Raw genomic sequence first — 907,490 nt, forward strand, 5'->3', positions numbered from 1 at the left:
ACCAGGTTGAGGTCATGGGTGATCAGCATCACCGCCATGCCGAACTCGGCCTGCAGGTCGCGCAGCAGGTCCATGATCTGGGCGCGGATGGTCACGTCCAGCGCCGTGGTCGGCTCGTCGGCCAGCAGCAGCTTGGGGCGACAGGCCAGCGCCATGGCGATCATGGCGCGCTGGCGCTGGCCGCCCGAGAGCTGGTGCGGAAAGCTGTCGAAGCGGTGCGCGGCGTCGCTGATGCCGGTGCGCTCCAGCAGCGCGATGGCGCGCTCGCGCGCGGCGCGGCGGTCCAGGCCCTCGTGCAGCGCCAGAGTCTCGACGATCTGGTTGCCGATGGTGTACAGCGGGTTGAGCGCCGTCATCGGCTCCTGGAAGATCATCGCGATCTCGGCGCCGCGGATGCCGCGCATCTCGCGGTCCGACACCGCCAGCAGGTCCTTGCCCTCGAAGCGGATGGCGCCGTCGTAGTAGGCGTCCTCCACCAGCCGCAGCATCGCCAGCGCGGTCACGGTCTTGCCCGAGCCCGACTCGCCCACCAGCGCGTAGCGCTCGCCCGCGCGCAGGTCGAAGCTGACTTCGCGCACGGCACGGGTGGCGTGCTCGCCGTGGCCGAAGGTGACAGAAAGCTTGTCGACGCACATCAGCGTGGAACCGGGTGCCGGCGCCGCGGCCGGCGCCACGGCCGGCTGGATCACGGGAGACACCGCGGTCATGGCGTGGCCTCCGGTGCTGCCCCGGTTGGCGCGCCGGCCGGGATCTTGGGTTCGACCCGGCCGCGCAGCGCCGCCAGGCCCAGGCGGGTATCGAAGGCATCGCGCAGCGCGTCGCCCATGAAGGTCAGCAGCAGCAGCGTGACCACCAGCACCGCGAAGGTCGACAGCGAAATCCACCACGCATCCAGGTTGGCCTTGCCCTGCGCCAGCAGTTCGCCCAGGCTGGGCGTGGTGGGCGGCACGCCCATGCCGAGGAAATCCAGGCTGGTCAGCGCCAGGATGGCGGCGCTCATGCGGAACGGCAGGAAGGTGATCACCGGGGTCAGGCTGTTGGGCAGGATATGGCGCCACATGATCTGCACATTGGACAGGCCCAGCGCGCGCGCCGCCTTGACGTAGTCGAGCGAGCGGTTGCGGTAGAACTCGGCGCGCACGTAGTCGGACAGGCCCATCCAGCCGAACAGCGACAGCAGGATGATCAGCAGCGCCAGGCTGGGCTCGAAGATCGAGGCAAAGATGATCAGCAGATACAGCTCCGGCATCGAGCTCCAGATCTCGATGGCACGCTGCGAGAACAGGTCGAAGCGCCCGCCGAAAAAGCCCATCAGCGCCCCGGTCAGCGTGCCCACCAGCACCCCGATCACGGTCAGCGCCATGCCGAACAGCACCGACACGCGGAAGCCGTACAGCAGCCGGGCCAGGATGTCGCGGCCGCGGTCGTCGGTACCCAGCCAGTTCTCTGCCGACGGCGGCGCCGGGTTGGGCTCCTTGGCAAAGTAGTTGAGCGAGTCGTACGAATAATGATTCAGCGGGAACACCGCGAAGTTGCCGTTGGTGGTGATGCGGTCGCGGATATACGGATCGAGGTAGTCCGCGGGCGTGGCGAAATCGCCGTCGAAGGTGGTTTCCGGGTAGACCTTGACGATGGGGAAATACCACTCGCCCTTGTAGTGCACCACCAGCGGCCGGTTGCTGGACAGCAGCTCGGCGCCCAGGCTCAGCACGAAGATGACCACGAAGATCACCAGGCTCCAGTAGCCGCGCCTGTTGCGGCGAAAGCGCTGCCAGGCGCGCTGGCGCGGCGAGGGCGAATGCGGCAGCCCGTTGGGGGCCGCGTGCGTGAACAGTTTCATCGGTGCAAGCCCTCGAAATGGATGCGCGGGTCCACCAGCACGTAGCAGACATCGGAGATCAGGCGCGTGACCAGCCCGATCAGCGTGAACAGGTAGAGCGTGCCCAGCACCACCGGATAGTCGCGCCGCAGCACCGCCTCATAGGACAGCAAGCCCAGCCCGTCCAGCGAGAACAGCGTTTCGATCAGCAGCGAGCCGGTGAAGAAGGCACCGATGAACGCGGCCGGGAAACCCGTCACCAGCGGGATCAGCGCGTTGCGGAACACATGCTTCCACAGCACGCGGCGCTCGCCCAGGCCCTTGGCGCGTGCGGTCAGCACGTATTGCTTGCGGATTTCCTCGAGGAAGGCATTTTTGGTCAGCATGGTGACCACCGCGAAGCTGCCCACCACCGATGCCGTGATCGGCAGCACCAGGTGCCACAGGTAGTCCATCACCTTGCCCATCAGCGAGAGCTGCTCCCAGTTGTCGGAGGTCAGACCGCGCAGCGGGAACCACTGCACGAAGGTGCCGCCGCCGAACAGCACCAGCAACAGCACGCCCAGCACGAAGCCGGGGATGGCATAACCCACCAGCACGATGATGCTGGTCACGACGTCAAAGCGGCTGCCCGCGCGGATGGCCTTGGAGATGCCCAGCGGCACCGATATCAGGTAGGTCAGGAAGAAGGTCCACAAACCCAGGCTGACCGACACCGGCAGCTTGGACTTGACCAGCTCCCACACGCTGCGGTGCTGGAAATAGCTCTGGCCCAGGTCGAACCGGGCAAAGCGCTTGAGCATCAGGAAGTAGCGCTCCAGCGGCGGCTTGTCGAAGCCGTATAGGGCCTGGATCTCCTTGATCTTCTCGGGGTCGACGCCGCGGCGCCCGCGGTATTCGGCACCGCCGCCGCTGGCTTCGCCGGCGCCGCCCCGCCCTTTCAGTTCCATCATCATCTGTTCGACCGGGCCGCCCGGCACGAACTGGATCACCACGAAGGTCAGCGTGATGACCCCGATCAGCGTCGGGATCATCAGCAGAATGCGCTTGAGCAGGTAGGCAAGCATCAGCCGGTCCTCATCCTTGTCTTGGTCGCGGCGGGGCGCGTCAGCGCGCCTGCGCCTGCAGGTCCGTGCGCCACCAGTGGCTCAGGATCCAGCCTTCGGCCGTGTAGTAATACGGAAGGCGCTCCGGGTAGGCCAGCGTCTTGCGGTATGACACCCGGTGCGATGCGCTGTACCAGTTCGGCACGATGTAGTAGCCATGCATCAGCACCCGGTCCAGCGCCCGCCCGGCGGTGACCAGCTCCTGCCGGGTATGGGAGTGCAGCACGTTGTCCACCAGCTTGTCGACCACGGGCGACTTCAGCCCGAACAGGTTGTCCGAGCCCGGCGTGCCGGCCGCCTCGCTGGAGAAGCGGTCGCGCAGTTCGTTGCCGGGGCTTTGCGAGTCCGGGAAGCGGATCGACACCATGTCGAAGTCAAAATCCTCCAGCCGCTTCTGGTACAAGGCAAAGTCCGTGGTGCGCTGGTTCACCTGGATGCCGAGCTTCTCCAGGTTGCGCACATAGGTGGTGATGACGCGGCTCATGGCGCCGCCATCGTCAAGGAACTCGAACACCAGCGTCTCGCCCTTGGCGTTGCGCAGTGCGCCATCCGTATAGGTCCAGCCGGCCTGGGCCAGCAGGCGTCGTGCCTCGCGCAGGTTGTCGCGCAGCGAACGCGGCGCCGCGGTGCTGGGCTGGACCACGTCCGGGCCGAACACCTCTGGCGGCAATTCCGCGCGCAGCGGCTCAAGCAGCGCCATCTCGCCCGGGCCGGGGCGGCCGTCGAAGGTGGCGCTGGCGGCCAGTTCGCTGTTGGAAAACCAGCTGTCCAGCCGCTTGTAGGCGCCGTAGAACAACTGCCGGTTCAGCCATTCGAAGTCGAGCGCAAGGATCAGGGCCTGGCGCACGCGCACGTCCTGGAACACCGGCTTGCGCATATTCATCACGAAGCCCTGCATGCCGGCACCGTTGCGGTGCGGGAACTCGGTCTTCAGCAGCTCGCCGTTGCGAAAACGGGTGCCCTGGTAGCTCTTGGCCCAGTTCTTGGCCTTGTATTCGACGATGGCGTCGAACTCCCCTGCCTTGAAGGCCTCGAGCTTGGCGGTCTCGTCCTTGTATAGGCGGTAGGCCACGCGCGCGAAATTGAAGGTGCCGCGGCGCACCGCGAGATCCTTGCCCCAGTACTTCGGGTCGCGCTGGAAGATGATGCCGCGGCCGGCGTCATAGCGCTCGATCAGGTAGGGGCCGCTGGTGACCGGCGGCTCGAAGGTCAGCTTCTCGAACGGGACCTTGGCCGTCCATTTCTTCGAGAACACCGGCAGCGAGCCGACGATCAGCGGCAGTTCGCGGTTGCGCTGCTTGAATTCGAAACGCACCGTGCGCTCGCCGGCGACGATCACCGCCTTCACATCGGTACACATGCTGCGGTAGCCCGGGCTCGAGGCCTTGCTCATCAGCATGTCATAAGAATATTTGACATCCGACGCCAGCACCGGGTCGCCATTGGTGAAGCGCGCCTGTGGCCGGATGGTGAACGTGACCGACAATTCGTCCGGCGCTACCGTGATGTCCTCGGCGAGCAAGCCATAGGCGCTGGCGCTCTCGTCGGCGCTGCTGATCAGCAGCGACTCGAACATCAGCGCGTTCAGGCCGGGCGCTGACGTGCCCTTCAGCGTGAACGGATTGAACTTGTCGAAACTGGTGCGCCGGTCGGGATTGGCGAGTGTCAGCGTGCCGCCGGCGGGTGCATCGGGGTTGGCATAGTCGAATTGCCGGAAATCCGCCTGGTACTTCAGGTCCCCGTGCAGCGCGAAGCCATGCGCCGCCAGCGCCGGACTGGATAAGAGAGAGACCCCCGTCGCCAGCGCCATCGCCAGCCCGCTTGCGACCCAACCGCGCAGTACCGCATCCCGCCGGAAGCACTGCCATGCCGCCTGAAGCGGCCAACGTGCTTGAATAGGCATCCCGTTGGATTCCTCCACTATGACCTGTGGGGGCCCGGCATTCTGCGGCCGGGCCAAGTATGAGACAATTTTACATGCGTCGGGGGTGGCGCCAGCCATCCGGACATTCCCTCTGCGCGGCGCAATAAAAACGGCCGCAGGACAGCAAAGGCACGCGCACGGCCGCACGGCGGACGCACGAAGCGTGCCTGATACACCACCTTGGAGAATTTATGGGATTTCTGGCAGGTAAGCGGATCCTGATCACCGGCTTGCTCTCTAACCGGTCGATCGCCTATGGCATCGCATCGGCGTGCAAACGCGAAGGTGCCGAACTGGCCTTCACCTATGTCGGCGAACGGTTCAAGGACCGGATCAGCGACTTTGCCAAGGAATTCGGCACTGACCTGGTATTCGAGTGCGACGTCGGCAGCGACGAGCAGATCGCCGCGACCTTCGCCGCGCTGGGCCAGCGCTGGGAGAAGTTCGACGGGCTGGTGCACTCGATCGGCTTCGCGCCGCGCGACGCCATCGCCGGTGATTTCCTGGAAGGCCTGTCGCGCGAAGGTTTCCGCATCGCCCACGACATTTCCGCATACAGCTTCCCGGCGCTGGCCAAGGCCGCGCTGCCGCTGCTGTCGGACAAGGCCTCGTTGCTGACGCTGACCTACCTGGGTGCCGAGCGCGTGGTCCCCAACTACAACACCATGGGCCTGGCCAAGGCCTCGCTGGAAGCCAGCGTGCGCTACCTGGCCTCGTCGGTCGGCCCGCGCGGCATCCGCGCCAACGGCATCTCCGCCGGCCCGATCAAGACCCTGGCCGCCTCGGGCATCAAGGGCTTCGGCAAGCTGCTCGGCCACTTCGAAGACGTCGCGCCGCTGCGCCGCAACGTCACCATCGAAGAAGTCGGCAACGTGGCCGCCTTCCTGCTGTCCGACCTGGCCAGTGGCGTGACCGGTGAGATCACCTATGTCGACGGCGGCTTCAACGTGGTCGGCGCAAGCGTCGCGGACGCAGAGTAAGCCAGTCCCGCCAGCGGGGATGAAAAAGGGGTGCCCGATGAGGCACCCCTTTTTTGTTCCTTGCGGACCTGTGCGCGGACCAGGTCCGCCTGCATCACGCCTGCGCCGCGGCGGGCGCGCCCTGCCGGCCCATGCTCAGCATCGACCACGCATAGACCACCAGGCCGCCCAGCGCCAGCAGCAGGCCCACCCAGCCGGTGGACTCCCAGCCGTAGCCGGCGGCGATGGTCACCCCGCCCAGCCACGCACCGAGCGCGTTGGCCATGTTGAAGGCCGAGTGGTTGAGGGCCGCGGCCAGCGTCTGCGCGTCGCCGGCGACATCCATCAGCCGGATCTGCAAGGCGGGGCCCAGCGCCACCGTGGTGCCCACCAGCAGCACATTGATGGCCCCCAGCCAGGGATGCGACGCGGTAAAGGTGAAGGCGCCCAGCACCAGCGCCGCCCACACCAGCACGCCGCCGATGGTCGGCATCAAGGCCTTGTCGGCCAGCTTCGCGCCGGCAAGGTTGCCCGCCACCGTGCCGATGCCGAACAGGGCCAGCACCACCGGGATACCCGCCGCCGGCATATGCGCCAGCTCCAGCATGGTCGGCTTGATATAGCTGAACACCGAGAACATGCCGCCAAAGCCGATCGCGCCGATGCCCAGTGTCAGCCACACCTGCTTGTGCTTGAGTGCCGACAGCTCGCGCAGCGGGCTGGCACGCCGGTCGGCCGGCACGAACGGCACCCAGCGCCATACCAGCAGCGCCGTCAGCGCGCCGAGGGCACCGACGATCAGGAAGGCCGAGCGCCAGCCCAGCCAGGTGCCGACCGTGGCCGCGATCGGCACACCTACCAGCGTGGCAATGGTCAGGCCCAGCATCACAAGCCCCACCGCCTGTGCGCGCCGCTCGCGCGGGACCAGGCTGGCGGCCACCAGCGCCGCCACGCCGAAGTAGGTGCCATGCGGAAAGCCCGTGAGCAGGCGCGCCACCATCATCGACAGATAGGAAGGTGCCAGCGCGCTGGCAATATTCCCGGCGGCAAACACCGCCATCAGCGCGATCAGCAGGTTGCGCCGCGGCCAGCGCGCGCCCAGCACCGCCAGCAGCGGCGCGCCGATGACCACGCCCAGCGCATAGGCGCTGATCAGGTGGCCGGCTTGCGGGATGGAAATGGCGAGGTCGCTGGCGGCATCGGGCAGCAAACCCATAATGACGAACTCGCCGGTGCCGATGCCGAAGCTGCCGACGCCAAGCGCCAGCAGCGGCAGGCGGCCGGATGAATGGTGATCGCGGGAAGAAAAGGAAGTATCTGCGCCGCGGACGGGATCCGCGGCGGAATGTGCATGTGGGGCGGCCATGTACAGGATTGCAGGATGTTCAACAAAATGCCGCCCGCTGACGGGTGAGGTCAGTGCCCTCGCCTCTGATCGATCCAGCGTGCTCCTGTGCGGCGCGCAGGCTGTATTGTGCGGCAAAACCGCAAATCTTGCCCGCACCGGCCTGACTGGCCGGCGTTGCGTTGGCTTACCTGGTCACGTGGACCAGCCGGTGCCACCAGTACCGAAGCGAATGCTTCGCGATGCCGAACACCGGCTTGTGGTGGATGCCCACCCGGATGATGTAGCCGTAGACCCCGACCAACACGGCCAGGAACACAAGGGACCAGATGATCCCTGTGCTGTCAGTCTCAGTCATTTCTTCTTCTTGGCGACCTCATCGTGTCCGCGAAACTGGACCGTGCTGAAGGGTGAGGCCGGCACCGATGGCTTCTTCGGTTGCTTGGGTTTCTTGGCTTCGCGGCTGCTGCGTAGTTGACTCTTGGCCATGATGGGCTCCTGAATGGCTTGCCTGGAGATAATGGCAACCCCAGCATACGCGCTAAATCGCCGGCAAAAGAAATATCTTTCGCCAAGAACGCGGGTCATGCGCTGCAGCAGCCAGCGCAGACAGATGCCCGGCTGACGGGAAACGGGTGCATACTAGGGCTGGCAGCACCGGCTGGCGCCAGCAAGCCCAACATGCACGGCGTACCGTGACCGGACAGGAGTTTGCAATGGCACTGAACTTTCCCAATCCCAGCCGCAGCTACGATGCGGCGCGGCACTGCGTTTGTTTCTGGGGCTATGACAACGCGCGCGAAGTGGCATTCCAGGTCACTGACGACATTCTTCTGCGCCTGAGCCACCAGGGTACCGCGGAAGAATCCGCCCTTCTCGCCACCTTCGACCATCATCGGGACCAGATCCTCCAATTGGCCAGGGACCTGTACAACCCCGGGGAACGTACCACCTACACGATTTCCTGACTGGAAAACGCAGCGCGGCGATGGGGCCAGGCCTGTGCCTGCCTCCCCGCCGCGCTACGTTGTCCTGCCCGCTATGCTTGCGCCAGATCAGTTCAACCCGCCCGGATTCTGGGCCGTGTTGTGTTGCTTCGTCTTGGCCGCCCAGAACGCGCCAATCTGCCTCTCGGTTACCTCGCCCTTCTTCTTGGCGTCGATCTGGTCAAACTGTTTGTACACCTCCGGCATACCCGCCTGCGCCTCCTCACGGGTCAGCTTGCCATCGTGATTGGCGTCCGCAGCCTTGAACTTCTCCGAGAACTTCACCTTGGCTTCCTTGGCATTCATCGGCGGCTGCTGTTGCTGCGCACCAATGGTTCCGGAGGCGAGGCAAGCCGCCAGCGCCAGGCTGGCAATCGAAAGCTGTCGCGCAATCATCTGAGTCTCCCTGGATAGTTGGATGGCGAGTGCAGCCAGCCTGATGGTCGTCCGCAACGGGCCAGTTTTCGCAGAGGTCGGGATACAGCGATTGCCCGAACCCCGCCCGAGATCATCGTCGGCTTTCAGGGATTAGGGAATTCAGAAATTTCAGCATCCGATATTAAAACCCTCCCAGGAATGTGACGTGTGCCGCGGCGCGACATCTCCCGTGGCCGAGCTGATGCCTACAACACCTCCACTCCTATGGCCCTTCGTCCTGCCGCAGCCCGGCAAGGTTGTGCTTGATCACGTCCAGCACCGCCGCGGTCATCACCGAAGTGGAGACGCCGAACATCAGGATGCCGTTGGCCGCCTCGAGCGGCCCCAGCAGGCGCCGGGGTTCGGACATGACGATATCTCCATAGCCCAGGGTGGCGAAATTCACGCCAGAGTGATACAGCGCGGTGGCGTAATCGTTGAACTCGCCCAGCAGCATGAACAGGACTGCCCAGATTGCCATCTGCACGAAATTGCCGAGCAACGTCAGCATCATCACGACCGACAACAATAGGATCTCCTGCCACAGCGATTCTCGGGCTTGCCGCGCATGCCTGAAGCGCACGTAGTAGCGCAGGCAGATAGCGACGAAGACCGCCTGCAGCAGCAGGCAGAGCAGCATCACGGGAAGGCCGATCAGCAGGTTGCTCAGCACGACCGGCCTCTTTAGCGGGCGTGCCGTCGTGCGCTGCGCGGCTGGTCGAGCAACTCGATCATCAGCCAGGCATACAGCGTGACGCCGATAAACAGGCCCATGCGCACGGCGAAGGCGGTATAGACATCCTTCCCGGCCGCGCTGTCCTGCACCGACTGGCCCAGCAGGATGATCAGCGTCACGAGAGTGTTCACCCAGAAGCTTGGCGGGTACCGCGACGGGCTGAGACCATACAGCTTGCGCGTCACCAGCAGGCCGAACAGCAGCATCCACAGGAAGTACATCCACAAATGCACGAACAGGCTGAGCGCGCACCAGAACAGGATGGCCAGCACGCCGCCGAACAAGGTCGAGCCAAGCAGTTCGCGCCCGGCGCCGCGTGCCGTGGTGGTGCAGCTTTGCCGGCCAAGGGTGACCGCTTTCATGATGATCGGGATGTACGCGGCCGGGTCGTTCAGCGCCAGCAGGAAGGCCGGCATCACCACCAGCGCAGCGCGCAGCGCAATCCAGGCGGCCTGGTCATCCGGAAGGGCCTTGGCCGCGGGCGGCGCCTGCGCGCCGGCCGGTTCGGGAAACAGCCAGTGGCCAAGTGCCAGCACCACGACCGCGACGAGCAGTCCCTTGACCAGGGCACCGATGACCGTGACCGCCAGACCGAAATCGAAGGTGCCCGCCGCCGAGATCATGGTCAGGCCAATCACCAGGAAGGTCGAGACCAGGTTGTTGCCGCCGCGCAGTCCGTAGCGAAACGCGAGGAACAGGCACAGGCCGATCATCAGCACGCCGCTGACCGGGTAGTAGCGCAGCAAGGGGATCAGCAGCAGGCCGGTGCCAGTAGTCAGCATCACGACCAGCACCAGGCCCAGCCCGGCCTTGGCTGACATCGGCTGGTTGACGCTGGCCAGCAGGAACACGCCGAGCACCGGCGCGAGCATGGGGACCGGCAGGCCCAGGCCGAAGCTGGCCGCCAGGCACAGCGCGGTGCCGCACGCCACGCGCAGCGAACGCTGGGCGCGTGGATCGCGCGCGGGCAACGGCAGCGCCGGGCGGTCAGTAGACATAGGAAAGCCAGCTCATCAGGTACAGGAATACGCGGCCGAGCGGATTGAGCGGGTTGCCCTGGGTGGGAAACGCCATGACCTCGGCCTGCCCGCCCACGCGAATACCGCGCATCGAGGCGAGTTCGCCATGGGCAAGCTCGACCACCACCGGGAAGCGTTGCGCCGGACGCAGCCAGTCCCGGCTGTTCTGCACCGTCGGCAAGCTGCCCGGCGGCGTGCTCGGGCCGACGTTGACGCCATAGCCGACACTGCGCACACGACCTTCGAAGATCCTGCCCGGCAGCGCATCCAGCACGATGGCAACCGGCGTGCCGGGCTCGACACGGCCCAGGTTGTTCTCGGTCATCTCCGCGCTGATCCACAGATCGTGGATCGCGATCAGCGTCATGACCGGGTTGCCGGCCGCGGCAAACTGGCCGGCATCGGTGCGCAGGTCGGTGACCAGCCCGGCGGCGCGCGCCCGCACCTGCGTATTGGCAAGATCCAGTGCGGCCTTTTCCAGGGCCGTGGCGGCGCTGCGCAGCTTGGCGTTCTCTTCCTCGCTGCCCCCCTGCTGTTCGCGCGCACGCTGGACCTCGGCCTTGGCGGCGGCGACCTGGCTGACAGCCTGCTCGAGGCTGGCCCGCGCCACCTCCAGACGGCGCAGGGAAATGGTGCCGGGGTCATCGCTGTACAGGCGCTCCAGGCGGCTGCTGTCCTGGCGCGCCTTGAGTTCGTTGGCGCGTGCTGCGCGCAGCGATGCCTGCGCCGATTCGATGCCCGCGGTGCTGGCGCCGATCTGCCGGCGTGTCGACTCCAGATCGGCGCGGGCGCGGTCCACGGCGATCTTGTAGTGCTGGGGATCCACCTCGAACAGGACAGTGCCTGCCGCAACGTCCTGGTTGTTGCGCACATGCACCTTGGTCACGCGCCCGGACACTTCCGCCGCGACCGGCACCACGAAGGCCTGTACCCGCGCCTGTTGCGTGTACGGGGTCAGGCGGTCGGCCAGCAGGTACCAGACCAGGCTGATGACGATCAGCAGGATCACCCAGCGCACGCCCTTCCTTGCCGGGTCGGCGGCGGGCGGCGGTGCACCGGGCGCTGGGGCTGCGGGGGGTTGCGGGGCGTCGCTCATCGGCTCTCGTTCAGGGAGATCTACCTCTGCTTCACAGGGAGGCTGGCACCGGCGGACGGTGGGCCTGGCTCATCCAGCAGCGTCCCCCAGTCGGTGCGTTGCTGCATCTGCTGACGGGTGGCCGGATCCACCAGTGGCTGCTCGCTGTGCCAGCCGCCGCCAAGCGCCTTGTACAAGGCGATCAGGTTGCTGACGGCATTGCTGCGGTTGACCAGGTAGGTGTCCTGCTGGGTGGCCAGCGCACGCTGGGAATCCAGTACGCGCTGGAAGTCCGAGTAGCCTTCGCGGTAGAGCGCGTTGGCCAGCGTCAGCGAACGCCTGGCGGCCAGCGCGGTGTCGCGCAGGATCTGCTCGCGTTCCAGCGCCTTGATCAGCGCACTGGCGGCATCGTCGGCCTCGCGCGCGGCCTGCCGCACGGCATCCTGGTAGGCGACGATCAGCTGCTGCAGGCGGGCGTCCTGCACGCGCACGGTGTTCTTGATGCGGCCGTAGTCGAACACGTTCCAGCGCAGGCTGGGGCCGCCGATCAGGGCCAGGCTGTTGGGCGTGCCGGCCAGCGTGCTGGCGGACCAGACAATGCTGCCCAGCAGCGTCAGCGACGGATAGAGATCGGCTTCGGCCACGCCGATCAGCGCCGATTGCGCGGCAATCTGCAGCTCGGCGGCGCGGATATCCGGACGGCGCAACAGCAGGCTGGCGGGCACGTCCTGCAGTACCGCGCGATCGATCAGTGGAATCACCCCTTCCTTGCCTGCCAGCTCCGGCAGTTCCGGCAACGGGCCCGGCGGGCGGCCTATCAGCACCGCCAGGGCATTGCGGGTGCGCATGATCTGGCTTTCAAATTCAGGGATGCTGCTCAGGGTGCCCAGGTACTGCGTCTTCGCTTGCTGCAGGTCGAGCTCGTCGGTCTCGCCGCTCTTGAACAGCCGCTCGGTGATTTCAAGGCTGCGCTTTTGCAGCGCCGCGTTTTCGCGGGCGATGCGCAGCCGTGCCTCGGCCGTGCGCAGCGCAAAGTAGGTGTCAGCCACCTGGGCACGCAGCAGCACCAGCACATCGTCGCGGTTGGCGCGGGCGGCAAAATAGGCTGCATCGGCGGATTCGATGGCGCGGCTGAAGCGGCCCCAGAAATCAAGTTCCCAGCCGATGTCGAAGCCCGCGCTGTATTGCCAGAAGCGGCTATTCTGCGGGTTGAGGCCTCCGGCCTGCCGGCGATCCGTGTACAGGGCATCGGCACTGGCCTGCTGCAGTTGCGGGAATCGCCCGCTCTGGGCAATGCCCAGTTGGGCCCGCGCTTCCATCACGCGCAGGCCGGCAATCCGCAGGCTGGCATTGTGCGCGTCGGCTTCGGCGATCAGGCGTTCGAGGGTCGGGTCGGCAAAGACCTGCCACCACTCGCGGATGTCGGGCTGGGCCCGCTGCCCGGTCGCCTGCTCAAGCGCCGGGCTGTGCCACTGCTGCATCCAGGGTTCATGCTGCGGCTGGAAATCCGGCCCCAGGCGCGCGCAGCCGCCAAGGCAGCAGGCGCCGGCCAGCAATGCGCGCAACGGAGGATTCCAGCGCGACATGGGCGGCCCGGACCACTTCAGGTCTGTTGCTGGTTGCCGGGATCCGCGTGCGGCGGCGGGTCTTCCACCCATTGCCAGAACAGCTGATACCCGACCGCGAGCACCACCGGGCCGATGAACAGGCCGATCACGCCGCCGGTCACCATGCCGCCCAGGGCACCGATCAGCACCACCGGCATCGGCACATCGACGCCACGCCCGAGCAGCAGTGGCTTGAGCACGTTGTCGGCCAGTCCCGCCACGAAGACATAGATGGCGAAGACAATAGTGGCAACGCTGGCACCTTCCGTGGCAAAGACATAGATGATCACTGGCACGGTGATCAGCGTGGCCGGCAACTGCGCGATGCCCAGCAGCAGCACGGCCATGGCCAGCACGCCCGCGGCAGGAACCCCCTTGATCACAAAGCCTATGCCGATCAGCAGCATCTGGATGAAGGCGATGCCGACCACCCCCTGCGCCACCGCGCGGATGGTCGCCGTGCATAGCGTGGCGATGCGCGGGCCCCGCTCCGGGCCGAAAATGCGCGAGGCAATCTGCACGGCGCTACGGTTGCCGGCCTCGCCGTAGGCCATGAAGATGCCCCCGATAATCAGCGCGAAGACGAAGATCAGCAGCCCCTTGCCGATGCCGGCGGCTGCGGCCAGCACGGCCAGGCTGATTTCCTTGATCTGAGGCGCCAGCGTCTGCACCAAGCTGGCCAGGTCCGAGGCGGCATACAGCCAGAGGTCATACAGGCGCTGGCCAACCAGCGGCCAGCTGGCGACCGACTCATGCGGTGGCGGAATATGAATGCCTTCGCTCTTGACGATGGCGATCGCATTCTCCATCGAATCGACCATGGCGGCACCCAGCAGGTAGGCTGGCAGCGCAATGATGGCGATGGCGGCCAGCACGATCAGCGTGGCGGCGCGGCCGTCCTTGTTGCCCAGCCTGCGCCTGAGCCTGACCTGCAGCGGGTAGATGGTCACCGCCAGGATCACGGACCAGACAATGAGATCGAGGAAGGGGCGGAATATCTGGAAGCAGAAGATTGCCAGCACCGCGATCAGCCCGGCGCGGATCAGCACATCAAGTAGTCCGCGGGACAGCGCTCTCTCTGAAGTGGGCGTGGGCAACATCGCTGGTCTCCCTGCAGATCACCGCAAAAGTACCGGATCGGCAACCTCATCGCCGCGCATTCGCCAAGCCAGGTTACGTACCGATCTCTTGGACAGGTGAAATCCAGTCTAGACGAGTGACGGGGCCGGGACAACCTCAAAACGTACGCCTATCGCTACATTGGCCGTCTAGTATTGGGGGAGTTGCAGGGCGCCGCCCCCCGGTCTGGTTCGTCCTGCATTCGCCGCGGAGGACCTATGGCCAGATTGCCGACCTCAGCCTTGGCCGTCATTTCGATGCTGCTGCTTGCCGCCTGCGCCTCCCGGCCAGTCAATCCGCCGATCGCGCACGCGGACCAGAGTACCGGCTATCGATTCTTCACGCGGCCCCAGTATTCGGCGGACAACGAGAACCTGGTCATCCTTGCCTTCTCAGGGGGCGGTACGCGCGCGGCAGCGTTCTCGTATGGCGTGCTTGAGTTCCTGCGCAATACCGAAGTCGTCGGACCCAAGGGCAACCGGTCACGCCTGCTCGACCATGTCAGCGTCATCACCGGCGTGTCAGGTGGCAGCTTCACTGCCCTCGCCTACGGCCTGTATGGCGACAAACTGTTTGATCTCTACGAACAGAGCTTCCTCAAACGCGACGTGCAGGGCGAGATCACGTTCCGGACGCTGAATCCGGCGTATTGGCCGTCGTTGTGGTCGAGCGGATGGGGCCGCTCTGAACTGGCCGCCGACCTGTATGACGAAATCCTTTTCCATGGGGCAACCTTTGGCGACCTCCATCGGGGCAAGGGTCCGTTCATCATTGCCTCGGCCACGGACATCTCGACGGGCGCACGCCTGCCATTCACGCAGACCACCTTCGACGTACTCTGCTCCGACCTCAATGCGCTGCGCCTGTCCCGTGCCGCCGCGGCATCGTCGGCGGTTCCTGTGGTCCTGACGCCCATCACGCTCAACAACTACGGGGGCAATTGCGGCTATGTGCCTCCCGACTGGATCAAGCCATTTATCGATGCCAGCGACCCACCCCGGCCGGCCGCTCGCGCAACCCGGCACCTGAAGGAAGAAGCGGAATACGGGGACAGCGTCAACCGGCCCTATATCCATGTCGTGGACGGCGGCGTCTCCGACAACCTGGGCATGCGCAGCGTGCTGGACTCCCTGGAGGTCCTGGAGTCCCTGCACCTGAACGGCCAGCCCTCACCCCTGGACCATACCCGCAGGATCGTTGTCTTTGTCGTCAATTCGCTGTCCACGCCCCGGACGACATGGGACAAGTCAGAGTCTGCGCCGGGCACGCTGGAGATTCTGGTGAAAGCCACCGGCGTGCCAATCGACCACTATTCCTATGAGGCGACCGAACTGTTGAAGGACAATCAGGCCCGGTGGCAAGCCATGCGCCGGCTGCGGGAGTCGCGCGCCTTTGCCACGAACAAGGATGTCGCCGTCACTGCGGCGTTGCGCACGCCGGACGCGACCATCTATGCCATCGATGTGTCGTTTGCCCGACTGACGGACAAGGCGGAACTGGATTACCTGAATGAGCTGGCGACGTCGTTCTCGCTGCCGGCCGAAGCCGTCGACCGCCTGCGCGCCGCCGCGGGAAAGATCATCCTGGAGTCGCCCGATTTCCAGCACTTGCTGAAAGACGTCGGTGCCAGGATCGTGACAGGCCAGGTGCCCGGGAATCGCCCGGCGGGGACGAGTCAGTAACCTGGTTCGATGGGATGGCCCCTGGGGGCTGGCGCGTCCTAGAGGACTCGAACCTCTGACCGCTCGCTTAGAAGGCGAGTGCTCTATCCAACTGAGCTAAGGACGCGAAGGCGTGCATTCTACCGCAGCACCGCTGCGCAGTGACAAGCGGCGCAGGTCAGGATGCGGCGCGCGGCTGTGCGCGCGTGATGTAGTGGCCATCGACAGCGCCGCCATCGGTGCCCGCCTCGCTGCCGGCCGGATGCAGGGACACGCAGTTGCGCCCTTTCAGCTTGGCGTCGTATAGAGCACGGTCGGCGCGGCGCATCAGCGCATCGGCGCCTTCGCCCGGCTGCCGCGCCGCCAGGCCGATGCTGACGGTATAGGCAATCGGGTCGGGCTCGGACGGGCATGGCGTGGCGCGCACCGCCGTGGCCAGCCGCAGGCAGGCAAGCCGGCCCTGCTCCAGCGCCGTATCCGGCATCAGGATGGCAAATTCCTCGCCGCCCAGGCGCCCCGCCACATCGAACTGGCCGAAACTCTTGCGCAGCAGTCCGGCGAAATGCCGCAGCACGCTGTCGCCCGCCAGGTGGCCGTAGACATCGTTGATCGCCTTGAAGTGATCGAGGTCGACAAAGGCCACCGTCAGGGGCTTGCGCTGCCGTTCGGCGCGCAGGCAGGCTGCCTCCAGCTCCTCCCAGAACGCGCCGCGCAGCAGCACATCGGTCAGGTCGTCATGGCGCGCGCGCCGCTCCAGCATGCGGCGCAGCCGGTTGTGCGCCATCAGCGCAAAACTGACCGACACGCCCACCAGTGCAAAGACGTTGAGCATGGCGAGCTCGCCGTCCCACGGCATCGGCCGCGGCCAGGCGCCGCCCTGCATGACTGCCGCCAGCGGCAGCGCCACGGTCCATGCGTTGATGGCTGCCGCGGCGATGACGATCAATACCAGCGACAACGCCGCCAGCCGGCCGGTGCCGCGCGTGGCCGGCACCGACGGCATGGCGCTGCGGGCCAGGTCCAGCAGCAGTGCGATATGGCACATCGTCAGCAGCGGTGCCATCTCCGGCACCAGCACCGGCACGGCAAGATACTGCGGCGCCAGGTCGTGCCAGGCCACCGCCGCTGCGGCCGCCAGGTTCAGCGCCAGCAACGGCACGGCGCGGCCGGGCCGGGCCGCGAAGTGCCGCGCGCCCACGACCATGACCGAGAGCGCCGCCAACAGCGCCAGGTCGCTCGATTCCAGCACCAGCCAAAGCGGGCGCAGTTCCTGCACCGCCGCCAGGGCCGCGGCCATTGCCGCCAGCACACTCCCCAGCGCCCACGACGTCAGGCCGCTGCGATCCATGCCCGCCGAGCGGCGCAACACCACGCAAACCACAGCCATCTGCAGGGCAAACAACCCTGCGATGAGCACAACTATGTGCGACTGAAACATCTTCATTCCCGTCCAAGGCGACCAGCGGTGCACCGCATGGCGCCGCTGTTACCTGCTCTTTACCGGCCCTGTGTCGGACCGTTGTTATCAATGCCGCATACCCGGTTTCAGGACGCCTGGCGCCGCCAGCCGGCAGACGCAAACAGGCCGAGGCGCCCGCCGCGGGCGGGAGCGCCGTTCTTGTTGTGGTGATCAGGTCAGTCCGGAAGGAAATAGGCAAACCGGGCGTTCCCAAAAGCACGCCGGTCGGACTGGTGCGGTTTGCGGATTATCCCAGCGCGCAAACCCAAGTCAAGCCAAAGCGCCCCCGCCAGAAGGGGGAGCAGGCCGGCAAGGTTGAGTGCGCCAGAGCGGGCATCATCACATTAGATTGACCGCAAGCCCAGAGCCCAGCTACAATCGCGGGCTTCGGAGCGTAGCGCAGCCTGGTAGCGCATCTGATTTGGGATCAGAGGGTCGTAGGTTCGAATCCTATCGCTCCGACCAGAAATATGTAATGGAATCAGCGGCTTGGGCGGCAACGTCTAAGCCGCTTTTTTCATTCCCTAACGGCTTTCCTAATTAATTCCTGGCCGCTCCCTAATATCCAGTGGTCGGCGTGCCCTATACAGCACTGATTTAACGCACAGTGGTTCGGGCCCATGCCGCCCCTTCGGCAGAGCAACTCTGACCGATTGCATCCACACTCGCTCGCCCCTCCCAAATTCATGTCCCGGGCATCCGTTCCAAGGGTGTCGATACCTGGCGCATACGGCACCATGGCCATAACAACGCCTGCCAGAGGCTATGAGGCGCGTCGCCTGAACCGAGCCCCACATCAACGAACTCGTCGCGCCCAGGCCGGCGTAGCGTGCCGAAGAGGATGTCCCAGAGGGGGAAGAGATTGGAGAAATTCTTATTGCGGTCACGCTCGTGCCGAGAGTGGTGCAGGCGATGATATTGCGGATGCTGGATTAGCAAAGCGAACCTGGGTGAATAGCGCAGATTCATGTGTGCGGCATGGTTATTGATGAGAAAGATGATCGCAGCAGCCGCCCCTACGCTCGGCGGGACCTTAAAGAGAACACCGACAAGCGGAAACAGGCAAGCCGCCCTGAGCAGCGGCTCGACCCAAAAATGACGGTACGTCAGCGTTACGTCGAAATGCTCGGCGCTGTGGTGCAGCTCATGCATCTTCCATAACACCGGGAACGTATGCTGGGCCCGGTGGATGAGGTACTCCAGCAGATCGGTCGTCAACAGGACCGCGAGCAACGCTAAGCACCACCCTGCGATACTGTCCTCAAAGGAGATCCAACCCGCGCCCAGCGTGCGAGTCAGCGTCAGCGGGACTTCCAGCAGCAGCGGCTGCAGTGCGGAATTCAGGACCAGCATCACGATCCCATAGCGAACGTTGAACCAGGCAGGCCCGGACGCTCGCGGCCTGGCGGGCGTCACACGCCTTTCCAGCGAGACCATGATCAGCAGCGTCACGCACATCGGAGCCACGCTTAACAGGGCGCGGATTGAGATGTCTTCGAGGAAGCGCACGAGTTCCGCGCTCATATCCCCCCTCCACTATTTATTTCTGCAAGCGTAATTCTCCGACCCACGAAGCCATATCAGGCAGAGGTATGTTTCGGACGTGAACGGTCGCCTCGGCCGTGTTGCGGTCGCACGCCAAATACTTGGCAATTCACTATTGATTTTGCTGCTTTAGTGCTGGATTAAAGTCCAGTGCGCCATGCGGCGCCGGGCGCCCATACAAAAGCCCCTCCCAGCGCTGCCGGCCTGGCAAGATCTGTTCTCACCACCGCAGCAAGTCCGGCCAGATCAGCGCGCCCGCGAACAGCATCAGCATCACCGCGACAATGACCAGCCCCCGGCTTGGGCCCGCATGGCCGGTCTCAACCTTTGGCATCCATGACTGGCCTGCGCCGGCCGGGACCGCAGGTGACGGCGGCGGCACGGGTGGCGCAGGCATGCTGATCGCAACACGCGGCACGAAGTCGGCCTCGGCCAGCAGGAAGCCCATGGGCGTGGCCTGGCCGGCAGCACCCATGTGCTGGAACAGCAGCTTGGACAGCGCCAGACAATCATCCAGCGCAACCTGTGGGCGGGGCCGAAATATGTGCAGGTGCGCGCACAGTGTATCAAGCTTGTGGTTGGGGGCGTGGAAGTACTGGGCCCAGCGAACCTGGCGCACCGAGCAGCGCCAGCGCTTGTGCTGGATGTCGGGAAGCACTTTTCCCAGCATCCGCGCGTTGAATTCGGCGCCGTGGGCGACCAGCACATCCGCGTCGTCAATGATGGCGCGGATGGTATCGACGTCAAAGCGCCGCCCGCGCAGCATCTCGGCGGTCAATCCGTGCGTGCCGGTGGCAGCTTCGCTGATCGGCACGGTGGGCTCCTGCGAGCCGTAATAGTCAGTGATCTCCCGCAATAGCGTGCCAGCCCGCGGCGCCACTTCGACAAGCAGCAGGCCGATGCTGACGGGCTCGTCCGCTGGCGTGAGCCCAGTGGTTTCGGTACTGACGATTGCGACCCGCATGGGCTCGGTACTCCGGTGTAGCCGTCCGCAGGCATGGTTGGCGGCGGCCGCTCTGATCGTTTGCCTCTAGGTTAGTGCGAGCGCGTTAGACGTCATATCAACCAGATGGGCTAACCGAAAGCGCCAGCCGGGAGGATGCCGGCTGCTACCACCCCTCCCTCATCTCCACCTCCTGGTTCAGGCAGGCTGCTGCTCCGTCTCGCCACGCCGTCGCTCGAGATTGCAATAGACGTCGGCCGCCACCAACCCGAAGAGCGCATGGGCGAACAGGCTTTCCCAGCCGCGGGCCTCGTCGAACCAGTTGAAGTAGGCGCCCAGCAGATAGAAATTGACCAGGTAGACCACCACGCCAAACACGATCCCGACCACCGAGGCCAACCACAGGCTGGAATCGAAACGGAATGACGACAGGATTATTGCCAGCACCGCCGCCAGGATGATCGACAGCGCGAAGTGCACCGTCCCCGCCGAAAGCACGACGGTCCAGTTGAAGGCATCAGCAGACAGCGCTTCACGCCCGAGGATGATTGCCGCGACCATCTTCACGGTGCCCCAGGCGCCCTGGTACAGCAGGAAGCGCGCCGTCAGCAGCTCCAGCACCATGTAGACCGCGCCGGCAATCAGCCCCGCCACCACGGCTGCCCGCCAGTCCGGCCGGCAGCGAACGTAGCGGTGCGATTCCAGATGGAGTTCCATGGCAGTCTCCTTGCGAGATCCGGCCCGGCAAGGCCGTACGAGTTAGTTCTAGCTCATATGGGGCAAATACCAAGCCGGCCAGACCACATTAAGATACCTCTACGGCACATCTATTGCCGACCTGCCCGGCGCGGTGCAACCGCCGTGGCCGGCCGTCCGGCGCAACGTGCTGGCCATGCTGCAACTGCGTACGTGATACAATGTCAAAGTAGCCCCCGGGGTGTCCGTGCATCCCTGTAACCGGGCGTTCTCACCAGCGCGCTCTCGCGAGCGAACAGCAGCCGCCGGCGCGGGCCTTCCGCGACGACACCAAACTGGCGAACCACCGGGTACAACCTGCCCGCCTGCTCCGCAAAGCACACGGCCTCCCCGGCCGTCAGCGGCCAGGCTCGCCCAAGCCATCCGCGCCCATTGGGCGATACCGCTGACAGGACCGAGCATCAGGCGCCGCGCGCCGCAGTCCGCGTGAGCTTGCCCCGAACAACCCAAGGCGCACTTCGCCACAATCGGCGCAATGTGCCGCGGTTCCGCGCCGTGACGGGCGAACCGAACAGGATTTTTGAAATCGCAACCATGCAGCCTTCACGGGCTGTCGGAAAGGAAGACAGATTGGCTAAGGAAGAACTCATTGAATTTGGCGGCGTGGTGTCGGAAGCCCTGCCTGACAACCGCTATCGTGTCACGCTGGAAAACGGCGTCGAAATCTGGGCATACGCTTCGGGCAAGATGCAGAAGCACCGCATCCGCATCCTGGCCGGCGACCGTGTCACCCTGGAAATGTCGCCCTATGACCTGACCAAGGGACGCATCAACTTCCGCCACAAGTCCTGAGTTTCTGCGCGGCCCCGGCGATACCGCATGCGCGGCTGTCGCCCGCGCCGCGGCCGTTGTGCGCCGACGCGCTGTCACGCCGCTGACACCGCGCCCGGACACACTTGCGGGCTGCCCGACAGGCAGCCCGCTTCCGTTTACGCGCTGCGTGCAGCCTGGCCTGCGCCACCGGCGCGGGCCCGCTGGCGCTTGCGCCGCTCGGGCCGCTTCACCATACTCGAAGCACGCTCATTGCCCCGCCCGACATGAACCTGATCCTGTGGCGCCACGCCGAAGCCGAAGACCTCCCCGACGCGCTCAGCCTGAGCCGCCATGCCGACCTGCAGCGCCCGCTCACACGCCGCGGCCGCAAGCAGGCGGAGGTATCCGCCAAATGGCTGCGCGCGCATCTGCCGGCCGACACCCGCGTGCTGTGCAGCCCCGCGCTGCGCACCCGTGAAACGGCGGCCGCGCTGACTGCCAAGGCGGAGATCATTGATGCCCTTGCGCCCGGCGCCGACGTCAGCGCGGTGCTTGCCGCGGTCGAGTGGCCGGAACGCCCCGAGCATGTGGTGGTGGTCGGGCACCAGCCCTGGATTGGCCGCGTCGCCAGCCTGCTGCTGGCCGGCTCGGAAATGAACTGGAGCGTGCGCAAGAGCGGCATCTGGTGGCTGACCGGCCGCACCCGCGAAAGCGAGGCGCAGACCGTGCTGCGCGCCGTCATCAACCCCGAATTCCTCTGAGCCTTGCCTTCCGGCATGCCTGGTACCGCCTGACGGCACCTGACCCATCCTGTCCCGTCAAAATCAGAAATGGCTGATGGCGGGCGGAATCTCCCGTTACCAGAGTGGCCTTGGCGCCTCTTCCGGTGCCGAAAGCAGGTGTCACGGAGATTCCCCATGAATGGGCCGGCCAATCGTCATATTGCTGGCGAGGAACGCAACTCACACCCCTGACCCGTCGCCCGAAACTGCCCAACCGTCCGCCCTGGCAGGAGACGTCACGGAACGGTCATCCCCGGGTCACGGCACTGTCACCCGCCCTCACTACATTGCATCGCAACAGTTTCGTCACCAAAAGGACATACTGATGCGAGATCTGCCGACGCCCACCCAGCCGCTTTTTGACTCTCTGCCCAATGGCCTTGGTAGCCAGACGGCGCGGAGCCGTCTTCATCGCCAATCAGATACACCGGCACATGAATCGCCTGTTCTCAGCGTGGCGTGGGCGCGCCACCAGGACGAAGTAGTCGAAGCCCAGCGCCTGCGCTACAAGGTCTTTGCCGAGGAAATGGGCGCGCGCCTGACGTCTTCCGTGCCGGAGTTGGACATCGACATGTTCGATGCCTACTGCGACCACCTGATCGTGCGCGACATGGCCACGCTGCGCGTGGTGGGCACCTACCGCGTGCTGCCGCCGCACCAGGCCAAGCGCCTGGGCTGCCTGTACGCGGAATCGGAATTCGACCTGGTGCGCCTGGCCCACCTGCGCCCCAAGATGCTGGAACTGGGCCGCTCCTGCGTGCACCGCGACTACCGTTCGGGCAGCGTCATCATGGCGCTGTGGGGCGGCCTGGGCGAGTACCTGCAGCGCTGGGGCATCGAATCGATGCTGGGCTGCGCCAGCGTGCCGATGAACGACGGCGGCCACTACGCGGCCAGCCTCCACCGGCTGTTCAGCGAACGCTCGCTGGCACCGATCGAATACCATGCCTTCCCGCGCGTGCCGCTGCCGGTCGAGGACCTGAACCAGCAGCTGGACGTCGAGCCGCCCGCGCTGATCAAGGGCTACTTGCGCCTGGGCGCAAAGATCTGCGGCCAGCCGGCCTGGGATCCGGACTTCAACGTGGCGGACTTCCTGACGCTGCTGCGCGTGAACGACATGAACCCGCGCTACGCCCGCCACTTCCTCGGCCTGAACAACGCCGCCTGAGCGGCGCCTGGCCCTGTCAGCGGCCGCCGCCCCTGGCGGCCGCCCTCCGCGCTGCGCTCAGTCGTAGATGACCTTGTAGCGCTTGCCGGTCCGTTGCCATTCGTCAGCCTCCTGCGCGAGGCTGTATTCGATCAGCGGATTGGCCTCGATCCAAGCCTGCGGCAGGCGCACGGTGAAGCCTTCGTCCAGCGCTTCGGCCAGCTGGCTCACACGGATATCGGGCAAGGCCACGTCCGAGCGGCGCCGGCACAGCACAAAGGCCAGGCGCAGGCTGAACAGCATGCGCCAGTCGACGAACCTGCCGCTGCCCGACAGCTTGCCGAGCTTGCCGGCATGGCCCAGCAACAGCGTCGCCAGCCGCGCCTGGTCGGTCTTGGAAAAGCCCGGCATGTCGGCATGAGTGGCGATATAGGCCGAATGCTTGTGGTAGCCGCTGTGCGAGATCGTCATGCCGATCTCATGCAGGCTGGCGGCCCAGCCCAGCAGCGCCAGGTTGTCCTCGCGCCGTTCGTTGGCTGGCTCCGGGAACTGTGACAACAGCGTCTGCGCGGCGCGGCGCACGCGGCTGGACTGGGCCCGGTCTACGCCGTAGCGGCGCATGAACTGGTCCACCGTGACGGTGCGCATGTCCTCATGGTGGCTGCGTCCGAGCAGGTCGTACAGCACGCCCAGCCGCAGCGCGCCGTCGGTGACATCCATGCGCTCGATATCGAGTTCGGCAAACACGCCCAGCATGATCGACAAGCCGCCCGGCAGCACCGGGATGCGGTCCGCCTTGAGGCCGGTCAGCTTGACGCGGTTGGTATTCTCGGCCTTGATCAGCGCGCGCTTGAGGCGCTCCAGCCCCTCGCGCGTGATACCGTGCTCGGCGGTGCTGTCGTTCATGCCATTGAGTTCGATCAGCTCGGCCAGCGCGCGCGCCGTGCCCGACGAGCCGACCGCCTGCTCCCAGCCCGCGGCGCGGTACTGGCGTACCAGCACCTGGATCTCGCGGCGCGCGGCCAGCTCGGCCTGCTTCATCGCATATTCATCGACGTTGCCGCTGGGGAAGAACTGGCGGCTGTGCGATACGCAGCCGATATACAGGCTCTCCATCAGCTTGGACTGGTAGCCGTTGCCGATGATGAACTCGGTCGAGCCGCCGCCGATATCGACCACCAGGCGGTTGCCCTGGCAGGCCGGAGCGTCGTGCGAGGCCCCGAGGTAGATCAGCCGCGCCTCTTCGCGCCCGGCGATCACTTCGATCGGGAAGCCCAGCGCGCTTTCAGCCTCGATCAGGAACTCGGACGCGTTCTTGGCCACGCGCAGCGTATTGGTGGCGACGGCGCGCACCTGGTTGGGCGCGAACTCGCGCAGCCGGTCGCCGAAGCGCCGCAGCGCATCGATGCCGCGGCGCCGCGCGGGCTGGTCCAGGTATTTGTCGGGCGTCAGGCCGGCGGCCAGGCGGACCGGCTCGCGCAGCGCGTCGACCTGGAAGATCTGGCTGGCCGGGCCATTGGCGGTGGGGGTTTCGTCCACCCGCCCGATCATCAGGCGGAAGCTGTTCGAACCCATGTCGACGGCAGCCAGCAGGCGTGGGGTGTTGTTCATCGTGTGCTAGGAGGGCTGGTTCGCGTTGGCGTTGCGTGGCGCGGCAGGTGCACTCTGGTGCCTTGGCCTGCCGGCGTTCGCGCCCGGGAAAAATATGTCCTGGTCATGTCTGCATCATGACAAAATCAAACTGTCATAAAAGTGACACGTTTTTATGAAAAAGTCGCCACATTACCAAAAGAAGGTCATGCTCATGTCGACGACTCCGTCCAGTACGCTGCTCAACCGCGAACTGGGCATCCTGGAATTCAATGCCCGCGTGCTGGCACAGGCGGCGGACCCGAAAGTCCCGCTGCTGGAGCGGCTGAAATTCATCTGCATCGTGTCCAGCAACCTGGACGAGTTCTTTGAAATCCGCATGGCGGGCCTGAAGGAACAGCTGCGCGACAACGCTTCGGGCCTGACGCCGGACGGCCTGTCATTCCAGCAGACCTACCAGCTTGTCACCGAGCGCACGCAACGGCTTGTGGCTTCGCAGTATGACATGCTGCAGAACACCATTTTTCCACTACTTGAAAAAGAGGGGGTCTTTTTCCACCTGACCACCACCTGGACCGACGCCCAGCGCGAATGGGCGCGCGAGTTCTTCCAGCGCGAACTGGGGCCGGTGCTGACCCCGATTGCGCTGGATCCCGCCCATCCCTTTCCCCGCGTGCTCAACAAGAGCCTGAACTTCGTGGTGGAATTGTCCGGCAAGGACGCGTTCGGCCGCGACGCCGACCTGGCCATCGTGCAGGCGCCGCGCGCGCTGCCGCGCGTGGTGAAGATGCCGGAGAAGCTGTCGGGCTACCCGTACGGCTTCGTGATGCTGTCATCCTTCATGCAGGGCTTCGTGCATGAGTTGTTCCCGGCCATTGCCGTGCACGGTTGCTACCAGTTCCGCGTCACGCGCAACTCCGACCTGTTCGTCTCGGAAGACGAGATCACCGACCTGCGCGAGGCGCTGCAGGGCGAACTGCCCACGCGCCATTTCGGCGACACGGTGCGCCTGGAAGTCTCTTCGGACACGCCGGCACCGCTGGCGCGCCGGCTGCTGCTGGAATCGGGCCTCGCCGAGCAGGACCTGTACCGCGTTTCCGGCCCGGTGAACCTGGTGCGGCTGATGCAGATCCCCGACATGGTGGACCGGCCCGCGCTGAAGTTTGCGCCGTATGTGCCCGCCCCGGTCAAGGCCTTCTCCGCCGGCACGTCGATGTTCGACGTGATGCGACAGCAGGACGTGCTGCTGCACCACCCGTACGAGAGCTTCAGTTCTGTGCTCGACCTGCTGCAGCTGGCAGCGGCCGACCCCAACGTGGTCGCGATCAAGCAGACGGTCTATCGCACCGGCAATGAGTCGCTGGTCATGGAAGCGCTGATGACCGCCGCGCGCAACGGCAAGGAAGTCACGGTGGTGGTGGAGCTGCTGGCACGCTTTGACGAGGAGACCAACATCAACTGGGCCGAGCGCCTGGAATCCGCGGGCGCACACGTGATCTACGGCGTGGTCGGCCACAAGTGCCACGCCAAGATGCTGCTGATCGTTCGGCGCGAGCCCACCGGCCCCAAGGTCAAGCAGGTCAAGCTGCGGCGCTACGCCCACCTCGGCACCGGCAACTACCATCCGCGCACCGCCCGCCTCTACACCGACTTCGGCCTGCTGACGGCCAACGAGGAGATCTGCGAAGACGTGCACCACGTGTTCCAGCTGCTGACCGGCACCGCCGGCACCATCCGGCTGAACCACCTGTGGCAGTCGCCCTTCACCATGCAGAGCAACCTGGTCGACCATATCCGCGCCGAAGCCCGCAACGCGCGCGCCGGCAAGCCCGCGCGCATCATCGCCAAGATGAACGCGCTGCTGGAGCCGTCGATCATCGACGAGCTGTACAAGGCCTCGCGCGCGGGAGTGAGGATCGACCTGATCGTGCGCGGCGTGTGCGCGCTGATGCCGGGCGTGCCGGGCATGTCCGAGAACATCTCGGTGCGCTCGATCATCGGCCGCTTCCTGGAACACCACCGGGTCTACTATTTCCACGCCGGCGGCGAAGAGGTGCTGTACCTGTCCAGCGCCGACTGGATGGACCGCAACCTGTTCCGCCGCGTCGAAGTTGCCTTCCCGGTGCTGGACAAGGCGCTGAAGGCGCGCGTCATCAAGGAAAGCCTGCAGGTACACCTGCGCGACAACGCCTCGGCATGGATCATGCAGCCGGACGGCAACTATGCGCGCACGCAGACGCGCTCGAAGCGTCCGCATGTGAGCCAGAACGATATGCTGGTGATGTTCGGCGGCACACCCTGAGCGGGCTCTATGCTTCCCTGAGGCATGGCATGCAAAACCCCGCCGCGGCGGGGTTTTCCTTTACGGGTCAGGCGGCGCGGCGCGAGGTGTCCGGCGACTGCGGCGGCGCGGTCGGGCCGGTGCCTGGCGTTGGCATGTCCGCACCCTCCCCAGCCGAACGCAGGCTGCGCTCAAGCGGAAAGATCACGCGGAACACGCTGCCCCGGCCCTCCTCGCTGGTCACGCGCAAGTCCGCATGGTGGCGTGACAGCACGTGCTTGACGATGGCCAGCCCCAGCCCGGTGCCGCCGGTGTCGCGCGAGCGGCTGCGGTCCACGCGGTAGAAGCGCTCGGTCAGCCGGGGAATATGCTCGGGCGCAATGCCCAGGCCGGTATCGGCCACGGAGAACACGGCATGGCCCTCTTCCCAGGCCAGGCGCATGGTGATACGCCCGCCATCCGGCGTGTAGCGCACCGCGTTCGACACCAGGTTGCCCAGCGCCGAGAGCAGTTCGGTTTCCGCGCCGCGCACCCCCACGGTCGGGTCGATATCGGCCGAGACCTGGTGCCGTCCCTGCGAGAGCGCCTCGGCGTCGTGGCTCAGGTGCGCCACCATGGCACGGATCGGCACGATGTCATTGCCGGGCGGCTGCGCATCGCTTTCCAGCTTGGCCAGCGCCAGCAGGTCTTCGACGATGCTCTGCATGCGCACCGACTGCGCCAGCATCATGTCGATGTAGCGGCGCCGGTCGTCCTCCGACACCGGCAGGTCACGCACGGTCTCCAGGAAGCCGGTCAGCACCGTCAGCGGCGTCTTCAGTTCGTGCGACACGTTGGCAACGAAGTCGCGCCGCATCGCCTCGGTGTTTTCGAGCTTGGTGATGTCCTGGGTGATCACCAGCTTGCGGTTGTCGCCATAGGGCAGGATCTGCACCGCGATCACGCTGTGCTTGTGTTCGCCCATGTCGCGCATCACCAGCGGATCGTCGAAACGCTGCCGGGTCAGGTAGTGGACGAACTCGGGGCGGCGGATCAGGTGGGTGATGCGCTGGCGCACGTCGCGCCGCGCGTTCAGGCCGAAATGCTGCTCTGCCACGTCGTTGCACCACTCGATCTGGTCGGCGTCGTCCAGCATCAGCACTCCGTTGGGCGAAGCCTGGATGGCCTGGATAAAGCGCGTGTGCTGCTGCTCGACCTGCAGCACCTGGGTGCGCCAGCGCTTGACGAGCCGGTGCAGCCGGTAATACACCTCGCCCCAAAGCCCGAGTGCACTGGGGATCTCGCCGTAGACCGGCGCATCGAGCACCTTCCACAGGCGGTTGATCTGGTACAGGTAGTAGAACAGCAGCCCGAGCAGCGATACGCACGCCAGCGCCAGCGCCGGCACCGGGCCCACGGCCAGGTAGACACCGGCGGACAGCACCAGCAGGCTGATCAGGATGGCCACGGAACGGGCCCAGATGACATTCATGCGCAGGCTTCAGGCTCGCAGCCATGGAAGGCTGCAGGGTTGCGACGGAGTGTGCCACGAATTCGCCGCGCCCTGCCAGCAGCGTGGGCCATCCTGGCCGGACGGTACGTCAGCCGCCCGGCCATGCCCGGCGCGTCAGGCGCCGGGCGTGCGCGCCAGGCGGTAGCCACTGCCGCGCACGGTTTCGATCATATTGCTGTAGCCGCCGGGGGTGAGCGCGGCGCGCAGGCGCTTGATATGGACATCGACGGTGCGCTCCTCGACAAAGACATGGTCGCCCCAGACCTGGTCGAGCAGTTGCGAGCGGCTGTGCACGCGCTCCGGATGTGTCATCAGGAAGTGCAGCAGGCGGAACTCGGTCGGACCCAGGTCCAGCTTGATCGCGCCGCTGTCGTCCTGGCCGGTGACGCGGTGCGTGGCCGGGTCCAGGCGCAGGCCGTTGATGGCCACCACGTCGTCGGTCAGCTGCGGTGCGCGGCGGCGCAGCACGGCCTTGATCCGCGCCAGCAGTTCCTTGGGCGAGAACGGCTTGGTGACGTAGTCGTCGGCGCCGGCCTCAAGCCCCATCACCTTGTCCTGCTCATCGCCGCGGGCAGTCAGCATGATGATGGGGATCTGGCGGGTGCGGTCGTTGGCCCGCAACTCCTTGGCGAAGTTCGCGCCCGACTTGCCCGGGAGCATCCAGTCGAGCAGCACCAGGTCGGGCAGCACATCGCTCATCAGCGACAGCGCCTGCTCGGCGTTGTAGGCCCGGATCGGATAGTGCCCCGCGTGCTGCAGGTTTACCGCGATCAGTTCGGCGATCGCCGGTTCGTCTTCGACAACGAGAATACTGCTTGGCATGTGTATTGTTCTCCGTGGGCGGCTGAGTTCAGCTCAGCGCTTCGCGCTCCATGTCCTCGCGCGAGACATGGCGGACGTCCGTCCCCTTGACAATGTAAATGATAAATTCCGCGATGTTCTTGGCGTGATCGCCAATGCGCTCCACCGCCTTGGCGATAAACAGGAAATCCAGCGCGACCGAGATCGTACGCGGGTCTTCCATCATGTACGTGATCAGCTTGCGCACGAAGCCGCGGAATTCCTCGTCGATGGCCTTGTCGTCCTTGACGATGCGCGCCGCCGCCACGGTGTCCAGGCGCGCAAAGGCGTCCAGCGCCTGGCGCAGCAGCGAAATCGCCATCTCGCCCGAGAGCTTGACCTCGGCGTAGTTGATGCTGTGCGCCGACGCGTCTTCCATGATGTGCTTGGTACGCTTGGCGATCTTCTCGGCTTCGTCGCCGGCGCGCTCCAGGTTGGTGATGGTCTTGGAGATGGCCATCACCAGGCGCAGGTCGCGCGCGGTCGGCTGGCGCCTGGCGATGATGTTGCCGCAGTCGGCATCGATCTCGACTTCCAGCGCGTTGAGCTGGATCTCCCGGGCGATGACCTGGTCCGCGGTCTCGCCGTCGAAGTCGGTCAGCGCGCGCATGGCGAGTTCGATCTGCGACTCGACCAGGCCGCCCATCTGCAGCAGCTTGGTGTTGATCGCGTTGAGGTCAGCGTCGAACTGGGTCGACAGGTGCTTGTCTGGCATGGGATTCTCCTGGCCGCTTATGGATATGCTACGCCCTGCGGTGACGATCAGCCGAACCGGCCGGTAATGTAGTCTTCCGTTTCCTTGCGGTGCGGCTTGATGAAGATCTTCTCGGTCTCGCCGAACTCGATCAGCTCGCCCAGGTACATGTAGGCGGTGTAGTCGGAGCAGCGCGCCGCCTGCTGCATGTTATGGGTGACGATCACGACCGTGTACTCGTCCTTCAGTTCCGCGATCAGCTCTTCGATGCGGCCAGTGGAGATCGGGTCCAGCGCCGAGCACGGCTCGTCCAGCAGCAGCACTTCGGGGCGGATGGCAATGCCGCGCGCGATGCACAGGCGCTGCTGCTGGCCGCCGGACAGGCCGTAGCCCGACTGGTGCAGCTTGTCCTTGGCTTCGTTCCACAGCGCCGCCTTGGTCAGCGCCCATTCCACGCGGTCGTCCATCTCCGAGCGCGACAGCTTCTCGAACAGGCGCACGCCGAAGGCGATGTTGTCGTAGATCGACATCGGGAACGGCGTCGGCTTCTGGAACACCATGCCGACCTTGGCGCGCAGCAGCGCGATGTCCTGGCGGGCGGTCAGCAGGTTTTCGCCGTCCATGTTGATCTCACCCTCGGCGCGCTGTTCGGGGTACAGCGCATACATCTTGTTGAAGGTGCGCAGCAGCGTCGACTTGCCGCAGCCCGATGGCCCGATGAAGGCCGTGACCTTGCGGTCCGGGATCGACATGTTGATGTCTTTCAGCGCATGGAACTGGCTGTAGTAGAAGTTCAGGTTGCGCACGTCGATCTTGGCGCGTACCGAATCGGGAATGTCGATGACGGTGGAGGTCATTGCGTTTCTCGCTTGCAGTCTTTGGGGCGGGACGGATTACCGGCCGCGCCGCTTATTTCTTGAACAGGATGCGCGCCAGGATATTCAATGCCAGCACGCCGAGCGTAATCAGGAACACACCCGCCCAGGCCAGCTGCTGCCATTCGGTGAACGGACTCATGGCAAAGCGGAAGATCGTCACCGGCAGGTTGGCCATCGGCTTGTTCAGGTCGCTGGTCCAGAACTGGTTGGACAGCGCGGTGAACAGCAGCGGCGCGGTCTCGCCGGCGATACGCGCGACGGCCAGCAACACCCCGGTCACAATCCCGGCGTAGGATGACTTCACGGTGATCGACAGCACCATCTTCCACTTGGGCGTGCCGAGTGCGAAGGCAGCCTCGCGCAGCGCGTTGGGCACCAGGTTCAGCATGTTCTCGGTGGTGCGCACCACGATCGGCACCTGCAGCAGCGCCAGCGCACAGATCCCGGCCCAGCCCGAGAAGTGGCCCATGCGGGTCACCACCAGCGCGTAGACAAAGAGGCCGATCACGATCGACGGCGCCGACAGCAGGATGTCGTTGATAAAGCGGATAAGGCTGGCCAGCGGCGAGCTCTTGCCGTACTCGGCCAGGTAGATGCCGGCCAGGATGCCCAGCGGCGTACCGAACAGCGTGGCCATGCCGACCATCACGAAGCTGCCGAAGATGGCGTTGGCCAGGCCGCCGCCGGCTGTATTGGGCGCTGGCGTCATCTGCGTGAACAGGTCCAGCGACAGGCCGCCCACGCCCAGCGTGACGGTGGTCCACAGGATCCACGCCAGCCAGAACAGGCCGAAGCCCATCGCCGCCAGCGAGGCGGTCAGTGCGTACAGGTTGGTGCGGCGGCGGCGCGCCTGCAGCCGGGTGCGGATGGCATCCGCGTCGGGGCGGACCGCCGGGATCGATACGGTAGACACGGCTTGACTCACGCTCATTTGGTTCCCTCATTCTTTGCCAGTCGCAGCAGCAGCAGCTTGGACAGCGCCAGCACCACGAAGGTAATGAAGAACAGGATGAGGCCCAGTTCCATCAGCGCGGCGGTGTGCAGGCCGGCGCCGGCTTCGGCGAACTCGTTGGCCAATGCCGAGGTGATGCTGTTGCCCGGCGAGAACAGCGAGGCGCTGTCCAGCAGGTTGGTATTGCCGATCACGAAGGTGACGGCCATGGTCTCGCCCAGTGCACGGCCCAGGCCCAGCATCACGCCGCCGATGACGCCGGCGCGGGTGTAGGGCAGCACCACGTTCCACATCACCTCCCAGGTGGTGCAGCCCACGCCGTAGGCGGATTCCTTGAGCAGTACCGGGGTGACTTCAAACACGTCGCGCATCACCGAGGCGATGTACGGGATGATCATGATCGCCAGAATCACGCCCGCACACAGCAGGCCGATGCCCAGCGGCGCTCCCTGGAACAGCTTGCCGACCACCGGCAGCTGGCCGACCGTGGCGGCCAGGGGCTTCTGGAAATACTCGCCGAAGATCGGTGCGAACACGAGCAGGCCCCACATGCCGTAGACGATCGACGGCACTGCGGCGAGCAGTTCGATGGCGGTGCCCAGCGGGCGGCGCAGCCAGGCGGGCGACAGTTCGGTCAGGAACAGCGCGATGCCGAAGCTGACCGGCACCGCGATGATCAGCGCGATCAGCGAGGTCACGATGGTGCCGTAGATGGGCACCAGCGCACCATAGACATCGGCGGGAGGATCCCACTCCGCGGTCCACAGGAAGCGCGCGCCGAAAGTCTGGATCGACGGCCAGGCGCTGATCGCGAGCGAGACGATGATGCCGCCCAGCAGCAGCAGCGTCACGATCGCGGCGCCTCGCGTCAGGCCGCCGAACAGGATGTCGCCCATGCGGCTCGGGGGCTGGACGTTGCGGATCTCGGAGGGGGTAGTCGCCATGTCGGGAATTCAGGGTGGATCGCCGCTCCCGCCTGGGCGGGAGCCCGGTGTCCGGGCCAGTTGCGGGCAGCCCGGCCACCGGCCCCGCACTCACGCGGGGCCAGCGATGCCGTCAGGATCAGTACAGCGCCTTGCCCGAGGCGTCCTTGACGCTGGTCTTCCAGGTCGAACGGATCTGGTTCACAACGTTTTCCGGCAGCGGCACGTAGTCGAGGTCGGCAGCCATGTTGGCGCCGCTCTTGTAGGCCCAGTCGAAGAACTTCAGCACTTCGGCGCCCTGCGCGGCCTTTTCCTGGTTCTTGTGGACCAGGATGAAGGTGGCGCCGGCGATCGGCCAGGCTTCCTTGCCCGACTGGTTGGTCAGGATCTGGTAGTAGCTCTTGCTCCAGTCCGCACCGGCGGCGGCGGCCTTGAAGGCGTCGTCACCCGGCTTGACCACGGCACCCGACGCGTTCTTCATGTTCAGGTGGGTCATCTTGTTCTGCTTGGCGTAGGCGTACTCGACATAGCCGATCGCGCCATTCAGGCGCTGCACGAAGGCGGCCACGCCCTCGTTGCCCTTGCCGCCGGTGCCGCCGCCCGGCCAGTTGACCGTGGTGCCTTCGCCCACCGCGCTCTTCCATTCCGGGCTGACCTTGGACAGGTAGTTGGTGAAGATGAAGGTCGTGCCCGAACCGTCGGCGCGGCGCACCGGCAGGATGTCCTGGCTCGGCAGCTTGGCTTGCGGGTTCAGCGCCTTGATCGCGGGGTCATCCCACTTCTTGATCTTGCCCAGGTAGATATTGGCCAGCACTTCGCCCGTGATGGTCAGTTCGCCCGGCTTCACGCCCTGCAGGTTGATCACCGGCACCACGCCGCCGATCACGGTCGGGAACTGGACCAGGCCCTGCTTGTTCAGGTCCTCGTCCTTCAGCGGCGCGTCCGAGGCACCGAAATCGACCGTCTTGGCCCCGATCTGCTTGATCCCGCCCGACGAGCCGATGGATTGATAGTTGACCTTGTTACCCGTTGCTTTTTGGTATGCGTCGGCCCACTTGGAATACACGGGCGCCGGGAAAGAAGCGCCTGCACCGGTAATTTCCGCCGCGAACGCAGTACCCGCCACCACCATCGAAACGATGCCTGCCACGGCAGTCTTGACCAGCTTCATATGTCCTCCAGAGAACATTGGTTGGGAATGACAAATTTTTGACAAGACGAACTCTATGCTCCCTGTATGACAATTCCGTGACATCTTCAAATCTTCTTGGAACCGGCCTCCAGCAAGGGATCGCCGCTGCCATCCGGCTGTCATGCCGGCCCAATATTACGGCGGTTAATTGCGATATCTGGCAAAAAAACGCCGGGACTAGCCCGGCGTTCCTGGTCAAGGTGCGGCGTATCAGGCGCCCAAGGCATCCGCCAGCCGCCTGGCCGCGCGCTCGGCCATTTCGGCCTGCTCGGCCTCGACCATCACGCGCACCACCGGTTCGGTGCCGGAGGCACGGATCAGCACCCGGCCGCGTCCTTCCAGCTCAGGCTCGACCGCCGCGCGCGCGGCCTGTAGGCCGGCATGCGACTGCCAGTCGAAGCCCTTCTGCACGCGCACATTGATCAGCGTCTGCGGGAACAGCCGTACGCCCTCCAGCAACTGCGCCAGGGTCTTGCCGCTGCGGCGCAGCGCGGCCAGCACCTGCAGCGCCGACACGATGCCGTCGCCGGTGCTGTGGCGGTCCAGGCACAACAGGTGGCCGGAACCCTCGCCGCCCAGCGTCCAGCTGCGCTTGTTTAACTCTTCGAGCACATAGCGGTCGCCCACCTTGGCGCGCACGAATTCCACGCCCTGGCGCTTGAGCGCCAGCTCGACCGCCATATTGGTCATCAGCGTGCCCACGGCACCGGGCACCGCCTGGCCGGCGGCCTGGCGGTCGCGCACGATCAGATACAGTAGTTCGTCGCCGTTGTAGAGACGGCCGTCGGCATCCACCACCTGCAAGCGGTCGGCGTCGCCGTCAAAGGCCAGGCCCAGGTCGGCGCCATGGGCCTTGACAGCCTCAATCAGCTTGCCCGGCGCGGTGGCGCCGTAGCCGTCGTTGATATTGCGGCCGTCCGGCTGGTTGCCGATCGAAATCACGTCGGCGCCCAGTTCATGGAACACGTGCGGCGCGATGTGGTAGGCCGCGCCATGGGCGCAGTCGACCACCAGCTTCAGGCCGTACAGGTCCTGCTCGTGCGGGAAGGTGCTCTTGCAGAACTCGATATAGCGCCCGGGGGCATCGTTGATGCGGCGCGCGCGGCCCAGGTCATCGGATGGCGCGCACACCATCGGCTCTTCGATGGCAGCCTCGATCTCCGCCTCGACCTCGTCGGGCAACTTGTCGCCGTCGGCCGAAAAGAACTTGATGCCGTTGTCGTAATAGGGATTGTGGCTGGCCGAGATCACCACGCCGGCGGACAGCCGCAGCGCCCGCGTCAGGTAGGCGATGCCCGGCGTCGGCAGCGGGCCGGTCAGCAGCACGTGCACGCCAGCCGAGGTAAAGCCGGCCTCCAGCGCCGCTTCCAGCATATAGCCGGAAATGCGCGTGTCCTTGCCGATCAGCACGGTCGGCTTGCCTTGCCCGGTCTTGGCGCCGTGGGCCAGCACCTTGCCGGCAGCATGGCCCAGCCGCATCACGAAGTCCGGCGTGATCGGCGCCTCGCCGACCCTGCCCCGCACGCCATCTGTCCCGAAATACTTGCGTGTCATTCGCTGATTCCCTTTCTGTACTCTGATCGTTGTTCTGTCCGCAGTGGCCGCGGCCGGTTCAGGCCGCGCCAACGGACTCGTTGCGCACCGCCCACCAGGTCTTCACGGCATCCACCGTCTGCTCCACATCATGCACGCGCACGATAAATGCTCCGCGCTCCAGCGCACACACCGCGGCGGCAATGCTGGCCGCAACACGCTGCTGCGGCGGCCGGCCACCGAGGACGGCGCCCAGCGTGGACTTGCGCGAAATGCCCGCCAGCACCGGCAGGCCCTCCAGCGCCAGCCGCGGCAATTGGCCGAGCAGGCGCAGATTATGATCGGGTGTCTTTCCGAAGCCAAACCCCGGATCGAGGGATATGCGCGCGTCGTCGATGCCGGCAGCGCGCAGCACGGCAATGCGCTCGGCAAGGAACCCGGCCACCTCGGCGACCACGTCGTCGTAGTGCGGGTCTTCCTGCATGGTCTGCGGATCGCGCTGCATATGCATCACGCACAGGCCCGCCTGCCCCGCCGCCACGGCCTCGACCGCGCCCGGCATGCGGAAACCCCAGATATCGTTGATGAGATCGGCTCCGGCCGCAAGTGCGGCGCGCATGACCTCGGGCTTGTAGGTATCGATCGACAGCGGCTTGCCGCAGTTGCGCAGCGCTTCCACCACGGGGATCACGCGTGCCAGTTCGTCCTCAAGCGGCAGCGCGGCCGAGCCCGGGCGGCTCGACTCGCCACCGATATCGATGATGTCCACCCCCTCCTGGATCATCTGCTCCGCGTGGCGCAGCGCCGCATCGCGGCTGGCGTGCTGGCCGCCGTCGGAGAACGAATCTGGCGTGACATTGAGAATGCCCATGACCAGCGGGCGCTGGTCCAACGCATAGCGGAAACGTCCGCACTGGAAGTACCGGGTCTGAGGAGTCTGCTGCAAGGTCGGAATACTTGAGGAAAGTCTGTGCGCGAACCCGTCGCGCAAAAGGAAAAGCCGGTGCACCAGGCACCGGCTTCGGATACAGCCACTACACAGCCACCACCACTACGTCGTCAGCCAGACGAAGTCGCGGGATCAGGCCGTGGCAGGCGCGTTGGTCGGCGCCACCGGCGAGCCGCCCGAAGGCGTGCTGCCGCCACCATTCTGGCCCGACGCACTGCGCGGCGGACGCGGCGGCTTGCCGGCCATGATGTCATTGACCTGGTCGGCATCGATGGTTTCCCACTCCATCAGCGCGTTGGTCATGGCTTCGACCTTGTCGCGGTTCTCTTCGAGCAGGCGCTTGGCCAGCGCGTATTGCTCGTCGATGATGCGGCGGATCTCGGCGTCGACCTTCTGCTGCGTGGCTTCCGACACGGTCTTGGACGACAGCTTGCCGAACATGCCATCCTGCTCGGTATCCACGTAGACCATGGCGCCGAGCGAATCGCTCATGCCGAAGCGGGTCACCATGTCGCGGGCGATCTTGGTGGCGCGCTCGAAGTCGTTGGACGCACCGGTGCTCATGGCGTTGAGGAAGACCTCTTCCGCCGCACGGCCGCCGAAGAGGATAGCAACCTCTTCCAGCATGCTGTCCTTGTACTTCGAATACTTGTCATGCTCCGGCAGCTGCCAGGTCACGCCCAGCGCCCAGCCACGCGGCATGATCGTGACCTTGTGCACCGGGTCGGCCTTGGGCAGCAGCTTGGCCACCACCGCATGGCCCGACTCGTGGTAAGCCGTGGCACGGCGCTCTTCCTCGCGCATGACCGTCGACTTGCGCTCCGGACCCATGTAGATCTTGTCCTTGGCGTCCTCGAAGTCCTGCATGTCGACCACGCGCTTGCTGCGGCGGGCGGCAAACAGCGCGGCCTCGTTGACCAGGTTGGCCAGGTCGGCGCCCGAGAAGCCCGGGGTACCACGCGCGATCACCGAGGCGTCGACGTCGTTGCCGATCGGCACCTTGCGCATATGGACCTTCAGGATCTGCTCGCGGCCGCGGATGTCCGGCAGGCCCACATAGACCTGGCGGTCGAAACGGCCCGGACGCAGCAGCGCCTTGTCCAGCACGTCGGCACGGTTGGTCGCGGCGATCACGATCACGCCCGAGTTGGCCTCGAAGCCATCCATCTCGACCAGCATCTGGTTCAGGGTCTGCTCGCGCTCGTCGTTGCCGCCGCCCATGCCGGCGCCACGATGGCGGCCGACCGCGTCGATTTCATCGATGAACACGATGCAGGGGGCCTGCTTCTTGGCGTTCTCGAACATGTCGCGCACACGGGCCGCGCCCACGCCGACGAACATTTCAACGAAGTCGGAACCCGAGATGCTGAAGAACGGCACCTTGGCCTCGCCGGCGATGGCACGTGCCAGCAGCGTCTTGCCGGTACCCGGAGGGCCAACCAGCAGCACGCCGCGCGGGATGCGCCCGCCCAGCTTCTGGAACTTTTGCGGGTCCTTCAGGAAGTCGACCAGTTCGACCACTTCTTCCTTTGACTCATCGCAGCCGGCCACGTCCTGGAACGTGACGGCGTTCTGGTTTTCATCGATCAGGCGCGCACGCGACTTGCCGAATGAGAAAGCGCCGCCTTTGCCGCCACCCTGCATCTGACGCATCATGTAGAACCAGAACACGATGATCAGCAGGGTCGGCCCGAGGTAATACAGGGCCTGGACCAGCACGTTGGGTTCGTCGTCCGCCTTGCCGGTCACCTGGACGCCGTACTTCATCAGGTCGCCGACCATCCAGATGTTGCCCGGCGAGATGATGGTGTACTTGGCGCCCTCCTTAGGCGAGACCACCAGGTTGCGGCCCTGCACGTCGACACGCGACACCTTGCCGTTCTTGGCGTCATCCATGAACTGCGAATAGGTGACGCTGTCCTGCGCACGGGGCTTGTCGAACTGCTTGAAGACGGTAAACAGCACCAGCGCGATCACTAGCCAGATTGCCGCCTTTTGAAACAGGTTGTTATTCAAGGCCGAACTCCTTTGCAATTGCCTTGCCAACGGATAGCTGCATTGTAATGCAGCGCCCGCCCTCGGGGGGAAACAGAGAAACTATGATGCCGATAGCACCGGGTGGGGCACTTTCCACGCTTCTTTTTTCGCCCTGGCTTGTATCGAGACCGGTCAATCCACTGCCTTGAGGTAGCGCCCAAGGATAAAGGTTTCGGAAGACTTGTCGCGAGACGCCTTGGGCTTGCGTTTCGCAACCACTTTGAAATGCCGCTTGAACTTCTCCACGATCTGGCTGTAGCCGCTCCCGTGGAAGCACTTTACCAGCAATGCCCCCTCCGGCTTAAGGTGGGCCTGCGCAAATTCCAGCGCCAGGTCGCACAGGTACTCGATCCGTGCTGCATCAGCGAAGGCTACACCGGACAAATTGGGGGCCATGTCGGACAAAACAAGGTCAATCTTGTTACCGCCGGAGGCGTCCAGCACCACGCTTTCCAGTTCGCGGAAGACCGATTCCTCGCGGAAGTCACCCTGGATGAAAGTGACGTCGGCGACAGGTTCCATCGGCAGCAGGTCGATCGCGACCACGGCGCCATCGATCCTGCCGTCCTTGGCCCTGGGCGAGTCCGCCAGCTTGTTGCGGGCGTACTGGCTCCAGCTGCCGGGCGCCGCGCCCAGGTCGACGATCACCTGTCCCGGGCGGATCAGCTTGTCCTGCTCGTCGATCTCCTTGAGCTTGTAGGCCGCGCGGGCGCGATAGCCCTCGCGCTGCGCCATTTTCACGTACGGATCGTTGATGTGGTCGTGCAGCCACGAATGATTGAACTTGTTTTTTGCCATGCCAGTTACCAGCCTGTTCCCTGCCCCCGCCCGCCGGTCAATGCCATCCGCGAAGGTTTTCCTACTGTTTTGATGATTTTGCTGCCCGACAGTGCCGGATTGACGGATAATACGCGCCAATCCGCATCCCGACCGCCAGCTCGCCTTATCAGCGGCCGGCTTGCCGCCCCCCGGGGCGGCCGTCGGCAGCCTGTCCTTGCCCGACCCGCCGTGTCACGACCGGCGCGGGCTGCAGCGCCCGATTTCCAGCGCCCAGCGCTCTATCACTATTTCAAGCGCCTAATAATCAGCGCCAACCTATGCCCGCTCTACAACTAGTCCCTGCCCAGCGCTCTGACCTGCGCTCCCGTGCCCATGCCCTGAACCCGGTCGTGATGGTCGGCGCCGAAGGCCTGACCCGTGCCGTACTGGCCGAGATCGACCGCAGCCTGGCCGCCCACGACCTGATCAAGATCCGCGTGTTCGGCGACGATCGCGATGCGCGCATCGCCATCTACGAGGAAATCTGCGACCAGCTCAGCGCCGTGCCGATCCAGCATATCGGCAAGCTGCTGGTGGTCTGGCGTCCGGGCGAAGCGCGCCTGAAGGAAAACCAGGCCGAAGACCTGGGCCGCCACACCCCCGCCCGCCGTGGTGGTGCGGCCCCGCGCACGGTGACGGTCAAGAAGCCCAGCGCTGCGCCGAACCGCCGTCCGACCCGCAAGGAAGTCACGGTGCTTGGCAACGAGCGCGTCACCGCCGGCGGCAATGTGAAGCGTTCGCGCGCACGCCCGACCAGCCAGAAGAAGAAGGCGCTGGGCTAAACACTGCCAGCTGAAGCATGACGGGGTCGCCGCCAGGCGCCCCCGATGCCGGCACGCCACGCCTGTGGCCGTGCCGGCGGCCGGTCTCACTCCCCGGCCGAACGCGGCGCCGAAGCGCGCCACACCAGCACCAGCGCCAGCAGGCTTTGCAGCAGGTAGAAGGCGCTCGACACGCCGTGCAGCATGCCGAACTGCGCCTTGTAAGGCGATTCCGAAACGCCGACACCCAGCGCCAGCGCCTTTTCCTTCAGGCCGGCCATGAACGGCTGGGTGCCGAAGTAGCCCGCCAGCACGCAGCACAGCATGCCCAGCACCAGCCAGCGCAGGCCGCGATAGCGGTGGGCGCCGCGCCGGATCATCACGTTGCACAGCACCAGCTGCAACACACCGATGGTGACCCCGACGATGGCTTCAGTATGGAACAGGTGCCCGGCGATCATGCCCGCCGTCTCGCGGCTGGGCAGCACCGAAAACAGCGTCGGCGCCACCATGTAGCCGACGGTCCAGAGGCTGCCCGCCCACACCACCGTCAGCAGCAGGAATATGCGGTGCGGCAGCGGCGGCAGATTGTTATAGGAATTGGAGAACACGTGCCGGTCTTTCCGGGGGCCGGGCCAGGTGCAAGCCTGCCGGCCGGGCCGGCGTCAGATATAGCGTACGGTAATGACTTCGTACTCGCGCTCGCCGCCAGGGGCCAGCACGGTTGCGACGTCGCCTTCGAACTTGCCGATCAGCGCACGCGCGATGGGCGAGCTGACCGAGATCTTGCCGACGTCAATGTCGGCCTCGTCATCGCCCACGATCTGGTAGCTGACGGGACTGCCGGACTCCAGGTCCTCCAGGTCAACGGTCGCGCCAAAGACGATGCGGCCGTCGGTGTCCAGCTGGGTCGGGTCGATGACCTGCGCGGCCGACAGCTTGGCCTCCACTTCCAGGATGCGGCCTTCGATAAAGGCCTGCTTCTCCTTGGCGGCGTCGTATTCGGCGTTTTCAGACAGGTCGCCCTGTGCGCGGGCTTCCGAGATTGCATTGATCACCGCCGGACGCTCGACAGCCTTCAGGCGCTGCAGTTCCTCCTTCAGGAGCTCTGCGCCACGCTTGGTAATCGGAATGGTGCTCATGTCTTCGTTCAACAAAAAAATGAGCCGCAGCGGAGCTGGAGCCATCCCTGGCCAATGCTGCCAGGGCACTTCCGCTCAACCGCGGCTTTCAGACAGGACCGAATGCGGGCACGCCGCATCGATCGACGAATTTGACGTAGTTTAGGCCAGGAAGCCCGCCGGCAGCAACTCCGGCGGGCTTCCTGGCCTTGACCGGGCGCAATGCGCCCGGCCAGTGGCGATGTGCCGCTTGCCTTACGTACGGGGCTTCAGGCCAGCGAGGCGTGCAGGCTCTGCAGGTCGTAGACCTCCAGGCTCTGCATGTGCTTCAGGCCCTCCACCGCGGCGCGGGCGCCGGCGATGGTGGTGTAGTAAGGAATGCGGTGGGCCAGCGCCGAGGTACGGATCGAGCGCGAATCGGCAATCGCGGTGCGGGTCTCGTCCACGGTGGTGAACACCAGCGCCAGTTCGCCGTTCTTGATCATGTCCACGATATGCGGACGGCCGTCCTTGACCTTGTTGACCGTCTTGACCGGGATACCGGCGGCCTCGATGGCCGACGCGGTGCCGCGGGTGGCGACGATCGGGTAGCCCATGTCGTGCAGCATGCGGGCCACGCCGACTGCGCGCGGCTTGTCGCTGTCCTTCACGGTGATCAGCACGGTGCCCTTCTCCGGCAGGCGCGAACCCGCGGCCAGCTGGCTCTTGAACAGCGCCTCGCCGAAGGCCTTGCCCACGCCCATCACTTCGCCGGTCGAACGCATTTCAGGTCCGAGGACCGGATCGACGCCCGGGAACTTGTTGAACGGGAACACCGCTTCCTTGACGCTGTAGTACGGCGGGATGACTTCCTCGCCGATGCCCTGCTCGTCCAGCGACTGGCCGGCCATGCAGCGCGCGGCGATCTTGGCCAGCTGCAAGCCGGTGGCCTTGGATACGTACGGCACGGTACGCGAGGCGCGCGGGTTCACTTCCAGCACGTAGACGGTATCGACGCCGTCGTTCTGCTGGATCGCGAACTGCACGTTCATCAGGCCGACCACGTTCAGGGCGCGGGCCATGGCGGCGGTCTGGCGCTTCAGTTCGGCCACGGTCTCGGCCGACAGCGAGTACGGCGGCAGCGAGCAGGCGGAGTCGCCCGAGTGCACGCCAGCCTGCTCGATGTGCTCCATCACGCCGCCGATGAAGACGCGCTTGCCGTCGGAGATCGCATCGACGTCGCACTCGATGGCGTCGTTCAGGAAGCGGTCCAGCAGCACCGGGGAATCGTTCGAGACCTTGACGGCCTCGCGCATGTAGCGCTCGAGGTCGCGCGGCTCATGCACGATTTCCATGGCGCGGCCGCCCAGCACGTACGACGGGCGCACCACCAGCGGGTAGCCGATCTCTTCGGCCAGGCGCAGCGCTTCGTCCTCGGCACGCGCGGTGCGGTTGGGCGGCTGGCGCAGGCCCAGCTCCTGCAGCAGCTTCTGGAAGCGCTCGCGGTCTTCGGCCGCGTCGATCATGTCGGGGCTGGTGCCGATGATGGGCACGCCGTTGGCTTCCAGGTCCAACGCCAGCTTCAACGGGGTCTGGCCGCCGTACTGCACGATCACGCCGACGGGCTTTTCCTTGTCGACGATTTCCAGCACGTCTTCCAGCGTCAGCGGCTCGAAGTACAGGCGGTCCGAGGTGTCATAGTCGGTCGACACGGTTTCCGGGTTGCAGTTGACCATGATGGTCTCGTACCCGTCTTCGCGCAGCGCCAGAGCGGCGTGCACGCAGCAGTAGTCGAACTCGATGCCCTGGCCGATCCGGTTTGGGCCGCCGCCCAGCACCATGATCTTCTTCTTGTCGGTCGGCTGCGCTTCGCACTCGCCATGCTCGGCCTCGTAGGTCGAGTACATGTAGGCGGTGTTGGTGGCGAACTCGGCCGCGCAGGTGTCCACGCGCTTGTAGACCGGGCGCACGTTCTGGGCGATGCGCGCCTCGCGCACGGCCTTGGCATCGGTCTTCAGCAGCTTGGCCAGGCGGCGATCGGAGAAGCCCTTCTGCTTCAGGAAGCGCAGCTCGGCGGTCGACAGGCTGTCCAGCGTGCGCGCCTTGACCAGGCCTTCGGTCTTGATGATGTCTTCGATCTGGGCCAGGAACCAGGGGTCGATGTCGGTCTCGGCATAGACCTCTTCCAGCGACATGCCCAGGCGGAACGCGTCGCCCACGTACCAGATGCGGTCGGGGCCGGCTTCGCCGATTTCCTCGACAACCTCATCACGGTCCGACGACTTTTCATCCAGGCCGTCCACGCCCACTTCCAGGCCGCGCAGTGCCTTCTGGAACGATTCCTGGAAGGTGCGGCCCATGGCCATCACCTCACCCACCGACTTCATCTGAGTGGTCAGGTGGCTGTCAGCCTGCGGGAATTTCTCAAACGCGAAGCGCGGCACCTTGGTGACCACGTAGTCGATCGACGGCTCGAACGAAGCCGGGGTCGCGCCGCCGGTGATCTCGTTCTTCAGCTCGTCCAGCGTGTAGCCCACGGCCAGCTTGGCCGCGACCTTGGCGATCGGGAAGCCGGTGGCCTTGGACGCCAGCGCCGACGAACGCGACACGCGCGGGTTCATCTCGATGACGATCATGCGACCGTCCTTCGGGTTGATCGAGAACTGCACGTTGGAACCGCCGGTGTCGACGCCGATTTCGCGCAGCACGGCCAGCGACGCGTTGCGCAGGATCTGGTATTCCTTGTCGGTCAGGGTCTGGGCCGGGGCCACGGTGATCGAGTCGCCGGTGTGGATGCCCATCGGGTCCAGGTTCTCGATCGAGCAGATGATGATGCAGTTGTCCTTCTTGTCGCGGACCACTTCCATCTCATACTCTTTCCAGCCCAGCAGCGACTCTTCGATCAGCAGCTCGCGCGTCGGCGACAGATCCAAGCCGCGCTTGCAGATCTCTTCGAACTCTTCGCGGTTGTAGGCAATGCCGCCGCCGCTGCCGCCCAGCGTGAACGACGGGCGGATCACGATCGGGTAGCCGCCGCTGCCGGTTTCCTGGGCAATGCGCGACTGCACGGCCATGGCTTCGTCCATCGAGTGGGCGATGCCCGACTTGGCCGAACCCAGACCGATCTTGGTCATGGCGTCCTTGAACTTCTGGCGGTCCTCGGCCTTGTCGATGGCTTCCGGCGAAGCGCCGATCAGTTCGACCTTGTACTTCTCCAGCACGCCGTGGCGATACAGGTCCAGCGCGCAGTTCAGCGCGGTCTGGCCGCCCATGGTCGGCAGGATCGCGTCCGGGCGCTCCTTCTCGATGATGCGCTCGACCACTTCCCAGGTGATCGGCTCGATGTAGGTCACATCGGCCGTGTTGGGATCGGTCATGATGGTCGCCGGGTTCGAATTGACCAGGATGACCTTGAAGCCTTCCTCGCGCAGCGCCTTGCAGGCCTGGGCGCCGGAGTAGTCGAACTCGCACGCCTGGCCGATGATGATGGGGCCCGCGCCGATGATCAGGATGCTCTTGATGTCTGTGCGTTTTGGCATTGCACGCTCTCTTTGTTGGCCGGCCCGCTTGCATGCGGGCCGCGCCGGTAATCAGGGAATCCGTCCGGATTCGAAAAGGTCAGCTTGTCCGCCGCCGCGCCTAGTTCATGGTGGCCGTCGCCAGCTTGGCGCCGAAACCGATGAACATCGCCCCCACCCCGCTCGACATGCCGGCCGACAGGCGCCGGCGGCGCCGGAATGCGTCGGCCAGCTTCGCGCCCACGAAGATGATCGTGGTCAGGTAGGCGAAGCTGCAGATCTGGCAGACCAGCCCCAGCACGCCGAACGACAGCACCGGGTAAGCGAAAGCCGGATCGACGAACTGGATGAAGAACGAGATGAAGAACAGGATCGCCTTCGGGTTCAGCAGGCTGATCAGGAGCGCCTTGCGGAACGGATCGGACTGGTCGGCCGTGCCCGCCGGCACGGTCGCGGCCGCGGCCGCATCGCCGCGCGCGGCCCAGTTGCGCACCGCGCCGCGCAGCATGTTGAAGCCGATCCACGCCAGGTAGGCCGCGCCGATGTACTTCACCACGTAGAACAACGCCGGGCTGGCCTTGAGCAGCGAGGCCACGCCCGCTGCCGACAGCACCATCAGCACGAAGTCACCCAGGAACACCCCGCATGCGCCCTTGTAGCCGGCACGCACGCCGCGCTGCGCCGCCACCGACAGCACATACATCGAGTTCGGCCCGGGCAGCAGCACGATAAAAATCGTGCCCAGCACATAGGTCCAGAAATCGGTGATGCCGAAGGCGGTATGTATGAAGGCGTTCATGGGATGTCCCTGAGGTCTGCGCTGTTCTTCTTGCCCGCTTACTTGCGCGCGTCCGTCATCAGCTTGATGAAGCGGTCGAACAGGTAAGCCACGTCGTTCGGGCCGGGCGAGGCTTCCGGGTGACCCTGGAAGCAGAAGGCCGGCTTGTCGGTCAGCGTGAAACCCTGCAGCGAACCGTCGAACAGCGACTTGTGCGTCACGCGCACGTTCGACGGCAGCGTGTCCGCGTCCACCGCGAAACCGTGGTTCTGCGACGTGATCACCACGCGGCCGTCGTCCAGGTCCTTGACCGGGTGGTTGGCGCCATGGTGGCCGAACTTCATCTTCAGGGTCTTGGCGCCGACCGCCAGGGCCATGATCTGGTGGCCCAGGCAGATGCCGAAGGTCGGGATGCCGCGCTCGATGAACTCGCGCGTGGCGGCGATGGCGTAGTCGCACGGCTCGGGGTCGCCGGGGCCGTTGGACAGGAACACGCCGTCCGGATTCAGCGCCAGCGCGTCGGCGGCACTCGCCTGCGCGGGCAGCACCGTCACCTTGCAGCCGCGCTCGGCCAGCATGCGCAGGATGTTGTACTTGACGCCGTAGTCATAGGCGACCACGTGGAACTGCGGCTTGTCCTGCTTGCCGTAGCCTTCGCCCAGCTTCCACTCGGTCTGGGTCCACTCGTACGGCTCCTTGACCGAAACCACCTTGGCCAGGTCCATGCCGGCCAGGCCGGGGAACGAGCGGGCCAGGTCGATGGCCTTCTGGACATTGTCTTCGCCGGCCAGGATGCAGCCGTTCTGGGCACCCTTTTCGCGCAGGATACGCGTCAGCTTGCGCGTATCGATGCCGGCGATGGCCACCACCTTTTCCTGCTTCAGGTAGTGGGCAAGGGTGTGCTCCTTGCGGAAGTTCGAGGCCAGGATCGGCAGATCCTTGATGATCAGGCCGGCGGCATGGACTTTCGTGGCTTCGACATCCTCAGGATTGACCCCGTAGTTACCGATATGCGGATACGTCAGCGTGACGATCTGCCGCGAGTAACTCGGGTCGGTGAGGATTTCCTGGTAACCGGTGATGGCGGTGTTGAACACCACTTCACCGATGGTATGGCCGGAAGCGCCAATGGAATAGCCACGAAAGACCGTGCCGTCTGCTAGCGCGAGAATGGCGGACGGAAAAGACGGTAACACGGGTAGGCTCCTGCTGGACTCACCCCGTGACCGACCAATCGACGCCTCGTGCCTCCCAGGCTGGATCCGTGACGGCGGCAGCGGCATTGCGCCGATGCGGTCGGATCCGGTCGCGACCTGCTTCTTGCGTCACATTGAATGCGGACAGCAAAGGCGGCGCGGATGGGGGCGGCGGAAGGTGGAAAGCGGTAGGCGCTAGGGTGAAGGGTTCTGAAAGCGAAACTTTCGAATTATATCCCGCGCCACCCATTTTCTCAAGTTTTCAAGGACTTGCACGCGGCAGCGGGCGGCGCCACCACGCCACCACGCCGCCGGCCGCCGTCCCGGCCTGTGCCTGCTACGTTACGCCTGCGGCGGCACGACCGCCGTGACCTCGATTTCCACCTTGGCGCGCGGCTCCACCAGGTCCGCGACCTCGACCGCCGTCATCGCCGGGAAGTGGCGGCCGATGATGGCCCGGTAGTGCTGGCCGATCGCCCCGTAGGCGCCGACATATTCCGCCTTGTCCTTCACATACCAGGTCATGCGCACGATATGCTCGGGCAGCGCGTCGCCGGCCGCCAGCACGGCAACCACGTTGCGCAGCGCCTGCGCCACCTGCAGGCCGAAGTCGTCGGTCTCGAATTCACATTTGCCGGTCCAGCCGATCTGGCCGCTGACAAAGAGGAGGCGGCTGCCGACCTGCATTTCGGTCATGGTGCCGTTGGCGTAGCCACGCGGGGGCGCCCAGTCGGGCGGCTGCAGGATGTTCATGATGCGTTTTCCTGTTGATATCTGTATGAGTGGATGGAATTCCGGGATTCAAGCCGTCGCGACCAGGTAGGACGACATGGCCTCGCGCACGGCATCGGGCAACGGCTGCGGAGCAATCGAGCCGGTATCGACGCAGACCAGCCGCTGCGTCACTTCCATGCGGGTATCGTCATGCGGGCCGGCGAAGCGGATCGCGAGGGTAAAGCTGGACTGACCCAGCTTCAGCACGCGCAGCTCCCGTGTCAGCACCTCGCCCAGCCGGCTCGGCGCCAGGAAGCGGCACTCCAGCTCGGCGGTCGGCACGCCCGCGTGGCCCTCGCCATGCATGGCATCGAAGGGCCAGCCCAACGCCTCGCTAAACCAGTCTTCGATCAGATCGTTGAGCATCTCGAAATAGCGCGGGTAGAACACGATGCCCGCGGCGTCGCAGTGCTTGAAGCGCACCAGGACGGTGCTGCGGAACACGGGGCTCATGGCTTCCCCGCCTGGTTAGTGCCGCCATTGCCACCGCCATTGCCCTGCTCCGCCATCTGCCGCAGCCGGAAGCGCTGCAGCTTGCCGGTCTCGGTGCGCGGCAGCGCCGGCACGAACACAATGCGGCGCGGATACTTGTAGGGTGCGATCTGGCGCTTCACGTAGTCCTGCAGCGCGGTGCGGGTAGCGTCGTCCGCCGCCACGCCCTCGCGCAGCACCACATAGGCCATCACCACCTGGCCGCGCCCGTCGTCGGGCGCACCGACCACACCGCATTCGGCCACTGCCTCGTGCTGCATGAGTGCGCTTTCCACCTCCGGCCCGGCGATGTTGTAGCCGGCCGAGATGATCATGTCGTCCGAACGCGCCTGGTAGAAGTAGTAGCCGTCCTCGTCGACGAAGAAGGTATCGCCCGGCAGGTTCCAGCCCGCCTTCACATAGTTGGACTGGCGCGGATCGTCCAGGTAGCGGCAGCCGGTCGGCCCCTGCACCGCCAGCTTGCCGACCTGTCCCGGCGGCAGGGGCTGCATGTTCTCGTCGACGATCTGCGCGACATAGCCCGGCACCACCCGCCCGATCGCGCCCGGCCTGACCTCGGCGCCGGCGCTGGAGATAAAGATATGCATCATCTCCGTGCCGCCGATGCCGTCGGTCATCTCGATGCCGGTGGCCGCCTTCCAGCTCTGGCGCGTGGCGTCCGGCAGGGCTTCGCCGGCCGACACGCTCTTCTTCAGGCTGGACAGGTCATAGCGCGGCGCCAGCGTTGCCATCTGCCGGTAGAAGGTGGGCGCGGTAAAGACGATGGTGGCGCGGAAATCCTGGATCAACCCGAGCAGCGTCTCTGGCGTCAGCTTCTCGGCCAGCACGGCGCTGGCGCCGATGCGCAGCGGGAAACACAGCATGCCGCCCAGCCCGAAGGTGAACGCGATCGGCGGCGTGCCGCAGAACACGTCGTCGGGCTGCGGGCACAGCACGTGGCGCGGGAACAGGTCGCACATGGCCAGCACGTCGCGATGGAAGTGCATGGTGCCCTTGGGCTGGCCGGTGGTGCCGCTGGTAAAGGCGATCAGGCAGACATCGTCGCTGGCGGTGTCGCAGGCCGCGAAGGCATCCGGCTTGCCCGCCAGCGCCGCCTCCAGCGAACCCTCGCCTTCACCGTTGAAGTACAGCGTGCGCGCCAGGCTCGGGCAGTGGAATTCGCCGCCCTCCTGCTGGTTGGCTTCGAGCTCCTCGCGCAGCCGCGCATCGCACAGCGCGGCGCCGACCTGGGCCTTGTCGATGATCTGCTTCAGCTCCTTGGCGCGCAGCAGCGGCATGGTCGGCACCGCGACCAGGCCAGCCTTGAGCGTGGCCAGCCAGCTGGCGGCCATCATCAGGTTGTTGGGTCCGCGCAGCAGCACGCGGCTGCCGGGCACCAGTTGCATGTCCTCGACCAGCACATGGGCGATGCGGTTCACCAGCGCCGCCAGCTGCGCATACGTGACCGTCTCTATCTGTCCGTCGCGGCGATGGCGGATGGCGATGCGCTCGCCGCGGCCTTCGCGCACGTGGCGGTCTAGCAGCTCCACCGCGGCATTCATCCGCTCCGGGTAGTCGGTATCGGCATTGAAGCGGAACACCGGCCACATTTCGGGCGGCGGCAGGCGGTCGCGCGCGAAGGTATCGAGGTGGGCTGTGGTCGCCATGGCTTGTCTCCTGTCTGCTCTGTATCGGTACGGCAGTTCGTGGGTAGCTCGCGGGCGCGTCAGGCTTTGCGCCCGGCCAGCGTCTCGCGTGCAATGATCAGCTTCTGCACTTCGGTGGCGCCTTCATAGATACGCAGCGAGCGGATCTCGCGGTACAGGCTTTCCACCCGCGTGCCGACCTTGACGCCCAGGCCGCCGAACATCTGCACCGCACGGTCGATCACCTGCTGCGCGTTCTCGGTCGCCACCATCTTGGCCATGGCCGCCTCGCGCGTGGTGCGCTGGCCCTTGACATCGCGCAGCCAGGCCGCGCGGTAGGTCAGCAGCGCCGCGGCATCGATCGCGGTGGCCATGTCGCCGATGGCGGCCTGGGTCAGCTGCAGGTCGGCCAGCACGCCGCCGAACATCGGACGCGCGCAGGCGCGCGCCAGTGCATCGTCCAGCGCGGCGCGGCCAAAGCCCAGCGCCGCCGCCGCAACCGAGGCACGGAAGATGTCGAGCGTCATCATCGCCACCTTGAAGCCCTGCCCCGCTTCGCCCAGCCGGTTGCCCACGGGCACGCGGCAGTTGTCGAAACGCAGCGTGGCGAGCGGGTGCGGCGCCATCACGTCGATGCGCTCGGCGATGGTCAGGCCTGGCGTATCCGCATCCACCACGAAGGCGGAGATGCCGCGCGCGCCCGGCGCCTCGCCGGTGCGCACGAACACGCAGTAGAAGTCGGCAATGCCGCCGTTGGAAATCCAGGTCTTGGCGCCGTCGATCACATAGTGGCTGCCGTCGTCCGACAGCCGTGCGCTGCACTGCATGGCGGCCACATCGGAACCGGCCTCCGGCTCGGACAGTGCAAACGCGGCAATCGCCTCGCCGCGGGCCACGCGCGGCAGGTAATGCGCGCGCAGCGCAGCGCTGCCGGCCAGCGAGATCGCGCCCGAGCCCAGCCCCTGCATGGCAAAGGCAAAATCGGCCAGGCCGTCATGGCGCGCCAGGGTTTCGCGCAGCAGGCACAGCGAGCGTGAATCCAGCGCCGGCAGCGCGCCGCCGTGCGCGGCCGGCACGCAATAGCGCAGCCAGCCGGCCTCGCCCAGCTGGCGCACCAGCGCGCGGCAGGCGGCGTCGGTATCGCTGTGGTCGACATGGAGGTGTTGCGCGCACCAGGCGTCCAGTTCGCGCTCCAGTGTGCGGTGCGCGTCGTCGAACAGCGGCAGGTCGAGATAGGTCTTGTCGGACATGGCGCTTCAGTCCCCTTCGAACACCGGCTTGGTCTTGGCGACGAAGGCCTCGTAGGCGCGGCGGAAGTCGCGCGTCTGCATGCAGATGGCCTGGGCTTCGGCCTCGGCCTCGATGGCCTCGTCGAGCCCCATGTTCCATTCCTGGTGCAGCAGCTTCTTGGTCACGCCGTGGGCAAAGGTCGGGCCAGCGGCCAGTTGCGCGGCCAGCGCATGGGCCTGGGCCAGCACCGCTTCGGACGGATGCAGCGCATTGAAGAAGCCCCACTGCAGGCCCTCTTCCGCGCTCATCGAGCGGCCGGTGTAGAGCAGTTCGCTGGCACGCCCCTGCCCGATCACGCGCGGCAGCAGCGTGCACGCGCCCATGTCGGCGCCGGCCAGGCCGACGCGCGTGAACAGGAACGCGGTCTTGGCCTGCGCCGTGCCCAGGCGCATGTCGGAAGCCAGCGCCATCATCGCGCCGGCGCCGGCGCAGATGCCGTCGACCGCGCTGACTACCGGCTGCGGGCAGGCGCGCATGGCCTTGACCAGGTCGCCGGTCATGCGCGTGAAGTCGAGCAGCTCAGGCATGGTCATGCGCGTGAGAGGCCCGATGATCTCGTGCACGTCGCCGCCCGAGCAGTAGTTGCCGCCGGCGCCCGTCACCACCACCGCCTTGATGTCGCTGGCATAGCACAGGCCGCGGAACAGGTCGCGCAGCTCGGCATAGGAATCGAAAGTCAGCGGGTTCTTGCGCTCCGGCCGGTTCAGCGTCACGGTGCCGACCTTGCCGTCGCCGGACACCGACCACAGGAAGTGCTTCGGCTGGTAGCCGGCAAAGCTGCGCTTGTGGTGGCGCATGTCGAGTGCGATCTCTGTCATGGGTTTCTCTCGTTGTCTGTTGCAGTCGGTGAGGTTCAGCCCGCCATCACTTCGCCGCCGGCGACGGGGATCGCCTGGCCGGTGATCGCGGCCGCGGATGGCTGGCACAGCCAGGCCACCGCGTCGGCCACTTCCTCGGGCTGCACCAGCCGCCGTTGCGGATTGCGTGCGGCCAGCTCGGCGCGCGCCTGTTCCTCGGTACGGCCGGTCTTGCCGACGATATTGGCCACCGCGTCGCGCACGATGTCGGTTTCGGTATAGCCCGGGCAGACCGCATTGACGGTCACGCCCTTGGCCGCGGTTTCCAGCGCCAGCGCGCGCGTCAGGCCGATCACCCCATGCTTGGCCGCGCAATAGGCGCTGACATAGCCGTAGCCGATCAGGCCGGCCGTGCTCGCCACATTGACGATGCGGCCCCAGCCCGCATCGAGCATCGCCGGCAGCGCCGCCTGCGTGCACAGGAAGGTGCCGGTCAGGTTCACATCCAGCATGCGCTGCCACAGCCCGGCATCGGTCTTCAGGAACGGTGCGCTGTGCGCCTGGCCGGCATTGTTGACCAGCATCGACACCGGGCCGGCCTGCTCGGCGGCGGCGGCAAAGGCGCGCGCCACGCTGCCGGCATCGGCGATATCGGCCGTGACAAGGGAGACCACGGCGCCTGCGGGAGCAAGCTTACGCAGCGCTTGCACGGTCGCCTGCAACGCGCCGGCATCGCGGCCCAGCAGCGTCACGCTGGCGCCGTCGGCCAGCAGCCGGCGCGCGATGGCCGCGCCGATGCCGCGCCCGCCGCCGGTGACCAGTGCGTGGCGCCCTGACAGTGAACCCGTGCTGCGCGTCATCCCTGCTTCTCCTGCGCCGCGGCGCGTTCCAGGTTGGTTTCCAGTTGCCGCTTGCCGGCCTGGTACTGCTTGGGCCAGGCGATATCGCGATAGCCGATGCGCGCCGCTTCCTGCAGCGTCCAGGCCGGGTTGGCCAGGTGCGGCCGCGCGATCGCGCACAGGTCGGCACGGCCCGCGGCGATGATCGAGTCGACGTGGTCGGCCTCGAAGATCGCGCCCACGGCAATGGTGGCGATGCCGGCCTCGTTGCGGATGCGGTCGGCAAACGGGGTCTGGTACATGCGGCCGTAGACCGGCGCCTGGTCCGGGCTGACCTGGCCCGACGAGCAGTCGATCATGTCGGCGCCGGCGGCCTTGAAGGCGCGTGCGATCTCGATCGCGTCGTCGGGGGTGATGCCGCCTTCGACCCAGTCGTGCGCCGAGATGCGCACCGACATCGGCTTGTGTTCCGGCCACACCGCACGCACCGCGGCAAACACCTCGAGCGGGTAGCGCAGCCGCGCGGCCAGCGAACCGCCGTATTCATCTTCCCGCGTATTGGTCAGCGGCGAGATAAAGCTCGACAGCAGGTAGCCGTGCGCGCAGTGCAGCTCCAGCCAGTCGAAGCCGGCCTCGGCGGCGCGGCGCGCGCTGGCGACGAAGTCATCGCGCACACGCTCCATGTCTGCGCGCGTCATCTCGCGCGGGGTCTGCGACTCGCCCGGCAGGTAAGGCAGCGGCGAGGCCGAGATCACCGGCCAGTTGCCTTCCGGCAGCGGATGGTCCATTGCCTCCCAGCCGAGCTGCGTCGAGCCCTTGCGGCCCGAGTGGCCGATCTGCATGGCGATGCGGGCATCGCTGTTAGCATGCACGAAGTCGACGATGCGGCGCCAGGCGTCGCGCTGTGCGTCGTTCCACAAACCCGGGCATCCCGGCGTGATGCGCGCATCGGGCGACACGCAGGTCATCTCCGCCACCACCATGCCGGCGCCGCCCAGCGCGCGCGAACCCAGGTGGACCAGGTGGAAGTCGCCGGGCACGCCGTCGGTGCACGAATACATCGCCATCGGCGACACCACCACGCGGTTCTTCAGCGTGACGCCGCGCATGCGGAACGGCGTGAACATCGGCGGCAGCGGCAGGTGCTCGCGCAGTTGCAGGCTCTCCGGTTGCACGCCGGCCTGCCGCGCCAGCCAGTGCTCGAACTGCGCCACGTAGTCCGCATCGCGCACGCGCAGGTTCTCATGCGAGATGCGCTGCGAGCGCGTCAGCAGGGAATAGGCGAACTGCTCCGGCGGCAGGCTGCCCGCGTAGCGCTCGACGTTCTCGAACCATTCGGTCGAGTTGCGCGCCGCGTTCTGGATCTTCAGCACTTCCACGCCGCGCGTGGCTTCGTAGCGCGACAGTGCATCGGGCAGGCCGTCATGACCCCTGCCACGGATCTCTTCGGCGAGGTCAATGGCATCTTCCAACGCCAGCTTGGTGCCCGAACCGATCGAGAAATGCGCGGTGTGCGCGGCATCGCCCATCAGCACCACCGGCACGCGGCGGCCGTCGGGCAAGGTGTTCCAATGCACCCATTGGCGGCAGATCACGCGGGGGAAGCGGATCCAGATCGCCGAGCCGCGCAGGTGCGCCGCATTGGTGATCAGCTTGTTGCCGTCGAGGTAGCGCGCGAACAGGCGCTCGCAGTAGGCCACGCCCTCTTCCTGGCTCATCTGCTCGATGCCCGCCGCACGCCAGACTGACTCCGGGGCCTCGACAATAAAGGTCGAGGTGGTGTCGTCAAAGCGGTAGGCGTGCGCCTGGAACCAGCCGTGCTCGGTCTTCTCGAAGGCAAAGGTGAAGGCGTCGAACAGCTTGTGCGTGCCCATCCAGACAAAGCGGCACTGGCGCGTGTCGATGTCAGGCTGGAACGTGTCGGCGTAGCGGGTGCGGATGCGGCTGTTCAGGCCGTCCGAGGCGATCACCAGGTCGGCCTGGTATTGCATCGCCAGCGCCTGGTCGTCGGACACGTCGGTCTCGAACACCAGCTTCACGCCCAGCGCCTCGCAGCGCGCCTGCAGGATATTGAGCAGGCGCTTGCGGCCGATGCCGATAAAGCCATGGCCGCCGGAGCGGATGGTGCGCCCGCCGATATGGATGTCGATATCGTCCCAGTGATTGAAGGCCGCGTTGATCTCGGCGGCGCTGACCGGGTCGGCTTCCTTCAGGTTGTCCATGGTGGCGTCAGAGAACACCACGCCCCAGCCGAAGGTGTCGTAGGGCCGGTTGCGCTCGACCACGATGACCTCGTTGGCCGGATCCTGCAGCTTCATCAGCAGGCCGAAGTACAGGCCCGCCGGGCCACCACCAATACAAAGCACTCGCATCTGTCGCCTCCTGCCGGCTGCGCCGGGCACCTTTGCCAGGATCACACCGCCATCTAGATGATGTCTAAATATTTTATGCTTCAAATATTAGACTGCATCACGGCCGATGGCAAGGGTGGGATGCGGAGTGCCCCGCAAGGCACCCACAGCGCCACGCCCTCAACCCGCCGTCTAGCCTTTCAGCGCTGCCTGCAACTGTTCCAGCGCACCCGGGTCCTCGATCGTGGTCAGGTCGCCCGGGTCGCGCCCTTCGGCCACTGCCTGCATGGCGCGCCGCAGCAACTTGCCGGAGCGGGTCTTGGGCAGCGCATTGACAAAGAATACGCGCGCCGGCCGCGCCACGGCACCCAGTTGCTGCTCCACCGTCTTCATCAACTCGCCTTCCAATGCCAGCCGCGCTTCGGCCGTGGCCGTGCGCGCCGGATCGCGGGCGATGCAGAATGCCATCGCCACCTGCCCCTTGAGCGCGTCCTGCACGCCCACCACCGCCACCTCGGCCACGGCGGAGTTGGACGACAGGCTTTCCTCGATCTCGCGGGTGCCCAGCCGGTGGCCGGCCACGTTGATCACGTCATCGGTGCGGCCCAGGATAAAGACGTAGCCGTCGGCGTCGCGCACGCCCCAGTCGAAGGTGGAATAGCACAGCCGGTTCGGCACCGCCTGCCAGTAAGTGCGCACGAAGCGGTCGTCATCGCCCCACACGGTGCTCATGCATCCGGGCGGCAACGGGCCATCGATGGCGACCACACCCTTCTGGTTAGGCGGGCATTCCGCGCCGGTGTTCTCGTCGACGATTTTCAGGTCATAGCCATAGGCCGGCACGCCGGGCGAGCCCAGCTTAGGCGGCAGCGCCTCGATGCCGCGCTGGATCGCGAGGATCGGCCAGCCGGATTCGGTCTGCCAGTAGTTGTCGACCACCGGCTTGCCCAGGCCGTCCTGGATCCAGCGCGCGGTGGGCTCGTCCAGCGGCTCGCCGGCCAGGAACAGCAGGCGCAGGCTGGACAGGTCGTAGCGGGTCAGCCAGGCCGGGTCCTGCTTCTTCAGCACGCGGATCGCGGTCGGCGCGCTGAACATCAGGTTGACCTTGTATTGCTCCACCAGCCGCCACAGGATGCCGCCGTCCGGGCGGATCGGCGTGCCTTCATACATCAGCGTGGCCATGCCGGCCAACAGCGGGCCATAGACGATATAGCTGTGCCCCACCACCCAGCCGATGTCCGATGCGGTGAACATGGTGTCGCCGGGCTTGCCGCAGAAGATGTACTCCATCGACGTGGCCAGCGCCACCGCGTAGCCGCCGGTATCGCGCTGCACGCCCTTGGGCTTGCCAGTGGTGCCGGAGGTGTAGAGCACGTACGACGGCTCGCTCGATTCCAGCCACACGCACGGCACCTGCACGCCGGCCACGCGCTCGCGCCAGGCGGCATAGTCCTCGTCGCGGCCCTCGGTACGGGGCATTTGCGCCAGTTGCCGGTCCACCAGCAGCACCTTCCCGGGCTGGTGCGACGAGAGTCGGATGGCCTCGTCCAGCAGCGGCTTGTAGGGCACCACCTTGCCGGCGCGCGAGCCGGCGTCGGCGCTGACCACCACGCGCGGCCGGGCATCCTCGATGCGCGCGGCCAGGCTGACCGAGGCAAAGCCGCCGAACACCACCGAATGGATCGCGCCGATGCGCGCGCACGCCAGCATGGCAAAGGCGGCTTCCGGGATCATCGGCATGTAGATCAGCACGCGGTCGCCCTTCTGCACGCCCAGGCCCTGCAGGGTCGCAGCCATGCGGCTGACCTCGTCGTGCAGCTCGGCGTAGGTATAGGTGCGGGCCTGGTCGGTCTCGGTCGAGACCCAGTGCAGCGCCGGCTGGCTGGCGCGGGCCGCCAGGTGGCGGTCGACCGCGTTGTGGCACAGGTTGGTGCGCCCGCCGACGAACCAGCGCGTAAAGGGCGCGCGGCTGTTGTCGAGCACCTGGACGAACGGGGTTTCCCAGTCGATGCGCGCCGCCTGTTCAGCCCAGAACCCCTCGGGGTCGGCCAGCGAACGGGCATGCACGGCATGGCTTGCCGTCATGTCTGTCTCCTCCGCGTCTGCGGTCATTGTGATGATGACCGTAGTTTGCCACCGGCGCGGGTGCGCGTGGACACAGATTCGGAGAGGGGTGGGCGCCGGGGCCTGGCACATGAAAAAAAAGGGGCGTGCCGACGGCATCGCCCCTTCTTGCGCCGTGCGCCGGACCAGCCGGCGCCCGCATTTGTCAGCGAGCCTTGGCCCCCTTGGTGCCGGCCTTGGCCGACGCCTTGACGGTCGGCCCCGGCTTGGACTCGCGCGCCGCGCGCGCCGGCGCCGCCTTGGCTGCCGTGTGCCGCGACGAGGCCTCGACGGTGATGCGCTTGCGCGGCTCCGCCTTGCCCTTGGCCGAGGTCCGCACGATGCCGCCCTTGCTGCTTCGCTCGGCGCGCTCGGAATGCTCCGCGCGCTCGGCACGGTCAGCCTGTTCGGCCCGCGCCGCCCGCACCGCGCCGGCGCCGCGCACCGGCACCATCAGCACCAGGCTCTGCCCGGCGACCAGCTTGGTGCCGGAGAGCTTGTTCCACGACTGCACCTGTCCCGCCGAGACGCCATAGCGCCGCGCCACCGAGGCCACGGTGTCCCGCCGGCTGGCACGCACCACCACGCGGCGCGCATCCGGCAAATCAGGCTCCATCGCCAGCATGGCGCTGTCGGCCAGGGTCGCGCTGATATCCTGGTCGTGGCGGCCCGAGCGCGGAATCATCACGGTCGAGCCTGCCTTCAGGCGCATGCCCTTCGGGATGCTGTTGATCTCGCGCAGCGTATCGGCGTCGACATTCAGCCGTGCCGCCAGCGCTTCGATGCGCTCGCGGCTGTCCACCGTCACCGCCGACCAGCTCGACAACCCGCCGCGGTAGGTGTTCAGGTTGTACTGGAAGCGCTCGGCGTTATCGAACGGCAGCAGGATCTGCGGGTTGGACGCGCCCAGGATCACCGGCCGATTGAACGACGGGTTGAGCGCCTTGAACTCCTCCACCGACATGTCCGCCAGCTTTGCCGCCAGGTTCACGTCAATATCGCGCGAGGTGGTCACCGTGACAAAGTACGGATGGTCCGGGATCTCGGGCAGCTTGACGTTATACGCGGCCGGGTTGGCGATGATGTTCTTGACCGCCTGCAGCTTCGGCACGTAGTAGCGCGTCTCATTCGGCATGGGCAGGCTGGCGTAGTCGGTCGGCAGCCCGCGCGCCTGGTTGCGCGCAATCGCGCGCGACACCGCGCCCTCGCCCCAGTTGTACGCCGCCAGCGCCAGGTGCCAGTCGCCGAACATGTCATAAAGCCGCGCCAGGTAGTCCAGCGCGGCATCAGTCGAGGCCAGCACGTCACGGCGCTCGTCGCGGAACATGTTCTGCTTCAGGTTGTACGACCTGCCGGTGCTCGGGATGAACTGCCACATGCCCGCTGCCTTGGCAGTGGACTGGGCCTGCGGATTGAACGCGCTCTCGACGAACGGCAGCAGCGCCAGCTCGGTCGGCATCTTGCGCCGTTCCAGCTCTTCTACGATGTGGTACAGGTAGCGGCTTGAGCGCCCGACCATCCGCTCCATGTATTCCGGCCGCTGCGCATACCACTGGGTGCGGTCATCGACCAGCGTACCCTCCAGGTCCTGCATGGCAAAGCCGCGCCGGATGCGGTCCCAGATGTCGTTGGACGGGCCGCGCAGCCAGTCCAGGCCACCTTGGTCGACATTGATCGTGGAAGCGGAAGAAAGCGCCGATTTGTCGCTGAGCGAATTGAGCGGGTCCTGGCGCTTGGCGGTCTGGGCGGTCGCGGCGCCATAGGCGCCATCAGGCGGCGTGGGGGTGCTGGCGCACGCTGCAAGCAGCGCGGCGCACGCGACCACCGCCAGTAATCGACCAATTTTCATTAAGTTCTCGAATCGCGACGCCAAAAGGATGCGTGATGCTAAAAAAAACCGCGTATCGCGTCAATCAGATTTTCCATATAGCCAATCTCCGACGGGCAGCCGGAAAGCCTTGCGGCGCAAGGCCCGGCAGGCCGGGCAGCGCTCAGCGGAAATTGTCCTTCCAGCCGCGCAGCGCACCGAACGCCTGCGCATCGCCCGTGGCGGCCCCGCCCTGCGCCGCCACTGCCGCCCGTACCGCCGGCTCGCGCGAGCGCAGGAAGGGATTGACCTCGCGCTCATGGGCGATGGTGGTCGGCAGCGTCGGCCGGTCCGCCGCGCGCAGCGCGTCAACCCGCTGCTCCCACGCCGCCAGCGCGGCATTGGCCGGCTCCACCGCCCGCGCAAAGCGCACATTGCTGCGCGTATATTCGTGCGCGCAATAGACGCGGGTATCACCCGGCAGCGCCGCCAGCTTGTCGAGCGAGTCCAGCATCTGCGCCGGCGTGCCTTCGAACAGACGCCCGCAGCCACTGGCGAACAGGGTATCGCCGCAGAAGACCGCCGGGCCGGCTTCGCCCAGGTCACCCACATAGGCGATATGGCCGGCGGTGTGCCCGGGCACGTCCAGCACGCGCAGCGTCAGCGCCGGCGTCTGCAGCGTCACGACATCGCCTTCGCGCAGAGCCTGGGTGCGCCCGCCGATGCGTTCGCCAGCCGGCCCCAGCACCGGCATCGGCGCGCCCGACGGCGTGCGCGGGTGCGCCGCCAGCAGCTCGGCCACCCCGCCCTGGTGATCGCCGTGGTGATGGGTGATTACAATAGCGCCCAGAGCCAGACCGTTTCGCGCCAGGAAGCGCTCCACCGGCGCGGCCTCGCCGGGATCGACCACGGCGGCGTGACGCCCGTCGTGGATGGCCCAGATATAGTTATCCTGGAACGCCGGGATCGGCTCAACCTTCAACATGCGCATGCTCCTATGTCCAATCGTCCCAATCATTCGATTGTAAGCTGGGAAGACTGGCTGGCCTCGCCGCCCGGTGAGTACATGCTGCGCTGGGAGGCGCAGCAGTACGACCGGACCGTGACCGACATCTTCGGCTACCACGCGGTTCAGATGGGCCTGCCCTATATTGACACCCTGCGCGAGAACCGGATGCCGTTCTCGGCGCTGGCGCTGGACCCTTCCAGCGGACCGCACGGGCCGCGTGCCGCACATCCCGACGCGCGCCAGCTGCTGTGCCGCTTCGACGAGCTGCCGTTCGACACCCAGAGCATCGACCTGGTCACCCTGCCCCACATCCTGGAATTCGCCGAAGACCCGCACGAAGTGCTGCGCGAGGTCTCGCGGGTGCTGATGCCCGAGGGGCGCGTGGTGGTCACCTGCTTCAACCCGATGAGCCTGTGGGGCGCGCGCCAGGGCATGAACCGGCTCGGCGCCACGCCCTTCCTGCCGACGGACGCGCAGCAGATCGGCTTTGTGCGCATCAAGGACTGGCTCAAGCTGCTCGGCTTCGATATCATCCGCGGCCGCTTTGGCTGCTACTGCCCGCCCTACCGCACCGACCGCTGGCTGCAGCGCGCCGCCTTCATGGAAAAGGCCGGCGACCGCTGGTGGCCGATCTTCGGCGCGGTCTATATGATCTCGGCGATCAAGCGCGTGCGCAATATCCGCCTGGTCGGCCCGGCCTGGAAGAGCAAGCCGGCACTGGCCCCGGTGTCATCGCCCGTGGCCACACCCACCGGCACGCACGGCAAGACCCCCGGCAAAGAGCGCTGACGCGGTCTAGCGCCCTTCTCCTGCCCCCTTCAATGCGCCACCCGCCCGGCGGGTGGCCACCATGGAATCACATGCAAGAAGTCACGATCTACTCCGACGGCGCCTGCAAGGGCAATCCCGGCCGCGGCGGCTGGGGCGCGGTGCTCATCGCCGGCACCAGCGAGAAAGAACTGTTCGGCGGCGAGCCCAACACCACCAACAACCGCATGGAAATGACCGCCGTGATCGAAGCGCTGCGCGCGCTCAAGCGGCCCTGCGTCGTGCGTGTCTATACCGACTCGCAGTATGTCCAGAAGGGCATCAGCGAATGGCTGCCCGGCTGGAAGGCCCGCGGCTGGAAGACCGCCGACAAGAAGCCGGTCAAGAACGCCGACCTGTGGCAGGAGCTGGACACCCTGGCGCAGCCGCACCAGATCTCCTGGCACTGGGTGCGCGGCCACAACGGCCACCCCGGCAACGAACGTGCCGACGCGCTGGCCAACCGCGGCGTCGAATCGATCGGCCGCTGATCCCTTTCGCTAACAAGAAACCGCGGAGCGCCCGCGCCGCTCCGCTAGAATGCCCGCCATGCGACAAATCGTTCTCGACACCGAAACCACCGGCCTGAGTGCCGCCACCGGCGACCGCCTGATCGAAATCGGCTGCGTCGAGCTGATGAACCGCCGCCTGACGGGGCGCCACCTGCACTTCTACGTCAACCCGGAACGCGATATCGACGAGGGCGCGATCGCCGTGCACGGCATCACGGTCGAGTTCCTGGCCGACAAGCCCCGCTTTGCAGAAGTCGTCAACGACATCCGCGAGTTCGTCCAGGATGCCGAGCTGATCATCCACAACGCGCCGTTCGACCTGGGTTTCCTCGACATGGAATTCCAGCTGCTGGGCCTGCCGCCGTTCCGCCAGCATGCCGGCAATGTGATCGATACCCTGCGCGAAGCCCGCCAGATGTTCCCCGGCAAGCGCAACTCGCTCGACGCCCTGTGCGACCGCCTGGGCATCAGCAACGCCCACCGCACGCTGCACGGCGCCCTGCTGGATGCCGAGCTGCTGGCCGAGGTCTACCTGGCCATGACGCGCGGCCAGGATTCGCTGGTGATCGACATGCACGACAGCACGGCGGGCGCAGGCGGCGCCATCGCCAGCGCCGACCTGTCGCGCCTGGCCCTGCCGGTGCTGCGCGCCACCGATGAAGAACAACAGGCCCACCTCGCCCTGCTCAAGGGGTTGGACAAGGCCAGCGGCGGCAAGACTGTGTGGCAGGAGGCCCCGGCGGAAGCACCCGGAAGCCTGGCTGCCTGACAAAAAAGTTCAAAAAGGGCTTTACAAGATACAGAGACCTCTGCATAATCTCATTTCTCTGCTGCACGACGGCAACGACGACGCAGACAGGGGTGGTTAGCTCAGCGGTAGAGCACTGCCTTCACACGGCAGGGGTCACAGGTTCAATCCCTGTACCACCCACCAGACAAATGGCGAGCAACTGCCTAAGTTGCCAGGAAACCCAGACAGCGCAAGCTCTCTGGGTTTTTTGTTGTCCGGCGTTTGCCCAGGTTTTCTACCCTCCCCGGAAAACCGTGGTTCACGACGCCAATCAAGGCAGGCTGGCCTGGCATATTTGCGCCTGGCGCGCATACTTGTCCACAGAACGACAGGCCTGGCAGGCACAGTCGCCCTCGCCCCCACCGGGCCATCCCTATCGCCCATCCGATCATCGACGCAGCTTTCGGGAGTCCGCCATGCCCGATTCACCCAGGACGACGATCCATGCCGGCGCGACCGTGCCACCGGAGGATGCGCAGACACGGGAGCCGGTGCTGGACGTGGTCGACCGCGTCTCCGAGATGTGCTTCGGCCTGTTCATGGCGCTCACTTTTGTCGGCGCGGTGTCGAGCGGCACGGGCGGCCCGGATGCCAGCCGCACCATGATGCATGCCGCGCTGGGCTGCAACCTGGCCTGGGGCATGGTGGACGCGGTCATGTTCCTGATCCGTACGCTGGCAAGCCGCGGCCAGCGGATCTCCCTGGCGCTTGCCGTCAGGAATGCTAGCGACCGGGCCACTGCGATCGGCCTGATTCGCGATGCGCTGCCTCGCGCAACGAAGTCGCTGGTCACCGACAAGGAACTGGAAGCCATGCGGGCACGGCTTGCCGCCGCCCCGGCGCTGCCGCCCCGCCCCCGCCTGAACATGGCCGACCTGCTGGGTGCCGTGCGCATCTTCTTTATCGTTGTGCTGACCACGTTTCCGGTCGCACTGCCGTTCGTACTGCTGGACAACGTCAGACTGGCGCTGCTGATCTCGCGCGGGCTAACCCTGGCCATGCTGTTCGTCGCCGGGTGGGCGCTGGGCCACTATGCCGGCTTTGGCGGCTGGGTCACTGGCGCAGCCATGACGGCGCTGGGCGTCGTCATGACCATCGCCATCATCGCGCTGGGCGGCTGAGATGCGAGGCGCGATCCTGCTGCTTGCCACCGCCCTTGGCGCGGGCGCGGTACAGGCACAGGAGCCGCCCCAGCCCGCGCCGGATGCCGCCGGGCAGGCGGCCGGCTCACCCTGGACCTTCTCGGCAACAGGCTACTGGAACATGCCGCGCCAGAGCGGCGACTACCTCTCCGGCATCTTCATCGCGGAAAGGAAGCAGCTTCACCTCGAGGCAAGAAGCAACTACGAGGCAGTCCATTCGCAGTCAGCCTTCATCGGCTGGACCTTCTCGGGCGGCGAAACCATCCAGTTCAAGGCGACACCCATCGTTGGCTTCGTGGGGGGCTCCACCCACGGCCTGATCGGCGGGATCGAGGCCAGCGTGGCAGTGAGCAAGTTCGACTACTACATCGAAGCCGAATACCTGGACGCGCGCGGCGAGGAACCGGGCTATCTCTACGCCTGGAGTGAACTTGGCTTCCGCCCGGTCGAATGGCTGAGGCTGGGCCTGGTCGCGCAACGCACCCGGATCTACGGGAGAGACCGCGAACTCCAGCGAGGCGGCTTTTTCCAGGTCACGGTGCGCAGGTTCACGGCGGGCTTCTACTGGTTCAACCCGGGCTCGACGGACCAGGTCGCGATCCTTTCGCTGGGCGTGAGCTTCTAGGCCACAGCCACGTCGCGACGCAACCTTTCCGTTGCCAGCGACAAGGCTTATCTCATTTCCGGCCACTCACCTGCCGGCTACCTTGACTGCTCCGACCTGCACCGGAGCACGCCTTGCCATCCGCCTGCCTCCCCACCGCGACCGAAACAGAACCCGCCCTGCCCTGGACCGGCCGCAACCCGGTCAGTGCCGGCTGGTTCGAGATGCGCCCGGCGCGCGTGCCGCGCGATGCGCGGCCGGTCTATGACGAAGACCTGGATTGCATCATCGGCTACCACCGCAGCTTTGCCTCGGTGGCGTCCACCTATGACCTGGCGGGCGCGGTCGTGGCGCTCGATGCATGCGTGGGTGCAGATGGCGCGGGGCGCGCACCGCTGCTGGTTGCCGGCACGCTGTGGCAGCCGCGTGTGCGCGGCATGACGCGCAGCGGCGCCGAGGGCGAAGGACTGGCAGCGCCCGCGACAACGCTGGCGCGGCTGCGCGGGCGCTTCATCGCACTGGCCCGGCAGCCGCTGCACTTCACGCTGGCCGCGCTGGCGGACACGAGCCGCGGTTCGTGCCGCTGCATATCCTGCGGCTGGCGATGCGCTGCGGCTCGCTGCGGCAGCGGACACGGCACGCTTTGTCGCGCCGATCACCCGGCGGGGCGTGCGGACCGCGCTGGAATTGACGCCGCGGCGACCATACCGTGCTGCGCGTGCGCACCTGGCCCATCGCTGCTTAGCCGTGCCAGGCCCCTGCGTCTGCAACGACCGTGGCAAAGCGGTCATTCAACGCGGCCAGCGTGCTGCGGTGAAGATCGGCCGCAGGTACCGCGGGGCCGCCGAGCGGGTCAGGCAGGTCGCGCGTGGCGCAGGCAGCGGCCACCACGGTGCTGCGATAACCGTGGTCGAGCGCCGAGCGCACCGTGGCGCTGACACACATATGCGTCTGGAAGCCGGCCACGATCAGCTCCTTGCGGCCGAGCCTGGCTAGCTCGTCGGCCAGGGTGGTGTCGGCGAAGCTGTTGGGCAAGCCCTTGGTGACGGTAATCTCACCGGCCTGCGGCCCCACCCCTTCGATGAAGGCGGCATACGGCCCGGTCGGATCGAACGCCTTGCTGCCCGGCCGCCCGTGATGCGCGACATGGATCACCGGCGTGCCGTGGCTGCGCGCCAGCGCCAGCAACTGCGCGCAGGCAGCCACGGCCGCGGGCATGCCGACCAGCGGCAGGCGGCCGTCGACGTATTCGCGTTGATGGTCGATCAGGATCAGGACGGCGGCATCCCAGGCGGAAGGGGTGCGGCTGGCGCCGGCCAGGTCAAGCAGCGTAGTCGGTGTAGTCATTGGCGTTTTGGGCTGGAAGGAATCAGGAACCGCGAGACGGGCCTGCCACATCGCGGGCCATCCCGCATGCTAATGCCAAGCCGGAATCCGTGCATGAGTGCGCGTGGCGATCTCGCCACCGGCCACGCCCTTCCCTGTAGCGCGGCAGGCACGTTACGCGTACAGCCGGGCACGCGGTTGCAAACAGTTGCGAATTTCATCTTGACATCTGCTAATCTTGATTTCACGTCCCGGACAGGAATCTCGGGTCGGCAACACGATGCGGCCGGGACGGGAATACGGGTCAGTGCGCACAAGAAATAAGTCAATCATGCAGCACTCTTTGAAGTACCGGATGGCGTTCGCCACGGCGGGTGTGGTGACGCTGATCATCGTGCTGCGCGCGCTCTACGCGCAGTACTACGCCTACGACGGCCTGAAGACCCTGCAGCAGACGCAGCAGGACACGCTGGTCAAGATGGTGGCCGAGCAACTCGATGAAAAACTGCAGGGCCGGGCCGCCGTCCTGCGGCGCGTGGCGCGCCAGCTCTCCCCCATGCTTTCGGCAAAGCCGGCCGAGCTGCGCCGGGCCGTGGAAGGCCTGGTGGAAATGCCCGAGGCCTTCAACGCCGTCTTCCTGGCCGCGCCCGACGGGCACCTGGTGTTCAGCACCGCCGTGCCGGATGGCGTGCGCCTGCGCGTGGACGATCGCGATTACTTCCGCGATATCCAGCAGGGCCAGGCGTTCGCGGTGTCGGACCTGATCCAGGGCAAGCAGACCAATGCCCCCGGCGTGGTGCTGGCAGTGCCGCTGCACGGGCCGGGTGGCGAGTTGCGCGGCGTGCTTGGGGGCGTCCTGAACCTCGCGGACAGCAACTTCCTGCGCGAGCTTGCGCACAGCCGCGTGGGCACCACCGGCAGCTTCTGCCTGGTTTCCGCCGGCACCAATCCCCGCTATGCAATGCATCCGGACGTTGCCCGCGTGCTGAGCCCCGCACGCGCGCTCGGCGAAGCCTGCGGCGCCGACCACGCCCCCGCCTTCCTGGAAATCCTGACGCCGACGCAGCCGATCGTGGCGCGCTACCTGCTGGCATCCAACGGCTGGGAGGTGGTGGCGGTCCTGCCGGCAGCCGAAGCCTACGCGCCGCTGGTCGCGGTGCGCCAACGGACCCTGGTCATCGGCGCCATCACCATGCTGCTTGCCGCCGCGATGATGTGGCTGGTCATGCGCCGGCTGCTTGAACCGCTGCAGCGGCTGCACCGCGCCGTGCGCCAGATCGGCACCAACCCGGCAGCGGTGGCGGACCTGCCCGCCGGCCGTGCCGACGAGATCGGCGAACTGGCCGTGACCTTCGCCGAGGTGGTGGCGCAGTTGTCGGAGCGCGAAGCCGCGCTGAAAGCGGCCAAGGACCGCGCCGCCGAAAGCGAGAAGCGCATCGAGGCGATCGCCAATCATGTGCCGGACTTTGTCTCGTTCATCGACATGCAGCAGCGCTATGTCTTCGTCAACCAGGCCTATGCGCAGCGGTATGGCGTGCCGGCGCAGCAGATCGTGGGGCTGTCGCTGCGCGAACTGTGGGGCACCCAGGAATACCTGGCCTGCCAGCCGTACCTGGAACAAGCCCGGGCCGGGCAGTCAGTTACCTTTACGCGGGAAAGCGCCGACGGCACCGAATGCATGGAGATCACCTACCAGCCGGCCTGGAACGATGCCCAGGACACCGTCATTGGCCTGCACATGTTCGGGCGCAACGTCACCCATGAGCGCGAAAAACTGCGCAGCCTGGAAGCGCAGACCATCTCCGACTACCTCACCGGCCTGCTCAACCGCAAGGGTTTCGACCGGCGCCTGGCCGAATGCATGGCCCGCGCCAGCGCCGACGGGCGCTCGCTGGCGCTGCTGCTGGTGGACCTGGACGACTTCAAGGGCGTCAACGACAGTTTTGGCCATCCGGTGGGCGACAAGTTGCTGGTCGCCTTTGCGCAGCGGCTGCGCGCCTGCGTGCGCAAGGGCGACGCGGTCGCGCGCATCGGCGGCGATGAGTTTGCTGTGATCCTGGACGGCGTTGCCGACCGCCAGGCCATGGCGTCCATCGCCAACACCGTCGTGCAGGACGCGCGCTTGCCCTTCGTGATCGACGGTCACACGCTGGCGGCCTCGGCCAGCGTCGGCTCGGCCATCCATGACGCGCGCCACACCATGACCGCGAGCGAGTTGTTCATGCACGCCGACATGGCGCTGTACGAGGCCAAGCGGCATGGCAAGGCGCGTTATGCGGTGCAGGCGGCGGCAGAGGCCCAATCGGAAACATCGGACTTGACCACGTAAGGCATTCAACCGTCGCCGGCAGCATCAACGCTTCGGCGCCTCAGCGCACCTTCCCCTCCTTCCACGCCTGCAGCAGCTTGTCGTAAGGAATGGTCTCGCCCTTCGGCTTTTCGTCGGCCAGCTTCTTCCACGGCGCATGGTCGTTCGACAGCCACTTGCCCGGATCTCCCTTCGGGTTGAGCTTGGGCGCGCAGTTGCTCATGCCCGCGCGTTGCAGCCGCGCCATGACCTGGTCCATCTCTTCGGCCAGCGTGTCCATGGCGGCTTGCGGCGTCTTCTCGCCGGTCACCGCGGTGGCCACGTTCTTCCACCACAGCTGGGCCAGCTTCGGATAGTCGGGCACGTTGGTGCCGGTCGGCGTCCAGGCCACGCGCGCGGGGCTGCGGTAGAACTCGACCAGCCCACCGTACTTGGCCGCGTTCTTGGTCAGGTAGTCGTGGTGGATGTCGCTGTCGCGGATAAAGGTCAGCCCGGTCAGCGACTTCTTCAGCGAGACCGTCTTGGACGTGACGAACTGCGCGTACAACCAGGCGGCCGCCAGCTTGTTGGGGTCGGTGTTCTTGAAGAAGGTCCACGAGCCCACGTCCTGGTAGCCGTTCTGCATGCCCTGCTTCCAGTACGGGCCGTACGGCGACGGCGCCATGCGCCACTTGGGCGAGCCGTCGGCGTTGACCACCGGCAGCCCCTTCTTAGTCATGTCCGCGGTGAAAGCGGTGTACCAGAAGATCTGCTGCGCCACCTGGCCTTGCGCGGGGACCGGGCCGGCCTCGGAGAAGGTCATGCCCATCGCCTGCGGCGGCGCGTACTTCTTCATCCAGTCGATGTACTTGGTCAGCGCATAGACCGCCGCCGGGCTGTTGGTGGCACCGCCGCGCGACACCGAGGCGCCGACCGGCGTGCACTTGTCCTCGGCGACGCGGATGCCCCACTCGTCCACCGGCATGCCGTTGGGCAGGCCCTTGTCGGCGGTGCCGGCCATCGACAGCCAGGCGTCGGTGAAGCGCCAGCCCAGCGACGGGTCCTTCTTGCCGTAGTCCATGTGCCCATAGACCTTCTTGCCGTCGAGCTCCTTCACGTCGTTGGTGAAGAAGTTGGCGATGTCCTCATAGGCCGACCAGTTGGTCGGCACGCCCAGGTCATAGCCGTACTTGGCCTTGAACTTGTCCTGCAGGTCCTTGCGCGCAAACCAGTCGGCGCGGAACCAGTACAGGTTGGCAAACTGCTGGTCGGGCAGCTGGTACAGCTTGCCGTCCGGCGCGGTGGTGAACTTGGTGCCGATAAAGTCCTTCACGTCCAGGCCGGGGTTGGTCCATTCCTTGCCGGCGCCGTTCATGTAGTCGGTCAGCGGCAGGATCGAGCCGTAGCGGTAATGCGTGCCGATCAGGTCCGAGTCAGAGATCCAGCCATCGTAGATCGACTTGCCGGACTGCATCGAGGTCTGCAGCTTCTCGACCACGTCGCCTTCCTGGATTAGGTCGTGCTTGACCTTGATGCCGGTGATCTCCTCGAACGCCTTAGCCAGCGTCTTGGATTCGTACTCGTGCGTGGTGATGGTTTCAGACACGACGCTGATCTGCGTGACACCCTTGGCCCTGAGCTTGGCGGCGGCATCGATGAACCACTTCATTTCGGCCTGCTGCTTGTCCTTGGCCAGCGACGAGGGCTGGAACTCATTGTCGATCCACTTCTTCGCTTCCGCCTCGCCTGCCCAGGTGGACCCGCAAGCCAGCGCAGCCGCGCAGGCAAGGGCTGACATCCCCAACTTCACGTGCACTTTCATTGGTGTCTCCTCAAGAATTCCCCTCCCCGGCTATGGTCCTGGTGGCGGCCCCGGGGCAGGGATAAGCCGCAAACCCTCCATCCAACCGTGATGCCTCCGATCCCCGGCTAGCCCTTGCGCATGATCAGCGCCAGCACCAGCATCGATACACCGAAGCTGATCCAGACCGACGGCTCTTCGGACAGCGACAGCCACGCGGTGACCTTCTCGCCCAGTCCTACCCACGCCAGGTTGACCCAGGCGGCGCACATCAGCCCGATAAACAGCCGGTCGCCACGCGTGGTCGCGATCCGCAGGAAGCCCTTGCGCAGCACCGAAGGCGCGCGTATTTCCCAGATAGTCATGCTGATCAGCATGACCACGATGCAGCCGAAGAACACCGCTACCGGCGTCGTCCAGACCATCCAGCTCAGCATTGCGCCGTCTCCTTGTGTTGTGATCAGGGTTGCGCCGTGCGCTTACACGCGGCCCATCGCGAAGCCCTTCGCGATGTAGTGCCGCACGAACCAGATCACGATGCCGCCGGGCACGATGGTCAGCACGCCGGCCGCGGCCAGCACGCCCCAGTCCATGCCCGATGCCGACACCGTGCGCGTCATGGTGGCGACGATGGGCTTGGCGTTGACCGAGGTCAGCGTGCGCGCCAGCAGCAGCTCCACCCAGCTGAACATGAAGCAGAAGAACGCCGCCACGCCCACGCCGGCCTTGATCAGCGGCAGGAAGATGGTCAGGAAGAAGCGCGGGAACGAGTAGCCATCGACATACGCGGTCTCGTCGATCTCGCGCGGCACGCCCGACATGAAGCCTTCCAGGATCCACACCGCCAGCGGCACGTTGAAGACCAGATGCGCCAGCGCCACGCCAAGGTGGGTATCCATCAGCCCGATGGTGCTGTAGAGCTGGAAGAACGGCAGCAGGAACACCGCGGGCGGTGTCATGCGGTTGGTCAGCAGCCAGAAGAACACATGCTTGTCGCCGATGAACTGGTAGCGCGAAAAGGCATAGGCCGCCGGCAGCGCCACGCTGATCGAGATCACCGTGTTCATCGCCACGTAGATCATCGAGTTGACGTAGCCCGAATACCACGACGGGTCGGTGAAGATGGTCTTGTAATGCTGCAGCGTGAATTCCGCGGGCCACAGCGACAGCGTGGAGACGATCTCCTCGTTGGTCTTGAACGACATGTTCACCATCCAGTAGATCGGCACGATGGCAAACAGCAGGTAGACCAGCAGGAAGCCCGCGCGCCACCAGGTGGCGCGGTTGGCGGGGGTGCGCAATTCAGCCATGGGGCATGTCCTCGCTGCCGGCGGTGCCCGCGCGCTGCATCCAGTTATAGAGGATGAAGCACATGAGCAGGATGATCAGGAAATAGACGATGGAAAACGCCGCCGCCGGGCCCAGGTCGAACTGGCCCACGGCCTTCTGCGTCAGGTACTGCGACAGGAAGGTGGTGGCATTGCCCGGGCCGCCGCCGGTCAGCACGAAGGGCTCGGTATAGATCATGAAGCTGTCCATGAAGCGCAGCAGCACCGCGATCATCAGCACGCCTCGCAGCTTGGGCAGTTGGATATAGCGGAACACCGCCAGGCGCGAGGCGCCGTCGATCTGCGCGGCCTGGTAGTAGGCGTCGGGAATGGCGCGCAGGCCGGCGTAGCAGAGCAGCGCCACCAGCGGCGTCCAGTGCCAGACGTCCATCACCAGCACCGTGACCCAGGCATCGAAGGCGCTGCCGGTGTAGTTGTAGTCGAAGCCCATCGCCGCCAGCGCGGCTCCCAGCAGGCCGATATCGGTGCGCCCGAAGATCTGCCAGATGGTGCCGACCACGTTCCACGGGATCAGCAGCGACAACGCGATGATCACCAGCACCGCCGATGCCTTCCAGCCCCTGGCCGGCATCGACAAAGCCAGCAGGATGCCCAGCGGGATCTCCACCAGCAGCACCGCCAGCGAGAAACCGAGCTGGCGCAGCAGCGCGTCGTGCAGCTCGCCGTCGCGCAGCACAGTGCGGAACCACTCAGTGCCGACAAACACGCGCCGCTCGGGCGAGATGATGTCCTGCACCGAGTAGTTGACGATGGTCATCAGCGGCAGGATGGCGGAGAACGCCACGCACGCCACCACCGGCAACACCAGCAGCCAGGCCTTCTGGTTGACGGGCTTCATTGGACCAGTTCCTCGTTGACGTAGTAGCAGGTATGGCGGTTGAACACCGACAGCCAGGCGGTGTCGCCCGGGCGCAGATCGGCTGCCTCGATACCCAGCCGCGCGCGCAGCGTGCCGGCCAGTGCGCCCGCCTCCTGCACGCCGCCAGTCAGAAGCCAGTAAGTGCCGATATCCTGCGCGCGCTCGACCCGCACCGGCACCGCCTGCGCGTCGCTCTCCGGCGCCAGGCGCAGATACTCGGGCCGCACGCCGATGCGGAAGCTGCCGGCCTCGCGCAACGCCGCTTCGACTGACGGCGACAACCCCGGCATGTAGCGGCGCCCGGCCAGCTCGACCGCGCCGTCGCGCCACTGCCCGGTCAGGAAATTCATGCCCGGCGAGCCGATGAAATGCCCGACGAAGGTATGCGCGGGCCGCTCGAACAGCGCATCGGCCGGCCCCACCTGCACCGCCTTGCCGCGCGACATCACCACCACCTGGTCGGCAAAGGTCAGCGCCTCGGTCTGGTCGTGCGTCACGTAGATCAGTGTCAGGCGGAACTCGTGATGGATTTCCTTGAGCTTGCGCCGCAGCTGCCATTTGAGCTGCGGGTCGATCACCGTCAGCGGCTCGTCGAAGAGAATGGCCGACACGTCCTGGCGCACCAGCCCGCGCCCCAGCGAGATCTTCTGCTTGGCGTCCGCGGCCAGGCCGCTGGCGCGGCGATCGAGCGTGGCCGACAGGTCCAGCATCTCGGCCACGCGCCCCACCCGCTCGCGCACCTGGGCTTCCGGCACGCCGCGGTTGCGCAGCGGGAAGGCCAGGTTCTCGCCGACGGTCATGGTGTCGTAGATCACCGGGAACTGGAACACCTGGGCGATATTGCGCGCCTGCGGCGTGGCAGCGGTCACGTCGCGGCCGTCGAAGGCGATGGTGCCTTGCGAGGGCCGCAGCAGCCCGGAAATGCAGTTCAGCAGCGTGGTCTTGCCGCAGCCGGACGGGCCCAGCAGCGCATAGGCGCCGCCGTCTTCGAACGTGAATTGCAGCGGCAGCAGCGCGTAGTCCTCGTCGGTACGCGGATTCGGCACATAGGAGTGCGCCAGGTCCAAGTCGATGCGCGCCATCTCAGCCCCCTGCCCCGGCAGCCGCGGCCGCGCCGCCGGGCACGTCCGCGGCCAGCCCGCCCGGCCGGCGCGGCGCGTGGATGCGGCGCCCGTCGGCGTCGAACAGGTAGATCTGCTCGGGCAGCAGATGGAGCGACAGCGGCTCGCCCAGCGCCAGGTCGAGCACGCCGGCGAACTGCGCCACCAGGTTGCCCACCGGGGTATCGGCGTGGACAAAGGTGTCCGAGCCTGACAACTCGGCCAGCGCCACGCGCCCGGGCACCGCCACCGCACCCGGCTCACCGGCCAGGCGCAATGCCGACGCGCGCACCCCCACCGTGACCGGGCCGTCGTGCCCGCCCGCGCCGGGCACCGGCACGGAGATATCGCCGGCCAGCGTGAGCCAGCCGCCCTGCAGCCTGCCCTCGACCAGGTTCATCGGCGGATCGTTGAACGCACGCGCCACGCGCAGCGAATCGGGATAGTGGAAGACCTGGGGTGTCGGGCCGTACTGCAGCAGTTCGCCGGCGTCCAGCACCGCGGTATGCCCGCCCAGCAGCAGCGCTTCGCCGGGCTCTGTGGTGGCATAGATCACGGTGGCGTCGCCATGCGCGAACAGCTGCGCCAGTTCCTCGCGCAGTTCTTCGCGCAGCTTGTAGTCAAGGTTGACCAGCGGCTCGTCCAGCAGCATCAGCGGCGCCTCCTTGGCCAGCGCGCGCGCCAGTGCCACGCGCTGCTGCTGCCCGCCGGAGAGCTCGGACGGATAGCGGTCCAGCAGGTGGTCGATATGCAGCCGCCCGGCCAACTCGCGCACGCGCGCGGCAATCTCTGCGGCCGGCGCCTTGCGCCGCAGTCGCAGCGGCGAGGCGATGTTGTCGAACACCTTGAGCGACGGGTAGTTGATGAACTGCTGGTAGACCATCGATACATTGCGCTCGCGCACCGGCATGCCGGTCACGTCGTGGCCGTCGACCAGCACGCGGCCGGCGCTGGGCCGGTCCAGCCCGGCCATCACCCGCATCAGCGACGTCTTGCCCGCTTGCGTGGCGCCCAGCAGGATGGTCACCGCGCCCGGAACCGGCACGAGTGTCATCGGATAGAGATACGCCTGCGAACCTGCCTGCTGTGCGACGCCTTCCAAACGTAGCTGCATCCGGTCTCCATGTTCGATATGCTTCCCGCATCACAGCTTTGGCGCGATGCAGGCGCACAAGTCTTGGCTTTGCGTTCGTTTTAGCAACAAAACGAACGTAAAACAATAGTGCACTGCATCATTTGTTTTCGTTTCTGTTTGAACTAGAATCCCGGCATGACCCTGAATCCCCGCCAGACGGCCCTGCTCGAAGAAGTCCGCACCCAGGGCTTTGCCTCCATCGACGAACTTGCGCGCAAGTTCGGCGTCACGCTCCAGACGGTACGCCGCGACGTCAACCTGCTGGCCGAGAACGGCATGCTGGCGCGCTTCCATGGCGGGGTGCGGGTGGAGGGCTCCACCACCGAGAACATCGCCTACCGGCAGCGGCAGGTGCTCAATGCCGAGGGCAAGGCGCGCATCGCGCGCGCGGTGGCCGCCGTGGTGCCCGAGGGCTGCTCGCTGATCCTGAACATCGGCACCACGGTGGAAGAGATAGCGCGCGAGTTGATGCACCACCGCGGGCTGCGCGTGATCACCAACAACCTGAACGTGGCCAATATCCTTGCCGACAACCCCGATTGCGAGGTCATCGTCGCCGGCGGCGTGCTGCGCTCACGCGACCGCGGCATCGTGGGCGAGGCCACGGTGGAGTTCATCCGCCAGTTCAAGGTCGATATCGGGCTGATCGGCATCTCGGGCATCGAGACCGACGGCACACTGCGCGACTACGACTTCCGCGAGGTCAAGGTGGCGCGGACCATCATCGAACATTCACGCGAGGTGTGGCTGGCAGCGGACGCCAGCAAGTTCAACCGCCAGGCGATGGTGGAACTGGCGCACGTGTCGCAGGTCGACCGGCTCTTTACCGATGAGCCGCTGGCAGCGCCGTTCGACCAGATCGTTGCCGACAGTGGGGTGAAGTGTGTGGTGGCGGAGCGGGACTGACCCGCTGGCCCGGCATCCCCGCGCCGGCGGGGATGCGGCCGCCGTGAAGCGGCAGGATTCCCGCGGGCGCGGGAACCGGGGGACGGCGAGCTTACTTGAACACCACGGTCTTGTGGCCGTTCAGCAGGATACGGTGTTCGGCATGCCACTTGACCGCGCGCGCCAGTGCCACGCATTCCACGTCGCGGCCGACGGCGGTCAATTGCTCCGGGTCCATGCTGTGGTCCACGCGCTCGATCTCCTGCTCGATGATCGGGCCTTCGTCCAGGGCGGCGGTGACGTAGTGCGCGGTCGCCCCGATCAGCTTCACGCCGCGCTCATGCGCCTGGTAGTACGGCTTGGCGCCCTTGAAGCTGGGCAGGAACGAGTGGTGGATATTGATCGCGCGGCCGGCCAGCTTGCGGCACAGGTCGTCGGACAGCACCTGCATGTAGCGCGCCAGCACCACCAGGTCGATCTTCTGCTCCTGCACCACGTCGAAGACGCGCGCTTCCTGCGCGGCCTTCTGCTCGGCCGAGGCGTTCATCAGCGGCAAGTGGAAGAACGGCACGTCGTAAGACGCCGCCAGCTGGTAGAAGTCGCGGTGGTTCGAGACGATGGCCGCGATCTCGACCGGCAAGCCGCCCACCTTGGCGCGGAACAGCAGGTCATTCAGGCAGTGGCCGATCTTGGACACCATGATCATCACGCGCGGCTTGACGGCGGCGTCGTTCAGTTCCCACTGCATGCCGAACTGGTCGCCCACCGGCGCGAACGCGGCCTTCAGCGTGTCCAGGTCCGGGCCGCCGGCGGCCGGCGTGAAATGCACGCGCATGAAGAAGCGGCCGGTGTACTCGTCACCGTACTGGTCGGAATCGACGATATTGCAGCCGTGCTGGAACAGCAGGCCCGAGACGGCATGGACGATGCCCGGCTGGTCGGGGCACGAGAGGGTCAGGATGAATCCGGTGTTGCTCATGGTGTGTTGTTCTGTCGGAATGGCGCGGCGCAAGGCCGGGAAAATCAGGTCAGCGAGGTCGGCAAGACCGGCACAGGCGGAACCCGCGGCGACGGCTCAGGCGCGCTGGTCAGGACCGAGCCAGCCGCGCCGCCCAAGGGCATCCAGCGTCACCAGTGTCGCATCGACCGTCATGGCGCCGGCCGACATGATAGCAAGCAATGCGACCACATCGACGCACCGGTGCTCGCTGACCTCGCCATCCTGGTTGCGCGGCGTGAAGCCGGGCGGCAGCAGCAGGTCGTAGACGCAGACCTGCTCCCACTGTACGCCTTCGGGCAGGTCGCGCAGCACCTCGATCACGCCGTGGGCCTGCGCGCCCTGCGCCAGCGCGGGCGGGATGCCGGATTCTTCCTCGCATTCGCGCACCAGCGTCGCCAGCGGATCGCTGCCGTGCGGCATGCCGCCGGCAACCAGGTTGTCCCACATGCCGGGGTCGACCGACTTGGCCGGGCTGCGCCGCGAGATCCACAGCGCGGGACCGCCATCCACATCGCCATCGACAATACCGTTCATGTGCGAGGCAAAGGTCAGCAGCCCGAGAAAGCGCGCCGCCGCGCGTTCCACCACGCCGAGTGCGGGCGCGTCCAGCGCGGGCGTGACCGCGAACAGTTCATCGCGCCAGCCGCGCACGTGGCCGGCATCGGCCAGCTGGCGGGCCAGCGCCTGCAGCGCGGCGCTGCGCGCGTCAAAGTCATTGCGCCCGGGCAGCAGTTCAACCGCCGTGGTGCCATCGGCCAGGCGCTCGTCCGGGCCGAGGATGGCGCCCATGCCACGCAGGATTGCCGCATGGGCGCGCGGCAGCCAGCCAACCTGCTGGCCGGCCACCATCAGGCGCAGCTTGGCGGCGGCATCGAAGCCGCTGCGCGCCGCCAGCGAGGCGGCAATCTGCGCGGCGAGGTTGCCCGCGGGGTCCGCGGGCGGCAACGAAGACGTTTCAGCCATCAGGAATCCATGCGCCGGCCGGGCCGGCGCGCTTTGTCATTGTCAGGATTGAACGCATGAACCAGCCAGCCGCGCAGGCCCAGCGCCCTGCATCGTCCCAGCTTCCCACCGAGCCGCAATATGTGCTGGCGCTCGACCAGGGCACCAGCAGCTCGCGGGCCATCCTGTTCGACCATGCCGGCAATGTGGTGCGACTCGCGCAGCGCGAGTTCCGCCAATATTACCCACATCCCGGCCATGTCGAGCACGACCCTTACGAGATCTGGCAATCGCAGCTGGCGGTGGCGCACGCGGTGCTGGCCGATGCCGGCATCTCTGCCTCGCAGGTGCGCGCCATCGGCATCACCAACCAGCGCGAGACCACTGTGCTGTGGGACCGCAAGACCGGCGAGCCGGTCGGGCGCGCGCTGGTCTGGCAGGACCGCCGCACCGCGCCCATGTGCGAGGCACTGCAGGCCGCCGGCCACGGCGAACTGTTCCTCGACAAGACCTGCCTGATCATCGATGCCTACTTCTCCGGCACCAAGCTGCGCTGGATGCTCGACAACATCGAAGGCGCGCGCGAACGCGCCCAGCGCGGCGAACTGGCCTTCGGCACCGTCGACAGCTGGCTGATCTGGCAGCTGACCGACGGCGCGCGCCATGTCACTGATGTGTCAAATGCCTCGCGCACGATGCTGTTCAATATCCACAGCTTCGAGTGGGACGACGCGCTGCTGGCGCTGCTCGACATCCCGCACGCGCTGCTGCCCGAGGTGGTGGCGTCCAGCGGCGAGGTGGCGCGCACCTCGGCGCGGCTCTTCGGCATGCAGATCCCCATTGCCGGCATCGCCGGCGACCAGCAGGCCGCCACCTTCGGCCAGGCCTGCCTGTCGCCGGGCATGGCCAAGAACACCTACGGCACCGGCTGCTTCCTGCTGATGAATACCGGCTCGCAGCCGGTCACGTCGCACAACCGGCTGCTGACCACGATCGGCTGGCAGATCCGCGGCCAGACGCAATATTGCCTGGAAGGCGGCGTGTTCATGGGCGGCGCCACCATCCAGTGGCTGCGCGACGGCCTGAAGATCATCAACAGCGCGCCCGAGGTCGAGCCGCTCGCGCGCCAGTGCGACGACACCGGCGGCGTGGTGCTGGTGCCCGCCTTTGCCGGCCTGGGCGCGCCGCACTGGGACCCCTTTGCACGCGGCACGCTGGTCGGCATGACGCGCGGCACGGGCCGGCCGCAGATCGCGCGCGCCGCGCTGGAATCGATCGCGCTGCAGAGCGTCGATGTGCTGGAAGCCATGCAGAAGGACGCCGGCATCTCGCTGGCCGAGCTGCGCGTGGACGGCGGCGCCTCGCGCAGCGACCTGCTGATGCAGATGCAGGCCGACCTGCTCGGCACCCCCGTGGTCCGCCCGCGCGTGACCGAAACCACCGCGCTGGGCGCCGCCTACCTGGCGGGCCTGGCCACCGGCTACTGGAGCGATCCGGCAGAGATCGCGCAGCAATGGCAGGTGGAGCGGCGCTTTGAGCCGAACCTGTCGGCTGACGCGCGCGGCCACCGGCTGGCGCGCTGGCATCGCGCCGTCGATCGCGCGCGCGACTGGGCGCGCGAGGACCAAGCCAACGGCAGCCACGCCTGAGCGCCGGCCCACCCCGAACATACTCCCCAAAAAATGCGTCATGCAGAGAGTCTCCACCCCGATCCAGCCCCCCGACCGCGCCGCCCTGCTCGCCACCCTGGAGCGCGAGCCGCGCTGGGATGTGATCGTCATCGGCGGCGGCGCCACCGGCCTGGGCACCGCAGTCGATGCCGCCTCGCGCGGCTACCGCACGCTGCTGGTCGAAGCCGCGGATTTTGCCAAGGGCACCTCCAGCAAGGCCACCAAGCTGGTCCATGGCGGCGTGCGCTACCTGGCCCAGGGCAATATCAGCCTAGTGCGCGAGGCCCTGCACGAGCGTGGCCTGCTGGCGCGCAACGCGCCGCACCTGGTGTGGCCGCTGGGCTTCGTGGTGCCGGCCTACCAGCTGTTCGACCAGCCCTTCTACGGCATCGGCCTCAAGGTCTACGACATGCTGGCCGGCGACCTCAACCTGGCCGGCAGCCGCTGGCTGAATCACCGCGAGGTGCTGGCTGCGGCGCCCAACCTGGCCGAGCACGTCGGCGGGCGTCCGCTGCGCGGCGGCAACCTGTATTTCGACGGCCAGTTCGACGATGCGCGGCTGGCGGTGGCGCTGATGCGTACCCTGTTCGACGTGGGCGGCACCGCGGTCAACTACATGCGCGTGACCGGGCTGAGCCAGCAAGGCGGCGTGATCAGCGGCGTGACCGTGCAGGATGCGCTGGGCGATGCCACCTTCCACCTGCGCGCCGACTGCGTGATCAACGCCACCGGCGTGTGGGTCGATGCGATCCGGCAAATGGAGGACGGCCACGCGCGCGCCATGGTCGCGCCCAGCCAGGGCGTGCACCTGACGCTGCCGCGCAGCTTCCTGCCGGGCGAGCGCGCCATCCTGATCCCCAAGACCGACGACGGCCGGGTGCTGTTCGTGGTGCCATGGAACGGCCACACCATTGTCGGCACCACCGACACGCCGCGCCGCGACCTGCCGCTGGAGCCCGACGCCGGAGCCGACGACGTCGATTTCATCCTGGAAACCGCGTCGCGCTACCTTGCCAGGGACCCGACCCGTGCCGACGTCACCAGCGTCTGGGCCGGCCTGCGGCCGCTGGTGCGGGCCACCGGCGAGGCCTCGACCGCGTCGCTGTCGCGCGAGCATACGATCCTGGTTTCCAAGGCCGGGCTGATCACCGTCACCGGCGGCAAGTGGACCACTTACCGCAAGATGGCCGAAGACGTGATCGAGACCGCGATCCAGCGCCAGATGGTGCGCGCGGCCCCGTGCGTGACCGCCGAGCTGCCCCTGCACGGCGCGGCGGGGCTGCCGGCCGGGCTGCCGCCGCCGGATTCAGGCTCGCCGGACCGCTACTACGGCAATGAGCTGGACCTGCTGCGCGCGCTGCCCGGATATGACCGGATGCTGGCACCGGCGTCGGGCCTGACCGAGGCGCACGTGCGCTTTGCGGCCCGGCACGAACTGGCGCGCCGGGTCGAGGACGTGTTGGCCCGCCGCAACCGCGCGCTGTTCCTGGACGCGCGCGCCGCCGTGGATGCCGCGCCGGCCGTGGCCGCGATCCTGGCCGAGGAACTCGGCGAGAGCGAGGCTTGGCAGGCGCGCGAAATCGAGAGCTTCCGCACGCTCGCCGCCGGCTACATGCTCGGCTGACCCGGACGCCGGCGCAACCGCCGCCGGCGCCGTCCATCTCAACTGGCTGACACACCACCTATTGACCAAGGCAAACCCATGACCACTCGCCCGATCCTGTCCTGCGCCCGCGCCGTGGCCCTGCTCGCAACCGTCGGCGCCTGCGCCGCGGCGCACGCCGCCCGCGCGCCCGGCATCGAGGGCGTGCGCTTCCCGGACGTGCGCACCGTGCGCTACCAGTGCGACGGCGGCAAGACGCTTTCCGTGCGCTATTTCAACAGCCCGGACAACCAGGCGGCGGTGTTCCGCATCGAAGGCAAGCCGGTGCTGGCGGTCAGCACCGTGTCGGCCTCCGGCGCGCGTTATGTCGGCGGCCGCTACGAATGGTGGACCAAGGGCGAGGAAGGCACGCTGCGCGACCTGATGCAGGCCGAAAACGCCGCGCCAGCGCTGGCCAACTGCCACGCAAAGCCCTAAGCGCCACGTCACCGTTTGAGGTGGCGGCGTTCCGGGCGATAATGCGGGGATTGAATCAGGGAGAACACCATGGACGAGATTGAAGATCTGTCCGATCTGCCGATGCCCCGCTTTATCTGGGGCTTCGCTGTTATCGCAGGCAAAGGCGGCGAGGTCATGCACGACGAGTTCGAGTATCTGACCCACACCCGCAGCCCGCGCTTCACCTGCCGCGTAGTCGAGCTAGAAGACATGCCGGCGGAAAGCGAGGAAGACGCCATCGATGGCCGCATCGTCCATGATGACGATCCGAGCCGGATGTTCTATATCACCGATGCCGGCATGGCGCTGGTCAATTTCCAGCTGTTCGACAAGATGCCGGACAAGCAGAAATTCAAGCGCATCTGCGACGAAGCCATCGCCAACTGGATGCTGCGCCGCGAATTCCTTGACGAAGAAGAAGAGGACTGACCCGCTCGTGACCTGATGGGGTCAGACAGGTGGCCGCGGGCGCGGCCACCATGTTTCAGCTCTCGGCCTGCTCCGGCGGCAACGCGCCCGCCAGCAGTTCATTGAGCAGCCCGGTCATGCCACCGGGGTGATCCACGGCAAGCGCCTGCAGGCGCTTGACCAGCGTGCCGTCCAGCTTGCACGCAAAGGGCACCAGACCTTGCTCCTGGTCCAGCCGGCGCTGTTCGCGCCGGTCCGGGCGCGCAGCGCCGCCGGGAATACCCCGCCCCGCCGTAGCCTGCTTCAGGCTGTTGGCGATCTTCAGGCCCTTGTTTTTTTCCAGGTCCGTTTTCTTCACGGCATTATCCGAAAGTCTGTAGAGGCCGGTATTGTACGCACCCGCGGCACCCACCGGCCGCAAGGCGACCGGCGCCGCTATTCGTTGCCGACTTCGATCAGTTCGGCGGCCACCCGCTGGATTTCCGCATAGACCGGAATGGCCTCCATCGGCCCGGTGCAGCCCACGGCCGTGGCCTGGCTGGCATCGGCGCCAGGCGGCAGGAACACAAAGGCCATGCCGGGCTGCCAGCCGGGATGCTTGCGCAGGCTGTCATTGAGGATGTCGAGATACTGCGCGCGCGTGAAAACGTGCTTTGCCATTGCTACCTCCGGTATCCGCTGCCGATGCGCCGCGCGGGCGCGGTTGTCATGGCGGCGATCGTAGCATGGCAAGGCCGCCCGGCGTCACCGTGCGGCGCCGGGCGGCTGGCGCATCAGCACTCGCCCTTCTTGGCGTGGCCGGGCGGGCAGTGATAGCCCTTGTCCTTGTGGCCCTTGTCCTTGTACCCGCCCTGGTCCCAGCGCCCCGGCACCAGCACCCAGCCGTCGCGCGACTGGATCCAGCGCGGCGACTCATAGATATAGCCGGGGCGTTCACGTTCCCAGCGCCCCTTCTTCCAGGCGTGCTTGTGGTAGTGGTCATCCCAGTCCCAGTAGCCCGGCACCCAGACATAGCCTGAGCGCGGCGTGGGCACGACCTCGTAGATCGGGGCCGGCGGTGGTACGCCGATGGCAACGTTGACCGACACCTGGGCCATCGACCCCGCACTGAACGTCAGGCCGGAACCCAGCAGGGCCGCCAGCAGGAGGGCCCTGGCCGGCCGGAGCGCGCGATGTGTCATGGGAGTCCTTTCTAGTGGAGGAACATGCCCACAGTCTAGCGCGCACCGATCCCGGCGCATTGTAAGAAACGGTATCCGTTGATCACAAAGATGCCGGCGCGCAACACTGGCCCCAGCCTAGTGGTCTTCGGCCATCGCCTTGAGCTGGGCCTCGCCCGCTACCCGCGCGGCATCCGAGGTGGTGAAGGTGTCGTCCGAGACGATGGCGCGCCGGATCTGCTGCGCGCCGAAGTCCACCAGCGCGATGACCCACACATAGCGCCCCGCCTGGGGCGCCGTTTGCACAAAGGCCTTCAGGTTGTTCCGCGATTCACTTGCCATGATCCATCTCCTGGTGAGACGTGCCGCAGCACAGGTGTCTGGGGAACTCTAGCACATGGCTGGCCCGCTCACCGGGCTGCGGCCTCCGTGGCGAAGTCACGCAATTCGCGCGCCCGCGCGGCCGTCATCCGGGCCATGCAGGTCGCCCCGGCCACGCGCGCGGCGGTGCCGCCGGCCGGATTGGCCATATAGGCGCAATTGGCCTGGCGGAACTCCAGCCAGACACGCTGCGCCACCCGCAACTGGCCGGTGCGCGGCGCTTCCAGCCGCCGCAGCAAGGCTTGATAGGCGCTGTTCAGCGCCACGTCCTGGACCCGTGTTTCGGCCGCGGCGCACCCGAGCATGTCGGCAGTCGACATGGCCTTGGCCATGCAGCGTTCATATTCAGCGCTCAGGCCATTGCTTTGCTCAGCGCGGGCCGGTGCGCCCGCCACGGCAAGACCAAGGACGGCAAGACATGCGATGACGCGCATAACGGCTCTCCCTTTGCCTGGTGGTGACGCGACGATGCTGGGCCATGCCGGGGCATCGGGCCGCTCAGGCCAGCCAGCGCCCCAGCGTGGCCACGGCGATATTGACCAGCCCGAGCACCAGGTTGGTCCCGACCGCCTGCCGGATGCGGTTCAGCGCGGCACCGGCGGCCGGCCAGTCCTGGGCCTCCACGGCCCGGCCCAGCACGCGATACGGCCCAAACCACACGTAGCAGAAAATCACCGTCATGACGAGGCCGATGCCCATCATCAGGTGCCAGTTGCGTGGGGAAGCGGACATGCCCACTGCGGCCATCATCGCCGCGCCGCTCAGCAGGATCGCGATCACCGCCGCCCACACCCACGGGAAGAAGCGGGCAAACACGCCGCGCCAGAGCCGCAGCCGCGGCGGCGGCTCCAGCACGGTGCCGGCCACGGGCCGCAGGCACAGGTAGGCAAAGAACATGCCGCCCACCCAGACGGCAACGCCGGCAACGTGCAGGAAGCGGAAAAGCGGGTCGGAAATCATGGCGGCAAGCGGCGGCGAGGCGCGCGTTGGGGACGATGGCCCCATTCTAAGTGTTGTGTCCGCCACGGCGAAGCGCTGCGCGCGTTCCAGCCTGACTTCAGGAAAACAACGAAAAACCGTTAAACATTCCGTATCACGCCGCGTCGCAAACTGGCCCCACGGAATCATGCCCGCACAAGCGCGTTCCGGGGCCGAGCCCACCCGCGGCTAACGCTTGACCGCCCGGAACCGGCCCCCGGACAATAACCGCGGCTGCGGCCAGCCCGCCACCCACACCGGCCGTACCGAACCTCCTGCCCCAGACCATGGCTCCTGCCCCAGCCAGCGCCCTTCCCGGTGCCGATTCCGCCCGACGTCCCCCGCTGCTGCGCCGCGCCCTGCCGGCCCTGCTCGCCGTGACGCTGGCGGTGCTGCCAGCCATGCTGCCGCCGGCGGTGACGGCGCAGCCCGCGCCGCAGCGCACCGACCTGGTCGCGCGCGTGGTCTTCAGCCTGCTGGGGTATGCACGCTGGCCGGTCGAGCGCGACCCCGTGCGACTGTGCGTGGACAGCACCAGCCACTATTCCGCACGGCTGATGGAAGGCGGCACGCTCGCCAACGGCCGGTCGGTGCGCACGCGCCAGGTCGACGTGCTGGCCGACATGCTGCATCCGGCCTGCGATGCCCTCTACGTCGGCGCCATGAACGAAGCCCGCCGCAAGCGCCTGTCGGGCGAACTGACCGGCCGCCCGGTACTGGTGATCGCCGAAGAAGACTTCGAGTGCGAGGTCGGCAGCATGTTCTGCCTGAACATCCGCGACCAGCAGGTCTCGTTCCGCGTCAACCTTGACACGCTCGCGCGCAGCGGCGTGCATGTGCACCCCGGCGTGCTGCAGCTGGGCCGCCGCAAGGGAGCGCCGTCATGAGCGCGCACCAGCCGGCGCGCGGCAACGGCGCCCGCCCCACCCTCTACAGCGTGCTGCGCCGGATCCACCTGGGCGTGGCGCTGATCGCGGTATTCACTGCCGGGGTCTCGCTGACCGCCCTTGGCCTGACCGCACTGCGCGTCTATGCCGAACACAACGTGCGGCTGGTGGCCCGCTCGATCGCCTACACGCTGGAAGCGCCGGTCGTATTCCGCGACCAGGCGGCCACCGGCGAGACACTGGCGGCCATCGCCGCGTCCGAGGACATCGCGCGCGCCACCGTCTACGACCACGACAACCACGTGCTGGCCGAATGGCAGCGCCCCGGCCAGGCGCCACTGACCGGCTTGCGCCACGTGCTGAGCGAGTGGCTGAGCATGGGCGTCGTGGAACAACCGATCCTGCACCAGACGCAACCGGTCGGCATGCTGCGCGTCAGTGGCAACGCCCGCAACCTGCTGCATTTCCTGCTGCAGGGCGCGCTCGGCCTGCTTGGCTGCCTGCTGCTGACCGCCGTCGGCGCCCACTACCTGGCCAGCCGGCTGCTGGTGCAGATCGTCGAGCCGCTGCGCAACCTGATGCGCGTGGCGCACGCGGTGCGCTCCAAGCGCGATTTCGCGCAGCGCACGCCGCCAGCCAGCATCGCGGAACTCAATGCCCTCAGCGAGGACTTCAACGGCCTGCTGGACGAACTGCAGACCTGGCAGAACCAGATGCAGCACGAGAACCGCTCGCTCGCCCACCGCGCCAACCACGATGCGCTGACCGGCCTGCTCAACCGCGCCGCCTTCGTCGAAGCGCTGGAGCACGCCGTGCGCCATGCCGCGGCCAACGACGAGTACGCGGCCGTGCTGTACCTGGACAGTGACGATTTCAAGAACATCAACGACCGCCACGGCCATGCTGCCGGCGACGCCGTGCTGGTGGCCGTGGCCCAGCGCATCCGCACCAGCCTGCGCGCCAGCGACACCGTGGCGCGCATCGGCGGCGACGAATTCGCCGTGCTGGCCGCAGCGCTGCGCGCGCCGCGCGACGCCATCCATATCGCCGAGCATATCCTGCAGGCGATGTCCGCCCCGATCGACCTGCCCGACGGCAGCACGGTGCAGGCGTCGCTCAGCATCGGCCTGGCCGTTTTCCCTGTCCACGCACAAGGCAGCCAGGCGCTGCTGCACGCGGCCGACGCCGCCATGTACGGCGCCAAGCGGCGCTCCGGCGGCACCTGGCAAAGCGCCGAGCCGCGCCTGGACGTCACGCAGTGAGAACCCCCATGCCCGAACGCCCGACCCTGCCCTGCTGGAAGTCCCTGTGGAAACTCTGGGTCGCCGCCATCGTGCTGACGGGGCTGTCGCTGGCCGGCTGCCAGACCGCGCCGCCAGCCACCGGGTTGTCTCCGGCCCAGGTCGCGGTGCTGAAGCAGGAAGGTTTCGCGCTGACCGATGAAGGCTGGGAACTCGGCCTGTCAGACAAGCTGCTGTTCGGATTCAATGAGGACCTGATCGACGCTGAGCGCGCCGCCAATGTGCAGCGCCTCGGGCGGGCGCTGAAGGGCGCGGGCATCGAGCGCCTGCGCGTGGATGGCCACACCGACGAAGCGGGCTCGGCCGAATACAACCAGTCGCTGTCAGTGCGGCGCGCCGAAGCCGTGGCAAGGCTGCTGGCGGGCGCCGGCTTTGCGCCGGAAAGCATCGAAGTTCGCGGACGCGGCAAGAGCCGCCCGGTGGCCGACAACCGCACCGCCGCCGGACGCGCCGAAAACCGGCGCGTCGCCATCGTCGTATCGGTCGACTAGGACGGCGGCCGGCGCTTCAGTCCCCGAACGGATTGGGCGCGCGGTTCTCCGGCGCTTCGCTCAGGTCGAACTCGTCGCGAACCTTGTCGACCACCGCGCGGATGCTGGCCTCGTAGCCGGACGCATTGCCGAAGCCCGTCATATTCCAGTTGCGCCCGCGGGCATCGCGCGCGTGCGGCACAGGCGCCGGCACCCGGACCTTGGCGCCGTCCTCGCCGATTTCATAGATTTGCTGGATGCGCCGGCTAACCTCGTCCTGCAGGGCACGCCGGCCACGCTCACGCTTGGCCATGGCTGACTCCTCGATGATTCCCGAGGCATCCTAGCACGCACGCAAATCCGCTCAAAGCGCAGCCTTGGCAGCCTGGTACGCAGCGTAAAGCCGGGCAAAGACCGGCCCTGGCACGCCCTTGCCAATGGCGCGGCCATCGATGGTCACCACCGGCAGCAGCTCCTTGCTGGCCGACGACAGCAGCACCTCATCGGCGGCGAACACCTCTTCCCTCGCGATGCGGCGCGCCTCCAGCGCAATCCCCATCGCGGCACAGACCTCTTCCATGAACCCGTAGCGGATGCCTTCCAGGATCAGGTTGTCCTTGGGCGACGCCATCACGCGGCCTTCGCGCACCACCCACACATTGGACGCCGACGCCTCGGTCAGCCAGCCATCCCGGAACTGGATCGCCTCGATCACGCCGTGCTCCACCGCATGCTGCGCCGCCAGCACGTTGCCCAGCAGCGACGTCGACTTGATCTGGCAGTTCAGCCAGCGCCGGTCCTCCATCGTCACGCACGCCACGCCCTGCTCAAGCATCTGCGCCGACGGCAACGCCATCGGGTTGGTCATGATCAGCACCGTCGGCACGACCTCCTTCGGAAACGCATGCGTGCGCCTGGCGACGCCGCGCGACACCTGGATGTAGACCAGCTGGTCCGACAGGCCGTTGGCCTGGACCACCTCTCCGACCAGCTTCAGCCACTGCCCGGCGCTGTACGGATCGGGAATCCCGATGCCCTCCAGGCTGCGGTGCAGGCGGGCCAGATGCTGGTCCCCGCGGAATGGCTTGCCGTTGTAGTAAGGGATGACTTCGTAGATGCCATCGCCAAAGATGAAGCCGCGGTCGAGGACGGGGATGCGGGCTTCGGAGAGGGGGATCAGGGTGCCGTTGAGGTGGACGATGGGGTCGGACATGGGGGCAAGTGCCAGAGATCGAAAGAGATGCCTGATTCTTTCACGAGCAGGCAGGCAGGTTCATGCAATTTGCGCATGAGGTTGGCTACCCATGCCATGTCGGCGCCGGCGCGCAGGCTCAGGCTGGCGGCAGCGCTTTCGACAACAGCACAGTCGTAAAGCCGCTGTCCCAGCTCTCGTCAGGATAGAAATCGATCTCGGCATAACCATGGCGCCGGTAGAACGCGCGGCTTTGCACGTTGAACGTGTCCGTCTCCAGCCTCGCCTCGCGATGCCCGGCGCGGGCAATCTCGCCTTCGGCGTGGGCCAGCAACGCCCCGCCCAGCCCCATGCGTTGCCATGTCCGCCCGACATGTAGGGCCCAGATAAAGTTGTTTTCCCAGTCCACCATGGCCGCGGGCACGCCATCCACGCAGGCTACGCGGAATGCCTGCAGGCGCGCTTCGACGTAGCTTCGGGTCTTGCCTTGCCGTTCAAAGGCGGCTGCCGCAGCGGCTGTCAGTTGCGGCTTCCAGGTGCCGAGGTAGGTGTCGGTCAGGATGTCTTCCACCGCTTGCGCGTCTGCGGGCAAGACGGGGCGGATTTCGAGTTGGAAGGTGAGTTTGGTCATGGCCGAGAGGATACCGGGCACCGGATACATGGCGGAAGCCCTCTCACGGACACAGAACTTTGGCGGACAGAACAACTGGATCGGCACGCCCAGCCAATCCGGCGCGCCGGGATGGAAGCCATGCCTTCGTGGCGGTGACGGGCATGGCCATGTCGCCCTGCGGCAACACCTCTATTTAGAGGGATGCGCGATACAAGGTCCTATACGACCATCCTCACGGGCGATCCCGCGACTCGCCCACTACTACTTCAGCCCTCGCCTACCCTGGCCGAGGGCTTTTCTTTGAGCTCGTCAGGCATTACGAAGCCACCGGAGACTGGAAACAAAAAAGCCGCCCAGACGGGCGGCTTCGCTTTGCACAGTGTTCTGGCGGAGAGAGGGGCCGCCATCCTTCAGTCCAACACATTCCAGTGTCTTCCAAAAATTGTCCAATAATTCAATAGGTTGTGCCAACCTTCTATCCAATTTAATCTAGCACCTTCCAACCCCTTCCAGCATCCGCTGATGGGCTGAATGATGGGCTAGAAATCGATGCTGACCGACAAACAAGCAAGGGCACTCAAGCCGGACGATAAGCCGGTCTTCGACGGGAAAATAACTGGACTGCTGTTGACGCCGACAAAGTCCGGCTGCAAATGGACACTGCGCTTCACCAGTCCGCTGACCGGGAAGCGGCGCGACGCCGGCCTTGGTACGTATCCTGAGACGTCGATTGCCGAAGCCCGCGAAAAAGCGCTCGCCATGCGCAAACTCATCGACAATGGTGAGGACCCCATTGACCAGCGCAACCGGGAGCGCGAAGCGGCCGCCGTCGCCGCAGCTGCCCTTACGTTCGAGAAAGCTGCACGACAGGTCCACGAAGAACTCAAACCGGGCTGGAAGAACGAGAAGCATGCCGCACAGTGGATCAGCACGCTTGAGACTTATGTATTTCCCAAACTCGGGAACCGCAAACTCGACGCGATCAGTCCTGGAGATTGCGCGGACGTGCTCCGCCCGATCTGGCTGACGAAGGCCGAAACAGCCAGCCGCACTCGACAAAGAATGCATGCGGTCATGCAATGGGCATGGGCGCACGGTCACATCTCAGCGAACCCGGTCAGCGTCATCGATCACATCCTTCCCAAGCAATCCGCCAAGCCCGAGCACCAGCCCGCCATGCCCTGGCGGCAAATTCCGAAATTCGTCACCGCGCATCTGGCCGAACATGAGCCGGGTGACAGTACACGCGCCGCTTTGCTATTCCTGATTCTGACCGCGACACGCAGCGGCGAGGTGCGCGGCGCGACTTGGGATGAACTTGACCTTCACGCAGGCGTCTGGAACATCCCCGCTGCCCGCATGAAGGCCAAAGAGCCGCATCGGGTTCCGCTGTCGGAGAAGGCACTGACACTTGTTAAGACGCTGAAGCAGAGCCAATTGCACGACACCCTGGTCTTTCCGTCGCCACGAGAGAAAATGCTGAGCGACATGACGCTTACCGCCCTGCTTCGCCGCATCAAGGCAGAGAGTGACACGCCCGACCGCTTCGCGACGGCTCACGGCTTCCGCTCAAGCTTCCGAGACTGGGCGAGCGAGAACGGATATGCGCGCGACCTGGCCGAACGCGCGCTCGCCCATACCGTAGCAAACAAGGTGGAGGCGGCCTACCATCGCACAGACTTACTTGAGCAACGGCGTCCAATGATGGAGAAATGGGCGGAGCATGTCCTGACTCAGAAAAAAAAGCCAATGCCTATGCGGACCCGGCCTCGCCACCTGACCATACAACCCTAGCAATGGACCAAGTAGAAATGCAGTCCTAGGGTCACTTGGCATTACTCAGCCCAATTGCCCTATGTAGGTCGGCGCATTGGCTCGCGGACTCGCAATGGCGAGCATAAAGCACGCCTCGAGAAGGTGCGCCCCCGCTTGCACCCAACAAATTTGTTGGGTAGAATTCGGGAATGCCTTCGAATGCCCTTATCACCAACGACCGCAACGCACGCGAGGTTTCAGGCCTTATCGATGAAATTTTGCACGCGACTTCCTCCGCGCAAACGCTCGCGGCAGTCGTCGACGGCCTATCACCTGACGTGGTCGATAGCATCCGCCGGGCACTAATTACTGAACGCCAAGAGCTTTCCGGTATGTTGTCGGCGTACCAGGAAGCAAAACGAGGCAACCTCGAGCCTCTTAAGCAACGCGCAAGCGGTGACCTCGGCGACATGCTAATCGTCGCACGCATCGCGAAAGGCTGGTCCCAAAAAGAACTCGCCAGGCAGATTGGCCTGAGAGAACAGGCAGTTCAGCGCTATGAGGCTGAACGCTACCGCTCAATCAGCCTTGCAGGCTTTATTAGGGTGGCCAAAGCGCTCGGCCTCACGATTGCGGCGGATGTTCTGTCGCCAGCCGACGCCCCTTGGTTGTCTCTCCCCTCGCTAGACGTTTCGGCTGCCGAGGCCCAGAAGGTCCTCAAGCATGCTCGGGAAAACGGCTGGCTCGAAGACGGCGGCACCGATGAAAGCGCGTTGAGCCAACTCAAGCGGTACATCTCCGAACACGTCGGCACGCACGGCAAGCCATCGTTGTTCCGAACTGGCTTGACAGTCGAAAACTACGCTGATGACTGGTCATTGCTGTGCTGGAAAGCACAGGTTACACGCCAAGCCAAGTCCCTAATAGACGCACACAAGATCAAATACCGCCCCTTGGACGTTTCATGGCTGAAGGAATTGCCCAAACTCAGCACGCAAGCCGACGGACCGCTTCGTGCGAAGGAGTTGCTCCTCCATCACGGCATTGTTCTGCTTGCCGAACGCAACGTACCGGGGATGAAGGTCGATGGCGCGGCGTTCCTTGTCGAAGATATCCCGGTAATCGGGCTAACGCTTCGCAGGGATGCACTGGACAACTTCTGGTTCACCTTGCTGCACGAGGTTGCGCACGTAGTGCTTCACTACCGAACGGGCTTGGCCGCCGGCTTCTTTGACGACATCGAAACAAGGGATATCGATGCCATGGAAGCGGAAGCCGACCGTTTTGCCGGAAGCCTCCTCATCCCTCAAGACATTTGGCTGCGCTCGCCCGCTCGGATCGCGAAAGCAGCCGATACAATTGAACGATTCGCAAAACAACTAGGCATTTCCCCCGCAGTCGTTTTTGGCCGCATCAGGATGGAGCGGCAAAACTACGCGATTTTTTCGGACAAGATTGGCCTGGGTCAGGTTCGCAAGCAGTTTTTCCAACAGTAGTCGGAGGTTCTGAATGCAAGAAGTCTCGAAGATTTTGTACTGCCCGGCCCTGCGCCTGAAGTCTGGAGAACTGGCAGGTGTGAAGGAGCTTGACGATGCCGTGGCGCGTTATGTGCTTCCCCGCTTCGTCGTACCCCCTCTGTCCGATCGCGACGACGAAAAACAGTACGAACTCTTCGATTCTGACTACAGCGTTCCCGATGTCGGCGGCATGCTGAGCCGTCACTGGGTACGCCGCCCGGCATTCATTGACATTTCGTATTTGATCAAGGAGTGCGGCGCCGCGAAAAGCTCTGCGTGGTTGCCGCCAATTTTCGCTCGAGCAGCGTCGCTTAGTGTCCGGGCCATTCCCCTTATCCGCCTCAGCGACCTCGACCCACATCTCATCGAAGCCTTTAAGAAGGCCCTGCCGTCTGCAGAAAAACTGAAGCTGGGCATTAGCGTACTCTCTGGCGACCTGGTTGATCCGCAGTTTGCGGACAAGGTTCATGCCCTTCTGAAGGACCTCTCCTTGGAGTTCGGCGATTGCGCGGTGATCGCCGACTTCACGGACGCTGATTTCTCTGAAGTCGAACTCGTCAGCCCGATTATCACGTTTGCCATGGAGGCTTTACAGGATCTAGGCGCCTGGCAATTGATCATCTTCCAAGGTACGTATTACCCCGAGAAGAACCCCGCCGTCGCCGGACAGACAGTCACCTGGCCGCGCAACGAATGGCACGCCTGGCATGGCGCCGTGAAATTCGATGCCGCCACGGCAGAGTATCTGATCTTCGGAGATTTTGCCGCTGACTCCGCAAAGATGAATTTTGCGAAAGGCCGTGCAGCCCCGATTCGCCACTATCGCTATACAACGCCGAGTGACTGGCTCATCGTCCGCGGCGCAGATGGCGGCACTGCCGAAACGATTATGACCGATGTCTGCACCCGGATTGCTAATAGCGGCCTATTCGCCGGCGCCACTTTTTCGCGGGCGGACAAGTACATCCGTGACACCGCTTCTGGCCAACCCAATCCTGGTAATCCCACAACTTGGCGTCAGGTGAACACCACGCACCACATCACGCGCGTGGTGGTAGACGTCGCCAAGGTTAGGGGCATCACCATCGCGCCTCTGCCGTCTACCCCCGTCTGGTACCAGAACGCCTTGTTTGGCTGACGGCGCTGGTAAGGAGATTCCTGGCGATTCTGCGATTCCCACTCTGGCGAGCAATAGCAGCGGGATCGCGCTGCCGCACGGCTCCACGGGATGAGATGCGCCGTTTCCCGGCGAAAATCGGCTATGGTCTTGAAGTCCGGCGCCAGACGGCCCGTGAAGATGGTAACGGCTCGGACGGCCGACACGGTCGGTCATTGGAATACGGCATGCAGGCTAATCGAGCGAGGGCACGGCGCTCTGGAGACCGTCAAAAGGTCAGTGAACGCCCTGCTCTCAAATCCCTTCAACGTCTATACCGTGTTCAGCCAACCAAGCCTTGCGTTGTGCAAAATCAGGCATGGCGCGCTCGACGCGAAGCCAGAACGCTGGGGTGTGGTGACGTTCGTGCAAGTGAGCGATCTCATGCACCACAATGTATTCAGCAATGCGCGGTGGCAACAAGATCGACTTCCAGTGAAAATACAACCAATCACCTTTACCGCAGGAACCCCAGCGGTACCCCAAGTCCTGGACTTTGATGCCAGCCGACTGGACTTCCATCCGAGACTGATATTCGTCGACTCGGCCCGCTAGCCAGGTCGTCGCGCGCTCGCTGTACCAGCGAATGAAATGTTCCCGTGCGCGTGGCAGCGCATCACGGCACAAAGCGAAGCGTCCGTTGAGAAGCTTCAACGGCACATCCTGTTCTTCCATCAGCTTCAACCGGTAGCTGCGCCCAAGATACAAGAAGCCCTCACCACCCACAAATTCCTTGCGTGGTACGGGACGTTGCAGCCGGTCCTTGTATGCCAGCTTGGTGTAGATCCAGAAACGTTTCTCGACGACGAATTCACGCAGTTGTGCCTCGTCCACATCCGGTGGCGCGCACAGCACTAATTCTCCAGTGCGTTCCACAGTGATTTGCATCGTCTTGCGTCGCGCGCTGCGCCGCACCGTGAATTGCAGATCATCGACAGTAAGACCACGGCCCGGCTCCAAGGCCGAGGTGTCAGTCCGCAAATCGATCGGTGTCACCAGCACCGGCATCGCCTCAGACCTGCACTAGCTTGTCGTGGTTGGCGCGGGCCTGTTCCATCAACCGGTCAGCCAGCACCCCAGCCTTGTCCGCATCCACAAGCCTCGGTCGCAGGCGCATCAGGTGATCGAACAACTGTCCATTTAGCTCGTCCTGCGCCGAGCGCTTGTGTGGACTCCAAATGTTCCGGTTGTTCTGCAGTTCCTGCATCAGTAGGTCCAACAACTCCACGGTCACATCCTTCAGTCGCAGCAGTTCAACATCCGTCGGCGTAGCGCCGGCACAGACCACATCCAGCAATGTCCTGAGAAACGGTGCGCAATGCTCGGGCAGGTCGCTAGGCGCATCAGCAGTAGCAGCCTTGCCCGTGCGCAGATCGTCGATGATCTTTTGCAATTGCACAATGACTTCGTTCCATTGCTGGTCAAGCGTTTTGAGAATGTCGTTGAGCCGCTCCGAGAGCTTGCGGAAGAGTACCGGGTCTTCATCAACGTGTTTGCGAATATGCGAACGAATCGCATGTTCCATCTCTGAGGCTTTGGCGCGGTCATTGGCCTCGCGTGACAGATGCCTGTCAAACTCGGCATCGGTTAGCTGAATCGGCGGGATCTTGGGATCGATACCCAACGAAATCACGTGGTCGTCGATTAGTCTGCGAACCTTAGCGCCAACGTCCCTACCCAGTGCCGGCGTGTCCCTGTAGCGGTTGCGGGCCCGGGCGTAAATGTAAGCAAGCCGCTTCGCGTCTCCGGAATATGGAAGACCTTCGGGACGCGGTAGCACCGTGTCCAATGACCCTAGGAAGGCCTTGAGCTTGACCGCAAACTCCGCGCGCAATTTTTCGTTGCCCAGCGCGTTGATGCAGGCTTCTGAGTCATCCAGCGACTCCACGCCCTGCTTCCGGAATAGATCGATCAGACGCAGATGCCGGTCGCGTAGCACCGGCACCTCGTCCCTCAGGCTAGCGAGTGCGCCTTCGACATCCTCGTCAGCATAGGCAGCAAGGGCTTCCTTCAAGTGCTGCGCCACGCCGTAGTAGTCCACTACGATGCCACAGCGCTTGCCGAAACCGGTGCGATTGACGCGGGCAATGGCCTGCAAGAGTTCCGCTTCTCGGATTGGCCGGTCCAGGTACATCACGCCCTCGATGGGTGCGTCGAAGCCAGTCAGCAACATCGACTTCACCACCAGGAAGGCAAGTGGGTCGGTTTTCTCTGCCTTGGTGTGAAGCAGGGGTTGTTTGAAGCGCTTGATCAATTGCGCCTGCGCTGCACCGTCGGTCCACGGTTTCCAGGCCGGGTCATCATTGTTGCCGCCCGAGATGATCGGGGCGAACTCGAGCCGAGACAACGATACGCGGTAGCGCCATGCCTGGACCACGGCTCGCATCTTAGGCGGGCGCTGGCACAAATCCTCGTCATCTAGCGCCTTGTCTTCCAACGAAAGAGCCTCAGCTTCCGCGAGCAGCTCGTCGCGAGCCTTTCTGAGTGCGTCGAAATAGCGAATCGCCGCCAGCCGGCTGTAGGCCACTACCTGGGCCTTGTAGCCATTGGGCAGGATGTTGGTGACGTAGTGTCGGATAATGTCGCGCGCCTTGTCGGCAATGAGCGCCGGGGCTTCGAAAATATGCCCTTTGGTCGCGTACTTCTGCTTGATCGCCTCGAGCTCTTCCGCCGTGTGCTGGCGAAACAGATCCTCGAACAGCTCATCGAGGCTTGCGCCGTCCTTGATCGCACCGTTGGCGGTCCGCCCCTCATACAGCACGGGCACCGTGGCGCCGTCGGCCACCGCCTCCTTGATCGTGTATCGGTCAATGAACTCGCCGAAGATCTCGTGGGTGCGCTTCTTCTCGCCCATGACGATCGGGGTTCCAGTGAAGCCGATCCGCGCGCAATTTGGCAGTCCCGCCAGCAGGCTCGCGTGGAGATCGCCGGCCTGGGTGCGGTGCGCCTCATCAACTAGCACAAGGATGGCCTCGTCCTCGTTTAGGACCTCGAAATTCGCTCCCGACTTGTAGACGGGCTTCAGCTCCTCCACCTTAGACAAATCGTCCGCAGACTCGCGCGAATCGCCCTGCAATTCGCCATTTCGGTACTTCTGGATGGTGGCGAAAACGAGCGCTGGACCACGGCGCCGGGCGAGTGCCTTCACCCCATCTGTGCTTTCTGCCACCTCAACTGTTTCGCCGGTCAGCGTGGCGGTGACGGACAGCTGGCTTTGAAGATCCTTGCGGTCGGTGACGACGATAATCTTGAAGCGGCGCAGATCTCGATCGGCGCGCATCTTGCGCACCAGGAACACCATGGTGAGTGATTTTCCCGAGCCCTGCGTATGCCAGATGATGCCTCCACGCTGATCGTGATCGCCGTGCTGCAACCGGGTCGGGCCGTTCTTGAGCCGCGCGAGCGCGCGGTTCACGGCGCGGTACTGTTGGTAACGGCAGACCGTCTTGATTGTCTGCCCGCCGGCCTGCATGAACAGCGTGAAGTTCTTTACCACATCAAGCAGATGGGCAGGGGTGAGTAAGCCCGCAATTAGGCGTTCTTGCTCGGAAAGCATGTGCTTTCCGAGCGCCCGTGCGGTATCAATTTCACTGCCTGAACCGTCCGGGCCAATCACAGTCTTCCACTGCACGTAATGCTCGAAGGCGGCGCCCACGCAGCCGAACCGGGCTTCATCGAAACAGGTTGCGATCAAGAGCTGGTTGGTTGCGAACAACGCCTCATTGCCCTCGCTGTCATCGACCTCGAAGGCGACCTTGCGCTGATTGCTGTAGCGGCGCAATTGATCGATCGCCTCGGTCAGCGGCTCGGCTATAGATGGGCTCTTGCATTCCACAACCACCAGAGGCAGGCCGTTCACCAGCAACACAAGGTCTGGCACGATGAAGGCCTTGGCCGAGCTGAAGCCAGGCGGGCAATCCACCCGGTATTGGTTGACCACCGTGAAGCGGTTATTGGCAGGTACGTCCCAATCTATAAAACGGATTGTCTGTCCGCGCCCGCCGTCCCAGCCGGGCAAGCCCTCGACGGTGATGCCCTTGATCATGAGCTCGGCGAGCTTCTCATTGACCTCCATCAGCTTGTGCACACCGGGCCGGGTAACTGCGGCCACCGCTTCGGACAGTCGCCCGTCGTCCAGCCAGGGTCCACTATCAGGCCCAGGGTTCAGCACCCGCAGCCGCTCGCGCAGCACGCCGTCCTGGATGACATCGGAAAAGCTTGATCGGCCCGTGGCGCCCGGATCGTCAAGGCTGCCTTCGACATGCGTCCAGCCCTGTGCGACGAGCTGGGCGACGAAAGGCTTTTCGACGTCCTCCAGTTCCCAGCCCATCAGGCAACCTCTTCCGTCTCGTGCTGCACTTGTTGTGTCTTTAGCAAGGGCGTGACGCGGACACGGCCAGTGAGGAGGTCGTCCATCAGGCCGGACTTACTCGCTATTAGCTTCTCCCTTTCAAGCATCTCACGCCGGATACGGCTTTCGAGACTTGAAACTCGGTCAGCAATGAGTTGTTGTTCCTCCAAGGGCGGCAGCGGAATCTCAAATTCCTTAACTTCTGCAACATTGAGATGTGGGTTAGTGGTACCCGAAGTCAAAGTCGCGATCCTGTCCTTCACTGCCCCGGAATAAATCTGCGCAAGAAGGAACTCAGCAATCAATCTTCCCTGCTTAGGGCGAAGCAGCATTACACGCTGGCCGAGACAAATCCTCATCCCGTTGGGGATAACGAATGCCTCGCCGACGGGGGCTTCACGCGTGAAAATCACGTCTCCTGGCGCAGGCTCAAGCCGGAGTATGCGCTCGCAATACTCACGTTCTGAGACTCTGGAAGCTGACGCTTCCAGAAATGTGCCGTCCTTTATGTGCATCGTGCGAGCAACCAACACTCCATCATCCCGAAAATCCGGTGTCGAGTGAGGGCAATCCACAATGGCGCAACACACACCACTAATGCGCTCGACGCTCCACCCCTTTGGAATCCAGCCCAGCGCCGACTCCTTGTAGTGATGGGGCGCTTCGGCTTGCGGTGGGCGCAGTTCGCCGTTGGTGTCAATGCCTCGCGTCAGCAGATCGTAGAGCAGACCCTGCTTGACCGCCTTGAGCTTCGCGATGATCGCCTCCGTTTCATGGATAGCGGTATCGAGAGTATCGAGGATTTCGGCAATAAGTCGCTTTTCGGCTGGGGCCGGCATCGGCACCTCAATAGACCCGAACTCCGAGCCGGAGATTTCGAGGAAGGTCGTGCCGGAAGCGCGTCGCACTAGTTCCGGTAGCACTTTCTCGAAGAGATGAAAGTAGAAATCCGAATCAGCTGGCTGTTGGAAGACGATGGACTTGAAGCCCTGGTTGGTCGCCATTGGCACGGTATTGATGACCCGTGCGCCAAGCGTGGCGCGAGTCGTCACCATCAGCGCCCCAGTTGGCAGCAGGTTGGCTCCGCTGCTTGCTAGCCCTGTGGAGCTGATGTGCTCGTTGGTGTCGTGAAGGTACTTGGTTGCGTTCCCGCTCACCTCTCCCGGAGTCACCCACGGTATGGTTCCACGCCAGAACGATGGAACATTGCGGGAGGGTGTTCCGCCACCTACGACCGTACCGAGCTGCCGAATTTCTTTGCGTTCCCAACCCAATGGCAGGTGCTGAAGGAAACGTTCGTACACGTGCAACGACTGCATCGTAGTCTGATCAGACATACTTAAGTTCCTTCAGAAATCCCTCCAACGCCTTCGCTGCCGCGTTGCGGTTTTCTTCGATTTCATTAAGCGTCACGCGGTACTTGTTCCACCAGTTCTCAAAGGCGGCAACGATCTGCTTGCGGTGCGCCACGATATAGCGCTCAATAATCGCTTGCATGTCGTTGTGCAGGATGGTCAGCAGCAGCGAGGCAGCGGCCTCCGGTGTGAGACCGTCAACTGCAGCGTCGAGATGGATGGTGAAGCTTTCCATCTTTGCCTTGAGATGCTTCTTCACCACCGCCAGCTCCTTCTTCCACGCCTTGAGCTGGGCCTCGTCCACGGCGTTTTCCTCGTCCACCTCATCGACAGCATTCACCGACGCTCCGTCGCCCTCCTCGTCATCGGCGCCTTTGGGGCTGGCCGCTTTGATCTGAGCGTCAAGTTCCACCCTCTTCGCCTCCAACTCAGTGATGGCACCGACGAAGTCACCCATCAGAAACTTGACCAGCTTGTGCTCCAGCGGACTTTCCTTGGTCGCCTTGTCCTCCAGCGCGGTAATGATGCTGGTCCGCCAGGCGTCCGCCACGCCCTTGGCATCACGCGCCATCAGCGTCAGGAAGTCGTACTTGGTGTGGTACCAGAAGCCAGCGATGATGCCGCGCACCTGAAATGGATCGAGCAAGCCAATCGCCTCCAGCGTCTCGCTGAAGCTCGCAAGCAGATCGCTGCGCAGGGCCACAAGGCTGGCTGGGTTCTCTATCTGACCCGCTAGCGCGGTAATGCGCGCGCTATGGGATTGCCACCATTGTTCGAACGCATTGCGTATTGCAGCCTCTTTCGCCTTAAGACCGGCATTGCCCGCAATGGCCGGCTGGATATCCTGCTGGCGGGTCAAGGCGGGACTGAAGTGATAGTAACGGTCATCATGCTCGACGAGCAGGTCCATCGGGTCCAGGCCTTGCGCCTCGAAAAGCCTCGCCATGCTTTGCGCATGCACCTCGGACTTGGGCACGCCGCCGACCAAGTGGGCACGCACGTCATGCGGCTCGGGATGCGGCGCATTGTCGGCATAACGGCGGATGTTGAGGTTATAGTCGTTGGCACGCAGTGTCGCGATGTCCACGATAGCTGAAAATCCGGGCACAGCCTTGAATTCATCGAAGGTGGTGACGATCTTCTCGATGTGCTCGGGCAGCAGATAGTTTTGCGCCCGGCCCTCGAAGAACTCACGATCGGCGTTGATGAACAACACTTTTCCCTGCCTCTCAGCCGGCTTTCCACTGATGCGCTGGGCGCCATTCTGATCGCGTTGGCGCAACACCAGGATACAGGCAGGGATACCAGTGCCATAGAACAGGTTCGGGGCAACGCCGATCACCGCCTCGACAAGATCCTCTTCGAGGATACGGGCGCGGATGGTCCTTTCTTCCCCTCCCCGGAATAGCACACCATGCGGCATAACGGTCGCGACTACGCCGCCGTCGCGAGTCACGGCGAGCATGTGCTGCAAGAACATGAGATCCGCCTTCTTGGCGCCTAGAGGAACCTGCCCGTATTTGAACCGATCAGGGAATTTCGGCGCCCACGCTGGCGTACCGTCCGGATTCTTCTCGGTATTTCCCCAAGGCAGCGAAAAAGGGGGGTTAGTGATTACACGGTCGAAGTGCATCAACTCCCCGCCTTCAACGTGTTGCGGCTCAGCCAGCGTGTCGTCGTTACGGAGGTCTGCGGTGCTGATGCCGTGCAGCAGCATATTCATCTTGGCGATAGACCATACCGTACCGTTGAACTCCTGCCCGAACAGGTTGGCCTTACGCCCATCCTCTCCATGCTCGTCGATGTATTCCTTGGCGGCAATCAGCATGCCAGCTGAACCGCAGCATGGATCGAAGATGTCGTGCTTTAGCTCCGGCTTGACGAGCCGGACCATCATCCGCACAACCGAACGGGGTGTGTAGAACTCACCGCCTTTCTTGCCGGCAGAATCGGCGAATTCGCCGATCAGGTATTCGTACGCCGCACCGAGCAAATCGGGAAACTCAAAGTCCTCATTGCGCAGCCGAAGCTTGCCGAAGTGCGTAATAAGCTGCCTCAGCTTGATATCGGGGATCTTGCTCTGGCCTACCTTGCGGGTGAAGTCGATGTGCTCCAGCACCTCGTACAGACTAGTATTTGCCGTCTCTATGCCGGTCAGCGCCTTATTCAGATAGTCGCCGACATTCTGGTGCGCATCGTTCAACAGGTAATCGTAGCGCGACTGGGGCGGGACCCAGAAGGAGTCCTCCTTGATGTACCAACGAGAGAGTTCGGCAGACTGGCGAGCCTCTACCTGGCTTTTGCCGGCCTCCATTTCGAGACGGATGACTTCCTCCCGGCGCTGGTCGAACACATCAGAACAGCGCTTGAGGAACAACATCCCAAAAATGTATTCCTTGAACTCGGAGGCATCCATCTTGCCGCGCAGGATGTCGGCGGCTTTGAACAGGTGACGTTCCAGTTGTGGCAGCGTCAAAGGCATATGTGAATTCCTAAATTTATGCTTGTTCGTCTGCCCAGAGTGACGTCGGGCAGGCGGTGTTTTGTCCGAGGTTCGTGTGCCCTTGCTGATCGATGCGAAGTGGCGAGTTCGCCACTGAATCGGGATTCCGCCAGTCATTTTACTTTGTGTGGCGGGGATATTTCAGCCTCCTGCACCGCCATCGACACCCAGCACAGCCGCATGAGCGCACGCCTTCCTTGTCGTTCTGCGTCTTCGGAAGACTTGCCGCTCTCCCGCGACAGGGATTCAGAAAGTTTCAATCACATATAACCCACCTGAGCGCGGCCCGTTACCGCCGCCGCTCATCAAGATCCGGTCCCGTCCCGGCCGCCTCAGCTTGGCCAAATCCGTGCCCATCCCGCTTCAGGCGCCACGCCGGGCATCACGTTGGGCCGCCCGGATCGCCCCCCGAAACTTTCTCTCGCCCCTTCGCAGGAGGCTCATGGACACCCCTACCGACCTTGTTAAAAGCATCAGCATCGAGAACCTCGCCAATCAACGCCTATCCGTTGTCGAGCGCGTCCGCGCCTCACTTGACCTGCTGGCGGAAGCCGAACGGATCGCCCGCCTTGCCCACCTGGGCTTTCCGAGGCTCGTGATCGACAACAGCCATTCGCGGCGCGGCACGCCGGTTGTGACCGGCGAGTATGCCAACCGCGCCGACGCGGAGCAGGCGATCCTGCGAACGATCGACACGCAGGGCTGGCAGTACCTGCTGGCCGAATCGGGCCTGCGCACTTTCATGGACGCTCGCGCCCGCGAGCAGTGGAATCGGCAGATTGCAGAGGGCGATGTGCCCGAGCTGACCGCCGCCAACATCGAAGCCACGTTCAGCCAGCTCTATCGGGCGAGCGGCGAGATGTTCGAGCGCGGCGTGATAGCGTGTTTTCAACGACTATCGTGGGATTACAAGACCAACCAGCCGTTCCGGTTCGGCAAGCGCCTTATTGTCACCTACCTGTTCAGTCACGGCTCGCCCAACCATCGCATCACCGACGAGCTGGACGATCTGCTGCGCGTCATGCGCGTACTGGACGGTCAGCCCGAGGCAGATCACCGACACGGTGCCTATCACCTCATCACCGAGGCATGGCGTGCCCGCCTCACCGAAGCGCAAAACGACTACCTGCACGTGCGCTGGTTCCGCAACGGCAATGGGCACCTGACCTTCAAACGGCTGGATCTGGTAGACGAGATGAACCAGATCCTCGCCATGCACTACCCGAACGCGCTCGCTTCTGAAGCGCGTTAGCACCCCAGTTGTTCTCCGACGCATTCCGCGTCCCCAGTCTTCCCCTTGTCGTTCCCCAGCACCGCATCCGGCTCGATCGGAGGGCGGCACTCAACCATTCAATTTTGCAAGGAAGACATTCCAGATGACATCCTCTATCTGCCCCCAATGCGGCTCCACCCGCATCGAAGCCCGCGAGCTTGGCAAGAAGGCGGGCAGCGCCATCGGCGCAGTCGCAGGCGCCGCCAGCGGTGCCGCAGCCATCCTGTCCGGCGCGGAAGCCGGCGCAACCGTAGGCGCACTGGCCGGCCCAGCTGGCGCGTTGCTTGGCGGCTTGGCCGGCGCGCTGATGGGCGGCCTTTTCGGCGGTGCGGCCGGTTGTGCAGCGGGCTCGGCCGTAGGCGAAGCGCTTGACGAGAGCATCCTCGGCAACCGCCAGTGCCTCGATTGCCATTACACCTTTACCGCCCCTGCTCCGGCCCAGTAACCCGAGGCGCTGTGGTTCGCCATGTTGGCAACCCACGCCGTTCTCCCCCTGTCTCGCAGTTTCCCTGTTACCCAATTCCCATCGATCTTGCCCGGCATTGTCCGGGCGTTATGCCCTTGTTTCGGGCAGAAAGGATTCACCATGCATCTCGTCCAATCAATGGCTTATGTCAACGCCACCCCTTGGCACGGACTGGGCAACCAGCTCGCCCCCCATCAACCCCTCGAAATCTGGGCCGAACGCGCCGGCATGAACTGGCGTATTGAAGAGTCCGAAGTCCGCTTTGTGTCTGGCAACGCTGGCCTGGGGGCCATCCACGCCTTCCCTGAACAGAAGGTGCTGTACCGCTCGGACACCAAGACACCGTTGTCGGTCGTCTCGTCGCGCTATCAGGTTGTGCAGCCCGCAGAGATCTTGGAGTTTTACCGCGATCTGACCGAGGTCGGTGGCTACGAACTGGAGACTGCGGGTGTACTCAAGGAAGGCCGCAAGCTCTGGGCGCTCGCGAGGACCGGCCAGAGCGCCACGCTCAAGGGCCGCGACAAGGTGAACGGCTACCTGCTCCTCGCCACCGCCTGCGATGGGACGCTCGCCACTACCGCGCAGTTCACGTCGGTGCGGGTGGTCTGCAACAACACGCTATCCATTGCGCTAGGCGACAGTGCGGGCGCGGTCAAGGTGCCGCACCGCAGCCAGTTCGATGCTCAGGCGGTGAAGCGCCAGCTCGGCATTGCCATCTCGTCGTGGGACGGATTCATGGCCCGCATGAAGGCGCTCGCCGAATACCGGGTCAAGGACGACGCCGCCGAAGCATTCTTCCAGCGCGTGCTGACCTATCCCACGGGAAATGTCACGGATCGGCCCACTGCTACCCTCAACGACAGCGCCATTAAGACCGTGCAACAACTCTATACCGGACGCGGCAAAGGCGCGTTGCTGGCCTCGGCGGACGGGACAGCCTGGGGCCTCGTCAACAGCATCACCGAGTTCGTCGATCACCACCGCCGGGCACGCAGCGATGACCACCGTCGCGACGCGGCCTGGTTTGGTGCAGGCGCATCGCTCAAGCAGAAGGCGTGGGACGAGGCGATGAAGCTCGTCGCATGATCGTTCTGCCGCTTCTACGTCATAGCCGCCCGGCCGGGATATCCCGCCGGGCGTTTTCTATTCAGGAGGTAGGTATGTCTCAGACGCTAACGACCGAGCGCATCCGGAATCGTCCGGCGCTGCGCCTCGTGGACACCAAGGGATTGAGCCGTAACGACTGGCTGGCCGTGCGCAAGACCGGCATCGGCGGCTCAGATGCCGCCGCAGCAGTTGGTCTCAACCCTTATCAGAGCCAATTGGAACTATGGCTGGAGAAGACTGGGCGTGACGCCGGCCTGGTCAAGCCCGACCCCATGGACACCACAGAGCCCGTCTATTGGGGCACGCTGCTGGAGCCCATCGTGGCAGCGGCGTACACACAGCAGACCGGGCGCCGGGTGCGCAAGGTTAACGCCGTGCTGCGCCATCCCACGGTGCCTTTCATGCTCGCCAATCTGGACCGGGAGGTCATCGCGGAACCGGATGTGCAGATCCTCGAATGCAAGACGGCGGGCGAGTTCGGGGCACGTCTGTGGCGCGACGGCGTGCCGGAGTATGTGCAATTGCAGGTACAGCACCAGTTGGCGGTCACTGGCAAACAGGCGGCCGACGTCGCTGTGCTGCTGTGCGGCCACCAACTGGCCGTGCATCGAATTTCACGGGACGAGGCATTGATCGGCCAGTTGATCATGCTGGAAGCCAAATTCTGGACCTATGTCACTACCGACACGCCCCCGCCAGCGGACGGCTCGGAATCGGCCGACGCTGCGCTGCGCTGTCTGTATCCCCAGGACAGCGGCCAGACCGTGGATTTCATTCAAGACCGGCAATTGAGCGCCACCTTCGCAGACCTGGTAGCGGTGCGAGCCGATATCGCCATGCGCGAACAGCAGGAGGCTCGCCTCAAGCAGACGATCCAGCAGGCGATGGGAGAAGCTTCCCGAGCGCTCTTCGAGACAGGGGAAGTCACCTTCAAACGTAGCAAGGACGGTTCGGGCATCGACTTGAAGCGGTTGCTGGCCGACCACCCGGAACTTCAGGCGCCATACGCCACCACCAAGCCCGGCTCGCGCCGATTTCTGATTCACGCACAAGAGGACAACCCATGATCAAAGGATTCGCCATCACACCGCCCGTCATCGGGCGCATCTCCATCGGCCGTGTGGTCGAGAAGAACGGCAAGCGTCTACCGGAGAAAGACGATCAGTTCACGCTAACCACCCAGGTGCAGAGCCGTGACGGTTGGATGCTACACCCGCTCAACGAATCGCTGCGCAAGGCGACGTCCGGCAAACTGCGCACGATCCCGATACGCCTGCTCTTTAATGATCCAAACCTGAATCTGCGCGCTGAATATTGCCTGTTCGACCGGGAAACCGGGCGACCCGCCTGCGTCGGAAACGGGGAGCAGTGCCGGCGCATTGAACGGGATGGCATCGTCAGTCTGCCCTGCCCGTCGCCTGACGGCTGCCAATTCGGCGGCCACGGCGGCTGCAAGCCGTATGGGCGGCTGAACGTGATCATCGGCGACGAGGACGAGATGGGCTCGTTCATCTTTCGCACCACGTCCTACAATTCCATTCGGACGCTCGCGGCAAGGCTGCACTACTTCAGTGCCGTGTCGGGCAACCTGCTGGCTTGCCTGCCGCTGGAACTGAAGCTGCGCGGCAAGTCCACCACGCAGAGCTACAGGTCGGCCATCTATTACGTCGACCTTGGGGTCCGGTCGGGCAGTACGCTGGAGGAGACGCTGACACAGGCGCGGGAGCTGGACGCCCGACGCAAAGCAGCCGGGTTCGACCAGGTGGCCTTGGACGCGGCGGCCCGCCTTGGCTTTGCGAACGGGGCCTTCGAGGATAGCCCGGAAGAGGCAACGGCAGTCGCGGAGGAGTTCTATCCCGAAGCATCATGCCGCGGTCCGGAGCCAGGCGACTCCGGGCAATCCGAAGCAGCCGGTCCGCCCACGCTGCGCCACAAGCTTGAGCGCAAGGCGGCGCTGCTGGGCGGGGCGGCTGCATGAACCGGCCGTCTCACTGGGTGCTACTGCTCGCAGTGGGCACGACGGTCACCGCGATCTGCCTTTCTGCCCTGGCCGGCTGGCAGCGTGGGGGCGCGCTTTCGGAGCGGCTTGTGTGGATGACGATCGGCATTGTGCTGGTCGTCAGCACACACCTGCTGCCTTCGTTGGTTCGGGATTCGCCGCCTCTCATGCGCGCGGTAGCCGCCGTGCTGTGGGTCACATGCCTGACGGCAGCTTGTTACGGCCATGCGACGTTCTTCCTTCTAGCCCAGCGGCATGCGGGGGAGATACGGGCCGCGGCCGTGGCACCGGGTGCGGCTCCAGTTCCGGCCGGCCGCAGTCTGACAGTCGTCATGACCGACCGGGCGAGCGTCACACGGCAGCTTGCGCTCGCGACCTCCCTGCGTTGTGCGCGCGACTGTGCGGGACTGGAGGCCCGTCGTGCGACGCTCGCCGCCAGACTCGAAGCGCTGAATGCTGAAGCCGACGAGGTCAGGCGTCGGCAAGCTGCGGACGACCGAGCAACTGCCCTGCGTGACGCCCTGACGACCGATCCTGTCACGGCGCGACTGACCGCGTTTTTCGGCACGACTGCCACGCGCATCGATCTGCTGTCCAGCCTGGCATTCGCGGCAATACTGGAAGGAGTGGCCTGCCTACTGTGGACAGTCGCGCTGCTGCCGCGTCCGCCGACTCATCGCCGGGCATCCGTCGCGCCGAGTCACACGCCGACGCCGGTGAGTCACGCGGTCGTCACCGATAGTCACAGTCCAGCAAGCCAGCCAGGCTCACCGTTACCCGGCGTGGAGTCATCCGATGCCGACGTGACGCGGCTCGTGCAGGACGTCGCGGCCGGTCGCGTGCGCCCGACCGTGGCCGACATCCGCCGCCACCTCGGCTGCTCTCAGGCACGAGCCACGGCGCTGCGCCGCCAACTCGCTGCAGTCAGCCTGGCGGCATAAACCGGGCATCCCGCCCGGCTGCCTCTCATTTCTTTCCCATTTGACATGCCCGCATTCGGTCTCTCCGAAGGCCTTCGCTCGTCCCTTAACCTGGAGAACATCATGACGAATTCCCATGTGCCCCCGCCGACCGTGCCGCGCCTGCCGCTCGGCCGTCTGCTGGCAACACCCGGTGCAGTCGACGCCTTACTGGCTACGGAAGTGTCGATCTACCTGCTGTTGAACCGGCACGCCCGCGGCGCCTGGGGCGACGTGTCCGCTGAGAATCGCCTGCAAAACAGCCTGGCGGTCCTTGCCCATCATCGCGTGCTTTCCTGTTACCTGCTGCCCAACGGGCAAAAGGTCTGGATCATTACCGAGTGGGACCGCTCGGCAACCACTGTGCTACTGCCGGACGAATACTGATGGACGTGCTGATCCAGAAACTGCATCCGGGCTTGCGCCTGGGCCAGCAGCTTGCCTTGGCGGATTCCGGCGCACCACTTTTCAGCCGACAAGGAGACTGGGCTGGCGGCAGCACGTTGCATTGCACTGCCATGGCACTCGCGCTGCTGGGCAAGCTATCCAATCCGGTCCAAGTCTGGCGGCATGCAGACGGTCCCGAGGCCACGTTCTGGGATCGCGCCTGGCCCCAATACCTGCATGGTCAGACGCTGTCCGAGTTGGCGAGCTTCATCTGGGAGTTGAATATCGGCGTGCGTCCGGTCACGGCCGAGGGAAGACCGGCGGCGGTGTTGTGCTTCTGTGCACGGGAACTGGCGAGGGGCTGGCCGGTAGTCGTCGGCTGGCGCAGCCAGCATCCGCAACCGGCGCACGCCGCGCTGGCGGTCGGGGTCGAGGGGCGACGGCGCGCTCAAGGCTTCTCGCCCCATGCCCTTGTTGCTGCTTGACCCGGCCGAGGCGGAACCAGGGCTTGCCGCCTCCAATGCACGTCTGGAGTTCGCCAAGCCGGGCAGTCGGCCGGCCTATGTCACCGCTGGTGGAAGGTGCCCTATCGCGATCGAGGGCGCCATCTCGATCCGGCGGTCGGGCGGGGCGACGTAGCTACCGCAGCCGGCTGCGCTTGATCTCGGGGGGTGTCGCGGTATTTGCCCTGCGCTCGCCGCTTGGCGCACGCGGGATCTGCGTCATTGGCGCGAACAGTTCCGCCAGGCTGATCCCGATCGCATGGCAAATGTCTGCCAATGTCTCTACGGACGGGTTGGCCACGCCGCGCTCGATGGCTGAGATGTAGGTGCGGTCGACCTGCGCCTCGAAAGCCAACGTTTCCTGCGACTTGTCGGCGGCATGCCGGCACTGCTTGATGCGTTTGCCCAACGCCACCGAAATCGGGGCCGGACGGACAGAGGAGGAGTCGGAGCGATTGACAGTCATGGCGTGCAGGATGCCCACCTGAAGACTGATTCACGACGCTGTAAATACGTCACTTCACGATGTGTTTACTCTACAATCCGCCGCTAACATGCCGATATGCCCCATTGGGGAAATTTTCTTTTGCCCTTTTTTGTAGAGTAGACACAACAAAATCCAAGGAGGGCGCGCCGCAAACAACAAGGTTATACAACCCACAATTCGCCGCGGGCGAAGACAGGAACATCACACATATGCCCAAATCTCTGAAAGTGAAAATCCAAGGCGACCGGCGTCTTAGCGCAACGGGCCTCTTGACGGCGGCTGCCATGAGCGCGTCACTGTTGTCCGCCTGTGGCGGGGGCGGTAGTGACTCGGCTACCAATCCGAGCACACCTGCCGGCCCGACGCAGCCCACTCCGAACCTGACTGGCAAAGCCATCGACGGCTATCTAGTTGGCGCTAAGGTCTGTCTTGATGTCGACGCCAGCGGAAGCTGCGACGCGGGCGAGCCGAGCACCACCACGGACGAGAGCGGCGGCTTCGGCCTGGTGGCAGATGCTGCTGCAATCGGTAAGACGTTGTTGGTTGTGGTCGACACGAATACGAAAGACAAATCCCGCCCCGGTTTTAGCTTCCCGGCTGGATTCGTTCTGTCCACGGTGGTCGATGGCATGACCGGCCAGCACGTGACCCCGATTACCACCATGGTGCAAGCCCAGGTGCAGAGCGGTAAGAGCCAGGCCGCGGCCGAGCAGGCGGTGGCGTCGCTGCTGGGCGGCAAGGTCAACCTTAAGGACGACTATATTGCGAATGGCGACAGCAACACCAGCGCATTCGCGGCCCAAGTCGTGGATAAGGTGGTGGAATTCGCAAAGGCCGACCGTGGCGACACCGACACGGTGCGGGCGGTGATGAATGCCATCGTGACCAAGGGTGGTGTGACTCCCGTCACGCAGGCTGATGTCGACGCAGCGCGCGCCAAGCCAGTCTATACCGCCGACGTCGATGCCCAGGCGCTGTTGGCCGAACCGCTGTACACGTACGCCGGCACTCTCGGGGACTTTACTAGCACGCCGCCCAAGCCTGTGCTCGTCCGGCAGGCCTGGACCCGTAACGGCCAAGGGCTGCAGGCGAGCATGGAGGAACTCAGTCTGCAAGCGTCAGGCTGGATCCCCTCGCCAACCGGCGCCAGAGCGCTGGGCGGGATTTACGGTGCCTACGCCCTCAAAGCCGATGGCAATTGGTCGGCATTCATCCCGGCAGCAGTGCTGGACGGCGCCTACAACGTGCTGGCGACCCAAGGCAACGTCATCACCGGTACGGATGCCAATACCGGGATTGGTACTAGGCTGGAGTTCCGCCGCGCGGTGCTAGACAGCAAGGCGTTCGTCAATGTCATGCCTCCATCCACCTCTGGCGACATGCTTGCCGCAATGACCGGTGGATTTGGTGGTAGCACCACGGGTTATGCCGTGATCCGCTCCGAAGACAGGGACATGGTGACGATACCGGCTTCGAGCCAATGTGGCAGCCCCAATCCGATGGTCGAAGACGGCGTGCAGCAATGCCCGCTACTGGGCACGCCGACCAACCAGTACACGTCGGTGCTTGACGTACTGACCGCGCCACCGGTGCCGTTTTTGCTACCGGGGCTCGGTTACCTGCGCTTCGGGCCGAACGGTCAACTGGTCGTGTATGACGGTCGTGACGCCAGCAAGACCCTGCTCGACAGCAACAAGGTCAGCTGGTCACTGTACGCGCGCAATCAGAACGTCATGGTCCTCAACGTCAAGTACGGAGACATCGCTGCGTACGCAGACTCGGCGTCGTACGGGATGCCGGGGATGCTGGACGCTCGGTACGACAGAGATCAGAGCTATCGCGACGTGCTGCAGTTGGGGGCGAAGTTCGTGATCGCCCTTCACAACGGCCATCTGCGCTACGGCCTTCTGGTCCCAGCCGGCGTCGAGACGTCGACGGCGCTGCTCAAGCAGCCCGCTTTCGACCAACTCATTGAAGTCGTCAAGCAGGCGCTGGCGACCACCTGGTAAACGTCCCGGCCGGTTCCACCCGGTAACCGGCGTGGCCTACGCCATGCCAGGTGCAAGTGTGTTTCGCGGCAGAAGCGAGGCCGGCATTCCAAATTGGGATGCCGGCTTTTTCATATCGGTGGGTGCGCGGGCGCTCCCCTACGCACCCAATTTCGTCCACGTTCAACCTTTCCATTTTCTACATCATGAAACTTCATCACTGTCTAACAATTCTGGCTGTCGCACCGGTGCTGCTCGTATCGGCCTGTGGCAAGAACGGGATCCTGGACTCTCGCAATGCGACGATCGCCAACGGTAAGGTCTATGCGGGCAATGCGAACGAGCCGTTCTCCGGAGGCCTGACAAACGTCCCGGCCAGAGTCCTGCTGACAGCGCAATCGGGTTTCCAGCTGGCAAGCAAGCTTGCCGGCATTGCTCTTTCCGACGCCATTTCCGCGGACGACGGCAATGCACGGTCAGTGCTTCGCGAATCAGGCGCCGCGGCACTGCTAGCTGGAGCGTTATGCAACGCGCAAATTCGGGACGGCCTGCCTGACGGCAAAGCCGTTTGCAAGGAGCCTCAATCCGAAATCGTTCGAATCGAAATGTCGTTCAAACATGGCGCACTGGACGACTCATTGCACCTCTATGGTGGGAAGAGCAACAACGGTCTGCTCATGGAGGTGACCTTCCGAAAAGGGCAGCCAGACGGTAGCCAGCAGGTCTATAGCTGGATCAACCACAAGCGCATTCACACCTTTCCCTGGGACGACGGCGTCCCCTCCGGCACCGAAGAAGGGTTCGACGCGAATACCGGTGCGCTCGTCAAGCGCGCAACGTTCGTGGACGGCAAGTACGAAGGTGAAGTCCTCCACTACGCACCCGATGGCAAGCAGGTCACGATCAAGGCGACCTACGCACAAGGCAAGCTCAACGGGCCATACAAGGAATGGGACGCAAACGGTGCACTAACGGCCGATAAGACTTACGCCAACGGCATTGAAGTCGGCACTGATGGATCGAGCTTCGGTGCGTGCGTGAACGAATGGGACGACGCCTATCGGACGGTGCCAGGACACAGCGCCTTTCCGCCGGAGGAATTGCACCAGCAGTGGGAAGCATCATGCCGTGCAGGTAAGCACCCCGTCTGAGTACAGATCGCCCAAGCGGGAAGGCAGCGTGCGCCTGCATATTCGCGGCCATACTAGGGCGCTACGCGGCCCGACTGAAACCTGTAAGTGCTTGTCAGCAGGACAAACATTTGCGGTAAAGACATCCATCCTGCTCCGCGTCGCCAGGTTCCCATGCCCTTTACCCCGCTTTTGGCGGGGTAAAGGGCAAGATTACGGCCCATTCTTTTTTGGATTTTTTTGCCGTTCTACCGAATGGACTGAGGTTCCCCCAACGGACCCACCCCGGACAGCCAGCCGCTAAGGTCAGTGTCCGGAATCGGAATTCAAGCGGACAAGCCAAAGCTCGGTGTCGCTAGTTACCGCCGATGCTAATCGTCAGTGGACAGCGACGCTCCTTTGAGGGTGGCGCGGTTCGCCCGAGAAATGAAGCGGTCAGTTTCCCCCGTCTTGCCCCAGCTCTACCCTCCGAAAAAGGCCTCTCAAGAGTAGCGTGACAGCCTCGTCAACATGAACTGTTCTAGCGAGAATTGCGTTCTCTTCAGTTGTAAGGCCATTCTGAAGTCTCTCCGGGCCAAAGGCGGCAAACCTGGCGCGCTCCGCCCATTGAAATGGGGACTGTTGTCGAGGTGCTACTAGGCCAAGATCTTCCGCGATGTCGCGAGCACAGCCTCCGAAGCCCCCTAGTATGAAAAGGGGCTTGCCAGCCTCCAAGCTGCAAAGTGCCTCCTCACCAATGCCAGGCATTCGCCCTTTGAACCCGTCAACGCGGCCACCCAACACAATTCGCGCGTTACTGACATCTGTCATCTTGCGGCGCATAGCACTTAACCCGGTGGACCATTCGTCCTCAGTAGCCGCATGAACAGGTGCCGCCTCACGCGTCGCCAACGCAATCTCGTTACCTTGTACGTCCAAGCAATGAAATTCTGCCAAGCCAGCGAGATTGCTGGCCCGCTCTTGTATCGCTTCGGCCGGCATGCTGCAGTGTACCGGCCACGACAAGTAATTCACTACACCAGCACGATGGTCACCTATGTCGGCATCCCGACGATGGCGAGCAACCAACTCGAGGAGCAATTCCGTGAAGCCCTGATCCCTCAAATCTCCGCCATAGGCAAGGCGCGCGCCCATTGCCAGTAGATGGCGTGCTACTTCTGCCATTGCGTCGCGCAAGTGCTCCTCGGCGAGGCCCAATACCGGCATATCAGCGCTCTCCGAAATAGAGATCGCAACCGTCATTTGGCTCAGAGGCTCCTGATAGCTCATTCCAACACTCCAGACTGGGCCGTCCATTCGGTCATGGTCCGCAGGCGGATTCCCGGTGCGATAGTCTCGAAGAGTCGCTGTTCCTCGGATCCTAACGGCGGGTCGGGATAGACTAACGTCGTGTTTTCGCTCCTATGTTCCCCAAGCACGGCCAAGGAAATTAGCTCCGGCGGTCTCGGGAGGAATACCGCGTTCTCTGTAAGGCAGTCGGACACCACTTTGACTTTGCAGCGCCAGAGAAAATCCTTCAACACTTCGTCCAGTAAACGTGCGATCACTTGATCGACGCGATCAACCTTCGCTGGATCCATCCGAACCACAGGAACGTTGCCCAGATATGGAAAGCCACGCTCGTCAGTATCTGAAATACAGTTGGCAACCACCAGCGGCACACTCCACCGCTTAGCTTCAATAATTTCGCGGCGGCACCATTCACGCGACGAGAAGCTGTCGGTATATATGGCCACGACTGCGCTAACCCGCACTTGGCTCAATATGACTCTGTCGAAGGGAATGCCAGGGGGGATGTCTTTGACATCAAAGAAGGATGCAAGCCCGCCACCATCAACTAGCTTTTGACGTACGAGTTGTGCGATCCGCTCACCGTCATTGTCGCGCTTCGAATGGCTGAGGAAGATCTGTACCTTCCTCAGGTACTTTTCCAAGGCCCCCTCATTCTCATCTGGTCGGCGTAGCTGTTCGAGATATGATCTCAGCATCCGGCAGAATTGATAGGTCAAATCTGATGTCAGGCGATGCAAGCGCTGCTCTGCATCAAGCCCCCCCCATTTATCCCAACGCACCGCCTGCTCCATGACACCAGTACGAACGAGCGCACCGTCAATGGCAACCGGGAATATGCGGGCTCTCAGCCCCGCCGTCTCGGTTCGGACAGCCAAGTCCTTTACCCATCCCAGATAAGCAGCATCCGCTGCAAGATGCTCATCAAACAGCACAATGATTGCAGCAGTCTCTCCCTCGTCAAGGTCGATCGCCATGGGTGCTGACGTTGAAGGATCAGGCGCACTTCGATACAGAACACTTAGCCCAGTACCACCCGCTACATTCTCGTAAAGCTGCCGGCGGTAGTGGTCATAGAGCCGCTTAGCTATTGCCGTACCCTCTTCAAAGGCGGGATGCCAAGCAACATAGACGACCAGGAACGGGCGAGTGGAAATGGGCACTTGTGGATCCTTAACCGCTATGAGGTCTTCGGTCAACTAGAAAGCTAAACCGAAAACAGGCTAGCTTGTCTCTCTGCGGTATCGCCGCATTCGTAGGCGATACCATACGCTTCGGCAATACCGCGACGAAAATCAACAACACCGCCGTAGCTGGGATGCCGGACAACTTTCACTTCTACACCGAACTGGCTCGCGTAGTGGGCCGCATCCTGCCCGATCGATATAATCTGTTTCACACCAAGCCAGGTGAATAAGGATGCGTTCAGCTCATCCACGACCCTGAGTTCACGTGCCGTGAACCGTCGGTTTGTCATTGGGCTCGCAGCCTCATGGGGATGAAATGGAAAGACGTTCCACAGCAACGGAGGCCTAGGCACCTTGCGTATAGCGGCCCAAATCTCCGCTGCAGTCCGCTCAGCCACCGCTGTACCGCGCGTTGCCCGGGATAGGTCGGCGCCGGGGAACAACTCTTGCAGTTCGCCGAGATGATATTCATCAGTCAACGCGAGGCCGGTGCGCCTCCCGCCTCGATAGCCGAGATCTCGGCCCATCCAAACGGTATCGACACCGAGGACGAAGGCAGCATCAAGGTAGGTCCGCAGGTTCTTGCGGCGCGTAGACGCTCCATCATGTCGATCATGAATTGGGCACGTATCCGAGTACGGGTTGAAGACGTTCTCAAGCGAGATTCTTGCTAGGTCTCTCACAAATGAGTTCGGAGTCATATTGGGCTTCTTGAGGGGGCTCGAATGATAACGTGTGATCATCCATATTCACAATCACAGTGCCACCGCGGTGTTCTTCCTTCCGCATTTCGCGGAAGACACGAAAGCCATCTAGTATCGCACGCTCCCACTGCCACAATGGGCAGGCGTCAACCTCATATCCACTCACCATGCTCTGGACCTGTTTGAGCAGCCCATAGTCGAGCTTGCCAGCAGGCACGTCTTCGTAGAAGTCTCGTTTCTTCGCGTGATTAAAGATCCATGTCGCGATGCCTTCCTCGATGATCATCGCCCTAGCACCGTCTTCGTTCTCATCGACGGGCTGATCGGACTTTCGCTTATGCTTCAGCAGAGCCCTGATGACTGGAGACCAGCCCAGATGTGCAGCGTAAGCGAGGTGGAAGACGTCATGAAAGCGGTAGTCATCCGGTTCATTGCTGTTGTCCGTTAGACGGTCTCCGATGTATACGCCTCGAAGCCGCTGAACGACATAAGTGCCCCGTGCGGTAGCCCGTTCGACAAATTCCATCGGAAGTCGCCTGGGCAAGCGCTCATGTTCCGGATATTTGCTGTCGAACAGCGGCACATACTTAGGCTCGTTACCGGGCCACCGACCGTAAACCTTTACCAGATTGTCCCTGGCAACATCTTCAAGCTTCAGCATGAAGGACGCACAGGACAACGCGAGCATCGCCAGTAGTTGCCCCAACGAATCGGTCACCGTCGACTGCTCAAGGACAAGCTGACGGCCGCCATGACTGACCATTTCACCCGCCATCCGAGCTAGATCCCCAAGGAGTTCCCTGCGACGCGCCCCCAGATCAGTGCCATATGACGCGATAAGACCATCAATTTGCCTGAAGTTGGAGATTCCCTGCCGATCGCGAGGATCATCAGCAAAGTACTTGCATACACATCCCAGGCAACACCGGCCAACGGATACAGGGTCAACTTTTTTCGCAGTCGCAAGGGCAAACAGATACCACAGGGCATCTCCTATCTCCTCCCCCGCCACCTCAGTCTCAGACTCCCGCAGTTGGTCGCGGCTTACCTTCTTGACTGCCGCAAGAAGCCCGCCAACTTCGCCAAAGAAGCCAAATGCAAGCTTCGTCTCTCCGTCTTGGACTTCCGCGAAGCGATCTGTCTGATTAGCTTTTTCTGCATACTCAGCCAGGGTTAGCGGAGGTTTCTGAACGTATGCGTTGGCCATGGGAGATATCCATTTGACGCCGGCATCTTAGTTGACTGGTCTTGCCCAGGTCGACTGGGGTTTTTGCCACTTAGCCGGTGCAGCGAGAAAGCCTTGTTCGCCAAGCGATTCAAACCAAGCAACAAACGCCTGAACGAACTCGTCGGGGAATTTGGTCTTGTAGCCGCGATTCAGACGGATCGTATGACCATCGAAATCTAAAAAACGATCCGGTATTGGAAGTGCCTTATTTCCCCAATAGGCAAAACGTCGACCAACTAGGACACCAAGTGACTTGGTATCGTTGGCGATGTTTCTGGGATTGGCGCCATTGTTCAGGCTATGATGAGAATCGACTTGCAGCCAAGCCCCTCTCGCGTCTCGTCGATAAATGTTGTCGCCGAACAGCTGCTTTACGCTACCAAACCTCGATGGCTTCTTACTCTGAAACCGTGGGTCTTCCCAATATGCGTCGTAGGTTAGCACTTCATCTACTCGCATGACATAGGTAAGACTTGGAACGCGGGAATCCGCCACGGAAGCGATACCGGCTACCCAGTCACCGACCATGGCCCGCTGGCGGATTTCAGGCTTGCAGGTTGCCAGCGTACATACTCCACCAAATGGGTTAGGTGCAAATCCAAAATCACGCGCAACAACATACGAGAAGAGGCGCACGATGCAACCTTCAGCAGGAGTAGCGTGGAAGCGGTCGGGCCTGCTGCGGCTCGCAATCTGGTGTCTCGCGATTGTTTATCTTGCCCTCGATCGCGTCTTTGACTCGCTCCCCCTGCCAGCCCACGATAGCATCTGCATAGCGGTCGAGTGCCTCGGGTACATCGCACTGGGCTTCACCGTGATCCCATACTCCGACAATTCTCTTGTCCATACGCTGGGCGCATTCAATTTCCCACGTCACCCAGTCGCTATCCTTCGTCTCAGGGGAAATGAGTACAACAAAGACCGATGCCCACTCAATCCTAGGGGCGAGGATGCTTGACTTGATGTAGTCGGGATTTGATGCCCCGTTCGGCTTGTCGCTGTTGATTGAGCCGTCGCGCACCTCCATACCTGCTCGTCCCAACAGGTCCTTCAGCGGTCCAAGCCTATGATCGTCCTCATGTACGTGGCTAATGAAAACATGCTTACGACCTTCCGCCATGCTTCCCCCGGAAAAGGTAATCTGGTGGCGAAAAGTGTAACACGTTGTTTCGGAAAGTTAGGTGCGCCTGCGCCACACTTCGACAGGCCGGTTGACAAAATGGCAACGCATTGGACCCCATGAACACTCGTCGCGACTCAACGTCATTCCCGTTGCTCGTTGAATCGCCCGCGCCCAGAGCGGTCGGTTCATTCTGCTCAGCGCTTGAAGGCCCGCCTTATAGCCCAGATCGGCTGCTGGGAAGCAGGGCCTGCCTGATTGTTGGAAGAGGACCCGCAAATGGCAGTGGTAGTTGTAGCCGAGGCGTCAGCAACATGCCTGGGATCGTGGTGTCGGGCGCCTGGTCATTCCGATGCAGGCCTAAGCATGAGCGCCCGGACCGGCCACCTCGAATCATGCCGCTATTTCCAGCGTCGCCGCGATACCAAGCCTTCCTGCCCCACAAAAGCATCGGAGAAAGCGCCATCTCCCGAATGACTGCGCGGCGCGGCAGTGTCGGGCAACACCGCGTTTTCCACGTTCGCCGATGGACCGGGCTTACCGCCCCCGGAAGCCCTCGAGCCGTTCGCTGACCGCCGTTTTCTGACTCGTGTCAATGCCGAATCGAAGCTGTCCGGCGTGAAACGCCAGCCTGCCTCCACCAGAACATCTCGCACCTGCGAGCGATCGTACCCACGCGCAAGTAGGGCTTCCACTTCGTCGGTAACGGCCGCCAGCCGCGCCGTCATGGACTTCTGACTGCAATCGAGCGCCCGCCCTCGCAAACGTTGAATCAGTTCGCCGTCCGAGGCCGAAGCGGCCGAGTGCCCCATATCCGCAGGTCCCTTGCTTGCGCGATCCATCCGATCTGCACTCCCCTTGCCTAGTAAGAGCACACATTATGCACGGGAAGTGCACGGACAATGCACGCAAAGCACACGGGCCATGCACGCCCCCACAGCGACTTACTCGGTGCGCGACGTACTAGCGCCCACCCCGGTCTGATCGAACGACTCAGCATCGAACGAATCCGCCAGCGCGCTACCTGCGGGATCACCATCGAGCTTCGGCTTCACGGTACGTGGACGGCCCGCCTTTTTCTTTTCCTTGACCCGACTCGTGCCGAACGCGTGGCTGTCGCCGTACTTGATCTTCAGGAACTGATCTGCCTTGGTCATGTAGCGGATGTTGGCGCGCAGTGCCTCGCGCTTCTCGTCCTCGTCCCAGTTGATCGCACCCGTACCCACGCCGTGACCGTACTTCTGATGGAAGACCTTGTTGGCGTTGCTGTTCCAGTACTGGCCCTTGCCGCCCGTCAGCTTCACCCAGTACTCGCCGATCTGCTTGGCGATGTACACGTCGCGGCACGAATCTGCTGCGTTATAGAAAATCAGGAGGTGCAGGTGTAGGCCGGACTCATCCCCCTCTTCGAGCTTCCAGATATAGTCATCGATGCCGCGCAGCAGTTTGTTGCTGTCGCGGTTGTTGAAGAACTTCTTGCGATACGCCTGGATCTCCTCGAAGGTGATGTCCAGTCGGTAGTCACTCTGAAAGCCGAAGTGCAGCATCAACACGAGCGTGCGTGACTTGTTCGCGAACACTTGTTGCTCGATCGCTAGACCCGTTGCCTCGTTACGCTCTGCATTGCGCACGCGCGAACGCAGGCGCTCGTCAAACGCCAACGAAGCAACGATATCGCTGACGTGGTTGCGCACGTCGTTGAAGATCTCCGCGTGCGTCTTGCGCATGTCAGGATCGATCGTGTTGGGCTTACGGAACTGGAATTCCAGTGGCAGACCCACTGCCTCAATTGCCTCGATAACCGCCTGCACATGGGGGCTGTAAACAAAACGCCACGACCGAACGCAATGCCTCAAAAAGGCGCTGAGGGCGTCGAAGTACCCACGGGCCTCCGTCCTTGCCGTAGGCGCAACGATCTTGCCACGCTCCCCTGCCTGGATCTCGAATCCCACGCTGTGCTTGTCGAGCTCGATATCGCGCGCCATGCCCTCCATGGCTACAAGGCGACGCCTGTTAGCCCCGAATCCCCCGCGCACCTCGGGTGCATCCTCGCAGCCGTCGAACAAGGCTGTGTTCCGCGCCAAATCCGAGTACTCGTAGCATTTGTTGTAGTTGTCGTTTTCAGATGACATCATTGTTCACCTATCTATGTCGCTGAGCAGCTCAGCGCATCACAAGCACCGCTCACGCATCGGCTGCCCATCGCCTGTCTTTATCACTTTACGGCCCCATACACTTCCCATGCAGGAGCATAAATCGTTAATGACCAGTCAATGTGCTTAATGCGCTTGCATGCATTATCAGCAGCACTGCTAGCCATTGTGTCGCTGTTACTACCATCACTAGCATTACATAGGTTCCATAAATCTTGCCCTCCCAATTTAAACCATTCACACGAACTCTATAATTAAAACCACTTTGCTAACCAGCGAAATTCTCCTTCCTTGGGATATACCAATTTATGCCCGAATCAGGCGGTTGAAACATCCCCTGCCGATGGCAGGAACATCCTGAGCCGGTCAGCATCCGATAAGAGGCCCGGTCACCCCGCTACGGGTGGGAACGGAAGCGCCTATGGTCGCAAGTTGTGGGGTTTTGGACGTAAGTTGTATGTGCGGGTCGCAGTTTGTATCGAACTCCCCTGATCAAGTCATCACTTCGGGCTGCGTTGAGCACGGCTCACGCCGGCTCGGCACACTGAAAGGCTTCCGCGGCTCCTTTTATGTCAATCGATTGTTCCGTTGTCTGATCGCGCTTATCGAACTGCCACCGTATAATGCACCGCGGCGGCGGATCGATGAGCCCCTGTGCCGCGAACAAGGCAACGCACCATGAGTGATTCGTCACGACAACATCGCAGCACAGATTCCCAAAATCTAGCTGCTTGGTATAAGCAGCTACAAACACCTCACATTACCGATCGTAGTTACACTTCCCGCCGGATTGAGCCAGACCTCGGCATAATCTCGCGAATCCGGCCGCGCATTTACCGCTGATCACCCTCTAATGGCCAGGATCGATCAGATCGAGATGACGCGCAGCGGCGCTCGTATGAGCATCGAACTTGCACGCTAATTGCGGGAAAGAGCGCGGTCAATTACGAAAGAAATTGGAAAACCAAAGGACGTCTTCCATTTCCGTCCGAGCCGATCCAAGTGTGTCCAATCAAATTTTTTTTGGTTGCGAAAATACAACACAGCCAACACAATAGCGGCATTGCGCAATCCGATCGAAGCCGTAATGTGCTAGCCGGTCTATCGCTACTACTGGAGTGTTTGGTCACAGATCGACGACGTGGTCGGCCCGGCTTTTGCAGTGAGTTCCGTCGAGGCCCGCGCCAAAGGGAGGCAAATGACCGGCGCTTACACCGACGGAGCGCCACGGCTCGCTCAAATCTCGCCACAAACGACGGATATAAAGCGGTTGCGGTCGGTGATGGCGCACCCTCAACTCACCACGGTCTCAACCACTTTATTCGAAGGCCAGTGATGGCGGTCGGTGTGCTACGCTTTGGCCCCTCGATTCGGCGCACAACGCTGCAGTCCCGCTCGGGCCACGGCGAGGCAGCACTCATGACACTGTCACCAGGAAGATTGCATGCACATTGAACGTGTTGTGCTGGAGAATTTTCGCTGCTTCGGTCCTCAGCGGACCCAGGTTGTCCTTGATACCGGTCTCGTCGCATTTGTTGGGGACAACGGCACTGGCAAGACGGCGCTAATGCAGGCATTGCAGCGCATGTTCGGCGTGACGGCAGAGCAACGGCGCCTGCGCAAGCAAGACTTCCATGTCCCCTGCGACGAGGCCGACCGGCCGGCAGCCCGCACTCTGGTGATTGAGGCCATCGTTGCGTTTCCCGAGCTTGATGCCGACGATGACAACCCTGCTGTGCCGGCGTTCTTCAAGAACATGGCAGCCGAGGAAAACGGTAACCTTAAGGTCCGCCTGAGGCTGCAGGCGACGTGGTCAGACGATGGCACTCTCGACGGCGCGATCGAAGAGTCCTACTGCGCAGTCCAGACCTTTGGCGCTTTCGAGGAGAGCGACCTGCAGCAGCTGCGCGGGCTCGACCGCTCCCGCATCCAGCTCATCTACATCCCGGCGACGAGGGACGGTGCATCGCAGGTCACAGCGTTTGTCCGCGGCCGGCTCTGGCGGGCGATCAACTGGTCCCAGGCGGTCAAGGATTCGCTGACTGGCGCGGGCGATGAAGTCAATCAGGCGTTCTCCGCTGAAGCGGCCGTGTCTAGCATCAGCACCGCGGTGACCCAACGCTGGCAGCAGCTTCATTCGGCTGGCACCGATGCAACGCCGATCTTCCGGCCGGTCGACACCCGCTGGCAGGAGTTCATTCGCCGCGTCGAGGTCGTGTTCCATCCCACCGAGGACGGGCATGACCGGGCGCTCGAAGACCTCAGCGACGGACAGCGGTCGCTGTTCCACATGGCCATGGCCGCCGCGACATTGGACATCGAGGCTCGGCTCGCAGGCGACGACGCGCCGGAGGGCTTCACCGAGGCTGGCGTCCCGCTGCCGGCGCTGACCATCGTGGCGCTGGAGGAGCCTGAGAACAACTTGGCTCCGTTCTACCTATCCCGCATCATCAAGCAGGTGCAGGAAATCGCAGCTGGCAGCAATGCCCAGGCCATCGTCTCAAGCCACTCCCCCAGCATCCTCGCTCGGGTCAATCCCTCGGATGTGCGGCACTTCCGCCTAAACCTGCACAACCGTTGCTCGGAGGTGCGGCAGATCAGCCTGCCGGCTGGCGATGAAGACGCGTCGAAGTTCATCCGGGAGGCTGTGTGGGCCTATCCGGAGCTGTACTTTGCGCGCTACGTGATCCTCTGCGAAGGCGCCACGGAGGAAGTTGTGCTACCTCTGCTGGCCAAGGCCATGGACTTTCCCATCGATCGGTCATTCGTCGCGGTCGTGCCGCTGGGCGGTCGCCACGTCAACCACCTGTGGCGGCTGCTAACCGATCTCCAGGTGCCGTATGCCACCCTGCTAGACCTCGACTGGGGACGCAGCGGCGGCGGCTATGGTCGGATCAAGACGATGTGCGAACAGCTGCTAAGCATCGGTTACACGCCCCAGGAAGTCTTCGGGGACATTCTGCGGCCGGGCGGCCCAGAACAGAACCTTGCCGAGATCGCGGCGTCAAATCAAGCGGACATCGCTGGCCTACGCCGGTGGGCAACATGGCTGGAGAGGTTCCGCGTCTATTTCTCCGACCCGCTCGACCTGGACTTCACCATGCTGACCGCCTATCCAGCGGCCTATCGGGTACTTGACGCGGGGATGCGAGGCCCAGCCGGCAGAGGCGATCCGCGAGAAGCCGTGCTTGGCGATGACGGTGCTCCGGCCTTCTACGACGCCACAGCGGATGATGCGCTACGTTGGTATCGATATCTCTTCCTAGGACGCGGCAAGCCCAGCACGCACGTCAGGGTTTTGAGCCGCCTCACGCAGATGGACCTGGCGGCCACGATGCCCCCGCCCCTGCAGCGCATACTAGCAAACGTCCGGGACGTCCTTGAGCGGGCGGCCCAATGACCTGGCGGCCCGTAACGCCCGAGGCGTGGCGTCCTCGCGGCATTCCGAACCTCGAGCCCAACGCTTGGACGGCCCTGCGCCGGGCAGAGTCAACCTCGGTGGTCGCCGGCCCTGGCGCAGGCAAATCCGAATTTCTGGCGCAGCGCGCGGCCTACCTGCTGGAGACGGGGTTGTGCAAAGCGCCGCAGCAGATCCTCGCGATCTCCTTCAAGACGGACGCCGCGGCAAACCTTGCAGCGCGCGTGCGCAAGCGCTGCCCGCCCGAACTGGCCGACCGGTTTGTCTCGCTCACATTCGACGCGTTCACCAAGAGCCTGGTCGACCGCTTTCATTCGGCCATCCCTCCACATTGGCGTCCCACTCGGCCCTACGACATCGGCTTTCCGACTCGGCGTATGGTGGAGGAAGAGTTGAACCGCATCCGTCGCATAGCGCAGCCGGCCTGGCAGGCCAGGGTCGCGGCGTTTTCTCCGGCCACCTTCGAAGCGCAGGACATCGGAAGCCGTCGTCTCGAGGCGGATGCTCACCAGCAGTTCACGACGGCGGAAGAGTTCGCCATCTATCACTGGCTGCACCAGCAGCTGTTCGGCACCGAAGTATCCAAGTTGACGTTCGTCACGTTGAATCGCTTGGCCGAGCTGATTGTGCGTGCGAACTCCCGGATCGCTCGCGCGCTGCGCATGACCTATCCCTACGTGTTCGTGGACGAGTTTCAGGACACTTCTTTCGCTCAATACGACTTCCTGCTCTCCACGTTTGGCCAGCGAGGGACTGTCCTCACCGCGGTGGGCGACCACAAGCAGCGCATCATGGGCTGGGCCGGCGCGCGTCAGGACACCTTCGAGCGGTTCGAGGCCGACTTCGGAGCACAGCGGGTGAATTTGCTCTTCAACTTCAGGTCATCGCCGGAGCTGGTGCGCGTTCAGCACTTTGTCGCGCAGGCGCTGGACCCGCGATCGCCACAGATCCAGTCTCAAGCAACAAGCCAACTGGACAGGGATGTCGTGCAGGTGTGGAAGTCCAGTTCCACGGCTGCCGAAAGACAGCGCCTCGCACAGTGGATTGTGGCAGACATGGCCGCGCGCCAGAAGCAGCCCCGCGACTACGTGCTCCTCGTGCGTCAACGTCCTGACCAGTTCGAGCAGGAACTTCAGCCGACGTTCGTGGCAGCTGGACTCAGCATTCGCAACGAGAATCGGACCATTGGCCGGACCAATGTTCAGGACTTGATGGTTGACGAGGCGGCTTCCGTAGCTCTGGCTGCGTTGCGACTAGCGACCGGGCAGCGCAGCGCTGGGGCCTGGTCGGTGCTCTCCCGCGCCGTCTATGCGATTCGAGGGGCAAACGAGGACGACGAACTCCTGCGGGATCGAGCCGATCGCGACATCCAGAACTTCCTCGGCATGCTCGAGCAGGACATCCGCGGCCAAGCTCCCTCAACTGAGTTGGCGATGGAAATCACGCAGCGGATCTTCGGATTTCTGGATGTGGTTGCGATCAAGGGCGCCTTTGCGGCATACATGCGCAACGACTTGCTCGAAATCATGATCGAGGGCTTCTCGCTGCACCTACAGCAGGCGGCCGCGGCGACAACCAACTGGCCGGACTGCATCGACCGGTACGTCGGCACGTTTGACATCCCTTTGATGACGGTGCACAAGAGCAAAGGGCTGGAGTATGACACCGTCTTCTTCGTCGGCCTCGACGATCAATCATGGTGGAGTCACACGCCTCGCAACCCCGAGGGCATCGCAACGTTCTTCGTGGCCTTGTCGCGCGCCAAGCAACGCGCAATCTTCCTATTCTGTGAACACCGCGGCGCCCGTGAGCGCGTCTCTGAGTTGTACGAAATGTTGACCGACGCCGGCGTAGAGGAAGTCGATGTCAACTGAGCAGTAGGACCGCCTGCCAGCGCTTGGCTGGCTTTCCGGTTCAGCGGCAGGGCATTGAATTGCAAATGCGGATGTCAGTTAGGCTGGTTCCAGCGATGCAGCGGATATGCGCCGCCCAGAACGTCGCCCGCCTGATCCCGGCATGATCCGCCCCTCATTGACGGACCGCCAGTGCATCCGCTAGAGGGCACGCGTAGTACACCTGGCGTACTACGCATGCCGCAACCCTCACACACGGCCTATAGAAGCTTGCGCCAGAACCCAAGCCTTGACCGCGTCCTCATCCCAACCAACTGCGCCGCCGTTCGCTCCAAGCGGGAAGGAGCGGGGGAAGGTCGGATCGTACTGTGCGGAGCGCAGGTCCATACGGTTGTAGATTGAGCTACGCCCAAGGCCAGTCAGCTCCATGACACGACGCAACCGTGCGACCTTGCCTATCGATTGGCGCTCAACAGCACGAGGAACTCCTGTCGTATGGTCTGCACCACCGGCGCTTTCCGGCCTAGGCTCTTGGCGGGGCCGCCCGCTTGCCGTGGTGCCGGTGGGCATCCCCACAATCTTCGGCATCGCATGGAAGGGCTCTGTTATCCCCCGAGTTTGCTCCGCCCGCGGCATAGGAGCCGAGGCACCTTCGTGCCCCGGCACAGCCCGTCGCTGTATATGCCACGTATCCGATTGCGCATCGTTGCCATCGTGCGCGAGGCCACACCGTTCCAGGTACGCGATCGCCTGAGCGCGCGGAATATAGCCGCCCATGGTAAGTACGGAAACTGGGACATGTCGGCTGTCAACGGCGACCATCCTCCCACCAGCAAATTCGTCCCGTAGTGCCCTCCGGTGACGCGCCAGCACCATCGCTTGCTTGGCCTTACGCCGCTCCATGTCCACCGCCGTCAGCAGAACCGGCTCCCATGCCGGCCGCTTCTCCAGACGACGATACGCGTCCAGAAACTCCCCAGACTCATCGTCCGACATTGGATAGCGCAGAGGAGGCAACTGCGGAAGTAGCCCCACAAGCCAGCGCCGCTCGCTGTCGGTCAAGGCAAACGGTAACCAAATTTCTTCGACTTCTGATTGCCAAGGGTCTAGCCAGACGGTCGAGACACCAGCTGCGTCAGTACCCTGAGCCTGGTTTAACTGGTCGATCGCACGTCCCGCCTCGTCAGTCGGCGCCACATATCGCGATTTGGTCCCACGCCGATCCTCCTGAGATTGAGGCGCGACAAAGCCGTGCTTTGCTCTCGTCCCGACCACACAGTCGATCCCCTCAATTGGTCTCTCGTCGGCCGGGCAAATAGCCCGGGCTATCGCCTGACAAAAGTCCGAATATTCGATCAAGGGATCGGATGGCAGCTCGACGCGGACTCGCACATGTTCCTCTTGGTACTGGTAGTCAATGCCCGAGAGTATACGAGCGAAGGGATTGCATAGTTACACATCAGAACTGCAGCAGGCCGTGTTGGCGAAGGGCTTGACGACGCCCCTCATCCCCGATGCCGTCCAAGTACACTCAGCACTACCCTGCGCTTAACGATGGGCCAAGTGATGGGCTGAAAAACAAAAAGCCCTGTAAGTCATTGAACTTACAGGGCTTTTGTGTTCATTCTGGCGGAGAGAGGGGGATTCGAACCCCCGATAGGCTATTAACCTATACACGCTTTCCAGGCGTGCGACTTAAACCACTCATCCATCTCTCCGGGAAGTCCGAGATTATAGCAGAGTTGCCCGGCGAATCCAGTGCTTCGTCGCCGTATCTCGCCTTACTTGACAACCCCATCCGCCCTATCCCTTGCGCAGGTAGCTCACCAGCCGGTCGATCACCGGCGCATTGCGTGGCGTTAGCAGGCTGACGATGATGGCCACGGCGAAGCCGGCCGGCACGCCGAAGGCGCCGGAGGCGATCGGGTCGACGCCGAACCAGCGGTTGCCGAAGATGCCGGTCATGCGGGTGAAGAACGGGTAGTTGACGATGATGTAGTAGACCGCCATGCCCAGCCCGGCGGCCATGCCGGCGACGGCGCCGGCGGCGGTGGTGCGGCGCCAGAAGATGCCGAGGACCAGTACCGGGAAGAAACTGGAGGCAGCCAGCGAGAACGCGGCGCCGACCAGGAACAGGATATTGCCCGGGCGCAGCGATGTGACATAAGAGGCAAAAAGCGCCACGCCCAGCAACACGATCTTGGCGGTGGTGACGCGGCGCTGGTGGCTCGCCTGGCGGTCGACCATGTGATAGAAGACGTCGTGCGAGAGCGCATTGGCGATGGTCAGCAGCAGGCCGTCGGCAGTGGACAGCGCCGCGGCCAGGGCGCCGGCGGCGATCAGGCCGGAGATCACGTATGGCAGGCCGGCGATTTCCGGGGCGGCCAGCACGATCATGTCGGGCTGGAGCAGGATCTCGGCCCATTGCACGATGCCGTCGCCGTTGACATCGCGGATGCCGAACACTGGTGGATCGACCTTGCGCCATTGCACCACCCACTGCGGCAATTCGGCGTAGGAGGTGCCCACCAGGTGCTGGAAGAACTCGTATTTCACCAGCGCAGCCAGCGTGGGCGCGGACACGTACAGCAAGGCGATGAAGAACACGGCCCAGGCCACGGAGTTGCGCGTTTCCTTGACCGACGGCGTGGTGTAGAGCCGCGTCAGGATGTGCGGCAGGCTGGCGGTGCCGACCATCAGGCAGAACACCAGCAAGACAAAATTCAGCCGCTTGGTCTTGCGTTCCTGCTCCGATGCCGCGGGATAGGGCTCGGTCGATGACAGCGAATGGCGGCTGCGGGCCAGTGCGTCGGCCCGCTGCTGGTTCCATTGTTGCTGTGCCGCAGCGGGGTCGCGCGGGAATTCCAGCCGTTCGCGCTCCAGCGACTTGATCTCGCGCAGCGGGGCATTGCGCGTGCGCAGGTCCTGCAGGCGCGCGTCGAGCGCGTCGCGCTCCTGGGCAAAGGAATCGGGCAGTCGGGCGATGCGCTCCTGCAGCAGGATGGCCTGCTGCCGGTAGTACTCGCGCACGGCCTGCTCGGCCGGCTCGCGCTCCAGCTGCTGCTCGCGCGCGTCGAGTTGCGACAGCAGCGTGCCGTAGCTGAGCTGCGGCAGCGCTTCGTGGTGATGCTTCCAGGCGATCATCGATACCGTGACCAGGAAGGCCACGATCATCATGATGTACTGCGCCACCTGCGTCCATGTGACCGCGCGCATGCCGCCAAGGAACGAGCACACCAGGATGCCGGCCAGCCCGAAGAAGATGCCGACGGCAAACTCCACGCCGATAAAGCGGGTCACCACCAGCCCCACGCCCTGGATCTGCGCCACCAGGTAGACGAAGGAGCAGAGCGAAGCCGCCAGCACCGCGATCGCGCGCACTGGCAGGTTGCCGCCCGGCTTGCCGTTGCCGTAGCGCGCTGCGAGGAAATCCGGAATGGTGTAGCCGCCGTACTTGCGCAGGTACGGCGCCAGCAGGAAGGCCACCAGGCAGTAGCCGCCGGTCCAGCCCATCACATAGGCCAGCCCTTCGTAGCCCGAGGCAAACAGGATGCCGGCCAGGCCGATGAAGGACGCCGCGCTCATCCAGTCGGCGGCAATCGCCATGCCGTTGAACAGCGCCGGCACGCGCCGCGAGGCTACGTAATACTCGTTCAGGTCAGAGGTGCGGCAGATCAGCCCGATGCAGGCATAGATCGCGATGGTGATGAAGAGGAAGACGTAGCCGAGCCACAGCGCATCGGCATTGGAGCGTTCCAGCAGCCCCATCATGCCGACGAAGCCGAACAACCCCAGCGTGAACAGGCCGTAGTACAGCAGCAACCGTCGGCGAAAGCGCGACTGGGCTTCAGGCATAGGGGACGGTCCGTGGTCGGTGGGGGGCTATCGTAACAAACCCGCCGGCGCGGGAACGCGGCGGCGGGTTCAAGGGCTCGATCGGGCCGAAGCTAGACGATCACTGCGCCTGCTTGAGCTGCTCCAGGATGGCCGGATTCTCCAGCGTCGAGGTGTCCTGCGTGATCTCCTCTCCCTTGGCCAGCGACCGCAGCAGGCGCCGCATGATCTTGCCCGAGCGCGTCTTGGGCAGGTTGTCGCCGAAGCGGATGTCCTTGGGCTTGGCGATCGGACCGATCTCCTTGCCGACCCAGTTGCGCAGCTCGGTGGCGATCTTGACGGCCTCTTCGCCAGTCGGACGCGAACGCTTGAGCACGACGAAGGCGCAGATGGCCTCGCCGGTCATGTCGTCGGGGCGGCCCACCACGGCCGCTTCGGCCACCAGCGGGTTGGACACCAGTGCCGACTCGATCTCCATCGTGCCCATGCGGTGGCCCGACACGTTCAGCACGTCGTCGATGCGGCCCATGATGGTGAAGTAGCCGGTGTCCTTGTCGCGGATCGAGCCATCGCCGGCCAGGTAGAGCTTGCCGCCGAGCTCTTCGGGGAAGTAGCTCTTCCTGAAGCGCTCCGGATCGCCCCAGATGGTGCGGATCATGGCCGGCCACGGGCGCTTGACCACCAGGATGCCGCCGTTGCCGTTGGGCACGTCATGGCCGGTCTCGTCGACGATGGCGGCCATGATGCCCGGCAGCGGCAGCGTGCACGAGCCCGGCACTAGCGGCGTCGCGCCCGGCAGCGGCGTGATCATGTGGCCGCCGGTCTCGGTCTGCCAGAAGGTGTCGACGATCGGGCAGCGCTCGTTGCCGATGTTCTTGTAGTACCACATCCACGCTTCCGGATTGATCGGCTCGCCCACGGTGCCCAGCAGGCGCAGGCTGGACAGGTCATATTGCTTCGGGTGGATCTTGTCGTCGGCCTCGGCGGCCTTGATCAGCGAGCGGATCGCGGTGGGCGCGGTGTAGAAGATGCTGACCTTGTGGCGCGCGATCATGTCCCAGAAGCGGCCGGCGTTCGGGTAGGTCGGCACGCCCTCGAACACCACCTGGGTGGCGCCGGCGGCGAGCGGGCCGTAGGCGATATAGGTGTGGCCGGTGACCCAGCCGATGTCGGCGGTACACCAGAACAGGTCGTCGGGCTTGATGTCGAAGCTCCACTTCATCGTCATCAGCGCCCACAGCAGGTAACCGCCGGTGCTGTGCTGCACGCCCTTGGGCTTGCCGGTGGAGCCGGACGTGTAGAGCACGAACAGCGGGTGTTCAGCGCTGACCGGCTCGGCCTCGCAGGTATCCGGCTGGCCGGCGCTGACGTCTTCCATCCAGCGGTCGCGGCCTTCGGTCCAGGCAACCTTGCCGCCGGTGCGGCGGTAGACGATCACGTTCCTGACGGCCTCGCAGCCGCCCAGCGCCAGCGCATCGTCGGCAATCGCCTTCAGCGGCAGGGCCTTGCCGCCGCGCATCTGCTCGTCGGCGGTAATCAGCGCCACCGCGCCCACGTCCACCAGCCGCTCCTGCAGCGACTTGGCCGAGAAGCCGCCGAACACGACCGAGTGCGTGGCGCCCAGGCGCGCGCAGGCCTGCATCGCGACCACGCCTTCGACCGACATCGGCATGTAGATCACCACGCGGTCGCCCTTCTTGATGCCGAGCGCCTTCAGGCCGTTGGCAAAGCGGCACACCTTGCCGTGCAGCTCGCGGTAGGTGACGCGGGTCACGGTGCCGTCGTCGGCCTCGAACACGATCGCGACCTTGTCCGCATTGCCGTTCTGCAGGTTGCGGTCCAGGCAGTTGTAAGAGGCGTTGAGCTCGCCGTCTTCGAACCACTTGTAGAACGGTGCGTTGCTTTCGTCCAGCACCTTGGTGAAGGGCTTGTTCCAGTGCAGCAACTCGCGCGCATGGCGCGCCCAGAAGCCTTCATAGTCGCGCTCGGCTTCGTCGCACAGGGCGCGGTAGGCCTCCATGCTGGGGATCGCGGCCTGGCTGGCGAAGCCTTCAGGCGGGTTGAACACGCGATGCTCTTGCATCACCGATTCGATGGCGGACATAGGCTTGTCTCCTGATTTTGGAATGGCTTTGGCTGCCAAGTTACGCCCGACGGCTTACTTAAACCTGACGGTGGGCCCAGGGGTGTGCCTGCAACTTGTTGCAATGCAGCGGGAAAAGTCCCCGCACGCGTTGCGAAAGTGCAGCCTTCTCCATTAGGCTAGCACAGCTATAATGCCGCGAGTTCCATACCTGAATGCGGCGCTTACCCTTGCCGCTCCCGCCGGCTCAGCATCTGCCGCGCCAAAGCGCCGCGGCGCCCTGCCGGACGACCAAGGCCGTACCCGTGCCCGCCAATCCTTCAGCATTCTCCCCGGTCTACGCCCTCTTCCTGATCGCCTCGATGGCGCTGGTCGGCAGCAATGTCGGACTCGGCAAATCGATCATCGCGCATGTGCCGGTGCTGCTGTTCGCGCTGCTGCGCTTTATCATCGCCATCGTCTGCCTGGCGCCGTGGTACCGGCCCGCGCGCATGCGCCTGGTCTCGCGCAGGGAATGGCTGAACCTGTTCCTGCAGGCGTTCTTCGGCACCTTCCTGTTTACGCTGCTAATGCTCAATGGCGTGCGGCTGACCAGCGCCATGGCTGCCGGCGTGATCACCAGCACCATTCCCGCCACGGTGGCGATCCTGTCGTGGCTGCTGCTGCGCGAGCGGCTGTCGCGGCGCACGGTGGCGTCGGTGCTGCTGGCGATGACCGGCATCGCGGTGCTGAACATCGCCCGGGGCGATGCGCACGGTGCCGGCAGCGGCAGCCAGGCATGGCTGGGCAACCTGATGATCCTGGGCGCGATCGAGATCTGCGCCTACACGCACCTGATCGGCGGGCTGCTGATGCTGCCGCTGGGGCTGGTCCCGCTGCTGAGCTTCGATGCCGCCACGGTGCCGGCGCAGACCTGGCTGATGCTGCTGTGGTATGCGCTCTCAGCCAGCGTGTTCTCGTTCTGGCTGTGGATGAAGGGCATCCGCCATGTGCCGGCGCAGCTGGCGGGGGTGTTCACCTCGGTGCTGCCGGTGGCGGCTGCCACCTACGGCATCGTCTTCCTGGGCGAGCAGCCGGGCTGGCCCCATGGGGTGGCGCTGGCGTGCGTGCTGGCCGGGATCGTGCTGGCCAGCTGGCCGGGGCGGATCGCGCGCGGCGCGTGGCGCGGCAAGGCGGCCGGCGCCGATCCTGGCGCCGCGGGTTGAGCCACGCCGGCGACGAACGGTAACGGTATTCGGCTACGGTCGGTAACGCCGCCCAGTCATCGGCGCTTGGTACAATCCACGCCGATTTTCAACTCGCCGACACCGCCCGCCAATGGCCTCCAATCCCATCACCGCCAAGCCGCAGACCCTGCGGCCGATCCCGAGCATCATCTTCGCGTCGCGCTGGCTGCAGTTGCCGCTTTACCTGGGCCTGATCGTTGCCCAGGGCGTCTATGTCTACCACTTCCTGGTTGAAGTCTGGCACCTGCTGGCGCATGTGACCGAGTTCGACGAGAGCAAGATCATGCTGGTGGTGCTGGGCCTGATCGACGTGGTGATGATTTCCAACCTGCTGATCATGGTGATCGTGGGCGGCTATGAGACCTTCGTCTCGCGGCTGGGCATCGACAACCACCCGGACGAGCCGGAATGGCTGGACCACGTCAACGCCGGCGTGCTCAAGGTCAAGCTGTCGATGGCGCTGATCGGGATTTCGTCGATCCACCTGCTCAAGACCTTCATCGATGCCGAGCAGCGCACGACGCATACCATCATGTGGCAGGTGGCCATCCATATTGCCTTCCTGCTGTCGGCGGTCGCCATGGCCTGGGTGGATCGGATGGTGACACATCCGGTCGGCGCACATGATAAGCATTAATCACATTAACGCGCCATCGGACACCTAGTCCCAGCCAGACCGCGGCCATGTGCCGCGGTTTTTGCTTTTGGGCCCGCCCCCACGCAACTAGCGGCGCTTGCCGCACATTATCGGCTGTGGACGGATGTATGCAGCCGGGCAGACCGCCGCGGCTCAGTGTATGATTTGCGGCTGTGTTTCACCGCTGCCCACCCCCACAAAATGACTGTCATCAAGCAAGAAGACCTCATCCAGAGCGTCGCCGACTCCCTGCAGTACATCAGCTACTACCACCCGATGGACTACATCACCAGCCTGGGCCGCGCCTATGAGCTGGAGCAGAGCCCGGCGGCCAAGGACGCGATCGCGCAGATCCTGACCAACAGCCGCATGTGCGCCGAGGGCAAGCGCCCGATCTGCCAGGACACCGGCATCGTCACGATCTTCGTCAAGGTGGGGATGGACGTGCGCTGGGACGGCGCCACCATGGGCCTGACCGACATGATCAACGAGGGTGTGCGCCGCGGCTACACGCACCCCGACAACGTGCTGCGCGCGTCGATCGTCAGCCCGCCCGAAGGCGGCCGCAAGAACACCAAGGACAACACCCCGGCGGTGATCCACTACGAAGTGGTGCCGGGCAACACCGTCGACATCCAGGTCGCGGCCAAGGGCGGCGGCTCGGAGAACAAGTCCAAGTTCGTGATGCTGAACCCGTCGGACTCGATCGTCGACTGGGTGCTGAAGACCGTGCCGACCATGGGCGCCGGCTGGTGCCCGCCGGGCATGCTGGGCATCGGCATCGGCGGCACCGCCGAGAAGGCCATGGTGATGGCCAAGGAATCGCTGATGGAGTCCATCGACATCCAGGACATCATCGCCCGCGGCCCGAAGGACTGGGTCGAGGAACTGCGCGTCGAGCTGTACGAGAAGGTCAACGCGCTCGGCATCGGCGCGCAGGGCCTGGGCGGCCTGGCCACCGTGCTGGACGTCAAGATCATGGCCTGCCCGACGCACGCCGCGTCCAAACCGGTCGCGATGATCCCCAACTGCGCCGCCACCCGCCACGTGCACTTCACGCTGGACGGCAGCGGCCCGGCCAAGCTGGAAGCGCCTGACCTGTCGCAATGGCCGAAGGTCGAGTGGGCACCGAACACCGAGACCTCCAAGCGCGTCGACCTGAACACGCTGACGCCGGAAGAAGTCGCCTCGTGGAAGCCGGGCCAGACCCTGCTGCTCAACGGCAAGATGCTGACCGGCCGCGACGCCGCGCACAAGCGCATCGCCGACATGCTGGCCAAGGGCGAGAAGCTGCCGGTGGACTTCAAGAACCGCGTGATCTACTACGTCGGCCCGGTCGATCCGGTGCGCGACGAGGCCGTTGGCCCGGCCGGCCCCACCACCGCCACGCGCATGGACAAGTTCACCGAGATGATGCTGGCCGAAACCGGCCTGATCTCGATGATCGGCAAGGCCGAGCGCGGCCCGGTGGCGATCGAGGCCATCAAGAAGCACAAGTCGGCCTACCTGATGGCCGTGGGCGGCGCCGCCTACCTGGTGGCCAAGGCGATCAAGGAGGCCAAGGTGGTCGGCTTCGAAGACCTCGGCATGGAAGCGATCTACGAGTTCGACGTCAAGGACATGCCGGTGACGGTTGCGGTGGACAGCGAAGGCACCTCGGTGCACAAGACTGGCCCGGCCGAATGGCAAGCCAAGATCGGCAAGATCCCGGTCGCTGCGCTGTAAGCAAGGCAACGCGGTAGAATCTGCCGTCGCGCTCGAAGAAAGCCGGGTTCCGACCCGGCTTTTTTCTGCCCAATTTTCTGTTGCCCTCCCCTCCCGTGAACCCCGCACCCATCGGCGTCTTCGATTCCGGCCTCGGCGGCCTGTCCGTGCTGCGCGAGATCCGCGCGCTGCTGCCCCATGAATCGCTGCTGTACCTGGCGGATTCAAAATACGCGCCCTATGGCGAGAAGCCCGAGGCCTTTGTCGAGGCGCGCACGCTGCAGGCCTGCGAATGGCTGCTCGGCCAGGGTTGCAAGGCGCTGGTGATCGCCTGCAATACCGCCACCATGCATGCGGTGCAGGCGCTGCGCGAGCGGCTGACGGTGCCGATCATCGGCGTCGAGCCGGGCCTGAAGCCCGCCGCCGCGGCCAGCCGCAGCAAGGTCGTAGGCGTGCTGGCCACCGCCAATACGCTCAAGAGCGCCAAGTTCGCACGGCTGCTGGCATCGCTGGAAGGCGAAAGCCACTTCCTGTGCGAGGCGGGCCTGGGACTGGTGTCGCTGATCGAGCAAGGCGAGACCGACGGCCCGGCCGTGCGCCAGCGCCTGGACGCCTACCTGACGCCCATGCTGGAGGCCGGCGCCGACACGCTGGTGCTGGGCTGCACCCACTACCCTTTTCTCTCCCGCACGATCCGGGCGATGGTTGGCGACCAGCTGGCACTGGTCGACACCGGCAGCGCCATTGCGCGCCAGCTGGCGCGCAAGCTGGCCGAACACAAGCTCGCCGCCGCGCCAGATGGCACCCCTCACGACCGCTTTGCCTCCACCAAGGACGCCGCGCACCTGCGTGCGATGGCAGCCACGCTGCTGCAGGTGGAAGCGGATGCGGAAACGGTGGTGATCGAGCCGGCGCCGGCGCTCTGACCGGCGCCCTTAGAACCCATTTCATAATGAAGAAGGGGCGCATGCGTCCCCTTCTTCATTATGAAATGGGTTCTTACTGCAGGAAGCCCAGTGGCCGGTGCTCCCGCACCTCGGGCTTGATCGCGTGTTCCTGGCGCAGCTGTGCCAGGAACTCATCCGGCGTCAGCGCCTCGCCCAACAGCACGCACTGGCGCTTGACCGTGGCGAAGTCGCCCGGCGTCAGGCAATCCATCATATCCAGCTCACGGCGCATGCTGTCGGTCAGGCCGGCGGCGTCGCCGTCAAGCGCCTCGTCGACAAACATCGCCACGCGCTGCGCGGGCTTGAGGGCCAGGAAGCGGATCTTGAACGAGAAGCGGCGCAGCGCGGCCTCGTCGATGCGATCGAACAGGTTGGTGGTGCAGATAAAGATGCCGTTGAAGCGCTCCATGCCCTGCAGCATCTCGTTGACCTCGGAGATCTCATAGTTGCGCACCGCCTGCTGGCGGCTCTGCATGAAGCTGTCGGCCTCGTCCAGCAGCAGCACCGCCCCATCCTCTTCGGCGCGCGCAAACATGGCGGCGATCTGCTGCTCGGTCTCGCCCACATATTTGCTCATCAGGTCGGAGGCGCGGCGGATCATCAGCGGCAGGTCCAGCTCGGCCGCGATATGCTCGGCCAGCGCGGTCTTGCCGGTGCCGGGCGGGCCGTAGAAGCACAGCGTGCCGCGCTGGCGCACGCGCAGCGCGTCGACGATCTTGACCACCTCGTAGCGGGTTTCCAGGTGCAGGTTTTCCAGCCGGTAGTGCGTGACCACCGGCCGCGCCTCGGCCTCGGGGCGCAGCCCCATGGCGCGGTCGGCGTGTTCCAGCTGGCGCAGGATCAGCGCTTCCACCGGCTCTTCCACGTCGGGCCGCGCCAGCTCGACGAAGCGCGCGGCCGACTGCACCTGTGCCGGCGTCAGCGTCTTGCGCCCGGCCAGCCCGGTGATAAAGGCGTCGCTGACATCCAGCCCGCCCAGGTGCTTGCGGATGATGTTCTCGCGCACCAGTGGCGGCGGAATCTTCAACTCCAGGTGGAACTGGAAGCGGCGCAGGTAAGCGGGGTCGATCTGGCGGATCGAATTGGAGATCCAGATCACCGGCACCGGGTTCTGCTCGAGCGTCTGGTTGACCCAGGCCTTGCCGTTCACCGAGGCGCGCGTGTCTTCCTGGCCGAACAGGCTCATCAGCTCGCGCGCGCTGCCGGGGAAGACGTCTTCCACCTCATCGAACAGCAGCGCGGTATGGGCACGCCCGCGCAGGAAGGCCTGCGACACCTGCAGCGAGCGGTAGCGGTCCTTGCCCGACAGGCTGTTGCCGTCGCGGTCCAGGCAATCGACTTCGTACAGCTCGCAGCCCGCCTCGCGCGCGAGCAGCCGCGCAAACTCAGTCTTGCCGGTACCGGGCGGGCCATAGATCAGCACGTTGACGCCGCTGGCGTGCTGGCGCGTGGCATTGCTCAGCAGCGCGCACAGGTAGCGCGCGTCGGTCTCGACATGGGGATAGTCGGCAGTGGTCAGCGTGGGCGGCGCGGCCGGGCGGGTGAAGACCGCCATCATCTCGGCCTCATTGGCGTAATTGCCCAGCAGCACGTGCAGCAGCCGATCGGACAGCCGCATCAGGTCGCCCAGGTCGGTCACGCTGTTTTCCGGCAGCGGCTGCTCGATCAGGTTCAGCGTCTCCAGCCGCGAGCCGGGCCGCAGCGAGGCGGCCACGTCGGCCGCGCCGGCGCCGGTCAGCCCGGCCAGGATCTGGAACGCTTCCTGGCTGTGCGCCACCTTGCAGTCGACCATCACCGCGCGCAGGTCGCGCTTGTACTTGGCCAGCGCCGCGTACAGCAGCAGCTTGCGCTCGTGCTCGGGCAGGTCCAGCACACGGCTGAGCATGTCGATATTGCGCACCAGCAGCACGCGCTCGCCTTCCAGCCGCTGGGCGATGGCCGCGGCCGACGCGTCGAACACGGCGAACATGTCCTTGGCGTGGTGCTTGACGTACTCGTCCAGGTAATAGAACAGCGCGCTTTCATCGAACGCACTGTTCCACTGGCCGTGGCGGTCCAGGAATTCCTCAGGGGTCAGGCGGGCGGTGCCCTTCCAGGCGGGCATGTCGGCGCAGCGCGCGGCCAGGAAGCGCTGCACGCGCAGCACCACGCCGTACGGCCAAACCATCTCCTGCGCGCTGACGGTCAGGACATCGTTGATATTGCTGCGCAGGTTGAAGCGCGGGCCCAGTGCGCAGACCACGCGCAGGGCAAACTGGGCGCACATCCAGTCCAATGCTGAGCTGGACGATGTGCCAGGCATGGAGCGCAGAATCGTCGATCGGTCATCTTCAGCAAAACGTGTGAAGTCCATGGACGGGTCCCCGAGCGCGCTGTGCGCGATGGCGGGGCCGCGACCGGCGCACCGCCACGTCTGCAGTTTCTTCCTATGCTAGCGCGCTTTGGTGCCAACCGCGCATCCCCGTGCGCAACGGGCGCCGGCGATTGTGGCCTGGGGCACCGAAGCGCAGCCAAGTGCCAGAGCGCGCCAGCGCGCGTGCACCACTGCATCACCTCCCGAAATGCTGCCTGGACTTGCCGGTATAACGTGCCGGGGCAGAAAATTCCAGTTGCGACGCACAAATCACAACAAATAAGAATCATTATCGTTTATACTGGCCAGCTGACACGCTGCCCCAGAGTGGCGCTCCCACGGCAACCCAGTTGAAGGAGCGTTTATCATGGAATTGCTGCTTAGCCTGCTGGTCGGTTGCGGCATCTCGCTAATCCTGTTTTATCGCAAGTGACGGCGCACAGCGCCGCTGCGGTGCCACCGCTGGCAGACTTTTGTTGTTGACACATGTTCGACCAACGCTTCCTCAAGATTACGCTCGCCGTACTGCTGTTCCACGTCGGCCTGCTCTACCTGATCCAAAGCGGCCTGGGCCGCAAGCTGACCGAGGCGGTGATCTCGCCGGAAATCGTCGCGCGCATCATCCCGCTGGAGCCTCCCAAGCAGGAAGCCCCGCCGGAGCCGCCCAAACCCAAGCCCAAGCAGGAAACCCCGCCCAAACAGGTGAGGGTGACCACGCCCAAGCCCACCCCGCCGCAGCCCAAGCCAACCCCGCAGCCGGTAGCCAGCCTGCCGCCGACGCCGAACGCGCCCGAGGCCCCGCCCGCGCCGCCGGCACCCCCAGCACCGGCCGCTGAGCCCGCCCCGGCACCGGTATCCGCCGCGCCGCGCGCAGTCGGCATCGGCGAAATCCAGTGCACGCCGCCGCAACCGAAGTATCCTTCCCAGTCACGCCGCATGGGCGAGACCGGCAAGGCCGTGGTGCGCCTGACCACCGACGAAAGCGGCAAGGTCGTGAAGACTTCCGTCGTATCCTCGAGCGGTTCGTCGCGCCTGGACCAGGCCGCCGTGGAAGCCGTGCAGTCCATGCGCTGCAAGCCTTACCTGGACAACGGCCGCGCCGTCGCCGTCACGGCCCAGCAGCCGATCGGCTTCGAACTGAACTGACCGCCCCAGATTTCCGATCTCTGATCTGACTTAAACCAAGCGAACTCACCAGGAACCAACACATGCAGGACCTCGGACTCTCCCACCTCTGGACGCAAGGCGACTTCGTCATGCGTGCGACCGCGATCATTCTGCTGATCATGTCGCTCGCCTCATGGATCGTGATCCTTACCAAGGCGTGGGATCTGGTGCGCCTGAAGAAGATGGCGCACGGCGCGGAAAAGCGCTTCTGGCACTCGGACGATTTCGACCACGCGCTCGAAACCCTGGGCGCCAGCGATGCCAACCCGTTCCGCACGCTGGCCATCGCCGGCAAGGAAGCCGCCCAGCACCATCGCGCCAGCCAGCCGCAGCTGCACGACGTGATGGACATCTCCGACTGGCTGACCCGTTCGCTCAAGAGCTCCATCGATGATTCGGTGGCGCACATGCAGTCGGGTCTGGCAGTGCTGGCCTCGGTGGGCTCGACCGCACCGTTCGTCGGCCTGTTCGGCACCGTGTGGGGCATCTACCACGCGCTGATCGGCATCGGCGCCTCGGGCGTGCCGACCATCGACAAGGTTGCCGGCCCCGTGGGCGAGGCGCTGATCATGACCGCCTTTGGCCTGGCCGTGGCGATTCCCGCCGTGCTGGGCTATAACGCCCTTACCCGCGGCAACAAGTCGGTGATCTCGAAGCTCAACCGCTTTGCCCACGACCTGCACGCCTACTTCGTCACCGGCGCGCGCGTGCGCCCCACCGGCGCCCGCACCGAAGACGGCACCGTGCGCCTGGCCGCGGCACAGCGCTAAACCGCTAGCAAGGAAGTCATCATGGCATTCGGTACTCTCGACAGCGACGACGACGAGGTGATGAGCGAGATCAACATGACGCCACTGGTCGACGTCATGCTGGTGCTGCTGATTATCTTCATCATCACCATCCCCGTGATCAACCACGCGGTGAAGATCGACCTGCCGCGCGCCACCAACACCCCGAACGACCCGAAGCCGCAGAGCATCAACGTCTCGATCGACGCCAGTGGCAAGGTCTTCTGGAACCAGGTGGAAGTGGACCAGGCCACGCTGGAAAGCAATATCGCGCTGGCCGCGCAGCAGCAGCCGCAGCCTGAGCTGCACCTGCGCGCGGACCGCGAGGTGCGCTACGAGCGCGTGGCCGAGGTCATGGCCGCCGCGCAGCACGGCGGCCTGGGCAAGATCGGCTTTATCACCGAACCCAAGCAGTAGGCGGGCGCCACCAGGCGCTCCGGAACGGCAAAGGGCACCTCAGGGTGCCCTTTGCCGTTGATGCCGCCGATTCGTGCGACCAGCCTGCGCTGCGTCGTCGCCGCGGCCCCTTCCCCGCCGCTCATGGTCGTTCCGCGAATCTTAGTCGGAAGCTATTGTAATGATAACGATTCTTATTTAATATCTTTCCATCGACTGCGCCATGACCGGCGCGCCCTTTTTGCAGAACGGAGCCAGAAGATGAGCACACTTTCCCTGCCGCTGTCGCAACCGCGTGAAGTCACCCGCCGCCGGCTGTCGCTGCGCCGCGTCGAGGTCGCCGCGCAACCGCGCCGCGAGGCCAGCGCGAAGGCAGCACCGTCGACCATCGCATCCGTGAAGTCCGCGGTAGCGGCCCTGCCCGCCCGGCTGGAGGCACTGGTGCGCGACAGCCTGTCGCCGGCACCTGCCGGCGAGCCGGTGGCCCTGGACGCCATCATGCACGGCGCCAGCACCCTGCCGATCCTGCACAACGGCGAGGTCTACACGCTGCGCGTCACGCGCTACGGCAAGCTGATCCTGACGAAATGACGCGGCCCTGGGGCGCGATACCGCAAGGTTGAAGCCAGAGGGAAGCGATCGAGACCCGCGTTGGGCGCGGGTGCCACGTACGTGGCAGTAAAAACTCTTGTGGGGACCACCTCGGAACGAGGTGTTGGGGCAGTAGCCAGGTACTGGTGTCGCGGGCGGGATTCAGACCCCACGCCGGACCGACCGTACCCAGCCATGCCCTCTTTTATGCCGCCCCGCAGGCCATGCCTGCGGGGCATTTTCATGTGCCGGCACAGTGGCCGGCGCAAGGGCTTTACAGGCCCAGTGCAGCGATGCCGGCACGCGCGATCTGCGCGTCTTCGGTCGACTTCACGCCCGACACGCCCACGGCACCGACCACCTGATCGTTGCAGACGATGGGCACGCCGCCCTCCAGCATGCCTTGCAGCACCGGCGCCGTCATGAACGAGTAGCGGCCGTTGTTGATCATGTCTTCGTAGACCTTCGACTCACGACGGCCCAGCGACGAGGTACGGGCCTTCTCGCCGGCAATGTAGGCCGAGATCGGAGCGGCACCATCCAGGCGCTGCATCGCCAGCATATGGCCGCCATCGTCCACCACGACGATCGACACGGCCCATTGATGATTCTTCGCCTCGGTTTCCGCTGCGGCCATGATCTTCTTCACGTCGTCTGCCGTCAGAACCGTCTTTTGCTGCATGCCACTCTCCTGGTCATTCATTTGGTTGAGGCCGAAGTATAGCGCCGCGCCCCGGCCATCGTCATGACAGGCGCCCCGTTGCGGTGCGCCGGGGCACGGGCAAAAACAAGAATGGCCCGCGTTCAGCGGGCCATTCATCATGCACGGACAATAGCGATTCAGGCGCCGTCTGTGAACGGATCCGGCTTGCCCATGCGTGCGCCGTCGGTAAACGGATCGGGCTTGCCGATGCGCGCGCCATCGGTGAACGGATCGGGCTTGCCGAGGCGGGCACCGTCGGTGAACGGATCCACCTTGCCCATCTTGGCACCATCGGTGTATGGGTCCGTCTTGCCGACCCTGGAGCCGTCCAGGTATGGATCGACCTTGCCGACGGAGGCAAATGCGGAGGTGGAAAGCGCGCCCAGCGCGGCCAGCGCTGCGACGGCAGCAACGGCTTGTGTGATCTTCATGGATATTCCCCTTGCTATTCTTTGGTTGGCGGAGGCACCGTGCAGCACTTTGGGGCGCCGTCATCACGATGTCACGATAACAGTTTAGGGGGAAACCCTTACATCGATAGAGGCGATGCTTTGAGCAGTCTGTTCAAATAATTTGACTACTCTGAGCAAGGGGGCGAATTTCCGGGAACTGGCTCCAGCGCCTCATGTCGCAGTGCGGCAGGAAAAAGGAAGGGGCCCCCGGAGGGCCCCTTCTCTTTCAAAAAGCTTGCGTAGATCGAACGACGATCAGTCGTCGCGCCAACGGCCGTGACCATGACCATGGCCACGATAGTATCCCGGCGGGCCATAGTAGCCGCGGTGGCCGCCGTAATAACGCGGCGGGCCGTAGTAGCCAGGACCGTAGTAGACCGGACGCGGGCGTACCACCACCGGGGGCGGGCCGTAGTAGACCGGCGCAGGCGCCACCACGACAGGCGGCGGTGCATAGTAAGCCGGGGCCGGCGGATAGTAGGCCGGCGCGCCAACCACCACGCCCGGCACCCCAATTGCCACGCCGACGCTCACATGGGCCATTGCTGCCCCGGACGCAAGCCCGGCTGCGACACCGAATGCTGCGAGCCACCAACGTTTCATATCCGCCTCTCAAAGTGAGATTTCTCTTACTCCGTATTGTAGGGCTTCGGAATTTTCCAGGTGCAACGGCGAGGTCGACATTGTTACCAGCCGTAACAGTGGCGTCACATTTTTCGCGCTTGCATCCGGGATGCGGAGCCACCACAATACCGGGCTTGCCGTGCGGCCGTGGAGAAATTGGTAGACTCAGCAGACTTAAAATCTGCCGCCTTTCCAGGCTTACGGGTTCGAGTCCCGTCGGCCGCACCAGGGCGTACAGCCGCCCACCCCTTCGGCTCCCGGCCCCAAACAAAAAAGGGGGCCATCGCCCCCTCTTCTGATGCCTTCAGGTCCGCGCGCGCGTCAGGACATCGCGTAGCACATCAGCGCACCCACTCCCATCAGGAACACGAACAGCACACCGGCCAGCGCCAGCGGCTTGCGTCCGGCGCGCACCAGGTCGCCGATGCGGGTGTGCAGGCCGATCGCCAGCATCGCGCAGGCCAGCAGCCAGTTGTCCAGCGCGATCAGCGGCGCCTTCCAGGCGGTGGGCACGGTGCCGGCCGAGTTGACCGCCATCACTGCGACAAACCCCACCGCGAACCACGGCACCGACTTCAGGATGCCACGCAGGCGGCTGCCGCCGGCAGTGCCTTGCTCCGCTTGCGCACCGCCCTGCGGCCACAGCGCCATCACCAGCAGCAGCGGACCCAACGCCAGCACGCGCACCATCTTGGCCACCACGGCAGCGTCGGCGGTCGGCTCGCTGATCATCTTGCCGGCGGCGATCACCTGGGCCACCTCGTGCAGCGTCGCGCCGGTGAAAATACCGAACATGCGCTCGCTGACGGCCCAGTGCCAGTGGCCGGTCGCCAGTTCGTACAGATAGGGATAAAGCAGCATGCCGACGGTGCCGAACAGCACCACCGTCGCCACCGCCACGGCGGTCTGCTTGTCGTCGGTGCGCACCACCGACGATACGGCGATGGCCGCGGCGGCACCGCAGATGGCGCTGCCGGAGCTGACCAGGATCGCTTCGCGGCGGCTCAGGCCGAAGAACCTCGTACCCACCCAGGTGCCGAACAGTAGCGTGGCCACCAGCATGGTCAGCGGCACCACGATGCCCGGCAGGCCGAGCGCGACGATCGAGGCAAAGGTCAGGCGCAGTCCGTACAGCGCCACACCCAGGCGCAGCAGGTAGTGGCGTGCGACCTGCATTCCGGGCGCCAGCGGTGCCAGCCAGTGGCGCGGCAGCGTATTGGCCGCAACCATGCCGGCACACATGGCCAGCGTCAGCGCGCTGAGACCATAGCGCGCCACGGCCGGATGCTCGGCCAGCGCAATCGCCAGCCAGGCAATGCCGCCCAGCGGGACCAGCGTCAGCAGGCGCTGCGACCACGGCGGCGGCAAGGCCGGCGCGGCGGCCGGGGTGGTGCGGGGGGCGGAGACGGAGGACATGGCAGGCTCGGGTCGTGTTCTTTAGTGACTCAAGCGTACTGGCGCCCAGCTAACCCGTAAAACGGGTAATATCGTTATGTGTTATTGATTATATCGATATGAACCACCGCCCCGACCCCCGGCCTGAACACCGCCCCCTGCGCCTGACGCTGCGCCAGCTGTCCGTCTTCGTCGCCGTGGCCCAGCATGGCAGCACCATGGCGGCGGCGCAGGCACTTGCGATGTCGCAGTCGGCTGTCAGCGCCTCGCTGGCCGAGCTGGAGCGCGCGCTCGACAGCCCGCTGTTTGACCGCGTGGCCCGCCGGCTCAGCATCAACGAGACCGGCCGCCAGTTTTTCCCGCGCGCGCTGTCGCTGCTGGACCAGGCCCAGGAATTGGAGCGCTTTGCCACCCAGACCGGCGTGCAGTTGCGCATCGCGGCCAGCAATACCATTGGCAGCTACATCCTGCCGCCGCTGCTGGCGGGCTTTCGCCATTCGCGCAGCGGACCGTGCACGCTGGATCTGCGCATCGGCAATACCCGCGAAGTGCTGCAATCGTTGCTGCAGTTCGACGCCGATATCGGCCTGGTCGAAGGCGCCAGCCATGAGCGCGACCTGCGCAGCGTGCGCTGGTGCGATGACGAGATGGTGGTGGTGGTCGGCCCCTCGCATCCGCTTGCGGCCGTGCCGCATGACCTGGTGGCGCTGCGCGATGCCGAGTGGATCGTACGCGAGCCCGGCTCGGGCACGCGCGAGGTCATCGAGGAACGGCTGATGCCGCTGCTGGGCGAACTGCGCTTCGCGCTGGAACTGGGCAACGCCGAAGCCATCAAGCGCGCCGTGATGAGCGGCTTCGGCGTCAGCTGCCTGTCGCTGCATGTGGTGCGCGATGAGCTGGAACGCGGCACGCTGGTGGCGATCCGCGATGGCCTGCCACGCATCGTGCGGCCGCTGCAGCTGGTGGTGCACCAGGACAAGTTCCCGACCCAGGGGCTGCTGGCCTTTACCGAATACCTGCGCACCATGGCGCCGAGGATCGGCGGCTGAGCCGCACCCGGGCTCCGGTCAGGCCGGCTGCGGATCCGCGCTGCGATTGCGCCGCGCCGTGTACAGGTCGAGCAGGTGGAACAGCACCGGATTGAGCATGATCGACAGCAGCGCCCCGGCCAGGATCAGCGCCTGGCCGCGCTCGGGCAGGATCTTCAGGTAGACGCCGAGGCTGGCGAGAATGAACGAGAACTCGCCGATCTGCGCCAGGCTCACGGCAATGGTCATGCCGGTCTGCCCGGAATGCCCGAAGGCACGCACGATGGCCAGCGCCGCCAGCGACTTGCCCACCACGATGATAAACACCGTCGCCAGCACGCCCCACGGGTCGTTGACCAGCACCATCGGGTCGAACAGCATGCCCACGGATACGAAGAAAAGCACGGCGAAGGCATCGCGCAGCGGCAGCGACTCTTCGGCCGCACGATGGCTGAACTCGGACTCCGCCAGCACCATGCCGGCAAAGAACGCGCCCAGCGCGAACGAGACGCCAAAGAGCGCATAGGCGCCGTAGGCCACGCCCAGCGCCGTCGCCAGCACGCCCAGGCGGAACATCTCGCGGTTGCCGGTCCAGACGATGCGCTCCAGCATCCACGGGATAAAGCGCCGGCCGATCACCAGCATCACCGCGACGAAGGCAGCCACCTTGCCCAGCGTCGCGAAGATCGCGAACACCACCTCGCCGGTAGCAGGCGCGGCCTCGCCCGATGTTTCGCCGGCCCCCGCCAGCAGACCTGCCATGGCCGGCAGCAGCACCAGGGCCAGCACCATCGCCAGGTCTTCCACGATCAGCCAGCCGACCGCGATGCGGCCCTGCGGCGACTCCACCAGGTCGCGCTCCTGCAGGGCCTTGAGCAGCACCACGGTGCTGGCCACCGACAGCGCCAGCCCGTACACCAGCCCCTGCCCCCAAGACCAGCCGAAGCCCCAGGCCACCAGCATGCCCATCAGCGTGGCGATGCCAATCTGCACCACCGCCCCCGGAATGGCGATGCGCTTGACCGCCATCAGGTCCTTGATCGAAAAGTGCAGTCCCACGCCGAACATCAGCAGGATCACGCCAAGCTCGGCCAACTCCGGCGCCAGGGCCTGGTCGGCGGTATAGCCGGGCGTATGCGGTCCGACCACGATGCCCGCGCACAGGTAGCCGATCAGCGGCGGCAGGCGCAGCCGGCTGGCGATGGCGCCAAGGATAAAGGCCAGGACGATACCGCCGACGATGGTACTGATAAGCGGGGTGGCGTGATGCATGCGTGCGGGATTCCTCGTGTCAGGGGCTGAACGGCTAACCCGCTCCCTGCCCTGGCAACCGCGACAGCGCATCCGGCGCGCACCAGCGGTCAGCGCGGGAAAGTCGCCGCAACAATCGGCAGCAGCATCGGAACGGGGAAGAACGGGAAGTGCCGCAGCGGCCCCGGACACGCCAGCGGCGCGTCACGGATCGGGGATGGCGATTGACATGCGGCCCCGCTATCCATCACGCGGAGCCCCCCGAAAAGCGTACGACAGGAGTAATGTAACATGCCCGCCACGTGCCCGAGGCGCGGAGATGGCGGACGATCCGGTGCCTGCTTGCCTGAACGCGAGGTGAGAACTGGCCCGGAAAACAAAAACGGCGCCGCGAGGCGCCGTTCTGCATGCAACTGGAGGCGGAGGTCGGAATCGAACCGGCGTACACGGCTTTGCAGGCCGCTGCATAACCACTCTGCCACCCCGCCAGGTGACGTGCTGCTGGATTGTATCCGCATTCAGCCGATGCTGCCGGAGCCCAGCTTCCGGCAATGTCTTGCGGCGATTCAACCCAAACAAAAAGGGAAGCGGTGCTTCCCTTTGGGGATTGGAGCGGGAGACGAGTCTCGAACTCGCGACCTCAACCTTGGCAAGGTTGCGCTCTACCAACTGAGCTACTCCCGCATACAACTTTTTACTGCCAGCCCCGCATCGTGCGAGGCACGCTGCCGGACCTTCTTTAACCTGGAGCGGGAGACGAGTCTCGAACTCGCGACCTCAACCTTGGCAAGGTTGCGCTCTACCAACTGAGCTACTCCCGCAGGGGCACTACCAAAATCCAACTAAGGTGTTTTATGCTGCAACACGCTGTTATCTCACAACATCTTGCGTTAAACCAACCCTATCTCGCTGCTTTCGTTTGCGTCGTCAGCAACGAGAATGAGATTATGCAAAGAACTGCTCTCGTCGTCAACACCTTTTCAAAAATTCTTTTCACTTTTGCGCGCCGGCGCGCGCCACCATCCCGCTGCGCTCGCGGATCTGCGGCCAGGCAAGCTTCATGTAATAGAACATCGACCACAGCGTCAGCACTGCCGCCACGTAGATCATCCACGTGCCGAGCAGGTGAGCATCGAAGCCGAGCAGGCGGTCGCTGTACAGCAGCAGCGGGATCGCCACCATCTGCACCGTGGTCTTGAGCTTGCCGAGGAAGTTCACCGCGACGCTCTTGGAAGCGCCGATCTGCGCCATCCATTCACGCAGCGCCGAAATGGTGATCTCGCGCCCGATGATCACCAGCGCGATCAGGTCCGTGACCCGGCCCAGCGCCAGCAGCGAAAGCAGCGCCGCCGTCACCATCAGCTTGTCGGCGACCGGGTCCAGGAAGGCGCCGAACGACGAGGTCTGGTTCCAGCGCCGCGCAAGGAACCCGTCCAGCCAGTCCGTGACCGCGGCAATGATGAAAAACGACGCCGCCGTCAGGTTCTTGGCATGCATCGGCAGCCACGCGTCGGGCAGGTAGAACACGCCTACCACCAGTGGAATCATGGCGACACGAAGCCAGGTCAGCAGGATCGGGAAATTGAAGGGCATGGAACTCGGGCGGCGGGGGACGGTAACCAATCTTGCGATTGTCGCCGATTTCCGGACCAATCGACCATCATTGGCCAATTTCCCACCCCGCACCGCCCCGCGGCCCCGCGCGCTCAGTGCAACTGCCGGTAGATCTCTTCGGCCAGGCCGCGTGAAATGCCCTCGACGCTGGCCAGCTCATCGATGCTGGCGGCCATCACGCCGCGCAGCCCGCCAAAGCGGGTCAGCAGCTTCTGGCGCCGGCGCGCGCCGATGCCCTCGATCTCTTCCAGGCGCGAGGTGGTGCGCGTCTTGGCGCGGCGCGCGCGCATGCCGGTGATGGCAAAGCGGTGCGCCTCGTCGCGGATCTGCGCCACCAGCATCAGCGCGGCGCTGCCCTGCCCCAGCTCCAGCGAGGGACGGCCATCGGCGAACACCAGCGTCTCCAGGCCGACCTTGCGGCCCTCGCCCTTGGCCACGCCGACCAGCAGCCCGATATCCAGCCCAAGCTCTTCGAACACCTGCCGCGCCACCTCGACCTGGCCCTTGCCGCCGTCGATCAGCACGATCTGCGGCACCTGCGCCGCGGCTTCGCTGCCGGCCTCCATGCCGCCGTCTTCCTGGATCTGCTCGACCAGCTTCTGGTAGCGCCGCGTCAGCACCTGGCGCATGGCCGCGTAGTCATCGCCCGGGATGATGTCCTGAATGTTGTAGCGGCGGTATTCGCTGTTCTGCATGTCGTGGTGGTGGTACACCACGCACGACGCCTGGGTGGCCTCGCCGGCGGTATGGCTGATGTCGAAGCACTCCGCGCGCAGCAGCGCCAGGTCTTCCAGATCCAGCCCGATGGTTTCGGCCAGCGCGCGCGTGCGCGCCTCCTGGCTGCCCTGCTCGGCCAGCCGGCGCGACAGCGCCAGCGCCGCGCCCTGCTGCGCCATCTCCAGCCAGACCTTGCGCTGGCCCTGCGGCTGGCGCACCAGCGTGACCTTGCGCCCGGCGTGCAGCGTCAGCGCCTCGAGCACCGTGGCATCGTCCGGCGCATGGCTGACGACGATGATGGGCGGCGCCGGCTGCTCCAGGTAGTGCTGCACCATGAAGGCCGACAGCACCCGCGTGGCGATGCGGTCGACGGTCAGCGGCAGCGCGGCTGCGGCGCTGTCCGCCCCATCCTCGCGCTCCTCGGCGCGTTCATCGGCATCCTCGACGATCATCGCCGCTTCGTCGGCATGGGCCGGGAAGTAGGCCTTGTCGCCCAGATGGCGGCTGCCGCGCACCATGGCCAGGTTGACGCAGGCACGCCCGCCCTCCACCGCCACGGCCAGCACGTCGATATCGCGCGCCTGCCCGCCCACTTCTTCCACCGCCTGGCGCTTGAGCACGGTCGACAGCGCCGCGATCTGGTCGCGCACGGCCGCGGCCTGCTCGAATTCCAGCCGCTCGGCGTGCTGTTCCATCTTGCCCTGCAGGCCCTCCAGCACCTCGGTCTGGCGGCCTTGCAGGAAGCGCGCCGCGTTGGCGACGTCGCGCGCATAGTCTTCTTCGCTGATGGCGTTGACGCACGGCCCGGTGCAGCGGTGGATCTGGTGCAGCAGGCACGGCCGCGTGCGGTTGTTGAAGACGGTGTCCTCGCAGGTGCGCAACTGGAACACCTTCTGCAGGATCTGCATGCTCTCGCGCACCGCATAGGCGCTCGGGAACGGCCCGAAGTACTGGTGCTTGCGGTCGGTGGCGCCGCGGTAGTACGCCATGCGTGGGAAGCGGTGCCCGGTCAGCTTCAGGAACGGGTACGACTTGTCGTCGCGGAACAGGATGTTGTAGCGCGGCGCCAGCGCCTTGATCAGGTTGTTCTCGAGCAGCAGCGCCTCGGCCTCGGTGCGCACCACCGTGGTATCGATGCGGGCAATGCGCGCCACCATCATCGCAATGCGCGGCGACAACTGGGTCTTGTTGAAATAGCTCGATACCCGCTTCTTCAGGTCGCGCGCCTTGCCCACGTACAGAACATTGCCGGCAGCATCGAAATAGCGGTACACGCCCGGCAGGCCGGGCAGGCGGGAAATGACCGGGCGCGGATCGAACGGCTCCGGCGGCGCTTCAACAGACGCCTCGGCAGTCACCTCGGCTGGCTGGGCGGCCGGCGTTTCGGGCGGCATTTCGGCCGGAACTTCGTCGGCGGGTTTCGGGGAATCGGGTTGCTGGTCGGACATTGGGGACGGTGACCGCTACACGGCCTGCGCGCATCAAAACGGCATGGCCTCTAAAATCGCAAGTTTAGAGCAATTCAGCGCGCGCCCCGCCCGCGCGCCCCTCACCTGTCATGCCTATCCGCTCCTGGGACATCTTCTGCACCGTAATCGACAACTTCGGCGACATCGGCGTCTGCTGGCGGCTGGCCCGCCAGCTGGCGCAGGAGCATGGGCACGCGGTGCGGCTGTGGGTCGATGACCTGGCCAGCTTCGCGCGGCTGGCGCCGGAACTCGATACCGGCGCCACCGTGCAGCGCCTGGCGGGCGTGGAGATTCGTCCGTGGCGGCCGGGTGGCGATAGCGACGTGGATGACACCGCCGGGGTCGAGCCACACGATGCCGTCATCGAAGCCTTCGCCTGCGATGTGCCGCAAGCCTTCCTGGCCCGCATGGCCGCGCGTGACCCCAAACCCGCCTGGATCAACCTGGAATACCTGAGCGCCGAGCCGTGGGTACGGGAGCACCATGCGATGCCCTCGCCCCATCCGCGGCTGCCGCTGGTGAAGCATTTCTTCTTCCCCGGCTTCGAGCCGGGCACCGGCGGCCTGCTGCGGGAATCGATGCTGGGCGCGCAGCGCGCAGCCTTCCTCAGCGGCACGGCCGCCCAGGCGGCCTTGTGGCACCGGCTGAGCGTGACACCCCGGCCCGATGCGCTGCGCGTGAGCCTGTTTGCCTACCGCAACCCGGCCCTGCCCGTGCTGCTGGAGCAATGGCGCGATGCCGCCGAGGCGGTCCATTGCCTCGTGCCCGCAGGCCTGGCCGCGGACCAGGTCGCCGAATGGCTGGGCACCCCGCTGCGGATTGGCGATCCGGTGCAACGCGGCAGCCTGTGCGTGCAGCTGATCCCTTTCGTACGCCAGGAGCACTTTGACGAACTGCTGTGGGCCTGCGACCTGAACTTCGTGCGCGGCGAGGATTCCTTCGTGCGCGCGCAGTGGGCGACACAGCCGCTGGTGTGGCATATCTACCCGCAGGACGATGCCGCGCACCGGACGAAGCTCGATGCCTGGCTCGACCTGTTTCGCCAGAGCGGCGTGGCGCCGGAAGCGGCCAGCGCGCTGACGGAGTTCTGGCACGCCTGGAACGGTTTTGGCGTTCCCCTCGACTGGCCGCGCCTGCGTGCGCACCTGCCGGCACTTGCTGCAATCGCACCGCGCTGGGAGCGGCGCATGCAGCATCCCGGCGATCTTGCCGCCAACCTGGTGGCCTTTTGCGAAAATCAGGTAAAATGATCGGTTGATTCAAATGGCGACCGGGCCGGAGAACCAGGGCCTTTCCCAGGCGTCAGACTGACACTGGGCGAAGACCTGAATGCAAGCTGAGCACGGGGTCGCGAGCGCGTGAACGCCTCTCGTTGGGGCTCACAGGCTCACCGCAGGTGATGCCGGCAGCGCGCCTTCGCCATTCCAAATTCCTACTTTCTATTTCAGGAAAACAGTTCAGATGAAAATCGCACAGGAACTCCGCGTCGGTAACGTGTTCATGATCGGCGGCGATCCGATGGTCGTGCAGAAGGCCGAATACAACAAGTCGGGCCGCAACGCCGCTGTGGTCAAGATGAAGTACAAGAACCTGCTGACGGACGCACCGGGCGAGTCGGTGTTCAAGGCCGACGACAAGTTCGAAGTCGTGGTGCTCGAGCGCCGCGAATGCACCTACTCGTACTTCGCTGACCCGATGTACGTGTTCATGGACGCCGACTACAACCAGTACGAAGTCGAGAAGGACAGCATGGGCGACTCGCTGAACTACCTCGAAGACGGCATGAATGTTGAAGTGGTGTTCTACAACGACAAGGCCATCTCGGTTGAAATGCCGACCACGCTGGTCCGCGAAATCGTCTACACCGAGCCGGCCGTCAAGGGCGACACCTCGTCGGGCAAGGTGCTCAAGGGCGCCAAGATCAACACCGGCTTCGAGCTGCAAGTGCCGCTGTTCTGCAACATCGGCGACAAGATCGAAATCGACACCCGCACCGGCGAATACCGTAGCCGCGCCAACTAAGGCGCTCGCTTCGCCCCGCTTCAGCGCGGGGCCGGTCAACAAAAATGGCAGCCTCGGCTGCCATTTTTGTTTCTGCACGCAGCCCCGTTCAGGCGATCAGGTCGTGCTCTTTCAGCGTGCGCAGCGCGGCGCGGTACTCGCCTTCCTGGTGCAGCTTGTTCCAGTCCAGTGGCTTCCTGCGCGCGAACAGCTTGCGGATGCGGCGCTGCGAGGTCTTGTCGATGCCCACGTCCAGCTCGCTAAGCAACTGGTCGGCGCGCTCCGGATGGTTGCAGATCAGCACCATGTCGCAGCCCGCGGTCAGCGCGGCGCGCGCGGCCTCGGTGACATTGCCGGCGACGCTGGCGCCTTCCATGCTGAGGTCGTCGCTGAAGATCACGCCCTCGAAGCCCAGCTGGGCGCGCAGCACATCCTGCAGCCAGTAGCGCGAGAAGCCGGCCGGGTTCGGGTCGACCTTGGGGTAGATCACGTGCGCGGGCATCACCGAAGACAGCGACAGGCCCAGCCATTCATACGGGCGCGCATCCTGCTCCAGGATCTCGTCCAGCGAGCGCTCGTCGACCGGGATCGCCACGTGCGAATCGGCCTCGACATAGCCGTGGCCGGGGAAGTGCTTGCCGCAGTTGCTCATGCCGGCCAGCAGCAGGCCGTGGTTCAGGTGGCCGGCCAGCATCGACACCACGCGCGGATCGGCGTGGAAGGCGCGGTCGCCGATCACGGCGCTGCGGCCGTAGTCCAGGTCCAGCACCGGGGTGAAGCTCAGGTCGATGTCACAGGCGCGCAGCTCGGCGGCCAGCACGTAGCCGCAGGCCACGGCGGCCTTGGTCGCGGCCAGCACGTCGCGCTCCCACAGCCCGCCCAGGCGGTGCATCGCCGGCAGGTGGGTGAAGCCGTCGGTCTTGCAGCGCTGCACGCGCCCGCCTTCATGGTCGATGCAGATCAGCACGTCGTCGCGCACTGCTCGGATCGCGCGCGTCAGCGCCAGCAGTTGCGCGCGCGACTCGAAATTGCGCGCGAACAGGATCACGCCGCCGGTCAGCGGATGCGCGATGCGGCGCGCATCCTCCGCGTCGAGCTGCTTGCCGACGACGTCGAGGACCACCGGGCCCGGCCGCTTGCCGGAGTTCTTCTTGGACATGGAAGTTGTTGGATTCACAAGGCTGTAGGTTAGGAAGCCGCCCCGCCCGCACGCTCGGCAATGGCGAAGGCGACGGCAAAGTCGTGCTCGTCACTGACACTGACCCGCACGGTGAGCCCGCGTTCCGCCAGCCATGCGGCCAGCTCGCCATGGCACACCGCCGTGGGCTCGCCGGACGGCAGGTTCATCAGCTCCATCGCGCGCCACGTCATCGGCCAGCGCATGCCCAGGCCGATGGCCTTGGAGAACGCCTCCTTGGCAGCGAAGCGCGTGGACAGGAAAGCCAGCCCGCGCTTTTCGGAACGCGCCTTGCGGGCGTGGTACTTGGCCAGCTCATCGGGGCCCAGCACCTTCTCCGCGAAACGGCCGTTGGTGCGTTCCATCACGCCCTGCACGCGGGCGATCTGGATGATGTCGGTGCCGACGCCGTAGATCACGCCGGGGCGCCCGCGGCAGGGTAGCGCGTGCCCAGGCGCGCGGCGACCATGATGGCCTTCATCTCGCGCACCGCGTTCTCCCAGCCCGCGAACACCGCATGCGCCACGATCGCGTGGCCGATGTTCAGTTCCTTGATGCCGGGCAGCGCGGCAATCGGCTGCACATTGGTGTAGTGCAGGCCATGGCCGGCGTTGACCACCAGGCCGTGCTTCTGGCCGGCATCGACGCCATCGGCGATGCGGCGGAACTCGAGCGCCTGCTCATCGGGCGTATGCGCATCGGCATAGCGGCCGGTATGCAGCTCGATCACCGGCGCGCCGCACGCGGCCGCGGCGGCGATCTGGTCGGCATCGGCATCGATGAACAGCGACACGCGGATGCCGGCGCCGGCCAGCTGCGCGCACGCCGCCTTGACCTGCTCGAAACGCCCGGCCACATCCAGCCCGCCCTCGGTGGTCACTTCCTCGCGGCGCTCCGGCACCAGGCACACGTCCTGCGGACGGATTTCACAGGCGATGTCGAGCATCTCCTGCGTGATCGCGCATTCCAGGTTCATGCGCGTGGCCAGTTGCGGGCGCAGCGCGCGCACGTCGGCATCGCGGATATGGCGGCGGTCTTCGCGCAGGTGCAGCGTGATCAGGTCGGCGCCGGCCTGTTCCGCCAGCAGCGCGGCGCGGATGGGATCGGGGTACACGGTGCCGCGCGCGTTGCGCAGCGTGGCGACGTGGTCAATATTGACGCCAAGGTCGATGACGCCCGGATTTGCGTGGAAGATCATGCGAGCAGGTGCAGGAGTAAGTCGGAGGGTTCTTGAGTCGGTCAGAGATACTGCAGGTCGATCAGTATCTGGCGCGTCTTCAGTGGCGCGCCTTGCAGATAATAATGCAGCAGGAACCGCATCAGCGCGCGGCTTTGCGCGGCGGTCTGCGCGCGGCTGTAATCGTCCTGCGCCATGTCCAGCAGCGTCTGGCCAGTGACCACCGGCCACGACGACGGGTCGCTCGGCTGCGCGCGGCGCACGCCGCGCTCTGGCTGGTAGACATAGTCCAGGCCTGGCTGGACCCGCTCGCCGGTGCTCAGGCACTGGTCGAAGGCCACCGCGAAGCCGGTTTCCTGCAGCAGCACGCGTTCAAAGCTGCGCAGCACCAGCCCGGCTTGCTCGCCGTGCGCCAGCCGCGTCAGCGTCGTCAGGTAGTGGCGGAACAAGGCCGGATGCGCGTCCTCGCGCGGGCAGAAGCGCATCAGCAGCTCGTTCAGGTAGAACGCCGACAGCAGCGCGTCGCCGTCCAGCGGCGGCATGCCGCCGACCCACTCGGCCTTGGTCAGGGTCTTGACCTCGCCGCGGCCGCTCCATGACACCGAGACCGGGTGGAAATGCTGCAGCACCGCGCGTAGCGCGGAGTGCGGGCGCTTTGCGCCCTTGGCCACCATCGAGATGCGGCCGTAGTCGCGCGTGAACAGGTCCAGGATCAGGCTGGTCTCGCGATACGGCCAGGCGTGCAGCACAAAGCCGGGCTGCTCGGCCACGCGCGACTCGGGCCGCGCCGGCACGATGCGCATGGCGCGGTCCATCATCGCGCGCGCGGCCGCGTCGGCCATGCCCGGCAGCGCCTTGCTGTCGAGCAGTTCGGCGGCCTCGTCGACCACGGGGTCGGCGCGGCGGGACCGTGGCGCCGGCGCCGGCGCGCGCGCGATGTCAGCCGTCTTGCTCACTGGTCGCTCGCCGTTATGCTCACTCGTAGCCGTACGCGCGCAGCCCAGCTTCGTTGTCGGCCCAGCCGCTCTTCACCTTGATCCACATTTCCAGGTAGACCTTGCCGTCGAACAGCTTTTCCATGTCCAGGCGCGCCTCGGTGGAGATCTGCTTGAGCTTGGCGCCCTTGTTGCCGATGATCATGGCCTTGTGCGCGTCGCGCTCGACCAGGATGGTGGCAAAGACGCGGCGCAGGCGGCCCTCGGTCTCGAACTTGTCGATGATCACCGTGCTGGTGTACGGCAGCTCGTCGCCGGTCCAGCGGAACACCTTCTCGCGGATGATCTCCGAGGCCAGGAAGCGCTCGCTGCGGTCCGTCATGGCGTCGGCGTCATACATCGGCTCGCCTTCCGGCAGGTAGGGCCGGATGATCGCGAACAGGCGCGCGATATGGTCGTGGGTCTTGGCCGTCATCGGCACCACTTCGCGGAACGGGAACTGCTGCCCCATCTTTTCCAGGAAGGGCATCATCACTTCCGAGCGGTTCTCGCCGTTGACGCGGTCCAGCTTGTTGGCGATCAGCAGCACCGGCGTGCTCTTCGGCAACAGCGACAGCACCTTTTCGTCGTCGGCGCCGTAGTAGCCGGCCTCGACCACGAACAGGACCAGGTCCACCGACGACAGCGTGGACGTAACCGCGCGGTTCAGCGAACGGTTCAGCGCGCTGGCGTGGCGGGTCTGGAAGCCCGGCGTGTCGACGAACACATACTGCGCGTCATCCGTGGTCTGGATGCCGACGATGCGGTGCCGCGTGGTCTGCGCCTTGCGCGAGGTGATGCTGATCTTCTGGCCGACCAGCGCGTTCATCAGCGTGGACTTGCCCACGTTGGGGCGGCCGACGATGGCCACGGTGCCGCAGCGGAACGCCGCGGCCGGGGTATCCGCCGCGTCTTGCTGCGGATGGGTAGATTCGGTCATTCCTTCAACCTGAGAGACAGCTGTGGGTCTTGCGGCACGGGTTGCTTGCGGGTCTTGCCGGTGCGCTCGGCGCGGCTGCGCTTGAGCAACTGCGGCACCAGCTTCTGGACTTCGTCCAGCGCCAGCTTGGCGGCGGCCTGCTCGGCGGCGCGCCGCGAGGCGCCGGTGCCGAACACCCGGACTTCCAGTTTAGGCACCGTGCACTCGACTTCAAACTGCTGGCTGTGCGCGGCCCCGTGTGTGGCGATTACGTTATATTGCGGCAGGGCGATCTTATGGCCCTGCAGGTATTCCTGCAGCAGGGTCTTGGCGTCCTTGCCGAGCGTGCGCGGATCGACCTGCTCCAGGATCGGGATATAGAGCTTGCGGATCAGCGCCCGGGCGGCATCGAAGCCGGCGTCCAGGAACACCGCGCCGACGATGGCTTCCAGCGCATCGGCCAGGATCGACGGGCGGCGAAAGCCCCCGCTCTTGAGTTCGCCCTCGCCCAGGCGCAGGGTATCGGACAACTGCAGCATCTGGGCGATCTCGTACAGCGCCTGCTGCTTGACCAGGTTGGCCCGCACGCGCGACAGGTCACCCTCGTCGAGCTTGCCGAACATGCCATAGAGCATGTCCGCCACGGCGCAGTTGAGCACCGAATCGCCCAGGAATTCAAGGCGTTCGTTGTGCTGGGCGCTGTGGCTGCGGTGCGTCAGCGCCTGTTGCAGCAATTCGGGCTTGCTGAATCGGTAGCCGAGTCGTTGCTGCAAGGCGTCAAGGTTCATATCAGTGCTGCGTTCCTGAATAGGTAATCAGTAGGCTCAGGGGTCCATAGACGGGCACCTCGGTCCGGTACGAGAAATCGACCGACTGGATGGTGCCGTTCTCGTCTTCCCGGATCAGGAGGTCCTCGGCCTTGACTGCGGTAATCCGGTCGATGACTGCCTGTTTCTCAAAAAAATCGACCACTTCGCGCTTGTTGGTGGCGCGCTGCTTGGCATAGCTGGCCGCGCGCTTGACCGAAAAATACTCCACCAGACTCGGGATCGCGCGCAGGGCCGGCAAGGCCACCCCGATCACGAACACCACGATCACCAGCAGCGTCCAGACGGAAAACCCGCCCATGCCTGCCCGGCGTCGTACCGGATTCCTGCCCCCCACCTTCCCAAATTGACCCATGATGCGCTTGTCCTCGTTTTGCGTTGAGTGTTCTTGCGCCGCGGGGATTCTTATTTGAACGTTCCCACGCGTCCGAAATTGCCCAGGTTCATCCAGATCACAAAGGCCTTGCCGACGATATTCTCGTCCGGCACGAACCCCCAGTAACGGGAATCCAGGCTGTTGTCCCGGTTGTCACCCATGACGAAATAGTGACCCGCAGGTACCTTGCAGGTCACGCCCTGCTGATTGTAAGTGCAGTTTTCCCGGTACGGGAAATCCGGGTCCGCCCCCGCGATAAACGACGGGCGGTCGGCGTCGTTCAGGATGCCATGATCGACGCTGCCTGGCAGCTTTTCGCGGAAATGCTTGGAATACGCCAGGCGCTCCTCGTCCAGGAAATCCGGCAGCGCAGTGTACTCGGCCGGCTTGCCGTTGATGGTCAGGCGCTTGTTGGCATACTGCACCACGTCGCCCGGCACGCCGATCACGCGCTTGATGTAGTCGAGCGACGGGTCCTTCGGGTAGCGGAACACCATCACGTCGCCGCGCTGCGGCTCGCCCATGTCCACGACCTTCTTGTTCACCACCGGCAGGCGGATGCCGTACTCGTACTTGTTGACCAGGATGAAGTCGCCGATCAGCAGCGTCGGGATCATCGAGCCGGACGGGATCTTGAACGGCTCGACCACGAACGAGCGCAGCACGAACACCGCCAGGATCACCGGGAAGAAACTGGCCGAATACTCCAGCCACCACGGCTGGCGCAGCTTTTCCTCGGCCAGGCGCTTGCGCGTGGCGTCAGCTTCCGCCGCGCCGAAGCGGCCCTGCAGGTCGGCCTGGCGCGAATCGAACTCGGCCAGCGCCAGCCGCGCCGAAGAGCGGCGCTGCCGCTCGAACACGAGCTTGTCCGCAACCCACGCGACGCCCGTAATCACCACCAGCACAAAAAGGATCAGTGCAAAATTCATGACGGCTTCTGGTTTTTTGAAATCCTGGTACAGCCTGTTCTTTCACCACGGCGGCAAGCCGCCGCGCGTGGCACTGCCCTGCTCGCTGCGCCTTCTTACTTGTCGTCCACCTGCAGGATGGCCAGGAAAGCCTCCTGCGGGATCTCGACCGTACCGACCTGCTTCATCCGCTTCTTGCCGGCCTTCTGCTTTTCCAGCAGCTTCTTCTTGCGCGTGATGTCCCCGCCGTAGCACTTGGCCAGCACGTTCTTGCGCAGCGCCTTGACGTTTTCGCGCGCAATGATATTCGCGCCGATGGCGGCCTGAATCGCCACGTCGTACATCTGGCGCGGAATGATCTCGCGCATCTTGGCCGCGACCTCGCGGCCACGGTATTGCGAGTTCGAACGGTGCACGATCACCGACAGCGCATCGACCTTGTCGCTGTTGATCAGGATGTCGACCTTGACGACGTCCGACGGGCGATATTCCTTGAACTCGTAATCCATCGACGCATAGCCGCGCGACACCGACTTCAGGCGATCGAAGAAGTCCATCACGATTTCCGCCATCGGGATCTCGTAGGTCAGCTGCACCTGCTTGCCGTGGTAGCTCATGTTGATTTGCGAACCGCGCTTCTGCGTGCACAGCGTAATCACCGAGCCGACATATTCCTGCGGCATATACAGATTGACGGTGACGATCGGCTCCAGGATCGCCTCGATCTTGCTCGGGTCCGGCATCTTCGCCGGATTTTCCACGGTGATCACGGTGCCGTCGCGCATCTCGACCTGGTACACCACCGTCGGCGCGGTGGTGATCAGGTCCATGTCGAACTCACGCTCCAGGCGCTCCTGCACGATCTCCATGTGCAGCAGGCCGAGGAAGCCGCAGCGGAAGCCGAAGCCCAGCGCCTGCGACACTTCCGGCTCGAACATCAGCGAGGCATCGTTGAGCCGCAGCTTTTCCAGCGACTCGCGCAGCGCCTCGTACTGGTTGGCCTCGACCGGGTACAGGCCGGCGAACACCTGCGGCTTGACTTCCTTGAATCCCGGCAGCGGCGCCTCGGCCTTGCGCTGCATGGTGGTGATGGTGTCGCCCACCTTGGCCGCCTTCAGCTCCTTGATGCCGGCGATGACGAAGCCGACCTCGCCCGCCGTCAGCGCATCGCGGGGGATCGACTTCGGCGTAAACACGCCCACCTGTTCGACCAGGTGCTGTGAGCCGTTGGCCATCAGCAGTACCTTGTCTTTGGGACGCAGGGTGCCGTTGACCACGCGCACCAGCATCACCACGCCAACGTAGTTGTCGAACCACGAGTCGATGATCAGCGCCTGCAGCGGCGCGTCGGCGTCGCCCTTGGGCGGCGGCACCTTGGCGATCAGCGCCTCGATCACGTCCTGCACGCCCTGCCCGGTCTTGGCCGAGCACGGCGTGGCGTCCTGCGCATCGATGCCGATCACGTCCTCGATCTCCTGGATCGCGTTATCGGGATCGGCCTGCGGCAGGTCGATCTTGTTGAGCACCGGCACCACTTCCACGCCCAGCTCGATTGCGGTGTAGCAGTTGGCCACGGTCTGCGCCTCAACGCCCTGCGAGGCGTCGACCACCAGCAGCGCGCCTTCGCAGGCGGACAGCGAGCGGCTCACTTCATAACTGAAGTCGACGTGTCCCGGGGTGTCGATCAGGTTCAGGTTGTAGACCTGGCCGTCGCGCGCCTTGTAGCTGAGCGCAGCGGTCTGCGCCTTGATGGTGATGCCGCGCTCCTTTTCGATATCCATCGAATCGAGGACCTGCGCTTCCATCTCCCGATCCGACAGCCCTCCACAAAGCTGAATGATCCGGTCGGCCAGGGTGGACTTCCCATGGTCGATATGGGCAATGATCGAGAAATTACGGATATGGTCCATCTAGTGTTCAGGGGGCGCCGGCGTGAGAGCCCGCGCGGCAACAAGCGGTTGAGCGGCCCGGCGCCGCGCGCCGCAAGGCGTGCGCGGGCGTACCGCAGGTTCGGGGGGTGCAATTTTTGCGCCAATCTGCAATTTTACCGGATTTTCAATGACTTCCGGGTCGTCAAATGGCGGCGTGGCGCGGCGGGCGGCGGTTACCGGCGGGGATCAGCAGGTGGTGTGCGCGCCACCATGTGCGGCAAGCCACACCCTTACGGCCGCTTCGTCGAGGAAATAGTGGCAAAGCGCCACGGCGCTGCCTTGCAAGTCTGCCGGCGTGCCTGGCATCAGTACCGGCACCAGCTCGCCAAAGCGGTCTTCCAGCCCCGCATCGGCATCGACATCCACCTCATGCAGGGTGAAAGAAAAATCGCGCCGGAGCGGCTCCAGCGCGACCTTCATGTCTTCGCAAAGGTGGCAGTATGCCCGGCCGTACAGCGTCAGCGCGGGCATACCGGCCATGGCGGATCAGCGGCTGGACGTGGCGCCAGGACGCAGCGTCAGCACCTGGGTGGCGTCGCCGCGCCGCACGAACACCGCGGCAATCCGGTTCTTGTCCAGGCTACGCACCAGCTCGTTGAACTGGCGGGCGTTGGTCACGTCCGTATCGCCCAGGCGCAGGATGACGTCGCCCGGACGGATGCCGGCACGCAGCGCCGGGCCGTCGGCCACTTCCACCTCGACACCCGACTTGAGCTTGAGCTCCTTCAGGCGCGCCTCGGGCAGGTCATTGACCACCAGGCCCAGCGCGTTGGGCTTGCCGGCCTGCGCCGCGCTGTCGTCCTTGGGCGTTGCGCCGCTGCGGGCCTTGGCCTTGCCGTCCGGCTCCAGCTCGGTGACGGTGATCGTGACGTCGCGGGTCGCGCCCTTGCGCCACAGCTGCAGCGGCACGCGCGTGCCCGGCTTGGTCTCGCCCACCATGCGCGGCAGGTCCGAGGCCCGCTCGATATCGCGGCCGTTGAACTTGAGGATGATGTCGCCGGCCTCGATGCCCGCCTTCTCGGCAGGACCACCCGGCTCGACGCTGCCGACCAGCGCGCCGCGCGCACGGCCCAGGCCCAGCGAATCGGCCACCTCCTTGGTGACGTCGCCGATGGCCACGGCGATGCGCCCGCGCGTCACGCGCCCGGAGGCCTTGAGCTGCTCGGACACGCGCATCGCCTCGTCGATCGGGATCGCGAACGAGATGCCCATGTAGCCGCCGCTGCGGCTGTATATCTGCGAGTTGATGCCGATCACCTCGCCGCGCAGGTTGATCAGCGGGCCGCCGGAATTGCCGGGGTTGACCGCCACGTCGGTCTGGATGAACGGCAGGTAGTCGCCCGTGTCGCGGCCCTTGGCCGAGACGATGCCGGCGGTCACGCTGTTGTCCAGTCCGAACGGCGAGCCGATAGCCAGCACCCATTCGCCGGCGCGAACCTTGTTGGAATCGCCCAGCGGCAGGCGCGGCAGCCCGCTGGCCTCGACCTTGAGTAGCGCCACGTCGGTGCGCTTGTCCGAGCCGATCAGCTTGGCCTTGAATTCGCGCTTGTCGGGCAGCGTCACATAGATGGTTTCGGCATCGGCGACCACGTGCGCGTTGGTCATCACGTAGCCGTCCTGGCTGATGATGAAGCCCGAACCCACGCCGCGGCTCTGCTCTTCCTGCTGCGGCGGCTGGCCGCGGCGGGGGGCGCCGGGCGCCGGGGCACCGGGCATCGGCACGCCGAAGAAGCGCCGAAAGAATTCCGCCATCTCGTCATCGCCGCCGGGCGCACCGCGCTGGCGCACGAGTTCCGTAGTGCGGATATTGACCACGGCCGGGCTCGCCTTTTCCACCAGGTCGGTGAAATCGGGCAGGTTGTAGTTGGAGGCGGCAGCCTGGGCATGGCTGACTTCGGCAACAGTCGGGCCGAGCAGCATCATGGCAGCCATGACCACGGCCCGCGCCAGGGCTGGAGATCTGAACATCATCGACAACTCCCGGGATTCAGCAAATAGAAGAAAAACCGTCTGGATGTGATCCCGTGGCGGGGACCCCTGCGCAAGTTTCATGGAGCCGGCGCCGGGACAGAGTCCGGCGGCGTCGGCTGCACCTGCGTCAAGCTCAGTGTACCGCCTTGGGCGGGCGGTATTCCACGGCGGTCGCAAACTGCCGGACGGTGCTCGCCGGCACCTCGCCCACCACGGTAATCCAGAAATCGGCAATCCGGCGCACCACGACCTGGGTCGCGCCGAGCGCGGCCACGCCCTCGCGGCGCACGCGTTGCTCGGAAACCGGTTCAATGAAGACCGACAGGCCGGTCAGCCCATCGCTGTAGACGACCTGCAGCACTTCGAAGACCTGGCCGTGCGCGTTGCCCGGCGCGGGCGCGCGCAGTTCGCCGAGCGGACGGCGGACTTCACGGATCTTCTGGAAGCCCTTGAGCGGCACCGCAATCGACCAGCCCTCGTCGGCGATATTGGTCGGCTGGTAGGTCACCTCATAGCGATTCCAGCTGCTGGAATTCTTGATCGCCCCGAGGATACGCTGCTTTTCGGACGGCACCCCGATCTGCACCTGCGAGAACGCGACCTGCTCCAGCACCTTGCCGCCGTCGCCAATGGTCTGCGCGCGCATCAGCAGGCCGGAGTTTTTCTCCGCCCACAGGTGCACCGCATAGCGTGCGGCATCGTGCGGCTCCAGCGCAAAGACCTCGCACTCCATGCCTGCCACCCGCTCGGCGGGCATCTTGCGCATGTCGTACAGGTCCAGCACGTCGTTCTTGTTGGTGGCGAGCAGCGCCGGGAAGCGGTCCTTGGCTTCCTGCTTCTCCACCACCACCAGCTTGGCTTCGGGGATCAGGCTGTGCACCACGTCATTCTGCCGCAGCACCTCGCGCGGCTTGCCATCGAGCGTTTCCAGGCGTTCGTACTCGTTGTGGACGAGATCGCTGTAATGCTGGATACGCGAGGCGTGCATGACGCTGCCGCGCTGGTAGATCAGCGTGCCGACATAGTTTTCGCGCTGTGCGGCTTTGTGGATCTTGTTGAGCCAGGCGGTGGCGTCGCGTCGGTTCAGCGTACTGTCTGAAGGCTGTGCGGTGGCCGCGGCAGCGCTCAGACACAAGGCCAGAAAAAAGGACCTACGCAGGGCCCTGATTTTCTGCGCGCCCGCTACATAGGCGGGCGACCCTCCTTTAAGCATGTCCGGCATTATTCCTGCGTATTTTCCTGAGTAAAGTTTGCACCGTTGGCAACCGTGCGCATGGTGGGCACGAACGCATCCGTTGCCACCGACGTGCGATGGGCACGCAGGTATTCGTCCAGGCGCGGGTCACGGATCATCTGGGGACTTTCCGCCGCCACGGTGACGATACCAGAGGCCGGGCTGGCTGCGGGCTGGTCGGCGCGCGCCACCACGGCATCGGGGGTGGCCAGCGTGGCGGGGCCGCGCATCTGCGGCACGACCACCCAGCTGACCGCTGCCACGGCGGCGGCGATCGCGGTGCCCGGCATCACGCGGCGCACCCACGACGGCCTGACCAGCAGGCGGTGGCGGGCGCTGGCCTGCGCCACTGCCGGCACCAGTACGTGCGGCTCGGCTTCCAGGCGCGCGGAGAAACGAGAGAGGAAAGCAGTGGTGGAACCCGCGTGCGTCAGGTCTTCCGAACGCAGCGTGTCGCCGATCAACTGGTAAGTGGCCCAGTCGGACATGCCGGCATCGCTTTTCGCGAGACCCAGCACGGCATCGACTTCGTGCAGCGCCAGTTCGCCATCCATCAGTACGGAGATCTGCTCCGCTGCTTCCACTACATGAACCGACTGCTTATGAGCCTGACCCATTTCCCACCCCAAGACATTCCATTGAACACCGATAATCCCGTCACTTCTGTCGCTTATCGATGCAGGAATACGCTGCAACGCTGGCCGCACGACATTCTTCTCGACTACCCGACTACTACCACCGCTTGCCCTCTGCCGTTCCCAGCAGCGGACGCAATTTCTCGGCAATCGCCTCGCGCGCCCGGAAGATCCGCGAACGCACCGTCCCGATCGGACATCCCATCGCTTCGGCGATCTCCTCATAGCTGAGGCCCTCGATCTCGCGCAGCGTGATGGCGGTTCGCAATTCCTCCGGAAGGGCCTCCATGGCGCGGTTCACCGTCTCGGCGACCTGGCGCGTGTGAAGCATCGATTCCGGCGTATTGATATCCCTTAGTTGCTCACCGTCCGCAAAAGTTTCAGCCTCTTCTGCATCGATATCGCTGGACGCTTCCGGGCGGCGGCCCTGGGTGGCCAGGTAGTTCTTGGCCGTGTTGACGGCGATCCGGTACAGCCACGTATAGAAGGCCGACTCCCCGCGGAACTGGGGCAAGGCGCGGTATGCCTTGATAAAGGCATCCTGCGCCACATCCTCAACCTCAGCGGGGTCCCTGACCAGGCGCGAAATCAGGCGAATGATCTTCCGATGGTATTTGGTCACCAGAAGTTCAAAGGCCCGCTTGTCGCCCTGCTGGACGCGTTCAACTAGGAGCTGATCGGCTTCGCGTTCGCTCACGTATGGCTCACCTGCAGTGTATCTCTTGGTTTGGTCGTCACGACAAACGTTGTATTTTACCTACGATTCTAAGCCCGCCCGGTGAAGCAACGCGCATCCTGTGACCGTAAGCTAACAAAATCGTTCCCCTGCCGGCATATCAGGTTGCACCCGCAGTGCAACTCTGGCGGCGCGTTGCAACCGCCGCACCAACTCGGGCGAACCCGCCTGCCAGGGAAGAAATATGGCGCCCGGCATCCCGGGCGCTCCGGGGACCAGGCGCACGACAACGGCGCCCCCGGCCTGCCAGCATTGCCTGACCACAGCCTCGTGCCGGGCACCGCCCGGCCCTTGCAGGCGGATCCGCAATGGCTCCTTGCCGTCGGGGGCGTGCAGCACCGCGGTGCAGTGCCAGCGCAGGCCGCGCCACCACGCCAGCCAGGCACGCACCGTCGCCGTGGCGGCAAGCGTGAGTCCCAGCGCCATGGCGGCATGCCCCCAATGGAAACCAGACTGACTGCCGGCCACCACATCGGCCAGCGTCCGCGCCAGCAGCGCGAGCGCCAGCGTTTCGCCGGCACAAAACATGAACAGGGCCCACAACGGGTGGACCCTGCCCTGGCGCAGCCCGCGAAGGGCCCGCCTCAACCACGGATCAGGCGCGGCGGAAAACAAGCGTGCCGTTGGTGCCACCGAAACCGAAGTTGTTCTTCACCGCGACGTCGATCTTCATCTCGCGCGCCGTGTTGGCCACGTAGTCCAGGTCGCACTCGGGATCCTGGTTGTCGAGGTTGATCGTCGGCGGCGACACCTGGTTGTGCAGCGCCAGCACGGTGAAGACCGATTCCAGGCCGCCGGCACCGCCCAGCAGATGGCCGGTCATCGACTTGGTCGAGTTCACCACCATCTTGTAGGCCTGCTCGCCGAATGCGGCCTTGATCGCATCGGATTCGTTCTTGTCGCCCAGCGGCGTGGACGTGCCGTGGGCGTTCAGGTAGTGCACCTGGTCGGTATTGATGCCGGCGTCCTTGAGCGCATTGACCATGCAACGGCGCGGGCCGTCCATGTTCGGCGCGGTCATGTGATAGGCGTCGCCGCTCATGCCAAAGCCGATCAGCTCGGCATAGATGCGCGCGCCGCGCGCCTTGGCCGACTCGTACTCCTCCAGCATCATCACCCCCGCGCCTTCGCCCAGCACGAAGCCGTCGCGGTCCTTGTCCCACGGACGCGAAGCGGCCGCCGGATCGTCATTGCGCGTCGACAGCGCACGCGCAGCGGCGAAACCGCCGATGCCCAGCGGCGACACGGTCGACTCGGCACCGCCCGCCAGCATGGCGTCGGCATCGCCGGCCTGGATCAGGCGGGCGGCCAGGCCAATGCTGTGCAGGCCGGTCGTGCAAGCGGTCACGGCAGCCAGGTTCGGGCCCTTGATGCCGTGGATGATCGACAGGTGGCCCGCGATCATGTTGATGATCGATCCCGGCACGAAGAACGGCGAAATCCGGCGCGGACCACGCTCGGTCAGCACGGCGTGGGTTTCTTCGATCAACGGCAGCCCGCCGATGCCCGAACCGACCAGCACGCCGATGCGCTCGGCATTGGCGTCGGTCACTTCCAGGCCGCTGTCCTTCAGCGCCTGCGTGCCGGCTGCAATGCCGAAATGGATAAAGGTATCCATCGCGCGGGCTTCCTTGGCGGGGATGTAGTCCTCGGCATTGAAACCCTTCACTTCACCGGCAAAGTGCACGGAAAGCGCGGAGTGATCGAATTTGGTGATGGTGGCGATGCCGGACTTGCCGGCAACCAGGTTGGCCCAGCCTTCGGCAACCGTGTTTCCGACCGGAGACACAAGGCCAAGCCCAGTGACGACGACGCGACGACGGCTCACTATGTTTTCCTACGGGTGCGTGAAACGGGAACGGAACGGAGATCAACCCGCCGCCGGCCTTGCGGGCCGCACGGCGAAGCACATTCCATTCTGCTTCTTCAAACAGACGAAAGCCACAGAAAACAGCAAGGCGCGGCCGCAACGGCCCGCCCACCTGCCTTCTGTGGCTCGGAATGCAGAGACGACGGGCTTAGGCCTTGACGTGCGCGGTGGCGTAGTCGATAGCCTGTTGCACGGTCGTGATCTTTTCGGCTTCCTCATCAGGAATTTCCATGCCGAATTCATCTTCCAACGCCATCACGAGTTCAACCGTGTCCAGCGAGTCCGCACCGAGATCGTTCACGAACGACGATTCGTTCTTGATGTCTGCCTCGGCCACGCCAAGCTGTTCTGCCACGATTTTCTTGACGCGTTGTTCGATATTGTCCATGTAACCCTCCAGGGAAGTTCGACAAAAAGTGGGCGCATTTTAGCAGGTTTGAGGCGACAGAAATGCCGCCTGCCAAGCTTTGCAAGAATCGCGCCCGTTTGGTTCGGAAAACTACTACTTCAGGCGGCTTCTTCGGGCTTCTTCCCCGAAACCAGCCAACCAAAAACCCATTAGTTCATGTACATCCCGCCGTTCACATGCAGCGTAGTGCCGGTAATGTAAGCGGCTTGCGGACCAGCCAGGAAGGCCACCGCGTTGGCGATATCCTCCGGCTGGCCAAGGCGACCCAGCGGGATCTGTGTCTTGAGAGAAGCATGCTGCTCTTCGGACAGCGCCTTGGTCATGTCGGTGTCGATAAAGCCCGGCGCGACACAGTTCACGGTCACGTTGCGGCTGCCGATTTCCGCGGCCAGCGAGCGGGTCATGCCCGCCACGCCCGCCTTGGCAGCAGAGTAGTTCATCTGGCCGGGGTTGCCGACCGAGCCCACCACCGAAGTGATATTGATGATGCGGCCCTGGCGGGCCTTCATCATCGGGCGCAGCACCGCGCGCGACAGGCGGAACACCGAGGTCAGGTTGGTCTGAATCACGGCCAGCCAGTCCTCGTCCTTCATGCGCATCGCCAGCTGGTCCTGCGTGATGCCGGCATTGTTGACCAGCACGCCGATGCCGCCGTGGGTCTTGACGATCTCGTCGATGAGCGCGTCGCAAGCGGCCGCGTCATTGACGTTGAGCACGGCGCCCTTGCCCTTCAGGCCATCGACGCCGAGGTAATCGGTGATGCCGGCCGCGCCGGCTTCGCTGGTGGCGGTGCCGATCACGGTGGCGCCCTGGCGGGCCAGTTCCAGCGCGATGGCGCGGCCGATGCCGCGCGAGGCGCCAGTGACCAGCGCAACCTGGTTGTCGAGAAGTTTGGTCATGCGGATGTCCTCTTGCTTACTTCAGCAGCGCCAGCGTGTCTTGCAGCGAGGCCGGATCGAAGATCGCGCCGCCGGTCAGGTTGCCGTCGATGCGCTTGGTCATGCCGGCCAGCACCTTGCCGGGGCCGCATTCGATCACGTGCGTGATGCCTTCGGCGGCCATCTTCTGCACGCACTCGACCCAGCGCACCGGCGCTGCGGCCTGGCGCACCAGGGCGTCCTTGATCGCGTCCGGATCATTGACGATGGCGACGTCGACGTTGTTCACCAGCGGGATCGACGGCGCCGAGAAAGCCAGGCCGGCCATGCGCTCGCGCAGGCGGTCAGAAGCGGGCTTGAGCAGCGACGAGTGGAACGGCGCCGACACCGGCAGCGGCAGCGCGCGCTTGGCGCCCTTGCCCTTGGCGATTTCGCAGGCCTTCTCGACCGCGGCCTTGTGGCCGGCGATCACCACCTGCGACGGCGCGTTGAAGTTCACGGCCTCGACCACGCCCGCGGCCGATGCCTCGGCGCAAGCGGCGCGCACGTCGTCATCGGACAGGCCCAGGATCGCGGCCATGGCGCCCTCGCCCACCGGCACGGCTTCCTGCATGGCTTGCGCGCGGAAGCGCACCAGCGGCACCGCATCGGCAAACGGGATCACGCCCGCAGCCACCAGCGCCGAGTACTCGCCCAGGCTGTGGCCGGCAACCAGCGCCGGCGCCGGGCCACCGGCGTCCAGCCAGGCACGGTAGACCGCCACGGCGGCGGTCAGCATCACCGGCTGCGTGTTGGTGGTCAGGTTCAGCTCTTCGGCGGGGCCTTCGGCGATCAGGCGACCGAGGTCCTGGCCGAGCGCGGCCGAGGCTTCTTCCACGGTAGCGCGCACCACGGCGTTATCGGCGAAGGCATTGAGCATGCCGACCGACTGCGAACCCTGGCCGGGAAATACGAAAGCGAATTTCATCGGAATGGAACCCTAACAAGAAACGGGTGGCCGGCGCCGCGGCATGTCCTGCATGCGCGGCATGCCATGGCACCGGCCGCGAATCACATGCGCAGCAGCACCGCGCCCCAGGTGAAGCCGCCGCCCACGCCTTCCATCAGCACGGTCTGGCCCGGGCGGATGCGGCCGTCGCGCACCGCGACGTCCAGCGCCAGCGGGATCGACGCGGCCGAGGTGTTGCCGTGCTCATGCACGGTGGCGACCATGCGCTCCGCCGGCAGGCCCAGCTTCTTCGCCGTGCCCTGCATGATGCGGATATTGGCCTGGTGCGGAATCAGCCAGTCAACCTGGTCCGGCGTCAGGCTGGCAGCCTCCATGGCTTCGCGCGCGACCTTGTCCAGCACATTCACAGCCAGCTTGAACACAGCCTGGCCGTCCATGTGCAGGAACGGGTTGCCGGTGATGTTGCCGCCGGCGACGTTGCCCGGCACGCACAGGATATCGACATGCCTGCCGTCCGAGTGCATCGCGGTGGACAGGATCCCCGGCTCCTCGGAGGCCGACAGCAGCACGGCGCCGGCACCGTCGCCGAACAGCACGCAGGTGGTGCGGTCGTTGAAGTCCAGGATGCGCGAGAACACCTCGGTGCCGATCACCAGCACGTTGCGGTGCGAGCCGCTGCGGATGAACTTGTCGGCCGTGGCCAGCGCGTACACGAAGCCCGAGCACACCGCCTGCAGGTCGAAGGCCGGGCAGTGGTTGGTGATACCCAGCTTTTCCTGCACGATGCAGGCCGTGCTGGGGAACACAAAGTCCGGCGTCGAGGTGGCGACGATGATCAGGTCGATGCTCTGGCGGTCGATGCCGGCAGCCTCGATGGCCTGCTCGGCAGCCTTGACCGCGAGATCGCTGCTGGTCACATCCGGCTCGGCCCAGTGGCGTGCCGAAATGCCGCTGCGCGAGACGATCCAGTCGTCGCTGGTCTCGATGCCCTTTTCGGCAAGCTGCGCGGCCAGGTCATGGTTGGTCACGCGCCGCGGAGGCAGGTAGCTCCCGGTACCGATGATTTTTGCGTACTTGGTCATGTTTTGTCGGATCGTATGGCCCGCAGGCACCCTCGACCGGCGCGCGTGGCGCTCAGGCGACGTGGGGGCTGGGATGCGCGCCAGGCACCTCTGTCTCCGGGGCGGGCTGTGCAGCGCCTGCGGCGCTGGATTTATCGGCAAAAGCCCGGGTAATGCGGGCGATCACGCCATTCTTGGCGGCATCATACCCGCGTTTGATGGCCCACTCAAAAGAATGGGCATCGGCCGAGCCGTGGCTCTTGATCACCAGCCCGCGCAGCCCAAGCAGCGAGGCGCCGTTGTAGCGCGCCGGGTCAAGCCGCCTGGCCAGGCGCGACAGCACCGGCATGGCGACTGCGGCCAGCAGCTTGGTGAACCACGAGCGGGTGAATTCTTCCTTGATCATACTGCCGATCATCTTGGCCAGGCCCTCGGTGCTCTTGAGTGCCACGTTGCCGACAAAGCCGTCGCAGACCACGATGTCGGTAGTGCCCTTGAAGATGTCGTTGCCTTCCACGTTGCCGTAGAAGTTCAGCTCCGAGGCGCGCAGCAGTTCACCCGCACGCTTGACCACCTCATTGCCCTTGATGACTTCCTCGCCGATGTTCAGCAGGCCCACCGTGGGGTGGTCCTTGTGGTCGACCACGGCCACCATGGCTTCGGCCATGCGCGCGAACTGCAGCAGGTGCTCGGGCTCGCAGTCGGCATTGGCGCCCAGGTCCAGCACAGTGGTGCCCCAGCCTTGCTCGTTCGGGATGGTGGTGGCGATGGCCGGCCGCTCGATGCCTTCGAGCGTCTTAAGCACATAGCGCGACACCGCCATCAGCGCGCCGGTATTGCCGGCGGAAATGCAGGCACCGGCCAGGCCTTCCTTGACCTGCGTGACGGCGACGCGCATCGAGGAATCCCTCTTCTTGCGCAGCGCCACCTCGACCGGGTCATCCATGGTGATGACCTCGGTGGCCTCGACGATAGTCACGCGCGGATGGTCCAGCGCGTGAAGCTTCTTCAGCTGCGTCCGGATGGGGTCGGGCAAGCCGACCAGCACCATCTCGGCGTCGTCGTGGCGGGATAGAAAACTGATCGCCGCAGGCACCGTCACGGAGACTCCGTGATCGCCGCCCATGCAGTCGATAGCGATTTTGATCGTCATTGTTCCTGGTACGGATAGCGCGGCGGCGCACGCCACGCCCGGCGGGAAATCCGAGCGCCCAACAAAAAAGCGGCAACGATCTTGCCGCTTTTTTGTCTCTGACCTTTTAGTGTCCGACCTACAGGCATGCGCGAGCGAGACGCAACGTCACGCCGAACGAAGCTATCAGTCGTTCTTGGTCTTGATGACCTTGCGGCCACGGTAGTAGCCGTTCGGGCTGACGTGGTGACGCAGGTGGGTTTCGCCGGTGGTCGGCTCAACTGCCAGCGGCGCGGCCGACAGGTGATCGTGCGAACGGTGCATGCCGCGCTTGGACGGCGACTTCTTGTTCTGTTGAACAGCCATGATGACTCCTTCGAGAATTTTTCAATATTAACACACGCATCCCGCCCAAGGCGTAGCCGGGGCCCGGCCGGATGCTTCAGATTCACCTGCAAGACCTTGCGCACCGCCTGTCGGCGGCATCAATGCTTGGTCTTCAGGCCGGCCAGCGCCGCAAAGGGCGAAGGTCGCTTTTCTTCCTCAGGCTCAGCCTCTGGCTGCGCCTCGCCGTCCGAACCGGTCACGAGGCTTTCGTGCACCGTCGGGCAGACGTCATGCTTGGGGGCCACCGGCAACGCCAGCAGCACTTCATCTTCAATCAGGTCCAGCAGCGAGAAATGCTTCGAGCCGGCGATCACGTCGACTTCGTCGTCGTCCATCGGCGCGGCGTCGGCCGCTTCCTCGCTCTCCACCACCTCGAAACGCGTTGCCGTATCGATCGGCTCGGCATAGGGGGCCAGGCAGCGCTGGCAATCCAGCCATATCCGGCCCTGCACGGTCACGTCGAGAAACAGCCGCCGCGCCACCGGGGCGCCCGGCTCGGCCGCCTCTTCACGCATGAAGCCAGTGGCCGTATAGGCAAACGTCTCATCGGGTGCCGAGGCTGGCGCTTGCGCGGCGGTCTCGGCTAAGATGCGCGGCAAATCCCGCACCGCCACGTCGCCGGCCAGGCTTTCACCCTTCCGGCACAAGGCGAAGAGATCAAGCGCGCGCAGGTCAATCGGCTGGGTCATGTGCGTGGCTCCGGTCGCTATACAATGACTGGTTCACCACATTCCACGCCTGTCGGACTACGGGCCGCGCACATTGGCGGCACTGCGCCCGGGTGCGGATGCGGCTAAACGCGCGATTGTACGACGTAAACCGTGCCGAGGTCAAAGGTCTTGCAACGCGGGCCGCACCTTTTACTGTTTCGCTTCCTGCTCCGATTCCATTACTTATGTCCCCAGACCCCCGCCCAAGCCTGATCCTTGGCTCCGGCTCGCCCTACCGCCGCGAATTGCTGGCGCGCCTGCGCATTCCGTTCGAGGTGGCCGTGCCCGACATCGACGAAACACCGCTTGCCGGCGAAGCGCCCGAAGCCACCGCGCTGCGCCTGTCACAGCGCAAGGCCGAAGCCATTGCCGCACGCCATCCGGGCGTGCTGGTGATCGGCTCGGACCAGGTGCTGACCCTGGACGGCGAACAGATGGGCAAGCCCGGCACGCACGAGAAAGCCGTGGCGCAACTGCGCCGCATGCGCGGGCGCACCGCCACCTTCCACTCGGCTCTGTGCCTGCTGGACGCACGCACCGGCACCGTGCAGTTGGCCGACGTGCAGACCCGCGTGACCATGCGCGACCTGACCGACGCTGAAATCGAAACCTACCTGCAGCTGGAGCGCCCCTACGACGTGGCCGGCAGCGCCAAGTCCGAAGGCCTGGGCATCACGCTGCTGGAACGCGTCGAGTCGGACGACCCGACCGCACTGGTCGGCCTGCCGCTGATCGCGCTGACCGGCATGCTGCGCCAGGCCGGCTACCCTCTTCTTTCCGCATGACCCGCACGAGCCCACGATGAGCGGCACTCTTTACCTGATCCCCAATACCCTCGGCAAGCGCGACGAAGCCGACCCACTGGCCGACGTGATCCCAGCCGGCGTGCAGCAGGTCGCGGCCAACCTCGATTACCTCGTCGCCGAGAACGCCAAGACCGCGCGCGCCTTCCTGAAGAAGCTGGGCGAGACCACGCCGCTGGCGCGCCCGATCCAGCAGATCGAGATCCGCGAGCTGAACGTCAACACGCGCGCCGACGCCCTGGCCGCGCTACTTGTCCCGCTCGAAGCCGGCCGAGACGGCGGCCTACTGTCCGAGGCCGGCGTGCCGGCGGTGGCCGACCCCGGCGCCGACCTGGTACGGCTGGCCCATGCGCGCCGCATCCGCGTGCGGCCGCTGGTCGGGCCCAGCTCGATCCTGCTGGCGGTGATGGGCTCGGGCCTGAACGGCCAGAGCTTTGCCTTCAACGGCTACCTGCCGGTCGATGCCGGCGAGCGCGCGCAGCGCCTGCGTGAGCTGGAGCAGCGCTCGCGCAAGTCCAGCCAGACCCAGGTGTTCATCGAAACGCCCTACCGCAATGCGGCGCTGCTGGAAGCCATGCGCCAGCACTGCGCCGGCACCACGCTGCTGTCCGTGGCCGTGGACCTGACCCTGCCGGGCGAGACCATCGTCACGCTGCCGCTGTCAGACTGGCGTCCCGAGCGGATCGACCTGCACAAGCGCCCGGCGATCTTCTCGCTACTGGCCATGTAAGCAATGACAAAGGGGGCGCGAACGCCCCCTTTGTCATTGCCGCAGCACCATCCAGGCTCAGTGCATGCCCTGCATGCGGTTGCTCCACAGCATGGTCTTCATCGCCGCTGAGCCCACTGCCGCGCCAAAGCGCTTGGCCACGCGCTCGGCGATGTTTTCCTTGACGGTGTAGTCGACGATGTCCGCGGCCTTGAGCACATCGCGCGCGACATAGTCGGCACTACCCAGCCCGTCGGCCAGGCCCAGCTCTATGGCGCGCTCACCCGACCAGAACAGGCCGGAGAACAGCTCCGGATCATCCTTGAGCCGGTCGCCGCGCCCTTCCTTGACCACGTCGATGAACTGCTGGTGGATCTGCTTGAGCATGGCTTCAGCAAAGGCCTTCTGCTTGGGCACCTGCGGCGAGAACGGGTCCAGCATGCCCTTGTTGGCGCCCGAGGTGTACAGCCGGCGCTCCACGCCCAGCTTGTCCATCAGCCCGGTAAAGCCAAAACCATCCATCAGGACGCCGATCGAGCCCACGATGCTGGCCTTGTCGACATAGATCTTGTCGGCCGCCGCGGCCACGTAATAGCCGCCCGAGGCGCAGATCTCTTCCACCACCACATAGAACGGCTTGGACGGATGAAGCTTGCGCAGCCGCTGGATCTCATCGTTGATGATGCCCGCCTGCACCGGCGATCCGCCCGGCGAGTTGATCTTCAGGATCACGCCGGCGGCATTGCTGTCAGCAAACGCCGCCTGCAGCGAGGCATTGATCGACTCCGCGCTGGCCGGGGTGCCCGCGGCGATCTCGCCCTCCAGCGTGACCATGGCCGTATGGCGGCCCCCGGTGCCGATGGTGCCATCGCCCTTGAAGTCGAACACCGCGACCAGGAGCAGCCCCAGCAACGCCAGCCCGACAAATCGGAAGAAGATGCGCCAGCGCCGTGCCGCGCGCTGCTCGCGCAGCGATGCGGTCAGCACTTTTTCCAGCAGATCGCGCTCCCAGCCGGTGCCGCTGCCAACCGGGGGCCCCGCGGTGGCACCGGCCATGCGCGCCTCGCGCTCGCGCGCTTCACGCCTTGCCGCGTCGTCGCCGGCGCGCAATTCGTCTTCCAGTGGGTAGTCGGCGCGCGGTGCGGTGACCAGGCGCTCGGACTCCGCCTGGGGCGCCCCTTCGCGCGGCTCACCCTCGCCGGCTGGCTTGTGCTCGTCCGGCTGACCCGATTCACCCGATGGCGGCTTCTGTTGTTCTGTCATGCAAATCGCTCGTGGAAACGCCTGGCAACCCAGGCCTGGAAATACAACGGCCGGCCCGACCGCCGGCCCTACCCGTCATTCAGGCACCGTCCATGCGCGCAGCGATCCGGTATGGCGCTTCCGGCAACCAGTAGACGTGGCCGTCGCGCTCCTCGATGCGCAGCTTGGCCAGCGATGCACCGCGGCAGGGACCGCCGACGCACTCGCCGCTGTCCGGCGCATAAACCGCGCCATGTGTGGCGCACATCAAGTATAGGCCTGAGGTATCGAAGAACCGGCCTTCCTGCCAGTCCAGCTCCATCGGCACATGGGCGCACTGGTTCAGGTAACCGTGCGCGGCGCCGTCGAAACGCACCACGAAGGCGCCGATCTCGCGCTGGTCCAGCGCCACCGAGAAGCGCACGCCCAGGCCGCCTTCCTCCAGGTCCGCGGCAGCGCACAGCCGCACCGGTGCCTGGCCGGCCGCTGCCTCAGGCATGGGCAAGCAGCCAGTCGGTCAGGTCGGGGATGGAGGTCGCGCAATGCACCGGCGCCATCGCGCGCAGCGAATCTGCGGGATGTGCACCATAGCACACGCCAATCCCCTTGGCGCCGGCATTGGCCGCCATCTGCAGGTCATGGGTGGTGTCGCCGACCATCACCGTGCGCTCCACGTCCTGGCCCAGCTCGCGGGTCAGCTCGTGCAGCATGGCCGGGTGTGGCTTGGAGAAGGTTTCGTCGGCACAGCGCGTGGCGTCGAACAGGCGGGTCAGGCCGCTCGCGGCCAGCGCGCGCTGCAAGCCGACGCGGGTCTTGCCGGTGGCCACGCCAAGAAAATAGTGTTCGCCGCGCAGGGTCTCCAGCATTTCGCGCACGCCGTCGAACAGCACCAGGTCGGCGTCGCGAGCGAGGAAGTGGTAGCGGTAGCGTTCGGCCAGGCGCGGGTAGTCGGCGGGGTCCAGCGTCGGCACCGCGTAAGACAGCGCATCCTTCAGGCCCAGCCCGATCACGTGGCTGGCGGCCCTGTCATCCGGCACCGGCAGGCCCAGGTCGCGGCTGGCAAGCTGGATGCACTTGGCGATGGTCGGGGTCGAGTCCATCAGCGTCCCGTCCCAGTCGAAAACGATCAGGTCAAATTGTTGCCTGGCCATGGAAGTCCTTGTGGCGTTTGATGCACTACCCTACTCCGGGGCATGCAGTTCACGCAATTGTTGCAGGAATCCGACGCACTCGTCGGGCAGCGGCGCTTCCACCGCCAGCGGCTCGCCCGTGGCCGGGTGGATAAACACCAGCCGGTGGGCGTGCAGGAACATGCGTTTGAGGCCCGGCTTGGCACCGGAACGCGCCAGCGCCTTGTTCAGCGAGAAGTCGCCATATTTTTCGTCCCCGACAATCGGGAAGCCCGAGTGGGCCAGGTGAACGCGGATCTGGTGGGTACGGCCAGTCTTCAGCTCGGCCTCCAGCAGGGTGAAGCCCTGGAAGGCCTCGACCCGGTTGAACACGGTGTGCGAGGCCAGCCCGTCGGCCTGCACCCGCACCCGGCGCTCGCCGTCCGGCGTGCTGTACTTATATAGAGGCAGCTTCACATGCTGGCGCGCGTTCGGGAATTCGCCGGCCACGCAGGCGAAATAGCGCTTGTCCATCGCGCTGCCGCGAATCTGCTCGTGCAGGTGGACCAACGCCGAGCGCTTCTTGGCCAGCACCAGGATGCCGGAGGTCTCGCGATCGAGCCGGTGCACCAGTTCCAGGAACTTGGCCTGGGGCCGGGACCGGCGCAATTGCTCGATCACACCGAAGGCCACGCCCGAGCCGCCGTGCACGGCCACGCCGGCCGGCTTGTTGATCACCAGCAGCTGGGCGTCCTCAAACAGCACCGGGAATTCGCCCGCTGGCACATGCTGGGCATTGTCCGATTGCGCCGAATTCGCCACCCGCATTGGCGGAATGCGCACGACATCACCCGACTGCAGGCGATAAGTGGCATCGATCCGGCCCTTATTGACGCGAACTTCACCCGAACGCAGCACCCGGTAGATATGGCTCTTGGGCACGCCCTTGGCCACCTTCAGCAGGAAGTTGTCAATGCGCTGACCTTCCGAGCCTTCGTCAATCGTGACATACGCCACCTGTGGGCTGGCCGGCGCAGCTTCGGCAGCCTTTTCAATTTGATGGCGTAACTCATTCATTTTCAATATAATTTCCTCGCTGTCCCGGCTTGTGGCCGGCAGCGCAAGACCTGTGTAAGCGATTGATCTTCGAGTTTTCTTGGATTTTTCGCATTCTACACTTGGGGTTGCCGCCAACCCCGCCCGTCTCCCGCAACTTTGCGTTCCGCCAAGCGCCAGACGGGCAAATGGCAGTAAGAAGCAGCACGCACGGTGCCGCCGGCATGCAGGAAGTCGCCCAAAGGAGGCTTCGGCGAGGCAGGCGGTGACGTGGGAACTGAGTGTTCAGGTAAAACAGAATTTAAAGGCGGATGCCACTGCCGGCATCCGCTTCGGTGAGAGAAGTCCTGCCCGCACCGGGAAACGGTGCCGGCCGGCAGGTTAGCCTGCCGCCTGACTGGAAATACCGGCGCCCGGTCGCAGAATTCCAAGAAGTAGTAGGTGCGCCCGCCAGGAGCAGTCAGGCAGCAACGGCAACCATGCCGTGTCCGAAAAATTTGCTCTTTGACGCGTCTAGGCCTTCCGCGGCCGGCCGCGATGCCGCCGGCGCCGGTTGCGCCGGCGTTCAGCATCGCCTCCGGCACGGGAACGCGCCGGATGTCTGCGCAAGAGCAGCCTCCGGTGTTCTCTCCTGCCCCGCGGACGTTACCCCGACGTCATCGCTCTCTTTCACCCGCGCCCAGCCGCTCGCCTATCCCGCGCAGCGGCGCTTTCCGGCAATTCTCGCGCCTCGCTCGCTCCCTCGCGTGCTCCATAGATCGCCGCGGACACCGCCCAGACGGTGCCACCCGCGACACTGGAGTGAGGTATTGCGATGAAACGCATGCTGTTCAACGCGACGCAACAGGAAGAATTGCGCGTCGCCATTGTCGACGGTCAGAAACTGATCGATATCGACATCGAGACTGCCGGGCGCGAACAGCGCAAGGGCAACATCTACAAGGGTGTCATCACCCGCATCGAACCCTCGCTGGAAGCCTGCTTCGTCAACTACGGCGAAGAGCGCCACGGCTTCCTGCCGTTCAAGGAAGTAGCCCGCGCCTTCTTCAAGGAAGGCATCGACGTGCGCAACGCGCGCATCCAGGATGCCCTGCATGAAGGCCAGGAACTGATCGTCCAGGTCGAGAAGGAAGAGCGCGGCAACAAGGGCGCGGCCCTGACCACCTTTATCTCGCTGGCCGGCCGCTACCTGGTGCTGATGCCCAACAACCCGCGCGGCGGCGGAGTGTCGCGCCGCATCGAGGGCGAGGACCGGCAGGAACTGCGTGAAACCATGGCGCAGCTGACCGTGCCGGAAGGCATGAGCATCATCGCCCGGACCGCCGGCATCGGCCGCTCGGCCGAGGAACTGCAGTGGGACCTGAACTACCTGCTGCAACTGTGGAAGGCCATCGACGGCGCCGCCGGCGACAACAAGGCTCCGCTGCTGATCTACCTGGAATCGAGCCTGGTCATCCGCGCCATCCGCGATTACTTCCAGCCGGATATCGGCGAGATCCTGATCGATACCGACGAGATCTACGAACAGGCCCGCGCCTTCATGAGCGTGGTGATGCCTGACAACATGAACCGCGTGAAGAAGTACCGGGACGACGTGCCGCTCTTCTCGCGCTTCCAGATCGAACACCAGATCGAGTCGGCCTACTCGCGCATGGTGATGCTGCCCTCTGGCGGCGCCATCGTGATCGACCACACCGAGGCGCTGGTCTCCGTGGACGTGAACTCGGCCCGCGCCACCAAGGGCGCCGACATCGAGGAAACCGCGCTGCGCACCAACCTCGAGGCCGCCGACGAGATCGCCCGCCAGCTGCGCCTGCGCGACCTGGGCGGCCTGATCGTGATCGACTTCATCGACATGGAGTCGGGCAAGGCCCAGAAGGACGTGGAAACGCGCCTGAAGGACGCGCTGCGCCACGACCGCGCGCGCGTGCAGATGGGCAAGATCAGCCGCTTCGGCCTGATGGAGCTGTCGCGCCAGCGCCTGCGTCCGTCGCTGTCGGAGGGCTCGCACATCACTTGCCCGCGCTGCAACGGCACCGGCCATATCCGCGATACCGAATCGTCCGCCCTGCAGGTGCTGCGCATCATTCAGGAAGAGGCGATGAAGGAAAACACCGCCGCCATCCACTGCCAGGTGCCGGTGGAGGTAGCCGCCTTCCTGCTGAACGAGAAGCGCCAGGAAATCAACCTGATCGAGCTGCGCTTCAAGGTCAATGTGCTGCTGATCCCCAACAAGCACCTGGAAACGCCGCACTACAAGCTGGAGCGCCTGCGCCACGACGACCCGCGCCTGGAAGAGAGCACCGCCAGCTACCGCATGGCCGAGGCTGCCGCCAAGGAACTGGAAGCCGACACCAGCTACAGCAGCCGCCGCAAGGAAGAAGCCAAGCCGCGCCAGGAAGCCGCGGTCAAGGGCATCACCCCGGAACAGCCGGCGCCGGTATCGGTGCCGCGCCCCGAGCGCGCGCCCAAGCCGGAAGCCCCGGTCGCCCCGCCCGTGCCGGCCACCCAGCCGGTGGTCAGCGGCGGCTTTATCGCCTGGCTGAAGGGCCTGTTCGGTGCCCGTCCGGCGACCCCGCCGGTGGTGGAGCCGGCCAAGCCGGCAGCTGCAACCGAGACCCGTAGCGCCGAAGGCCGGCGCGAGCGCGGCCAGCGCGGCGAAGGCCGCGGCCAGCGTGGTGAGCGTGGCGACCGCGCCGAACGTGGTGAGCGCACGGAACGTGGTGAGCGTGGCGAGCGCCAGGGCCGTGGCCAGCGCGGCGACCGTGCCGAGCGCGCGGAACGTGGTGAGCGCCAGGGTGCCGAGCGCGGCGAGCAACGCGAGGGCCGTGGCGAACGCCAGGGCCGCCAGCCGCGCCAGCAAGGTGAAGGCCAGGCCACCCCGGCCCTGGCCCGCCAGGGCGAGGCCGTGCAAGCCGAGCGTGCCCAGGGCGAACGCGTGGAGGGCCGTCAGGAAGGCCGCCGCGACCGCAACCAGGAACGCCGCGAGCGCCAGCGTGAACGCCAGCGCGAACGCAGTGAACTGCGAGAAGCCGAAGCCGGTGAAGCACCGCAGCCGGAAGCCATCGCCGCCGCCCAGGCCCTGGGCGTGCTGCCCCAGGCCGTGACCGAAGAGACGCAAGCCGTCCGCGCCGAGCTGCCGGAAGGTGCCGAGAGCGCCGCCGAGACCGCTGAGGGCGAAGAGCGCCGTCGCCGCAACCGCCGTGGCCGCAACCGCTATCGCCGTGAGCGCGACGAGTCGGCGCAAGGTGCGCAGGGTGAAGGTGAAGGCGAAGGCGACGAAGAAGCCGCCGCTGCCGAAGGCGTTGCCCCGGTGCGCGCTGAAGCCGCCGTGCCGGCCGAGCCCGCACCGCAAGCTGCCGTGGCCGTGGCCGCCGCAGCCGAGGCCGTCGAAGCGATCCGCATCGCCGTGCCGGAAGACGTGGCGCCCGCGCCGGTCGCCGAGGCCGCCCCGCTGACCGCGCCGGCTGCCGAGCCCGTGCCCCAGCAAGCTGCCCCGGTAGCCGTTGCCGTCACAGAAGCCGTTGCCGCCGAAGCGATCGTCGAAACCACCGCAAGCGTGGCCGCCGAAGCGGCTCCGGTCGTGCCGGCACCTGCCGCTGCACCGGTCGCCGCCCCTGTGGCCGAAGCCGCACCGGCCGAGGTGTCCGCCCCTGCAGCCCCGGTGGTTGCTGCAGCGCCGGCCGCACCGGCGGCGTCGGCCACCCCGGCAGCACTGGAGAACCTGGAACCGATGCTGGCCACCGCCGGCCTGCAATGGGTCCATACCGACAGCGACAAGCTGCGTTCGGCCCAGGAAGCCGCCGCCCGCATGGCGCCCGCCCCGCGCGTGCAGCGCGAGCGCAAGGCGCTGCCGCCGCTGCCCCACGGCCCGATGATCCTGGTGGAAACCGGTGGCCGCGAAGTGGAGATGGCATCGCAGCAGTAAGCATTGCCGCTGCACCGCAGCCAAAGCAAGAAGGGGACGGCCACGCCGTCCCCTTTTTTCATGGGCAGCCGGCCGGATGAATCCCCGCCATCACCGGGGGATGCGGGTGCCCCGCCCCCGCCTCGGCTAGAATGGCAGCAGAAGGCATCCGGCCCTCGAGCGCCCCTGATTTGGCCACGCCGCCATGCCGCTCCCCGGACGCCGTGCCCACCCACAGGCCATGACCGAATCCGTCATTCCGATTTTCGACCTGCGCGACCATCGCTACCGCTCGATGACGCCCAGCATTCCCGGCAAGCTGGCTGCCCCCACCGGCCTGGTGGCAGACACCCGCGGCCGGCCGCTGCATGACCTGCGCATCTCGGTGACGGACCGCTGCAACTTCCGCTGCGTCTACTGCATGCCGAAGGAAGTCTTCGACAAGGACTACACCTTCCTGCCGCATTCCGAGTTGCTGAGCTTCGAGGAGATCGAGCGCACCGCGCGCCTGTTCGTCGCCCACGGCGTCGAGAAGATCCGCCTGACCGGCGGCGAGCCGCTGCTGCGCAAGAACATCGAGCACCTGGTGGAGATGCTGGCGAAGATCGAGACCGTCTCGGGCAAGCCGCTGGACCTGACGCTCACCACCAACGCCTCGCTACTGGCGCGCAAGGCGCGCGCGCTGCGCGACGCCGGACTGACGCGCGTCAGCGTCAGCCTGGACGCGATCGACGACGCCACCTTCCGCCGCATGAACGACGTGGACTTCGCCGTCGCCGACGTGCTGCACGGCATCGAGACCGCGCAGGCCGTGGGACTGGCGCCGATCAAGGTCAACATGGTGGTCAAGCACGGCACCAACGACCAGGAAATCGTGCCGATGGCGCGCCACTTCCGCCACAGCGGCATCATCCTGCGCTTTATCGAGTTCATGGACGTGGGCGCCAGCAACCACTGGCAGATGGATGAAGTGCTGCCGTCCTCCGAGGTGGTGAAGCGCATCGATGCGGAATTTCCGCTCGAACCGGTGCAGGCCAACTACTCCGGCGAAACCGCCGAACGCTGGCGCTACCGCGACGGCAGCGGCGAGATCGGCGTGATCTCCAGCGTCACCCACGCCTTCTGCGGCGACTGCAGCCGCATCCGGCTGTCCACCGAAGGCCGGCTCTACCTGTGCCTGTTCGCGACCGAGGGCTTCGACCTGCGCGCGCTGCTGCGCGGCGGCTACAGCGACCTGGAAATCTCCAATGCGATTGCGCAGGTGTGGCAGGGCCGCACCGACAATTATTCCGAGCAGCGCAGCGACCCGACGGTGCGCGCCAAGCGTGCCGAGCGCAAGATCGAGATGTCCTATATCGGCGGCTGACCCCGCCGCACACACAATCCATGATTGCACGCGACGACATCACCGGCCTGATCCTCGCAGGCGGCAGGGGCAGCCGCATGGGCGGCACCGACAAGGGCCTGCAGCCGCTGCACGGCACGCCGATGGCCATGCACACGATGATGCGCCTTACCCCCCAGGTGGGCGGGCTGATGATCAATGCCAACCGCAACCTCGCCGCCTATGAGTCCTTCGGCGTGCCGGTCTACACCGATTCCGTGCCCGACTTCGCCGGCCCGCTCGCGGGGATGCTGGCCGGCCTGGAGCAATGCGCCACGCCGTGGATGGTGACCGCGCCCTGCGATTCGCCGTTCTTGCCGACCGACCTGGTGGCACGCCTGGCGCAGGCAATCGAGACCGAAGGCGCGGACCTGGCGATCCCCGTCACGCTGGACCAGGACGGCCGGCGCCAGACCCAACCTGTGTTCTGCCTGATGCCGGTCAGTGCGCTCGACAGCCTGGTGGCTTATCTTTCCGGCGGCGGCCGCAAGATCGAGACCTGGGCCGCCTCGCACCGGCTGGCCGAAGTGCTGTTCGACGACGCCGCGGCCTTTGCCAATATCAACACCCTGGACGAACTGCGCACGCACGAAACGCGCTGAGCCACCATGCCCACCCTGCAATCCGTCATCTCCTGCCTTTCCGACTACGACCCCGCCGCCCTGCCGGTGGACCAGGCCAACCGCATCATCGGCGAGGTGGTCGAGCCGGTGCGCGGCGTCGAGCAGTTGCCGATCCGCAGCGCCCTGGACCGCGTGCTGGCCGAGGACATCGTATCGGCCATCGACGTGCCGGCGCATGACAACTCGGCGATGGACGGCTATGCCTTCCAGGGCGCCGCGCTGGCTGCCGCGCAGACCGCCACGGTCGAGCTGGAAGTCATCGGCAGCGCCTTCGCCGGAGGTGCCGGCGCGCTGGCGCCCACGGCGGCGCAGGCGGTGCGCATCATGACCGGCGCGGTGATGCCGGCCGGCTGCGACACCGTGGTGCCGCAGGAATTCGTGGAAGCCGTGGACGACGGCGCGCGCATCCGCTTTGCCGCCGACTGCGTGCGCACCGGCGACAACCGGCGCCTGCGCGGCGAAGACCTGGCGCGCGGCCAGGCCGCGCTGCAGGCCGGGCGCATCCTCCAACCCGCCGACCTGGGCCTGCTGGCCTCGCTGGGCGTGGCCGAGGTGCGCGTGCGCCGGCGCCTGCGCGTGGCGTTCTTCTCCACCGGCGACGAGCTGCGCTCGATCGGCGAGCCGCTCGATCCCGGCTGCGTCTACGACTCCAACCGCTACACGCTGCACGGCATGCTGCGCCGGATGAACGTCGACCTGCTCGACATGGGCGTGGTGCGCGACGACCCCGACGCGCTCGAAGCCGCCTTCCGCACCGCCTGCGAGACCGCCGACGCGGTCATCACCTCCGGTGGCGTCTCGGTCGGCGAGGCCGACTACACCAAGCAGATCATGGCGCGCCTGGGTGATGTCACGTTCTGGAAGATCGCGATGCGCCCGGGCCGGCCGATGGCCTTCGGCCGCATCAATTCCAACGGCCGCGACGCGCTGCTGTTCGGGCTGCCGGGCAACCCGGTGGCGGTGATGGTGACCTTCTACCACTTCGTGCGCGCCGCGCTGCAGCGGCTGATGGGCGCCAGCGTGGCACCGCTACCACTGCTGCGCGTGCGCAGCGCGCAAGCCCTCCGCAAGAAGCCCGGCCGCACCGAGTACCAGCGCGGCATCCTGGCGCGCGCCGGCGACGGCCAGTGGGAAGTGCGCATTACCGGCCAGCAGGGCTCGGGCGTGCTGCGCTCGATGAGCGAGGCCAACTGCTTTATCGTGCTCGGCCACGAACAAGACTCGGTCAAGGCCGGCGATGCGGTCGAGGTGATGCTGTTCGACGGACTGGTCTAGCCGGACCGGCAGGAGCTGCACGCAAGCGCTTGCCACACGCCGGTAGCAATGTGTCGTTTTTGTGCCGCACATTTGCGGCCGTAGCACTGCCGGCACGGGGCTTTCGCCTGCCCCCGCCGACGGCGGGCTATGCTTGGCATCGACCAATCGCTACACTTGGCGCACGATTCAGAACCATTCGAGTATCCCCCGTCATGAATCAGGAGATCGCCTACCTCCACCCCGTCAAGACCGCCCGCGCGCTGGTGCTGGTCTACCTGTGCTTCTCGCTGCCGATCGTGTCGCTGGGCCTGTTTGTCACCTTCGTCCGCTACGGTGACCTGCCCGCCATCACGGTCTTCAGCGCAATCATCCTGAATGCGCTGATCGGTTTCGGCCTGCTGTGGCTGGCCTGCAAGGCCTACAACTGGGTGGCCGCCCGTTTCGGCGGCATTGAAGTCCACGTGCGCGAACTGGCGCCCGAAGACGAGCGCTGAGCCGCGCGCCGGCGCCCAGGCCGGCAGCAAATCCGGCAGCCCCCTTCGGGGGCTTGCCCTGAGCCTTCCCTGCCGCGCGTTCAGCCGCCGTTGTCTTCGGCGGCCTCCGGCGCGTCCGCCGCTTCTGCGGCATTGAGGCCAAGCACCTGCTGCGCGGCCTCGCCCGGCAGCGCTTCCACCGTGCGCAGCTTGCGCGCCATCTGGCGCGTGCGCACTTCAGCCTGCTCGATATTGCGCGCGGCGCGTTCCAGCGTATCGCGCGTCTTGGCCAGCACGTCGCCAAACTTGCCGAACTCGGTCTTGACCGCGCCCAGCACCTCCCACACCTCGCTTGAACGCTTTTCCAGCGCCAGCGTGCGGAAGCCCATCTGCAGGCTGTTCAGCAGCGCGGTCAGCGTGGTCGGCCCGGCCACGGTCACGCGGTAGTCGCGCTGCAGCAGGTCGGTCAGGCCCGGGCGCCGCAGCACTTCAGCATACAAACCCTCGGTCGGCAGGAACAGGATGGCGAAATCCGTGGTCTGGGGCGGCGACAGGTATTTCTCGGCGATGGTCTGGGCCTCGCGCCGCAGGGCCACTTCCAGTTCGCGGCCGAAAGCGAGCACGCCGTCCGGGTCGCCCCGCTCCTGCGCGTCCACCAGGCGCTCGTACTGTTCCTTGGGAAACTTGGCGTCGACCGGCAGCCAGACCGGCGCATTGTCGCCACCCGCCGCCTTGCCCGGCAGCCGGATGGCGAACTCCACCCGCGCGCCCGAGTTGCGCACGGTCTCGACATTCTTGCCGTACTGCTCCGGCGTCAGCATCTGCTCCAGCAGCATTTCCAGCTGGACTTCGCCCCAGGTGCCACGCGACTTCACATTGGTCAGCACCTTCTTCAGGTCGCCCACGCCCTGCGCCAGCACCTGCATCTCGCCCAGGCCGCGGTGCACCTGCTCGAGCCGGTCCGACACCAGCCGGAAGGATTCGCCCAGGCGCTGCTCCAGCGTGGCGTGCAGCTTCTCGTCGACGGTGCGGCGCATTTCCTCCAGCTTGGCGGCGTTGTTGGCCTCGATGTCCTGCAGCTTCTTCTCCAGCGTGGCGCGCACTTCGGCCAGGCGCCGCTCGTTGGCTTCGGACATCTGCGCCAGCTGCTGCTGCAGCCCGTCGCCGAAGCGGCGCAGCGTGCCGGCCTGCTCGTCGCGCGCCTGCTGGCCCTGCAGCATCATGTGCTGGCGCACCTGCTCGAGCTGCTGGGTATTGGTCTCGGTCAGCTTGGCCAGTTGCTGCGCGAAGGTGTCGATCTGGTTGTTCTGCAGCGTGGCGATGCCGGTCAGCTGCGACGACAGCGCCTGCTGGAAGCGCAGCATCTGCTGCGCCGACTCGTCGCGGTTGCCGCGCGCGGCCCCGGCCACTTCGGTGCGCACCTCGCGCTCCAGCCGCTCCATGCCGCGCGCGCTTTCCGCGCGCATGTCGGTCAGTTGCCGGCCAAGCTCGGCCCCCGGCGAGGCAGCCTGCTGGCGCAGCAGTACGATAACCAGCAGGGCGACCGCGAGCAGCGCCACGGCCAGCGTCAGGAACGGAATCAGGGTCATGCAGGAAACAGGTGGATGGCAGGCTTAGCGGCGCCGCGACATGACGTCGGGGTTGATCACGGTGGACGGATGGCCGGCCTGCGGGCCCTGGTCGAGCGCGGCGATCAGGTTGTCGGCGGCCAGCATCGCCATCGCACGGCGGGTCTTCTCGGACGCGCTGGCGATATGCGGCGTGAGCACGACGTTGGGCACCGTCAGCAGGTCCGGATGAACACCGGGCTCGCCCTCGAACACATCCAGGCCGGCGCCGAAGATGCGCTTGTCACGTAGCGCCTGCGCCAGCGCGGCGTCGTCGACGATGCCGCCGCGCGCCAGGTTCACCAGCGTCGCGGTCGGCTTCATCAGCGCCAACTCGGCCGCGCCGATGGCATGGTGGCTCTGCGGGCCATAGGGCAGCACCAGCAGCAGGTGGTCGGACTGGCGCAAAAGGTCTTCCTTGCTGACATAGCGCGCGTTGAGCGCGCGCTCGGTGTCCGCCGGCAGCTGGCTGCGGTTGTGGTACAGCACGCTCATGCCAAACCCGCTCGCGCGGCGCGCCAGCGCCTGGCCGATGCGGCCCATGCCGAGGATGCCCAGCGTGCTGCCGTACAGGTCCATGCCGACCAGCATGTCGTAGCTCCAGCGCTGCCACTTGCCGGCGCGCAGGTAGTGCTCGGCCTCGGTCACGCGGCGCGCGGTGGCCATCAGCAGGGCCCAGCCGAAGTCGGCGGTTGTTTCGGTCAGCACGTCCGGCGTATTGGTGGCGACGATGCCGGCGGCTGTCAGCGCCGGCACGTCCAGGTTGTTGTAGCCGACCGCCATATTGCACACCGCACGCAGCGCCGGCAGCCCGGCGACCACGTCGCCGTCGATGCGGTCGGCAGCGTTGGCCAGCACGCCGGCCTTGCCCGCCAGGCGCGCCTTCAGCGCGGCGGCGTCCAGCACCGCGTCCTGCTGGTTGTCGTCGACATCGAAATACTGCGCCAGGTGCGCAATGACTTCGGGATAGATGGCGCGGGTGACCAGGACAGACGGCTTCATGGCATCAAACTCGGAAGAAAAGGAAGGTCATGATGACGAACAGCGGCATCAGGAAGATGCCCGAGTACAGCATGTAGCCGAAGAAGCTCGGCATGCGCACGCCGCGGTTCTCGGCAATGGCTTTGACCATCAGGTTGGGAGCATTGCCGATATAGGTATTGGCGCCCATGAACACGGCCCCGGCCGAGATCGCGGCCAGCGTCGAGGCATCGCGCGTCATCAGCGTGGCCGCGTCGCCACCGGCGGTGTTGAAGAACACCAGGTAGGTCGGCGCGTTGTCCAGGAACGAGGACAGCAGGCCGGTGGCCCAGAAGTACATGCTGTCGACCGGCTGGCCGTTGCTGTCGCTGACCGCGCGGATCACGCCGGAGAAGGCGCCGTCGGTGCCGGCCTTGAGCATGGCGATGACTGGAATGATGGTCAGGAAGATGCCGGCAAAGAGCTTGCCGACTTCCAGGATCGGCTCCCAGTTGAATTCATTGCCGGCGCGCGCCGTCTGCGGCGTCACCAGCAGCGACACTACCGCCACCACCACCAGGAGCGCATCGCGCACCGCGGCCTGCAGCGGCACCTCGGTGCCCAGGATGTCGAACGAGATGCCCGGCTTCCACAGCCCGCTCATCAGCACCAGGCCGATCACGGCCAGCAGCAGCACGAAGTTGAACTTCCCTTCGATGGCGATGCCGCCCGAGTCCGGCGTGGGGTCGCTGCGCGGCGGCAGTTCCTCTTCCTTGTTGTGGTAGTAGTGACGGTCGAGCAGGTAGAACAGCGCCAGCAGCACCACGCAAATAAAGACCGTCTCCGGGAAGATGTTGCGCATGGTCCAGAAGAAGTCCACGCCCTTCAGGAAGCCCAGGAACAGCGGCGGATCGCCCAGCGGCGTCAGCGAGCCGCCGGCATTGGCCACCAGGAAGATAAAGAACACCACCACGTGCGCCACGTGGCGGCGGTTGTCATTGGCACGCAGCAGCGGCCGGATCAGCAGCATGGCCGCGCCGGTGGTGCCCATGAAGCTGGCCAGCAGCGTGCCCAGCGCCAGGATGCCGGTATTGAGCCCGGGCGTGCCGTGCAGGTTGCCGCGCACGCAGATGCCACCGGCCACGATATACAGCGAGGCGATCAGAACGATGAACGGGATGTACTCCGCCAGCAGCGCGTGCACCGCGCTGGCCACAGCCGCATGGGTGCCGAACGCTGCCGCGAACGGCAGCAGGAACAGCAACCCCCAGCCCGCGGCGATCTTGCCATAGTGGTGGTGCCAGAACTTGGGCGCAACCAGCGGCCACACCGCGATCGACAGCAGGATGCCGGCGAACGGCAGCCCCCACAGCGAGGACAGCGACGCCCCGTCAAGGTCCGCGGCATGGCCGACGGCGGGAAAGGCGGCCAGCGCGGCCAGCAGCGGCAACAGCACGGAGGCACGTCGCATCAGGCAGAATCTCCTCGGGAATGCAGCATTCATTGGCGCACCGCCCGCACGAAGCCGCGGCACGCAGGCAAGCGTGCAAGTGTAATTCATGCACCTCTTGCGCAGGCCTTGCTGCATCAGCGGCGCATCGCATTCCGTGCGGCGCAAGCCGCGGCTTCAGGCCTCGTCGACCAGGATCACATGCACGCGGTATGGGCCATGGGCGCCGAGCACGATGGTCTGCTCGATATCGCCCGTGCGGGAAGGCCCGCTGATGATATTGGTGGCGCGCGGCAGTTCGCCGCGCTCGCTGCGCACCAGCGCAAAGGCGTCTTCCAGGCCGGCGACAATGCGCGAGCGCGGCACCACCGCCACGTGGGTCTCGGGCAGCAGCGCGGCCGAGGCAAAGGTGGCCGGGCCCGACAGCAGCATCAGCGAGCCGGTCTCGGCAATCGCGCAGAAGCAGCCGGTAATGCCGACCAGGTCGCCATGATCGTGGTCGGCCTCGACCTCGCGCACCGGCGGGCGGCATTCCACCGCCAGCCCCGCGGCCTGCCACGGCAGCGGGCCCAGCGCGTCCCACGCCACGGCACGGTGGACCAGGTTCAGGCTGTCGAGGAAGCGCGCGGTGGCGGCGGGCACCTCGTCCATCGTCGCCACGCGGTCCACGGTCGAGGCCATGCGCTGCGCCTGGGCCAGGAAGGCCTCGGCCAGGTCGGCCGCCACCGCCGGGCGCGGGCCCTGCGGGTGGCGCGACAGGTAGTCGGCCACGGCCTCGCGCTCACCCGCGCTCGGCCGGGTCGGCCTGCCCTGGGCAGCACGGATGCGGGCAAAGATGCGGTCGCGGGCGTCGTTGGTTTCCATAAGGACTGGCTGGGGGTCGCAAAGCGCGGCGAACGCGCGATGCGCCGATTATAGTGGCGCCCGCCGCGTGCAAAGCATGCGATGGCGGGCGCAAGGTGTTGAATTTTGCTACGCCGCGGGCTGAACCGAGTACACCTGGCGCAGGTAGGACAGGTAGCCGGGATCGTCGCACATGGTCTTTTCCGGCGTGTCCGACAGCTTGGCCACCGGCTGCCCGTTGCAGCGCACCATCTTGATCACGATCTGCAGCGGGGTATAGCCGAGGTCGTTGGTCAGGTTGGTGCCGACGCCAAAGGCCAGCCGGCAGCGGCCATGGAAGCGCTCGTACAGTTCGATCACGCGCGGGATATCGAGACTGTCGCTGAAGATCAGCGTCTTGGTGCGCGGGTCGACGCGGTTGGCGGCATAGTGGGCGACCATGCGCTCGCCCCACAGCATCGGGTCGCCGGAATCATGGCGCACGCCGTCGAAGAGCTTGCAGAAATACAGGTCGAAGTCGCGCAGGAAGGCATCGAAGCCGTAGGTATCCGACAGCGCGATGCCCAGGTCGCCGCGGTACTCGCGCGCCCAGCGCTCCAGCGCGTACACCTGCGAATCGCGCAGCCGTGGGCCCAGGGCCTGGCAGGCCTGCAGGTATTCATGCGCCATCGTGCCCAGCGGCACCATATTGTGCAGGCGGGCAAAGTGGACGTTGCTGGTGCCGGCCAGCTGCGGTCCCAGCAGGCGCCGCATGGTCAGCAGCACTTCTTCCTGCCATTCGCGCGAAAAGCGCCGGCGCGTGCCGTAGTCGGCGATCACGCAATCGGCCAACTCGGGCGTCTTCAGCAAGGCCAGCTTGTGGTCCAGCCGGCGGCGGCCTTCGGCCAGGTCGGGCCTGGGCTGGGTGCGGCGGAAATAGACCTCGTTGACGATGGCCAGGACCGGCACTTCGAACAGGATGGTATGCAGCCACGGGCCGATGATCGAGATCTCGATCTCGCCGTTGCCCTGCGGGGACGGCCGCACCGAGACATATTTCTCGTTCAGGTGGAACAGGCCGAGGAAGTCGACGAAATCGCTCTTGATAAAGCGCAGGCCGCGCAGGTAGGCGAGCTCGTCGTCGGTGAAGCGCAGTTGGCACAGGTGTGCCAGCTCGGTGCGGATCTCATCGATATAGGGCGTCAGGTCGACGCCCGCGTTGCGGCACTTGAAGCGGTATTCCACTTGCGCCTGCGGGAACTGATGCAGCACCACCTGCATCATCGTGAATTTGTACAGGTCGGTGTCGAGCAGGGACGGGATGATCATAGCGGGCCAGACGGCGATGCCGGGTCAGTACATCATGCTAACCGAAGTCTGGCCGCGCCCGGCCACTCTTGCCGCTCAACCACCATCGAGAAAGGGCTGTGGCTGCCGCGGCGCCTCCCTGCCCTTTACCTTGCCCTGCAGGCACCACAGCTGGCGGCCGTCTGTGCCAGGGCACGACACCAGCGTGGCGGCGGCGCGCGGCACCCGCTGCGGCAGCGGCTCGGCAAAGGCGCCGTCGCCGGCCATGATGCGCTCGGTGTAGACCTGCGCCCCGGCGCGCTCGAAGCGCAGCACCTGCACCCGGTCGCCCGGCTGCGGCTGCAGCTGCGGCCCGCACGGCATCAGGCCGGCCCGGCCGCAATGGGCGATGGCGTCGCCCGCGGGCGAATCGGTCACGCTGAAGTGGTCCCAGTCGAACCCGGTCAGCGCCGGCAGCGCGACCGGCGCGTCAGTGCGCGCGCGCCACGCCACCAGGCGCGATACCACGCTGTCGGCCATGCCCGGCGACTGGACCAGGGTCTGGGCGGCAACGGACCCGATGGGCGCCAGAAATGCCGTCAGCAGCACAGCAATGGGCGCGAAGGTCCGGCACATCGCGGCACTGCGCCGCAGGCTGGCATGGCTGGCAAGGCAAAGCTGGCGTGGCATACGGGTCTCCCGGCACGGATGCAAGTGACTGCTGGCGGCCTTCATCATGCCCGCTGGCGGGCCGACATGCCAGCAGGCCGCCATGCGTTAAATCAAAACCACATAAAGAAATAAGAAAACTATCTGATCCGACTATATAGACCCGCTATTCTTGCCAGAAGCCTCGGCTACAATATCGCTTTCCGAAAGGCCTCGGCCGGCGCTCGTCCAGCCCATGCTGCCATGCGGCACCATGCGGTAGAAGCGGCGCGTCCGCCGGCAAGAAGCGGCCCCACAGTTTCCCATTAAAAGCCGACCTGTTTTCTTGGAACCGAAATGACTCACGTTGTCACCGAATCCTGCATCCGTTGCCGCTACACAGACTGCGTTGACGTGTGTCCGGTCGATTGTTTCCGCGAAGGCCCCAACTTCCTGGCTATCGACCCGGATGAGTGCATCGACTGCGCCGTGTGCGTGGCCGAATGCCCGGTGAACGCCATTTACGCCGAGGAAGACGTGCCGGGCGACCAGCAGCAGTTCATCGACCTGAACGCAGAACTGGCCCGCAACTGGCCCTCCATCACCAAGACCAAGGCCCCGCTGGCCGAGGCCGAGGAATGGAAGGACGCCACTGACAAGCTGCAATACCTGCAGCGCTGACAGAACAAGAAAGCCGTCCCCACGCGCTTTCCGCAATACCGGGCACAAGCGGCCCACGCAAACGTATCAGGACGAATATGGACTTGAGCATTCCAAATCCCGTCGCCGACACGACCAAGCAGGTCGACGGCGGCAGCCCGGCAGGCGGCCAGCCACAGGAAATCGATGCGCTGATCGTCGGTGCCGGCCCGGTGGGCCTATTCCAGGTCTTTGAACTGGGCCTGCTCGAAATCAAGGCACATGTCATCGATTCCCTGAAGGTGGTCGGCGGCCAGTGCGTGGAACTCTATCCGGACAAGCCCATCTACGACATCCCGGCCGTGCCCATCTGCACCGGCCAGGAACTGACCGACAACCTGCTCAAGCAGATCGAGCCGTTCGAGCCCACCTTCCACCTGGGCCAGGAAGTCGCCGTCGTTGAGCGCCGCGAAGACGGCCGCTTCTTCGTCGAGACCTCGCTCGGAACCCGCTTCATCACCAAGACCATCTTCATCGCTGCCGGCGTGGGTTCGTTCCAGCCGCGCACACTGAAGGTCGAGGGCCTCGACAAGTTCGACGGCAAGCAGCTGTTCTACCGCGTCAAGGACCCGAGCCGCTTCCATGGCCGCAACCTGGTGATCGTCGGCGGCGGTGATTCGGCGCTGGACTGGACGCTGGACCTGGTCGGCAAGGCCGAGTCGGTGGTGATGATCCACCGCCGCGACGGCTTCCGCGCCGCGCCCGCCTCGGTCGCCAAGATGAAGGAACTGTGCGAGCAGCTGGAAATGCAGTTCGTGGTCGGCCAGATCGGCGGCTATGAAGAGAAGGACGGCGTGCTCACCGAGATCAAGGTGACCGGCGCCGACGGCGTGACCCGCCGCATGCCGGTGGATGACCTGCTGGTGTTCTTCGGCCTGTCGCCCAAGCTGGGCCCGATCGCCGAGTGGGGCCTGGACCTGGAGCGCAAGCAGATCAAGGTGGACACCGAGAAATTCGAGACCAATATCCCGGGCATCTTCGCAGTGGGCGACATCAACACCTACCCCGGCAAGAAGAAGCTGATCCTGTCGGGCTTCCACGAGGCCGCGCTGGCCGCGTTCGGTGCCGCGCCGTATATCTTCCCCGAGAAGAAAATCCACATGCAGTACACCACCACCTCGCCGAAGCTGCACAAGATCCTCGGCGTGGATTCGCCGGTATTCGACTGAGCCGAGCGAGTGCCGCAGAAAAAAAACCGCCGCAAGGCGGTTTTTTTTCTGGCACAAAGCAAAAACCGTAGCTATAATGCGGCCTCGCTGTTCGACACGACGGCACGAAGCCAGCAGAGATGCCCTTCGCACCGTACGGCAGGCAGCAAGCCGGAAGCTTCCAGACACCTTCTGACAAGAACAAAATGTCGAAAAGGTGTTGACGAAGAAAAGAGAAACTGGCTATAATTTCTTTCTCAGCTGTTCCCCGATAGCTCAGTCGGTAGAGCGACGGACTGTTAATCCGCAGGTCCCTGGTTCGAGCCCAGGTCGGGGAGCCAACCGATACGGAAGCCCGGTGCAAACGCACCGGGCTTTTTCGTTTTGGGCTTCGGCGCAAAGCGTCACGGCAGACCGGCTGCCGCAACGCCCTCCTCTGTTCTACCTCATCCCTGCAGCGAAGCGCTGGCAACCTTCAGTGCCGCGACGATGGCCTCCGCATTAACCTCGACCCGATGCAGCGGTCCCGCCACCGACAGGCCATAGGTCACGCCACCCATCGTTACCGGCATGGCGATGGCCCCCAGGTCCGGGAACGACTCACCGAAATTCGGATACCAACCCTGCTTCTGCCAGGCCTGCATCATCGCTTCCAGTTCCTGCGCCGAACCGATGGTGCGCGGCGTGCGCGCGGCGAACGACAGGCCTGAGAGCAGCTCGCCGCGCGCGCTGGCCGTCATTGCGCCCAGGATGGCGCGGCCGATCGAATTGACATGCGCGTCGCGCAGCTCGCCCGGCGCGGCGATATAGCGCACCGGATTGGCGGATTCGCGCGCCTCCAGGTACAGCACGCGCCCGTCGTCCTGCAGCTTGCCGAAGATCACGGCCTCGCCGGTGGTGTCGCGCAGCGATTCCAGCACCGGCTGCACGCGCTCCAGCAGCGGGTCGTTGCGCGCGATGCGCTGGGCGATATCGAGCAGCCGGCGCGTCGGGTAGTAGCCCTGGCGGCGTCCGGTCTCGTACAGGTAGCCCAGCGAGGCCAGCGTGCGGATCAGCCCCAGGCAGCTCGACATCGGCGCGCCCAGCAGCCTGGCCAGCTCGGTCAGCGTCAGCGAGCGCCCTTCGCGCGCATAGATCTCCATGATCTCGATCACGCGCAGCGCCGTCTTGACGCTGGCGTAGCCGGACTTCTCCGCTGCTTCGTTTTCTGCCATCGTAGGCTTCCTCGACTTCAGTATCTGTTGGCCGGGATTGTACGCGGCGGAGTCGACCGGCATGGCGCGTCAGCCGCCCTCCGCGCCGCCTGGCCCGGGCAACGCCTGCGGCCAGCTGCGGATATTGCCGGGCGTGCGCGAGAAGCGCGTCGGGATGCCGACCCCGCGCAGGCGCCCTTCGCTGGGATGGTCGTATTCGAACATCATGCCGGTGGCGCGCAGGTGCGGATCGTCGGCCAGGCTGTCGAAATGCGGCACTTCGCTGTGCGGGATATCGGCGTCGCGCAGCAGGTCCAGCCATTCGGCCGTGGTGCGCTGCGCGACGATTTCGGCCAGCGTGGCGTAGAGCGCGTCGATATTGGCGCTGCGCGCCGCCGGGGTGGCATAGCGCCGATCGTGCGCCAGTTCCGCATGGCCTGACACATCGAAAAAACGCAGCCATTGGGCGCTGGTATAGGGCAGCAGCGCAACATGGCCGTCGCGCGTGCGATAGGGCTTGCGGTGCGCCGACATTACGCGCGGATAGCCGGCCGGCCCGAGCGGCGGGATGAAGGTCTGCCCGGCCAATTGCTCGGTGGCGAGGAAGGACACCAGCGTCTCGAACATCGGCACCTCGATGGCCTGGCCCTGGCCGGAGCGCTCGCGCTCGTACAGCGCCATCGGGATCGCGTAAGCGACGGTCAGCCCGGCCACCTTGTCGGCCAGGATAGTATTGACGTACTGCGGACCGTCGTTTGAATTGGCACCCTGGAATTGCGCCATGCCGCTGCGCGCCTGGATGATGTCGTCGAATGCCGGCGCGCCCGCGTAGGGACCCTCCTCCGAATAGCCGTAGGCGCCGCAGTAGATCAGCCGCGGATGGTCCGCGCGCAGCGACGCATAGTCCAGCCCAAGCTTGCGCAGCGACTGCGGCCGCACGTTGGAGACAAAGACATCGGCCGTGGCGATCAGGGCTTTCAGCGCGGCGAGGTCGTCGGGCTGCTTCACGTCCAGCACCACGAACTGCTTGTTGCGGTTCAGGTTCAGGAAGCTGGCGCCCATGGCTGCGTGCCGCGCCGGCTCGGCATGGCGGAACACATCGCCGGCGGGCGGCTCGACCTTGATGACTTCGGCGCCCATGTCGCCGAGGATCTGCGTGGCATACGGCCCCATCGCGACCGAGGTCATGTCAATCACGCGGATGCCGGCCAGCGGCCCGGTGGCCGCGCTCGCCTGCGCTTGCTCTGCTTGCATCGTCGCTCCCGCTCAGTACGACTTGGGCAAACCCAGCACGCGCTCGGCGATAAAGCACATGATCAGCTGCGGGCTGACCGGCGCGATGCGCGGGATATAGGACTCGCGCAGCAGCCGCTCGACGCGGTACTCGCGCGAGTAGCCCATGCCGCCCAGCGTCAGGATCGCAGTCTGGCACGCGTTATGGCCGGCCTCGGCGGCGAGGTACTTCGCCGTGTTGGCCTCGGCGCCGCAGGACTGGCCTGCGTCATAGCGCGCGGCGGCCTTGAGCATCATCAGGTTGGCCGATTCCAGCTGCATCCAGGCCTGCGCCAGCGGATGCTGCACACCTTGGTTCATGCCGATGGGGCGGCCGAACACCACGCGCTCCTTGGCGTACTGCGTGGCGATGGCCAGCGCCGCGCGGCCCAGGCCGATGGCCTCGGCGGCGATCAGGATGCGCTCCGGGTTCAGGCCGTGCAGGATGTATTCGAAGCCCCTGCCCTCTTCGCCAATGCGGTCTTCCTCCGGGATGAACAGGTCATCGATAAACAGCATGTTGGTATCGACGGCGGCGCGGCCCATCTTGTCGATCTCGCGGATCTCGATCTTGCTGCGGTCGACTTTGGTGTAGAACAGCGACAGCCCTTCGGTCGACTTCTTCACCGACTCCAGCGGCGTGGTGCGCGCCAGCAGCAGCATGCGGTCGGCCACCTGCGCGGTCGAGATCCAGATCTTGCGCCCGCTCACCGAATAGCCACCCGGCACCTTGCGCGCAAACGTCTTGAGCTTGGTGGTGTCCAGCCCCGCGTCGGGCTCGGTCACGCCGAAGCAGGCCTTCTCCTGGCCGGCGATCAGCGGCGGCAGGAAGCGGCTCTTCTGTTCGTCAGTACCGAACACCACCACCGGGTTCAGGCCGAACACGTTCATATGCACCGCCGAGGCGCCGGTCATGCCCGCGCCCGACTGCGAGATGGTCTGCATCACCAGCGCCGCTTCCAGGATGCCCAGGCCCGCGCCGCCGAACGCCTCGGGCATCGCCACGCCCAGCCAGCCGCCTTCGCACAGCGTCTTGTAGAACTCGTGCGGATAGGTGCCGGACTTGTCCAGGCGGTCCCAGTACTCCATGTCGAACTGCGTGCAGACCTGCTGCACGGCCTCGACGATGGATGCCTGTTCTTCGGAGAGGTCGAAATTCATAGCGTTACCTGCCTGATGTCGTTGTCTTGTTCGTTGCCTGATGGTTGCCTGAAGAACGCCTATTCCGGCTGGATGCCTGCGTCCTTCACCAGCCGCGACCACTTCTGCAGCTCGGCCACGACAAACTGGCTGAGCTCGGCCGGCGTGCTGCCGAACGGCTCGAAGCCCAGCGCGTGGAACTGCGGCGCATGCTGCTTGCTGGTGGCAATGGCAACCAGCTCACGGTTGAGCCGCTGCACCACCGGCGCCGGCACCCCGGCCGGCGCGAACACGCCGTTCCATGAGGTCACGTCGAAACCCTTCAGCTCCGGCACGCTCGCCAGCGGCGGCAGGTCGGGCAGCAGCGCGCTGCGCTGCGCGGTGGTCACCGCCAGCGCACGCAGCTTGCCGGCGCGCACGTTGGCGATGCCCGCGGCAAAGTCGACGAACATCGCCTGCACCTGGCCGCCCATGACATCAGTCATCGCCGGCGGCGTGCTCTTGTATGGCACGTGCAGCATGTTCAGCCCGGCCATCTTCGACAGCGTGGCGCCCGAGACGATGCCGGTGCTGTTGCCGCTGGCATAGCTCAGGCCCGGATGCGCCTTGGCATAGTCGATGAACTCACGCAGCGTCTTCACCGGCAGCGCCGGGTTGACCACCAGCATGAACGGCAGGTTGCCCATGCGCGAGACCGGCGTGAAATCCTTGACCGGGTCATAGCGCAGCTGCTTCATCAGCGACGGGTTGGCCGAATGCGTGGTGTTGGTGGTCATGAACAGCGTGTAGCCATCGGCCGGGGCCTTGGCCACGAACTCGGCGGCAATGGTGCCGTTGGCGCCGGGCTTGTTGTCCACCACCACCGGCTGCTGCAGCGCCTCGCCCAGGTACTTGGCGGTCAGGCGGGCCACGGCATCGGTGCCGCTGCCGGCAGCGAACGGCACCACCAGGCGCAGCGGCCTGGACGGGAATTCATCGGCCGACAGCGCCGGGGTGGCAGCCAGCGCCGCGGTGCACCCAAGCACCAGGCTGGCAAAGGCGTTCCTGAAGGACTTCACGGTGGTTGTCTCCTGTCGTTGTTAAATCCCTTGCCGTGACCAGCCGCGTCTTATGCGGGCCGTATCACGCGCTCGGGGGACTCCTCGTATGGCGGGGAATAGATGACCAGAATTTTGGCCGGCTCGTCGCTGACCACGGTGAACACATGCATCTGGTCCGGCGGGAAGAAGCAGCAGTCGCCCGGGCCCAGTTCCTTGCGCTGGCCGCCGACCTCGGCCACGGCGCGGCCTTCCAGCACGTAGCAGACCTGCTCGATGCCGGGATGCGCATGCGGCAGCGCGCCCTTGCCCTTCTCGATGGTGCCGTGGATCACTTCCAGGTGCCGCGAGCCCACGGTCTCGGGCCCGATCAGCCGGCGGTTGAGGGTGCCGACATGGTTGGCGGGGTGGTAACCCTCGACGTCGTCGGTCGAGATGAAATAGACGGGTTGGTCCTGCATGTGGTGCTCCTGCCTTAATTCATATTTATGAATAAGAGTTTATCCCGTTGAATTTATTCGTCAAACGATTTCGATGTCGTTGCGGGTTTACCGGGAGTGGACGCGCGCCGGGCGAGCGCCAGCCTCACGCGGCGCGTGATCGGCAAAAATGCGTTTTGGGAGTGACCCGGTGGTCAGCCGGCGAAGCGGTAGCCCACCCCGATCTCGGTCAGCAGGTAGGCAGGCTGGGCCGGGTCGGCTTCCAGCTTGTGCCGCAGGTGCCCCATGTAGACGCGCAGGTACTGGCTGCTGTCGGCATGCGACGGCCCCCACACCTCGCGCAGCAGTTCGCGGTGGGTCATGACCTTGCCGCGATGCGCCAGCAGCACCGCCAGCAGCCGGAACTCGATCGGCGTCAGGTGCACCGGCTCCCCCGCACGCGTGACCTGGCGGTTGGCCAGGTCCACGGCGATCTCGCCGAAGGCCACCTGCGCCCGCCCCTGCGCGCCGGCACGCACATGGCGGCGCAGCAGCACGCGCAGGCGCGCCACCAGCTCGCCCACGCCGAAGGGCTTGGTCAGGTAGTCATCGGCGCCGGCGTCGAGCGCGCGGATCTTCTCAGACTCGCCGGTGCGCGCCGACAACACCAGCACCGGCATTTCGGTCCAGGTGCGCAGGTCGCCGATCATCGATACGCCGTCGCCATCGGGCAGCCCCAGGTCCAGGATCACCAGGTCCGGCTGGCGCGTGCCGGCCTCGATCAGCCCGCGCTGCAGCGACTCGGCCTCGTGCACGGTGCAGCCCTCGTCCTGCAGCGCCGCGCGCACGAAGCGGCGGATATGGGGCTCGTCTTCCACCAGCAGCACCGTGGGCGAGAACTCGAATGGCATGACGCGTCGGATCCTTGAAAGATTGTCGGGTTCAGGCCGGCAAGCCGGCCGCTTCCGGTTCCAGCACCGGAGGGTTGCCGCGCGGCAGCGTGACCACGAAGCGCGCGCCGGTGCCTTGGCCCTGCACCCGCGCATGCACCGGCTCGACGCGGATGCTGCCGCCATGCGCCTGCACGATGGCCTCGCACACGGCCAGCCCCAGGCCCACCCCGGTGGTGGCGGACTCGCGCTCGCCGCGGGTGAATTTCTCGAACACCTGCCGCGCCATCGCCGCCGGCACGCCGGGGCCGTCGTCCTCGACGACCAGCTGCACGGCGTCATCGGAGACCTCGCCGCGCACGCGGATCTCGGTACCCGGCGCGGTGTACTTGGCCGCATTCTCCAGCAGGTTGCACAGCACGCGCTCCATCAGCACGCCATCGCATTCCACCAGCGGCAGCGCCGACAGGTCGGCCACCACCACGCGGTGCCGCGCCAGCGCATCGCGCAGCGACGCCAGCGCCGCGCCGGCCAGCTCTTCGAACGACTGCCATTCCTTGCGCAGCGCCACACTGCGGCTTTGCAGCCGCGCCATGTCGAGCAGGTTGGCCACCATGGCGTGCATGCGGCGCGCCTGGTCGCGCATGGCGCCGACGGTCTCGGCCACCTCCGGCGCCAGCGGCGGCGTGCCGCGCTGCAGGGTCTCGGCCATGCCGATCAGGCTGGTCAGCGGCGTGCGCAGGTCGTGCGACACCGCGGCCAGCAGCGAGCTGCGCAGGCGCTCGGACTCCATCGTCAGCAGCGCCTGCTGCGCCACCTCGACATAGTGCAGCCGCTCGATCGCAATCGCGATCAGCGTGGCAAAGACATCGACCTGGCGCCGCAGCGCGGGCTGCGCAAACGCGCGCCAGGCGCGCGGCTCCACCGCCAGCACGCCGCGCACCTGCATCGGCGCCTTCAGCGGCAGGTACAGCACCGTGCCGGAGGGCAGCGTGTCGGTGCCGGTGCCGGCCGGCTGGCCGTGGTTGAAGACCCATTGCGCGAGCACGTGGTCGACGGCATCGCTCTGTGCCGCGCCGCCGGCCTCGGCGTCCGTGGCCGCGGGCAGCAGCCGGCCGTCCGCGCCGACCAGGAAAAACGCCGCACGCGCATCGAACGCCGCGCGCAGGAAGCGGCTGCCGATGCCGACGATGTGCGCGTCGGTCAGCGCCGCCGACAGCTCGCGCGCCAGCTCGTACAGCGTGCGCGCATCGGTCTCGCGCTGCACCGATACCTGGGCCTGCTCGCGCAGGCCGGCCGTCAGCTGGCCGATCACCAGCCCGACTGCCAGCATCACCAGGAAGGTCACCAGGTATTGCACGTCGCTGACCGCAAACGACAGCTGTGGCGGCACGAAGAAGAAATCAAACGCCCCCACCGCCACCAGCGAGGCGAACGCGCCCGCGGCGCGTCCGTGGCGCAGCGCCACGCCGGCCACCGCCAGCAGGAACAGCATGGCAATATTGACCAGGTCGAACCACGGCCGCGCCAGCGCCGACAGCGCGGTGGCGCCGGCGCACCAGGCCACCGCCCACAGCAGGCCCGGCCACTGCGCAGGCCGGGCTTGTTCCCGCGGCAGCTCGGTGCCGGGCAGCATGCGCGCATCACCGGGGGTGTCCTGCCGGACGCTGTCGGCCGCCACGCGGATCACGTCGATCTCGGGACACGCCGCAGCCAGCGCATCGGCAAAACTGGTGCGCCCGAACAGCCACGCGCGCGCGCCCAGCCACGGCGCCAGCGCGCGCGCCAGCAGCGCCTGCACGCGGCCGGGCAACGAAGTCCCGCCATCGGTCCAGCGCGCCGGCGTCCGGCCGATCAAAACCTTGGTCAGGTTATGCCGCCGCACATAGCCGGCCACCGCCGCCACCATGTCGCTGCCGGCCAGCGTTTCGGTACGCCCGCCCAGCGCCTCGGCCAGCCGCATGGCTTCGTCGAGCTGCTCGCGCTGGGCGTCGGGCACGGGTGCCAGGCGCGGTACTGACACCGTCACCACATGGCAGTCGCAATCGAGCTGCCCGGCCAGCCGGTGCGCGCAGCGCACCACCTGTGCGGCATCGCTGCCGTGGCCGATGCAGGCCAGCACCGCTTCACGCGTGCGCCAGACCGGCTCGATCGAGGCTTCCTGCCGGTAGGCGCGCACGTCGTCGTCGACGCGGTCGGCAGTGCGGCGCAGCGCCAGCTCGCGCAGCGCTATCAGGTTGCCCTTACGGAAGAAATTCTGCACCGCATGGCGGGCCTGCTCGGGCACGTACACGCGCCCTTCGCGCAGGCGGCGCAGCAGTTCGTCGGCGGGCAGGTCGACCAGCACCACCTCGCCGGCATCGTCGAAGACCGCGTCGGGCACGGTCTCGCGCACGCGGATGCCAGTGATGCTGGCCACCGCCTCGTTCAGGCTGTCCAGGTGCTGGACGTTGACCGTGGTCCAGACATCGATGCCGGCCGACAGCAGCTCGGCGATGTCCTGCCAGCGCTTGGGGTGGCGGCTGCCGGGCGCGTTGCTGTGCGCCAGCTCATCCACCAGGATCAGTGCAGGCCGGCGTGCCAGGGCGGCGTCGAGATCGAATTCCTGCAGCGTGCGGCCGCGATAGTCGACGCGGTGCAGCGGCACGCGCTCGATGCCTTCAGCCAGCGCCTCGGTCTCGGCGCGGCCATGGGTTTCGACCACGCCCACCACCAAGTCGCCGCCCTGCTCGCGCTGCGCGCGCGCCGCGGCCAGCATGGCGAAGGTCTTGCCGACGCCGGCCGAAGCGCCGAAATAGATGCGCAGGCGCCCGCGCGCGGCGCGTTCGCCGACGGCCTGCATGCGCTGCAGCAGGTGGTCGGGGTCGGGGCGAAGGTCGTCGGGTTGGCGCGGCTCAGGCATGGTGGGCACTCTTGCCTCGCAGCGGCGGGAGCGCAGCCAGATTGTGCCACGCAGGCGGCGGCATAAAGTGCGCCAAAATAGACTAACGGCGAATTCCGACGCTGCGCCCCGCGCGCGCATTGCACTACATTCTTGACAGTGCCGTCGTATACATGCCATAGTTACGGGCGTATAGCATTCATGGAAACCGGTACTGTCAGGCTCCAGTTGTATAGGACCTGGCGCTATCACCCCTGACACTGGTTGCACGGACTGAAACGTCCACATCTTTCAGGTTCGCGGGGGCGCACCTGGGCATTAGCCCGGCGTGCAATACCAGTCGCTCCGGCGACCGCAGTTTCCCCCCGTGTGAACCAGCCGCTCCTTGCGGCAATCCCCTAAAGGACTGAATTGACTAAGATCGTCTTGAAACCCGGTGAGCCCGTTGAAGTTGCGATGCGGCGTTTCCGTCGCGCCATTCTGCAGACTGGCCTGATCGTTGAACTCAAGAGCCGCACCGCTTACGAGAAGCCGACGACCGAGCGCAAGCGCAAGAAGAAGGCCGCCGAAGCACGTCTGCGCAAGCGCCTGCGCATGCAGATGCTGCCGAAGAAGATGTACTGATCCAGTACGCTTCGCCGCCCGGCACCGCCGGGCAAGAAAAACCGCCAGTTCGCTGGCGGTTTTTTTATGCCCGCGCGCCAGGCCGGCCCCGCTGCGCTTTGCGGCCGCGGCTTTTTTGCTGCACTGCGCCACCTGAGCGTTGCGCCGATGACCGGCATAATGGCGGATATTGCGCCCGTGCGGCGCCACACCGGACCCTGCCTTGACTGCCATCCTAGAGTTGCGCAAGGTGCGCAAGCAATACGGCGACACGGTCGTGGTCGACGACCTCGATCTCCAGGTATTTCGCGGCCAGTGCTTCGGCCTGCTGGGCCCCAACGGCGCCGGCAAGACCACCACGCTGCGCCTGCTGCTGGGCCTGACCACGCCCATGGCCGGCACGCTCACGCTGTGCGGCGAACCCATCCCCGAGCGCGCGCCGCAGGCGCGCATGCGCGTGGGCGTGGTGCCGCAGTTCGACAACCTCGACCCGGATTTTTCGGTGATCGAGAACCTGCGCATCTTCGGGCGCTACTTCGGGCTGTCGTCGGCCGAGATCGAGCGGCGCGTGCCGATGCTGCTGGAATTCGCCCGGCTGGAGAACCGCGCCGATGCCCAGGTGCGCGACCTCTCCGGCGGCATGCGCCGGCGCCTGACCGTCGCACGCGCGCTGATCAACGACCCTGACCTGCTGGTGATGGACGAGCCCACCACCGGCTTGGACCCGCAGGCGCGCCACTTGATCTGGGAGCGCCTGAAGTCGCTGATGGCCAGCGGCAAGACCATCCTGCTGACCACGCACTTCATGGAAGAGGCCGAACGGCTGTGCAACTACCTGTGCGTGATCGACGGCGGGCGCAAGATTGCCGAAGGCAAGCCGCACGAGCTGATCGACAGCCAGATCGGCTGCGACGTGGTCGAGGTCTATGGCGATGAACTGGACACGCTGCGCGGCAGCCTGACGCCGCTGGCGCAACGTACTGAAATGAGCGGCGAGACGCTGTTCTGCTATGTGCGCGAGCCCGCCCCGCTGCTGGCGGCGCTGCACGGCAGGAGCGGCGTGCGCTACCTGCACCGCCCGGCCAACCTGGAGGACGTGTTCCTCAAGCTGACCGGCCGCGAGATGCGGGACTGAACCGAGGGACTGACATGAGCGAACAGGATCCCCGCGCGGATACCACCACTGCCCCCGCGGCCGCTGGCGGCCACGCTGCCGCGGCACCGCGCCAGCGCTATCCGCAGCCGCTGCTGCCGCGCAACCTGCGCAACTGGATGATGGTCTGGTACCGCAACTATATGGTATGGAAGAAGCTGGCCATCCCGTCGATGATCGGCAACCTCGCAGACCCCATGATCTACCTGTTCGGCCTCGGCCTCGGGCTGGGGCTGATGGTGGGCCAGGTAAACGGCGTGTCGTATATCGCCTTCCTGGCCGCCGGCACCACCGCGTCCAGCGTGATGATGTCGGCCAGCTTCGAGTCGATGTATTCCGCGTTCTCGCGCATGCACGTGCAGCGCACCTGGGAGGCGATCATGCATGCCCCGCTGACGTTGGGCGACGTGGTGCTGGGCGAGATCGCCTGGGCCGCCAGCAAGGCGGTGCTGTCCGGGCTGGCCATCATGCTGGTGGCGGGCGCGCTCGGCTATGCGCAGATGCCCGGCGCGCTGCTGGCGCTGCCGGTGATCGTGCTGGCCGGCATTGCCTTTGCCGCGCTGGCGATGATCGTCACCGCGCTGGCGCCCAGCTACGACTTCTTCATGTTCTACCAGACCCTGGTGATGACGCCGATGCTGCTGCTGTCCGGCGTGTTTTTCCCGCTGGAACAGTTGCCCGAAGGCGTGCAGGCAGCCACCAAGGTACTGCCGCTGGCGCATGCAGTGGCGCTGATCCGGCCGCTGATGCTGGGCCGTCCGTCGGAGGATGTCGGCCTGCACCTGGCAGTGCTGGGCGCCTATGCAGTGGTGGCGCTGGTGGTGTGCCTCGTGCTGCTGCGGCGCCGGCTGCTGCGCTAAGACTGCCGCATGCCGGGCTTCAGGCGCTGCCCGCCAGCTTGAGCCCGGCAATTCCGCACACGATCAGGCCGATGCAGGCCAGCCGCGCCTCGGTGGAAGAGTATGATGCCGAGGATCGCGGTGCCGCGTAAAACCTTCGGTGTACTTCAGCCCGATCGCCCACACCACCTCGAACAGCCCTGCCAGGGCCAGCAGTGTCCATGCCATTTCGATTTCTCGGATTGCGTCGTAACGTGCGCAACGATAGCGGAGATTCCGCCCCCTTGCAGCGCGCCATCCTGGCGCTGGCGGCCGCATGCGCCACGACGTCGCTGGCCGGTTGCATGGTGATGGCGGTGGGCAGTGCCGCGGTGTCGACGGTGGCTACCGTCGGATCAGCCGCCGTCAGCGTGGCGACGACCGCGGTCAGCACCACCTACGACGTCACGGCCGCAGGTGTGAAGGCCGTGGCCGGCAGCGACGAACCCGCGCCGCCCCCGCCGCCACAACCAGCACAGCCGGCGCAGTAAGCCCTCAGTCGCCCAGGCCGCGCAGCAGGTCGGCCTTCAGGTCCCCGACCGACTCCAGCCCCACCGCCAGGCGGATCAGCCCTTCGCCCACGCCCGCGGCCGCCTTGGCCTCGGGGCTCACGCGCGCGTGCGTGGTGGTGTACGGGTGCGTGATGGTGGTGCGGGTGTCGCCCAGGTTTCCGGTGATCGAGCACAGCCGGGTGTTGTCGATCACGCGCCAGGCATTGGCGCGCTGCTGCTCGGGCGTGGCGCCCTTCAGCTCGAACGACACGATCGCGCCGCCGCCGCTTTGCTGGCGCATGGCGATCTCGTGCTGCGGGTGCGACTTCAGCGCGGGGTGGAACACACGCGCCACCGCCGGGTGCGATTCCAGGAACTGCGCCAGCGCCAGCGCGCTGGCCGAATGGCGTTCCATGCGGATCGCCAGCGTCTCCATGCCCTTGAGCAGCACCCATGCGTTGAAGGCCGACAGCGTCGGGCCGGCGGTGCGAACGAACGGGAACACCTTGCCCATGATGAAGTCGTGCGTGCCCAGCACCGCGCCGCCCAGCACGCGGCCCTGGCCGTCGATATGCTTGGTGGCCGAATGCACCACGATGTCGGCACCGAACTTCATCGGCTGCTGCAGCGCCGGCGAACAGAAGCAGTTGTCGACCACCAGCAGGGCGTTCGCGTTGTGCGCGATGTCGGCCACGGCGGCAATGTCGGCCACTTCGGTCAGCGGGTTCGAGGGCGTTTCCAGGAAGAACAGTTTCGTGTTCGGGCGCACCGCGGCACGCCACGCGTTCAGGTCACTCGGGTCGACGAAGGTGGTCTCGACGCCGAACTTCGAGAAGATATTGCCGAACAGCGTCATGGTCGAGCCGAAGATCGCGCGCGAGCTGACCAGGTGGTCACCCGCCTGCATCGACGACAGCACCACCGACAGGATCGCGCTCATGCCCGAGGCGGTCGCCATGCAGGCCTGCGCGCCTTCCAGCGCGGCCAGGCGCGACTGGAACATCGACACCGTGGGGTTGGTGAAGCGCGAGTAGGTGAAGCCCTCTTCCGAGTTGGCGAAGCGTTCGGCGGCCTCGGCCGCGCTGTTGAAGCAGAAGCTCGAGGTCAGGTAGATGGCCTCGGAGTGCTCCATGAATTCGCTGCGCAGCGTGCCGGCGCGCACGCCGAGGGTGTCGATGCCGAGCGATTCGGGGTTGAGCGGTTCGTTCATGCTGGTGGGGCGCGGTCGTACCCGCGCGAATGCGATGGTTTCGACGAGCCGGCGCCGGCCAGGTGGACAGGCGCGCGGCCATGAAAAAAGCCCGTGCGATCGGGTGGTCGGATCGACGGGCTTGCTGTTCTGCGAATGGCCTTCGGCTTCAGGCTGTGGCGGCCGGCTTCCGGAAATCGCTGCGCCGCGAAGGCACTGCGCATCGGGAATCGTTGCTGACCGCCATCTCTTTAGCTGTTTCGGGCTGGACCCGCGTCCGCAAGCTGACTATCAAATCGACGCCCGGCCATGTTACGGCCGGGCTCCGCATTCGTCAACGCGCGGACAGCGGCGGCACGGCTTACTCGTTGCCGCCGGAGCGCTGCAGGTGCAGTTGCGAGCGCTCGGTGTCGCCATTGGTGCCGTCGCGGTCGGCCTGGCTGCGCGCCGTTTCCAGGCGGTTCAGGTAGGCCTCGTCGATATCGCCGGTGATGTAGCGGCCATCGAAGCATGAAGCATCGAAGTCCTTCAGCGCCGGGTTGATGTCGCGCACGGCCTGCTTCATCGCTTCCACGTCCTGGTACACCAGCTTGTCCGCGCCGATGATCTTCGCGATCTCTTCGTGGGTGCGGTTATGGGCCACCAGCTCGCTGCGGGTCGGCATGTCGATGCCGTACACGTTGGGGTACTTCACCGGCGGCGCGGCCGAGGCGAAGATCACCTTGTTGGCGCCGGCGTCGCGCGCCATCTGCACGATCTCGAACGAGGTGGTGCCGCGCACGATCGAGTCATCGACGATCAGCACGTTCTTGCCCTTGAACTCCACACCCATGGCGTTGAGCTTCTGGCGCACCGACTTCTTGCGCACCGCCTGGCCGGGCATGATGAAGGTGCGGCCGACGTAGCGGTTCTTGAAGAAGCCTTCGCGGTAGTTCACGCCCAGGCGGTTGGCCACCTGCATCGCGGCCGGACGGCTGGAATCGGGAATCGGCATGACCACGTCGATGTCGCCGGCCGACACTTCCTGGCGAATCTTCTCGGCCAGGTAGTCGCCCATGCGCAGGCGCGCGTCATAGACCGGCACGCCGTCGATGCACGAATCCGGGCGGGCCAGGTAGACGTACTCGAAAATGCACGGCGTCAGCACCGCGTTCTCGGCGCACAGCTTGGTATAGAGCTTGCCGTCCAGGTCGATGAAGATGGCCTCGCCCGGCGCCACGTCGCGCTCGAGCTTGTAGCCGATGCCTTCCAGCGCCACGGACTCGGATGCCACCATCCATTCCTTGCCGGTCGGGGTCTCGACGCTGCCCAGGCACAGCGGGCGGATGCCGAACGGGTCGCGCACGGCCAGCATGCCGTAGCCGGCGATCTGCGCGGCGATGGCGTACGAACCGCGCACGCGGCGGTGCAGGCCACTGACCGCCGTGAAGATGGTGTCCGGGTCCAGCGCCATGCCGTTGCTGGCGCGCTGCAGCTCGTCGGCCAGCACGTTCAGCAGCACTTCGGTGTCCGAATGCGTGTTGATGTGGCGGCGGTCGCGGCGGAACATCTCCTCGCGCAGCTGCTCCCAGTTGGTCAGGTTGCCGTTATGCGCCAGGATCACGCCATAGGGCGCGTTCACGTAGAACGGCTGCGCTTCTTCCTCGCTGGATGCCGAGCCGGCGGTCGGATAGCGCACCTGGCCGATACCGGCGGCGCCAGGCAGGCTGCGCATGTTGCGCGTGCGGAAGACATCGCGCACCAGGCCGTTGGCCTTGTGCATGTGGAAAGTACTGCCGTTGGCGGTGGCGATGCCGGCAGCATCCTGTCCGCGATGTTGCAACAACAGCAGGCTGTCGTAAATCAATTGGTTGACAGGCGTGGCTGAAACCACACCGACGATACCGCACATTGCCAAGCTCCCAGGAAAGGCTTTGAATCAGGGGGCGCAGCCTGGTCCGGAAATCCCCCGGACCAAAGGCCTGCGTACTACCGACCGGGCACCATGCCCGGCTTCATGTCTTGACGTACTTCGCCAGCTCCGGCGGCAGCCATGGCTTCACCGATTCCATGGCCTGCATCACATAAGGGCGGCTCACCGCGTCGCGCCAGAACGGTTCTTCCGGCAATTTCGTCAAGCTGGCCAGCGTGACCATCACCATCACCAGCAGCACGCCGCGCAGCAGGCCGAACACCAGTCCCAGCCCGCGGTCGGCGGGCTTGAGCCCGGTGCTCTCCAGCAGCTGCCCGACCACCATGCCGGCCAGCGAGGCGCCCAGCACGGTGCCGATCAGCAGCACCACGAAGCCCAGCGCATGGCGCGCCAGCTCGCCGCCAGGCATCGATTCAGGCATCCAGCCCGCGGCCACCGCGCCATAGCGGAACGCCACCCAGAACGCCACCACCCAGCCGATCAGCGAGAGCACCTCGCGCACCAGGCCGCGCAGCACGCCGAGCACGCCCGAGGCCAGCAGGATGAAGACCACGGCATAGTCGAAGAAAGTCGGCTGCATCGTTGCTTGCGGCCGGGCACAGGCGCCGGCCGTGCTTGCCCCTTACTGTTCCACGACCTTCGAGGTCAGCCCCACCGCGCGCACGCGCTTGTCGGCGGCGTCGGCGGCGTCACGGTCGCTGAAGGGGCCGGCACGCAGCAGGATGCGCTCGCCATCGGCCAGCATTTTCTTTTCGACATAGGCCGGGACCTTGCTCGCCTTGAGCTTGGCCAGCCAGCCCTTGGCGCGCTCTTCGGAAGAAAAGGCGCCGATCAGGATCAGGTACTTGCCGCTGCCCGGCAGCTTGGCTTCGGGCTTGGCTTCAGCCCGTTGCGCGGGCTTGTCCGCGGCGGCTGCGGCGGTGGCCGCAGGCTTGGGCGCGCTGACGATTTCCTCGCCGGCGTCCAGCGCCTCGGCATCATTGCGCGCCGCCGGCGTAGGCGGCAGCGGGTCGGCCTTGCGCGGCTCGACGCGGGGCTTCTGCGCCCCCTGCGCGCCCGTGACCCCGTTTGCGACCTTTACCGAGACGTCCTCGGACACCGGCCGCGGCTTGGTCTCGAACACGATCGGCAGCACGATCACGGCGGCCACCATCAGCACCACGGCGCCGATCAGGCGGCGGCGCGCGCGCTGCTTCTGCGGAAATTCGGGGTCGAGCGTATCGTCGGCATAGTCATCGGCCAGACGGCGCGACGAGGCAATGCCTGCACCCGTGTCGGTGCGCTGGCGCCGCGCACGCTCGGGTGCCGGGTCGTTGCCCTTGCGGGAAGAAAACAGCGAAAGCAGGCCCATAGATTGGTTCGGTGATACGGCCTTGTGGGGCCGCTCGTTGCGTTTGCCGCTCATTGATCGGCCAAGGCCGCCGGGGTTGCCAGGTCAGCGGGCGCCGGGGCGCCTGCTTCAGTTAGCCTGCGTGGCACGATAGGCCATCACGCCGGCGACGGTATAGAACGATCCGAAGACCAGAATTCTATCATTCTCGGTGGCTCGCTCGATGGCATCGCGGAATGCCGCCTCGGGGCTGGAAAAGCAGGCCGCGGTGGCGTCCGGCCCGGGGCGGAATCCGCCCGCCTCCAGCTTGGCCAGCAGGTCCGCGGCACTGGCGGCGCGCTCGGTCGGCAGGTCGCACAGGCACCAGTGGTCGACCTTGTCGGCCACGTGCTGCAGCACCCCGGCGATGTCCTTGTCCTGCATCGCGCCGAACACCGCATAGGTGTAGCGGAAGAACCCCATGTTCTCCAGGTTTTGCCCCAGCGTGGCCGCCGCATGCGGATTGTGCGCCACGTCCAGGATCACCGCCGGGCGCCCCGGCAGCACCTGGAAGCGTCCCGGCAGTTCGACAAAGGCCAGCCCGTTGCGCACTTCCTGTGCGCTGACCGGCAGGCGCGGGCGCATGGCCTGCAGCGCGGCCAGCGCCGCCGCCGCGTTGAGCAGCTGGTTGGCCCCGCGCAGCGCCGGGTAGCCCAGGCCGTTAAGCTTGCGCCCGCCGCCGCTCCAGTCCCATTGCTGGCGCTCCTGGCCCTTGGCGGCGTGGAAATGGTAATCGCGCCCCACCAGCCACAACTCGGCGCCGACCGCTTCGGCGTGCGCCACCAGCGACTTGGGCGGCATCGGGTCGCCACAGATCGCGGGCACGCCCGGGCGGAAGATGCCGGCCTTCTCGAAGCCGATTTCCTCGCGCGTATGGCCCAGGTACTGGGTATGGTCGATATCGACGCTGGTGACGATGGCGCAGTCGGTATCGATTACGTTGACCGCGTCCAGCCGCCCGCCCAGGCCTACTTCCAGGATGATCGCGTCCAGCCCGGCCGCGGCGAAGGCATGGATGATCGCCAGCGTGGTGAACTCGAAGTACGTCAGGCTGACCGGGTCGGCAAAGCTGTTGCGTGCGCGCTCGACCGCCTCGAAATGCGGCAGCAGCTGCGCATCGGTGGCGATCTCGCCATTGATGCGGGCGCGCTCGTTGAACGAGATCAGGTGCGGCGAGGTATGGCAGCCCACCTTGTAGCCGGCCTCCAGCAGGATGCGCTCTAGCATCGCGCAGGTAGAGCCCTTGCCGTTGGTGCCGCCCACCGTGAACACCACAGCGTCGATGCGCAGCCCGAGGGCCTCCTTCACGCGCGTGATGCGCGCCAGGCCCATGTCGATGCCCACGGGATGGGCGGTTTCGAGATGGGCAAGCCATTCGGGGAGCGTATGGAAGACAGGCATGTGGGGTGCGAGGAAAAGCTGTTGCTACCAGATTTGGCCAGCCAGCGGCAAAGTCAAGGCCGGGCTTGCGCCCGGCCCCGAGATAGCGGCCGGGGCGGCCAAGAAAAGCGAAAGGCGCGTCAACCACCCGCGCCCTTGATCTGCCATGCAGACGTTGTTATGCCACCGCGTCGGCCGGCTGCTTCTGCAGCAGCGCCAGCAGCTGCGCCAGTTCCGCGCGCATCTTGCGGCGGTCGACGATCATGTCGATGGCGCCCTTCTGGATCAGGAATTCCGAGCGCTGGAAGCCTTCCGGCAGCTTCTCGCGCACGGTCTGCTCGATCACGCGCGGGCCGGCAAAGCCGATCAGCGCCTTGGGCTCGGCGATCACCACATCGCCCAGGAAGGCGAAGCTGGCCGATACGCCGCCCATGGTCGGGTCGGTCAGCACGCTGATGAACGGCAGCTTGGCCGCGCTCAGCTGGTTCAGCATCGAGGTGGTCTTGGCCATCTGCAGCAGCGACAGCAGGCTTTCCTGCATGCGCGCCCCGCCGGTGGCGGTAAAGCAGATGAACGGCACCTTCTGCTCCAGCGCGGCCTTCGCGCCGCGCACGAAGCGCTCACCCACCACCGAGCCCATCGAACCGCCCATGAACTCGAACTCGAAGCAGCTCACCACCACCGGGATGGTGTGGATGGCACCGCCCATCACCACCATGGCATCGGTCTCGCCGGTGTCGTCCATGGCGGCCTTGATGCGGTCCGGGTACTTCTTGGAATCCTTGAACTTGAGGGCGTCGACCGGCACGATCTCCTGGCCGATCTCATAGCGGCCTTCGGCGTCCAGCAGCCCGTCCAGGCGCGCCCGTGCGCCGATGCGCATATGGTGGTCGCACTTGGGGCAGACGTGCAGGTTGGCCTCGACGTCGGTCCGGTACAGGGTGGACTCGCACGACGGGCACTTGACCCACAACCCCTCAGGGATGCCCTTGCGGGTGCTGGGGTCGGTCTGTTGAATCTTGGGGGGCAGGAGTTTATCCAACCAGCTCATGAAAGCTCCTTTCGGATGACTGCGGTCCGCCGGCAAGCCCGGTGTCGGGACGCCTGTTGGCGGATGGCAGGGAATCAACCCGCGAATTTACCATGCCGGCCCGGTGACCTCGAAGCGCAACGCGCGATTTGCGCACAAAACATCACTCCACAAGGTTTGCCGGGCCGGCATTACATCACTTCAGCTGTCCAGCGCCTGGCGGATCTCGGCAATAAACGCCTGCAGCGTCGCCACCGCCTGTTCGCGCGGGGTGTCCTCCAGCAGCTGCACCAGGCGGCTGCCGATCACCACGGCATCGGCCACGCTGCCGATCGCGCGCGCGGTCTGCGCGTCGCGGATGCCGAAGCCCACGCCCACCGGCAGGTTGGCATGCTGCTTGATCAGCGGCAGGCGCGCCGCCACGCTGTCCAGGTCGATCGCGGCCGAGCCGGTCACACCCTTGAGCGACACGTAGTACAGGTAGCCGCTGGCCACGCGCGCCACGGCCTCGATGCGGGCATCGGTCGAAGTCGGCGCCAGCAGGAAGATCGGGTCCATGCCGTTGTCGCGCATCAGCGTGGCGAACGACTCGCACTCCTCGGGCGGATAGTCGACCACCAGCACGCCGTCCACGCCAGCCTCGCGCGCGGCAGTGGCAAAGACCTGCTCGCCCATGCACTCGATCGGATTGGCGTAGCCCATCAGCACCACCGGGGTGTCGGCATTGGTCTGGCGGAACTCGCGCACCCACTGCAGCACCTGGGTCAGCGACACGCCCTGCGCCAGCGCGCGCTCGGAGGCGCGCTGGATCACCGGGCCGTCGGCCATCGGGTCGGAGAACGGCACGCCCAGCTCGATCACGTCGGCGCCGCCCGCCACCAGCGCGTGCATCAGCGCCACGGTCAGGCCGGGCTCGGGATCGCCCGCGGTGATAAACGGAATCAGGCCCTTCTTCTGCTGCGCGGCCAGCGCCGCGAACGTCTTCTGGATACGGGACATATCAGGGAATCAGGTGAGGCCGCGGCGCCGGCGAGACATCGTCGTTGGCGGCGGCCAGGGTTGGGGTGGCGGCAGGCTCGGCGGCTGCATTCGTGACGGCAAGGGCTGCAGCGGCGGCAGACACGCGATCGCATGCCACCTGCACATACTCCGGATTGATCTCGAAGCCGGCAAAGCGCCGTCCGTGGCGCAGGCAGGCCACCGCGGTGGTGCCGCTGCCGGCGAACGGATCCAGCACCAGGCCGCCCGGCGGACAGCTTGACAGCACCATGCGCTCGACGATCTCCAGCGGCTTCTGCGTCGGGTGGTTGGCGCGCTCCGGGTCCTGGCGGTGGATGCGCGAGACGCTCCACAGGTCCTTCGGGTTGTAGCCCACCTCCAGCCACTTCTTGCCTTCGAAACGCGGACGGCTGCGCGCCTTCTTGGTCTCGGGGTCGTAGGGAATGCGGACCGGGTCGAGATCGAAGTAGTAGTCGCGCGCGCGCGCAAAAAAGCCGATGTTGTCGTGCACCGACGAGAACTTGCGCGTGGTGCCGCCCATGCTGGGCACGCGGCGGTCCCAGATGATCTCGTTGATCATGGTCAGGCGCCGCTTGAGCATCACGAACAGCTCGGGCGAATACTGCCAGGTGCAGAACAGGTAGAGCGTGCCCTTGGGCGCGAGCTTGGGCACGACCGCGTTCATCCAGCGCTCGGACCAGTCGAGATACTCCTGGCCCGACAGCAGGTCGGAATCGTTGCCGTAGTCCTTGCCCAGCCCGTAGGGTGGATCGGCGACGATCAGGTCGACCGAGCCGTCCGGCAGGCGGGCAATGCCCTCGAACATGTCTTCCTGGAACAGGCGCAACTGGGCGGAATCGGGCGCACCGGACGCATCCGGTGCACCCGCGCCGCCCACGGCAAGTCCGGTCGGAGGCAGCGCGCGCATCAGAGCTTGAGCCCCGCGCGCTCGGCCACGGTGTGCATGTCCTTGTCGCCGCGGCCGGACAGGTTCACCAGTAGCAGCTTCTCCTTGGGCAGCGTCGGCGCCAGCTTGCAGGCGTAGGCGATGGCATGGCTCGATTCCAGCGCCGGGATGATGCCCTCGATGCGGCAGCAGTCGTGGAAGGCCTTGAGCGCTTCCTCATCCGTGATCGGCACGTACTGCGCGCGGCCGCTGTCCTTGAGCCAGGCATGCTCGGGGCCCACGCCCGGGTAGTCCAGGCCGGCCGACACCGAATGGGTCTCGATGATCTGGCCGTTGGCGTCCTGCAGCAGGTAGGTGCGGTTGCCGTGCAGCACGCCCGGCGTGCCGCCGGTCAGCGAGGCCGCGTGGCGGCCGGTGTCCAGGCCGTCGCCGGCGGCTTCCACGCCGATTAGCTGCACGTCCTGGTGCTCGATATACGGGTAGAAGATGCCCATGGCATTGGAGCCGCCGCCGACGCAGGCGATCACGGCATCCGGCTGGCGGCCCGTCATCTCCGGCATCTGCACCTTGGATTCCTCGCCGATCACGCACTGGAAGTCGCGCACCATCATCGGATACGGATGCGGGCCGGCCACGGTGCCGATGATGTAGAAGGTGTTCTCGACGTTGGTGACCCAGTCGCGCATGGCTTCATTGAGCGCGTCCTTGAGCGTGCGCGAGCCGCTTTCCACCGGCACCACGGTGGCGCCCAGCAGCTTCATGCGGTAGACGTTGGCAGCCTGGCGCTTGACGTCCTCGGCCCCCATGTAGACCACGCACTCCATGCCGAAGCGCGCGGCGATGGTGGCCGTGGCCACGCCGTGCTGCCCTGCCCCGGTCTCGGCGATCACGCGCGGCTTGCCCATGCGCTTGGCCAGCAGCGCCTGGCCGATCACGTTGTTGATCTTGTGCGCGCCGGTGTGGTTCAGGTCTTCGCGCTTGAAGTAGATCTGCGCGCCGCCGAGCGTCTCGCTCCAGCGCTGCGCGTGATAGATCGGCGACGGGCGGCCGACAAAGTGCTTCAGTTCGCGGCGGTATTCGGCATCGAACTCCGGATCCTTCTGGTAGTGCGCATAGGCTTCGCGCAGCTCATCGAGCGCGTGGACCAGCGTTTCGGACACAAAGGTGCCGCCATAGGGGCCGAAATGGCCACGGGAATCGGGCAAGTCGTACATATCTAGACTCTTCGGAACAGCGGCCTTGCCTCATCCGGCAAGGGCGCATGGTTGACTGCGATGCGTGTGCGCGCATGCGGCAGGCCATAGGCGGCATGGGGAAAGACGCGGGAGACGGCCCGGCTCATCCTGCCTCGGCACTGCGCACAGCACGCACGAACGCGGCGATGCGGGCGTGGTCCTTCACGCCCTTGGCGGCCTCTACCCCGCTGCTGACGTCCACAGCGTAGGGCCGCACGCGTTCAATCGCACCAGCGACGTTTTGCGCGTTCAACCCACCACTCAAAACGATGCGAGGAGCGCCGCTTGCGTTCGGGTTGCCGGTAGCTGGTACCGGGGGAGTAGGCGGAAGCCATGCCGGGGGAATCAGGGTCCAGTCGAAGACGTGGCCGCCACCGCCGTAGCCTTCGACGAAGGCATCAAGCAGCAAGGCAGCGGCATCACGGTATTGATCGGCAAATTCTACCAAATCGAGGCCCTGGCGCACACGGGCGGCGCGCAGGAACGGTAGCCGGCAGCGTTGTGACGCCTGCGAGCAGAACTGCGGGGTCTCGTCGCCGTGCAGCTGCAGCAGCGTCAGCGGCACGCGCTCGGCCACATGGGCGATGTCTTCCAGGTCGGCATTGACGAACAGCCCGATGATCGCCACGAACGGCCCGGCGGCCTCGGCCAGCGCGGCGGCGCGCGCCACGTCGACGTAGCGCGGGCTGTTCGGGTAGAACACCAGCCCGATGGCGTCGGCGCCGGCGTCCACGGCGGCGCGCACGTCGTCCTCGCGCGTCAGACCGCAGATCTTGATGCGGGTGCGGGCCGGCATGTGCACTGTGCTGCCCGCCGTGCTACCGTCGGCGGCCTCAGGCTGCGTCATCGAACACTCCATGGAACAGGCTCGCGGACGGATCGGCCGCGGGGATCTGGTAAGGATCAGGATACTTGACGCCGACCAGGTAGAGGCCGTCCGGCATGAAAGTCGGCGCCGCCAGCTTGCGCTCGCGCCCGGCCAGCACCTGCGCCAGCCATGGCGCCGGGTAGCGTCCGCGCCCCACCGCCACCAGGCAGCCCATCAGGTTGCGCACCATGTGGTGCAGGAAGGCGCTGGCGCGAAAGCGCAGGAACACCCAGTTGCCGTCATCCTTGATGGTGACGTCGTACATGGTCTTGACCGGCGACTTGGCCTGGCATTCGGCGGCGCGGAAGGCGGAGAAATCGTGCTCGCCGACCAGGCACGCGGCGGCCTCGCGCATGGCGTCGACATCCAGCCGCTGACCCGGCGGCAGCATCTGGTAGCCGGCGCGGCCGTGCACCAGCGGCACGCGGTGCGGCCCGGTGTAGAGCGCGTAGTAATACATGCGCTCGAACGCCAGGAAACGGGCGTGGAAGCCCTGGTCCACCGGCAGCGCCCATTGCAGCGCGATCGACGGCGGCAGGAAGGCGTTGACGCCGCGCACCCAGGAAAATGGCTCGCGCTCCAGCGCCGTGTCCAGGTGGATGACCTGGCCGAGCGCATGCACGCCGGTATCGGTGCGCCCCGCCACAGTGGTCAGCAGGCGCACCCCGGCAAAGCGCTCGATGGCGTTTTCCAGGTGATCCTGCACGGTATTGCGGTGCGGCTGCGACTGCCAGCCGGAAAAGGCGGCGCCGTCGTAGTGCAGGCCAAGAGCGATGCGGTTCATGTCAGGGGATCGGGCAAGGCGGCGGGTACGTCCGGGCGCAATGGTTCACGCCAGGTCCGCCGAAAAAGCAAATGCGCCGGAAGGGACGCTTCCGGCGCATCGCTTCAGGCTGCGGCAGCGCGTGCCGCGGCCGGACCGTCAATGATAGCTCAGGCCACTTCCTGCAGCAGCGAACGGGCCTCCGCCTGCAGCGGGTCCTGCGACTGCTCGACCACTTCCTGCAGCAGTTCGCGCGCGCCTTCCTTGTCGCCGATCTCGATATAGGCACGAGCCAGGTCAAGCTTGATCTGCATGTCCCGCCCGCCGTCCACGCCGTCGACCGACAGCGTGCTCGGCGACCCCCCGTGCGTGAGGTCGCCGCCGGTTTCAGGCGCCACGCGCGACAGGTCGATCGGCTCGGCCAGCTTGCCGTCGCGCAGCATAGTGGTGGCGGGCAGCGGCATGGTGGCCTCGTCCAGCACATCCTTGCCGCGGGCGTCGGCTTGCGCGGCGCTGCCCAGGTCAAGCGACAGCCCCGACATGTCGAACTCCAGCGGACGGCTACGGGTCGGCGTGTCAAGGGTGGGCACGTCGTCGGCAAGCGGGTCGGCGCCGGTGCCAGGCAGGCCGAGATCCAGCCGCACCGGCTCGCCGGCGTCGTGCGCGTCAGCGCCAAATACCATCGCCGCGGAAGCAGGCGCAACGATCGGCTCGCCGGCCGCCGGGGCCGGGAAGGCATCCAGCGGCAGCGCCAGGTCACCCAGCGACGGCTCCAGCCGCGCGATCGAGGCCGGATTCTGCGACGGGTCCTGGGTGCGCCACTGGTCGGTTGCCGGCGATGTCGTATCCGGCCCCGCCGCTTCGGGCGTCACCGCCAGGAAGAGCGCGTTGCCCGGCTCGAGCGCGCGCCCCATTTCTGCTGCCTTCAGCCATTCCGCCCCGTGTCCGCCGGTCTGGGCGAACATTTCTTCTGCAATCACGCGGAAACCTTCCACATCCTGTCTGTTGCTGTAAATCTCCAGGAGCTTGAGCCGCACCGGCTGCTGCTCCGGGTTCTTCTCCAGGGCTTCGCGCAGGATTTCCTCCGCCTGCACATCGCGCCCATAGGCGATATAGACCTCGGCCTCGGCGATCGGGTCGACCTCGTTGGCTTCTGGCGTGTTGTTGCCGATGCGGAAGTCCGCGCCGAACACGCTGTGCTGCGAGGTGTCGACGCTCTGCCCCCCGGCCGTGCCGAACAGCGAATTGGCACCGGCCATCACCGTGCTTTCCTGCGACAGGATGCTGTCGCCGAAGCCGGTCGCCTCGCCCGCCTTCTGCTGCTGGCGGCGGCGATAGATCGCATAGACGCCCAGCAGCGCCACCAGCAGGCCACCGCCGGGCAGCAGCATGGGGTTGGCCAGCAGGCCATCGATGAACGACGGTTGGGGCACCGGCTCGGGCTGGGCCGCCAACACCGGCGGGCGCTTGGCCGCGGGGGCCGACGCGGCGGCTGCGGCCTGCGCTGCGCTGGCAGGGATGGCCGCAGCCGGCTGCGAGGCTGGGACGGCTGCCACGGCGGAGGCTGCCGCGGGCGCCACGGCGTCCGCGGCGCTGGCGCCGGCCGCTGCCGGGGCGCTGGCTGCGGTTGCTGCGGTTGCGGCAGCCGTCGCGGCGGCCGCAACCGGCGCCGGGGCCACGGCATCGGCCTTCGGCGGCTGGGCCGCCACCACGGTCGGCGCCGCCGCCGCGGCCTTGGCCGCGGCTTCAGCCTTTTCCTTCTCGGCCAGCACCGTCTGGTTGGCCTGGCTCAGCTTGGCGATCTCGGCGTTCTTCAGCTCGAGCAGCTTCTGCATGTCGCCGACGTTCTTTTCCAGCTGCGCGAGGCGGGCTTGCGCCTCCTTGAGCTCACGCTCGCGCGCGACGCCGGCTTCGGCCTTGGCCGCGGCGTCGGCCTGCGCGCCACGCGCGGCCTTGCTGAGCTTCAGTTCATCACGCGGGCCGTCGGTCGGGGCGGCCTGCTCCTGCACCCGGGCGGTCACGTTGCCGGACTGCTGGCGGCCGCTGTCGGGCTCGACCGACTTGGCCGCGGCAGCGCTGGCCAGCCGGCTGCGGTAGGCATTGAAGCCCTGCGTGCGCGCCACCACCTCGCGGCGGGCGGCCTTGGGTGCGACGGCCTGCGCCTGCTGCTGGGTCGGGACCTGCAGCACCGCACCGCTGCGCAGCCGGTTCATGTTGCCGCCGATAAAGGCGTTGGGATTGTTGCGGTAGAGCGCCACCAGCATCTGGTCCAGCGAGACCGATTCCTGGCCTTGCACGGCTTCGCCGGCGATGGCGTATAGCGTGTCGCCGCGCTGCACCGTGTAGCCGCCGCCGGGCGCCATCTCGGTGCTGCCACTGGCGGCCTGCGCCGGTGCCCGCTTTGCGCTCTGGCGGGCCGGGCGCGCGGGCGCGGCTGGCTTGACTGCCTCGGCGGCCGCGGCGGGCGCAGCTACCTGGGCCGGCGCAGGCTCCGGCGCGGCGGCAGGTGCCGGTGCCGCTACGGGAGGCGCATCCGGCGTCGCCGCCTGCATCACCGTCGCCGGCGAGAAGGTCTGGTTCGAAGGCTTGGCCCCGGCAGGGTCAAGCAAGAAGGTATAGGCGCGCGAGACCTTGCCGCTGGCCCAGCTCATGTCGACCAGGATGTCGACAAAGGGCTCGCTGATCGGCTGGCTGGAGCGGACCCGGGCCACATAGCTGCCGTTCGGGCGGCGCTCCACCTCCAGCCGCAGGCTGCTGACAGCCGGCAGGTAGGTCAGCCCGGCCGCGGCATACGCCGCTGGCGACGCCAGCTTGACATTGAGCCCGGCGGCCTCTTCGGCACTGACCCCACTGATGTCGATCTCAGCCTGCAGCGGCTGCCCCAGATTCGACTGAACCCGCAATTGCCCGAACCCCGCGGCATATGCGGCCGGCTGCGCAAGCAGCAGGCCCAGTGCCGTGACGGCCAGCGTTGACCAGCGCTGACGGGCAGTAGGCGCATCTTTCCGGCGATGTTGGCTCACACTCACCTTGTGCTCCGTTATGTTTTAGTAGCGATATAAATCGACAAACCGACCCCATAAACCAGGTCCGCCCGGCTGGCGGGACATTCTGAACGGCCCCTTTGCCAGCCCGCGCGAGCGGCGCCGGCAACTGCCGGCGCGAGGCGCATGCCGGCGTATTGTGACGCATCGCCCGGGGAAATAGGCGCCCGGATACAACAACGCCGCGCATGGGCGCGGCGTTGTCGGCAAAGCGGTGCATTCTGTTGCCTGGCTGCAACGGACGCAACCAGGCAACAGGCGGGGGCCCCGGATCAGGACTCGATCAGGATACGCAGCATGCGGCGCAGCGGCTCGGCCGCGCCCCACAGCAGCTGGTCACCCACGGTGAAGGCCGACAGGTACTCGCCGCCCATCTGCATCTTGCGCAGGCGGCCGACCGGGATGGTCAGCGTGCCGGTCACGGCAGCGGGCGTCAGGTCGGTCATGCTGGCCTCACGCGTATTCGGCACCACCTTGGCCCACGGGTTGTGGGCGGCGAGCATGCCTTCGATCTCATCGAGCGGCACATCCTTGCGCAGCTTGATGGTCAGCGCCTGCGAGTGGCAGCGCATGGCGCCGATGCGCACGCACAGGCCGTCCACGGCGATCGGCGTGGCGCCGGTCGCACCCAGGAAGCCCTCGCCGCGGCCCAGGATCTTGTTGGTCTCGGCGCCCCCCTTCCATTCTTCCTTGGACTGGCCGTTGCCCAGGTCCTTGTCGATCCAGGGGATCAGGTTGCCGGCCAGCGGCACGCCGAACTGCTTGGTTTCTTCGGCGGACAGGCCATGCTGAGTCGTCAGGATGGTGCGGTCGATTTCCAGGATGGCCGAGGCCGGGTTGTCCAGCAGCGGCTTGACCGAGGCGTTCAGGGTGCCGAACTGGGTCAGCAGCTCGCGCATATGCTGCGCGCCGCCGCCCGATGCGGCCTGGTACGTCATCGAGGTCATCCACTCGATCAGGTCGGCCTCGAACAGGCCGCCCAGGCCCATCAGCATGCAGCTGACCGTGCAGTTGCCGCCGATGAAATTCTTCACGCCCTTGGACAGCGCGTCCTTGATCACGCCCTGGTTGACCGGATCCAGCACGATGATGGCATCGTCCTTCATGCGCAGCGAGGACGCCGCGTCGATCCAGTAGCCCTTCCAGCCGGCCGCGCGCAGCTTGGGGAAAACCTCGTTGGTGTAGTCGCCGCCCTGGGCAGTCACGACCACGTCGCACTTCTTCAGCGCTTCGATGTCATTGGCATCTTTCAGCGTGGTTTCGTTCTTCGCCATGGCGGGCGCCTTGCCGCCGGCATTGGACGTGCTGAAGAAGACGGGCTCGATATGGTCGAAATCACGCTCTTCCTGCATGCGCTGCATCAGGACGCTGCCGACCATTCCCCGCCAACCGACGAGACCTACAATCATGATTTACCTCGGATGTGATTTTTACTTCCCCGCCATTTTCCTCGCCCGGCGTGGCTGCGCGGGGAAGACGGGCAGGCACGACGAACGGATCTAGGCGATCGCGGTTTTAATAATGGTTTTAATCGTCGTTGCGGTCTGGCCGAGCGAAATCGTGCCGACCGGGCCGCGGGTAGCGGTCAGGGCAGCAACAGCAGTCAGGGTGGACTGGGAAAATCGGGCCATCGTCAGAGTCTACACGATTTTGCGGCGCTGCCGCAGCGTGCAGATACGGGAAATAAAGGGGACAAATCAGACAAAGGGGGCACTACCTGCGCACCGCCCCCTTCCGGTGTGACTTACAGTGCCGCCAGCACCGCGTCGCCCATCTCGCGGGTGCCGACCTGCTTGCAACCCGGCGTCAGGATGTCGCCGGTGCGGTAGCCCTGGGCCAGCACCTTCTTGACGGCGTTCTCGATTCGGTCGGCCTGCTCGGCGCGGTTCAGCGAGTAGCGCAGCATCATCGCCGCCGACAGGATGGTGGCCAGCGGATTGGCCACGCCCTTGCCGGCGATGTCCGGCGCCGAGCCGTGCGACGGCTCGTACAGGCCCTTGTTGTTGGCATCCAGCGACGCCGACGGCAGCATGCCGATGGAGCCGGTCAGCATGGCGGCCTCATCCGACAGGATGTCGCCGAACATATTGCCGGTGACGATCACGTCGAAGCTTTTGGGCGCCTTGACCAGCTGCATGGCCGCGTTGTCGACGTACATGTGCGACAGCTCGACCTCCGGGTACTCCTTGTGCACCTCGATCACGATGTCCTTCCAGAACTGGAAGGTCTCGAGCACGTTGGCCTTGTCGACGCTGCACAGCTTCTTGCCGCGCTTGGCCGCGGCCTGGAACGCCACGTGCGCGATGCGACGGATTTCCGGCTCGCTGTAACGCATGGTGTCGAAGCCTTCGCGCGCGCCCTTGAACAGGCCATCCGGCGCTTCGCGCACGCCGCGCGGCTGGCCGAAGTAGATGTCGCCGTTCAGTTCGCGCACGATCAGGATGTCCAGGCCGGCCACCAGCTCGGGCTTCAGGCTGGAGGCGCCGGTCAGTTCCGGATAGCAGATCGCCGGACGGAAATTGGCGAACAGCTGCAGGTGCTTGCGCAGGCCCAGGATGGCCTGCTCCGGACGCAGCGGGCGCTCCAGGCTGTCGTACTTCCAGTCGCCGACGGCGCCGAACAGGATGGCGTCGGCTTCCTTGGCCAGCTTCAGGGTGTTCTCCGGCAGCGGATGGCCTTCGGCCTCGTAGCCGGCGCCGCCCACCGGGGCGGTTTCCAGTTCGAACTTCTCGTCGAGCGCGTTCAGGACCTTGACGGCCTCCGCGATGATTTCAGGACCAATGCCGTCACCCGGCAGGACTGCGATCTTCATTGTTGTCTTTCCTCTTGAGTCTTATCCGACCAGGCGGTTGTTCAGCCACGGCATCTTCGCCACGCGCTCGGCCTCATAGGCCTTGATCTTGTCGGCGTGGCGCAGGGTCAGGCCGATATCGTCGAAGCCGTTCAGCATGCAGTACTTGCGGAACGGGGCGATGTCGAACTCATACGCCTGGCCGCCCGTCGTCAGCACCACCTGCTTGTCCAGGTCGATGGTCAGCTTATAGCCGTTGAAGGCGTTGGTCTCGTTGAAGAGGTGATCGACCTGCTGTTCGGTCAGCACCACCGGCAGCAGGCCGTTCTTGTAGCAGTTGTTGAAGAAGATGTCGGCAAAGCTGGGCGCGATCACGGCGCGGAAGCCATATTGCGTCAGCGCCCACGGCGCATGCTCGCGCGAGCTGCCGCAGCCGAAGTTGCGGCGGGCCAGCAGGATCGATGCGCCCTGGTAGCGCGGCTGGTTCAGCACGAAGTCCGGGTTCAGCGGACGCTTGCTGTTGTCCATGCCGGGCTGGCCGACGTCCTTGTAGCGCCACTCGTCGAACAGGTTGGGGCCGAAGCCGGTGCGCTGGATCGACTTCAGGAACTGCTTCGGGATGATGGCGTCGGTGTCGACGTTTTCGCGGTCGAGCGGCGCCACGAGGCCGTTGTGTACGGTGAACTTGTCCATGTCTCTTTCCTTACTTCCTCAGCCCAGCTTGCGGATATCGACGAAATGGCCTTCGATGGCGGCGGCCGCTGCCATCGCCGGGCTCACCAGATGCGTGCGCCCGCCCGCGCCCTGGCGGCCTTCGAAGTTGCGGTTCGAAGTCGAGGCGCAACGCTCGCCCGGATCGAGGCGGTCGGCATTCATCGCCAGGCACATCGAGCAGCCCGGCTCGCGCCACTCAAAGCCGGCGGCCTTGAAGATCTTGTCCAGGCCTTCGCGCTCGGCCTGTTCCTTGACCAGGCCCGAACCCGGTACCACCATCGCCAGCTTCACGTTGGCAGCAACCTTGCGGCCCAGCTTCTGCACCACCCACGCAGCGGCGCGCATGTCTTCGATGCGGCTGTTGGTGCAGGAACCGATGAAGACCTTGTCGATATTGATGCTCTCGACCGGCACGTTGGGCTGCAGACCCATGTACTCCAGCGCGCGCTCCATCGCGTTGCGCTTGTTCGGGTCCTTTTCCTTCTCGGGATCCGGCACGCGGTCTTCGATGCTGATCACCATTTCCGGCGAGGTGCCCCAGGTCACCTGCGGACGGACGTCTTCAGCGCGCAGCTCGACCACCTGGTCGAACTTGGCACCGGCATCCGAATGCAGCGTGCGCCAGTAGGCCACGGCCTGCTCCCACTCCACGCCCTGCGGCGCGTAGGGGCGGCCCTTCACGTATTCGAGCGTGACGTCGTCCACCGCCACCAGGCCGGCGCGCGCACCGGCTTCGATAGCCATGTTGCAGACCGTCATGCGGCCTTCCATGGTCAGGTCGCGGATGGCCGAGCCGGCGAACTCGATGGTGTAGCCGGTGCCGCCCGCGGTGCCGATCTTGCCGATCACGGCCAGCACGATGTCCTTGGCGGTGCAGCCGCGCGGCAGCTTGCCTTCCACCTTGACCAGCATGTTCCTGGCCTTCTTGCCCAGCAGCGTCTGCGTGGCCAGCACGTGCTCCACTTCCGAGGTGCCGATGCCGTGCGCCAGCGCGCCGAAAGCGCCGTGCGTGCTGGTATGCGAGTCGCCGCACACCACCGTCATGCCCGGCAGCGTGGCGCCCTGCTCCGGCCCGATCACGTGCACGATGCCCTGGCGGTGGTCGTTCATCTTGAACTGGGTGATGCCAAAGCTGTCGCAGTTCGCGTCCAGCGTGTCGACCTGCAGCTTCGACACCGGATCGGCAATGCCCTGGCTGCGGTCGGTGGTCGGCACGTTGTGGTCCGACACGGCCAGGTTGGCGCTGATGCGCCATACCGGACGCTCCGCCAGCTTCAGCCCTTCAAACGCCTGCGGGCTGGTCACTTCATGCAGCAGGTGGCGGTCGATATAGAGCAGCGTGGTGCCGTCTTCCTCGACGTGGACGGTGTGGTCATCCCAGAGTTTGTCGTAGAGCGTCTTGGCCATGATGCGATGGCGGGCCGGAGGACCAACCCTTTGCAGGAGAAGTCCGCGGTGACCGCGCAGTAGTTTGCAGGGGTTTTTGTTCGCTTCGGTCGCGGTGGCGAACACGGGGGGCAATAGCGATGATCGCGCCGGAAGCCGCCTGAAGCGAGCGTTATTTCAAGCGTTGCGGCAATGCTTGACTTGGCAATCGATTATGCCACAGGGGGTGCGGCACTCAGCCCCCTGTCCGGCCCGGGCGGCGGCTGCGATGTAATGTGATTGGCGAAAGGGGGATTTCGCGGATGGCGAAAAGGAAAAGGCCGTCGCCCCGCCTGGGGGGCGGCTGAGGCGGCGGCCTCTCAGGATCAGCCGCCCAGGTAGGCGGCCTTGATCCGGTCGTTGGCCAGCAGGTTGGCGCCGGTATCGGCCAGCACCACCTTGCCGGTTTCAAGCACATAGCCGCGGTCCGCCACCTGCAGCGCCTTGTTGGCGTTCTGCTCGACCAGGAACACAGTGACGCCTTCGTCACGAATGGTGCGAATGATGTCGAAGATCTGCGCGATGATCAGCGGCGCCAGCCCAAGCGTGGGCTCGTCCAGCAGCAGCAGGCGCGGCCGGCTCATCAGCGCGCGGCCGATCGCCAGCATCTGCTGCTCGCCGCCCGACATGGTGCCGGCGCGCTGGCTGGCGCGCTGGTTCAGGCGCGGGAACAGCTTGAAGACGTGTTCGATGCCCGCCTCGATCTCGTCGCGCCTGGCGAAAAAAGCGCCCATCTTCAGGTTCTCCAGCACCGTCAGGCTCGGAAACACGCGCCGGCCCTCGGGCGAGATCGCCATGCCCAGCCGCATGATCTCGTGTGTGGACCGGTTGGTGATGTCCTGCCCTTCGAACGTCACGCGCCCGCTGGACGCGCGCGGCGTGCCGCATACGGTCATCATCAGCGTCGTCTTGCCGGCGCCGTTGCTGCCGATCAGGGTGACGATCTCCCCCTTGTTGACTTCGATCGATACGCCCGACAGCGCCTCGACGGCGCCGTAGTGGGTATGGACCTGTTCCAGCTTCAGCATCAGTCCTCTCCCAGGTAGGCCTTGATCACGCGCGGGTCGTTGCGCACTTGCTCCGGCTTGCCAATCACGATCGGCTTGCCGTGCTCCATCACCAGGATGCGGTCGGACACGCCCATCACCAGGCTCATGTCGTGCTCGATCAGCAGCACCGAGATGCCGAACTCGCGCCGCAGCTGGTCGATCAGCTGCTGCAGCTCGATCTTCTCCTGCGGGTTCAGGCCGGCGGCGGGCTCGTCCAGCATCAGCAGGCGCGGCTTGGTGATCATGCAGCGCGCGATCTCCAGCCGGCGCTGGTGGCCGTACGACAGCGTGCCGGCCTCGCGGTTGGCGACCTTGGTCAGGCCCATGCGCTCCAGCCAGACCGCGGCGCGCTCCAGCGCCTCGCGCTCGGCGCGCCGGTAGGCCGGCGTGGCGAACAGGCCTCGCAGGATGCCGGACTGCACCTGCAGGTGCTGCGCGACCAGCAGGTTTTCCACCACTGTCAGCGACTTGAACAGGCGGATATTCTGGAAGGTCCGCACCAGGCCCTGGCGCGCCACCTTGTGGCTGGGCAGGCCGGCAATGTCGCGGCCGTCGAGCGTGACATCGCCCGCGGTCGGCTTGTAGAAGCCGCCCACGCAGTTGAACACCGTGGTCTTGCCGGCACCGTTGGGGCCGATGATGGCGAAGACCTCATCCTTGCGAACATCGAAATCGATGCCATCGACGGCCAGCAAGCCGCCGAAGCGCATCTGCAGGCCGGAGACTTTCAGCAGCTCGGCTGCTTGCACCGCTTGTTGCACATTGGTCATCGCGGCAACTCCACGTGGGGACGGCTCGCGGGCAGCAGGCCCTGCGGACGCCACATCATCATCAGCACCATCACCAGGCCGAAGATCAGCATGCGGTATTCGGCGAAGCCGCGCGCCACTTCGGGCAGCACCGTCAGCAGGATCGCCGCCAGGATCACGCCCAGCTGCGAGCCCATGCCGCCCAGCACCACCACGGCGAGGATCAGCGCCGACTCGATAAAGGTGAACGATTCCGGATTGACCAGCCCCTGGCGCGCCGCGAAGAACGCGCCGCCGATGCCGGCGAACGATGCGCCCAGCGTGAACGCCGACAGCTTGATGCGGGTCGGGTTCATGCCCAGCGAACGGCACGCGATCTCGTCGTCACGCAGCGCTTCCCAGGCGCGGCCCATCGGCATGCGGATCAGGCGGCTGGTGACGAACAGCGTGAAGCCAACCAGCAGCAGCGCCAGCAGGTACAGGAAGATCACCATGTGCTGGCCGCTGTAGTCCAGGCCGATCAGGTCATGGAAAGTCCTGGTGCCCTCCACGCTCGCACTGCGCGCCATTTCGATGCCGAACACGGTCGGCTTCGGGATGCCCGAGACGCCGTCCGGGCCGCCGGTCAGGCTGGTCAGGTTGTTGGCCAGCAGGCGGATGATCTCGCCGAAGCCCAGCGTCACGATCGCCAGATAGTCTCCTCGCAACCGCAGCACCGGGAAGCCAAGGATAAAGCCGAAGGTCGCCGACATTGCCGCGGCGATCGGCAGGCATTCCCAGAAGCCCAGCCCGAAGTACTGGTTCAGCAGCGCATAGCTATAGCCGCCGATCGCGTAGAAGCCGACATAGCCCAGGTCGAGCAGGCCGGCATAGCCCACCACGATATTCAGGCCCAGCCCCAGGATCACGTAGATCAGCGCCAGCGTGGCCACGTCGACCGCGCCGCGCGAGCCAAAGAACGGCCACACCAGCCCGATCGCGAGCAGCACCCAAACCGCCACGCGCTGCTGGCGCGCCCCGAGTTGCGGCACCGACGGCAGGCGCACGGCGCTGCCGGCACGCGACAGCAGCGGCTTGAACAACTGGAACAGGAACACCGCCGCCACGGCGATCCACACCGGCCGCCAGTGCGGCTCGAGCACGACCTTGTAGCCTTCCAGCTTGAGCTGCAGGCCCAGGATGGGAATGGTGAGGATGGCCGTCATCACGGCCGCGAAGATCGCGTTCTTCAGCGATTGCCCGGGTGCGGCCGCGCGGGCGGCTTGCCCCGCGGGCATCGCGCTAATTTTGTTGGTCATGGTCTCGTCCTCCCTCAGACCTTTTCGACATCAGGCTTGCCCAGCAGCCCGGTCGGACGGAACAGCAGCACCAGCACCAGCAGGCTGAACGCAACCACGTCCTTGTACTCGGCCGGCATATAGCCCGAGGCGAAGGTCTCCGCCAGGCCCAGCAGCACGCCGCCGAGCATCGCGCCCGGGATGCTGCCGATGCCGCCCAGCACCGCCGCGGTAAAGGCCTTGATGCCGGCGATAAAGCCGATAAAGGGATTGAGCTTGCCGATGGTCAGGCCGATCAGCACGCCGCCCACCGCCGCCAGCATCGCACCCAGCACGAAGGTGAAGGAAATCACCTTGTTGGTATCGATGCCCAGCAGGTTGGCCATGCGCATGTCTTCGGCGCAGGCGCGGCAGGCACGGCCCATGCGCGAACGGCCGATAAACAGCGTCAGCGCGATCATCAGCACCAGCGTCACGCCGACGATCAGCAGGCGCGAGTACGGCACCGTCACGGTGAAGTCGCTGCCCATCTGGAACTCGATGGCGCCCGAGATCAGCACCGGCACGGACACGTCGCGCGCGCCCTGCCCGATCTGGACATAGTTCTGCAGGAAGATCGACATGCCGATGGCCGAGATCAGCGGCACCAGCCGCGGTCCGCCCCGCAAGGGCCGGTATGCCACCCGCTCGACCGCATAGCCGTACACCCCGGTGACCAGCACCGAGACCAGCAAGGCGGCGCCCAGCACCAGCGGCAGGGGGTAGCCTGCCTGGGCGCCGATCGCGGTGAGCGTGACCAGGCCGACATAGGCACCGATCATGTAAATCTCGCCGTGCGCGAAATTGATCATGCCGATGATGCCGTAGACCATTGTGTAGCCGATGGCGATCAGCGCATAGATCGCACCCAGCGTCAGGCCATTGACCAGCTGCTGGGTGAACTGTGGAAGGAATTCATTCATTGGGGAAGCCTCAGGAACTTGAAGCCCGATACCAGAACGCCCCGCCCGGGGTCCGGGCGGGGCGTGTGCGTGGGAAAGCGCCGGCTTAGTTGGCGGCCGTCTTGCTGGCGTCCTTGTGCCAGGTGTAGACCACGAACTTGAAGGACTTCAGGTCGCCCTTGTCGTCGTACTCGACCTTGCCGATCGGGGTGGTGAAGGCGTTCTTGTGCATGTACGCCGCAACCTTGGCCGGGTCGGTGCTCTTGGCGCCGGCAATGGCGTCGCCAATGATCTTGACGGCGGCATAGGCCGGCATCTGGAACGGGCCGTTGGCGTCACGCTTCTTGTCGGCAAAGGCCTTCACCAGCGCGGCGTTGGCCGGATCGGCCGAGAAGTCGGCCGGCAGCGTCACCAGCATGCCCTCCGACGACGGGCCGGCAATCGCGGTCACGTCCTTGTTGCCCACGCCCTCGGGGCCCATGAAGGTGGCCTTGACGCCCTGCTCGCGCGCCTGGCGCAGCAGCAGCCCCATTTCCGGGTGGTAGCCGCCGAAGTAGACGAAGTCCACGCCCTGCGACTTGAGCTTGGTGATAACGGCGGAGTAATCCGAATCGCCGGCGTTGATGCCTTCGAACACGGCCACCGGGATCTTGGCGGCTTCCAAGTCCTTCTTCACCGAGCTGGCGATGCCCTGGCCGTACGACTGCTTGTCGTGCAGCACCGCAACCTTCTTCGGCTTGACCTTGCTGATGATGTACTGGGCAGCGGCCGGGCCCTGCTGGTCGTCGCGGCCGATGGTGCGGAAGATGAACTTGCGCTTCTTGGTCTCGGTCAGCTGCGGCGCGGTGGCTGACGGCGTCACCATGACGATGCCTTCGTTCTCGTAGATGTCCGAAGCCGGGATGGTCGAACCCGAGCAGACGTGGCCGATCACGTACTTGATGTTCTGGCTGACGATCTTGTTGGCAACCGCCACGGCCTGCTTCGGCTCGCAGGCGTCGTCCATCATCACCACTTCGAACTTGTTGCCGCCGGCGCCGCCAGCTGCATTGATCTGTTCGATGGCGGTCAGCGCACCGGCCTTGACCATGTCGCCATACTGCGCCACCGAGCCACTCATCGGGCCGGCAATGGCGATCTTCACGGTTTCGGCGTTAGCAGCGACGCCAAAGGTGGCCAGCATGGTGGCCAGCGAGATGGACGTAAGACGGGACAGCGTCATCAGGAGCTCCTCGATTTATGTTTGGGTCAACCGGGCAAAAACGGTGTGACCTGCGCAATCGAACAACACCCGCGGACTACGAATAAAGACGCCCGAGACGCGGAAGACGGGCCTGCAAGGAAGAGACAGCGAATGCGGGGCCCGGCATGTGTCAGTCCCGCTGGGATATCGGGACCAAGGTTCGGAAAGACAACGTTTGATGCGTTCTCTATTGCGCAAGCGATTCGCCTGCCCCGCTTGCCGCACCGCACGCCGGAAGGGTGGCCCGGCTGCCGTCGGCAAAGCAGCCCGCATTATAGGGTCAAATTTCCTGCCGCAGGCGAAAATCGCACAACAAATGCGGAACTGAATTGACAGACTGAGACACAATTCTCCGCAAATTGGCGTTCTCACCACTTATCCGGCAATTTCCTGCTGCCTGCCCTGCTGCGACGCACAAGGCGCTCCGGCCCAGAAACACAAACGCCCCGGCGGGCCGGGGCGTTTGTGATTGCTGCATTGCGCAGCCGGATGAAAAGCCAGCGATCAGCGCTTGGCAACGTCCGGCACGTCGCGGGTAGCTGCGCCAACAAACAGCTGGCGCGGACGACCGATCTTGTATTCCGGATCGGTAATCATCTCTTCCCACTGCGAGATCCAGCCCGGGGTACGGGCCAGCGCGAAGATGCAGGTGAACAGCGAGGTCGGGATACCCAGCGCGCGCTGGACGATGCCCGAGTAGAAGTCGACGTTCGGGTACAGCTTGCGGCTGACGAAGTACTCGTCTTCCAGGGCGATCTTTTCCAGTTCCATGGCCAGCTTGAACAGCGGGTCGTTGTGCAGGCCCAGCTCTTCCAGCACTTCATGGCAGGTTTCGCGCATCAGCTTGGCGCGCGGATCGTAGTTCTTGTACACGCGGTGGCCAAAGCCCATCAGGCGCACGCCCGAGTTCTTGTCCTTGACCTGCTTGATGAACTCGTTGATGTTGTCGACGCTGCCGATTTCTTCCAGCATCTTCAGCGCGGCTTCGTTGGCGCCGCCGTGGGCCGGGCCCCACAGGCAGGCCACGCCGGCGGCGATGGCTGCGAACGGGTTTGTGCCCGACGAACCGGCCAGGCGCACGGTCGAGGTCGAGGCATTCTGCTCGTGGTCGGCGTGCAGGATGAAGATGCGGTCCAGCGCACGCTCCAGCACCGGGTTCACGGTGTACGGGGCGCACGGCGTGCCGAACAGCATGCGCAGGAAGTTGCCCGAGTAGGACAGGTCGTTCTGCGGATAGATGTACGGCTGGCCGATGTTGTACTTGTACGCCATGGCGACCATGGTCGGCATCTTGGCGATCAGGCGGATGGCCGAGATCTCGCGCTGGTGCGGATCATCGATGTCCATCGCGTCGTGGTAGAACGCGCTCATGGCACCCACCAGGCCCGTCAGCACGGCCATCGGGTGCGCATCGCGGCGGAAACCGCGCATGAAGAACTGCAGCTGCTCATGAACCATGGTGTGGTTCATCACGTGGCCGGTGAATTCATCCTTCTGCTTGGCGTTGGGCAGCTCGCCCTTGAGCAGCAGGTAGCAGACTTCGAGGTGGTTGCACTTCTGCGCCAGCTGCTCGATCGGGTAGCCGCGGTACAGCAGCTCGCCCTTGTCACCGTCGATATAGGTGATCTTGGAATTGCACGAAGCCGTCGACATGAAACCGGGGTCGTAAGTGAACTTACCGGTCTGTCCGTACAGCTTGCGAATGTCGATTACATCCGGGCCAACGGTACCCGTGTAAATCGGCAGCTCAACGCTGGGGGAACCATCGGAGAACGATAGCGTGGCTTTCACATCGGACGGCGTCATGTCGGATCCTTCAAATGCTGTGAATAATAATGTTGACCAAAACTCAGACCGTACGCAGCAGGGTGATCACTCGCTGCATCGGGGGCGTGTCGAGCTCACCGTCCAGTTCCTTGCGCGCAAGGAGCAGGTCCATCAACTCGTTGTCGCTGAGTTCGAACAGCACGCTCAGCGAAGCCACGTCCTCGTCGGACAGGCTCTCCTCGTAACGGTTGAAAAAACGTTCGACGATGATGTCGTTCTCCAGAAGGCCGCGGCGGGCGCGCCAGCGCAGGCGGGCGCGCTTGTGCGGATCGGCCTGATGGGAGAAGGTGGTGGCAGGACTCTCAGTCATGGCTTCCTACTTCCGGCACGCCAACCCGATATAGCCGCTCGGGCTGACGTGCCGCTTACAACTACTGCAGACAGCCGCAGGGTCAGACCGCGCGGCGGACCATCAGCTCCTTGATTTTGCCGATGGCCTTGGTCGGGTTCAGACCCTTCGGGCACACATCGACGCAGTTCATGATGCTGTGGCAACGGAACAGGCGGTACGGGTCGTTCAGGTTGTCCAGACGCTCGCTGGTGGCCTGGTCGCGGCTGTCCGCGATGAAGCGGTAAGCCTGCAGCAGGCCGGCGGGGCCGACGAACTTGTCCGGATTCCACCAGAACGACGGGCACGACGTCGAGCAGCTGGCGCAGAGAATGCACTCGTACAGGCCGTCCAGCTCGTCACGCTCTTCCGGCGACTGCAGGCGCTCTTTCTCAGGCGGCGGCTCGTCGTTGATCAGGAACGGCTTGATCGAGTTGTACTGCTTGAAGAAGTTCGTCATGTCGACGATCAGGTCGCGCACCACCGGCAGGCCGGGCAGCGGACGCAGCACGATGCGGTCCGGCAGCTCGCGCATATTGGTCAGGCAGGCCAGGCCGTTCTTGCCGTTGATGTTCATCGCGTCCGAGCCGCACACGCCTTCGCGGCACGAACGGCGGAACGAGATGGTCTCGTCCAGCTTCTTCAGCTTGACCAGCGCGTCCAGCAGCATGCGCTCGTGACCGTCCAGCTCGACCTCGTAGGTCTGCATGCGCGGTGCCGCATCCTTGTCCGGATCGTAGCGGTAGACTTCGAAAATACGCTTCATTTCTGTGGGTCCTGTTATCTCTACGATGCGGTGCTCAGAAGGTACGGGCCTTCGGCGGCACGCTTTCCACCGTCAGCGGTTCCATCTTCACCGGCTTGTAGTCGAGGCGGTTGCCTTCGCTGTAGAACAGCGTGTGCTTGAGCCAGTTCTGGTCATCGCGATTCGGGAAGTCGCTGTGCGCGTGGGCACCGCGCGATTCCTTGCGAGCCGCCGCCGAGATCATGGTGGCCTTGGCCACTTCCACCAGGTTGGCCACTTCCAGGGCTTCCACCAGCGCGGTGTTGAAGACCTTGGACTTGTCCTTCAGGTGGATGTTGTTGGCGCGCTCGGAGACTTCCAGGATGCGCTCGACGCCTTCGTCCATCAGCTTCTGCGTACGGAACACGCCCGCATGCGACTGCATGTTCTTGCGAATGTCGTTGGCGACGTCCTGGGTGTATTCGCCCGAGGTCGTCCCTTGCAGCTTGGCCAGGCGCGACATCGCGAGGTCGGCGGCATCGGCCGGCAGCGGCTTGTGTTCCTTCTGCTTCAGGTTCTGCGCAATGATGTGGTTGCCGGCGGCGCGACCGAACACCACCAGGTCGAGCAGCGAGTTGGTGCCCAGGCGGTTGGCGCCGTGCACCGACACGCACGAGCATTCGCCGATCGCGTAGAAACCGTTCAGGACTTCGTTCGGGTTGCCGTTCTTCGGCACCACGACCTGGCCGTGATAGTTGGTCGGGATACCGCCCATCTGGTAGTGGATGGTCGGGACCACCGGGATCGGTTCCTTGATCGCGTCGACGTTGGCGAACTTCATGCCGATTTCGCGGATCGACGGCAGGCGCTTCATGATAGTCTCGGCACCGACGTGGGTCAGGTCGAGCAGCACGTAGTCGCCGTTCGGGCCGCAGCCGCGGCCTTCCTTGATTTCCTGGTCCATCGAGCGCGAGACGAAGTCACGCGGCGCCAGGTCCTTCAGCGTCGGGGCATAGCGCTCCATGAAGCGCTCGCCGTCCTTGTTGCGCAGGATACCGCCTTCGCCGCGCACGCCTTCGGTGATCAGCACGCCCGCGCCGGCCACACCGGTCGGGTGGAACTGCCAGAATTCCATGTCTTCCAGCGGCACGCCTGCGCGCGCTGCCATGCCCAGGCCGTCACCGGTGTTGATGAAGGCGTTGGTGGAAGCGGCGTAGATGCGGCCGGCACCGCCGGTCGCGAACAGCGTGGTCTTGGCCTCGAGGATGTAGACCTCGCCGGTTTCCATTTCCAGCGCGGTCACGCCCAGCACGTCGCCGTCCTGGTCGCGGATCAGGTCCAGCGCCATCCACTCGACGAAGAAGTGGGTCTTGGCGCGCACGTTGCGCTGGTACAGCGTGTGCAGCAGTGCGTGGCCGGTACGGTCAGCCGCGGCGCAGGCGCGCTGCACCGGCTTTTCACCGTAGTTGGCGGTGTGGCCGCCGAACGGACGCTGGTAGATGGTGCCGTCGGGATTGCGGTCGAACGGCATGCCGAAGTGTTCGAGCTCGTACACGACCTTCGGGGCTTCACGGCACATGAACTCGATGGCGTCCTGGTCACCCAGCCAGTCCGAGCCCTTGATGGTGTCGTAGAAGTGGTAGTGCCAGTTGTCTTCGCTCATGTTCCCCAGCGAAGCGCCGATGCCGCCCTGTGCCGCCACCGTGTGCGAGCGCGTCGGGAACACCTTGGACAGCACGGCCACGTTCAGGCCGGCTTCCGCGAGCTGGAGGGATGCGCGCATCCCGGCGCCGCCAGCACCGACGATGACCACGTCGAAACGGCGACGCGGCAATCCAGTCTTGACTGCGACCATTTATTACACCCTCCAGAGAATCTGAGCAGCGTAGCCCGCGCAACCGACGAGCCACAGAATCGTAAGAACTTGCAGCACGAGGCGCACGGCCATCGGACGCACATAGTCCATCCAGATGTCGCGCACGCCGATCCAGGCGTGATACAGCAGCGACAGGATGGTCAGGAACGTGATGATCTTCATCCACTGGTTGGAGAAGAGCCCTGCCCACGCTTCATACGAAGCGCCGTTCGACAGCAGGAAGGCAATGGCCAGGACCACGGTGAAGACCACCATGATCACGGCCGTGACGCGCTGCGCCAGCCAGTCTTTCAGGCCGTAGTGCGCACCGACGACAAGACGCTTGGGACCGATATTATTTTTTGCCACCTTGATTCTCCTCAGAACAGGCCGAACAGCTTCAGGCCGAAAATCAGGGTAAGCAGCAGGCTCACAACCAGCACGCCGATGGCAGACTTGGCCGAGGCCGGCTTGGAAACGCCGACGTGCACGTCCAGCAGCAGGAAACGGATACCCGCGCAGAAGTGATGCAGATAACCCCAGATCAGGACCAGCAGAACCAGCTTGACGAAGCCGCCGGACAGAAGCGCCGAGAACTTTGCGAAGCTCAGTTCCGAAGTGATGCTCTGCTCAAACAGATACAGGACGAAGGGAAGGAGGAGGAACATCAACGCACCGCTCACGCGATGCAGGATGGATACCTTGCCGGCCCAGGGCAACCGGTAGCGCGCAATTTGCGCGATACCGATATTCCGGTACTCCGGCCTGGCTTGTTTGACGGCTTCAGCCATGCGAGACCCCATTTTGCGGTAAACAAAAAACGAAACTGCCATTGCCCTGCATGCAACGGGATGCATTAGGGCAAATCCATGAGATTTTAGCGCCTTTGTTGCGCGCTGCACCAATAATTTTCAGCTATCAGGCACCAACACGTACCGCCCGACAATCGCACACTAATCACATCCGCCGGCAATCAGGCGCAACCTTCACCCGCGCTGCGCAACAGCCCGCACCGTCATGACGAAAGCCACAATAATCAACGCCAGCGGGCGCATCATGCCATGCGCCGGCGTCAGCTCAGGTCGTTCTGGTAATAGTGCCGCGTAGTCACATACAGGCCGCGGCGCACTTCGACGGGGCGGTCGCCATAGGTGTACGACACCCGCTCGACTGACAGCAGCGGCGAGCCTACCGGGACAGACAGCAACTCGGCCGCCGTTTCATCGGCGGGCACGGCGCGGATCTTCTCCGAGGCGCGGATCATGCGCGTGCCGAACTCGGCCTCGAACAATGCATACATGGGGCCCTTCCACTCGGTCAGCTTTTCAGCGGTGAGGCCCTTGAAGTTGGCGCCGAGCAGCCAGATTTCGTCCAGCACGGTCGACTCGCCCGAGAAATTCAGCACGCGGCGGATCTGCACCACGCTGTCGCCGGTGCGGATGTCGAGCAGCCGGGCAATTTCGGCGGGGGCGCGCAGGCGCTTGCATTCCAGCACGCGGCTGGCGCCATAATGGGGTTCGCCTTCGTCGGGGACGAGGCGCAGGAAGCGGAACTTGACCACGTCTTCATGGTGCGTGGTCACGAAGGTGCCCTTGCCCTGCCGGCGCGCCACCAGGTTCTCGGCGGCGAGTTCGTCGATGGCCTTGCGCACCGTGCCCTGGCTGACCTTGTAGCGGGAGGCCAGCTCCATTTCGCTGGGGATCATCTCGCCGGGCTTCCATTCGCCGGATTGCAGGCTGCGCGTGATCAGCGCCTTGATCTGCTGGTAGAGCGGGCTGAAGGTAGGCGACGGCACGGACTGCAGACCAGAGGTGGGGCCAGATTGCGGGGCCGCGTGCGGCACAGGCGCGGGCGGCGAAGAAGGCGGCTGCGTCCCGGCGCCAGGCGTGGCGGCGCCAGATTCCGGCGCGCCGGGTGCGGCTGCGCCGGTCAGGGACGTAGGCAGGGAGGACATAGCGGGATTTCACCACAAAAGGGCAAGATACGTCCAGCCTTACGTTAATTGTCTTATGTCTTATATAAGACATATGAATTGACATCGTGAGAGGCCCGACCTACACTCGCGCTGGTCCACGCCCGCGATGGCCCTCCCAGGCCCGCCAGCAGCAGCCAGGATACCGGACGGCAGTGCTCCGGTCTGGAAATGGCGCCTCGCTTCGCAGTAGACTAACGCTTTGTTGCATCACCATGACCCGTTGTGGCTCTCCTCACCGGTTCCGCCCCGTGGCCCCGCCACCTGGCTCCGGCGGACGGCCGCTTCCCGCTGTGGCGACAACCAGCACCCGGTGACCCGCCGCGCCCCTTGTTACGGCAACGGCATGCCACCGACCGGCTTCCCCCCTTCTATCGTTTGGAGATTTACTCATGGCTAAAGCCCCAATGCGCGTCGCAGTGACCGGCGCCGCTGGCCAGATCGGCTACTCCCTGCTGTTCCGCATCGCCAATGGCGACATGCTGGGCAAAGACCAGCCGGTCATCCTCCAACTGCTCGACCTCCCGCAAGCCCAGCAAGCCGTCAAGGGCGTGGTGATGGAACTGGAAGACTGCGCATTCCCGCTGCTGGCCGGCGTGGTCATCACCGACGACCCCAAGGTTGCCTTCAAGGACGCCGACGTGGCCCTGCTGGTTGGCGCCCGTCCGCGCAGCAAGGGCATGGAGCGCAAGGACCTGCTCGAAGCCAATGCCCAGATCTTCACGGTGCAGGGCAAGGCGCTGGACGAAGTCGCCAGCCGCAACGTCAAGGTGCTGGTGGTCGGCAACCCGGCCAACACCAACGCCTACATCGCCATGAAGTCGGCCCCGAACCTGCCGCGCGAGAACTTTACCGCGATGCTGCGCCTGGACCACAACCGTGCCCTGTCGCAAATCGCCGCCAAGACCGGCAAGCCGGTGTCGTCGATCGAGAAGCTGTTCGTGTGGGGCAACCACAGCCCGACCATGTACGCCGACTACCGCTATGCCACCGTCGACGGCAAGAGCGTCAAGGACCTGATCAACGACCCGGTGTGGAACAACGACGTGTTCCTGCCGACCGTCGGCAAGCGCGGCGCCGCCATCATCGAAGCGCGTGGCCTGTCGTCGGCTGCTTCGGCCGCCAACGCTGCCATCGACCACGTGCGCGACTGGGTGCTGGGCACCAACGGCAAGGTCGTCACCATGGGCATCCCGTCGAACGGTGAGTACGGCATCCCGGCCGACACCATGTTCGGCTACCCGGTGACCACCGCCAACGGCAAGTACGAGATCGTCAAGGGTCTGGAGATCGACGCCTACAGCCAGGAAAAGATCAATATCACCCTGAACGAACTGGAAGAAGAAAAGGCCGGCGTGCAGCACCTGCTGGGCTGATCCTCCGATCGCTCGAGGAAAGACCGGGGTTCCGCAACGATTCACGAATCAGCGCGGACCCCGGTTTTTTAATATCCAGGGGCTACGATGGCCCCTGCTCTCCCCCGTCAACCCAAACCTATCCGAATCAACGTGCATCCTTCCGAGGTCTTGTTCCAGGGCGAAGCCATCCCGGTCCAGTTGCCGGTGTGTGACCACTACGCGGGCAGCGAAAAGCTGATGCGCAAATCGCTTGCCCTGCAACAAGAGCTTGGCCCGGTCTTCGACATCACCTTCGACTGCGAGGACGGCGCCGCCGTCGGCCGTGAGCGCGAGCATGCCGAGCTGTGCGCGCAGCTGGTCAACAGCCCGCTCAATGCCCACAACCGCGTCGGCGTGCGCATCCATGACCCGGCCCACCCGAGCTGGCGCGAAGACGTCGACGTGCTGGTGCGTGCAGCCGGCGCGCGCCTGGCCTATGTGGTGGTGCCCAAGGTCACCGACGTGGTCGAGGTCGCGCGCGTGACCGATCACGTCAACCAGGTGGCGCGCAATGCCGGCATCGCCCGGCATATCCCGATCCATGTGCTGGTCGAGACCCACGCCGCGCTGGAACAGGCCTTCGATATTGCCGCGCTGGTGCAGGTGGAATGCCTGAGCTTCGGCCTGATGGACTTTGTCTCGGCCCATCATGGCGCCATCCCGGGCGAAGCCATGCGCTCGCCGCAGCAGTTCGAACACCCGCTGATCCGCCGCGCCATGCTGGAGATTTCTGCCGCCTGCCACCGCCACGGCAAGGTGCCGTCGCACAACGTCAGCACCGACGTGCAGGCGCCGCAGCGCGCCGGCGACGATGCGCTGCGCGCGCGCAGCGAGTTCGGCTACCTGCGCAAGTGGAGCATCCATCCGGGACAGATCGCACCGATCGTGGCGGCGTTCCGCCCGGGCGCCGACGAAATCGGCGCGGCCAGCCAGATCCTGCTGGCGGCGCACGAGAACAACTGGGCCCCGATCCGCCACGACGGCCAGTTGCACGACCGCGCCAGCTACCGCTACTACTGGTCGCTGCTGCAGCGCGCGCAGGCCACCGGCACGCCGCTGCCGGCCAATGTGGAAGCGCTGTTCTTCGCCTGAAGCGATACCCATACCAAAAATCAATCAGGGCAGCGCCCAAGGAGACACGGATGTCCGCCTCGAAGTTCGCCGCACCCGCCGCCGCACCCGACGCCACGGGCAGCGAGCCAGCCGCGCCCCGGGTCAAGAAATCCGTCGCCCTGTCGGGCGTGACCGCCGGCAATACCGCGCTGTGCACCGTCGGCCGCACCGGCAACGACCTGCACTACCGCGGCTACGACATCCTCGACATCGCCGAGACCTGCGAGTTCGAGGAGATCGCCCACCTGCTGGTGCACGGCAAGCTGCCGACCAAATCCGAACTGGCCGCCTACAAGGCCAAGCTCAAGAGCCTGCGCGGCCTGCCTGCCAATGTGAAGGCCGCGCTCGAATGGGTGCCCGCCAGCGCCCACCCGATGGACGTGATGCGCACCGGCGTGTCGGTGCTGGGCACCGTGCTGCCGGAGAAGGAAGACCACAACACCCCGGGCGCGCGCGACATCGCCGACCGCCTGATGGCCAGCCTGGGCTCGATGCTGCTGTACTGGTATCACTACAGCCACAACGGCCGCCGTATCGAGGTGGAAACCGACGATGACTCCATCGGTGGCCACTTCCTGCACCTGCTGCACGGCGAGAAGCCGTCGGCACTGTGGGAGCGCGCCATGAACACCTCGCTGAACCTGTACGCCGAGCACGAGTTCAACGCCTCGACCTTCGCCGCGCGCGTAATCGCCGGCACGGGTTCGGACATGTATTCGTCGATCAGCGGCGCCATCGGCGCGCTGCGCGGCCCCAAGCACGGCGGCGCCAACGAGGTCGCGTTCGAGATCCAGAAGCGCTACGACAACCCGGACGAGGCCCAGGCCGACATCACCCGCCGCGTCGAGAACAAGGAAGTTGTGATCGGCTTCGGCCACCCGGTGTACACCACCGGCGACCCGCGCAACCAGGTGATCAAGGAAGTGGCGAAGAAGCTGTCGAAGGATGCCGGCTCGATGAAGATGTTCGACATCGCCGAGCGCCTGGAAACGGTGATGTGGGACATCAAGAAGATGTTCCCGAACCTGGACTGGTTCAGCGCGGTGAGCTACCACATGATGGGCGTGCCGACAGCGATGTTCACGCCGCTGTTTGTGATCGCGCGTACCTCGGGCTGGGCCGCGCACATTATCGAGCAGCGCATCGACAACAAGATCATCCGCCCGAGTGCCAACTACACTGGCCCGGAAAACCTGAAGTTTGTGCCGATTGGCAAGCGCAAGTGAAGCCGGGCCAACTAGCCCCCTTCGATAATGTAACCAAAGACCAGAGCACTACGCCGCCCTGGGCAAATCGTAGAGAATAGCGGCGGAATTTGTCCCGGCGCCGCCCGATTTGACGGCGGCGAATGAAACATAAACCGATTTCAGTATCCGAAAGGCACTCACAAAATGAAACATCTTGTCCTTGCCGCCTGCATCGGCGCATTCAGCCTGACCACCGCGACCGCCGTGATGGCACAGGAACCTGCCAAGAAGACCACCACCAAGAAGGCTTCGAGCAAGAAGAAGGCAGCTGCCGGGACCGCCGCGGCGGCCGGCGCTGCTGCCGCGGTCACGCCGAACGGCGAAAAATGGCAGTGTGAACTGGGCAACAACCTGTATATCGCCGGCGACATGCTGCGCGACGAGGTCCTGACCGTGCACTGGCAAGGCCGCGACTACAAGCTGCCGCGCCAGCCCACGGTGACCGGCGCCGACCGCTACTACGACGCCCGCACCGGCCTGGACCTGGTGGTGATCCCGAGCAAGGCCATGCTGTTCAACAAGAACCTGGGCCAGCGCCTGGCCGACGACTGCCAGAGCGCCGCCATGCAGGCCGGCGCCGCAGCCCCGACCCAGGCCGGCGGCCTGCGCGCCCCGGCCACCACCCCGCTGCTGGTCACGCCCCCGGGCGGCCCGACGCAGGTGCCGGAAGGCGTCCAGCAATCCGCAGCGCCCAAGCAGTAAGTCCGTACCGGGGCGCTGGCGGCCGCTGAATTCCGGCCGCCAGCGCCCTTTTTTGCCTTGCCGGGCGGTCAATCCCGGGCGGGCATGCTGTGGGGCCGGTGTCGTTGCGGCCAGCGGGATGCCGAGCCGGGTGGCGCCAAAGCCGCGCGGCGGTTAGAGTATGCAGTTGCAGTGCGCTGCCGGCCTCGGACCGCGGTCAAATGCCGCGGCAGCGCACCGGGGTCTTGATTCAGGTCCGAGCCAAATGCCATCGCATCATCCTTCGATCGGAGTACGGCAATGCCCCACAACCTCAAGAACACGCTAAAAGAATTCAAGATCGGCTCTTCCGGCAAGGGCCAGTATTACTCCCTGCCCCAGTTGGGCGAGGAGCTGGACGTGGCAATCGGGCGCCTGCCGGTGTCGATCCGCGTGGTGCTGGAATCGGTGCTGCGCAACTGCGACGGCAAGAAGGTCACCGAAGAGCACGTCAGGCAACTGGCCAGCTGGAAGCCGAACGCCGAGCGCGTCGACGAGATTCCCTTCGTGGTGGCCCGCGTGGTCTTGCAGGACTTTACCGGCGTGCCGCTGCTGGCCGACCTGGCCGCGATGCGCAACGTCGCCGAGAAGATGGGCAAGAACCCCAAGAAGATCGAGCCGCTGGTGCCGGTGGACCTGGTGGTCGACCACTCGGTGCAGGTCGACCATTTCCGCGAAAAGAAGGCGCTGGACCTGAACATGCAGCTGGAATTCCAGCGCAACAACGAGCGCTACCAGTTCATGAAGTGGGGCATGCAGGCGTTCGATACCTTCGGCGTGGTGCAGCCGGGCTTCGGCATCGTGCATCAGGTCAACCTGGAATACCTGGCCCGTGGCGTGCACAAGAAAGACGGCGTCTACTACCCGGACACTCTGGTCGGCACTGACTCGCACACCACTATGATCAACGGCATCGGCGTGGTGGGCTGGGGCGTCGGCGGCATCGAGGCCGAGGCCGGCATGCTGGGCCAGCCGGTCTATTTCCTGACGCCGGACGTGGTTGGCGTGGAACTGAAGGGCCGCCTGCGCGAAGGCGTCACCGCCACCGACCTGGTGCTGACCATCACCGAGATGCTGCGCAAGGAAAAGGTCGTTGGCAAGTTCGTCGAGTTCTTCGGCGAAGGCACCGCTAGCCTGGCCCTGCCCGACCGCGCCACCATCGGCAACATGGCGCCGGAATACGGCGCCACCATGGGCTTCTTCCCGGTGGACGAGAAGACCATCGACTACTTCAAGGGCACCGGCCGCACCGAAGAGGAAATCGCCGCGTTCGAGGGCTATTTCCGCGCACAGAAGATGTTCGGCATTCCCAAGGCCGGCGAGATCGACTACAGCAAGGTGGTGACGCTGGACCTGGGCACGGTGGCGCCGTCGCTGGCGGGCCCGAAGCGCCCGCAGGACCGCATCGAGATCGGCAACGTCAAGAGCACCTTCGCCTCGCTGTTCAGCAAGCCGGTGGCCGAGAACGGCTTCAACAAGGAGGCGGCCGACCTAGACCGCGCCTACACCACCACCGACGGCCTCGAGGTGAAGAACGGCGACGTGCTGATCGCCGCGATCACGTCCTGCACCAACACCTCCAACCCGAGCGTGCTGCTGGGCGCCGGCCTGCTGGCCAAGAAGGCGGTGGAAGCCGGCCTGACAGTGGCGCCGCACATCAAGACCTCGCTGGCCCCGGGCAGCCGCGTGGTGACGGAATACCTGACGGCCGCCGGCCTGCTTCCCTACCTGGAAAAGCTGGGCTTCGGCGTGACCGCCTATGGCTGCACCACCTGCATCGGCAACGCCGGCGACCTGACGCCCGAGCTGAACGAGGCCATCACCAAGAACGACCTCGTGGCCGCTGCCGTGCTGTCGGGCAACCGCAATTTCGAAGCCCGCATCCACCCGAACATCCGCGCCAACTTCCTGGCCTCGCCGCCGCTGGTGGTGGCCTACGCCATCGCCGGCAATGTCACGCGCGACCTGATGACCGAGCCCGTGGGCAAGGGCAAGAAGGGCCGCGACATCTACCTGGGCGATATCTGGCCGACCTCGGAAGAAATCCACGCACTGATGAAGTACGCGATGGATGCCAAGACCTTCAAGGGCAACTACGAACAGGTCAAGAAGCCGAGCAAGCTGTGGGCCGGCATCAAGGGCACCAAGGGCCAGGTGTACGACTGGCCCAAGTCGACGTACATCGCCGAGCCACCCTTCTTCCAGGACTTCAGCATGCAGCCCGCCGCCACCAGCGCCAGCGTGCGCGGGGCGCGTGCGCTGGGCATCTTCGGGGATTCGGTGACGACCGACCACATCTCTCCGGCCGGTTCGATCAAGGACACCTCGCCCGCGGGCAAATACCTGCTGTCGCACGGCGTGCTGAAGGCCGACTTCAACAGCTACGGTTCGCGCCGCGGCAACCATGAAGTCATGATGCGCGGCACCTTCGCCAACGTGCGCATCAAGAACCTGATGATCCCGCCCAAGGCCGACGGCTCGCGCGTGGAAGGCGGCATCACGCTGCACCAGCCCACTGGCGACGAAATGTCGATCTACGATGCCGCCATGAAGTACGTTGCCGAGGGCACGCCCACGGTGGTGTTTGGCGGCGAAGAGTACGGCACTGGCTCGTCGCGCGACTGGGCCGCCAAGGGCACGCAGCTGCTGGGCGTGAAGGCCGTGGTGGCACGCAGCTTCGAGCGCATCCACCGCTCCAACCTGGTCGGCATGGGCGTGCTGCCGCTGCAGTTCAAGGGCAATGACAGTGCGCAGACGCTGGGCATCACCGGCAACGAGACCTTCGACATTGAAGGGATCGAGGGCGACCTGAAGCCGCAGCAGGACGTGGTGCTGGTGATCCGTCGAGCCAATGGCGACGAGCAGCGCGTGCCGGTGCTGCTGCGCATCGATACGCCGATCGAGGTCGACTACTACAACCACGGCGGCATCCTGCCGTTCGTGTTGCGCCAGCTGCTGGCCGCCTGAGATCCACCTGAGGCGCCCGCAGCCTGCCAAGGCTGACGCCGCCTGCCTGGCCCCGTTGCGAGGCCCAGGCAGGCGGCGTTTTTCATTGGTGTCCTGCGCCCCTTGCATCACCCCGAACGAAGTCGGGCGAGTGTAAGTTCCACGCAAGCCAGTACTGCCACACTGTGTTCCACAAGAACAGCGGTCGCACGACCGGAAGCCGGGTCCGCCCGGCATCATCCAGAATCAGGAGACACCATGGTTAAGATCCTTATCGCATTCGTCGTGGTTGCCGGCGCGGCCCTCTACCTGCTGACCAAGGGCGGCAGCGACGTTTCCATGTCCGGCGAGTCGCACAGCGTCGAGAGCCACGCGCCCGCGGCCCCTGGCGCCGCTCCGGCCCAGAAATAAGCCGCACGCCCGGGCGCGTCCGCACAGGCTGCACGCATATAGCGGCCTGCGTGTCAACGCAACGAGTAGAATACCGTTTTACGCATAAACGGACGGTTTCTTTCTATGGCAGGTTTTCGCCCCAAGGCTTCCCCACGACTCTCCCCTGACGCCGAGCGTCTGGTGGCCGATGCGCTCGCCCTCGACGCTTCGGGCAGCCGCATGGAGGACGCGTACTGGGAACGGCGGCTCTCGCAGCGCCTGGGCCGCCTGCTGAAGAACGGGAGCCAGACCGCGCTCGACGCGGCGCTGGAACACCTGTTCAAGCACAATGCAGACGCCTCCGACGTACTGGCCGAGCAGGCCGAGACGCTCGCCGAATCCGCCACCATCGAGGTCGACGGCCAGCGCTATGACGCGCTGCTGATTGCCGCCCCGATCCTGGCGCACACGCGCTACGCGATTCCCTCCGGCTCGCTCAAGCCGGAGCTGGCGCAGACGCTGGCGGTGCACCTGCAGGCACATGTGCTGGCCACCGGCACCAAGGTCTCGCTGTCGCCCTACCTCTACAGCATCGACCAGCTGCCACGCACGCACAGCGACACCTTTGCGCTCACGCACAAGCTGGCCGCGGCCGCCCTGGCCGGCACGGTACCCAAGGTCGACCTGCGCGACCTGCCCGAGACCGCGCCGATCCTGGCCGATCCGCGCTACCTGCTGGCCGTGGTGGTGGCCCCGCACGAGCAGGCGCTGTTCCGCTGGCAGGAAGACGCCAAGGATCACCACGCCGAGCGCTCGACCTGCCTCGACCAATGGCGCACCCAGGTGCAGCCGTCGGTGGCGCTGCTGCTGCCGGGCTGCGAGTTCGAGTTGCTGCTGCCTGACGCCTTCTTCCTGTCCTGCCGCGAGTCCGACAAGAGCATCCGCCCGCTGACCGTGCGCGCCGCGGTCAACTACCTGTGCGGCACCCTCGACATCTCCGCCGGCCAGCTGGCCGCCGTGGTGGCTGCCTTCGGCGAGGAAGTGGTCGAGGAATACCGCGTGGGCTTCACCATGCGCGGCGAGAAGGATGTGATCTACGGCATTGTGTGGCCGGTCTACGGCCGCGAAGCCGGCGAGGTCGATGCCGACGAAAAGGGCAACCCGCTCGAGCAGATCTGCGAGGAACTGCGCAACGCCGGCGTGGAAGACATCTTCCGCCACGCCGCGCTGTTCGATCCGGAATACTGCGAGGACTGCGGCACGCCGCTGTACGCGGACCGCAACGGCGAGATCGTGCACGCCGAACTGCCCGAGGACGCGCCGACGCAGCAGCCGCTGTTCCACTGACGCATCCGGCTGCGCCAGGCAAAAAGACGGCCCGCATGCGCGGGCCGTTTCTCATTGGCGAGCCGCTCAGGCGGGCTTGCGCTCGCTGACGCAGCGCCACAAGCCATGGCCCGATGCGCCGTACTTGCGCTCGAACGGCGTCATCGGCTGCGCCGGCGCCCACGCCTCTACCTGCGCCGGGCGCCCGACCAGCGCCAGCGCCTGGACAAACTCATCGATATAGATGCGCCAGTTGCTGCGGCACTCCAAGTAGTCGCCGCAGGCAGCCAGCGCCGGGAACACCGCATGGCCCTGCCAGCGCCGCCCCAGGTGGCCGATCTTGGGCCACGGGTTCGGGTACAGCACGTAGTGGCGCGCCACCGGCACGGCCTCGGCCTGCAGCAGGCGCCAGGCATCGACCAGGTCGGCCCGCGCCCAGCAGAAGTTGGCGGGCATCGGCGCCTCGCCCCACCAGTCCTTGCCGGCGGCCAGGCGCTTCTCGGACTGGTCGATGCCGATCACGAAGTGGTCCGGGAACGCCGTCGCCAGCCGCAGCGTGCTTTCGCCCACGCCGCAGCCCGCATCCAGGATCAGCGGCGCGCCGCCGGCCTGCTGCCAGCTTTGCAGCGCCGCGCCGAGCTCGCGCCGGCTGGCTTCGCCGATGGGCTTGCGGAACGGCTCGGCCAGGTGGCGCGCGACGCGCGCGGCCAGGTGTTCGTGGACATCGGACTGGGCCGAGACAATGGTGCGGGAATTGGCAAACATGGGCGCCATTCTAACGGCGCCGCCCCGCATCGGCTTGGCAGCCCGCGCCAAAGGCTGCAACCAAGCCACTTTAGCGGCACAATGCGGGACAAACCCGCCTGAGAACCCGGCCGCGCCCGCGCGGACCCGTACGAGGAGCCAGCCAGATGACACCGACCCACGCCCTGCCGCCGCAACGTCCGCCCCGCCGCCCTGCCCGCCGCGCCGTGCTCCATGCCGCCACCGCGCTGGTGCTGGCCAGCGCCGCCTTCACGCTGCTGCCGGCGGGAGCCGCCCACGCCGAAGACCTGCGCATCGGCCTGGCGGCCGACGTGACCTCGATGGACCCGCACTGGAACAATTCCGGCCCCAACAACGCCATCGCGCTGCATGTGTTCGAGTCGCTGGTGTTCATGGACAAGAATGCGCGCTACATCCCCGGCCTGGCGCTGTCGTGGAAGCCGGTCAACGCCATCACCTGGGAGATCAAGCTGCGCCCCAACGTGAAGTGGCACGACGGCTCGCCCTTTACCAGCGAGGACGTCAAGGCCTCGCTGGAGCGCCCGGAGAAGCTGGTCAACAGCCCGGGCTCGTTCACCAGCTACACCAAGCCGATCGCGCGCATCGACACGCCCGACCCGCTGACGGTGCGCCTGACCATGAGCGTGCCCAATTACGCCAACCTGGCCAACGACCTGAACAGCGTGCCGATCATGCCGAAGAAGGTCGCCGCCACGCTGACGCAGGCGGACTTTGATTCGGGCAAAGTCATGATCGGCACCGGCCCGTTCAAGTTCGTGCGCTTTGCGCGCGGGCAGGAAATCGTGATGGAGCGCAACCCCAACTACTGGGGCCCCAAGCCCGAGTGGGACCGCGCCATCTTCCGCATCATCACTGACAACGGCGCGCGTTCGTCCGCGCTGCTGGCTGGCGATGTCGACGTGATCGAGAGCGTACCGTCGGCCGACGTCGCCAAGCTAAAGCAGAACCCGAAGTTCAAGATCGAGCAGCAGGTGTCGTGGCGCACCATCTTCTGGCAAATGGAGCAGTCGCGCGACAACCCGCCCTTTGTCACCGACAAGGCCGGCAAGCCGCTGGGCAAGAACCCGTTCAAGGATGCGCGCGTGCGCGCCGCAATCAGCAAGTCGCTGAACCGCGACGCCATCGTCAGCCGCATCATGGAAGGGCTGGCGGTGCCGGCCTCGTCGATCGTCTCGCCGCAGATCTTCGGGCATCCCGGCACCAAGCCTGAAGCCTATGACCCGGAAGGCGCGAAAAAGCTGCTGGCCGCCGCAGGCTACCCCGATGGCTTCGGCCTGACGCTGCACGCCACCAACAACCGTTACCTGAACGACGCCGCGGTGGCGCAGGCCACCGCCAGCATGCTGACGCGCATCGGCATCCAGACCAAGGTGGAGACGTTGCCGGTGGCGGCCTACTTCACGCGCGCACGCCAGGGCGAGTTCGCCTTCCAGATGCTGGGCTGGGGTTCGGCCGCGGCTGACGTGGCACTGCGCTCGATTACCGGCACGCCCAACCCCAAGACCGGCTATGGCACCTGGAACTGGGGCAAGTACAGCAACCCCCAACTGGACCAGCTGATCGAGAAGTCGCTGACCACCGTCAGCAGCGACAAGGCCCGCGAAGAGAATGCCCGCATCGCGGCCAAATTTGCGCTGGCCGACCACGCGATCATTCCGTCGCACAGCCAGCTGGCGATGTGGGCGATGAAGAAGGGACTGAAGTACGAGGCGCGCACCGACGAGTGGTCGCTGGCGCAGTTCTTCCACAAGGAGTGAGTGCGGCGCTGCCTGCAGCCGCTCTCCCGCGCAGCGGGAGAGCGGCAGTTCCTCAGATCTTCAACTGCTCTTCCTGCCGCACATTCGCCGCGCGCAGTTTCTGCACCCAGTCGCGCGCCGGCAGGCCGGTGGTCTTTTCCACCACCTCGGCACGCCCCTCCAGCGCTTCCCACGACACATCAATATCCGGCCCGTTGAAGGCCATCGCGATGATGTTGCCGTCATGCACTTCCGGGAACACCAGCACGCGGTTGTCAAAGGCATCGCAGATGCGTTCGATATTCTTCGGAAAGCTGTCGTGGTCGCCGAACAGGTTGATGGTCATCACCCCGGGTGCCTTCAGCGTGCGGCGGCAGGCTCGGTAGAACGCGGTGGTGTCCAGCACCGGGCCGCGCGCGGTGGCGTCGTACAGGTCCACCTGCAGCACGTCGATGGCGCTGGCGTGGGTGCCGTCCATGACGTAGTCCCAGGCATCCTGCTCGCGCACGGTCAGGCGCGCATCGTCCTCGCGCAGGCCGAACATGCTGCGCCCGGCGATGATCACCGCGGGGTTCAGCTCCACCGCAGTCACGCGCGCTTGGCTGAACTGGCGGTGGCAGAACTTGGTCAGCGCCGCGGCTCCCAAGCCAAGCTGGACCACGTGGAATTCTTCAACGGAAGGCGACAGGAACAGCAGCCAGGCCATCATCTGCTGCGCGTATTCCAGCTCGATCGCATCGGGCTTGCGCAGGCGCATCGCGCCCTGCACCCACTCGGTGCCGAAGTGCAGGTAGCGCACCCCTTCCATTTCCGAGAAGGTCACCGGCGCGAAGCGCGGCGTCATGCGCTTTTCTTCGCGTGCCGGCGCCTCGCCACGGCTGCGGGTGCCACGTGCCGGACGGCGCGAGGCCACGGCTTCAATCGATTTGCGTTTCAGTAGGGTCATGTTGTCGAGAAAGGCGTTCAGCACCCGTTCCAGCATGGATGGGGACAAACGCGGATTACTTGCCCAGCGCCGACTGTGCGCGCTGCAGCCATTCGCGGTTGTGTTCGCGGGCGTGGCGCGGCCAGTGGCGGGCGTCGTGGACGATATCGGCATAGAGTTGCTGCGCGCGTTCGCGGTCGGCGGCGTCGGGCTGCGCCGCCAGCCAGTCGGCAAAGAGGCAGCGCGGCGCGGCATCGCTGGCGCTGGTCAGCGCCTGCTCGAACGCGGCCCGCGTGCCGGATGCACCGGTGGCCGCCAGCGCGCGCGCAAACAGCAGGGCCGGATCGGGCTGCTGGCGCGACTGCGGATTGGCGGCGAACAGCTTCTCCAGCGTTGCCAGCGCGCCGGCGGCATCGTTGGTGGCGAACTGCGCCTGTGCCAGTCCCTGCAGTAGCGCCGGATCGGTCGCAAACGGTCCGTTGGCCGCTGCCTGGTAGTGCTGCAGGGCTTCCGACGGCTGCCCGGCCGCCAGCAGCGCGGCGCCCAGGCGCATGCGGTGCGCCACCGTCGGGGCGCGGTCAAAGTCTGAGCGGGCCTCGCGCACCGCGCGGTTCGGATCGACCAGTTGCGTGATGGCACGCGTGGCCGCACGCGCGCCGCGCGACTGGCGCAGCGCGGGCAGGTAGATCGCGAAGAAATACACCACGCTGCCCAGCCCCGGGAACAGGAACAGGATCAGCAGCCAGTACATGTTCTGGTGCGTGCGCACCGCGTGCACCGCAAAGAACAGTGCGACGATGATATGGATGCTGATGCCGAAGATACGCATAGGGAATTCACCTTTGAATCAATGGCCGGCACGCCGGCCGCCGGCATTGTGACAGAAAGGCAGGGCGCCGGGTTTCAGCCGCCCGCCGCAATGCCGGCGCCGGCCGACTGCAGCCCCGCCACCGCCTGCGGCGTCAGCACGGCCTCGCCATTGACCGCACGCGCCACCAGCGCATCGGCCGCCTCGATGGCAATGCCCTGTGCGCTGTACCAGGCATCGTCGTAATAGGTGTTGCCGTAGCGCTCGCCGCTGTCGCACAGCAGGCTGACGATGGCGCCGCCCTCACCCGCCGCGTGCATCTGCTGGGCCAGGTACAGCACGCCGACGAAATTGGTGCCGGTGGACCCGCCCACGCGGCGCCCGAAGCGCCCGGCCAGGTAGCGCATGGCCGCGAACGAGAGCGCATCCGGCACCTTCAGCATGGCGTCGATGCAGGTCGGGATAAACGAATGCTCCACGCGCGGCCGGCCGATGCCTTCGATGCGCGAGCCCTCCGCCAGGGACAGCTCCGGCTGCGGCTTGCCCTCCAGGCAGCTGCGGAAGTAGTCGAAGAACACCGAGTTCTCCGGGTCCGCGCACAACACGCGGGTCTGGTGGCGGCGATAGGCCACATAGCGCCCCAGCGTGGCGATGGTGCCGCCGGTGCCGCCGCTCGATACCAGCCAGGCCGGCACCGCATGCTCTTCCTGCGCCATCTGCTTGAAGATCGACTCGGCGATATTGTTGTTGGCGCGCCAGTCGGTGGCGCGCTCGGCGTAGGTGAACTGGTCCATGAAATGCCCGCCCGTCTCCTGCGCGATGTGGCGCGAGGCGGCGTAGATCTCGGACGGGCTGTCCACTAGGTGGCAGTGCCCGCCGTAGAACTCGATCGCCTCGATCTTGGCGCGCGAGGTGCCCGCCGGGATCACCGCCACGAACGGCAGCCCGAGCAGCCGCGCAAAGTAAGCCTCGGAGATTGCCGTCGAGCCGCTGGATGCCTCCACCACCGTGCTGCCCTCATGCAGCCAGCCGTTGCACAGCGCGTACAGGAACAGCGACCGCGCCAGCCGGTGCTTGAGGCTGCCGGTCGGATGACTGGACTCGTCCTTGAAATAGACGCGGATGTCAGGGTAGCCCGGCAGTTCCAGCGGGATCAGGTGGGTGTCGGCGGAACGGTTGAAATCCGCATCGATCTTGCGGATGGCCTCATGGGTCCAGTCGGAAAGTGGCATGGCAGTGTTCCGGGCAGGCCGGGCATCGGGACAGACCGTCAGGATGCCAGAAGCGCACGCCACAAATCCAGTTTCCGGGATGGGCAGGCGGCCTGGCACAACCCGCAAAGGGCGGTTTCTCCACAACCGCGGGACCAGGCATGGCATTTCCTGTCCGGATGCAGCCACCGGCGCGGGTGCTGGGATATGATAATAGGACTAACATCATATGTGACTGCAACAGATGTCCCCGATGTCCGCGATACCCGGGAGCACCCGCCACCTTGCCCGCCCCAGCCAGCCGACCGGTCCCGCTCCCCGGGTCCTGCATTGCGCAAGGCTGCCGTGATCGAGGCCACCCTCAACATCGCCGCCGGCAAGGGTTTCCAGGGGCGTGGCTCGGCGCGCGTGAGCCTGGTGGCCGGCCGCTATGCCAACCGCATCGTGCTGGTCACGGACTCCGGCTCGGCCGATGCGCATGACGTGATGGCCGTCATGCGCCTGCGCACGCCGCCAGGCACCGTGCTGCGCATCCAGGCCGACGACCCGGACGAAGTCGCCGCGGTCTGGGCCATCGCACGAATATTCGGACCAGGGAACGGCCAGCCATGAGCGAACGCAAACCGGACGCCGGCACTGGCATCGCCGCGGATAGCGGCCGCACGTCCTTTGACTCCTATATGCGGTTCCTGGCCGAAGCCCCGCGTGACGGCACGCCCGTGGTGCTGGAGACCGAGACCGCCCTGTCGCTGCACTTCGACGTGCTGGCCACGCAGAGCTTCATGTCGCGGCGCGATCCCGACCGGCTGGTGCTGGGCTATACGCGCACCATGATGGGATTCCTGCTGCTGCATCCGTCGCCGGCACGGATTTCGGTGATCGGGCTCGGCGGAGGCTCGCTGGTCAAGTATTGCTACCGGCACCTGCCTGCCACGCGGGTGGTTGCTGTCGAGATCGACCCAGCGGTGATCGCACTGCGCGAGCGCTTCCGCATTCCGCCCGACGATGTCCGCCTGCAGGTGGTCTGCGCCGATGGCGCCGAGTACGTCAGGGGCCGGGAAGCGCGCCCCGAGGTCATCCTCGTCGACGGCTTCCTGGCTGACGGCATGCCGCTGCAGCTTGGCTCTGCCGGCTTCTACGCGGCCTGCCACGCGAGGCTGGCCGACGACGGCGTGCTGGTCGCCAACTTCCTGGCAAGCGACCGTGGCATGCCGCACTACCTGGACGCGGTGCGCGCCGTGTTCGGGGTCTCGATGTCGGTCGCGCGCGCCGAGGACAGCTGCAACTACACGTTGTTTGCCTGGAAAGGCCAGCCCCGGCTGCCGTCGCTGCAGACGCTCCTGGCACGCGCACGGGTGCTGGAAGCCGTGCATGCGCTGAAGCTGACACCGACTGCCCGCCGCATGAAGCGCGGCGAGGCAGTTGCCGCCGACCCCGACGCCTGGCACGCCCTTGCCCGGCCGCCCCGGCACGCCCTGTAGCGGCAACGCAGGTCCTCCGCCTCCCTTTCCAATCCGCCAGACGCCGCCCCATCGCCATGCCGATCCTGTACCTGCGCAAACTGACTGGGAAGCGGCGCAGCCCCCACGCCAACCGGCACCTGGCCGGCTACCCTGCTTTGTCGCAGGCGCCATCAATGCCGGCGGCTTCCTGGCCGTGCAGCAATACACCTCGCATATGTCCGGCGTGGTCTCAGCCATGGCCGACAACCTGGCGCTGGGCAGCTTCGCGCTGGTGCTGGACGGGGTCGGGGCGCTGCTGTCGTTTCTCGGCGGCGCTGCGTGCTCGGCGGTGCTGGTCAACTGGGGGCGGCGCGAGCGGCTGCACAGTGAATACGCGCTGCCGCTGGCGCTGGAAGCGGGACTGCTGCTGTGCTTAGGCCTGATCGGCGGCAACCCTGGGGCAGCACCAGTGGCTGTTCGTGCCAGCCACGGTGATGCTGCTGTGCTTCATCATGGGGCTGCAGAATGCCATGATCACCAAGCCCTCGAACGCCGAGATCCGCACCACCCACCTCACTGGCATGGTTACCGATATCGGCATCGAGCTGGGTAAGCTGTGCTACTGGAACGCAGCCGCGCCGGCACGCACGCCATCAAGCACACAAGCGCGCCCCCTGCCCCGCGTGCTCGCCGACCGGTGCAGCGCCTGCTGGTGGTGCTGGTCACGCTGTTCTTTGCCGGCGGCGTCGCCGGCGCGCTGGGGTTCAAGCACCTGGGTTTCAGCGCCACGCTGCCGCTGGCCGTGCTGCTGGCGCTGATCGCAGTGCCGCTGACCGACGACCTGCGCAGCCGCTGGCGCACAGGCTCACTGCCGCGCCTGGCGGCGCGGACGCGGCAACGCGTGCAGGCGGGCGCGCTACACCGGCGGCGCTAGGCGCCGTCTAGCGGTACACCAGCACCGGAATCTTGCTGTGCGTCAGCACCTTCAGGGTTTCGCTGCCGATCAGCATGCCCTGGACCCCGCGCCGCCCGTGCGAAGCCATCACGATCAGGTCGCAGCCCATCTCCTCGGCCGTCTTGATGATGGCCTCGTAGGGATGGTCGTTGACGACGTATGCCGTTTCACAGGGCACGCCTGCGGCGCCGGCTTCGTCGGCCAGTCCGCGCAGGTAGCGGGTTGCTTCTTCCCAGGCTTGCTTCACGTAGGTTTCGCGCGTGCCCTCCAGCATCTCGACCTGGTAGGTCAGCACGTGGTAGTTCGGACAGACCCGCACCGCGGTGGTACGCGCCCCCATTTCCCGCGCCAGGATCAGGGCCTTGCGGAATGCCGATTCAGACAGGTCGGAGCCATCGACCGCCAGCAGGAGATGCTTGAACATGATTGCCTCCTTGCCTGCATAGTTGCCGGCTAAGGCGCTCACTTCCGATGCGTCGTCGCCATGCGTCCGAAAGTGCGAGCCCCGCAAGGCGCACAGGGAGCGACCGATACCTCCGGTTTCGAATGATTCGTCGCTCGACTCCAGTATAGGTGCGCCATGGCCCACGGCAATCCGGCATGCGTCACATGCGCACGGGTGGATTCAATACCAGCGATTTGCGAAGCCGTTGGCTGGCTGCGGGCCGCGTCAGGCCCGACCAGGGTCGCGCCGGATCGTTGCGCAATCCTCCGTCAGCCATGCGGCGACAGCCTCGACCACCGCTTGCGGCGCTTCCATGGTGATCATGTGCCCCGCATCCTCGATCACTTCAAGCCGCGCCGCCGGGATCCGCTCGCGCATGTCCACGTGGCTGTCCAGCGGGTTCCAGTGATCCTGGCGGCCGTCGGGCAGGTAATGGCCGGCAGCAGCGCCGATGCGTCCGGACGCCCGAGCAACGCCCGCACCTGCGCACGCGCGTGGGTCCGGTGGACTTCAGCACCGCGTCCGTGGATGCCTCGCTGGAGTTCGGCGACGGCCAGCGGCCGGGCCTGCATAACGATTTCGTGGTGCCGCTGCGGTTGTCGCCCTATGCGGCGCCGTCATGGGTGGCCGCGCATGGCCAGGCGATCGACGCCGGCACGCCGCGGTCGGCGCTGATCCAGCACCTGACGCTGTCCGACGCATGGGAAGGCTGGTTCGCACGGCAAGGCATCAAAGCCAGTCCCGGGCCACGAAGGGCCGCGCTACGAGGTGATGTCGATGGCGTTGAACGCCACCGTGGCGGGGATGGGCGTGGCGCTGCTGCCCTCCTACATGACCGGGGACCTGCTGGCGGTCGGCAAGCTGGAGCGCCTTTCCGACACAGCCTGGCAACATCCGAAGGGCCTGGTGTATCCGCCGGCGTCGGCACAGATGCGGGCGCTGAAGGTGTTTCGCGACTGGCTGTTGCAGCAGCACGAGGCAGGTGCCGCCGAAGGAAGCCTGAAGGCCTAATGCCGGTCGGCATACGCGCGAGTCTCGCGCCGGGCTAAGCGGATTTCCTGATGTGTGTGGCTGCGCTGACTGAGCTAGCATCCTATGCACCATCCCTCTTCATGCCCCGCCATGCGTGACTTCAAGCGGTTGCTATCGTGCCTGCTGGCTGCATTGTGTGCTGCTTGTGCACAGACGATGCCTCAGCCCTCCGGTCCGCTCGCATTCAACGCGGCGACGGTAGGAAGCCCGGGAAGCCGCGCCACGGCAGAACTGTACCGGCCCGAGGGCGCCGGCCCGTTTCCCGCGGTCGTCGCGCTGCACGGCTGCGATGGCGTCAGCCCGCACTACCGGACCTGGGCACGCCGGCTGGCCTCGTGGGGCTATGTGGTACTGCTGGTGGACAGCTTTGGCCCGCGCAACCTCAGGACGGTATGCAACCATGGCCGGGACGTCCCCCCCGAGCTGCGCGCGCAAGATGCACTGGGCGCCGCCGCTTACCTGCGCGCGCGGCCGGACGTGGTGGGGAGCCGCATCGGCGTCATTGGCTTCTCGCACGGTGGCTGGACTGTGCTCAAGAGCGTGCTCGCCAGCGATGCCGGAGTCGAGGTCACCCACCCCTTCGCCGCCGCCGTGGCGTTCTACCCAGGCTGCGAGATGCCCCGCTCCGTCCTGCTCACCGACACACTAATCCTGATCGGCGACGCCGACGACTGGACGCCCGCCGCGCGCTGCGAACGCTGGCGCGATATCGTTATGAAGCACGACCATACGGTCGAGATGATCGTGTACCGCGGCGCCGTACATGGCTTTGACACGAGCCGTCCGCCCCATGCCTTCGCCGGGCACATCGTCGGTCAGGATCCCGCTGCCGCCGAAGATGCCATCGCGCGGACGCAAACCTTTTTCCGGCAGCGCCTGATGGCGCCGTAGACAGTTGCTCCGGGCGCAACCAGCGTGAGCTATGGCATAGATATTGCGTAGAGGACACACAGGCCAACGGCGGCCTTGAAACAGATTGGCAAGCCGCGATGACATGCTCCGAAAAGGAGCATCCCGGGCAACGACGCCCCGAAGCGAATGGACCACGAACCGGACAACCGGTTCGCAGGCATCGCGCTTCGGGGCGCTTTGGCTTTGCCGGTCAGCGCGGTGCGCGTCTGCGTCGACACTACCTGCAAGGCATGGCATGAACGCTCTCTCTACTCAGTCACCCGAGACCGAGATGTCCGCCGAAACCATCGGCGCATCGGTCAACCTTTCCGGAAGGCAGCGCATGCTGTCGCAACGGATCGTCCTCCAGATGCTGCTCGCTTCGCGGGGGGACACTGCCGCGCTCGATATCGCACGCAAGCGCCCGTCAATGTTCGAGCCGGGGCCAACCAGAGTTTGATGCGGAGACGCCCTTGAAACGTTACCTCTGTTCCTTCTGCCTGATTGTCTGCAGCGTCCTGTCCCTGGCCGGGACCGCTTCCGCCGAAACGCTGACGATCAACGCGGCGATCAACAAGGCGGGCCGCCAGCGCATGCTGTCTCAGCGCATGGCCAAGGCTTACTGCCAGGCAGGCCTCGGCGTTGAAGTCGAACGTTCAAAGAAGATTCTCGAACAGTCCGCGGCGCTCTTCGACAAGCAACTCATGGAGCTGAAGGCGTTCGCGCCCACGCCTGATATCAAGGACACCTACGCCAGGCTCGAGCAGACATGGATTCCCTATAGACAGTTGCTGTCCGGCGGCGATCCGAATCCCGATAGCGCGAAAACCATCGCAAGAATGAGCGAGGACGTGCTGAAGCTTGCGCAACAGGGAACCCTCCTGCTCGAGAAACATTCTGGCACCGCGACGGGCAAGCTGATCAACGTTGCCGGCCGCCAGCGGATGCTCTCGCAGAGAATCGCCAAGATCAGCATGTTCCGCGCCTGGGGAATTACCTCCCCCCAGATGGCGCAGGATCTGGACACGGCTACCAGGGAATTCGCAGCCGCGCAGGAGCTCCTCACCTCGGCGCCGCAAAACACCGAGGCAATCCGTCGCGAACTGCTGCTTGCCGGCTCTCAGTGGCTGTTCTTTGAAGAGGCACTCAACCAGACCGGGGTCAGTCGCGCGGAACAGTTGAGAAACATCGCCACGACCAGCGAGCGTATTCTTCAGGTGATGGATGACGTCACCGGCATGTATGAAGGGATGCCCAGGTAACGTGGGTGCGTGAACGAGCTATGCCAGATGCTGCTTTACAGACAGCCACGCCTGCAATGCCTGCCAGGCGCGCAGCTTTTCCGGGTAGGACAAGGTATGAGCGGGACTACTGGATGGAAGCTTGATGGTCCGGTGATGGTCGTCATGCTGCCCGAGTACCTTCAAACCGATACGCGCAGCAGTGCCGCCATTGAAGGCGATGACAGCCAGCCTGGGTAGTGATTCGATCAGGCTCGCCAGGTCGTTGCCGGCGTGATCCCGGATGTTGCTGTCCAGGCTGCCCTCACGCTTCGCTTGCGCCACCACGTCCCACAGACCGACGTGATGCGCCAGAAGCGTTTGCAGCCGCGCGGCATAGTCCATGTGGACCAGGTCTTCACCCAGAACATCGCCGGTCAGGCGCCAGAACTGATTCTGCCGATGCGCGTAATACTGGCTTTGCGCCAGTGACGCCTCGCCCGGCAGGCTGCCAAGAATGAGGATGCGCGTGCCGGCGTCAACGACAGGCGGGAAGCACCGCTTCAGCGTCATCGGTCACGCGCTCCGTTACAACACATTGAGATGGGAATCCCCCGCCGCCTACGCGGCGAGGGCAGCCGGGGCGTCAGGCCAGCAGCTTGTTGACGCGCTGCACATATGCAGCCGGATCGTCCAGCATGCCGCCTTCGGCCAGCAGCGCCTGGTCGAACAGCACCTGCACGCGGTCGCTGAAGGCATCGCCCTCGGGGAGATCGCGCAGTTTCTGCACCAGCGCGTGTTCCGGGTTCAGTTCCAGGATCGGCTGGGCGTCCGGCGCCTTCTGGCCGGCCTGCTTGAGCAGGCGCTGCAGATAGCCGCTCATGTCGCCTTCGTCAGAGACCAGGCACGAGGCCGACGCGGTCAGGCGCAGCGTCACGCGCACGTCCTTGGCCTTGCCGTCGAGCACGCCCTTGGCGCGTTCGACCACGTCCTTCCAGTCGGCCTCGGCCTTTTCCTGCTCGGCCTTCTCGGCTTCGTCGGCGAGCTTGCCCAGGTCCAGGTCGCCGCGCGCGACCGACACCAGTTCCTTGCCGTCGAACTCGCGCAGGAACGACAGCATCCATTCGTCGACGCGGTCGGTCAGCAGCACCACTTCGATCCCCTTCTTGCGGAACACTTCCAGGTGCGGGCTGTTCTTCGCGGCGGACCAGGTATCGGCCGTGACGTAGTAGATCTTGTCCTGGCCTTCCTTCATGCGGCCGACGTAGGCGGCCAGCGCCACATTCTGCTCGGCGGTGTCGTTGTGCGTGGAGGCAAAGCGCAGCAGCTTCGCCACGCGCTCCAGGTTGGCCTGGTCTTCGCCGATGCCCTCCTTGAGCGCCTGGCCGAACTGCTGCCAGAAGGTGGTGTACTTGGCGCGCTCGGCTTCTTCTTCACTGTCGGCCAGCGTTTCCAGCATCGACAGCACGCGCTTGGTGCAGCCCTCGCGGATGGCCTTGACGTCGCGGCTTTCCTGCAGCAGTTCGCGCGATACGTTCAGCGGCAGGTCGGCGGAATCGACCACGCCCTTGACCCAGCGCAGGTAGCCCGGCAGCAGCTGGTCGGCGTCGTCCATGATGAAGACGCGCTTGACGTACAGCTTCAGGCCGGCCTTGTGGTTGCGGTCCCACAGGTCGAACGGGGCGCGCGCCGGGATATACAGCAGCTGGGTGTATTCGCTGCGGCCTTCCACGCGGTTGTGGGTCCAGGCCAGCGGCGCCTCGTTGTCGTGCGCGATGTGCTGGTAGAAGGCGGTGTACTGCTCGTCGGTGATGTCGGACTTGGCACGCGTCCACAACGCGCTCGCCTGGTTCACGCTTTCCCACTCGGCGGTGCGCTGGTAGGTGCTGGATTCTGCGTCCCACACCTCCTTGGGCATGCGGATCGGCAGCGAGATATGGTCCGAATACTTCTGGATGATGCCCTTCAGGCGCCAGGCCGAGAGGAAGTCGTCCTCGCCCTCGCGCAGGTGCAGCGTGATGGTGGTGCCGCGCTCGGTGCGGGCTATGGCATCGATGGTGAACTCGCCGTCGCCGGTGCTTTCCCAGCGCACTGCGTCTTCGGCGCCCAAGCCGGCGCGGCGCGTTTCCACCGTGACCTTGTCAGCGACGATAAAGGCCGAGTAGAAGCCCACGCCGAACTGGCCGATCAGCGCGGCGTCTTTCTGCTGGTCGCCGGACAATTGCTGGAAGAATTCCTTGGTGCCCGAGCGGGCGATGGTGCCGAGGTTGCGGATGGCCTCGTCGCGGCTCATGCCGATGCCGTTGTCGGTGATCGTCAGCGTGCGCGCCTTGGCGTCGGCCTCGATGCGGATCGCCAGGTCGGCGTCGTTCTCCAGCAGGGACGGGTTCGCGATCGCCTCGAAGCGCAGCTTGTCGGTGGCGTCCGAAGCATTCGAGACCAGCTCGCGCAGGAAAATTTCCTTGTTGCTGTACAGCGAGTGGATCATCAGGTGCAGCAGTTGCTTCACTTCCGCCTGGAAGCTCATCGTCTCGTGCGGTGCGGTCATGGTTCTCCTCTTGGAAACAGGCGAATCTTGAAAGTGGGTGTGACCACGGTCATGTGGCCGGTGCCGCCAGACATAGGGCCGCCCGGGCCATTTTTCAAGGCCCGGGTGCTGCCGGGATGTGACTTACAGGCGTTCGAGCTGGCGCGCCAGGAAGGCCAGCATGTCCGGGTGGCCGCTGCTGGCAACGTTGAAGCGCATCCAGCCCGACGGCATCTGCGACGGCGAGAACAGGCTGCCCGGAGCGAACAGGTAGCCTTCTTCATGCCCCGCGGTGGCGATCGCGTTGGTGTCGCGGCCGGTATCGGCCCACAGGTACATGCCGGCGTGCTGGCCGGGAAAGAGACGCAGGCCCAGCCGCTCCAGCTCGCGCCGGGTCTCGTTGCGGGCGCGGTCCAGCCGGGTGCGCACGCGCTCCACATGCTTGCGGTAGTGGCCCTCCGTCAGCACCTTGTACAGCACGCGCTCGTTGATCTCAGGCGTGGCCAGCCCCGCCAGCAGCTTGCTGTCGGTCAGCGCCGACGCCATCTCCGGGTGCGCGGCGATAAAGCCCACGCGCAGGTTGGCCGCCAGGGTCTTGGAAAAGCTGCCCAGGTAGATCACCCGGCGCAGTTGGTCCAGGCTGGCCAGCCGGGTGGCGGCGTGGCCGGGCGGGCACAGGTCACAGTAGATGTCGTCCTCGACGATCAGGAAGTCGTACTGCTCGGCCAGGCGCAGCAGCTGGAAGGCCTTGGCCGCCGACAGCGAGGTGCCGGTGGGATTGTGCAGCACCGAGTTGATCACGAACAGCTTGGGCCGCCGTGCCTGCACGATGCGCTCCAGCGCCTCCAGGTCCGGCCCCTCGGCGGTGTAGGGCACGCCGATCACCTGGGCGCCCTGCGCGGCAAAGCGGCCGAACATCACGAACCAGGCCGGGTCGCCCACCAGCACCGTGTCGCCGGGCTGCAGGTAGAGCCGCGCAATCAGGTCCAGGGCCTGGGTGATGCCCGAAGTCAGCACGATCTGCTCGGCGCTGGCACCGATCTCCAGTTCTTCCAGCCGGGTGCGCAGCTGCTGGCGCAGCGGCAGGAAGCCCTGCGGCGTGCCGCTGGCCAGGAAATGGTTGCCGGGCTGGCGGCCCAGCCCGCGCAGCGCGCTGGCAATCAGTTCGCCGTCGAGCCAGTCATTGGGCAGGAAGCCCAGCCCGGGCGCTTTGTGCGCCTCGGCGGTATGGAACATGCTGCGCAGCAGCCAGGTCACGTCGATATTGCGCGCCACCGCCACGCCGCCGGACACCGGCGCCGCGGGCGCGGCCGGGGCGCGCTCGCGCACGTAGAAGCCGGAGCCGCGGCGCGATTCCAGGTAGCCCAGCGCCACCAGCCGCTCATAGGCCTCGACCACGGTAAAGCGCGAGATGCCCTTCTCCTGCGCCAGCTGCCGGATCGACGGCATGCGCATGCCGGCGCGGAACACGCGCTCGTCGATGCGCATGCGGGCCCATTCGGTCAGCTGCTCGACCAGCGTCATCTGCGCCGAAGGGATCGGATCCGGGAAGCGCTCGGTGGGCGGCACCACCAGCCGCAGCGCGCGGCCGGAGGCATGCCCCGATGTGCTTTTGGCGTCGCCTCCACTATCCTTCTGACGGGCGACGGTGGCAGTCTCGCTGCCCGCGTCGCCATCCCTGCCGTTGGCATCCATGTGCTGCTCCTGCAACTGTACTGAATACGATCCGCTCAACTGTACCGGTACTGTACCGACTACCTTGTCTACCATCAAGCCACGATGAAGCTCGCCCTCGATCACCTCGTCATCGCCGCGCCCGACCTGGCCGCCGGCACGGACTACATTGCCGGCCTGCTGGGCATTGCGCCCCAGGGCGGCGGTGCGCACGCGGCCATGGCCACGCACAACCGCGTGCTGGGCATGTTCGGCGGCGTCTACCTAGAAGTGATCGCGGTCGATCCGGCCGCCGCCGCGCCGGCACGCCCGCGCTGGTTCGGCCTGGACACCGAGGCCGTGCAGCAGCGCCTGCGCGACGGCCCGTTCCTGCTGCACTGGGCCGCGCGCGCGGAACGCCCCGCCGACCTTGGCCGGTGGCAGGCGCAGTACCCGGAGCGCATCGCCCCGGTCATCCCGATGACCCGCGGCGGCCTGCACTGGCGCATCACCGTGCCCGAGGACGGCAGCCTGCCCGCCTGGCCGGGCGAGGCCGACAGCGCTGGCGACGGCCTGCTGCCCAGCCTGATCCAGTGGGACGTGGCCAGCTACCCCGGCGTCAGCCTGCCGCGGCAGGACCTGGCGCTGCGCAGGCTGTCCGGGCGCCACCCGCGCGCCGAGCTGCTGCGCCAGGGACTGGCCTGGCTGGGCGCCGACCACCTCATCGCCATCGAGCAGGCCGACGGCCCGCCTGAACTGATTGCCGAAATCGAAACCGCGCAGGGCATCCGCATCCTGCGCTAGCCACACCCAGAACAAGCCCACCAGGAGACCCCCGATGTCCGCCACCCGCAAGCGCTTCGACGAAGCCCCCTACCTCGACCACTGCACCGCCACCGTGGTGGCGGCCGGCGCCGAAGGGATCGAACTCGACGAAACCGTGTGCTACGCGCGCAGCGGCGGCCAGGCCGGCGACACCGCCACGCTGGCGCTGGCCGACGGGCGCTCGGTGGCCATCGTCGACACTGTCTACGCCGACGACCGCAGCCGCATCCTGCATGTGCCCGCACCGGATGCGCCGCTGCCGCGCGTGGGCGAGCGCGTCACCGTGACCATCGACTGGGCGCGCCGCCACAAGCTGATGCGGCTGCATACCTGCCTGCACCTGCTGGGCTCGCTGATCCCGGCGCCGGTGACCGGCTGCGGCATCTCGCCGGAGTCGGCGCGCGTCGACTTTGACCTGCCGGAGTCGACCCTGGACAAGGCCGACCTGACCGAGCGCCTGAACGCGCTGATCCACGCCAACACCGCGGTGCGCACCACGCTGATCACGCCGCAGGAACTGGCCGCCCAGCCAGAGCTGGTGCGCACCATCGGCGCCGCGCCGCCGGTGGGCACGGCCAGCATCCGCATCATCGAGATCCCCGGCGTGGACCGCCAGCCCTGCGGCGGCACGCACGTGGCCAACACCAGCGAGATCGGCGCGGTGGTGGTGACCAAGATTGAGAAGAAAAGCCGCACCAACCGGCGCGTGGTGGTCGCGTTCGCGTGATGGCGTCCGGCTTGCTCACCGGCCTGACGGCCGCGCAGTTCCTGGCCCTGCTGACCCTACTGACGGTGGGCCTGTTCACGCCCGGGCCCAACACCGCCATCGCCGCGGTCACTGGCGCCAACTTCGGGCTGCGCGCCACGCTGCCGCACTGCGTGGGCGTGGCCTTCGGCTTTGCCAGCATCCTGGCGCTGTGCGCGCTGGGCGTGGGCGCGCTGGTCCTGGGCCAGCCCGCGCTGGCCGCCAGCGTGCACCTGGCCGGCGTGACCTACCTGCTGTGGCTGGCGTGGAAGATCGCGCGCAGCACGGTGCTGGCGCAGAAGCAGGTGCTGCGCCCGCTGAGCGTGTGGCAGTCGGCGGTGCTGCAGTACGCCAACATCAAGGCGTGGATGCTGGCGCTGGCGGTCGCGGCCTCTTACATGACGGGCGCGCCCTCGCCGGTGCAGCGCGTGCTGCTGGTGTGCGGCGTGTTCGCCGTGCTGGGCTTTGTCAGCAACGGCGTGTACGGCGTGCTGGGCGCATCGCTGCGGCAATGGCTGCAGCAAGGCCAGCGCGTGCGCTGGTTCAACCGCGCCATGGGCGCGGCGCTGGCGCTGACCGCGCTGTGGATTGCGGTCAGTGCCAGCCCGGGCGTGCAGTGACCCCCGGCGATCCGATTCCGAGCCAATGACAACCAAGACCCCGACCATGCCCGCCAGCCGCCCCGCTTCACCGCCACTGACGTCTGCCCCACCGGCCTCCGGCGGCATGCTGCTCGGCTTTGTCGGTGTGGCGATCTTCAGCCAGACGCTGCCGTTCACGCGCATGGCGGTGGCCGAACTGGACCCGATCTTTGTCGCACTGGCGCGCGCCGTCCTGGCCGCGCTGCTGGCGCTGGCGCTGCTGACCTGGCGCGGCGCGCTGTCCGCCAGCCGCCGCCCGCGCGGCGGCCAGTGGCCGCGGCTGGCCGTGACCGCGCTGGGCGTGGTGGCGGGTTTCCCGCTGTTTTCTTCGCTGGCGATGCGCGAGGTGCCGGCCAGCCACGGCGCCATCGTGACCGGCCTGCTGCCGCTGGCGACCGCGGTATTCGCCGCCTGGTTCGGGCGTGAGCGGCCGTCGCCGGCGTTCTGGCTGTCGGCATTGGCCGGCAGCGCGCTGGTGGTGGGCTTTGCCGTCTGGCAGGGCGCCGGCGGCCTGCAGCATGCGGACTGGTACCTGTTCGCCGCCGTGGTGCTGGGCGCGCTGGGCTATGCCGAGGGCGGCAAGCTGTCGCGCGAACTGGGCGGGCTGGAAACCATCAGCTGGGCGCTGGCGGTGTCGCTGCCGGTGCTGGTGCCGGTGGTGGCCTGGCTGACCCTGCGCGACCTGCCGGCGATTGCCGCGGCGTCGCCGCGCGCCTGGGGCGGCATGGCCTATGTGTCGGTGTTCTCGATGTTTGTCGGCTTCCTTTTCTGGTACGCCGGTCTCGCAAAAGGCGGCGTGGCGCGCGTCGGCCAGATACAATTGCTGCAGCCGTTCCTGACGCTGGCGGGAGGCGCGCTGATCCTGGCCGAGCCGCTTGACGCCCCCACCATCGCCTTCGCGGTGGCGGTGATCGCCGTCGTGGCCCTTGGCCGCCGCGCCGCCGTGCAGCAAAGCGCACCTGCCGCGGAAACACCACCGATCCTCCCTGGACGCATTCACTGACTGGAGCCTACATGTCCCAAACCTCGGTCTACGACACCCTTGCCCGCCTCGGCATCGAACTGCCGGCCGTCAACGCCCCCGCCGCCGCCTATGTGATGGCCGCGCAAACCGGCAACACCGTGTTCCTGTCCGGCCATATCGCCCGCAAGGACGGCAAGGTATGGACCGGCAAGCTGGGCAAGGACATCGATACCGAGTCCGGCAAGGCCGCCGCGCGCGCGATCGCCATCGACCTGCTGGCCACGCTGCACGCGCATGTGGGCGACCTGAACCGCGTCACCCGCATCGTCAAGCTGATGAGCCTGGTCAACTCGACCCCCGAATTCACCGAGCAGCACCTGGTCACCAACGGCGCCTCCGAGCTGCTGGCCGAAGTGTTCGGCGACAAGGGCAAGCATGCGCGCAGCGCCTTCGGCGTGGCGCAGGTCCCGCTGGGCGCCTGCGTCGAGATCGAGATGATCGCCGAAGTCAAGGCGGCCTGAGGCCCGCATGCGCATCGACAACCTGCCCTTCGGCACCACCGACTGGTCGGCCATCGCGCCGACCCGCCACCCCGGCGAGCAGGGCGAGGCCACCTGGCGCACGCGCCAGTTCGGCGACATCCGCGTGCGCATGGTCGAATACTCGCCCGGCTACCTGGCCGACCACTGGTGCAGCAAGGGCCATATCCTGTTCGTGCTGGACGGCGAGCTCCATACCGAGCTGGAAGACGGCCGGCAGTTCGTGCTCGGCGCGGGAACCAGCTACCAGGTAGCCGACCAGGCGGAAGCGCACCGTTCGTCCTCGCCGAAGGGCGCACGACTATTTATCGTTGACTGAGCGGCAGGCTTGCCGCTCAGCCCAGAATCCCCCCAGACCACAAGAGACACATCATGAAATGGGCCATCTCCCGCCGGGCACAGCAACTGACCAGCTCGGCCATCCGCGAAATCCTGAAGGTCACCGAGCGTCCGGAAGTCATTTCGTTCGCCGGCGGCCTGCCGTCGCCGGCCTCGTTCCCGGTAGCGGCCATGGAGGCAGCGACGGCCCGCGTATTCGCCGACAACCCGCAGGCGGCGCTGCAATACGCCGCGACCGAAGGCTACCTGCCGCTGCGCGAGTTCGTCGCCAGGCGCCATGGCGCGCCGGTCGAGCGCGTGCTGATCACCACCGGCTCGCAGCAGGCACTGGACCTGATCGCCAAGGTGATGATCGACCCGGGCAGCAAGGTGCTGGTGGAAACCCCCAGCTACCTCGGCGCACTGCAGGCGTTCTCGCTGTTCGAACCTGAGTTCGTCTCGATCCCGAGCGACGACAAGGGCCTCCTGCCCGAGGCGCTGACGCCCGAGCTGACCGCCGGCGCGCGCTTCCTGTACGCCCTGCCCAACTTCCAGAACCCGACCGGGCGCCGCCTGCCGCTGGAGCGCCGCGAGGCGCTGGTGGCCCGCGCAAAGGAACAGGGCGTGCTGCTGGTCGAGGACGATCCCTACGGCGCGCTCAGCTACACCGGCGACCAGCTGCCCAGCCTGCTGTCGATGAACCCGGACGGCGTGATCTACATGGGCTCGTTCTCGAAGATCCTGGCCCCCGGCATGCGCCTGGGCTACGTGATCGCCCCGCCCGAGCTGCACTTCAAGCTGTGCCAGGCCAAGCAGGCGTCTGACCTGCACACGCCGACCTTCACCCAGCGCGTGGCCTACGAGACCATCCGCGACGGCCTGCTCGACACGCATATCCCGACCATCCGCGAGCTCTACGGCAAGCAGTGCCAGTACATGCTGGACGCGCTCAAGCGCCATATGCCCGAGGGCGTGACCTGGAACGCGCCCGAAGGCGGCATGTTCATCTGGATGGAGCTGCCCGAGGGCCTGGACAGCATGGTGATCCTGGAAGAAGCCGTGAAGCGCAACGTGGCCTATGTGCCGGGCGCGCCGTTCTACGCCAGCAACCCGAAGCGCAACGCGCTGCGCCTGGCCTTTGTCACGGTGTCGGCCGAGCGCATCGAGCAGGGCGTGGCGATCCTTGGTGAGCTGTTCCGCGAAGCCATCGCCGCGGCCGCCGCCAAGCAACCGCGCGCGGCCTGAAGCCCGGGCGCGCATCACCACAGGAGCCGACATGTTGCGTATCTGGGGCCGACTCTCCTCCATCAACGTGCAGAAAGTGGTCTGGTGCGCGCGCGAGCTGCACCTGGACCATGAGCGCGTGGATATCGGCGTGACCAAGGGCGACCTCGACACCGAGGCCTATGTGCGCCTGAACCCGAACCGCCAGATCCCCGTGATCGAGGATTTCCGCGGCACCGATGTCGGCGGCGAGCCCTTCGTGCTGTGGGAATCCAATGCGATCGTGCGGTACCTGTGCGCGCGCTACGGCGAAGGCACACTGTGGCCCGAGGACGTCAAGGCACGCGCCTCGGCCGACCGCTGGATGGACTGGCAGACCACCGCCTTCAGCCCGGCCATGGTGACGGCGTTCCTGAACCTGGTGCGCAAGCCAGAAGCGGAGCGCGACGAGGCCGCCATCAAGGCATCGTGCGAGCGCACCGAGCCGCTGGCGGCGTTGCTGGACAAGGCGCTGGCCGGGCGCGAGTTCATCGGCGGCGACCGCTTCACCATGGCCGACATCTCGCTGGCCTGCGCCGCGCACCGCTGGATGGGGCTGCCGCTCAAGCACCAGCCGCGCCCCGACCTGGAGCGCTGGTTGAGCGCGATGCGCGCCCGCCCCGCCGCGGACGGCATCCTGGAACTGCCGCTGCGCTGAGCCGCGGCAGTTTTTTCTTTCCTGCGGTCCGGCCTTACTTCACGGCGCGCGAGCCCGATGCCGCGGTAAATACCCCCAGCCCGATAAACGCCGCGCCGGTCAGGTAGCGGCCGAACGCGCGCGCCCTGCCGGCGCGGCGCAGTGCCGGCATCACCGCGGCGGCGGCCATCACATAGCAGGCATCGGTGGTCGCGGCAATCAGCACGAAGGCCACGCCCAGCGCCAGGCTCTGCGTCAGCGCCGAGCCCGCCGGGTTCATGAACTGCGGCAGGAAGGCGGCAAAGAAGATCGCGGTCTTGGGGTTGAGCAACGCCACCACGAAGCCGTCGCGCACCACCTGGCGCAGGCTGCGTGGCGCCACCTCCGGGGTGTCGCCGTTCGCGGCCGCCCCACCCCCGCGCAGCGCGCGGATGCCCAGCCAGATCAGGTAGGCCGCTCCCGCGTACTTGACCACCGAAAACGCCAGCGCCGACACCGAGAACAGCATCGCCAGGCCCAGCGAGGCGCCGATGGCGTTGCCCAGGTTGCCCAGCGCCACCGCGCCGATCGAGGCCAGCCCGGCCCGCCGGCCCTGCGCCAGCGTGCGCGTGACGATATAGACCACGGCCGGGCCGGGCGTGATGGCCAGCGCCAGGCTGGCGAGCACGAATGCGGTGAGCAAAGGCCAAGGGGGAAAGAACTCGGTCATGGGCAGCCTCATTCAATGGTTGGATGCGGGCAGCGCACCCGCGGCATGACGCCCGCCAGTATGCGCCGACTGCCGGCGCTTGCGCCAGTGCCGGCATGGCTGCCGGGCCAGTCATGCGAGCCGGTGGCAGGCACGCAGACTTTTGCAACAGGCGCCGTTTAGAGTACTCTGGCCGGTGTGCCTGGAAGGCACCACGTGCGCCGCAATGCCCCCCAGGGAAACCCTGATCCCTGAATGTGGCTCATGCCAGGCGTGACGCAATGTACGGCAGCGATCACGGAACCCGTTCCTACAATCGCTGGTTCTTTCCCGCGCGCGGCGGATGCCGCTCGCCGGTGCAAAGCGCATGCACGGCGCCGAGGGCACGCAGATCGTCCCGGCGCCTGAGCCAACCTGAGGAGGACATCGATCGTGTGGAGTCAAGTCTATGACCCGCTAGGCAATATGGCGCTGTCGACCATTGCCGCGGGGATTCCCGTCGCCGTGCTGCTGGCAGCGCTGGCGTTCTTTCATATGCAGGCCCACTTGGCGGCCGGGCTGGCGTTGCTGATCGGCATGGTGGTCGCCTCGACGGTGTTCGGCATGCCGGCGGCGATGGCCGGCAAGGCGGCGGGGCTGGGCATCGTGTCCGGGCTGTTCCCGATCGGCTGGATCGTGCTGAACATCATCTTCCTGCATCGGCTGACAACCCTGAATGGATCCTTCAAGGTCTTGCAGAACTCGATCTCCGGCATCACCGAGGACCGCCGCCTGCAACTGCTGCTGGTGGCGTTCAGCTTCGGCGCCTTCTTCGAGGGCGCGGCTGGCTTCGGCACGCCGGTGGCCGTGACCGGCGCCATCCTGATCGGCCTGGGCTTCTCGCCGCTGGCCGCCTCGGGCCTGGCGCTGATCGCCAACACCGCGCCGGTGGCCTATGGCGCGCTGGGCGCCCCGATCATCGGCCTGGCGTCGGTGACCGGGCTGGACCTGCTCGACCTGTCGGCCATGATCGGCCGCCAGCTGCCGTTCTTCTCGGTGATCGTGCCGTTCTGGCTGATCTGGGCCTTTGCCGGCTTCCGCGGCATGCTGGCGATCTGGCCGGCGATCCTGGTGGCGGGCGTGAGCTTTGCGATCCCGCAGTTCCTGGTGTCGAACTTCCACGGCCCGTGGCTGGTGGACGTAATCGCCGCGCTGGTGTCGATGGGCTCGCTGACGCTGTTCCTGAAGGTCTGGCATCCGAAGGAGATCTGGACCTCGACCAGGATCCTGGGCCGCCACGACGACTCCAAGGTCGACCATCCCGAAGCGCTCGAAGCCGATGCGCGCGCCAGCGCCGCCTCGGTCGGCATCTCGGTGGCCAAGGCCTGGATGCCGTGGGTGATCCTGACGGTGTTCGTCTTCGTCTGGGGCGTGCCCGAGTTCAAGAAGCTGATGGATAGCCTGTGGGCGTGGAAATTCCCGATCCCGGGGCTGGACAAGGCTGTCGTCAAGGTACCGCCGGTCGTGCCCAAGGACGTCATCGAAGGCGCGGTCTTCAACTTCAACGTGCTGTCGATGGCCGGCACCGGCATCTTTGTCTCCGCCATCGCCGGCGGCCTGCTGATGGGCTACTCGGTGCCGCGCCTGTTCAAGGAGTACTGGGAAACCATCAAGCTGGTGCGCTACTCGCTCCTGACCATCTGCGCGATGTTCGGCATCGGCTACCTGACCCGCTACTCGGGCCTGGATGCCACGCTGGGCCTGGCCTTCGCCCACACCGGCGTGTTCTATCCGCTGTTCGGCACCATGCTGGGCTGGTTGGGCGTGGCACTGACCGGTTCGGACACGGCCTCGAACGTGCTGTTCGGCGGCCTGCAGAAGACCACGGCGGAGCAGCTGGGCCTGTCGCCGGTGCTGATGGCCTCGGCCAACAGCTCGGGCGGCGTGATGGGCAAGATGATCGATGCGCAGTCCATCGTGGTGGCGTCGACCGCCACCAAGTGGTACGGCCACGAGGGCGACATCCTGCGCTATGTGTTCTTCCACTCGATCGTGCTGGCGATCCTGGTGGGCCTGTTCGTGACGCTGCAGGCCTACGTGCCGCCGTTCACGCATATGGTGATCCATCACCCCTGACCGTTCAGCAGTTTCCGCACTGCGGTTCAGACAAGGCCCCACCCCTGGCGGTTCCAGCCCTGGCGGGGCTTTTCCATTGTGCAAGGCGCGTATCATGTTGTGTCTGATCCGCCGCACGCGCGCCCCCACCTCCCACGAAGACGCCGGGGCGCGCCGGGCACAACGGGAAACCTACCATGTTGCGTCGCCTGGAAAGACTGATCGACCCCTTCCGGGGCATGCCCGACCACGAGCCACCCGGCCAGGTCTGGCGCTTTTATGCCTGGTACCTGCGCGAAGTCTGGGGCGTGTTCGCGCTGCTGTTGCTGGTGGGCCTTGTCGGCGCGCTGATCGAGGTGGCACTGTTCAGCTTCCTCGGCCGGCTGGTCGACATGGCCCAGACCACGCCCGGCGCGGAGTTCTTCAGCCGGCATCGCAATGAACTGCTGTGGATGGCGGCGGTGGCGCTGCTGCTGCGCCCGATCTTCTTCGGCCTGCACGACGTGCTGGTGCACCAGGTCATCAACCCCGGCCTGGCCAACATGATCCGCTGGCAGAATCACCGCTACGTGCTCAAGCAGAGCCTGTCGTTCTTCCAGAACGACTTTGCCGGGCGCATCGCGCAGCGCATCATGCAGACCGGCTTCTCGCTGCGCGACTCGGCCGTGCAGGCGGTGGACGCGATCTGGCACGTGGTGATCTATGCGGTCAGCTCGCTGGTGCTGTTCGCGCAGGCCGACTGGCGGCTGATGATCCCGCTGCTGCTGTGGATCGTCTGCTACGTGGCTGCCCTGCTCCATTTCGTGCCGCGCGTGAAGCAGCGCTCGGTGGTGGCCACGGAATCGCGCTCGCGGCTGATGGGGCGCATCGTCGACGGCTACACCAATATCACCACGCTCAAGCTGTTCGCCCATACCCGGCACGAGGAAGACTATGCGCGCGACGCCATGGCCGACCAGACCGACAAGGTGCGCCTGGCCGGACGCATGATCAGCGGCATGGACATCACCATCACCGCCATGAACGGCGCGCTGATCGCCGGCACCACCGGGCTGGCGCTGTGGCTGTGGAGCGAGGGCCATGTCACCACCGGCGCGATTGCGCTCACCACCGGGCTGGTGATCCGCATCAACAATATGTCGGGCTGGATCATGTGGGTGGTCAACGGCATCTTCGAGAACGTCGGGCAGGTGCAGGACGGCATGAAGACGATTGCCGTGCCGCGCGTGGTCACCGACCGCGCCGACGCAAAGCCGTTGCGCGTCACCCATGGCGAGGTCCGCTTCGAGCAGGTGGGATTCCACTACGGCAAGGGCTCAGGCGTCATCGAAGGCGTAGACCTGACGGTGCGCCCTGGCGAGAAGATCGGGCTGGTCGGTCCTTCCGGCGCTGGCAAGTCGACGCTGGTCAACCTGCTGCTGCGTCTCTACGACGTCGAGCGCGGCCGCATCCTGATCGACGGCCAAGACATCGCCGCGGTCACGCAGGAAAGCCTGCGCGCACAGATCGGCATGGTCACGCAGGACACCTCGCTGCTGCACCGGTCGATCCGCGACAACCTGCGCTACGGCAAGCCCGCCAGCACCGAAACTGAACTGGCCGAAGCCCTGCACCGCGCCCGCGCCGACGAATTCACCCCGCACCTGGTCGACGCCCACGGCAATACCGGGCTGGAGGCGCAGGTCGGCGAGCGCGGCGTGAAATTGTCAGGCGGGCAGCGCCAGCGCATTGCCATCGCGCGCGTGCTGCTCAAGAATGCGCCGATCCTGATCCTGGACGAAGCCACCTCGGCCCTGGATTCGGAAGTGGAAGCGGCGATCCAGGAGAGCCTGGAAACGCTGATGCAGGGCAAGACGGTGATCGCCATCGCGCACCGGCTGTCGACGATCGCGCGCATGGACCGCCTGGTGGTGCTGGACAACGGGCATATCGTCGAGAGTGGCACGCACGCGCAACTGCTGGCGCACGGCGGGCTGTATGCGCGGCTGTGGGCGCACCAGACCGGGGGCTTTGTCGGCGTCGACTGACCGGACGGCGGGGCTAGACCAGCCCCAGCAGGCCGGCCGCGCCGCCGAGCGCCACCAGCACCAGCGGATGCACCCGCGTCTTCAGCATCAGCAGCACCGTGCCGGCGGTGACCAGCATCGCCGCCCAGTGCAGGTCGACGCTGCGCGCCAGCACCCAGCCCGACGCGAACATCAGGCCGATGGTCAGCGCCGCCAGAGCGCGCCGGATCAACCCCGGCCAGCGTGCGTGCGGCGAGCGCCCGGAGAAATACTCGAAACACAAGGCGATCAGGCTCGATGGCCCGCAGATGCCGAGCATGGATGTCAGCGCTCCGGCCAGCCCCGCCACCTGCCAGCCGAACAGCGATACGAACAGGATGTTCGGCCCCGGCGCCGCCTGCGAGATCGCGTACATCGCCGAGAACTGCGCATCGGTCAGCCAGCCATTGGCCTCCACCAGATAGCGGTGCATGTCGGGCAGCGTGGTGCTGGCGCCACCGATCGCCAGCAGCGACAGCACGCCGAAATGGGCCAGCAGGCTGCCCAGGATTTCGCCCGGACTCATGCCTGCGCGCCCTTGCCGATGCACCACTCCCACACCAGCGCCAGCGGCACCAGCACGGCCATCACCGGCACCAGTGGCCAGCGCAGCAGGCCGATGGTGACAAAGGCGACAGCGCCGATCAGCACATTGCGCACGGTCATCGACAGGCTCTGCGCCAGCCGGAAGCCGGTGGCCAGCATCAGTCCGGCCGACACCGCCGTCATGCCGGTCAGCATGCGCCGCACCGCGGCGACGTCCTGGTAGTGCTGGTACAGCAGCATCAAACCCATCACCACCCCCATCGGCACCATCACCAGCCCGCTGAACGCGGCCAGCGCGCCGCGCCAGCCGGCAAAACGCAGACCCAGCATCAGCGCCAGGTTGATCACATTGGGGCCGGGCAGCACCTGTCCCAGGCTGAGCAGCTCGACGAAGTCGCGGTCGTCCAGCCAGCGGTTGCGGTCGACCACCGCGCGCCGCACGAAGGGCAGCACGCCGCCGAAGCCGGACAGGCCCATGCGGGCAAACTCGATGAAGAGTTTGCGCGGACCGGGCGCGGGGGCGAGATCGGAAAGCGGGGGGACGGACATGCGGGACGAAGCGAGCGCTGTTTGATTCTTGTTATTTCGGACCGGCTACATTCCCTTATGTCGGGAATTGCAGGCGCAGCACCTGCCAACGGTTTGCTCCCTCTCCCGCAAGCGGGATAGGGAGCAAACCAACAGGGAACTCAGTTGCCGGCCGGCGGCTCCACGCGTACCGGATCGATGCGCGGCTCCTTGAGCTTGGCCTCGATGGACTTGCCCTTGCGCGCGCGCTTGCCCACGTAGGCCTGCAAGGCCACGCCTGCCAGCTTCTGCGAAGTCGGCTTGCCGCCGCGCCCCGCGCCCGAGAGCATCAGTCCCGGCGCGCCGGCGCCCACTGCCTGCAGCAGCTTCTCCTTGGGCTCCAGCTCCATCAGGATCACGCCGCGCCCGCCTGCGGACAGCACCTTCACTTCATCGAGCGCCACCAGCAGCAGGCGGCCGTTGCCGGACAGGCAGGCCGCATGCGTTGCCTCGTCGCCCAGCGGCGCCGGCACCAGCGGCGTGTCGCCGTCATCGAGCGTCAGGAACGACTTGCCGCCCTTCTGCCGGCTGATCATGTCGCCCACCCTGGTCTGGAAGCCATTGCCGCCCGCGGTGGCAATCAGCATGCGCTGCTCGGCAGCGCCCGCGAAGGTATGCGCGACCTGGCTGCCGGACTGCAGCTCGATCAGCGTGGTGATGGGCACCCCGTCGCCGCGCCCGCCAGGCAGGCTGGCGACCGGCACGGAATAGACCCGGCCGTTGGTGCCGAAGGCCAGCAGCACGTCGACGGTGCGGCATTCGAAGGTGCCATAGAGCGCATCGCCGGCCTTGAAGGTGAACTGCTGCGCATCGTGGCCATGGCCCTGGCGCGTGCGCACCCAGCCCTTCTGCGACATCACCACAGTCACCGGTTCGTCGACCACGCGCACTTCGGCCGCGGCGCGGCGTTCTTCCTGGATCAGGGTGCGGCGCGGGTCCTTGTCTTCCGGGCTGTACTGCTTGGCGTCGGTCTCGATCTCCTTGATGATGCGGCGGCGCATCATGGTTTCGGACTTGAGCAGCACGTCCAGATCGGCCTGCTCCTCGCGCAGCTCCTTCAGTTCCTTCTCGATGCGGATCGCTTCCAGGCGCGCCAGCTGGCGCAGCCGGATTTCCAGGATGTCCTCGGCCTGGCGGTCGCTCAGGCCGAAGACCTCGATCAGCGCCGGTTTGGGCTCGTCGCTCTCGCGGATGATGCGGATCACCTCGTCGATATTGAGCAGCACCAGCATCCGGCCTTCGAGGATATGGATGCGGTCCTCGACCTTGCCCAGGCGGTGGCGCGTGCGGCGCGTGACGGTGTTGAAGCGGAACGCGATCCACTCTGACAGGATCTCGCGCAGGCCCTTCTGGCGCGGACGCCCGTCGGTGCCGATCATGACCAGGTTGATCGGCGCGCCGGATTCCAGGCTGGTATGCGCCAGCAGCGTCTGGATGAACTCCTGCTGGCCAATGTTCTTGCTCTTGGGCTCGAACACCAGCCGCACCGGCGCGTCCTTGCCGGATTCGTCGCGCACCGCGTCCAGCACCGCCAGCATGGCGGCCTTGAGCTGCTGCTGGTCCTGCGTCAGCGCCTTCTTGCCGGTCTTGATCTTGGGGTTGGTGATTTCCTCGATCTCTTCCAGCACCTTCTGCGCCGAGGTGCTCGGCGGCAGCTCGGTCACCACCAGCTGCCACTGGCCGCGCGCCATCTCCTCGATGGTCCAGCGCGCGCGCACCTTCAGGCTGCCGCGGCCGCCTTCGTAGATCTGGGCGATATCGGACGCCGGCGAGATGATCTGGCCGCCGCCCGGGTAGTCCGGCCCCGGCATCAGCGCCAGCAGCTCGGCCAGCGTGATATTGGGATTGCGGATCATCGCCACGGTGGCCGCGGCGACCTCACGCAGGTTGTGCGGCGGGATCTCGGTCGCCATGCCCACCGCGATGCCCGAGGCGCCGTTGAGCAGCACAAACGGCAACCGTGCCGGCAACAGCTTGGGCTCCTGCATCGAGCCGTCGTAGTTGGGGGCGAAATCGACCGTGCCTTCGTCGATCTCATCGAGCAGCAGCCGCGAGATCGGCGTCAGGCGCGCTTCGGTGTAGCGCATCGCCGCCGCGCCGTCGCCATCGCGCGAGCCGAAGTTGCCCTGGCCGTCGATCAGCGGGTAGCGCAGCGAGAAGTCCTGCGCCAGGCGCACCAGCGCGTCATAGGCGGACTGGTCGCCGTGCGGGTGGAACTTGCCCAGCACGTCGCCGACCACGCGCGCGGACTTGACCGGCTTGGCGTCGGCGCGCAGGCCCATCTCGTGCATCGAGAACAGGATGCGCCGCTGCACCGGCTTCTGGCCGTCGGCCACCTCGGGCAGCGCGCGGCCCTTGACCACGCTGACGGCGTAGTCAAGGTAGGCGCGCTCGGCGTAGCGCGCCAGCGTCAGCGAATCGGCCGGCTCTTCAGGTTGAAACGTGATGTCTTGTTGTTCCATGGGTAGGCAAGAATTCGGCGCGCCACGTTGAACTGCCGGCGCGCCGGGTTGCTTGTTGTTCGGGTATGCCGGTCAGGGCATGGGGCGGCGCCCGCCGATGACCATCTTCACGCGCGGGCCGTTCGCGCTGGCGCTGGCGCGCTTGAGCACCGCGCCCTGCTGCGGCTGGTACAGCCGGTAAAACTGCAGCACGGTGCTGACATACTGCCGGGTCTCCGGGTAAGGCGGAATGCGGTTGTTGTAGCGCTGCACCGCGCCCTCGCCGGCGTTATAGGCAGCCAGCACCAGCTCCAGGTTGTTCGGGAACAGCTGCATCAGCCAGCTCAGGTAGCGCACGCCCGCGGTGATATTGGTGCGTGGATCGGCCAGCTTCTGCTCGACGGTGCGGCGCGCATCGGCGCTCACGCCGAAGCGCGCGCCGGTGTCGGGGATCACCTGCATCAGGCCGATCGCGCCCTTGGGCGACACCGCGCCCGGGTTGAAACCCGACTCCACCGCCATCACCGCCTTGACCAGCGCCGGGTCGACGTCCTGCTTGCCGGCGATCTGGTGGATCAGCGGCTCGACGGTCTTGATATTGGGATGGTTGACGACGTAGCGGTACAGCTTGTGCTGCTCCAGGTCGATGTCCGCGCCAGCGGCCGCCTGCGACTGCCGCGCCGCCAGGCGCCCGGTATCCAGCTTGCCGCCGTCCTTCATGAACAGCTTGTAGCGCGCATCGAGCTTCTGGTCGGCAAAGTGCGCCACGCCGTCGGCATCGATAAAGCCCCACAGCTCGGCATGCGCCGCCGGCACGAAGGCGAGCCCGGCCAGCGCCACGACGGCCGCCGCCGCCTTGCGCCATGGTTTGCCGGGAGTTCTCTTCGTCATCGTGCGTTCCGGATTGCTGTCAGTTGGCGACCATCGGGAATGACGGCCAGGGAAACTGGGGATTATCTACCCAATCCCCGGCCGACGCTTACCGTCCAGGTGCCGCTCACTTCCCTCAGATATCGGCCTCGACCTCGTTGCCCTTCTCTTCCAGCCAGCTGCGGCGTTGCGCGGCCTCGCCCTTGCCCATCAGCATATTCATCATCTCGACGGTCTGCGGCAGGTCGAATTCGCCCAGCGACACGGGCAGCAAGCGCCGCGTGTCGGGGTTCATGGTGGTTTCCCAGAGCTGCTCGGCGCTCATTTCGCCCAGGCCCTTGAAGCGGGAAATCTGCCACGAGTTTTCCTTGACGCCGTCCTTGAGCAGCTTGTCCTGGATCGCCAGCAGCTCGCCTTCGTCCAGCGCGTACAGCTTCTGCGCCGGCTTCTTGCCACGCGCGGGCGCGTCGACGCGGAACAGCGGCGGACGCGCCACACAGACGTTGCCGGTATCGATCAGCTTGGGGAAGTGCCGGAAGAACAATGTCAGCAGCAGCACCTGGATATGCGCGCCGTCCACGTCCGCGTCGGACAGGATGCAGATCTTGCCGTAGCGCAGGTTGGACAGGTCGGGCTCGTCGTTGGCGCCGTGCGGGTCCACGCCGATCGCCACCGCGATGTCGTGCACTTCGTTGTTGGCAAAGAGGCGGTCACGCTCGGTCTCCCAGGTATTGAGCACCTTGCCGCGCAGCGGCAGGATGGCCTGGAACTCCTTGTCGCGGCCCATCTTGGCCGAGCCGCCGGCGGAGTCGCCCTCGACCAGGAACAGCTCGTTGCGGGTCACGTCGGTGGACTCGCAGTCGGTCAGCTTGCCGGGCAGCACGGCCACGCCGGAGCCCTTTTTCTTCTCGACCTTCTGCGCGGCGCGCGTGCGCGCCTGCGCCTGGCGGATCACCAGCTCGGCCAGCTTCTTGCCGTACTCGACATGGTGGTTCAGCCACAGCTCCAGCGCCGGGCGGCTGAAGGTGGACACGAGCCGCACCGCGTCGCGGCTGTTCAGGCGCTCCTTGATCTGGCCCTGGAACTGCGGATCCAGCACCTTGGCCGAGAGCACGAACGAGGCGCGCGCAAACACGTCTTCGCTCATCAGCTTGACGCCCTTGGGCTGCAGCGCGTGCATCTCGATAAAGCTCTTGACCGCCTGGAACAGGCCTTCGCGCAGGCCGGATTCATGCGTGCCGCCGGCCGGCGTGGGGATCAGGTTGACGTAGGACTCGCGCACCGGCGCGCCGTCTTCGGTCCATGCCACCACCCAGGAGGCGCCTTCGCCGTCGGCAAAGCCTTCTTCGCCGGGATTGGCGTCGGGGTCAGCGAAATGCTCGCCCTCGAACATCGGGATCACCAGCTCGGCGCCACTGCCCTGCGCCAGCGCCTCGACCAGGTAGCCCTTCAGCCCCTGGTCGTATTGCCAGGTCTGGCGCTCGCCGGTCTTCTCGGTCACCAGCGTGACCTTGACGCCCGGCAGCAGCACGGCCTTGCTGCGCAGCAGGCGCTGCAGCTCGGCCAGCGGGATCGCGGCCGAGTCGAAATACTTGGCATCCGGCCACACCTGCACGCGGGTGCCGCTTTTCTTCTCGCCACGCTCGATCTTGCGCGAGGCCAGCGGCACGGTCACGTCGCCGCCGGAGAAGGTCAGCGTCGAGCACATGCTGTCGCGCCACACGGTCACGTCCATCTGCGTCGACAAGGCATTGGTCACCGACACGCCCACGCCGTGCAGGCCGCCCGAGAAGGCATAGGCGCCGCCCTTGCCCTTGTCGAACTTGCCGCCGGCGTGCAGCCGGGTGAAGACGATCTCGACCACCGGCACGCCTTCTTCCGGATGGATGCCCACCGGGATGCCGCGGCCGTCGTCCTCCACGCTGAGGCTGCCGTCGCGATGCAGGGTCACCAGGATCTCGGAGCCGTGGCCGCCGAGGGCCTCGTCCGAGGCGTTGTCGATCACCTCCTGCACGATGTGCAGGGGGTTGTCGGTCCGGGTGTACATGCCGGGACGCTGCTTGACCGGCTCCAGGCCCTTCAGGACCCGGATGGAAGATTCGCTGTACTGACTGGTTTTGCTCGCCATGGAGTCGCTACGAAAGTGATGGTCCCGGCTGCCACGAGGCGCACAACTGTGCACGCGCCGGGGCACCGGGCACTGCATTGTAATGGAAGCGGGCGACGGCAATCCCGCCAAAAAGGCGCTCGCCCTACCAGCCCGCGCCGGCGCCGCTTTGCCGGGCCGCAGCCACTTTTTGCCAGGGCGCCCCAACCCGGCCGGCCTCGCGGGCGGCGCAGTACGCGTTTTCCCGAGCCGGAGTAAACTCGCCACCACCCGGCCCCGGCAAGCCTGATTGCCGTCCCGGCACGGACAACAACAAGCACACACAATCCCTGTCGGCGCCGCCCTACCCGGCGGGACTGCCGCACACCGAGCCAAGACATGCAGAACCGACAACTCTCCCTGACCACCGTCCTCGTGTGCGGTGGGCTGCTCGTCACGCTTTCAATGGGCATCCGGCACGGCTTCGGCCTGTTCAACCTGCCGATCACGCAGGCCCATGGCTGGAACCGCGAGACCTTCGCCTTTGCCCTGGCGCTGCAGAACCTGATGTGGGGCGCCAGCCAGCCCTTTGCCGGGGCGCTGGCCGACAAGTTCGGCGCGCTGCGCATCATGCTGGTCGGCGTGGCGCTGTACGTGGCCGGGCTGGTGGTGATGGCACTGGCCACCAGCGGCACCGCCTTTGCCACCGGCGCCGGCGTGATGATCGGCATCGCCCAGTCCGGCACCACCTACAGCATCGTCTACGGCGTGATCGGCCGCGTGGCCAGCCCCGAGAAGCGGGTCTGGGCCATGGGCATCGCCGCCGCCGCGGGCTCGTTCGGCCAGTTCCTGATGATCCCGGTAGAACAGGGCCTGATCTCCGGCCTGGGCTGGCAGAACGCGCTGTACGTGATGGCGCTGATGGCCTGCGTGATGCTGCCGCTGGCGCTGACACTGCGCGAGCCGCGCGAAGCGGCCCACACCGGCGGCCACCACCAGACCATCGGCCAGGCCGTGCACGAAGCCTTCGGCAACCGCAACTTCCAGCTGCTGACGCTGGGCTACTTCGTGTGCGGCTTCCAGGTGGTGTTTATCGGCGTGCACCTGGCGCCGTACCTGAAGGACCAGGGCCTGACCGACCCGAAAGTCGCCGTCGTGGCGCTGGCGCTGATCGGGCTGTTCAATGTATTCGGCACCTATACCGCCGGCGCGCTGGGCCAGCGCCTGCCCAAGCGCTACCTGCTGTCCGCCATCTATGTGACGCGCTCGGTGGTGATCGCCGGCTACCTGCTGCTGCCGCTGACGGTGGCCAGCACCTGGGTGTTCGCGGCGCTGATGGGCTTCCTGTGGCTGTCCACGGTGCCGCTGACCAACGGCATCATCGCCCAGGTGTTCGGCGTGAAATACCTGTCAATGCTGTCGGGCGTGGTGTTCTTCTCGCACCAGATCGGCAGCTTCCTGGGGGCCTGGCTGGGCGGCTACCTCTATGACCGCACCGGCGGCTACAACACGGTGTGGCTGATCTCGATCGCGCTGGGCGTGGTGGCCGCGCTGGTGAACCTGCCGATCCGCGAGCAGGCGCTGGTGCGCGCGCAGCCGGCGGCGGCATGATGACAGCGGCCCGCGTCCGCGTGGCGAAGGCAGCCGGGCTGGCGGTGCTGGCCGGGCTGCTGGCGCTGGGGTTCGTGGGCTACCTGCGGCCGGGTTTTATGGTCGATCTGACCAATATGGTGTTGGCGTGGTGCGGGTGACGCAGCCAGGCGCTCACACGCCCTCGCCCTTCGACTTCGCTTCCAGCACTTCCCAGCGCTCCAGCGCTTCCAGCAGTTCCATCTCGATCTCGTCGTGCCGGGTGCCCAGCTGCACGGCCTTGGGCGCATCGCTGACATAGAGCGAACCGTCTTCCAGCTGCGCCGAGATCGCCTTCTGCTCCGTTTCCAGCGCGGCAATGCGCTCCGGCAGGCCGTCCAGCTCGCGCTGTTCCTTGTACGACAGCTTGACGGTCCGGTTGGCGCCGCGCGCCTCGCGCGAGTCCTTGCCCTTTACCGGCTCCGCCGCCTTCTGCTCCGGCTTGCGCGCGGCCTGCAGCGCCGCGCTGCGGGCCGACTGCTCGACCCAGTCGGAATATCCGCCCACCGACTCGCGCCACACGCCATCGCCCTCGGCGGCCAGGGTCGAGGTCACCACGTTGTCCAGGAATGCGCGGTCGTGCGAAACCAGGAACACGGTGCCGCTGTAGTCCTGCAGCAGTTCTTCCAGCAGTTCCAGCGTGTCAATATCAAGATCGTTGGTGGGCTCGTCCAGCACCAGCACATTGGCCGGGCGCGCAAACAGGCGCGCCAGCAGCAGCCGGTTGCGCTCGCCGCCAGACAGCGACTTGACCGGCGAGCGCGCACGTTCCGGCGCGAACAGGAAGTCGCCCAGGTAGCTCATCACATGCTTGCGCTGGCCGTTGACCTCGACCCAGTCGCTGCCCGGGCTGATGGTGTCGGCCAGCGAGCGCTCCAGGTCCAGCGCGGTGCGCATCTGGTCGAAGTACGCTACCTGCAGGTTGCTGCCATTGCGCACGGTGCCGCTGTCCGGCGCCAGTTCGCCCAGGATCAGCCGCAGCAGCGTGGTCTTGCCGGCGCCGTTGGGGCCGATCAGGCCGACCTTGTCGCCGCGCATGATGGTGGCGGTGAAGTCGCGCACCACCACCTTGTCGCCATAGGCCTTGCTGACGCCGGTCAGCTCCGACACGATCTTGCCGGAGCGGTCGGCCTGTGACACCTCCAGCTTGACGTTACCCTGGACTTCACGGCGCGCGGCGCGCTCGTTGCGCATCGCCACCAGCCGCTGGATGCGCGACACGCTGCGCGTGCGGCGCGCCTCCACCCCCTTGCGGATCCACACTTCCTCCTGCGCCAGCAGCTTGTCGAACTTGGCCTGCTCGACCTGCTCGGCCGCCAGCATCTCTTCCTTGCGCGCCTGGTAGGCGGCGAAGTTGCCGGGGAAGGACACCAGCCGGCCGCGGTCCAGTTCGATGATGCGCGTGGCCACGCGGTCGAGGAAGGCGCGGTCGTGAGTGATCAGCAGCACGCTGCCGCGAAAGCCCAGCAGCAGGTCTTCCAGCCAGCGGATCGCTTCCACGTCGAGGTGGTTGGTAGGTTCATCCAGCAGCAGGATGTCGGGCTCGGCCACCAGCGCCTGCGCCAGCGCCACGCGTTTCTGCAGGCCGCCGGACAGTGCCTCGACGCGCGTGTGCGAATCCAGCCCCAGCCGTGCCAGCGTAGTTTCGACGCGGGTGCGCAACTGCCAGGCGCCGGCGGCGTCCAACTCGGACTGCAGCCGATGCAATTCGGCCAGCGCGGCTTCGTCGTCGTGGCTCTCGGCCACACGGTCGGCGGCGGCCTCGTAGCGCACCAGCAGGTCGTGCGCATCGCCCATGCCCTGGGAGACGGCGTCGAACACGGTGATGCCCGCCTCGAACTGCGGCTCCTGCGGCACGTAGGCGCTGGTCACGCCGCTCTGGCGCGCGATCAGCCCGTCGTCCGGCGCCGACAGCCCCGCCACGATCTTCAGCAGCGAGGACTTGCCCGAGCCGTTGCGCCCGATCAAACCCACGCGCTCGCCGGCCTCCAGCGAAAAGTCGGTGTGATCGAGCAGGGCCACGTGCCCGAAGGCAAGCTGGGCGTCGGTAATGGAAAACAGGGCCATGGGAGAAAGACGAGACGACGAGAGAAAGGAGGGACGGCCTGGCAGCCAGGGCTGGCGTGGCACGGCAGCCCGCATTGTAGACGACCGGGGCCGGGCCAAGGCTGGCCCCAAAAAAGAAGGGCCCGCGCACTGCGGGCCCAAGAGTCTCTCCTCGGTGCCCTGCTCGCAAGGCACGAAACCAGCATAACAACGCCCCCCTGCCCGCTCCAGTCGGAAAAGTCCGTAAGGGAAAGCCCCGTCAACCGCGATTTCCGGACGCCGCCGCGGCAAATTGGTACGGCCAAGGCACTCATGCGAAGATGTCGGCCGTGCCAATGGCCTGCCGCCAACCTCATGACCACCGCTTCACTGAAATTGTCCGACCTGTCCGTGTCTGCGCTCGTCGCCGGGCTGGTCGCCACGCTCACCGGCTATACCAGTTCGCTGGTGCTGATGATCCAGGCCGGCCACGCCGCCCACCTGACCGATGCCCAGATCTCCTCCTGGATCTGGGCGCTGTCGATGGGCATGGGGATCACCACCATCGGCCTGTCGCTGGCGCTGCGCGTGCCGATCGTGGTGGCCTGGTCCACGCCCGGCGCCGCGCTGCTGATCGCCAGCCTGCCCGGCGTGCCCTACGCGGAAGCCATCGGCGCCTTCCTGCTGGCCGGGCTGATGATGGCCGCGGCCGGCATGACCGGCTGGTTCGACAAGCTGATGCGCGCCCTGCCGGCCAGCATCGCCTCTGCCCTGCTGGCCGGCATCCTGTTCCGCATCAGCGTGGATGTGTTCGTGCAGGCGCAGCACCAGATCGTGCTGCTGCTGGCGATGTTCGCCGCCTACCTGCTCGGGCGGCGGCTGTGGCCGGCCTATGCGGTGCCAGGGGTGCTGCTGACGGGAGCGGTGATCGCCAGCGTGCTCGGCCAGCTCGATTTCTCGGGCGTGCGGCTGGCGTTGGCGGTGCCGGTGTGGACCACGCCGGCGTTCTCGCTGTCGGCCTTGGTCAGCATGGCGGTTCCGCTGTTCATCGTGGCGCTGGCCTCGCAGAACATCCCCGGGCTGGCCGTGCTGCAAGCCGACGGCTACCACGTGCCGGCCTCGCGCCTGATCTCGATCACCGGCCTGACCTCGGCCGTGCTGGCGCCGTTCGGCTCGCACGGCGTCAACCTAGCGGCGATCACCGCCGCCATCTGCACCGGCCCGCAGGCCGACCCCGACCGCAACCGCCGGTATACCGCGGCCGTGGTCTGCGGCGTGGGCTACCTGGTCGCGGGCACGCTGGCCGCCAGCATCGCGGCGCTGTTTACCGCCTTTCCGCAAGCGCTGGTGGTGGGTGTGACCGCGTTCGCGCTGATGGGCTCAATCGCCAACGGCCTGACCGTGGCCATGCAAATTCCGGCTGAGCGCGAAGCCGCGCTGCTGACCTTCATGATCACGGCGTCCGGCATGACCCTGGCGGGTGTCGGCTCTGCGTTCTGGGGCGTGGTGGGCGGCATGCTGGCGTTCCACGTGCTGCGCCAGCGCGCCGCCTGAGCATCGCGCTTGAGGCGCTAGAGCATCAGGAAAGCCACGTCCGCGTAGCTGATATGGTCGGGCGACACGCCCCTGCGGCGCTGGAACAAGACATGCTGCAGCACGCGGTCGCGGTGGGCCGCGAAGGTTTCCGGATCCAGGTTCAAGGCCACGCGCGCGTAGTGCTCGGCCATCAGCTTGTAGACGCGATGGCGCACCTGCAGCATCTCGCTCGCCGCCTGGAGCCGGCTCATTTCCCCCATATGGTCGTCGTCCAGCTGGCGCATGCTGACCACCACCCGGGCATGCATGCCCCGATAGCGATCGACCTCCGCATGGGCCTTGCGCAACTCCTCGCGCAGCGACCGCACTTCCTGCAACAGCTTCAGGTTGTGCTGCACGCCGCGTTGGATGCGCGAGGCCTCTTCCAGTGCGTGGTCCGCCGCGGCGATGGTGTCCTGCCACGGATTCGCGTCCGGTGCGGGCTCCCCGTCCCCGGACTGCGAAGACGTCCAGGCGGACGTGCCGTCGATGCCATTGTGATGCATACCGCTCCCCTTACCCCATGCCCGCCGCCGGCATCGTGAGGTTCGTGCCGGCTTGGTCGGGCTGACTACCGCGACTGCCTTGTAGGACTTTCTTGTGCCGCGGGCCGGCCATGCGCCCGCTTGTTTTCGCCTTTATAGCCACATTCAATCCCCCATTGCCGCTTTGCACAACCACCGCAAGGGAGGGACGCGGCTTTGGCGCAACATGCGGGGGCGCTAAGATGCCGGCTTCGGCCCATTTCGGCCCACCCATTTGTGCGCTCTCATGAACGGATACCTGCTCCTCGCCCTCGCCATCGTCGCCGAAGTCATCGCCACCAGCAGCCTGAAGGCGTCACAAGGCTTTACGCGGCTGGTCCCCAGCGTGCTGGTCGTGACCGGCTATGTGGCGGCGTTCTATTTGCTGATGCTGGTGATGCGGACAGTGCCGGTGGGGATTGCCTATGCGATCTGGAGCGGGGCCGGGATCGTGCTGGTGTCGCTGATCGCGGTGGTGCTGTACCGGCAGGTGCCGGACCTGGCGGCTTGCGCTGGGATTGGTCTGATTATTGCCGGCGTCGCCGTCATTCAGCTGTTTTCGAAGACGAGCGCGCATTGATCGTGGGCGACATGCAACCCTACCTGGGTAACCTAAACCGCGTATATGCAGTTGAAGTGCTCAATGGCAAGCGCGCCCTGAGTCTGGCCATGATTCGGCGGCTGCACCGTGACCTGAAGATTCCTGCCAACGTACTGATCGCCGAGCGCAGTGAGGCGTGAGCACCGGCGCAGCGGCTGGTGCGCGTGCTAGCCAAAGCGCGCATCGATCTGCGTCCTGGCCCAGTCCGAGGCATGCTGCCATGCCTCGCCTTCGCTGAAGAACTGGCCCGGAACAAGATGGTGATCGAAGACCTTGAGCGGCGCTCCATCTGCCGCTTTCGCGCAGATGGTCACCTCACCTTGCCAGGGCCCGCCAACGCCAAGGGACGTTGCCGATGCTTCATACCAGTGGTCGCGGTAATACGTGAACCCTTGGAGATCCATGTCTTTCTCCACCAGTGAGAGCTCAGGAAATACTAGTCGTTGGCGTCGCCTGAAGTGGCCTGGTCAATCTCCCGTTTCGCGGACGCATAGGCGTTATCGATCGCGACCGATTCCGAAGGAGCAAGCGCCCCAGTGTTGCGCCGGTGTCCGTGACCGCGGATGCCATATGACCAGTCCCACTGGCCGCTCGCGTCCTTTTTGGCCTGGATTGAGATCTCTCGGCCCTTGTATTTCAGTTCCATGGCGAGCTCTCCGGAGATTGGAGGATTGTTGGGCAACGGCATGTTGTCCCGGCAGATCAGTCGCCCCGCCGCTTGTCCTCATGCCGCGTCAGGCATTTCTGCAGGAAGCGGAACAGGTTAGTGCCGCAATGCACATGGACACGCGGCAGGCCGAAAGGGTTGTCATCGGCACGCGCCAGCCCGCGCTGCGTCAGCGTGGCGTTGTTGTAGCCGGCCTCGCGCACCATTTCCCGGTGCACCGCCTGCTGTTCGCCATAAGGGTAGCAAAACGCCGTGACCGGCATCGCCACCAAGGCCTCCAGCGCTGCCTTGGAGGTTTCAATCTGCCGGCGGGCTTCCGCCAGCGGCAATGCCGGCAGGTGCACGTGGTCGACCGTATGGGCGCCAACCTCCTGGCCGAGGCGGGCCCATTCCCGCACCTCTTCGGCGTTCATCAGCGGAGCAGGCGGCACGCCTTGGCTGGCGTCCCAGACATTGCTGCCGTCGATCTGGCCGGACACAAAGTAATTGGTGGCACTAAAGCCGAACTCCGCCAGGACGGGCAGCGCATGCCGGTGGACATTGCGGAATCCGTCGTCAAACGTGATCCCGAACACTTTGCCGGTAGACTCGCCCCGAACATAGGGCATGAGTTCGCGCATCGACAGGCCGCGATAGCCCAGCCGGCGCATCCAGGCGATCTGCTGGCGGAACTGCGCGGGACTGACGGTCAGGCCACGAAACGGCGCGCCGTGGGGCGGCACGATATCAATCTGGTGATAGGTCAGGATCGGGATCGACATGACGGGCGAAGCGCGCGGTTACTGGCTGGGGCTCTGGGTCAGCGCGGCTGGCAGGGGTTGAGGCCGCGCTCCCGGCTCGAGAACCGCGTGGTACACGGCGAGTGTGCCGGCGACGAAGGTATCCATGCCAAAGTACGCCCGACTCTTTGACCGGGCAGCCTCACCCATCTCGGCCAGCCGCTCAGGCGCCGACAGGATTTGCTCCAGCCGCGCCCGTAGTGCCGCGATGTTGGCGCATGGCACCACCCAGCCGTCCTGCCCGTCGGTCACGTTCTCAGGCAGGCCGCCGGCATCGGAAACCAGTGCCGGCAGGCCCATCGCCATGGCTTCGCGGCAGGCAAACGACAACGTCTCGCTCCGCGACAGCACAAAGGCGGTATGCCCTGCCGCCAGGGTGGGGCGAACATCGTCCAGCAAGCCCGTAAAAACGACCTGATCGCCGAGTCCCAGCGCCGCGACCTTCCCCGTCATGCATGGCAAGGGCGCTTCGCCAGCCAGGATCACACGCACACCACTACGCAAGTGGGCGGGCAATTGTGCAACGGCTTCCAGCAGGTCCGTCCAGCCCTTCTCGTAGCGGGTACCCGCGGTACTGACGAAGACCGTGCATGCCGAGCCGGCACCGAAGTATCGCGCCCGCAGCGCATCGGCCTCCGCCGGCGCCGGCGGTGCAAAGTGCCCCATGTCGATGCCATGGGACACGGTGGTCACCGGCACACGGCTGTACGGGGAGGTACGCAGCTTCCGGGCGACATAGTCGCTGACCGCAATCACATGGTGGGTACCAAGGCACGCGCGCAGCCAGTTGCCGACACTGTTGCTGCGGTGATCGTTGTGCTTTGTATAGACAACGCGCGGCCGGCGCAAGGCAACCAGGCGCACGAGCATGACCAGCTTGTGATCGGCTGAACCGTTGACATGGATGATATCGAAGCGCCCAAGGGTGATGATCCGCCAGAGCGCCCACAACTCGCGCAGCCAGCGCAGGCCTCTCGGCGCAAAATCAACCGCCGCCACCTCGACGTCTGCGTGCCCACTGGCAAGCCGGAACAGACGGCTGGTCCGGGGAGCCGCCACGGTCACTTCATGTGCCGGCGCCAGCCCTGCCAGCAGGTTGATGACATAGGTGTCATGCCCTCCACCGTTTCCCCGGTGAAAGTTCGTGAACAGCACTCGCAATTCTTTCTCCACCGCCGGCATTCCTTTGTTGCCAGACTAGCATTCAATCATTACAGCAAATTACAGAACCACCCATGAGGGTTCGCCCGAAGCCCCAGCGGGCGGGTCCGCTTTGATCCACATTTTCCGCCTTCTTCGGCAAAAATCGCCAAAACAGCGGCGGGATAGCCATCACATTGCCTCGGGATTGGCAGCTACCAGCATCGCACAGCTATCGATCGTGCCACTGTCGTAACATTCCGTAACGTGTTGAGAATGCTTCTCGTTGACAGCATCTGTCAAGGCAGCAAGCTGCCGATACCGGCCGTGAAGGGGGAGCGTTGCCAACTTGCGCCTCGCGCAGGGCGGCCGCCAAATCTTGTATGGCGGTATGTCGCGGGAGAAAAAAATGGAACCGCCTGGCAAAGATCGGGAGCTTGCGCCGACGTGTTTGAGGGGGGTTTTGGGGGAAAGCCCTGGCTGTGGTCCCGCCGACAGGAATCGAACCTGTATCTAGCGCTTAGGAGGCGCTCGTTCTATCCATTGAACTACGGCGAGGGACAGGACCGTCAGGATCGGGAACCGCGGGCGCGGTGATCCTGGAGACGGCCCGGAGTATATCAAAATCCGCAACTGCCCGGCTCGCCCGCGATGGTGGACCCGTCCCGGCGGCCTCGCCCGGCAAGGCGGCCGGACGATGGCAGGCGCGTCGGCCGGCCGGCATGGCGCAGGGCGCGGCGCCCCGGCCGGTGGCGGCCGCGGGCGCAACTGGCGGCGGCAGTGGCGCAACTGCGGTGGCAGGCTTGTCCGCGCAGGTTGCAACGCAGTTCCCAGTCGATCAGTCCGGACATGGCAGTCTCCTTGATTCGGTGATGGCCGCGCGCTTCAGGCGAGGCTCAGGCCCAGGTTCAGGCCGCCCAGTTGGGCTTGCAGCAGCGCGCCCAGCAGCAGCCAGCCGATGTGCAGCGCGGCGCGCGGGCGGCGCATGCATGTTTCCACTTGCTCGCTGCGGCTTTCGCCGGACAGGCACCAGGAGCAGAAATGCTCACAGTTGTTGGTCAGCAAGTGGTAGGCGTTTTCGCCCACGCGGGAACGGGCGCGTTCGACGGCCTGGCGGCCGGCGAAGCGGGCGCAGGGTTCCGGCCTGACGGCGATGCCGAAACCGGCGGCGAAGGCTTCAAGGGTAGTTTCTTCAACCGGCGCGGCTTGCAGGGAGCGGGCGAAACCGGCGTAGTGGATGACGCGGCCGGCGCCGGCATAGATCCCATGATGGGCGTAGCCGTGGCGATCGGTGACCAGGTGGGCGCCGAGCGGCAGCGGGTCGGCGAAGCGATCGTCGCCGCCGGTAGCGCGTTCTTGTTGTTCCTGGATGTTCATGGCTGGCCTCGGTCTGTCTGGTTGCTGCAGGCATTGCTGCTCTATGCCAGACCACCCGCATCAACCATGCCAACACCAGGGAGCGACGGCAGGGCAATGGTTTGGCGGGAATCCGAGGGTTTTGGAGGGGATGGACTGTCGGATGGCAGCCAACTGCATGGCGGCCGATCTGTTGGCTGGCTGGCACCATTCGCCGCGCGCGGCGAGGCCTGCCGCGCCATGCTGTGGCACGCGCCTTGCTCAATACCGGTACCGCACCCGCCCATGGCCGGTGTGCGCGGCGCCGGCGGGCAGCCGGTATTCGGGTGGATCCGCCCGTTCGTGCCCTCGTCTGCGCTGCCGCTCGGGACAGTGATCATCTTTTACGAGATCAACTACAGCTTCTATGCTGATCAAATGAACAACCAGTTCCAGAACATCGATATCCGCAACAACGCGCCAAACGCCAATATCAATGTCCTGGGCGACCAGGGCGCGAGGAACGACGGCCGGCTGATCTGATGCTGATCTGAGGGCCAGCGCCGCCGTGGCAGCGCCCCGGCTAGTCCGGGGCTTCACGCGGACCGGAGACAAGATTGGGTTTCGACTCGCACTTCCAGTGGACCTCGGCCGCATGCACGGACGTCGGGCGCGTGCGCGAACGCAACGAGGACGCTTGCCTGGACCTGCCCAGCCAGGGCCTGTGGGCGGTGGCCGACGGCATGGGCGGCCATGCCGTGGGGGACTTCGCCAGCCAGGCCGTGGTCCAGGCGCTGGCCACGTTGCCGCCGCACCCCCGACTGGAAGACCGGGTCGACGCCACGCGCGCGGCGCTGCAGGGCGTGAACCTGGCACTGGTCGATGAAGCGGCGCGCCTGGGCGTGCGCTGCATCGGCAGCACGGTGGTGGTGCTGCTGGCGGGCGATCGCCGATGCGCCTGCGTGTGGGCCGGCGACAGCCGCCTGTACCGGCTGCGTGGCGGCCAGTTCGCCCGCCTCACGCGCGACCATAACCAGGTCGAGCGCCTACTGGCGCGCGGGCTGATCACCCCGGAAGAGGCGCGCCACCATCCCGCGCAGAACACCATCACACGCGCCGTCGGCGCGGCCCCGACGCTGGCGCCGGAGCAACTGCTGACCGAGGTGGCCGATGGCGACGTCTACCTGCTGTGCAGCGATGGCCTGAGCAACGAGGTCGACGATGACGACATCGCGGCGGTGCTAGCACAGCAGGATGTTGCGCAGGCCGCGCCGACGCTGGTGCAGATGGCGCTTGATGCCGGCGGCCGCGACAACGTGTCGGTGGTGGTGCTGCGTGCGGCGGACCCCTACGGCTCAGACAAGACGCTGGTCAATCCCGAACTGGACGCCTGAAGGCACGACCCCCAGCAGCCTCGGGCCCCCTGCCCCTTGCTACCCCTTGCCGCCTTCGGCCTGCCGGCTGGCGCGGAAGTCCTTCGAGTGGATGCCGTGCTTCTTCAGCAGCATCTGCAGGTGCGAGCGGTTCATGTCGAAGCGCCGCGCCAGTTCGGCGACGGTGCCGCCGACTTCCTGCAAGCCCCGCTCGAGGAAGGCCCGCTCGGCCTCGTCGCTGGCGGCGCGCTTGGCCTCGCTCAGCGACGTCGCCATGGTGATGTCCGCGGCTGCCGTGCCCGCGCCGACCACCGCCAGCGCGGCGGGTTTCGGCCGGATATCCTGCGGCAGATGGGCCAGGTCGGCGGTGTCGCCGGCCAGGCAGCTCAGCCGGTACAGCAGGTTGCGCAGCTCGCGGATATTGCCCGGGTAGTCGTAGTGCAGCAGGAAGTCGCGCAGCCGCGGCGTCAGCTTGAGCGGCCGGCGCTTGAGCATGCCGGCGGCCTCGTCACTGAAGTACGACACCAGCAGCGGGATCTCGTCGCGCCGCTCGCGCAGCGACGGCAGGCTGACGTGGATCACGCTCAGGCGGTAGAACAGGTCCTCGCGGAAGGTGCCGGCCTGGCTCATGCGGCGCAGGTCCTTGTTGGTCGCCGCGACGATGCGCGTATCGACCGAGATCGCCTCGTCCGAACCCACGCGCTGGATCTCGTGCGCTTCCAGCACGCGCAGCAGCTTGACCTGGCCGGTCAGCGGCAGCTCGCCGATCTCGTCCAGGAAGATGGTGCCGGTATGCGCGCTCTCGAACTTGCCGCGGCGGTCGTTGCTGGCGCCGGTGAAGGCGCCCTTCTTGTGGCCGAACAGCTCGGATTCGAGCAGGCTGTCGGGGATGGCGCCGCAATTGACTGAGATAAACGGCTTGTCAGTGCGTGAGCCGTTGGCATGGATCACCTTGGCCATCAGCTCCTTGCCGGTGCCGCTCTCGCCATCGATCAGCACCGGCAGGTCGGTCGGCGCCGCCTTCTCGGCAATCTCCAGCGCCTCCAACAACTTGGGGTTGTCGCCGAAGGTGCCTTCGAAAATAAAGCTGCGCTCCATCAATGCCTGACGGCGCTCGCGCGGCATGCGCTCGACTTCCTCCTGCGGCGGGGCGGCCTCGGCCGACGCCGCCTGCACGAAGCGCTCCTTGTGCGACAGCCCCATCACCTCGTCGCGCAGCGTGGTGGCCTGCTTGAGCAGCTTCTCGATCTCCGGCCGGTCAAGCCGCGACGACCAGCGCAGCGTGGAGCGCAGGATCTCGATCTTCTCGATCAGGCCGGCGAACGACACCGGCGAGGTGGCCGAGGCGGGGGTGGCACCCTGGTTGTATAGCTTCATGCTGCGCTCAGTTGCTTCTGCACCAGTTGGAAATACATGCCCTTGCGCTCGATCAGCTCCTCATGCCGGCCCTGCTCGACGATGGCGCCTTCATACAGCACCAGGATCTTGTCGGCCTGCATGATGGTGCTGAGCCGGTGCGCGATGATGACCGCGGTGCGCCCGCGCAGGATCTCCTGCATATTGGCCAGGATGTTGCTCTCTGACTGCGTGTCGAGCGCCGAGGTGGCCTCGTCGAACACCAGCAGGCGCGGGTCGTGGTACAGCGCGCGGGCGATGCACAGGCGCTGGATCTGCCCGCCGGAAAGCCCGATGCCACGCTCGCCCACCACCTGCTCGTAGCCCAGCGGCAGCTTGCTGATAAAGGCGTGGGCGTCGGCCATGCGCGCCACCTCCTCGATACGGCGCCGGTCTGGGCTGTCGTCGCCGCAGGCGATGTTCTCGGCGATGGTGCCCGAGAACAGCAGGTTGGACTGCATCACGTAGCCCACCTGCGCGCGGTAGAACGCCGCGTCGATCACGTTCAGGTCGTAGCCGTCCACCGACATCGAGCCCTCGGTGGGCTTGTAGAAGCCCACCAGCAACTTGGCCAGCGTGGTCTTGCCGGAGCCGCTGCGCCCGACGATGGCCACCATCTCGCCCGGCCGGATGGCGAAGCTGATGTTCTCCAGCACGTAGGGCGTGTCTTCGCCGCCGTAGCGGAAGTACAGGTCCTTCATCACGATCTCGCCCTGCAGGTCGGGCAGCATCACGCGCGACAGTACGTCCTGCGGCTTCTGCTCGGGCTCCAGGTCGAGCACGTCGCCCAGGCGCTCCATCGCCACGGCGGCATCGTTGAGCTGGCCCCATAACGCCACCAGCCCCATCAGCGGCGCCAGCACGCTGCCCATGAAGGCGTTGAAGGCAATCAGCTGGCCGATGGTGAGCTCACGCTCCAGCACCAGCGTCGCGCCCACCCACAGCACTGCGATGGTGGTGGCGGCGTTGAGCAGCTGGCTCACCAGCCCCACCAGGATATGGAAGGCCTGCGCCCGGTATTGGGCGTCCAGCGCCTTGGCGTACTTGCGCTCCCAGCGCAGCCGCACCGGGCGCTCGATGCCCATGCCCTTGACGGTCTCGGCGCCGCCCAGCGTCTCCATCAGGTAGGCCTTGGCATCGGTCGACGCCGAAAACACCTCGCGCGCATAGGTCTTGACCTTCGGCGTCACCACCACCGTCAGCGCCGCGATCGGGATCACGAAGGCGATCAGCAGCAGCGTCAGCTTGACGTTGTAGAGGAACATGATGGTGAAGTAGATAAACACCATGAGCATGTTCAGCGCCGTGGTCACCGTCGATTCGGTCAGGAAGGCGCGGATGGTCTGGTTCTCCTGGAAGCGCGCGAAGATGTCGCCGGTCTTGCGCTTGGCAAAGAACGACAGCGGCAGCGCCAGCGTGTGCTTGAAGAAGTGCGACATCATGGCGAAGTCCATGTTGCGCACCATGAAGTTGGCGAGATACGCGCGGATGGTCGCCATCAGCTGCGAGAACACGCTGGAGATGATCAGCCCCACAATCAGCAGGTGCAGCAGCCCCACGTTCTGGTGCACCACCACGCCGTCCAGGATGTTCTGGATAATCAGCGGCGGCACCACCCCCAGCATCTGGATCACGAAGGTGGCCAGGAACAGGTGCGCCAGGATCTTCCGGTACGGTGCCAGGTAGCCGATAAAGCGCAGCCACGGCGAGCGCGACACCGACAGCTGGGTCATGCTCTCGCCCGGCCTGAACAGCAGGCAGGTGCCACTCCAGCCGCGTTCGAACTCCTCCGCGCTCATCTTGCGGAAGCCGATGGCCGGGTCGGCCACCCACACCCAGCGCGACGAGATCCCGTACACCACCACGTAGTGGTAGCCCTCCCAGTGCACGATAAAGGGCAGCTCGAAGCCCATCAGCGAATCCCGCGTGCACTGCACCCCGCGCGTGGTGAAGCCGAGCGATTCGCCGGCGCGTGCCAGGCTGTCCAGCGTGGCGCCATGGGTGGTCACGTTGGCCAGCTCGCGCAGCTTGCCCAGCGTCATCGGGATGCCGTAGTGCCGGCAGATCATCGCCAGACAGGCCGCGCCGCAATCCATCTCCTCGGCCTGCTCCACCAGCGCAAAGCGGCGGATCAGCTTCTCGCCCAACTCCGGTTTGGAATGCAGGTCGAGCAGCACCGGGCGCTTGCGCCGTTCGGCCAGCTTCTTCTGCCGATGCAGCTCGCGGTCCAGCACGCGGATGCGCTCTTCCAGCACCTCGCGCAGGCGCGGGTTGCGCTCCAGGATCAGCTGCACCGTCTTCTCGGGAATCACCAGCAGGCGCACGTCGGTCTCGGCGATGGCCGAGGCCAGCTGCTCCTGCCGCATCACGCAGGCGCGCTCGCCGAAGATATCGCCCTGCCCCAGCGTCGCCAGCGGGAACTCGCTGCCCTCCTCGCTGCGCACGATGCGCACCGTGCCCTGGCGCACCACATAGAGGCGGCGGTCCTCGCGCCCATCCTGCTTCAGGATCTCCTTGCCGGCCGCCACGCGCTTGACGCCGACGCTGCGCACGGCGTCTTCCAGCTCCTGCTTGTCGAGCTTGCCGCGCAAGTCGAAGAGCCGCGCGACAAAGCCGCCGGCCGAACTGATCGCGACATAGCTGGTGATAAACGCAAGCGCCGCCGGGTTGCCCGCCACCACGGGCTCGCCCACGCTGCGCGGGATCATCAGCAGCTCGGTCTTGCCCGAGGCGCGCACCGACGACTCATGGCGGTAGTCGCGCAGCAGCGCAATATCGGCAAAGACCTCGCCGGCCTTGCGCACGCCCATGCTGATTTCCTTGCCGTGCTCCTCGTTGAACACGCGCACCGAGCCGGACTTGACGACAAACAAGCCCGGCGCCGCTTCGCCGGCATTGCAGACGGTGTCGCCAAAACCGAAGGTCAGCACCTGCGCGGCTTCCGCCAGGCGTGCCAGCTCCTCCGGCGTCAGCACCGACAGGATCTCGACAGAGGCAAGAAAGGCGACCAGCGCCGATCCTGCCTCCGGCTGGTCCGGGGCAGCCGCCGCGGCGCGATCACCGGCCTGGCCGGACTCGCTAGCGGGCTTCGATGACATGTTCCTGCGCCCTGGCCATCAGCCAGTCTTCGCGCAGCAGGCGGCGCACTTCCACCGCCACCTCACTGTCCAGCGTGGCCGGGTGCTTGCTGCGCACCAGGAAGACCTCGAAGAAGGAACGGTCCGCCGCCGGGAACGGCCCCAGCAGGTCGCCCGGCTCGGCGTTGAAGACCTTGGCCTCGATATCGGTCTTGAGCGAGCCGCGCAGCACCTTGCCGATCTCGCCACCGCGCTCGCGCGTGTCGGCAATGGAATGCTCGCGCGCCATCTCGGCGAAGGCCTCCGGATCATCCTGCAGATACGAGATCAGCTCCTTGGCCTTGCCCTCGCTGTCGACCACGATATGGCTGACCTCGATGCTATCGAAGCGCGGCGAGTTGAGCGCAAAGTACGCCTGCACCGCGGCCTCGCTGCAGACCTGCTCCATCATCCGCTCCTGGTAGAGGCTGTCGGTGACAAAGGCCTCGAACTCATCCAGGCTGATGTTCAGCGCATCCAGGTAGTGGTTCATGTCGGCAGCGCGATGCAGGCCCTGCACGCGGCGGAACTGGTCCGCGCGTTCCTGGATCTCCTCGGGCGTGACCACCATGCCTTGCCGCTTCGCCGCGTGCACCGTCAGCTTGTCGCGCACGATCTGCTCGATCAGCCCTTCGAACTGCCCGGTCAGCTTGAGCAGCCGCACGAACTCCTCGACGCCGAGCACCTCGTCGTCGATACGCACAATGCCAGTCATTTTCTCGGCTCCTTTTGGCGGCCCCACGCGCTTGCGCGCCAGGCTGTCCAGATGTGCTGTGCTTGTGTTCCCCCCGACTGCCCCGGCCACGCTAGCCGGCCACCTCTCGGAACGGGTCCAGCCCCAGGTCGATCAGGCGGCGTTCGCGCACCACGATCTCCGCAGTCGCGGTCATGCCGTAACGCAACGGATACTTGTTGTCGGCCACGGCGTAGTAGTCGCGTGCCAGGCGCACGCGGCCCTCGTAGACCGGCTGCTTGTCGGGCCCGCCCGGCTTGGTGGCGGGCGAGATGAATTCCAGCGTGCCCTCGATGATCCCGTAGCGCTGGTACGGGAAGGCACTGAACTTGAGCTTGACCGGCAGCCCTTCGCGCAGGAAAGCGCGGTCACGCTCGGCGATGACGATCTTCACCACCGGGCGCGCATCCTTGGGCGCAATGCCGCCCAGCGGCGTGTTGGCCTGCACCTTGTCGCCGCGCTGGGTGGAGGTGACATCGGTGATCACGCCCGACACCGGCGCCAGGATCAGCAGGAAGTTGTCCTTGTCGATGTTCTCGAAGCGGATGCGCGCCGCCGCGTCCGCCACCAGGCGGGCGGTCTGCACCTGCAGGCGCAGCTTGTCCTCGGTGTTGGCGATCTCGCGCAGCGCCGCGTCGTACTGCACGCGCAGCCCGGCCAGGTCCTGGCCGCTGCTTTCGAGCTGTGAACTGGCCTGGGTAAGCTCGCGGCCCAGCCGCGCGTCCAGCTCTGCCAGCCGCGACTGCGCCACGCGCAGGTTGTTCTCCGCGTCCTGCGCCGCGGCGCGCTTGGCATCCACCTGCGACTGCGAAACGCCACCGCCACCCGGCAACGCCAGCAGGCGCGCGTAGCGGTCCTGCTCCTGGCGCGCGAACTCACGCGCGCGCCTGGCGTTCTCGAGGTTGCTGCGCGCTTCCTGCAACTGCGCGCGCTGCTGTTCGGCAAGCCGCGTGGTGCCTTCAGCGATACGGGTCTCGTGCTGGCGCGTAGCAACGTCGATCTGCTGCTTGAGCGCCGCCGCACGGCGTTCCATCAGCGCCTTCTTGTCGGGGAACTGCTTCCATTCGCGCTCGGAGTCTTCCAGCTTGAGCTGCGCTTCCAGCGCATTGGCCGCAGCCTCGATCGCGCCGCGCGCGTTCAGGCGCGCCAGCACGTCGTCCTTGGACACGGGTTGCCCTTCGGCCACGTAGAGGTCGGCCAGCTCGCCGTCCACCGGGGCATAGAAGCGGCGCACCTCGGATTCCGGCGCCAGCGTGCCCTGCGCCGTGACAATGACATCGGCATGCCCGACGAAGGACCACACCAGCCCGCACAGCACCAGCGCGAAAGTCGTGACGATGGTCAGCAGTCCCAGGCGCGACGGCTCGGCACTCAACAGGCCAATGCCCTCGGCGCTGTGGTCTTCCAGCGCCTCGGAGAGTGGCTTGAGGCCGCCCTGGCGGGCATCGTCCTTCATGGCTGCCCCGCTTGCTGTGGCGCCGCGGCGGCCGCGGCTGGTTCCGGCGCCTTGCCGGTGTCTTCACCGCCGATCAGTTCCAGCTTGGTCTTGAGCACGGCGGGATCGAGCACGGTGCGCAATTCGCGCAGCGCGTGCCGCTGCTGGTCGGCCTCGGCGCGGATCTCTTCCTCGATCTTGGCGAGTTGCGCCAGGTCGGCGCTTTCCCCCGCGCGCAGTTGCGTGAAGATACGCATGCCCTGGCGCGCGTCTGTCTGCGCCTGCGACAGCAACCGGGCCTGCGCGCGGAATTTGGGCGAGATGCCGGGCTCGAGCCGCTGCTCGCTGCCGATCACGCCATTGCTGCGGTATTGCTTCCATGCGGCGACGGCGCTGCCCATCAGCTCCCGCGCGCGCCGCAGGGCACTGTCGCGCACGCCGTTGACGTCGGCCTCGACCGCCTTGGCGAAATGGCCGTCTTCGTCGGCATCGAGCATGGCGTAGAAGCCCAGCAGCCGGTCCTCATAGTCCTTGCTGCCGCGCGCGGACTGCAACTCGGCGTACTGTGCCGCCACCTTCTGCTTGTGCGACAGGTCGCGCGCGAGGTCGTCGGCCCAGGGGCCGCCGCTGATCTGCTTGATCCCCGCGAGCGCCGCGGCACTGTCGCCCTGCTGCCACGCCCTGGCCGCACTGGCATACTGGCGCACCATTTCCGGCGGCGGCAGGCGCGCGGCCAGGTAGTTGAACTGCGCCTGGAACGGCGGCGTGGCGAAGCGGCTGTCGGCCAGCCGCGCCACCAGCGGCCCGGGCCGGCGCGCGCGCAGTGCCTGCATCAGCGCGGTGTAGCGGTCCAGGTCTGACTGCACGCGGTCCAGCCCGGCCAGGCGCGGATACTTCTCGCGGTACTCGGCGATGACCGGCTGCAACGCCTCCGGGCGGTCGCGGCCGAGTTCGGCAGCGATGGTGGCGTTCAGCCGGTCGATCGCCGCCAGGTAGACCGAGGCATCGTTCTGCAGGCGGCGCACATCACTGAGCGCATCGGCATAGAGATCGCGGAACGCCGGCACATCGGCCGCGATGCGCCCGAGTGCGCGCTGGTGCGCGGTAGTGTCCTGGTTCCAGTACGCCAGCAGTTGCCGGATCGGGGCCTCGTCGGTGTAGAGGCGGATCGGCGCGTCGGCGCCGCGCTGCGCGGTGAAGCGTTCGAGCCGGCCGATCCAGTCGAGCTCGGCCACCAGCGGCCGCGCATCGGCGTTGTGCGCACTGGGCTTGCGCATCCGGGCCAGCGCGGCATCGGCGCCGCTGACATCACCGGCCTTCAGCCTGGCAGCAAAATCGGGCACGTAAGCGCGCATCAGTGCCTCGGTGCCGAGGGCCTGCACCTGGGCATCGTCGGGATGACGCGCCAGGTAGTCGTCGGCGGCCTGCGCCGCGCGGGCGTGATCGCCGGCGGCAAACAAGGCCTGCACTTCGCGCTCCGCCGCACCGCGCCAGTACACGGCCGCACCCGCCACTATTGCGAGCAACAGCAACGCGCCGCCCCATCGCCCCGCGCGCCGCGTGCGTGCGGGATCGTCCAGGCCGAACAGCCTGGCGCCTTCCGCCAGCAGCAGCGCGGCACGTCCGCGCTTGCGGCGTGCCTGCGCGCCGTCGTGCGCCGCCGTGGCCGCCGCGGCCTGTGCCTCGGCCTCGGCGTTGACCTCGTCGTCCTGCTGCGCGGCATAGTCGACGCAGAAAATGTCGAGGAAGGAATCGGCCGCACCGACAAAGGTGGTGCGGTCATCCTCGTCGCGTGCGGCCGGCGGCGGGGAAGCGGCCGGCGTATCCGGTGCCGCGGCGACGGGCTGCAGCATCGAGCGCGTCGCGGTGGCATCGCCATCGCCCGTGCGCTGCACCTGCGCCTGGTAGACAAAATGGTTGCCGCCGAAGGCGATCAGGTCGCCGTCGTCCAGCGGCACGCCGTGGTCTGCCAGGCGCTTGCCGTTGACGAAGGTGCCGTTGGTGCTGCCCAGGTCTTCCACGAACGGCACGCCACCCTTGAGGTACACGTGCGCGTGGCGCCGCGACAGGTAGTTGACCTGCTGCGGATAACTGTCGCGGTAGCGCGCGAAGGCATCGTCGGCCTTGCTGATCAGGTACGGGAAGCCGTCCACGTGCAGCGGCTGCAGTCCGACATCGCCGCGTTCGGGCACCAGCGTCACCGCCACCCGCGGCGGCTCGGGCTGCGGCGCGCGCGGCGACAGCCGGACCCGGAACGACAGCGCAGGCCCGAAGGCCACCTCATCGCCATCGCTGAGCTGCGCCGGCTGGCGCGCCACCGCCGCGCCGTTCACGCGCGTGCCGTTCTTGCTGCCGAGATCCGCCACATATACCGCGCCATGCTCGGCGAAGATGCGCGCATGCCGGCGCGACAGCGGCGCGGCCAGGTCTTCCGGGTAGGCGGCAAACGGCAGTTCGCTGCGGCCGACGGCGAACAGGTCTTCGTCGATGCGGATCTCGCCCAGCTCGGGGCGCGCGACGGGCGTCAGGAATACATCGAATTCCTGTGCCAGATCCTGAGAGAACTCCCGAGCGAATCCCTGGGCCATTTTCACCGGCATTTCCATGATCAGTGCTTCGTCAGGAGCCATGTTTCCAGCGAGCCAACAGCGCGGCTGCCGCGGCGGCAGGCCAGGGGGGTGAAGCGACTAAGAACATAGTAGGCGACGGCTAAGGCTAGTCAATCGGGCGCGGGACGCGCGGTTGGCACGGGAGCGGCACATGCAGCGGGGCAAGCGGCCGAGGCTACGGTCGCGTTGCGCAACGCGTTGCTTACGCCGGCATCACATGAACACCGCCACGGAACCTCTGGCAGCACTTATTGCACTGGATTCGAGGCCGCGTTGCGCACATCGGTATCGGGCCAGCCGCCGCCAAGCGCCTTGTACAGGGTGACGGTGTCGGCCAGGATCTGTTGGTGGACCGCCAACAACTGCAGTTGCGCGGCCAGCAGCGAGCGCTCGGTCTCGAACACTTCCAGCTGCGAGACCACGCCCTCTTTCAGTTGCGCCTCGATCTGCGCGGACACGACGCGCAGTTGCTCAACCTGCTGCTGCAACTCGATGCGCTGCTTCTTGTGCGCGTCGACATTGACCAGTGCGCTCTCCACCTCTTCGAACGCGGTCATCACGGTGCGGCCATATTCGTTTTCCACCACGCCCACCTGCGCCTCGGTGGTCTTCACGCGCGCGCGCACGTTGGGATCGAGCATCGGCAGGTTGATGCTGGGCATCAGGCCGAAGGTGAAGGACTTGAGCAGGGAGTTCAGCGCAATGCTGGCGGCGCCGCCGCTGGCGGTCAGGCTGATGGTGGGCAACTGCGCCAGGCGTGCCTGGCCGACGATGTTGTAGGCCGCCAGCACGCGGTATTCAGCGGCCACCACATCCGGACGGCGCGCCAGCAGCTGCGACGGCAGCCCGGCCGGCACCGCGGGCGGCTGCACGCGGTCCTGCAGGCGCCCTGCCGGAACCTTGAGATTGCCTGCGGGCACGCCGACCAGCGTCGCCAGCGCGTTTTCGGCCACATCGCGCGAACGGCGCAGTTCAAGCAGGTCCTTGTTGAGACGGTTGATTTCCGCCTGTTGCTGCATCACGCGGATCTTGGGCACCAGGCCATTCTGGTACATCGCCTGGAAGGTGGACAGGATCTGCCCGTTCTTGGCGACGGTGCGCGCTTGCTGCTCGATCTGCTCGTCGAACTGCAGGATCTGGAAGTAAGTGGTCGATACATTGGACACCAGCGTCAGGTAGCCGGCACGCCAGTCGGCCTCGGTCGCATTGAATTCGGCGGTCTGCGCCTGCACGCCCTTCTCGACCTTGCCCCAGATATCGATGTCCCAGTTCAGCTGGGCGGCGGCGTTATAGGTCGTGACGGACTTCTGCCCCGAGGTCTTTTGGAAGTTCGCGCTGGCGCCGATACCGATCACGGGCAGCGCTCCCGCGCGGGCCTCGCCGATCTGCGCGTTGGCCACGCGGATTCGCGCCGCCAGCACCTTGATGTCGTAGTTGCCGCCCAGTGCCTGTTCGATCAGCTTGTTGAGGTAGGGATCCTTGAAACCGTGCCACCAGTTGGGCTGCACCGCTTCGGCCGGCGACACCGTGATCGAACCCTGGCGCGTCCATTCGGCCTTGGCCGGGGTTTCCGGGCGCTGGTACACCGGCGGCCGAAAGTCGGCGCAGCCTGCCAGCAGCGCCGTGCAGACAGCCAGCGCGGTCAGCCAGGCAGTACGGTGCGGCGCGGCGGTTGACTTAACCCCGGGGGAGGCAATGATGGATTCGGACACGATGGGTTCCTGCGTGCGACGGCGGCGGGCGGGATGCACTTGAGTTATCCATGGCATGCCGGGGGCCGCGAAGTCTGTCTGTATTGTGGAGCGCGCGGACGCGCGCACCAACCCCGATATGCATGAGGTCAGCGGAAGGTGTTGTCCAGTGGGTTGGTCTCGAGCATCGGGTTGGAAGAGACAACCGCAGGGAGCGTGCCAGCTCCAGTGCCATGCCCGCGCGGATCACGGAAGTGCCTGTAAACACGTGGGTTTTTCATTGCCGTCGGCGCCGGCCGCGGATGCGCGGGGAGCTGCCGTCACGGCGTACTGGCGGGGCGCAGCCAACAGATTGCGCGTCGGTGTTGGATGGCACGCGACACTTGCGGAGCCGGCGAAAAAAACGTCGGCGCACGCGCGCCGCCATCACCGCAAGGTCCAGGTCACTTCACGTAGATCGTGATCTTCTTCGAATAGACCGGCGGGTTGGTGGGAATGTGCTTGTCATCCCCCATCAGCAGCTGCAGCGTATGCTTGCCAGGCGGCAGCTCGATCATGGTCTCGGTCTCCCCCGCCCCGAAATGCAGGTGATTGCGGTCGTTGGGGATTTCCTTGTCCATCGGCGGCAGATCCGCATCGACAAGCAGGTGATGGTGCCCGGTATTGGGATACTTCACGTCCTTCGGCGCCACCCCCATATTGCGCAGCCCGAACCACACCTTGAATGGCTTGCCCGCGGGCATCGTCTGCCCGTCGTTGGGCCAGCCGATATACAGGTAGGCGTTGGGCGGCGCCGGCGTCGAGCCACCCTGCACCACCGCGGACAGCAGCAGGCTGGCGGCGAAGACAGCCGCGGCAAGTAGTCTGGACATGGTGCTCTCCCCTGTTTGCTGATCGGCCTGGTTCGGCATCTGCGGCGCGTGGCACCGCTATTTCACCGTGACCGTGATCTTTTTCGAATAGATCGGCGGCTCGAACGGCACGTGCTTGGCATCGCCCATCAGCAACTGCAGCGTGTGCTTGCCGGGCGGCAGCTCAATGCGCGCATCGGTCTCGCCCGCGCCGAAGTGCAGGTGGTTCTTGTCCGAAGGGATTTCCTTGTCCAGCGGCGGCAGCTCGGCGTCGACCAGCAGGTGGTGGTGCCCGCAGCGCGGCGACTCGACGCCCTTGGGGCAGACGCCCATATTGCGCAGGCCCATGCGCACCCAGAACTTGCCGCCGCTGATGACCGTGCCATCGTGCGGCCAGATGATGTAGGCCTCGGCATTGGGCGGCGCTGCCGTCGACAGCGAAAGCGACGGCGCACCCGCCAGTGTGGCAACCGCCAGCAGGCGGAACAGGAATCGTCTGGACATACGCGGCGCCTCCCGGAAACAGTCCGAAACCCGATCACGTTGTCCCGAAAGCCCATTCTTGTTGCTTGTTGGTCAGCGCTCGGCGATTCGTCATTCAGGTTAGGTCGCAAGCCCGGAAAAAGCGAACCCGGCGCGTCGCGGCGGCATGGCGATGTCCCGCCGGAGACACAAGCGCTGTGCTATCTTGAAGCAAGCCGGTCGACGTCTCGGCAACACCACAATGCGCCCCCGCCGCATGTGCCGGCAGCTACCGGCATGCAGCGGGATCGCCGCGGCTCCAGCGAGGTGTGAAGATGTGGCGCAATCTACCAGTCGTATGCGCGGCCATGGCCGCGATGCTCGCCGCCGCGCCGCTGCCTGCGCAGCCGGCCACCGCTGCCGCTGGCGCGGCCACGGAACCGACGCTGCTCGCCGGCATCATGCCCAAGAACACCGACGAGCAGTACGAACTGAGCTTCTGGGAATCGATCAAGAACAGCAATTACGCCGGCGACTATGAGGCCTACCTGAAGCAGTACCCCAACGGACGTTTCGCGGTGCTGGCCAGGGCGCGCCTGGAGCGGCTGGCGGCATCCGCCTCCGCACCCAAGGCCCAGGCGCCCGCGCCCGCCCCGCCGCCCCGCTCCGGCACCTCTGCCGGGGGCCAGGTCACGCGACCCCCGCCCCCCCCGGCACCCGCCGCGGCAGCGCGTCCGGCATCGCCGCCTGCCACGCCACCTGCCGCGCCACCGGCAACGGCATCCCTGCGCCCGGGCATGGCGGCGGGGGGCACGGTCAGCACCACACTGCGCACCGGCGAGATCCGCGATTGCCCGACCTGCCCGGTGCTGGTCTCCTTGCCGGCGGGCAGCTTCACCATGGGCAGCAGTGCCAGCGATCCCGCCGAGAAGCCCCCGCATCACGTCACCATCGGCCAGCCGTTTGCCATCGGCCGCTATGAGGTCACGGTCGAGCAATGGAATGCCTGCGCCGACGCCGGCGGCTGCCAGCGCGTCCCCACCATCGCCGACAGCCCGAAGACCGCGCCGGCGCGCGACGTCAGCTGGGACGACGCGCAGCAGTACGTGGCCTGGCTCAGCAAGACCACCGGCAAGACCTACCGGCTGCCCACCGAGGCGGAATGGGAATACGCAGCGCGCGGCGGCACCGCCAGTGCCTACTGGTGGGGCGACCAGATGCGCAAGGGCAATGCCAACTGCAAGGACTGCGGCGACCCGTGGAGCCAGGATGCGCCGGCCGCGGTCGGGACGTTCGCGGCCAACCCGTACGGCCTGCACGACGTCAACGGCAGCGTGTGGGAATGGGTGGCCGATTGCTGGCACAGCACCTACAAGGGCGCGCCCGCCGACGGGCGCGTGTGGAACGAGAACGCCTGTGGCGCACGCGTGATCCGCGGTGGCTCCTGGCGCGAAGGGGCGAGCTACATGGTGTCGTCCACGCGCTTCAAGTACAGCCCCAGCGTGCGGCAGTCGCAGAACGGCTTTCGCGTGGCGCGCGACCTGAAGTAGCGACTGGCGGAATTGGCAAGCCAGACAGATGGCGGCAATCAGCGCGCGCGCGTGGAGATCTGCACCAGGTCCGCGCTGATGCGGTCCCGCCCATAGGTGCGTGTCATCTGCGCCAGCGGCTTTTCCAGTGCCTTCAGGTAGTCCTTGTGCGACTCGACCTCGGCGCGCCGGCCCTCGAACAGTGGCACGGGCGTGGTCAGCAACACCACCAGCTCGGTGCCGAAGGGCCTGGCGATGATCCAGTCGCCACCGTCGCCAACCGTGGCGCTGTGGCTGGGCGGCGCCTGGTGGGCGGGCACGCGCGCGCTCGGCACCATGTGCGCCACCTTGCCGTCGGCCGCGAAGTAATCGACATAGACATAAGAGTCGCGCGCCGGCGTGCGCAGATCCAGCACCAGCGGTGACCCCTCGGTCAGCTGGGTGCCCTGGCCGCGCAGCCGCAGCGACGAAGCCGTGCCCCCTTCGCGGTAGCCCGACCAGTACGGCGCGATCAGGGTGGCCACGTCGCATTTGTCGGTGGCCAGCGGCTGGGTGTCGATCGACACGCCCTTCAGCTCCTTGACACCCGGCAACGCGCTGAGCTGCTCGCGCAGCCGCGCGGCGCCCACGCTATCGGCCAGAAAGCCGCGCACGCGCAGGGTCTGCGCCTGCTGGGTGGCGGTGAGCAGCGAGCACGGCACGCCGGCCAGCATCTTCGTGACGTCGGCCATCGACAGTACTGCCGGACGGGCAGCCGGTGCGGTCGGGGTAACCGGCGCCACGGGCACAGGTGTGGCCGGGGCCTCGACGCGCGTGTCGCCGGCCGGCGCTTCGGCCTGGCGCTGCGAATGCCACGCGTAGTAGCCGATCGCCGACACGCCCGCCAGCACGGCCAGCACGCCGCCAGCCATCAGCGGCAAGGGGCGCCGCGTGGACACCACCGGCACCGCGCTCATGCCATGCAGGAAGCGCGCGACGGTGGGTGTGCGCGTTTCGCGGTTGAGCGACAGGGCCTCGCGCAGGGTCTTCCATTGCGTGCGGCTCAACTGCGGCGGCTGCGCCGGCTTGAGCCCGGCGTCGCGCGCCTGGTTGGCCGAGAGCCGCTGGTAGGGATGCTTGCCGGTCAGCAATTCATAGGTCACGCAGGCCAGCGCAAAGATGTCGTCGCGCGGGTCGGGCTCGCAATGGTCGAACATCTCCGGGCTGGCGTAGGCCGGCGTCATGCCGCCCAGCGAGCCGGGATCGAACACGGTCCGGTCGGACTCGTCAGCCGGCGGCAGGAAGCCGCGCGCAATGCCGAAGTCGATCACCTTGACCTCGCCGTTGGCGGTCAGGAAGACGTTGGCGGGCTTGAAGTCGCAGTGCACGAAGCCGCGCTCGTGCGCGTACGCCAGCGCATTGCCCATGCCGTTGACGATCGACATGGCGCGCGCCATCGGCATGCCGGTGAAGCCCGGGGCCTTGAGCACATGGTTGAGCGACGAGCCGGACAGGTATTCCATGGTCAGGAAGACCACCGGCCCGTCGCGGTCGAAGTCATAGACGGTGACGATGTTCCGGTGCGCCAGCGTCTGCGCCTTGCGCGCCTCGCGCTGCAGTGCCATCAGCGACTTGGGGTGCCCGCTGAACTGCAGGTTCAGCACCTTGATGGCGATATAGGGCTTGCGGTCCGAGGCTTCCAGCTTGCGCAGGTCGAGCGCCTTGTAGACCGTGCCCATGCCGCCCACGCCCAGGCATTCTTCCAGCACGAAGCGGCCGTTCAGCGTATCGCCCACGCCCTTGGTATGCGCCGCCTGCGGCAGCGTGCCCGGCTCGGGCGAGGTCGCATACAGCGAGCCCGTCTGCGTGCCGGCCAGGCGCGTGGCTTCGGTGGCGCCTTCGTACTGCGTGGCGCCGCGGCGCTCGATGCGCCGCATGACTTCGGCATAGACCGCGGGCGGGAACGGGAAGCGCGTGTTTTCCTCGATGACCACGCGCGCGGCCTGGCTGGGCGTGGTGGGGTCCTGCGCCAGCGCCGTTTCGAACGACGCAACAAACTCGTCGTCGGAGAGACCGCCGTTCTGGAACTTGCGGATCAGTTCTTTGAGACTGGCCACGGGATGCCCCGACATGGTTGCTGGCACGGCGCATCCCGCGATGCGGATATGCCCTGCCTTCGAGATGGATACTAGTGCGCACCCATGGCATGCGCAAACCATGCGAGGCCGGCGTGCATCACCGCGCGCGGGCGCCCTCTGCCAATCGCGTCACCTGTAGCGCGCCACTGTCGCGGCCGCGCCAACACCAGCACGCCGCCTGTTGGCCGCGGCCCGTCACCCGCGGCAGGCGGCAGGCCCCGCAGCCGGTGCGCGCGAGCCGGCATCGAAAATAAATGCCCCGTGTTTTCAGGCAGTTGCACGTCCCCAGACGAGTCGGCAACGGCGTTGGCACACTCCCTGCGTCAGTCCCTCCCGAGGGCCGGCAATTTCGCCGCCGTCTGAGCGCACCGCGCGGCGGGCCCGCGGGCAAGAACGCGGACCGCCTCACCTATACTGAAGCGTCCCGCGGCCGCATGGCCGTGGCGCCGCTTGACCGGAGACAGCCATGGCAGTGATCGTCATCAAGGATTTGCCCGACAGCATGGATCTCGACCGACAGGCCATGACCGCCATCCTGGGCGGCGGGCGCACCGCCGGCGGCCAGGCATGGCATGGCTTGCGGCGCCAGGGCGCCGCGCGCATCGTCGACTACCCGGGCGGATTGCCGGGCAACCGCTACGTGATGCCGCGGGAACAGCCGCTCGGGCGGCTGCCGCGCAAGGCCGCCGGCAAGGATGCAGACGACTGAGCGGCAACCACAACCGCCCAAATGAAAAGCCCGCCATCGCTGGCGGGCTTTGGATGCGGACGGGCCCGGACCACCTGGGTCACGCGGTCAGCAGTTCGGTCATTCTGTTCCAGGCAGGCTTCCCATGATTCCGCCCATGAAGCATGACGCGGACGCCCATCCGGACCACCCGGATAGTCGCAGGAAGACTGGCGCGTGGAGTCAATGACCGCAGTGCTCGCCGCGAACAGCGGCGCAATGCCGCTGTAGGAGGTCAAGCGGGAGCGTTTTTCGTCCGCCCCGTGCGGGCATCCTGTGAGCTCGCGCCTCCAGTATAGGCGGGGGTTTCAGCCTTGCAACCCGGCCGGGGCCGGGGCGGCGCGGGCCTGCCGGGAAGGTGACTGGCGCCTGACATATCCGGTTACGTTTTCGCAGTGCAACAAAAATTCCGTACTCTGCTATAATCCGCGCCGTGAGTTTCGCAACTGTGAGATCCGCCAAACGCCCGGCTTCCTGCCGCGGCGAATCCGCTGCCCTCCCAAGCTCTGTTTCCTCGCTGCCGGACGCCTAGTCATCACTTCATGGCCCCAGCCGCCCAGCAGAACGCACCGCTCACCTGACGTCGCCTCGTCTCCGATCCTGTTGAACAGCCTGAAACCTGAGCTGTTTGCCTGCCAGGGATACGGCCGGACCGCCTAGCGGGACCAGCCACCACCCTGCCTGCCGCCGTACTGCCAGCTGTGTCTGTCGTAACGGCCTCACCGATTGGCGCCGAAGCCTTTTTAAGACTTTGCACTGCGCCCACCCCATTTTGCTTTGCCGGGGTGCCATGCATTTATTTGACCATTCCGACATGACCCAGCACGACATTCGTGCGGAGCAAGCTATTGCCTCCGCGACCGACGCTTCGATCACTTCCGACGCTGCCCAGAGCCCGCTCGACAAGCTCGACGCCCTGCTCAACCCCAGCCCGGCAGTTGAAGAGGCCCCGGCCGTGGAAAGCGGTTTCGCCACACTTGGCCTCGATGCGGCCATCCTGCGCGCCCTCTCCGAACTGAATTACAACACGCCCACGCCGGTACAGGCCCAGGCCATCCCGGCCTTCCTGGCCGGCCGCGACCTGCTGGTCTCGAGCCAGACCGGCTCGGGCAAGACCGCCGCGTTCATGCTGCCCGCGATCCAGCGCATCAGCGAAATGCCGGCACCGCAGCGCGCGACCGAGCCCGCCAAGCGCATGAAGGGCAAGCGCCCGCGCCCGTCGCCGGCCCAGCCCGCACTGCTGGTGCTGACCCCGACGCGCGAACTGGCGCTGCAGGTGACCGAAGCCGCCGCCAAGTACGGCCGCAACCTGCGCCGCATCGTCTGCGCCAGCATCCTGGGCGGCATGCCCTACCCTAAGCAGCTGGCCGCGCTGGCCAAGATGCCTGACATCCTGGTGGCCACGCCGGGCCGCCTGCTCGACCATATCGACGCTGGCCGCATCGACCTGTCGGCCCTGCAGATGCTGGTGTTCGACGAAGCCGACCGCATGCTGGACATGGGCTTTGCCGACGACATCGACGCCATCGTCAATGCCACGCCGGCTTCGCGCCAGACGCTGATGTTCTCGGCCACGCTGGATGCGCGCATTGCCCAACTGGCCTCGCGCCAGCTGCGCGACCCGCAACGCATCGAGATCGCCGCGGCCCGCGCCGACCAGAGCCATATCGAGCAGCGCCTGCACTTCACCGACGACATGTCGCACAAGGAACGCCTGCTGGACCACCTGCTGCGCGACGCGACGCTCAAGCAAGCCATCGTCTTCACCGCGACCAAGCGCGATGCCGATTCGCTGGCCGAGCGCCTGTCCGACACCGGCTTCTCGGCCGGCGCACTGCACGGCGACATGACCCAGGGCGCGCGCAACCGCACCCTGACCGCGCTGCGCCGCGGCAACCTGCGCGTGCTGGTGGCCACCGACGTGGCCGCGCGCGGCATCGACGTGCCCGATATCACCCACGTGGTCAACTTCGACCTGCCCAAGCAGGCCGAGGACTACGTGCACCGCATCGGCCGTACCGGCCGTGCGGGCCGCTCGGGCACCGCCATCAACCTGGTGAACCACAACGACATGTTCCAGTGGAAGCGCATCGAGCGCTTCACCAACCAGCGCATCGACGCTTCGGTGATCGAAGGCCTGGAGCCGCGCCGTTCGCCCAAGCCGCGTTCCAACTTCGGCGGCAAGCCGGGCGGCGGCCGCGGTGACTTCCGCGGCAATGGCGGCGGCTACCGTGGCGGCGAACGCAGCTTCGGCGACCGCAAGTTCGGCGGCGGCGAGAACCGCACCGGCTTCGGCGAGCGCAAGTTCAGCGGCGAGAGCCGTGGCTTCGGCAACCGCCCGGAAGGCGCGCGCCCGTTCGGTGACGACAACCGCGGCGGCTTCGGCAATCGTGAAGGCGGCTACCGTGGCCAGGGCCAGGGCGGCCAGGGCGCTGGCTACCGCGGCGCCAGCGACGGTGCGCGTGGCTTCGGCAACCGCGAAGGCGGCCGCAGCTTCGGCGACGACAACCGCGGTGGTTTCGGCAACCGCGACGGCGCCGCCCCCCGCAGCTTTGGCGACAATAACCGTGGTGGCTTCGGCGACCGCACCGGCGGCGGCTATCGTGGCAACACCGGTGCCAGCACCGGTGGCAACGGCGAAGGCCGCAGCTTCGGTAACCGCGACGGCAACCGTGACGGCAATCGCAGCTTTGGCGGCGGTTTCGGCGGCAATGGCGGCGGCAACGGCAACCGCAACAGCCGCTCGCGCTACGAGCGTTGATGCGGTGGTGCGCTAAGCGCACCTGCCAGGCAGAAGAAAGGGCACCATCGGGTGCCCTTTTTTTGTTGTCGCCTACAGCCCGCTACAGCGCGCAGGTGCGAAAGCCGATGAAGGAAAGATCATCCTCCGGCAACCGCGCCCACCTTGCCCGCACATGGCGCAGCCGCGCGGGGCTGGCGAACGACACACCGCGCACCGCCTGGTGCGTGCCAAAGCGCCCCACCACCTCGCTGTCGGACGTCGCGGCGGCAAATCCCGCGTACGGCTCATAGGGCGTGGCAGTCCACTCGCGCAGCGCCCCCCACTGCAGGCCGCGGTTCTGCGTCGCGGCGAGTTCCCATTCCGATTCCGCCGGCAGGCGCCGCCCCGCCCACACGCACCACGCCTGCGCCTCGTACAGCGTGACGTGGCGCACCGCCTCGTCCGGATTGAGCGTGCGCAGCGTGCCGAAGCGCTCCACCATCCAGGCGCGCGATTCCGGATGGCGCGACCAGTAGCGCGGTGCCGAGCGTTCCTGCGTCATCAGCCACTGGCGCCCCGCTGCCGACCACCACGCCGGGTGCTCATAGCCGCCGTCCTCGACGAACTCGAGGAATTGCGCGTTGCTGACCGGTGCCATGTCCATTTCAAACGCGGGGACATAGGTGGGCTGCGGCGGCAGTTCATCCGGCCAGGCAAAGCCGTCGGGATCGCTCCAGCCGAGGGTGAAGCGACCGCCCGGGAAATGCAGGGTGCCGCCATGCCCCGCAGGCTGCACCGGACCGGCGCCGATGGCCTCCGTGGGCGCCATGCCCAGCGCCTGCAACAGCGCGGCCACGCCTTCGCCCTGGGCATCCTCATGCAGCAGCGCGCGGCGGTACGGGTACAGGGTCAGGTCGTTGTCGTCGGGCAGCAGCGCAATCCGGCGCAGCACGCCGTCGAGCACGTCGGCGGCATAGCGCTTGACCACTGCGACGTCGGGCAGCGTGATCTCCCAGCGCTCGTCGGGGCCGATGCGGTCCGGGTCGAACCACTCGTCGGCGCCGTCCAGCAGCGATTGTTCGGTCGCCACCGGCACCGGCACGCCGCCGCGGTCCACCTGGCGCACGCCGCGCAGGCACCACCACTCCGCATGCCAGGCCACGTGCCCGAGCGTCCACAACGGCGGATCGGCATCGTACTGATGCGGCACGTCCCAGGCGCGGCGCGTCTGCCCGAACGGTGCCAGCCACGCCAGCGTGCGGTTGCGCGCATCGACCAGCGCCTGCGCCAGCCCTTCGCGCGGCAGCCGGCGCGGGTCGGACCAGGTCGCCTTGCCGCCGGTGAAGTAGAGATCGGGAAGCATGGGAAAGCCGCTCATCGGGAAAGTCCGTGCAGGGAGTGAACAGTGGACAGGCAGTGACCGAAGCAGGCAACTGCTGGCCTGGCGCTCGCACGCCAGGCCGGCTGCGGCCATTATGACACTACCTGCCATCCCTGCCGGACGGCGCCCGCGCGGGCGGATCAGCCGCGCGCGTGGAACACGGCGAACCAGCCGCTCGGGTCGGTCCAGTACACCGGGTCGTCAAACCCGGCGGCTTCCAGCAAGAGCGTGAAGTCCTCCGGGCGGTATTTGTAGGAGTCCTCGGTATGGATCCGTTCGCCGGCGGCAAACTCGCGCGCGCCGCCCTGCCACTGCACGCGCACGTCGCGGCACGCCTGCAGATGCATCTGGATGCGCGATGCCGCGCGGTCGAAGCTCGCCACATGGCGCCAGTCGTCCAGCGAGAAATCCGTGCCGACGATGCGGTTCACGTTGCGCAGCACGTTGCGGTTGAACGCGGCGGTGACGCCCAGCGCATCGTCATAGGCCGACACCAGCGTGGCTTCGTCCTTGTGCAGGTCGACCCCGATCAGCACGCCGTCGCCGCGCCCGGCGGCGCCGCGCATGCGCTGCAGCAATGCCAGGGCCTCGACCGGGGCGAAATTGCCGATGCTCGAGCCCGGATAGAAGAACAGCCGCCTGCCGCGCCTGACGTTGGCGGGCAGATCGAACGGCGCGCACAGGTCGGCGCCCAGGCCCAGCATCGGGATCTCGGGATGCTGCTGCTGCAGCGACGACAGCGTCGCGCGCAGGAACTCCACCGAGATATCCAGCGCCACGTACTGCGCCGGGCGCAGGCTGCCGAAGAGCCTGGCAGCCTTTTCGCAATTGCCCGCTCCCAGGTCCACCAGCACGCAGCCGCTGCCGGCACGCGCGGCGATGGCCGGCGCCGCGCCGGCAAAGATTGCGGCCTCGGTGCGGGTCGGATAGTACTCAGGCAGGTCGGTGATGGCCTCGAACAGGCGCGAGCCCAGCACGTCGTAGAAGAACTTGGGGCTGATGGCGGCCTGCCCGGCGCGCAGCCCGGCCAGCACCTGCTCGCGCAGCGCGCCGCTGTCCTCGCGGTACTGCTGCACGAACTCCGGCTGGGGCGGCGGCCAGTGCGCGCGGCCATTGGCCAGCGCGACCAGGGCGGGCGGTGCGGCCGCATGGCCGTTGTGGTGGTTCAGGGGGGGGAGAGGTGTCTGCGGGGCTTTGTTCTGGAAGGGGGTATTCGGCGGATTCGGGACAGCCGGCATGTCGTTTCCTTGTGTGGTCGCGAATGGTCACTGCTTCACTGCGTATTCCCCAAGGCCGCGCTGTGCATGTCGTGCGCGCCGGTCTCCGCAACACCTCCCTGTGCCGTCCGGGACGCGTCGGGCGAAGCCGAACTTAAAGAATAGGCCCATCCGGGGGATCGCGCACCGCCCGATCCTCCTATGCGCCGTATGCAACACATCAAGAACCTTGAGTCAGTATCTTTCCTGATGAGCCATATCCGTTGCAGTTCGTTTATAATGCGGCCGAACGCGACCCCAACGGGTCGTGTCCCTCAAAGGGGAGTAGCTCCGGGGCCCATGCCCTTAGCACAATCGTCATTCCGGGACCTGTGTCCCCGGTTGTGCTGACCAACGGTGCGCATACCGCGCCTATGGTCGAGCAAGACCTTTGCAACCTGGTTTTCATGGTTTGCAAAGGCGGCCCCAACCCTCCCGTGCTCCAGGAATCCAGGCGAACCCAATACGCGCCCCGCGCGGATTCGTACCCTGAGGAGAGTTCATGGAGTGGTTTACCGATCTGTTCACGATGCAGTTCCTGACGGCACTGCTGTCCATCGTCGTCATTGACCTGGTGCTGGCTGGCGACAATGCCATCGTGATCGCCCTGGCGGCGCGCAACCTGCCCCCCCACCTGCAGAAAAAGGCCATCATCTGGGGTACCGTCGGTGCCGTGGTGGTGCGCTCGGCCATGACGATCGGCGTGGTCTGGCTGCTGAAGATTCCGGGGCTGATGCTGGTTGGCGGCCTGGCGCTGGTGTGGATTGCCTACAAGCTGCTGTCCGATGAAGGCGACGGCGAAGGGCACGGCTCGGGCGCCTCGACCCTGTGGGGCGCAATGAAGACCATCATCATCGCCGACGCGGTGATGGGCGTGGACAACGTGCTGGCCGTGGCCGGTGCCGCGCACGGCAGCTTCCTGCTGGTGGTGCTGGGCCTGCTGATCAGCATCCCCATCGTGGTATGGGGCTCGAGCCTGGTGCTCAAGCTGATGAGCCGCTTCCCGGTCATCATCTACCTGGGCGCGGGCGTGCTGGCGTTCACCGCGGTCAAGATGATCGTGCACGAGCCGATGATCAAGGCGTTCTTCGAAGCCAACCCGGTGGTCAACTGGGGCCTGTACGTGCTGATCGTCGGCGGCGTGCTGGGCGCCGGCTACCTGGTGCAGAAGCGCCGCGTGCAGCAACCGGCCAGCAGCCACTAAGGCGGCAAGCCGTGCCAGGCATGGCCGGGGCGCCCGCTCCTGCCATGCCGGTGAAGGGCCATCCTTAGGGATGGCCCTTTTGCTTTAAAATGCCAGCTTTGCGGGACCAGCGCCCGCGTCACTTCCGATCCCGCCCCGCGCCGATGAAACAGTACCTCGACTTCATGCGCCATGTGTACGAGCATGGCACCGACAAGGCCGACCGCACCGGCACCGGCACGCGCTCGGTGTTCGGCTACCAGATGCGCTTCGACCTGCGCGCAGGCTTCCCGGTGGTGACCACCAAGAAGCTGCACCTGAAGTCCATCATCCTGGAGCTGCTGTGGTTCCTGCAGGGCTCGACCAACGTGCGCTGGCTGCAGGAGCACGGCGTCACCATCTGGGACGAGTGGGCCGACGAGAACGGCGAACTGGGTCCGGTCTACGGCTCGCAGTGGCGCTCGTGGCCGGCCCCGGACGGCCGCCATATCGACCAGATCTCCGACCTGTTGGCGCAGATCCGCGCCAACCCGGATTCGCGCCGCCTGATCGTATCGGCCTGGAACGTGGCCGACATCCCGCGCATGAAGCTGCCGCCCTGCCACGCGTTCTTCCAGTTCTACGTGGCCGATGGCCGGCTGTCGTGCCAGCTCTACCAGCGCAGCGCCGATATCTTCCTGGGCGTGCCGTTCAATATCGCCAGCTATGCGCTGCTGACCCACATGATGGCGCAGCAGACCGGGCTGGAAGTGGGCGACTTCGTCTGGACCGGCGGCGACTGCCATCTGTACAACAACCATTTTGAGCAGGTGCAGACCCAGCTGGCGCGCGAGCCGCTGGCGCTGCCGCAGCTGAAGATCCTGCGCAAGCCCGACAGCATCTTCGACTACCGCTACGAAGACTTTGAACTGGCCGGCTACCAGTCGCACGCCGCCATCAAGGCACCGGTGGCCGTATGACGCTGCTGACACTGGTCGTCGCCCGCGCCCGCAACAACACCATCGGCCGCGACAACACGCTGCCGTGGCGCTTGCCGGAAGACCTGGCGCACTTCAAGCGCACCACCATGGGCGCGCCCGTGATCATGGGCCGCAAGACCTGGGACTCGATCGGCCGCCCGCTGCCGGGGCGCCGCAATATCGTGGTCAGCCGCAACCCGGACCTGCGCATCGAGGGTGCCGAGGTGGCGGCCTCGCTGGAAGACGCCCAGCGCCTGTGCGTCGGCGCGGAGCAGATCTTCCTGATCGGCGGCGCGCAGCTCTACGCCGAGGCCATGCCGTGCGCGGACCGGCTGGTGGTGACCGAGATCGACGCGGACGTGGAAGGCGACGCCTTCTTCCCGGCGATTGACCGCACCCAATGGATTGAAACCGCGCGCGAAACGCATCATTCGGAGGCGAATGGCTTCGACTATGCCTTCGTCACGTATGAGCGGCCGCCGTCGGACGAGTCGTAAGGCGTTGCGCGGGCAATAAAAAAGCAGGCCGGCCGGCCTGCTTTTTCTTTGGGCGGCACGCGCCGCTCACGTGCCGGCAATCGTCATCTGCTCAAGCAGGATCGAGCCGGTTTCCTTGGTGCCGCGCACCAGCGCATCCGCGCCGATGGCGACGATCTGCTGGAACATCTCGGCCATATTGCCGGCGATGGTGATCTCCTCCACCGGGTACTGGATCACGCCGTTCTCGACCCAGTAGCCCGAGGCGCCGCGCGAATAGTCGCCGGTCACGTAGTTGACGCCCTGCCCCATCAGTTCGGTCACCAGCAGGCCGGTGCCGAGCTTGCGCAGCATCGCCGGGAAGTCGTCGCCGGGCTCGGTCAGCGAGCTGGTCAGCGTCAGGTTGTGCGAGCCGCCGGCGTTGCCGGTGGTCTGCATGCCGAGCTTGCGCGCGGAATAGGTCGACAGGAAATAGCCCTGCACCACGCCGTCGCGCACCACGTCGCGGGCACGGGTGCGCACGCCTTCCTCGTCGAACGGGGCGCTGCCCATGGCGCCGGGGGTATGCGGCTGCTCGTGGATCTGGATATGCGGCGCAAACACGGCCTGGCCCAGCGAATCGCACAGGAACGTGGATTTGCGGTACAGCGCGCCGCCCGACACCGCCTGCACGAAGGCACCCAGCAGCCCCGCGGCCAGCGGCGCCTCGAACAGCACCGGGCAGCGGCGCGTGGACAACTGGCGCGCCTGCAGCCGCGCCAGCGCGCGCTCGGCGGCGTAGCGGCCGATATCCTCGGGCGCGGCCAGCGCCAGCGGCGAACGCTTGGACGAGTACCAGTCATCGCGCTGCATGCCACTGCCGCTGCCGGCGATCGGCGCGCACGAGATGAAATGGCGCGAATACGGATAGCCGCCCGAGAAGCCGCGCGTGGTCGCCAGCACGAACTGCGAATGCTGCGCCGACACGCTGGCGCCGTCGCTGTTGCGGATGCGCGGCGACACCGCGAAGGCGGCGGCCTCGGCGCGGGTCGCGATGTCGATGGCACGCTCGGCGTCCAGCGCCCACGGGTGGAACAGTTCCAGGTCCTGTGGCGCGCGTTCCAGCAGTTCTTCCTCGGCCAGGCCGGCGCAATCGTCCTCGGCCGTGAAGCGGGCGATGTTGTAGGCGGCCTCGGCGGTGGCGCGCAGCGCGGCCGGCGAGAAGTCCGAGGTGCTGGCATTGCCGCGGCGCTTGCCGATCATGACCGTGACCCCGACCACCTTGTCGCGGTTCTGCTCGATGGTTTCCACCTGCCCCTTGCGTACCGATACCGACAGGCCGCTGCCTTCGGAGATCTCGGTGGCGGCGTCGGTCGCCCCAAGTTCGCGTGCAACGCGCAGCACATCGGCGGCCATCTCGCTGAGCTGGGCCTGGGTGTAGGTGAAGTGCGCGGTCTGTTCTGCGATCTGGTCCATGCTGGGCGGGTGTCATCAAAAGTCCAAGCGGCAATCATAGCAAGATAAAATGCCGGGCATGACGCGAAATTCCCGTAATCCGAATGGCTCGCGCTTTCCCGGAGGCTTTGCGCCCGAACCGGAAGACGACGAACCGAAAAGCAAGTCGCAGCGCAAGCGCGACATGACCGCCCTGCAGGACCTTGGCGCCGAGCTGGAAGCGCTGGCCAAGGACCGCCTGGCGCGCGTGCCCATGCCCGAAGCGCTGGCCGACGCCATCCACCAGGCCCGCCGCATCAACAGCCACGAAGGCAAGCGCCGCCAGATGCAGTTCGTGGGCAAGATCATGCGCGGCCTCGAGGACGAAGAGGTCGAGGTGATCCGGCAAGCGCTGGAGGGCTTCAAGGGCACAAGCAAGGCCGAAACCGCCCGCATGCACCTGATCGAGCGCTGGCGCGAGCTGCTGCTGGCCGACGACGCGGCGCTGACGCGCTTCCTCGCCGAGCATCCCGGCATCGACGTGCAGGCGCTGCGCAACACCATCCGCAACGCGCGCAAGGAAAAGGAGCAAAGCAAGCCGCCGCGCTATTTCCGCGAGCTGTTCCAGGCGATCAAGACGGCGCTGGACGTGAAGGACGGCAAGGCCGGCGCCGCCGAGGACCAACCCCCTACCCCGGAGCCCGAGGCATGACCCAGACCACGCAGCCGGTAGTCCGCAACCATCCCGACGAACTCGTTGTCGGCTTCGTTTCGATCTCGGACCGCGCCTCGGCCGGTACCTACCAGGACGAAGGCATCCCGGCGCTGCGCGAGTGGTTCGGGCGCACGCTGACCACGCCCTGGCAGGCGGTGGAGCGGCTGATCCCGGACGAGCAGGCGCAGATCTCGCGCACCCTGATCGACCTGGTCGACGTGGCCGGCTGCGACCTGGTGCTGACCACCGGCGGCACCGGCCCGGCGCGCCGCGACGTGACGCCCGAGGCCACGCTGGCCGTGGGTACCAAGGAAATGCCCGGCTTTGGCGAGCAGATGCGCCAGGTCAGCCTGCATTTCGTGCCGACCGCGATCCTGTCGCGCCAGGTGGCGGTGATCCGCGAGACCGCCAGCCGCGCCGCGCTGATCGTCAACCTGCCCGGCCAGCCGCGCGCCATCCGCGAGACCCTGGAAGGCCTGCGCGATGCCGATGGCAAGGCCGTGGTGCAAGGGATCTTTGCTGCGGTGCCGTATTGCATCGACCTGATCGGCGGCCCCTATATGGAAACCGACGAAGCCGTGGTCAAGGCCTGGCGCCCGAAGAACGCCGTGCGGGCCAAGCCCGCGGCGTAATCTCACCAATCTCACCAATCGCCCGCAGGCGCCCGCCTGCGGGCTTCCCCCCTCCCCGCGCCTCAGCGCAAGCCCAGGTACAACCCCACCGGCACGAACACCACCGCGGCGATATTGCCCAGCAGCACGATCGACGCCACCTGGTCCGGCTCCTGCCGGAAATGGTCCGCCACCAGGAAGTTCAGCACCGCCGGCGGCAGCGCGGCAAACACAAAGAGCAGGCCACGCTGCAATTCGGTCAACGGCACCCACTGCGCCAGCAGCAGCGCCACCGCGATGCCCGTCAGCGGGCAGGCCACGGCGCCGACCAGGCCCATGCCCCAGTTGCGCAGGCTGACGTCCTTCATCCGCACGCCCAGCGCGAACAGCATCAGCGGCACGGTGGCGTCGCCCAGCAGCTTGACCGACTGGTAGACCGGGTCCGGCAGCGTGAACCATGGCCGCGCCAGCGCCAGCGCCACGCCCGCCACGGTGGCCAGCACCATGGGGTTGCGCGCGATCTGCGCCATCGACGCATGGCGGTTGACGATCTTCATACCGATGGTGAAGTGCATCAGGTTCGATGCCGCGAACAGCGCCACCGCCGGCGCCAGCCCCGCCGGACCGAAGGCAAATACCGACAGCGGCAGGCCCATGTTGCCGCAGTTGTTGAACATCATCGGCGGCACAAAGGTGCGCGGATCGGCCTTCAGCAGCCGCGCCAGCGCCCACGCCAGCACGCCCGAGCCCAGCACCACCGCCACCGCGCAGCCCAGCAGCACCAGTTGGTCGGCCAGCACGAAATCCTTGCTGACGAAGGCCGATACCACCAGCAGCGGCGCGATCACGTCCAGCGTGGCGCGGTTGATGCCGGCCATGTCCGGATGGGCCTTGCGCCCGTACAGCCACCCGACCAGGATGATCAGAATGACCGGCGTGATGATGGAGACGATGCGCTCAAGCATGGGCAGGCGGGCGGGACGCGCCCCGGGGCAGCGCGCGGCGCCCGGCGGCGGCAACGTGGCCGCCCGGTGCGGGCGTCCCGTCGCTGGTGGTGGGTTGTTGTTCTGGGAGCCGCTGGCCCCGGTTATTGCGCGGGCGTGTCGGCGGCGGGCGTGTCGGCGGCCGGCGCGTCGGCGGCCGGTGCAGCGCCCGGCGCGGTGTGACGGATAAAGTGCGTGCGGTAGTAGCGCAGTTCTTCGACCGATTCCAGGATGTCGGCCAGCGCCGTATGCAGTTGGCGCTTGATAAAGCCTTTGTGGATGGCCGGCTCCCAGCGCTTGCACAGCTCCTTCAGCGTGGACACGTCCAGGTTGCGGTAGTGGAAGAACGCCTCCAGCTTGGGCATGTAGCGCGCCATGAAGCGGCGGTCCTGGCAGATCGAGTTGCCGCACATCGGCGACTTGTTGGCCGGCACCCAGCGCTTGAGGAAGGCCAGCAGTTCGGCCTCGGCCTGCTCTTCGGTCAGGGTCGATGCCTTGACCTTGTCGATCAGGCCCGAGCGGCCGTGGGTGCCCTTGTTCCAGTTGTCCATGCCGTCGAGCACGGCATCGCTCTGGTGGATCACCAGCACTGGGCCTTCGGCCAGGATATTGAGTTCGGAGTCGGTAACGACGATCGCTATTTCGATGATGCGATCGGTATCCGGCTGCAGGCCGGTCATTTCCATGTCCAGCCAGATCAGGTTATTTTCACTTTTGACGGATTTGGTGGCTTGGCTTGTCATCGGGACTGCGGAAGATAGGGATTTCAGGGAAGCGGCCGCGGCGGGGCCGGGCGCGAACAATTTATAATTCTCGCATATCCGTCCGGAATGGCCGTTTGCGCACCTGCGCCGGGGCGTTTTCCGGATATCCCGGACCGCCGCCCGCCCCACCCCGGGCCCGGCGGTCCAACGGACGCCCGCCGCACAAAATGCCGGGCGCCCGCACCCACAACAAGGCTCTTGCCGATGTTCACGATTGTCTTTCTCGCCGCCCTGGTGCTGATGGTGCTGACCAGGCTCTGGCTGGCCGCCCGCCAGATCCGGCATGTGGCGCAGCACCGCAATGCGGTGCCGCCGCGCTTTGCCGACACCATCACCCTGGCCTCGCACCAGAAGGCCGCGGACTACACCATCGCCCGCACCCGGCTGTCGATGCTCGAGGTGCTGGCCGGGGCCGCGGTGCTGATCGGCTTCACCATGCTCGGCGGGCTGCAGTGGCTCAACCAGTCCTGGCTGGACACTTTCGGCCCGGGCTATGCCTACGGCGTGGCGCTGGTGGCCAGCGTGGCGCTGATCGGCGGGCTGGTCGACCTGCCGTTCTCGCTGTACGGCCAGTTCGGCATCGAGGAGCGCTTCGGCTTCAACAAGATGACGTTCGGCCTGTGGCTGGCCGACGTGGCCAAGATGCTGGTGGTGGCGTGCGCGCTGGGCCTGCCGCTGCTGCTGGCGGTGCTGTGGCTGATGGAGCGCGCCGGCTCGCTGTGGTGGGTCTGGACCTGGCTGGTGTGGATGGCCTTCAACCTGTTCCTGCTGGTGGTGTTCCCGACCTTTATCGCGCCGCTGTTCAACAAGTTCGAGCCGCTCACCGATGAATCGCTGCGCCAGCGCATCGAGGCCCTGATGAAGCGCTGCGGCTTTGCCAGCAAGGGCCTGTTCGTGATGGACGGCAGCAAGCGCAGCGCCCACGGCAATGCGTATTTCACCGGCTTCGGCGCGGCCAAGCGCATTGTCTTCTTCGATACGCTGCTGGAGCGCCTGTCGGGCGACGAGATCGAGGCGGTGCTGGCACATGAGCTGGGCCACTTCAAGCGCCACCACGTGGCCAAGCGCATCGTCGTCACCTTTGCGCTGAGCCTGGTGTTCCTGGCGCTGCTGGGCTGGCTGGCCACGCGCAGCTGGTTCTACACCGGGCTGGGCGTGGTGCCCAACCTGGGCGTGTCCAACAACGCGCTGGCGCTGGTGCTGTTCTTCCTGGCGCTGCCGGTGTTCACCTTCCTGCTGGGGCCGCTGTCGAGCCTTTCGTCGCGCCGCCATGAGTTCGAGGCCGACGCCTTTGCCGCCGACCAGACCGATGCCGGCAACCTGGTGTCGGCGCTGGTGAAGCTGTACAAGGACAACGCCTCGACGCTGACGCCCGATCCTCTCTACAGCGCCTTCTACTACTCGCATCCGCCCGCCGCGCAGCGGATCGACCGTCTGCTGGCGCACGCATGAGCCGCGCCACGCGTCACCGCAACGCCGGCGGCGGCAGCCATGCCGGCAAGACCACCGAATCCGCGCTGATCATCGCCGCCCATGGCCGCCATTATGTGGTCGAGCTGGGCGACGGCACGCGCATGCATGCCTTCCCGCGCGGCAAGAAGAGCGACTGCGCGGTGGGCGACCATGTCAGCGTGGAACGCGCCGCCGCCGACCAGTGCGTGATCACCGCGGCCTCGCCGCGCAAGAACCTGCTGCACCGCTCCGACCAGTTCAAGTCCAAGCTGCTGGCCGCCAATATCGACCAGGTCGTGATCGTGCTGGCAACCGAGCCGGGCTTCTCCGAAGACCTGCTCGGCCGCGCGCTGGTGTCGGCCGAGGCGATGGAGATCCGGCCGCTGATCGTGCTCAACAAGACCGACCTGCCCGACCGGCTGGAAGAAGCGCGTGGGCGCCTGGCGCTGTACCGCGGGCTGGGCTACGACACGCTGGAGCTGTCGGTGCGCGCCGACCCGGCGCAGGCGCTGGCCGCGCTCAAGCCGCGCCTGGCGGGGCTGGCCAGCATCCTGATCGGGCAATCGGGCATGGGCAAGTCGTCGCTGCTGAACCTGCTGATTCCGGGCGTGGATGCGCAGACCCGCGAGATCTCGGCCAAGCTTGACTCCGGCAAGCACACCACCACCTTCACGCGGCTCTATCACCTGCCGGCCGAATGGGGCACCGTGGACGGCCGCCAGGGTGCGCTGATCGATTCGCCGGGCTTCCAGGAATTCGGCCTGTACCACCTGAGCGAGGGCATGCTCGAACGCGCCTTCCCGGAGTTCCGGCCGCTGCTGACCGAGTGCCGCTTCTACAACTGCCACCATGTCAACGAGCCCGGCTGCGGCGTGCTGGCCGCGGTCGCATCGGGAGCGATCTCCGAGCGCCGCCACCAGCTCTACATGCAGTTGCTGCACGAATCCAACCAGCAGAAGCCGTGGTAAGGTAAGCGCACCTGGGTTACCCGGTGCGCTGCCATGAAACTGCTGCTGTCCGCCACTTCCCTCGTCCATGCGGCCCATTGCCGGAACGTCCTGCGGGCGGCCGGCATCCGGGCGGAATTGCGCAATACCTGGCTGGCCGGCGCGACCGGCGAGATCCCGTTCCGGGAGAGTGCGCCACAGGTGTGGCTGGTCGATGACGAGATGGAAGCGCAGGCGTGGGCCGTGCTCAATGCCGCCGCCAACCCGGCGCCGGGGCCCAGCTGGCAATGCCGCCACTGCCTGGAATGGCACGAGGCCCAGTTCGGCGCCTGCTGGCGCTGCGGCGCGGCCCGCGACTAGCGCGCCGACCCACCGTTTTTTAAACGCCCCTCAGCCGACCCAGAGCGCCAGCGACAGCATCGCGAGCAGCAGCATCCACAGCACCACCGCGCGCCATACCAGGCCCACGGCCGACTGCAGCGTGCGCACGCCGGGCTCGGTGCCGAATTCGGGCGGCACCGGTTCCGGGCCGCCGTTGTCCTCTTCCATGCCGGGCGCGTAGTCCACGGCCGGGCCGGCCACGCTGGTGCGCAGCACCACGGTGGAATCGTCCTCGGCCAGCGGCGTGCCCAGGCGCACGCCCAGCGCCCCGCCCCCGCTGGCAAGCAGGATGCCGTTGACGGCATCGTTCCACTTGCGCGCATGGTTGCGCCAGGCGTAGACCGCATCCTCGAAGTTGCCGACGATGGCAAAGCCGATCGCCGTCAGCCGCGACGGCACCCAGTCCAGCAAATAAAAGGCGCGCGCCGCAAAGCGGCCCAGCGCGGGGCTGCGCTCGGCCGAGGGCTGGTTCCAGTGGCGGCTCAGGTATTCGGCGGTGCGGTACAGCACCACCCCGCCGGGGCCGACCGGCACCAGGAACCAGAAGAACACGCCGAACACATGCCGGTGCACGGCGACGATTGCCGCTTCCAGCGTGTGCCGCACGATCTCGGAAACCGGCATCTCGACGGTGTCCAGGCCGGTCCACTCGTGCAGCAGCGTGCGCGCGGTATGGACGTCGTCGCGGTTCAGGGCCTCGTGGATGTCGGTAAAGAAGTGGCTGAACTGGCGAAAGCCCAACGTCATGTACAGCACCAGCACATTCCAGGCGAGCGTCAGCGCCACGCTGATCGAGGCCAGCAGGTAGTGCACCACGATCACCGCCAGGGTCAGCGGCACGACCACGGTCAGCCAGGCCAGCGCGGCGTCGCGCGGCCGGCCGGTGTCGAAGGCGTGTTCCGCACGGTCGCCGAGTGCGCGCACGATCTCGTGGATCGGGTTGTTGCGGCCCAGGGCGCGGAATTGTTCAGCGATCAGCGCCAGGAGAATGGAAACAAAGGTCATCTTGGTACGGGGTGTTCCAAGGGCACGCCTGGCCCTTCCGGGCTTGCCGGCGATGTGCCGGCACAGGCGCAATGCATAGCGAGAAGATAGCACAGCGCTACCTGCCGGGGCCCGGCGCGCGGTGCAAAAAACAAAAGCCCGCCGGAAGGCGGGCTCTTGCATGCGGCAATGAACGATGCTCAGGGCAGGTCGAACACCAGTACTTCGGCGCCATCGCCGCCAGACAGCGCGACCTCGCCCACGGCTTCCAGCTTCGCTGCGTCGCCGGCTTCAAGCGCCTTGCCGTTGACCGTCACCCGCCCGCGCGCCACGTGGACATAGGCGCGGCGGCCCGGCGCCAGCGCCAGCGTGGCCGCCTCGTCGCCATCGAACAGGCCGGCGTACAGGCGCACGTCCTGGTGCACCACCACCGAGCCCTCGGCGCCGTCGGCGCTGGCCACCAGGCGCAGCCTGCCGCGTTTGTCGGCTGCGTCGAAATGCTTTTCCTCGTAGCCGGGGTCGATACCGGTCTCAGCCGGCATGATCCAGATCTGCAGGAAGTGGGTGGTGTCATTCGCGGCGTGGTTGTACTCCGAATGACGCACGCCGGTGCCGGCGCTCATGCGCTGCACATCGCCAGGGCGGATCACGCTGCCGTTGCCCATGCTGTCCTTGTGGGCCAGTTCACCCTCCAGCACGTAGCTGATGATTTCCATGTCGCGGTGGCCGTGGGTGCCAAAGCCCATACCCGGCGCGACGCGGTCCTCGTTGATCACGCGCAGTGGCCCGAACTGCACATACTTCGGGTCATAGTAGTCGGCGAACGAGAATGAATGAAAAGACTTCAGCCAGCCATGATCGGCGTAACCACGCTCTGCAGACTTTCTGATTTCAATCATTTTGATGGCCCTCCTTGAGCCTGTTTGCCCGCGAGCACTGGCTTGATAACCGTGTCGCGGCATACGTTTTCGCTTTTGATGCTAGGAAGTTTAGGGCTTGAGGCGTATATTTACGGGGATCGTCTTAGAAGCAGTCATTCAGAATTTCTGAACATGGCCCTCTCACTAGAATCCCTCGAAGTCCTGGACGCCATTGAACGCAAGGGCAGCTTTGCAGCCGCCGCCCACGAGATGGGCAAGGTCCCTTCCGCGCTGACCTACGTGGTGCGCAAGCTGGAAGAAGACCTGGACGTGCTGCTGTTTGACCGACGCCGCCACCGTGCCGAGCTGACGCCGGCCGGCCGCGCCCTGCTCGATGAGGGCCGCCACCTGCTCCATGCCGCCGATGACCTGGCACGGCGCGTCAAGCGCCTGGCCACCGGCTGGGAGGCCACCCTCACCATCGTGGTCGACGACCTGATCAACTTCCGCGCGCTGCTGCCGGTGATCCACGACTTCTATGCCGAGAACACCGCCACCCGGCTGCGCTTTTCCAAGGAAGTGCTGGGCGGCGCCTGGGATGCGCTGGTCAGCAACCGCGCCGACCTGGTGATCGGCGGCGCCTACGATGCGCCCAGCACGCAGGGCTTCCAGATCCGGCCGCTGGGCTCGATGCCGTTCGTGTTTGCGGTGGCGGCGCACCATCCGCTAGCCACCGAGGAAGGCCCGCTCACCACCATCCAGATCGCCAGGCACCGCATCGTCGCGGTGGGCGACACCTCGCGCAACCTGCCAGCACGCACCCACGGCGTCCTGGCCGGCCAGGACGTACTGGTGGTGCCCACCATGCGCGACAAGCTGGAAGCGCAGATCCGCGGGCTGGGCTGCGGCTGGCTGCCGGCGCCGATGGCGCAACCCCATATCGAAAGCGGCGTGCTGCAGGCGCGCGAGACCGTCGAGGTGCGCGCGCCCGGCAACTTCAAGGTAGCCTGGCGCACCAGCAACCGCGGCAAGGCGCTGCAGTGGTGGGCCAGCAAGCTGGAAGACCCGCGCCTGGCGCAGGCGCTGCTGCAGCAACCCGACTTCGCCGGCTGAGGGCAGGCCTCATGGTAGTGACGGCAGTACCGACGGTTGCCGGGGCAGCCGGCTATCGCGGCCGCTTCGCCCCCTCGCCCACCGGGCCACTGCATATGGGCTCGCTGGTCACCGCGCTGGCCAGCTGGCTGGATGCGCGGGCGCACGGCGGCCAGTGGCTGGTGCGCATCGAGGACATCGACATGCCGCGCTGCGTGCGCGGCGCGGACGACGACATCCTGCTCACACTGGAACGCCTGGGCATGACGTCGGACGAGCCGCCGGTATGGCAGAGCCGGCGTGAACCGTTCTATGCCGATGCGCTGCGCCGCCTAGACGCCGCCGGGCAACTCTACCCCTGCGGCTGTTCGCGCAAGGAGATCGCCGATTCGCTGGTGCACGTGCGCGAGCGGCACCAGACCCTGGGCTATCCCGGCACTTGCCGCCACGGCCTGAACGGCAAGCTGCCGCGCGCCTGGCGCGTGCGCGTGCCGGACGGCCCAGCCGCCACCCTGTGCTTCGACGACCGCTGGCAGGGCCGCCAGTGCCAGGACCTGGAAACCGAACTGGGCGACTTCGTGCTGCGCCGCGCGGACGGGCTGTGGGCGTATCAACTGGCGGTAGTGGTGGATGACGGCCTGCAGGGCATCACGCATATCGTGCGCGGCGCCGACCTGCTCGACTCCACGCCGCGCCAGATCCACCTGCAGCACCTGCTGGGCCTGCCCACGCCGGCCTACCTGCACGTGCCGGTGGTGGCCAACCAGACCGGCGAGAAGCTGAGCAAGCAAAGCGGTGCGCAGGCAATCGACACCACCGCACCGCTGGACGCGCTGCGCGAAGCCGGCACCCACCTGGGGTTGTCGAACCACGCGGAGAGTGTGAACGACTGGCTTGCGCGTGCCACCGACGGGTGGCGCCAACTGCTGGCCAGGCTGCCGCAGCCCCTGCGCGGCTAGCGTCCCTCAAAAAGCAAATGGCCCGCGCAAGCGGGCCATTTTCAGCTACGGCAGGATCAGATCAGGACTTGCGCGGCACGCCACCCAGCAGGGCAGCCACCGGCCGCTTGGGCGCCTGGCGGCCGCGGCTCAGCGCAGCGGCCACTTCATCGGCCGCCTTGGCCTGGGCGACACTGGCGGCGCTGGGCTCGTACGGGCGCGAGAAGAACGGATCATCCGAGGCACGGAACACCTGGCGGTTGGCGCTGTGCTCGTGGCGGCGCGGACGCTCTTCGCCCTCGCCGTTGCCGCGCGCGCGGCGCACGTCACTACGCTCGCGGCGGCGCTCGGTGTCGCCCTGGCGGGCGCGCTCGCCGGTCGGGTCGAAGCCTTCCAGCTTGCCGCGCGGGATGCTGCGCTTGATCAGCTTCTCGATATCTGACAGCAAGCGCTCGTCATTGCCCGGCACGTAGATCGACAGCGCATCGCCGCTGGCGCCGGCACGGCCGGTACGGCCGATGCGGTGCACATAGTCTTCGGCGCTGTACGGCACGTCGAAATTGACCACGCACGGCATGTCGGGGATATCGAGCCCGCGCGCGGCCACGTCGGTGGCGACCAGCGCGTCGATGGTGCCGCTCTTGAAGCCTTCCAGCGTCTGCATGCGCTCGGTCTGGGTCTTGTCGCCGTGGATGGCGGCGGCGTTGATGCCCTCGCGCTCCAGGTGGCGCGCCAAGCGCGAGCAGCCGATCTTGCTGTTGACGAAGACGATGCACTGGCGCGACAGCCCCTGCTCGGCGCGCTGCTTGAGCAGGTGCACGACCGCTGCCTGCTTGTGGCCGTCTTCGACCAGGTACACCATCTGGCGCACGTTCTCGTTGGTCGAGTTGCTGCGCGCCACTTCAATGGTGACCGGGTGCTTCAGGTAGCTGGAGGCCAGCCGCTTGATTTCCGGCGAGAACGTGGCCGAGAACAGCAGCGTCTGGCGATGCGCCGGCAGCAGGTTGATGATGCGCTGCAGGTCCGGCAGGAAGCCCATGTCGAGCATGCGGTCGGCTTCGTCCAGCACCAGCATCTGCACCTGCGACAGGTTGACCGACTTCTGCTGCACGTGGTCCAGCAGGCGGCCGGGCGTGGCAACGAGGATTTCCACGCCGCGGCGCAGCGCATCGGTCTGCGGGTTCATGTCCACGCCGCCAAACACCACGGTACTGCGCAGGTCGGTGTGCTTGGCGTAGCGCGCGACGTTGTCGTAGACCTGGTCGGCCAGCTCGCGTGTGGGCGTCAGCATCAGCGCGCGCACCGGGTGGCGTGCCGGCGAGGCGCTAGCATTGGCCAGCGGCAGCAGGCGCTGGATGATCGGCAGCGCGAAGCCCGCGGTCTTGCCGGTGCCGGTCTGCGCGGCGCCCATCATGTCCTTGCCTATCAGCACGACCGGGATGGCCTGTGCCTGGATCGGGGTGGGCGTGGTGTAGCCCTGCTCGGACAAGGCGCGCAGGATGCGCGCGTCCAGGCCGAAGCTGTCGAATGTCTGCACGGCGGTCTGCCCCGCGGTAGTGGCTTCTGGTGCGTTCGTAGTGGTCATGGGTATCGGTGTCTGGCGGGAGGCGAACCCGGCACAAACGGATACGCGTCTGGAACTCATCTCGCCCTGACTCTCGCCTGGCGCCGGGAGGGTTCCGGCACGGCCATGCTGGCTGCAGCATTTGGCCAAGAGAATCAAAGACTTAGATTTTAGCACCTCTGCCAGCACAGTGGGCATTCTGGCAGCGCCGTGCGCCTGGCGCGACAGTAGGCGGCGCAGGCTGGCGGGATTTCAAGAAACTGTCATATCCGCCACGCAAGATGCCGGCGGCGCGGTGGCCACGGCCGGACCGCGCACCCCCATCTCACCGAGACCTACATGGACTTCGAGCTTTTCCGCCAGACCTGCCAGCAGTTCCTGCGCACCTCCAGCCAGTTCCTTGGCCTGGCCGCGGCCGCCTGCCAGCCGGCACTGCAATTGCCGGCCCTGCCGGCCAGCCAGCCCCAAGGGCAGCAGCCCGCCTGAACTTCAGCGGGGCCACCGAAGCGGCATCCGAATCACTCAGTCGCCGCGGATGCCGTTGTCCTGGATCACCTTGCCCCACTTGCTGTAGTCGGCCTTCATGCGCGCGGCCAGCTGCTCGGGCGGCATATAAGCGGCCACCGTGCCGGCGCCCAGTATTTTCTGCTGCACGGCCGGATCGGCCAGCGCCTAGCTCGGCCGACAGCGTGGCCACCACCTCCCTGGGCGTGCCGGCCGCAAATGACAGGATTACAGGTGCAGGGGCCCGGCCTGGAACAGGCGCGCATCCATTTCGCGCAGGTCCGGCGCCACGGCCACGGGCGTTGCGCACTGGTCCAGCACATCGCGCTGCAGGTCCACGCTCGGGGCGATCTCGACCAGCGTGAGGCGGGCTTCTCCGCCTGCGCCAGCGCGCATCTCGAACACCGCGCGCTCGGTGATGTACAGCACCGGGATGCCGAGCGACGCCACATAGGGCCCGTTGAAGCTCAGGTGCGACACCTCCGGCACGATCTTCTTCACGCGGCCTTCGCGCACGATCTGCAGGCGGCCTTCGCCGGCGCGGACTTCCAGCCCGCCCGCCGTAAGCGTGCCCATGAACACCACCGCGCGCGCGCTCTGCGTGATGTTGATAAAGCCGCCGACGCCGGCAATCGATGCGCCCTCGCCTTCGCCGAACTTGCTGACGTTGACGTTGCCGTGACCATCCAGCTCGGCCAGGCCGAGGATGGCCAGGTCGATGCCGCCGCCCTCGTAGAAATCGAACTGCGCGGGCTGGTCCACCACCGCCTCCGGGTAGGCCGAGGCACCGAAACTGAGGCCATCCGCGGGCGTGCCGCCGATGGGGCCGGCCTCGACGGTCAGCGTGAAGCCGTCCAGCCCGGCCTGGTGCGCCAGCATGCCGACCGCTGCCGGCATGCCCACGCCCAGGTTGACCACGCGCGGCGCACGGCGCGCCAGCTCCATCACCGCACGGCGCTGCACGATGGTGCGCGCGTCGAGCGGGCCGGCAGCCACCGGCGTCGCTTCCGCTTCGACCACTGCTGCCTCGCCCTGCCACGGCGTCACGTAGGCCGGGTTGTAGGACTCGGCAAACGTCATCTGATGGTTGGCGGGGTTGTCGCAGACCACCACGTAATCGACCAGGATGCCGGGCACGTGGATGGCCTGCAGGATCTCATGGTGGTCGACCAGGCTTTCCACCTGCGCGATCACGATGCCGCCCGAGTTATGGGCCGCCTGCGCCATCGCGAGCAGCTCATGGTGGAAGGCTTCGCGATGCGTGCTGAGGTTGCCGCGGGTGTCGGCAGCGGTGCAGCGGATCAGCGCGCAGTGGATCGGGAAGCTCGGGTAGAACAGGTATTCTTCGCCGCGGAAGTCGACCGCATCGACCCAGCATGCCTTGCCCCCGGCAATGGCCTGGCGCGCGCGCTCGTTGACGGCGCCGCCGTGGTAGCGCGCATCCTGCGCGGTGCGCGGGTCGACGAAGGTGTGCAGGCCGATCTTGGTCATCACGCCGGGCTTGCCGCCGGCGATGGCGCGGTACAGGTGCGTCAGCACGCCCTGCGGCAGGTTGTAGCCCTCGCACTGCTCCGCCATGGCCAGCGTGGCCAGCCGCGTGGCCGAGCGCCAGTGGCCGCCGACGATGCTGGCGGTCATGCCGGCATTGCCGAAGTGGTTCACGCCGCGCGCGCCGCGGTCGCCCTGCCCCGCCGAATACACCAGCGTCAGGTCGCGCGGCAGCCCGCTCTGCAGGAAGCGCTGTTCCAGCGCCTCGGTCACGGCCTCGGCATGGCCGGCGCCGACAAAGCCCGCGCTGGCCACGGTCCAGCCGTCCTGCACGAGTGCCGCCGCTTCGCGTGCGGTGATCACCTTCATCGCTGTCTCCGGTTTCGTTATGCCGTCCCGCTTCGGTGGCGAGACGTTTTTCGGTGCATTTCGTTTTTACGAAGCCGCCGTCGGCCCCCATGTAGAAAAGCCCCGCGTGCCGGGGAGGCAGCGGGGCTCAAATGGTAGCGGGGCAATCTGCTCGATCACCCGCGCCTTGATCTTGGCGCATCGCGCTACGGCGGGCATCCCCCAAATGTGGGCCATTGCCATGCCGCGTTGCCGGCAGGCCGCAAACGCGCCCTGCAAAGCCTGTCAATCATGGCCCTGTCACATTCCTGAAGGAATCCGGGTTTTCGCCGAGCGGGTTTTCGCCAGCTTCCGGCCAGCGGGCGAATGCGGTCTACTGGACTCACATCGACGGCTTGGCACCGCAAACGCCGGATCGCCACAGCCGATGGTGCCTCAGAACAAGTCCAATGACCGGGAGACAGACCATGGTGACGAAGAAAGAAGACGCTTTCGTACTGAAGAACCTTCTCGCCCTCGCAGCAGTGGAAACCCTGGGCGGCGCGATTGCCCTGGGCATGGTCTTCCACCTGATCTGATCTGGCTTGCCTGCGCGCCGGCGCTGCCACGCCGGCGCCCTGCCCGCTCACTCGTCGACAATCACCTCGAAGCCGCCAAAGATCATCCGCTGGCCGTCGAACGGCATCGGATCCATGCCTTCCTTCAGGCGCGGGTCTGCCATCGCCGCCTTCATGCCGGTGTCGCGCTTCTCCCGTGACGGCCACAGGATCCACGCGAACACCACCGCTTCATCCTCCTTGCGCTGCACCGCCATGGTAAAGGACGTGACCTTGCCTTCCGGCACATCGTCACCCCAGCATTCCACCACCTTCAGCGCGCCGTGCTCCTTGAACACCGCGGCTGCCTTCTGCGCCACCTGGCGATAGGTCTCGCGAGTGGCCTGGGGAACGGCCAGTACGAATCCGTCGATATAGGACATGGGCTTCACTCCTGGTCAGATTGAATCGGGCGAATCGGATCAAACGCGCGATTGCGTCTGACTACCATAGTCCATCGCCACGCCCTCAGCGGGTGGTCCGCTGCCCACGCCGGTCGACCTCGAACACCATGTTTTCCCGGAAGCGCTGCCGCAGCCACTGCTCGGCCCGGCCCTGCGGCCGGCCCGACTTCGCCCAGATCAGGTCGACGCTGACCAGCCAGTCCGTGTACGGATAGGCCACCAGGTCCAGTTCCACCAGTTCGCCGCGCTCCAGCGCCTCTCGCACCAGTTGCCGCGGCAGCGTCGCCCAGCCCAGCCCGCTTTTCACCATCTCGACCAGCGCCAGGTAGCTTTCGGCGCGCCACACCCGCGCCGCGCGAAGGTATTCGCTGGTGGGCAGCTTGTCGGCATGCGCGCTGAAGGCCAGGCGCCGATAGGCATGCAGGTCGGCAAACGAGACCTGCTCGCGCCCGGCCAGCGGGTGTCCCGGGTGCACCACGTGCACCATGATCAGCTTGCCCAACTGCACGAAGGCCAGTTCCGGCGCGTAGTGCGGCTGCGCGAAAGCAATGCCGAGCTCGGCCTCGCCCTGCAGCACCAGTTCGCTGACATCGCCGTAGACCGGGTTGCGGATGGTCAGGTCGACATACGGAAACTCCCGCTCGAATTCGGCCAGCACCGGCATCACCGCGTGGTACGGGATCTCGATCGCCAGCGTCAGCCCGGGCGGGTTGGCATCGGCCAGGCTGGCGGCATGGGCCTGCAGTGACAGGCAGCGCTCCAGCACCGCTTCGGCCTCGGTCAGCAGCTTGCGGCCGGCCTCGGTCAGCGCCGGATTGCGGCTGCTGCGGTCGAACAGCGGCACGCCCAGGTCGATCTCCAGGTTGGCCACCGCCGCGCTGATCGTGGACTGGGTCTTGCCCAGGCGCCGCGCGGCGGCGGAAAAGGAGCCTGTCTCAACCACCAGGGCGAATACCTGCAACTGGTCCAGCGAAAAGCGCATGGCCACCCTCCCACTACCCATCGACTGAATCGATAGGTATTGATTTGTTGTACCGATGAAATTGTGGAGATGATGCCGCAACGGCCGAGGAATCACTAACCCACGCAAACCCGGCCGGCGCTGCCCGATCCGCCCTGCCAGAGGCGGAAGCGGCTTCCATCGAAAAAGGAGACAAGCCCATGAAGACCCCCACGCCGGTACACCCGGTCGATGAAATCCTGCCGCTGCGCCAACTGGCGAGCTTTGGCCTGCAGCACGTGCTGGTGATGTACGCCGGCGCGGTCGCGGTGCCGCTGATCCTAGGCAGCGCGCTCGGGCTGTCCGCGGCGCAGGTGGTGACGCTGATCAACGCCAACCTGCTGACCTCGGGCATCGCCACCATGATCCAGTGCCTGGGCTGCTGGAAGTTCGGCGCGCGGCTGCCGATGATCCAGGGCTGCTCGTTTATCGCGCTGGCACCGATGATCATGATCGGCAAGCAATACGGGCTGACCACGGTGTTCGGCGCGGTGATCGCCGCCGGCGCTGCCACGATTGCGCTGGCGCCGGTGTTCAGCCGCATGCTGCGCTTCTTCCCGCCGGTGGTGATCGGCAGCCTGATCACCATCATCGGCATCTCGCTGATGCCGGCCGCGGCCATCTGGCTCGGCGGCGGCAACCCGGGCGCGGCGGATTTCGGCAGCATGCCGAACCTGCTGCTGGGCGCGGCCACCATCGCCATCACGCTGTTCATCTACGCGCGCTTTCGCGGCTTTGTCGGCAACCTCGCGGTGCTGCTGGGGCTGGTGGCCGGCACGGCCGTCGCCATGGCGTTCGGGCTGACCGACTTTGCCCATGTCGGCAACGCGGCGTGGTTCGAGGTGAGCCCGCCCTTCGCCTTCGGCATGCCGCAGTTCGGCGTGGCGCCAACGCTGGTGATGATCCTGGCGATGCTGGTGATCATGGCCGAGACCACCGGCAACTGCCTGGCCATCGGCCAGATCGTCGGCAAGCCCTCCAGCCAGGAAACGCTGGGCAATGCCTTCCGCGCCGACGGCTTGTCGACCATGCTGGGCGGCATCTTCAACAGCTTTCCCTACAACGCCTTCACGCAGAACACCGGCCTGATCGCGCTGTCCAGCGTCAAGAGTCGCTACGTGGTCGCTGCCGCCGGCGCGATCATGGTGCTGATGGGCCTGTTCCCCAAGCTCGGCGCGCTGATCGCCTCGGTGCCGCGGCCGGTGCTGGGCGGCTGCGCCATCGTGATGTTCGGCATGACCACGGTGGCCGGCATCCAGGAACTGTCGCGCGTGAAATTCGACGGCACCCGCAACGCCATCATCGTTGCGGTGTCCGTCAGCGTGGGCGTGCTGCCGATGTCCTTCCCCGCCCTGTTCGAGCATGCCGGCGGCTCGCTCAAGCTGGTGCTGGAAAGCGGCATCTTCCTCGGCGGCATCACCGCCATCCTGCTCAACGTGCTGCTCAACGGCAGCGACGCGCAGGCCGGCACGGAAGCGCCGCTGCTGCCAGCGCAAGCCGAAGAGTCGACCCTTTCCTGATTTCTTTTCCCCAACCGGAGACCCCAAGCATGACCCGAATCACAGACCCGTCCGGCGCCGAACTGTCGCCGCTCGACCTGGAGATGCTGCGCCAGTCGATCGCGCTGTCCGATGCATCCAGGGCGCGCGGCCGCCATCCGTTCGCCGCGCTGGTGGCCGACCAGGCCGGCAATATCATCGCCAGCGCCGGCAACAATTCGATGCCGCCGGAAGGCGACCCGACCCAGCACGCGGAACTGGTCGCCGCCGCGCAGGCCGCCCGTGCGCTGCCGCCGGAACAACTGGCCAACTGCACCCTCTACACCAGCGCGGAGCCGTGCTGCATGTGCGCCGGCGCGATCTACTGGACCGGCATCGGGCGCGTGGTCTATGCGCTGTCAGAGCACAAGCTGCTGGGCCTGACCGGCGACCATCCGGAGAACCCGACCTTCTCGCTGCCCTGCCGCGAAGTGTTCGCGCGCGGGCAGCGCCAGGTGGAGGTGGTCGGGCCGGTGCTGGAGGACGAAGCCGCGGCACCGCACGCAGGCTTCTGGAAGTAGCCATCCTGCCCGCCGTCCGCCAACCCGGCGGACGGCACGGACCGGCGTTGGACATTTTGTCATCGACACGTCACCCCGCCTTCCTACACTCGCCTGCTCCGGCTCCCAGCAGCCGCCACACCCACCCAGCCAGGCGAACCCGATGCTCCCCTGCAAGCTCCCAAGAACCCTGGCCGCGACCCTGATCGCGGCGGCATTGCTCACCGCATGTGGTGGCGATGACGGCGGCGGCAACCTGTCGCCGACTGCGACGGCCACGCCGAACGCACAACCGGAACAGCCCGGCAAGAAGCCAGACAAGCGGCCCGACCCGGTGATCCGCTGCGCCCCCTGACAACGCAAGTCCCGACGCAATCCGACAAGACCATGGTCTCTCGCCGCAACTTCCTGCAAGCCGCAGCCGGCACCGGCTTCGCCGCCGCCGCGCTGGCCGCGTTCCCGCCCAGCATCCGCAAGGCCCTGGCCATCCCGGCCAACAATGCCACCGGCACCATCAAGGATGTCGAGCATGTGGTGATCCTGATGCAGGAGAACCGTTCCTTCGACCACTACTTCGGCACGCTCAAGGGCGTGCGCGGGTTCGGCGACCGCTTCACCATCCCGCTGCCCAATGCGCGCAAGGTATGGCAGCAACAGCGCTCCAACGGCGCCGTGCTGACCCCGTATCACCTGGATGGCACCAACAACAACGCGCAGCGCGCGGCCGGCACGCCGCATGCCTGGGTGGACAGCCAGCAGGCCTGGGACCACGGCCGCATGGCCAACTGGCCGACGTACAAGACCAATACGTCGATGGGCTACTTCAAGGAGAAAGAGGTCCCGTTCCAGTTCGCGCTGGCCAATGCCTTTACGCTGTGCGACGCATACCATTGCTCGATGCATACGGGCACGGACGCGAACCGTTCGTTCCACCTGACCGGCACCAACGGCCCGACCGCCGCCAACGTCGCCTTCGTCAACAATGAGTGGGATGCGATCGACGGCCTGCCCGCCTCGGCCAACACCGGCTATACCTGGACGACCTACGCCGAGCGGCTGGAAGCGGCCGGCATCAGCTGGATCTGCTACCAGAACATGCCGGACGAATGGGGCGACAACATGCTGGGCGCGTTCCAGCAGTTCCGCAAGGCCAACCTGGCGTCGGGCTTTCCGGTATCCAGCGGCGGCGCGCCGGGCGCGCCCTATGCCAACACCGGCCAGCCGCTGCCGTACCACGCCTACGATGCGGCCACCGACAACGCCGCCAACCCGCTGTACAAGGGAGTGGCCAACACCCTGCCCGGCACCAAGCCCGAGGAATACCTCGACGCCTTTCGCCGCGACATCAAGGAAGGCAGGCTGCCGCAGGTTTCCTGGATCAACGCGCCGTCGATCTACTGCGAGCATCCCGGCCCGTCCAGCCCGGTCCAGGGCGCGTGGTTCCTGCAGGAAGTGCTGGACGCGCTGACCGCCGTGCCCGAAGTCTGGAGCAAGACCGTGCTGCTGGTCAACTTCGACGAGAACGACGGCTACTTCGACCACGTCCCCTCCCCCTCCGCGCCTTCGGTGAACCCCGACAGGACGCTGGCCGGCAAGGCGACGCTGAGCGATGCCGAGATGCAGGCCGAATACTTCAACCATCCGGCGCCGCCGGGCAGCAGGACCCAGCCCGCTGCGGACGGCCGCGTGTACGGGCCAGGGCCGCGCGTGCCGCTTTACGCGATCTCGCCGTGGAGCCGCGGCGGCTGGGTCAATTCCCAGGTGTTCGACCACACCTCCGTGCTGCGCTTCCTGGAAGCGCGGTTCGGCGTGACCGAACCCAACATCAGCCCGTTCCGCCGCGCCGTCTGCGGCGACCTGACCAGCGCATTCAACTTCAAGACGCCCAACTCGGAAGCCCTGCCCACGCTGGGCGGCCGCACCACGCGCAGCGACGCCGACCAGCTGCGCAAGGCCCAGCAGGCCCTGCCCGCGGTACCGCTGCCGGTCGACATGCAATTGCCGCTGCAGGCCACCGGCACGCGCCCGTCACGCGCGCTGCCGTATGAGCTGCACACCAGCGCGCGCTGCAGCGCCGTGGGGCAGGTCGAACTGGTGTTCGCCAACACCGGCACGCAAGCGGCGGTGTTCCACGTCTACGACCGCTACCAGCTGGGACGCATTCCGCGCCGTTATGTCGTGGAAGCCGGCAAGTCCCTGACCGATACCTGGAACGTGTTCCAGGACAACGCCGGGCAATACGACCTGTGGGTGCTGGGCCCCAACGGCTTTCACCGCCATTTCCGCGGCGATACCAACCGCATCGGCGATACCGGCATCGCACCGGAGATCCGCGTCTGCTACGACATTGCCAATGGCGATGTCTACGTCGACCTGATCAACGCCGGCCGCAGGGCCTGCCACTTCAACATCCAGGCGCTCGCGTACCGAACCGATGGCCCGTGGCCGGTCACCGTCGGCGCCAACGGCGACAAATCCGTGTATTGGTCGCTGGAGGAAAGCGGTCAGTGGTATGACTTTGCGGTGACGTGCGACAGCGACCCGGCCTTCTATCGACGCTTTGCGGGACGGGTGGAGACCGGCAGGCATACGGTGAGCGATCCGGCGATGGGGTTGGTGACGCAGGATTGAGCGGTAGTTCGAGGTAAAAAAAAGGGACTGCAGGTATCAACCTGCAGTCCCTTTTCACATTGGTGGGCCTCCCGTGAGTCGAACACGGCACCAACGGATTATGAGTCCGCTGCTCTAACCAGGCATGAGCTAGAGGCCCTTGGAAGCGTTTAGTTGCCTTCCAGGAAGCTCTTCAGCTTGTCCGAGCGGCTCGGGTGGCGCAGCTTGCGCAGTGCCTTGGCCTCGATCTGGCGGATCCGTTCACGCGTGACGTCGAACTGCTTGCCGACCTCCTCCAGCGTGTGGTCGGTGCTCATTTCGATGCCGAAGCGCATGCGCAGCACCTTGGCTTCGCGCGGCGTGAGCGAGTCCAGCACGTCCTTGACGACGTCGCGCATGGAACCGTGCAGCGCCGCTTCGGCCGGGGCCAGCGTGTTGGTGTCCTCGATGAAGTCGCCCAGATGGGAGTCGTCGTCGTCACCGATCGGCGTTTCCATGGAGATCGGCTCTTTGGCGATCTTCATGATCTTGCGGATCTTGTCTTCCGGCATCTCCATCTTCTCGGCCAGCGTTGCCGGATCCGGCTCATTGCCGGTTTCCTGCAGGATCTGGCGCGAGATGCGGTTCATCTTGTTGATCGTCTCGATCATGTGCACCGGGATGCGGATGGTGCGTGCCTGGTCGGCGATCGAGCGCGTGATGGCCTGGCGGATCCACCACGTGGCGTAGGTCGAGAACTTGTAGCCGCGGCGGTATTCGAACTTGTCCACCGCCTTCATCAGGCCGATGTTGCCTTCCTGGATCAGGTCGAGGAACTGCAGGCCGCGGTTGGTGTACTTCTTGGCGATCGAGATCACCAGGCGCAGGTTGGCCTCGGTCATCTCGCGCTTGGCTTCGCGGGCACGACGCTCGCCTTCGGCCATCTTGCGGTTGACGCCCTTCAGTTCCTTCAGCGGCAGCACCACGCGCGACTGCAGGTCGATCAGCTTCTGCTGCAGCTCATGCACGGCCGGCACATTGCGCTCGACGATGGTGCTGTAGGGCTTGCCGTCGGCGACGATGGTGTGGACCCACTCGAGGTTGGTCTCGTTGCCCGGGAAGCGGGCGACGAACTCCGCGCGCGGCATGCCGCACTTGTCCACGATGGTGTTCAGGATGGCACGCTCGAGCTTGCGCACTTCGTCCACCTGGCCGCGCAGCGTGTCGCACAGGCGCTCGACATTGCGGGCGGTGAAGCGGATCCCCATCAGCTCGGCCTGGATGGCTTCCTGCGCCTTGACGTAGGGCTTGGAGTTGTAGCCTTCCTTCTCGAACGCGCGGCGCATCTTGTCGAACTGCTCGGCGATCACGCGGAATTTCTCCAGCGCGTTCTGCTTCAGCTCTTCCAGCTGGCGCGCGGAGGCACCGGCACCGGCGCCGCCTTCATCGTCCTCATCCTCGTCGGCGTCTTCCTCGTCGTCGGACTCGAGGTCCTCTTCAGCGGCAGGCGCAGCGGCGGCGGCCGGAGACTCGGCCACTTCCTCGGCGTTCGGGTCGATCAGGCCGTCGACGAATTCGTCGATCTTGATCTCGTCGTTGGCCACGCGCTCGGCATGGGCCAGGATCTCGGAGATGGTGACCGGGCAAGCCGAAATCGCCATCACCATGTCCTTCAGGCCGGCCTCGATGCGCTTGGCGATCTCGATTTCGCCTTCACGCGTGAGCAACTCGACCGTGCCCATTTCGCGCATGTACATGCGCACCGGGTCGGTGGTGCGGCCGAACTCGGAGTCCACCGTGGACAGGGCCGCTTCGGCCTCTTCCTCGGCTTCTTCCTCGCTGGTGGCGGACGGGGCATTGTCGTTGAGCAGCAGCGTCTCGGCATCCGGCGCCTGTTCGTAGACAGCGATGCCGATGTCGTTCAGCGTGGCGACCAGCGTGTCGATCGTTTCCGAATCGACCATGTCGTCCGGCAGGTGATCGTTGATTTCCGCGTAGGTCAGGTAGCCGCGCGACTTGCCCAGCTTGATCAGCGCCTTGAGCTTCTGACGGCGCAGTTCAAGCTCTTCCTCGGTGCCCTGCTGCGTCGAGGCGAACTCCTTGAGCAGGGCCTTTTCCTTGGCCTTGCGGTCCTTGGCCTTCTGCTTTTCGGTCTTCGGCGCCGCGGCTGGGGTTGCCGCCGGGCGCGCATCGTTCTCGTAAAACTCTTCAGTCACGTCGTCTGTTGTGCTGTCGTCGTGCTGCATCTCGGCCTTGGGCTTGCGGCCACGCTTTTTCGGCTCCGGCTTGATTGCCGGCGCAGCGGGACGCTCGGATGCAACGGATGCAGGTGTCGCGGCACGCGCCTTGGTTGCCGTAGTGGTGGTGCCGGCCTTGGCTTCCCCACTCTTGACGCCGGCGGCTGCCGCTCGCTTGCTCTCGACTTCGGTATTCTGCTGTTTCGCCACGGTGATACTCTTACCTTTCACTGGTGCAGATGCGGCGACCTTGCCGCTCGTACTGGCGCTCTTGCCGCTCTCGCGTGCCGAAGTCGAGGCCTTTGTCTTTTCGGATGTGCGAGTCCTGGTGGGAGTCGTCACGGCGGGCGCTTGCGCGCTACGCACGGACTTTGATGGCGCAGACCGGGCTGGTGTCTTGACTGACGCGGTCGATGTCTTCGCCGCCGTTGTTTTCACAGACGCCTTGCCGCTCCCTGATTGGGGAGCTTTAGAGGTAACCCTTTCGGTTGCTTTGGCCTTTGCCATTGGCACGCTCACTTTCACCAGAACTGGAGAGAAAGATTTCGCAATCCAAACCGGCTATTGTAGCACGCCACGCATAGCCGGCTCCCTGTCAGGTGAGGTTTTCACCTGAAAAATCAAGGCTTAAGCTCGGCAGGGCCGGGCCCAGTCCCTTATCCAACGCTTGCTGCTGTCTCCTGGTTGATGACCAGGGCACCCGCAGGCACCTCAGCCAAGTTGGCGCCGCCGGTGGATTTCCCCCACCAGCCAGCGCATGCGCTGCTTGGCCGCTTCATCGGCCGTGCCCGCCACCACCTCCGCCTGCAGGCCGTCGAGTTCGCGCCGCAGCGGCTCGGCCAGCAGCTTGGTAATGGCCGCATCGAAATCCTGTATTGCGGGTGCTTCTTCGATCTCTTCTCGCAGCACCGCGGTACGTGCCACGGCATACACCTCGGCATAGGGCGACTGGGCCAGGTGCTCGCTGAAGGCCGCAAAATTGACCTCGCCCTGCACGCTGTCGCACGCCTCCACTAGGTGCGCCAGCACTTCACTGTCGCTGCTCTCGCCGCCCAGCAGCAGCGCGCGCGCATCCTCGTCAAGCCTTGCCGACAGCGCCGGATAGCACATCAGCAGCTGGATCACCCGCTGTTCCAGCCCGGTCGGGGCCTGGCGGCGGGTGCGCGGGCGCGGCTGGGCGAAGCGGCCGACGCGGGCCGGGTCGCTGCGCAGGCCGCAGATGGCTTCGATCTCCGCGGGTGTCGTCCCCGTGGCATCGGCAAGTTCGCGCACAATCTGTAGCCTCAGGCCGCCGGCGGGCATGGCCTGCAGCAGCGGCTTGGCCTCGTACTGGGCCCGGGCGCGGCCCTCCGGCTGGCGCAGGTCCAGCTCCTCGGTGACCGACTGCAGCAGGAAGCGCGACAGCGGCATGGCATTGCGCACCTGGTTGGCAAAGGCCTCGGTGCCCTCTTCGCGCACATAGCTGTCCGGATCGTGCTCGGACGGCAGGAACAGGAAGCGGATGGTCTTGTTGTCCGCCACGTGCGGCAAGCAGGCCTCCAGCGCGCGCCGGGCCGCGCGGCGCCCGGCAGAGTCGCCGTCGAACGAAAACACCACGGCGTCGGTCTGGCGCAGCAGCTTCTGCACATGCACAGGGGTGCACGCCGTGCCCAGGGTGGCAACGGCATTGGCAAAACCGAGCTGGGCCAGCGCCACGACGTCCATATAACCTTCGACCACCAGCACGTAGCCAGTTTCCCGGATCGCGTGACGGGCCTCGAACAACCCGTACAACTCCGTGCCCTTGCTGAACAGCGGGGTCTCGGGCGAGTTCAGGTACTTGGGCTCGCCCTGCCCCATCACGCGGCCGCCGAAGCCGATCACGGCCCCTTTGGTGTTGCGGATAGGGAACATGATGCGGTCGCGGAAGCGGTCGTAGCGGCGCGGCTTGCCGTCCGCATCGCGCTTCTCGCTTTCGATCAGCAGGCCGCACTCGACCAGCGGCGCCGACACGTTGTCATCACGATAGCTGCCGAACACGGCCTCAAGGCCCTGCCAGTCATCCGGCGCATAGCCCAGGCCGAAGTTCGCGGCGATCTCGCCGGTGAGGCCGCGGCCCTTCAGGTACTGGATCGCCTGCGGCGCGCCGCGCAGCTGGCGGCGGTAGAAATCGGTGGCGCGGGTCATTGCGTCGGACAGCGCCACCGAACGGGCCTGCTGTTCCGCGCGCTGCCCGGGCGGCAGCCGGTCGCGCTCTTCCGGCACGCTCATGCCAACGGACTGGGCCAGTTCGCGCACCGCTTCCGGATAGGACTGGCCGGAAAATTCCATCAGAAAGCCGATGGCCGAGCCGTGGGCGCCACATCCGAAGCAGTGGTAGAACTGCTTAGTCGGCGACACCGTGAATGACGGTGATTTCTCGTTATGGAAGGGGCACAGCCCCATGAAGTTGGCGCCGCCCTTCTTCAGCTGCACATACTTGCCCACCACATCGACAATGTCGACACGGTTGAGCAGGTCCTGAATAAAGGATTGCGGAATCACCCGACTGACCGTCCTGAGGCATGGCCGTCCCGCGGCGGGCGGCATCTTTTAGGAATGCGTGACCGGTGCGGCGCCCGGCTGCTATCGGAATATTGTAGTGCAGCGTGATAAGGCCGCCCGGACTGCGTGACATCTCCGTGCAACTGCACCGAACCACGCGGATCCGGTGCTTATCCTGCTCGCAACCGATTAAATCAGTATTTACTTTGCTGCGAGTGCAGCCTTGACCAGGGCCGATACGGCGGTCATGTCGGCACGGCCAGCCAGCTTGCCCTTGAGCACGCCCATGACCTTGCCCATGTCCTGCGGACCGGCGGCGCCAGTGGCGGCAACGGCCTGCTGGACTTCGGCGGCGACCTCCTCGTCCGACAGCGCGGCGGGCATGTAGGCCTTCAGCACCTCGACTTCCGCCGACTCCTTGTCTGCCAGGTCATTGCGGCCCGCTTGCTGGAACTGCGAGATCGAATCCTTGCGCTGCTTGATCAGTTTCTCGACCACGGCCAGCACGGCGGTATCGTCCAGCTCCACGCGCTCATCGACTTCGCGCTGCTTGATGGCGGCCAGCAACAGGCGGATGGTGCCGAGGCGCTCCGTTTCGCGGGCGCGCATGGCGGCCTTCATGTCTTCGCTGATACGGGCTTTGAGGGACATCGTGATCTTCCAGAAAGTGGGTGGGCACTCACAGGTGGCGGCGGCGACCGCCCGCTGCAAGGCCCAGAACGCAAAAACCCGCCGAAGCGTATGCCACAGCGGGTCGGATGCAAGCGGGAGCGCCGGGTCAGTACAGCTTCTTCGGCAGCATCTGGCTGCGGATGCGCTTGTAATGGCGCTTTTCCGCGGCTGCCTTCTTGCGCTTGCGCGCGGCGGTGGGCTTTTCGTAAAACTCGCGCGCCCGCAGTTCCGGGAGCAGCCCGTTCTTCTCTATGGTGCGCTTGAAACGGCGCATGGCAACTTCAAAAGGCTCGTTTTCCTTGAGATGGATCGTGGTCATTTGGCCAGAAAATAAAGAATTTTCGGGATAAGCGGCTCTACGAAGTTCTGGATTGTAGCATCAACAATCCAACGGGGAAGTGGCGTGCAGCGGACACTTAGCGAGTGCCGCTTACTACCCTTCCAGCTATCACCAGACTATCCTTGGGCTACCGATTGCCCTGCCGAAGCAGTGCGCGATGCCTCTGCCGCGGCCTGCCCCGCCGCCACTGCGGAGGCCCAGGCCCACTGGAAGTTGTAGCCACCCAGCCAGCCGGTCACGTCCACCACCTCGCCGATGAAATACAGGCCCGGCACCTCGCGGGCCATCATGGTGGTGGATGACAGCGCCCGCGTGTCGACCCCGCCCAGCGTGACCTCGGCCTTGCGGTAGCCCTCGGTGCCAGACGGCACGATGCGCCAGCCGTTGAGCGTCGCGCCCAGCTTGCGCAGGGCCTTGTCGGTCACATCATGCAGCGGCATGGCTGCATCCACGCCCGAGGCCGCGCACCAGGCATCGGCCAGCCGCGCCGGCAGCCGTTGCGCCAGCAGGTTGCCCAGGTGCTTGCGGCTGCCGGCCTTCTGCTCCAGCAGCCAGGCGGCGGCATCCTCGCCATCAAACAGGTCGATGGCGATCGGCGTGCCGGGGCGCCAGTAGCTGGAGATCTGCAGCACGGCGGGGCCGGACAGGCCGCGGTGCGTCCACAGCAGGTCTTCGCGGAAGGCCCCGGCCGCCTTGCCGTTGCCGGTGGCGACATCCACTTCCAGCGACACGCCGGCCAGCGGCGCGAACGGCGCCCAGTCCTTGCCATCGAAGGTCAGCGGTACCAGCGCCGGCCGGGTTTCGACGATGCCCAGCCCGAACTGCCGCGCGATGCGGTAGCCAAAGTCGGTGGCGCCGATCTTGGGGATCGACAGCCCGCCGGTGGCCACCACCAGCGCCCCGGCCCGCACCGTGCCGGTGGCGGTGAGCAACAGGAAATCGTCGCCCTCGCGCCGGATCTCGGCCACGGTGCAGCCGGTCTGCCAGCGCACATGGCCGGTGTCGCATTCGGCGCGCAGCATGGCGATCACGTCTTCGGCGCTGTCGTTGCAGAACAGCTGGCCGCGATGCTTCTCGTGCCAGTCGATGCCGTAGCGGCGCATCAGGCCAAGGAAATCCTGCGGCGTGTAGCGCGCCAGCGCAGAGCGGCAGAAGTGCGGATTGGACGACAGGTAGTTGGCGGGCCCGGCCTGCAGGTTGGTGAAATTGCAGCGCCCGCCGCCCGAAATGCGGATCTTCTCGGCCAGCTTGGTGGCATGGTCGATCAGCACCACGCGCGCGCCGTTCTGGCCGGCCACGGCGGCACACATCATGCCGGCCGCGCCCGCACCCAGCACGGCCACGTCATACCGGCCCGTCCGGGCCGATGTTGCCCCGCTCATCGCACGCCTCGCGCATCCATGTGTATTGCCACCGCCAGAGAAAGGGCAGATTGTAGCGAAAAGCACGCCGCGCGCCGCTGTGCTACCCTGCGCGCTTCCTGCAACCTGTTGTTTCGACAGCCGTTTCCCTGACCGGAGACGGCCCTATGCGCTTCCCATGCTTGTCCTCGGCATCGAATCCTCCTGCGACGAAACCGGCCTCGCCCTCTATGACACCGGGACCGGCCTGCTCGCGCATGCGCTGCACTCGCAGATCGCCATGCACCGCGACTACGGCGGCGTGGTGCCGGAACTGGCGTCGCGCGACCATATCCGCCGCGTGCTGCCGCTGCTGGAGCAGGTGCTGGCCGATGCCGGCCGCACCCGCCAGGACATCGACGCCATCGCCTTCACCCAGGGCCCCGGCCTGGCCGGCGCACTGCTGGTGGGCGCCTCGGTGGCCAATGCCCTGGGCTTCGCGCTGAACGTGCCGATGGTGGGCGTGCATCACCTGGAAGGCCACCTGCTGTCGCCGCTGCTGACGCGCGAGCCGCCGCCCTTCCCGTTCGTGGCGCTGCTGGTGTCGGGCGGGCATACGCAACTGATGGAAGTGCGCGGCATCGGCGACTACACGCTGTTGGGCGAAACCCTGGACGACGCCGCCGGCGAAGCCTTCGACAAGACCGCCAAGCTGCTGGGGCTGGGCTATCCGGGCGGCCCGGAAGTGTCGCGGCTGGCCGAATTCGGCATCCCCGGCGCCTTTGCGCTGCCGCGGCCGATGCTGCATTCGGGCAACCTGGATTTCTCCTTCGCCGGGCTGAAGACCGCGGTGCTGACGCAAACCCGCAAGCTCGCCAACACCTGCGAACAGGACCGCGCCAACCTGGCGCGCGCCTTTGTCGATGCCATTGTCGACGTGCTGGCCGCCAAGTCGATGGCGGCGCTCAAGCAGACCGGGCACAAGCGGCTGGTGGTGGCGGGAGGCGTGGGTGCCAACCGGCAGTTGCGCGAGCGGCTGGACCAGATGGGCAAGCAGCGCAAGATCGACGTGTATTACCCGGACCTGGCGTTCTGCACCGACAACGGCGCGATGATCGCGTTTGCCGGCGCGATGCGGCTGCAGGCCGCGCCCGAACTGGCGCGGCACGAGTATGGCTACGGCGTGACGCCGCGCTGGGACCTGGCGGATATCCGCCTGCCTTCGGCGGCCTGAACCGGACCAAAAAAAAAAGAGCCACCGCATGCGGCACCGCATGCGGTGGCTCTTTCCATTGCAGCGACAACGCGGTCAGTCGACGCGCTTGTCCCGCTCGATCACGGCATACGCGCTGTGGTTGTGGATCGACTCAAAGTTCTCCGCCTCCAGCACATACGCCACGATGCGGTCATCCGCATTCAGCCGCATGGCGATATCGCGCACCAGGTCCTCGACGAACTTGGGATTTTCATAGGCGCGCTCGGTGACGAACTTCTCGTCGGGGCGCTTGAGCAGGCCCCACAGCTCGCACGAGGCCTCTTCCTCGGCCATGCGGACCAGCGCTTCCACCGGCAGCTCGCCGGCCAGCTCCACGTCCATGGTGATATGCGAACGCTGGTTGTGCGCGCCGTACTGCGAGATCTTCTTCGAGCACGGGCACAGGCTGGTCACCGGCACCAGCGCCTTCAGGAACACGCGCGTGGCGCCGTTGCGCACTTCGCCGGTCAGCGTGACCTCGTAGTCCAGCAGCGACTCCACGCCCGACACCGGCGCGATCTTGCTGATGAAGTACGGGAAGGTGACCTCGATGCGGCCAGCCTCGGCCTCCAGCTTCTCCAGCATCTTGTCCAGCATCAGCCGGAAGCTGGCCAGCTCCAGCGGTGCGCGCTCTTCTTCCAGCAGCGCGACGAAGCGCGACATATGCGTGCCCTTCTGGTCCGCCGGCAGGTGCACGTCGAGATTGAAGGTGCCCACTGTCGGCACGATGCCGGTCGGGGTCTTCAGGGTCACGGGGTAACGCACGCCCTTGACGCCGACACGCTGGATGGGGATCTGGCGGGTGTCGGGGCTCGACTGGACGTCGGGCATGATGAAGGCGGGGTTGATGTCATTCATCTACGGTTTCCTCCAGGGTCGCGCCCAAGTGGGGCGGCACGAGCCCTTACGGTCGCGGCATTTTCGCAGTCCATCCATGCCGCGCAACGAGTGTGAAACCACGGGATCCGGCAAATGGCACGCCGGCCCGCAGCTGCGAACACAAAAAAGGGGAGTTTAAGGGAATTCGGACGCACTCGTGGTGCGAGGGCCGAATCCCCTTCGGGACAGCAGGTGATCAGGCCACGCGCGAGGCGACCGTGACCTTGGGCTGGTCCAGCCCGAAGCGCTCGCGCACCGAGCGCTCGATGCCGGCCGCGTCCAGGCCGCATTGCTGCAGCAGGTAGGCCGGGTCGCCGTGGTCGACGAAGCGGTCGGGCAGGCCCAGCGTCAGCACCGGCTTGTCGATGCCGGCCTCGGCCAGCGCTTCGAGCACGGCGCTACCGGCGCCGCCCATCACGCTGCCCTCTTCCACCGTCACAAGGTAGTCGTTCTCCGCGGCCAGGCGCTTGACCAGTTCCACGTCGAGCGGCTTGACGAAGCGCATGTCGGCGACCGCGGCGTCCAGTGCCTCGGCGGCACCCAGGGCCGGGTGCACCATCGAGCCGAACGCCAGGAAGCCCACGCGATGCCCCGCGCGCGCACCGCCCTCGCGGCGCATCACGCCCTTGCCGACCGGCACGGTGGTGAGCTCGGCGGCAATGGCGGCGCCCGGGCCGGAGCCGCGCGGATAGCGCACGGCGCTCGGGCAGGTCTGGTGGAATGCCGTGCTCAGCAGCTGACGGCACTCGTTCTCGTCGGACGGCGTCATCACCATCATGTTGGGGATGCAGCGCAGGTAGGCGATATCGTAGGCGCCCGCGTGCGTGGCGCCGTCGGCGCCGACCAGGCCGGCGCGGTCCAGCGCGAACACCACCGGCAGGTTCTGCAGCGCCACGTCGTGGATCAGCTGGTCATAGCCGCGCTGCAGGAAGGTCGAGTAGATCGCCACCACCGGCTTCAGGCCTTCGCAGGCCAGGCCACCGGCAAAGGTCACGGCGTGCTGCTCGGCGATGCCCACGTCGTAGTAGCGGTCCGGGAAGCGCTTCTCGAACTCGACCATGCCCGAGCCCTCGCGCATCGCCGGGGTAATGCCGACCAGGCGCTTGTCGGCCGCGGCCATGTCGCACAGCCAGTCGCCGAACACCTGCGTGTAGGTCTTGCGCGCCGGCTTGGCCGCGGGGCGGATGCCCTCGGCCGGATTGAACTTGCCCGGGCCGTGGTACAGGATCGGGTCGGCCTCGGCCAGCTTGTAGCCCTGGCCCTTCTTGGTCACCACGTGCAGGAACTGCGGGCCGGCACCCTCGAGCGCGCGCTGGCGGATATTCAGCAGCGTCGGCACCAGCGAGTTCAGGTCATGGCCGTCGATCGGCCCGATGTAGTTGAAGCCGAATTCCTCGAACAGCGTGGCCGGCACCATCATGCCCTTGGCATGTTCCTCGAAGCGCTTGGCGAACTCCAGCACCGGTGGTGCCACCGACAGGACTTTCTCGATGCCCTTCTTGGTGGCCGCGTAGAACTGGCCGCTCAAGAGCCGCGCCAGGTGGCGGTTGAGCGCGCCCACCGGCGGCGAGATCGACATGTCGTTGTCGTTGAGCACCACCACCAGCGGCAGGTCCTTGTAGACGCCGGCGTTGTTCAGCGCCTCGAAAGCCATGCCCGCGGTCATGGCGCCGTCGCCGATCACCGCCACCGAGACGCGCTTCTCGCCCAGCGTGCGCGCGCCCAGCGCCATGCCCAGCGCGGCCGAGATCGAGGTCGACGAATGCGCCGTGCCGAAGGTGTCGTATTCGCTCTCGCTGCGGCGCGGGAAGCCCGAGATGCCGCCCCACTGGCGCAGCGTGCCCATGCGCTCGCGGCGCCCGGTCAGGATCTTGTGCGGATAGCTCTGGTGGCCCACGTCCCACACCAGCCGGTCGTCCGGGGTGTTGAAGACGTAGTGCAGCGCGATGGTCAGCTCTACCGTGCCCAGGTTGGACGACAGGTGGCCGCCGGTCTGTGAGACCGACTCCAGCACATAGGCGCGCAGTTCGTCCGCCAGGGTCTGGAGCTCGCGCCGGTCGAGCTTGCGCAGGTCTGCGGGGGCGTCAATCTTGTTGAGAAGTGCGTAGGTCATGATGTCCGTTCGGCCGGCTCTCTGTTTAATGTGTGCGCAGCACGATCAGGTCCGCCAGGTCCCGCAGGCGGTCCGCGCGCTCGCCAAAGCCGGCCAGCGCCTCGTGTGCCTCTGCGCGCAGCGTCCCGGCCAGTGCGCGAGCCGGGTCAAGTCCCATCAGCGATACATAGGTCGGCTTGTCATGGGCGGCGTCCTTGCCGGCGGTCTTGCCCAGCGTGGCGGTATCGGCAGTGACGTCCAGAATATCGTCAACCACCTGGAACGCCAATCCCACTGCCGCCGCATAGCGGTCCAGCGCAGCCAGTCCCTGGGCATCGATTTCACCACATAGTGCGCCCATGCGCACACTGGCGCGCAACAGCGCGCCGGTTTTCATGCGGTGCATGGCCTCGAGCGCCTCGCGCGTCATGGCCCGGCCCACGTTCTGCAGGTCGATCGCCTGGCCGCCGGCCATGCCGGTCGAGCCCGACGCCAGCGCCAGTTCGGCCACGAGCCGCAGCCGCGCCGCGGGCGCGATCGCCCCGGCACCGGCCAGCACGATAAAGGCCTGGGTCTGCAGCGCGTCGCCAACCAGCAAGGCGGTGGCCTCGTCATAGGCCTTGTGCACGGTGGGCCGGCCGCGGCGCAGGTCGTCGTCATCCATGCAGGGCATGTCGTCGTGCACCAGCGAATAGGCGTGGATCATCTCCACCGCGCAGGCCGCCGCGTCGCAGGCGGCCGGGGCCGCCCCGCTGACCTCGCCGGCGGCATGCACCAGCAGCGGCCGCACGCGCTTGCCGCCGCTCAGTGCAGCATAGCGCATGGCCTCGTGCAGCGTATGCGGCACTGTGTTGCCATCGGGCAACGCTGCCTGCAGCGCGGCTTCGGTCCGGGCGCCCTGCGCCTGCATCCATTGGGCGAAGTCGGTCATTCGTCGTCCGCCCCCGACGCGCCGCCATTGCCACCGTTTGCACCGCTGCCTTCGCCGGCCAGCGGCTTGAGCACGTCGCCCTCCAGCACCTTGACCTGCTGCTCAACGCGCTCCAGCTTTTGCTGGCAGTAGCGCACCAGTTCGGCGCCCCGGCGGTAGGCCGCCAGCGATGCCTCGAGCGGCAGTTCGCCGCTCTCCATGCTGGCCACCAGGGTCTCGAGCTCGGCCATTGCCGCTTCGTAGGAAGCGGGCGGCGCCGAGGCCGCGGTGGTGTCGTCGGTCTGGACCGGAGCGGTCATCGTTTTTGGCATGTCTGGCCCTGGAAATATGGAATCCGGTCGAATCATAAGGAAACCCGGATGGGGAAGCCCGGATTTTACGCCAAAGCCGGCCCTTGCCCCATCCTTGCGGAGCCGCGGGGCAACCTCCGATGAGTGCCTTTGGGGCATATGTGACTTGTGCGCTCGGGTCGTCTTTCCGAATGCGCCCGGTACGGCACCCAGATGACGACCCGGGTCGACTTTTTCGCTAAAAAGGCAAAAAAATCAGGCCCTTAACTTTTTGGCTCGGGTACAATCCCCCGTTCGCCGCCAGGGGTGCATGGGAGTCTCTCCCGACCTGGCGACTGTCTTTCCCAAATCGATTCAATTTTCGATGGTTGGGTTGTTCACTGCTTTCACCTGTTCATCTGGGAGTGGGGATAATGTCCAATCTCAGCACCGCGCTCAAGCTGGCGCCGGCTGATACGCAACTGCCCGTCGGCGTCTATTTCGACGAAGCGCTGCATCAACAAGAACTCGAACTGCTGTTCAGGAATGGCCCGGGCTATATCGGCCACGAGCTGATGGTTCCGGAAGTCGGCGACTACCACACGCTCAGGGCCGAGGACGAAGGCCGCATGCTGGTACGCAACGCCGCGGGCATCGAACTGATGTCCAACGTCTGCCGCCACCGCCAGGCCATCATGCTCAACGGCCGCGGCAATGCGCAGAACATCGTCTGCCCCCTGCACCGCTGGACCTACGACCTGAAGGGCGAGCTGCTCGGCGCGCCGCATTTCGACAAGCAACCCTGCCTGCACCTGAAGCGCTCGCCGCTGCAGAACTGGAACGGCCTGCTGTTCGACGGCAAGCGCGACGTGCGCGCCGACCTGGCCAGGCTGGGCGTGGCGCAGGACCTGAACTTCGACGGCTACATGCTGGACCACGTCGAGGTGCACGAGTGCGACTACAACTGGAAGACCTTTATCGAGGTCTATCTGGAGGACTACCACGTCGTGCCGTTCCACCCGGGGCTGGGCAGCTTCGTCTCATGCGACGACCTCAAATGGGAGTTCGGCGAGTGGCACAGCGTGCAGACCGTGGGCCTGCATGCCGGCCTGAAGCGCCCCGGCAGCCCGACGTACCAGAAGTGGCACGACGCGGTGCTGCGCTTCAACGACGGCGTGCTGCCCAAGCACGGCGCGATCTGGCTGACCTACTACCCCAACATCATGGTGGAGTGGTACCCGAACGTGCTGGTGATCTCGACGCTGCACCCGGTCGGCCCGCGCAAGACGCGCAATGTGGTGGAGTTCTACTACCCCGAGGAAATCGCGCTGTTCGAGCGCGAGTTCGTCGAGGCCGAGCGCGCCGCCTACATGGAAACCTGCATCGAGGACGACGAGATCGCCGAGCGCATGGATGCCGGCCGGCTCGCGCTGCTCAAGCGCGGCACCAGCGAGGTCGGCCCGTACCAGTCGCCGATGGAAGACGGCATGCAGCATTTCCATGAGTGGTATCGCCGCGCCATGGCTTACGCTGGCTAGTGCAATAACCGCACAACGCACGCAGGAACGGACCGCCACGGCGGTCCGTTTTGCTTTGGGACACGAAGTGCACTGCTAGAATCATTGTCCGGTGCCGGCCGCGCATACCGCCGCGCCAGACCGCTTTCGCGACGCGAGGCCAGCCACGAAGCCCCGCGCGCGCGCCGGATGTCTCTCCTTCCCGCTTCGCTTCACCACGCCCTCGCCATGCAATCGCTCTGGATGCTGTTCGCCGCCTTCGCCTTCTCGTTGATGGGGGTTGGCGTCAAGCTGGCATCCGATCTCTACACCACCGGCGAGATCGTCTTCTACCGCGGTCTGATCAGCGTGGTCATCATGTGGGTGCTGCTGTCCTCGCGCGGTGTCCCGGTGCGCACGCCCTACATGCTGTCGCACATCAAGCGCAGCGTGTTCGGCGTGACCGCGCTGATGCTGTGGTTCACCTCGATCTCGCTGCTGCCGCTGGCCACCGCGATGACGCTGAACTACATGTCGCCGGTATGGATCGCGCTGATCCTGGGCGCCGGCGCGGCGCTGGCCGGCACCGGCGGCAATGCCGACCGGCGCCTGGTGCTGGCGATCCTGCTGTCCTTTGCCGGCGTGATCTGCCTGTTGCAGCCTTCAGTCGGCAAGGACCAGCTGACCGGCGGCCTGGTCGGACTGATCTCGGGCATGTTCACGGCGCTGGCCTATGTCGAGGTGCGCCAGCTCGGCCAGCTGGGCGAGCCCGAGGGCCGCATCGTGTTCTATTTCTCGCTGGTCGGGATGATCGCCGGACTCGCGTGGATGCTGCTGGGCGGCACCAGCCCGCACACCTGGTACGGCGCCGGCCTGCTGCTGGCCATCGGCATCCTGGCCACGCTGGGCCAGACCGCGATGACGCGCGCCTACAAGCGCGGCAACACGCTGCTGACCGCCAACCTGCAATACGCCGGCATCGTCTTCTCCAGCGTGTGGGGCATGCTGATCTGGTCTGACCGCCTGAACTGGCTGTCTTGGCTGGGCATGGGGCTGATCATCGCCAGCGGCATCGCCACCACGCTGATGCGCGCGCGCCAGGGCACCGATGCCAAGCCCACGCCGGCCACGCCGGTCAAGTCGCCGGAGGCGGAAGTCCATCCCGAGGTGTAGCATCTCCTAAGCCCATTTCCATCGATCGCAACAGGATTCCCATGCAGAAACCGCTGATTTCCGTCACCGCACTGCAATCGCTGCTGGCCACGCCCGGCGGCTGCGTCGTGATCGACTGCAGCTTCGATCTGGCCGACCCGGCGGCCGGCCGCGAGGCCTATCGTACCGGCCACCTGCCCGACGCCTTCTACCTGCACCTGGACAACGAGCTGTCCGGCCCCAAGACCGGCAGCAACGGCCGCCACCCCCTGCCCGACGCCGACGACCTGGCGGCGCGCCTGCAGGCGCTGGGCGTGGACAACGACACCCCGGTAGTGGCCTACGATGCGCAGGGCGGCATGTTCGCCGCGCGGCTGTGGTGGCTGCTGCGCTGGCTCGGCCACGATGCCGTGGCCGTGCTCGACGGCGGCAAGGACGCCTGGGTCAAGGCCGGCCTGCCGCTGGAACACGATGCCGCGCAAGAGCCGGAGTTCCCCGGCAAGTTCCAACGCCGCAAGTCGCTGGTGCCGACCGTCGACGCCGCCGCGCTGGTGGACAACCTCGAACGCGCCACGCTGCTGGTGGTGGATGCGCGCGCCCCCGACCGCTTCCGCGGCGAGAACGAGACGCTGGACCCGGTTGGCGGCCATATCCCCGGCGCAGTCAATCGCTTCTTCAAAGACAACCTGGGGACGGACGGCCGCTTCAAGCCAGCCGAGACCCTGCGCGCGGAATTCGGCGCAGTGCTGGGCGCGCGCGCCCCGGCGCAGGCAGTGATGCAGTGCGGCTCGGGCGTCACGGCCTGCCACAACCTGCTGGCGCTGGAAGCGGCCGGCCTGGGCGGCGCGGCGCTGTATCCGGGATCATGGAGCGAATGGTGCGCCGACCCGGCGCGCCCGGTCGCTACCGGGGCCGCCTGAGATCAGCGTGACGAGGCAATGGGCGCGGCGGGCGCGATATGGCCGTGCCCGCCGTGGCTGTGACTCTCGTGCACGCCGTTGGTGATGAAGACGATCGCCGAGATGCCCGCAGCCACCAGCACCACCTGGATCGCCGACTCGCGCCAGCGCGGCTTGCGCTGCATCTGGGGCATCAGGTCGCTGACCGCGATATAGAGGAAGCTGCTGGCGGCAATCACCAGCACGTACGGGATCCAGCCGCTCAGCTGGTCGAGCAGGAAATACCCGACCACACCGCCGGCGATGGCCGCCAGGCTCGACAGCAGGTTGAAGGCGAAGGCACGCGCCTTGGAGAAACCGGCGTTGAGCAGCACGATGAAGTCGCCCACTTCCTGCGGGATCTCGTGCGCCGCGATCGCCAGCGCGGTGACCACGCCGATATGCGGATCGGCCAGGAAGGCCGCCGCGATCACGATGCCGTCGGCAAAATTGTGGAAGGTGTCGCCGACCAGGATGGTCAGGCCGCTGCGGCCCGCTTCCTCGCGGTCATGGCCGTGATGGTGGTGGTGCCCGTCGCCCTCGTGGTGGTGCGAGTGGCGCAGCAGCGAGATCTTTTCCAGCAGGAAGAAACCCAGCAGCCCCGCCAGCAGCGTGCCGAACAGCGCGCGCGGGTCGGCGCCGGACTCGAATGCCTCGGGCAGCGAATGCAGCAGCGCGGTGGCCAGCAGCACGCCCACCGAAAAGCTCACCATGCGCTCGACCACGCGGGACGCCACGGTCAGCGACAGCAGCGCCGCCCCGAAAATGCTGCCCACCCCCGAGATCGTGGCGGCGAGCAGGATATACAAAAGCGTCGAATGGATGATGGGCTCCCGGGGTGGCGGTACCGGGCGGCCCCGCCGTTCCGCCCGCATCGCGCCGGGCGGCTAACGCAACAATGTTGCAATAACTCAAAGGCCGCATTGTACGTATCCGCCGGGACTTTGCAATCCTGCTGTCGGGCGAGAGGCGCCTCGCGGCGCCCGGACGGCCGGCTCAGGCCACGCCGTGCTGCCTGAACCAGTCCAGGCACTTCTGCCAGCCATCCCTGGCGTCGGCTTCACGGTAGCTGGGCCGGTAGTCGGCATGGAAGGCATGGCCGGATTCGGGGTACACGATAAAGCGCGAGGCCTTGGCGTCCGGGTCGGACGACGCCGCCAGCGCGGACTTCATCCTCTCCACTTGCTCCAGAGGGATGCCGGTGTCCTTGCCGCCATACAGGCCGAGTACCGGGGCATGGAGCTGGCCGACCAGGTCAATGGGATTCTTCGGCTTGAGCGGGGTCGGCTCGGGCGCCAGCTGGCCATACCAGGCCACGCCGGCCTTCAGGCGCTTGCTGTGCGCGGCATAGAGCCAGGTCATGCGCCCGCCCCAGCAGAAGCCGGTGATGGCGAGGCGCGACACATCGCCGCCGTTGGCACCGGCCCAGGCCACCGCGGCGTCCAGGTCGCCCATCACCTGCGCATCAGGCACCTTGGCGATCACCTCGCGCTGCAACTCCTGGATGGTGCCGAAGCTCTGCGGATCGCCCTGGCGCGCGAACAGTTCCGGCCCGATCGCCAGGTAGCCCAGCTTGGCAAAGCGCCGGCACACGTCGGCGATATGCTCGTGCACGCCGAAGATCTCGCTGACCACCAGCACCACCGGCAGGTTCTTCTTGCCTTCGGGCTGGGCGCGGTAGGCCGGCATGCTGAAGCCGCCTGAGGGGATGGTGACCTCGCCGGCGCTCAGGCCGGCAAAGTCGGTCTTGATGGCCTGCTGGGCCATCACCGGCAGCGCGGCCGCCGCAAAGGCGGAACCCAGCGCCATCTTGACAAACCCGCGGCGGTCGAACGTCTGGCCGGGGACGAGGCTATCCACTTCCGGTTTGAGCATGCGTGTCTCCAGGATCGTTGGTGGCTGGGCCGGGATGCGGCGCCAGCGCCAGATTTTAAGCAGACATGGAGAAAACATGGGGCGGCTTTGCAGCCACCCCCGCACGCCAGCCGCCCGCGCGGCATGGTGCAGCGCGGAAAGCCCCGCCCGGGCGCGCGTCAGTGCAGCTTGACGCGCGGGCTGGTCTTGCGGCGCAGCCAGTGCGAGATGGTATCCAGTGCCATGCCCACGGCGCCGTGCAGCGCCATCACATGCATCCGGTAGAGCGACGTGTACATGACGCGCGCCATCAGCCCTTCGATGAACATCGAGCCGCCGATCAGCCCGCCCATCAGGCTGCCCACCGCGCTGAAATGCCCCAGCGACACCAGCGAGCCGAGGTCCTGGAAGGCGAACGATGGCAGCGGGCGCCCGTCCAGCCGGGCACGCAGCGCGTTGTAGAGGAAGGTGGCCTGCTGGTGCGCGGCCTGTGCGCGCGGCGGCACCGCGGTCTGCTTCTCGGGCCACGGGCAGCTGGCGCAGTCGCCGAAGGCGAAGATGTCCGGGTCGCCCTCGCTCTGCAGCGTCGGGCCGACCACGATCTGGCCCTGGCGGCTGACCGGCAGTCCCAGCGCGGCCAGCACCGGCGGCGCGGTGATGCCCGCCGCCCACACCGTCAGGTCGGCATCGATATGCTTGCCGCTGGCGGTCAGCACCGCCTGCGGCGTGACCTCGGTCACGCGCTCGCTGGTCAGGACATCGACGTCGAGCTTCTTCAGCAGCTTGGCGGTCTCGACCGAGACCCGCTCGGACAGCGCCGGCAGGATGCGCGGGCCGGCCTCGATCACGTGGATATGCACATCGCGGCGCGGGTCAAGCTGGTGCAGGCCGTAGGCGCTGAGCACGTGCGCGGTGTTGCGCAGCTCGGCCGACAGCTCCACGCCGGTGGCGCCCGCGCCGATGATGGCCACGTCCACGCGCGGCCGGCCGTCCTCGCCCACGCGCCCGCGCCCGTTCTGGGCCCGCACGCAGGCCGCGATCAGCCGCTTGCGGAAGCGCTCGGCCTGCGCCACGACGTCCAGTGCGATGGCATTCTCGGCCGCGCCGGGCACGCCGAAGAAATGCGTGACGCAGCCGATCGCCAGCACCAGCGTGTCATAGGGCAGCTCGCGCGCCGGCAGCAGTTCGGCGCCGTCCTCGTCGAAGCTGGCCGACACCGAGATGGTCTTGCGGGTGCGGTCGATGCCGGTCAGCTCGCCCAGCTGGAACTCGAAGTGATGCCAGCGCGCCTGCGCCGCGTATTCCAGCTGGTGCGTGTTGGGGTCCATGCTGCCGGCTGCCACTTCATGCAGCAGCGGCTTCCAGATGTGGGTGGGCAGGCGGTCCACCAGCACCACCTGCGCTTTCCCCTCGCGGCCGAGCTTGTCGCCCAGCTTCGTTACCAGTTCCAGCCCCCCTGCTCCCCCACCGACGACAACAATGCGGGGCGTCCTTGTTTCTGTCATGGTCTACCTGATGCGTTTTTGTGAATTCTTGCCTGAGGCGTTTGCCACAGTCTGCTGCATTGCAGCATACCTGGCAAGCCGGTAAGCCTGACTCAGCAGTCGCTTCATTCGATACCACAACGCATGGGCGGCGCAGGCTGGCTGACAGGCCGCCTCATCAGTGCGCTTCTTCCCAGTTGGCGCCGCTGCCCACTTCGGCCACCAGCGGCACGCGCAGCTGCGCCACCGAGCACATCAGCTCCGGCAGCCGCACCTTGACCAGCTCCAGTTCGTGCTCCGGCACCTCCAGCACCAGTTCATCGTGCACCTGCATGATCTGTCGCGTCTGCAGCCCGTCGCGCTCCAGCCAGGCCTGCACCGCGATCATCGACAGCTTGATCAGGTCGGCAGCGGTGCCCTGCATCGGCGCGTTGATGGCGGCGCGCTCGGCGGCCTGGCGGCGCGGGCCGCTGCCGCCGTTGATGTCGGGCAGCCACAGCCGGCGGCCGAACACGGTCTCGACATAGCCCTGCTCGCGCGCGGTCTGCCGGGTCTCTTCCATGTAGTGGGCCACGCCGGGATAGCGCATGAAATAGCGGTCGATATAGTTCTTGGCGGCCTCGCGCTCGATGCCCAGGTTGCCGGCCAGGCCGAACGCGCTCATGCCGTAGATCAGGCCGAAGTTGATCACCTTGGCGTAGCGGCGCTGCTCGCTGCTGACGGCCTCGCGCTCGACACCGAAGATCTCGCCGGCGGTGGCGCGGTGGATGTCCTCGCCGTTGGCAAACGCGCGCAGCAGGTTCTCGTCGCCCGAGATATGGGCCATGATGCGCAGTTCGATCTGGGAATAGTCGGCCGAGACGATCACGCTGCCCGGCTCGGCGATAAAGGCTTCGCGGATGCGGCGGCCTTCCTCGGTGCGCACCGGGATGTTCTGCAGGTTGGGCTCGGTCGACGCCAGCCGGCCGGTCACCGCGGTGGCCTGGCCGTAGCTGGTGTGCACACGGCCGGTCTGCGGGTTGACCATCTTGGGCAGCTTGTCGGTATAGGTGGACTTGAGCTTGGCCAGGCCGCGGTAGTCCAGCAGCAGCTTGGGCAGCGGGTAGTCCTCGGCCAGCTTCTGCAACACCTCTTCGTCGGTCGAGGGCGCACCGCTGGCGGTCTTCTTCACCACCGGCAGCTTCATCTGGCTGAACAGGATCTCGCCGATCTGCTTGGGCGAGCCCAGGTTGAACGGCTGGCCCGCGGCTTCGTACGCGGACTGCTCCAGCGCCAGCATGCGCTGGCCCAGCTCGGCGCTCTGCGCGGCCAGGCGTTCGGCATCGATCAGCACGCCGTTGCGCTCGACCTTCTGCAGCACCACCGAGACCGGCATCTCGATCTCTTCATACACGCGGCGCAGGCCCGCCGCGGCTTCCACCTGCGGGAACATCTTGCGGTGCAGGCGCAGCGTCACGTCAGCGTCTTCGGCGGCGTATTCGGTGGCGCGCGCCAGGTCGATCTGGTCGAAGCCGATCTGGCTGGCGCCCTTGCCGCACACCTCTTCATAGGTGATGGTCTTCAGGCTCAGCAGGCGCTCGGCCAGGCTGTCCATGCCATGGTTGCGGTGCGAGGCCAGCACGTAGCTCTGCAGCATGGTGTCGTGCGCCACGCCGCGCAGCTTCACGCCATGGTTGGCAAAGACATGGACGTCGTACTTGAGGTTCTGGCCCAGCTTCGGGCGGCTGGCATCTTCCAGCCATGCGCGCATGCGCTCCAGCACGAACTCGCGCGACAGCTGACCGTGGTCGGGCAGCCCGGCCACGTCCGGGCCACGGTGCGCCACCGGGATATAGCAGGCCTCGCCCGCCACGACCGACAGCGAGATGCCGACCAGCTGTGCCTGCATCGGGTCCAGCGAGGTGGTCTCGGTGTCGATCGCCACCAGCGGCGCGGCCTCGATGCGCCGCATCCAGTCTTCCAGCTGGGCTTCGGTGCTGACCGTCTGGTAGCGGATCTCGGTCGGCGCGGCCTCGTCCGCTGCCGGTGCCTCGGCTTCGCCGGCCGTGGCCGGCGCATCGAACAGGCCGCCTTGCGCGGGGGCGGCGGCCGCGCGGGCGCGGGCCTGGGCGCGGGCATCGGGCAGGCTTTCACCGGTCGCTTCGCGCAGCCAGGTCTTGAAGCCGTAGCGCGAGAAAAACGCCACCAGCTTGTCCTTGTCCTCGCCGATTTCGCGCAGCGCGTGGAAGTCCGCCACCGCGGCGGAGAGGTCGCAGTCGGTCTTGACCGTGACCAGCTGGCGCGCCATCGGCAGCCAGTCCAGCGTATTGCGCAGGTTCTCGCCCACCACGCCCTTGATGCCGGGAGCGGCGGCCATCACGCCGTCGAGCGAGCCATGCTCGGCCAGCCATTTGACCGCGGTCTTGGGGCCCACCTTGGGCACGCCCGGCACGTTGTCCACCGCATCACCGATCAGCGACAGGTAGTCGATGATGCGCTCGGGCGGCACGCCGAACTTGGCCACCACGCCAGGGGGATCGAGCACCTCGCCGCTCATGGTGTTGACCAGCGTGACCTGGTCGTTGACCAGCTGCGCCAGGTCCTTGTCGCCGGTGGACACCACCGTGCGCACGCCCTGCTCCGTGGCCTGGCGCGACAGCGTGCCGATCACGTCGTCGGCCTCCACGCCGTCCACCACCACGATCGGCCAGCCCATGGCGCGCACGGCCTCATGGATCGGCTCGATCTGGCGCGCCAGGTCTTCCGGCATCGACGGGCGATGTTCCTTGTAGGCCGGATACATGTCGTCGCGGAAGGTCTTGCCCTTTGCATCGAACACGCAGGCGCTATACTCTGCCGGGTAGTCGTTGCGCAACTTGCGCAGCATGTTGATCATGCCGTAGATTGCCCCTGTGGGCAGACCCTCCCCATTCCTCAGGTCCGGCAGAGCGTGATAAGCGCGATACAGATAGCTCGATCCGTCGACGAGCAAGAGTGTTTTTGGACTATCCGACATTCCCATGGACTCAAAATTGACTGGTGCCGCTGCAGGCGGTGCCTCGACCGCCCCCCTTGCTGACCCGGATGTTTCCGACATTTCCGGCGATACCGTGCAACCCCCGCCGGAGGCTGCTTCCGAGCACGCCGCGGCCATCGCCGCGGCGGCCGATGCTGCTGCCGCGGGCCATCCGCCCGAAGTTGCTGCTGAAAAGGCCGCTGCTGCGGCCGCGCGCGCCAATCCGCGCAAGATGATCCCCAGCCTGCGTGCGCTGGCCGACGAAGACCGCGCTACCGCAAAGAAGGCGCGCGCCTCGTGGCAAATGTTCACGATTATGGCAGAGTTCATCGAGGCCACCGAGTACCTCTCCGAGATCCGCCCGGCCGTGTCGATCTACGGCAGCGCGCGCCTGCGCGAGGATTCGCCGTACTACCAGCGCACCATCGAGATCGCCCGGCTGTTTTCGGACGCCGGCTTTGCCGTGATCTCGGGCGGCGGCCCGGGCATCATGGAAGCGGCCAACAAGGGCGCGCACGCCGGCAAGTCCGCCAGCGTCGGCCTGAACATCGAACTGCCGCACGAGCAGCAGGGCAATCCGTACCAGGACATTGCCATGCGCTTTCGCCACTTCTTCACGCGCAAGGTCACCTTCGTCAAGAATTCGGACGCCTTCATCGTGATGCCGGGCGGCTTCGGCACGCTCGACGAACTGGCCGAGGTGCTGACGCTGGTGCAGACCGGCAAGTCGCGCTCGGTGCCGGTGGTCATGTTCGGCAGCCGCTTCTGGAAGGGCCTGCTGGACTGGTTCCGCTTCACGCTGCTGCCGATGGGCCTGATCGCCGAGCACGACCTGGACCTGATGAAGATCGTCGACGAGCCGCACGAAGTGCTGGAAGCGGTCTACGACTACTACGAGCAGCGCGGCGGCGACAAGCCGATCCCGCCCAAGGAAGAGATGTTCTACCTCTAAGGCATGGGACGCCAGGCGCGCGGCGCCAAGCCACGTACCCGGCACCCGGCGCCCGTTGCGCAGGTGCCCCCCGGGGCACGGCGGCGGCCTGCGCACGGCAGGAATTGCTAGAATGGAACCTGTCCGTCTGCCAAGCCCGGCGCCGCCGGGTTGCAGTCCAACCGCCGCATGCCGCGGCGCTGCGCGCAAGCTGCGCCGCAGCCCCGCACAGGAGCACCTGATGACCTCCCCCTCCACCGCCCGCTCGGTCCGGCCCACGCGGTCTTCCGCCGTGGCCGGCGAGCCTGAATCGCCTGCCAGGCGGTCCGTGTCCAGCCTCGCCGCCGTGGCGGCGGCCGCGCTGGCGCTGGCTTCCGGCTGGGCCGTCGCGCAGGAAAGCAATGCGCTGACGCAGCAGGAACTGAACCAGATCAACAACCAGCCGATCGCCCCGGCGGCCAAGTCGCAACTGAACCAGCCGCGCCAGCCGAGCTTCCAGCTCAATGAACGCGATGGCACCCAGGTGCGCGAGTACCGCGACAAGGGACGGGCCACCGATATCCAGGTCAAATCGGGTTTCGGCACCAAGTACGAGATGAGCAAGCCGGAAGACAGCTCGCCCAAGATCCGCGAGCACGATGTCAACCGCGTGCCTTCGGTCAACCTGAAGTTCTGACCTCGCTTGCCCACGGCCTGGCGTAAGCCCCAGGCCGCGCCGGCCCTCCGGCAGTGTCATGCCGCGGCGGCGGCCCGGACTTTGTCCGAAACTGGTGCCCGCCGCTTTCCGATTCGCTTCACACAACGAGTATGGCCGTATTCACCACGGTCTCGCAGGACGAGATCGCCCACTGGCTGCTGGATTTCAACCTTGGCGAAGTGCGCGAGCTGCGCGGCATCGCCTCGGGCATCGAGAACAGCAATTTCTTCCTCACCATGGAGCACGATGGCCAGACGCGCCAGTACGTGCTGACCATTTTCGAGCGGCTCACGTTCGCGCAGCTGCCCTACTACCTGCACCTGATGGCGCACCTGGCCGAGCGCGGCATCCGCGTGCCCGCGCCGATCCCGGCGCGCGACGGCGAGATCCTGCGCCCGCTCAAGGGCAAGCCTGCCACCATCGTCACGCGCCTGCCCGGGGCGTCGCAGCTGGCGCCCGACGCGCAGCACTGCGCTGAAGTGGGCGACATGCTGGCACGCATGCACCTGGCCGGCCAGGACTATGCGCGCCAGCAGCCCAACCTGCGCAGCCTGCCCTGGTGGCAACAGACCGAGCCTGAGATCCTGCCCTTCCTGGATGCCGGCCAGCGCGGGCTGCTGCAGCAGGAGATCGCCCACCAGGCCGCCTTCTTCGCCAGCGCGGACTACGCCGGCCTGGGCGCAGGCCCGTGCCACTGCGACCTGTTCCGCGACAACGCGCTGTTCGAGGAAGACGGCAGCGGACGCCACCGCCTGGGCGGCTTTTTCGACTTCTACTTCGCCGGCAACGACAAGTGGCTGTTCGATGTGGCGGTCACCGTCAACGACTGGTGCATCGACCTGGCCAGCGGCGAACTCGACCCCGCGCGCACGCAGGCCCTGCTGCGGGCTTATCATGCCGTGAGGCCGCTGACCGCCACCGAGGCCGCGCACTGGCAGGACATGCTGCGCGCGGGTGCGCTGCGCTTCTGGGTGTCGCGACTGTGGGACTTCTACCTGCCGCGCGAGGCCGACATGCTGCAACCGCACGACCCAACCCATTTCGAACGCATCCTGCGCCGGCGCATCGGCGCGGACCCTGCAAGCGCCCCGCTCCCCTGGATCTGATCCGTATGCAACTACTGGAAGTCCCTGCCAAGGAAGGTTACACCTGGTTCCGCCAGGGCATCTGGCTGTTCCGCAAGAACCCGCTGACCTTCCTGATGCTGCTGTTCGTCTACCTGATCGCCGCGCAGCTGGCCATCGTGGTGCCGCTGATCGGCATCATCGCGCTGCTGGTGGTCACCCCCGGCCTGTCGGTCGGCGTGATGACCGCATGCCGCGACGTGATCCAGAACAAGCGGGTGATGCCCACCGTGCTGCTGGCGGGTTTCCGCGCCAACGGCAAGGAAGCCACGCGCAACCTGCTGGTACTGGGCGGCATCTACGCCGGGCTGGTGTTCGTGCTGGGGCTGATCGCCGGCTCGGTGGTCGACATGAGCGCGCTGGTGCCGATCGTGCTGAAGGAAGAAGCGCCGACCGCCGAAGCGGTGCGCCAGCTCTACTACGCCATGCTGATCGGCGCGCTGCTGTACACGCCGATCGCGATGATGTTCTGGTTCGCGCCGCTGCTGGCGGCCTGGCACGGCGTGTCGCCGGTCAAGGCGCTGTTCTTCAGCTGGACCGCGTGCTGGCGCAACCGCGGCGCGTTCTTCACCTACGCGGTGCTGTTCGCGATGCTGCTGGTGGCGATCCCGTTCTTCCTGGAGGCGGTGTTCAGCGCCTTCGGCGCGGAGACGGTGCTGTCGTTCCTGGTCACGCCGTATTCGCTGCTGATGCTGGCGATCCTGTACTGCTCGTTCTATGCGACGTACCGGGGCTGCTTCAACGTGACGCCGCCGGGGGTGGACCCGGCCGCGCCGGCAGCGCCGGGCGCTTGAACAGGCAAAAAAACCGGCAGCGTGCCGGTTTTTTTGCCTCAATCGATCAAGGCCCGCGCTTGCCTCTCGCGTCACGGGCTATTCGCAGAACGTCTTCACCATCTCGTCCGCTGCCAGGCGCAGGTCCGGCACGAATCCCATCAGCTGGTCCATCGTCATGCGCGCCATTGGCACCTGCACGGCAATCGCCGCGCAGGCGCGGGTCCGGTTGCGCATCACCGGCACCGCGACCGCGATCATGCCTTCCAGGTTTTCCTGATTGTTGACCCCCAGGCGCCGCTGCCGCGTCTCGGCCAGTTCCGCGTGCAAGGCCTCGGCATTGGTGATGGTGTGCGCCGAGTGCGCGCGCAGCGGCAGGCTGGCAACCAGGCGCTGGCGCTGCGCGCTCGGCAGGAACGCCAGCAGCAGCTTGCCGCTGGCGGTGCAGTGCAGCGGCACCCGCGAGCCCGGCTGCAGGTGCATGCGCAGCGGCCATTGCGTTTCCACGCGGTCCAGGTAGACCACGTCGTCACCGGACAGCATGGTCAGGTTGCAGGTCTCACCAATCTTGTCGACCAGTTGCTGCAGGATCGCATGGCGCGCCGCCGCCGGACCTGCCTGCATCAGCACATTGACGGCCAGCTGCCGCACGCGCGATGAGCACTCGTAGTGGCGGTTGCCAGCCGTGCGCGACACCAGCCACGTGCTTTCCAGCTGCTTGAGGATGCGGTGGACGGTCTGCTTCGGCAACTCGATCGCCTGCACGATGGCCGCCAGCGACAGGGGTCCGTCGGCCGCGGACAGGATCTCGAGAATGCGGAAGGCGCGCACCGCGGCGGCATTCGAGTGATTGCTCATGGATCAAATTTAAAGGATTCCGGGACGCATGGCCGTCCCGAAAATTGAATTCTGGATCGCACCCCAGCTGCGCACTCGCGAAAGCGCACAAATTGGGACGGCCTGTCTACCCCGCTTCACTAGATTCGATCCAGGGCCGCCGATGGTGCCGCGAAGTGCACGACAAAGCGCGGTGGCCCTAACCGTCCAAACCGCGGAGTCGAATCCATGAGTGTGCAAATACTGCATCGCCGGCAGTCCAACAATTCCGATTTGCCCCTACCGACGGCATCCCTGCCCACGCAGCCAGCGCAAGCCGCGGCCGAAGCCGTCGCTGCGGTCGTGGCCCGGGCCAGGCAGGCGCAGCGCGAGTTCGCGCGTGCCGACCAGGCCACCGTCGACACGGCAGTCGCCGCTGCGGCGTGGGCCATCATGGAGCCCGCGCGCAACCGCCAGCTGGCCGAGCGTGCCGTCGCCGACACCGGCCTGGGCAATGTCGACGACAAGATCCGCAAGAACCACCGCAAGACGCTGGGCCTGCTGCGCGACCTGCATGGCCGCAAGACGGTAGGCGTGATCGCACAGGATGCGGCAGCCGGCATTACCGAGATCGCGCGGCCCGTGGGCGTGGTGGCGGCCATCACCCCGTCGACCAATCCCGCGGCCACGCCGGCCAACAAGATCATCAACGCGCTCAAGTGCGGCAACAGCGTGATCGTGGCGCCGTCGCCGAAGGGGCAGGACACCTGCGCGCTGCTGCTGTCGTTCATCCACGCCGAGCTTGCCCGCGCCGGCCTGCCCGCCGACCTAGTCCAGATGCTGCCCGCGCCGGTCTCGAAGGCCGCGACGGCAGAGCTCATGCGGCAGGCTGACCTGGTGGTCGCGACCGGCTCGCAGGCCAACGTGCGCATGGCCTACACTTGCGGCACGCCGGCTTTCGGCGTGGGCGCCGGCAATGTGGCATCGATCATCGACGCCAGCGCCGCGCTGGATGACGCGGCCGCCAAGGTGGTGCGCTCCAAGACCTTCGACAACGCCACCAGTTGCTCGTCGGAGAACAGCCTGGTCGTGCTCGACGCCGTCTACACGCCCATGCTCGACGCCCTGGCGGCGGTCGGCGGCGTGCTGCTCACGGCTTCGGAGAAAGCGCGGCTGCAGGCGCTGATGTGGCGCGACGGCAAGCTCGCCGGCACCTTCACGGGACAGAGCGCGGCCCGCATTGCCGAACTCGCCGGGCTGGAACGCGTGCGCGCGCTGCAGCCCGCGATGCTGCTGGTGGAAGAAGCCGGCGTCGGCAGCGACTACCCCTTCTCTGGCGAAAAGCTCTCGCCCGTGCTGACGCTCTACCGCGCCGCCGACTTCGCGGCGGCGGTCGAGCGCGTGGCGAGCCTGTACGCCTATATGGGCGCCGGGCATTCGGTCAGCCTGCATTCGTCCAACCCGCGTCATGCGCTGCAGCTCGGGCAGGAACTGCCGGTGGCGCGCGTGATCGTGAACCAGGCGCATTGCTTCGCCACCGGCGGGAATTTCGACAACGGCCTGCCGTTCTCGCTGTCGATGGGCTGCGGCACCTGGGGCGGCAACAACTTCTCGGACAACCTCGGCTGGCGCCAATTCCTGAACATCACCCGCATCGCCGTGCCCATCGCCGAGCACGTGCCCGATGAAGCGGACCTGCTGGGCGATTACTTCGCGAGGGTCGGCAAATGAACGCGCGCACGGAACCCGAAGTGTTCGACACGCTTGCCGCGCTGATGGCCGTGCGTGCCGCGCAGTGGCCCGACAAGCCCTACCTGTTGTCCCCGGACAGTGGCCATGCGCTCACGTTCGGCGCGCTGGCGGCCGACGCCGGCATGCTCGGCCGCCGCTATGCGGCAGCCGGCCTGGGCAGCGGGCAGACGGTGTCGGTGTATCTGCCCAACGGCGAGCAGACCGCGCGGCTCCTGCTCGGCACCATGGCTAGCGGGCTGGTCGTCAACCCGATCAACCTGCTGTGCCAGCCAGCGCAGCTGCGCTACATCCTTGCGCATTCGGATACCCGGCTGGTCTTCACCTGGCCCGACGGAGAAGCCGCCATCCGCGAGGCCCTGCGCGAGACCGGGCTGGACGTGCCGGTGATCGTCACCGCGCCCGACGCCAACAGCCTGCCGGCACTGCCCGCCACGCATGACGCTGCGTCGCCACTGCCCCCACCCCAGCCGGACGCGCCCGCGCTGCTCATGTACACGTCCGGCACCACCGGCACGCCCAAAGGCGTGCTGCTGACGCAGCGCAACCTGATGGCCAATGGCGCCAACGTCAGCCGCGAGCACTGCCTCGGGCCGGCCGACCGGGTGCTGGCGACGCTGCCGCTGTACCACATCAATGGCCTGGTCGTGACCGCGATCGCGCCGCTGGTGCATAGCGGCTCGGTGGTGATGCCGATGCGCTTTTCCGCCGGCGCGTTCTGGCAGGACAGCGCGCGCCACCGCTGCACCTGGCTGAACGTGGTGCCGACCATCATCGCCTACCTGCTGAACGATCCGCACGGCCAGGCCCCGGCCGGCGTGCGCTTCTGCCGCTCGGCCTCGGCGGCGCTGCCGCCCGAGCATCACCGCGCCTTCGAGGCGCGCTTCGGCATCGGCGTGATCGAGACCATGGGCATGACCGAGACTGCCGCACCGGCGTTCAGCAATCCGCTCGACCCGGGCCGGCGGCGCATCGGCAGCATCGGCCAGCCTTCTGGCACGCGCGCACGCGTGCTCGGTCGCGACGGCAAGCCGGTGCCTGACGGACAGGTCGGCGAGATCGTGCTGCAGGGCGAGAGCGTGATGGCGGGCTACTACAAGGCGCCGGACATCACGCGCGAGGCCTTTACGCACGACGGCTGGCTGCGCACGGGCGACCTCGGCTACCGCGACGCCGATGGCTATTTCTACATCACCGGGCGCGCCAAGGAACTGATCATCAAGGGCGGCGAGAACATCGCCCCGCGCGAGATCGACGAGGCGCTGCTGCGCCATCCGGCCGTGCTCGAAGCCGCGGCGGTCGGCGTGCCGGACCCGGCCTACGGGCAGGAGATCGTCGCCTACGTGGTCATGCGCGAGGCCGCGCACTGCGACGACGCGGCGCTGCGCGCGCATTGCCTGCGCGAGCTGGGCCGCTACAAGACGCCGAAGGAGTTCCGCTTTATCGCCGAGCTGCCGCGCGGCCCGTCCGGCAAGGTGCAGCGGCTGAAGCTGCTCGACCACGTCTGAACCTTCCCTCCCTTTCCACAACCCTAGCCAAGGAGCCTGCCCGACCAGAATCCACCAGACCAGGAGACACGACTCAAGACTGCAGACAGATTGCTCAAGGACGGGGCAGCGCGGCCGGCGCCGCGCCCCCGGCGCGCCGCAAGCGCATGGCTACGGACCGTGCGCCGGCCGCCGCCCCGTCAACACCACGCGCGCGCCGCGCATAGGAGGTGGTTATGAAGCAACGCATCAAGACCCGGCACATGATCCTGGGCGTCATGTGCCTGATGTATTTCATCGCCTATATCGACCGCGTCAACATCTCGGTCGCCGCCCCCCTGATCCGCGAGGAAATGGGGCTGACCACATCGCAGCTGGGGCTGGTGTTCTCGGCCTTTGCCTACCCCTATGCCGCCATGCAGATCCTCGGCGGCTGGATGGCCGACAAGTTCGGGCCCAAGAAGGTGCTGATCGTGCTGTCACTGATCTGGGGCGTGGCCACCGTGCTGACCGGCTTCGCGGGCAGCGTGCTGATGCTGGTGGTGTTGCGCTTCGTGCTGGGAATCGGCGAAGGCGGTGCATTCCCGACCGCGACGCGCGCCTTCACCTACTGGATGCCGGTGGCGGAGCGCGGTTTCGCGCAGGGCATCACCCACAGCTTCGCGCGGCTGGGCGGTGCGATCACGCCGCCGATCGTGCTGGTCATCGTGGCCGCCGCCGGCTGGCGCGAAGCCTTCATCGTGCTGGGCGCGGTCAGCCTCGGCTGGACCTTGCTGTACGCCTTCTTTTTCAAGGATTCGCCCGACAAACACCGCCGCGTGACGGCGCAGGAGCTGCAGGAAATCGGCTACCGGCGCGGCGATAGCCAGCAGGCAGCCAAGGTGGCCACGCCGTGGCGGCGCCTGTTCCGGCGCATGTGGCTGGTGACCTTCGTCGACTTCTGCTACGGCTGGTCGCTGTGGGTCTACCTGACGTGGTTGCCCTCGTACCTGAAGGAGGCGCGCGGCTTCGACCTGAAGCAGCTGGCCTTGTTCACGGCATTGCCACTGATGGCGGGCGTGGTCGGAGACACGCTCGGCGGCGTGCTGTCGGACCGCATCTACCGGCGCACCGGCAACCTGCGCCTGGCGCGCGGTTCGATCCTGTTCGTGGGGCTGGCCGGCTCGCTGATGTTCATCGTGCCGATGACCTCTACGGGCGATGCCGTCAACGCCGTGATCCTGCTGTCGCTGTCGTTCTTCTTCCTGGAGCTGACCAACGCGGTGCTGTGGAGCCTGCCGCTGGACATCGCCGGCAAGTACGCCGGCACCGCGGGCGGCATGATGAACACCGGCTTCGGCGTAGCCGGCATGGTGTCGCCGGTGGTATTCGGCTACCTGATCGAGCGGACCGGCAGCTATGACCTGCCGTTCATGATCTCGGCGGCGCTGCTCGGGGTTGGCGCGCTGGCCTCGCTGTTCATCAATCCGCTGCTGACGGTGGACAGCCCCGACGAAAAGGCTGGCGAGGTCCGCCACGCCCTGCCCTGAGCCGCCCGGGGCGCGGCATGGCGCGCAGCGAAGCCGGACCCGCTCAGTCGATCGCGTCCAGCTTCGCCACCGACAGCGCCAGCCACTTGGCGCCGTTGCGCTTGAAGTTGATATTGGCGCGTGCGTCCGTGCCTTCGCCTTCCAGCGCGGTGATCACGCCTTCGCCAAACTTGTTGTGGAACACCGACTGCCCCACCCGGAAGCCGGTGCCGGCCTCGCGCTTGGCATCGGCATAGCCATTGCCGTTGTCCATGCCGCCGGTGGGGCGCGTGCCGGTATAGGGCACGTCCTCGGGCTTGCGGAACCAGTCGCGGCCCCAGGCGCTGTCGCGCTCCTGGCGGCGCACGCCGCCGTAGCCCTGCGCCGGCGGCGTCAGCCACTTGAGCGAGGCCTCGGGCAGTTCCTCGAAGAAGCGTGAGCGCACGTGGTAGCGGGTCTGGCCGTGCAGCATGCGGCTTTGCGCGAACGACATGTAGAGCCGCTTGCGCGCACGCGTGATCGCCACGTACATCAGGCGGCGCTCTTCTTCCACGCCGTCCGGGTCCATCATGCTGTTCTCGTGCGGGAACAGGCCCTCTTCCATCCCGGTGATGAAGACCACGTCGAATTCCAGCCCCTTGGCCGCGTGCACGGTCATCATCTGCACCGCGTCCTGGCCGGCCTGGGCCTGGTTGTCGCCGGCTTCCAGCGAGGCATGGGTCAGGAACGCGACCAGCGGCGTCATCACCACCGGCAGCGCTTCCGGATCCAGCACCTGCTGGGCCTGGTCGCCGTCGGCCAGTGCCGGGGCGGCGGGGCTGCGGTCAACCGGAATCACCGCGGCCAGCGCTTCCAGGCCGTAGCCTTCCTCGACCACGAAGGCCTGCGCGGCGGTCACCAGTTCCTGCAAGTTCTCGATGCGGTCCTGGCCTTCCTTCTCGCCCTGGTAGTGGGTGATCAGGCCGCTGTGGTTGATCACGTACTCGACGGTCTCGGCCAACGTCATGCGGCGGGTATCGTCGCGCATCTTCTCGACCAGGCGCGTAAAGGCCGCCAGCTTGCTGCCGGCCGCGCCGGGCACGTAGGCCACCGCCTCGGCCAGCGCGCAGTCGTACTGGCGCGCCATGTCCTGCAGCACTTCCAGCGAGCGCGCGCCGATGCCGCGCGCCGGGAAGTTGACCACGCGGCCAAAGGCGGCATCGTTGCGCGGATTCTCCAGCAGCTGCATGTAGGCCAGCGCGTGCTTGATTTCGGCGCGCTCAAAGAAGCGCAGGCCGCCATAGACGCGGTACGCGATGCCGGCCGAGAACAGCGCATGTTCGATCACGCGCGACTGCGCGTTGCTGCGGTACAGGATGGCGATCTCGGCGCGGCTGGCGCCCTGCGCGATCTGGTCGCGGATCTCCTCGATGATCCAGGCGGCTTCCTGGCCGTCAGAGCCGCCCTGGAACACCCGCACCGGCTCGCCATGGCCGGCGTCGGTGCGCAGGTTCTTGCCCAGGCGGCGCGCGTTGTGCGAGATCAGGTGGTTGGCCGAATCCAGGATATGCCCGTGCGAGCGGTAGTTCTGCTCCAGCTTGATCAGCCGGCGCACGCGGAACTCGTGCTCGAAGTCGCGCATATTGCCGACGTTGGCGCCGCGGAACGCATAGATGCTCTGGTCGTCGTCGCCGACGGCAAAGACTGCGGCCGGGTTCAGCGTGCCGTAGCCGGCCAGCAGCTTGAGCCACTGGTACTGCAGCACGTTGGTGTCCTGGAACTCGTCGACCAGCACGTGGCGGAAGCGGTGCTGGTAGTGCTGGCGGATGGCGTCGTTGTAGCGCAGCAGCTCGTAGCAGCGCAGCAGCAGCTCGGCAAAGTCGACCACGCCCTCGCGCTGGCACTGCAGGTCGTAGGCCGCATAGAGGTCGACAAAGCGCTTGTTGAAGTCGTCGTTGGCCTCGACGTCGGCCGGGCGCAGGCCCTGCTCCTTGGCATTGTTGATGAAGTACTGCAGGTTCTTGGCCGGGTACTTCTCATCGTCGACGTTGAGCGACTTGAGCAGCCGCTTGAGCGCCGAAAGCTGGTCCTGGCTGTCCAGGATGGCAAAGGTCTGGGGCAGGCCGGCGTCGCGGAAATGCGCGCGCAGCATGCGGTTGCACAGGCCGTGGAAGGTGCCGATCCACATGCCGCGGGTGTTGATCGGCAGCATCGACGACAGCCGCGTCTGCATTTCCTTGGCGGCCTTGTTGGTAAAGGTCACCGCCAGGATGCCCGCCGGTGAGACCCGGCCGTTCTGGATCAGCCAGGCGATGCGCGTGGTCAGCACGCGGGTCTTGCCGCTGCCCGCGCCCGCCAGGATCAGCGCCGGCTCGTCAGGCAGGGTGACGGCGGCTAGTTGTTCGGCGTTCAGGTTGGCAAGCAGGTCGGACATCGGATGAGCCTTGTGGATTGACGGCAATTATACCGGCGGGCCCTGTCGCGCAAGTCACATCCGGCGGGGCCGGATGGCCAGGAAATAGGCACCAGCCTGCCACCCCCGTATAATTTAACGTTTTACTGGCGCAATGCCGGCCGCCGACGGCCGCCGCCGCGCCAGGCGCAGGCCGAAGCACCCTGCGACGACCCCCGACGCCAATATCCACATCCCAGCATGACCGCCCAAGACCAGTCCCTCGCCAAAAGCTTCGAACCCGCCGCCATCGAGGCGAAATGGGGCCCCGAGTGGGAGAAGCGCGGCATCGCCCAGCCGACCTTCGACCCTGCCCGCCCGGACTTTGCGATCCAGCTGCCGCCGCCCAATGTGACCGGCACGCTGCATATGGGCCACGCGTTCAACCAGACCATCATGGATGGCCTGGCGCGCCATGCGCGCATGAGCGGCGCCAATACGCTGTGGGTGCCGGGCACCGACCACGCCGGCATCGCCACCCAGATCGTGGTGGAGCGCCAGCTCGAGTCGCAGGGCGTGTCGCGCCATGAGCTGGGTCGCGAGAAATTCACCGAGAAGGTCTGGGCCTGGAAGGAAGAGTCGGGCTCGACCATCACCCGCCAGGTGCGGCGCATGGGCGCTTCGATCGACTGGAGCCGCGAGTACTTCACGATGTCGCCCGAGATGTCGAAGGCGGTCACCGAAGCCTTCGTGCGTCTGCACGAACAGGGCCTGATCTACCGCGGCAAGCGCCTGGTCAACTGGGACCCGGTGCTGGGCACCGCGGTGTCGGACCTGGAGGTCGACAGCGTCGAGGAAGAAGGCTCGCTGTGGCATATCCACTATCCGCTGGTCGAGGCTGACACCAAGGGCGGCCTGACCCACCTGACCGTGGCCACCACCCGCCCCGAAACCATGCTGGGCGACGTGGCCGTGATGGTCCACCCGGAAGACGAGCGCTATGCGCACCTGATCGGCAAGTTCGTGCATCTGCCGCTGACCGAGCGCCAGATCCCGGTGATTGCCGACGAATACGTCGACCGCGAGTTCGGCACCGGCGTGGTCAAGGTGACCCCGGGCCATGACTTCAACGACTATGCGGTGGGCCAGCGCCACAACCTGCCGCAGCTGTCGATCCTGACGCTGGACGCGAAGATCGTTGCCGACGCCCCCGCCGCCTACGCCGGCCTGGACCGCTTCGACGCGCGCAAGGCCATCGTCGAGGACCTGGACAAGCGCGGCCTGCTGGCCGAGGTCAAGAAGCACAAGCTGATGACCCCGCGCAGCGAGCGCACCGGCAGCGCGATCGAGCCGATGCTGACCGACCAGTGGTTCGTCGCCATGAGCAAGCCGGCGCCGGAAGGCACCTTCTACCCGGGCCGCTCGATCGCCGAGGTGGCGCTGGAAGCCGTGCAGAGCGGCGAGATCAAGCTGGTGCCGGAAAACTGGATCAGCACCTACAACCAGTGGCTGGGAAATATCCAGGACTGGTGCATCTCGCGCCAGCTGTGGTGGGGCCACCAGATCCCGGCGTGGTACGACGATGCCGGCAACTGCTTTGTCGGCCGCACCGAAGACGAAGCGCTGGCCAAGGCAAGGGCCGCCGGCAGCACCGGCAGCCTGCGCCGCGAGGAAGACGTGCTCGACACCTGGTTCTCGTCGGCGCTGGTGCCGTTCTCCTCGCTGGGCTGGCCGGGAGAAACGCCCGAGATGCATCACTTCCTGCCGTCGTCGGTGCTGGTGACCGGCTACGACATCATCTTCTTCTGGGTGGCGCGCATGGTCATGATGACCAAGCACTTCATCGGCAAGGTGCCCTTCCATACCGTCTACGTGCACGGCCTGGTGCGCGATTCGGAAGGCAAGAAGATGAGCAAGTCCGAGGGCAACACGCTGGACCCGGTGGACCTGATCGACGGCATCGACCTCGACACGCTGCTGCAGAAGCGCACCACCGGCCTGCGCCGCCCCAAGGACGCGCCCAAGATCGAGAAGAAGACGAAAAAGGAATTCCCCGAGGGCATTCCCGCCTTCGGCGCCGACGCGCTGCGCTTCACCTTCGCGTCGCTGGCCACGCTGGGCCGCAACGTCAACTTCGATACCGGCCGCTGCGAGGGCTACCGCAACTTCTGCAACAAGCTGTGGAACGCGACCCGCTTCGTGCTGATGAACACCGAGGGCCATGACTGCGGCATGGGCCCGTGCAACCACGACTGCGGCCCGGACGGCTACCTGGATTTCTCGCAGGCCGACCGCTGGATCGTGTCGCTGCTGCAGCGCGTGGAAGCCGAGGTCGAGAAGGGCTTTGCCGAATACCGCTTCGACAATATCGCCAACGCGATCTACAAGTTCGTCTGGGACGAATACTGCGACTGGTACCTGGAGCTGGCCAAGGTGCAGATCCAGAACGGCACCGAGGCCCAGCAGCGCGCCACGCGGCGCACGCTGCTGCGCGTGCTCGAGACCGTGCTGCGCCTGGCGCATCCGATCATCCCGTTCATCACCGAAGAGCTGTGGCAGAAGGTGGCCCCGCTGGCCGGCCGCGCCAAGGGTGATGGCTCCGAAACCATTGCGCTGCAGCCCTACCCGCTGCCGGCGGTCGCCAAGATCGACGAGCAAGCCGAGCAATGGGTTGCGCGCCTGAAGGAAGTGATCGATGCCTGCCGCAACCTGCGCGGCGAGATGAACATCTCGCCGGCCCAGCGCATCCCGCTCTATGCCGAGGGCGACAGCGCCTTCCTGAAGGCGGCTAGCGCACATATCCAGGCACTGGCGAAACTTTCCGAGGTGCGCGTCTTCGAAGATGAAGCTGCCCTGCAGGCTGAAGGCGCCGGCGCGCCGGTCGCCATTGCCGGGGGCAACCACCTGCTGCTGAAGATCGAGATCGATGCCGCCGCCGAGCGCGTGCGCCTGTCGAAGGAAGTCGAGCGCATCGGTGGCGAAATCGGCAAGTGCCGCGCCAAGCTGTCCAACGAGAGCTTTGTCGCCAAGGCACCGCCTGCCGTGGTGGCGCAAGAGACGCAGCGCCTGGCTGATTTCGAGCAGACGCTGGCCAAGCTGCAGGGCCAGCTGCAGCGGCTGCCGGCCTGACGGCACGGCGGCCGCATTCACGCCCCTGCCTGCCGGGGGTTCTGTCCGGCTTCGTCAGACAGAACCGGACAGACGGCGCCCGCAATGGCTGGCAGGGTTATGGACTGGAATCTGAGAGGTACACCTGATATGGAAAATCGCGTCACCAAGGCTGTGTTCCCGGTTGCGGGCCTGGGCACTCGCTTCCTGCCGGCCACCAAGGCCAGCCCCAAGGAAATGCTTCCGGTGGTGGACAAGCCGCTGATCCAGTACGCCGTGGAAGAAGCCATGGCCGCCGGCATTACCGAGATGATCTTTGTCACCGGCCGCTCCAAGCGCGCCATCGAGGACCATTTCGACAAGGCCTACGAGCTGGAAGTGGAGCTTGAGGCCAAGAACAAGCAGGCGCTGCTGGACGTGGTGCGCTCGATCAAGCCCGCCAACGTCGAGTGCTTCTACGTGCGCCAGCCCGAAGCGCTGGGCCTGGGCCATGCGGTGCTGTGCGCGGCTAAGCTGGTCGGCGACACCCCGTTCGCGGTGATGCTGGCCGATGACCTGATCGACGGCAACCCGCCGGTGATGAAGCAGATGGTGGATACCTTCAACCACTACAACTGCTCGGTGCTGGGCGTCGAGGAGATCACGCCGGAGCAAAGCCGCTCCTACGGCGTGATCGACGGCCGCGAGTGGGATGCGGACGTGATCAAGGTCTCGGGCATCATCGAGAAGCCGGCACCGGAAGATGCCCCGTCCAACCTGGGCGTGGTTGGCCGCTACATCCTGACCCCGCGCATCTTCGAACACCTGCGTGACCTGAAGCCGGGCGCCGGCGGCGAGCTGCAGCTGACCGACGCGATCCAGTCGCTGCTGGGTCAGGAGCAGGTGCTGGCCTACCGCTACCAGGGCCGCCGCTATGACTGCGGCAGCAAGCTGGGCTACTTGAAGGCGACCGTTGAATTTGCCTTGAAGCACCCGGAAGTCGGGGCTGACTTCAGCGCCTACCTGGAATCGCGCGAGCACCTGACCGGCATCGGCAGCTGATCGCGCTGGCCCTGCAAACAAGAAAAAAGCCGCTTTCGAGCGGCTTTTTCCTTGTGCAGTCCCGCCAGGTGCGGGAGCCGTATGCCGGTCAGCGGCGGCGCATGTAGAACACAAACACCTTGTCCACTTCCGAGTGCGACAGCAGCTCATTGCCGGTCTGCTTGGCAAAGGCCTGGAAATCGCGCGTGGCGCCGGGATCGGTGGCCAGCACCTTGAGCACGTCGCCGCTGGCCATGTCGGCCAGGGCCTTCTTGGTGCGCAGGATCGGCAGCGGGCAGTTCAGGCCGCGCGCATCCACTTCTTTCTGGAACTCCATTCGTCTCTTCCTTCGATTCTGGGGGCTGGGCGGCTGGCCGGAGGCCAGCCTCACCACCGGTATTGTAGCGAACCCCCGACCAGGCTGAAGTCGTGCGGGCGGCGCGGGTCGGGAATGTCGGCGCCGGTCTGGCGGTCGAAGAAGCGCACCGGATAGCCGCGCGCGGCCAGCCAGTCGGCCACCGCGAAGCCGGTGCCGGCCGACCAGACGCGCACATCCTCCGGCGCCACCAGCTTGTAGTCGGCCAGCTCCTCGGACAGCGCCACGGTGCCGGTCGCCTTGACGTGGTAGGCGATGATCAGCTCGTTCTTGCGCATGAACTCGTAGACGCCGATCAGCGACACCGACTCGGTATCGAGGTTGGTCTCTTCCTTCAGTTCGCGCGCCACGCCCAGCTCGGGCGGCTCGTCGCGCTCCAGGAAGCCCGTCACCAGCGCGAACATGGTCTCCGGCCAGGCGGCATTGCGCGCCAGCAGCAGCTTGTCCTGATACTCCACCACCGCCGCCAGCACCGGCAGCGGGTTGTTCCAGTGCACGAAGCCACAGTCCTGCTGCACGCAGGCGTGGCGTTCGCGCCCGGACAGCGGCAGCACCTCCAGCGGCGCGCCGCACTGCGGGCAGAATCGGTATTGCATTTGGGGGCTCCTGAAGGGGTCTCGTCGTTATAGGTATGGGATGCCGGTCAGGCGCCGCACGCCGTGCGCATATCGGTGGCCAGCGCCTCAACCGTCTGCGGCTGCAGGTCCCATGAACACATGAAACGGCAGCCGCCAGCGCCGATAAAGGTATAGAAGCGCCAGCCCCTGGCGCGCAGCGCCTCGATCGCGGGCAGCGGCAGCTCGGCGAAAACGGCGTTGGACTGCGTCGGGAACATGATGCGAACGCCCGGAATATCGCTGATGCGCTGCTGCAGCAACTGCGCCATCGCATTGGCATGGCGCGCGTTGGCGAGCCATACGTCGTTCTCGAGCAAACCCAGCCACGGCGCGGAGATAAAGCGCATCTTCGACGCCAGCTGCCCGGCCTGCTTGACGCGGTAGGCAAAGTCCTCGGCCAGGCGGCGGTCGAAGAACACCACCGCCTCACCCACCGGCAGGCCGTTCTTGGTGCCGCCGAAGCACAGCACGTCGACGCCGGCGCGCCAGGTGATCTCGGACGGATGCACGCCCAGCGACGCCACCGCATTGGCAAAGCGCGCGCCATCCATATGCACGCGCAGCTGGCGGCGCTTGGCGATGGCGGCGATCGCGCGCACCTCTTCCACGCTGTAGACGGTGCCAACTTCAGTCGACTGCGTCAGCGACACCACCTTGGGCTTGGGGTAATGGATATCGGAGCGGCGCGTGACCAGCGCCTCGACCGCGTCCGGCGTGAGCTTCCCGTCGGCGCCGGGCGCGGTCAGCAGCTTGGAGCCGTTGGAGAAGAACTCCGGGCCGCCGCATTCATCGGTCTCGATATGCGCCAGCTCGTGGCAGATCACCGAGTGGTACGACTGGCACAGCGCCGACAGCGCCAGCGAGTTGGCCGCCGTGCCGTTGAACACGAAGAATACTTCGCAATCGGTCTGGAACAGCTCGCGGATACGGTCGCAGACCTTCTGCGTCCAGGTATCGTCGCCATAGGCCTGTTCGTGGCCGCTCGCGTTGGCTTCCAGGAAATACTTGAGCGATTCGGGGCAGAAGCCGGCGTAGTTGTCAGAGGCGAAGTGCTGCATGGTGTTCAGTGTGGGGCTGCGTGGAACCTTACTTCACTTCTTGTCGGCCCAAAGCTCGCCGCCGGTGGCCCAGTTCTCGCGCTTGATGTCGGTGATGATGATGTCGACGGCCGAGGCCGAGCAGCCCAGGGTTTCGCAGCTGACGCGGGTCACTTCCTCGACAAACTTGCGCTTCTGCTCGATGGTACGGCCCTCAAACATTTCGACGTGGAAAGTCGGCATGCAATGCTCCTTTGATGAATGTGGTTGAGTCGCGGCGGGAAACCAGTCCCGCTCAGTCCCGGTATGAAGGATCGATTCTATCCAGTTTGCGCAGCAGCGCGGGCCACTCCATCACGCCTTCGACGGCGCCGTTGTCGTAGAGCTGCTCAGAGGTCTTGTCCGCCACGGCCGCGCCGGGCTGCACCAGCGCACCGCCCGCCTGCGCGGCAATCTGGACCTCGCAGGCCTTGATCAGCGTCGCCATCAGCACATAGGCCTCGGCCACGGTGCGGCCCACCGTCAGCGTGCCGTGGTTGCGCAACAGCATGGCCGGATGCGCACCCAGCGATGCGGTCAGCCGCGCGCCTTCGGCCGGGGTGAAGGCCAGGCCCTCGTAGTCGTGATAGGCCATGCGGCCGTGGAAGCGCATCGCATGTTGCGACAGCGGCAACAGCCCGGCGGCCTGTGCCGATACGGCAATGCCGGCGGTGTTATGCAGGTGCATCACGCACATCGCGTCGGCGCGTGCCGCATGCACCGCGGCGTGCAGCGCAAAGCCGGTCACATTGACCGGATGCACGGTCTCGCCGACGACCTCGCCGCGGCCATTGATCTTGACCAGGTCGCTGGCGCGGATCTCGTCGAAGGCAAAACCGAAGGGATTGATCAGGAAGTGGCCGGGCTCGCCCGGCACCGTGGCGGAGATATGGGTGTAGATCAGGTCATCCCAGCCCTCGCGCGCGGCCAGGCGGTAGGCGGCGGCAAGGTCGACGCGCACGCGCTGTTCTTCGGCGGAAACGGGCTGGATGGGGGCACCCGCGGCACGCGCGGGCTGCAAGGCAAAAGACATGGGGTCGCTCCTGCGCCGCCCGGTCTCGCGTGCCGGGTACGGCCCCGGCCTTCTGTGCCGCGCCACGGGCTGCGCGCTGGGCGCGGCAGCCGCTCGCGTGGCGCGCCTGGCGGCAAAGGCAATACTTTAGCGCACCTTGCCGATCAGCTCCGGGCGGTCCCCGCCGGCCAGGCGCGGCGCATCCAGGCGAACACCAGCGCGCCGAGCAGCAGCGCCGCCGCCGCGCACGCCAGTGAACTGGCGAAGCCCCCGGTGCGTGCCACCAGCGCGGTCGCCAGCGGCGGCCCGGCGATCTGGCCCAAGCCGTAGGATGCCGTCATCAGGCCCATCAGCCGCGCCACGTGCGGCCCCCACAGGCGCCGCGCCTCGCGCATCGCAAAGGCCACCAGCGCGGTGAACGGCAGCCCCGCCAGCAGGCTGCTCAGGGCAAAGCCGGCCACGGTGGGGAACACCACCGCGATCGCCACGCCCAGCGCCTGCATGCCGTACAGCAGCGTCAGCAGCTTGCGGTTGTCGTGCGCCATGCCGACCCGCGTGGCCAGGAACGCGCCCACCGCCACGCCCGCGCCGAAGATTGGCCAGAACAGGTCGGCCCAGACCGTGCCGGGCAGCGCCTCGCGCGCAATCACCGGCAGGAAGGTCGCGGTGATGATGTAGCCGAAGCCGGCCAGGCCGTAGGCAAAGGTCAGCGCCCAGGTCTGGGCATCGAGCCGCGCGGCGGCGGTATCGGCTGCCGCCTGGGACGGTGCAGCCGCTGCCGCCACCGCAGGCTCCGCGACGAAGATCCGCCAGACCGCCGCCACCAGCACCACCGCCAGCGCCGTGAAGGCGAGCCAGCCGTAGTCCGCGTTCCAGCCCGCGCCCACCATGCCGGATGCACCGAGCCCGGTGACGACAATGCCCAGCCCCGGCCCGCAGAAAATCAGCCCGGCGAGTTCCGGCTTGCCCAGTTCGGCCAGCCGCTGCAGGCACCAGCCCGAGGTGTAGACCAGCACCACTGCGCTGGCCACGCCTGCGGCGGCGCGCCACAGCGACCAGGCCGGCATGCCGCCCGGCAGGGCCATGCCCAGCGTCAGCAGCACCGTTGCGACCAGGCCCCAGCGCACCATGCGCACCGCGTCGGGCCGGATGAACATGCACACGGCGGCGCCGGCGAAGTAGCCAATGTAGTTGACCGTGGCCAGCCAGCCGCCCTGATGCAGCGTGACGGTGCCGTCATGCAGCATCATCGGCAGCAGCGGCGTGAAGGCAAAGCGGCCGATGCCCATCACCACCGCCAGCGACACCAAGCCGGCCATGGCTACCGCCACCGCGCCGGCTTCGCGCCGTGCCGACGCCCGGGTGGCCAGGCGCGCAGCGGCGGGGTGTTCAGGGTCGAGGCTGTGGGGGTTCGGCATGGCTGGGGCTGGCGGGGGCAGCGGTTGCATTGCGATGCCTGTATGCTACGCTGGCTTTATCATCCCCAAAAATGAATTATCAAGATGCCATGCATCTTGATAAGAGATGGATAGCCTCAGGAGTCCCGCATGGACCTTGCCGCCCTCGAAATCTTCCGCGCCGTCGTCGAAGCCGGCGGCATCACCCGTGCGGCCGAGCGGCTGCACCGGGTGCAGTCCAATGTCACCACGCGCATCCGCCAGCTGGAGCAATCGCTTGGGGTCGACCTGTTCGTGCGCGACGGCCGGCGCATGGTGCTGACGCCATCTGGGCAGACCCTGTTCGACTATGCCTGCCGCATCCTCAGCATGACCGAAGAGGCACGCCAGGCCGTGCTGCCGGCGCGGCCGCACGGCCGGCTGCGCATTGCCTCGATGGAGAGCACCGCCGCCAGCCGCCTGCCCAATGTGCTGGCCGCGTACCACCAGGCCTGGCCCGACGTGCAGCTGGAGCTGGTGACGCTGGCCACGCGCCAGGCGCTGGATGCGCTGGCACGCTTCGAGGTGGAATGCGCCTTTGTCGCCGAGCCACTGACCGACCCGGGGCTGAGCGCGGTCCCGGTGTTCGAGGAAGAGCTGGTGGTGATCACGCGCGATCGCCATCGCCCGGTACACACCGCGGCCGACCTGGAGGTGCCGACGCTGCTGGCGTTCGAGCCCGGCTGCAACTACCGCGCCCGGCTGGAGAACTGGTATGTGATCGGCGATGCGCCGACGCCGCGCGTGCTGCAACTGAGCTCGTACCATGCCATCGTCGCCTGCGTGGCAGCCGGCATCGGTGCGGCGATCGTGCCCCGCTCGGTGCTGGGGCTGTACCGCGACCTGCCCGCCATCCGCCAGCACAGCCTGGGCGCGGCCGGCCGCGTGCGCACGCTGCTGGCCTGGCATCCGTCCATGGCCAGCGCGGCCCTGCATGCGCTGATCGACACCCTCACCACCGAATCACCCGGCCCCTCGGCCAGGCCCGACCTGGCGGCGGCCTGAGCGCCTGGCGCGGGGGCCCGAGGCAGCCCGCGTGCAAGATGTGCCCGGTGGCCTACACTTGAAGTGGCGCCATCACGGCACCTCGCGTGCCCCGCCCCCCTCATGAAACCTGCCACCGCGCTGCTGCGGGTCCTTCGGCCGATGTCCGGCCGGCTGCTGGCCGGCCTGGCCATGGTGTGCGCCGCGCTCGCCGCCCTCGCCGGTCCAGGCGCCCGTGCGGGACCGCCCTCCGGCGCCTCGGCGCCCGCCGCCACGGTCACGACCACGGCAACCGCGCCGGTCTACGTGATTCCGCTCAAGGGTGCGGTCAGCCCCGCCAGCGCCAGCTTTATCCTGCGCAGCATGGAACGCGCGCGCGCGGGCGGCGCTCAGCTGGTGGTGCTGGAAATGGACACCCCGGGCGGGCTGGACGCGTCGATGCGCGAGATCATCCAGGCCATCCTGGCCTCGCCGGTGCCGGTGGCCAGCTATGTCTATCCCGGCGGCGCGCGCGCGGCCAGCGCCGGCACCTACATCCTCTACGCCAGCCATATCGCGGCGATGGCGCCGGGCACCAACCTGGGCGCGGCCACCCCGGTGCAGGTCGGCATTGGCGGGCCGCAGAAGCCCGAGGCCCTGCCTGGCGCCAAGCCCGCCTCGGCCCCCGCCAGCGAGCCCGCAGCGGGCGACACCATGGCGCGCAAGCAGATGCACGACGCCTCGGCCTATATCCGCGGCCTGGCGCAGCTGCGCGGACGCAACGCTGAATGGGCTGAGCGCGCCGTGCGCGAGTCGGTCAGCCTGTCCGCTGACGAGGCCCTGGCCCAGCGCGTGGTCGACCTGGTCGCCCCCGACCTGCCCGCGCTGTTGCGCCAGGTTGAAGGCCGCACGATCACCGCTGCCGGCGGCAAGGCCAGCGTGCTGCGCACTGCCAATGCGCCGGTGGTGACGCTGGAACCCGACTGGCGCAACCGCTTCCTGGCCGTGATCACCGAGCCCAGCGTGGCGCTGCTGCTGATGATGATCGGCATCTACGGCCTGATCTTCGAGTTCTCCACGCCGGGCATGGTGGTGCCCGGCGTGGCCGGTGCGATCTGCCTGCTGGTGGCGCTGTTCGCGCTGCATATGCTGCCCGTGAACTACGCCGGGCTGGCGCTGGTGGCGCTGGGCATCGGCTGCATGGTGGCGGAGCTGTTCCTGCCGACTTTCGGCGCATTGGGCGTGGGCGGCATCATCGCCTTCGCCTTTGGCGCGGTGATGCTGATCGAAACCGACGTGCCGGGCTTCGGCGTGCCGCTGCCGATGGTGGCGGCCATGTCGGCATTGTCCGCGATCTTTGTGTTTGGCATGTCGGCGATGCTGGTGCGCGCGCGCAAGCGCCCGGTGGTCAGCGGCGCCGAGGCGCTGGTCGGCATGCGGGGCGAAGTGCTGGACGACCTGCGCGAAGAAGGCTGGGCCTCGGTGCGCGGCGAGACCTGGCGCGTGCACAGCGCCAGCCCTTTGCCGCGCGGCACGCCGGTGGTTGTCACCGCGCGCAACGGCCTGGTGCTTGAAGTCATCGCGGCCGGCAACGCCCCCCTTGCTCCGCCCCCCCCATCCCAAACGACGCCAGACAAGGGAGCCTGACCATGGCCTACGGATTCAGCTTCGGCGGTGTGATCTTCCTGCTGGCACTGCTGGTGATCACCTCGTTCCGCGTGCTGCGCGAATACGAACGCGGCGTGGTGTTCATGCTCGGACGCTTCTGGCGGGTCAAGGGCCCGGGCCTGGTGCTGCTGATCCCCGCCGTGCAGCAGATGGTCAGGGTGGATCTGCGCACGGTGGTGATGGACGTGCCGCCGCAGGACGTGATTTCGCGCGACAACGTCTCGGTGAAGGTCAATGCGGTGGTGTACTTCCGCGTGGTCGATCCGGAGCGCGCCATCATCCAGGTGGCGAACTTCCTGGAAGCCACCAGCCAACTGGCGCAGACCACGCTGCGCTCGGTGCTGGGCAAGCACGAACTGGACGAGATGCTGGCGGAGCGCGAGAAGCTGAATCTGGACATCCAGCAGGCGCTGGACGCCCAGACCGACGGCTGGGGCATCAAGGTCTCGAACGTCGAGATCAAGCATGTCGACCTGAACGAAACCATGATCCGCGCGATTGCGCGGCAGGCCGAGGCCGAACGCGAGCGGCGCGCCAAGGTGATCCATGCCGAGGGCGAACTGCAGGCTTCGGTGAAGCTGCTTGAAGCGGCCCAGATGCTGGCGCGCGAACCGCAGGCCATGCAACTGCGCTACCTGCAGACGCTGACACAGATTGCCGGGGACAAGAGCTCTACCATCGTCTTCCCGCTGCCGATCGACATTCTCAACCGGCTCGCCGGCAAGCCGCCCGGCGACGAGCGCCCATAGAAAATGGCGCCGAAGCGCCATTAGCAGTTGCCGGGCCTGAGAGGGTCGCCCCCCTCAGCCAGTCAGATCTTGCCCGCCACCCACTCGCTGACACCTGCCAGCGCCTGCGGCAGCTTGGCCGGCTCGGTGCCGCCAGCCTGTGCCATGTCGGGACGGCCACCACCCTTGCCGCCCACCTGCTGGGCGACAAAGTTGACCAGCTCGCCAGCCTTGACCTTGCCCGTGGCATCGGCCGTGACGCCAGCGATCAGGCTGACCTTGCCGTCGGACACCGCACCCAGCACAATGGCCGCGCTCTGCAGCTTGTCCTTGAGCTTGTCCATGGTCTCGCGCAGGGTCTTGACGTCGGCGCCGTCCAGTTGCGCGGCCAGCACCTTCAGGCCCTTGATGTCGACCGCCTGCGCGGCCAGCTCGTCGCCCTGCGAGGCGGCCAGCTTGCTCTTCAGGCGTTCCAGCTCCTTCTCCAGCGCGCGCACCTGGTCCTGCACCTGGCCGATGCGCGGCACCAGCTCGGACGGCTGGGCCTTCAGCACGGCGGCGGCTTCGTTCAGCCTGGCATCCAGGCCCTGCAGGTAGTGCAGCGCGTTGTCGCCGGTAATGGCTTCGACGCGGCGGATGCCGGCGGCAACGCCGCCTTCCACCACGATCTTGAACAGGCCGATATCGCCGGTGCGGTGCACGTGGGTGCCGCCGCACAGTTCCTTCGAGGTGCCGATCGACAGCACGCGCACGTCGTCGGCATACTTCTCGCCGAACAGTGCCATCGCGCCGCTCTTGACCGCGTCGTCGAACGGCATGATCTCGGCGTGCGTGTCGTCGTTGCGCAGGATCTCGGCGTTGACAATCTCTTCCACGCGGCGGATCTGCTCGTCGGTCAGCGCCGCGTTGTGTGAGAAGTCGAAGCGGGTCTTGTCCGCATCCACCAGCGAGCCCTTCTGCTGCACGTGGCTGCCCAGCACTTCACGCAGGGCCTTGTGCATCAGGTGGGTGGCCGAGTGGTTGCGCACGGTGCGCGCACGGCGCTGCGCGTCGACCTGGGCCGACACGGCGTCGCCCACCTTGAGCGCGCCGCTTTGCAGCGTGCCCTGGTGGCCAAACACGTCGGCCTGGATCTTGGTCGTGTCAGCCACGGTGAAGACAGCATTGCCTGCCTTCAGCACGCCCTGGTCACCGGCCTGGCCGCCGGATTCGGCGTAGAACGGGGTGTTGTCGAGCACTACCACGCCAGTCTGGCCCGGCTGCATGGCGTCGACCGCGGCGCCGTCCACATATAGCGCGGTGACCTTGGCCTGCGGCAGTTCCAGCTTCTCGTAGCCATGGAACACGGTCTTGTCGCCGGTGTACTCCAGGCCGGCGGCCATCTTGAACTTGCCGGCGGCGCGCGCCTGCTCGCGCTGGCGGTTCATGGCCGCGTCGAAGGCGGCCTCGTCCACGCCGATTTCCTGCTCGCGGCACACGTCCTGCGTCAGGTCCAGCGGGAAGCCGAAGGTGTCGTGCAGCTTGAATGCGAGTTCGCCGTCCAGCGTCTTGCCACCCTTGAGCTTCAGGTCGGCCAGCGCGGCGTCCAGGATCGACATGCCGTTCTCGATGGTCTCGAAGAAGCGCTCTTCCTCGGCCTTCAGCACTTCGGTCACGCGCGACTGCGCCTCGGCCAGCTCGGGATAGGCCTGGCCCATCTGCTCGACCAGATCGGCCACCATCTTGTGGAAGAACGGGGTCTTCTGGCCCAGCTTGTAGCCGTGGCGGATGGCGCGGCGGATGATCCGGCGCAGCACGTAGCCGCGGCCTTCGTTGCCGGGGATCACGCCATCGACGATCAGGAACGAGCACGCGCGGATATGGTCGGCAATGACCTTGAGCGAGTTCTGGTTCAGGTTGTCGATATGCGTTTCACGCGCGGCGGCCTTGATCAGTGCCTGGAACAGGTCGATCTCATAGTTGCTGTGCACGTGCTGCAGCACCGCGGCAATGCGCTCCAGGCCCATGCCGGTGTCCACGCACGGCTTGGGCAATGGCGTCATGTTGCCCTGCTCGTCACGGTTGAACTGCATGAACACCAGGTTCCAGACCTCGATGTAGCGGTCGCCGTCTTCCTCGGGCGATCCGGGGGGGCCGCCCCACACGTCCGGGCCGTGGTCGTAGAAGATCTCCGAGCACGGGCCGCACGGGCCGGTGTCGGCCATCTGCCAGAAATTGTCCGACGCGTAGCGCGCGCCTTTGTTGTCGCCGATGCGCACGATGCGCTCGGCCGGCACGCCCACTTCCTTGGCCCAGATGTCGTAGGCCTCGTCGTCTTCCGCGTAGACCGTCACCCACAGCTTTTCAGCCGGCAGCTGGTAGGTCTTGGTCAGCAGTTCCCACGCGTACAGGATGGCATCGCGCTTGAAGTAGTCGCCAAACGAGAAGTTGCCCAGCATCTCGAAGAACGTATGGTGGCGCGCGGTGTAGCCCACGTTCTCCAGGTCATTGTGCTTGCCGCCGGCGCGCACCGAGCGCTGCGCCGACGTGGCGCGGGTGTACGGGCGCTTGTCGGTGCCCAGGAACACGTCCTTGAACTGCACCATGCCGGAGTTGGTGAACAGCAGCGTCGGGTCGTTCGCCGGCACCAGGCTGGACGAGCGGACCACGGTATGGCCCTTCGATTCGAAGAACTGCAGGAACTTGCTGCGAATGTCTGAGACTTTCATGGGATGGCGGACGCTTGCCCTGGCGTGGCCGGGCGCGACGAATCAGTATGGGATTTGCAAACCGTTGATTATACGGGCAAGGCAGCCTGCCGGGCACGCCAGGCATGGCGCCGCGGAGCCGGCCGGCTATCGCCCAAATCCCATCGCCGAAAGAGCCCCCTAAAGCACTCAAAGCCGCACCGGCGATTTGCCGGTGGTACAGTGCAGCCAACCCGCGCCGGCCTCTGTTTGCAGGGGCGCGCCGACCTCGCGCTGTTCCGACCGATCCCCCGCCTTACCCACTGCACTGACTACCGCCATGGGAGCTTTAAGCCATCTCCGCGTCCTCGACCTGACCCGCGTTCTCGCCGGGCCGTGGTGCGCCCAGAACCTTGCCGATTTCGGCGCCGACGTGATCAAGATCGAGCGCCCCGGCGCCGGCGACGACACCCGCACCTGGGGCCCGCCCTGGCTCAAGGACGAGGACGGCCGCGACACCGCCGAAGCCGCCTACTACCTGGCCGCCAACCGCAACAAGCGCTCGGTGACCTGTGACATCAGCACGCCGGAAGGCCAGCAGATCGTGCGCGAGCTGGCGGCGCAGAGCGATGTGGTGCTGGAGAACTACAAGGTCGGCCAGCTCAGGAAGTACGGCCTGGACTACGAGACGCTCAGGCAGGTCAAACCCGACCTGATCTACTGCTCGGTCACCGGCTTCGGCCAGACCGGCCCGTACGCCGCACGCCCCGGCTACGACTTCATCATCCAGGGCATGGGCGGCTTCATGAGCCTGACCGGCGAGCGCGACGACCTGCCTGGCGGCGGCCCGCAGAAGGCCGGCGTGGCCATTTCCGACCTGATGACCGGCCAGTACGCCACCATCGCCGTGCTGGCGGCGCTGGCGCACCGCGACCGCACCGGCGAGGGCCAGTACATCGACATGGCGCTGCTGGACGTGCAGGTGGCGATGCTGGCCAACATGAACACCAACTACCTGGCCAGCGGCGAGGCGCCGCGCCGCTGGGGCAATGCGCACCCCAATATCGTCCCCTACCAGACCTTCCAGGCCGCCGATGGCTGGATCATCGTGGCGGTGGGCAACGACGGGCAGTTCCGCAAGTTCGTCACCGACGGCGGCAAGCCCGAGCTGGCCGACGACCCGCGCTTTGCCACCAACCCGCAGCGCGTGGCCAACCGCGACGTGCTGGTGCCAATCCTGGCCGAGATGGTGCGCCCGCGCACCCGCGCCCAATGGATCCGCGACCTGGAGGCCGCCGGCGTGCCGTGCGGCCCGATCAACACCCTCGACGACGTGTTCGAGGACGACCAGGTCAAGGCGCGCGGCCTGCGCGTGGACCTGCCCCACCCCAGCGCCGGCGAGGTCAAGCTGGTGGGCAGCCCGATCAAGATGAGCGCCACGCCGCCGCAGGCGCTGCGCCACCCGCCGCTGCTGGGCGAGCACACCGACACGGTGCTGGCCGACACGCTGGGCTACAGCCCTGAGCAGATCGAAGCACTGCGTGCAAAGGGTGTGCTGTAAGATTCTCCTCCTGCCGGCGGCCGGCCCTGGTGTCCTGGCCTGCCGCCGGTGCCTTCCCGAAGCAGTTCAGTCCCCACTGAAGCAAAGGCAAAGGAGAACCCATGCTGACCGACGCCATACTGGCTTTCCTGCATTTCCTTGCGATCTTCGTCCTGATCACCCTGATGGCTGCCGAGGCGGTGGTGTTGCGCCCGGAAATCACGCCAGCCGCGGTGCGGCGCCTGTCGCTGTACGACCTGTTCTATTTCCTGTCGGCGATGGTGGTGCTGGGCACCGGCCTGCTGCGCCTGTTCTACGGCGCCAAGGGCGTTGACTTCTACCTGCACAACCCGTGGTTCCACGCCAAGGTGGGTGTGTTCGTGCTGATCGCGCTGTGCTCGCTGCCGCCGACCTTTGCCATCGCGCGCTGGCGCAAGCAGGCGCGCCGGCTGCTGGATTACGTGCCGCCGCCGTCCGAGCTGAAGGCCGCCCGCCGCTGGGTGATGATCGAAGCCCACCTGCTGATCCTGCTGCCGCTGTGCGCGGTCATGATGGCGCGGGGCATCGGCGCCAGATAAATATTCCAATCCCCCTGAAGTCCGAGACATGCTGAAGAAACTGCTTGCCGCCGCGCTGACCGCGGCCCTGCTGCCCGCCGCCGCCGTGGCGGCCACCAATGCCTACCCGACCAAGCCGGTCCGCTTCGTGGTGCCCTACCCCGCCGGCGGCCCGCTCGACACCGTCGCGCGCGCCATCGGCGAGAAGCTGCGCGACAGCCTGGGCCAGCCGGTGGTGGTCGAGAACAAGCCCGGCGCGGGCGGCAACCTGGGCGCGGACTACGTCGCCAAGCAGCCGGCCGACGGCTACACCATCGTCATGGGCGCGGTGGCCACGCACGCCATCAACCCGACGCTGTTCAGCAAGATGCCGTACGACCCCGTCAAGGACTTCGCGCCGATCACGCTGGTGGCCGACGTGCCTAACGTGCTGGTGATGCACCCGGGCAAGGCCGCCGAGCTGCACATCAACAACCTGCGCGACCTGGTCGCGTACGCGCGCAAGAACCCGGGCAAGCTGGACTACGCCTCGGGCGGCAACGGCAGCGCCGGCCACCTGTCGGGCGAGCTGTTCAAGAGCATGGCGAAGATCAGCATGGTCCATATCCCGTACAACGGCGCGTCGCCGGCGCAGCTGTCGGTGCTGTCGGGCCAGACCGACCTGATCTTCGACAACCTGGCTTCGGCCTCGGCCAATATCAAGGCGGGCAAGCTGAAGGCCTTTGCGGTCACCACTGCCAGCCGCGCCGCGGCCTTCCCGGAACTGCCGACCATTGCGGAAGCCGGCAAGGGGCTGGGCCTGGAAGGCTTCGACATCTCGACGTGGTTCGGCGTGTTCGCGCCGGCCAACACCCCGCGCGAGATCGTCGAGCGGCTTAACCATGAGATCGTGGCAATCCTGAAGACCGACGAGATGAAGGCACGCCTGGCCCGCATCGGCGCACAGCCGGCACCGACCACACCCGAGCAGTTCGCGGCGCTGATCCAGCGCGAACTGAAGAAATACGCGCAGATCGTGAAGGTGTCCGGGGCGAAGGTGGACTAGCGAAAAAGGCGGCCATGGCCGCCTTTCTTGTTCCTACTCCGCTTCGGCGCCCTCGCCACTGCGCGCGCCGCCATCCTTTTTCCGCCGCGGCCATAGCCGCCCGCCCGAATCCCCCTCCAGCCGCGGCAGCAACAGCCCCACCTGCAGGATTTGCGCGCCCTCCATGCGCGTCACCGTCAGCGGCAGGCCGGCGATCTCGACGCTGTCGCCCTCCACCGGCGGCGAGGTGAACGCTCGTAGCATGGCAGCCTCCAGCGTCAGCGGCGCTTCTTGCGGCGTCAGCGCGCGCGTGCCGTACAGCACCGCCACATCGCGCAGCAGCGCATCGCCCGACAACAGGAAATCATGCGAGGCCTGCTCCCAGGTGGGCGCGCGGCCCAGCGCCTGGAACAGCGCCGACAGCATCGGCAGGGTCGTCACCGGCGCCAGCACCGAGACGCTGTCGCCGGCGCGCAGCACGGTCTGGTCCAGCGCCGCCAGCGCATCGTCGCGCGCCACCGTCAGCAGCCGGCAGCGCGGCGGCAGCTCCAGCTGGTCGGCGCGCACGTTCTCCACCGGCGCATTGGGCCCCACCTCGAACTGCATCACCTCCAGGATCGGCGCGCGCGTGCCGCGCAGGCGCGAACGCGCCAGCGGCTCGGGGTAGCCGGGGCGCCGCACCCGCGCCAGGCGCGCGGCCACCGACACCGTGGTGCCCTGGAACAGCAGGCTGGCCAGCACCACGGCAAAGGCGATGCGGAACAGCAGCCCCGCTTGCGGCACCTCGCGCAGCAGCGGAAACAGCGCCAGTACGATCGGCACCGCGCCGCGCAGGCCCATCCAGGCGATAAAGCCGGTCTCACGCGCATTGAAGCGGAACGGCAGCAGCGCCAGCCACACCGCCACCGGCCGCGCCACCAGCATCAGGAAGGCCGCCACGGCCACGGCCGGGCCGGCCACCTCCCAGATCCGGTGCGGCGCCACCAGCAGGCCCAGCAGCAGGAACATGGCCGACTGCGCCAGCCAGGCCATGCCGTCCATGGCGCGCATGGTGTCCGACGTCACCGCGCGCTCGCGGTTGCCGATCAGCATGCCGGTCAGGTACACCGCCAGGAAACCGCTGCCGCCGGCGCTCTGCACGAGCGCGAACACCATCGCGCCGCCCGAGCACAGCAGGATCGCCTGCAGCCCTTCGGCCACGCGGATGCGCTCCAGCACGCGGGCCAGGCAATAGCCGAGCGCCAGGCCGAGCAGCCCGCCCACGCCGAACTGCACCAGCAGCCGCGTGACCAGGCCCAGCGGCGTCAGACCGTCAGGCGCGGTCAGCCATTCGATCAGTGTCAGGGTCAGGAAGATCGCCATCGGGTCGTTGATGCCCGACTCGATCTCGAGCACGCTCGCCACCCGGTCCTTCAGCCGGATGCCGCTGCTATTGAGCATCGAGAACACCGCGGCCGCGTCGGTCGAGCCGACGATGGCGCCAAGCAGCAGCCCGAGCCGCCAGTCGATGCCCAGCAGCCACGCGGCGAACACGCCGACCAGCGCTGCCGTCACCAGCACCCCCACGGTCGCCAGCGACAGCGAAGGCTTCAGCGCCACCCTGAAGGTGGCAAAGCGCGTGCGCAGCCCGCCATCGAGCAGGATCACCGCCAGCGCCAGGTTGCCGACCAGGAAGCTGAGCCAGGTGTCGGAGAAGCGGATGCCGCCCGGGCCGTCCACGCCGGCCAGCATGCCCACGGCCAGGAAGACCAGCAGGAACGGCACGCCCAGGCGTGCCGAAAAGGCGCCCAGCACGATGCCCAGCGACATCACGACGGCGCCGATCAGGATGACGTGGTCGATGCTCTCCAAACCGCTCCTTGCGTTGCATTGTGGTCCCGTTGCGGAACCTTTCAGCCAGTCTTCGGCCGTGCGGCGGAAGAACGCCCCGGATGATAGCGCAGCGGCCCCGCCACAGCCGGGCGCTTTGGCCGCCAGGCCGCCTCCAGCCTGGCTCGGCAGTGCTTTTAAGCGCTAATTCACTAGGGGATACCCTCAGCATGACCCTGTTTGCAGACATCTGAAAGGTAGCTGAAAGGTCGTCCCCTTAACTTCCACCCTGCCCGCGGGAGGGCCCCGCCCACGGCCTGCATTCATGCAGTGCAGCAAGGGACCCGCCACAGATTTCATGTGTCTTATCGAGGAGATTCACTTTGCGCATACGTAGCCAAAAGGACTTCGCCTCCGGCCTGCTGTTTATTCTGGTCGGATTCGGCTTTTCCTGGGTCGCACGCGGCTATTCCATGGGAACCGCCGCAAAAATGGGACCGGGATACTTCCCGTTCTGGCTTGGCATTGTGCTCGCCCTGCTGGGCGCGCTGGTGCTGTGGGGTTCGCTGTCTTCCAAGATGGAAGAAGACAACCTCGCCCGCTGGGACATCAAGACGCTGCTGTGGATCCTCGGTTCGGTGGTGCTGTTCGGCCTGCTGCTCAAGCCGCTGGGCATGGTGCTGTCGGTGCTGGTGCTGGTGCTGGTGTCGTCGATGGCCAGCCACGAGTTCAGCTGGAAGGGCGCCATCCTCAACTCGATCATCCTGGTGCTGATCAGCCTGGGCGCGTTCGTGTACGGCATCAACCTGCAGATGCCGGTGTGGCCGGCTTTCCTGGCAAGCTAAGGAGGCCGCCAACATGGAACTACTCGCCAACCTGGGTCTGGGCTTTTCCACCGCCCTGACCTTCCAGAACCTCGCGTACGCCTTCCTGGGCTGCGTGCTGGGTACCCTGATCGGCGTGCTGCCGGGCCTGGGGCCGCTGGCCACCATCGCCATGCTGCTGCCGGTGACCTACACGCTGCCGCCGGTGGCCGCGCTGATCATGCTGGCCGGTATCTACTACGGCGCCCAGTACGGCGGCTCGACCACCGCCATCCTGGTGAACCTGCCTGGTGAATCGTCCTCGGTGGTGACAACCATCGATGGTTACCAGATGGCAAGACGAGGGCGAGCGGGGGTGGCGCTAGCGACAGCGGGCCTAGGCTCGTTCTTCGCCGGCTGCGTGGCCACCCTGATCCTCGCCGCCTTTGCCGCGCCGCTGTCGGAACTGGCCTTCAAGTTCGGCCCCGCCGAATACTTCTCGCTGATGGTGCTGGGCCTGATCGGCGCCGTGGTGCTGGCTTCGGGTTCGCTGGTCAAGGCCATCGCCATGATCGTGCTGGGCCTGCTGCTGGGCCTGGTCGGTACCGACGTGAACTCGGGCGCCGCGCGCTTCTCGTTCGACGTGCCTGAACTGACCGACGGCCTGAACTTCGTCTCGGTGGCAATGGGTGTGTTCGGCTTCGCGGAAATCATCGCGAACCTGGAGCAGAAGGAACATCGCGAAACCTTCACCGACCACATCACCAACCTGTTCCCGACCAAGGAAGACTTCAAGCGCATGATCCCGGCCGTGCTGCGCGGCACGATACTGGGTTCGGCACTGGGTATCCTGCCCGGCGGCGGTGCGGCGCTCGCTTCGTTTGCAGCCTACTCGCTGGAAAAGAAGACCTCGAAGTACTCGCATGAATTCGGCAAGGGTGCGATCGAAGGCGTGGCGGGTCCGGAATCGGCCAACAACGCCGCGGCACAGACTTCGTTCATCCCGCTGCTGACGCTGGGCATTCCGCCCAATGCCGTGATGGCGCTGATGGTCGGTGCGATGACCATCCACAACATCCAGCCCGGTCCGCAGGTGATGACCAGCAACCCGGCGCTGTTCTGGGGCCTGATCGCTTCGATGTGGATCGGCAACTTCATGCTGATCGTGCTGAACCTGCCGCTGATCGGCATCTGGGTAAAGCTGCTGAAGGTGCCTTACCGCTACCTGTACCCGGCCATCCTGACGTTCTGCTGCATCGGCGTGTACTCGGTCCAGAACACCACCTTCGACGTGTTCCAGACCGCGGCCTTCGGCGTGATCGGCTACCTGTTCATCAAGCTCAAGTGCGAACCCGCGCCGCTGCTGCTCGGCTTCGTGCTGGGGCCGATGATGGAAGAGAACTTCCGCCGTTCGCTGCTGCTGTCGCGCGGTGACTTCAGCGTGTTCGTGACCCGTCCGCTGTCGCTTGGTCTGCTGATCGCGGCTGCGGTGCTGGTGCTGGTCGTGGCAATGCCGTCGATCAAGTCCAAGCGCGAGGAAGCGTTCCAGGAAGAATAAGCAGGGAATATCGTCGGCCCCAGGGCTGGCGGCACAACACACTAAGGGCACCGCAAGGTGCCCTTTTTTTGTGCTTGCCGACTACGTTATGGCTGGTTCCGCCCCACCGCCACCCGCCCCCCGACAACCTATATTGATAGGACTCGGACAACGGTCGCGCTGCGCGCGTCGGAGGTTGAAATCATGACCATGTCTACCACGCTGGCGAGATGCCTGAGCAAGAAGCAGAGCCAGTTCGACACCGTTCGGCACCCCTACAGCCTCAGCAGCATGGCCACTGCGCAGGCCGCACACATTCCCGGAGACCGATTGGCCAAGACCGTCCTGCTGGAAGACGGCAGCGGCTACGTCGCAGTCGTGATTCCTTCGACTCACCACCTGAAACTGTCGGAGATCTGCGAGCAGACCGGCCGCAAGCTGTCGCTGGCGCATGAGGATGGCGTGCGCGAAGTGTTCCGCGACTGCGACCACGGCGCGATCCCGCCGGTTGGCATGGCGTACGGCACGCAGACCTGGCTCGACGACAGCCTGCTGACGCACCCCGACGTCTACTTCGAGGCGGGCGACCACCAGGAACTGGTGCACATGAGCACCGGGCAGTTCCTCGACCTGATGGCCGACGCGCGGCGCGGGCATTTTGCGCACAGGATGATGTAGACCGGGCATGCCTTGGCAGGCCACGCGGCCGGCGCTTGCCGGCCGCTTTTCTTTGCGTTGGCAATCGCTTCGCCAAGCCGCTCACGCGCGGATGGCAAAAAGCTGCCGCCGCCGGCCACGCTGACCGGCGAAGAATCTTCGCTCACCTCGCGGACCCGGCCCCGTCAGGGCAATGACAGCCCTGACGGGACCCGGCGACCGCTCAAGCGACGTCGAACCGGTCGAGGTTCATCACCTTGACCCAAGCGGCGACGAAGTCCCGGACAAACTTCTCCTGCGCGTCCTCGCTTGCGTAGACCTCGCAAAGCGCCCGCAACTGGGCATGCGAACCGAACACCAGATCGACCCGGGTACCGGTCCACTTCTTCGCACCGGTCTTGCGGTCAAGCCCCTCGAACACGTCGCGGGCTTCCGACAGCGGCTTCCATTCCGTGCGCATGTCGAGCAGGTTGCGGAAGAAGTCGTTGGTCAGCGTTTCCGGCCGGTCGGTGAAGACGCCATGCGCATCCTGCCCGGTATGGACGTTCAGCACGCGCAGCCCGCCGATCAGCACCGTCATCTCGGGCGCGGTCAGGGTCAGCAATTGCGCCTTGTCGATCAGCAGCGCCTCCGCCGGGATGCTGTACTTCTGCTTGAGGAAGTTGCGGAAGCCGTCTGCCTTCGGCTCGAGCGCACCGACCGATTGCACGTCGGTCTGTTCCTGCGAGGCGTCCATGCGGCCCGGCGTGAATGGTACGGTCACGCGATGGCCGGCCTTCTGCGCCGCCTGCTCGATCCCGGCACCGCCGGCCAGCACGATCAGGTCGGCGAGCGAAATTTTCTTGCCGCCGGACTGCGCACCATTGAACTCAGCCTGGATCCCTTCGAGCACCTTCAGCACCTTGGCCAGCTTCTCGGGTTCGTTGGCTGCCCAGTCCTTCTGCGGCGCCAGGCGGATGCGCGCCCCATTGGCGCCACCACGCTTGTCCGAACCGCGGAAGCTGGAGGCCGAGGCCCAGGCGGTCTGCACCAGTTGCGAGACCGGCAGCCCCGACGCCAAGATCTTCTGCTTGAGCGCGGCGATGTCCTGCTCGTTGACCAGCGGATGGTCGACCGCCGGGATGGGATCCTGCCAGATCAGCTCTTCGGCCGGCACTTCCGGGCCGAGGTAGCGGGCGCGTGGGCCCATGTCGCGGTGGGTCAGCTTGAACCAGGCGCGGGCAAAGGCATCGGCGAGCTGGTCAGGATTCTCCAGGAAGCGCCGCGAGATCTTCTCGTAAACCGGGTCCAGACGCAGCGAAAGATCCGTGGTCAGCATCGTTGGCCGCAGCTTCTTCGACGGATCGTAAGCGTGCGGAATGGTTTCCCCGCCATCCTTGGCCACCCACTGGTTGGCACCGGCGGGACTCTTGGTCAGCTCCCATTCGTGGCCGAACAGATTCTCCAGATAGCTGTTGCCCCACTTTGTCGGCGTATTGCTCCAGGTCACCTCCAGCCCACTGGTGATGGTGTCGACGCCCTTGCCGGTGCCAAAGGTGCTTGACCATCCCAGGCCCTGGTTTTCAAGGTCGGCGCCCTCGGGCTCGGCCCCGATGTTGTCCCCGGCGGGACCGGCACCGTGCGTCTTGCCGAAGGCATGCCCGCCGGCAATCAGCGCGACGGTCTCCTCGTCGTCCATGGCCATGCGCGCAAAGGTTTCGCGGATATCGTGCGCCGCGGCGAGCGGGTCAGGGTTGCCTTCCGGGCCTTCCGGGTTCACATAGATCAGGCCCATCTGCACGGCGGCCAGCGGGTTCTCCAGGTTGCGTTCCTGGTCGGTGCGGCTGGCCTCGGCGCCATGCATTTCCTCGTCGGCGACGATCACGCCCTCGTCGTCGTACTTGCCGGCGGCACCCTTGCCGTAGCGAAAGTCACCGCCCAGCCAGGTCTTTTCATTGCCCCAGTACACATCCAGGTCCGGCTCCCAGGTGTCTTCGCGGCCACCGCCGAAGCCGAAGGTCTTGAAGCCCATGGTCTCGAGCGCGACGTTGCCGCTCAAGATCATCAGGTCGGCCCAGGAGATCTTCTGGCCGTACTTCTGCTTGATCGGCCATAGCAGGCGGCGCGCCTTGTCCAGGCTAACGTTGTCCGGCCAGCTGTTGATCGGCGCGAAACGCTGCTGGCCGCGCCCACCGCCGCCACGGCCATCGCCAATGCGGTACGTGCCGGCACTATGCCAGGCCATGCGGATGAGCAGCGGGCCGTAGTGGCCGAAGTCCGCCGGCCACCAGTCCTGCGATTCAGTCATCAGCGCCGCCAGGTCCTTCTTCACCGCCGCCAGGTCGAGGCTCTTGAAGGCTTGCGCATAGTTGAAGTCCGCCCCCAGCGGGTTGGACTTGCTGGAATGCTGGCTGAGCAGGTCCAGGCGCAGTTGCTTTGGCCACCAGTCGCGATTGGTCGTACCGCCGCCAGCGGTATGGGTGACGGGACACTTTGCTTCGTTTGACATGCGTTCTCTCCTTGTGGGACGTACTGAACACACCTGCAGCGATGGCGCGGGGGGTCGTTGTTGCATCAGCGATCCCGCTCCGGCGGATCTTGCGGATCCACGCCGGGAATCTCCTTCAAAAGCATGCCGGCTGATGACTGCCGGCGCGCTGGGCATGCTCCGACGCGGTAGCGTCGGGCGCCGCCCCATGGCAATGCGGCCGCGGCAGCGGCAGTCCGCAACCCAAATATATGCACAGCTGAGCGCCAGGAGAATGCGTTTCTGACTATCCTCCCGATAGATCCCGGTTATGGCGTGGACGCAACCCGCACTAGGCGCCGAACAGCTCGCTGCAGGCCGCCCGTACCGCCGCGGTCACCTGCCCGCGCCCGTGGTCGCGCCGTTCCAGCATGCCGATGTGACGCATCACCGGCTCGCCGTTGACCAGCAGCGGCAGGATGCGCAGCGCCTCGTCGTCGCGCCAGCGCGCGCGGCGCAGCAGCGGCACCACGGTCACGCCGACTTCCTGCCGCACCAGCTCCACCAGCGCCTCGATCGCGTTCAGTTCAAGGAACTCGTTGACCTTCAGGTGCGCGCGGCGCAGCGCGCGCTCGACCAGCACGCCGGTGCGCTGGCTGCGGTCGAAGCGCAGGTAGGGATTGGTGGCAAGCGCCTCGCGCGCATCGCGGCCCGGGCTGCCGCGTGCCGCGATCGCCACCAGCGGCTCCTGGTACAGCGGCGTCCAGCGCAGCGTGCCGGGCACGCGCGCGGCGCCCTCGACCAGGATGGCGGCATCCAGCTCGCCGGCCTCGACCTGCGCCGCCAGCTCGATCGACTTGGCGCCGACCAGGCGCACGTCGAGCGCAGGATAAGTGCGCTTCATATGCGCTACCGCATGTGACAGCCCGCCCATCACCGACACCACCGCACCCACCGCCACCGCGCCCGCCATGGCCTGGTCCGAGGCCAGCGGCAACCGCATCTCGTCATACAGCGCCAGCATGCGCCGCGCCTGCGGCAGCAGCGCGCGGCCGTCGGCATTGAGCACGGCCACGCGGCCGTTGCGGTCGAACAGCTCGCGGCGCAGCTCGGTCTCCAGTGCGCGCATCTGCAGGCTGACGGCGGCCTGGGTCAGTGCCACCTGGCCGGCGGCGGCGGCAAAGGAGCCGTGCTCGGCCACGGCAACGAAGGTACGGAGAAAGCGGACAGTGCTCATCGGTGCACACAAGAGAAGAGTCAGGCATATGCCGGCAAGGCGCGATTCTTAAGATTTCCTTGTGACATTGGAAAGAAATATTAGCTTTCTTTGTGACCGGCAGCACGGAATAATGAAGACCGGCTCATGAATCGGGGCCAATCGCCTGACACCGGAGACAAGTATGAAATCCTGGCTGCGCCGCTTCGGCATCGGCCTTGGCTGCGGGCTTTGCCTGGCCGCCACGCCCGCACTGGCCGACACCTATCCCAGCAAGCCGATCCGCCTGATCGTGCCCTTCCCGGCCAGCGGCGCGACCGACCTGCTGGCACGCGCCATCGCGCAGAAGGTGGGCACCAGCATGGGCCAGCAGATCGTGGTCGACAACCGCCCCGGCGCCGGCGGCGCGATCGGCTCGGACATGGCCGCCAAGGCTGCGCCCGATGGCTATACGCTGCTGATCGCCACCACCAGCACGCATTCGATCGGGCCGTATATCAACACCCGCCTGCCGTACAACACCGAGACCGACTTCACCCCGGTCAGCCAGGTGGCGATCGCCACCAACCTGCTGGTGGTGCCGAACAGCCTGCCGGCGAAGAACGTGCGCGAGCTGATCGACTACGCCAAGAAGCATCCCGGCGAACTGAACTACGCCTCCAGCGGCAACGGCACCGTGGTGCATCTGACCGCTGAGGCCTTCAAGGCGCAGGCGGGCGTGTTCATCACCCACATTCCCTACCGCGGCACCGCGCTGGCCGTGCCGGACCTGATCTCGGGCAAGGTGCAGGTGCTATTCGACAGCATCGTGTCGGGCCTGCCGCATGTGAAGGACGGCAAGCTCAAGGCACTGGCGGTGACCAGCGCCAAGCGCTCGCCGCTGGCGCCGGAAATCCCCACGGCGAGTGAGTCGGGCCTGCCCGGCTTCGAGTCCGATACCTGGTTCGGCATCTATGGCCCCAAGGGCCTGCCGGCGGATATCGTCAACCGCCTGAATGCAGAATTCAACAAGGCCATCCAGTCGCCCGAGGTCAAGGAACGCCTGGGCAAGCTGGGCGCCGAGCCGGTCGGCGGCACGCCGGCGCAGTTCGCCGCGATGGTGAAGAAGGACAGCGCGCGCTGGGGCAAGCTGATCAAGGATCGCAAGATCACGGCAGAATAAGGGCCGCTGAGCGCCCAAGCACAAGGACACAGACAAGCATGCAGAACTTCAACTGGACCAACCCCTACCCCTCCGTGCGCATCCCGCTGTTTGCGCGCAACGTGGTCTCCACCTCGCACCCGCTGGCCGCGCAGGCCGGCCTGCGCATGCTGCTCAAGGGCGGCAATGCGGTCGATGCCGCCATCGCCGCGGCCGCCGCAATCACCATCGTCGAGCCGGTGTCGTGCGGCCTGGGCAGCGATGCCTTTGCCATCCTGTGGGACGGCAAGGAACTGCACGGCCTGAACTCATCGGGCGTGGCCCCGGCGGCGTGGAGCCCGGAGTACTTCAAGAACAAATACGGCACCGATGCCAACGGCCTGGCCAACCGCCCGATCCGCGGCTGGGACTCGGTCACCGTGCCCGGCGTGGTCGCCGGTTGGGCCGCGCTGCATGAGCGCTTCGGCAAGCTGCCGTTCGCCGACCTGATGGAGCCGGCGATCGAGATCGCCGAGCGCGGCTATGCCGTGCCGCCGGTGGTGGCGCACAAGTGGGCCGCCGCGGTGCCTGAGCTGAAGGACCAGCCCGGCTATGCCGAGACCTTTATGCCCAATGGCCGCGCCCCCGCCGTGGGCGAGAAGTTCACCATGAAGGCTGCCGCCGAAACCCTGCGCAAGATCGGCGCGACCCGTGGCCGCGCCTACTACGAAGGCGAGATCGCCGAGCAGATTGCCGCCTTCAGCCAGCAGTGCGGCGGCGCCATGACGCTCGATGATCTGCGCAACTACCGCCCCGACTGGGTCAAGCCGATCAGCAAGTCCTACCGCGGCTACGAGCTGCACGAGATCCCGCCCAACGGCCAGGGCATTGCCGCGCTGATCGCGCTGGGCATCCTGGACCAGTTCGACATGTCGTCGATCCCGGTGGATTCGGTCGACTCGCAGCACCTGCAGATCGAGGCAATGAAGCTGGCCTTTGCCGACCTCTACCGCTACGTGGCCGACCCGCGCAGCATGGAGGTCACGCCGGAAGAAATGCTCGATGACGCGTACCTGAAGTCGCGCGCGAAGCTGATCGACATGCAGCGCGCCACGCATTTCAACTTTGGCATGCCCAAGGTCGGCGGCACCATCTACCTGACCGCCGCCGACGAGAACGGCATGATGATCTCGTTCATCCAGTCCAACTACATGGGCTTCGGCTCGGGCGTGGTGGTGCCGGGCACCGGCATCAGCCTGCAGAACCGCGGCGTGGGCTTCTCGATGGATCCGAAGTCGGCCAACGTGGTCGCGGGCGGCAAGCGTCCGTTCCACACCATCATCCCGGCCTTCCTGACCAAGGACGGCCAGCCGGTGATGAGCTTCGGCGTGATGGGCGGCGACATGCAGCCGCAGGGCCACCTGCAGACCGTGGTGCGCATGCTGGATTACAACCAGCAGCCGCAGGCCGCGTGCTGCGCGCCGCGCTGGAAAGTCAACCGCGACTTCACGCTGGATGTGGAAAGCACCATGGACCCGGCCACGGTCGAGGGCCTGAAGGCGCGCGGCCACCAGCTCAAGTCGGTGGACGATCCGTACATGGACTTTGGCTCGGGCCAGTTCATCTGGCGCCTGTCGGACGATGCCGAGCACGGCTATGTCGCGGCCAGCGACAGCCGGCGCGATGGCCAGGCGGTGGGGTTCTGAGCCGGCTGACTCAGTTGCCTGCGCCAGCGATACGCCCGGGTCCGCCCGGGCGTTTTTCATGGTGCGGCAGAATTGTCCGCAACTGGCCCGCCCGCGATCGGCCCAACTGTGCATGGTGTGTCCGCGCCCGCTCCGTACACTGGTGACCCACCAGCCTCCGGAGCCCCCCGCGCCATGACCACCTACGCTTTCCGCCTGCTCAACGTCTTTGCCGAATCCACCTTCGGTGGCAATCCGCTGTGCGTGTTCGAGGATGCGCGCGGCATGGACAATGCCACCATGCAGGCGCTGGCGCTGCAGTTCAACCTGTCGGAGACCACCTTTATCCTGCCGTCGGAGCGTGCCAGCGCGCGGGTGCGCATCTTCACGCCGGGCTATGAGATGCGCTTCGCCGGCCATCCGACGCTGGGCACCGCGCACGTGGTGCGCGAACTGACCGGCACCGGCGACGCGCTGACGCTGGAGTTCCCGGCGGGCGTGGTGCCGGTGACCGCGCAGGGCGATGTCTGGACCTTCACCGCCCCTCACAACGGCAAGCCGAAGACCGCGCCGGCCGGCCTGCCCGATGCCGACATGGCCAGCCTGCTCGGCCTGCAGGAACGCGATCTGCTGGTGTCGCCGATGTGGGTCGACACCGGCGCCGATCAGCTGCTGGTGGCAGTGCGCAGCACCGATGCCGTGCGCCGCGCCAATCCCGACAGCGCGCGCCTGCAGATCTGGCCGCAGAGCAGCCTGGGCCGCAAGACCGCCTACGTCTTTGCCTTCGACCCGGAACGGCCCGGCCGCGTGCTGTCGCGCTACTTCTTCACCAAGCAGGGCGGCGGCGTGGCCGAGGATCCGGGCACGGGCTCGGCCTGTCAACAACCGCATCGACAGCCTGCGCAATATCGTTGCCGATCCGCGCGTCGGGCTGCTGTTCGTGATCCCCGGCATCAACGAGACCATCCGCGTCAACGGCACCGCGCAGATCAGCGTCGACCCGGCGCTGGTCGCGCGTTGCGTGGTCGACGGCAAGGCCCCGACCACGGTGCTGGTGGTCACGGTGCAGGCAGTGTTCTTCCAGTGCGCCCGCGCGCTGATCCGCTCGCGCCTGTGGGCAGCGGATGCGCAGGTGGCGCGCCAGTCGCTGCCCAGCAACGGCGAGATCCTGTCCACGCTGACCGACAACGCCATCGACGGCGCCGCCTACGACCGCGACCTGCCCGAGCGGCAGCGCACCACGCTCTACTAACCGCGCGGCAGCCACTCCGGCGCGTGCGTGCCGAGCGGCTCGGACGGCAAGGTCCAGCGCGCCGGCGTTTCCGACAGATGCGCCGCATGGCGCACCACAGTCAGCATGCCGAAGCCCGACGGCACCGCCTCCAGCAGGTCGGCCACGTCGTCGATCTTCTGCTCGGGCGCCTTGGGCCCGTCCGGCACGCGCCCCAGGCCGCGCAGCCACTGCCCCACCTGCGCCAGCGACACCCGCGCTGCCGCCCTCCACCGCGCGCCGGTGCAGCGCGGCCATCGCGCCGAAGGCCAGCAGGTAGCCCGCGGCGTGGTCCAGCACCTGCGCCGGCAACGGACGCGGTGTGTCGCTGCCGGCCGCCTGCGCTTCGGCATCATTGAAGCCGGTGGCGGTCTGCACCAGCGAATCGAAGCCGCGCTTGTGCGACCACGGCCCGACGTGGCCATAGGCGCTCAGCGACACATAGACGATGCCCGGACGCGCGCGCGCCGCGGCCTCCGGCCCCACCCCCAGCTCGGCCAGGCCGCCGGGGCGATAGCCCTGCACCATCACGTCGGCACCGTGCAGCAGCTTGTGCAGCGTGCGCTTGTCGTCCGGATCGCGCAGGTCCAGCTGGCAGCTGCGCTTGCCGCGGCCGGTGTCGATCACCAGCGGCGGGATCGACGGCAGGTGCGAGGCGGTGACCAGCAGCACGTCGGCGCCATGCGCGGCCAGCGTGCGGCCCGCCACCGGGCCAGCGATGATGCGGGTGAAATCGAGCACGCGCACGCCCGACAGCGGCTGCGCGTCCGGGGATGCGGGCGCCGGCAGCGGTTGCGGCGGGGCGTCGCCGATGCGCTCCAGCGTCACTGGCGGCAGGCCGCGCAAGGCGGCCGCCTGCGGATGGCGGTCCCATTCCTCAAAGCTGCGCAATGCCGCAACGACCAGGCCCGCGTCGGACGCCGCGGTCTCGAAGGCTTCGGCGTCTCGCTTGTCCAGCGCGGCCTGCACGGCTGCCTTGTCATTGGCGCAGCCCAGCAAGCGCACCACGCCGTCGCGGTGGTGCGGGAAATTGGTATGCAGGCGCACCCAGCGGCCGTCGCCGCAGCGGTAGATGCCGGCCAGCTTGTCCCACAGTTCGGGCGCGGGGCCGCCGTCGACGCGCAGGTAGCGTTCGCTGCGGAATTCGGTGATGGCATGGCGCATGTCGACGCTGACGTCCTGCCAGCGGCCGGTGCGGCTGTGCCACAACGCGGCGGCCGCCAGCGCCGCGGCGCCAAGGCTGGCCTGGGCGGCGGTGCCCACGGCAAAGCTCGACGGCAGCACCGGCTCGGCGCCGTCCAGCTTCAGGTGCGCCAGCGCCTCGGCGGGCAGGCCGGCATCGCGCCACAGCGCGGCAACGACTTCAGAGGGCTCAAGCGGCACTGGCGCCGCATCGGGTTGGGCGTTCATGGGCATTCCTGCAGCGATGGACCAAAGCCGGCCACCGCGGGCCGGCACGCTTCCATGCTACTCCGACACATCACTTTCGTCGCAGCCAGGCGCGTCCGCGCGGGCGCAAATCCGGGAGATGGGCGGAAATCCGCGGCGGCTCGCGGCGTGCGGCGGCTCCGGCACGGTAAAATCCCGTTATTGGCATTCCGCCACGCAATCTGACGACCCGGCCCAAGCACCCAGACGCATCAGGCCGGCCAACCGGCGCCATCATGAGCCACGACAACAAGCCTACCGACAGCACCCCCGCCGCCTCCAACTTCCTGCGGAGCATCATCGACCAGGACCTCGCCGCCAGCACCTATGCCGGCCGCCAGGACAAGGCCGGCGAACCGCTGCCGACCGTGATCACCCGCTTCCCGCCGGAGCCCAACGGCTACCTGCATATCGGCCACGCCAAGAGCATTTGCCTGAACTTCGGGCTGGCGCGCGACTACGGCGGCCGTTGCCACCTGCGCTTTGACGACACCAACCCGGTCAAGGAAGACACCGAATACGTCGATTCGATCATCGACGCGGTGCACTGGCTGGGCTTTTCCTGGGACAGTGAGGGCAAGGACGGCGCCAAACAGCCGCACCTGTACTACGCCAGCGACTACTTCGACCAGCTCTACGCCTTTGCCGAGACCCTGATCGAGCGCGGCGCCGCCTATATCGACAGCCAGACCGCCGAACAGATCGCCGCCAGCCGCGGCAATTTCTCCGAGCCGGGCAAGCCCTCGCCCTACCGCGACCGCAGCGTCGAAGAGAACCTGCAGCTGTTCCGCGACATGCGCGCCGGCAAGTACGCCGACGGCGAGCACGTACTGCGCGCGAAGATCGACATGACCGCGCCCAATATCGTGATGCGCGACCCGGTGCTCTACCGCATCCGCCATGCCCATCACCACCGCACGGGCGACAAGTGGTGCATCTACCCGATGTACGACTTCACCCACTGCATCTCGGACGCGCTGGAGAACATCACGCATTCGCTGTGCACGCTGGAGTTCGAGAACAACCGCCCGCTGTACGACTGGGTGCTGGAGCACCTGCGCGACAGCGGCGTGTTCCGCGACCCGCTGCCGCACCAGTATGAGTTCGCGCGCCTGAACCTGACCTACGCCATCACCAGCAAGCGCAAGCTCAAGCAGCTGGTCGATGAACAGCGCGTGGACGGCTGGGACGATCCGCGCATGCCCACGCTGGTGGGCGTGCGCCGCCGCGGCTACACCCCGGAATCGATCCAACTGTTCTGCGACCGCGTGGGCGTGGCCAAGGCCGACAGCTGGATCGACATGAGCACCCTCGAAGGCGCGGTGCGCGACGACCTGGACGGCCGTGCCGCGCGCGGCGTGGCCGTGCTGGACCCGCTGCGCCTGGTGATCGACAACTACCCCGAAGGCCAGAGCGAAGAATGCTCGGCGCCGGTGCACCCGAAGAAGCCGGAACTGGGCCGCCGCGTGTTCCCGCTGTCGCGCGAGCTGTGGATCGAGCGCGAGGACTTCAACGAGACCCCGCCCAAGGGCTACTTCCGCCTGTTCCCGGGCAACAAGGTGCGGCTGAAGTACGGCTACGTGATCGAGTGCACCGGCGTGGACAAGGATGCCGACGGCAACGTGATCGCCGTGCACGCCAACTACCTGCCCGAAACCAAGAGCGGCACGCCGGGCGCCGACAGCGTCAAGGTGAAGGGCGTGATCCACTGGGTCAGCGCGGCGCACGCGTACCAGGCCGAAGTGCGCCTGTACGACCGCCTGTTCAACGACCCCAACCCGGATGCCGGCGGCAAGAACTTCCTGGATGCGCTCAACCCGGATTCCAAGCAGGTGATCACCGCCTACCTGGAGCCGGGCCTGCGCGAAGCGCAGCCCGAAGACCGCTTCCAGTTCGAGCGCCATGGCTACTTCGTCGCCGACCGCACCGATTCGCAGCCGGGCAAGCCGGTCTTCAACCGCACCGTCGGTCTGAAAGATAGCTGGGGCAAGTGATGGCCAAACCTGGCAAGGCAGCCGTGCAGACCATCACCTTCCCACTCGAGGGCGAGTTCATCGCGCTCAATGACCTGCTCAAGCTGGCGGGCGTGTGCGACAGCGGCGGCGCCGGCAAGGCGCTGGTCGCCGCCGGCGAAGTCTCGGTGGACGGTGCGCCCGAATCGCGCAAGACTGCCAAGATCCGCGCCGGGCAGGTGGTGGGCCTGGCGGGCATCGAGATCCGCGTGGTCGCCGCCTGACCGCGCGGGCCGGGCCGGTGGCGCCAGTGATGGCGCGCCGGCATTGCAACCGAAAGGACTGGACTATGCCGATCGCTTTCTGGTGCGTGCTGCTGGCCGGCATCCTGCCGCTGGCGACGGTGGCCATCGCCAAGGCCAGCGGGCCTGGCTATGACAACCATGACCCGCGCGGCTGGCTGGAGCAGCAGTCCGGCCGCGCGCGCCGCGCCGACATGGCGCACCGCAACCACTTCGAGGCCTTCCCCTTCTTTGCCGCCGCCGTGCTGGCCGCCAGCCACCTGCAGGCGCCGCAGGCCCGCATCGACGAGCTGGCCGTGGTCTTCATCGTGGCCCGCCTGCTCTACACCGTGTGCTACGTGACCGACCGCGCCACGCTGCGCACGCTGTGCTGGACCATCGGCTACCTGTCGGTGGTAGGGATGTTCCTGCTGCCCGTGTTTGTCCACTGAGCGCCGACTGAGCCATGGCCGCACGCGCGCTGGCACTTGCTGCCGCCCTGGGAATCACCGCTGCGCAGGCGGCGCCGCTTGAATACACCATCGATCCGGCGCACACCACCGTCTATTTTTCCGCCAGCCATTTCGAGCGCAGCTCGGTGCGCGGGCGCTTCGGCAAGATCGACGGGCGCCTCGTCTATGACGCGGACAGCGGCGCCGGTGCACTCGATGTGACCGTGGACCTGGCCTCGGTCGATACCGGCAACCGCACCCTGGATGGCGTGCTGCGCTCGGCACAATTCTTCGATACTGCCCAGCACCCGGTGGCGCGGCTGCGCGCGAACCGCTTCCTGATGGAAGGTGGCCGGCTGGCCGCGGTGGAAGGTGAGCTGACGCTGCACGGCGTCACGCAGCCGCTGCGCCTGCAGGCCGAGCGTTTCCGCTGCGGCGAGGTGACTTTCTTCGGCGTGAGCCGGCAGGTCTGCGGCGGCGACTTCCGCGCCGAGGTGCCGCGCAGTGCCTTTGGCATGACCCGCTTCCTGCCCGAGGTAGGCGACACCGTGACGCTGCAAGTGGCGGTCGAGGCATCGCCCGCGGGCGGCACCCCACAGTAACCCTATTCGTCACCTCCGGCGCAAATTTCTCTTGTAGAATCAGCGCTTTGCCCAATTCCCGCCACGCTCGTCTGCGTGTGCCTGGTGGGGGCGCGCGAGACCGAGACCATGTTCGACATCCATTCCGGCGACATCGTGGCCGCCGCACTTGCAGCTGCCGGTGCCTGCCTGGCCTGCAGCATTCCGGGCGACTTCCTGCGCCGCTTCCCGCTGTGGGCAGTGCAGACTTACGGCCGCGGCGCGCTGCTGATGCCGTTCCTGGCGATGATGGTCGGCACCTGGCTGTTCCGCCTCGGGGTGGCCGGCCAGATCGACACCACCGCCGGGCAGGCGCTGATCGTTGCCGCCGGCTTCCTGAGCACGCTGCTGCTGTCGGCGCTGCTGCGCTTCTACCTCAAGGAATACCGCAAGCGCTGAGCCGTTGGGCGAGTATGCCGGGCCCGCAGGCGGTGTCCGGCAAATGGCGTATGATGCGGCCTTTTGCGTCTCCCGCACCCCAGCCGGGGCGCCTGCCGCACACTTCACCTCATGGCGCTCAAATCCACCATCTTCAAAGCTGACCTGTCGGTCTCCGACATGGACCGGCCCTACTACGGCAGCCACAGCCTGACCATCGCCAAGCACCCGTCCGAGAATGACGCGCGCATGATGGTGCGCCTGCTGGCCTTTGCCTGCGAAGCCACCGAAACGCTGGCCTTCACGCGCGGCCTGGACGAACCCGACGAACCCGACCTGTGGGACAAGCGCCTGACCGGCGACATCGCCCACTGGGTCGAACTGGGCCAGCCCGACGAAGCGCGCCTGAAGCGCGCCGCCGCCCGGGCCGAGCGCGTGACCGTCTACACCTACAACGCCGCCAGTGCGCGCGAATGGTGGAAGGGCATGGCGGGCAAGGCCGGCAAGCTGCGCAACGTCACCGTCTACAATGTCCCGGCGGAAGCGGTCGAAGCCCTGGCCGCGCTGGCGCAGCGCGCCATGCGCCTGTCGGTGACGATCCAGGACGGCGACATCTGGGTGGCCGACGACGACCGCAATGTGCAACTGACGCTGGATGTGCTCCAGCGCGCCCAAGCCTGAACGCAGCCGCGCTGCGTTCTCCTCTCACCACGTCTGTTCCCATCGGAAGGAAATACGCCATGCAAACCACGCCCTCGGGCCTGCAATACGAAGACACCACCGTCGGCGCCGGCGCCGAAGCCACCGCCGGCAAGCACGTCACCGTGCACTACACCGGCTGGCTGTACGAGAACGGCCAGGCTGGCCGCAAGTTTGATTCGAGCAAGGACCGCAACGACCCGTTCGTGTTCCCGCTGGGTGCCGGCCATGTGATCCGCGGCTGGGACGAAGGCGTGCAGGGCATGAAGGTGGGCGGCGTGCGCCGCCTGGTGATCCCGGCCGACCTCGGCTACGGTGCCCGCGGCGCCGGCGGCGTGATCCCGCCGAACGCTACCCTGCTGTTTGAAGTGGAACTGCTGGCGGTCTAAGCCGGCAGGAAGGTTGTCGCGCCTGCACAGGCAGGGGCGACAACCGCGGCAACTACCCGTTTTGCTGGCGCGCCCGCGCCTCAGAACCCGATGGCGGCGTTGCCGACATCGACGCGGACCTTGTCCCGGTCCAGCAGCCGCGCCGCATGGCGGGCATAGTCCTGCGCCCAGGCAGGATCGCCGGAAAAGCGCGCTTCTCCGGAAAACTTGGCGACATTCAGGATCTTGTCGATCACCAGCACCTTGCCGACCGGGCTCGACGCCTGGCAGTCCAGCTCGGTGTATTCCCGGTCGAACCAGCGCCACGCGGCGTCCTCGGTGACCGCGGCCAGTTCGTCCGTGCCGATCGTGAAGTCATATTCCTTGCCACTGCCGAACACCACCGTAAGCGTACGTGCCATCGCGGGTTCCCCCTATGGATTGAGGCCACCATTGTAAGGACATGGCAGCCGCGCGGGCCAGCAATTCACGGCCGTCTGATCGCGGACAAAGGTGCGGCAGCACTCGTCCGCGGCGAGTGACAGAGGCAGCACGCTGCCGCAACCGTTGCGAACCGCCCACACCCGACCCGCTCGCTCAGACAATTCCGAGGAAAACTGGCACTTATGTCATTTCCCCCACCTTCCCGTGGCGCAGCTTTGATTTATGCTTGCACCATGGCCATCACGCGACAGGACCTCGAATCCGACCGTCTGCGCACCTCGCTGTGCAGTACTCCGGTTGCGTCCTCGCTGCTGCCGGAAGCCGTGCTGGAGCAGTCCCTGTCCGATGCGCTGGCGCGCCGCCCGGAAGATCCCGCGCTCGGCGGCGATGTCTGGCTGTTCGGCTATGGCTCGCTGATCTGGAACCCGATGGTGGTGCACACCGAGCGCCAGCGCGCCACGGTGCACGGCTACCACCGCGGCTTCTACCTCTATTCCCGCATCAACCGGGGCACCTGGGACAACCCGGGCCTGGTGCTGGGCCTGGACCGGGGCGGCTGCTGCCACGGCATGGTGTTCCGCGTCCCCAGCCATGTGGTCGAGCAGGAATTCCGCGTGCTGTGGCGCCGCGAGATGCTGACCGGGGCCTACCATCCGCGCTGGCTGCGCATCCGCACCGGTGATGCCCGCGCGCCTGAGCAGCGCGCCCTCGCCTTCGTCATGAACCGCTCGCATGAGGCCTACGCTGGCCGGCTGCCGGATATCCGCGTGGTCGAGCGCCTGCGCCATGCTGCCGGACTGTACGGCCCCGCGCGCGAATACCTGCAGCAGACCCTGCTGGGCCTGGCCACCAACGGCGTCGACGATCCCTACCTGGGCCGGCTCTGGCGCCAGTTGCAGGCCGACGATGCCGCCGATGCCGAGCGCGCTGCGCACGCCGCCCTCGACCACGCAGCGCCCCTGCCGGCCAGCCCCCACGAAACCGTCTGAGCCCAGGAGCTGCCGCCATGACGCGCCCCGCCGCCCGCACCCGCAGACAGGCACTCAACGAGTTGCTGGGCCTGATGGGATTGCTGATGGGCGGCGGCCTGCTGGCGGCCCAGGGCGGGCAGACCCTGGCCGCACGGCCCGCCGGCGGCGCGGCCAGCCAGCCCGCCGCCCGCCCGCCGCGCAGCGCGGCCATGCAGCCGCCGCTGCACCGCGACGCCATCGGCACGCTCGACCGCAACCTGATCACCGCCGCCAGCGCCGGCGACCAGGAACTGGTGGCGCGCCTGCTGGCCGCCGGCGCCTCGGCGCGCGCCGCAGATGAACGCGGGCGCAGCGCGCTGCTGGCGGCCGTGCAGAACCGACGCGCCGAGGTCGCGCGCACACTGCTGCTGGCCGGTGCCGACGTGAACCTGAAGGACGCCGAATCCAACAGCCCCTTCCTGCTGGCCGCCGCCACCGGCCAGGCCGATGTGGTGCGCCTGGCCCTGGCCAACGGCGCCGACCTGGCCAGCACCGACCGCTATGACGGCACCGCGCTGATCGTCGCCAGCCAGCACGGCCATGTCGAGGTGGTGAAGCTGCTGCTGAAGGCCGGCGTTGCCGTGGACCATGTCAACGACCTGGGCTGGACCGCGCTGCTGGAAGCGGTGATCCTGGGCGATGGCAGCACCCGCTACGAGGAAACGGTGCAGCTTCTGCTGGATGCCGGCGCTGACGCCAACCTCGCCGACCGCGAAGGCGTGACCCCCACGCGCCATGCGCGCGAGCGGGGCTACAAGACGATGGTGAAGATGCTGATGCGGGTGCGGGGGCATTGAGGGCCGGCACCGTGTAAATGAAAAAGGCTGATCGGTCGACCAGCCTTTTTCATTGGCTACCCGGCTGCCTCAGGCCGCGGGCTTCTCCGCTGCGCCGGTGTTTCGCGCATTCTCGCTTTCCTGCAGATGGCGCCACATCACCTTGCCGGTGCCCGACTTCGGCAGCGCCTCAACGAACTCCACCACGCGCGGGTACTTGTAGGCGGCCATGTTCTCCTTGGCCCATTCGATGATCTGCTCCGGCGTGGTCTTGCCTTTAGCATGGGCGCGCAGCACCACCACCGCCTTGACGGTCTCGCCGCGGTACGGGTCGCGCGTGCCGATGATGCAGGCCTCCTGCACGTCCGGATGCTTGTACAGCAGGTTCTCCACCTCGGCCGGCCACACCTTGAAGCCAGACGCATTGATCATGCGCTTGAGGCGGTCGGTGATGAAGAAGTAGCCCTCTTCGTCCATGCGGCCCAGGTCGCCGGTGCGGAAGAAGGTCTTGCCCTCGAACTCGATAAAGGCGTCGCGGGTGGCGTCTTGCTTGCCCCAGTAGCCCTTGAACACCTGCGGGCCGCTGACGATGATCTCGCCGATCTCGTTGGGCGGCAGTTCCTTGAGAGTGACCGGGTCGACCACGCGCGCATCAGTGTTGAAGGTCGGCACGCCCAGGCACTGCAGCTTGGGCCGGTCCGACGGGTTGCTGTGCGTCGGCGCCATGGTCTCGGACAGGCCGTAGCCTTCCAGGTAGTTCAGCCCGAACTGCTCGCGCAGGCGCTCGGCCACGGCCTGCGGCATGGCCGCGCCGCCGCCGCCGATATAGCGCAGGCTGGACAGGTCGAACTGGGCCAGGTTGGGACTGGCCAGGAAGTCGATCACCATGGTCGGGATATTGGTCCAGTGCGTGACCTGGTAGCGCGAGATCAGGCGACCGGCGACCTCCCGGTCCCAGCGCGGCAGCATCACCACGGTGGCGCCGCTGTAGATCGGGCCGTTCATGCCGTACTGCATGCCGGTGACGTGGAACAGCGGCAGCACCGACAGGATCACCGATTCGGCACCCGAGCCCGACCAGGTCGCGCCGCCGACGATGTTGTGCATCACCGAGCGGTGCGTGTGGATGCAACCCTTGGGGAAGCCGGTGGTGCCCGAGGTGTATGGCATCACAGCCATATCGTCCGGGCCGGCGGTGTGCGGGCCGGGCTGCAGGCCGGCGCCCAGCGCCTCGGGCCACGCGGTGGCGCCCGCGGGCAGCGGATGCGGCGTGGTCAGCCAGGCCGGCGGCGCGTCTTCCGGATGTTCGTGCGTGGGCGGCAGCGCGTCGGCATACTGGGTCACCAGCAAATGCTGCAGGCGCTCGGCCGGCGCCAGCTCCGCCTGCGCCTGCTCGACCCCGGCGGCCAGGTCGGCGGTGAAGATCGCCACGCGTGCCTGCGCGTCAGTGACGTAGTGCTTGAATTCCTCGGCGCGGTTCATCGGGTTGACCGGCACCACCACCGCGTCGGCGCGCAGGATGGCGTAGTAGCTGACGATGAACTGCGGGCAGTTCTGCATGTACAGCAGCACCCGGTCACCCTTCTTCACGCCCGCCTTCTGCTGCAGCCAGCCGGCCACCGCGGTGGCCTGCGCCTCCAGTTCACGGAAGGTGATGGCATTGCCGAAGTAGCGGATCGCGGCCTTGTCGGCATAGCGGAGCGCCGAAACTTCCAGGTTGGCCCAGAGCGAGGTCTCCGGCAGCACGATGGCGGTCGGCAGGCGCTTCGGCCAGAACTGGAAATGCGGGCGAACTGGGGTCTGCATGCAACGTCTCCTGTGCGGTCTCGCGGACCGGGTCTTTCGGTATGGTCAAGGACTATAACCGAACGATCGTTCTATTTTCAACCACAGACTTTCCCGAACCCCGCGGGCGCGGTATCGGCACAGGCCGTTGCATTCGGCGCCTTCGCCCTCACAATAGAGGTATAGATTGCTTGCCCCCCGCGGGCGGGCGGCCCAGGCTGGCCGCTCCCGCCTCTCCCCCGATCCAGGATTCCCCATGAGCGACGTCACCCTGCAGAATTTCGAAACCGAAGTGATCGAGGCCTCGCGCCAGGCGCCCGTGCTGGTCGACTTCTGGGCGCCGTGGTGCGGCCCCTGCCGCACGTTGGGCCCGATGCTGGAACGGCTGGAGGCCGAGGCCAGCGGCCAGTGGAAGTTGGTCAAGGTCAATGTCGACGAGAACCAGGACCTGGCCGCGCACTTCGGCGTGCGCAGCATCCCGCACGTGGTGGCAATTGCCGACGGCCAGGCGGTGGACCAGTTCATCGGCGTGCTGCCTGAGTCCGGTCTGCGTGAATTCCTAGGGCGGCTGATGCCCAAGCCCGCGCAGATGGCCCTGCATGACGCGCTGCAACTGGCCGCCGAGGGCGACCGGGCCGGCGCCGAGGCGAAGTTTGACGAAGCCATTGCGCTCGACCCCGAGACCGACGCCGCCCGGCTGGCCTATATCGGCTTCCTGCTGGACGGCAATGCGATTGCCGAGGCCAGGTCGCAGTTCGAGGCCCTGTCGCCGCAGGCCGCGCAGCAGGACGCCCATGCCGCGCTGCGCATGCGCATGGACGCGATGGAGGGCCTGTCCGGCCTGCCGGACGAGTCCACCCTGAGCGCGCGCATTGCCGCCGACCCGCGCGACCTGGCCGCGCGGCTGGACCTGTCCAGGCTGCTGATCGCGCGCCAGCAGTACGAGCCGGCGCTGGAGCAGTTGCTGGAAATCGTGCGCACCGACCGCACCTTCGAGGACGATATCGGCCGCAAGACCATGCTGTCGGTGTTCGAGATGCTGGCCGACCGGCCCGACGTGGTGTCGCGCTGGCGCCGCCAGCTGAGCACGGCGCTGAACTGAGCGGCCGGGCCGCGGCCCCGGCGCGGTAAACTGGCGGACTCAGTTCCGCCATATTTCCTGCCATCCGCCATGCCAGCGCCCCGCCTGATCGACTTCAAGACCGAGCCCGCCCCCAGCCACGACCGCCCGCGCCCGGACCGGCTGGTGTCAGGCAACCCCGACCGCACCACCTGGACGCACTACAGCGCGCAGCACGGCGATTTCGACTGCGGCATCTGGGCGTGCGAGCCGGGGGCGTGGCGCATCGCCTTCCCGGCCGGCAAGGAAGAGTTCTTCCATGTCATCAGCGGCCGGATCCGCATCAGCGACGATGCCGGCCAGGCCAGCGACTTCGGTCCCGGCGACGCATGCGTGATCCCGGCCGGCTTTACCGGGCTGTTCGAGGTGCTGGCGCCGGTGCGCAAGTATTTCGTGGTGATCGACCGCGACGCCGCGCACCCGGCCTGACGGTGCTCAGGCCGCGGTGACGGGGCCTTCGACCAGCGTGAAGCCGTGTTCGCGCATATGCTCCACCATCATCGCGTCCATCGACTTGACATGATGGTCGAACCAGCCCGAGAGCTCGGCCACCAGGCGGCGGCCCAGCTGGAACTCGGCATCGGTGTGCACCTTGTCGCGTACCGCGACGGCCACGGCCAGCACCTGCTGGTGCTCGCCCGCGTGGCAATGGCGCGGGCCGAAGCCCATCGCCGCCATCCACTGCTCTTCCTGGGCGAAATGATGGCGGGTATGGTCGATCCATGCGTCCATCGCCGCCAGGAAGCCGGCGTCGTCGGCGCCGGCCACCGCGGCCAGCAGCTGCACGAACTCGGCATGGGTGGCGTCGGTGACCGGTTCGCCCAGATGGAGGTGGTCCGGCAGGCCGGCGGAGGAAAGCTGGTCTTTGGCGTCCATGGGATCGACGGCAATCGTGGGGAAAAACGGCAAGGATACCGAATCGGCGCGGCCCGGGCCTGATCTGGCGCAAGCCAGGGGTATGCTGTGAGCGATGCGCCCTGTCCGCTACACCTATCCCTCATGCCACGACTGATCTTCTTCTGCGGCCATGCCGGCACCGGCAAGACCACCCTCGCCCACCGCCTGATCGGCCCGCTGATGCAGGCCACCGGCGAGCCCTTCTGCCTGCTCGACAAGGACACCCTGTACGGCCGCTACAGCGCCGCGGCCATGGCCGCGATCACCGGCGACCCCAATGACCGCGACAGCCCGGCCTACCTGGACAACCTGCGCGACCCGGAATACCAGGGCCTGCTCGACACCGCGCGCGAGAACCTGGCGCTGGGCATCAGCGTGATCGTGATCGGCCCGCTGTCGCGAGAGGTCAAAGCCCACCTGCTGCATGACCCCGACTGGCTGCACGTGCCCGCCGGCACCACGGTGCGCACGGTCTGGGTCCATCTGCCTGAAGACGAGGCCCATGCGCGCATCATCCGGCGCGGCAATCCCAACGACGCCTACAAGCTGAGCCACTGGGAGGCCTACCGCACCCGGCGCTTCATGCCGGCACCCGCGGACTATCCGGAACTGATCTTTTTCGACAACCAGGCACCCGGCGACGCCGAGATCGACGGGCTGCTGAGCGCGCTGAGCGCCTGAGCGGCCCGCGCGGCCTTCAACCGCGCGCGATCTCGCCGATCACCGCCGACGCCGCGACAAAGCCGAACACCGCCGTCACCGCCACCGACGAGCCAAAGCCCGCGCACGCCAGCCCCTGGGGGCCGCGCATGGCTGGCTGGCCCGGCTGCCCGTCCAGCGGCGGCGCCTCGTCGATCTCGCAGGCCTGCTGCTCGGGTTCGGGGTATTGCAGCGGCTCGTCCGAATAGACCGCAGCGATGCCGAACTTCTTCTTCGGGTCGCGCGTAAAGCCCCATTGCTTGCGCAGGCCGGCGCGCACCTTGGACAGCAGCGGGTCCTGGATCGTGCGCGCCAGGTCGTCGATACGCACGCGCGTGGGGTCGAGCTGGCCGCCCGCGCCGCCGCAGGTGATCACCGGCACGCCCTGGCGCCGGGCCCAGCCGAGCATCCCGGTCTTGACGCGCACCGCGTCGATGGCGTCGATCACGTAGTCATAGCCGGCGCCAAGCAGCTCGGGCACGTTGTCCGGCGTGACGAAATCATCGACCTGCGTCACCTGGCAGCGCGGGTTGATGGCCACGATGCGCTCGGCCATCGCCTCGACCTTGGCGCGCCCGTAGGCATCGCCCAGCGCATGGATCTGGCGGTTGGTGTTGGACAGCGCGATATGGTCCAGGTCGATCAGCGTGATGCGCCCGACCGCATTGCGCGCCAGCGCCTCGGCCGCCCAGCTGCCGACGCCGCCAATGCCGACCACGCACACGCTGGCCGCCTCCAGGCGGGCCAGGCCGGCGGCGCCATAGAGCCGTGCCACGCCGCCGAAGCGGCGGTGGTAGTCATCTTCGGCCGGGCTTTCGTGGGTCAGCGGCTCGGGCAGGCCGGCCAGCTCGTGTGCGGCATCGTTCATGCTGGAGGAATCGGGTCGATGGAGATCGGCAGGGTCGGCGCCCGGCTGCAGCGGGGCAAGAATCCGGCATTTTCCGGCGGCGATGTCAGCCAATCCCCGACAAAGACAGGAAGCGCGCAACTATACAATAGACGTGCAGTGGTCCGTTCGCCGCCCCGCGCTGGCGTGGGCGGCCCCGGCCCTGCCCCCGCCAGACAGGAGAGCCCGCCTCATGCCCGTGCGCCGCAAGGTTGTTCTGTGGAGTGTGCTGACACCGGTTGCGCTGATCGCGCTGCTGGTGGTCGTGATCCTGACCTTCGACTGGAACCGCCTCAAGCCCTGGCTCAACGACCGCGTCTCGGAGGCCATCGGCCGGCCCTTCGCCATCAATGGCGATCTGACCGTGACCTGGCGCCACGGCGAGGGCGAGAAAGGCTGGCGCACCCTTGTGCCGTGGCCGCGGCTGTCGGCGCGCGACATCACCATCGGCAATACCGACTGGGCCAAACAGCCGCATCTGGCAACCGTGCGCGAACTGATCTTCGTGCTGCGTCCGATACCGCTGCTAGCGCACCAGATCGCGGTGCCGACCATTGTGGTCGACAGCCCGGCGGTGTGGCTGGAACGCCTGCCGGACGCCCGCAACAACTGGACCCTTGAGTTCGGCCCCAAGAAGGGCCCGTCCGAATGGGAGCTGGATATCGGCGAGGTGGTGCTGGCGCGCGGCAACCTGGCGCTGACTGACCAGTTCAAGAAGATCGAGCTGCAGGCGGAGCTCGACACGATCGGCGACAACCCGCTCTATGACAAGGCCCGCGACGGCGCACTGGTGGCACCCGAGGCCTCCCAGGTGCCGCCCGGGCCGCCCGCCAGTGCCGGCGCGGCAGCCTCCGCACCGGTGGCTTCGGCGTCCGGCGCAGCCAGCGCACCCGGCGCATCGGGCCCGCCGGCGTCGGCCATCGCAGCCAACGGCCGCTACGGTGTGCGCTGGAAAGCCACCGGCCGCTACAACGAGGCCACCATCAACGCCAGCGGCAAGGCCGGCACGGTGCTGAGCCTGCGCAACACCGACGTGCCCTTCCCGATCCTGGCCGATGTGCGGGTTGGCACCACCCGCGCCGTGATCGAAGGCACCGTGACCAACCCCGCGCATCTGGCCGCGCTGGACGTGCATCTGACGCTGACCGGCGACAGCATGGCCAAGCTCTATGCGCTGACCGGCGTGGTGCTGCCGTCCACGCCGCCATACCAAACCCGCGGCCGCCTGATGGCGACGCTGCGCAAGCAAGGCTCGATATACGAGTACCAGAAGTTCACCGGCCGCGTCGGCGGCAGCGACCTGTCCGGCACGCTGACCTTCACCAAGCGTGACCCGCGTCCACTGCTGGCGGGCAACCTGGTGTCGAACCAGCTGCGCTTTGTCGACCTGGCCCCGCTGATTGGGGCCGATGCCAGGCCCGGCCGCCCCGCCAAGGACAGCCCGGTAGCCCAGCCCGCCGACAAGGCGCTGCCGGTGGCCCCGTTCCGAACCGAGCGCTGGGACGAGATCGATGCCGACGTGCACTTTACCGGCAAGCGCATCATCCGCGACGCCGAACTGCCGATCAGCGACCTGGTCACCCACCTGAAGCTGCAGGACGGCGTGCTGCTGCTCGACCCGCTCAACTTCGGCGTGGCCGGCGGCAACCTGGTGTCGACCATGCGCCTCGATGGCAAGCGCGAGCCGATGGGGGCCACGGTCGACATGACCGCGCGCCACATGAAGCTCAAGCAGCTGTTCCCCACCTTTGACCTGATGCGCGCCAGCATCGGCGAACTCAACGGCAGCGCCAAGCTCTCGGCCACCGGCAATTCAGTGGCGGCGCTGATGGCCTCTTCCAACGGCGAAGCCAAGCTGCTGGTCGAGAACGGCACGGTCAGCAAGTTCCTGCTTGAAGCGATGGGGCTGAACGTGGGCAGCGTGGTGATCCGCAAGCTGTTCGGCGACAGGCCGGTGCGGATCAACTGCGGCGTCAGCGACTTTGCCTTCACCGACGGCATCGCGCGCGCGCGCACCTTCGTGCTGGATACCGACGATGCGGTGATCGAGACCACCGGCGGCATCGACCTGCGCAATGAAAAGCTGGCGCTGACCATCCACCCGGACTCCAAGGGCCTGCGCGTGTTCTCGCTGCGCTCTCCGCTCTACGTGGGCGGCACCATGAAGAAGCCGTCCGTCAGCCCCGATATCGGCGTGCTGGCGCTGCGCGCCGGCGGCGCGCTGTCGCTGGCCCTGCTGGCACCGGTGGCGACGGCGGTGCTGCCGCTGGTGGACCTGTCGCCGGGCGGCGAAGACAACCTGTGCGCAACGCTGCTGGCCGACCTGCGCAAACGCCCGGTCGCGCCGCCGCCGGGCAAGACCTACAAGGATCCCAGGACCGGCAAGACCGCCGGCATGACCGCCGGCAAGCCGATCCCGAAGGAAACGCCGGGCACCGCCGCGCAGGCTGACGCCCAGACCCGCGAGCCGGCACGCGCCAGCGAGCGCGAGGTGCGCAAGCCGGCGCCAGCACCGGCGCGCCCGGACAACGACGCCCTGTACAAGGGCGGTTGAGGCGCGTGCGAACCAAGGCGCGTCGCCTGGCGGCCACATGGCCGCCCTTGTCTGAAGCAAAATCGCAACACTTTGCCCCGCTGCGACATCGTGCCGCACGCAGCCGTTGTGCCGCGCCCACGCCCGGCGCATAATTAAACGGCCATTTATAAGAAGTTTAAGCATGGCAAGCATCGGGTGCGGTGCGGGTTCGCCCGTTGCATCCTTCTGAAGGCGCGGCTGCGGCCGCCCTTTGTTTCCTCTTTGTTTCCCGCCTCGGCACGGCCGCCGGCCGCCATGAGCGCGGCCACTGCGAGCCCCCGTTCCCATGTCGCTGCCGCACGCCGCCGTCCCGCCGATCACCTGGCTGATCGCGCTGACGGTGTGCAACCACGTGGCCTTCAATGCCAGCCGCGTGGTGGTGTCGCTGTTCGCGATTTCCCTCAAAGCCTCCACCGTCACGCTCGGCGTGCTGATGTCGCTGTATGCGGTGCTGCCGATGCTGCTGGCAATCCGCGCCGGCAAGCACATCGACGAGATCGGGCCGCGCAAGCCGATGACCGCGGGCTCGCTGATGGTGGTGGCGGGCACGCTGCTGCCGGTGCTCTGGCACGACCTCGGCGCGCTGTACCTGTCATGCGCGCTGATCGGCGTGGGCTTCATGCTGGTGCAGGTGGCGATGCAGCTGCTGATCGGCCAGGTTTCCACCAATGAGACCCGGCTGCGCAACTACACCTGGCATGCGCTGGGGCTGTCGGTGTCCGGCACGCTCGGGCCGGTGACGATGGGCTACGTGATCGAACATGCGGGCTTCCGCCCCGCCTTCATGGTGCTGGTGACGGTGGCGCTGGTCGGCCAGGCCGGCCTGCAATGGCTGCGTCCGCGCCTGCCGGCGCAAGGCGGCAATGCCGGGCGCATCGCCATCGAGGACGGCAGCCGCCACTCCACGCTGGACCTGCTGCAGCAACCCGAGCTGCGCGCGGTCTTCATCGCCAGTGCGGTGCTGTCCGCCGCATGGGACCTGCACGCCTTCCTGATCCCGATCCAGGGCTCGCGCATCGGCCTGTCGCCGTCATCGATCGGCTGGGTGCTGGGCGCTTTCGCCATGGCCACCTTTGCCATCCGCGTGGCGATGCCGGCGGTGTCGCGCCGGCTCTCGGAGTGGAAAATCATCCGCAGCGCGCTGCTGGTGGGCGCGCTGGCCTACCTGGCCTACCCCTTCGTCACGCACTTCTGGCTGATGTGCGGGCTGGCCTTCGTACTGGGCCTGGCACTGGGCAGCGCCCAGCCCAATGTCATGAACATCCTGCACACAGCGTCGCCGCACGGCCGCGCCGGCGAGGCACTGGGCCTGCGCTCGGCGGTGCTCAATACCGGCCAGGTGGTGTGGCCGCTCACGTTTGGCGTGGTCGGCACGGCGCTGGGCATGCTGCCGATCTTTTTGTCGATGGCGGGCGCGATGGGCGTGGCCGGTTACTACTCGCAGCGCCAGGGGCGCAAGGTGCTGCCGCCGCCGGTTTAGCCCCCGCGGCAGGTGGCGCTGCCGATACACTTGTCGCCACGCAAATGCGATCCCCGATGCATTCGCTATACTCGAATCAGCCGGACCTGCGGCCCCCGCCCCCGGGCGCACCGCGCATCCCGACCGATATCCTGATGATTGCGACATGACTCAACTTGCCGACCTTCGCCGTACCTATGTGCTGGGCTCTCTGTCCGAAACCGACGTAGCGCCCGACCCGATGAGCCAGTTCAAACGCTGGTTCGACGAGGCGGTCACGGCCAAGCTGCCCGAACCCAATGCCATGACCCTGGCCACGGTCGACGCCGACGGCCAGCCGTCCGCGCGCATCGTGCTGCTCAAGGGCATCGACGACCGGGGCTTCACCTTCTTCACCAACTACGAAAGCCGCAAGGGCCTGGACCTGGCGGCAAACCCGCGCGCGGCGCTGCTGTTCCACTGGGTGCAACTGGAGCGCCAGGTACGCGTCGAAGGGCGCGTCGAGAAAGTCTCGGATGACGAGAGTGACGCCTATTTCGCCACGCGCCCGCTGGGCTCGCGCGTGGGCGCCTGGGCCTCTGCGCAAAGCCGCGAGGTGCCCGGCCGCGACGTGCTGGAGCAGCGCGAGCAGGAATACCGCAGCAAGTTCGGCGAAAACCCGCCGCGCCCCCCGCACTGGGGCGGCTACCGCCTGGTGCCGACCGCGCTGGAGTTCTGGCAGGGCCGCCCGTCGCGGCTGCACGACCGCATCGCCTTCCGCCTGCAACCCGGAGGCGACTGGCAGATCGTGCGGCTGTCGCCCTGAAGCGGTTGGCGCGCGCCTGAACATGCGCCAACAGCGCCGAACGGGTCGGTAGTGGGGTCTTCTGGGCGCTGCGCTGCACAAGCTGCGGAATTGGACTAAAGTGAGACAGGCGTCGCTTGGTTACTTTTTTCTTGCAGCGTTCACGACGGATTGGGCAAGGTTCCAGCTCAGTACCAACCTTGCCTGATGCGTCGGCCGAAGCGTGTGCCGCAACCCATCAGGAGGTAAAGCGCATGTTTTTCAAGCAAGCCCTGGAAAAGCAACTCGACAACTGGATCGCCGACCTGCGAGAGAATGCCAATCTGCCGGTCAGCTTGCGGCTGTGGAATGGCACCGAATACCCGCTCGGGCACTTCGACAAGCCGGCTGTCACGCTGACCGTACGCGAGGCCGCAGCCCTGCCGCTGCTGCTGACGCCGAGCCTGGACAACCTCGGCGAAGCGTATGTGCAGGAGAAAATCGACTTCGAGGGCAGGCTGACGGACATCATCAAGGTCGCCTACGGCTTCTCGGCCGCGGCCACGCACCGCGCTGGCGGCGCTCTGTTCAAGGTGGCGCAGCACTTCACGCATACCAAGCAGGAAGACAAGAACTCGATCCAGTACCACTACGACGTCTCCAACGACTTCTACAAGCTCTGGCTCGATCCCAACATGGTCTACTCCTGCGCCTACTTCGAGCACGGCGACGAAGACCTGGCCACGGCGCAACTCAAGAAGATCGACCACATCCTGACCAAGATCCGGCTGCAGCCGGACCAGACGCTGCTGGACATCGGCTGCGGCTGGGGCGCGCTGGTGCTGCGCGCCGCGCAGAAGTTCGGGGCGCGGTGCGTGGGCATCACGCTGTCGCAGAACCAGTTCGACCTGGCCACCGAGCGCGTCAGGGCCGCGGGCCTGTCCGACCGCATCGAGATCCGGCTGCAGGACTACCGTGACACCGCCGGCACCTTCGACCGCATCACCAGCGTCGGCATGTTCGAGCATGTGGGCAAGGACAACCTGCCCGGCTACTTCAGCCGCATCCGCGAACTGCTGGCCGACGACGGCTATGCGATGAACCACGGCATCACCTCGCCCGACCCGGACAACGGCTCGACGCCGATGGACGGCGCCGAGTTCATGGACCGCTATGTGTTCCCGCAGGGCGAGCTGCCGCATATCGGGCTGGTGCTGCGTACGCTGCAGCAAGGCGGCCTGGAAGCCTTCGACGTCGAACTGCTGCGCCGCCACTACGCGCAGACGCTGCACCACTGGGCCGACAACTTCGAGGCCCGCGGCGACACCATCCGCAGCCTGGTCGGTGAGAAGAAGTACCGCATCTGGCGGGTCTACCTGGCCGGCTGCGCGCATGCTTTCGAGACCGAGAAGATGTCGATCTACCAGGTGCTCTGCCACAAGGCCGGGCTGCCGGCCGATACGCTGCCGTGGTCGCGCCGCTATATCTACGGCCAACCCATTGGCCGCAACGACTGAAGGCAACGCTGGCGATTGACTGAAGACCTCTTTGGCGGGCTGCCCCTGCCCACCCCACCTGCCCCTCCGGAACGGCCCGCCTCCCACCCGGGCGCGGCCGTCCCGCCCGCTCCCTCCGGCAAACCCGCGCGCGGCAAGAGCGTGCAACCCGCACAGGCGGACGAAGCCCTGCGCGCGCTCGCCGCGAAGCTGCCATCGAACCTGTACTTCGGCACGTCCTCCTGGGCCTACCCCGGCTGGAACGGGCTGGTCTATGACGGCGAGTACGGCGACAGCCTGCTGTCGCGCAAGGGCCTGGCCGCGTATTCGCGCCATCCGCTGCTGCGCGCCGCCGGCATCGACCGCGGCTTCTACGGGCCGATCCCGCTGGCGGACTACCTGTCCTACGCCGCGCAGGTCCCCGATGGCTTCCGCTTCCTGGTCAAGGCGCCCGCCAGCGTCTGCGATGCCTGGCTGCGCGGCCCCGACGGCGCCGGCCGGCTGGCCAATGCCGCCTTCCTGGATGCGGAGATCGCGGTGCGCGACTTCATCGTGCCCGCCACCAGCGGGCTGGGCAGCAAATGCGGGCCGCTGCTGTTCCAGCTGTCGCCGATGGGGCCGCTGGCCGACAGCGCCATGTTCCTGGAACGGCTCGACGCCTTCCTGGGTGCGCTGCCGGCGCTCGACCCGTCGATCACCCCGCATGCGTGCTACACGGTTGAGCTGCGCGACCCGGCACTGCTGACACCACGCTACATCCGGCTGCTGCGCCGCCGCGGCGTGCGCTTCTGCCTGTCGGCACGCGACCGCCTGCCGCCGGTGCCGCGCCAGGCCGCGGCGCAGGCGCTGATGGACGAGGAAGCGCCGGGTCCGCTAGTGCTGCGCTGGATGCTGCATGGGGGCCGGCCCTACGCCTACGCGGAAAAGCTGTACGCACCCTTCGACCGCATCGTCGACGACGACCCCGACACCCGCCATGCCATCGCCGATGTGGTGGCGCGCACGCTGCGCGCGGGGCAGCCTGCCATCGTCATTGTCAGCAACAACGCCGAGGGCTGCGCGCCACTGAGTTGCGTGCGGCTGGCCGAGGCGATCATTGCGAGGCTGGCGCGGTGAATGACTGACGGCCGGCGCACGGTGACCGATAGGCCGCTCCCGCAGGCAAGGGCCGCCACTGCCTGAAGACTTGTGCACAATGTGCACAGCCGGAGACCATGCGCTTGTCGCCACCCACGCGATCGGATTGAATCGGGGCACCTTCCGACCGAGGAAGGATGGAGACGACGATGCCCCTTTCCACTTCGGCGCGCACACCGGGCCGCGCCGCCCTGCCGCAGCTGCTTGATCCTGCCTCGATAGCCATTGTCGGCGCCTCGCGCGATACCAGCCGCATCGGCGGCGTGGCGCTGGACCACCTGCAGCGCCTTGGATACCAGGGCCAGGTGTATCCGGTCAATCCGCGCTATGCGGAGATCGCCGGCCTGGCGTGCTATCCCGATATCGAATCCGTGCCGCAGGTGCCTGACGTGGCGGTGCTGGCGCTCGGCGCGGACGAGGTGCTGCCGCAGTTGCAGCGCTGCCATGCTTGCGGCGTCCGTGCCGCCATCGTCTACGCCTCGGGCTTTGCCGAGGCCGGTGAAGCGGGTGCCGGGCGCCAGGCCGCACTTGCGGCCTTCGCCCGCGAGAGCGGCATGGCAATCGCCGGACCCAACTGCATGGGGCTGGCCAACCTGACCACGCGCGCCATCACCGCATTTGCCACCACGTTCCGCGCGTTCCCGCCGCAGGACGGCCCGGGTGCCGTGAGCCTGCTGACCCAGAGCGGCAACGTCTGCGCCATCGTCTACGCCACAGGCAGGCAGATGGACGTGGGCTTCCACCAGTTCATCAATACCGGCAACGAAGCCTGCCTGGACTATTCGGATTACCTCGACTACCTCGCGGACGATCCGCAAACCGCGGCCGTGGTCGGTTACGTGGAAGGCCTGCGCAACGGCAGTGGCTTCATCGAAGCCGCTGCGCGCCTGCGCGCGGCAAACAAGCCACTGATCCTGCTGAAGGCCGGCGAAAGCGAGGCCGGTTCGGCGGCCACGCAATCCCATACCGCCGTGCTGGCCGGCAACCAGGCCATCTACCGCGCCGCCTTCGCCCAGATCGGCGCGATGCAGGCGAGTGATCCGGCCCACCTGACCGACCTGGCATACCTGGCCGGCTTCCGCCATCGCAGCGCGGGGCGCCGGGTGGTAGTGGCTTCCGTGTCGGGCGCGATGGGTGCCCTGTCGGCCGACCTGCTCAGCGCGGCCGGACTCGACGTGCCGCGCCTGCACGAGGCGGTCCAGCAGCGCCTGCTGGCGGTCGTGCCGGAGCTCGGCGCGGTGGCGAACCCCGTCGACCTGACCGGCCAGCTGTTCAACCGCAGCGGCCTGGCCTACGCCGTGCTCGACCACCTTGCCGCCACTGACGGCATCGACGTCATTTTCCTCTACGCCACCGCCTACCTGCTGGATCGCGTGGCCGACGAGCTGATCGAGGTGGCGGGCAAGACCGACCGCCTGATCATCGTCGCCACCACGGGCGAGCCGGCCAGCCGCGCACGGCTGGCCGGCGCCGGTGTGGCACTGTTCCCGGACTGCGCACGCGCGGCCCGGGCCCTGGGCACGTACGTGGGCTGGCTCGGCACGGCGGCGCCGACCGCGCACTGGATGGCGCTGCGCGCGCGGGCCGGCGGCGACGCGGCCGCCCGTGCGCCCGCCGCCGCCATGGACGAGCACCAGGCCAAGCAGTGGCTGGCGGGCTTCGGCGTGCCGGTCGGCGCGGAGGCGGCCGCGGCCACGCCCGAGGACGCCGCGCGCGCCGCCGAAGCCATCGGCTTCCCGGTCGCAGTGAAAGTGCTGAGCCCGGACATTGTGCACAAGACCGAGGTTGGCGGCGTCCGGCTGGGACTGGCCAACGCGCGGCAGGTGCGCGAGGCGGCGGCCGAGGTGGCTGCCGCCGCCGCGCAAGCCCTGCCGCAGGCACGACAGCGCGGCGTGCTGGTGCAGCAAATGGCAAGCGGCGTGTGCGAACTGATCGTCGGCGTGACGCGCGACCCGGTCTTCGGCCTGGCCATGACGGTAGGCATGGGCGGGATCTTCACCGAGATCTTCCACGACGTCGCGCACCGACTGCTGCCGGTGGACCGCGCCATGGCGCGCGACATGCTGGCCAGCCTGCGCGGCTACCGGCTGATGACAGGCTTCCGCGGCAAGCCCGCGGCCGACCTCGACGCGGCGGCCGACGCGATTGCCGCGCTCTCCGACGCCGCCATGTCGCTGGGCGACAGCCTCGCCGAAATGGAAGTGAATCCCATGCTGGTGCGCGCTGCCGGGCGCGGTGCCGTCGCCCTCGACGCGCTGGTCCTGATGCAGCCTCAGAACCCCGAGGGAGGTGCGCAATGACGCGGGATATCACCAGACCCGGGATCGTGGACGGCCGGCGCCGCGAAACGCTCACGCTGCTGGCAATGGGCGCCCTGGCCCCGCTCGGCGCCCTGGCATCGCGCAAGGCACTGGCGCACAGTTTTCCCACCCAGCCGGTCACGCTGATCGTCCCCTTCGCGGCGGGCGGCGCCACCGATACGCTGGTGCGCACGCTGGCCGATGGCGCGGCCAGGACGCTGGGCCAGCCTGTCGTCGTGGAAAACCGCCCGGGCGCGGCGGGCGTACTGGGCGCCAATGTCGTGGCGCGGGCCAGGCCGGATGGCTACACCCTGACCGTGATCCCTGAACCGGTGTTCCGGCTGCCTCACCTGCAGAAGACGCAGTTCGACCCGCTGCGGGACTTCACATATGTGATCCACCTGACCGGCTACACGCTGGGGGTGGCGGCGCGCGCCGACGCGCCATGGAAATCCTGGCAGGACATGGTCGAGGATGCCCGGCGCCGTCCTGGCAAGATCAGCTATGGCAGTACCGGCACCAACGGCACCATGCATGTGACGATGGAAGAGATCAGCGGGAAGCTCGGCATCGAGCTCAACCATGTGCCCTACAAGGGCGAGTCCGAGATCATCACCGCAATGCTCGGCGGCCATATCGACCTGGCGGTCACCGCCGGCGGCATCGGTCCCTACGTCGATAGCGGCAAGGCGCGCTGGCTGGTGCTGTGGACCGCCGAGCACTCGCGGCGCTGGGCCCGCGTGCCAACGCTGCGCGATGTCGGCATCGACATGGTGTCAACCTCGCCGTTCGGCATCGCCGGGCCGCGCAACATGGACCCGCAGTCCGTGCAGGTGCTGCACGATGCGTTCCGCAAGGCCTTGAACGACCCCGCCATGCAGAAGGTGCTGGAGCGGTTCGACCAGGAGAGCGCCTACCTGAACAGCGCCGACTACGCCGCCTTCGCGCGCCAGCGCTACGAGAGCCAGGGCAGGCTGGTGAAGCGCCTCGGCCTGACGGCCAATCCATGACCGCGGAGACCGCAATGTCCTATCGTTCCGTATTCCATCGCGGCCTGTTCGCCGGCCGCACGGTGCTGGTAACCGGCGCCGGCAGCGGCATCGGCCGTTGCACGGCACACGAACTGGCCAGTCTTGGCGCGCGCCTTGCGCTGGCCGGCCGCAAGCTCGAGAAGCTTGAGCAGGTGAAGGCCGAGATCATCGCCGTCGAGCCGGAAGCCGCCAGCCGCATCACGCTGCACAGCTGCGACATCCGCGACGAGGCCCAGGTGCGCGAGACCGTAGCCGCCGTGCTGGCCGCGCACGGCGCCATCAACGGCCTCTTCAACAACGCCGGCGGGCAGTTTCCGTCGCCGCTGCGCGATATCAGCCTGAAGGGCTGGGAAGCCGTGGTGCGCAACAACCTTACTGGCGGCTTCCTGGTGGCACGTGAATGCTTCACGCAATGGATGGAAGCCAACGGCGGCGCCATCGTCAACATCATTGCCGATATGTGGAATGGCATGCCGGGCATGGGCCATTCGGGCGCCGCGCGCGCCGGCATGTTGTCTTTCACCGAGACCGCCGCCTGCGAATGGGCCGCTGCAGGAGTGCGCGTGAACGCGGTGGCGCCCGGCTGGATCGCTTCCAGCGGCTTTGACACCTACCCGCCGGAATTCCAGGCCAAGATCCGCCAGCTGGCGCGCAAGGTGCCGCTGCAGCGCCTGGGCACCGAAGCCGAAGTCTCAGCGGCCGTGGTGTTCCTGCTCTCGCCGGCGGCGGCCTTCATCACCGGCTCGACCATCCGTGTCGACGGCGGCGTGCCCAACGCCAAGCACACCTGGCCGCAGCCCGAGCACCAGCGCTCGGAGCCTTTCAACGGCTTCCCGCTCTACACGCTGCCGCAGTGCCTGACGCCAGCCACCGAATCAGAGACACCATGACCCTGCAACCGCCAAATCCACGCTACTACAGCGCCGACCACGAAGCCTTCCGCGCCAGCGTGCGGCGCTTCTTCGAGAAAGAGGTGGCGCCCAACGCCGAGGCCTGGGACGAAGCCGGCAGCTTCCCGCGCGAGCTGTACCGGAAGGCCGCCGCAGCCGGCCTGCTGCAGCCGGGCTTTCCGGAAGCATACGGTGGCGCCCCATGCGATGCCTTCTATCGCATGATCCTGTTCGAAGAGCGCGCCTGGGGCGGCTCGGGCGGCATCGCCTCGGGGCTGTTCTCGCACACCATCGGTGCGCCACCGATCGCCGCGGTGGGCAGCGAGGCGCTGAAGGCGCGCGTGCTGCCGCAGATCCTTGCCGGCGAAAAGATTTCCGCGCTCGCCATCACCGAGCCCGACGCCGGCTCCGACGTGGCGCAGCTGTCCACCAGCGCGCGGCGCGAGGGCGACCACTACGTGGTCAACGGCACCAAGCTCTACATCACCTCAGGCATGCGCGCGGACTACTTCACCGTGGCCGTGCGCACCGGCGGCCCGGGTTCCAGCGGCGTGTCGCTGCTGCTGATCGAGGGCGATACGCCGGGCCTGACGCGCACGCCGCTGAAGAAGATGGGCTGGTGGGCATCCGACACCGCGCAGCTGTTCTTCGACGGGTGCCGCGTGCCGGTGGAAAACCTGATCGGCGAGGAAGGCAAGGGCTTTGCCGCCATCACGAAGAATTTCAACCACGAGCGGCTGGCGCTGGCCGCGGCCGCCTGCGGCTATGCGCAAGTCTGCTTCCATGACGCACTGACGTGGGCGCGCGAACGGCGCACCTTCGGCAAGCGGCTGGCCGACCATCAGGTAGTGCGCCACCAGCTGGTGGACATGGCCACGCGCATCGAATCCACGCGCGCCCTGCTGGACGACCTGGCCGCGCGCCTGGACGACGGCGCCGCGCCGGTGGCGCAGATCGCGATGGCCAAGAACATGGCCACGCGCACGTTCCAGTTCTGCGCGGACCGCGCGGTGCAGTTGCTGGGCGGGATGGGCTATATGCGCGGCAGCCGGGTGGAGCGCCTGTATCGCGAGGTCAAGGTGATGATGATCGGCGGCGGCGCCGAGGAAATCATGAAGGACCTGGCGGCGAAGCAACTGAGCCTGTAGCAAGCCGCGGACGGTGCCGACAGGTGCCGTCCGCAGCCGCCTTCCTCTTACTCCAGCCGCAGTCCGCTCTTCTTCACCACTTCACCCCATCGCACCGCTTCGGCCTTGATGAACGCCTGGAACTGCTCCGGCTTGCCGCCGACCGGATCAATCCCATAGTCGATCAGCCTTGCCCGTACGTCGGGCTGCTGCAGGACCGCTTCCATTTCCCGGGCCAGCTTTGCCTGCACCGCCGGCGGCGTCATCGCCGGTGCGATCAGGCCGATCCAGCTGCCTGCCGTGACGCCCGGATAACCGGCCTCGGCCATGGTCGGCACCTCCGGCGCGGCCGGCCAGCGCGTCGGGCTGGAGATCGCCAGCGCGCGCACCTTGCCTGCCTTCGCCTGCGGCATCATGGTCTGCACCGAATCGAAGATGATGGCAACCTGCCCCGAGAACAAATCAGGCAGCGCCGGCGAAATGCCCTTGTAAGGCACGTGCGTCATCTGCATGCCGACCGACTGCGCGAACAGCTCGCCCGCCAAGTGCGCGCCGGAGCCATTGCCGCTGGAGGCAAAGGTCATCTTCGCGGGATTGGCCTTGCCCCAGCCCACCAGCTCTTTCACCGTGGTCGGCGGCAGCTGCGCGCTGGAGACCAGCAGCAGCGGAATCCGCCCGATCATGCTGACGCCGGTGAGGTCCTTGAGCGGGTCATAGCTCATCTTCGGATACAGGCTGGGATTGATGGCGTGCCCGGCCACCACCACCAGCAGCGAATAGCCGTCCGGCGCGGACCTGGCGACGTTCTCCGAGCCGATCATGCCGTTGGCGCCGGGGCGGTTCTCCACCACCACCGGCTGGCCGATGCGTTGCGCCAACTTCTGCATCACCAGCCGCGTCACGGCGTCTGACACACCACCAGGCGTGTATGGCACGACCACGCGGATCGGGCGGTTGGGATAGGCGTCGCCCTGCGCCATGGCGGGCAAGGGGCCGGCGAGGCTGCCTGCGGCCAGTCCTGCGAACAGGCCCAGGCATAGCTGGCGCCGGATGCGCGCGTCGGGCTTGGGTCGGGTCATGTCTCCTCCTGGTTGCGCGCGCCAGTGCCGGCGCGCAAGGTCTCTGGCCGGGTCTATGCCCAGCTGCGGGGTACGGAAAGCGGAAAGTCCAGCAGCATCTGCGCGTAGCTCTTGCCCAGCGGGTCCGAGCGCAGGCTCGCCACGCCGCCACCGCCCAACGCGCCGTGCATCAGGAAGTTCAGCGCGTGCAGGCCTGGCACGTCGAAGCGCTCGACCTCGCCCTGCACCAGGTGGGCAAAGTACGCGCGCACGGCTTGCGGAGTGAGCTGCTCGCGCAGCAGTGCCAGGTACTCTGGCTTGCGGGCGATCACGCCGATGTTTTCGTCATCGCCCTTGTCGCCGCTGCGCGCATAGGCAAGCGTGACCAGTGGCCGCTCGACGCGCGGCTCGCGGGGGAGCGCAGGCGATGCCGGCGCGTCGAGCGCGACCGGCGGCTCCTGCGCCGCGCTCTCTGCGGCGTTGGGCAGCAGGATCTCGCCAGCCTCGAACTCCACGCGCATCGGCACGTCCGACTTGGGCACCAGGAAGGAAAACACCTTCACCACCGGCTGGATGTCCACCCGACCCGAGAAGGAAGAGCGCGTGCCCGCCGCCATGGACGTCCCCGCGGAAGAGCATTCGCGCTGCAGGAGGCTCAGCCCCCTGGCGAGCGGATGGCGCGCGCCGATGCGCAGTACCACTTCCCGTGTCGGCAACGCGCGCGCATGCGGGCCATACTGCGATTCGCAGCCGAGCAGCTCGATCACGGTCTCGGTGTAGTCCGGCATCTGGCGTTCAGCCAGCATGGCGCGGGTGCGCGCCAGCAGCGCCTCGGCGGTGCGGCGCGCCTTTGCGGGAGCATCGATGCCGCGGATCGCCATCATCAGGCTGATCTGGTAGCCGTCCTGCCAGGTGGCATTGCCCTTGTAGTGCGTGCCGGGTGCCCGGCCACGCGCGCCATGCACGCGTATGCGCCCGGGCTCGACCAGTTCCGTGCGCACCATGCGGAAGTCGCAGGTCACGTCCGGCATCAGGTAGTTGGCGGGATCACCGACCTCGTACAGCACCTGCTCCGCGACCGCGGCCGGATCGATCAGCCCGCCGGTGTCCGCGGGCTTGCTCAGCACGAAGCTGCCGTCGTGCGCGCAGTCGATCACGGGGTAGCCCATGCGCTCCCAGCCCGGCACGCGCTGCCAGTCGGTAAACAGCCCGCCCGTGGCCTGGGCGCCGCACTCGATCACGTGGCCCGCCAGCGTGCCGGCGGCCAGGCGGTCCCAGTCGGTCCAGTTCCAGCCGAACTCGTGGGCCAGCGCGCCCACCACGACGGCGCTGTCGACGCAGCGCCCGGCAATGACGATATCCGCGCCCAGCGCCAGCGCGCGGGCAATGCCTTGCGCGCCGGTGTAGGCGTTGGCCGACCAGGGCTCGGTGGTTGGCACCGGATTGCCGGCAAGGTCAGCCAGCCCCTCGGCGCACCACTGCGCGAAGCGCGGCTGCACGTCGTCGCCGCTGACCACCGCGATGCGCGGCGACAGCCCCTGCTGCGCCGCCACCTTGAGCAGTGCGTCCCGGCAGCCGTGCGGATTGAGGCCGCCCGCATTGGCAACGACACGGATCCCCCGCCGCAGGATTTCACCGAGGTTCGGTCCCATCGCCGCGTGCACGAAGTCGGTGGCGTAGCCCTGCGCCGGATCCTTGGCACGGGCGCGTGCCAGGATCGACATGGTGGTCTCGGCCAGGTAGTCATAGACCAGATATTGCAGGCCGGGCACCGCCAGCAGTTGCGGCGTGGCGATGGCGGAATCGCCCCAGAACCCGGAAGCGCCACCGATGCGCACAGTCTTGCCGGCGCGCGCTTCGCCTTGCACGGATTCGCTCATGCTTCTTCCTTTGCGGCCACATCGGCCTCCACCCGCGCCAGCAACGAACCGGCACTGGCCTGCCCACCGGCGCGCGCGGGCACCTCCGCCACCACGCCGGCAAACGGCGCCAAAATGGTGTGCTCCATCTTCATGGCCTCCAGCACCACCAGCGCCTGGCCCGCTTCCACGTGGTCGCCCTCGGCCACATTGACCGCGACGATGCGGGCCGTCAGCGGCGCCTGCAGCACGCCGTCGGCGTCGCCCGCATCGCGGCGGCGGCGCGGATCGTGCAGCGGGAACTGCCAGGCGCGGCCGGACTGGAACAGGTGCAGCGCGTGCTTTTCGGCGGCGAACACCAGCGGATAGGCCACGCCGTTGCATTCGACCAGGGCCGTGCCGTTGGCGGCATCGGCACGCAGCACGCGCAGCCTGCATTCCACCGGCGGGTGGTCTTCACCGCGCTGGCGCAGGCTCACGCGCCAGCCGTCGGCGGACACGCGCAGGAACGCTTCCCAGGCCTTGCCGGCCGCATTCAGCACCACGCTGGAAGCCGCACGCGCAAGCGTGGCCGGCTTGCCGTTGCCGCCCAGCAGCCCCGATGCGGCCAGCGCGGCGCTTGCCGTCACATGCACCGGAGGCACCGGGGCCTGCAGCGCCGCCTGCATATGGGTGTCGACAAAGCCCGTATGCACGTCATTGCCGGCGAACGCCGGGTGCGCCAGGCACGCGGCCAGGAACCCCTGGTTGGTGGGCACGCCCAGCAGCGTGCAGTCCTGCACCGCTCGCAGCAGCTTGCGGCGCGCCTCTTCGCGGTCGGCGCCATGCGCGACCAGCTTGGCGACCATCGAGTCATAGTGGGTGGGGATGGCACCGCCCTCTTCCAGCGCATGGTCCACACGTACATCGCGACCAGCGGCGGGCGGGCGCCAGCGCAGCAGCGGCCCGCCCTGCGGCAGGAAGCCGGCCGGCACGTCCTCGGCGGTGAGTCGCACTTCGATGGCATGCCCGTTGAGCCGGACCTGGTCCTGCGTGACCGGCAGCGGCTCGCCCGCCGCCACGCGCAGTTGCCATTCGACCAGGTCGAAGCCGGTGATGGCCTCGGTCACGGCGTGTTCGACCTGCAGCCGGGTGTTCATCTCCATGAAGTAGAAGCTGCCCTCGGCATCGAGCAGGAACTCTATGGTGCCGGCGCCGACGTAGCCGATGGCCTTGGCCGCGCGCACGGCGGCCTCGCCCATGCGCGCACGCAGCACCGGGCCGACCGCGGGCGACGGCGCTTCCTCGATGACCTTCTGGTGGCGGCGCTGCACGGAGCAGTCGCGCTCGCCGAGATGGATGACATTGCCGTGGGTATCGGCAAAGACCTGGATCTCCACGTGGCGCGGCGCGATCACGGCGCGCTCCAGGATCAGTTCGTCTGAGCCGAACGCTGCCGCCGCCTCGGAGCGTGCGCTCGACAGCGCCGCGGGCAGCGCCGCCGCGTCGCGCACCAGCCGCATGCCGCGCCCGCCGCCGCCCGCCGCAGCCTTGACCATCAGGGGGAAGCCGATGGACCCGGCCTCGGCCAGCAGCGTGGCGTCATCCTGCGCGGCCCCCTGATAGCCGGGCACGCAGGGCATGTCGGCAGCCAGCATCAGCCGCTTGGCTTCGGCCTTGTTGCCCATGGCGCGGATCGCCGCGGCGGGCGGGCCGACGAAGACCAGGCCGGCGGCGGTGACCGCCTCGGCAAAGGCGGCGTTCTCGGCCAGGAAGCCATAGCCGGGGTGCACGGCATCGGCACCGCTGGCGCGGGCTGCTTCGACGATGGCGGCAATGTTCAGGTACGACTCGCGCGGCGCGGCGGCGCCGATGCACACGGCGCGGTCGGCGCAGGCAAGGTGCGGGCTGTGGCGGTCCGCTTCGGAATACACGGCGACGGTAGCCAGCCCGAGGCGGCGGGCGGTGCGCATGATGCGCACCGCGATCTCGCCGCGATTGGCAACGAGCAGCGTATGGAAGGATCGGCGGGTAGCAGACATGGGAAATCCTGTGAATCTCGTGGAAGATGCGGCTGGCGCGGTCAGCCGGTCGACTGCGCGGCGCGCACCGTGTCGGCATCGAAGCGAACGGTCCAGGCGGCATCGCGCTTGTCGCGGAATGCCGCCACGCCTTCGGCGCCCTCGCGCCGCATGCATTGCGCAAACTGGCGCGAGGCCTCGTCCAGCAGCGGGCCTGGCGGCTCGTGGCCGCAGCGGCCGACCAGTGCCTTGAACACGCGGTTGGCATTCGGGCCGCAACGGCCGATGCGCGTCAGCCACTCGGCTATCAGGGCGTCCAGCTCCGCGCTGTCGGCCGCGAGCTGGTCGACCAGGCCGATGGCTACCGCTGCATCGCCGCTGACGCGCTCGCCGGTCAGGCCCAGGCGGCGCGTGGCGGCAGCGCCCAGCTTTTGCACCACAAAGGGAGCGATCTGCGCGGCGACAATGCCCAGCGTGGTCTCCGACAACGCAAAGCGCGCATCGCGCGTAGCCAGCACGATGTCGGCCGCGCAGGCCAGGCCCATGCCGCCGCCCATGGCCGCGCCCTCAACCGCGGCGATCACCGGCACCGGCAGCACGCTCAGGCGCTCCATGAAGTAGCCGAACTGGCGGTTGCGCGTGGCGACCGGGTCTTCCTGGCTGGCGTCGGCATCAAGCCGGGACTGGAAGCTGCCCACGTTGCCGCCTGCGCTGAAGCTGCCGCCGGAGCCGCGCAGCACCAGCGCGCGGACTTCCGGGTCGGCTTCGGCCTGCGCCACGGCGGCGGCCAGCGCGGCCACCACTTCGGGCGCCAATGCGTTGCGGGTGGCAGGAATGTTGAGGGTGGCAAACAGTACGCCGCCGGCGCGGCGCACGATCACGGCATCGTTGCATGAGCTGTCAGGCATGGCGATCCTGGCTGGTGGTTGGTTCAGGAACGCGTCAGCCGCGCGACATCAGGCCCATCTGCTTGGCAATGACCTGGAGCATGACCTCGTCCGCCCCGCCGCCGATCGAGCCCAGCCGGAAATCGCGATAGGCGCGCGACGCATGGTTGTCCCACGTGTAGCCCATGCCGCCCTGGAACTGCATGCACCAGTCGGCCACCTCGCGCGACAGGCGCCCGGCCTTGAGCTTTGCCATTGAGGCCAGTTCAATGACCTCGCCCCCATTGATATAGGTCTGCGTGGCCATGTAGACCAGCGCGCGCAGCGCCTCCATCTCGGTCTTGAGCTCGGCCAGCTTGAACTGGATGAACTGGTTGTCCAGCAGCGGCTTGCCGAAGGCGATGCGCTGGCGCAGATAGTCGGCGGTTTCCTCGATCAGCGCGTTGCAGGCCAGCCGGCGCGCCGCGCCGTTCAGCCGCTCTTCCTGGAACTGCTTCATCTGGTAGATGAAGCCCATGCCCTCGTCGCCGATGCGGTTGCGCACCGGGACGCGCACTTCGTCGAAGAAGATCTGCGCGGTGTCGGAGCACCACATGCCGAACTTCCTGATCTTCTGCACTTCCACGCCGCGCACGCGCTTGCCGTCTTCCCTGAGCGGCACCACGATCAGCGACTTGTTCTTGTGGACCGGGCCGTCAGAGGTATTGCACAGCAGGCAGATCCAGTCGGCCTGGGTGCCGTTGGTGATCCACATCTTGGAGCCGGAGATGACATAGTCGTCGCCATCGCGCACCGCACGGGTCTTGAGCGAGGCCACGTCGGAACCGGCGCCGGCTTCGGACACGCCGATGGAGCACACCATGTCGCCGGCGATGGCAGGGGCCAGGTAGTTGCGCTTGAGCTCGTCCGAGCCGAACGCGGTCAGCGCCGGCGTCGCCATGTCGGTCTGCACCCCCACGCCCATGCCCACGCCCTGTGCGTGGGCATAGCCCAGCGCCTCGGCGGCGGCAACGGCATAGGAGAAGTCGAGCCCCATGCCGCCGTATTCGACCGGCTTGGTGATGCCGAGGAAGCCGAGGTCGCCCATCTTCTTGAACAGTGCATGCGCCGGGAAAATCTCGGCGGCTTCCCACTCATCGACGAAGGGATCAATCTCCGCCGAGACGAAGCGGCGGATGCTGTCCATGATGTTGCGGTGGTCTTCCGTGTAAAGCATGGTGGTCTCCTGGTGTCTTGTTGGTTCGGGACGTGTCGAGATGGCGGCGGCGCTCAAAAGCGCCCGACACCAAACTGGATCGCATGCGGCTTGCGCAGGCTGGCCTCGCGCGCGGTGGCCAGCACGAAGGCCAGCACGGCGCGCGTGTCGCGCGGGTCGATGACGCCGTCGTCCAGCAGCAGCCCGCTGGTGACGAAGGCGCTGGCCTGGCGCTCGAAGTTGGCAACGATATCGGCGGTCTGGCTGGCAAGCTGCGCCTCATCTACCGGCACGCCCTTGCGCGCGGCCTGCTGGCGCGCCACGATCTCAAGCGTCATGGCGGCCTGCTCGCCGCCCATCACGGCGGTGCGCGCGTTCGGCCACGAGAAGCAGAAGCGCGGCCGGAAGCCCCGTCCGCACATGCCGAAGTTGCCCGCCCCGAACGAGGCCCCGCAGTACAGTGTGATCTGCGGCACCGTCGAGTTCGACAGCGCCTGGATCATCTTGGCGCCATGCTTGATCATGCCGGCCTCTTCCGAGGCACGGCCGACGATAAAGCCGGTGGTGTTCTGCAGGAACACGATCGGCGTGTCCGACTGGTTGCATAGCTGGATGAACTGCGCGGCCTTGGTGGCGCCGGCCGGGTCGATAGGACCGTTGTTGGTGATGAAGCCGACCGTATTGCCTTCGATGCGGGCGTGGCCGCACACCGTGCCGGGACCATAGTCGGGCTTGAACGGCAGCCAGGCGGAGTCGTCGACAATGCGCGCGATCACTTCGCGCATGTCCACCGGGCGCTTCATGTCGAGCGTCATCACGCCGTCCAGCTCCGACGGATCGAGCCGCGGAGGGCGGGCGAGCTGCGCGGGCTCCGTCGCCACGGTCGGCCAGTCCAGGCTGGCGACGATGTCGCGTGCGGTGGCAATAGCGTGCTCGTCGTCCTCGGCCAGGTATTCGGCCAGGCCGCTGACCGTGGCATGCAGGTCGGCGCCGCCCAGCTCCTCATCCGTGGCGATTTCGCCGGTGGCGGCCTTCAGCAGCGGCGGCCCCGCCAGGAAGGCGCGCGCGCGATTGCGCACCATCACCACGTAGTCGGACAGCCCCGGCATGTAGGCGCCGCCCGCCGTGGACGAGCCATGCACGACCGTGATCACCGGCAGCCCGGCCGCGGACAGGCGAGCCAGGTTGTAAAACAGCGCGCCGCCGCGGACGAACTTGTCCACGCGGTACTTGCGCAGGTTGGCGCCGGCCGATTCCACCAGGTGAATGAATGGCAGCCGGTTTTCCAGCGCGATCTCCTGGCAGCGCATCAGCTTCATGTTGCCGGCCTCGGTCATGGCACCGGCGTCGATGCCGGAATCCGTGGCCAGCACCATGCAGCGCACGCCGCAGACGAAACCGATGCCGGCCACCAGCGAACCGCCGGGGATGGAGGTCTCGGGGTCGGGATCGTCCATGCCGAAGCCGGCCAGCGTGGCCATCGGCAAGAACGGCGCGCCTGCGTCCAGCAGGCGGCCGATGCGCTCGCGCGGCAGCAGCGCCCCGCGTCTGGCAAAGGTGGGCCGGGCGCGCTCCGAGGCGGCCACGGCACGCTGTTCGAGGCCATGGAGGCGGTCGATCAGGGCCTGCATGCCGGCGCGCTGGCTGGCAAAGGCGTCGGAAGATGAGTCGATGCGTGAGTCGATGGGAATCATGGCGGCTTGCGTGAGGTTCCGTGATGCATGGATTGCAAACCACCACGCTGCCCGGGACAACCGCAATCGCTCAGGTTGTGCATAATGTGCACAAGCCAGAAACCCGGGACGCGGGGCGCGGCATCCGCCACCCCCAAAGCGCCCCCCGACGCACCTTCCCATGCCCACCAAGACCCCCTCGCCCGGCGGCGTGCAGAGCCTGTCCCGAGCCTTCGCCCTGCTCCGGCTGCTCGCCGAGCATCACGAGGCGGGACTGACCCTGCCCGAGCTCGCCGCGATAGCGGAGATCGACCGTACCACCGCGCACCGGATGGCGCGCTTCCTGGAATCCGCGGGGTATGTCGAGCGCGAGTCGGGGGGCAAGCGTTATCACCTGGGCACTGCCGCCATGGCGCTGGGCCTGCGCGCGATGAACCGGCCGCCGCCCAACAGCGCGCTGGTGAGCAAGATGAAGGCGCTGGCCCGGCTCACGGGCGACGCGGTGTTCCTGACCGTGCGCATCGGCGACCATGGGCACTGCCTGCATACCGAGGAAGGCAGCCACCGGATCAAGACCTTCCACTTGCTGACCGGCACTTCCCGCCTGCTGGGCCAGGGCACCGGCAGCATGGCGTTGCTGGCGAAGATGGACAACGAGGCGGTGCGTGCGCATTACGAGCGGCACCGCGCCGAGTACGCAGCCGGGGGCCTGAGCCTGCTCAGGCTGTTGCGCGGTGTAGAGCGCGCCCGCAAGCTGGGCTATGCGCTTGCCGGCGCGGAGGGGGTGGCAGGCGTGGGCATTGCACTGCCCCTGGAAATGGGCGCCGAGGCGGCCATCAGCATCATGTCTACCGCGTCGCGGATGCCGGCGGCGCGGCGGCATGAGATGGGAGCGATTGTCGGCGCGATGTTTGCGCAGGGAAATTAGGGCCGGTTTCTGGCGCCGACCCAGGCGTCCAGTCCCTACTTCCTCAACTTCCCCTCAAACTGCTTTCGAAACTTGGCCAGTTTCGGCGAGATCACCAAGGCACAGTACCCCTGGCTCGGATTGTCCTGATAGTAGTTCTGGTGACTTGCCTCGGCGCGCCAGTACGGCTGCTCCGGCTCGACCTGCGTAACGATCGGCGCATCAAAAACCTTGGCCGCGGCCAACTCCCGCATTACGTATTCCGCCGTGGCCCGCTGCGCCTCCGAATTCGTAAAGATCGCCGACCGGTACTGCGGCCCCACATCGTTACCCTGCCGGTCCGGCGTGGTCGGGTCGTGGATGGCGAAGAAGATCTCCAGGATCTGCCGAAAATTGATCACCGACGGATTGAAGGTGACACGCACCACCTCGACGTGCCCGGTATCCCCCTCGCAGACCTGCTGGTAAGTCGGGTGATCCACATGCCCGCCGGTATAACCGGACTCCACCGCCACCACGCCATCGACCTGCTGGAAAACCGCTTCCAGGCACCAGAAGCACCCGCCGCCCAGCGTGGCCGTTTCAAGTCCATGTTCCATTTGCGCCGCCCCCTTGCGTTGTCGTCTGTGGTGTCACGGCCTCAAGCATAAGCGCAGATTGGCGCCCTTGCAGCAGATTCAGCCAGGCTGGCGCTGCGCCTCCAGCATCGCGCGCAGTTGCGGCTTGAGCACCTTGCCCAGCGCGCTGCGCGGCAGGTCGTCCAGCAGCACCACCTCGCGCGGCAGCTTGAAGCGGGCAATGCGCGTAGCCAGCAGTTCGCGCAGCGGCTCCGCCCCCAGCGCGTCGCGCGGCGCGCCCGGCGCGGGCACGATCACCGCCACCGGCACCTCGCCCCAGCGCGCGTCGGCCACGCCGACGACCGCGCACTCCTGCACCCCGGGCAGGCCGACCAGCACGTTCTCGATCTCGGCGGGATAGATGTTCTCGCCGCCCGAGATGATCATGTCCTTGCTGCGGCCGACGACTTCGATGCAGCCGCCGGCATCGCGGTGCGCGAGGTCGCCGGAATGGAACCAGCCGTCGGCCAGGCCGTTATCAGGCTGGTTCCAGTAGCCCGCCATCACGTTGGCGCCGCGCACCCAGAGTTCACCGACTGCGCCCTGCGCCACCTCGGCACCGTCCGGGCCGGCCAGCCGGACTTGCGCCTCCGGCTGCGGCCAGCCGGCATAGCCAGGCCGGGCCAGCGCATCCTGCAGCTTCAGCACCACCGACACCGGACCGGTCTCGGTCGCGCCATAGACCTGCCCCAGCGGCACGCCACGCGCATGGAAGGCCGCGATATACGACAGCGGGATGGTCGACGAACCTGCCATCACGCCGCGCAGCGCCGACAGGTCGGCCCCGGGCCAGCCGGGATGCTCCAGCACCGCGCGCAACGTGGCCGGCACCATCAGCGACAGGCTCGGCCGCGCCTGCGCTACCGCGCCAAGCCAGGCATCCGGCGCAAAGCGGTCGTGCAGCGTGACTTGCGCCCCGGCCAGCAGCGCCGGCAGCGTCTGGATGCACAGCCCGCCGACGTGGAACATCGGCAGCACCGACAGCACGTGATCGTCCGCGGTCATGCCATGCGCCCACCAGCTGGCGCGCGCATTGGCCAGCAGCCCGGCCTGCGTATGCACCGCGCCCTTGGGCTTGCCGGTGGTGCCGGAGGTGTAGGCGAGCAGCAGCGGCGCCTCGTCCGGCACCGGCGGGTGGGGCACGCCGAACGGCGCGGGATGGTCGACCAGCCGGTCGAGATGCGCGACCTGGCAGCCGCCGCCAGCCTCCTGCGCCAGCCCTGCATGGCGCTCGTCATGGAACAGCGCGGCCAGCTGCGCGTGGGCGGCGATGGTACGCAGCTCCGCCGGCGCCAGCCGGTAGTTCAGCGGCACGAACATCGCCCCGACACGCGCGCAGGCGAACAGCAGCACCAGCTGCAGTTCGTGGTTCAGGCACAGCGTGCCGACGCGCTCGCCCGCGCGGATGCCCCACGTCGCTGCCAGGTGGGCGCTGGCACGCTCGACGCGCCGCCACAGCTTGCCGTAGGTGAAGGTGCGGCCCAGGTAGTGCAACGCCGGCCGCCCCGGCGCCGCGGCGGCATGGCCATGCAGCATGGCCGGCAGCGCGCCCAGCCCGGCGGCGCCCGCACGCATGGCGCGACGGGCGGCGCTCATTCGTCGCGCTCGCCGGATTCGTACAGGGTCTCGCGCCCCATGCGATCCAGGATCAGCTCGGCGGTCCAGGGCAGCATCAGCGCGCCGCAGCGCGAGTCGCGGTAGAGCCGCTCCAGCGGCAGGTCCTTGAGCATCGACTGCCCGCCGCAGGTGCGGATCGCCAGCCGGGCGATGTCGTTGGCGCCTTCCATCACGGTGTAGTGCGCGGCGTACAGGCGCAGGCGCTCGTCCTTGGTCGGATTGGGCTTCGCCTCATGGATCACGCGCCAGAAGAGCGATCGCATGGTTTCCAGCTGGATGCGCATCTGCGCCACCGCGATCTGCTTGGTCGGGTACATGCGGCGCTTGACCGGCGGCTGGCCCGGCACCTCGCCGCGCAGGTACTGCACGGTAAAGTCGTAGGCGGCCTGGGCCACGCCCAGGTAGGTCGGCGACAGCGTGAAGAACATCGCCGGCCAGGTCTGCGCCGCGCGGTAGTAGACGCCGCGCGGCATCAGCTGCTCGTGGTCGGGCACGAACACGTCCTTGAGCAGCAGCGTGCGCGACACCGTGCCGCGCATGCCCATCGGGTCCCACTCGCCGGTCACGGTCAGCCCTTCCGCCTTGCCGGGCACGGCAATGTAGAGCGTGTCGCGCATGTCGGGATGCTGGTCGCCGCGGTCCTCGGTGCACAGGATGCCGTAGTAGTCGGCCGCGCCCGACAGCGAGGCGAAGATCTTGCGCCCGTTCAGTACCCAGCCGCCATCGACCTTGCGCGCGGTGGTGCCGAACGGCGCCTTGCCCGCGGCGGCGGCGGAGCCTTCGGAGAACGGCTGCGCATAGACGGCGCCGTCGCGCACCACGCGTGCGAAATGCAGCTCGCGCCGGGCTTCGTGCTCGGCGCGCTGGTCAGGTGTCATGTCGATGCCGTCGGACAGCACGCCGGTCCACATGGTCGAGCAGATATGCATGTTGTACGTCAGCGCCGTGGCCCCGCAGAAGCGGCCGATCTCGGCGCCCACCATGCAGTAGGTGGCAAAGTCCGCGCCCTCGCCGCCGAACGCCCGCGGCACGCACAGCGCCAGCAGGCCGGCCTCGCGCAGGTCGGCATAGTTGGCGAAGGGGAAGCTGGCCTCGCGGTCCCAGGTGGCTGCGCGCGCCGCGAAGCGTTCGCGGCCCAGGCGGTTGGCCAGCGCCAGCAGGTGCGCTTGTTGCGGGGTGAAGTCCGCCGTACCGATGGCGGGGATGAAGTCGAGCTGGCCGGTTGGCATGTCGCGGTCTCCTGTTTTCCTGCTCGCACCGGATGCGGTCGCGGCGCGGCGGTGGTTCTTGTGTTGCGTTGCCGGAAAGCGGCGTGGTTCAGTGCACGGGGAAGCGCCGGTGCAGGAAATCCAGCACCGCCTCGTTGAACAGCGCGGGGCGCTCCATGCAGGCCAGGTGGCCGACATCCGGCAGGCAGCGGTACTCGGCGCCCGGAATGCGCTGGGCCATGCGCTCCATCACCTCGGGCGCGGCATTGGTGTCGTGCTGCCCGGCCAGCGCCAGCACCGGCACCGCGATGCGCGGCAGCGCGTCGCGCTGGTTGAAGCGCACCAGCGCGCCCAGTGCCGCGCGGTAGGTGGGCGCCGGCACCGCCGCCATCACCGCCGTGGCAAAGGCCACGGCTTGTGGCTCGGCATCGGGCGCGACCATGGTGCGCACCAGCCCGGCGGCCATCTCGGCCATGGTCCTGCCGGCGTCCAGCGGCGCGGTGCGCGCGGCGACGAAGTCGCGCTGCCAGGGCCCGTCACCCTTGCCAAAGGCGGGCGAGGTGCCGGACAGCACCATGCCGTCGATCAGCGCGGGCGCGGCCGCGCAGGCCTGCTGCGCCACCATGCCGCCCATGCTGTGGCCCAGCAGCACCACGCGCCGGCCGGCGTCGCGCTCGGCCTGCAGCAGCGGCGCCAGCGCTTGCGCCAGCCCGTCGAAGTCATAGGGATCGATCAGGGCGCTGTCGCCGTAGCCGGGCATGTCCCAGGCCACGGCACGGTAGCCGGCCTGCGCCAGCGCCTCGCCCTGCGCGGGCCAGGCGGCCTTGCCGCCGCCGATGCCGTGCAGCATCACCACCGCCACCGGGCCATCGCCCCAGGCCAGCGTGGCGATGCCGTTGGCGTGGCGTTGCATCGTCGCGCTCGCGCTCATGCCGCCACCTCCACCAGCGTGCCTGCTTCCACCTCATTGCGGCCATCCAGCGATACCGTGCAGTTGCGCAGCGGCAGGTCGAAATGGCCCAGCGTATGCCGCCCGGCCACCTCGTTGGCGCCGGTCGAGAACAGGAAGTTGCCGGCAAACGCGCGCAGCTCGGTGCCGTTGCAGTCGCGCTTGTCGTAGAAGGTCATCGCGTCCCAGCGCGCCAGCCGGTTCAGGCCCCAGCCCACGTGCGAGACCGCGTACGCATCGCGCGTGCCCTCGCGGTCGGCCCAGGCCTGGTAGTAGCCGCGCATCATGTCGGCATCCACGCCCTGCCCCTCGACGCCGGCGATGTAATCGTCCTCGATATGGCAGACCACGGTATCGCGCAGGTAGGTCTTGAAGGTCAGGTTGACGTCGCCCGGCGCCAGCACCAGCGTGCCGTTGACCTGGCGGCTGGCCGGGAACGCCAGGCAAAGCCCGCCGGGCCAATGCGAGACCTGGCCGGGCTTGCTGCAGAAGCCCCAGACCCCGCCCACGCGGGCGTCGGCCAGGCCGATGCGCAACTCGGTGCCGGCCGGCGAATGCACGCGCATCTCGCGCGCGCCGCGCAGGCGCTTCATGGCGGCGCGCACGGTGCCTTCCAGCGCCGGGTCGGGCTGGCAGCGCTCCAGGATCTCGGGGTGTTCGTTGCTGACCATCAGCATACGCGGCACGATGCCGTCGGCGCCGCGCAGGATCAGCGGCAGTTCCTGCGCGTGCAGCAGGCCTTCCACCGTGCAGTCCAGCACCAGGTGGCAGCGCGACAAGGCCGCCACCACCGGCGCGAGGCTCTGCAAGGCATCGCTGGCGCCGGTCGAGCGCACCGGCGCGGGCGCACTAAGTGCCGGTGTCGGCACCTGGATGCGCACCGGGGTGGCGCCCAGCGACTGCACGGCCAGTTCGGCCAAGGCCACGTTGACAGGGCGGGATTGCGACTCCGTTACAATTCCAACGACTTCCGCACCCTGCAGGGCACAGAGTTCCAGCGTGCGCCGGAACGCCGCCAGCCAGCGGTGTTCGATCTGCTCGATGAGCATGACGTTAGTCTCCTGCTTGTTGTATCGGCGGCAGTGCCCGCCTTGTTGTGTGCGCCAGCCCAGCGCCGCGGCCGCAAATAAGCGCACGGCCGGGCTTGAACTTGCTGCCCCTGGCGCAAATAATATATATGAAATTTCATGAACTCCAGCGGAGCCCCCATGGGCATGCCTGAGGCCCAGCCACAGATCGCCAGCGCCGCCGCACCAGATTTCGATGCGCAGCACTTCCGCCGCACCCTGTCGCAGTTCGCGACCGGGGTGACGGTGATCACTACGCGCGCCAGCGCCGAGTCTGTCGCCGCCGGCGCGCCGCCGTTCATCGGCATCACCGCTAGTTCGTTCAACTCGGTGTCGCTGGATCCGCCGCTGGTGCTGTGGAGCATGGCCACGCGCGCCAACAGCCTGCCGATGTTCCGCGACGGCACGCACTACATCATCAACGTGCTGTCGGCCTCGCAGCTGGAGCTGTGCCAGCGCTTTGCCACCCTCAAAGGCGACCGATTCGCCGGCGTCGACTACCGGCTCTCGGCCACCGGCCTGCCGATCCTGTCCAATGCGCTGGCCTGGTTCGAATGCCACAACCGCAGCCGCTACGACGAGGGCGACCACATCATCTTCGTGGGTGAAGTCGAGCGCTGCGGCGTGCTCGATGGCAGCGACGGCCCGCTGGTATTCCAGGGCGGCCAGTTCACCACCACCGCCCCCCTCGACCTCTGAACGGCACCGAGCCATCATGGCGGACCTGCCCGCGCAATCCCCCCTGCCCTTTGTCGATGGCTACCTGGCCTACCTGCTGGCCCGCGCCAGCCACCTGATCTCGGGCGAATTCCACCGCGAAGTGGAAGCCAGCGGCCTGTCCGTGCAGGAATGGCGCGTGCTGGCCACGCTGGCCGACCGCCCCGACTGCACCATCGGCACGCTCGCCGAAATCACGCTGACCAAGCAGCCGACGCTGACCAAGCTGGTCGACCGCATGGCCGCCGACGGGCTGGTGACGCGCCGCGCCGGCCAGACCGACCGCCGCCAGGCGCTGATCTCGATCACCCCGCGCGGCCTCGCGCAGGCCCAGCCGCTGTTGGCGCGCGCCGCCCAGCACGAGCGCGCAGTGCTGGACGACTTTGGCCCGCGCCAGGGCGCGCTGCTCAAGGAAACCCTGCGGCAGCTGATTGCGCTGCATACGCAACGTTAGGCTAGGCTAGGCCCCCTCCGCGCCCGCCTTCAGGATCGCCAGCGGCGAACTGTCCACCTTGATCCGCTGCAGCACGATATTCGAGCGGATATCCATCACGCCCTTGGTGCGGTACAGCCGGTTCACGATGAAGTCCGAGTAGTGCTTCAGGTTGCGCGCCTGCACCCGCAGGATGTAATTGCTGTCGCCGGTGATGATGTACGCCGACAGCACTTCCGGCCACGACTGCACCGCGGCGATAAAGGTGTCGTGCCAGCCTTCCACGTCATGGCGCATCGACACTTGCACGATCGCCTCAAGCTCAAGCCCGAGCTGCTCGGCGTCGAACCAGGCGCGGTAGCCGCCGATCACCCCTGACTCTTCCAGCAGGCGCACCCGCCGCAGGCATGCCGAAGGCGACAGCGCCACGCGGTCAGCCAGGTCCTGGTTGCTGATGCGGCCGTTCTCCTGCAGGCAGGTCAGGATGCGCAGATCGGTGGGATCGAGGTTCATTCGAATTTCCTTCGACAAATCATCAATTCTTCGCATTTTATGCGAAAGAAGACCGTATCGACAGTCCATTTAGCAAGCCTCTTGCCGCCAATTTTGACTATGATTTCCGACATCGAGGCAGACAACGACGGCGCCTTGCAAAGGCGCCGCGCACCCTTATGACCGCCCCCAATCAAGACCCACGCCGGCTGTGGGACATCAGCCCGCCGCTCTCCCCCGCCACCCCGGTCTGGCCCGGCGACACGCCGTTCCAGCAGCAGCCGGCCTGGCAGATGGACGAGCACTGCCCGGTGAATGTCGGCCGCATCACGCTGTCGCCGCACACCGGCGCGCACGCCGACGCACCGCTGCACTACGCCGCCGACGGCGCGCCGATCGGCGCCGTGCCGCTCACGCCCTACCTCGGCACCTGCCGCGTGATCCATTGCATCGGCGCCTCGCCAGTGGTGGAGCCGCGCCATATCGAACACGCGCTGGCCGGCCTGCCGCCGCGCGTGCTGCTGCGTACCTACCGGCGGGCGCCGCTGACGCAGTGGGACCCGCACTTCTGCGCGGTCGCGGCCGAGACCATCGCGCTGCTGGCCGCGCACGGCGTGCAACTGGTGGGCATCGACACACCGTCGCTGGACCCGCAGGAATCCAAGACCATGGACGCGCACAACGCCGTGCGCCGTCACGGGCTGGCCATCCTGGAAGGCATCGTGCTGGACGAGGTCGATGCCGGCGACTATGAACTGATCGCGCTGCCGCTGCGCTTTGCCGGGCTCGATGCCAGCCCGGTGCGCGCGGTGCTGCGCAGCCTCGACTGAACCACTCCCGAACAACCCCTGGCCAATCCCACGACATGACGACATTTGACCGCGAGCACTGTATTCGGCTCGATGAGCGAGACCCGCTGCGCCCGCTGCGCGACCAGTTCGCGCTGCCCGAGGGCGTGATTTACCTCGACGGCAACTCACTGGGCGCCCGCCCGCGCGCCGCCGCCGCGCGCGCCGCCCAGGTGGTGGCCGAAGAATGGGGCGAGGGCCTGATCCGCAGCTGGAACACCGCCGGCTGGTTCGAGCTGCCGCAGCGGCTGGGTAACAAGCTGGCCCCGCTGGTCGGCGCGGGCCAGGATGAAGTGGTGGTGACCGACACCACCTCGATCAACCTGTTCAAGGTGCTGGCCGCGGCGCTGCGCGTGCAGCAGACGCGCGACCCGGCGCGCAAGGTGATCGTGTCGGAGGCCAGCAACTTCCCCACCGACCTGTACATCGCGCAGGGCCTGGCCGACCTGCTGCAGCAGGGCTATTCGCTGCGCCTGGTCAATTCGCCGGCCGAGATCGACGCCGCCGTGGGCGCCGATACCGCCGTGCTGATGCTCACCCACGTCAACTACAAGACCGGCGAGATGCTGGACATGGCCGCGCTGACCGAGCTGGCCCATGCCCGCGGCGCGCTCACGGTGTGGGACCTGTGCCACTCCGCCGGCGCCGTGCCGGTCAACCTGAAGGCGGCCGGGGCCGACTACGCCATCGGCTGCACCTACAAATACCTGAACGGCGGCCCGGGCTCGCCCGCCTTCGTCTGGGTCGCGCCGGCGCTGCGCGATGCCTTCTGGCAGCCGCTGTCGGGCTGGTGGGGCCACGCCGCGCCGTTCGCGATGGAGCCGCAGTACCGCCCGGTCGACGGCGTGCGCCGCTTCCTGTGCGGCACGCAGCCGGTGACTTCGCTGGCGATGGTGGAATGCGGCCTGGACATCTTCGCCCAGACCACTATGCAGGTGCTGCGCGCCAAGTCACTGCTGCTGACCGACTTGTTCATTGAACTGGTGGAAGCCCGTTGCGGCCACCACCCACTGACGCTGGTCACGCCGCGCGAGCACGCGCGCCGCGGCAGCCAGGTCAGCCTGGAGCACCCGGACGGCTATGCGCTGGTGCAGGCCCTGATCGAGCGCGGCGTGATCGGCGACTACCGCGAGCCGCGCATCGCCCGCTTTGGCTTCACGCCGCTGTACACCAGCTTCACCGAGGTGTGGGATGCTGTGGAAATCCTGCGCGATGTGCTGGACAGCGGCGCCTATCGCGACGCGCGGTTCCAGACGCGCGGCCAGGTGACCTGATCGGGAGCGCATCATGAGTGAATTCAAGGGATGCCCTTTTTCCGGCGCGGCCGGCACCGCAGGCCAGGCTGCGCCGCAAGGTGACAACTGGCACGGCGCGCAGATGGATTTCGCCAAGGACATGAGCTATGGCGACTATCTCGGCCTGGACCAGATCCTGAACGCGCAGCACCCGCTGTCGCCGGACCACAACGAGATGTTGTTTATCGTGCAGCACCAGACCACCGAGCTGTGGATGAAGCTGATGCTGCACGAGCTGCGCGCCGCGCGCGAATCGGTCAAGACCGACAGCCTGCCGCCGGCGTTCAAGATGCTGACGCGGGTGTCGCGCATCATGGACCAGCTGGTGCAGGCGTGGAACGTGCTGGCGACGATGACGCCGCCGGAATACTCGGCGATGCGGCCCTACCTGGGCATGTCGTCAGGCTTCCAGTCGTATCAGTACCGCGAGATCGAGTTCATCCTCGGCAACAAGAACGCTGCCATGCTGAAGCCGCACGCGCACCGGCCGGAGCATTTGGCGCTGGTGGAAACCGCGCTGAAGACGCCGTCGCTGTATGACGAGGCGATCCGGTTGATGGCCAGGCGTGGTTTTGCGATCGATGCGGACTGCGTCGAACGGGACTGGACGCAGCCCACCGCGTATAACGCGTCGGTCGAGGCCGCCTGGCTGGAGGTCTATCGCAATCCCGGTGCGCACTGGGAACTGTATGAACTGGGCGAGAAGTTTGTCGACCTGGAAGATGCGTTCCGGCAATGGCGCTTCCGGCATGTGACCACGGTTGAGCGGGTGATTGGCTTCAAGCGTGGTACCGGCGGCACGGAAGGCGTCAGCTATCTGCGCAAGATGCTGGATGTAGTGTTGTTTCCGGAATTGTGGAAGTTGCGCACGGACCTGTAACACCTGCGCACGTCGGACCTGGCCGTCAGCCCGCCGGGTCCGACAGCCTTGCCGCCAGCGCCCGCAACGCCGGCGCCAGCGTCTGGTGGAACACCGCCTCATCCACCGCCCCATAGGAAGCACTGCAGCTCAGCATGTGCAACTCCTTCTCCCCCACCGGCCGGAACGCCACCGCACAGGCATGGATGGCCGGATGCCAGTCGCGGAACGACGCCGCATAGCCGCGCTGCTGCGCCTCGGCCAAGGCCGCGCGCGTGGCCGTCTCCTGCTGCTTCCACTGCTCCGGGAACGCCTGGCTGAACTCAGCCATGACCCGCTCGCGCCGCGCCGCCGGCAGCGCGGCCAGGTACGCGCGCCCCATCGAACTCGACACCAGCGACAGCCGCGAGCCCACGCCCAGCCCCAGCATCACGCCCGCATCGTTGCGGATCGATTCCAGGTAGATCACTTCCATGCGCTCGCGCTTGCCCAGCGAGACCGAGACCCCGTATGACTGGGCGAACGCCAGCATATGCGGCCGCGCCAGCGACACCACGTCTGACGCTGACAGGTAGGCATAGCCCAGCGCCAGCACGCCGGCATCCAGCGCGTACTTGCCCAGGCTCTCGTCATAGCGCAGGTAACCCAACTGCACCAGCGTGCCGGCCAGCCGGCTCACCGTGGCCTTGGGGAAGCCGGTGCGGCGCACGAAGTCCTGGTTGCCGAGCATTGCCTCACCGGTGCGGAAGCACCGCATCAGTTCCAGCCCGCGCGCCAGGGCGGTGACGAAGTTGGGATCGCTGTCGCGCACCGGCGCGGGCGGCGTGGCATCGGGAGAAAGTGACGGACTGGTCAAGGGCGGCTCCTCTCAGGTCGGCGGTTGTCCGCTCATCGCACAAAGGCATGGGTGTCGGGGGTTTTGCCTGTTGCACGGCAAACCCATTGCGATATACTAATTCAACGGAACACAGTTCCGCAATGCGGAACCACAAAAACCCTCCGCGAAGATCACCGAACCCGTCATGATTCCCGGAAGCGCCGGTGCGGCAAGCGACCATTCGCCCGCCCCCGATGCTTCCCCCGCGCTACCGAAGGAGACCTGCATGGCTGCCAACGCCGAATTCCACTGGGCCGACCCCCTGCTGCTGGACCAGCAACTGACCGCCGAAGAACGCATGGTGCGCGACGCCGCCGCGGCGTACAGCCAGGACAAGCTGATGCCGCGCGTGCTTCAGTCCTTCCGCAACGAGAAGACCGACATCGAGATCTTCCGCGAGATGGGCGAACTGGGCCTGCTCGGCCCCACCATCCCCGAGCAATACGGCGGCCCCGGCCTGAACTACGTCAGCTACGGCCTGATCGCGCGTGAAGTCGAGCGCGTCGATTCCGGCTACCGCTCGATGATGAGCGTGCAGTCGTCGCTGGTGATGGTTCCGATCCATGAATTCGGCACCGAAGCGCAGAAGCAGAAGTACCTGCCCAAGCTGGCCACCGGCGAATGGATCGGCTGCTTCGGCCTGACCGAGCCGAACCACGGCTCCGACCCGGGCTCGATGGTCACCCGCGCCAAGAAGGTCGACGGCGGCTATGAGCTGACCGGCGCCAAGATGTGGATCACCAACTCGCCGATCGCCGACGTGTTCGTGGTCTGGGCCAAGCTGCAGGGCGATAACGGCAAGGACGAGATTCGCGGCTTTATCCTGGAAAAGGGCTGGAAGGGCCTGTCGGCGCCGGCCATCCACGGCAAGGTCGGCCTGCGCACCTCGATCACCGGCGAAATCGTGCTGGATCAGGTGTTCGTGCCGGAAGAGAACATCATGCCGGGCGTGAGCGGCCTGAAGGGCCCGTTCACCTGCCTGAACTCGGCCCGCTACGGCATCGCCTGGGGCGCGCTGGGCGCCGCCGAGTTCTGCTGGCACACCGCCCGCCAGTACACGCTGGACCGCAAGCAGTTCGGCCGCCCGCTGGCCGCCACGCAACTGGTGCAGAAGAAGCTGGCCGACATGCAGACCGAGATCACGCTGGGCCTGCAAGGCTGCCTGCGCCTGGGCCGCATGAAGGACGAAGGCACCGCCGCGGTGGAAATCACCTCGATCATGAAGCGCAACTCGTGCGGCAAGTCGCTGGACATCGCCCGCGTGGCGCGCGACATGCTGGGCGGCAACGGCATCTCGGATGAGTTCGGCGTGATCCGCCACGTGGTGAACCTGGAGGTGGTCAACACCTATGAAGGCACCCACGACATCCACGCGCTGATCCTGGGCCGCGCCCAGACCGGCCTGCAGGCCTTCTTCTGATCGCCATCCGCGACTTGCGCACAGGCTCTCCGCAATAAAAAGGCCCGGCTGCAAAGCCGGGCCAAGCACACTACCAAGGAGACGACGAGGCTGCCCCCGTCGATAAAACACCTGTCCTGCACGCCGGCCCCGCCTTCACGCGGGGCCGCGTTCATTTGTTGGGTTGGGGCGTCAGCCGCAGGTACGGCCGTACCGCCTGGTAGCCCTTGGGGAATTTCTCGCGGATCACCGCCTCGTCCTTCAGCGAGGGCACGATCACCACGTCATCACCGTCCTGCCAGTTGCCCGGCGTGGCCACGCTGTGGTTGTCGGTCAGCTGCAGCGAGTCGATCACGCGCAGGATCTCGTTGAAATTGCGCCCGGTACTGGCCGGATACGTGATGATCAGGCGCACCTTCTTCTTCGGGTCGATGACGAACAGCGAGCGCACCGTCAGGGTCTCGTTCGCGTTCGGGTGGATCATGTCGTAGAGTTGCGACACCTTGCGGTCGCCATCGGCCAGGATCGGGAAGTTGACCGTGGTCGACTGGGTCTCGTTGATGTCGCGGATCCAGCCATGGTGCGACTCCACGCCGTCCACCGACAGCGCGATCGCCTTGACGCCGCGGCGCGCGAACTCATCCTTCAGCTTCGCGGTCAGGCCCAGTTCCGTGGTGCACACCGGGGTGTAGTCGGCCGGGTGCGAGAACAGCACGCCCCAGCTGTCGCCAAGCCACGCATGGAAGCGGATGCGGCCTTCGCTCGAATCCTGCTCGAAGTCCGGGGCGATATCGCCAAGACGCAATGCCATGTTCTGTTCTCCTGATTTCGGGGTGGAACCAGAGTATCCGGATTGATATCCAACCCAAACGAATATAAAGTCACTACAAAATCACTCGAAGTCATATAAACATTTTCTGACAGTCATCACGCGTGCTTTCCGGCATGCTTGCGATACTAGGCACTGGCGTCGCGCTTGCTGGCGTGTAGCCTTGAAACCACGGCCGCCCGCCACATATGCTAAGTATCAGACCGACAAATGCCGTTAGCCTCGGAGCGTAGAAAATGTCAGAATCCGCACAAACCGAACCAACCGCCCGCAAACAGGAGAAACTGATGAGCGATGTCAAGACCGTTCTGTCCGACGCCGAGGAACTGCTGAAGCAAGCCGCCTCGACCACCGGGGAAAAGGCCGCCGAACTGCGCGAGCGTGGCATGGGCCTGCTCAAGCAAGCCAAGGAAAAGGCCCAGGACCTGCAAGACGCCGTCGTGACCAAGAGCAAGGCCGCTGCACGCGCCACCGACGACTACGTGCATGACCACCCGTGGCGCGCCGTGGGCGTGGCCGCCGGCGTAGGCCTGCTGATCGGTCTGCTGCTGAACCGCAAGTAAGCGATTCCAACCCGGCGCGGCATGCTGATGCCGCGCCTGAGCGGCAACCCGGTCATCGGGTTGCCAGTGGCCGGGGCGCAAGCATGTTGGCGACACACCATGACGCCACACCCGGCCCCGCCTGCTGGAAAGGCGCGTACGGCCACGCCGTCGCGCCGCTCTTTCACGCCGGAGCCGCATGAGCGAATCCCCCCCTTCCCCCAAGTTCCTCGAATCCGTGCGCAACCTGGCCGGCTCGCTGGTGGCAATGATCCAGACCCGCCTCGAACTCGCCAGCGTGGAGCTTGCCGAGGAACGCACGCGCCTGATGAAGGTCGCGCTGCTGGCCTGCTTCGGCCTGGTGTTCTTTGGCATCGGGCTGGTCACCCTGACCGGGCTGATCGCCATCCTGTTCTGGGACACCTACCGCTGGCAGGCGCTGGGCGCACTGACGGTACTTTACCTGGTGCTGTGCGCGATTTGCCTGGCGTACGCACGCAACCTGGTGCGCAACGCCCCGCCGATGCTGGAGGCCACGCTCGCCGAAATCGACAAAGACCGGGAGATCCTGCGCCGATGAGCCCCCTGGAACCCGACGACAGCGCAGCCGGACACAACCGCCGCGATCACCCGCGGCGGGCCCGGTTCACGCAAGAGGTACGCCTGCCACTGGCGGTGCGCAAGGAATTGCTGCTGACCCGCGCCGCGCTGGAACGCTACGACTGCCTGCAGGCCCTGCACGAGGTGCGGGGTGGCGCGCACCGCCTTGGCACTATCGGCCACTGGCTGCCGCGCATCGCCCGTCCGGGGTCGTGGATGAAAGTGGTCGGCATGACCAAGGACTACCCGCTGCTGAGCACCGTATTGACGCTGGCGCTGCCGCTGGTCAAGCGCACGCCGGTGCTGCGCTGGACCTGGAAGCTGTCCAAGGTCGGCCTGGCAGCCGGCGCCGCCTACTGGGTGTACAACACCTGGCGCGAGGCCAGGCACCAGGCCGTGCCGCCCGCAACCGCGCCAACACCCGCGCCGGCCGGTACCCCGCCCGGCGCCGATACCGGCTTCCGCGATCCGCTCGTTCCCTGACCCGCGGCCGGGCCTGGCCGCTCAGCCCGCCAGCGCCAGCGCCGGCCGGTCGCCGGCCTCGGCATCCGCCGGGGCAAACGGCACCGGCGCCGCAATGTGATAGCCCTGCACCAGGTCCACGCCCAGCTCGCGCAGCCGTTCGAGCATGGCCTCGCTCTCAACGAATTCCGCAATGGTCTGCTTGCCCATGGCGTGGCCGATGCGCTGGATCACCTCCACCATCACCAGGTTGACCGGGTCGGCCAGCATGTCGCGCACGAAGCTGCCGTCGATCTTCAGGTAGGCCGCCGGCAGGTGCTTGAGGTAGGTGAACGACGACATGCCCGCGCCGAAGTCATCCAGCGCAAACTTGCAGCCCAGCTGCTGCAGCTGCAGGATGAACGCGCCGGCCTGCGCCAGGTTGGAGATCGCCGCGGTTTCCGTGATCTCGAAGCAGATGCCGTCCAGCGCGATGCCGAAGCGCTGCGCCTGCTCGCGCACGAAATCGGGAAACTGGATGTCCGCCAGCGACGAGCCTGACAGGTTGATCGCGCAGGTGGCAATCTCCGCCTGCCGCCCCGCCAGGGTGGCAAACGCAGTCTCGACCACCCAGCGGTCAATCATCGGCATCAGGTTGTAGCGCTCGCAGGCCGGCACGAAGGCCATCGGCGGCACTAGCCGGCCACGTTCATCGACCATGCGCAGCAGCAGTTCCACATGGCGGCCCGTCTGCGGCAACGCGCCATCGTGCGCCGGCACGATCTCCTGCGAGTACAGGCAGAAGCGGCCGGCCCCCAGCGCCGCATGCACGCGGCTGACCCACTCCATCTCGCCGTGGCGCGCCTGCACCACGCTGTCCAGCGGATGGTAGACCTGCACGCGGTTGCGCCCGCCCTCCTTGGCCACGTAGCAGGCCGCGTCGGCCGCGCTCAGCGCCTCGGCGACGTTGACGGTCTGTCGGTCCAGCGTGACCAGGCCGATGCTGACGCCCAGCGTGAAGGTGCGCTGGTGATGCGCAAAGCGGAAACATGCAATGGCGTGGCGCAAGGCCTCGGCCACGCGTTCGCCATCGCCGGTGCCGCAATGCTCCAGCAGCACGCCGAACTCGTCGCCGCCCAGCCGCGCCAGCGTGTCGCTGCGGCACAGCTGGCTGCGCATGACCTCCGCCATCTGCCGGATCAGCTCGTCGCCGGCGGCATGCCCGCAGGTGTCGTTGACCACCTTGAACTGGTCCAGGTCCAGGTACATCAGCGTATGGGTGGTGCCCTGTTCGCGTGACCGCGTGATCGCCGCGCCCAGCCGGCGCTCGAACTCGGCGCGGTTGACCAGGCCGGTCAGCGCATCGTGGCTGGCCTCGTACGCCAGGCGCGCCGCATGGGCGCGTTCCTGGCTGATATCGTGCAGCACCACCACCACGCCGATGGCCTGCGCGGCACGGTCGCGGATCAGCGCCACCGATGGCTTGACCGCCAGCGCCTGTCCGGGCAGCCCGGACACATCGCGCCGCACCAGCTGCGCCGACCGGCTGCGCCAGCGCTGGCGCAGCGCCAGCGTGACAATATCGGGCAGCGGCGCCAGGCTGTCCTCGTCGCGCAGCACGCAGACGTTGCTCAGCGGCAGGCCGCGGGCGTCGGCTTCGCGCCAGCCGGTCAGGGCCTCGGCCGCGGGGTTGAGCGATTCCACGCGCCCCCACACATCGGCCGTCACCACCGCGTCGCCGATGGCCTGCAGCGTGACCTGGGCGCGCTCCTTCTCGGCAAAGAGCTGGGTCTCGTAGCGCTTGTGGTCGGAAATATTCGTGAGCGACCCCGCCATGCGCGCGCGCCGGCGCCCCGCCCCGCGCACCAGCCGGCCGCGGGCGCGCACCCACAGGTAATCGCCGGCGCGGTTGCGCAGGCGGAATTCGGCGTCGTAGGGCTCGCCGCTGCGCAGATGGTGGGCCAGCTTGGCCTCGAAGGCGGCCAAGTCGGAAGGATGCAGCAGGCCCAGCACGGTTTCGCGCGCATGCGGCAGCTCGTCGTCGTGGTAACCGAGCATCTGCGCGCAGCGCGGCGAGAAGTACAGCTCGCCACGGCCAAGATGCCAGTCCCATAACCCGTCGTTGCTGCCCTCCACCGCCAGCTGCAACTGCTCTTCGCGCTGCGCCAGCGCCTCGCGCAGCCGGCGCTCGCGCCGCAGCGGCGCCACCGACAGCAGGATCGCCGACATCAGCAGCGCCGCCGCCATCACCGCGCTGCCGGTGGTCAGCAGCCGCGTCACGCGGCGCGAGGCCTGGCCCAGATGGCCCGAAAAGGCCTGCTCCAGCGGCGTCAGCCTGGCGTCGATCTGCGCTATGTTGCGCAGCACCGGCGCCACGCAATCGTCCCTGCAGCCGGGCTGGCGGATCAGCCGGCGCAGGGTCAGTGCCTGTTCGTGTAGGGCAGCGATCTCGATGTCGCCCGCGGCCCACACGCGGATCGCGGCATCGACCTCCTGGATATGGCGGAAATTCCGGTAGAGCCGCACCATCCGCGGAATGTCTTCGGGATGGTTGCCGCCGGCAAGGAGCCCTTCATGGATGCGCCCCAGGTCAGGCTCGTCGCGGTCGAGCTCCAGGCGCGCGTGGTGGTCGCCCAGCGGGATCGCGATCGACTCCAGATATGCCTCGAAATCCGCCGGATCGCGATCCTCGCCGTAGCGCAGCAGGTGCAGCACGGCGTTCTTCTGGCCCTTGGACCACTGGCTCTCGCCCGCGACAAAGGCGCGTGCAGCCGACAACAGGTCCAGGCTGGCGATGCTGAACAACGCCAGCGCAACGACCACCGGTACGAACGGCCAGATGATGCGCAGCACGTGCCCGCTGGCCGGCAAGGAAACGCCTGCTTGCCGCATAGGGTCTTGTTGGTGGGCCGTGTCTCGCGGCCGTCCTGATGGACCGCGGTCAACACGCCGCGGCTGACCCATTGTGCTGCGCAGGCAGATCCAAGTCTCTACCTCGAACTAGTTAAAGCACCCCCCACTGTCGGGGCATGCCAGACGCAAAAAGGGCCTGTGACTTGCGCCACAGGCCCTTCGTAATACTGGTGGGTCGTGCGTGACTCGAACACGCGACCAACGGATTAAAAGTCCGCTGCTCTACCGACTGAGCTAACGACCCGAAAAAACAGAACCGCGATTATAGGGATGCAGTTCTCGATGTGTCAAGCATGCGCCTCAGGCCATGCGCTCCAGACGCCATATCTGGTAGCGGAATGCCAGCACCGCGCCGGCCAGGATACCCGCCAGCGCGATAAACGAGCCAAGCGCCAGGGTCGACACGCCCGACAGCCCCTGCCCGACCGTGCAGCCCAGCGCGGTCACGCCGCCCGCACCCATCAGGATGCCACCGACCATATGGTTGGCGACGTCCTCGGCATTGCCGAAGCCTTCCCAGCGGAACGTGCGCGTGGCCAGGGCATAGGCCGCCGCGCCGGCGATCACGCCGAACACGCTGACGATGCCGACCGTCGCCACCTTGCTCTTGTCGCTGAACATCATCAGCCAGTCGAGCGTGTAGGCATAGGGTGCGACGAAGCTCAGGCTTTCCATGCGGCCGCTGTTGGTCGAGACGAACAGTTCTTCAAGCGTGTTGGGGTCTTCGGCCACGTAGCCGAGGTGGCCCGACACATACCACATCGCCACGATGATCAGCCCGACGCCGATGCCGCCAAGCAGGTTATCGAACGAGCGGAAGCCGCGGCCGGCCAGCGCCCACAGCACCAGCACGCCGCCCAGCGCCAGGCCCAGGCCCAGCTGCAGCGCGCCGCGCGCGAGCCCCGTGCCCTGCGCCAGCACGGACGGCAGGTCTTGCGTGGTGGGCAGCGTCAGCGCCACCGCGTCGACGGTATTCACGCGCACCACGCCGAACAGCCCGCGCAGCGTCATGTAGGCCGACAGGCCCAGGAAGACAAAGACCACCAGCGACTTCAGGTTGCCGGCGCCGATGCGCACCAGCGTCTTGCTGCCGCAGCCCGACGCCAGCACCATGCCGAAGCCGAACATCAGCCCGCCGGCCAGCGCCGACAGCCAGCCCAGCTTGCTGGCGGTGTAGATGGTCTTGGTGGGGTCGATCGCGCCGGTCCAGGCCAGCACGCCGGTGCCGATCATGGCCACGCCGATCGCCAGCACCCACATGCGCATGCGGCTCCAGTCACCCATGTTGACGATGTCAGAGACCGCGCCCATGGTGCAGAAGTGCGTGCGCTGCAGCACGGCGCCAAACAGGAAGGTCAGGACGAACGTGCTCAGCAGCACGGTGCGCGAGAGCGCGGCGAGGTCGATTTCAGGCATGTCGGGGGCGTGAACGGCGGCTTGAGATCAGGCAGCGGCCTGGTAGCGGGTCGGATCGGGCACACCGGCGGCTTCAAAGCCGGCCCGGCGGATGCGGCACGAATCGCACACGCCACAGGCGCGGCCGTCGTCGTCGGCCTGGTAGCACGACACCGTCAGGCTGTAGTCCACCCCCAGCGCGATGCCGGCGCGGATGATCTCGCCCTTGGTCATGTCGATGATGGGCGCATGCACGCGGAAGCGGTCGCCCTCGACCCCGGCCTTGGTGGCGAGGTTGGCCAGCGTTTCATAGGCCGCGACGTATTCCGGGCGGCAGTCCGGGTAACCGGAGTAGTCGACCGCATTGGCGCCGAAGAACAGGTCGCGCCCGCCGACGGCCTCGGCCCAGCCGAGCGCCAGCGACAGCATGATGGTGTTGCGCGCCGGCACGTAGGTGACCGGGATGCCACCGGAAGCGCCGTCGGTCGGCACCGCGAGCGTGTCGTCGGTCAGCGCCGAGCCGCCGAAGCGGCGCAGGTCCAGGTCGATGATCTCGTGGCGGGTGGCGCCCAGCGCGGCCGCCACGCGCTTGGCGGCTTCCAGTTCAGAGGAGTGGCGCTGGCCATAGCGCATCGACAGCGCATAGGTCTCGAAGCCCTGGGCGCGGGCCATGGCGAGTACGGTGGCGGAGTCGAGTCCGCCGGACAGCAGGACGATGGCGCGTTGGGTCATGATCGGGAGCGCGCCGTCTGGGCGCGCAAAAGATTCAGGCGAATCGCGTATTTTAGCGCGACCCAAGAAAAAGGCCCGCCGAAGCGGGCCTTGCAGACAGGACCGGGCGTGCCGGCCGCTTCCGGAGTTACTTCAACGTCTTCAGCCGGTTGCTGGCCGCCTGCGCGCCTTCGGTGCCAGGATACTTGGCCACCACCTGCTCCAGCGTCTTGCGCGCGGCCGCCTTCTGGCCGGACTCGAGCTGGTTGTTGGCAACCGCGATCATCGCGTCCGGCACCTTGGGATGCGTCGGGTTGGCGTTGATCATGTTCTGCAGCACCGAGGTGGAGCCCTTGTAGTCGCGCTGCGCATACAGCGAGTTGCCGAGCCAGTATTGTGCCAGCGGCGCGTACGGGCTCTGCGGGTACTTCTTGACGAACGCCGAGAACGAACTCCCGGCGCTCTTGAAGTCGCCCGCCTGGAACTGCTTGAGCGCGGCATCGTATTCGGGCTTTTCGCCAGGCTGCGACAGGCCTTCGCGGCCTTCGACCGTGACCTGCTGCGGCTCGAATTTCTTCAGGCGCGCGTCCAGGTCGGCGTAGTAGTCCTTCTGCTGCTTCTGCAGCGCGTCCACCGTGTTCTGCAGCACTTCGTTCTGGCCGCGCAGCCGGGCCACTTCCTGGCGCAGGCCCTCGAGCTGGTTCTGCATGTCGATCGTGGTGCGGCTGTTCTGCTCGATGCGCTGCGTCGCGGTCGCCTGGAAACCGTTGAACTGGTCGCGCAGGGTGATGACCGCCTTGCGCGCCTCGTCATCGTCGAACACTCCGGCATGCGCCTGCGACAGCGGCAGCATGCCGCCGCCGGCGACGGCGGCGAGCCACAACAAGGTGGAAACGCGTGCTTTCATGGATGGCTATCCGCAGATCAGTAGTTGATGTCCGCGCGGCGGTTTTCGGCCCACGAGGCTTCATCATGGCCGGCGGCCTTGGGCTTTTCCTTGCCCAGGCTCACGGCTTCCATTTGGGTGTCGGGCACACCCATCGAGGCCAGCGAGCGGCGCACGGCTTCGGCACGCTTCTGGCCCAGCGCCAGGTTGTACTCGCTGGTGCCGCGTTCGTCGGTGTTGCCCTGGATCAGGATCTTGCGGCCTTTGTTCGAGCCCAGGTACTTGGCGTGCTCGCCCAGCATGCCCTGGTAGTCAGACTTGACGCTGTAGCTGTCGAAGTCGAAGTACACGCTGCGCTTGGCCAGCGGGCTGTTCGGATCGTTCAGCGGATCGGCGGCCGTCACCGGGGTCACGGCGCGCGCATCGGCACCGGTGCCCGCGCCGGCGCCGGCTTTGGCGGTGTCGTCCAGCTTGACGCCGGAGCTGCAGGCGCCAAGGGCCAGCAGTGCGGCAACGGCAAGGGTTTTGCTCATCAGTTGGGGCATGGTGAATGACTCCTGTTATTGCATGAAAGGACCCCAGGACGGCTCGCGAACATCGCCGGACTGGAGGGACAGAACCTGCCGGGTACGCCCGTCAGTGGAAACCGCCGCCAGCACCGCGCGACCGCCCACTCGGGTGGCATAGAGGATGTACTTGCCGTTGGCGGCAAAGCTGGGCGCTTCGTCGTTGGCCGTATCGGTCAGCGACGTCACGTCGCCGTTGCTCAGGTCCTGCAGCTGCAGCTTGAAGCCGCCCGTGCGCGAGATGTACGCCAGGTACTTGCCGTCCGGCGAAATACGCGGGCTCACGTTGTAGCTGCCCTTGAAGGTGACACGTTGCGCACCGCCACCTTCCTCGCCAGAAGCGGGCATGCGGTAAACCTGCGGCGCACCGCCGCGGTCGCTGGTGAAGTAGATGCTCTTGCCGTCGGGCGAGTACTGCGGCTCGGTGTCGATGGCACTGCTGCGGGACAGGCGGCGGACGCCGGAGCCGTCGGCATTGACCTGGTAGACCTGGGTATTGCCGTCGCGCGACAGCGCCAGTGCCAGGTGCTGGCCGTCAGGCGACCACGACGGCGCGCTGTTGTTGCCCTTCTGGTTCGACACCAGCGTGCGCTTGCCGCTGGCCAGGTCGTGCACATACACCACCGGCTTCTTGGCCTCGAACGAGACATAGGCCACGCGCGCGCCGTCCGGCGACCACGACGGCGAGATGATCGGCTCGTTGCTGGTCAGCGCCACCTGCGCGTTCTGGCCGTCCGAGTCGGAAATCAGCAGCTGGTAGCGGCCGCCCACCTTCGACACGTAGGACAGGCGCGTGGCAAACACGCCGCGCTCGCCCAGCAGCTTTTCATAGATGTAGTCGGCGATTTTGTGCGCGGTCACGCGCAGCTGGGACTGGTTGACGGTAAAGGCCAGCCCGCCCAGGCTCTGGCCCTTGACGGTGTCGTACAGGCGGAAGCGGACCTCATACTTGCCGCCGGCGGCCGGGGTCACGCTGCCGGCGACGAAGGCATCGGCGCCGCGCGACTTCCAGCTGCCCAGGTCGACATTGGCGGATTCCGCCACCGTGGCGCCGCCCGGATCGACATTGCGCAGGCGCCCGCTGCGCGTCAGGTCGGCGCGGATGATCGCGGTCAGGTTCTGCGGGGCCTGGGCCTCGCCCTGGAAGTTGGCGGTCGCAACCGGAATCTGGCTGGAACCGACCCCGGAGATCTCAACGTTGAGTTGCGCGTGCGCGGCGCCGGCTGCCATCGTCATCGCCGCGGCCAGCCAGGCCATCAGCGCGCGGCGGCCGGCCAGGGGGGCCGGGCCGATGGCGCGTTGGGATTCGGGTTGGGTTGCGTTGTGCCGCCTCGCGGACAGCCAGTTGGGGGCCCAAAGCTTTCGCATGCTGCTCCTCAGTCGATTACAAGATTCGTCGGGCACGGCAGGCAATCGGCAAAACGGGCAGGTCGGGCGCTGCGCATGGCGCATGCCCGATCTGCGTGCGTGCTGCACACTGCCGGCCGCGTCAGGCAACCTGCCATGGTAGCGATGGGACTGAAACCCGGCGATGAAGGTTGCATTATGTTGCAAATCATGCGTTACGGGCCACTCAGTCCTTCGGCCGGAAGGTGATGGTGAAGCTGGCCGGCGCCTTGCCGTCCTCGTCACGCGGCAGCGGGTCGGAACGCTCGACCGCGCGCAGCACGGCGTTGTCCCACGCCGAGTTGCCGCTGGACTTGGCCAGCCGCGCCGACATCAGCGAGCCGTCCGGCGCCAGCCGCACGGACACCACCGCAGTCGGGTTGCCGTCTACGTCGTCGGTGAAGACGATGTTCGGTTTCACGCGGCGGCGTACGCGGTCGGGATAGCCGGGCGAAGCCTTGCCACCGCCGCCGGCACCCGCGCCGGCCGTGCTGCCCACGCCGCCACCGCCCGCGCCGGAGCCGCCGGCCAGCGCCTGCAGGCGCGCCAGCTCGCTCTTGCGCTGGGCACTGGCCGCAGCCTCGCGCTTGGCCTTGGCGTCGGCATCCGCCTTGGCCTTGGCCTTGTTCTCGGCGTCAGCCTTGGCCTTGGCGTCCGCCTGGGCCTTGGCCTTGGCGTCCGCTTCCTTGCGTTCTGCTTCCTTGCGTTCTGCTTCCTTGCGCTCGGCCTGCTCCTTGCGCTGCTGTTCCTGCTGCTGCGCTGCCTTCTTCTTCGCGTCGTCCTTGCGCTGGGCTTCCTTGCGCTCGGCCTCGCGCTGTTCCACTTCCCTGCGCTCGGCTTCCTTGCGTTCCGCCTCTTTGCGCTCGGCTTCCTTGCGCGCGGCCGCCTGCTTGCGCTCGGCCTCTTCGCGCGCTGCCGCCTCGGCACGGCGCTTCTGGCGTTCCAGCGCGATGTCGGCGTCGTCCTCGACCTTGCTCTTCACCTCGGGCAGCGGCGGGGCCGGGCGCGGCTGCACCACCGGCGCCGGCGGCGGCGGCGGGGGCGCGGTGGCGGCCGGAATCTCTTCCCACAGCTCGGCCTCGGCGCCGACCGGGGTGCTGCTCTGCAAGCGCACGCCGTAGTACAGCACGACAGCCAGCAGCATGTGCATGAAGAGCGCGAACAGGAAGGAACGCAGGGTTCCCCGCTCCTTGACCGGCTGGTAGGGATAGGCGGCGACGGTCTTCATCAGGCGCAACGGCAATCAGATAGGCGCTTCAATGCGTCAGGAGGTCTTGGACTTGACCATCAGGCCGACGCGCTTGATGCCATCGGCTTTCAGGATCGACATCACGTCCAGCACCGCCTCGTACTTGACCGAGCGGTCGGCGGCAATCACCACCGGCTGGTCGGGATTCTCGTTCTGGCGCTGGTGCACAAAGTCGAGCAGGCCCTGCTTGTCGAGCTTGCGCTCGAAGGCATTGCCGGCGTTGTCCTTGCCGCGCGCGGTGAGCTGGCCGCTCTCGTGCACGGTGACCACGATCGGCGGCGCCTTCTGCTGCGGCGTGGCGTTGGCTACGGTGGGCAGGTCGACGGTGGCGGGGCTCACGATCGGCGCCGCCACCATGAAGATGACCAGCAGCACGAGCATGACGTCGATATACGGCACGACATTGATCTCGGCGCTGGCCCGGCGGCGCGAGCCGCCGCGGCGCTGAATGGCTGCCATTGCAGGACTCCTGGAAACGCCGGCCCGGGCTTGCGCCCGGACCGTCTGGATTAGATTCGATACGTGTGCAGTTAGCGTGCCTGCCGTTGCAGGATGTTCAGGAACTCTTCCATGAAGCTCTCGAACCGGATCGCCAGGCGGTCGATCTCCGTGGCATAGCGGTTGTAGGCGATCACCGCCGGAATCGCCGCGAACAGGCCGATCGCGGTCGCCACCAGCGCCTCGGCAATACCGGGGGCCACCGATGCGAGCGTCGCCTGCTGCACATTCGACAGGCCGCGGAATGCGTTCATGATCCCCCATACCGTGCCGAACAGGCCGATATACGGGCTCACCGAACCCACCGACGCCAGGAACGGCAGATGCGATTCCAGCACATCCATCTCGCGCTGGTAGGCCGCGCGCATCGCGCGCCGGGCCGCATCGAGCAGCGCGCCGGCTTCGTTGCCGCGCTCGCGCGCCTTCAGGAACTCGCCCATGCCGGATTCAAAGATCCGCTCCAGCGCGCCGGTGTTGTGGCGGTTGTTGACGGCGCTGTTATATAGCGCCTGCAGGTCGCCGCCGGCCCAGAAGTCGCGTTCGAACCCCTCGGTCTGGGTGCGCGCCGAGCGCAGCGCCAGGTGCTTGCGGAAGATATAGGTCCACGAAAACAGGGACATGACGAGCAACAGCACCATGACGGCCTGTGCCAGCAGGCTGGCGTGGAGCACCAGCGTTACGATCGACATGTCTTGCGTGACGGTCACGGGATTCATCGTGCGGACTTGATGGTAGCTAGAACGGGGTCGGGAATCGGGGCGGGACGGAAAGTGCTTCGATCGACACACCCAACGCGGATCGCGCCAGATGCCAGCATCAGCTCGCCACGCCAGGCTTCCTGGGTGAACTGGACCGACGCCGGGCCGACCCGGTCGATGCGCGTGCGGATCTCGAGCTGGTCATCCAGCCGGGCGGGCGCATTGTAGTCCACCGCCGTACTGCGGACGATAAAGACCACGCCCGCCTCGTCGGCGAGCGACTGCTGCTCGATGCCGAGCGCACGCAGCCACTCGGTGCGGGCGCGCTCGAAGAACTTCAGGTAGTTGGCGTAGAACACTACGCCACCCGCGTCGGTGTCTTCCCAGTACACCCGCAGGGTCCAGACAAAGTTTGTCATGGCCGCGATTGTAACGGAGAGCGATAGCGGTTTCGTGTAAACCCGCATGACGACTTTGCAACAGCAAGTTGCTGGCCAGCCCTTGCCAGTCCTTGCCTGGCGGGGCCGACGGCTTGCGGCGGGCGCCCGCCTCGCGCTACACTGCGCGCAACCATTCCATCTTGCGCGACTGGCGAAGTCAGTGGGCACTACCACGAGGAAGCGCAAGTTCTCTGGCGTGACGTTCATTGCGCGTTCGCGTAACGTTCAGCACGCCTAGGCGTGAAGTTGCTTGCGCCTGCCGCTCGCCTGGGCAGCGAATGGGAAGCAGGGTGCGCCCTGCACCGACGGTTACAACGTGCCGCCGGTGCTGGTCGCCGCTAGCCTTCCCCGCGCGCCCTACCCCCGATGCGTGAATCGGATTCCCTATTTTTCAGACGAGTTTCGCCATGTTCGAACGCAGCCGTTTTACGATCGACCAGATCGACCCCGAGGTCTTTGCCGCCATCCAGCAGGAAAACCAGCGCCAGGAAGACCACATCGAGCTGATCGCCTCCGAGAACTACACCTCGCCGGCCGTGATGGCCGCCCAGGGTTCGCAGCTGACCAACAAGTACGCGGAGGGCTATCCCGGCAAGCGCTACTACGGCGGTTGCGAGTACGTCGACGTGGTCGAGCAGCTGGCCATTGACCGCGTCAAGCAGCTGTTCGGCGCCGAAGCCGCCAACGTGCAGCCCAACTCGGGCTCGCAGGCCAACCAGGGTGTGTACTTCGCCGTGCTCAAGCCGGGCGACACCATCATGGGCATGAGCCTGGCCGAAGGCGGCCACCTGACCCACGGCATGGCCCTGAACATGAGCGGCAAGTGGTTCAACGTGGTCAGCTACGGCCTGAACGCCCAGGAAGACATCGACTACGATGCGCTGGAAAAGCTGGCGCAAGAGAAGAAGCCCAAGCTGATCATCGCCGGCGCCTCGGCCTTCGCGCTGCGCATCGACTTCGAGCGCATCAGCAAGGTGGCCAAGTCGATCGGCGCCTACTTCATGGTCGACATGGCCCACTACGCCGGCCTGATCGCCGCGGGCGTCTACCCGAACCCGGTGCCGCACGCCGACTTCGTCACCACCACCACGCACAAGAGCCTGCGCGGCCCGCGCGGCGGCGTGATCCTGATGAAGGCCGAGCACGAGAAGGCCATCAACTCGGCGATCTTCCCCGGCATCCAGGGCGGCCCGCTGATGCACGTGATCGCCGGCAAGGCGGTCGCGTTCAAGGAAGCGCTGACGCCTGAGTTCAAGGCCTACCAGCAGCAAGTGGTGAAGAACGCCGCCGTGCTGGCCGAGACCCTGATCGCGCGCGGCCTGCGCATTGTCTCGGGCCGTACCGAAAGCCACGTGATGCTGGTCGACCTGCGCGCCAAGAACATCACCGGCAAGGAAGCCGAGCGCATCCTGGGCGAGGCGCATATCACCGTCAACAAGAACGCCATCCCCAACGATCCGGAAAAGCCGTTCGTGACCTCGGGCATCCGCCTGGGCTCGCCGGCCATGACCACGCGCGGCTTCAAGGAAGAAGAAGCCCGCATCGTCGGCAACCTGATCGCCGATGTGCTGGACAACCCGCACGACGCCGCCAACATCGCCAGCGTGCGCGAGCAGGCGGCAGCCCTGACCAAGCGTTTCCCGGTCTACGGCTGATGCATCGAGGCCGCCCATGCGGGTTCGCATGAGCGGCCGGCAGCTCCGCAAGCCGGCGCCCCGGGGCACCGGCTTGCGGGCCTCGCCAACCCGCCCCGCCACCGCAGAACGACAACACGGACAAGGCGACGGGGTTCAACTGAAGGTGGTCCGGCATGAAATGCCCCTTTTGCGGTCATTCCAATACCCAGGTACTCGACACGCGCATGTCGGAAGACGGCGATGCCGTGCGCCGGCGCCGCCGCTGCGAAGCCTGCGACCGCCGCTTCACCACCTATGAGCGGATCGAGCTGTTCTTCCCCGCCATCGTCAAGAAAAACGGCTCGCGCGTGGACTACACCCGCGCCAAGCTGAAGGATTCCATGCGCCTGGCGCTGCGCAAGCGCCCGGTCTCCGCCGAAGCCATCGACGAAGCCATCACCCGCATCGAAGAAAAACTGCTGGCCCTGGGCGAAAAGGAAATCCCCAGCAGCCAGGTCGGCGAGCTGGTGATGCGCGAATTGCGCAAGCTCGACAAGATTGCGTATATCCGCTTTGCTTCGGTGTACCGGAGCTTTGAGGACGTGTCGGAATTCCGCGACGTGCTGGATGAATTTGCGGCGTCCACCCCCCGGAAGGGGTAGTAAAAGTAACAAAATCGTTGTTTAATCCCCGTTGCATTTCCGCAAGGCCCGCTGTCGCATATTAAAAGGGCCCGGATTGCAGACCAAAAAAAAGAAGTTAACGAAGTCGGACGTCTTTTGACGGGGGTCAGAATGGGTCAACGCTGCCGCGGGGCAGCCGGCTTTGCCATGCTCGAAGCATTGGTGGCAATTGTCGTTCTGGCGGTTGGCGTGCTCGGCGTCGCCAGCCTGCTGCTGAATTCATCCCGCTTCACGCAACAAGCTTCCTACGACACCACTGCCATGCAGCTGGCCACCGAGATGGCCGAGCGCATGCGTGCCAATCCTGCCGTCTCGCAAACCGGCGCGGCGGCGGAAGCCATCACCCCGAACCGCTACTTCATCGACACCGCCACCGGGCAGCCACCCGCGCTCACGGCAGCAAACAGCCCGTACGCGATCGCCTGCTCGGGCACGGCGGCCGGGTGCGCGCAGCAACTGGCGGATTTCGATGTCGCCGAGTTCTGGGAGCGTGTCAGCACAGGCCTGCCTGGCGGACGCGCCGTGATTTGCCGGGACATGGTTGCGTACGACCAGACCACCGGCTTCTCATGGGGATGCACGCCATCGGCCACTGGCCGCCCGGACGACGCACCGATTGTCATCAAGATCGGCTGGATCTCGCGGCTTGCCGCCAAAACCGTCGCGGCACGGGTCGACATGTCCGACATGGGCACGCGCCCCCAGGTGGTCATCGTGGCCACGCAGGGTACGGTGAACTGACATGCGGAACGCCAGGACCTATCTCAACCCCGGCCGGCATCGTCAGCTGGGGCTGTCGCTGGTGGAGCTGATGGTAGCGATGACGCTGAGCCTGCTCCTGATCATGGCTGCCGCGGCGCTCTACCTGACCGGGCGAGCCAACTACAACAGCATCGACGACACCACGGCGCTGGATGAGAAAGGCCGCTTTGCGGTGGATACCGTGGTGCGGATCGTGCGCCAGGCCGCCTGGAGCAATTATGCGGGCAACAGCGCCGCGGCCTCGCCCGGCGCCAGCGGGCCACCCGCGCCCAGCCCTGGAGGCGTCATGCTCACGACCACGAGCCTGTCGCCGACCATCAGCGGCCTCGACAACTGCAGCGCCCCCACGCAAGACCTCGGCAATCCGGCGCAGAACCTCGCGTGTCCTGTCCAGGCGGGCGCCGTGAACAAGAGCGATGTGCTGCAGGTCCGCTTCTTCGGTTCGGGCACGCAGCAGGACCGCACCGTTCCGGACAACAGCATGATCGACTGCTCCGGCAACGGCGTCGCCGAGCCGCAGGCCTGGGAAGACGCAGACCTCGCGCGCGGCATGGCGGTCTTCTATGTCAGCAACGATGCCAGCGGCATGCCTCAGCTGATGTGTGGCTATCGTCCACGGGACACCGCCAACAAGGAAATCCTCACGGCCGGCACGGCGTACCAGGCTGTTTCGCTGATCTCAGGCGTCGAAGTCTTCCAGGTGCTCTACGGCGTGGATACGAATTTCGACCAGACCCCGGACCGCTTCCTGTCAGCCACCGAGGTGCTGGCCCTGCCCACCACCTGGCAGAACGTCGTCGCCATCAAGATTGCCATGGTGCTGATGGGCGATACCGCCAGCGCATCGCCCCAGGATCCGCCAACCTTCCGCCTGTTTGGGCGCCTGTTCCCGGGCTCGCCGGGCAACGACACGTCCTTCACACCAGCCACGCAACTGCAGCGGATGCGACGACTGTACACCGTCACAGTACAGCTCCGGAACATGGCCACCTGCACCACGTGCTCGCCGACATGAACGCCCGCACCGCGCAACCCAACCCGCGTGGCATCGCGCTGATCACCGCCCTGGTGATGCTGCTGATCATCAGCGTCATCGCCATCGCCGGCGCCCGGCTGGCCATTGGCAGCAAGCGCATGGCATCGAACCAGCGCGACCGGGACCTGGCTCAGCAAGCGGCCGAGGCAGCCTTGCTGGATGCAGAAATCGACATCCAGGGTGTCGCCGCGCCAACCAGCCGGTCGGCCATCTTCTCCGGCACCACGATGAATGTCCTGCCGTTCGTGGCGGGCTGCAATACGGGCGTGACAGGCGCCTCACCCTTCCAGGGACTGTGCGACCCGGTGCTCGACGGTACGCCGAACTGGCTCACCGTTGACTTCAGCCAGACTGGCGCCAACGCACGCACCACCGCCTATGGCACCTTCACCGGCCGCAGGTTCCCGACCGCGACCGGCGGGCTGCTGCCTGCCGCGCTGCCGCGCTACATCATCGAGCCGATCAACGACATGTCGCCAGGCGCGAGCGAGGGCGCATACATCTTCCGCGTCACGGCCGTCGGCTTTGGCGCAAACCCGGCGTCCCGGGTCATGTTGCAGTCGTACTATCGAAAGGGGGAATGAATGGCAACGCCCATGACTGTCGCGGAGCACGGCAAATGAGCCGCATCCGGCAATTCCTGTTCGCGGCCATGGCTGCGCTTCTCAGCCTGCCCGCCGGCGCGTTGCTTGCCGCGACAGAACAGAGCAGCCTCGCGACCGTCAAGATCGCGCAGGCACCGCTGTACGGCCGCAATCAGAATATCCACCCCAACCTGCTGCTGACGCTCTCGGTAGAATTCCCCACGGTTGGGGCAGCCTATCGCTCCGGCACGTATTCACCGGCCACCGAATACATCGGCTACTTCAATCCGCTCAAGTGCTACAACTACAGCGGGGGCGACAGCAACGGCTATTTTGTTGCTGGCGATGCCAACACGGCCGATCACACATGCGCGGGCCAGTTCAGCGGCAACTTCATGAACTGGGCCACGGCCTCGGCCATCGATATGCTGCGATACGCGCTGACCGGGGGCGACCGCGTGGTTGACACCGCCACGCAGACCATCCTGCAACGTGCCGTGCTGCAGGACAGTTTTTTCAACAGCAGCTCCTACTTCCCCCGCAAGACTTACGACAAGGCGTCCTCGGTCACGCCTTTCACCAGCCGGACCCTTTACATCACTTCATGCGGCAACAAGGTGTTCTTCGGGGACAGCACCGAATCCGGCGCCAGCTGCGCGAGCCCCGGCAAGTACAAGAACCAGGGCACCTACCTGGTACGGGTGCAAGTCTGCGATGCAAGCGAAGCCAAGTCCCGCACCGATCTCTGCAAGCTGTATCGCACCGGGTACAAGCCGGCTGGTGAAATGCAGCGCAACGCCGACAAGGTCCGCTTTGGCGCGTTTGGCTATCTGAACGACAGTGCCAATACCCGTTATGGCGGTGTCTTGCGCGCGCCCCTGAAGTATGTGGGGCCAAACACTGTCGACAGCAATTTCAATCAAGCCAGCAACCTGCGCCGGGAATGGGATGACGACGGCGTATTCATCCAGAACCCCGAGAGCGCGTCAGAGAACATCAGCGGTGTCATCAATTACCTGAATCAGTTCGGGCGTTCCGGCGCCTACAAGTCATTGGATCCCGTCGGCGAACTCTACTACGAGAGCATCCGCTACCTGCAAGGCCGACAACCAACGCCCGAAGCCATCGACAACGCCAGCGCGTACAAGGATGGATTTCCGGTCTACACGCAATGGACAGACCCCATCCTTGCCAGTTGCCAGAAGAACTACGTCCTTGCCATTGCCGATATCAACACGCACTGGGACCGATACATCCCTGGCAACGGCAGGACGACCTACCTCTCCGGTGGCAAGCCGGTCTCTGCCAACGACCCGGCAAGGCCGGCAGACGCGATGTCGAAATTCAGCAAGTACAGCTTCGATGTCATGACCTGGACGCAGGCGGTGGCCGATCTTGAGAGTTCGGGAACATCCGGCAACAGCCGCCCCGACGCCTCGCTCGCCAACCTGGCTGGCGCCGACACCGGCTCCAGCGGCCACGGCACCTACTATATGGCCGGCGTCGCGTATTGGGCCCATACCTACGGCTTCCGCCCGGATATGCCGGAATTGCGCGTCACCACGTTCAGCATCGACGTCAATGAGAACGGGAACGGCAGCGTGGGCGATGAACAGCGCCGCAGCCAGATGTACCTGGCGGCAAAGTACGGCGGCTTTGACGACCAGAACGGTGATGGCAATCCGTTCCGCACCAAGGGGGCCAGCGGCACCACCGTCACCAGCAATGCCGAATGGGAATCGTCGGGCGGATCGAATGTCCCCGCCAACTGGTTCTTGGCCGGGCAGCCGGCCGCCATGATTGCTTCCATCAAGAAGGTCTTCGCGCAAATCGTCAATGCGGCCGGCACATTGTCTGGCGTGGCACTGACCTCTTCCCAGGTCGCGAGCGACACCCTCCTGTTCACCCCCGGATTCGACCAGCGCTGGAACGGGCGCCTGTCGGCACTGGCGGTGACCAATGATCCCAACACCGGCGTTCAGATCTCCAACACCGAAACCTGGGAGGCCGGCAAGGTGCTGACTGCGCGCACCGCTGCCCGCAATCTGCTGACCTGGGTCCCGTCGGGCACGGTCGACAATGCAGGAACTGGCGCGGGTGCGGGCGCCACCTTCGAATGGAAATCTCTCAACGCCGCGCAGAAGGCCGCACTGAAGATCGTGCCGACAGAGACTGACACCGTAGCCCAGAGCCGGCTCAGCTACCTGCGTGGCGAGCGCAGCCAGGAACAAGCCACCGGCAGCACGGGGACCATGCGCTTGCGCGACTCACTGCTGGGCGACATCGTCAATTCGGGCCCCGTCTATATGGCGGCCCCGTCCGGGACCATCGCGGAAAGCGACTACACCACGTTCTACAAGGCCCACAGCCGGCGTACTGCCGCCGTATTTATCGGCGCCAACGATGGCATGCTCCACGCCTTCAGTGCCGCCAATGGCTCTGAACTGTTTGCCTACGTGCCAAACGCAGTGTTCGCCAACCTGGCCCAGCTGACCTCGCCGAGCTATATCCATCGGCCGTACGTGGACGCCACGCCTGCCGTGGCGGAAGCCAGGGTGGGCAACGCCTGGCAGACCGTGCTGGTCTCTGGCATGGGTGGCGGCGCGCAAGGCCTCTTTGCGCTGAATGTCAGCGATCCTGCCAGCGTCGGAACCGGCAATGTATTGTGGGAGTTCACGGACAAGGATGATGCCGACATGGGCAACGTCATGTCGCCGCCCCAGATCGTCAAGCTGTTTGCCGGCAAGGACTCCGACAACAAGCCTGTGTACAAGTGGTTTGCCATGACGGGCAACGGCCTGAATGCCAACGATGCGGATGTTGCGAGCAATCCGGCTGCGCCTTCGGTGCTGTTCATCGTGGCACTGGACAAGCCGGCCGGGACGCCGTGGCAACTGGGCGTCAATTACTGGAAGATCTCGATGGCAGCGGACGCCACCGCCAGCATTGCCAACGGGCTGAGCTCGCCGGCGCTGGTGCGGCTGACCGACGGGCAGACCGTCGCCGCCTACGCCGGCGACCTCCAGGGCCGCCTCTGGAAGTTCATCCTGAATGGCGGCCCATCCACCTGGAACGCTGCCGGGGCACTACCCTACTACGGCGGCGGCAACTACGGCCGGCCGCTGTTCCAGGCCCGCGATGCCAGCGGAAAACCGCAGCCGATCACGGTCCAGCCCAAATGGGTCTACGCGCCCGGAGGCTATATGGTGGTGTTCGGCACCGGGAAGTACCTGGAGCCTGCCGACACCATCACCACCGGCACGCTGACCCGGAACGCCATGTACGGCATCTACGATGCCGGAGGCTCCCAGTCGATTGCAGACCGCAGCATGCTGAACCCGGTCACCTTGACCCGCAACAGCAAGGGCGCTTACGAATATTCGTCGCACAGCTATAGCCTCGGCTCAAAGACGGGACAGAAGGCGGGGTGGTACTTTGATTTCCCGGGCAACGGAGAACGCCAGGTCACCGCGCTCGTACCGGCTTACGGAAAGATCTGGTTCAACTCGCTGATGACCGGTGATGACCTTTGCGGTGCCTCCAGCAACAGCGGCCGCTACCAGATCAATGCGCTGACCGGCATGCCCGCCACGGGGACATCGACCGGCGATCCCTCCACCTTCGGCATCCTGGGTGCGCCGGTGCTGATCCAGACCAGGACCACGGTGGATCCGCAACGCAATGCTGTCGGCCAGATCACTACGCTGAAGTTCATCGACGTGTTTTCGTTCGGCGCATCGGGTGGCGGCCGCAGCGCAGGCGCGTCGTTGTCCAGCAGGCCGCTTGTGTCCGGCAAGACGGCCACCGACGGGGGGCATCCCACCACCGGGCGCCTTGGCTGGCGCGAGATTCGCAATTTCGGAGCCGCAAAATGAGGCGCTGCCACCGTCACTGGCGTCACCACGCCAGCGGCTTCACGCTGATGGAGATGCTGATTGCCATCGCCATCCTTGGCATTCTCGCCGGCATTGCATATCCCAACTACGCTGAACATGTTGCCCGCGGGCGCCGCACCGAAGCCAAGGCCGCACTGATGACGGCCATGCAGGCACTGGAGCGTCGTTACGCACAGGCCAACTCCTACGTCGACCCCGCCGACAGCACGCGCGCCTGGCGCGGCTTCCCGCAAACCTCGGAAAGCGGCAACTACACGATCGCATCCGGCGCGTGCACGGGCCTGGCATTCAACGAATGCGTGCAGGTCAGCGCCACGCCCATCATCGCCGACAGCCGGTGCGGCACGCTGCTGCTACGCAGCACCGGCGAGCGTGGCGTGCTGATCAACAATGTCACCGCCTTCGCGAACCAGCCCCAGGGATGCTGGTGATGCGCGATCAATCCCCCCAACCTCAGACCGGGTTCACGCTGATCGAACTGCTGGTCACACTGGTCGTGCTGGCCATCCTCGCCGGCATGGCGGCACCCGCCTACACTTCGTTCATTCAGCGCAACACGCTTGCCACTGAAGCAGACGCGCTGGCTTCGTCGCTTTCCCTGGCACGGGCCAGTGCGCTATCGCGCAATAGCTGGGTCACCGTGGCGCCCGTCAGCAATGACTGGCACAACGGCTGGACTGTCTGCCTGAACCCCAATCGAAACGCGGACTGCACTGGCCAAACCGCGCTGGTTCAGCATGTCCCCTCCGCCCAGGGATTGACTGTGGCGTTCTCCAGCACGCCGCAGTCGGCGGTCCTCTCCTATTCGCCCGTAGGCTATACACGCACGCTGGCGGATGCGATGCAGTCTGCCCAGGTGCTGATGGGACTGGGCACCGGCAACCAGAAACTCATCGATATCAGCCAGTTGGGCAGGGTCCGCGTATGCGCGCCCGTGCCGACACAAACCTCGGTGTGTCAGTAAGCGAGGCTGCTTGGTAGCTGTTCCCAGGAAGACCGAAACAACATTCTGCAAATCCTTCACGCTTAGGCACGTATTCGCCTGCTCGCGACAGCTAGTCTGACGGTCCCTGCCAGTCTCGGTGACCGCCCATAAGGCGCCGACCCGTTGCCAACACCCGGCACCGCCGCGGCGATCTGGCGCCGGCGGCGCCGTCGCAGGCGCTGCCATCGCGATTTCCGCGTGGCACGGCCACCTGATGCGGGGATGGCGGGCGCAGGCGCGTACCGCGCTGACCGAGGGAATGCTGCAACTGGAGCGCCACGCCGTCGGCGCCATGACGTTTTTTGCCGCCGAGCCCGGTGCCGAAGTGGCCGCCGGGGAATGGCCACTTCCCGTACCCGCCGCCGGCATCGTGCGTCATATCGTGACAGCCGCGGCATGCCCGCAGGCCGCCCTGGATACCTGTGTTGAATTACATGCCGTCCCGCAGCGGCCCGACCCGGAGTGCGGCGTGCTGATCCTGCGCAGCACCGGACAGTGGCTGGCGCTGCCCGAAGGTGAAGCCGTGCCGCGGCCGCTTCCGTCCATTGCTGAAGGCGCGATGGCCCGCCACGCACTCCGCCGCCGCCATGGCCTGACCCTGGCCGAGCTGCTCGCCGGCCTGGCCATCCTGGCACTGCTGGCGGCGGCATCCTATCCGGTGTTCAGCGGCCTGCTCGCCCGGCAACAGGTCACACCTGCGGCCGACCGGCTGGCGGCCTCGCTGGCGCTGGCGCGGGCCACCGCACTGGCGCGCCGCCTCGAGGTGACGCTGCAGCCGCTGCCGGGCGAGGCGACGCTGGGCCCCGGCTGGCAACTGGTCACGGCAGACGGCGACCCGGAGCGACGCGCGGTGCTGTCCGTGGTCGAACCGGGCATGCCCTGCCTGTGGGTGACGGCGCCAGACCGCCCGCGGCACGAATGTGCTGAAATTCCTGCCTGTGGGATACTCTCGATTTGAGCAGGGCGGTTTCCAGGCCGCCACTTTCACGCTCGGCTGCCGTGGCGAGCAGCGGCAAGTCAGGCTGGGCGCGCAGGGACGTATCCGACTCTGCACACCCGGCCGCGACGCTGACTGCGATGCGACGGAGTCCTCCGGACCACCATAACCCGGCAGCCCTGTATTCCAGATCGCTGCGCCAAGGCAAACGCAACCGCCGAATGTTTTCCGATACCGACCACGCCGCCATGCAACAGGCCCTTGCGCTCGCCGCGCGGGGCATGTTCAACACCACGCCCAACCCGCGCGTCGGCTGCGTGCTCGTCAAGGATGGCCAGGTCATCGGCCAGGGGTTCACCCAGCCGGCCGGGCAGGATCATGCCGAGATCCAGGCGATGAAGGACGCGCTGGCGCGCGGGCTGGACCCGGCCGGCGCCACCGCCTATGTCACGCTGGAGCCGTGCAGCCATTTCGGGCGCACGCCGCCGTGCGCCGATGCGCTGGTGCGCGCGGGCGTGGCGCGCGTGGTGGCGGCCATGGAAGACCCCAACCCTTCGGTGTCCGGGCGCGGCCTGCAGCGGTTGCGCGAGGCCGGCGTCGACGTGCGCTGCGGCCTGCTGGAAAAGGAAGCGCGCGACCTGAATATCGGCTTTGTCTCACGCATGACGCGCGGGCTGCCGTGGGTGCGCGTCAAGGTGGCGGCATCGATGGACGGCGGCACCGCGCTGCATGACGGCACCAGCCAGTGGATCACCGGCCAGGCCGCGCGCGACGACGGCCATGCCTGGCGCGCACGTGCGTGCGCGATCCTGACCGGCATCGGCACCGTGCGCGACGACAACCCCGCGCTGACGGTGCGGGCCATCGCCACGCTGCGCCAGCCGCAGCGGGTGCTGGTCGATTCGCGGCTGGAGGTCCCGCTGGACGCGCGGATCCTAACGCCGGACACTGGCGAGTTCGCCAAGCCGGTGCTGGTGTTCTGCGCGGTGGAGGACCGGCAGCGCCAGCGCGCACTGGAAAGCCGTGGCGCCGAAGTCGTGGTCCTGCCCAACCCGCACGGCAAGGTCGAGTTGCGCCGCATGTTGGAAGAACTCGGCCGGCGCGGCATCAACGAGCTGCACGTGGAGGCCGGCTTCAAGCTCAACGGTTCGCTGGTGCGCGAGCACTGCGCCGACGAGCTGCTGATCTACCTCGCGCCCAAGCTGCTGGGCGATGCCCAGGGGATGTTCAACCTGCCGCCGCTGGCGCGGCTGCAGGACGCCGCGCAGTTCCGCTGGCATGAGATCCGGCAGATCGGCGACGACCTGCGGCTGATCGCCCGGCGCAACGACGCGTAGTGCGACACACACACCGGCACCGCGTATCCAGATTCCAAATACCCTAAGCAGAAGACACCATCATGTTTACAGGCATTGTCGCGGCAGTCGGCCGCATTGAATCCATTACCCCGCTGGGCGCCGCCGATGCCGGCGTGCGCTTGCGCATCGCCGCGGGCGGGCTGGACCTGTCGGACGTCATCATCGGCGACAGCATCGCCATCCAGGGCGCGTGCATGACCGTGATCGCCATGGCGCCCGACAGTTTCGACGTCGAAGTCTCGCGCGAGTCGCTGGACAAGACCGTGGGGCTGGAGAGCACCGGCCGTGTCAACCTGGAAAAGGCCCTGCGCCTGGCCGACCGCCTGGGCGGCCACCTGGTGTCCGGGCACGTCGACGGCCTGGGCGAAGTCGTGCACTTCGCGCCGGTGGGCGAATCGCATGAACTGCGCATCGGCGCCCCGCGCGAGCTGGCACGCTACCTGGCATACAAGGGCTCGGTCGTGGTCAACGGCGTGTCGCTGACCGTCAACCGCGTCAATGACGAAGCCGACGGCTGCGTGTTCTCCATCAACCTGATCCCGCACACCGTGGAAGTCACCACGCTGCAGGAACTCAAGCCGGGCGCGCGCGTCAACCTGGAGATCGACCTGATCGCCCGCTATGTGGAGCGGATGCTGTCGACCGCGCAGGCCCCCGCGTAATACCGCGGGCTACCTGTCCTCGTCGGGCACGTTATAGGTCTCGCGCAGCTTGTCGGTGAAGGGACGCAGCGCTTCCACGCAGGCGCTGCTGTTGCCGCCCTCCATCGTGGACAGGCTCCAGTTGCAGCCGCCGGTGTCCGGCGCGTGCCAGACCACATCGCCAAAGCAGGCGCCCTCGCAAGCGGCGAACTTCGACTGCTCGGCGCGTACCAGGGCACGCAGTTCGGCCTTGTTCTTGATCTGCCTCGACATCTTTGTCTCCTTTGTTGTGCAAAGTCCGCGGGCGCGATCGGGCCGGCGCCCTGATTTGAAGTCCGAACCGCCGCTTGCCAGCGCGGCGGCATTCAGGGCGGGGCGTGCCCTTTTGTCCCGAGCATACGCTGACAACCCCCTCCTGTGGCAATTTGCTTGCGCTGTCGCCCCCCGGGGAAGGTGCGCCGCGCGGGGCCCGGCGGCTTTGTTGTAAGTCAGCTGGTTCCTGCAACGCCCTAGGCCTAGAATGGTTAAGCAGCGCTTGCAGTCCATGTATGCCCACAGGCGCTCGCCACTCGTTCCCGGGCCTCCCCCCTCGACAACGTCTAGCACTGGTGGCTGCTGAAGCCACTCACGGGGACCACCTGGACCTTCATGCACCCCTGCCCGCCGCGCCGCGCGCTCGTCCGCGAGCTGGCGCCCCCGCCGTTGCTTTCGATTGCCGGCCGGATTGCTGCCCGGCACCCATGAAGGAACTCACTGTGCCCGATCCCACCGCCAGAATCCTGTATCAGCGACTTCCGGCCACGCGCCTGCTGCGTGACCGGCATCCCACTGCGCCGATGCGCGCGCGCCTTGGCTTTGTGCGCCTGGCCGCGACCCACCTGCACCGTGCCGTCACGCTGCTGATCGACTGGGACCAGGCCGTGGGCGACGGATGGCCGCGGCTGCAGCCACCGTCCTCACCCCTGGCGAAGACATTCCGGCGCCCCGGCGCCCGGCGTTTCGCAGGCTTTCCGTGGTCCAGCGGCAAATGGACCTGACATCAAGCGAGGCATCACCATGCTCACCCTACTGTATTTCCGGCTGAACGACATTGCCGCGGCAAGGCGCGCGCACGCGCAGCTTGGCGAGCTGGCCGCGACTCTCGCACGCATCGACGGCCCTTGGTTCTTCCTGCGCGAGGACCAGCCGGCCGAAGGCCTGCCCTCGCCCCACGCGGCGCAGATCACCTATCGCAATGAAGTCGCGGCGGCCGGCCTGGTCGCCGGCGCACTGCTGGTGGCCTGGATCGTGTTCCGCTACGGCACGCCGGCCAACGCGGCCGCGGGCTTCATGGCCTACCTCGGCGGCATGGCGCTTGGCGCCGTGATCGGCCGGTGGCTGGGCAGCGTGATCGGTGCCCGGGTCATGCGCGCCGGCCTGAGGCGGCAGAAGCGGCAAATGACGGCAGGCCAGCTGATGATGATCTGCGCGTGCGACCCGCACGCAAAGGGGCGGCTCTGCGAGATCGCCCAGGATGCCGGCGCCGCCGCCATCGACACACAGCATAGCCGGCTGCACCTGCGCGGCTGGCTGACGGACCGCCACTGGCCCGCATGGCTTTCAGGCCATGGCCAGCGTGCTGTCCCACAAAGGAAACAAGCATGAGCGAGAGTTTTTTCTATCAGCATTGCCACGTCGTCGTGACACTGGCCGAGGTCACCTTCGGCAAGTGGGAATGGGCCTATGCGCTGGACGCGCATGCCAGGTTCACCAAGCCCAACGCCGGCTTCCTCACGCGCGAGCTCGCGCTGGCTGACGCGACCCGCGCGGCCAGGGCGCGCATCGCCAGGACCTCGCGGCTGCGCACCGCAGGCCACGACGCCACACCGCTGGCCGTCGCCGCATAGGCCCCGGCCGAGCCTGGCGCCGGCGCCCTGCCGGCAACGGGGCGGCTCATGCAGCACCGCACTCCTCACCCGCTTCAGGCAGGCGCCGTACTTTCCGGTGCCGTCGCCTCCCGCATTGCCTGCCTTGGCGTACAATACCCGGCTTGACTGGGCGACCTGCCGGGCGTATATGGCCTGGCCGGCCCGGCCCGACGCCCCGCCTCAGTCCGGCCGCTTTCAACCGCGGCCATGGTTCCTGCCCCAGCTATTCGCCGGTTTTTCGCTCGATTCGCCCCAATTTGCCGTTCAGCACGCCATGAAAATCGCCCGTACCGAAGACATCATTGCCGACATCCGCGCCGGCCGCATGGTCATCCTCGTCGATGAGGAAGACCGCGAGAATGAAGGCGACCTGGTGCTGGCTGCCGATTTCGTCACACCGGAAGCGATCAATTTCATGGCCAAGCACGGCCGCGGGCTGATCTGCCTGACCCTGACCGCCGAGCGCTGCCGCCAGCTGGACCTGCACCCGATGGTCAGCCGCAACGGCACCCAGCACGGCACCAACTTCACCGTGTCGATCGAGGCCGCCGAAGGCGTGACCACTGGCATTTCCGCCGCCGACCGCGCCCGCACCGTGCAGGCCGCCGTCGCCCGCGACGCCAAGTCGGCCGACCTGGTCCAGCCCGGCCATATCTTCCCGCTGACGGCCCAGCCCGGCGGTGTGCTGATCCGCGCCGGCCATACCGAGGCCGGCTGCGACCTGGGCGCGCTGGCAGGCCTGACGCCAGCGGCCGTGATCTGCGAGATCATGAAGGACGACGGCACCATGGCGCGCCTGCCGGACCTGATCGAGTTCGCGCAGGAACATGACCTGAAGATCGGCACCATTGCCGACCTGATCCACTACCGCAGCCGCACTGAGAGCATTATCGAGCGTGTGGGCGAGCGCGACATGCAGACCCCCTACGGCACCTTCCGCAGCATCGCCTACCGCGACAAGCCCACCGGCCAGGCGCACCTGGCGCTGGTCAAGGGTTCGCCCGCGCCGGACCAGGAAACGCTGGTGCGCGTGCACGAGCCCTTCTCGGTGCTGGACCTGCTGGAAGTGAAGCGCACCACGCACTCGTGGAGCATCCCCGCCGCGCTGGAAGCCATCGCCGGCGCCGATAATGGCGTGGTGGTGCTGCTGAACTGCGGCGACTCGGCCGACCAGCTGTTCACGCAGTTCAGCGCGCTGGACGCGCCGCAGTCGCGCCCGCGCCGAAAGCCGGACCTGCGCACCTACGGCATGGGCGCGCAGATCCTGAAGGACGTCGGGGTGGGCAGGATGCGCGTGCTGGCGTCGCCGCAGCGCATGCCCAGCATGACCGGCTTCGACCTCGAAGTCACCGGCTACCAACCCATGAACGGCCAGGCCGACTGAGCCTGCGCCACCCGAACACCCCGGCAGCGCGCACCAGCGCCGTTGCCGCCCCGAAAACTGGAGAACTGAACAATGGATCACGGCTTCTACCCCAGCAACCTCGACGGTGAAGGCCTGCGTATCGGCATCGTGCAGGCCCGCTTCAACGAGCCGGTCTGCGCCGAGCTGCTCGAAGCCTGCGTGGCCGAGCTGGAAAAGCTCGGCGTCGAGGGCGAAGACACCCTGGTGGTGACCGTCCCCGGCGCGCTGGAAATCCCGCTGGCGCTGCAGAAGATGTGCGAGAGCGGCCAGTTCGACGCCCTGGTCGCACTGGGCGCCGTGGTGCGCGGCGAGACCTACCACTTCGAGCTGGTCTCGAACGAGTCGGGCGCCGGCATCACCCGCGTCGGCCTGGACTTCAATGTGCCGATCGCCAATGGCATCCTGACCGTGGATACCGACGAGCAGGCCCACGCCCGCACCCGCGAGAAAGGCCGCGACTGCGCCCGCGCCGCGGTGGAGATGGCCAACCTGGTCGTCGCGCTCGATTCGCTGCGTGGCCAGGAAGATGAAGACGAGGACGACGATGAGTGATACGTCGAACACCCCCGACAACGACGGCGGCAAGGCAGCCGGCGGCAAGCCCGCCGCGGCCCGCACCGAGGCCAAGGCGCCGCCCAAGAGCGCGCGCCGCCGCTCGCGCGAGCTGGCGCTGCAGGGCCTGTACCAGTGGCTGCTGAACCGCAACGACATCGGCGCAATCCAGGCCCACCTGCATGATGCGCAAGGCTTCAACAAAGCCGACCGCGAGCACTTCGACGCGCTGCTCAACGGCGCGGTGCGCGAAGAAGCCCGCCTGACCGCCGCGTTCGAGCCCTTCCTGGACCGCACCGTGAACGAGCTGTCGCCGGTGGAGCGTGCCGCCCTGCTGGTCGGCAGCTATGAGCTGGTGCACTGCCTCGACATCCCGTACAAGGTCGTGATCAATGAAGCCGTCGAGCTGACCAAGACCTTTGGCGGCGTCGAGGGCTACAAGTACGTGAACGGCGTGCTGGACAAGCTTGCCGCCCAGGTGCGCGCGGCCGAGGTCGCGGCGCGCCGCTGAGTTGCCAACCGAGCCGCCCGCGGGCCGGCCCACGCCATCACGGCTGGCTTGCGCCGGCAATGATGCAGACGACACCCGCCCCGGCGGGTGTTTTCATTCCTACCCACCCTCTTGCTGAACGGGCCCCAGGCCCGTCCCGGACCACCATGGACATGCAGCACCTGGCCACCGCCTCCCGCCTCGCCAATATCGACGCCTTCCACGTGATGGAGCTGGCCAAGCAGGCCGCCGCGCTGGAGCGCGCCGGCCGCCACATTGTGCACATGGGCATCGGCGAGCCGGACTTCACCGCCGCCGAGCCGGTGGTGCGCGCGGCCGAAGCCGCCATGCGCCGCGGCGTCACGCAGTACACCGGTGCGCTCGGCATCCAGCCGCTGCGCGAGGCCATCGCCGGCTATTACAAGACGGCCTACGGGCTGGATATCCCGGCCCGGCGCGTGATCGTCACGGCCGGCGCCTCGGGCGCGCTGCTGCTGGCGTGCGCGGTGCTGGTCGAGATCGGTGCCGAGGTGCTGATGCCCGACCCCAGCTACCCGTGCAACCGGCACTTCGTCGCCGCCTTCGACGGCGCCGCGCGCATGATCCCGAGCGGCCCGGCCGAGCGCTTCCAACTGACCGCCGCGCAGGTCGAGGCCAACTGGGGCGAGCAAACGCGCGGCGTGCTGCTGGCATCGCCCTCCAACCCGACCGGCACCTCGATCCTGCCCGACGAGCTCGCCCGCATCCTGCAGGCCGTGCGCGCGCGCAACGGCTTTGCCATCCTCGACGAGATCTACCAGGGGCTGTCCTATGACGCCCCGCCGGTCTCGGCACTGAGCCTGGACGAGAACGTGGTCACGGTGAACAGCTTCTCCAAGTACTTCAACATGACGGGCTGGCGCCTGGGCTGGCTGGTGGTGCCGGAGGCGCTGGTGGACGCCTTCGAGAAGGTCGCACAGAACCTGTTTATCTGCGCGTCGGCCGTGGCGCAGTACGCCGCGCTGGCCTGCTTCACCCCCGAGGCCCTGGCGATCTACGACGAACGCAAGGCCGAGTTCCGCCGCCGCCGCGACCTGATCGTGCCAGCGCTGGAGACACTTGGCCTGCGCGTGCCGGTGCGCCCGGACGGCGCCTTCTATGTCTATGCCGACTGCCGCGGCGTCAACCACCCCGCCGCCGGCGATGCCGACCGGCTGACGCAGGCGATGCTGCACGATGCGGGCGTGGTCATGGTGCCGGGGCAGGATTTCGGCCCGTATACGGCGAAGGACTACATCCGGATCTCGTACGCGACCTCGCGCGAGAACATCGAGGAGGCGATGGCGCGCCTCGGCAAGCTGTTCCGCTGACCGGCCTCTGCCGCGGCTGAAGCAGGCAAAAGAAAAGCACCCCGCGGGGTGCTTTTCTGATTGGCGATCCGCGCTCAGGCGTTGTGCGGACCGTTGTTCGCTTCCAGCTTCTCGCTCGGAGCCAGGTGCTCGGCAGGGGCCTTGACCTCGACCGGCTTTTCGGCGTTGGCGGGCGCGTTGCGCACGCCCAGCAGCTGGCGCAGGCGGGCGCGCTCGGCCAGCACCTTGGCGCCGTAGCCGCCATCGGTGGCCGTGGTGGCACCGACGTAGTACTTCAGGCCGCCTTCGATCGAGCCAGCGCGGGCGATGCAGTCCTTGAGCACCAGCGCGCCGATCTTGATATTGGCGTACGGGTTCAGCGCCGCGGCAACGCCGCCGACGGCCTCGTACTTGTCCTGGTGGACCTTGGTCATGACCTGCATCAGGCCCTGCGCACCCACGCCGCTTTCAGCGTACGGGTTGAAGCTGGACTCGATCGCGATCACGCCCAGGATCAGCAGCGGGTCGATACCGACCTCGCGGCCGGTCAGGTAGGCCGCCTTCACCAGTTGCGCGGTGGCCTGGGCCGCCACGCGGTACTTGCGGGCGATGTAGTCGGCCACGGCCGCCTGTTCGCGGGCGGTGCCCAGCGTGCTGGTGCTGCGGGCATCCATCGCCACGCGCGTCACCGGGATCTGCGCGGCCAGGTGCGCGACCGACGGCACCTTGGCGGCAGCCGCCAGGCTCCATTCGTCCACGCCCGACACGGTCGGCAGGCCACCCTTGCCAAAGGCAAGCTTGGCCGCAGCGACGTCCGCCGAATGCGGCGGCACGGCAGTGCTGGCCACGGCAGGCGCGGCCGACATGGCGGCGCCAACCAGCACCGCGGGTGCTTCGTCACCCGCCAGCAGCGCGGCCAGCGTGGTGCGCCATTCCTGGCTCAGCGACAGCGACACGGCCGAAACGACCGCGACCACGCCCAGGCTGTTCAGGGCGTACTTCAGCGTTGTGCGGCCACCGCGCAACGCGCGGCCCGCGACCGGATGCGCGAGACGGACCTGCAATGCCCGACTCACTCCGGGTACCGGCTGTCGGAGACGGACCTGCAAGGCCCGCCCGATGCCGGGAAGATGAAGGGTTTTCCAACCGCTCATGCTTACCTCCATCCGTTGCCCGCTTCGCGCGCCCGACTGCGGCACGCGCCCGATCTCAACGTACTCAAGTAAGGATGCCGCGCCGTCTAGCAGTGACGACCAAGCATCTGTTGGCAGGCGCTCCCCGTGCGCCCAACTGGAAACAGGCTACGCTCTGGGGGAGCGCACCCTGCCACGACTAAACTCACTACGCTCCGGCAAGTCGCCGGAGGCGACCGGCCGGCCCGCTTGCATTCGGGCCTGACCATCGGTCTTTGCTGGAGGGACTTTCTGGCACATTTACTTGATGTGCACCCCTTGACACAGGGGGAAAATCCATGTTGCGACGCAACACTCCATGGAGCAAGACCGGATTGTAGGAACGGTGTTATATCCCGTCAAGAATAATAACTTCGATTTCTACTACTTATAGTTATTTGTAACAATGGTTGCCATGTCGGCATCGGAGCACCCGATTGCCCGCAAACGCAGGCCTGGCCTTGGCTGGTCGCTCGGAAAAGTACGCTGTCAGTGACAAAAAACTTACAATTTGCGCGGCTTGGTTTTGATGATTTTTTTGCCGCGGCGCCGGTGAATGTGTATCGTCACCGACTTGGACGCCGCCTTGCGGACGCTTTCCCCCGCCCCGCACCACAACAGAATTCACTATGCAATACAAAGACTTGCGCGATTTCATCGGCCAACTCGAAGGCATTGGCGAGCTACGGCGCATCGCCCGGCCGGTCGCGCCCAACCTGGAAATGACCGAAGTCTGCGACCGGCTGCTGCGCGCTGGAGGCCCCGCGGTCCTTTTTGAGAAACCTTCCGGAGCCAGCACCGATGGCGGTATCTATAGCGTCCCCGTACTGGCCAATCTGTTCGGCACGACACACAGAGTCGCACTTGGCATGGGCGCCGAATCGATGGAAGACCTGCGCGACATCGGCCGGGTCTTGTCAGCACTGAAGGAACCGGAGCCGCCGCGCGGTTTGCGCGAGGCCGGCAAGCTGTTCACGCTGGCCAAATCTGTGTGGGATATGGCACCAAAGCGCGTCAGCAGCCCGGCCTGCCAGGAGGTGGTGTGGGAGGGCAACGACGTCGACCTGGCGCGCCTGCCGATCCAGACCTGCTGGCCCGGCGACGCTGCGCCGCTGATCACCTGGGGCCTGGTGGTGACCAAGGGCCCGCACAAGAAGCGCCAGAACCTGGGCATCTACCGCCAGCAGGTGATCGGCCGCAACCAGGTCATCATGCGCTGGCTGGCGCACCGCGGCGGCGCGCTCGATTTCCGCGAGCATGCGCTGGCCAACCCCGGCAAGCCGTTCCCGATCGCGGTAGCGCTGGGCGCCGACCCCGCCACCATCCTGGGCGCGGTGACGCCGGTGCCCGATACGCTGTCCGAGTACCAGTTCGCCGGCCTGCTGCGCGGCAGCCGCACGGCGCTGGCCGGCTGCCTCACGCCGACGCTGTCCGAGCTGAGCGTGCCGGCCTCTGCCGAAATCGTGCTGGAAGGCCATATCCAGCCCGACCCGAACCACCCGTCCGGCTACCAGCATGCGCTGGAAGGCCCGTTCGGCGACCACACCGGCTATTACAACGAGCAGGACTGGTTCCCGGTGTTCACCATCGACCGCATCACCATGCGGCGCGACCCGATCTACCACTCCACCTACACCGGCAAGCCGCCCGACGAGCCGGCGGTGCTGGGCGTGGCGCTGAACGAAGTGTTCGTGCCGCTGCTGCAGAAGCAGTTCCCGGAGATCACCGACTTCTACCTGCCGCCCGAGGGCTGCAGCTACCGCATGGCGCTGGTGCGCATGAAGAAGCAGTACGCCGGCCATGCCAAGCGCGTGATGTTCGGCGTGTGGAGCTTCCTGCGGCAGTTCATGTATACGAAGTTCATCGTGGTGGTCGATGACGATGTCGACGTGCGCGACTGGAAGGAAGTGATCTGGGCCATCACCACCCGGGTCGATCCCAGCCGCGACACGGTGCTGGTCGACAACACCCCGATCGATTATCTGGACTTCGCCTCGCCGGTGTCGGGCCTGGGCTCCAAGATGGGCATCGACGCGACCGACAAGTGGCCGGGCGAGACCACGCGGGAATGGGGCACGCCGATCTCCATGGATGCCGCGGTCAAGGCGAAGGTCGACACCATGTGGGAAAGCCTGTTCGAGCGTCCGGCCGGCAACTGAACCTAAGGGCCGTTATCATGGCAGGCTGATGCCAGCTGCCGCCACAGGCACCCGGCATACCCATCGCCACCATCCGATGCCCGCGACAGACGGGCCCGAGGAGGAGACATGAGCACCCCCGCCCCTCTGACCGAAGGGAACCTGATGTGGACGCCCTCCGCGGCGTTCCGCGACAGCAGCCAGGTCGCGCGCTTCATGCACTGGCTGCGGGCCGAGCGCGGCCTGGCCTTTGACGACTACGACAGCCTCTGGCAGTGGTCGGTCACCGAGCTGGAAGCCTTCTGGGACGCCGTGCGCGCCTATTTCGACGTACGCTTCGACACGCCCGCCACGCAGGTGCTGGACCGCCGCACCATGCCGGGCGCGCGCTGGTTCGAGGGTGCCACGCTGAACTACGTGCAGCAGGTATTCCGCCACGCCGGTGCGGGCAGCGCCCGCCAGCGCACCGCGATCCGCCATGCCGGCGAGGCCCAGCCGCTGGCCGATGTCAGCTGGGACATGCTGCAAGCGCAGGTGGCGTCGCTGGCGCATGTGCTGCGCCAGATGGGCGTGCAGCGCGGCGACCGCGTTGCCGGCTACCTGCCCAATATCCCCGCCACCATCGTCGCCTTCCTGGCCACCGCCAGCCTGGGTGCGGTCTGGTCGGGCTGCGCGCCGGACATGGGCCAGGTGGCGGTGATCGACCGCTTCCGCCAGATCGGGCCCAAGGTGCTGATCGCCGTCGACGGCTACCGCTATGGCGGCAAGGTCTACGACCGCACCCCGGTGCTTGCCGACCTGATCGCCGCCCTGCCCTCGCTGACCGACCTGGTGCTGGTGCCGCAGATCGGCAGCCCTGCAGCGCCGCCTGCCGGCGTGCGCGCGCATGCCTGGCAGGAGGTGCTGGCGCACGACGTGCCGCTGGCGATCGAGCCGGTGCCGTTCGACCATCCGCTGTGGATCGTCTATTCGTCCGGCACCACCGGCATGCCCAAGCCGATCGTGCATGGCCATGGCGGCATCGTCATCGAGCAGCTCAAGCTGATGGCCTTCCATAACAACCTGGGCCCGGACGATGTCTTCCACTGGTACAGCAGCAGCGGCTGGATCATGTGGAACGCGCAGGTGGCCGGGCTGCTGCTGGGCACCACCATCGCGCTGTATGACGGCAACCCGGCCTGGCCCGACGCGGGCGTGCTGTGGCGCTTTGTCGACGACGCCGGTGTGACGCTGTTCGGCGCCGGCGCGGCCTTCTTCATCAACTGCATGAAGGCCGGCATCGAACCGGCACGCATCGCCGACGTGTCGCGCCTGCGCGGGCTCGGCTCGACCGGTTCGCCGCTGCCGGTGGAGGCCTACGACTGGATCTACCGCCATGTGCGCGAAGACATCTGGCTGGTGCCGATGTCGGGCGGCACCGACTTTGCCGGCTCCTTCGTCGCCGGCTGCCCGCTGCTGCCGGTCTATTCCGGCGAGATGCAATGCCGCTGCCTGGGCGCCAAAGTGGAGGCCTTCGACGACAACGGCCAGCCGCTGCTCGACGCGGTGGGCGAACTGGTCTGCACCGAGCCGATGCCGTCGATGCCGCTCTACCTGTGGGGCGACGCCGACGGCAAGCGCTATCGCGACAGCTATTTCGACACCTATCCCGGCGTCTGGCGGCATGGCGACTGGATCAAGATCACAAAGCGCGGCGGCGCGGTGATCTACGGGCGCTCGGACGCCACCATCAACCGCCACGGCATCCGCATGGGCACCAGCGAGCTGTACCGCGTGGTGGAAGACCTGCCGGAAGTGCTCGACAGCATGGTGGTCGACCTGGAATACCTGGGCCGCGAGTCCTACATGCCGCTGTTTGTGGTGCTGCGCGAAGGCCTGGTGCTGGATGATGCGCTGCGCGACACCCTGCGCCTGCGCATCCGCGAAGCGCTGTCCTCGCGCCACGTGCCCAACGAGATCGTGCAGGCACCCGGCGTGCCGCGCACGCTGTCGGGCAAGAAGATGGAAGTGCCGATCAAGAAGCTGCTGCTCGGCCATGCGCCACAGGGCATCGCCAACCGCGATGCGATGGCCAACCCGGACACGCTCGACTGGTACTTCGACTACGCCGAACGCTTCCTGAAGGCACGGCAGGCCGACCCCGCCACGGCGTAACGCCGGCGGCCGCGGCGGTTGCCAGCGAGGACATCAGAACTCCACATCGAGTTCGCTGATTTCGTCGGGTTCCTCGCGCGCCGCCGCGATCCACTCCTGAAGTTCCGGCATCGACAGGATCTGCTTGCAGTAGGCAACCGGCACGGGATCGAGCATCACGCCATAGGTGACAAAGCGCGTCACCACCGGCGCGTACATGGCGTCGGCCATGGTGCGCGTGCCGAACAGGTAAGGCCCGCCATAGCGCGTCAGGCATTCGGTCCAGATCGCCGTGATGCGGTCGATGTCCGCCTGCGCACGCGACCACACCTTCATCCCGGGGAAATGCCCCTTCAGGTTCATCGGCAGCGCCGAACGCATCGCGGCAAACCCGGAATGCATCTCGCCGCAGATGGCGCGGCAGTGGGCACGCGCGGCGCGGTCTTCCGGCAGCAGGCCGGCCTTGGGGTGGATTTCGTTCAGGTATTCGGCGATCGCCAGCGTGTCCCACACCGTCACGCCGTGGTGGCGCAGGCACGGCACCAGGATCGACGGGGACAGCAGCAGGATTTCCGCACGCGCCGCGGCGTCGTCCGGCGGCACCACCACTTCTTCGAATTCCAGGCCGGCAAAGCGCGCCAGCAGCCAGCCGCGCAGCGACCATGAGGAATAGGTCTTGCTGCTGATGGTGAGTGTGGTCTTGGACATCGCGCCTCCTTTACTGCTTGTTGCCGCTCATGGCCGCGCACCTATGCAGTGCATCCGGCAGGCACCAGTCTGAAGCCGCTGCGCGCAATGCGCCGCGAAGCGGCGCCACGCCCATGCGCCAGGCGCATGCCTCGCTACTTGCGCGGCATCGTCCGCCCCGCTCACCGCACAAAGCGCAAGGCGCGTGCCAGGTCTAAACTGATGGCATACATATTGCGGCTGGCAAGTACCAGAATAGCGGGGAGCCGAGCCATGCTGTACCACGCCTACCAGATCTACGCGGACATGATACTGCCGGCCTGCACGCTGGCGGAGTTGGCTGCCGCGACGCTGGCGGCGAATCCCAGGTCCGGCGGTTTCGATGCGGTGCCCCGCCTGCGCGCCGCCTGCGAGCTCATCGCGCTGGTGCGGCTCACACACCACCGGCCGGCCTTCGGCATCGACCACGCCACCGTCGGCGGACAGCCGGTGCCGGTCACCGAGGAAGTCGTCGCGCGCACGCCGTTCTGCTCGCTGCTGCACTTCCGCCGCCACGGCATCGTCGGCCAGCCGCGCGTGCTGCTGGTGGCGCCGATGTCCGGCCACTTCGCCACGCTGCTGCGCGGCACGGTCCAGACCATGCTGGCCGACCACGACGTCTATCTCACTGACTGGCACAACCCCCGCGACATTCCGCTGCTGGCCGGGCGCTTCGGCTTCGATGAATTCGTGCAGCACCTGATCGGCTTCCTGCAGACGCTGGGCGGCGGCACGCATCTGGTGGCGATTTGCCAGCCAACCGTGGCAGCGCTGGCGGCGGCCGCACTCATGGCCGAGGACGAAGACCCTGCCCAGCCGCCCAGCCTGACGCTGATGGCCGGCCCCATCGACGCGCGCGTCAATCCGACCAAGGTCAACGTGCTGGCCATGAGCCAATCCCTCGAATGGTTTGAGCGCACCTTGATTGGCATGGTGCCGCTGCGCTTTGCCGGCGCGATGCGGCGCGTCTACCCGGGCCACGTGCAGCTGCTGGCCTTCATGAGCATGAACCCGGAGCGGCACGAACAGGCGCTGCGCGAGCTTTACGCCCTGCGCGAGCGCGGCGAGCACGACAAGGCCGACGCCATCCGCGACTTCTACATCGAGTACTTCGCCACCATGGACCTGACCGCGGAGTTCTACCTGGAAACCGTCAGCCTGGTATTCCAGCGCTTCCTGCTGGCCCAGGGCCTGCTTGACGTGAGCGGTCGCCGTGTGTGCACGCGCGCCATCCACCGCACCGCCCTGCTGACCGTGGAGGGCGAGCGCGACGATATCTGCGCCATCGGCCAGACCGTGGCGGCGCAAGACCTGTGCGCCAGCCTGAGCCCCTACATGCGCATGCATCATGTGCAGACCGGAGTCGGGCACTATGGCGTGTTCAACGGCAGGCGATGGGAGACGCAGGTGTACCCGCTGGTGCGCAACACCATCTACACCAGCAGCTAGGACGGCAGCGCGCTGGCCTGGCTTATCATGGCAGCTGCGCCGGGCGGCACGCGCACGGCGCGGCACCAACGAACAACATGCCATTGCTTCCGACACAAGACTTCCAGGGCCAGCCACTGGTCCGGATCGGCGATGCCGACACGTTCCTGCTGCTCGCCCCGCAACACGGCGGCCGGCTGGTCCGCTGGGTGCACCGCGGACAGGACATCCTCTACTGGCCGGACGCCGCCGACTGGTCCCGCCCGGCCAAGGTCCGCGGCGGCAACCCGCTGCTGTTTCCGTTTATCGGCCGGCATTTTGCCAATGGCAATCCCGGGCAGTGGCGCGACGGACAAGGGACGGTGCACACGCTGGCGCAGCACGGCTTTGCGCGCGACCTGCCCTTCGACGTGAGCGCCATCGACGCACAAGGCGCGATCACGATGACGCTGCGCGACAGCGATGCAACGCGCGCCGGCTACCCCTTTGCATTCGCCTTCGACGCCATCTACCGCTTGCTGCCCGACGGCCTCGAGGTCACACTGCGCACCACCAATACCGGCACGCAGCGCCTGCCCTGCTATCCCGGCCACCATTTCTATTTCGCGCTGCCGCACGCGCAACGTGCCACCGCATCGCTGGCATTGGCGGGCACGGACCGCATGCGCCAGCTACCCGATGGCAGCCCCGGGCCCGCAGAGCCAGGCGAGACGACTTACCAGCTGGACGATCCACGCCTGCAGGACACGTTCCACGTCTTCCGCGACAGCCCGTCCGCCACGCTGGCGATGCCAGACCGCCGCGTCACGTTCGAACTCGACCTCGCCGGCAGCGCGCCATGGCATGCCGTGACGACCTGGTCCGAAAACGAAACCTCTGACTTCTATTGCGTGGAACCGTGGGCAGGCCTGCCCGACGCGATCCACCACGGCCAGGGGCTGCGCTGGATCGCGCCGGGGCAAACGGAAAGCGCGGTATGCCGGCTGCGGGTGGCTGGCTGAGCCAGTGCACCAGGCTCAGTGCTCGAATTCCAGCCCGCCGATCAGGATCGCCGGGTCAGCCTGCGATAGCGAGCGGAAGTCGATCCCGCGCGGTTCCTGCCAGGCGCGCAGTTTGGCCGGCAACGCCGCCAGGTAACCGGCAAGGCGCACCTCGCCACCCCCCGCGAACAAGCGCTGCACCTCAAGCCCATCCCATGCCAGCGTGATATCCAGCGCATAAGGGTGGCGCCGCAGGTCCGGCGGACCCTCCCCGGTCACGCGCAGGCGCGGCGGCCGGCCGGGGGCCTCGGCGGGCAGGGAGTGGAGTTGCAAGCGCCGGTCATGCTGGCCAATCGCGGCGGCGATGCGCGGCACGCATTCCGCTTCAAAGCGGGCGAAGAAATCGGTGGTCAAGGTGGCGGCGTCCTGACGTTGCGAGTTGGAATGATGGCGGCACACAGCCGTGCGCCATCGTGCCAGCCGCTACACACCAGCCGGCGTCAGGCTGGCCGGTACACCCAGCAGCCAGGTGAGCGGCTCCACATCGCCCTAGTAGCACTGGTGAGCCAGGGCTCCATATTCCCCTTACCTTTAAAAGGTTATAAAAGGCCTTTTAGGTAGGCTACGTGTTCCAGCCGTTGGAAGGCCGGCTGTGCCAGCTATCCCCTGGGGATAGCTGGCAGTGTTCGGCTAGTTCATGGGCTGTGCACGCTGTACCTCTCGTGCTCAATACCAGGCGACCTGTTTGTCAGTGCGCGTCTGCCTTCTTCCTCAAGCCCCATGCCTGGGGCGAGTCGGATGGTTGGGCTTGGAGCGGCGCTTGCAAGCGCGAATCTTGACCCTTCAGCCCTTCTACAGACGGATATCAACGGAAGCTGGCGTGGCGAATAGCTTGGGTTCCTTGCCGAGCGGAAACCCGATCACGTACAGGACGTTAGCTGGCATTGGCCTGTCCGGGTCCGAGCTTCCCTTCAGCAGCACTTGGCGCTCGGCATAGCAGAGCGAAACGCCAAGGGTCTTGAGCACATCGATGTTGGCTTGCATCGTGTCCGACGCCTCGCGCTTCTCTGCTTCGGTATAGGCGTCCAGGGCATCGCGGTAGTTACGGAAATATTCCATCAGTGCGGCGAAGCGTTTGTCCGCTTCGCCGCCCATTTCGAAGGCCAGCTCCGACATGTCCATCGTGCTGGTCTGCGCCAGCTCCGCCAACTGCTTACCCGTGGTCAGCCGAATCGCCGCGAAGGTGACGTGCTCCCGGTCGAACTGTTCCTGCGCTGCCTTGAGTTCGTCTTCTGGTGGAATCGCGAATGGCTTGTTAAGCGCGTCGATGTCCAGGAAATCGAACGCGCTGGCCAGCGCCCGGCAGATGTCGGGGCCAGCGGGCCAGCCTTGTTCGACGCGCTGAACGGTCCGCACGTTGAGTCCTGCGATCACGGCTAGCTGCTCTTGCGTCCATTGCCGGGCGTCGCGGAATACCTTGATGCAGACAGCCAGCTCGGCGGGAGTCAGTAGGCGTACTGGTGGCGTGTTTTCCGTCGCATTCATTTCGTTGCTCCTTCGTTATCGCCCGACTTGGCCAGCCGTGCTGGCCACGCCATTGCGCATGGCATGGCCGCATTTGGCGAGGGGCCAGAGCGCTAGCGAGAATCCGACAGCGGCCAGCACTGCCACATAGTGAGCCGGCGCCATTGCGTCGTGCTGCAGCCACAGCGTGAGAATCATCGGCGTGAGGCCGCCAAAAACTGCGTAAGACATGTTGTAGGCGAACGAGAGACCGGTGAACCGCACTGGTGCCGGAAAGGCGCGCACGCCGGCAATCGGCACGGTGGCGACGGTGCCGACGAACAGACCCAGCAGTCCGTAGTGCCAGAACAGCGTGCCAGGCGTGCCGGGCAGGCTGCCGTAGAAGAGGTAAGCGGTCATGAGAAGTCCGCCCCAGCCGATCAGCATGACGGCGCGCGTGCCAATGCGGTCGCTCGCCCAACCGACGATCACGCAGCCGATGGTCAGCGCGAGCGTAGCGAAGGCATTGGTCTCGAGCGCAAGCGCGGCGGGAATGTGGTGCACCTTCTGTAGGTAGGCGGGCGTGTACAGCACCACCACGACGATAGAGGTAGAAAGTACCCAGGTCAGCAATGCGACGAACAGGCTGGCCGAGCGGTGCTCGCGCAGCACGGTGCGGATCGGCAGTTCGCGCGCCAGGTTGCTGCGGCTAGCCAACTCGCGGAACACGGGTGTCTCGTGCAGAAAACGGCGCAGGTACACCGACACAAGTCCGAAGACGCCGCCCAGGATAAAAGGGATGCGCCAGGCGAAATCGCTCACCTGCTCAGGCGTGTAGTGGCGATTGATGGCGACCGCCACGAGCGAACCCAGCAGGATGCCACCCGTGATGCCCGAGGTCAGGGTCCCGATGCCGAAACCGTAGTGCCGGCTCGGCACGTGTTCGCCGACAAACACCCAGGCACCAGGCATCTCGCCACCGATGGCCGCGCCCTGCAGCACGCGCATCGCCAGCAGCAGCAGCGGTGCCGCGACGCCGATGCTGGCGTAGGTGGGCAGCAGGCCGATCATCAGCGTGGGCGCTGCCATCAGCAAGATCGACAGCGTGAACATGCGCTTGCGGCCAAGCCGGTCACCAAAGTGGGCGATCACGATGCCGCCCAGCGGGCGTGCCAGGTAGCCGGCGGCGAAAATGCCGAACGTCTGCAGTTGTCGCAGCCAATCTGGCATGTTGGGCGGGAAGAATAGCGCGCCCAACACCGTGACGAAGAAGACGTAGATGACGAAGTCATAGAATTCAAGCGTGCCGCCGAGGGCGGCAAGACCCAAGGTCTTGTAGTCGCGAGCAGCCAGCGTGCGCGCCGGTGCGGGTAAGACGCCGCCCGGTACGCTCAGGAGATTCACATGCGGTTCTTGTTGTGGATTCACGTTCGGTCCTCGTCAGGTAGTGATCAATGGACTTCGGTCAGGGCCGGTCCTTTTGAGACCAAGACCCCATCGTTTGCGCGTGAGGGATGCCGATCAGGCATCGTCCGGTGCGCCACGCCTGTAAGGAAATGCACAGTTGGTGCGCGGACATCAAGTCGTGCGCACCGTCTTTCCATGCTGGTCGCTTTGTGTGGAATCGACTGCTGCAACCAATGAGGTGCAGCAGAGGGCGGCCGGTCCGGCTAGCGGAACGGCCGGCGGGCTCGGTCAGTCGGGGATCGAACCGTCTACCTGCGCCAGCTGCGCATACGCCGATAGCGATCGGTTTGGCCGGAAGTACAGGTCGCGAAGAATCGGCTTTTTGAGCGGTCCAACGATGGATGCCAGTTCGGACAGCTTCACATGGCCCAGCTCGGGCATGCCGATACCCACGTCGCACAAACCGTATGCGGTGTCACCATCGGCGGGGTCGAGCGCGGCCAGTAGCCAGGTCGCATGCGCGTCAGGCGTAAACAGCCGCACCACAGGCAGCGGGTCGCTGGCGTGGCCGGTTGCGTACGCGCGGCCGTTTGCGAGCAGTTGCTCGCGTTGTTCCGCTGTGATGAGGGATCGGTTCATGGTCAAAGCCTCCATAACGTTTCACTCCACGGAGAAGCTAGGCGCTGCTGGGCTCGGCATTGCCGCGGGGCAATCCTTTCACCGGCAGCCCGCGTCTAGCCTTTAGGTAGCATCGGTACTCCACCTTACCCTGACTCGAGCGACAAATCAACCATTTAGGACTTATTTATTCCATTTAGGATGTTCATCGCAAATGGAATAGATACCACCATTGTGTCCTATGCCTATTCGATCAACACCCCTTGGCGAAGATGCACAGGACGCAGCCATTGCGGCCCGTGTTGGATCTGCTATTGCCGCGCAGCGACGTGCTCGCGGCCTGACTCAGGCGAAGCTGGCGGAGATGATCAACTTGGAACAGGAAGCAGTCAGCCGCTGGGAACGCGGCACTCGTGTTCCAACGCTATATCGCCTCCAGCAACTAAGCGATGCATTGGATTGCACGGTGGACGATCTATTGCGTCGGGGCTCAAGGCATATTGATGATCAGACTGCTGTGGTATCAGATGCCTTGAAGGACCTAGAGCCGGATGAAAGAGCGCTTGTGATCAGCTTCATTCGGCAGTTCACTGACCTCCTGCGGTCCAAACATTCCTTGCGTAGCCCACGCCGCAAGTGACGGCTCACTGCAAGACCATCAATCCAAAGCATGTGTCCAGGAGTTAGGAATCGCACATATTGCCGGCTCCCTCGCGCTCGCTCAGGGGCGTCAAAGTCAGACGGAACGCCGATCAAAATTGAAATTACGCCCCCGCTTGCGTCGCAGCCCCTCCTTCAGTTCCATGGAAGATGCCCACTGCGCGACCTTATGCTATTTAGGCCGGGACTACACGCGGTGACTCCTGCCCAGAACTGGCGGACGGGGATAGCGACAGGTAAGGGTTGTTCGGCGGCATGTCGGAGAACAGGACTCGCGGATCTTCCAACAGGTAGCCATGAAGTCTCCGCGACTTCCGCGGCCCCACCACGGTGCAGGTCCAGATATTCGCGCCGTCCTGCTGTTTGCAGTGCAAGTGCAGTTTCTCGAACCGTTTCTGCACCCATTGCCAATCGGGCACTCGAGCTTGCTTGGCAAGGAAAGCGGTTTTGGGATGTTCTTGGGCATAGCGCTGGAACACACCGGGGCTGACTAGATAGACGGTATCGGCGACCGTATGCACCAATGCCTTGGCGTCATTGATGATGAGCGTGCGTGCTTCGATGTGCCGGCGCAGCCAAGCAACAAAATGCTCGCCTGACGGCGTTTGCTCCTGTCCCGAAGTTAAGGCGGGTGCCAGGGAAACCGAGTCGATAGGCGCCCTCGACTCTGCGGACTCGACGGTCCGGTCTTCTATAACTGATGGGTCGATTTCCGTGAGTGATAAGGTAGCTGCCGACGCTGCGCCGGGAGCGACTAGCAGATCCAACGCTTCGCCACTATCGCCCGTTGGCTGGCTAGCTGACGAAGACCGAGTTGCGGGCGAAGGCGCACTGCTCGGCACCGATCCGAGACTCGTTGCCTCCCCCGCTTCCTGGACTACCGTCACCGTACCGGTGAACGATGGGGGCCGCTGATCTCCTTCCCAGATCAGCGAGGGTGCGAGGCGCAGAAGCGTGAAGGTATGGGACCAACCGACATCGCTTGTCACGGTACCTTTCCAGATCGCCTTGCCGTCCAGAGTGGGTAAGGCGATGCCGTGATCCTGCAGCACGTTGAACACGGCCGTATTGCTCGCCGGAATCCCGTCGATGCCCTGCGACAACAGGTGTGCCCGCAGCTTATCGGAAACGGTCTTGCTCACTAACCAGAGCGCATCCTGAGTCAACCAGCCATCGGAAGCCTGAGGCTGGTTCAACTTGAACTCCTCCTTGAGCAGATAACGCAGGCCCTCCAGCAGCTTCCGCTGCAACGCGTTGCGGGACACAGCCAGCGCCTTACTCGGATCACCGCCGAGCTCCTGAGCGACCGAGGCCTGATCGGCCTGAACCACCAGCTCGCCTAGCATGCCAGCGTGCTCGTTCTGGCCCGCCAGGACATAAAGCAAGGCGGTCCACAAGTCAGGATACCCACTCAGCCAGTCGAGAATGTCCGTATCGAGCAGGCGAGCGTACAGCAGCCCCGTTGCTGCGCCGTGAAGCCGGTACTCGCGATTCTTGGGGTAACGAAAGCGGTACGGCAGTCGAAGTGGCCCATGCCAGGGATGCCAGACAGTGCCGTCGCCATACTCGACCTGCAGATCCACAGCGACCTTGCCGACATCGTGCAGCAGTGCCGCGTAGGCCGTGCCCGCGGTCCAGGCTTCCGCTTGGGCAGCTTGAGCTTCCGGCGTCGAGCCAGCCGGAAGGAGATGGGCTTGTCGCAACTTCAGCGCGTAGGCGACGGTTTCCAGTCCGTGATCCAACATGCCGCCGGGGTAGGCATGGTGGTGGCTTTCCGAGGCCGGAAACAGTTGGACCAGCTCGGCGTAGCGTTCCAACGGCGCACGGTACAACGTGGCGAACTGGTTGCGGGAGACGGAAGTGCGCTGCCAAATGTGCTCCAGCAGCTTCTGTCGGCGCGGTGTCGCCAGCAGTGACGCGGCCGATTCTGGCCGCGTCAGCCCTTTAGGAGGCTCCATGGTGGCCGTAGACGGGGTGCCGGTGTTGGGCGGCACTCTCCTGCGTAGGAACAACGAGAGCATGGCGAATTTCGGATGACGGGCAAACTTTGGATCCTTGGATATAGCTTCAACAGTTCTTCTCAGGCCACAGCCAATGCGGGCTTCGCCAAAGTCGGATTGACCGTCGGTTCCTGCGAGACCCCACTGACCAGGCTAGGGCTTGTCACGTTGTTGGCGCCGAAGGTCGACCACCTGATAACCGGCGACAAGGGGCTGCTGGCCGCCAGTACCCCGTCCTCACGCCCGCGGAATTTTGGGCACGCCACGCAGTCTGATTGGATGTTGCAGGGAAATCAGCCTCTCGGCTTAAAAAGCCGTGCAGGATTCAAGAACGAGTATCGAGGGCCAGGGCAGGACGAGCATGAGGTAGCCACGATGAAACACGTTGCACAAACCACTTTCGCGGAGGGTGTGGGCCGGACCCTGGGCCGGCTGTGGCAGAGTTGTGTGCGGCTGGACCGGAGGGCAACGAATTGGCTGGTGGCGCGAGGATGGAAGCCTGGCGTTGCGAAGGCTTTGCTGATGGTGCTCAAGCTCGGCCCGTTGCTCTACACCACATTATGGCTAGCGTTGCTGCTTGCATTCGCTCTGGCCGGCGCCATTATCATTCGGAATGATAATGGAAGCTATGACGAGGAACACAAGGCAGAATGGGAGCACGGTCCTGCCGGGTATGGCCTGTATTCTTATGATGGTCATCGAATCGATCCACACGATCCCGAAGACGAACAAGACTAAGCAGGTCACTTAACAACCTTCATGGCGATGCTGGAGCCTTTCCCTCCTGCAGCCTGAGCCTCCTTAGATCCCACACCCAATGACTGAAGCGCGGCGCCAGCCCGCACGCCTACCCACCCGAGTGCGGCCACCCAGAATGTCGGCAAGATGACGAACATCGTCGCCATGACGAAGTTCAGCAACATGTCGCCGAAGGCATTGTTAAGGCCGATCAAGGGATCGAAGTTTGAGTGCGGCCGGTTCGCACCAAGTGCCCAGCCGTAGAGTGCATCGAGGATCGTGCTGTCCAGCCAGCGCGCAAGTTGGAACCAGAAGTCCACGAAGAACAGCGCGAACTCGGCGCAGCTCACAGCGACCACGGCCTTCAGCTCGTAGGTGCCGAACAGCAGCACCAGTGGGATGCAGATGACGAGTGCCATCTTGAGCAGCGACAGCACCATCGGCAGTGCCTGGCGCACCACGTCCATGGCTGGGAAGAAACCAGGCGACCCGGCGGCTAGGCCGAGATCGCCAGTGCCGCGCGCCACAATGTTGGGCAGCGTCTTCTCGATCTGACCGCCGTAGTCGGTATAAACGGCCCCCTGGTTCATCTTCTGATGCCGGGGCGAGACGACGGCGCGGACCACCGAGTCGTTGACCTCATTCTGCGAGAGGAACCCCGCCCATCGCCCGATACGAGAGAGCAGATCGGGATCGACCTGGCCCAACAGGCGTGCGCGCAGCCCACTGCTGCCATCGGACCACCATTGCCGGCAGGTCGGGTAGCCGCCGCCACTGTCCACCTGGGCCAGCCCCGCATCGCGGGCCGCGTCATAAGGCCAAGCCGTGCGCGGTGTGCTCGAATGGTAGGTGTCGTAGAAGCCGGCGGTGTTGAGGAAGTAGCCCGAACCGATCCAGGTGACGTCGTTCATCTGTTCGTCGGAGAGCGTCGGCCGGCTCATGAACAGCTTGGCGCGCGAAGGGCCATAGCAATCACGCACGAAATCGCCAACTTCCTGGGCCAGCACCGGGTTATCGATGCGCGTGGCGTCAACATCCATGCGCATCTGCCGCAGGTCAGTTCCACAAGGAATCGCCGCCACCGCGGCGCCCGTGACTGCCTTCGAGATGGCGTGCATGAAGAACCACCACACCGGCACCAGTGCGCTCTGGTCATTGAGCGTCGTATAGGAGCTGGACCAACCCGTATCGGCCGGCTGGGGGACATTGACTTGGCACTGCCGGGAACGGCTCGTGTCGAATTTGATCGTGCTGAGATCAACCGGAATCAAGGGGATGCCGGCAAACAGGATCACTACGATCGCAACCCACACGCGGTTCTCGATGCGCATCGAGGACAACACGCCCTTGTTGCCCTCGTCCGCGCCTTCTGTCCTCGCGCGCAGCCACTCGTGGATCACGATGGCAACGAACGGCAGCGCGAACAGGCCGCTTTCCACGAGGATGTTCCAGATGCCGTTGTTGACCACCCACCCCACCAAGGTCAGGTAATACTCCAGGTAGTCGGTCGTGTAGAGGGTCATGAGGTCATCCCAGCTTCAGGCATGGCGCAGCAGTTGGCTGCCTTCGAGCAGCACGATGGTGATCACGGCCGCGATCTCGACTCGCAGCAGGCGTTGATGCGCTTCGCCCGATGGCTCGCGCTGCCGCAGGCGCCCGCGCATCCACCACCAGCCATAAGCCGTCGCTCCGTAGAGAAGCAGCCGCCAGACGAGGAAATGGGTCGCGTGAGCACGCAGCCAGTGCTCCCAGCCGTCGATGCTGCCGATGACGTGGATGCCGGCCACACTCACAACCACGAAGATGCCGGCTGCCACCAGTATCCACAGCAGTACAATGCCCACGCGGCGGCTGAGCAGCCAGGCCGGCCGCAGCCAGGTCCGGGCAGTCACGGCGTGCTCCGCGGCTTCTGCACTTCCTTGAGCCGATCGCGCGTGGTGTCGCCCTCGAAGATGCCGCGCGATCCGCCGGCGCGGGTGTCGTGGCGCTGCACGATCGCCAAGGCGGAGTTCCCGGCCAGTGTGCGCCGCAACTCCAGCTCGATCTTGACGTTGTTGATCTCCTGCTCCAGCGTGCCGTTCTCCCGGTCGACCTCCTTCACGGCCAACTCATTGGCTGCGACGTTCGGCTCCTTCTTGCCGGTCAGCAGCGTGCGCTGCAGCAGCAAGGCCTTCTCCAGCACACTTGACAGCGCCACCTCGGAAGCCAGTCGCTTGCCCAGCAAATCCTGGTCTGGCTCGTCTCGCAGGGCTTCGATCACGCCGCGGGTGATCGGCAGCGAATTGCTGCCGGCCGCCTCGAGGTTCGCTACTGTCGTCGGCTTCACACCCGTCACCAGCTCCTGCAGTGCCTGCAGCTTGGCTTCGTACTCTTCCTGAATCACCGGCGTGAGGCCGACGCCCGGCGTGGTCTGCGTCTTGGTGCAGTTGTCGCAGGTGCGCTGCTCGCGCTCGCCCAACACACGGGTGGCGAAGTTGATAGCAGCCTGTGGCGAGGACCACGTGAGGCACGTCAGCCTATTGCCGCAGGACGCAGGCGGAATCGATGACGTCTCCGTGACGTCGCGCCCGTTGAGAAAATTGTAGCCCGCACGCGTTACGTCGCTCACCACCTTGATTGGACTCTGGCTAGAGCCGCCCGCATTGCGGCCGCCTACCCATGGCACGCCGTTGTTGCCCTTGTTCGATTCGGCCCGCGCGATAGCTGACACGGCATCGGTACTACTCACCGCATTGCGCAGCGCCATACCCTCGGCGAGTTGGTCCCAGCCCGCCTGGCCGCCGGCCAAATCCGCCATCCGGTTGGCGATGGCCCGGCAGGTCATCTTGGAGCGGTCGAAGTCCAGGCGCGCCTGCAGCACGCCGTTGGCTAACAGGTTGTAGAGCGCCGGATCCGCGCGCTGGATGATCAGCGCCGGCAGCGACGCCACGGCGCTGGTGGCGTTCTGGATCACTGAGGACATGATGGACTGGAAGCCGTTAGTGGCACCGTTCAGCTGGTTCTGCAGCGTCGTCGTTAGACTCATGTCCCCGCAGATAAGGTTGCTGTTCCAGCCGACACCGACGCCGATGCTTTTCATGTTCCCAGCCCCGCTCATGGACACGGCCCGGCCACCGCCCACACTGTAGAGCACGTCATTGCCAATGACGCTGCCGCTCGCGCTTGCGCCATTGCGGTCGATATGGGTCTGCGCCCACGTGACGCCTGCTGCCGCCGTGATGGCGCAAGCGAGCGCGATAATCAACGCGTAGGGCCTAGCACGCCCTGTCATACAGGAATAGAACACCTTCATCGGGAAACCTCATGTTAAATCAACGCTACCAAGGAAGACCTGTCCCCGACGCTGGCAACAGGCATAGGGCCGCCACAGCGCCCAGGCGTAGTCGCCCTGCTTGGCCTGCACACGCGGGCTGCTGTGTGGAAAAACGGCACAGGAGTTCGAGAGCGTCGGACTCAGCTCTTGCCACTTTCCGGTGGAAGCGTTGCCTTCCAAAAGTGCGCCAGCCGGCCAGTAACCATCCCGGGTATTCGCCAGCAGCGGTTGATAGACGTGGGGCTGGGCGCGCCGTGTAACGACGTCGCCCGCGCGCTGCGCGACCACGGCAGCGCTCTTGTAGTCATCGGTCTGATGCAAGAATCCGCCGCGCGGATAGACATTGCCCCACAGATCCCCCGTCACGCCGCTACCGATCTCTCGCATACCAGAGGTCAGCGCCTCCGGATACACCATCTCGGGTACGTTGTAGCGCCAGGCCGCCGTGTCGAGCGTGCTCAGAAAGTACGGCATGAAAGCCGTACCCGCGCCCTGACAGGTGTAACCAAAGGTCCTGGCGAACTCGCTGAATACCGAACCCGCAGGATGCCCAATCACGTCGGTGTTCTTGAACTTCGCCACGTTGTAATCATTGCCATGGTTCACGGTGCCGTCGCCACCGGCTTGGGCGGTGTCATTCGGCATGCTCATCGCACGCACTTCCATCCATGGGTTCTCGCCGGTATTCGAATAGCTCGATACCACCGCATCCGGCACGTAATGACGTACTTTCAACGACGTACGCACACTGCACCCCGACCATGAGCAATACAGCCAGTAGCAGATGCCGACGACGCGGTATTCCAGACAGCCGGGCGACGCAGTAGAGGCCACGATGGTGGCCGTGGTCAAAGCGAATGCCGACGCGGCACCGCTCAGGAGCGCTAAAGCCATAGCCAGCCGAAACCGGCGAGAGAGTGGCAAGAGCAGGCGATTCATGGCTGTTCCCTCCGATGGTTTTCAATGCGCGCCACGGCGCGCGCAACGTCCGGCTCGCCATAGACCACATAGCGGCCGTCGACCACTACGGCAGGCACCTTGGTGATGCCCAGGGCCCGAGCATCGGCGAACCCTTGGTAGGCCTGGCCTATCCGGCGCTGAAGTTTGCCCTCGCGTAGGCGCTTGCGCACGAGGTCGGCGGCGAGGATCGCATCTGCGGGCAGGCCCGCAGACAGCTCGGCCTCGATCCGCGAGGGAAGGTCCAGTTCGATGATTCGCTCACCGCCCATGGCTCGTACTGGATGGCGGCTGTCGGTGATGACAAGCACGTCGGCGGCGAAAGCGGGCGTGCAGAATGTGATCAGCATGGTTGGCAATACAGCAGCGAAGCTTGGGGCCGGCCACCCCGGCAAGAACTTGAGTAGAAGGGCTGACATGCACGGGATCCTTGGAAGCTGATCAGAGCCATAGTCAAGCGCTGAAGGCGGCATCGCCTCGACAAACAAGACGCACTGCGCGCGTTCCGTTTGTTGGCTCAGCAAGAAACGCGTTGCATTGGCGACAAGAAAAGCGGGAGCCGAAGCTCCCGCAGGGTGGAATATGCGCGTCCGGAACGTCGCCGTGACCGGGTTACAGCAGCCCCGATTCGGCGAACGAGTACGGTGTGCCCTTGCCGATGATGACGTGCTCCAGCAGACGAACATCCACCAGCGCCAAGGCGACACTGAGTTGGTCCGTGAGCACTCGATCGGCCATCGACGGCTCGGTTATCCCGGACGGATGTTGATGCGCAAGGATGAGCGCCGAGGCGTTGAGGGCCAAGGCGCGCTGAACAACGACTCGTGGATACACCGCGACCTCGCTACGCGAGCCCTTGAACAGCGGCTCGTAGGCGAGTACCCGGTCCTGAGCGTCGAGGAACACCGCTGCAAACACCTCGTTGGGCTCCGCAACCAGTTTGAGGCGCAGGAAGTCGCACACGGCCGCGAGACCGTTCAGCACCGGACCAGACTTGAAGACACGCTTCTCCAGCACGGTGATGGCCTGCTGGATGATCCAATCCTCGTGCTGCGCGGCAAGCAGAGCGAGCGACTGCGGGGTGGAATCAGACACGAAAGACATTGCAAACCTCCAATGGTTAAAGTCGGAGGCGCATGCCCCGGGAGGGCAAAACCCTCCAATGGATGACGGCATGAGGCATCGGACAAACAGGCATCCACCACCGCGGTGGCGATGGCTGTTCGCGCCAGGGATGCGATGCGAACGGGGTTTCGATCAACGCGGTCGCGCCGCGCCGTAGCCTTGAAGATCGAGGCTACCTGGGCATGTCGCCGACGATTGCGGCGGGCATATCTGTAGTACTGTACGGATCGGCAGCGGTGTGGCCGCCAGCGGCAAGCAAATCGAGCGCCGAAAGCAAGGCATCGCCCTCGACTGGCCCGTGCAGCAGCAGCGTCTTACCCGTCTCACGGTCCAGTAGAAGCAGGGCCGGCGTGGCCGTGACACCGGTCTTGGCCGCCTCCTCGGCTTGGGCGCGAATGACTGCATTGGGCCGCTCGGACGCCAAGCACTGCTGCGTGGCAGGCGACAGGTCGGGATAGCGCAGTTCCTCCGGCAGGCCCTGGCCATTACCGCGGGTATGGGTATAGACCCATTCGACCGCCTGCCAAAACGCAGCATCGCCGCCGGCAGCACCGACGCATTCGACGAGGCGGGCTTCGGCGGATGCGGCCGGCTCGTGCATCGCGAGCGGCAGATGGTGCCATTGCAAGGCTACGTCTGGGTGTTCATCGATCCAGCGCTTGAGAACTGGGAAGTAGGCTCGGCAGAACTGGCATTCCAGGTCGGCATACTCGATCACCGTGAAGCGCGCGTCAGAACGGCCGCGGCGCCAAGGCGGTCCGGGTACTGTCGTGCCCCCAGTCTTCGCCTCGGCATGGGGCTCAACCTGAACAGTAGCAGGCGCCATGGCCTGCGGACGCAGTACCAGCCAGGCGCCTCCGCCTATCAGCGAGGCGGCCACCAGCAGTACGGCAAGAAGGGGCCGGGATTGGGTAGCGCCGGAACGTTGCATCATGCGCTCCTTACGGCGTCAATCCATCGAGCGGAAGCGATGCGATGCCGCGGGCGCAGTCGATCCTCTGAGCGATCTTCAATGCAGCATCCAGTTCGCCAATGCCGTACTGCTGCATCAACTGGAAGCGCTCGGCTTTCTCCTCCGGTTCCGTCTGAGCCAGGGCCAAGTAGAGGCTGGGTGGGACAGCACGAAACAACACTTCCATCGATTTGGAGAGGATCACGCCCTCACTATACTTGCCCGTCTCCTTGCGTGCCGACGCCATCAGCGCCTTCTGTGCCGGGCTCAGCTCGCGGAAGCGTGCGATTTTCTCTACCTCATCCGGCGGCATCGACAGGCAAATCCACCACTCAATCATGTTGAGCATTGGTTCGGTCGCCTTGGGCAAATCATCAAGGTTCTGAGTCGCAAGCCAGTACCAGGCGCCGAGCTTGCGCCACATCTTGGTGATCTTGACGACGTAGGGCGCAAGCAGCGGGTTCTTGGTGATAATGTGCCCCTCATCGGTCACGTTGATAATCGGCCGCCCGAGAAACTGGTCGCGCTCGGCGATGTTGTTCACCGTGTTGATGAGGCTGATGTAAGCGATGGAGAGCTGGGCGTTGTAGCCCTCGCGCGCGAAGGTCGCCAGATCTACGACGGTGATGTCGGCTTCGGGCCAAGGCGTACCGGGCCGATCGAACATTTCGCCATCCACGCCCTGGCAGAACATGTCCATTGCGTCGGCCATTTCCGCCAGTCGGGCGCGACGGATCTCCGGCAGCGTCGAATCGTGAGCGCGCCCGCGCAGTGCGTCGCGCACATCGCGCGTGAGTACCATTCGCTTATCGGCCACACAACGCTGAGCCGCGTCGAGGATGCACTGACGAATGAGGCTGCGGTCTGCTCGCGTCATCCGCGTCTCTTCCTTGTCTTCGCCGCCGGTGATCATCAGCCGCGCCGTGATCTCCAGCTCGCCGAGCACATCGCGCTGCTCGTCAGCGTCTGCGACCCGCGTTGTCTCGGCGCGGTCCTCATCCAGGTCATCGGCATCCAGCGTTTGCACTTCACCAGGCGTATCTACCAGGCGCCAGGCGTCGGCGAAAGGGGCCAAGCTCACGCCAGCGCCGGGAGCGAGCTTGACACGGTGGACCGACAGGCCCAGGCGCGAGGCAAAGTCGCCGAAAAGACCGAAGCTATTGCCCGCCTCGACGATAAACAGGCGCGGCCGGTAGATCGCCGTGATCTGATTCAGAATGTTGTTGAGCGTGGCGCTCTTGCCCGAGCCGGTGGGACCGAAAAGAAACAGATGCGCGTTCATCTGCCTGTCCAGCCGGTTAAGCGGATCGAAGGTGATCGGCCCGCCGCCACGGTTGAAAAAGGTGATGCCCGGATGCCCCGTGCCCTGGCTGCGGCCCCACACCGGCGCCAAGTTCGCGGCGTGCTGCGCGAACATGAGCTGGGTGTACCACTGCCGCTTGTCCAGGGCCGGGTCGAAGACGCAGGGCAACCAACGCAGGTAGCTGTTGAGCGGCGCCACCTCGTCTTCCTCGCGCACCAACTGTAGACCAGCGTTGAGCATGACGTTGACCAGTTGCAGGCCGCGGGCGTCAAGCTGCTGCAGGTCGCGCCCCCGCAGGTAGAAGACCAGCGCGCCGCGGTAGAGCTTGTGCGCGCTGCCAATCATGCTGCGCGCCTGCTGCACGTCCTGGCGAGTCTGCTCCGAAGCTAGTGTCTCGCCCACCGATTTCTTGCTCAGGTGGTTCAGGTGCGCCTCTAGCACGTCCTGAGGCGTAGCGACCAGGGTAAGACACATCACCGTATCTTCCGGCATCTGGTCGAATAGCGCATTGACTGCATCGCTTCCCTTGCGAGTCTCACCGGTTATGTGTCCCGTCGCCGGAGGCATGCGCAGGCGGTCCATCACAATGACCCGATGCGGCATCCCGTCGAAGAGCCAGACGCCGTTGGCCACGTCCGAGCACGGCTGCCCGAAGAACAAGCGCTGGGCAAAGTCGCCGCTAGCCAGTTCGATCTCGCCTGTTTCCCCCTCCTCGGGGTAGCGGGTCAGCGCGTAGAAGCGCTCGCAATCTTCAGCACTCGGCCCCAGCAGCGTCGGATGCGGGTTGAACCAGCGCAGCAGCCAGTCATGGATGTCGGCCGCATGCATGCGGCGGGCCTTCACGCCCGCATTGGCGAGCCCGCCCACGAGTCGATCACAGATCGTGCAGAGAGACTGCTCGGGCGACTGGCCGCGTCGGGAAACCGCTGTCGCGGGTGCGCGCCGGTAGACTACCATGCGCACGCGCCGGACCTGGCCGCGCCACGGCAAGCGTGTGACCATGGTGTCCTCAAAGAGCCCGCCTGGCTTGGCGATCGCGCGCAGATGGTGCGCGAAGAAGCGCAGATAGAACTCGCTGAAGGCGATGCCCTGAGCACGTGGCCGGACGTAGTCTGCCAGCGTGCGCAGATAGCCGTCCCAATTCGCCTCGTCCTGAGCATAGAGCTGGACCACCCAGGGATGCTCTTCCAGTTCATCGAAGGAATCCTGCAGCGCGTTCTCCAGCGCGTCGCGCGCCTGCCACAGCCAGGCCAATTCGCGCCCTTCAGTGCCGACAGGGGCCAACTCGAAGAAGGCCGCGACCGAATCGCCGTCCTCCAGCAGCATGCTCATCGATTCGGGAAGATATTCGACCCAGGGCAGCAGATCGGCGAAGGACGGGGCCACATCATAGAGCGCCTGGGCGTGCGCCTCGGTGGCCGGGTTGCGGCGGCCGGCGGCCAACGCGCTGCCGGGCTCGGTAATGCCATGCGCGGCCAGTAACGACACATGCCGAGTCCAGGCCTCGTCAGCCGGTTCACTGGCACCGGTTGCCCTTTCGGCCCGGCGCGTCCTAAAGAATGAGCGGATCATTAGTAATCCTCCAAACGTTCGCCCGGCATCGCGTACTGCACCCGCTGGTAAAGCGGAAACACCGTGGTGTAGCCGGGCACCGGCACTGGATCGCTTCCGGACAGATGCGGGAAGACGTACATCACGAGGTCCGGGTTGGGCAGTCGGTGGAACTGGCGGTAGATCTCGTTGGCGGCGGTGCGGGTGTAGGCTGCATTGGCCGCGGGCATGCTCTTTACATCGGGCTCAGTCAGCGGCCGGCGCAAGCCCTGACGCACATCGATCAGTTGTCTCGCGGGCTGACCACCTCCCGCACTGCCGCCGGTCTCCTGTTGCCAGACATCGAGCATTGTGTGATCGCCTTGTGGTAGTAGCTTGTCCTTGCTGGTGGCACACCCTCCCAGCACCAGGGCTGCAATCAGCATCGCGGCGGCTTCAGTCCAGATCTGACGCATGAGCTTCTCCGATGCGGTGATTGACCCGCCGCCCCTTGACGTCGTAGTCGATGTTAAGGGGCTGCTCCAGATGGACAGCGACTTTGGCCCCGGGCTGCACGTAGATTGCGGCAAAGGCCTGCCCGTAAAGCTTGTTGACCCAGTCGGCCATGTCGCGCACACCCCCGGCGAGAATGCGGCCCATGGCCTCGTTGCCTGAAATGCCGACCGTACCAAGCGAGCCGTTGCTGTTGGAGACCACGGCTACACTGCCGGTGTCCGACTTGATGAGCGAGGCCGCGCCTGCGCCGGCCGCGGTAATCAACGCCTGCGAACCGAGGTACTGTTGCGCGTTACTGCGACGCTCGCCGGAGACGCAGGGGACGCCGTGGGGATCGCTGATCCAGCCCAAGCTACCCCGCACCGCGCTGCCGTCCATGCCGGTGCTGCTAGCCTGGTCACCGGTGGCGCCCTGGCTGCGCGAACTCTTCTGCGGCACGTTTTGGATAGTTCCGTCTTGGAAAACGAACGTCACGCTGCGGACCTGGCCGCGCACGCATGAAAGTGTCCAGTCGCCCGAGGCGGTGCCGCTCACCACTGCACCGGCTACGTCGGGAATATCGATGCCGTTGGCGGTAAGGTTGTCCGGACCGATCAACACCTTGAAGGGATACGGGTCGTTGACCGTACCGTCGATCGGCACACGTCCGATCAACGCTGTCATGGCAATCGACCCAATGAGTGTCGAGTTGGACGGCACCGTGTAGATCGGCTTGGCGTAGGTCTCTGCGGCGCTGCTGACGGCCTCAGCGGCGGCGCTCGCAGTGCTTTCAGCCATATCCGTCAGAGTTCTCTGCGCGGGTCCGAAGCTGGTGGGCTGATTCGGGCCGCTACGTACATCGCCACTCTTAACAGGCGTTGCGTCATCTGGTTCCACCCAGTGCAGGCCGCCACTCTTGCGCGCGCCGCCCCTGTGCTTGCCATCGCCCTCCTCCAGGCCCAGCCCGATGGGCAGGTCGGGCTGCCCGCCCTCGCCAGAAAGCCCGTCGAGGCGCCGCTGCAAGTCTTGTAACCGGTCCTGCGTCTGCTGACGATCGTTTGCGATCTGATCACGCTCCTGTTGCAGGCGGCCGCGCTCGCCCTCCAATGCGGTCTGGATGCTTTGGTCAATCGCACTCTCACGGACACGCATGCGCTCGTTCTCGGCCTTCTGGTCCTTGTTGTCGTTGAGCGCTGCCTGTAGTTCGTTGCGCAGTTGCTTGACCTGGGCGACCAGCGTGGCAACGGTATCGCGCGGCGTATCGCCCTCGATACCCAAGGCTTTCCTCTCTTCAGGCGAGAGCGGATTGGCACGATCTGGCCTGGCGGGTTCGGCACCATGATCATTTGAGAAGAGCCTGATGCCAGCGAAGACCATCAACAGCACCATCGGGATCAGCAACCACTTGAGGAGGGGATTACTTTTCATTATGGGGACCTCCTCCTTCGGCCGGGCCGGGCGCGGCTGCCACCGGCATGCTAGCGGTGGCGTCGAAGGTTGCCACCTTTGGCAGCAGTGACTCGGCCAGGCCATGGCCACGGGTAACAAGATAGACCACGGTGGTGTCGGTCGAAGCGCCAGCCGGCCCCAAGGTCGCATGCTGGAAGGTTGCCGCGACGAAATCGCCTTGCAGTGCGCGCGGGTCGAGTACCAAGCGCCGTGCGGACGTGTTAGTGAGCTTCACTGCCGTCACCCACTGGTCATCGAGCCGCCACGCGGCCAGCGCCTGCGCGCGCAACGGGAGCACAGGTAGCAATGTGTGTAGAGCCAGATCGCGGCGTAGATTCACGCGGCGGACGCCAGCCACCGGCTCCACCGTGCGCAGCGGTGCATAGAGGTTTTGTGCCGCATAGCGTGTCAGCACCGCAGGCACCGGGCTCGCGCGCCGCGTCGCCGCGCCTGCCGTCTCGCGCGGCTGGTGCTCGCTTGTGACGGTACCGGCCAGAGCGTTCGCCGGCGATGATGCCGCATCGCCCACGATGATGCGCACAGGCTCGAGCGAAGGCTGGCCTGCCTTGGCTGGCTCGGCAGCGATGTCGAGCAGGATCAGCGCCCCGGACTCCACGTCTTGCAGTTGCAGCCGCGAGGGCGCAATCGGCTCGCTCGCGCGCAGATAGATCGCGCCGCCGGCGCTCTGCACGCGCAGGTGCGATGCGATGTTCTCCGGCAGGCCGACGCGCACGTTACGATCGATGAAGATCACGCGCTCCTGACCGACCACTAGCGCCACAGCCAGGGGCAAACGTTGCCAGCGCAGGAGCTCCACAGCGTGGCTGATGGAGACTTGCGCCATGCCGAGCAGAAGGCCAGCCAAGGCCGAAAGGATACGCCGCTTCATGGCGCTTCTCCTTGCAGAGGGTTGACAGCGGCAGGTTGGGGGCCGGATACAGTTGCCGGCGCCGATTCAATGCGCTGCGGCGCCCTCGCATAGCAGTCCAGCGCCAGGCCGAAGGGGTTATGCTCTGGGTCCACATCCGAGCGAACGACCTTCAAGGCATAGCGCACCAGTGCGCGCTTGACCTGTTCGGAGCCGAGGTACTCGTCGGCACTTACCTCGAGCGTGACGATCCAATCCGCTGCTGACACGACTTGCACACGCGACGTGGGATCATCGCCGTAGCCTCGGCCGGGGATCTCATAGATGCCGCGCACCCGTTGGCGCAGTTCGCCGTTGTTTCGCCGCAATTCGTAGTCCTGTTGCAGGAAGGACCGGCACCCAGGCGTGAAGTAAGCGGACAGCGCCTTGAGATTGCGCGGGTAGTCCTCCTCGCCATTGGCCGGCCAGCGCTGGGTCTGCTGCCAGATGTAGAAGGTAAAGGCGTAGACGTTTTCCGGAGGCACGTCCCACCACTTTCGGGTGCTACCCGAACGCAGATCAGGGGGCACGTGGATGGTCAGGGTCTTCGGCGCGCTCCACCAGCCGAACCCCAGCACCAGGGCCAGGGCGAACAGCGCTGCCACGGCTAGGCGCAAGGTCTTGACATGCGCCTCGAGGTGCATGACCTCGTTCTTGAACCGGCTCATGCGGCGCCCCGACGAATGGATGTGGAAGGCCACTCGCGCCGTGTGGTCCACCAGCCAGAGTAAGTGATGATCTGCCGTCCGCCTACTTGAGCAGCCAGCGAGGGGTAGCGCAGCGCGAGCCGCCACTGGAGCTGGCGGTATAGCCAGGTGTCAGGCCGACCGCGCTTCTTTCGGCGCAGGAAGCCGCCACCCCCGAACACGCCGATCCCGATGCCAACGACGACCAGGGTCGGCACCATGGCAATACTCTGGGTCAGCCAGGCCGCCGCCAAGCCTGTCAGGAAGCCGGCCACACCGGACAGGCCGGCGCAGGCCCACAGCTCGTCGGCAGTCAATCCGCGTATCACCACCGGATGGCGGTTCAAGCGATGCGGCAGGAAGACGACGAGCCCATCATTGAGACCATCCTGCGCAGCCAGCCTCGGATTCTGGCGGTAGCCAGTCATCGCTGCACGCCCTCAGAGCACACCGGTGGCCTTGGTCATCAGCCAGATGCCAACGACCAACAGAATGGCGCCCACCGCCACCGTGAGGCCGAACTGGCCCCAGGTAGCGCGGCCGGTGTGGATCTCGGCATAACGCGTATAAGCGTGGTAGCAGACCCCGATGAACATCGAGGAAACCACAAGCAGCGCAATCAGCAGCACGATGTCGTAGCCGTAGTTCTGCAGCGTTTGGAGGATGCCTTTACCCGCGCCGCGCGATGGGTCTTCCATAGTCGGCAGGCCGGCAGCGAACGAAGCGCTTGGCATGCCCGTAATGCCTAGCGCAACGAGTGCGGTGGCAACACATGTGGCGCGATGGAAAATCGAACAGGTTTTCATAGCGATTCAAACTTTCGTGGTGGTCAGGACAGGAGAAAGAAGCTCAGCGTCAGGTACATCGCGACGAATCGTACGGCCACGCCGACGAACTGGCGCTCGGTTGTCCGGTTCTCGGCCCAACCGACATAGGCGGTACGCAGCGCCCAAACACCCCAGAGCAGCAGAACGGCGAAGACGAAGCCGAGGACAACGGTGGAGACGGTCGCAGGCGTGAAGCCACTGTTGGCCTGGAAAGCGGCGACTTGATCAGCGGCAAGCGTCATGGCGATGACTCCTGCGGTTCATGGCTTCGTACGTAGTCGCCGGCGATGGGAACGGGATCGCGCGGCTGGGCACGCTCGGGGGCGAGGTAGTCCTGCACGCCTGCACGGATGCGCTCAAGGTCAGCATGCAGCCGGGCATAATCGAAGTGGTAGCGGGCACGTTCATCCATTGCGGTGTTGGCGGCGTGCGCTGCGATGCTGTCCGCCAGTTCAATCTGACGCGCCAAGGCGCCGAGTTGCTCACGCTCCATGGCGCTATTGGAAGCCATGGCCGCACGCAAACTTGAGAACGAAAGCAACAGGAGCAAGATGACCATCCGGCGTGGCCATGCGCCAGTGCGTCGGCATGTTTGTTTCATGTTGCCATCCCCTGGTGAAGTGGATGGTGTCAATACTGCAGCGCGCCGCAGTCATGCGCCGCAGAGAAAGAGGATTTCTGCACAACCAGATTGACGGCATCATGTTGCGCCAACGGCGGCATTTCAGCGCGCAAGCTTTTCCCTTCCCAGAAGCTGCTGAGCACATATGGCATGAGTGCGCAGAACCTACACGTCGGGATGACCGCCGCGGCCATGAGGGAAGAGGGTACAAAGTGCCAGCCCCCAAGCGTGGGGGCTAGTACACGTTCCTTGCTGCGGGCAAGGCGCAGTCGGACACGTTCACCTTCCAAAATCGCCTAGAGATACTTCTTGAACGTCGCGGCGGAGATGCATACGGCTACGCCCAGCATTGACGCGCTGGGCAACAGGATTAGCAGCGGATGAACACTCACCGGCAGCGCCAGGTAAATGACCCACGGCAGAATGGCCAGCGGCATCAGGCTCGCCTTCGCTCGGTGGTAGACGAATCCCGATTCGCGGCCGGCTGCGAAGCTGCGCACGTCACGCCGAACTAGCCCATCCACCAGGCCAACGAAGGCGGCCATCCAAAACAGCGGCAAGGTCAGCGTCAGCACCAGCAGCCGCACGAGAAACACGAGAGCAGTGTAGGCGGAGGCGATCAAGTAGCTCTCAACATGCACATAGACCACGCTAAGGTAGTAGCGCAAATCATGTGCCTGGCTGCGGACACCGGCGCTTGCCTGCGTAGCGGCATCGCGTATCACGTCGAGCAGCCCGCTTTTGACGAAAAGCCAGTCGTAGGCCAGCTCGACAAGATGCCGAGCGGTGCGGCCTGGTTCCTGCACCATCACGCTGCGCGTAAAGCTCTCCGATACCAGGGCCAACTCCTGATTGAGCATGCTCTGCGCGTGACGCCAGCCCTGTTGAGGCCAGAAGAAGTGCAACCCGATGCATTCGATCACGATGCACAAAAGCAGTGAGCCGCACAGCACACCAAAGATGCGGAACGGCAAGTTGATGACACTCGCGACCAGCCCCTGTTGGTAGACCTGCTGGCGCTGCGCTGCGACGACCGGATCGCTCATGTTTCGACGTCTTCGCCACCAGCCTCATTGGCCGCGGTAGTCTGCTGAGAGTTCGCTTGCAGATCGTCTGGAAACGCTTGTTTCTGCGAGACAGGAACGCCTTGACTCGCCCACCAGTCACCCGCCTCGCCATAGTGCTGCCGCATGTAGGCGGCGAGTTCCTGGAGATCCTTTGGCATGACCTCATCGGGGTCGGCGGCGGGGAGCGGCATGCGGATCTTCCATAGATTTCCGCCTTCGATCAGCGCGAAGCATTGCCCCTTGGGCAACGCGACCACGTGCGCGGGCTCGATCAACGGCACGCTGGTGCTGCTGATGCGATCCTGAGTGTTGGAGGTAAAGGCGGTGTTGCCGCTCGGGTCCGAGCTGTCGATCGCGCCGCTCGTCACCGTGGCGGCATACACCTCGACCTTCGGCAGTTGCCGCGTCAGCAGTTCGGCCGTGGCGGTCTCGCGCACGCGCAGCATAAACAGGTTATTGAAGTTGCCGATCAGCTGCCCGGCCTTGGCGCGGCTGCCCATGCGCGCCTCGATGTCAGAAAGGGTCTGCGTGTAGGCTGTCACTTGGATCCCGGCGCCGCCGCCCTTGTTGACCATCGGTATGAATTCGTCCCCCATCAGTTCGTTGAACTCGTCGGCGTGGACGTTGATGGGCACCTTCACGCCGGTCGATGGGCCCGGCAGACCTTCCTCGATGCCAAACTTGTAGATGTGGCCGGCGACTGATACCAGGTCGCTAAACATTGAGTTGCCCACGGCGGCCGCGACTTCGGCGTCCGATAGCGCGTCCAGCCCGACGTAGACCACGGCGCGTTTGCGGATGATCTGCATCCAATCAAAGATGGGCCGCAGGTCGTTCAAGTCCGAGTAGTTCGGAGCGAGCAGTGGCGCGATCTTTCCGGTGGTCAGCTTCTCCAAGAGCGGCAGCAGGCTAGCAACGATCTTGTCGAAATAGGTGCGGTCGTAGCGCACGGCACTACGCAGGCCATCGAGCACGGGGTCATAGATGTGCACTTGCGAAAGGTATTGCTCCAGCGCCACGACCCGCTTCTCGCGGCCGATCATGTTGCGCGGCGTGTTCCTGTCGTTTAGCCGCGCCTCGAGCTGGACGATGACCTCCCAGGCTTTCGGCTCGCTCTTGGCGAAGAAGTGCTGGGCGTACTCGATGAATAACGTGTCGATATTGATGACGTGGCGCTGGATCAGCAGGTAGTCGGGACGCTGCCCCAGCTCGACCAGCGCGCGCGCGATGATGTTGACAAAGCGCCAGGCGAACTCGCGGAACGCTGCGCTGTTGCCCTCGGCCGAAAGCTGGCCCGCAATGCGCGTGGCAACCTCCGATATCCGGTCGAAACGGCCCACGGCGTTGTATCGTGCCGAGATGTCCGGCCAGCCCAGGTGGAAGGTGTAGAACTCCCCTTCTCTGCCGGCGCGCCTGGCCTCCACGTACATGCGCTTGAGCAGGTCGGCGTCCCCCTTCGGGTCGAAGACGATCACCACCTCGTGCTGGCCGCCCACCTTGCGGCGGATGTCCTGGGTGATGAACAGCTCGGCCAGGCGGGTCTTGCCCACGCGCGTGGTACCCAGCACCAGCGTGTGGCCGACCCGCTCGCCCAACGGTAGCGTGACGTCGACCTCGTGCGGCTCGATGCCGTGCAGACGTGGCAAGCCGCCGACTGGCGGCAGCGGGCGCGCTGGATTGAGCCGACTGTCCCAGGCCAGAGCCTTCGCCAACCTGGACACAGGGAATGGCGCGAACTCCAGCCGCGCCTCAATCCTCCGCGCCGCTCGGTAGAGCGTTGTCGGTTCCACGTAGTGGCGGAACTCCGGCCGGTAGGTCTGCATAAGCCGCTGCGTGTGGCGCTGGTCCCATCGAAAGCCACGGCCAACGAATAGCCGCTGTTGGCTGACGGGCACGTCCCGGCTGGTCATCACGTAGCGCGGTAGCCTGCGGATGTTGCGTCGGTAGCGGAGGATGGCCCAGGCGTCCCGCAGCCGGATGGCGCCGAAGATGAGGAACGCAAGCGCGCTACCCAGGCCCAACAGAGGGCTCAGCGCGAGCGACCACGGTGCCGTCAGGCACAGCAGCGCGGCGCCCGCACAGGCCGCGACGGTGTACAGCTCCACCGCGGGGCGCAGCAGAACCTCGATGTTCCGGGACTTGGCCATAACCGGCGTCTCACATCACGGCTCAATGCCGGTGGAGGTGATCAGCACTGGATAGTGACGGATGCCCAGCCGCTGAGCCAGGTCGTCCCCGGAGACGGGCGACAGCATCAGGCCCGGCGCTAGGCGGCGCAGTGTGGCCAGTGCATCGGGCGACACCACGTTGACCACCAGTCCCACCGCGTGCAGCGCTTTCAGCGCTCCCCGGCGCTGCAGCAGCCAAGCGCGGGAGCGATCATCGTCGCCGATCAGGAACAATGGTGTGAGGCCCGGCGCGCGGATGACGCGCCGCGGCTCATTACCCGGCGACAGCCGTGTCGAGCGCACCGGCAGCATGACCGCCTCGGCTTCTCCCCGATCTCCGTTGCGGGGTGTCTGCTTCGGTGCGGCCGGCCCGTGCGCCCCCTCACCCTCGGCATTCAGTGCCTGGTAATACGGCAGCGTCGGGGCCCCGCCGCGGTCCTCGACAACGATCAGGGGCTGGGCGGTCGATTTCGCCAAGGCGGTGGTGGCAATGAGCAGCCCCAGGGCGGAAGTACAGAGCATCCGGTTCATGGCCAGGTCACTTGATAGTGGAAGGCGTTGTGCGCGGCCCCAGCACGCGAACGAGGTGCTGATGAACACTGCGGCGGTAACGAGCGGCCGGTGCGCCGCCGGCTGGACGGTGGTAGCGACCGATGGCGGCTAGCCAGTCCTCGCCCTCTATGTACTGCTCCTTGAGAATTTCCGCGACGATCGCGAGATTCCTGTAAGGGTCGAGGAGCTCGCAGGGATGACTGTAGCGATGCGCCTGGTAACCGAGATTGACCTGTCCGAGGCCGGCGTCGATCCGGTTGGCTGGGATGCGGGCGAGCGCTTGGCGCAAGCGCGCGCAGGTCTGAGCCCGCGTGGCATAACGCTCGCCCCTCCCCGCAACATTGAGTGTCCACGGCCAAGGGATCAACCGTCCACGCAGTCTGGTGCCGCTCTCCTGCAAGGCCACCGCGTACAGTACTGGCGACGGCACACCTGCGTGCTTCGCGGCAATCTGGTAGGCCGGCGGCGGCTCCTCTTGCGCGGGCGCAACTGATGCCCAGACGCAGGCGACTAGCAGGAGCGCGACACGCAACGCGGATTGCGGATCTACTGCCGCTGCCATCTGCCGTTCAGCTCACGTACCACGGCCGGCAGCTCGCCCGACACGCCGAGGGACAGCCAACGTCCGGCATCATGGTTGAGCGTGATCGTGCGTGCGCGGACTCGGGCCGGGTCGATGCCGGCCCGAGTCGCCCACTGGCGGATATAAGCATCGTCCAGGCGGCTGCCGACCATATAGACATCGAACTCCGTGCCCGCCGTCTGCAACTGGCGCACGCGCTGGTCGCACGGCGCGCAGTCAGCCCTGACGAAAACGGCCAGGCGACCAGAACCGCTGTTACCAGCGCTCAGTGTCTGTGCACCCGGGAGATTGACACGCTGCTGGCCCGGATAGAGGCGCTTCCAAGCCGCGTCGTAGGCCCTCTGGTAAGCGAGGGTTTTGTTCACGCGCCTTGCCTCAACCTGCACCTGCAGCTCGGCGTAGTGGTTACGCTCCTCGTCACTGCGTGCCTCGATGCCCAAGGTCGTGAGAGGATCGAGGTTGGGGGAATAAACGCCCAGCGGCCCTTGCATCAGTTGCCGGTATCGCGTCCATTCTTCAGGACGCAAGCCCCAATCCCTGGCCTGGCGCTCGTCGAGCGCGGCGTCAGTGCTTTTCATAAGCTGGCTCTGAGCTACGCGCGGGGTCACCAGCGGCGCTGTCTGTGCGTATGCACCGCGTAAGCCGACTACCAGGAACACGGCAAGGACGGCCACAGGTACTTGCGTCATAGTCCGCCCCTACGGGATTGCGATGCGCAGCGTGTGGCCGTCGATGCGGAATACCGCGCCATGCGCTTCGATGGCTTGGAGCCGCCAGGCGCCCATGGTGTCGCCCTCACGAAGCAGCCGCACTTCGCGCACCGAAGCTGCGCCCCGCGCCGCGACGGATACAAGGCGCTCTCCACCGCGCAGCTCCAGACCGATGACATTGAAGGGCGGCTCGGGTACCGTTGGCTTGGGAGGTTCAGCTTTGCGCCGCGGTACCATGGCCATGGCCGGCGCTGTCCTCTTTAGGCGATCCTCAATGGCGCCGACGCGCGCTTGCAACGCCTGCAACCCGCTGGCACTATCATCGGCGGTCTGAGCCTGCTCAACCCGCGACAGGCGCTCATCCAGCTCTTGGCGCGTGGCATCGAGATCGGCCCGGATGACGGGCGTTGGCTGCAGCTTAACGGCCTCGGCCTGCTTTTCCAGACCGTCGACACGCGTCGCCAGCGCCTGGACATGGGCATTCTGAGCGCTGGCGCGGCTATGCTCGGTCAGACGCGACAAGCCAACGCTATTGAGGATCGTCAGTGCGCTGACAAGCAGCTGCCAGATGCAGGCGACAACCCACGGCCAGCGTACGCGTCGATCGCGTTTGGACGAGGCCGGTTTGTTCGGTGCATTCATTGTTGCACCTCCGGATTATCAATGCGGTCAATGCCTTCGAGGGAATCCACAGCCGTTGCTTCGGCAGTGGTGGTAGCGGGCGCCACCGCGTGCTTGAAGCAAACCTGGCGCGAGGTTTCATCAACGGCCATGTCCCACGCCGGACCGGCGAGCGTCAGCAACGCATCGCTCAGAACCATCGGTCCCAACCGTAGATGAGCCGCCGGCAACGGCAGCGCATACAGCATTACGGCCTGCGAGCCCTCGCACAGCCGATATCCCGACCGCTGGAGGACATGGCGCATGGCGTCGCCGACCGTGGAGTCGAGCGAGGGCGGGATGGTGATGTCCACGACCTGCTTCATTAGGTCCCGCTGCCCCGGCTCCGCCACCAGTTCCGTCAAGGTGTAGCGGCCGTAGCGGACGACGGGCACAGGGCTGCCTGGCGTATTCGTCCCGGATATCAGCGCTTGGGATTGCTGGGGTGGCCCGGGCGTCTGTGTCAGATCGGCCGGTGGTACGGTGGTAGCACAACCCGTGATAAGGACGGCCCCGGCAAGACCGGCGAGCGGGAGAGAATAGGCGGACAGTCGCATTTATATTGGCTTCCGAAACACGCAGCCATTACCTTCGCCGCATTCGATGCAAACGGCAGCACCAAATGGGAATCGCATCGTCACCGGTTTGGCGATGCAGCCCCGGGATCGAGGAGAGCCAGTTAGCGCCGCGGGGCCGCTCTTCCGCCACAGTGTGATCAATCACGCCTTGGGATAAAGACTCCCCAAGACACTCCTGCAGGCTGGGCTCATGCCTGGCACCGCTGTTGCCAGTGCCCCGTCGGCAGGGCCGCCTCTGCCGCCTCCCGTGAGGGGAAATACTCCACTGCCTCACGTGATACCGATCCTTCACGGTGGGCAGTGCAGATGTAGTGGCCGGCGGCGCTGGAAAGCACCTGCAAGGATAGGTGTTTGCCCGTGTAGGCCTTGGCCAGATGGCCGTTGGGACGGAAAGCCCCACACCATGACGGAAACGGAATCGTCCCAAAGGCTTACAGAAGAAGCGCATCGGCGTCGGGAAGACGCGCCGCCGCAGGGAGACAATGCGAAGCGGACTGTTGCGATGCATGCGGCGATCACGTCTTACAGACTTGAAAATCCTAGCGGCCTCGCCTCGCGCTGACCGGGCGGCAGCCTCCATGCCCGGGGCCGCGCCACTTTCTGACCAGGCAAAGAACAATCGGCTGAAAGCACTAGGCTTTCAGCCTTGGACAAAGGCGCCACCTGTGGCTGCTGCAGCCCTGTCAACGGCATTTGCTGCGCCAGCAGTCGCACTCGACCCGTATCGTGGCTGGGGTCGACATCCTTGGGCACACATCCGTGCACAAAAGGAGCCCGTTGTTCCACCGGCGGGCACCGGCAACGAATACCGACGACCCGACGGGTCTCCTCGAGGCTCGCTGCGGCACAGGCCCGCAAGCCGCCAGGAGACCCTTCGCCATCGACGGAATCAACTGGATCAACGCAACCGCGCCGAGCGCGGTCTATCAAGGAACGACCTTCTCGCCTCGCATGTGCATAACGGCACCGTGAGACGCGCGCAACGTTGCAGAAGGTGACATGCGCTGGGATTTCCCGCGGGATGCGGGCAATTGGCCACGCCGGCTAATGCAGCCGGCATGACGCAGGGTTCGCGAGGCCAGCGCCACCTGTCATGGCGACCTGGCTGATGCACGCCACTGCGAGATGCGCCGCCCTGCCGGTGAGATCTTCATCCTCGGTTTCTGGATCCGACAATGAAGGCTCCTTGTCGATGGGCGGCTCGCCGGATGGGTGACAGCATGACTGCGCCGAATGAGACGGGCCACAAAAAAGCCGGACTGCATGGGCGCCGATTAATGACCGTCGAAGGGACAATTGCCGCAGCATGCGTCGATTGTTCGCAACCAGCAAGGGGACCCCAAGCTTGCCTCAGGAGAGCGGATGGGAGCGAGTCGACCGCTGGGAATCTGTCCCGGGCGATAGCACACGGCGCACGGCGGGCATGCTACAGCTGCCCGGCGCTTGTATACGACAGCGTTCTCGTCGGCACCCGCTCTTCGCCGCAGACCCGCGCGCCGAGCTGGAACAGTGTGGCGCGGCAGCCGGCCCGGCTTGCGATTGCCATTGACAAACTCGCGGTAGTCCGGCGCAAGACCGATGTTGTCTTCGCCGACAAACGATGTGCTCATGGTGACTCCTTGGGAATGGTGACAGTGGACGTGGAATGGCTATGGGCGCGCCGCAGGTAAGCGGCCTCAGCCTGGGCCATCTTGTTGGCGCATTCCAAAGCGTTGCGGGCGATGCTGTGGGTCAGGCTGATCTGCATGTTCAGCGCAATACGCTGCATCTCCATCGCATACAGGTCGTCAATCAGCGAGGCCGGTATCGCAGGGCTGCCGATCAGGGATTCCCACAAGGCGACGCCCATGGATGAGCGGTCGACATTGCGCCAGCGTAGGAAGGTCGTCCCTGCGCCAGTCGTTTGCTGGGCCAGCTGCACATTTAGCAGGTTGAAGGGATAGGCTCTGGCTTGGGGCAGCACACGCCGCTGTGCCAGCACGATCACGCTGTCGCGCAGCGCCAGGCATTGACCGGCCCAAGCCTCCAAACTCCCCTTACCTTTAAAAGGTTGTAAAAGGCCTTTTAGGTAGCCTGCGTGTTCCAGCCGCTGGAAGTCCGCCTGTTCCAGCGCCGTGAAGCGCCTCGGCTGGACAGGCATGGTATGTACCGTCATTCCGTCGCATCCTCGTCGCGTGCGGCAGTGCCGGTTGGGTCATCGATGGAGGCGAAAGTCGGCCCCACCGCGGTGGGCGCAACCGCGGATTCGCGACTACCGCCTCGGCGCACAATAGGCGGGGCAAAGCGTGAACGGCGCGTGCCTTCGAGCACCTCCTGTGGCAGCTGGCCGAGCTTCTGTACTGCCGCCTGCGCCGCCGCATTGTTCTCCGCAAAGTCAGCGCGGGTTGCGCCAGAGAAGCAATACTCTTGGGCGAGCGAAAACAGGCTGCGCATTGCGTGCGCGCCATCGTTGAGCCAGCGCTCCAGCGTGCTTCGGTCGATCAGCGCCGTATGGTGGGCGAGCATCAGCTTGCGCGCGAGGTCGTCGTAATCGGCCAGCAAGTAAATGGCCGCAAAGCCGAGCTGAGCGTTGACGAACAGCGGAAGTTTCACCGGTTGAAGATTCAGGTTCTCACCAAGGCTGAGCGCAGGGGGTACGCTGGCCAGCGCCTGCTCCACCTGTTCGCGCAGCGTCTGCAGGCACCTCTTAGTGTCGTCCAGCTTGTCTTCGATGCGAAGCATCCACCAGTCGGAGTAGGGATCGTCCTGCTCGGCGCCGCGCTTCATCTTGCCCATCACGCTGATGTAGCCGTTGAGGCCGATGATGCCGGGCCGCCCCTCTGCCGCGGGGCGGCCATGCCAGATACGGGAAGCGTGGTGAGTGTGCAGCGTCAGCGATATCGCGCTGCGCAACGATCCGAGATTTAGTTGCAAGGGTTCATTAGCCATAGCGACGACTCAAAAAGGAGGAATGAGTCGCTAGCATCCGCGTCGCCCGGAAGGGCGTCAGTCAAAAAACCGCAGACCGGGATTGCCCGCTTTGTTCGATGCGGAAGGCCGGGTGTGCCAGCTATCCCCTGGGGATAGCTGGCAGTCAGCCATTTTCATGGAGAGCACGATGGGGCCGATGCCAGCTCTCTTGTGTATCGAGGAACCATGCCGACAGTGCTATGGGGCCATCACGCCAGGGCGCACTGCCCTTCCCAATGGTCTACACCAGCCCCTCGTCGATCCAATTTCGGATCGACGCCCAGACCACCGACATCGGTAACGTCAGGGTCTCGGCCAGGTCCATCGACAGGCCCAGCATGGGCGGATCGTCGTCCAGCGCAAGATTACGCTCGCCGACTCCGGCCTTCCAGTGTTTCCACAGTGCGATGCCCTGTGTCTCGTCTAGCACCGGGTGCCGGCCCTTGCGTTTGGGCAAGCCGAGAATGTCGCGCCGCAGTGCGATTTCTTGATGCGTGAGGCCGTAGAAGCGGCTCACCATCTCCGTGCTCGCGCCCAGGCGCAGCATGCGGTCCACCGTGGCAATTTCCTGCTCCACGTCATGCACTTGGCTTAGCAGCCGCTTCAGGACCTCACGATTGACCGATACCGAACACCACGACACCGTGGCGTTGACCAGCACACTGACTAGCGCCGGATGCTTGAGCGCCTCCAGTTCCTCTTCGCCGAATCCCATCGCTTTGCACCGACGCAATTGGCCATTGCGCAGATCGTGCAACGCTTGGGCGATGACAGCCTGGTTGAGCGGGTGAGATGACGACATGGTGGCCCTCAGGAATCGCGGCCCTGATCGGCGAACCCCGTACTGTGCTCCAGGTCTCGCAGCCGTCGCGCCAGACGCAGCAGCCGGAACAACTTCATCAGGCCAGTGTCGCTCAGTCGCGTGGACGCTGCCCCCGCGCCATGCAGCAGCGGCGCCAGGTCGTTATCCAGTCGCGCACGATTCAATCCTGTCGCGATTGACTCGGGCATGCTCAACGCATGCAACAGCGCCAGAAGCGCGCGAGGGAAATCAGGCAAAGCGCTCACCTGCCCAACGCGGGGGATCATGCAAACGAAGCCGATACCACTGTCACTTGGCACGATCTGATTGGCAACCGCCGCCTCTTCTGCAATTTCACGGGCAAACTGTGCAATATGCACCCGAAGTCGGCTTGGCTCGTCCAATCCTGGCTCGATATGCCAGACATCCGAGATCGGGTAGAGGCCACCGACCAGAACCGGAATCGCGCAAGAAGCATTGGTGTCAAAGTCGAGTAGCCTGTCGCCCAACTGGCTCGATGCCTGGCCCTGAACGCACTGCATGCGTTCGGTGGTCGGCGCCGGAGACACGATATGCCCCTGCACGGGCTGCCCATCACGGTCAGCCCGTACTGGCGCGGCAGCTTCTTCCTCAACTAGCCCGCTGCCAGCCGCAGACACCATTGCAGCCCGTGTTGAGGCCTCTTTGAACGCCAGTTCAGTCGATAGGCCGGCCGGCTGGGCTGTCGCCGCCGCCTGAGGAAGGGATGCCGGCTTTGGCGTCCAGAATATGGTAGAGGCCGTCGATTTCGCCGGCGCCGGCTCGCTGCTCAACGCGCGCTGCCGGCTTTCGCTGCCGTCGATTTCGAGGCTCAGCGCATCATAGCCTGTGCCCAGCAGCTCGGCCATCTGGCCCACTAGTTCATCCTTCACCCGCTGGAGCGAAAAGCCATCCGGTAGCGCGTCGAACTGCGACAGCACATCCTGGAACAGCGAGGCGAAGTCCACCACGAGGTGACTCTCCTGAGCCCTTCGTTCCCAGGTTCGCTCGCACGCCTTGCGCAGCACCACGAGCCTGTCCACCTGATGCCGGCCGAGCCCTTGGTACAGCACGGTAGGTATCGCCGACAGCAAATAACACACCGCATCTTGCATGCGGCTGATGTGTGATTGCTGCACCGGATAGCCATCGGCCGTCAGGCGCCGGGCGAGTTCGGACTGGCTCAGTTTGCTACCTGCCTCCTGCTCGTAGAGTCTGCGCGCCTTCTCGACTCCCAGGGCGCGCTCGATGAAAGTCAATCCGCCGCGCAGTTCGTTTTCTGCCAAGTGGCCCGTTAAGGCGACGATCTCGCCCCGTTCCGGCCACGGACGGAATAGGCAGAAGATGCGAAAGAACCGCTCCTGCTTGGTCTCTGCCCACAACTCGCGAAGTATTGCCAGTCGCGTATTGCCACCGTTGCGAATGATTAAATGTGCTTCACCTGGGCGCCTGGTTATCGCCGGTGGCGCGTCCAAGCCGCGCTCTCGGATGGAGGCTTTGATTTCCTCATAAGCCGGATTGCGCATAACGCGCGGATCGTGGTCATACGAGCGCAATTGGTCCAGCGTCACAATCATCGGTGTGTCAGCGATGGGATCGCTCCCAGCTGTCGCCGAAGGGACGGCTCTCTGAGCCTTGGCCGCGATCAATTTTTCGTCCTTGTCCCGAAGATTCATCCGAATGCGCGGGAAACCTCGGCCTTCAGGCCGGGAAGGGATAGCGCGCCGTGTGTAACTCGGCCTTCTCCCGCGACTCCTTGGTCTTAAGCTATCCTTGTGTATCGGTATCCGTCACTCCGTTGGAGCCGGGTCAATGTCGATGCGCAATGCCTTGGACCACATCTCTGCCGCGTTGGATAGTGAAATTGCCAGTCGCTCGAACCGCTACGCAGACAACGTAGGTTCCCGGCTTATTGCCAGTGGGCAATAAGGCGTGCACCCAAGTCTCCAGTCTGGAATCCCTGCATGCGATCTCGCGAGTTTCCTCTTCGGCAAACCTGTTGCCTTCGGCTTCGCGAACCGGGCGTACGCAACAACTCCCAAGGACCACTCCCAAGGACCGCTTATATGCAATGACGGATACTGGGTCTCTTCCGTCTGCAGGCGATGCGCAACCGTCATATCGACATATGCGGCGGGGCGTACCTGCGTGATTAGACCTGCTCTGCAAGCACTTGGCAAAGACCGATTTTGTATGAATTGTTGCGCCTGGAGGCATAATCAGAGCGCCTGATGGCAGCCCCGGGCCTGCGGAGCCCGGGGAGACGACATACCAGCTCGACGATCCACGGCTGCAGGACACCTTCCACGTCTTCCGCGACAACCCGGCTGCGGCGCTGGCGATGCCGGGTCGCCGCATCAGGTTCGAACTCGACCTGCCCGGCAGCGCGCCCTGGCATGCCGTGACCATGTGGTCGCAGTCCGCGAGTTCCGATTTCTATTGCGTGGAGCCGTGGGTGGGCCTGCCCGATGCCATCCACCACGGGCAGGGGCTGCGCTGGATCAACCAGGGCAATCTGAAAGTGCGGTGTGCCGGCTGCGGGTGACGGCCTGAATCAGCGCACGCGCTCAGTGCTCGAAATCCAGCCCGCCGATCAGGATCTGCGGGTCAACCTGCGATAGAGAACGGAAATCGATCCCGCGCGGCTCCTGCCAGGCACGCAGCTTGGATGGCAGCGCCGCCAGGTAGCTGGCAAAGCGCGCCTCGCCACCATCCGCGAACAGCCGCTGCACCTCCAGCCCGTCCCACGCGAGCGTGATATCGAGCGCATACTGATGGCGCCGCAGGTCCGGCGGCCCATCGCCCGTCACGCGCAGGCGCGGCGGCCAGCCAGGGGCATCGGCAGGCAGGGTGTGGAGTTGCACGCGCCGGTCGTGCTGGCTGATCGCGGCAACAATGCGCGGCAGGCATTCGGCTTCAAAGCGGGCGAAGAAATCGGTGGTCAAGGTGGGGGCGTCCTGACGTTGCGAAGGGCGATGGCGGCACACTGCCGTGCGCCACCGTGCCAGCAACTATACGCCGCCGGGTGTCATACCGGGCGGTAGACCTGGAAGCCCAGCCCCGGCGACAGCACCTCAGTCTTTCCTTCCTGCAGCGCCACCGGCCGCAGGCTGCCATTGGCCATCGACTCCCCCGCAAACTCAGCGATATTGCGCAGGCGGGCCGCCGGGATCCCCAGCGCGTTGAGGCGCAATTCCAGGTCCTCTGCGGTGCCCGCCGCCACCGCGCCCGCAATTGCCCGCTTGAGCGCGGCCGGATCGAGCGAGCGCACGAAGGCAGGCAAGGCGCCGGCATCCAGCGGCATCTCGAACAAGGCCGGATCCTGCGCAAGCTCGCCCAGCCCGAGCACCTTGAGCAGCGCGAGCAACTGCTTCGGCGTATTCGCGCCGATCGCCAGCCAGCCATCCTGCGTGCGGAAGAAATCGGCCGACGGGCTGCCCGAATACCCCTGGTTGCCCTGCCGCGCCGGCACGCCGCCGGCGGTCATGGCATCGCACGTCATCGGATACATCAGCTGCAGGCCGGCCGTGGCCATCGAGACATCGAGCAGCATGCCCCGCCCCGTGCGCTCACTTTCGCGCACGCCGGCCAGGATGGCAAAGGCGGCCAGCATGCCGGTGGCCGAGTCGATCACCGGGAAGCCGGTCTTCATCGGCGGATCGCCCTCGGTGCCGGCCATCCAGGCCATGCCGGTGGCGGCCTGCACCACGTGGTCGTAGGCAGGCCGTCCATGCCACTGCGCTGCGCCGCGGCCAAAGCCCGAAATGCTGCAATAGACCACGCGCGGATTGCGCGCGCGCACCGCCTCATAGCCCAGCCCGAAGCGCTCGAGCACGCCCGGCCGCAGGTTGTCGACGAAAACGTCGCAGCGGCCGGCCAGTTCCAGCGCGTGTTCGCGCCCGGCTTCATCCGACAGGTCGAGCGCCAGCGACGACTTGCCCGCATTGAGCGCGACAAAGGCGGCATGCCCCTTGCCCGCGCGGCGCATCACGTCGCCGCCGCCGGCGCTCTCGACCTTGGTGACCTGCGCCCCCAGCTGCGCCAGCAGGAAGGTGGCAAACGGCCCGGCGATCACGTGCGAAAAATCCAGCACGCTGATGCCGGCCAGCGGGGCAAAATCTGGTTGTGGAGTGAGGGTCATGGGATGGCCTATTCGATAGTGATGCGGTTCTTGTCGATAACCTGGCGGATGCGGGTGGTCTCATCGGCCACCAGCCGCGAAAAGGCTTCAGGCGTGGGCGTCGGCGCAAGCACCGCGCCCATCTCGGCATAGAGCCGGCGCAGGCCGGGATCGCCCAGCGCCTGCATCACCGCGGCATGCAGCCGCGCCACGATCGGCGCGGACAGATGCGGCGGCGCCCAGATGCCGCTCCATGCGTCGAGATCGAGATCCTTGCGGCCCAGCGCCTCATTCAGCGTGGGCACCTGCGGCAGCACCGCGGCGCGGCTGGCCGAGGTCACCGCCAGGGCCCGCGCCTTGCCGCTGGCGATCTGCGGAATCGCCGTCGCCGCCACCGGGAAGCCGAACTGCGTGTCGCCCTTGATCAGCGATGGCACGATCTCGACCGAGCCCTTGTACGGCACATGCACCACGTCGATGCCGGTGGCCGACGCAAACGCCGCACCCGACACATGCGCGGCCGAGCCGATCCCGCCCGAGGCGTAGTTCAGCGTGCCGGGCGCGCGGCGCGCCGCGGCGACCAGGTCGGCCACGTTCCGGTACGGCGAGCTGGCGCTGACCACCAGCACCGCCGGGCTGACGCCGACGCGGATGATGTGGGTGAACGCCATCGGGTCGAACTTTGCGCCGGGCTGCAGCAGCTTCTGCGTGACATGGGTCGAAGCACCCAGCATCAGCGTGTAGCCATCCGCCCGCTGCTGCGCGACAAACTCCGCGGCCAAAATGCCGCCTGCACCGACCTTGTTCTCGACCACCACCGGCTGGCCAAGCTCGCGCGCCAGCAACTCAGCCAGCTTGCGGGTCTGGATATCCGGACCGCCGCCGGCGGCGTAGGGCACCACCAGCCGGATCGGCCGGTTGGGATAGGGACTGGCCGCATCGGCCCTGCCCAGCGCGGCAGCGGCCGGCAGCGCCAGCAGGGACTTCAGCAGCAGGCGGCGCCCGACGTTGGCATGCATCGCATGTCTCCTCCATGGTTTGCCCCGATTGTCCGGCGCCGGGCCATTCGAAACAATTATCCAGTCTTGATTGAGCCATCACGCTTTGTTATGAGTCCCGCCTCCCCAACGCGCGCCAGCGCCGCCGCCCCCGCCGCCACCCCTTCTCCCAACCGGATCGACCGGCTGCGCATCCGGCACCTGCGCCTGCTTGACCTGGTGGCGCGCAGCGGCTCGCTGACCGCGGCCGGCGAAGCGCTGCATATCAGCCAGCCCGCCGTCACCAAGATGCTGCAGGAACTGGAGCACGCCTTCGGCTGCAAGCTGATCGAACGCACCACGCGCGGCGGGCGGCTGAGCGCCGCGGGCGAACGCGCGCTGGAGCGGCTGCGCGTAGTGCTGGGCGTGATCGACGCCACCGGCGAGGCGCTGCAGGCGCGCCCGGAGGTGCCACTGGTCCGGCTGGGCATGCTGCCGCTGGTGGGCGTGGACGTGCTGCCGCAGGCGGTCGCGCTGCTGCGGGCCCAGGACGCGCTGCCGCGCTTGGCAGTACGCGAACATACCGTCGGCGGCCTGACCGCAATGCTCTGCGAAGGCGAACTCGACTGCATCGTGGGCCGGCTGCAGAAAGGCGACACCGACCAGCTCAAGGCCAGGGTCCACATCACCCCGCTGCGCGACGAATACCTGGCCGTGGTCTGCGCCCCCGGCCACGCGCTGGCGCGGCGCCGCGAGGTTGCACTGGCGGACCTGCATGAAGGCCCCTGGATCCTGCCGCCGCGCGGCACCCACACGCGCGACGTGTTCGAGCAGCCATTCCTCGACGCCGGCCAGCTGCCGCCCGTGCCGCATATCGAATCGGCCTCGTTCCACAGCAACCTGGCCATGACCGCCTCCGGTGGCTTCCTGACGGTGGCGCCGGCCACGGCGCTGGCCCACTACCAGGCCATGTCGATGGTGCGGGAAGTGCGGCTGCGCACCCCGTTTGCCTCGGGCCGGCTGGTCTTCATCACCCCGGCGGAGATCGAGGCGCCGCCCGCCGTGATCCGGCTGCGCGAAGCCCTCGAAGCGGTGACAAGGCAGGACACCGGTGCACCGCCGGCACGCGCGCGGCAACGCTGACGGGTCACGGCCTGGCTGCCGCACTACACTGGAAATGGATGCACCGCCATTTCCGGCCCCAGGGAACCGGCCGCCTTTTCCCGGCCACAGCCAGTGCTGACCACCCGATGAACCGCCTCAGGTACGCAGTAAGCCTGTCCTATGAGGTCATGGATCCCATGGCAGACTTCCTGCTCAATATCGAAGCCGCCCGCACGCCCCGGCAGTCCGTCGTCTCGGAGCAGCTGACGCTGCCGCCCGGCCTCGAGACCGCCCGCTACACCGATCCCGTGCTGGCCAACCGGCTGCTCAGGCTGCGCGCGCCCCGGGGCCGCCTCGGCATCCGCTATGAGGCGATCATCGACATCGATCACTACCTGGAAGTCGGCGACAGGTTGTCGGAAGTGCCCGTTGCCGAGCTGCCCTTCGATGTCCTGCCCTACCTGGCACCAAGCCGCTACTGCGAGTCTGACCGCCTGATGGAATTCGCCAGCCGCGAGTTCGGCGGCATGCTGCGGGGCTATGTGCGCGTCTACGCCATCCGCGAGTGGGTGCGCAATCACGTGCGCTTCCTGTCGCGGTCCACCAACGAACGCACCTCGGCTGCCGACACCATTGTGGAGCGCACCGGTGTCTGCAGAGATTTCGCCCACCTGATGATCGCCCTGTGCCGCGCGCTTAGCATCCCGGCACGCATGTCCAGCAGCCTCGACTATGGTGCGGACCCAGGCACGGGCGCGCCGGATTTCCACGCGGTGGTGGAGGTCTACCTGTCGCACCGCTGGTACCTGCTGGATCCTTCGGGCATCTCCATCCCGACCGGCCTGCTTCGCATCGGCACCGGCCGGGATGCCGCGGACATACCGTTTGCAGCCATCTTCGGCCAGGTAAGGTCGGAGCGGCCCGCGGTGGAAATCGAGCCGTTGACGGATGCGGCGGCTGGTATTGGGATGCCGCTGTTTACGGCCAAGGCGATCTCGACGTGGTAGAGGTGAAAGACTGCCCTAGCATGCTAGTGATACTGCCCGCCACGCCACTTCAAGTTGCCACCGGGGTCGCGCGGCATGGCCGGCCAGAAACAGGCCACCCATTCAATGCGTCCCTTGTGTGGCATTACGCCTTGGCGCTGGCCGGGTTGCACATAATCAGTACAACCTGCGCTACACGACCCCTCGTCGCGCCAGGATACCCAGACCTTCTGGCTGCACTGGTTCGTGAAATTGGTCAGGCAGTAGTTCGCGGCGCTGGGATCATCGACCTGGATGCATTGCATGGCGCCGGGCTCGTCATGGTGACAGGTGGCATGCCGCCCGCCGTACCGCCAGACTTCCCGCGCAGAGCAGCCACCGTCACGGGTTCGGCCAGAAGGGACACCCGCCCCGATGCCTGCCGGCACCGGCGAAAAGCTGTTCCCCGCAATCGTCAATGGTCAGGCCCGCCACAAGGTGGCGGCACAGCCTGACCTCGGCCGGGCTGAGGCCAAACAGGTCCACCAGGGTCGGCCTGGGCATATCGAAGATACTGCGCCGCTCGACGCGGACGCCAACCGCCGTGCTGAGGCCTTGATTCAGGTCAGTGCCCATGCGGCGCAGGCCAGCCGCCATGACCGCCCCCAGCCATCCGGCATGACCAGGCAGTCAGGCCGGCCATCCCTGGCCACCTGCCGGATGCTTGCCTTGAGGCGCGCCGCCCATTCCTGCAAGCGGTGCGCCAGGCGGCGCACTGTCGCCGGCCAGCAGGCCAATGCCGGGCGTCGCCTCAGCATGCAACCATCATCGCCCAGGATGAGAAAACCCTTTCGCGCCGCATCCAGCACCTGTGCCAGCACGTGCAGGCTCTTCCGAGTTGCCGCCTGCCGCGCCGCGAATGCCTGGTTCAGCAAACGTCCGTTCTCTGCCACCTGCGCGGCATGCGCGAACGTCGATTGCCCGACGCGCACGCACTGGATGCTGACCGCAGCAAACACATCATCATCGTTGCAGAGAACGACGGACGAACTGATGGATCTGGTTAGGCCGCATGTAATAAAGCCAGGACACGCGGTCATTCTCGGTTTCATGGCGGCACTCGGCCGAAGACTTATACCAGGCCCCCGAGGCGCCACCTGCAATCGTCGTAATGCACGAAATGCTCGGCGTACTCCCGGATCGGCTTCTCATCGTGGCCGACTTGCTCCATCAGGCGCAGTGCATGGCTTTGCTTGTCGTGGCACACGAATGATGCCCCCCTCCGCACCAACTAAATCCCGGGCCGTGCGTGCCACGTCCAGCCAACCACCCTCCCCGGTGCCGACCGCCGCAACCGCATCCGTTGCCCGCTGGAACCCCATATTGGTGCTTTGCACGTTTTCGCCCATTCCTCTCGCCCCGCCCTGTGCAGATTGCAAAGTCTCCTGGACGTTAAATCAGGGGCAACACCGCGCCTCACCGCAGGGTGTCTTTAAAGATGGACCGAACAAACTTAGTGGCAGCTGAAGCACTTCTGGAAGCGGCCACCACGTCACCCGCTTGCGCGCCTTCGGCAATCCCGCAAAGAATCGCGTGCTCTGCAAGAGTCGCATAAGCCTATTATGCTTAGCTTCCCAAGCTCAGTAGGTTTCTAGGATTTACGCATGTTTCTGGCAATTTTCTGCTCCGTAATCACCCTCCTCTGACCGCCCGGAAAGCCGCATACCTGCGTGCCTGATTTCCGTTTTGCGCAGCAGAATCCCGCCTCGTTTCACCCTGTTTTCGACGTGCCCAGACCTTCGCCGGCGCCACGCGCTGGACGTTCAATTCGCTAACTTCGGAGGCAGTCGATGACAAGCATCGCAGGGCGGCAGTGTGCCTTTGCGGTATGCTCGCCTTTTCGGCGTGAAATAGCCTCTTAGATACTGATATGACTTCCCATGGAGATGCGAGGCCGCACGGCCTATGGCAGTCTCGTAGGCAGCGCGGATGATTCTAAGAAGGCCGACGAACAGTCGCAGTGAAGGGGAGATCTACAGGATGGGTGTCATCGCCATGGCGGGAGCCGTTTTTTACTTTTGGAGGTTTGCAAGCCGGCGGGCAGCAATCCTGTTGATAGCATTCCTCGCTTTCGGCTTCCTAGCATACTGGACCAATGCTGATAGTAGGCGCTGCGATGGCAAGACTTGGTTCTGCGACCTCGTTCCAGACAGTGTCAAGGTAGTAGCTGCAGCACCTCAAGAGCCTGAGCCATGCCCCGCGGAAGAGCCGATCACCACCCGAATATTCCAGAGCGATGCGGCTAACGCTGAAGTCCATCGTCAGATTCAGGCGGGCGTTTGCCAGCAGAATGCAATCGACCGGGTCGCAAAAGGCTGGAAGGCGCCATACGACCCAGAATACCAGTCATCATTTCGCAGGTGACTTTTCTGAATTGGCCTCCGACGAGCGGTGGCGGTATACCAAACCACCTACTGCCGTTCCCACTCTCTCTCTATTCCAGGGGCCGGAGGTTCACAAATCCACTACGCCGCAGCGGGGGACAGACCGATCTGCTGGCCGGCAAAGGGAAGGATCTGAGGCAAGAGCCGATCGTGCGGCGAAAAGCTGCGCTCTGGAAGCTATTGGACGAGCCGCCGACGGGGCTGCTGTATGTGGACAGCGTTGAGGATGGCGCCAGGCTTTTCGGGCACGCTCTGACGCTGGGGCTGGAGGGAGTGGTGGCGAACCGCGCGGGATCGGTGTACCTGTCTGGCGAGCGATTGCGCGACTGGATGAAGATCAAGCGGCTTGGGGCGGTGCCGTCCGAGCGATTCAAGCGATAAGGTGCCGACGCGTGCGGACGCGTCGGCATGTCGCCTTTGGCATAGATGGGCTGCCACTGACTGCCGGCCCATCCAGCGACCGGCGAATGCTATCTGGGCCCCCAATCAGTGTCAAGCGTATCAAGCGCCACCCAGCATAACCACTGCAGGGCGATACAATCATGCATAAACTCGATCGATATGCTGAGTGAGGGAGATGCCACGTGTCACAAATTATCGTAACCGGCGCCACCGGTTTCATTGGACAGCATTTGATCCCGTTATTGCTCAAGGGCGGTTACGAAGTCGTGGCTCTGGCCCGCGACGAAAGCAAGGCTCGCGGTTTGGATTGGTATGGTGACGTGCGATTCGTTTCGCTCGATTACCACACGAATCCACTTAATTTCGACGTGAAGTCAGGCTCGTCACTAATCCATCTCGCATGGCAGGGCCTGCCAAACTACAAGTCGATGTTCCATATCGAAGAGAACTTGCCGAAGAACTATCGGTTGGTGAAGCAACTGGTCCTGGCCGGCGTGACCAAGGTCTTGGTGACGGGCACATGCTTCGAGTACGGCTTTCAGAACGGTCCAATTCGCGCAGACGCCTCCCCACGACCGGCCAATCCGTATGCCGTGGCAAAGGACAGCCTGCGGCAGTTCCTAGAACTGCTACAGGCGGAAACGCCATTCACTCTGCAGTGGGCTCGCCTGTTCTATATGTTTGGGAAAGGACAGAACCCCAAGTCAATCCTTGCCCAGCTCGAGACCGCAATCGCGAACGGCGACAAAGTCTTCAACATGAGTGGCGGAGAGCAATTGCGCGATTACTTGCCCGTCGAGGAAGTGGCGCGGCAAGTCATGGACATCCATACCGACGACTCTGGAGGCGTCTTCAACGTCTGTAGCGGCGAGCCCATATCGATCCGCAGGCTTGTTGAAGAACGGATCCGGGCCAAGGACGCATCGATCCAACTGAACCTTGGATACTACCCATACCCAGACTATGAACCGATGGCGTTCTGGGGCGCGAAGGAATAAGCAAGATGTTTCTCGTACCAACGATACCGAATAGTCCGCTCAGCGCCCCCACGGCGCCAGACACGCAAGGCGAAATGCGGCTGCGCCGAAATCGGAACCTCGATTTCATCGAGAACGCTGCATTCGACCCCACTCTAGCCGAGTACGACGACAATTACCAGAACAGCCAGGCATACTCGGAGGCCTTCCAGGCCCATATGTCCGTGGTTCTCCGTACACTGGAGAGAGCTTTCCCAGCTGGGGCGACTCTTGTGGAGGTCGGATGTGGGAAAGGAGACTTTGTGGAGCTAGCCCAAGCGAGCGGGCACTTCAAAGTCTCGGGGTACGACGCTACCTACGAGGGTACGAATCCGGCGATCGAGAAGCGCTATCTGGACGCTGACGACCGGATCAAAGCCGACCTAGTCGTTCTTCGGCACGTGCTCGAGCACGTCCGTGCTCCGCACAAGTTCCTAGCCATGCTGAAGGAGGTTTTTAGCGAGGCCAAGGCCTATATCGAGGTGCCGAGCTGGGACTGGATTGCCGAGAACAAGGCTTTCTTCGACATCACCTACGAACACGTCAACTACTTCTCTCGCAATTCGCTACGCGCGCTCTTTGACGGCGAAGTCGAGGCGGGACTTTGCTTCAATGATCAGTACCAGTACGTGGTCGCAGACATCAGCAAAGTCGCCCCCTCCTTCGAGGAAGCATACTGCAACGGCGAATGGGTACACCTGGCCTTCGCTGACCTGTTCCCGAGCGTGCCAGCAAAGATTGCGGAGATCGAGAGCCATTTGCAGCCGGAATCGAATCTATATATCTGGGGCGCCGCAACGAAGGGATGCATGTTCCTGGTTCACTGCAGCAACCAACGTCGCTTGGTAGATCGCGTGGGATTTGCCGTCGACGTGAATCCGCAGAAGTGCGGAAAATACCTGCCCGGGTCACACGTCGCGATCCGAGCGCCAGCGGATTTCTTCGCTGCCGCGAGGGACGGGGACGTCCTGCTAGTATCGAATCCGAACTACCAAGCAGAGATCAAGAGGGAAATCGCCAGGCACGGCGTCCAGGGCGTCGAAGTCCTGTGCCTGTGAGCCATTAATTACGACCGCCAGTCAGCGCGTCATAGCTGCCTCACAGGCCTGCCCTGCGATCCCGGCGCGGTCGGCGTAGTTTGCCAACTCTCCCGCTCGCGCATCAGCCCGGCTGAGCACGTCGGTAAGCACATCGAGGGGATCGCCGGCTGCCGAGCTTCCGCCGTGAGCAACCGGCGGCGCGGGCGGCTGCGGCAAGCTGGGTCTCACGCGCAGCTGCTCAGCAACGGCACCAGCGGTGCGAGCATCAACCAGCGCCTGATCACGTTCTTTCCCTGCAGCATTGGCGATTCGTCTCTGTTCTGCGGTTCTGCGTTGTTCTTCGGTGCGCGCGGCTTCTGATACCGCAGCCAAGGCGGTAGCCCCATCCGGCGAGTACGTGGGCGGGCCGGTGTTCGCGTTGGTGATCTTCACGCGCTGCACCACGCCATCCACCCACGTGCCAGCCACTAAGGGAGTCGCGTAGGGCGACGCGCTCGAGCTGGCCGAGCAGAACGTCCAGGACGGGCACCAGGTGATCAAGCAGTCCAAGACCAAGGCGACCCTGCGCATTGCCATCATCGGGGAGCTCAAGGCGTTGCTGGGGCGAATCAAGGCCCGCAAGGCCGGGCTCGACGTCAGCTCGATCTACCTGCTGGTGAACGAGCGGGGCCTGAAGCTCAGCCAGCAGCCGGCCCTTCGCTGGCACTTCCAGAAAGCCAAGGAAGCCGCGGGGAAGGTCCCCCGACCACGCCGAGCGCCTGGCCAATTTCTGGCTGTACGATCTGCGCGCGAAGGCCGCCGACGACACTAGCGACCAGAAGGGCGACGCCGCGGCGGCCGACCTGCTGGGCCACGCCGACGTGCGTACGACGAAGCGGCATTACTTGCGACGAGGTAAGCGCGTGGCGCCAACGAAGTGAATTGCGAAGCGGACACGCCATTGCGGAGCATGGACAGCGCCAAGAATCGTGCTAGAATCCGCTCCCAATAAGCCATAGCGGGCGTCGTATAATGGCTATTACCTTAGCTTCCCAAGCTAAAGACGTGGGTTCGATTCCCATCGCCCGCTCCACTTCCAGTCGAGACAAGCCGCCTTTGCCACCATTACGGTGATCTGCCCGGCGGCTTTTTTGTTGCCATGCTTCCCCAAGACCCCAGCACCGAACCGACGCCGGCTGACGACGCCGCGCCGGTAGACAGCGCCGGACAAGCGTCCGCTCCCTCTCCTGCCGATCCTGAAGGCGTTGCCCATCCGCGCCGGATCCGTTCGTTCGTGCGCCGCGCGGGGCGGACCTCGACCGGGCAGCAGCGTGCCATCGACGAAGTCGGGCCGCGCATGATGGTGCCGTATGCGCCACAGCCACTGGACTGGGAAGCTGTATTTGGCCGCAAGGCACCGTCGATCCTGGAGATCGGCTTCGGCATGGGCGAGACCACCGCGCATATCGCCGGCCTACGGCCGCAAGACAACTTCCTGGGCTGCGAGGTACATGAGCCCGGCGTGGGCGCGCTGCTCAAGCTGATCGACGAGCGCGGCCTGGGCAATGTGCGGATCCTCCAGCACGATGCGGTGGAAGTGATTGCGCATATGCTGACCGACGACTGCCTGGACGGCGTGCATATCTACTTCCCCGACCCCTGGCACAAGAAGCGCCACAACAAGCGCCGGCTGGTGCAGCCGCCGCTGGTGAAGGTGCTGGCCGCGCGCCTGAAGCCGGGCGGCTATATCCACTGCGCGACCGACTGGGAAGAGTATGCGCACCAGATGCTGGAAGTGCTGTCGGGCGAGCCGTTGCTGGAGAACACTTCGACCGCTGCGGACGGATTTGCCGAGCGGCCGGATTACCGGCCCGTGACCAAGTTCGAACGGCGCGGCGTGCGCCTCGGGCACGGCGTGTGGGACGTGGTCTTCCGCAAGCGCGCCTGAGCGCTCGCAGCCGACCAACAAAAAAGCGTGGCAGATGCCACGCTTTTTTGTTGCCCGCCGCAAATCCGCTCAGGCGTGCCAGGACACCAGGCCGGAGTACGCGGTCACCAGCACCACGATGCCGAAGGCGATGCGGTACCAGGCAAACGGCTTGAAATCATGCGTGGCGACGAAACGCAGCAGCCAGCGCACGCACAGGAAGGCGGACACGAAGGCAAAGACGAAACCCACTGCAAAGATGCCGAGGTCGTCGGCGTTGAGCAGCGCGCGCGCCTTGTACAGTTCGTAGACGGTGGCACCGAAGATCACCGGGATCGCCAGGAAGAACGAGAACTCGGTGGCCACCTGCCGCGACAGCCCGAAAAGCATGCCGCCGATGATGGTGGCACCGGAGCGCGAGGTGCCCGGCACCAGCGCGAAGCATTGCGCCAGGCCGACCTTGAGGGCGTCGCGCCAGTTCAGGTCATCGACCGATTCAATCCGCGGCGCGCCGGCCTTGGCGGCCTCCAGCAGCGCATTGCCCTGCGGATGCGAGACCGTGCCGCGGCGCGCGTCGCGCCATTCGGCCAGCAGGATCACCACGCCGCCAACGATAAAGGCCAGCGCCACCGAGATCGGGTTGAACAGGTGGGCCTTGATCCATTTGCCGAAGATAAAGGCCAGCACGATGGCCGGCACCGAGGCGATCACCACGTTGGCGGCAAAGCGTTGCGCCAGCGGGTCGGCGCGCAGGCCGCGCACCACGTTGCCGATGCGCGTGCGGAATTCCCAGCAGACCGCCAGGATCGCGCCGAACTGGATCACGATCTCGAAGATCTTGCCCTTCTCGTCGTTGAAATCGAGCAGCTGGCCGGCCAGGATCAGGTGGCCGGTGCTGGAGATGGGCAGAAACTCGGTCAGTCCTTCGACGATACCGAGTATCACGGCTTTCAGGGCAAGTGCGATTTCCATGCGGAACGGAGAAACGTTGTCATGGGCGTTGCCCGGCATGCGCGCCGGGACCGCCCTGGATTGTTGTTTGAGCGCCCCGGTCAGGGGCGGTTGATCTTGACGTTGATGCCGTCGGGCAAAACGGTGATTGTACCGGGTGCCACATTCATGCCGGCAACCCGCAGCTGGTCTTCGCGGAAGGTATAGAGCGGATAGCCCTGCAGCAGCTGCTCGGCCAGGATGCCGCCCAGGGCGTTGAGCTGGCGCGAGAACTGCGCGGGCATGCCCTGGACGTCGAAGCGCTGCACCTCGGGGTCCTGCAGCACCACCGAGCGCGTGGGCTCGTCATAGCGCAGGCCGCTGTCCAGCGCAAAACGCCCTGACAGGGCCCGGCTGAAGAACAGCTTGTTGTCGATCATGGCGTCGAACTGCACGTTGACGCGGTTGCGCGCCGGGTCCAGCGTCAGCTGCGGGTTGGCCAGCTGGATGTCGAACAGCTCCATATAGCGCTTGTTGAACGGAAACTTGCGCTCCAGCGCCGCCTGCAGCTGGCTTTGCGAGAAGGTGTATTCGTTGCGGAAGGCGCCGCAGGCGGCCAGGACCACGGCCAGCGTGGCCGCGCCTACCGCGGCAAGCCAGCGCCGTCGGGAAGTCCGGATCATATTGCCTCCGATTGCGGGATAGTCGGGTCGCGTACCAGGCGTCATGCGCGCGCACCGGGCCGCCCGGGCGTGGCCTGCGGCGCGGTCAGGATTTCCAGCCGGGTCAGCCAGTGCAGCGCGGCTTCGCGCGAATCGCCGCACATCTCGGCCGACGGCTTCAGGCCGCCGCAGAACACAGGCCGGTCCGGCCTGCCGAACACAGCGCAGCGCATGTCTGGCAGCAGCTGCGCGCACGGCTCGCCCGCCGGCTTGCCGCCAGGCATGCCGGGCAGCGGCGAGGCGATCGACGGGGCGATGCAGCAGGCGCCGCAGCCCGCGCGGCAGGAAAGGTCTGACCGGCAACTCATGACGATGGTTCAGGATGGGTGGCCGCCAGGCGGCCAGCACAAAGAGGACATTGTGCCCGAAGGGCCGCTGCCGTCCTGTAAGAAAAGGAAAACGCAGTAAGCCGCGCCCGCGCACCGCCGGAAAAAGCGCACCGTAAGCCACAAGTCGTAATTTAGCCTCAGGGCCGTCTCGGTGTGTTCCCGAGGGTCGCTGGCCTGTGCTTGACCCTCCCATGGCGCTCATCTACATTACTGACCGACAAGTTATTAACTTTCCGACCCGCCCCCCGTGCCCCGCAGGACCCGCAAGACATCCGTGAAAACGCCCGCCGATCCTCACAAGGACGCCGACACGCCGCGCTGGAGCCGGCGCAAGGCCGCCCGCCCGCAAGAGCTGGTGGCCGCGGCGCTCGACCTCTTCGTGGAGCGCGGGTATGCGGCCACGCGGCTGGAAGACGTGGCCGCCGCGGCCGGCGTGTCCAAGGGCACGGTCTATCTTTACTTCGCCAATAAGGAAGAGCTGTTCAAGTCGGTGGTACGCGAGAACCTGGTGCCGGCACTGGCGCGCGGCTCCGACCTGGTCGACGCCTACGACGGCAGCACGCCCGAGCTGTTGCGCGAGCTGCTGCGCGGCTGGTGGGGCCTGATCGGCGCCACGCCGGTGGCGGGGCTGACCAAGCTGATCATGGCCGAGTCGGCCAACTTCCCGGACATCGCCCGTTTCTATAACCAGGAAGTGATGATGCCGGGCGACGAGTTGTTCGCCAAGGTGCTGGCCCGTGGCGTGGCGCGCGGCGAATTCCGCGCGATGCCGGCCAACCCCACCACGACGCTGGTCTGTGCGCCGCTGGTGTTCCTGATGCTGTGGCAGCGCGCGCTGCGCGCCACCGCCGAGAAGGACATCGACCCGGAGGCCTTCCTGGACGGCCTGCTGGACACGCTGCTGTTCGGGCTGACTACCGGCGACGCGCGCAATCGCCCGCTGCCGCCGCAGACCGGCCCCTATATCTGGGAACGCATCCGCGACGACGTGCTGGCGCAACGCGCCGCCGCCATGGAAGCCGACACTGAGTCCGATCCCCCTGCGCCGCAACCCGACCCCTGAACATGAAGCGAAAGACCCTGCTGATCACCGCCGCCTGCATCGCCATCGCGCTGACCGCCACGGTCGCCGTGCGCAAGGCCGGCAGCGCGCGCCAGCCGCAGGCGCCGGCCCAGACGCTCAACGTGGTGGAATTCCTGCAGTCTGACCTGGTCAGCGTTGCGCGCCAGGACCTCCGGGTGTCGCTGCCGCTGTCGGGCAGCCTGCGTGCGCTAAACCAGGCCTCGGTCAAGGCCAAGGTCTCCGGCGAGATCAAGACGGTGCTGGTGCGCGAAGGCGAGCCGGTGCGCGCCGGCCAGGTGATCGTGCGCATCGATCCCACCGAGTACGAGGCCAAGGTCGCGCAGGCGCGCGGCCAGATGCTGGCCACGCGCGGACAGTTCGAGAACTCGCGCCAGACCTGGGAGCGCAACCGCGAACTGGTCGGCAAGGGCTTTATCTCCAGGACCGCGTTCGACAAGTACCAGGCCGACCTGGACGTCGCCCGCGCCAACCTTGACGCCGCCCAGGGCGGCTTGGCGGTGGCGCAGAAGGCGCTGGCCGACACCGTGGTCAAGGCACCGCTCGATGGCATGGTGGCCGCGCGCGCCGTGCAGCCGGGCGAGAAGGTCTCGCCGGATACGCGCCTGGTCGACGTGGTCGACCTGCGCGTGCTGGAACTGGAAGCACCGATCCCGATGGCGGACGTGGCGCGCGCCGCGGTCGGCCAGCCGGTGGCGCTGGACGTGGAAGGCGCCGGCCGCTTTACCGGCAAGCTGGTACGCATCAACCCGGCCGTCAGCCAGGGCACGCGCAGCATCATGGTCTATATCCGCGTCGAGAATGCAGACCAGACGCTGCGCGCCGGCATGTTCGCGCGCGGCGCGCTGGTGCTGGGCGAGCGGGCCGGCGTAGTGGCAGTGCCGTCCTCGGCGGTGCGCACGGAAGGCGAGCGCGCCTTCGTCTATGCCATCGACAAGGACACGCTGGCCGAGCGCCCGGTGCAGCTTGGCATCCGCGACGAGGCCAGCGGCATGGTGGAAATCGTCTCGGGGCTGGACGCCGGCACCGAGATCGTCCGCAACAACCTTGGCACGCTGCGCAGCGGCAGCCAGGTCAAGCGCGTCAAGGCGTAGGGACCCGCGCCATGTGGTTCACCCGCCTGTCGATCCGCAACCCGGTGCTGGCCACCATGATGATGATGGGCTTCATCGTGGTGGGGCTGTTCTCTTACCAGCGGCTGCCGGTCGACCAGTTCCCGGACATCACCTTCCCGGTGGTGGTGGTGCAGACCGAATACCCGGGCGCCGCGCCCGAGTCGGTGGAGTCCGACGTCACGCGCAAGGTCGAGGAGATCGTCAACACTATCTCCGGCATCGACGAGATCTTCTCGCATTCGTACCAGGGCACCTCGGTCGTCGTCATCAAGTTCGACCTGAGCGTCGACGTCGGCCAGGCCGCGCAGGACGTGCGCGACAAGATCGCGCTGATCCGCCCGCAGTTCCGCGACGAGGTGAAGGAACCGCGCGTGCTGCGCTATGACCCGTCCGACGCACCGGTCTTCTATCTCTCGGTTTCCAACGCACCGGGCGCCACCCGCAGCCAACGCGAGCTGACCACCATCGCCGACCAGATCGTGCGCAAGCGGCTGGAGACCGTGCGCGGCGTGGGCGCCATCAATATCGTCGGCGGCACCAAGCGCGAGGTCGAGATCCGCATCCGGCCCGCGCAGCTCGAGGCGCTGGGGATCGGCGTGGACCAGGTGATGAACGCCATCCGCAACGAGAACCAGGAACTGCCCGCGGGCGAGTTGCGTTCCTCGGCCACGGAAACGGTGGTGCAGATCAAGGGCCGCGTGCCCACGCCGGAGGCGTTCCGCCAGATCATCGTGGCGCGCCGCGCCGGCCAGCCGGTCACGCTGGGCGAGATTGCCGATGTGCGCGACGGCCAGGAAGAGCAGGAAAGCCTGGCACTGCTGGACGGCAAGCGCGCGCTGTTCCTGTCGGTGGTGAAAGCACAGGGCCAGAACACCGTCGATACCGTCGACGGCCTGGTGCGCATGGCCGAGGAAACACGCAAGCTGGTGCCGGCCGGCGTGCAGCTGAACGTGGTCAACGACACCGCGCGCGGCATCCGCAGCAGCGTCAAGGAAGTGCGATCGACGCTGCTGGAAGGGGCCTTCCTGACGGTGGCGATCGTGTTCCTGTTTCTGGGTTCGTGGCGCAGCACCGTGATCACCGGGCTGACGCTGCCGATTGCGCTGATCGGCACCTTCGGCGTGATGTATATGTGCGGCTTCACGCTCAACGTGATCACGCTGATGGCGTTGTCGCTGTGCGTGGGCCTGCTGATCGACGATGCCATCGTGGTGCGCGAGAACATCGTGCGCCACAACCTGATGGGCAAGGACCACCGCAGCGCGGCGCTGGACGGCACCAATGAGATCGGGCTGGCGGTGCTGGCCACCACCTTCTCGATCGTGGCGGTGTTCCTGCCGGTGGGCTTCATGGGTGGCATCATCGGGCGCTTCTTCCACCAGTTCGGCATCACCGTTGTCGCGGCGGTGCTGATCTCGATGTTCGTCTCATTCACGCTGGACCCGATGCTGTCGTCGGTCTGGCACGACCCGGACCTGCACGGCACCGGCAACAAGAAGAGCTGGTACGGGCGCACGGTGGGGCGGTTGCTGGACTGGTTCTCGGCAAAGATGGACAAGCTTGGCAACGGCTATGCCGGCATGCTGGGCTGGGCGCTGAAGCACCGGCTGGCCACTGCCATCATCGCCGCGGTGACCTTCTTCGGCAGCTTTGCGCTGGTGCCGCTGATCGGCACGGAATTCGTGCCTAATGCCGACCTGGGCGAGACCCAGGTGGGCTTCACCACGCCGGTGGGCACCTCGATCCAAGTCACCGAAGCCAAGGTGCGGCAGGTGGAAGCCGCGCTGAAATCCTTCCCCGAAGTGGCCTACACCTACGCCACCATCAACTCGGGCAATGCCTCGGGCCGCAACAACGCGCTGGTGTCGGTGCGCCTGACCGAGCGGCGCTCGCGCCAGCTGTCCACCGCGCAGCTCAACCCGCTGATCCGGCAGCGCCTGGCGGGCATTGCCGGCATCACGCTGACCATGGTGGGCATGCCCGACGGCGCCGGCGGCCAGAAGGCGATCCAGGTATCGATCCAGGGCGATGACCTGGACGAACTGCGGCGCCTGTCCAGGGAAGCAGGCACGCGCATGAAAGCGATCCGCGGCCTGGCCGACCTGGACTCGAGCATGAAGGACGACCGCCCCACCATCGAGGTGCGCATCCGGCGCGAGCTGGCCTCGGACCTGGGCGTGGGCGTGGCGCAGATCGGCAACGCCCTGCGCCCGCTGCTGGCCGGCGACGCCATCAGCTCATGGCGCGCGCCCGATGACGAGAACTACGACGTGCGCGTGCGCCTGCCCAAGGACGCGCGCACCGGCATGGCCGACCTGAGCGCGCTGATGATCGCGAGCAGCCAGACCAACGCCGACGGCTCGCCCAGGATGGTGCCGCTGCGCCAGATCGCCGAGCTGGTGCCGACCACCGGCGCCAACCAGATCAGCCGGCGCGACCTGAACCGCGAGGTCGAGCTGACCGCCAACGTGGCCGGGCGCTCTGCCGGTGAAGTCGCACGCGACGTCAAGGCCGCGCTGGACGGCATGAACTGGCCGGCCGGCTACAAGTACCGCTTTGGCGGCTCGACCAAGTCGATGAACGAGTCCTTCGGCTACGCCGTGTCGGCGCTGGCGCTGGCGGTGATCTTCATCTACATGATCCTGGCCTCGCAGTTCGCCAGCTTCTTCCAGCCGATCGCCATCATGACCTCGCTGCCGCTGACGCTGGTCGGGGTGTTCGCGGCGCTGCTGCTGTTCCGCTCGACGCTGAACATGTTCTCGATCATCGGCTTCATCATGCTGATGGGGCTGGTGACCAAGAACGCGATCCTGCTGGTGGACTTCGCCAACCAGGCGCGCCAGGGCCATGTCGACGGCGCCGACGGCCGCCAGCCGCTGTCGCGCGAGGCGGCGCTGGTGGAGGCCGCGCGCGTGCGGCTGCGCCCCATCCTGATGACCACGCTGGCCATGATCTTCGGCATGGTGCCGCTGGCCTTCAGCCTGGGCGAAGGCGCCGAGCAGCGCGCGCCGATGGGCCAGACCGTGATCGGCGGGATCATTACCTCGTCGATCCTGACGCTGGTGGTGGTGCCGGTGATCTATACGTATCTTGATGATTTCGGGGCCTGGCTGCGCCGGCTGTGGCAAGGCAAGGCGGCCAGCGGGCCCGCAGCGCACGCCCCGCCCGCACCCGGCCGGCAAGCGGCTCCGGACCGGCCGGCCCCGGCGGACGCCAGCGCGGAATGAGCCCGGCGGCGTCTGCAAGGTTAAAATAAAGGGTTTGATAAGACTGTCCGGCCGTGGCACCGCGCGGCCGGCGCACAGACCGACAGCGGTTGGCATTGGTAAGGAATGGCAAGATGGATCTCGAAAAAGCCCGATTCAACATGATCGAACAGCAAATCCGCCCGTGGGACGTGCTGGACCAGGAAATCCTGGACCTGCTGGCGGTGGTCAAGCGGGAGCAGTTCGTCCCGGCCGCGTACGCCTCGCTGGCGTTCGTCGACATGGAGATTCCGCTGCCCGCCGGGCAGAACATGCTGGCCCCGCGCGTGGAAGCCCGCATCCTGCAGGACCTGGCCGTGCGCAAGCATGAGAACGTGCTGGAAATCGGCGCCGGCTCCGGCTACATGGCCGCCCTGCTGGCCAACCGCGCGCGCCACGTGCTGACCGTTGACATCGTGCCCGAGCTGGTCGAACTGGCCCGCACCAACCTGGCCAACGCCGGCGTCACCAACGTCGACGTGGCCGAAGGCAATGCCGCCGACGGCTGGAGCGCCGCCGCGTCCTACGACGTGATCTGCATCTCGGGCTCGCTGCCGGCGATTCCGCAGTCGATCCTGTCGCAGGTCAAGGTGGGCGGCCGCATCGCCGCCTTCATCGGCGAGCTGCCGGTGATGGAAGCGCGCCTGGTCACGCGCGTGTCCGAGACCGAATACCAGGTCGTCAACCTGTTCGAGACCGCGGTCAAGCCCCTGCAGGGCGCGGCCCGGCCGTCGCAATTCCAGTTCTGAGGACGGATCCACCATGCAGGTCATCAAAGCGACCGAACTGGCCCAGTGGCTGGCCGATGCCAGCCGCGCCAAACCGGTCCTGCTCGACGTGCGAGAAGGCTGGGAGGTGCAGACCTGCGCCATGCCCGGCATCACCCACATCCCGATGCGGGACATCCCCGCGCGCGCGGCCGAACTGGACGAAGACGCCGACATCGTCTGTATCTGCCACCACGGCGCACGCAGCATGCAGGTGGCGGCCTACCTGGAGCGCCAGGGGTACGCCAGGGTCTACAACCTGACCGGCGGCGTCGACGCCTGGGCCAGCGATGTCGACCCGGCCATGCCGAAGTACTGAAGCGGCAGTCCAGCACAGCAACACCAAGAAGAATCGACTGTAGCCGCGGCCGCGCCCCGGCAACCTGGAGTTTTCATGACGTTTGCGCCCAACGCCCTGCCCGGAGTGATCCGGACACGCCTGGCGATCGCGGTTTCCCTGCTTGCCCCGCTGCTGGCCATGCTGCCGGCGGCACCGGCAAGCGCGGCCGACCTGCTGCAGGTCTATCGCGATGCGCAAGCCAATGACGCGCAGTTTGCCAGCGCGCGCTCGCAGCTGCTGGCCACGCGCGAGCGGCTGCCCCAGGGCCGCGCCGGGCTGCTGCCGCAGGTGGTTGGCACCGCGGGCGCCAACCGCACCAAGCTCGACCAGACGGCTTCGCTGCCGGTCGGCGCCGGGGCCAGCGCCTCCGGCACGCGCTTCTTCAACAACAACAACTGGCAGCTGCAACTGAGCCAGCCGCTGTTCCGCTGGGACCGCTGGGAAACCTACAAGCAGGGCGAACTGGCGTCGCTGGCCGGCGAAGTCAGCTTCCACCAGGCCGAGCTCGACCTGATCACCCGCAGCGCGCAGGCCTACTTCGACGTGCTGGCGGCACAGGACAACCTCTACCTGGCACGCGCGCAGAAAAAGGCCATCTCCGAGCAGCTGGAGCAAGCCAAGCGCAATTTCGAAGTCGGCACCGCCACCATCACCGACACCAACGATGCCCAGGCCCGCTACGACCTGGCCACCTCGACCGAGATCGCCTCGCAGAGCGACCTGGAGATCAAGCGCGCCACGCTGCAGCAGATCACCGGCAAGCCGGTCGACGAAGTGCTGGGCCTGCGTCCCGAGGCGCCCATCCCTGGCCCGCAGCCGCCCGACGTCAACGCCTGGGCCGCGCAGGCAGAGACCAGCAACCTGCAGGTGAACCTGGCCAGCTACAACCTGGAAACCGCCCAGCGCGAGACCAACAAGGCCAAGGCCGGCCACCTGCCCTCGGTCGATCTGGTGGCGTCATACGGCTTCACCAACCAGACCGGCAGCGCCACGCAGGCGATCTCCACCCATTACAACGCCTCGCAGATCGGCGTGCAACTGACCATGCCGATCTTCGCCGGCGGCCAGATCCAGTCGCGCGTGCGCGAGACCCTGGCCTTGGCCGACAAGGCCGCCAGCGACCTGGAATTCGCGCGCCGCACCGCCGCGCAGACGGCACGCCAGACCTACTCCGGCGTGTCCAACGGCCTAGCCCAGGTCAAGGCCCTGGAAGCCGCCGAACGCTCGGCCACCAGCGCGGTGGAATCCAACCAGCTCGGCTATGAAGTGGGCGTGCGCATCAATATCGACGTGCTGAACGCCGAAGCGCAACTGTTCTCCACCCGGCGCGACCTCGCCAAAGCCCGCTACGACACCATCATGAACGGCCTGAGGCTGAAGGCCTCCACTGGCGTGCTGCAGGAAGCCGACGTGGTGCAGATCAACACCCTGCTGACCTCGTCGCCCGGTGCGCTGTACAAGCTGCCCGCGCCCGCCCAGGCCGGCGCCAGGGCCCCGGCAACCCCGCGCGCCTCGGTCGAGCGCCGCGGCACGCGGCGCGAAGCCACGCCTGCCGGCGCACCGCGCACCTGATCCTCCGCAGCGCGCCGCAACGCAAATGGGCCGCAATTGCGGCCCATTTGCATAAACGACGTCGCGCCCTAGTTCGCCCGCGTACGCGACTCCACCTTCAGCAGCTGCCAGCGGATCGACGACGCATCCGCCGGCGGGTTCGGCACCTGGTACTCACGCACGCGCAGCTTGTAGGCCACGCCCGGCTCAAAGTCCAGCCCCTCGATCGGGCCATACCAGAGCTGCCACGGCGCCTCCGGCGATTCGCGCCAGCGATAGCACGTCATCTTGCCCACGCCAGAGCACTCCACGCGCTGCGAATCGATGTAGACCACCTTCTCCACGCCCCCGGCGTCCACGTTCGCACCGCGCTTGCCCAGGCCTTCGCGCTCAACAAACTGCAGCAGGTCGCCGCCGGCAGTCTTCCAGATGATCTGCCGACCCGTGCTGCCCGCCGACGGCTGCGTGCCGACCGTGGCAAACGGCGTCTGCATCGCCTTGAGCAGGGCCGACTCCAGTTCCATGCGCGGCGGCGGGCAAGCCATGCGCGTGCCGGCAATGCGGTCGAAGCGGATGCCGGTATCGGTCTTGCCGTAGCTGCCGGTAAAGCGGTTGCAGCCACTGGTGCCGCTGACCGTACCCTGCGCGGCGTCTATGCCCTCATTGAACTCAAAAATGATGGGCTGGCCGTTGTCGCCGTGCGGGATATCGCGCAACGCGCCGTCGGGCTGCTGCCAGCGCACCAGTTCCCAGCGGCTGGGGCCGGAGGGTTGGGTCTGGTTGAGGTTGGTGCCAGCGGAGGGGAGGTCCGGTGCTGTCGCGGTCGTGCAGGCACCTAGCGCGGTTGCCACCAGCAAGGCGGCCGCGCTGCGGGCAGGCAGAGCGAAGGGGAACAGGCTGGTACGGCTGTGCATGAAGGACTCCTGTAACAGGCCGCTCAAGACGGCCGCATGGATGCAGTCGACAGATCTGACAAAGGGCATGCCGAAAAGTGCACCCCTACTGATACATCAGTTTAGCAAGGCGGTTGCGCCAAAGCCCGGTCAAGCACCGATTAAATCACATACATCCTGTAACGTCCCAACCGCGTCGGCGGGCTAGGATGCGGAACGTCAAGAAATTCCACCCTGACCATCCGATATAATTGCCTCGCCCGGCGCAGCAATGTGACCGACAGGCTCCGCTGCTCAACAGGCGGCAACAATAATAAGAAGGATGGATCGGCCCGCATCCCGAGTGCACAACCCTTCCTCCGGAAACCTCTCTCCATGCTCTTGATGACGAGATTGCAGAGATCCCAATCGTATGGGGTCGACAAAGCTCTGTACCTGGCCGCCTGTGCCGTCCTGGCTGCGTTCCCTGCGCTGATGTTTGTCAAGCCGACGGTTAGCAACCTCTGCTATGGACTCCTGCTCGGCTGGAGCGCCATCACTCTCGTTGCCGGCGGGCGCGCGGGCCGGGCGGAATGTGGCGCGCTGCTGCGCCGATACTGGCTGTTCATGCTGGCCATGGCGGCGCTTCCGCTTGCGGTGCTGCTGCAGCAACTGCTGGCGGGGGCGGAGGAGCCGCATGTTTCTTACCTGTACCTGCGCTTTGCTTTGTTCATTCCGTTGGTTTTTGGGATGGTACGGCTTGGCAGGGGTGGGATGCGGAGTGTGCAGTGGGGTTTCGTGGTCTGCGCACTTCTTTCCGCCGCCTGGATTCACGAGGCGGCAGCTGCCGGTCGCCCAGCTCACGTAGGCTCTTCCAATATCATTCCCCTTAGCAATCTTTCCATGCTGATGGGGATACTCGCCCTGATTTCAATTGGATGGGATCGTCCCAGAGACTATCTGCAATCGGGCATGAAGCTGCTGGCCGGCTTTGCCGGCCTGTACGCCTCATACATGAGCGGCACGCGTGGCGGCTGGATCGCCATCCCCGTGCTGGCGATCATTGCGTTGGCAGCATCACGCAGATTGACTCGCTTACACAAGGCGGCTGCCCTCGTCGGACTGGCTGGTCTCATGGCCCTCACTTGGTTCGGCAGCGCTTGGGTGCAGCAGCGCACGACAGAGGTTGTATCCGAACTGTCTCAATTTGATCACCATGTAACACCGGACACGTCGATCGGGATACGGCTACAGCTGTGGCGAGCATCGCTCCAGATGGTGCGGGCTCACCCTTGGACCGGGGGCCTGTCAGTTTTTTTGTGTGCAGGGCAGTTAAAGGCTCATCGTCATTTCGACCGGTGAGCCAGCATTATCTCAACGATGTGGATGGGTGAAGCGCTCCTCGTAGAGGATTGCAAACTGGTTCATGGCAGCCTTCCAGTCATGCGTTGAACTGCCCCACTTCCCGGTGATGTTGCGCAGGGCCAGCCACAGCAGCTTGGTCGCCGCTTCATCGCTGGGGAAGTGACCCCGCGTCTTGATGATCTTGCGCAGTTGGGCGTTGACGCTCTCGATCGCGTTGGTCGTGTAGATGATCTTGCGGATCGCCGGCGGGAACGTAAAGAACGGGATCACCTGGTCCCACGCGCGACGCCAGGACGCGGCGATCGGGGTGTACCGCTTGCCCCATTCCCCTTGCTCGAAGGCCGCCAGCTCGGCCAGCGCAGCCTCCACGGTGGGCGCGGTGTACACGGGCTTGAGCGCCGCAGCCACGGCCCGGCGCTCCTTCCAACTGGCGTACTCCAAACTGTTCCGGATCAGATGCACGATGCAGGTCTGCAGCGTGGTGTTCGGGAACACCGCGGCCAGGGCCTGTTCCATGCCCTTAAGACCATCGGTCACCGCGATCAGTATGTCCCGGGTGCCACGGGTCTTCAGGTCGTTGAACACCTTCATCCAGAACTTGGCACCTTCGGTGGTCTCGATCCACAGGCCCAGGATGTCGCGCGTGCCGTCCGGCAGCACGCCCAAGGCCAGGTAGACGGCCTTGTTGCGCACCACGCCGTCCTCACGCATCTTGACCCGCAGCGCGTCGAAGAACACGACCGGATACATCACCTCAAGCGGGCGGGCCTGCCAGGCAGTGACTTCGTCCATCACTGCATCGGTCACCGAGCTGATGAACTCGGGCGAGACCTCGGTGCCGTACTGTTCGGCCAGAAACGCCTGGATCTCGCGCACGGTCATGCCACGGGCGTACATGGCGATGATCTTGTCGTCGAACCCGGTGAAGCGCCGTTCGTGCTTGGGAATCAGGATCGGATCGAAGCTGCCATCGCGGTCGCGCGGGATGTCCACCCTCAGCGGGCCATCCTCGGTCAGGACGGTCTTGGCGCTCTTGCCGTTGCGCTGGTTGGCCGTGCCGGCCGGGCGCTCCGCGCCCGGCTGGTAGCCCAGGTGATGGCCGAGCTCGGCGCCCAAGGCGCGCTCGATCAGGGCCTTCTTGAACGCCATCGAGGCGTCCTGAACCGCCTCGGCGGTCATGGGGCCCTTCACGAAATGGGCGATCAGGTCCTCGGGAATGGCCGGCAGCTCACGGTCTGCGGCTTGGCTGGTTTTCGTCTTGCGTGGCATACATGCTCCTTATCGACATGTTATGCCCTAAACACAAAATTTCTGACAGGTCCTGGACCGGCGTGGGGCCGGAGAACTTCGAGCAGACCCTGGAAACGCTTGGGGCGCAGCACGTGATCTCCCCGCTCGCTGCCACCATGCCGCATTCACACAATGAACTCCTGCATGCTACGGCCACGCTCGGCATCCCGGGCCTATTGGCAATCCTTGCTCTGTATCTGGTACCGGCCGCCTTCTTCCTGCGCCACCTTGGCAATGCAGACCGGGGCACGCAAGTCGCCAGCGCCATGGGCCTGGCCCTGTGCTGCGGGTTCATGGTGTTCGGCCTGACCGAGGTCATGTTCGCCACGACCCTGGTAAATGCCTTCTACAGCCTGATCATGGCCGTGTGCTTCGCCTATGTGGTTGCGCGCAAGGACGCTTTGCCCGCGCAGGCGGCCAGTTGAGCCAGGACTCACGACGGCACATCTGCTTCCTGACCGGCACCTTGAATGCGATGGCCGGTGCGGAACGGATGACCGCAACGATCGCCAATGCGCTGGCCGACCTTGGCCACCATGTCACTATCCTGAGCCTCTGGGACGTTGCCAGCCAGTTTCCGTTGCATCCACGCGTGCGCCATGAAGCGCTGTTCGCGCAACGGCCCTCCTTCAAACGCGCCTATTTTGCTACTGTCGCCGGCATCCGCAGGCACTGCACCGCGCATCACATCGATGTGCTGGTACAGGTCGACACCATGCTCGAACTCTTCGTGCTGCCTGCCACCCTCGGCCTGGGCCTGCACCATATCGCGTGGGAGCATTGCCATTTCGACGAGGATCTCGGCAGGCCGGCGCGCAAGGTGGCTCGGCGACTGGCCGCGCAGTTCTGCCGGCAGGTAGTCGTGCTGACAGAGCGGGACCGCCGCCGCTGGCTTGAGGCACTGCGGCCGCGCAGCGAGGTCGTCTGCCTGCCGAATCCGCTGCCATTTCCGATGCCGGCCGAATCCGCGCCACGCATGCAGAAGACCGTGCTGGCCATGGGCCGGCTGGTTCCGGCGAAAGGCTTCGATGTCTTGCTGCGCGCCTGGCAGAAGGTGGCGGAAGCGGAACCGGCATGGCAACTGGTCATCCACGGCGAAGGCGAAGAGCGCCCTGCCCTCACTGCCCTGATCGGCCAGCTGCAACTGCAAGACCGGGCCAGCCTGCCGGGTATCTGCCAGGATCCGGCGCAGGCCTACGGGCGTGCATCGGTCTTCTGCCTGAGTTCGCGCTATGAGGGATTCGGACTGGTGCTGATCGAAGCAATGGCCTTTGGCCTGCCGATCGTATCGACCGATTGCGAGACCGGACCCCGCGAACTGCTCACCCCGGGGCAGGATGCGCTGGTGGTTGCAGCGGATGATGCCGATGCGCTGGCCAAGGCGCTGCTGACGGTGATCCGCCAACCGGAACTGGCGAGCCGCCTTGGCGACGGTGGCCGCCACAAGGCAAGCCATTTCACGCTGGAGCGGCTTGCCCTGCAGTGGGAGGCCCTGGTCAAGGCACCAGGGTAAGCACCGGATCAGCCCTCCAGCGCCGGGGCCAGCGCAGCGAGGGTGCGGACGGTGGCGCCGCGATGCAGGCCCGCAAAGGTCTGCGCATGCGCGCGCATATCGGCCAGCCGGGCCGGATCGGCCAGCACGCTTGCTGCGGTGCGCATCAGCGCATCGGCATTGTCGACGCGCAGGCAAGCGCCCGCGGCAATCGCGTCTTCCGTCGCCTGCGCAAAGTTGAAGGTATGCGGGCCAACCAGTACCGGCGTGCCGACCGCGCAGGCCTCGATCAGATTCTGCCCCCCGAGCGGCAACAGGCTGCCACCGATAAAGGCGAGATCCGACGCAGCAAAGTACATTGCCATCTCGCCCATCGAATCGCCCAGCACGATATCGGCAGTCAGCGACGACTGGATGCCGTCAAGATCCAGTGCACTGCGGCGCTCGACCGAGAACCCCGCACGCGCCGCCATTGCGGCGACTTCATCGAAGCGCTGCGGGTGACGGGGGATCAGCAGCAGAGCGGGACGCGGGAAATTGCCCGCCAGTGATTGCCAACGGGAGAAGGCGTCGAGCAACATCGGCTCCTCTCCCTCACGCGTGCTGGCGGCTGCCAGCACCGCACGCGCGCCAAAGACCTTGCGCAACTGCTCACCCAGCGCAACGCCTGCCGGCGCCGGCTGCATATCGAATTTCAGGTTGCCCGTGATCTGCACCGCCGGCACGCCCAGCGCCTGAAAGCGATCGGCATCACCCGCCGTCTGCGCCAGCACGCCCGCAAAATCCCCATACATAACCGCCGCCGCGCGCCCAAACCGCGCCGTGCGCCGGAAGCTGCGCGGCGACAGGCGCGCATTGACCAGGAACAGGGGCACTCCGGCCTTGCGCGCGCCGCGCACCAGGTTGGGCCACACCTCCGTCTCCATCAGCATGCCCGCCTGCGGCCGGAAATATCGCATGAACCGCCCTACCAGCCATGGCAGGTCATACGGCAGGTAGCACTGCAGGATGCGCGGCTCCTTGCCGAACAACTGGGCGCCGGTCTGGCGGCCGGTCGGCGTCATGTGCGTCAGTAGCAGGCGGTGGTGCGGATAGGCGCCGAGCAGCGCGTCGATCAGCGGCTGCGCCGCGCGGGTCTCGCCCACCGACACCGCGTGGACCCAAAGCCACGGACCTTTCCGTGGCAGGCTGCCGTAGACACCCAGGCGCTCGCCGACATGCTGCACGTAGCCCGGCTCCTTGCGCGCACGCCAGGCCAGCCGCAGCAGCGCCAGCGGCAGCACCATCACCCACAACATGCTATAGAGCAAACGCAGCATCAGGCAGCCACTCCGCGCACGCGGCAAGCCGCGTCGTAGACCTCATCGACCGACGGCACGATGCCGTCGTCACCGACATTGGCGATGTGCCCGGACCAGTAGCCCTCAGTCTTCCAGCGCCACGTGGCCGTATAGATCTCCACCGTCGGCCGGCACAACGCCGCGGCAATGTGGACCAGGCCCGTATCGACCCCGATCACCACCTCGGCCCGGTTGATCAGCCCGAAACCCTGCATCACCGAGAAACGCGGCAACACCCTCGCCTGCGGCACACCGGCAGCAATCTCTTCGGCAGCCTGGCGTTCCTTGTCATTGCCCCACGGCAGCAACATCACCAGACCCTCATCAGCCAGCCGCTTGCCCAGCGCATGCCAGTTCTGCACCGCCCATTTCTTGCGCGCGCCAGCAGTCGCATGGAAGCACACGGCATAGCGCGCCGGCAAGTCGCCCCACAGCGGATCGTCAATATGCAGCGATTGCGCGGCAGGCCCGAAAAACTGCGGCGGCTCCGCCGGCGCAAGCCCGGTCAGCGCAGCGCCCAGCAAGCGCGAGCGCCGCACCGAATGCGTCTGGCGCGGCACCCGCACCGGATCGGTGTATAGCAGCCGCGCCGCCGGCTCATAGCCAGAGCCCTGCGTGGCATTACCCAGCCCGATAATCGGCGCACCGGGCGCCCGCGCGGCCACGCGCGCGACCACCGCAGTCTTGAGCAAACCCTGGCTCTCGATCACCGCGTCATAGCGCTCCTGGCGCAACGCGTCACGCACCTCGCCCACCTCGCGCCAGGTGCCGCCCTGCAGGATGCGCTTGCGCCAGCGCCGCAGCGCGAACGGAATTACCCGGCGCACCTCCGGCAACAGCCGGACAAGCTCGACATAGCCCTCTTCCACCACCCAGTCGATCTCGGCGCCCGGCCATCGCGCGCGCAGATCGTGCACCAGCGGCATGTTGTGCACCACGTCACCGAGCGACGACACCTTGACCAGCAGGATGCGAGGCCGTTCCGGCAGTGTGAAAGGCACCGCGGCCGGCGTGGGCTGCACCACACCGGCCGCGTCCGACGATGCCGCCGGCACCGTCGCGCGCTCAGAACGGGAGCTGAGCATCCGGCTTCTCTGCCAGGATCACGCGCTTGAACTCCGCCTGGATACGCGCCAGTGCGGCGTCGTTGTCCGCCTCGAAACGCATCACCACCACCGGCGTGGTGTTGGACGGGCGCGCCAGGCCGAAGCCATCGGCATATTCCACGCGCACGCCGTCGATGGTGATCACCTCGCGCGCGCCTTCGAACTTCGCGTTCGCCTTGATCTGGTCCAGCAGCGTGAACGGCTCACCCTCGGCACACTTGAGTTGCAGTTCCGGCGTGTTGTTGGCATTCGGCAGCGCATTCAGCACCGCGCTCGGATCCGCGTGGCGCGACAGGATCTCCAACAGGCGCGCCCCCGTGTACAGGCCATCGTCAAAGCCATACCAGCGGTCCTTGAAGAACACGTGACCGCTCATCTCGCCCGCGATCGGCGCGCCCGTTTCCTTCAGCTTGGCCTTGACCAGAGAATGGCCGGTCTTCCACATCAGCGGCTCACCGCCGTGCTCGCGGATCCAGGGGGCCAGCTTGCCGGTGCACTTGACGTCGTAGATCACCTGCGCGCCGGGGTTGCGCGACAGGATCTCCTCGGCAAACAGCATCAGCTGGCGGTCCGGGAAAATCACCTGACCGTCCTTGGTCACCACGCCAAGGCGGTCGCCATCGCCGTCGAAGGCCAGGCCGAGCTCGCAGTCCGTCTCGCGCAGGGCCTTCATCAGATCCTGCAGATTCTCGATATGGGCGGGATCAGGGTGGTGGTTCGGGAAGTTGCCGTCCACGTCGCAGAACAGCTCAGTCACCTCACAGCCCAGGCCACGGAACAGGTCACCCACGAACGCGCCGGCCACGCCGTTGCCGGCATCCAGGGCAACCTTCATCGGACGGGCCAGCTTGACGTCGCTGATGATGCGGTCGAGGTACTTTTGGCGCACATCGACTTGCTTGTAGGTGCCGGCACCGCTGGTGAAATTGCCGGCTTCGATCCGCTGGCGCAGCGCCTGGATCTGCTCGCCATAGATCGCCTTGCCGGCGAGCACCATCTTGAAACCGTTGTAGTCCGGCGGGTTGTGGCTGCCGGTGACCATGATGCCGGAGGTCGGGCGGACGCCGTCGATCTCGATGTTGGTGGCGAAGTAAACCATGGGGGTGGCTACCAGGCCGATGTCGATCACGTCCAGGCCGGCGGCGCGGAGGCCTTCTACCAGGCCGGAGATGAGGTCGGGGCCGGAGAGACGGCCGTCGCGGCCTACGGCGATGGTTTTTTCGCCCAGGTCAACCGCGGCGGAACCGAAGGAGAGACCGATGAAGCGCGCAGCTTCACGCGTCAGCGTCTTGCCAACGATGCCGCGAATGTCATAGGCCTTGAAAATCGATGAGTCAATTTGCATGAGCGTTACGATGGTTGAATGCGTGTTTACGACAGGACAGCGTCGATACCGCCAATGTGTGCAAAGCAGCATTGTGCCGGATTGTGCAACCGCAGTAACCGTCGAGATTGAGGAAGGACACTGGATTGCGACGTCAAGGCGCACACAATGCACTAATGTGCACACCTTGAACCGCCGGATAGGGAGGCAGTTATAATCATGCGCCCCGATTGCAGAATTCCCGCCCTCGGTGGGGCTTGGGCCCAAGTGCGCAGGGAAGCGCAAGATTGTGCACACTCATCCACCCGGACTAACCATCATACCTTTGCTTACCTAGCCGGTGGCCCGGGAAAAACCGGTTGCAGTTGCAAAATCTTGTAAATCTGTACAGTGACAAACTCGCGTAGAGGGTTGACGTGTGGCTAGATTCACCAATGACGAAAACCAATAGTATTTCCCGCTCGGCACCAGCCGTTCGCGCGCGAGGATCCGAGATCATCCGGCGCGCCAGCCGGATGGTGGCCTGGGCACTGTTAGGCTTGATATTTCTCGGCCTCGGCATGTTTGCAGTTGAAGTACTACGCCAAACTGGAATTGTCACTGGGCTGTTCACGCGCACGCTGGGCTGGTCCGCGGCTGCGTACGTCGGTGCGTTCGTGCTCATGCTCAGGTCGCTGCATTTGCCGCCTGTGGAGGGCAACAGCCTTGTCGGGCTGTCGGTGACATTGGCTTTTGTAGCCCTGCTGCTGTGTTTCGCCGTTATGCGACTGGAGTATTCGCGCGTAGCGTTGTTGCTCACCTATTTTGGCACGCTGGTGTGGACGTGGTTTGGGTACCGCTTGTTTGTCAGGAACTATGTACCCGTGTTTGGATACTCCGATCCCACGACGCTCGCGCAACTCGAGCAGATCGTGAACATGCCCGGTGCAGCCCCGCCGAGCCCGCACCGGTTCGAGCATATCCGGTCCCTGGAGGAAGCTACCGGGTGTGACGCATTGATGGTCGATCGGCACGCCATGGCCGATCCGGAACGCACTCGCACGCTGTCGCAGCTGAAATTAACACATGTCCGAATGTATTCCGTCGAACGAATCGGCGAGATGCTGACTGGGCGGGTGGGACTCGCGCACATCGATGAGAATTTCCTGGACGACTACGCTAAGCACTATTTTTACGGCTTCCTGAAGCGACTCATAGACATTGTTTCCGTGGTGGCAATGGCACCGCTTGCAGTTCCGGTAGGCGCGCTAGTGGCACTTGCCGTCCGCCTTGAGTCAAAGGGCCCGGCGGTATTCCGTCAAGTGCGTGTCGGTCTGTTCGGTCGCCCCTTTGTCATGTTGAAGTTCCGCAGCATGACCACAGATGAAGATGCTCCTGCGCAGTTCGCGTCGAAGCAAGATCCTCGTGTCACCCGCGTTGGCCGGATCATCCGCAAGTATCGGCTCGACGAGATTCCGCAGCTCTGGAATGTGTTGACCGGTGACATGAGCCTGATCGGGCCGCGGCCGGAACAAGTGCCCATGGTCGAGCAGTTCTCGCAGAGCATTCCCTACTATCCCTATCGCCATCTGGTTCGCCCCGGCCTTTCTGGCTGGGCGCAGGTCCAGCAGGGGTATGTAGGCACCCACGAAGAGACGGTCACAAAGCTAAGTTACGACCTGTACTACGTGAAACACTGTTCGTTTGCCTTGGATCTGCTGATTGCAGTCAAGACACTGCGAACCTTACTTACCGGATACGGCGCGCGTTGAACGCGTCCGAGCCATCCGCTCAGCCGGAGTCTTTGCGTATCCTGCTGGTGACAACCGGCCTACGCATGGGCGGTGCTGAACAGCAGGTTGCTGCCCTCGCGAAAGAGTTCATCGCACGAGGCCACAGCGTCGCGCTGATCAGCCTGACTCCGGATTGCGAAGTCCCCATGCCCGACGCGGTAGAGCGCCTGATGCTCGATTTGCGCAAGACACCTCTGTCGATGGTTCATGCGCTATTGAAAGCACGACGCTTTGCACTGGAATGGCGCCCGGACATCGTGAATTCGCATATGTTCCATGCGAATCTGTTTGCGCGGTCACTGTCGCGCATTTGCCGGCTGCCTCCGCTGATCTGCGCGGCACACAGCTTTTCAGAGGGCGGCCGGCTGCGCATGCTCTGTTATCGGCTCACCGATCGCTGGTGTACGCTGACGACGCAGGTCAGCCAGGCCAGTCGCGCAGAGATGATCCGGGCAGGAGCCGTCAGGCCTGACCGTGTTCGCGTGATGTACAACGGGATCGATACGGAGAAATTCAAGCCAGACGTGGCACTACGCGAGCGCACGCGCGCGCAGCTTGGCATTGATTCCCGCGCACGTTTGATCCTGACCATAGGACGCCTGGCCGTAGAGAAAGCGCAAGATAAGCTGATCGATGCGTTCCAACGGATGAACCGTTCACAAACTACTCGCCTTTTCGTTGCAGGCGACGGGCCACAGCGTGCAGCGCTGCAGGAGCGGATATCAAAATACGGACTGCACGATGCCGTCTCGCTGCTGGGGACAAGGCACGATATTCCCGCCCTGTTAAATGCAGCTGATCTTTTCGTACTCTCTTCGCGCGTCGAGGGCATGCCGCTAGCGATTGGCGAAGCGCTGGCTTGCGGGCGCCCTGTCGTAGCCACTTCCGCGCCCGGCGTCAAGGAACTAATGGGTGACATTGGCATCATGGTGCCCATTGACGATATCGATGCACTGGCGCTTGCCATGACGCAATCGTTTGCCGCCGAGGCCGGAACAGATGGCCAGCGCGACATGCGCCGCCAACGAATCGTCACGCACTTCGGTATCGCCGCTGCCGTCGATCGCTGGTTATCGCTCTATCGCGAGATGCACTTTGAAGCACCCGAACACGCACGCTGCACAAGGTCATGCGGCGACGCATAGCTGGCAACGTCGGCTGGATGTTGCTCGATCGCTGCTCGCAAGTGCTGGTGGGCATCGGCATCGTCGCGATACTCGCCCGTACCCTCGGCACCGACGGCTTTGCGGCGTTTCAATACGCCCAGTCCCTAGTACTGATCGGGGCCTCCGTCGCGCTGATTTGCGGTAGCGAAGTCGTGGTTCCGCGGCTTGTGGCGCTTGGCGATCTAGCCGCACAACATCGGCTCCTCAAGCACGTATTCCGCCTGCGCCTTCTGGCCGCTTGCTGCGCCTACCTGCTGGTCTGCGGCTTTCTATGGGTATCCCGTCAAGGGGATGCCAGTTGGCAGCCGGCGTTGATCTTGGGTATCGCAATCCTGCTGCGCGAACCCTCTGGCGTCGTGATCGCGTGGACGCAGGCCCATACGCGAACCCGGCCAAGTGTGCTGATCAATCTTGCTTCCCTGGCTTTGAAAGCCGGCTCTGTTGCCACGCTTGCCGTGATGGGAATTCATGCCGTTGGCGCCTACGCCGCCGCTTTCGTTCTTGAGGCCCTGATGGTCGCTGTCTTACTCGGCACCTTCTATCGCAAATACATGCCACAGCAGGTTGTCGATTACGATGGCCAACTGACGCGTCAACTGTTCCGCGATGGATGTCTATTCTGGATCAGCTTTATGCTGATGATGGCGGCGCGCAGGGCTGATCAGCTGATACTCAGACCGCACGTACCTTCTGAAGAGTTCGCTGCCTATGCGGCCGCAATGCAGATCGTGGACAACTACACCACGTTGGCCACCATTCTCGCGGGTGGCATCGCTCCGCTCTACGTCTATGCACGGGATGCGTCCGCTGGCATTCGCAATGTACTGAAGCTGGCGGCCTTCATCACCATCGTGGGGGCTGCCGGCACCGTGCCCCTTATCCTCCTGGCGCCATGGATCGTGCATCTGTTGTATGGCGCCGCGTTTGCGGAGGCAAGCTCGCTATTGCGCCTGGCCACCCTTGCCTCGCCATTGGTGTTTGCCGATGTTGGCTTTACTATCCTGGCAATTTACCTGCGCAAGCCCCGATGGATCGCCATCAAATGGGGCCTTGCGCTTCTGGCAACAGTTGCTGTCGATCTGACCGCTATTCCCCGATTTGGCGCAAGGGGTGCCGTTCTAGGCTACACAGTTGCCAATGTCCTGGCCACGCTGGCAGGTATCTACATGTGGCTCCACGCGCGAAGGGCTCAGCCATGACCTGCGCACTGTCAATTGGAGCTTAACCAGGCACCCGCCCATCAGCCTCCATTCTACGAAGGACTCCAGGAACGCAAATTATTGTAGGCCCTGAGCCAGGTACTGGCGCAGAGACAGTCCACGGCGTTGGAGAGAGGGGGAATTCAGCTTACATATGGCTCGCATTGGCACTATCGCGAGCGAAGTCTCCGTATCCATCGGATCACGACCCACGCTCGCTGCATGATCAGCAAGTGAATGCCCGTAAGCAGCAGGAATGCGACGAACAGTATGGACTCCGGCACGCCTTGCTTCCATGCAATCACGCCAATCAGACCGAGGAGAAAGTTGCCGACCAGGAGGAACCAGACTGCCTGCTTGCTATCCAGTCCCGCCCGCAACAGCAGGTGATGCAGGTGGGTGCGATCGGCTGCCAGCGGATTCTTCCCCTGGATTGCCCGACGCAAAACCACCGCCAGCAGATCAATCAAGATCAGCCCGACCACCCAGAGCATAACGGCCGGGGGCACGTGGCCAGCCGGGTTGTACTCCTTCTGCGACAGTTCCACCGAGAACCAGCTGATCCCATAACCCAGCAACAAGCTTCCTGCATCGCCCAGGAAAACCAACCGGCGGCGCAGGGGGCTGGGCATGTTGAACAGCAGAAATCCTGCAATGGCACCACACACCAGAAGGCAGATCCGGTATGCACCCGGATTGCCAATGTCGTTTGCCAACCACGCGAACCAGCCGAACACAATAAAGGAAAGTCCCCCTGCCAAGCCATCCATGCCATCAGTCATGTTGATGGCATTGACCACAGCGAGGACAGCAAGAAGGGTCAGCGGAATACCCCACGCATGAAGAATGACGTCGCGCTTGTTGAGGAGATCGCCCAGCGAGTGTAGATACACCTCGCCCCACGAAGTCATCAGAATTGCCGCTGTGAACTGGAATGCCAGCTTGCTTAGTGGCGGAATGCCATTCAGATCGTCGAAGAGGCCAACCAGCGCAAGCAGCGTCAGGCCAATGTACAGCGGCGTGTACTGATCATAGCCGCGCACGAACATCGCCGTGGACACCCAGACCGCGATGAGGATCGCGATACCGCCGACCAGCGGCGTCGAGCCTTCGTGCCGCTTTCTTCCGCCGGGGTGGTCAAGCAAACCTCCGCGGGTGGCCAGTGGGCGCAGGATCAGCACAGCGCCTGCACTCAACAAGGCCGCGATTGCAGGGAGCCAGAATAGTTCAAACATGAAAACTCAAGAGAAATCGTAACGCCAAGGTCGGGCCGGCATTCGCGTAGAATGTTGGCTTCCCGCCCGTGTCCACGTTCAGCATTGCAGATCGCAGGCGAACGTGCGGCGGCGAGCGGTCATTTGACTTCACATCGTGCCGCCCCGATAGTAGGGCCTGCCCTCCGCGTTGTGCAACCGCACAACCACAGTATTGTTCATGCTCTTGCCTATTTTTCTCGTATCGCGTAATGGGGTAAAGAACACGGGCGGCGTCGAGCGCGTCGTACATCTTCTCCAGAGTGACCTCAAACGGCATGGCGCCGAAGTAACCCTGGTCGACGAAGCCATGGTTTTACCACAATTTCTGTGTGGCAAGCGCCTTGCGCAGTTTGCCTTTCCAATCGCGGCATCGCTGTGGCTATGGGCCAGAAGATTATCTGGCGGCAAGTTCGTGACCATTTCCAACTCCTCGTACACACCGCTCTACCCTGCTGAAGCAGTAATCGTTCACGGTTCCGCAGCTGGTTATATCCGGGCCTTGGCCAAGTCGGGCAACCGGTTTCTGGGGATGCGGCTTCTGGCCCGCCTCGAAGGCCTGACAATGCGCTGCGCGCTGCGCGTGATCTGCGTCTCGGAAGCCGTCCGCGACCTGTGCATTGGCCACCATGGGGTACCCGCAAGAAAATGCCGCGTGGTCCACAACGGCATTGACGCGACCGTGTTCCATGCCGGGCAGAAATTCACGAACGGCCTCGTGCGGCTGGGCTTTGCGGGACGCCTGGAATATGGCAAGGGGTTGCCTTATCTGATCGAGATAGCGCGCTGGATCGGCACGCAACCCGACATGCGGCTGGTCATCGCAACGACGAGCGACGTGCCGACTGCCCTGCAGAATCTCCCCGGCGTCACAATTGTTCCCGGCCTGGCGCCGGACCAGATGTCGACCTTCTACGACATGATCGACATCATGCTATTGCCCTCCCTCTTCGAAGGATTCGAGCTTGTCACACTCGAGGCACTGGCTTCCGGCGTCAGTGTACTAGGCACCCGGGTGGGCGCCTGCGATGTATTCCTGCGGCAAGGCGTGCCCTGGGTCAGCGAACTGCCGACAGACAGCGGTGATTTCGTCAGGCAAGCTGCGTCGATTTTTGAGCGTCTGCGAGGCAATAGCGACCCCGCCCGCATGCACTCATTCATTGAAGATTCCTTCTCCATCGAGCGTTTCTGCAAGCAGATTCGCGCACAACTGCAATTACGAGATTCGTGAACGTTCTGCTGATATCACCCAATGGGCTTCAGGAACTTTCCGGAGGCGGCCTCTACCTCCGCTCGCTGGCCCAGGCGCTTTGCGCCGCCCAAGGCGTCGACCAGCTGACCGTCATCAGCAAGGACATGGGAAATGGGGAAATATTCGAGTTCCCTGCCCACTGCAAACGCATTTACCTGAAAAAGACCAAGCTCCGAGACGTAGCGGCACGCGTGCGGCTGTGCCCCACCTATTTGATGACTTACCGCTCGCTGCTGACGCGCGAAGCACGCGCTGCAGATGTGACGCTGTTCCACAATTCCCGTCTCGGCAGGCTCATGTCCGACATTCGCAAAAAAGTGTCTGGCAAGACCTATGGGATACTGAGCGACAACGTGGAAGCCGAACTGAAGCGCCAGCACAATGGCGGAAATATGTTACGGCAAGTAAGTAATGCGTTGGATACGCGGCTTATTCGCCACGCAGAGGCCCCGTGCCGCTCCGCGAACTTCATGACCTTTATCACTGAGGCCGACCGCACGTTGTTCGACAGCCATTACGGCTTGCCCGCGCGCACAAACATATTGCCCATCTCGCTGCCTCGTGGCGAGCCCGACACTCAACGCCTGGCGGATACCACCGCCCGTCCGCAGATCCTGTTCACCGCCCATTTCGGCTTTGCACCAAATCAGACCGCTTTGCGAGACTTCGCTGAAGTGGCAAAGGCATTCAACGAAGGCGCCGAAACGCCCGCGCAGTTCGTCGTTGCGGGCGCCCGTGCGGCGGAAATGGCCGCACCCTACCGCTTCCTGAAGGTCATCGACAATCCCGATCCCGGCCGGATGGCCAGCGCCTTCGCGTCGGCCGCGGTCTACCTGGCACCGGTAAGTTGGGGCAGCGGCATGAAGACCAAGGTCGCCGAGGCGTTATCGTATGGCATCCCGGTGATCTGCATGCCAAATGCCGCGGTAGGCTATGAAGCCATGCTTTCCGACGAGCGGTATTGCGAGGCCATTAGTGTTGTTGAAAATGTGCCACAGATGGCACGCACACTTCACAGAATTTTACAAACCCACGATCAGGGGTCCCTCCGAAATGCTGCATCTGCAGCATTCGATGCTTTATACTCGCAGGCGTCGCAGACTCGGCGGCTGGAATTGCTACTCCTTGCAAAATGATCATATCGAGCGCGAAAAGACTGGTTAGCATCATTACTCCCGTGCATAACGATGGGAAGTATATTGGCGCGACCGCCATTTCGATTCTGCAGCAGAGCCTCACCGATTTTGAATGGATTTTGATCGATGATGGTTCAAATGGCGAAACGGCAGCCGTGCTCGCCCGTCTTGCCGCATCTGACGCGCGCATTCGGATCATTACAAATCCGGTGGCATACGGTCCCGCACGTGCGCGCAATATCGGTATTGCGGCCGCATCGGGAGAATATGTTGCATTTCTCGATGCGGATGACATCTGGGATGCGAATAAGCTGGAACAGCAGGTTAGATTTATGCGCCACCATGACCTGGATTTTAGTTATCACGACTATATTCCGTTCGAGGATGGCAGCGGCCGCCCAATATCGAAAATTTGCGGACCGAACCGGTTGACGCTGTTTTCCCATAACGCCCGGCGGGGCGTGGGGTGCCTGGCCGTCATGCTCAAGCGGAAGATAGCCGGCGACGGAGTTTTTCCAGCAATGCCTCCCGGCCTCGTCGCTGAAGATTTTGCCGCCTGGGCTATCCTGATCAAGGGCGGTCTGCGTGGTGAGCGCTTGCCCAAGACGCTGGCTTGGTATCGTGTACGCAAGCGCTCCTTCTCGTCTAACAAGTTCCGCTCGGCGCATTCTGTCTGGTTCATCATGCGCACGATGGAGGGCTTCGGCAAGGTCACGTCGGCGTTCTTCCTTGCGAGCTTCCTGTTCACAGCCATGACCTCACGGGTGGTGGCCCGTGTTTCCAGCCCTTACCAGACACTGGCCGCGCCTCCATGGCATTGAACGCACTGATCTCGGGTCTGGGCGTTCTCCTGAAGTTGCTCTGCGGCCTGGCCGCGAACAAGATCCTGTCCACGCAGTTGGGACCGGCGGCCTTCGGTTCGTGGGGCAATGTTTTCAGCCTTGCCACCCTCTACACCACATTCTCGAACGGCGGCATCGCACAGGGTCTCGTCGCGCGCCTGTCCGCACCATCGCAAGACACGCAGGCGCGTGCACGCTGGCTGACTGGGGGGATGTTGTTCGCGCTCGGCGTGCCTGTGATCATCGCCATTTGGCATGCCGGCTTCCGAGAGCTGGGCATTGTCAGTGGCGCCATGGCCCTGGACCCGTTTGCGGCTCTGATCCTGGGTCTGCTTGCCGGTCTCGCCCTCCAAATTCAGGCTACCGTGCTCGCTCAAGGCCGCGCTCGCCTCAATGCATTGGTGGTAGCGCTCTCCGGCGTCACGGCACTCTTGAGCTATTGGTTCTTCGTCACCCCCGGTTCGGTGCAAAGCGCCGTTCATGCGCTAATCGCCGGCTTTGCCGCGACGCTGGTGATCTGGATCGTGGTGGCGGTCGTCACCCGTACCCGCTGGCACTCCGGCGCCGCGGCAATCGGCGAAGGGTTGACCGCCGCACGTTCCCTGGCGCCCTATGTGGCGATCGCGCTCGCGCCGGCAGTAGTGGGCACCGCGGCTGTCATCGCCGTGCGTCAAGTAGTGTCGACGCAGGTAAGCCCGGAAGCAGCTGGCCTGTGGCAAGGGATGTTCCGCATTTCCGACGCGGTTGTCGCTATGGCTCAAGCAGTGGTCGGCTTCGTCTTGCTGCCTGAGGTGTTCCGCAGTGGCACGCCGCATCGCACGCTGAAGTCCCGCATGCCGGCCTATGGATTGCTTGTCGCAACAGGGCTTGCGATTGGCGTGGCGATTCTGTGGCGTGGCGCCGATCTGGTCGTCAAAGTCCTGTATTCCGAAGAATATGCAGGTATCTCGTCCCTGTTGTGGATCGAGTTGCTCGGCGATGCATTCAAAGCCTTGGCAATGCCGTTCGTGGCGTTCTTTATCTATCAAAGAAATCTCCGCTTTTCCTGGGCACTCGAATTGACGTTTTCAGCCTGCTTCGTGGTAGCCACGTACATACTGACCGGCATGACCGGCCTGACGGGCGCCGCAGTGGCCTATGCGCTGGCGAACTTCGTCCTACTGATAGTCGCTTCTGTTTTATTTCTTGGAGCCCGGGATGCCTAATCTTTCTTTTCTGGCAATACTGGTGCTGGCGATCGCTAACTTGATCAGCGGCGCCTACGGCGTGCTCAGTTGGCAAGCACCAATTACCGCCCTGACATTCCTCCTATGTCTCTATAGGGTCAGCCAGGCGTCTTCCAGCCGGTTCAATCCGGCCCTGCTGCTGTGCATGACGACGAGCCTGTTCCTGTTGAGCCGTTTCCTGATCACGTATTTCTCTGGCTGGGCCGATTACCGCTACGGGGACTGGTTCCTGATGGGGCCGATGGACGAGGTGCTCGTGTCCAAAGCGCTATCCGGCATTTGCCTGTTCCTGTGCGGGATCACGCTTTCGGCAGGCAGGCTCGGAGAACTGCCGCAGCGGCATGACGAGTATCTGAGCATCTTTGCGTTGCGTGCCGGCCTGCTGCTCCTGCCGTTCACACTCTATCGCCTGTATATCAATATCGACACGTGGAGGAACGGTGACTACCTGGCACTCTACAAGTACGGCGGCCCTAGTGGTATTCCTTATGCACTTGGCGGCTGGCTGATCTTCTGCGTCTTTGCATACCTGGCATCGCGCCCCAGGCTGCGGCTTGCATTTATGGCATATGGAGTCGGGCTATTGCTATGTGTCTTCGATATGTTTAAGGGCGCGCGCGGCATTCCGATGGCCCAGATCATTTGCCTGACCTGGCTCCTGGTAACGACACAACAAATCAAGGTGTCCTTGTGGAAAGCGGGCTGTGCCGCAATGGGCCTGGCGGTAATGGCAGATATCGTGGGCCGCGTGCGTGTGGGTATGCCCATCGGGACCGCCATTTCGTCTGACCCGTTCGAGGCCCTCCTTGGTTTCTTCTATGGACAAGGCGTCAGCCTGATCTTCGTGGTTTCGACGCTGAAGAACCTGGCATCGTTCGCCCCCGTAATCGATGGCCTGCGCTCTACGTTTGCGCTGTTCGCGGATGGGTACCATCGCATGCTCGGTGACCTCCCAGTGGGACAAACGCTGGACTTCGCCCACCACACGGCGAGCTTGGCGCACCGCGTATCTTTCATCGTCGACGCGGAGATGTACTTGAACGGAAAGGGCATGGGAGGCTCGGCGGTAGCCGAATCGATGCTCTATTCTCCGTTGTTCGGCCCGTTGGTTGCCGGACTGTTCACAGGCGGCTGCCTGCGGCTGATATACCAGGCGGCCAAGGCATCGCCACGCGGCCTCTTTGTCTTCGCGGCCACGCTACCCTTCTTCCTGCTGCTGCCGCGCGAGAACCAGCTGTTCTTCGTGGTCCCGTTGATCAAAGCACTGCTGTTCGTCGGAATCGCTTACGTTATCGCCAAACTCCATGTCAGACAGCCAGCCTAAGGTTACGGTAGTGGTGCCTACCTACAAGCGCGCCCATCTGCTCCCGGACACCATCCCTTCTTATCTGCAGCCGGAAGTCGCGCAACTTGTCCTGGTGGATGACTGCTCGCCCGACAACACGCCTGAAGTGGCAAAGCAGCTCATGCAGCGCTACCCGCAGATCACCTATCTGCGCAACGATGTCAATGGCAAGCAAACCACTTCAAAGAACCGCGGCAAGGCGCTGGCGCAAACGGAATTCGTCTACTTTGGCGACGACGATTCGATCCTGAGTCCGGGGGCACTCGGTATCCTGCTCCAAACCGCCACCGAGACATCGAGCGATATCGTCGGGGCCTCGGCGCTATACCTGCGCGACGACAAGGACAGTGAAGCCGCCGTCCTGGCACGCCGCAAACTGGCCGGCAATGTTGACGATATCGTCCAGCTGAACCGGCTGCAGTTCGACTTTACCGCCCTGACGCGCCAGCCGATGGAGGTTCCCGTGTGCCACGCGTCGTTCCTGATTCGTGCCGAGGCTGCCATGGCGATCGACTTCGACACGGGCTATGTCGGCAACTGCTATCGCGAAGAGACAGACTTCCTCGTACGTTGCCGCGCACGCGGCCTGAGGATTTCATATGAGTCGCGCGCCGTGCAGATCAATCTGCCACCTTCGCAGGCCACCGGCGGAGCGCGTGGGCGCGGTCGCCTCTCCTACGAGGGCTACGCCTTGTACAACACAGCGCGATTCCTGCTGAAAAACCGCAAGGCGCTGAACAAGGCGGACGCCCGCTGCAATGTCGTACTAATGCTCGGCTGGTACGTTGGGGGTCGGGTCAGCGCAGTGCTTTCTCGCGTCAACGGGGCGATCGCCCGTCGAGCTTTCGGGCGGAGCTAGAGTACACATGTCCATTCCACCGCCGCTGGCGATGGAAGACTGTCACGGCCGCGACGCGTTAGCCAAAAGTGCCTCGATCTTCGCGACAACATTCGGAGGCACAGGATCTTCCACTCGGCGAAATGCCAACCCTCGATCCATACCCGGAAGTGCCGCAAGCACGTCCACCGCAATTTTCACACCACTCGAAACAGCAGCCAACAGGGCATTCGTCCATTGTTGGCGCTTCGCGAAAGTTTGGAGCTGGACCTGCAAAAGGGCTCGGCGCGCAACAAGCGTAGAGCGAACGCTGTAGTGGCCTTGCCGATATGCCAGCAGCGTTTCGTCCAGGCACGCGAAGCGGCTTTCAGTGCAACTTCGCAGCAGTAGCTCCTGGTCCTCCGCCCGCCTGACTTCAGGAATGCGATACCGATGCTTGCGGAACCAGGCCACCCGTCCCATCCATGTTGGGTGAGGCAATGGGAAGCCACGCCAGGGACGCGCACAGATCGCTTCATGCGTTTGGCGGAACGGATGAAAGCCAACGATGGAACCGTCATTCCTGAAGATCGCCACGCGACAGCCAAGCAGGTCGATATCCCCGTGCTGTTCCAGGAATTCGAACTGGCGCCTCAATCGCTCAGGGAAACTCAAGTCGTCAGCATCCATTCGTGCAAGGTACCGCCCCCTGGCTAGATCGAGTCCCTGATTCAGTCGTTCAGCCAGACCCAGCTGCCTTCCATCTGAAATGAGACGAACGCGCGAGTCCTTGAGCCCTTGTATGAGCGTTACCGTGTTGTCGGTGGAGCCATCATCAAGGACGACCAGTTCAAAATCGTCGAATGTTTGATCGAGAATGGATCTCACCGCCGAGACTATGGTTTTCGCACCATTGCGAACAGGTAGCAGCACGGTGATCGAGATAGCTTGCTCAGGCATCATTGTCGCTTTCATACTCGGCGGTGCCAACCCATATCGCCAGCAATGGCGTCCCACATCGAAGACAGCCCTTGGTTGAAATCCTCCTCAGGCTTCCAGCCCGAGCAAGCATGGAGTTTGGTGCAATCAAGCACATTAGCCGACACGTCAAACCGCCGTTCCGGCTCGAAACGGATTCGCACCGGTAGATTGCATTTCGCAGCCAGCGGCTCTATGGCGCGCAGCACTTCGCGATTATTCCGGCCAATACCGGAACCAAGGTTGTAGACCTGGCCAGCATCGCCGCTTTGCAGTACCGCCATGATGCCTCGCGCCACGTCCGCCACGTGGATGTAGTCGCGCACGGTCCCCGACTCGCCGAATACCGTCACTTCCTCCTGCTTGAGAATGGAACCCATCGCCGTCGCAATAAAGCCTTGACCGGTAAACGGCCGCTGACCGGGACCATATGCATTGGCGGGTCGCACGATGCTTACCGGGACGCCGTGCACTCGATGAAACATCAGGGCGTACTTCTCCTGCGTGAGTTTCGTGATGCCATAGGGCGAGACCGGATTGGTGACGCTGGTTTCCACCAGTGGCAGCGTGTCGGCGTGTCCGTAGACCGTGCCGCCCGAAGACGCAATCACCATCTTGCGCAATGGCAGCTGGCGAGCGGCTTCCAGCAGTCCGACCGTTGGGGGAAGATTGGCGAGGATATCGAACACGGGGTCGGCATAGCTGGTCTGCGGCACGGTGGCATATGCGAGATCAACGACCTCATCGACGCCCGCAAGCCGCTCGCCCCAGGCAATATCGCCCTGCCCCACAGAATGATATCGGGTCGCGGCCGGCAAGGTAGCAGGGCGTTCGGCACGACGGCCAAGCACCAATACCTCCCGCCCGGAAGCGAGTAGCTCGCGAACGAGCCGGGCGCCGATAAATCCGGCTCCGCCAATCACACAACAACGCATGGTCGCTCTACCCTCAATACTGTCTTCGTTCGACTGAATCGTGGCGCTCATCCGCCAGAAGGCTCTGAGATTCTTTCCGGCACTTGCACCGCTTCCGTACCGCGCAAGATCGCCTCATAGCGATCGGCAATGCGCGCCCACGTGAACTGCTCCTGCCAGCGATTGCGCGCCACTGCGCCGAGTTCCTCGAGTTGTGCCGCAGACTCCATCAGGCGCTTCATCTCGGCCCCGAACTGTGCGGCGTCGGCGCGTGTGTAGCCACGCTCATCCTTTGGCGCGGGACAGATCACACCACCGCCGGTCCAGCGCGCAATCTCCTCAGCGTTACCAACGGGCACAGACAGGAACGGCGTGCCAGCAGCCGCGGTCTCGAACAGCACAAGCGGCGAATACTCAATGTTCGAGGCAAACACGAACAGGTCGGCATTCATGTAGGCCTGCACCAACTCCTGCCGCCCCAGATCGACCTTCAGCACCTGCTTGTTTGATTGCCGGCTGGCCCGCTCCACCCAATACCGGATCGGATCCGCTGCCTTGCGCATGCTTTGCGGCAGCCAGTTGAGGTGACCCGCCGCTTCCAGCTGCGCAGCAGCAAGTGCATACACGCGCGCTCGGACGCCAGTCCAGCCTTCGCGACGGATGACGCCGAACGAGCGCCATGCAAGTCCGGAGACCCGACGGACACGCCGCCCGAGAACACCGAGCGCTCTCTTCGCAGCGATGGCAACGGCGGACGATGCGTCTGCACCGCCCATTCCGGTTGACGGTTCGGTAATCACCACGGCCGGTGCCGGCGGCGGATTGCCATTCAGGATCAGCGTGACCTTCCGGCGGCCATTACGCAGCCTGGCAAACGCTTCGGCGATCTCCTTGTGTCCCTTGACACCGGTGATGCTGCCGACAGTCAGGAACACAAAGCTGTCAGGGGGAATGTTGTGCCGGCTGCGAAAGGCTTTGTCCTTCTCCACCGAAAACTCGACCTCGCAAGCTCCGTTCGGCAGGATGCTGCGATGCTCCAGACGATGCTGTCGCGCGAAGTCGATATCGCGATAGCGCTCCGCGTAGAAGATCAGATGATCGAACTTCCGAAGGACATCGGGCAAGGCCTCGAAGTATTCGGCATAGGCTGGCTCGTACAGTCCGGAAAACCCACAAGGAATGAACACCTTGCGCGTGCGAATGCGATCAAGGACTGGCCACAGGGCGTCGAACGTCCACTGCTGGGCTGCCTTGATCATGATGGCATCACCATCGAATGCTGTCACGAAGTCGCGGTAACGATCCACTTCGCCATGCATGCCGCGCACCGTGTTGCCGGTCACGCCGAATTCTTCGATGTGAACGCCGTTATGCTCGGAGAAGTCCCGTTCAGCCAGGCGTGTCGTAGCAACCGTCACGTGGTGACCGCGTTGCACAAGCCGCTCGGCCAACTGACGCATGACTTCCTGGACCCCGCCTACGCTGGGGTAGTAGAACTCGCAGCAGAATAGAATCCGCATTACATCGTCCCCTGATTTCGGGTCAGCGAGGCAGGATGCCAAACCGGCGTCCGAAATTGCGCAACGCGCGTGCGATTGGCCGAGCCCAGTTCATGTTGTGCTTCTGGATCAAGTATTGATGCCGCAAGCTCTGGATGCGAGCTTCCGTTCTCTGCGGCACGTCCGACTGCGGAGATTGCGCCGCAAGTTTCTGTCCGGCACTGCGCACGGCCTGGCACATGCGCTCGATATCAGGCCGCGGAGACAGCCGATGCAGCGCCGAATGCGTCAACGCCGCGACATCCAGCACGTCCCGCGACGGTTCTCGCTGACCCAGCACGGCGGCGATATTCTCGGCACAGATCAGCACCAGACGCTCCACAAACGGGTTCGGGCCCGTACGTGACATGCTCGCCGGCACTTCCCGATATACCAGCAACCGCTCGGCCAGATTGGCCACGCGCCCCTGGCGTGCCATGCGCGACCAGAGCTCGTAGTCCTCGGGCGGCTGCCGTGCCGGGTCGGTGGTATATCCACCCACCGCCTCGACCGTGGACTTGCGCATCATGATCGAGCTATGCACGAACGGATTATTGAACAGAAGCTCGAAGCTCAGCGCGCCATGATCGGTCGGATGGTCGTGAGCGCGTTCAGTCGCCGTATCGCCGACCCAGATCTGCGCAGCGGTGCCCAGCAGGCCGTGGTCCGGATACTTTTCCAGGAAATCCACCTGGCGAGCGAAGCGTTCGGGGTGTGACAGATCGTCCTGATCCTGACGCGCAATATAGCGACCACGCGCCAGACCGATGCCCCGGTTGAGCGTACCGGCCAGGCCCATGTTGTCCTGATGGAACAGCCGGATGCGCGGGTCGCTCAGCGATTCGAGCACGCTGGCCGAGTTGTCCTTCGAGCCATCGTTGATGATGATGAGTTCGTAGTCGGTAAAGGTCTGCACCAGGATGCTGTCCACAGCCTTCTCGACGTCGGCGGCGCCGTTGTAGACCGGCAGCACCACACTGATCAGGGGTGTCGTCATAGTCGGATCCACGAAGCTGGAATCAGGTCGCTCGTATCGTGCGATGCCCCGCTGAACCAGTGCTGCGGCGCCACCACGATCTTGTCCGCATGCGGGTTGAGCCAGGCCCCCCACCAGCTGAACGAGCTGTTGGCAATCACGTGATGGCGACAGGCCTTCATCAGCGCCATGTCCCAGACACCACGGTCGGCACCGTTCACATCAACCAGCGTGACCGCATGGTCAAGCTTGAAGTTCTCGCTGACCCAGGCATGATCATCGGAGAACACAAAGAAGTGCGGCGCCGAAACCCGCGCGGCAACGTAGTTAACCGCTGCACGGTAATAGTCGAGCGAACACACGCCGTGATACTGCGCCGTCTGCGGATTGTTCACATAGTCGCCGCGACGAATGTGCAGCGACACCGCACTGGCGTCCGCTTCGCGAACCTGTGCTGCGATCTTCTCGTTTGCTGCATCGACCGGCTCCCTGAGCATGAACTCCTGCCGCAGCAGGTCGGCAATGCCAGCGAAGTAACGCTCACTCTGCCAGTAACCATCCAGGTAGACGGGAGGCGTGGCCTGCTCGATGCGCGCATCGTAGGTGAACGACGCTTCCTTGAGCTGGTTCGCGGGACGGTCGAATCCAAGCGCCTTGCTGACGCGATTGAACAGCGTCGGCGCCTTCGCCTTGACGCCAGCGCGTGTCAGTTCGTCTTCCGTCGCCAGCCGCGCCTGGATCGACAGCTCGCCCAGTTCATAGCGGCGCAGGTCGTAGTGCGCGAAACCACTCGCATCGAGCAACAGCGGCACGTTATGCCGGTGCGCAAAGGCACGGCCAGTGGCGTACTGGAACATCTGGTTGCCCAGGCCGCCGATAAGGTTGGCAATGATCATGGAGGGTAAGGATTTCAATTGCAGCTCAGCCCTTGCATTGCGGGTCTAGGCGCTCTTTTTAAACCAATAGCAACCGCATCCGTATTTCTGCACGTCCACGAGATGTTCGGGCGCTGCATAGATAAGACCGTTAGGCACATCGCCATCTGGAATCAATGCAAATTCCACCAAGTCCAACCCTTCAAAATACGAGATGAAATCGCGGTGGCGGTACACTCGGTGCGCATTGAACTGGACTCTTGCTTCACCAACCGGAACGGCAACCAGCAGACTGCCGCCTGGTGCTAGCACACGACACAACTCACGAATTGCTTTGATGTCTCCATTCGGATCAATCGGATCGCCATACCGACCCAGCCCGAGGTGTTCGAGCACGTGCATGCAGGACACGGACTCTAGACTGTCGTCCTCGAATGGCAACGAAAGCAAATCCGCACCCAACGAATTCAAGCCCGTCAGTTGAAGTGGAGCAGGACGATAGTCATAGAAATCCACTGGAATGAACGCCGACACAAGAGAGCAAAAATGCAGCGTCGAGGAGAAATCGGTGTGACGCCGTGGCCGCACGTTCGCCAGCACCCGCGCCGCCCAAGCCGGGTGATAAATGTAGTGGCGATCGAAGCCCGTCAACTGAGTCTTGTCATCAAGGCATAGATATCGGTCGTCCCAATTCACCTTGAGACCACGCTCGGGAAACTGCTCTGCCAATCGCCTGAAGTGCAGAAATTCCGAGCGCGCGGCTTCTTCCTTGACCAGACGATTCTCATGAATTTGAATCGCCGCATTGACGATCGCATCGTTCTCGATCCACTTCCCGATCTCTGTCTCGCGTGCAAACCAACTTTCGATCCTGTCAGCATTATTCAGCCAACGGCGATATTTTCGAACACGTCGAACCACCGGTCTTCCCAGCCGTTTTATTGGATTTGAGGAAGCGGTGTGTGTCGTTGGCACAGTTGCGTTTTGGGTAGCAGCATTTTCACCTGCCTCAGGCACGATCGGTAACGGAATGACACTCATGTCGTCAACCGTAAGCCGTGGCAATGGCAGGATGCTATTGGCAAATATCGCCGCATCAAACACGTTGGCAGCCAGATGCTCGTCGATTATTGTGGTGATACGCTTTGCATCAGTATCGACGAGTGGCACTGGACCGGAGGACCCTCCATTGCTGGCATCGACGAAGTCCGGCAATTCCGGGCTAGGCTGTTGACTAAAATCGATTACTTTTCGCAGCGCCGCAAGAACCAGATCATAGTGCAACCTGGAGGGGGCCTTCTTGAGATCGTCCACAAGGCGGGTTACCAGCATCGACCAAGAAAACTGGTACTCCGCAAACAACTCGGGGAAGCGGTCACGCGCGACAAGCAAGCCATCCGCTTCGGCAATAAAAATGCTTGGTGCATGCGACAGCGCACGATGCATTCTATTTTCGCCCCGGAATGCCGCCGCCAGCTCCGAATCAGGGCGATGCATATAAGACGTCCCATTACTCTTGCCGGACGCACCGTTTACACTCAGGCCAAATCTGCACTTGATGTAATCGGGAACCGCACTCGCGATGGCGTAGCACGAATATATATCTGGTGAGCATGCAGAGAACCACTCACTCCCATCGACGGGTAGCAGAGACGCAAGGACGCTCGTGTGGACGAACGAAGAATAGAGACCTGGGCCCTCATCATATCCAACCTGATATTCGTGCGCGCCATGCAGAAATTCCCTTGCATTCTTGACAACAATTGTGCGATCGAAAGACATGGAGAAATAATTTTTATACTCCTCCACAATAACGTTCGGCCATGCATACTCTACCTTGCGCCAGTTGATAACCTTGCAATCAAATCGCCGAACGATTGCAGCAGCAAATTTCAATGCTCCGGGCACCAAACCATCATCATCGCCAAGATAGGTAACGTATCCCCCACGCCGAATAGCCTCGGGCATAACCCGACTCCAGTTATCGGTCATGCGCAAATCGGTCTTTGATACGAGTTGCACTATCCGTGAGTCGCCCAGCGATGTCACATAATCATCGGTTCCGTCAGTGCAATTATTGCTCGCAACAATGATGGAGAAGTTATCATAATCCTGCTCGAGGCAAGTCCTGATAGCATGCTTGAGCGTATCCAGCCGGTTTCTGGTCGGAATGACAATCGTGAAATGGGGGTACGTCATCAATGATTAATTGAAATATGCAAAGTAACCTAAAACTCCGGAGATCCTGCATGCCCTTGCGCAAACTCACCTGCTGCGCGGCATGCGGTTTCTCTGGCGTCACCACCTCTGACTATCAAACGCGTCGCAAATATCCATCCGGCGCAACGGTAATCAATAGCTTATTCTCGATCGCCTTGTCAATTTCGAACTTCAGTGGGGCGCCGTCTGCAGCCTTCATCGGGTACTCGCTCAACTCTCGCATATATTCCCACACGGCGGTCTTTGGGTTGTTTCCCTTGCTCCACGGGCGAGTCGGAAACATATCATCCGGCAAATCCTCGACCACAGTGTCAAACACAATGCAATAGCTATCTGGCGTGGTAAGCGGAGCGTATGCCCTCAATTCTGCAAGAACGTGCTCATGCGTGTGGTTTGAATCCAGCATAACGAGGACGCGCTCATGGCCCTTGACAGCGTCGCTTACGCGCGCCACAACATTGGGGTCAATCGAAGAGCCCTGGATCATGTCGATGCGATGACTCATCGGATGCGCTTCAATGGCCTTGCGGTTATGCTCGCGGATATCAATATCGACGCCGATCACACGGCGACGCGTCACCTTCGGGTCCAGTGTCTCGCCCTTCTCCACGGCATCGCAATAATCCAGCAACGCAAGCATTGATGCGCTCATGATGAGCGAACCACCGTGGGCAATGCCAGTCTCGATAATCAGGTCCGGCTTGACCTGCCAGATGATTTCCTGCACGGCCACAATATCCTGCGGATATTGGATGATCGGGCGCGACATCCATGCGTAGTGGTACGAGTACTCGAACGCATTGGCACGATCAAACCACTGACGCGTCAATTGACGAAGTGACTCATCCGCTGCCCCTTTCTCGATCAGTTCTGCATTGCGTCGCTGGAATTCTTCAATCGGCTCCATCTTTCACCTCTTCATTGATATGCGCACTTCATACTTCCCCCCGTCACGGAAGTAGCAGGAGGGGTTGCCCGGGAACGTACGAGCCCGCAGTAGATTCAGAAAATCTCGACCTTGATACGGCTTGTCGAGAAGTACCTCGCTGGCCGACTCAAGCTCCTTGGCCGGATGAGAACACCTCAGTCATTCGCCGCGCGTCCGTCGCATAACGAACTTCGAGCCCGGTGATGGACGGCTTGGTGTAGTAGACTCGTGACACGGGACCCTCTCCTCAGAATACGTTGATCGCCGGCACGGCCACCGCAAACTCGCCGCCCCATTCGCGGATGTAGGCAAGCTGCGTGGTGACTTCGTCGGCGATGTTCCACGGCAGGATCAGCACGATGTCCGGCATTGTCTGCGCCAGGTGGTCGGGCGACACGATCGGGATGTGGCTGCCGGGTAGGAATTTCCCTTGCTTAGACGGCGCCGCGTCGCATACGTAGGCCAGCAGGTCCGGCTTCACGCCCGCGTAGTTCAGCAGTGTGTTGCCCTTGGCCGCCGCTCCATAGGCAACAACGGCCTTGCCAGCGCGCTGCTGCTCGATCAGGAAGGTCAGCAGGCCGTCCTTGACCGCATTGGCACGCGCCTGGAACGACTGGTAGGCGTCGCCACCGAAATCGCTCAGGCCGCTGCGCGCCTCGGCATCGCGAATACGGGCGGGCGCCGCGGTGTCATCGCGCGGATCGTCAGCGTGGCAACCATAGACGCGCAGGCTGCCACCGTGCGTCGGCAATTCCTCGACGTCGCACACACGCAGGCCAGCCGCGCGGAAGATAGCCGCCACCGTGGCCAGCGACAGATACGAGAAATGCTCGTGATAGACGGTATCGAACTGCACCTGCTCGACGAGCCGCATCAGGTGCGGGAATTCCAGCGTGATCGTGCCGCCCGGCTTCAGCGCGGCCTTGAGTCCGGCGGTGAAGTCGTTGATGTCCGGCACGTGTGCGAACACGTTGTTGCCGATGATCAGGTCAGCTTGCTTGCCCTGCTCCACGAGCCGGCCTGCAAGCGTCTTGCCGAAGAATTCCTGAAGCACCGGGATGCCAAGCTTCTCGGCGGCCTGCGCCGTGCTGGCCGTCGGTTCTATGCCCAGGCACGGGATGCTGGCCGCGACGAAGTTGCGCAGCAGGTAGCCGTCGTTCGACGCCACTTCGATCACAAGGCTCTGGCTGTCGAGCGCCAGCCGCCTGGCGATCATGTCGGAGTAGCGCGCTGCGTGATCGAGCCAGCTGCGCGACACCGACGAGAAATACGCGTAGTCGCCACTGAACAGCTCGTCGGCGCGTGCGTAGTCTTCGGTCTGTACAAGTCCGCACTGGTCGCAAACGAACAGCTTCAGCGGGAAATACGTTTCAGGTGCGCGCAACGCGGCCTCGCTCAGGTACGCGTTGCTGGGCGGTGCGAAACCAAGGTCCAGGAAGACATTGGTCAGAAAATTTCCGCAATGGCGGCACTTCATAACTGGATTCCGGAGTACTCGCTGGTCAATAGAGGATGCGCGCGATCGCGCTGCGACAGAACGGCTACGGGCAATGGCCACTGGATGCCGAGAGCCGGATCGTCGTGGCAAACGCCGCCTTCTGCCTGTGGCGCATAGTGCGCGGTGTGCAGGTACAGCAGTTCCGATTCCGGCTCAAGCACCTGGAAGCCGTGCGCGCAGCCTTCGGGAATCACGAACATCTGTCCGCTTTCTGCCGACAGCTCCACCGCATGCCAGTGCAGGAACGTGGGCGATCCGGCACGCAGGTCGACGGCCACATCCCAGACGCGTCCGCGCAGGCAACGCACGAGCTTCATTTCCCCATGCGGCGGCAACTGACAATGCATGCCGCGCACGGCGCCCACCTGCGTGGTGCGTGAATGGTTGATCTGGGCGATCTGCCGTCCGTTGAGCACGTCGGCCAGTTCCCGGTCGCAGTACAGCCGCTGGAAAGCGCCGCGATGATCGACAAAGGCCTGGCCCGTCACCACCATTACACCGGCAATCGGCGTCGCTTCGATGTTCATGGCTGACACCACGCCACGCCAGCAGCACGCGCTGCCTGCACATACTGGTCAAGCTGCTGCGCGCTGATGATGGCGCCATCCGGCAGATAGGCGCGATACCAGGCCACCGTCGCGGCCAGCGCATCGTCGAAGCCCCACACCGGCTGCCATTGCAACCCCGCGCGCGACTTGGCGCTGTCGAGGTACAGGAGCCCGGCTTCGTGCACACTCGCGTTGTTCGCGATATGCCAGCGCATGGCGGGCCATAGCGCGGCAATACGTTCCATCACGGCCTGCACCGGACGATTGCCTTCCTCCGCAGGGCCGAAATTCCAGGCTTCGGCCGCGTCATGCCGGCGCGCCAGCAGGCGCTGGCCAAGCAGCAGATAGCCGCTGAGCGATTCGAGCACGTGCTGCCACGGGCGCGTGGCGGCGGGCGAGCGAATCTCGACTTCCGTGCCATGCGTAACCGCGCGCACCACGTCGGGAATCAGGCGGTCTTCGGACCAGTCGCCGCCGCCAATCACATTACCCGCCCGCGCCGACGCCAAGGCTGGTGCATCCGTACCGTGGAAAAACGACGCGCGAAAGCTGGCCACAAGCAGTTCCGTGGCGGCTTTCGATGCGCTGTACGGATCGTGTCCGCCCAGGCGGTCGTTCTCGCGATAGCCCCACACCCACTCGTGGTTCTCGTAGCACTTGTCGGATGTCACCACCAGAACGCCCTGCACCGATGGCGTCTGCCTGCAGCATTCCAGCAGGTTCGCCGTGCCCATGACGTTGGTGGCCCAGGTATCGACGGGCTCCCGGTATGAGCGGCGCACCAGCGGCTGCGCGGCCAGATGAAATACGATTTCGGGCTGCACATCGGCGATCATGCGCGCCAGCGCATCCTTGTCGCGGATATCCACGTGATACGAGGCGATTTCGAGGCCGAGCAGGTCCCAATGGTTCGGCGACGTCTCAGGCGGCAGCGCGACGCCGGTCACGTTGGCGCCGAGTCGCGACAGCCACAGTGCCAGCCAGCTGCCCTTGAAGCCCGTGTGCCCGGTCAACAGGACGCGGCGGCCACGATAGGCGTCGCCAAACTCGATCATGTCCACACCTTCCACAACGGGTTCGACTCCCACATGTCTTCCAGGTGGTTCTTGTCGCGCAGCGTATCCATGGCCTGCCAGAAGCCGGTGTGCTGATATGCCTTCAGCTCGCCTTCATGCGCCAGGCGCTGCAATGGCGTCGATTCCCAGCTGGTACGGTCGTTCTCGATATAGTCGAACACCTTCGGCTCAAGCACGAAAAAACCACCATTGATCCACGCGCCGTCACCGGCCGGCTTCTCCTGGAAGTTGCTGACGGTCGAGCCGTTCAGGTTCAGGGCGCCATAACGGCCGGGCGGCTGGATGGCCGTCACGGTGGCCAGCTTGCCGTGCTGCTTGTGGAACTTGAGCAACGCGCCAACATCGAGATTGGTCACACCGTCGCCATAGGTAAAGCAGAACGTGTCGTCGCCAACGTAGTCGCGCACGCGCTTGAGACGACCGCCGGTCAGCGTCTCGGCACCGGTGTCGATCAACGTCACGCGCCATGGCTCCGCATAGCGCTCGTGCACTTCCATGTGATTGCGCGCCATGTCGAACGTCACGTTGGACATGTGTAGGAAGTAGTTGGCGAAATATTCCTTGATGACATAGCCCTTGTAGCCCAGGCAGATCACAAAATCGTTGATCCCGTAGTGGGAATAGATCTTCATGATGTGCCACAGGATTGGCTTGCCACCGATTTCGATCATGGGCTTTGGCCTCAGGTGCGATTCTTCACTGATACGCGTGCCCAAGCCGCCTGCAAGAATGACGACCTTCATGCCGATGCTCCGATTTGCCATTGCAGACGCGGGCGGATCACGCCGGGAATGGCCTGCATGTAGCCGTTGCGATAGGTGGTGTCCGTGAGGTTGTCGACTACTGCAAACGTCAATGCATTCGGGACATTAGCATGAACAACCTGCCCACAATTGAACGACGAGATCGCGCTCTGCACCGTAAATGTGCCGTCATTTAGTAGGTTGGCGGGTACGACGCAATCCGCGACATAGGCTCCCACGTCAAGCCACTGCACCTCGCTGCTAGATGGCGTCACGATACCGACATACGTCCCGTCAGCAGTGCGAATGTGGAGGTTCGGCACATAGATATGGTCTGAACGCTGCAGCACGCGGAAAGCCACTCGGATAGTCACGGGTTCGTTGATCTGCACCACGCCATTATCGACTCCGTCTTGAGTGAGTACCTCGACCGTTTCAATCTGGACAAGTTCGTCACCTACTGGAGGATCCAGCACACATTTCCCGAGAAGATTCGGACCAAGCTCGTCCATGCCGATTGTGCTCTGTTGCATGTAGTCCTCGATCACGTCTTGCGCCGGACCCATGCGTTTGATCTGCCCTTTCTCTAGGAAAATCGCCGTGCTGCAAAACTGGCTGATCGCTGGCGCACTATGGCTAACGAAAAGCACAGTGCGGCCCTCCTCGCTGAAGCGCCGCATCTTGTTCAGGCATTTCCTCTGGAAACGTGCGTCGCCAACCGCGAGTACCTCATCGAGAATCAGCACCTCGGGATCCAAGTGAGCAGAGACTGAGAACGCCAATCGCACGTACATGCCACTGGAGTAATGCTTGACTGGCGTATCGAGGAATCGCTCCACCTCAGAGAACGCCACAATCTCATCGAACTTCTTGCGAATCTCGCTGCGGGGCATGCCCAGGATGGCGCCGTTCAGGAAGATATTTTCGCGACCAGTGAGCTCAGGATGGAAACCGGTGCCAACTTCGAGAAGACTCGACACGCGTCCACGGATAGTGATCCTCCCGTGGGTCGGCTCGGTAATGCGGCTCAGGATCTTGAGCAGCGTCGATTTGCCAGCGCCGTTGGCGCCGACAATGCCTACCCGCTCGCCGGTCTTTACTTCGAACGAAATATCGTTCAGGGCGTAAAAATCTTCCGTGGGCCGCTCGTCATCGTTTGGCAATACAACGGACTGTTTGCTGTTGCGACCCAGCATGCGCGCGCCTACCGACCGCACACTGCGCTCAATGGCCGCGCGCAGCGATTCATCGCGATTCGCTCGCTGGTGCGCAATCGTGTAGCACTTGGAGAGATTCTCTACGTGAATTGCAATAGTCATGGTCAGATCACATCCGCAAAAGTAGATTCCGTTTTGCGGAAATACCAGATGCCGGTCCCGACCAGCGTGACACTCATAGCGATCGAGATAATCAGGCCAGGCCAGTACATTGTGAAGTCACCACCCAGAATCGACCATCGAAAACCATCGATCACGCCCACCATCGGGTTAAGCGAATACACGAGGCGCCATTTCTCGGGCAGAATCTGGCTGCTATATCCGACCGGCGAAACATACACGCCAAGCTGGAGCACAAACGGAATCAGGTGGCGGAAATCGCGATAGCGCACATTCAGCGCTGCCGCCCACAATCCCAGACCAAAGGAAACCAGCACCGCCAGTACCATGAATAGGGGTACGAATACGATCTGCCACCCTGGCATGAACCTGAACCACGCCATGACCAGGAATAGCAGCACAAACGTGATCAGGAAATCGACCATCGATACGCTGATAGACCCAACCGGCACGATCAATCGCGGGAAGTAGATTTTCGCGAGCAGGTTGGCATTGCCAATGAGGCAATTGCTGCATTCACTCAGGGCGCTCGAGAAGAAGAACCACGGCAACAACCCCGTAAACACCACCAGCGAATACGGCACGTCCCCCGACGCCAGGTTTGCCACCTTGCCAAACACGAAGGTGAACACCAGCATGGTCAGGAACGGCCGGATCAGGACCCAGCTCGTGCCCACCACGGTCTGCTTGTAGCGCACGATGATGTCGCGCCAGACCAGGAACATCAGCAGTTCGCGATGGCGCCAGAAGTCACGCCAATAGTCCTTGGCGGCACGTCCGCTTTCAAGATAGGTAACGTTGTCTGCCGTACTCATATTGCTCGTTGGTCAGGTGCTGCCATGCAGCCTCTTCCGATGGATTATTGCGCCTTGGCGTAGTGCCCGACGAACCACGCGTAAGTTTGCGCCACGCCTTCGCGCAATTCGACTTGCGCCTTCCAGCCAAGCGCGCTCAGCCGGGTGACGTCCATCAGCTTGCGCGGCGTGCCGTCTGGCTTGCTCAGGTCCTGCACGATGCGTCCCTGGTAGCCCGTCACATCCTTGACGATATCGGCGAGCTCGCGAATCGACACGTCGCTGCCAACACCCACATTGACGAAGCCTTCGTCCGAGTAGTTCTCCATCAGGAACACGGCGGCTGCACCCAGATCGTCCACGTGCATGAACTCGCGACGCGGCGTGCCCGTGCCCCAGACCACCACTTCCTCGTCGCCACGTGTCTTGGCTTCGTGGAACTTGCGCAGCAGCGCCGGCAGCACGTGGGAGTTCTCCAGATCGAAGTTGTCGCCCGGACCATAGAGGTTGGTCGGCATCAGCGATATCGCATCGAAGCCGTACTGGCGGCGGTATGCCTGGCACATCTTGATGCCTGCAATCTTGGCAATGGCGTACCACTCGTTGGTCGGCTCGAGCTCGCCCGTCAGCAGGCAGCTTTCCGGCATCGGCTGCGGCGCGAACTTCGGATAGATGCATGATGAGCCGAGGAACAGCAGCTTGCGCGCGCCGTTCTTCCACGCCGAGTGAATAACATTGGTCTGGATCGCGAGGTTGTCGCGGATGAACTCGGCCGGATAGGTGTTGTTGGCATGGATGCCGCCCACCTTCGCCGCCGCCAGAAACACATACTCGGGACGCTCGATCTCGAAGAATGCCTCCACGGCGGCCTGGTCGGTCAGGTCGAGTTCCGCATGCGTACGTTGCACCAGGTTGTCGTAGCCGGCCGCGCGCAGGCGGCGCACGATCGACGAGCCCGCCAGACCGCGGTGCCCTGCCACATAGATCTTGGCTTGAGGATTCATCGCGCGCTTACTCGTGGTAATTGAAAGCCTTGAAGCCCGCTTCCTTCACGAGGCTATCGCGGCGTGCCAGGTCGAAGTCGGCTTCCACCATTTCGCGGACCAGCTCTGCAAAGGTCGTGCGCGGCGTCCAGCCCAGCTTCTCGCGGGCCTTGGTCGGATCGCCCAGCAGTGTCTCCACTTCGGCGGGACGGAAATAGCGCGGGTCCACGCGGATGATAGTCTGGCCCACGGCAACCTTCAGGCCAGCGGCGGCGGTCCTTTGCGAATCCACGCTGTCGACGATACCGATCTCGTTGACACCTTCGCCTTCGAAGCGCACCGTGATGCCGAGTTCGGCAGCGGCGATGCGCACGAAATCGCGCACCGAATACTGCACACCGGTAGCAATGACGAAATCCTCGGGCTGCTGTTGCTGGAGCATCATCCACTGCATTTCCACGTAGTCGCGGGCGTGGCCCCAGTCACGCAGGCTGTTCAGGTTACCCAGGTACAGGCAGTCCTGTAGGCCCAGCGCGATACGGCTGATGGCGCGCGTGATCTTCCGGGTGACAAAGGTCTCGCCACGCAGCGGCGATTCGTGGTTGAACAGGATGCCGTTGCAGGCATACATGCCATACGACTCGCGGTAGTTCACGGTAATCCAGTAGCCATAGAGCTTGGCCACCGCGTACGGCGAACGCGGGTAGAACGGCGTGGTTTCCTTTTGCGGAATTTCCTGGACCAGGCCGTAGAGCTCCGACGTCGACGCCTGGTAGAAACGCGTCTTCTTTTCCAGGCCTAGGATTCGGATCGCCTCAAGCAGGCGCAGCGTGCCAAGTGCATCGCTGTTAGCCGTGTATTCGGGGCTGTCGAACGAGACCGCCACGTGCGACTGCGCGCCGAGGTTGTAGAGCTCGTCCGGCTGCACCTGCTGGATGATGCGGATCAGGTTCGTGGAGTCGGTCAGGTCACCGTAATGCAGGATGAAATTGCGGTGATCGACGTGCGGATCCTGATACAGATGGTCAATACGATCCGTATTGAACAGCGATGCGCGGCGCTTGATGCCATGCACCTCATAGCCCTTGTTCAGCAGAAACTCTGCGAGGTAGGCACCATCTTGACCGGTAATCCCTGTAATAAGCGCGACCTTCTTCATTGCGTATCCTGTTCTTAAGTTCTGCCATAGGAATCTTCGAAGCGGACGATGTCGTCCTCCTCGAGATAATCCCCACACTGGACTTCGATCATGACCAGCGGCAACTTGCCCGGGTTTTCAAGCCGGTGGCGGTTTCCTGCCGGAATGTAGGTGGACTCGTTCGTATTGATGAGCATTTCCTTCTCACCATTGACGACCTTTGCCATGCCACTCACTACGATCCAGTGCTCGCTACGGTGGTAGTGCATCTGGAGCGACAGCGATGCGCCCGGCTTGACTTCGATGCGTTTGATCTTGAATCGCATGCCGCCTTCGAGCACGGTATAGGTGCCCCACGGGCGATGTACCTTGCGATGAATCTTGCTGGCCGAATGACCCTGGGAATTCAGCTGGCGAACGATCTCCTTCACTTCCTGCGCGCGCGACTTGTCGGCGATCAGCAGGGCATCGGCCGTGTCGACCACGATCAGGTCGTTGGTACCGACCAGGCTGACCAGCCGGTCTTCACTGCGCACATAACAATTCGCGGAATCATGCAGCAGTGCTTCGCCTTCCACCTTGTTGCCGCAGGCGTCTGCGTCGGTCATGTCGCTGATCGCGCTCCATGAGCCGACATCGCTCCAGCCGATTTCGCAGGGGACGACGGCGACATCAGAAGACTTTTCCATCAACGCATAGTCGATGGAAATATTCGGCGCCTGCTCGAAGGTCTGCGCATCCAGCGTACGCTGGGTGAGCTTCTCGCCGCGGAGTTGTTTCGACGCCGCCATGCACGCGCGTACTGCTGCCAGCACGTCAGGCGCATGCGTTTCGAGCTGGCTCAGTACCGTGCCGGCGCGGAAGCAAAATATGCCCGCATTCCAGAAATGCTGGCCGCTGGCGCAATATTCGGTGGCCTTCTCCAGCGACGGCTTTTCAACGAACCGCTGTACCTTCGAGCCATCGGCCTCGATATAGCCATAGCCGGTTTCCGGACCTTCCGGACGAATGCCGAGCGTCACGAGCTGTCCCTGCGCCGCCAGGACGCGTGCCTGCGCGATGGCATCCGCAAAGGCGGCCTGATCCTTGATGACATGATCGGCGGCAAGGATCAGCAGCGTGGCATCGTCGCCATGGCGTTCGGCCACATCGATGGCCGCTGCAGCGATGGCTCCCGACGTGTTCCGTCCGAACGGCTCCAGCAGATACGAAGTCGCCAGGCCTGCGTCGTTCACTTCGCGATACTCATCCTCGGTCTTGAAGAACAGTTCACGATTCGTCACCGTCAGCACTTCGGTGACGTCGGGCAGTGCAGCGGCCCGCAGAAACGTCTTCTGCAACAGGCTGTGTGTGCCTGCCAGCCGGATAAACGGCTTTGGATGAAGCTCACGGGACACCGGCCACAGTCTGGTACCCGCCCCACCCGAGAGAATCACAGGAACAAAAGTCATAGAAATCGCAAGCTCCAGCGTCCGGCTATTCCAAAATCCATTCATGATCCATGCCACCTTGCCGTCCGGCTGGGCATATTTGCGTGGATCGCTGCCAATTCATACGTTATCTGCCCCGACTAGACCAGGGCATGAATCACATTCCGATAATGCTCAATAATAAATTTCTCGTCGAAACTGGACTGCATCTTGGCACGACCGGCAACACCCATACGACGCCATCCTTCACGGTCGCGCTCCATCATCGCTTCCATCTTGGCGGCCAGGTCTCGCGGATCCCGCTCCCGGCATAGCAGCCCTGTCTCTTCGTGATCCACCACATCCACGCACCCGGGTACCGCAGTGGCTACTATCGGCCGTTCCATGGCGGCGGCTTCGAGTAGTGCGCGGGGAATGCCTTCCCGATAGGAAGGCAACACCACGCAACTGGCCGCACCGATCACCGGGCGAATGTCCCGGACCGTGCCCAGGTATTCGACGACGCCTTCCTTCACCCAGGCATCGACCTGGCTTTGCGGTATCGCACTGGGACTCTCGCCACCCGCCGGGCCCACCATCTGAAAGCGCACGTGCCGGTATTTGGCTTTCAACGCACGCGCGGCGGCCACATATTCGCCAACGCCCTTGTCCCACAGCATCCGCGCAATCAGCAGGAAGCAGAATTGATCGGGTGCCGGCTCATTCACGTCCGCAACAGGGGCGAAGAAATCGAGATCGATGCCCTCACCCGGCAATACCGTGCACTTCTTTCCGTCCACAAGGCGTGCCGATACGAAGGCCAGCCGGTCTTCCTGATTGAGAAACCAGACCTGTCCTGAAAACCGGAGTGCAATGCGATACAGCATTTTGCTAAGGATCGACACCAGCCCCTTGTTGATGAATACGTATCCCAGCCCGGTCGTCACCGCGATCGAACGGATGCCAGCCAACCGCGCCGCAATCGAGCCATAGATGTTTGGCTTGATGGTGTAGTGAAAAATCAGCGCCGGCCTCACACGCAGGTAGAGGGCCAGAAGCGTGGCCACCAGCCGGATGTCCTGAAAAGGATTGCGGCCCTGTGCGGACATCGTCAGCGGATGGACGATACACCCCATTGCCCTCAGCGCGGCGACCTCCGGATCCTCTGGCGCCACCACGTGAACTTCGTAGCCATCGCGGATCAGCGAGGCAAGCAACCCCCGGCGGAACTGGTACATCGACCACGCAGTGTTTGCACAGAACAGGATGGCCCGGCGCGCCTGTACGTCACGGATTGCTCCGTGTGTGAGCGTACGATGTCCATCACCGGATTGTCGCAAGCAATCTTGTGTCACGACGTCACCCTAGAACGGGCTCGCGACGTCGCGCAGCAGCGGCGCTGCAGCATCGCGGGCATGCAGGATCAGGCCTTTGGTAGCCGGCCAGGCTATGCCGACGTCGGCATCATTCCATGCGATTGCAAATTCGAACTGCGGATCATAGTAGTCCGTCATCTTGTACAGCACGTCTGCATAGTCGGATGTCACCATGAAGCCGTGCGCGAAACCCTCCGGAATCCAGAGTTGCCGGAAATTCTGCGCCGACAATGTCACACCCACCCACCTTCCAAAAGTCGGCGAAGCCTTGCGAAGGTCCACTGCAACATCAAATATCTCGCCGGCCATCACATGCACCAGCTTGCCTTGCGGTTTGCGCGTCTGGTAGTGGAGCCCCCTGAGCACGTTACGCACGGACCTCGACTCATTGTCCTGGACGAACTTGCGGCGAATGCCGGTTGCGCGCTCGAAGACGCGCTCGTTGAAGCTCTCCAGAAAATGACCGCGTTCATCCTGAAACACTCGAGGCTCAAGAATCAGAACATCGGGGATCGAGGTCGGCGTAGCCGTCAGGCCAGGCTGCTGATCCATTACCTGTATCCCTCCGCCAGCAGGCTGTGCAGATACTGCCCGTACGAGTTCTTCGCCAAGCCATTGGCCATCTGCTCGACTGCCTCCGCACCGATCCACTTGTTTCGAAAGGCGATTTCCTCCGGACACGCAACCATCAGTCCCTGCCGCTTCTGCACGGTGGCAATGAAACTTGCCGCCTCCAGCAGCGAGTCGTAGGTGCCCGTATCCAGCCAGGCGTAACCGCGCCCGAGGACCTCGACCTCGAGTTGCGCCATCTCGAGATAGCATTTATTCACGTCAGTGATCTCGAGCTCGCCACGCGCAGATGGACGAATATCGGCCGCGATATCGCAAACTTGATTGTCGTAGAAGTACAGCCCGGTCACCGCGTAGTTGGAGCGGGGCTCCATGGGCTTTTCCTCGAGCGACAGCGCACGGAACTCCTTGTCAAACTCGACCACGCCATAGCGCTCGGGGTCATGCACGTGGTACGCAAACACAGTGGCGCCAGCTTGTCGGGAGGACACTTCCTTCAATTGCCGAATCAGGGCATGGCCATGGAAAATATTGTCGCCTAGGATCAGCGTCGACGGATCATTTCCCACGAAATCACGGCCAATGATGAAGGCCTGCGCCAAGCCGTCCGGTGATGGCTGTACCGCGTACTGCAGGCTAAGACCCCATCTGGAGCCGTCTCCAAGCATCTCGGTAAAGCGCGGCGTGTCTTCCGGTGTCGAGATGATGAGGATGTCGCGAATACCCGCCAGCATCAACGTCGACAGCGGGTAGTAGATCATTGGCTTATCGTAGACAGGCAGCAGTTGCTTCGAGACCGATCGTGTGATCGGGTAGAGGCGCGTGCCGGAGCCTCCGGCCAGAATAATTCCTTTGCGCATGGGTAGTATCAGGAAAGGATCTGATCGATCAGGTAATGCACGCCCGATCGCCACTCCGGAAGGTGAATGTCAAACGTCTCGCGCAGCTTGCGTGTATTCAGACGCGAATTGGCCGGCCGCGGCGCAGCACGCGGCAAGGCCGTCGCGGGGATCGCCTCGATTCCATCCGGATCAACTTTCAGCACCACGCCCTTGCCGGCCGCGTAGCGCAACACTTCGGTGCCATAGCCATGCCACGATGTCTCGCCTGCGGCTGCCAGGTGGTAAATGCCCGACGGAAACGCAGCACGGTTTCCGTGCAGCCACGCCCGGTCGATGATGCGAGCGGTCACATCGGCGACCAACGACGCCGTCGTGGGGGCACCGAACTGGTCGTTGACCACACGCAGCGTATCGCGCTCGCGGCCCCGCTGAAGCATGGTCCGCACAAAATTTTCGCCGTGCGCCCCCGCTAGCCAGCTAGTGCGCAGCACGATTGCCGGAGCACCCGCCCCGGCAACCGCCAGCTCACCTGCGAGCTTGCTCTTGCCATAGACAGACAGCGGTCCGACATCATCGGTTTCCTCGTAAGGCTTGTCACCAGTGCCGGAAAAAACGTAGTCCGTGGAATAGTGCACCAACAGACTGCCCAGCGAGCGCGCCTCCTCAGCCAGCACTCCGGGTGCCACGCCGTTTATAGCGAATGCGAGCTCGGCCTCGGATTCGGCCTTGTCCACCGCCGTATAGGCAGCGGCATTGACAATCACGGCAGGACGGATCCGACGCACCAGCGCCCGTACGGCATCTGGTTCCCCCAGATCGCATACACCACGATCCAGCGCTATAACATGACCAAGTGTGGCCAGACTGCGACGCAGTTCGAAACCGACTTGCCCGTTGCTTCCTGTTACAAGAATAGTAGGCGCCAGAGGTTGCTTATGCAGCATATTGCTTGGCTACCCAGTTTCGGTACCCGCCCGAGATCACGTCTTGCACCCATGCCTGGTTATCCAGATACCACAACACGGTCTTGCGCAGGCCGGTCTCAAATGTCTCGGCAGGTCGCCAGTTCAGTTCGCGCTCGAGCTTGCTGGCATCGATGGCGTATCGGCGATCATGGCCCGGCCGATCCTTCACGAACGTGATCTGATCGCGATAGGAACCCGCGGCCTTGGGCTTCAGTTCGTCGAGCAGGTTGCACAATATGTGCACCACATCAAGGTTGGTTTTCTCGTTCCAACCGCCCACGTTGTACGTCTCACCCAGGCGGCCCCGTGCAAGCACTTCCCGGATGGCGCCGCAGTGATCCTCCACATACAGCCAGTCGCGCACATTCTGGCCATCGCCATACACGGGCAGGGCCTTACCCGACAGCGCGTTGGTGATCATGAGCGGAATCAGCTTTTCCGGGAAATGATATGGGCCGTAGTTGTTCGAGCAGTTCGTTGTCAGCACCGGCAGACCGTAGGTATGGTGGTAGGCGCGGACCAGGTGGTCGGAGGCGGCCTTCGAAGCGGAGTACGGGCTGTTCGGAGCGTAGGGGGTTGCTTCAGAAAATTGAGGATCCTGCGGCCCGAGGGAGCCGAAAACCTCGTCGGTGGAGACGTGCAGAAAGCGAAAACCGGCCTGCGCGGCCCCGTCCACCCCCCCCCAGTAGGCGCGCACGGCCTCGAGCAGCGTGAAGGTTCCCACGATGTTGGTCTGAATGAATTCAGCCGGACCGTGGATGGACCGGTCGACATGGCTTTCCGCAGCAAAATGCACAACCGCGCGCGGCTTGTACTCTGTCAGCAGGCGATCCAGGGCGGCACGGTCACAGATATCCGTTTGGGCAAAGACGTGGCGTGCATCGCCGTCCAGCGATGCCAGCGTCTTGAGATTGCCGGCATACGTCAGCTTGTCGACGTTGACAATGCTGTCCGCCCCTGGCTGTGCCAGCCAGTTGAGGACAAAATTGGCGCCGATAAACCCCGCCCCGCCCGTGACCAAAATGTGCGACAAAATGCTTGCTCCCCTGCCTTCGATATGTTTCGAGTTGCCGACAAAAGTCGGCCGTCCGCCCGTTCCTATGATGGCTGGCGGAATCCTTAAGTCCTTGTGGAAGTGGCGATATTCTATCTGACCCCGAGCCTCTCCCCCGGCCCATTACCTAACTTTTTGTAGCGTCTTGTAACGATTCGCCAAATCAATTATGTGATCTCTGGAGAATGCGCGTTCTGGCACTTCCCCGCCCATCCACATATATCTGGCAATTCTCAATGCCCCTTAATCGACCCTTGACAGATACCCCCTTCGCCATCGGCGACCTTCAGGGCTGCGCCCCATCCCTTGGCTCTCTTCTTGGGGCTCTGCCGCCAGATGCCCCTCTCCGCTTAATCGGCGACCTGGTAAACCGCGGGCCGGCCTCACTAGCAACGTTGCGCACCATCCATGCCATGGCCCCGCGCGCCGAAACCGTCCTCGGCAACCACGACATCCACCTCCTCGCCGTCGCCGCAGGCGTGCGCAAGAAGGGCAAATCCGACACCCTGGACGACATCCTCACCGCCCCCGATTGTGAGGATCTACTCACCTGGCTCCGCCACCGCCCCCTGGCCCTGCTGGAAAACAACTTCCTCCTGGTCCACGCCGGCGCCCTCCCCCAATGGACCGCCACCCAAGTCATCGACCTCGCCCGCGAAGTCGAAGACCAACTCCAAGGCCCTAACTGGCAAGGCTTCCTCGCCGACATCTTCGGCAACGCCGCCGACCGCTGGCACAACGGCCTGCGCGGCATCGAACGCCACCGGGTTGTGATCAACGCCCTCACCCGGCTGCGCTACTGCACTGTTGATGGGGTGATGGACTTCAAGACCAAGGAAGGCCTGGGCAAGGCGCCGGACGGGTTCATGCCATGGTTCGACGTGCCGGGGCGGCGTACCGGGGATGTGACGGTGGTATGCGGCCATTGGTCGACGCTGGGCCTGGTGATGCGGCCGAATCTGATGGCGCTGGATACGGGCTGCGTCTGGGGTGGCAAGCTGACAGCGGCCCGGTTGGCACAGGATCCTGCCGAACGGGCCGTCGTTCAGGTTGATTGCCCGCAATATTGTGACCCGCTGGCCTGACTGGCAATCCCGCGTTGGCGGGGACGACAGGACGGCTACTAGCTGATGGCAGCGGAGCTTGGCTGGGGTACGCCGCCGGGCTCGACGGGGTGATTCAGCCGTCGGGCCGCGGCGGCAGCGTGTTCCGGCGCGCCCTGGCTGAGGTGGGCGACCACCTCCCTGGCGGAGTTCGCAAGCTCGCGGCGGTCTCCGGAGGCCGGCATCAGCGCAGGCCCGATTACCAATCTGGCCTTGATCCTGGGCGCGCGCAAGACCGCTTCCAGCGACTGCAGCAGTGTGGTCTCGCCGATGTAGGCGGCGGCAAGCGTCGGTTGACCCGTAGCGGCATCGAGGTAGTTCAGCCCCAGGGGCTGCACCGGTAACCCGCCAGAAATCGGCGCCTGCATCAGGTTGGCGTGGAACGGCAGCACCTCGGTGCCGTCGGTCGTGGTGCCTTCGGGGAACACGCCGACGAGGTCGCCCTGCAGCATCACGTCGGTGATGTCGTGCAGCACGCGGTGAGCATCGCGTTTGCGCGCCCGTTCGATGAAGATCGTTCCCGTCTTGCCGCACAGCCACCCAATCAGCGGCCAGTCGCGTATCTCCGACTTGGCGACGAAGCGCACCGGCTGCCAACTGTGGATGACGTAGATATCCAGCCACGAAATGTGGTTGGAAACCACCATCGCGCCCTGGCGGCCGGCACCGTGCGACGCTGTGCCGGTGGCATCCACCACCTCGACCTCCACCCCGCAAATCCGCAGCAACCGCCGCGACCAGCGGCGGATATGCCACTCGCGCGTGCGCACACCCAGCCACGGGAACAGCAAGGCGCAGGTCACCAGCCCACGCAGCAGGTGCAGCACCAGCGCGGTCTTGCGCAGCCAGATCATGCGTGGGCGTGGTTTCCGTAGACGACTTGCCCGCCGACCAGGGTCATGCGGACCTTGCCTTCCATCTCGTAGCCGAGCCACGGCGAGTTCTTGCCCTGGCTCTTGATGGAGCGGCGGTCGACCTTCCAGACTTGCTTGGGATCGAATACGCACACATCGGCGGCGCTGCCTACGGCCAGGGTGCCGGCCTTGAGGCCGATCACGCGGGCGGGTTCGGCTGTGATGCGGGCCAGTGCCTGTGCCAGCGGGACCTTGTGCTCGGCGGCCCAGCGCAGGGTCAGCGGCAGCAGCAGTTCCAGGCCGGTTGCGCCTGGCGATGCCTCGGCGAACGGCAGCAGCTTCTCGTCGTCGTCGACCGGGGTGTGATCTGAGCACAGGGCGTCGATGGTGCCGTCGGCCAGCGCGGCGACGATGGCGTCGCGGTCGCGCGGGCTGCGCAGCGGCGGCGAGAAGCGCATCTGAGAATTGAAGTAGCCGATATCCATGTCGGTCAGCGCGACGTGGTGGATGTTGACGTCGCAGGTCACGGCCAGGCCTTCGCGCTTGGCCTGGCGCACCAGCTCCAGCCCGGCCGCGGACGACAGGCGGCACAGGTGCACGCGCGCGCCGGTGCTGCGCATCAGTTCGAAGATGGTGTGCAGGCGCACGGTTTCGGCGATCACTGACACGCCGGACAGGCCCAGGCGCGACGCCACCGCGCCGCTGGCGGCCACGCCGCCGCCAAGGAAGGGGTCTTCCGGGCGCAGCCAGACGGTGAAGCCGAAGGTCTGTGCGTATTGCAGCGCGCGCAGCAGCACCTGGGTGTTATGCACCGGGGCCTCAGCCTGGCTGAAGCCGACGCAGCCGGCTTCGGTCAGCTGGTTCATCTCGGTCAGGGTCTCACCCTTGAGGCCCAGCGTGAGCGCGCCCAGCGGGTACACGTGGGTCTGGTTCAGGGTGCGGGCGCGGAATTTCAGCATTTCCACCAGGCCGGGCTCATCGAGCACCGGATCGGTATCGGGCGGGCAGACCAGGCTGGTCACGCCGCCGGCAGTGGCGGCGGCCACTTCGGATTCGAGCGTGGCCTTGTATTCGTAGCCCGGCTCGCGCAGGCGCGCGGAGAGGTCGACCAGGCCGGGGCACACGATCAGGCCGCTGGCATCGATGGTCTTGTTGGCGGTGAAGTCCGCCGGGGCGCTACCCACGCCGACGATCTTACCGGCGGCGATGTAGAGGTCCTGCGCGGCGTCGGTGTGGCTGGCCGGATCGATCAGGCGGCCGCCCTTGATGTGAATCTTCATAGCTTGGCTTGTCGTGTCGCTTGGCTGGTTCAGTGTGTTCTGGCTCGTGTCGCTCGACCGCGTCATTCGTCGCTATTTCCCGCCACGATGCCCATCACCGCCATGCGCACGGCGATGCCGAAGGTCACCTGGTTCAGGATCACGGACTGCGGGCCGTCGGCCACGGCAGAGTCGATCTCGACGCCGCGGTTCATGGGGCCCGGGTGCATCACGATGGCGTCGCGATTGGCCAGTGCCAGGCGCTCCGGCGTGAGGCCGTAGGCCTTGAAGTATTCCTGCGCCGACGGCAGCAGCGCGCCGCTCATGCGCTCGTTCTGCAGCCGCAGCATGATGACCACGTCCACGCCCTTCAGGCCCTCTTCCATGTTGTGGAAGACGCGCACACCCATCTGCTCCAGTCCCGACGGCAGCAGCGTGCGCGGGCCAATCGCGCGCACTTCGGGCACTCCCAGCGTGGTCAGCGCGTGGATGTCGGAGCGTGCCACGCGCGAGTGCAGGATGTCGCCGACGATGGCCACCGTCAGGTTGGTGAAGTCCTTCTTGAAGTGCCGGATCGTGTACATGTCCAGCAGGCCTTGCGTCGGATGCGCGTGGCGGCCGTCGCCGGCGTTGATCACGTGCACGTGCGGCGCGACGTGCTCGGCGATCAGGTAAGGTGCACCCGAGCTGGCATGGCGCACCACGAACATGTCGGCGGACATCGCCGACAGGTTGTTGATGGTGTCCAGCAGCGACTCGCCCTTGCTGGTCGACGAGGCGTTGATGTTCAGGTTCAGCACGTCCGCCGACAGCCGCTTGGCGGCGATCTCGAAGGTGGTGCGGGTGCGGGTGGAGTTCTCGAAGAACAGGTTGAACACGCTCTTGCCGCGCAGCAGCGGCACCTTCTTGACATCGCGGTCTGAGTCGGACAGCGATACGAACTGGCTGGCGGTGTCGAGGATGTGCGTGATCATGTCACGCGACAACCCCTCGATCGACAGCAGGTGCTTCAGTTCGCCGTTCTTGGTGAGCTGCGGGTTGCGGAACGTCTTGGTCATGGCTGGTCGGGCGCGGGCAAGAAACGGGGTGGTCTGGTCTCGGAGCTGGGGTCAGGCGCGCACTGCGCGCCTGGGGCATTCGGGCCGGTTCAGCCGGTGGCGGAATCGGTAGGTTCGGTCGCAAAGGCGAATTGCGCGCCGGCGCCCTCGCCCTGGCGCGAAAGCACCAGCGTGGTGCCGGGCGGCAGCGCCATCTCGGCGGCAGTCAGGTCGGCGGCAATCGGCAGCTGGCGCCCGCCGCGGTCGACCAGCACGCCCAGCGCCACGCGCGCGGGACGGCCGTAGTCGAACAGCTCGTTGACGGCGGCACGGATGGTGCGGCCCGTGGCCAGCACATCATCGATCAGCAGGATATTGCGATCATCCACCGAAAACGGCAGCGTGGTCGGCTGGGCCTGGCTGTGCAGGCCCTTCTTGGCATAGTCGTCGCGATGGAAGGCAACGTTGATCACGCCATGCTCGGGCAGCTTCAGGTCGGCAGCCAGCCGCGCGGCGATCCACGCGCCGCCTGAGTAGATGCCGGCCACCGACCAGCGCGCGCGCTCGGCCTCGGGGATCAACGCCTGGGCCTGGTCCAGCAGCTTGCGGTACAGCGACTCGGCGTCGGGAACGGGAATCTGCGTCATAGCGGGAATTGGTCGAAATACTGTTGCAGGATGATGCGGGCGGCCTCGGCATCGAGCTCGCCGCGGCGGGCGCCGGCCATCGACGCGGCGCGCGAGGTATAGCGCTCATCCACCCACTCCACCGGCAGGCCGAAGCGGCCATTGAGCTGGTTGCCGAAACGCCGCGCCAGCTTCATCGAGGGCTGCTCGCCCCCTTCAGGGTTGACCGGCATGCCGACGATCAGCTGCACCGGGTTCCACTCCTGGATAAGCGCCGCCACGGCCTCAAAGCGGCCTTCCACGGTGATATTGGGGAGGATGGTCAGCGCACGCGCCTCGCGCGTGATGAAGTTGCCCAGCGCGACGCCGATTTTTTTTTCGCCGTAGTCGAATGCCAGGACCGTGCCGTCGCGGGGCAGTTCACGCCCCACGGCATCAGGCATGCCCGGCCTCGCCCGACAGCATGGTGAAGTCGATGCCCAGCAGCCGGATGGCGGCGGCGAAGCGCTCGTCGGGCGGCACGCTGAAGATGATTTCGGGGTCGGCCTGGACCGTCAGCCAGCCGTTGCGGCTGAGCTCTTCCTCCAGCTGGCCGGCACCCCAGCCGGAGTAACCCAGCGTCAGCAGGAAGCGGTGCGGGCCGCTGCCGTTGGCCACAGCCTCCAGCACGTCCTTGGAGGTGGTCATTTCCAGCCCGCCGGGCACGGCCAGCGACGAGACATAGACGCCCACCGGGTCGTGCAGCACGAAGCCGCGCTCGGTCTGCACCGGGCCGCCGAAGTAGACCGGCTGGTGCGCGACTGGCTGGATTTCAAGCTTGAGGTCGATCTTGTCGAACAGCGTGGCCATGTCGATGTCGATGGGCCGGTTGATCACCAGCCCGAGCGCGCCACGATCATTGTGTTCGCAGATATAGACGACGGAACCCGAAAAAGTCGGATCGGCCATGCCAGGCATGGCAATCAGGAACTGATTGGTCAGATTGATAGGTGCTTCGGGCTTCGCCATGCCTTGCATTTTATCAAATCGCCGGGGGTCTTCCGGAAAAGATTGGCGGACGCTGCAGTGCAGCAATGAGCGCCCGGCCACGGTCTGGTGTTGCCATTTGGCTCAATCCTTGCCGGTCAGCGCGGCCAGCTCTTGCGCCGTCAGCCATCGCCACTCGCCTTCGGCCAGGGCCGGATCGAGCTGCAGGCCGCCAATGGCGCTGCGATGCAGCGCGCTGACATGGTTGCCGGCCGCCGCCACCATGCGCTTGACCTGATGATACTTGCCTTGCACCAGGGTCAGCCGCAGGCTGCGTTCGCCGGTGATCTCACACGCTTCTGCCGCGATCGGTGCCGGTTCGTCGAGCAGCTGCACGCCACTGCACAGCGCTTGGGCCTGCTCCGGCGTGACCGGCTCGGCAGTCGTCACTTCATAGATCTTGGGCACCTTGCGCTTGGGCGAGGTCTGGGCGTGGATGAACTGGCCATCGTCGGTCAGCAGCAGCAGCCCGGTGGTGTCGTGGTCCAGCCGCCCCACGGCCTGCACTTCACGCTGGCGCAGCGGCACCGGCAGCAGGTTGTAGACGCTGGGATGATGGCGCGGACGCTGCGAGCACTCATAACCGGTGGGCTTGTTCAGCATCAGGTAGGCCTTGGTGCAGGCCAGCCATTCCTCGCCGTCTACAGTGAGCCGCAAGCCGTCGACTTCAAACTGTGCGCGCGGGTCTTCGCACAGTTCGCCGTTGACCTCGACCAGCCCGGCGGCGATCAGGTCGCCGCAGTACCGGCGCGTGCCAAAGCCCTGGGATTGGAGGATGCGGTCGAGTGTCATGGAATGGAAAGTACGTAAGGATGGTTGATGGCTCGGGATGACAAGCGCCACGGAGCTCTGGGCAACCGTTTGTGTGTTCCCCCTCCCGCAAACGGGGGAGGAGAGCAAACCGTCAGTATGCAGGCGTTGTCAGCGGAGAGTTCGCGAGCGCCTGAAATCCTCAGGCCGCCAGCATCGCGCTTTCGCGATAATGCCGCTGCGCGTCGTCGAAGCGCTCGGTTTCCTCGAAGAGTCGAGCCAGCGCCAGGTGCGTGCGCACGCGCAGGCGGCGCTGCTGGTCGGGCTCGGCATATTTCAGCGCGCGCTCGAAGCTGGACTGGGCCTTGCCCCACAGCTTCTCGCCCAGGCATAGCACGCCCAGCGTGTAGTAGAGGTCGGCGTCGGCGGGATGCGTCGCCAGCCATTTCTCGGCCTGCTGGATCTGCGGCAGCGCGTGGCCGGGAACGGCGCAATCTGCATAGCGCAGCACCAGGCGGCTGTCCCAGTTGACCTTGAGCGCGTCTTCGATGATGCGGCGGGCCTCGTTCTGCCGGCCCAGCGCAGCGAAGTAGCGTGCGGCGGGCTCGGCGATGCGGGTGGCGCGGCGCTCGTCGGCGGACAGCGAGCGCCAGAACTCAGACAGCGCGTCGGCGTCGTGGCGGCGCTCGTCCAGCATGGCTTCGACGGCCATCTGCTTGAGCCGCAGCGCCAGCACCGGATGCAGCGCGTTGCGCTTTTCCAGCGAGCGCGCCAGGCGCAGCACCTCGGTCCAGTTCTTCAGGTGCTGGTGCGCGCGCAGCGCGATGCGCTGCACGTGGATCTGGCGCGCACCCTGCGACTGCAGCTGGGCGATGGTTTCCAGCGCGCCGTCGGCGTCGCGGGCATCGACCAGCAACTCGGCCATCGACACCAGCCGTGCCTGCTCGCGCTCGGGGTCGGTGACCTGCGACATCCAGGCGTCGCGCCGCTCGGTTTCCTGCATCCGGTGCGCGGCGCGGGCGCCGATCAGCGCGGCGGTCTGGGCCTGGTCGTCCCAGGACTGCGCCTCGCGCGCGGCGCGCTCGGCGCGGGCGAAGCGGCCGGCAAACAGGTTTTCGATCGACTCGCGCAGCGCCGCCTGTGCCTTGCTCATGCGGCTGCGCTCGCGGTAGGCGGCGGCGCGGCGCGGCATGTCGGCCAGATGGCGGACGGTGGACATCACCGTCCACACCACGAAGAACAGCAGCAGCAGCAAGGCCAGCGCGAGGTTCAGCGACAACTCGACGCGGTACGGCGGATAGAACAGCACCACATTGCTGTGGTTGAACTGCGTGAACAGGGCCAGCCCGACGGCGCCGCCAAACAGGACCGCAACCCAGAACAGAAGGCGCATGGGCTTACTCCTTCTTCAGGGCATGCAGCGCGCCCAGGCTTTCGGACATGGTCGGCAGCTGCACCGTGACCGCCCCCGCCTGCGCCTGCCGCAGCAGCGTCAGCACCCCCTGCACCCGGCGCGACTTGGTATCGAAATAGCGGCTGATCATCGCCTGCGCGGCGGCCAGATCATTGCGGAACACGGGTTCGTTGCGCGACAGCAATGCCAGGCGCGCATTGAGCAGGCGCAGCTTGACGTTCTCGCGCAGGAACCAGCCCTGATCGCCAGACAGCAGCAGCGCCTCGGCGTCGTCGACCTTGCGGATGCGGACCACCTGCGCCAGTTCCTCGCGCAGGTAGTCCCACAGGCGCGTGAACCAGCCCGGACCCGTGCCGTTGGCGGCGGCCGGCGCGCTGGCACCGTTGCCGGCGGCACCCTTGCGGGCGTCCGCCTCGCTGCGTTCCAGCATGCGTTCGCTGGACAGCAGCGGCAGTGCGTCGACCTGGTTGATGGCCTCGTCCAGCTTGATTGCGGCGCCGGTCAGGTCGGTGTCGGGCACCGCCTTCATGCGCGCGACATCGCGCGCGATCGCGCGGCGCAGCAGGTTGTATTGCGGCTTGTCGGCGCGCGCCAGGCGGGCGTCGGCGCTTTGCAGCGCGGCCAGCGCCACCTGCACGTTGCCGGTCAGTTGCAGTTGCTGGCCGGCACTGGTCAGCAGCTGCTGGATCTCGGCGATTTCCCAGTCGTCGCGGTTGCGCATCAGGTCCTGGTAGACCTGTTCCAGCGCCACCTGCTTGTCGCGGGTCTCGCTGACCTGGTTCTCCAGCGCACCGACCTTGGCCTGCAGTTCCTTGACCGTGTCCTGCGCGTTGCGGGTCAGCACGCGCGACTCCTGCACCAGCGCATCGTTGCTTTGCTGGCGGCGCGCCAGCTCGCCGGTCAGGTGGTCAACGCGCTGCTGCAGCCACCAGAAGCCGCCAGCCGTTGCCACCACCAGCACGGCGACCAGCGCCCACAACGCAGCGGACCGCCGTGAGGCTGCACTGGGAGCAGCGGGGGTAGCGGGACCCGGCGCGGGCGCGGCTTGCGCCGATGCTGCGGAGGCCGCCGTGGGCGGCGGCGTAGCGGAGGAGGACGTGGTTTCTTGCGTCACGCGTTCGACCTTCGTTGACGTTGCGGGAACTGCTGCGTCCGGCACAGGGGCCGGCGGCGCTTCGGCTTTGGCGCTGGGCGGGCTGGCTTCGGTTGCCGCGCTGGCCATGCTTGCCGGCGCCGGACCGGCATGGGCATCGGCCCACTGCAGGCACGCCGCCAGCAGGCCGGCATCGCCCGGAGCGGCACGCAGGATATGGGGGAAGCCCAGCGCCAGCGCCTGTTCGGCGATTCTCGCATGCGGCGCGATGCACTGCACCTGCCGCAGGGTAGCGTCTTCCTCAGGCGACAGATGCTGGCGTGCCAGCGCGTCAAGGTTGCGCACCGCTTCAGAACTGGTTAGGAGCCACGCATGCGGCGCCGCGCCGGGACGCAGGTTGTCGCGCACGGCCTGCCACTGCATGGCGCTGGGTTCGGGCAGCGTGCGCTGGTAGGCCTCGATGGCCTCGACCTGGGCACCGGCCTCGCGCAGGCGGTCGCCCAGCCAGTCGCGCCCGCCGTTGCCGCGGATGATCAGGACCGGCTTGCCCGCCAGCGCGGCGGGATCAAGCCGGGCCCACAGGGCCTCGGAATCAAAGCGCAGTGCTTCGGCCTCCGGCGCGGCGTCATCGGCGCCCTGCCCGTTCGCGGCAGCGCCCGCGGGCGCAATCACCCGGCACGCGGGCGGCGTGATGCCGCGCTCGGCCAGGGCGGCGACGCTGGCCGGCCCGACCACCGCCACCGGCACCTGCGCCGGCCATTGGGCCACGGACGCGCCCTGCACGCCGGCCAGCGCGTCGAGCGCGTAGGTAATGGCATTGGGACTGACAAAGACCACCAGCGCAAAGATGTCCAGCCGCGCCAGTGCCGCGCGCAGCGGCGCGTCGTCAGCGGCCGGGCCGATGGCCAGCAAGGGAAAGCTGAGTACGTCCAGGCCCGCGGCCTGCAGCGCCTCGGTCAGTTGCCGGGACTGCCCGGCGGGTCGTGTGACAACGACGGTCGGGCTGGGCATGGGGCAGCCTCAGGCAGGAGCTTGGGAGCCGGCGGGATCGCCAGAATCGGCCAGTGCCGCGAGGATGGCTTCGGCACCCTGCGCCAGCAGGTCGCGCGCGCAGGCCTGGCCCAGCGCTTCGGCGGCGGCCAGGTCAGCAGCCGGTCCGGACGCGGCAGCGCGGATGGCGCGCGTGCCATCGGGCAAGGCGACAAAGGCGTCCAGCTTCAGCTGATCGCCTTCCCAGCGCGCATGGGCGGCCAGCGGCACCTGGCACGAGCCGCCCAGCATGCGCGACACAGCGCGCTCGGCGGCTACTGCCAGCGCCGTCGGCTGGTGGTTCAGGGTTGCCAGCCATTGCGCCAGTTCAGGGCGGTTCGCCGGGATCTCGATGCCGAGGGCGCCCTGGCCTGCGGCCGGCAGCGACACCTCGATCGGGATCAGCGCGCGGATTCGCTCGCCCAGGCCCAGGCGCTTGAGGCCGGCGGCGGCCAGGATGATGGCGCCGTATTCGCCGCGATCCAGCTTGCCCAGCCGCGTGTCCAAGTTCCCGCGCAGCGGCTTGATCACCAGTTGCGGGTAGCGGCTGCGCAGCGCGGCTTCACGGCGCAGGCTGGAGGTGCCAACCACGGTGCCGGCCGGCATCTCGTCCAGCGAGGCGTAGGCGGAAGACACCAGCGCGTCGCGCGGATCCTCGCGTTCCATCACCGCGGTCAGGGCGAAGCCTTCGGGCAACTCCATCGGCACATCCTTGAGCGAATGCACCGCCAGGTCTGCCCGGCCTTCGTCCATCGCGAACTCCAGTTCTTTGACAAACAAACCCTTGCCGCCGACTTTGGACAGCGTACGGTCTAGAATCTGGTCTCCGCGCGTCGTCATGCCAAGAATGGACACGTTGCACGCGGGATAGTATTGTTGCAACGCAGCACGCACATGTTCTGCCTGCCACAGGGCCAGACGGCTCTCTCGGGAGGCAATGACGAGCTTTTGCGGAAGATTGCGAGACACGACAGCGGTAGAGGAAGACAGGGTGGCAGACGACATGCGCCAATGGTAGCACGCGCCCCAATAGCCCCTCCGCACCAATAGATAAGCTTAGAGAAGCAGAACGAGGAGATTGCATGACGCAGCATGCTGCGCGCCCCAACGGCCGGCGGACCGCCCCGGCTGCGAAAGACCAAAGCCCTGCCCTCGGCGCCGGCCAAGGTGACGCAAACGGCGCATCCACCACCGAATCGAAACGCCCCGCCACCCGCAGCGGGACCAAACGTTCCCCCAAGCCCAAGCTTTCCATCGTGTCGAGCAACGGAACCGCCATCGCCCCCACCGCCCGCCGCACCGCCGACAAGGACGTGCCGCTGCGCGAGGACATCCGCTTCCTGGGCCGCCTGCTGGGCGAATGCCTGCGCGAACAGGAAGGCGACGCAGCCTTCGAGGTGGTCGAAACCATCCGCCAGACCGCGGTGCGCTTCCGCCGCGAGAACGACCGCGCCGCCGGCGCGGAGCTGGACCGCCTGCTCAAGCGCCTGTCGCGCGACCAGACCAACCAGGTCGTGCGCGCGTTCAGCTATTTCTCGCACCTGGCCAATATCGCCGAGGACCAGCACCACAACCGCCGCCGCCGCGTGCACGCGCTGGCCGGCTCGCCGCCGCAGGCGGGCAGCCTGGCCCACGCGCTGGAGGCGATCGACGCCGCCGGCGTGACCGGCAAGCAGCTGCGCAAGTTCCTGGACGAGGCCCTGATCGTGCCGGTGCTGACCGCGCACCCGACCGAAGTCCAGCGCAAGAGTATTCTCGACGCCGAGCGCGAGATCGCCCGCCTGCTGGCCGAGCGCGACCTGCCGATGACCGCGCGCGAGCGCGAGCACAACACCGCGCAGCTGCGCGCCAAGGTCACCACGCTGTGGCAGACCCGCATGCTGCGCGATTCGCGCCTGACGGTGGCCGACGAAATCGAAAATGCGCTGTCGTACTACCGCACCTGCTTCCTGCGCGGCATTCCGCAGCTGATGAGCGAACTGGAAGAAGACATCGCCGCGGTGTTCCCGGCCACGCGCAAGCGCAAGGGCACCCCCGGCGCACAGCCGGCGCCGCTGGCGCCGTTCCTGCAGATGGGCTCCTGGATCGGCGGCGACCGCGACGGCAACCCCAACGTCACCGCCGAGACGCTGGAGCACGCCGCCAGCCAGCAGGGGCAGATGATCATCGACTGGTACCTGGACGAAGTCCATGCGCTGGGCGCGGAGCTGTCGATGTCCACGCTGATGGTCGACGCCAGCCCGGAACTGCTGGCGCTGGCCGAGCGCTCGCCCGACCACTCCGAGCATCGCGCCGACGAGCCCTACCGCCGTGCGCTGATCGGCATCTACGCGCGCCTGGCCGCAACCAGCAAGGCGCTGACCGGCCACGCCGTGCCGCGCCGCCCGGTGGCGCCGGCCGAGCCCTATGACAGTGCCAAGGCCTTTGCCGCCGACGTGCAGGTGGTGGTCGACTCGCTGCGCGCCAACCATGGCCAGGCGCTGGCCAATGGCCGCATCGACGCGCTGGCGCGCGCCATCGGCGTGTTCGGCTTCCACCTGGCATCGGTCGACATGCGCCAGGTCTCGGACGTGCACGAGGCGGTCATCGCCGAGCTGTTCGCCGCCGCCGGCATCGCCCCCGACTACGCCGCCCTGCCCGAGGCGCGCAAGCTGGAACTGCTGCTGGCCGAGCTGCGCCAGCCGCGCCTGCTGACGCTGCCGTGGCACGAGTACTCTGAGCAGACCCGCAAGGAACTGGCGATCTTCGCCGCCGCGCGCGAGCTGCGCGCGCGCTATGGCAAGCGCATTGCGCGCAACTACATCATCTCGCACACCGAGACGCTGTCGGACCTGGTCGAAGTGATGCTGCTGCAGAAGGAATCCGGCATGCTGCAGGGCACGCTGGGCAGCAAGACCGACCCGGCGCGCATGGAGCTGATGGTGATCCCGCTGTTCGAGACCATCGAGGACTTGCGCAACGCCGCCGGCATCATGCAGTCGCTGCTGGACCTGCCGGGCTTCGATTCGGTGATCGCGCACCATGGCGTCGAGCAGGAAGTGATGCTCGGCTACTCGGACTCGAACAAGGACGGCGGCTTCCTGACCTCCACCTGGGAGCTGTACAAGGCCGAGCTGGCGCTGGTGCAGCTGTTCGAGCAGCGCCAGGTCAAGCTGCGCCTGTTCCACGGCCGCGGCGGCACCGTCGGCCGCGGCGGCGGCCCGACCTACCAGGCCATCCTGTCGCAGCCGCCGGGCACGGTGAACGGCCAGATCCGGCTGACCGAGCAGGGCGAGATCATCAACAGCAAGTTCGCCAACGCCGAGATCGGCCGGCGCAACCTGGAGACAGTGGTCGCGGCCACGCTGGAAGCCTCGCTGCTGCCGCAGCAGAATGCGCCCAGGGAGCTGGACACCTTCGAGGCCGTCATGCAGCAGCTGTCGGACCGCGCCTTCACCGCCTACCGCGACCTGGTCTACGAGACCCCGGGCTTCAAGGACTACTTCTTCGCCACCACGCCGATCACCGAGATCGCCGACCTGAACCTGGGTTCGCGCCCGGCCTCGCGCAAGCTGATGGACAAGAAGAACCGCCGCATCGAAGACCTGCGCGCGATTCCGTGGGGCTTCTCGTGGGGCCAGTGCCGGCTGCTGCTGCCGGGCTGGTACGGCTTCGGCAGCGCGGTCAAGTCGCTGCTGGACACTGCGCCGGACGACAAGGCGCGCAAGCTGGCCGTGACCACGCTGCGCCGCATGGTCAAGACCTGGCCGTTCTTCTCGACGCTGCTGTCCAACATGGACATGGTGCTGGCCAAGACCGACCTGGCCGTGGCCTCGCGCTACGCCCAGCTGTGCGACGACGCGGCCCTGCGCCGCACCGTGTTCAACCGCATCAGCAAGGAATGGCACCTGACCTGCGAGATGCTGACACTGGTCACCGGCCACCAGGAACGGCTGGCGGACAACCCGCTGCTGGCGCGCTCGATCAAGAACCGCTTTGCCTACCTCGACCCGCTGAACCACTTGCAGGTCGAGCTGCTCAAGCGTTTCCGCTCGGGCAAGGATGGCGATGACATCCGGGTGCGGCGCGGCATCCACCTGACCATCAACGGGGTCGCGGCGGGCCTGCGCAATACGGGCTGATTGGCGTCAGAGTGCTGCCGGTTTGCGCCCCTCTCCCGCGTGCGGCAGAGGGGCGCGTCCACATCGGGCGGCAGCTTTTTCAAATGGCGCCAGTCTGACCCCTCACCCCACAAACGCCCCCGGCACCGGATCTTCACCCAGCGCGTGCAGCAGCACCGCCCAGTGCATCGCCTCGTCCCCGAGGATGCTGCCGGCGGCGCGGGTCAGTTCGCGGTTGTGGAAGTTCGGCAGCACGCCCAGGTAGGCGGCGGTGGCGCCCCTCTCCAGTCCCGCGGCAAAACGCAGCACATCGGCCTGGGTCTTCAGCTTTTCAGTCGGGAAGGTGTATTCCGACGCCTTCTTCGCCACCACCGGCGTGCCGCCCAGCTTCGACACTGTCCCGGCCAGCACCTGCGCGTGCGCCTTGTGGTGGTCCTGGAACTTGACCGCGGTGGCAAGCACCGGCTTTTGCAGCAGGCCGCTTTCCGCGCCGACCTGGTAGGCGGCGATCGCCTGGTATTCCAGCCCCAGCGCGGTGTTCAGGATATTGATGTCGTCCCTGGTGCTGCCCGACTGGGTCTGCGCCCAGGCCGGCATGGACTCGCCAAGGCTGATGACGGCCAGCGAGCCCAGCGCGAACAGCCCCGGCGCCTTGAGCAGCCCGCGGCGGCGCGCATCGGGTGCGGTCACAATGCGGTCACGGGAATCGGTCGGATCTGCCGTGGCGGCAGTCGTGCGCATGCGTTCCATGGTGTTCTCCTGTGTGGGATCAACGGCGCCGCGGCCCGCAGCCCGGGGCCGCCATCGTGCGCCTGCCACCTGATACGCACGCCGGGGCCAATCGGATGCAAGGTCGTGCCTATAATCCGGCAACACCCTTTCGCGAGACGCCCCGGTGCCCCCTTCTCCGGTGTCCCCTTCCACCGAAACCTACGCCGCGCCGCCCGGCGCCGAGCGCCTTGCGGCCCTGCTCCAGGCCGTGGCCATCGGCGAGCGGCAGGCGCTGCGCGGCCTCTATGACCTCACCGCGACGAAACTGTTTGGCCTTGCGCTGCGTATCACTGGCAGGCGCGATTGGGCGGAGGATGTCGTGCAGGAAAGCTTTGTCAGCATCTGGCACCACGCCGGCGACTACCGGCCGCACCTGGCCGCGCCGATGACCTGGATGACCGCGATCGTGCGCAACCGCGCGCTGGACTGCCTGCGCCGGGCAACCGCGGCACGCGTCGGGCAGACTGTCGAGCTTGACGAAGACCTGGGCGAATGGCTGGCCGACGACGCGGCCGGCCCCGCGGAACTGGCCGATGCCAGCCAGCAGGCACGCGCGCTCAACCGCTGCCTGCAGCGCCTCGAGCAGCCGCAGCGCCAGGCCATCATGCTGGCCTACCTGCAGGACCTGAGCCACGCCGAGCTGGCCGCCCGGCTGCGCGCGCCGCTGGGGACGGTCAAGTCCTGGATCCGGCGCGGCCTGGAACGACTGCGCAGCTGCATGGAGGGCGCGGCATGAAGCTGGCCAGCCATCCCGACCTGCTCGACCGCATCGCCGCGCAGTACGCGCTGGGGGTGCTGCGCGGCGGCGCACGGCGCCGCCTGGAACAACTCGCGCGCGAAGAGCCCGCGGTGCGCGCCGCGATCCACCGCTGGCAGGCGCGGCTCGCGGGCGTGGCTGAGTTGCAGGCGGCCGCCGAGCCGGTCGACAAGGTGTGGTGCGGGATCGAGGATCGCCTCGGCTGGAAGGTGGCTGATCCTGCCAGTCGGCCGACGCGCTCGGCCCGTGACACCCGTCCCGCGGACGGCTGGTGGCAGCGCCTGTGGTCGGCCCCGGTCTTCTGGCGTGGCGCCGCGGCGGCAATGGCCATAGTGGCGGTGCTGGCCGTCGGCATCGGCATCCAGCTGGCCCGGCAGGATCAGACGGCGCCGGCCGAGGTCGTCGCCGTGCTGAACGACGACCGTGCCCAGCCTGCGATGCTGGTGTCGTGGGATGCCGGCGCACGCAGCCTGATCGTGCGCCGCCTGGATCACCTGGCCCTGAGCGACCAGCAGGTATTGCAGCTGTGGGCGCTGCCTGCGGGCAGCAAGCCGCAGTCGCTGGGCGTGATCGGCCGGGCACCCGAAGCCCGGCTGGCGCTGGCGCGGTTGCCCGCGGCGGTGCCCGCGCTGGCGGTCAGCATCGAGCCGCCGGGCGGCTCGCCCAATGCCGATGGGCCAAGCGGCCCGGTGGTGTTCAAGGGGCCGGTGATCCACAGCCGGCTCTGATGATCGGCGCTGCCGTGCCGGCCAGCGCCGCCAGCGGGCCGGCGGGCGATATAATCGCCGTTTCCCAATTTCTCGCGCCCGCCGTCGTCCATACGCCGGCGCCTGCCCGCGCGAGCCACTGCAGCCGACGTCCATGTCCACCTCCCAACTTGCCAAGAAAGGCGAAGCCTGGTCCGCCCGCTTCTCCGAACCGATGTCCGACCTGGTGAAGCGCTACACCGCCTCGGTGTTCTTCGACAAGCGCCTGGCCCTGTTCGACATCCAGGGCTCGCTGGCCCATGCGGCCATGCTGGCAAAGCAGGGCATCATCGCCGAGGCCGACCGCGCCGAGATCGAGCGCGGCATGGCGCAGATCAAGGCCGAAATCGAGGCCGGCGGCTTCGAGTGGAAGCTGGACCTGGAAGACGTCCACCTGAACATCGAGGCGCGCCTGACCGCGCTGGTGGGCGATGCCGGCAAGCGCCTGCACACCGGCCGCTCGCGCAATGACCAGGTCGCCACCGACATCCGCCTGTGGCTGCGCAGCGAGATCGACAACATCATCGTGCTGCTGGGCGCGCTGCGCGCCGCGCTGCTGGACCTGGCCGAACAGAACGCCGACACCATCCTGCCCGGCTTCACCCACCTGCAGGTGGCGCAGCCGGTGACCTTCGGCCACCACCTGCTGGCCTACAACGAGATGTTCACGCGCGACGCCGAGCGCATGGCCGACTGCCGCAAGCGCGTCAACCGCCTGCCGCTGGGCGCGGCCGCGCTGGCCGGCACCAGCTATCCGATCAATCGTGAGTTCGTGGCGCAGCAGCTGGGCTTTGACGGCGTGTGCCGCAACTCGCTCGACGCCGTGTCGGACCGCGACTTCGCCATTGAATTCTGCGCAGCCGCCGCGCTGGTGATGACGCACGTGTCGCGCTTCTCGGAAGAGCTGGTGCTGTGGATGAGCCCGCGCGTGGGCTTTATCGACATCGCCGACCGCTTCTGCACCGGCAGCTCGATCATGCCGCAGAAGAAGAACCCGGACGTGCCCGAACTGGCGCGTGGCAAGACCGGCCGCGTCAACGGCCACCTGATCGGCCTGCTGACGCTGATGAAGGGCCAGCCGCTGGCGTACAACAAGGACAACCAGGAAGACAAGGAGCCGCTGTTCGACACGGTCGATACCGTCGTGGACACGCTGCGCATCTTCGCCGACATGGTGCCGGGCATCACCGTCAAGCCCGAAGCGATGCGCGCCGCCGCGCTGCAGGGCTACGCCACCGCCACCGACCTGGCCGACTACCTGGTCAAGAAGGGCCTGCCCTTCCGCGACGCCCACGAAGCCGTGGCCCACGCGGTGCGCGCCTGCGACAGCCGCCAGTGCGACCTGGCCGACCTGACCGTGGCCGAGCTGCGCGAGGTCTCGGGCCTGGGCGACAAGGCCGCGCTAATCGGCGACGACGTGCACTCGGTGCTGACGCTGGAAGGCTCGGTCGCCGCGCGCGACCATATCGGCGGCACGGCGCCGGCGCAAGTACGCGCCGCCATCGCGGCCGCACGCGCGGCGCTGTAATACCGGGCCGTGCTGTAAGTTTCGCGTAAGTTTTACGCAAGAAGAAGCCACCGCGGCGCGAGCCCGGTGGCTTTTTTTGTTGATGTTCCCCATTCTGGCGCAATCTCGTCGCCCCCGTAGGTAGTAGCCCCTAGCGCCTGTAGATTTTGTTACAGATAAACTAATCGCCGCAAAAACCGGGGAGACAACCCATGTATTACTTGCTTGGTCTGTCACGACAGATCGACAGGTTGAATCAGCACACTGGCAGGCTTGCAAACATCATGATCCTGCTGTCGTGCCTGATCAGCGCAGGCAACGCCCTTCTGCGCTATGGCTTCAACTTGAGCGACAACTGGCCACTCGAACTGCAGTGGTACATGTTTGCCATTGCCGTGATGTTCGGCGCCTCCTACACCTTCCAGCGCAATGAGCACGTGCGCGTAGACCTGATCTACGGCAACGTCTCGGAACGCGCGCAGCACTGGATCGACATCTTCGGCATCGTCGTGTTCCTGCTGCCGTCGTGCCTGCTGTTCACCTGGCTGTCGTGGGACTCGTTGTTCCTGCCCTCGTGGCGCATCCTCGAGCAATCGGGCAATTCCGGCGGCCTGCCGCGTTACCCGATCAAGCTGGTGGTGCCCATCGGCTTTGCCCTGCTGACGCTGCAGGGCGTGTCCGAACTGATCAAGCGCTTCGCCGCCCTCAAGGGCCTGGTGCGCATCGAATCCAAGTACGAGAGGCCGGTTCAATGATTCCGTTGGAATATATGCCGCCGATGATGTTCGGCGGCCTGGTGCTGTTCATGCTGATCGGCTTCCCGGTCGCGTTCTCGCTGTCGGCGGTGGGCCTGGCCTTCGGCTTCCTGGCGATCGAATGGGGTTACTTCCCGATCAGCTTCCTGCAGGCCGTGCCGAGCCGCGTGTTCGGCAGCGTGCTGGCCAACGAGCTGCTGCTGGCGATCCCGTTCTTCACCTTCATGGGCGCCATCCTGGAGAAGTGCGGGCTGGCCGAGGACATGCTGGACTCCATGGGCCAGCTGTTCGGCCCGGTGCGCGGCGGCCTGGGTTATTCGGTGATCATCGTCGGCTTTATCCTGGGCGCGATCACCGGCACGGTGGCGGCACAGGTGATCGCCATGGCGATGATCTCGCTGCCGGTGATGATGCGCTACCGCTACAATATGAAGTACGCCACCGGCGTGCTGGCCGCATCGGGCACCATCACGCAGCTGGTGCCGCCCTCGCTGGTGCTGGTGGTGCTGGCCGACCAGCTCAAGACCCCGCTGGGCAGCGCCGACGTGGGCAGTATGTACCTGGGCGCGTGGGGCCCGTCGGTGGTGCAGATCGCGCTGTTTGCGCTCTACACCTTCTTCCTGGCGCGCTTCAAGCCCGACTGGCTGCCGCCGGTTCCCGCCGAAGCGCGCACGCTGCGCGGCTGGGCGCTGTGGCGCAAATGCCTGCGCGGCATCATCCCCTGCGCGGTGCTGATCTTCCTGGTGCTCGGCACCATCATGCTGGGCATTGCCACGCCGACGGAATCCGGCGCCATGGGCGCGGTCGGTGCGCTGGTGCTGGCCGTGATCCGCGACAAGGCCTTTAGCCGGATCGACCGCCAGGTCTACCGCGTCGGCATCGCCGCCACGCTGGTGGCCGCGGCGGTGGGCTTCTTCGCCTTCGGCTCGCACGTGTTCCGCATCCCGCTGGCGGTGGTGTACCTGGTCATCCTCTGGCTGCTGCTGCGCGCCGGCCAGATGACCGAGCTGCGCCTGCTGATCGTCGATGCCTACCAGTCCACCGCGCGCATCACCGCGATGGTGGTGTTCATCCTGATCGGCTCCACCTGCTTCTCGGTGGTGTTCCAGGGCGTGGACGGCGGCGCCTGGGTGGAGCATCTGTTCACCTCGCTGCCAGGCGGCTGGATCGGCTTCCTGATCGTGGTGAACCTGTTTATCTTCTTCCTAGCCTTCTTCCTGGACTTCTTCGAAATCGCCTTCATCGTGGTGCCGATGCTGGCACCGGTGGCGGTCAAGGTGCTGGCGCCGGTGGTGGCCGACTCCATGGGCGGCAACCCGGAGGCCGCGGCGACGGCGGCGCTGGTGTGGTTCGGCGTGATGCTGTGCGTGAACATGCAGACCTCGTTCATGCACCCGCCGTTCGGCTTCGCGCTGTTCTACCTGCGCGGAATCGCCCCGAAGGAAGTGAAAAGCTCCGACATCTACTGGGGTGCTCTGCCCTGGGTCGGGCTGCAGATGGTGATGGTGCTGCTGGTGATGTTCTGGCCAGGCATGGTGACGGGGCTGCTGGACAAGGGATCGCTCAAGCACAGCAATGCGGCAGAGGTCAGCATCCCGCTTGGCGGAGAGCCGGAGAAACCGGCGTCGGCGCCAGGACCAGCCGCCCCGCCGGGTTCGCTGGAACTGCCAGGCGCGGCACCGGCACCTGAGCCCGCGGCACCACAGTTCGAGTTCGAAAAGAAGAACTGATCAGATAGCCGATCCAAGGCCCCGCAGCAATGCGGGGCCTTTTCATTGGCGCGGGTCCGCGCCGGCGCCGGCGTGCGCGCGTTCTTCCGCCAGGCGGCGCGAGAAGGTGCCGCGCTCTACCTGTCGGCGCTGACCGTGGGCGAGCTCCAGCGCGCCGTTGCGCTGATCCGCCATCGCGGCGATACGGCGCAGGCCGCGGTGCTGGAGCAATGGCTGGCAACCGTGCTGGAGGACTTTGGCCGGCAGGTGTTGCCGGTCGATACCGACGTCGCCCAGGTCTGGGGCCAGCTGCGCGCGCCGCGGCCTGAGCATGCGCTGGACAAGTTCATTGCCGCCACCGCGCTGATCCACGACCTGGCCATTGTCACGCGCAATGTGGAAGACCTCCGCTGCACGGGCGCGATGCTGCTGAATCCGTTCACCTAGTGCGACAAGGAAAGGGCCCCGCATAGCGGGGCCCTGATCTCATCAGCGGGACGCGGACTGGCGCTCAGCCGTCCTGCTTCACGCAGTCGACAAAGTACGCCTTCTTGCCGTCGATTTCGTCCTCGACCAGGCCGTGGATGTCGGTCTCGAAGCCCGGGAACAGCTTGTTGAACTCGCGCGCGAACTTCAGGTACTGCACGATGGTGCGGTTAAAGCGCTCGCCCGGAATCAGCAGCGGAATGCCCGGCGGGTACGGCGTCAGCAGGATGGCGGTGACGCGGCCTTCGAGGTCGTCGACCGGCACGCGCTCGATCTCGCGGTGCGCCATCATGGCCCAGGCGTCCGACGGCTTCATCGCCGGCTCCATGTCCGACAGGTACATCTCCGTCGTCACACGGGCCACGTCATTGGCCTTGTACACGCTGTGGATCGCATCGCACAGGTCACGCAGGCCCATGCGCTCATATTGCGGATGCTTGGCGACGAATTCCGGCAGCACACGCCACAGCGGCTGGTTCTGGTCGTAGTCGTCCTTGAACTGCTGCAGCTCGGTCACCAGCGAGTTCCAGCGGCCCTTGGTGATGCCGATGGTGAACATGATGAAGAACGAGTACAGCCCGGTCTTCTCGATGATGATGCCGTGCTCGGCCAAGTACTTGGTGACGATGGCCGCCGGGATACCGCGTTCGCTGAACTCGCCGTCCACGTCCAGGCCCGGGGTGATGATGGTGGCCTTGATCGGGTCGAGCAGGTTGAAGCCGTCGGCCAGGTCGCCGAAGCCGTGCCAGCGCTCGTTGGCCTTGAGCATCCATTCTTCGCGGTCGCCGATGCCGTCTTCGATCAGCGCGTCCGGGCCCCACACCTTAAACCACCAGTCGCCGTTCTTGCCGTCGTCATAATCGCCCTCGACCTTGCGCATGGCGCGGCGGAAGTCCATCGCCTCCTGGATGCTCTCTTCCACCAGCGCGGTGCCACCCGGCGCTTCCATCATCGCCGCGGCCACATCGCACGAGGCGATGATCGAGTACTGCGGGCTGGTCGAGGTGTGCATCAGGTACGCCTCGTTGAAGCGGTAGCGGTCCAGCTTGCGCGTCTCGGAATCCTGCACCAGGATCTGCGAGGCCTGCGACAGGCCGGCCAGCAGCTTGTGCGTGGACTGCGTGGCGAACACCAGCGCGTCCTTGCTGCGCGGGCGGTCCTTGCCGATCGCGTGCATGTTGCGATAGAAGTCGTGGAAGGCCGCGTGCGGCAGCCAGGCTTCATCGAAGTGCAGCGTGTCGATCTCGGCGGCCAGCATTTCCTTGATCTGTTCGGCGTTGTACAGCACGCCATCGTACGTACCCTGCGTGATAGTCAGGATGCGCGGCTTCTGGTTCTTGGCCTTGCTCGCGAACGGGTGGTTGGCGATCTTCTTCCTGATCGTTTCCGGGTCGAACTCGCTCTTCGGGATCGGGCCGATGATGCCGTAGTGGTTGCGCGTAGGCATCAGGAAGACCGGGATCGCGCCCGTCATCATGATCGCGTGCAGGATCGACTTGTGGCAGTTGCGGTCCACCACCACGATGTCGCCCGGCGCCACGTTGGCATGCCACACCATCTTGTTCGAGGTGGAGGTGCCGTTGGTGACGAAGTACATGTGGTCGGAGTTGAAGATGCGCGCGGCATTGCGCTCCGACGCGGCCACCGGTCCGGTGTGGTCCAGCAGCTGGCCCAGCTCGTCGACCGCGTTGCAGACGTCGGCGCGCAGCATGTTCTCGCCGAAGAACTGGTGGAACACCTGGCCCACCGGGCTCTTCAGGAACGCCACGCCGCCCGAGTGCCCCGGGCAGTGCCACGAGTACGAGCTGTCCTGCGCGTAGTCGATCAGCGCCTTGAAGAACGGCGGCGCCAGCGTGTCGAGGTAGACCTTGGCTTCGCGGATGATGTGGCGTGCCACGAATTCCGGCGTGTCCTCGAACATGTGGATGAAGCCATGCAACTCGCGCAGGATATCGTTGGGGATATGGCGCGAAGTGCGGGTCTCGCCGTACAGGAAGATCGGCAGGTCCGAGTTGCGGCGGCGCACTTCGGCGACGAAGGCGCGCAGCTTTTCGATCGCGGCGGCCTCGAGCTGGTCGTCGCCTTCGCGCGTGAACTCGTCGTCGTCGATCGACACGATAAAGCTCGATGCCCGGCTGGACTGCTGGGCAAACGACGTCAGGTCGCCGTAGCTGGTCAGGCCCATGACCTCCATGCCCTCTTTCTCGATCGCCTCGGCCAGCGCGCGGATGCCCGAGCCGGAGATGTTCTCGGAGCGAAAGTCTTCGTCAATGATGATGACGGGGAAACGGAATTTCATCGGGCATCCTTGATGGAAAGCAGGACATAAAGGACTTGAGCCACATGGCCGGCGGGAGGTTCCCCGCGACGGCGACATGTGGCTCTCACGTCAGTTGTGGCGGCCGCTCTGGGCCAGCCGCACCGGCAGACGCCGGCATTGTAATGCGCTCAGGTCTTCGGCAGTGTGACACCGTGCTGACCCTGGTACTTGCCGCCCCGGTCGCGATACGAGGTCTCGCAGACTTCGTCGCTCTCGAAGAACAGCACCTGGGCGCAACCCTCGCCGGCGTAGATCTTGGCGGGCAGCGGCGTGGTGTTGGAGAACTCCAGCGTCACATAGCCTTCCCATTCGGGCTCGAACGGCGTCACATTGACGATGATGCCGCAGCGGGCATAGGTGCTCTTGCCCAGGCAGATGGTCAGCACGCTGCGCGGGATCCGGAAGTACTCCATCGTGCGCGCCAGCGCGAACGAGTTGGGCGGGATGATGCAGACATCGCCCTTGAAATCCACGAACGACTTCTCATCGAAATTCTTCGGATCGACGATGGTACTGTTGATATTGGTGAAGATCTTGAATTCGTCGGCGCAGCGGATGTCGTAGCCATAGCTCGAGGTGCCGTACGAGACGATCTTGCGCCCGTCCTGCTCCCGGACCTGGCCTGGCGCGAACGGCTCGATCATGCCGTGCTGCTCCGCCATGCGGCGGATCCACTTGTCGGATTTGATGCTCATAAGGTTGGGAGGGTAAACACACTGGCTCGGAGTGCGCCGCATTGTACAACCAATCGGGGCCCGCCCCTGCAAGCAAACGCAAGCAGTCAAGTGCCGCTTACGCCACCGCGTCTTCCGGCAGGCGGTGGTGGAAGCGCTCGCGCCCGGTGTAGAGCAGGAAGTGCTTGCCGGTGCAGCGCGCAAACAGCGTCAGGTTGACGCGTCGGGCCATCTGGTAGCCCATCTGCGTCACGCCCGAGCGCGACAGCAGGAACGGGATGCCCATCTGCGCGCCCTTGATCACCATCTCGGAGGTCAGGCGGCCGGTAGTGTAGAAGATCTTGTCGCTACCCGTCATGCCTTCCAGCCACATGCGTCCGGCGATGGCGTCCACGGCGTTGTGGCGGCCGACGTCCTCGATGAACATCAGCAGCTCGGTGCCCTGGAACAGCGCGCAGCCGTGCACTGAGCCAGCCTGCTTGTAGACTGACTGCTGCAGCCGGATGGTGTCGATAATGCCGTACAGGGTGTCCTGGTCCAGCGTGGCGCCAACCGGTAGGCGAATGTTGTCAACTTCATCGAGCAGCGAGCCGAACACGGTGCCTTGTCCGCAGCCGGTGGTCACCACGCGGCGCGCGGTGCGCTCCTCAATGCGGTCCACGCCGTTGCGCGTGGTCACGGCGGCCGACTCGGTTTCCCAGTCGACCTGCACCGCGGCGATGTCTTCGATCGATTCCACCAGCCGCTGGTTGCGCAGGTAGCCCAGCACCAGGTGCTCGGGCGCGCCGCCCAGGGTCATCAGCGTGACCAGCTCGCGCTTGTCGAGGTAGACCGTCAGCGGACGCTCGCCCGGCAGGTAGGCCGCGCGCACGCGGCCCTGCTCGTCGACGACTTCAACCTCTTCGATCAGGGGAACGGCTGCCTGGGTAAGCTCGGGACGCAGGGTCATGACGAGGGGCTCGGGACTGCTGGTGAGGGCCCCGCGCCGCGCGCGGCGTGCGTGGGGCTGTGGTTACGGCGCCTTTGCAGGCGATTGTACCGCGCCGGCCGCGGCCGGTTTGGCCTCGGCCGCGGTGCTTGCCACGGCTGGTGCCGGGGGCGCAGGCGCAGCGGCGGTCGGCGCCACAAACGGGCCCGGATCGGCACATTCGGCGGTCTGCGACGGCGCGCGGGCTTCCTGGCCGTGGGTCTTGCGCTCGGCAAAGTAACGCGCCGCGGTCTTGTCCTGCGCGCGGCACAACTGGTAGGCGGCGACCTTGTCGGCCCAGGCGGCGCGCGCCTTGGTCTCGGCGGCCTTGGCCTGCTGGGCCTCGGTCGGCGGCGGCAGCTTGGCCAGCGCGCCGGTGGCAAAGGTGGCGCCCGCACACAGGGCAAGCAGCGTCAGGGTGCGTGTCATCGTCATGGTGGGTTCCGCATGGTCTGGTTGGCGCCGGCCTCAGGCTTCGCCCGGGGTATGCCGGGTGTTGCGCCCCGCGGCGGCTTCCGGGCTGGCCGAACGCTGGGCCGGGATCTTGCCCGACTTGATGTCGTCGTACCAGTGCTCGTGGTGCTCCTTGGCCCAGGCCTCGTCCACCCAGCCGTCGCGCATGGCGCGGTAGGCGCCTTCCATGCCGACCGTGCCCATGTAGATATGGCCGCACGCCATCGCGATCATCAGCACGGCCGAGATCCCGTGGATCACGTTGGCGATCTGCATGGTCGCGCGGTAGTAGTCCATGCCCGGCACGATCATGTCCAGCACCCAGCCCGAGGCCGACAGCACCAGCCCGAACACGAACACGCCGATCCAGAACCACATCTTCTCGCCGGCATTGAAGCGCCCGCTCGGCACATGCTTGCCGGATGCCAGGCCGCCAAGGCTGGTCACCCAGTGCACGTCGTCGCGGCTGGGCAGGTTGTCGCGCACGAACACCACGAAGCCCACGATCACCGACAGCGTAAAGATCGGGCCGATAACGTTGTGCAGGTTCTTCAGCACGTAAGTCAGCCAGCCGAACAGCATGTGGCCCATCAGCGGCAGCAGAAAATGCTTGCCCAGCAGCAGCACGATGCCCGACACCGCCAGCACCACGAATGAGATCGCCATGGTCCAGTGGACGATGCGCTCAAGCGGCGTGAAGCGCTCGATCATGCGGCCGGTGCGCGGCGTGCGCAGCGGGATGGTGCCGCGCCAGAGGAAGAAACCCAGGATGGCGAGCGGCACCACCAGCAGCAGCCAGCCGCCCCAGACGGTGATGACGCCGTTGCGGAACAGGCGCCATTGCTGCCCGGTGCGCTGGATCAGCACGCCGGCTTCCTTGTCGGGCAGGCTGCTGTAGTGGCGCTGGTCGGAATTGACCTCGCGCCAGACCGGCGCATTGTTGCCGGGCTGCTCGTCGGTGCGGCGCTTCTGCGACTGCGCCTCGGCGGCGATGTCGCGGCGTGGCACGTTGAAGATGTTTTCCGACGCGATGCCGGCCAGCGGCTGGACCGGGTGCGTGGCGGGGTTGTTGGTGTCGGCGCTGGCCTGTGCGGCGGCCGGTGCCGGCGGTGCCGAGGCCGGCGCCTGTGCGGCGGCGGTCCCGGCAATGGCCGCCAGTGCCAGGGCGCCGGCGCTGAGCCAGCGCCGCCAGCCTAAGCGGCATGCATTCTGCAACGGCGTCATGTGCGCTCCTTCGGATCGTCGAGGACCAGCGCCCGGCTGCCGGGGCGGCCCAACTGCAGCGCCTTCATTGCGTGCGGTTGTACTCGTTCTGCAACTGGTTGCGCTGGCGAATCTGGTTGCCCCAGCTGGTCTTGTCGCCCTGCGTCCAGCCCTTGGCCACGAACGGATCGTCCGGGGCGCCCTGGTAGGCCTGGGCGTCAGCCTTGCGGTGCGACGGACCGATGGTCTGCGGCTTCTCACCGCACGCCGCCAGCAGCACGCCGCACAGCGACAGCAATGCAATAACGCGGACGCGGTTCATGACGCTTGCCCTCCCGAGGCCGCGGGTGCGGCCGGTGCAGCGGGCGCCGGCTGTGCCGGTTGGGCCGGCTGGGCCGCGCCGCCCTTGGCGGTGCCGTAGGCGGTACCCCAGCCGAACACGTCGCCGCCAGTGCCGCGCTTGATCACGCGGTTGCGCAGGATGTCGGCGATCACATCGCCGTCGCCACCCAGCAGCGCCTTGGTCGAGCACATCTCGGCGCACAGCGGCAGCTTGCCTTCGGCCAGGCGGTTGCGGCCGTACTTCTCGAACTCGGCTTCCGAGCCGTTCTTTTCCGGGCCGCCCGCGCAGAAGGTGCACTTGTCCATCTTGCCGCGAACGCCGAAGGTGCCGGTCGACGGGAACTGCGGCGCGCCGAACGGGCAGGCGTAGGAACAGTAGCCGCAGCCGATGCAGACGTCCTTGTCGTGCAGCACCACGCCGTCCTCGGTGCGGTAGAAGCAGTCGACCGGGCAGACCGCCATGCAGGGCGCGTCCGAACAGTGCATGCAGGCCACCGAGATCGATTTCTCGGCGCCGACCATGCCGTCGTTGACGGTGACCACGCGGCGCCGGTTCACGCCCCAGGGCACCTCGTGCTCATTCTTGCAGGCAGTGACGCAGCTGTTGCACTCGATGCAGCGCTCGGCGTCACAGATAAATTTCATGCGTGCCATGGTGTCCCTCTGCCCTTATGCAAACCGCTCGATCTGGCAAACGGTGGTCTTGGTTTCCTGCATCATCGTGACCGCGTCATAGCCGTAGGTGGTGGCCGTGTTGACCGCCTCGCCCCGCACCACCGGCATCGCGCCCTCCGGGTAGTAGTCCTTCAGGTCCTTGCCCTCCCACCAGCCCGAGAAATGGAACGGGATAAACGCGGTATCGGGCCCTACCCGCTCGGTCACCAGCGCGCGCACCTTGATGCGGGCCCCGGTGGGTGTCTTCACCCAGCAGAAGTCACCGTTGCGGATGCCGCGGTCGGACGCCGCGCGCGGGTTGATCTCGACGAAGTTCTCCTGCTGCAGTTCGGCCAGCCACGGGTTGGAGCGGGTTTCCTCGCCGCCGCCCTCGTACTCGACCAGCCGCCCGGAGGTCAGGATGATCGGGAACTTCTCATAGACCTTGTTCTCGATATTGCGCTGCTGCACCGACTTGTACAGCGTCGGCAGCCGCCAGAACGCCATCTTGTCGTCGTGGGTCGGGTACTTGGCAACCATGTCGGGGCGCGTGGAGTACAGCGGCTCGCGATGCTGCGGGATCGCGTCAGGGAAGTTCCATACCACCGCGCGCGCCTTGGCGTTGCCAAACGGGTGGCAGCCATGGTTCTTCAGCACCACGCGCTGGATGCCGCCCGACAGGTCGGTCTTCCAGTTCTTGCCTTCGGCCTTGGCCTTCTCGGCATCGGTCAGGTCGTCCCACCAGCCCAGCTTCTTCAGCAGCACATGGTCGAACTCCGGATAGCCGGTGGTGATCTCCGCGCCCAGCGAGCAAGAGCCGTCCTCGGCCAGCAGATTGACGCCATCGCGCTCCACGCCGAAGTTGGCGCGGAAGTTACCGCCGCCGTCCATCACGTGCTTGCTCGTGTCGTACAGGTTGGGCGAGCCCGGGTGCTTCAGTTCCGGCGTGCCGTAGCACGGCCACGGCAGGCCGAAGAAATCGCCGGTCAGGTCGTAGCCGGTCACCGGGTCCTTGCCCGCCTTGCAGCGCAGCGTCTTGACGTCGAACATCTGCATATTGCGCATATGCGACTTCAACCGCTCCGGCGACTGGCCGGTGTAGCCGATGGTCCAGTTGCTGGCGTTGATCTCGCGCAGGATCGATTCCGGCTCAGGCTCCATCCAGGTGCGGCCGGCGCGCTTGACCTCGATCAGCTTCATGTTCTTCGACAGTTCCTTGCCGAAGCCGAGCCGATCGGCAAACGCCTGCATCAGCGTATGGTCGGGCATCGACTCGAACAGCGGCTCGATGACCTTTTCGCGCCATTGCAGCGAGCGGTTCGACGCCGTGCACGTGCCCGAGGTCTCGAACTGCGTGCAGGCCGGCAGCAGGTACACCGCGCGGTTCGGGTTGACCTTGTCGCCCTCGGCCGGCGGCATGTTGGCCATGGCCGCGGTCGCCGACGGATAGGGGTCGACCACCACCAGCAGGTCGAGCTTGTCCAGCGCCTTCTTCATCTCCAGGCCACGCGTCTGCGAGTTCGGGGCATGGCCCCAGAAGAACACGCCGCGCACGTTGTTGTCCTGGTCGATCAGCTCGTTCTTCTCGGTGACGATATCGATCCAGCGCGACACCGTGGTGCCGGACTTCTCCATCATCGCCTGCGAGGCAAACTGCTTCTTGATCCATTCGTAGTCCACGCCCCACACCGCGGCGTAGTGCTTCCAAGCGCCGGTGGCCAGGCCGTAGTAGCCCGGCAGCGAGTCCGGGTTGGGGCCCACGTCGGTGGCACCCTGCACGTTGTCATGGCCGCGGAAGATGTTGGCGCCGCCGCCCGACACGCCGATATTGCCCAGCGCCAGCTGCACGATGCACGAGGCGCGCACGATCGCGTTGCCAATGGTGTGCTGGGTCTGGCCCATGCACCACACCAGCGTGCTGGGGCGGTTCTTGGCCATGATCTCGGCGACCATCTTCACCTGCGCCTCGGGCACGCCGCAGACTTCCTCGACCTTGTCGGGGGTCCACTTAGCCAGCACCTCTTCCTTGACCTTGTCCATGCCATAGACCCGGTCATGCAGGTACTTCTGGTCTTCCCAGCCGTTCTGGAAGATGTGGTACAGCACGCCGAACAGGAACGCGATATCGGTGCCCGAGCGGATCCGCACATAGTGCTGGGCCTTGGCCGCGGTGCGCGTGTAGCGCGGGTCGACCACGATCACCTTGCAGCCGTTCTCCTTGGCGTGCAGCAGGTGCAGCATCGACACCGGGTGCGCCTCGGCCGCGTTGGAGCCGATATACAGCGCTGCCTTCGCGTTCTGCATATCGTTGTACGAGTTGGTCATCGCCCCGTAGCCCCAGGTATTCGCCACGCCCGCCACAGTGGTGGAGTGGCAGATACGCGCCTGGTGGTCAGTGTTGTTGGTGCCGAAGAACGACACCCACTTGCGCAGCAGATAGGACTGCTCATTGCTGTGCTTGGACGAACCGACGAAGAACATCGAGTCCGGGCCGGTCTGCTGGCGGATCTCCTTCATCTTGGCGGTGATCTCATCCAGCGCCTGGTCCCAGCTGATGCGCTGGTACTTGCCGTTGACCAGCTTCATCGGGTACTTGAGGCGGTATTCGCCGTGGCCGTGCTCACGCAGCGCCGCGCCCTTGGCGCAGTGCGCGCCCAGGTTGATGGGCGAATCGAACACCGGCTCCTGGCGGATCCACACGCCGTTCTGCACCACCGCGTCGACCGCGCAGCCGACCGAGCAGTGGCCGCACACGGTGCGCCTGACCACGATGCCGGTCTTGCCGTCGGCTGCCGCCTTCTTGTCGTCGGCGGCGTCCGCCTTGCGGATCAGCGTCAGCTGCGAAGCCGCCAGCCCGGCACCGACGCCGATGCCAGAGCGCTTGAGGAAGCTGCGGCGGTCCATGGTCGGCATCGCGCCGGCCAGGCTGGCCGCGAGCCGCTGCGAGAGTCGGCCGGAGGCTGCGCCGACAGGTTCAGGCCGGTTGGCCAGGCCGTCAGCGAGGCGGGCGGATGCGCCCTGCGCCGCGCGTTTGCGGGTCAAGATCATGTCTCACCTCAGATGCGGACGCTGGTCGCGTCCGGTTGCAGGCGGCGCGGCAGACCACACCGCCCTGGCAGTTACACCAGCGTGGTCCGGTAGTACTTGCGGATGTGGTCAGAGACCCGGTAACCCTTGCTGTCCGACGGAGGATCGGTGGGTTCCGGCAGAGCTGCGGCCTGGCCCGGCATGGCCGGACCGCGCGCGGTCAGCGCTGCCGCACCCGTAGCGGCAGCCACAACTCCAGCGCCCGCGAGAAACGTGCGGCGCGCGACCCTGGTTTGCTTCTCTGTCATGTGGGGGCTCCTCGGCTGTCCAAGCCCGATGGTTTTAGCCGTTATGCGTTCTTATGCATATTCTAGAATCAACTAGCAGGAAAGACCATGATATGCACGGGTTTTTCCTTACTTTCCAACCCATTTTCGAGTAAGGGCTGCCTTGGGCCCGCGGCGCTAAAGAAGCCTCGAAGCGCGCCGATATTCAATGCCGCCCGCTCAATGCATCTCGAGCGCCACAGCCTCCACGCCGGTAAACGCGCCCAGCAAGCCGGCCACGCCGCGATAGAAACGCGCCTGCGGGTGCGTCGTCACTGCATCGCACAATCGCTCCACCCAGGGCTGCAGGTGCTGCGCATAGAAACGCTGCTGCTCGCCCAGGTTGGACACCGACAGGTCATCGCCCGCCACCAGGAAGCGCATCACCTCGCACAGCGTGGCGATATGGTCCTCGGTCTCGCTGACATCTTCATGGCGCTCCAGGCCGTAGCGGGCCAGGTCTTCGCGCAGCGCCACCAGCGGGCGCTCGTTCAGGAAGCCGGTCATGTAGAAGGAGCCGTACAGGAATACATCCTGGCGGCCCACGCCCACGAACAGCTGCCGGTACTCCTCCTCGGCCTCGGCCGCGGTGGTCTCAGATGCTGCATCGCACAACGCGTTCCATGCCTTGCCCAGCACGGTGTTCGCGTCCTCGCCCACGGCGCGGTTGGCGGCGATGTGGTGCAGCAGCGCGGCATCGGGCGCGTGGTAGAACAGCGTGGCGAGCAGGCCATAGAGGTCGGCGCGGGCGGTGTCCTCGGCATCGTCGGCCGGCGGCGCGGCGGTGAGCTGGATCGGCTGGAAATCTGTCATATCGTGATGATTTGTCCTGGGTGGCCGGCCGCCGTCAGCGCAGCGTGGCGCCGGTGGCGGTTCCCGTGTCGCGCTCTATCATGTCGATGACGCGGCAGTCAGGGCACATCTTCAGGCGCTCGGCCGCGGCGCCAGCAAAGGCCGGATGGCCGGCCAGGCGCACCAGCATCGACTCCACCATCTGCGCCGTGCCGAACGGCTTGGCGCAGCGGACGCAATGGAACGGCTGGGTCTCGTTGAGGGTCACCGGGCGGCGCGCCGCGTCGCCGGCCAGCAGGCGCGGCACCAGGCTGATGGCGTCTTCCGGGCAAGTCTTCTCGCACAGCCCGCACTGCACGCAGTTGCGCTCGATAAAGCTGAGCACCGGGCGCTCGGGGTTGTCGCGCAGCGCCTGCGACGGGCACGCGCCGACGCAGGCCATGCACATGGTGCACTTGCCCGTATCCACCGCGATCGCGCCGATCGGCGCGCCGGCCGGCAGCGGCACGCTTTGCGCGGACACTGGCGCGTGCCGCGCTAGGTGGTCCAGCACAAAGTCCAGCATCTCGCGCTTGGCCGCGACGGGGCCGAACGGCGCCGGCGGCAATGCGTTGCGGCCAGGGCGCAGCGCCGCCAGGCCGGCATCCAGCGCCAGGGTATCGGCGGCCTCGACCAGCGACAGCACCTCGCCGTCATAACCCAGGCCCGCCAGCATGGCGCGCCCGACCGCGATCTGCTCCAGCAGCGCGGTGCGGTACTGCGGTGCCTCGTCGCCGGTCAGCAGCACCGCTACGCGGCTGGCGCCCCAGCACAGCGCGGCGAGCCATAGCTCCAGCCCCGCCGAGGCCGGGTGGAACAGCGACAACGGCATCACATTGGCGGGCACGCCCTTGGCCTTGCCGCCACGAGCGGAACGGCCCAGTGCCAGCAGCGCGGGCGTGCCGTATTCCTCGCCGTGCAGCAGCACCACCGGATCGCGCGCGCCGGCCTGGCGGTACGCTGACAGCAGCGTCCTCAGGCGCGCGCCCGTCACCTCCGGCCCCGGGTAGCCATAGCTGATGGCCCCGCTCGGGCACACGGTAGTGCAGGCACCGCAGCCCATGCACAGGTTGGGCGTGACCTCGATGCGTCCCTTGCCGTCATGCCAGCGCGAGCCGATGGCCTCGGTCGAGCAGATGTCGATGCAGGCGGTGCAGCCGGTGGTCTGGTTGCGGCCATGCGCGCACAGGTTTTCCTTGTAGCGGAAGAATTTCGGCTTCTCGAACTCGCCCACCAGCCCCGCCAGCATCAGCGCCTGGGCCTGCTGGTGCGAGGCATCGGCGCCGGCGTGCAGGTAGCCCTGCGGCGGCTGGTGCATGGTGAAGGCGGGCGTGTCGCACAGGTCGAAGACCAGGTCGAAGCGCCCCTGCACAGTGCCCTGCGGGCGGTCGAAGTCGATCGCCGCGGCGGCGCCGCAGGCGCGCACGCAAGCACGGTGCGAGCGGCAGCGCGACAGGTCGACCTGGTAGCTGAAATCGATCGCGTCTTCGGGACAGGCGTCGATGCAGGCGTTGCAGCGGGTGCACAGGTCCAGGTCGATCGGGTTGCTGCGGCCTGCGCCGGTCTCCCAGCTGGCCTCGAATGCACCGAGCCAGCCCGTCAGCGAGGCCAGCCGGCCGCTGTGGACCGGATAAGCGCGCGCCGCCGGCTGCGCCGCGACGCCTTCACGCCTGTCGCTGCCGGTCAGCAGCACCGTGACCTCCAACTGCATCGCGGCCAGCCGCTCAGCCCACGGCAGCGCCCGCTGGGCCGGGCCCAGCACCAGCACCGCGCCGTCGGAACGGTAATCCACCACCGGCACCGGGTCGGGCTCCGGCAGCGCTGCCACGGCCAGCAGCGCGGCGATCTTGGCATTGGCGGTCTTCGGGTCGCGCCGGGCGCCCTGTGACCAGCCGCCGGTCTCGCGGATATTGACGAAGCGCACCGGCGCGGTCACCACCGGGCGGCCATCGCTGCCCTGCGCGGCTTGCGCTGCAACTTCAGTAAATAGCTTGCGTTCCTGCGTGCAGGCGACGATGACGTCGTCGGTGCCGTCGAGCGCGGCGGTGAAGTCGCCGATCTCGCGCCGGCACAGCAGGTGATGGACCTTCAAGGGGCCCTGGTTGGCGTCCTTGGTTGCTTCGGACAATGCCGCCCCGTCAAGCGGCATGGTGTCGTTGCAGTTGCAGATCAGCGTCGGCATGGCGAATGCGGCTGACCGGTCCGGACGTCCTTCTTCGCGAGGGGTCTGCGGGCCGGCGGATTGTGGGGATGCCTATTGTAGGCTGCGCTGCACCTGCGGGGCTACGCGCATTTATGCGGGTCTTGCGGGCCCTGTTCTGCGCTTTGACTTACCGTTTGCTGCGGCGTTTCGACTGGTGCGGGTATGTCCGTAGTGTCGGCGCTCTCGCCGGGTTCGGCGAACTCGGCGGGCGTCGCCGGCGGTACATCCACAGGCCCCGCGGCAGCGGCCGCGGCCTGTGCCGCCGCGCGTTCCTCGTCGGTCGGCTCGAACAGGCCCAGCGTCTCGGCCTGGCGCAGCTGGCGCAGGATCTCCGGCGGGATCGGGTCGGGCTTGCTGTAGTCGTCGATATAGATGTCGAGCCCGTCCATCACATTGAAGTGCGGATCGGCGAACAGTGTCTTCAGCGCCGCGCGCTTGACCGATTCATCCACGCCGCGGACCACGAACCGGGCGATCTCGTCGCCGGGGCGCAGCGCCGCCACGTCCTCCAGCGTCGGGGCCGGTACCTGCGGACCTTCGGGCGCGGCTCCGGTGGCCACGGGGACGGCGTCGCCAACAACTGCCGGCGGTGCCGGTTCGGCCGGCACGGGCATGCCCTCCCGCACCGCGGCCTTGCGGCGCGACCAGCGCGACAGGAAGGACGAATCGCTCATCGGCAGGGCAAGCTCAGGTCGTCAGGATCAGTAGCGGGCGCGGTCTTCCGGCGCCTTGAAGGATTCGGGCCGGCGCCGCTGCTTGGGCTCGGGCCGGTAGTGCTCGTCGACATAGGCCTGCAGCCACTCGCGCTGCTCGGGCGCCAGCGGCACGTTCTCGACGGTCTCGCCGGCATCGAGCCAGCGGCCAGCCTCGTTGTACGACAGCGTCACGGTCATCGGCACCGGATGGGCTTCTTCGCCATCGCCGTCATCCTCCGGCATGCGCCACAGCACGAACCAGCACGGCGTGGTCGAGGTCAGGTTCAGGTAATAGCCTTCGCCCTGGTCGCGGAACAGCGTCACCTCAAAGCCCGGGTACAGCCAGTGCGCGCCGTGGGCGTCATGCTCCAGGCACACGGGGTGCGTGCCGAACTCGCCAAGATCCGGCAGCACCGCGTCCAGCTCCCACTTCCACGGCTGCCAGCGGTTGGCCAGCGCGACCTTGCGCATCACCACCGCCATGGTGACGGCGGGGCGGGCTCCGGGTGCCGGCAGGTCTGGGGTAGGCTGGCTGTCCATAGTTGCTGCGCGCGGCGCGCCGCGCCCTCAGGTGTTTTGCACCACGATACTCGGGAACTTGCTGGTCATGTCGCGCGCCTTGTCGGCGACCTTAATCGCCACCTTGCGCGCGATGGCGCGGTACATCTCGGCCACCGGGCTGTCGGGCTCGGCCACCACGGTCGGACGGCCGGAGTCGGCCTGCTCGCGGATCTGCAGGTTCAGCGGCAGGCTGCCGAGCAGGTCCACGCCGTAGTCGGCGCACATCTTCTCGCCGCCGCCGTGTCCGAAGATATGCTCGACGTGGCCGCAGTTCGGGCAGCAGTAGACCGCCATGTTCTCGACGATGCCCAGGATGGGAATGCCCACCTTCTCAAACATCTTCAGGCCCTTCTTGGCGTCCAGCAGCGCGATGTCCTGCGGCGTGGTGACGATCACCGCGCCGGTGACCGGCACCTTCTGCGACAGCGTCAGCTGGACGTCGCCGGTGCCCGGCGGCATGTCGACGATCAGGTAGTCCAGGTCGTGCCAGTTGGTCTGGCGCAGCAACTGCTCCAGCGCCGAGGTCACCATCGGGCCGCGCCATACCATGGGGTTGTCCTGCTCGATCAGGAAGCCGATCGAGTTGGCCTGCAGGCCGTGGCCTTCCAGCGGCTCCATGGTCTGGCCGTCGGCGGATTCCGGGCGGCCGTCGATGCCCAGCATCATCGGCAGGCTCGGGCCGTAGATGTCTGCGTCGAGCATGCCGACGCGCGCGCCTTCTGCCGCCAGCGCCAGCGCCAGGTTCACGGCCGTGGTGGACTTGCCCACACCGCCCTTGCCCGACGCCACCGCGATCACATTCTTCACGCCCGGCAGCAGCTTGACCCCGCGCTGCACCGCGTGCGCGACGATCTTCATGGTGACGGCCACGCTGACATTGCTCACGCCCGGCACTTGCCGCACTGCAGCAACCACCAGCTTGCGGATCGGATCAAACTGGCTCTTCGCGGGGTAGCCGAGTTCGACTTCCAGCGAGACATCGCCGCCGTCGACACGGATATTCCTGGCCGATCGGGTGGACACCAGGTCCTTGCCCGTATTGGGGTCGATGACGGTGCGCAGGGCTTCGGTGACCTGCTCAGTGCTGACGCTCAAGACATACTCCGCTTCGATGATTGGGGGACTGGCGCATGGTGGCCTGCGCCTAATGTATCAAAGTATGCAGCACCGGCCATGAAGGCCGGAAATCCACGCGCAATACCCTGCATGGGGTGTGGGATTACAGACATTTACAAATCTCACAAGCTTGCACTTGTGCGCGCGCCGCCATATCCATATTGTAGTGCGGTTGGACGGTCCGGTACGTCGGCACCGCAGCCGGTGCCAGGACCGGCCGGGCCCGACGCGTACAAAAGGTTACCTGCCGCTAGCCTTGGCGTTACCATCGCGATGCGGTACCAAGAACATTTACGGGAACATCAGAAGGAGAAAGCATGAAGATCAAGCTCGTTACCGTCTCGCTCGCCGCTGCCACGCTGCTGGCCGCTGGTTGCGCCACTGAACAGCAGACCCATACGGCAGTCGGCACCGGCGTGGGCGCCGCGGTCGGCGCCGGGCTTGGCAACCTGATCGGCGGCAATACCACCGGCACGCTGGTGGGCGCGGCGGTGGGCGGTGCCATCGGCGGCGCAACCGGCTACAACTGGAACGCCATCCGCGGCAAGCTGAGCAAGGACACCGCGGGCACGGGCACCCAGATCACCGAGCAGCCGGATGGCACGCTGAAGGTCAACATCCCCAGCCAGGTGACTTTCGATACCGACAGCGCCACGATCAAGCCGTCGTTCCGCTCGGTGCTCGACCAGGTCGCGCAGACCCTGGGCCAGCACCAGGACGTGAGCGCCAACGTGGTGGGCCATACCGACAGCACCGGCAACCCCAACTACAACATGCAGCTGTCGCAGCGCCGCGCCCAGAGCGTGGCCGGTTACCTGGGTGATCGCGGCGTCGCACGCAATCGCCTGACCGCCGAAGGGCGCGGGCAATCCCAGCCGGTTGCGGACAACGGCAGTGAGGCCGGACGGGCACAAAATCGCCGCGTCGAAATTTTTTTGAAACCAATTCAAGGATGACCTAGTCATAGAAACAGGTGCCGCTTGCCACCGTTGCTGGCTCGCGATGGGTGGCTGACCTCCCGGGCGGTACCTGATTTCTCCTCCTTTTCCGTTGTGGAAAGCTGCGCCGGCTCTGACCGGCGCTTTTTTTTGGCCGAAGGGATCCGTGGGTTTCGCCATTCCGCCATGCGGAACCGGCGCGCAGGCGCTGGCCAGTTGCTAAAATAGCCCCTTCCCGGCACGCGCCCTTCCCTCCTGGCTGGCGCCGTCCCCCTGATATTTCCCCGCTCCTGACCGGCTCCTGTTTATGACCGCACGTCGCATCCTCGTCACATCCGCCCTGCCTTATGCCAACGGCCAGATCCATATCGGCCACCTGGTGGAATACATCCAGACCGATATCTGGGTGCGTTTCCAGCGCATGATGGGCAACGAGGTCTACTACGTCGGCGCCGACGACACCCACGGCACGCCGGTCATGCTGCGCGCCGAGAAGGAAGGCATCACACCCAAGGCACTGATCGACCGCGTCTGGACCGAGCACAAGCGCGACTTCGACAGCTTCCTGGTGTCGTTTGACAACTACTACAGCACCGACGCGGAAGAAAACCGCGAACTGTGCGAGAAGATCTACCTGGCCCTGAAGGCCGAGGACCTGATCGCCGAGCGCGAGGTCGAGCAGTTCTTCGACCCGGTCAAGAACATGTTCCTGCCGGACCGCTTCATCAAGGGCGAGTGCCCGAAGTGCGGCGCCAAGGACCAGTACGGCGACTCCTGCGAGGTCTGCGGCACCACCTACGTGCCGACCGACCTGAAGAACCCGTATTCGGTGGTGTCCGGCGCCACGCCGGTGCGCAAGTCGTCGGCCCATTACTTCTTCAAGCTGTCCGATCCGCGCTGCGAGACCTTCCTGCGCGAATGGGTGGCCGACCTGGCCCAGCCCGAAGCCGCCAACAAGATGCAGGAATGGCTGGGCGCCGAAGGCGAGGCCTCGACCCTGTCCGACTGGGACATCTCGCGCGATGCGCCCTACTTCGGCTTCGAGATCCCCGGCGCGCCCGGCAAGTACTTCTACGTGTGGCTGGACGCCCCGATTGGCTACTACGCCAGCTTCCAGAACCTGGCCGCGAAGCAAGGCATCGACTTCGACGCCTGGGTCGGCCCGCATTCCACCGCCGAGCAGTACCACTTCATCGGCAAGGACATCCTGTACTTCCACACGCTGTTCTGGCCGGCGATGCTGCGCTTCTCGGGCTACCGCACCCCGACCAATGTGTTTGCCCACGGCTTCCTGACCGTGGACGGCGCCAAGATGAGCAAGTCGCGCGGCACCTTCATCACCGCGCAGAGCTATGTCGACACCGGCATGAACCCGGAATGGCTGCGCTACTACTTCGCCGCCAAGCTCAACGCGAGCATGGAAGACCTCGACCTGAACCTCGATGACTTCATTGCGCGCGTGAACAGCGACCTGATCGGCAAGTACGTCAATATCGCCAGTCGCGCCGCGGGCTTCCTGGTCAAGCGCTTCGAAGGCAAAGTCGATGAAGCCGCGCTGGCCCACCCGCTGCTCGAGCAGCTGCGCCAGGCCGCCCCGCAGGTCGCCCACCTCTATGAAGCCCGCGAGTACAGCAAGGCGTTGCGCCTGGTGATGGAGCTGACCGACACGGTCAACGCCTTCGTCGACACCGAGAAGCCGTGGGAACTGGCCAAGGACGAAAACAAGCGCGCGGCGCTGCATGCGGCGTGCTCGGTCTCGCTGGAAGCCTTCCGCCTGCTGACGGTGTACCTGAAGCCGGTGGTGCCGAACGTGGCTGCCGGCGTGGAACGCTTCCTGAACGTCGAGCCGCTGGACTGGCGTGCCATCGACAAGCAGCTGTCGGCTGCCAGCCCGGTGCAGGCCTACCAGCACCTGATGACGCGCGTCGATGCCAAGCAGGTCGATGCGCTGCTGGCTGCCAACCGCGAATCGCTGCAGGCAACCGCGGCGCCGGCCGCCGCAGGCGCGGCAATCGAGCCGATCGCCGACACCATCACCATCGACGACTTCGCCAAGGTGGACCTGCGCGTCGCCAAGATTGTCGAATGCCAGAAGGTGGAAGGTTCGAACAAGCTGCTGCAGCTGACGCTGGACCTGGGCGAAGGCCGCACCCGCAACGTGTTCTCCGGCATCCAGTCGGCCTACACGCCGGAGCAGCTGGTCGGCAAGCTGACCGTGGTGGTGGCCAACCTGGCCCCGCGTAAGATGAAGTTCGGCGTGTCCGAAGGCATGGTGCTGGCGGCATCGGCCGCGGATGAGAAGGCCGCGCCGGGCCTGTATATCCTGGAACCGCACGAGGGCGCGGTGCCGGGCATGCGCATCGGCTGAAGCAGAGCACGCATCGCCGTTCCCCTCTCCCGCTCGCGGGAGAGGGCGGCAAATCCGCGGCAACACCATGTTCCGCGCGTCCCATCGGTAGCGACCCAAGGCCAGCCAGGCCTTTGGATCAACCCGCCACAGCGCCCGAGATTCTGCAATGCAGAACAGAACGGGCAGCACTTCCCCTCCCCCTCGCTCGCGCGCTATGCACGCGCGGCATGTCATACATGGTTCCGGCGCATCGCGCTTGTGACCCCTGGACGAGCCGCGTAGATTCCACCTCGCAGAATCACAAACCAAAAAACAGAAGCCGGCCACGCAACGCTGCTTGCGCGATGCCGCTTCGCATGGAAGGGGACATTTGTGAAGAAGCTCCTGATCGCCAATCGTGGCGAGATCGCGTTGCGCGTGCAGCGCGCCGCACGAGACCTTGGCATCGCCACCGTGGCCGTCTATGCCACCGACGACGATGCCAGCCGGCACCGCCTGCTGGCCGACGAAGCTGTCGCGCTGCAGGGCCAGGGGGCCGCCGCCTATCTCGACATTCCCGCCATCATCGCCGCAGCGCGCGCCACCGGCTGCGACGCCATCCACCCTGGCTATGGCTTTCTCAGCGAGCGCGCGGACTTTGCTAGCGCTTGCGCAGCCGCGCAGATCGTCTTTGTCGGCCCCGAGCCCGAGCAGCTGGCCCTGTTCGGCGACAAGGGCCGCGCGCTGGCGCTGGCCGCACGCTGCGGCATACCGGTGATGCCCGCCACTGCGGGCGGCGCCACGCTCGATGCAGTGACCGCCTTCTTCGACGAGCAGGACGGCGCCGGCGTGGTGCTCAAGGCGGTGGGCGGCGGCGGCGGGCGCGGCATGCGCGTGGTGCGCGAGCGCGACGCCCTGCCCGAAGCCTATGCGCGCTGCCGCTCCGAAGCGCGCTCGGCCTTCGGCATCGATGCCATCTACGCCGAGCGGCTGGTGGCCCGCGCGCGCCATATCGAAGTGCAGATCGCCGGCGACGGCCACCACGTGATCGCACTGGGCGAGCGTGACTGCACGCTGCAACGCCGTTTCCAGAAAGTGGTCGAGATCGCGCCCAGCCCGGCGCTCGATCCGGCGCTGCGCCAGCGCATTGTCGATGCCGCCTGCACGCTCGCGCGCGAAGCGCGCTACCACAGCCTGGGCACGTTTGAATTCCTGGTCGAAGAGCCCGAGGACGGCGCGCGCCGCGATGGCGCGGCCTTGCCCTTTGTCTTTATCGAAGCCAATCCGCGCCTGCAGGTCGAGCACACCGTCACCGAGCAGGTCACCGGCGTGGACTTGGTGGCCGTGCAGCTGGGGCTGGCCGAAGGCCGGCGCCTGGCAGAGCTGGGGCTGGACCCGCAACACCCGCCGCGCGTGCGCGGCTATGCCATCCAGGTGCGTGTGAATGCCGAGGCCACCGACGCGCAAGGGCTGGCACGGCCGGCACAGGGGCGGCTGGAGCGTTTCGATCCGCCCACCGGTCCGGACGTGCGCGTGGACACCCACGGCTATACCGGCTATGCACCGTCCGCGCACTACGACACGCTGCTGGCCAAGCTGATCGTCACCTCAGCCAGCGACAACTTCGCTGACGCAGTGCGGCGCCTGCAGCGCGCGCTGGGGGAATTCAATATCGGCGGCATCGCCACCAACCTCAACCTGCTGCGGGCGCTGGCCGAGCGCGAGGACTTTGCCAGCCAGCACGTGCATACGCGCTATATGGAAGCCGCGCTGCCCGCCCTGCTGGAACGCGCCGCGCAGATTGCTGCGCAAGACGCGGCGCGACAGGCCCTGGCAGGAGGCAGCGCCCCCAAGGTGGCGGCACCTTCCAGCACGGCAAGCTTCGAGGAGCAACTGGGCGAGGGCCTGTGCGCGGTGCGCGCGCCAATGAACGGACGCGTGATCGAACTGGCGCGCGAGAACGACCTGGTCAAGGCCGGCCAGACCGTGGCCGTGCTCGATGCGATGAAGATGGAACATGCCATCGTGGCCGAGCACGCGGGCCGCGTGATCGACCTGCGCACCGCCTCAGGTGAGCAGGTGGCCGAGGGCCAGGTCATGCTGGTGCTGGAGCCGGCCGACGCCGGCGCCCATGCCGATGGCGAAGCCGAGCACGCCGACCCGGCGGCGATCCGCGCCGACCTGCAGCGCGTGCTCGACCGCCATGCCTTCCTGTACGACGCGGCCCGCCCCGAGGCGGTGGCACGCCGCCATGCGCGCGGCCAGCGCACCGCGCGCGAGAACGTCGACGACCTGTGTGATGCCGGCAGCTTCCGCGAATACGGCGGCCTGGCGCTGGCGGCACAGGCCAGCCGGCGCAGCGAGGCCGACCTGATCGCCAACACCCCTGCCGACGGCCTGATCACCGGCACCGGCGCCGTCAACGGCAGCCTGTTCGCACCGGAGCGCGCGCGCTGCGCGGTGCTGGCCTACGACGCCACAGTGCTGGCCGGCACCCAAGGCAAGCGCAACCATATCAAGACCGACCGCATCCTGGAGGTGGCCCTGCGGAACCGGCTGCCGACGGTGATCTTTGCCGAAGGCGGCGGCGGCCGCCCGGGCGACATCGACTTCCCCACCGTGGCCGGCCTGTACCAGCCGTCGTTCGCCGCCTTCGCCGAGTTGAGCGGCGAAGTGCCGGTGGTGGGCATCGCCTCCGGGCGCTGCTTTGCCGGCAATGCCGCGCTGCTGGGCTGTTGCGACCTGATCATCGCCACGCGCAACGCCAATATCGGCATGGCCGGCCCCGCCATGATCGAAGGCGGCGGCCTGGGCGTGTTCCGCCCCGAGGATATCGGCCCGGCCACGGTGCAGTACCACAACGGCGTGGTTGACCTGCTGGTCGACGATGAGGCCGACGCCGTGGCCGCGGCCAGGCATTACCTGTCGATGTTCCAGGGCCGCGTCGACGACTGGCAGGCGCCTGACGCGCTGGCGCTGCGCCAGGTGGTGCCAGAGAACCGCCTGCGCGTCTACGACACGCGCGCCGCCATCGCCGGCCTGGCCGACGCGGGCAGCGTGCTGGAACTGCGCGCAGGTTTTGGCACCGGCATCCACACCGCACTGGCGCGCATCGAAGGCCGGTCCGTGGGCATTCTCGCCAACAACCCGCGCCACCTCGGCGGCGCCATCGATGCCGATGCCGCCGACAAGGCCGCCCGCTTCATGCAGGTGTGCAATGCGCACGGGCTGCCGATCGTGTCGCTGATCGACACCCCGGGCTTCATGGTGGGCCCGGAGGTCGAGGCCCGCGCCCAGGTGCGCCATGTGTCGCGCATGTTCGTCGCCGGCGCCAAGCTGCGCGTGCCGTTCCTGGCGGTAGTGCTTCGCAAGGGCTACGGCCTGGGCGCGATGGCGATGGCCGCGGGCGGCTTCCGCGCGCCGACCTTCACGGTCTCGTGGCCGACCGGCGAATTCGGCGGCATGGGCCTCGAGGGCGCGGTGCGGCTGGGTTTCCGCAAGGAGCTGGAAGCGCTGCCGGCCGGTCCGCAGCGCGATGCGCTGTACCAGCAGCTGGTGGCGCAGATGTACGAGCGCGGCCATGCCATCAACGCCGCGGCGGCACTGGAACTCGACGCCGTGATCGACCCCGCCGCCACCCGCCAGTGGGTGGTCAGCGGGCTCGAGGCCGGCGCCGCCAATCCCCATCGTCCGGTACGCACCTTCGTCGACGCCTGGTAGGCACGGCGGCAGACAGAACCAGAGCGAAAGCAACAGGAGACAGCAGATGAACGAACAGGCGTTCTTCGAGGACCTGGAAGCCCGGCATCGCAAGATCTGGCCCGCCGGCCTGCCCGACGCACCGGTCTACCCCCATGGCGAGGCCCCGCTGGGCGACTATCTGCGCGCGTGGGCGCGCAAGCGCCCGGACCACCCCGCGCTGGTCTGGTACGGCACCACCGTGACCTACGCCGAGCTCGACGACCTGTCCGAGCGCTGCGCCGCGCTGCTCAAGGGCCGCGGCGTGGGCGCGGGCGACCGGGTGGCGGTGATGATGGGCAACTGCCCGCAGTTCCACGTGGTCTTCTACGGCATCCTGAAGCTGGGCGCGGTGTATGTGCCGGTCAACCCGCTCTTCAAGGAACAGGAGCTGGTCTATGAGCTGAACGATGCCGGCGCCACCACCGTCATCGTGCAGGACCAGCTGGCGCCGCTGCTGATGTCAGTGCGCGCGCAGACGCTGCTGCATACTGTCTACACCACCAGTGCCGGCGCGATGCTGCCGGCACAGCCGGACCTGCCGCTGCCAGCGGGCCTCGACGCGCCCCCGCTGGCCGTGGAAGGCGCCATCGACCTGCTGCAGGCGCTGCGCGACACCGAGCCGGTCGCACAACCCCCGGCCGACATGGACACGCTGGCCGCACTGAACTACACCGGCGGCACCACCGGCCTGCCCAAGGGCTGCATGCACACGCAGCGCGACATGGTCTACACCGCGGCGGCTTCCTACGCGCTCACCGGCGGTGTCGATGCGGAACGGCTGGCAGAAGGCTCCGGCGACGTGATGCTGAACTTCCTGCCGATGTTCTGGATCGCGGGCGAGAACCTCGGGCTGATCTACCCGATCTTCAGCGGCGCGACGGTGGTGCTGCTGGCGCGCTGGGACCCGGTCGCGGTGATGGCCGCGATCGAGCGCTATCGTGTCAACCGCACCTTCGTGGTGGTGGACAACGCGGTCGAGCTGATGAACCACCCCGAATGCGGCCGCTACGACCTGCGTTCGCTGCAGCACACGCGCGCCGCCTCGTTCATCCGCAAGATCACCCCCGACATCCGCCAGCGCTGGCACGCGCTGACCGGCAGCATCATTGCCGAAGGCGCCTGGGGCATGACCGAGACCCATACCAGCGACACCTTCACCACCGGCATGCAGGACGACGATATGGACCTGCGCGGCCGCCCGGTGTTTGTCGGCCTGCCGGTGCCGGGCACGCGCATCAAGATCTGCGACTTCGACACCGGCGCGGTGCTGCCGGTCGGCGAGGAAGGCGAGATCGTGGTCAGCACGCCGTCGCTGTTCAAGGGCTACTGGGGCCGCCCCGACGTGGATGCTGAGGTGTTCCGCGACGGCTGGTTCCGCACCGGCGATATCGGCGCCTATGACGAGGCGGGCTACCTGCATTTCCTGGGACGACGCAAGGAGATGCTCAAGGTGCGCGGCATGAGCGTGTTCCCGTCCGAGCTGGAGGTGCTGCTGTCACGCCATCCGGCGGTGCTGGGCTCGGCCGTGGTGGGCCGCCCCGACCCGGACAAGGGCCAGGTCCCGGTGGCCTTTATCCGCCTGCGCCCCGAGCATGCCGACGGCATCACTGCCGACACGCTGCATGCATGGTGCCGCGAGCAGATGGCGGTCTACAAGGTGCCCGAGATCCGCATCCTGCCCGAGTTCCCGCTGACCGCCACCGGCAAGGTGCGCAAGGTCGAGCTGCAGGCCTTGCTGGATACCGAGGCCGGCGGCTGAACGGGACCGCTGTCGGGTAGTACCGCCGTACCGGACGAGGACGCCGCGCGCGCGTCCCGCACGCCTGCGCGTCGAACAAGCGCGGCTGGCATGCAACGGCACAACGAGGGAGCCAACGGTTATGCAGGACCGATCCACCGGCAATGCCTTCAAAGAAGACCGCCACTTCGTCACCGCGCTGGCGCGCGGGCTGGAAGTGCTGGCCTGCTTCCGCACCAGCGACCGCGTGCTGGGCAACCAGGAAATCGCCCGGCGCTGCGGGCTGCCCAAGTCGACGGTATCGCGCCTGACCTCCACCCTGACGCGGCTGGGCTACCTGGCGCAGGCCGAAGGCAGCCACAAGTACAGCCTGGGCACGGCCTGCCTGCGGCTGGGCAGCGCCATGCTGTCGCGGCTGGACATCCGCAAGGTGGCGCGACCGCTGATGCAGGAGCTGGCCGACTTTTCCGGCGGCACGGTGTCGCTGGGCACGCGCGACCGCTTCTCGATGATCTATGTCGAGCACTGCCGCAGCTGCGCAGCGATTGCGCTGACGCTCGATACCGGCTCGCGCATTCCCGTCGCCACCTCGGCCATCGGCCGCGCCTGGCTGGCGGTGGTGCCGGACCAGGAGCGCCAGGCCTTCATGGAACAGGTGCGCGACGTCGACGACATGGCGTGGCCGCGCCTGCGCCAGGGCATCGAGCAGGGCCTGGCGGACCACCTCACCCTGGGCGTGACCTGCTCGATGGGCGACTGGCAGCCGGACGTCAACGGCATTGCGCGCGGCTTCGAGCCCGGCCATGGCATGCCGCCCATGGCCATCAACGTGGGCGGACCGTCGTTCCGCCTGTCCCCGTCATTCCTGCTCGACGAGGTGCGCCCGCGCCTGCTGGAGGTGGTACGCCAGCTGGAAGGCAGCTTCCCGCGCTGAGCGCATCCGTTGTTCTCACCAACAGCGCCGCCACGAGACGGCGCAACAGGAGGAGCACCATGCAAGTGAAGTTGACCGGCGCCGCCCGGCGCCGCCTGCTGGCCGGCATGCTGGCCGCCGCCATCCCCGCGGCTCACGCCGCACCGGCCGCACCGGCCGCGCCGGCCACCGGCAGCCTCACCGTCGCCTTCGGCGCGGAATCGACCACGCTCGACCCGGTCAAGATCTCGGCCGGCGTCGACCACTACTTTGTCGGCCAGATCTTCGAGATGCTGGTGCGCCGCAATGCCGCGCTCAAGGACGAGAACTGGCTGGCGGAGAACTGGAAGCTGGAAAACGGCAAGGACGGCAAGCCCGTGCTCGACGTGCAGCTGCGCAAGGGCGTGCGCTTCCACAACGGCGACCCGCTGACGTCCGAGGACCTCGAGTTCTCCTGGCAACGCCAGCGCGACCCCAAGAGCAGCTTCTTCTCGCACTATGTCTCGTCAATCGAGCGTTTCGAGATCGTGGACGCGCACCGCTTCAAGCTGCATTTCAAGGAGCCGGATGCGCAGTTTATCGTCGGCAACATGCAGCTGTGGGCCATGCCCAAGAAGTACATCCAGAAGGTCGGCGAAGAAGAGTTCGCCCGCAAGCCGGTCGGCACCGGGCCGTGGAAGTTTGTCTCGCGCACGGTCAAGGACGAGCTGAAGCTGGAAGCCTTCGACGGCTACTGGAACAAGGAAAAGCGCCCGGGCATCAAGGACCTGACCATCAAGGTGATCCCGGAGGACCTGACCCGGGTGGCGGCCTTCAAGACCGGCAAGGTCGATTTCATCGACAACGTGCCGCCGTCGATGGTCGAGGAATTCAAGAAGATGCCGGGGGTGAAGACCGTCACGCTGGTGAGCGGCAACAACCTCTTCCTCAATTTCAACACGCAGATGCCGAAGTCGCCGTTCAACGATGTGCGCGTGCGGCAGGCGGCCGCGCACGCCATCGATGTCGACGCCATCATCAAGCGCGTGCTGTTCGGCCAGGGCGAGCGCTATGCGCAGGTGGGCAAGGAGTCGAATGGCTACGACCCCGAGCTCAAGCCCTACGCCTTCGACCAGAAGCGTGCGCGCGAGCTGCTCAGGCAGGCGGGCTATCCCAATGGCTTCGAGACCCCCTGCTACAACCTCACCACGCCGCGCGAACCGGGCGTGAAGGAAGTGGGCGAAGCCATGTATGCCTACCTGAGTTCCGTGGGCATCCGCTGCCAGGTGCGCAACCTAGAGTACGGGGCCTGGATCAGCCTGGGCAAGCGCGGCCGCTCGGGCCCGCCGGAGATGGACGGCGTGCTGAGCTGGATGTGGTCGCAGGGGCTGCCCGGCGACCCGGGACTGGCCTGGTCCGGCCATTTGCACAGCTACCAGGGCGGCGGCGGCTGGGGCACCTATTCCTACACCAGCGACCCCGAGGTCGACGCGCTGCTGGAGAAGCAGCGCCAGACCATGGACCCCGCGGCGCGCACCGCGCTGCTGCGCCAGATCGCGCGGCTCAAGCAGGAGCGCGTGCTGGGCGGCCTGCCGACCTACCGGCCGCTGGTGACCTTTGCCTGGCGCGACAACAAGATCAACTACGTGCCCTGGCCCATCCGCGACTACTGGCGCTCATTCCAGGAAGTCAGCTGGAAGCAGTGATCCGCCGCCGCGCCCGGCGCCCGAGCCGGGCGCGGCATTCCCGCTGACAATTCTCCGACGGAGCCTGTCATGCCTATTGCAAAACGCCTGCTGCACGGCCTGATCAGCATCCTTGGCGCGAGCGTGATCATCTTCCTGATCTCGCGCCTGTCCGGCGACCCGCTTGCCCTGTTGTTGCCGGCCGACGCGCCGCCGCAGGTGATCGAGGCAACGCGCCGCCATCTCGGCCTGGACCAGCCCCTGGTGGCGCAGTACCTGGTCTTCCTCGGCCATGCCGTCACCGGCGACTTCGGCAACTCCTACCGCTGGCAGGAACCGGCACTGGGGCTGATCCTGGAGCGGCTGCCGGCCACGGTGGAACTGGCGCTGGCCGCGCTGGGCTTCTCGATTGCGATGGCGGTGCCGTTCGGCGTGCTGTCGGCGGTCTACCGCGGCTCCTGGTTCGACCGCTTTGCCAAGGTCTTCGCCATGCTTGGACAGGCCATGCCCAACTTCTGGGTCGGGCTGCTGCTGATCCTGTTCTTCGCGGTGCAGCTGAACTGGCTGCCGGCGTTCGGGCGCGATTCGTGGAACAGCCTGGTGCTGCCCGCGATTGCGCTGGGCTGGTATCCGGTGGCGGCGCAGACCCGCGTGGTGCGCTCGGCCATGCTGGATGTGCTCGACAGCGACTACATCCGCATGGGCCGCGCCATGGGCCTGCCCGAGCGCGTGCTGATCTGGAAGTACGCGCTGCGCAACGCGGCCATTCCGCTGGTGACCATCCTCGGCGTGTACTTCGCGGCGATGCTGGGCGGCGCCTTCGTGGTCGAAGTCATCTTCGCCTGGCCAGGCGTCGGCCGCACCGTGGTCGAGGCCGTGTTCGCGCGCGACTTTCCCGTGGTGCAGGCGGGCGTGATGCTCACCTCCGTGCTGTTCGTGCTGTCCAACCTGATGGTCGACCTGAGCTACGGCCTGATCGACCCGAGGATCCGCCATGCCTGAGATCGCCGTTCCTCCTGCCAGCGCCCCGGCGGCGCCGGCCCGCAAGCGCCAGCGGCGTGACCTGAGTGGCCTGCCCTGGTTTGCGCTGGTAATCTTCCCGGTGCTGCTGGTCTGCGCCGTCGGCGGCGAGGCGCTGCTGCCGCACGACCCCAATGGCCTCGACCTCGGCCTGGCCTTCCAGCCACCGGCCTGGCTGGCGGGCGGCAGCTGGGCCTATCCGCTGGGCACCGACAACATGGGGCGCGACCTGCTCTCGCGCATCATGGCCGGCACGCGCATCTCGCTGGTGGTCGCGCTGTACGCCATCCTGATCTCGGGCGGCATCGGCACCGCCGCCGGCATGCTGGCCGGCTACTTCGGCGGGCGCCTGGACGCGCTCATCATGCGGCTGGTCGATATCCAGATGTCGATCCCCGCGCTGGCGCTGGCGCTGGTGCTGGCCGCGGTGCTGGGCCCGGGCTTCAACACCGTGGTGCTGGTGATCGTGGTGACCTACTGGACCTGGTACGCGCGCATCGTGCGCGGCGAGGTGATGTCGCTCAAGCAGCGCGACTACGTGGCGCTGGCGCGCGTGGCCGGCTGCGGCACGCTCACCATCTTCCGCCGCCACCTGCTGCCCAACCTGCTCAACACCCTGCTGGTGCTGGCCACGCTGCAGGTTGGCCAGGTGATCATCTTCGAGGCCTCGCTAAGCTTTCTCGGCCTGGGCATCCAGCAACCCGATGTGTCGTGGGGGCTGATGCTAGCCGATGCGCGCAACTACATCACCAACGCGTGGTGGGCCATCACCATGCCCGGACTGGCCATCATGGCCACCTGCCTGGCGTCCAACCTGCTGGGCGACTGGCTGCGCGACCACTTCGACCCGAAAAGGAGGCAGCTATGACCGGCCCCGACCCGCACGTGACGCAACGCCCGTCGCCAACGCCAGCTGCCCAGAATTCCCTACGCGGCGCGCCCATGCTGTCGGTACAGGGCCTGACCACGCACCTCGAACTGCGCCGCGGCACGGTGCGCGCCGTGGAAACGGCGTCGACCTGCACGTGCATGAGGGCGAGACCCTGGGCGTGGTGGGCGAATCCGGTTCCGGCAAGTCCATGACTATCCTGTCGATCCTGCGCCTGCTGCCGCGCCAGGGCGGCGTGCAACTCGGCGGCAAGGTGTTGCTCGATGGCGTGGACCTGCTGCAGCTGCCCGAAAAGACCATGAGCACGCAGTACCGCGGCCGCAAGATCGCGATGATCTCGCAGGATCCGCTGACCTCGCTGAACCCGGTCTTCACGGTGGGCGACCAGGTCGGCGCGCCGCTGCGCTACCACGGCCGCGCCGACAGCCGCGAGGCGCGACGCCGCCAGGTGGTGCAGGTGCTGGACAGCGTGCGCATCCCCTCGCCCGAGACGCGGCTGGACGACTATCCGCACCAGTTCAGCGGCGGCATGCGCCAGCGCGTGGTAGCCGGCATGGCCATTGCCAGCGCGCCGCGCCTGCTGGTGGCGGACGAGCCCACCTCGGCACTGGACGTGACCATCCAGGTGCAGATCATGGCGCTGTTCCGCAAGATCCAGGCGCAGACCGGTGTCGGCATCATCCTGATCACGCACGACCTGGGCGTGGCGGCCAGCATCTGCCACCGGGTGGCGGTGATGTACGCCGGACGCATTGTCGAGACCGGCGACGTGCGCACGCTGTACCAGCGCCCCGCCCATCCCTACACGCAGGCCCTGCTCCAGGCCATCCCCCACTTCGGCGAAAAGCGCGAGCGCCTGTACGCCATCCAGGGCAGCCCGCCCAGCCTGATCGACCCGCCGCACGGCTGCCGCTTCGCGGCGCGCTGCCCACACCGCAAGCCGCTGTGCGATGACGCCTATCCCCCCGAGATCGAACTTGAATCCGGCCACAAGGTCAGTTGCTGGCTGGCGTCGGCCGGCCAAGAACCCAGGAGGCAGCCATGCTGCTCGAAGTCGAAAACCTAAAGAAGCATTTCCCCGCGCGCGGCGGCGGCACGGTGCGCGCCGTCGACGGCGTCAGTTTTGCCGTGGATGCCGGGCAGACCTATGCGCTGGTGGGCGAGTCCGGCTGCGGCAAGACCACCATCGCCAGGCAGCTGCTGCTGCTTGAGCGCCCCAGCGCGGGCACCATCCGCTTCGACGGCCAGGACGTGCTGGCGCTGGACCGCAAGGGCGTGCTGGGCTACCGGCGCCAGGTGCAGGCGGTGTTCCAGGATCCGTCCTCGTCACTCAATCCGCGCCTGAAGGTCAGCATGCTGCTGGCCGAGCCGCTGCTTGCGCACGGCCAGGGCGGCGACCGCGCCGCGCTGCGCCGGCGGCTGCTGGAGCTGCTGGAGATCGTCGGCCTGCCGCCCGGCGCGCTTGACCTCTATCCGCACGAGTTCAGCGGCGGCCAGCGCCAGCGCATTGCCGTGGCGCGCGCGCTGGCGCTGCAGCCGCGGCTGATCGTGCTGGACGAGCCCACCTCGGCGCTGGATGTCTCGATCCGGGCGCAGATCGTCAACCTGCTGTCGGATATCCAGCGCAGCTTCGGCCTGGCCTATGTGGTGATCGCCCATGACCTGGCGCTGGTGGAACATTTCAGCTCGGCCGTGGGCGTGATGTACCTGGGCAATATGGCCGAAAGCGGGCCCAGCGCCGCGGTGTTCAGCGCCCCGCGCCACCCCTACACGCAGGCACTGCTGGGCTCGGCGCCGCGTCCCGACCCTGACCACCAGCCGGCCGAAGGGCTGATCCTGGGCGATATCGGCTCGGCGCTGAACCCGCCGGCGGGCTGCAAGTTCCATCCGCGCTGCCCGCGGGCGGTGCCGGCCTGCGCCACCGAGATCCCCCGCATGCTGCGGCTGGACCCGGCCGCCGGCTCAGCCGCGCCGGTGCACGTGGCCGCCTGCCACCTGCTCCACTGAGGGCCTGGGCACGGGTCAGCCGCCCTGCATCTTCGACGGATCGTCGCTGCGCGAGGTCGTGGTGACGGTGCCGTCGCTGTTGAAATGCACATTGAAAAAGGCCTTGTCGGTGGAGGTTTCCATCCAGCGGTAGCCCCACACCTCTTCCTTCTTCAGCGCAAATGCCTCCACCTTGGTGGGCTTGCCGAGCAGGCGGCGGATGTCGTCCTTGCTCATGCCGGCGCGCACGCGTGCGAAGTTCTCGGCTGACAGCACCTGCTCGATCTTCGCGACCTTGCCATCGGCGCCGATGGTGACCATCCAGGTGGTGGTGCCCTCGGGGCCACGCGGGTACTCCAGCCGGCGCCCGCCGTCGGCTTCCTCCCATACGATCTCCGGCTTGCCGGCCTGGCGCCGCAGGTCTTCCTCAGTGGACTGGCCGGGGACGATGCCCTTGAACAACTCGCTGTCGGGCTTGATCGCGTTCCAGGTGTTGCGGGCGGTGTCGCCCGCCTTCTTCATGGCTTCATCGACCTTCTGCTGGTCGCAGCCGAACAGCGCAAGCAAAGCGGCAAAGAGTCCCATGGCGGCAAGGCGTCGCGGCGACGCGAAAGTGGCGGGGCGCCCGTCAGCGGCGCACGGGTTCGGCGACGGCTGCCGAGGCTGCCTGTGCCGCGCTGTCGGGACTGGTTGGCTGGCTCTCATCCTGCTGGCTCCTTCTGGTGTCGCTGCGACCCGAGGTCCCGCTGAACAGGTTCGCCCAGCTGTCGAAGCGGCGGTTGAACAAGACCGACAAACCGTTGATGGACCCGCCCTTGGCAATCAGCGACCAGCGCCGCGAGAACTGCCAGGTCAGCTTCACCACGTTCGAGGCCGATGTCAGGCTCTGCTCATAGCCGACCGACATACGATCGGAAATGGCCTTGCCCATGCTGACCACCTGCTGGTCATTGAGACCCGCGGTGCTGGGCCCGATCGAAAATTCGTCGATGCCGAAATGCTGCACGATCCCCTTGCCGGCCTTGCCGCCGATCATACCCAGCGCCGCGCCGCCCAGCGCGGCGCCACCCAGCTGGCGCTGCTGGCCGGCACCGGCGCTTTCCGCGCCGTAGCCGAACATCAGCCACGAGAGCTTATCCTCTTCGGGCACGTTGGGCTCCGACACCAGCCGCACGCGCGGCAGCCGCACCGTGCCGGTCACCTCCACGCCCGCCTCCACTTCCTGGTTGCGGCGCATGGCGCGGATGTTCATGTTCGGGTTGTCGATCGGGCCGTTGAAGTTGATGACGCCACGCTCGATGTCCAGCTTGCGCCCGAAGGCTTCATAGGTGCCTTCGGTCACGCGCACCGTGCCGGTGGCCTTCATTGGTGCCAGGGGTTCGCTCTTGACGCCCATCTGGCCGGCCAGCAACAGGTCCGCGCCCGCGCCGCGGAAGCGGAAGTTGTTGCCCAGGTCCACGGTCAGGTCGATCACCGGGCTGAACTTGCTTGCCGGCTTGGTCTCCGGCGCCGGCGTGGCGGCAGTCTTCACGGCGCGCTGGTCCTTGCGCCGGATCACCACCACATCGTCGCCCAGCACTGGCGCACCGGCCTTGGGCAGGTCGAACAGGCCGCGGTCGACGCGGATCTTGCCGCGGATCACGACCTGCTTGTTCTCGTTGGCGATGGTGGCATCGCCCGAGACCACCAGCGTGCGCTCGGGGCTGGCGAACAGCTGCAGCTTGTCGGCGACGATCTTGCCGGTCAGGTTGGGATCGGCCTCGCCCAGCTTGACGTTGCCAGTGGCCGTGATCTTGCCGTCGCCACCGTGGAATTCCACGTGCTTGAGCTCGACCGTGTTCTGGTCCAGCACCACGCGCACGGTGCCGTCGGTCAGGCGCAGGCCCAGGTCATACAGCGTGACGGCGAGATTGTCGCCGTCGACGGTGCCGGTCAGCAGCGGCGCGCCGACCGTGCCGGCCAGGCGCATCGCCGCGGCCAGTTTGCCGTCGAAGGCGTACTGCGGGCCGGTCAGCGCTTCCAGCGATTTCAGCCGCGGCACGTCGACGGTGACCGTGCCGCCCAGGGTCGAGGCCGGGCCCACGGTCTGCAGCCCCTGCTCCTGCACCAGTCCGGCGGAGGCGTCCACCACCACCTTGCCGATGCGGCCCGACACCATGCCGCCGCGCAGCGCGATGCGGTTGCCGCCGGCCTCGGCGCGCAGGCTCGTCTCGCCCAGGCCGAGCGTGGTGAAGCCCCGGCCGGCATTGACCGACAGGTCGCCGCTGCGCCGGCGCAGTTCGGCAAAGCCGGTCGCGGTCTCGGCCAGCGCCAGGTTCCAGCGGCCGTCGATGACCAGGTCGGAGCGCACCGGCGGCTTCTCGCCGGTGATGGTTTCCATCAGCTCCAGTACATGGCCCACCTGCAGGCCGTCCAGGCTGCCCGCGCTGCGGATGCGGCCGTGGTCCCAGTCCAGGCTGTCGATCGCCAGCGTGGCGCGGTCCAGCAGCAGGCGCGCGGCGCCCAGGCGCACGCGCTGGTCGGCCACCAGCAGTTGCGTCGGCGCTGCCAGGCGCAGGTTGACGGTGCTGCGCTCTTCCAGCGTGCGGATGGTGCCGTTCCAGCCCTCCTTGCCCTTCCACGCGCCCTGCCCCGCCAGCGCCAGCTGCAATGGCCGCTTGTTCAGGCTGCCGGCCGCCTTGACGTCGAATGTATGGTTGGCCTGGGTGCCGTTGAGCGTGGCATCGAGCGTGCTCAGGCTGGCCTGCGGGCCGCGGTAGTCGCGCGCGGCCAGCTGCACCGAGAGCGGACCGTCCAGCCCGCCGCGCACCTCGGCGCGGCCGCTGGCGCTGGCCACCTTGTGCGGACCCACTTCCAGCGCCTGCGCGTTGTAGTCGGCCACCACTTCAGGTTTCTTCAGCGTGCCGGTGATGGTGGCGTCGAGCTTGAGCTTGCCGGCCACGCCAAACTTGAGCCGCTCCAGCTGCGGCGCATCGACCGCTAGCTTGAGCGCATCGCCGCGCGCGCCGAAGCTGCCGCGCAGGTTGGCCTGGTTGCCGGCCATGCTCAGCGAGGCCTCGCTTGGCAAGAGCCGCTCGCCTGCGAGGCGCACCTTGCCGCCGCCGGTCATCGGCAGGCCCGCGTATTCGCTCTCATGCACGGCAAAATCCAGCGCCACGCCAAGCTCGGGCGCGATCTCGCCGGTCGCGGTGAAATCCGCGTTGATCCGGCCGGCGGCAACCTTGGCCAGGCGCGAGGGATCGAACGAGGCCAGCTTGCCCTTGAAGCTGAACGGCTGCTTGTCTTTCAGGCCGAGCTTGCCTTCCGCGGTCAGCAAACCCGGCCCCACCGCGGCGCGCAGCGTGGCCAGCGTGACCGCCTCGGCATCGATGCTGGCATCGGCGAAAAGCTTGAGCGGCCCGCCCGACAAGTCCAGCGCCACGCTTTGTCGGCCCGGCTCCATCCGCACCACCACCGGGCCGGACAGGCTGGCGCTGGTCAGCGAGCCATGCAGCGCGGCCGGGTCCAGCCTGCGCACATCCAGGTCGAAACCGCCACGGCCGCCGCGCAGCGAACCGCCGCCGGCAATCTCGGCCTTGCCGGCCAGCGCCACGCGCAGGTCCGAGACGGCCTGTGCCATCTCGCTCAGCTCGACGTGGGCGCGCACCGACTGGACCGGCAGCCGCTCCTTGTCCAGCGGACCGGCTTCCAGGTTGTGGATCGCGATGTCGCCGGCGACCGCCAGCGGTGCGGGCGCCGGCACCGCCGCAGGAGCGGATGCGGAGACCCCCGATGCCGCCGGGGGAGCCGATGCCGCCACGGCACTGGCTGCCTGCGCGCCGGCACCCGCCGCCACGCCGCCCACCGGCCGCAGCTCGGCATGCACGGTCAGGTTGGCCTGTGGCGCCGACGGGCTGAACAGGCGCGGGTTGATGCGATCGCCATCGACCAGCAGGTGCGTGAACGGCACCTTGCCGAACGGCGTCAGGTCGGCGCCTGCGCGCAGGTGGATGCGGTCGCCGCTGGCCTGCAGCTCGGCACGCAGCGCGTCCAGGTTGCCCTTGGCGGTGGCATTGACGGCAAAGGCCTCATCCTGCCAGCTGCTTTCCAGCAAGGCTTCGGCGCTGAGCGCGAACGGGGCGCGTGCGCCCAGCTGGGCGTTGGCCGCCAGCTTGCCGTATGGTGTTTCCAGCTTGTCCACGCTGACGCGGTGGCGCTGGCCGTCGCTGTGCAGCGCGCCGGCCAGGTTGCTGAACACCATCGGCACGGCCGTGGGCGCCGTGCCTTGCAGCAGCGACAGCCGCTCAAGCGTCAGGGAATCGACATCGATGGCCAGCGGCAGTTCGAGCGACGTGGGCTTCTGCGTCGGCTCGGTGCTCGGCTCGGACGGTCCGAGCTTCACTTCGGCCTTGCCGATGCGTAGCCACTGCACGTGCAGGCGCCGCGCCTGCCAGTTGAGCGCCCAGTTGCCATCCACGCGGTCCACCGCCACGCGCGTCTGGCCGCTGGCGAACACCACGTCGCGCAGGCGCAGGCCGTGCGTCACGGTGCCGCCTTCCAGCCGGCCGCTGAGCATGCCGGCCGACAGCCGCGTGGCCAGCGTCCACAGGTGGCGGGTGCCGGTCTCGGTGTGCAGCGCCGCCACGCCCGCCGCCACCAGCGCCACCATCAGCAGCAGCAGGATGCCGGCCAGCCAGGCCAGCACGCGCCACAGCCGCCGCCGCTTGCGCGGCGCGGGCGGGGTCGGCGTCCGGGCCGAATCGCCGCCGGGCACCGAAGGCAGATCGTGAGCGCTCATGCCGGCATCCGGGTCAGGCGGGAAAGACAAGGGTGCCGCATCAGAACGCCACCCCCAGCGAGATATGCGGCCGGAACTGCTGCGCCTGGATGCCGTAGCCCAGGTCCAGCTGCAGCGGGCCCACCGGCGTGCGCCAGCGCACGCCGACGCCCACGCCGTTGTAGATGGTCACGCCGCGCAGGTTGTCGGCGGCAGTGCCGAGATCCCAGAACACCGCCACGCCCCAGTCCGGCTTGAACCAGTACTGGTACTCCAGGCTGCCGGTGCCCAGGTACTTGGCCGGCAAGATGCTGGAGCCGCTGGGCGTGCCGATCGACTGGTAGCTGTAGCCGCGGATCGAATCGGTGCCGCCGGCGCGAAAGCGCAGCGTGGCCGGGATCTGGCTGGAGCTGTCGCCGGTCAGGTCGGCACCGAGTTCCAGCCGTGCCACCACCAGGTCGCGCTTGCCCACCGGTATGTACTGGCGGATACGGCCGTACAGCCGCAGGAAGGTGGCATCGCTGAGGAAACCCTTGGCGGCCACCCCGACCTGGGTGCTGATCACGTTGCCGCGGCGCGGGAACACAGGATTGTCGACGTCGCGCCGCGTCCACGCAAAGGCCGGCACCAGCGCCTTGCTGATCTGGGCGGCCTGGCCCTCCGGCAGCAGCTTGTCGTAGTAGAAATCCAGCGACGTCGTCACGTCGTACTTCTCGCGCGAGCGCGAGCGCTTCAGGCCCGCGCGCAGGCTGGTGGTGTCGGTGTTCTCGATGTCGATGGTGCGCTCGTAGCTGCTGTACACGCTGTTGCGGTAGTTGCCCCTGTCCGGCGGCATCGCGGTCTCGGCGAACAGATAGGAGCGCTTCTGCTCCAGCCGCGCCTGCGAGTCGAAGGTCCAGGCGCGGTTGAACAGGTTGTAGTACGAATAGCGGCCTTCGATCTGCGCGCCGGTGTCGGTGGTAAAGCCCACGCCGCTGTTGAGCCGGTGCGCCGGATATTCGCGTACGCGCACCAGCACTGGCGAGCTCACCACGCCGTCAGCCGCCTTGTCGGCGTCCGGCGGCGGTTCCAGGTCGACCTGCACGTTGGAGAAGTACGGCTGGTTCTGGATCGCGCGCTGCAGCTCCAGCAGCCGCTCCACGCGGTACGGCTCGCCCTCGCTCAGCGGGTTGACGTTGTAGATGATCTGTTCCGGATAGCGGCGCGTGCCGGTCACCTTCAGCGGCCCCAGCAGGTAGGCCGGGCCGCTGGCGTAATGCGCGGACAAGTCCGCGCGCTGGTCGTCCGGCTCCACGCGCGCCTGCGACGCGGCCAGGCGCGCGCCGTAGTAGTTGTGGCTCTGCAGCGTGACCAGCGCGTCTTCCTTGGCCTTGTCCCAGTCGCCCTGCCGGAACGGCTCACCCACCGGCAGTCCCCACTTGGCCTGCATCTCTGCCACCTGTTCGGGCGAGCGCGTGGCTGCCGGGCCCGTCACCTGGACGTCGACATTGCGGATCAGCGTGCGCGCGCCGGGGTCGACCATCACGTGGACCACGCGCTTGTCGCCCTCGCCTTCGACGCGGGTGGTGGTGGTCGGGTCGAAGTAGCCCTCGGTGGAGGTGAGCGCCCGCACCTGCTCGCCGGCGGTCTCGACCATATAGTCAAGCTGGTCCGGCGAAAGGTCGGCGCGGTCCTTGTAGCGTGCCAGGTCGAGATGCTCTTCCAGCATTTCGCGAATCGGCTTGGGTGCCTCGACTTCGACCTCGTAGGCGGCGCGGGCCGGGCCGGCCGCCAGCGCCAGCACCGCGCCCAGCACGGCCAGTACGCGAACGGCCACGCGCGCGCGGCCAGCGGAGTTAGCGGTAATAGCGGTGTCTTGCGGCATCGCCGATTGTCCACACATACAAAGTCGGTATTTGACCACACCCGGCCTTACGCCCGGAACTTTCCGGCGCCTTGCACCAGGCCTGGATGCATTCCGGGGGGCCGATACTGTAAAATCGTGGCCCACTGCACCCATCTGGCGCCCGCGCGGGCGCATCACGGTTGAACATGGCCATCTACGAATCCGAAATCACCCAGTTCCTGAAGCAGCTCAAGCAAGAGCGCCCGACGCTGGAGGCCGAGCAGCGCGACGGCCGTGCCCTGCTGTGGGACAAGTCGCCGATCGACCTGGAAGAGCGCGCCCGCGCCGAAGCTTCGCGCGTGGCGCAGAAGCCATACGTCTACTCGCAGGACAACTGATTCCCGCCGCCCCCGCGAGCGCACGCCGCCCATGAGCGCAGGCGACCAGGACAAGCTGCCGCTGCCCGTCGAGCTGCCGGCCGTGGCCCCGGCCGTTGCAGCCGGCCCTGCCGACATGGTCGACGGGATGGCCTTCGCGCGCCTGTACGGCGAGCCGCTGTTCAAGCTGCCGCAGGACCTGTACATCCCGCCGGACGCGCTCGAGATCTTCCTGGAAGCCTTCGAGGGCCCGCTGGACCTGCTGCTGTACCTGATCCGCAAGCAGAACTTCAATGTCCTCGACATCCCGATGTCGCAGGTCACCCGGCAGTACCTGTCCTACATCGAGCAGATCCGCAAGACCAACCTTGAGCTGGCCGCCGAATACCTGCTGATGGCGGCCATGCTGATCGAGATCAAGTCGCGCATGCTGCTGCCGGTCAAGAAGGCCGACAGCGACGATGAGGCCGAGGACCCGCGTGCCGAGCTGGTGCGCCGACTGCTGGAATACGAGCAGATGAAGCTAGCCGCGCAGCGCCTGGATACGGTGCCGCAGCTGGGCCGCGACTTCCTGCGCTCGCAGGTCTATATCGAGCAGAGCCTGGCGCCGCGCTTCCCCGAAGTGGAAACCGTGGACCTGCAGTCCGCCTGGGCCGATGTGCTCAAGCGCGCCAAGCTCAACCAGCACCACAAGATCTCGCGTGAGGAACTGTCGGTGCGCGAGCACATGAGCCAGATCCTGCGCCGGCTGCAGCACTCGCGCTTCATGGAATTCTCCGAACTGTTCGAGGACGCGGTGCGCTCCGGCAAGGGCGTGCCGGTGGTGGTGGTGAACTTTATCGCCATGCTGGAGCTGTCGCGCGAAGCGCTGGTGGAGATCACCCAGGCCGAACCGTTCGCACCAATTTATGTGCGATTGGCGTACAGCCCGACCTGACCCACCCGCGGTGCGGGGTCCGGCCCCGTCCCACTTGTTCTACAATCCGCCGACAGCCGGCCCAACGGCCCACGGCGCAGGCCCCGACGGCAAGTGCCCGAAGGCCCCACGCCCGACAGAAGGCCGAGACCGGTAGTCCATGTGCCGCCCCTCGATGGACCGGCGCCCGGGTCACACCTATCACGACCAGCACACCAAGGCAGATGAAAGTCATTTCCTCCATCCAAGAGCTGCGCGACCAACTGCGCGGCCAGAACCGCGCTGCCTTCGTCCCCACTATGGGCAACCTGCACGAAGGCCACCTGTCGCTGATGCGCCTGGCACGCCAGCACGGCGACCCGGTGGTGGCATCGATCTTCGTGAACCGCCTGCAGTTCGGCCCGAACGAGGATTTCGACAAGTACCCGCGCACGCTGCAGGACGATATCGAGAAGCTGCAGCGGGAAGGCGTCTACGTGCTGTTCGCGCCGTCCGAGCGCGATATGTACCCCGAACCGCAGGAATACCGCGTCGAGCCGCCGCATGACCTGGGCGACATCCTGGAAGGCGAGTTCCGCCCCGGCTTCTTCAAGGGCGTGTGCACGGTGGTGATGAAGCTGTTCTCGTGCGCGCAGCCTCGCGTGGCGGTGTTCGGCAAGAAGGACTACCAGCAGCTGATGATCGTGCGCCGCATGGTGCAGCAGTTTGCCCTGCCGATTGACATCATCCCCGCCGAGACCATCCGTGCCGAAGACGGCCTGGCGCTGTCGTCGCGCAACCGCTATCTGAGCCCCGACGAGCGCGCCGAGGCGCCGGTGCTGTACCGCACGCTGCATGACGTGCGCGACGCCGTGCTGGGCAGCGACCGCGCTGCGGCCGACCTGCTTGCGGTCGAGGCGAATGCGAAGGAATCGCTGGCCAGGCGCGGCTGGAAGCCTGACTACGTGTCGATCCGCAAGCGCGTCGACCTGCAGGCGCCGACGCGCGAGGAATTCCTCGCCGGCGAGCCGCTGGTGATCCTGACGGCCGCCAAGCTGGGCGCGACCCGGTTGATCGACAACCTGGAAATCTGAGCGGCGCCGCCGCACCGGACAAGAAAAGCAGGCCGCCGGCCTGCTTTTTTCATGCCCGGCGCATGCCGGAGCGTTGTGCGGCCTTCACCATATGCCGCTGATGGCCCCGCCGCCGCTTCCACCAGATCAGCACGCCGGTCACGGCAAACGCCAGCGGTGCCAGCCCGAACAGCGTGATGAAGACGCGCCCCGGCAGCCCGAAGGCCTCGCCGGTATGCAGCGGGAACAGCCAGTTCAGCAGCGTGTCGCCCGCCGGCGCCTCGTGCGGATCACGCACACCCAGCGGTTTGCCGCTCCAGGCATCGAGCCACAGCCGCGTGGCACCGGTGTCCTTGCGCACCTCGCCGGGCTGGCGCAGCCGTACCTCGAACGCGTCGCCCGGCTTGCGCGGGAAGCTGATGCGGGTCACCTGCGCTTGCGGGTATTGGGCCTGCGCCGCCGCCATGATCTCGCCCACGCCCAGCTGCCGGGCCCCGGCAGGCGCTGGTGCCGAGACGTGCTTCACCGGCGGCGTCACGGTCATTACGCCCGCCACCATCGGTGTCACCCACTTCGGCAGGTTCAGGTACCAGCCGGAAAAGGCAATGATGGCCAGCACCGGCGCGGCCAGGATGCCGCCCGCGCGATGCAGCGAATAGTTGAAGCGCGACCATGAACCGCCGTGCGTGATGCGGAACGCCTGCACCACCGAGCGCAGCTTCATCTTGGGCCACCACACCGCCACGCCCACCAGCGTGGTCAGCAACAGCAGCATGCCGGCCACGCCGGTGATGGTCTTGCCGGTGTCGCCGCTAAGCAGGTAGCGATGCAGGTGGAACAGCGTGGGCAGCAGCAGCCGGCGCGACAGGCCCGCCTCGCCCCAGACCCGCTCGCCCTTCACCGCAAGCGTGACCGGATCGACCATCACCTGGCGTGAGCGGCCCGGCACCACGCCGTCGGGCCCCTTGACCGGATACCAGGCGATAAAGACGCCGTCGGCATGGGCCGGCAGCATCAGCAGGTTGGGCTTGCCGTAGGGGGGCGCAGCCAGCCGCTCGGTCACTGCCTGGACCGTGGCCGGCGAGACCGGCTCCGTCATCGGCGCGGACGCCACCAGCAGGTCAGGGTTGAGCCAGGCATCCAGTTCGTCGCGCCAGGCGATGGTCATGCCGGTCAGCCCCAACAGGACGAACAGCAGGCCAAGGCTCAGGCCGATATACAGGTGCAGTTTGACGAGGACGACGCGCAGGCGGCCGGTGACCATGAGGGGGCTGAAGTACGTTGAGCGGACGCGGCCATGCGTGGAATATGGCGCACAAGCCACTTTCACGCAGAATGCAAATGCGAAAGATTCGCGATTCTAACAGGGCCCCGCCAGGCGGCCGTGCCGCATGCGTCAGCGCCGCAGCGGCGCCAGCATCGCATCCAGGTCCAGGTGCGCGGTCATGGTGTCGGCAAGCCGCTCGATCGATGCTTCGCGCAGTGCATCGAGGTCCACCGCCTGGGCGCCGTCCAGCCCCGCCCAGCGCAGCAGCGCCTGGCAGCCGGCGGGCTCGTCGAACAGGCCGTGGACATAGGTGGCTAGCACCTGGCCGTCGGCCGAGCGTGCGCCGTCGGGCCGCACCGTGCCGTCGCCGCGGTCGAGCCACAGGGCCGGCTGCTCAAGCCCCGCGCCCGTGGTGACGCCAAGATGGATCTCGTAGCCGCGCACCGGCGCATCGGCTTCATCCAGCGCCAGCCGGCCGCCGACCTGGCGCAGTTGCTTCTCTGCCGCCAGCGTGGTCTCGAAATCCAGCCAGCCCAGCCCCGCGCTGCTGCCGGCCGGGCCTTCGCGGCCATCGGGATCGTGCACCTGCCGCCCCAGCATCTGCATGCCGCCGCAGATCCCGATCAGCTTGCCGCCGTAGCGCAGGTGCCGGGCCAGCACCGCGTCCCAGCCATTGGCCCGGATGAAGTCCAGGTCGCCGCGCACGTTCTTGCTGCCGGGCAGCACCACCAGGTCCGCGGGCGGGATCGGCATGCCGGGCCCGACAAACTGCAGGTCCACCTGCGGGTGCGCGCGCAGCGCGTCGAAATCGGTATGGTTGGCGATGCGCGGCAGCACCGGCACGATCACGCGCAGGCGCTGCGCCGGCGTGCCTGCCTTGTCCGCTTGCGTGCCGATGATGGCGTCCTCGGCATCCAGATGCAGGCCGTGCAGGTAGGGCAGCACGCCGAACACCGGCTTGCCGGTGCGCGCGACCAGCCAGTCCAGTCCCGGCTCCAGCAGGCCGATATCGCCGCGGAAGCGGTTGATGATGAAGCCGGTCACGCGCGCGCGTTCGCTGTCGGACAGGCAGTCGAGCGTGCCGATCAGGTGCGCAAACACGCCGCCGCGGTCGATGTCCGCCACCAGCACCACCGGGCAGTCGACGCGCTCGGCGAAGCCCATGTTGGCGATGTCGCGCTCGCGCAGGTTGATCTCGGCGGGACTGCCGGCGCCCTCCACCAGCACCACGTCATAGGCCTGCGCCAGGCGCGTGTGCGAAGCCAGCACGGCCTTCATCGCCTCGGGCTTGTAGGCATGGTAGGCGCGCGCATCCAGGTCCAGCCGCGCGCGGCCGTGGATGATCACCTGCGCACCGGTGTCGCTGCTGGGCTTGAGCAGCACCGGGTTCATGTCGGTATGCGGCGCCAGCCGCGCGGCCTGTGCCTGCAGCGCCTGCGCGCGGCCGATCTCGCCGCCGTCGGCGGTGACCGCGCTGTTCAGCGCCATGTTCTGCGGCTTGAATGGCACCACGTGCGTGCCGGCACGCGCCAGCACCCGGCACAGGCCGGCCACGATGGTGCTCTTGCCGGCATCGGAAGTCGTGCCCTGGACCATCAGCGTGCCGCGCAGGGCACCCGGCGGCAGGGATTGCGAGGAGTCGGTCTGCATTGGCGGATTATCGCACCGGTGCCTGCAACACCTCCCGTGCGATGCCCGGATGCGGCGGCTACAATACGCGGATGGAAACCCCGGCCATCGCACCCGCCTCCGCCCCCGACACCGCCACCCAGCCGCGTGCCGCCGGCGGACACGGTAACCGCCAGCTCACCCTGGTGCTGGGCGGCGCGCGTTCCGGCAAGAGCCATTACGCCGAACAGCTCGCCACCGACCATGCCACCATCACCGGCGGCCCGGTCACCTACATCGCGACCGCGCACCAGGACCCGGCGCACGCCGACCAGGAGCTCGAGGTCCGCATCGCCCTGCACCGCGCCCGCCGCCCCGCCGACTGGCGCCTGGTGGAAGAACCGGTGCACCTGGCCGATGCGCTCTACGCCAACGCGCGCCACGACGGCTGCATCCTGGTGGATTGCATGACGCTGTGGATGAACAACCTGATCTTCCCCGACGGCCGCACGTATCCTGAGCATGGCGTGATCACGCCGCCGGATGCCTTCACCGAAGAAATCGAAGCGCTGCTCTCCGCGCTGCCCACGCTGCCGGGCCATGTGATCCTGGTCACGAACGAGATCGGCTTCGGCGTGATCCCGATGGGCGCCATCACCCGCTTCTATGTCGATGAACTGGGCCGCCTGAACCAGAAGCTGGCCGCCGCCGCCGACTGCGTGCGGCTGATGGTGGCAGGCATTCCGGTTGCGGTGAAGGGTGCCGATCCCACATGCTGATGCTGGCCTGGCCGGCATGCGTGGCAGCGGCACTGACGGGCGTTCTGCTGGACCGCTGGCTGGGCGAGCCGCGCCGCTGGCATCCGCTGGTGGGCTTCGGCCGCATCGCTGCCGCACTTGAGCGGCGGCTCAACCCCGCGCCGCAGCGCGGTGCGCCCTGGCGCCAGCGCCTTGCCGGTCTCGCCGGCTGGTGTGTGCTGGTGCTGGTGCCGGCAGCGCTCGCATGGTGGCTGGTCGACGCCGCGGCCAGCCTGCACCCGGTTGCCGCCCTGGCGCTGCATGCGGTGGCGCTGTACGCCGCACTCGGCGCGCGCAGCCTGCGCCAGCATATCGCCCCGATCGCCGCCGCCCTTGCCGCGGCAGACCTGCCCGCCGCGCGCGCGCTGACCGCGCGCATCGTCTCGCGCGACACCACCGATGCCGATGCTGAAGCACTGGCCCGTGCCGCCTGTGAGTCGGCACTGGAAAACGGCAACGACGCGGTCTTCGGAGCGCTGTTCTGGTTCCTGGTCGGCGGCGCGCCCGCCGTGATCGTGTTCCGGCTGGCCAATACGCTCGATGCGATGTGGGGCTACCGCACGCCGCGGCTGCTGTATTTCGGCTGGGCCGCGGCGCGCATCGACGACGGGCTCAACCTCGTGCCCGCGCGCCTGACCGCGCTGTCCTATGCGCTGCTCGGCGCCACCGCGCAGGCGCTGCATTGCTGGCGCACGCAGGCCCCGGCATGGTCGAGTCCGAATGCCGGCCCCGTGATGGCCGCGGGCGCCGGTGCGGTGGGCGTGCGGCTCGGCGGCCCGGCGCGCTATCACGGCGAGATCGAGCAACGCCCGCCGCTGGGCGCCGGCCCCGCGCCGCAAGCCGCGCACGTGATGGCGTGCCTGCGGCTGGTCGAGCGCACCTTGTGGCTGTGGCTGGCGTTGGCAGGCGCCAGCGCGCTGGCCGTCCTTGCGGTTGCCAAGCCGACATGAACACCGCCCTGGCCACGATCCGCCACGGCGGCGACCTCCTTGCCGCGGTGCGCCGCTACGGCCGCCCCGCCGGCGACTGGCTCGACCTGTCCACCGGCATCAATCCCGACGGCTATCCGGTGCCGGCGCTGCCTGCGCGAGCGTGGCAACGGCTGCCGCAGGATGACGACGGACTGGCCGAACTGGCCGCACAGGCCTGCGGCGCGCCGCAGGCCTTGCCCGTCGCCGGCTCGCAGGCCGCCATCCGCACGCTGCCGGGTCTGCTGCGCCCGGGCCGCGTGGGCATCGCCGCGCTCGGCTACAGCGAATACGCGCCGGCCTTCGCTGCCGCGGGCCATGCGGTGGCGCCGCTGGATGAAGCGGCTTTCGCGCAAGCGGCGCTGGCCGACGAGCTCGACCATCTCGTCGTCGTGAACCCGAACAACCCGACCGGCCGCATGCTGCCCGCCGCCACGCTGCTGCGCTGGCACGCGAAGCTGGCGGCGCGCGGCGGCACGCTGCTGGTCGATGAAGCCTTTATCGATTGCCTGCCCGATGGCTCGGTAGCCGCGCAAAGCGGCAAGGCCGGCCTGGTGGTGCTGCGCTCGATCGGCAAGTTCTATGGCCTGGCCGGCATCCGCTGCGGCTTCGTACTGGCGCAGCCGGCACTGCTGGACGCGCTGCGCGAGCGCCTGGGCCACTGGACCGTATCGGGCCCGGCACGCGAGGTCGCGCAGCATGCGCTGGCCGACCACGCCTGGCAGGATGCCACCCGCGCGCGGCTGCAAGCATGCGGGGCGAAGCTGGCCGCGCTGCTGGACCGCCATGGCCTGGCGCCGGTGATGCATCCGCTGTTCTGCTGGGTGCCGCATGACGACGCCGCGCGGTTGCACCACGCGCTCGCGCAACAAGGCGTCTGGACCCGCTACTTCGACGCCGCCGGCGGCTGCTCGCCGAGCCTGCGCCTGGGCCTGCCGCCGGACCAGCCACACGCCTGGCAGCGGCTGGACGCGGCACTGGCCGCAGCCACTGCCTGAACCACTTTCCCCGATGCCATGCTGAACCGCCTGACGCCCGTTATCGCTTCCACGCTGCTGCTAGCAGCCCTGCCCGCCGCCGCCGCGGTGTCTGCCGTGGATGACTCAGGCCAGACCGTGACGCTGGCGCAGCCCGCGCGCCGCGTGATCTCGCTGGCGCCGCACGTCACCGAAATGATCTTCGCGGCCGGCGGCGGCGAGCGCATCGTCGGCACGGTCAGCTACAGCGACTACCCGCCGCAGGCGCGCGAGATCGCGCGCGTGGGCGACAACAAGGCGCTGGACCTGGAGCGCATCGCCGCGCTCAAGCCCGACCTGATCGTGGTCTGGCGCCACGGCAATGCGCAGAAGCAGACCGATCGCCTGCGCGCGCTCGGCATCCCGCTGTTCTACAGCGAGCCGCGCAGGCTGGCAGCGATCCCGGAGAACATGGAGAAGCTCGGCACGCTGCTGGGCACCGAAGCCACCGCGCGGCGCGCTGCCGACGGCTTCCGCCAGCAGGTGGAGACTCTGCGCAAGACCTACGCGGCACGCCCGCCGGTGACGGTGTTCTACCAGGTCTGGCAGCAGCCGCTGATGACGCTCAACGGCCAGCACCTGGTCAGCGACATGCTGGCGCTGTGCGGCGGGCGCAACCTGTTCGCGGCCGAGACGCCGCTGGTGCCGACCGTGTCGGTCGAAGCGGTGATCGCGGGCAACCCGGAAGCGATGCTGACCGCTGGCATGGGCGCCACGCGCTCGGACCAGCCGCTGCCGGATTTCGAGATGTGGCGGCGCTGGAAGCAGGTCACGGCGGTGGCGCGCAACAACCTGTTCGTGATCGACGGCGACCTGGTCAACCGCGCCGGTCCGCGCGTGGTGCAAGGTGCCGAGCTGATCTGCAAGGACCTCGACACCGCGCGCAAGCGCCGGCCCGCACGCTGATCAGGCGGCGCGGTTCCACCAGCCGAGCCGGACCCCGCCCGGCCCCAGCGTGAAGCCGCAACTGGCACCGAAGCCCAGCTCCCAGGTGACCGTCGCCGCCAGCGGCACGCCCAGCCAGTGCGCGGCCAGCATGCGCATCGGGCCAGCATGGCCGACCACCCACAGACATTGCGCGCGATCTTCCGCCAGCGTTGCGGCCCAGCCGGCAACCCGCGCCATCGCCTGCGCCGGCGCTTCGCCGCCATGCGGGCGCGCGTGCAGCAGGTCGGCCGCCCACTGGTCGAGCGCGGCGCGGTCGATCGCATCCCAGGCCACGCCCTCCCAGCTGCCGAAGTCGATTTCGCGCAGCCGGGGTTCGGTGTCGATGGCCGGCGCGCCGGCCGATAACGTCTGCACCAGCGCCTGCGCGGTGCCGAGCGCGCGCGCCAGCGGGCTGGCGACAATGCGATCCGGCGTGGGCAGGCCGGCGGCGATCCGTTCCGCCGCAGGCGTCAGGGGCGCCACCAGCGGCAGGTCGAGGCAGCCATAGCAGGTGCCCGCCGGCACCTGCGGCTGCGCATGGCGGATCAGGACCACATCCATGCCGCGGCCACCAGGTAGAGCAGGATCTCGGCGCACTGCTGGGCCATGCCCAGGCAGTCGCCGGTATAGCCGCCGATGCGGCGCACGAAGTAGTGGCCGAGCAGCAGGCGCAGACCCAGCAGCGCGACCACTGCCGTCGCGCAGAACCACGGCGACACCAGCCACAGCGGCACCAGCCCGCACAGCAGCGCGAACGCCAGCCCCGCGCCGGCCAGCTTCTGCGCCACCGGCTTGGCCTTGCCTTCGGGGCGCACATAGGTCAGCGTGGCCAGATAGCTGGCCGCCATCGCGCGGCTGGCGGCGTGCGCGGCGACGATCACCGCCAGCAGCACCATCAACCCGCCGCGCCCCGCAATCGCCACCAGCAACTGCCACTTGAGCAGCAGCGCCACCACCAGCGCGATCGCACCGAACGCGCCGATGCGCGAGTCATGCATGATGCGCAGCACGTCCTCGCGCTGCCACGCACCGCCGAAGGCATCGACGCAATCGGCCAGGCCGTCTTCATGGAAGGCCCCGGTCAGCAGCAGCGTGGCGGCCATGCCCAGCAGCACGGCCACGCCGGGCGGCCACCACAGCATTGCGCCCCAGGTGACCAGCGCGCCCACCCCGCCCACCAGCAGCCCGACCAGCGGGAAGTAGCGCGCGGCGGCGTGCAGGTAATGCGGTTCGAATCCGGCCCAGCGCGCCAGCCAGCCCGGCAGCGGCACGCGCGTGAAGTAGCCCAGCGCGGTCAGGAAATAGCGCAGCTCGCCGGCCACGCCGGCGGGGCTGCGTGGTTCGGGTGCTGGTGCAGGCACCGGGTCGGACGGCACGCTCATGGCGAGGCGGTGCTGACGCCGGCGCCGCTGAAGGTCGCCATTTCGTTCAGGAACGCCGCCGCCGAGGCCAGCAACGGCCACGCCAGCGCGGCGCCCGTGCCCTCGCCCAGGCGCAGGTCCAGCGCCAGCAGCGGCGCGGCGCCGAACTGGTCGAGCAGCGCACGGTGGCCGCGCTCATGCGAGCAGTGCGTGAACACGCAGTACTGCAGCACGTTGGGGTCCAGGCGCTGCGCCACCAGCAGCGCGGCCGTGGCGATAAAGCCATCGACCAGGATCACCATGCGGCTCGCGGCGGCGGCCAGGAAGGCGCCTGCCATCATCGCGATCTCGAAGCCGCCGAAGGTGGCCAGCACCTCCAGCGGCGCCTGCACATCGGCATGCAGCGCCAGCGCGCGCTCCAGCACCTCGCGCTTGCGCGCGAGGCCGGCATCGTCCAGCCCGGTGCCGCGCCCGATGCAGTCTGCCAGCGGCAGGCCGGTCAGCCGCTGCATCAGGCAGGCGGCCGCTGAAGTATTGGCAATGCCCATCTCGCCGAAGCCGATCACGTTGCAGCCCTGCTGCGCATGGCGCAGCACGCGCGCCATGCCGGCCGTCATCGCCGCGGCCGCCTGCGCCGATGTCATCGCCGGCTCCACCGCGAAGTTGCGGGTGCCGTCGGCAATGCGGCAGTTGACCAGGCCCGGTGCCGCCGGCAGCGGCACGCGCACGCCCGCGTCGACGATCTCCAGCGCAATGCCGTGCTGGCGCGAGAACACATTGATCGCCGCGCCGCCAGCCAGGAAGTTCTGAACCATCTGCGCGGTGACCTCGGCCGGATAGGCGCTGACACCGGCGTCGGCCACGCCATGGTCGGCGGCAAACACGATCACCGTCGGGCGCTGCAGCACCGGCCGCGCCGTGCCGAGGATCAGGCCCAGCTGCAGGGCCAGCGATTCCAGCCGGCCCAGTGCGCCGAGCGGCTTGGTCTTGTCGTCGATGGCGGCCTGCAGCACGGGGCGCAGGGCATCGTCGAGGGGAGTGATTTCCGGAAACTGCATGATGCTTTGACCTTGTATTCCAAAAGGATGCGGCTACATTTCAACGCCGCGCTGCGCCTTGATGCCCTGCTGGAAGGCATGCTTGACCGGCGTCATGTCGGTGACGGTGTCGGCCGCCTCCACCAGCGCCGGCGGCGCGCCGCGGCCGGTGATGACCACGTGCTGCATCGGCGGGCGCGCGCGCAGGTCGGCAATGACCTGCTCCACATCAAGATAGTGCAGCTTGAGCGCGATGTTCAGTTCGTCGAACAGCACCAGGCCGATGCCGGGGTCGCGCAGCATGCCGCGCGCCACTTCCCAGGCAGCCTCGGCCTTGGCCACGTCGCGGGCGCGGTCCTGCGTTTCCCAGGTATAGCCCTCACCCATCACGTGGAAGGCGCACTCGTCCGGGAAGCGGCGCAGGAACATCTCTTCGCCGGTGGGCTGCGCGCCCTTGATGAACTGGACCACGCCGGTGCGCATGCCGTGGCCTAGCGCGCGCACCACCATGCCGAAGCCCGAGCTGGACTTGCCCTTGCCATTGCCGGTGGTGATGACGATCACGCCGCGCTCGTCCTGCGCGGCGGCAATTTTGGCGTCGACGATTTCTTTCTTGCGCTCCATGCGCGCCTTGTGGCGGGCATCGCGGTCCGGGTCTTCTGCAGGCGGGTTCTGGGTATCAGTCATGATGTGTGTCGGGTATGGGTGGGGCGGCGCCGTCGGGAATCAGCGCAGTATGCGCGCCGTCGGTGACGCTGACGATGGCGGTGCGCAGCGCGCGCGAGCAGTGTTCAGGGGTCAGCACCTGGGCGGCAGTGCCATGCAGCGTCGTGCCGTCTTCTGCCATCAGCAGGGCGTGGGTGGCGTAGCGCAGCGCCAGCGTCAGGTCGTGCAGGATCACCACGATGGCATGGCGCCCGGCCCGGGCCAGCGCGGCCAGCTGTTCCAGCACCAGGATCTGGTGGCGCAGGTCCAGGTGCGAGACCGGTTCGTCCAGCAGCAGCAGCGGCGCCTGCTGCGCCAGCGCCGCGGCCAGCGAGGCGCGCTGGCGCTCGCCGCCGGACAGGGTCAGCACATCGCGCGCGGCCAGCGCCTCAATATCCATCGCGCGGATCACTTCGTGCACGATGCGGTCGTCCTCGCGCCCGCTCCAGCCCCAGCCGGACAGGTGCGGATGCCGCCCCACGCGCACGGCATCCTGCACCGACATCGAGAAGGTGTCATGCACGGCCTGCGGCAGATAGGCGCGCTGGCGCGCCAGCACCGCCGGCGCGATCTGCGCCGCCGCGGTGCCGTCGATCTCTGCGCTGCCGCCATCGGCGTGGCGCAGGCCGGCCAGCACCGTCATCAGCGTGGACTTGCCGGCACCGTTGGGCCCTGCAATGCACCATAGCTGCCCCGCGCCGATGGTCATCGTCAGGCGATCCACCAGCACGCGCTGTCCGGTGCGCAGCCGCACATCGCGCAGCGCAAGCTGCGGACAGGCGGTGAGCGGATGGGACCAGTGCGGGCCTTGGCTCATCGCGGCCTCCGCAGCAGCAGGTAGAGGAAGGTCGGCACTCCCAGCAGCCCGGTGATCACACCCACCGGCAGCTGCGCGGGCGCAATCACGGTGCGTGCGATCAGGTCGGCGGCCATCAAAAGCGCCCCGCCCAGCAGCGTGGCGGCCGGCAGCAGCAGGCGCTGGTCGTTGCCCCAAGCGAGGCGCACCAGGTGCGGCACCACCAGCCCGACAAAGCCGATCGAGCCGGCCGTGGTGATGGCCGCGGCGATGCACAGCGACGCCAGCAGGAAGGTCGCCAGCCGCACGCGGCCCACGCGCACGCCCAGCGACTGCGCCACGGTCTCGCCCAGCAGCATCACGTTGAGCGCGCGCGCCATCGGCATGGCCAGCAGCAGCGCCACCACCAGCATGGCCAGCGCGCCGCCGTAGGCGGCGGTGCCGCTCAGGTCGCCGGTCAGCCAGAACAGCATGCCGCGCAGGCGCGACTCCGGCGCAATGGAAAGGATCAGGGTAATGACCGCGCCCCAGCCTGCGGCCAGGATCACGCCGGTCAGCAACAGCCGGGCGCCCGCCTCGCGGTGGCCGCCCTGCACCTGCGGATGCAGCAGGTCGCGCCGCGCCAGCGACGCCACCAGCACCATCGCCGCCAGTGCACCGGCGGCGGCGGCGGCCTGCACGCCCCACCACGGCGCCAGCAGCAGCATCGCCAGCAGCGCGGCAGTGGAGGCGCCGCCCGACACGCCCAGCACATAGGGCTCGGCCAGCGGGTTGCGCAGCAGCACCTGCATCAGCGCGCCGGACAGGGCCAGCAGCCCGCCGCAGGCAAACGCCGCTGCCGCGCGCGGCAGCCGCAGTTCGCGCACGATCGCTGCGGCGGTGCCGGTGTCAGTGCCGCTGAACGCAAGCCAGAGCTCGCGCGCATCGAGCGGCACGCTGCCCAGCGCCAGCGACAACGCGAACGCCAGCAGCGCCGCGAGCGCCAGCACCAGCCAGATCGCCAGGGCGCGCCGGAACTCAGACATGGCGCGCCCGTGCGCTCATCGCTGGCGCCAGCCCAGCGTGATGAAGCCCGCGCGCCCCTGGGTGTTGTAGGGGTAGGCGAGCTGGTAATCCTTGTCGAACAGGTTTTCGACGCGGGCGGCGATGAACCATTGCTTGTCGATGTTGTAGCGGGCGTTCAGGTTGACGATACCGTATCCGCCCAGCCGGCGCGAGCCGGCATCCATGCGCGACGACGACACCAGCCATTCGCCGCCGAAGCGCCAGTTGCCGAAATCACGGCCAACATCGAGCGCGGCATGGCGGCGCGCGCGGCGCAGCAGCTGGGTGTTGGTCTGCTCGTCGACCGGGTTCTGGAAGGTCACGCTGGCGCCGAGGTCGGTGCCATACACGCTGGCGCGCCACGATGCCTCGATGCCCTGCACCTTGGCCTTGTTGACGTTCTGCGCCAGGAACATGCCGCTGGGCTGCTGCGCCGACACGATCAGGTCGTCGTAGCGCGTCTCGAAGGCGGTCACGCGCAGCAAACCGGCGCTGGCGGTGGCGTACTGCACGCCGGCCTCGACCGACTTGGCACGTTCGGGCTGCAGGTTCGGCTGGCCGAAGTTGGGGTAGTACAGCTCGTTGAAGGTCGGCGCGCGGAAGGCATTGCTGACGCTGGCGATCAGCTTGAGCGCATCAGTCACGTAGTAACCGTAGCCGGCGCGGAAGCTGCCCTGGTTGCCGAAGTCGGAATAGTGGTCGTTGCGCGCGTTGAGCTGCAGCTGGTGCTGGCCGATGCGCCCGTCATAGCCGCCGAACACCGAGAACACATTGCGCGTGGGCGCGCCGTAGGCGCTGGAGTCCAGCTCCTGCTGCAGGTAGTCGGTGCCGAACAGCAGCGTGTGGTTCGCGGCCAGCGCATACTCGTTCTGCCAGTTGAACTGGCGGTTGCGGGTATTGAAGGTGCCGTTGGGCCTGCCGTTGAGGAAGGTGTCGCTGCGGTCCTCGCTCTGCGACAGCTTGAAGTGGGTGGACCAGTCCGCCCCCACCTTGCCGTTGACGAAGGCCGACAGCGTGTACAGCTCGCTGTTGGTGCGGTTGTCGTCGGTCGGGCGCCCGAAGGCGCTGTCGAACGACAGCTTGCTCTTCGAGTAGTAGCCGGTGAAGCCCGCGTCCCAGTCCGGCGCGAAGCGGTGCTTGACCTGGCCCGACACGCTCTGGTTCTCGTACGGGTTGTCGTTGGGATTGGCGCGCGGCGCCTGCTTCGTGTTGATCGACGAGAAGCCGTCGGTCTTGAACGCCGAGCCGGTCAGGTTGAACGAGGTATCGCCGACCTGGCCGCCATAGCCGACCGTGCCCTGGCGCGTGTTGTTGCTGCCGTACTCCACCTGCGCATTGGCCGCCGGCGCCTGGCCCGCGCCGCTCTTGGTGAAGATCTGCACCACGCCGCCGATGGCGTCCGAGCCGTACAGCGCCGACACATTGCCCCGCACCACCTCGATGCGCTCGATCTGGTCGGGCAGGATATTGGCCAGCTGCGCGGTGCCGCTGCTCACGGACGATACCCGCACGCCGTCGATCAGGATCAGCGTCTGGTTGGAGTTGGCGCCGCGCATGAACAGGGTGGTGTTGCTGCCCATGCCGCCGTTGGTCGAGAACTCCACGCCGGCCTGGTTGCGCAGCAGCGTGCGCAGGTCGGGCGCCTGCGAGTTGACGATGTCCTGCTGCGTCACCACCGTGGTGTGAGGCAGCGCCTCGGTAATGGCTTGCTCGGTACGGGTGGAGGTGACCACCACCGGCGCGAGCTGCGTGGTGTGGCTGTCGGGGCGGCTGCCGGTGCCGCTGTCGGCCGCTTGCGCGAACGAAGTGGCCGGAACCAGGGTGAACGAGGCGATGGCCGCCAGGATGGCGGGCACGGACGGACGCACCGCCGGGGTTGCCGGGCGGGTCGACCTGTGGAGCGATGAACGCATGATGCAGGACTGGATAGGAACGGCCGGGCCCGTTCCCCCGCGGACCATATGGCGATGAGGCGTGCCGCGCACGGGCGGCAACCCGCGTTCAGGCCGGTATCCGGGCTGGCGACACTGGACCGGCGCCTTCCCGAACCTGCGGTTCAGTGGCGTGTGGCCGGTCCTGCGGTGCATGTGGCCGGGAATGGGATCCGGCCTTGCCAGCGGCGTTGCCGGCAGGCTGGCTGTCGGCGATGTCGGAGTCTGGCAGATGCACACCGCGGTCGCTTACCGTTGCGGGGGCAGCACAGGTTGGCCTGTCCGGCGCGCAGCCGGCCCGGCTCCCTGTTTCCCGTTGAACTGCCCTTTCGCCAGGGACGAAAAGGGCGAGCACCTGGAACGTGCGCGAGTCTAGGGCGTTTCGCCCCCCGCGTCAACGCGGCTGCCAGTAGTGCTTTGTCACAACTCTGGTGGCGTTTTAGGTGCAGAAGCCTGCAACTTCCACGCGGGTCGCCGGTCACAAACCCTTTCCTCCGCATTGTGCAAGCCGGCGCATCGGCTAGAATCGCGATACCTGACACTACTCCCATCATGACAGGCCCTATGCTCACCGAACTCGAACAACTGGCCGCCAAGATCGGGCGCGTGCTGCACCATGCGGACACCCTGGCGGCGGAGAACCAGCGGCTGCGCGACGAGATCGCCCGGCTGGAGGGCGAAGCCGCGCAGTTGCGCGGCGAGCGCGAGGCCATGGCCGCCGACCGCGAACTGCTCAATATCAAGATCGAGGAAGCGCAGCTGCGCATCCAGTCCATCCTTGACAAGCTGCCGACTGCCAGCGACACGCGCCAGCTCGACCTGCTCGGCGAAGAGGCTGCGGCGCAGGACGCCGAGCCGCACAAGGCCCCCGGAGAACACGCATGAGCAACAAGCAAGTCGAAGTCAATATCGCCGGCCAGCCCTACCGCTTCGCCATCGCGCCCGAGAACGAGGCCGCGCTGCTCGAAGCCGTGGCCCTGGTCGACACGCAAATGAACAAGCTGCGCAACGGCATCGCGGCCAAGGGCGTGGAGCGCGTGGCAGTCATGGCCGCCATCAGCATCGCCTCGGACCTGCTGTCGATGCAGCGCAAGCAGCAGGCCGAGGGCGCGATCCCGGTCGATGCCATCCGCGCGCGCATCCGCGAACTCAACGACCGCGCCGACGAGGCCCTGCGGCAATATGCGCACGTGGGCACCGGTACGCGCGGCTGAGCGATGACGCAGGGATGTGCTGCGGATGCCGCGCTGTCGCGCAAAATGTAACGATACGCGCGAGTGGACTTGGTATGCCCTGCGACGCGGTGTATAGTGTAGCCAGACTGCACGAGGCACCATAGATGTGCAGCGACAGGCCAGGTTATCGCGCCCGGCCGCCGTTCTTATCCCATCCTAGTCAGAAACGGCAAACGTCTGACATCCCGCACGCGGATCCGGTTTTCCGGGCACGATGATGCGCCTGGAAAGTCAGACGTTTGACAGTTTCCCTGCCTGGTTCGTGAGGGTCATAAACTCCTTGAACCGATATGCATTGCATGGTGCGGGATCATGTCGCGTGGGCGAGCGCGTCATCGCATTCATAGTCTGGGCCTGGCCTGGACTCCCTGAGTGGATGATGTACCCGAAATGCGACTTCCGCAGCCACTCTGAACCTCACTTGGGTTCAGGATGCCGACCCAGCGGCCAAGGCGGGGACCCCTTAAAAAGGCGGTGGTTTTCTGAACCATCGCCTTTTTTCTTGCCTGCGCGTCCGCGTGCACACGCTGTGCACGCGGCGCCCTGATCTGCCTTCCATTCCTGAGCTGCGCCGTGAGCCCGAACCAGAACCAACGCGCCCGCCAGTACTGGCTGATGAAATCAGAACCGGATGAAGCCAGCATCGACGACCTGGCCCGCGAAGGCACGCTGCCCTGGACCGGCGTGCGCAACTACCAGGCGCGCAACTTCATGCGCGACACCATGCAGATCGGCGACGGCGTGCTGTTCTATCACTCGTCGTGCCCGGAGCCCGGCATTGCCGGCCTGGCCGAGGTCTGCTCAGTACCCTACCCCGACCCCACCCAGTTCGACCGCAAGAGCCCGTACTACGATGCCGCATCCAAGGCCGAGGCCCCGCGCTGGCTGCTGGTCGACGTGCGCTTCGAGCGCAAGAGCGCGCTGATCCCGCTGGCCGCATTGCGCGAGCATGAGGAACTGGCCGACATGGTGGTGCTACGTCGCGGCAACCGGCTGTCGATCACGCCGGTGACGCCGGCAGAATGGCGCTTCATCACCGGCAAGCTGATGCGCTGAACGCTGCCCGGCCGGCCCGGGCAAGGCTGATCACAACAACCCTGAAGACACGATGCAGTTCGACAACCTGCCGGTGCTGGTTCCTGCCCTGCTTGCCCTGGGCGCTTTCACCGGCTTCTGCGCCGGGCTGCTCGGCGTCGGCGGCGGCATGATGATGGTGCCCTTCCTGACGCTGCTGTTCACCAGCCTGGGCTTTGCCGACGAGGCCATCGTCCATATGGCGATCGCCACCTCGATGGGCACCATCCTGTTCACCTCATTGTCGTCCGTGCGCGCCCACCACCAGCGCGGCGCGGTGCGCTGGCCGATCGTGCTGGCGCTGGCGCCGGGCATCGTGCTCGGCGGCATGATCGGCGGCGGCAAGGTGTTCGCGGCGCTCAAGACCAGCTGGCTGTCGCTTGCCTTTGCCGGCTTCGTCGGATTTTCCGCGCTGCAGATGCTGCGCAACCGTCGCCCCAAGCCCGGCCGGCAGCTGCCCGGCTTTGCCGGCATGGCAGGCGCGGGCGGCGTGATCGGCTTCCTGTCCAGCCTGGTGGGCGCGGGCGGCGCCTTTGTCTCGGTGCCGTTCATGACCTGGTGCAACGTGCCGATCCACAACGCGGTGGCCACCTCGGCCGCGCTCGGCTTCCCGATCGCCGCGGCCAGCGTGGCCGGCTATGTCTGGAGCGGCTGGCAGATGCCGGGGCTGCCGGCGGGATCGCTCGGCTATCTCTACCTGCCGGCCCTGCTGGTGATCGCCGCGGCCAGCGTGATGACCGCGCCGCTGGGCGCGCGCACCGCGCACCGCATGGATGTGGGCCAGTTGCGCAAGGTCTTTGCCGTGCTGCTGCTGTGCCTGGCAAGCTATATGTTGTGGAAGGCCTGGCGGGCATTCTGACCCGGACGGGGGAGGCGCGCCCGCGCCGGCTTCGCAACAATCGTTTGCAATGTCGCGGAACGATCGGGCACCCGGGCACGTCTGATACCCATCACGTTCGAACAAGAGAACAACATGAAACAATGGCTTGCCGCCACCCTGCTGGGCACCACCGCCATCGTCGCCTCGGCGCACGGTGGCCCCACTGAAACGCCGTCGGGCGTACTGTCGCTGAGCGCGCAGGCAGTCACCGAAGTGCCGACCGATATCGTGCACCTGACGCTTGCCGCGGAGCAGGAAGGCGCTGAACCGGCCGCGATTTCCTCGGGCCTGTCGGCCCGGACCCAGGCCGTCATCACGCAGGCGCGCCGCGTCCAGGGTGTGACCGCCGAGTCGGGCGGCTTCACCATTCACCCGAATACCGACCGCAACGGCCGCATCAGCACCTGGCGCGGGCGTTCCGAAGTCATCCTGAAGTCGCGCGATTTCTCGGCCGTGTCCAAGCTCGCCGGCGAGCTGGCCAGCCAGATGCAGGTGCAGAACATAGCCTTCTCGCTGTCGCGCGAAGCGCGCGAGGCGGCCGAAGCCAAGCTAGCCGAGCAGGCCATCGCCTCGTTCCGCGGCAAGGCGCAGTCGACCACCAAGCTGTTCGGCTACAACAGCTACACCATCCGCGAAGTCAGCCTGAATGAAACCGGCGTGGTGCCGCCGATGCCGCGCATGTACGGTGCTGCCAAGGCCATGATGGCCGACGCTGCGGTGCCGGTGCCGGTTGAGGGCGGCAAGACGCAGGTGACGGTGTCGGTCAACGGCTCCGTGCAGATGCTGAAGTAAGACAGCCGCGCCCTGCGCCATCGCGCAGGGCGCGGCCATCATCACTGCGCTCAGAGCGTCGAGAACTGCTCGCGCAGCACGTTCTTCTGCACCTTGCCCATGGTATTGCGCGGCAGCTCGTCCACCACGTGCACGCGCTTGGGCACCTTGAAGTTGGCAATGTGGCCCTTGAGCGTGCCGATCAGCGCCGCCTCGTCGATTTCCGCACCCGGCTTGCGTACCACCACCGCCACCACCGCCTCGCCGAAATCCGCGTGCGGCACGCCGATCACGGCGCTCTCGGCCACGCCCGGCATCTCGTCGATAAAGCTCTCGATTTCCTTCGGGTAGACGTTGTAGCCGCCCGAGATGATCAGGTCCTTGCTGCGTCCGACGATGGTCAGGTAGTTGTCGGGCACCGCGCGCTCGCCGGCCTGGCTGACAATGGCGCCGCCGAAGCGGCCGACGTCGCCGGTCTTGAACCAGCCGTCCTCCGTGAACTCTTCCCTGGTCTTCTCCGGCATGCGCCAGTAGCCCTTGAACACGTTCGGGCCCTTAACCTCGACATTGCCGATCTCTCCCGGCGCGCACGGCTGGCCCTCGCCATCGACCACGCGCACCGACACGCCCGGCAGCGGCATGCCGACGGTGCCGCCGATGCGCTCGCCCAGCGCGGCATCGTACGGGTTGGACACCAGCATCACGGTCTCGCTCATGCCGTAGCGTTCCAGGATGGTATGGCCGGTGCGCTCGCGGAAGGCATCGAAGGTCTCCAGCAGCAGCGGCGCCGAGCCCGACACGAACAGCCGCATGCGGCGGCAGGTGTCGTCGTCGAAGCGCGGCTCCTGCAGCATGCGCACGTAGTAGGTCGGCACGCCCATCATCACCGTGCAGCGCGGCAGGAATTTCAGCACCTGCGCCATGTCCAGCCTGGGTGCCCAGATCATCTTGGCACCGGCCAGCAGCGCGCCGTGCGAGGCCACGAACAGGCCGTGCACGTGGAAGATCGGCAGCATGTGCAGCAGCACGTCGTCGCTGCGCCAGCCCCAGAATTCATGCAGCGTCTGCGCATTGGAGGCCAGGTTGCGGTGCGTCAGCATCGCGCCCTTGCTGCGGCCGGTGGTACCGGAGGTGTAGAGAATGGCGGCAAGGTCGTCATCCTGGCGTGCGACCGTCTCGAAGGCATCCGACTTGCCCGCGGCACGCGACAGCAGCGAGCCGCTGCGGTCGTCGTCCAGCGTGAAGACGTGGTTGACGCCGTGGCGGAACGCCACCTTGGACACCCAGCCGAAATTCTTGCTGCTGCACACCACCACCGACGGCTCGGCATTGCCGACAAAGTAGTCGATCTCTGCCTCCTGGTAGGCGGTGTTCAGCGGCAGGTAGACGTAGCCGGCGCGCAGCGTGGCCAGGTACAGGAACAGCGCTTCGGGGGACTTCTCCACCTGCACGGCAACGCGAGCGCCTTCGGGCAGTTGCAGCGAGGCCAGCAGGCTGGCCAGCTTGGCAGTGGCGCGGTCAAGGTCGTCCCAGCTGTAGTACAGCCCGTCATGCGTCTCGATGCAGCAGGCGGTGCGGTCGGCGGGGAAGCGGGATTCGAACAGGGCGAACAGGTTGGCGTTCATGTCGGGGATCGAACGAAAGGCTAAGGAAAACGAAGAAAACAATCGCGCGTGGAAGCAGTCATGGCGGCGTGCCCTACTCCCCACGGAACTGCGGTGGCCGGCGCGCGAGGAAGGCGGCCACCCCTTCCGCGTGGTCCGCGCCTGCGGCGTAGGCAAAATGCGCGTCCAGCTCGGCGGGCGACAGCGGTGCCGGCAGCGGCGCCAGCCGGCGGATGGTGGCCTTGTTGATGCGGGCGGCGACGGGCGCGCCCGCGGCTATGCGGCGCACCGTGGCATCGACCTCCGCGGCCAGCGCGCCGGGCTCGACCACGCGGGTCAGCAGCCCTTTGTCGCGCGCCTCGGCGGCGTCGAAGACCCGGCCTTCCAGCAGGATCTCCAGCGCGGCGGCGCGGCCCGCCAGCGCCAGCAGGCCCTGCAGTTCGCCGGGCGCCATCGGGAAGCCCAGGCGGTTGATCGGCACGCCGAAGCGGCTGTCCGAGGCGGCGATGCGCAGGTCGCAGTGGCTGGCGATTTCCAGCCCGCCGCCCACGCAGACGCCTTCAATCATCGCCACGGTGGGGTGCGTGCATTGCGCCACCGCCGCCAGTGCCGGCGCGATGGTAGCCATGTGATAGTGGCGCACCGCGGCCTCGTCGGCGCGCTCTGCCGGGAACTCGGCGATGTCGGCGCCGGCGGCAAAGTTGCCGTCGGCACCGCGCACCACCACGCAGCGCAGTGAAGTATCGGCGGACAGGCGCGCAAAGCCCTCGGCCAGCTCGCGCCACATCTGCGCGGAAATGGCGTTGAGCTTGCCCGCGTGCGACAGCGTCACGGTGGCGGTGGTGCCCTGCGTGGCAAACAATACGGTGCCGCTCATCGCCGCGCCCCCTTGCATCGGATCAGCGTTGACATGGCGCCCCGTCAGTCGATCTTGGCGCCGGACTGCTGCACCACCTGCGCCCAGCGGCGAATCTCGGCGTGCAGGAACTGCGCGAACTGCTCCTGCGTAAACGCCGGCGTCTCGGAGCCGTTGTTAAGCCAGACCTGCTTGAGCTCAGGCGTGTTCAGCGCCTTCTCGGTCTCTGCGTACAGGCGGTCGACGATCTCCTTGGGCGTGCCCTTGGGCACCCACAACGCATACCAGGTCGACACGTCATAGTTGGGCACGCCCGCCTCGGCCGCGGTCGGCACGTTGGGGAACGCCGCCGAGCGCTTGCTCGAAGCCACCGCCAGCGCCTTGATGCGGCCCGCGCGGATATGCTGCGCCGACGAGCCCAGGCCGTCGAACATCAGGTCGACCTGGCCCGCGATCAGGTCGGACAGCGCCGGGCCCGCGCCCTTGTAGGGGATGTGGGTGATGAAGGTCTTGGTCTGGAGCTTGAACAGCTCGCCCGCCAGGTGGTGCGACGAGCCGTTGCCGGCCGAACCGTAGTTCAGCTTGCCGGGATTGGCCTTGGCGTAGGCAATCAGCTCCTGCAGCGTGTTGGCCTTGACACGGTTGGGATTGACCACCACCACTTGCGGCGGCTGCGCGATCACCGTGACCGGGATGAAGTCCTTCTCGATGTCGTAGTCCAGCTTCTTGTAGAACGACGGCGCAATCGCGTGGTGCGCGCCGCCGATGAACACCGTGTAGCCGTCCGGCGCGGCCTTGGCCGCAATGCTGGCGCCGACCGTGCCGCCGGCGCCGCCGCGGTTGTCGATCACGAACTGCTTGCCGAGTTGCTTGGACAACTGCGCGGTCAGCGGCCGTGCAAAGGCGTCGGTGCCACCGCCGGCGGGAAACGGCACGATCACGGTGACGGGCTTGGACGGCCAGGTGTCGGCATGCGCGGCGGGTGCGGCGAGCATTGCGCCGGCGCCGAGGCCGGCCAGGCCCAGGGCCATGCCCGTTGCGCGCGCGCACGCGGCCAGGCTGAACTGACGACGATTCATGGGTTGTCTCCTCTCTCTTCTGCGGAAAGTCAATCTGATGGCCGCGCGACACCGCCGCGGCGCGAAGTTACTGCATGGGTCCCGACAAAGAAATGCGGCGCGTCGGGCGCCGCGGGTACCAGGGCCTGTGCCGTGACCGGACCAGGGTCACAGCAGCTTCCCGACGCTACGGCTGATGCGCGGGTTGCCGGCGCCCAGGCGTGCCAGATTGTCGTCCAGCGCCTCGGGCACGTAAAGATAGTTGACCATCATGCCGCAGCTCTGGCTGCGGCCTTTGCGCGACAGGTCGGCGCCCCAGTTCAGCCGCTCCACGCAGGCCCCGTTGCCCAGGTGGAAGCGCGCCACCGGGTCGGCCGGCATCGACTGGTTGCGTTCGCGCACCAGGAAATGCGCGGCCAGGGTCATGGCGGTATCGCGGATCACGGTATCGGCGGCGTCCGGCACCAGCGCCTCCAGCCACCCGGCGCCGTCCGCGGGCGCCTTGTCGTGGCGCTCGCTCCAGCGCGCCAGGCGCTTGTCGCCCAGCACGCGCGCAATGGCATCGCCATCCTGCTTGCGCAGCCAGTCGGCAAACCCGGGGATCGGCGAGAGCGTGGCGAACTGATTCACTTTTGGAAATTCACGCTGGACTTCCTCGATCACGCGCTTGAGCAGGAAGTTGCCGAAGCTCACGCCGCGCAGGCCCGCCTGCGTATTGCTGATCGAATAGAAGATGGCCCACTTGACGCGGCGCAGGTCTTCCAGCGGCGCGGCCTCATCCAGCAATGTATGGACATTGGCCGCCATCTCCGGCGCGAATGCCACCTCGACAAAGATCAGCGGCTCGCGCGGGATGCGCGGGTGGAAGAACGCATAGCAGCGGCGGTCGGAATCGAGGCGGTTGCGCAGGTCGGTCCATGAGGCGATCTCATGCACGGCCTCGTAGCGGATCAGCTTCTCCAGCAGCGATGCCGGCGAATCCCAGGTGATCGGCTGCAGCTCCAGCAGGCCCACGTCGAACCAGTTGGAGAACAGCGCCTCGAGGTCTTCGTCAAGCGGGCGCAGGCCCGGCATGCGGCGCTGCCAGCGCAGCATGTCGGCGCGCAGCTGGATCAGGAAGTGCAGGCCGCAGGCGCTGTTGCCGCGCTGGCCATGCAGCGCGGCCAGCCGCTTGAAGAAACGGATGCGCGCATTGGACAGGGCCTGGGCCAGGCCCGAAGGCCCGGCCTGCGCGCGGGCGGCGCGCGCGCCCTTGTCGCCGTCGGCCCCGGCGTCTTCACTGCCCTTGCCGCCGCTGCTGCTGGCGACTTCGGCCAGCACCGCCAGCATGCCGCGCCGGGTGGCCTCGCCGGCGGCTTCATACTCGGCCTGCCACGCGTGCGCGGCGGCATTGGCGGCGCCATCGGTCAGGCGCGCGTCGAAGCAAAGCCGCAGCTGCTCGCGCTGGCGGCGCACCGCGCGCGGCGGCAGCGGCGCCTCGCCGTCGGCCGGCGTGGCGGCGGCGGCCTTGGCGCTGGCCTTGGCGTCGCCCTCGCCCTTGCGTCCCCACCAGCGGCCCAGCCGCGACAGGAACTTGGAACCTGCCGGCTCGCTTTCGCCCAGCGGCGCACTGATCTTCTGGTCACCCGTGTCGAAGGAATTCATGCGGTACCTGCCTTGATGCATCGATCGGAACGTAGGAAAAACATCGGACTGGGGTGGCGGCCGCGGCTACTCTTCGCCGCCGGCCACGCGCAGCACCGGCGGCGCGCGCACGGCCTGGGTCTCTGCCGCCCCGGCGGTGGCACCGGCATCCAGCGTCTTGAGCGCCGCGCGCTGGCGCAGCAGATGGGTCTTCATCATCGCCTCGGCGCCTTCGGGGTCGCGGGCCTTGAGCGCGGCGAACACGGACAGGTGCTCGGCGCAGGATTCCTGGATCCGGCCCGGCAGCTTCAGGCTTTTGTGGCGCGACAGCCGCAGCACCTTGCGCAGGTCGCTGATCAGGCCCGACAGCCAGCGGTTGCCGGCCAGCCGCTGGATCGATTCGTGGATCTGGAAGTTGGTTTCGTAATAGGCATCGATGTCGCCCGCCTGCGCGTAGCGCGCCAGGTCGGCATGCAGGCCGTCCAGCGCGTCCAGGTCGGCGCGGGTCGCGTTGCGCGCGGCCTCATAGGCGCAGCGCCCTTCCAGCAGTGCCATCAGCGGGAAAATCTCGTCCAGGTCCTGCTCGGACAGTTCATTGACGAAGCAGCCGCGGCGCGGCTCCAGCCGCACCAGGCCTTCGGCGGCCAGCACCTTGAGCGCCTCGCGCAGCGGCGTGCGCGAGATGCCCAGCGTTTCGGCCATCGCGCTCTCGTCGATCCATGCGCCGGGCACCAGCGTATGCGCGTCGATCATGGCGCGCAGCCGGTCTGCCACTTCCAGGTACAACGCCTGCTGGACGATGCGCATGCTTCCCCCAGGGTCGGATGGCGTGACCGATGCGTCCCGGCCACGATCTGGCATCGGTCAGGGTAGATGCGCCCCGTTAGCCATAATTCATAATTATGGATTAGGACGCGAACGATACAAGGGATTTCGATGCTGCGCTGCAAACAAGCCGGAGCGATTGGTGTCTGATGTTGACCGGCGAGGTGCGGTCTGTGAGGTGCGGCGTGGGTACGGTATGAGGTGCGGCGGGCGTTTCCATGCCTCCCTGCAAGGAAACGCCCGCGCCTGAAAATACTGCAGCACTGCTTTTCATCGTCGGCGGGTACTTTCAAAAGTATCCACCGCGTGGGTCCATGGATTGCCGGCGCTGGCCCTGCGCCCCCCTTTTGAAACGCGCTTGACGCGCGGATTTTCCCGTCGCCCTGGCTGTACGTGAAGTGCCGGCAAGTGCGGCCTGTCAGCCGTCACTCCCTCCCTGGCACTTCCGTTGGCGGCTGTGGCGTGCCGCTCATCTTTGTAACAATCAAGATAGCGATTTACGTGCCAGCAGGACTAAGTCCCTGATTTCATTGGCAACACGCATTCGGAAGTTGTTACAGAATACGTCTAGTGTAACAGAATGTTTCTAGAGTGTTACGAGGGTTTTCCCACATTTTTTTTTACGCCTGCCCGCCTGGCGGCAATGGCATATGCAGATTGTGCCGTGGTCGCTATTTATCAGTGCGAGAATGTGAGCGCATCGCCGCAAATGCCCGATCTAAAGTGGTTGCATTCCTGAAACTGCGGTCAAGGCCGCAATCCTGACTGTCGCTTTCCACACACACTGGAGCCCCGCCATGCAAGCTGGCAGCGATTTCACCCTGGCCGGCACTCCGGCAAACGAAGCGCCGGTGCCTGCCGAGCCGCGCTACGCCGTGCCGCGCCCGCTGGGCCTGTCCTTTACCGGATCGGGTTCGGAATACTTCCGTATCTGGATCGTCAATGCGCTGCTGACCATCGTCACCTTCGGCATCTATTCGGCCTGGGCCAAGGTGCGCACGCTGCAGTATTTCTATCGCAACACGCGGCTCGACGGCGCGAGTTTTGACTACCACGGCAAGCCGTCCGCGATCCTGAAGGGCCGCGCCATCGTGTTCGCGCTGGTGTTCGCCTTCCAGCTCGCCTCGACGGTCTCGCCCTTCCTTGCACTGGCGATGCTGGTGGCGCTGCTGGCGGTGTTCCCCCTGTTGCTGGTGCGCTCGTTGCGTTTCCGCATGGCGAATTCCAGCTACCGCGGCCTGCGCTTCGCCTTCACCGGCGGCGATGCCGAGGCCTACAAGGTGTTCGTGCTGTGGCCGCTGGCCGCGGTGGCCACGCTGGGCCTGCTGGGGCCGCTGGCGCACCAGCGCTTCAAGCGCTACCAGCACAACCACACCCGCTTCGGCACCGCACCGTTTGCCTTCCACGCCGGCGCGGGCGATTTCTACGGCGTTTACCTGCGTGCCTTCGGCATGATGGTCGCGCTGGTGGCGGCCGCGGCGCTGGCCGGATTCGCGCTGGGCGCGACCGCATCGGGCAAGGCGGGCGTGGTGCTGTCGTTCAGCATCGGCGTGGGCGGCTTCTACCTGGCGCTGCTGGCCGTCAGCCCTTACGTGATGGCGCGCTTGCAGAATGTCGTGTGGAGCCACACCACGCTGGCGCCGCATGCGTTCCGCAGCGAGGTGGGGGCCGGCCGCATGGTCTTTATCTTCGTCACCAACCTGATCGCCATCGCGCTGACGCTGGGCCTGTACCTGCCGTTCGCGCGGGTGCGTTCGGCGCGCTACCGGCTCGAATGCGTAACCATGCTGGCGGCGGGCCCGCTCGACACCTTCGTGGCCGGCGAGGCGCAGCAAGTGGGTGCACTGGGCGATGCGGCGGTAGACTGGTACGACATCGACATCGCGCTCTGAGCGCGCCGTGCGCTGACCCGGCCCGCACCATGATCCCTGTCACCTTCTTCGACGGCCGCTCGTCGCGCGCGCATCCGGCCACGCTGGCCGTTGAGGCGCAGCAGGCCGTGCTGCGCGACGACTCCGGCGCCGAACTGCGGCGCGCGCCGCTGTCGGACGTGCGCGTGTCCGAGCGCGTGCGCCGCGCGCCGCGGCTGGTCACCTTTGCCGACGGCGCCTTCTGCGAGATCACCGACCACGCCGCCTTCGACCACATGCTGGCCGCGACCGGCCATCGCGACAGCCTGGTGGCGCGCGCGCAGAACAGCTGGCGCCTGGCCGGCCTGGCCGTGGCGGCACTGGTGGCGGTGCTGGTGCTGGGCTATTACGTGCTGCTGCCGTGGGGCGCCGGCATGCTGGCGCGCGCGGTGCCGCCCGAGGTGGAGGCCCATCTCGGCAAGCTGACGCTGGCGAGCCTGGACAACGGCATGGTCAAGCCGACGCAGCTGCCGCCCGCGGAGCAGCAACGCATCCGCTCGGGCTTCGCGGCGCTGAAGCGGCCGCGCGATGCCGGCCACGATTACCAGATCCTGTTCCGCCAGGGCGGCGAGATCGGCGCCAATGCGCTGGCGCTGCCGGGCGGCACCATCGTGGTCACCGACGAGCTGGTCAGCCTGGCCGGCACCGGCGCCGGCATGATGGGCGTGCTGGCCCACGAAGCCGGCCATATCGCCAACCGGCACGGCTTGCAGCAGGTGATACAGGGGTCGGCGCTGGCGTCGCTGTCGGCCTACCTGTTCGGGGATATCTCGACGGTGCTGGCCGGGGTGCCGGCCGCGATCCTGACGCTGCGCTATTCACGCGACCAAGAGCGCGAGGCCGATGCCTTTGCGATCGAGGTCATGCAGCGCAACGGCCTGCCGCCCGCGGCACTGGCCGATGTGCTGGTCAGGCTGGACCACCGGCGCGGAGCGGCGTCGGACGCCGAGCCGGAACGCAGCCAGGACTTCATGTCGACCCACCCGCAAACCCAGGCGCGCATCGACGCCTTGCGCCGCGCCGGCAAATAGCGCGGACCGGAACTTAGAACCCGTTCTCAGGCTGCCGGCTGCGATGCGCCGGCGCCGGGCTGGCGCCGGTAGGCCCAGACCACCATGGCGATGCCGGCCAGGATCATCGGCAGGCTCAGCCACTGGCCCATCGACAGCTTCAGCGCCAGCAGGCCCAGGAAGTTGTCGGGCTCGCGCGCGAATTCCGCGGCAAAGCGGAAGGCACCATAGCCGATCAGGAATACCCCCGACACCGCGCCCATCGGCCGCGGCTTGCGCGCGAACAGCCACAGGATGATGAACAGCGCCACGCCCTCGCCGGCAAACTGGTACAGCTGCGACGGATGGCGCGGGATGTTGTCGCCCGCCTGCGGGAAGATCATGCCCCACGGCAGGTCGGTGGCGCGGCCCCACAGCTCGCCGTTGATGAAGTTGCCGATGCGCCCGGCGGCCAGCCCGCAGGGGATCATCGGCGCGATGAAGTCGGTCACCTCCATCCAGTGGCGCCGGCGCAGCTTGCCGAACAGCCACATCGCCACGATCACGCCAAGGAAGCCACCATGGAAGGCCATGCCGCCTTCCCACACCTTGAGGATCTCGAGCGGATGGGCCAGGTAGTACGACGGCTTGTAGAACAGCACATAGCCCAGCCTCCCGCCCAGGATCACGCCCAGCACGCCGAAGAACAGCATGTCGTCCAGGTCGCGCGTGGTCCAGCCCTTGGCCGCGATATGCGGCTGGCGGATGCGCAGGCGCCCGAAGCCCAGGAACATGATGAACCCGGCCAGGTACATCAGCCCGTACCAGCGGATGGCAAGCGGGCCAAGGTGGATGGCAACCGGGTCAAACTGGGGATGAATCAGCATGTTGGCGTGAATGGAGGTTGTATAGGCCGCGGCCTGCGTATTGTCAGTGGCCTCGGTGACATTGGTGACGTGTCAGCGAGGGGCGGGCCCGGCTGCGCCCGCTTCTTGCGCGAGCGCGGTCGCAATATCGATGAACGAGCGCAGCACCGGCGCCACGCCGGCGGACGCGCCGTCGCGCCAGACCAGCCCGGTCTCGATCTGCGGGCCGGTCTCGCGCAGCGCCAGGTACGACACCCCGGTGCGGCGAAGGTTGCACAGCGACGCCGGCACCAGCGCCACGCCCATGCCCGCCGACACCAGGCTGACGATGGTCTGCATCTGGATGGCTTCCTGCGCGATCACGGGCACCAGGCCCTCGCGCGCATAGTAGCCCGTAATGATGTCATAAAACGCCGGCGCGCTTCGGCGCGGGAAGATGATCAGCGGCTCATGGGCGGCCTCGCGCAGCGAGACCGTGCCGTCGCCCGCCAGCATCCCGCCCGCCGGCCGCCAGCCGTCGGGCACGGCCAGCACCAGCGGCTCGCTCACCAGCGGCAGGTAGGCCAGCCCGTGCGGCATGGCCGGCAGCTGGGGGCGGATCACCAGGCCGGCATCGATCGCGCCCTCCATCAACGCTTCGAGCTGCACGTCGCTGGTGGCCTCGCGCAGCTGCAGCTGCACCTCCGGGTGGCGGGCGCGAAAGCGCCGCAACAGGTCGGGCAGGATGCCGTAGTCGGCGGTGCTGACAAAGGCCAGCGACAGCGACCCCACCTCGCCGCGCGCCAGCCGCTGCGCCAGCCCGGGCAGCGCCGCAGCGTCGCCCAACACGCGCCGCACCTCGGGCAGCCACTGCTGGCCGGCCGGCGTCAGCGCCACCGAGCGCCGCGTGCGCACGAACAGCTGCACGCCGATTTCCTCTTCCAGCGCCTGGATCTGCTGCGACAAGGGCGGCTGCGTCATCGACAGGCGTCCTGCCGCGCGGCCGAAATGCAACTCTTCCGCCACTGTGACGAAGTAACGCAGCTGACGCAGGTCCAAACGCCCTCCTGATATGTTTTTCGACTCAATAAAGGTCAAATAATATATTTGACACTCCAAAACGCAAGCGTCATTCTTTGGCCCACAACATCGCCGCCATGCGTTCGTGCAGCCTTCGGGCGCGGTGCGGAGCGGCACTGAAGACCCCCCGGAGATTCCCCACCATGGCATTCAACAAACGCTCGCAGAACATCACGCAAGGCGTGGCGCGTTCGCCCAACCGTTCGATGTACTACGCACTCGGCTACCAGAAGGAAGACTTCGACAAGCCGATGGTGGGCATCGCCAACGGCCACTCGACCATCACCCCCTGCAACGCCGGCCTGCAGCGCCTGGCCGATGCCGCCATCGACGCCATCAAGGCGTCCGGCGCCAACCCGCAGGTGTTCGGCACCCCGACCATCTCGGACGGCATGTCGATGGGCACCGAGGGCATGAAGTACTCGCTGATCTCGCGCGAAGTCATCGCCGACTGCATCGAGACCGCCGCGCAGGGCCAGTGGATGGACGGCGTGGTCGTGATCGGCGGCTGCGACAAGAACATGCCGGGCGGGATGATCGCGCTGGCGCGCACCAACGTGCCGGGCATCTACGTCTACGGCGGCACCATCAAGCCGGGCAACTGGAAAGGCAAGGACCTGACCATCGTGTCGTCGTTCGAGGCCGTGGGCGAATTCACCGCCGGGCGCATGAGCCAGGAAGACTTCGAAGGCGTGGAGAAGAACGCCTGCCCGTCGACCGGGTCGTGCGGCGGCATGTACACCGCCAACACCATGAGCTCGTCGTTCGAAGCGCTGGGCATGTCGCTCTTGTATTCGTCGACCATGGCCAACCCGGACCAGGAAAAGGTCGACAGCGCCGCCGAGTCGGCCCGCGTGCTGGTGGAAGCCGTCAAGCAGGACATCAAGCCGCGCGACATCATCACGCGCAAGTCGATCGAGAACGCCGTGGCGCTGATCATGGCCACCGGCGGCTCGACCAACGCCGTGCTGCACTACCTGGCCATCGCCCACGCCGCCGAAGTGGAATGGACCATCGACGACTTCGAGCGCATCCGCCGCAAGGTGCCGGTGATCTGCAACCTGAAGCCGTCCGGCCAGTACGTGGCGACCGACCTGCACAAGGCAGGCGGCATTCCGCAGGTCATGAAGATCCTGCTCAAGGCCGGCATGCTGCATGGCGACTGCCTGACCATCACCGGCCGCACGCTGGCTGAGGAGCTGGAAAACGTGCCCGACACCCCGCGCGCCGACCAGGACGTGATCCTGCCGATCGAGAAGGCGCTGTACAAGGAGGGCCACCTGGCCATCCTGAAGGGCAACCTGGCCGAAGAAGGCGCGGTCGCCAAGATCACCGGCCTGAAGAACCCGGTCATCACCGGCCCGGCGCGCGTGTTCGAGGACGAGCAAAGCGCGATGGAAGCCATCCTGGCCGACAAGATCAACGCCGGCGACATCCTGGTGCTGCGCTATCTCGGCCCCAAGGGCGGCCCCGGCATGCCGGAAATGCTGGCCCCGACCTCGGCCATCATCGGCAAGGGCCTGGGCGAGTCGGTCGGCTTTATCACCGACGGGCGCTTCTCGGGCGGTACCTGGGGCATGGTGGTTGGCCACGTGGCGCCGGAAGCGTATGTGGGCGGCACCATCGCGCTGGTGCAGGAAGGCGACTCGATCACCATCGACGCGCACAAGCTGCTGCTGCAGCTGAACGTGCCGGACGAAGAACTGGCCAGGCGCCGTGCCAACTGGAAGCAGCCGGCACCGCGCTATACCCGCGGCGTGCTGGCGAAGTTCTCGAAGCTGGCGTCGACGGCGAGCAAGGGTGCAGTGACGGATTGATTTTCAGCCGCGCTGATGCAAAAAAGCCTGCGAACAATCGCAGGCTTTTTGTTTGCCGACGTCTGTCGAGCCCCGCCGGTTTGCTCCAACCCTTCAGCCGCCGTTAATCCGCCCCCGGCGTCTTCTCGATCTCCTCCAACGTCGCATCCAGCCATTCCACCAGCCGCGCCTCCAGCGACTGCGTCAGCTCGCTGGCCAGTTGCGCTGTCAGCGGCGCCAGCCGCGACTGCAGCGTGGCTTCGGTATGGGCCGCCACGACCTGCGGCCATTCGGTGCGAAAGCGCATCATCACGCGCGTCAGCAACTCGGTGCGCACGGCGCGCAGGTCGTCCTCGCCCGGGGCGCCGGTATCGGCTGGCATCGCCGATGCCGGCGCGGCGCCCTCGTCCGCCACGGCGTCGCCGGTATCGCCGACATGCATGACCAGGCCCGAATCGGCCATGCCGAAGGTATCGATCACGCCCTCCTGCGCAGCGGCAGCTGGCGCTGCTGTCCCTGCATCCGGCAGTTCGAACACCTCGGTCAGCAGCGGGATGCTGTCGTTCGGATCGAGCCGCGGGATCACCCGCGAGGTGGTGCGTTCGCTCATGCGGCGTCTCCCTTGGGCTGGCCGATGTCGTGGTGCGTCAGCGGATAGCCGCGTTCGCGGTAGAAACGGTAGCGCTGGCGGCCGGCCTCGCGCGCGGCCTCGCCCGCGCCCACCACCTCGATCAGGCGTTCAAAGCTGGCAAACTGCGCCGGGGCCTGGTCGGCCAGGTTGATCAGCAGCTGGTGGTGCGGCACGCCTTCGGTGGTGGCGGCCAGCAGGATCGGCGTGACCGCCGCATTGGCGCTTTCCAGCCCGCAATGCGGCAGGAAGTCCAGCGCGGAGAAGGTCCACAGGCGCGCATCCAGGTCCGCCAGCTGCGCCGGCGCCCCGTGGATCACCACCTTCTGCCCGGCGCCGTAGGCCTTGCGGACCAGCCGGCAGACATAGCCGAGCACGTCCGGCACGTTGCTGTGGAAATCGATGCGCGTCATGAACCCTTGCTGCCTCTGTTGCCTGCCGCCGCTGCCATCAGGCCGCGCGGTCCATCAGGAACTGCGCCAGCAGCGGCACCGGGCGGCCGGTGGCCCCCTTGGCCGCGCCGCTCTTCCAGGCGGTGCCGGCGATGTCCAGGTGGGCCCAGTCGTACTTCTCGGCAAAGCGCGACAGGAAGCACGCCGCCGTCACGCTGCCGGCCGGGCGGCCGCCGATATTGCCCATGTCGGCAAAGTTGGACTTGAGCTGGTCCTGGTACTCGTCGTCCAGCGGCATGCGCCAGGCGGTGTCCATGGCGCGGCGGCCGGCTTGCAGCAGGGCATCGGCAAGCGCGTCGGAGCGCGCGTACAGGCCGCTGTTGACATGGCCGAGCGCGATGATGCAGGCACCCGTCAGCGTGGCCACGTCGATCACCGCGACCGGCTTGAAGCGCTCTACGTAGGTCAGCGCGTCGCACAGGATCAGGCGGCCTTCGGCGTCGGTGTTCAGGATCTCGATGGTCTGGCCGGACATGCTGGTGACCACGTCGCCCGGCTTGGTGGCGATGCCGCTGGGCATGTTCTCGCAGGTCGGCACCACGGCGATGACGTTGAGCTTCAGGCCCATCTCGGCCACGGCCTGGATCGTGCCCAGCACCGAGGCGGCGCCGCACATGTCGTACTTCATCTCGTCCATGCCCTCGCCCGGCTTGAGCGAGATGCCGCCGGTATCGAAGGTGATGCCCTTGCCCACCAGCACCACCGGGGCCTGCTTGGCACCGGCGCCGTCGTAGCGCAGCACGATGAACTGCGGCGGCTCTTCGCTGCCCTTGGTCACGGCCAGGAAGGCCCCCATGTTCAGGGCCTCGATCTGCTTGCGGCCCAGCACCTCGGCCTTGAGCTTGTGGCGCTTGGCAATGCCGCGGGCGGTATTGGCCAGGTAGGTCGGCGTGCAGATATTGGACGGCAGGTTGCCCAGGTCGCGCGTCAGCTCCATGCCATTGGCGATGGCGGTGCCGCGCACCACGGCCTGGGTGGCGGCGCGGGCATCGCCGCTGTCGACCGCGATCACGACCTTGCGCAGCGACGACTTGTCGTTGCCGTTGGGCTTGCCGTTGGCATTGGCGCGCTTCAGGCCCGGATGGCGCTCCAGCAGGCGATAGCCGGCTTCGCGCACCAGCGTGATGGTGGTAATCACGCCCCAGGCGACATCGCGCTGCTGCGGCGCCTGTTGCGCCAGGCACCACAGGGCCGAGGCGGCACGCGTGGACGACAAGGCACGCACAGCGGTGCGGACCGCGTCGGCAAAGGCCTTGTCGCTGAAATCGGCTTCCTTGCCCAGGCCCACCAGCAGCACGCGCGCGGCGCCCACGCCGGCCACCTCATGCAGCATCAGCTGGGTGCCGCGCTTGCCCTCGAAGTCGCCCTGCTTGACCAGCCGCCCCACCAAGCCCTTGGTGGCCACATCCAGTGCCTTGGCCACTCCGGCCAGGTTCTGGCCTTCGAACAGGCCGACCACCAGGCAGTCGGTCTTGGTCGCCAGGAAACCATTTTGGCCGGCTTTGCTCCAATCCAAGGCTTTTGTGCTAAATTCCATCGCGCTTCCTTCCAGGGGCTCGTTAGACACGAAAGCCTCCATTATCCGCGATTTTTATCCCGCGACCTGCCGCCGCTGATACGCCCCGGCCACGCTGACAGCTTGTAGTGCTACCAGCCAGCTGTTCTGCCAGGCACCTCGCACGGCACATCGCCCGCTCCGGCCGGCAGCCCGGAACCGAACCCGCATGATCCTTCAACAAGCCCTGCGACGCGAGCTTGCCTACACCGCCGGGGCGGTGTTCCTGGTGATGCTGACCTTCATGCTCACATCGCTCGTGATCCGCATCCTGGGGATGGCCGCCAACGGCAAGGCCAGCCCCAACGACGTGCTGATGCTGATCGGCCTGGCCACCATCGGCTACCTGTCGATCCTGCTGTCGGCCACGCTCTTCATCTCCACCCTGATCGTGCTGACGCGCTGGTACAAGGACTCGGAGATGGTGGTGTGGTTCTCGGCCGGCATCTCGCTGCGCGACCTGGTCAAGCCGGTGCTGCAGTTCGCCGCACCCTTCGTCGTGCTGGCGCTGCTGCTGGGCATGTTTGCCTGGCCCTGGGCCAACCAGCAGAGCGCGCTGTTCCGCGACCGCTTCGAGCAGCGCGGCGTGATGTCGATGATTGCCGCGGGGCGCTTTATCGAGCCGGCCAAGGCCAACTACGTGCTGTTCATCGAGGGCATGGATGCCGACATGAAGTATGCGCGCAATGTCTTTGTCGCCAACTCCGAGGCCGACAAGATCGGCGTGGCGCTGGCGCACCAGGGCAAGTTCGAGACCATGCCCAACGGCGACCGCCTGGTGGTGATGGAAAACGGCCGCCGCTACTCGGGCACGCCCGGCCAGATCGACTACCGCATCGTTGAATTTGGACGCTATGCGGTCAAGGTGGACAACAAGCCGCCCGAGTCCGAGGCCGACCAGCCGCCCAAGAGCCGCGACACCATCGACCTGATCCGCAACCCCACGCGTGAAAACCTGGGCGAGCTGGTATGGCGCATCTCGCTGCCGATCCTGGCCTTCAACTTCGTCATGATCGCGATCCCGCTGGCCTACGTGAACCCGCGCCTGGGCCGCTACACGCCGCTGGTGTTCGCGGTGCTGATCTACCTGACCTACAGCAACCTGATCAACCTGTCGCAGTCCTGGGTGCGCTCGGGTGCGATCCCGTTCTGGCTGGCGTGGTGGCCGATCCACCTGGTGGTGTTCGTGGGGGCGCTACTGCTGTTCCGCTACCGCCAGAACCGCAGCCTGGGCGGCTGGCGCGCCGTGTTCGGCCTGCGCAGGCGCGATGCCGCGGCCACCGGAGGCCGGGCATGAGGATCCTGCGTGTTTATGAACGCTACTTCGGCCGGCTGGTCTATGGTGTGTTCGCCTTTATCCTGTTCGCGGTGCTGTCGCTGTTCGTGTTCTTCGACATGCTCAACGAGCTGGAGAGCGTCACCAACCAGTACACCTCGCTGATCGCGCTGTTCCACGTCCTGCTGCAGGCGCCCACGCGGGTGTATGAGGTGCTGCCGATCGCCGTACTGATCAGCGCGATCTACGTGTTCTCGCAGCTGGCCAGCCAGTCCGAGTACACCATCTTCCGCGTAGCCGGCCTGAACACGCGCCAGGCGCTGTTCTCGCTGTTCAAGCTGGCGGTGCCGCTGGCCATCGTGACCTTTATCTTCGGCGAGTTCATCGGCCCCCGCGCCGAGCAGTACGCGCAGAAGATTAAGCTCGAGGCAATCGGCGCAACCGTGTCGGCGGGCTTCCGTTCGGGCGTCTGGGTCAAGGACCGCGACAAGGATGCCGCCACCGGCGGCGGCGAGATCACCCGCTTCGTCAACGTGGCGGGGTTGCGGCCGGACCAGACCATCACCGGCATCACCATGTACGAGTTCGACCCGCAATACCGCCTGCGCGTGATCCGCGTGGCGGAGGAGGGGCGCTACCAGGGTGGCCAGTTGTGGGAACTGCAGGGCGTCAACGAGACCCGCTTCATCGAGCTGGCGCCCGCGGCACAGGGGGCGAAGCCGGCACGCGATGCGCTGGCCCCGGACTTCCGCGCCGAGCAGATCAAGTTCCCGCGCGTGACCATGCATTCCGAGCTGACGCCGCAGATCCTGTCGGTGCTGCTGGTGACGCCGGAGCGGATGTCGACGCTGGACCTGTTCCGCTATATCCGCCACCTGCGCGACAACAAGCAGGATACGCAGCGCTATGAGATCGCCTTCTGGAAGAAGGTGATCTACCCGCTGACGCTGTTTGTGATGGTGGCGCTGGCCCTGCCCTTCGCCTACCTGCACGCGCGTGCCGGCGCTGTCGGCGTGAAGGTGTTCGGGGGCATCATGCTGGGGCTGTCGTTCCACTTGTCGAACACGCTGTTCTCGCACGTGGGGCTGCTGCATACGTGGCCGCCGATTATCTCAGCGCTGGTGCCAGGCACGCTCTACCTGATGGTGGCGCTGCTGGCGCTGCGGTGGGTGGATCGGCACTGAGGAGCAGGCTGCCATGACCGCACCCACCCGGGCCTTGGTCCTGTTTGCGCATGGCGCGCGCGATGCACGCTGGCGCGAGCCGTTCGACCGCCTGCAGCAGAAGGTGGCCGCTGCCCTGCCCGGGTGCGAGGTGCGGCTGGCGTTCCTGGAACTGATGACGCCCGCGCTGCCCGACGCGCTCGCCGACCTGGCAGCGCGCGGCGTGTCCGACGCCACCGTGGTGCCGGTGTTCCTGGGCCAGGGCGGCCACCTGCGGCGCGACCTGCCGGCCTTGCTCGACCAATGCCGGCAAACGCATCCCGGGCTGCGTATCCATTGCGCGACGGCAGCAGGCGAGGCCGATGCGGTGCTGGATGCGATGGCGGCGTACTGCGTTGCCTCAATGCCGGCAAGCGGCCAGCCCTGAGCAGAAACGTGGTCCCCGATGACAAAAGCCCTGTACCGGCATGCCGGTACAGGGCTTTTTTTCTAGTGGCGCGGAGCGCGGTCAGGCAGCGCGCGGCGCCTGCACGACGGTATCGTCCACGCCTTCGCGCGGCGTTTCGGTAGCCCGCGCAGCCAGCGCCGCCCCGATCATCAGCAGGCTCGGCTGCACCGGATCGATCCAGGCCGCGGCCTCGCCCGCTGCCATCCGGCCCAACGTGAACTCACGACTACGCTGCCGCGGCGTGCTGGCGGCTTCCACCACCCACGCCGGCGTGGACGCCGGCTTGCCATGCGCGATCAGCTGCGCGGCAATCGACGCCGCCTGGTCGCGGCCCATGTAGTAGACCAGCGTATCGGCCTTGACCGCGGCTTCGATATCGGCCGAGCCGTCACCATCCGCAGCCTTCGCCTGCGTGGCAAAGGCCACGCTGCGCGACACACCCCGCTTGGTCAGCGGCTTGCCGATCGCCGAAGCGGCCGCCAGCGCCGCCGTGATGCCCGGCACCACTTCATACTCGATGCCGGCGGCTTCCAGCGCCTGCAGTTCCTCGTCGGCGCGGCCGAACAGCATCGGGTCGCCGCCCTTCAGGCGCACCACGCGCTCGTACTTGCTGGCCAGGTCGACGATCTGGCGGTTGATGAACAGCTGCGCGGTGGAACGCTGACCGCAGCGCTTGCCCACCTCTACCAGCTCGGCCTGCGGACACCAGGCCAGCATCTCCGGCGACACCAGTGCATCATGCAGCACCACCTGGGCTTCGCCCAAAAGCCGTGCACCACGCACCGTAATGAGGTCTGCCGCACCGGGGCCTGCCCCGATGAGGAACACCTTGCCGTAAGTCTTCTGCGCCTGCTTGTTCATCTCCGGTCCCTTTCCTGTCGTTACCGATCAGGAGAACGCACGGATCATGCCCGCGGCCACCGTGTGGTTGGTCGCTTCGTCGATCAGCACGAAGGCGCCCGTTGCCGGGTTGTCGCCATAGGCATCGCACACGATCGGCTTCTGCAGCGAGATCTGCACCGAACCGATGTCGTTCAGGCGGATATCGTGGCGGCCGGTCTCGTGCGACAGCGTATGCACGTCCAGCACGCGGTCCACCGCCGACACGCGCGCGAACACGCTGGCCGTGGTGTGCTTGAGCACGTACTTGCGCGCCGGGTTCAGCGATTCGTCGTCGAACCAGCACAGGTCGGCTTGCAGCTTCTTGGCCGGCGCGGTGGCGGCATCGGCGGCGACGAACATGTCACCGCGTGATACATCGACGTCCTCGGACAGGCGCACGGTGACCGTGTCGCCGACATTGGCGGATTCGGCGGCGCCGTTGGGCGTCAGCACTTCGGCCACCACGGCCTCGCGGTTGGCGGGCAGCACGCGCAGCTTCTGGCCCACGCGCACGGTGCCGGCTTCGATGCGGCCGGCATAGCCGCGGAAGTCGTCCGACTGCGAACCGTCCTGGCGGATCACCAGCTGCACCGGGAAGCGCAGCGCGGCGTCATCCTCGGGCGCGGCCTCTTCCACCGGCAGTTCTTCCAGCAGCGGCAGCAGCGGCTCGCCCTGGTACCAGGCCATGGCATCGCTCTCGTGCACGATGTTGTCGCCGCGCAGCGCCGACACCGGCACGTAGCGCACGTCCTTCAGGCCCAGTTGCTCGGCCAGTTCGGTGTAGGCGGTGCGGATCTCGTTGAAGCGCTGTTCGCTGTAGTCGACCAGGTCCATCTTGTTGATGGCGACGATCACGTGCCGGATCTCAAGCAGCTTCAGGATCGCCGAGTGGCGCTTGGTCTGCGCCAGCAGCTCGGCGCGGCCGTTGGTGACGGTGACGCGGGTGGCATCGACCAGCACGATGGCCGCGTCCGCGGTCGAGGCGCCGGTGACCATGTTGCGGGTGTACTGCTCGTGGCCCGGGGTATCCGCGATGATGAACTTGCGGCGCGCGGTCGAGAAGTAGCGGTAAGCCACGTCGATGGTGATGCCCTGCTCGCGCTCGGCTTCCAGGCCGTCGGTCAGCAGCGAGAAGTCGATCTGCTCGCCGGCGGTGCGCTTGTTCTTGGCGTTGGCCAGCGCGGTTAGCTGATCGGACAGCACGGCCTTGCTGTCATACAGCAGGCGGCCGATCAGCGTGCTCTTGCCGTCGTCGACGGAGCCGGCGGTGATGAAGCGCAGCAGGCCTTGATGAGTTGCTTGGTGAGTCATGTTGAATTCCTTTGCTGCGTCCGGGATCAGAAGTAGCCTTCTTTCTTCCGGCGTTCCATCGAGGCTTCGCTGGTCTGGTCGTCCATGCGGGTGGCGCCGCGCTCGGTGATCTCGGTCACCGCAGTCTCGGCGATGATCGCTTCCGGCGAATCGGCAACGCTGGCCACCGGGCAGGTGCAACTGATGTCGCCGACGGTACGGAAGCGCACCGACAGCACTTCGCTGACGTCGCCGTCCTGCTTGGGCGTGATCGGCGTGACCGGCACCAGCAGGCCGTTCTTGCGCACCACTTCGCGCTGGTGCGAATAGTAGATCGGCGGCAGCGCCAGCTTTTCGCGGGCGATGTACTGCCACACGTCCAGCTCGGTCCAGTTCGAGATCGGGAACACGCGCATCTGCTCGCCCTGCGCCATGCGGGCGTTGTACAGGCTCCACAGCTCGGGGCGCTGGGCCTTGGGGTCCCACTGGCCGAACTCGTCGCGGAACGAGAAGATGCGCTCCTTCGCGCGGGCCTTCTCTTCGTCGCGGCGTGCGCCGCCCATCAGCGCGTCGAACTGGTGCTCGCCGATGGTTTCCAGCAGCGTCACGGCCTGGGCCGCGTTGCGCGAATCGGTTTCCTTGCGCAGGCGCACGGTTCCGCGCTTGATCGAGTCCTCGACATGGCCCACCACCAGGCGCGCGCCCAGCTCAGCCACGCGCTGGTCGCGGAAGGCGATCACTTCCGGATAGTTGTGGCCGGTGTCGATATGCACCAGCGGGAACGGCAGCTCGATCTTGCGGTCGCCCAGGCGGAAGGCCTTCAGCGCCAGGTGCAGCATCACGATCGAGTCCTTGCCGCCCGAGAACAGCAGCGCCGGGTTGCGGCACTCGGCCACCACCTCGCGGATGATGTAGATCGACTCGGCTTCGAGCCGGTCGAGATGGTCGTTCTGTACCTGCAACAGGTGCGCCACGCTGCTGGTGGCTTCTGCGATGTCGTTCATGATGCCCATTTCGTCCGGCCTCAATGCTTGATGTTCTGTTCGTGGAGCCCGCACTCTTTCGAGTCCTTGCTCTCCCACCACCAACGTCCCGCACGGACATCCTCGCCCGCGCGCACGGCACGCGTACACGGCTCGCAGCCGATGCTCGGGTAGCCCTTGGCGTGCAGGTCGTTGATGGGCACGTTGTGGCGCCTCAGGTAGGCCCACACTTCGGCCTCGCTCCAGTCCGCCAGCGGGTTGAATTTGGGGATGCCGCGGGCCTCGTCCATTTCCTCGAACGGCAGCTCGGCGCGCGTCACGGCCTGCTCGCGGCGCTGGCCGGTCATCCAGGCGTCGGCGTGCGACAGCGCGCGGTTGAGCGGCTCGACCTTGCGGATGCCGCAGCATTCCTTGCGCAGGTCGATGCTGTCGTAGAAGCCGTTCAGGCCATTCTTCTTCAGGTAGTTCTCGACGGCCTCGGCGTCCGGCGTGAACTGCTCGATGCTGTAGCCGTAGTGCGACTGCACCTTGTCAAGCACCGCCAGCGTCTCGGCGTGCAGGCGCCCGGTCTGCAGCGTGAACACGCGGATGCCGGCGCGCACGGCTTCGGTGCCGCGCAGGATCGCGTCGGTCAGCACCATGTCCTCGGCCGCCAGGCTCGAGGCAAAGCGCGCGCGAAAGAAGCGTGCCGCGATGCCCGCCAGGCGCTCGCCCAGCTCGCGCTCCTTCTGCTCCAGCGCGGCGATGCTGCCGGTGTATTCCGGCGCAACCCACAGCGCGGGCGGACGCAGCGCCGACGCCGCACCGGCGTCGACCACGGCGATGTCGCTCAGCACCGTGCTCATGCCGCTTCCTTCGGTTGCGCGCCAACCTCTGCCCGCGCGCGGCGGAACAGCGGCAGCGGCTCATCCACCGAAGCCTGGTAGGTCACGGTGAACTCGGTGAAGCCCTTGACGGCGTCGTCGATGTTCTTGTCGGCGCGTACCGCGAAGGCGTCGAAGCCGCAGCGCTTCATGAAGTTGAGCTGGTCGCGCAGCACGTCGCCGATGGCGCGCAGCTGGCCCTTCCAGTGGTAGCGGGTGCGCAGCAGGTAGGCCGTGGAAAAGCCGCGGCCATCGCGGAACACCGGGAAGTCCACCGCCACCAGCGCCACGCGCGCGAAGTATGCCTCGGCATCGCCCGGCTCGTCTTCCGGGGCCAGCCACACGCCGGTGCGGGCCGCATCGCGGCCGGCCAGCAGCGCTTCGTTGGCCTTGAACACCGACAGCGGGAACAGCACCGCGTCCTGGCTTTGCACGGCCGCGGCGATCTGCTCGTCGGTCAGCGGCTGCTCGGCGGTGCCGCGCAGCACGGTCCAGGCGTCATCGACGATGACGGGGGCGACGGTAGCGCCGTCCTGTTGCAGTTGAATGATCTTTGCCATGTTCAGTCTCCGGTCCTCAGGCTTCAGCGCGCTCGCGCGGCTGCTTGTCGGCATAAACGCGCTCCTTGAACGGGGCGATGCCGATGCGGGACAGGGTTTCGATAAAGCGTTCGTCTTCGATGCGGTTGGCCACGAAGGTGTCGATGATGCGGCTCACCACCTCGGGCATTTCCTCGGCGCTGAACGACGGGCCGATCACCTTGCCCAGCGCTGTCTGGTTGCCCTGGGCGCCGCCCAGCGTGACCTGGTACCACTCCGAACCATCCTTGTCGACGCCCAGCACGCCGATATTGCCGACGTGGTGGTGGCCGCAGGCGTTGATGCAGCCCGAAATGTTCAGCGAGATCTCGCCCAGGTCATAGACGTAGTCGAGGTCGTCGAAGCGGTCCTGGATCGCCTGCGCGATGGGGATCGACTTGGCGTTGGCCAGCGAGCAGAAATCGCCGCCCGGGCAGGCGATGATATCGGTCAGCAGGCCGATATTCGGGGTGGCGAGGCCGGCCTTCTTGGCCAGTTGCCACAGCGCGTACAGGTCCTGCTTCTTCACGTCCGGCAGGATCAGGTTCTGCTCGTGCGCCACGCGCAGCTCGCCGAAGCCGAACTGGTCAGCCAGGTCGGCCACGGCTTCGATCTGCGCGTCGGTGGCGTCCCCCGGGGGCGAGGCCACGCCCGGCTTGGTCGACAGCGTCACCGCGGCGTAGCCCGGCACCTTGTGGCCGTGCACGTTGCGGCTGACCCAGCGCGCAAAGGCCTTGTCTTCCAGCAGATGGTTCTCGTACGAAGCGTCGGTGTCGGCAAGCTTTTCATAGGCGGGCGGCGTGAAGTACTGCGCCACGCGGTCGAACTCGGCCTGCGTCAGCGTGGCCGGGCCGTCCTTGCTGTGCTGCCACTCTTCCTCGACTTCCTGCGCGAACTTGTCCGCGCCGATGGCCTTCACCAGGATCTTGATGCGCGCCTTGTACTTGTTGTCGCGGCGGCCATAGCGGTTGTACACGCGGATGGCCGACTCAACGTAGGACAGCATGTGCTGCCACGGCAGGTCGTCCTTGATGATCGTGCCCAGGATCGGCGTGCGGCCCAGGCCGCCGCCGGCCAGGATGCGCAGGCGCGTTTCGCCTTCGGCGTTCTTGTAGGCGTAGATGCCGATATCGTGCATCTGCACCACGGCGCGGTCATTGGCCGAGGCCGAGATGGCGATCTTGAATTTGCGCGGCAGGAAGGCGAATTCCGGCTGGAAGGTGCTCCACTGGCGCAGCAGCTCGGCCAGCACGCGCGGGTCCACCGACTCGTCCGGCGCCACGCCGGCGAAGTGGTCGGTGGTGATGTTGCGCACGCAGTTGCCCGAGGTCTGGATGGCGTGCATCTCGACGCTGGCCAGCTCGGCCAGCACGTCAGGCACGCGCTCCAGTTCCATCCAGTTGTACTGGATGTTCTGGCGCGTGGAGAAGTGGCCATAGCCGCGGTCGTACTCGCGCGCGATATGGCCCAACTTGCGCATCTGCTTCGACGACAGCAGGCCGTACGGAATCGCCACGCGCAGCATGTAGGCATGGCGCTGCATGTACAGGCCGTTCTGCAGGCGCAGCGGCAGGAATTCTTCCTCGGTCAGCTCGTCGGACAGGCGGCGGCGCACCTGGTCACGGAACTGGGCGACGCGCTCGGCGACGATGCGCTGGTCATATTGGTCGTACTGATACATGGCGGGGTCCGTTCAGTATTCGTTGAATTCAGGAAACGAGCTTGATGGCGACCAGCGTCAGCGTGGTCGCCAGTGCGGCACGCACCAGCCGTTCGGGCAGCGCCCGCGACAGTTGCGCGCCCAGCCAGATGCCGGGGATCGAACCCACCAGCAGCGCCAGCAGCAAATTCCAGTCGACCGTGCCAAGCCACACATGGCCCAGCCCGGCAAGCGCCGTCAGCGGGACGGCGTAGGCAATGTCGGTGCCGGCCACTTCAGCCGGCTTCATATGGGGGTACAGCAGCAGGATCAGCGTGGCGCCAACGGCGCCGGCGCCGATCGACGACACCGTCACCAGCACGCCGATCACGGCGCCGACGGCGATGGTGGCAATGACCTGGGCGCGGCCGTGCAGCTGGAAGCGCGGATTGCGTTCCAGCCAGGCCAGCATCTGCTTGCGGAACAGCAGCGACAATACGGTCAGCAGCACCGACACGCCGATGGTCAGGCGGATCGCATGCAGCCACTGGGCGTTGAGCTCGCCGGCGCTCTTCAGCACCAGGATGGCGGCCACTGCCGCCGGCAGGCTGCCGATGCACAGGCGCCGCACCACCTGCCACTGCACATGGCCGTGGGCGCGGTGCGCGATGGTGCCGAAGCCCTTGGTGATGGCCGCGAAGGCCAGGTCAGTGCCGACCGCAGTGGCCGGCGAGAAGCCGAACAGCAGCGTCAGCAGCGGCGTCATCAACGAGCCCCCACCCACCCCGGTCAGACCGACGAGGACGCCTACAAACAGACCGGAAACGGTATAGGCAACAGACATGGGGGACTCGGTGGGGCCTGGCCCGTGGATCTCGCATCACAAAGTGGCTGCTGCGAGAAGACGCACGGAGGGCTGGCCATTAATTAACAAAGTTCGAGAATCGTAATAAACTGGCCTCATACCTCAAACTAATAAGAAGTTGTTTGTTTATACGAACCCAGATATATGAACCTGCACCAGTTTCGCTTCGTGCGTGAGGCCGTCCGGCAGAACTACAACCTGACTGAGGCCGCAAAAGCGCTCTACACGTCACAACCCGGCGTGTCCAAGGCCATCATCGAACTGGAAGAAGAGCTGGGCGTGGATATCTTTACCCGCCACGGCAAGCGCATCCGCAGCCTGACCGAGCCGGGCCGCCGCATCCTGAGCTCGGTCGAGAAGATCCTGCAGGAAGTGGAAAGCCTGAAGCGCGTCGGCATGGACTATGCGGCACAGGACCAGGGCAACTTCACCATCGCCACCACCCACACCCAGGCGCGCTACGCCCTGCCACGGGTGATCAGCGAGTTCACCAAGCGCTACCCCAAGGTGCGGCTGTCGATCCAGCAGGGCAACCCGGCGCAGATCGCCGACATGCTGCTGCACGACCAGGCCGATATCGGCATCGCGACCGAAGGCATCTCCGCCGACAAGAACCTGGTGTCGCTGCCGGGCTACCAGTGGACCCATATGGTGATTACGCCACCCGAGCATCCGCTGCTGGACAAGAAGCACCTGGCGCTGGAAGACCTGATGGGCTACCCGCTGATCACCTACGATGCCAACTTTGCCGGTCGGACCAAGATCGACAAGGCCTTCGCGCTGCGCCACCTGGAGCCGGACATCGTACTGGAGGCGATCGACGCGGACGTGATCAAGACGTATGTCGAGATCGGGCTGGGCGTGGGCATCGTCGCCGGCGTCGCCTATGATGCCGAGCGCGACCGCAACCTGCGCGGCATCCCGGCCGGCCACCTGTTCGGCAGCAACGTGACGCACCTGGCCGTCAAACAGGGTGCCTACCTGCGCAGCTTTGTCTACACCTTCATCGAGCTGTTCTCGCCGACGCTCAACCGCAAGCTGGTTGAGCAGGCCATGTCCGGCGAACACGAAGCCTACGAACTCTGAGGTCGGCCCCCACCGCCGCCTCTCTCTATATAAGAAGCAAACCCAACCATGCATCTGCTGCCCATCAAGCCCTGCCGGCCGGAGGCCCTGTGAGCGACCTGCCCCGCATTCACTGGACTGAGGACGGCGTCGAGCGCAGCGCCGCCTGGCGCTCTGAAGCCGGCCTGCCGCCGCCGCGCCGCGTGGTCATCGCCGACGACACCACCAGCGCCGACACCGCCTACCGCCTGGCCTGCGAAGGCACCGCGCTGCTGTGGCGAGGCGACTTCCAGAACGCGCGCCAGCTGCTGCACGCGCTGGCCCGCCGCACCGAGCGCAAGCCCAAGAAGGCCAGCCGCCCCGGCCAGAAAGCCAAGGACAAGGCCAAGGGCGGGGCCGCTTCGCCGACCGAGGCCTTCAACCTGCACCGGCTGGCCCAGTCGCAGCGCGCCCGCACGCTGGGCATGCTGCTGCTGCCGTTCGAGGCCAGCCACGAGGTGCCGCTGCGCCGCGCGCCGGATGTGCGCGACGCCTGCGAACAGGTCTATGGACCGGCCAGCGAGCCCTACGTGGCGTCGATGCGCGAGCTGCTGGGCATGATCGGCGCCTATGAATGGCGCAAGAAGGGCGTGGAGATCCCGGCGCTGGAAGACCGCATCCACCCCTGGTACGGCGTGTTCTCGCCGGTGCGCGGCGAGTATGTCGACCTGATCGCGGCCGAGCCGCTGCCGGCCAAGACCCTCGCCTTCGATATTGGCACCGGCACCGGCGTGCTGGCCGCAGTGCTGGCCCGCCGCGGCGTGCAGCGCGTGGTCGCCACCGACCAGGACCCGCGCGCGCTGGCTTGCGCGCGAGAGAACATCGCCCAGCTTGGCTACGCTGGCGAGGTCAAGATCGTCCAGGCCGACCTGTTCCCCGAAGGCCGGGCGCCGCTGGTGGTGTGCAACCCGCCCTGGGTGCCGGCCCGGCCCAGCTCGCCGGTCGAGCGCGCGGTCTACGACCCGGACAGCGCCATGCTGCGCGGCTTCCTGCAGGGGCTGGCCGAACACCTGGCGCCGGGCGGCGAAGGCTGGCTGCTGCTGTCGGACCTGGCCGAGCATCTCGGTTTGCGCCCGCGCGAGGAACTGATGGGCTGGATCGACGCCGCCGGGCTGAAGGTGCTGGGCCGCTCCGATATCCGCCCGCGCCACCCGCGCGCGACCGATGCCGCCGACCCGCTGCATGCGGCGCGTTCCGCCGAAGTGACCACGCTCTGGCGCCTGGGCGCGCGCTGACCAGCACGGCCGCGGCGGGGCGCAGGCGTGCCCCGCCGGCCGAGTTCGGCTATCCTTCCCGTCACATATAAGAACGGAGGAGACGATGCTGACACTGCCCCTGCGCCCCCTGCTGCTGGCCGGCGCCCTGCTCTTCACCAGCGCCGCCGCGCGCGCCGACATCCGCGTCGGCATCGATGTGTCCACCACCGGGCCGGCGGCCTCGATCGGCATCCCTTCCAAGAACACCGTGCTGATGTGGCCGCAGACGCTGGGCGGCCAGAAGGCGCACTACGTGATCCTGGACGACGGCACCGATCCGGCCGCGGCGGTGCGCAACGTGCGCAAGCTGATCTCTGAAGAAAAGGTCGACGTGATCGTCGGCCCCAACATCACCCCCACCGCCATCGCCGCGCTCGACGCCGTGGCCGAGGGCGAGACCCCGATGGTGGCACTGGCCGCCTCGGCCTCCATTGTCGAGCCGCAGACCGACGCCAAGCGCCGCTGGGCCTTCAAGATGCCGCAGAACGACTCGCACATGGCGACCGTGCTGACCGAGTACATGAGCAACCACGGCGTCAGGACCGTCGGCTTTATCGGCTTTGCCGACGCTTACGGCGAAAGCTGGTGGCGCGAATTCTCGAAGCTGGCCGAGGTGCGCAAGATCAAGGTGGTCGCCAACGAGCGCTTCTCGCGCAACGACACCTCGGTGACCGGGCAAGTGCTCAAGCTGCTGGCGGCCAACCCGGACGCGATCCTGATTGCCGGCGCCGGCACGCCGTCCGTACTGCCGCAGAAAACGCTGGGCGAGCGCGGCTACAAGGGCAAGGTCTACCAGACCCACGGCATCGCCACCTGGGACTTCCTACGCATGGGCGGCAAGGATGTGGAAGGCACGCTCTTCCCGACCGGGCCGGTGGTGGTCGCGCGCCAGCTGCCCGAGAGCCACCCAGTGCGCAAGGTGGCGCTGGACTTCGTCAACCGCTACGAAAGCAAGTACGGCGCCGACAGCGTCACGCAGTTTGCCGGCGACGCCTGGGGCGCGTGGATGCTGCTGGACGACGCCGCCCGCCGCGCGCTGAAGACCGGCGCCCAGCCCGGCACGCGCGAATTCCGCGCCGCCATGCGCGACGCGCTGGAAGCCACCGCCAATCTCACCATCCCCAACGGCGTGATGAACCTGAACCCGAAGGACCACCAGGGCTTCGACCAGCGTTCGCGCGTGATGGGGGTGATCCGCAACGGCAAGTTCGCCTATGCGGGCGATAAGTAGCCCGCCGTATCAAGAAAGGAAGCATGGCATGAGCACCACTCTCACCCCCACCACCGTCGCCTTCATCGGCCTGGGCGCCATGGGCTCGCACATGGTCCGCCACCTGCTGGCCGCCGGCCACACCGTGCGCGCCTTCGTGCGCCGCCCGGAAGCGGCCGAGGCCGCGCGCGCGCTGGGGGCGGAACCCTTCTTCACCCCGGCCGAAGCGGCGCGCGGCGCCAGCGTCGTCTTCACCAACGTGACCTCGTCCGAAGACGTGCGCGAAGTGCTGCTGGGCGAGCAGGGCGTGGTCCACGGCGCGGCGCCGGGCACCATCTGCGTGGACCACAGCACCATCTCGCCGATCGTCACGCGCGAGATCGCCGCGGCGCTGGCCGCGCGCGGCATCGAAGCGCTGGACTGCCCGGTCTCGGGCGGCACCATGGGCGCCGAGGCGGGCACGCTGACCATCATGGTCGGCGGCAAACCCGAGATGCTGGAGCGCGTGCGCCCGCTGCTGCAACGGCTGGGCAAGACCATCACCCATATCGGCGACCACGGCGCGGGCCAGGTTGCCAAGCTGTGCAACCAGATCGCGCAGGTGGTCAATATCGAAGGCATTGCCGAGGCCATGCGTTTTGCCGCCGCGCAGAACGTCGACACCGGCCGCGTGTTCGAGGCCATGGCGACCGGCATGGCCGGCAGCCGCATGCTCGACCTGATGGGCCCCAAGATGGTGGCGCGCAACTTCGCCGCCGGCATCGAGGCGCGGCTGCACGACAAGGACTTCGGGCTGGCGCGCGATATCGCCGAAGAAATCGGCCTGGACCTGCCCGCGATGCAGGCCACCTCGGCGCAGCTGCGCACATTGATGGCCAACGGCTGGGGCAAGGACGATACCTCGTCGCTGCTGCGCGTGCTGGAGGGCTGACGCCCTTGCGCCCGGTGCGCGCTCAGCGCTCCATCAGCCGCAGCACCGCGCGCGTCAGGGCACCGTCCGGGCTGGCAAAGCTGTCCAGCACATTGAAGTGATGGCAGTCCGGCAGCACCAGGTCGCTCGCGGCCGGATGCGCCACCTTGGCCGGCCACGCCGCGCGGATCAGCGCGTGCTGGCGATGGTATTCGGCGGCCTCGAGTTCCCCCACCGCGATCGCCAGCGGGGCACCGCTGGCCGGCGGCATATACGCGGGTGACAGCCGCGCGACATCGTCTTCCGAGAACCGCAGGTCGCGCTGCAGGAAGGCCGCACGCCGCAGCGGCTCCATGTCGTATAGCCCGCTGACCGACAGCCCGCCCTTGACCAGGTCGGCCGGCAGGTCCGCACCCAGCTGCGGCCAGCGTGCGGCCATCAGCATCGCCACCAGGTGGCCGCCGACGGAATGCCCCGCCAGGAAGAGCTTGTCCGGATCATGGCCCAGCCGGTCCGCCTGCCGGTACAGCCAGGCGACGCTGCGCAACACCTGCCGCACGATCTCCGGCACCGTCACCGCAGGCACCAGCGTGTAGTTCACCACCGCCACCGCCACCCCCAGCGCCGGCAGCGCGCTGGCGGCAAAGCTGTGGTCGTGCTTGTCCAGCGCCCGGTAGTAGCCGCCGTGCACGAAGACCAGCAGCGGCGGCAGCGCCCCGTTGGCCCGCTGCGCGGGGAAGTAGTCCAGCGTCTCGCCCTGCGCATGGCGCGAGTCATCGCCGGCATAGCTCAGGTCCGCCAGATAGGGGCTGCGTGCGCGCACCCCGGCGGACCACTGCGCCCAGCGCGCCATATGCACTGCGTTGTCCGGCACATTGGCGCGGTTGTTGTATTCCCGGTCATAAAAGCCGGGGTCCTGCGAAGGCAGGCTGGCGAGGCGCGCCAGCGAAGCTTGGTTGGTCATGGCGGTCGGGGGTGATCGGGACGATGGGCGTGTGAGAGGCTGGGCGCCATGCTACCGGATTTGCGCGGCCGCTGATGTGCCCGGCGCCGGTTGTCCGACGCCAGGATTTCCGGCATAATTCCCGGCTCAGCACGGCACCGGTTCCGGCGCCATACACCCTGCCCGGGTGGTGAAACAGGTAGACGCAGGGGACTCAAAATCCCCCGCCGCAAGGCGTGTCGGTTCGAGTCCGACCCCGGGCACCATCTCCCAAAAGCCTTACTGCATAAGGCTTTCAAGCGAATCCACCCTCCGAACCGCTTTGGCACGAACTGCGGGCTTCAGTCGTTTTCCCACAATTTTCCCACAAGAACTGCGCATGCTTTTATGTCTGCCGGAGCGACTTGTGGGAAAACCGAACGGCGTATGGCAAGGAATCCGACGTCAGAAGTCCGCCCGACTAACGGCACCAAACCTGCACCGAAGCTGCGGGTGTCCAAGTCCCAGCCATCAGGCTGGTGGAGAATTAAGCACCCCGCCTCAACGGGAGAAAGTCCCGCACCAACCGTCGCCAGAGCCGTAGCCCTCCGCCCGCCAAGGCCATGAACAAGGAGCCCGCGAGAGCGAGCCCCCTTGCCTCAATCAAGTAACGCGTTACGGCCGACGACGGGGCTCACTGAACGCCAGCTTCCGCAGGTGCCTGACGATAGTGCTGTAACTCCCCCGCCCAAGCTCCAACCGGACGTTGACCGGCCCAAGCCGACGGCCCCGCCTTTTGAGAGCAACGCACGCCCGCACGACATCCGCGGCACTAATGCCTCTCCTCTTCATGTCGATGACCTCATCAATGCGCCCGACCACGGTGGTCGAACTCATTACGTGTAGTCACCAGAAATTGATGTAACCGAAATCCCGTGCGTTCTCGCGGGCATTGCGCCATCCTGTTGTCACCACAACGACAAGGAGCACCCATGCAAGCAACGGCCTTGGATACCGCACCCACTGTTCGCACAATGCTGCATCTATCACCAGCGGTCTGCGCCGCCGCCATGGTCTCAGCGCAAGCGGCAGGACTGGGGCTGACTGAATGGCTTGACCACATCGTGGCAGCGGCGGTACAGGACACCGAGCTGCAGGACGCGCCGCCCTTGGCGCTGCCCACCGCAGAACTCTTTTGCCGCGTGGCAAATAATTCGCCCGAGCTACTGCACGGTCGCTGGGCGCTGCTCTATGAACGAGTCTGCCTCGAGCGAGACCTGTGGCACGTCCCAAAGCAAACGGTCGGACAGATTGAAGATGGCGAGCCTCAGTTCGAGCCGTACATCAGCGCGTCTCGGCTGCGAAAAGCCTGGCCACGACTGGTCGCGGCCACATTCTGCTGCTGAGTTTCCGCCCGAAGAATAGCCAGAGGATTGAGACCAACCATGCAGACCTTCGTTCTCATTTTCGGCCCCGCGGCTGCAGGAAAAGCTACTATCGGGCAAGCACTATGAAACCAAGCAAACGCAACGTTGAGGAATCGCGTCGTGTGCTGCTCTCGCTGGAGTGGCACTATGCATTCAATTCGATGGCGACTTCCCCTACCCAGAGGACTGGTTGTTGCTGGATACAGAAACGCTGAGTCCAAAGGCGTGTGCTCGGGCGATTGCAGACAGATTTTCTTTGACGGCACTGTAGCCCAAGCATAGAGCTTTGGCAGTGGCACACCACATCCACGCCGCAATTTCTCGGCGCACCGTCAACAATAGGAGGCCTACGTGGTGACGATTCCCGAAGATTTTCCCCGTGACCTTCACCCCGCTGGTCTCGCAGGCGTACAGGCGAAGCTTGCTGCGCGAAAAGTCGGCGACCAATACGTTGTAGGACTGACAGATGAAGAGCTGGCGCAGCGCTATGACGTGTGCCAAGACCTCGTCTCGCAGCTGACCGCGTACTGCAAGCGGAAGCAGGCGGAACAACCGGCCTGGTCGGCGGCACAGGTTTTCGAACGCGCCAAAACGGGCCTTCTCCGCAAACAGGGTGCGTGGGGCGTGTCGGCACCCGAGGTCGCCTGGATAATGCGCCATGTGGCCACGCAGCTGGGGTGGCAAACCACCCTCTGAAGAGAGTCCTGTTCAGAAATCGTCATGCCTTTCAAGCCCTTGCACGTTCGGCAGAGCCGCATAAAGTCTGCGCTGAGCGGGGGCGACTATGAGCGATACAAGTACCGGCGTGGTCGCTGCCGGAATCACCACGCTGACCCGCGACGCGGAATCTGCCGCTCCAGCACTGAATTCGTGGGTGGAAGTAACCAAGCCGGCTATTCGTCGTACTCATCTTTGGCGCACTGGAAAATCGCCCTCGCTCGCGAACAGCATACGCGCCGCCTCTTGGGTCATTGGCGAATAAGACTCATCCTACTCACCCACAGAGCGTCTACTCCTTACTCTGCACCTTCAATTATTATCTTCCTATAGTAGCCCGTTCCGTCGCACTTATAGCAATTTTCATTTTCCCCGCCACAAGTGCAAGAGGCAATTTCATATCGCGTGTATGAGCCGTCGCGATTCCTCTTGCGTTCAAGAACCTTTCCCTCGCTGGCTGCCGCCTGCCCCAAGCTGAGACCCGGTGACAGATTGCGAAAGGCTGAACGACCACGCCGCCTCTTCTTCGCCTTCCTTATTATCCACATAATCTACCCCTCATTTGAAGGCAGCCCAAATATTGCTAGACTATGGCGCAGTACTCCTCGATTCCGTCTCCACCGAACAAGACCCAATTATGCTGTCGGCTGGGTCAGCGGGTGGCCGGGCGGCGCGAAGATGTCAATTTCGCACGCACGGACACGCCGGCTTGTCTGACGGTGCACCGCCAATCCGGTGGCCGGCTTGTAGATATCCAGGCCCCGGCCCAGCTTGAAGAGCACACCATGGTCAGCCACCAGGTACCGGTCATGCAAGCCCGTCTCACGCAGCACGGTCAGCACAACACCGAAATTCTGGAACAGGTCTTTGGCCGTGTCATCGATGACCCGCGCTTGATGGTCCGCCAACTCTGCCGGCGCAAATCCGGTAATGATTTCGATTTCCTTCGGGCGCGCCACCTCGGCGACGTGCGATAGGAACTCATTGAGGTTCCGAATCTGATGATATGCGGCCAGATGGGGGTCAATTAGCGCCAAGCGCACCGCCCCCTTCAGGAAGGGGGCATCGAATACCTTATCGTAGGACCAGCCGGTTGCGCCGTCTTGCAGATGGATGCGATTGACGACAACGGTGGCGCCACGCTGCACGTCTGCGACCCAGTTCCGGACCGAGACGTCCTCCGTGGCGTGCCTAGCCGGCTGGATAACGGGCTCGGCGGCGAGCGCGGCATCCTGTGTCGTAGACGCGATTGGCGATACGCCAAGCGTCATCGCGTCCTCCCCCGGCGCCGTCGCCAACTGCATCAGTTCGTCGGCTCGCCGGAGCACGTCGGCATTGTCGGCTTCAATCGCCGTGACCAGGGATTGAACCGCCTCCTTCTGGCCGGCTACGAGCGCGGTCGCTGCCGCGCGGATATTGTCGGATGCCTGCTCTAGCAGCACCTGCACTTCATTCAACGCGTCGCGCGGGGCCCCTTTCGCCTCCTTCACCAAGAATTTCCCAAATTCTTTGCCCCGCTTATTGAGATGGCTCGTCAAGGCCTCGGTCAGAAGCGCCTGGACGTCACGATAGAACGCCCGAATCTCATCGGACTGATTGCTGGTCGTGCCCACCCCCCAAATGGTCGCCACTGTCGCGCGCCGCTCCGAAATGCGCTCCGACACCTCCTCGGAAATGAAGTCTTCCAACAGCGTCGTCACGCGCAGCTCTTCGGCAGCAATGAGGTCCTGCGCGCCTTGGAGTGAGCGTTCCAGCGATTCCTTGAGTTTTGCCGTGACATCGAACGGCAGCGTTGAACCCAGCTCCAACGCGTCAGAAATCTGGCCGCCCTCCTGCGACAGGCTGGTCAGATAGACCTCAAAACCCGCTGTGAACTCGGCGAACAGTTCCGTATATTCCCCCAGCATCCGTTGCACCTTGGGAAAGATGCGGTTAGCGACCCGGGTCTGGAAGTCGTACATGTAGCCCCAGTATCCCGACCGGCGTGTTCGCCAATGGCGCCCAAGGTCTTCCGCCTCAAAAGCCGCCAGCTGCCGCTCGGCATAGAGAGCGATGTTCTCGACCAGAATCTCGTGCTGCTCACGTTTGGCCTGCAAGCGGTCAGCCAGCAGCGCTACTTGCTGATTGACCGCAGTCTCAAACCGTGAGCTAGCCTGCCCAAATTCCTCGCGAAAGGTATGGAGCTTCTGCTCCGCGACCTCCTTATCCTTGATGTCCCGAATGGCAATGAGCTTCGTCTGAAGGACAGACTGAAGGTCCAGGAGACTCGTTCGCGCACCGATGGAGATGTTTTGCGCGGTGAGCGCGAGCCTGGATTCCGTGGACAGCAATCGCAGCAGCTGCGCTTTCAAGCGCTCGACGCCGCCGGGGTCGGAATTATCAATGGCGTATCGGACTGGCTTCTGGGCCTTCCAATCCCGATGGAGCACTGCCGACGTGAAGGCAATCGCGACGTCGCCGAGTTGCTCCCGGTAGCGCTGCATCGCCGGCGAGTCATCCCGACTTAGGTCATTGAGTGTCGCCTGGATTTCGGCGGCAATTCGGCCTCGCTCGAGCTCGATACGCATCCCCATCGGCTGCGGGTCTTCGTCGTTGTCCTCGGCGAGGCGAACGTGTTGCTCATAGGTTTGGTCAACCTGCGTAATGACCACAATCAGTTGCTTGACCGTCCCCTTGCGCAACAAGGACAGCAGAAAATCTTTCTCGGACTGCGAATATGCCATGCCGGACTTTGTCAGAAACAAGACCGCGTCGACGTCCCTGACCGCGCTTTCCGTCAGGCTCACGCGAAAGCGTTCCGTGTCATCCAGGCCCGGGGTATCGATGAGGAGCACCCCCTGCTCAAGAATCGGCGCCGGCGAGGTAATCTCAATAGCCTTGACCAGGCAGTGGTGCGGCTTCGTACCGGACGTGAATTCCTTGAGCTTTCGACGGAATTCTGTCTCGGCCTTCCTACCCCCATCGGGTACCAAGCCGATTTCGAGGGTATAACCACCCGGCTTGATGAACTCGCGCTCGAGCGCGGCTAAGTCAAAGCTTTCTTCCGGTTCGCCCTCGCGGGTCTGTCTCGGCTTGCTGAAGCTGTTCCAGACCTTGACCCGATGGTCCTCGATATCCTTTGCGTTTTCGCTGTACAGCGCCTGCAACTTAACCCACTCTTCCTGCGCCAGAAAGCGGATGGTGGCCTTGACCTGCGTGCCGTGACGGAACGTGGTGATTGCCGCCGTCTCGCGATTGGTATCTTCATTGGCCAGTCGCGCGCCAAGCAACTCATTGACAAAGGACGATTTCCCGGTCTTGAAGCGGCCGACCACCGCTACCTTGTAGTCCTCGGGCAACTGTTGGGAAGCCAAGAGCTCGCCAATCGCATCCGCTGTGCGCTTGCACTCCTTGCCTATCTGCGCAATGGGGAGGCCCGAGCGCTTGAGCAGCGATTCACGGACCTGAACAAGGTGCTGCGTGAGGGTACGAATGTCATCCCGAACTTGCTTTGGTGTTTTCATCGTATTTCCCTTCTGGATGCAAGAAAGCGGCCGAATGGACAGGCCCGGATGCGCTGCCGTTGTTCCCCCGACAACATTCCGGACTCAACGTGCGTTGACCTTGGGCCTTGAGCGCCCCCGCGCTCATCGTTCTGCGTACGGCGCGACGTGAGCACATACAGGTACGCAAACAGGTACGCAAACGCCCACCGATACTGCCATATCTCCCAATTCGCGTGGCCCGCGCACCACCCATTTATGTGCGAAACCTAACCCCCGAAAAAGCGCTCCTAAATTTAGACTGCTCCATGTCGATAGGCCGCATTGCCGGCTCTGCGGCCTCATTCTTAAACTCGAAGCCTTGGGCTCGACAGGAAGGTGCGGAAGCCAACGGACCTAAGCTCGCTGGAGTGCTATTAAGGGATGCCAGGATTCCAGCGTTATCGACACCTCTCGAGTTGCGTGTATGTTCGGCGCCGGTCAGCCGTTCTCGTGGAAGCTTCTACTTGCGGTGGCCCTACAGGAGCTGTTAAGCACGGCACCTTCGCAACCTCGCATACGTACTGAGGTAAGCCATGGACACAAGACCGCTTGCAACTGGCACCGTCGTGAAGGTGCTTTTCGCGCGTACGCCGCAAACCGAATTCCTCGTTGGCGAGACTGCCGTAATCGTCGGCTATCGTGAACGCAGCGGGCAGTACGCTGTCGCGTTTGACGGCAAGGCGTATGGGCCATTCAGGCGCGAGGACTTCGAAGTGCTGTAGCAGGCCATCAGCGCCCAAAAAGCGCGGGACTCACGGCGTGACCTAGTTACCTCGTTACCCGCCTCATCCCTGAGAACGCGGAGACTGCGGCGTTGACTCCCCGTACTGGGGAAGGCGCGTACAAGTGCTCCTGCAGCCAGCCCCAGCACCTCAGATGTCCTATCCGGACATCGTGCCTCCAGTCGTAAAGCGGCGGGGGATAGGAAGCTCCCGCACTGGGGACTGGTGCGCATATAGAAGCCAGACGCAAGGCCAGTGGGTGCCTTTAAACATGTGCGATGAGTGGGCGCCCCCCCTGCCCACTATGGCGTCATCAAAGCCCTGCCGTACGGTAAACAGAATACACCCCGATTTGTTGAATTGATTTCCCGGGAACAGCAAACTAGAGTAGCAATACAATTTTAATTCCACTGTGAACAATAATGAAACAAGAACAACGACTCGTTGCTGAGCTTTATCACTTGCTCAGCCCATTTATTGACAGCGATAAGGATATTTTTGTCAGCCTGGACGGTCAGGCAGCCCTAACCGGGGTGCAAAAAGGGCACTTCATTGATGGAACCCTCCCGGACCTCTGGTTTACGCTGGTTGGCAACAAAGCTCCAACTCTGGCTGAAGTAAAAATCATTGATGACAATGGAAGGTTGCTGCTGATGCGGAGCCAATTAGTGAGTTGGCGCACGCGCGGCTCAGGAGCCCATCGCCCCCACTTTTGGGTGGCATCGAATCGAGCGTTCAACCGGTTCTATATTTGGAGCCATGAGGTATTTTTACCGAAGCTTGACGCATCATCTGCCACGGCCAACACATTAACTGTTTTGCCGCCTGCACACAGAATCGATGTAGGCCAGATGAACGAAGTGGCGTTATGGCTCCTGCGCATGGCCGGCCCGTCGGGCGATGAGATTGTTAGTCCTGTGAAGGCAGCCTAGCTTTGGAATTATGAAATGGCGACGCCATGGCACTACCTGCCGCCGGTGAGGGGCCGACCAGGCACGTCCAATTTGTCCTCCAGCTCTAGCGCACTAGGCTTCTTCTTGGAACCAGGCATGGGGAAATGACCTTGGTTCCTCGTATGGCGACAGGAGTACAGTTGCAAAACAGGGCCAGGTGCTGCCAGTCCCTCCACATCCTAAGGAGCCTCCTGCAGCAGCTTGCGCGCCGAGTTCTTCAACCCAAACGTGGCTTGGCGGTTGTTTGTATGGTTGGGGCCGTCCTTTGTGGGGGTATAGCTCAGCTTGCCACAGTTTTCTAGCAATAGCAGCGCATGAAACAGGATGTCGTCGGATTCCGTGGCTTTTACAAACTTTTCGGCGCCCACCTCTGCATACCTTGTCAGCCCGTCCTTCTCAGGCGTGAATACAAAGCGGGATTTTCCGTCCTGTGCGACAACCGACCGCTCAACAGCGGTCACTAGATGCTGCCCAATTACAAACTTCTCCACAACATGGCGTGTGAAATCTTCGGTTGACCGCGCCTTATACACATTCAGCGCCGCCAGCATTTCCCCCGGCGTCAGGATAGATGTCACGTCACCTGATTCTTAGAGACGAAGACCGGGGGCGGTAAAATCAGGGGTAAATGAAAGCCTACTCAGCAGAAAGAAAGGAAGCGCTGGTTCGTCGCATGATGCCGCCAGAAAACGCGCTGGTTTCAGCGTTGGCCAGGGAAACGGGGATTACCGAGCAGACGTTGTACACGTGGCGCCGACAGGCGAAAGGAAAGGGGCTGGTCGTGCCGGGCGATGGGAAGAATCCCGAAGGATGGTCTTCGGAAGACAAGTTTGCGGTGGTGCTGGAAACCGCCCCGTTCAATGCCGCGGAGCTGGCCGAGTACTGCCGGCGAAAGGGTCTTTATCCCGAACAGATCGCCGCCTGGCGGGCCGCATGTCTGACAGCCAATGCGAACGCTGCGGAGCAGGCGCGCGAGCAGCGGCATCAGTCGAAAGACGACAGGAAACGCATCCAGCAGCTCGAGAAGGAATTACAGCGCAAGGAGAAAGCGCTGGCGGAAGCGGCTGCGCTGCTGATTCTGAGAAAAAAAGCCCAGGCGATTTGGGGAAACAAAGAGGACGATTGATCAACGTCCCGGATCGCCTGTTATGTGTATCGTTGATTCGCGAGGCGGCGCAGTCCGGCTGTCGGTTGGAGAAGGCTTGCAAAGAGCTGGGCGTGAGCCTGCGCACGTTCCAGCGCTGGGTGGCTGACGGCGACGCAGTGCCGGCCGATCGCCGCACGACGACCGTGCGGCCGGCGCCGGGCAACAAACTGAGCGACACCGAACGGCAACAGATTCTTGAGGTTGCCAACAGTGAGGAGTTTGCCAGCCTGCCGCCCAGCCAGATCGTGCCGGGTCTGGCGGACCGCGGCGTGTACCTCGCGTCGGAGTCGAGCTTTTACCGTGTGCTGCGCAGCGTTTCGCAGCAGCACCACCGGGGTCGTGCGCGCCAACCCTCGGCTCGGGTGGTGACCAGTCATTGTGCGACGGCGCCGAACCAGGTCTGGTCGTGGGACATCACGTGGCTGCCGTCGGCGGTCAAGGGACGGTATTACTACTGGTACATGATGCTGGACGTGTTCAGCCGCAAGATTGTCGGTCACGAAGTGCATGAGGCGGAATCGGCGGAACTGGCCGCGCTGCTGATGCGGCGTGCCAGTCTGGCCGAGAGCCTGGCGGGACGTCCGCTGGTGCTGCACTCGGATAACGGCAGCCCGATGAAAGGCGCGACGATGCTCGCCACCCTGGAAAACCTGGGGGTGGTGGCGTCGTTCAGCCGGCCGCGCGTGAGCAACGACAACCCGTACGCCGAGTCGCTGTTCCGCACTTGCAAGTACCGGCCTGACTACCCACGCAGGCCCTTTGGCAGTGTCGATGAGGCCCGTGCCTGGACGAAGAAGTTCGTGCGTTGGTACAACCACGAGCACAAGCACAGCGGCCTGAAATTCGTCACGCCGGCGCAGCGTCATAACGGTGTAGCCGCTGCTGTGCTCGCGCAGCGCAAGGGCGTGTACGCAGAGGCCAAGGCGCGCAATCCGCAGCGTTGGTCTCGATCGACGCGCAATTGGGAGCTGGAGAACGAAGTCTGGCTCAATCCGGAGCGGATGCAGCCGCAAGAACTAAAGCAGTCCGCATGAAGTGACGCGTCAACTATCTTGACAACCGCCGTCCCCGAGAGTGCAAGTCAACAATCGCCTCCGCGAACGGCAAAACCGATACTCTACGTGGGCAAAAAATGAGGACGGTCTGACCATCGTCAACCAAACGCCAAGCGGTAGCCAAACAGAGTTCGCGCTGGTCATTAGGAAACGGCTTCGTTCTCTTACCGTTCGGAGGCCGCTTTGCAGTTAGAAATTTCCTAATCCACGGCTTCTCGTCCCCAACGCTGACAGTCAGCTGGGCGTGGTCACCTATCCATTCGACTTCGCCGTACCGTAGACGAGTTGGGCGCCACTTATCCTTAATTAATCCGCCAGGCTTGTCTGAAGTTAGCCAATCGACGAAGTCTTCGAGTTGGTCTCCTTCGGGCAGAATCGCGGAAAGGCAAACAATCCGCCGCGTAGCCGCATCGCCGCGCTTAAGAAGTCGTTGAATCTGTGCCTCGTACCGCACCTCGCGTTCGTTAAGCCCAATCATGTGGCCTTCATCAAGAACAATAAGTCCGACATCGTCGAGTAGGGCTGGCTCGTTCCTGAGCGCGAAGTCGAGCTTCTCCGGTGTCGCTACCACGATATCTCGCGAGCGCAGCGCGTCGACATCGGCACTGCTTGCACCGATGCTCCCATATAGACTAGAAACCGTCTTCCCGAGCGGGTGGAAGGTCCGCTGCAGACCGGCTTCAGTCTGCGCTGAAAGTGCACGCAACGGCGTTACGAAGACGACCCGCATTCCCGTGGCAAGACAGGCTAGGATGCAGAGCTCAGCAATTCTGGTTTTCCCCGCACTTGTCGGCAAGGACAAGACAAGGTTTGCCTCGAACTCTAATACTCGGCTCGCAGCCCTTAGCTGGGAAGGCCATAGCTCAATTTCGGACTTTTGGCGTCGATACAGGGAACTTATGAAGAGCCTTCTGAGTTCTGGCCACGCATCGGCCGTCCCCTCAGGTGGCCCCAACTCGGGCAAGCGATGATGAAAGCTCATGTCCCAGAGGTCCCGCAACAAATGGATGGTCAGTCGGTGACACCACCATTGGGCGACCAAATTTAGTTCTGCTGCACTCCCCAGTCCTACCGTCAACTTGCGAACGGCCTCCTCAATCAGAGGAGAATCCCCTCGCTCTAACGCGAGAAGCGCCGTGGCCAATGCGGACAGGAAATCCTCATTCAGCACAAGATTGAATGCCTCGATGAGCCTGCTTTCTCTATCCTCTGCCTCTAGGTCATCATCCTGGGAGCTTTTTAGAACGCCAATAAGAGCCTCATCCGAGCCAGAGCCGGCGCGCTTCCATGCGGCAATGTCTTCTGAGAGCCCATCAAGGTCACGCAGCATCAATTTGGCCAAGCTGCGTTCAGGAAGACTCAAGTTTGGCTCGGTCACGCTCGCACGAAGTAGCGAGTACGCTCTAGCGGAGAAATGTCCTAGGTGATAAGAAGCGGCGGCAACGACACGATGAAAGTCACGCTCTGGATTGTCTGCCGACCTCACAATCGCAGCCTCGATTGATTCTGCTGCGTGCTCAAATGCGGCTCGGGCAACGGCTGGGTCACCCTGTAACTCGACCAGTCTCAGTCCTTGTGATAGGAGCGCGTAGGCGTATGAGAATAGGTCATGACTGAGATACTCGGAGTACTCCGGAGCATCTTCCGGCAACGCCCCGTCGCGCCAAATCATCGACCTTGATTGTCCCCGAGCCAAGAGGTCGTTCCGAAAGCCCTCGGCGATTGCCTCCGCGATATTATTCTGGAGGTCCTGTATGTTAGAGGCCATTGCTGTCTACAGTGTCGAAGACTGACTTGATAAATTCTTGATGCTTCGCTACTTGAAGGCCGACGTATATTTGGTGAATGCCCTCGCCGCACTTCAATAAATTCCTACGCAGAAGATTTGTTGGGTTATTGCCAGAGAACGTGAACATCAGATGGGTGAGCTGAGCCTTCGATATCCGCTTTTTCAGTTGCGCATTATCAAGCATGTCAGCCAGCTCCTTGTCCCCTTGCTCGAAGAAGCGGTCAGCTAGGAATGACATTGCATGGGCCGATGGCATACCGTGGTTGGCCGAGAGCGCCTTCCTTGCGGCCTCCACCACTGCGCCAGAGAGCGTGGCGCGGCTCTTTACCTCACCCTTGACCACAAGCAATTTCTTTGTCTTCTTGTCAATGCTGAAGGCTAGTAAATCCTCTCCACGCATGGACATATTGCGGTGGTCTTTCCAGCGCAATCGCTTTACGCTATAGATGAAAGGAGTGTGCTCATGGAGATACGCAACACCAAGTATCTCCCCTAGGTCTCCTGACCTGATGGACTTGGCGGTAGGAAGCTTCTCCTCAAGATACTTTGCCACCCCTTCACGCCCATGCTTTCTTAGCAAGTCGGCCACTCGGTTCGGCGCGGCATAGTAGGAGGGGATGGCGTCAGCAAGAAGTTCGATGGCATCGGTGGTCTTCTTGGGGTCGCCGACGAAGATGTTCATTTCGTAACCATTGACTTCTTCGCTAGTGGCGTCACTCCATTTCGCCAATTGAGTCACGTTCCTTCTCCTTCTCGGTCCCACTGCCGCGTGTGGCTTGGATTCAAGCGGCCAATTTACACGTTGCGTTTCGTTTCGGCTGTGGTCAGCTAGACCCACGCCTCCCCCAATGCCTCGGCCTGCCGCAGCACCAGTTCCACAGCCCCATTCTGCTGGTCAGGTGGGTACTTGTATTTCCGTAAGACGCGCTTCACCATCAGCCGCAACTTGGCCCGGACGCTTTCGCGTGCCGACCAGTCGACAGTGATGTTCTGCCGCAAATTTTCGGTCAATTCGTGCGCAATCTTCTTCAGAGTCTCGTCAGTCAGCTCCCGAACTGCAGACTCGTTGTTGGCCAGTGCGTCGTAGAAGCGCACCTCGTCCTCGGTCAGCCCAAGTTCGTCGCCCCGGCTCGCAGCAGCTCGGAATTTCTTGGCCATGTCGATGAGCTCTTCGATGACCTGGGCCGTTTCAATGGCTCGGTTCTGGTACCGCTTCACCACATTAGCGAGCATCTCGGAGAATTTCTTCTCTTGAACCACGTTGCCTGCAAAGCGGCTCTTGACTTCGCCTTCGAGCAACCGCTCCAGCAGCTCCACCGCTAAGTTACGTTCCGGCAGATTACGAACTTCAGCGAGGAAAGCATCGTCGAGAATGCCAATATTTGGCTTATCGAGGCCGACAGCCTCGAACACATCCACCACCTCTTCGGAAACGACGGCCGAGCCGATGATTTGCCGGATGGCCAGTTCGCGCTCCTCATCGGTACGCTTCTTCTCGCTGAGCTCCCGTTTGGTCAGGATGACTTTAACGGCCTGCATAAACGCTACTTCCTCCCGGACGGCCTTAGCCTCGTCCAGGGTACAGCAGAGGGTGAAAGCCTTACTCATGGCAAGCGCCGTGTCGGCAAAGCGCTTTTTGCCGTCTTCCAGGCCCAGCACGTGGTTCGCGGCCCCCGCCAGGCGCTTGTGACCCGCCGTCAGAAAATCGCTGTAGTCATAACCATGGAGCATGCCGCGCAGGATATCCAGCTTCTCCTCGAGAATGGCATAAGCCTCGGCGGCATCGACAGTGGGCCGACCGCGCCCGTGGCTGGCCGTGTATTCCTTTAGCGCGCTCTTGAGCTCATTGGCGATGCCAATGTAGTCAACCACCAGGCCGCCTTGCTTGTCCTTGAAGACACGATTGACACGCGCAATGGCCTGCATCAGGTTGTGGCCCTTCATGGGCTTGTCCACATACAGGGTATGGACACAAGGGGCATCAAAACCCGTCAACCACATATCCCGCACGAGGACGATGCGCAATGGGTCGGCCGGGTCTTTGAAGCGCTTCTCCAGTCGTTTCTTGACCTGACCGCTGTATATATGGGGCCGTAGCAACGCCTTGTCGCTGGCCGAGCCCGTCATCACGATTTTGATTGCACCCTTCTCTGGGTCTGGGTCGTGCCACTCGGGGCGCAGCTTGATGATTTCGTTGTAGAGGTGAACGCAAATCTCGCGACTCATGGCGACCACCATGGCCTTGCCGCTCTGAGCCTTGTTGCGCTCCTCAAAGTGAGCCACGAGGTCTGCAGCTACGGCCGCCACGCGAGGTTCCGCGCCTACGACCTTCTCGAGCGCTGCCCAGCGGCTCTTCAGCTTCGCTTGCTGGCTCTCTTCCTCATCCTCAGCCAGTTCGTCCACTTCCGCGTCTATCTGAGGCAGTTCCTCAGCTTTGAGCGATAGCTTGGCGAGGCGGGACTCGAAGTAGATGGCCACTATGGCGCCATCTTCCTTGGCCTGCTGCATGTCGTAGACGTGGATATAATCGCCGAACACGGCGCGCGTGTCCCGGTCCTCGCTCGACACGGGCGTGCCGGTGAAGGCGACAAAAGTGGCATTGGGCAGTGCATCACGCAGATGCTGCGCATAGCCGACCTGATACTTCTCCTGCCCGGGCTTCCCCTTTAGCTGGGCTTCGAAGCCGTACTGGGTCCGGTGGGCTTCGTCGGCGATGACCACAATGTTGTGCCGGTCCGACAGCATGGGGAAGGTATCTTCATCTTCCCCTGGCATGAATTTTTGGATGGTTGCAAATACAATGCCACCGGAAGGCCGATTGGCCAATTTAGCGCGCAAGTCCTGTCGTGTCGACACCTGCACCGGCTGCTCGCGCAATAAATCTTGCGCCAGAGAGAACACGCCGAAAAGTTGCCCATCTAGGTCATTGCGGTCGGTGATGACCACAATGGTTGGATTCTCCATGGCCGTTTCCTGCATCACCCGGGCGGCGAAGCAAGTCATGGTGATGCTCTTGCCGCTCCCCTGTGTGTGCCAGACCACTCCGCCTTTATGGCTTCCACCCGGCCGGGAGGCTGACACCACTTGCTGAATAGCGGCACGAACCGCATGGAACTGGTGATAGCCGGCAATTTTTTTGACCAGGGTGCCATCGTCCTCGAACAGGACAAAAAAACGCAGGTAGTCCAGCAGATAGGCTGGCGCCAGCACGCCTCGTACCAGGGTTTCCAACTCGTTGAACTGGCCGAGAGGGTCAAGGGTGACGCCATCGATGGTGCGCCACTGCATGAAGCGCTCGGCATTGGCCGACAGCGAGCCCATGCGTGCCTGCGAGCCATCGGCAATGACGAGGATTTCGTTGTACTGGAAGACGTCCGGAATCTGTTCCTTGTACGTCTGAATCTGGTCGTAGGCCTTCCAGATGTCCGCGTTCTCGTCGGCAGGGTTCTTGAGTTCCAGCAGCACCAACGGCAGGCCGTTGACGAACAGAACCACGTCCGGCCGACGCGTGTGATGAGGACCTTTGAGGGAGTACTGGTTGATAGCTAGCCATTCATTTCCGGCCGGGTCGGCCCAGTCGATGAGGCGGACGAAGTCGCCCCGCGTTTCGCCGTCCTTCTGGTACTCCACGGGAACCCCGCCCACCAGCATTTGATGAAAACGCCGGTTGGCCGAGAGCTGGACCGGAATGCCCAGGTCCTGAACCTGGCGCACAGCATCTTCCCGTGCAGCCAGGGGAATAGAAGGATTGAGGCGAGCGATGGCGCCGCGCAGGCATTCGACCAACAGAACTTGACAGTAGTCGGCCCGCTCGGCATTCGCTCCATCGGGAGCAAGGTCGGGGCCGAAGATATGTCTGTAGCCGACTTCGGTGAGCCAGCCGAGCGCTTCTTGTTCTAGTTGGTCTTCGGTCATGGTGGCTTCAGGCTGCGAGGGCTTCTGCTTCTGTCTCGGGGAGGCTGAGTTGACCGGAAATCAGGCGGGGGAGCAAGGTGTCGCGCAACGCTGCTAACGTGTGAGCCTGCTTTTGATTCTCACGAACTCGCATATGTAGCGTCATCGCGATAGCCTCATACGCATCAACACATTCTCGAGTTGGAATCAGATGCGGGAGAGAATGTATATGGTTGCGATTCAAGGTAGGAACCGCAGAGCCTGCATTAAACGATGCGAAATCCAGAAGCTGCAGGGTCTCATACGCGTAGCAGGGCGGTGCACCTCGGAACTCCTTTACCCAAAGCGTCGTATTGAGCGGCCAATAATCCTCCAACTCCAGGAACACTCTGCCAAGCACTCCGGACCGCCCCGTAACGACCCCGGGAGCTTTGGCCATCGACATGTGGTGTGTCCCAGAGGGACCACTTGCTGCAATGATTGGGTAGCTGCCCGGCACCCGCGCGGATGCTGGAAGGTCAAATCCCCGCTGAAGAACAAGCAAGTCGTCTAGCGTGCCTACGCGCCACCCTCTCGGTACCAACCCCAACCCCGATTCCTCCAACTCAGCCGGAAACAGAGCGGCGGTGGCTTCGTCCATGCCTTCTGGAGCGCGGCCTTCCTGCTTAGCGCGGACGGGGTCGAAATCGACAAACCAGGACCTAAATACGGCTTTAGCGATTGCTTCTAGGGTGGCGTTAGTTTCGCGCAGGAGCGTGATGCGGTCGTCGAGAACGCAAAGCGTCTCCGCTATCTGTGCCTGCTCGCTAAGCGGAGGAAGCGGAACAACGAACGACTCGATATGTCCCTTCGTAATAGCCCTTCTTGACCCTCCAGCGTTGAACGTCTCTATGTAGGCTTTGATTAAGGGATGAGTTAGATAGCTGAGGATGTAGCCGGGATTTGCCTGTGCTTTATCCAAACGAATGATGGAAACATGTTGATTTACGCATGCAGGCAAGACAGCCTCTGGGACCAGACAGGCACGAGCAAAGGTAACTCCATCACCAGTAATATTTAGCAGCAGGTCATCTTTCTCGAGCCTGACGGAGGTGTCAGGAATTCTGTGTGCTGAGGTCGGTTAATTAAATCTCAGCGTAGGGCGTTGGTGAAGCGGTCACCGAAGAGAATGGCGAACTGGTTGGCCGCTTGTTTCCAGGTGATGGGCGGCATCTTCCAATCTTTCTCGATGTTGCGCAAGGCCAGGTACAGCAGCTTGCTGGCGGCTTCGTCGCTGGGGAAGTGGCCCCGGTTCTTGACGATCTTGCGCAACTGCATGTGCATGCTCTCGATGGCATTAGTGGTGTAGATGATTCTGCGCACTTCCGGCGGATAGGCGAAGAACGGGATGACCTGCTCCCATTGCCGCCGCCACATGTCGGCCACCGTCGGGAATTTGCGGCCCCAGTCGCTGCCGGCAAAGGCATCCAGCGCAGTGGCAGCGGCATCGGCCGTGGCAGCCTGGTAAATCGGCTTGAGTGCGGCCGCCAGGCCCTTGCGATCCTTCCAGCTCGCCAGGTTGAGCGAGTTGCGGATCAGGTGGACGATGCAGGTCTGGATTTGCGCGGCCGGGTAGACGGCCTCGATGGCCTGGGGGAAGCCGCGCAGGCCATCGACCACGGCGATCAGGATGTCCTCCAGGCCGCGGTTCTTCAGTTCGTTGAAGACCTTGAGCCAGAACTTGGCGCCTTCGGTCTGCTCGATCCACAGGCCGAGGACTTCCTTGCGCCCATCGGCGCGGATGCCCAGCGCGAGGTACACCGCCTTGTTCCTGACGGTGCCTTCGTCGCGGATCTTCAGGCGCAGCGCGTCGAAGTAGACAATGGGGTACATCGCCTCCAGCGGGCGCTGCTGCCATTGTTCGACCTCGGCCAGCACTTCGTCGGTGATGGTGGAAATCAGGTCGGGCGAGACCTGCAGCCCATACAGTTCCTGCAAATGGCCCTGAATCTCACGCACGCTCATCCCGCGTGCATACATGCTGATTACGTGGTCGTCGAAGCCGGACAGCCGGCGTTGGTACTTGGCGACCAGTTGCGGCTCGAAGGTGGCTTGCCGGTCGCGCGGAATGTCCAGTTCCAGCTCGCCGTTGGGCGTGATGACGGTCTTTGCACTGCTGCCGTTGCGGTGATTGCCGCTCTTGCCTTGCTTGGCCTCGCTGGCCAGATGGTGCGTCAGTTCGGCGGCAAGCATACGCTCGGCCAACTGCTTCTTGAGCAGGCCGGCCAAGCCTGATTCACCGAGAATCGACTCGGCGTCCTTGTTCTGTACCTGAGCCAGTAGTTGATCGATCAACTCATCCGGAAACAGCTTCGGCGCGCTCGATTTCTTGCTCTTCTTGGTCATGCTTTTTGTTTCGGTCATAAGGGCGTTTCTTTCGATATCGTCTCATGACCTCAACACACAAGAAATCTGACAGGCTCAGCCTGACATTTCGCAGCCCCGTCGCTTGCTCATCCGAAATGAATGCCAGTCCGGCATCAGAGAACTCTCGGTCGAAGACGTTCTGGCTACGGACCAATGCATAATTTGTGCGCTGCTCTTGATACGCGGCTTGTCCCCCGGTCGGCGTTGCACCCGAGCCAATCTTTGTCGATATGTCTTTCAAGCGAACGAGCCGCCATGAGCTCGGACAGCCGATTGGAGAAACCAAAAACTCAGAACTCATATCCTAGCGCCCCAATCTTCTGCCGAATCAACTGGTCTAGCTCCACGCCCTTCGCCATCTGCTCACCCAGCTTCTCCGTGAGCTTCTGCATTTTCTCAGCGAAGGCCTCATCGTCATCCTCGACCTCCTCTGCACCAACATAGCGTCCTGGGGTCAGCACATGACCATGTTCAGCAATCTCTGCCAGCTTCACGCTGCGGCAATAGCCGGGAATGTCCTCGTATTCACCAATGCCTTCGCCTGCCCCACCTCGCCAGGCGGCGACGGTGTCAGCAACCCTGCTGATGGTCTCTTCGGTCAGCTCCGCCTGAACTCGGCTAATCATGGTGCCCAGCTTACGGGCATCAATGAACAGCACTTCGCCAGGGCGGGCGGTCTTCTGCTTGGCCAGGAACCAGAGGCAGGCCGGAATCTGGGTATTGAAGAAGAGTTGTCCTGGCAGGGCCACCATCACTTCCACCACATCGGCGTCCACCATGGCCCGGCGAATATCGCCTTCGCTGTTCTGGCTCGAACTCATGGAACCGTTGGCCAGCACGATGCCGGCTCGGCCGTTTGGCTTCAGGTGATACAGCATGTGCTGCAGCCAGGCGTAGTTTGCATTGCCTTGCGGCGGCGTGCCATAGACCCAGCGGGGGTCGCCCTCCAAGCTGCCGTGCCACCAGTCGCTGACGTTGAAAGGCGGGTTGGCCAAGATGAAGTCGGCGCGCAGGTCTGGGTGCTGGTTGCGGACAAAGGTGTCCGCCGGCTCGCGCCCGAGGTTGTAGTCGATACCCCGGATGGCTAGGTTCATCGCGGCCAGCCGCCAGGTGGTCGGGTTGGACTCCTGTCCGTAGATGGACACGTCACCCAGCTTGCCGCCATGGGCCTCGATAAACCTCTCCGACTGGACGAACATCCCACCGGAGCCGCAGCACGGGTCGTAGACTTTTCCGTGGTGGGGTGCGAGCACGGCGACCAAGGTATTGACGATGGATGCCGGCGTATAGAACTGACCACCCTTCTTGCCCTCCGCGCTGGCGAACTGGCCGAGGAAGTACTCGTAAACCTGGCCCAGCACGTCACGTGCCTGGCTGGCGTCCGTGCCAAAGCCAATGGTGGAAACCAGGTCGACCAGTTCCCCCAGCTTGCCGTCGTGCAACTGTGCACGGGCGTAGCGCTTGTCCAGGATACCCTTGAGCTTGGGGTTCTCCCCCTCGATTTCAGCCAGCGCCTCGTCGATGCGCTTGCCAATGTCCGTCTGCTTGGCGGCGCTGCGCAGGTTCTCCCAGCGGGCAGACTCGGGCACCCAGAAAACGTTGACTTCCTTGTAGTAATCGCGGTCCTCCAGCTCTTCGGCGAGCATCTCGTCGTCGCACTCATGTAGGAAGTACTCGTCGGCCTCGTCTGCGAAGCGGCGGGTCAGTTCGGCCCGGCGGGCGGCAAATGTATCGGAAATGTATTTGAGGAAGATGAGACCAAGAACAAGATGCTTGTATTCGGCAGCATCCATGTTGGCTCGCAGCTTATCGGCGGCAGCCCAAAGAGTTTTCCTGAGGTCCTGATTCATTGGTGAGTACTTACTTGCTTATCCCACGTTTCGATTTGGCACGCAGATACGAGAATGTTGCCGAGAAGGCGCCAGTTTAGCCCGATGTATCGCCTTTGCCGCAGGGAGCGTGGCGTCTCGCGTTGCAGATACCCCTAAATAGGGGTTACAAGACGCAAGCCATGAAAGCCGTCAGTCTCGGGTAACACTCCCACCTGCCTTGACCCAATTTGACCCAGGAGCGGCCCGAGCGCGGGTGCGGTATGCGCCCCCCCCGCCGGTGACGAGCGCCAAATGGCTCGACTCCCCTCGAACGTGGGATATCCGGCGCATACGGACTTGCCGACATACAAGCCTAAATGGGGGGGACGAGCCCCAAAAGGCGCGAAGACAAGCAGCCGGCCACGCACCCCAGTATGCGACCTCCATCGGCACCACCGGCTCTATTGGCCAAGACTGGCTTCGTCATGAAAACGCCCGCGGTATGAAAAAAGGCTTCGAAATCATCCACGGTCGCGACGCTCCCTTCCCCCTGAACGACTTGGAACCCCTGCTATGCGTCAAAACCGCATGAGACACAAATAGCTTCGCTCGTGCTCCTGGCTTCTGCCGAGAGGGCGACACCAATACACTCTTGAGCGCGCGTATCGCGCGCTGACGGGCTCTCCCAGCCCTCAGCCATGGAAAACAGAGTTCGAAGCTCTTTCTTGCACCCGTGGCGTCTCCCGGAGAGGGCGACACCGATGGGCTTTTGTGCACGCGTTTCGCGTGCACTTGCGCGCTCTTAGCCCTCGCCTGTGGCAATTGGATTGCTTATTCCTGCCACACACCCTGAGCTTCTGTAAGGCTTCCAAACGTGCGCTCCCGTCGGCTATAGAGCTATCGAATCTCCGCTCTTAGCTAGTAGGGATGTCCAGCATCCCGAGGGCGGCGCCCCGTTCCCCCGGAGAGTCGGATTTTTGAAAGGCCCCCACCCTGTAAAACCAAGCGCTCTACATCCGATTTAGTAAGACTTGGAGTCTACACACAAATCAAACTTAATCCGCGCAGCTGCGTCGAGCAGCGAACAGCGCGACTAGGCGCTTGTGAGCCGTGCGCAAAATGCGTACGGCGAATAGTATGAACGGAAAACTCCCAAGCCTGGCGCGGGTTTCCGGGCGAGAAAGTGGGGTCGTTTCACTATCCGGGCGAAATGCACCCTCGATTTCCCATCAAAACAAGTGAAATGACCCCACCTATTTTAACAAAGGTGGGGTCATTTCACTCTTTGGCGGACCGATGAAAAGCAGTCTAATGATGCATTTTAGAGTCGTGGGAACGGCAGCATCGTCTTGACTTTAATCCGTCCCCGCGAACACTCATACTCGCTCAACGCACCAAGCTTGTACATCGTATCGAGCGCTCGTCGAGCGTCGCGACCAAACTCCTTTACTTCCCTTCCCCAAATAGCGGCCAGGTCGGCCAGCCGATAGTCGAACTGTCTCGTGGCAAAGAACAGGTCAAATAGCGCAGTCTGCAGACCATCCGCAAGTCGATTGCGCGTTACCATCCACAAGAAGGAGTTCCTTTTCTCGGCGAGCGCCGACGCCGCCCGGCGGTCCATGGACACGGTAAACTTGCGCCTGTCCCATTCAACCGCACTCACAAAGCCAAAGGCACAACCGCGGTCGAGCGGATAATTGCGCAGGATAAACGTGCCGGTGCGCAGGTCGGCAACGGTATTACGCAACACTTCCACGTTCGCCGTGCAAACGTCGCGACCAATACCCTCAAGAAAGGTATTGGCGTGGAAGTCGAGCGTGACATCACCCAAGGCCCCTTCAGCAAGCTTTAGCAAGCCAAGCACGACCCTCTTATGAAACTGACCAAGCTGTGGCCCCTTGTATTGCACACTGCCGTCGCTAGAAACGTCGATGCTGTCAAAGCGCGCCACGGGGAACGTCTTGTCGACCATGCCGCACGGGGTTCCGAGGGAAAACACCGCACTGCGCAGCAGTGCTGGCATCATCAGACAGAATCCCTCGCGGGTCTTTGGGTAATAGCGGTACGCCTGCTCTTCGTTAAATCTGGCTTCCGCAAAAGAAATGAAGCGCTCGGCCTTCTTCATATGCAGCTTACTCCGGTGATTTGACAGAGCCGACAGATACCCCCCTTGACCCGATTCCGCAGACGGGAGCGCCGGCGACAACATATCCTGCGAGCCAGGCAGCCACATCCTCCTCACGCCAGCGCAGAAGTCGAGTTCCCGGGATGTGCAAGCGCGGTGGCACCGCGCGAGGGTTGCGTCGAATATCTTTCTTAATCGTTTCCGGGCTACGGCCAAGAAGAGCTGCAAGCTCGTGGAGGTCAAGGATTTTCATGGGTGTTCCGAAATGTTTTCAGGAACACGTGGGCTTGGCGAGCCGACACGTGCCGGTACGCGCCTCAAGGCGACATACCGGCTCGTGTAGATGGAAATGTTTAGCCTTTTGAGTTTCTCGCATGCCCGCCGCCCCAACACGACATGGTCTGGCCCACAGCAGAAGACAAGCTTTCTGATGGCCGGAACAATCGGAACCGTGCCTGACAATGACTCAGCTTGGGGAGCAACGCTACGATGCCTAACCAGCGAAGTCGATGGCTATGAGCTTCTAGGCCATCTCGATTGCACCAGCTTTCAAAAAGGGCTTGGAGGCTCTTCACGCTGTACGAATTGCTGAACTAGGGCTGAGCGAACGGCGGGAAAAAGGGCGAACTTCGCATACTCCGCGGGTGCTGCGCAAGTCGAATTACGCCAGAGAATACTGGTGGGACTACGCTTAATTAGGTCGCCTTTCGAGCCAATACTCGCACGCAGTCCTAGGTGGCGCGGCAGCACAGGAATTACAGCTATCAATGGCGCCGCCTCCGGCATTACAAACCCCTTGGGTCCCCTCTGAGGGGCTCACTTTTACCACCGTGTCCGGACCGTGGAGGATGTTGTTGCCGGCAATACACTCCCACGACTGCGTGCATGAGATGTTGACCTGGGCAAAATTCCGCGCCACCCATTTTCCCGGCTCTTTCTTGCCGACTATCTCCGTGGCACCCGCTGTAGAGCTGACTGAAAGGAATATAATGACCGAAATTACGAATGAGCCTACCGACGGGGCTTTTCCATCTGTAGCCAAGAATCTCTGCCAATTAATTACCATTTCATAACCTTTACGATTCGCAAAACGTGTATGAGAGCCTAAGGTAAAGCTGACTAATCGATATATGGTTTTCCGAGGGCTCAATCGAGAGCACTAGGTCCGCGTCGAGGCCTGGCGCTGCAAATAAATTCAAATTATCATCGTCTATTTTTAACACGGTTGCGAATAGAGATTTTTCCGCTTCGGAATCCGCTTGAGGCTCTGTTGCGCCGGTAGCGAGATACACAGTGGTTCGCCAGGTCATCAATTTCTTGCCATCATATCCAATGTGCCGGAACCCGTACCGGGTCCCTTTTGAAGTGATACGGGAGACACCGCTATGCCTCACAAGCACATCGATAGCATTCACGGGTGGGTTTTGAACTACCATGGAGTTTGCAGGAATATCGACGCGTAGCAAACGAAGCTCCTCAATACTTAGCCCTTGAAATTCCGGGCGTAACACGGGATTGAGCACGATGCTTTCGCCTCGTCCTAGCCGGACGCACTCATCGGTCGTAAGCGCGATAACCTTGCTTTGCGAATGCTCGATGGGATGTTGCTCTTCCAGATATCGATGAACTATCGATTCTGTGATATTCGCTAGGATGTTGTCGTACGCCTCCATTAAGGTCTCTATTTTCTCGAGAGTCAAGGGTATATTATTTGCCCGTGCCGAGGAAACAAGCTCCTCATAATGAAGTTCAACTAGCAAAGGCTCAGTGTACGGTTTAAGTAACCTGTATTCATAGGCCAAAGCAACCAAATACAGGTAGTACCGAAGTCTTCTATCGGCCGAAATTTCTGCTTCTCTAATCGCAGTGAGTACAGCGGAATTATGACCGCCCTCTGCCTCCCGGAGCGCGGTCACAGCGAGGTCGACTTGCCGTACGTGCTCGGAGATGGCTTGTACACTATCAATTGCGAATTGTTGAAGGTCTTGGAAGGCTGCGAACACCTCCTGTTTTGCGAGCAGCAAAGCTCTGGCGTTTGCGCTGTATTGCTGAAACTCTGGGTCTGCAGCCTCGTACTGTGCAAGGAGCTTGGCAGCAAGGTCGGTCGAGACTGTCGATTTACTCTTTTCCTCCAGGAACTCAGTTGCCTTGTCATAGACCTCTGCCGCGGCTTTTACTATCTTTCGCCCCCTCGACTCGTTCGCACCCGCGGGAACTTCGTTTATTGTCTTTTCTATGGAATCGAGCGTGGAAAAGTCGAGGCCATCGATGCCGTTTACAAGGTCATTTAATCCTTTAAGGCCTTCCGCGCCACTGAGATACGCCGCCCCCACGTTTTTGACGATTGACAAAATATCCTTGTTGTCTGCCATACCCTCTATTGCCGCCCCCATCATGGCGCCGGCGGGTTGAATGACTGGAATGAGAGTTAGTACCACTGCAACGATGTGCAAATGCTGCCTAGCACGCTCAGCTCTCTCCATTTGCTCCGCGTTGTGTTCCGCTAGGGCCTTAAGTGCCTGCTCGCGTAATAAAAGCTGTTGGTAAACTAATTCCTGAAGCGCGGATATTTCCGCGAGTCTGTGCTGAGCTAGAGGGATTTTGACGAGACGTATATTGTTGACATTTGCCTTGAACTCTTTTAATTTCTTGTTAGAATCATCCAATAACAGGTGCAACGTCGCCGCACGCTTATCTGCCCTCTCTATAGTTTCCCCGAGCCAGTAAGAAAGGTATTTCGCGTTTGCGACACGGCTTTTCTCTTCTCTGTATGCGCTTAGACTGACTTCGAGTGAAAGCAAAGGAATCCATCCCAACGGTTTCCCAAAATAATCCATGCCAAGCGCTAACTGTGCTAATCGATGGCGGGAGCGTCGGAGAAGATTGGATAGTTCCCCAGCATATTCACCGTTTGGGTATAGTTCCAAGAAGCGTGTGATTGTGTTCGCGCACGTGGAAAAGATGTCGTTCGCCTCGGGAAGCATTCGCGAGAAGAAGAGGTCCTCGCCATGAATAAGTAGCCAACTAAAACCACGAGGATGTACCCAAGCGAGTTCGTCATTCACTACGATTAAACTTCCGGGTGGACCTGCTATATTATGCGGCGTTTGAGCAGGAGGACCTGGCACTGCATCGTGGCGCTCCGAGTGGTTCTCAACCCAACCCGCGCCACAGTACACATGATAGGAAGGATTCGGCGTACCAACTGGGCCGGGGGTCAGCACGTCAATGTACGGAGTGCCAGGCAAACCACCGGAGTTGTCGACAATAGGACTCAGCTCTTCCTTGTTGATTTTGATGGCTCCGCCATTTCCGCCTTGTCCCGGCAAGCCCCCAGGAACCCCAGGTATCCCGTCACCCGGGAATTGTTTTTGCCCAACTGTTACCTGTCCTACTCCGAAGTGTCTCGTCTCAAAATAGACAATCGCGTATGGCATGTTCGGGTCGTCGGCAGGGACTGGAACGCCGCAGTGTCCTAGGTTCGGGTCATTATGCTCAACGAAGACTTTTCCATCATAGACTTCTTTTATTCCTACGGGAGGCATTGGCGTGCCTGGCGCAGGTGGAGTCCCCGCGCCACCTGGCTGCCCATTCGCACCGTTCGCGAGAAGCACTTTAGGAATTGTGGACAAACTGATGTCGATGGACCCGGCGAGGCAAGTGATATCTCCGGCAGAGAGCCCGGGACTTCCACCACTTGGTGTCCCATTATTGGCTGGTGCCGGTACGACGGTATTCGCAGGGGGTGTGCTCTCAATGCGCCCATCATTGATGAATTTGATGATGCGCGCGAAAATGACTACATTTGTTTGAGGCAGTCGGAACGGTGATTTAATAATTAAAGTGTCTGCAAATATCTTGACAGTTTTCAGATTTTTTCTTCCGTCATAATCTGCGTGCGGCGAAGTTCCGCTTTCTAGGATAACTTGAAATCCTGAGATTTCCACTTCAAAGAGAACGGCTGCGGATTCACCATTCAACTGTCCAATTTCAACGCTATGTTCGGAAATTTTGATTCGGCTGCCAATTGGCGTTGATGTTTCGCCGAATGGTTTTTTGAAGACCACCGGGTCTACTGCATTATCAGGGACGAGAGCCATTGTCTCCGTTTGGAGTACCATGGCAATTTCAGTTATGTGACCATTGGCCATTGCGGTAGGCTCCCTTAGCACAAGATTATACGTGTCTAACAAAGTACTTTAGGCCGTGCATGTGCTCCTTTCAAGGCTAAGCTTAAGGAATCCATCCCTCCGAGACGCCCCAGCCGCCCGTGTTACCTCGCTTGCCACTACCGGGCACATATTTTTTGATTTCCGAGGCACTGGCTAAAGCGATGTGGGTTGCACAACAATGGCATATCGTCAGTGCGTTGGCGGACGGATTTGGCGGTGTCTACAGGGATGCCACAAGCTGCGGCCATGAGCCGAGCGTTGAGCACTGGTGGAATATGGAGCAGGGCGACGAATGCGCCTGGGCTGTCTGTCAGATTTAGCATGAACAGGGTCCGACCGCCCGGGAATGCGTCTCATTGAGGAGACTCTCAGCCAGTACGACCATGCGGCCGACAGCGCCAGAAGAAGCAACTGTCGGAGCGCTGGCACGTCTTTGGCGATTATGGTAGAGGTCGGTGCAGCGCGACCTCTACAGCCTTTCTGGCGAGAAATTCCGAAGGGAAGTCGTATCAGCCGAGTAACGTCGAACAGGCGTGGCAGGCTCTGGAGTCGATGCTTAGCGCAGCGGGTGGTACGAACCTCAAACTGCGAAGGCTGGCTCTGCCAGCTTACGGAGCGACTTCGCGCTCTGCCAGAGTGGTTTGCTCGCGAAGCCTGAGGTGCTGCAACACCGCGGTGATGCCGCGCTGGCGGTTTGAGCCGGCGCTTTTGCGCCGGTGCCTTAGCACGGTCGCTATGCATCTGGCAGTTCTTCCGCAAACACGGCGCCCTCCTTCGTCATCTGGAAGAGCCAACTTCCGAGGGCAGCATTGTTATGAAGTCCCCCAAGCACACGCATTCTCGGAGGACCCGAGCGGTGACACCCTAATCGGGAGGCGTTCGGCTAGTTCGCAGAGGCTACCTCCTGAGTAAGCAGGTAGCCGGAGGCCAAGTTGGACGCCGACGCTTCAATCCAGAGTCAGCAGAAGCGATGCGCTAGAAGCGTAGTGCACCATGTATCGACAGATTCCATTAAATACCCTTGTTCTCGCCGCAATTCGAGCAGCGCGCGCCCTGCCCGCCTTTGCCATTGTTGGCCGGCAGCGTCATGGTGTGACTGCATCGCGAACACTTCCTTCCAGCGTTTCAAAAAATGTTTGCTCCCCACATCTGGGGCACATTTTTCCGGCCATTCGCAAGTCCTTTCAAAGGTATGTGTGTATATGTGATGTGTGGTATCGACCAAAGTTGACAAATCTTGAGTACCCCCCATGAAGTTGGGTACTGAACGGTTTTTTTGCAAGCAGTGGGTTGTAGTGAGCAACGCATCTTCGATGGCTGCAATCAACTCCCGGCACACTAGTGAACATGCTGCGGCGTAGCCGCTCGACGATGATGGATGAAGCGCGCCCCGCCGCCGGAAATGGAATGGCTGAGCGACAACGGCCCAGGCTACACGACGGAAAATACCAGGCGCATTCGCCTCGGCCATCGGTTTGAAGCCTCTGACCACGCCGGTGTGCAGTCAACGGAGCACAGCATGGCGGAGAGCTTTGTGACGACCATGAAGCGGGATTTAGACGGCCTTAATGCCCGAGCCACCCTCAGCACAGCCGGCGGACACAAAAGACAGAAGTAAGGGGAGCCCACGCTGCAACTGATGAAGGAACGCATCCTTCAGGCATCCTCCCCGCGGGCCATTTCCTCGCCTGACGCCGTTTGGTTACCCACAGAAAAGCCGCTACAGGGACCTACCCCAGCATGTATGCGTCCAGGTCCGCCTCATATTTCATGAGAAGCGTCTCATCCACGCTATAGGCGCGAGCTAGTTCGAGGCATCCGTTCCTGCCCGTAAAACCCAGAGGGCAGTCCCTCATGCTATTTTTCAGACTGCCCACCGAATCCGCTTGCGGGACGTCAGCCTAAACTAGCGCGCGGAGCAGCCTGTCGTACCCACCCTTCGCCCTGCAGCGCGCGCAACAGACTGTCCTCGGCGCGCCCGCCTACAGCAGACGTGATTGCACTCCAAGCCAGATAGACACTAGTGGACTTCATCCCCGACTCAGGCGCAGGGCCATAGTGACCAGCGCGCACAGATTGCACCGCTCGCTGCACAGCCGCTAGCGCATCCCCCAGTGGGTCTGCATCTGACTTACTGATGCTCGCCTCCGGCGGCGGCAGGTCTCTAACTCCACCAATTTCGCCAACCAGTTTCCATAGACGGGCAACCTGACCCGCATCAGCAGCCACGGAGCCCTCAAGAATTCGTTCGCTCGCCTCTCGCAGTAGGCTCAATGCTTCATCAATGCGCCAGTGGGGGTCCCACTCCCGCTCCTGTGCTTCCCGCTGTTTCTCCTCCATTGCACGCAAAGCGGGCTCAATGACGACACGCTCTACGTACTGGCGCTCCTCTGCCGTCAACGTCTTTGCCAGCAATGGGGGAATTTCCCGCGAGTCGACAGGCAAGCTCCCGACAAACGCTGAGACCGCGTAGCCATGTGTGTTGCCATTCTCGCCTTTTCGGACATAGCTGGAACGATAAAGGTTGACGCGGTTGCCTCGCTTCTTTGCATGCATGTGACACCTCCCGATGTCTAGTGAGTGATGCCACGTATAGGCGCGCGCGATACATCAGGTCGGCCCCACCGTTACGTGCCGAGTGCATGCGGAGCACTTTGCCTGCGCTAGTGGGCTACGCTTTCGGGTATCACTAAGGCACACAAGCGACGGAGCCCTCAGCCTTGGTCAGGACGGCTTCCGCAAACGCCTGGCCTGATGGCACCAAAGAACTGCTCCTTGGAGGACCAGCAGGCGGACGGCGCGGCGTGCAGCCGCGGGCATTGATGGCACGAATGGTTGCGTGCAGGAAGGGGCGGTCGACGTTGGTCGAACGATTATGGGAGAACAGTTGCTCGCGACCGGGCGCGGCAAGCGGGGGCGAAACCCCCGCCGCCCGCCCAGCGCGTGCGACATTGATGACACATGCGAGCGCGGCAGCGAGAGCATTGCATCCGGCGCGGGGTCCCCGCGCTGCGCCGGGAAAACATTTGCTTGCGCAGCGTGGGGCAGCCGACGATGAAACGGCACGCCGAAAGCACACTTGCGCTGCCGCCCGATGAGAGTACGGATGGCATCGAAAAAAGGGTTGTCGGGCGGCGGGGGTTTCGCACCGGCGCAGCCGGGCAGAAGGAACAATCGCTTTGAGGTACGTCGCGACGGAAGCGTCGGTGCCACGCGCCCCAAGCGCGTGAGGCTGGATGCGGGGAATAGACAGCTGCCCCCTGCCCTCATCCGGCCGCGCTACGAAGCATCGGGTGCACCAACATTTACCGGACGCAATGTGGTGTGCAGCTATTTATAGCTGGTTAGTACGGTGTTGCTACAGGAAGAACCACCACCTGTGCGCCCGACGAGGCGAACGACGACCCGGTGGCCTCGTAAACTCATATCCGGAGCAACACTATGCGCCAATCCTCGACGACACCGAACGCCGCCCCCGACGATGCCAACATCGGTATGCGCGCGGCACTCACAGCAGATTCCACGGACACACCTTCCGGTGACATGGCTACATCGCACCCGGTATCACGCGTCACGCCTGCTGATGACGCCGAGACAGCTGGGAGCGTATCTGCTCGACACACAGCCGGTAAGCGCGGAAGGCAGTCAGTTGACCGAGGTCTCGCCGCCACCATACCCACTAACTACCTTCGTCAGGCTATCCACCTACGCGCCCTCTCAATCGCGAATCGATTTCGCATCATTCGCACGATTGATGTCGCGCTCCATTGCTTTCCGGAACGCCCCTTCAAGGCCGCGCTGACAGCAGCACAAAATGCTATGCGCAAGCTCAAGAAAGAAAAGCTCTTGCTGCATTACCGTACAGACCGCTTCCAACATGTGTATGGACTTACTGTAGCCGGCGCTCGGTGGCTCGATGACCACGGCGTCGATGCGGCTGCGTCGGTTCGGCGCTGTGCAGATATGACAAATCCAGAGCATGCCCTCTGGATGCACTTCATCACTATCGCTTGCGAGGTGCGTGGATTAGCAGCGCACACTGAGTCCGAAGCGCTTCAAAACCTGAACAAAGGCCGCAAGGACGGCGAGCCGGTTAAACAAGGCTTCTTGGATGTCTCTGGGAAGAAACGCAGCCTTCTTCTTCGGCCCGATGTGCTTGCTTACGAGCCAGACGGTGTCACGTGGTTCGAAATCGACAGAAGCAAGCGAGGCGACGACCGCGAAGCGTCGCTCGTCGCTCTTGTTCAACGCATCGGAGGCAAGATTGCGACGGGACATGTCCTGCGTCGAGTGGTCGTACATGCAAAGACAGAGCGTATTCTGAAGCGGGCGTTGGCACTCGTACGCGCGCAAGTAGTAGCTTCGAACAGCCAACCACTGACCACTGGTTCGCGCGCATTCCATGAAATCGACGGTGGCATTTTTGAGGTGCGTGCCCTACTGGAACGTCGACATCCCGATGGCCGCACGAGTCTTGTCGAACAATGTGTCGGTCATGTCATCATTCAACTGCTCCCCACCTGGCTCCCGAAGGTCCGGCTTGACGCCAAAAACAAGCACCCTCTTACCGGATGGCTCGGGGAGAACTATCTGCCATACCGGCGCCCGAGCGCTTTCGGCCCGTGGCAGCCTGTCACCTCACCACTTCCTGACGTTGTCCGAAACCTGACTTCGTAGTGCTCGCTATACGAGGAGATGGACATCCATCGACAAACGATATCGAGGACATCTAAAAATGCAAGCATTTGGTAACGTAGCGACCGCGCCTGTTCGCAAGGAAACGAAAGCGTCCGGCAAGGGCTATTATGAATTTCGCGTCTGCGAAAGCCAGCGCGGCGCTGACAATGACCCGACCTGGTACACAGTGCGAATCATGAAAGATGTGGACCCCGGGCTGGCCAAAGGTGACTTCGTCAAGGTCACTGGGAAGCTGAAGACCGACTTCTATCTGTCGCGCGAGGGCAAGCCCACCGGCACGCTGCTCATCATCGCTTTTGAAGCGACAAAGATAGCCAAGCCGACGCAACAAGCTGCGGCCACGGCAGAGGCGGTGGTGGCCCAAGAGGGCTAGGAATTGATTTTGATTTCAGCCACCCGTTGACGGGTGGCTGCTTACTTACGTGGCTCGTTACCGAGTCAGCGAACTTGGGCACCATGAACCCTTGTCAAGCCGGAGTCGAAGTCAGGTATAGCGTGTCACGGCACGAAGCCTTCTGCGCGCGACGGGTGACCAAGAAGATAGTCACGCGCGTCGATGTGGTCTTTCGGGGCGCGAATTCGTCGGTACCGTCATCGTGGCGGGCAAACTTGCACACCAATTGCCCGAGCCGAGTCGCCGCAACAATCTAACTACGAGCACCGTGAGTCGGCAGTAAGCTAATGATGGCTTCGCCAGTTCGTGAAATATGAGAAGCAAGGACGCGCTGTGCGCCGCGCACGTTGCCAGCACGACACAAGCCAAGTATTTCTCGATGGTCGTCCTGGGACTCAGACTTGTACTCCGACCGCGTCCACAGCATACGCAGGTACGGCTCAAGCGCTACCCGAAGCCGTTCAAGCGTAGCGAGCGTCCGTGGCCTTTGCGCCTTGGCATATAGATGGCCGTGGAAGTCTACATTGAGCGCTAGCTGCTCCTCGAGGTTCTTAGCCTTTTCGAGCTGAGAAATAATCCGCTCCGCCTCTGCAAAGTCTGCGGCCGTCAGATTCGGAATCGCCTTCGTAATCAGCGTCGATTCCAACGTGACGCGCAACTCGACGATTTCACGTACATCGTCTTCTGACAAGCATGCGACGATTGCCCCACGTCTCGGCACAATTTCTACAACTCCCTCCTCACCAAGCAGCCGAAGCGCCTCACGTACGGTCACTTGGCTAACAGAGAACTGCTTCGCAATCGCGTCTTGTCGCAATGGCTCGCCTTGCTTGAAGACGCCACTAAATATCGCCTCGCGAAGTGCATCAGCCACCACATTTGAGATTGGCTGGCGCTTTTCCTGCACTGCTTGCGCCAACGAAGAAAGCTGCACCACGGGTTTACCCCCATCCAAGTTCCACACAACCAAATCTTGACACACTTCCTGGCGAGGCGTAAGTTCCCGATTACCGACTAACGATTATCGATAATCGTTAGTAGCGGACATTCCCTAACCATGACTCAGGATGAGCTCTAGCATGACCCTCAAACTTTCCGACTTCGACGCCATCACGTTTGACGTCTACGGTACTCTGATTGACTGGGAGCCCTCTATCGCCGACTTTCTTCTCCGCTGGGCTGCCGAGAACAATGTCACTGCCGACGCCGAGACGCTGGTGATGACCTTCGATGGCGCTCGAGCCTGTGTGCAGAAGGAGCGCCCCGCTCACCTCTACCCAGAGGTTCTGACCAAATGCTTCGACATCATTTGCGCCGAGTTCAAGGTGCCGGTCAACGTTGACCGCCGGCGCCAATTCGCCGCTAGCCCGCACACCTGGCCGGCTTTCGCAGATAGCCGCGATGGTCTCAAGCAACTGCAACAGTCGGCACGCATTGGCGCACTGAGCAACATCGACGTCGCCTCGCTCAACACTTCGTGCCGCATCCTGAACTTCGAGTTCGACGTGGTGGTAACCGCCCAGCGCGTAGGCGCCTACAAGCCGGACTGGCCCCACTTCGATACCGGCATCGGCGACCTGATGCGGCTCGGCGTCGCACGCGACCGCATTCTTCACGTGGGTCAAAGCCTGCGAGCAGACATCACGCCCGCCAACAAACTCGGCCTGCGCAGCGCCTGGATTAATCGCCCTGGCCGTCTGCTCGGCCTGTCTGGCGAAGGTGCCGCAGAGGCCTGTCCGGATTTGACGGTGTCGAGCCTCGCAGAACTGGTAGCGGTTCTGACAGGCACGAAGGAAGTCGACGCTCGATAGTCGTCCGTCCGTAAAAGTATTGGGGAGACACCACCATGAAGACCACCAGCCTCACTGCACGCGCGCTGCTTGCGTTCGCGCCCTTCGCCATCGCTTGCCTGACCAGCGCCCAGGCCTTCGCACAAAGTACCGACCCGGTACTCGAACGCATCAAGTCCAAAGGCGTAATCACGATTGGCTATCGAGAGACTTCAATTCCTTTCTCGTTCCTCAACGACGAGAAAAAGCCCGTCGGCTATGCGATTGACCTCTGCATGAAGGTCGTGCAAGACGTCCGACAGCGCCTGAAGGCACCGACCCTGAAGGTGGACTTCGTGGCGGTGAATCCTCAGAACCGAATCCCTCTCGTCTCAAATGGCACTGTGGATATCGAATGCGGCTCTACAGTCAACACGCTGGGACGACAGCAGCAGGTCGACTTCAGCGCACCACACTTTATCTCCACCACTCGACTCCTTGTCCGCAAGGGCTCCCGCGTGCGCGAGGTCGAAGACCTGATTGGGAAAGCGGTAGCACTGCCAATCAATACGACACCCGAACGCCTGGTCAAGGGGCTCATCGAGGCCAAGAAGTTGAACGTTCGCATCGTTCCCGTGCGTGACAACGCCGAAGGCTTCCTTGCTCTTTCGACGGGTCGCGTGGACGCGTTCTCCACCGACGACATCCTGTTGTTCGGCCTGCGCAAGAGCGCACCGAATCCTTCCGAGTATGAAGTCGTGGGACGGGCCCTGTCCTTCGACCCCTACGGTCTCATGATTCAGAAGAACAGCACGGTGTTTCTGAGCCTTGTGAACGCCACCATCGCGCGAGAAGTGCGTGATGGTCAGCTGAAAGCCTCCTACGACAGATGGTTCTCCCCGCTGCAGGTGCCGATGTCCAATGACTTGGCTGCAGCCTTCAAGCTCGCGGCCCTGGCAGAGTGACGCGCCCGTAGAGGAAACCGACCATGAATTACGCTTGGAATTGGTCCGTACTCGTAGCGGAACCTTACCTCGGATGGCTGATTGAAGGCCTGGTAGCGACACTCATTATCTCGCTGGCCGCATGGACTTTCGCCCTAGGACTCGGGGTCGTCCTGGGAGTCATCGGCTCGCTTCCGAGCCGCATCCGACTTATTACACCGGTATACGTAGCGTGCTTTCGAAACGTCCCGCTTCTTCTGCAGCTTTTCTTGTGGTTCTTTGTGCTGCCGGAGTTGCTGCCCACGGCGGCTGGCGATTGGCTCAAGCGGGACCTGCCTCATCCCGAGGTCTGGAATGCGATAGCGGCGCTCGGACTCTTCACTGCCGCCCGCGTAGCCGTGCAAGTACGTGCGGGAATCCGCTCCATCCCTCGTGGCCAGCCGTCCGCTGCACGCGCGTCGGGTCTTACGGTCCCGCAAATGTATCGCTACGTACTGCTGCCACAAGCCATACGCATCGTACTGCCCCCGTTGACATCGGAGTTCCTCACTGTATTCAAGAACTCCGCTCTAGCGCTGACCATTGGCGTCTATGAGCTCACCGCTCAAAGTCGGCAGATTGAGAGCTACACCTTCAACGGATTCGAAGCCTTCACGGCCGCCACAGTGGTCTACCTATCCTTGGCGCTCTCGGTAACGTACGGCATGCGCAAGTTGGAAAGGCGTTTGGCGATTCCGGGAATGCGGAGCGCATGACATGGACTTTGATATTTCTGCAATTTCACGAAGCTGGTCATTCTTACTCGATGGAATGGCAATGAGCCTATTCCTCATGCTTGTGGCCATGGCAGCCGGGATGGTATTGGGGCTGGCACTAGCTGTTGCGCGCCTTTCTGGTCCTCCCTGGCTTGCACGTGCGGCAGCCCTGTATGTCAATGGCTTCCGAGCCGTACCACTGATTCTGGTGATTTTCTGGTTCTATTTCCTAGTGCCACTTGTATTGGGTCGCCCCGTGGGAGCGCTGCCGTCCGCGTTGATAGCGTTCTCGCTTTTTGAAGCTGCGTACTACTCGGAGATTCTACGAGCAGGACTGCAGAGCGTGCGCCCTGGCCAGTGGCAGGCAGCGGCAGCATCTGGCTTACGACCCTATCAGGCATTGCGCTTCGTCGTACTGCCCCAAGCCCTGCGAAACATGCTACCGGTGCTTATCACTCAAGCCGTAATCCTGTTCCAGGATACATCACTGGTCTATGTCATTTCGCTGCGCGACTTCATGACGTCGGCAGGCATTGTAGCCACGCGTGAAAACCGCTTGGTGGAGATGTACCTGTTCGCCGCCATCGTCTATTTCATTATCTGTGCCACTTTTTCCACGCTCGCGCACCTTGCCGAGCGGCGCTGGAGCCGTGCATGACCCCCACTAGCTTTCCAAACGCTGCTGCAACCGCCCCCGTCCCCGGTCCGCATCTGCGGCAGGACATCGATGCAATGATTGAAGTGACGCAACTTCGCAAGTCGTACGGCGATACACCCATTCTCAAGGGGTGCAGTCTGACGATTCGCCGAGGAGAAGTCGCTGTGATTTGCGGCCCATCGGGGTCCGGCAAGAGCACTCTCATTAAATGCTTCAACGGCCTGGAGCCATTTCAGGGCGGAAGTATCCGCATCGATGGAACGGAACTCACCGAACGCGGCGCAAATCTCCATAAGTTGCGCTCTCGCGTTGGTATGGTTTTCCAGCATTTCGAACTGTACCCCCATCTCAGCGTGCTCGAAAACCTCTGTCTCGCTCCCGTACGGGTTCTCGGGCGCCATCGAGATGAAGCGGCGTCCCGCGCACGGGTGCTGCTGCAACGCGTTGGTCTTCCCACCAAAATCGACGCCTATCCTGCACAACTCTCTGGAGGGCAGCAACAGCGCATCGCCATCGCTCGCGCATTGGCCATGGACCCCACTGTCATGTTGTTCGATGAACCAACCTCCGCGCTTGACCCGGAGATGATTGGCGAAGTTCTCGGGGTGATGCAGGAACTCGCTCAGGAAGGCATGACGATGGCGGTCGTGACCCATGAGATGGGATTCGCCCGCCGCGCAGCCAGCCACATGATTTTCATGGACCACGGCGAAATCATCGAAGACGTATCAACGGAGGCTTTCTTCTCGGCGCCGGCATCACCACGCGCGAAGGACTTCCTTTCGCGAATCATGTCTCACTAAGTCGCGCATCATGACGCACCCCATCCCATCTCATATTGACCACGAGACTCTTGGCTCGCTGCGAGTCCCAGGTTTCAACGACGTTCGTCGCGCCGCCATGGCCATTGCACCATACGTAGTCCGCACTCCACTATTGCGTTCTCCACGGCTGGAGCAACTAGTAGGTGCGCGCGTATGGCTCAAAGCCGAATGCCTCCAGGTAACCGGCTCTTTCAAGGCCCGCGGCGCTTTCAACGCCCTGCTCGCTCTTGACGGTAGTCAGCGGGAGCGCGGCGTAGTCGCCTACTCGACCGGTAACCACGGCCAAGCGATTGCTTGGGCCGCAAAGCAGCTTGGCATGCCCGCGACCATCGTGATGCCGGCCGACGCTCCTCGCAATAAGGTTGCACGCGCATTGGCGCAGGGCGCGCGAATCGTTCACTACGACCGCAAGCATGAGAGCCGCGAAAAAATCGGCATGCAACTGCTCGCAGAAGCAGGCGGGACCCTCATCCCTCCCGGGGACCATCCCGACGTTCTGGCTGCCCAAGGAACAGTAGCGTTAGAGGCTCTTGAGGACCTTCCTGCCGACGCCTTGTTGAACCTTCGCACATTCGCGGCACCCTGCGGAGGCGGCGGCCTCTTGGCGGGCTGCGGAATCGTACTCAACGCACTTGACACGGGCGCGTCTGTGGTCGCAGCCGAGCCCGAAGAATTCGATGACACAGTCCGCTCGCTTCGAAACGGCAAACGTGAACGGAATTCTCCGGGCGCTAACTCTATTTGTGACGCCCTGCAAGCTGTCACGCCAGCTGAGCTTCCCTATGCCATAAACCAGCACCGGCTCGATAGCGCAGTTGCCGTCTCGGATAAGGAAGTCGTCGCAGCCATGCGTTTTGCGCTCGAGGAGCTCCGCGTACTGGTTGAACCGGGCGGTGCCGTTGCATTGGCGGCTTTGCTGGCTGGACGGATGAACCTGAACGGACACGACGCTGTAGTCGTACTTTCCGGTGGGAATGTCGATTTGCCTCTGCTCTCTCAGTTGCTGCAGGAGCCACAGGCAGATTCCAGCCTCTCACCTACCGCAAGCTAGCGAGCCTCCGTGCTTGTGAGCCGCGCCGACTGCCATTGGGTGGGAGGCCGCACTAGCACTTCCGCGTACGTAGAACCGACCTTTCCAACTTCTCAAGAAGGAAATCATGAGTCAAATTGAAGAGAAATTCGCCAAGCTGGGCACCGAGAACGCACCAGGCCAGGAAGTACGCCAAAGCTCGACGACTGACAGCTCAGAACTGCGTGGCGACTCTCTGCCAGGCGTCCCCGTCGACTTCTCTCATGGTGATGTCAATCGCAGCGCCTTTGAGGCGACGCCCGGCTCCCTTGATGAATTCATTCGCGGCGTCAAGAGCGGTGGGGAACAAGCCTACACCGAGTATCGCGGGCGCGCAGATATCCGCGAATCTCTCGCGACGCACCTCGCAGCCTTTACCGGTGCGCCCGTGTCCGCTGCTACTGAGCTTATCATCACCCCCGGCACCCAAGGCGCGCTATTCCTAGCAGTTGCGGCAACGGTCTCCGCCGGAGACAAAGTTGCGATTGTTCGCCCCGACTACTTTGCAAACCGCAAGCTAGTTGAATTCATGGGCGGCCATATCGTTCCGATTACTCTGGACTATCTCGGCCATGAATCCCATTCTGGTATTGACTTGAGCCAGCTCGAGGCAGCATTCAAGGCTGGCGCAAAGACGTTCATTTTCTCGAACCCGAACAACCCAACCGGCGTCATATACTCGCAGGACGAGATTCAACAAATTGCAACGTTGGCCAATCGATATGGCGCGACCGTCATTGTCGACCAACTGTATTCTCGATTGCTCTATCCCGGACGAGTCTATTCGCACCTGAGAGCGACGGATATCGACAATTCGAACGTTGTCACCATCATGGGTCCGTCGAAGACTGAGTCGCTGAGCGGCTACCGTTTGGGCGTCGCCTTTGGCAGCGCTCGGCTCATTGACCGCATGGAAAAACTTCAGGCTATCGTCTCATTGCGTGCACCTGGGTATTCCCAGGCGGTCCTGCGAACATGGTTCGACGAACATGCAAACTGGATGCAGGACCGCATCGCAAAGCACCAGGCAATCCGCGACGACCTCATTCAGGTGCTGGGCACTTCAGGCGACGTCATTACCCGCGTGCCCGAGGCAGGAAGCTACCTATTCCCGCGCCTTCCCAAGCTTGCAGTCACCCTCCACCAATTCGTTCGTAATTTGCGCTACCAGGCCAGCGTTATCGTCACCCCCGGAACCGAATTCTGCCCCGATTCGACAGATAGCATTCGTCTCAACTTCTCGCAGAATCACGAGGCGGCGGTTGCGGCGGTGGAGAGAATTGTGGAACTGGTCCATCGCTACCGGGACTGAAGGGAGAGCACTCGTGAGTCGCCAAGTCTTTTCAAGTCAGAGTGCACCTGTGCCGGCAGGCACCTACAGCGTTGCTATCAATGCGGGCGGACTTGTCTTCCTTTCGGGTCAGACGCCGCGCGATTGTGGGAACGTTCGACACGGAGACAAACCATTCTCGTTCCAAGCGAGGATGACACTTGACAATCTCGAAGCTGCGGCACGGGCCGCTGGGCTCTCGCTGAAAGATGCCGTCAAAGTGAATGTCTTCCTGAAGAATCCTGCCGATGCGAAGGAGTTCGATGCGATATATTCCGAGTACGTAGACAACCCGCCCCCCGCAAGGACACTTGTTCAAAGTGGCCTTGTCGGGTTCGACATCGAAGTTGATGCAATCCTGCTTGACCGTAGCGAGTAGATAACTGCTTCGGTAATGTTGACCGTTGGCCAGAGCCAGCTTCGAGAGACTCTGGCCCGACGCGAAGCAAATGCAGTTCGCCTTCCTGCTGGCCCGTGAAGAAGTCTCGCGTGGTGATAGACCACCGTCGCACATCCGTGTAAGACAGTAGCCAATGGCCGCTACTCTGCAATCAAGAATTTGGCGCGATTTTTGCCAAGCCAAGCCGGTGCGCGCCCGCGTCCGGACCAAGTGGCACCAGTCTTGGGGTCCTGATATTTCGGTGGCAACTCAGTCTTCGGCTTGGCGGCCGCCTTTCTGGCGCCAGCCGCCGGCCGGCCACGGCGACGCTTTGTGGCAATGTCGTCAATCGTCAACTCATACTCTGCCATCAAGCCTTGAATCTGCTCAATGACACCAGCGGTTTCGCTCGCACGCATCTCCGCGAGCTTTGCTTCAAGCGCTTCTTTTTCTGCGACGAGTTGCTTGTAGGTAGCCATTTTTTCCTCCAGTAATGTGTACGGCGCAATCATAGATTATTTCTATTTCTGGCGCCGCCTGTTTCGCATTTCGCAAAATTATTACGAATGCACCGCCCCAATCCACTCGCCGAGCCAGACTCCCGCAAGGAAAGCTGTTCCTCCGCTTACAATGCTGGTGCAATATGTGACCAGGACCAAAGTGGCGCCCAAATAGTCACGCGCTTTGTTTGAAGCGGACCAGTGGGATGTGTCCGCCGAGAGATGCAGTGGAGGACAGAATGGCGACAGCTCGAGCTGGCACCAAAGGGGAGGCACTGAGGCTCCTGGAAACAGAGGGAGTCACGGTGGTGGAACTGGACTATGAGGCGGGATGGCAAGACGCAATCGAGCTTGGCCGCCTTGGCGACAAGCGCGGAATACGCGTTGAGTATCGCGGGCACGAAAATATTGCCGTCAGCTCGCCGGCGGCTTTGGTCGCAGGGCTATCGCGGCCAAAAGCGACGTTCCGGCAAAGGAACCTGTACTGTCGGTTCGAATTGAGCGAGCTACCCGCAGCCGAGCTTGAGCGGCTGGAGGCTAAGGCAGCGCAGTTGGGGGACTACGTCCTTGCAGGTCACTTGTTGCGAGAAGTGGATGCGGAGTGGTCCGAATAGCGACGCCAGAACACACCATCGCCGGTCAAGGACCTGCTGAGCTGGAGGCAGCCAGCCTAAGGTCGGCAGACCTGGCCTTGACCCCGGCGCTCAATCACTAGTCAGCCAAGCCTTAAGTACTTCGCTGATTCGCGCTTTACCAGTTCCTTCAACTCGCACGGAACTAATTGCACCCACACCGTACCCGTAAGCATATGCATCCTGTTCCAACTCAGGAACCGAGCTTTGCCCAGGGAGGAGCAACAGGCACGGTGCAGGCGACGCCCCATCGACTCTCAGGGCATCATGATAGATGTGGCCGGACTCCATGGCATCGAGTACGTTCTCTCTCCCTCTTCTCCACTTTGCGTCAAAGACGAGCGCTCGTGGGCCAGTCTCTCCCTTGTCAATGAGCACGATGTCCGGCCGACGTTCCCTAGATAAGCTCCATCCAATTCGCGTCGCCGGTGTCTTGAGGGCTGGGAACGTGGCTTGAAAAAGGACTTCGAGCCACCGTTTGTCCTCTAGCTCAAATCGCAGAGCGCGTTCAGCTGAAACCGCCTTGGGTGCTGCCTCGATAGGTGTCACGCCGGTGACCTCGGTGACGCACTGCGCAACACAAAGGTAGCACCATGTCTCATAAATTCCCCATGATGGGGGAACATGCAGCTGGTCGCTGTCGTGGCCTCCTTCAACCTCCGTTAGGAGCGCCCGGCAACCAAGGCGGTAGGCCCGACTGTACGCAGGCTGCGCCGCTATTTGTGTAAGGCCAGCTGCCGATGTCTCGCTGGACGTGACCTCACGAAATAGTGGCGTGAACATCAGCTGCTGTGTGCGCTGCGCTAAGCTGTCCAAGTCACGTAGTCGTGGCCCAGCACGGAGACGCTGCTCTTCCAGCGGGCTTCCAAGCTTCGAGTCCAAGACTTTCTCACGTATGGATGAGACGGCGGCTCGGAAACGCCGCAAGAGCGCAAGCATTGACCGGTTTGCGGGAGTGTCGAACGTTGGTGCAGAGGTCCGACTATTGACTTGGAACGAGTCCATCGACTCCGTGCCCAATACGCGTCCAGTGGCAATAGCAGCCAGCCGCCTGTCCTGCAGCGATGTATGATGCAGTCGCCGTACCCGCGAGAGAGGGAGTACCTTGGTGTCGGCGGATAGAAACCTATGAGGGGAGCGCCCAATCGTTTCGACCGAATCAAGAAACGACGGCCCATACTCTCTCAAGCGAGCGAGTATGATGTCGTTCTCATACTTGCCCGTACGTCCTTCCCGTCCAAACGCCATTGTCGCCGAAGACGCGCCGCTCAACAGGGTCTGGTCGAAAGCCCTGATATCCGAGACCATTGCATTGAACTCGGATTGACCGGTCTTGGAAGGGCTCGGGCTGACGTCCAGTAAAAATTGAGAGCTAACTTCGCCAGGCAGAATAACATCGACCACCACCGTCCCTGCGTAAAAGCTAGGCCGCCACAGGAACAGCGATGAGCCATCGCGGCGTAGTTCGACATCGTCAACATACACTCGAGCATCGGGACGCCCGACACTAAGCACATAGTCCGTGTCTTCAGTAAGTCCCATTAGGACCTTATGCGCTTGAACTTCAGCCCAGACGCCACTGTCTTGTATGTCGGCTCTTCGAATGCGTAGCACCACTGGCCCCTCTCGAGCCTATCGCCAGAAACGGGCCGAGCCCGTTGCGACGAGGTCTTCTTGCAGACTTTTAACCTTGCCGCAACACCTGGCGAGTCCGTTGTCTGCCAGAACTTTATGAGTTTCCTGAAGTGCCTTTTGAAACTTGGCAGAGGTCTCACCGCGTAGTTTCGGTAGAACCTTGGCGTACACAACGTCGTCGAGCGCAGCCGTCTCGGATGGCGCGAATGCAGACTGGAATGCCAGATAGCTCAGCACGTCGCTAATTGTTCGCCAGCCAAAGTGCAGTCGTACTGGCGCAAGGGCCTCGCCGAGGGCAGTGAGAAGAGCTTGAGTCTTCTCCTTTAGCGCCGGGGCAAGCGGAGCGGTGGCCCATCCCGGAAAGTCCTGCACGTTGATGTTCCAAAATTCGAGTGTGTAGGCACGGTCAAGCACCTTGTCGGACAGACCATGAGTGGTTTCATCCATGTTCAGGGTGCCGATGATGGCGAGATTGGCTGGGTAACGCACGCGCCTCGGGATAGGCGTGGTTTCTTCACTGAGTTGATGAAGGTCGAGCCATCCGTAGGTTTCCATCGCGGATAGCACTGGTGCCAAATACTGCTCCGGATGGGAGAGGTTCATCTCGTCAAGAATCGCTACGTAGGGATGTTCGGGGTCTGCGGCCGCGCGCAGCAGCAGGTCAAGGAACGGGGCGCTTCTGTAGGATGAGTCCTGGATGGGATTGACGTAGCCGAGCAAAGGACTTGGGTCATACCAACCCGGCTGGACAGGGATAACTCGGACTCGGTCATGGTCGTACTTGTCGACATTGCCCAGCGCCAGAGCGTAGTTCAGCGCCAACTGAGTCTTGCCGGACCCTGAAATGCCGGTTAGAACGGCGAAGTGCCGAACGGGGTGAAACCAGAGTCCAGCGTGGAGTTGAGCGACCAGTGACTTCTCCAGCACGAGCTTTCCAGCAACCAATGCAGAAAGGCGTTGCCATAACTCGGGAAACGCCGGCAGTTGCGTGGCGTCGGAAGTCTCTCCCTTGACCTCGACCACCGGCTCCGTCGGCGCGGGTAGGCTCTCTGGCTCCCAGGTGACAAGTTCTGCCCAACGCTTGCCGCGTTCGGTGAGTTCTAACTGCTTTTTATCGCCGACCTCAATGACCCCGAGACTGGTCAGCCATCCGAGCAGTGAAGTCGGGGCAAAATCAGACGTCCAGCCAGGGTGTACTTTCTGAAGCATTGCGACGAGGCTAGCCTTGCTCTGCGGCGCAGAGTCCAATACCTTCACTACGTGGTCGACACCAAGAATCTTGGTTAGCAGGTGGTCAGCCAGTTCGTCTGGGTCTTGCGTCTCAAGCAAGTTGATACCACGAGCGCTTAGCCGGTAGGTGTCCCCGTCGCGCTTACACAGGTCAAACTCTCGAGAAACGACGTTGATGCAGGTGATGAGGCTGCTCGGGGCGAGTTCGGGGTTGCTCTGCCTGATGATGTCCGAGAATTCTTCTTTGGAAACGCCCTCGCTGAGTTCAGGAAGGTACCCCAGCAGTGTCTGGAAGCCGCCCTTCATGGACGTCAGTCCCTTGCGCCGCAATGTCGCAGGTACTGGTGTCAGCGACGCTGTTTGCTCCGTCGGGTCAATCGGCGTATCACCGATGCCATCGTCCGCGATGCGCTCATAGACCATCCACGGCAGGCAAATCCTCCGCACGATGTCGACGGGGTCGGTATCGTTGACCAGCCCGAGCACTGTATCGATACGGGTGCGAATCGCCTTGTGCGCTCTAACAGGATGGTCGCTGGCCGCCCCACCCATCTCCTTGTGGAGAAATAGTAGCTTGCCGGGGTCGGCGACTGTCGTGAAGTGCTCAGGGTATATAGCGCACAGCACACGATTGAGTTTCAAACGCGGCGTACGTCCGCAGAGAACCTTAAGGCGGTCCCGAAGTCCATCGTAGAGCGCCGTAAGTTGAATCTCTGCCGCCACGGGGTCCGGTGGCAGTGGTTTCGTCACTTCGGCTGCAAACCAATCTCGAAAGGTGGCATCAGCCAGAGCCGGCGCCGTCTTGACGGAGCCCATTCCTGTAGCGGCGACCGGATTGTCGTCCCATAACTTCTTCAAAAAATTGGCATCATCGAGCTTGCTGGGAATCCCAGCTTTAACCTCGGCCACGAAGGCGGCCAACCTCGAGTACCAATCCTGAGCGCCTTTGGACACTGCGGCCCCGGCTAGGGCGGCATTTAGCTGAGCTTTCAGCGCAGCATCGCTCTCCAGTTTCCCGTTCAAGTTTTCTCCCGTTCCTGTTCTTGTGAGACGGTGCAAGGTTATAGGATGATACTGGCATATTGTGAAGTCAACGGCTTCGACCTTTTAGGCCCAAGAACAGCCCCGAACAGAGGTATGCCTTCCCATTAGGCACTGAAAAAGCATCCGGACCGATAGCACAGGCTCGGCCGAATCCAAATAGAAGCCCTTAGTCTCCTGGAAACTGCGGGAGTGACCATGCTTGAATGAGCCCATGAGACGGAGCACTATGTTGAACGTCAATGTATATCAAAGAGGGCGCAATGATTCTGCAAATCGCAATGTGGGGCAGTAGCTTTGCGCTGCGCATACCTACCGAATTCGTGCACAGCATGGGCATATCAAGGAAGGCGATTGGGTGCAAGCGCACCTTAACCGTCGACGACGGCATCAGCATCCGCGCCCTCAAAATGGACCATGGCGCTTTCGCGCACGAACTTGATACGACGCCCGAATCGACAGAATAAGCGCTGGTGGTACTCGAGACACGCCGGGAAGTCTACCTTGACCAACTCATCTTCCCCGGCAAGCCGACCGGCACGCTGCTCGTCTTCGCGTTTGAAGCGACAAAGATTGCCAAGTCGACACAGCAACCGGCTTCCCAAGAGGAAACTACTGCGGCTGCGCCAGCGGACTCGCACTGACCGTTCCCAGCCGCCCACTTCAGGGCGGCTTTTCCACACCTCAGTGTTGTCGGGCTCATAGCTCGCTCTGAGCGCGAATGATTTCCTCCGGCCATCATCGGATTCACGCGAAGTCGAGCCTGTCGGCGGGCTTGCTGCGATAGAGCGTGATGGGCTCCGCACCTTCGTGCGGACGGTGCTCAACCACATCGAAGACGCCAGACAACAGGAGGATGCGCTTGAGCTTGCCGACACCATAGGCCTGGGGACCTAGGTCATCGCCGAGCGAGCGGAGAAAGGCGCCGGCACGGGCAAGCGAGGTCATGCCGTGCACGGGGTCGGTCTGCAACTCAGCCTGCTGGAGCGCTCGCACGATGCGCGTGGTGGGCCAATTCGTCTTGGACGGGTCGGACAGGTCGACGTACTCCACATGTGCAGGCAGCTGCCGCTTCAGCGCCGTGTAGACGGCCACCAACTCGGTGTTGTCCCCGGTATTCTCCTTGGTCATGGACTCCCCCAAGCTGACGCCTAGCACCTGTACCAGGTCCTGGAGGGGTTGCGCCTCGCGATGCTGGTCGTCGAGAACCTGCATAGCGGCCCGGCAGCCGGCCACAGTCAACAGCGAGACACCAGGCATCTCATGGAAATGGTGAACGAGCTGGTTGCGCTGTTTGACCATACGCTCCATATATCGGGCCAGCGCCTCGCCATCTGCCGTCGCCGATTCCAAAAAACTCTCTACGAGCTTCCCTAGCGTCTGCTGCTTGGCCTTGTCCCGGAAACTAGCGAACGCATCATCGCCGCTAGCACTCCCTTTCGGGTGCATGTACGGCAGCATGAGCTTCAGACCGGATTCAATCTGCTGGAACATCAGGATGTTGCGGCCGAGTCGGAGCAGAACCGACTGCACTAACGCTGCGTGTTCATCTGCCATGGGCGCGTCCGTGAGCTCAGCTTATAAGCCAGAAACACTTAGCACACCGGCTTTCTGACGGACTCAGCGGAGCTCGGCAAATCTTGCAGCGCAGAACGTCACTCTCATCCTTCTCTGTCGCGTTGCTGCGAGCCTTGTTCGGCTGAGCCGGTGCACACGAATTGCAGGTCCGCCAGTTCCTGGACCAGCAATTGCTTATGCAGACTAGTCTTCTACATTTTTGACATCTGCGACGTGGCGCATGCGGAGTGCAGCCACACTGTTCGCATTTCTCTTTCATGACTCGTAGCCCATAAAGACGTCATTAGTCCTCGGACTGCTGCCACTCCGCATACAGCATACGCTCCACCTCGAGCATCGTTACTTCGTGCTTTTTAAGCAGACTGCCCAAATGCGTTTGGTCCAAGAGCTCTACTGAGTTCAAAACAGCATTCTCATGTGCCTGTCTGTTGAAGAACTGGTTCGTGATACAGACCTTTTCAAGCTCCACCGTTGGGTGCCTACGGTGGTAGAAAGCTTCGCCGGTCACGACGTCCTTAACAGCCTCCCATCCAAGCGTGGCACCATCAGTCCCGCTTGTCTTGGCTTGAATGAGCTGCCCCCTACTACCGGCGAGAGCAACTATGTCCACACCATTGTCATTCGTGCTGGGCGTGCGATAGCAATCGTACCCGCGCTTGCTCCACAATGCGCCAACCAAGCATTCAAAATGCTGCCACCCCATGCGTAATGCCATGTCGAGCGTGATGCGTTCGTGCATGTCTGCACCCTCTGACTCGGGAACAACGTCGGCCAAGTTGAAGTCCCCAGGCGCGACGTCCCCGGCGCCGTTCAACATGTCTTCCGCCAAGCCGCGCTTGTATTCAAGCAGCATGTCGAGTTTTACATCGAAGGTCGTGAAGTCATCAGCGCGGACCACCGGATAGTAGACGTACACGGGCTTCTTTTGATTTATGCGGTAGGCCCGGTCGGTGGCCTGGTCCTCCTTGGCCGGATTCCAGGTTCGAGTGTAGTGAACGACGTGGTTCGCCGCCTGAATGTTGACGCCGAAGCCGACAGCAACTGGCGAAAGCACGAGAACACCGAACCCCGGAGCATCCTGGAAGGCCTTGATTCGCTTTTGACGGCTGGCTGCGTGACTCGCCGACGCCTTAGTGTCACCATTGATAATGTCGGGACGTAGTCCGAATTCGGCCTCAATGTAGTGTTGTAGGAGCCGCTGAATCTCCCGAAACTCACAGAACACTATGACCTTCTCGCCTTTGGCCTTGATGGCATGAAGCTGGTTGAGCAACCAGTCAAGCTTCGGCGCCTTCTCTCGATATTGGCTGACAGGTTCAGGCCTGAAGATGCCTAAGCCGTGCGGTCGAGGGTCGGTACAGAGCAACCGAAGGTAATGCAGTAAGCCGAGGTGATTCTTGAACGGCGTCGTGTGCGTTTGGTCTCCGCGCTTCTTGAAGCTTTCGATGGCTTTTGCATATAAATTACGCTGCGTGCTCGAAAGCGGTAGGCGCCGGCATCCCTCCACCACAATCTTCGGCGGCAAACCCGTATCCACTTGGCTCTTGAGACGCCGAAGAATCTGCGGCGCAATGCGTGCCCTCAACTCGTCGACGCGAGCCTTCTCCTCTTCAGTCTTGGCTTCGATTGGCTTTCTGTACCGGTGGCCAAAATCGTTCAGGGCGCCCAGCAGACCCGGCTGCACGTAATCGAAAAGGCACCACATGTCAGCGAGCGTGTTTTCAACTGGAGTGCCCGTACAGGCAATCTTGAACGCCACGTTCTGCTTTTTTGCAGCCCGGGTCACCATCGCAGCTGGATTCTTGATACGCTGCGCTTCGTCGCAAACCATCAAAGACCATTTCTGTGCCGCGAATGAGAACTCAAGGTCGCGCAGCGTTTCGTAGGTCGTTAGTACTACCTTCGCGCTGCCAACCCAGTTCGGGCGCAGAAACTTAACCAGCCCGTCCTCAGTCTGGAGACGTTGGTCAATCTGAGCGCGTGGCACGCGCAATTCGGCAAGACCGTCACCGTAGGCAGTCAACAGAGGCAATGTACCCGGTGCGAAAAACTTGTTTGCCTCTTCAGCCCAATTCTCGAGCAACGAGACTGGAGCAACAACCAACATGGGATGCATGTCAGGGTCGAGTTCAAGTAGCCAAGCCATCAGCGCCAGCAATTGGAACGTCTTCCCCAGCCCCATGTCATCCGCAAGCACGGCTCCCCTGACCTGATACTCGGTCTGGAGGCTAAACAGGTGCTGCATCCAGGCAAGTCCCGCCCTTTGGTGCGGAAGCAGCGCATACTCGGGGCGGATGCTCTTGGGCAGCTTAGGTTCAACTGGCACTGACTGCAGCGCCTCGCGTCGCAACTCTTCGTACTCGAGCGCCTCGATGTTGGCTCTCAGCACAAGCTGCTTTTTAGGCCCAATATTGTTCCGAGCCGGCCTGCGAGATTTTTCCGGGTCGAACGGCTTACCCGACTCCATGTCGGCGAAGACGTCCTCGAAGGTCGTGACAATCCGCTTCGCTTCCCCAACCGATATGGGACTCGGGAGCCAGGGCGCGTTCACCTCTTCCTCCCCCTTCATTTCCGCAGATTGCACGCCCTCCTTCAGCTTCTCTATCGCCGGCTTACTTGTTGGGACTGCGACTGGCTCGCCGCCATCCTGTGGTTGGTAGACGACCACTGGCAACACGTTCTCGGGGAACCACCCATCCTCCTCCTTCTTCTTGGCGATATAGGGTGAGTAATATGGCTTCTCGACTCCGATTGACTCGACTCTGCCAGAGTAACCACTCAGGTCATGGACCTCCGCATAAGATACCAACGTTGGAGGAACAGAGCGTTGCCCCAGTGCCTCCCTCAATGCCTTCAGGTGCTGCTCAGCATCACCTTGAACGACAAGGTCGTATCCGCTCCATGCGACCAGTTGGTGGCCAAGCTTCAGCGCGCGTGAAAGAGCCTCCGTGAACGACAAGAGTTCCGCATCCTCGAGCCACAGCGTTTCCGATGAAGTCGGTCCGCTTGCGACAGCGGTCTCGATGAGCAGACCGACCCGTACCGGATATCCGGTTGCATCTCGCTCGAACAGAGGAGTAAAGCGTTCGTAGTCAAGGCCCGCATCCTCACGGGCCTGCTCAAACTGGGATTCCTCTATGACATCGACCGCATCAGCGCCGAGCGTCGCGTATGGATTCAGCAAGAATGCCTGTGCGCGAGAGCCAGCGACACGACGGCCAGGGAGTCGCTTGATTTCCTGCAGCACTGTCCGTACTTTCGGCGTCACTAGGACCTGAACGATACCTTCCGGTGTGACGATGTCATACCTGTCGCGGACTTCTCTCGCGCGGTCGAACGCCTCGAGCCAGTGCGGTGGTGCTGCGTCGAAGCCCGGCTCAATCTCAATGACGTGGTCGTCGCCGACATCCTCCGACCGGCGCAATCCAATCTCGAGCTTTTCCGGGGTCAATACCACCGACCGATACAAGAAGTCGTCAAGGTGGGCCCCCGCTGCCAAGGCGAGTTTCCGGATGCGCCCCCACGCTTGTCGGTGGGCCAAGTCTCCTCGGTCCTCTTCTCCGCGCCGTGAAAACGCGACGACCTCCTTGAACAAGCGCCATTGCTCCGCGCGAATTAGAGCGTCATGCCCGTCCCGCGACAGCAACGGTCCGTTGAGAACCCCATCAAATGCAGCACCATCAGCGTCGTACCACCCCGCCATGGCGATAGAGAAATCCCGGTCAGTCAACGAGTTACTGCTTCGAAGGACTGGTCGAGCATCAGTGAACGCAGGAAGCTGCAAGACGTCCGGCAGCGCATCGAAAGCAGACCTCTCCAGTGCTGCGTACATAGCGTCCCAACCGAGCAGAAAGCCGTCTTCTGTCTCTACTGCCAACCCGTCATCGAACAACTGGGTGAGGTAGCCTCCAAGCAACGGACTTTCAATAGCCGCGCCGTCGGACGTTGCCGTGCCTTTTGTCAGGACGACGCCCGCCGGCGAAAACTGGCGCCTCCACGAGGTGCTTTCGGCCACCTTCACCCTCTTGAACAACTTGAACACTATCTCTCCTTCTTCCACCACCCCTTGCCGGGCTTGTAGCGGAAGCCCCAGCGCTCCAGAGTTTGGTGGACCACCTCATTGGTTCCATTGCTCAAAACAACCCACATGTAGCCTCCCCATGGACTCCTGTCGTCGTACCTGAAGCCATGTTCTTGCGAAAGCTGCTTGAGAGCGTCGGAAGAGTACCGCTCAGATGCTATCGAGGAGACGCGCCTGGCCGCTTCTTGACTAGAGCGTACTGCGGGATGCTTCGTCGTCGATTGGCGAGCTGCAACCCTCTTGGCGTGAGGTGGCGACCCGGACGGCTTGATGCCGAACTCCTTGCTCAGCGTCGCCTCGAACATCTCCTCCCACTTGTCCCAATTGTGGAGGCCATCTTGATGGCTAAGCCAGAGGATGCTCTTGCCCTTGTGCTTTAGCGAATTCTTTCCATCCACTACGAGCCGCAGCGGCCGAGTGGTATCGAACGGCACTGAATGTCTCGCATCGTAACCGTAGAAGGCATTCCCGAGCCCGCTGAACTCCACGGCGACCAGATTACCCATCGTCATAATGAAGGCGTTATTGGCGCCCGAGGCATCAAGCTCGCGGATGAGACCGGTCATCTTCTTGCGCAGCGCAAGGAAGTCTTTTTCAGTGGAATTGCGAGCAAACGAGCCCAAGGCAAATTCGATGTGGTCAATCGCCTTGACATATCGCTTCCAGAAGTTCATGCGGCGCGGGTCACCGAGTCCGTCTTCCGCCAGCTTAGTGAAGAACGTTTCGATGAACTCCAACTTCAGCCAGTCGGCTACCATCGCACGAGCCTCTCGCGCAACCCCTCCCCAGCGCTTCTCGTTCGAAGGAAGCCATGGGTTGCCCCACCAGCCAACCGAGTAGTCACGAAGTCCCTGATGCAATGCTGTGCCCGGAACAGTTGCATATTTGTCGAGAACGAGAATCATGCCACGGTCACGCAGCACTTCGTTGGCGGCCAACAATTCGAGCAAACGTGGCAACAGAGCCTGGAATTTCGTATCGCTCAACTTGGTGGCGCCCTTCACCTGGGCTAGAACCAATTCCCGGAGAAACCAGGACGCCTTTCCAATACCGAGTTGCTCGCAGAGGTGGTCAACGAATCCAGCGTCGCCACGTAGCAACGCGTCGACGTAGGGCTCGTATGGTTGTTCACTGAAAAGCTGCTTGTTATCGACGGCTGTAGTGACCCACTCCGGATTCAGCCTTTTATCTTTAATGAGGTGGTTGCGGTCCTGGAGGTATTGTCGCAGCTGGTCCCAGTTCTTTCGGCCCGCAGGAGCCGTCCCGTCGCCATGCGCATCGTACGTGAAGTAACTTTTGACCAGACCCTGATAGCAGCGTCGGTATGCGCTAGGTCTTGCGGTCCACACATCGACGCCATCGAGAACCCGCTGCAACCGTGGCTGGTCTTCTAACACGCATGCGCCTTGTGGACGATGGGGCAGGCACAGGCTCCAGGACAACATGTAAGCGTCGCGAAAGGATTTCACTTCCTGGCTCTGCCAAAAGCGACGTACCGCCTCGAGTTGGTGGTCCTCTGAAAGTTTGCCGCTCGTGCCTGACCTCGAGCGCGCCTTCATCTCCTCAATCACCGCATCGATGCCGCTGTTCAGCGTCATTGCCATGGCGCCTTCTTGTATAGCGGGGCGTAGTAGCGACGCCAAATGGTTTAGCGCGCTCATCGCAGTGCGCATTCCCCAAAATTCCCGGATAGCGCGGGTGCTTGCGCGCGCTGTTCCCCGACACCTAGAAACTCAATGCGCATTTCGACGCGACGGCTTTCTTCGTCCGTATCCTTTGCCGCGTTGAAAGAATATCCACCAACGAGAAAGAGGCTGCGCACGCTCTCCCTCTGCTCACTTGTGAGAAGGCTTGGGCCACTCGTCGCAAACATAGTGCAGAGTACCCGCTGGCTTCGCTGCAGACTCAGATTCAAATTACTAAGGTACGACCCGGTCTTATCGGTATACCCCTCCACCACTACTCTCTTCAGCACACGCTTGCCCAGCTCGTCGTTGGCAAGCGTCAGGATTTCGGGTACGAATTGCCGGAGCACCTCTTCCTGCTCGGTCGTCAGGTTTGACTTTCCAAACGCAAAGCGCGCTCTGTCGCCAAAGTCGATGACGCGCCTGTCGCGGTCCACCTTAATACCGTTGTACCGTTTTGCCGCCTGTGCAAATCGCTCCAGAACGAGCTCAATGTCCTTACGGTGCTGCTCTTCCTTCTTTTCCCGTTCGGTAACGTTCTTGGTGACCGCAAGCAACGCGACTCCCATGACGACCAGGAATAGCACCATCAATGCGGTCATCAAATCGGCGAACGAAATCCAGAATGGCTTCTCCGCTTCGTCGCGGCCGCCGCGTTTGAGAAAAACTCGTGCCCCGACCATGGCTTACCTCTTCACCGGGGCGAGGCTCCCCATGGACGCCAGCGTCAGCTCCAACTCGCCAACCGCCGAGGACAGCAGTCCCACCGCAGACGTGAGCTTGGTGTGGAATTCGTTGTTCGCCTTATCGAGAGTGCGCTTTACCTCAGTGGCAAAGGACGTATGGGCTTCCCCAAGTACTCGGCTAACGCCCTCGAGGTATTCGTCCGCTTGCTTCTGCGCCGCACCAAGCCGGTTGGCGGAGCCTTCAATGCGCCCAAGAATGTCGCTAGTCAGCGTCGCTTCTTTGCGTGCCACTTCCACAGTCGCACGCAGTTCAACCACAAGCTGACTGATTGCGTCTCGCTGGTTGCGATAGTCCCTCAGAAGTTCTTGGATGGCAGCGCCGCCAGTCGCCAAGCTGCCGGAGACCTCGACTAGCTTCGTCGACACGTTGGCAGCCTGCTCCATGACACCTGACACTCGTTCGCCAGCGGTCGCAAAGTTTCGGGAAGCAGTACCCAGTTGGTCAGCACCGGCGTTCATCTTGTCGACCGTGGACGCGGTGACTTGCGACAAGCTCGATACGCTTTGCGCCATTTGAGAAGTGGCAGCACCGAGTTCCTTGATGACAGCCTCGACAGACTCCGACATGGAGGTGACAACGCCGCTGGCCCGCTCTGCCATTGCCTGCTCACGAACGCGGTTGCCCTCAAAGACTTCTCGCTGCGAACCATTCAGCGTTGTCAGCATGTCGGTGACCTGGGTGCCTATGGTCTCCAGCGTGTCCTGCAGCTTCTGAGTCGTCTCTGACTGTGAGGTAGTCACCAGCTGTCGCATCTGCTCGATGAAGGCGGCAGACTGTGCATTCATCGCCTGCTCACGAGCGCGGTTGCTCTCGAAAACTTCCGTCTGCGAGCCATTGAGCGATGTCAAGATGTTGCTGACCTGAGCGCCGACGGCCTCGAGTGTGTCCTGTAGCTTTTGATTCGTCTCAGATTGGGAGGTGGCTACGGACTGTCGAATCTGCTCGATGAAGGCGGCGGACTGCGCATTCATCGCCTCCTGGCGCGACTCCATTTTCTCAATAGCCTCTGCCATCCGCTGCGCCATCGCATCGGTGGAACGCTGGCTCGAGGCCTCCATGTTTGCGACCAGTGTCTGAAGCGTACCGACGGCCTCCTGCATACTTCGCGCGGTCTGCTGATTGAGTTCGTTGAGGCCAGAGATTTGCCCGCCAAAGAGGTCATTGAGACGCTGGCTAAAGCTAACCATAACGTCCTGCAGCATCCGGACAGCCGAAGCGCTTTGGTCTCCGCTCGCTGTCTTTACGCTGGAGGCAATGTCTTCAAGCGGACCTTTGAGGCTCTGCTGGATGCTCTCGGCAATGGTGTTTCCTAAGGCCTGGTTGTCCTGCCGTGCTGCTTCCAATTGTTCGCGCGATGCCTGGACCAGCCGTTCCACGACCTCGGTCTGCTGCTCCCTTCCAGCCGCAATCTGCGCGCTGGTCACTTCGCGAAGCAGTTCCCCAAGTTCCTCAACGAGAGCGTCCTTAAGAATTTTGGATTGGCTGGCAGACTCTTCCGAAGCCTTGACCAGTCGAGACAAGTACTCCTCGCCGGCACCGGACTCGAAGCAGGCATCGATGACGTGCGCAATCTCTTCAGTCCGCCGGTAGAGCGATGCCAGCAGCAGCTTCTCGACAAGTGTGACGGCCATCGCTGCGGCGATGGCCGTTGCCGAGACGAGAAACGCCTCCCCCACGAAGTGCATGAGCGATTCCAGGCTCGTCCGCACCGTAGCAGCGTTCTCACTCACCTGGAAAGCACGAAGGCCTTCAATAAGTCCGCCGAACGTACCAATGATGCCGATACCTGTGAATATGCCGGGTAGATGCTTGAAGAACTCCGTCCGCAGCCGACTGTCTACCACGACCTGGCTATTGAAATACAGTTCAGCCGGCGCTGTTGCGCGGACCGCCCTCACGACCATCTGCCCGTCCCGTTCCTCTCGCTGAACGTGCAGTGAATCCTGATACTCCTTCCAGTGGTGTGCCAACTGCTTGTCGCTGGCAAACACCTCCTTGAACTCGGCGGGATAGTCCTTTGTTTCGAAATTGGCAATCCTGCGCTGGATGCCACGCAAACGAAACCAGTGCAAAATGCCAGGCGCCAGGAACACCACGCAGAAGGCGACGACAAGAATGACGAGGCAAGCACCGGCAACCAGCACAGGCATCGGCGCAGTGGCCAGAAACGTCTCGAGACTCACTTCTTGCTCCCTCCCATCGCGGACTCTGTTTTTACGTCGAGCTTGCCAGGAAGCTCAATGCCATGTTTCTCGCAATAGGCGTAGAGCAGAGTTTCAAGCATGTTGGTCAGCGAACGATGCTCGTTTGCAGCGGCAGCCTCAAGCAGCCCTTTAAAACGGCTGGATACTCGGAAGCTCATCGAAATATTTTTGCCCGCGACCACGGCTAGACCTTCTTGATTATGTATAGAGGCTTACGATACATGCGTCGCAAGGCCAAAGAAAGAGGAAAAGGTCGATGGTCGAAAAGCTGCCTACCCGATGGAATGAGCAGTTGCCCAAAAAAGACACGCGCCCTGTTACCCCCCTTCGGCGGGATTTCAATTCCCGTCGTGGGCCCAATGCAGTTCGCTCACTCCTTCCAAGACCCTAGCGACCTTGAGAGAGTATTGGTGAGTCGGAATGGCTGAATGCCATAGAGGTTGCGAATGAGCCTCTCAACCAAACTGCCGAGCCGATTCGTGTAGGCGCGCCTCATACCCTGCTCCCAGAGCATGCGCAACTGACGGCGGCGTAATCAATCTAACGTTCGATGTCATGAGCCAGCCCGAAGCGACGGCCACGTAGCCTTTTGGCGACCACTTGAGAAGCGAGTTGCCACGCCAGAGGTGGGGCTTTTCAGCCCAGACCACCAGTACCCCTGGAGGCAGCGACCCGAGTTCATGCATGCGAGAGTGGTCATCCATGGCACTCGTCCGCTCTGCATGCATCGCCAGGTCAATGTCCGCGATAGTCGTGTCGTTCGTGCGCTTGTTGCCAAGCACCCAGGCACGCTTGAAATGGTTGTAATCCTCCCGCCGACACTCCCCACATGGCCGATGGCCAGCAGCCAGCGCGGTTGCCTCATCCAGGAAGAATAGTTCCGTGTAGCGGCCTGGCTGCATGAGGGGCTGACGGTTACGCCCTTTATATGACAGTAGGCACGTTACCCAAGCCTTGCGTTGCCACTGCCGAACGATAATGCCATTGGCGTCGTGAAGTGCGCCTCGATTGCCCAACCATCCCGCAGAGGCACATATGGACTGAATTTCACCGGTCGGTGAGACACCATTCGGCAATGGCATATGACCCCCTAATGTCTCAAATGTATCTTAGCGGCGAAGCATCACCGGAAGCCCTTGCTAAACGTACAGTTGCCTGCCGCCGCACCTCGCTCAGTCAGAGCCACTTTATTGAGCCCCACTTGATACCGGCATTCGGCTATCGCCGTGGCGGATTCCTCTCGGTCGACACCCTGCCTTTGCCGGGGCGGCACGCACCCCGTTAGTGCAGCAGTACCGCAAACCTACGGAGTCTTGCCTCCCCTCGAGTGTGGCGAGATTGCCAAATTCCGAGTATCCCCCATTTGCAGTAGTAGTGGAGTAGCCGGTATATCCGACGAGACAGGGGGGCCCTACATCGGTCAGACCAAGCATGATTCTTTCGGCCCGTCGAGGCTCACCCTTCAGCTGTCTTGGTCGATAGCGTGTCCCGCATTGGTCCTCGACCTCTTTTGTTCCGCTAGCACCGGCACCCGAGGTAACAAGGGCATCCAACTTTCGGCGGATGCGTCGAGACTTCATCTCGGCTTACCATGGCTCCTGGCTTGAATGCGCACGAGAGGCGACCACGATGGGAAGAATCTTCGTTCCAGCAGGCACTGCGGAGGACTGGGCCCAGTTTCTTGCCGAGCCAGTCAAACATTGGAAAACTGGCTATTCGGCACGAACGCTGGCCCATTGCTGGCAGGACGCCGACGGCTTCCCAGTCGAAATTGCGAGTGCCCTCGAAACTAGCGATACCCTGCGCGGTATGAAAATGCTCCTCGGCATTCCTGAGCACCAAGTCGCGATTCCTGGAGGCAGCACCAAGTCGCAGAACGACGTCTGGGCATTGGGCAAATGCGGGGAGCAACTAGTATCTATTGCGGTGGAAGGTAAGGTCTCCGAGCCGTTCGACCGCACAGTGGCGGAATGGCTGGAACCTGAAACACCCGGGAAGCATATTCGGCTCCAATTCCTCACCAAGACCCTCGGCTTACGCGAAGTACCGTCGTCGATACGGTATCAACTGCTGCACAGGACGGCCTCGGCCATTCTCGAGGCGGAGCGCTTTAACGCCACCCACGCATTGATGCTTGTGCATTCATTCAGCCAGACGCATGAGTGGTTTGAGGACTACCGGGCGTTCGCTGCGTTGTTCGGTATTGATGCCGAACTGAAGCGCGTACATATGGCGAAGCGAGTTGGTGGGGTCACGCTGCACCTCGGCTGGGTCTGCGGTGCCGCCGAATACCTCCGCCGCTAGCGACGGAGCTCAAGCTCGCTCCACAACAGCCATTAGCCAATCAGAGGGCAGGCGACCCACTCCAATGGGTCGCCTGTTGAATCAAGCCCATCTATCCGAAGACCGCTTAGTGGCGCCGCTCTGAATGCCCTCGTTCGCGCTCCGCCTTCGCGACAAGCATCTGCAGATACGGTCTGCCGAATCTCGGCACGCCGACTTGCATCTGCAGCATCGGTTCAAGGTGAACTGTGGCATGGCTGGTCACGCCGACCAATGCGCGGATGGCCTCAAAGAATACCCTGCCCTCAGCTACGCCGCCAGCTTCGACAACTGCTACCGGCGTGTCACACCCGTCGAGTAGCACGGCGAAGTTGCTGCACCCGTCCGTGGTCGGGAACCCACCCGGTACGGTGGCGTTCACTGTATGCCCCCCATAGTTTCCGGGACCCGCGAGCGGGCGTCCCGGAAGGCGCTGAGGATGAGTTCCTCTGGCAGGACAAACGAAACACTCAAGTCATCCACCGAGGCTCCAACGTCATTGCTAGGTATGGCGTCAAACCGCGCGAGCACCGCCAGCACCTCCTTCATTTCCACGAGGGCAGACGATGCGCTCGCGCCTGAGGAATGTTGGAGCATCTCTACGAGCGGCACCACATGGCTCCACGGGCACTCGCCACGGAGCACCAGAGCATTTTCCTGACCCTGTCGACCAAGCGAAACTTGAAGGAATCCGTGCTCCAATGAGCGCAGGAATTTCCCAACCTTTTCGTCGTACAAGGGTAGCAGGAAGCGATGCTGACAGCGCTGTACCTGGTGGGTAATCACGGCGAAGTTACCACCCCTGCTGCCAGTGAAACCTGTGAAGCGAATCGGCGGCGCTTCGCTAAGCTGAGATAGCGCGTCAAACATCCGACTAGACATGTCCCCACAGATGCACCAGCCCGCGTTTGCTAGCAATTCCTGCAGCGGCAGCTTCTCCGCAAGTGCAGCCGTCAGTTCAGTCGGGGCCATGATGCGCGCAGGTGCGACGACCGCGTCGCCGTGTAAAACTGGTTCAAAAAACATAATCTTTTGTCCTATTGAGAACGCCGGTGTGGCGCTTCACGTATAGGAACCTGTAGTTGGCGAGTTGGGGGCTCCCTACTACTTTGAGCGGGCTGTATCTGGAGTATTGTTGCCGACAAGGCTTCATTGTTCAGGAAACTCTTGGTTGTTGCGCTGAAAGGAGAATGGAGATGGGCTGGGAATATACAGTTTTCGAGCGCGAGAAACTCTATGAGGAAATTTGGATGGAGCCAGTCACAAAAATTGCCAAGCGTCACCTGATATCCGATGTGGGGCTTCGCAAAATCTGCCAGTGCCTAGAGATACCACTTCCACCTAGGGGATACTGGGCGAAGCTCGCGGCCGGCAGTAGCGCGACGCGCATTCCGCTCGGGTCTACGAAGGGTCCAGCAACATATCGCCGCCCTCGATATGTCGCACCTTCGGACAACGAGTTCGACGCCAAATATCGTGAAAGGCTCGAAAGAGACTTGCAGCAGCGCCCGTCGACATCGCCGGTGCCAACGAGAACTTCCTTAGAGGATTGCGTACCAATGGCAAAGCGTGTGGCGAAGAGACTTGAGGGTCGAAGCCGTGATGCCCGAGGCTGGCAGGTTTGCGAGGGGCCAGGTCTTATGTCCGTAACTGCGTCAAAGACCAATGCCTTGCGCGCCGTGCTGCTTTTCAATTTACTGCTGGAATCGCTGCACTCCGCTGGCTTCGCCGTTTCCAAAAACGCCAGGGACGGTGGCCCCGCTATAGTCTCGGTACTGGGCTTAGAAGTCTCGTTTAGAGTTCGGGAGCGAAGCAAACGGGAAATCGTGCCACTGACTTCTGAACAGCGAGTGGTCAACGTAAAAAAGGGCTATGACTTCTTCCGGGAAGAGTACCTGTACCACCCAACAAATGAATTCGATATATCGGCAATCGAGCCCCCAGGAACATATGAAGTAGCAAAGATTGGCGACAGCCGAAGGACCCGAGTGGAAGCCAAGGTGGCGGATTTTGTCATTCGCATGCGTGACCTGGCCATTCGCCGACAAGTTAAGGCTGAACTGAATGCCGAGCGCCGCATTCTGGCTGAAGCCAGGGCGGAGGAACTGCGGCGGAAGGCCGAGGTTCGCCGAGTCGCCCTCGAGCGCCTGAAAGAAGTCGAAGAATTGGCGACGCGGCTAGACAGAGCAAATCGCATAAGGAACTTGGCGAACATATTCGAAAGCAAAGGGCTGTCGTCAAAGGACGGCGTCGTCAACGCGCAGTGGCTAAGACGAGCGGCAGACTGGCTAGACCCTGCCCTATGTGGCCGGTGGGACGAGGTGGATGGGCCACCATCCAGCGAATCCTGAGGCCGGGTGTGGAGAACGGCCGCAGAGCGCGATAAGGTGCAGGCCGGTTAGAAATGTGCCATGCGTTGCGACTGGCGAGCACCCGTTCAACTGCGTATGCATGGAACACGATGATGCTGGCTAGGAGGCCGATGATGCCGGTCTGTCGGGACCGGTGGCCACAAAGGACGCCGCCAACCAGGGTCACCAAGACTGCAAGCCCGACGAGTGCTGGTAACCAACTGGCGTCCGCGGCTGACTTGGGCGCGGCCGCTATCGCGAGGTTCGGCGCCTGTATCCGGCCGTCCATTCCCTTGGCGAGCTCGAAGCTGACACGGTCGCTAGGCGGAAGGCCGGGCGCGTTTGCCGCCCAACACCGACTACGTTACAAGAATCGAAAGCCGGCCGTCCAATCTGAAAGGCGGCCATCGCCGGCTGATGCTCAGCCCCAGGTGGAGGCGAGGAGTTTCAAGAAGCTAGAGAGCCTCAATGTCTGCTGCAGCGACCGGCGCATTCAGGCGCTGTAGGTCACGCTCTTCATTATCCGGCGAAAGTACTATCAAGCGCAGATGCTCAGGGTCGTTCTCCTGGAGGATTGTCTTCGTTCTTTCCGAGAGCGCGCGTAACCCTGCTAGCTCCAGCATGAAGCCTGCCACCATGTTGGCGGACTCCCTCAGCTGTCGAACGGTGTCCCGTATATACCGGCGCGTAATCGCATCCTGTGTTACGACCATACCCTCAGCGGACACAGCCCAGTTATGTGTCAGCAGCGCGCCGACCTTGCGCGTATTGTCGTCAAAGCAAAGGGCTGCCACAGTTGCGTAGGTTCGACGCAAGTCTTGCGCCGTGGCTATGAAGCTGAAATCCTTGGACACGGCCTTTAACGCGTCGCCTAATCTGGTCTGGTGCCCAGCACTAGCCCCGTGGTGGGCTGGAAAAACGAAACCACCATCGCGTTCATTACGAAGTGCCAATCGACGCTTCAAGCGCTCGAGGACAAAGTCGCTAAGGGGTAGAACCCCGGTGAACCCCTTCCAGCCAGGCTGGTTAGGCTCCACAAAGTAGAATCCCTCGTCAAAATGTATCTGCTCCCACCGGAGGCCCAAGGCCGCTTGCAGACGCATACCGGTCATGGTAACGAGCCAGACAGCATCCTTTGATGCCTGCCGGACCAACCTCGTGTCAATGGCCTGAATGAATTTTGGCAGATTGACCGTGTCCACATGCCGCTTCTTCGCCGGCAGCCTTGGCAAGGTCCGAAGATAGCGAATATTTGCAATCGGGTTCGACTTCAGCACCTGCAGGGCCACGCCGAGCCCGTAGATTCCGGAAATAATGCTCTGACAGTTTCGCGCCTTGGCGAGGCTACGCCCATGAATTTTGTACAGGAGTTGCTGCCACTGCATCACCTCCGTCTCCGACAGGACCCACTGCGCCGGTGGGGTCTGGAATCCTTCCTTCTCCAGCAAGTTCTTGCACAGATAGTTGTTGAACACCTTTTTGTAGTCGGCGATTGTGCTATCGGCCAATGGTCCGTCTTTCAGCGTCTTCCGATTCCTTAGGTAGTACTGGAAGCCATCCTCAAGGGTATGGAAATGCGTCCGGTCAGCGTCCGCACGCCGCTCAGACTCTGATTTCGTGGAGTCCTGCTTGATGCGCCTTACTTCGGCTTTCGCCTGCTCGTAGTCCAGCGTAGTGCGGCCATCGCCATTGGCTTCCACTGCCTCAAACTTGAGCGTGCCTTCCTTCAAGACACCGGACTTGTCCCGAAAGCGGTAATACCAAACCGCCTTCTTGAGCGGGGACACGCGAAGCTGCAGGGATGTTGGATTTGCATCCGTCTTGCGGCCTGGCTTCTTGAACGCACCAGCAAGGGCTGCCGCCGTCTCGAAATTGACCTTCAGAGTTGCTCGTCGCTCGCCCTTGGTTGTATCTGCCCCTGACATGTGTCCCCTGCGTCCCGTTTCCCACAATTTTCCCACAAATTCTATATCAAGAAAGCCACTTATGTGGGAAAAGTGCTGCATAAGCACATTTAGGGTATAAATTTTCGCCTAATAATCAATTACATAGGCATTGGTAAAATAGACGCAGGGGACTCAAAATCCCCCGCCGCAAGGCGTGTCGGTTCGAGTCCGACCCCGGGCACCAATTCCCTGCATTAACTCCGAAACATTGTCGGGCTCGATAGTCGATATGCCCGCGCCATCAGTATGTAATGCCCTTGAGAGCCGTCACGGAGTGAATGGCCGGAACTAACTCATAGTTCCCGGTTCCCTCGTTGAGGATGAATTCGATCTCGGGCCGAAGCCCCCTGGACCGCGATCGCCGTGTTCATGTCCTCGATGGACACCGGCTTCGCTGGCTTGCGAATCGATCCGGTCCCCCGTTGACAGGCCCAAGCGATTCCTGACGTCCACTTGTCCCTTTGATGTAACCGTTGCAGAAGCCATTTGACCTCCTTTCTTACTTCCCTACTTTAAGGTAAGCGTCCGGCGCAAGCGCATCCTGCCGTATTGGCAGGCCCGGCCTTCATCAGGTGTCATTCGCGCCACTTTCACGCCAAACCTGTCGGACGGCGCCCACTGGCGCGCCCTCGCCCGGCTTCCTATCCTATGGCATTGCCAACCCCCGTTCCCGGAGCAACCCATGAAGCGACTCGCCCTTTCCGCCCTCGCCTGTTCCGCGCTGCTGGCCGGCTGTGCCGGCGCCGATATGGAAAGCCTGACGCAGGCCGGCGGCAGCCTCTTTACCGCCGCCACGCTGTCGGACAGCAACGTCAAGACGCTCTCCGACCAGTCCTGCGCGGAAATGGACCAGAAGAACACCATCGCGCCGGCGGACAGCACCTACGCCAAGCGCCTGGCCAATGTGATGAGCGGGCTGGGCAACACCGGGCTGCCACTCAATGCCAAGGTGTATATGACCAAGGACGTCAATGCCTGGGCCATGGCCAACGGTTGCGTGCGGGTCTACAGCGGCCTGATGGACCTGCTCAGCGACGATGAAGTGCGTGGCGTGGTGGGCCATGAGATCGGCCATGTGTCGCTGGGCCATACCAAGGCCGCGATGCAGGTGGCCTACACCACGGCGGCGGCGCGCGGGCTGCTGGGGTCGACTGGCGTGGCTTCGCTGACGGCGCTGTCGTCGTCGCAGATCGGCGCGCTCGCCGAGCAGTTCGTCAATGCGCAGTTCTCGCAGCGGCAGGAAACCGCGGCCGACGACTATTCGTTCGACCTGCTGACTAGGAACAGCGCCAACCGCCAGGCCCTGGCGTCGGCGTTCCGCAAGATGTCGACCCTCGATGGCGGGCAGTCGAGCATGCTCAGCTCGCACCCGGGATCGCTTGAGCGCGCCAAGCATATCGAAGCCCGCCTGGCCGGCGGGCGCTGACAGCGGCGCATTTGGCCTTGCCGCCGCACCCGTTCGGGTGAGGCGGCACCTCCCACGGCTGGCGCATATTCCCGTGCCGGAGAAGGTCGGCAACCTCGACTTCGGCGGCGCCGAGGGCAATGCGTTGTTCATCGCCGCCAGCACTTCGCTCTACCGCCTGCGGCTCGGTCAGCGCTTGACGTGAGCTTGTCGCGCCGCGCGGCAGCCGTCGTGCCGCGCCAGCGCCCTAGCGCGTTTCAACGAACTCCAGCACCGTCGCCAGCATCCCTCGCAAAGCCGGCTGCAATGCCGCCGCACGCGCCTCGTCGTAGGCGAACGGATACGTCTCGCTCATGTAGGCGACCTGCGACAGCTCGAGCTGCACCGCATGCACGCCGTCCTGCGGCTTGCCGTATTGACGCGTGATATAGCCGCCCTTGAAGCGCCCGTTGAGCACCGCGGTATGGCCGGCCACCGCGCCAGCCTGCTCGAGCAGCTGGTCCGCAAGCGACGCGTCGCAGCTCTCGCCGTTGGCCGTGCCGAGGTTGAAGTCAGGCAGCCTGCCTTCGAAGAAGCGCGGCAGCACCGAGCGGATCGAATGCGCATCCCACAGCGCGACGGTGCCGTGCTCCGCCTTCAGGCGGACCAGTTCCGCGGCCAGCGCCTGGTGGTACGGGCGCCAGATCGCATCGCGGCGCGCGGCGATTTCCGCATCGTCGGGGCCGTTGCCGTCGGCGTACAGCGGCGTCTTGTCGAAGGTGTCGACCGGGCACAGGCCCGTGGTGTCCTGGCCGGGATACAGGTTGGCGTTGTCGGGCGGGCGGTTCAGGTCGACCACATAGCGCGAATGCGTGGCCACCAGCACCGACGCGCCCAGCTCGCGGGCGAAGCTGTAGAGGCGTTCCAGGTGCCAGTCGGTGTCGGGCACGGTGCGCGCTTCGGCCGTCAGGCGCTGCGAGACCGAAGCCGGCAAGTGCGTGCCGACGTGCGGCATCGATACCAGCAACGGGCGCGTGCCGCGATGCAGGGTGAAGGCGGGGGTGTCGGTGGAGAAGGACATTGTCTTTGCGATGCAGTGGGCGTGCGCCCGGTTTCAGTCGGCCAGCAGGCTGGCGCGCGCCGCGATGAACAGGCGCCCCGCATCCGCCTGCAGCGGATGCGCGCCATGCTGCACGCGGCTGCGTCCGGCGGTGCGGACATCCGCTAGTGTCTCATGACCATGGCAGGCAAACACATGCGTCGCCAGCGCCTGCGGCCCATCGAGGCCCGCCAGCGTCGGATGCGCGCCATCCAGCACCACGAAATCGGCCTGTTGCCCCGGCACAAGCCCCGCCACGGCACGGCCGCTGGCACGCGTGCCACCAGCCACGGCTTCGAGATACAGCCGGTCAGCCACCTGCGCATGCGTGTCGGACGCCAGCACGTTGCGCCGCTGCAGGCCGAGCCGCTGGCCATATTCGAACAAGCGCAGCTCCTCGGCCACGCTGACGCTGGCATGGCTGTCGGAGCCGATGCCCCATGCGCCCTGCTGCGCCAGGTAGGGCGCAGCCTCGAACACGCCGTCGCCCAGGTTGGCCTCGGTGGTCGGGCAAATGCCGGCCACCGCGCCGCTGTGCGCCAGGCGCCGGCGCTCGTCCCAGTCCATATGGGTGGCGTGCACCAGGCACCAGCGCGCGTCGACCTGTACATGGTCGAACAGCCACGTCACCGGGCGCGTGCCCGACCACGCGATGCAGTCGTCGACCTCTTTCTGCTGCTCGGCGATATGGATATGGATGGGCGCCTGTGGGTCGATCGCCTGCAGTCCAGCCAGTGCATGCGCGAGGCTTTCCTCAGGCACCGCGCGCAGCGAGTGCGGTGCCAGCCCCAGCCGCGCGCCGGACTGCGCGCACGCGGGGGCCAGCCGTTCCAGCAGCCGCAGCATGGCGTCGGTGTCGTGCAGGAAGCGGCGCTGCTCGGCCAGCGGCGGCTTGCCGCCAAAGCCGGCGGTCTGGTACAGCACCGGCAGCAGCGTCATGCCGATGCCGGTGCGCTGGGCCGCGCGCAGCAGCCGCAGCGACATCTCGGCGGCATCGGCATAGGGCGTGCCGCCCGCATCGTGATGGACGTAGTGGAACTCGCACACGCTGGTGTAGCCCGCACGCAGCATCTCGATATAAAGCTGGGTGGCGATGGCCTCCAGCGTGTCGGGCGAGAGCCGCTGCGCGAAGCGGTACATCAGCGTGCGCCAGCTCCAGAACGAATCGGCACCAGCCGGATCGTCGCCCTGCGGGCGGCTGCGGAATTCCGTCAGGCCGGCGAAGCCGCGCTGGAACGCATGCGAGTGCAGGTTGGGCATGCCGGGCAGCACGGGGCCGGCCGCCTGCGGCACGCCGCCTGCGGCCGGCTGTACGCCGGTCTGCACGGTGGTGAAGCGGCCCTGCTCATCCCAGGCCAGCAGCACATCGCGCGCCCAGCCCGTTGGCAGCAGCGCAAACGGAGCGAAGAGTTGCGAGCTACTCATGCCAAGGCTCCTTCATGCGCATACACACGCCCTTGCCGCACCACCGTCGCCACCGGGTTGCGGCCGAACCAGTACGCCAGCTCGGCGGGCGAATCGATGCGCCACAGCGCGAAGTCGGCCACGCGCCCCGCTTCCAGCCGCCCGTGACGATCCGATGCACCCAGCGCACGCGCGGCGTGCACGGTCACGCCGGCAAGCGCTTCCGGCACGGTCAGGCGGAACAGGGTGCAGGCCATATTCATCATCAGCAGCAGCGAAGTGACCGGCGACGTACCCGGATTGTGATCGGTCGAGATTGCCATCGGCACGCCATACTGGCGCAGCAGCGCGATCGGCGGCAGGTTGGTGTCACGCAGGAAATAGTAGGCGCCGGGCAGCAGCACCGCCACCGTGCCGGCCTCTGCCATGGCCGCGACGCCGGCCTCGTCGAGATGCTCGAGGTGATCGGCGGACAAGGCGCGGTGGCGAGCGGCGAGCGCGGCGCCGCCGAGGTTGCTCAGTTGCTCGGCATGCAGCTTGACGCGCAGGCCATGGCGCGCCGCCGCCTCGAACACGCGCTCGGTCTGTGCAATCGAAAAACCGATTGATTCGCAGAAGGCATCGACGGTGTCGACCAGCCCTTCCCCGGCCAGTGCCGGTAGCATGATGTTGCAGACCAGGTCGATATAGTCGTCGGCACGGCCCGCGTATTCCGGCGGCAACGCGTGCGCGCCCAGGAAGGTCGTGTAGACCGAAATCCCGAAGTGCTCGCCAAGCCGGCGCGCCACGCGCAGCTGCTTGCGCTCGGCTTCAAGGTTCAGCCCGTAGCCCGACTTGATCTCGATGGCGGTGACGCCCTCGGCCAGCAGCGGCTGCAGGCGCGCGGCGGCCTGGGCAAACAGCGCGTCTTCATCCGCGGCACGCGTGGCGCGCACGGTCGAGACGATGCCGCCGCCGGCGCGCGCAATCTCTTCGTAGCCGGCGCCGGCCAGCCGCATCGCGAACTCGTCTGCGCGCTGGCCGCCGTAGACCAGGTGCGTATGGCAGTCGACCAGCCCGGGCGTGATCCATGCCCCATGGGAATCATGGCGCGCCGCGCCGCGATAGGCATCCGGCAGGTCCGCGGCGGCGCCCAGCCAGGCGATGCGCCCATGCTCCACCACCAGCGCGGCGTCGCGGATCGCATTCGCCGGATAGGCATCGGGCAGCAGGTGGCAGTTGTGCCAGACGCCGTCCGCGCTGGGCGCGGACAAGGTTGAGGATCGAGAGGTCAGCGTCATTGACCGGGCTCCGTCTCAAGGGTGACGCACAGGCACAGGGCCGCGTCACCCACAGGTTCAAACGATGGCGTGGATGAGGGTTCGGCAGCGCCGTACAGCGCCCCTTCTCCCGCTTGCAGCAGCAGGCCGGCATCCTGCGCCTGCCATGCGCCGCTGACGGCCAGCAGGCAGACGGCATGGCCGCCGGTGCCAGGCGCAAACCCCTGCCGGAACACCTCGATGCGCGCACGGCAGTGGCCGCGCCGCGTCATCACGTTGAAGTCGCGCGTGATGCCGTCGATCAGCGTCGCCTGCAGGCTGGTATCGCCGGAGAAGGCGAACGGCTCGCCGATATGTTCAAGGCGGTGGCTGAAGCTGGCGTCGTCCGCACGCAGCGTGACGCCGGCGCCCTCCAGCAACACGATCTGGCGATCAATGCCGGGAAACGCCGAGAACGGCCCGTCCTGCCCGACATCGGCCAGGCTCAGCCGCCACACGAAGTCATCCATGCCGGCGCCGGCCGGCCACACCGCGATCTCGCGCGTGTTGCCGCCGCCGTTCTTCCAGCGCGTGGGCGCGATGTCGGCCAGCGCGAACCGTTGAAATAGCGTCAGGCTCATGCGCCCTTCACCATCGGCAGGTTCAGGCCCTTCTCGTGCGCGCATTCGATGGCAATCTCATAGCCCGCGTCAGCATGGCGCATCACGCCGGTCGCCGGGTCGTTCCACAGCACGCGCTCGATGCGCCTGGCCGCGGCATCGGTGCCGTCGCACACGATCACCACGCCCGAATGCTGCGAGAAGCCCATGCCGACGCCGCCGCCGTGGTGCAGGCTGACCCAGGTCGCGCCGCCCGCGGTGTTCAGCAGCGCGTTGAGCAGCGGCCAGTCCGACACCGCATCCGAGCCGTCGCGCATGGCCTCGGTCTCGCGGTTGGGCGAGGCCACCGAGCCGCAATCCAGGTGATCGCGCCCGATCACCACCGGCGCCTTCAGCTCGCCCGACTTGACCATCTCGTTGAAGGCCAGGCCGGCGCGGTGGCGTTCATCCAGACCCACCCAGCAGATGCGCGCCGGCAGGCCCTGGAAGGCGATGCGGTCGTGCGCCATGTCGAGCCAGCGGTGCAGGTGCTTGTCCTCGGGGAACAGCTCCTTCATCTTGGCATCGGTCTTGTAGATATCCTCCGGATCGCCCGACAGCGCGACCCAGCGGAACGGGCCCTTGCCGCGGCAGAACAGCGGGCGGATATAGGCCGGCACAAAGCCGGGGAAATCAAAGGCGTTCTTCACACCCTCGTCGAACGCGACCTGGCGGATATTGTTGCCGTAGTCGACCGTCGGCACGCCCATCTTCTGGAAGTCGAGCATGGCCTGCACGTGCTTCACGATGGACGGACGCGCGGCGGCTTCCACCGACTTGGGATCCTGCGTGCGCGCCGCTTCCCATTGGTCGACGGTCCAACCGGCCGGCAGGTAGCCGTTGACCAGGTCGTGCGCCGAGGTCTGGTCGGTGACGATGTCCGGGCGCATGCCGCCGGCCTGAGCGCGCTTGACCAGTTCCGGCAGGATCTCGGCGGCGTTGCCGAGCAGGCCGACCGAGATCGCCTGCTTGTTCTGCGTGGCCTCGGCGATCATCGCCAGCGCCTCGTCGAGCGTGGTGGCCTTCTTGTCGACATAGCGCGTGCGCAGGCGGAAATCGATGCGCGACTCCTGGCACTCGATCGCCAGCACGCAGGCGCCGGCCAGCACGCCCGCCAGCGGCTGCGCGCCGCCCATGCCGCCCAGGCCCGCGGTCAGGATCCACTTGCCCGACAGGTCGCCGTTGTAGTGCTGGCGGCCGGCCTCGACAAAGGTCTCGTAGGTGCCCTGCACGATGCCCTGCGTGCCAATGTAGATCCAAGAGCCCGCCGTCATCTGGCCGTACATCATCAGGCCGGCGCGGTCCAGTTCGTTGAACTTGTCCCAGTTGGCCCAGTGCGGCACCAGGTTGGAGTTGGCGATCAGCACGCGCGGCGCATCGGCATGGGTGCGGAACACCCCCACCGGCTTGCCCGACTGCACCAGCAGCGACTCGTCCTCACCCAGGCGGCGCAGGCTGTCCAGGATGGCGTCGAAGCACTCCCAGTTGCGCGCCGCCTTGCCAATGCCGCCGTAGACCACCAGGTCCTGCGGGCGCTCGGCCACGTCCGGGTCGAGGTTGTTCTGGATCATGCGGTAGGCGGCTTCGATCAGCCAGTTCTTGCAGTGCAGCTGGCTGCCGCGCGGCGCGCGGATTTCGCGCTGGCCGCGCTGGATGAATTGGTTTTCGTTGGCGTTCATGTCTTGTTCTCCTGCTGCGGGTCTGGTCTGGCAGTGTCGGCGCGGGGCGCGTTACGACAGGTTGGTCGGCAGGATCGTGCGCACGGCGTCGGGCCAGCCCGCGCCGGCATCGCCCTGCACCACCCATTGCTTCATCGCTTCGATATCCGGCGCCAGGTAGCGATCTTCTTCGACAAAGGCCACGCGCGCACGGATGCGGGCCAGTTCCTGCTCCACCAGCGGCGACGACTTCAGCGGGCGGTGGAACTCGATGCCCTGCGCCGCGGCCATGGCCTCGATGCCGACCACCACCGCGGTGTTGGCGGCCATCTCGCCCAGGCGGCGCGCACCGTAGGTGGCCATCGACACATGGTCTTCCTGGTTGGCCGAGGTCGGCAGGCTGTCGACGCTGGACGGATGCGCCAGCGCCTTGTTCTCGGAGGCCAGCGCGGCCGCGGTCACCTGCGCGATCATGAAGCCCGAGTTCAGGCCGCCGTCGCGCACCAGGAACGGCGGCAGGCCCGACAGCCCGGTGTCGAGCAGCAGCGCGAGCCGGCGTTCGGAAATCGCGCCGATCTCGGCAATCGCCAGCGCGATGATGTCGGCGGCAAAGGCCACCGGCTCGGCGTGGAAGTTGCCGCCCGAGACCACGTCGCCCTGCGCGGAGAACACCAGCGGGTTGTCCGAGGCGGCATTGGACTCGATCTGCAGGATGCGCGCGGCGTGCTGCAGGTTGTCCAGGCACGCGCCCATCACCTGCGGCTGGCAGCGGATCGAGTACGGGTCCTGCACGCGGCCGCAGGCCTTGTGCGAATCGACGATCTCGCTGCCGTCCAGCATCGCGCGCACGGCGCCGGCCACGGCGATCTGGCCGGCCTGGCCGCGCGCCTCATGGATGCGGGCGTCGAAGGGCTTGACCGAGCCCTTGATCGCTTCCAGCGACAGCGCGCCCGCCACCAGGCCGGCGGCAAAGGCATCTTCGGCGGCGAACAGGCCGGCCAGCGCCAGCGCGGTCGACACCTGGGTGCCGTTGAGCAGCGCCAGGCCTTCCTTGGGGCCCAGTTCGAAGGCCTGCAGGCCGGCGTGCGCGAGGCCCTCGGCAGCGGGCACGCGCTTGCCGTCGACCAGCACGTCGCCCACGCCGATCAGCGTGCACGACATATGCGCCAGCGGCGCCAGGTCGCCCGAGGCGCCCACCGACCCCTTGGCCGGGATGCACGGCGTCACGCCGCGGTTGGCCAGCGCCAACAGCGCCTCGATCAGTTCCGGGCGCACGCCCGAATGGCCGCGCGCCAGGCTCACGGCCTTGATCGCCAGGATCAGGCGCACCGTGTCTTCGGCCAGGTCGGGGCCGGTGCCGACACTGTGCGACAGCACCAGGTTGCGCTGCAGCTGGGCCAGCTTGTCGTGCGGGATGCGGCTTTGCGCCAGCTTGCCAAAGCCGGTGTTGATGCCGTAGACCACGGCGTCGGCGTCGATGATGTCCTGCACCGTGGCCTGCGCGGCGCGCACGCCGGCCCAGGCCGATTCGGCCATGGCCAGGCGCACTTCGCCGCGGTAGATGCGGCGCAGGTCGGCCAGGGTGACTTGACCCGGCTGCAGGGTCAGCAGCGGGCGGGAAGCTTGGTCGTCGTGTTGGCTGGCGCTCATTTGTATGCTCCTGTCTATACAGCTTAGAGTAAAAGTTGAACCGTGGGCCGGATCCTGTGGATTCAGCCGAAAGCGGGGTTGCCCTCGGCGCGGAAGCGGCTGCCGAGGCGATAGCGGTTGCCCGGATGCAGGCAGCGCACGAAGGTCACCGGCACGCCGTTGGTCCAGGTGCGGCGCGTCAGCATCAGGCAAGGTTGCGTGGCCGGCATTTCCAGCTGCGCGGCCTGCTCCGGCGTGGCGGCAATGGCATCGACCACGTGCTCTACCTGATCGTAGGGCACATGGCGCAGCAGGTATTCGCCGGGCTGGGTCTCGCTGAAATCCTGGCTGATGAAGTCCGGCGCCACGCGCGGGTTGACGTAGCGGTCCTCCAGCTGCACCGGCACGCCGTCCTCGCGATGCACGCAGACCGAGTGGAACACCGATTCGCCGGTGCGCAGCTCCAGCGCGGCGGCCACCTCGATCGAGGCCGACACGCGCTCCACCAGGATCACGTCGCAGGCATAGTCATGCCCGCGCATGCGGATCTCGTCCTGCAGGTTGACCACGGACAGCAGCGTCGACTGCGGCTTGTGCTCCGCCACGAAGGTGCCCACGCCGGCCACCCGCACCACCCGGCCCTGCTCCTGCAGCTCGCGCAGCGCCCGGTTGACGGTCATGCGCGAGACGCCGAAGCGGTTCACCAGTTCCTGCTCCGACGGCACCCGGTCGCCCGGCTGCCACGCGCCGCTCTGGATCTGGCGGGCGATGTACTCCTTCACCTGCTGGTAGAGCGCGGTGGGAGAGGCAGAAGCGGAGGATGCGGTGCCGACGGCGTGGTTCATGGCGTTGGTTGGATGCCTAGTGCTCGGCCGAGGCCATGGCCTCGGCGCGAATCTCCTCGGTCAGCCGCGCCTTGAGCGCGGAGAACTCCGGAGTGGTCTTGACGGTGTAATGGCGCGGATGCGGGAAATCCACCGCGATCTCGCTCTTGATCCGACCCGGCCTGGCAGAAAACACCGCCACCCGGTTGGCCATGAAAATGGCCTCGTCGATATCGTGGGTCACGAATAATACCGTCTTGCGCGACGCCTCCCATATACCCAGCAGCAACTCCTGCATCAGCACGCGGGTCTGGTTGTCGAGCGCACCGAAGGGCTCGTCGAGCAGCAGGATCTTGGGATCGTTGGCCAGCGCGCGCGCAATCGCAGTGCGCTGCTGCATGCCGCCCGACAGCTGCTTGGGGTAATGGTGCTCGAAGCCGCGCAGCCCCACCCGCTGGATAAAGAAGTCGCTGCGCTCCTTCTGCTCGGCGGCGCTCATGCCGCGCTCACGCAAGCCGAAACGCACGTTCTGCTCGATCGTCAGCCACGGGAACAGCGTGTACGACTGGAACACCATGCCGCGGTCCGCGCCGGGGGCGGACACTGGCTGGCCGTCCAGCAGCACGCGGCCGCTGGTGGGCGTATCCAGCCCTGCGACGATGCGCAGCAGCGTGGACTTGCCGCAGCCCGACGGCCCGAGGATGGTGACGAAGTCATTGTCGCGGACCTCGAAGTCGACCGGCTGCAGCGCCAGGGTCTGGCCGCCGCGCGGGTTGGAGAAGGTGCGCGAGACCTGCTGGATGGACAGTGCGCTCATTGGATCGAACTCCACGGGAACAGGCGCTGGTTGGCGCGCTTGAAGACAAGGTCCGAGACCAGGCCGATGCAGCCGATCACGATGATGCCGAAGATGATCTGCCCGGTGTTGAGCAACGCCTGGCTGTCGGTGATCATGTGGCCGATGCCCGACGACGAGCCGATCAGCTCGGCCACGATCACGTAGGTCCAGGCCCAGCCCAGCACCAGCCGCAGGATCTCCGCGATCTCCGGCGCGGCGCCGGGAATCAGCACGCGCCGCACGATGCCGGCGCTGTTGGAGCCCAGCGTGTAGGCCGCCTCCACCAGGTCCTTGCGCGCGCCGCCGACGGCCACCGCCACCATCAGCACGATCTGGAAGAACGAGCCGATGAAGATCACCAGCAGCTTCTGCGTCTCGCCGATGCCGGCCCACAGGATCAGCAGCGGGATAAAGGCCGACGCGGGCAGGTAGCGGCAGAACGACACAAAGGGCTCGAAGAAGGCCTCGGCCGCCTTGTAGGCGCCCATGAAAATGCCCAGCGGCACCGCCAGCACCGCAGCCAGCACGAAGCCGCCGACCACGCGCCACACGGTCATGCCGATGTCGCCGATGAAGTTGTACTCCGTAAACAGCAGCACGCCTTCCCTGGCCATCGTCATCGGATCGGCCAGGAACGTGCGCGGCACGAAGCCGCCCAGCGTCACCACGGCCCAGATGCCGAAGAACAGCACAAAGAAGGACAGGCCCAGCATCCAGCGCGTGTTGGGTGCCACCGGCACCAGCGGGGCCAGCCACGGGTGGCGCCGGCGCACCGGCGCCGCCGCTGCGGCAGGGGCCGCCGCGGCAGCGGCCGGGGCGGGTGTTCCAAGTCTGGCTTGCGTCATGACGTCACGCCTCCTGAAGACTGTCGGTTACTTGAGGAAACGCGCGTCATACAGCGCCGTCACGTCCGGCACCTGGCGGATCACGCCGATATCCAGCAGCACCCCTGCCGCTTCCTTGCTGAAGCTGGCGAGCTCGCCGGCAAAGAACTTGCGGTTGGCCTCGCGGTCCTGCCAGCGCAGGTAGGCGGAGGACTTGGCGAACTGCTCGCCGGTCTGCTTGACCGCCGCGCCCATGATGTCGTTGGCCTTGGCCGGCTCCTTCTGGATCATCTCCAGCGCCTCGAAGTAGCTGTCGACCAGCGCCTGCGCGGCCTTGGGATTCTCTTTAAGCCACTTCGGCGCGCAGCCCAGCGTATCGGTCACCATCGGGTAGTCGAGCGTGGTCGCCAGGATCTTGCCCTTGTCCGGGTTCTGGCGCACCGTCGACAGGTACGGCTCATAGGTCATGGCGCCGTCATTCTGGCCGGCCACGAAGGCCTGCGCGGCCGCCTGCGGCGACAGCGTGGTGGTCTTGACGTCCTTGAGCGTCATGCCGTTCTTCTTCAGCATCCAGGCCAGGCCGAAATACGGCGCGGTGCCCGGCGCATCGACGCCAATGGTCTTGCCCTTCAGGTCGGCGAAGCCCTTGACGTCACTACGCACGGCCAGGCCGTCGGCGCCGTAGGACTTGTCGAGCTGCACGATCTGGGTGATAGGCACGCCGTTGGCGTTCCAGGCCACATGCGTTTCCACCGTGGTGGCCGCGCACTGGATCGCACCCGAGGCCAGCGCCAGGTGGCGGTCCTTCTGTGGGATCATCTTGATGTCGACGTCCACGCCGTGCTTCTTGAAGATTCCGGCCTTGTCGGCCAGCGTCAGCGGCGCGAAACCGGTCCAGCCGCTCATGCCCAGCGTGACCTGGGTGTTCTGCGCCTGGGCCGCACCAGCCCCCAATGCCGCAACCAGCACCACGGCCTGCACTGCCATCCGACCGCGAATCCTGCTGTGATTCCTCATCTGTACGCTCCTTTGGTGTGTCCGTCGACGCCAGGCCATGCGTGCGGCCGCGCTCGTTTTCGGACATTAAACAGTACCTGTATATACAAGTCAACGTAGGGCTTCCACCAAGCAACTAGGCGGATAAGCACCTTGAAAGGCGCTTTCCGGCGGGGATTTCTCAACAGGCCTCGCACCGGTCCGGTTCATGGATTGTGGTGCTGGCACTTGGCCGGGGCGGCGGAAGTGTTGTTGTATAGACAGGAGTAAAACGACGCACAGGGGCAGCAAGCCCCGTGCCAGCGTACTGGAGCGCGCCGGCCAGGCGGTCAGGCGTCGAAGAAGGAAGTGACGGTCGGATAACGCAGCCGCAGGCGCAGTTCGCGTTTCAGGCGGCGGTTGTCGAGGCGGCGCGATTCGCTCATGAAGCTCAGCAGCGTCTTGTCGATCACTTCACGCGCCTCGCCACGCGTGATCCGCGGCGGGCGCGGCAGACCGCGACGGTCGGCGACCAGGTCGAAGTAGTCGGCCATGCGCAGCTCGGTGTCGTCGCTGGCATGGACCACGCGCTGCGCGCGGCCGCGGAACAGCGCCGCGACCATGGTGCGCGCCAGGTCGTCGGCGTGGATATGGCTCGTGTAGACATCGTCCTGCGGCACCAGCGCGGGCGTGCCGCGGTGCAGGCGCGCCAGCGGCAGGCGGTCTTCGGCATAAATGCCGGGGATGCGCACGATGCTGGCACGCCAGCCGGCATCGCGGCCGAAGCCGCGCACTGCCTGCTCGGCGGCCACGCGGCGGCGCGCGCGGGCGGTCTGGGGCCGAACGGCGTGGAATTCCGAGACCCGGGCCCCCTGCCGGTCGCCATACACACCCGACGTGCTGGCGTAGACAAACGCAGCGCGGGGCCTGCCCCGGTCGGGTAGAATGGCGGGCTCGCCGGGAAGCATGCCGGCCGACGTCCTGGCCTTGCGCCAGGCCGCCCGGCGCAAGGCGGCGAGCAAGGCACGCGTGCGCGGATCGCCTTCGCCCTGCCCGGGCGGCGGCGCCAGGTCCAGCACCTGCGTGGCCAGCCCGTGCAGCCGTGCCAGCGTGGCCGGCCGGTCCAGGTCCGCCACCAGCGGCACCGCGCCGGCGGCACGCAGTTCAGCGCGGCGCGCCGGCTGTGAAGTCACGGCAAAGACACGCATGCGCGACGACAGGATTCGCAGGCAGCGCGTCCCCACATCCCCGCAGCCGACGATCAACAGGCGCGGGCGGCCCAGCCGGCGCGAAGGTGCCGGCAGCCGCGGAGCTTGTGGGAGGCGCGAGGGCTGCAGCTTCGACAGAATTTGGCTCATAGACCGATTATGGCTTATCAAGTAACCGTCATGCCCAGCGGCCACAAGTTTGAAGTGGCAGCGGACGAAACCATCCTCGGCGCAGCCCTGCGCCACAGCATCGGACTGCCCTATGGCTGCAAGAACGGCGCCTGCGGCTCATGCAAGGGCCGCGTGCTCGAAGGCACCATCGTGCAGGGCGACCACGCCCCGGCGGCACTGACCGCGCAGGAGAAGACCGAGGGCCGCGCCCTGTTCTGCTGCGCCAACGCCGCCTCGGACGTCACCATCGAGTGCCGCGAAGTCCACGGCGCGGGCGACATCCCGATCAAGAAGGTGCCGTGCCGCGTGACCGCGATCGAGCGCTTGGCCGACGACGTGATCGCCATCAAGCTGCAGCTGCCGGCGACCGAGCGCATGCAGTACCTGGCCGGCCAGTACGTGGAATTCCTGCTGCGCGACGGCAAGCGCCGCAGCTATTCGATCGCCACGCCGCCGCATGAAGACGGCCCGATCGAGCTGCATATCCGCCATATGCCGGGCGGCGCCTTCACCGACTACGTGTTCGGCGCTAAGGAAGGCCAGCCGGTCATGAAGGAGCGCGACATCCTGCGCTTCGAGGGCCCGCTGGGCAGCTTCTTCCTGCGCGAGGAATCCGAGGCCCCGATCATCCTGCTGGCTTCCGGCACCGGCTTCGCGCCGATCAAGGCCATCGTCGAGCACGCTGCCTACACCGGCATCGAGCGCCCGATGACCCTGTACTGGGGCGGCCGCCGGCCCAAGGACCTGTACATGCACGCGCTGTGCGAGCAGTGGGCGCGCGAGCTGCCCAACTTCCAGTACGTGCCGGTGGTCTCCGACGCGCTGCCTGACGACAACTGGCAAGGCCGCACCGGCTTTGTCCACCAGGCCGTGATCGCCGACCATCCCGACCTGTCGGGCCACGAGGTCTATGCCTGCGGCGCCCCGGTGATGATCAATGCCGCGCGCGGCGACTTCACCCGCCAGTGCAAGCTGCACGAGGACGCGTTCTTCGCCGACTCGTTCACTTCCGAGGCCGACATGCACCCGGCCGGCTCGGCCCCGGCGGCCTGAGGCGCAAGCCGCCGCCAGCCGTTCCGTCAGCGCAACAATGCCCGGGCCTGCCAAAATTCGTTTTGACACCCGGGCGCATGCGCCTTATATTTGCCCGCATGCACATGACCTTCAACCGACGCCGCAGCTTCCGTACGTCGCTCCCCACTGGGGTGCCGCGCGGCTGACCGTCGACTGCGTCTGTTCATGTCAACGAGCCACGGGCAACCCCCGTGGCTTTTTGTTTTTATCCCGGTTGTTACGCCCGTCCGTCCATCGTTTAAAGCCGACCCCTGGAGTCCGCCATGGCATTTGCTGAGTATCCCGTCCAATCCCTGATGTACATCACCAACCGGCCCGAGCTCGTGTTCACCGAGGGCAAGGGCTCCTGGCTGACGGATCACAACGGCAAGCGATACCTGGACTTCGTGCAGGGCTGGGCAGTGAACTGCCTGGGCCATTCCAACCAGGGCATGATCGACGCGCTGGTGGCCCAGTCGCACCGGCTGATCAACCCGAGCCCGGCCTTCTACAACGAGCCGATGCTCAAGCTGGCCCGGCAGCTGACCGACCACAGCTGCTTCGACAAGGTCTTCTTCGCCAACAGCGGCGCCGAGGCCAACGAAGGCGCGATCAAGCTGGCGCGCAAATGGGGCCGCAAGCACAAGGACGGCGCCTTCGAGATCATCACCATGGACCACAGCTTCCATGGCCGCACGCTCGCCACCATGAGCGCGTCGGGCAAGGCCGGCTGGGACACCATCTTCGCGCCACAGGTGTCGGGCTTCCCCAAGGCCGACCTCAACGACCTGGCTTCGGTGGAGAAGCTGATCACCGACAAGACCGTCGGCATCATGCTCGAGCCGGTGCAGGGCGAAGGCGGCGTGCTCCCCGCCACGCGCGAGTTCATGCAGGGCCTGCGCGCACTGGCCGACAAGCACAGGCTGCTGCTGATCGTCGATGAAGTGCAGACCGGGTGCGGGCGCTGCGGCACCCTGTTCGCCTACGAGCTGGCGGGCGTGGAGCCGGACATCATGACGCTGGGCAAGGGCATCGGCGGCGGCGTGCCGCTGTCGGCGCTGCTGTGCAAGGCCGAGGCCGCCAGCTTCGAGGCCGGCGACCAGGGCGGCACCTACAACGGCAACCCGCTGATGACCGCGGTGGGTAGCGCCGTGATCGAGCAGCTGACCGCGCCGGGCTTCCTCGACGACGTCAAGGCCAAGGGCGAATACCTGCGGGAACAGCTGCTGGCGCTGTCGGCCGAGTTTGGCCTGGGCGGCGAACGCGGCGACGGCCTGCTGCGCGCGCTGATGCTGGGCAAGGACATCGGCCCGCAACTGGTGGAAGAAGCCCGCGACATGGCGCCGCAAGGCCTGCTGCTGAACGCGCCGCGCGCCAACCTGCTGCGCTTCATGCCGGCGCTGAACGTGACGCGTGAAGAGATCGACCAGATGACCGGCATGCTGCGCACGCTGCTGAAGAAGCTGGCCTGACAAAAAAGCCTCGCGGGGGCGAGGCGTGAGGGCTACTGTTGAGCACTGCGTGCCGATGCGTCGATGACGCTCGCAGCAGGCTCCCCTCTCCCGCTTGCGGGAGAGGGGTGGGGGTGAGGGCAGGCGTTTGCCAGCGCTACGGGCTTATAAAAACCGTTGGCCCTGCTTGATGTGGTTCCTGGCTAGACCACCCCTCACTCCAACCCTCTCCCCATGAGGGGAGAGGGAGAACACCTTGCTTAGGCGGGTTCGAATGGCTTTGGAGCACCCAAAACCGTTAGCCCCTTACTCGCCCAAGTAAGCCGCCCGCACCTTCGGATCGTCCAGCATCTCCTTGGCGTCCCCGCTCATGGTGATCAGGCCCGACTCCATCACGTAGCCGCGGTGCGCAGCCTGCAGCGCCAGGCGCGCGTTCTGCTCCACCAGCAGCACGGTCACGCCCTGCGCCGAGATGTCGCGCACGACCTCGAAGATCTTCTCGACCATGATCGGCGACAGGCCCATCGACGGCTCGTCCAGCAGCAGCAGCTTCGGCTGGCTCATCAGCGCGCGCGCCATTGCCAGCATCTGCTGCTCACCGCCGGACATGGTGCCGGCCAGCTGGTTGGCACGCTCCTTCAGGCGCGGGAAGATGCCGAACATGCGGTCGATGTCAGCCTTGATGCCGGCCTCGTCGTTGCGCGTGTAGGCGCCCATCTGCAGGTTCTCGGTGATGGTCATGCGGGCGAACACGCCCCGCCCTTCCGGCACCATCGCCATGCCATGCTTTAGCAGCGCATAGCTGGGTACGCCCTTGATGGACTTGCCCATGTACTCGACATCGCCGCCGCCCCAGCCCTGCAGGCCGGTGATGGCCTTCATGGTGGTGGTCTTGCCGGCGCCGTTGGCGCCGATCAGCGTGACCAGCTCGCCATCCTTGATGTCGAGGTCGATGCCCTTGACTGCCTGGATGCCGCCATACGCGACCTTCAGGCCCGAGATCTTCAATACTATGTCATTCATTTGCGGCTCCCCCGTCAGTGGGCCGAAGTGCCGAGGTAGGCCTCGATCACCGCCGGGTTGTTCTGGACGTCATGCGGCAGGCCCTGCGCGATGACCTTGCCGTAGTCGAGCACGGTCATGCGATTGCAAAGGCCCATCACCAGTTTTACGTCGTGCTCGATCAGCAGGATGGTCTTGCCATCGGAGCGGATCTTGTCGAGCAGGCCGCGCAGCTCAACCTTCTCGGTGGCGTTCATGCCGGCCGCGGGCTCGTCCAGCGCCAGCAGCTTGGGCTCGGTGGCCAGCGCGCGGGCAATCTCGAGCCGGCGCTGGTGGCCATAGGAGAGGTTGCGCGAGGTGAAGTTGGCGTACTTGCCGATGCCGACATATTCGAGCAGGTCGTGCGCCATGTCCTCGATGGCCTCTTCCTCGCGCCGCACCGAGGGCGGGCGAAACACCGCGCCCAGCAGATTGGCCTTGGTGCGCACGTGGCGCCCCACCATCACGTTCTCCAGCGCGGTCATGTCGCCGAACAGGCGGATGTTCTGAAAGGTGCGGGCGATGCCGGCCTTGGCCACTTCATGCACCGCGGTGGGCTGGTAAGGCTTGCTGTCCAGCACGAACTCGCCAGAGTCCGGTGTGTACAGGCCCGTGATCACATTGAAGAAGGTGGTCTTGCCCGCGCCATTCGGCCCGATCAGGCCGTAGATCTCGCCCTGCTTGATCTGCAGGCCCACTTCCGACAGGGCCTGCAGCCCGCCGAAACGCTTGTTGACCCCCTGTACCGACAGGAGGAAGTTGTCATTACTCATTATTCGTCCTCTTGCTCAGAAACGGCCCACGGTGCCGGCACGGCGCACCACCGGCCGGTCTTCCTTGCGCGGCGACGGCCACAAGCCGGCCGGGCGGTACAGCATCACCACCACCATGGCCAGGCCGAACAGCAGCTGGCGCAGCACTTCGGCATCGACCACTACATGACCGAAGATGGCGTGCTGGACCGGCTCGGCCACCACGCGCAGCAGCTCCTGGAAGCCGACCAGCAAGATGCCGCCCAGGATCACGCCCGGGATATGGCCAATGCCGCCCAGCACAACGATCGCCAGCACGTAGATGGACTCCCACAGCGTGAACGATTCGGGCGAGACGAAACCCTGGAAAGCGCCGAACACGGCACCCGAGCAACCACCGAAGGAGGCCCCCATGGCGAAGGCCAGCAGCTTGATGTTGCGGGTATTGATGCCCATCGCCTTGGCGGCGATCTCATCTTCGCGAATCGCCACGAAGGCACGGCCGATACGCGAGTTCTGCAGGCGCAGGCAGACGAACACGATGACGATCACCAGCGCGACCAGCAGGTAGTAGTACATGAACACCGGCGTCAACTTGAGCCCAAAGATCTCGTGCGTTTTGGAAAAGTCGAAGCCGAAGATATGGACCGGGTCGATCGCGGTGACGCCCTTCGGGCCGTTGGTGATGTTCACCGGACGGTCCAGGTTGTTCAGGAAGATACGGATGATCTCGCCGAAGCCCAGTGTCACGATAGCCAGGTAGTCGCCGCGCAGCTTGAGCGTCGGTGCGCCAAGCAGCACGCCGAACGTGGCTGCCACCAGCACAGCGATTGGCAGCACAAACCACATGCTCAGGTGCAACCCCTGCGGGAACAGGGCGTGGATTGCCTCGAACTGGTTGGCCAGATGGGGCGAGCCCAGCAAGGCCATCAGATAAGCGCCCACCGCGTAGAACGCGATATAGCCCAGGTCGAGCAGGCCGGCAAAGCCCACCACGATGTTCAGGCCAAGCGCCAGCATGATGTACAGCATTGCAAAGTCGAGCACGCGCACCCAGTAATTGCCGCCCAGCGTCTGCACGAGGAACGGCGCGCACATGGCGACCACTAGGAAGGACAGCAGCGCGGCCAGGGTCTTGGCCGGTACTCGGGACGGTGCTGCAACCACCGCCGTGGATGGAATCGGGGTATTCATGGATTCTCTCTCCTCAGGCGCGCTCGGCAACACGTTCGCCCATCAGGCCGGACGGACGGAACACCAGAACCGTGATCAGCACGATGAAGGCAAACACATCCTGGTAGTTAGAGCCAAAGATGCCGCCGGTAAGGTCGCCGATGTAGCCGGCGCCCAGTGCTTCGATCAGGCCAAGCAGCATGCCGCCGACCATGGCGCCGGCCAGATTGCCGATGCCGCCCAGCACCGCGGCGGTAAACGCCTTCAGTCCCGGGATGAAGCCCATGTAGAAGTGGGCGTTGCCGTAGTTGGTGGCCATCATCACGCCAGCCAGCGCGGCCATCGTGCCGCCGATCATGAAGGTGGCGGAGATCACGAAATTCGGGTTGACGCCCATCAGGCCGGCCACCTTCTGGTTCTCGGCGGTGGCGCGCATGGCGCGGCCGAGCTTGGTGCGGTTGACCAGCAGCAGCAGGCCTCCCATCACCAGCACTGCCATTGCGATGATCGCAATCTCCTTACCGGTGATGGTGGCGCCGGTCGTGCCGATATCGATCGGCGCGGAAGGCAGCAGTTGCGGGAAGGTCAGCGGATTGCGCGACCAGATCATCATCCCCACTGTCTGCAGGATGATGGAAACGCCGATCGCGGTAATCAGCGGGGCCAGTCGCGGCGCATTGCGCAGCGGTCGATAGGCGGCCCGCTCGATAGTGAACGAAAGCATGGCGCAGACCGGCATGGCGACCAGCGTGGCGATGACCAGCGTCAGCCATTCGGGCAGCCCCGGGGCAATTTTCTGCAGACCAAGGATGGCTGACAGGGCGGTCAGCGCGCCGATCATCAGTACGTCGCCATGGGCGAAGTTGATGATGCCGAGAATACCGTAGACCATGGTGTAGCCCAGTGCGATCAGCGCATAGATGCTGCCAATCACCAGGCCGTTCACGATCTGTTGGATAAAGATATCCATGAAAACTCCTGCTTCTGCCCCGACCGCTCGGCATAGTGTAGATGCCAGGGTGGGCGTTGGTGTTTATGAGTGGTGTGGTGGGTAAGGTGGTTGCTGGTAAGCGGCCTGCCGCGTTCCGCCCATGGTAAGGGCGCTATTACATATGGCTAGGCTAAAAATAACGGCACCGCAAGGTACTCACGGTGCCGTCCATACATTCGGGCGGGTAAGCCCGAATTACATCTTCACGATGTCAAGCACGGACTTCTTCTTGTCCTTGTACTCGTACAGCGTGATGGTGCCTTCCTTCATGTCGCCCTTCTCGTCGAAGGCGATGTTGCCGATCAGGCCCTTGTAGTTGGTCTTGGGCATCTCGACCAGGATGGCGGCCGGCTCGGCAGAGTTGGCGCGCTTCATGGCGTCGACGATGACCATCACCGCGTCATACGTGAACGGGGCGTAAATCTGCACCGGCGCATTGAAGCGGGCTTGATACTTTTTCTCGAACTCGGCGCCCTTCTCCATCTTCGACAGCGCCAGACCTGCCTCGGAGCAGATGATGTTGGAGACCGCATCGCCGGCCAGTTCGGCCACCTTGTCGGTACATACGCCGTCGCCGCCGACGATCTTGGCGCCGATGCCGAGTTCCTTGGCCTGCTTGGCGAACGGGCCGCCGGTGGCGTCCATGCCGCCGTACATGATGACGTCCGGCTTCTTGCCCTTGATCTTGGTCAGAATGGCCTTGAAGTCGGTGGCCTTGTCGTTGGTGGCTTCACGCGCCACCACGCTCACGCCGGCTGCCTTGGCAGTCTTCTCGAACTCGTCGGCCAGGCCCTTGCCGTAGGCGGTGGCGTCGTCGACGATCGCCACGCTCTTGGCGTGCAGGCTCTTGGTGGCGTAGTTGGCCAGCGCCGGGCCCTGCTGGGCATCGGTGGCCACCACGCGGAAGGTGGTCTTGAAGCCCTGCTTGGTGTAGTCGGGGTTGGTCGCGGACGGCGAGATCTGCACGATGCCGGCATCGCTGTAGATCTTCGAGGCCGGGATCGAGGTGCCCGAGTTCAGGTGGCCGACCACCGCCACCACCTTGGTGTCGACCAGCTTCTGCGCCACGGCGGTGCCGGTCTTCGGATCGCCTGCGTCGTCTTCGCCGACGAGTTCCAGCTTGATCTTCTTGCCACCGATTTCCAGGCCGGTCTTGTTGACTTCTTCCACGGCGAGGCGGGCGCCGTTTTCGTTGTCCTTGCCAAGGTGCGCAATGCCGCCGGTGAGCGGTGCCACATGGCCGATCTTGACGACGACTTCGCCGCCGCCCGCTGCAGGAGCTGCTGCAGCCGGCGCCGAAGACGCCGCATCAGCCGGCTTCTCTTCCTTCTTGCCGCAAGCTGCTACGAGCGCCACTGCGGCCGCAATCGGCAGAATCTTGGCAAACGTGATTTGCATGAGTGATCTCCTAGGATTCACGAAGACAGGGATTTTCAACGCCTCCCGGACGTTTCCCTGGACCGCCTTTGTTTAGTTTCAATTTGAAACGCGCGCATTGTATCCCCTTTCTTAGTCGATGCAATACGCGACGCAACATCCTTAACCATTTACCGACCAAATGAGCTAGGGAATTTCCCCAATGCACAGATTGCGGCAATTCCCGCTCACATGACGCGGCCGCCTCACCTACTTACAAGAATCGTGCCTGCGCCGCCCGGTGAGGCGTATAAGCATCGCCAGCACCACCTATAATGCGCCTTTATTAATTAGGTGTTTCATTTAAATTCAGTTGCGCCCATCTCTAATGTGCAGAATGTAGCGCCGCACCATAATAGGGAAAACCCCAGACCCGGGGATTACCCTGATTTGTCTGGTCAGCAGGACAGCCATGTTATTACCGGCACCATCCTCGTGCATTATTCGCACCGGCCGGCTGCAATTCGGGCGCACCAAAGACAAAGGGCGCCGCATCAAGCGGCGCCCTTGTTCAAGGCAAGGCTGGCAGGCGGGCGCAGCCCGCACCCATCAGGCGGCGGCGCTGGTTGGCAGCAGTCCGCGCGGCAGCGGGAACGCCATGTTCTCTTGAATGCCGTCGAGCGGCCGCACCTGGCGCGCACCAAGTTCGCGCAGGCGGTCAACGATGGACTGGGCCAGCGCCTCGGGCGCCGAAGCGCCGGCGGTCAGGCCGATACGGCGCTTGCCGGCGATCCATTCGGGGCGCACCTGCTCGGGGGCATCCACCATATAGGCCGGCACACCCAGGCGCTCGGCCAGCTCGCGCAGGCGGTTGGAGTTGGAACTGTTGGGGCTGCCCACCACGATCACCACCTCCACCTGCGGCGCCATGAACTTCACCGCGTCCTGGCGGTTCTGCGTGGCATAGCAGATGTCCTGCTTCTTGGGCTCGCGGATCTGCGCGAAGCGCGCCTTGAGCGCGGCCACGATCTCGCGGGTCTCATCCACCGACAGCGTGGTCTGGGTCACGTAGGCCAGCTGCGACGGGTCGGCAACCTGCAGCGTGGCGACGTCGGCCACCGACTCCACCAGCAGCATGCCGCCGCTGGCCTGGCCCATGGTGCCCTCCACTTCCGGATGGCCGCGATGCCCGATCATCACGATCTCGCAGCCCTCGGCGCGCATTTTGCTCACCTCGACATGCACCTTGGTCACCAGCGGGCAGGTGGCATCGAACACGTGCAGCCCGCGCGCGGCGGCGTCGGCGCGCACTTCGCGCGACACGCCGTGGGCGCTGAAGATGACGGTGGCGCCCGCGGGCACCTCGTCGAGCTCGCGCACGAACACCGCGCCCTTGCGGCGCAGGTCGGCCACCACATAGGCGTTGTGGACGATCTCGTGGCGCACGTAGATGGGCGCGCCGAAGCGCTCGAGCGCACGCTCGACGATCTCGATGGCACGGTCCACGCCGGCACAGAAGCCGCGCGGCTGCGCCATCAGGATTTCTGCGTCGGGTGCGAGGGTCAGGTCAGGCATGCTGCGGTATCAGGATGGTTCGGCACGCGTGCGGCGTGCTCAGAGAATGCCGATCAGCTGCACGTCGAACAGGATGGTCTGCCCGGCCAGCGGATGGTTGAAGTCAAAGAGCGCAGCGGTCTCGCCGATCTCCTTGAGCACACCCGCGTACTTGCCGCCGCCGGGCGCGTTGAACTCCACCAGGTCGCCCGGGCTGTAGTCCTCTTCGAACGAACTGTTCTCGCGCAGCGTGGCCAGCGACACCCACTGCAGCAGCTCGGGGTTGCGCGGGCCAAAGGCCTGCTCCGGCGCTAGCCGGTAGGTCATGCGCTCGCCTTCGGGCATGCCGAACAGCGCCTGCTCCAGCGTCGGCGCGAACTGGCCCTGGCCGAGCAGCAGCGTGGCGGGTTTCTCCTCGAACGTGCTGACAACCTCGGTGCCGTTCTCGAGCGCGATGCTGTAGTGCAGGGTCAGGAAAGAGTCAGCCTGGACAGTCTTGCGGCTAGCCGTGCCGCCGTCGGTTTCCGACGCGAAAGTTTGCAAATTCATGGGTGATCAACCGGTGTAGGGTAGGAGCAGGCCATCGCTGGCCCACTCCCCCCTAAGAACCGTACGTGCGGGTTTCCCCGCATACGGCTCAAGCCTTCTCAAAATACCATCAAATCAATGGCACCGGCTTTACAACAGAAAGCCCGTGGTTATGCACTTGGACGTGACAGTTCGGATGCAGCAGCACGCGGTTCCTCAGAGCATCGGAGCCACCGCGTACGCGGTACTCGATGTGGTGGTCATGCCACCCAGTCTCCTTGGTCATCTTGCACTGACACAGAGCACACAAGCCCCGCTGAGACATGTACAGCTTTATCCACTGCTTGCGGTGCGCCATGCTGTCAAGCAGCCGCTCCTGTCGCAATGTTTCACCATACACTTCCTGCGTCGGATCAAAGGGGTTGTAGTCCCCTTTGACTTTCTTGTGCCTTTGGATGGGCGTGCTCGCGAGCGAGTACAACTCAACCCATACCTCACTATCGACATCTTTCACTACCGTGGTGCCAAACACCCAGTTGCGCTGACCGACTGAAGCGAAGTACTTCTTTCGCACCCAATCCGCCTTCTTACCTGGATGTCGCCGCTTGGCCCACCGCCACAGAGCACGAAAAATGTCGTGCCCCAGACGGTTGAAAGCCGCCTTCGCCACTACGGCGCGGTGATACTGCGCCCAACCTCGTAGCATCGGGTTCAGCAGTCGAACTAGCTCTGTCTGCTTCACCGTCTTGTTGGCACTGATGACATCCTTTACCTTGCGATAGAACGTCTGCACGTTCTTCTTGCTCGGCTTGATGAGCAGCGTTCCGGAGTACTTCCGGAAATTCCACCCAAGGAAGTCAAAGCCGTCGGCTATGTTGACGATCCGCGTTTTCTCCGTTGATAGCGTCAGCCCCCGTACCGCTAGGAACTGTTCCACCCACGGCTTCACTTCGCTTTCCAGGATCTCAGGCGTGCTGCCTGTGATCACGAAGTCGTCCGCATAGCGCACAACGTTCACTTTCAGCTTTCGCGTGTTGGCGACGCCTAGCTTCTTCTCGAAGGAAGCAACCAGTTGTCGTTCCAACCCGTTCAGCGCCACGTTTGCCAGCGTCGGGGAGATGATTCCTCCCTGCGGCGTTCCGGCTTCGGTCGCCTGAAACTGGCCCTGAAATACCACGCCAGCTTTCAACCACTTCCGCAGGATCGCTCTGTCCATCGGGACGTTACGTTCCAGCCAGTCGTGACTGATATGGTCAAAGCAACCTTTGATATCCGCCTCCAGTATCCATTGGGCCGAGTGCCCCCTGGACAGGTTGACGAATAGCTGTGACATGGCATCCGCCGTAGAACGGTTGATCCGGAACCCATAAGAGTTCGGATCGCTCGTCCCTTCGGACACCGGCTCCAGCGCCAGCAGGTGCAAAGCCTGCATGGCTCGATCCAACATGGTCGGAATGCCTAGTGGGCGCTCCTTCCCGTTGGCCTTGGGAATAAAGACCCGCCGCAATGGCAGTGGCCTGTACCCCCGGCGCTTCAACCTCCCGATGGCTTCCCACCGGGCTTCAGGCGAGTCCCACAGTACGCGATCGACGCCTGCCGTTCGCTTACCTTGGTTCTCCGTCACTCGCTTTACCGCCGATGCCTTGGCGGAAAACGAGCGGGTCAGAGACCGTTGCAAGGCTTTCACCCTGCGCCAGTCCCCTTCCTGTGTCGCCTTCGCAATTCGGATCTGCATTGCCCGGACGTTCCGTTCCACTCGGCGCCAATTGATGGCATCCCAGCGTTGCGGTGCGCCGGAGAGCGCAGATTTATCCTCGCGGATCAATGCTTCCATGCTGCTCTCCTATCTTGAGGTCTTCCCCAAAACGCAGAGACAACATGCCCCCTGAGGGGCATATTGCCCCTCAGGGGAAGAAATTTCGGTTTCAAGCGGGTTAGCCAGTCGTCCTGCGACGAAAGACCAGTTGGAAGTCTGCCCGCTTTCGCGTGAGGTGATGTCTCAACCCCTATCCGAACCATTACAGCCCGGCGTTCGCTTCCTCCAACCTCCCATACCCGCACAGCCAACAGCGTTCCTTACGGTCCGCCTGCCTGAGCCACACTGCACTCCGGCAGCCATACGGGCTTACCACGTTCCCTGCACGCTACAAGACCGGGTTAGGGTCTGCCTATTCGCCGATGGTCTAGTGACGACGTGCTCCGAATGTTGAGCGGAGCAACCGACCAAATACCGTTTTGGTTAGTGCCTGTCAGCAGCTTTGGCACCGCAATACTCACGACGTTTATCAGCAGTTCACTTCCGTTACCCATACCAGTCAGCCTAGCTCCTCGACCCCGTTGCTGCTCGGAGCCTCTGCCCGAAGACCTCGCGATCCTGGGACACCCTTGCGGGGGCTACATTGTCAGGAGAGCTTCATACCCCACCGTTACCAGTGACGCATGTCTCCCTAGGCTACTGCTAGTCGCATAGCAGGTTCTCTATCAAAGCGCCCTCGCGGACGTGTTTGACCGAACCATAGCGTGCAGAGCTTTCGCTCCGCCCGAACCCTACCTGCCGGTCCAACTGGACCGGAAATGCAAATGCTCCGCCTTGTGGGCAGATGACATTCGCCCACTTGGCGTTGTGGCGGCCTGATGACCGCGTACAAACTTGATGCCAGACTTCGGCATGTACCAACACTGTCCCTTCTTGGAAGAGGGGACAGATACCCCGCCCAAAGGCGTGGTTCGCGCCTGTGGGCGGGTACTGGCTGGTAAGCCAGTACTGCAAGCAACGCTTTTCAGATACCTCTGAAAAGTGAGCAGGCGCTAGCGGCGTAAGCTATGGTGGACTTCGTTTCGCTAGCAGGTGGGAGCAAGCTCCCAAGGTCGATGCGTCTGACGTGACGCGGACGGACACGAGTGTGCGTGTCGCACCAACAACCCGTATTGTATTCGACTGGCCCATCGCCCGCCGCCCCGGGCCCGGCCTCACCCTCATCACGGCGTGACTACCCTGGAGTGCTCATGACCATTGCCAACTGGCCCGCCTGCGAGCGGCCCCGCGAGAAACTGCTGGAAAGCGGCGCCGCCGCCCTGTCCGACGCCGAGCTGCTGGCCATCTTGCTGCGCGTGGGCGCGGCCGGCAAAAGTGCCGTGGACCTGGCACGCGAGCTGCTGCACCGCTTCGGCTCGCTGACAGCCCTGTTCGCGGCCGAGGGGCGCGCGCTGACCAGCATCCGCGGCATGGGCGAGACCAAGTATGCCTAGCTGCAGGCCATTCCGGAGCTGGCACGGCGCGCGCTGGCCGAATCGCTGCGGCTGCCCACCCGCTTCGACTCCCCGGCGGCGGTGCGCAACTACCTGCGCCTGACGCTGGCATCGCTGCCGCACGAGGTGTTCCTGTGCCTGTTCCTGGATCCGCCCAACCGCATGGTGGCCAGCGAGGAGCTGTTCCGCGGCACCCTGACGCGCACCGCCGTCTACCCGCGCGAGGTGGCGCGCCAGGCGCTGGTGCATAATGCGGCCGGCATCATCGGCGCGCACAACCACCCGCGCGGCACCACCGCTGGCCGACTGCTGCGACCGCCCGCCCGGGCTGTGACGCCAACGCCACGGCACCGGCAGCGCAGCAACACCAGATAACGTCAAAGCACAGAAGGCATTGATTCGGCGAGGGAATCCGGTCTATAATGCCCGTTTTGCTGAAGTCTCAACCGCTGCAGTCCGGGCCCGCGCGCCTTTTGTTGATCTGTTGCGAACATTGTCCACGAATAGAAGATTTAGGAGTGCTTCATGGCACGCGTCTGTCAAGTGACCGGGAAAGCGCCGATGGTCGGCAACAACGTTTCCCACGCAAACAACAAGACCAAGCGCCGTTTTCTGCCCAACCTGCAGAATCGTCGTTTCTTCGTTGAATCCGAAAACCGCTGGGTGAGCCTGCGCGTCTCGAACGCCGGCCTGCGCCTGATCGACAAGAAAGGCATCGACTCCGTGCTCGCCGACCTGCGCGCACGCGGCGAAGTCTAATTAGGAGCACATCATGGCAAGCAAGGGCGGCCGCGACAAGATCAAGCTGGAATCGACCGCAGGTACGGGTCATTTCTACACGACCACCAAGAACAAGCGCACCATGCCGGAAAAGATGGAGATCATGAAGTTCGATCCCGTCGCCCGCAAGCACGTCGCTTACAAGGAAACCAAGATCAAGTAATTGATCCCGGTTCCCGCCAGAAAGCCCCGCCATGCCGCGGGGCTTTTTGTTTTTTTCCATGCGGTGCTGGTGCGATAGGCGACCACCGCACCCGCGGCACTGATGCACGGCATGGCGGGCAGGTGTAGACTTTCCCGTTTCCCCCATCTGCCAAGCGCCCCCCGGCGCATCTCCGCATCATGAATTTCGACGTCGCCATCGTCGGCAGCGGCCTGGCCGGCCTTACGGTCGCACTGCAACTGGCCGACACCCACCGGGTGGCCATCCTCAGCAAGCGCGCCATGACCCAGGGCGCCAGCGACTGGGCGCAGGGCGGGATTGCCGCCGTGCTGGATTCCGGCGACAGCCATGACGAGCATACGCAGGACACGCTCGTCGCCGGTGCGGGGCTGTGCGACGAAGAGGCCACGCGCTTCATCGTGGAGCACGGGCGCGAGGCCATCCAGTGGCTGATCGACCGCGGCGTGCCGTTCACGCGCGACGAGCAGGCCGAACTGGGCTTCCACCTGACGCGCGAGGGCGGCCACAGCCGCCGGCGCATCATCCACGCCGCCGACGCCACGGGCCACGCCGTGGTCAGCACGCTGCTGCAGCAGGCGATGCAGCATCCGAACATCACCATCCTGGAAGACCACTTCGCGATCGACCTGATCACCTCGCGCAAGCTGGGCCTGCCGGGCAACCGCTGCTACGGCCTGTACGTGCTGGACGACAGCACCGGCGCAGTGCATACCCTCACCGCCACGCACACCGTGCTGGCCGCGGGCGGTGCCGGCAAGGTCTACCTGTACACCACCAACCCGGATACGGCCACCGGCGACGGCATCGCCATGGCCTGGCGCGCGGGCTGCCGGGTGTCGAACATGGAATTCATCCAGTTCCACCCGACCTGCCTGTACCACCCCTACGCCAAGTCCTTCCTGATCTCCGAAGCGGTGCGCGGCGAAGGCGGCCTGCTCAAGCTGCCCGACGGCACCCGCTTTATGCCCGAACACGATGCGCGCGCTGAACTGGCGCCGCGCGACGTGGTGGCGCGCGCGATCGACTTCGAGATGAAGAAGCGCGGCCTGGACTGCGTCTACCTGGACATCAGCCACCAGCCCGAGTCCTTCCTGAAGGAACACTTCCCGACCATCCACGCGCGCTGCCTGGAGTTCGGCATCGACATCACGCGCGAGCCGATTCCCGTGGTGCCGGCCGCCCACTACACCTGCGGCGGCGTGGTCACCGACACCGCCGGGCGCACCGATATCGGCAACCTGTACGCCGTCGGCGAAACCGCGTGCACCGGCCTGCACGGCGCCAACCGGCTGGCCTCCAACTCGCTGCTCGAATGCATGGTGATCGGCCGCGCCGCGGCCGAGGACATTTCGTCCAAGGACAAGGCCGGCCTGCCGGACATCACGCTGCCGGCCTGGGATGAAAGCCGCGTCTCCGATGCCGACGAGGAAGTGGTGGTGTCGCACAACTGGGACGAGCTGCGCCGCATGATGTGGAATTACGTCGGCATCGTGCGCACCAGCAAGCGCCTGGAACGCGCCCAGCACCGCATCGGCCTGCTGCGCGAGGAGATCGCCGAGTACTACGCCCACTTCCGCGTCACCAGCGACCTGCTGGAGCTGCGCAACCTGGTCGAAGTGGCCTCGCTGATCGTGGACAGCGCCTACTCACGCCATGAAAGCAGGGGACTGCATTTCAGCCGGGACTATCCGGATGCACTGCCCAAGGCGCTGCCAACGGTGATGCAGCCGCCAGCCGCAAGGAAGCGCTGAGCGCTGGCCAGGCAAAGAAAAACGGGGTGGCGCCGCAAGGCCCCACCCCGTTTTTCTGGTATCGCGCGAAGCGTCAGCCGATGATCCGCAGCGAATAGTCCGTCGCCCGCACGTCCTTGGTCAGCGCACCGACCGAGATCCGGTCCACGCCGGTTTCGGCAAAGGTGCGGATGGTGTCGGCATTGACGCCGCCCGACACCTCCAGCAGCGCCCTGCCCCGGTTGAGCCTGACCGCATCCTGCATCATCGGCACGGTGAAGTTGTCGATCAGCACCGACTTCGCGCCGGCCGCCAGCGCTTCTTCCAGCTCGGCCAGCGATTCCACCTCGATCTGCACCGACGCGCTGGTATCCAGCGCCAGCGCCGCCTGCATGGCCGCGCTGATGCTGCCAGCCGCGGCGATGTGGTTTTCCTTGATCAGGATGCCATCGTACAGCGCCAGCCGCTGGTTCTCGCCGCCGCCGATACGGACCGCGTACTTCTGCGCCAGGCGCAGGCCCGGCAGCGTCTTGCGCGTATCCAGCACGCGCGCACGGGTGCCGGCGATCAGGTCGGCATAGCGGCGCGTGGCGGTGGCCACGCCCGACAGCAGCTGCAGGAAATTCAGCGACGGGCGCTCCGCCGTCAGCAGCGAGCGCGCCGGACCGGTGATCTCGCAGACCACCGAATCGGGCGCCATGCGGGCACCTTCCTGCTGCAGCCAGCGCACTTCCAGCGCCGGGTCGACTGCACGCATGCAGGCATCGAACCAGGGCTGGCCGCATAGCACGGCGGACTCGCGCACGATCACGCGTGCGCGCGCCGCCTTGGCCGCAGGTACCAGCAGGCCGGTCAGATCGCCGCTGCCGACATCCTCGGCAATGGCGGCCTGCACATTGGCTTGCAGCGCGGCCTGCAGCGCCGGGCCATAGCTGTCGAAAATCGGGTTCACGCTCATGCCGGGCCAATCCCCTGGAACAGCGCCTGTTCCTTGGCCAGGTCTGCCGACGGACGCACATTGCGCTTCTGCGCGGCGGCGAAGTCCAACATGCGGTTGATGCAAGTCACCGCCTGGCGCCCGGTCACCGGGTCGACATGGATCTCGTTGCGGCCGGTTTCCAGCACCTCGGCCAGGTTGGTGAGCGCGTTCATGGCCATCCACGGGCAGTGCGCGCAGCTCTTGCAGGTGGCGCTGTTGCCGGCCGTGGGCGCTTCAATGAAGTGCTTGCCGGGCGCCGCCATGCGCATCTTGTGCAGGATGCCGTTGTCGGTGGCGACGATGAACTCGGTCGCGTCCAGCTTCTGTGCGGCCTCGATCAGCTGCGAGGTGGAGCCGACCACGTCGGCCTGCGCCACCACGTTTTCCGGCGATTCCGGATGCACCAGGATCTTGGCGTTGGGGAATTCGCGGCGCAGCAGGTCCAGCTCGATGCCCTTGAACTCGTCGTGCACCAGGCACGAGCCCTGCCACAGCAGCATGTCGGCACCGGTCTGCTTCTGGATATAGCTGCCCAGGTGCTTGTCCGGCGCCCACAGGATCTTCTTGCCCTGCGCATGCAGGTGCTCGACGATCTTCAGGCCGATGCTGGAGGTCACCATCCAGTCCGCGCGCGCCTTCACGGCGGCGCTGGTGTTGGCGTAGACCACCACGGTGCGGTCCGGGTGCGCATCGCAGAAGGCGGCGAACTCGTCGGCCGGGCAACCCAGGTCGAGCGAGCAGGTCGCGTCCAGGTCCGGCATCAGCACGGTCTTCTCGGGGCTCAGGATCTTGGCGGTCTCGCCCATGAAGCGCACGCCCGCCACCACCAGGGTCTGGGCCTCGTGGTCGCGGCCGAAGCGGGCCATTTCCAGGGAGTCGGAGACGCAGCCGCCGGTTTCCTCGGCCAGGTCCTGCAGGTCGGCGTCGACGTAATAGTGCGCCACCAGCACCGCATTGCGCTCCTTGAGCAGGCGGCGAATACGTGTCTTCAGGGACTGGCGCTCGTCGGGCGTCAGCACCGGCGGCACCTTGGCCCAGGCATGGGCCACGCAGCTACCGCCAGTGGCGTTTTCGGCATCCGACAGGTTCGGCTTTTCGAACTCGACGGTCTTGATCGATTGTGGGGTCATCTCCGGTACTCCTCTAGACCTCCGCCAGCAAGGGTGCGGCCCGGCCAGAATATTGGGGAGTTTATCTAAAACAAAAGCCCCGCCATGGGCGGGGCTTTGTCAAACCATACGGCGCGGCCGAATTGTATCAGGCGTAGCGGCGCAGGCGCAGCGAGAAATCTTGCAGCGCCTGGATGCCACTGGCCTCGGCACGATGGCACCAGGCCTGCAGCTGCTGCAGCAGCTGCTCGCGCGTCAGGTTGGAACGGCCCCAGATGGCGGCCAGTTCACGGCGCATTTCGACGAAGGTCTGCAGCGCCTTGTTCTGTTCGACGATGCTGGCGAGCTGTTCGCGCTGCGGCGCGGCCAGCTTGGTTTCCTCGCGGTGGAACCACTTGCTGGCCGGCTTGAAGCTGCGGTACTCGGCCACGCCGCCTTCCTTGAGCTTGTCCAGTTCCTGGCGGAACGCGCCCTTGACGGCCTTGGCGTAGCGCGCCATCACGTCATAGCGGTTGGCGATGATCGCTTCCAGCGTGTTGTGGTCAACCGGGCGGGCTTCCACCAGGCGCGCCTTGGGCGGGGTCTTCTTGACCTTGGCCAGGCCGACTGCCTGCATCGCGCGGATATAGCCCCAGCCCACATCGAACTCATACCACTTGATCGAGAACTTGGCCGAGGTCGGGTAGGTGTGGTGGTTGTTGTGCAGTTCTTCGCCACCAATGATCAGACCCCACGGCGATACATTGGTCGAGGCGTCCTCGCAATCGTAGTTGCGATAACCCCACCAGTGGCCAAGGCCGTTGATGATGCCGGCGGCATGGATCGGGATCCACAGCATCTGCACCGCCCACACGGTCATGCCGATCACGCCGAACAGCGCCAGGTCGATGATCAGCATCAGGCCGACACCCTGCCAGCCGAAGCGCGAGTACACATTGCGCTCGACCCAGTCATTGGGGCAGCCATGGCCGAACTTGGCGATGGTTTCCTTGTTCTTGGATTCGGCCCGATACAACTCCGCGCCCTCCAGCAGCACCTTGCGGATGCCGCGGGTCTGCGGGCTGTGCGGATCTTCTTCGGTTTCGCACTTGGCGTGGTGCTTGCGGTGGATGGCGGTCCACTCGCGCGTGACCATGCCCGTGGTCAGCCAGAGCCAGAAGCGGAAGAAATGCTGGGCGATCGGGTGCAGATCCAGCGACCGGTGCGCCATGCAGCGGTGCAGGAAGATGGTGACGCCGGCGATCGTGATATGCGTCATCACGAGCGTGTAGATGACGATCTCCCACCAGGTCCAGTTGGCAAGGCCGTTGGCGGCCCAGTCAAGAATAGTGTCGAACAAACTGTTCTCCGTCAGTTAAACAGGGACTTTCCCGTGCAGCCCGGCGGGGCCGGTGCACGCAATGCGCAGAAAAAAGGCTGCGAATCCAAGTGATTGCGATAGCTTTCTGGCGCCTGCCACGGGACCCGAAGTCATTCCGGGCTCCCAGGCACACGAGTCTCGCGCCGGCGCTGGGATGACCCTCCGCGGGCGGGACAAGGTACGAGCCGCTGCAATCTGGCGGCTGTCTGATGTGGGAGCGTGCGCTGCAACCTTAGCTGCAACCCGCGACAACCCGGCATTCTACCGGATCGCGCGACGCGCAAGCATACGCTATTTCCCGGATTTTGACGGGGTGCAACGGTTTTCGTTCCGTGGGTGGCGCATGCTGCGCCCGCCTGGCGGCCTATGCGGCACTCGCCGCATTCGCCTCCGCTACGATGTTAGATGGGGGCAGATCGGCACCGGGCAAGGGTGCTCCCCCCAGCACGCGGAGTTCGCGCTGCGGATAGGGGATGGAAATCCCATGCTCGCGGAGCGTGCGCCAGATCGCGCGGTTCATCGCGGACTGCACGCCCAGCTTGCCGTTCTGCGGATCGGCCACGAAGACCGCGACCTCGTACTCGATGCCGCTGTCGGCAAACAGCACCAGGAAAGCGGCGGGCTCCGGTTCGGGCAGCACGCGCGGCAGGTTGCGCACGCACGCGGTCAGCAGCGCGATCACCGTTTCCGGATCGGCGTTGTAGTCTGCCTGCACCCGGGTAGCCACGCGCACATTGGTGTTGGAGAACGAATGGTTCTGCACCGGCTGCGCCACCAGCTGCTCGTTCGGCACCAGGGTTTCGCCATCGCCGTTGCGCACCACCGTGTAGCGGGTGCGGATCTGCGACACGATGCCGGTGTACTTGTCCACCGTGATCTGGTCGCCCAGCTTGACCGAGCGGTCCAGCAGGATGATGAAGCCGGAGATGTAGTTGCTGGCGATCTTCTGCAAACCCAGCCCCAGGCCCACGCCCAGCGCGCCACCGAACACCGACAGCACGGTCAGGTCGATCCCCACCAGCGACAGGCTCAGCAGCAGCGACACCAGCAGCAGCAAGGCCTTGGAGATGCGCGTCAGCACCACCTTCAGGTTGCCGTCGAGGTTGGTCGAGCGCATCAGCCGCTCTTCCAGCCAGGAACCGAACCACAGCGCCACCAGCACCGTCAGCAGGATCCAGACCACCGCCATCAGGGTGTCGGCCAGGTTGATCTTCTGCTTGCCGCCGATCGAGAAGCGCACGCCCTCCATCCACGCCACCACGTCCGCCAGCACACCCAGCACGTACAGCGCCATGCCGGCCCACACCAGCGTGGTCAGCACCTTCTCCACCAGCAGCAGCATGCCGTGCAGCTGGCCGCTGCCCGACATTACCCGGCGCAGCACATAGAAGGTGAAATTCAGGAAGGTGATGCCGAACAGCGGCACCAGCGCCAGGCGCAGCACGCTGATCGGGATCAGCGGCGCCAGCGCGAAGCGGGCGATCAGCACCAGCACCCAGCCGGCGAGCGGGAACATGGCGCGCTCGAGGCTGGCGGCGGCAAAGCGCACGGAGAAGCTTGAGCTTTCGTAGCGCGCTTCCAGGCGCCGCACCACGAAGCGCGCCAGCGGCCACGCCACCAGCAGGCAGCCGGCCAGTACCAGCAGCTGCCAGAAGAAGCCCGGCCCGCCTGCGTCGCGGATCAGGTCGTCCAGCATCTTGCCGAACATGGAATGGGAGGCCTTCAGGTCCTTCAGGCCGCCCAGGTCGGACAGGGTCTCACCGTTCATGGAGGAAACTCAGGGTTGGCGCGGCCGCCCGCGCGATCGGCGGGCGGCCCGGCAGGCACCGCCGCTCAGCTGGTGCGTTCCAGCACCGCGGCAAAGAAGCCGTCGGTCTGGTGCAGGTGCGGATACAGGGCAAACATGCCGTTGTCCGGCAGCCCGGTCACTTCGATCTTCTGCTCGGCCAGCACTTCGGCGGCCGGCACCAGGCGGAAGTTGGGGTGCGCAGCCAGGAAGTCGCGCACGATCTGCTCGTTTTCAGCTTCCAGCACGCTGCAGGTCGCGTAGACCACGCGGCCGCCGCCCTTCACCAGCCGCGCGGCCGAGTCCAGGATCGCGCTCTGCTTGGCAGTCAGTTCCAGCACCGACTCCGGCGATTGCCGCCACTTCAGGTCGGGGTTGCGGCGCAGCGTGCCCAGCCCGCTGCAGGGCGCGTCGACCAGCACGCGGTCGGCCTTGCCGGCCAGGCGCTTGATCTTGGCGTCGCGCTCGGAGTCGATCAGCACCGGGTGGACGTTGGACAGCCCGCTGCGCGCCAGCCGCGGCTTCAGGTTGGCCAGGCGCTTTTCCGATACGTCAAAGGCATAGAGCCGGCCGGTGGAGCGCATCGCCGCGCCGAGCGCCAGGGTCTTGCCGCCCGCGCCGGCGCAGAAGTCGACCACCATCTCGCCGCGCTTGGGTGCGACCAGGTTGCACAGCAGCTGGCTGCCCTCATCCTGCACCTCGACCAGGCCGTTGACGAAGATCGGCAGTTGGTTCAGCGCCGGCTTGCCGGCCATGCGGATGCCGGCCGGCGCCATCGGCGTGGGCTCGGCGCCCAGGCCGGCGGCCTGCAGCTCGGCCAGTGCGGCCTCGCGGCTGGTCTTGGCCAGGTTGACGCGCAGGTCCAGTGGCGCCGGACGCAGCAGCGCGTCGCCCAGGGCCGCCGCAAAGGCCTCGCCGTGGCCGCGCACCAGTTCATCGTAGAGCCACTCGGGCAGGTTGGCGCGCACGCGCGGCGCCAGGCTGGAGCGCTCGATCGTGGTCAGTCGGTCCAGCCACTCGGCTTCTTCGGGATGCAGGAACGGGGTCAGCGTGTCGCGGCCCAGGGTCGCGGCCAGGCCCAGCAGCGCCAGCCGGCGCGAGGTCGCGCCCGTGCCGCTTTCGGCAAACTGCGCAAACTCGACGCGCCGGCGCAGCACCGCGTAGATGGCCTCGGCGATGATGCCGCGCTCGCGGTGGCCAAGCTTGCTGTTCTCGCGGAAGTAGTAGCTCACCACGGCATCGGCCGGGCGCGCAAACAGCATGACCTTGCCGAGCAGGCGGTCGATATGCTGGATATGGGTGGCATGCAGGCCGCCGTGCGAGCGGACCGCGGCGCCGTCGGCATTGGGCGACTTGCGGATGGGGCTGCCCTTGCCCTTGCTGCGCACGGGGGCGCGTCCTTCGCTGCGCGGGGATCGGGTTCCTGCCTGGGTGCGACTCATGCCTTGACTCCTCCCGCCGGGGTATTGGCGGAGATGGCCATCAGCAATTGCGATTCGGCCGGGTTGATAACGTTGACTACGCCGTCCTGCAGTTGCAGGCGGTTCTCGACGAACCATTGCACGGCGCGAGGATAGATCACGTGCTCGCATTCGAGCAGGCGCGCGGCCAGGCTCTCGGGCGTGTCCGCGGGCTGCACATCAAGTGCAGCCTGGATCACGATCGGGCCATGGTCGAGTTCAGGGGTGACAAAGTGCACGGTGGCGCCATGCAGCTTGACGCCGGCGTCCAGCGCCTGCTTGTGGGTGTTCAGGCCCGGGAAGCACGGCAGCAGCGACGGATGGATATTCAGCAGCCGGCCCGCATAGCGGTCGACGAAGCCGGGCGTGAGTATACGCATGAAACCGGCAAGTACCACCAGGTCGGGCGCGTAGGCGTCGATGGCCTCGGCCAAAGCCGCGTCGAAAGCAGCACGGTCAGGGTGCTGGCGATGGTCGACCACGCCGGTTTCGATGCCCTGCTGCTGCGCGAATTGCAGCCCGGCGGCATCCGGCCGGTTCGACAGTACTGCCGCCACCCGGGCAGGCCAGCCGCCCCCCGCGCAGGCACGGACGATGGCTTCCATATTGGAGCCTCGCCCGGAAATCAAGATGACAATTTTTTTCATCGCGCAATTCTACCAAGGCAAGGCGCTAAACTCCGGTAAAGCCAACGCATTACGTGCTTAATTCACGAGAATCGGACAGGGCGCGATGTCTCTAACATGTGACGGCGTGACCGTACACCCCCGATTGATGGATTGTGACGCTTCGCCCCCTCTGCTAGAGTGGGCGCTACGTCCACGCGCCAACCCTGTGCCTGACACAGTGCTCGCCAAGAGCTGGTGACAACAAGGACGAAACGGGAATTTGAACGGGAATTCGCATGTCGAACGCTGCACCGACGTTGTTGGTGGTCGATGATCATCCTATGGCTTTGTCAGGCACTACGGCTTTTCTCGCCGAAGTCATGCCGGATGTGGCCGTCCATGCCGCCGGCAGTGCCCGCGAAGCCATGACAAGCCTGCAGCAGGGGTTGCGCCCCGATATCGTGCTGCTCGATATCTGGCTGAACGATGGCACGGGCTTCGACGCCATGCAGTCGTTCAAGACCGTCATTCCTGGCGCACGCTTCATCTTCATGTCCGCCGAGGCCACCCCCGAGATCGTCGGTCGCGCCCGCGCGCTGTCGGCCTGCGGCTTCGTCGGCAAGCACCTTGATGCCAATGCCTTCACCGCCGCGGTGCGCAAGGTGCTGGCAGGCGACACCTCCTTCCCCACCGATGAGGCCCTGAACGGCCGCGCGCAGTCGTTCGGGCCCGCCCACGGCATTCCGGTCACGCCGGCCGAACTCGGCCTGACGCCGCGCCAGGGCTCGGTGCTGGCGCTGGTGCTGGAAGGCCTGCCGAACAAGGTGATCGCGCGCCGCCTGGGGCTGACCGAGAACACCGTCAAGGAACACGTGTCGGCCATCCTGCAGCGCCTGGGCGTGCGCACGCGCATGCAGGTAATGTCGCGCATGGAGCGGTTCCGCCTGCGCCAGTAACGCAGGCCGGCACCCTTCGCCGTCCTCCCCCCGCCCTACGCCGGCCGCAGCCAGCGGCGCAGCAACAGCCGCAGCGAAGCCGGGTCCACCGGCTTGGGCAGCACGAAATACCCCGCCTCTTCCGCCGCCGCCAGCGCGGCGGATTTCAGGTCGCCGGTCAGCAGCGCGCTGCGCGCCTGCGGCTGCGTGTTCTGCCAGCGCTCGAGCAAATCCAGTCCGTTCTCGCTGCCGGGCAGGCGCAGGTCGCAGAAGATGATGTCCGGGCGCAGGCCCTTGGCAAACAGCTTGTCAGCCTCGGCGCCGTGCGCGGCGCAGGCCACGCGGATGCCCCAGGCCTCCATCAGCGCGATCCAGGCCTTGCGGATCTGGCTGTCGTCGTCGACCACCAGCACCGTGCCCTGCAGGCGGTCGGGCTTGGCCTCTTCTGCCTGCGCCATCGCGCGCATCTCGCGCACGCTGGCCACGGTCTCGGCCGGCACCGTCGCCAGCGCGAACCAGAACACCGAACCCTTGCCCGGCACCGAGCGCACGCCATAGGTGCCGCGCATCAGGCGCACGCATTCCTTGAAGATGGCCAGCCCCAGGCCCAGGCCCTGCGACGGGTCGCGCTGCGGGTTATGGACCTGGTAGTACGGCGAAAAGATGTCGGGCAGGTGCTCCGGTGTCACGCCGGCGCCGGTATCCCAGACTTCCAGCCGCACACTCTTGCGGCGCTGGCGCGCGGTCACCAGCACGCCGCCGCGCTGGGTGTAGCGCAGCGCGTTCTGCACCAGGTTGAACAGGGCCCGGCGCAACAGCACCGGCTCGGCCATGGCGTACAGCTCGTCGGGCACGCGCGGGGTCAGGGTCAGGCCGCTTTCGCGCGCATCGGCGGCAAACTGGCTCATCACGTCGCGGATCAGAGCGCCCAGCTCGCATGGCTCCAGCGTCGGCAGGACCTTGCGCCCTTCCAGCTTGGACAGGTCCAGCAGCGAACGGAACAAGAGGTCGATGGTCTGGGTGCCCGCCGCCACCTGCTCCACCAGCGGATGCAGCGCCGACGACTGGTTGCGCGCGCGCAGCGCCTCCACCAGCATCACCAGCGCATGCACCGGCTGGCGCAGGTCGTGGCTGGCGGCGGCCAGGAAGCGCGACTTCTCCTCGCTGGCATGCAGCGCGCGCTCTTTTTCCTCCTGGAACTGCTTGGCCAGGCGGCGGCTGTCGCCCTCGAGCTGGATGGCGCGCACCAGCGTGACCTGCAGGTTGAAGGCATGGCGCGACAGCATCCCCCCGTAGATCACCAGCAGTCCCTGCACATAGGCGCCATGGCCGGGGAAGGCGAATTCCGCCATCAGGATGTTGGGCACCAGGATCGGCACGCCGGCATAGACCAGGTTCGACGGCACCGGCGCCTGCGACACCGCGCCGCCAGCCAGTACCCCAAGGGTCAGCAGGTACAGCACGCTTGAGAACACCGCCGAGCCTGTATACAAATGCAGCAGTGCCGAGCTGCCCCAGGTCACGCCGGTCAGGAAGGCAACCGCGCGCATATTGTTCCACCACTTGCGCGTGTGCGCGGAACGGCTCATCGAGGCATGGTCGCGCTGGTAGCCGACGTAGAACCACAGGCCGCCGGCCGTCAGCAGCAGCATCACCGCGCACCAGCCGAGCAAGGCCGAGTGGCTCACGTCGTTCCAGAATCCCAGTGTGGTCAGCGCGGGCAGCAGCACCGAGGCCACGATTGCCGTAGGCGAGTTCTTGTGCACGATGGCCATCAGCTTGGCGCGCGTCTCGACGTCGAGCTGGGCGGTCGCCTGAGGCAGGACTCGGGGCAGGAGCCGGGAAAAGAACCGGTTGGGCAGCGCTTTCAAGTGTGGCTGGCTTGGAATGGGCGGATATCGGGGGCAGCAGGTGCCAGGGCCGAAGTGGAGCCGAAGTGGGCCATATCATGCCGCCTTTTGCGGCATCGCGCCATGCCGCGAGGGCCGGTTGCGGCACAAAAACAGCAGCGCGGCACCGGCCGCGGGCGGCGGGAGCGGCAAGCGGACCCATTCGCCTTATAATGCTCGCTTTACCTGAAACGTTTCCCGCCGTCCCCGTGAAAGTCTTCCGCGGCCTGCCCAACGCCGAAAGCCGGGCGCCCTGCGCGCTCACCATCGGCAATTTCGACGGTGTGCATCGCGGCCACCAGTCGCTGCTCGCGCGTGCGCGCGCAGCGGCCGACGCACGCGGCCTGCCGCTGTGCGTGATGACCTTCGAGCCGCATCCGCGCGAGTTCTTCACCCCGGACAAGGCCCCCACCCGCATCGCGCTGCTGCGCGACAAGCTGGAAAGCCTGCGCCGCAACGGCGTGGACCGGGTGGTGGTGGAACACTTCAACGCCCACTTTGCCGCCCAGTCGCCGCAGGCGTTCGTCGAGAACGTGCTGTGGCATGGCCTGCACGCGCGCTGGGTGCTGGTCGGCGACGACTTCCGCTTCGGCGCCAAGCGCGCCGGCGACTTTACCTACCTGCAGGAAGCCGGGCGTCGCTACGGCTTCGATGTCGAGCAGATGGGCTCGGTGTCCGAAGGCGGCATCCGCATCTCCAGCTCGGCGGTGCGCCAGGCGCTGGCTGACGGCGACCTGGAGCATGCCCGGCGCCTGCTCGGCCACGGCTATGCCATCAGCGGCCACGTGATCCACGGCCGCAAGCTGGGCCGCGACCTGGGCTTCCCGACGCTGAACCTGCGCATCTCGCACAAGCGGCCGGCAGTCAGCGGCATCTTCGTGGTGCAGGTGCATGGCATCGCCGACCAGCCCTTGCCGGGCGTGGCCAGCATCGGCGTGCGCCCCACCATCGAGGACGCCGGCCGGGTGCTGCTGGAAGTTCACCTGTTCGATTTCAAAGAGAACCTGTACGGCAAGCTGGTGCGGGTTGAATTCATGAAGAAGCTGCGCGACGAAGCGCGCTTCGACAACCTGGACCAGCTCACCGCCGCCATCGCCAAGGACAGCGCCGATGCGCGCGCCTTCTTCGGCCTGACCGCCCCGGGCGCGGCCGAAGGCAGCGGCGGGCGCGACTTCGCCACCTCCGCCACCGACCGAATTAGGTAGCGGCCGGCGCCTGCCCGCATGCCAGTGGCGCGGGCCCGGCACGCACGCCGCCTGCCCCAGTCTTTCCGCGCGCCCGCCGGCCTGCCGCCGCCCGCGCGCCCAACCCGAATTGCCCTGAGAATCGAAATGTCTGACGACAAACGCGCCAAGCCCGAGAAAAGCAAGTATCCGGTCAACCTGCTCGACACGCCCTTCCCGATGCGTGGCGACCTGCCCAAGCGCGAGCCGCAGTGGGTCAAGCAGTGGCAGGACAAGCAGCTCTACAAGAAGATCCGCGCGGCGCGCAAGGGCGCGAAGAAGTTCGTGCTGCATGACGGCCCGCCGTATGCCAACGGCGACATCCATATCGGCCACGCCGTCAACAAGGTGCTCAAGGACATGATCATCAAGGCGCGCGGCCTGACCGGGCTGGACGCCGTCTACGTGCCGGGCTGGGACTGCCACGGCATGCCGATCGAGATCCAGATCGAGAAGAAGTTCGGCAAGGGCCTGCCGGTGCAGGAGGTCCAGGCCAAGGCGCGCGCCTACGCCACCGAGCAGATCAAGCGCCAGATGGTGGATTTCGAGCGCCTGGGCGTGCTGGGCGATTGGGACCACCCCTACCTGACCATGAACTACAGCAACGAGGCGGATGAACTGCGCGCACTCGGCAAGATCATGGAGAAGGGCTATGTGTTCCGCGGCCTGAAGCCGGTGAACTGGTGCTTCGACTGCGGCTCGGCGCTGGCCGAGGCCGAGGTCGAATACAAGGACAAGGTCGACCTGTCGATCGACGTGGGCTTCCCGTTCGCGCAAGCCGACAAGCTGGCGCACGCGTTCAAGGTGCCGTTCGAGCAGCTCGACGGCAAGCCCGGCTGGATCGTGATCTGGACCACCACGCCGTGGACCATCCCGAGCAACCAGGCGCTGAACGTGCACCCGGAAGTGGAATACGCGCTGGTCGAGACCCCGCGCGGCTACCTGATCCTGGCCACCGAGCGCGTCGAGGAGCAGCTGAAGGTCTACGGCCTGGAAGGCAAGGTCGTGGCCACCACCACCGGCGCGGCACTGTCGGAAATCCGCTTCCACCACCCGCTGGCGAAGATGGACGCGGGCTATGACCGCCTGTCGCCGGTCTACCTGGGCGACTACGTCACCACCGACACCGGCTCGGGCATCGTGCACTCGGCGCCGGCCTACGGCGTGGAAGACTTCCAGTCGTGCAAGGCGCACGGCATGGCCGATTCGGACATCATCAGCCCGGTGATGGGCAACGGCGTCTATGCCGGCACGCTGCCGCTCTTTGGCGGGCTGTCGATCTGGGACGCCAACCCGAAGATCGTCGAGGTGCTGCAGGCCTCGGGCAACCTGTTCAATTCGCACAAGTACACCCACAGCTACATGCACTGCTGGCGCCACAAGACGCCGATCATCTACCGCGCCACCTCGCAGTGGTTCGCGGGCATGGACGTGGACCCGGCCGACGAGAACGGCAAGACCGGCCCCACCCTGCGCGAGACCGCGCTGGCCGGCATCGACGCCACCGAGTTCTTCCCGGCCTGGGGCAAGCAGCGCCTGCACAACATGATCGCCAACCGGCCGGACTGGACGCTGTCGCGCCAGCGCCAGTGGGGCGTGCCGATGGCCTTCTTCCTGCACAAGGAAACCGGTGCGCTGCACCCGCGCACGCCGCAGCTGCTGGAAGAAGTGGCAAAACGCGTCGAACAGCACGGTATCGAGGCCTGGCAGACGCTGGATCCGAAGGAGCTGCTCGGCGACGAGGCCAGCCAGTACGAAAAGAATCGCGACACGCTGGACGTCTGGTTCGATTCCGGCACCACGCACTGGACCGTGGTCCGCGGCTCGCACCGCGACGACTTGTACGATCCGTCAGCCGATACGCCCGATGGCCGCCTCGCCGACCTGTACCTGGAAGGCTCGGACCAGCACCGCGGCTGGTTCCATTCGTCGCTGCTGACGGCGTCGATGCTGTACGGCAAGCCGCCCTACAAGGCGCTGCTGACGCACGGCTTCACCGTCGACGGCGAGGGCCGCAAGATGTCCAAGTCGGTCGGCAACACCGTGGCGCCGCAGGACATCACCAACAAGATGGGCGCCGAGATCATCCGCCTGTGGGTGGCCTCGACCGACTACTCCGGCGAGCTGTCGATCTCGGACGAGATCCTCAAGCGCGTGGTGGAAAGCTACCGCCGCATCCGCAACACGCTGCGCTTCCTGCTGTCCAACCTGTCCGACTACGACCACGCCAGGCATGCGCTGCCGGCGTCGGAATGGCTGGAGATCGACCGCTACGCCGTGGCGCTGACCGCGCAACTGCAGCAGGAAGTGCTGTCGCACTACGAGTCGTATGAATTCCACCCGGTGGCGTCCAAGCTGCAGACGTTCTGCTCCGAGGACCTGGGCGGCTTCTACCTCGATGTGCTGAAGGACCGCCTGTACACCACCGCGCCGGACTCCAAGGCCCGCCGCGCGGCGCAGAACGCGCTGTACCACATCACCCAGGCGATGCTGCACTGGATGGCGCCGTTCCTGTCGTTCACCGCCGAGGAAGCGTGGCAGATCTTCGCCCACGGCACCGAGCACACCGACACCATCTTCACCAGCACCTACTACGCGGTGCCGGAAGTCGACGACGGCGCCGACGACCTGCTGCAGAAGTGGCACACGCTGCGCGAAGTGCGCGCCGAGGTCACCAAGCAGCTGGAAGCGGTGCGCGTGGAAGGCGAGATCGGCTCGTCGCTGCAGGCCGAGCTGACCATCCAGGCCGGCGGCCCCGTGCTGGACGCGCTGCAGAGCCTGGGCGACGACCTGCGCTTCGTGCTGCTGACCTCTTCGGCCAAGGTAACGCACGCGCCCGAGGCCGGCGACCTGCTGGTCACGGTGACCCCGTCGGCCCATGCCAAGTGCGAGCGCTGCTGGCACTACCGCGCCGATGTCGGCCACAACCCGGACCATCCGACCCTCTGCGGGCGCTGCGACAGCAACCTGTTCGGCGCCGGTGAACACAGGAGCCATGCCTGATGGCATCGACCACGTCCCGTTCCGCCCGCCCGGCACGCCGCAACAACAAGGCCGCCGGCAGCACCACCCCGCTGCTGTGGATGGCCTTCGCGCTGCTGGTGGTAGTGCTCGACCAGTTCTTCAAGATCGTCATTGTGCGCACCTTCACCTATGGTGAATCGCGCCCGGTGACCAGCTTCTTCAACCTGGTGCTGGTCTACAACAAGGGCGCGGCGTTCAGCTTCCTGGCCGATGCCGGCGGCTGGCAGCGCTGGTTCTTCACCGGTCTTGGCCTCGTGGTGGGCGCGTTCATCGTCTGGCTGCTGTACCGCCATACCGGCCAGCGCATGTTCTGCTTCGCGGTGTCGCTGATCCTGGGCGGCGCGGTCGGCAACGTGATCGACCGCGTGGTCTACGGGCACGTGGTCGATTTCCTGGACTTCTATGTGCGCAACTACCACTGGCCTGCCTTCAACGTGGCCGACTGCGCGATCACGGTCGGCGCGGTACTGCTGATCGTGGACGAGCTGCGGCGGGTGCGGCGCCACTGAGCGCCGCCAGACCACAGCAGGTGATGCCAGGGCCGCGAATGCGGCCCTGATGCCATCCGGTGCCGCTGCCGGCAGCAGCGAGCACGCTCAGCCGGTATCATGCCGTTTCCCACCCTTTGACGAGCCTTACCATGGATTTGCGCGGCAAGCACATCGTTCTCGGCCTGACCGGCGGCATCGCCTGCTACAAGTCGGCCGAACTGGTCCGCCTGCTGACCAAGGCCGGCGCCACCGTGCAGGTGGCCATGACCGAGGCGGCGACGCATTTCATCACGCCGGTGACGATGCAGGCCTTGTCCGGCCGGCCGGTCTTCCTGTCGCAGTGGGATGCCCGCATCGACAACAACATGGCGCACATCGACCTGTCGCGCGAGGCCGATGCCATCGTCATCGCCCCGGCCTCGACCGATTTCATGGCGCGCCTGGCCAACGGTCTGTGCGACGACCTGCTCAGCACCCTGTGCATCGCGCGCGACTGCCCGCTGCTGGTGGCGCCGGCGATGAACCGCCAGATGTGGGCTGCCCCCGCCACCCAGCGCAACGCCGCGCAGCTGCGCGCCGACGGCGTGATGATCCTGGGCCCTGGCAGCGGCGACCAGGCCTGCGGCGAGGTCGGCGACGGCCGCATGCTGGAACCCGAAGAGCTGCTCGACGACATCATCGCCTTCTTCCAGCCCAAGCCGCTGCAGGGCAAGCGCGTGCTGATCACCGCCGGCCCGACCTTCGAGGCGATCGACCCGGTGCGCGGCATCACCAACCTGTCGTCCGGCAAGATGGGCTTCTCGATCGCGCGCGCGGCGCGCGAGGCCGGAGCCGAGGTGCTGCTGGTGGCCGGCCCCACCGGCCTGCCCACCCCGCGCGGCGTGGTCCGGACCGACGTGCGCAGCGCGCAGCAGATGCATGACGCGGTGATCGCGCAGCTGCACGGCGTGGATGTCTTTGTCGCCGTGGCCGCGGTGGCGGACTGGCGCCCGGCTGAAGTCGCACAGCAGAAGCTGAAGAAGGCCAACGATACCGACACCCCCACGCTGCAGTTCGTGCAGAACCCCGACATCCTGGCCTCGGTCGCGGCGCGGGCTGACGCACCCTACTGCGTCGGCTTCGCCGCCGAGAGCGAGAACCTGGAGCAGTACGGCGAGCAGAAACGCCAGCGCAAGGGCGTGCCGCTGCTGGTCGGCAATATCGGCCACCATACCTTCGGCCTGGACGACAACGAGATCGTGCTGTTCGACGCCGCCGGCATGACGCGGCTGCCGCGCGCCGACAAGCTGTCGCTGGCGCGCCAGCTGGTGGCGGCGATCGGCCAGCGCCTGCCCGGGCGCGCACGGCCCTGATGGCGCGCGCGCGTCCGGTATCATGCGCGGCTGCCACCTATTCCGTTGAACCGATTTTCCCCAGGATTCCCATGACCCAGCCACTGAACCCGACCGTCGAAATCAAGGTGCTCGATGCGCGCCTGAATGAATGGGGCCTGCCCGCCTACCAGAGCGAAATGGCCGCCGCCATCGACCTGCATGCCTGCGTCGACGCCCCGGTATCGATCGCGCCGGGCACGCCCGCGCAACTGGTGCCGGCCGGCATCGCCGTGCACATGGGCAACCCGTACATGGCCGCGACCATCGTGCCGCGCTCGGGCCTGGGCCACAAGAAGGGCCTGGTGCTGGGCAATTCGATCGGCGTGATCGATGCCGACTACCAGGGCCAGATCATGGTCAGCGTGTGGAACCGCAATGCGCCCGGCACCGAGCCGATCGTGATCCAGCCGGGCGAGCGCATCGCGCAGATGATGTTCGTGCCGGTGCTGCGGCCGGTGTTTTCGACGGTGGCAGAATTCAGCGAAGACAGCGAACGCGGCGCGGGCGGCTTTGGCTCGACCGGCGTACATCACGCCAAGGCCAGCGCCTGACGCAGCCTAAGGCCGCACAAGACACTGGCGCCCCGCGGGGCGCCAGTTTGCATTTCAGCCCTGCTGCTCGAACAGCAGCGCCACGCCGCTGGCGGCATCCGCCAGCACCAGGGTCTCGCGCGGGCCCAGATCGTGGGTCGGCACACCCTGTTCGCGCCACCCGGCACGCGCCGCCGCCAGGTCATTGGTGCGCAGGCGGATCGCCGCGTAGCCCGGCCCCTCGCGCCGGATATGCGCGGTGCCGGTGGCCGAAGCCAGCGCCTGCGGCGTGCTGACCACCAGCGTGGCATCGTCCAGCGCCAGGCTGCAGACATGTTCGCTCAGCTGCGTCAGCTCGCCGCCGGTCAGCTCCGCGTAGGCGCGCGCGGCGGCGTCCACCAGCGCGGGCGCCACCACCAGGAACATGGTGGCGATGCTCTGCGCGCCGTTGGCATGGCGGGTCCATTCGGGCCGCCACAGCAGTTCGGGCGTACGGTGCTCGCAAACGAAGTAGCGCGCGCCCGGCGCATCGTCGAGCGCGGTCACGCGAAAGGTGGCCGGATGCTCGCTGCCGTCATCCAGCCGCACCGGACGCGAGAACTCGATCGGGTCCGAGGTGTGCCAGCCTGCCGCGCGCAGCCGTGCCGCGGTGGCAAAGGCATCGGCGCTCTTGCACGACATCGCCGCGCAGCCGCCGCCGTGCGCCTGCGCATCCCAGTAGTACTGGCGGCTGGGGCTGGGCGCGGTCACGTGCAGCAGCTCAACGTAGTCCCGCCGCAGCATGATGCAGTGGTTCTGCGAGCCGAGCGTGTGGTAGCCGCGCGGCGTCAGCGTAAAGCCGAGCCGGCGCCAGGCCTGGGCCCCGGCATCGAGGTCTGGGCACACCACCACGGCGTGGTCGAACATTTCCGCTTGCGTTACCATCGGCGTCCTCTCGGTTTCACGGCGCACCGGCGCCGGACATCGTCATTCGAACTGGATATTGGCCTTGTGCGCCACGGCCTGCCATTTGTCATGCTCGCGGCGCACCAGGTTGCCGAGGTCGGCCGGGCTGCCGCCCACGATCTCGAAGCCCTGCGCAGCCAGCGCATCGACCACGCGCGGCTGGCGCAATGATTCGACCAGCGCGTCGTGGATGCGCGTGACCGTGGATGCCGGCAGGCCGGCCGGGCCGAACACGCCGATCCAGGAGTAGGCCTCGAAGCCCTTGAGCCCCTGCTCGGCCACCGTCGGCACCTGCGGCAGCTGGCGCAGCCGGCTGGTGCCGGTCACGCCCAGCACCTTGATGGTGCGGGCGGCCACGTGCGCCTGCACCGCGGCATAGCTGCTGAAGAAGATATCGACCTCGTTGGACAGCACCGCCTGCACGGCCGGGCCGCCGCCCTTGTAGGGCACATGCAGCATGCGCACGCCGGCTTCGGTCGCCAGCGCCTCGGCCGCCAGCTGGTTCAGGCTGCCGATGCCGGACGAGGCATAGCGCACGCCGTCGGGCCTGGCCTTGGCCAGCGCCACCAGTTCGCGCACATTGGCCACCGGCAGCGCGGGATTGGCGGCAATCACCAGCGGAAAGCGCACCAGCTGCGAAATTGGCGAGAAATCGCGGAAGGTGTCGTAGGGCAGCTGCTTGTAGGCGAAAGGGTTGATGGCGTGGGTGTCGAAGGCCATCAACAGAGTGGTGCCGTCCGGCTTCGCGCGCGCCACGGTGCTCGATGCGATCAGGCCGCCGGCACCCGGCTTGTTGTCGACCACCACGGTCTGCCCCAGCGCCGCCTTCAGCCCGGGCTGCAGCTGCCGGGCCACGATGTCGACGCTCCCGCCAGGCGGGAACGGCAGCACCAGCGCGATCGGGCGGTTGCCCGCCGGCGGTTCGGCGCCGGTGGCGGCAGCGGCGTGAAGCATCGGGACGGGCATGGCGCCCAGCGGCAGGATCTTGAGCAGCAGGCGGCGGCGCCGCGTGCGTTCGGCAGAGGACATCAGGGTTTTCAGGCTGGATTCCTGGCCGGTTGCGCGGCCAGCCGCGGCCGCAAACTCGTGCCCCGACGGGCATGGCCGGCGGCCGCCGGGACAAAAGAAAAGGGGCGGCATGACTGCCGCCCCCGTATTTTGCCCGATGACCGGCCACGTTGCAGGCAACGCGGCCGATAACCGCTCAGGCTTCGGCGCGCTGTTCCTCGGGCGCCTCGGGCGGTTCCGGCTCGATCTCGGAGAAATCGAGCTTGATCTGGTCCTGCTCGTCCAGGTCCACCACCACCTTGCCGCCCGAAACCAGCCGGCCGAACAGCAGCTCGTCGGCCAGGGCCTTGCGGATCATGTCCTGGATCAGGCGCTGCATCGGGCGCGCGCCCATCAGCGGATCGAACCCCTTGTGCGCCAGGAACTTGCGCAGCTTCTCGGTAAAGCTGGCCTCCACCTTCTTCTCGTGCAGCTGCTCTTCCAACTGCATCAGGAACTTGTCGACCACGCGCAGGATGATCTCCTCATCCAGCGACCGGAAGCTGATCATGGCATCCAGGCGGTTACGGAATTCCGGCGTGAACATGCGCTTGATGTCGGCCATCTCGTCGCCCTGCTCGCGCGAGCTGGTGAAGCCGATGGAGGCGCGGTTCATGGTCTCCGCCCCCGCGTTGGTGGTCATGATGATGATCACGTTGCGGAAGTCGGCGCGCCGGCCGTTGTTGTCGGTCAGCGAACCATGGTCCATCACCTGCAGCAGGATATTGAAGATATCCGGGTGCGCCTTCTCGATTTCGTCCAGCAGCAGCACGCAGTGCGGCTTCTTGGTGACAGCCTCGGTCAGCAGGCCGCCCTGGTCAAAGCCGACGTATCCCGGCGGCGCGCCGATAAGGCGGCTCACCGCGTGGCGTTCCATGTACTCGGACATGTCAAAGCGCAGCAGCTCGATGCCCATGATGAAGGCGAGTTGCTTGGCGACCTCGGTCTTGCCCACGCCCGTGGGGCCGGAGAACAGGAACGACCCGATCGGCTTGTCGGTCTTGCCCAGGCCGGCGCGCGACATCTTGATCGCCGAGGCCAGTGCCTCGATCGCCGGGTCCTGGCCGAACACCACCGACTTCAGGTCGCGGTCCAGCGTCTGCAGCTTGCTGCGGTCGTCCTGGTTCACGCTCTGCGGCGGGATGCGCGCAATGCGCGAGACGATGTCCTCGATCTCGCCCTTGCCGATGGTCTTCTTCTGCTTGGACTTCGGCAGGATGCGCTGCGCCGCGCCGGCTTCGTCGATCACGTCGATCGCCTTGTCGGGCAGGTGGCGGTCGGTAATGAAGCGGGCCGACAGCTCCGCTGCCGCGGTCAGCGCCGAGGCCGCGTACTTGACGCCATGGTGCTCCTCGAAGCGCGACTTCAGGCCGCGCAGGATCTGCACGGTCTGGTCCACCGAAGGTTCGACCACGTCGATCTTCTGGAAGCGCCGCGACAGCGCCGCGTCCTTCTCGAAGATGCCGCGATATTCCGTGAAGGTGGTCGCGCCGATGCACTTGAGCTGGCCCGACGACAGCGCCGGCTTGAGCAGGTTGCTGGCGTCCAGCGTCCCGCCCGAGGCAGCGCCCGCGCCGATCAGCGTGTGGATCTCGTCGATGAACAGGATCGCGTTCGGATTGTCCTTGAGCGACTTCAGCACGCCCTTCAGGCGTTGTTCGAAGTCACCACGGTACTTGGTGCCGGCCAGCAGCGCTCCCATGTCGAGCGAGTAGACGGTGGCCTTTTCCAGGATGTCCGGCACCTCGTTCTTGGTGATGCGCCACGCCAGGCCCTCGGCGATCGCGGTCTTGCCGACGCCGGCCTCGCCGACCAGCAGCGGGTTGTTCTTACGCCGGCGGCACAGCACCTGGACCACGCGCTCGACTTCGCTCTCGCGGCCGATCAGCGGGTCGATCTTGCCGGCCTTGGCCAGCGTGTTCAGGTTCTGGGTGTATTGCTCGAGCGGGCTTTCCTTGCCGTCGCCGCCCTCGCCTTCGCCAGCGGCATCGCCATGCTTGGCGGGCTCGGACTGGTCCTTGCGGATGCCATGGCTGATGAAATTGACCACGTCCAGGCGCGTTACGCCCTGCTGCTGCAGGTAATAGACCGCGTGCGAATCCTTCTCGCCGAATATCGCGACCAGCACGTTGGCACCCGTCACTTCCTTCTTGCCGTTGGAAGTGGACTGGACGTGCATGATCGCGCGCTGGATCACGCGCTGGAAACCGAGCGTGGGCTGGGTATCGACCTCGTCGGTACCCGGCACCACCGGCGTGTTATCCGCGATGAAGTTCTTCAGGCTGGTGCGCAGGTCTTCTATATTGGCCGCGCAGGCGCGCAAGACTTCCGCTGCCGTGGGATTGTCGAGCAATGCCAGCAGCAGGTGCTCCACGGTAATGAACTCGTGGCGTGCCTGCCTGGCTTCGACAAACGCCATATGCAGGCTCACTTCCAATTCTTGCGCAATCATGCTTCCTCCATCACGCACTGCAGGGGATGCCCCGCCTGCCGCGCGTGCGTTGACACCAGCTCGACCTTGGTCGCTGCAATATCCCTGGTGTAGATACCGCAGACGCCCTTTCCTTCCCGGTGCACGGTGAGCATGATCTGCGTCGCCGTTTCCCGGTCCCTGCTGAAATACTGCTGCAGGATCATCACTACAAACTCCATCGGAGTGTAGTCGTCATTAAGCAGCACCACCTTGAACATGGCGGGCGGTTTAAGCGCCTGCTCTTTCCGCTCCAGGATGGTGCCCGCTTCGCGTTGTGGAACATTCGCAAGCCGTGTAGCCATGGCTTTATTCTAACCCTTACTCGCAACTCTGCAATTTGGGGAAAAGGCGCCGGATTCAAGAGCCGGGTCACCTGTTTCCGGTGGTGGAAGGACGCGGGATTTCACGCGGGAGGCATTGCAAGGCACGTGGCCGGCGCGGCGGGACTGCATCCACGGCAGCCCTGGCGTATGCCGCCAAGGTACCACCAGGTGCCGTCCGATTCCCGCCACACCCTGCTGGCAGTGGGGAATCCGCCAACTTGACAGTATCCGGCTTTGCCAGAAGAATCGTTCGCACACCTGCCGACGGCCAACGAGCCAAAGCAACAGCCGAGGCAGGTGATCCGTGAGCAGGGAGGCCACGGCCGCCGCGGCGGCGAGTCAGCATCGAGACTGTCCGCCACGCGATTGCACCTCGCCGCGCGTCATCGCCTGCCGCACCTCAGGACGCGGCAGGTCATGGCGCCGCAGTCCGTGCCGTCTGGCCGGCAAGGCTTCCCCGCTTTGAAATCTGCTATTTCGTGGGGGAGTATATGGCAAGCGGTATCGTCAAATGGTTCAATGACGCCAAGGGCTTCGGGTTCATCAAGCCGGACGAGGGCGAAGAAGAACTGTTTGCGCACTTTTCGGCTATCCAGATGTCCGGCTTCAAGACGCTGAAGGAAGGTCAACGCGTCTCGTTCGAGGTGGTCCAGGGCCCCAAGGGCAAGCAAGCCACCAATATCCAGGACGCCAGCTAAAGCGCGCCGCGACCGCATCCCGGCCGCAGAGCCGCGGAGCGGTCAACCAGGGTGGGGGGGGGCTCCCCCGGGACGGGATCGATGCCAGCTCCCCGCCTTGCCGCCACGGCGGCGCGGCGGGTGCCGGCTCGGATCAGCTGCACGCACCACATCCGACGGAAAGCCCGGCCTCGCGCCGGGCTTTCTGCTTTTTGGGCCCCAGGGTCCGGGCCATCAGGCCCAGCCGTCGATCTTCAGCCCGCTGGCCTGCTCGGCCTCTTCCCTGGTGACCTTGCGTACAGTCTGGCCAAAGGTCCAGACATGTCCCTCCGTGTCCCGGGCCGTGTAGGTCCGGTCGCCGTAGAACTCGTCCTGCGGCTCGCGCAGGATCACGGCCCCGGCGGCGCGCGCGTGCTCGCAATGCTGGTCCAGCCCTTCCTGCAGATGCACGTGCAGGGTCTGGGTATTCTTGCCTCCGATCGAGGCCGGGCTGGCGGTAAAGTCCGCCCACTCGCTGCCCACCATCAGGTAGCTGTCGCCGAAACGCATTTCAGAATGCACCAGCTGGTCCTGCTGGTCGCGGATCACCATGACCCGCTCAAAGCCGAAGGCGCGCTCCAGCCAGTCCAGGGCCGCCAGCGGGTCCTTGTAGAAGAGGGCCGCACCGAACGCGGTGCGGCGGAAGGGATCGTCCATGCCTGTCTCCTCGGGCCGCCAGGCCCGTCAGTCCAACCCCTGACGTTCTAGGCAACACTGGCGCCCGGGGCAAGAAAAAAACCCCGGCGCCGACCAGGCGGCACCGGGGTTTTCCTTGGCAGGTCGCCCGCTGCAGCGGGAGTCCGTGCTTACATATTGTCGATCATCACCTGGCCAAAGCCCGAGCACGACACCTGCGTCGCGCCTTCCAGCAGGCGGGCGAAGTCGTACGTCACCTTCTTGGACAGGATCGACTTCTCCATCGACGAGATGATCAGGTCCGCGGCTTCGGTCCAGCCCATGTGGCGCAGCATCATTTCGGCCGACAGGATTTCAGAGCCCGGGTTGACGTAGTCCTTGCCGGCGTACTTCGGCGCGGTGCCGTGGGTGGCCTCGAACATGGCGACCGAGTCAGACATATTGGCGCCCGGGGCAATGCCGATGCCGCCGACCTGCGCGGCCAGCGCGTCGGAGACATAGTCGCCGTTCAGATTCAGCGTGGCGATCACCGAGTATTCGGCCGGACGCAGCAGGATCTGCTGCAGGAAGGCGTCGGCAATGGCGTCCTTGACCACGATGTCCTTGCCGGTCTTCGGGTTCTTGAACTTGCACCACGGGCCGCCGTCGACCAGCTCGGCGCCGAATTCCTTTTGCGCCAGCTCGTAGCCCCAGTCACGGAAGCCACCTTCGGTGAACTTCATGATGTTGCCCTTGTGCACCAGCGTCACTGACGGCTTGTCGTTGTCGATGGCGTACTGGATCGCCTTGCGCACCAGGCGCTCGGTGCCCTCGCGCGAGACCGGCTTGATGCCGATGCCCGAGGTCGCCGGGAAGCGGATCTTCTTCACGCCCATCTCGTTCTGCAGGAAGGCGATCAGCTTCTTGGCCTGGTCGCTCTCGGCCGCCCATTCGATGCCGGCGTAGATGTCCTCCGAGTTCTCGCGGAAGATCACCATATCGGTCTTTTCCGGCTCACGCACCGGCGAGGGCACGCCCTTGAAGTAGCGCACCGGGCGCAGGCAGACGTACAGGTCCAGCTGCTGGCGCAGCGCCACGTTCAGCGAGCGGATGCCGCCGCCCACCGGCGTGGTCAGCGGGCCCTTGATCGAGACCACATAGTCCTTGAGCACCTCCAGGGTTTCGTCCGGCAGCCACACGTCCGGGCCGTAGACCTTGGTCGACTTCTCGCCGGCGTAGATCTCCATCCAGGCGATCTTGCGCTTGCCGCCATAGGCCTTGGCCACGGCCGCGTCGACCACCTTGATCATCACCGGAGTGATATCGAGGCCCGTACCGTCGCCTTCGATATAAGGAATGATCGGATTGTCCGGGACATTCAGCGAAAAATCCTGGTTGACCGTGATCTTTTCGCCGGCCGGAACCTTGATATGTTGGTACATGACGTCTCCAGTACGGAACGGTTGTGACTGCCGCCGGTTCGTGGCCGGTCGGCGAGATTCGGGGAGAGGGCGCTGACGCATTGTAGCGGGCCTTACCGCACACCCGTGCTGCATTGCATCACCCTGGCGCCACCCTGTGCTGCCTTCAGTCTTATATAAGACACAAGACTAATTTCGTATTATGCAGCAATTTTTCATCATCCGCCAATCGGGCCGGACCCCAGATCCTCTCCCCCGCCCCTGCGCGCCACTGCGGCATACTTGCGCCCCATGACCCTGATTGCCCTGAACAAGCCGTTTGGCACCATGAGCCAGTTCTCGGAACACCCGACGCGCCCGACGCTGGCCGCGTGCGTGAGCATGCCCGGCGTCTACCCGGCCGGGCGGCTCGATGCCGACAGCGAGGGCTTGCTGCTGCTGACCGACGACGGCGCGCTGCAGGCCCACATCGCCGACCCGCGCCACAAGCTGGAGAAGACCTACCTGGCACAGGTCGAAGGCATTCCCGATGCCACCGCGCTGGCCCGGCTGCGCGCCGGGGTAGACCTGGGCGACTTCGTCACGCAGCCGGCCAGGGTACGCGCGATCGAGGCGCCCGACTGGCTGTGGCCGCGCCAGCCGCCGGTGCGCTTTCGCGCGGCGATCCCGACCGCGTGGCTGGAACTGAAGATCCGCGAGGGCAAGAACCGGCAGGTGCGCCGCATGACCGCCGCGGTCGGCTTTCCCACGTTGCGGCTGGTGCGGGTCGGGATCGGCCCGCTTGACCTGCGCGCCCTGGGGCTGGCGCCCGGCGAAAGCTGCGAGGTGTTCGCCGCCCAACTGGGACTGGCGGCCGTTGCTCGGCATGCCCGGCCGGATGCGGCGCGGCGGCCCGATGTATCGAAAGCCAGGACGGATGACACCAAGCGCCGCTCTCGTTACAAAAAAAAACAAATCGCGGGTCAACCCTGACGGCAACGGCCTCGTTCTTGTCGGGGACACGTCCTATCGCGCGTCATCATTTCCGACTTTTCTTATCCTTCGAGGTAATACGCCATGAAAAAACTGATCGCTGCTCTGGTTGTTGGCCTGTTCGCCACCGGCGCCTTCGCCCAGGCTTCGGCACCTGCTGCTGCCGACACTGCAGCGCCCGCGGCCACCAAGGAAGCCCCGAAGGCCGCCAAGAAGAAGACCACCACCAAGAAGCACAGCAAGAAGAAGGCCGCCGCGTCGGCCCCGGCTGCCCAGTAATTGCTGGCGCCCTCCCTGCCCCGTGCGTGCGCGAGGCAGGAAAGAAATGGCAGGCTGCCGCCAGGCGCCTGCCTTTTTTATTGCCGGTATAGGATTGTCGAGGTGCGGCGTACCGTCGGCCGCACATCAGCATGCCGCGTGTGCGCTATGCTTGCGGCTGCCGCGGCCCGCGCCATTTCAGACTGAACACCATGTCCTTCCTGTCCAAGACGCTGTTGTCACAATGCTCCTCCCTTGCCGGCCTGCTCGCGCTGAGCGCCGGGATCGCGCACGCGCAGGCCGCGCTGCCGATGGTGCCGCTCACTGCGGGCATGTTTGCGATCCAGGCGGAGGTTGCCGCCACGCCGGCGGCACGCGAGCAGGGACTGATGTACCGCACGACCATGGCCCCCAACGCCGGCATGCTGTTCGTGTTCGAGCAGAAGGCGGGCCACTGCTTCTGGATGCGCAATACCGAGCTGCCGCTGTCGATCGCCTTCCTGGCCGATGACGGCACCATCGTGAATATCGAGGACATGGCGCCGCGCACGGAGAGCAACCATTGCCCGAAGGCGGCGATCCGCTATGCGCTGGAAATGAACAAGGGATGGTTCACGCAGAAAGGCATCAAGGCCGGCGCGAAAATCGGCGGACTGCCGCAGCCTCGCTGAGGGCGGCAGCGCCAGGCGGCGCCGGCAGGAGCGCCGGCGCGGAGGGCAAGGGTCAGTCGCGGAAGTTGTTGAAGTCCAGCGGCGCCTCGGACACATCCTTGCGCAGCATCGCCATCACGCTCTGCAGGTCGTCGCGCTTGGCACCCGACACGCGCACCGCGTCGCCCTGGATGCTGGCCTGCACCTTGATCTTGCTGTCCTTGATGATGCGCACGATCTTCTTGGACAGGTCGCCGGTCACGCCCTTCTTGATCGTGATCACCTGCTTGACCTTGTCGCCGCTGATCTTGTCGATCTTGCCGTAGTCCAGGAAGCGCACGTCCACGTTGCGCTTGGCCATCTTGTTGATCAGCACATCCTTGACCTGGCTCAGCTTGAAATCATCGTCGGCAAAGGCAGTCAGTTCATTTTCCTTCTGCTCGACCCGGGCGTCCGAGCCCTTGAAATCGAAGCGCGTCGAGATTTCCTTGTTAGCCTGCTCGACGGCATTCTTCACCTCGACCATGTTCGCTTCGCACACTACATCAAACGACGGCATTGCATTCTCCTTGTGATCCGTATGCCCGGAAGCCGGCCGCGCGCGGCGCCTTCCGTATAATCCAGCCTACCTCGCATTTCCGGGTCGCTTGCCTACCAGCGGCGGCCGCGTCACCTTTTCCTTGCATGGCAGATTTCCACGAATTCTATCCCCTGCGTCGCCACAATACATTCGGATTCGACGCGCGCGCGCGCTTTGCGGTGCATGTGCGCAGCGAAGCCGACCTGACCGCGGCACTGGCCGACCCGCGTGCCGACGGCCTGCCACTGGTGGTCCTGGGCGGCGGCAGCAATGTGGTGCTGACGGGCGACCTGGACGCGCTGGTGCTGCTGATGGAAATACCCGGCTACCAGCCGGAGGAGACTGGCGATGCCTGGCTGGTCACCGCCGGCGCCGGCGAGAACTGGAACGGACTGGTCAACCGCACCATCGCCGACGGCATGCCCGGGCTGGAAAACCTGGCGCTGATCCCCGGCACCGCGGGCGCGGCGCCGATCCAGAACATTGGCGCCTACGGGGTGGAGCTGCGCGAGCGCTTCGAAGGCGTGCGCGCCTATGATCGCCACACCGGCGCATTCGTCTGGCTGGACCTGCGGGCGTGCGGCTTCGGCTACCGCGACAGCCTGTTCAAGCGCGCCGGCGCCGGCCGCTACATCATCACGGCGGTGACGCTGAGCCTGCCCAAGGCGTGGCAACCGGTGCTGTCGTACGGGGAGCTGGCCCGCGAACTCGATGGCCGGGCTGCGCCCGATGCGGCCACGATTCGCGACGCCGTGGTCGCGATCCGCTCGCGCAAGCTGCCCGACCCGGCGCAAGTCGGCAATGCCGGCAGCTTCTTCAAGAACCCGCTGGTCAGCGCGGCACAGCGCGACGCGCTGTTGCAGGCCAATCCGGACCTGGTCAGCTACGCGCAGCCGGACGGCAGCTACAAGCTGGCCGCCGGCTGGCTGATCGACCGCTGTGGTTTCAAGGGCGTCAGCGACGGCCCGGTGGGCGTCTATGGCAAGCAGGCGCTGGTGCTGGTGCACCACGGCGGCGGCACCGGCGCGATGCTGCTGGCGCTGGCCAACCGCATCGCCGATGCGGTGCAGGCACGCTTTGGCGTGCGCATCGAACCGGAACCGGTGGTGCTGTAAAGCAGGCGGGCCAGGACTGACCCGCCGCGCCTGTCACGCGAAGTGGCAGACGTAGTCCAGCGTTTCCTGCACCTCGATATCGAAGCTGCTGTTGCCCGGCACGCTGAACTGCTGGCCCGCGCCGTAGGTCTGCCAGTCTTCCGAACCGGCCAGGCGCACGCGGCAGGTGCCGGCATTGATTTCCATGATCTCGGGCGCGCCGGTGTTGAAGGTCAGCGCGGCCGGGAAGATCACGCCCAGCGTCTTGCGGGTGCCGTCCGGGAACAGCACGGTATGGCTGACGCACTTGCCGTCAAAGTACAGGTTGGCTTTCTTGACGACCGACACGTTGTCGAACTGGCTCACTTCCATCTCCTTGGGTTTCTGTCCGAAAGACGTAAAAAGAGGGGCCATCGCGGCCCCTCCCCTGTTCACTCCGCGCCGCGCTGGTTCAGTAGCGGCCGCAGAGCAGGTATTCCATCAGCGCCTTCTGCACGTGCAGGCGGTTCTCGGCCTCTTCCCAGACCACGCTCTTGGGGCCGTCGATCACGGCGGCCTCGACTTCCTCGCCGCGGTGCGCCGGCAGGCAGTGCATGAAGAGCGCGTCGGACTCGGCGCGGTCCATCATCGGGGTCGTGACCATCCAGTCCTTGAAAGCGCGCTTGCGGGCGTCGTTCTCGGCCTCGAAGCCCATGCTGGTCCAGACATCGGTGGTGACCAGGCTGGCGCCCTGGCAGGCCGTGAGCGGATCGTCGAAGACCTTGACCAGGCCGGCGGCAGACGCCGGCACCATGGCCGGATCGAGCTGGTAGCCCGGCGGCGCCGAGAAATGGAAGGAGAAGCCCAGACGCTCGGCGGCCTGGATCCAGGTGTAGGCCATGTTGTTGGCATCGCCGATCCACGCCACGGTCTTGCCGCGGATGCTGCCGCGCTGCTCGATGTAGGTGAAGACGTCGGCCAGCACCTGGCACGGGTGGTATTCGTTGGTCAGGCCGTTGATCACCGGCACGCGCGAATGCGCGGCAAAGCGCTCGATGATGTCCTGGCCGAAGGTGCGGATCATGATGATATCGACCATGCGCGAGATCACCTGCGCCGCATCCTCGATCGGCTCGCCGCGGCCCAGCTGCGAGTCGCGCGTGTTCAGGAACACCGCGTGGCCGCCCAGCTGGTGGATGCCGGCTTCGAACGACAGGCGCGTACGCGTGGAATTCTTCTCGAAGATCATGGCCAGCGTGCGGTCGTGCAGCGGGTGCCAGGTCTCGTAGTTCTTGAACTTGGCCTTCAGGATCCGCGCGCGATCCAGCAGGTACTCATACTCGTCGGGAGTGAAGTCGCTGAACTGGAGGTAATGCTTGATCGGGGTTGAGCTCATAAAACAAAGAAGGCGGCTCGGTGGGGACGCGCCGTCACGAAGTGTTCATGACTCAAGCGCGCCGCGGAGCCGCCTTTCGCGTCGCATACGCAATTTAACTGCAAGAATCATAAGGGATTATTTCTGCTTTGGCGAGTCCGGGACAACCCGGCACGAACTCGCGCCCTGCCCCGGCGCGGTGCCGCTGACAGGTTCCCGACAGGATTTCGCCCTTATGCGCAACTCTTATATAAGATATAATACCCGCTGATTCACGCGGGGCCCGGCACACCCATGCCGCTGCCCGCCGCCGGCATCAAAAGTGCCCCCGCAAGACACCGACGCCCCGCCTTCCGGCTGGAACCAGCGCGAACCAAACGCGCCCCGGCCGCGTCAAACGGGCGCCCGTCCAGCGGGTTTACCGTCGAGTCATCCGCCTCACCCGCAGTGTCCAGCCTCATGAACCCCAACGTTCGCGAATACTTTATCCAAGGCATTACCAAGGAAGGCAAGACCTTCCGCCCGAGCGACTGGGCCGAACGGCTGTGCGGCGTGATGGCGCAGTTCCGCCCCGAGGGCGACAGCGGCGACCCGCGCCTGACCTACTCCCCTTACGTGCGGCCGATCTTCGCCGGCAACGTCAAATGCGTGGTGGTGGACGTGCGGCTGCGCGATATTGAACCGAAGGCGCTGGATTTCGTGCTGAATTTTGCGCGCGACAACAACCTGCAGCTGGTTGAAGCCTGTTCGCTGGAATAAGCCTGCCGGCCTGGCGCCGGAAAGCAAAAAAGCTCGTCGGATGACGAGCTTTTTTGTTGGCGGATGCCTGGGCACCCGCCTCTGCTGGACCGCCGGGGCGGCCCGGGCAGTGATCAGGCAGCCATCGACTTGATGGCGGCCGACAGGCGCGACTTGTGACGTGCAGCCTTGTTCTTGTGCACGATCTTCTTGTCGGCGATGCTGTCGATCACGGCTTGCGAGTTCTTGAAGATCTCGGCGGCAGCGGCCTTGTCGCCAGCGTCGATGGCCTTGCGGACGGCCTTGACGGCGGTGCGCAGGCGCGAACGCAGGCTGGAGTTGTGAGCGTTCTGGGCAACGGCCTGGCGGGCGCGCTTGCGAGCTTGTGCGGAATTTGCCATGTAAAAATATCCTGAATTCAGATGCGTGCCGCGGGGGACACAACAATTAAGTCATATCGAGCGACCCGGGATGCACTGACACACGAATCCGGAACGCAACTGTCCTTGTGAATCGGCAATTATACACAGATGCCGGCACACAAAGCAACACGACGGACACTTTGCCAGCTCGGGCCGGGCGGGCGCCGGGCCGATCCGTATAATAAGCGCCACATTGTGCCGGGGCACGTGGCGCGCCGGCAACTTTATCGCCCGGACCGCGTCTCAGAGGCGTCCCCGGCATGCGGTGCGCCCGCACCGATCCACCGTCCCGCACCGACCCGCACCTTGAACCTGCTCAAAGCGCTCGCCACCATCAGCAGCCTGACGATGCTCTCGCGCATCACCGGCCTCGTGCGCGAGATCCTGATCGCCCGCGCCTTTGGCGCGTCGGAGATGACCGACGCGTTCAACGTGGCCTTCCGCATTCCCAACCTGCTGCGCCGCATTTTCGGCGAAGGCGCGTTCTCGCAGGCCTTCGTGCCGATCCTGGGCGAATACCACGCCAAGCGCGGCGACGAGCCGACCAAGGCACTGATCGACGCCGTCGCCACGGTCATGACCTGGGTGCTGATGGGCGTGTCACTGCTTGGCGTGATCGGGGCGCCGCTCGTGATGACCGCGGTCGCCACCGGCTTCCGCGGGCAAAGCGAGACCTATACCGCGGCCGTGTTCATGACGCGGGTGATGTTCCCGTATATCGGCCTGATCTCGCTGGTGGCGCTGGCGTCCGGCATCCTCAATACCTGGCGCAAGTTCGCGGTGCCGGCCTTCACGCCGGTGTTGCTGAACCTGTGCCTGATCATCGCGGCCCTGTTCGTCGGCCCGCACATGGACCAGCCGATCTACGCGCAGGCGTGGGGCGTGCTGGTTGGCGGCGTGCTGCAACTGGCGATCCAGGTGCCGGCGCTGCGGCGCCTGGGCGTGATGCCGCGGCTGAGCTTCAACCTGCGCGCGGCGTGGTCCGATCCCGGCGTGCGCCGCATCCTGCGGCAGATGGGGCCGGCGCTGCTGGCCGTGTCGGTGGCGCAGATCAGCCAGATCATCAATACCAATATCGCCTCGCGGCTGGCCGCGGGCAGCGTCTCCTACCTGACCTATGCCGACCGGCTGATGGAGTTCCCGACCGCGCTGCTGGGCGTGGCGTTGGGGACGATCCTGCTGCCGAGCCTGTCCAAGGCCAACGCCTCGGGCGACCATGCCGAGTACTCGAGCCTGCTCGACTGGGGCCTGCGCCTGACCTTCCTGCTGGCGGTGCCCTGCGCGGTAGGGCTGTTCGTGTTCGGCGCGCCGTTGACCGCCGTGCTGTTCAACTACGGCAAGTTCGACGCCCACGCGGTCGAGATGACGCGCCAGGCGCTGGTCTCGTACGGCGTCGGCCTGATGGGGCTGATTTCGATCAAGATCCTGGCGCCTGGCTTCTATGCGCGCCAGGATATCCGCACGCCGGTGAAGATCGCGCTGCTGGTGCTGGTGATCACGCAGGCCTGCAACTATGCGTTCGTGCCGTGGATCAGCCATGCCGGGCTGGCGCTGTCGATCAGTGCCGGCGCCACCATCAACGCGCTGCTGCTGTTCTTCGGCCTGCGCCGGCGCGGCCTGTACCGGCCGGCGCCGGGCTGGTGGCTGTTCCTGGCGCAGTTGGGCGCCTCGGTGCTGCTGCTGTCCGGCATGCTGCTCTGGTTCGCGCGCAACTTCGACTGGATCGGGCTGGGCGCGACGCCGCTTCTGCGCATCGCGCTGCTGGCTTCGTGCCTGGTACTTGCAGCGGTGGTCTACTTCGGTACACTGTGGCTCATGGGACTGCGCTACTCTGCCTTCAGGCGCCGCGCCGGCTGATGGGCCAGCGAATCTGCCAACGCATGGGCCACCTAATGAGCCGGCAATGGTGACCCACGCTGCGCGCGGTGCCGGCGGCTGCACCGGGAAACCGACATGACATCCACCAAAGTCCTGGATTATTTCGCCAGCCTTGTGGCCGACGAAAACGGCATCCCGCTGACCGAAACCGCGCTGTCCATCGCGCAGGACGCCTACCCCGACCTGGACCTGCAGGCCGAGCTTGCGGCGCTGGACGTGCTGGCGCTGCGCCTGAAGCGCCGGATCGCCGAAGGCACCCCCGCGATCCAGCGGCTGCGCCTGCTGAACCATTTCTTCTATCGCGACCTCGGTTTCGGCCCGAACGCGAACGACTACTACGACCCCGACAACTCCTACCTGAACGTGGTGCTGCGCCAGCGCCGCGGCATCCCGATCTCGCTTGCGGTGCTGTTCATGGAGCTGGGCCAGCAGATCGGCCTGCCGCTCAAGGGCGTGTCGTTCCCCAATCATTTCCTGCTGCGCATGACGATTCCGGCCGGCGAGGTGATACTGGACCCGCTCACCGGCGAGACCCTGTCGAAGGAACAGCTGCAGGAAATGCTGGATCCGTACCTAGAGCGTGAAGGCATCAGCGATGCCAGCCAGGTACCGCTGGGCTTGTTCCTGCGCGCGGCCAGCCACCGCGAGATCGTCGCGCGCATGTTGCGCAACCTGAAGGCGATCTACCTGCAGGAGTCGCGCTGGCAGCGGCTGCTGGCGGTGCAGAACCGCCTGGTGATCCTGCTGCCGGGTTCGATCGAGGAAGTGCGCGACCGGGGCCTGGCCTATGCCAACCTGGAGTGCTTCCGCCCCGCGCTGGCCGACCTGGAAGCCTATGTCCTGGCCCGGCCCGATGCGGCCGATATCGGCCAGATCCGCGAGCGCATGCCCGCGCTGCGGATGATGAGCCGCAGCCTCAACTAAGAACCCGTTTCATAGTGAAAAAGGGGCGCAAAGGCTGCGTGACCTCACTGGCTTAGCGCTCCACGCGCGAAGGCCGGCGGCGATTGCCGCGCACCAGCTTCCACAGCCCGCCCAGCACCAGCGGCACCACGGCCGCCCCGATGCCGGCCAGCACGATCAGGTTCAGGTACTGGCGGATAAACGGCAGGTTGCCGAAGAAGTAGCCGGCGAACACCAGGCCCACCACCCAGGCCACGGCGCCGACCACGTTGAACATCTGGAAGCGCGCAAAGGTCATCTGCGACACGCCCGCGACGAACGGGGCGAAGGTACGCACGATCGGCACGAAGCGCGCCATCACCAGCGTCTTGCCGCCGTGCCGCTCATAGAAGTCATGGGTGCGGCGCAGCGCATCCTGGTCCAGGAAGCGCCACTGGTGGTCGAACACCTTGGGCCCGATCCAGCTGCCCACCAGGTAGTTGACGGTATTGCCGGAAATCGCCGCCACCAGCAGCAGGCCGATCAGTGCCCACTCGTTCATGGCGCCGGTTGCGCAGAAGGCGCCCGCGATAAACAGCAGCGAGTCGCCCGGCAGGAACGGCACCACCACCAGCCCCGTTTCCGCGAACACAATCAGGAACAGGATGGCATAGACCCAGTGGCCGTACTGGTCGATGACCGTGCCGAGATATTTGTCGACATGCACCAGCATGTCGATGAGCTGCAAAGCGAGATCCAAGTCGTTCCCCGTTGTTGGTTTGGTTGACTGCGTTCGGTCCGATGCGGCCCGGGCCGCCCTGGCCTGAATCATACAAGAGCCACCGCTCCAATCCGTCACCTGCGGCGCCTTTGTGCGTCCGACTCCGTGCGAGCGTCCACGTATAATCGCCGGATGCCTGCCTCCGCCTCCAGCACCGCCCTGCGCACCACCCAGCAGCCGCGCCCGATCCGGCCGCTGCCGGACCAGCTCATCAGCCAGATCGCCGCCGGCGAAGTGGTGGAACGACCGGCCTCGGTGGTCAAGGAGTTGCTGGAAAACGCGCTCGACGCCGGCGCCACGCAGCTCGGCATCCGGCTGGAAGAAGGCGGCGTGCGGCGCATCGTCATCACGGACAATGGCTGCGGCATCCCTGCTGCCGAGTTGCCGGTCGCGCTGATGCGCCACGCCACCAGCAAGATTGCTTCGCTCGACGAACTGGAATCGGTGCTGACGCTGGGCTTCCGCGGCGAGGCCCTGGCCTCGATCGCCTCGGTGTCCCAGCTGGCCCTGACCAGCCGCACCGCGGCCGATGCCCATGCCACCCAGGTCAGCGCCGATACCGGCACGGTGCAGCCTGCCTCGGGCGGGGTCGGCACCACCGTCGACGTGCAGCATCTCTACTTCAACACGCCAGCGCGCCGAAAGTTCCTCAAATCGGAGCAAACCGAGCTGGGACACTGCCTGGAGATGGTGCGGCGCGTGGCGCTGGCGCGGCCCGACGTGACCATCTCGGTCCACCACAACGGCAAGCCGCTGGAACACTGGAATGCCGGCGACGTCGCCACCCGTACCGCGCAGGTGCTGGGCACTGACTTTGCCCGCGCCCGCCTGCCAGTGGACGAAGAGGCCGATACGCTGCACCTGTATGGCTTTGCCGGGCTGCCCACCGCCTCGCGCGGGCGGCCGGACCAGCAGTATTTCTTTGTCAACGGCCGCTTCGTGCGCGACAAGCTGCTCAACCACGCGGCGCGCAGCGCCTACCAGGACGTGCTGCACGGCGACCGTTTCCCGTCCTATGTGCTGTGCCTGGACCTGCCGCCGGAGATGGTCGACGTCAACGTGCATCCGTCGAAGATCGAAGTGCGCTTCCGTGAATCGCGCGCCGTGCACCAGTTCGTCTACCACGCGGTGCAGCGCTGCCTGGCGCGGCAGGCCGGCGGGAACGGCGACAGCCTGCATACCGACGCCGACGGCGAGATCACCCTTCCGCCTGGCGGTGCGATACCGGCGGGCGGCGCACGGCCGGGCTATGGTGGCGGCGGCGGCGGCGGCGGCCAGTGGATCAACTATTCCGCTGCACGCCAGACCGAACTCGGCATCGCCCAGCCGCGCCAGGCCTACCTGGGCATGGTGCGCGATGCCGCCGCACCGGCAGCGCGGCCCTATGGCGCCATGCCCGGCACCCCGGCGCAACCGCCGGCCTGGCTGGCCGACGCCCAGGCGGCACGCGCCGACGACCCGCCCGGCCTGCTGGACCGTCTGCCGCCAGCCGCGCGCGCCGGCTTTGCCGATCCTGCCGACGCCCCCGACGACCACCCGCTCGGCTACGCCATCGCCCAGCTGCATGGCATCTATGTGCTGGCGCAGAATGCGCGCGGGCTGGTGCTGGTGGACATGCATGCGGCGCACGAACGCATCCTGTACGAGCAGATCAAGGCCGGCCTGGACGCGCGCGACCTGGCGGTGCAGCCGCTGCTGATCCCAGTCACGCTGCCCGGCAGCCCGGTCGAGATCGGCGTGGCCGAAGAACACCAGGAGACACTGACGCTGCTGGGCTTCGATATCGCCCCCGTGTCGCCCACCACGCTGGCGGTGCGAGCGGTGCCGGCGCTGCTGCAGCAGGCCGATGCCGAAGCGCTGGCGCGCGACGTGCTGCGCGACCTGCATGCCTATGGCGGCTCGCGCGTGCTGGCCGAGCGCCGCAATGAACTGCTGGCCACCCTCGCCTGCCACAGCGCGGTGCGCGCCAACCGCAAGCTCACGCTCGAGGAAATGAACGCGCTCTTGCGCCAGATGGAGCAGACCGAGCGCGCCGACCAGTGCAACCACGGCCGCCCCACCTGGGTGCAACTGACCGTGACCGAGCTGGACCGGCTGTTCCTGCGCGGGCAATAAGCCGCTCGCCCCACGATTCATCCAAGGCTTTCGATGTCCGCCGTACCCCACTATTCCGCCACGCATCCGCCCGTGGTCTGCCTGCTCGGCCCCACCGCCTCGGGCAAGACCGCGGCCGCGCTGGCGCTGGCGGCCGACGCGCCGGTGGAGATCATCAGCCTGGATTCGGCGCTGGTGTACCGCGAGATGGATATCGGCACCGCCAAGCCCACGCGCGAAGAACTTGCAGCCGCGCCGCACCACCTGATCGACATCATCGACCCGGCCGACAGCTACTCCGCGGCGCAGTTCGTCACCGATGCCGAACGGCTGATCGCACAGATCCGCGCACGCGGCCATGTGCCGCTGATCGTCGGCGGCACCATGCTGTACTACAAGGCACTGACGCAGGGGCTCAATGACCTGCCCCAGGCCGATGCCGCGCTGCGCGCGGAGCTGGACCAGCTTGCCGCCGAGCGCGGCTGGCCGGCGCTGCATGCGATGCTGGCCGAGGTCGACCCGGTCACCGCGGCGCGGCTCGCGCCCAATGACGCGCAGCGCATCCAGCGCGCGCTGGAAATCCATCGCCTGTCCGGCCAGCCGATGTCGGCGCTGCTGGCGCGCCAGGCCGAGGGCCGCACCTTTGCCGGCGCGGCGGACCAGCGCTTCCGCGTGATTGCGCTGGAGCCATCGGACCGCCTGGCGCTGCACGCGCGCATCGCGCAGCGTTATGACGCGATGCTGGCCAACGGCTTTATCGAGGAAGTCGAGCGGCTGCGCAGGCGCGGCGACCTGCATCCGGGCTTGCCGTCGATCCGCTGCGTCGGCTACCGGCAGGTATGGGAGTACCTGGACGGCGACGCCGATTTCGCCACCATGCGCGAGCGCGGCGTCGCCGCCACGCGCCAGCTGTGCAAGCGCCAGCTGACCTGGCTGCGCAGCACGCCGGAGCGGCTGGTGGTGGATTGCCTGGCGCCCGGGTATGTCGACCAGGTGCGCAAGCTGGCGGACTTCGGGCACTGACCCGATGGCATGCAAACTGGCGCGGCAAGTGACGCACAGGCGATAATTCCGAATCCCTGTTTTCCGGAAAGCCGACCCAGCATGTCCAAGCCCGCCTTCACGCTCCGCCCCGCCACCGCCGCCGACAGCGAGACGCTGTTCAACCTGATCCTGGCGCTGGCAGAATACGAAAAGCTGACGCATATCGTCGAAGCCACGCCGCAGAAGATCCAGGATGCACTGTTCGGCGCCACGCCGCATGCCGAAGCGGTGCTGGTCGAAGTCGACACCGCTGGCGGCCGGCAAGCCGTCGGCTTTGCCCTCTTCTTCCACAATTTCTCGACCTTCCTGGCCAGGCCCGGCCTGTACCTGGAAGACCTGTATGTTGATCCGGCATGGCGCGGCCACGGCCTGGGCAAGGCGCTGCTCAAGCACCTCGCGGCGCTGGCGGTCGAGCGCGGCTGTGGCCGCTTCGAATGGTCGGTGCTGGACTGGAACCAGCCGTCGATCGACTTTTATCAGGCTATGGGCGCCGACGTGCTGCCCGACTGGCGCATCTGCCGCGTGACCGGCGAGGCGCTGGACAAGCTCGGCGCGCAGTAAGACGGCAACCAGTCCGACGCCAGTGTTATACACTTGATGGCGAACCGCCATACAATAACGACACCGACTGTCTTTTTTCCGGGCCGCCAACGCCGACCGCCATGCCACGAACCAAAGCCGACCTGCCCGCTACCGACGGTATCAATGAGACCGACGCGGACAGCGCGCGCGGCGCGTCGGTCGAGGCCATCGCCGACCGCATCCTGACCGCGATCTGGGAGCACCGGCTGCCGCCGGGCACCAAGCTGGTCGAGGAAAAGCTGGGCGGCGTGTTCGGCGTGAGCCGCACCAAGGTGCGGCTGGCCTTCGCCAAGCTGGCGCATGAGGGCGTGCTGACGGTGCATCCCAACCGCGGCACCTTCGTCTCCAGCCCGAGCGTGGCCGAAGCGCGCCAGGTGCTGCATTCACGCCACCTGCTGGAACCCGCGCTGGTGCGCGACCTCGCCAGCGCCATCGGCGCGCCGGGCGTGCGCGCGCTGCGCGAGACCACGCGCCAGGAAGCACAGGCGCGAGACAGCAACGACCGCCGCGCCATCATCCGGCTGTCGGGCGAGTTCCACTGCAAGCTGGCGGAAATGACCGGCAACCAGTACCTGGGCAAGTACATGCGCGAGCTGTGCTCGCTGACCTGCCTGATCATCGCGCTCTATGACGCGCCGGGCGTGCCGTCGTGCCCGCACCATGAACACGACGACATCGTCGATGCACTGGAAGCCGGCGACGGCGAGCGCGCCGCGCGGCTGATGACCGAGCACCTCGGCCATGTCGAAAGCACGCTGCGGCTGCAGGCGCCGGCCGAGGAAAATGTCGATCTGGAAGCGGTATTCGCCGCGGTCTGAGCCGCGGCGTCATCGGAAGGGAAGCGGCTTAGCGGTGCTCGATGCGCGCCGCCAGCGCCGCGGGCAAACCCAGCGTGGGCTTGGCATCCGGGCGGCGGAACGTGCCCGCGGTGGCCTTGCGCGGCTGCAGCGCGACCAGCGCCTCGGCCTGCTTGACGGCGGCGGCCATCTGGTCGACCACCGGCACCGGAATGCGGTCGCGCACGCGCGCGGCCAGGCCGGCCAGCGGCGCGCCGGCCAGGATCACCACATCGGCTTCATCCTCCGCCACGGCGCGGTTGGCCAGTTCCACCAGCACGGCTTCCTTCTCTTCCTGCACATCCGACACCGAGGCAAAGCTGCCGTCCAGCATGCGGATGCCGGCCAGCCGGCTGCGCAGGCCATGCATGTCCACGCACTCCTCATACCAGGGCCCCAGCGCCCGCGCAAAAGTCACGATGGCAAAGCGCCGGCCCAGCATGCAGGCCGACAGCATCGCCGCCTCGGCCATGCCCACCACCGGCAGGTCGAACAGTTCGCGCGCGCCCATCAGGCCGGGGTCGCCAAAGGCCGCGATGATGGCCGCATCGAACTGGCCATGGTGCTCGGCCAGCATCTCCAGCGCGATGGCGCCGCCGATTTGCGCCTCGGCGCGCGTGGCGATATAGGGCACGCCGCGGCTGGCGGTCAGCGGCACCAGCTCGGTGCCGGGGGCCGCGGCCTCGGTGGCCGCCGCCATCAGCCGCGCGGTGATGCCTTCGCTTGTATTGGGATTCAGGACAAGGATTCGCATGACGGTTATCCGGCAGGGTTGAGCAGCGGCGCCAGCACGCTTTCGGCCAGCCTGGCCGCGGCCAGCACGTTGCGGTCGGCAGCGCGCGGGCCGGCGATCTGCAGGCCCGCCGGCAGCCCTTCGCGGCCGTGGCCGCAGGGCACCGAGATGGCCGGTGCCAGCGCATGGTTGAAGAAGGGCGTGAACACCGCATGGGCGCGCGGCTCCACCGCCACGCCGCCGATCCGCTCCGGCCCCAGCCGGTCGTTGCGCCACGCCACGCACGGGGTGGTCGGGCACAGCAGCAGGTCATAGCGGGTAAAGAACCCGGCCACGGCCAGCGCGATCTGGTGGCTGGCTTCGCGCGCGCGGGCCACGTCGGCGCCGCTCCAGGCCAGACCGCGCTCGATCTGGCGCGCCACGTCGGGATCGAACACCTCCGGGTCGCGGCGCCAGGCCTCGCCGTAGAGATTGGCCAGGCCGACATGCTGCAGCGGCATCAGCGCGGCCTCGTCGGCGCCCTTCGGCCAGGCCGGGTCGGCACGCTCGATGGTCAGGCCCGCGGCCTGCAGCCGGGTCACGGCCTGCTCGAAGGCCTGCGCGACGTCATCGTCGACCGGGGTGTCCAGGCCCAGGCGCGGACTGACCGCGATCTTCAGCGTATGCAGCGGGCGCGCAGCGCCAAGCGAGAAACCCAGCGTATCGGGATCGCGCGGATCGGCGCCGGCCAGCGCCTCGAACATCAGTTCGGCATCGGCCACCGTGCGCGTGATCGGCGCAATCACCTGGATGCCGTTGAAGGCATGGGGAAAGCCGACTGAATCGGGAATCGCGCCGTAAGAAGGCTTGAAGCCGACCACGCCCGCATGCGCGGGCGGGCGCCGGCTGGAACCGCCGCCGTCGGTGCCCAGCGCCAGCGGCGCCATGCCGGCCGCCACCCCCACCGCGCAGCCGCCAGACGAGCCGCCCGCAGTCAGGGTGGCATCGAGCGGATGGCGCGTCAGCCCGTAAACCTTGTTGGTGGTCAGGCCCTTGCAGGCGAACTCCGAGGTATTGCCCATGCCGAGCACGATCGCGCCGGCCTGGCGCAGGCGCTCGACCGCAATCGCGTCGGCGGGCGCAATGAAGTCGCGGTACAGCTGCGAACCCTGCGTGACGCGGCGGCCCTGGCTCCAGATCACGTCCTTGACGATCACCGGCACGCCCGCCAGCAGCGGGCGCTCCCCCTGCGCAAGGCGCGCGCGCAGCTGCGCCAGGTCGGCATCGACCAGCTCCTGGCGCAGCTCGAACACGGCGTTGAGTTGGTCATTGCGCGCCGCGATGCGGGCCTGGAAGGCGGCGACCACCTCGGCGGGATCGAGGCGGCCGGCGGCGACGCGGGCCGCGATAGTGGTGGCGTCCAGGCGGTTGGTCAGTTCCATGTCAGTCGTTTCAGTCAAAGCATCGGCAAGGCTGCCGTCACAGGCTGCCGCCCGAGGTGCGATAGCGCGGCCTGGCCATCTCCGGCAGGCCGCACGGCAGGAACTGGCCGTGGCCGGCCTCGGCCAGCACCTCGCCCTCATGCGCCACCACCTTGCCGCGCACCAGCGTGGTCACCGGCCAGCCGGTCACGCGCACGCCTTCGTACGGGGTGTAGTCGACCGCATGGTGCAGGTCGGCGTTGCGGATCGTCACTTCACGCTGCGGATCCCAGATCGCCAGGTCGGCATCGGCGCCGATGGCGATGGTGCCCTTGCGCGGATGCAGGCCGTAGAGCTTGGCGGGGTTGGTCGAGGTCAGCGCGACGAACTGGTTGACCGAGATGCGGCCGCCCACCACGCCAGCCGAGAACAGCAGCGGCAGCCGCGTTTCCAGCCCGGGGATGCCGTTGGGGATGTACTGGAACGGGACCTCCTTGCCGCCAGGCTTCTTGCCCTGCGCGTCTTCGTAGCGGAACGGTGCATGGTCGGACGAGAAGATGGTGAAGAGGCCGTCGGCCAGGCCGTCCCAGATCACTTCCTGGTTGCCGCGGTCGCGCGGCGGCGGGCTGCACACGCACTTGGCGCCGTGGTAGCCGGGCTGGTCGAGGTCTTCCGCAGTCAGGAACAGGTACTGCGGGCAGGTCTCGGCAAAGATCTTCATGCCGCGGTTGCGCGCCCAGCGGATCTGCTCCACCGCTTCCTTGCCCGATACATGGACGATCAGGATCGGCACGTCGACCAGCTCGGAGAACGTGATGGCGCGGTGCGTGGCCTCGCGCTCGATCGCCATCGGGCGCGCCAGCGCGTGGAACTTCGGCGCGGTGTTGCCCGCCGCTCCGAGCTTCTCGGTCAGCCAGGCGATGCAGTCCGAGTTCTCGGCGTGCACCATCACCAGCCCGCCCTCCTGGCGCGCCACCGACAGCACCTCAAGGATCTCGCGGTCGTTCAGCTTGAGGTCGTCGTAGGTCATGTAGATCTTGAACGACGAATAGCCCTCACGGATCAGGCCAGGCAGCTCGTCGTTCAGCACCGCCTCGGTCGGGTCGGCCACGATCAGGTGGAAGGCGTAGTCGACCACGGCCTGGCCGCCGGCGCGCTGATGGTAGTCGGTGACCGCCGCGCGCAGCGAATGGCCCTTCTCCTGCGCGGCAAACGGAATCACCGTGGTGGTGCCGCCGCACGCCGCCGAGACCGAGCCGGTGCGGAAGCCATCAGCCATCTTCAGGCCATCCGGCATGGGCTGGTCCAGGTGGCAGTGCGCATCGACGCCGCCCGGCAGCACCAGCTTGCCGCTGGCGTCGATGGTCTGCGCCGCCTCGCCCAGGTCAAGGCCAAGCTGCACGATGCGGCCGCCGGCGATACCGATATCGCACTGCATGGTGTCGCTGGCGGTCACCACGGTGCCGTTGCGGATGATCAGGTCGAACTGTTTCACGATACTGCTCACGAAAAGGTTGGGACGGCGGCGCTCAGTGGTCCGCGTCGGACAGGTGCATGTGTGCGGTTTCGCGCGCGGCGGCAGCGGCCACTGCGATCAGCGCGCACACCGCCGCCAGGTAGAGGGCCACCGGCGTGGTGCTACCGAAGCGGTCGAGCAGGCCCACCGCGATCAGCGGGGCCAGCGCGCCACCGAACACGCCGGCAAACTGGAAGCCGAGCGAGGCACCAGTCACGCGCACCCGGGTGGCGAACAGCTCGGGCAGGAACGAGGCCAGCGGCGAGAACATGAACGACACCAGCACCATGCCGACGAACGAGCCCAGCATGATCAGCGCCGGGCTGCCGGTCTTGATCATCGCGAAGAAGACAAAGGCCCACACCGCGCCGCCGACGCCGCCGATCATCAGCACCGGGCGGCGCCCGATGCGGTCCGCCAGCAGGCCGGCGATCGGGATGAACAGGATTTGCGCCAGCGCGCCCAGCAGTACGGCATTGAGCGCGATGCTCTTGGGCAGGCCCAGCTTGGTCGGCACGAAGTACAGCAGGAACAGGGTGAACACATAGAAGGCGATGTCGCCGCCCAGCCGCGCGCCAAAGGCGATCAGCAGCTGCTTCTTGTAGTTGCGCAGCACTTCCATGATCGGCGCGCGCGCTTCCGCATGCGATTCCTCGAGCTTCTCGAACATCCCGGATTCACGCACGTTGGCGCGGATGTAGAGGCCGACGCCGACCAGCAGCGCCGACAGCAGGAACGGCACGCGCCAGCCCCAGCTGAGGAAGGCTTCTTCCGAAACCTGCCAGGTCACCAGCGCGAACACGCCGTTGGCCAGCAGCAGGCCGATCGGCGCCGCCAGCTGCACCAGGCTGCCGAGGATGCCGCGCCGCTTTCCTTCAGGGTCCAGCTCGTTGACCATGATCGCCGCCCCGCCCCACTCGCCGCCCAGGGCCAGGCCCTGCACCACGCGCAGCAGCACCAGCAGCGCCGGCGCCAGCGCGCCCGCGGCGGCATAGGTCGGCAGCAGGCCGATGCCGAAGGTGGCCAGGCCCATCATCAGCAGCGTGATGATCAGGATCGACTTGCGGCCCATCTTGTCGCCGAAGTGGCCAAAGATCGCCGCACCCAGCGGCCGCGCCACGAAGGCCACGCCGTAGCTGGCAAAGGATAGCAGTGTCGCGGTCAGCGGATCGCTCTGCGGGAAGAACAGCTTGGGGAAAACCAGCGCGGCGGCCGATCCGTAGATGAAGTGGTCGTAGAACTCGAGCGTGGTGCCGGCCAGGCTGGCCCCGGCGACACGCGCGACGGATTGCTTCTGGGGCGACGCGCCGTTCTTGGCAGGTGCGTCGATGCTGACTGCTTGCATGGTGGATCCTCCGATGGTCCCTGGCCTGCCCTGGCGCGCGGTGATGGTCCCCGGCGTCGCATTCGGGCGTTGTCTCCGACGCGGCATGCGTGTGCGGCGTCTTTGCTCAGTACATTAGGATATAAACCGCCATACAATCAAGTTGAATTTTGTTTGTCAGATTTGGTGCGCGTGCATGGGGGGTTTTGGTGCAATGCACCAGGATTGGTGTTGTTTGGGTTGGGGCGATGCGGCCGCATGGCGCCAGGCCATAAACAAAAACGGCGCATACCCAAAGGCATGCGCCGCTCTCACAGCAAAACCACAGAAACAGATCAGACCACGATCGTCTGCGCCTCGCCTTCCGCACGTGCGCGGATCTCACCAATCTCCCACACCGCCTCACCAGCCGCCTGCAGGTGACGAATAGCGCGCTCAGCGTCTTCCTTGGCCACGATCACCACCATGCCGATGCCGCAGTTGAACACGCGGTGCATTTCGTCGTCGGCCACGCGGCCCTGCGCCTGCAGCCACTGGAACAGCGGCGGCAGCGTCCAGGCATCGCGCTTGAGCACGGCGGTGACGTCCTGCGCCAGCACGCGCGGCACATTCTCGGTCAGGCCGCCGCCGGTGATATGCGCCATGCCCTTGACCGGCAGGGTTTCGATCAGCGACAGCAGCGGCTTCACATAGATCCGCGTCGGCGCCATGATCGCGTCCTGCAGGCGCTGGCCGTGGAAGTCGGCATTCAGGTCCGGCTTGGCCATTTCGATGATCTTGCGCACCAGCGAGTAGCCGTTGGAGTGCGCACCCGACGAAGCCAGGCCCAGCACCACGTCGCCCGGGGTGATGGTGCTGCCGTCGATGATCTTCTTCTTTTCGACCGCGCCGACGGCAAAGCCGGCCAGGTCGTATTCGCCGTCCGGGTACATGCTCGGCATTTCGGCGGTTTCGCCGCCGATCAGCGCGCAGCCGGCCAGTTCGCAACCGCGGGCGATGCCCTGGATCACGGTGGCGGCGGTGTCCACGTCCAGCTTGCCGCAGGCGAAGTAGTCGAGGAAGAACAGCGGCTCGGCACCCTGCACCAGGATGTCGTTGACACTCATGGCGACCAGATCCTGGCCGACGGTGTCATGGCGGTTGAGCTGGAAGGCGAGCTTGAGCTTGGTGCCCACGCCGTCGGTGCCCGACACCAGCACCGGCTCCTGGAACTTCTTCGACAGTTCGAACAGCGCACCGAACCCGCCGATGCCCGCCATCACGCCCTCGCGCATGGTGCGCTTGGCAAACGGCTTGATGCGGTCGACCAGTGCGTCGCCGGCATCGATATCAACACCGGCGTCGCGGTAGGAAAGGCCTGCCTGGCCGGCGGTCGGGGATGCGCTCATGGGAACCTGCTTGTCCTGGAGGAAATAAAGTGAGGAATTCGGCGCTCGGGTCAGCGCGGCTTCCGTTGCTTGGCATCGGAAGGCGGACGCGAGTCCAGTAGAATTGCAATTTTAACGGATAGAGGCCCCCCGCTTCCAGTTTCCGGCGAGATTCCGCCGCAAACAGCGCTGTCGCCCGTTCCCCCCAACTATTTGATGAATGCCCCGCTGTTGAACCAAGAGGCCAAGCGCATCCTGCTCTGGATCGTCGTGGCCGTCGCGCTGTTCGCCGCCATCATCGCGCTGGCGCCGGTGCTGACGCCGTTCCTGTTCGCGTTCATCTTCGCCTATATCCTGAACCCGGGCGTTGACTGGCTGCAGCGCCGCCGCGTGCCGCGCGCGGTGGGCGTAACGCTGATGATCCTGCTGCTGACGGTGATCTGCGTGATGCTGGTACTGCTGGCGATCGCAGTGCTGCAACGCGAGATCCCGCAGGTGCGCGAGCAATTGCCGATCCTGCTGAAGAAGCTCAATTCGGTGGTTTCGCCCCGCCTGGCCGAGTTCGGCGTACGCGTGCGCTTTGACTTCCCCGGCCTGCGCAACATGCTGTCGGACCGCTTCTCGGCCAGCCCGGAAGACCTGCTGGTGGTGTTGCTGAACTACGTCAAGATGTCGGGCTCCGCGCTGATCACGGTGGCCGGCATCGTCTTTATCGTGCCCATCGTCATGTTCTACCTGATGATGGACTGGCACATGGTGATGCGCCGCATCGAGGGCGTGGTGCCGCGCCGCTGGGTGCCCAAGGTGCGCGAACTGACCAACGAGACCGACGCGCTGCTGTCGCAATACCTGCGCGGCCAGATCCTGGTGATGGTGATCCTGGCGGCAATCTACTCGATCGGCCTGACCATCGCCGGCTTCGATATCGGCGTGCCGGTCGGGGTCTTCACGGGGCTGGCGGTGTTTATCCCGTATATTGGCTTTGGTGTCGGGCTGGTCATGGCGGTGCTGGCCGCGCTGCTGCAGTTCGGCAACTGGTACGGGCTGGCCGCGGTGGCGGTGGTCTACGGCTTCGGCCAGTTTATTGAGAGCTTTTATCTGACCCCGCGCCTGGTGGGCGAACGCATCGGCCTGCACCCGCTGGTGGTGATCTTCGCGCTGCTCGCCTTCGGCCAGCTGTTCGGCTTCTTCGGCGTGCTGCTGGCGCTGCCGACCTGTGCCGTGCTGCTGGTCGGCGCGCGGCAGCTGCGGCGGGTTTACCTGGCCAGCGACCTGTACCGAAAATAACGGCTGCCCCACTGCTGCCCACACCTGCAAGTTAGCCATACGTCATGTCCCCGCGTCCCAAGCAACTGTCGCTCGAGCTGGGCAGCCCGCCGCCTTCGACCTTCGAGAATTTCGTGGTGGCATCCAACCGCGAGGCGGTGCAGCGCCTGCGCGAGCTGCCCGCCGCGCTCGCCCAGGAGCACGCCAGCGACCGGCTGGTCTACCTGTGGGGCGAGGTCGGCTGCGGCCGTACCCACCTGCTGCACGCGGTATGCGAGGCCGGGCCGCAGCACGGCATCCGCAGCCGCTACCTGAGCCCGCACCACCCGCTGTCGGACTTCCTGTTCGACCCCTGGTGCCAGCTCTACACCGTCGATGACGTCGAGTTGCTGGATGAAGCGCGCCAGATCGCGGTGTTCTCGCTCTACAACGAGGTGCGCGCCCACGTGCGCACCGCGCTGGTGGTGGCCGGCGGCCTGGCCCCGCGCGCGATGCCGGTGCGCGAAGACCTGCGCACGCGCCTGGGCTGGGGCCTGGTGTACCAGGTCGCGCCGCTGTCGGACGACGACAAGAAGGCCGCTGTGCTGCATGCAGCACGCGAGCGCGGCCTGCAGCTGTCGCCAGAGATCACGCACTGGCTGGTGACGCGGCATTACCGCGACATGCCAAGCCTGATGGCGCTGCTGGACGCGCTCGACACCTACTCGCTGGAACGCAAGCGGCCGGTGACACTGCCGCTGCTGCGTGAAATGTTTGCTGAATTCCGGGATTAGCGGCGGCATCGGCGCCCAAACCACACCCAACGCGGCCACGGCACCTGCCTGCCCGCCCGACCTCTCGCCTTAAGGTAAAATCGCCGCCCATGAATCTGGCACTCTTTGATCTCGACCACACCCTGATCCCAACCGACAGCGACCATGAATGGGGCCGCTTCCTGGTCCGCCTGGGCGTCGTCGACGAGGAAATCTACAGGCAGAAGAACGACGAGTTCTACGGCCACTACAAGGCCGGCACCCTCGATATCCAGGCCTTCCTGCGCTTTGCGCTGGCGCCGCTGGCGGCCAACCCGCGCGACCGGCTCGATGCCATGCGGGTGCGCTTCATGCACGAGGTGATCGACCCCGTGATCACGCCGCAGGCGCGCGCGCTGGTCTACAAGCACCTGGAAGCCGGCGACCTGTGCGCCGTGGTGACCGCCACCAACAGCTTCGTCACCGCGCCGATCGCCACGGCCTTCGGCATCAAGCACCTGATCGCGACCGAGCCGGCCACCGTCGACGGCAAGCCCGAGAGCCAGTACACCGGCGAGGTCGAGGGCGTGCCCAGCTTCCGCGAAGGCAAGATCACCCGCGTCGAGGCCTGGCTAAAGAGCCAGGGCGCGCAGTGGGACCATTTCGAGAAAACCACCTTCTACAGCGACTCGGCCAACGACCTGCCCTTGCTGGAAAAAGTCTCCGAGCCGATCGCCACCAACCCGGACGATCGCCTGCGCCACCACGCCGCCGCGGCAGGCTGGCGCATCATGGATCTGTTCTGACGTGATCAAGAAGCTAATTACCCGGCTGCTGGGCAAACCCGGCCCCAAGCTGCGCCGCACCGGCCATGCCCATACGCCGCGCATTGTCGGCGCCGACGAACACCAGATCGACCCCGCGCTGCTGTCGCGCAATGCCGTCAAGGTCACCTCCACGCTGCAGCAGGCCGGCTACCAGGCCTACATCGTGGGCGGCGCGGTGCGCGACCTGCTGCTCGGCATCAAGCCCAAGGATTTCGACGTCGCGACCAACGCCACGCCCGACCAGGTGCAGGCGCTGTTCCGGCGCTCGCGCATCATCGGGCGGCGCTTCCAGATCGTGCACGTGACCTTCTACGGTGGGCGCGAGCAGGAAATCATCGAGGTCTCGACCTTCCGCGCGCTGGTCGACGCCATCGCCAGCGAGACCCTGCCCGAAGGCCGCCGCCTGAAGCGCGCCGAGCTCGACAGCAAGACCCATGCGATCGATGCCTCGGGCCGGGTGCTGCGCGACAACGTGTGGGGTTCGCAGGCCGAAGACGCGGAACGCCGCGACTTCACCATCAATGCGATGTACTACGACCCGGCCGCGCAGACCGTGCATGACTACCATCACGGCATGGAAGACATCCGCGCGCGCACGCTGCGCATGATCGGCGACCCGGTCACGCGCTATCGCGAAGACCCGATCCGGATGCTGCGCGTTGTGCGCTTCGCCGCCAAGACCGGCTTCGACATCGACGAGGCCACGCGCCACCCGATCGCCGGCCTGGCCTCGCTGATCCACAACGTGCCCAGCGCGCGCCTGTTCGACGAGATGCTCAAGCTGCTGATGTCCGGCCACGCCTGGGCCTCGCTGCAGGAGCTGCGCAAGGCGGGGCTGCACCAGGGCCTGCTGCCGCTGCTGGACGTGGCGCTGGAGCAGCCCATGGGCCAGCGCTTCGTGCAGCTGGCGCTGGACAACACCGACCGCCGCGTGCAGGCCGGCAAGCCGGTCTCGCCGGGCTTCCTGTTCGCCGCGCTGCTGTGGCACCACGTGCTGCAGCGCTGGACCAGGCTGCGCGAGGAAGGCGAGCACGCCATCGCCGCGCTGAACACCGCCATGGACATGGTGCTGGAAAAGCAGACCGGCCAGCTGGCGATCCAGCGCCGCTTTGTCACCGACATGCGCGATATCTGGGGCATGCAGCCGCGCTTTGAAAAGCGCGTGGGCCGCATGCCGTTCCGGCTGCTGGAATCGCCGCGCTTCCGTGCCGGCTTCGACTTCCTGCACCTGCGCTGCCAGTCGGGCGAGCTGCCCGAGGAACTGGCCGCCTGGTGGCAGGACTTCCAGGACGCCGACCCGGGCGAGCGCGAGGACCTGATCGACGCGGTACGCGGCGCGCGCGGCCCGAGTGGTCAAGGCGGCCAGGGCAGTCAAGGTGGCCAGGGCGCCGAGGGCGAAGGCCCGGCACGCAAGAAGCGCCGCCGGCGCGGTCCGCGGAAATCGGATAAAGTGTCTTCCCGGAGCGACACGGACGCGGGCGAGGCAGCACATGCCGGCCCCGGCCAGCCGGAGGAAACCTAAATGACGCTTGCCTTCATCGGCATCGGGGCCAATCTTGGCGATGCCCGCCAGGCCATCAAGGACGCCATCGTGTGTCTGGCCCAGCAGGTCGGCATCACGGTGCTGGCGCGCTCATCGCTCTACCGCACCGCCCCGGTCGATGCCGGCGGCGACGACTACTACAACGCGGTGGTCAAGGTGCAGACCTCGTTCACCGCGGCGCAGCTCCTGCGCATCTGCCACCACATCGAAGACCAGTTCGGCCGCGAGCGGCCGTTCCGCAACGCGCCGCGCACGCTGGACCTGGACCTGCTGCTGTTCGGCGACGAGCAGCACGACCACGAGCACCTGACGGTGCCGCACCCGCGCCTGACCGAGCGCGCCTTCACGCTGGTGCCGCTGCTAGAGCTGGATGCCGCGCTGGCCATCCCCGGGCGCGGACGCGCCGCCGACTACCTGGCCGGCGTGGGCGCGCAGCGCATCGAGAAGGTGTCCACCTGCAAGTGCCTGCGCATGCAGGCCGCCGCCGGCGGGACCGGCGATGGCGGCACCCCTGGCTGACCCCGCCCGGCGGCGCCCGCGGCGCTGCCATCCACCCCACTGAAGCCCGGAGCGCCATGCTCGATCACCTGCGCCGCATCGTCGTCGAAGGCCCCGTCGGATCCGGCAAGACCTCGCTGGCCCAGCGCCTGGCGCGCACGCTGCAGGCCCAGGAACTGCCCGACAGCGCGCGCCGCAGCCCCTTCCTCGAACCCTTCTACCGCGATCCCGCGCGCCATGCGCTGGCGCTGCAGCTGTGGTGCCTGACCCAGCGCGCGGTGCAGCTGCAACAATGGCAGGCGGGGGTGCTGGCCGGCCAACGCATGGTCACCAATTTCCTGATGGCCAAGGATCGGCTGCACGCGGCGCTGACGCTGTCCGACGACGAACTGGCGCTCTACGACGCCATCGCCGCACGCCTTGACCTGCCGCCGCAGCGCGCCGACCTGGTGATCGTGCTGCAGGCCGCCCCGTCGCTCTTGCGCGAGCGCATCGTGCGCCGCGGCGAGCCTGGCGAGGCCGGCATCGACGAACACTATCTGCAGCGCCTGGCCGGCGCCTACGGCGAATTGTTCCACCGGTACGACGACGCCCCGGTGCTGGTCGTCGACACCGCCCACTTCAATCCGGTGGACAATGATGACGATTTCCGTACACTACTGTCGCGCATCGAAAACATGCGCGGCCGCAAGGCCTTTCTCAATCTCGCTGCGCCCTGACAGGCTCCGCCTGCCAGACCCAACACAATAACGACGGCTGTCGTTGCCGTGCGGGCGGCCCTCCCGGCACCGGCAAAGCCGTCCTATATGGGCACTGCCATGAGCTACCTCCTCGATCCCTCCCGCAAGACCATCACGATTCCCAAACTGCAGGCGATGCGTGACGCCGGCGAGAAAATCGCCATGCTGACTGCGTACGACTCCAGCTTCGCCGCGCTGCTCGACTACTGCGGCGTGGAAATGATCCTGGTCGGCGATTCGCTGGGCAATGTGATGCAGGGCCAGCAGACCACGCTGCCGGTCACGCTGGAACAGATGGCCTACCACACCGAATGCGCGGCGCGCGGCAACCAGACCGCGCTGCTGCTGACGGACCTGCCGTTCGGCACCTATCCCACGCCTGAGGCCGCGTTTGCCAGTGCGGTCACGCTGATGAAGGCCGGCGCGCAGATGGTCAAGCTCGAGGGCGGCGACTGGCTGGCGCCGATCGTCAAGTTCCTGGTCGAGCGCAGCATCCCGGTATGCGCGCATATCGGCCTGACGCCGCAGTCGGTGCACGCGCTGGGCGGCTTCAAGGTGCAGGGCAAGACCAACGCCGGCGCGGCCCAGCTCAAGCGCGACGCGCTGGCGCTGCAGGCCGCCGGCGCGCAGGTGGTGCTGATGGAGGCTGTGCCCGCGGCGCTGGCCGGCGAGATCACGCAATCGCTGACGGTACCCACCATCGGCATCGGCGCGGGCGCGGACTGCACCGGCCAGGTGCTGGTGCTACAGGACATGCTCAATATCTACCCGGGGCGCAAGGCCAAGTTCGTGCGCAACTTCATGGACGGCCAGACCTCGATCGAGGCAGCCGTGCGCGCCTACGTGGCCGCCGTCAAGGACGGCAGCTTCCCCGCCGCCGAGCACACCTTCTCCGCCTGACCCGGTGGAGATCGGCACCGCCACCGCCGACGCCTTCCGCCTGCTGGCCAGCGGCGACGCCGGCCTGTGGTTCATCGTCTGGACCTCGCTGATGGTGGCGGTGCTGGGGCTGGCGCTGGCCACGGTGCCGGCGATCGCCGCCGCCTGGCTGATCGCCACGCGGCAGTTCCCGGGCCGGCGCGCAGTGGTGGTGGTGGCGCAGGCCTTCCTGTCGTTTCCGACCGTGCTGGTCGGGCTGATCCTCTACCTGCTGCTGACGCGCCAGGGCCCGCTGGGCAGCCTGCACCTGCTGTTCACGCCGGCGGGCATGGTGCTGGGGCAGGCGGTGATCGGCTTCCCGGTGGTGCTGGCGTTTGCGCTGTCAACCCTGCAGGGCGCCGACGTGCGCCTGCGCGAGACCGCTTGGGTGCTGGGCGCAGGGCGCTGGCGCACCTTCCTGACCGTGATCCGCGAGCTGCGCTTCGGGTTGATGGCGGCGGTGGTCGCCGGCTTCGGGCGCGTGATTGCCGAGGTCGGCTCGGCGCTGATGATCGGCGGCAATATCGAAGGCTCCACCCGCACCATCACCACGGCCATTGCGCTGGAAACCAGCAAGGGCGAGTTCGCGGAGGGCATTGCGCTGGGCATCGTGCTGGTGGCGCTGGCGCTGCTGGTCAATATCGGCATGGCCTGGCTGCAGGGTGCCGGAGGCTTCCGCCGATGACTCCCTCAGTTGCCCATGACCACAGCCCGCTGCTGACCGTGCGCGGGCTGGCGCGCACCATCGGCCTGCGCAAGCTCTTTGCCATCGACAGGCTGGTGATCCCGCGCGCCACGGCAATCGTGCTGACCGGCATGAACGGCGCCGGCAAGACCACGCTGCTGCGCATGCTGGCCGGGCTGGAGCCGGCACCCGGCGCCAGCGCGCAGTGGACCGACGCCCGGGGCCAGGCACACGACGCCCCCCTCACTCCGCTGCCGCCGGCGCTGCGCCAGCGCATCGCCTACCTGCATCAGCACCCTTACCTGTTCCGCACCTCGGTGCGCGAAAATATTGCCTACGGCCTGCATGCACGCGGGATGCCGCGCGACGAGATCGCCCGCCGCGTTGGTGAGGCGCTGGGCTGGGCCGGCGTGTCGCACCTGCAGGACACCGCGCCCGAATACCTGTCCGGCGGAGAGATCCAGCGCGTGGCACTGGCGCGCGCCAAGGTGCTGGAGCCGGAGCTGCTGCTGCTGGATGAGCCCACCTCGAGCCTGGACGGCCATGCGCGCGAGCAGGTGATTGGGCTGGTCGGCGACCTGGCCGCCGAAGGCCGCACCGTGGTGATGATCTGCCACGACCGCGAGCTGATCAACCTGCCGGGCGTGGTGCGCTGGAAGCTGGGCGACGGCGTGCTGGACACGCACCACCCTTAGTCTTCAGGCTTTCTGACTCAGCGTCGCCGCCATCGCGCCGCGCAAGGCGTTGACCAGGACGATGGCCTCGGCGCGCGCGAGCATCGCGCGCGTGATCACGGCTTCCGTCACCGCTTCGCCGGGGGCGCCCAGCGTCGCCCCACCCTCGTCCAGCACCACCGCGCGCATCACGCCGGGCAGGATGTCGGCCGACAGCGGCGGCGTCAGCCAGCGGCCATCGATGCGGACGAAGACCGAGCTGCGCCCGCCTTCCAGCAGTTCACCGCGCGTGTTGAAGAACAGCCGGTCAAAGCCGCCGGCACGCTCGGCGGCCTGCCAGCCCGCATCGAACACTGCGCGCGCGCTGGTCTTATGGCGGCGCAGCGGGTCGGCGGCGGGTAGTGGCTCGGGGGCAATGTCGATCCTGACCGGACCGGCCGGCATCGGTGCCACCGCGCCGCTGGCAAATGCGAGCGCGCCGCACTTGTCCACGCTCATACGCAGGCGCCATGTCCCCGCGCCCAGCTGCGCTACCTGCGCGGCCACTGCGGTGCGTGCCGCATCGGCATCGAAAGCGAAGCCGAACGTATGCGCCGAAGCGCCAATGCGCGCAAGGTGCCGCGCCAGGTAAAGGCACTCGCCGTCCTGCACGCGCATGGTTTCGAACAGCGTCAAGCCGGGATCGTGCCGCGTCAGGAAACGCGCCTTCCAGCCGCATTCATCGAATTCCTCCGCCGCGACGCTGTCATGGACGATGCCGCCGCCCACGCCCATTTCACCCGCGCGCAGGCCGGTGTCCGCGAGAGGCGCCAGTACCAGCGTGCGGATTGCCACCGACAGCGCGAACGGTCCCGCGGTGCTTTCGTCAGTTGGCGCATCAATCCAGCCGATCGCGCCGGTGTACAGCCCGCGCGGCGCGCCTTCCAGCTCGGCGATGATCTCCATGGTGCGCCGCTTGGGCGCGCCAGTGATGGAGCCGCACGGGAACAGCGCCGCCATCAGCGCGCCAAAGCGCGTGCCGGACCGCGCCGTCGCGGTGACGGTAGAGGTCATCTGCAGCACCGCACCAAACGGCTGCACCGCAAAGCGCTCCGGCACCGCCACGCTGCCCGGCTGCGCGATGCGCCCCAGGTCGTTGCGCAGCAGGTCGACGATCATCACATTCTCGGCGCGGTTCTTGGCATCGGCGGCCAGCGCGGCGGCGGCCTGCGCATCGCGCACGGCATCGCCCGAGCGCGGCGCGGTGCCCTTCATCGGCCGGGTCAGCAGGTGGCCCTGGCCGTCGTGGCGCACGAACAGCTCGGGCGACAGCGACAGCACCGTGGCGCCATCCGGCAGGCTGGCCAGCACGCCATACGGCACCGGCTGCGCGGCGCGCAGCGCGGCGTACAGCGCCACCGGGTCGCCAAAGGCATCGAAGTGCAGGCGCTGGGTATAGTTGACCTGGTAGGTGTCGCCGGCTTCGATCCACTGGTGGATGCGGGCGATGGCGTCGTCGAAGGCCTCGCGGGAGGTATCGGAGGCCACCTCCATCAGGCCCGCTGGCTTGGGGTCGGCTTTCGATTGCAGCCACGCCGTGACCGCCGCGGCATCGAGCCGGCGCAGGTTGCGGAACCACAGCAGGCGCAGCGCGCCGTTGTGGAACGGCATCTCGTTACCGGTATGCACCGGGGCGTCGACCAGTGCGCCGCCGAATTCGTAGGGGGCAAACAGAGTGGCATGCCAGCCCTGGCGCCAGCCGTCGGCAAGCACGGTGTCGAGCTGCGCGATGTCGCTGCCGGCGGGCAGCACGTCTTCGCGAATGAGGCCGGTGTAGAGGCGTGATGCGGCTTGCGCCGCCGGGGCCGTGGCGTCGTCGAGAAGGACGAAGGCCTCTCCGCTTGCTGGCGGCGTGCTCCCCTCGCCCGCTTGCGGGAGAGGGGCCGGGGGAGAGGGCGGGGGCTGGATGCTTGCTACCACGGGAAATCGTCAGGAAAAACAGGATTGCCGGCGCCGCCGGCATGGAAGGCAGTGATGCATTATCGCGCGGCGCAAGCGTGGTGGGCGATGGGCGCGCCTGCCCTCTCCCCCAGCCCCTCTCCCGCAGGCGGGAGAGGGGAGCAAACCAGCGGTTCGCAGACGCGGAGCGCCGCGCCAAAAACAAAACCGGCCACGCTCGCACGTGGCCGGTCCGATACTGCAAACCCGGTCAGCTGAAGAAGCTCTTCACCTTGTCCAGCCAGGATTGCTCCTGCGGGCTGTGGCGCGAGCCGCCCTCATGCACCGAGCGGTCGAACTGGCGCAGCATATCCTTCTGCGCCTCGGTCAGCTTGACCGGCGTCTCCACATTCACATGCACATAGAGGTCGCCCGGATAGCCCGAGCGCACGCCCTTGATGCCCTTGCCGCGCAGGCGGAAGGTCTTGCCCGACTGGGTGGCTTCAGGCACCGGGAAGGTGGCCTTGCCGCTCAGCGTCGGCACTTCCAGGTCGCCGCCCAGCGCCGCGGTGGCGAAGGAGATCGGCATCTGGCAGTGCAGGTCGTCGCCGTCGCGCTCGAACATCGGGTGCGCCTTGATGTGGACTTCCACATACAGGTCGCCCGGGGGGCCGCCGTTGATGCCCGGCTCGCCGTTGCCCGATGAGCGGATGCGCATGCCTTCGTCGATGCCGGCCGGGATCTTCACTTCCAGCGTCTTCTGCGACTTCAGCTTGCCCTGGCCGTGGCACTTGGTGCAGGGCTTGGGGATGAACTTGCCGCTGCCGTGGCACTTCGGGCAGGTCTGCTGCATGGTGAAGAAGCCCTGCGACACGCGCACCTGGCCGGCGCCGTGGCAGGTCGGGCAGGTTTCCACGCTCGAGCCCGGCTCCGCGCCATTGCCGTGGCAGTGGTCGCAGTCGTCCCAGTGCGGCACGCGGATCTGCGCCTCGTGGCCGTGCGCGGCCTGCTCCAGCGAGATCTCCATGCTGTAGCGCAGGTCGGCGCCGCGATAGGCCTGCGGACCGCCGCCGCCACCGCGGCGGCCACCGGCCTGCTGGCCGAAGATGTCGCCGAAGATATCGCCGAAGGCCTCGGCGAAACCGCCGTAGCCCTGCGCGCCGCCAAAGCCGCCCGCCATGTTCGGATCCACACCGGCATGGCCGTACTGGTCGTAAGCTGCCTTCTTCTCCGGGTCGGAAAGCATCTCGTAGGCCTCTTTGACCTCCTTGAATTTTTCCTCGGCGATCTTGCCGTCCTTGCCCTCCGGATTGCGGTCCGGGTGGTACTTCATCGCGAGCTTGCGATAAGCCTTCTTGATCTCGTCGTCGCTCGCGTTCTTGCCTACCCCGAGCACTTCGTAATAGTCACGTTTTGCCATGGTGGCTCAAACCCTTTTGGCCGGCACGCGCATGCGGCGCGATACCGGCGAATAGCAAAAAAGCCGAGCGAGGCATCCGACGGCGGTTTCCCGCTGGGTCCGATGGCCGCGCCCGGCGTCGGGGCGGGAGCGGTGCCGGCCAGTGCCTGCACCGCCGCCCGCGTGTCCCGATTACTTCTTGTCGTTGACTTCCTTGAATTCGGCGTCCACAACGTTGTCGTCCTGCGGCTGCGCCTGCTGGCCACCGGCCGCGCCGGCACCGGCAGCACCGGGCGCGGCACCTTCGCCGGCCTTGGCCTGCATGTCCGCGTAGACCTTCTCGCCCAGCTTCTGGCTGACTTCGGACAGCGCGTTGACCTTGGCGTCGATCTCGGCCTTGTCGCCGCCGCGAGCGGCGTCTTCCAGTTCCTTGATCGCGGCTTCGATCTTTTCCTTCTCGCCGCCTTCCAGCTTGTCACCGTATTCGGTGAGCGCCTTCTTGGTCGAGTGGATCAGCGCGTCGGCCTGGTTGCGGGCGTCAGCCAGCTCACGGGCCTTCTTGTCTTCCTCGGCGTTGGCCTCGGCGTCCTTGACCATGCGCTGGATCTCGTCTTCCGACAGGCCCGAGTTCGCCTTGATGGTGATCCGGTTTTCCTTGCCGGTTGCCTTGTCCTTGGCGCCCACGTGCAGGATGCCGTTGGCGTCGATGTCGAACGACACTTCGATCTGCGGCGTGCCACGCGCTGCGGGCGGAATGCCTTCCAGGTTGAACTCGCCCAGCAGCTTGTTGCCGGAGGCCATTTCACGCTCGCCCTGGAACACCTTGATGGTCACCGCCGGCTGGTTGTCGTCGGCGGTCGAGAACACCTGCGCATGCTTGGTCGGGATGGTGGTGTTCTTGGTGATCATCTTGGTCATCACGCCACCCAGGGTTTCAATACCCAGCGACAGCGGCGTCACGTCCAGCAGCAGCACGTCGGTACGGTCGCCCGACAGCACCGAGCCCTGGATCGCGGCACCGACGGCCACGGCTTCATCCGGGTTCACGTCCTTGCGCGCTTCCTTGCCGAAGAACTCCTTGACCTGTTCCTGCACCTTGGGCATGCGGGTCATGCCGCCGACCAGGATCACGTCGTCGATGTCGCTGACCTTGACGCCCGCATCCTTGATAGCGATGCGGCACGGCTCGATGGTGCGCGTGATCAGCTCTTCCACCAGGGATTCGAGCTTGGCGCGGGTCATCTTCAGGTTCAGGTGCTTCGGACCCGAGGCATCGGCCGTGATGTACGGCAGGTTGATCTCGGTCTGCTGCGAGCTCGACAGTTCGATCTTGGCCTTTTCAGCGGCTTCCTTCAGGCGCTGCAGCGCGAGCACGTCCTTGGACAGGTCCACGCCCTGGTCCTTCTTGAACTCGCTGATGATGTAGTCGATGATGCGCTGGTCGAAGTCTTCGCCGCCCAGGAACGTATCGCCGTTGGTCGACAGCACCTCGAACTGCTTCTCGCCGTCCACGTCCGCGATCTCGATGATCGAGATGTCGAAGGTGCCGCCGCCGAGGTCATACACGGCAATCTTGCGGTCGCCCTTCTCGTTCTTGTCCATGCCGAACGCCAGCGCGGCCGCGGTCGGCTCGTTGATGATGCGCTTGACGTCCAGGCCGGCGATGCGGCCGGCGTCCTTGGTGGCCTGGCGCTGCGAGTCGTTGAAGTAGGCCGGCACGGTGATCACGGCTTCGGTCACCGGCTCGCCGAGGTAGTCCTCGGCCGTCTTCTTCATCTTGCGCAGCACTTCGGCGGACACCTGCGGCGGCGCCAGCTTCTGGTCGCGCACCGACACCCATGCGTCGCCGTTGTCGGCCTTGACGATGGAATACGGCATCAGGCCGATGTCCTTCTGGACTTCCTTCTCTTCGAACTTGCGGCCGATCAGGCGCTTGACCGCGTACAGCGTGTTGCGCGGATTGGTGACGGCCTGGCGCTTGGCCGGCGCGCCGACCAGGATTTCGCCGTCTTCCATGTAGGCGATGATCGACGGGGTGGTGCGGGCACCCTCCGAGTTTTCGATGACCTTGGGGGTGTTGCCTTCCAGGATCGCGACGCAGCTATTGGTGGTACCGAGGTCGATACCGATGATCTTACCCATTATTCTCTCCTCTTGAGCCAGCGCTATCCGCGCGGCTGCAATTCAACCTGAGGCCGAAATGTGGCCGTCCGGGGGCTTTTCAAGGGCATAACCGGCAAATCCGAGTAATTTTCTCGGTTTATGCACGCTTTCAACGGCATCCGCCGCCGCAGGTTAAGCCGGCGGCGCGGCGCGGTCGCCGAAAGTGGCTTATTCCATACCTTCTGGCGCGTCGCGGTCGCGCTGCCACAGCACGTCCGAACCGCCCCCGGCCCGGTTCAGCACCCGCGCCAGCACGAACATCAGGTCCGACAGCCGGTTCAGGTACTGGCGCGGGGCCTCGTTCAGCGGCTCGGCCGCGCCCAGCGCCACCAGCGCGCGTTCGGCACGGCGGCACACGGTGCGGCAGACATGGGCCTGCGCCGCGGCGCGGCTGCCGCCCGGCAGGATGAATTCGGCCAGCCGCGGCAGGTTGGCGTTGTAGTCGGCCAGCCAGGTGTCGAGCTGCGTCACTTGCTCAGGCTTGAGCAGGGTGTAGCCCGGGATGGACAGCTCGCCACCCAGGTCGAACAGGTCGTGCTGAATATGCAGCAGCGCGGCGCGCACGTCGTCCGGCAGGGCCTCGGTCAGCAGCACGCCGACGTGGCAGTTGAGTTCGTCGACGTCGCCGATGGCGGCGATGCGCAGGCTGTCCTTGCCGGTGCGGCTGCCGTCGCCCAGGCCGGTGGTGCCGGCGTCGCCGGTGCGGGTGGCAATCTTGGACAGGCGGTTGCCCATGCCGGTCTCCTCGTAAGCGTGTGGTAGTCGTGGTCCGCCCTGCAACGCGGGCGCCAGGGGGAAAGACGCATTATCGCGCCGGACCGCCTCGGCGGGCCAAGCTCTTGTGTCCCGGCGCTGGCTGTGCGGCTATCGGCCAGTACCAGCCGGCCGCCGACCGCCGCGGCGCCCCGCCAGGGTGCATGAGCCGCCGCGCGGCGTAGAATGCCGGTAGCCCTTATTCATCGTCCATTCGATCACCGGGTCGCGCCCCTGCCGGCCAGACCGGAGCTTGCTCCGGAGCGCCGCCGCCGGCACCAACGTCGCGCCGACCCGCCGGAGACCCGCATGAACCACCCCACGCCGCCCGCCACGCTCGCCCGCCGTCCGCTGCCGCCCGCCTTCAGCGACGCCCTGGCGGCTCGCTTTGGCGACCGCTTCACCACCTCCGCCGGCGTGTGCGAACACCACGGCCGCGACGAATCCCCGTTCCCGCCGGCCGTGCCCGACGCCGTGGTCTTCGCCCACAGCACCGAGGAAGTGGCCGAGGTGGCGCGCCTGTGCAACCAGCATGGCGTGCCGCTGATCCCGTACGGCGCCGGCTCATCGCTGGAAGGCCATCTGCTGGCCGTGGCAGGCGGCATCAGCCTGGACCTGTCGCAGATGAACCGCGTGCTGGCGGTGCAGCCCGAGGACCTGACCGTGACCGTGCAGCCCGGCGTCACGCGCAAGCAGCTGAATCAGGAAATCAAGGACACCGGCCTGTTCTTCCCGATCGACCCGGGCGCCGATGCCTCGCTGGGCGGCATGTGCGCCACGCGCGCCTCCGGGACCAACGCGGTGCGCTACGGCACCATGCGCGAGAACGTGCTGGCGCTGACGGTGGTGACCGCCGACGGCCGCGTGGTCCGCACCGGCACGCAGGCGCGCAAGTCGGCGGCGGGCTATGACCTGACCCGGCTCTTTATCGGCAGCGAAGGCACGCTCGGCATCATCACCGAGGTGACGGTGCGGCTCTACCCGCAGCCGGAAGCGATCTCCGCCGCGGTGTGCGCCTTCCCCAGCATGGGCAGCGCGGTGCAGGCCGTGATCCAGACCATCCAGCTGGGCGTGCCGGTGGCGCGCGTGGAGTTTGTCGATGCGCTGGCGATCCGCGCCATCAACCGCCACGACAACCTGACCCTGCCCGAGACCCCCCACCTGTTCTTCGAATTCCACGGCACCGAGGCCGGCGTGCGTGAGCAGGCCGAGACCGTGCAGCAGATCACCGCCGAGCACGGCGGCCAGGGCTTCGAATGGGCCACGCGCCCGGAGGACCGCAGCCGGCTGTGGAACGCACGCCATACCGCGTACTTCGCCATGCTGCAGCTCAAGCCGGGCTGCAAGTCGGTGACTACCGACGTGTGCGTGCCGATCTCGCGCCTGGCCGACTGCGTTACCGAGACCGAGAAGGACCTGAACGCCTCGGCGCTGCCCTGCCCCATCGTCGGCCATGTCGGCGACGGCAACTTCCACGTGGCGATCCTGGTCGACCCCGGCAAGCCCGAAGAGATGGCCGAGGCCGAGGCCATCAACCAGCGCATCGTCGAACGCGCGCTGGCGATGGGCGGCACCTGCACCGGCGAGCACGGCGTCGGCCTGCACAAGCAGCGCTTCCTGGTGGAAGAACACGGCGAGGACGCGCTCGACCTGATGCGCGCGATCAAGGACGCGCTGGACCCCAACCACATCCTGAACCCGGGCAAGATCTTCAGCGCCACGCGCGCGGGCACGCAGTAAGGCGTACCGGGCAGATGGCCTCCATGTTCAACCGCGTCCCGCCGCTGCACCTGCTGATCGCCTTCGAGGCCGCGGCGCGCCTGGGCAGCTTCGCGCGCGCGGCCGAAGAGCTGTCGGTCACGCCCAGCGCGGTCTCGCACCGCATCAAGAACCTCGAGGAGCTGTGGGGCGAAGACCTGTTCGTGCGCGCCAACGCCGCGCTGCGGCTGACCGCCGCCGGCACGCGCTACCTGCGCAACGTGCAGGACGCGCTCAAGTCGCTCAACGAGCTGGCGCGGCCCGAGTACAACAAGCTGCGCACCCGGCTGCGGGTGGCGATCCCGCCCACCTTCGGGCGCCAGCACCTGGTGCCGCGCCTGCCTGAATTCGGCGCGCTGTATCCGCATATCGACCTCGAGCTGCACCTGGCAATCCCATTCCTGGACGTCAAGGCCGAGGACACCGATGTCGAGATCCGCTACGGCACCGGCCGCTACCCCGACCTGAAGACCACCCGGCTGCTGGTCGAGCCGGTGTTCCCGGCGTGCGGCCGCGAATACTACGAGCGCGTCAACGGCCGCGCCATCACCAAGCCCGAGCACCTGCACGGCCTGGTGCTGCTGCGCAGCCCGCTGGAGCCGTGGAAGCCGTGGTTCGAGACTGCCGGGCTGGACTGGGCCGAGCCGCAGACCGGGCCGCAGTTCAATGACATCGGCCTGATGCTGGAGGCGATCGCGTCCAACCAGGGCGTGGCGCTGGTGCGCCAGCGCATGGCGCGGCACTGGCTGTCGCTGGGGCAGATGGTGCGGCTGCTGGATGTGGAATCGGTCTCGCCGCACGGCTACTACATCGTCGAGCGCGAACAGGCTCCGCTCAAGCCCGAGGCGCGCTATTTCGTCGACTGGCTGCTGAGCCTGGACTGGTAGGAGACCGACCCCATGGAAATCCGTTTGCTGACCCCCGCCGATGCCGCCGCCTTCCAGGCGCTGCGGCTGCAAGGCCTGGCCGAAGCGCCGGAGGCCTTCGCTTCCAGCCTGGAGGAGGAACAGGACCGGCCGCTGGAAGTCGTCGCCGCGCGCCTGGCCGCGACCGAGGGCAAGGCCGTGTTCGGCGCCTTCGTTGACGGCACCGATGACACCGCGCTGGCCGGGGTGGTCGGGGTGATGCGCGAGGAAAACGCCAAGCACCGGCACAAGGCCTTTATCTGGGGCATGTACGTGGCCCCGGGCTGGCGCGACCGCAAGCTCGGCCGCGCGCTGATGGAGCGGGCCATGGAACAGGCCGCCGCCATGCCGGGCGTGCGCCAGGTGACGCTGTGCGTCAATGCCGGCAGCGCGGGCGCGGTGCAGCTGTATGAGTCGCTCGGCTTCGTGCGCACGGGGCTGGAGCCGGATGCGCTGTACGTCGCGCCGCACTTCCACGACAAGCTCGATATGGTCTGCTTCCTGCCGCAGCCGCCGGCACGCTGAGTCCAGACGGGCCGCCTTCCCTGCACCCGCGCCGCGGTGTACGCTGGACTTGCGTCCCATGCCAGGCGTGATTTCCCGCGCAGCCATGATGAGCATTTTTGATCGGCCTGCCATGCGGAATTCACGTCTCCCATGGTGCCCGCGCCAGGTGCCCTGCGCTATAGTCACCCGTCCCCCGCGGCAGGCCCTGCATTGCCGCGACCGGCAGGCCGCGCACCGGCCGCCATCCAGGAGGCCCCAGAGGAGTCGTTCATGAATGCCCCGCACGAAGCCCAAACCATCGCCCCCGACGGCGCCCATGCCACGGCCGAAGGCCGCCGCAGCGCGCTGCTGGCCGGCCTGGCGCAGATCCTGCCGGATGCCGCGCTGCTGTGGAAGCCGGAAGACACCGTCCCCTATGAATGCGACGGCCTGGCCGCGTACCGCCAGGTGCCGATGGCCGTGGCCCTGCCCGACACTGAAGAACAGGTCTGCGCGATCCTGCGCTTGTGCCACAAGCTGGGCGTGCCGGTGGTGCCGCGCGGCGCCGGCACCAGCCTGTCGGGCGGCGCCATGCCAATCGCCGAGGGCCTGGTGCTGTCGCTGGCCAAGTTCAAGCGCATCCTGTCGGTCGATCCGTACTCGCGCACCGCGGTGGTCCAGCCGGGCGTGCGCAACCTGGCGATCTCCGACGCCGCCGCACCCCACAACCTGTACTACGCACCGGACCCGTCCTCGCAGATCGCCTGCACCATCGGCGGCAACGTCAGCGAGAACTCCGGCGGCGTGCACTGCCTGAAGTACGGCCTGACCGTGCACAACGTGCTGCGCGTGCGCGCGGTGACGATGGAGGGCGAGGTGGTGGTGTTCGGCTCCGAGGCCCCCGACTCGCCGGGCCTGGACCTGCTGGCCGTGCTGATCGGCTCCGAAGGCATGCTGGCCGTGGTCACCGAGGTCACGGTGCGCCTCATCCCCAAGCCGCAGCTGGCGCAGGTGATCATGGCCTGCTTCGACGATGTCGAGAAAGGCGGCAACGCCGTGGCCGACGTGATCGCCGCGGGCATCATCCCGGCGGGACTGGAGATGATGGACAAGCCCGCCACAGCGGCAGTGGAGGAATTCGTGCATGCGGGCTATGACCTCGATGCCGCCGCCATCCTGCTGTGCGAGTCCGACGGCACCCCGGAAGAAGTGGCCGAGGAAATCGAGCGCATGAGCGAAGTGCTGAAGGCTTCGGGCTGCACCCGCATCGTGGTCTCGCAGAACGAGGCCGAGCGGCTGCGCTTCTGGAGCGGCCGCAAGAACGCCTTCCCCGCCGCGGGCCGGATTTCGCCCGACTACTACTGCATGGACGGCACCATCCCGCGCAAGCACATCGGCACGCTGCTCAAGCGCATCGAGGAGATGGAGCGCAAGTACGGCCTGCGCTGCATCAACGTGTTCCATGCTGGCGACGGCAATATGCACCCGCTGATCCTGTTCGATGGCTCGGACCAGGACGAATGGCACCGCGCCGAGTTGTTCGGCGCCGACATCCTGGAAACCTGCGTCGAGCTGGGCGGCACCGTCACCGGCGAGCACGGCGTGGGCGTGGAGAAGCTCAACTCGATGTGCGTGCAGTTCTCGCCCGCCGAGCGCGACGCCTTCTTCGGCGTCAAGGCCGCCTTCGACCCGGCGCGGCTGCTCAACCCGGACAAGGCCATCCCCACGCTGGCGCGCTGCGCGGAGTACGGCAAGATGCATGTGAAGCGCGGCCTGCTGCCGCACCCGGAACTGCCGCGCTTCTGAGCCACGCCATGTCCAGCCCACGCCGACGCCAGCAGCAGGAAGCGTTCATCCGCCAGCGCCTGGGCCAGCCCGAGACCGGCTGGCGCCAGCGCTGGTACACCATCATCTTCGAGGCCGATACCCGCGAAGGCCGGCTCTTCGATGTCGCGCTGCTGCTGGCCATTGTCGCCAGCGTGATGGTGGTGATGCTCGACAGCCTGCCCGCGGTGAACAACCGCCTCGGGCAGCTGTTCACCGTGCTGGAATGGATGTTCACGCTGTTCTTCACGGCCGAGTACATGATGCGCATCCTGGTGGTGCGCCGGCCGTGGCGCTATGTGTTCAGTTTCTACGGCATCATCGACTTCGTCTCGATCATGCCAACCTGGCTGGCTTTCTTCCTGCCCGAGCTGCATTTCCTGATCGATGTGCGCCTGTTGCGGCTGCTGCGCGTGTTCCGGATCCTGAAGCTGACCGTGTACTTCGAGGAAGCCGAGATCCTGTACCGCGCGCTGGTCAACAGCCGGCGCAAGATCTTCGTGTTCCTGGGCACGGTGTTCATCATCACGGTGATCCTGGGCACGGTGATGTACGTGGTGGAAGGTCCGCAGCACGGTTTCACCAGCATCCCGGTCAGCATGTACTGGGCGGTGGTGACGCTGACCACCACGGGCTTCGGCGACATGGTGCCCAAGACTCCGCTGGGGCAGTTCATCACCTCGCTGACCATCCTGCTGGGCTACGGCATCATCGCCTTCCCCACCGGCATCGTCGGCGCCGAGCTGGCCGCCAGCATCCTGAAGCGGCCGCTCACCACGCGCACCTGCACCCATTGCCTGACCGAGGGCCACGAACCCGACGCCGGCTACTGCAAGCATTGCGGCAGCCAGCTGCCCGAATACCAGAACGACCGGCCGGAAGTGCCCGGCGGACCTGCCGGCTCCTGAGCCGGCCTTCCCTACCCCACGACGCATATGCAAGCCACCCTCGACGCCATCCGCGACGCCGTCAGGCAAGCCACCGAGACCCGCACCGCGCTGCGGCTGCGCGGCGGCGGCAGCAAGGACTTCTACGGCCAGCCCGCCGCGGGCCAGCTGCTGGACACGCGCGCCTATGCCGGCATCGTCGAATACGACCCGGCCGAGCTGGTGATCACCGCGCGCTGCGGCACGCCGCTGACCGAGATCGAGGCTGCGCTGGCCGAAAAGCGCCAGATGCTGGCCTTCGAGCCGCCCCATTTCGCACTGCCGGGCCAGCCCAGCACCGCGACGCTGGGCGGCGCCGTGGCCGCGGGATTGTCGGGCCCGCGCCGGCAGTCGGTGGGCGCGCTGCGCGACTTCATGCTGGGCGCGCAGCTGATGGACGGCCGCGGCGAGGTGATGGACTTCGGCGGCCAGGTGATGAAGAACGTGGCGGGCTATGATGTGTCGCGGCTGCTGGCGGGCTCGCTCGGCACGCTCGGGCTGATCCTGCAGGTATCGGTCAAGGTGCTGCCGGCACCGTTCGACGAGGCCACGCTGCGCTTCGAGCTGGCGCAGGCCGATGCCATCCGGCAACTGAACCAGTGGGGCGGCCAGCCGCTGCCGCTGGCGTCTTCGGCCTGGCACGCGGGCGTGCTGCATGTGCGCCTGGCCGGCGCCACCGCCGCGGTGCGTGCCGCGTGCGCCAGGCTGGGCGGCGAGCGCGTGGACGCTGCAGAAGCCGCGGCGCTGTGGCAAACGCTGCGCGAGCAGACCCACCCGTTCTTCGCCCCCGCCCAGGCGGGCCGCGCGCTGTGGCGCCTGGCGGTGCCCACCATCGCCGCGCCGCTGGAGCTGCCCGGTTCACAACTGATCGAATGGGGCGGCGGCCAGCGCTGGTGGCTGCCCGAGGACGGCACTGACAAGACCGATGCCGAAAGCGTGCGCGCCGTGGCGCAAGCCGCCGGCGGCCATGCCACGCTGTTCCGCAACGGCGACAAGTCAGTGGGCGTGTTCACGCCGCTGGCCACGCCGCTGGCCGCGATCCACCGCCGCCTGAAAGAGACCTTCGACCCGGCCGGCATCTTCAACCCGCAGCGCATGTACCCCGGGCTCTGATCCGGCAGGTCCAGACAACCCCAGGCACAACCTCCCCACACCATGCAAACGAACCTGGCCGATTTTCTTCGCAACACGCCCGAAGGCGAGGAAGCCAAATCCATCGTCGGCAATTGCGTGCATTGCGGCTTCTGCACCGCCACCTGCCCCACCTACCAGTTGCTCGGCGATGAGCTGGACGGCCCGCGCGGGCGCATCTACCTGATGAAGCAGGTGCTGGAAGGCCATGCCATCACCGAAAGCACGCGCCTGCATCTGGACCGTTGTCTGACCTGCCGCAACTGCGAATCGACCTGCCCGTCGGGCGTGCGCTACGGCCGCCTGGTCGATATCGGCCGCAAGCTGGTCGACGACAAGCTCGAGGCCGAAGGCGTGCGGCGCCCCGCCCGCGAGCGCATCGCGCGCTGGGTGCTGCGCGAGGGGCTGACGCGCCCGGCGCTGTTCGGCACGGCGCTGCGCCTGGGCCAGATGGTGCGGCCGCTGCTGCCGGGCACGCTGCGCAACAAGGTGCCGGCGCAGTCCAGCACCGCCGCGCCCGGCACGTGGCCGCGCAATGTGCATGCACGCAAGATGTTGTTGCTCGACGGCTGCGTGCAGCCGGCAATGTCGCCCAACATCAATGCCGCCACCGCGCGCGTGTTCGACCGTGTCGGCGTACAACTGCTGGTGGCGCGCGAAGCCGGCTGCTGCGGCGCGATCCGCTTCCACACCGGCGACCACGACGGCGGCCTCGACAATATGCGCCGCAATATCGACGCCTGGTGGCCGCATATCGAGGACGGCGCCGAAGCCATCGTGATGACCGCCTCGGGCTGCGGCGCGATGGTCAAGGACTACGGCCACCTGCTGCGCGACGATCCGAAGTACGCCGAGCGCGCCCGCCGCGTATCGGCGCTGACGCGCGACCTGTCCGAAGTCTTGCCGGACTTTGCCGACGAGCTGCACAGCCTGGCCGGCGCGGTCCCGCGCGACAACCGGCGCGTGGCTTACCACCCGCCCTGCACGCTGCAGCACGGCCAGCAGATCCGCGGCAAAGTCGAAGCGCTCTTGACCGGCCTCGGCGTCGAAGTCAAACTCTGCGCTGACAGCCACCTGTGCTGCGGCTCGGCAGGCACTTATTCGGTGTTGCAGCCGGAACTGGCCTACCGCCTGCGCGACGACAAGCTCGCCAAACTGCAGGCCACGCAGCCCGAAGCCATCGTCTCGGCCAATATCGGCTGCATCTCGCACCTGCAGAGCGGCACCGGCACCCCGGTGATGCACTGGATCGAACTGGTCGACAAGATGCTCGGCTAGCGCGGGCGGGCAGCATGGGCGGCAGCGCGCATCCTTCCGGACGCGCGCCGCGCACCTGCGACCAAACGCCACGCCCCATGCTCCAGACCTTTGCAATCCTGTTGGTTTTCCAGTCCGTCGGTGAGGTGATCAGCTACGCGCTGACCCTGCCGGTGCCCGGCCCCGTGCTGGGCATGATCCTGCTGTTCGGCTGGCTCGTCTTCGATGACCGCCTGCTGCCCATCATCCAGGGCACCACATCTGAACTGCTCAAGCACCTGTCGCTGCTGTTCGTGCCGGCCGGCGTCGGCATCATGGTCCATGCCAACCGCATCGAGGGCGAATGGATGCCGATCCTGGTGGCGCTAGTGGTGTCCACCTGGCTGGCCATCGCCACCACCGCCGTGGTCACGCGCATGCTGATGCGCAAGCGCGCCGATGTCCCGCCCGCCGATGCGAAAGGAGAGCAGGCATGATGACGCCCCGCCTCAACGAGATCTGGGTCTACCTGGCCGCAAGCCCGCTGGTCGGGCTGACCGCTACGCTGCTGGCCTACGTCTTTGCCTTCCGCATCTATGAGCGTTCGCGCTTCTCGCCGCTGGCCAACCCGGTGATGATCGCGGTGGCGCTGCTGGTCACGGTGCTGACCGTCACCGGCACGCCCTACAAGACCTACTTCGACGGCGCGCAGTTCGTGCACTTCCTGCTGGGACCGGCCACGGTGGCGCTGGCGGTGCCGCTGTACCTGCAACTGCCGAAGCTGCGCACCCATGTGTTCCCGCTGCTGGCGGGGCTGGTGGCGGGCTCGGTGGTGGCCGTGGTGTCGGCAGTGGGCATTGCCTGGCTGCTGGGCGCATCGCCCGAGACCGTGCGCTCGCTCGCGCCCAAGTCGGTGACGATCCCGATCGCCATGGGCGTGGCCGAGAAGATCGGCGGGCTGCCGTCGCTGACGGCGGTGCTGGTGATGGCGACCGGCATCATCGGCGCGATCAGCGCCACCAGCGTGCTGAACCTGCTGCGCATCCGCGACTACAGCGTGCGCGGCTTCGCCACCGGCGTGGCGGCGCACGGCATCGGCACCGCGCGGGCCTTCCAGGTCAACCAGGAAGCTGGCGCCTTTGCCGCGCTGGGCATGGGCCTGAACGGCGTGCTGACGGCAATCATGGTGCCGGTGATGGCGGCGTGGATGCCGCACTGACACGCTCCTGACAGGACGCTGTCAGCAGCCCCCGCGCATGATGCGAACTCCTCACTCCCCTTCACTTGGAACCAAGGAGTCTGTCATGAGCAACCGTCTGATCAACTGGCTGGAAATCCCCGTCGTCGACATGAACCGCGCGGTCGGCTTCTACGAGCAGGTGTTCGATATCCAGCTGCGCCGCGAGACCATGAGCCAGGTCGACATGGCCGTGTTCCCCCACCCCGACCCGGGCGGCGCGCTGGTGGCCGGCGAAGGCTACCGCCCCAGCAACTACTACGGCGCGGTGCCATACCTGCATGCGCCGGAACTGGATGTGCTGCTGGAGCGCGCCGCGCGCGCCGGCGGCAAGACCGTGTTCGGGCCGCTGCGCCTGCCGGGCGAGATCGGCCGCATCGCCCATATCACCGACAGCGAAGGCAACCGCATCGGGCTGCACGAGCCCGTGGCCGGTTGACCCCGATGGCTAGCCACCCCCGATGAGCCGCCGCGCCGACCGCCTGTTCCAGATCGTGCAGGTGCTGCGCGGCCGCCGCCTGACCACGGCGGCACTGCTGGCGCAGCGGCTCGGGGTGTCGGAACGCACCGTCTACCGTGATATCCAGGCGCTGTCGCTGTCAGGCGTGCCGGTCGAGGGCGAGGCCGGCATCGGCTACCGGCTGCGCGCCGACTTCGATGTACCGCCGCTGATGTTCACCGCCATGGAAGTGGAAGCGCTGGTGGCCGGCCTGCGCCTCCTGAAAGCCTGGGGCGGCGGCGCGCTGGCCGCCGCGGCCGATCCCGCGCTGGAAAAACTGATGGCTGCGCTGCCGCCGCCGCGCCGGCTGGCAGCGCAGCAAAGCCGCGTGTTCGCGCCGGAATACGTCAACCAGGCGCATGTGCGCGAAGTCTTCGACGTGGTGCACGGCGCGCTGGGCGAGCAGAAATTGCTGCTGCTCGACTACTGCGACGTGCAGCAGCGCATCACCGAACGCGTGGTGATGCCGCTGGGCCTGTTCTTCTGGGGCAATGCCTGGCTGCTGGCGGCGTGGTGCACCACGCGCTCGGACTACCGCAGCTTCCGGCTGGACCGCTGCCGCGCCATCCGCATGCTGGACGACCATTTCCACGAAACGCCCGACCGCTCGCTCAACGGCTTTTTGCGCGCGGTGCGCGCCAGCGGCACCTAGTCCTGCTCAGGCAGCCGGGTCGGACAGCAGCTTCTCGATATCGGCGCGCAGCTCATCGGGCTTGGTGGTCGGCGCATAGCGCTTGAACACCGTGCCGTCGCGGCGCAGCAGGAACTTGGTGAAGTTCCATTTGATGCCCTGGGTACCGAGCACGCCACGCTTTTCCGTGGTCAGCCACTGGTACAGCGGATGGGCGTCGGCGCCGTTCACGTCGATCTTGGCGAACATCGGGAAGCGCACCGCAAAGCGCGTTTCGCAGAACTGGCCGATCTGCTGCGCATCGCCCGGCTCCTGCTTGCCGAACTGGTTGCACGGGAAGCCCAGCACCTCCAGGCCGCGCCCGTGGTATTCGTCATAGAGCTTCTGCAGGCCCTCGTACTGCGGCGTGAACCCGCATTCGCTGGCGGTGTTGACGACCAGCATCACCTTGCCCTGGAAGTGCGACAGCGGTACCGGCTGGCCGGCCAGCGAGTTGGCTTCGAACTGGTAGACATTGCTCATGGCAGACTCCTCTAGGTAGCCCAAGCATACCGCCATGCGCACTGGCGTGCACGAATCAGATGACGTTGAGATGCTCGGTGCCGGCACCCAGGTCGGTATCCTTGGCGCTCGCGCTGTGCAGCTTGATCATCAGGCGCAGGTCGTTGAGCGAGTCGGCGTTGCGCAGCGCGTCCTCGTAGGTGATCTTGCCTTCCTCGTACAGGTCGAACAGCGCCTGGTCGAACGAGACCATGCCCTGCTCGCGCGACTTCTTGATGACTTCCTTGAGCTCGTGGATCTCGCCCTTGAAGATCAGGTCGGCCACCAGCGGCGTGCCGATCATGATCTCCACCGCCGGCACCCGCCCTTTGCGGCCCGCGCGCGGCAGCAGGCGCTGCGAGATCATCGCCTTCAGGTTCAGCGACAGGTCGATCAGCAGCTGCTGGCGCTTTTCCTCGGGGAAGAAGTTGACCACGCGGTCGATCGCCTGGTTGGCGTTGTTGGCGTGCAGCGTGGCCAGGCACAGGTGGCCGGTCTCGGCGTACTGCATCGCGTACTCCATGGTCTCGCGATCGCGGATTTCGCCGATCAGGATCACGTCGGGCGCCTGGCGCAACGTGTTCTTCAGCGCCACGTGCCAGGACTCGGTATCGATGCCGACCTCGCGCTGCGTGACGATGCAGTTCTGGTGCGCGTGCACGTACTCGATCGGATCCTCGATGGTGATGATATGGCCGTACGAATGCGCGTTGCGGTGATCCAGCATTGCCGCCAGCGTGGTCGACTTGCCCGAGCCGGTGGCACCGGTCACGATCACCAGCCCGCGCTTGGCCATCACCACCTCATGCAGCGTAGCCGGCAGGTCCAGGTCGGCCACCGAGGGGATGCGCGTATTGATGGTGCGCACCACCATGCCGGCCTTGCCCTGCTGGATAAAGGCCGACACGCGGAAGCGCCCGGCCTTGGGCGCGGTGATCGCGAAATTGCATTCGCGGCTGGTGTCGAAGTCCTGCACCTGGCGCTCGTTCATCACCGAGCGCACCAGGCCCAGCGCCTGGGTCGGGTTCAGCGGCTGCTGCGACACCGGCTTGATCTTGCCGTCGACCTTGATCGCCGGCGGGAAGTCAGAAGTGATGAACAGGTCAGAGCCGCGGTTGCTGACCATCAGCTCCAGCAGGTCGTTGATGTACTTGGCGGCGGATTCGCGATCGAGCATGGCGGTGTCCTGCTAGGGAGCGGGCCTCAGCCCATGAACGCGTCGGGGTTCTTCGCGATGGCGCGCGCGTCGTTGTAGCTGATGACGCTGCGCTTGATCAGGTCAGACAGGCACTGGTCCAGCGTCTGCATGCCCAGCCCGCTGCTGGTCTGCATCATCGAGTACATCTGCGCGATCTTGTTCTCGCGGATCAGGTGGCGGATCGCGGGCGTGGCGATCATGATCTCGTGCGCGGCGGTGCGGCCATTGCCGTCGCGCGTCTTCAGCAGCGTCTGCGAGATCACCGCCTCCAGCGATTCCGACAGCATGGTGCGCACCATGTCCTTCTCTTCGGGCGGGAACACATCGACCACCCGGTCGATGGTCTTGGCCGCGGAGCTGGTGTGCAGCGTGCCGAAGACCAGGTGGCCGGTCTCGGCCGCGGTCAGCGCCAGGCGGATGGTTTCCAGGTCGCGCAGCTCACCCACCAGGATCACGTCCGGGTCTTCACGCAGTGCCGAGCGCAGCGCGTTGGCAAACGAATGCGTATGCGGCCCCAGCTCGCGCTGGTTGATCAGGCTCTTCTTGGAGCTGTGCACGAATTCGATCGGGTCCTCCACCGTGAGGATGTGGCCCATGTCGCTTTCGTTGCGATGGTCGACCATCGCCGCCAGCGTGGTGGACTTGCCCGAGCCGGTCGGGCCCGTTACCAGCACCAGCCCGCGCGGCTTCATGCACAGGTCGGCAAACACCGCGGGCGCGCGCAGCTCTTCGAGCGTGAGCACCTTGGAGGGAATGGTACGGAACACCGCGGCGGCGCCGCGCTGGGTGTTATAGGCATTGACCCGGAAGCGGGACAGGCCGGCGATCTCGAACGAGAAATCGATTTCGAGGCGTTCTTCGTAGGCCTTGCGCTGGGTGTCGCTCATGATGTCGTACACCATGGCGTGGACATCCTTGTGCGTCATCGAGGCGACGTTGATCCGGCGCATGTCGCCGTGGATCCGCACCATCGGCGGCATGTCCGCGGAGAGATGAAGATCAGACGCCTTGTTCTTGACAGCGAAAGCCAATAGCTGCGCGATGTCCATCTATAATGACCCCACCCTGAGTTATCAGTACTTTGCGTACTTTCTTTTGTATGTTCGCCGGATTATGTCTGTAATTGCCGCCAACTTGCAAGCCGTTCACCAGCGCATCGCGGCGGCCGCACAACAAGCCGGCAGACAGCCCACGGACATCGCCCTGCTGGCCGTTTCCAAGACCGTTTCCCCCGACCGCATAAGGGCCGCATACGCCGCCGGACAGCTTGCCTTCGGCGAAAACTACGTCCAGGAAGGCGTCGACAAGATCGCCGCGCTGGCCGACCTGCGCCACCGCCTGCAATGGCATTTCATCGGTCCGCTGCAAAGCAACAAGACCCGGCTGGTGGCGGAGCATTTCGACTGGGTGCACGCCGTCGACCGGCTCAGGATCGCCGAGCGGCTGTCGGCCCAGCGCCCGGCCGGCATGGCGGCGCTGCAGGTCTGCATCCAGGTCAATATCAGCGGCGAAGCCAGCAAGAGCGGCGTCGCCCCGGCAGAGGTACCCGCCCTGGCACATGCTGTCGCCGCGCTGCCCGGCCTGCGTCTGCGCGGGCTAATGGCCATCCCCGAGCCTGAGGACGACCTCGCCGCGCAGCGCCGCCCGTTCGCGGCCATGCGCGCCATGCTGCAGGCGCTGCGCGCCGACGGCCTGGACCTCGACACCCTGTCGATGGGCATGTCGGGCGACATGGAAGCCGCCATCGCCGAGGGCGCCACGCTGGTGCGGATCGGCACCGCCATTTTTGGAGCGCGCCAGTACCCGTAGCCCAGTCATTTTCCCTGCAAGCCCAGTCCATTCCCTTCAAGCCCCAACGGATCCCCATGCTCGATACCCTTACCTTTGGCTTTCTCGGCGGCGGCAACATGGCCACCGCACTGATCGGCGGCCTGATCGCCCGCGGCGTGCCGGCCGGCTCGATCCGCGTGGTCGACCCCTTCCCCGAGGCCCAGCAACGCCTGGCGCGCGACCTCGGCGTGCATGCCGCCGGGGCGCCGGATGCCGCCTTCGGCGCCAGCGACGTGCTGGTGCTGGCAGTCAAGCCGCAGCAGTTCCGCGACGCCGCGGCGCAGCTGCTGCCGATCCTGCCGGCCAGCGGCAAGGGCAACCTGGTGATCAGCGTGGCCGCCGGCATCCGGCTGCAGGACATGCAGCGCTGGCTGGACGGGCGCACCCGGCTGGTGCGGGCGATGCCGAATACGCCGGCGCTGGCTGGCATGGGCATGACGGGGCTGGCCGCCCCGGCCGGGCTGTCGGCCGAAGACCGCGCGATTGCCAGCGCCGTGGCCGAGGCCGTCGGCAAATGCGTGTGGGTGGATGGGGATGACCAGATCGATGCGGTCACCGCCATTTCCGGCAGTGGGCCGGCCTATGTCTTCTACTTTATCGAGGCGATGGAACGCGCTGCCACGGAGCTGGGCCTTACCGCGGAGCAAGGCCGCGAACTGGCGGTGGAGACCTTCCGTGGCGCTGCTACCCTGGCCGGGCAGTCTTCCGAGCCGGTGTCAACGCTGCGTGAGCGCGTGACGTCCAAGGGCGGCACCACCTATGCGGCGCTGACGTCGATGGAGGCTTCGGGAATTGGTGACGCGTTCGTGCGCGCGATGCGTGCCGCCGCGGCGCGGGGCAAGGAGATGGGGGCGGAGTTCGGGAAGGATTGAGCGCTATCTTGCCCGACTGTTTGCTCCCTCTCCTGCAAGCGGGAGGGGAGCAAACCGGCAGGATTTAATCACCGAATCGCATAAGCCACCGCCGTCCCCGCAAACACACAAGCCCCCAGCCAGTTGTTATGCCGGAACGCCGCGAAACACCGCATCCGGTCCCGATCGCGAATCAGCGTGTAGTGATACCCGGCGCAACCCGCCGCCGCCACCAGCCCCACCCAGTAAGGCCACCCCAGCCCCAGCAGCACCCCCGCCCACGCCATCAGCGCCAGGAAGGCAGCGTAGCAGAGCATGATCGCCGCCACGTCGAAGCGGCCAAAGGTAATGGCTGAAGTCTTCATGCCGATCAGGAGATCGTCGTCGCGATCGACCATCGCATACGCCGTGTCATACGCCACCGCCCAGAACACATTGGCCAGCAGCATCATCCACGCCACCGGCGGCACCTGGTCCTGGATCGCGGCAAAGGCCATCGGGATACCAAAGCCAAACGCGATGCCAAGATAAGCCTGCGGAATCGCAAAGAAGCGCTTGAAGAACGGGTAAGTGCCCGCCACCACCGCCGCCACCACCGCCAGCCATTTGGTCAGCGCATTGAGCGGCAGCACCAGCGCAAAGGCCACCAGCGCCAGCACGGCGGCCACGGCCAGCGCTTCCCATGCGGCGATCTTGCCCGCGGTCAGCGGCCGCTCCCTGGTGCGCTTGACGTGCTTGTCGAAGTCGCGGTCGGCCCAGTCGTTGATGGCGCAGCCAGCCGAGCGCATCAGGAAGGTGCCCGCCACGAAGATCCAGAACAGCCCCCATGCCGGCGGCCCGCCCGCGGCCATCCACATGGCCCACTGCGTCGGCCACAGCAGCAGCAGCGTGCCGATCGGCTTGTCGATGCGCACCAGGCGCGCGTAGAGGGAAAGGCGTTCAAGCATGGGCGTGGGCGGCAACGGCGAGAGGGTCTGCACAGCGCGGATCCGGGAAGGAGGATTCAATGAAAACGCGCCGCAGCCCGGACGGTTGCGACGCGCAGTGCCGGCCGCCACTGAAGGGCAGCCGGAGGTGGCCGGCAGGCCTCAGGCCAGCATCGCGCGCAGCATCCACGCGGTCTTTTCATGCGTCTGCATGCGCTGGGTCAGCAGGTCGGCCGACGGCTCGTCGCCGGCGGCGTCGATCACCGGGAAGAGCGAGCGCGCGGTGCGCACCACGGCTTCCTGGCCTTCGACCAGCTTGCGGATCATTTCGGTGGCCTCGGGCACGCCCTCTTCCTCCGCGATCGACGACAGGCGGGCGTATTCCTTGTAGGTGCCCGGTGCCGGGTAGCCCAGCGCGCGGATACGCTCGGCGATCGAGTCCACGGCGAGCGCCAGCTCGGTGTACTGGGTCTCGAACATCAGATGCAGCGTATTGAACATGGGACCCGTCACGTTCCAGTGGAAGTTATGGGTCTTGAGGTAGAGGGTGTAGGTGTCCGCCAGCAGCTTGGACAGGCCTTCCGCGATCTTCTTGCGGTCCTTGTCGGAAATACCGATATTCACGCTCATCTCATTCTTCTTTGCCATGGTAAATACACTCCGTTCTGGTAAAGCCACGAGGGGCGCCGCCGGGCTTGCCATGTTTCGGGGCCGGGCGGCGCAGTACCCGCATTATTGCATCAGCTGGCGATCCCGGCCAAACCCCGGGCCACCTCGCTGAACATCACGGCCGCGCCGAGCACGATCACGGCGGCGCCGATTTCCTTGCGCCACAGCTTGTGGCGCAGCCGCGCGGCGTCGGCGCGCCCGGGCTGGTCGTGCCCGTCGTGCCACAGCTGCCGCCACTCGTCGATAAACAACCGGATCATCGCCATCATCGTTCTCCGCGGCGCGGCAGCCCGCCAGGGGCGCCGCGCCAGGCTGCCGCTTACTTCAGATTGAGCGCGCGCTTCACGCCCTCGCCGTAGGCCGGGTCGGCCTTGGTGAAGTGCTCCAGCTGCACGCGCACGATCGCCTCAGGCACGCCCTGCATGGCCGCCGCGATATTGGCGAACAGGCGCTGGCGCTGGCCCTCGTCGAACAGGCGGAACAGCGCGCCGGGCTGGCTGTAGTAGTCCGGGTCGACGCGGTGGTCCCAGTGGTCGGCGGCGCCATCCAGTGCCAGCGGCGGCTCGATCGCGCGTTCGCTGGCGGCGTAGGCGCTTTCGCGGTTGGGCTCATAGTTGAGCTTGCCGCCCTGGTTGCCGTCCACGCGCATCGCGCCGTCACGGTGGAAGCTGTTGTGGAACGGGCATTTCGGCGCATTCACCGGGATCTGGTTGTGGTTGATCCCCAGGCGGTAGCGCTGCGTGTCGCCGTACGAGAACAGCCGCCCCTGCAGCATCTTGTCGGGCGAGAAGCCGATGCCCGGCACGATATTGGCCGGATTCATCGCCACCTGCTCGACCTCGGCAAAGTAGTTGTCCGGGTTGCGGTTGAGCTCGAGCACGCCCACGTCGATCAGCGGGTAGTCCTTGTGCGGCCAGACCTTGGTCAGGTCGAACGGATTGATGTGGTACTTGGCCGCATCGGCCTCCGGCATGACCTGCACGCGCAGGTTCCAGCGCGGAAAATTGCCTTGCTCGATGTTCTCGAACAGGTCGCGCTGCGCGCTTTCGCGGTCCGTTGCCACGACCTTGGCCGCTTCTTCATTGGTCCAGTTGGCGATGCCCTGCTGCGACTTGAAGTGGAACTTGACCCAGAAGCGCTCGTTGTTGGCGTTGATGAACGAGTACGTGTGCGAGCCGAAGCCGTGGATCTGGCGGTAGTTCTGCGGCAGGCCGCGGTCGCTCATCAGGATGGTGACCTGGTGCAGCGATTCCGGATGGCGCGACCAGAAGTCCCACACCGCGATCGGGTCGCGCAGGTTGGTGCGCGGATTCCGCTTCTGCGTGTGGATAAAGTCCGGGAATTTGAGCGGGTCGCGCACGAAGAACACTGGGGTGTTATTGCCGACCACGTCCCAGTTGCCTTCGTCGGTGTAGAACTTGATCGAGAAACCGCGCACGTCGCGCTCGGCATCGGCCGCGCCGCGTTCGCCGGCCACGGTCGAGAAGCGGATGAACAGCGGCGTTTCCTTGCCGACCTGGGCAAAGACCGAAGCCTTGGTGTACCTGGTGATGTCGTGGGTGATCCTGAGCGTGCCATAGGCGCCGGAGCCCTTGGCATGCACGCGCCGCTCGGGGATGACCTCGCGGTCGAAGTGGGCCAGCTTTTCGAGGAACCAGACATCCTGCAGCAGCATCGGGCCGCGCGGGCCTGCCGTCTGCGAGTTCTGGTTATCGGCGACGGGTGCGCCGGCGGCAGTGGTAAGGGTGTCCTTCTTGCTCATCTTTTCCTCTTGGTGGGTAGGCTGAAAGGGATCGCTGCGTCAGAGCGCGGCGGCATAGCAGGCAAGGCAATCGAGCAGGCAGCGCCCCATGCGGAGGGGAATCGGGCGCTTGTTGGTTGTTGTTCGAGAGAACTGGACGCTGGTGCTCATCATCGGATCCTGTCCCAGGTCGATGCCATCTGCACCGACACGAGTCAGCCTACCAATGATCTATCGAATTGAGAATTCAATTATTTGTACCTATGCATTAGGTCAAATCTATCGGGGATTTCTGCAACTTTATCGCAGCGGAAAATGACCGCCCGAAGACTCCGCCCGAAGACAGGTAGCGCCGTGGCGGGGCCGGAAATGACGACGGCCGCAGCGGAATCTCCGGTGCGGCCGTGGGAATTGCCGGTACTGCAGGGGTAAGACAATCAGGCCGCTTCGGCCAGCTCCTTGGCGTCCAGCTTGCGCACGCCGGCCAGCTCGCACGCAGCCACGGCGTTGGCCAGCGCTTCCATGGCCGGCAGGCGGGTGAAGCTTTTGCGCCAGGCCAGCACCACGCGCCGGTCGGGCACCGGATCGGAGAACGGCACATAGGACAGCATGTCACCCTTGGCCTTCAGGTCGGGCACCGAGGTGCGCGGCAGCACGGTGATGCCAACCCCGCTGGCCACCATATGGCGGATGGTTTCCAGCGACGAGCCCTCGAAGGTCTTCTGGATGCCGTCGGCCGCCTGCGAGAAGCGCGACAGCTCCGGGCACACGCCCAGCACATGGTCGCGGAAGCAGTGGCCGCTGCCCAGCAGCAGCATGGTCTGCTGCTTCAGTTCATCGGGGTCGATGGAGTGCGCCTGCGCCAGCTGGTGGCCGCGCGGCACGGCGACGACAAAGGGTTCATCGTAGAGCGGGCGCACCGTCAGGCCCGAATCCGCGAACGGCTCGGCCATCACCGCGCAGTCGATCTCACCCTGCTTGAGCAGCTCGATCAGCTTGTGGGTGTAGTTCTCCTGCAGCATGAGCGGCATCTGCGGCACGGTCTCGATCATCTGCTTGACCAGCGACGGCAGCAGGTACGGCCCGATGGTGTAGATCACGCCCACGCGCAGCGGGCCCGCCAGCGGGTCCTTGCCCTGCTTGGCGATCTCGCGGATGGCCATGGTCTGCTCAAGCACGCGCTGGGCCTGCGCCACGATCTGCTCGCCGACCGACGTCACCGACACCTCGGAGGTGCCGCGCTCGAAAATCTGCACGTTGAGTTCGTCTTCCAGCTTCTTGATCGCGACCGACAGCGTCGGCTGCGACACAAAGCAGGCTTCGGCGGCCCGGCCGAAATGGCGCTCGCGCGCCACGGCGACGATGTACTTGAGTTCGGTGAGCGTCATGACTTATCAATTTGCGGTAGGCGATAGATTTTACCTTCGATTGCCGCTTCTGTCAGAGCGCCAACGCATTGTGTCGACGCATGCGAAGCAGCGCGCACCTGGACAGCGCCGTTCAGGCTTTCAGGTAGTGCTCGCGCCCGCCCAGCCAGCGCGAAAGGTGTGCTTCGACCGCTTCCGGATAGCGAGCCAGCATCAGCTCGGCCGCCTCCTGCGCGTAGTCGACCAGCCATGCGTCGGTCTGCAGGTCGGCAAAGCGCAACATCGCTTCGCCGGACTGGCGCGCTCCCAGGAACTCGCCGGGGCCGCGGATCTCCAGGTCGCGCCGGGCGATCTCGAAGCCGTCGGTTGTCTCGCGCATGGTCGCCAGGCGCTCACGCGCGGTGGGCGACAGCGGCGCCTGGTACATCAGCAGGCAGACCGATTCGGCGCTGCCGCGCCCCACCCGCCCGCGCAGCTGGTGCAGCTGCGCCAGGCCGAAGCGCTCGGCGTGCTCGATCACCATCAGCGAGGCATTGGGCACATCCACGCCCACTTCGATCACGGTGGTGGCCACCAGCACCTGCATGCGGTTGGCGCTGAAGTCGTCCATCACGGCGGCCTTCTCGGCCGGCGGCAGGCGCCCGTGCACCAGGCCCACGCGCAGGTCCGGCAGTGCGGCCACCAGCGTTTCATAGGTCTCCACAGCGGTCTGCAGCTGCAGCGCCTCGCTTTCCTCGATCAGCGGACAGACCCAGTAGACCTGGCGGCCTTCGGCGGCGGCGTGATGGATGCGTCCGATCACTTCGTCGCGCCGCTCGTCGTTGACCAGGCGCGTGACGATGGGGGTGCGGCCCGGCGGCAATTCATCGATCACCGACACATCGAGGTCGGCGTAGTAAGTCATGGCGAGCGTGCGCGGGATCGGCGTGGCCGACATCATCAGCTGGTGCGGCACGGCGTCGACCGCGGGCACCGTAGCATCGGCGGCACCGGCCTTGCCGCGCAGCGCCAGCCGTTGCGCCACGCCGAAGCGGTGCTGCTCGTCGACCACTGACAGCCCCAGCTTGGCAAAGCGCACCGTGTCCTGGATCAGCGCGTGGGTGCCGATCACCAGTTGCGCCTGGCCCGATTCCACGCGCGCCACGGCCTCGCGCTTGTCGCGTGCCTTCTGGCTGCCGGCTAGCCACGCCACCGGCACGCCCAGCGGCTCCAACCATGCGGACAGCTTGCGGTAGTGCTGCTCGGCCAGGATTTCGGTGGGCGCCATCAGCGCGGCCTGGTAGCCGGCGTCGATGGCCTGGCAGGCCGCCAGCGCCGCAACGATGGTCTTGCCGCTGCCCACGTCGCCCTGCAGAAGACGGTGCATCGGGTGCGGGCGCGTCATGTCGGCGGCGATCTCTTCGACCACGCGCTGCTGCGCACCGGTCAGCCGGAACGGCAATGCGGCCAGGAAGCGCGTGAGCAACCCGCCCTCGCGGCGCGGCATGGTCGGCGCATTTTTTTCGCGCCGCGCCGCGTGCGCGCGCCGCAGCGAGATCTGCTGCGCCAGCAGTTCGTCAAACTTGATGCGCTGCCAGGCCGGGTGCGAGCGGTCGGCCAGCGCAGCCTCGCTCTCCTGCGGCGGGGGCGCGTGCAGCAGCCGCAGGCAGTCGACCAGCGGGCGCAGGTGCAGGCGTGCCAGCGGCCCCTCCAGCACCGCCTGCGGCAGCGTCTCGGGCATCGGCGTGCGCGACAGCGTGCCGCCGATGGCCTTGCGCAGATAGGCCTGCGGGATGCCGGCGGTGGACGGATACACCGGCGTCAGGCGGTCGGGCAGCGCTTCGCCGGGCACCACCGGGCGCACCGTCGGGTGGACCATCTCGGCGCCGAAGAAGCCGCCGCGCACCTCGCCGCGCACGCGCAGGCGCACGCCTTCAGCCATCTGCTTGGTCTGGTTGCCGTAGAAGTTCAGGAAGCGCAGCGTCAGCTCGCCGCTGTCGTCGGCAATCTTGACCACCAGCTGGCGGCGCGGCCGGAACGTGACTTCGTTGGAGATGACCTCGCCTTCCACCTGCGCCGGCAGCCCGAGCCCGGCGCGGCGGATCGCCTCGGCGATCGGCGCCAGCGTGGTCTCGTCCTCATAGCGCATAGGCAGGTGCAGCACCAGGTCGACGGGACGGCGCAGGCCAAGCTTGGCCAGCCTCGCGGCCGCGGTCGACGTGCCGGAGGCGGCGGCCTTGCCCCTGGCTTCGCCGGCCTTGCCGCGCGCGGGCGCCGCCGTGTCCTTGGCGGCGTCGGCGGGGTCGTGGATCGGTTCAGCGGCGGTTCCGGGCATCGGCGAAAAATTTGGCAGCGGTCGCTCTCGTGCTGCGGGGTTGGCTGGCGCGGCGCCGGCGAATAGCCGGTATCACGCCCGCCCCGGCGGCAAGCGCGCCCGTGGCCTTACAATATCGGATTCGCCGATTGTACCCATGCCGGCTGCCACCACGGGCAGCGGAGTGCCGTTTTGTGCCCCGCTCCGGCCTGCATGGGATCGCGCAGCCCGCCGCTCCCACGATGTTGACGCTTTCTGATTTCGATTTCCCGCTGCCACCAGAACTGATTGCCCAAAGCGCGCTGCCCGACCGCAGCGCGAGCCGGCTGCTGGTGGTCGAACGGCTGGCCCCGGCCGACACCGCCGACGCGGTGCGCATGGTCGACCGTGCCTTCAGCGACATCGTCGACTACCTGCGTTCCGATGACCTGCTGGTCTTCAACGACACCCGCGTGATCAAGGCGCGCTTCTTTGGCCACAAGCCCAGCGGCGGCAAGATCGAGGTGCTTGTCGAGCGCGTGGTCGATACCCACACCGTGCTGGCCCAGGTGCGCGCCTCCAAGACCCCGGCCGAGGGCAGCACGCTGCATCTGGCCGACGACGCCTTCGCCGTCACCGTGGGCCCGCGCGTGGACCAGTTCTTCACGCTGCGCTTCCCCGAGCCGGCGCTGGACCTGATTGAGCGCTATGGCCGCCTGCCGCTGCCGCCGTATATCACGCACGACCCGGACGCCTACGACGAAACCCGCTACCAGACCGTCTACGCGCGCAGCCCCGGCGCGGTGGCCGCGCCCACCGCGGGCCTGCATTTCGACGATGCGCTGTTCGCCCGGCTCGATGCCGCCGGCGTGCGGCGCGCCTTTCTGACGCTGCACGTGGGCGCCGGCACCTTCCAGCCGGTGCGCACCGAGAACCTGGCCGAGCACAAGATGCACTCGGAGTGGTACGCCGTTTCCGAAGACCTGGCCCAGGCCGTGCGCGACACCCGCGCGCGCGGCGGCCGCGTGATCGCGGTCGGCACCACCTCGCTGCGCGCGCTGGAATCGGCCGCGCAGGCCGACGGCACGCTTGCCGCCGGCAGTGGCGACACCGATATCTTCATCACGCCCGGCTACCGCTTCCGCCTGGTCGATGCCCTGATCACCAACTTCCACCTGCCCAAGTCGACGCTGCTGATGCTGGTGTCGGCGCTGGCCGGCGTGGAAGCCATCCGCGCCGCCTACCGCCATGCGGTCGAGCAGCGCTACCGCTTCTTCAGCTACGGCGACGCCATGCTGCTGACCCGCCAGCCCGGCGCCTGAATCCAGAATCACAAGCCATGCTCAACTTCGAACTCATCACCACCGACGGCAACGCCCGCCGAGGCCGCGTCACGCTGAACCACGGCGTGGTCGAAACGCCGATCTTCATGCCGGTGGGCACCTATGGCTCGGTCAAGGCGATGTCGCCGCTGGAGCTCAATGAAATCGACGCGCAGATCATTCTGGGCAACACCTTCCACCTGTGGCTGCGCCCCGGGCTGGACGTGGTCAACGCCCACGACGGCCTGCACCGCTTTATCGGCTGGGACAAGCCGATCCTGACCGATTCCGGTGGTTTCCAGGTGTTTTCGCTGGGCGATCTGCGCAAGATCACCGAAGATGGAGTCACGTTCGCATCCCCGGTCAATGGCGACAAGCTCTTCCTGTCGCCCGAGATCTCGATGCAGATCCAGCACACGCTGAACTCGGACATCGTCATGCAGTTCGACGAATGCACGCCGTACGAGATCGACGGCCGCCCCGCCACGCATGAGGAAGCCGCCAAGTCGATGCGCATGAGCCTGCGCTGGGCCAAGCGCTCGCGCGACGAGTTCGAGCGCCTGGCCAACCCCAACGCGCTGTTCGGCATCGTCCAGGGCGGCATGTACGAGGACCTGCGCGACGAATCGCTGGCCGGCCTGTCCGAGCTGGACTTCCACGGCCTTGCCATCGGCGGGCTGTCGGTGGGCGAGCCCAAGGAAGACATGATGCGCGTGCTCGAGCACGTGGCGCCGCGCCTGCCGGCCAACAAGCCGCACTACCTGATGGGCGTGGGCACGCCCGAAGACCTGGTCGCCGGCGTCGCCGCCGGGGTGGATATGTTCGACTGCGTGATGCCCACCCGCAACGCGCGCAACGGCTGGCTCTTCACCCGCTTCGGCGACGTCAAGATCAAGAACGCGGCGCACCGCAACGACCCGCGCCCGCTCGATGAAAGCTGCGCCTGCTACACCTGCCGCAACTTCTCGCGCGCCTACCTGCACCACCTGCACCGCGTGGGCGAGATCCTGGGCGCGCGCCTCAATACCATCCACAACCTGCACTACTACCTGCAACTGATGCGCGAGATGCGCGAAGCGATCGAGCACCACCGCTTTGCCGACTTCCGCCGCCAGTTTGCGGCCGACCGCGCCCGCGGCACGCAGTGACAACGCCGGGTGGCGCGAACTTTTGCGCTGCCGGCGGTCGAATAGCCGGGTCATCCGGAAGCCACGCGAGCCGGAGAGCCCGGCCATGCCGACCCCTGCCGCAAGTTGCCCCGGGCGCACCCGAACAAACCCGTATTCCGCCCTAGAATGCCAAGGGCGGGCGAAATGCGAATGGTAGAATGATCGATTATTTGACTGACTTTTGTGACGGAGAAACAACGTGCTGATTTCTAACGCATTTGCCCAGACCGCCGGAGCCGGCGGCGCGGCTGGCGGCCTGATGAGCTTCCTGCCCATCATCCTGATGTTTGGCGTGCTGTGGTTCATCATGATCCGCCCGCAAATGAAGCGCCAGAAGGAAGCCAAGGCAATGCTCGAAGCACTGGCCAAGAACGACGAAGTCGTGACCGCCGGTGGCATCCTGGGCAAGGTGACCAAGGTCACCGACCAGTACGTCAGCCTGGAAATCGCCGAAGGCACTGAAATCACCGTGCAGAAGAGTGCCGTGACCACCGTGCTGCCCAAGGGCTCGCTCAAGGCGCTCTGATCTCCGGATCGCGCGCGCGACTCCCGCCTTTGTCTTTTCCGGCATGCCCGTTCGCGCATGCCCCGGCAGCCGCCTGATCCAGCCCGACGAAGCCCCCGTGGTTTCGATCCGTGGCTGCCAGGCGGCTGTTTGCCAAACCGGTTCGGCCCCGCCGACGTGGTGCGCCACGCCAGCGCCGGCCCCGCCAACCGCAGAATGACTGGCCCGAGATGAATCGTTATCCGCTTTGGAAATACCTCGTGATCCTGGTGGCCCTGGCCATCGGCATCATCTATACCTTGCCGAACTTCTTCGGCGAGGCGCCTGCCGTGCAGGTGTCCTCGGGCAAGGCCACGGTCAAGGTCGACCTGGCGATGCAGAAGCAGGTCGAAGAGATTCTGGCGCAGAACCAGCTGCGGCCTGACGGCGTCTTCTTTGATATTTCCGGCCAGTCCGGCTCGGTCAAGGCGCGCTTCCGCACCACCGACGAGCAGCTCAAGGCCAAGGACGTGCTGTCGCGCACCCTGAACCCGGACGCGGCCAACCCCACCTACGTGGTGGCGCTGAACCTGCTGTCGGGCTCGCCGCGCTGGCTGACCGCCATGCATGCGCTGCCGATGTACCTGGGCCTGGACCTGCGCGGCGGCGTGCACTTCCTGCTGCAGGTCGACATGAAGGGCGCCGTCGACAAGAAGCTCGACAGCCTGGGCGGCGACGCGCGCACCCTGCTGCGCGACAAGGGCATCCGCCACGGCGGCATCGACCGCGACGGCGAGCGCCTGACGGTGCGCTTCAACAACGCAGACGACGCCAACCGCGCGCGTCCCATCCTGGCCGACAACCTGCGCGAAGTGGCCTTCGCCATGGACGGCAACAATATCGTCGGCACCTTCACCGAAGCCGCGCGCAAGGCGGTGCAGGACGCAGCGGTCAAGCAGAACATCACCACGCTGCACAACCGCGTGAACGAGCTTGGCGTGGCCGAGCCGGTGATCCAGCAGCAAGGCGCCGACCGCATCGTGGTGCAGCTGCCGGGCGTGCAGGACACCGCCAAGGCCAAGGACATCATCGGCCGCACCGCCACGCTCGAAGCCCGCCTGGTCGACAACGACGCGCCGCGCAGCCCGCGCCCGGGCGACCCGATCCCGTTCGGCAGCGAGCTCTTCACGCAAGGCAACGGCGCCCCGGTGGTGCTCAAGAAGCAGGTCATCTTCACCGGCGACCGCATTGAAAGCGCCTCGGCCGGCTTCGACCAGAACCAGCATCCTTCGGTCAACATCAAGCTCGACGCCCAGGGCGGCCGCGTGCTGCGCGACGTCTCGCGCGAGAACCTGAAGAAGCCGATGGCGATCGTGCTGTTCGAAAAGGGCAAGGGCGAAGTGCTGACGGTGGCGACGATCCAGTCCGAACTGGGTTCCAGCTTCCAGATCACCGGCTCCTACTCCACCGAAGCCGCCAACGACCTGGCGCTGCTGCTGCGCGCCGGCTCGCTGGCCGCACCGATGGAGATCATCGAAGAGCGCACCATCGGCCCGTCGCTGGGCGCGGACAACATCCAGAAGGGTTTTGACTCGGTCGCCTACGGCTTTGCCGCCATCGCCGTGTTCATGGTCCTGTACTACATGCTGTTCGGCGTGTTCTCGGTGGTGGCGCTGGGCGTGAACCTGCTGCTGCTGATCGCGGTGCTGTCGATGCTGCAGGCCACGCTGACGCTGCCGGGCATTGCCGCCATCGCGCTGGTGCTGGGCATGGCCATCGACGCCAACGTGCTGATCAACGAGCGCATCCGCGAAGAACTACGCGCGGGCGCGTCGCCGCAGATGGCGATCGCGGTCGGCTTCGACCGCGCCTGGGCCACCATCCTGGACTCCAACGTGACCACGCTGATCGCCGGCCTGGCACTGCTGGCCTTTGGTTCGGGCCCGGTGCGCGGCTTTGCCGTGGTGCACTGCCTGGGCATCCTGACCTCGATGTTCTCGGCGGTGTTCTTCAACCGCGGCCTGGTCAACCTCTGGTACGGCCGCAAGAAGAAGCTGCAGAGCGTGGCCATCGGCCAGATCTGGAAGCCGGGCAACACCACCGACACGCCGGTCGCCAAGTAAGGCGAGCAGCAACAACTAGCAGTACAGAACAGGATTCAACATGGAATTCTTCCGCATCCGGCGCGACATTCCGTTCATGAAGCACGCGTTGGTCTTCAACGTGATCTCCTTCCTGACGTTTGCCGCGGCCGTGTTCTTCCTCTGGCACAAGGGCCTGCACCTGTCGATCGAATTCACCGGCGGCACGGTGATGGAGGTCAGCTACCAGCAGGCGGCCGACCTGGAAAAGATCCGCGGCCAGGTGGGCAAGCTGGGCTATACCGACGTGCAGGTGCAGAACTTCGGCACCTCGCGCGACGTGATGATCCGACTGCCGCTGCAGAAGGGCCCGGACGGCAAGCCCGTCACCTCGGCCCAGCAGAGCGAGCAGGTGCTGGCCTCGCTGCAGGCGGCCTCGCCTGACGTGAAGCTGCAACGGGTGGAGTTCGTCGGCCCGCAGGTGGGCAAGGAACTGGCCACCGACGGCCTGCTGGCGCTGTTGTGCGTGGTGGCCGGCATCGTGATCTACCTGTCGTTCCGCTTCGAATGGAAGTTCGCGGTGGCGGGCATCATCGCCAACCTGCACGACGTGGTCATCATCCTGGGCTTCTTCGCCTACTTCCAGTGGGAGTTCTCGCTGTCGGTGCTGGCGGCGATCCTGGCGGTGCTGGGCTACTCGGTCAACGAATCGGTGGTGATCTTCGACCGGATCCGCGAGAACTTCCGCAAGTACCGCAAGATGACCACGCACGAGATCATCGACAACGCGATCACCAGCACCATCTCGCGGACCATCATCACCCACGGCTCGACCCAGATGATGGTGCTGTCGATGTTCTTCTTCGGCGGCCCCACGCTGCACTACTTTGCCCTGGCACTGACGGTCGGCATCTTGTTCGGCATCTACTCGTCGGTGTTCGTGGCCGCGGCGCTGGCGATGTGGCTGGGCGTCAAGCGCGAGGACCTGGTCAAGGGTGAAAAGAAGTCCGACTCGACCGACCGCAACGACCCCAACTACGGCGCGCAGGCCTGACCCCTGCCCTGCGGTAAAACAGAACGGCGCCCCGCGGGGCGCCGTTTTTTTATGGCTGCAAGGTCTGGGAAATTCAGGCCGGCATCGAGAACCGCTCGATCCACGCGGCCAGCCGGTCGGCCGCGAAGGCCTCGCTGCGCGGGCATGCGCGGCACACCACGGTGTTGCCGTCGCGCGCAAACTGCAGCGCGCCGCCAGCCTCTTCCAGCCACAGCAGGCTGGCCAGCCAGGCCGCGTGCTGCGCGGACACGGGTGCGCCGATCGGCTGCGCGAGGAACTCCGCCAGCGTGGCCGGCGCGGTCCACACCACGGTGTCGCCGTCGCGGCGCACCACCTCGCTGCCCAGCGCATCGACAATCACCGCGGCGGCATCGGCAGCGCCCCGGCCGGCATTGGCGCTGCGCAGGCCCGCCAGGCGCGTGGCCACGGCATGGCCGAAGCTGCCGCTGCGCTCGGCCTCTGCGCGCACCAGGTCGGCGTAGTCCATGCGCTGCCAGTCCGGCTCGACGCTGCCCGCGCCGGCGAGGTCGACCGCCGCGAGGTAGGTCTCCACCGGCTGGAAACGGCCCGGCCCGATCAGGCTGGCACACAGCGCATGCACCATGCCGATGCGCGAGGCCACGGTCTGGGTCTGCAGCACGGACAGCTTCTCGCGCAGCAGCTGGTCGCGTTCCTTGCGCAGGCCGGCCAGTTCCAGCGCCTGCTTCAGCTCCATGCGCAGCGCGGTGATGTCCCACGGCTTCTTGATGTAGCGGTGGATCTGCCCCTGGTTGACCGCTTCGACGGTCTGGTCGAGCTCCGAATACGCGGTGGTCAGGATGCGCACGATATGCGGGTAGCGCTCGCGCGCGTAGCGCAGCAGTTCGTTGCCATACTCGCCCGGCATGCGCTGGTCGGACACCAGCACCGCCAGGCTGCCTGCGTGGGCGTCGAGCAATGCCTTGCCCTCTTCAACGGAGCCGCCGGTGGCCACCGGTGCCAGCGCCCCGATGGCACGCTGGAAATACTTGACTGCAGTCGCTTCGTCATCGACGAACAGAATCGCCGGGGGTGGTGCCTGCGTGGCATTCGGTTCGGTCATCGGTCACTCCTATGCTTTCGACTCTTGAAACTTGGAAAGTCCAGCGTCACCGTGGTGCCGGCACCGGATGCGGATTCGATCCGGATGCCGCCGCCAAACGACTGCATGACGCGGTTGCAAAAAATCATGCCCAGCCCGCTGCCGCCGGCACTGGCGTGGGTGGTGACAGGATCGACCAGCAGCCGCTCCATCACTTCCGGCGGAATGCCCGGCCCGTTGTCGCAGATGCGGATTTCCGGGCGCGGCTGCTCCACCACCACAAAGCGCAACGCCGGCGTGCCGACACTGCGCAGCGCCCGCAGCGCGTTGCTCATCACCGAGGAGAGCACCAGCGCCACGCAGTTGGGCAGCGTCTGCACCGGGAAATCGCCGTGCATCTCCACCTGCACCCAGCTGCGCTGGTCGCCCGCGAACGGGTAGCTGTCCAGCAGCGATGTGACCAGCGTGCCGGCGCTGACCTCGGTACCGGCATCGGACCGGGCCGGCATGCTGCCGGCACTGTTGCGCACTGATTGCAGGAACGATGACAGCACCGCCAGGCAATACTGGGCGTTGTCGTACATGGCGCTGGCCGCCTGGCCGATCTCGGCCTGGCGGCCAGCGCTGTATTCGCCGGCGACACGGCCGCGGATGCCGTGGGCAAAGTTGGCGATGGCCGCCAGCGGCGTGTTCAGTTCGTGCGCCAGGAAGGCCAGGGTCTCGTCGATCGCCATCAGCCGGTGCTGGCGCAGGGTGCGCTCGCGGTGGCGCTCGGCGGCGCGTGCCAGCACCTCGCGCAGGTCGGCCACGCTCAGCGGCTTTTCCAGGATGCGGAAGACTTCGCCGCTGTTGACCGTTTCCAGCAGCACATCCTTGTCGGCATAGGCCGTGACCAGGATGCGCACGATCTGCGGGTATTCCTGCGCCACCTGGCGCAGCAGCTGGCCGCCGTCGCGCCCGGGCATGCGGAAGTCGGTCACCAGCACCGCCACGCGGGCAGGGTCCGCGCGCAGCACTGCCAGAGCCTCGTCGGCGCCGTCTGCCACCAGCACCTCATAGTCGCCGCCGGCGGCCCGGGCGAAATACTTGCGCGCCATCTCCTCGTCGTCGACATAGAGAACGGCAAGCCGTGCCTGCTTCACTTCGCTCATGGCTGGTTACTCCGCACGCGGCAGGTCGAAGCTGAACGAGGTCCACTGGCCCAGTTCGCTCTCGGCATACAGCTGCCCGCCGTGGCGCTCCACCACCGCGTAGCTGATCGACAGGCCCAGGCCAAGCCCCTGCCCCACCTCGCGCGTAGTGAAAAACGGCTCGAACACGCGCGCCAGGTTTTCCTGGGGGATGCCAGGGCCGTTGTCGCGCACCATGATGTGCAGGCGGTGGTTGTCCCACCGGGCCGTGGTATGGATCGCCGGCGCGGCCGTGCCCGCCTTGCGCATGGCCAGCGCGGCATTCGAGAACAGGTTGATCAGCACGCCGATGATGGCCGCCTCGTCGCCCAGCACCAGGGTGTCGGCAGGCAGTTCGCGGCTGAGGCTGACGCCGCGCAGCTCATGCGCGGTCAGCCGGATCGACGAATCGAGCGCCTTCTCGAACAGGAACGGCGTGCCTTCCACCTCGGCGCCCGGCTTGCGGTAGGCAAAGGTCTTGAGGTCGGAGACGATATGCTGGATGCGCTGCATCCCCTGCTTGGCGTCGACCAGGCACTCTTCCAGCGAAGGGTTCTCCTTGGCCTGCGGCTCTTCCATCGCCACCTCGATCGCCATCAGGCAGAAGTTGACCGGGTTGTTCACCTCGTGCAGCAGCCCGGCCGCCAGCGTACCGATGGCGGCCATCTTCTCCTGCTGCAGCATCTGGCCCTTGATGTCGGCCAGCCGGCGGTTGATCACCTCGAGCTCAGTATTCTTCTCGGCGACCTCGTCCTTCAGACGGAACAACATGAAGCGCGCCCGCTCGTTGAAGAAGGTATAGACCCCGCTGGCCGCCGCGGCGAACAGCAGGAACAGTGAATTGGCGATAAAAGCGCCCACCGGCTCGATGCCGCCGGGGTGGAACAGGCATGCCAGTACGTACAGCAGGTACGAGAGCACGCCGAACACCAGGTTCTGCCACAAGCCGAACGGCAGCGCGATGCCCGACGCGAAGATCGCGAGGTTAAGCCCGACGTAGTATGGCGACTGCGCCCCTTCAGTCTGCCAGATCATCCACGCAATCATGATCTGTGGCAGCAGCAGCCACGTCAGCGTCAGCCATGGCGCGAAGCGGCGCCCCGCAGCGCTGTACAGCACCACCACCACGCCCGCGATCAACAGCGACACCAGCACGCGCGCCACCCCGAAGGCAAGCTGCTGCTGCGGATACTGGCCGTAATCGAGTCCGACGCCGAGCAGAACCAGCGCGATCGCGGTATAGGCGCCGCCACGGCTGAATGCCAGGCGAAAGTCAGCCAGCTCGGACTGGTAGCCGGCGTAGAGTTGGTTGGTGCTCATGGCGTGCCCCGCAAGGACTGCTTCAGTCAATGGTGGCTTCCGCAAATACGTTGACGCCGGTGGCATCGCCGTAAATGCGGTGCGAGTGCGAATTTTCAGGCAGTAGCTGCGCCATGCCCGCGTCGTCGCGGTAGATCAGGTACCACTCCAGCAGGTGTTCCATGCCGAATTTCTCAGGATTGTCGACGTGGACGTTGGTTACCAGAATCTGCCCTCCGTGCCGCGAGCGGGAGGCGAAATACGAGAGTAGCCGCGTACACACCTTGTCGGACAGGTAGTCGAACAGGCCCGCACAATAGACCGCGTCGAACTCCCTTGCACTGGTATCGTCCGGCGAGATGCGCCGCTTGAGCAGTTCATGCACGGACTGGTGCACCATCTCGACGGCAACCTTGCTCCCGGCGCTGGTGGCCGAGCGTTCGATCGTGCTACGCGTGAACTCCAGCGTCTCTTCGCTGAAGTCGACCAACTGGAACGACAGCAGTTCGGGGTTGGGGTATTCGCGCACGAAGCGCTGGATCTCGAAGGCAGGGCCGCAGCCCACGTTGAGCACGCGGAACGGCCGGCCAGCGGCGCGCGCGCGATCGGCTTGGCGCGTCAGGAAATCGATCAGCAGTTCGATGCGGTTGCGGTGCGCGGTCGCCACCGCCGCCTTGAGGAAGGCGGTGTTGACGATCTGGAAATAGGTGGTGGGACCCTGCTGCGGGTCGTTCAGGATCTGGTTCACCATCTCGTAGTCGCCGGCATAGCCGAGCGGCTTGGTGAAGGTGCGGTATACGAACGGCGCCCGCAGCAAGAGCGGGTGCAGCGCCGACTGCGCGTAAGTGCGGTGCACCGGCGCGATCTCCGGATCCACGCGCTGGGCCTCGCCCTCAAGCCAATCCAGGTAGGTCTTTGTCTTGACCATGATGGGCGTGGCCAGCTCGTAGAAGACGTCCTCGCGGAGCTTGCCTTCAATCTTTGGCAGCGATTCGGTCATGTCGACCTGCTCGACCCAGCGCGACACTTCGGACAGGAACGCGCGCATCTCGTTGACCACGATCTGGTAGTCGCGCCGGATATTGAAGCGCGTGTCCCAGTCCTGCACAAAAAGCTCGGCTTCGCGCGCGACTGACTTGGGCTCGTTGGTCAGGTCCGTCAGTTCGCGCCACTCGTCGATCAGCGTCAGCGACACCACGGCGGTCAGGCCGGTGTTCACCAGGCTCATCACCACGGCCTTGCCGAGGTAGGCGTTCTTGGCCCCCATGCGGACGCTGAGTTCGCTCAGCACCTCGCTGACCTGCACGATCGAATACGGATTGTAGATTTCCATCACCAGAGACTTTCTCTGGAGATTGATGATCGTGCCCCGCACCTGCTCGCCCTGCGAGTTGCGGAAACCAACTACCGGATCGATTTGCGTTTTGGAATACACGGTATTGCGCCAGGGAAAACCGAGAAACGCTGCGGACCGTACAGGCAAGGCGGAACGGCCAGGTACAGCATGAGGGGCGAGGAGGTCGCGGGGATGGCTACCGGTATCGGGACATGCAGCGAATGCTCATAGTGATGCGCTTTAGCCGGTTGCGGGCATGGCTGCCCCCGCCTTGGCAGGAGTAGCATTGCCCCGATCAAGGAGGAATTGCCGCGGGCCATTGTACTGTGCCCGTCGGGGGTCGTACAACCAAGTGCCCTGGCAGGCGCCTGAATGATGCCGGACAACAAAAAAGGCCGGCATGGCCGGCCTTGACTGCCTGGAAGCCCGGCGCAGCGGGCTGGCACGCTCAGTCCGCGCGCACGCCTTCCACCTGGATGGCGAGCTTGACCTCGGGCTTGAAGCCCATTTTCACGCCATAGTCCAGGCCGAAGTCGGCACGGTTGAAATGGCCTACGGCGTCGGCGCCGCAGGCTTCGCGCTTGAGCATCGGGTGCTGGATGCACTTGAAGTCGCGGATTTCCAGCTTAACCGGCTTGGACACGCCGCGCAGCGTCAGCATGCCGTCAACCTCGGTCGGCACGTCGCCCTTGAACTTGGAGAACTTGCCCTTGTAGACGGCCTCGGGGAAGGCTTCCACGTCGAACATGTCGGGGCCCTTGGCGTGCTGGTTCAGCTTGGCATTGCCGAAATCGATCGAAGCCGGGTCGATCTTGACCTCGACCGAGCCCGCCTTGGCGGCACGGTCCAGCGTGACCACGCCGCTGGACTTGTCGAACTTGCCGCGCCAGGTCGACAGGCCGCCCAGGTGGTCGGCCTCGAAGCTCGGGTAGGTGTGGGTCGGATCGAGGTTGTACGTCACGGTATTGGCCGAAGCCACGCCGAAAGCGGCAGTTGCGGAAATGGCCGCGACGGCGGCAACGAGGAAACGCAGTTTCATGAAATCTCCCGACAAATCAGGTTGGGGCGGAACGTTCTCAGGAACGTCGATTGGGTACGTCAGCGGAATACCGGCCTTGCTTCCTACTTCTTGGCCAGCACGATACGGAATTTGATCTGCACGTCGTCGGCCACCACGGAAGTGTCCTTCCATTCGCCGTCGCCGATATTGAAGACCGTGCGCTTGATCGGCAGCGCGCCCTCGAACACCTGGACCGCGCCTTCCTGGCGGTAGGTGGCGGGCACCACCACGTCCACGGTCTTGCCCTTGATGGTCAGCTTGCCGGCCACGTCGTACTTGCCCGGCGTGCCGTTCTTGATGCTGGTGGACTGGAACACGGCCTTGGGGTACTTGGCGGCGTCAAACCAGTCCTTGCCCTTCACTTCCTTGGTGGTCTCGGCGTCGCCGATCTCGAAGCTGGACACATCGATCTCGACCTTGGCCGACGAGGTCGCCAGCTTGGCCGGGTCGAAGCTGACCGCGGCATCGAACTTCTTGAACTTGCCTTCCATCGGCACGCCAATCTGGCGCGCGACCGCGGTCACCGAGCTCTTGGCGGCGTCAACCTGCGCCCAGGCCAGGTTGGCGGCAATGCCGGAGGCGGCCAGGACGGCGGCGATGACGAGCGAGCCGCGGCGGGAATTGCGTTTCATCTCAAAAAACTCCTGTCAGGGTCGGCGCAGCGCGCCGCGGTACGGAAAAAGTTGGCCGGGGCGGCGCCTCAGCGCAGGAACGGCAGCATCCGGCCCAGCGTGCCGTCGCGGTCGACGAACTGGTGCTTGACCGCCGCCGCTGCATGGACAACGACCACAGCCGCCATCAGGTAGTTCAGCCAGATATGGACAAATTTCAGTACTTCTTTCAGTTCGTCGTTCTTTTCCAGCAGCGCCGGCATCTTCCACAGGCCCAGGTAGACCACCGGCACGCCCGCGGCCGAGCTGTAGAGGTAGCCGCTGATCGGCACGATCACGATCAGCAGGTACAGCAGGTGATGGGCGCCGGCCGCAGCCCTGGCCTGCCAGGCCGGCGTGCCGGGCGCCACCGGCGGTGCCGCATGGGTTGCACGCCACAGCACGCGCAGCACGGCAACCGCGAAGATCGTCACGCCCAGCCACTTGTGCCAGGAGTAGAGCTTGAGCTTGGTCGGCGTCAGCCCCGGAATGCCCGTCATGTACAGGCCGAGCCCGAACGCGGCGAAGATCGCCAGCGCAATGACCCAGTGCAAGGCGATCGCGGTGGCACCGTAGCCGGTGGGGGCATTGGCGGTAGAACGCATCGAATTCCTCTCGCTCGCGCAGGAGCGTTTCACAATTTTGGGGAAGGCACCGGCGAGGGCGGACCCGCCCGTGCGCTTACGATTCTCGCATTATTGCGGCGGGCTGTGCGCCGATGAAGGACAGTCCTTCATTAAGTTATTCAAATGCTTTGAAGTGACATTCTGTCGCAAGCGGCACAAAGCCGCAGCGACCTGCCGGCCGCGCTGCGCCAGAAAAGCAAAAAGCCATCCTCGCGGATGGCTTTTGCAGCACGTCGCCCCGATTCGGGGGCGGAATGTGGCGTCAGATGCGCTCGGCCAGCACCACGGCCTTGCCGATATAGCTGGCGGGCGTCATGTCCAGTAGCAGCTTCTTGGCGTCGTCGGGGATCGCCAGGCCGTTGATGAAGGTCTGCAGCGCCTCGCGCGAGATGCCCTTGCCGCGGGTCAGCTCCTTGAGCTGCTCGTACGGGTTGGGCACGCCGAAGCGGCGCATCACGGTCTGCACCGGCTCGGCCAGCACCTCCCAGCAGTTGTCCAGGTCTTCGTCCAGGCGCTCGGGGTTGGTTTCCAGCTTGCCCAGGCCGCGCAGGCAGGCCTCATAGGCCAGCAGGCTGTAGCCGAAGGCCACGCCGATATTGCGCAGCACGGTCGAATCGGTCAGGTCGCGCTGCCAGCGCGACAGCGGCAGCTTCTCGGACAAGTGGCGCAGGACCGCGTTGGCCAGGCCCAGGTTGCCTTCGGAGTTCTCGAAGTCGATCGGGTTGACCTTGTGCGGCATGGTCGACGAGCCGATTTCGCCGGCCTTGGTCTTCTGCTTGAAATAGCCCAGCGAGATATAGCCCCAGACGTCGCGATTCAGGTCGAGCAGGATGGTGTTGGCGCGGGCGATCGCGTCAAACAGCTCGGCCATGTAGTCGTGCGGCTCGATCTGGATGGTGTAGGGGTTGAAGGCCAGGCCCAGGCGGGTCTCGATCACCTGCTTCGAGAAGGCTTCCCAGTCGAAGGTCGGGTAGGCCGACAGGTGGGCGTTGTAGTTGCCCACCGCGCCGTTCATCTTGCCCAGCAGCTCGACCTGCTCGATGCGCTGGATCGCTCGCGCCAGGCGCGCGGCCACGTTGGCCATTTCCTTGCCCAGCGTGGTCGGGCTGGCCGGCTGGCCGTGAGTGCGCGACAGCATCGGCTGCGCGGCATTGAGCCTGGCCAGCTCGACCAGGCGGGCGTGCACGCGCTTGAGCGCCGGCACCACCACGCCCTCGCGGGCGCCCTTGAGCATCATGCCGTGCGAGGTGTTGTTGATGTCTTCCGAGGTGCAGGCGAAGTGGATGAACTCGCTGGCGGCTTCCAGCTCGGCGTTGCCCTTGACCTGTTCCTTGAGCCAGTACTCGACCGCCTTCACGTCATGGTTGGTGACGGCTTCGATTTCCTTGATGCGGGCGGCATCGGCCTCGCTGAACTTGTCCACCAGCGCCAGCAGCGCGGCCTCGGAGGCGGCCGAAAACTTCGGCATGTCGGGCAGGCCGGCCTGCGCCAGCGCGATCAGCCAGTGCACCTCGACCTTGACGCGGTTGCGCATGAAAGCGGCCTCGGACAGCCATTCGCGCAGCGCATCGGCCTTGGCGGCGTAACGGCCATCGATCGGGGACAGGGCGGTGAGCGGCGAAAGCGAAGAGGAGGTCATGCTGGAAACCGGGAAAAGGGAGGCAATGGAAGAAGGCGACGAACAAGGCGCGCCGCGGGGGCTGGCGCTGTCAGCGTTGGCGGCGGGAGGGATCGAAAAAGCGACTTTATGCGGCCGGATGCGTCCAAAACGCAATGCCGGCAGGCCCGCCGGCGCTGCGCAACGCGGGATTTTACCACCCCTGCCCCGGCTCCGGGCAGCGGTAAAGCGCCGCCGCGGGGCATCGGTGCGCAAGCCCGCATTCGCCACGCACCGCGGGTATACTCGCGCACGCCGTTCCAGTAGCCTGTTATGAAGTGCATCGGGCAAGCCGCGTGCCCCACCGCCGCTGCCGCAGAGCGACGATGCACTTCATAACAAGCTCAAGGGGAGAACATGAAGCTGTATGCGTCCCGGACCAGTCCCTACGCGCGCAAGGTGCGCGTGGTGATGGCCGAGAAAAAGATCGAGTGCCAGCTCATCGAAGAGGATGTCTGGTCGCCCGAGACCAGGATCGGCCAGTTCAACCCGCTCGGCAAAGTGCCTTGCCTGGTCATGGAAGACGGCGGCGCGATCTTCGATTCGCGCGTGATCGTCGAATATGTCGACACCTTGACGCCGGTCGGCCGGATGATCCCGCAGGGCGGGCGCGAGCGCCTGGAAGTCCGCTGCTGGGAGGCGCTCGCCGACGGCCTGCTCGACGCTGCGCTGCTGGTGCGCCTGGAGGCAACCCAGCGCGAGCCGCACGAGCGCAGCGAGCGCTGGGTGCAACGCCAGCGCGGCAAGATCGACGCGGCGCTGGTGGCCATGGCGCACGGCCTGGCCGACCGCCCCTTCTGCACTGGCACGCACTATTCGCTGGCCGACGTGGCGGTGGGCTGCGCGCTGTCCTACCTGGACTTCCGCTTCCCCGAGATCGCCTGGCGCGAGAGCCATCCCAACCTGGCGGCGCTGGAGGAAAAGCTGTCCAAACGCCAGTCGTTTATCGATACGGAGCCGCCGCGCGGCTGATCCGCAGCGGCCGACAAGAAAACACCCGCCTCGAGCGGGTGTTTTTTCGTGCAGCGGCAGCGCTTACTGGATGATGCCGCCGCCCAGACAGATGTCGCCGTCATACAGCACCGCCGACTGGCCGGGCGTAACCGCCCATTGCGCCTCGGCAAACCCGAGCGTCAGCGCGTCGCCGTCCACCGCCTGCACCGTGCAGGCGGCATCGCTCTGGCGGTAGCGCGTCTTGGCCGCCATCGGCGCGCCCGCGGCAGGCGGCTCGCCGGCCACCCAGGACAGGTCCGACGCGGTCAGCACCGGCGTCAGCAGCCACGGGTGGTCGTGGCCCTGCACCACGTAAAGCGTATTGTTCGCCATATCCTTGCGCGCCACATACCAGGCATCGCCGTTGCCGTCGCGGCTGCCGCCCAGGCCAATGCCCTTGCGCTGGCCCAGCGTGTAGAAGGCCAGGCCGATATGCTCGCCCACGACCTTGCCCTCGGGCGTCTTCATCGGGCCCGGCTTGGTCGGCAGGTAGCGGTTCAGGAAATCGCGGAACGGGCGCTCGCCGATAAAGCAGATGCCGGTGGAGTCCTTCTTTTTCGCGTTCGGCAGGCCGATCTCGGCGGCAATCTCGCGCACGCGCGTCTTGGGGATCTCGCCCAGCGGGAACAGCGTGCGCGACAGCTGCGCCTGGTTCAGCCGGTGCAGGAAGTAGCTCTGGTCCTTGGTATGGTCGAGCGCCTTGAGCAGCTCGAACCGGCCGGCCGCGTTCTGCCGCACGCGCGCATAGTGGCCGGTGGCGATGGTTTCCGCCCCCAGCGACATGGCATGGTCGAGGAAGGCCTTGAACTTGATCTCGGCATTGCACAACACGTCCGGGTTGGGCGTGCGCCCGGCGGAGTATTCGCGCAGGAAGTCGGCAAAGACCCGGTCCTTGTACTCGGCGGCAAAGTTGACCGCCTCCACGTCAACGCCGATCAGGTCGGCCACCGACACCACGTCCAGCCAGTCCTGGCGCGTGGAGCAGTACTCGCTGTCGTCATCGTCTTCCCAGTTCTTCATGAACAGGCCGATGACCTCGTAGCCCTGCTGCTTGAGCAGCCACGCGGTCACCGATGAATCGACCCCGCCCGACATGCCCACGACGACACGTTTTCCCGCACCACTCACAGCTGCACTCCCAGCGGGACGGCCGCGGCCAGCGCCGACGGGTGCGTGTACAAGGCGTCCAGCGCAAAGCGCTTGCCGGCCAGGTAGTCGTTGACGCAGGCCATCACCAGCGGCGAACGGTGACGCTCCGGGCAGGCGCGCAGTTCTTCCGCGCTCATCCAGACCGTGCGCACGATGCCGGTATCGAGCTGGCGGCCGGCGTCGAGCGAGCCGAGGTCGCCGGTAAAGGCAAAGCGCACATAGGTCACATCGGTGCCGGTGCGCGACGACAGCGAACGGCCCATGTAGCAGCCCAGCAGCGCGCGCGGCTCAAAGGTGTGCGCGGTCTCTTCCAGGGTTTCGCGGATCACGGCGCGGATCAGGCTCTCGCCCGGGTCCAGGTGCCCGGCGGGCTGGTTCAGGCGCAGCCCGTCGGCGGTTTCCTCTTCGACCAGCAGAAAGCGTCCACCGCGCTCGATCACGGCGGCAACGGTCACGCTGGCATTCCAGTCACTTGACATGATGCTCAATTTTTAGGCAATCCCGCATTCTACCGGTTGCGGGCCCATCGTGCAGCGCCGCCGACCCGCCATGGCCCCCGGCCGATGAGCCCGCCTGGTGCTGAATTGCCGGCTGCAACTACCCTTTGGCGGTCGCCGCAAAAGCCGACCGGCCGGTCACCGTTGAACGTCAGATTCCTGTAAGCTGCGAAAAAATTGTTGCGCTGCGGCTTAAGCCTGCGGCGCGCACGGGCCAGCCGTCGGTCCGCCCAACCAGACAAGACGCCAGCTAAAGGAGAAATTGACGATGTACATCGGCATCCCGCAGGAGACGCGGGCCGGCGAGACTCGCGTCGCCGCCACCCCGGAGACAGTCAAGAAGTACGTCGCCCAGGGCCACAAGGTGGTCGTGCAGGCCGGCGCCGGCGTAAGCGCCAGCCAGCCCGACGGCGCGTATGAGGCGGTCGGCGCCACCTTCGGCACCGCAGCCGAAGCACTGGGCGCGCAACTGGTTTTGAAGGTGCGCGCGCCGGACGCCGCCGAACTGGCGCAGATGAAGCCAGGCGCCGTACTGGTCGGCATGCTCAATCCCTTCGACGCCGAGAACAACGCGCGCATGTCCGCTGCGAACATCACCGCCTTTGCCCTGGAAGCCGCGCCGCGCACCACGCGCGCGCAGAGCATGGACGTGCTGTCGTCGCAGGCCAACATCGCCGGCTACAAGGCCGTGCTGGTGGCCGCGCACCACTACCAGCGCTTCATGCCGATGCTGATGACCGCCGCCGGCACCGTCAAGGCCGCGCGCGTGCTGATCCTGGGCGCGGGCGTCGCCGGCCTGCAGGCCATCGCCACGGCCAAGCGGCTCGGTGCGGTGATCGAGGCCTCCGATGTGCGCCCAGCGGTCAAGGAGCAGATCGAATCGCTCGGCGCCAAGTTCCTCGACGTGCCCTTCCTCACCGATGAAGAGCGCGAGATCGCCCAGGGCGTCGGCGGCTATGCCCGCCCGATGCCGCCGGACTGGATGAAGCGCCAGGCCGAGCTGGTGCACCAGCGCGCCGTCCAGGCCGACATCGTCATCACCACCGCACTGATCCCGGGCCGCAAGGCGCCGGTGCTGCTGCAGGAAACCACCGTGGGGCAGATGAAACCCGGCTCGGTGGTGGTAGACCTGGCCGCGGCACAGGGCGGCAACTGCCCGCTGACGGTGGCCGACGAAGTGGTCAACCACAACGGCGTCATCATCATCGGCCACACCAACCTGGCCAGCATGGTCGCGGCCGACGCCTCGGCGCTCTATGCCCGCAACGTGCTGGACTTCCTCAAGCTGGTCGTCGACAAGGACGGCCAGTTCACGCTGAACCTTGAAGACGACATCGTCGCGGCCTGCCTGATGTGCAGGGACGGCCAGATCGTGCGAGAGGCGGCGTAATTTCCACGGGAGCCGTGCGCCCACTGCTTTTGCATCAAATATAAGGACGTATCACCCATGCAACGCATCATGCTCCGCGCCAAGCTCCACCGCGTCACCGTGACGCAGGCGGACCTCAACTACGAGGGTTCGTGCGGCATCGATCAGGACCTGCTGGACGCTGCCGACATGAAGGAGTTCGAGAAGATCGAGCTGTACAACGTGAACAACGGCGAGCGCTTCTCCACCTACATCATCAAGGGCGAGCGCGGCAGCGGCGAGATCTCGCTGAACGGCGCCGCGGCGCGCCGCGCGCACCTGGGCGACCAGCTGATCATCTGCACCTACGCGCCGATGAGCGACGAGGAGATCGCCGCCTACAAGCCCAAGGTCATCCTGGTGAACGAGAACAACGGCATCAAGGAAATCAAGAAGTTCTGATGGCGGCCTGCCGCAGGGTTGCTCCCCTCTCCCGCTTGCGGGAGAGGGAGCGCGCCGTCAGTCAGAGCCACTGGCCCTTGGCACGCCGTAATGCAGCAAAGAAAAAACACAGTAAAACGCCGCATCCCGGATTCAAAGCAACGGAGGAGAAGTCGATGGAGATGGTGAACCACACGGTGATCAACCTGATCATCTTCGTGCTGGCGATCTACGTGGGTTACCACGTGGTCTGGACGGTTACGCCAGCCCTGCATACACCCCTGATGGCGGTGACCAACGCGATCTCGGCGATCATCATCGTCGGCGCCATGCTCGCCGCGGGCCTGACCGAAGGCGGGGTCGGGCGCGTGATGGGCACGCTGGCAGTGGCACTGGCCGCGGTCAATGTGTTCGGCGGCTTCCTGGTCACCCAGCGCATGCTGGAGATGTTCAAGAAGAAGGAACCGAAGGCCAAGGCGCCTGAGGCCAAGCCGGCGCTGGCCAGGGAGGGCGCGTGATGACCGGTCTTGTCAGCATGAACCTCGTCACCCTGCTCTACCTGGTGGCCTCAGTCTGCTTTATCCAGGCGCTCAAGGGCCTGTCGCACCCGGCCTCGGCGCGCAAGGGCAATGCCTTCGGCATGATCGGCATGGCCATTGCCGTGGTGACCACGCTGGTCCTGATCATCAAGCTGAAGAATGAATTCCTCGCGGCGGGCACGGCCCAGTCGTCGGTGGGCACGGGCCTGGCGCTGATCTTCGCCGCGCTCGTGGTCGGCGGCGGCATCGGTGCCTACGTGGCGAAGAAAGTGCAGATGACCAAGATGCCCGAGTTGGTCGCGGCGATGCACTCGCTGATCGGCCTGGCCGCGGTGTTCATCGCGGTGGCGGCAGTGGCCGAGCCGGCGGCGTTCGGCATCAGCCCGGCAGGCTCGCACCTGATCCCGCTGGGCAACCGCATCGAGCTCTTCATCGGCTGCTTCGTCGGCGCGATTACGTTCTCGGGCTCGGTGATCGCCTTCGGCAAGCTGGCCGGGCGCTACAAGTTCCGCCTGTTCCAGGGCGCGCCGGTGGTGTTCGCCGGCCAGCACTGGCTGAACCTGCTGCTGGCGGTGGCAATGGTGGGCTTCGGCGTCATCTTCTTCCTGTCGCAGGACTGGCTGCCGTTCCTGATCATGCTGGCGATCGCCTTCGTGCTGGGCGTGCTGATCATCATCCCGATCGGCGGCGCCGACATGCCGGTGGTGGTGTCGATGCTGAACTCGTACTCGGGCTGGGCAGCGGCGGGCATCGGCTTCTCGCTGAACAACCCGATGCTGATCATCGCTGGCTCGCTGGTGGGCTCCTCCGGTGCGATCCTGTCGTACATCATGTGCAAGGCGATGAACCGGTCGTTCTTCAACGTGCTGCTGGGCGGTTTCGGCGGCGCGACGGCGGCGGCGGCGACGGGCGATCAGCAGCAGCGCCCGGTCAAGTCGGGTTCCGCCGACGATGCCGCGTTCCTGATGGGCAATGCGGAGACGGTCATCATCGTGCCGGGCTATGGCCTGGCCGTGGCGCGCGCCCAACACGCGCTCAAGGAACTGACCGAGAAGCTGGCGGAAAAGGGCGTGAACGTGAAGTACGCGATCCACCCGGTGGCGGGCCGCATGCCGGGCCATATGAACGTGCTGCTGGCCGAGGCCGAGGTGCCGTACGACCAGGTCTTCGAGATGGAAGACATCAACAGCGAGTTCGGCCAGGCCGACGTGGTGCTGGTGCTGGGCGCCAACGACGTGGTCAACCCGGCGGCCAAGAACGACCCCCAGTCGCCGATTGCCGGCATGCCGATCCTGGAGGCCTACAAGGCCAAGACCATCATCGTCAACAAGCGCTCCATGGCCGCCGGCTATGCCGGGCTGGACAACGAGCTGTTCTACATGGACAAGACCATGATGGTGTTCGGCGACGCCAAGAAGGTGGTCGAAGACATGTTCAAGGCGGTCGACTAAGGCCGTCCGCGCGCCGCGCGCAGGCCCGGGCCATCCCGGCCCTGCCGCGGGCGCTTCTCCCGCCCGGCGCCCGCCGGGCTCCTCCTGCCGCCGGCCCTGACTGCAAGGCCTGTCTTGCAAGGCAGCCGTGGCGCGCTATACTGGCCTGCGAATGCGCACACCGGCTTGCCGCTTGCGCCACGCCTGTGCCTAACCACTGCGCCGAACCCCTGCCCGCCGCTCCATGACCTTCAACCCGCACGACAGGAACCTGTCGGTCTTCCATCACCCGGTCCTGACCGTCCTGGTCGATGACAGCAAGTCGTTCATCGACAGCCTGGCGTTCCAGATGGATGCCTCGCGCGCGGTGATCACCTTCACCGATCCGCGTGAAGCGCTGCAATGGATCCGCGAGGCCTATGCCACCCGCTTCCCGGGCTTCCTGCCGGTGCGCGTGACGCACGACGACCTGACCTTCCTGACCGAGCGGCGCACCGTGCAGCTCGACATCGACCGCATCTACCGCCAGATACACGACTTCAAGCGCTTCCTGCAGCCGGGCGTGGTGGTGGTCGACTATTCGATGCCGCAGATGGACGGGCTGGAATTCTGCCAGGCGCTGCAGGACCTGCCCTGCAAGACCATCCTGCTGACCGGCACCGCCGACGAGAGCATCGCCGTGCAAGGCTTCAACCACGGGCTGATCGACCGCTGCGTGAAGAAGCATGAAAGCAATATGGTCGAGCGGCTGGACCAGGAAATCGAGGCCATGCAGCAGGCGTACTTCGCCACGCTGTCGCGCACGCTGCGCGAGCTGCTGACGCGGCATTCGTTCTCATTCCTGTCCGATCCGGCCATCACCGAGCGCGTGCGCCAGCTCATCGCGCGCTATGGCTTTGTCGAGTACTACCTGTACCCCAACCCGGCCGGCATCCTGCTGCTGACCGCGCAGGGCCACGCCACGCTGATGGTGATCGAGACCCGCGCCGGGCTGATGAGCCAGGTGGAGTCGGCCGAAGCCTACGACGCCCCCGCGGCACTGATCGAAGGCCTGCGCGAAGGCCGGCTGGTGCCGTTCTTCTGGCCCGGCAACGGCATGTACACGCCGGCGTGCGTGGACTGGGAACAATACTGCCTGCCGGCAGAGCGCTGCGAAGGCAATGAAGAATTCATCTATGCGCTGTTCGACCTGCCGCGCCACCTGCTGCAGGAGCCGGTGGTCAGCCTGCAGGGCTTCCTGGCGGACTTCAGCCGCAATCCGGATGCACTGACGGGGCGCAAGCGCCCCTGACCCCGCCGCCCGGCGCCGCGGGCGCCGTCAGTCCGCCTGCGGCACCCGGTTGGCGCCGCGCACCATGTCGAAGCGGAACAGCCGGCATTCGATATTGCCGTTGTAGAGCGGCGTGCGGCGCGACTCCTTGAGTCGCAGCCGGCGCGGGAAACCCATGTCGCCGGTAAACACCCACGCCTGCCAGCCCGCGAAATGCTGCTTGAGCGTGGTGGCAAAGGCACTGGCGAACTGGTTGGCGGCGGCCTCCTCCACCTCGTCGCGCGGCATCTCTTCCTCTGGCAGGCGGCGCTGGCCACGCACCGCGATGCGCTCGCCGTACGGGGGATTCATCAACAGCAAACCCGGCTCTTCAAAAGGCGGCTGCACGAAGCGCGCGTCCACCTGCTTGGTGCGCGCCTCGCCCGGCAGGCCGGCACGCTCCCAGTTGGCGCGCGTGATGGCCAGCATGTCAGTGGAGATGTCCGAACCCACCACCTGCAGTTCATCGGCCGAGGCCAGCATGCGGACGCGCTGCGCGTCCGACTTGAGCTTCTGCCAGGCCTTGGTGTCCATGCCCTTGAGCCATTCGAAGGCAAAGCTGCGGCTGCCGCCCGGCGCGATGCCCAGCGCCACCTGCGCGGCCTCGATCAGGAAGGTGCCGCTGCCGCACATCGGGTCGTAGAAAGGCCGGAAGGTCTGGCCCGGCACCCAGCCCGCCAGGCGCAGGATGCCGGCGGCCAGGTTTTCCTTCAGCGGCGCCTCGCCCTTCTCGGTGCGCCAGCCGCGCTTGAACAGCGGCTCGCCGGTGGTGTCGAGGTACAGCGTGCAGTCATGCTCGGTTAGATGGGCATAAATGCGCACATCCGGGCTGGCGGTATCGACGCTCGGGCGCGCGCCCACGCGCTCGCGCAGGGCATCGCAGACCCCGTCCTTGACGCGCAGCGCGGTGAAATTCAGGCTGCGCAGCGGCGACTTGTGCGACGTGATGTCCACACGCAGCGATTCATCGGGCGAAAACCACTGCTCCCAGCGCACGCCGCGCGCCAGCGTATAGATGTCGTCCTCATGCCGGTAGCCGCGCGCCGCCACGCGCATCAGCACCCGGCTGGCAATGCGCGAATGCAGGTTGACCGCATAGGCGGCGGCCATCTCGCCCGAGAAATTGACGCCGCCCGGCACTTCCTGGTGCACCGTGAACGGCGCCAGCGCGGCCATGCCCGGCATCGCGGCGATCTCGCGCAGTTCTTCGGCGAGCGCGCTCTCCAGGCCGCGCGGGCAAGGGGCAAAGAAGGCTTGGGTCATGTGTTGGGTATCCTGCAAACAAAAACGTCCGCCGTAGCGGACGGGGATCTATCCGAAGCTTAGCTCAAGCCGCCGCCAGGGCGCGCTCGAGGAAATCCAGCCGGTCCTGGCCCCAGAAGGGCTGGCCGTCATGGACGTACCACGGCGCGCCGAATACGCCGGCCGAAATCGCGTCCTGGGTGTTCTGCGCATAGGCCGCCTGCACCGACTGCGCCTCGCTGGCCTTGAGCAGGCTGGCGCCGTCCAAGCCGGCCTCGTCGGCGATCTGCGCCAGCGTGGCGGCATCGGAGATATTGCGCTGCTGCGCCCAGACTGCCGCGCCAATGGCGCCGGTCAGCTGCATCGCGCGGGCGGTGCCGTGCGCCAGCTGCGCGGCGATGATCAGCTTGCTGGCCGCGTCGCCCGATACCGGGAAGAACGTCGGCTGCGGATGCAGCGGCAGGTCCAGGAATTCGCTCCAGCGCGCCAGCTCCACCAGGCGGTAGGCCTGGCGCTGGGGCGGGCGCTGCGACAGCGGCAGCCCGCCGGAGACGGAAAACACCTTACCCAGGTCGCACGGCTTCAGGTTCACCTGCGCGCCATGGCGTTCGGCGATGGCGGCAAAGCGCGCATGGCCCAGGTAGACGAACGGCGACTGCGGCGTCAGGTAATAGTCAACCAGCTTGCTCATTTCGGTTCCGCAACAGGATTGGCAACAACAGACCGGGCGCCAGGCTCAGAACGGCTTGACGACCACCAGGATCACCACCGCCAGCAGCACCAGCACCGGCAGCTCATTGAACCAGCGATAAAACTTGTGCGAGCGCGTATTGCGCCCCGCCTCGAACTTGCGCAGCAGCACGCCGCAGCCGTGGTGGTAGCCGATCAGCACCAGCACCAGCGCCAGCTTGGCATGCATCCAGCCCTGCCCCGCGCCGCGGCCGATGCCGTAGCCCAGGTACAGCCACAGCCCGAACACCACCGCCGGCACCGCCAGCATGGTCATGAAGCGAAACAGCTTGCGCGCCATCAGCAACAGGCGCTGTGTGCTGGCGGCGTCGGTTTCCATGGCCAGGTTGACGAAGATGCGCGGCAGGTAGAACAGGCCGGCGAACCACGAGACCACGAAGACAATATGCAGCGCTTTGACCCAGAGCATCGGCAGAGAGACGTTCGAGAACGATTGTTATTGTTGTTGGCGCGCGAGCGTCAGGTGCGGATCTCGCCGTGCCCGAATACCACGTACTTCAGCGACGTCAGCCCTTCCAGCCCGACCGGGCCGCGTGCATGCAGCTTGTCGTTGGAGATGCCGATTTCCGCGCCCAGGCCGTACTCGAAGCCATCGGCAAAGCGCGTCGAGGCATTGATCATCACGCTGGCCGAATCGACCTCGCGGATAAAGCGCATGCCCGCCGAGTAGTTCTCGGTGATGATCGAATCGGTATGGTGCGAGCCGTATTCGTTGATATGGGCGACGGCCTCGTCCAGTCCGGCCACGGTCTTGATGGCGAGGATCGGGGCCAGGTATTCCAGGCGCCAGTCTTCCTCCGCGGCATCGACCAGGCCGGTGAAGCCCGCCGCTTCCAGCGTGGCGCGGGTGGCCGGGCACACGCGCAGTTCGACGCCCTTCTCCTGGTAGATGCGGCACAGCGGCGGCAGCGCGGCGGCGGCGATGTCCTGCGACACCAGCAGCGTCTCCATGGTGTTGCACGGCGCATAGCGCTGCGTCTTGGCGTTGTCGCAGACGCGCACGGCCTTGTCCAGGTCGGCAGCGGCGTCGATATAGACGTGGCAGATGCCGTCCAGGTGCTTGATCATCGGCACGCGCGCTTCTTCCATCAGCCGCGCGATCAGGCTCTTGCCGCCGCGCGGCACGATCACGTCGACGTATTCAGTCATCGTGATCAGCCGGCCCACGGCAGCGCGGTCAGTAGTCTCGATCACCTGCACCGCCTCGGACGGCAGCCCGGCCGCGGACAGGCCCTCGGCCACCAGCGCCGCCAGCGCGGTGTTGGATTCGATTGCTTCGGAACCGCCGCGCAGGATGGTGGCGTTGCCCGACTTCAGGCACAGCGCCGCGGCGTCGATGGTCACGTTCGGGCGCGACTCGTAGATGATGCCGATCACGCCCAGCGGCACGCGCATCTGGCCGACCTGGATGCCGGTCGGGCGGAACTTCATGTTCGAGATCTCGCCGATCGGGTCGGCCAGGGCGGCGATCTGCTCCAGGCCCGCGGCCATGGTGGCGATGGCCTTGTCCGACAGCGTCAGGCGGTCGATAAAGGCGGCGTCCTGGCCGTTGGCGCGGGCGCGTTCAACGTCACGCGCGTTGACCGCCTTGAGCTTGTCGGCATCGCGGCGGATGGCAGCCGCGATGGTCAGCAGCGCGCGGTTCTTGTCGGCCGTGGAGGCACGCGCCATGGCGCGCGACGCGGCGCGGGCCTGGCGGCCGACGCGGTCCATGTATTGGTTGAGGTCGAGCTCGTTCATGTCAGTGGCCCTGGGGTGGTGGCCGTCAGTGTGTTTTCCGTCCCCCCGCCGCACGCGGCGGGGGAAGCAAACCTGTGGAGTTGCGCGTTCAGCGCGCGATCATCAGGGCAAGCTGCTGCAGCCCGTCCCATGGTTCCGCCGGCAGCGGGCTGCCGCCTGGTGGCGGCAGGTCCGACAGGCCCTTGACCTGGCGGTCCAGCCGCGCCGCCAGCGCCAGCGCCGCGTCCAGCCTTGGCTGCGCCAGGCGCTGCGCGGCCTGCGGCACCAGCCGCTCGCGCGGGCCCCAGACGCGCAGCTCGCGCATCAGCACACCCGCCGGCTTGCCGGCCGCCAGCCCCTGCCGGACCTTGGATAATACGCGAATTTCCTCGGTCAGCGCCCACAGCACCAGCACCGTGGCCTCGCCCTCGCCGCGCAGCCCTTCGAGCATGCGCACCAGCCGCGGCACGTCGCCAGAAAGCATCGATTCAGACAGCTTGAACACGTCGTAGCGGGCCACGTTCAGCACCGCATCGTGCACCTGGCCGAAGGTGAGTTCGCCGGGCGGGTACAACAGCCCCAGCTTCTGGATTTCCTGGTGCGCCGCCAGCAGGTTGCCCTCGACCTTGTCGGCGATAAACTGCAGCGAACGCCGGCCAGGCTCGCCGCCCTCGACGCGCTGCTGCTGCAGCGACAGCCGCTCGCCGACCCAGGCCGGCAGCCGGGTGCGGTCCACGGAGTCGACCTTGATCGACACGCCGGCGCCTTCCAGCGCCTGGAACCAGGCCGACTTGGACGCGGCAAAATCCAGCCGCGGCAGCGTCACCAGCAGCACCACGTCGGGCGACGGCTGGGCGGCCACGGCGCGCAGCGCCTCGCCGCCGTCCTTGCCGGGCTTGCCCGACGGGATGCGGAGTTCAACGATCTTGCGGTCGCCGAATAGCGACATCGACTGCTGCGCCTCGACCAGCTGGCCCCAGTGGAAGCCGCGCTCGGCCACCAGCACGTCGCGCTCGGAGAAGCCGGCTTCGCGCGCCGCGGCGCGCAGGCGGTCGACGGCCTCCAGCACCAGCAGGTGTTCGTCGCCGTGCACCACGTACAGCGGCGCCAGGCCCTTGGCCTTCGCCTGCCGCAGGTGTGCGTCGAGCCCGTCGAGCTTGAGCTGCATGCCGTGATCAGATGGCCTTGACGGCGGCCAGCCGGCGCATCAGCTGCTGCACGATATCGCGTTGCATGTCGCGGTACAGCTGCTGCTCTTCGTAGTCCTTGGCCAGCGTGTTGGCTTCGTTGTAGGTCAGGTCGCGCGTCAGCACCAGCTGCGACGGCGGGATCAGTTCCTTGCCGGCGGCGTCGCGCAGGCGGAAGGTGAAGCGCTGTGTCAGGCGGTATTCGCGCACCACGCCGGTGGTGGTGATCGACAAGATCGACTTGGTGCGGGTGTCCTGCAGCACGTCCAGCAGCGCGTCGGCCTCCTTCTGGTCGACCACCACCTGGGTGTCGGAGCCGCCGTGGATGGCGCGGCGCAGGTCCGCGCCCATCAGCGAATTGGCCGGAATCCCGATATAGAGCCGCTTGAAGGCGAAATCCGAGTTGCCGCGCATGTGGAAGCCGCAGCCGGCCAGCAGGCCTGTTGCCGGCACTGCCAGCATTGCCGCGAGCACCTTGCGGCGCCCCATGTTCAGTCGCTTCATTCTTGGCGATTCCTTGTCAGGTTCCGAGACCAGCTTACAACACCACGTTGACCAGGCGGCCGGGCACCACCACGATCTTCTTCGGCGCCTTGCCCTCGGCGAACTTGGCCACGGTCTCGCTGGCGGCGGCGGTTGCCTCGATGGCGGCGCGGTCGGCGTCGGCGGGCACGGTGATGCTGCCGCGCACCTTGCCGTTGATCTGCAGCACCAGTTCGATCTCGCTGCGCACCAGCGCGGCTTCATCGACCTGCGGCCACGGGGCGTCGAGCAGGTCGCCGGCTTCGGCGGCGTAGCCCAGCTGGTCCCACAGGCCGTGGGTGACGTGCGGCACCACCGGGTACAGCACGCGCAGCAGGATGCCGAAGCACTCGCGGCGCGCGGCCGGCGAAGCGGTCTTGGCGTCGTCCAGCGCGTTCAGCATCTTCATCGTGGCGGACACCACGGTGTTGTACTGGATGCGCTGGTAGTCGTAGTTGGCCTGCTTGAGCACGCCGTGGATCTCGCGGCGCAGCTCGGCGTCATCGGCAGTCGGCGTGCCGCCGGCGCCGTCGCGGATGGCCGCGGCATTGGCATAGCCGTAGTTCCACACGCGGCGCAGGAAGCGCGAGGCGCCCTCCACGCCCGAGCCGCTCCATTCCAGCTGCTGCTCCGGCGGCGCGGCGAACATCACAAAGAGGCGCGCGGTGTCGGCGCCGTACTGGTCGATCAGCGCCTGCGGGTCGATGCCGTTGTTCTTGGACTTCGACATCTTCTCGACGCCGCCGATCACCACCGGCTGGCCGTCGGCGATCAGCGTGGCGCCCACCGGGCGGCCGCGCTCGTCGGTGCGCAGGTCGACCTCGGCCGGGTTGTACCAGTGCTTCTTGCCCGAGGCGTCTTCGCGGTAGTAGGTCTCGTTGAGCACCATGCCCTGCGTCAGCAGGTTGGTGAAGGGCTCGTCGAACTTGACCAGGCCCAGGTCGCGCATGACCTTGGTCCAGAAGCGTGCGTACAGCAGGTGCAGGATCGCGTGCTCGATGCCGCCGATGTACTGGTCCATCGGCATCCAGTAATCGTTGCGCGCATCGACCATGGTGGCCGCGTCCGGGCAGGTATAGCGCATGTAGTACCAGCACGAGTCGATGAAGGTATCCATCGTGTCGGTCTCGCGGCGCGCCGGCTTGCCGCACGACGGGCAGGTGCACTGCAGGAAGCGCGCATCCTTGGCCAGCGGGTTGCCGGTGCCGTCCGGCACCAGGTCTTCGGGCAGCACCACCGGCAGGTCTTTCTCAGGGACCGGCACCACGCCGCAGCTGTCGCAGTGGATCAGCGGGATCGGCGTGCCCCAGTAGCGCTGGCGCGAGATGCCCCAGTCGCGCAGGCGCCAGGTCACTTTCTTCTCGCCGATGCCCTTGGCGCCCAGGTCGGCGGCAATGGCTTCGACCGCGGCCTGGTAGCCGAGGCCGTCATACTTGCCGCTGTGGATGCAGGTGCCGTTTTCCTTGTCGCCGTACCATTCCTGCCAGGCTTCGGTCGAGTAAGGCTGGCCCTTCACGTCGATGACTTGCTTGATCGGCAGCTTGTACTTGAGCGCGAAGGCGAAGTCGCGCTCATCGTGCGCGGGCACGCCCATCACGGCGCCGTCGCCATAGCTCATCAGCACGTAGTTGCCGACCCACACGTCGACCTTCTCGCCGGTCAGCGGGTGCACCACCTGCAGGCCGGTCGGCATGCCCTTCTTCTCCATGGTCGCCATGTCGGCTTCCATGACCGAGCCGTGCTTGCATTCGTCGATGAAGGCAGCCAGTTCGGGGTTGTTCAGTGCGGCGTGCGTGGCCAGCGGGTGCTCGGCGGCGACCGCGCAGAAGGTCACGCCCATGATGGTGTCGGCGCGCGTGGTGAACACGTACAGCTTGCCGTCATTGATCGGCTTGCCGTCCTCGCCCGGGATGTCGTGCGGAAACGCAAAGCGCACGCCCACGCTCTTGCCGATCCAGTTCTGCTGCATCACCTTGACGCGCTCGGGCCAGCCCAGCTGGTCCAGGTCGCCCAGCAGTTCCTCCGCATACTCGGTGATGCGCAGGTAGTACATCGGGATCTCGCGCTTTTCCACTACCGCGCCCGAACGCCAGCCGCGGCCGTCGATGACCTGCTCGTTGGCCAGCACGGTCTGGTCGACCGGGTCCCAGTTGACGGTGCCGGTCTTGCGGTAGGCGATGCCCTTTTCCAGCATCTTCAGGAACAGCCACTGGTTCCAGCGGTAGTAGTCCGGGCTGCAGGTGGCGACTTCGCGTGACCAGTCGATCGCCAAGCCCATCGACTGCATCTGCTTCTTCATGTAAGCGATGTTGTCGTAGGTCCAGGCCGCCGGCGCCACGCCGTTGTTCAGCGCGGCGTTCTCGGCCGGCATGCCGAAGGCGTCCCAGCCCATCGGCATCAGCACATTGTTGCCGTTCATGCGCAGGTAGCGCGCCATCACGTCGTTGATGGTGTAGTTGCGCACGTGGCCCATGTGCAGCTTGCCCGACGGATACGGCAGCATCGAGCAGGCGTAGAACTTGGGCTTTTCCTTGCCGTCGGCCCCGGCCGCATGCTCCGACACGCGATAGGCGTCGATGGCTTGCCAGTGCTGCTGGGCGGCTTGTTCAACGGCGGAAGGAAGGTATTTGTCTTGCATGGTCGGGACAGCAGTCAGGACAACGTTTGCGCGGCAACTGGCCTGCCGGCATCCGGGGGAATCGTTGGAATGAGAGCAGCGGGCGCGCCGCTTGCGCGGCGCCCGCCGGGCGTGCAATGCGAAAGAAGACGATTATAACCGTGGCGGCAGGCCAGTTTCGGCCCTGCGCGCCCCGCTGCGCCTTACTTCAGGCCCAGCACGTCCTGCATGTCGAACAGGCCGTTGGGCTTGTCGGCCAGGAAACGGGCGGCGCGCACGGCACCGTCGGCATACGACTGGCGGCTGGACGACTTGTGGCTGATCTCAATGCGCTCGCCGATGCCGGCGAACATCACGGTGTGGTCGCCGACGATATCGCCGCCGCGCACGGTGGCAAAGCCGATCGAGTTGGGGTCGCGCTCGCCAGTGTGGCCTTCGCGGGCATAGACGGCGCAGGTCTTGAGGTCACGGCCAAGCGCATCGGCAATCACTTCACCCATCTTCAGCGCGGTGCCCGAGGGAGCATCGACCTTGAAGCGGTGATGCGCCTCGATCACTTCGATGTCATAGCCGGTCGACAGCAGCCTGGCGGCCACTTCCAGCAGCTTGAAGGTGGCGTTGACGCCGACGCTGAAGTTGGCGGCAAAGACGATGCCGATCGACCTGGCGGCCTCAGCCAGCGCGGCCTTGCCGGCTTCGTCGAAGCCGGTGGTGCCGATCACCATCTTCACGCCCAGTTTCTTAGCCGCGGCCACGTGGGCAAGCGTGCCTTCGGGGCGAGTGAAGTCGATCAGGCAGTCCGCGCCGGCCAGCACCGCTTCCACATCGGCGCTGATCGCCACGCCGGTCTGGCGGCCCAGCAGCAGGCCGGCGTCCTGGCCCAGCGCCGGCGAGCCCGGCACGTCGAGCGCGCCCGCCAGGCTCACGCCCTCGGTGTTCAGCACGTGTTCGATCAGCATGCGGCCCATGCGGCCCGATGCGCCTGCAATGGCGATGTTCATGGTGTCTGGCTCAGCGGAATATGCGCAATGCGCGGAAAGTGATCGAGCCGGCCATGCCTGGCCGGCCCGGAAAACTGGGGGCGCGCCGCCGCCGGCGCGCCGTGTGGCGGATCAGTTGGCGGCCGGCTTGGGGGCCTCGGCCGGCACGGTGGCCTGGGCCGGCGATGCCGCAGCGGCGGGTGCCGCTTCCGGCTGCTGCGCCTGCCGCGGTACAAAGTTCTCCACCGTGGTCTGCGGTTCGGCCGGTGCGGCCGCGGTGGCTGCCGCGCCAGTGGAGATCTTGCCCGGCGTCTGGTCCTTCAACGCCTTTTTCATGCCGTCGATCTCGGCAATCAGCTCATACTCGGACGGCAGTTCATCGCCGCTGAATTTGACCAGCCGGTCGCCTTCAAAATACACCGTATAGCGGCGCTGCTGCACCACCGGGGTATTGCCGCGGCGGAACGAGAACACGTAGTCCCAGCGGTCGGCGTGGAACACGTCATTCAGCAGCGGCGTGCCGAGCAGGAACTTGACCTGGTCGCGCGTCATGCCTTCGCGCAGTTGCGACACGGCCTCGCGCGAGACGAAATTGCCCTGCACGATGTTGATCCGGTACGGCGTAATGGCGTTGGCTACCTTGCGCGAGGTGGAATCGTAGGCTGAGCAGGCGCCGGCCAGCAGGGCCGCGGCCAGCAGGGAGACAACCAGCGTCGGGCGCATGGCGGACGAACGGATAGAACGCATGTATCTCGCTTCCGGGAGGGAAAGAAAAGTACGGCGGCAAGGTACCGCAAGGCGGGCACAAAAACGGCGCAAAATGCGCCGATTGCACCACACACGCCTGTTGCGCCTGCCGCGACAACCACATGGGACGGCAACTGTGCCGGGCGCGTGATGCCGACTTGGGACATCACTACCGCGAGCGACTTTTGCTGCCAAAACCCTTATGATTCAACTATCCAGTCATTGTACTCTAGGGAGTCACCCACATGCCGAGTCCGGCGGACCTCAAGAACATCGGCCTGAAGGCGACCGTGCCCAGGCTGAAGATTCTTGAAATTTTTCAGACCAGTGAACAGCGGCACCTGAGCGCGGAAGACGTCTACCGTATCCTGCTGAACGAGCATATGGATATCGGCCTGGCAACCGTCTACCGCGTGCTGACCCAGTTCGAGCAGGCAGGCCTGCTCTCGCGCAACAACTTTGAATCCGGCAAGGCGATTTTCGAACTCAACGAAGGCAAGCACCATGATCACCTGGTGTGCCTCGACTGCGGCCGCGTCGAGGAGTTCTTCGACTCTGAAATCGAGCACCGCCAGCAAAGCATCGCGCGCGAGCGCGGCTTTACGCTGCAGGAACATGCACTGTCGCTGTACGGCAATTGCACCAAAACAGACTGTCCCCACAGACCCAAACGATAAGCCTGCACGCTCCCCAGCGGAGCGCAGACGGCAACAAAAAACCGGCGCCTGGCGCCGGTTTTTTGTTTGGGCTGCTCGCCGCAGGATGCTGCTGCTCAGGGCGCCTGCAGGTCTTGCAGGTCCTGTTCGGTCACCACCCGTGCCGGGCGTGCCGGCGGCAGGCCGACGAACTCGCCCACCACCTGGCGGAACAGGCTGCGCGCCCACACCAGCATCGGATGGGTGTTGCGGCTGCGGTGCCAGAACATGTTCAGGCCGAGCGTGGTGTTCAGTTCCGCCGGCAGCGGGAACGCCTTCAGGCCATAGGTCTCGCAGGCCATGTCCTTGGTCAGCGCATTGACGGTGAAGATCATGTCGGTCTGCGAGGCCAGTTCGGCCTGGGCACGCCATGAATGTACCGTCAGCGTCGCATTGCGCTTGAGCCCGCGCTGCTGCAGCGCGTAGTCGAGCGGGATCAGTGACGGCGCCGGGCGGCCGGCGCCGCCGGAATGCGCCATGAAGATATGGCCGCAATCCAGGTATTGCTCCAGCGAGCAGTGGTTCTTGAGCACCGGATGGCTCTTGCGCGCGCAAACCCACAGGTTCAGCGACGTCACCATCTCCTCGACGATTTCCGGGTGGCGGGTCGGGAACGGGGAAAAGGCCAGGTCAAGCTCGTTGGCGCGCATCGAGGCGACGTCCGTTTCCCACGAATGGGATTCGACCAGCTTGATATGCAGGTCCGGCGCCAGCTGCTTGATGCGCAGCACAAAACGGTTGAATACCGTGTCGCCCAGCTCGGCGGCAAAGCCGATGCTCAGCGTGCCGGTGGCAATGGCCGGATCGAAATTGTCGGCATCACCCTCGTTGATCGACGACCACAAGTCCAGCATGTCGCGGATCTTCGGGCCCAGTTCCAGCGCACGCGGCGTTGGCGTCAGGCCGTGCGGGACGCGGATGAAGAGGGGATCGTCAAAGATTTCACGCAGCCTGCCCAGCGAGTGCGATACGGCCGGAGCGGTCATATGCATCTTTTCCGCGACATAAGTGGCGTTTCGCTTGCTCAGTAGTTCGGTGAAGATCACTAAAAGCTTCGTGTCTACGTTCACCATGATCAGGCCTCGGTCAGATTATTCTTAGCTAGATGGCCCCACCACTTGCACTGGCTGCACATCAGATTTCAACGGCGTCTTAATAGTGTAAGAGGAAAAAACAAGCTCGGAAAGCAAATTCGGCATTTCTAAAATGGCCGTCTAAGACATAATTCTGAAAAATTGCGCGTTTTTTCCACTAATGACCGCATTTGTGGACATTTCCCGCGCTGCAGCATCCACCAGTGCATCGTTGTATAGTGGGTCCGCCGCTTCCATTTTTATCATTCTTTTCCGACGGCTCGATCCCGGCCATCATGCCTGAACATTTCCGCCTCCCCGTACCACTCCCGAAAGCCTACCGCTTGCTGAACCACGGCCCCACCGTGCTGGTCAGCGCCGCCGCCGCCGGCAAGCGCAATATCATGGCCGCCGCCTGGGCCATGCCGCTGGACTTTTCCCCGCCCAAGGTGGCAGTGGTGCTGGACAAGAGCACCTGGACCCGACGCCTGCTGGAAGACAGCGGCGAGTTCGTGCTGCAGGTCCCGACCGTCAGCCAGGTCGACCTGACCGAGGCGCTGGGCTCCAGCTCCGGCCTGGCGCTGATGGAGCAGGAAGGCACCGACAAGTTTGACGCCTACGGCCTGGGCACCTTTGCCGGCACGGTGGTCGGCGCGCCGCTGCTGGACGGCTGCGCGGCCTGGCTGGAATGCCGGCTGCTGCCGGAACCGGCCACGCAGCAGACCTATGACCTGTTCCTTGGCGAAGTCGTGGCCGCGCACGCCGACGCGCGCGTGTTCAGCAACGGGCGCTGGCATTTCGACGGCCATGATGCGCTGCGCACCATCCACCATGTGGCTGGCGGCCATTTCCTGGTGGACGGCGACGCAGTCGACGCGCGCCCGCTGCCCCCCCGCCCGGCTGCCTGAACATCACTGCGCCGGAAAATGAAAAACGCGCCCTAAGGCGCGTTTTTCTTGACTGCGGAAGCTGCCGGATTACTTGGCCGCGACGCGGACCATTTCCAGCACCTTGTTCGAGTAGCCCCACTCGTTGTCGTACCAGCTCACGACCTTGATGAAGGTGCCGTCCAGCGCGATGCCTGCTTCAGCGTCGAAGATCGAGGTGCGGGCATCGCCGCGGAAGTCGGTGGCGACGACCTTGTCTTCGGTGTAGCCCAGCACGCCCTTGAGCGCGCCCTGGCTCTGGGCCTTCATCTCGGCGCAGATTTCTTCGTACGTCGCCGACTTTTCCAGCTCGACGGTCAGGTCAACCACGGACACGTCCGAGGTCGGCACGCGGAACGACATGCCGGTCAGCTTCTTGTTCAGCTGCGGAATCACCACGCCCACGGCCTTGGCAGCGCCGGTCGACGACGGGATGATGTTCTCCAGGATGCCGCGGCCGCCGCGCCAGTCCTTGTTGGACGGGCCGTCAACGGTCTTCTGGGTGGCGGTGGCAGCGTGCACGGTGGTCATCAGGCCGCGCTTGATGCCCCACTTGTCGTTCAGCACCTTGGCCACCGGTGCCAGGCAGTTGGTGGTGCAACTGGCGTTGGAGATGATCGCCTCGCCCTTGTACGACTCGTGGTTCACGCCGTACACGAACATCGGGGTGTCGTCCTTAGACGGGGCCGACATGATCACCTTCTTGGCACCCGCGTCGAGGTGCTTCTGCGCGCCTTCCTTGGTCAGGAAGATGCCGGTCGACTCGACCACCACGTCAGCGCCGATCTCGCCCCACTTCAGCTCGGCCGGATCCTTGACCGCGGTCAGGCGGATCTTCTTGCCGTTGACGACCAGGGTGTTGCCGTCGACCGACACTTCGCCGTCGAAGCGGCCATGCACCGAGTCGTACTTCAGCATGTACGCCAGGTAGTCGGGCTCCAGCAGGTCGTTGATGCCAACGACTTCGATGTCCTTGAAGTTGGCGACTGCGGCGCGGAACACCATGCGTCCGATGCGGCCGAAGCCGTTGATGCCGATCTTGATGGTCATGACTGTCTCTCCTGAGGATCGATTGAAACCTGTGGGCGCCGCTGCTGCCGCGCGGCGCACCACGCGGCTCCAGCGCCCGGATGCTTAGATAAGGGTGTCCTTCACCGTGCGGACCACGTTGTCGACGGTAAAGCCGAAGTGCTTGAACAGCACGCCGGCCGGGGCCGATTCACCGAAGGTGTCGATGCCCACCACCGCCTGGACCTGGTACTTCCACCAGAAGTCCGTCACGCCCGCCTCGACCGCCACGCGCGGCACGCCGGCCGGCAGCACGCTGGCCTTGTAGGCGGTGTCCTGCTTGTCGAACACGGTGGTGGCCGGGACCGAGACCACGCGCACATGCACGCCTTCGGTAGCCAGTGCGTCAGCGGCGCCGACGGCCAGGCCCACTTCGGAGCCGGTGGCCAGGATCACGGCGTCCGGACGCTTGGTCTTGGGGTTGACGCTGTCGCGCAGCACGTAGCCGCCGCGCGCGATGCTGGCACGGGTGGTTTCGTCGCGGCGCTGGAACGGCAGGTTCTGGCGGCTGAAGATCAGGCAGCTCGGTCCGTTCTCGCGGCGGATCGACTCGGCCCAGGCCACGGCGGTCTCGGTGGTGTCGGCGGTGCGCCAGACGTCCATGTTCGGGATCAGGCGCAGGCTGGCGACGTGCTCGATCGACTGGTGGGTCGGGCCGTCTTCGCCCAGGCCGATCGAGTCATGGGTGAACACGAACAGCGAGCGGATCTTCATCAGCGCCGCCATGCGCAGCGCGTTGCGGCTGTAGTCCGAGAAGGTCAGGAAGGTGGCGCCGTAGGGAATGTAGCCACCATGCAGCGTGATGCCGTTCATGATGGCGCTCATGCCGAACTCGCGCACGCCGTAGTTGATATGGTTGCCCCACGCATCCACGCGTACGGCCTGGCTGCCCGACCAGTTGGTCAGGTTCGAGCCGGTCAGGTCGGCCGAGCCGCCGAGGAACTCGGGCAGCACCGGGCCGAAGGCCTCGATGGTGTTCTGGCTGGCCTTGCGGGTGGCGATGGTCTCGGCCTTTTCCTCGCACTTGGCGATGAATGCTTCGACGGCGGCGTCGAACGAACCCGGCAGCTCGCCTTTCATGCGGCGGCGGAACTCGCCGGCCTCATACGGGTGGCGCTCGGCGTAGGCATCGAACAGCGCGTTCCAGGCACGCTCCAGCGCCTGGCCATTGGCCTTGGCGTCCCAGGTGTCGTAGACCTCGGCCGGCACTTCGAACGGGGCGTGGGCCCAGCCCAGCGCCTCGCGCGTGGCCAGCACTTCGGCGCCGCCCAGCGGGGCGCCGTGCACGTCGTGGCCGCCTTCCTTGTTGGGCGCGCCCTTGCCGATCTTGGTGCGGCAGCAGATCAGGGTCGGCTTGTCGCTGGCCTTGGCCTGCGAGATCGCCATGTCGACGGCGGTCACGTCATGGCCGTCGATGCCGCGGATCACGTTCCAGCCATAGGCTTCGAAACGCTTCGGGGTATCGTCGTTGAACCAGTGCACCACGTCGCCGTCGATCGAGATGCCATTGTCATCCCACAGCGCGATCAGCTTGTTGAGCTTCAGCGTGCCGGCCAGCGAGCTGGCTTCGTGCGAGATGCCTTCCATCAGGCAACCGTCGCCGAGGAAGACATAGGTGTGGTGGTTGACGATGTCGAAGCCGGGGCGGTTGAATTCTTCGCCCAGCAGGCGTTCGGCCAGCGCCATGCCGACGGCATTGGTGATGCCCTGGCCGAGCGGGCCGGTGGTGGTTTCCACGCCCGGGGTGATGCCGTATTCCGGGTGGCCGGCGGTCTTGCTGTGCAGCTGGCGGAAATTCTTCAGCTCTTCGACCGGCAGGTCGTAGCCGGTCAGGTGCAGCAGCGCATAGATCAGCATCGAGCCGTGGCCGTTGGACAGCACGAAGCGGTCGCGGTCGGCCCACTGGGGGTTGCTCGGGTTGTGCTTCAGGTGCCGGCCCCACAGCGCCACGGCGATGTCTGCCATGCCCATCGGCGCACCGGGGTGGCCGGAATTGGCCTGCTGGACGGCGTCCATGGCAAGCACGCGGATGGCGTCGGCCATCAGCTTGGCGGGCTGGGAAGCAAAAGGACTTGTGGCGGGATGGGCAAGGGCGGACATTCTGGCGGATTCGGGCGTGAGCCTGACGGCAGGAAAACCGCAATTTTAGCAGAAGCTAGGGGGTTTTCCGGACTCCCGGACAGCGCCTGCGGCGCAGCGAGGGCGATCACCGCAAGCCCCATGCGCCCCCCGCCCCCGGTCATCGGAACTATCCGGCCACGGACATGCCTGATGCTTCACCCCAACCAGCCCGGCCGGCCGCTGCGCCGCACTTCGACAGCGTAGCGCGGCACGCGTAAGATGCACTCTCGCACCGCGCGGCACGCCAGCCGCGCCGGGTTTCCCGCACTCAGGAGACGATCATGACCAGACCGGCCAACACCCCCTGGCTCACCCCCTACCTGACCGTCGCCAACGGGCGCGCCGCACTGGACTTCTACAGCCGAGCCTTCGGCTTCGCCGCCGGCAACGTGGTCGACGAAAACGGCGTGCCGACCCATGCCGAGATGCACTACCAGGGCCAGCTGGTGGTGATGTTCGCGCCCGAGGGCGCCTGGGGCAGCACCGCGCGCACGCCGCGCTCGCTGGGCGTCGAGTGCCCGCAGACCTTCTATGTCTATTGCGACGATGTCGACGCCATGCACCAGCGCGCGGTCGACGCCGGCGCGGTCAGCCTGATGGCGCCGGCCGACCAGTTCTGGGGCGACCGCTATTGCATGGTCGAAGATCCCGACGGCTACCGCTGGGGCTTCGGCAAACCGCTGGACCAGGCAGCAGGCCAGGCAAGCTGATGGCACCTCGCTTCTTCGTCGGCGGCACAGACACCGTCCTGGCCGCCGAGTCCGATTTCCCGCTGCCCGAGCCAGTGGTGCGCCACGCGCAGGTGCTGCGCCTGGTGCCGGGCGACGCCATGACGCTGTTCGACGGCCGCGGCGGCAGCCACGCGGCCACGCTGGTCGAGCTGGGCAAGCGCCACGCGCTGGCGCGCATCGGCGCGCATGACGCGGCCGAAGCCGAGCCGCCCTTCCGCGTCACGCTGGCGCAGGGCCTGGCCGGCGGCGACAAGATGGACTGGCTGATCGAAAAGGCGGTCGAACTGGGCGTCACGGCAATCCAGCCGCTGCAGGCCAGCCGCTCGGTGGTGCGCCTGTCGGGCGAGCGCGCGCACAAGCGCCACGCGCACTGGCAGGCACTGGTGCAGGCCGCCTGCGAGCAATGCGGACGCAACCGCTTGCCGGAGGTTGCGCCGGTCGCTAACTTTGAAACATGGCTGGCGCAGTCCGCGGCTGGCGGTGCCAGGCTGCTGGTATCGCCGCGCGCCACGTACTCGCTGCCGGCGTTCATCGCCGAACAACGCGAAGCCTTGCTGGCCGGCGGCGTCACGCTGCTGATCGGCCCCGAAGGCGGCCTGGCGCCCGAGGAGGAGCAGGCGGCAAGGCAAGCGGGTTTCACCGGCGTGTCGCTCGGCCCCCGCATCCTGCGTACTGAAACCGCCGGGCTGGCATGCCTGGCAACCCTTAATGCCTTGCTTGGCGGATTCTGACGGCGGCGGCCATCCGGTCATCGCGTCAACCTTGCAACCCTGACTGAAAGGAGTCGACCATGGGACTACTCGATAGCGTGCTGGGCGGTGTGCTCGGACAACTCGGCGGCGCGCGCGGCGAGGCTGGCGATACCGGCGGCGGGCTCGACCCCAAGCTGATGATGGCGCTCGGCCTGCTGGCAACGCTGGCCATGCGCGGCCGCGGGCAAGCCGGCGGCGGCGCGGGCGATGCGCCGGCGGCCGATGATGGACTGGGTGGCCTGGGCAGCCTCGGCGGGCTGCTGGGCGGCATGCTCGGCGGCGGCGGTGCCGGCGCGGCGCCCGGCGGCGCCACCGGCGGCCTGGATCTTGGCTCGTTGCTCGGCGGCCTGCTTGGCGGCCAGGGTGGCGCGCCGGCCAACAGCCAGGCGCTGGGTGCGGCCGCCGGCGGCATCGGCGCGCTGCAGCAGATCCTGGCGCAGGCCGGGCTGGGCGAGCAGGTGAACTCGTGGATCGGCAGCGGCGCCAACCAGCCGGTCACGCCGTCGGCGCTGAGCAGCGCGCTGGGCAACACCGGCGCGCTCGAATCGCTGGCACAGACCACCGGCATGTCGCAGGACGACGTGGCCGCGCAACTGAGCGAAGGGCTGCCGGAGCTGATCGACCGGCTCACGCCACATGGGCATCTGCCGGCGCAGGAGTAAGGCCAGCACCTCGCCGGAAAGCAAAAAGCCCGCTGATGCGGGCTTTTTGCTTGCTATACCGTGGAACGGCCAGGCCAGCGCAATCAGGCGAACGAATAAAACACCCGGAACTGCACCTTGCGCTCGCCCCAGAACTCGGCGGCGTCGCGGAATACGTCGAGCAGCACCTCGCGCCCTTCCTTGTCGAACTTCTGCGCAATCGGCAGGCCTTCCAGCACGATCACAAAGCCCGGCTGCGGGCCGGCCTTGTAGATCATGTCGGTCAGGCAGTCAGCCAGCGCGTCGAAGTTCTTGCCGAAGTGCTTCGGGAAGGTGAACGACGTGGCGATGGTTTCCAGGATCTCGGCCTTGCTCGCGCAATGGGCGCAATTGGCATAGAGGAAATGCTGCCCGAGATCGGCGGCCGCCTGGGCCAGCTCAGGCACGCGGAAGGCGCGG

At 65.6% G+C, this 907,490-nt stretch carries 819 protein-coding genes, 14 tRNA genes, 1 other RNA gene, 11 pseudogenes and 2 riboswitches (2 of these 847 cut by a window edge); of the genes and pseudogenes, 351 read left to right on the plus strand and 494 right to left on the minus strand.

Annotation, left to right across the window (positions count from 1 at the left end; genetic code table 11):
• The 4 genes in view from KB879_RS23960 to KB879_RS23975 are tightly spaced (at most 40 nt apart) and all read right to left on the minus strand, a layout consistent with a single transcriptional unit that may run on beyond the window.
• Positions 1 to 707: the start of an ABC transporter ATP-binding protein gene (locus tag KB879_RS23960; protein ID WP_013957255.1), read on the minus strand. 955 nt of this gene lie to the left of the window's left edge; 707 of the gene's 1,662 nt are visible here — the first part of the coding sequence; it begins with the start codon at positions 705 to 707; its stop codon lies beyond the left edge, outside the window.
• Positions 704 to 1,840, minus strand: a complete 1,137-nt coding sequence (locus KB879_RS23965) for an ABC transporter permease (RefSeq protein ID WP_013957256.1) — start codon at positions 1,838 to 1,840, stop codon at positions 704 to 706. Before KB879_RS23965 ends, KB879_RS23960 begins: the two co-directional genes overlap by 4 nt.
• Entirely contained in the window at positions 1,837 to 2,886 is a 1,050-nt protein-coding gene (locus KB879_RS23970) for a microcin C ABC transporter permease YejB (RefSeq protein WP_013957257.1), read from the minus strand. Before KB879_RS23970 ends, KB879_RS23965 begins: the two co-directional genes overlap by 4 nt.
• 40 nt (positions 2,887 to 2,926) lie before the next feature.
• Positions 2,927 to 4,828 (minus strand): extracellular solute-binding protein, encoded by a 1,902-nt coding sequence (locus tag KB879_RS23975; protein ID WP_211979894.1) that lies wholly within the window; start codon positions 4,826 to 4,828, stop codon positions 2,927 to 2,929.
• A gap of 212 nt (positions 4,829 to 5,040) precedes the next feature.
• Between KB879_RS23975 and fabI the strand changes: the two genes are divergently transcribed.
• The gene (gene fabI, locus KB879_RS23980) at positions 5,041 to 5,829 is read left to right on the plus strand and encodes an enoyl-ACP reductase FabI (protein ID WP_013957259.1); all 789 of its coding nucleotides are present in this window, start codon (positions 5,041 to 5,043) and stop codon (positions 5,827 to 5,829) included.
• A gap of 94 nt (positions 5,830 to 5,923) precedes the next feature.
• Here fabI and KB879_RS23985 read toward each other — a convergent pair whose 3' ends face one another.
• The 3 genes from KB879_RS23985 to KB879_RS40230 form a co-directional block, all read right to left on the minus strand.
• Positions 5,924 to 7,174 carry an MFS transporter gene (locus KB879_RS23985; protein ID WP_211979895.1) on the minus strand — a complete coding sequence of 417 codons (1,251 nt, stop codon included), beginning with the start codon at positions 7,172 to 7,174 and terminating at the stop codon, positions 5,924 to 5,926.
• Positions 7,175 to 7,340: 166 nt separating this feature from the next.
• The gene (locus KB879_RS23990) at positions 7,341 to 7,511 is read right to left on the minus strand and encodes a hypothetical protein (RefSeq protein WP_211979896.1); all 171 of its coding nucleotides are present in this window, start codon (positions 7,509 to 7,511) and stop codon (positions 7,341 to 7,343) included.
• Positions 7,508 to 7,642 carry a hypothetical protein gene (locus KB879_RS40230; RefSeq protein ID WP_013957262.1) on the minus strand — a complete coding sequence of 45 codons (135 nt, stop codon included), beginning with the start codon at positions 7,640 to 7,642 and terminating at the stop codon, positions 7,508 to 7,510. The genes KB879_RS23990 and KB879_RS40230 overlap by 4 nt, the downstream gene beginning before the upstream one ends.
• A gap of 227 nt (positions 7,643 to 7,869) precedes the next feature.
• Here KB879_RS40230 and KB879_RS23995 point away from each other — a divergent pair, with 227 nt between their 5' ends.
• Positions 7,870 to 8,121 carry a DUF1488 domain-containing protein gene (locus KB879_RS23995; RefSeq protein WP_013957263.1) on the plus strand — a complete coding sequence of 84 codons (252 nt, stop codon included), beginning with the start codon at positions 7,870 to 7,872 and terminating at the stop codon, positions 8,119 to 8,121.
• 87 nt (positions 8,122 to 8,208) lie between these two features.
• On the opposite strand, the gene KB879_RS24000 is transcribed toward KB879_RS23995, so the two are convergent.
• The 6 genes from KB879_RS24000 to KB879_RS24025 all read right to left on the minus strand — a co-directional run bounded on the left by KB879_RS24000 (position 8,209) and on the right by KB879_RS24025 (position 14,093).
• A complete protein-coding gene (locus KB879_RS24000; protein WP_211979897.1) occupies positions 8,209 to 8,535 on the minus strand; it encodes an EF-hand domain-containing protein in 327 nt (108 codons plus the stop codon).
• A 244-nt stretch (positions 8,536 to 8,779) separates the two neighbouring features.
• Positions 8,780 to 9,229: a potassium channel family protein gene (locus KB879_RS24005; RefSeq protein WP_211979898.1), complete on the minus strand. Its 450-nt coding sequence runs from the start codon at positions 9,227 to 9,229 to the stop codon at positions 8,780 to 8,782.
• Positions 9,230 to 9,240: 11 nt separating this feature from the next.
• A complete protein-coding gene (locus tag KB879_RS24010; RefSeq protein ID WP_211979899.1) occupies positions 9,241 to 10,290 on the minus strand; it encodes a DUF2955 domain-containing protein in 1,050 nt (349 codons plus the stop codon).
• On the minus strand, positions 10,280 to 11,407 hold the full coding sequence (locus KB879_RS24015; RefSeq protein ID WP_013957267.1) for an HlyD family secretion protein: 1,128 nt from the start codon (positions 11,405 to 11,407) through the stop codon (positions 10,280 to 10,282). Before KB879_RS24015 ends, KB879_RS24010 begins: the two co-directional genes overlap by 11 nt.
• Before the next feature lie 20 nt (positions 11,408 to 11,427).
• On the minus strand, positions 11,428 to 12,972 hold the full coding sequence (locus tag KB879_RS24020) for an efflux transporter outer membrane subunit (RefSeq protein ID WP_153953647.1): 1,545 nt from the start codon (positions 12,970 to 12,972) through the stop codon (positions 11,428 to 11,430).
• Between the two features lie 17 nt (positions 12,973 to 12,989).
• Positions 12,990 to 14,093, minus strand: a complete 1,104-nt coding sequence (locus tag KB879_RS24025; protein ID WP_211979900.1) for an AI-2E family transporter — start codon at positions 14,091 to 14,093, stop codon at positions 12,990 to 12,992.
• A gap of 183 nt (positions 14,094 to 14,276) precedes the next feature.
• Between KB879_RS24025 and KB879_RS24030 the strand changes: the two genes are divergently transcribed.
• The gene (locus KB879_RS24030; RefSeq protein ID WP_249221181.1) at positions 14,277 to 15,794 is read left to right on the plus strand and encodes a patatin-like phospholipase family protein; all 1,518 of its coding nucleotides are present in this window, start codon (positions 14,277 to 14,279) and stop codon (positions 15,792 to 15,794) included.
• Between the two features lie 29 nt (positions 15,795 to 15,823).
• Here the strand turns inward: KB879_RS24030 and KB879_RS24035 are convergent.
• Positions 15,824 to 15,900: transfer RNA gene (locus KB879_RS24035), tRNA-Arg, on the minus strand.
• A gap of 51 nt (positions 15,901 to 15,951) precedes the next feature.
• Entirely contained in the window at positions 15,952 to 17,211 is a 1,260-nt protein-coding gene (locus tag KB879_RS24040) for a GGDEF domain-containing protein (protein WP_211982283.1), read from the minus strand.
• Between the two features lie 409 nt (positions 17,212 to 17,620).
• Here KB879_RS24040 and KB879_RS24045 point away from each other — a divergent pair.
• Positions 17,621 to 17,697, plus strand: a tRNA-Pro gene (locus tag KB879_RS24045).
• A gap of 219 nt (positions 17,698 to 17,916) precedes the next feature.
• Here the strand turns inward: KB879_RS24045 and KB879_RS24050 are convergent.
• The 3 genes from KB879_RS24050 to KB879_RS24060 all read right to left on the minus strand — a co-directional run bounded on the left by KB879_RS24050 (position 17,917) and on the right by KB879_RS24060 (position 20,437).
• A complete protein-coding gene (locus tag KB879_RS24050; RefSeq protein ID WP_211979901.1) occupies positions 17,917 to 18,756 on the minus strand; it encodes a sterol desaturase family protein in 840 nt (279 codons plus the stop codon).
• A gap of 241 nt (positions 18,757 to 18,997) precedes the next feature.
• The gene (locus KB879_RS24055) at positions 18,998 to 19,741 is read right to left on the minus strand and encodes a DNA polymerase III subunit epsilon (RefSeq protein ID WP_211979902.1); all 744 of its coding nucleotides are present in this window, start codon (positions 19,739 to 19,741) and stop codon (positions 18,998 to 19,000) included.
• A 177-nt stretch (positions 19,742 to 19,918) separates the two neighbouring features.
• The gene (locus tag KB879_RS24060) at positions 19,919 to 20,437 is read right to left on the minus strand and encodes a hypothetical protein (protein WP_013957274.1); all 519 of its coding nucleotides are present in this window, start codon (positions 20,435 to 20,437) and stop codon (positions 19,919 to 19,921) included.
• A gap of 609 nt (positions 20,438 to 21,046) precedes the next feature.
• Here KB879_RS24060 and infA point away from each other — a divergent pair.
• The 3 genes from infA to KB879_RS24075 all read left to right on the plus strand — a co-directional run bounded on the left by infA (position 21,047) and on the right by KB879_RS24075 (position 23,179).
• A complete protein-coding gene (gene infA / locus KB879_RS24065; RefSeq protein WP_008641674.1) occupies positions 21,047 to 21,268 on the plus strand; it encodes a translation initiation factor IF-1 in 222 nt (73 codons plus the stop codon).
• A gap of 245 nt (positions 21,269 to 21,513) precedes the next feature.
• Complete coding sequence (locus tag KB879_RS24070) at positions 21,514 to 21,990, plus strand: histidine phosphatase family protein (RefSeq protein ID WP_013957275.1); 477 nt, start codon at positions 21,514 to 21,516, stop codon at positions 21,988 to 21,990.
• A 346-nt stretch (positions 21,991 to 22,336) separates the two neighbouring features.
• Positions 22,337 to 23,179, plus strand: coding sequence for a GNAT family N-acetyltransferase (locus KB879_RS24075; RefSeq protein WP_211979903.1), 843 nt, complete (start codon positions 22,337 to 22,339; stop codon positions 23,177 to 23,179).
• 57 nt (positions 23,180 to 23,236) lie between these two features.
• Here the strand turns inward: KB879_RS24075 and ppx are convergent, their stop codons facing one another.
• Complete coding sequence (gene ppx / locus KB879_RS24080; RefSeq protein ID WP_211979904.1) at positions 23,237 to 24,769, minus strand: exopolyphosphatase; 1,533 nt, start codon at positions 24,767 to 24,769, stop codon at positions 23,237 to 23,239.
• A gap of 154 nt (positions 24,770 to 24,923) precedes the next feature.
• Between ppx and ppk1 the strand changes: the two genes are divergently transcribed.
• Positions 24,924 to 27,050 (plus strand): polyphosphate kinase 1, encoded by a 2,127-nt coding sequence (gene ppk1 / locus KB879_RS24085; protein ID WP_211979905.1) that lies wholly within the window; start codon positions 24,924 to 24,926, stop codon positions 27,048 to 27,050.
• A 67-nt stretch (positions 27,051 to 27,117) separates the two neighbouring features.
• Here ppk1 and phoR read toward each other — a convergent pair whose 3' ends face one another.
• The 11 genes from phoR to KB879_RS24140 form a co-directional block, all read right to left on the minus strand.
• On the minus strand, positions 27,118 to 28,500 hold the full coding sequence (gene phoR / locus KB879_RS24090) for a phosphate regulon sensor histidine kinase PhoR (protein ID WP_013957279.1): 1,383 nt from the start codon (positions 28,498 to 28,500) through the stop codon (positions 27,118 to 27,120).
• 135 nt (positions 28,501 to 28,635) lie between these two features.
• The gene (phoB, locus tag KB879_RS24095; RefSeq protein ID WP_013957280.1) at positions 28,636 to 29,343 is read right to left on the minus strand and encodes a phosphate regulon transcriptional regulator PhoB; all 708 of its coding nucleotides are present in this window, start codon (positions 29,341 to 29,343) and stop codon (positions 28,636 to 28,638) included.
• A gap of 28 nt (positions 29,344 to 29,371) precedes the next feature.
• Positions 29,372 to 30,076, minus strand: a complete 705-nt coding sequence (gene phoU / locus KB879_RS24100) for a phosphate signaling complex protein PhoU (protein WP_013957281.1) — start codon at positions 30,074 to 30,076, stop codon at positions 29,372 to 29,374.
• A gap of 47 nt (positions 30,077 to 30,123) precedes the next feature.
• Entirely contained in the window at positions 30,124 to 30,912 is a 789-nt protein-coding gene (gene pstB / locus KB879_RS24105; protein ID WP_013957282.1) for a phosphate ABC transporter ATP-binding protein PstB, read from the minus strand.
• Between the two features lie 52 nt (positions 30,913 to 30,964).
• A complete protein-coding gene (gene pstA, locus KB879_RS24110; protein ID WP_013957283.1) occupies positions 30,965 to 31,864 on the minus strand; it encodes a phosphate ABC transporter permease PstA in 900 nt (299 codons plus the stop codon).
• Positions 31,861 to 32,829 carry a phosphate ABC transporter permease PstC gene (pstC, locus tag KB879_RS24115; protein ID WP_011615657.1) on the minus strand — a complete coding sequence of 323 codons (969 nt, stop codon included), beginning with the start codon at positions 32,827 to 32,829 and terminating at the stop codon, positions 31,861 to 31,863. Before pstC ends, pstA begins: the two co-directional genes overlap by 4 nt.
• A 118-nt stretch (positions 32,830 to 32,947) precedes the next feature.
• Positions 32,948 to 33,979: a phosphate ABC transporter substrate-binding protein PstS gene (pstS, locus tag KB879_RS24120; protein ID WP_211979906.1), complete on the minus strand. Its 1,032-nt coding sequence runs from the start codon at positions 33,977 to 33,979 to the stop codon at positions 32,948 to 32,950.
• Positions 33,980 to 34,210: 231 nt separating this feature from the next.
• Positions 34,211 to 35,554 carry a phosphoglucosamine mutase gene (glmM, locus tag KB879_RS24125; protein ID WP_153954723.1) on the minus strand — a complete coding sequence of 448 codons (1,344 nt, stop codon included), beginning with the start codon at positions 35,552 to 35,554 and terminating at the stop codon, positions 34,211 to 34,213.
• Positions 35,555 to 35,612: 58 nt separating this feature from the next.
• Complete coding sequence (gene folP, locus KB879_RS24130) at positions 35,613 to 36,479, minus strand: dihydropteroate synthase (RefSeq protein ID WP_211979907.1); 867 nt, start codon at positions 36,477 to 36,479, stop codon at positions 35,613 to 35,615.
• A gap of 135 nt (positions 36,480 to 36,614) precedes the next feature.
• Positions 36,615 to 38,498 carry an ATP-dependent zinc metalloprotease FtsH gene (gene ftsH, locus KB879_RS24135; RefSeq protein WP_211979908.1) on the minus strand — a complete coding sequence of 628 codons (1,884 nt, stop codon included), beginning with the start codon at positions 38,496 to 38,498 and terminating at the stop codon, positions 36,615 to 36,617.
• A gap of 153 nt (positions 38,499 to 38,651) precedes the next feature.
• A complete protein-coding gene (locus tag KB879_RS24140) occupies positions 38,652 to 39,317 on the minus strand; it encodes an RlmE family RNA methyltransferase (protein ID WP_010814316.1) in 666 nt (221 codons plus the stop codon).
• A 299-nt stretch (positions 39,318 to 39,616) separates the two neighbouring features.
• On the opposite strand from KB879_RS24140, the gene KB879_RS24145 reads away from it, so the two are divergent.
• On the plus strand, positions 39,617 to 40,120 hold the full coding sequence (locus KB879_RS24145) for a YhbY family RNA-binding protein (protein WP_211979909.1): 504 nt from the start codon (positions 39,617 to 39,619) through the stop codon (positions 40,118 to 40,120).
• An 86-nt stretch (positions 40,121 to 40,206) separates the two neighbouring features.
• Here the strand turns inward: KB879_RS24145 and KB879_RS24150 are convergent, their stop codons facing one another.
• The 15 genes from KB879_RS24150 to gloB form a co-directional block, all read right to left on the minus strand.
• Positions 40,207 to 40,710, minus strand: a complete 504-nt coding sequence (locus tag KB879_RS24150; protein ID WP_211979910.1) for a DUF4149 domain-containing protein — start codon at positions 40,708 to 40,710, stop codon at positions 40,207 to 40,209.
• Positions 40,711 to 40,764: 54 nt separating this feature from the next.
• Positions 40,765 to 41,241, minus strand: coding sequence for a transcription elongation factor GreA (gene greA / locus KB879_RS24155; RefSeq protein ID WP_013957290.1), 477 nt, complete (start codon positions 41,239 to 41,241; stop codon positions 40,765 to 40,767).
• 248 nt (positions 41,242 to 41,489) lie between these two features.
• A complete protein-coding gene (gene carB, locus KB879_RS24160; RefSeq protein WP_013957291.1) occupies positions 41,490 to 44,738 on the minus strand; it encodes a carbamoyl-phosphate synthase large subunit in 3,249 nt (1,082 codons plus the stop codon).
• Between the two features lie 100 nt (positions 44,739 to 44,838).
• The gene (gene leuE / locus KB879_RS24165; RefSeq protein WP_013957292.1) at positions 44,839 to 45,516 is read right to left on the minus strand and encodes a leucine efflux protein LeuE; all 678 of its coding nucleotides are present in this window, start codon (positions 45,514 to 45,516) and stop codon (positions 44,839 to 44,841) included.
• 38 nt (positions 45,517 to 45,554) lie between these two features.
• Entirely contained in the window at positions 45,555 to 46,691 is a 1,137-nt protein-coding gene (carA, locus tag KB879_RS24170) for a glutamine-hydrolyzing carbamoyl-phosphate synthase small subunit (protein ID WP_013957293.1), read from the minus strand.
• 342 nt (positions 46,692 to 47,033) lie between these two features.
• Positions 47,034 to 47,444 carry a RidA family protein gene (locus tag KB879_RS24175; protein WP_013957294.1) on the minus strand — a complete coding sequence of 137 codons (411 nt, stop codon included), beginning with the start codon at positions 47,442 to 47,444 and terminating at the stop codon, positions 47,034 to 47,036.
• Positions 47,445 to 47,492: 48 nt separating this feature from the next.
• Entirely contained in the window at positions 47,493 to 47,918 is a 426-nt protein-coding gene (locus tag KB879_RS24180; protein ID WP_013957295.1) for a thioesterase family protein, read from the minus strand.
• Positions 47,915 to 49,603 (minus strand): AMP-binding protein, encoded by a 1,689-nt coding sequence (locus KB879_RS24185; RefSeq protein WP_211979911.1) that lies wholly within the window; start codon positions 49,601 to 49,603, stop codon positions 47,915 to 47,917. The genes KB879_RS24180 and KB879_RS24185 overlap by 4 nt, the downstream gene beginning before the upstream one ends.
• Before the next feature lie 59 nt (positions 49,604 to 49,662).
• Positions 49,663 to 50,832 carry an acyl-CoA dehydrogenase family protein gene (locus KB879_RS24190; RefSeq protein ID WP_013957297.1) on the minus strand — a complete coding sequence of 390 codons (1,170 nt, stop codon included), beginning with the start codon at positions 50,830 to 50,832 and terminating at the stop codon, positions 49,663 to 49,665.
• Positions 50,833 to 50,838: 6 nt separating this feature from the next.
• Positions 50,839 to 51,690 (minus strand): enoyl-CoA hydratase family protein, encoded by an 852-nt coding sequence (locus KB879_RS24195; protein ID WP_013957298.1) that lies wholly within the window; start codon positions 51,688 to 51,690, stop codon positions 50,839 to 50,841.
• Between the two features lie 35 nt (positions 51,691 to 51,725).
• Positions 51,726 to 52,529, minus strand: coding sequence for an SDR family NAD(P)-dependent oxidoreductase (locus KB879_RS24200; RefSeq protein ID WP_013957299.1), 804 nt, complete (start codon positions 52,527 to 52,529; stop codon positions 51,726 to 51,728).
• On the minus strand, positions 52,526 to 54,880 hold the full coding sequence (locus tag KB879_RS24205) for a bifunctional salicylyl-CoA 5-hydroxylase/oxidoreductase (RefSeq protein ID WP_153954719.1): 2,355 nt from the start codon (positions 54,878 to 54,880) through the stop codon (positions 52,526 to 52,528). Before KB879_RS24205 ends, KB879_RS24200 begins: the two co-directional genes overlap by 4 nt.
• Positions 54,881 to 55,051: 171 nt before the next feature.
• A complete protein-coding gene (locus tag KB879_RS24210; RefSeq protein ID WP_041228002.1) occupies positions 55,052 to 56,944 on the minus strand; it encodes a propionate--CoA ligase in 1,893 nt (630 codons plus the stop codon).
• Between the two features lie 184 nt (positions 56,945 to 57,128).
• Positions 57,129 to 58,811: a transglycosylase SLT domain-containing protein gene (locus tag KB879_RS24215; RefSeq protein WP_013957302.1), complete on the minus strand. Its 1,683-nt coding sequence runs from the start codon at positions 58,809 to 58,811 to the stop codon at positions 57,129 to 57,131.
• A gap of 142 nt (positions 58,812 to 58,953) precedes the next feature.
• Positions 58,954 to 59,754 carry a hydroxyacylglutathione hydrolase gene (gloB, locus tag KB879_RS24220; RefSeq protein WP_211979912.1) on the minus strand — a complete coding sequence of 267 codons (801 nt, stop codon included), beginning with the start codon at positions 59,752 to 59,754 and terminating at the stop codon, positions 58,954 to 58,956.
• A 12-nt stretch (positions 59,755 to 59,766) separates the two neighbouring features.
• Here gloB and KB879_RS24225 point away from each other — a divergent pair, with 12 nt between their 5' ends.
• The 6 genes from KB879_RS24225 (at position 59,767) to KB879_RS24250 (ending at position 63,654) form a co-directional block, all read left to right on the plus strand.
• Positions 59,767 to 60,567, plus strand: coding sequence for a methyltransferase domain-containing protein (locus KB879_RS24225; RefSeq protein WP_211979913.1), 801 nt, complete (start codon positions 59,767 to 59,769; stop codon positions 60,565 to 60,567).
• A gap of 71 nt (positions 60,568 to 60,638) precedes the next feature.
• Positions 60,639 to 61,076, plus strand: a complete 438-nt coding sequence (gene rnhA, locus KB879_RS24230) for a ribonuclease HI (protein ID WP_013957305.1) — start codon at positions 60,639 to 60,641, stop codon at positions 61,074 to 61,076.
• A gap of 49 nt (positions 61,077 to 61,125) precedes the next feature.
• Complete coding sequence (gene dnaQ, locus KB879_RS24235) at positions 61,126 to 61,866, plus strand: DNA polymerase III subunit epsilon (RefSeq protein WP_211979914.1); 741 nt, start codon at positions 61,126 to 61,128, stop codon at positions 61,864 to 61,866.
• A 90-nt stretch (positions 61,867 to 61,956) separates the two neighbouring features.
• Positions 61,957 to 62,031, plus strand: a tRNA-Val gene (locus KB879_RS24240).
• A gap of 272 nt (positions 62,032 to 62,303) precedes the next feature.
• On the plus strand, positions 62,304 to 63,008 hold the full coding sequence (locus KB879_RS24245) for a hypothetical protein (protein WP_211979915.1): 705 nt from the start codon (positions 62,304 to 62,306) through the stop codon (positions 63,006 to 63,008).
• A gap of 1 nt (position 63,009) precedes the next feature.
• Complete coding sequence (locus KB879_RS24250) at positions 63,010 to 63,654, plus strand: hypothetical protein (RefSeq protein ID WP_211979916.1); 645 nt, start codon at positions 63,010 to 63,012, stop codon at positions 63,652 to 63,654.
• A 720-nt stretch (positions 63,655 to 64,374) separates the two neighbouring features.
• Here the strand turns inward: KB879_RS24250 and KB879_RS24255 are convergent.
• Entirely contained in the window at positions 64,375 to 64,980 is a 606-nt protein-coding gene (locus KB879_RS24255) for a cysteine hydrolase family protein (RefSeq protein WP_211979917.1), read from the minus strand.
• Between the two features lie 310 nt (positions 64,981 to 65,290).
• Here KB879_RS24255 and KB879_RS24260 point away from each other — a divergent pair, with 310 nt between their 5' ends.
• On the plus strand, positions 65,291 to 67,288 hold the full coding sequence (locus KB879_RS24260; protein ID WP_249221183.1) for a diguanylate cyclase domain-containing protein: 1,998 nt from the start codon (positions 65,291 to 65,293) through the stop codon (positions 67,286 to 67,288).
• 40 nt (positions 67,289 to 67,328) lie between these two features.
• On the opposite strand, the gene KB879_RS24265 is transcribed toward KB879_RS24260, so the two are convergent.
• The 6 genes from KB879_RS24265 to KB879_RS24290 form a co-directional block, all read right to left on the minus strand.
• On the minus strand, positions 67,329 to 69,056 hold the full coding sequence (locus KB879_RS24265) for an ABC transporter substrate-binding protein (protein WP_211982287.1): 1,728 nt from the start codon (positions 69,054 to 69,056) through the stop codon (positions 67,329 to 67,331).
• Between the two features lie 119 nt (positions 69,057 to 69,175).
• Positions 69,176 to 69,484 (minus strand): DUF2160 domain-containing protein, encoded by a 309-nt coding sequence (locus KB879_RS24270; protein WP_211979918.1) that lies wholly within the window; start codon positions 69,482 to 69,484, stop codon positions 69,176 to 69,178.
• Between the two features lie 42 nt (positions 69,485 to 69,526).
• Positions 69,527 to 70,357 carry a carbohydrate ABC transporter permease gene (locus tag KB879_RS24275; protein WP_013957314.1) on the minus strand — a complete coding sequence of 277 codons (831 nt, stop codon included), beginning with the start codon at positions 70,355 to 70,357 and terminating at the stop codon, positions 69,527 to 69,529.
• Entirely contained in the window at positions 70,350 to 71,234 is an 885-nt protein-coding gene (locus KB879_RS24280; RefSeq protein WP_035818277.1) for a carbohydrate ABC transporter permease, read from the minus strand. The genes KB879_RS24275 and KB879_RS24280 overlap by 8 nt, the downstream gene beginning before the upstream one ends.
• On the minus strand, positions 71,231 to 72,337 hold the full coding sequence (locus KB879_RS24285; RefSeq protein WP_013957316.1) for an ABC transporter ATP-binding protein: 1,107 nt from the start codon (positions 72,335 to 72,337) through the stop codon (positions 71,231 to 71,233). Before KB879_RS24285 ends, KB879_RS24280 begins: the two co-directional genes overlap by 4 nt.
• A 1-nt stretch (position 72,338) precedes the next feature.
• The gene (locus tag KB879_RS24290) at positions 72,339 to 73,469 is read right to left on the minus strand and encodes an ABC transporter ATP-binding protein (RefSeq protein ID WP_211979919.1); all 1,131 of its coding nucleotides are present in this window, start codon (positions 73,467 to 73,469) and stop codon (positions 72,339 to 72,341) included.
• Between the two features lie 156 nt (positions 73,470 to 73,625).
• On the opposite strand from KB879_RS24290, the gene KB879_RS24295 reads away from it, so the two are divergent.
• Positions 73,626 to 74,396 carry a DeoR/GlpR family DNA-binding transcription regulator gene (locus KB879_RS24295; RefSeq protein ID WP_153954679.1) on the plus strand — a complete coding sequence of 257 codons (771 nt, stop codon included), beginning with the start codon at positions 73,626 to 73,628 and terminating at the stop codon, positions 74,394 to 74,396.
• Between the two features lie 91 nt (positions 74,397 to 74,487).
• Here KB879_RS24295 and purU read toward each other — a convergent pair whose 3' ends face one another.
• Entirely contained in the window at positions 74,488 to 75,354 is an 867-nt protein-coding gene (gene purU, locus KB879_RS24300; protein WP_013957319.1) for a formyltetrahydrofolate deformylase, read from the minus strand.
• Between the two features lie 96 nt (positions 75,355 to 75,450).
• Positions 75,451 to 76,338: an NUDIX hydrolase family protein gene (locus KB879_RS24305; RefSeq protein WP_153954678.1), complete on the minus strand. Its 888-nt coding sequence runs from the start codon at positions 76,336 to 76,338 to the stop codon at positions 75,451 to 75,453.
• A gap of 56 nt (positions 76,339 to 76,394) precedes the next feature.
• On the opposite strand from KB879_RS24305, the gene glpK reads away from it, so the two are divergent.
• From glpK to KB879_RS24325, 4 genes are all read left to right on the plus strand, one after another.
• Positions 76,395 to 77,966, plus strand: coding sequence for a glycerol kinase GlpK (glpK, locus tag KB879_RS24310; protein WP_211979920.1), 1,572 nt, complete (start codon positions 76,395 to 76,397; stop codon positions 77,964 to 77,966).
• Between the two features lie 40 nt (positions 77,967 to 78,006).
• Positions 78,007 to 79,611, plus strand: a complete 1,605-nt coding sequence (locus KB879_RS24315; RefSeq protein ID WP_114132479.1) for a glycerol-3-phosphate dehydrogenase/oxidase — start codon at positions 78,007 to 78,009, stop codon at positions 79,609 to 79,611.
• Between the two features lie 78 nt (positions 79,612 to 79,689).
• Complete coding sequence (locus KB879_RS24320; protein WP_013957323.1) at positions 79,690 to 80,067, plus strand: MliC family protein; 378 nt, start codon at positions 79,690 to 79,692, stop codon at positions 80,065 to 80,067.
• Between the two features lie 69 nt (positions 80,068 to 80,136).
• Complete coding sequence (locus tag KB879_RS24325; protein WP_013957324.1) at positions 80,137 to 80,517, plus strand: hypothetical protein; 381 nt, start codon at positions 80,137 to 80,139, stop codon at positions 80,515 to 80,517.
• Positions 80,518 to 80,572: 55 nt separating this feature from the next.
• On the opposite strand, the gene KB879_RS24330 is transcribed toward KB879_RS24325, so the two are convergent.
• From KB879_RS24330 to KB879_RS24355, 6 genes are all read right to left on the minus strand, one after another.
• Positions 80,573 to 80,854 (minus strand): hypothetical protein, encoded by a 282-nt coding sequence (locus KB879_RS24330; RefSeq protein WP_041228006.1) that lies wholly within the window; start codon positions 80,852 to 80,854, stop codon positions 80,573 to 80,575.
• 77 nt (positions 80,855 to 80,931) lie between these two features.
• Positions 80,932 to 81,156 carry a hypothetical protein gene (locus tag KB879_RS24335; RefSeq protein WP_010814355.1) on the minus strand — a complete coding sequence of 75 codons (225 nt, stop codon included), beginning with the start codon at positions 81,154 to 81,156 and terminating at the stop codon, positions 80,932 to 80,934.
• Between the two features lie 113 nt (positions 81,157 to 81,269).
• Positions 81,270 to 81,677, minus strand: a complete 408-nt coding sequence (locus KB879_RS24340) for a YXWGXW repeat-containing protein (protein WP_013957326.1) — start codon at positions 81,675 to 81,677, stop codon at positions 81,270 to 81,272.
• A gap of 117 nt (positions 81,678 to 81,794) precedes the next feature.
• Positions 81,795 to 81,998 (minus strand): hypothetical protein, encoded by a 204-nt coding sequence (locus tag KB879_RS24345; RefSeq protein ID WP_010814357.1) that lies wholly within the window; start codon positions 81,996 to 81,998, stop codon positions 81,795 to 81,797.
• Between the two features lie 68 nt (positions 81,999 to 82,066).
• Positions 82,067 to 82,369, minus strand: a complete 303-nt coding sequence (locus KB879_RS24350; protein WP_148271580.1) for a lysozyme inhibitor LprI family protein — start codon at positions 82,367 to 82,369, stop codon at positions 82,067 to 82,069.
• A 166-nt stretch (positions 82,370 to 82,535) separates the two neighbouring features.
• Positions 82,536 to 82,997: a CopD family protein gene (locus tag KB879_RS24355; protein WP_041228008.1), complete on the minus strand. Its 462-nt coding sequence runs from the start codon at positions 82,995 to 82,997 to the stop codon at positions 82,536 to 82,538.
• Between the two features lie 305 nt (positions 82,998 to 83,302).
• Between KB879_RS24355 and KB879_RS24360 the strand changes: the two genes are divergently transcribed.
• Genes KB879_RS24360 through KB879_RS24370 form a run of 3 tightly spaced genes read left to right on the plus strand, consistent with a single transcriptional unit; the run spans position 83,303 to position 85,694 of the window.
• A complete protein-coding gene (locus tag KB879_RS24360) occupies positions 83,303 to 83,902 on the plus strand; it encodes a YfiR family protein (RefSeq protein WP_013957329.1) in 600 nt (199 codons plus the stop codon).
• Complete coding sequence (locus tag KB879_RS24365) at positions 83,899 to 85,164, plus strand: diguanylate cyclase domain-containing protein (protein WP_211979921.1); 1,266 nt, start codon at positions 83,899 to 83,901, stop codon at positions 85,162 to 85,164. Before KB879_RS24360 ends, KB879_RS24365 begins: the two co-directional genes overlap by 4 nt.
• An 8-nt stretch (positions 85,165 to 85,172) precedes the next feature.
• Positions 85,173 to 85,694 carry an OmpA family protein gene (locus KB879_RS24370; RefSeq protein ID WP_211979922.1) on the plus strand — a complete coding sequence of 174 codons (522 nt, stop codon included), beginning with the start codon at positions 85,173 to 85,175 and terminating at the stop codon, positions 85,692 to 85,694.
• Positions 85,695 to 85,710: 16 nt separating this feature from the next.
• Here the strand turns inward: KB879_RS24370 and KB879_RS24375 are convergent, their stop codons facing one another.
• From KB879_RS24375 to KB879_RS24385, 3 genes are all read right to left on the minus strand, one after another.
• Entirely contained in the window at positions 85,711 to 85,986 is a 276-nt protein-coding gene (locus KB879_RS24375) for a hypothetical protein (RefSeq protein ID WP_013957332.1), read from the minus strand.
• 51 nt (positions 85,987 to 86,037) lie between these two features.
• Positions 86,038 to 86,886, minus strand: a complete 849-nt coding sequence (locus KB879_RS24380; protein ID WP_211979923.1) for a D-amino acid aminotransferase — start codon at positions 86,884 to 86,886, stop codon at positions 86,038 to 86,040.
• 118 nt (positions 86,887 to 87,004) lie between these two features.
• Positions 87,005 to 87,496 carry a GNAT family N-acetyltransferase gene (locus tag KB879_RS24385; RefSeq protein WP_211979924.1) on the minus strand — a complete coding sequence of 164 codons (492 nt, stop codon included), beginning with the start codon at positions 87,494 to 87,496 and terminating at the stop codon, positions 87,005 to 87,007.
• 531 nt (positions 87,497 to 88,027) lie between these two features.
• On the opposite strand from KB879_RS24385, the gene KB879_RS24390 reads away from it, so the two are divergent.
• From KB879_RS24390 to KB879_RS24400, 3 genes are all read left to right on the plus strand, one after another.
• A complete protein-coding gene (locus KB879_RS24390; protein WP_211979925.1) occupies positions 88,028 to 89,272 on the plus strand; it encodes a tyrosine-type recombinase/integrase in 1,245 nt (414 codons plus the stop codon).
• A 170-nt stretch (positions 89,273 to 89,442) separates the two neighbouring features.
• The gene (locus KB879_RS24395) at positions 89,443 to 90,729 is read left to right on the plus strand and encodes a helix-turn-helix domain-containing protein (RefSeq protein ID WP_211979926.1); all 1,287 of its coding nucleotides are present in this window, start codon (positions 89,443 to 89,445) and stop codon (positions 90,727 to 90,729) included.
• 13 nt (positions 90,730 to 90,742) lie between these two features.
• Positions 90,743 to 91,888 (plus strand): beta family protein, encoded by a 1,146-nt coding sequence (locus tag KB879_RS24400; protein WP_211979927.1) that lies wholly within the window; start codon positions 90,743 to 90,745, stop codon positions 91,886 to 91,888.
• A gap of 273 nt (positions 91,889 to 92,161) precedes the next feature.
• Here KB879_RS24400 and KB879_RS24405 read toward each other — a convergent pair whose 3' ends face one another.
• From KB879_RS24405 to KB879_RS24420, 4 genes are read right to left on the minus strand one after another with little or no spacing between them, the layout of a single operon-like run.
• On the minus strand, positions 92,162 to 92,908 hold the full coding sequence (locus tag KB879_RS24405) for a M48 family metallopeptidase (protein ID WP_249221184.1): 747 nt from the start codon (positions 92,906 to 92,908) through the stop codon (positions 92,162 to 92,164).
• A 10-nt stretch (positions 92,909 to 92,918) separates the two neighbouring features.
• Complete coding sequence (locus tag KB879_RS24410; RefSeq protein WP_211979929.1) at positions 92,919 to 96,236, minus strand: type I restriction endonuclease subunit R; 3,318 nt, start codon at positions 96,234 to 96,236, stop codon at positions 92,919 to 92,921.
• A complete protein-coding gene (locus KB879_RS24415) occupies positions 96,236 to 97,594 on the minus strand; it encodes a restriction endonuclease subunit S (protein WP_211979930.1) in 1,359 nt (452 codons plus the stop codon). Before KB879_RS24415 ends, KB879_RS24410 begins: the two co-directional genes overlap by 1 nt.
• The gene (locus KB879_RS24420) at positions 97,587 to 100,094 is read right to left on the minus strand and encodes an N-6 DNA methylase (RefSeq protein ID WP_211979931.1); all 2,508 of its coding nucleotides are present in this window, start codon (positions 100,092 to 100,094) and stop codon (positions 97,587 to 97,589) included. Before KB879_RS24420 ends, KB879_RS24415 begins: the two co-directional genes overlap by 8 nt.
• A gap of 463 nt (positions 100,095 to 100,557) precedes the next feature.
• Between KB879_RS24420 and KB879_RS24425 the strand changes: the two genes are divergently transcribed.
• From KB879_RS24425 to KB879_RS24460, 8 genes are all read left to right on the plus strand, one after another.
• Complete coding sequence (locus KB879_RS24425) at positions 100,558 to 101,367, plus strand: DUF4942 domain-containing protein (protein WP_211979932.1); 810 nt, start codon at positions 100,558 to 100,560, stop codon at positions 101,365 to 101,367.
• 124 nt (positions 101,368 to 101,491) lie between these two features.
• The gene (locus tag KB879_RS24430) at positions 101,492 to 101,833 is read left to right on the plus strand and encodes a hypothetical protein (RefSeq protein ID WP_211979933.1); all 342 of its coding nucleotides are present in this window, start codon (positions 101,492 to 101,494) and stop codon (positions 101,831 to 101,833) included.
• 141 nt (positions 101,834 to 101,974) lie between these two features.
• The gene (locus KB879_RS24435; RefSeq protein WP_211979934.1) at positions 101,975 to 102,940 is read left to right on the plus strand and encodes a DUF932 domain-containing protein; all 966 of its coding nucleotides are present in this window, start codon (positions 101,975 to 101,977) and stop codon (positions 102,938 to 102,940) included.
• A gap of 74 nt (positions 102,941 to 103,014) precedes the next feature.
• Complete coding sequence (locus tag KB879_RS24440; RefSeq protein WP_211979935.1) at positions 103,015 to 104,028, plus strand: YqaJ viral recombinase family protein; 1,014 nt, start codon at positions 103,015 to 103,017, stop codon at positions 104,026 to 104,028.
• On the plus strand, positions 104,025 to 104,939 hold the full coding sequence (locus KB879_RS24445; RefSeq protein ID WP_211979936.1) for a phage capsid protein: 915 nt from the start codon (positions 104,025 to 104,027) through the stop codon (positions 104,937 to 104,939). Before KB879_RS24440 ends, KB879_RS24445 begins: the two co-directional genes overlap by 4 nt.
• Positions 104,936 to 105,901: a hypothetical protein gene (locus KB879_RS24450; RefSeq protein WP_211979937.1), complete on the plus strand. Its 966-nt coding sequence runs from the start codon at positions 104,936 to 104,938 to the stop codon at positions 105,899 to 105,901. Before KB879_RS24445 ends, KB879_RS24450 begins: the two co-directional genes overlap by 4 nt.
• 102 nt (positions 105,902 to 106,003) lie before the next feature.
• Positions 106,004 to 106,306, plus strand: coding sequence for a hypothetical protein (locus KB879_RS24455; protein ID WP_211979938.1), 303 nt, complete (start codon positions 106,004 to 106,006; stop codon positions 106,304 to 106,306).
• Entirely contained in the window at positions 106,306 to 106,791 is a 486-nt protein-coding gene (locus tag KB879_RS24460; RefSeq protein ID WP_249221185.1) for a hypothetical protein, read from the plus strand. Before KB879_RS24455 ends, KB879_RS24460 begins: the two co-directional genes overlap by 1 nt.
• A 154-nt stretch (positions 106,792 to 106,945) precedes the next feature.
• On the opposite strand, the gene KB879_RS24465 is transcribed toward KB879_RS24460, so the two are convergent.
• Positions 106,946 to 107,287 (minus strand): helix-turn-helix domain-containing protein, encoded by a 342-nt coding sequence (locus KB879_RS24465; RefSeq protein WP_371827424.1) that lies wholly within the window; start codon positions 107,285 to 107,287, stop codon positions 106,946 to 106,948.
• A gap of 218 nt (positions 107,288 to 107,505) precedes the next feature.
• Between KB879_RS24465 and KB879_RS24470 the strand changes: the two genes are divergently transcribed.
• Together KB879_RS24470 and KB879_RS24475 are read left to right on the plus strand one after the other, a co-directional pair.
• Positions 107,506 to 109,305, plus strand: a complete 1,800-nt coding sequence (locus KB879_RS24470) for a hypothetical protein (RefSeq protein ID WP_211979939.1) — start codon at positions 107,506 to 107,508, stop codon at positions 109,303 to 109,305.
• 185 nt (positions 109,306 to 109,490) lie between these two features.
• A complete protein-coding gene (locus tag KB879_RS24475; RefSeq protein ID WP_211979940.1) occupies positions 109,491 to 110,435 on the plus strand; it encodes a toxin-antitoxin system YwqK family antitoxin in 945 nt (314 codons plus the stop codon).
• A gap of 414 nt (positions 110,436 to 110,849) precedes the next feature.
• Here the strand turns inward: KB879_RS24475 and KB879_RS24480 are convergent, their stop codons facing one another.
• The 8 genes from KB879_RS24480 to KB879_RS24515 form a co-directional block, all read right to left on the minus strand.
• Entirely contained in the window at positions 110,850 to 111,683 is an 834-nt protein-coding gene (locus tag KB879_RS24480; protein ID WP_211979941.1) for a hypothetical protein, read from the minus strand.
• Positions 111,680 to 112,867 (minus strand): toll/interleukin-1 receptor domain-containing protein, encoded by a 1,188-nt coding sequence (locus tag KB879_RS24485; RefSeq protein WP_211979942.1) that lies wholly within the window; start codon positions 112,865 to 112,867, stop codon positions 111,680 to 111,682. Before KB879_RS24485 ends, KB879_RS24480 begins: the two co-directional genes overlap by 4 nt.
• Before the next feature lie 44 nt (positions 112,868 to 112,911).
• A complete protein-coding gene (locus KB879_RS24490; RefSeq protein ID WP_211979943.1) occupies positions 112,912 to 113,592 on the minus strand; it encodes a uracil-DNA glycosylase in 681 nt (226 codons plus the stop codon).
• On the minus strand, positions 113,546 to 114,802 hold the full coding sequence (locus KB879_RS24495) for a nucleoside triphosphate pyrophosphohydrolase family protein (protein WP_211979944.1): 1,257 nt from the start codon (positions 114,800 to 114,802) through the stop codon (positions 113,546 to 113,548). Before KB879_RS24495 ends, KB879_RS24490 begins: the two co-directional genes overlap by 47 nt.
• A 27-nt stretch (positions 114,803 to 114,829) precedes the next feature.
• Positions 114,830 to 115,459 carry a hypothetical protein gene (locus KB879_RS24500; RefSeq protein WP_211979945.1) on the minus strand — a complete coding sequence of 210 codons (630 nt, stop codon included), beginning with the start codon at positions 115,457 to 115,459 and terminating at the stop codon, positions 114,830 to 114,832.
• A gap of 10 nt (positions 115,460 to 115,469) precedes the next feature.
• The gene (locus tag KB879_RS24505) at positions 115,470 to 115,943 is read right to left on the minus strand and encodes a TIR domain-containing protein (RefSeq protein WP_211979946.1); all 474 of its coding nucleotides are present in this window, start codon (positions 115,941 to 115,943) and stop codon (positions 115,470 to 115,472) included.
• A 401-nt stretch (positions 115,944 to 116,344) separates the two neighbouring features.
• Positions 116,345 to 116,785, minus strand: a complete 441-nt coding sequence (locus tag KB879_RS24510; protein WP_211979947.1) for a hypothetical protein — start codon at positions 116,783 to 116,785, stop codon at positions 116,345 to 116,347.
• Positions 116,786 to 116,887: 102 nt separating this feature from the next.
• Positions 116,888 to 118,078 (minus strand): inovirus-type Gp2 protein, encoded by a 1,191-nt coding sequence (locus KB879_RS24515; RefSeq protein WP_211979948.1) that lies wholly within the window; start codon positions 118,076 to 118,078, stop codon positions 116,888 to 116,890.
• A gap of 1,462 nt (positions 118,079 to 119,540) precedes the next feature.
• Here KB879_RS24515 and KB879_RS24520 point away from each other — a divergent pair.
• A complete protein-coding gene (locus KB879_RS24520; protein WP_211979949.1) occupies positions 119,541 to 121,496 on the plus strand; it encodes an ATP-dependent endonuclease in 1,956 nt (651 codons plus the stop codon).
• Complete coding sequence (locus KB879_RS24525) at positions 121,493 to 123,388, plus strand: UvrD-helicase domain-containing protein (protein ID WP_211979950.1); 1,896 nt, start codon at positions 121,493 to 121,495, stop codon at positions 123,386 to 123,388. Before KB879_RS24520 ends, KB879_RS24525 begins: the two co-directional genes overlap by 4 nt.
• A gap of 228 nt (positions 123,389 to 123,616) precedes the next feature.
• Here the strand turns inward: KB879_RS24525 and KB879_RS24530 are convergent, their stop codons facing one another.
• The 4 genes from KB879_RS24530 to acs form a co-directional block, all read right to left on the minus strand.
• The gene (locus KB879_RS24530; RefSeq protein WP_211979951.1) at positions 123,617 to 124,726 is read right to left on the minus strand and encodes an AlpA family phage regulatory protein; all 1,110 of its coding nucleotides are present in this window, start codon (positions 124,724 to 124,726) and stop codon (positions 123,617 to 123,619) included.
• A 268-nt stretch (positions 124,727 to 124,994) separates the two neighbouring features.
• A tRNA-Ser gene (locus KB879_RS24535) sits at positions 124,995 to 125,085 on the minus strand.
• Between the two features lie 85 nt (positions 125,086 to 125,170).
• The gene (locus tag KB879_RS24540) at positions 125,171 to 127,222 is read right to left on the minus strand and encodes a VC_2705 family sodium/solute symporter (RefSeq protein ID WP_013957335.1); all 2,052 of its coding nucleotides are present in this window, start codon (positions 127,220 to 127,222) and stop codon (positions 125,171 to 125,173) included.
• Positions 127,223 to 127,322: 100 nt separating this feature from the next.
• A complete protein-coding gene (acs, locus tag KB879_RS24545; protein WP_211979952.1) occupies positions 127,323 to 129,305 on the minus strand; it encodes an acetate--CoA ligase in 1,983 nt (660 codons plus the stop codon).
• 284 nt (positions 129,306 to 129,589) lie between these two features.
• On the opposite strand from acs, the gene KB879_RS24550 reads away from it, so the two are divergent.
• The 4 genes from KB879_RS24550 to murI all read left to right on the plus strand — a co-directional run bounded on the left by KB879_RS24550 (position 129,590) and on the right by murI (position 133,777).
• A complete protein-coding gene (locus KB879_RS24550; protein ID WP_211979953.1) occupies positions 129,590 to 130,489 on the plus strand; it encodes a DMT family transporter in 900 nt (299 codons plus the stop codon).
• 112 nt (positions 130,490 to 130,601) lie between these two features.
• Positions 130,602 to 131,147 (plus strand): TIGR00645 family protein, encoded by a 546-nt coding sequence (locus tag KB879_RS24555; protein ID WP_013957338.1) that lies wholly within the window; start codon positions 130,602 to 130,604, stop codon positions 131,145 to 131,147.
• Positions 131,148 to 131,348: 201 nt separating this feature from the next.
• Positions 131,349 to 132,872, plus strand: coding sequence for a fumarate hydratase (locus KB879_RS24560; protein ID WP_010814713.1), 1,524 nt, complete (start codon positions 131,349 to 131,351; stop codon positions 132,870 to 132,872).
• A gap of 95 nt (positions 132,873 to 132,967) precedes the next feature.
• Positions 132,968 to 133,777, plus strand: a complete 810-nt coding sequence (gene murI / locus KB879_RS24565; protein WP_211979954.1) for a glutamate racemase — start codon at positions 132,968 to 132,970, stop codon at positions 133,775 to 133,777.
• A gap of 73 nt (positions 133,778 to 133,850) precedes the next feature.
• Here the strand turns inward: murI and KB879_RS24570 are convergent, their stop codons facing one another.
• The gene (locus KB879_RS24570) at positions 133,851 to 136,151 is read right to left on the minus strand and encodes an AAA family ATPase (protein WP_013957341.1); all 2,301 of its coding nucleotides are present in this window, start codon (positions 136,149 to 136,151) and stop codon (positions 133,851 to 133,853) included.
• Between the two features lie 486 nt (positions 136,152 to 136,637).
• Here KB879_RS24570 and KB879_RS24575 point away from each other — a divergent pair, with 486 nt between their 5' ends.
• From KB879_RS24575 to KB879_RS24590, 4 genes are all read left to right on the plus strand, one after another.
• The gene (locus tag KB879_RS24575) at positions 136,638 to 137,297 is read left to right on the plus strand and encodes an energy transducer TonB (RefSeq protein ID WP_013957342.1); all 660 of its coding nucleotides are present in this window, start codon (positions 136,638 to 136,640) and stop codon (positions 137,295 to 137,297) included.
• A gap of 62 nt (positions 137,298 to 137,359) precedes the next feature.
• Complete coding sequence (locus KB879_RS24580; protein WP_013957343.1) at positions 137,360 to 138,088, plus strand: MotA/TolQ/ExbB proton channel family protein; 729 nt, start codon at positions 137,360 to 137,362, stop codon at positions 138,086 to 138,088.
• 21 nt (positions 138,089 to 138,109) lie between these two features.
• Positions 138,110 to 138,523: a biopolymer transporter ExbD gene (locus KB879_RS24585; RefSeq protein ID WP_013957344.1), complete on the plus strand. Its 414-nt coding sequence runs from the start codon at positions 138,110 to 138,112 to the stop codon at positions 138,521 to 138,523.
• 240 nt (positions 138,524 to 138,763) lie between these two features.
• Positions 138,764 to 139,093: a hemin uptake protein HemP gene (locus KB879_RS24590; RefSeq protein WP_211979955.1), complete on the plus strand. Its 330-nt coding sequence runs from the start codon at positions 138,764 to 138,766 to the stop codon at positions 139,091 to 139,093.
• A 274-nt stretch (positions 139,094 to 139,367) separates the two neighbouring features.
• Here KB879_RS24590 and KB879_RS24595 read toward each other — a convergent pair whose 3' ends face one another.
• The 3 genes from KB879_RS24595 to KB879_RS24605 all read right to left on the minus strand — a co-directional run bounded on the left by KB879_RS24595 (position 139,368) and on the right by KB879_RS24605 (position 140,851).
• Positions 139,368 to 139,775 carry a heme-binding protein gene (locus KB879_RS24595; protein WP_041228012.1) on the minus strand — a complete coding sequence of 136 codons (408 nt, stop codon included), beginning with the start codon at positions 139,773 to 139,775 and terminating at the stop codon, positions 139,368 to 139,370.
• Positions 139,776 to 139,933: 158 nt separating this feature from the next.
• Positions 139,934 to 140,227: a hypothetical protein gene (locus KB879_RS24600; RefSeq protein ID WP_211979956.1), complete on the minus strand. Its 294-nt coding sequence runs from the start codon at positions 140,225 to 140,227 to the stop codon at positions 139,934 to 139,936.
• Positions 140,228 to 140,503: 276 nt separating this feature from the next.
• Positions 140,504 to 140,851, minus strand: a complete 348-nt coding sequence (locus tag KB879_RS24605) for a hypothetical protein (RefSeq protein ID WP_013957348.1) — start codon at positions 140,849 to 140,851, stop codon at positions 140,504 to 140,506.
• A 162-nt stretch (positions 140,852 to 141,013) separates the two neighbouring features.
• Here KB879_RS24605 and KB879_RS24610 point away from each other — a divergent pair.
• Positions 141,014 to 141,100 (plus strand) — tRNA-Leu (locus KB879_RS24610).
• Between the two features lie 93 nt (positions 141,101 to 141,193).
• On the opposite strand, the gene KB879_RS24615 is transcribed toward KB879_RS24610, so the two are convergent.
• Entirely contained in the window at positions 141,194 to 142,288 is a 1,095-nt protein-coding gene (locus KB879_RS24615) for a YeiH family protein (RefSeq protein WP_013957349.1), read from the minus strand.
• Positions 142,289 to 142,386: 98 nt separating this feature from the next.
• Here KB879_RS24615 and KB879_RS24620 point away from each other — a divergent pair, with 98 nt between their 5' ends.
• Positions 142,387 to 143,316 (plus strand): LysR family transcriptional regulator, encoded by a 930-nt coding sequence (locus tag KB879_RS24620; RefSeq protein ID WP_211979957.1) that lies wholly within the window; start codon positions 142,387 to 142,389, stop codon positions 143,314 to 143,316.
• An 18-nt stretch (positions 143,317 to 143,334) separates the two neighbouring features.
• On the opposite strand, the gene KB879_RS24625 is transcribed toward KB879_RS24620, so the two are convergent.
• The 6 genes from KB879_RS24625 to uvrC all read right to left on the minus strand — a co-directional run bounded on the left by KB879_RS24625 (position 143,335) and on the right by uvrC (position 148,325).
• Entirely contained in the window at positions 143,335 to 144,567 is a 1,233-nt protein-coding gene (locus tag KB879_RS24625) for a cation:proton antiporter (RefSeq protein ID WP_013957351.1), read from the minus strand.
• A gap of 393 nt (positions 144,568 to 144,960) precedes the next feature.
• Positions 144,961 to 145,034 (minus strand) — tRNA-Cys (locus tag KB879_RS24630).
• A gap of 120 nt (positions 145,035 to 145,154) precedes the next feature.
• Positions 145,155 to 145,230: transfer RNA gene (locus tag KB879_RS24635), tRNA-Gly, on the minus strand.
• 61 nt (positions 145,231 to 145,291) lie between these two features.
• Positions 145,292 to 145,367, minus strand: a tRNA-Gly gene (locus KB879_RS24640).
• A gap of 172 nt (positions 145,368 to 145,539) precedes the next feature.
• Complete coding sequence (pgsA, locus tag KB879_RS24645) at positions 145,540 to 146,139, minus strand: CDP-diacylglycerol--glycerol-3-phosphate 3-phosphatidyltransferase (RefSeq protein ID WP_013957352.1); 600 nt, start codon at positions 146,137 to 146,139, stop codon at positions 145,540 to 145,542.
• Positions 146,140 to 146,252: 113 nt separating this feature from the next.
• Positions 146,253 to 148,325: an excinuclease ABC subunit UvrC gene (gene uvrC, locus KB879_RS24650; protein WP_371827373.1), complete on the minus strand. Its 2,073-nt coding sequence runs from the start codon at positions 148,323 to 148,325 to the stop codon at positions 146,253 to 146,255.
• Between the two features lie 110 nt (positions 148,326 to 148,435).
• On the opposite strand from uvrC, the gene earP reads away from it, so the two are divergent.
• Together earP and efp are read left to right on the plus strand one after the other, a co-directional pair.
• Positions 148,436 to 149,596 (plus strand): elongation factor P maturation arginine rhamnosyltransferase EarP, encoded by a 1,161-nt coding sequence (gene earP, locus KB879_RS24655; RefSeq protein ID WP_211979958.1) that lies wholly within the window; start codon positions 148,436 to 148,438, stop codon positions 149,594 to 149,596.
• 211 nt (positions 149,597 to 149,807) lie between these two features.
• A complete protein-coding gene (gene efp / locus KB879_RS24660) occupies positions 149,808 to 150,368 on the plus strand; it encodes an elongation factor P (RefSeq protein ID WP_010814696.1) in 561 nt (186 codons plus the stop codon).
• Positions 150,369 to 150,456: 88 nt separating this feature from the next.
• Here efp and nagZ read toward each other — a convergent pair whose 3' ends face one another.
• From nagZ to KB879_RS24775, 23 genes are all read right to left on the minus strand, one after another.
• Positions 150,457 to 151,506, minus strand: a complete 1,050-nt coding sequence (nagZ, locus tag KB879_RS24665) for a beta-N-acetylhexosaminidase (RefSeq protein ID WP_153954744.1) — start codon at positions 151,504 to 151,506, stop codon at positions 150,457 to 150,459.
• A 29-nt stretch (positions 151,507 to 151,535) separates the two neighbouring features.
• The gene (gene acpS / locus KB879_RS24670; RefSeq protein WP_013957357.1) at positions 151,536 to 151,943 is read right to left on the minus strand and encodes a holo-ACP synthase; all 408 of its coding nucleotides are present in this window, start codon (positions 151,941 to 151,943) and stop codon (positions 151,536 to 151,538) included.
• Positions 151,940 to 152,722, minus strand: a complete 783-nt coding sequence (gene pdxJ, locus KB879_RS24675) for a pyridoxine 5'-phosphate synthase (protein ID WP_153954743.1) — start codon at positions 152,720 to 152,722, stop codon at positions 151,940 to 151,942. The genes acpS and pdxJ overlap by 4 nt, the downstream gene beginning before the upstream one ends.
• Positions 152,723 to 152,763: 41 nt before the next feature.
• The gene (gene recO / locus KB879_RS24680) at positions 152,764 to 153,657 is read right to left on the minus strand and encodes a DNA repair protein RecO (protein ID WP_013957359.1); all 894 of its coding nucleotides are present in this window, start codon (positions 153,655 to 153,657) and stop codon (positions 152,764 to 152,766) included.
• 19 nt (positions 153,658 to 153,676) lie between these two features.
• Positions 153,677 to 154,615: a GTPase Era gene (gene era / locus KB879_RS24685; RefSeq protein WP_211979959.1), complete on the minus strand. Its 939-nt coding sequence runs from the start codon at positions 154,613 to 154,615 to the stop codon at positions 153,677 to 153,679.
• Entirely contained in the window at positions 154,612 to 155,382 is a 771-nt protein-coding gene (gene rnc, locus KB879_RS24690) for a ribonuclease III (protein ID WP_010814690.1), read from the minus strand. The genes era and rnc overlap by 4 nt, the downstream gene beginning before the upstream one ends.
• Before the next feature lies 1 nt (position 155,383).
• On the minus strand, positions 155,384 to 155,776 hold the full coding sequence (locus tag KB879_RS24695; RefSeq protein WP_013957361.1) for a DUF4845 domain-containing protein: 393 nt from the start codon (positions 155,774 to 155,776) through the stop codon (positions 155,384 to 155,386).
• A gap of 50 nt (positions 155,777 to 155,826) precedes the next feature.
• Entirely contained in the window at positions 155,827 to 156,726 is a 900-nt protein-coding gene (lepB, locus tag KB879_RS24700) for a signal peptidase I (protein ID WP_013957362.1), read from the minus strand.
• Positions 156,727 to 156,821: 95 nt separating this feature from the next.
• Positions 156,822 to 158,615: a translation elongation factor 4 gene (lepA, locus tag KB879_RS24705; RefSeq protein ID WP_013957363.1), complete on the minus strand. Its 1,794-nt coding sequence runs from the start codon at positions 158,613 to 158,615 to the stop codon at positions 156,822 to 156,824.
• Between the two features lie 207 nt (positions 158,616 to 158,822).
• Positions 158,823 to 159,107, minus strand: coding sequence for a glutaredoxin family protein (locus KB879_RS24710; RefSeq protein WP_041228427.1), 285 nt, complete (start codon positions 159,105 to 159,107; stop codon positions 158,823 to 158,825).
• A gap of 15 nt (positions 159,108 to 159,122) precedes the next feature.
• Positions 159,123 to 160,607 carry a DegQ family serine endoprotease gene (locus tag KB879_RS24715; protein ID WP_211979960.1) on the minus strand — a complete coding sequence of 495 codons (1,485 nt, stop codon included), beginning with the start codon at positions 160,605 to 160,607 and terminating at the stop codon, positions 159,123 to 159,125.
• Positions 160,608 to 160,740: 133 nt separating this feature from the next.
• A complete protein-coding gene (locus tag KB879_RS24720; RefSeq protein ID WP_013957366.1) occupies positions 160,741 to 161,820 on the minus strand; it encodes a MucB/RseB C-terminal domain-containing protein in 1,080 nt (359 codons plus the stop codon).
• Between the two features lie 8 nt (positions 161,821 to 161,828).
• Entirely contained in the window at positions 161,829 to 162,458 is a 630-nt protein-coding gene (locus KB879_RS24725) for a sigma-E factor negative regulatory protein (RefSeq protein WP_013957367.1), read from the minus strand.
• A gap of 115 nt (positions 162,459 to 162,573) precedes the next feature.
• On the minus strand, positions 162,574 to 163,173 hold the full coding sequence (gene rpoE, locus KB879_RS24730) for an RNA polymerase sigma factor RpoE (protein WP_010814682.1): 600 nt from the start codon (positions 163,171 to 163,173) through the stop codon (positions 162,574 to 162,576).
• Between the two features lie 111 nt (positions 163,174 to 163,284).
• A complete protein-coding gene (locus KB879_RS24735) occupies positions 163,285 to 163,755 on the minus strand; it encodes a hypothetical protein (protein ID WP_228772480.1) in 471 nt (156 codons plus the stop codon).
• Between the two features lie 52 nt (positions 163,756 to 163,807).
• Positions 163,808 to 165,040 (minus strand): beta-ketoacyl-ACP synthase II, encoded by a 1,233-nt coding sequence (fabF, locus tag KB879_RS24740; protein ID WP_013957369.1) that lies wholly within the window; start codon positions 165,038 to 165,040, stop codon positions 163,808 to 163,810.
• A 190-nt stretch (positions 165,041 to 165,230) separates the two neighbouring features.
• Positions 165,231 to 165,470 (minus strand): acyl carrier protein, encoded by a 240-nt coding sequence (acpP, locus tag KB879_RS24745; protein ID WP_008644813.1) that lies wholly within the window; start codon positions 165,468 to 165,470, stop codon positions 165,231 to 165,233.
• Between the two features lie 170 nt (positions 165,471 to 165,640).
• Entirely contained in the window at positions 165,641 to 166,390 is a 750-nt protein-coding gene (fabG, locus tag KB879_RS24750; RefSeq protein ID WP_211979961.1) for a 3-oxoacyl-ACP reductase FabG, read from the minus strand.
• A 16-nt stretch (positions 166,391 to 166,406) separates the two neighbouring features.
• The gene (fabD, locus tag KB879_RS24755; protein WP_013957371.1) at positions 166,407 to 167,336 is read right to left on the minus strand and encodes an ACP S-malonyltransferase; all 930 of its coding nucleotides are present in this window, start codon (positions 167,334 to 167,336) and stop codon (positions 166,407 to 166,409) included.
• Between the two features lie 83 nt (positions 167,337 to 167,419).
• Positions 167,420 to 168,400: a beta-ketoacyl-ACP synthase III gene (locus KB879_RS24760; protein ID WP_013957372.1), complete on the minus strand. Its 981-nt coding sequence runs from the start codon at positions 168,398 to 168,400 to the stop codon at positions 167,420 to 167,422.
• Between the two features lie 52 nt (positions 168,401 to 168,452).
• Positions 168,453 to 169,532, minus strand: a complete 1,080-nt coding sequence (gene plsX / locus KB879_RS24765) for a phosphate acyltransferase PlsX (protein WP_013957373.1) — start codon at positions 169,530 to 169,532, stop codon at positions 168,453 to 168,455.
• Positions 169,533 to 169,697: 165 nt separating this feature from the next.
• Positions 169,698 to 169,877, minus strand: a complete 180-nt coding sequence (gene rpmF, locus KB879_RS24770; protein WP_010814675.1) for a 50S ribosomal protein L32 — start codon at positions 169,875 to 169,877, stop codon at positions 169,698 to 169,700.
• A gap of 119 nt (positions 169,878 to 169,996) precedes the next feature.
• Positions 169,997 to 170,587 carry a DUF177 domain-containing protein gene (locus tag KB879_RS24775; protein WP_013957374.1) on the minus strand — a complete coding sequence of 197 codons (591 nt, stop codon included), beginning with the start codon at positions 170,585 to 170,587 and terminating at the stop codon, positions 169,997 to 169,999.
• A 206-nt stretch (positions 170,588 to 170,793) separates the two neighbouring features.
• Between KB879_RS24775 and KB879_RS24780 the strand changes: the two genes are divergently transcribed.
• On the plus strand, positions 170,794 to 171,393 hold the full coding sequence (locus KB879_RS24780; protein WP_013957375.1) for a Maf-like protein: 600 nt from the start codon (positions 170,794 to 170,796) through the stop codon (positions 171,391 to 171,393).
• 16 nt (positions 171,394 to 171,409) lie between these two features.
• The gene (locus tag KB879_RS24785; RefSeq protein ID WP_013957376.1) at positions 171,410 to 172,141 is read left to right on the plus strand and encodes an SAM-dependent methyltransferase; all 732 of its coding nucleotides are present in this window, start codon (positions 171,410 to 171,412) and stop codon (positions 172,139 to 172,141) included.
• A gap of 57 nt (positions 172,142 to 172,198) precedes the next feature.
• Here KB879_RS24785 and KB879_RS24790 read toward each other — a convergent pair whose 3' ends face one another.
• The 4 genes from KB879_RS24790 to KB879_RS24805 form a co-directional block, all read right to left on the minus strand.
• Positions 172,199 to 173,383: a S49 family peptidase gene (locus KB879_RS24790; RefSeq protein WP_013957377.1), complete on the minus strand. Its 1,185-nt coding sequence runs from the start codon at positions 173,381 to 173,383 to the stop codon at positions 172,199 to 172,201.
• Positions 173,384 to 173,462: 79 nt separating this feature from the next.
• Positions 173,463 to 173,861: a Rieske 2Fe-2S domain-containing protein gene (locus tag KB879_RS24795; protein WP_013957378.1), complete on the minus strand. Its 399-nt coding sequence runs from the start codon at positions 173,859 to 173,861 to the stop codon at positions 173,463 to 173,465.
• Positions 173,854 to 174,513 (minus strand): HAD-IA family hydrolase, encoded by a 660-nt coding sequence (locus KB879_RS24800; RefSeq protein ID WP_013957379.1) that lies wholly within the window; start codon positions 174,511 to 174,513, stop codon positions 173,854 to 173,856. The genes KB879_RS24795 and KB879_RS24800 overlap by 8 nt, the downstream gene beginning before the upstream one ends.
• A gap of 30 nt (positions 174,514 to 174,543) precedes the next feature.
• The gene (locus tag KB879_RS24805; protein WP_013957380.1) at positions 174,544 to 175,548 is read right to left on the minus strand and encodes an RluA family pseudouridine synthase; all 1,005 of its coding nucleotides are present in this window, start codon (positions 175,546 to 175,548) and stop codon (positions 174,544 to 174,546) included.
• 793 nt (positions 175,549 to 176,341) lie between these two features.
• Here KB879_RS24805 and KB879_RS24810 point away from each other — a divergent pair.
• The 5 genes from KB879_RS24810 to KB879_RS24830 all read left to right on the plus strand — a co-directional run bounded on the left by KB879_RS24810 (position 176,342) and on the right by KB879_RS24830 (position 183,192).
• A complete protein-coding gene (locus KB879_RS24810; protein ID WP_211979962.1) occupies positions 176,342 to 179,455 on the plus strand; it encodes an Rne/Rng family ribonuclease in 3,114 nt (1,037 codons plus the stop codon).
• Between the two features lie 220 nt (positions 179,456 to 179,675).
• Complete coding sequence (moaA, locus tag KB879_RS24815; protein ID WP_211979963.1) at positions 179,676 to 180,800, plus strand: GTP 3',8-cyclase MoaA; 1,125 nt, start codon at positions 179,676 to 179,678, stop codon at positions 180,798 to 180,800.
• Positions 180,801 to 180,820: 20 nt separating this feature from the next.
• The gene (gene mobA / locus KB879_RS24820) at positions 180,821 to 181,420 is read left to right on the plus strand and encodes a molybdenum cofactor guanylyltransferase MobA (protein ID WP_013957383.1); all 600 of its coding nucleotides are present in this window, start codon (positions 180,821 to 180,823) and stop codon (positions 181,418 to 181,420) included.
• A gap of 6 nt (positions 181,421 to 181,426) precedes the next feature.
• Complete coding sequence (gene glp, locus KB879_RS24825) at positions 181,427 to 182,716, plus strand: gephyrin-like molybdotransferase Glp (RefSeq protein ID WP_211979964.1); 1,290 nt, start codon at positions 181,427 to 181,429, stop codon at positions 182,714 to 182,716.
• A 194-nt stretch (positions 182,717 to 182,910) separates the two neighbouring features.
• On the plus strand, positions 182,911 to 183,192 hold the full coding sequence (locus KB879_RS24830) for a hypothetical protein (protein ID WP_010814663.1): 282 nt from the start codon (positions 182,911 to 182,913) through the stop codon (positions 183,190 to 183,192).
• 80 nt (positions 183,193 to 183,272) lie between these two features.
• On the opposite strand, the gene rmuC is transcribed toward KB879_RS24830, so the two are convergent.
• The 6 genes from rmuC to KB879_RS24860 all read right to left on the minus strand — a co-directional run bounded on the left by rmuC (position 183,273) and on the right by KB879_RS24860 (position 189,987).
• Positions 183,273 to 184,760, minus strand: coding sequence for a DNA recombination protein RmuC (rmuC, locus tag KB879_RS24835; RefSeq protein WP_013957385.1), 1,488 nt, complete (start codon positions 184,758 to 184,760; stop codon positions 183,273 to 183,275).
• A 24-nt stretch (positions 184,761 to 184,784) separates the two neighbouring features.
• Positions 184,785 to 185,780 (minus strand): D-glycerate dehydrogenase, encoded by a 996-nt coding sequence (locus tag KB879_RS24840; protein WP_013957386.1) that lies wholly within the window; start codon positions 185,778 to 185,780, stop codon positions 184,785 to 184,787.
• Positions 185,781 to 185,784: 4 nt separating this feature from the next.
• Positions 185,785 to 187,209 (minus strand): sodium:proton antiporter, encoded by a 1,425-nt coding sequence (locus tag KB879_RS24845; protein WP_211979965.1) that lies wholly within the window; start codon positions 187,207 to 187,209, stop codon positions 185,785 to 185,787.
• Between the two features lie 156 nt (positions 187,210 to 187,365).
• Positions 187,366 to 188,052: a lactate utilization protein C gene (locus tag KB879_RS24850; RefSeq protein WP_013957388.1), complete on the minus strand. Its 687-nt coding sequence runs from the start codon at positions 188,050 to 188,052 to the stop codon at positions 187,366 to 187,368.
• Between the two features lie 108 nt (positions 188,053 to 188,160).
• Positions 188,161 to 189,339, minus strand: coding sequence for a nicotinate phosphoribosyltransferase (pncB, locus tag KB879_RS24855; protein ID WP_013957389.1), 1,179 nt, complete (start codon positions 189,337 to 189,339; stop codon positions 188,161 to 188,163).
• A 75-nt stretch (positions 189,340 to 189,414) separates the two neighbouring features.
• Positions 189,415 to 189,987: a hypothetical protein gene (locus KB879_RS24860; protein WP_013957390.1), complete on the minus strand. Its 573-nt coding sequence runs from the start codon at positions 189,985 to 189,987 to the stop codon at positions 189,415 to 189,417.
• 315 nt (positions 189,988 to 190,302) lie between these two features.
• Here KB879_RS24860 and fdxA point away from each other — a divergent pair, with 315 nt between their 5' ends.
• The 3 genes from fdxA to KB879_RS24875 all read left to right on the plus strand — a co-directional run bounded on the left by fdxA (position 190,303) and on the right by KB879_RS24875 (position 192,133).
• Positions 190,303 to 190,626, plus strand: coding sequence for a ferredoxin FdxA (fdxA, locus tag KB879_RS24865; RefSeq protein ID WP_010814656.1), 324 nt, complete (start codon positions 190,303 to 190,305; stop codon positions 190,624 to 190,626).
• Between the two features lie 77 nt (positions 190,627 to 190,703).
• Entirely contained in the window at positions 190,704 to 191,813 is a 1,110-nt protein-coding gene (locus tag KB879_RS24870; protein ID WP_013957391.1) for an NAD(P)/FAD-dependent oxidoreductase, read from the plus strand.
• 244 nt (positions 191,814 to 192,057) lie between these two features.
• Positions 192,058 to 192,133: transfer RNA gene (locus tag KB879_RS24875), tRNA-Asn, on the plus strand.
• Positions 192,134 to 192,238: 105 nt separating this feature from the next.
• Here the strand turns inward: KB879_RS24875 and KB879_RS24880 are convergent.
• From KB879_RS24880 to KB879_RS24910, 7 genes are all read right to left on the minus strand, one after another.
• Positions 192,239 to 193,006, minus strand: a complete 768-nt coding sequence (locus KB879_RS24880; protein ID WP_211979966.1) for an IclR family transcriptional regulator — start codon at positions 193,004 to 193,006, stop codon at positions 192,239 to 192,241.
• A 69-nt stretch (positions 193,007 to 193,075) separates the two neighbouring features.
• Positions 193,076 to 194,239: a CaiB/BaiF CoA-transferase family protein gene (locus KB879_RS24885; protein ID WP_013957393.1), complete on the minus strand. Its 1,164-nt coding sequence runs from the start codon at positions 194,237 to 194,239 to the stop codon at positions 193,076 to 193,078.
• Between the two features lie 12 nt (positions 194,240 to 194,251).
• Positions 194,252 to 195,418 (minus strand): acyl-CoA dehydrogenase family protein, encoded by a 1,167-nt coding sequence (locus tag KB879_RS24890; protein ID WP_211979967.1) that lies wholly within the window; start codon positions 195,416 to 195,418, stop codon positions 194,252 to 194,254.
• Between the two features lie 59 nt (positions 195,419 to 195,477).
• Positions 195,478 to 196,455 (minus strand): tripartite tricarboxylate transporter substrate binding protein, encoded by a 978-nt coding sequence (locus tag KB879_RS24895; RefSeq protein WP_013957395.1) that lies wholly within the window; start codon positions 196,453 to 196,455, stop codon positions 195,478 to 195,480.
• 50 nt (positions 196,456 to 196,505) lie between these two features.
• Positions 196,506 to 196,895, minus strand: a complete 390-nt coding sequence (locus tag KB879_RS24900; protein ID WP_013957396.1) for a cupin domain-containing protein — start codon at positions 196,893 to 196,895, stop codon at positions 196,506 to 196,508.
• Positions 196,896 to 197,068: 173 nt separating this feature from the next.
• On the minus strand, positions 197,069 to 197,764 hold the full coding sequence (kdpE, locus tag KB879_RS24905) for a two-component system response regulator KdpE (RefSeq protein ID WP_211979968.1): 696 nt from the start codon (positions 197,762 to 197,764) through the stop codon (positions 197,069 to 197,071).
• Positions 197,765 to 197,795: 31 nt separating this feature from the next.
• A complete protein-coding gene (locus KB879_RS24910) occupies positions 197,796 to 200,645 on the minus strand; it encodes a sensor histidine kinase KdpD (protein ID WP_211979969.1) in 2,850 nt (949 codons plus the stop codon).
• A 390-nt stretch (positions 200,646 to 201,035) separates the two neighbouring features.
• Here KB879_RS24910 and rpsU (KB879_RS24915) point away from each other — a divergent pair, with 390 nt between their 5' ends.
• The 3 genes from rpsU (KB879_RS24915) (at position 201,036) to KB879_RS24925 (ending at position 203,240) form a co-directional block, all read left to right on the plus strand.
• On the plus strand, positions 201,036 to 201,248 hold the full coding sequence (gene rpsU, locus KB879_RS24915) for a 30S ribosomal protein S21 (RefSeq protein ID WP_010814647.1): 213 nt from the start codon (positions 201,036 to 201,038) through the stop codon (positions 201,246 to 201,248).
• Positions 201,249 to 201,450: 202 nt separating this feature from the next.
• Entirely contained in the window at positions 201,451 to 202,362 is a 912-nt protein-coding gene (gene nodI, locus KB879_RS24920) for a nodulation factor ABC transporter ATP-binding protein NodI (protein ID WP_022535960.1), read from the plus strand.
• A 14-nt stretch (positions 202,363 to 202,376) separates the two neighbouring features.
• Positions 202,377 to 203,240 (plus strand): ABC transporter permease, encoded by an 864-nt coding sequence (locus KB879_RS24925; protein ID WP_013957400.1) that lies wholly within the window; start codon positions 202,377 to 202,379, stop codon positions 203,238 to 203,240.
• Positions 203,241 to 203,303: 63 nt separating this feature from the next.
• On the opposite strand, the gene KB879_RS40450 is transcribed toward KB879_RS24925, so the two are convergent.
• The gene (locus tag KB879_RS40450) at positions 203,304 to 203,537 is read right to left on the minus strand and encodes an SMR family transporter (protein WP_371827374.1); all 234 of its coding nucleotides are present in this window, start codon (positions 203,535 to 203,537) and stop codon (positions 203,304 to 203,306) included.
• On the opposite strand from KB879_RS40450, the gene KB879_RS24935 reads away from it, so the two are divergent.
• The gene (locus KB879_RS24935; RefSeq protein ID WP_167540173.1) at positions 203,441 to 203,749 is read left to right on the plus strand and encodes a hypothetical protein; all 309 of its coding nucleotides are present in this window, start codon (positions 203,441 to 203,443) and stop codon (positions 203,747 to 203,749) included. The genes KB879_RS40450 and KB879_RS24935 overlap by 97 nt on opposite strands.
• Positions 203,750 to 203,753: 4 nt before the next feature.
• On the opposite strand, the gene KB879_RS24940 is transcribed toward KB879_RS24935, so the two are convergent.
• The 29 genes from KB879_RS24940 to KB879_RS25075 all read right to left on the minus strand — a co-directional run bounded on the left by KB879_RS24940 (position 203,754) and on the right by KB879_RS25075 (position 235,322).
• Positions 203,754 to 204,959 (minus strand): O-succinylhomoserine sulfhydrylase, encoded by a 1,206-nt coding sequence (locus KB879_RS24940; protein WP_013957402.1) that lies wholly within the window; start codon positions 204,957 to 204,959, stop codon positions 203,754 to 203,756.
• Positions 204,960 to 205,299: 340 nt separating this feature from the next.
• Entirely contained in the window at positions 205,300 to 206,829 is a 1,530-nt protein-coding gene (gene purF, locus KB879_RS24945) for an amidophosphoribosyltransferase (RefSeq protein ID WP_013957403.1), read from the minus strand.
• A 103-nt stretch (positions 206,830 to 206,932) separates the two neighbouring features.
• Positions 206,933 to 207,430 (minus strand): CvpA family protein, encoded by a 498-nt coding sequence (locus tag KB879_RS24950; protein WP_013957404.1) that lies wholly within the window; start codon positions 207,428 to 207,430, stop codon positions 206,933 to 206,935.
• A 42-nt stretch (positions 207,431 to 207,472) separates the two neighbouring features.
• On the minus strand, positions 207,473 to 208,201 hold the full coding sequence (locus tag KB879_RS24955; protein WP_013957405.1) for an SPOR domain-containing protein: 729 nt from the start codon (positions 208,199 to 208,201) through the stop codon (positions 207,473 to 207,475).
• A gap of 108 nt (positions 208,202 to 208,309) precedes the next feature.
• The gene (gene folC, locus KB879_RS24960) at positions 208,310 to 209,620 is read right to left on the minus strand and encodes a bifunctional tetrahydrofolate synthase/dihydrofolate synthase (protein ID WP_211979970.1); all 1,311 of its coding nucleotides are present in this window, start codon (positions 209,618 to 209,620) and stop codon (positions 208,310 to 208,312) included.
• A 157-nt stretch (positions 209,621 to 209,777) separates the two neighbouring features.
• Complete coding sequence (gene accD / locus KB879_RS24965) at positions 209,778 to 210,650, minus strand: acetyl-CoA carboxylase, carboxyltransferase subunit beta (RefSeq protein ID WP_013957407.1); 873 nt, start codon at positions 210,648 to 210,650, stop codon at positions 209,778 to 209,780.
• A gap of 180 nt (positions 210,651 to 210,830) precedes the next feature.
• On the minus strand, positions 210,831 to 211,628 hold the full coding sequence (trpA, locus tag KB879_RS24970; protein ID WP_013957408.1) for a tryptophan synthase subunit alpha: 798 nt from the start codon (positions 211,626 to 211,628) through the stop codon (positions 210,831 to 210,833).
• A gap of 1 nt (position 211,629) precedes the next feature.
• A complete protein-coding gene (locus tag KB879_RS24975) occupies positions 211,630 to 212,556 on the minus strand; it encodes a site-specific DNA-methyltransferase (RefSeq protein ID WP_010814635.1) in 927 nt (308 codons plus the stop codon).
• Positions 212,556 to 213,749 carry a tryptophan synthase subunit beta gene (gene trpB / locus KB879_RS24980; protein WP_211979971.1) on the minus strand — a complete coding sequence of 398 codons (1,194 nt, stop codon included), beginning with the start codon at positions 213,747 to 213,749 and terminating at the stop codon, positions 212,556 to 212,558. Before trpB ends, KB879_RS24975 begins: the two co-directional genes overlap by 1 nt.
• A 124-nt stretch (positions 213,750 to 213,873) precedes the next feature.
• On the minus strand, positions 213,874 to 214,617 hold the full coding sequence (locus KB879_RS24985) for a phosphoribosylanthranilate isomerase (protein ID WP_211979972.1): 744 nt from the start codon (positions 214,615 to 214,617) through the stop codon (positions 213,874 to 213,876).
• On the minus strand, positions 214,604 to 215,422 hold the full coding sequence (gene truA / locus KB879_RS24990) for a tRNA pseudouridine(38-40) synthase TruA (RefSeq protein WP_013957411.1): 819 nt from the start codon (positions 215,420 to 215,422) through the stop codon (positions 214,604 to 214,606). The genes KB879_RS24985 and truA overlap by 14 nt, the downstream gene beginning before the upstream one ends.
• Positions 215,423 to 215,571: 149 nt before the next feature.
• The gene (locus tag KB879_RS24995; RefSeq protein WP_211979973.1) at positions 215,572 to 218,430 is read right to left on the minus strand and encodes a FimV family protein; all 2,859 of its coding nucleotides are present in this window, start codon (positions 218,428 to 218,430) and stop codon (positions 215,572 to 215,574) included.
• Positions 218,431 to 218,717: 287 nt separating this feature from the next.
• Positions 218,718 to 219,854, minus strand: coding sequence for an aspartate-semialdehyde dehydrogenase (gene asd, locus KB879_RS25000; protein WP_211979974.1), 1,137 nt, complete (start codon positions 219,852 to 219,854; stop codon positions 218,718 to 218,720).
• 90 nt (positions 219,855 to 219,944) lie between these two features.
• Positions 219,945 to 220,076, minus strand: a complete 132-nt coding sequence (locus tag KB879_RS40235; protein ID WP_013957414.1) for a hypothetical protein — start codon at positions 220,074 to 220,076, stop codon at positions 219,945 to 219,947.
• A 113-nt stretch (positions 220,077 to 220,189) separates the two neighbouring features.
• On the minus strand, positions 220,190 to 221,257 hold the full coding sequence (leuB, locus tag KB879_RS25005) for a 3-isopropylmalate dehydrogenase (RefSeq protein ID WP_013957415.1): 1,068 nt from the start codon (positions 221,255 to 221,257) through the stop codon (positions 220,190 to 220,192).
• 21 nt (positions 221,258 to 221,278) lie between these two features.
• Positions 221,279 to 221,929 (minus strand): 3-isopropylmalate dehydratase small subunit, encoded by a 651-nt coding sequence (gene leuD, locus KB879_RS25010; protein ID WP_211979975.1) that lies wholly within the window; start codon positions 221,927 to 221,929, stop codon positions 221,279 to 221,281.
• An 18-nt stretch (positions 221,930 to 221,947) separates the two neighbouring features.
• Positions 221,948 to 223,357 (minus strand): 3-isopropylmalate dehydratase large subunit, encoded by a 1,410-nt coding sequence (gene leuC / locus KB879_RS25015; protein WP_013957417.1) that lies wholly within the window; start codon positions 223,355 to 223,357, stop codon positions 221,948 to 221,950.
• Positions 223,358 to 223,701: 344 nt separating this feature from the next.
• Positions 223,702 to 224,403 carry an ABC transporter ATP-binding protein gene (locus tag KB879_RS25020; RefSeq protein WP_013957418.1) on the minus strand — a complete coding sequence of 234 codons (702 nt, stop codon included), beginning with the start codon at positions 224,401 to 224,403 and terminating at the stop codon, positions 223,702 to 223,704.
• Positions 224,403 to 225,194: a high-affinity branched-chain amino acid ABC transporter ATP-binding protein LivG gene (livG, locus tag KB879_RS25025; protein ID WP_013957419.1), complete on the minus strand. Its 792-nt coding sequence runs from the start codon at positions 225,192 to 225,194 to the stop codon at positions 224,403 to 224,405. The genes KB879_RS25020 and livG overlap by 1 nt, the downstream gene beginning before the upstream one ends.
• A complete protein-coding gene (locus KB879_RS25030; RefSeq protein WP_013957420.1) occupies positions 225,191 to 226,471 on the minus strand; it encodes a high-affinity branched-chain amino acid ABC transporter permease LivM in 1,281 nt (426 codons plus the stop codon). The genes livG and KB879_RS25030 overlap by 4 nt, the downstream gene beginning before the upstream one ends.
• A gap of 14 nt (positions 226,472 to 226,485) precedes the next feature.
• A complete protein-coding gene (gene livH, locus KB879_RS25035) occupies positions 226,486 to 227,412 on the minus strand; it encodes a high-affinity branched-chain amino acid ABC transporter permease LivH (protein ID WP_010814623.1) in 927 nt (308 codons plus the stop codon).
• A gap of 85 nt (positions 227,413 to 227,497) precedes the next feature.
• Positions 227,498 to 228,613: a branched-chain amino acid ABC transporter substrate-binding protein gene (locus tag KB879_RS25040; RefSeq protein WP_211979976.1), complete on the minus strand. Its 1,116-nt coding sequence runs from the start codon at positions 228,611 to 228,613 to the stop codon at positions 227,498 to 227,500.
• Between the two features lie 525 nt (positions 228,614 to 229,138).
• Positions 229,139 to 230,440, minus strand: coding sequence for a citrate synthase (gene gltA / locus KB879_RS25045; RefSeq protein WP_013957422.1), 1,302 nt, complete (start codon positions 230,438 to 230,440; stop codon positions 229,139 to 229,141).
• Positions 230,441 to 230,483: 43 nt separating this feature from the next.
• Positions 230,484 to 230,771 (minus strand): succinate dehydrogenase assembly factor 2, encoded by a 288-nt coding sequence (locus KB879_RS25050; protein WP_013957423.1) that lies wholly within the window; start codon positions 230,769 to 230,771, stop codon positions 230,484 to 230,486.
• Positions 230,772 to 230,853: 82 nt separating this feature from the next.
• On the minus strand, positions 230,854 to 231,555 hold the full coding sequence (locus tag KB879_RS25055) for a succinate dehydrogenase iron-sulfur subunit (RefSeq protein ID WP_011298473.1): 702 nt from the start codon (positions 231,553 to 231,555) through the stop codon (positions 230,854 to 230,856).
• Between the two features lie 34 nt (positions 231,556 to 231,589).
• Positions 231,590 to 233,368 (minus strand): succinate dehydrogenase flavoprotein subunit, encoded by a 1,779-nt coding sequence (gene sdhA, locus KB879_RS25060; protein ID WP_013957424.1) that lies wholly within the window; start codon positions 233,366 to 233,368, stop codon positions 231,590 to 231,592.
• A 3-nt stretch (positions 233,369 to 233,371) separates the two neighbouring features.
• Positions 233,372 to 233,737 carry a succinate dehydrogenase, hydrophobic membrane anchor protein gene (sdhD, locus tag KB879_RS25065; protein WP_211979977.1) on the minus strand — a complete coding sequence of 122 codons (366 nt, stop codon included), beginning with the start codon at positions 233,735 to 233,737 and terminating at the stop codon, positions 233,372 to 233,374.
• Between the two features lie 11 nt (positions 233,738 to 233,748).
• Positions 233,749 to 234,159: a succinate dehydrogenase, cytochrome b556 subunit gene (sdhC, locus tag KB879_RS25070; protein WP_010814616.1), complete on the minus strand. Its 411-nt coding sequence runs from the start codon at positions 234,157 to 234,159 to the stop codon at positions 233,749 to 233,751.
• A gap of 281 nt (positions 234,160 to 234,440) precedes the next feature.
• Positions 234,441 to 235,322, minus strand: coding sequence for a GntR family transcriptional regulator (locus KB879_RS25075; RefSeq protein ID WP_211979978.1), 882 nt, complete (start codon positions 235,320 to 235,322; stop codon positions 234,441 to 234,443).
• Positions 235,323 to 235,732: 410 nt separating this feature from the next.
• On the opposite strand from KB879_RS25075, the gene KB879_RS25080 reads away from it, so the two are divergent.
• From KB879_RS25080 to KB879_RS25110, 7 genes are all read left to right on the plus strand, one after another.
• Entirely contained in the window at positions 235,733 to 236,716 is a 984-nt protein-coding gene (locus tag KB879_RS25080; protein WP_010814614.1) for a malate dehydrogenase, read from the plus strand.
• Between the two features lie 132 nt (positions 236,717 to 236,848).
• Positions 236,849 to 237,829, plus strand: coding sequence for a CoA ester lyase (locus KB879_RS25085; RefSeq protein ID WP_211979979.1), 981 nt, complete (start codon positions 236,849 to 236,851; stop codon positions 237,827 to 237,829).
• A gap of 50 nt (positions 237,830 to 237,879) precedes the next feature.
• On the plus strand, positions 237,880 to 239,076 hold the full coding sequence (prpC, locus tag KB879_RS25090; RefSeq protein ID WP_211979980.1) for a 2-methylcitrate synthase: 1,197 nt from the start codon (positions 237,880 to 237,882) through the stop codon (positions 239,074 to 239,076).
• Positions 239,077 to 239,241: 165 nt separating this feature from the next.
• Positions 239,242 to 239,799 (plus strand): hypothetical protein, encoded by a 558-nt coding sequence (locus KB879_RS25095; protein WP_211979981.1) that lies wholly within the window; start codon positions 239,242 to 239,244, stop codon positions 239,797 to 239,799.
• 279 nt (positions 239,800 to 240,078) lie between these two features.
• Positions 240,079 to 242,784 carry an aconitate hydratase AcnA gene (gene acnA / locus KB879_RS25100; protein WP_211979982.1) on the plus strand — a complete coding sequence of 902 codons (2,706 nt, stop codon included), beginning with the start codon at positions 240,079 to 240,081 and terminating at the stop codon, positions 242,782 to 242,784.
• Between the two features lie 237 nt (positions 242,785 to 243,021).
• Complete coding sequence (locus KB879_RS25105; protein ID WP_013957430.1) at positions 243,022 to 243,174, plus strand: hypothetical protein; 153 nt, start codon at positions 243,022 to 243,024, stop codon at positions 243,172 to 243,174.
• A 105-nt stretch (positions 243,175 to 243,279) separates the two neighbouring features.
• Positions 243,280 to 244,482, plus strand: coding sequence for a DUF2863 family protein (locus tag KB879_RS25110; protein ID WP_013957431.1), 1,203 nt, complete (start codon positions 243,280 to 243,282; stop codon positions 244,480 to 244,482).
• A gap of 66 nt (positions 244,483 to 244,548) precedes the next feature.
• Here the strand turns inward: KB879_RS25110 and KB879_RS25115 are convergent, their stop codons facing one another.
• Positions 244,549 to 245,235 carry a tRNA (guanosine(46)-N(7))-methyltransferase TrmB gene (locus KB879_RS25115; RefSeq protein ID WP_211979983.1) on the minus strand — a complete coding sequence of 229 codons (687 nt, stop codon included), beginning with the start codon at positions 245,233 to 245,235 and terminating at the stop codon, positions 244,549 to 244,551.
• A 137-nt stretch (positions 245,236 to 245,372) separates the two neighbouring features.
• Between KB879_RS25115 and KB879_RS25120 the strand changes: the two genes are divergently transcribed.
• Complete coding sequence (locus KB879_RS25120) at positions 245,373 to 247,004, plus strand: ABC transporter substrate-binding protein (protein ID WP_211979984.1); 1,632 nt, start codon at positions 245,373 to 245,375, stop codon at positions 247,002 to 247,004.
• A gap of 52 nt (positions 247,005 to 247,056) precedes the next feature.
• Here KB879_RS25120 and KB879_RS25125 read toward each other — a convergent pair whose 3' ends face one another.
• The 3 genes from KB879_RS25125 to KB879_RS25135 form a co-directional block, all read right to left on the minus strand.
• Positions 247,057 to 247,929: a spermidine synthase gene (locus tag KB879_RS25125; protein ID WP_211982292.1), complete on the minus strand. Its 873-nt coding sequence runs from the start codon at positions 247,927 to 247,929 to the stop codon at positions 247,057 to 247,059.
• A 55-nt stretch (positions 247,930 to 247,984) separates the two neighbouring features.
• Entirely contained in the window at positions 247,985 to 248,737 is a 753-nt protein-coding gene (locus tag KB879_RS25130) for a tetratricopeptide repeat protein (protein WP_211979985.1), read from the minus strand.
• A gap of 74 nt (positions 248,738 to 248,811) precedes the next feature.
• On the minus strand, positions 248,812 to 249,948 hold the full coding sequence (locus KB879_RS25135) for a PLP-dependent cysteine synthase family protein (protein ID WP_211979986.1): 1,137 nt from the start codon (positions 249,946 to 249,948) through the stop codon (positions 248,812 to 248,814).
• 324 nt (positions 249,949 to 250,272) lie between these two features.
• Here KB879_RS25135 and KB879_RS25140 point away from each other — a divergent pair, with 324 nt between their 5' ends.
• The 3 genes and pseudogenes from KB879_RS25140 to KB879_RS25150 all read left to right on the plus strand — a co-directional run.
• Positions 250,273 to 250,539 (plus strand): HPr family phosphocarrier protein, encoded by a 267-nt coding sequence (locus tag KB879_RS25140; RefSeq protein WP_249221186.1) that lies wholly within the window; start codon positions 250,273 to 250,275, stop codon positions 250,537 to 250,539.
• On the plus strand, positions 250,536 to 251,408 hold the full coding sequence (locus KB879_RS25145; protein WP_211979988.1) for a spermidine synthase: 873 nt from the start codon (positions 250,536 to 250,538) through the stop codon (positions 251,406 to 251,408). The genes KB879_RS25140 and KB879_RS25145 overlap by 4 nt, the downstream gene beginning before the upstream one ends.
• Positions 251,409 to 251,464: 56 nt before the next feature.
• A pseudogene (locus KB879_RS25150) lies at positions 251,465 to 252,267 on the plus strand (YoaK family protein); the annotation flags it as partial.
• Between the two features lie 43 nt (positions 252,268 to 252,310).
• Here the strand turns inward: KB879_RS25150 and KB879_RS25155 are convergent.
• Positions 252,311 to 252,748: a universal stress protein gene (locus tag KB879_RS25155; protein WP_211979989.1), complete on the minus strand. Its 438-nt coding sequence runs from the start codon at positions 252,746 to 252,748 to the stop codon at positions 252,311 to 252,313.
• Between the two features lie 246 nt (positions 252,749 to 252,994).
• On the minus strand, positions 252,995 to 253,153 hold the full coding sequence (locus KB879_RS25160) for an alpha/beta fold hydrolase (RefSeq protein WP_211979990.1): 159 nt from the start codon (positions 253,151 to 253,153) through the stop codon (positions 252,995 to 252,997).
• Positions 253,154 to 253,546: 393 nt separating this feature from the next.
• Here KB879_RS25160 and KB879_RS25165 point away from each other — a divergent pair, with 393 nt between their 5' ends.
• The 4 genes and pseudogenes from KB879_RS25165 (at position 253,547) to KB879_RS25180 (ending at position 255,954) form a co-directional block, all read left to right on the plus strand.
• Positions 253,547 to 253,780, plus strand: a complete 234-nt coding sequence (locus KB879_RS25165; protein WP_211979991.1) for a LysR substrate-binding domain-containing protein — start codon at positions 253,547 to 253,549, stop codon at positions 253,778 to 253,780.
• A gap of 111 nt (positions 253,781 to 253,891) precedes the next feature.
• Positions 253,892 to 254,692, plus strand: a complete 801-nt coding sequence (locus KB879_RS25170) for a dienelactone hydrolase family protein (RefSeq protein ID WP_249221187.1) — start codon at positions 253,892 to 253,894, stop codon at positions 254,690 to 254,692.
• Between the two features lie 103 nt (positions 254,693 to 254,795).
• A pseudogene (locus tag KB879_RS39505) lies at positions 254,796 to 255,131 on the plus strand (type IV pili methyl-accepting chemotaxis transducer N-terminal domain-containing protein); the annotation flags it as partial.
• Positions 255,132 to 255,165: 34 nt separating this feature from the next.
• Complete coding sequence (locus tag KB879_RS25180) at positions 255,166 to 255,954, plus strand: type IV pili methyl-accepting chemotaxis transducer N-terminal domain-containing protein (protein WP_013957446.1); 789 nt, start codon at positions 255,166 to 255,168, stop codon at positions 255,952 to 255,954.
• A gap of 18 nt (positions 255,955 to 255,972) precedes the next feature.
• Here KB879_RS25180 and KB879_RS25185 read toward each other — a convergent pair whose 3' ends face one another.
• From KB879_RS25185 to KB879_RS25195, 3 genes are all read right to left on the minus strand, one after another.
• Positions 255,973 to 256,485, minus strand: coding sequence for a DNA-deoxyinosine glycosylase (locus KB879_RS25185; RefSeq protein WP_153953657.1), 513 nt, complete (start codon positions 256,483 to 256,485; stop codon positions 255,973 to 255,975).
• Between the two features lie 73 nt (positions 256,486 to 256,558).
• Positions 256,559 to 258,460: a molecular chaperone HtpG gene (gene htpG / locus KB879_RS25190; RefSeq protein WP_013957450.1), complete on the minus strand. Its 1,902-nt coding sequence runs from the start codon at positions 258,458 to 258,460 to the stop codon at positions 256,559 to 256,561.
• A gap of 123 nt (positions 258,461 to 258,583) precedes the next feature.
• A complete protein-coding gene (locus tag KB879_RS25195) occupies positions 258,584 to 260,134 on the minus strand; it encodes a PLP-dependent aminotransferase family protein (RefSeq protein ID WP_211979993.1) in 1,551 nt (516 codons plus the stop codon).
• Positions 260,135 to 260,218: 84 nt separating this feature from the next.
• On the opposite strand from KB879_RS25195, the gene KB879_RS25200 reads away from it, so the two are divergent.
• Genes KB879_RS25200 through KB879_RS25235 form a run of 8 tightly spaced genes read left to right on the plus strand, consistent with a single transcriptional unit; the run spans position 260,219 to position 266,045 of the window.
• The gene (locus KB879_RS25200) at positions 260,219 to 260,896 is read left to right on the plus strand and encodes a VOC family protein (protein WP_013957452.1); all 678 of its coding nucleotides are present in this window, start codon (positions 260,219 to 260,221) and stop codon (positions 260,894 to 260,896) included.
• A 34-nt stretch (positions 260,897 to 260,930) separates the two neighbouring features.
• Entirely contained in the window at positions 260,931 to 261,644 is a 714-nt protein-coding gene (locus KB879_RS25205) for an alanyl-tRNA editing protein (RefSeq protein WP_211979994.1), read from the plus strand.
• Positions 261,644 to 262,282: a LysE family translocator gene (locus KB879_RS25210; protein ID WP_211979995.1), complete on the plus strand. Its 639-nt coding sequence runs from the start codon at positions 261,644 to 261,646 to the stop codon at positions 262,280 to 262,282. The genes KB879_RS25205 and KB879_RS25210 overlap by 1 nt, the downstream gene beginning before the upstream one ends.
• Before the next feature lie 46 nt (positions 262,283 to 262,328).
• Positions 262,329 to 263,306 carry a DMT family transporter gene (locus KB879_RS25215; protein ID WP_211982294.1) on the plus strand — a complete coding sequence of 326 codons (978 nt, stop codon included), beginning with the start codon at positions 262,329 to 262,331 and terminating at the stop codon, positions 263,304 to 263,306.
• A gap of 11 nt (positions 263,307 to 263,317) precedes the next feature.
• Positions 263,318 to 263,788 (plus strand): RidA family protein, encoded by a 471-nt coding sequence (locus KB879_RS25220; protein WP_211979996.1) that lies wholly within the window; start codon positions 263,318 to 263,320, stop codon positions 263,786 to 263,788.
• A gap of 7 nt (positions 263,789 to 263,795) precedes the next feature.
• Complete coding sequence (locus KB879_RS25225; RefSeq protein ID WP_010813560.1) at positions 263,796 to 264,125, plus strand: DHCW motif cupin fold protein; 330 nt, start codon at positions 263,796 to 263,798, stop codon at positions 264,123 to 264,125.
• A gap of 53 nt (positions 264,126 to 264,178) precedes the next feature.
• Positions 264,179 to 265,369 carry a PLP-dependent aminotransferase family protein gene (locus KB879_RS25230; protein WP_013957457.1) on the plus strand — a complete coding sequence of 397 codons (1,191 nt, stop codon included), beginning with the start codon at positions 264,179 to 264,181 and terminating at the stop codon, positions 265,367 to 265,369.
• 31 nt (positions 265,370 to 265,400) lie between these two features.
• Entirely contained in the window at positions 265,401 to 266,045 is a 645-nt protein-coding gene (locus KB879_RS25235; protein WP_211979997.1) for a glutathione S-transferase family protein, read from the plus strand.
• Positions 266,046 to 266,079: 34 nt separating this feature from the next.
• Here the strand turns inward: KB879_RS25235 and KB879_RS25240 are convergent, their stop codons facing one another.
• On the minus strand, positions 266,080 to 266,733 hold the full coding sequence (locus KB879_RS25240) for a LysE family translocator (protein WP_013957459.1): 654 nt from the start codon (positions 266,731 to 266,733) through the stop codon (positions 266,080 to 266,082).
• 411 nt (positions 266,734 to 267,144) lie between these two features.
• Here KB879_RS25240 and KB879_RS25245 point away from each other — a divergent pair, with 411 nt between their 5' ends.
• Both KB879_RS25245 and KB879_RS25250 read left to right on the plus strand, forming a co-directional pair.
• Positions 267,145 to 268,827: an L-lactate permease gene (locus KB879_RS25245; RefSeq protein WP_013957460.1), complete on the plus strand. Its 1,683-nt coding sequence runs from the start codon at positions 267,145 to 267,147 to the stop codon at positions 268,825 to 268,827.
• A 176-nt stretch (positions 268,828 to 269,003) separates the two neighbouring features.
• A complete protein-coding gene (locus KB879_RS25250; protein WP_211979998.1) occupies positions 269,004 to 270,833 on the plus strand; it encodes an ABC transporter ATP-binding protein in 1,830 nt (609 codons plus the stop codon).
• A 13-nt stretch (positions 270,834 to 270,846) separates the two neighbouring features.
• Here KB879_RS25250 and KB879_RS25255 read toward each other — a convergent pair whose 3' ends face one another.
• The 5 genes from KB879_RS25255 to KB879_RS25275 form a co-directional block, all read right to left on the minus strand.
• Positions 270,847 to 271,377, minus strand: coding sequence for a chromate transporter (locus tag KB879_RS25255; protein WP_211979999.1), 531 nt, complete (start codon positions 271,375 to 271,377; stop codon positions 270,847 to 270,849).
• The gene (locus KB879_RS25260) at positions 271,374 to 271,946 is read right to left on the minus strand and encodes a chromate transporter (protein WP_013957463.1); all 573 of its coding nucleotides are present in this window, start codon (positions 271,944 to 271,946) and stop codon (positions 271,374 to 271,376) included. The genes KB879_RS25255 and KB879_RS25260 overlap by 4 nt, the downstream gene beginning before the upstream one ends.
• Positions 271,947 to 272,086: 140 nt before the next feature.
• Positions 272,087 to 274,426 carry a DNA topoisomerase IV subunit A gene (gene parC / locus KB879_RS25265; RefSeq protein ID WP_211980000.1) on the minus strand — a complete coding sequence of 780 codons (2,340 nt, stop codon included), beginning with the start codon at positions 274,424 to 274,426 and terminating at the stop codon, positions 272,087 to 272,089.
• Between the two features lie 72 nt (positions 274,427 to 274,498).
• On the minus strand, positions 274,499 to 275,296 hold the full coding sequence (locus KB879_RS25270) for a lytic transglycosylase domain-containing protein (RefSeq protein ID WP_211980001.1): 798 nt from the start codon (positions 275,294 to 275,296) through the stop codon (positions 274,499 to 274,501).
• A gap of 115 nt (positions 275,297 to 275,411) precedes the next feature.
• Positions 275,412 to 277,403, minus strand: coding sequence for a DNA topoisomerase IV subunit B (locus KB879_RS25275; protein WP_013957466.1), 1,992 nt, complete (start codon positions 277,401 to 277,403; stop codon positions 275,412 to 275,414).
• 357 nt (positions 277,404 to 277,760) lie between these two features.
• Between KB879_RS25275 and KB879_RS25280 the strand changes: the two genes are divergently transcribed.
• Both KB879_RS25280 and KB879_RS25285 read left to right on the plus strand, forming a co-directional pair.
• Positions 277,761 to 278,972, plus strand: a complete 1,212-nt coding sequence (locus KB879_RS25280) for an MFS transporter (RefSeq protein WP_013957467.1) — start codon at positions 277,761 to 277,763, stop codon at positions 278,970 to 278,972.
• Positions 278,969 to 279,112, plus strand: coding sequence for a hypothetical protein (locus KB879_RS25285; RefSeq protein WP_153953659.1), 144 nt, complete (start codon positions 278,969 to 278,971; stop codon positions 279,110 to 279,112). Before KB879_RS25280 ends, KB879_RS25285 begins: the two co-directional genes overlap by 4 nt.
• A 13-nt stretch (positions 279,113 to 279,125) precedes the next feature.
• On the opposite strand, the gene KB879_RS25290 is transcribed toward KB879_RS25285, so the two are convergent.
• The gene (locus KB879_RS25290; protein WP_211980002.1) at positions 279,126 to 281,057 is read right to left on the minus strand and encodes an ATP-binding cassette domain-containing protein; all 1,932 of its coding nucleotides are present in this window, start codon (positions 281,055 to 281,057) and stop codon (positions 279,126 to 279,128) included.
• A 333-nt stretch (positions 281,058 to 281,390) separates the two neighbouring features.
• Here KB879_RS25290 and KB879_RS25295 point away from each other — a divergent pair, with 333 nt between their 5' ends.
• Positions 281,391 to 282,569 (plus strand): benzoate/H(+) symporter BenE family transporter, encoded by a 1,179-nt coding sequence (locus tag KB879_RS25295; protein ID WP_211980003.1) that lies wholly within the window; start codon positions 281,391 to 281,393, stop codon positions 282,567 to 282,569.
• A gap of 17 nt (positions 282,570 to 282,586) precedes the next feature.
• Here the strand turns inward: KB879_RS25295 and KB879_RS25300 are convergent, their stop codons facing one another.
• Positions 282,587 to 283,096 (minus strand): hypothetical protein, encoded by a 510-nt coding sequence (locus tag KB879_RS25300; RefSeq protein WP_211980004.1) that lies wholly within the window; start codon positions 283,094 to 283,096, stop codon positions 282,587 to 282,589.
• Positions 283,097 to 283,361: 265 nt separating this feature from the next.
• Between KB879_RS25300 and KB879_RS25305 the strand changes: the two genes are divergently transcribed.
• Both KB879_RS25305 and KB879_RS25310 read left to right on the plus strand, forming a co-directional pair.
• Positions 283,362 to 283,694, plus strand: coding sequence for a multidrug efflux SMR transporter (locus KB879_RS25305; protein WP_010813574.1), 333 nt, complete (start codon positions 283,362 to 283,364; stop codon positions 283,692 to 283,694).
• Between the two features lie 2 nt (positions 283,695 to 283,696).
• Positions 283,697 to 283,855: pseudogene (locus tag KB879_RS25310) on the plus strand (transcriptional regulator); the annotation flags it as partial.
• Between the two features lie 27 nt (positions 283,856 to 283,882).
• Here KB879_RS25310 and KB879_RS25315 read toward each other — a convergent pair.
• The 7 genes from KB879_RS25315 to KB879_RS25345 form a co-directional block, all read right to left on the minus strand.
• The gene (locus tag KB879_RS25315; protein ID WP_041228032.1) at positions 283,883 to 284,119 is read right to left on the minus strand and encodes a hypothetical protein; all 237 of its coding nucleotides are present in this window, start codon (positions 284,117 to 284,119) and stop codon (positions 283,883 to 283,885) included.
• Between the two features lie 32 nt (positions 284,120 to 284,151).
• Entirely contained in the window at positions 284,152 to 284,361 is a 210-nt protein-coding gene (locus KB879_RS25320) for a hypothetical protein (protein WP_249221188.1), read from the minus strand.
• 56 nt (positions 284,362 to 284,417) lie between these two features.
• On the minus strand, positions 284,418 to 285,143 hold the full coding sequence (locus tag KB879_RS25325) for a polysaccharide deacetylase family protein (protein ID WP_211980006.1): 726 nt from the start codon (positions 285,141 to 285,143) through the stop codon (positions 284,418 to 284,420).
• An 18-nt stretch (positions 285,144 to 285,161) separates the two neighbouring features.
• Positions 285,162 to 286,343, minus strand: a complete 1,182-nt coding sequence (locus KB879_RS25330; protein ID WP_211980007.1) for a glycosyltransferase family 4 protein — start codon at positions 286,341 to 286,343, stop codon at positions 285,162 to 285,164.
• 441 nt (positions 286,344 to 286,784) lie between these two features.
• Positions 286,785 to 286,859: transfer RNA gene (locus tag KB879_RS25335), tRNA-Arg, on the minus strand.
• Positions 286,860 to 286,921: 62 nt separating this feature from the next.
• Positions 286,922 to 287,152, minus strand: coding sequence for a hypothetical protein (locus KB879_RS25340; RefSeq protein ID WP_013957486.1), 231 nt, complete (start codon positions 287,150 to 287,152; stop codon positions 286,922 to 286,924).
• Positions 287,153 to 287,186: 34 nt separating this feature from the next.
• On the minus strand, positions 287,187 to 287,678 hold the full coding sequence (locus tag KB879_RS25345) for a lecithin retinol acyltransferase family protein (protein WP_013957487.1): 492 nt from the start codon (positions 287,676 to 287,678) through the stop codon (positions 287,187 to 287,189).
• Between KB879_RS25345 and KB879_RS39510 the strand changes: the two genes are divergently transcribed.
• Positions 287,658 to 288,179, plus strand: coding sequence for a hypothetical protein (locus KB879_RS39510; RefSeq protein ID WP_249221189.1), 522 nt, complete (start codon positions 287,658 to 287,660; stop codon positions 288,177 to 288,179). The genes KB879_RS25345 and KB879_RS39510 overlap by 21 nt on opposite strands.
• Before the next feature lie 74 nt (positions 288,180 to 288,253).
• Positions 288,254 to 289,030, plus strand: coding sequence for a PP2C family serine/threonine-protein phosphatase (locus tag KB879_RS25355; RefSeq protein WP_013957489.1), 777 nt, complete (start codon positions 288,254 to 288,256; stop codon positions 289,028 to 289,030).
• A gap of 39 nt (positions 289,031 to 289,069) precedes the next feature.
• On the opposite strand, the gene KB879_RS25360 is transcribed toward KB879_RS25355, so the two are convergent.
• The 8 genes from KB879_RS25360 to KB879_RS25395 form a co-directional block, all read right to left on the minus strand.
• Positions 289,070 to 290,386: a sigma-54-dependent Fis family transcriptional regulator gene (locus KB879_RS25360; RefSeq protein WP_013957490.1), complete on the minus strand. Its 1,317-nt coding sequence runs from the start codon at positions 290,384 to 290,386 to the stop codon at positions 289,070 to 289,072.
• Positions 290,383 to 293,502, minus strand: a complete 3,120-nt coding sequence (locus KB879_RS25365) for a peptidase domain-containing ABC transporter (RefSeq protein WP_013957491.1) — start codon at positions 293,500 to 293,502, stop codon at positions 290,383 to 290,385. Before KB879_RS25365 ends, KB879_RS25360 begins: the two co-directional genes overlap by 4 nt.
• Positions 293,483 to 294,235 carry a peptidylprolyl isomerase gene (locus KB879_RS25370; RefSeq protein WP_013957492.1) on the minus strand — a complete coding sequence of 251 codons (753 nt, stop codon included), beginning with the start codon at positions 294,233 to 294,235 and terminating at the stop codon, positions 293,483 to 293,485. Before KB879_RS25370 ends, KB879_RS25365 begins: the two co-directional genes overlap by 20 nt.
• Positions 294,236 to 294,326: 91 nt before the next feature.
• Entirely contained in the window at positions 294,327 to 295,709 is a 1,383-nt protein-coding gene (locus KB879_RS25375) for an HlyD family efflux transporter periplasmic adaptor subunit (protein WP_013957493.1), read from the minus strand.
• Complete coding sequence (locus KB879_RS25380; RefSeq protein WP_211980008.1) at positions 295,706 to 298,318, minus strand: FHA domain-containing protein; 2,613 nt, start codon at positions 298,316 to 298,318, stop codon at positions 295,706 to 295,708. The genes KB879_RS25375 and KB879_RS25380 overlap by 4 nt, the downstream gene beginning before the upstream one ends.
• Before the next feature lie 227 nt (positions 298,319 to 298,545).
• Complete coding sequence (locus KB879_RS25385; protein WP_013957495.1) at positions 298,546 to 300,066, minus strand: efflux transporter outer membrane subunit; 1,521 nt, start codon at positions 300,064 to 300,066, stop codon at positions 298,546 to 298,548.
• Positions 300,067 to 300,431: 365 nt separating this feature from the next.
• A complete protein-coding gene (locus tag KB879_RS25390) occupies positions 300,432 to 300,860 on the minus strand; it encodes a DUF4399 domain-containing protein (RefSeq protein ID WP_013957496.1) in 429 nt (142 codons plus the stop codon).
• A 57-nt stretch (positions 300,861 to 300,917) separates the two neighbouring features.
• On the minus strand, positions 300,918 to 301,343 hold the full coding sequence (locus tag KB879_RS25395; RefSeq protein WP_013957497.1) for a DUF4399 domain-containing protein: 426 nt from the start codon (positions 301,341 to 301,343) through the stop codon (positions 300,918 to 300,920).
• Between the two features lie 755 nt (positions 301,344 to 302,098).
• On the opposite strand from KB879_RS25395, the gene KB879_RS40455 reads away from it, so the two are divergent.
• Positions 302,099 to 302,851, plus strand: a complete 753-nt coding sequence (locus tag KB879_RS40455; RefSeq protein ID WP_371827425.1) for a formylglycine-generating enzyme family protein — start codon at positions 302,099 to 302,101, stop codon at positions 302,849 to 302,851.
• Positions 302,852 to 302,889: 38 nt separating this feature from the next.
• Here KB879_RS40455 and KB879_RS25405 read toward each other — a convergent pair whose 3' ends face one another.
• On the minus strand, positions 302,890 to 304,941 hold the full coding sequence (locus KB879_RS25405) for a serine/threonine protein kinase (protein ID WP_211982298.1): 2,052 nt from the start codon (positions 304,939 to 304,941) through the stop codon (positions 302,890 to 302,892).
• A 472-nt stretch (positions 304,942 to 305,413) separates the two neighbouring features.
• Here KB879_RS25405 and KB879_RS25410 point away from each other — a divergent pair, with 472 nt between their 5' ends.
• Together KB879_RS25410 and KB879_RS25415 are read left to right on the plus strand one after the other, a co-directional pair.
• Positions 305,414 to 305,656, plus strand: a complete 243-nt coding sequence (locus tag KB879_RS25410) for a hypothetical protein (RefSeq protein WP_211980010.1) — start codon at positions 305,414 to 305,416, stop codon at positions 305,654 to 305,656.
• Between the two features lie 832 nt (positions 305,657 to 306,488).
• Positions 306,489 to 308,435, plus strand: a complete 1,947-nt coding sequence (locus tag KB879_RS25415; RefSeq protein WP_041228040.1) for a DEAD/DEAH box helicase — start codon at positions 306,489 to 306,491, stop codon at positions 308,433 to 308,435.
• Positions 308,436 to 308,517: 82 nt separating this feature from the next.
• Here the strand turns inward: KB879_RS25415 and KB879_RS25420 are convergent, their stop codons facing one another.
• A complete protein-coding gene (locus KB879_RS25420; RefSeq protein WP_211980011.1) occupies positions 308,518 to 309,774 on the minus strand; it encodes an SUMF1/EgtB/PvdO family nonheme iron enzyme in 1,257 nt (418 codons plus the stop codon).
• Positions 309,775 to 309,917: 143 nt separating this feature from the next.
• Positions 309,918 to 311,015, minus strand: a complete 1,098-nt coding sequence (egtD, locus tag KB879_RS25425; protein WP_211980012.1) for an L-histidine N(alpha)-methyltransferase — start codon at positions 311,013 to 311,015, stop codon at positions 309,918 to 309,920.
• 520 nt (positions 311,016 to 311,535) lie between these two features.
• On the opposite strand from egtD, the gene KB879_RS25430 reads away from it, so the two are divergent.
• The 3 genes from KB879_RS25430 to KB879_RS25440 all read left to right on the plus strand — a co-directional run bounded on the left by KB879_RS25430 (position 311,536) and on the right by KB879_RS25440 (position 313,672).
• Positions 311,536 to 312,237, plus strand: coding sequence for a TerC family protein (locus KB879_RS25430; RefSeq protein WP_013957504.1), 702 nt, complete (start codon positions 311,536 to 311,538; stop codon positions 312,235 to 312,237).
• Between the two features lie 143 nt (positions 312,238 to 312,380).
• On the plus strand, positions 312,381 to 313,175 hold the full coding sequence (locus KB879_RS25435) for a thymidylate synthase (RefSeq protein WP_211980013.1): 795 nt from the start codon (positions 312,381 to 312,383) through the stop codon (positions 313,173 to 313,175).
• Entirely contained in the window at positions 313,172 to 313,672 is a 501-nt protein-coding gene (locus tag KB879_RS25440; RefSeq protein ID WP_035815758.1) for a dihydrofolate reductase, read from the plus strand. The genes KB879_RS25435 and KB879_RS25440 overlap by 4 nt, the downstream gene beginning before the upstream one ends.
• 66 nt (positions 313,673 to 313,738) lie before the next feature.
• On the opposite strand, the gene pmbA is transcribed toward KB879_RS25440, so the two are convergent.
• Positions 313,739 to 315,106 (minus strand): metalloprotease PmbA, encoded by a 1,368-nt coding sequence (gene pmbA, locus KB879_RS25445; RefSeq protein WP_013957507.1) that lies wholly within the window; start codon positions 315,104 to 315,106, stop codon positions 313,739 to 313,741.
• A gap of 49 nt (positions 315,107 to 315,155) precedes the next feature.
• Between pmbA and yjgA the strand changes: the two genes are divergently transcribed.
• Positions 315,156 to 315,776, plus strand: a complete 621-nt coding sequence (gene yjgA / locus KB879_RS25450; protein WP_013957508.1) for a ribosome biogenesis factor YjgA — start codon at positions 315,156 to 315,158, stop codon at positions 315,774 to 315,776.
• Positions 315,773 to 316,411 (plus strand): molybdopterin adenylyltransferase, encoded by a 639-nt coding sequence (gene mog / locus KB879_RS25455; protein ID WP_211980014.1) that lies wholly within the window; start codon positions 315,773 to 315,775, stop codon positions 316,409 to 316,411. The genes yjgA and mog overlap by 4 nt, the downstream gene beginning before the upstream one ends.
• A 62-nt stretch (positions 316,412 to 316,473) precedes the next feature.
• On the opposite strand, the gene KB879_RS25460 is transcribed toward mog, so the two are convergent.
• Positions 316,474 to 317,355 (minus strand): AEC family transporter, encoded by an 882-nt coding sequence (locus KB879_RS25460; protein ID WP_013957510.1) that lies wholly within the window; start codon positions 317,353 to 317,355, stop codon positions 316,474 to 316,476.
• 122 nt (positions 317,356 to 317,477) lie between these two features.
• Positions 317,478 to 318,116, minus strand: a complete 639-nt coding sequence (gene orn / locus KB879_RS25465) for an oligoribonuclease (RefSeq protein ID WP_211980015.1) — start codon at positions 318,114 to 318,116, stop codon at positions 317,478 to 317,480.
• Positions 318,117 to 318,341: 225 nt separating this feature from the next.
• On the opposite strand from orn, the gene KB879_RS25470 reads away from it, so the two are divergent.
• The 3 genes from KB879_RS25470 to KB879_RS25480 are packed head-to-tail and all read left to right on the plus strand — an operon-like array spanning position 318,342 to position 320,896.
• Positions 318,342 to 319,589 (plus strand): M48 family metallopeptidase, encoded by a 1,248-nt coding sequence (locus KB879_RS25470; protein WP_211980016.1) that lies wholly within the window; start codon positions 318,342 to 318,344, stop codon positions 319,587 to 319,589.
• Positions 319,586 to 320,557 carry a ribosome small subunit-dependent GTPase A gene (gene rsgA / locus KB879_RS25475; RefSeq protein WP_013957513.1) on the plus strand — a complete coding sequence of 324 codons (972 nt, stop codon included), beginning with the start codon at positions 319,586 to 319,588 and terminating at the stop codon, positions 320,555 to 320,557. The genes KB879_RS25470 and rsgA overlap by 4 nt, the downstream gene beginning before the upstream one ends.
• Before the next feature lie 33 nt (positions 320,558 to 320,590).
• Entirely contained in the window at positions 320,591 to 320,896 is a 306-nt protein-coding gene (locus KB879_RS25480; RefSeq protein WP_010813618.1) for a putative signal transducing protein, read from the plus strand.
• 30 nt (positions 320,897 to 320,926) lie between these two features.
• On the opposite strand, the gene KB879_RS25485 is transcribed toward KB879_RS25480, so the two are convergent.
• Together KB879_RS25485 and KB879_RS25490 are read right to left on the minus strand one after the other, a co-directional pair.
• Positions 320,927 to 321,922, minus strand: a complete 996-nt coding sequence (locus KB879_RS25485) for a CobD/CbiB family protein (RefSeq protein ID WP_013957514.1) — start codon at positions 321,920 to 321,922, stop codon at positions 320,927 to 320,929.
• Between the two features lie 179 nt (positions 321,923 to 322,101).
• On the minus strand, positions 322,102 to 322,800 hold the full coding sequence (locus KB879_RS25490; protein WP_211980017.1) for a pirin family protein: 699 nt from the start codon (positions 322,798 to 322,800) through the stop codon (positions 322,102 to 322,104).
• A 153-nt stretch (positions 322,801 to 322,953) separates the two neighbouring features.
• Here KB879_RS25490 and KB879_RS25495 point away from each other — a divergent pair, with 153 nt between their 5' ends.
• The gene (locus KB879_RS25495) at positions 322,954 to 323,874 is read left to right on the plus strand and encodes a LysR family transcriptional regulator (RefSeq protein ID WP_018311622.1); all 921 of its coding nucleotides are present in this window, start codon (positions 322,954 to 322,956) and stop codon (positions 323,872 to 323,874) included.
• Positions 323,875 to 323,885: 11 nt separating this feature from the next.
• On the plus strand, positions 323,886 to 324,812 hold the full coding sequence (gene gluQRS, locus KB879_RS25500; protein WP_211980018.1) for a tRNA glutamyl-Q(34) synthetase GluQRS: 927 nt from the start codon (positions 323,886 to 323,888) through the stop codon (positions 324,810 to 324,812).
• A 61-nt stretch (positions 324,813 to 324,873) separates the two neighbouring features.
• On the opposite strand, the gene KB879_RS25505 is transcribed toward gluQRS, so the two are convergent.
• Positions 324,874 to 326,376, minus strand: coding sequence for a DEAD/DEAH box helicase (locus KB879_RS25505; protein WP_176844223.1), 1,503 nt, complete (start codon positions 326,374 to 326,376; stop codon positions 324,874 to 324,876).
• A 318-nt stretch (positions 326,377 to 326,694) separates the two neighbouring features.
• Between KB879_RS25505 and KB879_RS25510 the strand changes: the two genes are divergently transcribed.
• Complete coding sequence (locus tag KB879_RS25510) at positions 326,695 to 326,841, plus strand: hypothetical protein (RefSeq protein WP_013957519.1); 147 nt, start codon at positions 326,695 to 326,697, stop codon at positions 326,839 to 326,841.
• Positions 326,842 to 326,877: 36 nt separating this feature from the next.
• Here KB879_RS25510 and KB879_RS40240 read toward each other — a convergent pair whose 3' ends face one another.
• From KB879_RS40240 to KB879_RS25530, 4 genes are all read right to left on the minus strand, one after another.
• Positions 326,878 to 327,009: a hypothetical protein gene (locus tag KB879_RS40240; protein WP_256449251.1), complete on the minus strand. Its 132-nt coding sequence runs from the start codon at positions 327,007 to 327,009 to the stop codon at positions 326,878 to 326,880.
• Between the two features lie 78 nt (positions 327,010 to 327,087).
• Positions 327,088 to 328,716, minus strand: coding sequence for an acyl CoA:acetate/3-ketoacid CoA transferase (locus KB879_RS25520; RefSeq protein ID WP_211980019.1), 1,629 nt, complete (start codon positions 328,714 to 328,716; stop codon positions 327,088 to 327,090).
• Positions 328,717 to 329,320: 604 nt separating this feature from the next.
• Positions 329,321 to 329,674 (minus strand): DUF1428 domain-containing protein, encoded by a 354-nt coding sequence (locus tag KB879_RS25525; protein ID WP_013957521.1) that lies wholly within the window; start codon positions 329,672 to 329,674, stop codon positions 329,321 to 329,323.
• Between the two features lie 85 nt (positions 329,675 to 329,759).
• A complete protein-coding gene (locus tag KB879_RS25530) occupies positions 329,760 to 330,677 on the minus strand; it encodes a LysR family transcriptional regulator (protein ID WP_211980020.1) in 918 nt (305 codons plus the stop codon).
• Between the two features lie 179 nt (positions 330,678 to 330,856).
• Here KB879_RS25530 and KB879_RS25535 point away from each other — a divergent pair, with 179 nt between their 5' ends.
• The 4 genes from KB879_RS25535 to KB879_RS25550 all read left to right on the plus strand — a co-directional run bounded on the left by KB879_RS25535 (position 330,857) and on the right by KB879_RS25550 (position 335,364).
• Positions 330,857 to 332,215 (plus strand): nucleobase:cation symporter-2 family protein, encoded by a 1,359-nt coding sequence (locus KB879_RS25535; RefSeq protein ID WP_211980021.1) that lies wholly within the window; start codon positions 330,857 to 330,859, stop codon positions 332,213 to 332,215.
• Positions 332,216 to 332,244: 29 nt separating this feature from the next.
• On the plus strand, positions 332,245 to 332,754 hold the full coding sequence (locus KB879_RS25540; protein WP_211980022.1) for a nucleoside deaminase: 510 nt from the start codon (positions 332,245 to 332,247) through the stop codon (positions 332,752 to 332,754).
• A 142-nt stretch (positions 332,755 to 332,896) separates the two neighbouring features.
• Positions 332,897 to 333,088 (plus strand): hypothetical protein, encoded by a 192-nt coding sequence (locus KB879_RS25545; protein WP_153953661.1) that lies wholly within the window; start codon positions 332,897 to 332,899, stop codon positions 333,086 to 333,088.
• A 32-nt stretch (positions 333,089 to 333,120) separates the two neighbouring features.
• On the plus strand, positions 333,121 to 335,364 hold the full coding sequence (locus KB879_RS25550; RefSeq protein WP_211980023.1) for a phosphocholine-specific phospholipase C: 2,244 nt from the start codon (positions 333,121 to 333,123) through the stop codon (positions 335,362 to 335,364).
• Between the two features lie 60 nt (positions 335,365 to 335,424).
• Here the strand turns inward: KB879_RS25550 and KB879_RS25555 are convergent.
• Positions 335,425 to 335,503: transfer RNA gene (locus tag KB879_RS25555), tRNA-Ile, on the minus strand.
• Positions 335,504 to 335,513: 10 nt separating this feature from the next.
• A complete protein-coding gene (gene rpoD / locus KB879_RS25560) occupies positions 335,514 to 337,790 on the minus strand; it encodes an RNA polymerase sigma factor RpoD (RefSeq protein ID WP_041228047.1) in 2,277 nt (758 codons plus the stop codon).
• A gap of 19 nt (positions 337,791 to 337,809) precedes the next feature.
• Between rpoD and KB879_RS39515 the strand changes: the two genes are divergently transcribed.
• Positions 337,810 to 338,175: a hypothetical protein gene (locus KB879_RS39515; protein WP_035815784.1), complete on the plus strand. Its 366-nt coding sequence runs from the start codon at positions 337,810 to 337,812 to the stop codon at positions 338,173 to 338,175.
• 95 nt (positions 338,176 to 338,270) lie between these two features.
• On the opposite strand, the gene dnaG is transcribed toward KB879_RS39515, so the two are convergent.
• The 4 genes from dnaG to KB879_RS25580 form a co-directional block, all read right to left on the minus strand.
• A complete protein-coding gene (gene dnaG, locus KB879_RS25565; RefSeq protein WP_211980024.1) occupies positions 338,271 to 340,082 on the minus strand; it encodes a DNA primase in 1,812 nt (603 codons plus the stop codon).
• Between the two features lie 201 nt (positions 340,083 to 340,283).
• Positions 340,284 to 340,733, minus strand: coding sequence for a GatB/YqeY domain-containing protein (locus tag KB879_RS25570; protein ID WP_013957526.1), 450 nt, complete (start codon positions 340,731 to 340,733; stop codon positions 340,284 to 340,286).
• 127 nt (positions 340,734 to 340,860) lie between these two features.
• A complete protein-coding gene (gene rpsU / locus KB879_RS25575; RefSeq protein WP_013957527.1) occupies positions 340,861 to 341,073 on the minus strand; it encodes a 30S ribosomal protein S21 in 213 nt (70 codons plus the stop codon).
• 137 nt (positions 341,074 to 341,210) lie between these two features.
• On the minus strand, positions 341,211 to 342,476 hold the full coding sequence (locus tag KB879_RS25580) for an NAD(P)/FAD-dependent oxidoreductase (protein WP_013957528.1): 1,266 nt from the start codon (positions 342,474 to 342,476) through the stop codon (positions 341,211 to 341,213).
• 157 nt (positions 342,477 to 342,633) lie between these two features.
• Between KB879_RS25580 and tsaD the strand changes: the two genes are divergently transcribed.
• Complete coding sequence (tsaD, locus tag KB879_RS25585; protein WP_013957529.1) at positions 342,634 to 343,668, plus strand: tRNA (adenosine(37)-N6)-threonylcarbamoyltransferase complex transferase subunit TsaD; 1,035 nt, start codon at positions 342,634 to 342,636, stop codon at positions 343,666 to 343,668.
• Between the two features lie 75 nt (positions 343,669 to 343,743).
• Here the strand turns inward: tsaD and folE2 are convergent, their stop codons facing one another.
• The 4 genes from folE2 to KB879_RS25605 form a co-directional block, all read right to left on the minus strand.
• Positions 343,744 to 344,547, minus strand: coding sequence for a GTP cyclohydrolase FolE2 (gene folE2, locus KB879_RS25590; RefSeq protein ID WP_013957530.1), 804 nt, complete (start codon positions 344,545 to 344,547; stop codon positions 343,744 to 343,746).
• 217 nt (positions 344,548 to 344,764) lie between these two features.
• Positions 344,765 to 346,681: a 1-deoxy-D-xylulose-5-phosphate synthase gene (dxs, locus tag KB879_RS25595; RefSeq protein WP_211980025.1), complete on the minus strand. Its 1,917-nt coding sequence runs from the start codon at positions 346,679 to 346,681 to the stop codon at positions 344,765 to 344,767.
• 25 nt (positions 346,682 to 346,706) lie between these two features.
• Positions 346,707 to 347,591, minus strand: coding sequence for a polyprenyl synthetase family protein (locus KB879_RS25600; RefSeq protein ID WP_211980026.1), 885 nt, complete (start codon positions 347,589 to 347,591; stop codon positions 346,707 to 346,709).
• On the minus strand, positions 347,588 to 347,902 hold the full coding sequence (locus tag KB879_RS25605) for an exodeoxyribonuclease VII small subunit (RefSeq protein WP_013957533.1): 315 nt from the start codon (positions 347,900 to 347,902) through the stop codon (positions 347,588 to 347,590). The genes KB879_RS25600 and KB879_RS25605 overlap by 4 nt, the downstream gene beginning before the upstream one ends.
• 392 nt (positions 347,903 to 348,294) lie before the next feature.
• On the opposite strand from KB879_RS25605, the gene KB879_RS25610 reads away from it, so the two are divergent.
• The 3 genes from KB879_RS25610 (at position 348,295) to KB879_RS25620 (ending at position 351,428) form a co-directional block, all read left to right on the plus strand.
• On the plus strand, positions 348,295 to 349,398 hold the full coding sequence (locus KB879_RS25610; RefSeq protein WP_013957534.1) for an SRPBCC family protein: 1,104 nt from the start codon (positions 348,295 to 348,297) through the stop codon (positions 349,396 to 349,398).
• Between the two features lie 207 nt (positions 349,399 to 349,605).
• Positions 349,606 to 350,529 carry a DMT family transporter gene (locus KB879_RS25615; RefSeq protein ID WP_013957535.1) on the plus strand — a complete coding sequence of 308 codons (924 nt, stop codon included), beginning with the start codon at positions 349,606 to 349,608 and terminating at the stop codon, positions 350,527 to 350,529.
• Between the two features lie 41 nt (positions 350,530 to 350,570).
• Complete coding sequence (locus KB879_RS25620) at positions 350,571 to 351,428, plus strand: sulfurtransferase (protein ID WP_211980027.1); 858 nt, start codon at positions 350,571 to 350,573, stop codon at positions 351,426 to 351,428.
• A gap of 2 nt (positions 351,429 to 351,430) precedes the next feature.
• Here the strand turns inward: KB879_RS25620 and KB879_RS25625 are convergent, their stop codons facing one another.
• The 4 genes from KB879_RS25625 to polA form a co-directional block, all read right to left on the minus strand.
• Positions 351,431 to 352,321, minus strand: coding sequence for a ZIP family metal transporter (locus KB879_RS25625; protein WP_011615804.1), 891 nt, complete (start codon positions 352,319 to 352,321; stop codon positions 351,431 to 351,433).
• A 121-nt stretch (positions 352,322 to 352,442) separates the two neighbouring features.
• Positions 352,443 to 353,321 carry a dienelactone hydrolase family protein gene (locus tag KB879_RS25630; protein ID WP_211980029.1) on the minus strand — a complete coding sequence of 293 codons (879 nt, stop codon included), beginning with the start codon at positions 353,319 to 353,321 and terminating at the stop codon, positions 352,443 to 352,445.
• Positions 353,322 to 353,479: 158 nt separating this feature from the next.
• Positions 353,480 to 354,805 carry an NAD(P)/FAD-dependent oxidoreductase gene (locus KB879_RS25635; protein WP_211980030.1) on the minus strand — a complete coding sequence of 442 codons (1,326 nt, stop codon included), beginning with the start codon at positions 354,803 to 354,805 and terminating at the stop codon, positions 353,480 to 353,482.
• 157 nt (positions 354,806 to 354,962) lie between these two features.
• On the minus strand, positions 354,963 to 357,779 hold the full coding sequence (gene polA, locus KB879_RS25640) for a DNA polymerase I (RefSeq protein ID WP_211980031.1): 2,817 nt from the start codon (positions 357,777 to 357,779) through the stop codon (positions 354,963 to 354,965).
• A gap of 4 nt (positions 357,780 to 357,783) precedes the next feature.
• Here polA and KB879_RS25645 point away from each other — a divergent pair, with 4 nt between their 5' ends.
• From KB879_RS25645 to KB879_RS25660, 4 genes are all read left to right on the plus strand, one after another.
• Complete coding sequence (locus tag KB879_RS25645) at positions 357,784 to 358,731, plus strand: TIGR00730 family Rossman fold protein (RefSeq protein WP_228772368.1); 948 nt, start codon at positions 357,784 to 357,786, stop codon at positions 358,729 to 358,731.
• Positions 358,732 to 358,951: 220 nt separating this feature from the next.
• Positions 358,952 to 359,386 carry a membrane protein gene (locus tag KB879_RS25650; RefSeq protein ID WP_013957541.1) on the plus strand — a complete coding sequence of 145 codons (435 nt, stop codon included), beginning with the start codon at positions 358,952 to 358,954 and terminating at the stop codon, positions 359,384 to 359,386.
• 131 nt (positions 359,387 to 359,517) lie between these two features.
• On the plus strand, positions 359,518 to 360,513 hold the full coding sequence (locus KB879_RS25655) for a homoserine kinase (protein WP_013957542.1): 996 nt from the start codon (positions 359,518 to 359,520) through the stop codon (positions 360,511 to 360,513).
• 5 nt (positions 360,514 to 360,518) lie between these two features.
• Entirely contained in the window at positions 360,519 to 361,325 is an 807-nt protein-coding gene (locus KB879_RS25660; protein ID WP_013957543.1) for a BPSS1780 family membrane protein, read from the plus strand.
• Between the two features lie 78 nt (positions 361,326 to 361,403).
• On the opposite strand, the gene KB879_RS25665 is transcribed toward KB879_RS25660, so the two are convergent.
• Positions 361,404 to 362,162 carry an IclR family transcriptional regulator gene (locus KB879_RS25665; protein ID WP_013957544.1) on the minus strand — a complete coding sequence of 253 codons (759 nt, stop codon included), beginning with the start codon at positions 362,160 to 362,162 and terminating at the stop codon, positions 361,404 to 361,406.
• A gap of 207 nt (positions 362,163 to 362,369) precedes the next feature.
• Here KB879_RS25665 and KB879_RS25670 point away from each other — a divergent pair, with 207 nt between their 5' ends.
• From KB879_RS25670 to KB879_RS25680, 3 genes are all read left to right on the plus strand, one after another.
• A complete protein-coding gene (locus tag KB879_RS25670) occupies positions 362,370 to 363,851 on the plus strand; it encodes an aldehyde dehydrogenase family protein (RefSeq protein ID WP_211980033.1) in 1,482 nt (493 codons plus the stop codon).
• Positions 363,848 to 365,377, plus strand: a complete 1,530-nt coding sequence (locus tag KB879_RS25675) for an acyl--CoA ligase (protein ID WP_211980034.1) — start codon at positions 363,848 to 363,850, stop codon at positions 365,375 to 365,377. Before KB879_RS25670 ends, KB879_RS25675 begins: the two co-directional genes overlap by 4 nt.
• Before the next feature lie 215 nt (positions 365,378 to 365,592).
• A complete protein-coding gene (locus tag KB879_RS25680; protein ID WP_013957547.1) occupies positions 365,593 to 366,885 on the plus strand; it encodes an MFS transporter in 1,293 nt (430 codons plus the stop codon).
• A 43-nt stretch (positions 366,886 to 366,928) separates the two neighbouring features.
• Here the strand turns inward: KB879_RS25680 and KB879_RS25685 are convergent, their stop codons facing one another.
• Complete coding sequence (locus KB879_RS25685; protein ID WP_211980035.1) at positions 366,929 to 369,277, minus strand: UvrD-helicase domain-containing protein; 2,349 nt, start codon at positions 369,275 to 369,277, stop codon at positions 366,929 to 366,931.
• A 219-nt stretch (positions 369,278 to 369,496) separates the two neighbouring features.
• Here KB879_RS25685 and KB879_RS25690 point away from each other — a divergent pair, with 219 nt between their 5' ends.
• Together KB879_RS25690 and galU are read left to right on the plus strand one after the other, a co-directional pair.
• Positions 369,497 to 372,364, plus strand: coding sequence for a valine--tRNA ligase (locus KB879_RS25690; protein ID WP_013957549.1), 2,868 nt, complete (start codon positions 369,497 to 369,499; stop codon positions 372,362 to 372,364).
• Positions 372,365 to 372,493: 129 nt separating this feature from the next.
• Positions 372,494 to 373,384 (plus strand): UTP--glucose-1-phosphate uridylyltransferase GalU, encoded by an 891-nt coding sequence (galU, locus tag KB879_RS25695; protein ID WP_013957550.1) that lies wholly within the window; start codon positions 372,494 to 372,496, stop codon positions 373,382 to 373,384.
• A gap of 88 nt (positions 373,385 to 373,472) precedes the next feature.
• Here galU and KB879_RS25700 read toward each other — a convergent pair whose 3' ends face one another.
• The 6 genes from KB879_RS25700 to KB879_RS25725 form a co-directional block, all read right to left on the minus strand.
• A complete protein-coding gene (locus KB879_RS25700) occupies positions 373,473 to 373,700 on the minus strand; it encodes a sulfurtransferase TusA family protein (RefSeq protein ID WP_010813669.1) in 228 nt (75 codons plus the stop codon).
• A gap of 50 nt (positions 373,701 to 373,750) precedes the next feature.
• Entirely contained in the window at positions 373,751 to 374,335 is a 585-nt protein-coding gene (locus KB879_RS25705) for an NUDIX domain-containing protein (protein WP_013957551.1), read from the minus strand.
• A gap of 47 nt (positions 374,336 to 374,382) precedes the next feature.
• Positions 374,383 to 375,414, minus strand: a complete 1,032-nt coding sequence (locus KB879_RS25710) for a low specificity L-threonine aldolase (protein ID WP_013957552.1) — start codon at positions 375,412 to 375,414, stop codon at positions 374,383 to 374,385.
• Between the two features lie 33 nt (positions 375,415 to 375,447).
• The gene (locus KB879_RS25715) at positions 375,448 to 375,636 is read right to left on the minus strand and encodes a 4-oxalocrotonate tautomerase (RefSeq protein ID WP_010813672.1); all 189 of its coding nucleotides are present in this window, start codon (positions 375,634 to 375,636) and stop codon (positions 375,448 to 375,450) included.
• A gap of 52 nt (positions 375,637 to 375,688) precedes the next feature.
• Positions 375,689 to 376,465: a class II aldolase/adducin family protein gene (locus KB879_RS25720; RefSeq protein WP_211980036.1), complete on the minus strand. Its 777-nt coding sequence runs from the start codon at positions 376,463 to 376,465 to the stop codon at positions 375,689 to 375,691.
• Positions 376,466 to 376,608: 143 nt separating this feature from the next.
• Positions 376,609 to 377,862, minus strand: a complete 1,254-nt coding sequence (locus tag KB879_RS25725) for a YbfB/YjiJ family MFS transporter (protein WP_211980037.1) — start codon at positions 377,860 to 377,862, stop codon at positions 376,609 to 376,611.
• Between the two features lie 129 nt (positions 377,863 to 377,991).
• Between KB879_RS25725 and KB879_RS25730 the strand changes: the two genes are divergently transcribed.
• The 3 genes from KB879_RS25730 to KB879_RS25740 all read left to right on the plus strand — a co-directional run bounded on the left by KB879_RS25730 (position 377,992) and on the right by KB879_RS25740 (position 381,260).
• Positions 377,992 to 378,885: a LysR family transcriptional regulator gene (locus tag KB879_RS25730; RefSeq protein WP_211980038.1), complete on the plus strand. Its 894-nt coding sequence runs from the start codon at positions 377,992 to 377,994 to the stop codon at positions 378,883 to 378,885.
• Between the two features lie 102 nt (positions 378,886 to 378,987).
• Positions 378,988 to 380,490: a nodulation protein NfeD gene (locus KB879_RS25735; RefSeq protein WP_371827375.1), complete on the plus strand. Its 1,503-nt coding sequence runs from the start codon at positions 378,988 to 378,990 to the stop codon at positions 380,488 to 380,490.
• Between the two features lie 2 nt (positions 380,491 to 380,492).
• Positions 380,493 to 381,260, plus strand: coding sequence for a slipin family protein (locus tag KB879_RS25740; protein ID WP_013957557.1), 768 nt, complete (start codon positions 380,493 to 380,495; stop codon positions 381,258 to 381,260).
• Between the two features lie 62 nt (positions 381,261 to 381,322).
• On the opposite strand, the gene alaS is transcribed toward KB879_RS25740, so the two are convergent.
• A complete protein-coding gene (alaS, locus tag KB879_RS25745; protein ID WP_013957558.1) occupies positions 381,323 to 383,947 on the minus strand; it encodes an alanine--tRNA ligase in 2,625 nt (874 codons plus the stop codon).
• Between the two features lie 298 nt (positions 383,948 to 384,245).
• On the opposite strand from alaS, the gene KB879_RS25750 reads away from it, so the two are divergent.
• From KB879_RS25750 to KB879_RS25760, 3 genes are all read left to right on the plus strand, one after another.
• Positions 384,246 to 385,466, plus strand: a complete 1,221-nt coding sequence (locus KB879_RS25750; RefSeq protein ID WP_013957559.1) for a CaiB/BaiF CoA-transferase family protein — start codon at positions 384,246 to 384,248, stop codon at positions 385,464 to 385,466.
• A gap of 101 nt (positions 385,467 to 385,567) precedes the next feature.
• The gene (locus KB879_RS25755) at positions 385,568 to 386,023 is read left to right on the plus strand and encodes a DUF2214 family protein (RefSeq protein WP_211980040.1); all 456 of its coding nucleotides are present in this window, start codon (positions 385,568 to 385,570) and stop codon (positions 386,021 to 386,023) included.
• A 28-nt stretch (positions 386,024 to 386,051) separates the two neighbouring features.
• The gene (locus KB879_RS25760) at positions 386,052 to 387,047 is read left to right on the plus strand and encodes a tripartite tricarboxylate transporter substrate binding protein (RefSeq protein WP_013957561.1); all 996 of its coding nucleotides are present in this window, start codon (positions 386,052 to 386,054) and stop codon (positions 387,045 to 387,047) included.
• A gap of 33 nt (positions 387,048 to 387,080) precedes the next feature.
• Here KB879_RS25760 and KB879_RS25765 read toward each other — a convergent pair whose 3' ends face one another.
• Entirely contained in the window at positions 387,081 to 388,877 is a 1,797-nt protein-coding gene (locus tag KB879_RS25765) for a potassium/proton antiporter (protein WP_013957562.1), read from the minus strand.
• Positions 388,878 to 389,218: 341 nt separating this feature from the next.
• On the opposite strand from KB879_RS25765, the gene KB879_RS25770 reads away from it, so the two are divergent.
• The 3 genes from KB879_RS25770 to KB879_RS25780 all read left to right on the plus strand — a co-directional run bounded on the left by KB879_RS25770 (position 389,219) and on the right by KB879_RS25780 (position 391,853).
• Entirely contained in the window at positions 389,219 to 389,680 is a 462-nt protein-coding gene (locus tag KB879_RS25770) for a tripartite tricarboxylate transporter TctB family protein (protein ID WP_013957563.1), read from the plus strand.
• Between the two features lie 13 nt (positions 389,681 to 389,693).
• Complete coding sequence (locus KB879_RS25775) at positions 389,694 to 391,196, plus strand: tripartite tricarboxylate transporter permease (protein WP_013957564.1); 1,503 nt, start codon at positions 389,694 to 389,696, stop codon at positions 391,194 to 391,196.
• Positions 391,197 to 391,379: 183 nt separating this feature from the next.
• Entirely contained in the window at positions 391,380 to 391,853 is a 474-nt protein-coding gene (locus KB879_RS25780) for an aminoacyl-tRNA deacylase (protein WP_013957565.1), read from the plus strand.
• Between the two features lie 202 nt (positions 391,854 to 392,055).
• Here KB879_RS25780 and katG read toward each other — a convergent pair whose 3' ends face one another.
• Positions 392,056 to 394,320 (minus strand): catalase/peroxidase HPI, encoded by a 2,265-nt coding sequence (gene katG, locus KB879_RS25785; protein WP_211980042.1) that lies wholly within the window; start codon positions 394,318 to 394,320, stop codon positions 392,056 to 392,058.
• 310 nt (positions 394,321 to 394,630) lie between these two features.
• Positions 394,631 to 395,515, minus strand: coding sequence for a LysR substrate-binding domain-containing protein (locus KB879_RS25790; RefSeq protein ID WP_013957567.1), 885 nt, complete (start codon positions 395,513 to 395,515; stop codon positions 394,631 to 394,633).
• Between the two features lie 163 nt (positions 395,516 to 395,678).
• Between KB879_RS25790 and KB879_RS25795 the strand changes: the two genes are divergently transcribed.
• From KB879_RS25795 to KB879_RS25810, 4 genes and pseudogenes are all read left to right on the plus strand, one after another.
• The gene (locus KB879_RS25795; protein WP_013957568.1) at positions 395,679 to 396,656 is read left to right on the plus strand and encodes a tripartite tricarboxylate transporter substrate binding protein; all 978 of its coding nucleotides are present in this window, start codon (positions 395,679 to 395,681) and stop codon (positions 396,654 to 396,656) included.
• Between the two features lie 38 nt (positions 396,657 to 396,694).
• Positions 396,695 to 398,320 carry a gamma-glutamyltransferase gene (ggt, locus tag KB879_RS25800; protein ID WP_013957569.1) on the plus strand — a complete coding sequence of 542 codons (1,626 nt, stop codon included), beginning with the start codon at positions 396,695 to 396,697 and terminating at the stop codon, positions 398,318 to 398,320.
• 174 nt (positions 398,321 to 398,494) lie between these two features.
• A pseudogene (locus KB879_RS25805) lies at positions 398,495 to 399,208 on the plus strand (PhzF family phenazine biosynthesis protein); the annotation flags it as partial.
• A pseudogene (locus tag KB879_RS25810) lies at positions 399,180 to 399,551 on the plus strand (pyridoxamine 5'-phosphate oxidase family protein); the annotation flags it as partial. The pseudogenes KB879_RS25805 and KB879_RS25810, both read left to right, overlap by 29 nt.
• Here KB879_RS25810 and KB879_RS25815 read toward each other — a convergent pair.
• Positions 399,548 to 400,979, minus strand: a pseudogene (locus KB879_RS25815) (CoA transferase). The pseudogenes KB879_RS25810 and KB879_RS25815 overlap by 4 nt on opposite strands.
• Positions 400,980 to 401,233: 254 nt before the next feature.
• Between KB879_RS25815 and KB879_RS25820 the strand changes: the two are divergent.
• From KB879_RS25820 to KB879_RS25850, 7 genes are all read left to right on the plus strand, one after another.
• Entirely contained in the window at positions 401,234 to 402,991 is a 1,758-nt protein-coding gene (locus KB879_RS25820; RefSeq protein WP_013957573.1) for a glutamine--tRNA ligase/YqeY domain fusion protein, read from the plus strand.
• Positions 402,991 to 403,233 carry an RNA-binding S4 domain-containing protein gene (locus tag KB879_RS25825; RefSeq protein ID WP_010813694.1) on the plus strand — a complete coding sequence of 81 codons (243 nt, stop codon included), beginning with the start codon at positions 402,991 to 402,993 and terminating at the stop codon, positions 403,231 to 403,233. Before KB879_RS25820 ends, KB879_RS25825 begins: the two co-directional genes overlap by 1 nt.
• 65 nt (positions 403,234 to 403,298) lie before the next feature.
• The gene (locus KB879_RS25830) at positions 403,299 to 403,682 is read left to right on the plus strand and encodes an MAPEG family protein (RefSeq protein ID WP_010813695.1); all 384 of its coding nucleotides are present in this window, start codon (positions 403,299 to 403,301) and stop codon (positions 403,680 to 403,682) included.
• 14 nt (positions 403,683 to 403,696) lie between these two features.
• A complete protein-coding gene (locus KB879_RS25835) occupies positions 403,697 to 404,284 on the plus strand; it encodes a YceI family protein (protein ID WP_153953681.1) in 588 nt (195 codons plus the stop codon).
• A 108-nt stretch (positions 404,285 to 404,392) separates the two neighbouring features.
• Positions 404,393 to 404,701: a hypothetical protein gene (locus KB879_RS25840; protein WP_013957575.1), complete on the plus strand. Its 309-nt coding sequence runs from the start codon at positions 404,393 to 404,395 to the stop codon at positions 404,699 to 404,701.
• Positions 404,702 to 404,812: 111 nt separating this feature from the next.
• The gene (locus KB879_RS25845; protein ID WP_013957576.1) at positions 404,813 to 405,361 is read left to right on the plus strand and encodes a YaeQ family protein; all 549 of its coding nucleotides are present in this window, start codon (positions 404,813 to 404,815) and stop codon (positions 405,359 to 405,361) included.
• Positions 405,362 to 405,420: 59 nt separating this feature from the next.
• Positions 405,421 to 405,768 carry an FKBP-type peptidyl-prolyl cis-trans isomerase gene (locus tag KB879_RS25850; protein ID WP_010813699.1) on the plus strand — a complete coding sequence of 116 codons (348 nt, stop codon included), beginning with the start codon at positions 405,421 to 405,423 and terminating at the stop codon, positions 405,766 to 405,768.
• Between the two features lie 80 nt (positions 405,769 to 405,848).
• Here the strand turns inward: KB879_RS25850 and KB879_RS25855 are convergent, their stop codons facing one another.
• A complete protein-coding gene (locus KB879_RS25855) occupies positions 405,849 to 406,169 on the minus strand; it encodes a hypothetical protein (RefSeq protein ID WP_013957577.1) in 321 nt (106 codons plus the stop codon).
• A gap of 255 nt (positions 406,170 to 406,424) precedes the next feature.
• Between KB879_RS25855 and KB879_RS25860 the strand changes: the two genes are divergently transcribed.
• Both KB879_RS25860 and KB879_RS25865 read left to right on the plus strand, forming a co-directional pair.
• A complete protein-coding gene (locus tag KB879_RS25860; protein ID WP_249221190.1) occupies positions 406,425 to 407,180 on the plus strand; it encodes a gamma-glutamylcyclotransferase in 756 nt (251 codons plus the stop codon).
• A 17-nt stretch (positions 407,181 to 407,197) separates the two neighbouring features.
• Positions 407,198 to 407,998, plus strand: coding sequence for an ankyrin repeat domain-containing protein (locus tag KB879_RS25865; RefSeq protein ID WP_013957579.1), 801 nt, complete (start codon positions 407,198 to 407,200; stop codon positions 407,996 to 407,998).
• 69 nt (positions 407,999 to 408,067) lie between these two features.
• Here KB879_RS25865 and KB879_RS25870 read toward each other — a convergent pair whose 3' ends face one another.
• A complete protein-coding gene (locus KB879_RS25870) occupies positions 408,068 to 409,783 on the minus strand; it encodes a long-chain fatty acid--CoA ligase (RefSeq protein WP_153953683.1) in 1,716 nt (571 codons plus the stop codon).
• Positions 409,784 to 410,018: 235 nt separating this feature from the next.
• Here KB879_RS25870 and trxA point away from each other — a divergent pair, with 235 nt between their 5' ends.
• The gene (gene trxA, locus KB879_RS25875) at positions 410,019 to 410,864 is read left to right on the plus strand and encodes a thioredoxin (RefSeq protein ID WP_013957581.1); all 846 of its coding nucleotides are present in this window, start codon (positions 410,019 to 410,021) and stop codon (positions 410,862 to 410,864) included.
• Positions 410,865 to 410,933: 69 nt separating this feature from the next.
• Positions 410,934 to 411,311 carry a cupin domain-containing protein gene (locus KB879_RS25880; protein WP_013957582.1) on the plus strand — a complete coding sequence of 126 codons (378 nt, stop codon included), beginning with the start codon at positions 410,934 to 410,936 and terminating at the stop codon, positions 411,309 to 411,311.
• Between the two features lie 6 nt (positions 411,312 to 411,317).
• Here the strand turns inward: KB879_RS25880 and KB879_RS25885 are convergent, their stop codons facing one another.
• Entirely contained in the window at positions 411,318 to 411,758 is a 441-nt protein-coding gene (locus KB879_RS25885) for a bacteriohemerythrin (protein ID WP_211980044.1), read from the minus strand.
• A gap of 123 nt (positions 411,759 to 411,881) precedes the next feature.
• Between KB879_RS25885 and KB879_RS25890 the strand changes: the two genes are divergently transcribed.
• On the plus strand, positions 411,882 to 412,460 hold the full coding sequence (locus KB879_RS25890) for an ATP-binding protein (RefSeq protein WP_211980045.1): 579 nt from the start codon (positions 411,882 to 411,884) through the stop codon (positions 412,458 to 412,460).
• A gap of 16 nt (positions 412,461 to 412,476) precedes the next feature.
• Here the strand turns inward: KB879_RS25890 and tcdA are convergent, their stop codons facing one another.
• A complete protein-coding gene (gene tcdA / locus KB879_RS25895; RefSeq protein ID WP_211980047.1) occupies positions 412,477 to 413,346 on the minus strand; it encodes a tRNA cyclic N6-threonylcarbamoyladenosine(37) synthase TcdA in 870 nt (289 codons plus the stop codon).
• Between the two features lie 211 nt (positions 413,347 to 413,557).
• Between tcdA and KB879_RS25900 the strand changes: the two genes are divergently transcribed.
• The 9 genes from KB879_RS25900 (at position 413,558) to KB879_RS25940 (ending at position 426,163) form a co-directional block, all read left to right on the plus strand.
• A complete protein-coding gene (locus KB879_RS25900; protein WP_211980048.1) occupies positions 413,558 to 415,918 on the plus strand; it encodes an AsmA family protein in 2,361 nt (786 codons plus the stop codon).
• A 307-nt stretch (positions 415,919 to 416,225) separates the two neighbouring features.
• Positions 416,226 to 417,419 (plus strand): MFS transporter, encoded by a 1,194-nt coding sequence (locus KB879_RS25905; RefSeq protein WP_153953685.1) that lies wholly within the window; start codon positions 416,226 to 416,228, stop codon positions 417,417 to 417,419.
• A gap of 145 nt (positions 417,420 to 417,564) precedes the next feature.
• Positions 417,565 to 418,203, plus strand: a complete 639-nt coding sequence (pdxH, locus tag KB879_RS25910) for a pyridoxamine 5'-phosphate oxidase (protein WP_013957588.1) — start codon at positions 417,565 to 417,567, stop codon at positions 418,201 to 418,203.
• Between the two features lie 233 nt (positions 418,204 to 418,436).
• On the plus strand, positions 418,437 to 419,678 hold the full coding sequence (locus tag KB879_RS25915) for a cyclopropane-fatty-acyl-phospholipid synthase family protein (protein ID WP_211980049.1): 1,242 nt from the start codon (positions 418,437 to 418,439) through the stop codon (positions 419,676 to 419,678).
• 15 nt (positions 419,679 to 419,693) lie between these two features.
• The gene (locus KB879_RS25920; protein WP_013957590.1) at positions 419,694 to 420,773 is read left to right on the plus strand and encodes a DUF72 domain-containing protein; all 1,080 of its coding nucleotides are present in this window, start codon (positions 419,694 to 419,696) and stop codon (positions 420,771 to 420,773) included.
• 170 nt (positions 420,774 to 420,943) lie between these two features.
• Positions 420,944 to 423,094, plus strand: coding sequence for an acetate--CoA ligase family protein (locus KB879_RS25925; RefSeq protein ID WP_211980051.1), 2,151 nt, complete (start codon positions 420,944 to 420,946; stop codon positions 423,092 to 423,094).
• The gene (locus KB879_RS25930; RefSeq protein ID WP_211980054.1) at positions 423,091 to 424,104 is read left to right on the plus strand and encodes a tripartite tricarboxylate transporter substrate binding protein; all 1,014 of its coding nucleotides are present in this window, start codon (positions 423,091 to 423,093) and stop codon (positions 424,102 to 424,104) included. Before KB879_RS25925 ends, KB879_RS25930 begins: the two co-directional genes overlap by 4 nt.
• Before the next feature lie 14 nt (positions 424,105 to 424,118).
• Complete coding sequence (locus KB879_RS25935; RefSeq protein WP_013957593.1) at positions 424,119 to 425,015, plus strand: SDR family oxidoreductase; 897 nt, start codon at positions 424,119 to 424,121, stop codon at positions 425,013 to 425,015.
• Positions 425,012 to 426,163 (plus strand): acyl-CoA dehydrogenase family protein, encoded by a 1,152-nt coding sequence (locus tag KB879_RS25940; protein WP_211980055.1) that lies wholly within the window; start codon positions 425,012 to 425,014, stop codon positions 426,161 to 426,163. Before KB879_RS25935 ends, KB879_RS25940 begins: the two co-directional genes overlap by 4 nt.
• 47 nt (positions 426,164 to 426,210) lie before the next feature.
• On the opposite strand, the gene KB879_RS25945 is transcribed toward KB879_RS25940, so the two are convergent.
• Genes KB879_RS25945 through KB879_RS25970 form a run of 6 tightly spaced genes read right to left on the minus strand, consistent with a single transcriptional unit; the run spans position 426,211 to position 434,835 of the window.
• Positions 426,211 to 427,221 carry a tripartite tricarboxylate transporter substrate binding protein gene (locus KB879_RS25945; protein WP_211980056.1) on the minus strand — a complete coding sequence of 337 codons (1,011 nt, stop codon included), beginning with the start codon at positions 427,219 to 427,221 and terminating at the stop codon, positions 426,211 to 426,213.
• A gap of 53 nt (positions 427,222 to 427,274) precedes the next feature.
• Positions 427,275 to 429,080, minus strand: coding sequence for an acyclic terpene utilization AtuA family protein (locus tag KB879_RS25950; RefSeq protein WP_211980057.1), 1,806 nt, complete (start codon positions 429,078 to 429,080; stop codon positions 427,275 to 427,277).
• Positions 429,077 to 431,080, minus strand: a complete 2,004-nt coding sequence (locus KB879_RS25955; protein ID WP_211980058.1) for an acetyl-CoA carboxylase biotin carboxylase subunit — start codon at positions 431,078 to 431,080, stop codon at positions 429,077 to 429,079. Before KB879_RS25955 ends, KB879_RS25950 begins: the two co-directional genes overlap by 4 nt.
• Positions 431,081 to 431,121: 41 nt before the next feature.
• Positions 431,122 to 431,967 carry an enoyl-CoA hydratase/isomerase family protein gene (locus tag KB879_RS25960; RefSeq protein ID WP_013957598.1) on the minus strand — a complete coding sequence of 282 codons (846 nt, stop codon included), beginning with the start codon at positions 431,965 to 431,967 and terminating at the stop codon, positions 431,122 to 431,124.
• A gap of 34 nt (positions 431,968 to 432,001) precedes the next feature.
• Positions 432,002 to 433,162, minus strand: a complete 1,161-nt coding sequence (locus KB879_RS25965; protein WP_211980059.1) for an acyl-CoA dehydrogenase family protein — start codon at positions 433,160 to 433,162, stop codon at positions 432,002 to 432,004.
• A 53-nt stretch (positions 433,163 to 433,215) separates the two neighbouring features.
• Entirely contained in the window at positions 433,216 to 434,835 is a 1,620-nt protein-coding gene (locus tag KB879_RS25970) for an acyl-CoA carboxylase subunit beta (RefSeq protein ID WP_013957600.1), read from the minus strand.
• Positions 434,836 to 434,995: 160 nt separating this feature from the next.
• Between KB879_RS25970 and KB879_RS25975 the strand changes: the two genes are divergently transcribed.
• Entirely contained in the window at positions 434,996 to 435,742 is a 747-nt protein-coding gene (locus KB879_RS25975; protein WP_211980060.1) for an IclR family transcriptional regulator, read from the plus strand.
• 35 nt (positions 435,743 to 435,777) lie between these two features.
• Here KB879_RS25975 and msrA read toward each other — a convergent pair whose 3' ends face one another.
• The 5 genes from msrA to KB879_RS26000 all read right to left on the minus strand — a co-directional run bounded on the left by msrA (position 435,778) and on the right by KB879_RS26000 (position 441,161).
• Positions 435,778 to 436,320 (minus strand): peptide-methionine (S)-S-oxide reductase MsrA, encoded by a 543-nt coding sequence (msrA, locus tag KB879_RS25980; protein ID WP_013957602.1) that lies wholly within the window; start codon positions 436,318 to 436,320, stop codon positions 435,778 to 435,780.
• Positions 436,321 to 436,398: 78 nt separating this feature from the next.
• The gene (locus KB879_RS25985; protein WP_211980061.1) at positions 436,399 to 437,934 is read right to left on the minus strand and encodes a class I adenylate-forming enzyme family protein; all 1,536 of its coding nucleotides are present in this window, start codon (positions 437,932 to 437,934) and stop codon (positions 436,399 to 436,401) included.
• Positions 437,931 to 439,184 carry an acyl-CoA dehydrogenase family protein gene (locus KB879_RS25990; protein WP_211980062.1) on the minus strand — a complete coding sequence of 418 codons (1,254 nt, stop codon included), beginning with the start codon at positions 439,182 to 439,184 and terminating at the stop codon, positions 437,931 to 437,933. The genes KB879_RS25985 and KB879_RS25990 overlap by 4 nt, the downstream gene beginning before the upstream one ends.
• Positions 439,185 to 439,272: 88 nt before the next feature.
• A complete protein-coding gene (locus tag KB879_RS25995; protein WP_013957605.1) occupies positions 439,273 to 440,094 on the minus strand; it encodes an alpha/beta fold hydrolase in 822 nt (273 codons plus the stop codon).
• Positions 440,091 to 441,161 carry a peptidase M29 gene (locus KB879_RS26000; RefSeq protein WP_153953691.1) on the minus strand — a complete coding sequence of 357 codons (1,071 nt, stop codon included), beginning with the start codon at positions 441,159 to 441,161 and terminating at the stop codon, positions 440,091 to 440,093. Before KB879_RS26000 ends, KB879_RS25995 begins: the two co-directional genes overlap by 4 nt.
• Before the next feature lie 159 nt (positions 441,162 to 441,320).
• On the opposite strand from KB879_RS26000, the gene KB879_RS26005 reads away from it, so the two are divergent.
• Together KB879_RS26005 and KB879_RS26010 are read left to right on the plus strand one after the other, a co-directional pair.
• The gene (locus KB879_RS26005; protein ID WP_013957607.1) at positions 441,321 to 441,878 is read left to right on the plus strand and encodes a flavin reductase family protein; all 558 of its coding nucleotides are present in this window, start codon (positions 441,321 to 441,323) and stop codon (positions 441,876 to 441,878) included.
• 16 nt (positions 441,879 to 441,894) lie between these two features.
• Positions 441,895 to 442,350 carry a MarR family winged helix-turn-helix transcriptional regulator gene (locus KB879_RS26010; RefSeq protein ID WP_211980063.1) on the plus strand — a complete coding sequence of 152 codons (456 nt, stop codon included), beginning with the start codon at positions 441,895 to 441,897 and terminating at the stop codon, positions 442,348 to 442,350.
• A 6-nt stretch (positions 442,351 to 442,356) separates the two neighbouring features.
• Here KB879_RS26010 and KB879_RS26015 read toward each other — a convergent pair whose 3' ends face one another.
• The gene (locus tag KB879_RS26015; protein ID WP_013957609.1) at positions 442,357 to 442,842 is read right to left on the minus strand and encodes an Lrp/AsnC family transcriptional regulator; all 486 of its coding nucleotides are present in this window, start codon (positions 442,840 to 442,842) and stop codon (positions 442,357 to 442,359) included.
• A gap of 158 nt (positions 442,843 to 443,000) precedes the next feature.
• Between KB879_RS26015 and kynB the strand changes: the two genes are divergently transcribed.
• Genes kynB through kynA form a run of 3 tightly spaced genes read left to right on the plus strand, consistent with a single transcriptional unit; the run spans position 443,001 to position 445,844 of the window.
• Positions 443,001 to 443,651 carry an arylformamidase gene (kynB, locus tag KB879_RS26020; RefSeq protein ID WP_211980064.1) on the plus strand — a complete coding sequence of 217 codons (651 nt, stop codon included), beginning with the start codon at positions 443,001 to 443,003 and terminating at the stop codon, positions 443,649 to 443,651.
• A gap of 35 nt (positions 443,652 to 443,686) precedes the next feature.
• Positions 443,687 to 444,943: a kynureninase gene (kynU, locus tag KB879_RS26025; RefSeq protein ID WP_153953692.1), complete on the plus strand. Its 1,257-nt coding sequence runs from the start codon at positions 443,687 to 443,689 to the stop codon at positions 444,941 to 444,943.
• Positions 444,944 to 444,956: 13 nt separating this feature from the next.
• On the plus strand, positions 444,957 to 445,844 hold the full coding sequence (gene kynA / locus KB879_RS26030) for a tryptophan 2,3-dioxygenase (RefSeq protein WP_013957612.1): 888 nt from the start codon (positions 444,957 to 444,959) through the stop codon (positions 445,842 to 445,844).
• A gap of 25 nt (positions 445,845 to 445,869) precedes the next feature.
• Here the strand turns inward: kynA and KB879_RS26035 are convergent, their stop codons facing one another.
• Positions 445,870 to 446,679, minus strand: coding sequence for an IclR family transcriptional regulator (locus KB879_RS26035; RefSeq protein ID WP_013957613.1), 810 nt, complete (start codon positions 446,677 to 446,679; stop codon positions 445,870 to 445,872).
• Positions 446,680 to 446,926: 247 nt separating this feature from the next.
• Here KB879_RS26035 and KB879_RS26040 point away from each other — a divergent pair, with 247 nt between their 5' ends.
• Positions 446,927 to 448,120: an acyl-CoA dehydrogenase gene (locus KB879_RS26040; RefSeq protein WP_013957614.1), complete on the plus strand. Its 1,194-nt coding sequence runs from the start codon at positions 446,927 to 446,929 to the stop codon at positions 448,118 to 448,120.
• A 151-nt stretch (positions 448,121 to 448,271) separates the two neighbouring features.
• Here KB879_RS26040 and KB879_RS26045 read toward each other — a convergent pair whose 3' ends face one another.
• The gene (locus tag KB879_RS26045) at positions 448,272 to 448,910 is read right to left on the minus strand and encodes a peroxiredoxin (RefSeq protein WP_211980065.1); all 639 of its coding nucleotides are present in this window, start codon (positions 448,908 to 448,910) and stop codon (positions 448,272 to 448,274) included.
• Positions 448,911 to 449,164: 254 nt separating this feature from the next.
• On the opposite strand from KB879_RS26045, the gene KB879_RS26050 reads away from it, so the two are divergent.
• From KB879_RS26050 to KB879_RS26060, 3 genes are all read left to right on the plus strand, one after another.
• Complete coding sequence (locus KB879_RS26050; RefSeq protein ID WP_010813729.1) at positions 449,165 to 449,491, plus strand: YqjD family protein; 327 nt, start codon at positions 449,165 to 449,167, stop codon at positions 449,489 to 449,491.
• A gap of 178 nt (positions 449,492 to 449,669) precedes the next feature.
• On the plus strand, positions 449,670 to 450,050 hold the full coding sequence (locus tag KB879_RS26055; protein WP_010813730.1) for a phage holin family protein: 381 nt from the start codon (positions 449,670 to 449,672) through the stop codon (positions 450,048 to 450,050).
• Positions 450,047 to 450,553: a DUF3318 domain-containing protein gene (locus tag KB879_RS26060; protein ID WP_013957616.1), complete on the plus strand. Its 507-nt coding sequence runs from the start codon at positions 450,047 to 450,049 to the stop codon at positions 450,551 to 450,553. The genes KB879_RS26055 and KB879_RS26060 overlap by 4 nt, the downstream gene beginning before the upstream one ends.
• 21 nt (positions 450,554 to 450,574) lie before the next feature.
• Here KB879_RS26060 and KB879_RS26065 read toward each other — a convergent pair whose 3' ends face one another.
• From KB879_RS26065 to ybgC, 11 genes are all read right to left on the minus strand, one after another.
• Entirely contained in the window at positions 450,575 to 453,475 is a 2,901-nt protein-coding gene (locus KB879_RS26065) for an EAL domain-containing protein (protein ID WP_211980066.1), read from the minus strand.
• Positions 453,476 to 453,592: 117 nt separating this feature from the next.
• Positions 453,593 to 453,668, minus strand: a tRNA-Lys gene (locus tag KB879_RS26070).
• Between the two features lie 56 nt (positions 453,669 to 453,724).
• The gene (locus tag KB879_RS26075) at positions 453,725 to 454,840 is read right to left on the minus strand and encodes a YeeE/YedE family protein (RefSeq protein WP_013957622.1); all 1,116 of its coding nucleotides are present in this window, start codon (positions 454,838 to 454,840) and stop codon (positions 453,725 to 453,727) included.
• Between the two features lie 27 nt (positions 454,841 to 454,867).
• Positions 454,868 to 455,551, minus strand: a complete 684-nt coding sequence (gene queC / locus KB879_RS26080; protein ID WP_013957623.1) for a 7-cyano-7-deazaguanine synthase QueC — start codon at positions 455,549 to 455,551, stop codon at positions 454,868 to 454,870.
• Positions 455,552 to 455,678: 127 nt separating this feature from the next.
• On the minus strand, positions 455,679 to 456,437 hold the full coding sequence (gene ybgF / locus KB879_RS26085) for a tol-pal system protein YbgF (protein ID WP_153953697.1): 759 nt from the start codon (positions 456,435 to 456,437) through the stop codon (positions 455,679 to 455,681).
• 17 nt (positions 456,438 to 456,454) lie between these two features.
• Positions 456,455 to 456,961, minus strand: coding sequence for a peptidoglycan-associated lipoprotein Pal (gene pal, locus KB879_RS26090; RefSeq protein WP_013957625.1), 507 nt, complete (start codon positions 456,959 to 456,961; stop codon positions 456,455 to 456,457).
• A gap of 15 nt (positions 456,962 to 456,976) precedes the next feature.
• The gene (tolB, locus tag KB879_RS26095) at positions 456,977 to 458,350 is read right to left on the minus strand and encodes a Tol-Pal system beta propeller repeat protein TolB (RefSeq protein ID WP_013957626.1); all 1,374 of its coding nucleotides are present in this window, start codon (positions 458,348 to 458,350) and stop codon (positions 456,977 to 456,979) included.
• A gap of 205 nt (positions 458,351 to 458,555) precedes the next feature.
• On the minus strand, positions 458,556 to 459,596 hold the full coding sequence (gene tolA / locus KB879_RS26100) for a cell envelope integrity protein TolA (protein WP_211980067.1): 1,041 nt from the start codon (positions 459,594 to 459,596) through the stop codon (positions 458,556 to 458,558).
• A gap of 36 nt (positions 459,597 to 459,632) precedes the next feature.
• The gene (gene tolR / locus KB879_RS26105) at positions 459,633 to 460,076 is read right to left on the minus strand and encodes a protein TolR (RefSeq protein WP_078197462.1); all 444 of its coding nucleotides are present in this window, start codon (positions 460,074 to 460,076) and stop codon (positions 459,633 to 459,635) included.
• A 71-nt stretch (positions 460,077 to 460,147) separates the two neighbouring features.
• Positions 460,148 to 460,831 carry a protein TolQ gene (gene tolQ, locus KB879_RS26110; protein ID WP_035821070.1) on the minus strand — a complete coding sequence of 228 codons (684 nt, stop codon included), beginning with the start codon at positions 460,829 to 460,831 and terminating at the stop codon, positions 460,148 to 460,150.
• Complete coding sequence (ybgC, locus tag KB879_RS26115; RefSeq protein ID WP_010813741.1) at positions 460,828 to 461,232, minus strand: tol-pal system-associated acyl-CoA thioesterase; 405 nt, start codon at positions 461,230 to 461,232, stop codon at positions 460,828 to 460,830. The genes tolQ and ybgC overlap by 4 nt, the downstream gene beginning before the upstream one ends.
• A gap of 155 nt (positions 461,233 to 461,387) precedes the next feature.
• Positions 461,388 to 461,533, plus strand: a riboswitch (ZMP/ZTP riboswitch).
• Between the two features lie 127 nt (positions 461,534 to 461,660).
• Between ybgC and glyA the strand changes: the two genes are divergently transcribed.
• From glyA to KB879_RS26175, 11 genes and pseudogenes are all read left to right on the plus strand, one after another.
• Positions 461,661 to 462,908: a serine hydroxymethyltransferase gene (gene glyA / locus KB879_RS26120; RefSeq protein WP_013957630.1), complete on the plus strand. Its 1,248-nt coding sequence runs from the start codon at positions 461,661 to 461,663 to the stop codon at positions 462,906 to 462,908.
• 155 nt (positions 462,909 to 463,063) lie between these two features.
• Positions 463,064 to 463,531, plus strand: coding sequence for a transcriptional regulator NrdR (gene nrdR, locus KB879_RS26125; protein ID WP_010813743.1), 468 nt, complete (start codon positions 463,064 to 463,066; stop codon positions 463,529 to 463,531).
• 132 nt (positions 463,532 to 463,663) lie between these two features.
• Positions 463,664 to 464,293, plus strand: a complete 630-nt coding sequence (gene pilV, locus KB879_RS26130; protein ID WP_013957631.1) for a type IV pilus modification protein PilV — start codon at positions 463,664 to 463,666, stop codon at positions 464,291 to 464,293.
• A 1-nt stretch (position 464,294) separates the two neighbouring features.
• Entirely contained in the window at positions 464,295 to 465,329 is a 1,035-nt protein-coding gene (locus tag KB879_RS26135) for a PilW family protein (protein ID WP_211980068.1), read from the plus strand.
• Positions 465,326 to 465,934 (plus strand): PilX N-terminal domain-containing pilus assembly protein, encoded by a 609-nt coding sequence (locus tag KB879_RS26140; RefSeq protein WP_211982302.1) that lies wholly within the window; start codon positions 465,326 to 465,328, stop codon positions 465,932 to 465,934. The genes KB879_RS26135 and KB879_RS26140 overlap by 4 nt, the downstream gene beginning before the upstream one ends.
• 35 nt (positions 465,935 to 465,969) lie before the next feature.
• The gene (locus KB879_RS26145) at positions 465,970 to 469,809 is read left to right on the plus strand and encodes a pilus assembly protein (RefSeq protein ID WP_211980069.1); all 3,840 of its coding nucleotides are present in this window, start codon (positions 465,970 to 465,972) and stop codon (positions 469,807 to 469,809) included.
• A complete protein-coding gene (locus KB879_RS26150; RefSeq protein ID WP_211980070.1) occupies positions 469,806 to 470,261 on the plus strand; it encodes a type IV pilin protein in 456 nt (151 codons plus the stop codon). The genes KB879_RS26145 and KB879_RS26150 overlap by 4 nt, the downstream gene beginning before the upstream one ends.
• A complete protein-coding gene (locus tag KB879_RS26155) occupies positions 470,252 to 470,794 on the plus strand; it encodes a GspH/FimT family pseudopilin (protein ID WP_249221191.1) in 543 nt (180 codons plus the stop codon). Before KB879_RS26150 ends, KB879_RS26155 begins: the two co-directional genes overlap by 10 nt.
• Before the next feature lie 580 nt (positions 470,795 to 471,374).
• Positions 471,375 to 471,921, plus strand: a pseudogene (locus KB879_RS26165) (GspH/FimT family pseudopilin).
• A gap of 52 nt (positions 471,922 to 471,973) precedes the next feature.
• Positions 471,974 to 473,089 carry a bifunctional diaminohydroxyphosphoribosylaminopyrimidine deaminase/5-amino-6-(5-phosphoribosylamino)uracil reductase RibD gene (gene ribD / locus KB879_RS26170; protein WP_013957638.1) on the plus strand — a complete coding sequence of 372 codons (1,116 nt, stop codon included), beginning with the start codon at positions 471,974 to 471,976 and terminating at the stop codon, positions 473,087 to 473,089.
• A gap of 62 nt (positions 473,090 to 473,151) precedes the next feature.
• Entirely contained in the window at positions 473,152 to 473,772 is a 621-nt protein-coding gene (locus KB879_RS26175) for a riboflavin synthase (RefSeq protein ID WP_211980071.1), read from the plus strand.
• A 9-nt stretch (positions 473,773 to 473,781) separates the two neighbouring features.
• On the opposite strand, the gene KB879_RS26180 is transcribed toward KB879_RS26175, so the two are convergent.
• Entirely contained in the window at positions 473,782 to 474,024 is a 243-nt protein-coding gene (locus KB879_RS26180; RefSeq protein WP_013957640.1) for a hypothetical protein, read from the minus strand.
• 467 nt (positions 474,025 to 474,491) lie between these two features.
• Between KB879_RS26180 and KB879_RS26185 the strand changes: the two genes are divergently transcribed.
• From KB879_RS26185 to KB879_RS26215, 7 genes are all read left to right on the plus strand, one after another.
• Complete coding sequence (locus KB879_RS26185; RefSeq protein WP_013957641.1) at positions 474,492 to 474,788, plus strand: hypothetical protein; 297 nt, start codon at positions 474,492 to 474,494, stop codon at positions 474,786 to 474,788.
• Between the two features lie 19 nt (positions 474,789 to 474,807).
• Entirely contained in the window at positions 474,808 to 475,395 is a 588-nt protein-coding gene (locus KB879_RS26190; protein ID WP_211980072.1) for a hypothetical protein, read from the plus strand.
• Positions 475,392 to 475,637, plus strand: a complete 246-nt coding sequence (locus KB879_RS26195; RefSeq protein ID WP_013957643.1) for a hypothetical protein — start codon at positions 475,392 to 475,394, stop codon at positions 475,635 to 475,637. The genes KB879_RS26190 and KB879_RS26195 overlap by 4 nt, the downstream gene beginning before the upstream one ends.
• Positions 475,638 to 475,932: 295 nt before the next feature.
• A complete protein-coding gene (gene ribBA / locus KB879_RS26200) occupies positions 475,933 to 477,042 on the plus strand; it encodes a bifunctional 3,4-dihydroxy-2-butanone-4-phosphate synthase/GTP cyclohydrolase II (protein ID WP_013957644.1) in 1,110 nt (369 codons plus the stop codon).
• A gap of 72 nt (positions 477,043 to 477,114) precedes the next feature.
• Positions 477,115 to 477,615 (plus strand): 6,7-dimethyl-8-ribityllumazine synthase, encoded by a 501-nt coding sequence (gene ribH / locus KB879_RS26205; protein WP_013957645.1) that lies wholly within the window; start codon positions 477,115 to 477,117, stop codon positions 477,613 to 477,615.
• Positions 477,608 to 478,126, plus strand: coding sequence for a transcription antitermination factor NusB (gene nusB, locus KB879_RS26210; RefSeq protein WP_013957646.1), 519 nt, complete (start codon positions 477,608 to 477,610; stop codon positions 478,124 to 478,126). The genes ribH and nusB overlap by 8 nt, the downstream gene beginning before the upstream one ends.
• Before the next feature lie 146 nt (positions 478,127 to 478,272).
• Positions 478,273 to 479,454 (plus strand): pyridoxal phosphate-dependent aminotransferase, encoded by a 1,182-nt coding sequence (locus KB879_RS26215; RefSeq protein ID WP_211980073.1) that lies wholly within the window; start codon positions 478,273 to 478,275, stop codon positions 479,452 to 479,454.
• Between the two features lie 74 nt (positions 479,455 to 479,528).
• Here KB879_RS26215 and KB879_RS26220 read toward each other — a convergent pair whose 3' ends face one another.
• Positions 479,529 to 480,587 carry a lytic transglycosylase domain-containing protein gene (locus KB879_RS26220; RefSeq protein WP_013957648.1) on the minus strand — a complete coding sequence of 353 codons (1,059 nt, stop codon included), beginning with the start codon at positions 480,585 to 480,587 and terminating at the stop codon, positions 479,529 to 479,531.
• A 647-nt stretch (positions 480,588 to 481,234) separates the two neighbouring features.
• Between KB879_RS26220 and ubiD the strand changes: the two genes are divergently transcribed.
• The gene (gene ubiD / locus KB879_RS26225) at positions 481,235 to 482,764 is read left to right on the plus strand and encodes a 4-hydroxy-3-polyprenylbenzoate decarboxylase (protein ID WP_013957649.1); all 1,530 of its coding nucleotides are present in this window, start codon (positions 481,235 to 481,237) and stop codon (positions 482,762 to 482,764) included.
• A 108-nt stretch (positions 482,765 to 482,872) separates the two neighbouring features.
• Positions 482,873 to 484,897 carry an acetoacetate--CoA ligase gene (locus tag KB879_RS26230; RefSeq protein WP_211980074.1) on the plus strand — a complete coding sequence of 675 codons (2,025 nt, stop codon included), beginning with the start codon at positions 482,873 to 482,875 and terminating at the stop codon, positions 484,895 to 484,897.
• A gap of 33 nt (positions 484,898 to 484,930) precedes the next feature.
• Here KB879_RS26230 and KB879_RS26235 read toward each other — a convergent pair whose 3' ends face one another.
• Positions 484,931 to 485,584: a glutathione S-transferase family protein gene (locus KB879_RS26235; protein ID WP_013957651.1), complete on the minus strand. Its 654-nt coding sequence runs from the start codon at positions 485,582 to 485,584 to the stop codon at positions 484,931 to 484,933.
• Positions 485,585 to 485,836: 252 nt separating this feature from the next.
• Between KB879_RS26235 and KB879_RS26240 the strand changes: the two genes are divergently transcribed.
• Both KB879_RS26240 and KB879_RS26245 read left to right on the plus strand, forming a co-directional pair.
• Entirely contained in the window at positions 485,837 to 487,051 is a 1,215-nt protein-coding gene (locus KB879_RS26240) for a polyhydroxyalkanoate depolymerase (protein WP_211980075.1), read from the plus strand.
• 77 nt (positions 487,052 to 487,128) lie between these two features.
• Positions 487,129 to 488,031, plus strand: coding sequence for an aldose epimerase (locus KB879_RS26245; protein ID WP_211980076.1), 903 nt, complete (start codon positions 487,129 to 487,131; stop codon positions 488,029 to 488,031).
• 15 nt (positions 488,032 to 488,046) lie between these two features.
• Here KB879_RS26245 and KB879_RS26250 read toward each other — a convergent pair whose 3' ends face one another.
• The 4 genes from KB879_RS26250 to KB879_RS26265 form a co-directional block, all read right to left on the minus strand.
• Entirely contained in the window at positions 488,047 to 488,424 is a 378-nt protein-coding gene (locus tag KB879_RS26250; protein ID WP_211980077.1) for a DUF5594 family protein, read from the minus strand.
• Between the two features lie 438 nt (positions 488,425 to 488,862).
• Positions 488,863 to 489,555: a helix-turn-helix domain-containing protein gene (locus tag KB879_RS26255; protein WP_211980078.1), complete on the minus strand. Its 693-nt coding sequence runs from the start codon at positions 489,553 to 489,555 to the stop codon at positions 488,863 to 488,865.
• A gap of 15 nt (positions 489,556 to 489,570) precedes the next feature.
• A complete protein-coding gene (locus tag KB879_RS26260) occupies positions 489,571 to 490,941 on the minus strand; it encodes an MFS transporter (protein ID WP_371827376.1) in 1,371 nt (456 codons plus the stop codon).
• Between the two features lie 267 nt (positions 490,942 to 491,208).
• Entirely contained in the window at positions 491,209 to 491,559 is a 351-nt protein-coding gene (locus tag KB879_RS26265; protein ID WP_211982309.1) for a DUF2958 domain-containing protein, read from the minus strand.
• Positions 491,560 to 491,779: 220 nt separating this feature from the next.
• On the opposite strand from KB879_RS26265, the gene KB879_RS26270 reads away from it, so the two are divergent.
• A complete protein-coding gene (locus KB879_RS26270) occupies positions 491,780 to 492,178 on the plus strand; it encodes a helix-turn-helix domain-containing protein (protein WP_084186963.1) in 399 nt (132 codons plus the stop codon).
• A 196-nt stretch (positions 492,179 to 492,374) separates the two neighbouring features.
• On the opposite strand, the gene mobH is transcribed toward KB879_RS26270, so the two are convergent.
• Positions 492,375 to 494,219 carry a MobH family relaxase gene (mobH, locus tag KB879_RS26275; RefSeq protein ID WP_211980079.1) on the minus strand — a complete coding sequence of 615 codons (1,845 nt, stop codon included), beginning with the start codon at positions 494,217 to 494,219 and terminating at the stop codon, positions 492,375 to 492,377.
• Between the two features lie 12 nt (positions 494,220 to 494,231).
• Between mobH and KB879_RS39520 the strand changes: the two genes are divergently transcribed.
• The gene (locus KB879_RS39520; RefSeq protein ID WP_249221192.1) at positions 494,232 to 494,936 is read left to right on the plus strand and encodes a DUF3742 family protein; all 705 of its coding nucleotides are present in this window, start codon (positions 494,232 to 494,234) and stop codon (positions 494,934 to 494,936) included.
• A gap of 5 nt (positions 494,937 to 494,941) precedes the next feature.
• Here KB879_RS39520 and KB879_RS26285 read toward each other — a convergent pair whose 3' ends face one another.
• The 29 genes from KB879_RS26285 to KB879_RS26425 form a co-directional block, all read right to left on the minus strand.
• The gene (locus KB879_RS26285) at positions 494,942 to 496,459 is read right to left on the minus strand and encodes a conjugal transfer protein TraG N-terminal domain-containing protein (protein ID WP_211980080.1); all 1,518 of its coding nucleotides are present in this window, start codon (positions 496,457 to 496,459) and stop codon (positions 494,942 to 494,944) included.
• Positions 496,460 to 496,474: 15 nt separating this feature from the next.
• A complete protein-coding gene (locus tag KB879_RS26290) occupies positions 496,475 to 496,828 on the minus strand; it encodes a hypothetical protein (RefSeq protein WP_211980081.1) in 354 nt (117 codons plus the stop codon).
• Positions 496,825 to 498,228, minus strand: coding sequence for an integrating conjugative element protein (locus KB879_RS26295; RefSeq protein ID WP_211980082.1), 1,404 nt, complete (start codon positions 498,226 to 498,228; stop codon positions 496,825 to 496,827). Before KB879_RS26295 ends, KB879_RS26290 begins: the two co-directional genes overlap by 4 nt.
• A 9-nt stretch (positions 498,229 to 498,237) precedes the next feature.
• Entirely contained in the window at positions 498,238 to 499,188 is a 951-nt protein-coding gene (locus KB879_RS26300; RefSeq protein WP_211980083.1) for a TIGR03756 family integrating conjugative element protein, read from the minus strand.
• Positions 499,185 to 499,625 (minus strand): TIGR03757 family integrating conjugative element protein, encoded by a 441-nt coding sequence (locus KB879_RS26305; RefSeq protein WP_013957663.1) that lies wholly within the window; start codon positions 499,623 to 499,625, stop codon positions 499,185 to 499,187. Before KB879_RS26305 ends, KB879_RS26300 begins: the two co-directional genes overlap by 4 nt.
• A 193-nt stretch (positions 499,626 to 499,818) precedes the next feature.
• The gene (locus KB879_RS26310; protein WP_035816717.1) at positions 499,819 to 500,310 is read right to left on the minus strand and encodes a JAB domain-containing protein; all 492 of its coding nucleotides are present in this window, start codon (positions 500,308 to 500,310) and stop codon (positions 499,819 to 499,821) included.
• A 193-nt stretch (positions 500,311 to 500,503) separates the two neighbouring features.
• Positions 500,504 to 501,262, minus strand: coding sequence for a thioredoxin domain-containing protein (locus tag KB879_RS26315; RefSeq protein WP_211982312.1), 759 nt, complete (start codon positions 501,260 to 501,262; stop codon positions 500,504 to 500,506).
• A gap of 10 nt (positions 501,263 to 501,272) precedes the next feature.
• Positions 501,273 to 504,158, minus strand: a complete 2,886-nt coding sequence (locus KB879_RS26320) for a conjugative transfer ATPase (protein ID WP_211980084.1) — start codon at positions 504,156 to 504,158, stop codon at positions 501,273 to 501,275.
• Positions 504,158 to 504,592, minus strand: a complete 435-nt coding sequence (locus KB879_RS26325) for a TIGR03751 family conjugal transfer lipoprotein (RefSeq protein ID WP_211980085.1) — start codon at positions 504,590 to 504,592, stop codon at positions 504,158 to 504,160. The genes KB879_RS26320 and KB879_RS26325 overlap by 1 nt, the downstream gene beginning before the upstream one ends.
• The gene (locus KB879_RS26330; RefSeq protein ID WP_211980086.1) at positions 504,573 to 506,039 is read right to left on the minus strand and encodes a TIGR03752 family integrating conjugative element protein; all 1,467 of its coding nucleotides are present in this window, start codon (positions 506,037 to 506,039) and stop codon (positions 504,573 to 504,575) included. Before KB879_RS26330 ends, KB879_RS26325 begins: the two co-directional genes overlap by 20 nt.
• Positions 506,029 to 506,949 (minus strand): TIGR03749 family integrating conjugative element protein, encoded by a 921-nt coding sequence (locus KB879_RS26335; protein WP_211980087.1) that lies wholly within the window; start codon positions 506,947 to 506,949, stop codon positions 506,029 to 506,031. Before KB879_RS26335 ends, KB879_RS26330 begins: the two co-directional genes overlap by 11 nt.
• The gene (locus KB879_RS26340; RefSeq protein WP_211980088.1) at positions 506,946 to 507,635 is read right to left on the minus strand and encodes a PFL_4703 family integrating conjugative element protein; all 690 of its coding nucleotides are present in this window, start codon (positions 507,633 to 507,635) and stop codon (positions 506,946 to 506,948) included. Before KB879_RS26340 ends, KB879_RS26335 begins: the two co-directional genes overlap by 4 nt.
• Complete coding sequence (locus tag KB879_RS26345) at positions 507,632 to 508,081, minus strand: TIGR03750 family conjugal transfer protein (RefSeq protein WP_211980089.1); 450 nt, start codon at positions 508,079 to 508,081, stop codon at positions 507,632 to 507,634. The genes KB879_RS26340 and KB879_RS26345 overlap by 4 nt, the downstream gene beginning before the upstream one ends.
• 12 nt (positions 508,082 to 508,093) lie before the next feature.
• On the minus strand, positions 508,094 to 508,459 hold the full coding sequence (locus KB879_RS26350; RefSeq protein WP_211980090.1) for a TIGR03745 family integrating conjugative element membrane protein: 366 nt from the start codon (positions 508,457 to 508,459) through the stop codon (positions 508,094 to 508,096).
• Between the two features lie 23 nt (positions 508,460 to 508,482).
• A complete protein-coding gene (locus tag KB879_RS26355; protein WP_013957673.1) occupies positions 508,483 to 508,722 on the minus strand; it encodes a TIGR03758 family integrating conjugative element protein in 240 nt (79 codons plus the stop codon).
• The gene (locus tag KB879_RS26360) at positions 508,719 to 509,081 is read right to left on the minus strand and encodes an RAQPRD family integrative conjugative element protein (RefSeq protein WP_211980091.1); all 363 of its coding nucleotides are present in this window, start codon (positions 509,079 to 509,081) and stop codon (positions 508,719 to 508,721) included. The genes KB879_RS26355 and KB879_RS26360 overlap by 4 nt, the downstream gene beginning before the upstream one ends.
• A 29-nt stretch (positions 509,082 to 509,110) precedes the next feature.
• Positions 509,111 to 509,254 (minus strand): hypothetical protein, encoded by a 144-nt coding sequence (locus KB879_RS26365; RefSeq protein ID WP_161786853.1) that lies wholly within the window; start codon positions 509,252 to 509,254, stop codon positions 509,111 to 509,113.
• Between the two features lie 144 nt (positions 509,255 to 509,398).
• Positions 509,399 to 510,148, minus strand: coding sequence for a TIGR03747 family integrating conjugative element membrane protein (locus KB879_RS26370; RefSeq protein ID WP_211980092.1), 750 nt, complete (start codon positions 510,146 to 510,148; stop codon positions 509,399 to 509,401).
• Entirely contained in the window at positions 510,145 to 512,316 is a 2,172-nt protein-coding gene (traD, locus tag KB879_RS26375; protein WP_211980093.1) for a type IV conjugative transfer system coupling protein TraD, read from the minus strand. Before traD ends, KB879_RS26370 begins: the two co-directional genes overlap by 4 nt.
• Before the next feature lie 15 nt (positions 512,317 to 512,331).
• Positions 512,332 to 512,868 carry an integrating conjugative element protein gene (locus tag KB879_RS26380; RefSeq protein WP_211980094.1) on the minus strand — a complete coding sequence of 179 codons (537 nt, stop codon included), beginning with the start codon at positions 512,866 to 512,868 and terminating at the stop codon, positions 512,332 to 512,334.
• A gap of 7 nt (positions 512,869 to 512,875) precedes the next feature.
• Positions 512,876 to 513,451 carry a lytic transglycosylase domain-containing protein gene (locus KB879_RS26385; protein WP_211980095.1) on the minus strand — a complete coding sequence of 192 codons (576 nt, stop codon included), beginning with the start codon at positions 513,449 to 513,451 and terminating at the stop codon, positions 512,876 to 512,878.
• Positions 513,436 to 514,161 carry a TIGR03759 family integrating conjugative element protein gene (locus KB879_RS26390; protein ID WP_013957680.1) on the minus strand — a complete coding sequence of 242 codons (726 nt, stop codon included), beginning with the start codon at positions 514,159 to 514,161 and terminating at the stop codon, positions 513,436 to 513,438. Before KB879_RS26390 ends, KB879_RS26385 begins: the two co-directional genes overlap by 16 nt.
• 9 nt (positions 514,162 to 514,170) lie before the next feature.
• Positions 514,171 to 514,824: a hypothetical protein gene (locus tag KB879_RS26395; RefSeq protein WP_013957681.1), complete on the minus strand. Its 654-nt coding sequence runs from the start codon at positions 514,822 to 514,824 to the stop codon at positions 514,171 to 514,173.
• On the minus strand, positions 514,821 to 515,399 hold the full coding sequence (locus KB879_RS26400) for a PilL N-terminal domain-containing protein (protein WP_211980096.1): 579 nt from the start codon (positions 515,397 to 515,399) through the stop codon (positions 514,821 to 514,823). The genes KB879_RS26395 and KB879_RS26400 overlap by 4 nt, the downstream gene beginning before the upstream one ends.
• Positions 515,400 to 515,608: 209 nt before the next feature.
• Positions 515,609 to 515,839, minus strand: a complete 231-nt coding sequence (locus tag KB879_RS39525) for a hypothetical protein (protein WP_084187093.1) — start codon at positions 515,837 to 515,839, stop codon at positions 515,609 to 515,611.
• A gap of 1,187 nt (positions 515,840 to 517,026) precedes the next feature.
• The gene (locus KB879_RS26410; protein ID WP_211980097.1) at positions 517,027 to 517,575 is read right to left on the minus strand and encodes a DUF3158 family protein; all 549 of its coding nucleotides are present in this window, start codon (positions 517,573 to 517,575) and stop codon (positions 517,027 to 517,029) included.
• Entirely contained in the window at positions 517,572 to 518,348 is a 777-nt protein-coding gene (locus tag KB879_RS26415; RefSeq protein ID WP_211980098.1) for a PFL_4669 family integrating conjugative element protein, read from the minus strand. Before KB879_RS26415 ends, KB879_RS26410 begins: the two co-directional genes overlap by 4 nt.
• Before the next feature lie 262 nt (positions 518,349 to 518,610).
• Positions 518,611 to 519,171 carry a DUF2857 domain-containing protein gene (locus KB879_RS26420; RefSeq protein ID WP_013957688.1) on the minus strand — a complete coding sequence of 187 codons (561 nt, stop codon included), beginning with the start codon at positions 519,169 to 519,171 and terminating at the stop codon, positions 518,611 to 518,613.
• Positions 519,172 to 519,179: 8 nt separating this feature from the next.
• Positions 519,180 to 520,865, minus strand: a complete 1,686-nt coding sequence (locus KB879_RS26425) for a ParB family protein (RefSeq protein WP_211980099.1) — start codon at positions 520,863 to 520,865, stop codon at positions 519,180 to 519,182.
• 551 nt (positions 520,866 to 521,416) lie between these two features.
• On the opposite strand from KB879_RS26425, the pseudogene KB879_RS26430 reads away from it, so the two are divergent.
• Positions 521,417 to 521,742, plus strand: a pseudogene (locus tag KB879_RS26430) (aldose epimerase); the annotation flags it as partial.
• 14 nt (positions 521,743 to 521,756) lie between these two features.
• Here the strand turns inward: KB879_RS26430 and KB879_RS26435 are convergent.
• The 3 genes from KB879_RS26435 to KB879_RS26445 all read right to left on the minus strand — a co-directional run bounded on the left by KB879_RS26435 (position 521,757) and on the right by KB879_RS26445 (position 524,328).
• Positions 521,757 to 522,134 (minus strand): DUF5594 family protein, encoded by a 378-nt coding sequence (locus KB879_RS26435; RefSeq protein ID WP_211980100.1) that lies wholly within the window; start codon positions 522,132 to 522,134, stop codon positions 521,757 to 521,759.
• A gap of 83 nt (positions 522,135 to 522,217) precedes the next feature.
• On the minus strand, positions 522,218 to 523,330 hold the full coding sequence (locus KB879_RS26440) for a CoA transferase (RefSeq protein ID WP_211980101.1): 1,113 nt from the start codon (positions 523,328 to 523,330) through the stop codon (positions 522,218 to 522,220).
• An 8-nt stretch (positions 523,331 to 523,338) separates the two neighbouring features.
• The gene (locus tag KB879_RS26445) at positions 523,339 to 524,328 is read right to left on the minus strand and encodes a tripartite tricarboxylate transporter substrate binding protein (RefSeq protein WP_211980102.1); all 990 of its coding nucleotides are present in this window, start codon (positions 524,326 to 524,328) and stop codon (positions 523,339 to 523,341) included.
• A 90-nt stretch (positions 524,329 to 524,418) separates the two neighbouring features.
• Between KB879_RS26445 and KB879_RS26450 the strand changes: the two genes are divergently transcribed.
• The gene (locus tag KB879_RS26450) at positions 524,419 to 525,429 is read left to right on the plus strand and encodes a LysR family transcriptional regulator (protein ID WP_211980103.1); all 1,011 of its coding nucleotides are present in this window, start codon (positions 524,419 to 524,421) and stop codon (positions 525,427 to 525,429) included.
• A gap of 107 nt (positions 525,430 to 525,536) precedes the next feature.
• Positions 525,537 to 526,397: a transglutaminase family protein gene (locus tag KB879_RS26455; RefSeq protein ID WP_211980104.1), complete on the plus strand. Its 861-nt coding sequence runs from the start codon at positions 525,537 to 525,539 to the stop codon at positions 526,395 to 526,397.
• A gap of 360 nt (positions 526,398 to 526,757) precedes the next feature.
• On the opposite strand, the gene KB879_RS26460 is transcribed toward KB879_RS26455, so the two are convergent.
• Complete coding sequence (locus tag KB879_RS26460; protein WP_211980105.1) at positions 526,758 to 526,991, minus strand: hypothetical protein; 234 nt, start codon at positions 526,989 to 526,991, stop codon at positions 526,758 to 526,760.
• The gene (locus KB879_RS26465; protein ID WP_211980106.1) at positions 526,976 to 527,374 is read right to left on the minus strand and encodes a hypothetical protein; all 399 of its coding nucleotides are present in this window, start codon (positions 527,372 to 527,374) and stop codon (positions 526,976 to 526,978) included. The genes KB879_RS26460 and KB879_RS26465 overlap by 16 nt, the downstream gene beginning before the upstream one ends.
• A gap of 1,021 nt (positions 527,375 to 528,395) precedes the next feature.
• Between KB879_RS26465 and KB879_RS26470 the strand changes: the two genes are divergently transcribed.
• The 4 genes from KB879_RS26470 (at position 528,396) to KB879_RS26485 (ending at position 531,275) form a co-directional block, all read left to right on the plus strand.
• Positions 528,396 to 528,779 carry a hypothetical protein gene (locus tag KB879_RS26470; protein WP_211982365.1) on the plus strand — a complete coding sequence of 128 codons (384 nt, stop codon included), beginning with the start codon at positions 528,396 to 528,398 and terminating at the stop codon, positions 528,777 to 528,779.
• Positions 528,776 to 529,180 (plus strand): hypothetical protein, encoded by a 405-nt coding sequence (locus KB879_RS40245; RefSeq protein ID WP_256449253.1) that lies wholly within the window; start codon positions 528,776 to 528,778, stop codon positions 529,178 to 529,180. Before KB879_RS26470 ends, KB879_RS40245 begins: the two co-directional genes overlap by 4 nt.
• Positions 529,181 to 529,383: 203 nt before the next feature.
• Positions 529,384 to 530,199 carry an NAD(P)-dependent oxidoreductase gene (locus KB879_RS26480; RefSeq protein WP_211980108.1) on the plus strand — a complete coding sequence of 272 codons (816 nt, stop codon included), beginning with the start codon at positions 529,384 to 529,386 and terminating at the stop codon, positions 530,197 to 530,199.
• Between the two features lie 5 nt (positions 530,200 to 530,204).
• The gene (locus KB879_RS26485; protein ID WP_211980109.1) at positions 530,205 to 531,275 is read left to right on the plus strand and encodes a class I SAM-dependent methyltransferase; all 1,071 of its coding nucleotides are present in this window, start codon (positions 530,205 to 530,207) and stop codon (positions 531,273 to 531,275) included.
• A gap of 21 nt (positions 531,276 to 531,296) precedes the next feature.
• Here KB879_RS26485 and KB879_RS26490 read toward each other — a convergent pair whose 3' ends face one another.
• Positions 531,297 to 531,689 carry a DUF2514 family protein gene (locus KB879_RS26490; RefSeq protein WP_211980110.1) on the minus strand — a complete coding sequence of 131 codons (393 nt, stop codon included), beginning with the start codon at positions 531,687 to 531,689 and terminating at the stop codon, positions 531,297 to 531,299.
• 100 nt (positions 531,690 to 531,789) lie between these two features.
• Between KB879_RS26490 and KB879_RS26495 the strand changes: the two genes are divergently transcribed.
• The 3 genes from KB879_RS26495 (at position 531,790) to trmB (ending at position 533,184) form a co-directional block, all read left to right on the plus strand.
• Positions 531,790 to 532,068: a hypothetical protein gene (locus KB879_RS26495; RefSeq protein ID WP_211980111.1), complete on the plus strand. Its 279-nt coding sequence runs from the start codon at positions 531,790 to 531,792 to the stop codon at positions 532,066 to 532,068.
• 186 nt (positions 532,069 to 532,254) lie between these two features.
• Positions 532,255 to 532,329: transfer RNA gene (locus KB879_RS26500), tRNA-Gly, on the plus strand.
• 66 nt (positions 532,330 to 532,395) lie between these two features.
• Positions 532,396 to 533,184: a tRNA (guanosine(46)-N7)-methyltransferase TrmB gene (trmB, locus tag KB879_RS26505; RefSeq protein ID WP_211980112.1), complete on the plus strand. Its 789-nt coding sequence runs from the start codon at positions 532,396 to 532,398 to the stop codon at positions 533,182 to 533,184.
• 69 nt (positions 533,185 to 533,253) lie between these two features.
• Here the strand turns inward: trmB and KB879_RS26510 are convergent, their stop codons facing one another.
• The 3 genes from KB879_RS26510 to KB879_RS26520 all read right to left on the minus strand — a co-directional run bounded on the left by KB879_RS26510 (position 533,254) and on the right by KB879_RS26520 (position 535,123).
• Complete coding sequence (locus KB879_RS26510) at positions 533,254 to 534,135, minus strand: undecaprenyl-diphosphate phosphatase (protein ID WP_211980113.1); 882 nt, start codon at positions 534,133 to 534,135, stop codon at positions 533,254 to 533,256.
• Between the two features lie 80 nt (positions 534,136 to 534,215).
• Positions 534,216 to 534,776 carry a DUF1439 domain-containing protein gene (locus tag KB879_RS26515; RefSeq protein WP_211980114.1) on the minus strand — a complete coding sequence of 187 codons (561 nt, stop codon included), beginning with the start codon at positions 534,774 to 534,776 and terminating at the stop codon, positions 534,216 to 534,218.
• Between the two features lie 41 nt (positions 534,777 to 534,817).
• Positions 534,818 to 535,123, minus strand: coding sequence for a YkgJ family cysteine cluster protein (locus KB879_RS26520; RefSeq protein ID WP_211980115.1), 306 nt, complete (start codon positions 535,121 to 535,123; stop codon positions 534,818 to 534,820).
• Between the two features lie 268 nt (positions 535,124 to 535,391).
• Here KB879_RS26520 and KB879_RS26525 point away from each other — a divergent pair, with 268 nt between their 5' ends.
• From KB879_RS26525 to KB879_RS26550, 6 genes are all read left to right on the plus strand, one after another.
• Entirely contained in the window at positions 535,392 to 536,207 is an 816-nt protein-coding gene (locus tag KB879_RS26525) for a TetR/AcrR family transcriptional regulator (protein ID WP_211980116.1), read from the plus strand.
• 2 nt (positions 536,208 to 536,209) lie between these two features.
• Positions 536,210 to 537,319: an efflux RND transporter periplasmic adaptor subunit gene (locus tag KB879_RS26530; RefSeq protein WP_211980117.1), complete on the plus strand. Its 1,110-nt coding sequence runs from the start codon at positions 536,210 to 536,212 to the stop codon at positions 537,317 to 537,319.
• Positions 537,320 to 537,330: 11 nt separating this feature from the next.
• Entirely contained in the window at positions 537,331 to 540,567 is a 3,237-nt protein-coding gene (locus KB879_RS26535; RefSeq protein ID WP_211980118.1) for an efflux RND transporter permease subunit, read from the plus strand.
• A gap of 113 nt (positions 540,568 to 540,680) precedes the next feature.
• Positions 540,681 to 541,334: a protein-L-isoaspartate O-methyltransferase gene (locus tag KB879_RS26540; RefSeq protein WP_211980119.1), complete on the plus strand. Its 654-nt coding sequence runs from the start codon at positions 540,681 to 540,683 to the stop codon at positions 541,332 to 541,334.
• A gap of 13 nt (positions 541,335 to 541,347) precedes the next feature.
• The gene (locus KB879_RS26545) at positions 541,348 to 541,671 is read left to right on the plus strand and encodes a rhodanese-like domain-containing protein (RefSeq protein WP_211980120.1); all 324 of its coding nucleotides are present in this window, start codon (positions 541,348 to 541,350) and stop codon (positions 541,669 to 541,671) included.
• Between the two features lie 75 nt (positions 541,672 to 541,746).
• On the plus strand, positions 541,747 to 543,264 hold the full coding sequence (locus tag KB879_RS26550; protein WP_153956469.1) for a TolC family outer membrane protein: 1,518 nt from the start codon (positions 541,747 to 541,749) through the stop codon (positions 543,262 to 543,264).
• A gap of 68 nt (positions 543,265 to 543,332) precedes the next feature.
• Here the strand turns inward: KB879_RS26550 and KB879_RS26555 are convergent, their stop codons facing one another.
• Positions 543,333 to 544,157, minus strand: a complete 825-nt coding sequence (locus KB879_RS26555) for an META and DUF4377 domain-containing protein (RefSeq protein ID WP_211980121.1) — start codon at positions 544,155 to 544,157, stop codon at positions 543,333 to 543,335.
• Between the two features lie 354 nt (positions 544,158 to 544,511).
• Here KB879_RS26555 and KB879_RS26560 point away from each other — a divergent pair, with 354 nt between their 5' ends.
• Positions 544,512 to 545,477 carry an O-antigen ligase gene (locus tag KB879_RS26560; protein ID WP_249221194.1) on the plus strand — a complete coding sequence of 322 codons (966 nt, stop codon included), beginning with the start codon at positions 544,512 to 544,514 and terminating at the stop codon, positions 545,475 to 545,477.
• 12 nt (positions 545,478 to 545,489) lie between these two features.
• Here KB879_RS26560 and KB879_RS26565 read toward each other — a convergent pair whose 3' ends face one another.
• On the minus strand, positions 545,490 to 546,749 hold the full coding sequence (locus tag KB879_RS26565) for an IS256 family transposase (RefSeq protein ID WP_211979453.1): 1,260 nt from the start codon (positions 546,747 to 546,749) through the stop codon (positions 545,490 to 545,492).
• 2 nt (positions 546,750 to 546,751) lie between these two features.
• On the opposite strand from KB879_RS26565, the gene KB879_RS26570 reads away from it, so the two are divergent.
• Both KB879_RS26570 and KB879_RS26575 read left to right on the plus strand, forming a co-directional pair.
• A complete protein-coding gene (locus KB879_RS26570) occupies positions 546,752 to 547,195 on the plus strand; it encodes an O-antigen ligase (protein ID WP_249221195.1) in 444 nt (147 codons plus the stop codon).
• Entirely contained in the window at positions 547,192 to 548,283 is a 1,092-nt protein-coding gene (locus KB879_RS26575; protein ID WP_211980122.1) for a glycosyltransferase family 4 protein, read from the plus strand. The genes KB879_RS26570 and KB879_RS26575 overlap by 4 nt, the downstream gene beginning before the upstream one ends.
• Positions 548,284 to 548,291: 8 nt before the next feature.
• On the opposite strand, the gene waaA is transcribed toward KB879_RS26575, so the two are convergent.
• From waaA to KB879_RS26590, 3 genes are read right to left on the minus strand one after another with little or no spacing between them, the layout of a single operon-like run.
• Complete coding sequence (waaA, locus tag KB879_RS26580) at positions 548,292 to 549,581, minus strand: lipid IV(A) 3-deoxy-D-manno-octulosonic acid transferase (protein ID WP_211980123.1); 1,290 nt, start codon at positions 549,579 to 549,581, stop codon at positions 548,292 to 548,294.
• The gene (waaC, locus tag KB879_RS26585; protein ID WP_211980124.1) at positions 549,581 to 550,687 is read right to left on the minus strand and encodes a lipopolysaccharide heptosyltransferase I; all 1,107 of its coding nucleotides are present in this window, start codon (positions 550,685 to 550,687) and stop codon (positions 549,581 to 549,583) included. Before waaC ends, waaA begins: the two co-directional genes overlap by 1 nt.
• Positions 550,668 to 552,053, minus strand: a complete 1,386-nt coding sequence (locus tag KB879_RS26590) for a phosphomannomutase/phosphoglucomutase (RefSeq protein ID WP_211980125.1) — start codon at positions 552,051 to 552,053, stop codon at positions 550,668 to 550,670. The genes waaC and KB879_RS26590 overlap by 20 nt, the downstream gene beginning before the upstream one ends.
• Before the next feature lie 413 nt (positions 552,054 to 552,466).
• On the opposite strand from KB879_RS26590, the gene KB879_RS26595 reads away from it, so the two are divergent.
• From KB879_RS26595 to KB879_RS26605, 3 genes are read left to right on the plus strand one after another with little or no spacing between them, the layout of a single operon-like run.
• Entirely contained in the window at positions 552,467 to 553,783 is a 1,317-nt protein-coding gene (locus KB879_RS26595) for a sugar transferase (protein ID WP_211980126.1), read from the plus strand.
• 32 nt (positions 553,784 to 553,815) lie between these two features.
• Complete coding sequence (locus tag KB879_RS26600) at positions 553,816 to 554,949, plus strand: glycosyltransferase (RefSeq protein ID WP_249221196.1); 1,134 nt, start codon at positions 553,816 to 553,818, stop codon at positions 554,947 to 554,949.
• The gene (locus KB879_RS26605; RefSeq protein WP_211980127.1) at positions 554,934 to 556,169 is read left to right on the plus strand and encodes a lipopolysaccharide biosynthesis protein; all 1,236 of its coding nucleotides are present in this window, start codon (positions 554,934 to 554,936) and stop codon (positions 556,167 to 556,169) included. The genes KB879_RS26600 and KB879_RS26605 overlap by 16 nt, the downstream gene beginning before the upstream one ends.
• 170 nt (positions 556,170 to 556,339) lie before the next feature.
• Here the strand turns inward: KB879_RS26605 and KB879_RS26610 are convergent, their stop codons facing one another.
• Positions 556,340 to 557,404 (minus strand): undecaprenyl/decaprenyl-phosphate alpha-N-acetylglucosaminyl 1-phosphate transferase, encoded by a 1,065-nt coding sequence (locus tag KB879_RS26610; protein ID WP_211980128.1) that lies wholly within the window; start codon positions 557,402 to 557,404, stop codon positions 556,340 to 556,342.
• Positions 557,405 to 557,603: 199 nt separating this feature from the next.
• On the opposite strand from KB879_RS26610, the gene KB879_RS26615 reads away from it, so the two are divergent.
• Genes KB879_RS26615 through KB879_RS26640 form a run of 6 tightly spaced genes read left to right on the plus strand, consistent with a single transcriptional unit; the run spans position 557,604 to position 564,082 of the window.
• Entirely contained in the window at positions 557,604 to 558,653 is a 1,050-nt protein-coding gene (locus KB879_RS26615; protein ID WP_211980129.1) for a glycosyltransferase family 4 protein, read from the plus strand.
• Positions 558,650 to 559,810, plus strand: coding sequence for a glycosyltransferase (locus KB879_RS26620; RefSeq protein ID WP_211980130.1), 1,161 nt, complete (start codon positions 558,650 to 558,652; stop codon positions 559,808 to 559,810). The genes KB879_RS26615 and KB879_RS26620 overlap by 4 nt, the downstream gene beginning before the upstream one ends.
• A complete protein-coding gene (locus KB879_RS26625; protein WP_256449254.1) occupies positions 559,807 to 560,631 on the plus strand; it encodes a glycosyltransferase family 2 protein in 825 nt (274 codons plus the stop codon). Before KB879_RS26620 ends, KB879_RS26625 begins: the two co-directional genes overlap by 4 nt.
• Positions 560,622 to 561,857: a hypothetical protein gene (locus KB879_RS26630; RefSeq protein ID WP_211980132.1), complete on the plus strand. Its 1,236-nt coding sequence runs from the start codon at positions 560,622 to 560,624 to the stop codon at positions 561,855 to 561,857. The genes KB879_RS26625 and KB879_RS26630 overlap by 10 nt, the downstream gene beginning before the upstream one ends.
• A complete protein-coding gene (gene wzy, locus KB879_RS26635; RefSeq protein WP_211980133.1) occupies positions 561,850 to 563,202 on the plus strand; it encodes an O-antigen polysaccharide polymerase Wzy in 1,353 nt (450 codons plus the stop codon). The genes KB879_RS26630 and wzy overlap by 8 nt, the downstream gene beginning before the upstream one ends.
• Positions 563,183 to 564,082, plus strand: coding sequence for a glycosyltransferase family 2 protein (locus tag KB879_RS26640; RefSeq protein WP_211980134.1), 900 nt, complete (start codon positions 563,183 to 563,185; stop codon positions 564,080 to 564,082). The genes wzy and KB879_RS26640 overlap by 20 nt, the downstream gene beginning before the upstream one ends.
• Positions 564,083 to 564,124: 42 nt before the next feature.
• Here KB879_RS26640 and KB879_RS26645 read toward each other — a convergent pair whose 3' ends face one another.
• From KB879_RS26645 to rfbB, 22 genes are all read right to left on the minus strand, one after another.
• Positions 564,125 to 565,003: a glycosyltransferase gene (locus KB879_RS26645; protein WP_211980135.1), complete on the minus strand. Its 879-nt coding sequence runs from the start codon at positions 565,001 to 565,003 to the stop codon at positions 564,125 to 564,127.
• Positions 565,004 to 565,011: 8 nt separating this feature from the next.
• Complete coding sequence (locus tag KB879_RS26650) at positions 565,012 to 566,004, minus strand: NAD-dependent epimerase/dehydratase family protein (RefSeq protein WP_249221197.1); 993 nt, start codon at positions 566,002 to 566,004, stop codon at positions 565,012 to 565,014.
• Positions 566,001 to 567,392, minus strand: coding sequence for a glycosyltransferase family 4 protein (locus tag KB879_RS26655; protein ID WP_249221198.1), 1,392 nt, complete (start codon positions 567,390 to 567,392; stop codon positions 566,001 to 566,003). The genes KB879_RS26650 and KB879_RS26655 overlap by 4 nt, the downstream gene beginning before the upstream one ends.
• Positions 567,393 to 567,474: 82 nt before the next feature.
• Positions 567,475 to 568,467, minus strand: a complete 993-nt coding sequence (locus KB879_RS26660) for a glycosyltransferase (RefSeq protein ID WP_211980137.1) — start codon at positions 568,465 to 568,467, stop codon at positions 567,475 to 567,477.
• A complete protein-coding gene (locus KB879_RS26665; protein WP_249221199.1) occupies positions 568,464 to 569,360 on the minus strand; it encodes an alpha-1,2-fucosyltransferase in 897 nt (298 codons plus the stop codon). The genes KB879_RS26660 and KB879_RS26665 overlap by 4 nt, the downstream gene beginning before the upstream one ends.
• Positions 569,361 to 569,387: 27 nt before the next feature.
• The gene (locus tag KB879_RS26670) at positions 569,388 to 571,520 is read right to left on the minus strand and encodes a DUF268 domain-containing protein (protein WP_211980138.1); all 2,133 of its coding nucleotides are present in this window, start codon (positions 571,518 to 571,520) and stop codon (positions 569,388 to 569,390) included.
• 115 nt (positions 571,521 to 571,635) lie between these two features.
• Positions 571,636 to 572,448 (minus strand): cephalosporin hydroxylase family protein, encoded by an 813-nt coding sequence (locus tag KB879_RS26675; RefSeq protein WP_211980139.1) that lies wholly within the window; start codon positions 572,446 to 572,448, stop codon positions 571,636 to 571,638.
• A gap of 3 nt (positions 572,449 to 572,451) precedes the next feature.
• Entirely contained in the window at positions 572,452 to 572,628 is a 177-nt protein-coding gene (locus tag KB879_RS40460; RefSeq protein ID WP_211982316.1) for a hypothetical protein, read from the minus strand.
• Positions 572,629 to 572,716: 88 nt separating this feature from the next.
• Positions 572,717 to 573,946 carry a class I SAM-dependent methyltransferase gene (locus KB879_RS26685; protein WP_211980140.1) on the minus strand — a complete coding sequence of 410 codons (1,230 nt, stop codon included), beginning with the start codon at positions 573,944 to 573,946 and terminating at the stop codon, positions 572,717 to 572,719.
• Positions 573,943 to 574,494, minus strand: a complete 552-nt coding sequence (locus tag KB879_RS26690) for a dTDP-4-dehydrorhamnose 3,5-epimerase family protein (RefSeq protein WP_211980141.1) — start codon at positions 574,492 to 574,494, stop codon at positions 573,943 to 573,945. Before KB879_RS26690 ends, KB879_RS26685 begins: the two co-directional genes overlap by 4 nt.
• The gene (rfbG, locus tag KB879_RS26695) at positions 574,491 to 575,570 is read right to left on the minus strand and encodes a CDP-glucose 4,6-dehydratase (protein ID WP_211980142.1); all 1,080 of its coding nucleotides are present in this window, start codon (positions 575,568 to 575,570) and stop codon (positions 574,491 to 574,493) included. Before rfbG ends, KB879_RS26690 begins: the two co-directional genes overlap by 4 nt.
• Positions 575,567 to 576,334 carry a glucose-1-phosphate cytidylyltransferase gene (gene rfbF, locus KB879_RS26700; protein WP_211980143.1) on the minus strand — a complete coding sequence of 256 codons (768 nt, stop codon included), beginning with the start codon at positions 576,332 to 576,334 and terminating at the stop codon, positions 575,567 to 575,569. The genes rfbG and rfbF overlap by 4 nt, the downstream gene beginning before the upstream one ends.
• Positions 576,331 to 577,653, minus strand: coding sequence for an ABC transporter ATP-binding protein (locus tag KB879_RS26705; RefSeq protein ID WP_211980144.1), 1,323 nt, complete (start codon positions 577,651 to 577,653; stop codon positions 576,331 to 576,333). The genes rfbF and KB879_RS26705 overlap by 4 nt, the downstream gene beginning before the upstream one ends.
• 2 nt (positions 577,654 to 577,655) lie before the next feature.
• Entirely contained in the window at positions 577,656 to 578,486 is an 831-nt protein-coding gene (locus tag KB879_RS26710; RefSeq protein WP_211980145.1) for an ABC transporter permease, read from the minus strand.
• 44 nt (positions 578,487 to 578,530) lie between these two features.
• Positions 578,531 to 579,469, minus strand: coding sequence for a GDP-L-fucose synthase (locus KB879_RS26715; protein WP_211980146.1), 939 nt, complete (start codon positions 579,467 to 579,469; stop codon positions 578,531 to 578,533).
• A 7-nt stretch (positions 579,470 to 579,476) separates the two neighbouring features.
• Positions 579,477 to 580,607, minus strand: a complete 1,131-nt coding sequence (gene gmd, locus KB879_RS26720) for a GDP-mannose 4,6-dehydratase (protein ID WP_211980147.1) — start codon at positions 580,605 to 580,607, stop codon at positions 579,477 to 579,479.
• A gap of 14 nt (positions 580,608 to 580,621) precedes the next feature.
• Positions 580,622 to 582,037, minus strand: a complete 1,416-nt coding sequence (locus KB879_RS26725; RefSeq protein ID WP_211982317.1) for a mannose-1-phosphate guanylyltransferase/mannose-6-phosphate isomerase — start codon at positions 582,035 to 582,037, stop codon at positions 580,622 to 580,624.
• 119 nt (positions 582,038 to 582,156) lie between these two features.
• On the minus strand, positions 582,157 to 583,290 hold the full coding sequence (locus KB879_RS26730) for a glycosyltransferase family 4 protein (protein WP_211982319.1): 1,134 nt from the start codon (positions 583,288 to 583,290) through the stop codon (positions 582,157 to 582,159).
• 69 nt (positions 583,291 to 583,359) lie between these two features.
• Positions 583,360 to 583,923 carry a dTDP-4-dehydrorhamnose 3,5-epimerase gene (gene rfbC, locus KB879_RS26735; protein WP_211980148.1) on the minus strand — a complete coding sequence of 188 codons (564 nt, stop codon included), beginning with the start codon at positions 583,921 to 583,923 and terminating at the stop codon, positions 583,360 to 583,362.
• Positions 583,923 to 584,801, minus strand: a complete 879-nt coding sequence (gene rfbA, locus KB879_RS26740; protein ID WP_211980149.1) for a glucose-1-phosphate thymidylyltransferase RfbA — start codon at positions 584,799 to 584,801, stop codon at positions 583,923 to 583,925. The genes rfbC and rfbA overlap by 1 nt, the downstream gene beginning before the upstream one ends.
• An 8-nt stretch (positions 584,802 to 584,809) precedes the next feature.
• Entirely contained in the window at positions 584,810 to 585,727 is a 918-nt protein-coding gene (gene rfbD, locus KB879_RS26745) for a dTDP-4-dehydrorhamnose reductase (RefSeq protein WP_211980150.1), read from the minus strand.
• Positions 585,717 to 586,781, minus strand: a complete 1,065-nt coding sequence (rfbB, locus tag KB879_RS26750) for a dTDP-glucose 4,6-dehydratase (RefSeq protein ID WP_211980151.1) — start codon at positions 586,779 to 586,781, stop codon at positions 585,717 to 585,719. The genes rfbD and rfbB overlap by 11 nt, the downstream gene beginning before the upstream one ends.
• A gap of 257 nt (positions 586,782 to 587,038) precedes the next feature.
• Here rfbB and KB879_RS26755 point away from each other — a divergent pair, with 257 nt between their 5' ends.
• Positions 587,039 to 587,887 (plus strand): symmetrical bis(5'-nucleosyl)-tetraphosphatase, encoded by an 849-nt coding sequence (locus tag KB879_RS26755; RefSeq protein ID WP_211980152.1) that lies wholly within the window; start codon positions 587,039 to 587,041, stop codon positions 587,885 to 587,887.
• Between the two features lie 38 nt (positions 587,888 to 587,925).
• On the opposite strand, the gene KB879_RS26760 is transcribed toward KB879_RS26755, so the two are convergent.
• The 10 genes from KB879_RS26760 to hemC all read right to left on the minus strand — a co-directional run bounded on the left by KB879_RS26760 (position 587,926) and on the right by hemC (position 597,998).
• Positions 587,926 to 588,759, minus strand: coding sequence for a 1-acyl-sn-glycerol-3-phosphate acyltransferase (locus KB879_RS26760; RefSeq protein ID WP_211980153.1), 834 nt, complete (start codon positions 588,757 to 588,759; stop codon positions 587,926 to 587,928).
• Entirely contained in the window at positions 588,756 to 590,039 is a 1,284-nt protein-coding gene (locus KB879_RS26765) for a dihydroorotase (protein ID WP_211980154.1), read from the minus strand. Before KB879_RS26765 ends, KB879_RS26760 begins: the two co-directional genes overlap by 4 nt.
• A 62-nt stretch (positions 590,040 to 590,101) precedes the next feature.
• A complete protein-coding gene (locus KB879_RS26770; protein ID WP_013957750.1) occupies positions 590,102 to 591,076 on the minus strand; it encodes an aspartate carbamoyltransferase catalytic subunit in 975 nt (324 codons plus the stop codon).
• A gap of 89 nt (positions 591,077 to 591,165) precedes the next feature.
• Positions 591,166 to 591,702: a bifunctional pyr operon transcriptional regulator/uracil phosphoribosyltransferase PyrR gene (gene pyrR / locus KB879_RS26775; RefSeq protein WP_153955900.1), complete on the minus strand. Its 537-nt coding sequence runs from the start codon at positions 591,700 to 591,702 to the stop codon at positions 591,166 to 591,168.
• Positions 591,699 to 592,124, minus strand: coding sequence for a Holliday junction resolvase RuvX (gene ruvX, locus KB879_RS26780; protein ID WP_010813827.1), 426 nt, complete (start codon positions 592,122 to 592,124; stop codon positions 591,699 to 591,701). Before ruvX ends, pyrR begins: the two co-directional genes overlap by 4 nt.
• A complete protein-coding gene (locus tag KB879_RS26785) occupies positions 592,117 to 592,689 on the minus strand; it encodes a YqgE/AlgH family protein (RefSeq protein WP_035816620.1) in 573 nt (190 codons plus the stop codon). The genes ruvX and KB879_RS26785 overlap by 8 nt, the downstream gene beginning before the upstream one ends.
• 102 nt (positions 592,690 to 592,791) lie before the next feature.
• On the minus strand, positions 592,792 to 593,499 hold the full coding sequence (locus KB879_RS26790; RefSeq protein WP_211980155.1) for a pseudouridine synthase: 708 nt from the start codon (positions 593,497 to 593,499) through the stop codon (positions 592,792 to 592,794).
• 160 nt (positions 593,500 to 593,659) lie between these two features.
• Positions 593,660 to 594,850 (minus strand): heme biosynthesis protein HemY, encoded by a 1,191-nt coding sequence (locus KB879_RS26795; protein WP_211980156.1) that lies wholly within the window; start codon positions 594,848 to 594,850, stop codon positions 593,660 to 593,662.
• A 4-nt stretch (positions 594,851 to 594,854) separates the two neighbouring features.
• The gene (gene hemDX / locus KB879_RS26800; protein WP_211980157.1) at positions 594,855 to 596,975 is read right to left on the minus strand and encodes a fused uroporphyrinogen-III synthase HemD/membrane protein HemX; all 2,121 of its coding nucleotides are present in this window, start codon (positions 596,973 to 596,975) and stop codon (positions 594,855 to 594,857) included.
• A gap of 9 nt (positions 596,976 to 596,984) precedes the next feature.
• Positions 596,985 to 597,998, minus strand: a complete 1,014-nt coding sequence (gene hemC / locus KB879_RS26805) for a hydroxymethylbilane synthase (protein WP_211980158.1) — start codon at positions 597,996 to 597,998, stop codon at positions 596,985 to 596,987.
• Between the two features lie 77 nt (positions 597,999 to 598,075).
• Between hemC and ppc the strand changes: the two genes are divergently transcribed.
• Positions 598,076 to 601,114: a phosphoenolpyruvate carboxylase gene (gene ppc / locus KB879_RS26810; protein WP_211980159.1), complete on the plus strand. Its 3,039-nt coding sequence runs from the start codon at positions 598,076 to 598,078 to the stop codon at positions 601,112 to 601,114.
• A 102-nt stretch (positions 601,115 to 601,216) separates the two neighbouring features.
• Here ppc and KB879_RS26815 read toward each other — a convergent pair whose 3' ends face one another.
• Entirely contained in the window at positions 601,217 to 601,843 is a 627-nt protein-coding gene (locus tag KB879_RS26815; RefSeq protein WP_211980160.1) for a ferritin-like domain-containing protein, read from the minus strand.
• Positions 601,844 to 602,003: 160 nt separating this feature from the next.
• Here KB879_RS26815 and KB879_RS26820 point away from each other — a divergent pair, with 160 nt between their 5' ends.
• The 6 genes from KB879_RS26820 (at position 602,004) to KB879_RS26845 (ending at position 607,785) form a co-directional block, all read left to right on the plus strand.
• On the plus strand, positions 602,004 to 602,600 hold the full coding sequence (locus KB879_RS26820; protein WP_013957760.1) for a sigma-70 family RNA polymerase sigma factor: 597 nt from the start codon (positions 602,004 to 602,006) through the stop codon (positions 602,598 to 602,600).
• The gene (locus KB879_RS26825) at positions 602,597 to 603,349 is read left to right on the plus strand and encodes an anti-sigma factor domain-containing protein (RefSeq protein ID WP_211980161.1); all 753 of its coding nucleotides are present in this window, start codon (positions 602,597 to 602,599) and stop codon (positions 603,347 to 603,349) included. Before KB879_RS26820 ends, KB879_RS26825 begins: the two co-directional genes overlap by 4 nt.
• Positions 603,350 to 603,482: 133 nt before the next feature.
• Positions 603,483 to 604,895, plus strand: a complete 1,413-nt coding sequence (argH, locus tag KB879_RS26830; RefSeq protein ID WP_211980162.1) for an argininosuccinate lyase — start codon at positions 603,483 to 603,485, stop codon at positions 604,893 to 604,895.
• Positions 604,896 to 605,086: 191 nt separating this feature from the next.
• The gene (locus KB879_RS26835) at positions 605,087 to 605,629 is read left to right on the plus strand and encodes a TRAP transporter small permease subunit (protein WP_013957763.1); all 543 of its coding nucleotides are present in this window, start codon (positions 605,087 to 605,089) and stop codon (positions 605,627 to 605,629) included.
• The gene (locus KB879_RS26840; protein WP_211980163.1) at positions 605,626 to 607,359 is read left to right on the plus strand and encodes a TRAP transporter large permease subunit; all 1,734 of its coding nucleotides are present in this window, start codon (positions 605,626 to 605,628) and stop codon (positions 607,357 to 607,359) included. Before KB879_RS26835 ends, KB879_RS26840 begins: the two co-directional genes overlap by 4 nt.
• A gap of 45 nt (positions 607,360 to 607,404) precedes the next feature.
• Positions 607,405 to 607,785, plus strand: coding sequence for a type II toxin-antitoxin system VapC family toxin (locus tag KB879_RS26845; RefSeq protein WP_211980164.1), 381 nt, complete (start codon positions 607,405 to 607,407; stop codon positions 607,783 to 607,785).
• Between the two features lie 64 nt (positions 607,786 to 607,849).
• On the opposite strand, the gene KB879_RS26850 is transcribed toward KB879_RS26845, so the two are convergent.
• From KB879_RS26850 to apbC, 14 genes are all read right to left on the minus strand, one after another.
• Positions 607,850 to 610,123 (minus strand): arginine/lysine/ornithine decarboxylase, encoded by a 2,274-nt coding sequence (locus KB879_RS26850; protein ID WP_211980165.1) that lies wholly within the window; start codon positions 610,121 to 610,123, stop codon positions 607,850 to 607,852.
• 149 nt (positions 610,124 to 610,272) lie between these two features.
• Entirely contained in the window at positions 610,273 to 610,839 is a 567-nt protein-coding gene (gene dcd, locus KB879_RS26855; protein WP_010813843.1) for a dCTP deaminase, read from the minus strand.
• Positions 610,840 to 610,936: 97 nt separating this feature from the next.
• Complete coding sequence (locus tag KB879_RS26860) at positions 610,937 to 611,767, minus strand: formate dehydrogenase accessory sulfurtransferase FdhD (protein ID WP_013957767.1); 831 nt, start codon at positions 611,765 to 611,767, stop codon at positions 610,937 to 610,939.
• 63 nt (positions 611,768 to 611,830) lie between these two features.
• Positions 611,831 to 612,220: a hypothetical protein gene (locus tag KB879_RS26865; RefSeq protein ID WP_211980166.1), complete on the minus strand. Its 390-nt coding sequence runs from the start codon at positions 612,218 to 612,220 to the stop codon at positions 611,831 to 611,833.
• Positions 612,221 to 612,253: 33 nt separating this feature from the next.
• Complete coding sequence (locus KB879_RS26870) at positions 612,254 to 613,462, minus strand: formate dehydrogenase subunit gamma (protein WP_211980167.1); 1,209 nt, start codon at positions 613,460 to 613,462, stop codon at positions 612,254 to 612,256.
• Between the two features lie 64 nt (positions 613,463 to 613,526).
• Positions 613,527 to 613,763, minus strand: a complete 237-nt coding sequence (locus tag KB879_RS26875; protein WP_013957770.1) for a hypothetical protein — start codon at positions 613,761 to 613,763, stop codon at positions 613,527 to 613,529.
• Positions 613,760 to 614,437 (minus strand): formate dehydrogenase FDH3 subunit beta, encoded by a 678-nt coding sequence (gene fdh3B / locus KB879_RS26880; RefSeq protein WP_211980168.1) that lies wholly within the window; start codon positions 614,435 to 614,437, stop codon positions 613,760 to 613,762. The genes KB879_RS26875 and fdh3B overlap by 4 nt, the downstream gene beginning before the upstream one ends.
• A 15-nt stretch (positions 614,438 to 614,452) precedes the next feature.
• On the minus strand, positions 614,453 to 617,485 hold the full coding sequence (locus KB879_RS26885) for a molybdopterin-dependent oxidoreductase (protein ID WP_211980169.1): 3,033 nt from the start codon (positions 617,483 to 617,485) through the stop codon (positions 614,453 to 614,455).
• Between the two features lie 71 nt (positions 617,486 to 617,556).
• The gene (locus KB879_RS26890; protein ID WP_013957773.1) at positions 617,557 to 617,772 is read right to left on the minus strand and encodes a hypothetical protein; all 216 of its coding nucleotides are present in this window, start codon (positions 617,770 to 617,772) and stop codon (positions 617,557 to 617,559) included.
• Positions 617,773 to 617,970: 198 nt separating this feature from the next.
• Positions 617,971 to 618,603: a molecular chaperone gene (locus KB879_RS26895; protein WP_013957774.1), complete on the minus strand. Its 633-nt coding sequence runs from the start codon at positions 618,601 to 618,603 to the stop codon at positions 617,971 to 617,973.
• 34 nt (positions 618,604 to 618,637) lie between these two features.
• The gene (locus tag KB879_RS26900) at positions 618,638 to 620,803 is read right to left on the minus strand and encodes a 4Fe-4S binding protein (RefSeq protein WP_211980170.1); all 2,166 of its coding nucleotides are present in this window, start codon (positions 620,801 to 620,803) and stop codon (positions 618,638 to 618,640) included.
• Positions 620,804 to 620,904: 101 nt separating this feature from the next.
• The gene (locus tag KB879_RS26905) at positions 620,905 to 621,498 is read right to left on the minus strand and encodes a DUF3306 domain-containing protein (protein WP_211980171.1); all 594 of its coding nucleotides are present in this window, start codon (positions 621,496 to 621,498) and stop codon (positions 620,905 to 620,907) included.
• Positions 621,499 to 621,525: 27 nt separating this feature from the next.
• Positions 621,526 to 622,059: a DUF3305 domain-containing protein gene (locus KB879_RS26910; protein ID WP_035816578.1), complete on the minus strand. Its 534-nt coding sequence runs from the start codon at positions 622,057 to 622,059 to the stop codon at positions 621,526 to 621,528.
• A 27-nt stretch (positions 622,060 to 622,086) separates the two neighbouring features.
• The gene (gene apbC, locus KB879_RS26915; RefSeq protein ID WP_013952601.1) at positions 622,087 to 623,175 is read right to left on the minus strand and encodes an iron-sulfur cluster carrier protein ApbC; all 1,089 of its coding nucleotides are present in this window, start codon (positions 623,173 to 623,175) and stop codon (positions 622,087 to 622,089) included.
• 338 nt (positions 623,176 to 623,513) lie between these two features.
• Between apbC and KB879_RS26920 the strand changes: the two genes are divergently transcribed.
• From KB879_RS26920 to KB879_RS26965, 10 genes are all read left to right on the plus strand, one after another.
• Complete coding sequence (locus tag KB879_RS26920) at positions 623,514 to 624,152, plus strand: OmpA family protein (protein WP_211980172.1); 639 nt, start codon at positions 623,514 to 623,516, stop codon at positions 624,150 to 624,152.
• Positions 624,153 to 624,441: 289 nt separating this feature from the next.
• Positions 624,442 to 626,502: a methionine--tRNA ligase gene (metG, locus tag KB879_RS26925; RefSeq protein ID WP_153953796.1), complete on the plus strand. Its 2,061-nt coding sequence runs from the start codon at positions 624,442 to 624,444 to the stop codon at positions 626,500 to 626,502.
• Positions 626,503 to 626,856: 354 nt separating this feature from the next.
• Positions 626,857 to 630,183 (plus strand): carboxyl transferase domain-containing protein, encoded by a 3,327-nt coding sequence (locus KB879_RS26930; protein WP_211980173.1) that lies wholly within the window; start codon positions 626,857 to 626,859, stop codon positions 630,181 to 630,183.
• A gap of 46 nt (positions 630,184 to 630,229) precedes the next feature.
• Entirely contained in the window at positions 630,230 to 631,963 is a 1,734-nt protein-coding gene (locus KB879_RS26935) for an AMP-binding protein (RefSeq protein WP_153953794.1), read from the plus strand.
• 121 nt (positions 631,964 to 632,084) lie between these two features.
• Positions 632,085 to 632,876 carry an IclR family transcriptional regulator gene (locus KB879_RS26940; protein ID WP_013957784.1) on the plus strand — a complete coding sequence of 264 codons (792 nt, stop codon included), beginning with the start codon at positions 632,085 to 632,087 and terminating at the stop codon, positions 632,874 to 632,876.
• Between the two features lie 59 nt (positions 632,877 to 632,935).
• Positions 632,936 to 634,540 (plus strand): ABC transporter substrate-binding protein, encoded by a 1,605-nt coding sequence (locus tag KB879_RS26945; RefSeq protein WP_013957785.1) that lies wholly within the window; start codon positions 632,936 to 632,938, stop codon positions 634,538 to 634,540.
• Positions 634,541 to 634,609: 69 nt separating this feature from the next.
• Positions 634,610 to 635,521, plus strand: a complete 912-nt coding sequence (locus tag KB879_RS26950) for an ABC transporter permease (RefSeq protein ID WP_013957786.1) — start codon at positions 634,610 to 634,612, stop codon at positions 635,519 to 635,521.
• Positions 635,514 to 636,407, plus strand: a complete 894-nt coding sequence (locus KB879_RS26955) for an ABC transporter permease (protein WP_013957787.1) — start codon at positions 635,514 to 635,516, stop codon at positions 636,405 to 636,407. Before KB879_RS26950 ends, KB879_RS26955 begins: the two co-directional genes overlap by 8 nt.
• Positions 636,408 to 636,564: 157 nt before the next feature.
• Entirely contained in the window at positions 636,565 to 637,494 is a 930-nt protein-coding gene (locus KB879_RS26960) for an ABC transporter ATP-binding protein (RefSeq protein ID WP_249221201.1), read from the plus strand.
• Positions 637,470 to 638,435 carry an ABC transporter ATP-binding protein gene (locus KB879_RS26965; RefSeq protein WP_013957789.1) on the plus strand — a complete coding sequence of 322 codons (966 nt, stop codon included), beginning with the start codon at positions 637,470 to 637,472 and terminating at the stop codon, positions 638,433 to 638,435. Before KB879_RS26960 ends, KB879_RS26965 begins: the two co-directional genes overlap by 25 nt.
• A 15-nt stretch (positions 638,436 to 638,450) precedes the next feature.
• Here the strand turns inward: KB879_RS26965 and bamE are convergent, their stop codons facing one another.
• Genes bamE through KB879_RS26980 form a run of 3 tightly spaced genes read right to left on the minus strand, consistent with a single transcriptional unit; the run spans position 638,451 to position 645,034 of the window.
• Positions 638,451 to 638,999 carry an outer membrane protein assembly factor BamE gene (gene bamE / locus KB879_RS26970; RefSeq protein WP_013957790.1) on the minus strand — a complete coding sequence of 183 codons (549 nt, stop codon included), beginning with the start codon at positions 638,997 to 638,999 and terminating at the stop codon, positions 638,451 to 638,453.
• 43 nt (positions 639,000 to 639,042) lie between these two features.
• A complete protein-coding gene (locus KB879_RS26975) occupies positions 639,043 to 643,191 on the minus strand; it encodes a translocation/assembly module TamB domain-containing protein (protein ID WP_211980174.1) in 4,149 nt (1,382 codons plus the stop codon).
• 40 nt (positions 643,192 to 643,231) lie between these two features.
• Positions 643,232 to 645,034 (minus strand): autotransporter assembly complex family protein, encoded by a 1,803-nt coding sequence (locus tag KB879_RS26980; RefSeq protein ID WP_211980175.1) that lies wholly within the window; start codon positions 645,032 to 645,034, stop codon positions 643,232 to 643,234.
• Positions 645,035 to 645,201: 167 nt separating this feature from the next.
• Here KB879_RS26980 and KB879_RS26985 point away from each other — a divergent pair, with 167 nt between their 5' ends.
• From KB879_RS26985 to panC, 3 genes are all read left to right on the plus strand, one after another.
• Positions 645,202 to 645,393, plus strand: coding sequence for a DUF3460 family protein (locus tag KB879_RS26985; RefSeq protein WP_013957793.1), 192 nt, complete (start codon positions 645,202 to 645,204; stop codon positions 645,391 to 645,393).
• Positions 645,394 to 645,424: 31 nt separating this feature from the next.
• The gene (locus tag KB879_RS26990) at positions 645,425 to 646,309 is read left to right on the plus strand and encodes a ScpA family protein (RefSeq protein ID WP_013957794.1); all 885 of its coding nucleotides are present in this window, start codon (positions 645,425 to 645,427) and stop codon (positions 646,307 to 646,309) included.
• 203 nt (positions 646,310 to 646,512) lie between these two features.
• Complete coding sequence (gene panC / locus KB879_RS26995) at positions 646,513 to 647,361, plus strand: pantoate--beta-alanine ligase (protein WP_211980176.1); 849 nt, start codon at positions 646,513 to 646,515, stop codon at positions 647,359 to 647,361.
• Positions 647,362 to 647,410: 49 nt separating this feature from the next.
• On the opposite strand, the gene KB879_RS27000 is transcribed toward panC, so the two are convergent.
• The gene (locus KB879_RS27000) at positions 647,411 to 648,604 is read right to left on the minus strand and encodes a PepSY domain-containing protein (protein ID WP_211980177.1); all 1,194 of its coding nucleotides are present in this window, start codon (positions 648,602 to 648,604) and stop codon (positions 647,411 to 647,413) included.
• 132 nt (positions 648,605 to 648,736) lie between these two features.
• Positions 648,737 to 650,257 carry a cobyric acid synthase gene (locus tag KB879_RS27005; protein WP_041228086.1) on the minus strand — a complete coding sequence of 507 codons (1,521 nt, stop codon included), beginning with the start codon at positions 650,255 to 650,257 and terminating at the stop codon, positions 648,737 to 648,739.
• A gap of 41 nt (positions 650,258 to 650,298) precedes the next feature.
• Here KB879_RS27005 and cobU point away from each other — a divergent pair, with 41 nt between their 5' ends.
• Genes cobU through KB879_RS27025 form a run of 4 tightly spaced genes read left to right on the plus strand, consistent with a single transcriptional unit; the run spans position 650,299 to position 653,902 of the window.
• Positions 650,299 to 650,994, plus strand: a complete 696-nt coding sequence (gene cobU, locus KB879_RS27010) for a bifunctional adenosylcobinamide kinase/adenosylcobinamide-phosphate guanylyltransferase (protein WP_041228453.1) — start codon at positions 650,299 to 650,301, stop codon at positions 650,992 to 650,994.
• Positions 650,988 to 651,962 (plus strand): adenosylcobinamide-phosphate synthase CbiB, encoded by a 975-nt coding sequence (cbiB, locus tag KB879_RS27015; protein ID WP_013957799.1) that lies wholly within the window; start codon positions 650,988 to 650,990, stop codon positions 651,960 to 651,962. Before cobU ends, cbiB begins: the two co-directional genes overlap by 7 nt.
• The gene (gene cobD, locus KB879_RS27020) at positions 651,959 to 652,978 is read left to right on the plus strand and encodes a threonine-phosphate decarboxylase CobD (RefSeq protein WP_211980178.1); all 1,020 of its coding nucleotides are present in this window, start codon (positions 651,959 to 651,961) and stop codon (positions 652,976 to 652,978) included. Before cbiB ends, cobD begins: the two co-directional genes overlap by 4 nt.
• An 18-nt stretch (positions 652,979 to 652,996) precedes the next feature.
• Positions 652,997 to 653,902 carry a cobalamin-binding protein gene (locus tag KB879_RS27025; protein WP_211980179.1) on the plus strand — a complete coding sequence of 302 codons (906 nt, stop codon included), beginning with the start codon at positions 652,997 to 652,999 and terminating at the stop codon, positions 653,900 to 653,902.
• Here the strand turns inward: KB879_RS27025 and KB879_RS27030 are convergent, their stop codons facing one another.
• From KB879_RS27030 to KB879_RS27060, 7 genes are read right to left on the minus strand one after another with little or no spacing between them, the layout of a single operon-like run.
• On the minus strand, positions 653,903 to 654,484 hold the full coding sequence (locus KB879_RS27030) for a histidine phosphatase family protein (RefSeq protein WP_211980180.1): 582 nt from the start codon (positions 654,482 to 654,484) through the stop codon (positions 653,903 to 653,905).
• Positions 654,469 to 655,305, minus strand: coding sequence for an adenosylcobinamide-GDP ribazoletransferase (locus KB879_RS27035; protein ID WP_211980181.1), 837 nt, complete (start codon positions 655,303 to 655,305; stop codon positions 654,469 to 654,471). Before KB879_RS27035 ends, KB879_RS27030 begins: the two co-directional genes overlap by 16 nt.
• A complete protein-coding gene (gene cobT, locus KB879_RS27040) occupies positions 655,302 to 656,342 on the minus strand; it encodes a nicotinate-nucleotide--dimethylbenzimidazole phosphoribosyltransferase (RefSeq protein WP_211980182.1) in 1,041 nt (346 codons plus the stop codon). Before cobT ends, KB879_RS27035 begins: the two co-directional genes overlap by 4 nt.
• Before the next feature lie 33 nt (positions 656,343 to 656,375).
• Positions 656,376 to 657,008, minus strand: coding sequence for a cob(I)yrinic acid a,c-diamide adenosyltransferase (gene cobO, locus KB879_RS27045; RefSeq protein WP_035823511.1), 633 nt, complete (start codon positions 657,006 to 657,008; stop codon positions 656,376 to 656,378).
• Entirely contained in the window at positions 657,001 to 657,843 is an 843-nt protein-coding gene (locus tag KB879_RS27050; protein ID WP_211980183.1) for an ABC transporter ATP-binding protein, read from the minus strand. Before KB879_RS27050 ends, cobO begins: the two co-directional genes overlap by 8 nt.
• A complete protein-coding gene (locus KB879_RS27055; RefSeq protein ID WP_211980184.1) occupies positions 657,840 to 658,847 on the minus strand; it encodes an iron ABC transporter permease in 1,008 nt (335 codons plus the stop codon). The genes KB879_RS27050 and KB879_RS27055 overlap by 4 nt, the downstream gene beginning before the upstream one ends.
• Before the next feature lie 15 nt (positions 658,848 to 658,862).
• On the minus strand, positions 658,863 to 660,779 hold the full coding sequence (locus KB879_RS27060) for a TonB-dependent receptor domain-containing protein (RefSeq protein ID WP_211980185.1): 1,917 nt from the start codon (positions 660,777 to 660,779) through the stop codon (positions 658,863 to 658,865).
• 73 nt (positions 660,780 to 660,852) lie between these two features.
• Positions 660,853 to 661,171: riboswitch (cobalamin riboswitch) on the minus strand.
• Positions 661,172 to 661,361: 190 nt separating this feature from the next.
• Between KB879_RS27060 and KB879_RS27065 the strand changes: the two genes are divergently transcribed.
• The 6 genes from KB879_RS27065 (at position 661,362) to KB879_RS27090 (ending at position 664,778) form a co-directional block, all read left to right on the plus strand.
• On the plus strand, positions 661,362 to 661,682 hold the full coding sequence (locus KB879_RS27065) for a hypothetical protein (RefSeq protein WP_010814920.1): 321 nt from the start codon (positions 661,362 to 661,364) through the stop codon (positions 661,680 to 661,682).
• A complete protein-coding gene (locus KB879_RS27070; protein ID WP_010814921.1) occupies positions 661,679 to 662,011 on the plus strand; it encodes a cell division protein ZapA in 333 nt (110 codons plus the stop codon). The genes KB879_RS27065 and KB879_RS27070 overlap by 4 nt, the downstream gene beginning before the upstream one ends.
• A gap of 266 nt (positions 662,012 to 662,277) precedes the next feature.
• Positions 662,278 to 662,495: non-coding RNA, 6S RNA (ssrS, locus tag KB879_RS27075), on the plus strand.
• A 110-nt stretch (positions 662,496 to 662,605) separates the two neighbouring features.
• Entirely contained in the window at positions 662,606 to 663,088 is a 483-nt protein-coding gene (locus KB879_RS27080) for an EVE domain-containing protein (protein WP_035823523.1), read from the plus strand.
• A 52-nt stretch (positions 663,089 to 663,140) separates the two neighbouring features.
• On the plus strand, positions 663,141 to 663,965 hold the full coding sequence (locus KB879_RS27085) for a sulfite exporter TauE/SafE family protein (protein ID WP_114132884.1): 825 nt from the start codon (positions 663,141 to 663,143) through the stop codon (positions 663,963 to 663,965).
• Positions 663,966 to 664,079: 114 nt separating this feature from the next.
• Positions 664,080 to 664,778 carry an SIMPL domain-containing protein gene (locus tag KB879_RS27090; protein WP_013957811.1) on the plus strand — a complete coding sequence of 233 codons (699 nt, stop codon included), beginning with the start codon at positions 664,080 to 664,082 and terminating at the stop codon, positions 664,776 to 664,778.
• A gap of 50 nt (positions 664,779 to 664,828) precedes the next feature.
• Here KB879_RS27090 and KB879_RS27095 read toward each other — a convergent pair whose 3' ends face one another.
• The 5 genes from KB879_RS27095 to KB879_RS27115 form a co-directional block, all read right to left on the minus strand.
• Entirely contained in the window at positions 664,829 to 666,382 is a 1,554-nt protein-coding gene (locus tag KB879_RS27095; protein WP_013957812.1) for a malonyl-CoA synthase, read from the minus strand.
• 73 nt (positions 666,383 to 666,455) lie between these two features.
• Entirely contained in the window at positions 666,456 to 667,238 is a 783-nt protein-coding gene (locus tag KB879_RS27100; protein ID WP_211980186.1) for an enoyl-CoA hydratase/isomerase family protein, read from the minus strand.
• 44 nt (positions 667,239 to 667,282) lie between these two features.
• On the minus strand, positions 667,283 to 668,296 hold the full coding sequence (locus KB879_RS27105; protein WP_114132880.1) for a tripartite tricarboxylate transporter substrate binding protein: 1,014 nt from the start codon (positions 668,294 to 668,296) through the stop codon (positions 667,283 to 667,285).
• Positions 668,297 to 668,443: 147 nt separating this feature from the next.
• Positions 668,444 to 669,919 carry a malonyl-CoA decarboxylase domain-containing protein gene (locus KB879_RS27110; protein ID WP_211980187.1) on the minus strand — a complete coding sequence of 492 codons (1,476 nt, stop codon included), beginning with the start codon at positions 669,917 to 669,919 and terminating at the stop codon, positions 668,444 to 668,446.
• Positions 669,920 to 669,985: 66 nt separating this feature from the next.
• Positions 669,986 to 670,705 (minus strand): GntR family transcriptional regulator, encoded by a 720-nt coding sequence (locus KB879_RS27115; protein ID WP_211980188.1) that lies wholly within the window; start codon positions 670,703 to 670,705, stop codon positions 669,986 to 669,988.
• Between the two features lie 815 nt (positions 670,706 to 671,520).
• Between KB879_RS27115 and KB879_RS27120 the strand changes: the two genes are divergently transcribed.
• On the plus strand, positions 671,521 to 672,615 hold the full coding sequence (locus KB879_RS27120) for a YjgN family protein (protein ID WP_013957817.1): 1,095 nt from the start codon (positions 671,521 to 671,523) through the stop codon (positions 672,613 to 672,615).
• Between the two features lie 29 nt (positions 672,616 to 672,644).
• On the plus strand, positions 672,645 to 673,664 hold the full coding sequence (locus tag KB879_RS27125) for a M48 family metallopeptidase (RefSeq protein WP_211980189.1): 1,020 nt from the start codon (positions 672,645 to 672,647) through the stop codon (positions 673,662 to 673,664).
• A 26-nt stretch (positions 673,665 to 673,690) separates the two neighbouring features.
• Here the strand turns inward: KB879_RS27125 and lgt are convergent, their stop codons facing one another.
• On the minus strand, positions 673,691 to 674,509 hold the full coding sequence (lgt, locus tag KB879_RS27130) for a prolipoprotein diacylglyceryl transferase (protein WP_013957819.1): 819 nt from the start codon (positions 674,507 to 674,509) through the stop codon (positions 673,691 to 673,693).
• Positions 674,510 to 674,581: 72 nt separating this feature from the next.
• Positions 674,582 to 675,526, minus strand: coding sequence for a LysR family transcriptional regulator (locus KB879_RS27135; RefSeq protein WP_211980190.1), 945 nt, complete (start codon positions 675,524 to 675,526; stop codon positions 674,582 to 674,584).
• Between the two features lie 164 nt (positions 675,527 to 675,690).
• Between KB879_RS27135 and ilvD the strand changes: the two genes are divergently transcribed.
• Positions 675,691 to 677,364 (plus strand): dihydroxy-acid dehydratase, encoded by a 1,674-nt coding sequence (ilvD, locus tag KB879_RS27140; protein ID WP_013957820.1) that lies wholly within the window; start codon positions 675,691 to 675,693, stop codon positions 677,362 to 677,364.
• Between the two features lie 103 nt (positions 677,365 to 677,467).
• Here ilvD and KB879_RS27145 read toward each other — a convergent pair whose 3' ends face one another.
• Genes KB879_RS27145 through KB879_RS27155 form a run of 3 tightly spaced genes read right to left on the minus strand, consistent with a single transcriptional unit; the run spans position 677,468 to position 679,960 of the window.
• On the minus strand, positions 677,468 to 677,953 hold the full coding sequence (locus KB879_RS27145; RefSeq protein WP_211980191.1) for a hypothetical protein: 486 nt from the start codon (positions 677,951 to 677,953) through the stop codon (positions 677,468 to 677,470).
• Positions 677,950 to 678,384, minus strand: a complete 435-nt coding sequence (locus tag KB879_RS27150; protein ID WP_211980192.1) for a DNA polymerase III subunit chi — start codon at positions 678,382 to 678,384, stop codon at positions 677,950 to 677,952. Before KB879_RS27150 ends, KB879_RS27145 begins: the two co-directional genes overlap by 4 nt.
• A 37-nt stretch (positions 678,385 to 678,421) precedes the next feature.
• Positions 678,422 to 679,960 (minus strand): leucyl aminopeptidase, encoded by a 1,539-nt coding sequence (locus KB879_RS27155; RefSeq protein WP_211980193.1) that lies wholly within the window; start codon positions 679,958 to 679,960, stop codon positions 678,422 to 678,424.
• 187 nt (positions 679,961 to 680,147) lie between these two features.
• On the opposite strand from KB879_RS27155, the gene lptF reads away from it, so the two are divergent.
• The 3 genes from lptF to KB879_RS27170 are packed head-to-tail and all read left to right on the plus strand — an operon-like array spanning position 680,148 to position 682,844.
• Positions 680,148 to 681,275, plus strand: coding sequence for an LPS export ABC transporter permease LptF (gene lptF, locus KB879_RS27160; RefSeq protein WP_013957824.1), 1,128 nt, complete (start codon positions 680,148 to 680,150; stop codon positions 681,273 to 681,275).
• A complete protein-coding gene (gene lptG, locus KB879_RS27165; RefSeq protein ID WP_211980194.1) occupies positions 681,272 to 682,438 on the plus strand; it encodes an LPS export ABC transporter permease LptG in 1,167 nt (388 codons plus the stop codon). Before lptF ends, lptG begins: the two co-directional genes overlap by 4 nt.
• 13 nt (positions 682,439 to 682,451) lie before the next feature.
• Positions 682,452 to 682,844 carry a sirohydrochlorin chelatase gene (locus KB879_RS27170; protein WP_013957826.1) on the plus strand — a complete coding sequence of 131 codons (393 nt, stop codon included), beginning with the start codon at positions 682,452 to 682,454 and terminating at the stop codon, positions 682,842 to 682,844.
• An 81-nt stretch (positions 682,845 to 682,925) separates the two neighbouring features.
• Here KB879_RS27170 and cobA read toward each other — a convergent pair whose 3' ends face one another.
• The 7 genes from cobA to KB879_RS27205 are packed head-to-tail and all read right to left on the minus strand — an operon-like array spanning position 682,926 to position 689,944.
• On the minus strand, positions 682,926 to 683,726 hold the full coding sequence (gene cobA, locus KB879_RS27175; protein WP_013957827.1) for a uroporphyrinogen-III C-methyltransferase: 801 nt from the start codon (positions 683,724 to 683,726) through the stop codon (positions 682,926 to 682,928).
• Positions 683,727 to 683,753: 27 nt separating this feature from the next.
• The gene (locus tag KB879_RS27180) at positions 683,754 to 685,058 is read right to left on the minus strand and encodes a sulfate adenylyltransferase subunit 1 (RefSeq protein ID WP_013957828.1); all 1,305 of its coding nucleotides are present in this window, start codon (positions 685,056 to 685,058) and stop codon (positions 683,754 to 683,756) included.
• 26 nt (positions 685,059 to 685,084) lie between these two features.
• Positions 685,085 to 686,050 carry a sulfate adenylyltransferase subunit CysD gene (gene cysD / locus KB879_RS27185; RefSeq protein WP_013957829.1) on the minus strand — a complete coding sequence of 322 codons (966 nt, stop codon included), beginning with the start codon at positions 686,048 to 686,050 and terminating at the stop codon, positions 685,085 to 685,087.
• Between the two features lie 11 nt (positions 686,051 to 686,061).
• On the minus strand, positions 686,062 to 686,865 hold the full coding sequence (locus tag KB879_RS27190; RefSeq protein WP_211980195.1) for a phosphoadenylyl-sulfate reductase: 804 nt from the start codon (positions 686,863 to 686,865) through the stop codon (positions 686,062 to 686,064).
• Positions 686,862 to 687,443: a DUF934 domain-containing protein gene (locus KB879_RS27195; RefSeq protein ID WP_153953769.1), complete on the minus strand. Its 582-nt coding sequence runs from the start codon at positions 687,441 to 687,443 to the stop codon at positions 686,862 to 686,864. Before KB879_RS27195 ends, KB879_RS27190 begins: the two co-directional genes overlap by 4 nt.
• 16 nt (positions 687,444 to 687,459) lie before the next feature.
• Positions 687,460 to 689,142, minus strand: coding sequence for a nitrite/sulfite reductase (locus tag KB879_RS27200; protein ID WP_013957832.1), 1,683 nt, complete (start codon positions 689,140 to 689,142; stop codon positions 687,460 to 687,462).
• 28 nt (positions 689,143 to 689,170) lie between these two features.
• Complete coding sequence (locus tag KB879_RS27205) at positions 689,171 to 689,944, minus strand: sulfite exporter TauE/SafE family protein (protein ID WP_013957833.1); 774 nt, start codon at positions 689,942 to 689,944, stop codon at positions 689,171 to 689,173.
• A gap of 165 nt (positions 689,945 to 690,109) precedes the next feature.
• On the opposite strand from KB879_RS27205, the gene KB879_RS27210 reads away from it, so the two are divergent.
• The 4 genes from KB879_RS27210 to KB879_RS27225 all read left to right on the plus strand — a co-directional run bounded on the left by KB879_RS27210 (position 690,110) and on the right by KB879_RS27225 (position 694,466).
• Entirely contained in the window at positions 690,110 to 691,051 is a 942-nt protein-coding gene (locus tag KB879_RS27210; protein WP_211980196.1) for a CysB family HTH-type transcriptional regulator, read from the plus strand.
• A gap of 89 nt (positions 691,052 to 691,140) precedes the next feature.
• Complete coding sequence (locus KB879_RS27215) at positions 691,141 to 692,304, plus strand: class I SAM-dependent methyltransferase (RefSeq protein WP_211980197.1); 1,164 nt, start codon at positions 691,141 to 691,143, stop codon at positions 692,302 to 692,304.
• A gap of 85 nt (positions 692,305 to 692,389) precedes the next feature.
• Positions 692,390 to 693,556 (plus strand): ABC transporter substrate-binding protein, encoded by a 1,167-nt coding sequence (locus tag KB879_RS27220; protein WP_211980198.1) that lies wholly within the window; start codon positions 692,390 to 692,392, stop codon positions 693,554 to 693,556.
• Positions 693,540 to 694,466, plus strand: a complete 927-nt coding sequence (locus KB879_RS27225) for an NAD(P)-dependent oxidoreductase (RefSeq protein WP_371827377.1) — start codon at positions 693,540 to 693,542, stop codon at positions 694,464 to 694,466. Before KB879_RS27220 ends, KB879_RS27225 begins: the two co-directional genes overlap by 17 nt.
• A 22-nt stretch (positions 694,467 to 694,488) precedes the next feature.
• Here KB879_RS27225 and KB879_RS27230 read toward each other — a convergent pair whose 3' ends face one another.
• Positions 694,489 to 695,409 (minus strand): alpha/beta hydrolase, encoded by a 921-nt coding sequence (locus KB879_RS27230; protein WP_211980200.1) that lies wholly within the window; start codon positions 695,407 to 695,409, stop codon positions 694,489 to 694,491.
• Between the two features lie 160 nt (positions 695,410 to 695,569).
• Here KB879_RS27230 and KB879_RS27235 point away from each other — a divergent pair.
• A tRNA-Leu gene (locus KB879_RS27235) sits at positions 695,570 to 695,654 on the plus strand.
• 388 nt (positions 695,655 to 696,042) lie between these two features.
• Here the strand turns inward: KB879_RS27235 and KB879_RS40465 are convergent.
• Entirely contained in the window at positions 696,043 to 696,264 is a 222-nt protein-coding gene (locus tag KB879_RS40465) for a DNA-binding protein (RefSeq protein ID WP_211980201.1), read from the minus strand.
• Positions 696,265 to 696,359: 95 nt separating this feature from the next.
• Between KB879_RS40465 and KB879_RS27245 the strand changes: the two genes are divergently transcribed.
• Positions 696,360 to 696,773 carry a hypothetical protein gene (locus KB879_RS27245; protein ID WP_211980202.1) on the plus strand — a complete coding sequence of 138 codons (414 nt, stop codon included), beginning with the start codon at positions 696,360 to 696,362 and terminating at the stop codon, positions 696,771 to 696,773.
• 372 nt (positions 696,774 to 697,145) lie between these two features.
• Entirely contained in the window at positions 697,146 to 697,490 is a 345-nt protein-coding gene (locus KB879_RS27250) for a hypothetical protein (protein ID WP_211980203.1), read from the plus strand.
• 656 nt (positions 697,491 to 698,146) lie between these two features.
• Here KB879_RS27250 and KB879_RS27255 read toward each other — a convergent pair.
• Positions 698,147 to 701,014: a dynamin family protein gene (locus KB879_RS27255; RefSeq protein WP_211980204.1), complete on the minus strand. Its 2,868-nt coding sequence runs from the start codon at positions 701,012 to 701,014 to the stop codon at positions 698,147 to 698,149.
• Between the two features lie 554 nt (positions 701,015 to 701,568).
• Between KB879_RS27255 and KB879_RS27260 the strand changes: the two genes are divergently transcribed.
• Both KB879_RS27260 and KB879_RS27265 read left to right on the plus strand, forming a co-directional pair.
• Complete coding sequence (locus tag KB879_RS27260; RefSeq protein ID WP_211980205.1) at positions 701,569 to 701,757, plus strand: hypothetical protein; 189 nt, start codon at positions 701,569 to 701,571, stop codon at positions 701,755 to 701,757.
• Positions 701,758 to 702,179: 422 nt separating this feature from the next.
• Positions 702,180 to 702,689 carry a hypothetical protein gene (locus tag KB879_RS27265; protein ID WP_211980206.1) on the plus strand — a complete coding sequence of 170 codons (510 nt, stop codon included), beginning with the start codon at positions 702,180 to 702,182 and terminating at the stop codon, positions 702,687 to 702,689.
• 200 nt (positions 702,690 to 702,889) lie between these two features.
• On the opposite strand, the gene KB879_RS27270 is transcribed toward KB879_RS27265, so the two are convergent.
• Entirely contained in the window at positions 702,890 to 703,288 is a 399-nt protein-coding gene (locus tag KB879_RS27270) for a hypothetical protein (RefSeq protein ID WP_211980207.1), read from the minus strand.
• Between the two features lie 50 nt (positions 703,289 to 703,338).
• Here KB879_RS27270 and KB879_RS27275 point away from each other — a divergent pair.
• A protein-coding gene (locus KB879_RS27275; RefSeq protein ID WP_249221202.1) for an IS3 family transposase occupies positions 703,339 to 704,891 on the plus strand; the annotation gives its coding sequence in 2 pieces (ribosomal slippage) (positions 703,339 to 703,801 and positions 703,801 to 704,891; 1,554 coding nt in all).
• Positions 704,892 to 704,904: 13 nt separating this feature from the next.
• Here the strand turns inward: KB879_RS27275 and KB879_RS27280 are convergent.
• From KB879_RS27280 to KB879_RS27320, 9 genes are all read right to left on the minus strand, one after another.
• The gene (locus KB879_RS27280; RefSeq protein ID WP_249221203.1) at positions 704,905 to 706,275 is read right to left on the minus strand and encodes a DEAD/DEAH box helicase; all 1,371 of its coding nucleotides are present in this window, start codon (positions 706,273 to 706,275) and stop codon (positions 704,905 to 704,907) included.
• Between the two features lie 394 nt (positions 706,276 to 706,669).
• Positions 706,670 to 707,440, minus strand: coding sequence for a Hachiman antiphage defense system protein HamA (locus KB879_RS27285; RefSeq protein WP_211980209.1), 771 nt, complete (start codon positions 707,438 to 707,440; stop codon positions 706,670 to 706,672).
• A gap of 89 nt (positions 707,441 to 707,529) precedes the next feature.
• A complete protein-coding gene (locus KB879_RS27290) occupies positions 707,530 to 710,616 on the minus strand; it encodes a type I restriction endonuclease subunit R (RefSeq protein ID WP_211980210.1) in 3,087 nt (1,028 codons plus the stop codon).
• Positions 710,617 to 710,623: 7 nt separating this feature from the next.
• On the minus strand, positions 710,624 to 711,697 hold the full coding sequence (locus tag KB879_RS39535; protein ID WP_256449336.1) for a restriction endonuclease subunit S: 1,074 nt from the start codon (positions 711,695 to 711,697) through the stop codon (positions 710,624 to 710,626).
• Positions 711,698 to 711,726: 29 nt separating this feature from the next.
• The gene (locus tag KB879_RS27300) at positions 711,727 to 712,980 is read right to left on the minus strand and encodes an IS256 family transposase (RefSeq protein ID WP_211980211.1); all 1,254 of its coding nucleotides are present in this window, start codon (positions 712,978 to 712,980) and stop codon (positions 711,727 to 711,729) included.
• Positions 712,931 to 713,302 (minus strand): hypothetical protein, encoded by a 372-nt coding sequence (locus KB879_RS27305; protein WP_211980212.1) that lies wholly within the window; start codon positions 713,300 to 713,302, stop codon positions 712,931 to 712,933. Before KB879_RS27305 ends, KB879_RS27300 begins: the two co-directional genes overlap by 50 nt.
• A complete protein-coding gene (locus tag KB879_RS27310; RefSeq protein WP_211980213.1) occupies positions 713,292 to 714,851 on the minus strand; it encodes a class I SAM-dependent DNA methyltransferase in 1,560 nt (519 codons plus the stop codon). Before KB879_RS27310 ends, KB879_RS27305 begins: the two co-directional genes overlap by 11 nt.
• A gap of 1,282 nt (positions 714,852 to 716,133) precedes the next feature.
• On the minus strand, positions 716,134 to 716,937 hold the full coding sequence (locus KB879_RS27315) for a hypothetical protein (protein WP_211980214.1): 804 nt from the start codon (positions 716,935 to 716,937) through the stop codon (positions 716,134 to 716,136).
• Positions 716,938 to 718,013: 1,076 nt separating this feature from the next.
• Positions 718,014 to 721,088, minus strand: a complete 3,075-nt coding sequence (locus tag KB879_RS27320; protein ID WP_211980215.1) for a hypothetical protein — start codon at positions 721,086 to 721,088, stop codon at positions 718,014 to 718,016.
• A gap of 1,414 nt (positions 721,089 to 722,502) precedes the next feature.
• Between KB879_RS27320 and KB879_RS27325 the strand changes: the two are divergent.
• A pseudogene (locus KB879_RS27325) lies at positions 722,503 to 722,707 on the plus strand (IS3 family transposase); the annotation flags it as partial.
• A gap of 298 nt (positions 722,708 to 723,005) precedes the next feature.
• On the opposite strand, the gene KB879_RS27330 reads toward KB879_RS27325, so the two are convergent.
• Positions 723,006 to 723,665, minus strand: a complete 660-nt coding sequence (locus tag KB879_RS27330; RefSeq protein ID WP_211980216.1) for a hypothetical protein — start codon at positions 723,663 to 723,665, stop codon at positions 723,006 to 723,008.
• 885 nt (positions 723,666 to 724,550) lie between these two features.
• Between KB879_RS27330 and KB879_RS27335 the strand changes: the two genes are divergently transcribed.
• Both KB879_RS27335 and KB879_RS27340 read left to right on the plus strand, forming a co-directional pair.
• Positions 724,551 to 725,786 carry a hypothetical protein gene (locus tag KB879_RS27335; RefSeq protein WP_211980217.1) on the plus strand — a complete coding sequence of 412 codons (1,236 nt, stop codon included), beginning with the start codon at positions 724,551 to 724,553 and terminating at the stop codon, positions 725,784 to 725,786.
• Between the two features lie 58 nt (positions 725,787 to 725,844).
• On the plus strand, positions 725,845 to 726,180 hold the full coding sequence (locus KB879_RS27340) for a single-stranded DNA-binding protein (protein ID WP_211980218.1): 336 nt from the start codon (positions 725,845 to 725,847) through the stop codon (positions 726,178 to 726,180).
• A 274-nt stretch (positions 726,181 to 726,454) separates the two neighbouring features.
• Here KB879_RS27340 and KB879_RS27345 read toward each other — a convergent pair whose 3' ends face one another.
• Entirely contained in the window at positions 726,455 to 727,138 is a 684-nt protein-coding gene (locus KB879_RS27345) for a GntR family transcriptional regulator (protein WP_211980219.1), read from the minus strand.
• A gap of 142 nt (positions 727,139 to 727,280) precedes the next feature.
• On the opposite strand from KB879_RS27345, the gene KB879_RS27350 reads away from it, so the two are divergent.
• From KB879_RS27350 to KB879_RS27385, 8 genes are all read left to right on the plus strand, one after another.
• Positions 727,281 to 728,012: an HAD family hydrolase gene (locus KB879_RS27350; RefSeq protein ID WP_211980220.1), complete on the plus strand. Its 732-nt coding sequence runs from the start codon at positions 727,281 to 727,283 to the stop codon at positions 728,010 to 728,012.
• A 35-nt stretch (positions 728,013 to 728,047) separates the two neighbouring features.
• Complete coding sequence (locus KB879_RS27355) at positions 728,048 to 728,935, plus strand: amino acid ABC transporter substrate-binding protein (protein ID WP_211980221.1); 888 nt, start codon at positions 728,048 to 728,050, stop codon at positions 728,933 to 728,935.
• 23 nt (positions 728,936 to 728,958) lie between these two features.
• Complete coding sequence (locus tag KB879_RS27360; RefSeq protein WP_211980222.1) at positions 728,959 to 729,669, plus strand: amino acid ABC transporter permease; 711 nt, start codon at positions 728,959 to 728,961, stop codon at positions 729,667 to 729,669.
• Position 729,670: 1 nt separating this feature from the next.
• Positions 729,671 to 730,327, plus strand: coding sequence for an amino acid ABC transporter permease (locus tag KB879_RS27365; protein ID WP_211980223.1), 657 nt, complete (start codon positions 729,671 to 729,673; stop codon positions 730,325 to 730,327).
• Positions 730,328 to 730,401: 74 nt separating this feature from the next.
• Positions 730,402 to 731,130: an amino acid ABC transporter ATP-binding protein gene (locus KB879_RS27370; protein WP_211982322.1), complete on the plus strand. Its 729-nt coding sequence runs from the start codon at positions 730,402 to 730,404 to the stop codon at positions 731,128 to 731,130.
• Between the two features lie 97 nt (positions 731,131 to 731,227).
• Positions 731,228 to 732,202 carry a threonine/serine dehydratase gene (locus tag KB879_RS27375; protein WP_249221348.1) on the plus strand — a complete coding sequence of 325 codons (975 nt, stop codon included), beginning with the start codon at positions 731,228 to 731,230 and terminating at the stop codon, positions 732,200 to 732,202.
• A gap of 106 nt (positions 732,203 to 732,308) precedes the next feature.
• Positions 732,309 to 733,532 carry a pyridoxal phosphate-dependent aminotransferase gene (locus tag KB879_RS27380; RefSeq protein ID WP_211980225.1) on the plus strand — a complete coding sequence of 408 codons (1,224 nt, stop codon included), beginning with the start codon at positions 732,309 to 732,311 and terminating at the stop codon, positions 733,530 to 733,532.
• 13 nt (positions 733,533 to 733,545) lie between these two features.
• Entirely contained in the window at positions 733,546 to 733,929 is a 384-nt protein-coding gene (locus KB879_RS27385; RefSeq protein WP_211980226.1) for a RidA family protein, read from the plus strand.
• A gap of 161 nt (positions 733,930 to 734,090) precedes the next feature.
• Here KB879_RS27385 and KB879_RS27390 read toward each other — a convergent pair whose 3' ends face one another.
• A complete protein-coding gene (locus tag KB879_RS27390) occupies positions 734,091 to 734,408 on the minus strand; it encodes an H-NS histone family protein (RefSeq protein WP_211982324.1) in 318 nt (105 codons plus the stop codon).
• Positions 734,409 to 734,668: 260 nt separating this feature from the next.
• Between KB879_RS27390 and KB879_RS27395 the strand changes: the two genes are divergently transcribed.
• Positions 734,669 to 735,043: a PHA-granule associated protein 4 gene (locus KB879_RS27395; RefSeq protein ID WP_211980227.1), complete on the plus strand. Its 375-nt coding sequence runs from the start codon at positions 734,669 to 734,671 to the stop codon at positions 735,041 to 735,043.
• Between the two features lie 90 nt (positions 735,044 to 735,133).
• Here the strand turns inward: KB879_RS27395 and KB879_RS40470 are convergent, their stop codons facing one another.
• Both KB879_RS40470 and KB879_RS27405 read right to left on the minus strand, forming a co-directional pair.
• The gene (locus tag KB879_RS40470; RefSeq protein ID WP_211980228.1) at positions 735,134 to 736,603 is read right to left on the minus strand and encodes a DUF2357 domain-containing protein; all 1,470 of its coding nucleotides are present in this window, start codon (positions 736,601 to 736,603) and stop codon (positions 735,134 to 735,136) included.
• A 90-nt stretch (positions 736,604 to 736,693) separates the two neighbouring features.
• The gene (locus KB879_RS27405) at positions 736,694 to 738,949 is read right to left on the minus strand and encodes an McrB family protein (RefSeq protein ID WP_211980229.1); all 2,256 of its coding nucleotides are present in this window, start codon (positions 738,947 to 738,949) and stop codon (positions 736,694 to 736,696) included.
• A gap of 281 nt (positions 738,950 to 739,230) precedes the next feature.
• On the opposite strand from KB879_RS27405, the gene KB879_RS27410 reads away from it, so the two are divergent.
• Positions 739,231 to 739,434 (plus strand): AbrB/MazE/SpoVT family DNA-binding domain-containing protein, encoded by a 204-nt coding sequence (locus KB879_RS27410; protein WP_211980230.1) that lies wholly within the window; start codon positions 739,231 to 739,233, stop codon positions 739,432 to 739,434.
• A 280-nt stretch (positions 739,435 to 739,714) separates the two neighbouring features.
• On the opposite strand, the gene KB879_RS27415 is transcribed toward KB879_RS27410, so the two are convergent.
• The 6 genes from KB879_RS27415 to KB879_RS27440 all read right to left on the minus strand — a co-directional run bounded on the left by KB879_RS27415 (position 739,715) and on the right by KB879_RS27440 (position 749,444).
• Positions 739,715 to 740,524: a hypothetical protein gene (locus KB879_RS27415; protein WP_211980231.1), complete on the minus strand. Its 810-nt coding sequence runs from the start codon at positions 740,522 to 740,524 to the stop codon at positions 739,715 to 739,717.
• A gap of 304 nt (positions 740,525 to 740,828) precedes the next feature.
• Positions 740,829 to 744,587, minus strand: a complete 3,759-nt coding sequence (locus KB879_RS27420) for an SNF2-related protein (RefSeq protein ID WP_249221204.1) — start codon at positions 744,585 to 744,587, stop codon at positions 740,829 to 740,831.
• Positions 744,587 to 746,230, minus strand: a complete 1,644-nt coding sequence (locus KB879_RS27425) for an EH signature domain-containing protein (protein ID WP_211980232.1) — start codon at positions 746,228 to 746,230, stop codon at positions 744,587 to 744,589. Before KB879_RS27425 ends, KB879_RS27420 begins: the two co-directional genes overlap by 1 nt.
• 53 nt (positions 746,231 to 746,283) lie before the next feature.
• Entirely contained in the window at positions 746,284 to 746,994 is a 711-nt protein-coding gene (locus KB879_RS27430; RefSeq protein ID WP_211980233.1) for a flagellar motor protein MotB, read from the minus strand.
• A 3-nt stretch (positions 746,995 to 746,997) separates the two neighbouring features.
• Positions 746,998 to 749,241, minus strand: coding sequence for an anti-phage ZorAB system protein ZorA (gene zorA / locus KB879_RS27435; RefSeq protein ID WP_211980234.1), 2,244 nt, complete (start codon positions 749,239 to 749,241; stop codon positions 746,998 to 747,000).
• Complete coding sequence (locus tag KB879_RS27440; RefSeq protein ID WP_249221205.1) at positions 749,238 to 749,444, minus strand: hypothetical protein; 207 nt, start codon at positions 749,442 to 749,444, stop codon at positions 749,238 to 749,240. Before KB879_RS27440 ends, zorA begins: the two co-directional genes overlap by 4 nt.
• A 1,447-nt stretch (positions 749,445 to 750,891) precedes the next feature.
• Here KB879_RS27440 and KB879_RS27445 point away from each other — a divergent pair.
• A complete protein-coding gene (locus KB879_RS27445) occupies positions 750,892 to 751,566 on the plus strand; it encodes a hypothetical protein (protein ID WP_211980235.1) in 675 nt (224 codons plus the stop codon).
• A gap of 396 nt (positions 751,567 to 751,962) precedes the next feature.
• On the opposite strand, the gene KB879_RS27450 is transcribed toward KB879_RS27445, so the two are convergent.
• A complete protein-coding gene (locus KB879_RS27450; RefSeq protein ID WP_211980236.1) occupies positions 751,963 to 752,610 on the minus strand; it encodes a hypothetical protein in 648 nt (215 codons plus the stop codon).
• Positions 752,611 to 753,224: 614 nt separating this feature from the next.
• Here KB879_RS27450 and KB879_RS27455 point away from each other — a divergent pair.
• Positions 753,225 to 753,935 carry a hypothetical protein gene (locus KB879_RS27455; protein WP_211980237.1) on the plus strand — a complete coding sequence of 237 codons (711 nt, stop codon included), beginning with the start codon at positions 753,225 to 753,227 and terminating at the stop codon, positions 753,933 to 753,935.
• 455 nt (positions 753,936 to 754,390) lie between these two features.
• Here the strand turns inward: KB879_RS27455 and KB879_RS27460 are convergent, their stop codons facing one another.
• Positions 754,391 to 755,860 (minus strand): site-specific integrase, encoded by a 1,470-nt coding sequence (locus tag KB879_RS27460; protein ID WP_211980238.1) that lies wholly within the window; start codon positions 755,858 to 755,860, stop codon positions 754,391 to 754,393.
• 703 nt (positions 755,861 to 756,563) lie between these two features.
• On the opposite strand from KB879_RS27460, the gene KB879_RS27465 reads away from it, so the two are divergent.
• Complete coding sequence (locus KB879_RS27465; protein ID WP_211980239.1) at positions 756,564 to 757,307, plus strand: M48 family metallopeptidase; 744 nt, start codon at positions 756,564 to 756,566, stop codon at positions 757,305 to 757,307.
• Between the two features lie 226 nt (positions 757,308 to 757,533).
• Here the strand turns inward: KB879_RS27465 and hutG are convergent, their stop codons facing one another.
• The 11 genes from hutG to KB879_RS27525 all read right to left on the minus strand — a co-directional run bounded on the left by hutG (position 757,534) and on the right by KB879_RS27525 (position 769,771).
• Positions 757,534 to 758,346: an N-formylglutamate deformylase gene (gene hutG, locus KB879_RS27475; RefSeq protein ID WP_211980240.1), complete on the minus strand. Its 813-nt coding sequence runs from the start codon at positions 758,344 to 758,346 to the stop codon at positions 757,534 to 757,536.
• A gap of 33 nt (positions 758,347 to 758,379) precedes the next feature.
• The gene (locus KB879_RS27480; RefSeq protein WP_211980241.1) at positions 758,380 to 759,789 is read right to left on the minus strand and encodes a formimidoylglutamate deiminase; all 1,410 of its coding nucleotides are present in this window, start codon (positions 759,787 to 759,789) and stop codon (positions 758,380 to 758,382) included.
• Entirely contained in the window at positions 759,786 to 761,048 is a 1,263-nt protein-coding gene (gene hutI / locus KB879_RS27485; protein WP_211980242.1) for an imidazolonepropionase, read from the minus strand. Before hutI ends, KB879_RS27480 begins: the two co-directional genes overlap by 4 nt.
• Positions 761,045 to 761,647, minus strand: coding sequence for a HutD family protein (locus KB879_RS27490; protein ID WP_211980243.1), 603 nt, complete (start codon positions 761,645 to 761,647; stop codon positions 761,045 to 761,047). Before KB879_RS27490 ends, hutI begins: the two co-directional genes overlap by 4 nt.
• Positions 761,644 to 763,344, minus strand: a complete 1,701-nt coding sequence (gene hutU, locus KB879_RS27495) for a urocanate hydratase (RefSeq protein ID WP_013957853.1) — start codon at positions 763,342 to 763,344, stop codon at positions 761,644 to 761,646. Before hutU ends, KB879_RS27490 begins: the two co-directional genes overlap by 4 nt.
• A gap of 51 nt (positions 763,345 to 763,395) precedes the next feature.
• Positions 763,396 to 764,973: a histidine ammonia-lyase gene (gene hutH, locus KB879_RS27500; protein ID WP_211980244.1), complete on the minus strand. Its 1,578-nt coding sequence runs from the start codon at positions 764,971 to 764,973 to the stop codon at positions 763,396 to 763,398.
• A gap of 62 nt (positions 764,974 to 765,035) precedes the next feature.
• Positions 765,036 to 765,797 (minus strand): histidine utilization repressor, encoded by a 762-nt coding sequence (hutC, locus tag KB879_RS27505; protein ID WP_211980245.1) that lies wholly within the window; start codon positions 765,795 to 765,797, stop codon positions 765,036 to 765,038.
• Between the two features lie 16 nt (positions 765,798 to 765,813).
• A complete protein-coding gene (locus KB879_RS27510; RefSeq protein ID WP_114132825.1) occupies positions 765,814 to 766,593 on the minus strand; it encodes an ABC transporter ATP-binding protein in 780 nt (259 codons plus the stop codon).
• The gene (locus KB879_RS27515; RefSeq protein WP_013957857.1) at positions 766,590 to 767,459 is read right to left on the minus strand and encodes an ABC transporter permease; all 870 of its coding nucleotides are present in this window, start codon (positions 767,457 to 767,459) and stop codon (positions 766,590 to 766,592) included. Before KB879_RS27515 ends, KB879_RS27510 begins: the two co-directional genes overlap by 4 nt.
• Before the next feature lie 27 nt (positions 767,460 to 767,486).
• Positions 767,487 to 768,455 carry an ABC transporter substrate-binding protein gene (locus KB879_RS27520; RefSeq protein WP_211980246.1) on the minus strand — a complete coding sequence of 323 codons (969 nt, stop codon included), beginning with the start codon at positions 768,453 to 768,455 and terminating at the stop codon, positions 767,487 to 767,489.
• Positions 768,456 to 768,763: 308 nt separating this feature from the next.
• Positions 768,764 to 769,771 carry an NAD-dependent epimerase/dehydratase family protein gene (locus KB879_RS27525; RefSeq protein ID WP_013957859.1) on the minus strand — a complete coding sequence of 336 codons (1,008 nt, stop codon included), beginning with the start codon at positions 769,769 to 769,771 and terminating at the stop codon, positions 768,764 to 768,766.
• Positions 769,772 to 769,780: 9 nt separating this feature from the next.
• Here KB879_RS27525 and KB879_RS27530 point away from each other — a divergent pair, with 9 nt between their 5' ends.
• Positions 769,781 to 770,845 carry a CDP-6-deoxy-delta-3,4-glucoseen reductase gene (locus KB879_RS27530; RefSeq protein WP_211980247.1) on the plus strand — a complete coding sequence of 355 codons (1,065 nt, stop codon included), beginning with the start codon at positions 769,781 to 769,783 and terminating at the stop codon, positions 770,843 to 770,845.
• Between the two features lie 284 nt (positions 770,846 to 771,129).
• Complete coding sequence (locus tag KB879_RS27535) at positions 771,130 to 772,317, plus strand: acetylornithine transaminase (protein ID WP_013957861.1); 1,188 nt, start codon at positions 771,130 to 771,132, stop codon at positions 772,315 to 772,317.
• 285 nt (positions 772,318 to 772,602) lie between these two features.
• Here the strand turns inward: KB879_RS27535 and KB879_RS27540 are convergent, their stop codons facing one another.
• The 8 genes from KB879_RS27540 to ltrA form a co-directional block, all read right to left on the minus strand.
• The gene (locus KB879_RS27540) at positions 772,603 to 773,319 is read right to left on the minus strand and encodes an ABC transporter ATP-binding protein (RefSeq protein WP_013957862.1); all 717 of its coding nucleotides are present in this window, start codon (positions 773,317 to 773,319) and stop codon (positions 772,603 to 772,605) included.
• 14 nt (positions 773,320 to 773,333) lie between these two features.
• Positions 773,334 to 774,110 carry an ABC transporter ATP-binding protein gene (locus KB879_RS27545; RefSeq protein ID WP_013957863.1) on the minus strand — a complete coding sequence of 259 codons (777 nt, stop codon included), beginning with the start codon at positions 774,108 to 774,110 and terminating at the stop codon, positions 773,334 to 773,336.
• A gap of 15 nt (positions 774,111 to 774,125) precedes the next feature.
• Positions 774,126 to 775,283, minus strand: a complete 1,158-nt coding sequence (locus KB879_RS27550) for an ABC transporter ATP-binding protein (protein WP_211980248.1) — start codon at positions 775,281 to 775,283, stop codon at positions 774,126 to 774,128.
• A gap of 13 nt (positions 775,284 to 775,296) precedes the next feature.
• Complete coding sequence (locus tag KB879_RS27555) at positions 775,297 to 776,232, minus strand: branched-chain amino acid ABC transporter permease (RefSeq protein WP_013957865.1); 936 nt, start codon at positions 776,230 to 776,232, stop codon at positions 775,297 to 775,299.
• Between the two features lie 216 nt (positions 776,233 to 776,448).
• Positions 776,449 to 777,651, minus strand: a complete 1,203-nt coding sequence (locus KB879_RS27560; RefSeq protein ID WP_013957866.1) for a branched-chain amino acid ABC transporter substrate-binding protein — start codon at positions 777,649 to 777,651, stop codon at positions 776,449 to 776,451.
• Positions 777,652 to 778,218: 567 nt separating this feature from the next.
• Positions 778,219 to 779,184, minus strand: coding sequence for a 4-hydroxy-3-methylbut-2-enyl diphosphate reductase (ispH, locus tag KB879_RS27565; RefSeq protein ID WP_013957867.1), 966 nt, complete (start codon positions 779,182 to 779,184; stop codon positions 778,219 to 778,221).
• A 39-nt stretch (positions 779,185 to 779,223) separates the two neighbouring features.
• Positions 779,224 to 779,712 (minus strand): peptidylprolyl isomerase, encoded by a 489-nt coding sequence (locus tag KB879_RS27570; RefSeq protein WP_211980249.1) that lies wholly within the window; start codon positions 779,710 to 779,712, stop codon positions 779,224 to 779,226.
• 109 nt (positions 779,713 to 779,821) lie between these two features.
• Entirely contained in the window at positions 779,822 to 781,525 is a 1,704-nt protein-coding gene (gene ltrA / locus KB879_RS27575) for a group II intron reverse transcriptase/maturase (RefSeq protein ID WP_211980250.1), read from the minus strand.
• 1,172 nt (positions 781,526 to 782,697) lie between these two features.
• On the opposite strand from ltrA, the pseudogene radC reads away from it, so the two are divergent.
• The 4 genes and pseudogenes from radC to nadB all read left to right on the plus strand — a co-directional run bounded on the left by radC (position 782,698) and on the right by nadB (position 785,655).
• Positions 782,698 to 783,315: pseudogene (radC, locus tag KB879_RS27580) on the plus strand (DNA repair protein RadC).
• A 150-nt stretch (positions 783,316 to 783,465) separates the two neighbouring features.
• Positions 783,466 to 783,699 carry a 50S ribosomal protein L28 gene (gene rpmB, locus KB879_RS27585; RefSeq protein WP_006575661.1) on the plus strand — a complete coding sequence of 78 codons (234 nt, stop codon included), beginning with the start codon at positions 783,466 to 783,468 and terminating at the stop codon, positions 783,697 to 783,699.
• A gap of 13 nt (positions 783,700 to 783,712) precedes the next feature.
• Positions 783,713 to 783,883 carry a 50S ribosomal protein L33 gene (gene rpmG, locus KB879_RS27590; protein WP_010814980.1) on the plus strand — a complete coding sequence of 57 codons (171 nt, stop codon included), beginning with the start codon at positions 783,713 to 783,715 and terminating at the stop codon, positions 783,881 to 783,883.
• A gap of 179 nt (positions 783,884 to 784,062) precedes the next feature.
• A complete protein-coding gene (gene nadB, locus KB879_RS27595) occupies positions 784,063 to 785,655 on the plus strand; it encodes an L-aspartate oxidase (RefSeq protein WP_211980251.1) in 1,593 nt (530 codons plus the stop codon).
• A gap of 73 nt (positions 785,656 to 785,728) precedes the next feature.
• Here nadB and nadC read toward each other — a convergent pair whose 3' ends face one another.
• The 6 genes from nadC to purN all read right to left on the minus strand — a co-directional run bounded on the left by nadC (position 785,729) and on the right by purN (position 792,975).
• The gene (gene nadC, locus KB879_RS27600) at positions 785,729 to 786,592 is read right to left on the minus strand and encodes a carboxylating nicotinate-nucleotide diphosphorylase (protein WP_211980252.1); all 864 of its coding nucleotides are present in this window, start codon (positions 786,590 to 786,592) and stop codon (positions 785,729 to 785,731) included.
• Entirely contained in the window at positions 786,589 to 787,743 is a 1,155-nt protein-coding gene (gene nadA, locus KB879_RS27605; RefSeq protein WP_013957872.1) for a quinolinate synthase NadA, read from the minus strand. Before nadA ends, nadC begins: the two co-directional genes overlap by 4 nt.
• Positions 787,744 to 787,870: 127 nt before the next feature.
• Positions 787,871 to 789,061, minus strand: coding sequence for an acyl-CoA desaturase (locus KB879_RS27610; protein WP_013957873.1), 1,191 nt, complete (start codon positions 789,059 to 789,061; stop codon positions 787,871 to 787,873).
• Between the two features lie 385 nt (positions 789,062 to 789,446).
• Positions 789,447 to 790,850: a mechanosensitive ion channel family protein gene (locus KB879_RS27615; RefSeq protein ID WP_013957874.1), complete on the minus strand. Its 1,404-nt coding sequence runs from the start codon at positions 790,848 to 790,850 to the stop codon at positions 789,447 to 789,449.
• A 65-nt stretch (positions 790,851 to 790,915) separates the two neighbouring features.
• Positions 790,916 to 792,310, minus strand: coding sequence for an RsmB/NOP family class I SAM-dependent RNA methyltransferase (locus KB879_RS27620; protein ID WP_013957875.1), 1,395 nt, complete (start codon positions 792,308 to 792,310; stop codon positions 790,916 to 790,918).
• Positions 792,307 to 792,975 carry a phosphoribosylglycinamide formyltransferase gene (purN, locus tag KB879_RS27625; protein WP_013957876.1) on the minus strand — a complete coding sequence of 223 codons (669 nt, stop codon included), beginning with the start codon at positions 792,973 to 792,975 and terminating at the stop codon, positions 792,307 to 792,309. The genes KB879_RS27620 and purN overlap by 4 nt, the downstream gene beginning before the upstream one ends.
• Before the next feature lie 257 nt (positions 792,976 to 793,232).
• Between purN and KB879_RS27630 the strand changes: the two genes are divergently transcribed.
• Positions 793,233 to 793,892, plus strand: coding sequence for a response regulator transcription factor (locus KB879_RS27630; protein ID WP_211980253.1), 660 nt, complete (start codon positions 793,233 to 793,235; stop codon positions 793,890 to 793,892).
• A 35-nt stretch (positions 793,893 to 793,927) separates the two neighbouring features.
• Here the strand turns inward: KB879_RS27630 and KB879_RS27635 are convergent, their stop codons facing one another.
• A complete protein-coding gene (locus tag KB879_RS27635) occupies positions 793,928 to 795,742 on the minus strand; it encodes a hybrid sensor histidine kinase/response regulator (protein ID WP_211980254.1) in 1,815 nt (604 codons plus the stop codon).
• Positions 795,743 to 795,969: 227 nt separating this feature from the next.
• Between KB879_RS27635 and KB879_RS27640 the strand changes: the two genes are divergently transcribed.
• From KB879_RS27640 to dut, 5 genes are all read left to right on the plus strand, one after another.
• Positions 795,970 to 796,965: a bifunctional riboflavin kinase/FAD synthetase gene (locus KB879_RS27640; RefSeq protein ID WP_211980255.1), complete on the plus strand. Its 996-nt coding sequence runs from the start codon at positions 795,970 to 795,972 to the stop codon at positions 796,963 to 796,965.
• 126 nt (positions 796,966 to 797,091) lie between these two features.
• Positions 797,092 to 799,986 carry an isoleucine--tRNA ligase gene (ileS, locus tag KB879_RS27645; RefSeq protein ID WP_013957879.1) on the plus strand — a complete coding sequence of 965 codons (2,895 nt, stop codon included), beginning with the start codon at positions 797,092 to 797,094 and terminating at the stop codon, positions 799,984 to 799,986.
• Positions 799,986 to 800,516, plus strand: coding sequence for a signal peptidase II (lspA, locus tag KB879_RS27650; RefSeq protein WP_013957880.1), 531 nt, complete (start codon positions 799,986 to 799,988; stop codon positions 800,514 to 800,516). The genes ileS and lspA overlap by 1 nt, the downstream gene beginning before the upstream one ends.
• Positions 800,517 to 800,647: 131 nt before the next feature.
• Positions 800,648 to 801,850 (plus strand): bifunctional phosphopantothenoylcysteine decarboxylase/phosphopantothenate--cysteine ligase CoaBC, encoded by a 1,203-nt coding sequence (gene coaBC, locus KB879_RS27655; protein ID WP_013957881.1) that lies wholly within the window; start codon positions 800,648 to 800,650, stop codon positions 801,848 to 801,850.
• Positions 801,851 to 801,921: 71 nt separating this feature from the next.
• Entirely contained in the window at positions 801,922 to 802,422 is a 501-nt protein-coding gene (gene dut / locus KB879_RS27660) for a dUTP diphosphatase (RefSeq protein WP_011615967.1), read from the plus strand.
• Between the two features lie 54 nt (positions 802,423 to 802,476).
• Here the strand turns inward: dut and KB879_RS27665 are convergent, their stop codons facing one another.
• The 4 genes from KB879_RS27665 to clpS all read right to left on the minus strand — a co-directional run bounded on the left by KB879_RS27665 (position 802,477) and on the right by clpS (position 807,168).
• A complete protein-coding gene (locus KB879_RS27665) occupies positions 802,477 to 803,325 on the minus strand; it encodes a VOC family protein (protein WP_211980256.1) in 849 nt (282 codons plus the stop codon).
• Between the two features lie 42 nt (positions 803,326 to 803,367).
• Complete coding sequence (locus KB879_RS27670; protein ID WP_211980257.1) at positions 803,368 to 804,375, minus strand: tripartite tricarboxylate transporter substrate binding protein; 1,008 nt, start codon at positions 804,373 to 804,375, stop codon at positions 803,368 to 803,370.
• Positions 804,376 to 804,550: 175 nt separating this feature from the next.
• On the minus strand, positions 804,551 to 806,845 hold the full coding sequence (gene clpA / locus KB879_RS27675) for an ATP-dependent Clp protease ATP-binding subunit ClpA (RefSeq protein ID WP_013957884.1): 2,295 nt from the start codon (positions 806,843 to 806,845) through the stop codon (positions 804,551 to 804,553).
• On the minus strand, positions 806,842 to 807,168 hold the full coding sequence (gene clpS / locus KB879_RS27680) for an ATP-dependent Clp protease adapter ClpS (RefSeq protein WP_010814998.1): 327 nt from the start codon (positions 807,166 to 807,168) through the stop codon (positions 806,842 to 806,844). Before clpS ends, clpA begins: the two co-directional genes overlap by 4 nt.
• A gap of 512 nt (positions 807,169 to 807,680) precedes the next feature.
• Here clpS and KB879_RS27685 point away from each other — a divergent pair.
• Positions 807,681 to 807,887: a cold-shock protein gene (locus tag KB879_RS27685; protein ID WP_010814999.1), complete on the plus strand. Its 207-nt coding sequence runs from the start codon at positions 807,681 to 807,683 to the stop codon at positions 807,885 to 807,887.
• A 213-nt stretch (positions 807,888 to 808,100) separates the two neighbouring features.
• On the opposite strand, the gene KB879_RS27690 is transcribed toward KB879_RS27685, so the two are convergent.
• Positions 808,101 to 808,562: a VOC family protein gene (locus tag KB879_RS27690; protein WP_013957885.1), complete on the minus strand. Its 462-nt coding sequence runs from the start codon at positions 808,560 to 808,562 to the stop codon at positions 808,101 to 808,103.
• A gap of 149 nt (positions 808,563 to 808,711) precedes the next feature.
• The gene (icd, locus tag KB879_RS27695; protein ID WP_013957886.1) at positions 808,712 to 809,962 is read right to left on the minus strand and encodes an NADP-dependent isocitrate dehydrogenase; all 1,251 of its coding nucleotides are present in this window, start codon (positions 809,960 to 809,962) and stop codon (positions 808,712 to 808,714) included.
• Positions 809,963 to 810,232: 270 nt separating this feature from the next.
• Between icd and KB879_RS27700 the strand changes: the two genes are divergently transcribed.
• The 3 genes from KB879_RS27700 to KB879_RS27710 all read left to right on the plus strand — a co-directional run bounded on the left by KB879_RS27700 (position 810,233) and on the right by KB879_RS27710 (position 811,842).
• Complete coding sequence (locus tag KB879_RS27700; protein ID WP_211980258.1) at positions 810,233 to 810,913, plus strand: pseudouridine synthase; 681 nt, start codon at positions 810,233 to 810,235, stop codon at positions 810,911 to 810,913.
• 84 nt (positions 810,914 to 810,997) lie between these two features.
• Entirely contained in the window at positions 810,998 to 811,192 is a 195-nt protein-coding gene (locus tag KB879_RS27705; RefSeq protein ID WP_013957888.1) for a hypothetical protein, read from the plus strand.
• A 191-nt stretch (positions 811,193 to 811,383) separates the two neighbouring features.
• Complete coding sequence (locus KB879_RS27710) at positions 811,384 to 811,842, plus strand: DUF192 domain-containing protein (RefSeq protein WP_041228459.1); 459 nt, start codon at positions 811,384 to 811,386, stop codon at positions 811,840 to 811,842.
• A 52-nt stretch (positions 811,843 to 811,894) separates the two neighbouring features.
• Here the strand turns inward: KB879_RS27710 and KB879_RS27715 are convergent, their stop codons facing one another.
• On the minus strand, positions 811,895 to 812,380 hold the full coding sequence (locus KB879_RS27715) for a YajQ family cyclic di-GMP-binding protein (protein WP_013957890.1): 486 nt from the start codon (positions 812,378 to 812,380) through the stop codon (positions 811,895 to 811,897).
• 125 nt (positions 812,381 to 812,505) lie between these two features.
• Between KB879_RS27715 and murB the strand changes: the two genes are divergently transcribed.
• Positions 812,506 to 813,516, plus strand: a complete 1,011-nt coding sequence (murB, locus tag KB879_RS27720; protein ID WP_013957891.1) for a UDP-N-acetylmuramate dehydrogenase — start codon at positions 812,506 to 812,508, stop codon at positions 813,514 to 813,516.
• Between the two features lie 33 nt (positions 813,517 to 813,549).
• On the opposite strand, the gene KB879_RS27725 is transcribed toward murB, so the two are convergent.
• Positions 813,550 to 813,861: a pyrimidine/purine nucleoside phosphorylase gene (locus tag KB879_RS27725; protein ID WP_010815007.1), complete on the minus strand. Its 312-nt coding sequence runs from the start codon at positions 813,859 to 813,861 to the stop codon at positions 813,550 to 813,552.
• 85 nt (positions 813,862 to 813,946) lie between these two features.
• On the minus strand, positions 813,947 to 814,870 hold the full coding sequence (gene argF / locus KB879_RS27730; RefSeq protein WP_013957893.1) for an ornithine carbamoyltransferase: 924 nt from the start codon (positions 814,868 to 814,870) through the stop codon (positions 813,947 to 813,949).
• Between the two features lie 438 nt (positions 814,871 to 815,308).
• On the opposite strand from argF, the gene KB879_RS27735 reads away from it, so the two are divergent.
• Positions 815,309 to 815,608, plus strand: a complete 300-nt coding sequence (locus tag KB879_RS27735) for a DUF3579 domain-containing protein (RefSeq protein WP_012353767.1) — start codon at positions 815,309 to 815,311, stop codon at positions 815,606 to 815,608.
• Between the two features lie 113 nt (positions 815,609 to 815,721).
• On the opposite strand, the gene rpsT is transcribed toward KB879_RS27735, so the two are convergent.
• Entirely contained in the window at positions 815,722 to 815,988 is a 267-nt protein-coding gene (gene rpsT, locus KB879_RS27740; RefSeq protein ID WP_010815010.1) for a 30S ribosomal protein S20, read from the minus strand.
• A 327-nt stretch (positions 815,989 to 816,315) separates the two neighbouring features.
• Between rpsT and murJ the strand changes: the two genes are divergently transcribed.
• Positions 816,316 to 817,866 (plus strand): murein biosynthesis integral membrane protein MurJ, encoded by a 1,551-nt coding sequence (gene murJ, locus KB879_RS27745; protein WP_153953734.1) that lies wholly within the window; start codon positions 816,316 to 816,318, stop codon positions 817,864 to 817,866.
• 96 nt (positions 817,867 to 817,962) lie between these two features.
• Positions 817,963 to 818,811 (plus strand): SirB1 family protein, encoded by an 849-nt coding sequence (locus tag KB879_RS27750; RefSeq protein WP_013957897.1) that lies wholly within the window; start codon positions 817,963 to 817,965, stop codon positions 818,809 to 818,811.
• A 52-nt stretch (positions 818,812 to 818,863) separates the two neighbouring features.
• Here the strand turns inward: KB879_RS27750 and KB879_RS27755 are convergent, their stop codons facing one another.
• Positions 818,864 to 819,502, minus strand: a complete 639-nt coding sequence (locus KB879_RS27755) for a VTT domain-containing protein (RefSeq protein ID WP_319609863.1) — start codon at positions 819,500 to 819,502, stop codon at positions 818,864 to 818,866.
• A gap of 180 nt (positions 819,503 to 819,682) precedes the next feature.
• On the opposite strand from KB879_RS27755, the gene mutL reads away from it, so the two are divergent.
• The 4 genes from mutL to KB879_RS27775 all read left to right on the plus strand — a co-directional run bounded on the left by mutL (position 819,683) and on the right by KB879_RS27775 (position 824,088).
• Positions 819,683 to 821,665 (plus strand): DNA mismatch repair endonuclease MutL, encoded by a 1,983-nt coding sequence (gene mutL, locus KB879_RS27760; RefSeq protein WP_211980259.1) that lies wholly within the window; start codon positions 819,683 to 819,685, stop codon positions 821,663 to 821,665.
• 33 nt (positions 821,666 to 821,698) lie between these two features.
• Positions 821,699 to 822,667 carry a tRNA (adenosine(37)-N6)-dimethylallyltransferase MiaA gene (gene miaA / locus KB879_RS27765; protein ID WP_211980260.1) on the plus strand — a complete coding sequence of 323 codons (969 nt, stop codon included), beginning with the start codon at positions 821,699 to 821,701 and terminating at the stop codon, positions 822,665 to 822,667.
• Positions 822,668 to 822,748: 81 nt separating this feature from the next.
• On the plus strand, positions 822,749 to 823,249 hold the full coding sequence (locus KB879_RS27770; protein ID WP_211980261.1) for a GNAT family N-acetyltransferase: 501 nt from the start codon (positions 822,749 to 822,751) through the stop codon (positions 823,247 to 823,249).
• A 101-nt stretch (positions 823,250 to 823,350) separates the two neighbouring features.
• Positions 823,351 to 824,088 (plus strand): GntR family transcriptional regulator, encoded by a 738-nt coding sequence (locus KB879_RS27775; protein WP_211980262.1) that lies wholly within the window; start codon positions 823,351 to 823,353, stop codon positions 824,086 to 824,088.
• 28 nt (positions 824,089 to 824,116) lie between these two features.
• Here KB879_RS27775 and KB879_RS27780 read toward each other — a convergent pair whose 3' ends face one another.
• The 5 genes from KB879_RS27780 to purM all read right to left on the minus strand — a co-directional run bounded on the left by KB879_RS27780 (position 824,117) and on the right by purM (position 830,467).
• Positions 824,117 to 824,860 carry an aspartate/glutamate racemase family protein gene (locus tag KB879_RS27780; RefSeq protein WP_010815018.1) on the minus strand — a complete coding sequence of 248 codons (744 nt, stop codon included), beginning with the start codon at positions 824,858 to 824,860 and terminating at the stop codon, positions 824,117 to 824,119.
• A gap of 5 nt (positions 824,861 to 824,865) precedes the next feature.
• Positions 824,866 to 826,260: an amidase gene (locus KB879_RS27785; protein WP_211980263.1), complete on the minus strand. Its 1,395-nt coding sequence runs from the start codon at positions 826,258 to 826,260 to the stop codon at positions 824,866 to 824,868.
• Positions 826,261 to 826,297: 37 nt separating this feature from the next.
• Positions 826,298 to 827,734 (minus strand): dihydropyrimidinase, encoded by a 1,437-nt coding sequence (hydA, locus tag KB879_RS27790; protein WP_211980264.1) that lies wholly within the window; start codon positions 827,732 to 827,734, stop codon positions 826,298 to 826,300.
• A 34-nt stretch (positions 827,735 to 827,768) separates the two neighbouring features.
• Complete coding sequence (locus KB879_RS27795; protein ID WP_013957905.1) at positions 827,769 to 829,100, minus strand: MFS transporter; 1,332 nt, start codon at positions 829,098 to 829,100, stop codon at positions 827,769 to 827,771.
• Between the two features lie 314 nt (positions 829,101 to 829,414).
• Positions 829,415 to 830,467, minus strand: coding sequence for a phosphoribosylformylglycinamidine cyclo-ligase (gene purM / locus KB879_RS27800; RefSeq protein WP_211980265.1), 1,053 nt, complete (start codon positions 830,465 to 830,467; stop codon positions 829,415 to 829,417).
• 195 nt (positions 830,468 to 830,662) lie between these two features.
• On the opposite strand from purM, the gene KB879_RS27805 reads away from it, so the two are divergent.
• From KB879_RS27805 to KB879_RS27845, 9 genes are all read left to right on the plus strand, one after another.
• A complete protein-coding gene (locus KB879_RS27805) occupies positions 830,663 to 831,733 on the plus strand; it encodes an AI-2E family transporter (protein ID WP_211980266.1) in 1,071 nt (356 codons plus the stop codon).
• Between the two features lie 44 nt (positions 831,734 to 831,777).
• Positions 831,778 to 832,485: a DnaA regulatory inactivator Hda gene (gene hda / locus KB879_RS27810; RefSeq protein ID WP_013957908.1), complete on the plus strand. Its 708-nt coding sequence runs from the start codon at positions 831,778 to 831,780 to the stop codon at positions 832,483 to 832,485.
• A gap of 89 nt (positions 832,486 to 832,574) precedes the next feature.
• A complete protein-coding gene (locus KB879_RS27815) occupies positions 832,575 to 833,249 on the plus strand; it encodes an HAD family phosphatase (protein ID WP_153953730.1) in 675 nt (224 codons plus the stop codon).
• 1 nt (position 833,250) lies between these two features.
• Entirely contained in the window at positions 833,251 to 834,792 is a 1,542-nt protein-coding gene (gene pcnB / locus KB879_RS27820; protein ID WP_013957910.1) for a polynucleotide adenylyltransferase PcnB, read from the plus strand.
• Positions 834,793 to 835,332, plus strand: coding sequence for a 2-amino-4-hydroxy-6-hydroxymethyldihydropteridine diphosphokinase (gene folK, locus KB879_RS27825; protein WP_013957911.1), 540 nt, complete (start codon positions 834,793 to 834,795; stop codon positions 835,330 to 835,332).
• Between the two features lie 56 nt (positions 835,333 to 835,388).
• Positions 835,389 to 836,030 carry a deoxynucleoside kinase gene (locus tag KB879_RS27830; protein WP_013957912.1) on the plus strand — a complete coding sequence of 214 codons (642 nt, stop codon included), beginning with the start codon at positions 835,389 to 835,391 and terminating at the stop codon, positions 836,028 to 836,030.
• A gap of 99 nt (positions 836,031 to 836,129) precedes the next feature.
• Positions 836,130 to 836,951, plus strand: coding sequence for a 3-methyl-2-oxobutanoate hydroxymethyltransferase (gene panB, locus KB879_RS27835; RefSeq protein WP_114133772.1), 822 nt, complete (start codon positions 836,130 to 836,132; stop codon positions 836,949 to 836,951).
• A 4-nt stretch (positions 836,952 to 836,955) separates the two neighbouring features.
• Positions 836,956 to 837,654 carry an ABC transporter permease gene (locus KB879_RS27840; RefSeq protein WP_013957914.1) on the plus strand — a complete coding sequence of 233 codons (699 nt, stop codon included), beginning with the start codon at positions 836,956 to 836,958 and terminating at the stop codon, positions 837,652 to 837,654.
• The gene (locus KB879_RS27845) at positions 837,651 to 838,349 is read left to right on the plus strand and encodes an energy-coupling factor ABC transporter ATP-binding protein (protein ID WP_013957915.1); all 699 of its coding nucleotides are present in this window, start codon (positions 837,651 to 837,653) and stop codon (positions 838,347 to 838,349) included. Before KB879_RS27840 ends, KB879_RS27845 begins: the two co-directional genes overlap by 4 nt.
• Before the next feature lie 3 nt (positions 838,350 to 838,352).
• On the opposite strand, the gene pabB is transcribed toward KB879_RS27845, so the two are convergent.
• The 4 genes from pabB to KB879_RS27865 all read right to left on the minus strand — a co-directional run bounded on the left by pabB (position 838,353) and on the right by KB879_RS27865 (position 844,542).
• A complete protein-coding gene (gene pabB, locus KB879_RS27850; RefSeq protein WP_211980267.1) occupies positions 838,353 to 840,287 on the minus strand; it encodes an aminodeoxychorismate synthase component I in 1,935 nt (644 codons plus the stop codon).
• Between the two features lie 229 nt (positions 840,288 to 840,516).
• A complete protein-coding gene (gene dnaJ / locus KB879_RS27855) occupies positions 840,517 to 841,665 on the minus strand; it encodes a molecular chaperone DnaJ (RefSeq protein ID WP_211980268.1) in 1,149 nt (382 codons plus the stop codon).
• 171 nt (positions 841,666 to 841,836) lie between these two features.
• Positions 841,837 to 843,786, minus strand: a complete 1,950-nt coding sequence (gene dnaK / locus KB879_RS27860) for a molecular chaperone DnaK (RefSeq protein WP_013957918.1) — start codon at positions 843,784 to 843,786, stop codon at positions 841,837 to 841,839.
• Between the two features lie 189 nt (positions 843,787 to 843,975).
• Positions 843,976 to 844,542 carry a cob(I)yrinic acid a,c-diamide adenosyltransferase gene (locus tag KB879_RS27865; RefSeq protein ID WP_211980269.1) on the minus strand — a complete coding sequence of 189 codons (567 nt, stop codon included), beginning with the start codon at positions 844,540 to 844,542 and terminating at the stop codon, positions 843,976 to 843,978.
• A gap of 327 nt (positions 844,543 to 844,869) precedes the next feature.
• Between KB879_RS27865 and KB879_RS27870 the strand changes: the two genes are divergently transcribed.
• The 12 genes from KB879_RS27870 to KB879_RS40475 all read left to right on the plus strand — a co-directional run bounded on the left by KB879_RS27870 (position 844,870) and on the right by KB879_RS40475 (position 855,293).
• Positions 844,870 to 846,300 carry an FAD-binding oxidoreductase gene (locus tag KB879_RS27870; RefSeq protein ID WP_041228114.1) on the plus strand — a complete coding sequence of 477 codons (1,431 nt, stop codon included), beginning with the start codon at positions 844,870 to 844,872 and terminating at the stop codon, positions 846,298 to 846,300.
• 14 nt (positions 846,301 to 846,314) lie between these two features.
• Positions 846,315 to 847,205: a LysR substrate-binding domain-containing protein gene (locus tag KB879_RS27875; RefSeq protein ID WP_114133744.1), complete on the plus strand. Its 891-nt coding sequence runs from the start codon at positions 846,315 to 846,317 to the stop codon at positions 847,203 to 847,205.
• 12 nt (positions 847,206 to 847,217) lie between these two features.
• Positions 847,218 to 847,748 (plus strand): GNAT family N-acetyltransferase, encoded by a 531-nt coding sequence (locus KB879_RS27880; protein ID WP_013957922.1) that lies wholly within the window; start codon positions 847,218 to 847,220, stop codon positions 847,746 to 847,748.
• A gap of 252 nt (positions 847,749 to 848,000) precedes the next feature.
• The gene (locus KB879_RS27885; RefSeq protein WP_153953729.1) at positions 848,001 to 849,515 is read left to right on the plus strand and encodes an FAD-linked oxidase C-terminal domain-containing protein; all 1,515 of its coding nucleotides are present in this window, start codon (positions 848,001 to 848,003) and stop codon (positions 849,513 to 849,515) included.
• A gap of 8 nt (positions 849,516 to 849,523) precedes the next feature.
• Complete coding sequence (locus KB879_RS27890; protein WP_153953728.1) at positions 849,524 to 850,441, plus strand: ion transporter; 918 nt, start codon at positions 849,524 to 849,526, stop codon at positions 850,439 to 850,441.
• 27 nt (positions 850,442 to 850,468) lie between these two features.
• Complete coding sequence (gene glcE, locus KB879_RS27895) at positions 850,469 to 851,572, plus strand: glycolate oxidase subunit GlcE (protein ID WP_013957925.1); 1,104 nt, start codon at positions 850,469 to 850,471, stop codon at positions 851,570 to 851,572.
• 42 nt (positions 851,573 to 851,614) lie between these two features.
• Positions 851,615 to 852,868: a glycolate oxidase subunit GlcF gene (gene glcF, locus KB879_RS27900; protein WP_211980270.1), complete on the plus strand. Its 1,254-nt coding sequence runs from the start codon at positions 851,615 to 851,617 to the stop codon at positions 852,866 to 852,868.
• Positions 852,869 to 852,945: 77 nt separating this feature from the next.
• Positions 852,946 to 853,323, plus strand: coding sequence for a CidA/LrgA family protein (locus tag KB879_RS27905; RefSeq protein WP_010815044.1), 378 nt, complete (start codon positions 852,946 to 852,948; stop codon positions 853,321 to 853,323).
• Positions 853,320 to 854,045 (plus strand): LrgB family protein, encoded by a 726-nt coding sequence (locus KB879_RS27910; protein WP_013957927.1) that lies wholly within the window; start codon positions 853,320 to 853,322, stop codon positions 854,043 to 854,045. The genes KB879_RS27905 and KB879_RS27910 overlap by 4 nt, the downstream gene beginning before the upstream one ends.
• Positions 854,046 to 854,130: 85 nt before the next feature.
• Positions 854,131 to 854,502 carry a VOC family protein gene (locus KB879_RS27915; RefSeq protein ID WP_018311518.1) on the plus strand — a complete coding sequence of 124 codons (372 nt, stop codon included), beginning with the start codon at positions 854,131 to 854,133 and terminating at the stop codon, positions 854,500 to 854,502.
• A gap of 22 nt (positions 854,503 to 854,524) precedes the next feature.
• Complete coding sequence (locus KB879_RS27920; RefSeq protein ID WP_013957929.1) at positions 854,525 to 855,214, plus strand: YafY family protein; 690 nt, start codon at positions 854,525 to 854,527, stop codon at positions 855,212 to 855,214.
• Positions 855,147 to 855,293 carry a hypothetical protein gene (locus KB879_RS40475; RefSeq protein WP_371827426.1) on the plus strand — a complete coding sequence of 49 codons (147 nt, stop codon included), beginning with the start codon at positions 855,147 to 855,149 and terminating at the stop codon, positions 855,291 to 855,293. The genes KB879_RS27920 and KB879_RS40475 overlap by 68 nt, the downstream gene beginning before the upstream one ends.
• Here the strand turns inward: KB879_RS40475 and KB879_RS27925 are convergent.
• From KB879_RS27925 to KB879_RS27935, 3 genes and pseudogenes are all read right to left on the minus strand, one after another.
• A pseudogene (locus KB879_RS27925) lies at positions 855,230 to 855,715 on the minus strand (glutathione peroxidase); the annotation flags it as partial. The gene KB879_RS40475 and the pseudogene KB879_RS27925 sit on opposite strands and share 64 nt — an antisense overlap.
• A gap of 55 nt (positions 855,716 to 855,770) precedes the next feature.
• Entirely contained in the window at positions 855,771 to 856,910 is a 1,140-nt protein-coding gene (locus KB879_RS27930; protein WP_013957931.1) for a PilT/PilU family type 4a pilus ATPase, read from the minus strand.
• A gap of 26 nt (positions 856,911 to 856,936) precedes the next feature.
• The gene (locus KB879_RS27935; protein WP_013957933.1) at positions 856,937 to 857,980 is read right to left on the minus strand and encodes a type IV pilus twitching motility protein PilT; all 1,044 of its coding nucleotides are present in this window, start codon (positions 857,978 to 857,980) and stop codon (positions 856,937 to 856,939) included.
• Between the two features lie 64 nt (positions 857,981 to 858,044).
• Here KB879_RS27935 and KB879_RS27940 point away from each other — a divergent pair, with 64 nt between their 5' ends.
• Entirely contained in the window at positions 858,045 to 858,740 is a 696-nt protein-coding gene (locus tag KB879_RS27940) for a YggS family pyridoxal phosphate-dependent enzyme (protein ID WP_211980272.1), read from the plus strand.
• A gap of 56 nt (positions 858,741 to 858,796) precedes the next feature.
• Complete coding sequence (gene proC, locus KB879_RS27945; protein WP_013957934.1) at positions 858,797 to 859,633, plus strand: pyrroline-5-carboxylate reductase; 837 nt, start codon at positions 858,797 to 858,799, stop codon at positions 859,631 to 859,633.
• Between the two features lie 68 nt (positions 859,634 to 859,701).
• Here the strand turns inward: proC and ubiA are convergent, their stop codons facing one another.
• From ubiA to recG, 6 genes are all read right to left on the minus strand, one after another.
• A complete protein-coding gene (gene ubiA / locus KB879_RS27950; RefSeq protein WP_211980273.1) occupies positions 859,702 to 860,559 on the minus strand; it encodes a 4-hydroxybenzoate octaprenyltransferase in 858 nt (285 codons plus the stop codon).
• Between the two features lie 141 nt (positions 860,560 to 860,700).
• On the minus strand, positions 860,701 to 861,186 hold the full coding sequence (locus KB879_RS27955; protein WP_010815054.1) for a Dps family protein: 486 nt from the start codon (positions 861,184 to 861,186) through the stop codon (positions 860,701 to 860,703).
• Positions 861,187 to 861,278: 92 nt separating this feature from the next.
• Positions 861,279 to 861,476, minus strand: coding sequence for a hypothetical protein (locus KB879_RS27960; protein ID WP_153953725.1), 198 nt, complete (start codon positions 861,474 to 861,476; stop codon positions 861,279 to 861,281).
• A gap of 50 nt (positions 861,477 to 861,526) precedes the next feature.
• Complete coding sequence (locus tag KB879_RS27965; RefSeq protein ID WP_211980274.1) at positions 861,527 to 862,969, minus strand: catalase; 1,443 nt, start codon at positions 862,967 to 862,969, stop codon at positions 861,527 to 861,529.
• A 416-nt stretch (positions 862,970 to 863,385) separates the two neighbouring features.
• A complete protein-coding gene (locus KB879_RS27970; RefSeq protein WP_013957939.1) occupies positions 863,386 to 864,336 on the minus strand; it encodes a LysR substrate-binding domain-containing protein in 951 nt (316 codons plus the stop codon).
• A gap of 112 nt (positions 864,337 to 864,448) precedes the next feature.
• Entirely contained in the window at positions 864,449 to 866,629 is a 2,181-nt protein-coding gene (gene recG / locus KB879_RS27975; RefSeq protein WP_211980275.1) for an ATP-dependent DNA helicase RecG, read from the minus strand.
• Positions 866,630 to 866,850: 221 nt separating this feature from the next.
• Between recG and queA the strand changes: the two genes are divergently transcribed.
• The 5 genes from queA to secF all read left to right on the plus strand — a co-directional run bounded on the left by queA (position 866,851) and on the right by secF (position 872,697).
• Complete coding sequence (gene queA / locus KB879_RS27980) at positions 866,851 to 867,909, plus strand: tRNA preQ1(34) S-adenosylmethionine ribosyltransferase-isomerase QueA (protein ID WP_013957941.1); 1,059 nt, start codon at positions 866,851 to 866,853, stop codon at positions 867,907 to 867,909.
• 17 nt (positions 867,910 to 867,926) lie between these two features.
• A complete protein-coding gene (gene tgt, locus KB879_RS27985; protein WP_211980276.1) occupies positions 867,927 to 869,057 on the plus strand; it encodes a tRNA guanosine(34) transglycosylase Tgt in 1,131 nt (376 codons plus the stop codon).
• A gap of 220 nt (positions 869,058 to 869,277) precedes the next feature.
• The gene (yajC, locus tag KB879_RS27990; RefSeq protein WP_013957943.1) at positions 869,278 to 869,604 is read left to right on the plus strand and encodes a preprotein translocase subunit YajC; all 327 of its coding nucleotides are present in this window, start codon (positions 869,278 to 869,280) and stop codon (positions 869,602 to 869,604) included.
• A 209-nt stretch (positions 869,605 to 869,813) separates the two neighbouring features.
• Positions 869,814 to 871,685 (plus strand): protein translocase subunit SecD, encoded by a 1,872-nt coding sequence (gene secD / locus KB879_RS27995; protein WP_211980277.1) that lies wholly within the window; start codon positions 869,814 to 869,816, stop codon positions 871,683 to 871,685.
• Between the two features lie 40 nt (positions 871,686 to 871,725).
• The gene (gene secF, locus KB879_RS28000; protein ID WP_013957945.1) at positions 871,726 to 872,697 is read left to right on the plus strand and encodes a protein translocase subunit SecF; all 972 of its coding nucleotides are present in this window, start codon (positions 871,726 to 871,728) and stop codon (positions 872,695 to 872,697) included.
• Between the two features lie 73 nt (positions 872,698 to 872,770).
• Here the strand turns inward: secF and KB879_RS28005 are convergent, their stop codons facing one another.
• From KB879_RS28005 to purB, 8 genes are all read right to left on the minus strand, one after another.
• Positions 872,771 to 873,778, minus strand: a complete 1,008-nt coding sequence (locus tag KB879_RS28005) for a response regulator (RefSeq protein ID WP_013957946.1) — start codon at positions 873,776 to 873,778, stop codon at positions 872,771 to 872,773.
• Positions 873,775 to 874,908: a hybrid sensor histidine kinase/response regulator gene (locus KB879_RS28010; protein WP_211980278.1), complete on the minus strand. Its 1,134-nt coding sequence runs from the start codon at positions 874,906 to 874,908 to the stop codon at positions 873,775 to 873,777. Before KB879_RS28010 ends, KB879_RS28005 begins: the two co-directional genes overlap by 4 nt.
• A 6-nt stretch (positions 874,909 to 874,914) precedes the next feature.
• Complete coding sequence (locus KB879_RS28015; protein ID WP_211980279.1) at positions 874,915 to 876,246, minus strand: sensor histidine kinase; 1,332 nt, start codon at positions 876,244 to 876,246, stop codon at positions 874,915 to 874,917.
• A gap of 22 nt (positions 876,247 to 876,268) precedes the next feature.
• Positions 876,269 to 877,660, minus strand: a complete 1,392-nt coding sequence (locus KB879_RS28020) for a class I SAM-dependent methyltransferase (RefSeq protein WP_211980280.1) — start codon at positions 877,658 to 877,660, stop codon at positions 876,269 to 876,271.
• A gap of 349 nt (positions 877,661 to 878,009) precedes the next feature.
• Positions 878,010 to 878,600, minus strand: coding sequence for a YceI family protein (locus KB879_RS28025; protein ID WP_013957950.1), 591 nt, complete (start codon positions 878,598 to 878,600; stop codon positions 878,010 to 878,012).
• An 83-nt stretch (positions 878,601 to 878,683) separates the two neighbouring features.
• Positions 878,684 to 879,253: a YceI family protein gene (locus tag KB879_RS28030; protein WP_013957951.1), complete on the minus strand. Its 570-nt coding sequence runs from the start codon at positions 879,251 to 879,253 to the stop codon at positions 878,684 to 878,686.
• A gap of 68 nt (positions 879,254 to 879,321) precedes the next feature.
• Positions 879,322 to 879,876: a cytochrome b gene (locus tag KB879_RS28035; RefSeq protein ID WP_114133767.1), complete on the minus strand. Its 555-nt coding sequence runs from the start codon at positions 879,874 to 879,876 to the stop codon at positions 879,322 to 879,324.
• 283 nt (positions 879,877 to 880,159) lie between these two features.
• Positions 880,160 to 881,536, minus strand: coding sequence for an adenylosuccinate lyase (purB, locus tag KB879_RS28040; protein ID WP_013957953.1), 1,377 nt, complete (start codon positions 881,534 to 881,536; stop codon positions 880,160 to 880,162).
• Positions 881,537 to 881,911: 375 nt separating this feature from the next.
• Here purB and KB879_RS28045 point away from each other — a divergent pair, with 375 nt between their 5' ends.
• Positions 881,912 to 882,526, plus strand: coding sequence for a glutathione S-transferase C-terminal domain-containing protein (locus tag KB879_RS28045; RefSeq protein ID WP_013957954.1), 615 nt, complete (start codon positions 881,912 to 881,914; stop codon positions 882,524 to 882,526).
• A gap of 63 nt (positions 882,527 to 882,589) precedes the next feature.
• On the opposite strand, the gene mnmA is transcribed toward KB879_RS28045, so the two are convergent.
• Positions 882,590 to 883,675: a tRNA 2-thiouridine(34) synthase MnmA gene (mnmA, locus tag KB879_RS28050; protein WP_211980281.1), complete on the minus strand. Its 1,086-nt coding sequence runs from the start codon at positions 883,673 to 883,675 to the stop codon at positions 882,590 to 882,592.
• The gene (locus tag KB879_RS28055) at positions 883,672 to 884,175 is read right to left on the minus strand and encodes an NUDIX hydrolase (protein WP_013957956.1); all 504 of its coding nucleotides are present in this window, start codon (positions 884,173 to 884,175) and stop codon (positions 883,672 to 883,674) included. Before KB879_RS28055 ends, mnmA begins: the two co-directional genes overlap by 4 nt.
• Before the next feature lie 286 nt (positions 884,176 to 884,461).
• Here KB879_RS28055 and KB879_RS28060 point away from each other — a divergent pair, with 286 nt between their 5' ends.
• The 5 genes from KB879_RS28060 (at position 884,462) to KB879_RS28080 (ending at position 889,242) form a co-directional block, all read left to right on the plus strand.
• Positions 884,462 to 885,583, plus strand: a complete 1,122-nt coding sequence (locus tag KB879_RS28060) for a Re/Si-specific NAD(P)(+) transhydrogenase subunit alpha (RefSeq protein WP_211980282.1) — start codon at positions 884,462 to 884,464, stop codon at positions 885,581 to 885,583.
• Between the two features lie 57 nt (positions 885,584 to 885,640).
• On the plus strand, positions 885,641 to 886,003 hold the full coding sequence (gene panD, locus KB879_RS28065) for an aspartate 1-decarboxylase (RefSeq protein WP_013957958.1): 363 nt from the start codon (positions 885,641 to 885,643) through the stop codon (positions 886,001 to 886,003).
• 155 nt (positions 886,004 to 886,158) lie between these two features.
• Positions 886,159 to 886,500: an NAD(P) transhydrogenase subunit alpha gene (locus KB879_RS28070; protein WP_013957959.1), complete on the plus strand. Its 342-nt coding sequence runs from the start codon at positions 886,159 to 886,161 to the stop codon at positions 886,498 to 886,500.
• Entirely contained in the window at positions 886,500 to 887,972 is a 1,473-nt protein-coding gene (locus KB879_RS28075; protein WP_211982330.1) for an NAD(P)(+) transhydrogenase (Re/Si-specific) subunit beta, read from the plus strand. Before KB879_RS28070 ends, KB879_RS28075 begins: the two co-directional genes overlap by 1 nt.
• A 223-nt stretch (positions 887,973 to 888,195) precedes the next feature.
• A complete protein-coding gene (locus KB879_RS28080; protein WP_211980283.1) occupies positions 888,196 to 889,242 on the plus strand; it encodes a two-component system response regulator in 1,047 nt (348 codons plus the stop codon).
• A gap of 27 nt (positions 889,243 to 889,269) precedes the next feature.
• On the opposite strand, the gene KB879_RS28085 is transcribed toward KB879_RS28080, so the two are convergent.
• The 9 genes from KB879_RS28085 to KB879_RS28125 all read right to left on the minus strand — a co-directional run bounded on the left by KB879_RS28085 (position 889,270) and on the right by KB879_RS28125 (position 899,024).
• Positions 889,270 to 890,523, minus strand: a complete 1,254-nt coding sequence (locus tag KB879_RS28085) for a class I SAM-dependent RNA methyltransferase (protein ID WP_013957961.1) — start codon at positions 890,521 to 890,523, stop codon at positions 889,270 to 889,272.
• A 64-nt stretch (positions 890,524 to 890,587) separates the two neighbouring features.
• A complete protein-coding gene (locus tag KB879_RS28090) occupies positions 890,588 to 891,193 on the minus strand; it encodes a 2-hydroxychromene-2-carboxylate isomerase (protein ID WP_211980284.1) in 606 nt (201 codons plus the stop codon).
• Positions 891,194 to 891,238: 45 nt separating this feature from the next.
• Positions 891,239 to 891,661 carry a CopD family protein gene (locus KB879_RS28095; protein ID WP_013957963.1) on the minus strand — a complete coding sequence of 141 codons (423 nt, stop codon included), beginning with the start codon at positions 891,659 to 891,661 and terminating at the stop codon, positions 891,239 to 891,241.
• Positions 891,662 to 891,711: 50 nt separating this feature from the next.
• Complete coding sequence (locus KB879_RS28100) at positions 891,712 to 892,992, minus strand: glutamate-5-semialdehyde dehydrogenase (RefSeq protein WP_013957964.1); 1,281 nt, start codon at positions 892,990 to 892,992, stop codon at positions 891,712 to 891,714.
• Positions 892,993 to 893,080: 88 nt separating this feature from the next.
• Positions 893,081 to 894,139, minus strand: coding sequence for a DNA polymerase III subunit delta (gene holA / locus KB879_RS28105; RefSeq protein ID WP_211980285.1), 1,059 nt, complete (start codon positions 894,137 to 894,139; stop codon positions 893,081 to 893,083).
• Positions 894,140 to 894,146: 7 nt separating this feature from the next.
• The gene (lptE, locus tag KB879_RS28110; protein ID WP_013957966.1) at positions 894,147 to 894,662 is read right to left on the minus strand and encodes an LPS assembly lipoprotein LptE; all 516 of its coding nucleotides are present in this window, start codon (positions 894,660 to 894,662) and stop codon (positions 894,147 to 894,149) included.
• A gap of 34 nt (positions 894,663 to 894,696) precedes the next feature.
• The gene (leuS, locus tag KB879_RS28115) at positions 894,697 to 897,318 is read right to left on the minus strand and encodes a leucine--tRNA ligase (protein ID WP_013957967.1); all 2,622 of its coding nucleotides are present in this window, start codon (positions 897,316 to 897,318) and stop codon (positions 894,697 to 894,699) included.
• Between the two features lie 182 nt (positions 897,319 to 897,500).
• Complete coding sequence (gene dapB, locus KB879_RS28120) at positions 897,501 to 898,298, minus strand: 4-hydroxy-tetrahydrodipicolinate reductase (protein ID WP_013957968.1); 798 nt, start codon at positions 898,296 to 898,298, stop codon at positions 897,501 to 897,503.
• 111 nt (positions 898,299 to 898,409) lie between these two features.
• A complete protein-coding gene (locus KB879_RS28125; RefSeq protein ID WP_211980286.1) occupies positions 898,410 to 899,024 on the minus strand; it encodes an outer membrane protein assembly factor BamE in 615 nt (204 codons plus the stop codon).
• Between the two features lie 245 nt (positions 899,025 to 899,269).
• Between KB879_RS28125 and fur the strand changes: the two genes are divergently transcribed.
• Positions 899,270 to 899,701, plus strand: a complete 432-nt coding sequence (gene fur, locus KB879_RS28130; protein ID WP_010813212.1) for a ferric iron uptake transcriptional regulator — start codon at positions 899,270 to 899,272, stop codon at positions 899,699 to 899,701.
• Between the two features lie 95 nt (positions 899,702 to 899,796).
• Here fur and KB879_RS28135 read toward each other — a convergent pair whose 3' ends face one another.
• Positions 899,797 to 900,792, minus strand: coding sequence for a LysR family transcriptional regulator (locus KB879_RS28135; protein WP_013957970.1), 996 nt, complete (start codon positions 900,790 to 900,792; stop codon positions 899,797 to 899,799).
• A gap of 296 nt (positions 900,793 to 901,088) precedes the next feature.
• Between KB879_RS28135 and KB879_RS28140 the strand changes: the two genes are divergently transcribed.
• Positions 901,089 to 901,700 (plus strand): flavin reductase family protein, encoded by a 612-nt coding sequence (locus tag KB879_RS28140; protein ID WP_211980287.1) that lies wholly within the window; start codon positions 901,089 to 901,091, stop codon positions 901,698 to 901,700.
• 69 nt (positions 901,701 to 901,769) lie between these two features.
• Here KB879_RS28140 and gap read toward each other — a convergent pair whose 3' ends face one another.
• Both gap and tkt read right to left on the minus strand, forming a co-directional pair.
• On the minus strand, positions 901,770 to 902,768 hold the full coding sequence (gene gap / locus KB879_RS28145) for a type I glyceraldehyde-3-phosphate dehydrogenase (protein ID WP_010813209.1): 999 nt from the start codon (positions 902,766 to 902,768) through the stop codon (positions 901,770 to 901,772).
• A gap of 84 nt (positions 902,769 to 902,852) precedes the next feature.
• Positions 902,853 to 904,886: a transketolase gene (gene tkt / locus KB879_RS28150; protein WP_211980288.1), complete on the minus strand. Its 2,034-nt coding sequence runs from the start codon at positions 904,884 to 904,886 to the stop codon at positions 902,853 to 902,855.
• A gap of 302 nt (positions 904,887 to 905,188) precedes the next feature.
• Here tkt and KB879_RS28155 point away from each other — a divergent pair, with 302 nt between their 5' ends.
• Genes KB879_RS28155 through KB879_RS28165 form a run of 3 tightly spaced genes read left to right on the plus strand, consistent with a single transcriptional unit; the run spans position 905,189 to position 907,052 of the window.
• Entirely contained in the window at positions 905,189 to 905,617 is a 429-nt protein-coding gene (locus KB879_RS28155) for a glyoxalase/bleomycin resistance/extradiol dioxygenase family protein (RefSeq protein WP_013957973.1), read from the plus strand.
• Positions 905,617 to 906,369, plus strand: a complete 753-nt coding sequence (locus KB879_RS28160) for a 16S rRNA (uracil(1498)-N(3))-methyltransferase (RefSeq protein WP_013957974.1) — start codon at positions 905,617 to 905,619, stop codon at positions 906,367 to 906,369. Before KB879_RS28155 ends, KB879_RS28160 begins: the two co-directional genes overlap by 1 nt.
• Before the next feature lie 59 nt (positions 906,370 to 906,428).
• Positions 906,429 to 907,052, plus strand: coding sequence for a YidB family protein (locus KB879_RS28165; protein ID WP_211980289.1), 624 nt, complete (start codon positions 906,429 to 906,431; stop codon positions 907,050 to 907,052).
• Between the two features lie 83 nt (positions 907,053 to 907,135).
• On the opposite strand, the gene KB879_RS28170 is transcribed toward KB879_RS28165, so the two are convergent.
• Positions 907,136 to 907,490, minus strand: partial view of a barstar family protein gene (locus tag KB879_RS28170; protein WP_013957976.1) — the 3' portion only. 263 nt of this gene lie beyond the right edge of the window; 355 of the gene's 618 nt are visible here — the last part of the coding sequence; its start codon lies off the right edge, out of view — the gene reads right to left on this strand; its stop codon occupies positions 907,136 to 907,138.

Origin of the sequence: Cupriavidus sp. KK10 (genome assembly GCF_018223725.1) — a bacterium.
In the GTDB taxonomy this organism is placed as follows: Bacteria; Pseudomonadota; Gammaproteobacteria; order Burkholderiales; family Burkholderiaceae; genus Cupriavidus; species Cupriavidus necator.

Excerpts from the sequence above, each read along its gene's own strand:
- cobA (WP_013957827.1), bottom strand. The coding sequence starts at position 683,726 with ATGAACAAGCAGGCGCAGAAGACTTACGGCAAGGTGTTCCTCATCGGG.
- KB879_RS25135 (WP_211979986.1), bottom strand. The coding sequence starts at position 249,948 with ATGCCACTTTCCGACTGGACCCATGAGGCCATCCGCAAGATCGATGCG.
- KB879_RS24595 (WP_041228012.1), bottom strand. The coding sequence starts at position 139,775 with ATGCAGCAAAAGACGGTTCTGACGGCAGACGACGTGAAGAAGATCATG.
- KB879_RS25495 (WP_018311622.1), top strand. The coding sequence starts at position 322,954 with ATGGCCCTCTCACTAGAATCCCTCGAAGTCCTGGACGCCATTGAACGC.
- KB879_RS25715 (WP_010813672.1), bottom strand. The coding sequence starts at position 375,636 with ATGCCGACTTTCCACGTCGAAATGTTTGAGGGCCGTACCATCGAGCAG.
- KB879_RS26360 (WP_211980091.1), bottom strand. The coding sequence starts at position 509,081 with ATGAAACAAACATGCCGACGCACTGGCGCATGGCCACGCCGGATGGTC.
- KB879_RS26415 (WP_211980098.1), bottom strand. The coding sequence starts at position 518,348 with ATGGCTAATGAACCCTTGCAACTAAATCTCGGATCGTTGCGCAGCGCG.
- KB879_RS26990 (WP_013957794.1), top strand. The coding sequence starts at position 645,425 with ATGAGCGCAGGCGACCAGGACAAGCTGCCGCTGCCCGTCGAGCTGCCG.
- KB879_RS28090 (WP_211980284.1), bottom strand. The coding sequence starts at position 891,193 with ATGAGCAAGCTGGTTGACTATTACCTGACGCCGCAGTCGCCGTTCGTC.
- KB879_RS24260 (WP_249221183.1), top strand. The coding sequence starts at position 65,291 with ATGCAGCACTCTTTGAAGTACCGGATGGCGTTCGCCACGGCGGGTGTG.
- KB879_RS25470 (WP_211980016.1), top strand. The coding sequence starts at position 318,342 with ATGTTCACGATTGTCTTTCTCGCCGCCCTGGTGCTGATGGTGCTGACC.
- KB879_RS26870 (WP_211980167.1), bottom strand. The coding sequence starts at position 613,462 with ATGACGCCGTTGCAGAATGCATGCCGCTTAGGCTGGCGGCGCTGGCTC.
- murB (WP_013957891.1), top strand. The coding sequence starts at position 812,506 with ATGGCAGATTTCCACGAATTCTATCCCCTGCGTCGCCACAATACATTC.
- galU (WP_013957550.1), top strand. The coding sequence starts at position 372,494 with ATGGAAAATCGCGTCACCAAGGCTGTGTTCCCGGTTGCGGGCCTGGGC.
- trpB (WP_211979971.1), bottom strand. The coding sequence starts at position 213,749 with ATGTACGACTTGCCCGATTCCCGTGGCCATTTCGGCCCCTATGGCGGC.
- KB879_RS26865 (WP_211980166.1), bottom strand. The coding sequence starts at position 612,220 with ATGACGATGACACGCACCCTGACGCTGCTTGCCCTGTGTGCGGGCGCC.
- KB879_RS27885 (WP_153953729.1), top strand. The coding sequence starts at position 848,001 with ATGAATGCCCCGCACGAAGCCCAAACCATCGCCCCCGACGGCGCCCAT.
- KB879_RS25855 (WP_013957577.1), bottom strand. The coding sequence starts at position 406,169 with ATGGCACGTACGCTTACGGTGGTGTTCGGCAGTGGCAAGGAATATGAC.
- KB879_RS26305 (WP_013957663.1), bottom strand. The coding sequence starts at position 499,625 with ATGTCAGCCCTTCTACTCAAGTTCTTGCCGGGGTGGCCGGCCCCAAGC.
- KB879_RS25720 (WP_211980036.1), bottom strand. The coding sequence starts at position 376,465 with ATGTCTTTTGCCTTGCAGCCCGCGCGTGCCGCGGGTGCCCCCATCCAG.
- KB879_RS24180 (WP_013957295.1), bottom strand. The coding sequence starts at position 47,918 with ATGAGCCCCGTGTTCCGCAGCACCGTCCTGGTGCGCTTCAAGCACTGC.
- KB879_RS24205 (WP_153954719.1), bottom strand. The coding sequence starts at position 54,880 with ATGCGAGTGCTTTGTATTGGTGGTGGCCCGGCGGGCCTGTACTTCGGC.
- pmbA (WP_013957507.1), bottom strand. The coding sequence starts at position 315,106 with ATGGACCAGATCGCAGAACAGACCGCGCACTTCACCTACACCCAGGCC.
- KB879_RS25215 (WP_211982294.1), top strand. The coding sequence starts at position 262,329 with ATGCCCGCCAGCCGCCCCGCTTCACCGCCACTGACGTCTGCCCCACCG.
- KB879_RS26690 (WP_211980141.1), bottom strand. The coding sequence starts at position 574,494 with ATGAACATCGAAGCGACGCCGATTGCCGGTGTAATGGTGGTGACGGGC.
- efp (WP_010814696.1), top strand. The coding sequence starts at position 149,808 with ATGAAAATCGCACAGGAACTCCGCGTCGGTAACGTGTTCATGATCGGC.
- KB879_RS25410 (WP_211980010.1), top strand. The coding sequence starts at position 305,414 with ATGGCAGTGATCGTCATCAAGGATTTGCCCGACAGCATGGATCTCGAC.
- KB879_RS25660 (WP_013957543.1), top strand. The coding sequence starts at position 360,519 with ATGCAACTACTGGAAGTCCCTGCCAAGGAAGGTTACACCTGGTTCCGC.
- nadA (WP_013957872.1), bottom strand. The coding sequence starts at position 787,743 with ATGACCCCACAATCGATCAAGACCGTCGAGTTCGAAAAGCCGAACCTG.
- cbiB (WP_013957799.1), top strand. The coding sequence starts at position 650,988 with ATGCTGATGCTGGCCTGGCCGGCATGCGTGGCAGCGGCACTGACGGGC.
- KB879_RS24470 (WP_211979939.1), top strand. The coding sequence starts at position 107,506 with ATGCCCAAATCTCTGAAAGTGAAAATCCAAGGCGACCGGCGTCTTAGC.
- KB879_RS25665 (WP_013957544.1), bottom strand. The coding sequence starts at position 362,162 with ATGAGCAATCACTCGAATGCCGCCGCGGTGCGCGCCTTCCGCATTCTC.
- hutU (WP_013957853.1), bottom strand. The coding sequence starts at position 763,344 with ATGAACGCCAACGAAAACCAATTCATCCAGCGCGGCCAGCGCGAAATC.
- KB879_RS25055 (WP_011298473.1), bottom strand. The coding sequence starts at position 231,555 with ATGAAGCGTATTTTCGAAGTCTACCGCTACGATCCGGACAAGGATGCG.
- rfbD (WP_211980150.1), bottom strand. The coding sequence starts at position 585,727 with ATGCTGCATAAGCAACCTCTGGCGCCTACTATTCTTGTAACAGGAAGC.
- livH (WP_010814623.1), bottom strand. The coding sequence starts at position 227,412 with ATGAATGAATTCCTTCCACAGTTCACCCAGCAGCTGGTCAATGGCCTG.
- KB879_RS25730 (WP_211980038.1), top strand. The coding sequence starts at position 377,992 with ATGGACCTTGCCGCCCTCGAAATCTTCCGCGCCGTCGTCGAAGCCGGC.
- KB879_RS24050 (WP_211979901.1), bottom strand. The coding sequence starts at position 18,756 with ATGAGCGCGGAACTCGTGCGCTTCCTCGAAGACATCTCAATCCGCGCC.
- KB879_RS25650 (WP_013957541.1), top strand. The coding sequence starts at position 358,952 with ATGACCTCCCCCTCCACCGCCCGCTCGGTCCGGCCCACGCGGTCTTCC.
- KB879_RS25710 (WP_013957552.1), bottom strand. The coding sequence starts at position 375,414 with ATGCAGCACTTCGCCTCTGACAACTACGCCGGCTTCTGCCCCGAATCG.
- KB879_RS25915 (WP_211980049.1), top strand. The coding sequence starts at position 418,437 with ATGTTTTTCAAGCAAGCCCTGGAAAAGCAACTCGACAACTGGATCGCC.
- KB879_RS27260 (WP_211980205.1), top strand. The coding sequence starts at position 701,569 with ATGGACACAAGACCGCTTGCAACTGGCACCGTCGTGAAGGTGCTTTTC.
- KB879_RS27965 (WP_211980274.1), bottom strand. The coding sequence starts at position 862,969 with ATGAGCAAGAAGGACACCCTTACCACTGCCGCCGGCGCACCCGTCGCC.
- KB879_RS26330 (WP_211980086.1), bottom strand. The coding sequence starts at position 506,039 with ATGAAAAGTAATCCCCTCCTCAAGTGGTTGCTGATCCCGATGGTGCTG.
- KB879_RS24810 (WP_211979962.1), top strand. The coding sequence starts at position 176,342 with ATGAAACGCATGCTGTTCAACGCGACGCAACAGGAAGAATTGCGCGTC.
- accD (WP_013957407.1), bottom strand. The coding sequence starts at position 210,650 with ATGAGCTGGTTGGATAAACTCCTGCCCCCCAAGATTCAACAGACCGAC.
- KB879_RS25315 (WP_041228032.1), bottom strand. The coding sequence starts at position 284,119 with ATGGATCTCCAAGGGTTCACGTATTACCGCGACCACTGGTATGAAGCA.
- ribD (WP_013957638.1), top strand. The coding sequence starts at position 471,974 with ATGTTTTCCGATACCGACCACGCCGCCATGCAACAGGCCCTTGCGCTC.
- miaA (WP_211980260.1), top strand. The coding sequence starts at position 821,699 with ATGTCCGCCGTACCCCACTATTCCGCCACGCATCCGCCCGTGGTCTGC.
- KB879_RS24285 (WP_013957316.1), bottom strand. The coding sequence starts at position 72,337 with ATGGCGCGCATCGACTTGGACCTGGCGCACTCCTATGTGCCGAATCCG.
- KB879_RS24890 (WP_211979967.1), bottom strand. The coding sequence starts at position 195,418 with ATGAATTTCGACCTCTCCGAAGAACAGGCATCCATCGTCGAGGCCGTG.
- rpmB (WP_006575661.1), top strand. The coding sequence starts at position 783,466 with ATGGCACGCGTCTGTCAAGTGACCGGGAAAGCGCCGATGGTCGGCAAC.
- KB879_RS27195 (WP_153953769.1), bottom strand. The coding sequence starts at position 687,443 with ATGGCAAAGATCATTCAACTGCAACAGGACGGCGCTACCGTCGCCCCC.
- orn (WP_211980015.1), bottom strand. The coding sequence starts at position 318,116 with ATGACAAGCCAAGCCACCAAATCCGTCAAAAGTGAAAATAACCTGATC.
- KB879_RS25820 (WP_013957573.1), top strand. The coding sequence starts at position 401,234 with ATGAGCCACGACAACAAGCCTACCGACAGCACCCCCGCCGCCTCCAAC.
- hutG (WP_211980240.1), bottom strand. The coding sequence starts at position 758,346 with ATGTCCTTCTCCACCGACACCCCCGCCTTCACCCTGCATCGCGGCACG.
- gltA (WP_013957422.1), bottom strand. The coding sequence starts at position 230,440 with ATGACGCCGTCCGATGTGAAAGCCACGCTATCGTTCTCCGATGGTTCC.
- KB879_RS24800 (WP_013957379.1), bottom strand. The coding sequence starts at position 174,513 with ATGGCCAGGCAACAATTTGACCTGATCGTTTTCGACTGGGACGGGACG.
- KB879_RS25750 (WP_013957559.1), top strand. The coding sequence starts at position 384,246 with ATGGGAGCTTTAAGCCATCTCCGCGTCCTCGACCTGACCCGCGTTCTC.
- KB879_RS24355 (WP_041228008.1), bottom strand. The coding sequence starts at position 82,997 with ATGATTTCCGACCCGCTTTTCCGCTTCCTGCACGTTGCCGGCGTTGCC.
- fdxA (WP_010814656.1), top strand. The coding sequence starts at position 190,303 with ATGACTCACGTTGTCACCGAATCCTGCATCCGTTGCCGCTACACAGAC.
- KB879_RS25110 (WP_013957431.1), top strand. The coding sequence starts at position 243,280 with ATGGCAGGTTTTCGCCCCAAGGCTTCCCCACGACTCTCCCCTGACGCC.
- KB879_RS24390 (WP_211979925.1), top strand. The coding sequence starts at position 88,028 with ATGCTGACCGACAAACAAGCAAGGGCACTCAAGCCGGACGATAAGCCG.
- KB879_RS26555 (WP_211980121.1), bottom strand. The coding sequence starts at position 544,157 with ATGCACAGCCGTACCAGCCTGTTCCCCTTCGCTCTGCCTGCCCGCAGC.
- KB879_RS27170 (WP_013957826.1), top strand. The coding sequence starts at position 682,452 with ATGACCGCACCCACCCGGGCCTTGGTCCTGTTTGCGCATGGCGCGCGC.
- KB879_RS26485 (WP_211980109.1), top strand. The coding sequence starts at position 530,205 with ATGTTTCTCGTACCAACGATACCGAATAGTCCGCTCAGCGCCCCCACG.
- KB879_RS26625 (WP_256449254.1), top strand. The coding sequence starts at position 559,807 with ATGATCATATCGAGCGCGAAAAGACTGGTTAGCATCATTACTCCCGTG.
- KB879_RS25935 (WP_013957593.1), top strand. The coding sequence starts at position 424,119 with ATGTCCTATCGTTCCGTATTCCATCGCGGCCTGTTCGCCGGCCGCACG.
- KB879_RS26900 (WP_211980170.1), bottom strand. The coding sequence starts at position 620,803 with ATGCCGACGCTGATCTGCAACTGCAACGACACCATGCCGCTTGACGGG.
- pncB (WP_013957389.1), bottom strand. The coding sequence starts at position 189,339 with ATGATCATCCCGTCCCTGCTCGACACCGACCTGTACAAATTCACGATG.
- KB879_RS26570 (WP_249221195.1), top strand. The coding sequence starts at position 546,752 with ATGCTCCTTATCGACATGTTATGCCCTAAACACAAAATTTCTGACAGG.
- KB879_RS25540 (WP_211980022.1), top strand. The coding sequence starts at position 332,245 with ATGACCCGAATCACAGACCCGTCCGGCGCCGAACTGTCGCCGCTCGAC.
- KB879_RS23990 (WP_211979896.1), bottom strand. The coding sequence starts at position 7,511 with ATGACTGAGACTGACAGCACAGGGATCATCTGGTCCCTTGTGTTCCTG.
- KB879_RS26535 (WP_211980118.1), top strand. The coding sequence starts at position 537,331 with ATGTGGTTCACCCGCCTGTCGATCCGCAACCCGGTGCTGGCCACCATG.
- KB879_RS26325 (WP_211980085.1), bottom strand. The coding sequence starts at position 504,592 with ATGCGTCAGATCTGGACTGAAGCCGCCGCGATGCTGATTGCAGCCCTG.
- KB879_RS25390 (WP_013957496.1), bottom strand. The coding sequence starts at position 300,860 with ATGTCCAGACTACTTGCCGCGGCTGTCTTCGCCGCCAGCCTGCTGCTG.
- KB879_RS40455 (WP_371827425.1), top strand. The coding sequence starts at position 302,099 with ATGGCGGCGGGGGGCACGGTCAGCACCACACTGCGCACCGGCGAGATC.
- KB879_RS25030 (WP_013957420.1), bottom strand. The coding sequence starts at position 226,471 with ATGACCAACAAAATTAGCGCGATGCCCGCGGGGCAAGCCGCCCGCGCG.
- ubiD (WP_013957649.1), top strand. The coding sequence starts at position 481,235 with ATGCAATACAAAGACTTGCGCGATTTCATCGGCCAACTCGAAGGCATT.
- KB879_RS26550 (WP_153956469.1), top strand. The coding sequence starts at position 541,747 with ATGACGTTTGCGCCCAACGCCCTGCCCGGAGTGATCCGGACACGCCTG.
- fabD (WP_013957371.1), bottom strand. The coding sequence starts at position 167,336 with ATGAAATTCGCTTTCGTATTTCCCGGCCAGGGTTCGCAGTCGGTCGGC.
- KB879_RS25635 (WP_211980030.1), bottom strand. The coding sequence starts at position 354,805 with ATGACAGAAACAAGGACGCCCCGCATTGTTGTCGTCGGTGGGGGAGCA.
- KB879_RS24275 (WP_013957314.1), bottom strand. The coding sequence starts at position 70,357 with ATGGCTGAATTGCGCACCCCCGCCAACCGCGCCACCTGGTGGCGCGCG.
- KB879_RS25330 (WP_211980007.1), bottom strand. The coding sequence starts at position 286,343 with ATGCCGGCGGTGGAGAAAGAATTGCGAGTGCTGTTCACGAACTTTCAC.
- KB879_RS27245 (WP_211980202.1), top strand. The coding sequence starts at position 696,360 with ATGCAAGCAACGGCCTTGGATACCGCACCCACTGTTCGCACAATGCTG.
- KB879_RS27930 (WP_013957931.1), bottom strand. The coding sequence starts at position 856,910 with ATGCTCGATCGCGAATCCGCCGCCAAGTACATCAACGACCTGCTGGAG.
- KB879_RS26670 (WP_211980138.1), bottom strand. The coding sequence starts at position 571,520 with ATGACGTACCCCCATTTCACGATTGTCATTCCGACCAGAAACCGGCTG.
- prpC (WP_211979980.1), top strand. The coding sequence starts at position 237,880 with ATGTCCGCCTCGAAGTTCGCCGCACCCGCCGCCGCACCCGACGCCACG.
- KB879_RS25360 (WP_013957490.1), bottom strand. The coding sequence starts at position 290,386 with ATGAAGCTATACAACCAGGGTGCCACCCCCGCCTCGGCCACCTCGCCG.
- kynA (WP_013957612.1), top strand. The coding sequence starts at position 444,957 with ATGAGTGAATTCAAGGGATGCCCTTTTTCCGGCGCGGCCGGCACCGCA.
- KB879_RS26270 (WP_084186963.1), top strand. The coding sequence starts at position 491,780 with ATGCCTATTCGATCAACACCCCTTGGCGAAGATGCACAGGACGCAGCC.
- KB879_RS25240 (WP_013957459.1), bottom strand. The coding sequence starts at position 266,733 with ATGACCGAGTTCTTTCCCCCTTGGCCTTTGCTCACCGCATTCGTGCTC.
- KB879_RS27375 (WP_249221348.1), top strand. The coding sequence starts at position 731,228 with ATGGCCATTGCACCATACGTAGTCCGCACTCCACTATTGCGTTCTCCA.
- KB879_RS26195 (WP_013957643.1), top strand. The coding sequence starts at position 475,392 with ATGAGCGAGAGTTTTTTCTATCAGCATTGCCACGTCGTCGTGACACTG.
- KB879_RS25415 (WP_041228040.1), top strand. The coding sequence starts at position 306,489 with ATGACCCAGCACGACATTCGTGCGGAGCAAGCTATTGCCTCCGCGACC.
- KB879_RS25165 (WP_211979991.1), top strand. The coding sequence starts at position 253,547 with ATGGCGTTGAACGCCACCGTGGCGGGGATGGGCGTGGCGCTGCTGCCC.
- KB879_RS27750 (WP_013957897.1), top strand. The coding sequence starts at position 817,963 with ATGACATCCACCAAAGTCCTGGATTATTTCGCCAGCCTTGTGGCCGAC.
- leuD (WP_211979975.1), bottom strand. The coding sequence starts at position 221,929 with ATGGACAAGTTCACCGTACACAACGGCCTCGTGGCGCCGCTCGACCGC.
- KB879_RS28085 (WP_013957961.1), bottom strand. The coding sequence starts at position 890,523 with ATGACCCAAGCCTTCTTTGCCCCTTGCCCGCGCGGCCTGGAGAGCGCG.
- KB879_RS26815 (WP_211980160.1), bottom strand. The coding sequence starts at position 601,843 with ATGGAACGCATGCGCACGACTGCCGCCACGGCAGATCCGACCGATTCC.
- KB879_RS25460 (WP_013957510.1), bottom strand. The coding sequence starts at position 317,355 with ATGCTTGAGCGCATCGTCTCCATCATCACGCCGGTCATTCTGATCATC.
- KB879_RS26540 (WP_211980119.1), top strand. The coding sequence starts at position 540,681 with ATGGATCTCGAAAAAGCCCGATTCAACATGATCGAACAGCAAATCCGC.
- KB879_RS27065 (WP_010814920.1), top strand. The coding sequence starts at position 661,362 with ATGCTCACCGAACTCGAACAACTGGCCGCCAAGATCGGGCGCGTGCTG.
- nadC (WP_211980252.1), bottom strand. The coding sequence starts at position 786,592 with ATGAGCGTGAACCCGATTTTCGACAGCTATGGCCCGGCGCTGCAGGCC.
- KB879_RS27395 (WP_211980227.1), top strand. The coding sequence starts at position 734,669 with ATGGCGACAGCTCGAGCTGGCACCAAAGGGGAGGCACTGAGGCTCCTG.
- KB879_RS26885 (WP_211980169.1), bottom strand. The coding sequence starts at position 617,485 with ATGATCTTGACCCGCAAACGCGCGGCGCAGGGCGCATCCGCCCGCCTC.
- era (WP_211979959.1), bottom strand. The coding sequence starts at position 154,615 with ATGACCGAATCTACCCATCCGCAGCAAGACGCGGCGGATACCCCGGCC.
- KB879_RS25545 (WP_153953661.1), top strand. The coding sequence starts at position 332,897 with ATGCTCCCCTGCAAGCTCCCAAGAACCCTGGCCGCGACCCTGATCGCG.
- KB879_RS25955 (WP_211980058.1), bottom strand. The coding sequence starts at position 431,080 with ATGTCTGCTACCCGCCGATCCTTCCATACGCTGCTCGTTGCCAATCGC.
- KB879_RS26385 (WP_211980095.1), bottom strand. The coding sequence starts at position 513,451 with ATGGCAGCGGCAGTAGATCCGCAATCCGCGTTGCGTGTCGCGCTCCTG.
- KB879_RS24715 (WP_211979960.1), bottom strand. The coding sequence starts at position 160,607 with ATGATGTTCAGATCTCCAGCCCTGGCGCGGGCCGTGGTCATGGCTGCC.
- KB879_RS25740 (WP_013957557.1), top strand. The coding sequence starts at position 380,493 with ATGGCCTACGGATTCAGCTTCGGCGGTGTGATCTTCCTGCTGGCACTG.
- KB879_RS27120 (WP_013957817.1), top strand. The coding sequence starts at position 671,521 with ATGCAAGCTGGCAGCGATTTCACCCTGGCCGGCACTCCGGCAAACGAA.
- KB879_RS26860 (WP_013957767.1), bottom strand. The coding sequence starts at position 611,767 with ATGACCCTGCGTCCCGAGCTTACCCAGGCAGCCGTTCCCCTGATCGAA.
- KB879_RS26530 (WP_211980117.1), top strand. The coding sequence starts at position 536,210 with ATGAAGCGAAAGACCCTGCTGATCACCGCCGCCTGCATCGCCATCGCG.
- KB879_RS24070 (WP_013957275.1), top strand. The coding sequence starts at position 21,514 with ATGAACCTGATCCTGTGGCGCCACGCCGAAGCCGAAGACCTCCCCGAC.
- KB879_RS25605 (WP_013957533.1), bottom strand. The coding sequence starts at position 347,902 with ATGCCAAAAACGATGACCGCTCCGGTCCAGACCGACGACACCACCGCG.
- KB879_RS24195 (WP_013957298.1), bottom strand. The coding sequence starts at position 51,690 with ATGACAGAGATCGCACTCGACATGCGCCACCACAAGCGCAGCTTTGCC.
- KB879_RS27755 (WP_319609863.1), bottom strand. The coding sequence starts at position 819,502 with ATGCTGGTGCATGTCGACAAATATCTCGGCACGGTCATCGACCAGTAC.
- KB879_RS25670 (WP_211980033.1), top strand. The coding sequence starts at position 362,370 with ATGAGTGTGCAAATACTGCATCGCCGGCAGTCCAACAATTCCGATTTG.
- KB879_RS26685 (WP_211980140.1), bottom strand. The coding sequence starts at position 573,946 with ATGAAGTGCCGCCATTGCGGAAATTTTCTGACCAATGTCTTCCTGGAC.
- coaBC (WP_013957881.1), top strand. The coding sequence starts at position 800,648 with ATGGATTTGCGCGGCAAGCACATCGTTCTCGGCCTGACCGGCGGCATC.
- KB879_RS24495 (WP_211979944.1), bottom strand. The coding sequence starts at position 114,802 with ATGGCCAACGCATACGTTCAGAAACCTCCGCTAACCCTGGCTGAGTAT.
- KB879_RS24515 (WP_211979948.1), bottom strand. The coding sequence starts at position 118,078 with ATGATGTCATCTGAAAACGACAACTACAACAAATGCTACGAGTACTCG.
- KB879_RS27710 (WP_041228459.1), top strand. The coding sequence starts at position 811,384 with ATGTCCTTCCTGTCCAAGACGCTGTTGTCACAATGCTCCTCCCTTGCC.
- KB879_RS26935 (WP_153953794.1), top strand. The coding sequence starts at position 630,230 with ATGAACGAACAGGCGTTCTTCGAGGACCTGGAAGCCCGGCATCGCAAG.
- nrdR (WP_010813743.1), top strand. The coding sequence starts at position 463,064 with ATGAAATGCCCCTTTTGCGGTCATTCCAATACCCAGGTACTCGACACG.
- KB879_RS27005 (WP_041228086.1), bottom strand. The coding sequence starts at position 650,257 with ATGCAGACCGACTCCTCGCAATCCCTGCCGCCGGGTGCCCTGCGCGGC.
- KB879_RS27685 (WP_010814999.1), top strand. The coding sequence starts at position 807,681 with ATGGCAAGCGGTATCGTCAAATGGTTCAATGACGCCAAGGGCTTCGGG.
- truA (WP_013957411.1), bottom strand. The coding sequence starts at position 215,422 with ATGAACCGCATCGCTCTTGGCCTGCACTACGACGGCGCCGCCTTTTCC.
- KB879_RS25305 (WP_010813574.1), top strand. The coding sequence starts at position 283,362 with ATGAACGGATACCTGCTCCTCGCCCTCGCCATCGTCGCCGAAGTCATC.
- KB879_RS27190 (WP_211980195.1), bottom strand. The coding sequence starts at position 686,865 with ATGAGCACGGTGCTGAGCGACATCGCCGTGGTCGACGCCGGTGCGGCG.
- nusB (WP_013957646.1), top strand. The coding sequence starts at position 477,608 with ATGAGTGATACGTCGAACACCCCCGACAACGACGGCGGCAAGGCAGCC.
- KB879_RS24775 (WP_013957374.1), bottom strand. The coding sequence starts at position 170,587 with ATGACCCAGCCGATTGACCTGCGCGCGCTTGATCTCTTCGCCTTGTGC.
- KB879_RS28125 (WP_211980286.1), bottom strand. The coding sequence starts at position 899,024 with ATGCGTTCTATCCGTTCGTCCGCCATGCGCCCGACGCTGGTTGTCTCC.
- KB879_RS25600 (WP_211980026.1), bottom strand. The coding sequence starts at position 347,591 with ATGACCGACTTCGCCCAATGGATGCAGGCGCAGGGCGCCCGGACCGAA.
- KB879_RS27025 (WP_211980179.1), top strand. The coding sequence starts at position 652,997 with ATGCTGAACCGCCTGACGCCCGTTATCGCTTCCACGCTGCTGCTAGCA.
- KB879_RS27225 (WP_371827377.1), top strand. The coding sequence starts at position 693,540 with ATGCGGGCGATAAGTAGCCCGCCGTATCAAGAAAGGAAGCATGGCATG.
- KB879_RS27795 (WP_013957905.1), bottom strand. The coding sequence starts at position 829,100 with ATGCAAGCAGTCAGCATCGACGCACCTGCCAAGAACGGCGCGTCGCCC.
- KB879_RS25775 (WP_013957564.1), top strand. The coding sequence starts at position 389,694 with ATGGAACTACTCGCCAACCTGGGTCTGGGCTTTTCCACCGCCCTGACC.
- KB879_RS27880 (WP_013957922.1), top strand. The coding sequence starts at position 847,218 with ATGGAAATCCGTTTGCTGACCCCCGCCGATGCCGCCGCCTTCCAGGCG.
- KB879_RS26875 (WP_013957770.1), bottom strand. The coding sequence starts at position 613,763 with ATGAACCGCGTCCGCGTTATTGCATTGCTGTCGCTGTGCGGCGTGCTG.
- KB879_RS27450 (WP_211980236.1), bottom strand. The coding sequence starts at position 752,610 with ATGTTTTTTGAACCAGTTTTACACGGCGACGCGGTCGTCGCACCTGCG.
- tolA (WP_211980067.1), bottom strand. The coding sequence starts at position 459,596 with ATGAAGACCGTCGCCGCCTATCCCTACCAGCCGGTCAAGGAGCGGGGA.
- KB879_RS26615 (WP_211980129.1), top strand. The coding sequence starts at position 557,604 with ATGCTCTTGCCTATTTTTCTCGTATCGCGTAATGGGGTAAAGAACACG.
- KB879_RS27630 (WP_211980253.1), top strand. The coding sequence starts at position 793,233 with ATGTCGAACGCTGCACCGACGTTGTTGGTGGTCGATGATCATCCTATG.
- KB879_RS26450 (WP_211980103.1), top strand. The coding sequence starts at position 524,419 with ATGAGTCCCGCCTCCCCAACGCGCGCCAGCGCCGCCGCCCCCGCCGCC.
- KB879_RS28045 (WP_013957954.1), top strand. The coding sequence starts at position 881,912 with ATGAAGCTGTATGCGTCCCGGACCAGTCCCTACGCGCGCAAGGTGCGC.
- rsgA (WP_013957513.1), top strand. The coding sequence starts at position 319,586 with ATGAGCCGCGCCACGCGTCACCGCAACGCCGGCGGCGGCAGCCATGCC.
- panB (WP_114133772.1), top strand. The coding sequence starts at position 836,130 with ATGAGCTACCTCCTCGATCCCTCCCGCAAGACCATCACGATTCCCAAA.
- KB879_RS26795 (WP_211980156.1), bottom strand. The coding sequence starts at position 594,850 with ATGCGCCTTCTGTTCTGGGTTGCGGTCCTGTTTGGCGGCGCCGTCGGG.
- KB879_RS27465 (WP_211980239.1), top strand. The coding sequence starts at position 756,564 with ATGAAGCGACTCGCCCTTTCCGCCCTCGCCTGTTCCGCGCTGCTGGCC.
- KB879_RS25580 (WP_013957528.1), bottom strand. The coding sequence starts at position 342,476 with ATGAGCGGGGCAACATCGGCCCGGACGGGCCGGTATGACGTGGCCGTG.
- KB879_RS24245 (WP_211979915.1), top strand. The coding sequence starts at position 62,304 with ATGCCCGATTCACCCAGGACGACGATCCATGCCGGCGCGACCGTGCCA.
- KB879_RS24370 (WP_211979922.1), top strand. The coding sequence starts at position 85,173 with ATGCCCGAACGCCCGACCCTGCCCTGCTGGAAGTCCCTGTGGAAACTC.
- KB879_RS24695 (WP_013957361.1), bottom strand. The coding sequence starts at position 155,776 with ATGGGTCAATTTGGGAAGGTGGGGGGCAGGAATCCGGTACGACGCCGG.
- KB879_RS25985 (WP_211980061.1), bottom strand. The coding sequence starts at position 437,934 with ATGAGCGCCGCCCGTCGCGCCATGCGTGCGGGCGCCGCCGGGCTGGGC.
- KB879_RS27830 (WP_013957912.1), top strand. The coding sequence starts at position 835,389 with ATGCTCGATCACCTGCGCCGCATCGTCGTCGAAGGCCCCGTCGGATCC.
- acs (WP_211979952.1), bottom strand. The coding sequence starts at position 129,305 with ATGTCCGCCATCGAATCGGTGATGCAAGAGCATCGCGTGTTCAACCCG.
- KB879_RS27210 (WP_211980196.1), top strand. The coding sequence starts at position 690,110 with ATGAACCTGCACCAGTTTCGCTTCGTGCGTGAGGCCGTCCGGCAGAAC.
- KB879_RS26400 (WP_211980096.1), bottom strand. The coding sequence starts at position 515,399 with ATGCGACTGTCCGCCTATTCTCTCCCGCTCGCCGGTCTTGCCGGGGCC.
- KB879_RS27690 (WP_013957885.1), bottom strand. The coding sequence starts at position 808,562 with ATGGACGATCCCTTCCGCCGCACCGCGTTCGGTGCGGCCCTCTTCTAC.
- KB879_RS27310 (WP_211980213.1), bottom strand. The coding sequence starts at position 714,851 with ATGAATCAGGACCTCAGGAAAACTCTTTGGGCTGCCGCCGATAAGCTG.
- KB879_RS26315 (WP_211982312.1), bottom strand. The coding sequence starts at position 501,262 with ATGCAACGTTCCGGCGCTACCCAATCCCGGCCCCTTCTTGCCGTACTG.
- KB879_RS25795 (WP_013957568.1), top strand. The coding sequence starts at position 395,679 with ATGAAATCCTGGCTGCGCCGCTTCGGCATCGGCCTTGGCTGCGGGCTT.
- KB879_RS28005 (WP_013957946.1), bottom strand. The coding sequence starts at position 873,778 with ATGACCGAACCGAATGCCACGCAGGCACCACCCCCGGCGATTCTGTTC.
- KB879_RS24360 (WP_013957329.1), top strand. The coding sequence starts at position 83,303 with ATGGCTCCTGCCCCAGCCAGCGCCCTTCCCGGTGCCGATTCCGCCCGA.
- KB879_RS27035 (WP_211980181.1), bottom strand. The coding sequence starts at position 655,305 with ATGAGCGTGCCGTCCGACCCGGTGCCTGCACCAGCACCCGAACCACGC.
- KB879_RS24015 (WP_013957267.1), bottom strand. The coding sequence starts at position 11,407 with ATGAGCGACGCCCCGCAACCCCCCGCAGCCCCAGCGCCCGGTGCACCG.
- ltrA (WP_211980250.1), bottom strand. The coding sequence starts at position 781,525 with ATGGAAGCATTGATCCGCGAGGATAAATCTGCGCTCTCCGGCGCACCG.
- KB879_RS26235 (WP_013957651.1), bottom strand. The coding sequence starts at position 485,584 with ATGTCCAAGACCACACTCACCATCAGCAGCAAGACCTATTCCTCATGG.
- purM (WP_211980265.1), bottom strand. The coding sequence starts at position 830,467 with ATGAGCGCATCCCCGACCGCCGGCCAGGCAGGCCTTTCCTACCGCGAC.
- ispH (WP_013957867.1), bottom strand. The coding sequence starts at position 779,184 with ATGCCTGACCTGACCCTCGCACCCGACGCAGAAATCCTGATGGCGCAG.
- KB879_RS27890 (WP_153953728.1), top strand. The coding sequence starts at position 849,524 with ATGTCCAGCCCACGCCGACGCCAGCAGCAGGAAGCGTTCATCCGCCAG.
- ruvX (WP_010813827.1), bottom strand. The coding sequence starts at position 592,124 with ATGCCTGATGCCGTGGGGCGTGAACTGCCCCGCGACGGCACGGTCCTG.
- dut (WP_011615967.1), top strand. The coding sequence starts at position 801,922 with ATGACCCAGCCACTGAACCCGACCGTCGAAATCAAGGTGCTCGATGCG.
- proC (WP_013957934.1), top strand. The coding sequence starts at position 858,797 with ATGCTCGATACCCTTACCTTTGGCTTTCTCGGCGGCGGCAACATGGCC.
- KB879_RS24880 (WP_211979966.1), bottom strand. The coding sequence starts at position 193,006 with ATGGCAGAAAACGAAGCAGCGGAGAAGTCCGGCTACGCCAGCGTCAAG.
- KB879_RS25260 (WP_013957463.1), bottom strand. The coding sequence starts at position 271,946 with ATGTCCGTCCCCCCGCTTTCCGATCTCGCCCCCGCGCCCGGTCCGCGC.
- hemC (WP_211980158.1), bottom strand. The coding sequence starts at position 597,998 with ATGTCGTCTGCCACCCTGTCTTCCTCTACCGCTGTCGTGTCTCGCAAT.
- rfbF (WP_211980143.1), bottom strand. The coding sequence starts at position 576,334 with ATGAAGGTCGTCATTCTTGCAGGCGGCTTGGGCACGCGTATCAGTGAA.
- KB879_RS24295 (WP_153954679.1), top strand. The coding sequence starts at position 73,626 with ATGACCCTGAATCCCCGCCAGACGGCCCTGCTCGAAGAAGTCCGCACC.
- KB879_RS24935 (WP_167540173.1), top strand. The coding sequence starts at position 203,441 with ATGCCATTTCGATTTCTCGGATTGCGTCGTAACGTGCGCAACGATAGC.
- KB879_RS26455 (WP_211980104.1), top strand. The coding sequence starts at position 525,537 with ATGAACCGCCTCAGGTACGCAGTAAGCCTGTCCTATGAGGTCATGGAT.
- KB879_RS40235 (WP_013957414.1), bottom strand. The coding sequence starts at position 220,076 with ATGGCCCGATTTTCCCAGTCCACCCTGACTGCTGTTGCTGCCCTGACC.
- KB879_RS24400 (WP_211979927.1), top strand. The coding sequence starts at position 90,743 with ATGCAAGAAGTCTCGAAGATTTTGTACTGCCCGGCCCTGCGCCTGAAG.
- KB879_RS24845 (WP_211979965.1), bottom strand. The coding sequence starts at position 187,209 with ATGCGACGTGCCTCCGTGCTGTTGCCGCTGCTGGCCGCGCTGGCCGCC.
- KB879_RS27335 (WP_211980217.1), top strand. The coding sequence starts at position 724,551 with ATGCGCCAATCCTCGACGACACCGAACGCCGCCCCCGACGATGCCAAC.
- KB879_RS26985 (WP_013957793.1), top strand. The coding sequence starts at position 645,202 with ATGGCCATCTACGAATCCGAAATCACCCAGTTCCTGAAGCAGCTCAAG.
- KB879_RS26630 (WP_211980132.1), top strand. The coding sequence starts at position 560,622 with ATGGCATTGAACGCACTGATCTCGGGTCTGGGCGTTCTCCTGAAGTTG.
- queC (WP_013957623.1), bottom strand. The coding sequence starts at position 455,551 with ATGACCCAACGCGCCATCGTCCTGCTGTCCGGCGGACTCGACTCCGCC.
- KB879_RS27815 (WP_153953730.1), top strand. The coding sequence starts at position 832,575 with ATGAATCTGGCACTCTTTGATCTCGACCACACCCTGATCCCAACCGAC.
- KB879_RS26355 (WP_013957673.1), bottom strand. The coding sequence starts at position 508,722 with ATGACGCTTGCCGCTGATCAAGTCGCCGCTTTCCAGGCCAACAGTGGC.
- KB879_RS27055 (WP_211980184.1), bottom strand. The coding sequence starts at position 658,847 with ATGTCTGAGTTCCGGCGCGCCCTGGCGATCTGGCTGGTGCTGGCGCTC.
- KB879_RS25645 (WP_228772368.1), top strand. The coding sequence starts at position 357,784 with ATGGACTCAAAATTGACTGGTGCCGCTGCAGGCGGTGCCTCGACCGCC.
- mutL (WP_211980259.1), top strand. The coding sequence starts at position 819,683 with ATGCCTGCCTCCGCCTCCAGCACCGCCCTGCGCACCACCCAGCAGCCG.
- KB879_RS27155 (WP_211980193.1), bottom strand. The coding sequence starts at position 679,960 with ATGGAATTTAGCACAAAAGCCTTGGATTGGAGCAAAGCCGGCCAAAAT.
- waaA (WP_211980123.1), bottom strand. The coding sequence starts at position 549,581 with ATGCTGCGTTTGCTCTATAGCATGTTGTGGGTGATGGTGCTGCCGCTG.
- rnc (WP_010814690.1), bottom strand. The coding sequence starts at position 155,382 with ATGAACCTTGACGCCTTGCAGCAACGACTCGGCTACCGATTCAGCAAG.
- KB879_RS25255 (WP_211979999.1), bottom strand. The coding sequence starts at position 271,377 with ATGAGTCCGGGCGAAATCCTGGGCAGCCTGCTGGCCCATTTCGGCGTG.
- KB879_RS25405 (WP_211982298.1), bottom strand. The coding sequence starts at position 304,941 with ATGTCGGGGCATCCCGTGGCCAGTCTCAAAGAACTGATCCGCAAGTTC.
- KB879_RS26905 (WP_211980171.1), bottom strand. The coding sequence starts at position 621,498 with ATGAGCGATTCGTCCTTCCTGTCGCGCTGGTCGCGCCGCAAGGCCGCG.
- glcF (WP_211980270.1), top strand. The coding sequence starts at position 851,615 with ATGCAAACGAACCTGGCCGATTTTCTTCGCAACACGCCCGAAGGCGAG.
- fabG (WP_211979961.1), bottom strand. The coding sequence starts at position 166,390 with ATGACCAAACTTCTCGACAACCAGGTTGCGCTGGTCACTGGCGCCTCG.
- alaS (WP_013957558.1), bottom strand. The coding sequence starts at position 383,947 with ATGAAAGTCTCAGACATTCGCAGCAAGTTCCTGCAGTTCTTCGAATCG.
- KB879_RS25550 (WP_211980023.1), top strand. The coding sequence starts at position 333,121 with ATGGTCTCTCGCCGCAACTTCCTGCAAGCCGCAGCCGGCACCGGCTTC.
- KB879_RS25655 (WP_013957542.1), top strand. The coding sequence starts at position 359,518 with ATGGCCGTATTCACCACGGTCTCGCAGGACGAGATCGCCCACTGGCTG.
- KB879_RS25250 (WP_211979998.1), top strand. The coding sequence starts at position 269,004 with ATGTTGCGTCGCCTGGAAAGACTGATCGACCCCTTCCGGGGCATGCCC.
- KB879_RS25020 (WP_013957418.1), bottom strand. The coding sequence starts at position 224,403 with ATGCTGAAGCTGGAACAGGTCCATACCCACTACGGCGCCGTCGAGGCG.
- KB879_RS28010 (WP_211980278.1), bottom strand. The coding sequence starts at position 874,908 with ATGAGCGAAGTGAAGCAGGCACGGCTTGCCGTTCTCTATGTCGACGAC.
- KB879_RS24010 (WP_211979899.1), bottom strand. The coding sequence starts at position 10,290 with ATGTCTACTGACCGCCCGGCGCTGCCGTTGCCCGCGCGCGATCCACGC.
- KB879_RS25630 (WP_211980029.1), bottom strand. The coding sequence starts at position 353,321 with ATGCTCAAACCGGAAGTGGATAGCCTCGTCCCCGGCCAGACGTTCGAC.
- KB879_RS26220 (WP_013957648.1), bottom strand. The coding sequence starts at position 480,587 with ATGAGCGGTTGGAAAACCCTTCATCTTCCCGGCATCGGGCGGGCCTTG.
- KB879_RS25950 (WP_211980057.1), bottom strand. The coding sequence starts at position 429,080 with ATGAGCGAATCCGTGCAAGGCGAAGCGCGCGCCGGCAAGACTGTGCGC.
- KB879_RS25170 (WP_249221187.1), top strand. The coding sequence starts at position 253,892 with ATGCGTGACTTCAAGCGGTTGCTATCGTGCCTGCTGGCTGCATTGTGT.
- KB879_RS28140 (WP_211980287.1), top strand. The coding sequence starts at position 901,089 with ATGCCTGAACATTTCCGCCTCCCCGTACCACTCCCGAAAGCCTACCGC.
- KB879_RS25960 (WP_013957598.1), bottom strand. The coding sequence starts at position 431,967 with ATGCCTGACAGCTCATGCAACGATGCCGTGATCGTGCGCCGCGCCGGC.
- KB879_RS27350 (WP_211980220.1), top strand. The coding sequence starts at position 727,281 with ATGACCCTCAAACTTTCCGACTTCGACGCCATCACGTTTGACGTCTAC.
- KB879_RS26230 (WP_211980074.1), top strand. The coding sequence starts at position 482,873 with ATGAGCACCCCCGCCCCTCTGACCGAAGGGAACCTGATGTGGACGCCC.
- KB879_RS24040 (WP_211982283.1), bottom strand. The coding sequence starts at position 17,211 with ATGTTTCAGTCGCACATAGTTGTGCTCATCGCAGGGTTGTTTGCCCTG.
- KB879_RS24975 (WP_010814635.1), bottom strand. The coding sequence starts at position 212,556 with ATGCGCGCGCTGCCTCCGACCGGACTTGCCGTGGGCGGCGCGGGTGCA.
- KB879_RS26920 (WP_211980172.1), top strand. The coding sequence starts at position 623,514 with ATGAAGATCAAGCTCGTTACCGTCTCGCTCGCCGCTGCCACGCTGCTG.
- tsaD (WP_013957529.1), top strand. The coding sequence starts at position 342,634 with ATGCTTGTCCTCGGCATCGAATCCTCCTGCGACGAAACCGGCCTCGCC.
- tolQ (WP_035821070.1), bottom strand. The coding sequence starts at position 460,831 with ATGAATCCCGTGACCGTCACGCAAGACATGTCGATCGTAACGCTGGTG.
- KB879_RS24280 (WP_035818277.1), bottom strand. The coding sequence starts at position 71,234 with ATGAAGCCCGTCAACCAGAAGGCCTGGCTGCTGGTGTTGCCGGTGGTG.
- KB879_RS25120 (WP_211979984.1), top strand. The coding sequence starts at position 245,373 with ATGACACCGACCCACGCCCTGCCGCCGCAACGTCCGCCCCGCCGCCCT.
- KB879_RS27445 (WP_211980235.1), top strand. The coding sequence starts at position 750,892 with ATGGGAAGAATCTTCGTTCCAGCAGGCACTGCGGAGGACTGGGCCCAG.
- KB879_RS25270 (WP_211980001.1), bottom strand. The coding sequence starts at position 275,296 with ATGACGAAGAGAACTCCCGGCAAACCATGGCGCAAGGCGGCGGCGGCC.
- KB879_RS27910 (WP_013957927.1), top strand. The coding sequence starts at position 853,320 with ATGATGACGCCCCGCCTCAACGAGATCTGGGTCTACCTGGCCGCAAGC.
- KB879_RS27780 (WP_010815018.1), bottom strand. The coding sequence starts at position 824,860 with ATGCGAATCCTTGTCCTGAATCCCAATACAAGCGAAGGCATCACCGCG.
- KB879_RS25850 (WP_010813699.1), top strand. The coding sequence starts at position 405,421 with ATGCAAACCACGCCCTCGGGCCTGCAATACGAAGACACCACCGTCGGC.
- KB879_RS24475 (WP_211979940.1), top strand. The coding sequence starts at position 109,491 with ATGAAACTTCATCACTGTCTAACAATTCTGGCTGTCGCACCGGTGCTG.
- KB879_RS26310 (WP_035816717.1), bottom strand. The coding sequence starts at position 500,310 with ATGTCTTTCGTGTCTGATTCCACCCCGCAGTCGCTCGCTCTGCTTGCC.
- KB879_RS26185 (WP_013957641.1), top strand. The coding sequence starts at position 474,492 with ATGAAGGAACTCACTGTGCCCGATCCCACCGCCAGAATCCTGTATCAG.
- KB879_RS25725 (WP_211980037.1), bottom strand. The coding sequence starts at position 377,862 with ATGCCGAACCCCCACAGCCTCGACCCTGAACACCCCGCCGCTGCGCGC.
- mobH (WP_211980079.1), bottom strand. The coding sequence starts at position 494,219 with ATGCTCTCGTTGTTCCTACGCAGGAGAGTGCCGCCCAACACCGGCACC.
- KB879_RS28055 (WP_013957956.1), bottom strand. The coding sequence starts at position 884,175 with ATGTCAAGTGACTGGAATGCCAGCGTGACCGTTGCCGCCGTGATCGAG.
- purF (WP_013957403.1), bottom strand. The coding sequence starts at position 206,829 with ATGTGCGGTATCGTCGGTGTGGTTTCAGCCACGCCTGTCAACCAATTG.
- recG (WP_211980275.1), bottom strand. The coding sequence starts at position 866,629 with ATGCCCGGAACCGCCGCTGAACCGATCCACGACCCCGCCGACGCCGCC.
- KB879_RS25860 (WP_249221190.1), top strand. The coding sequence starts at position 406,425 with ATGGCCATCACGCGACAGGACCTCGAATCCGACCGTCTGCGCACCTCG.
- secD (WP_211980277.1), top strand. The coding sequence starts at position 869,814 with ATGAATCGTTATCCGCTTTGGAAATACCTCGTGATCCTGGTGGCCCTG.
- KB879_RS26040 (WP_013957614.1), top strand. The coding sequence starts at position 446,927 with ATGGCTGCCAACGCCGAATTCCACTGGGCCGACCCCCTGCTGCTGGAC.
- KB879_RS27050 (WP_211980183.1), bottom strand. The coding sequence starts at position 657,843 with ATGAGCCAAGGCCCGCACTGGTCCCATCCGCTCACCGCCTGTCCGCAG.
- KB879_RS24350 (WP_148271580.1), bottom strand. The coding sequence starts at position 82,369 with ATGGCCAAGGCCATGTCGACTGCCGACATGCTCGGGTGCGCCGCGGCC.
- KB879_RS26000 (WP_153953691.1), bottom strand. The coding sequence starts at position 441,161 with ATGCTCATCGAGCAGATCGAACACCGCTGGCTGGCGGCGTTCCGGCGC.
- KB879_RS24580 (WP_013957343.1), top strand. The coding sequence starts at position 137,360 with ATGCAGGACCTCGGACTCTCCCACCTCTGGACGCAAGGCGACTTCGTC.
- KB879_RS27905 (WP_010815044.1), top strand. The coding sequence starts at position 852,946 with ATGCTCCAGACCTTTGCAATCCTGTTGGTTTTCCAGTCCGTCGGTGAG.
- KB879_RS27365 (WP_211980223.1), top strand. The coding sequence starts at position 729,671 with ATGGACTTTGATATTTCTGCAATTTCACGAAGCTGGTCATTCTTACTC.
- KB879_RS26560 (WP_249221194.1), top strand. The coding sequence starts at position 544,512 with ATGCTCTTGATGACGAGATTGCAGAGATCCCAATCGTATGGGGTCGAC.
- sdhC (WP_010814616.1), bottom strand. The coding sequence starts at position 234,159 with ATGGCTGAAGCCGTCAAACAAGCCAGGCCGGAGTACCGGAATATCGGT.
- panD (WP_013957958.1), top strand. The coding sequence starts at position 885,641 with ATGCAACGCATCATGCTCCGCGCCAAGCTCCACCGCGTCACCGTGACG.
- KB879_RS24270 (WP_211979918.1), bottom strand. The coding sequence starts at position 69,484 with ATGCTGAGCTGGATGGTCTGGACGACGCCGGTAGCGGTGTTCTTCGGC.
- KB879_RS26300 (WP_211980083.1), bottom strand. The coding sequence starts at position 499,188 with ATGAATCGCCTGCTCTTGCCACTCTCTCGCCGGTTTCGGCTGGCTATG.
- livG (WP_013957419.1), bottom strand. The coding sequence starts at position 225,194 with ATGACCAATGTGCAACAAGCGGTGCAAGCAGCCGAGCTGCTGAAAGTC.
- greA (WP_013957290.1), bottom strand. The coding sequence starts at position 41,241 with ATGAGCACCATTCCGATTACCAAGCGTGGCGCAGAGCTCCTGAAGGAG.
- KB879_RS27535 (WP_013957861.1), top strand. The coding sequence starts at position 771,130 with ATGGCATTTGCTGAGTATCCCGTCCAATCCCTGATGTACATCACCAAC.
- KB879_RS25480 (WP_010813618.1), top strand. The coding sequence starts at position 320,591 with ATGAAACTGCTGCTGTCCGCCACTTCCCTCGTCCATGCGGCCCATTGC.
- tolB (WP_013957626.1), bottom strand. The coding sequence starts at position 458,350 with ATGCGAAAGCTTTGGGCCCCCAACTGGCTGTCCGCGAGGCGGCACAAC.
- KB879_RS28070 (WP_013957959.1), top strand. The coding sequence starts at position 886,159 with ATGGAGATGGTGAACCACACGGTGATCAACCTGATCATCTTCGTGCTG.
- KB879_RS26955 (WP_013957787.1), top strand. The coding sequence starts at position 635,514 with ATGCCTGAGATCGCCGTTCCTCCTGCCAGCGCCCCGGCGGCGCCGGCC.
- KB879_RS27615 (WP_013957874.1), bottom strand. The coding sequence starts at position 790,850 with ATGAACGGTGAGACCCTGTCCGACCTGGGCGGCCTGAAGGACCTGAAG.
- ggt (WP_013957569.1), top strand. The coding sequence starts at position 396,695 with ATGCAGAACTTCAACTGGACCAACCCCTACCCCTCCGTGCGCATCCCG.
- KB879_RS24505 (WP_211979946.1), bottom strand. The coding sequence starts at position 115,943 with ATGGCGGAAGGTCGTAAGCATGTTTTCATTAGCCACGTACATGAGGAC.
- KB879_RS27510 (WP_114132825.1), bottom strand. The coding sequence starts at position 766,593 with ATGAGCGCACTGTCCATCCAGCAGGTCTCGCGCACCTTCTCCAACCCG.
- KB879_RS24540 (WP_013957335.1), bottom strand. The coding sequence starts at position 127,222 with ATGCCTGAAGCCCAGTCGCGCTTTCGCCGACGGTTGCTGCTGTACTAC.
- KB879_RS24720 (WP_013957366.1), bottom strand. The coding sequence starts at position 161,820 with ATGCTTAAAGGAGGGTCGCCCGCCTATGTAGCGGGCGCGCAGAAAATC.
- KB879_RS27700 (WP_211980258.1), top strand. The coding sequence starts at position 810,233 with ATGACCCTGATTGCCCTGAACAAGCCGTTTGGCACCATGAGCCAGTTC.
- hutH (WP_211980244.1), bottom strand. The coding sequence starts at position 764,973 with ATGAGCGCCAGCCAACACGACGACCAAGCTTCCCGCCCGCTGCTGACC.
- KB879_RS26150 (WP_211980070.1), top strand. The coding sequence starts at position 469,806 with ATGAGGCGCTGCCACCGTCACTGGCGTCACCACGCCAGCGGCTTCACG.
- KB879_RS26065 (WP_211980066.1), bottom strand. The coding sequence starts at position 453,475 with ATGGGTCAGCCGCGGCGTGTTGACCGCGGTCCATCAGGACGGCCGCGA.
- KB879_RS26440 (WP_211980101.1), bottom strand. The coding sequence starts at position 523,330 with ATGACCCTCACTCCACAACCAGATTTTGCCCCGCTGGCCGGCATCAGC.
- KB879_RS26790 (WP_211980155.1), bottom strand. The coding sequence starts at position 593,499 with ATGACACTCGACCGCATCCTCCAATCCCAGGGCTTTGGCACGCGCCGG.
- KB879_RS27525 (WP_013957859.1), bottom strand. The coding sequence starts at position 769,771 with ATGAGCCAAATTCTGTCGAAGCTGCAGCCCTCGCGCCTCCCACAAGCT.
- mobA (WP_013957383.1), top strand. The coding sequence starts at position 180,821 with ATGATTGCACGCGACGACATCACCGGCCTGATCCTCGCAGGCGGCAGG.
- KB879_RS26050 (WP_010813729.1), top strand. The coding sequence starts at position 449,165 with ATGTCAGAATCCGCACAAACCGAACCAACCGCCCGCAAACAGGAGAAA.
- KB879_RS25830 (WP_010813695.1), top strand. The coding sequence starts at position 403,299 with ATGCCGATCGCTTTCTGGTGCGTGCTGCTGGCCGGCATCCTGCCGCTG.
- KB879_RS24375 (WP_013957332.1), bottom strand. The coding sequence starts at position 85,986 with ATGGCCAAGCGTGAGCGTGGCCGGCGTGCCCTGCAGGACGAGGTTAGC.
- cysD (WP_013957829.1), bottom strand. The coding sequence starts at position 686,050 with ATGGGCATCATGAACGACATCGCAGAAGCCACCAGCAGCGTGGCGCAC.
- KB879_RS27705 (WP_013957888.1), top strand. The coding sequence starts at position 810,998 with ATGAAAAAACTGATCGCTGCTCTGGTTGTTGGCCTGTTCGCCACCGGC.
- KB879_RS27455 (WP_211980237.1), top strand. The coding sequence starts at position 753,225 with ATGTCCGTAACTGCGTCAAAGACCAATGCCTTGCGCGCCGTGCTGCTT.
- trpA (WP_013957408.1), bottom strand. The coding sequence starts at position 211,628 with ATGTCCCGTATCCAGAAGACGTTCGCGGCGCTGGCCGCGCAGCAGAAG.
- KB879_RS26390 (WP_013957680.1), bottom strand. The coding sequence starts at position 514,161 with ATGACGCAAGTACCTGTGGCCGTCCTTGCCGTGTTCCTGGTAGTCGGC.
- KB879_RS26005 (WP_013957607.1), top strand. The coding sequence starts at position 441,321 with ATGGGCATGCCTGAGGCCCAGCCACAGATCGCCAGCGCCGCCGCACCA.
- KB879_RS26940 (WP_013957784.1), top strand. The coding sequence starts at position 632,085 with ATGCAGGACCGATCCACCGGCAATGCCTTCAAAGAAGACCGCCACTTC.
- KB879_RS25370 (WP_013957492.1), bottom strand. The coding sequence starts at position 294,235 with ATGACTGGCATTGTGCGTATCGACGACGAGGTGCTCGGCGTCGAGGAG.
- KB879_RS24840 (WP_013957386.1), bottom strand. The coding sequence starts at position 185,780 with ATGAAGCCGTCTGTCCTGGTCACCCGCGCCATCTATCCCGAAGTCATT.
- dxs (WP_211980025.1), bottom strand. The coding sequence starts at position 346,681 with ATGACCTACGCACTTCTCAACAAGATTGACGCCCCCGCAGACCTGCGC.
- KB879_RS25945 (WP_211980056.1), bottom strand. The coding sequence starts at position 427,221 with ATGACCCGACCCAAGCCCGACGCGCGCATCCGGCGCCAGCTATGCCTG.
- KB879_RS26950 (WP_013957786.1), top strand. The coding sequence starts at position 634,610 with ATGCCTATTGCAAAACGCCTGCTGCACGGCCTGATCAGCATCCTTGGC.
- KB879_RS27220 (WP_211980198.1), top strand. The coding sequence starts at position 692,390 with ATGCTGACACTGCCCCTGCGCCCCCTGCTGCTGGCCGGCGCCCTGCTC.
- KB879_RS25155 (WP_211979989.1), bottom strand. The coding sequence starts at position 252,748 with ATGTTCAAGCATCTCCTGCTGGCGGTCGATGGCTCCGACCTGTCTGAA.
- KB879_RS25990 (WP_211980062.1), bottom strand. The coding sequence starts at position 439,184 with ATGCCAACCGGCCAGCTCGACTTCATCCCCGCCATCGGTACGGCGGAC.
- KB879_RS25690 (WP_013957549.1), top strand. The coding sequence starts at position 369,497 with ATGACCGCCCAAGACCAGTCCCTCGCCAAAAGCTTCGAACCCGCCGCC.
- purB (WP_013957953.1), bottom strand. The coding sequence starts at position 881,536 with ATGACCTCCTCTTCGCTTTCGCCGCTCACCGCCCTGTCCCCGATCGAT.
- KB879_RS24145 (WP_211979909.1), top strand. The coding sequence starts at position 39,617 with ATGCCCGCTCTACAACTAGTCCCTGCCCAGCGCTCTGACCTGCGCTCC.
- KB879_RS25680 (WP_013957547.1), top strand. The coding sequence starts at position 365,593 with ATGAAGCAACGCATCAAGACCCGGCACATGATCCTGGGCGTCATGTGC.
- KB879_RS27570 (WP_211980249.1), bottom strand. The coding sequence starts at position 779,712 with ATGAATTTGCAAACTTTCGCGTCGGAAACCGACGGCGGCACGGCTAGC.
- KB879_RS27490 (WP_211980243.1), bottom strand. The coding sequence starts at position 761,647 with ATGAGCCTGACGCTATTTCAACGGTTCGCGCTGGCCGACATCGCGCCC.
- KB879_RS25685 (WP_211980035.1), bottom strand. The coding sequence starts at position 369,277 with ATGTCCGACCTGCTTGCCAACCTGAACGCCGAACAACTAGCCGCCGTC.
- KB879_RS25900 (WP_211980048.1), top strand. The coding sequence starts at position 413,558 with ATGCCCGTGCGCCGCAAGGTTGTTCTGTGGAGTGTGCTGACACCGGTT.
- KB879_RS24395 (WP_211979926.1), top strand. The coding sequence starts at position 89,443 with ATGCCTTCGAATGCCCTTATCACCAACGACCGCAACGCACGCGAGGTT.
- dapB (WP_013957968.1), bottom strand. The coding sequence starts at position 898,298 with ATGAACATCGCCATTGCAGGCGCATCGGGCCGCATGGGCCGCATGCTG.
- KB879_RS27540 (WP_013957862.1), bottom strand. The coding sequence starts at position 773,319 with ATGAATGACATAGTATTGAAGATCTCGGGCCTGAAGGTCGCGTATGGC.
- KB879_RS24190 (WP_013957297.1), bottom strand. The coding sequence starts at position 50,832 with ATGTCCGACAAGACCTATCTCGACCTGCCGCTGTTCGACGACGCGCAC.
- lgt (WP_013957819.1), bottom strand. The coding sequence starts at position 674,509 with ATGCTGATTCATCCCCAGTTTGACCCGGTTGCCATCCACCTTGGCCCG.
- KB879_RS27370 (WP_211982322.1), top strand. The coding sequence starts at position 730,402 with ATGATTGAAGTGACGCAACTTCGCAAGTCGTACGGCGATACACCCATT.
- KB879_RS25700 (WP_010813669.1), bottom strand. The coding sequence starts at position 373,700 with ATGGAGTTCCAGAAAGAAGTGGATGCGCGCGGCCTGAACTGCCCGCTG.
- KB879_RS24055 (WP_211979902.1), bottom strand. The coding sequence starts at position 19,741 with ATGCGGGTCGCAATCGTCAGTACCGAAACCACTGGGCTCACGCCAGCG.
- KB879_RS24380 (WP_211979923.1), bottom strand. The coding sequence starts at position 86,886 with ATGTCCGACCCCATCGTCCACCTCAACGGCACCCTGATCCCCCTCTCC.
- pdxH (WP_013957588.1), top strand. The coding sequence starts at position 417,565 with ATGACTCAACTTGCCGACCTTCGCCGTACCTATGTGCTGGGCTCTCTG.
- KB879_RS28095 (WP_013957963.1), bottom strand. The coding sequence starts at position 891,661 with ATGCTCTGGGTCAAAGCGCTGCATATTGTCTTCGTGGTCTCGTGGTTC.
- KB879_RS39520 (WP_249221192.1), top strand. The coding sequence starts at position 494,232 with ATGACGGGCAAACTTTGGATCCTTGGATATAGCTTCAACAGTTCTTCT.
- KB879_RS24305 (WP_153954678.1), bottom strand. The coding sequence starts at position 76,338 with ATGGCTGAAACGTCTTCGTTGCCGCCCGCGGACCCCGCGGGCAACCTC.
- KB879_RS25395 (WP_013957497.1), bottom strand. The coding sequence starts at position 301,343 with ATGTCCAGACGATTCCTGTTCCGCCTGCTGGCGGTTGCCACACTGGCG.
- KB879_RS24420 (WP_211979931.1), bottom strand. The coding sequence starts at position 100,094 with ATGCCTTTGACGCTGCCACAACTGGAACGTCACCTGTTCAAAGCCGCC.
- sdhA (WP_013957424.1), bottom strand. The coding sequence starts at position 233,368 with ATGGTCGCAGTCAAGACTGGATTGCCGCGTCGCCGTTTCGACGTGGTC.
- KB879_RS26645 (WP_211980135.1), bottom strand. The coding sequence starts at position 565,003 with ATGATGCCTGAGCAAGCTATCTCGATCACCGTGCTGCTACCTGTTCGC.
- glmM (WP_153954723.1), bottom strand. The coding sequence starts at position 35,554 with ATGACACGCAAGTATTTCGGGACAGATGGCGTGCGGGGCAGGGTCGGC.
- KB879_RS27920 (WP_013957929.1), top strand. The coding sequence starts at position 854,525 with ATGAGCCGCCGCGCCGACCGCCTGTTCCAGATCGTGCAGGTGCTGCGC.
- KB879_RS24525 (WP_211979950.1), top strand. The coding sequence starts at position 121,493 with ATGACCTGGCGGCCCGTAACGCCCGAGGCGTGGCGTCCTCGCGGCATT.
- KB879_RS24795 (WP_013957378.1), bottom strand. The coding sequence starts at position 173,861 with ATGCCTGAGGCAGCGGCCGGCCAGGCACCGGTGCGGCTGTGCGCTGCC.
- KB879_RS24060 (WP_013957274.1), bottom strand. The coding sequence starts at position 20,437 with ATGGAACTCCATCTGGAATCGCACCGCTACGTTCGCTGCCGGCCGGAC.
- KB879_RS25295 (WP_211980003.1), top strand. The coding sequence starts at position 281,391 with ATGACCACCGCTTCACTGAAATTGTCCGACCTGTCCGTGTCTGCGCTC.
- KB879_RS24520 (WP_211979949.1), top strand. The coding sequence starts at position 119,541 with ATGCACATTGAACGTGTTGTGCTGGAGAATTTTCGCTGCTTCGGTCCT.
- KB879_RS25490 (WP_211980017.1), bottom strand. The coding sequence starts at position 322,800 with ATGATTGAAATCAGAAAGTCTGCAGAGCGTGGTTACGCCGATCATGGC.
- leuE (WP_013957292.1), bottom strand. The coding sequence starts at position 45,516 with ATGAACGCCTTCATACATACCGCCTTCGGCATCACCGATTTCTGGACC.
- kdpE (WP_211979968.1), bottom strand. The coding sequence starts at position 197,764 with ATGCCATTCGAGTTCTCGCCCACGGTGCTGCTGGTGGAAGACGAGCCC.
- KB879_RS25930 (WP_211980054.1), top strand. The coding sequence starts at position 423,091 with ATGACGCGGGATATCACCAGACCCGGGATCGTGGACGGCCGGCGCCGC.
- KB879_RS27940 (WP_211980272.1), top strand. The coding sequence starts at position 858,045 with ATGTCTGTAATTGCCGCCAACTTGCAAGCCGTTCACCAGCGCATCGCG.
- nadB (WP_211980251.1), top strand. The coding sequence starts at position 784,063 with ATGAATTTCGACGTCGCCATCGTCGGCAGCGGCCTGGCCGGCCTTACG.
- hutC (WP_211980245.1), bottom strand. The coding sequence starts at position 765,797 with ATGAACCACGCCGTCGGCACCGCATCCTCCGCTTCTGCCTCTCCCACC.
- KB879_RS25760 (WP_013957561.1), top strand. The coding sequence starts at position 386,052 with ATGCTGAAGAAACTGCTTGCCGCCGCGCTGACCGCGGCCCTGCTGCCC.
- KB879_RS27115 (WP_211980188.1), bottom strand. The coding sequence starts at position 670,705 with ATGCGCATCGTCCAGCAGGCGTTGTACCTGGAAGTGGCAGACCGGCTG.
- KB879_RS24385 (WP_211979924.1), bottom strand. The coding sequence starts at position 87,496 with ATGACCAAACTCACCTTCCAACTCGAAATCCGCCCCGTCTTGCCCGCA.
- gluQRS (WP_211980018.1), top strand. The coding sequence starts at position 323,886 with ATGGTAGTGACGGCAGTACCGACGGTTGCCGGGGCAGCCGGCTATCGC.
- rpsU (WP_013957527.1), bottom strand. The coding sequence starts at position 341,073 with ATGACCACGATCCATCTCAAGGAAAACGAGCCTTTTGAAGTTGCCATG.
- argH (WP_211980162.1), top strand. The coding sequence starts at position 603,483 with ATGTCCACCTCCCAACTTGCCAAGAAAGGCGAAGCCTGGTCCGCCCGC.
- KB879_RS25835 (WP_153953681.1), top strand. The coding sequence starts at position 403,697 with ATGGCCGCACGCGCGCTGGCACTTGCTGCCGCCCTGGGAATCACCGCT.
- KB879_RS26445 (WP_211980102.1), bottom strand. The coding sequence starts at position 524,328 with ATGCATGCCAACGTCGGGCGCCGCCTGCTGCTGAAGTCCCTGCTGGCG.
- KB879_RS26060 (WP_013957616.1), top strand. The coding sequence starts at position 450,047 with ATGAGCCCCCTGGAACCCGACGACAGCGCAGCCGGACACAACCGCCGC.
- KB879_RS25610 (WP_013957534.1), top strand. The coding sequence starts at position 348,295 with ATGTCCAATCTCAGCACCGCGCTCAAGCTGGCGCCGGCTGATACGCAA.
- KB879_RS24450 (WP_211979937.1), top strand. The coding sequence starts at position 104,936 with ATGAACCGGCCGTCTCACTGGGTGCTACTGCTCGCAGTGGGCACGACG.
- KB879_RS27530 (WP_211980247.1), top strand. The coding sequence starts at position 769,781 with ATGGCTTATCAAGTAACCGTCATGCCCAGCGGCCACAAGTTTGAAGTG.
- KB879_RS24600 (WP_211979956.1), bottom strand. The coding sequence starts at position 140,227 with ATGAAGATCACACAAGCCGTTGCTGCCGTCGCAGCGCTGGCCGCGCTG.
- htpG (WP_013957450.1), bottom strand. The coding sequence starts at position 258,460 with ATGACCGCACCGCACGAGACGATGAGCTTCCAGGCGGAAGTGAAGCAA.
- KB879_RS27960 (WP_153953725.1), bottom strand. The coding sequence starts at position 861,476 with ATGATGGCGATGATCCGGTTGTTTATCGACGAGTGGCGGCAGCTGTGG.
- KB879_RS24140 (WP_010814316.1), bottom strand. The coding sequence starts at position 39,317 with ATGGCAAAAAACAAGTTCAATCATTCGTGGCTGCACGACCACATCAAC.
- KB879_RS25205 (WP_211979994.1), top strand. The coding sequence starts at position 260,931 with ATGTCCGCCACCCGCAAGCGCTTCGACGAAGCCCCCTACCTCGACCAC.
- KB879_RS27105 (WP_114132880.1), bottom strand. The coding sequence starts at position 668,296 with ATGAATCGTCGTCAGTTCAGCCTGGCCGCGTGCGCGCGCGCAACGGGC.
- KB879_RS23995 (WP_013957263.1), top strand. The coding sequence starts at position 7,870 with ATGGCACTGAACTTTCCCAATCCCAGCCGCAGCTACGATGCGGCGCGG.
- KB879_RS26765 (WP_211980154.1), bottom strand. The coding sequence starts at position 590,039 with ATGAAGATTCACATCAAGGGCGGCCGCCTGATCGATCCGGCCAGCCAC.
- KB879_RS26520 (WP_211980115.1), bottom strand. The coding sequence starts at position 535,123 with ATGAGTTGCCGGTCAGACCTTTCCTGCCGCGCGGGCTGCGGCGCCTGC.
- KB879_RS27970 (WP_013957939.1), bottom strand. The coding sequence starts at position 864,336 with ATGACGCTCACCGAACTCAAGTACATCGTCGCCGTGGCGCGCGAGCGC.
- KB879_RS24425 (WP_211979932.1), top strand. The coding sequence starts at position 100,558 with ATGGACACCCCTACCGACCTTGTTAAAAGCATCAGCATCGAGAACCTC.
- KB879_RS25995 (WP_013957605.1), bottom strand. The coding sequence starts at position 440,094 with ATGAGCGCGAGCGCGACGATGCAACGCCACGCCAACGGCATCGCCACG.
- rmuC (WP_013957385.1), bottom strand. The coding sequence starts at position 184,760 with ATGACCCTGATTCCGTTCCTGACGCTGGCCGTGGCGCTGCTCGCGGTC.
- KB879_RS27785 (WP_211980263.1), bottom strand. The coding sequence starts at position 826,260 with ATGGAACTGACCAACCGCCTGGACGCCACCACTATCGCGGCCCGCGTC.
- KB879_RS25345 (WP_013957487.1), bottom strand. The coding sequence starts at position 287,678 with ATGAACATCCAGGAACAACAAGAACGCGCTACCGGCGGCGACGATCGC.
- folC (WP_211979970.1), bottom strand. The coding sequence starts at position 209,620 with ATGCCTGTCTTCCATACGCTCCCCGAATGGCTTGCCCATCTCGAAACC.
- KB879_RS24900 (WP_013957396.1), bottom strand. The coding sequence starts at position 196,895 with ATGCAGGACCAACCCGTCTATTTCATCTCGACCGACGACGTCGAGGGT.
- pgsA (WP_013957352.1), bottom strand. The coding sequence starts at position 146,139 with ATGCCCTTCAATTTCCCGATCCTGCTGACCTGGCTTCGTGTCGCCATG.
- rpsT (WP_010815010.1), bottom strand. The coding sequence starts at position 815,988 with ATGGCAAATTCCGCACAAGCTCGCAAGCGCGCCCGCCAGGCCGTTGCC.
- KB879_RS25220 (WP_211979996.1), top strand. The coding sequence starts at position 263,318 with ATGTCCCAAACCTCGGTCTACGACACCCTTGCCCGCCTCGGCATCGAA.
- KB879_RS25870 (WP_153953683.1), bottom strand. The coding sequence starts at position 409,783 with ATGCAGACCCCAGTTCGCCCGCATTTCCAGTTCTGGCCGAAGCGCCTG.
- KB879_RS24575 (WP_013957342.1), top strand. The coding sequence starts at position 136,638 with ATGTTCGACCAACGCTTCCTCAAGATTACGCTCGCCGTACTGCTGTTC.
- KB879_RS24335 (WP_010814355.1), bottom strand. The coding sequence starts at position 81,156 with ATGGCAAAGCACGTTTTCACGCGCGCGCAGTATCTCGACATCCTCAAT.
- cobD (WP_211980178.1), top strand. The coding sequence starts at position 651,959 with ATGAACACCGCCCTGGCCACGATCCGCCACGGCGGCGACCTCCTTGCC.
- KB879_RS27665 (WP_211980256.1), bottom strand. The coding sequence starts at position 803,325 with ATGGTAACGCAAGCGGAAATGTTCGACCACGCCGTGGTGGTGTGCCCA.
- KB879_RS27935 (WP_013957933.1), bottom strand. The coding sequence starts at position 857,980 with ATGGACATCGCGCAGCTATTGGCTTTCGCTGTCAAGAACAAGGCGTCT.
- KB879_RS26760 (WP_211980153.1), bottom strand. The coding sequence starts at position 588,759 with ATGATCTGGCTGCGCAAGACCGCGCTGGTGCTGCACCTGCTGCGTGGG.
- pyrR (WP_153955900.1), bottom strand. The coding sequence starts at position 591,702 with ATGACGCAGATTCCCGTTCCCGACGCCGAGTCGCTGTACCGCAAGCTG.
- tcdA (WP_211980047.1), bottom strand. The coding sequence starts at position 413,346 with ATGAACGATGCCGCACACGAGCTGGCCGGCCTGCCCGAGCCGCTGACC.
- KB879_RS27390 (WP_211982324.1), bottom strand. The coding sequence starts at position 734,408 with ATGGCTACCTACAAGCAACTCGTCGCAGAAAAAGAAGCGCTTGAAGCA.
- KB879_RS26605 (WP_211980127.1), top strand. The coding sequence starts at position 554,934 with ATGCGGCGACGCATAGCTGGCAACGTCGGCTGGATGTTGCTCGATCGC.
- KB879_RS27085 (WP_114132884.1), top strand. The coding sequence starts at position 663,141 with ATGCAGTTCGACAACCTGCCGGTGCTGGTTCCTGCCCTGCTTGCCCTG.
- KB879_RS27290 (WP_211980210.1), bottom strand. The coding sequence starts at position 710,616 with ATGACCGAAGACCAACTAGAACAAGAAGCGCTCGGCTGGCTCACCGAA.
- KB879_RS27870 (WP_041228114.1), top strand. The coding sequence starts at position 844,870 with ATGAACCACCCCACGCCGCCCGCCACGCTCGCCCGCCGTCCGCTGCCG.
- earP (WP_211979958.1), top strand. The coding sequence starts at position 148,436 with ATGCCTATCCGCTCCTGGGACATCTTCTGCACCGTAATCGACAACTTC.
- KB879_RS27715 (WP_013957890.1), bottom strand. The coding sequence starts at position 812,380 with ATGCCGTCGTTTGATGTAGTGTGCGAAGCGAACATGGTCGAGGTGAAG.
- phoU (WP_013957281.1), bottom strand. The coding sequence starts at position 30,076 with ATGCCAGACAAGCACCTGTCGACCCAGTTCGACGCTGACCTCAACGCG.
- KB879_RS25705 (WP_013957551.1), bottom strand. The coding sequence starts at position 374,335 with ATGCAATACCGATTCTGCCCGCAGTGCGGCGCGCCGCTGGAGGTGCTG.
- KB879_RS25780 (WP_013957565.1), top strand. The coding sequence starts at position 391,380 with ATGACCATGTCTACCACGCTGGCGAGATGCCTGAGCAAGAAGCAGAGC.
- egtD (WP_211980012.1), bottom strand. The coding sequence starts at position 311,015 with ATGCCGGCTGTCCCGAATCCGCCGAATACCCCCTTCCAGAACAAAGCC.
- KB879_RS25050 (WP_013957423.1), bottom strand. The coding sequence starts at position 230,771 with ATGACTGAGAGTCCTGCCACCACCTTCTCCCATCAGGCCGATCCGCAC.
- KB879_RS25185 (WP_153953657.1), bottom strand. The coding sequence starts at position 256,485 with ATGACGCTGAAGCGGTGCTTCCCGCCTGTCGTTGACGCCGGCACGCGC.
- ppx (WP_211979904.1), bottom strand. The coding sequence starts at position 24,769 with ATGAACAACACCCCACGCCTGCTGGCTGCCGTCGACATGGGTTCGAAC.
- KB879_RS26045 (WP_211980065.1), bottom strand. The coding sequence starts at position 448,910 with ATGGCATTGCGTCTTGGCGATATCGCCCCGGACTTCGAGCAGGATTCG.
- lepB (WP_013957362.1), bottom strand. The coding sequence starts at position 156,726 with ATGAATTTTGCACTGATCCTTTTTGTGCTGGTGGTGATTACGGGCGTC.
- KB879_RS26425 (WP_211980099.1), bottom strand. The coding sequence starts at position 520,865 with ATGAATCTTCGGGACAAGGACGAAAAATTGATCGCGGCCAAGGCTCAG.
- KB879_RS26770 (WP_013957750.1), bottom strand. The coding sequence starts at position 591,076 with ATGACCAAGACGTTCCGCAACCCGCAGCTCACCAAGAACGGCGAACTG.
- yjgA (WP_013957508.1), top strand. The coding sequence starts at position 315,156 with ATGCCGGGCATGACGCGAAATTCCCGTAATCCGAATGGCTCGCGCTTT.
- KB879_RS27180 (WP_013957828.1), bottom strand. The coding sequence starts at position 685,058 with ATGACTCACCAAGCAACTCATCAAGGCCTGCTGCGCTTCATCACCGCC.
- KB879_RS25285 (WP_153953659.1), top strand. The coding sequence starts at position 278,969 with ATGATGACAGCGGCCCGCGTCCGCGTGGCGAAGGCAGCCGGGCTGGCG.
- KB879_RS24790 (WP_013957377.1), bottom strand. The coding sequence starts at position 173,383 with ATGACAGAACAACAGAAGCCGCCATCGGGTGAATCGGGTCAGCCGGAC.
- KB879_RS25925 (WP_211980051.1), top strand. The coding sequence starts at position 420,944 with ATGCCCCTTTCCACTTCGGCGCGCACACCGGGCCGCGCCGCCCTGCCG.
- mog (WP_211980014.1), top strand. The coding sequence starts at position 315,773 with ATGACCCAGACCACGCAGCCGGTAGTCCGCAACCATCCCGACGAACTC.
- KB879_RS26515 (WP_211980114.1), bottom strand. The coding sequence starts at position 534,776 with ATGATCCGGACTTCCCGACGGCGCTGGCTTGCCGCGGTAGGCGCGGCC.
- KB879_RS24620 (WP_211979957.1), top strand. The coding sequence starts at position 142,387 with ATGAACCACCGCCCCGACCCCCGGCCTGAACACCGCCCCCTGCGCCTG.
- KB879_RS24870 (WP_013957391.1), top strand. The coding sequence starts at position 190,704 with ATGGACTTGAGCATTCCAAATCCCGTCGCCGACACGACCAAGCAGGTC.
- KB879_RS27320 (WP_211980215.1), bottom strand. The coding sequence starts at position 721,088 with ATGGCCAATGGTCACATAACTGAAATTGCCATGGTACTCCAAACGGAG.
- purU (WP_013957319.1), bottom strand. The coding sequence starts at position 75,354 with ATGAGCAACACCGGATTCATCCTGACCCTCTCGTGCCCCGACCAGCCG.
- rfbC (WP_211980148.1), bottom strand. The coding sequence starts at position 583,923 with ATGGATCAGCAGCCTGGCCTGACGGCTACGCCGACCTCGATCCCCGAT.
- trmB (WP_211980112.1), top strand. The coding sequence starts at position 532,396 with ATGCTTCCCCAAGACCCCAGCACCGAACCGACGCCGGCTGACGACGCC.
- KB879_RS24225 (WP_211979913.1), top strand. The coding sequence starts at position 59,767 with ATGTCCAATCGTCCCAATCATTCGATTGTAAGCTGGGAAGACTGGCTG.
- KB879_RS25520 (WP_211980019.1), bottom strand. The coding sequence starts at position 328,716 with ATGAAGGTGATCACCGCACGCGAAGCGGCGGCACTCGTGCAGGACGGC.
- KB879_RS24830 (WP_010814663.1), top strand. The coding sequence starts at position 182,911 with ATGAATCAGGAGATCGCCTACCTCCACCCCGTCAAGACCGCCCGCGCG.
- KB879_RS26245 (WP_211980076.1), top strand. The coding sequence starts at position 487,129 with ATGCCATTGCTTCCGACACAAGACTTCCAGGGCCAGCCACTGGTCCGG.
- KB879_RS27520 (WP_211980246.1), bottom strand. The coding sequence starts at position 768,455 with ATGAGGAATCACAGCAGGATTCGCGGTCGGATGGCAGTGCAGGCCGTG.
- KB879_RS23975 (WP_211979894.1), bottom strand. The coding sequence starts at position 4,828 with ATGCCTATTCAAGCACGTTGGCCGCTTCAGGCGGCATGGCAGTGCTTC.
- phoR (WP_013957279.1), bottom strand. The coding sequence starts at position 28,500 with ATGAATGTCATCTGGGCCCGTTCCGTGGCCATCCTGATCAGCCTGCTG.
- KB879_RS26710 (WP_211980145.1), bottom strand. The coding sequence starts at position 578,486 with ATGAGTACGGCAGACAACGTTACCTATCTTGAAAGCGGACGTGCCGCC.
- KB879_RS26345 (WP_211980089.1), bottom strand. The coding sequence starts at position 508,081 with ATGACTGGCTACCGCCAGAATCCGAGGCTGGCTGCGCAGGATGGTCTC.
- KB879_RS26155 (WP_249221191.1), top strand. The coding sequence starts at position 470,252 with ATGCTGGTGATGCGCGATCAATCCCCCCAACCTCAGACCGGGTTCACG.
- KB879_RS24805 (WP_013957380.1), bottom strand. The coding sequence starts at position 175,548 with ATGAATGAGTTACGCCATCAAATTGAAAAGGCTGCCGAAGCTGCGCCG.
- KB879_RS25790 (WP_013957567.1), bottom strand. The coding sequence starts at position 395,515 with ATGAGCACTGTCCGCTTTCTCCGTACCTTCGTTGCCGTGGCCGAGCAC.
- KB879_RS26895 (WP_013957774.1), bottom strand. The coding sequence starts at position 618,603 with ATGACAGATTTCCAGCCGATCCAGCTCACCGCCGCGCCGCCGGCCGAC.
- KB879_RS27145 (WP_211980191.1), bottom strand. The coding sequence starts at position 677,953 with ATGAGCGAACGCACCACCTCGCGGGTGATCCCGCGGCTCGATCCGAAC.
- KB879_RS24780 (WP_013957375.1), top strand. The coding sequence starts at position 170,794 with ATGTCCCCAGACCCCCGCCCAAGCCTGATCCTTGGCTCCGGCTCGCCC.
- hemDX (WP_211980157.1), bottom strand. The coding sequence starts at position 596,975 with ATGCCCAGCCCGACCGTCGTTGTCACACGACCCGCCGGGCAGTCCCGG.
- KB879_RS24725 (WP_013957367.1), bottom strand. The coding sequence starts at position 162,458 with ATGGGTCAGGCTCATAAGCAGTCGGTTCATGTAGTGGAAGCAGCGGAG.
- KB879_RS25890 (WP_211980045.1), top strand. The coding sequence starts at position 411,882 with ATGCCACGACTGATCTTCTTCTGCGGCCATGCCGGCACCGGCAAGACC.
- KB879_RS26265 (WP_211982309.1), bottom strand. The coding sequence starts at position 491,559 with ATGAACCGATCCCTCATCACAGCGGAACAACGCGAGCAACTGCTCGCA.
- KB879_RS25365 (WP_013957491.1), bottom strand. The coding sequence starts at position 293,502 with ATGTCATCGAAGCCCGCTAGCGAGTCCGGCCAGGCCGGTGATCGCGCC.
- kynU (WP_153953692.1), top strand. The coding sequence starts at position 443,687 with ATGACGACATTTGACCGCGAGCACTGTATTCGGCTCGATGAGCGAGAC.
- KB879_RS26835 (WP_013957763.1), top strand. The coding sequence starts at position 605,087 with ATGTATTACTTGCTTGGTCTGTCACGACAGATCGACAGGTTGAATCAG.
- KB879_RS26340 (WP_211980088.1), bottom strand. The coding sequence starts at position 507,635 with ATGAGCCGGTTCAAGAACGAGGTCATGCACCTCGAGGCGCATGTCAAG.
- KB879_RS24185 (WP_211979911.1), bottom strand. The coding sequence starts at position 49,603 with ATGGCGACCACAGCCCACCTCGATACCTTCGCGCGCGACCGCCTGCCG.
- KB879_RS27265 (WP_211980206.1), top strand. The coding sequence starts at position 702,180 with ATGAAACAAGAACAACGACTCGTTGCTGAGCTTTATCACTTGCTCAGC.
- KB879_RS27090 (WP_013957811.1), top strand. The coding sequence starts at position 664,080 with ATGAAACAATGGCTTGCCGCCACCCTGCTGGGCACCACCGCCATCGTC.
- KB879_RS27330 (WP_211980216.1), bottom strand. The coding sequence starts at position 723,665 with ATGCATGCAAAGAAGCGAGGCAACCGCGTCAACCTTTATCGTTCCAGC.
- KB879_RS24560 (WP_010814713.1), top strand. The coding sequence starts at position 131,349 with ATGACTGTCATCAAGCAAGAAGACCTCATCCAGAGCGTCGCCGACTCC.
- KB879_RS24290 (WP_211979919.1), bottom strand. The coding sequence starts at position 73,469 with ATGCAGCTACGTTTGGAAGGCGTCGCACAGCAGGCAGGTTCGCAGGCG.
- KB879_RS27555 (WP_013957865.1), bottom strand. The coding sequence starts at position 776,232 with ATGGATATCTTTATCCAACAGATCGTGAACGGCCTGGTGATTGGCAGC.
- KB879_RS24345 (WP_010814357.1), bottom strand. The coding sequence starts at position 81,998 with ATGGCAAGTGAATCGCGGAACAACCTGAAGGCCTTTGTGCAAACGGCG.
- gap (WP_010813209.1), bottom strand. The coding sequence starts at position 902,768 with ATGACCATCAAGATCGGCATCAACGGCTTCGGCCGCATCGGACGCATG.
- ubiA (WP_211980273.1), bottom strand. The coding sequence starts at position 860,559 with ATGCTTGAACGCCTTTCCCTCTACGCGCGCCTGGTGCGCATCGACAAG.
- KB879_RS28030 (WP_013957951.1), bottom strand. The coding sequence starts at position 879,253 with ATGAAACGCAATTCCCGCCGCGGCTCGCTCGTCATCGCCGCCGTCCTG.
- ribBA (WP_013957644.1), top strand. The coding sequence starts at position 475,933 with ATGAAAATCGCCCGTACCGAAGACATCATTGCCGACATCCGCGCCGGC.
- KB879_RS25865 (WP_013957579.1), top strand. The coding sequence starts at position 407,198 with ATGACGCGCCCCGCCGCCCGCACCCGCAGACAGGCACTCAACGAGTTG.
- KB879_RS27095 (WP_013957812.1), bottom strand. The coding sequence starts at position 666,382 with ATGAACGCCAACCTGTTCGCCCTGTTCGAATCCCGCTTCCCCGCCGAC.
- KB879_RS25420 (WP_211980011.1), bottom strand. The coding sequence starts at position 309,774 with ATGAGCGGCTTTCCCATGCTTCCCGATCTCTACTTCACCGGCGGCAAG.
- KB879_RS28035 (WP_114133767.1), bottom strand. The coding sequence starts at position 879,876 with ATGCGTTCTACCGCCAATGCCCCCACCGGCTACGGTGCCACCGCGATC.
- tkt (WP_211980288.1), bottom strand. The coding sequence starts at position 904,886 with ATGTCCGCCCTTGCCCATCCCGCCACAAGTCCTTTTGCTTCCCAGCCC.
- KB879_RS25845 (WP_013957576.1), top strand. The coding sequence starts at position 404,813 with ATGGCGCTCAAATCCACCATCTTCAAAGCTGACCTGTCGGTCTCCGAC.
- dnaQ (WP_211979914.1), top strand. The coding sequence starts at position 61,126 with ATGCCCGCCATGCGACAAATCGTTCTCGACACCGAAACCACCGGCCTG.
- KB879_RS25965 (WP_211980059.1), bottom strand. The coding sequence starts at position 433,162 with ATGCTTTACACGGAAGACCACCGCAACATCATGGACAGCATCCGCCGC.
- KB879_RS25125 (WP_211982292.1), bottom strand. The coding sequence starts at position 247,929 with ATGACCCTACTGAAACGCAAATCGATTGAAGCCGTGGCCTCGCGCCGT.
- KB879_RS27915 (WP_018311518.1), top strand. The coding sequence starts at position 854,131 with ATGAGCAACCGTCTGATCAACTGGCTGGAAATCCCCGTCGTCGACATG.
- KB879_RS26910 (WP_035816578.1), bottom strand. The coding sequence starts at position 622,059 with ATGGACAGCCAGCCTACCCCAGACCTGCCGGCACCCGGAGCCCGCCCC.
- KB879_RS27550 (WP_211980248.1), bottom strand. The coding sequence starts at position 775,283 with ATGAATACCCCGATTCCATCCACGGCGGTGGTTGCAGCACCGTCCCGA.
- KB879_RS25300 (WP_211980004.1), bottom strand. The coding sequence starts at position 283,096 with ATGCATCACAATGGCATCGACGGCACGTCCGCCTGGACGTCTTCGCAG.
- KB879_RS27770 (WP_211980261.1), top strand. The coding sequence starts at position 822,749 with ATGTCCAAGCCCGCCTTCACGCTCCGCCCCGCCACCGCCGCCGACAGC.
- KB879_RS25975 (WP_211980060.1), top strand. The coding sequence starts at position 434,996 with ATGCCCACCAAGACCCCCTCGCCCGGCGGCGTGCAGAGCCTGTCCCGA.
- KB879_RS24605 (WP_013957348.1), bottom strand. The coding sequence starts at position 140,851 with ATGAAACGTTGGTGGCTCGCAGCATTCGGTGTCGCAGCCGGGCTTGCG.
- KB879_RS27805 (WP_211980266.1), top strand. The coding sequence starts at position 830,663 with ATGAATGCCCCGCTGTTGAACCAAGAGGCCAAGCGCATCCTGCTCTGG.
- KB879_RS24590 (WP_211979955.1), top strand. The coding sequence starts at position 138,764 with ATGAGCACACTTTCCCTGCCGCTGTCGCAACCGCGTGAAGTCACCCGC.
- KB879_RS26640 (WP_211980134.1), top strand. The coding sequence starts at position 563,183 with ATGTCAGACAGCCAGCCTAAGGTTACGGTAGTGGTGCCTACCTACAAG.
- KB879_RS25430 (WP_013957504.1), top strand. The coding sequence starts at position 311,536 with ATGGAGTGGTTTACCGATCTGTTCACGATGCAGTTCCTGACGGCACTG.
- KB879_RS26215 (WP_211980073.1), top strand. The coding sequence starts at position 478,273 with ATGGACATGCAGCACCTGGCCACCGCCTCCCGCCTCGCCAATATCGAC.
- pdxJ (WP_153954743.1), bottom strand. The coding sequence starts at position 152,722 with ATGATCTTCCACGCAAATCCGGGCGTCATCGACCTTGGCGTCAATATT.
- KB879_RS26370 (WP_211980092.1), bottom strand. The coding sequence starts at position 510,148 with ATGAGCGATCCGGTCGTCGCAGCGCAGCGCCAGCAGGTCTACCAACAG.
- KB879_RS26705 (WP_211980144.1), bottom strand. The coding sequence starts at position 577,653 with ATGACTATTGCAATTCACGTAGAGAATCTCTCCAAGTGCTACACGATT.
- hutI (WP_211980242.1), bottom strand. The coding sequence starts at position 761,048 with ATGACGCTGACCTCTCGATCCTCAACCTTGTCCGCGCCCAGCGCGGAC.
- KB879_RS24950 (WP_013957404.1), bottom strand. The coding sequence starts at position 207,430 with ATGCAGCCGACTTTCTTCGACTATGCCGTGGTCTTCATCCTGCTGGCC.
- KB879_RS24570 (WP_013957341.1), bottom strand. The coding sequence starts at position 136,151 with ATGGACTTCACACGTTTTGCTGAAGATGACCGATCGACGATTCTGCGC.
- cobO (WP_035823511.1), bottom strand. The coding sequence starts at position 657,008 with ATGACTGATACCCAGAACCCGCCTGCAGAAGACCCGGACCGCGATGCC.
- asd (WP_211979974.1), bottom strand. The coding sequence starts at position 219,854 with ATGATTGTAGGTCTCGTCGGTTGGCGGGGAATGGTCGGCAGCGTCCTG.
- KB879_RS26510 (WP_211980113.1), bottom strand. The coding sequence starts at position 534,135 with ATGGAAATCGCACTTGCCCTGAAAGCCGTGATACTCGGTATCGTCGAA.
- KB879_RS25195 (WP_211979993.1), bottom strand. The coding sequence starts at position 260,134 with ATGGATGCCAACGGCAGGGATGGCGACGCGGGCAGCGAGACTGCCACC.
- KB879_RS26965 (WP_013957789.1), top strand. The coding sequence starts at position 637,470 with ATGCTGCTCGAAGTCGAAAACCTAAAGAAGCATTTCCCCGCGCGCGGC.
- KB879_RS27670 (WP_211980257.1), bottom strand. The coding sequence starts at position 804,375 with ATGTCCTCTGCCGAACGCACGCGGCGCCGCCGCCTGCTGCTCAAGATC.
- KB879_RS26850 (WP_211980165.1), bottom strand. The coding sequence starts at position 610,123 with ATGAAATTCCGTTTCCCCGTCATCATCATTGACGAAGACTTTCGCTCC.
- lptE (WP_013957966.1), bottom strand. The coding sequence starts at position 894,662 with ATGAAGCGACTGAACATGGGGCGCCGCAAGGTGCTCGCGGCAATGCTG.
- KB879_RS27125 (WP_211980189.1), top strand. The coding sequence starts at position 672,645 with ATGATCCCTGTCACCTTCTTCGACGGCCGCTCGTCGCGCGCGCATCCG.
- KB879_RS25040 (WP_211979976.1), bottom strand. The coding sequence starts at position 228,613 with ATGACGCTGTCCCGTCTTACGTCCATCTCGCTGGCCACCATGCTGGCC.
- KB879_RS26980 (WP_211980175.1), bottom strand. The coding sequence starts at position 645,034 with ATGCCGCAAGACACCGCTATTACCGCTAACTCCGCTGGCCGCGCGCGC.
- KB879_RS26075 (WP_013957622.1), bottom strand. The coding sequence starts at position 454,840 with ATGCCTGAAATCGACCTCGCCGCGCTCTCGCGCACCGTGCTGCTGAGC.
- KB879_RS24460 (WP_249221185.1), top strand. The coding sequence starts at position 106,306 with ATGGACGTGCTGATCCAGAAACTGCATCCGGGCTTGCGCCTGGGCCAG.
- KB879_RS26420 (WP_013957688.1), bottom strand. The coding sequence starts at position 519,171 with ATGTCGTCATCTCACCCGCTCAACCAGGCTGTCATCGCCCAAGCGTTG.
- acpP (WP_008644813.1), bottom strand. The coding sequence starts at position 165,470 with ATGGACAATATCGAACAACGCGTCAAGAAAATCGTGGCAGAACAGCTT.
- wzy (WP_211980133.1), top strand. The coding sequence starts at position 561,850 with ATGCCTAATCTTTCTTTTCTGGCAATACTGGTGCTGGCGATCGCTAAC.
- moaA (WP_211979963.1), top strand. The coding sequence starts at position 179,676 with ATGACCGAATCCGTCATTCCGATTTTCGACCTGCGCGACCATCGCTAC.
- glpK (WP_211979920.1), top strand. The coding sequence starts at position 76,395 with ATGAACCAGCCAGCCGCGCAGGCCCAGCGCCCTGCATCGTCCCAGCTT.
- cobU (WP_041228453.1), top strand. The coding sequence starts at position 650,299 with ATGCCCGGATGCGGCGGCTACAATACGCGGATGGAAACCCCGGCCATC.
- KB879_RS27845 (WP_013957915.1), top strand. The coding sequence starts at position 837,651 with ATGACTCCCTCAGTTGCCCATGACCACAGCCCGCTGCTGACCGTGCGC.
- KB879_RS26175 (WP_211980071.1), top strand. The coding sequence starts at position 473,152 with ATGTTTACAGGCATTGTCGCGGCAGTCGGCCGCATTGAATCCATTACC.
- KB879_RS26255 (WP_211980078.1), bottom strand. The coding sequence starts at position 489,555 with ATGAATGCGACGGAAAACACGCCACCAGTACGCCTACTGACTCCCGCC.
- KB879_RS26410 (WP_211980097.1), bottom strand. The coding sequence starts at position 517,575 with ATGACGGTACATACCATGCCTGTCCAGCCGAGGCGCTTCACGGCGCTG.
- KB879_RS24000 (WP_211979897.1), bottom strand. The coding sequence starts at position 8,535 with ATGATTGCGCGACAGCTTTCGATTGCCAGCCTGGCGCTGGCGGCTTGC.
- glp (WP_211979964.1), top strand. The coding sequence starts at position 181,427 with ATGCCCACCCTGCAATCCGTCATCTCCTGCCTTTCCGACTACGACCCC.
- tolR (WP_078197462.1), bottom strand. The coding sequence starts at position 460,076 with ATGGCAGCCATTCAGCGCCGCGGCGGCTCGCGCCGCCGGGCCAGCGCC.
- folK (WP_013957911.1), top strand. The coding sequence starts at position 834,793 with ATGACGCTTGCCTTCATCGGCATCGGGGCCAATCTTGGCGATGCCCGC.
- KB879_RS25570 (WP_013957526.1), bottom strand. The coding sequence starts at position 340,733 with ATGTCCCTCAAAGCCCGTATCAGCGAAGACATGAAGGCCGCCATGCGC.
- KB879_RS27865 (WP_211980269.1), bottom strand. The coding sequence starts at position 844,542 with ATGGGCAACCGCCTGTCCAAGATTGCCACCCGCACCGGCGACGCCGGC.
- KB879_RS26545 (WP_211980120.1), top strand. The coding sequence starts at position 541,348 with ATGCAGGTCATCAAAGCGACCGAACTGGCCCAGTGGCTGGCCGATGCC.
- KB879_RS25440 (WP_035815758.1), top strand. The coding sequence starts at position 313,172 with ATGACGCTGCTGACACTGGTCGTCGCCCGCGCCCGCAACAACACCATC.
- trxA (WP_013957581.1), top strand. The coding sequence starts at position 410,019 with ATGAGCGACGTCACCCTGCAGAATTTCGAAACCGAAGTGATCGAGGCC.
- phoB (WP_013957280.1), bottom strand. The coding sequence starts at position 29,343 with ATGCCAAGCAGTATTCTCGTTGTCGAAGACGAACCGGCGATCGCCGAA.
- ybgF (WP_153953697.1), bottom strand. The coding sequence starts at position 456,437 with ATGAAAGCACGCGTTTCCACCTTGTTGTGGCTCGCCGCCGTCGCCGGC.
- KB879_RS24925 (WP_013957400.1), top strand. The coding sequence starts at position 202,377 with ATGAGCGAACAGGATCCCCGCGCGGATACCACCACTGCCCCCGCGGCC.
- KB879_RS24480 (WP_211979941.1), bottom strand. The coding sequence starts at position 111,683 with ATGAGCTATCAGGAGCCTCTGAGCCAAATGACGGTTGCGATCTCTATT.
- KB879_RS27430 (WP_211980233.1), bottom strand. The coding sequence starts at position 746,994 with ATGGTCGGGGCACGAGTTTTTCTCAAACGCGGCGGCCGCGACGAAGCG.
- KB879_RS25940 (WP_211980055.1), top strand. The coding sequence starts at position 425,012 with ATGACCCTGCAACCGCCAAATCCACGCTACTACAGCGCCGACCACGAA.
- gmd (WP_211980147.1), bottom strand. The coding sequence starts at position 580,607 with ATGAAGAAGGTCGCGCTTATTACAGGGATTACCGGTCAAGATGGTGCC.
- KB879_RS25885 (WP_211980044.1), bottom strand. The coding sequence starts at position 411,758 with ATGGACGCCAAAGACCAGCTTTCCTCCGCCGGCCTGCCGGACCACCTC.
- KB879_RS27460 (WP_211980238.1), bottom strand. The coding sequence starts at position 755,860 with ATGTCAGGGGCAGATACAACCAAGGGCGAGCGACGAGCAACTCTGAAG.
- KB879_RS27380 (WP_211980225.1), top strand. The coding sequence starts at position 732,309 with ATGAGTCAAATTGAAGAGAAATTCGCCAAGCTGGGCACCGAGAACGCA.
- KB879_RS26240 (WP_211980075.1), top strand. The coding sequence starts at position 485,837 with ATGCTGTACCACGCCTACCAGATCTACGCGGACATGATACTGCCGGCC.
- KB879_RS25510 (WP_013957519.1), top strand. The coding sequence starts at position 326,695 with ATGGACTTCGAGCTTTTCCGCCAGACCTGCCAGCAGTTCCTGCGCACC.
- KB879_RS25525 (WP_013957521.1), bottom strand. The coding sequence starts at position 329,674 with ATGTCCTATATCGACGGATTCGTACTGGCCGTTCCCCAGGCCACTCGC.
- KB879_RS25675 (WP_211980034.1), top strand. The coding sequence starts at position 363,848 with ATGAACGCGCGCACGGAACCCGAAGTGTTCGACACGCTTGCCGCGCTG.
- KB879_RS40450 (WP_371827374.1), bottom strand. The coding sequence starts at position 203,537 with ATGCGGCCGCCAGCGCCAGGATGGCGCGCTGCAAGGGGGCGGAATCTC.
- KB879_RS26650 (WP_249221197.1), bottom strand. The coding sequence starts at position 566,004 with ATGAGCGCCACGATTCAGTCGAACGAAGACAGTATTGAGGGTAGAGCG.
- KB879_RS26975 (WP_211980174.1), bottom strand. The coding sequence starts at position 643,191 with ATGAGCGCTCACGATCTGCCTTCGGTGCCCGGCGGCGATTCGGCCCGG.
- KB879_RS24410 (WP_211979929.1), bottom strand. The coding sequence starts at position 96,236 with ATGGGCTGGGAACTGGAGGACGTCGAAAAGCCTTTCGTCGCCCAGCTC.
- KB879_RS24200 (WP_013957299.1), bottom strand. The coding sequence starts at position 52,529 with ATGACGCGCAGCACGGGTTCACTGTCAGGGCGCCACGCACTGGTCACC.
- KB879_RS27100 (WP_211980186.1), bottom strand. The coding sequence starts at position 667,238 with ATGAGCGGCACCGTATTGTTTGCCACGCAGGGCACCACCGCCACCGTG.
- KB879_RS25380 (WP_211980008.1), bottom strand. The coding sequence starts at position 298,318 with ATGGCTCCTGACGAAGCACTGATCATGGAAATGCCGGTGAAAATGGCC.
- KB879_RS25280 (WP_013957467.1), top strand. The coding sequence starts at position 277,761 with ATGCAGAACCGACAACTCTCCCTGACCACCGTCCTCGTGTGCGGTGGG.
- KB879_RS27110 (WP_211980187.1), bottom strand. The coding sequence starts at position 669,919 with ATGAATTCCTTCGACACGGGTGACCAGAAGATCAGTGCGCCGCTGGGC.
- ilvD (WP_013957820.1), top strand. The coding sequence starts at position 675,691 with ATGGCATTCAACAAACGCTCGCAGAACATCACGCAAGGCGTGGCGCGT.
- KB879_RS24860 (WP_013957390.1), bottom strand. The coding sequence starts at position 189,987 with ATGCCACGCCAGCTTTGCCTTGCCAGCCATGCCAGCCTGCGGCGCAGT.
- KB879_RS25755 (WP_211980040.1), top strand. The coding sequence starts at position 385,568 with ATGCTGACCGACGCCATACTGGCTTTCCTGCATTTCCTTGCGATCTTC.
- glyA (WP_013957630.1), top strand. The coding sequence starts at position 461,661 with ATGTTCGAACGCAGCCGTTTTACGATCGACCAGATCGACCCCGAGGTC.
- hda (WP_013957908.1), top strand. The coding sequence starts at position 831,778 with ATGTCCCCGCGTCCCAAGCAACTGTCGCTCGAGCTGGGCAGCCCGCCG.
- KB879_RS24075 (WP_211979903.1), top strand. The coding sequence starts at position 22,337 with ATGCGAGATCTGCCGACGCCCACCCAGCCGCTTTTTGACTCTCTGCCC.
- ileS (WP_013957879.1), top strand. The coding sequence starts at position 797,092 with ATGTCTGACGACAAACGCGCCAAGCCCGAGAAAAGCAAGTATCCGGTC.
- KB879_RS24910 (WP_211979969.1), bottom strand. The coding sequence starts at position 200,645 with ATGCCTGAGCCGCGCCAACCCGACGACCTTCGCCCCGACCCCGACCAC.
- KB879_RS27415 (WP_211980231.1), bottom strand. The coding sequence starts at position 740,524 with ATGGCAGATGAACACGCAGCGTTAGTGCAGTCGGTTCTGCTCCGACTC.
- KB879_RS24760 (WP_013957372.1), bottom strand. The coding sequence starts at position 168,400 with ATGACCAAGTACGCAAAAATCATCGGTACCGGGAGCTACCTGCCTCCG.
- lptF (WP_013957824.1), top strand. The coding sequence starts at position 680,148 with ATGATCCTTCAACAAGCCCTGCGACGCGAGCTTGCCTACACCGCCGGG.
- KB879_RS24325 (WP_013957324.1), top strand. The coding sequence starts at position 80,137 with ATGGACGAGATTGAAGATCTGTCCGATCTGCCGATGCCCCGCTTTATC.
- KB879_RS28015 (WP_211980279.1), bottom strand. The coding sequence starts at position 876,246 with ATGAGCACCAACCAACTCTACGCCGGCTACCAGTCCGAGCTGGCTGAC.
- KB879_RS26675 (WP_211980139.1), bottom strand. The coding sequence starts at position 572,448 with ATGGAGCCGATTGAAGAATTCCAGCGACGCAATGCAGAACTGATCGAG.
- KB879_RS25530 (WP_211980020.1), bottom strand. The coding sequence starts at position 330,677 with ATGCGCTTTTCGCTGGACCAGTTGCAGGTATTCGCCCTGGTGGTTGAG.
- KB879_RS27230 (WP_211980200.1), bottom strand. The coding sequence starts at position 695,409 with ATGACCAACCAAGCTTCGCTGGCGCGCCTCGCCAGCCTGCCTTCGCAG.
- KB879_RS27030 (WP_211980180.1), bottom strand. The coding sequence starts at position 654,484 with ATGGATGTGGTCCTGATCCGCCATGCGCAGCCGCAGGTGCCGGCGGGC.
- KB879_RS26190 (WP_211980072.1), top strand. The coding sequence starts at position 474,808 with ATGCTCACCCTACTGTATTTCCGGCTGAACGACATTGCCGCGGCAAGG.
- KB879_RS26295 (WP_211980082.1), bottom strand. The coding sequence starts at position 498,228 with ATGAAGGTGTTCTATTCCTGTATGACAGGGCGTGCTAGGCCCTACGCG.
- KB879_RS26350 (WP_211980090.1), bottom strand. The coding sequence starts at position 508,459 with ATGAAAACCTGTTCGATTTTCCATCGCGCCACATGTGTTGCCACCGCA.
- KB879_RS26010 (WP_211980063.1), top strand. The coding sequence starts at position 441,895 with ATGGCGGACCTGCCCGCGCAATCCCCCCTGCCCTTTGTCGATGGCTAC.
- rpmF (WP_010814675.1), bottom strand. The coding sequence starts at position 169,877 with ATGGCTGTTCAACAGAACAAGAAGTCGCCGTCCAAGCGCGGCATGCAC.
- KB879_RS24885 (WP_013957393.1), bottom strand. The coding sequence starts at position 194,239 with ATGCAAGCAGAGCAAGCGCAGGCGAGCGCGGCCACCGGGCCGCTGGCC.
- plsX (WP_013957373.1), bottom strand. The coding sequence starts at position 169,532 with ATGACGATCAAAATCGCTATCGACTGCATGGGCGGCGATCACGGAGTC.
- KB879_RS23970 (WP_013957257.1), bottom strand. The coding sequence starts at position 2,886 with ATGCTTGCCTACCTGCTCAAGCGCATTCTGCTGATGATCCCGACGCTG.
- KB879_RS26055 (WP_010813730.1), top strand. The coding sequence starts at position 449,670 with ATGAGCGAATCCCCCCCTTCCCCCAAGTTCCTCGAATCCGTGCGCAAC.
- KB879_RS27410 (WP_211980230.1), top strand. The coding sequence starts at position 739,231 with ATGATTCTGCAAATCGCAATGTGGGGCAGTAGCTTTGCGCTGCGCATA.
- acnA (WP_211979982.1), top strand. The coding sequence starts at position 240,079 with ATGCCCCACAACCTCAAGAACACGCTAAAAGAATTCAAGATCGGCTCT.
- KB879_RS27775 (WP_211980262.1), top strand. The coding sequence starts at position 823,351 with ATGCCACGAACCAAAGCCGACCTGCCCGCTACCGACGGTATCAATGAG.
- KB879_RS28060 (WP_211980282.1), top strand. The coding sequence starts at position 884,462 with ATGTACATCGGCATCCCGCAGGAGACGCGGGCCGGCGAGACTCGCGTC.
- pstB (WP_013957282.1), bottom strand. The coding sequence starts at position 30,912 with ATGACCTCCACCGTCATCGACATTCCCGATTCGGTACGCGCCAAGATC.
- KB879_RS24850 (WP_013957388.1), bottom strand. The coding sequence starts at position 188,052 with ATGGAAACCAACGACGCCCGCGACCGCATCTTTGCCCGCATCCGTGCT.
- dcd (WP_010813843.1), bottom strand. The coding sequence starts at position 610,839 with ATGAGCATCAAATCCGACAAGTGGATCCGCCGCATGGCGGAGCAGCAC.
- KB879_RS25825 (WP_010813694.1), top strand. The coding sequence starts at position 402,991 with ATGGCCAAACCTGGCAAGGCAGCCGTGCAGACCATCACCTTCCCACTC.
- KB879_RS24625 (WP_013957351.1), bottom strand. The coding sequence starts at position 144,567 with ATGCATCACGCCACCCCGCTTATCAGTACCATCGTCGGCGGTATCGTC.
- ybgC (WP_010813741.1), bottom strand. The coding sequence starts at position 461,232 with ATGACAAACTTTGTCTGGACCCTGCGGGTGTACTGGGAAGACACCGAC.
- KB879_RS24415 (WP_211979930.1), bottom strand. The coding sequence starts at position 97,594 with ATGTCTGATCAGACTACGATGCAGTCGTTGCACGTGTACGAACGTTTC.
- KB879_RS26135 (WP_211980068.1), top strand. The coding sequence starts at position 464,295 with ATGCGGAACGCCAGGACCTATCTCAACCCCGGCCGGCATCGTCAGCTG.
- clpA (WP_013957884.1), bottom strand. The coding sequence starts at position 806,845 with ATGATTGCGCAAGAATTGGAAGTGAGCCTGCATATGGCGTTTGTCGAA.
- KB879_RS24585 (WP_013957344.1), top strand. The coding sequence starts at position 138,110 with ATGGCATTCGGTACTCTCGACAGCGACGACGACGAGGTGATGAGCGAG.
- KB879_RS25905 (WP_153953685.1), top strand. The coding sequence starts at position 416,226 with ATGTCGCTGCCGCACGCCGCCGTCCCGCCGATCACCTGGCTGATCGCG.
- ribH (WP_013957645.1), top strand. The coding sequence starts at position 477,115 with ATGGATCACGGCTTCTACCCCAGCAACCTCGACGGTGAAGGCCTGCGT.
- panC (WP_211980176.1), top strand. The coding sequence starts at position 646,513 with ATGAAAGTCATTTCCTCCATCCAAGAGCTGCGCGACCAACTGCGCGGC.
- KB879_RS40470 (WP_211980228.1), bottom strand. The coding sequence starts at position 736,603 with ATGGGACTTACTGAAGACACGGACTATGTGCTTAGTGTCGGGCGTCCC.
- KB879_RS25080 (WP_010814614.1), top strand. The coding sequence starts at position 235,733 with ATGGCTAAAGCCCCAATGCGCGTCGCAGTGACCGGCGCCGCTGGCCAG.
- KB879_RS27735 (WP_012353767.1), top strand. The coding sequence starts at position 815,309 with ATGAACCCCAACGTTCGCGAATACTTTATCCAAGGCATTACCAAGGAA.
- KB879_RS25095 (WP_211979981.1), top strand. The coding sequence starts at position 239,242 with ATGAAACATCTTGTCCTTGCCGCCTGCATCGGCGCATTCAGCCTGACC.
- KB879_RS26565 (WP_211979453.1), bottom strand. The coding sequence starts at position 546,749 with ATGCCACGCAAGACGAAAACCAGCCAAGCCGCAGACCGTGAGCTGCCG.
- cobT (WP_211980182.1), bottom strand. The coding sequence starts at position 656,342 with ATGCAGTTTCCGGAAATCACTCCCCTCGACGATGCCCTGCGCCCCGTG.
- leuC (WP_013957417.1), bottom strand. The coding sequence starts at position 223,357 with ATGGCCAAGACGCTCTACGACAAACTCTGGGATGACCACACCGTCCAC.
- KB879_RS24365 (WP_211979921.1), top strand. The coding sequence starts at position 83,899 with ATGAGCGCGCACCAGCCGGCGCGCGGCAACGGCGCCCGCCCCACCCTC.
- KB879_RS26890 (WP_013957773.1), bottom strand. The coding sequence starts at position 617,772 with ATGACAGAGAAGCAAACCAGGGTCGCGCGCCGCACGTTTCTCGCGGGC.
- KB879_RS24440 (WP_211979935.1), top strand. The coding sequence starts at position 103,015 with ATGTCTCAGACGCTAACGACCGAGCGCATCCGGAATCGTCCGGCGCTG.
- KB879_RS25375 (WP_013957493.1), bottom strand. The coding sequence starts at position 295,709 with ATGAAGGACGATGCCCGCCAGGGCGGCCTCAAGCCACTCTCCGAGGCG.
- KB879_RS24020 (WP_153953647.1), bottom strand. The coding sequence starts at position 12,972 with ATGTCGCGCTGGAATCCTCCGTTGCGCGCATTGCTGGCCGGCGCCTGC.
- tgt (WP_211980276.1), top strand. The coding sequence starts at position 867,927 with ATGCTCAACTTCGAACTCATCACCACCGACGGCAACGCCCGCCGAGGC.
- KB879_RS25210 (WP_211979995.1), top strand. The coding sequence starts at position 261,644 with ATGGCGTCCGGCTTGCTCACCGGCCTGACGGCCGCGCAGTTCCTGGCC.
- rfbG (WP_211980142.1), bottom strand. The coding sequence starts at position 575,570 with ATGATCGAGTTTGGCGACGCCTATCGTGGCCGCCGCGTCCTGTTGACC.
- KB879_RS26395 (WP_013957681.1), bottom strand. The coding sequence starts at position 514,824 with ATGAATGCACCGAACAAACCGGCCTCGTCCAAACGCGATCGACGCGTA.
- KB879_RS24510 (WP_211979947.1), bottom strand. The coding sequence starts at position 116,785 with ATGGATCGCGCAAGCAAGGGACCTGCGGATATGGGGCACTCGGCCGCT.
- KB879_RS25620 (WP_211980027.1), top strand. The coding sequence starts at position 350,571 with ATGCAGAAACCGCTGATTTCCGTCACCGCACTGCAATCGCTGCTGGCC.
- KB879_RS27200 (WP_013957832.1), bottom strand. The coding sequence starts at position 689,142 with ATGTATCAGTACGACCAATATGACCAGCGCATCGTCGCCGAGCGCGTC.
- argF (WP_013957893.1), bottom strand. The coding sequence starts at position 814,870 with ATGAGCTCAACCCCGATCAAGCATTACCTCCAGTTCAGCGACTTCACT.
- KB879_RS26660 (WP_211980137.1), bottom strand. The coding sequence starts at position 568,467 with ATGACGACACCCCTGATCAGTGTGGTGCTGCCGGTCTACAACGGCGCC.
- KB879_RS25275 (WP_013957466.1), bottom strand. The coding sequence starts at position 277,403 with ATGGCGAGCAAAACCAGTCAGTACAGCGAATCTTCCATCCGGGTCCTG.
- holA (WP_211980285.1), bottom strand. The coding sequence starts at position 894,139 with ATGCAGCTCAAGCTCGACGGGCTCGACGCACACCTGCGGCAGGCGAAG.
- KB879_RS27300 (WP_211980211.1), bottom strand. The coding sequence starts at position 712,980 with ATGACCAAGAAGAGCAAGAAATCGAGCGCGCCGAAGCTGTTTCCGGAT.
- queA (WP_013957941.1), top strand. The coding sequence starts at position 866,851 with ATGTTGACGCTTTCTGATTTCGATTTCCCGCTGCCACCAGAACTGATT.
- KB879_RS26945 (WP_013957785.1), top strand. The coding sequence starts at position 632,936 with ATGCAAGTGAAGTTGACCGGCGCCGCCCGGCGCCGCCTGCTGGCCGGC.
- fdh3B (WP_211980168.1), bottom strand. The coding sequence starts at position 614,437 with ATGGCACGCATGAAATTTATCTGTGACGCCGAGCGCTGCATCGAGTGC.
- KB879_RS40465 (WP_211980201.1), bottom strand. The coding sequence starts at position 696,264 with ATGAGTTCGACCACCGTGGTCGGGCGCATTGATGAGGTCATCGACATG.
- uvrC (WP_371827373.1), bottom strand. The coding sequence starts at position 148,325 with ATGTCCGACCAGCAACCCGATTCCCCGAAACCCGCCGACGAAGTTCCG.
- KB879_RS26595 (WP_211980126.1), top strand. The coding sequence starts at position 552,467 with ATGACGAAAACCAATAGTATTTCCCGCTCGGCACCAGCCGTTCGCGCG.
- lspA (WP_013957880.1), top strand. The coding sequence starts at position 799,986 with ATGGCATCGACCACGTCCCGTTCCGCCCGCCCGGCACGCCGCAACAAC.
- dnaJ (WP_211980268.1), bottom strand. The coding sequence starts at position 841,665 with ATGGCAAAACGTGACTATTACGAAGTGCTCGGGGTAGGCAAGAACGCG.
- fur (WP_010813212.1), top strand. The coding sequence starts at position 899,270 with ATGCCGAGTCCGGCGGACCTCAAGAACATCGGCCTGAAGGCGACCGTG.
- KB879_RS26285 (WP_211980080.1), bottom strand. The coding sequence starts at position 496,459 with ATGACCCTCTACACGACCGACTACCTGGAGTATTACCTGACCTTGGTG.
- KB879_RS24025 (WP_211979900.1), bottom strand. The coding sequence starts at position 14,093 with ATGTTGCCCACGCCCACTTCAGAGAGAGCGCTGTCCCGCGGACTACTT.
- KB879_RS25505 (WP_176844223.1), bottom strand. The coding sequence starts at position 326,376 with ATGACCACTACGAACGCACCAGAAGCCACTACCGCGGGGCAGACCGCC.
- pstC (WP_011615657.1), bottom strand. The coding sequence starts at position 32,829 with ATGGCGACTACCCCCTCCGAGATCCGCAACGTCCAGCCCCCGAGCCGC.
- KB879_RS26460 (WP_211980105.1), bottom strand. The coding sequence starts at position 526,991 with ATGGGCACTGACCTGAATCAAGGCCTCAGCACGGCGGTTGGCGTCCGC.
- carB (WP_013957291.1), bottom strand. The coding sequence starts at position 44,738 with ATGCCAAAACGCACAGACATCAAGAGCATCCTGATCATCGGCGCGGGC.
- rfbA (WP_211980149.1), bottom strand. The coding sequence starts at position 584,801 with ATGCGCAAAGGAATTATTCTGGCCGGAGGCTCCGGCACGCGCCTCTAC.
- KB879_RS23985 (WP_211979895.1), bottom strand. The coding sequence starts at position 7,174 with ATGGCCGCCCCACATGCACATTCCGCCGCGGATCCCGTCCGCGGCGCA.
- KB879_RS26365 (WP_161786853.1), bottom strand. The coding sequence starts at position 509,254 with ATGCCATATGTGCTCAGCAGCTTCTGGGAAGGGAAAAGCTTGCGCGCT.
- KB879_RS25735 (WP_371827375.1), top strand. The coding sequence starts at position 378,988 with ATGAAACCTGCCACCGCGCTGCTGCGGGTCCTTCGGCCGATGTCCGGC.
- KB879_RS25225 (WP_010813560.1), top strand. The coding sequence starts at position 263,796 with ATGCGCATCGACAACCTGCCCTTCGGCACCACCGACTGGTCGGCCATC.
- KB879_RS27955 (WP_010815054.1), bottom strand. The coding sequence starts at position 861,186 with ATGGCAAAGAAGAATGAGATGAGCGTGAATATCGGTATTTCCGACAAG.
- KB879_RS28135 (WP_013957970.1), bottom strand. The coding sequence starts at position 900,792 with ATGGTGAACGTAGACACGAAGCTTTTAGTGATCTTCACCGAACTACTG.
- fabI (WP_013957259.1), top strand. The coding sequence starts at position 5,041 with ATGGGATTTCTGGCAGGTAAGCGGATCCTGATCACCGGCTTGCTCTCT.
- KB879_RS25625 (WP_011615804.1), bottom strand. The coding sequence starts at position 352,321 with ATGCGGGCGGAACGGCGGGGCCGCCCGGTACCGCCACCCCGGGAGCCC.
- KB879_RS26785 (WP_035816620.1), bottom strand. The coding sequence starts at position 592,689 with ATGGCGAAGCCCGAAGCACCTATCAATCTGACCAATCAGTTCCTGATT.
- KB879_RS27150 (WP_211980192.1), bottom strand. The coding sequence starts at position 678,384 with ATGACGCGCATCGATTTCCACAGCAACGTGCCGGACGTGCTCGGCTAT.
- KB879_RS26145 (WP_211980069.1), top strand. The coding sequence starts at position 465,970 with ATGAGCCGCATCCGGCAATTCCTGTTCGCGGCCATGGCTGCGCTTCTC.
- KB879_RS27255 (WP_211980204.1), bottom strand. The coding sequence starts at position 701,014 with ATGAAAACACCAAAGCAAGTTCGGGATGACATTCGTACCCTCACGCAG.
- secF (WP_013957945.1), top strand. The coding sequence starts at position 871,726 with ATGGAATTCTTCCGCATCCGGCGCGACATTCCGTTCATGAAGCACGCG.
- KB879_RS25130 (WP_211979985.1), bottom strand. The coding sequence starts at position 248,737 with ATGCGTATCTTCGGCATCAGCATCCATATCATCGTCGCACTGTTCTTT.
- KB879_RS26335 (WP_211980087.1), bottom strand. The coding sequence starts at position 506,949 with ATGAAGCGGCGTATCCTTTCGGCCTTGGCTGGCCTTCTGCTCGGCATG.
- KB879_RS25880 (WP_013957582.1), top strand. The coding sequence starts at position 410,934 with ATGCCAGCGCCCCGCCTGATCGACTTCAAGACCGAGCCCGCCCCCAGC.
- katG (WP_211980042.1), bottom strand. The coding sequence starts at position 394,320 with ATGTCAAACGAAGCAAAGTGTCCCGTCACCCATACCGCTGGCGGCGGT.
- KB879_RS25145 (WP_211979988.1), top strand. The coding sequence starts at position 250,536 with ATGAGCGAACGCAAACCGGACGCCGGCACTGGCATCGCCGCGGATAGC.
- KB879_RS24315 (WP_114132479.1), top strand. The coding sequence starts at position 78,007 with ATGCAGAGAGTCTCCACCCCGATCCAGCCCCCCGACCGCGCCGCCCTG.
- KB879_RS24710 (WP_041228427.1), bottom strand. The coding sequence starts at position 159,107 with ATGCCCGCGCTGACGCTGTACGGCCGGGCATACTGCCACCTTTGCGAA.
- KB879_RS24455 (WP_211979938.1), top strand. The coding sequence starts at position 106,004 with ATGACGAATTCCCATGTGCCCCCGCCGACCGTGCCGCGCCTGCCGCTC.
- nagZ (WP_153954744.1), bottom strand. The coding sequence starts at position 151,506 with ATGTCCAAGAAGAACTCCGGCAAGCGGCCGGGCCCGGTGGTCCTCGAC.
- rnhA (WP_013957305.1), top strand. The coding sequence starts at position 60,639 with ATGCAAGAAGTCACGATCTACTCCGACGGCGCCTGCAAGGGCAATCCC.
- KB879_RS28075 (WP_211982330.1), top strand. The coding sequence starts at position 886,500 with ATGACCGGTCTTGTCAGCATGAACCTCGTCACCCTGCTCTACCTGGTG.
- KB879_RS24210 (WP_041228002.1), bottom strand. The coding sequence starts at position 56,944 with ATGACGGCAAGCCATGCCGTGCATGCCCGTTCGCTGGCCGACCCCGAG.
- KB879_RS27425 (WP_211980232.1), bottom strand. The coding sequence starts at position 746,230 with ATGGCAATGACGCTGAACAGCGGCATCGATGCGGTGATTGAGGAGATG.
- KB879_RS25535 (WP_211980021.1), top strand. The coding sequence starts at position 330,857 with ATGAAGACCCCCACGCCGGTACACCCGGTCGATGAAATCCTGCCGCTG.
- leuB (WP_013957415.1), bottom strand. The coding sequence starts at position 221,257 with ATGAAGATCGCAGTCCTGCCGGGTGACGGCATTGGTCCTGAAATCATC.
- ppc (WP_211980159.1), top strand. The coding sequence starts at position 598,076 with ATGACGCAGCATGCTGCGCGCCCCAACGGCCGGCGGACCGCCCCGGCT.
- polA (WP_211980031.1), bottom strand. The coding sequence starts at position 357,779 with ATGTCGGATAGTCCAAAAACACTCTTGCTCGTCGACGGATCGAGCTAT.
- KB879_RS25200 (WP_013957452.1), top strand. The coding sequence starts at position 260,219 with ATGAAGCTCGCCCTCGATCACCTCGTCATCGCCGCGCCCGACCTGGCC.
- KB879_RS24555 (WP_013957338.1), top strand. The coding sequence starts at position 130,602 with ATGGCCTCCAATCCCATCACCGCCAAGCCGCAGACCCTGCGGCCGATC.
- KB879_RS26825 (WP_211980161.1), top strand. The coding sequence starts at position 602,597 with ATGAAGCTGGCCAGCCATCCCGACCTGCTCGACCGCATCGCCGCGCAG.
- KB879_RS24255 (WP_211979917.1), bottom strand. The coding sequence starts at position 64,980 with ATGACTACACCGACTACGCTGCTTGACCTGGCCGGCGCCAGCCGCACC.
- KB879_RS27315 (WP_211980214.1), bottom strand. The coding sequence starts at position 716,937 with ATGAAGAAGGCCGAGCGCTTCATTTCTTTTGCGGAAGCCAGATTTAAC.
- kynB (WP_211980064.1), top strand. The coding sequence starts at position 443,001 with ATGACCGCCCCCAATCAAGACCCACGCCGGCTGTGGGACATCAGCCCG.
- lptG (WP_211980194.1), top strand. The coding sequence starts at position 681,272 with ATGAGGATCCTGCGTGTTTATGAACGCTACTTCGGCCGGCTGGTCTAT.
- waaC (WP_211980124.1), bottom strand. The coding sequence starts at position 550,687 with ATGCTCAGCTCCCGTTCTGAGCGCGCGACGGTGCCGGCGGCATCGTCG.
- KB879_RS25230 (WP_013957457.1), top strand. The coding sequence starts at position 264,179 with ATGAAATGGGCCATCTCCCGCCGGGCACAGCAACTGACCAGCTCGGCC.
- pilV (WP_013957631.1), top strand. The coding sequence starts at position 463,664 with ATGGGTCAACGCTGCCGCGGGGCAGCCGGCTTTGCCATGCTCGAAGCA.
- KB879_RS26590 (WP_211980125.1), bottom strand. The coding sequence starts at position 552,053 with ATGCAAATTGACTCATCGATTTTCAAGGCCTATGACATTCGCGGCATC.
- KB879_RS25435 (WP_211980013.1), top strand. The coding sequence starts at position 312,381 with ATGAAACAGTACCTCGACTTCATGCGCCATGTGTACGAGCATGGCACC.
- KB879_RS24430 (WP_211979933.1), top strand. The coding sequence starts at position 101,492 with ATGACATCCTCTATCTGCCCCCAATGCGGCTCCACCCGCATCGAAGCC.
- KB879_RS27340 (WP_211980218.1), top strand. The coding sequence starts at position 725,845 with ATGCAAGCATTTGGTAACGTAGCGACCGCGCCTGTTCGCAAGGAAACG.
- KB879_RS25340 (WP_013957486.1), bottom strand. The coding sequence starts at position 287,152 with ATGTCCGGACTGATCGACTGGGAACTGCGTTGCAACCTGCGCGGACAA.
- msrA (WP_013957602.1), bottom strand. The coding sequence starts at position 436,320 with ATGGAACATGGACTTGAAACGGCCACGCTGGGCGGCGGGTGCTTCTGG.
- clpS (WP_010814998.1), bottom strand. The coding sequence starts at position 807,168 with ATGGCTACACGGCTTGCGAATGTTCCACAACGCGAAGCGGGCACCATC.
- KB879_RS26380 (WP_211980094.1), bottom strand. The coding sequence starts at position 512,868 with ATGAACCGGATGCTCTGTACTTCCGCCCTGGGGCTGCTCATTGCCACC.
- KB879_RS25970 (WP_013957600.1), bottom strand. The coding sequence starts at position 434,835 with ATGATTCCCATCGACTCACGCATCGACTCATCTTCCGACGCCTTTGCC.
- KB879_RS26840 (WP_211980163.1), top strand. The coding sequence starts at position 605,626 with ATGATTCCGTTGGAATATATGCCGCCGATGATGTTCGGCGGCCTGGTG.
- ppk1 (WP_211979905.1), top strand. The coding sequence starts at position 24,924 with ATGAAAAAGTCGCCACATTACCAAAAGAAGGTCATGCTCATGTCGACG.
- KB879_RS25840 (WP_013957575.1), top strand. The coding sequence starts at position 404,393 with ATGTTCGACATCCATTCCGGCGACATCGTGGCCGCCGCACTTGCAGCT.
- pstS (WP_211979906.1), bottom strand. The coding sequence starts at position 33,979 with ATGAAGCTGGTCAAGACTGCCGTGGCAGGCATCGTTTCGATGGTGGTG.
- icd (WP_013957886.1), bottom strand. The coding sequence starts at position 809,962 with ATGTACCAACATATCAAGGTTCCGGCCGGCGAAAAGATCACGGTCAAC.
- KB879_RS25290 (WP_211980002.1), bottom strand. The coding sequence starts at position 281,057 with ATGGCCCTGTTTTCCATTACCGACGCCCAGCTTGCCTTCGGGCACGTG.
- KB879_RS27545 (WP_013957863.1), bottom strand. The coding sequence starts at position 774,110 with ATGAGTAATGACAACTTCCTCCTGTCGGTACAGGGGGTCAACAAGCGT.
- KB879_RS25105 (WP_013957430.1), top strand. The coding sequence starts at position 243,022 with ATGGTTAAGATCCTTATCGCATTCGTCGTGGTTGCCGGCGCGGCCCTC.
- pal (WP_013957625.1), bottom strand. The coding sequence starts at position 456,961 with ATGCCCCAACTGATGAGCAAAACCCTTGCCGTTGCCGCACTGCTGGCC.
- KB879_RS27000 (WP_211980177.1), bottom strand. The coding sequence starts at position 648,604 with ATGGTCACCGGCCGCCTGCGCGTCGTCCTCGTCAAACTGCACCTGTAT.
- KB879_RS25115 (WP_211979983.1), bottom strand. The coding sequence starts at position 245,235 with ATGGCGCCCATGTTTGCCAATTCCCGCACCATTGTCTCGGCCCAGTCC.
- leuS (WP_013957967.1), bottom strand. The coding sequence starts at position 897,318 with ATGCAAGACAAATACCTTCCTTCCGCCGTTGAACAAGCCGCCCAGCAG.
- KB879_RS26715 (WP_211980146.1), bottom strand. The coding sequence starts at position 579,469 with ATGAATCCTCAAGCCAAGATCTATGTGGCAGGGCACCGCGGTCTGGCG.
- KB879_RS40230 (WP_013957262.1), bottom strand. The coding sequence starts at position 7,642 with ATGGCCAAGAGTCAACTACGCAGCAGCCGCGAAGCCAAGAAACCCAAG.
- KB879_RS28165 (WP_211980289.1), top strand. The coding sequence starts at position 906,429 with ATGGGACTACTCGATAGCGTGCTGGGCGGTGTGCTCGGACAACTCGGC.
- KB879_RS25385 (WP_013957495.1), bottom strand. The coding sequence starts at position 300,066 with ATGCCATGGATAACTCAAGTGCATCCCGCCCGCCGCCGTCGCACGCAG.
- KB879_RS26655 (WP_249221198.1), bottom strand. The coding sequence starts at position 567,392 with ATGCGTCAGTTGGCCGAGCGGCTTGTGCAACGCGGTCACCACGTGACG.
- KB879_RS28080 (WP_211980283.1), top strand. The coding sequence starts at position 888,196 with ATGACCTTCAACCCGCACGACAGGAACCTGTCGGTCTTCCATCACCCG.
- KB879_RS26725 (WP_211982317.1), bottom strand. The coding sequence starts at position 582,037 with ATGACTTTTGTTCCTGTGATTCTCTCGGGTGGGGCGGGTACCAGACTG.
- purN (WP_013957876.1), bottom strand. The coding sequence starts at position 792,975 with ATGAAAAAAATTGTCATCTTGATTTCCGGGCGAGGCTCCAATATGGAA.
- KB879_RS24955 (WP_013957405.1), bottom strand. The coding sequence starts at position 208,201 with ATGGGCCTGCTTTCGCTGTTTTCTTCCCGCAAGGGCAACGACCCGGCA.
- lepA (WP_013957363.1), bottom strand. The coding sequence starts at position 158,615 with ATGGACCATATCCGTAATTTCTCGATCATTGCCCATATCGACCATGGG.
- KB879_RS27515 (WP_013957857.1), bottom strand. The coding sequence starts at position 767,459 with ATGACGCAAGCCAGACTTGGAACACCCGCCCCGGCCGCTGCCGCGGCG.
- KB879_RS26140 (WP_211982302.1), top strand. The coding sequence starts at position 465,326 with ATGAACGCCCGCACCGCGCAACCCAACCCGCGTGGCATCGCGCTGATC.
- rpmG (WP_010814980.1), top strand. The coding sequence starts at position 783,713 with ATGGCAAGCAAGGGCGGCCGCGACAAGATCAAGCTGGAATCGACCGCA.
- KB879_RS26320 (WP_211980084.1), bottom strand. The coding sequence starts at position 504,158 with ATGATCCGCTCATTCTTTAGGACGCGCCGGGCCGAAAGGGCAACCGGT.
- KB879_RS25325 (WP_211980006.1), bottom strand. The coding sequence starts at position 285,143 with ATGTCGATCCCGATCCTGACCTATCACCAGATTGATATCGTGCCGCCC.
- KB879_RS28100 (WP_013957964.1), bottom strand. The coding sequence starts at position 892,992 with ATGAACGAGCTCGACCTCAACCAATACATGGACCGCGTCGGCCGCCAG.
- KB879_RS26610 (WP_211980128.1), bottom strand. The coding sequence starts at position 557,404 with ATGTTTGAACTATTCTGGCTCCCTGCAATCGCGGCCTTGTTGAGTGCA.
- KB879_RS24340 (WP_013957326.1), bottom strand. The coding sequence starts at position 81,677 with ATGACACATCGCGCGCTCCGGCCGGCCAGGGCCCTCCTGCTGGCGGCC.
- glcE (WP_013957925.1), top strand. The coding sequence starts at position 850,469 with ATGCAAGCCACCCTCGACGCCATCCGCGACGCCGTCAGGCAAGCCACC.
- KB879_RS23965 (WP_013957256.1), bottom strand. The coding sequence starts at position 1,840 with ATGAAACTGTTCACGCACGCGGCCCCCAACGGGCTGCCGCATTCGCCC.
- KB879_RS25615 (WP_013957535.1), top strand. The coding sequence starts at position 349,606 with ATGCAATCGCTCTGGATGCTGTTCGCCGCCTTCGCCTTCTCGTTGATG.
- traD (WP_211980093.1), bottom strand. The coding sequence starts at position 512,316 with ATGGCCAAGTCCCGGAACATCGAGGTTCTGCTGCGCCCCGCGGTGGAG.
- KB879_RS27620 (WP_013957875.1), bottom strand. The coding sequence starts at position 792,310 with ATGAGTCGCACCCAGGCAGGAACCCGATCCCCGCGCAGCGAAGGACGC.
- KB879_RS27070 (WP_010814921.1), top strand. The coding sequence starts at position 661,679 with ATGAGCAACAAGCAAGTCGAAGTCAATATCGCCGGCCAGCCCTACCGC.
- KB879_RS26180 (WP_013957640.1), bottom strand. The coding sequence starts at position 474,024 with ATGTCGAGGCAGATCAAGAACAAGGCCGAACTGCGTGCCCTGGTACGC.
- KB879_RS24940 (WP_013957402.1), bottom strand. The coding sequence starts at position 204,959 with ATGAACGAACCGCTCAACCCCGAATCGCTCGGCATCGACACCCTCGGC.
- metG (WP_153953796.1), top strand. The coding sequence starts at position 624,442 with ATGACCGCACGTCGCATCCTCGTCACATCCGCCCTGCCTTATGCCAAC.
- KB879_RS26015 (WP_013957609.1), bottom strand. The coding sequence starts at position 442,842 with ATGAACCTCGATCCCACCGATCTGCGCATCCTGACCTGCCTGCAGGAG.
- KB879_RS27875 (WP_114133744.1), top strand. The coding sequence starts at position 846,315 with ATGGCCTCCATGTTCAACCGCGTCCCGCCGCTGCACCTGCTGATCGCC.
- KB879_RS25075 (WP_211979978.1), bottom strand. The coding sequence starts at position 235,322 with ATGTCCTCCCTGCCTACGTCCCTGACCGGCGCAGCCGCACCCGGCGCG.
- KB879_RS28155 (WP_013957973.1), top strand. The coding sequence starts at position 905,189 with ATGACCAGACCGGCCAACACCCCCTGGCTCACCCCCTACCTGACCGTC.
- KB879_RS24490 (WP_211979943.1), bottom strand. The coding sequence starts at position 113,592 with ATGACTCCGAACTCATTTGTGAGAGACCTAGCAAGAATCTCGCTTGAG.
- gloB (WP_211979912.1), bottom strand. The coding sequence starts at position 59,754 with ATGTTGAAGGTTGAGCCGATCCCGGCGTTCCAGGATAACTATATCTGG.
- KB879_RS27205 (WP_013957833.1), bottom strand. The coding sequence starts at position 689,944 with ATGTCTGTTGCCTATACCGTTTCCGGTCTGTTTGTAGGCGTCCTCGTC.
- KB879_RS25320 (WP_249221188.1), bottom strand. The coding sequence starts at position 284,361 with ATGGAACTGAAATACAAGGGCCGAGAGATCTCAATCCAGGCCAAAAAG.
- KB879_RS27360 (WP_211980222.1), top strand. The coding sequence starts at position 728,959 with ATGAATTACGCTTGGAATTGGTCCGTACTCGTAGCGGAACCTTACCTC.
- KB879_RS24435 (WP_211979934.1), top strand. The coding sequence starts at position 101,975 with ATGCATCTCGTCCAATCAATGGCTTATGTCAACGCCACCCCTTGGCAC.
- KB879_RS27305 (WP_211980212.1), bottom strand. The coding sequence starts at position 713,302 with ATGAGTTCTGAGTTTTTGGTTTCTCCAATCGGCTGTCCGAGCTCATGG.
- bamE (WP_013957790.1), bottom strand. The coding sequence starts at position 638,999 with ATGGGACTCTTTGCCGCTTTGCTTGCGCTGTTCGGCTGCGACCAGCAG.
- KB879_RS24785 (WP_013957376.1), top strand. The coding sequence starts at position 171,410 with ATGAGCGGCACTCTTTACCTGATCCCCAATACCCTCGGCAAGCGCGAC.
- KB879_RS27060 (WP_211980185.1), bottom strand. The coding sequence starts at position 660,779 with ATGCGTTCATCGCTCCACAGGTCGACCCGCCCGGCAACCCCGGCGGTG.
- KB879_RS24445 (WP_211979936.1), top strand. The coding sequence starts at position 104,025 with ATGATCAAAGGATTCGCCATCACACCGCCCGTCATCGGGCGCATCTCC.
- KB879_RS28160 (WP_013957974.1), top strand. The coding sequence starts at position 905,617 with ATGGCACCTCGCTTCTTCGTCGGCGGCACAGACACCGTCCTGGCCGCC.
- KB879_RS26470 (WP_211982365.1), top strand. The coding sequence starts at position 528,396 with ATGGGTGTCATCGCCATGGCGGGAGCCGTTTTTTACTTTTGGAGGTTT.
- KB879_RS24175 (WP_013957294.1), bottom strand. The coding sequence starts at position 47,444 with ATGAACATCCTGCAGCCGCCCGACTGGGCGCCCCCGCGTGGCTACGCC.
- KB879_RS27480 (WP_211980241.1), bottom strand. The coding sequence starts at position 759,789 with ATGAGTAGCTCGCAACTCTTCGCTCCGTTTGCGCTGCTGCCAACGGGC.
- folE2 (WP_013957530.1), bottom strand. The coding sequence starts at position 344,547 with ATGAATGACATCAACCCCGCCTTCATCATGCCCGACGTCCAGTCGAGC.
- dnaK (WP_013957918.1), bottom strand. The coding sequence starts at position 843,786 with ATGGGTAAGATCATCGGTATCGACCTCGGTACCACCAATAGCTGCGTC.
- KB879_RS24320 (WP_013957323.1), top strand. The coding sequence starts at position 79,690 with ATGACCACTCGCCCGATCCTGTCCTGCGCCCGCGCCGTGGCCCTGCTC.
- KB879_RS24615 (WP_013957349.1), bottom strand. The coding sequence starts at position 142,288 with ATGTCCTCCGTCTCCGCCCCCCGCACCACCCCGGCCGCCGCGCCGGCC.
- KB879_RS24215 (WP_013957302.1), bottom strand. The coding sequence starts at position 58,811 with ATGAAAATTGGTCGATTACTGGCGGTGGTCGCGTGCGCCGCGCTGCTT.
- parC (WP_211980000.1), bottom strand. The coding sequence starts at position 274,426 with ATGGAACAACAAGACATCACGTTTCAACCTGAAGAGCCGGCCGATTCG.
- KB879_RS24250 (WP_211979916.1), top strand. The coding sequence starts at position 63,010 with ATGCGAGGCGCGATCCTGCTGCTTGCCACCGCCCTTGGCGCGGGCGCG.
- KB879_RS25235 (WP_211979997.1), top strand. The coding sequence starts at position 265,401 with ATGTTGCGTATCTGGGGCCGACTCTCCTCCATCAACGTGCAGAAAGTG.
- KB879_RS28025 (WP_013957950.1), bottom strand. The coding sequence starts at position 878,600 with ATGAAACTGCGTTTCCTCGTTGCCGCCGTCGCGGCCATTTCCGCAACT.
- KB879_RS25485 (WP_013957514.1), bottom strand. The coding sequence starts at position 321,922 with ATGACCTTTGTTTCCATTCTCCTGGCGCTGATCGCTGAACAATTCCGC.
- KB879_RS26755 (WP_211980152.1), top strand. The coding sequence starts at position 587,039 with ATGCCCCTTAATCGACCCTTGACAGATACCCCCTTCGCCATCGGCGAC.
- KB879_RS27560 (WP_013957866.1), bottom strand. The coding sequence starts at position 777,651 with ATGCAAATCACGTTTGCCAAGATTCTGCCGATTGCGGCCGCAGTGGCG.
- pstA (WP_013957283.1), bottom strand. The coding sequence starts at position 31,864 with ATGAGCGTGAGTCAAGCCGTGTCTACCGTATCGATCCCGGCGGTCCGC.
- KB879_RS24985 (WP_211979972.1), bottom strand. The coding sequence starts at position 214,617 with ATGACGCAGCCTGAGGCCGCCGACGGTAGCACGGCGGGCAGCACAGTG.
- KB879_RS27355 (WP_211980221.1), top strand. The coding sequence starts at position 728,048 with ATGAAGACCACCAGCCTCACTGCACGCGCGCTGCTTGCGTTCGCGCCC.